Origin of the sequence: Streptomyces sp. NBC_01190, from assembly GCF_045039895.1 — a bacterium.
Classification (GTDB): Bacteria; Actinomycetota; Actinomycetes; order Streptomycetales; family Streptomycetaceae; genus Actinacidiphila.
This window is the reverse complement of record NZ_CP108580.1, coordinates 2,098,424-2,822,500: the sequence shown is the minus strand read 5'-3', so window position 1 is coordinate 2,822,500 and position 724,077 is coordinate 2,098,424. Positions and strand designations below refer to the sequence as shown.

General features: G+C 72.5%; 551 protein-coding genes, 14 tRNA genes, 2 rRNA genes, 1 other RNA gene and 6 pseudogenes (2 of these 574 only partly in view). 317 read left to right on the top strand and 257 right to left on the bottom strand.

All coding sequences use genetic code 11. From position 1 onward, the window contains the following. Together OG519_RS11780 and rrf are read left to right on the top strand one after the other, a co-directional pair. Nucleotides 1-2,153, top strand: a 23S ribosomal RNA gene (locus tag OG519_RS11780) (it extends 976 nt beyond the left edge of the window). Between the two features lie 92 nt (nucleotides 2,154-2,245). After that, nucleotides 2,246-2,362, top strand: a 5S ribosomal RNA gene (gene rrf / locus OG519_RS11775). 124 nt (nucleotides 2,363-2,486) lie between these two features. Here rrf and OG519_RS11770 read toward each other — a convergent pair. Next, nucleotides 2,487-3,413, bottom strand: coding sequence for a hypothetical protein (locus tag OG519_RS11770; RefSeq protein ID WP_405582262.1), 927 nt, complete (start codon nucleotides 3,411-3,413; stop codon nucleotides 2,487-2,489). Nucleotides 3,414-3,859: 446 nt separating this feature from the next. On the opposite strand from OG519_RS11770, the gene mtnA reads away from it, so the two are divergent. The 7 genes from mtnA to OG519_RS11735 all read left to right on the top strand — a co-directional run bounded on the left by mtnA (nucleotide 3,860) and on the right by OG519_RS11735 (nucleotide 12,342). Then, entirely contained in the window at nucleotides 3,860-4,909 is a 1,050-nt protein-coding gene (mtnA, locus tag OG519_RS11765) for an S-methyl-5-thioribose-1-phosphate isomerase (protein WP_405582259.1), read from the top strand. Between the two features lie 181 nt (nucleotides 4,910-5,090). Further along, nucleotides 5,091-5,780, top strand: a complete 690-nt coding sequence (gene mtrA / locus OG519_RS11760; RefSeq protein WP_329140790.1) for an MtrAB system response regulator MtrA — start codon at nucleotides 5,091-5,093, stop codon at nucleotides 5,778-5,780. A 1-nt stretch (nucleotide 5,781) separates the two neighbouring features. Next, nucleotides 5,782-7,782, top strand: coding sequence for an MtrAB system histidine kinase MtrB (gene mtrB / locus OG519_RS11755; protein WP_405582256.1), 2,001 nt, complete (start codon nucleotides 5,782-5,784; stop codon nucleotides 7,780-7,782). Further along, nucleotides 7,782-9,617 carry an LpqB family beta-propeller domain-containing protein gene (locus OG519_RS11750; protein ID WP_405582253.1) on the top strand — a complete coding sequence of 612 codons (1,836 nt, stop codon included), beginning with the start codon at nucleotides 7,782-7,784 and terminating at the stop codon, nucleotides 9,615-9,617. The genes mtrB and OG519_RS11750 overlap by 1 nt, the downstream gene beginning before the upstream one ends. Nucleotides 9,618-9,770: 153 nt before the next feature. Then, nucleotides 9,771-10,517, top strand: a complete 747-nt coding sequence (locus tag OG519_RS11745) for a ComF family protein (RefSeq protein ID WP_405582251.1) — start codon at nucleotides 9,771-9,773, stop codon at nucleotides 10,515-10,517. A gap of 284 nt (nucleotides 10,518-10,801) precedes the next feature. Beyond that, the gene (hpf, locus tag OG519_RS11740) at nucleotides 10,802-11,491 is read left to right on the top strand and encodes a ribosome hibernation-promoting factor, HPF/YfiA family (RefSeq protein WP_405582248.1); all 690 of its coding nucleotides are present in this window, start codon (nucleotides 10,802-10,804) and stop codon (nucleotides 11,489-11,491) included. 110 nt (nucleotides 11,492-11,601) lie between these two features. Then, complete coding sequence (locus OG519_RS11735) at nucleotides 11,602-12,342, top strand: response regulator (RefSeq protein WP_405582245.1); 741 nt, start codon at nucleotides 11,602-11,604, stop codon at nucleotides 12,340-12,342. Nucleotides 12,343-12,409: 67 nt separating this feature from the next. Here the strand turns inward: OG519_RS11735 and OG519_RS11730 are convergent, their stop codons facing one another. Then, nucleotides 12,410-13,606 carry a winged helix-turn-helix domain-containing protein gene (locus OG519_RS11730; RefSeq protein ID WP_405582243.1) on the bottom strand — a complete coding sequence of 399 codons (1,197 nt, stop codon included), beginning with the start codon at nucleotides 13,604-13,606 and terminating at the stop codon, nucleotides 12,410-12,412. Nucleotides 13,607-13,793: 187 nt separating this feature from the next. Beyond that, a complete protein-coding gene (locus tag OG519_RS11725) occupies nucleotides 13,794-14,417 on the bottom strand; it encodes a GNAT family N-acetyltransferase (RefSeq protein ID WP_405582240.1) in 624 nt (207 codons plus the stop codon). 236 nt (nucleotides 14,418-14,653) lie between these two features. Here OG519_RS11725 and secA point away from each other — a divergent pair, with 236 nt between their 5' ends. After that, nucleotides 14,654-17,464: a preprotein translocase subunit SecA gene (gene secA, locus OG519_RS11720; RefSeq protein WP_405582238.1), complete on the top strand. Its 2,811-nt coding sequence runs from the start codon at nucleotides 14,654-14,656 to the stop codon at nucleotides 17,462-17,464. Nucleotides 17,465-17,651: 187 nt separating this feature from the next. Here the strand turns inward: secA and OG519_RS11715 are convergent, their stop codons facing one another. Next, nucleotides 17,652-18,209: an Rv3235 family protein gene (locus tag OG519_RS11715; protein WP_405582235.1), complete on the bottom strand. Its 558-nt coding sequence runs from the start codon at nucleotides 18,207-18,209 to the stop codon at nucleotides 17,652-17,654. A gap of 141 nt (nucleotides 18,210-18,350) precedes the next feature. Between OG519_RS11715 and OG519_RS11710 the strand changes: the two genes are divergently transcribed. The 3 genes from OG519_RS11710 (at nucleotide 18,351) to OG519_RS11700 (ending at nucleotide 24,942) form a co-directional block, all read left to right on the top strand. Beyond that, the gene (locus tag OG519_RS11710; protein ID WP_405582233.1) at nucleotides 18,351-18,857 is read left to right on the top strand and encodes a DUF6912 family protein; all 507 of its coding nucleotides are present in this window, start codon (nucleotides 18,351-18,353) and stop codon (nucleotides 18,855-18,857) included. 194 nt (nucleotides 18,858-19,051) lie between these two features. Beyond that, nucleotides 19,052-19,714 (top strand): HAD family hydrolase, encoded by a 663-nt coding sequence (locus OG519_RS11705; RefSeq protein WP_405582230.1) that lies wholly within the window; start codon nucleotides 19,052-19,054, stop codon nucleotides 19,712-19,714. A gap of 266 nt (nucleotides 19,715-19,980) precedes the next feature. Next, nucleotides 19,981-24,942 (top strand): NAD-glutamate dehydrogenase, encoded by a 4,962-nt coding sequence (locus OG519_RS11700; protein WP_405582227.1) that lies wholly within the window; start codon nucleotides 19,981-19,983, stop codon nucleotides 24,940-24,942. Nucleotides 24,943-25,022: 80 nt separating this feature from the next. Here the strand turns inward: OG519_RS11700 and OG519_RS11695 are convergent, their stop codons facing one another. From OG519_RS11695 to OG519_RS11675, 5 genes are all read right to left on the bottom strand, one after another. Continuing rightward, entirely contained in the window at nucleotides 25,023-27,023 is a 2,001-nt protein-coding gene (locus tag OG519_RS11695; protein WP_405582224.1) for a hypothetical protein, read from the bottom strand. Nucleotides 27,024-27,251: 228 nt separating this feature from the next. Beyond that, nucleotides 27,252-28,238, bottom strand: a complete 987-nt coding sequence (locus OG519_RS11690; protein WP_405582221.1) for a carbohydrate ABC transporter permease — start codon at nucleotides 28,236-28,238, stop codon at nucleotides 27,252-27,254. Continuing rightward, complete coding sequence (locus OG519_RS11685; RefSeq protein ID WP_405582219.1) at nucleotides 28,235-29,635, bottom strand: carbohydrate ABC transporter permease; 1,401 nt, start codon at nucleotides 29,633-29,635, stop codon at nucleotides 28,235-28,237. The genes OG519_RS11690 and OG519_RS11685 overlap by 4 nt, the downstream gene beginning before the upstream one ends. Nucleotides 29,636-29,642: 7 nt before the next feature. Continuing rightward, nucleotides 29,643-31,025: an ABC transporter substrate-binding protein gene (locus OG519_RS11680; RefSeq protein ID WP_405582217.1), complete on the bottom strand. Its 1,383-nt coding sequence runs from the start codon at nucleotides 31,023-31,025 to the stop codon at nucleotides 29,643-29,645. A gap of 204 nt (nucleotides 31,026-31,229) precedes the next feature. Continuing rightward, a complete protein-coding gene (locus tag OG519_RS11675; protein ID WP_405582214.1) occupies nucleotides 31,230-34,883 on the bottom strand; it encodes an FtsK/SpoIIIE domain-containing protein in 3,654 nt (1,217 codons plus the stop codon). Between the two features lie 437 nt (nucleotides 34,884-35,320). Here OG519_RS11675 and OG519_RS11670 point away from each other — a divergent pair, with 437 nt between their 5' ends. The 4 genes and pseudogenes from OG519_RS11670 (at nucleotide 35,321) to OG519_RS11655 (ending at nucleotide 42,487) form a co-directional block, all read left to right on the top strand. Beyond that, entirely contained in the window at nucleotides 35,321-37,165 is a 1,845-nt protein-coding gene (locus OG519_RS11670; RefSeq protein ID WP_405582212.1) for a protein kinase domain-containing protein, read from the top strand. Between the two features lie 342 nt (nucleotides 37,166-37,507). After that, a pseudogene (locus OG519_RS11665) lies at nucleotides 37,508-38,566 on the top strand (serine/threonine-protein kinase); the annotation flags it as partial. 1,605 nt (nucleotides 38,567-40,171) lie between these two features. Then, the gene (gene prfB, locus OG519_RS11660; RefSeq protein WP_405582210.1) at nucleotides 40,172-41,290 is read left to right on the top strand and encodes a peptide chain release factor 2; all 1,119 of its coding nucleotides are present in this window, start codon (nucleotides 40,172-40,174) and stop codon (nucleotides 41,288-41,290) included. 252 nt (nucleotides 41,291-41,542) lie between these two features. Beyond that, nucleotides 41,543-42,487, top strand: a complete 945-nt coding sequence (locus OG519_RS11655; RefSeq protein ID WP_405582208.1) for a hypothetical protein — start codon at nucleotides 41,543-41,545, stop codon at nucleotides 42,485-42,487. Between the two features lie 151 nt (nucleotides 42,488-42,638). On the opposite strand, the gene OG519_RS11650 is transcribed toward OG519_RS11655, so the two are convergent. Next, entirely contained in the window at nucleotides 42,639-42,830 is a 192-nt protein-coding gene (locus OG519_RS11650; protein WP_405582205.1) for a hypothetical protein, read from the bottom strand. A gap of 406 nt (nucleotides 42,831-43,236) precedes the next feature. Between OG519_RS11650 and ftsE the strand changes: the two genes are divergently transcribed. The 4 genes from ftsE (at nucleotide 43,237) to smpB (ending at nucleotide 46,914) form a co-directional block, all read left to right on the top strand. Then, nucleotides 43,237-43,926 carry a cell division ATP-binding protein FtsE gene (ftsE, locus tag OG519_RS11645; protein WP_405582203.1) on the top strand — a complete coding sequence of 230 codons (690 nt, stop codon included), beginning with the start codon at nucleotides 43,237-43,239 and terminating at the stop codon, nucleotides 43,924-43,926. Nucleotides 43,927-43,969: 43 nt separating this feature from the next. Continuing rightward, nucleotides 43,970-44,887 carry a permease-like cell division protein FtsX gene (ftsX, locus tag OG519_RS11640; RefSeq protein ID WP_405582201.1) on the top strand — a complete coding sequence of 306 codons (918 nt, stop codon included), beginning with the start codon at nucleotides 43,970-43,972 and terminating at the stop codon, nucleotides 44,885-44,887. Between the two features lie 194 nt (nucleotides 44,888-45,081). Further along, the gene (locus OG519_RS11635) at nucleotides 45,082-46,416 is read left to right on the top strand and encodes a S41 family peptidase (RefSeq protein ID WP_405582198.1); all 1,335 of its coding nucleotides are present in this window, start codon (nucleotides 45,082-45,084) and stop codon (nucleotides 46,414-46,416) included. Between the two features lie 18 nt (nucleotides 46,417-46,434). Further along, nucleotides 46,435-46,914 (top strand): SsrA-binding protein SmpB, encoded by a 480-nt coding sequence (gene smpB / locus OG519_RS11630; protein ID WP_405582195.1) that lies wholly within the window; start codon nucleotides 46,435-46,437, stop codon nucleotides 46,912-46,914. A 27-nt stretch (nucleotides 46,915-46,941) separates the two neighbouring features. Here smpB and OG519_RS11625 read toward each other — a convergent pair whose 3' ends face one another. Both OG519_RS11625 and OG519_RS11620 read right to left on the bottom strand, forming a co-directional pair. Beyond that, entirely contained in the window at nucleotides 46,942-47,946 is a 1,005-nt protein-coding gene (locus tag OG519_RS11625) for a helix-turn-helix domain-containing protein (RefSeq protein ID WP_405582193.1), read from the bottom strand. 143 nt (nucleotides 47,947-48,089) lie between these two features. After that, on the bottom strand, nucleotides 48,090-52,022 hold the full coding sequence (locus OG519_RS11620; protein ID WP_405582190.1) for a S8 family serine peptidase: 3,933 nt from the start codon (nucleotides 52,020-52,022) through the stop codon (nucleotides 48,090-48,092). Nucleotides 52,023-52,333: 311 nt separating this feature from the next. On the opposite strand from OG519_RS11620, the gene ssrA reads away from it, so the two are divergent. Beyond that, nucleotides 52,334-52,703: a transfer-messenger RNA gene (gene ssrA, locus OG519_RS11615) on the top strand. An 865-nt stretch (nucleotides 52,704-53,568) separates the two neighbouring features. Here the strand turns inward: ssrA and OG519_RS11610 are convergent. From OG519_RS11610 to OG519_RS11595, 4 genes and pseudogenes are all read right to left on the bottom strand, one after another. Beyond that, a pseudogene (locus OG519_RS11610) lies at nucleotides 53,569-54,387 on the bottom strand (recombinase family protein); the annotation flags it as partial. 314 nt (nucleotides 54,388-54,701) lie between these two features. Next, nucleotides 54,702-56,420 (bottom strand): FtsK/SpoIIIE domain-containing protein, encoded by a 1,719-nt coding sequence (locus OG519_RS11605; protein ID WP_405582188.1) that lies wholly within the window; start codon nucleotides 56,418-56,420, stop codon nucleotides 54,702-54,704. A 47-nt stretch (nucleotides 56,421-56,467) separates the two neighbouring features. Continuing rightward, nucleotides 56,468-56,767, bottom strand: coding sequence for a hypothetical protein (locus OG519_RS11600; RefSeq protein WP_405582186.1), 300 nt, complete (start codon nucleotides 56,765-56,767; stop codon nucleotides 56,468-56,470). 115 nt (nucleotides 56,768-56,882) lie between these two features. Further along, nucleotides 56,883-57,077: a DUF2304 domain-containing protein gene (locus tag OG519_RS11595; protein WP_405582183.1), complete on the bottom strand. Its 195-nt coding sequence runs from the start codon at nucleotides 57,075-57,077 to the stop codon at nucleotides 56,883-56,885. A 451-nt stretch (nucleotides 57,078-57,528) separates the two neighbouring features. Between OG519_RS11595 and OG519_RS11590 the strand changes: the two genes are divergently transcribed. The 3 genes from OG519_RS11590 to OG519_RS11580 are packed head-to-tail and all read left to right on the top strand — an operon-like array spanning nucleotide 57,529 to nucleotide 59,208. Further along, nucleotides 57,529-58,266, top strand: a complete 738-nt coding sequence (locus OG519_RS11590; protein WP_405582181.1) for a DUF5919 domain-containing protein — start codon at nucleotides 57,529-57,531, stop codon at nucleotides 58,264-58,266. Nucleotides 58,267-58,274: 8 nt separating this feature from the next. After that, nucleotides 58,275-58,751, top strand: coding sequence for an NUDIX domain-containing protein (locus OG519_RS11585; RefSeq protein WP_405582179.1), 477 nt, complete (start codon nucleotides 58,275-58,277; stop codon nucleotides 58,749-58,751). Beyond that, nucleotides 58,744-59,208 (top strand): hypothetical protein, encoded by a 465-nt coding sequence (locus OG519_RS11580; RefSeq protein ID WP_405582177.1) that lies wholly within the window; start codon nucleotides 58,744-58,746, stop codon nucleotides 59,206-59,208. The genes OG519_RS11585 and OG519_RS11580 overlap by 8 nt, the downstream gene beginning before the upstream one ends. Here the strand turns inward: OG519_RS11580 and OG519_RS11575 are convergent. The 4 genes from OG519_RS11575 to OG519_RS11560 all read right to left on the bottom strand — a co-directional run bounded on the left by OG519_RS11575 (nucleotide 59,201) and on the right by OG519_RS11560 (nucleotide 61,394). Then, nucleotides 59,201-59,746 (bottom strand): HD domain-containing protein, encoded by a 546-nt coding sequence (locus OG519_RS11575; protein ID WP_405582174.1) that lies wholly within the window; start codon nucleotides 59,744-59,746, stop codon nucleotides 59,201-59,203. The genes OG519_RS11580 and OG519_RS11575 overlap by 8 nt on opposite strands. Nucleotides 59,747-59,771: 25 nt before the next feature. Then, the gene (locus OG519_RS11570) at nucleotides 59,772-60,221 is read right to left on the bottom strand and encodes a GntR family transcriptional regulator (protein ID WP_405582171.1); all 450 of its coding nucleotides are present in this window, start codon (nucleotides 60,219-60,221) and stop codon (nucleotides 59,772-59,774) included. Nucleotides 60,222-60,471: 250 nt separating this feature from the next. Further along, nucleotides 60,472-60,945 (bottom strand): DUF6907 domain-containing protein, encoded by a 474-nt coding sequence (locus tag OG519_RS11565; protein ID WP_405592652.1) that lies wholly within the window; start codon nucleotides 60,943-60,945, stop codon nucleotides 60,472-60,474. 5 nt (nucleotides 60,946-60,950) lie between these two features. Next, the gene (locus OG519_RS11560; protein ID WP_405582168.1) at nucleotides 60,951-61,394 is read right to left on the bottom strand and encodes an ATP-binding protein; all 444 of its coding nucleotides are present in this window, start codon (nucleotides 61,392-61,394) and stop codon (nucleotides 60,951-60,953) included. Between the two features lie 221 nt (nucleotides 61,395-61,615). On the opposite strand from OG519_RS11560, the gene OG519_RS11555 reads away from it, so the two are divergent. Then, entirely contained in the window at nucleotides 61,616-62,344 is a 729-nt protein-coding gene (locus OG519_RS11555) for an XRE family transcriptional regulator (RefSeq protein WP_405593201.1), read from the top strand. Between the two features lie 147 nt (nucleotides 62,345-62,491). Here the strand turns inward: OG519_RS11555 and OG519_RS11550 are convergent. After that, nucleotides 62,492-62,689, bottom strand: a pseudogene (locus tag OG519_RS11550) (transposase); the annotation flags it as partial. A gap of 124 nt (nucleotides 62,690-62,813) precedes the next feature. On the opposite strand from OG519_RS11550, the gene OG519_RS11545 reads away from it, so the two are divergent. Continuing rightward, complete coding sequence (locus OG519_RS11545) at nucleotides 62,814-65,090, top strand: restriction endonuclease (RefSeq protein WP_405582165.1); 2,277 nt, start codon at nucleotides 62,814-62,816, stop codon at nucleotides 65,088-65,090. A 607-nt stretch (nucleotides 65,091-65,697) separates the two neighbouring features. Here the strand turns inward: OG519_RS11545 and OG519_RS11540 are convergent. After that, complete coding sequence (locus tag OG519_RS11540) at nucleotides 65,698-66,162, bottom strand: hypothetical protein (protein ID WP_405582162.1); 465 nt, start codon at nucleotides 66,160-66,162, stop codon at nucleotides 65,698-65,700. A 258-nt stretch (nucleotides 66,163-66,420) separates the two neighbouring features. On the opposite strand from OG519_RS11540, the gene OG519_RS11535 reads away from it, so the two are divergent. The 7 genes from OG519_RS11535 to OG519_RS11505 all read left to right on the top strand — a co-directional run bounded on the left by OG519_RS11535 (nucleotide 66,421) and on the right by OG519_RS11505 (nucleotide 75,777). Continuing rightward, nucleotides 66,421-66,828 (top strand): YciI family protein, encoded by a 408-nt coding sequence (locus OG519_RS11535; protein WP_405582160.1) that lies wholly within the window; start codon nucleotides 66,421-66,423, stop codon nucleotides 66,826-66,828. Nucleotides 66,829-66,836: 8 nt separating this feature from the next. Further along, complete coding sequence (locus tag OG519_RS11530) at nucleotides 66,837-67,982, top strand: RNA polymerase sigma factor (protein WP_405582157.1); 1,146 nt, start codon at nucleotides 66,837-66,839, stop codon at nucleotides 67,980-67,982. Between the two features lie 343 nt (nucleotides 67,983-68,325). Then, a complete protein-coding gene (locus tag OG519_RS11525) occupies nucleotides 68,326-69,492 on the top strand; it encodes a uroporphyrinogen-III synthase (RefSeq protein WP_405582154.1) in 1,167 nt (388 codons plus the stop codon). Nucleotides 69,493-70,215: 723 nt separating this feature from the next. Continuing rightward, the gene (locus OG519_RS11520; RefSeq protein ID WP_405592650.1) at nucleotides 70,216-70,794 is read left to right on the top strand and encodes a CGNR zinc finger domain-containing protein; all 579 of its coding nucleotides are present in this window, start codon (nucleotides 70,216-70,218) and stop codon (nucleotides 70,792-70,794) included. A gap of 135 nt (nucleotides 70,795-70,929) precedes the next feature. Continuing rightward, the gene (locus OG519_RS11515; protein WP_405582151.1) at nucleotides 70,930-73,203 is read left to right on the top strand and encodes a HelD family protein; all 2,274 of its coding nucleotides are present in this window, start codon (nucleotides 70,930-70,932) and stop codon (nucleotides 73,201-73,203) included. A gap of 563 nt (nucleotides 73,204-73,766) precedes the next feature. Continuing rightward, the gene (locus tag OG519_RS11510) at nucleotides 73,767-75,236 is read left to right on the top strand and encodes an NAD-dependent malic enzyme (RefSeq protein WP_405582148.1); all 1,470 of its coding nucleotides are present in this window, start codon (nucleotides 73,767-73,769) and stop codon (nucleotides 75,234-75,236) included. A 259-nt stretch (nucleotides 75,237-75,495) separates the two neighbouring features. Beyond that, entirely contained in the window at nucleotides 75,496-75,777 is a 282-nt protein-coding gene (locus OG519_RS11505; protein ID WP_161701580.1) for an HU family DNA-binding protein, read from the top strand. A gap of 132 nt (nucleotides 75,778-75,909) precedes the next feature. Here OG519_RS11505 and murA read toward each other — a convergent pair whose 3' ends face one another. Next, nucleotides 75,910-77,283: a UDP-N-acetylglucosamine 1-carboxyvinyltransferase gene (gene murA, locus OG519_RS11500; RefSeq protein ID WP_405592648.1), complete on the bottom strand. Its 1,374-nt coding sequence runs from the start codon at nucleotides 77,281-77,283 to the stop codon at nucleotides 75,910-75,912. Between the two features lie 195 nt (nucleotides 77,284-77,478). Here murA and OG519_RS11495 point away from each other — a divergent pair, with 195 nt between their 5' ends. The 7 genes from OG519_RS11495 to OG519_RS11465 all read left to right on the top strand — a co-directional run bounded on the left by OG519_RS11495 (nucleotide 77,479) and on the right by OG519_RS11465 (nucleotide 86,662). Then, nucleotides 77,479-78,039, top strand: a complete 561-nt coding sequence (locus OG519_RS11495; RefSeq protein WP_405582145.1) for a YqgE/AlgH family protein — start codon at nucleotides 77,479-77,481, stop codon at nucleotides 78,037-78,039. 11 nt (nucleotides 78,040-78,050) lie between these two features. Then, a complete protein-coding gene (locus OG519_RS11490; protein ID WP_405582143.1) occupies nucleotides 78,051-78,350 on the top strand; it encodes a DUF3039 domain-containing protein in 300 nt (99 codons plus the stop codon). 106 nt (nucleotides 78,351-78,456) lie between these two features. Continuing rightward, a complete protein-coding gene (locus OG519_RS11485; RefSeq protein WP_405582140.1) occupies nucleotides 78,457-79,653 on the top strand; it encodes a hypothetical protein in 1,197 nt (398 codons plus the stop codon). Between the two features lie 171 nt (nucleotides 79,654-79,824). Then, a complete protein-coding gene (locus OG519_RS11480; RefSeq protein ID WP_405582137.1) occupies nucleotides 79,825-81,492 on the top strand; it encodes a beta-N-acetylhexosaminidase in 1,668 nt (555 codons plus the stop codon). 297 nt (nucleotides 81,493-81,789) lie between these two features. Beyond that, complete coding sequence (locus OG519_RS11475; RefSeq protein WP_405582134.1) at nucleotides 81,790-82,662, top strand: FAD binding domain-containing protein; 873 nt, start codon at nucleotides 81,790-81,792, stop codon at nucleotides 82,660-82,662. Next, complete coding sequence (locus tag OG519_RS11470) at nucleotides 82,659-84,320, top strand: (2Fe-2S)-binding protein (protein WP_405582131.1); 1,662 nt, start codon at nucleotides 82,659-82,661, stop codon at nucleotides 84,318-84,320. The genes OG519_RS11475 and OG519_RS11470 overlap by 4 nt, the downstream gene beginning before the upstream one ends. Further along, nucleotides 84,317-86,662 carry a xanthine dehydrogenase family protein molybdopterin-binding subunit gene (locus OG519_RS11465; RefSeq protein WP_405582129.1) on the top strand — a complete coding sequence of 782 codons (2,346 nt, stop codon included), beginning with the start codon at nucleotides 84,317-84,319 and terminating at the stop codon, nucleotides 86,660-86,662. Before OG519_RS11470 ends, OG519_RS11465 begins: the two co-directional genes overlap by 4 nt. Before the next feature lie 73 nt (nucleotides 86,663-86,735). Here the strand turns inward: OG519_RS11465 and OG519_RS11460 are convergent, their stop codons facing one another. The 5 genes from OG519_RS11460 to OG519_RS11440 form a co-directional block, all read right to left on the bottom strand. After that, nucleotides 86,736-87,467: an isocitrate lyase/phosphoenolpyruvate mutase family protein gene (locus OG519_RS11460; protein WP_405582127.1), complete on the bottom strand. Its 732-nt coding sequence runs from the start codon at nucleotides 87,465-87,467 to the stop codon at nucleotides 86,736-86,738. Further along, nucleotides 87,464-87,658, bottom strand: coding sequence for a hypothetical protein (locus tag OG519_RS11455; RefSeq protein WP_405582124.1), 195 nt, complete (start codon nucleotides 87,656-87,658; stop codon nucleotides 87,464-87,466). The genes OG519_RS11460 and OG519_RS11455 overlap by 4 nt, the downstream gene beginning before the upstream one ends. Before the next feature lie 218 nt (nucleotides 87,659-87,876). Further along, nucleotides 87,877-88,416 carry a GNAT family N-acetyltransferase gene (locus OG519_RS11450; RefSeq protein ID WP_405582122.1) on the bottom strand — a complete coding sequence of 180 codons (540 nt, stop codon included), beginning with the start codon at nucleotides 88,414-88,416 and terminating at the stop codon, nucleotides 87,877-87,879. Nucleotides 88,417-88,478: 62 nt separating this feature from the next. Next, nucleotides 88,479-89,030, bottom strand: coding sequence for an AAA family ATPase (locus tag OG519_RS11445; RefSeq protein WP_405582119.1), 552 nt, complete (start codon nucleotides 89,028-89,030; stop codon nucleotides 88,479-88,481). 403 nt (nucleotides 89,031-89,433) lie between these two features. Further along, a tRNA-Cys gene (locus tag OG519_RS11440) sits at nucleotides 89,434-89,508 on the bottom strand. A 355-nt stretch (nucleotides 89,509-89,863) separates the two neighbouring features. Here OG519_RS11440 and OG519_RS11435 point away from each other — a divergent pair. From OG519_RS11435 to OG519_RS11410, 6 genes are all read left to right on the top strand, one after another. Then, nucleotides 89,864-91,390, top strand: coding sequence for an MFS transporter (locus OG519_RS11435; RefSeq protein WP_405592646.1), 1,527 nt, complete (start codon nucleotides 89,864-89,866; stop codon nucleotides 91,388-91,390). Nucleotides 91,391-91,441: 51 nt separating this feature from the next. After that, on the top strand, nucleotides 91,442-91,639 hold the full coding sequence (locus OG519_RS11430; protein WP_405582117.1) for a hypothetical protein: 198 nt from the start codon (nucleotides 91,442-91,444) through the stop codon (nucleotides 91,637-91,639). Continuing rightward, nucleotides 91,636-92,022, top strand: coding sequence for a type II toxin-antitoxin system death-on-curing family toxin (locus OG519_RS11425; protein WP_405582115.1), 387 nt, complete (start codon nucleotides 91,636-91,638; stop codon nucleotides 92,020-92,022). Before OG519_RS11430 ends, OG519_RS11425 begins: the two co-directional genes overlap by 4 nt. A 321-nt stretch (nucleotides 92,023-92,343) precedes the next feature. Further along, the gene (locus OG519_RS11420; protein WP_405582112.1) at nucleotides 92,344-94,134 is read left to right on the top strand and encodes a DEAD/DEAH box helicase; all 1,791 of its coding nucleotides are present in this window, start codon (nucleotides 92,344-92,346) and stop codon (nucleotides 94,132-94,134) included. A gap of 258 nt (nucleotides 94,135-94,392) precedes the next feature. Continuing rightward, nucleotides 94,393-95,184 (top strand): IclR family transcriptional regulator, encoded by a 792-nt coding sequence (locus OG519_RS11415; RefSeq protein WP_405582110.1) that lies wholly within the window; start codon nucleotides 94,393-94,395, stop codon nucleotides 95,182-95,184. A 290-nt stretch (nucleotides 95,185-95,474) separates the two neighbouring features. Continuing rightward, nucleotides 95,475-96,263 carry a S16 family serine protease gene (locus tag OG519_RS11410; RefSeq protein WP_405582107.1) on the top strand — a complete coding sequence of 263 codons (789 nt, stop codon included), beginning with the start codon at nucleotides 95,475-95,477 and terminating at the stop codon, nucleotides 96,261-96,263. A 51-nt stretch (nucleotides 96,264-96,314) separates the two neighbouring features. Here OG519_RS11410 and OG519_RS11405 read toward each other — a convergent pair whose 3' ends face one another. After that, nucleotides 96,315-96,785 carry an Lrp/AsnC family transcriptional regulator gene (locus OG519_RS11405; protein WP_405582105.1) on the bottom strand — a complete coding sequence of 157 codons (471 nt, stop codon included), beginning with the start codon at nucleotides 96,783-96,785 and terminating at the stop codon, nucleotides 96,315-96,317. A 123-nt stretch (nucleotides 96,786-96,908) separates the two neighbouring features. On the opposite strand from OG519_RS11405, the gene hppD reads away from it, so the two are divergent. After that, nucleotides 96,909-98,024, top strand: a complete 1,116-nt coding sequence (hppD, locus tag OG519_RS11400; RefSeq protein ID WP_405582102.1) for a 4-hydroxyphenylpyruvate dioxygenase — start codon at nucleotides 96,909-96,911, stop codon at nucleotides 98,022-98,024. Between the two features lie 78 nt (nucleotides 98,025-98,102). On the opposite strand, the gene OG519_RS11395 is transcribed toward hppD, so the two are convergent. Beyond that, nucleotides 98,103-98,726, bottom strand: coding sequence for an HAD-IA family hydrolase (locus OG519_RS11395; RefSeq protein WP_405582099.1), 624 nt, complete (start codon nucleotides 98,724-98,726; stop codon nucleotides 98,103-98,105). 236 nt (nucleotides 98,727-98,962) lie between these two features. On the opposite strand from OG519_RS11395, the gene OG519_RS11390 reads away from it, so the two are divergent. After that, nucleotides 98,963-100,330: an FAD-binding oxidoreductase gene (locus tag OG519_RS11390; protein WP_405582097.1), complete on the top strand. Its 1,368-nt coding sequence runs from the start codon at nucleotides 98,963-98,965 to the stop codon at nucleotides 100,328-100,330. 107 nt (nucleotides 100,331-100,437) lie between these two features. Here the strand turns inward: OG519_RS11390 and OG519_RS11385 are convergent, their stop codons facing one another. Continuing rightward, nucleotides 100,438-100,920, bottom strand: a complete 483-nt coding sequence (locus OG519_RS11385) for an SsgA family sporulation/cell division regulator (RefSeq protein WP_405582094.1) — start codon at nucleotides 100,918-100,920, stop codon at nucleotides 100,438-100,440. 245 nt (nucleotides 100,921-101,165) lie between these two features. On the opposite strand from OG519_RS11385, the gene OG519_RS11380 reads away from it, so the two are divergent. The 3 genes from OG519_RS11380 (at nucleotide 101,166) to OG519_RS11370 (ending at nucleotide 104,252) form a co-directional block, all read left to right on the top strand. Further along, nucleotides 101,166-102,383 (top strand): RDD family protein, encoded by a 1,218-nt coding sequence (locus OG519_RS11380; RefSeq protein ID WP_405582091.1) that lies wholly within the window; start codon nucleotides 101,166-101,168, stop codon nucleotides 102,381-102,383. A gap of 335 nt (nucleotides 102,384-102,718) precedes the next feature. Beyond that, nucleotides 102,719-103,741, top strand: a complete 1,023-nt coding sequence (locus tag OG519_RS11375) for an RDD family protein (RefSeq protein WP_405582088.1) — start codon at nucleotides 102,719-102,721, stop codon at nucleotides 103,739-103,741. A 43-nt stretch (nucleotides 103,742-103,784) separates the two neighbouring features. Further along, nucleotides 103,785-104,252, top strand: coding sequence for an RDD family protein (locus tag OG519_RS11370; protein WP_405582085.1), 468 nt, complete (start codon nucleotides 103,785-103,787; stop codon nucleotides 104,250-104,252). Between the two features lie 45 nt (nucleotides 104,253-104,297). Here the strand turns inward: OG519_RS11370 and OG519_RS11365 are convergent, their stop codons facing one another. After that, nucleotides 104,298-104,621: a hypothetical protein gene (locus tag OG519_RS11365; protein ID WP_405582082.1), complete on the bottom strand. Its 324-nt coding sequence runs from the start codon at nucleotides 104,619-104,621 to the stop codon at nucleotides 104,298-104,300. A gap of 453 nt (nucleotides 104,622-105,074) precedes the next feature. On the opposite strand from OG519_RS11365, the gene OG519_RS11360 reads away from it, so the two are divergent. Both OG519_RS11360 and OG519_RS11355 read left to right on the top strand, forming a co-directional pair. Then, on the top strand, nucleotides 105,075-107,480 hold the full coding sequence (locus OG519_RS11360; protein WP_405582079.1) for an immune inhibitor A domain-containing protein: 2,406 nt from the start codon (nucleotides 105,075-105,077) through the stop codon (nucleotides 107,478-107,480). Between the two features lie 89 nt (nucleotides 107,481-107,569). Next, entirely contained in the window at nucleotides 107,570-107,890 is a 321-nt protein-coding gene (locus tag OG519_RS11355; protein ID WP_405582076.1) for a hypothetical protein, read from the top strand. Between the two features lie 18 nt (nucleotides 107,891-107,908). On the opposite strand, the gene OG519_RS11350 is transcribed toward OG519_RS11355, so the two are convergent. Both OG519_RS11350 and OG519_RS11345 read right to left on the bottom strand, forming a co-directional pair. Continuing rightward, entirely contained in the window at nucleotides 107,909-108,499 is a 591-nt protein-coding gene (locus OG519_RS11350; RefSeq protein ID WP_405582073.1) for an isochorismatase family protein, read from the bottom strand. 246 nt (nucleotides 108,500-108,745) lie between these two features. Then, nucleotides 108,746-110,074 (bottom strand): nicotinate phosphoribosyltransferase, encoded by a 1,329-nt coding sequence (locus OG519_RS11345; RefSeq protein ID WP_405582070.1) that lies wholly within the window; start codon nucleotides 110,072-110,074, stop codon nucleotides 108,746-108,748. Nucleotides 110,075-110,223: 149 nt separating this feature from the next. On the opposite strand from OG519_RS11345, the gene clpS reads away from it, so the two are divergent. The 10 genes and pseudogenes from clpS (at nucleotide 110,224) to rdgB (ending at nucleotide 117,654) form a co-directional block, all read left to right on the top strand. After that, nucleotides 110,224-110,535 (top strand): ATP-dependent Clp protease adapter ClpS, encoded by a 312-nt coding sequence (gene clpS, locus OG519_RS11340; protein WP_405582067.1) that lies wholly within the window; start codon nucleotides 110,224-110,226, stop codon nucleotides 110,533-110,535. After that, entirely contained in the window at nucleotides 110,535-111,104 is a 570-nt protein-coding gene (locus OG519_RS11335) for a DUF2017 domain-containing protein (protein ID WP_405582064.1), read from the top strand. Before clpS ends, OG519_RS11335 begins: the two co-directional genes overlap by 1 nt. Nucleotides 111,105-111,186: 82 nt before the next feature. Next, on the top strand, nucleotides 111,187-112,767 hold the full coding sequence (locus OG519_RS11330; RefSeq protein ID WP_405582061.1) for an amino acid permease: 1,581 nt from the start codon (nucleotides 111,187-111,189) through the stop codon (nucleotides 112,765-112,767). Between the two features lie 27 nt (nucleotides 112,768-112,794). Continuing rightward, nucleotides 112,795-113,205 (top strand): Mov34/MPN/PAD-1 family protein, encoded by a 411-nt coding sequence (locus tag OG519_RS11325; protein ID WP_405582060.1) that lies wholly within the window; start codon nucleotides 112,795-112,797, stop codon nucleotides 113,203-113,205. Nucleotides 113,206-113,426: 221 nt separating this feature from the next. Then, a complete protein-coding gene (locus OG519_RS11320; RefSeq protein ID WP_405582057.1) occupies nucleotides 113,427-113,723 on the top strand; it encodes a MoaD/ThiS family protein in 297 nt (98 codons plus the stop codon). Next, nucleotides 113,723-114,673, top strand: coding sequence for a PLP-dependent cysteine synthase family protein (locus OG519_RS11315; RefSeq protein WP_405582054.1), 951 nt, complete (start codon nucleotides 113,723-113,725; stop codon nucleotides 114,671-114,673). The genes OG519_RS11320 and OG519_RS11315 overlap by 1 nt, the downstream gene beginning before the upstream one ends. Nucleotides 114,674-114,933: 260 nt before the next feature. Further along, entirely contained in the window at nucleotides 114,934-115,686 is a 753-nt protein-coding gene (locus tag OG519_RS11310) for an MBL fold metallo-hydrolase (RefSeq protein WP_405582052.1), read from the top strand. 159 nt (nucleotides 115,687-115,845) lie between these two features. After that, nucleotides 115,846-116,085: pseudogene (locus OG519_RS11305) on the top strand (glucose PTS transporter subunit EIIB); the annotation flags it as partial. A 129-nt stretch (nucleotides 116,086-116,214) separates the two neighbouring features. After that, complete coding sequence (gene rph, locus OG519_RS11300) at nucleotides 116,215-116,976, top strand: ribonuclease PH (RefSeq protein ID WP_405582049.1); 762 nt, start codon at nucleotides 116,215-116,217, stop codon at nucleotides 116,974-116,976. Between the two features lie 72 nt (nucleotides 116,977-117,048). Further along, nucleotides 117,049-117,654 (top strand): RdgB/HAM1 family non-canonical purine NTP pyrophosphatase, encoded by a 606-nt coding sequence (rdgB, locus tag OG519_RS11295; protein WP_405582046.1) that lies wholly within the window; start codon nucleotides 117,049-117,051, stop codon nucleotides 117,652-117,654. 100 nt (nucleotides 117,655-117,754) lie between these two features. Here rdgB and OG519_RS11290 read toward each other — a convergent pair. Next, nucleotides 117,755-117,838 (bottom strand) — tRNA-Leu (locus OG519_RS11290). A gap of 66 nt (nucleotides 117,839-117,904) precedes the next feature. Further along, complete coding sequence (gene bcp / locus OG519_RS11285; protein WP_405582043.1) at nucleotides 117,905-118,384, bottom strand: thioredoxin-dependent thiol peroxidase; 480 nt, start codon at nucleotides 118,382-118,384, stop codon at nucleotides 117,905-117,907. 96 nt (nucleotides 118,385-118,480) lie between these two features. On the opposite strand from bcp, the gene OG519_RS11280 reads away from it, so the two are divergent. Both OG519_RS11280 and OG519_RS11275 read left to right on the top strand, forming a co-directional pair. Further along, on the top strand, nucleotides 118,481-118,807 hold the full coding sequence (locus OG519_RS11280) for a DUF3618 domain-containing protein (protein WP_405582040.1): 327 nt from the start codon (nucleotides 118,481-118,483) through the stop codon (nucleotides 118,805-118,807). A gap of 49 nt (nucleotides 118,808-118,856) precedes the next feature. Beyond that, complete coding sequence (locus OG519_RS11275) at nucleotides 118,857-119,159, top strand: GroES family chaperonin (RefSeq protein WP_405592644.1); 303 nt, start codon at nucleotides 118,857-118,859, stop codon at nucleotides 119,157-119,159. Between the two features lie 131 nt (nucleotides 119,160-119,290). On the opposite strand, the gene OG519_RS11270 is transcribed toward OG519_RS11275, so the two are convergent. Continuing rightward, nucleotides 119,291-121,630: a transglycosylase domain-containing protein gene (locus OG519_RS11270; RefSeq protein WP_405582037.1), complete on the bottom strand. Its 2,340-nt coding sequence runs from the start codon at nucleotides 121,628-121,630 to the stop codon at nucleotides 119,291-119,293. 330 nt (nucleotides 121,631-121,960) lie between these two features. Here OG519_RS11270 and OG519_RS11265 point away from each other — a divergent pair, with 330 nt between their 5' ends. The 3 genes from OG519_RS11265 to OG519_RS11255 all read left to right on the top strand — a co-directional run bounded on the left by OG519_RS11265 (nucleotide 121,961) and on the right by OG519_RS11255 (nucleotide 124,839). Next, on the top strand, nucleotides 121,961-122,764 hold the full coding sequence (locus tag OG519_RS11265; protein WP_405592642.1) for an ABC transporter permease: 804 nt from the start codon (nucleotides 121,961-121,963) through the stop codon (nucleotides 122,762-122,764). Between the two features lie 190 nt (nucleotides 122,765-122,954). Continuing rightward, nucleotides 122,955-123,719, top strand: coding sequence for an ABC transporter permease (locus OG519_RS11260; RefSeq protein WP_405592640.1), 765 nt, complete (start codon nucleotides 122,955-122,957; stop codon nucleotides 123,717-123,719). 7 nt (nucleotides 123,720-123,726) lie between these two features. After that, entirely contained in the window at nucleotides 123,727-124,839 is a 1,113-nt protein-coding gene (locus OG519_RS11255) for an ATP-binding cassette domain-containing protein (RefSeq protein WP_405582034.1), read from the top strand. Between the two features lie 57 nt (nucleotides 124,840-124,896). Here the strand turns inward: OG519_RS11255 and OG519_RS11250 are convergent, their stop codons facing one another. The 3 genes from OG519_RS11250 to OG519_RS11240 all read right to left on the bottom strand — a co-directional run bounded on the left by OG519_RS11250 (nucleotide 124,897) and on the right by OG519_RS11240 (nucleotide 127,996). Further along, the gene (locus OG519_RS11250; protein WP_405582031.1) at nucleotides 124,897-126,051 is read right to left on the bottom strand and encodes a N(5)-(carboxyethyl)ornithine synthase; all 1,155 of its coding nucleotides are present in this window, start codon (nucleotides 126,049-126,051) and stop codon (nucleotides 124,897-124,899) included. A gap of 13 nt (nucleotides 126,052-126,064) precedes the next feature. After that, complete coding sequence (lepB, locus tag OG519_RS11245; RefSeq protein ID WP_405592638.1) at nucleotides 126,065-126,898, bottom strand: signal peptidase I; 834 nt, start codon at nucleotides 126,896-126,898, stop codon at nucleotides 126,065-126,067. Between the two features lie 246 nt (nucleotides 126,899-127,144). Then, nucleotides 127,145-127,996, bottom strand: coding sequence for a helix-turn-helix transcriptional regulator (locus OG519_RS11240; protein ID WP_405582028.1), 852 nt, complete (start codon nucleotides 127,994-127,996; stop codon nucleotides 127,145-127,147). An 87-nt stretch (nucleotides 127,997-128,083) separates the two neighbouring features. Between OG519_RS11240 and OG519_RS11235 the strand changes: the two genes are divergently transcribed. Both OG519_RS11235 and OG519_RS11230 read left to right on the top strand, forming a co-directional pair. Beyond that, nucleotides 128,084-128,974, top strand: a complete 891-nt coding sequence (locus tag OG519_RS11235) for an SDR family NAD(P)-dependent oxidoreductase (RefSeq protein WP_405582024.1) — start codon at nucleotides 128,084-128,086, stop codon at nucleotides 128,972-128,974. A 454-nt stretch (nucleotides 128,975-129,428) separates the two neighbouring features. Continuing rightward, on the top strand, nucleotides 129,429-129,710 hold the full coding sequence (locus tag OG519_RS11230) for a hypothetical protein (protein WP_405582021.1): 282 nt from the start codon (nucleotides 129,429-129,431) through the stop codon (nucleotides 129,708-129,710). A 76-nt stretch (nucleotides 129,711-129,786) separates the two neighbouring features. Here OG519_RS11230 and OG519_RS11225 read toward each other — a convergent pair whose 3' ends face one another. Further along, nucleotides 129,787-130,503 (bottom strand): SDR family oxidoreductase, encoded by a 717-nt coding sequence (locus OG519_RS11225; RefSeq protein ID WP_405582019.1) that lies wholly within the window; start codon nucleotides 130,501-130,503, stop codon nucleotides 129,787-129,789. 71 nt (nucleotides 130,504-130,574) lie between these two features. Between OG519_RS11225 and OG519_RS11220 the strand changes: the two genes are divergently transcribed. Beyond that, entirely contained in the window at nucleotides 130,575-131,396 is an 822-nt protein-coding gene (locus OG519_RS11220; protein ID WP_405582016.1) for a helix-turn-helix transcriptional regulator, read from the top strand. A 276-nt stretch (nucleotides 131,397-131,672) separates the two neighbouring features. Here OG519_RS11220 and OG519_RS11215 read toward each other — a convergent pair whose 3' ends face one another. Both OG519_RS11215 and OG519_RS11210 read right to left on the bottom strand, forming a co-directional pair. Beyond that, complete coding sequence (locus tag OG519_RS11215; protein ID WP_405582013.1) at nucleotides 131,673-131,936, bottom strand: DUF397 domain-containing protein; 264 nt, start codon at nucleotides 131,934-131,936, stop codon at nucleotides 131,673-131,675. A 12-nt stretch (nucleotides 131,937-131,948) separates the two neighbouring features. After that, nucleotides 131,949-132,809: a helix-turn-helix domain-containing protein gene (locus tag OG519_RS11210; protein ID WP_405582010.1), complete on the bottom strand. Its 861-nt coding sequence runs from the start codon at nucleotides 132,807-132,809 to the stop codon at nucleotides 131,949-131,951. A gap of 327 nt (nucleotides 132,810-133,136) precedes the next feature. Here OG519_RS11210 and OG519_RS11205 point away from each other — a divergent pair, with 327 nt between their 5' ends. Continuing rightward, nucleotides 133,137-133,424, top strand: coding sequence for a hypothetical protein (locus OG519_RS11205; RefSeq protein WP_405582007.1), 288 nt, complete (start codon nucleotides 133,137-133,139; stop codon nucleotides 133,422-133,424). Continuing rightward, on the top strand, nucleotides 133,421-133,951 hold the full coding sequence (locus OG519_RS11200; protein WP_405582004.1) for an ATP-binding protein: 531 nt from the start codon (nucleotides 133,421-133,423) through the stop codon (nucleotides 133,949-133,951). Before OG519_RS11205 ends, OG519_RS11200 begins: the two co-directional genes overlap by 4 nt. 73 nt (nucleotides 133,952-134,024) lie before the next feature. On the opposite strand, the gene OG519_RS11195 is transcribed toward OG519_RS11200, so the two are convergent. Continuing rightward, nucleotides 134,025-135,146 carry an aminotransferase class V-fold PLP-dependent enzyme gene (locus OG519_RS11195; RefSeq protein WP_405582001.1) on the bottom strand — a complete coding sequence of 374 codons (1,122 nt, stop codon included), beginning with the start codon at nucleotides 135,144-135,146 and terminating at the stop codon, nucleotides 134,025-134,027. 105 nt (nucleotides 135,147-135,251) lie between these two features. On the opposite strand from OG519_RS11195, the gene OG519_RS11190 reads away from it, so the two are divergent. Both OG519_RS11190 and OG519_RS11185 read left to right on the top strand, forming a co-directional pair. Next, nucleotides 135,252-136,544: a DUF445 domain-containing protein gene (locus OG519_RS11190; protein WP_405592636.1), complete on the top strand. Its 1,293-nt coding sequence runs from the start codon at nucleotides 135,252-135,254 to the stop codon at nucleotides 136,542-136,544. Nucleotides 136,545-136,758: 214 nt separating this feature from the next. Then, the gene (locus OG519_RS11185) at nucleotides 136,759-137,613 is read left to right on the top strand and encodes a fumarylacetoacetate hydrolase family protein (RefSeq protein ID WP_405581998.1); all 855 of its coding nucleotides are present in this window, start codon (nucleotides 136,759-136,761) and stop codon (nucleotides 137,611-137,613) included. A 138-nt stretch (nucleotides 137,614-137,751) separates the two neighbouring features. On the opposite strand, the gene OG519_RS11180 is transcribed toward OG519_RS11185, so the two are convergent. Together OG519_RS11180 and OG519_RS11175 are read right to left on the bottom strand one after the other, a co-directional pair. Continuing rightward, nucleotides 137,752-138,375, bottom strand: coding sequence for a heme-degrading domain-containing protein (locus OG519_RS11180; protein ID WP_405581996.1), 624 nt, complete (start codon nucleotides 138,373-138,375; stop codon nucleotides 137,752-137,754). Beyond that, the gene (locus tag OG519_RS11175; protein ID WP_405581993.1) at nucleotides 138,372-139,475 is read right to left on the bottom strand and encodes a Gfo/Idh/MocA family oxidoreductase; all 1,104 of its coding nucleotides are present in this window, start codon (nucleotides 139,473-139,475) and stop codon (nucleotides 138,372-138,374) included. Before OG519_RS11175 ends, OG519_RS11180 begins: the two co-directional genes overlap by 4 nt. A gap of 628 nt (nucleotides 139,476-140,103) precedes the next feature. Here OG519_RS11175 and OG519_RS11170 point away from each other — a divergent pair. From OG519_RS11170 to OG519_RS11150, 5 genes are all read left to right on the top strand, one after another. After that, nucleotides 140,104-141,252, top strand: coding sequence for an ROK family protein (locus OG519_RS11170; RefSeq protein ID WP_405581990.1), 1,149 nt, complete (start codon nucleotides 140,104-140,106; stop codon nucleotides 141,250-141,252). Nucleotides 141,253-141,381: 129 nt separating this feature from the next. Next, nucleotides 141,382-142,161: an HAD-IIA family hydrolase gene (locus tag OG519_RS11165; protein ID WP_405581987.1), complete on the top strand. Its 780-nt coding sequence runs from the start codon at nucleotides 141,382-141,384 to the stop codon at nucleotides 142,159-142,161. A 226-nt stretch (nucleotides 142,162-142,387) separates the two neighbouring features. After that, entirely contained in the window at nucleotides 142,388-143,314 is a 927-nt protein-coding gene (locus OG519_RS11160) for a hypothetical protein (protein WP_405581984.1), read from the top strand. 5 nt (nucleotides 143,315-143,319) lie between these two features. Continuing rightward, nucleotides 143,320-143,988, top strand: a complete 669-nt coding sequence (locus OG519_RS11155; protein ID WP_405581981.1) for a class F sortase — start codon at nucleotides 143,320-143,322, stop codon at nucleotides 143,986-143,988. Nucleotides 143,989-144,056: 68 nt separating this feature from the next. Beyond that, complete coding sequence (locus tag OG519_RS11150) at nucleotides 144,057-144,635, top strand: Uma2 family endonuclease (RefSeq protein ID WP_405581978.1); 579 nt, start codon at nucleotides 144,057-144,059, stop codon at nucleotides 144,633-144,635. Between the two features lie 63 nt (nucleotides 144,636-144,698). On the opposite strand, the gene OG519_RS11145 is transcribed toward OG519_RS11150, so the two are convergent. After that, the gene (locus OG519_RS11145) at nucleotides 144,699-145,856 is read right to left on the bottom strand and encodes a PP2C family protein-serine/threonine phosphatase (protein ID WP_405581975.1); all 1,158 of its coding nucleotides are present in this window, start codon (nucleotides 145,854-145,856) and stop codon (nucleotides 144,699-144,701) included. A 200-nt stretch (nucleotides 145,857-146,056) separates the two neighbouring features. Here OG519_RS11145 and OG519_RS11140 point away from each other — a divergent pair, with 200 nt between their 5' ends. Both OG519_RS11140 and OG519_RS11135 read left to right on the top strand, forming a co-directional pair. Beyond that, nucleotides 146,057-146,878: a pentapeptide repeat-containing protein gene (locus tag OG519_RS11140; protein WP_405581973.1), complete on the top strand. Its 822-nt coding sequence runs from the start codon at nucleotides 146,057-146,059 to the stop codon at nucleotides 146,876-146,878. A 58-nt stretch (nucleotides 146,879-146,936) separates the two neighbouring features. Further along, nucleotides 146,937-147,010, top strand: a tRNA-Lys gene (locus tag OG519_RS11135). A gap of 55 nt (nucleotides 147,011-147,065) precedes the next feature. Here the strand turns inward: OG519_RS11135 and OG519_RS11130 are convergent. Continuing rightward, nucleotides 147,066-147,821, bottom strand: coding sequence for an IclR family transcriptional regulator (locus tag OG519_RS11130; RefSeq protein WP_405581970.1), 756 nt, complete (start codon nucleotides 147,819-147,821; stop codon nucleotides 147,066-147,068). 335 nt (nucleotides 147,822-148,156) lie between these two features. On the opposite strand from OG519_RS11130, the gene OG519_RS11125 reads away from it, so the two are divergent. Next, complete coding sequence (locus OG519_RS11125; protein ID WP_405581967.1) at nucleotides 148,157-149,317, top strand: LLM class flavin-dependent oxidoreductase; 1,161 nt, start codon at nucleotides 148,157-148,159, stop codon at nucleotides 149,315-149,317. Nucleotides 149,318-149,615: 298 nt separating this feature from the next. After that, nucleotides 149,616-151,376, top strand: coding sequence for a glycosyl hydrolase family 18 protein (locus tag OG519_RS11120; RefSeq protein ID WP_405581964.1), 1,761 nt, complete (start codon nucleotides 149,616-149,618; stop codon nucleotides 151,374-151,376). Nucleotides 151,377-151,524: 148 nt separating this feature from the next. On the opposite strand, the gene OG519_RS11115 is transcribed toward OG519_RS11120, so the two are convergent. Continuing rightward, entirely contained in the window at nucleotides 151,525-153,165 is a 1,641-nt protein-coding gene (locus OG519_RS11115; protein ID WP_405592634.1) for an EAL domain-containing protein, read from the bottom strand. 784 nt (nucleotides 153,166-153,949) lie between these two features. Between OG519_RS11115 and OG519_RS11110 the strand changes: the two genes are divergently transcribed. Together OG519_RS11110 and OG519_RS11105 are read left to right on the top strand one after the other, a co-directional pair. Next, the gene (locus OG519_RS11110) at nucleotides 153,950-155,245 is read left to right on the top strand and encodes a M6 family metalloprotease domain-containing protein (RefSeq protein ID WP_405581961.1); all 1,296 of its coding nucleotides are present in this window, start codon (nucleotides 153,950-153,952) and stop codon (nucleotides 155,243-155,245) included. A 4-nt stretch (nucleotides 155,246-155,249) separates the two neighbouring features. Beyond that, complete coding sequence (locus tag OG519_RS11105) at nucleotides 155,250-156,494, top strand: M6 family metalloprotease domain-containing protein (protein ID WP_405581958.1); 1,245 nt, start codon at nucleotides 155,250-155,252, stop codon at nucleotides 156,492-156,494. A 49-nt stretch (nucleotides 156,495-156,543) separates the two neighbouring features. Here OG519_RS11105 and OG519_RS11100 read toward each other — a convergent pair whose 3' ends face one another. After that, a complete protein-coding gene (locus OG519_RS11100) occupies nucleotides 156,544-156,972 on the bottom strand; it encodes an OsmC family peroxiredoxin (RefSeq protein ID WP_405581956.1) in 429 nt (142 codons plus the stop codon). 167 nt (nucleotides 156,973-157,139) lie between these two features. Next, complete coding sequence (locus OG519_RS11095) at nucleotides 157,140-157,946, bottom strand: polysaccharide deacetylase family protein (protein WP_405581954.1); 807 nt, start codon at nucleotides 157,944-157,946, stop codon at nucleotides 157,140-157,142. A 209-nt stretch (nucleotides 157,947-158,155) separates the two neighbouring features. Here OG519_RS11095 and OG519_RS11090 point away from each other — a divergent pair, with 209 nt between their 5' ends. Continuing rightward, the gene (locus tag OG519_RS11090; RefSeq protein WP_405581952.1) at nucleotides 158,156-159,634 is read left to right on the top strand and encodes an alpha/beta hydrolase; all 1,479 of its coding nucleotides are present in this window, start codon (nucleotides 158,156-158,158) and stop codon (nucleotides 159,632-159,634) included. A 21-nt stretch (nucleotides 159,635-159,655) separates the two neighbouring features. On the opposite strand, the gene OG519_RS11085 is transcribed toward OG519_RS11090, so the two are convergent. From OG519_RS11085 to OG519_RS11060, 6 genes are all read right to left on the bottom strand, one after another. Next, nucleotides 159,656-161,497 carry a TIGR03767 family metallophosphoesterase gene (locus OG519_RS11085; RefSeq protein WP_405581949.1) on the bottom strand — a complete coding sequence of 614 codons (1,842 nt, stop codon included), beginning with the start codon at nucleotides 161,495-161,497 and terminating at the stop codon, nucleotides 159,656-159,658. A 499-nt stretch (nucleotides 161,498-161,996) separates the two neighbouring features. After that, entirely contained in the window at nucleotides 161,997-164,564 is a 2,568-nt protein-coding gene (locus tag OG519_RS11080; protein ID WP_405581946.1) for a phosphatidylglycerol lysyltransferase domain-containing protein, read from the bottom strand. Nucleotides 164,565-164,621: 57 nt separating this feature from the next. Next, nucleotides 164,622-164,695: transfer RNA gene (locus OG519_RS11075), tRNA-Lys, on the bottom strand. Nucleotides 164,696-164,751: 56 nt separating this feature from the next. After that, nucleotides 164,752-165,354, bottom strand: a complete 603-nt coding sequence (locus tag OG519_RS11070; protein ID WP_405581944.1) for a bifunctional DNA primase/polymerase — start codon at nucleotides 165,352-165,354, stop codon at nucleotides 164,752-164,754. Nucleotides 165,355-165,487: 133 nt separating this feature from the next. Next, a complete protein-coding gene (locus OG519_RS11065; RefSeq protein WP_405581941.1) occupies nucleotides 165,488-165,847 on the bottom strand; it encodes a hypothetical protein in 360 nt (119 codons plus the stop codon). A 289-nt stretch (nucleotides 165,848-166,136) separates the two neighbouring features. Continuing rightward, nucleotides 166,137-166,556 (bottom strand): nitroreductase family deazaflavin-dependent oxidoreductase, encoded by a 420-nt coding sequence (locus OG519_RS11060; RefSeq protein ID WP_405581938.1) that lies wholly within the window; start codon nucleotides 166,554-166,556, stop codon nucleotides 166,137-166,139. Nucleotides 166,557-166,875: 319 nt separating this feature from the next. Between OG519_RS11060 and OG519_RS11055 the strand changes: the two genes are divergently transcribed. Further along, nucleotides 166,876-167,805, top strand: coding sequence for a 2-dehydropantoate 2-reductase (locus tag OG519_RS11055; protein WP_405581935.1), 930 nt, complete (start codon nucleotides 166,876-166,878; stop codon nucleotides 167,803-167,805). 46 nt (nucleotides 167,806-167,851) lie between these two features. Here OG519_RS11055 and OG519_RS11050 read toward each other — a convergent pair whose 3' ends face one another. From OG519_RS11050 to OG519_RS11040, 3 genes are all read right to left on the bottom strand, one after another. Further along, nucleotides 167,852-168,760 carry a Rieske 2Fe-2S domain-containing protein gene (locus OG519_RS11050; RefSeq protein ID WP_405581932.1) on the bottom strand — a complete coding sequence of 303 codons (909 nt, stop codon included), beginning with the start codon at nucleotides 168,758-168,760 and terminating at the stop codon, nucleotides 167,852-167,854. A gap of 200 nt (nucleotides 168,761-168,960) precedes the next feature. Next, nucleotides 168,961-170,232 (bottom strand): ATP-grasp domain-containing protein, encoded by a 1,272-nt coding sequence (locus OG519_RS11045; RefSeq protein ID WP_405581930.1) that lies wholly within the window; start codon nucleotides 170,230-170,232, stop codon nucleotides 168,961-168,963. A 72-nt stretch (nucleotides 170,233-170,304) separates the two neighbouring features. Next, on the bottom strand, nucleotides 170,305-171,255 hold the full coding sequence (locus OG519_RS11040) for an ExsB family transcriptional regulator (protein ID WP_405581928.1): 951 nt from the start codon (nucleotides 171,253-171,255) through the stop codon (nucleotides 170,305-170,307). On the opposite strand from OG519_RS11040, the pseudogene OG519_RS11035 reads away from it, so the two are divergent. Continuing rightward, nucleotides 171,227-171,352, top strand: a pseudogene (locus OG519_RS11035) (hypothetical protein); the annotation flags it as partial. The gene OG519_RS11040 and the pseudogene OG519_RS11035 overlap by 29 nt on opposite strands. A gap of 19 nt (nucleotides 171,353-171,371) precedes the next feature. Here the strand turns inward: OG519_RS11035 and OG519_RS11030 are convergent. Together OG519_RS11030 and OG519_RS11025 are read right to left on the bottom strand one after the other, a co-directional pair. Further along, nucleotides 171,372-172,985, bottom strand: a complete 1,614-nt coding sequence (locus OG519_RS11030; protein WP_405581925.1) for an isochorismate synthase — start codon at nucleotides 172,983-172,985, stop codon at nucleotides 171,372-171,374. Between the two features lie 115 nt (nucleotides 172,986-173,100). Further along, the gene (locus tag OG519_RS11025; protein ID WP_405581922.1) at nucleotides 173,101-174,291 is read right to left on the bottom strand and encodes a phenazine biosynthesis protein; all 1,191 of its coding nucleotides are present in this window, start codon (nucleotides 174,289-174,291) and stop codon (nucleotides 173,101-173,103) included. A 528-nt stretch (nucleotides 174,292-174,819) separates the two neighbouring features. On the opposite strand from OG519_RS11025, the gene OG519_RS11020 reads away from it, so the two are divergent. The 5 genes from OG519_RS11020 (at nucleotide 174,820) to OG519_RS11000 (ending at nucleotide 180,583) form a co-directional block, all read left to right on the top strand. Further along, nucleotides 174,820-175,485, top strand: a complete 666-nt coding sequence (locus OG519_RS11020) for a cyclase family protein (protein WP_405581919.1) — start codon at nucleotides 174,820-174,822, stop codon at nucleotides 175,483-175,485. Between the two features lie 34 nt (nucleotides 175,486-175,519). Then, entirely contained in the window at nucleotides 175,520-176,749 is a 1,230-nt protein-coding gene (locus OG519_RS11015; RefSeq protein WP_405581917.1) for a DUF362 domain-containing protein, read from the top strand. A 1-nt stretch (nucleotide 176,750) separates the two neighbouring features. Then, nucleotides 176,751-178,106 carry an aldehyde dehydrogenase family protein gene (locus OG519_RS11010; protein WP_405581916.1) on the top strand — a complete coding sequence of 452 codons (1,356 nt, stop codon included), beginning with the start codon at nucleotides 176,751-176,753 and terminating at the stop codon, nucleotides 178,104-178,106. A gap of 52 nt (nucleotides 178,107-178,158) precedes the next feature. Beyond that, nucleotides 178,159-179,271: a hypothetical protein gene (locus OG519_RS11005; protein ID WP_405581913.1), complete on the top strand. Its 1,113-nt coding sequence runs from the start codon at nucleotides 178,159-178,161 to the stop codon at nucleotides 179,269-179,271. Between the two features lie 67 nt (nucleotides 179,272-179,338). After that, nucleotides 179,339-180,583, top strand: coding sequence for a multidrug effflux MFS transporter (locus OG519_RS11000; RefSeq protein WP_405581911.1), 1,245 nt, complete (start codon nucleotides 179,339-179,341; stop codon nucleotides 180,581-180,583). A 58-nt stretch (nucleotides 180,584-180,641) separates the two neighbouring features. Here the strand turns inward: OG519_RS11000 and OG519_RS10995 are convergent, their stop codons facing one another. The 4 genes from OG519_RS10995 to OG519_RS10980 form a co-directional block, all read right to left on the bottom strand. Beyond that, nucleotides 180,642-181,988, bottom strand: coding sequence for an AAA family ATPase (locus OG519_RS10995; RefSeq protein ID WP_405592632.1), 1,347 nt, complete (start codon nucleotides 181,986-181,988; stop codon nucleotides 180,642-180,644). Nucleotides 181,989-182,026: 38 nt separating this feature from the next. Continuing rightward, nucleotides 182,027-183,778, bottom strand: a complete 1,752-nt coding sequence (locus tag OG519_RS10990; protein ID WP_405581908.1) for a hypothetical protein — start codon at nucleotides 183,776-183,778, stop codon at nucleotides 182,027-182,029. Nucleotides 183,779-184,241: 463 nt separating this feature from the next. Then, on the bottom strand, nucleotides 184,242-185,366 hold the full coding sequence (locus OG519_RS10985; RefSeq protein ID WP_405592630.1) for a hypothetical protein: 1,125 nt from the start codon (nucleotides 185,364-185,366) through the stop codon (nucleotides 184,242-184,244). A gap of 57 nt (nucleotides 185,367-185,423) precedes the next feature. Further along, nucleotides 185,424-186,587, bottom strand: a complete 1,164-nt coding sequence (locus tag OG519_RS10980) for a phosphatase PAP2 family protein (protein WP_405581905.1) — start codon at nucleotides 186,585-186,587, stop codon at nucleotides 185,424-185,426. Between the two features lie 317 nt (nucleotides 186,588-186,904). Between OG519_RS10980 and OG519_RS10975 the strand changes: the two genes are divergently transcribed. The 4 genes from OG519_RS10975 to OG519_RS10960 all read left to right on the top strand — a co-directional run bounded on the left by OG519_RS10975 (nucleotide 186,905) and on the right by OG519_RS10960 (nucleotide 190,049). Continuing rightward, nucleotides 186,905-187,600, top strand: a complete 696-nt coding sequence (locus OG519_RS10975) for a TetR/AcrR family transcriptional regulator (RefSeq protein WP_405581903.1) — start codon at nucleotides 186,905-186,907, stop codon at nucleotides 187,598-187,600. Between the two features lie 195 nt (nucleotides 187,601-187,795). Continuing rightward, nucleotides 187,796-188,389 (top strand): histidine phosphatase family protein, encoded by a 594-nt coding sequence (locus OG519_RS10970; RefSeq protein WP_405581901.1) that lies wholly within the window; start codon nucleotides 187,796-187,798, stop codon nucleotides 188,387-188,389. A 134-nt stretch (nucleotides 188,390-188,523) separates the two neighbouring features. Further along, on the top strand, nucleotides 188,524-188,961 hold the full coding sequence (locus OG519_RS10965; protein WP_405581899.1) for a hypothetical protein: 438 nt from the start codon (nucleotides 188,524-188,526) through the stop codon (nucleotides 188,959-188,961). Nucleotides 188,962-189,197: 236 nt separating this feature from the next. Next, the gene (locus tag OG519_RS10960) at nucleotides 189,198-190,049 is read left to right on the top strand and encodes a spermidine synthase (RefSeq protein ID WP_405581896.1); all 852 of its coding nucleotides are present in this window, start codon (nucleotides 189,198-189,200) and stop codon (nucleotides 190,047-190,049) included. A 95-nt stretch (nucleotides 190,050-190,144) separates the two neighbouring features. Here the strand turns inward: OG519_RS10960 and OG519_RS10955 are convergent, their stop codons facing one another. Continuing rightward, entirely contained in the window at nucleotides 190,145-190,681 is a 537-nt protein-coding gene (locus OG519_RS10955) for a hypothetical protein (RefSeq protein ID WP_405581894.1), read from the bottom strand. Between the two features lie 155 nt (nucleotides 190,682-190,836). Between OG519_RS10955 and OG519_RS10950 the strand changes: the two genes are divergently transcribed. The 5 genes from OG519_RS10950 to OG519_RS10930 all read left to right on the top strand — a co-directional run bounded on the left by OG519_RS10950 (nucleotide 190,837) and on the right by OG519_RS10930 (nucleotide 197,381). After that, on the top strand, nucleotides 190,837-191,436 hold the full coding sequence (locus tag OG519_RS10950) for a GNAT family N-acetyltransferase (protein ID WP_405581891.1): 600 nt from the start codon (nucleotides 190,837-190,839) through the stop codon (nucleotides 191,434-191,436). 91 nt (nucleotides 191,437-191,527) lie between these two features. Next, nucleotides 191,528-192,217 carry a response regulator transcription factor gene (locus tag OG519_RS10945; protein ID WP_405581888.1) on the top strand — a complete coding sequence of 230 codons (690 nt, stop codon included), beginning with the start codon at nucleotides 191,528-191,530 and terminating at the stop codon, nucleotides 192,215-192,217. Further along, the gene (locus OG519_RS10940; protein ID WP_405581885.1) at nucleotides 192,214-193,578 is read left to right on the top strand and encodes a sensor histidine kinase; all 1,365 of its coding nucleotides are present in this window, start codon (nucleotides 192,214-192,216) and stop codon (nucleotides 193,576-193,578) included. The genes OG519_RS10945 and OG519_RS10940 overlap by 4 nt, the downstream gene beginning before the upstream one ends. Nucleotides 193,579-194,940: 1,362 nt before the next feature. Beyond that, nucleotides 194,941-196,107 (top strand): right-handed parallel beta-helix repeat-containing protein, encoded by a 1,167-nt coding sequence (locus tag OG519_RS10935; RefSeq protein WP_405581883.1) that lies wholly within the window; start codon nucleotides 194,941-194,943, stop codon nucleotides 196,105-196,107. 122 nt (nucleotides 196,108-196,229) lie between these two features. Further along, nucleotides 196,230-197,381 (top strand): methyltransferase, encoded by a 1,152-nt coding sequence (locus OG519_RS10930; protein ID WP_405581881.1) that lies wholly within the window; start codon nucleotides 196,230-196,232, stop codon nucleotides 197,379-197,381. Nucleotides 197,382-197,455: 74 nt separating this feature from the next. Here OG519_RS10930 and OG519_RS10925 read toward each other — a convergent pair whose 3' ends face one another. The 7 genes from OG519_RS10925 to OG519_RS10895 all read right to left on the bottom strand — a co-directional run bounded on the left by OG519_RS10925 (nucleotide 197,456) and on the right by OG519_RS10895 (nucleotide 202,886). Continuing rightward, nucleotides 197,456-197,788 carry a TcmI family type II polyketide cyclase gene (locus tag OG519_RS10925; protein ID WP_405581878.1) on the bottom strand — a complete coding sequence of 111 codons (333 nt, stop codon included), beginning with the start codon at nucleotides 197,786-197,788 and terminating at the stop codon, nucleotides 197,456-197,458. Nucleotides 197,789-197,792: 4 nt separating this feature from the next. After that, entirely contained in the window at nucleotides 197,793-198,263 is a 471-nt protein-coding gene (locus OG519_RS10920; protein ID WP_405581875.1) for an SRPBCC family protein, read from the bottom strand. A 3-nt stretch (nucleotides 198,264-198,266) separates the two neighbouring features. Next, nucleotides 198,267-198,524, bottom strand: a complete 258-nt coding sequence (locus OG519_RS10915) for an acyl carrier protein (RefSeq protein ID WP_405581872.1) — start codon at nucleotides 198,522-198,524, stop codon at nucleotides 198,267-198,269. 203 nt (nucleotides 198,525-198,727) lie between these two features. Next, nucleotides 198,728-199,984, bottom strand: coding sequence for a beta-ketoacyl synthase N-terminal-like domain-containing protein (locus OG519_RS10910; protein ID WP_405581870.1), 1,257 nt, complete (start codon nucleotides 199,982-199,984; stop codon nucleotides 198,728-198,730). Next, nucleotides 199,981-201,243, bottom strand: a complete 1,263-nt coding sequence (locus OG519_RS10905) for a beta-ketoacyl-[acyl-carrier-protein] synthase family protein (protein ID WP_405581868.1) — start codon at nucleotides 201,241-201,243, stop codon at nucleotides 199,981-199,983. Before OG519_RS10905 ends, OG519_RS10910 begins: the two co-directional genes overlap by 4 nt. Further along, nucleotides 201,240-201,680 carry a cupin domain-containing protein gene (locus OG519_RS10900; protein ID WP_405581865.1) on the bottom strand — a complete coding sequence of 147 codons (441 nt, stop codon included), beginning with the start codon at nucleotides 201,678-201,680 and terminating at the stop codon, nucleotides 201,240-201,242. The genes OG519_RS10905 and OG519_RS10900 overlap by 4 nt, the downstream gene beginning before the upstream one ends. Nucleotides 201,681-201,806: 126 nt before the next feature. Further along, nucleotides 201,807-202,886 carry a TcmI family type II polyketide cyclase gene (locus OG519_RS10895; RefSeq protein WP_405581862.1) on the bottom strand — a complete coding sequence of 360 codons (1,080 nt, stop codon included), beginning with the start codon at nucleotides 202,884-202,886 and terminating at the stop codon, nucleotides 201,807-201,809. A 185-nt stretch (nucleotides 202,887-203,071) separates the two neighbouring features. Between OG519_RS10895 and OG519_RS10890 the strand changes: the two genes are divergently transcribed. Next, nucleotides 203,072-204,688: an FAD-dependent oxidoreductase gene (locus tag OG519_RS10890; RefSeq protein ID WP_405581859.1), complete on the top strand. Its 1,617-nt coding sequence runs from the start codon at nucleotides 203,072-203,074 to the stop codon at nucleotides 204,686-204,688. A 123-nt stretch (nucleotides 204,689-204,811) separates the two neighbouring features. Here OG519_RS10890 and OG519_RS10885 read toward each other — a convergent pair whose 3' ends face one another. Next, nucleotides 204,812-205,972: a multicopper oxidase domain-containing protein gene (locus OG519_RS10885; protein WP_405581856.1), complete on the bottom strand. Its 1,161-nt coding sequence runs from the start codon at nucleotides 205,970-205,972 to the stop codon at nucleotides 204,812-204,814. Nucleotides 205,973-206,299: 327 nt separating this feature from the next. Between OG519_RS10885 and OG519_RS10880 the strand changes: the two genes are divergently transcribed. The 3 genes from OG519_RS10880 (at nucleotide 206,300) to OG519_RS10870 (ending at nucleotide 209,449) form a co-directional block, all read left to right on the top strand. Next, nucleotides 206,300-206,830, top strand: a complete 531-nt coding sequence (locus OG519_RS10880) for a hypothetical protein (RefSeq protein WP_405581854.1) — start codon at nucleotides 206,300-206,302, stop codon at nucleotides 206,828-206,830. 208 nt (nucleotides 206,831-207,038) lie between these two features. Next, entirely contained in the window at nucleotides 207,039-207,782 is a 744-nt protein-coding gene (locus tag OG519_RS10875) for a class F sortase (protein ID WP_405581852.1), read from the top strand. Nucleotides 207,783-207,955: 173 nt separating this feature from the next. Continuing rightward, a complete protein-coding gene (locus OG519_RS10870; protein WP_405581850.1) occupies nucleotides 207,956-209,449 on the top strand; it encodes a cellulose binding domain-containing protein in 1,494 nt (497 codons plus the stop codon). Nucleotides 209,450-209,565: 116 nt separating this feature from the next. Here OG519_RS10870 and OG519_RS10865 read toward each other — a convergent pair whose 3' ends face one another. From OG519_RS10865 to OG519_RS10850, 4 genes are all read right to left on the bottom strand, one after another. Beyond that, nucleotides 209,566-211,047, bottom strand: a complete 1,482-nt coding sequence (locus OG519_RS10865; protein WP_405581848.1) for a GH1 family beta-glucosidase — start codon at nucleotides 211,045-211,047, stop codon at nucleotides 209,566-209,568. Between the two features lie 167 nt (nucleotides 211,048-211,214). Continuing rightward, nucleotides 211,215-212,138 carry a carbohydrate ABC transporter permease gene (locus OG519_RS10860; RefSeq protein ID WP_405581845.1) on the bottom strand — a complete coding sequence of 308 codons (924 nt, stop codon included), beginning with the start codon at nucleotides 212,136-212,138 and terminating at the stop codon, nucleotides 211,215-211,217. 3 nt (nucleotides 212,139-212,141) lie between these two features. Continuing rightward, nucleotides 212,142-213,095, bottom strand: a complete 954-nt coding sequence (locus OG519_RS10855) for a carbohydrate ABC transporter permease (RefSeq protein ID WP_405581842.1) — start codon at nucleotides 213,093-213,095, stop codon at nucleotides 212,142-212,144. A 209-nt stretch (nucleotides 213,096-213,304) separates the two neighbouring features. Further along, on the bottom strand, nucleotides 213,305-214,654 hold the full coding sequence (locus OG519_RS10850) for an extracellular solute-binding protein (RefSeq protein WP_405581840.1): 1,350 nt from the start codon (nucleotides 214,652-214,654) through the stop codon (nucleotides 213,305-213,307). Nucleotides 214,655-215,616: 962 nt separating this feature from the next. Between OG519_RS10850 and OG519_RS10845 the strand changes: the two genes are divergently transcribed. After that, complete coding sequence (locus OG519_RS10845; RefSeq protein WP_405592629.1) at nucleotides 215,617-216,639, top strand: LacI family DNA-binding transcriptional regulator; 1,023 nt, start codon at nucleotides 215,617-215,619, stop codon at nucleotides 216,637-216,639. Here OG519_RS10845 and OG519_RS10840 read toward each other — a convergent pair. After that, complete coding sequence (locus tag OG519_RS10840) at nucleotides 216,636-217,370, bottom strand: Lrp/AsnC ligand binding domain-containing protein (protein ID WP_405581837.1); 735 nt, start codon at nucleotides 217,368-217,370, stop codon at nucleotides 216,636-216,638. The genes OG519_RS10845 and OG519_RS10840 overlap by 4 nt on opposite strands. Nucleotides 217,371-217,403: 33 nt before the next feature. Between OG519_RS10840 and OG519_RS10835 the strand changes: the two genes are divergently transcribed. After that, nucleotides 217,404-218,420: an acyltransferase domain-containing protein gene (locus OG519_RS10835; protein ID WP_405581835.1), complete on the top strand. Its 1,017-nt coding sequence runs from the start codon at nucleotides 217,404-217,406 to the stop codon at nucleotides 218,418-218,420. Between the two features lie 248 nt (nucleotides 218,421-218,668). Here the strand turns inward: OG519_RS10835 and OG519_RS10830 are convergent, their stop codons facing one another. The 4 genes from OG519_RS10830 to OG519_RS10815 form a co-directional block, all read right to left on the bottom strand. Next, nucleotides 218,669-220,480: a discoidin domain-containing protein gene (locus tag OG519_RS10830; RefSeq protein WP_405581834.1), complete on the bottom strand. Its 1,812-nt coding sequence runs from the start codon at nucleotides 220,478-220,480 to the stop codon at nucleotides 218,669-218,671. A 646-nt stretch (nucleotides 220,481-221,126) separates the two neighbouring features. Next, a tRNA-His gene (locus OG519_RS10825) sits at nucleotides 221,127-221,199 on the bottom strand. 156 nt (nucleotides 221,200-221,355) lie between these two features. Beyond that, nucleotides 221,356-221,970, bottom strand: a complete 615-nt coding sequence (orn, locus tag OG519_RS10820; RefSeq protein WP_405581832.1) for an oligoribonuclease — start codon at nucleotides 221,968-221,970, stop codon at nucleotides 221,356-221,358. 5 nt (nucleotides 221,971-221,975) lie between these two features. Then, nucleotides 221,976-223,277, bottom strand: coding sequence for a GlxA family transcriptional regulator (locus tag OG519_RS10815; protein WP_405581830.1), 1,302 nt, complete (start codon nucleotides 223,275-223,277; stop codon nucleotides 221,976-221,978). A 721-nt stretch (nucleotides 223,278-223,998) separates the two neighbouring features. Here OG519_RS10815 and OG519_RS10810 point away from each other — a divergent pair. Beyond that, the gene (locus OG519_RS10810; RefSeq protein WP_405581828.1) at nucleotides 223,999-224,523 is read left to right on the top strand and encodes a universal stress protein; all 525 of its coding nucleotides are present in this window, start codon (nucleotides 223,999-224,001) and stop codon (nucleotides 224,521-224,523) included. 101 nt (nucleotides 224,524-224,624) lie between these two features. Here OG519_RS10810 and glmS read toward each other — a convergent pair whose 3' ends face one another. Then, a complete protein-coding gene (gene glmS, locus OG519_RS10805) occupies nucleotides 224,625-226,439 on the bottom strand; it encodes a glutamine--fructose-6-phosphate transaminase (isomerizing) (protein WP_405581825.1) in 1,815 nt (604 codons plus the stop codon). Nucleotides 226,440-226,601: 162 nt separating this feature from the next. Next, nucleotides 226,602-226,877, bottom strand: coding sequence for a hypothetical protein (locus OG519_RS10800; protein WP_405581822.1), 276 nt, complete (start codon nucleotides 226,875-226,877; stop codon nucleotides 226,602-226,604). 235 nt (nucleotides 226,878-227,112) lie between these two features. Here OG519_RS10800 and OG519_RS10795 point away from each other — a divergent pair, with 235 nt between their 5' ends. Continuing rightward, nucleotides 227,113-228,708, top strand: coding sequence for a beta-N-acetylhexosaminidase (locus tag OG519_RS10795; RefSeq protein ID WP_405592627.1), 1,596 nt, complete (start codon nucleotides 227,113-227,115; stop codon nucleotides 228,706-228,708). Between the two features lie 127 nt (nucleotides 228,709-228,835). Here OG519_RS10795 and OG519_RS10790 read toward each other — a convergent pair whose 3' ends face one another. The 4 genes from OG519_RS10790 to OG519_RS10775 all read right to left on the bottom strand — a co-directional run bounded on the left by OG519_RS10790 (nucleotide 228,836) and on the right by OG519_RS10775 (nucleotide 235,009). Then, entirely contained in the window at nucleotides 228,836-230,002 is a 1,167-nt protein-coding gene (locus OG519_RS10790; RefSeq protein ID WP_405581820.1) for an acyl-CoA dehydrogenase family protein, read from the bottom strand. A gap of 2 nt (nucleotides 230,003-230,004) precedes the next feature. Next, nucleotides 230,005-230,958: a hydroxymethylglutaryl-CoA lyase gene (locus OG519_RS10785; protein WP_405592625.1), complete on the bottom strand. Its 954-nt coding sequence runs from the start codon at nucleotides 230,956-230,958 to the stop codon at nucleotides 230,005-230,007. Nucleotides 230,959-231,131: 173 nt separating this feature from the next. Then, nucleotides 231,132-233,165: a biotin carboxylase N-terminal domain-containing protein gene (locus OG519_RS10780; protein WP_405581818.1), complete on the bottom strand. Its 2,034-nt coding sequence runs from the start codon at nucleotides 233,163-233,165 to the stop codon at nucleotides 231,132-231,134. Between the two features lie 215 nt (nucleotides 233,166-233,380). Then, nucleotides 233,381-235,009 (bottom strand): carboxyl transferase domain-containing protein, encoded by a 1,629-nt coding sequence (locus tag OG519_RS10775; RefSeq protein WP_405581815.1) that lies wholly within the window; start codon nucleotides 235,007-235,009, stop codon nucleotides 233,381-233,383. Between the two features lie 86 nt (nucleotides 235,010-235,095). Between OG519_RS10775 and OG519_RS10770 the strand changes: the two genes are divergently transcribed. From OG519_RS10770 to tesB, 3 genes are all read left to right on the top strand, one after another. Beyond that, the gene (locus OG519_RS10770; protein WP_405581812.1) at nucleotides 235,096-235,743 is read left to right on the top strand and encodes a TetR/AcrR family transcriptional regulator; all 648 of its coding nucleotides are present in this window, start codon (nucleotides 235,096-235,098) and stop codon (nucleotides 235,741-235,743) included. A 91-nt stretch (nucleotides 235,744-235,834) separates the two neighbouring features. Further along, nucleotides 235,835-236,992, top strand: coding sequence for an acyl-CoA dehydrogenase family protein (locus OG519_RS10765; RefSeq protein WP_405581809.1), 1,158 nt, complete (start codon nucleotides 235,835-235,837; stop codon nucleotides 236,990-236,992). 2 nt (nucleotides 236,993-236,994) lie between these two features. Next, complete coding sequence (tesB, locus tag OG519_RS10760) at nucleotides 236,995-237,894, top strand: acyl-CoA thioesterase II (protein WP_405592623.1); 900 nt, start codon at nucleotides 236,995-236,997, stop codon at nucleotides 237,892-237,894. A 7-nt stretch (nucleotides 237,895-237,901) separates the two neighbouring features. Here tesB and OG519_RS10755 read toward each other — a convergent pair whose 3' ends face one another. Continuing rightward, nucleotides 237,902-238,711 carry a phosphatase gene (locus OG519_RS10755; protein ID WP_405581807.1) on the bottom strand — a complete coding sequence of 270 codons (810 nt, stop codon included), beginning with the start codon at nucleotides 238,709-238,711 and terminating at the stop codon, nucleotides 237,902-237,904. A gap of 189 nt (nucleotides 238,712-238,900) precedes the next feature. Between OG519_RS10755 and speB the strand changes: the two genes are divergently transcribed. Together speB and OG519_RS10745 are read left to right on the top strand one after the other, a co-directional pair. Then, nucleotides 238,901-239,860: an agmatinase gene (gene speB, locus OG519_RS10750; RefSeq protein ID WP_405581805.1), complete on the top strand. Its 960-nt coding sequence runs from the start codon at nucleotides 238,901-238,903 to the stop codon at nucleotides 239,858-239,860. A 163-nt stretch (nucleotides 239,861-240,023) separates the two neighbouring features. After that, entirely contained in the window at nucleotides 240,024-243,845 is a 3,822-nt protein-coding gene (locus tag OG519_RS10745) for an ABC transporter ATP-binding protein (protein WP_405581803.1), read from the top strand. Nucleotides 243,846-243,917: 72 nt separating this feature from the next. On the opposite strand, the gene OG519_RS10740 is transcribed toward OG519_RS10745, so the two are convergent. The 3 genes from OG519_RS10740 to OG519_RS10730 all read right to left on the bottom strand — a co-directional run bounded on the left by OG519_RS10740 (nucleotide 243,918) and on the right by OG519_RS10730 (nucleotide 246,659). Continuing rightward, nucleotides 243,918-244,397: a hypothetical protein gene (locus OG519_RS10740; RefSeq protein WP_405581801.1), complete on the bottom strand. Its 480-nt coding sequence runs from the start codon at nucleotides 244,395-244,397 to the stop codon at nucleotides 243,918-243,920. Between the two features lie 69 nt (nucleotides 244,398-244,466). Further along, a complete protein-coding gene (locus tag OG519_RS10735; protein WP_405581799.1) occupies nucleotides 244,467-245,264 on the bottom strand; it encodes a sugar phosphate isomerase/epimerase family protein in 798 nt (265 codons plus the stop codon). Between the two features lie 309 nt (nucleotides 245,265-245,573). After that, on the bottom strand, nucleotides 245,574-246,659 hold the full coding sequence (locus OG519_RS10730) for a LacI family DNA-binding transcriptional regulator (RefSeq protein ID WP_405581797.1): 1,086 nt from the start codon (nucleotides 246,657-246,659) through the stop codon (nucleotides 245,574-245,576). Nucleotides 246,660-246,950: 291 nt separating this feature from the next. Here OG519_RS10730 and OG519_RS10725 point away from each other — a divergent pair, with 291 nt between their 5' ends. The 7 genes from OG519_RS10725 to OG519_RS10695 all read left to right on the top strand — a co-directional run bounded on the left by OG519_RS10725 (nucleotide 246,951) and on the right by OG519_RS10695 (nucleotide 256,472). After that, the gene (locus OG519_RS10725; RefSeq protein WP_405581794.1) at nucleotides 246,951-248,102 is read left to right on the top strand and encodes a Gfo/Idh/MocA family protein; all 1,152 of its coding nucleotides are present in this window, start codon (nucleotides 246,951-246,953) and stop codon (nucleotides 248,100-248,102) included. Further along, the gene (locus OG519_RS10720; protein WP_405581792.1) at nucleotides 248,099-249,250 is read left to right on the top strand and encodes a dihydrodipicolinate synthase family protein; all 1,152 of its coding nucleotides are present in this window, start codon (nucleotides 248,099-248,101) and stop codon (nucleotides 249,248-249,250) included. Before OG519_RS10725 ends, OG519_RS10720 begins: the two co-directional genes overlap by 4 nt. A gap of 5 nt (nucleotides 249,251-249,255) precedes the next feature. After that, nucleotides 249,256-250,143: a sugar phosphate isomerase/epimerase family protein gene (locus OG519_RS10715; RefSeq protein WP_405592622.1), complete on the top strand. Its 888-nt coding sequence runs from the start codon at nucleotides 249,256-249,258 to the stop codon at nucleotides 250,141-250,143. A gap of 389 nt (nucleotides 250,144-250,532) precedes the next feature. Then, the gene (locus OG519_RS10710) at nucleotides 250,533-252,755 is read left to right on the top strand and encodes an ATP-dependent RecD-like DNA helicase (RefSeq protein ID WP_405581789.1); all 2,223 of its coding nucleotides are present in this window, start codon (nucleotides 250,533-250,535) and stop codon (nucleotides 252,753-252,755) included. A gap of 124 nt (nucleotides 252,756-252,879) precedes the next feature. Then, nucleotides 252,880-254,169, top strand: a complete 1,290-nt coding sequence (locus tag OG519_RS10705) for a citrate synthase (protein ID WP_405581786.1) — start codon at nucleotides 252,880-252,882, stop codon at nucleotides 254,167-254,169. A gap of 455 nt (nucleotides 254,170-254,624) precedes the next feature. Further along, a complete protein-coding gene (locus OG519_RS10700) occupies nucleotides 254,625-255,374 on the top strand; it encodes an SDR family NAD(P)-dependent oxidoreductase (RefSeq protein ID WP_405581783.1) in 750 nt (249 codons plus the stop codon). Between the two features lie 174 nt (nucleotides 255,375-255,548). After that, nucleotides 255,549-256,472: a DedA family protein gene (locus OG519_RS10695; protein WP_405581780.1), complete on the top strand. Its 924-nt coding sequence runs from the start codon at nucleotides 255,549-255,551 to the stop codon at nucleotides 256,470-256,472. 30 nt (nucleotides 256,473-256,502) lie between these two features. On the opposite strand, the gene OG519_RS10690 is transcribed toward OG519_RS10695, so the two are convergent. Next, entirely contained in the window at nucleotides 256,503-257,138 is a 636-nt protein-coding gene (locus tag OG519_RS10690; RefSeq protein WP_405581778.1) for a TetR/AcrR family transcriptional regulator, read from the bottom strand. A gap of 140 nt (nucleotides 257,139-257,278) precedes the next feature. Here OG519_RS10690 and OG519_RS10685 point away from each other — a divergent pair, with 140 nt between their 5' ends. Then, nucleotides 257,279-259,498 (top strand): MMPL family transporter, encoded by a 2,220-nt coding sequence (locus OG519_RS10685; protein WP_405581775.1) that lies wholly within the window; start codon nucleotides 257,279-257,281, stop codon nucleotides 259,496-259,498. 8 nt (nucleotides 259,499-259,506) lie between these two features. On the opposite strand, the gene OG519_RS10680 is transcribed toward OG519_RS10685, so the two are convergent. Further along, on the bottom strand, nucleotides 259,507-259,710 hold the full coding sequence (locus OG519_RS10680) for a MarR family transcriptional regulator (RefSeq protein WP_405581772.1): 204 nt from the start codon (nucleotides 259,708-259,710) through the stop codon (nucleotides 259,507-259,509). A 265-nt stretch (nucleotides 259,711-259,975) separates the two neighbouring features. Between OG519_RS10680 and OG519_RS10675 the strand changes: the two genes are divergently transcribed. Then, the gene (locus tag OG519_RS10675) at nucleotides 259,976-261,394 is read left to right on the top strand and encodes a cryptochrome/photolyase family protein (protein WP_405581769.1); all 1,419 of its coding nucleotides are present in this window, start codon (nucleotides 259,976-259,978) and stop codon (nucleotides 261,392-261,394) included. On the opposite strand, the gene OG519_RS10670 is transcribed toward OG519_RS10675, so the two are convergent. From OG519_RS10670 to OG519_RS10660, 3 genes are all read right to left on the bottom strand, one after another. Next, nucleotides 261,381-262,217, bottom strand: coding sequence for a ketose-bisphosphate aldolase (locus tag OG519_RS10670; RefSeq protein ID WP_405581766.1), 837 nt, complete (start codon nucleotides 262,215-262,217; stop codon nucleotides 261,381-261,383). The two genes, OG519_RS10675 and OG519_RS10670, sit on opposite strands and share 14 nt — an antisense overlap. A gap of 67 nt (nucleotides 262,218-262,284) precedes the next feature. After that, nucleotides 262,285-263,175, bottom strand: a complete 891-nt coding sequence (locus OG519_RS10665) for an SIS domain-containing protein (protein ID WP_405581763.1) — start codon at nucleotides 263,173-263,175, stop codon at nucleotides 262,285-262,287. A gap of 303 nt (nucleotides 263,176-263,478) precedes the next feature. Then, on the bottom strand, nucleotides 263,479-264,033 hold the full coding sequence (locus OG519_RS10660; protein WP_405581760.1) for a MarR family transcriptional regulator: 555 nt from the start codon (nucleotides 264,031-264,033) through the stop codon (nucleotides 263,479-263,481). Between the two features lie 619 nt (nucleotides 264,034-264,652). Here OG519_RS10660 and OG519_RS10655 point away from each other — a divergent pair. The 5 genes from OG519_RS10655 (at nucleotide 264,653) to OG519_RS10635 (ending at nucleotide 270,928) form a co-directional block, all read left to right on the top strand. Further along, nucleotides 264,653-266,101, top strand: a complete 1,449-nt coding sequence (locus tag OG519_RS10655) for a DUF4331 domain-containing protein (protein ID WP_405581758.1) — start codon at nucleotides 264,653-264,655, stop codon at nucleotides 266,099-266,101. Nucleotides 266,102-266,217: 116 nt separating this feature from the next. Continuing rightward, nucleotides 266,218-267,579, top strand: coding sequence for a tetratricopeptide repeat protein (locus OG519_RS10650; protein WP_405581755.1), 1,362 nt, complete (start codon nucleotides 266,218-266,220; stop codon nucleotides 267,577-267,579). Next, nucleotides 267,576-269,387, top strand: coding sequence for a hypothetical protein (locus OG519_RS10645; RefSeq protein WP_405581752.1), 1,812 nt, complete (start codon nucleotides 267,576-267,578; stop codon nucleotides 269,385-269,387). The genes OG519_RS10650 and OG519_RS10645 overlap by 4 nt, the downstream gene beginning before the upstream one ends. A gap of 68 nt (nucleotides 269,388-269,455) precedes the next feature. Then, nucleotides 269,456-269,773, top strand: a complete 318-nt coding sequence (locus tag OG519_RS10640) for a hypothetical protein (RefSeq protein ID WP_405581749.1) — start codon at nucleotides 269,456-269,458, stop codon at nucleotides 269,771-269,773. A 129-nt stretch (nucleotides 269,774-269,902) separates the two neighbouring features. Then, entirely contained in the window at nucleotides 269,903-270,928 is a 1,026-nt protein-coding gene (locus tag OG519_RS10635; RefSeq protein WP_405581746.1) for a zinc-binding alcohol dehydrogenase family protein, read from the top strand. 69 nt (nucleotides 270,929-270,997) lie between these two features. Here the strand turns inward: OG519_RS10635 and OG519_RS10630 are convergent, their stop codons facing one another. Next, nucleotides 270,998-271,561, bottom strand: a complete 564-nt coding sequence (locus OG519_RS10630) for a carboxymuconolactone decarboxylase family protein (protein WP_405581743.1) — start codon at nucleotides 271,559-271,561, stop codon at nucleotides 270,998-271,000. Between the two features lie 343 nt (nucleotides 271,562-271,904). Here OG519_RS10630 and OG519_RS10625 point away from each other — a divergent pair, with 343 nt between their 5' ends. Next, nucleotides 271,905-272,744 (top strand): alpha/beta fold hydrolase, encoded by an 840-nt coding sequence (locus OG519_RS10625; protein ID WP_405581740.1) that lies wholly within the window; start codon nucleotides 271,905-271,907, stop codon nucleotides 272,742-272,744. A gap of 164 nt (nucleotides 272,745-272,908) precedes the next feature. Here OG519_RS10625 and OG519_RS10620 read toward each other — a convergent pair whose 3' ends face one another. From OG519_RS10620 to OG519_RS10610, 3 genes are all read right to left on the bottom strand, one after another. Beyond that, nucleotides 272,909-275,743, bottom strand: coding sequence for an ATP-binding protein (locus OG519_RS10620; protein WP_405581738.1), 2,835 nt, complete (start codon nucleotides 275,741-275,743; stop codon nucleotides 272,909-272,911). A gap of 200 nt (nucleotides 275,744-275,943) precedes the next feature. Continuing rightward, entirely contained in the window at nucleotides 275,944-278,073 is a 2,130-nt protein-coding gene (locus OG519_RS10615) for a SpoIIE family protein phosphatase (RefSeq protein ID WP_405581735.1), read from the bottom strand. A 226-nt stretch (nucleotides 278,074-278,299) separates the two neighbouring features. Beyond that, nucleotides 278,300-278,542, bottom strand: coding sequence for a hypothetical protein (locus tag OG519_RS10610; protein WP_405581733.1), 243 nt, complete (start codon nucleotides 278,540-278,542; stop codon nucleotides 278,300-278,302). Nucleotides 278,543-278,600: 58 nt separating this feature from the next. Here OG519_RS10610 and abc-f point away from each other — a divergent pair, with 58 nt between their 5' ends. From abc-f to OG519_RS10595, 3 genes are all read left to right on the top strand, one after another. After that, entirely contained in the window at nucleotides 278,601-280,244 is a 1,644-nt protein-coding gene (gene abc-f, locus OG519_RS10605) for a ribosomal protection-like ABC-F family protein (protein WP_405592620.1), read from the top strand. A gap of 225 nt (nucleotides 280,245-280,469) precedes the next feature. Beyond that, complete coding sequence (locus OG519_RS10600; RefSeq protein WP_405581731.1) at nucleotides 280,470-282,221, top strand: SpoIIE family protein phosphatase; 1,752 nt, start codon at nucleotides 280,470-280,472, stop codon at nucleotides 282,219-282,221. Nucleotides 282,222-283,195: 974 nt separating this feature from the next. Further along, complete coding sequence (locus OG519_RS10595; RefSeq protein WP_405581728.1) at nucleotides 283,196-288,553, top strand: GH92 family glycosyl hydrolase; 5,358 nt, start codon at nucleotides 283,196-283,198, stop codon at nucleotides 288,551-288,553. A gap of 197 nt (nucleotides 288,554-288,750) precedes the next feature. Here OG519_RS10595 and OG519_RS10590 read toward each other — a convergent pair whose 3' ends face one another. From OG519_RS10590 to OG519_RS10580, 3 genes are all read right to left on the bottom strand, one after another. After that, nucleotides 288,751-290,247, bottom strand: a complete 1,497-nt coding sequence (locus tag OG519_RS10590; protein ID WP_405581725.1) for an oxygenase MpaB family protein — start codon at nucleotides 290,245-290,247, stop codon at nucleotides 288,751-288,753. Next, complete coding sequence (uppS, locus tag OG519_RS10585) at nucleotides 290,244-291,041, bottom strand: polyprenyl diphosphate synthase (protein ID WP_405581722.1); 798 nt, start codon at nucleotides 291,039-291,041, stop codon at nucleotides 290,244-290,246. The genes OG519_RS10590 and uppS overlap by 4 nt, the downstream gene beginning before the upstream one ends. A gap of 1,103 nt (nucleotides 291,042-292,144) precedes the next feature. Beyond that, the gene (locus tag OG519_RS10580; protein WP_405581720.1) at nucleotides 292,145-292,582 is read right to left on the bottom strand and encodes a hypothetical protein; all 438 of its coding nucleotides are present in this window, start codon (nucleotides 292,580-292,582) and stop codon (nucleotides 292,145-292,147) included. Here OG519_RS10580 and OG519_RS10575 point away from each other — a divergent pair. From OG519_RS10575 to OG519_RS10560, 4 genes are all read left to right on the top strand, one after another. Next, nucleotides 292,559-292,777 (top strand): transposase, encoded by a 219-nt coding sequence (locus tag OG519_RS10575; protein WP_405581718.1) that lies wholly within the window; start codon nucleotides 292,559-292,561, stop codon nucleotides 292,775-292,777. The genes OG519_RS10580 and OG519_RS10575 overlap by 24 nt on opposite strands. Continuing rightward, entirely contained in the window at nucleotides 292,774-293,559 is a 786-nt protein-coding gene (locus tag OG519_RS10570) for an IS3 family transposase (protein ID WP_405581715.1), read from the top strand. The genes OG519_RS10575 and OG519_RS10570 overlap by 4 nt, the downstream gene beginning before the upstream one ends. Nucleotides 293,560-293,648: 89 nt before the next feature. Then, on the top strand, nucleotides 293,649-294,848 hold the full coding sequence (locus tag OG519_RS10565) for an IS30 family transposase (protein WP_405581712.1): 1,200 nt from the start codon (nucleotides 293,649-293,651) through the stop codon (nucleotides 294,846-294,848). 115 nt (nucleotides 294,849-294,963) lie between these two features. Then, a complete protein-coding gene (locus OG519_RS10560; RefSeq protein WP_405592618.1) occupies nucleotides 294,964-295,185 on the top strand; it encodes an IS3 family transposase in 222 nt (73 codons plus the stop codon). Between the two features lie 196 nt (nucleotides 295,186-295,381). On the opposite strand, the gene OG519_RS10555 is transcribed toward OG519_RS10560, so the two are convergent. Beyond that, on the bottom strand, nucleotides 295,382-297,124 hold the full coding sequence (locus OG519_RS10555) for a multicopper oxidase family protein (RefSeq protein ID WP_405581709.1): 1,743 nt from the start codon (nucleotides 297,122-297,124) through the stop codon (nucleotides 295,382-295,384). Nucleotides 297,125-297,443: 319 nt separating this feature from the next. Here OG519_RS10555 and OG519_RS10550 point away from each other — a divergent pair, with 319 nt between their 5' ends. The 4 genes from OG519_RS10550 (at nucleotide 297,444) to OG519_RS10535 (ending at nucleotide 302,616) form a co-directional block, all read left to right on the top strand. Continuing rightward, on the top strand, nucleotides 297,444-298,607 hold the full coding sequence (locus tag OG519_RS10550; protein WP_405581707.1) for a HoxN/HupN/NixA family nickel/cobalt transporter: 1,164 nt from the start codon (nucleotides 297,444-297,446) through the stop codon (nucleotides 298,605-298,607). A 261-nt stretch (nucleotides 298,608-298,868) separates the two neighbouring features. After that, nucleotides 298,869-300,548 (top strand): DUF4331 domain-containing protein, encoded by a 1,680-nt coding sequence (locus OG519_RS10545; RefSeq protein WP_405581705.1) that lies wholly within the window; start codon nucleotides 298,869-298,871, stop codon nucleotides 300,546-300,548. Beyond that, nucleotides 300,545-301,267 carry a class F sortase gene (locus tag OG519_RS10540; protein WP_405581702.1) on the top strand — a complete coding sequence of 241 codons (723 nt, stop codon included), beginning with the start codon at nucleotides 300,545-300,547 and terminating at the stop codon, nucleotides 301,265-301,267. Before OG519_RS10545 ends, OG519_RS10540 begins: the two co-directional genes overlap by 4 nt. A 38-nt stretch (nucleotides 301,268-301,305) precedes the next feature. After that, on the top strand, nucleotides 301,306-302,616 hold the full coding sequence (locus OG519_RS10535) for a tetratricopeptide repeat protein (protein ID WP_405581699.1): 1,311 nt from the start codon (nucleotides 301,306-301,308) through the stop codon (nucleotides 302,614-302,616). A 21-nt stretch (nucleotides 302,617-302,637) separates the two neighbouring features. Here the strand turns inward: OG519_RS10535 and OG519_RS10530 are convergent, their stop codons facing one another. The 6 genes from OG519_RS10530 to OG519_RS10505 all read right to left on the bottom strand — a co-directional run bounded on the left by OG519_RS10530 (nucleotide 302,638) and on the right by OG519_RS10505 (nucleotide 308,622). Beyond that, the gene (locus OG519_RS10530; protein WP_405581696.1) at nucleotides 302,638-303,000 is read right to left on the bottom strand and encodes a hypothetical protein; all 363 of its coding nucleotides are present in this window, start codon (nucleotides 302,998-303,000) and stop codon (nucleotides 302,638-302,640) included. Beyond that, nucleotides 303,001-304,719 (bottom strand): nickel transporter, encoded by a 1,719-nt coding sequence (locus tag OG519_RS10525; RefSeq protein WP_405581693.1) that lies wholly within the window; start codon nucleotides 304,717-304,719, stop codon nucleotides 303,001-303,003. It lies immediately after the preceding gene. Then, entirely contained in the window at nucleotides 304,716-306,038 is a 1,323-nt protein-coding gene (locus tag OG519_RS10520; protein ID WP_405581690.1) for a tetratricopeptide repeat protein, read from the bottom strand. Before OG519_RS10520 ends, OG519_RS10525 begins: the two co-directional genes overlap by 4 nt. A gap of 111 nt (nucleotides 306,039-306,149) precedes the next feature. Beyond that, entirely contained in the window at nucleotides 306,150-307,595 is a 1,446-nt protein-coding gene (locus tag OG519_RS10515) for a DUF4331 domain-containing protein (RefSeq protein WP_405581687.1), read from the bottom strand. A 98-nt stretch (nucleotides 307,596-307,693) separates the two neighbouring features. Beyond that, complete coding sequence (locus OG519_RS10510; RefSeq protein ID WP_405581684.1) at nucleotides 307,694-307,963, bottom strand: chaplin; 270 nt, start codon at nucleotides 307,961-307,963, stop codon at nucleotides 307,694-307,696. Between the two features lie 586 nt (nucleotides 307,964-308,549). Further along, nucleotides 308,550-308,622 (bottom strand) — tRNA-Arg (locus tag OG519_RS10505). A gap of 336 nt (nucleotides 308,623-308,958) precedes the next feature. On the opposite strand from OG519_RS10505, the gene OG519_RS10500 reads away from it, so the two are divergent. The 6 genes from OG519_RS10500 (at nucleotide 308,959) to OG519_RS10475 (ending at nucleotide 316,227) form a co-directional block, all read left to right on the top strand. Beyond that, nucleotides 308,959-310,578, top strand: a complete 1,620-nt coding sequence (locus tag OG519_RS10500) for a dynamin family protein (protein ID WP_405592616.1) — start codon at nucleotides 308,959-308,961, stop codon at nucleotides 310,576-310,578. A gap of 6 nt (nucleotides 310,579-310,584) precedes the next feature. Then, the gene (locus OG519_RS10495; protein WP_405581682.1) at nucleotides 310,585-312,579 is read left to right on the top strand and encodes a GTPase; all 1,995 of its coding nucleotides are present in this window, start codon (nucleotides 310,585-310,587) and stop codon (nucleotides 312,577-312,579) included. A 239-nt stretch (nucleotides 312,580-312,818) separates the two neighbouring features. Then, the gene (locus OG519_RS10490; protein ID WP_405581680.1) at nucleotides 312,819-313,262 is read left to right on the top strand and encodes a single-stranded DNA-binding protein; all 444 of its coding nucleotides are present in this window, start codon (nucleotides 312,819-312,821) and stop codon (nucleotides 313,260-313,262) included. Between the two features lie 105 nt (nucleotides 313,263-313,367). Next, nucleotides 313,368-315,032 carry an energy-dependent translational throttle protein EttA gene (gene ettA, locus OG519_RS10485; RefSeq protein ID WP_405581675.1) on the top strand — a complete coding sequence of 555 codons (1,665 nt, stop codon included), beginning with the start codon at nucleotides 313,368-313,370 and terminating at the stop codon, nucleotides 315,030-315,032. Further along, the gene (locus OG519_RS10480) at nucleotides 315,032-315,454 is read left to right on the top strand and encodes an acyl-CoA thioesterase (protein ID WP_405581672.1); all 423 of its coding nucleotides are present in this window, start codon (nucleotides 315,032-315,034) and stop codon (nucleotides 315,452-315,454) included. Before ettA ends, OG519_RS10480 begins: the two co-directional genes overlap by 1 nt. Further along, nucleotides 315,451-316,227, top strand: coding sequence for a hypothetical protein (locus tag OG519_RS10475; RefSeq protein WP_405581669.1), 777 nt, complete (start codon nucleotides 315,451-315,453; stop codon nucleotides 316,225-316,227). The genes OG519_RS10480 and OG519_RS10475 overlap by 4 nt, the downstream gene beginning before the upstream one ends. A gap of 35 nt (nucleotides 316,228-316,262) precedes the next feature. Here the strand turns inward: OG519_RS10475 and OG519_RS10470 are convergent, their stop codons facing one another. The 4 genes from OG519_RS10470 to OG519_RS10455 form a co-directional block, all read right to left on the bottom strand. Next, nucleotides 316,263-316,967, bottom strand: a complete 705-nt coding sequence (locus tag OG519_RS10470; RefSeq protein ID WP_405581667.1) for a beta-ketoacyl-ACP reductase — start codon at nucleotides 316,965-316,967, stop codon at nucleotides 316,263-316,265. Nucleotides 316,968-317,111: 144 nt separating this feature from the next. Beyond that, nucleotides 317,112-318,311 carry an NAD(P)/FAD-dependent oxidoreductase gene (locus OG519_RS10465; protein WP_405581665.1) on the bottom strand — a complete coding sequence of 400 codons (1,200 nt, stop codon included), beginning with the start codon at nucleotides 318,309-318,311 and terminating at the stop codon, nucleotides 317,112-317,114. Between the two features lie 62 nt (nucleotides 318,312-318,373). Then, complete coding sequence (locus OG519_RS10460; protein WP_405581662.1) at nucleotides 318,374-319,639, bottom strand: cytochrome P450; 1,266 nt, start codon at nucleotides 319,637-319,639, stop codon at nucleotides 318,374-318,376. Continuing rightward, a complete protein-coding gene (locus tag OG519_RS10455; protein ID WP_405581660.1) occupies nucleotides 319,636-319,833 on the bottom strand; it encodes a ferredoxin in 198 nt (65 codons plus the stop codon). Before OG519_RS10455 ends, OG519_RS10460 begins: the two co-directional genes overlap by 4 nt. Nucleotides 319,834-320,394: 561 nt before the next feature. Here OG519_RS10455 and OG519_RS10450 point away from each other — a divergent pair. Next, a complete protein-coding gene (locus OG519_RS10450; RefSeq protein WP_405581657.1) occupies nucleotides 320,395-321,339 on the top strand; it encodes an SDR family NAD(P)-dependent oxidoreductase in 945 nt (314 codons plus the stop codon). A gap of 110 nt (nucleotides 321,340-321,449) precedes the next feature. Here OG519_RS10450 and OG519_RS10445 read toward each other — a convergent pair whose 3' ends face one another. The 19 genes from OG519_RS10445 to OG519_RS10355 all read right to left on the bottom strand — a co-directional run bounded on the left by OG519_RS10445 (nucleotide 321,450) and on the right by OG519_RS10355 (nucleotide 349,576). After that, on the bottom strand, nucleotides 321,450-322,592 hold the full coding sequence (locus OG519_RS10445; protein ID WP_405581654.1) for an ABC transporter ATP-binding protein: 1,143 nt from the start codon (nucleotides 322,590-322,592) through the stop codon (nucleotides 321,450-321,452). Beyond that, the gene (locus OG519_RS10440) at nucleotides 322,589-325,420 is read right to left on the bottom strand and encodes an FtsX-like permease family protein (protein ID WP_405581651.1); all 2,832 of its coding nucleotides are present in this window, start codon (nucleotides 325,418-325,420) and stop codon (nucleotides 322,589-322,591) included. Before OG519_RS10440 ends, OG519_RS10445 begins: the two co-directional genes overlap by 4 nt. A 1-nt stretch (nucleotide 325,421) precedes the next feature. Continuing rightward, nucleotides 325,422-328,919 (bottom strand): FtsX-like permease family protein, encoded by a 3,498-nt coding sequence (locus OG519_RS10435; protein WP_405581649.1) that lies wholly within the window; start codon nucleotides 328,917-328,919, stop codon nucleotides 325,422-325,424. Nucleotides 328,920-329,096: 177 nt separating this feature from the next. After that, a complete protein-coding gene (locus OG519_RS10430) occupies nucleotides 329,097-329,501 on the bottom strand; it encodes a globin (RefSeq protein WP_405581647.1) in 405 nt (134 codons plus the stop codon). An 81-nt stretch (nucleotides 329,502-329,582) separates the two neighbouring features. Then, on the bottom strand, nucleotides 329,583-330,299 hold the full coding sequence (locus OG519_RS10425; RefSeq protein WP_405581645.1) for an MBL fold metallo-hydrolase: 717 nt from the start codon (nucleotides 330,297-330,299) through the stop codon (nucleotides 329,583-329,585). Nucleotides 330,300-330,315: 16 nt separating this feature from the next. Next, the gene (locus OG519_RS10420; RefSeq protein WP_405581643.1) at nucleotides 330,316-331,464 is read right to left on the bottom strand and encodes an FHA domain-containing protein; all 1,149 of its coding nucleotides are present in this window, start codon (nucleotides 331,462-331,464) and stop codon (nucleotides 330,316-330,318) included. An 18-nt stretch (nucleotides 331,465-331,482) separates the two neighbouring features. Then, nucleotides 331,483-332,817, bottom strand: coding sequence for a vWA domain-containing protein (locus tag OG519_RS10415; protein ID WP_405581641.1), 1,335 nt, complete (start codon nucleotides 332,815-332,817; stop codon nucleotides 331,483-331,485). A 128-nt stretch (nucleotides 332,818-332,945) separates the two neighbouring features. Next, nucleotides 332,946-334,226, bottom strand: a complete 1,281-nt coding sequence (locus tag OG519_RS10410; RefSeq protein WP_405581639.1) for a protein phosphatase 2C domain-containing protein — start codon at nucleotides 334,224-334,226, stop codon at nucleotides 332,946-332,948. Between the two features lie 3 nt (nucleotides 334,227-334,229). Continuing rightward, nucleotides 334,230-336,890 (bottom strand): tetratricopeptide repeat protein, encoded by a 2,661-nt coding sequence (locus tag OG519_RS10405; protein WP_405592614.1) that lies wholly within the window; start codon nucleotides 336,888-336,890, stop codon nucleotides 334,230-334,232. A gap of 118 nt (nucleotides 336,891-337,008) precedes the next feature. Then, nucleotides 337,009-338,316: a hypothetical protein gene (locus tag OG519_RS10400; protein WP_405581636.1), complete on the bottom strand. Its 1,308-nt coding sequence runs from the start codon at nucleotides 338,314-338,316 to the stop codon at nucleotides 337,009-337,011. Nucleotides 338,317-338,465: 149 nt separating this feature from the next. Further along, the gene (locus tag OG519_RS10395) at nucleotides 338,466-339,488 is read right to left on the bottom strand and encodes a glutamate ABC transporter substrate-binding protein (protein ID WP_405581633.1); all 1,023 of its coding nucleotides are present in this window, start codon (nucleotides 339,486-339,488) and stop codon (nucleotides 338,466-338,468) included. An 89-nt stretch (nucleotides 339,489-339,577) separates the two neighbouring features. Next, nucleotides 339,578-340,975 carry a hypothetical protein gene (locus tag OG519_RS10390; RefSeq protein WP_405581631.1) on the bottom strand — a complete coding sequence of 466 codons (1,398 nt, stop codon included), beginning with the start codon at nucleotides 340,973-340,975 and terminating at the stop codon, nucleotides 339,578-339,580. Nucleotides 340,976-341,314: 339 nt separating this feature from the next. Continuing rightward, a complete protein-coding gene (locus OG519_RS10385) occupies nucleotides 341,315-342,328 on the bottom strand; it encodes an N-acetylglucosamine kinase (protein ID WP_405581628.1) in 1,014 nt (337 codons plus the stop codon). After that, complete coding sequence (locus tag OG519_RS10380; protein ID WP_405581625.1) at nucleotides 342,319-343,581, bottom strand: 6-phospho-beta-glucosidase; 1,263 nt, start codon at nucleotides 343,579-343,581, stop codon at nucleotides 342,319-342,321. Before OG519_RS10380 ends, OG519_RS10385 begins: the two co-directional genes overlap by 10 nt. Beyond that, nucleotides 343,578-344,480, bottom strand: coding sequence for a carbohydrate ABC transporter permease (locus tag OG519_RS10375; RefSeq protein WP_405581622.1), 903 nt, complete (start codon nucleotides 344,478-344,480; stop codon nucleotides 343,578-343,580). The genes OG519_RS10380 and OG519_RS10375 overlap by 4 nt, the downstream gene beginning before the upstream one ends. Before the next feature lie 94 nt (nucleotides 344,481-344,574). Continuing rightward, complete coding sequence (locus OG519_RS10370; RefSeq protein WP_405581619.1) at nucleotides 344,575-345,528, bottom strand: carbohydrate ABC transporter permease; 954 nt, start codon at nucleotides 345,526-345,528, stop codon at nucleotides 344,575-344,577. Beyond that, entirely contained in the window at nucleotides 345,528-346,859 is a 1,332-nt protein-coding gene (locus OG519_RS10365) for an ABC transporter substrate-binding protein (protein WP_405581617.1), read from the bottom strand. Before OG519_RS10365 ends, OG519_RS10370 begins: the two co-directional genes overlap by 1 nt. Before the next feature lie 142 nt (nucleotides 346,860-347,001). Then, nucleotides 347,002-348,237, bottom strand: coding sequence for an ROK family transcriptional regulator (locus OG519_RS10360; RefSeq protein WP_405581614.1), 1,236 nt, complete (start codon nucleotides 348,235-348,237; stop codon nucleotides 347,002-347,004). A gap of 187 nt (nucleotides 348,238-348,424) precedes the next feature. Then, nucleotides 348,425-349,576: a mechanosensitive ion channel family protein gene (locus OG519_RS10355; protein WP_405592612.1), complete on the bottom strand. Its 1,152-nt coding sequence runs from the start codon at nucleotides 349,574-349,576 to the stop codon at nucleotides 348,425-348,427. A 342-nt stretch (nucleotides 349,577-349,918) separates the two neighbouring features. Between OG519_RS10355 and OG519_RS10350 the strand changes: the two genes are divergently transcribed. The 7 genes from OG519_RS10350 to OG519_RS10320 all read left to right on the top strand — a co-directional run bounded on the left by OG519_RS10350 (nucleotide 349,919) and on the right by OG519_RS10320 (nucleotide 361,137). Beyond that, on the top strand, nucleotides 349,919-350,455 hold the full coding sequence (locus OG519_RS10350; RefSeq protein ID WP_405581611.1) for an HNH endonuclease: 537 nt from the start codon (nucleotides 349,919-349,921) through the stop codon (nucleotides 350,453-350,455). 317 nt (nucleotides 350,456-350,772) lie between these two features. After that, a complete protein-coding gene (pepN, locus tag OG519_RS10345; protein WP_405581608.1) occupies nucleotides 350,773-353,343 on the top strand; it encodes an aminopeptidase N in 2,571 nt (856 codons plus the stop codon). A 295-nt stretch (nucleotides 353,344-353,638) separates the two neighbouring features. Next, complete coding sequence (locus tag OG519_RS10340; protein WP_405581605.1) at nucleotides 353,639-355,432, top strand: hypothetical protein; 1,794 nt, start codon at nucleotides 353,639-353,641, stop codon at nucleotides 355,430-355,432. A 128-nt stretch (nucleotides 355,433-355,560) separates the two neighbouring features. After that, complete coding sequence (locus OG519_RS10335) at nucleotides 355,561-355,998, top strand: hypothetical protein (RefSeq protein WP_405581603.1); 438 nt, start codon at nucleotides 355,561-355,563, stop codon at nucleotides 355,996-355,998. 6 nt (nucleotides 355,999-356,004) lie between these two features. Next, nucleotides 356,005-358,029 carry an Hsp70 family protein gene (locus OG519_RS10330; RefSeq protein WP_405581601.1) on the top strand — a complete coding sequence of 675 codons (2,025 nt, stop codon included), beginning with the start codon at nucleotides 356,005-356,007 and terminating at the stop codon, nucleotides 358,027-358,029. Between the two features lie 263 nt (nucleotides 358,030-358,292). Continuing rightward, a complete protein-coding gene (locus tag OG519_RS10325; protein WP_405581598.1) occupies nucleotides 358,293-359,717 on the top strand; it encodes an alkaline phosphatase family protein in 1,425 nt (474 codons plus the stop codon). 100 nt (nucleotides 359,718-359,817) lie between these two features. Beyond that, nucleotides 359,818-361,137 carry an MFS transporter gene (locus tag OG519_RS10320; protein ID WP_405581595.1) on the top strand — a complete coding sequence of 440 codons (1,320 nt, stop codon included), beginning with the start codon at nucleotides 359,818-359,820 and terminating at the stop codon, nucleotides 361,135-361,137. Nucleotides 361,138-361,182: 45 nt separating this feature from the next. On the opposite strand, the gene OG519_RS10315 is transcribed toward OG519_RS10320, so the two are convergent. The 5 genes from OG519_RS10315 to pepN (OG519_RS10295) all read right to left on the bottom strand — a co-directional run bounded on the left by OG519_RS10315 (nucleotide 361,183) and on the right by pepN (OG519_RS10295) (nucleotide 371,217). After that, nucleotides 361,183-361,362 (bottom strand): hypothetical protein, encoded by a 180-nt coding sequence (locus tag OG519_RS10315; RefSeq protein WP_405592610.1) that lies wholly within the window; start codon nucleotides 361,360-361,362, stop codon nucleotides 361,183-361,185. Between the two features lie 111 nt (nucleotides 361,363-361,473). Further along, the gene (malQ, locus tag OG519_RS10310; RefSeq protein ID WP_405581593.1) at nucleotides 361,474-363,594 is read right to left on the bottom strand and encodes a 4-alpha-glucanotransferase; all 2,121 of its coding nucleotides are present in this window, start codon (nucleotides 363,592-363,594) and stop codon (nucleotides 361,474-361,476) included. Nucleotides 363,595-363,876: 282 nt separating this feature from the next. After that, the gene (locus OG519_RS10305; RefSeq protein WP_405581590.1) at nucleotides 363,877-367,200 is read right to left on the bottom strand and encodes a S8 family serine peptidase; all 3,324 of its coding nucleotides are present in this window, start codon (nucleotides 367,198-367,200) and stop codon (nucleotides 363,877-363,879) included. A gap of 231 nt (nucleotides 367,201-367,431) precedes the next feature. Beyond that, the gene (locus OG519_RS10300; protein WP_405581587.1) at nucleotides 367,432-368,463 is read right to left on the bottom strand and encodes a hypothetical protein; all 1,032 of its coding nucleotides are present in this window, start codon (nucleotides 368,461-368,463) and stop codon (nucleotides 367,432-367,434) included. 159 nt (nucleotides 368,464-368,622) lie between these two features. Further along, nucleotides 368,623-371,217 (bottom strand): aminopeptidase N, encoded by a 2,595-nt coding sequence (pepN, locus tag OG519_RS10295; RefSeq protein WP_405581585.1) that lies wholly within the window; start codon nucleotides 371,215-371,217, stop codon nucleotides 368,623-368,625. 298 nt (nucleotides 371,218-371,515) lie between these two features. On the opposite strand from pepN (OG519_RS10295), the gene OG519_RS10290 reads away from it, so the two are divergent. From OG519_RS10290 to OG519_RS10270, 5 genes are all read left to right on the top strand, one after another. Next, on the top strand, nucleotides 371,516-372,166 hold the full coding sequence (locus OG519_RS10290) for a DsbA family protein (protein ID WP_405581582.1): 651 nt from the start codon (nucleotides 371,516-371,518) through the stop codon (nucleotides 372,164-372,166). A gap of 113 nt (nucleotides 372,167-372,279) precedes the next feature. Continuing rightward, a complete protein-coding gene (locus tag OG519_RS10285) occupies nucleotides 372,280-372,666 on the top strand; it encodes a VOC family protein (protein WP_405581579.1) in 387 nt (128 codons plus the stop codon). A 447-nt stretch (nucleotides 372,667-373,113) separates the two neighbouring features. Then, nucleotides 373,114-373,701, top strand: coding sequence for a biotin transporter BioY (locus tag OG519_RS10280; RefSeq protein ID WP_405581578.1), 588 nt, complete (start codon nucleotides 373,114-373,116; stop codon nucleotides 373,699-373,701). A 248-nt stretch (nucleotides 373,702-373,949) separates the two neighbouring features. After that, the gene (locus OG519_RS10275) at nucleotides 373,950-374,438 is read left to right on the top strand and encodes a ribose-5-phosphate isomerase (protein ID WP_405581576.1); all 489 of its coding nucleotides are present in this window, start codon (nucleotides 373,950-373,952) and stop codon (nucleotides 374,436-374,438) included. An 8-nt stretch (nucleotides 374,439-374,446) separates the two neighbouring features. After that, nucleotides 374,447-375,343 (top strand): Fpg/Nei family DNA glycosylase, encoded by an 897-nt coding sequence (locus tag OG519_RS10270; protein WP_405581573.1) that lies wholly within the window; start codon nucleotides 374,447-374,449, stop codon nucleotides 375,341-375,343. 114 nt (nucleotides 375,344-375,457) lie between these two features. Here the strand turns inward: OG519_RS10270 and OG519_RS10265 are convergent, their stop codons facing one another. Then, the gene (locus OG519_RS10265) at nucleotides 375,458-376,696 is read right to left on the bottom strand and encodes a GNAT family N-acetyltransferase (RefSeq protein WP_405581571.1); all 1,239 of its coding nucleotides are present in this window, start codon (nucleotides 376,694-376,696) and stop codon (nucleotides 375,458-375,460) included. 129 nt (nucleotides 376,697-376,825) lie between these two features. Here OG519_RS10265 and OG519_RS10260 point away from each other — a divergent pair, with 129 nt between their 5' ends. Both OG519_RS10260 and OG519_RS10255 read left to right on the top strand, forming a co-directional pair. Beyond that, nucleotides 376,826-377,968: a PP2C family protein-serine/threonine phosphatase gene (locus tag OG519_RS10260; RefSeq protein ID WP_405581569.1), complete on the top strand. Its 1,143-nt coding sequence runs from the start codon at nucleotides 376,826-376,828 to the stop codon at nucleotides 377,966-377,968. 134 nt (nucleotides 377,969-378,102) lie between these two features. After that, nucleotides 378,103-378,297 (top strand): hypothetical protein, encoded by a 195-nt coding sequence (locus OG519_RS10255; protein WP_405581567.1) that lies wholly within the window; start codon nucleotides 378,103-378,105, stop codon nucleotides 378,295-378,297. On the opposite strand, the gene OG519_RS10250 is transcribed toward OG519_RS10255, so the two are convergent. Beyond that, nucleotides 378,262-379,347 carry an asparaginase gene (locus OG519_RS10250; RefSeq protein ID WP_405581564.1) on the bottom strand — a complete coding sequence of 362 codons (1,086 nt, stop codon included), beginning with the start codon at nucleotides 379,345-379,347 and terminating at the stop codon, nucleotides 378,262-378,264. The two genes, OG519_RS10255 and OG519_RS10250, sit on opposite strands and share 36 nt — an antisense overlap. Before the next feature lie 123 nt (nucleotides 379,348-379,470). On the opposite strand from OG519_RS10250, the gene OG519_RS10245 reads away from it, so the two are divergent. Continuing rightward, nucleotides 379,471-379,923 carry an Lrp/AsnC family transcriptional regulator gene (locus tag OG519_RS10245; RefSeq protein ID WP_405581562.1) on the top strand — a complete coding sequence of 151 codons (453 nt, stop codon included), beginning with the start codon at nucleotides 379,471-379,473 and terminating at the stop codon, nucleotides 379,921-379,923. A gap of 574 nt (nucleotides 379,924-380,497) precedes the next feature. Here OG519_RS10245 and OG519_RS10240 read toward each other — a convergent pair. Continuing rightward, nucleotides 380,498-380,568: transfer RNA gene (locus tag OG519_RS10240), tRNA-Gly, on the bottom strand. A 132-nt stretch (nucleotides 380,569-380,700) separates the two neighbouring features. Here OG519_RS10240 and OG519_RS10235 point away from each other — a divergent pair. From OG519_RS10235 to clpX, 5 genes are all read left to right on the top strand, one after another. Then, nucleotides 380,701-380,777 (top strand) — tRNA-Pro (locus OG519_RS10235). 180 nt (nucleotides 380,778-380,957) lie between these two features. Then, the gene (tig, locus tag OG519_RS10230; RefSeq protein ID WP_405581560.1) at nucleotides 380,958-382,370 is read left to right on the top strand and encodes a trigger factor; all 1,413 of its coding nucleotides are present in this window, start codon (nucleotides 380,958-380,960) and stop codon (nucleotides 382,368-382,370) included. A gap of 482 nt (nucleotides 382,371-382,852) precedes the next feature. Beyond that, complete coding sequence (locus OG519_RS10225) at nucleotides 382,853-383,467, top strand: ATP-dependent Clp protease proteolytic subunit (RefSeq protein ID WP_405592608.1); 615 nt, start codon at nucleotides 382,853-382,855, stop codon at nucleotides 383,465-383,467. Nucleotides 383,468-383,576: 109 nt separating this feature from the next. After that, nucleotides 383,577-384,260, top strand: coding sequence for an ATP-dependent Clp protease proteolytic subunit (locus OG519_RS10220; protein ID WP_405581557.1), 684 nt, complete (start codon nucleotides 383,577-383,579; stop codon nucleotides 384,258-384,260). A gap of 174 nt (nucleotides 384,261-384,434) precedes the next feature. Then, nucleotides 384,435-385,718 carry an ATP-dependent Clp protease ATP-binding subunit ClpX gene (gene clpX, locus OG519_RS10215; RefSeq protein WP_405581556.1) on the top strand — a complete coding sequence of 428 codons (1,284 nt, stop codon included), beginning with the start codon at nucleotides 384,435-384,437 and terminating at the stop codon, nucleotides 385,716-385,718. A gap of 78 nt (nucleotides 385,719-385,796) precedes the next feature. On the opposite strand, the gene OG519_RS10210 is transcribed toward clpX, so the two are convergent. Further along, a complete protein-coding gene (locus OG519_RS10210) occupies nucleotides 385,797-386,702 on the bottom strand; it encodes a hypothetical protein (RefSeq protein WP_405581554.1) in 906 nt (301 codons plus the stop codon). Between the two features lie 115 nt (nucleotides 386,703-386,817). Here OG519_RS10210 and OG519_RS10205 point away from each other — a divergent pair, with 115 nt between their 5' ends. The 11 genes from OG519_RS10205 (at nucleotide 386,818) to OG519_RS10155 (ending at nucleotide 402,957) form a co-directional block, all read left to right on the top strand. Continuing rightward, nucleotides 386,818-389,445: a valine--tRNA ligase gene (locus OG519_RS10205; RefSeq protein ID WP_405581552.1), complete on the top strand. Its 2,628-nt coding sequence runs from the start codon at nucleotides 386,818-386,820 to the stop codon at nucleotides 389,443-389,445. 134 nt (nucleotides 389,446-389,579) lie between these two features. Then, nucleotides 389,580-391,184, top strand: a complete 1,605-nt coding sequence (locus OG519_RS10200) for a bifunctional folylpolyglutamate synthase/dihydrofolate synthase (protein ID WP_405581550.1) — start codon at nucleotides 389,580-389,582, stop codon at nucleotides 391,182-391,184. 13 nt (nucleotides 391,185-391,197) lie between these two features. Beyond that, on the top strand, nucleotides 391,198-391,533 hold the full coding sequence (locus tag OG519_RS10195) for a DUF4233 domain-containing protein (protein ID WP_405581549.1): 336 nt from the start codon (nucleotides 391,198-391,200) through the stop codon (nucleotides 391,531-391,533). A 51-nt stretch (nucleotides 391,534-391,584) separates the two neighbouring features. After that, nucleotides 391,585-391,998, top strand: a complete 414-nt coding sequence (ndk, locus tag OG519_RS10190; RefSeq protein ID WP_405581547.1) for a nucleoside-diphosphate kinase — start codon at nucleotides 391,585-391,587, stop codon at nucleotides 391,996-391,998. A gap of 298 nt (nucleotides 391,999-392,296) precedes the next feature. Further along, nucleotides 392,297-393,322 (top strand): rod shape-determining protein, encoded by a 1,026-nt coding sequence (locus OG519_RS10185; RefSeq protein WP_405592606.1) that lies wholly within the window; start codon nucleotides 392,297-392,299, stop codon nucleotides 393,320-393,322. A 127-nt stretch (nucleotides 393,323-393,449) separates the two neighbouring features. Then, a complete protein-coding gene (gene mreC, locus OG519_RS10180) occupies nucleotides 393,450-394,538 on the top strand; it encodes a rod shape-determining protein MreC (protein WP_405581544.1) in 1,089 nt (362 codons plus the stop codon). Nucleotides 394,539-394,541: 3 nt separating this feature from the next. Next, nucleotides 394,542-395,222, top strand: a complete 681-nt coding sequence (mreD, locus tag OG519_RS10175; RefSeq protein ID WP_405581542.1) for a rod shape-determining protein MreD — start codon at nucleotides 394,542-394,544, stop codon at nucleotides 395,220-395,222. A 2-nt stretch (nucleotides 395,223-395,224) separates the two neighbouring features. Further along, a complete protein-coding gene (gene mrdA / locus OG519_RS10170) occupies nucleotides 395,225-397,456 on the top strand; it encodes a penicillin-binding protein 2 (RefSeq protein ID WP_405581539.1) in 2,232 nt (743 codons plus the stop codon). Continuing rightward, nucleotides 397,453-398,649, top strand: a complete 1,197-nt coding sequence (gene rodA, locus OG519_RS10165) for a rod shape-determining protein RodA (protein ID WP_405581537.1) — start codon at nucleotides 397,453-397,455, stop codon at nucleotides 398,647-398,649. The genes mrdA and rodA overlap by 4 nt, the downstream gene beginning before the upstream one ends. A gap of 701 nt (nucleotides 398,650-399,350) precedes the next feature. Beyond that, nucleotides 399,351-400,874: a CHAD domain-containing protein gene (locus OG519_RS10160; protein ID WP_405581535.1), complete on the top strand. Its 1,524-nt coding sequence runs from the start codon at nucleotides 399,351-399,353 to the stop codon at nucleotides 400,872-400,874. A 154-nt stretch (nucleotides 400,875-401,028) separates the two neighbouring features. Continuing rightward, nucleotides 401,029-402,957 (top strand): TIGR03960 family B12-binding radical SAM protein, encoded by a 1,929-nt coding sequence (locus tag OG519_RS10155; RefSeq protein WP_405581532.1) that lies wholly within the window; start codon nucleotides 401,029-401,031, stop codon nucleotides 402,955-402,957. Here OG519_RS10155 and OG519_RS10150 read toward each other — a convergent pair. The 5 genes from OG519_RS10150 to OG519_RS10130 form a co-directional block, all read right to left on the bottom strand. After that, complete coding sequence (locus tag OG519_RS10150; RefSeq protein WP_405592604.1) at nucleotides 402,947-403,384, bottom strand: GNAT family N-acetyltransferase; 438 nt, start codon at nucleotides 403,382-403,384, stop codon at nucleotides 402,947-402,949. The two genes, OG519_RS10155 and OG519_RS10150, sit on opposite strands and share 11 nt — an antisense overlap. Before the next feature lie 52 nt (nucleotides 403,385-403,436). Continuing rightward, a complete protein-coding gene (locus tag OG519_RS10145; protein ID WP_405581530.1) occupies nucleotides 403,437-403,976 on the bottom strand; it encodes a DinB family protein in 540 nt (179 codons plus the stop codon). Between the two features lie 181 nt (nucleotides 403,977-404,157). Further along, nucleotides 404,158-405,309 (bottom strand): acyl-CoA dehydrogenase family protein, encoded by a 1,152-nt coding sequence (locus OG519_RS10140; RefSeq protein WP_405581527.1) that lies wholly within the window; start codon nucleotides 405,307-405,309, stop codon nucleotides 404,158-404,160. Between the two features lie 584 nt (nucleotides 405,310-405,893). Next, a complete protein-coding gene (locus tag OG519_RS10135) occupies nucleotides 405,894-406,778 on the bottom strand; it encodes an NmrA family NAD(P)-binding protein (RefSeq protein ID WP_405581524.1) in 885 nt (294 codons plus the stop codon). A 327-nt stretch (nucleotides 406,779-407,105) separates the two neighbouring features. Then, on the bottom strand, nucleotides 407,106-408,305 hold the full coding sequence (locus OG519_RS10130; RefSeq protein ID WP_405581521.1) for an ROK family protein: 1,200 nt from the start codon (nucleotides 408,303-408,305) through the stop codon (nucleotides 407,106-407,108). A 152-nt stretch (nucleotides 408,306-408,457) separates the two neighbouring features. On the opposite strand from OG519_RS10130, the gene OG519_RS10125 reads away from it, so the two are divergent. From OG519_RS10125 to obgE, 8 genes are all read left to right on the top strand, one after another. Then, nucleotides 408,458-409,921 (top strand): APC family permease, encoded by a 1,464-nt coding sequence (locus tag OG519_RS10125; protein WP_405581518.1) that lies wholly within the window; start codon nucleotides 408,458-408,460, stop codon nucleotides 409,919-409,921. 99 nt (nucleotides 409,922-410,020) lie between these two features. Continuing rightward, nucleotides 410,021-410,566 carry a GNAT family N-acetyltransferase gene (locus OG519_RS10120; protein WP_405581515.1) on the top strand — a complete coding sequence of 182 codons (546 nt, stop codon included), beginning with the start codon at nucleotides 410,021-410,023 and terminating at the stop codon, nucleotides 410,564-410,566. Nucleotides 410,567-410,945: 379 nt separating this feature from the next. Then, entirely contained in the window at nucleotides 410,946-412,016 is a 1,071-nt protein-coding gene (locus OG519_RS10115; protein WP_405581513.1) for a hypothetical protein, read from the top strand. A gap of 315 nt (nucleotides 412,017-412,331) precedes the next feature. Beyond that, nucleotides 412,332-413,138, top strand: a complete 807-nt coding sequence (locus OG519_RS10110; protein ID WP_405581510.1) for a TIGR03936 family radical SAM-associated protein — start codon at nucleotides 412,332-412,334, stop codon at nucleotides 413,136-413,138. A 214-nt stretch (nucleotides 413,139-413,352) separates the two neighbouring features. Continuing rightward, nucleotides 413,353-418,083: an Rne/Rng family ribonuclease gene (locus tag OG519_RS10105; protein ID WP_405581507.1), complete on the top strand. Its 4,731-nt coding sequence runs from the start codon at nucleotides 413,353-413,355 to the stop codon at nucleotides 418,081-418,083. 459 nt (nucleotides 418,084-418,542) lie between these two features. Beyond that, nucleotides 418,543-418,866 (top strand): 50S ribosomal protein L21, encoded by a 324-nt coding sequence (gene rplU / locus OG519_RS10100; protein ID WP_405581505.1) that lies wholly within the window; start codon nucleotides 418,543-418,545, stop codon nucleotides 418,864-418,866. Between the two features lie 14 nt (nucleotides 418,867-418,880). Then, nucleotides 418,881-419,135, top strand: coding sequence for a 50S ribosomal protein L27 (gene rpmA, locus OG519_RS10095; protein WP_398239318.1), 255 nt, complete (start codon nucleotides 418,881-418,883; stop codon nucleotides 419,133-419,135). A 134-nt stretch (nucleotides 419,136-419,269) separates the two neighbouring features. After that, nucleotides 419,270-420,724 carry a GTPase ObgE gene (obgE, locus tag OG519_RS10090; RefSeq protein WP_405581502.1) on the top strand — a complete coding sequence of 485 codons (1,455 nt, stop codon included), beginning with the start codon at nucleotides 419,270-419,272 and terminating at the stop codon, nucleotides 420,722-420,724. A 120-nt stretch (nucleotides 420,725-420,844) separates the two neighbouring features. Here the strand turns inward: obgE and OG519_RS10085 are convergent, their stop codons facing one another. Next, entirely contained in the window at nucleotides 420,845-421,819 is a 975-nt protein-coding gene (locus tag OG519_RS10085) for a glycosyltransferase family 2 protein (protein ID WP_405581500.1), read from the bottom strand. 234 nt (nucleotides 421,820-422,053) lie between these two features. Here OG519_RS10085 and OG519_RS10080 point away from each other — a divergent pair, with 234 nt between their 5' ends. Continuing rightward, entirely contained in the window at nucleotides 422,054-423,637 is a 1,584-nt protein-coding gene (locus OG519_RS10080; protein ID WP_405581497.1) for a glycosyltransferase, read from the top strand. 332 nt (nucleotides 423,638-423,969) lie between these two features. Next, nucleotides 423,970-425,145, top strand: a complete 1,176-nt coding sequence (locus OG519_RS10075) for an acyltransferase family protein (RefSeq protein ID WP_405581494.1) — start codon at nucleotides 423,970-423,972, stop codon at nucleotides 425,143-425,145. A gap of 104 nt (nucleotides 425,146-425,249) precedes the next feature. On the opposite strand, the gene OG519_RS10070 is transcribed toward OG519_RS10075, so the two are convergent. Then, nucleotides 425,250-426,449, bottom strand: coding sequence for a glycosyltransferase (locus OG519_RS10070; protein ID WP_405581491.1), 1,200 nt, complete (start codon nucleotides 426,447-426,449; stop codon nucleotides 425,250-425,252). Next, the gene (locus OG519_RS10065) at nucleotides 426,446-429,346 is read right to left on the bottom strand and encodes a CDP-glycerol glycerophosphotransferase family protein (RefSeq protein ID WP_405581488.1); all 2,901 of its coding nucleotides are present in this window, start codon (nucleotides 429,344-429,346) and stop codon (nucleotides 426,446-426,448) included. Before OG519_RS10065 ends, OG519_RS10070 begins: the two co-directional genes overlap by 4 nt. 241 nt (nucleotides 429,347-429,587) lie before the next feature. On the opposite strand from OG519_RS10065, the gene galE reads away from it, so the two are divergent. Then, nucleotides 429,588-430,553, top strand: a complete 966-nt coding sequence (gene galE, locus OG519_RS10060) for a UDP-glucose 4-epimerase GalE (RefSeq protein WP_405581485.1) — start codon at nucleotides 429,588-429,590, stop codon at nucleotides 430,551-430,553. Between the two features lie 326 nt (nucleotides 430,554-430,879). Here the strand turns inward: galE and galU are convergent, their stop codons facing one another. Then, nucleotides 430,880-431,788, bottom strand: coding sequence for a UTP--glucose-1-phosphate uridylyltransferase GalU (gene galU / locus OG519_RS10055; RefSeq protein ID WP_405581482.1), 909 nt, complete (start codon nucleotides 431,786-431,788; stop codon nucleotides 430,880-430,882). Nucleotides 431,789-432,089: 301 nt separating this feature from the next. Here galU and proB point away from each other — a divergent pair, with 301 nt between their 5' ends. From proB to OG519_RS10030, 5 genes are all read left to right on the top strand, one after another. Beyond that, nucleotides 432,090-433,190, top strand: coding sequence for a glutamate 5-kinase (gene proB / locus OG519_RS10050; protein WP_405592602.1), 1,101 nt, complete (start codon nucleotides 432,090-432,092; stop codon nucleotides 433,188-433,190). A 174-nt stretch (nucleotides 433,191-433,364) separates the two neighbouring features. Next, complete coding sequence (locus tag OG519_RS10045) at nucleotides 433,365-433,853, top strand: hypothetical protein (RefSeq protein WP_405581479.1); 489 nt, start codon at nucleotides 433,365-433,367, stop codon at nucleotides 433,851-433,853. A 39-nt stretch (nucleotides 433,854-433,892) separates the two neighbouring features. Then, a complete protein-coding gene (locus OG519_RS10040) occupies nucleotides 433,893-435,179 on the top strand; it encodes a glutamate-5-semialdehyde dehydrogenase (protein WP_405581476.1) in 1,287 nt (428 codons plus the stop codon). A gap of 96 nt (nucleotides 435,180-435,275) precedes the next feature. Beyond that, the gene (locus tag OG519_RS10035) at nucleotides 435,276-435,707 is read left to right on the top strand and encodes a hypothetical protein (RefSeq protein WP_405581473.1); all 432 of its coding nucleotides are present in this window, start codon (nucleotides 435,276-435,278) and stop codon (nucleotides 435,705-435,707) included. Between the two features lie 64 nt (nucleotides 435,708-435,771). Next, nucleotides 435,772-436,986 (top strand): hypothetical protein, encoded by a 1,215-nt coding sequence (locus tag OG519_RS10030; RefSeq protein ID WP_405581470.1) that lies wholly within the window; start codon nucleotides 435,772-435,774, stop codon nucleotides 436,984-436,986. On the opposite strand, the gene OG519_RS10025 is transcribed toward OG519_RS10030, so the two are convergent. Further along, nucleotides 436,910-438,082: a M48 family metallopeptidase gene (locus tag OG519_RS10025; RefSeq protein ID WP_405581467.1), complete on the bottom strand. Its 1,173-nt coding sequence runs from the start codon at nucleotides 438,080-438,082 to the stop codon at nucleotides 436,910-436,912. The genes OG519_RS10030 and OG519_RS10025 overlap by 77 nt on opposite strands. A 150-nt stretch (nucleotides 438,083-438,232) precedes the next feature. Between OG519_RS10025 and OG519_RS10020 the strand changes: the two genes are divergently transcribed. The 6 genes from OG519_RS10020 (at nucleotide 438,233) to OG519_RS09995 (ending at nucleotide 442,366) form a co-directional block, all read left to right on the top strand. Then, nucleotides 438,233-438,391 (top strand): hypothetical protein, encoded by a 159-nt coding sequence (locus OG519_RS10020; RefSeq protein ID WP_405581464.1) that lies wholly within the window; start codon nucleotides 438,233-438,235, stop codon nucleotides 438,389-438,391. A gap of 1 nt (nucleotide 438,392) precedes the next feature. Continuing rightward, the gene (nadD, locus tag OG519_RS10015; protein ID WP_405581462.1) at nucleotides 438,393-438,998 is read left to right on the top strand and encodes a nicotinate-nucleotide adenylyltransferase; all 606 of its coding nucleotides are present in this window, start codon (nucleotides 438,393-438,395) and stop codon (nucleotides 438,996-438,998) included. Nucleotides 438,999-439,030: 32 nt separating this feature from the next. Beyond that, complete coding sequence (locus tag OG519_RS10010) at nucleotides 439,031-440,953, top strand: LCP family protein (RefSeq protein ID WP_405581459.1); 1,923 nt, start codon at nucleotides 439,031-439,033, stop codon at nucleotides 440,951-440,953. Between the two features lie 148 nt (nucleotides 440,954-441,101). After that, on the top strand, nucleotides 441,102-441,533 hold the full coding sequence (gene rsfS / locus OG519_RS10005) for a ribosome silencing factor (protein WP_405581456.1): 432 nt from the start codon (nucleotides 441,102-441,104) through the stop codon (nucleotides 441,531-441,533). A 1-nt stretch (nucleotide 441,534) separates the two neighbouring features. Then, a complete protein-coding gene (locus OG519_RS10000) occupies nucleotides 441,535-442,188 on the top strand; it encodes a histidine phosphatase family protein (RefSeq protein WP_405592600.1) in 654 nt (217 codons plus the stop codon). A 105-nt stretch (nucleotides 442,189-442,293) separates the two neighbouring features. Beyond that, a tRNA-Ala gene (locus tag OG519_RS09995) sits at nucleotides 442,294-442,366 on the top strand. A gap of 413 nt (nucleotides 442,367-442,779) precedes the next feature. Here OG519_RS09995 and OG519_RS09990 read toward each other — a convergent pair. The 3 genes from OG519_RS09990 to OG519_RS09980 form a co-directional block, all read right to left on the bottom strand. Continuing rightward, nucleotides 442,780-444,543, bottom strand: a complete 1,764-nt coding sequence (locus OG519_RS09990) for an IPT/TIG domain-containing protein (protein ID WP_405581453.1) — start codon at nucleotides 444,541-444,543, stop codon at nucleotides 442,780-442,782. A gap of 585 nt (nucleotides 444,544-445,128) precedes the next feature. Beyond that, on the bottom strand, nucleotides 445,129-446,448 hold the full coding sequence (locus OG519_RS09985) for an ice-binding family protein (protein ID WP_405581450.1): 1,320 nt from the start codon (nucleotides 446,446-446,448) through the stop codon (nucleotides 445,129-445,131). Between the two features lie 230 nt (nucleotides 446,449-446,678). After that, on the bottom strand, nucleotides 446,679-447,422 hold the full coding sequence (locus tag OG519_RS09980) for an IPT/TIG domain-containing protein (RefSeq protein ID WP_405581447.1): 744 nt from the start codon (nucleotides 447,420-447,422) through the stop codon (nucleotides 446,679-446,681). Nucleotides 447,423-447,816: 394 nt separating this feature from the next. On the opposite strand from OG519_RS09980, the gene OG519_RS09975 reads away from it, so the two are divergent. Together OG519_RS09975 and OG519_RS09970 are read left to right on the top strand one after the other, a co-directional pair. Then, nucleotides 447,817-448,128 (top strand): hypothetical protein, encoded by a 312-nt coding sequence (locus OG519_RS09975; RefSeq protein ID WP_405581445.1) that lies wholly within the window; start codon nucleotides 447,817-447,819, stop codon nucleotides 448,126-448,128. 144 nt (nucleotides 448,129-448,272) lie between these two features. Continuing rightward, complete coding sequence (locus OG519_RS09970) at nucleotides 448,273-449,304, top strand: thaumatin family protein (RefSeq protein ID WP_405581442.1); 1,032 nt, start codon at nucleotides 448,273-448,275, stop codon at nucleotides 449,302-449,304. Between the two features lie 58 nt (nucleotides 449,305-449,362). Here OG519_RS09970 and OG519_RS09965 read toward each other — a convergent pair whose 3' ends face one another. Next, nucleotides 449,363-450,298 carry a helix-turn-helix transcriptional regulator gene (locus OG519_RS09965; RefSeq protein ID WP_405581439.1) on the bottom strand — a complete coding sequence of 312 codons (936 nt, stop codon included), beginning with the start codon at nucleotides 450,296-450,298 and terminating at the stop codon, nucleotides 449,363-449,365. A 102-nt stretch (nucleotides 450,299-450,400) separates the two neighbouring features. Here OG519_RS09965 and OG519_RS09960 point away from each other — a divergent pair, with 102 nt between their 5' ends. After that, on the top strand, nucleotides 450,401-451,909 hold the full coding sequence (locus OG519_RS09960) for an MFS transporter (protein ID WP_405581436.1): 1,509 nt from the start codon (nucleotides 450,401-450,403) through the stop codon (nucleotides 451,907-451,909). Between the two features lie 66 nt (nucleotides 451,910-451,975). Here the strand turns inward: OG519_RS09960 and OG519_RS09955 are convergent, their stop codons facing one another. Next, the gene (locus OG519_RS09955; protein ID WP_405581435.1) at nucleotides 451,976-453,046 is read right to left on the bottom strand and encodes an alkene reductase; all 1,071 of its coding nucleotides are present in this window, start codon (nucleotides 453,044-453,046) and stop codon (nucleotides 451,976-451,978) included. 297 nt (nucleotides 453,047-453,343) lie between these two features. On the opposite strand from OG519_RS09955, the gene OG519_RS09950 reads away from it, so the two are divergent. The 9 genes from OG519_RS09950 (at nucleotide 453,344) to OG519_RS09910 (ending at nucleotide 468,090) form a co-directional block, all read left to right on the top strand. Next, nucleotides 453,344-453,416 (top strand) — tRNA-Ala (locus OG519_RS09950). A 701-nt stretch (nucleotides 453,417-454,117) separates the two neighbouring features. Beyond that, nucleotides 454,118-456,076 (top strand): protease pro-enzyme activation domain-containing protein, encoded by a 1,959-nt coding sequence (locus OG519_RS09945; RefSeq protein ID WP_405581432.1) that lies wholly within the window; start codon nucleotides 454,118-454,120, stop codon nucleotides 456,074-456,076. Nucleotides 456,077-456,423: 347 nt separating this feature from the next. After that, nucleotides 456,424-459,390 carry a leucine--tRNA ligase gene (gene leuS / locus OG519_RS09940; protein WP_405581429.1) on the top strand — a complete coding sequence of 989 codons (2,967 nt, stop codon included), beginning with the start codon at nucleotides 456,424-456,426 and terminating at the stop codon, nucleotides 459,388-459,390. A gap of 209 nt (nucleotides 459,391-459,599) precedes the next feature. Next, on the top strand, nucleotides 459,600-460,340 hold the full coding sequence (locus tag OG519_RS09935; RefSeq protein ID WP_405581426.1) for a hypothetical protein: 741 nt from the start codon (nucleotides 459,600-459,602) through the stop codon (nucleotides 460,338-460,340). 361 nt (nucleotides 460,341-460,701) lie between these two features. Next, entirely contained in the window at nucleotides 460,702-461,547 is an 846-nt protein-coding gene (locus OG519_RS09930; protein WP_405581423.1) for a DegV family protein, read from the top strand. A gap of 99 nt (nucleotides 461,548-461,646) precedes the next feature. Further along, entirely contained in the window at nucleotides 461,647-462,621 is a 975-nt protein-coding gene (locus OG519_RS09925) for a helix-hairpin-helix domain-containing protein (protein WP_405581420.1), read from the top strand. A gap of 491 nt (nucleotides 462,622-463,112) precedes the next feature. Further along, nucleotides 463,113-465,515: a ComEC/Rec2 family competence protein gene (locus tag OG519_RS09920; protein WP_405581417.1), complete on the top strand. Its 2,403-nt coding sequence runs from the start codon at nucleotides 463,113-463,115 to the stop codon at nucleotides 465,513-465,515. 599 nt (nucleotides 465,516-466,114) lie between these two features. Then, a complete protein-coding gene (locus tag OG519_RS09915; RefSeq protein WP_405581414.1) occupies nucleotides 466,115-466,738 on the top strand; it encodes a winged helix-turn-helix domain-containing protein in 624 nt (207 codons plus the stop codon). Continuing rightward, complete coding sequence (locus tag OG519_RS09910) at nucleotides 466,735-468,090, top strand: MFS transporter (RefSeq protein ID WP_405581411.1); 1,356 nt, start codon at nucleotides 466,735-466,737, stop codon at nucleotides 468,088-468,090. The genes OG519_RS09915 and OG519_RS09910 overlap by 4 nt, the downstream gene beginning before the upstream one ends. A 36-nt stretch (nucleotides 468,091-468,126) precedes the next feature. Here OG519_RS09910 and OG519_RS09905 read toward each other — a convergent pair whose 3' ends face one another. Beyond that, nucleotides 468,127-468,369, bottom strand: a complete 243-nt coding sequence (locus OG519_RS09905) for a hypothetical protein (RefSeq protein WP_405581408.1) — start codon at nucleotides 468,367-468,369, stop codon at nucleotides 468,127-468,129. A 155-nt stretch (nucleotides 468,370-468,524) separates the two neighbouring features. Between OG519_RS09905 and holA the strand changes: the two genes are divergently transcribed. Further along, entirely contained in the window at nucleotides 468,525-469,511 is a 987-nt protein-coding gene (gene holA, locus OG519_RS09900) for a DNA polymerase III subunit delta (protein WP_405581406.1), read from the top strand. 117 nt (nucleotides 469,512-469,628) lie between these two features. Here holA and OG519_RS09895 read toward each other — a convergent pair whose 3' ends face one another. Further along, entirely contained in the window at nucleotides 469,629-470,243 is a 615-nt protein-coding gene (locus tag OG519_RS09895) for a hypothetical protein (RefSeq protein WP_405581403.1), read from the bottom strand. A 702-nt stretch (nucleotides 470,244-470,945) separates the two neighbouring features. Next, nucleotides 470,946-471,212, bottom strand: a complete 267-nt coding sequence (rpsT, locus tag OG519_RS09890; RefSeq protein ID WP_405581400.1) for a 30S ribosomal protein S20 — start codon at nucleotides 471,210-471,212, stop codon at nucleotides 470,946-470,948. 248 nt (nucleotides 471,213-471,460) lie between these two features. Here rpsT and lepA point away from each other — a divergent pair, with 248 nt between their 5' ends. From lepA to hemW, 4 genes are all read left to right on the top strand, one after another. Next, the gene (gene lepA / locus OG519_RS09885; RefSeq protein WP_405581397.1) at nucleotides 471,461-473,332 is read left to right on the top strand and encodes a translation elongation factor 4; all 1,872 of its coding nucleotides are present in this window, start codon (nucleotides 471,461-471,463) and stop codon (nucleotides 473,330-473,332) included. A gap of 148 nt (nucleotides 473,333-473,480) precedes the next feature. Further along, nucleotides 473,481-475,364 (top strand): AMP-dependent synthetase/ligase, encoded by a 1,884-nt coding sequence (locus OG519_RS09880; protein WP_405581394.1) that lies wholly within the window; start codon nucleotides 473,481-473,483, stop codon nucleotides 475,362-475,364. 204 nt (nucleotides 475,365-475,568) lie between these two features. Beyond that, entirely contained in the window at nucleotides 475,569-477,311 is a 1,743-nt protein-coding gene (locus OG519_RS09875; RefSeq protein WP_405581392.1) for a SpoIIE family protein phosphatase, read from the top strand. A gap of 126 nt (nucleotides 477,312-477,437) precedes the next feature. Next, entirely contained in the window at nucleotides 477,438-478,670 is a 1,233-nt protein-coding gene (hemW, locus tag OG519_RS09870; protein ID WP_405581389.1) for a radical SAM family heme chaperone HemW, read from the top strand. 66 nt (nucleotides 478,671-478,736) lie between these two features. Here hemW and OG519_RS09865 read toward each other — a convergent pair whose 3' ends face one another. Continuing rightward, a complete protein-coding gene (locus OG519_RS09865) occupies nucleotides 478,737-479,570 on the bottom strand; it encodes a DUF3097 domain-containing protein (RefSeq protein WP_405581387.1) in 834 nt (277 codons plus the stop codon). Between the two features lie 194 nt (nucleotides 479,571-479,764). On the opposite strand from OG519_RS09865, the gene OG519_RS09860 reads away from it, so the two are divergent. Continuing rightward, complete coding sequence (locus OG519_RS09860) at nucleotides 479,765-480,931, top strand: PP2C family protein-serine/threonine phosphatase (RefSeq protein WP_405581384.1); 1,167 nt, start codon at nucleotides 479,765-479,767, stop codon at nucleotides 480,929-480,931. Here the strand turns inward: OG519_RS09860 and OG519_RS09855 are convergent. Beyond that, nucleotides 480,924-481,700 carry an MBL fold metallo-hydrolase gene (locus OG519_RS09855; protein WP_405581382.1) on the bottom strand — a complete coding sequence of 259 codons (777 nt, stop codon included), beginning with the start codon at nucleotides 481,698-481,700 and terminating at the stop codon, nucleotides 480,924-480,926. The two genes, OG519_RS09860 and OG519_RS09855, sit on opposite strands and share 8 nt — an antisense overlap. 337 nt (nucleotides 481,701-482,037) lie before the next feature. On the opposite strand from OG519_RS09855, the gene hrcA reads away from it, so the two are divergent. The 4 genes from hrcA (at nucleotide 482,038) to OG519_RS09835 (ending at nucleotide 486,211) form a co-directional block, all read left to right on the top strand. Further along, nucleotides 482,038-483,054 (top strand): heat-inducible transcriptional repressor HrcA, encoded by a 1,017-nt coding sequence (hrcA, locus tag OG519_RS09850; protein ID WP_405581380.1) that lies wholly within the window; start codon nucleotides 482,038-482,040, stop codon nucleotides 483,052-483,054. Continuing rightward, on the top strand, nucleotides 483,055-484,191 hold the full coding sequence (dnaJ, locus tag OG519_RS09845) for a molecular chaperone DnaJ (protein WP_405581378.1): 1,137 nt from the start codon (nucleotides 483,055-483,057) through the stop codon (nucleotides 484,189-484,191). A 191-nt stretch (nucleotides 484,192-484,382) separates the two neighbouring features. Then, nucleotides 484,383-485,465 carry a nitronate monooxygenase gene (locus OG519_RS09840; RefSeq protein ID WP_405581375.1) on the top strand — a complete coding sequence of 361 codons (1,083 nt, stop codon included), beginning with the start codon at nucleotides 484,383-484,385 and terminating at the stop codon, nucleotides 485,463-485,465. Further along, nucleotides 485,462-486,211: a 16S rRNA (uracil(1498)-N(3))-methyltransferase gene (locus tag OG519_RS09835; RefSeq protein ID WP_405581372.1), complete on the top strand. Its 750-nt coding sequence runs from the start codon at nucleotides 485,462-485,464 to the stop codon at nucleotides 486,209-486,211. Before OG519_RS09840 ends, OG519_RS09835 begins: the two co-directional genes overlap by 4 nt. A gap of 80 nt (nucleotides 486,212-486,291) precedes the next feature. Here OG519_RS09835 and OG519_RS09830 read toward each other — a convergent pair whose 3' ends face one another. From OG519_RS09830 to OG519_RS09815, 4 genes are all read right to left on the bottom strand, one after another. Continuing rightward, nucleotides 486,292-487,023 (bottom strand): anti-sigma factor family protein, encoded by a 732-nt coding sequence (locus OG519_RS09830; protein ID WP_405581369.1) that lies wholly within the window; start codon nucleotides 487,021-487,023, stop codon nucleotides 486,292-486,294. Next, nucleotides 487,020-487,601 (bottom strand): sigma-70 family RNA polymerase sigma factor, encoded by a 582-nt coding sequence (locus tag OG519_RS09825; protein ID WP_405581366.1) that lies wholly within the window; start codon nucleotides 487,599-487,601, stop codon nucleotides 487,020-487,022. The genes OG519_RS09830 and OG519_RS09825 overlap by 4 nt, the downstream gene beginning before the upstream one ends. Before the next feature lie 62 nt (nucleotides 487,602-487,663). Next, nucleotides 487,664-488,671 carry a DUF1996 domain-containing protein gene (locus OG519_RS09820; RefSeq protein WP_405581363.1) on the bottom strand — a complete coding sequence of 336 codons (1,008 nt, stop codon included), beginning with the start codon at nucleotides 488,669-488,671 and terminating at the stop codon, nucleotides 487,664-487,666. A gap of 99 nt (nucleotides 488,672-488,770) precedes the next feature. Next, the gene (locus OG519_RS09815) at nucleotides 488,771-490,213 is read right to left on the bottom strand and encodes a hypothetical protein (RefSeq protein ID WP_405581361.1); all 1,443 of its coding nucleotides are present in this window, start codon (nucleotides 490,211-490,213) and stop codon (nucleotides 488,771-488,773) included. Nucleotides 490,214-490,429: 216 nt separating this feature from the next. On the opposite strand from OG519_RS09815, the gene OG519_RS09810 reads away from it, so the two are divergent. Then, on the top strand, nucleotides 490,430-491,971 hold the full coding sequence (locus OG519_RS09810; RefSeq protein ID WP_405581359.1) for a hypothetical protein: 1,542 nt from the start codon (nucleotides 490,430-490,432) through the stop codon (nucleotides 491,969-491,971). Here the strand turns inward: OG519_RS09810 and OG519_RS09805 are convergent. The 4 genes from OG519_RS09805 to OG519_RS09790 form a co-directional block, all read right to left on the bottom strand. After that, complete coding sequence (locus OG519_RS09805) at nucleotides 491,908-492,363, bottom strand: GtrA family protein (protein WP_405581356.1); 456 nt, start codon at nucleotides 492,361-492,363, stop codon at nucleotides 491,908-491,910. The two genes, OG519_RS09810 and OG519_RS09805, sit on opposite strands and share 64 nt — an antisense overlap. Beyond that, nucleotides 492,363-493,340, bottom strand: a complete 978-nt coding sequence (locus tag OG519_RS09800) for a glycosyltransferase family 2 protein (RefSeq protein WP_405592598.1) — start codon at nucleotides 493,338-493,340, stop codon at nucleotides 492,363-492,365. Before OG519_RS09800 ends, OG519_RS09805 begins: the two co-directional genes overlap by 1 nt. After that, complete coding sequence (locus OG519_RS09795) at nucleotides 493,340-495,919, bottom strand: YfhO family protein (RefSeq protein WP_405581353.1); 2,580 nt, start codon at nucleotides 495,917-495,919, stop codon at nucleotides 493,340-493,342. The genes OG519_RS09800 and OG519_RS09795 overlap by 1 nt, the downstream gene beginning before the upstream one ends. Before the next feature lie 470 nt (nucleotides 495,920-496,389). Further along, the gene (locus OG519_RS09790) at nucleotides 496,390-496,614 is read right to left on the bottom strand and encodes a hypothetical protein (protein WP_405581350.1); all 225 of its coding nucleotides are present in this window, start codon (nucleotides 496,612-496,614) and stop codon (nucleotides 496,390-496,392) included. An 886-nt stretch (nucleotides 496,615-497,500) separates the two neighbouring features. Between OG519_RS09790 and OG519_RS09785 the strand changes: the two genes are divergently transcribed. The 3 genes from OG519_RS09785 (at nucleotide 497,501) to OG519_RS09775 (ending at nucleotide 502,290) form a co-directional block, all read left to right on the top strand. Then, complete coding sequence (locus tag OG519_RS09785) at nucleotides 497,501-500,752, top strand: S41 family peptidase (RefSeq protein WP_405592596.1); 3,252 nt, start codon at nucleotides 497,501-497,503, stop codon at nucleotides 500,750-500,752. 227 nt (nucleotides 500,753-500,979) lie between these two features. Continuing rightward, a complete protein-coding gene (locus OG519_RS09780; RefSeq protein WP_405581348.1) occupies nucleotides 500,980-501,339 on the top strand; it encodes a histidine triad nucleotide-binding protein in 360 nt (119 codons plus the stop codon). 51 nt (nucleotides 501,340-501,390) lie between these two features. Then, nucleotides 501,391-502,290, top strand: coding sequence for a ribonuclease Z (locus OG519_RS09775; protein ID WP_405581346.1), 900 nt, complete (start codon nucleotides 501,391-501,393; stop codon nucleotides 502,288-502,290). Nucleotides 502,291-502,367: 77 nt separating this feature from the next. Here OG519_RS09775 and OG519_RS09770 read toward each other — a convergent pair whose 3' ends face one another. Both OG519_RS09770 and OG519_RS09765 read right to left on the bottom strand, forming a co-directional pair. Beyond that, nucleotides 502,368-503,168 (bottom strand): HAD family acid phosphatase, encoded by an 801-nt coding sequence (locus OG519_RS09770; protein ID WP_405581343.1) that lies wholly within the window; start codon nucleotides 503,166-503,168, stop codon nucleotides 502,368-502,370. A gap of 142 nt (nucleotides 503,169-503,310) precedes the next feature. Next, nucleotides 503,311-504,681 (bottom strand): 6-phospho-beta-glucosidase, encoded by a 1,371-nt coding sequence (locus OG519_RS09765; protein ID WP_405581340.1) that lies wholly within the window; start codon nucleotides 504,679-504,681, stop codon nucleotides 503,311-503,313. 89 nt (nucleotides 504,682-504,770) lie between these two features. On the opposite strand from OG519_RS09765, the gene OG519_RS09760 reads away from it, so the two are divergent. From OG519_RS09760 to era, 6 genes are all read left to right on the top strand, one after another. Beyond that, nucleotides 504,771-505,895 carry a carbohydrate kinase family protein gene (locus tag OG519_RS09760; RefSeq protein ID WP_405581338.1) on the top strand — a complete coding sequence of 375 codons (1,125 nt, stop codon included), beginning with the start codon at nucleotides 504,771-504,773 and terminating at the stop codon, nucleotides 505,893-505,895. A gap of 163 nt (nucleotides 505,896-506,058) precedes the next feature. Next, nucleotides 506,059-507,129 carry a PhoH family protein gene (locus tag OG519_RS09755; RefSeq protein WP_405581336.1) on the top strand — a complete coding sequence of 357 codons (1,071 nt, stop codon included), beginning with the start codon at nucleotides 506,059-506,061 and terminating at the stop codon, nucleotides 507,127-507,129. A gap of 15 nt (nucleotides 507,130-507,144) precedes the next feature. Beyond that, nucleotides 507,145-507,639: an rRNA maturation RNase YbeY gene (gene ybeY, locus OG519_RS09750; protein ID WP_405581335.1), complete on the top strand. Its 495-nt coding sequence runs from the start codon at nucleotides 507,145-507,147 to the stop codon at nucleotides 507,637-507,639. Nucleotides 507,640-507,660: 21 nt separating this feature from the next. Continuing rightward, the gene (locus OG519_RS09745) at nucleotides 507,661-508,971 is read left to right on the top strand and encodes a hemolysin family protein (protein WP_405581332.1); all 1,311 of its coding nucleotides are present in this window, start codon (nucleotides 507,661-507,663) and stop codon (nucleotides 508,969-508,971) included. A 40-nt stretch (nucleotides 508,972-509,011) separates the two neighbouring features. Then, nucleotides 509,012-509,395 carry a cytidine deaminase gene (locus tag OG519_RS09740; protein ID WP_405581330.1) on the top strand — a complete coding sequence of 128 codons (384 nt, stop codon included), beginning with the start codon at nucleotides 509,012-509,014 and terminating at the stop codon, nucleotides 509,393-509,395. 194 nt (nucleotides 509,396-509,589) lie between these two features. Further along, nucleotides 509,590-510,561 carry a GTPase Era gene (gene era, locus OG519_RS09735; protein WP_405581327.1) on the top strand — a complete coding sequence of 324 codons (972 nt, stop codon included), beginning with the start codon at nucleotides 509,590-509,592 and terminating at the stop codon, nucleotides 510,559-510,561. A 25-nt stretch (nucleotides 510,562-510,586) separates the two neighbouring features. Here the strand turns inward: era and OG519_RS09730 are convergent, their stop codons facing one another. Next, entirely contained in the window at nucleotides 510,587-511,678 is a 1,092-nt protein-coding gene (locus OG519_RS09730) for an Lrp/AsnC family transcriptional regulator (protein ID WP_405581324.1), read from the bottom strand. Nucleotides 511,679-511,797: 119 nt separating this feature from the next. Here OG519_RS09730 and OG519_RS09725 point away from each other — a divergent pair, with 119 nt between their 5' ends. Further along, nucleotides 511,798-513,234, top strand: coding sequence for an MFS transporter (locus tag OG519_RS09725; protein WP_405581321.1), 1,437 nt, complete (start codon nucleotides 511,798-511,800; stop codon nucleotides 513,232-513,234). 280 nt (nucleotides 513,235-513,514) lie between these two features. On the opposite strand, the gene OG519_RS09720 is transcribed toward OG519_RS09725, so the two are convergent. Together OG519_RS09720 and OG519_RS09715 are read right to left on the bottom strand one after the other, a co-directional pair. Further along, a complete protein-coding gene (locus OG519_RS09720) occupies nucleotides 513,515-513,808 on the bottom strand; it encodes a protealysin inhibitor emfourin (RefSeq protein ID WP_405581318.1) in 294 nt (97 codons plus the stop codon). Nucleotides 513,809-513,847: 39 nt separating this feature from the next. Next, on the bottom strand, nucleotides 513,848-514,972 hold the full coding sequence (locus tag OG519_RS09715) for a M4 family metallopeptidase (protein WP_405581315.1): 1,125 nt from the start codon (nucleotides 514,970-514,972) through the stop codon (nucleotides 513,848-513,850). Nucleotides 514,973-515,276: 304 nt separating this feature from the next. Here OG519_RS09715 and leuA point away from each other — a divergent pair, with 304 nt between their 5' ends. The 7 genes from leuA (at nucleotide 515,277) to OG519_RS09680 (ending at nucleotide 524,542) form a co-directional block, all read left to right on the top strand. Further along, on the top strand, nucleotides 515,277-517,040 hold the full coding sequence (gene leuA, locus OG519_RS09710; RefSeq protein WP_405581312.1) for a 2-isopropylmalate synthase: 1,764 nt from the start codon (nucleotides 515,277-515,279) through the stop codon (nucleotides 517,038-517,040). Between the two features lie 291 nt (nucleotides 517,041-517,331). After that, the gene (locus OG519_RS09705) at nucleotides 517,332-518,039 is read left to right on the top strand and encodes a TerB family tellurite resistance protein (RefSeq protein WP_405581310.1); all 708 of its coding nucleotides are present in this window, start codon (nucleotides 517,332-517,334) and stop codon (nucleotides 518,037-518,039) included. Nucleotides 518,040-518,227: 188 nt separating this feature from the next. Beyond that, nucleotides 518,228-520,333: an MMPL family transporter gene (locus OG519_RS09700; RefSeq protein ID WP_405581307.1), complete on the top strand. Its 2,106-nt coding sequence runs from the start codon at nucleotides 518,228-518,230 to the stop codon at nucleotides 520,331-520,333. A 54-nt stretch (nucleotides 520,334-520,387) separates the two neighbouring features. Then, on the top strand, nucleotides 520,388-521,947 hold the full coding sequence (locus OG519_RS09695) for a sensor histidine kinase (RefSeq protein WP_405581304.1): 1,560 nt from the start codon (nucleotides 520,388-520,390) through the stop codon (nucleotides 521,945-521,947). Continuing rightward, on the top strand, nucleotides 521,944-522,636 hold the full coding sequence (locus OG519_RS09690; RefSeq protein WP_405581302.1) for a response regulator: 693 nt from the start codon (nucleotides 521,944-521,946) through the stop codon (nucleotides 522,634-522,636). The genes OG519_RS09695 and OG519_RS09690 overlap by 4 nt, the downstream gene beginning before the upstream one ends. 181 nt (nucleotides 522,637-522,817) lie before the next feature. After that, on the top strand, nucleotides 522,818-523,600 hold the full coding sequence (gene recO / locus OG519_RS09685; RefSeq protein ID WP_405581300.1) for a DNA repair protein RecO: 783 nt from the start codon (nucleotides 522,818-522,820) through the stop codon (nucleotides 523,598-523,600). A 120-nt stretch (nucleotides 523,601-523,720) separates the two neighbouring features. Continuing rightward, complete coding sequence (locus tag OG519_RS09680) at nucleotides 523,721-524,542, top strand: isoprenyl transferase (RefSeq protein WP_405581297.1); 822 nt, start codon at nucleotides 523,721-523,723, stop codon at nucleotides 524,540-524,542. Nucleotides 524,543-524,554: 12 nt separating this feature from the next. Here OG519_RS09680 and OG519_RS09675 read toward each other — a convergent pair whose 3' ends face one another. From OG519_RS09675 to OG519_RS09660, 4 genes are all read right to left on the bottom strand, one after another. Then, nucleotides 524,555-525,004, bottom strand: a complete 450-nt coding sequence (locus OG519_RS09675) for a Fur family transcriptional regulator (RefSeq protein ID WP_405581294.1) — start codon at nucleotides 525,002-525,004, stop codon at nucleotides 524,555-524,557. Nucleotides 525,005-525,147: 143 nt separating this feature from the next. Next, nucleotides 525,148-526,092 (bottom strand): metal ABC transporter permease, encoded by a 945-nt coding sequence (locus tag OG519_RS09670; RefSeq protein ID WP_405581291.1) that lies wholly within the window; start codon nucleotides 526,090-526,092, stop codon nucleotides 525,148-525,150. Beyond that, nucleotides 526,092-526,865: a metal ABC transporter ATP-binding protein gene (locus tag OG519_RS09665; protein WP_405581288.1), complete on the bottom strand. Its 774-nt coding sequence runs from the start codon at nucleotides 526,863-526,865 to the stop codon at nucleotides 526,092-526,094. Before OG519_RS09665 ends, OG519_RS09670 begins: the two co-directional genes overlap by 1 nt. Then, on the bottom strand, nucleotides 526,862-527,854 hold the full coding sequence (locus OG519_RS09660; RefSeq protein WP_405581285.1) for a metal ABC transporter substrate-binding protein: 993 nt from the start codon (nucleotides 527,852-527,854) through the stop codon (nucleotides 526,862-526,864). Before OG519_RS09660 ends, OG519_RS09665 begins: the two co-directional genes overlap by 4 nt. A gap of 146 nt (nucleotides 527,855-528,000) precedes the next feature. On the opposite strand from OG519_RS09660, the gene OG519_RS09655 reads away from it, so the two are divergent. Further along, entirely contained in the window at nucleotides 528,001-529,383 is a 1,383-nt protein-coding gene (locus OG519_RS09655) for a glycine--tRNA ligase (RefSeq protein WP_405581282.1), read from the top strand. Here OG519_RS09655 and OG519_RS09650 read toward each other — a convergent pair. Together OG519_RS09650 and OG519_RS09645 are read right to left on the bottom strand one after the other, a co-directional pair. Then, nucleotides 529,353-529,976, bottom strand: a complete 624-nt coding sequence (locus OG519_RS09650) for a hypothetical protein (protein ID WP_405581280.1) — start codon at nucleotides 529,974-529,976, stop codon at nucleotides 529,353-529,355. The genes OG519_RS09655 and OG519_RS09650 overlap by 31 nt on opposite strands. Nucleotides 529,977-530,547: 571 nt before the next feature. Beyond that, nucleotides 530,548-532,080 carry an MFS transporter gene (locus tag OG519_RS09645; protein WP_405592594.1) on the bottom strand — a complete coding sequence of 511 codons (1,533 nt, stop codon included), beginning with the start codon at nucleotides 532,078-532,080 and terminating at the stop codon, nucleotides 530,548-530,550. 155 nt (nucleotides 532,081-532,235) lie between these two features. On the opposite strand from OG519_RS09645, the gene OG519_RS09640 reads away from it, so the two are divergent. Then, nucleotides 532,236-533,201 carry a helix-turn-helix transcriptional regulator gene (locus tag OG519_RS09640; RefSeq protein ID WP_405581277.1) on the top strand — a complete coding sequence of 322 codons (966 nt, stop codon included), beginning with the start codon at nucleotides 532,236-532,238 and terminating at the stop codon, nucleotides 533,199-533,201. A gap of 6 nt (nucleotides 533,202-533,207) precedes the next feature. On the opposite strand, the gene OG519_RS09635 is transcribed toward OG519_RS09640, so the two are convergent. From OG519_RS09635 to OG519_RS09590, 10 genes are all read right to left on the bottom strand, one after another. Next, the gene (locus OG519_RS09635; protein WP_405581274.1) at nucleotides 533,208-533,951 is read right to left on the bottom strand and encodes a 4'-phosphopantetheinyl transferase family protein; all 744 of its coding nucleotides are present in this window, start codon (nucleotides 533,949-533,951) and stop codon (nucleotides 533,208-533,210) included. Then, nucleotides 533,948-537,241: a PDZ domain-containing protein gene (locus OG519_RS09630; RefSeq protein WP_405581271.1), complete on the bottom strand. Its 3,294-nt coding sequence runs from the start codon at nucleotides 537,239-537,241 to the stop codon at nucleotides 533,948-533,950. Before OG519_RS09630 ends, OG519_RS09635 begins: the two co-directional genes overlap by 4 nt. After that, entirely contained in the window at nucleotides 537,238-537,828 is a 591-nt protein-coding gene (locus OG519_RS09625; protein WP_405581268.1) for a GNAT family N-acetyltransferase, read from the bottom strand. Before OG519_RS09625 ends, OG519_RS09630 begins: the two co-directional genes overlap by 4 nt. A 3-nt stretch (nucleotides 537,829-537,831) precedes the next feature. Further along, a complete protein-coding gene (locus OG519_RS09620) occupies nucleotides 537,832-538,269 on the bottom strand; it encodes a hypothetical protein (protein ID WP_405581265.1) in 438 nt (145 codons plus the stop codon). Next, a complete protein-coding gene (locus OG519_RS09615; RefSeq protein WP_405581262.1) occupies nucleotides 538,262-538,789 on the bottom strand; it encodes a GNAT family N-acetyltransferase in 528 nt (175 codons plus the stop codon). Before OG519_RS09615 ends, OG519_RS09620 begins: the two co-directional genes overlap by 8 nt. Then, nucleotides 538,786-539,337, bottom strand: coding sequence for a GNAT family N-acetyltransferase (locus OG519_RS09610; RefSeq protein WP_405581260.1), 552 nt, complete (start codon nucleotides 539,335-539,337; stop codon nucleotides 538,786-538,788). Before OG519_RS09610 ends, OG519_RS09615 begins: the two co-directional genes overlap by 4 nt. Beyond that, nucleotides 539,334-540,470, bottom strand: a complete 1,137-nt coding sequence (locus OG519_RS09605; RefSeq protein ID WP_405581257.1) for an acyl-CoA dehydrogenase family protein — start codon at nucleotides 540,468-540,470, stop codon at nucleotides 539,334-539,336. Before OG519_RS09605 ends, OG519_RS09610 begins: the two co-directional genes overlap by 4 nt. Then, nucleotides 540,467-541,087: an acyl-CoA dehydrogenase family protein gene (locus OG519_RS09600; RefSeq protein WP_405581254.1), complete on the bottom strand. Its 621-nt coding sequence runs from the start codon at nucleotides 541,085-541,087 to the stop codon at nucleotides 540,467-540,469. Before OG519_RS09600 ends, OG519_RS09605 begins: the two co-directional genes overlap by 4 nt. Nucleotides 541,088-541,119: 32 nt before the next feature. Continuing rightward, the gene (locus OG519_RS09595) at nucleotides 541,120-541,386 is read right to left on the bottom strand and encodes an acyl carrier protein (protein ID WP_405581251.1); all 267 of its coding nucleotides are present in this window, start codon (nucleotides 541,384-541,386) and stop codon (nucleotides 541,120-541,122) included. A gap of 172 nt (nucleotides 541,387-541,558) precedes the next feature. Continuing rightward, nucleotides 541,559-541,768 (bottom strand): hypothetical protein, encoded by a 210-nt coding sequence (locus OG519_RS09590; protein WP_405581248.1) that lies wholly within the window; start codon nucleotides 541,766-541,768, stop codon nucleotides 541,559-541,561. Between the two features lie 280 nt (nucleotides 541,769-542,048). On the opposite strand from OG519_RS09590, the gene OG519_RS09585 reads away from it, so the two are divergent. Then, nucleotides 542,049-543,929 carry a condensation domain-containing protein gene (locus tag OG519_RS09585; RefSeq protein ID WP_405581245.1) on the top strand — a complete coding sequence of 627 codons (1,881 nt, stop codon included), beginning with the start codon at nucleotides 542,049-542,051 and terminating at the stop codon, nucleotides 543,927-543,929. A gap of 377 nt (nucleotides 543,930-544,306) precedes the next feature. On the opposite strand, the gene OG519_RS09580 is transcribed toward OG519_RS09585, so the two are convergent. After that, nucleotides 544,307-545,392 carry a hypothetical protein gene (locus OG519_RS09580; protein ID WP_405581242.1) on the bottom strand — a complete coding sequence of 362 codons (1,086 nt, stop codon included), beginning with the start codon at nucleotides 545,390-545,392 and terminating at the stop codon, nucleotides 544,307-544,309. Between the two features lie 379 nt (nucleotides 545,393-545,771). Here OG519_RS09580 and OG519_RS09575 point away from each other — a divergent pair, with 379 nt between their 5' ends. The 7 genes from OG519_RS09575 to OG519_RS09545 all read left to right on the top strand — a co-directional run bounded on the left by OG519_RS09575 (nucleotide 545,772) and on the right by OG519_RS09545 (nucleotide 557,482). Then, on the top strand, nucleotides 545,772-546,050 hold the full coding sequence (locus tag OG519_RS09575; protein WP_188284220.1) for a phosphopantetheine-binding protein: 279 nt from the start codon (nucleotides 545,772-545,774) through the stop codon (nucleotides 546,048-546,050). A 7-nt stretch (nucleotides 546,051-546,057) separates the two neighbouring features. Continuing rightward, the gene (locus OG519_RS09570) at nucleotides 546,058-547,716 is read left to right on the top strand and encodes an acyl-CoA ligase (AMP-forming), exosortase A system-associated (RefSeq protein ID WP_405581239.1); all 1,659 of its coding nucleotides are present in this window, start codon (nucleotides 546,058-546,060) and stop codon (nucleotides 547,714-547,716) included. Then, nucleotides 547,713-549,023, top strand: a complete 1,311-nt coding sequence (locus tag OG519_RS09565; RefSeq protein ID WP_405581237.1) for a pyridoxal-dependent decarboxylase, exosortase A system-associated — start codon at nucleotides 547,713-547,715, stop codon at nucleotides 549,021-549,023. Before OG519_RS09570 ends, OG519_RS09565 begins: the two co-directional genes overlap by 4 nt. Before the next feature lie 60 nt (nucleotides 549,024-549,083). After that, a complete protein-coding gene (locus OG519_RS09560; protein ID WP_405581235.1) occupies nucleotides 549,084-551,789 on the top strand; it encodes a BTAD domain-containing putative transcriptional regulator in 2,706 nt (901 codons plus the stop codon). A gap of 142 nt (nucleotides 551,790-551,931) precedes the next feature. Next, nucleotides 551,932-552,864: an ABC transporter ATP-binding protein gene (locus tag OG519_RS09555; protein ID WP_405581233.1), complete on the top strand. Its 933-nt coding sequence runs from the start codon at nucleotides 551,932-551,934 to the stop codon at nucleotides 552,862-552,864. Continuing rightward, a complete protein-coding gene (locus OG519_RS09550; RefSeq protein ID WP_405581230.1) occupies nucleotides 552,854-553,609 on the top strand; it encodes an ABC transporter permease in 756 nt (251 codons plus the stop codon). Before OG519_RS09555 ends, OG519_RS09550 begins: the two co-directional genes overlap by 11 nt. Before the next feature lie 9 nt (nucleotides 553,610-553,618). After that, on the top strand, nucleotides 553,619-557,482 hold the full coding sequence (locus OG519_RS09545) for an SDR family NAD(P)-dependent oxidoreductase (RefSeq protein WP_405581228.1): 3,864 nt from the start codon (nucleotides 553,619-553,621) through the stop codon (nucleotides 557,480-557,482). 118 nt (nucleotides 557,483-557,600) lie between these two features. Here OG519_RS09545 and OG519_RS09540 read toward each other — a convergent pair whose 3' ends face one another. The 10 genes and pseudogenes from OG519_RS09540 to OG519_RS09495 form a co-directional block, all read right to left on the bottom strand. Next, nucleotides 557,601-559,103, bottom strand: a complete 1,503-nt coding sequence (locus tag OG519_RS09540; RefSeq protein ID WP_405581225.1) for an AMP-binding protein — start codon at nucleotides 559,101-559,103, stop codon at nucleotides 557,601-557,603. A 61-nt stretch (nucleotides 559,104-559,164) separates the two neighbouring features. Then, nucleotides 559,165-560,013, bottom strand: a complete 849-nt coding sequence (locus OG519_RS09535) for a thioesterase II family protein (RefSeq protein WP_405581222.1) — start codon at nucleotides 560,011-560,013, stop codon at nucleotides 559,165-559,167. Continuing rightward, nucleotides 560,010-561,119, bottom strand: coding sequence for an HAD-IIIC family phosphatase (locus OG519_RS09530; RefSeq protein ID WP_405581219.1), 1,110 nt, complete (start codon nucleotides 561,117-561,119; stop codon nucleotides 560,010-560,012). Before OG519_RS09530 ends, OG519_RS09535 begins: the two co-directional genes overlap by 4 nt. Continuing rightward, nucleotides 561,116-562,279: an acyl-CoA dehydrogenase family protein gene (locus OG519_RS09525; protein ID WP_405581217.1), complete on the bottom strand. Its 1,164-nt coding sequence runs from the start codon at nucleotides 562,277-562,279 to the stop codon at nucleotides 561,116-561,118. The genes OG519_RS09530 and OG519_RS09525 overlap by 4 nt, the downstream gene beginning before the upstream one ends. 11 nt (nucleotides 562,280-562,290) lie before the next feature. Then, nucleotides 562,291-562,551, bottom strand: a complete 261-nt coding sequence (locus OG519_RS09520; RefSeq protein WP_405581215.1) for an acyl carrier protein — start codon at nucleotides 562,549-562,551, stop codon at nucleotides 562,291-562,293. A gap of 5 nt (nucleotides 562,552-562,556) precedes the next feature. Then, on the bottom strand, nucleotides 562,557-563,408 hold the full coding sequence (locus tag OG519_RS09515; RefSeq protein ID WP_405581212.1) for a 3-hydroxyacyl-CoA dehydrogenase family protein: 852 nt from the start codon (nucleotides 563,406-563,408) through the stop codon (nucleotides 562,557-562,559). Between the two features lie 107 nt (nucleotides 563,409-563,515). Then, entirely contained in the window at nucleotides 563,516-572,755 is a 9,240-nt protein-coding gene (locus tag OG519_RS09510) for a beta-ketoacyl synthase N-terminal-like domain-containing protein (RefSeq protein ID WP_405581209.1), read from the bottom strand. 12 nt (nucleotides 572,756-572,767) lie between these two features. Beyond that, nucleotides 572,768-577,603: an SDR family NAD(P)-dependent oxidoreductase gene (locus tag OG519_RS09505; protein ID WP_405581207.1), complete on the bottom strand. Its 4,836-nt coding sequence runs from the start codon at nucleotides 577,601-577,603 to the stop codon at nucleotides 572,768-572,770. Nucleotides 577,604-577,686: 83 nt separating this feature from the next. Beyond that, nucleotides 577,687-583,158 (bottom strand): annotated as a pseudogene (locus OG519_RS09500) (SDR family NAD(P)-dependent oxidoreductase); the annotation flags it as partial. 61 nt (nucleotides 583,159-583,219) lie between these two features. Beyond that, complete coding sequence (locus OG519_RS09495) at nucleotides 583,220-592,084, bottom strand: type I polyketide synthase (RefSeq protein ID WP_405581204.1); 8,865 nt, start codon at nucleotides 592,082-592,084, stop codon at nucleotides 583,220-583,222. A gap of 711 nt (nucleotides 592,085-592,795) precedes the next feature. On the opposite strand from OG519_RS09495, the gene OG519_RS09490 reads away from it, so the two are divergent. After that, nucleotides 592,796-594,193 (top strand): condensation domain-containing protein, encoded by a 1,398-nt coding sequence (locus OG519_RS09490; protein WP_405581201.1) that lies wholly within the window; start codon nucleotides 592,796-592,798, stop codon nucleotides 594,191-594,193. Between the two features lies 1 nt (nucleotide 594,194). Here the strand turns inward: OG519_RS09490 and OG519_RS09485 are convergent, their stop codons facing one another. Continuing rightward, the gene (locus tag OG519_RS09485) at nucleotides 594,195-594,527 is read right to left on the bottom strand and encodes a hydroxyisourate hydrolase (RefSeq protein ID WP_405581198.1); all 333 of its coding nucleotides are present in this window, start codon (nucleotides 594,525-594,527) and stop codon (nucleotides 594,195-594,197) included. Between the two features lie 291 nt (nucleotides 594,528-594,818). Between OG519_RS09485 and OG519_RS09480 the strand changes: the two genes are divergently transcribed. Beyond that, complete coding sequence (locus tag OG519_RS09480) at nucleotides 594,819-595,007, top strand: hypothetical protein (RefSeq protein ID WP_405581196.1); 189 nt, start codon at nucleotides 594,819-594,821, stop codon at nucleotides 595,005-595,007. A 511-nt stretch (nucleotides 595,008-595,518) separates the two neighbouring features. Here OG519_RS09480 and OG519_RS09475 read toward each other — a convergent pair. Then, nucleotides 595,519-598,890 carry a BTAD domain-containing putative transcriptional regulator gene (locus OG519_RS09475; protein ID WP_405581193.1) on the bottom strand — a complete coding sequence of 1,124 codons (3,372 nt, stop codon included), beginning with the start codon at nucleotides 598,888-598,890 and terminating at the stop codon, nucleotides 595,519-595,521. Between the two features lie 828 nt (nucleotides 598,891-599,718). Between OG519_RS09475 and OG519_RS09470 the strand changes: the two genes are divergently transcribed. From OG519_RS09470 to ppdK, 4 genes are all read left to right on the top strand, one after another. Continuing rightward, nucleotides 599,719-601,134, top strand: coding sequence for an MFS transporter (locus tag OG519_RS09470; RefSeq protein ID WP_405581190.1), 1,416 nt, complete (start codon nucleotides 599,719-599,721; stop codon nucleotides 601,132-601,134). 16 nt (nucleotides 601,135-601,150) lie between these two features. Continuing rightward, nucleotides 601,151-601,645: a MarR family winged helix-turn-helix transcriptional regulator gene (locus tag OG519_RS09465; RefSeq protein ID WP_405581187.1), complete on the top strand. Its 495-nt coding sequence runs from the start codon at nucleotides 601,151-601,153 to the stop codon at nucleotides 601,643-601,645. Nucleotides 601,646-601,748: 103 nt separating this feature from the next. After that, on the top strand, nucleotides 601,749-602,987 hold the full coding sequence (gene dusB, locus OG519_RS09460; RefSeq protein WP_405581185.1) for a tRNA dihydrouridine synthase DusB: 1,239 nt from the start codon (nucleotides 601,749-601,751) through the stop codon (nucleotides 602,985-602,987). A 385-nt stretch (nucleotides 602,988-603,372) separates the two neighbouring features. Then, the gene (gene ppdK, locus OG519_RS09455; protein ID WP_405581183.1) at nucleotides 603,373-606,189 is read left to right on the top strand and encodes a pyruvate, phosphate dikinase; all 2,817 of its coding nucleotides are present in this window, start codon (nucleotides 603,373-603,375) and stop codon (nucleotides 606,187-606,189) included. A 39-nt stretch (nucleotides 606,190-606,228) separates the two neighbouring features. On the opposite strand, the gene OG519_RS09450 is transcribed toward ppdK, so the two are convergent. Genes OG519_RS09450 through OG519_RS09440 form a run of 3 tightly spaced genes read right to left on the bottom strand, consistent with a single transcriptional unit; the run spans nucleotide 606,229 to nucleotide 608,073 of the window. Next, complete coding sequence (locus OG519_RS09450) at nucleotides 606,229-607,332, bottom strand: Scr1 family TA system antitoxin-like transcriptional regulator (RefSeq protein ID WP_405581181.1); 1,104 nt, start codon at nucleotides 607,330-607,332, stop codon at nucleotides 606,229-606,231. Nucleotides 607,333-607,349: 17 nt separating this feature from the next. Further along, entirely contained in the window at nucleotides 607,350-607,865 is a 516-nt protein-coding gene (locus OG519_RS09445) for a DUF6879 family protein (protein WP_405581178.1), read from the bottom strand. Continuing rightward, nucleotides 607,840-608,073, bottom strand: a complete 234-nt coding sequence (locus OG519_RS09440) for a hypothetical protein (protein WP_405581175.1) — start codon at nucleotides 608,071-608,073, stop codon at nucleotides 607,840-607,842. The genes OG519_RS09445 and OG519_RS09440 overlap by 26 nt, the downstream gene beginning before the upstream one ends. Nucleotides 608,074-608,424: 351 nt before the next feature. Here OG519_RS09440 and OG519_RS09435 point away from each other — a divergent pair, with 351 nt between their 5' ends. Then, on the top strand, nucleotides 608,425-608,874 hold the full coding sequence (locus tag OG519_RS09435; RefSeq protein ID WP_405581173.1) for a lamin tail domain-containing protein: 450 nt from the start codon (nucleotides 608,425-608,427) through the stop codon (nucleotides 608,872-608,874). 143 nt (nucleotides 608,875-609,017) lie between these two features. Here the strand turns inward: OG519_RS09435 and OG519_RS09430 are convergent, their stop codons facing one another. Next, nucleotides 609,018-609,743 (bottom strand): DUF4230 domain-containing protein, encoded by a 726-nt coding sequence (locus OG519_RS09430; protein WP_405581171.1) that lies wholly within the window; start codon nucleotides 609,741-609,743, stop codon nucleotides 609,018-609,020. Between the two features lie 408 nt (nucleotides 609,744-610,151). Between OG519_RS09430 and OG519_RS09425 the strand changes: the two genes are divergently transcribed. The 3 genes from OG519_RS09425 to OG519_RS09415 all read left to right on the top strand — a co-directional run bounded on the left by OG519_RS09425 (nucleotide 610,152) and on the right by OG519_RS09415 (nucleotide 612,859). Further along, nucleotides 610,152-611,213, top strand: a complete 1,062-nt coding sequence (locus tag OG519_RS09425) for a LacI family DNA-binding transcriptional regulator (protein ID WP_405581168.1) — start codon at nucleotides 610,152-610,154, stop codon at nucleotides 611,211-611,213. 69 nt (nucleotides 611,214-611,282) lie between these two features. After that, nucleotides 611,283-611,894 (top strand): isochorismatase family protein, encoded by a 612-nt coding sequence (locus OG519_RS09420; RefSeq protein ID WP_405581165.1) that lies wholly within the window; start codon nucleotides 611,283-611,285, stop codon nucleotides 611,892-611,894. Next, on the top strand, nucleotides 611,891-612,859 hold the full coding sequence (locus tag OG519_RS09415; protein ID WP_405581162.1) for a GlxA family transcriptional regulator: 969 nt from the start codon (nucleotides 611,891-611,893) through the stop codon (nucleotides 612,857-612,859). Before OG519_RS09420 ends, OG519_RS09415 begins: the two co-directional genes overlap by 4 nt. A 6-nt stretch (nucleotides 612,860-612,865) precedes the next feature. On the opposite strand, the gene OG519_RS09410 is transcribed toward OG519_RS09415, so the two are convergent. Continuing rightward, nucleotides 612,866-613,348: an OsmC family protein gene (locus OG519_RS09410; protein ID WP_405581160.1), complete on the bottom strand. Its 483-nt coding sequence runs from the start codon at nucleotides 613,346-613,348 to the stop codon at nucleotides 612,866-612,868. Nucleotides 613,349-613,480: 132 nt separating this feature from the next. After that, nucleotides 613,481-614,203 (bottom strand): vancomycin high temperature exclusion protein, encoded by a 723-nt coding sequence (locus OG519_RS09405; RefSeq protein ID WP_405592592.1) that lies wholly within the window; start codon nucleotides 614,201-614,203, stop codon nucleotides 613,481-613,483. Between the two features lie 263 nt (nucleotides 614,204-614,466). Here OG519_RS09405 and OG519_RS09400 point away from each other — a divergent pair, with 263 nt between their 5' ends. The 3 genes from OG519_RS09400 (at nucleotide 614,467) to OG519_RS09390 (ending at nucleotide 617,802) form a co-directional block, all read left to right on the top strand. Beyond that, nucleotides 614,467-615,810: a deoxyguanosinetriphosphate triphosphohydrolase gene (locus OG519_RS09400; protein WP_405581157.1), complete on the top strand. Its 1,344-nt coding sequence runs from the start codon at nucleotides 614,467-614,469 to the stop codon at nucleotides 615,808-615,810. 258 nt (nucleotides 615,811-616,068) lie between these two features. Next, entirely contained in the window at nucleotides 616,069-617,322 is a 1,254-nt protein-coding gene (locus tag OG519_RS09395; protein WP_405581154.1) for an NAD(P)/FAD-dependent oxidoreductase, read from the top strand. 36 nt (nucleotides 617,323-617,358) lie between these two features. After that, nucleotides 617,359-617,802, top strand: a complete 444-nt coding sequence (locus tag OG519_RS09390; RefSeq protein WP_405581152.1) for a GNAT family N-acetyltransferase — start codon at nucleotides 617,359-617,361, stop codon at nucleotides 617,800-617,802. 16 nt (nucleotides 617,803-617,818) lie between these two features. On the opposite strand, the gene OG519_RS09385 is transcribed toward OG519_RS09390, so the two are convergent. Next, on the bottom strand, nucleotides 617,819-619,837 hold the full coding sequence (locus OG519_RS09385) for a glycoside hydrolase family 9 protein (RefSeq protein WP_405581149.1): 2,019 nt from the start codon (nucleotides 619,835-619,837) through the stop codon (nucleotides 617,819-617,821). A gap of 127 nt (nucleotides 619,838-619,964) precedes the next feature. On the opposite strand from OG519_RS09385, the gene dnaG reads away from it, so the two are divergent. The 3 genes from dnaG to OG519_RS09370 all read left to right on the top strand — a co-directional run bounded on the left by dnaG (nucleotide 619,965) and on the right by OG519_RS09370 (nucleotide 623,850). Then, nucleotides 619,965-621,908 (top strand): DNA primase, encoded by a 1,944-nt coding sequence (dnaG, locus tag OG519_RS09380; RefSeq protein WP_405581146.1) that lies wholly within the window; start codon nucleotides 619,965-619,967, stop codon nucleotides 621,906-621,908. Nucleotides 621,909-622,042: 134 nt separating this feature from the next. Beyond that, a complete protein-coding gene (locus tag OG519_RS09375) occupies nucleotides 622,043-623,407 on the top strand; it encodes an RNA polymerase sigma factor (protein ID WP_405581143.1) in 1,365 nt (454 codons plus the stop codon). A 176-nt stretch (nucleotides 623,408-623,583) separates the two neighbouring features. Further along, nucleotides 623,584-623,850, top strand: a complete 267-nt coding sequence (locus tag OG519_RS09370; RefSeq protein ID WP_405581140.1) for a WXG100 family type VII secretion target — start codon at nucleotides 623,584-623,586, stop codon at nucleotides 623,848-623,850. Between the two features lie 125 nt (nucleotides 623,851-623,975). Here the strand turns inward: OG519_RS09370 and OG519_RS09365 are convergent, their stop codons facing one another. Beyond that, on the bottom strand, nucleotides 623,976-628,442 hold the full coding sequence (locus tag OG519_RS09365; protein ID WP_405581138.1) for an FtsK/SpoIIIE domain-containing protein: 4,467 nt from the start codon (nucleotides 628,440-628,442) through the stop codon (nucleotides 623,976-623,978). Nucleotides 628,443-628,791: 349 nt separating this feature from the next. On the opposite strand from OG519_RS09365, the gene OG519_RS09360 reads away from it, so the two are divergent. From OG519_RS09360 to OG519_RS09350, 3 genes are all read left to right on the top strand, one after another. Next, on the top strand, nucleotides 628,792-630,819 hold the full coding sequence (locus tag OG519_RS09360; protein WP_405581135.1) for a hypothetical protein: 2,028 nt from the start codon (nucleotides 628,792-628,794) through the stop codon (nucleotides 630,817-630,819). Between the two features lie 154 nt (nucleotides 630,820-630,973). Further along, nucleotides 630,974-632,098, top strand: a complete 1,125-nt coding sequence (locus OG519_RS09355) for a hypothetical protein (protein WP_405581132.1) — start codon at nucleotides 630,974-630,976, stop codon at nucleotides 632,096-632,098. Nucleotides 632,099-632,237: 139 nt separating this feature from the next. Then, nucleotides 632,238-632,525, top strand: a complete 288-nt coding sequence (locus tag OG519_RS09350) for a hypothetical protein (protein WP_405581130.1) — start codon at nucleotides 632,238-632,240, stop codon at nucleotides 632,523-632,525. An 8-nt stretch (nucleotides 632,526-632,533) separates the two neighbouring features. Here OG519_RS09350 and OG519_RS09345 read toward each other — a convergent pair whose 3' ends face one another. The 6 genes from OG519_RS09345 to OG519_RS09320 form a co-directional block, all read right to left on the bottom strand. Then, complete coding sequence (locus OG519_RS09345) at nucleotides 632,534-632,974, bottom strand: hypothetical protein (RefSeq protein ID WP_405581127.1); 441 nt, start codon at nucleotides 632,972-632,974, stop codon at nucleotides 632,534-632,536. 52 nt (nucleotides 632,975-633,026) lie between these two features. Continuing rightward, nucleotides 633,027-633,974, bottom strand: coding sequence for a DUF3048 domain-containing protein (locus OG519_RS09340; RefSeq protein WP_405581124.1), 948 nt, complete (start codon nucleotides 633,972-633,974; stop codon nucleotides 633,027-633,029). Between the two features lie 141 nt (nucleotides 633,975-634,115). Next, the gene (locus OG519_RS09335) at nucleotides 634,116-636,032 is read right to left on the bottom strand and encodes an ABC transporter ATP-binding protein (protein WP_405592590.1); all 1,917 of its coding nucleotides are present in this window, start codon (nucleotides 636,030-636,032) and stop codon (nucleotides 634,116-634,118) included. A 44-nt stretch (nucleotides 636,033-636,076) separates the two neighbouring features. Further along, entirely contained in the window at nucleotides 636,077-637,813 is a 1,737-nt protein-coding gene (locus OG519_RS09330) for an ABC transporter ATP-binding protein (protein WP_405581121.1), read from the bottom strand. Between the two features lie 228 nt (nucleotides 637,814-638,041). Beyond that, nucleotides 638,042-639,487: an FGGY family carbohydrate kinase gene (locus OG519_RS09325; protein WP_405581118.1), complete on the bottom strand. Its 1,446-nt coding sequence runs from the start codon at nucleotides 639,485-639,487 to the stop codon at nucleotides 638,042-638,044. 151 nt (nucleotides 639,488-639,638) lie between these two features. Next, on the bottom strand, nucleotides 639,639-639,935 hold the full coding sequence (locus tag OG519_RS09320; RefSeq protein WP_405581116.1) for a YtxH domain-containing protein: 297 nt from the start codon (nucleotides 639,933-639,935) through the stop codon (nucleotides 639,639-639,641). Between the two features lie 221 nt (nucleotides 639,936-640,156). On the opposite strand from OG519_RS09320, the gene OG519_RS09315 reads away from it, so the two are divergent. The 3 genes from OG519_RS09315 to OG519_RS09305 all read left to right on the top strand — a co-directional run bounded on the left by OG519_RS09315 (nucleotide 640,157) and on the right by OG519_RS09305 (nucleotide 640,536). Next, a tRNA-Asn gene (locus OG519_RS09315) sits at nucleotides 640,157-640,229 on the top strand. Between the two features lie 5 nt (nucleotides 640,230-640,234). After that, nucleotides 640,235-640,307, top strand: a tRNA-Asn gene (locus OG519_RS09310). A 155-nt stretch (nucleotides 640,308-640,462) separates the two neighbouring features. Next, nucleotides 640,463-640,536 (top strand) — tRNA-Ile (locus tag OG519_RS09305). 77 nt (nucleotides 640,537-640,613) lie between these two features. Here the strand turns inward: OG519_RS09305 and xerC are convergent. After that, a complete protein-coding gene (gene xerC / locus OG519_RS09300) occupies nucleotides 640,614-641,540 on the bottom strand; it encodes a tyrosine recombinase XerC (protein ID WP_405581113.1) in 927 nt (308 codons plus the stop codon). A 288-nt stretch (nucleotides 641,541-641,828) separates the two neighbouring features. Here xerC and OG519_RS09295 point away from each other — a divergent pair, with 288 nt between their 5' ends. Beyond that, nucleotides 641,829-642,518, top strand: coding sequence for a hypothetical protein (locus OG519_RS09295; RefSeq protein WP_405581110.1), 690 nt, complete (start codon nucleotides 641,829-641,831; stop codon nucleotides 642,516-642,518). Between the two features lie 104 nt (nucleotides 642,519-642,622). Here the strand turns inward: OG519_RS09295 and OG519_RS09290 are convergent, their stop codons facing one another. After that, nucleotides 642,623-642,802: a hypothetical protein gene (locus OG519_RS09290; RefSeq protein ID WP_405581108.1), complete on the bottom strand. Its 180-nt coding sequence runs from the start codon at nucleotides 642,800-642,802 to the stop codon at nucleotides 642,623-642,625. A gap of 107 nt (nucleotides 642,803-642,909) precedes the next feature. Then, a complete protein-coding gene (locus OG519_RS09285; protein ID WP_405581105.1) occupies nucleotides 642,910-643,668 on the bottom strand; it encodes a GntR family transcriptional regulator in 759 nt (252 codons plus the stop codon). Nucleotides 643,669-644,147: 479 nt separating this feature from the next. Between OG519_RS09285 and OG519_RS09280 the strand changes: the two genes are divergently transcribed. From OG519_RS09280 to OG519_RS09270, 3 genes are read left to right on the top strand one after another with little or no spacing between them, the layout of a single operon-like run. Continuing rightward, on the top strand, nucleotides 644,148-645,149 hold the full coding sequence (locus OG519_RS09280) for a hypothetical protein (RefSeq protein WP_405581102.1): 1,002 nt from the start codon (nucleotides 644,148-644,150) through the stop codon (nucleotides 645,147-645,149). Beyond that, the gene (locus OG519_RS09275; RefSeq protein ID WP_405581099.1) at nucleotides 645,092-645,325 is read left to right on the top strand and encodes a type II toxin-antitoxin system VapB family antitoxin; all 234 of its coding nucleotides are present in this window, start codon (nucleotides 645,092-645,094) and stop codon (nucleotides 645,323-645,325) included. The genes OG519_RS09280 and OG519_RS09275 overlap by 58 nt, the downstream gene beginning before the upstream one ends. Continuing rightward, nucleotides 645,322-645,729, top strand: a complete 408-nt coding sequence (locus OG519_RS09270; protein WP_405581096.1) for a PIN domain nuclease — start codon at nucleotides 645,322-645,324, stop codon at nucleotides 645,727-645,729. Before OG519_RS09275 ends, OG519_RS09270 begins: the two co-directional genes overlap by 4 nt. A gap of 24 nt (nucleotides 645,730-645,753) precedes the next feature. On the opposite strand, the gene OG519_RS09265 is transcribed toward OG519_RS09270, so the two are convergent. The 4 genes from OG519_RS09265 to efeU form a co-directional block, all read right to left on the bottom strand. Then, nucleotides 645,754-645,924 (bottom strand): hypothetical protein, encoded by a 171-nt coding sequence (locus tag OG519_RS09265; protein ID WP_405581094.1) that lies wholly within the window; start codon nucleotides 645,922-645,924, stop codon nucleotides 645,754-645,756. A gap of 220 nt (nucleotides 645,925-646,144) precedes the next feature. Then, the gene (gene efeB, locus OG519_RS09260; protein WP_405592588.1) at nucleotides 646,145-647,434 is read right to left on the bottom strand and encodes an iron uptake transporter deferrochelatase/peroxidase subunit; all 1,290 of its coding nucleotides are present in this window, start codon (nucleotides 647,432-647,434) and stop codon (nucleotides 646,145-646,147) included. Between the two features lie 58 nt (nucleotides 647,435-647,492). Then, nucleotides 647,493-648,677, bottom strand: a complete 1,185-nt coding sequence (gene efeO, locus OG519_RS09255; protein WP_405581092.1) for an iron uptake system protein EfeO — start codon at nucleotides 648,675-648,677, stop codon at nucleotides 647,493-647,495. Between the two features lie 222 nt (nucleotides 648,678-648,899). Then, a complete protein-coding gene (gene efeU / locus OG519_RS09250; RefSeq protein ID WP_405581091.1) occupies nucleotides 648,900-649,754 on the bottom strand; it encodes an iron uptake transporter permease EfeU in 855 nt (284 codons plus the stop codon). 265 nt (nucleotides 649,755-650,019) lie between these two features. Between efeU and OG519_RS09245 the strand changes: the two genes are divergently transcribed. Next, on the top strand, nucleotides 650,020-650,715 hold the full coding sequence (locus tag OG519_RS09245) for a hypothetical protein (protein ID WP_405581088.1): 696 nt from the start codon (nucleotides 650,020-650,022) through the stop codon (nucleotides 650,713-650,715). 71 nt (nucleotides 650,716-650,786) lie between these two features. Here the strand turns inward: OG519_RS09245 and OG519_RS09240 are convergent, their stop codons facing one another. Then, the gene (locus OG519_RS09240; RefSeq protein ID WP_405581085.1) at nucleotides 650,787-651,224 is read right to left on the bottom strand and encodes a MarR family winged helix-turn-helix transcriptional regulator; all 438 of its coding nucleotides are present in this window, start codon (nucleotides 651,222-651,224) and stop codon (nucleotides 650,787-650,789) included. 138 nt (nucleotides 651,225-651,362) lie between these two features. Here OG519_RS09240 and OG519_RS09235 point away from each other — a divergent pair, with 138 nt between their 5' ends. Together OG519_RS09235 and OG519_RS09230 are read left to right on the top strand one after the other, a co-directional pair. Then, entirely contained in the window at nucleotides 651,363-652,430 is a 1,068-nt protein-coding gene (locus OG519_RS09235) for an NADP-dependent oxidoreductase (protein WP_405581082.1), read from the top strand. Between the two features lie 90 nt (nucleotides 652,431-652,520). Beyond that, nucleotides 652,521-652,949, top strand: a complete 429-nt coding sequence (locus tag OG519_RS09230) for an organic hydroperoxide resistance protein (RefSeq protein WP_405581081.1) — start codon at nucleotides 652,521-652,523, stop codon at nucleotides 652,947-652,949. 293 nt (nucleotides 652,950-653,242) lie between these two features. On the opposite strand, the gene OG519_RS09225 is transcribed toward OG519_RS09230, so the two are convergent. Next, nucleotides 653,243-653,920 (bottom strand): TetR/AcrR family transcriptional regulator, encoded by a 678-nt coding sequence (locus OG519_RS09225; RefSeq protein WP_405581079.1) that lies wholly within the window; start codon nucleotides 653,918-653,920, stop codon nucleotides 653,243-653,245. A 176-nt stretch (nucleotides 653,921-654,096) separates the two neighbouring features. Between OG519_RS09225 and OG519_RS09220 the strand changes: the two genes are divergently transcribed. Further along, nucleotides 654,097-656,655, top strand: coding sequence for a glycoside hydrolase family 3 protein (locus OG519_RS09220; RefSeq protein WP_405581077.1), 2,559 nt, complete (start codon nucleotides 654,097-654,099; stop codon nucleotides 656,653-656,655). Nucleotides 656,656-656,695: 40 nt separating this feature from the next. Here OG519_RS09220 and OG519_RS09215 read toward each other — a convergent pair whose 3' ends face one another. After that, entirely contained in the window at nucleotides 656,696-657,652 is a 957-nt protein-coding gene (locus tag OG519_RS09215; protein WP_405581074.1) for an SGNH/GDSL hydrolase family protein, read from the bottom strand. A 387-nt stretch (nucleotides 657,653-658,039) separates the two neighbouring features. Between OG519_RS09215 and OG519_RS09210 the strand changes: the two genes are divergently transcribed. Beyond that, nucleotides 658,040-658,534 (top strand): DUF3145 domain-containing protein, encoded by a 495-nt coding sequence (locus OG519_RS09210; RefSeq protein WP_405581071.1) that lies wholly within the window; start codon nucleotides 658,040-658,042, stop codon nucleotides 658,532-658,534. A gap of 125 nt (nucleotides 658,535-658,659) precedes the next feature. Further along, nucleotides 658,660-659,535 (top strand): NAD(P)-dependent oxidoreductase, encoded by an 876-nt coding sequence (locus tag OG519_RS09205; RefSeq protein WP_405581068.1) that lies wholly within the window; start codon nucleotides 658,660-658,662, stop codon nucleotides 659,533-659,535. Between the two features lie 58 nt (nucleotides 659,536-659,593). On the opposite strand, the gene fabF is transcribed toward OG519_RS09205, so the two are convergent. From fabF to OG519_RS09180, 5 genes are all read right to left on the bottom strand, one after another. Continuing rightward, on the bottom strand, nucleotides 659,594-660,862 hold the full coding sequence (gene fabF, locus OG519_RS09200) for a beta-ketoacyl-ACP synthase II (RefSeq protein WP_405581065.1): 1,269 nt from the start codon (nucleotides 660,860-660,862) through the stop codon (nucleotides 659,594-659,596). An 80-nt stretch (nucleotides 660,863-660,942) separates the two neighbouring features. Beyond that, nucleotides 660,943-661,188, bottom strand: a complete 246-nt coding sequence (locus OG519_RS09195) for an acyl carrier protein (RefSeq protein ID WP_405581062.1) — start codon at nucleotides 661,186-661,188, stop codon at nucleotides 660,943-660,945. A gap of 68 nt (nucleotides 661,189-661,256) precedes the next feature. Then, the gene (locus OG519_RS09190; protein ID WP_405581060.1) at nucleotides 661,257-662,291 is read right to left on the bottom strand and encodes a ketoacyl-ACP synthase III; all 1,035 of its coding nucleotides are present in this window, start codon (nucleotides 662,289-662,291) and stop codon (nucleotides 661,257-661,259) included. Nucleotides 662,292-662,303: 12 nt separating this feature from the next. Next, entirely contained in the window at nucleotides 662,304-663,233 is a 930-nt protein-coding gene (locus OG519_RS09185) for an ACP S-malonyltransferase (protein ID WP_405581058.1), read from the bottom strand. 89 nt (nucleotides 663,234-663,322) lie between these two features. Next, nucleotides 663,323-664,528 (bottom strand): PucR family transcriptional regulator, encoded by a 1,206-nt coding sequence (locus tag OG519_RS09180; RefSeq protein ID WP_405581056.1) that lies wholly within the window; start codon nucleotides 664,526-664,528, stop codon nucleotides 663,323-663,325. A gap of 157 nt (nucleotides 664,529-664,685) precedes the next feature. Here OG519_RS09180 and OG519_RS09175 point away from each other — a divergent pair, with 157 nt between their 5' ends. Then, a complete protein-coding gene (locus tag OG519_RS09175; protein WP_405581054.1) occupies nucleotides 664,686-665,432 on the top strand; it encodes a pirin family protein in 747 nt (248 codons plus the stop codon). A gap of 21 nt (nucleotides 665,433-665,453) precedes the next feature. Here OG519_RS09175 and OG519_RS09170 read toward each other — a convergent pair whose 3' ends face one another. Further along, the gene (locus tag OG519_RS09170; RefSeq protein ID WP_405581052.1) at nucleotides 665,454-666,275 is read right to left on the bottom strand and encodes a serine hydrolase domain-containing protein; all 822 of its coding nucleotides are present in this window, start codon (nucleotides 666,273-666,275) and stop codon (nucleotides 665,454-665,456) included. Nucleotides 666,276-666,429: 154 nt separating this feature from the next. Here OG519_RS09170 and OG519_RS09165 point away from each other — a divergent pair, with 154 nt between their 5' ends. Both OG519_RS09165 and OG519_RS09160 read left to right on the top strand, forming a co-directional pair. Beyond that, nucleotides 666,430-666,969, top strand: a complete 540-nt coding sequence (locus tag OG519_RS09165) for a MerR family transcriptional regulator (RefSeq protein ID WP_405581050.1) — start codon at nucleotides 666,430-666,432, stop codon at nucleotides 666,967-666,969. Next, nucleotides 666,969-667,997: an aldo/keto reductase gene (locus OG519_RS09160; RefSeq protein WP_405581048.1), complete on the top strand. Its 1,029-nt coding sequence runs from the start codon at nucleotides 666,969-666,971 to the stop codon at nucleotides 667,995-667,997. Before OG519_RS09165 ends, OG519_RS09160 begins: the two co-directional genes overlap by 1 nt. Nucleotides 667,998-668,089: 92 nt before the next feature. On the opposite strand, the gene OG519_RS09155 is transcribed toward OG519_RS09160, so the two are convergent. The 3 genes from OG519_RS09155 to aceE all read right to left on the bottom strand — a co-directional run bounded on the left by OG519_RS09155 (nucleotide 668,090) and on the right by aceE (nucleotide 673,335). Further along, nucleotides 668,090-668,833 carry a DUF4429 domain-containing protein gene (locus tag OG519_RS09155; RefSeq protein WP_405581045.1) on the bottom strand — a complete coding sequence of 248 codons (744 nt, stop codon included), beginning with the start codon at nucleotides 668,831-668,833 and terminating at the stop codon, nucleotides 668,090-668,092. Between the two features lie 179 nt (nucleotides 668,834-669,012). Beyond that, on the bottom strand, nucleotides 669,013-670,206 hold the full coding sequence (locus tag OG519_RS09150; protein ID WP_405581042.1) for an alpha/beta hydrolase: 1,194 nt from the start codon (nucleotides 670,204-670,206) through the stop codon (nucleotides 669,013-669,015). Nucleotides 670,207-670,587: 381 nt separating this feature from the next. Next, nucleotides 670,588-673,335 carry a pyruvate dehydrogenase (acetyl-transferring), homodimeric type gene (aceE, locus tag OG519_RS09145; RefSeq protein ID WP_405581039.1) on the bottom strand — a complete coding sequence of 916 codons (2,748 nt, stop codon included), beginning with the start codon at nucleotides 673,333-673,335 and terminating at the stop codon, nucleotides 670,588-670,590. A gap of 475 nt (nucleotides 673,336-673,810) precedes the next feature. On the opposite strand from aceE, the gene OG519_RS09140 reads away from it, so the two are divergent. The 6 genes from OG519_RS09140 (at nucleotide 673,811) to OG519_RS09115 (ending at nucleotide 678,357) form a co-directional block, all read left to right on the top strand. Beyond that, the gene (locus OG519_RS09140; protein ID WP_405581037.1) at nucleotides 673,811-674,251 is read left to right on the top strand and encodes a DUF3052 domain-containing protein; all 441 of its coding nucleotides are present in this window, start codon (nucleotides 673,811-673,813) and stop codon (nucleotides 674,249-674,251) included. A 212-nt stretch (nucleotides 674,252-674,463) separates the two neighbouring features. Beyond that, a complete protein-coding gene (locus OG519_RS09135; protein WP_405592586.1) occupies nucleotides 674,464-674,943 on the top strand; it encodes a peroxiredoxin in 480 nt (159 codons plus the stop codon). A gap of 65 nt (nucleotides 674,944-675,008) precedes the next feature. Continuing rightward, entirely contained in the window at nucleotides 675,009-675,584 is a 576-nt protein-coding gene (locus OG519_RS09130) for a TerD family protein (protein WP_405581035.1), read from the top strand. Between the two features lie 37 nt (nucleotides 675,585-675,621). Next, nucleotides 675,622-676,197 carry a TerD family protein gene (locus tag OG519_RS09125; RefSeq protein WP_405581034.1) on the top strand — a complete coding sequence of 192 codons (576 nt, stop codon included), beginning with the start codon at nucleotides 675,622-675,624 and terminating at the stop codon, nucleotides 676,195-676,197. An 80-nt stretch (nucleotides 676,198-676,277) separates the two neighbouring features. Beyond that, on the top strand, nucleotides 676,278-677,498 hold the full coding sequence (locus tag OG519_RS09120; RefSeq protein ID WP_405581032.1) for a DUF475 domain-containing protein: 1,221 nt from the start codon (nucleotides 676,278-676,280) through the stop codon (nucleotides 677,496-677,498). 127 nt (nucleotides 677,499-677,625) lie between these two features. Next, the gene (locus OG519_RS09115) at nucleotides 677,626-678,357 is read left to right on the top strand and encodes a Tellurium resistance (protein WP_405581030.1); all 732 of its coding nucleotides are present in this window, start codon (nucleotides 677,626-677,628) and stop codon (nucleotides 678,355-678,357) included. Nucleotides 678,358-678,440: 83 nt separating this feature from the next. Here the strand turns inward: OG519_RS09115 and OG519_RS09110 are convergent, their stop codons facing one another. Beyond that, a complete protein-coding gene (locus OG519_RS09110; RefSeq protein WP_405581029.1) occupies nucleotides 678,441-679,469 on the bottom strand; it encodes a TerD family protein in 1,029 nt (342 codons plus the stop codon). 261 nt (nucleotides 679,470-679,730) lie between these two features. Here OG519_RS09110 and OG519_RS09105 point away from each other — a divergent pair, with 261 nt between their 5' ends. From OG519_RS09105 to OG519_RS09095, 3 genes are all read left to right on the top strand, one after another. Continuing rightward, complete coding sequence (locus OG519_RS09105) at nucleotides 679,731-680,903, top strand: HpcH/HpaI aldolase/citrate lyase family protein (protein ID WP_405581027.1); 1,173 nt, start codon at nucleotides 679,731-679,733, stop codon at nucleotides 680,901-680,903. Between the two features lie 166 nt (nucleotides 680,904-681,069). Beyond that, nucleotides 681,070-683,592: a phosphoribosyltransferase gene (locus OG519_RS09100; RefSeq protein WP_405581024.1), complete on the top strand. Its 2,523-nt coding sequence runs from the start codon at nucleotides 681,070-681,072 to the stop codon at nucleotides 683,590-683,592. Further along, nucleotides 683,589-684,437, top strand: a complete 849-nt coding sequence (locus OG519_RS09095; protein ID WP_405581021.1) for an HAD family hydrolase — start codon at nucleotides 683,589-683,591, stop codon at nucleotides 684,435-684,437. Before OG519_RS09100 ends, OG519_RS09095 begins: the two co-directional genes overlap by 4 nt. Before the next feature lie 35 nt (nucleotides 684,438-684,472). On the opposite strand, the gene OG519_RS09090 is transcribed toward OG519_RS09095, so the two are convergent. Then, complete coding sequence (locus OG519_RS09090; RefSeq protein WP_405581019.1) at nucleotides 684,473-685,114, bottom strand: nucleoside/nucleotide kinase family protein; 642 nt, start codon at nucleotides 685,112-685,114, stop codon at nucleotides 684,473-684,475. A 46-nt stretch (nucleotides 685,115-685,160) separates the two neighbouring features. Between OG519_RS09090 and OG519_RS09085 the strand changes: the two genes are divergently transcribed. Continuing rightward, the gene (locus OG519_RS09085) at nucleotides 685,161-685,823 is read left to right on the top strand and encodes an O-methyltransferase (protein WP_405581016.1); all 663 of its coding nucleotides are present in this window, start codon (nucleotides 685,161-685,163) and stop codon (nucleotides 685,821-685,823) included. A 52-nt stretch (nucleotides 685,824-685,875) separates the two neighbouring features. Here OG519_RS09085 and OG519_RS09080 read toward each other — a convergent pair whose 3' ends face one another. Further along, on the bottom strand, nucleotides 685,876-686,925 hold the full coding sequence (locus OG519_RS09080; RefSeq protein ID WP_405581013.1) for an aldo/keto reductase: 1,050 nt from the start codon (nucleotides 686,923-686,925) through the stop codon (nucleotides 685,876-685,878). Between the two features lie 120 nt (nucleotides 686,926-687,045). On the opposite strand from OG519_RS09080, the gene OG519_RS09075 reads away from it, so the two are divergent. Both OG519_RS09075 and OG519_RS09070 read left to right on the top strand, forming a co-directional pair. Beyond that, complete coding sequence (locus tag OG519_RS09075; protein ID WP_405581011.1) at nucleotides 687,046-687,597, top strand: TetR/AcrR family transcriptional regulator; 552 nt, start codon at nucleotides 687,046-687,048, stop codon at nucleotides 687,595-687,597. Between the two features lie 74 nt (nucleotides 687,598-687,671). Continuing rightward, the gene (locus OG519_RS09070) at nucleotides 687,672-687,899 is read left to right on the top strand and encodes a zinc ribbon domain-containing protein (protein ID WP_405581008.1); all 228 of its coding nucleotides are present in this window, start codon (nucleotides 687,672-687,674) and stop codon (nucleotides 687,897-687,899) included. A gap of 17 nt (nucleotides 687,900-687,916) precedes the next feature. Here OG519_RS09070 and OG519_RS09065 read toward each other — a convergent pair whose 3' ends face one another. Next, entirely contained in the window at nucleotides 687,917-689,161 is a 1,245-nt protein-coding gene (locus OG519_RS09065) for a hypothetical protein (protein ID WP_405581006.1), read from the bottom strand. Nucleotides 689,162-689,315: 154 nt separating this feature from the next. Between OG519_RS09065 and OG519_RS09060 the strand changes: the two genes are divergently transcribed. From OG519_RS09060 to OG519_RS09050, 3 genes are all read left to right on the top strand, one after another. Next, a tRNA-Val gene (locus tag OG519_RS09060) sits at nucleotides 689,316-689,387 on the top strand. A 1,365-nt stretch (nucleotides 689,388-690,752) separates the two neighbouring features. Continuing rightward, nucleotides 690,753-690,917, top strand: a complete 165-nt coding sequence (locus OG519_RS09055) for a hypothetical protein (protein WP_405581003.1) — start codon at nucleotides 690,753-690,755, stop codon at nucleotides 690,915-690,917. Between the two features lie 21 nt (nucleotides 690,918-690,938). Continuing rightward, nucleotides 690,939-691,697, top strand: a complete 759-nt coding sequence (locus OG519_RS09050; RefSeq protein WP_405581000.1) for a DUF4239 domain-containing protein — start codon at nucleotides 690,939-690,941, stop codon at nucleotides 691,695-691,697. Nucleotides 691,698-691,845: 148 nt separating this feature from the next. Here the strand turns inward: OG519_RS09050 and OG519_RS09045 are convergent, their stop codons facing one another. Beyond that, on the bottom strand, nucleotides 691,846-693,267 hold the full coding sequence (locus OG519_RS09045) for a family 2B encapsulin nanocompartment shell protein (RefSeq protein ID WP_405580997.1): 1,422 nt from the start codon (nucleotides 693,265-693,267) through the stop codon (nucleotides 691,846-691,848). Between the two features lie 282 nt (nucleotides 693,268-693,549). Here OG519_RS09045 and OG519_RS09040 point away from each other — a divergent pair, with 282 nt between their 5' ends. Beyond that, nucleotides 693,550-693,735, top strand: a complete 186-nt coding sequence (locus tag OG519_RS09040; RefSeq protein ID WP_405580994.1) for a hypothetical protein — start codon at nucleotides 693,550-693,552, stop codon at nucleotides 693,733-693,735. Between the two features lie 54 nt (nucleotides 693,736-693,789). Here the strand turns inward: OG519_RS09040 and OG519_RS09035 are convergent, their stop codons facing one another. After that, nucleotides 693,790-694,482: a DedA family protein gene (locus tag OG519_RS09035; protein ID WP_405580992.1), complete on the bottom strand. Its 693-nt coding sequence runs from the start codon at nucleotides 694,480-694,482 to the stop codon at nucleotides 693,790-693,792. 728 nt (nucleotides 694,483-695,210) lie between these two features. Here OG519_RS09035 and OG519_RS09030 point away from each other — a divergent pair. Continuing rightward, on the top strand, nucleotides 695,211-695,795 hold the full coding sequence (locus tag OG519_RS09030; RefSeq protein WP_405580989.1) for a TMEM165/GDT1 family protein: 585 nt from the start codon (nucleotides 695,211-695,213) through the stop codon (nucleotides 695,793-695,795). Between the two features lie 147 nt (nucleotides 695,796-695,942). On the opposite strand, the gene OG519_RS09025 is transcribed toward OG519_RS09030, so the two are convergent. The 3 genes from OG519_RS09025 to OG519_RS09015 all read right to left on the bottom strand — a co-directional run bounded on the left by OG519_RS09025 (nucleotide 695,943) and on the right by OG519_RS09015 (nucleotide 698,838). Next, nucleotides 695,943-696,596, bottom strand: a complete 654-nt coding sequence (locus tag OG519_RS09025; protein WP_405580986.1) for an HAD-IA family hydrolase — start codon at nucleotides 696,594-696,596, stop codon at nucleotides 695,943-695,945. 185 nt (nucleotides 696,597-696,781) lie between these two features. Continuing rightward, nucleotides 696,782-697,357: a hypothetical protein gene (locus OG519_RS09020; protein WP_405580983.1), complete on the bottom strand. Its 576-nt coding sequence runs from the start codon at nucleotides 697,355-697,357 to the stop codon at nucleotides 696,782-696,784. A gap of 149 nt (nucleotides 697,358-697,506) precedes the next feature. Then, nucleotides 697,507-698,838, bottom strand: coding sequence for a peptidoglycan-binding protein (locus OG519_RS09015; protein ID WP_405580980.1), 1,332 nt, complete (start codon nucleotides 698,836-698,838; stop codon nucleotides 697,507-697,509). Nucleotides 698,839-699,034: 196 nt separating this feature from the next. On the opposite strand from OG519_RS09015, the gene OG519_RS09010 reads away from it, so the two are divergent. From OG519_RS09010 to OG519_RS09000, 3 genes are all read left to right on the top strand, one after another. After that, nucleotides 699,035-701,095, top strand: coding sequence for a DHA2 family efflux MFS transporter permease subunit (locus OG519_RS09010; protein ID WP_405580977.1), 2,061 nt, complete (start codon nucleotides 699,035-699,037; stop codon nucleotides 701,093-701,095). 178 nt (nucleotides 701,096-701,273) lie between these two features. Beyond that, nucleotides 701,274-702,125 carry a hypothetical protein gene (locus tag OG519_RS09005; RefSeq protein ID WP_405580974.1) on the top strand — a complete coding sequence of 284 codons (852 nt, stop codon included), beginning with the start codon at nucleotides 701,274-701,276 and terminating at the stop codon, nucleotides 702,123-702,125. 88 nt (nucleotides 702,126-702,213) lie between these two features. Next, nucleotides 702,214-703,215 (top strand): hypothetical protein, encoded by a 1,002-nt coding sequence (locus OG519_RS09000; RefSeq protein ID WP_405580971.1) that lies wholly within the window; start codon nucleotides 702,214-702,216, stop codon nucleotides 703,213-703,215. A gap of 150 nt (nucleotides 703,216-703,365) precedes the next feature. On the opposite strand, the gene OG519_RS08995 is transcribed toward OG519_RS09000, so the two are convergent. Next, nucleotides 703,366-703,554: a DUF397 domain-containing protein gene (locus OG519_RS08995; RefSeq protein WP_405580968.1), complete on the bottom strand. Its 189-nt coding sequence runs from the start codon at nucleotides 703,552-703,554 to the stop codon at nucleotides 703,366-703,368. A gap of 13 nt (nucleotides 703,555-703,567) precedes the next feature. Next, entirely contained in the window at nucleotides 703,568-704,422 is an 855-nt protein-coding gene (locus tag OG519_RS08990; protein WP_405580965.1) for a helix-turn-helix domain-containing protein, read from the bottom strand. A 449-nt stretch (nucleotides 704,423-704,871) separates the two neighbouring features. On the opposite strand from OG519_RS08990, the gene lanKC reads away from it, so the two are divergent. The 4 genes from lanKC to OG519_RS08970 all read left to right on the top strand — a co-directional run bounded on the left by lanKC (nucleotide 704,872) and on the right by OG519_RS08970 (nucleotide 712,620). After that, nucleotides 704,872-707,835 (top strand): class III lanthionine synthetase LanKC, encoded by a 2,964-nt coding sequence (gene lanKC, locus OG519_RS08985; protein ID WP_405580963.1) that lies wholly within the window; start codon nucleotides 704,872-704,874, stop codon nucleotides 707,833-707,835. 106 nt (nucleotides 707,836-707,941) lie between these two features. After that, entirely contained in the window at nucleotides 707,942-708,067 is a 126-nt protein-coding gene (locus OG519_RS08980) for a SapB/AmfS family lanthipeptide (RefSeq protein ID WP_405580960.1), read from the top strand. 874 nt (nucleotides 708,068-708,941) lie between these two features. Next, nucleotides 708,942-710,813, top strand: a complete 1,872-nt coding sequence (locus OG519_RS08975) for an ATP-binding cassette domain-containing protein (protein WP_405580957.1) — start codon at nucleotides 708,942-708,944, stop codon at nucleotides 710,811-710,813. Then, on the top strand, nucleotides 710,806-712,620 hold the full coding sequence (locus tag OG519_RS08970; RefSeq protein ID WP_405580954.1) for an ATP-binding cassette domain-containing protein: 1,815 nt from the start codon (nucleotides 710,806-710,808) through the stop codon (nucleotides 712,618-712,620). Before OG519_RS08975 ends, OG519_RS08970 begins: the two co-directional genes overlap by 8 nt. 37 nt (nucleotides 712,621-712,657) lie before the next feature. Here OG519_RS08970 and OG519_RS08965 read toward each other — a convergent pair whose 3' ends face one another. Beyond that, nucleotides 712,658-713,320 carry a LuxR C-terminal-related transcriptional regulator gene (locus tag OG519_RS08965; RefSeq protein WP_405580951.1) on the bottom strand — a complete coding sequence of 221 codons (663 nt, stop codon included), beginning with the start codon at nucleotides 713,318-713,320 and terminating at the stop codon, nucleotides 712,658-712,660. Nucleotides 713,321-713,555: 235 nt separating this feature from the next. Next, nucleotides 713,556-714,236, bottom strand: a complete 681-nt coding sequence (locus tag OG519_RS08960) for a TetR family transcriptional regulator (RefSeq protein ID WP_405580948.1) — start codon at nucleotides 714,234-714,236, stop codon at nucleotides 713,556-713,558. Between the two features lie 340 nt (nucleotides 714,237-714,576). On the opposite strand from OG519_RS08960, the gene OG519_RS08955 reads away from it, so the two are divergent. From OG519_RS08955 to OG519_RS08945, 3 genes are read left to right on the top strand one after another with little or no spacing between them, the layout of a single operon-like run. Beyond that, the gene (locus tag OG519_RS08955) at nucleotides 714,577-716,100 is read left to right on the top strand and encodes a glycosyltransferase family 4 protein (protein ID WP_405580945.1); all 1,524 of its coding nucleotides are present in this window, start codon (nucleotides 714,577-714,579) and stop codon (nucleotides 716,098-716,100) included. Then, nucleotides 716,100-716,834, top strand: a complete 735-nt coding sequence (locus OG519_RS08950) for a class I SAM-dependent methyltransferase (protein ID WP_405580944.1) — start codon at nucleotides 716,100-716,102, stop codon at nucleotides 716,832-716,834. Before OG519_RS08955 ends, OG519_RS08950 begins: the two co-directional genes overlap by 1 nt. Next, nucleotides 716,831-717,910 carry a prenyltransferase gene (locus OG519_RS08945; protein WP_405580942.1) on the top strand — a complete coding sequence of 360 codons (1,080 nt, stop codon included), beginning with the start codon at nucleotides 716,831-716,833 and terminating at the stop codon, nucleotides 717,908-717,910. The genes OG519_RS08950 and OG519_RS08945 overlap by 4 nt, the downstream gene beginning before the upstream one ends. A gap of 26 nt (nucleotides 717,911-717,936) precedes the next feature. On the opposite strand, the gene OG519_RS08940 is transcribed toward OG519_RS08945, so the two are convergent. The 4 genes from OG519_RS08940 to OG519_RS08925 form a co-directional block, all read right to left on the bottom strand. Continuing rightward, entirely contained in the window at nucleotides 717,937-718,224 is a 288-nt protein-coding gene (locus tag OG519_RS08940) for a hypothetical protein (RefSeq protein ID WP_405580940.1), read from the bottom strand. 144 nt (nucleotides 718,225-718,368) lie between these two features. After that, nucleotides 718,369-719,154 (bottom strand): hypothetical protein, encoded by a 786-nt coding sequence (locus OG519_RS08935; RefSeq protein ID WP_405580938.1) that lies wholly within the window; start codon nucleotides 719,152-719,154, stop codon nucleotides 718,369-718,371. 274 nt (nucleotides 719,155-719,428) lie between these two features. Further along, nucleotides 719,429-720,361, bottom strand: a complete 933-nt coding sequence (locus tag OG519_RS08930; protein WP_405580936.1) for an N-acetylmuramoyl-L-alanine amidase — start codon at nucleotides 720,359-720,361, stop codon at nucleotides 719,429-719,431. Nucleotides 720,362-720,479: 118 nt separating this feature from the next. Beyond that, nucleotides 720,480-721,115, bottom strand: coding sequence for a class I SAM-dependent methyltransferase (locus OG519_RS08925; protein WP_405580934.1), 636 nt, complete (start codon nucleotides 721,113-721,115; stop codon nucleotides 720,480-720,482). Nucleotides 721,116-721,721: 606 nt separating this feature from the next. On the opposite strand from OG519_RS08925, the gene OG519_RS08920 reads away from it, so the two are divergent. Beyond that, entirely contained in the window at nucleotides 721,722-722,360 is a 639-nt protein-coding gene (locus OG519_RS08920; protein ID WP_405580932.1) for a response regulator, read from the top strand. Nucleotides 722,361-722,641: 281 nt separating this feature from the next. Continuing rightward, nucleotides 722,642-724,077, top strand: the 5' portion of a protein-coding gene (locus tag OG519_RS08915; RefSeq protein ID WP_405580930.1) for an AAA family ATPase. The gene runs 895 nt beyond the window's last position; 1,436 of the gene's 2,331 nt are visible here — the first part of the coding sequence; its start codon is at nucleotides 722,642-722,644; its stop codon lies beyond the right edge, outside the window.

The following is a 724,077-nucleotide window of genomic DNA, read 5'->3' as shown; positions in this document are numbered from 1 at the left end:
GGATAGGCGATGGGCCCTACCGGGTTACTGACCTTAGCCAAACTCCGAATGCCGGTAAGTGAGAGCGCGGCAGTGAGACTGTGGGGGATAAGCTCCATGGTCGAGAGGGAAACAGCCCAGAGCATCGACTAAGGCCCCTAAGCGTACGCTAAGTGGGAAAGGATGTGGAGTCGCAGAGACAACCAGGAGGTTGGCTTAGAAGCAGCCACCCTTGAAAGAGTGCGTAATAGCTCACTGGTCAAGTGATTCCGCGCCGACAATGTAGCGGGGCTCAAGCGTACCGCCGAAGTCGTGTCATTCGTATGTTAAGCCCCAACGGGTGTACGGATGGGTAGGGGAGCGTCGTGTGCCGGGTGAAGCCGCCGCGTAAGCGAGTGGTGGACGGTTCACGAGTGAGAATGCAGGCATGAGTAGCGATACAAGAGTGGGAAACTCTTGCGCCGATTGACTAAGGGTTCCTGGGTCAAGCTGATCTGCCCAGGGTAAGTCGGGACCTAAGGCGAGGCCGACAGGCGTAGTCGATGGACAACCGGTTGATATTCCGGTACCCGCTTTGGAACGCCCAGTACTGAATCTTCTGATGCTAAGGCCGTGAAGCCGCCTTTGATCTCTTCGGAGTGATGGGGAGTGGTGGAGCCGCTGACCCGATGGGGTAGTAGGTAAGCGATGGGGTGACGCAGGAAGGTAGTCCAGCCCGGGCGGTGGTTGTCCCGGGGTAAGGGTGTAGGGCGTTGTCCAGGTAAATCCGGATGACATGAAGTCTGAGACCTGATGCCGAGCCGATTGTGGTGAAGTGGATGATCCTATGCTGTCGAGAAAAGCCTCTAGCGAGTTTCATGGCGGCCCGTACCCTAAACCGACTCAGGTGGTCAGGTAGAGAATACCGAGGCGTTCGGGTGAACTATGGTTAAGGAACTCGGCAAAATGCCCCCGTAACTTCGGGAGAAGGGGGGCCACATCCGGTGATCATCTTTACGGTGTGAGCTGGGGGTGGCCGCAGAGACCAGCGAGAAGCGACTGTTTACTAAAAACACAGGTCCGTGCGAAGCCGTAAGGCGATGTATACGGACTGACGCCTGCCCGGTGCTGGAACGTTAAGGGGACCGGTTAGTCACATTTCGGTGTGGCGAGGCTGAGAACTTAAGCGCCAGTAAACGGCGGTGGTAACTATAACCATCCTAAGGTAGCGAAATTCCTTGTCGGGTAAGTTCCGACCTGCACGAATGGCGTAACGACTTCTCGACTGTCTCAACCATAGGCCCGGTGAAATTGCACTACGAGTAAAGATGCTCGTTTCGCGCAGCAGGACGGAAAGACCCCGGGACCTTTACTATAGCTTGATATTGGTGTTCGGTTCGGCTTGTGTAGGATAGGTGGGAGACTGTGAAGTCGCGGCGCCAGCCGTGGTGGAGTCATCGTTGAAATACCACTCTGGTCGTGCTGGATGTCTAACCTCGGTCCGTGATCCGGATCAGGGACAGTGTCTGGTGGGTAGTTTAACTGGGGCGGTTGCCTCCTAAAGGGTAACGGAGGCGCCCAAAGGTTCCCTCAGCCTGGTTGGCAATCAGGTGTTGAGTGTAAGTGCACAAGGGAGCTTGACTGTGAGACTGACGGGTCGAGCAGGTACGAAAGTAGGGACTAGTGATCCGGCGGTGGCTTGTGGAAGCGCCGTCGCTCAACGGATAAAAGGTACCCCGGGGATAACAGGCTGATCTTCCCCAAGAGTCCATATCGACGGGATGGTTTGGCACCTCGATGTCGGCTCGTCGCATCCTGGGGCTGGAGTCGGTCCCAAGGGTTGGGCTGTTCGCCCATTAAAGCGGTACGCGAGCTGGGTTTAGAACGTCGTGAGACAGTTCGGTCCCTATCCGCTGCGCGCGTTGGAGTCTTGAGAAGGGCTGTCCCTAGTACGAGAGGACCGGGACGGACGGACCTCTGGTGTGCCAGTTGTTCTGCCAAGGGCATGGCTGGTTGGCTACGTTCGGGAGGGATAACCGCTGAAAGCATCTAAGCGGGAAGCCTGCTTCGAGATGAGGACTCCCACCCACTTGATGGGGTAAGGCTCCCAGTAGACGACTGGGTTGATAGGCCGGATGTGGAAGCCCAGTAATGGGTGGAGCTGACCGGTACTAATAGGCCGAGGGCTTGTCCATGTTTGCTCGCGTCCACTGTGTGGTTCTGAAACAATCAGCCACCACCCCCCTGTGAGGGATTCTCTCCGGGGTTGGTGTGTGTTTCATGGTGTTTCGGTGGTCATAGCGTTAGGGAAACGCCCGGTTACATTCCGAACCCGGAAGCTAAGCCTTTCAGCGCCGATGGTACTGCAGGGGGGACCCTGTGGGAGAGTAGGACACCGCCGAACAAATATTGATGAGAAAGCCCTTGTCCTTGAGTTTTTACTCAAGGACAAGGGCTTTCTCGCGTTTGCCCGTTGCCCCCTTTCGGGGGCCAGCCCCTCCAGGTGGACTTGTCGGCGATGAGCCCGCTCAGATCTCGCGGTCGGCAGCCGGCTGGTTGGGCACCGCCGCGCGGAGGAGTTCGATGTCGAGGGATTCACGACGAATGCGCTGGTCCATATAGAGCAACCCGGTCACACCGGCGCTGATCGGCAGCGTGAGCGTCGAGGCCACGATCTGGCCGACACCGCTGATGAGGAGATACGTCCAGCCGGGATTGCCGGCTGAACTGAACAGCGAAGCACCACCATCGCTGGACACGGCGGCAGCGATCAGTATGAAGGGCGATTCGATGATCGTGCTCAGCAGGAGCGCGAGGAGCAGCCCCAGGAGCTGCACGCCGAGGACACGCCACCATGTCCCGTCAACGAGCTTGGCGGAACGCTTCAGCGCTGCCACGGCGCCCTGCCGTTCCAGCGTCAGGGCCGGGGCCGCGAGGCTCCACTGGACCCAGAGCCAGAGGGCGACGGCCATTCCACCGAGCATGCCCAGCGACCCCAGTGCCGCGCCACCGTCATCGGCGCCGGCCAGCGCGATGAGGATCCCGGGAAGCACCGACACGGCGAGTACTCCGTAGAGGAGCAGCGCCATAAGGAAGGTCAGACCGAGGAGTTGAGGCACCCGGGGCCGGGCGTCCCGCCAGATCTCCGCCGTCTTCACCGGACGACCGACGACCGAGCGGCTGGTGACCAGCGCGACCAATCCCGTCGCGACGACTGATCCGACGAGCGTGACCAGCGAGGTCAGTCCCAGAGCCGTCGCCGTACCGCTGAAGCTGTGCAGGATGTCGCCCGCGCTCGGATTGGGGTTGTCCCGCAGGTCCTTGAGACGCGTGTCGTCGACGAACAGGCCCTGTATGACGACCGAGAGCCCCACCGTGACCAGCGCGATGGCAAAGGTGGCGCTGATGATGGTCCGCCAGTGGAGCCGCAGCGTGGCGAAGGCGCCGTTCAGCATGTCCGAGAGGTCCAGCGGACGCAGCGGGATGACGCCGGGCTTCGGTGCCGCGGGCCGAGTCCAAGGCCCCGCCTGCCAACCGCCCGAGTTTCCCGGTGGCGGTGGCCCGTGCCAGCCGCCCTGCCACCCCGGACCGCCGGGCCGGGACGGCTGGGGGTGCGGCCCGGGTGGGGGCGCCCAGCGGGCCCAGCCCTCGGCAGCCGGTGGTTGTTGAGCGGACCAACGCGCCGAAGCGGCCGACCGGTCCGGCTGGTCCGGCTGCTCGGGCACAGCGGCGGCGGGGCTTGGGCCGTCGTCCGGCTCGTTGGAGTCGGAGGAGGATCCGGGCGATTCGGAGCCCGGAGTGCTGGTCATCGGTGGCTGCCCCTTCGGATTGTGCTGCGGTACTGGCCGCCCATCGTGTCATGGGCTGCCGTCAATTCGGCTTCGCGGGGCAGACTGAGGAAATGGCTGATCTCTCCACGAGAACCGAGAACGGCACGATTCCCGCGCTGCGTTGGGAGGAGCCGCCGGAGGGTCCGGTACTGGTGCTCCTCGATCAGACTCGGCTTCCCCACGATGAAGTCGAGTTGGTGTGTACAGATGTTCAGGCTCTGGTGGCGGGGATACGCAGCCTCGCCGTACGGGGTGCTCCGCTGCTCGGGTTGGCGGGGGCCTATGGGGTGGCGTTGGCCGCAGCCCGTGGGTATGACGTGGAGGACGCGGCCGAGTTGCTCGCGCATGCGCGTCCGACCGCGGTGAACCTGGGATACGGCGTTCGGCGCGCGATCGACGCGTACCGTCAGGCGGCCCCGGACCAGGCGGCCGCCGCGGCGCTGGCTGCGGCGCGGGGGCTGCACGCGGAGGACGCGGCGGCGAGTGCCGCGATGGCCGAGTACGGCGGTCGACTGCTGGCCGAGCTGATCCCGGGCGGCGGCTACCGCATTCTGACGCACGGCAACACGGGCGCTCTCATCTCGGGCGGTGAGGGAACGGCGCTCGGCGTGGTGCTCGCCGCCCATCGCTCGGGCGAGTTGCGGCGGTTGTGGGTCGACGAGACACGGCCGATGTTGCAGGGCGCGCGGTTGACGTCGTACGAGGCGGCGCGGGCGGGGATGCCGTACACGCTGCTCGTGGACGGCGCGGCGGGGTCGCTGGTCACGGCGGGAGAGGTGGACGCGGTGCTGGTCGGGGCGGATCGGATCGCGGCGGACGGGGCGACGGCGAACAAGGTGGGCAGCTATCCGCTGGCGGTGCTCGCCGCCTATCACCATGTGCCGTTCATCGTGGTGGCGCCGACGACTACGGTTGACCTCGGAACGCCGGACGGGGCGTCGATCGAGGTGGAGCACCGGCCGGGGAGCGAGGTGACCGACCTCGCGCCGTCTCCGCTGGGCACACAGGCGTACAATCCGGCCTTCGACGTCACACCGCCGGAACTGATCACCGCGATCGTGACGGAGAACGGTGTGGTGTCGCCTGTCATGGCCGAAAACCTGGCGGCGGTCTGCGGCTGACGCGGCGGTCGGCGCCGTGTTCGGGCCCGGGGTCCGGACGGGTGCAGTGGCTTCGACAGAATCGCACAAGTTATCCACAGGCCGGTCAAATGGGGGCGGCGCATCTGCGGACAACCAGGGACAATGGTCGCGTAGCGTGACCTCGATCACCATTGGTCACCAGTATCGATATGCAAATGGGATGATGGTCGGTATGAAGGGACGTGTCCTGGTCGTCGACGACGACACTGCGCTGTCAGAGATGCTTGGCATCGTGCTGCGTGGAGAAGGTTTTGAGCCGTCGTTCTGCGCCGACGGTGACAAGGCGCTGGCCGCATTCCGGGAGACCAAGCCCGATCTGGTGCTTCTCGACCTGATGCTGCCCGGGCGGGACGGTATCGACGTGTGCCGTCAGATCCGGGCGGAGTCCGGGGTGCCGATCGTGATGCTCACGGCGAAGAGCGACACGGTGGATGTGGTGGTCGGTCTCGAATCAGGGGCCGACGACTATGTGATCAAGCCGTTCAAGCCGAAGGAGCTGGTGGCCCGGGTCAGGGCGCGGTTGCGGCGGGCCGAGGAGCCGACGCCGGAGCAGTTGGCGATCGGCGATCTGGTGATCGACGTGGCCGGCCATTCGGTCAAGCGCGAGGGGCAGCCGATCGCGCTGACTCCGCTCGAGTTCGATCTGCTGGTGGCCCTGGCGCGCAAGCCGTGGCAGGTGTTCACCCGGGAGGTGCTGCTCGAGCAGGTCTGGGGTTATCGGCACGCCGCCGACACCCGGCTGGTCAATGTGCATGTACAGCGACTGCGGTCGAAGGTGGAGCAGGACCCGGAGCGTCCCGAGATCGTGGTGACGGTCCGCGGTGTCGGATACAAGGCGGGACCGGGCTGAGATGTGCGCGTCGTACGAGCGTGAGCGGTTGGAGAGCCGGCTGGCCGATCCCTTGCGGGGTCTGCTGCCGGTGATCCGCTCGTTCGTGCGCTGGGCGCGGCGTCCGCTTCAGCCGGCGTCCCGGCTGTGGCGGCGGAATCTCCAGCTCCGGGTGGTCGCTTTCACCCTGCTGATGTCGGTCGGCGTGGTGCTGCTGCTCGGCTTCGTGGTGATCGGGCAGGTCAAGAACGGCCTGCTCGACGCCAAGGAGAAGGCCGCGGAGAATCAGGCGACCGGCGGATTCTCGATCGCGCAGGACATGGCCGACAAGGGCGGCCAGACGACGGACGCGTCGGGTGCCGGCACCCCGCACGGCCCCGCGGACTCGGGGACCTGGCTGAACAGCCTGGTCCAGCAGTTCGCCAGTGGTGGCAAGGGCGTCTACTGGATCGTCACGCTGAGCCCCAACGCCGACGACGGTCAGACGTTCGGTGAGGGCACCGCCAATCAGCACACCGTCAACGCACGCGGTCCACGTGGCTCCGGGAGCATCCTGCCGGACGCGAGCATCCCCAAGTCGTTGAGCGACGCCGTCGAGACCCATCAGGGCGCGCTCAAGCAGTACACGCTGGTCAAGACCGACGACGGCAACCCGCCGCGGCCGGCGCTCGCGGTCGGCAAGCGGCTGACGGACATCAACGGCAACCCCTACCAGCTCTACTATCTGTTCCCCTTCGACCAGGAGGAGAAGACGCTCGGCCTGGTGAAGGGAACCCTCGCGACCGCCGGGATCTTCGTGGTGGTGCTGCTCGGGGCCATCGCCTGGCTGGTGACGCGGCAGGTCGTGACCCCGGTGCGGATGGCGGCCGGGATCGCCGAGCGGCTGGCGGCCGGCCGATTGCAGGAGCGGATGCAGGTCACCGGTGAAGACGACATCGCCCGGCTCGGTGAATCCTTCAACAAGATGGCGCAGACCCTCCAGAGCAAGATCCAGCAGTTGGAGGATCTCTCGCGGATGCAGCGCCGTTTCGTCTCCGACGTCTCGCACGAGTTGCGCACTCCGCTGACCACGGTGCGGATGGCCGCTGACGTCATCCATGACGCGCGGACCGACTTCGATCCGGTGACCGCCAGGTCCGCCGAGCTGTTGCAGAACCAGGTCGACCGCTTCGAGTCGCTGCTCTCGGACCTGTTGGAGATCAGCCGCTTCGACGCGGGCGCCGCGGAGCTGTCGGCGGAGCCGATAGACCTGCGCGAGGTGGTGCGCCGGGTGGTGGACGCGGCCGAACCGCTGGCGGAGCGCAAGGGCAGCCGCATGCTGATACGCGGCGACGCGCAGCCGGTGATAGCCGAGGCCGACCCCCGCCGGGTGGAGCGCGTGCTGCGGAACCTGGTGGTCAACGCCATCGAGCACGGCGACGGCCGGGACGTGGTGGTCCGGCTGGCGACGGCCGACGGCGCGGTGGCGGTCGCGGTGCGGGACTACGGCGTCGGGCTGAAGCCGGGCGAGGCGACCCGGGTGTTCAACCGTTTCTGGCGGGCCGATCCGGCGCGGGCACGGACCACCGGGGGCACGGGTCTGGGCCTGTCCATCGCGGTGGAGGACGCCCGGCTGCACGGCGGCTGGTTGCAGGCGTGGGGCGAGCCGGGGGGTGGATCGCAGTTCCGTATGACGCTGCCGCGGACCGCCGGCGACTCGCTGCGGGGTTCGCCGATACCGCTGGAACCGGATGATTCACGGCGCAACCGCGGGCTGCTCTCCTCGGGCTTGCCGGCGAAGGCCGCCGCACCGGACAGCGCGCCAGGGGTTCCGGGGGTTCCCGGGCCCCGGACCGGCGCGGCGAAGGGTGCGCCGGGCGATGGGGCGTGGTCCCGTGAGGCGGGTTCGTCGGCTCAGATGTCCGGCCTGCCGGCGGTACCCGGTGTCCTGCCGAGGCTGCCCGCCGCGGACCCGGCGGCGCTGCCGGGCAGCGGCGCGCGAGTGGTGGAGCGCAGGGAGACGGCTCGGAAGGACGACCTCTGATGCGGACGGTGGGGGGCTGGAGACGGCTGCTGCGCTTCGGCGTGCTGCCGGTGGGCACGGCGCTGCTGGTGGCCGGCTGCGCCTCGATGCCCAGCAGCGGCGAGGTGCGCAAGGTCGGTGAGGGGCAGCGGGCCGACGCCGACTCCCAGGTGCGCGTCTTCGGGGTGCCGCCGAGGGCTGGCGCCGACCCGCGGCAGATCGTCAGCGGATTCCTGGAGGCGACGACCAGTGGCGAGGCGGACTTCACGACCGCCAAGAAGTACCTCTCCACCGCCACGAGGAAGACCTGGCAGCCACTGGCGGGGATAACCGTGTACTCCGGTGGGCTCAAGACCACCGAGGAGCAGGCGGGCGAGGACGGCGAGACGATCGACCGGTCCGGCACCAAGGCGGCCACGGTCGACCTCAAACACGCCTACGAGCCGCAGAGCGGCGAGTTCCAGGCGCCCTTCCACCTCGTCAAAGAGAAGAACGAGTGGCGGATCGACGGACTGGACAACGGCCTGGTGCTCTCCGAGCAGGACTTCGAGCGGCTTTATCAGTCGACGAACATGTACTACTTCGCCAAGCTCGGGTCGGACGCCCCCAGCGACGGGAGCGGCAGGCAGACGCTGGTCGCCGACCCCGTTTTCCTCCGCAACCAGGCCGATCCCCTGGTGTCCACCGTCTCGGCGCTGCTCGGCGGCCCGACGACTTGGCTGGCGCACGTGACGTACAACGCGGTGCCGTCCACGGTGCGTCTGTACGACAAGGCGCCGGACCACGGGGTGACGCTCGACGACTCGCAGCATCTGCGGGTGCGGCTCGACCACGCGGCGGACAAGCTGCCCTACGCCTCCTGCGTCCGGTTGGCGGCTCAGATCTTCGCCACGGTGCAGGCCCAGGCGTCGGCCAAGCTCGCGACGGTGGAGGTGGAGCAGGCGGACGGTTCGGCGTGGTGCAGTCTGCCGCAGCGGATCGAGGAGCAGGACTACGCGTCGGCGGACCTCACCGGCGCGACCTCGCAGCCTTACTACATAGCGGCTGACGGGCATGGGCTGCTGGCGCTCGCGGACACCACGGCGACCGCGAAGCCCGTGCCGGGGCCGTTCGGCGACAGCAAGGCAGATCTGGGCTCGGTGGCGGTGCGCCGGGACGAGCGGGAGGCGGCCGGGGTGCGGACCAATGGGCGTGATCTGGTGGTCGGCTCGCTGGTCGACGACGAGCCGCTCGGCCAGCCGGTGCTGCAGAGCAAGGCCGCGGACCCGAAGAAGGACGGGCTGAGCGCCCCGAGCTGGGACGGCTTCGACGACCTGTGGGTGGCGGACCGGAATCCGACCGATCCTCGGCTGCTGATGCTGCGCGAGGGTCGGGGAAAGCCGTACGAGGTGTCGGTGCCCGGCCTCGACGGGCGGGTGGAGTCGCTGCGGGTCGCCTCGGACGGCGTCCGTATCGCCCTGGTCGTCCGGGTGGGTGCCTTCGTGACGCTCGAGCTCGGCAGGATCGAGCGGGGCACCAAGCAGGACCCCAACGCCTTCACGGTGACCGGACTGAGGGATCTCACCCCGGTCGGTGAGAACGTGACGTCGGTGTCCTGGGCCGGGCCCAGCCGGCTGGTGGTGCTCGACAGCGTGTCCGGGGTGCAGCAGATCCAGTACATGAACACCGACGGGTCCGCGCCCACCGTCCTTCCCGGCATAAACGAGGCCTCGTCCGTGGCGGCCTCGGAGAACCAGAGCAAGCCGCTGCTGGCGTCGTACAACGGCCGGGTCTACCGGGTGCTTCCGGAGGAGCTGCCGGAGGAGAACTGGAAGCAGGTCTCGCCGAAGGGCGGCAGCCCGGTCTATCCCGGCTGACGGTCCGGGCTGATCCGGGCCAACGGTCCGGGCTGACCCCGGCCCACGGTCCGCCGTGTCCCGTTTGGTGGTCCGGCCGACCCGGCCGCCGCGTTGTCCACAGCCCGAAAGAGTGACTGGCGGCGCGACCGCGCCACCCCGCACAGTAGAGGTATGCGGGGCTGGTGGCAGGAGATCACCGGGCTGGTGCTGCCGGTCGACTGCGCGGGGTGCGGGCTGCCGCGGACGGAGTTGTGCGAACGGTGTGCGGGGCTGCTGGGCGGGGCGGCCACCGTACGGCGGGTGCGGCCGTCCCCGGAGCCGCCCGGACTGCCACCGGTCTACGCGACCGGGCGGTACGGCGACGAGGTGCGGGCCGTGATGCTGGCGCACAAGGAGCGGGGTGCGCTGGGTCTGGCCCGGCCGCTTGGGGCGGCACTGGCCGCGGCGGTCCGGCGGGTGGGCGTCGTCGGCCCGCTGCTGCTGGTCCCGGTGCCTTCCGCTCGGCGGGCGGTGGCCCAGCGGGGGCATGACGCCATCGCGCGGATGGCCAGGGCGGCGGCCCGGGAGCTGCGCGGGCAGGGCGGCCAGGTGCGGGCGGTGGCCGTGCTGGGGCAGCGGCGGCCGGTGCTCGACCAGTCCGGGCTGACCGCCGCCGAGCGGCTGGTGAACCTCTCCGGAGCGGTGGCCGCGGGAGGGAGCCGGCTGCCGCTGCTGGGGGTGGCCCCGGTGGTGCTGGTGGACGACCTGATGACCACCGGAGTCTCACTGACGGTGGCGGCCAGAGCCGTGACGGTGGCGGGCGGCCGGGTGGCCGGGGCGGCGGTGGTGGCAGGGCCGAACGAGTGGGAGAACAGCGGCGAGGGGGTCGCACCAGCCGCGGGTGTATCGGCACGGTCAGAACAATCGGAAGAGGTATGACCGCAGGTAGGGAAGGGGGCGATTCATTCGGATGGCGGAATGGGGTGCTACGGGATGCCGACCTCCGCACTTCGGGTCTATGTTCGGGAGAGAAGGGAAAGTAAACATTGGGGGGTGTTGATCTTCCCACTGGGGCAGGAGGAGGTGAAAGCCGCGGCTTCGCCTCCCGGATGCCCCGGGCGACGAGGCAGCAGCCGACGCAGCGCCGGACGGGTGTCGCACCCGTTTCGGCCTCAGGAAAGGGATCGCCCTCGCCTATGGGGTGGTCCGGAACGGAGTTCTGCGTGGACATCGTCGTCAAAGGCCGCAAGACCGAGGTGCCCGAGAGGTTCCGCAAGCATGTGGCCGAGAAACTGGACAGGATCCAGAAGCTCGACGGCAAGGTGATCAGCCTTGACGTCGAGGTGTCCAAAGAGCTCAATCCGCGACAGGCCGATCACGCCGACCGGGTGGAGATCACGCTGAACACTCCCGGCCCGGTGATTCGTGCCGAGGCCGCGGCGGCGGACCCGTACGCCGCGCTCGACGTGGCGGTGGGCAAGTTGGAGGCGCGGCTGCGCAAGGCCGCCAGTAAGCGTCACACCCGGCGGGGCAACGGCCGGACGCCGGCCTCGGGCGTGGGCGCGAGCCTGCCGGACGCCGCCCGGATCAACCCGGACGGGACGCTGGTGGCCGACCAGGTCACGGACGGGGTGCCGACCACGAGGATCGGCTCGTTGGAAGTGCAGGGCGAGGGTCCGCTGGTGGTGCGGGAGAAGACGCACGCGGCGTCGCCCATGGCGCTCGCCCAGGCGCTGTACGAGATGGAGTTGGTGGGCCACGACTTCTATCTCTTCGTCGACAGCGAGACCAAGCAGCCGAGCGTGGTCTACCGCCGGCAGGGCTATGACTACGGCGTCATCCATCTGAACGCGGACCAGGTGGGCGTGCCCGCTCCGGCCGGCGCGGGCGACCTGCTCAACCACGGAGCCTGACCGGCAGACAAGCGGCAGTCGGTGCCCCCGGGGTCGTCCTGGGGGCGCCGGTGTGTGCGGACGTGAAATGCTGGACCAGTGCCCAACTCTGGTCTGAGGGGGAGGATCTGATGCCGGACTTCGACCGCGAGGCTCCCGGCGCGCGCGGCCCGGTCCCCTATGACGCGCCGCCCGCGACCCCGGCCCGTGCGGAACCCATCCGGGTGCTGGTGGTGGACGACCACGCGCTGTTCCGCCGGGGTCTGGAGATCGTCCTCGCGCAGGAGGAGGACATCCAGGTCATCGGTGAGGCCGGCGACGGGGCGGAGGCCGTGGAGAAGGCGGCCGATCTGCTGCCGGATATCGTGCTGATGGATGTGCGGATGCCGCGGCGCGGCGGGATCGAGGCGTGCACCTCGATCAAGGAGGTCGCGCCCAGCGCCAAGATCATCATGCTGACGATAAGCGACGAGGAAGCCGATCTCTACGAGGCGATCAAGGCCGGGGCGACCGGCTATCTGCTCAAGGAGATCTCCACCGACGAGGTGGCGACCGCGATCCGGGCGGTCGCCGACGGGCAGTCGCAGATCAGCCCGTCGATGGCGTCGAAGCTGCTGACCGAGTTCAAGTCGATGATCCAGCGCACCGACGAGCGGCGGCTGCTGCCCGCGCCCAAGCTCACCGACCGGGAGCTGGAGGTGCTCAAGCTGGTGGCCACCGGCCTCAACAACCGGGACATCGCCAAAGAGCTCTTCATCAGCGAGAACACCGTGAAGAACCACGTCCGCAACATCCTGGAGAAGCTCCAGCTCCACTCCAGGATGGAGGCCGTGGTCTACGCGATGCGGGAGAAGATCCTGGAGATCCGCTAGGCCCCATCGTCCGGGCGGATGGGGCCGAGCCGGCGTCAGGCTGTATCCGGGCAGTATTCAGGCAGTGTCAGCCCAGGCCGGTGGGGATGTGGGCGCCGCCGAGTTCGGTGATCAGCGGCTCCCGCAGGGTCTCCGGCAGCACCCTCTCCACCCGGACCTCCACGCAGCCCACCCAGCCCGCGGCCTCCGCGATCGCCTCCGCCGCGGGCCGCACCGCCTTCGGGCCGTCCAGGGACACCTGCCGGGCCACCAGTGTCTGCCCCTCGCGGGCCGGGTCCACCCGGCCGACCAGTTTCCCGCCCGCAAGCAGCGGCATTGCGAAGTAGCCGTGCACCCGCTTGGGCTTGGGGGTGTACGCCTCCAGCCGGTGGGTGAAGCCGAAGATCCGCTCGGTGCGCGGCCGGTCCCAGATCAGCGAGTCGAACGGGGAGAGCAAGGTCGTCCGGTGCCGCCCGCGCGGCTCGGCCGCCAGCGCCGCCGGATCGGCCCAGGCCGGCTTGGCCCAGCCCGCCACCTCCACCGGGACCAGCCCGGTGTCCGCGATCACCTCGGTGACCTGCTCGCCCTTGAGCCGGTGGTAGTCCGCCAGGTCGGCGCGGGTGGCGACGCCGAGCGCGGTGCCCGCCTGGGTGACCAGCCGCCGCACACACTCCGCGTCGTCCAGGTCGTCGTGGAAGAGCGCCTCGGGCACGGCGCGCTCGGCCAGGTCGTAGATCCGCTTCCAGCCGCGCCGCTCGGTGCAGACGACCTCGCCGGTGTCGAGCAGCGACTCCACCGCGATCTTCGACTCCGACCAGTCCCACCACGGTCCGCCCTTCCTCGCGCCGCCGAGTTGGGTGGCGTTCAGCGGGCCCTCGGCCTTGAGCCGGTCGAGGACGGCGGCGTAGGAGCGTTCGGCATCCGCCAGCACGTGCCAGCGGCGGCCGCGGGCGCGCATGACACGCCGGCGGAAGGCGAAATGTGGCCACTCCTCGATGGGGAGGACACAGGCGGCGTGCGACCAGTACTCGAACGCGTGCCGGTCCGTCCAGTAAGCGCGCTCCACCACGTCACGTCCCACCGCGCCGAGCCGGGCGTAAGGAATCAGCTCGTGGGACCTGGCCAGCACCGAGATGGTGTCGAGTTGCACCGCGCCCAGCGATCGCAGCACCCCGCGGGCGCCGGCCCGCCGGTCGGGGGCGCCGAGGAACCCCTGGGCCCGCAGGACGATCTTGCGGGCCTCGTCGGCGGACAAGGTGAGCTGGGGCGGGGGCAGGAGCGTCATGCGCGCAAGACTAGGACCGCCCACCGACAATCGCCCCGACCAGCGGAAACGGCCGGGCCCCGCGCACCCGGGCTTCGCCGGCGCCCCCGCTCGCCGCGCCCGGCCGCTGCCCGCCGCGCCCGGCCCCTGCTCGCCGCGCCGGCTCCCGTTCGCCGCGCCCGCCTCCCGGTCGGCCCGTTCGGCCCGCTCAGCTCCCGTACGGCAGATACGCCGTGCCGGACCCCAGCCCCCAGTCCGACGGCAGCAGCGATCCGCTCCAGGCGTCCCGCCGGGTCCCGCCCTGGACGATCTTGGCGCGGATGGTGCCCTCCATCACGAAGCCGAGCTTCAGCGCCACCCCGCGCGAGCCCTCGTTGCCGGCCTCGGCGTACCACTCGATCCGCTCCACCCCGAGTGAGGAGAAGGCCCAGCCGCACACCGCCCGGCCGGCCTCCGCGGTGTAGCCCTTGCCGCGCTGCTCCCGCACCGTCCAGTAGCCCAGTTCCGCCTGGTGGTCGGGGGTGGCGAGCAGCCCGAGCCGGACCAGACCGATGGAGCCGACGAGCGTCCCGGTGTCCCGGGTGAACGCGCCGAAGTTGTAGAGCGTGCCGTCCCGCCAGCCCTCGACGACGGCCCGGCCGACGAAGTCCGCCGCGTGCTCCCTCGTGTAGGGGGAGGGCACGCTCGTCCAGCGCGGGATCTCCGGGTCCTGGCAGGCCGCGTACACCGCGTCGGCGTCCGCGGGTCCCAGTGGGCGCAGCAGCAGCCGGTCGGTGGTGAGGGTGACCGGTCCCGTACCCGCGGTACCCGCCGTACTCCCTGTGCGCGCCATACTCGCCATAGTGAATCGTGCCTTCCGGAGCCGGGCCGAGGACCTGCGGCTGAGTATCGCCGAGGCCCTGGGGCCGCGGAAAACCGTTTTGCCATCGCCGGGCCTCCCGGCCCGCTGGTCTCCTCGCTTACGATGGCCGTTGCAGCAGGGCTTAGACCGTCCGAGACCGTCGGTGCACCCCCCGCTGTGCCAGCGCGGGAGCCGCGCCAGGCCCGACCGGCAAGGAGCCAGCCTACGTGTCCGTCATCAGCAAGATCATGCGTGCAGGTGAAGGCAAGATCCTGCGCAAGCTGCACCGCATCGCGGACCAGGTCAATTCCATCGAAGAGGACTTCCTCGACCTCTCCGATGCCGAGCTGAGGGCCCTTACCGACGAGTACAAAGAACGCTACGAGGGCGGCGAGTCGCTCGACGACCTGCTCCCCGAGGCCTTCGCCACCGTCCGTGAGGCGGCCAAGCGCGTACTGGGACAGCGCCACTACGACGTGCAGATCATGGGCGGCGCGGCCCTGCACCTCGGCTATGTCGCCGAGATGCGTACCGGCGAGGGCAAGACCCTGGTCGGCACCCTGCCCGCGTATCTCAACGCGATCTCCGGCAAGGGTGTGCACCTGATCACCGTCAACGACTACCTCGCCGAGCGCGACTCGGAGTGGATGGGCCGGGTGCACAAGTTCCTCGGCCTCGAGGTCGGCTGCATTCTCGCCAACATGACGCCCGCCGAGCGGCGTGAGCAGTACGCCCGGGACATCACCTACGGCACGAACAACGAGTTCGGCTTCGACTACCTGCGCGACAACATGGCGTGGTCGAAGGACGAGCTGGTGCAGCGCGGCCACAACTTCGCGATCGTCGACGAGGTCGACTCCATCCTGGTGGACGAGGCCCGCACCCCGCTGATCATCTCCGGCCCGGCCGACCAGGCCACCAAGTGGTACAGCGACTTCGCCCGGCTGGTGAAGCGGCTCAACCGCGGCGAGGCCAGCTCCCTGGGCAAGGAGGAGACCGGCGACTACGACGTGGACGAGAAGAAGCGCACGGTCGCCATCCACGAGTCCGGTGTCAGCAAGGTCGAGGACTGGCTGGGCATCGACAACCTCTACGAGTCGGTGAACACCCCGCTCGTCGGTTATCTGAACAACGCCATCAAGGCCAAGGAGCTCTACAAGAACGACAAGGACTACGTCGTCATGGACGGCGAAGTCATGATCGTCGACGAGCACACCGGCCGTATCCTCGCCGGCCGCCGCTACAACGAGGGCATGCACCAGGCGATCGAGGCGAAGGAAGGGGTGGACATCAAGGACGAGAACCAGACCCTCGCCACGATCACCCTCCAGAACTTCTTCCGCCTCTACGACAAGCTCTGCGGTATGACCGGTACGGCGATGACCGAGGCCGCCGAGTTCCACCAGATCTACAAGCTCGGCGTGGTCCCGATCCCGACCAACCGCCCGATGCAGCGGCTGGACAAGCCCGACCTGATCTACCGCACGGAAGAGGCGAAGTTCGCGGCCGTGGTCGAGGACATCGTGGAGAAGCACGAGAAGGGCCAGCCGGTCCTGGTCGGCACCGTCTCGGTCGAGAAGTCCGAGTACCTGTCGGCGCAGCTCTCCAAGCGCGGTGTCCCGCACGAGGTGCTCAACGCCAAGCAGCACGACCGGGAGGCCTCGATCGTGGCCCAGGCGGGCCGCAAGGGCGCGGTCACCGTCGCCACCAACATGGCCGGCCGCGGTACCGACATCAAGCTCGGCGGCAACCCCGACGACCTCGCCGAGGCGGAGCTGCGCCAGCGCGGCCTCGACCCGACCGAGCACGTCGAGGAGTGGGCCGCGGCGCTCCCTGAGGCGCTGGAGCGCGCCGAGGCGGCGGTGAAGGCCGAGTTCGAGGAGGTCAAGGAGCTGGGCGGCCTCTATGTGCTCGGCACCGAGCGCCACGAGTCCCGCCGGATCGACAACCAGCTCCGCGGTCGTAGCGGCCGGCAGGGCGACCCGGGCGAGTCCCGCTTCTACCTCAGCCTCGGCGACGACCTGATGCGGCTGTTCAAGGCGCAGATGGTCGAGCGCGTGATGTCGATGGCGAACGTGCCGGACGACGTGCCGATCGAGAACAAGATGGTCACCCGCGCCATCGCCTCCGCCCAGTCGCAGGTCGAGCAGCAGAACTTCGAGATCCGTAAGAACGTCCTGAAGTACGACGAGGTGCTCAACCGGCAGCGCGAGGTCATCTACGGTGAGCGCCGCCGCGTCCTGGAGGGCGAGGACCTGCACGAGCAGGTGCAGCACTTCATGGACGACACCATCGACGCGTACATCGACGCCGAGACCCGCGACGGCTTCGCCGAGGACTGGGACCTGGACCGGCTGTGGGGCGCCTTCAAGCAGCTCTACCCGGCCAGCGTCACCGTCGACGAGCTGGAGGAGGCGGCGGGCGACCGGGCCGGTATCACCTCCGAGTTCATCGCCGAGTCGGTCAAGGACGACATCCATGAGCAGTACGCCGAGCGGGAGAAGCAGCTCGGTGAGGAGATCATGCGCGAGCTGGAGCGCCGCGTGGTCCTCTCCGTGCTCGACCGCAAGTGGCGTGAGCACCTCTACGAGATGGACTACCTCCAGGAGGGCATCGGCCTGCGCGCGATGGCGCAGCGTGACCCGCTGGTGGAGTACCAGCGCGAGGGCTTCGACATGTTCACCGCCATGATGGACGGCATCAAGGAGGAGTCCGTCGGCTATCTGTTCAACCTGGAGGTCCAGGTCGAGCAGCAGGTCGAGGAGGTCCCGGTGACGGACGCCGAGGTCGAGGACGCGGCCCCGTCGCTGGTCAAGGAGGTCCGGCCGGAGATCCGCGCCAAGGGCCTCGATGCCCCCAAGCGCGCCGACCGGCTGCACTTCTCGGCTCCCACCGTGGACGGGGAGGGCGGCGTCGTCGAGGGTGACTTCGCGGGCGCCGTGGTGGACGGCGGCGGGTCCGACGCGGACGACGAGCCCGGTTCGACCCGGGCGGAGCGCCGCCGGGCCGCCAAGGGTGGCCGTCGCCGCAAGAAGTAGGAAGCGCGCCGCCCGGCGCGGCATGTCGTACGACCACCGGCTCGGGGCCGGGCCGAACCGGCCCGGCCCCGAGCCGGTGCCGTGCCCGGCCCGGTCAAGCTCCCGTCCGGCCCGGTCGGGCGCCGGGTCCGGTGTCCGGTCGCGCCGGGGGAGCGGCGCCGGGACCCGTGCTCACGGCTCGCGGGAGTCATCGCGCCGCCACTGCTGTGCAGCGCCAGCGGGCCGGCCCGTAACCGGGGCCCGACTCCTCGTCGCCGGGTTCGAGGCGGAAGGCGAGCGCCCGGAAGACGTCCTGGTCGAGCGCAACGACGGCGGCGACCTCCAGGGCCCCGTCAGCGGTACGGAAGGGCCGGCAGCGATACACGTAAGGGGTACGGCCGCGCACGTGGCGCCGCCAGTCGGCGCGGGCCGCGTGCAGCTCCCACAGCCGCTGGTAGGCCTCGTCCCTGACCCGTCCGGCCAGGCAGGTCAGCGGCTGCCGGCCGGTGAGCACGTCGAGCAGCCGGCCGGCGAACCAGACGTGGGGTGGCAGCGGGCGTACGGCGGGGTTTGCGGCGGGCGCCGCGGTGGGCGGGGTGAGCGGGGTGAGCGGCCCGGCGGGCGCTCCGGCGGGGCGTACGGCCCCTCCTGGGCGGCTCGCGGGGCGCCGGGAGTCGCGGCGGCCGGGCGGCGCGGTGCCACTGCCACGGCGGGCGGACGAGGCGGCGGGGGACGGCGCCGACGACGGCGGGGCTGAACTGCGCATGAGACGGACTCCCAAGATCGTTACCGGGTGGTAAGGCCGGTTCTAGGGGGCCGCGGGAGTTCGGGGCAAGCGGCGGAGGAGCCGCCGGGAGGCCGCTCGAGATTCACCTATCAGCGTGACGGCGCACGTATGCTTCACGCCATGCGCGTCTACATTCCCACCACCCTCGCCGGGCTCGCCGAGGCTTACAAGGCGGGCGAACTCGGGCCGGCGCCGCTGGACGCCTTCGCCGTCACACCCAGCCTTCGGGAGTGGTACCTCTCGGACGACATCGAGGAACTCGAGTACGCGGCGTTGACGCGCGCGGCCCAGGCGTCGCTGCGGCTGATCGCGGTCCACCCGGACGCGCCGCGCCGCCGGGTGGTGATCGCGGTGGATGTCACCGACGCCGAGGTCCGCTACGACCCGGACCGGAGCCTGGACCCGGCGGCGCTCGGCGAGGTGCGGCTGGCCCGCGCGGTGTCGATGGGCAAGGCGGCGGCGGTGCACCTGGACGCGGCCGACGCGCAGGACGATGTCAGCGCAGCCGCCGACGCGTTGGGCGCGGCCGACACCGGTGACGACGACGCCCAGTTCACCGTGGACGGCGCGGAGGATCACGAACTTCTCTGGTACGCGACGCAGGAGATCCCCAATCTGATCGGCTGAGGCGGGTCCCGGGGCCGGTCGGGGGCAGGTCCGGGTCGAGTCCAGGGCCGATCAGCGCAGGTCAGGCCAGATCGGCGCAAGTCAGGGCAGATCAGCGCAGGTCAGCGCCTGTCAGGCCCAGCTCCACGGCCGCGTACGGGAGTTGTCCACAGGCTCGAAACGGGCGGCCGGGCCGCGCGGGTACCGTTTTCCCTGTGAACGCGCATCTCGTGTGGGACTGGAACGGCACCCTGTTCCACGACATGGACGCGGTGATCGGGGCCACCAACGCCTCCTTCGCCGAACTCGGCCTGCCACCGATCACCCTCGACCGCTACCGCGAGCTGTACTGCGTGCCGGTGCCCCGCTTCTACGAGCGGCTCCTCGGCCGGCTGCCCAGCGACGTGGAGTGGGAGGTCATGGACGCGACCTTCCACCGGCACTACTGGGCGCTGGCCGAGGCGTGCGGTCTGGCCGAGGGCGCCCTCGAACTGCTCGCCGCCCGGCGGACGGCCGGGCTCACCCAGTCGCTGTGCTCGCTCGCCCCGCACGAGCGACTGCTGCCGATGATCACCTCGCACGGGATCGGCGAGCACTTCGTCCGGGTGGACGGCCGGACCGGACCGTCCACCGCCGGCAAGGCCGAGCAGATGGCCCGCCATCTCGCCGCGCTCGCCACGCTCGACGGGGTCGACACCGGCCGGGTGGTGGTGATCGGTGACGCGCTGGACGACGCCGCGGCCGCGGCTCATGTGGGTGCGTACGCGGTGCTCTACACCGGCGGTTCCGGAAGCCGGCGCACGCTGGAGTCGGCGGGGGTGCCGGTGGTGGACACCCTCGCGCACGCGGTCGAATTGGCGGCAGAGATAGCCAGCTGACCTGGGACGGAACCGGGACTCTGTCCATTCGGGCCAAAGATGTGCGGTGGTTTTTACCACCGGAGACGGATACATGCACCCCGGCCGGAGCGATAGCCTGGCCGACGTGATCACCGTTGATCCACACACCCGGGGCGGATTCGTGCCGACGGGCACGGCGAACCCTATTTCCGGCATAACGTCGTCCCGAAGCGGAAACCCCGCGCCACGGGACGTCGCGCCATCACCCGACGTCACGCAATGGCGCGCGACAGGAGTCAGAGAACATGCAGACCAAGCTGGACGAAGCCAAAGCCGAGGTGCTGGAACGCGCAGCCCGGGTCGGTGAGCACGGCCCGACGGGCGGAGCCTCCGGGCACGGCCTCGAAGCGGCGGCACTGACCGCGTTCCTCCAGCGTTACTTCCTGCACAGCGCCCCCGAGGACCTGGTGGACCGCGATCCGGTCGACGTCTTCGGCTCCGCTGTCTCCCACTACCGGCTCGCGGAGGTACGGCCGCAGGGCACCGCGAACGTCCGGGTGCACACCCCGACGGTGGAAGAGAACGCCTGGCAGTGCGGCCACACCGTGGTCGAGGTCGTCACCGACGACATGCCCTTCCTGGTCGACTCGGTCACCAACGCCCTCAACCTCGCCGACCGTGCCATCCACAGCGTCGTCCATCCGCAGTTCCAGGTCCGCCGGGACGTCACCGGCAAGCTCCTCGAGGTGATCGGCTCCGCCTGCGGCGGCGAGGAGCAACTGCCGCACGACGTGTTCATCGAGTCCTGGATCCACGTCGAGATCGACCGGGAGACCGACCCCGAGGATCTCAAGGAGATCACCGGACATCTGCGCAGGGTGCTCTCCGACGTCCGGGAGTCCGTCGAGGACTGGACGAAGATGCGGCAGGCGGCGCTCTCCATCGCCGACGAGCTGACCGCCACCCCGCCGCCGGTGCCCGAGCGGGAGGCCGGCGAGGCGGTGGAGCTGATGCGCTGGCTCTGCGACGACCACTTCACCTTCCTCGGCTACCGCGAGTACGAACTCGACGCCGAGCCCGGTCCCGACGACGCCGTGGAGGACGTGCTGGTCCCGATGCCGGGTACGGGGCTCGGCATCCTGCGCTCCGACCCGCTGCACCGGCTGGCCGACAGCACCCACCCGGGACACCCGGGCCAGGACACCTCGACATCCTTCAGCCGGCTGTCCCCGGACGCCCGGGCCAAGGCGCGCGAGCACCGGCTGCTGATCTTGACCAAGGCCAACAGCCGCTCCACCGTGCACCGGCTGTCGTACCTGGACTACGTGGGCGTCAAGCGGTTCGACGCGGACGGAAACGTGATCGGCGAGCGGCGCTTCCTCGGCCTGTTCTCCTCGGCCGCCTACACCGAGTCGATCCGGCGGGTCCCGGTGATCCGCCGCAAGGTCGAGGAGGTGCTGGACGGAGCCGGCTTCTCCCGTGACAGCCACGACGGCCGCGACCTGCTCCAGATCCTGGAGACCTACCCGCGCGACGAACTCTTCCAGACCCCCGCCGACGAACTGCGGTCCATCGTCACCAGCGTGCTCTACCTCCAGGAGCGCCGGAAACTGCGGCTGTTCCTGCGGCAGGACGAGTACGGCCGCTACTTCTCCGCGCTGGTGTATCTGCCGCGCGACCGCTACACCACCGAGGTGCGGCTCCGGCTGACCCACATCCTCCAGGAGGAACTGGGCGGTCTCAGCGCCGACTTCACCGCGTGGAACACCGAATCGGTGCTCTCCCGGCTGCACTTCGTGATCAGGGTGGACCCCGGCACCCAGCTGCCCCAGATCAACGACGCCGAGGTGGAGCGGATCGAGAGCCGGCTGTCGGAAGCCACCCGCTCCTGGGCGGACGGCTTCGTCGAGGCGCTCACCAGCGAGTGCGGCGAGGAGCGGGCCGCCGACCTCAACCGCCGGTACGCGCACGCGTTCCCCGACGGCTACCGGGCGGACTTCACCCCGCGCACCGCGGTCGTCGACCTCCAGCACATCGAGAGCCTCGGCGAGGACGACTTCACCCTGAGCCTGTACGAACCGGTCGGCGCCCTTCCGGCCGAGCGGCGCTTCAAGATCTACCGGACGGGCGCCCCGGTCTCCCTGTCCGCGGTGCTCCCGGTGCTCCAGCGGCTCGGCGTCGAGGTGGTGGACGAGCGCCCCTACGAGCTGCGCCGCTCCGACAACTCCCCGGCCTGGGTCTACGACTTCGGCCTGCGCCTCGACCCCGCCCTCGGCGACCTCGGGGACGACGCGCGCAAGCGGTTCCAGGAGGCCTTCGCCGCCACCTGGACCGACCGGGCGGAGAACGACGGCTTCAACTCCCTGGTGCTGCGGGCCGGGCTCGACTGGCGGCAGGCGCTGGTGCTGCGGGCCTACGCGAAGTACCTGCGGCAGGCCGGTTCGACCTTCAGCCAGGACTACATGGAGGACACCCTCCAGAACAACGTCCACACCACCCGGCTGCTGATCAACCTCTTCCAGGCCCGGCTCTCCCCCGACCACCAGCGGGCCGGCAGCGAACTGTCCGACGGCATCCTGGAAGAGCTGGACGGCGCCCTCGACCAAGTGGCCAGCCTGGACGAGGACCGCATCCTGCGGGCCTTCCTCACCCTCATCAAGGCGACGCTGCGCACCAATTTCTTCCAGCGCGACTCCAAGGGCGACCCGCATGCCTATCTGTCGATGAAGTTCGACCCGCAGGCCATCCCCGATCTGCCGGCGCCCCGCCCGGCGTTCGAGATCTGGGTGTACTCGCCGCGGGTCGAAGGCGTGCATCTGCGCTTCGGCAAGGTGGCCCGCGGCGGTCTGCGCTGGTCCGACCGCCGGGAGGACTTCCGCACCGAGGTGCTCGGCCTGGTCAAGGCCCAGATGGTGAAGAACACCGTGATCGTGCCGGTCGGCGCCAAGGGCGGCTTCGTCGGCAAGCGGCTGCCCGACCCGGCCGTCGACCGGGACGCCTGGCTGGCCGAGGGCATCGCCTCGTACAAGACCTTCATCTCCGGCCTGCTCGACATCACCGACAACCTGGTGGCCGGCGAGGTGGTCCCGCCGCAGAACGTGGTGCGGCACGACGAGGACGACACGTATCTGGTGGTGGCCGCGGACAAGGGCACCGCGTCCTTCTCCGACATCGCCAACGAGGTGGCGGTCAGCTACGGCTTCTGGCTCGGCGACGCCTTCGCCTCCGGCGGCTCGGTCGGCTACGACCACAAGAAGATGGCCATCACCTCCAGCGGCGGCTGGGAGTCGGTGAAACGGCACTTCAGGGAGACCGGCCACAACACCCAGGAAGAGGACTTCACCGTCGTCGGCATCGGCGACATGTCGGGTGACGTGTTCGGCAACGGCATGCTGCTGTCGGAACACATCCGGCTGGTCGCCGCCTTCGACCACCGGCACATCTTCCTCGACCCCAAGCCGGACGCCGCCACCTCCTACGCCGAGCGGCGCAGGCTCTTCGAGATGCCGCGCTCCTCCTGGGCCGACTACGACACCTCGCTGATCTCCTCCGGCGGCGGGATCTATCCGCGGTCCGCCAAGGCGATCCCGCTGAGCGCGGCGGTCCGCGCCGCGCTCGGCATGGAGACCTCGGCGGTGAAGACCACCCCCGCCGAGCTGATGAAGGCCATCCTCAAGGCGCCGGTCGACCTGCTGTGGAACGGCGGCATCGGCACCTACGTCAAGGCGTCCACCGAGACCCACACCGACGTCGGCGACAAGGCCAACGACGCCATCCGGATCGACGGCGCGCAGCTCCGGGTCAAGGTGGTCGGCGAGGGCGGCAACCTGGGCTTCACCCAGCTCGGCCGGATCGAGTTCGCCCGCGGCGGCGGCCCCGAGGGCTCCGGCGGCCGGATCAACACCGACGCCATCGACAACAGCGCGGGGGTGGACGCCTCCGACCACGAGGTCAACATCAAGGTGCTGCTCAACAGCGTCGTCGCCGAAGGCGATCTGACGGTCAAGCAGCGCAACAGCCTGCTGGCCGAGATGACCCACGAGGTCGGCGACCTGGTGCTGCGCAACAACTACGCGCAGAACGTCGCGCTGGCCAACAGCATGGCGCAGAGCAGCAGCCTGCTCCCCGCCCACCAGCGGTTCATCCGCCGGCTGGCGCGGGAGGGACATCTGGACCGTGGGCTGGAGTTCCTGCCCACCGACCGGCAGATCCGTGAGCGGCTCGCGGCCGGCCAGGGACTGACACAGCCCGAGATGGCGGTGATCCTCGCCTACTCCAAGATCACCGTCGCCGACGAGCTGATCCACACCGACCTGCCCGACGACCCCTATCTGCGGTCCCTGCTGCACGCCTACTTCCCGCAGCCCCTGCGGGAGCGTTTCGAGCAGCAGATCGAGGGCCACGCCCTGCACCGCGAGATCGTCACCACGGTGCTGGTCAACGACACGGTGAACTCCGGCGGTACCACCTTCCTGCACCGCCTCCGGGAGGAGACCGGCGCGACGACCGAGGAGATCGTGCGGGCGCACACCGCGGCCCGGGCGATCTTCGGACTCGGCCGGATCTGGGACGAGGTGGAGGCGCTCGACAACACGGTGGACGCGGCCGTGCTCACCCGGATCAGGCTGCACTCGCGGCGGCTGGTGGAGCGGGCCACCCGCTGGCTGCTCAACAACCGGATGCAGCCGCTCCAGATCGCCGAGACCATCGACTTCTTCACCGAGGGGGTCCACACGGTCTGGGGACGGCTGCCGAAGCTGATGCGCGGGCCCGACCTGGAGTGGTACGAGTCGCTGCACGACGAGCTGACCGGCGCCGGGGTGCCGGCCGAGCTGGCCGGGCGGGTGGCCGGGTTCTCCTCGGCGTTCCCGATCCTGGACATCGTGGGGGTCGCCGACCGGGGCGGGAAGAAGCCGCTCGACGTCGCCGAGGTCTACTTCGACCTCGCCGACCGGCTGGGCATCACCAAGCTGCTCGACCGGATCATCCTGCTGCCGCGTTCGGACCGCTGGCAGTCCATGGCGCGGGCCGCGATCCGCGAGGACCTGTTCGCGGCGCACGCGGCGCTCACCGCGGATGTGCTGGCGGCGGGCGAGGCGGCGGCCACACCCGAACAGCGGTACAAGGCGTGGGAGGAGCAGAACGCCGGGCTGATCGGCCGGGCCCGCACCACGCTGGAGGAGATCCAGGGGGCGGAGGAGTTCGACCTGGCCAGCCTGTCGGTGGCGATGCGGACCTTCCGCACGCTGCTGCGCGTCCACCGCTGAGCGGGCTCCGCCGACGGTGCGGACGCCGCCGACGCTGACCCGATGAGGCGGCGGGCCAGGAGACCCCTGACCCGCCGCGCTCAGTCGTGGCAGAGGGCGCGTTCGGCGTGGCGGGGGTCGTCCGGGTAGCGGAAGGCGGTGCGGGTCCAGGCGCCCAGCAGGTTGTCGAGGAAGCGGCCCGGGGTGAGGGGGGCGCGGACGGAGGACTGGAGTTCGGCGAGCGGCCCGCAGGTCAGGGCGTGGCGGGCGGCCAGCACCCGGGCGGGGTCGACGCCGCGCGGCACCGGGGTGCCGGGGTCGGTGTAGTCGGCCATGATCCAGGCGGGGTCCAGCGGTTTCTCATGGCCGGAACGGCCCGCCGTACGACGGGCGGCGCGCCCCTGGTGGGCGGCCAGCGGATAGGCGAGCCCGAGCGGGTCCACCGAGGTGTCCCGCAGCGGCATCACGATGCCGTTGTAGCCGAGCAGTTCGTACGAGCCCGCCGTCCGGTGGCCGAAGCGGTGGGCGAGCGGCAGCGACACGATCCGGCGGTCGCCCGAGACGACCAGCAGCAGCGTCGGCCGGCCGGATGCCTCGGATGCCTCGGCCGCCCGTACGGCGGGCAGGAACGGTTTGCGCCGACGGGCGTGGACGGCCTCGCTGATCGGATGCGGGTCGTGGGTGAAGGCCGCGTACCCGCGCTGTTCGTCGAGGATCAGATACGGATTGCCGGTCGACGAGACCGGCCGCCACAGCAGCGCGCAGCACACCGCCCACACCACCAGCGCGCCCGCGACCACACCGACCGGGCGGGACAGCGGCACCGCGCACACCGGCAGCATCAGCAGCAACAGGCCGGGGACCAGCAGCCGGCCGTGCATGAAGTCGCCGCCTACCCGGCACACGTACAGCCAGGACAGCAGTCCGGCGATCGGCGGCGCCAGCAGCTCCGGGCGCATCGCCGGCCGGCACCGCCCGAAGGCGGCAAGGGTGGCCAGCAGGAGCAGCGGGGCCCACAGCCGGTAGGGGTCGGCGAAGTTGCCGAGATACGCCAGGCCGCGCGTCCATACCGCGTCCGACGCCTCCTTGGTGAGGCCCGGAAGGGGGACGAGCACCCCGTAGTACCCGGCGCGGAACACCTCGTACGCCAGCGGCAGCGCGCAAGCGGCCCCCAGCATCCGCAGCGCCCCGAAGGCCCCCGGCCGCAGCATCCATCCCAGCGTCGCCAGGAAGACCAGGGTGACCAGGGCGAGGTCCGGCCGGACGAGCGGTCCGAGCCCGATCACGAAGGCGGCGGCGTGGTCACCGGGGCGGAGGTCGCCCCGGTGACCGGGGGCGGCGGCAGCGACCTGGCGCGTACGGCGGAACCGGCCGCCGCTGGTCGTACGGTCGGACCGGCGGCCCCGGAACGTGCGGTCCGCTCGGGCGCGGTGTCCGCCGCGGTGCCTGCCGCGGGGGCGGTCGTCCCCGGGGCGGCGGGCGCTCACCAGGAGCCACCAGGACCCGGCGATCCAGCCGGTGGTCAGGCCGTTTTCCAGGCCCGAGGTGGTGTAGTCCCAGTCGGCCTTGACGGCGAGGAGGACCAGCATGCCGAGCGGCAGGAGCGGCGCCGCCGACAGCGGCCGTACGGCCTTGCGGGCCGCGGCGACGGCCAGCACGTAGCCCATGCCGGTGAGCAGGAGGCCGAGACCGACGGCGACCACCGAGGGGTCGGCGCCGGAGAGGTAGCCGCCGCCCGCGATCAGCCACTGCCACAGCGTGCCGGTGGACGCCTCGGCGCGTTCGCCGACATTGAAGACGGGGCCGTGCCCGGCGAGGAGCTGGCGGACGGTGCGGGCGTAGATCATGCCGTCGTCGCCGACCCACCGGTGGGTCCAGCCGAGCGCGACCGCGACCAGCGCCGGGCCGCCGAGGACCACCGCCTCGCGCACCCACCGCCGGCCGGCCCGCCGGTGACCCGGACCGGTGCCGTCACCCCGGCCAGCCCGACCGCCCCGGCCGCCCCGCGTTGGCTGCCCGGTTCGGCCGGCCTGCTCGGTCTGCCCGGCCTGCTCGGTGGGTGGGCGAGGCGCCGACGCGGGGATCAGCTCATGCGATGTCATGACAACTCCGGGTTCTGGCGTCCTGGTCGCCGAGCCTGCCAAGGAGTCGTTCGCCGACCGGGCCGCCACGCGGACGAGCCGGGGCCCCTACGGCCGGATGGGGGAACGGGCGGGGCGCCCGCTCGGCGCCCCGCCCGCTCCCCACGCCACACACCGGCACCCCGCCGGCACCAGCGCCGGCACCAGCACCGGCGCCCCGCAGGCCCCCGCGCCGGACACCGTGGCCCGCTACTTCACCGCGCCCGCCATCACGCCGGACACGAACTGCCGCTGGAACGCGAAGAACACGATCAGCGGGATCACCATCGACAGGAACGCGCCCGGCGCCAGGATGTCGATGTTGTTGCCGAACTGCCGTACCTGCTGCTGGAGCGCCACCGTGATCGGCTGGGAGCCGCTGTCGGCGAAGATCAGCGCCACCAGCATGTCGTTCCACACCCACAGGAACTGGAAGATGCCCAGCGAGGCGATGGCCGGGCCGCCCAGCGGCATGACCACCTGGGTGAACAGCCGCAGCTCGCCCGCGCCGTCCAGCCGGGCCGCCTCCAGCAGCTCGCGCGGGATCTCGGCGAAGAAGTTGCGCAGCAGGAAGATGGCGAACGGCAGACCGAAGGCGGTGTGGAAGAGCACCACCCCGATGATGTCGCCGAAGATGCCGATGTCCCCGAAGAGCCGGGCCACCGGCACCAGCGCCACCTGGACCGGCACCACCAGCATCGCCACCACCGCGATGAACCACCAGTCCCGGCCGCGGAAGTCCATCCAGGCGAAGGCGTAACCGGCCAGGGCGCCGATCACCACCACCAGGACGGTCGCCGGCACGGTGATCAGCGCGGTGTTCAGCAACGAGTCGGTGATCGCGTGATTGTCCAGCAGGGTGCGGTAGTTGGTGACGGTGAGCTGGGACGGCGAGGTGAACACCTTCCACCAGCCGCTGGCCGAGATGTCGGTCGGGGTGCGCAGGCTGGAGATCAGCAGCCCGAACGTCGGCAGCAGCCAGAAGAGCGCCACCACCAGCAGGAAGATCCGCAGCACCCCGCCGCTCAACCGGGCCGCCAGCCGGGCGCCGAGACTCGGCCGCGGCCGGCCCGATGCCCTGGCCGGGTCGGCCGACCCGGCCGACCCCGTGGGTCCCCCGGGTCCGCCCGCCGTCGTGGCGGCCGGACCGCCCACCGCCGCGTCCCTCGGCCCCGCCGCGCTCGCGTCCGCGCTCATCGCCGCCCCTCTCTGCGCAGCCGCCGGATGTTGAAGATCATGACGGGCAGCACGAGCAGCAGCAGGATCACACCGATCGCGCTGCCGACGCCCTGGTCGTCACCGCCGCCGAACGACGACAGGTAGAGCTGGAGCGCCAGCACGTTGGCGTCGGACTGGGTGGCGCTGGGCGCGATGATGTACACGAGGTCGAAGACCTTCAGCACGTTGATCATCAGCGTCACCATCACCACGACCAGGACCGGCGCCAGCAGCGGCACCGTGATCCGGCGGAAGACCTGCCATTCGCCGGCGCCGTCCACCCGGGCCTGCTCCAGCAGTTCGCGCGGCACCCCGGCCAAACCGGCCGCGATCAGCACCATCGCGAAGCCCGCCCACATCCAGATGTAGGAGGCGATGATGGACGGGGTGACCAGGCTGGGGCCGAGCCAGTTGATGCCACCGTACTTGCCGGAGAAGTTCGAGGCGGGCAGCCGCAGTCGGGCCCCGGCGGCGTCGGCCGGCAGTGCGTAGGTGCCGTCCTTGCCCGACTTGGCCGAGGCGATCACCTTGCCGCCCTTGACCGCCTCCACCTTCACCCCGGACAGCGCCTTCTCGCCCGGGTCGATCACCCCCGGCTTTCCGGTGCCGCCCGGCCGGAAGTCCAGCCATACGGTGCCGGTCACCGCGTCGGCGCGGTGCGGGGCGGGTTTCGCCTGGCGGGCGCCGGACGGCACCTTGTTCTGCGGGATGCCGACCAGCGGCAGGTCCGCCGACGTGCCGGTGCTCGCCGCCGACTTGGAGGTGAACGAGCCGCCGGCCGTCGGCACCAGATCGCTGTTGGGACGCGGCCGGGCGCCCGGATAGGCCGCGTTGTCGGTGAAGGTGTCGTGCACCGCCACCACCACCGCGTTGGCCACCCCCTGGGACGGGTCCTGTTCGTAGACCAGCCGGAAGATGATGCCGGCGGCCAGCATCGAGATGGCCATCGGCATGAAGACGACCAGCTTGAACGCCGTTCCCCAGCTGACCCGTTCGGTCAGCACCGCGAAGACCAGGCCGAGCGCGGTCGCCACGGTCGGGGCCACCGCGACCCAGATGACGTTGTTGCGGACCGCGGTGAGGATGCCGTGGTCGGTGAAGACGGTGCCGAAGTTCTTCAGCCCGACGAAGCCGCTGCCGTCCGCGTCGAACAGGCTGCGGTAGACGGTGAATCCGATCGGATAGGCCACCAGCGCGCCCAGCAGGATCAGCGCGGGCAGCAGGAAGACGACGGCGATCCATGGGCGGGTGCCGGTGATGCTGCGAAGCCGGGGGCGGCCGGCGCCGGGGCCCTGGAGGGGTCCCGGCGCGGCCGGGGCGACACCGGCGATGCCGGTGATGCCGCCCCCCGCTTCCGGCACGGAAGCGTCAGCCATCCGGCCCTCAGCTCCCGTACGCCTTGGCCGCGTCCGCTTCCAGCTTGGCCTGGGCGCCCGCGACGTCGCCGGGCTTGGTGAGGAAGTCCTGGAGGTCCTTCCACTCGCCCTGGCCCTTGGTGCCGCCGAAGGCGGCCGGCGCCTGGTCCGACATGTCGAACCGGAAGTCGTCGCCCGAGGCGATCAGCGACTTCGCGATGTCGCGCTGTACGTCGTCCGGATAGGCGGACAGATCGAGCGACTTGTTGGCCGAGAGGTAACCGCCGCCCTGCGCCCAGATCTTGGCCGCGTCGGTGGAGGCGATGTAGGTCAGCAGCGCCTGCGCGCCCTTGCTGTCCTTGAGCGCCACGCCCACGTCGCCGCCGCTGACCACCGGCGGCTTGCCGGTGCCGACCGCGGGGAACGGGAACTCCTTGGCGTCGGTGCCGACCTTCGCCTTGGTGTTGGCGCTGATGAAGGCCGAGACGAAGTCGGCCTCGTAGACCATGGCCGCGCCGGGCGGGTTGCCGGTGAAGACCGTGGTGACGGACTTCGGGAAGTCCGCGGCGAGCGCGCCACTGGTGCCGCCGGCGATCAGGTCCTTCTTGCCGAAGAGCTGTCCCAGCGTGGTGAGCGCGGTTTTCACCGTCGGGTCGGTCCATTTGATCTGGTGCGCGGCCAGCTTGTCGTAGTTATCCGGTCCGGCCTGCGAGAGATAGATGTTCTCGAACCAGTCGGTGAGCGTCCAGCCGTCGGCGCCGCCGATCGATACCGGCGGGGTGCCCGACTCGAAGACGGTTTCCGCGGTCTTCAGGAAGTCGGCCCAGGTCTTGGGCACGGTCGCGCCCGCGTTCTGGAAGGCCGCGGCGTTGTACCAGATCATCGACTTGTTGGAGACCTTGGCGTACACGCCGTACTGCTTGCCCTTCCAGGCGCCGAGTTTCTGCCAGCCCGGCGAGAAGTTCTTGCTGAGCTGGGCCTGCGCCTGCGGGCCGAGCGGTTTCAGCCATCCCTTGTCGGCGAATTGGTGCAGGACGCCGTTCTGGGCGAGGAAGGCGACGTCGGGCGGGGCGCCGCCCTCGATCTTCGTGCCCAGGAAGGTGGACTGGCTGTCGCCGGTCGGTACGAAGGTCGACTTGGCGCCGGTCAGCTTGTCGAAGGCGTCGAGCACCTTCTGGAAGTTCTGCTGCTCGGGGCCGGTCCATACGGCGGCCACCTCGATCTTCTGGCCGTGCAGATCGGGGAGCGTCACGCCGGAGCCGGCCGCCGAGGTGGCGGTCGAACTCGCCGGTGGCGAGCCGCTGGAGTCGTCCTTCTTGTCGCCGCCACCGCCGCAGGCGGCCGTGGTCAGGGCGAGCGCCGAGGCGGCCGCGACGGCGAGTGCTATCCGGGTGGTGCGCGCGCGGCTCATTCCGTCGGCAGGGCTGGTGCGTGTGACTTTCCTTAATGACATGGCCATTTGTCATCCCCTCAGTCCCGTTGGCGTCTGTTGATACGCCCGGCGGAACGGGCCCGCAAGAGCGGGTGGGGGAGCGCGCGAGTGATCGTGACCATGCCGTGATCTTGGCGTAAACATGGCGTGTCAGGGTTGCCCTTTTGCCCAGCCGATTACCGCTCAGATGAGAGGAGTTGCCCGGGAATTGGGAGAGCGGGTGCTTTCTTCCGCGGCGTTCCCGGGGTTCCCGGGGTTCCCGGGGTTCCCGGGGGTTCCGGCGTTTCCGGCGTTCGCACGGTTTGCCGGCTCCTCGGTGCTCGCACGGTGTGCCGGGTCCTCGGCGTTCGCGGGACGCGCCGACTCCGCAGCGGAGGCAGCCGATTCGGCCGCGGCCCGCTCCAACGCACTGGCCAGCAGCGCCAGATCGGTCGGCCCGTTGCCCAGTTCCCGCACCTGGCGGCGGGCCGGCGGATCACCCATCCGCTCCCACTCGATCGCCACGACGGTCGGCCGCAGCGTCGCCGTCCGGGGGATCCGGGCGCTGACCCGGGCCGCCTGGAACGCCGTCACCGCGCCGCCGGGGCGCCGCAGATAGCCCCGGCCCGGCACCGTGTCGTCGAGCCCCGCGGGATCCTCCACATGGACCAGCAGCGCGGCCGACTCGGGATCGGCCATCCGCAGCGCGATCCGCAGCCGGGCCCGCTCGTCCGCCTCGGTGCCTGCCGTCCGCTCCGGCCGCCCGGTGGCGAACACCAGGTGCACACCGAGCCGTTCACCGTCACGGGCGACGGCCTCCAGCGCGCGTACGACACTTCCGGCCGCCGGGCGGCCCGGGCTGCCGAGGGCCGGCGCGACCAGGGCGTCGAAATCGTCGACGATGACGACGAGCCGGGGCAGCGCCGGGATCGGCTCGGCCGCGGGCCGGGGCCGGCCGGTTCCGGACTGTGGCGCGGCGCCTTGGTGGGGCGTGTCCGACCGGACGGTCTGGTCCTGAGCCGTGAGGTCGCGCCGGCCGGCGCCTTCCTGGCGGGGGATGTCCGGCCAGCGGGCGGCGTCGGGGGCGGCGGTCTTGCGGTCGTCCTGGGCGGTGGCCGCCCGCTCGTCCGGGGCGCCCCGCGGCGCCGGTTCCGTCAGCGTCCTCGGGGCCCCCGCGATCCCCGGCGCGGCGTGCCGCTCGGCGTGCCAGGCGCCGAACTCCAGCCCGCCCAGCACCTCCGCGCGCCGTTTCAGCTCGGCGGTCAGCGCCTGCGCGAACTCCCGCATACGGACCGGGTCGGAGGCGACGAGATGGGTGGAGACGTGCGGCAGGTCGGCGCAGACCTGGAGGCCCTCGCCGCGCTCCTGCCCGGCGCCGTCCACCAGCACCAGGGCGAGCCGGCCCGGGCGTTCGGCCGCCGCGAGCGCCGCCGCGATCGACCGCAGCAGCTCCGTCTTGCCGGCCCCCGGCGCGCCGCCCACCACGGCGTGCGGCCCCTCCGCCACCAGGTCGACGGTGATCCGGCCGCCGGCGCCCACGCCCAGCACCGCCCCGGCCGAGGCGACCGCCGCCGGTGCCGCGGCCCAGCGCGCCCCGACCTTCGCGGGTGTCGCCAGCGCCAGGTCGAGCTCGTCGAGCAGCCGTACGGTGGTCGGCAGCGCGTGCCGTGACCGGCCGCCGCCCACCTGGGCGTCGGCCTCCCGCAGCGGCGCCAGGGCCCGCGCGAAGTGCTCGGCCCACGCGGCGGACACCGCGTCCACCACGACGCCCTCCGGCGGACTGGAGAGGGCGGCCTGCCCGGCGTGATCGGCCTGCGTACGGCCCGGGAACTGCCCGCCGGGGACGGCCGGATCGGCCACGGTCCGGGCCTGGCCGACGGGAGCGCCGGCCGGCCGCGCGGCGGCCTCGTCAGATCCCGGGAAGCCGGCCGGCCGCCCGCCATGCCCCTCGCCGGGACCGGCCCCGGCGGGACCCACCTCCGTCGTAGCAGCCGTGCCGCCCCGCCCGCCGTCCCCGTGCGCCGTCCCCGTCCGCCCGCCCACGGGCGTGACATGAAGGGTCGTCGCCACGTCCCCGGCCAACTGGGCCACCAACCCGGTCCCGACCACCGGCCGGTCGCCGGTCTCCGTGAGGGCCAGTACGTGTATGCCGGACGCCGACCCCTGGGCGGCGAGGCGGGCCGCGCTCTCCCGGAGCGGTACGGAGCCGGGGTCGCCGTCCACGACCAGCACGGTGTACGGCCCTTCGTACCCGTCCGTCGCCGCCGCGACCGCGTCGGGCGCGGCGGTGGCCCAGCGCGGCCCGAGCGGACCCGACTCCAGCCGGCGGCCCAGCTCGGCGAGGCGGGCCTCGGCCTGGTCACGGTCGAAGGCGAGCAGCAGCCGGCAGTCCTGGCCGTGCGAAGGGCGTAGCTGCGGCAGCCAGTTGAGCCAGGCCCACTCCTCGGCGCGCTGGTCCGCGGCCCGCGCCCGGTCCGCGCTGATCAGCACGATCTCCAGGGCGGCGGGGGAGTGCAGCGCGCACAACTGGGCCAGCACCGCGCGGGCCAGCCCGGCGAGCCGGGGGCGCGGTCCCGCGAGGGTGAGCGCGGTGGAGCCCGGTGCCCGCAGATCCACCGTGAAGGGCACGTCCGGCAGCTTCCGCGCGCCGTCCTGCGAGGGCAGCTCGGTGGTGCCGAGCCGCACCGTCAGCGCGTCGGGGTGGCCCGGCCCCCGCTCCCACAGGCGCCGGCCCGGCCCGAGCGCGGTCAGCAGCACGGCCGCCGGGTCCGGCCAGCGGCCCCGCAGCGACTCGGCCTCGCCGCCGTCGCCGGCCCCCGCTCCGTAACCGGTGTCGCGGCCACCGCCGAGCCGCCGCTTCGCCCAGGCCCCTATGGCCCCGACGACGCGCGGCCGGTCCGCTTCCGGGGCGGCCCCGCGCCCGGGCCTCGACCGCTCTCCGGTGGGGCGCCGCCCCTCGGCATCCCGGGTGTCCGACGCTCCCGGCCGGTCCGGGCTCGGGAGGCCGCGCCCGAAGGTCTCGGCCTCCCGGGAGTTCACGGCCGGGGCCGACGCGTACAGGTCGTCCGCCGCGTACGACTCCGCGTACCGGGCGCCGACCTCCGGTCCGTAGCCGAGTCCGCCGTACTCCGGCGGGGGCCACGGCTCCTCCCGCAGCGCCACCCGCAGATGGCCGTCGGCGTCTGGCACCGAGGGCAGCGGCGGCGGCTCCGGGGTGTGCGCCGCCGCCAGCCGCAGCGTGGACTCGCCGATGCCCAGCAGCGCCCCCGGCGGGAAGGGCACCGGGTGGTCCCCGACCGCCGCGCCGGACAGCGTCGTGCCGTTGGTGGAGCCGAGGTCGGCCACGGTGACCTCGCCGTCCGCGCCGACCGCGACCTCGCAGTGCAGCCGGGAGACATCGGGGTCGTCCAGCGGGACGTCCGCGTCGGCCGAGCGGCCGATCCTGGCCCGGCCGCCGGGCAGCAGATGGACGCCGCCCGCGTCCGGGCCGCCCACCACGTGGAGCCGGGGGAGATCCGCCGGCGGCCTGCCGTACTGCCCGAAGCGTCCGTACTGCCCGTGGTCGGTCTGGCCCGCCGACTCGCCGTACTGCTCGGCGGGGGCGTGCAGGGACAGCAGCGCGCCGTCCACCAGCGGCGGCACCCCGAGGACGGCGGTGGGGGCGAGCCGCTGGGCGCCGGCGAAGAGCACCACGGAGGAACCGCCTGAGCGGCCCCCCGGCTGCCCCGATCCGGCGGCGGAGGCCAGCGCCCCGGCCACCGCGCTCAGCGCGGTGCCCTCGGGCGCGGTGATCAGCATGTCCCAGGCACGCGCGGCCCGGCCGCTGCGCGGCCCGAGGACAGTCAGCCGGATCTGCATCTGGTCCGCGGTCCCTTCTGCCCGGGCCCGGGCACACGTCCGGAGCGGAGGTCCCTCCCCGGTCGCGCACGGGCGCGTCGACGTAATCCCCGGTGTACGGATGCATCCTGCCACCCGGCACCGACAGTCCGTTCCCGCTCCCGTCCCCAGTGATCTTGACCGATCGATGGGTGATCATCCCACGGCGGTTCCGGTACCGGAAACGACCGGCTGCCCGGGGGCAACCAAGCACTCCGCGACCGCGTCCTACCAGGGAATTACGGGCATAAGGAAACCGCGGTGACGCGGCGGCCGGGGCCCGAGGTGGCGAGGTTCGCACGGTGCCACCACGACCGGTAGGCCCCGGACGGCACTACTCTTGCCGGGACCTGCCCGTCAAACGGCGGGTTTTTCACCACGGGGATCACGAGCCCACTGGGAGCTAGGGAGCGCATGACGTGCGGCCGGTAGGCAGCAAATACCTCCTGGAGGAGCCGCTCGGACGCGGCGCCACAGGCACCGTCTGGCGTGGCCGGGTGCGCGCGGAGGACGGCTCCGTCGTCCCCGGCGAGGCCGTCGCGGTCAAGGTGCTCAAGGAAGAGCTGGCCGGCGACCCGGATGTGGTGATGCGCTTCCTGCGCGAGCGCTCCGTGCTGGTCAGGCTGCGCCACCCGCACATCGTGCGGGTCCGCGACCTGGTGGTCGAGGGTGATCTGCTCGCCCTGGTGATGGACCTGATCGACGGCCCCGACCTGCACCGCTATCTGCGGGACAACGGGCCCCTGTCTCCGGTCGGCGCCGCCCTGCTCACCGCCGCCGTCGCCGACGCGCTCGCCGCCAGCCACGCCGACGGGGTCGTCCACCGCGACCTGAAACCCGCCAACGTGCTGCTCGCCACCGTCACCGGCGAGGACGGCGCCGAGCGGATGCACCCGATGCTCACCGACTTCGGCATCGCGCGGCTCGCCGACTCCCCCGGCGTCACCCGCACCCACGAGTTCGTCGGCACCCCGGCCTATGTCGCGCCCGAGTCGGCGCAAGGGCGCCCGCAGACCTCCGCGGTCGACGTCTACGGCGCGGGGATCATGCTGTACGAGCTGGTCACCGGTCGGCCGCCGTTCCGCGGCGACAGCGCGATCGAGGTGCTGCACCACCACCTCAACGACACACCCGAGCGCCCCGGGAACGTCCCCGAGCCGCTGTGGACGGTCATCGAACGCTGCCTGCGCAAGGAGCCCGCCCAGCGGCCCAGCGCGGTGAACCTGGCCCGCGCGCTGCGGGTGGTCGCCGCCGGCGTGGGCGTGCACGCCAGTCCCGCCCAGGTCGAGACGGCCTACGCGGTCGGCGCGCTGCTCGCGCCCGACCCGACGCCGACGCTCGTCCCCGGCACGGCCGACGGACCGGGCGGCGGCGACGCGGAACCCACCCAGGTGCTGCCCTCGGGCTCGGCGGCCGGCGCCTTCGATCCCAACGCGGCCACCCGCGTCATGCCGTCCGACTCCCGCTCCGGCGCCCCGGGCCACGCCCCCGACGGGACCCGGCTGCTGCCGCCGACCCCTGAGGCCGCGCCCCAGCCGCCGCAGGGCCCGCATCCGTGGGAGTCCCAGCTCAGCGCGGCCCGGCAGCGCAACGAGCAGACCGAACTCCAGCAGCAGTTGCCGCCGGACCAGGACCCGCTGCGGCGCCGGCCGCGCCGCCAGCCGGGCCAGCCACCGCAGCAGCCGTACGGGCAGCAGGTGTACGGCGGCCAGCAGCAGTATCCGCAGCAGGGCGGTCAGGGGCGGCAGGGCGGGCCAGGCCAGGGGCAGTACGGACAGCAGGGGCGCCAAGGCCAGCAGGGTCAGCAGGGCCAGCAGGGCCAGCACGGCCAGCAGGGTCACGGCCAGCAGGGCCAGGGCTACGGCTATCCGCAGCAGGGCGGCCAGCAGCAGCGGCGCCCCACCCCGGCCGGCCATCAGCCGCAGCCCCAGCAACGCTACGAGCCGCCACCGCGGCAGCAGCGCTCCCGGCCGCCCGCCGCCGACCCGCGGCCGCCGGCGCCCGAGGCGCCCAGGGGCCGCGAGCCGCGCGGCCGCAGCGCCAACCCGGTGAAGATCCCCGGCCTCGGCTGCCTCAAGGGCTGCCTGGTGGTGATCCTCGTCCTCGTGGTGATCTTTGTGCTGATCTGGTACACGACGCCGCTGCCCGACTGGGTGAACAGCACCCAGAACCTCTGGGACGCGTCCTCGGACTGGGTGAGCACGATCTGGGACAAGCTCTCGGCGATCACCGGTGATTCGGGCGGCGGTTCCGGCCGGAACTGATCGGGGCCCGCCCCGGATCCGACCTGTATCTGACCTGAAGTGATCTGACGTGACCGGAACTGACCTGACCCGGTTCGGGGTTGCCCGCGACCGGCGGGTCTCCGGACCGGCGACCGCCCGGGCGGCGGCGGGCCCCCGACCGGTCACCGGCCGACCGCCGGGCCGCCCCGCGGGGCGGTGAGCAACTGCCCGGCGGACAGCCGAGGTTGGCGATATATCGACTTCCGGAGGGTGATTTCTCCACCGATACGCCTCCCGACCGCCCGCCCGTACCCCGAACACCCGCTGACCCGCGTAGTTTTGTCGCCAACGCGACGGACCTTCGGAGGAGTCGGAGCAGCCTTGGCAAGGAAGATCGGCAGCCGGTACACCGCACACCAGGTGCTCGGGCGGGGGTCCGCCGGCACGGTGTGGCTCGGCGAGGGCCCCGAGGGGCCGGTCGCGATCAAGCTGCTGCGCGAAGACCTGGCCTCCGACCAGGATCTCGTCGGCCGCTTCGTCCAGGAGCGCACCGCGCTGCTCTCCCTCGACGACCCGCACATCGTCGGCATCCGCGACCTCGTCGTGGACGGCACCGACCTGGCGCTCGTGATGGACCTGGTCCGGGGCACCGACCTGCGCTCCCGGCTCGAACGCGAGCGCCGGCTGACTCCCGAGGCGGCGGTCGCGATCGCCGCCGACGTCGCCGACGGGCTCGCCGCCGCGCACGCGGCCGGCGTGGTCCACCGCGACGTCAAGCCGGAGAACGTGCTGCTCGACTCGGCGGCCCCGGCCGGTCCCGGCGGCGCCCCGCCCGCCCTGCTCACCGACTTCGGCATCGCCCGGCTGGTCGACTCCCCGCGCCGCACCCGCGCCACCCGGATCATCGGCACCCCCGACTACCTCGCCCCCGAGATCATCGAGGGCCTGCCGCCCCGCGCGTCGGTCGACATCTACGCCCTCGCCACGGTGCTCTACGAACTCCTGGCCGGCTTCACCCCGTTCGGCGGCGGCCACCCCGGCGCGGTGCTCCGCCGGCACGTGACCGAGACCGTACAGCCGCTGCCGGGACTGGCCGACGAGCTGTGGCAGGTGCTCGCCCAGTGTCTGGCCAAGGCGCCCGCCTCGCGCCTCACCGCCGGCGAGCTGGGGGGCCGGCTGCGCGGGATGCTGCCCTCCCTCGCCGGGGCGCCCGCCCTGGAGGTGGCCGCCCCCGGGGCCGACGGGACCGCCGCCGAGACCCCGTACGGCGATGACGACCTCCTCGAATCGCCCTACGCGCCGGGCCACGGCCCCGGCACCGGCGCGCCGGCCGGCGCCGACCGCAGGCGCGCCGCCGTACCGCTGGTGCGCGGCGCCGCCCCCGACTCCAGCCGTGACACGCACACCAGCATCAAGCTGCCCACCGCAGACGAGCTGGCGGCGGCCGGCCGGGCCTCGGGCAAGGGCGCGGCCAAGGGATCGGGAAACGCCGCGGGCAAGGGCGCCGCGCGGGCCTCCGCGCCCGACCGCCCCGCCAGCCCCCGCCACCGGGCGGTGTCCGACGCGCTGCGTCAGCGCCGGATCAAGGTCGCCGCGGCCGCTGCCGCCGCCCTCGCGGTGGCCGGGATCGGCGGCTGGGGCATCGCGGCCGCGGGCTCCGGCGGCGGCGACTCCGGCACCTCCCGCGACGACACGCCCCCGTCCGCCCCGCCGACCACGACCCCGCCGACCAGCGCGGCCACCATCCTGAACGCCCCCACCGCGGGTGCCCCCTCGCCGCAGGGCCGCACCGGCGAGCCGGTCGCCCTGCCGCAGTGGTCGTCCTTCCACGATGTGCCGGCCCCGGTGGTCCGGCTGACCGGCGGGCCCCGGGCCGTGGTCGTGAACGGAGCCACCTACGTCTTCGCGCGGGGCGCCGACAAGAACGTCTGGTACGTCGTCCGGGGCGGCTCCGGCTACGGTCCGTGGCAGAAGTTGACCGGAATAAGCACCGAGGACGACCCCGCGGTGGCCTCGGCCAAGGCCGGCCGGATCGACCTCTTCGCACTCGGCACCGACGGACTCCTCTACCGCCGCACCCTCGCCGGCGGCTACTGGAACGACTGGTCCCAGGTGGACGAGCGCACCCACTTCGACGCCGCCCCGGCCGCCGCCTCCTCCGCGCCGGGACGGATCGACCTGGTGGGCCGGGCCGGCGGCGACCTCGTCACCGCCTCCCTGGTGGACGGCCGCTGGAACGCCTGGGCGCTCGTGCCCACCGCGGGCCGGATCACCGCCGCCCCCGCGCTGGTCTCGCCCACCGCGGGCACCCTGGACGCCTTTGTCGTGCGCAAGGCCGACGGGGCGGTGCTGTGGCTGCCGTACTCCGGCGGCGCGTGGCGGCCCTCCTCCGTGGTCCAGGGCCTGGACGCGGCAGGACGCCGCCCCGAGGCGCTGGCCGCCGGGGACCGCCTCTACGTCTTCGCCGGGGGCGCCCAGTCCGCGGGCGCCGGACCCGCGACCGCCCTGCCGTCCGGCGGCGGTACGGGACCGGTGGCCGCGGCGGCCACCGATCGCACGCTCCAGCTCTACAGCCGGACCCCGGCGGGCACGCTGGTGCGGGCCACCGCGGCTTCCGCCTGACCGGCGCCCACCGGGGGTGCGGGGAACCGGCCACCGGGCCGGTGGGCCGGATGCGGCAGGAACAGCCCCTTTGGGTCGGTGACGACCTGCGGGTGCGTCGTGGCTGGTCGCGCAGTTCCTCGCGCCCCTTTGGGGCGTGGCGCCTCCCACGGAGGTGAGGGCGGCGCCCATCAGGGGGTGCCCTGGTGCTCGGCGGCAACCATCAGGGGCGCGGGGAACTGCGCGAGCAACCACCCACCGGGCCGGTGGGCCGGATGCGGCAGGAACAGCCCCTTTGGGTCGGTGACGACCCGCGGCAGCGTCGCGGCTGAGCGCGCAGTTCCTCGTGCCCCTTCAGCGGGCCGCACGGCGCGAGGGGCGCCCGCGTGCGGATGGAGTCGCCGGCCGAGCCGGGTTCGCGCGACCAGCCGGTAGGCTGGACGCGTGGCGATCGTCGATGTATCCGAAGAACTGAAGTCCCTGTCCTCGACCATGGGGTCGATCGAGGCCGTCCTCGACCTCGACCGGATGCGGGCCGACATCGCCGCGCTCGAGGAGCAGGCCGCGGTCCCGTCCCTGTGGGACGACCCGGAGAGCGCGCAGAAGATCACCAGCCGCCTCTCCCACCTCCAGGCCGAGCTGCGCAAGGTCGAGGCCCTGCGCGGCCGGATCGACGACCTGTCCGTCCTCTTCGAACTGGCCGAGGCCGAGGACGACGCGGACACCCGCGTCGAGGCCGAGGCCGAGCTGGAGGCCGTGCACAAGGCGCTGGACGAGATGGAGGTCCGCACCCTGCTCTCCGGCGAGTACGACGCCCGGGAGGCCCTGGTCAACATCCGGGCCGAGGCGGGCGGCGTGGACGCGGCCGACTTCGCCGAGCAGCTCCAGCGGATGTACCTGCGCTGGGCCGAGCGGCACGGTTACTCCACCGAGGTCTACGAGACGTCGTACGCGGAGGAGGCGGGCATCAAGTCCACCACCTTCGTGGTCAAGGCGCCCTACGCCTACGGCACCCTCTCCGTCGAGCAGGGCACCCACCGCCTGGTGCGGATCTCGCCCTTCGACAACCAGGGCCGCCGCCAGACCTCCTTCGCCGGCGTCGAGGTGCTGCCGGTGGTGGAGCAGTCCGACCACGTCGAGATCGACGAGTCCGAGCTCCGGGTCGACGTGTACCGCGCGTCCGGCCCCGGCGGCCAGGGCGTCAACACCACCGACTCGGCCGTGCGCATCACCCACCTGCCCACCGGCATCGTCGTCTCCTGTCAGAACGAGCGCTCGCAGATCCAGAACAAGGCGAGCGCGATGAACGTCCTCCAGGCCAAGCTGCTGGAGCGGCGCCGCCAGGAGGAGCAGGCCCTCATGGACTCCCTCGGCAAGAGCGACGGCGGCAACTCCTGGGGCAACCAGATGCGTTCGTACGTCCTGCACCCGTACCAGATGGTCAAGGACCTCCGCACCGACCACGAGGTCGGCAACCCCCAGGGTGTCCTGGACGGCGACATCGACGGCTTCATCGAGGCCGGGATCCGCTGGCGCAAGTCCCGTGAGAAGACTGCCGCGTAGCCTGTTCGTCAGCCCTTGTACATGTCCGATGTCACAGTGATGTAGCGAACACCCGTGCACACAGGGGCAATTCGCGCATAGTTCGCCAATCGAGCTTGACGGGCCCCTGGTAACCCACAAGGGTGTTGCGCGGCATGCGCACTATTGAGGCGTGAGCGCACGGGGGACGAGCGCAAGCGGTCCTCTGACGGCACCGAACTCCTCCCTGGGCCGCGCAGCCGCAAGCAGACATCTACTGGGGGTACTTGACTCATGAGCAAGCGCAACACACGGCTGCGCGTAACCCGTATAGCCGCTGCCGCCCTCGTCGCGACCGGCGTCTCCCTGACGGTCGTGGGCGCGGCTCAGGCAGCCACAACCAGCAATGGCCACGTCCAGATCCAGGCTCTCGACGACACCGAGGGCACGACCACCGGTGTCACCTCGGGGGTCACCACCGGCGGCGACACCACGGGTGGTGACACGACCGGCGGCTCCACGGCCGGGGACACCACGGGTGGCGACACCACGGGTGGCGACACCACCGCCGGCGGAGCCACCGCGGGCGACACGACCGGTGGCGACACGACGGCCGGCGGCACCACCGCGGGTGACACCACGGGTGGTGACACGACCGGCGGCTCCACGGCCGGGGACACGACCGGTGGTGACACGACGAACGGTGGGACCACCGCGGGCGACACGACCGGTGGCGACACCACTGGCGGCTCCACGGCCGGCGACACGACCGGTGGTGACACGACCGGCGGCTCCACTGCCGGCGACACCACGGGTGGCGACACCACCACCGGCGGGACCACCACGACCGGCGGCACCGACACCACGGGTGGCACGACCACCGGCGGCACGACCACCACGGGCGGCTCGGCCACGACCGGCGGGTCCTCGACCACCGGCGGGTCCGCCACCACGGGCGGCTCCAGCACGACCGGCGGTTCGGCCACCACGGGCGGCTCGTCCACCAGTGGTGGGAACGGCAACACCTGCACCCTGACCGGGGACAGCGTCGACTGCGGGAACAACCAGCCGGGCGCGGACAACGTCCAGCAGGTGCCGCAGGGCGCGACCACGAGCCAGCTCGCCGAGACCGGCTCCAGCGGCACCACTTACCTCGTCCTCGGCGCCGCCACCCTGATCGCGGGCGGTGTCGGCTTCCGCCTCTCCCCGCGCCTGGTCGGCCGGAACGACGCCGCCTGAGCCCAACTCCGCGGCTCTACAGCACGCTCAGCAAGCACAGCACCGAGCGGGGCCCGGCCCACCGAAAGGGTGGGCCGGGCCCCGCTCGCGTTGACGATCAGTTGACGGCCACCGGCTTCCGGCGGCCTACGGTTTCCAGCGGCGGGCCGTCTCAGGCCGCGGCGTGCTCCACGACCAGGACCAGCGCGAGCAGCGCGACGAGGAGGGCGATCAGCGCGGCGGGGGAGATGGCGGACCAGGGGTTCTCGCGCTCGAGTCGGGCGCGGCTGGCGCGGCACACGGGGCAGCGGCCCTCGCTCACCGGGCCGGCGCAGTTGGCACACACCAGTCGGTCGCACGTCATGCGATCTCCTCCTCCGATCCGGGTCAACGCCCCCGGCCCGGAATTCGTTCCCGAGGGGTGCGGTGCTGTTCCGCGGGTGCCCTGTGGGGCTACTGCATGTACACGCACCTTCTACTGTGACAGGTTCCGCCGGATTCGGCGCCCCCACCCGGAAAGGGAGGGGCTGGGACCAGCCAGGGCGACGCTCCGGGGGGCCGGCGGGGAGCAGCCACGGGCCGGCCGGGGAACGGCCGGCGAAAGCCCGGAGGGACACTCGGCGGACCGCCAGGAGAGAAGTGAGGGTTTGTCCCTGGATGCCCTGTGGGCAAGGCCACCAACCTCCGACGGCGACTGCGCGCCCCGAGCGCGGTCGCGTAGTGTCGCCCCCACATCCCCTGTCCGCTCATCCCGCAAACCTGGTGCGAACGTGATTCGTTTCGACAGCGTCACCAAGACCTACCCCAAGCAGAATCGTCCTGCCCTGCGGGACGTCTCGCTGGAGATCGAGAAGGGTGAGTTCGTCTTCCTGGTGGGCTCGTCCGGCTCCGGGAAGTCGACCTTCCTGCGGCTGATCCTCCGCGAGGAGCGTACGGACACCGGCATGGTGCACGTCCTCGGCAAGGATCTGAACCGGCTCTCCAACTGGAAGGTGCCGCAGATGCGGCGCCAGCTCGGCACGGTCTTCCAGGACTTCCGGCTGCTGCCCAACAAGACCGTCGGCGAGAACGTGGCGTTCGCCCTCGAAGTGATCGGCAAGCCGCGCGGCACCATCCGCAAGACCGTGCCCGAGGTGCTCGACCTGGTGGGTCTGGCCGGCAAGGAAGAGCGGATGCCCGGCGAGCTGTCCGGCGGTGAGCAGCAGCGCGTGGCCATCGCCCGCGCCTTCGTCAACCGGCCGATGCTGCTCATCGCCGACGAGCCGACCGGAAACCTCGACCCGCAGACCTCGGTCGGCATCATGCGGCTGCTCGACCGGATCAACCGGACCGGCACCACCGTGGTGATGGCCACCCACGACCAGAACATCGTCGACCAGATGCGCAAGCGCGTCATCGAACTCGAGAAGGGGCGACTGGTGCGCGACCAGTCGCGCGGTGTCTACGGCTACCAGCACTGACTGACAGCCGCTGACCACCAGCCCCTGAAAGGAACTCGACACCATGCGCGCCCAGTTCGTCCTGTCGGAGATCGGCGTCGGTCTCCGCCGCAACCTCACGATGACCTTCGCCGTCATCATCTCCGTTGCGCTCTCGCTCGCCCTCGCCGGTGGCGCCCTGCTCGCCAACAAGCAGGTCGACTCGATGAAGGGCTACTGGTACGACAAGATCCAAGTCACCGTCTACATGTGCAACAAGAGTGACGCGGTGACGACGCCGAACTGCGCCAAGGGCGCGGTCACGGACGACCAGAAGGCCAAGATCCTCAGCGACGTGAAGAAGCTGCCGGTCGTGGAGAAGGTCTATTACGAGTCGGCGGAAGAGGCCTACAAGCACTACCAGGAGCAGTTCAAGGGCTCGCCGCTGGTCAACTCGGTGACGCCGGACCAGATGCAGGAGAACTACCGGATCAAGCTCAAGGATCCGACCAAGTTCGCCGTCATCGCCAGCGCGTTCAACCAGGCGCCGGGGGTGCAGTCCGTCGAGGACCAGCGCCAGGTGCTGGAGAGTCTCTTCGGCCTGCTCAACGGTATGACCAGAGTGGCGTACGTCGTTCTCGCCTTCATGCTCACCGTGGCCATGCTGCTGATCGTGAACACCGTCCGCGTCTCGGCGTTCAGCCGCCGCCGTGAGACCGGGATCATGCGGCTGGTCGGCGCGTCCAGCTTCTACATCCAGATGCCGTTCATCATGGAGGCCGCCTTCGCGGGACTCGTGGGCGCGGGGCTGGCCTGCGTCATGCTGCTCACCGGCCGGTACTTCCTGATCGAGGGCGGTCTCAAACTCCAGGACAAGATCCACACGGTGTCCTTCCTGGGCTGGGGACCGGTGCTCGGGGTGCTGCCGCTGGTGCTGCTGATCGGCGTGGTGATGCCGGCGATCGCCGCCTTCGTCGCGCTGCGCAGGTATCTGCGGGTCTGACGGGGGGAGTTGCCCGGAAGCTCGCCGCGGGACTCCACGCCGACCGCACCCGATGCCGCGATGCCGCGATGCCGCGATGCCGCGATGCCGGCGACCCTCCGTAGCGCCCCAACCAGGCCCGGTCGCGTACGGTCACGGTCCTGGCTGTGCACAACTCCCCGTACGCCAGCCGTTTCTGGCCTAGACTTCCGGCCATGTCCGGCCCGTCACTGTTCGGGACGCCCCGCCGCATCCGCCGCGGGGCCACCCTGACTTTGGTCTTCGGCGCCATGCTGGTGACCGGGGCCGCGGCGAGCAGCCTCACCGAGCCGGCCCAGCGCGGCCAGGGCAACCGGATCGCCGCGGGACCGGTCGCGGCCACGGGTCCTGTCGGGCAGCCGTGGGGGCCCGCCGCGGAGGGCGCCGCCGAGGGGTCGGGCCGGGGCGCCGGGGAATTCGGGAACGCCGGGAGAGCCGGGGAATCCGGGCAGGGCGCCGCGCCGGGCCCCGGCGCCACGGACGGCCCGGCCGGGAAGAGCGCCGGGCCGCCGGTCCTGGACACCGGCCGGATCGCCCAGGAGATCCAGGACGGCGGGATCGGTGCCGCGGCCGTCCGCACGCTCGTCAGCCGCAGCGGCGACCGCTGGTCGTCGTTCTACACGGCGCAGGAGTACGCGGGCCTCCAAGAGGCGCTCGACGGCCGTTACGTGGGCACCGGCATCTGGGTGCGGCGGATCGACGGCGGCCGGATCGAGGTGGCCCGGGTGCAGCGGGACAGCCCGGCGGCGCGGGCCGGCATCCGGCTGGGCGACGTGCTCACCGCCATCGGCGGCGCCCCGTGCACCGGGCTCCCCGTCACCGAGGTCGTCGCGGAGCTGCGCGGGCACAACGTCCCGGGCAGCGAGGTCACCCTCGGGGTGCGGCGCGGCGCGGCGAATCTGCGGATCAACCTGCGCCGCGCCACCCTGGACACCGAGGCCGTCACCGTGACCCGCCCGCCGCGGGGGCCGACCGTCATCACCGTGGACGCCTTCTCGGCCGGCGTCGGCGCACAGGTCGAGCAAGCGGCCAAGGCGGCCGAGGCGGCCAAGCGCGGGGTCCTGCTCGACCTGCGGGGCAATTCCGGCGGCCTGGTCACCGAGGCGGTCGCGGTCGCCTCGGTCTTTCTCGACGGCGGCCTCGTCGCCACGTATGACGTGCACGGGCAGCAGCGGGCGCTCTACGCGGCCCAGGGCGGCGACACGGCCGTGCCGCTGGTGGTGCTGGTGGACGGCGGCACGATGAGCGCGGCGGAGATGCTGGCCGGCGCCCTCCAGGACCGCGGCCGGGCGGTCGTGATGGGCTCGCGGACCTTCGGCAAGGGGGCGGTGCAGATGCCGAGCACCCTGCCCGACGGTTCGGTGGCCGAGCTGACCGTGGGCCACTACGACCTGCCGGGCGGGCGGGACGTGGACGGCGAGGGCATCACCCCCGACGTGCGGGTGCCGGACGGACAGGACCCGGTCGCCGACAGCCGCGAGGTATTCGCTGGCCTCGGCGCCCCCTCGTAGTGGGAGAATGGGGTCGCTATGGCAAAAGAGACGGGTCGCAAGATGATCGCGCAGAACAAGAAGGCGCGACACGATTACCTCATCCTCGACACCTTTGAGGCCGGTCTGGTGTTGACCGGTACGGAGGTGAAGTCGCTACGGCTGGGCCGGGCATCGCTGGTCGACGGCTTCGCGCAACTCGACGGCGGCGAGGCGTGGCTGCACAACGTGCACATCCCCGAGTACACCCAGGGCACCTGGACCAACCACACGGCCCGCCGGAAGCGCAAGATGCTGCTGCACCGGGCGGAGATCGAGAAGCTGGTCCACAAGTCCCAGGAGAGCGGCCACACCATCGTGCCGCTCGCGCTGTACTTCAAGGACGGCCGGGCGAAGGTCGAGATCGCGCTGGCCAGGGGCAAGAAGGAGTACGACAAGCGGCAGACGCTGCGGGAGAAGCAGGACCGCCGCGAGTCGGACCGGGCGATCTCCGCCGCCCGCCGCAGGCAGCGGACCTGAGGGCGGCCGGCCAAGGGCACCCGCCGTTCAGAGCCAGCCGCGGCGGGCCGCCTGCCAGCCGAGCTGCGCCCGGGTCGCCGCGCCCGCCAGCTCCATCAGCTCCTGGACGCGGCGCTGCACCGTACGCCGGCTGAGCCCCATCTGCGTGGCGATCGCCTTGTCCGCGACGCCCGCCACCAGCAGGGACAGCAGCCGCCGGTTGGTCGTCGACAGGGGCTCCCCGCTGCCCACCCCGTCGGTGCCGGTGACCACGCCGGTCGCGTCCACATGCAGCGGCACGGCGTCCTCCCAGTACCGCTCGAAGAGGGCGATGAGCGCGTCGAGCAGGCTGCTGTCGCGGACCAGGGCGGTGGTCGGCTCATGGGGGCTGCCGTGGGGGCCGCCGGGGACCAGCGGGAAGATCGCCACCTCGCGGTCGGCCACCGCCATCCGCAGCGGCAGATGCGGGACCGCGCGGGCTATCTCGCCGGACCGTACGCCCTCGGCGACATTCGCCACCGCGCCCTCGTCGTCGAAGAAGTCCCGCTCGTACAGCACCCGGTAGAGCACCCCGCGCTCCAGCGCCTCGTACTCGGCCCGGTTGCTGCCGGACGGCATGGCCACGTACTGCGCCTTGCAGAACCACAGCATCTCGTCGCGGGCGCCCTGCTGGATCTGGCGCAGCCGCTGGCGGAGCGCCTCGGCGCCGGTGATCACCTCGATCAGCAGCCCGGCGTCCTGCCGGCGGGCGGTGCTCCGGTAGGTCTCCAGCAGGTCCGTGATGGCGGAGCGCGCCTGTTCCAGCGCGTCGGCGCGCCGGTTGAGTTGCGGCAGCAGCGCCACATCGGGCGGGTGCGCGCGGTAGCGGAGCGGCTGCCCGTCCGACGGGCTGACCATGGCCTTCGCGACCAGCGCGGCCAGGGCCGAGCGGACGGTCTCCTCGCTCATGCCGGTCAGTCGGCGGATGTCCTCGGCCGGGACGCTCTCGGCCGTCACCAGCACCCGGTAGACGGCTTCCTCGGGGCCGGTCACCCCAGCGGCCTGAAGCGCCACGGCACCCTCCTCGCACGCCACCGGCCCGGCGGGGGGAAACGCTACTACGGGCGGCCCGGCACCGGGAGCCCCGGCGGATGGGCCGCTCCCCTCCACCGAGGGGAGCGACCCATCCGGTCCGGTGGGTGCTGACCAGCCCGCGGTCAGCCGCGCCACACGTAGGCGCGGTCGATGGTCTGCCGGACGCGGTCGCCGGCCGCGTCCCGCGCGGTGACCCGCAACGTCACGTAGGTGTCGCCCCGGGTGTGCGCGGGCCTGCCCACGACGGCCTCGAAGGTGTGGCCGCCGCCGCTCACCTTCGCCTGGCGCCAGTCCTTTCCGTCGTTGAACGATGTCTCGACACTGACCTGCACGCCGTGCGGCACGGCGGCCCCGTCCTGGGCCCGTACCGTCACTCCCACGGTGTGCGAGCGGCCGGCCCGCACCGCGTTGTCGGCGCCGACCGGCACCGCGTAGTCGAGCTGCAACAGGGGCAGCGGGGCGGCGTCGGCGGTGGTGTCGGAGCGGAAGGACCACGACGTGTCGGTGCCGGTGGCGAACCTCCACTCGCCGGAGACCCGTGAAGTGGTCAGGTCCAGGCGGTAGTCGGCCGGTCCTGACGGCACCTCGAAGTCCGCCCAGGCGCTGTCGGCGTCACCCACCTTCACTCCGCCCCGGTAGAGCACCGCCCGGGCCGAGTCGCCCTCGGCCGGGGCCTGCGTGCCACCGGTGTCCGCGGTGGCGGTGTTCCGGAACCCGCCGATACCGCCGCCATCGACGACGGCGCGGGCCCAGTGACCGGCCCCGGAGTCGGTGAACTCCGGTATCCGCAGGTCGAGTACGTCACCGGTGCGTACGCTCGGGCTCCGCGTGCCGCGCGGGATCGACGGCCGGACCACCGCCTGCTGCCAGGCCTCGCCCGGCCGCGGCCCCGGCCGGTACGTGGTCGGGGGCTCGCTCATGCCGGACACCAGCGGTACGTCGATGTCGAACGTGGTCCGCTGGTTGACGATGTGCCGCCAGGTGGTGTCGCCGGAGGTGACGTACTCGGTACGGGTGACGCCGGTCGGCACGTCGCGGGTGTTCTCCCACGCGGTGCCCTGGTAGGGCCGCCAGGCGTAGCGCTGCTCACTGGCCCACGGCGCGCCGCCGTTCTCGGCGTAGGTGCTGCGGATGACCGCGCTGTTCCGGGCCGAGACGGTGTGGACGACGTGCTGCGGGATCTGCTGCGCGGACGTCTGCATCACGTCGTAGAGGTAGGGGCTGACGGCGGTGCCGGTGAAGCGCACGGTGGTGGTGTGCCGGGCGAGCCGGGCCAGCAGCGCGTTGCCTACGGTGTGGCCGATCCGTACGGCGGGCAGGGCGTCGCGGTCGCCGGTGGGAGACCAGCGGGTCCAGGCGACGTCGCCGAAGTGGACCACGATCAGGCCGCGGGCGCCGGCCGCGGCCAGCGTCTTGGCCAGCGCGGACTCGTCGGCGCCGGTCTCGTCGCGGACCACCGCCAGCTTGCCGCGGACCCGGCTGAGGTCGGGGTGTTCGAGACTGCCGGCGTCCACCGCGGTCAGGCTCTCGCCGCGGCTGTCGAACAGCGCCGACCTGGGCAGGTAGTAGGCGTCGAGGTCGAGCCCGGTGCCGGGGGCGTCCGCCACCAGCAGCGGGGCGGTGAGCTGCCAGCGGGAACTGAACTCGAAGGCGCCGTCGGTCACCCGGGTGGTGGGGCTGACGTAGAGCTTGCTGAGCGTGCCGGTGAAGAACTGCTCGCCCTCGGTGATCATCTGGCCGTCGATGTCGCGGTAGGTCTGGTAGTACGGCACCCCGTGCTGCTCGGCCGGCCGCGGGGTCCTGATCTCCACCTGGGTGGTCCTGCGGGCGTCGGCGACGACGGTCGTGTCCTTGCCGACGGTCACCTGCGGCAGGACGACCAGGCGCTCCTCGATTCCGGCCGCGTTCTCCTCCGCGAAGGCGGCGCGGACCTGGTAGGTGCCGTCCTCGACGGTGGCGGTGGCCGTACCGCTGCCGTCATCGGTCAGGTCGGTCGGTCCGTTCGCCCCCCAGACGGTCAGATACGGAGCGGCCGCGACGCCGTGCCGATCGTACGAGACGATCTTCAGAGTGTGGGTCGGGCCGTGGACGACCAGGGCCGTCGTGGTGTGCACCCGCACCGAGCCGTCGGGCGAGGTCGCGGTCAGATAGCCGTAGTACGAGCCGCCGGAGGCCGCCGAGGGATTGACGGTGACCGGCAGGCCGACCGTCTTCCCGGCCGGGACCACCAACGAGCCCCGCGGCAGGCGGACCGCCTTCGCGTCCACCGCCCGGCCGCCCGCGGTCCTCAGCTCGATGCCGGGATCGAGGGTGACCGTCGAGGCCGAAGTGTTGGTGTAGGTCACGGTGACGGTGCTGCTCGGGTCGGTGGTGCGCACATCGCCGAGCAGGACGCTGCCGGTGGCGGTGACCGGGCCGAGGGTCGCCGCGGCGACGTCGATCCGGCCGCCGCCCTGGTCGGTCACCGCCTGGCCGCTGATGGTGTCGGCTGTGCTGATCAGGGCGTCCTTGAGCTGCCGGGCGCTCCAGCCGGGATGCCGCTGGGCCAGCAGGGCCGCGGCGCCGGCCACGTGCGGGGTGGCCATCGAGGTGCCGGACAGGGTGACGTAGTACGGGCCGACCGGGTCGCCCAGCGTGGTGCCGGCCGCGCGGGCCGCCACGATGTCGACGCCGGGCGCGGTGACGTCGGGCTTGACCGCTCCGTCGCCGGCCCGGGGGCCGCGGCTGGAGAAGCCGGCCAGCGCGTCGTGGGAGTCGACGGCTCCCACCGTCAGCGCCTCGTCGGCCACGCCCGGGATGCCCACGGTCTGGGCGCCCGCCTCGCCGTTGTTGCCCGCCGCGACCACGAAGAGGGTGCCGCTGGCCAGGCTGATCCGGTCCAGGGCCTGGCTCATCGGGTCGGTGCCGTCGCTGGCCTCGTCCTCGCCCAGGCTCATGTTGACGACCTTGGCGCCCTGGTCGGCCGCCCACTGCATACCGGCGATGACCTGGGAGTCGTAGCCGTAGCCGTCGTCGCCCAGCACCTTGCCGACCAGCAGGTTCGCCTCCGGCGCCACCCCGGTGTACCGGCCGGCGGAGGCCGCGCCGTCACCGGCCACGATGGAGGCGACGTGCGTACCGTGCCCGAAGAGGTCGGTGGTTCCGGAGGGGCTGGAGGTGAAGTCCTCGGCCGCCGCGACGCGGCCCGTCAGATCCGGGTGGGTCTGGTCGACGCCGGTGTCCAGCACGGCGACCTTGACGTTGGCACCGCGGTAGCCGGACTTCCACACCTCGGGGGCGTTGATCTGGTCCACCCCGGTGTCCGCGGCGGCGGTGACCCGGCCGTCGAGCCAGATTTTGGGGGTGGCGTTGATGGTGGCGGGGGTCGTGTGGGGAGGGGTGGTCGCGGTGCTGGTGCGGGTTCTGCCGGTGCCGGTGTCTGTGCTGGTTCTGGCGGTTGTGCCGGTTCTGGTGGTAGTGGTCCGGTCGGTGTCGCCCGGCTGACCGGCCGGGACCAGTTGCTTCCAGAAGTCGTCCAGGTCGCCGGACGGGACGGTCACCGCCTGGGCGCCGATGCTGGTCAGCTCACGGACGGTGCGGACCGGTCCGGTCGGCGCGGTCAGCCGCCTCACCGTCGCGGCGGCGGCCCCGGCCGGCTTCCCGATGATCAGCGGCAGCGTGGCGCTGTGCGCCTCGTCGTACCGCTCCTTGACCAGCGCCGTCACGTCGAACAGCCGCCGGTCCAGCCGCCCGGACCGTACCAGCGGGTCGGCGTCGGACGGGATGACGGTCACCTCGCCGTTGGCTTCCGAGGTGTGGAAGACGACGCCCTCGCGTCCGGCGCCGGGCCGGATCGACGCGGCCTTCTTGCCGTTTCCGTCACCGGCCGTCGCGGTGATGGTCACCTCGTCGCCGGTGATCAGCCGGACGGTGGACGTAGTCTCCGCCGCGGTCGGCGGTGGCGGCGCCGTGGTCCCGGGATCTCGGCCGTCCGCCCGAGCCACGCTCGGAACCGTGGCGCAGAGGGTCATCATCAGCCCTGCCGACATGACCGCCGCCAGGCGGGTTCGCTTCATCGGTCCAGCCCCTTCCAGTGCGCTCGCACGCGATTGCTGGACAGAATCAGCCGGGGCCGGAGGGCGTGTCATCGCTTTCCTCTGGCGCCGATGCGACTTGTCGCATCGGCGCCAGAGCGCTGCTCGCACCGCTCGTGGGGTGACGTCCGGGTGGATGGGGGGCGGAGCGCGGGGGAATGCGCTCGCCTCACCGGGCGTTCTTCCACTACGATGGGTCGAGCACCACCCAGCAGAGAAGCAGCACCGAAGTAGCACAGCGGCAGTACCGCGGGGCCATGGTGAGTCCGGCGGGCACCTTGAAAAAAACACATGGGGATGATCGGTTTCGACTGGGGATGTCGAAGCAGGGGAAGCGAGCCGAGAAAGCGGCAATGATCTCGTTAACCATATGCCGAAACCAATAATCGCCAACACCAAGCGCGATTCCTTCGCCCTCGCTGCCTAAGTAGCGACTTGCGAAGTGTCAGCCCGGGGCTGTTCCCGACCCGGATCCTGGCATCAGCTAGGGAACTAAACTTCCAGGACCGGTCACGGGTCCCGGAAGGAAATCAAACAGTGGCTGGGCCCGTCGGCAGCTTGTCCGCGTGACTGCCGGGGCCGAGAAAAGCACAGCGGACTGCGCTCGGAGAAGCCCTGATTCCGCACCACAGGACGCGGGTTCGATTCCCGCCATCTCCACCATTCCCGCCTTACTCCAACCCGCGCCGTAGAGCGCGGGGCGGAGAGGGTTCATGTGCGTCACGGCGTCACCCGGCTGGGTGGCGCCGTTGTCGTTTCCGGGCCCGTCAGGGCCGGGATGGCGCGCCAGCTCGACGAGGGGAGCGACTACGGCCGTCGGCTCGTCAGAGGCGACGTAGGGGCCCTCGTCGTCCGCGTCGAGGTAGAGGCGCCGGAAGAACGCCTGGTTCAGCACCTGGCGAGCCCGCTTGCCCGCCTGCCGGTACATCTCCTGGGGGTCCGCGAGCAGTCCCGTCAGGTAGGTGAGGACGTCGCGGCCGGCGTCGGTGTCGAGCCGGTCGGCGTCGTTGAGCTGCCGGGCGATGCGAGCGCGCTCGTCGCGAATGTCGCGCAGCCGCTCGGCGATTTTTGCCTGTGGCCAGTCAGCGTCTCCCACAAGGTCGAGATAGCGGTCTTCCTGGGCGCCGAGCCGCTTCAGCTCGGCGGCGAGCCGCTTGCGCATGTCCGCGTTGACCGTGGCCGCCGAGTCAATGGCTTCGTCCATACGGGCCGCGATACGGGCGCGCAGGTCCGCCGGGAGCGCGATGCGCGCGTAAGCGTCGAGTACGGCCTGCTCCGTGCGGGCGACCGGCAGGTACGGCAGGTCGCACGTGTGTTCCTGGCGCCCCTTGCAGAAGTAGTAGAAGTACAGCTCTCCCGTGTGGCTCTTGCCTCGCATGATCATGAGGCGCTGCTTGGACCGATGGCACCAGACAGCGCCCTTGAGGTAGTGGTTGTGGTTCCGCTCCCGGGTTCCCCCCGCGCGGCGTGCCGTGAGCATGTGCTGCACTTTCTCGAAAAGCTCCGGGGTGACGAGCGGGGTGTGCCGCCCCTCGTACTCTCGGCCGTCGTGGCTCACGTAGCCGAGGTAATAGCGGTTGCGCAGCATGGTGCCGAGCGAGTTGATCGAGATCGGTCGGGCGGCGTATCGACGGGTCGGACGGGTGCGCAGTCCGGCATCGGTCAGTGCCTCGATCAGGGCGTGGAACCTGTAGGCACCGGTCGCGTACAGCTCGAAGGCCATCGTCACCAGTGGGCCGCGCTCAGGATCAACGGCCACGGTTCGGACTTCACGCCCCTCGAACTTCTCGCGCACGTTGACGTATCCGATCGGTGCGACGCCCAACGAGCCGCCACGCGTGACCTTCTGGCCCATCTTGTAGGCGATGTCGGCGCCCGAGGCACGCGATTGGTACTCGTTCACGCCGTCGAGCACGGTCGCCACCAGGTCGCCGATCGCCGAATCCTCGGTGTAATCCATGACGGAGATGAGCACGGCGCCTGCCCCGCGCATCTCGCGTTTGGTGATGGCCGCGTCGATGCTGTTGCGGTGCAGACGGCTGCGCGCGTACACGATGATGTAGTCGATATCGTGCTCGGCCTTGAGCCGGGCCATCATCTCTTGGAACTTCGGCCGTTTGTCGGTCGAGGTCGCCGACCGGCCGGGCTCGACGTATTCGCCGACGATCTCGGCGCCGAGTTCCGCGGCGCGTCGCTGGACGGCCGAGCGCTGGGCCGGAAGCGAAATGCCTTCGGGGTCGTAGTCGGTGTCGACCTGGCCGGCCGATGACACCCGCAGGTAGGTGAGAGCGCGTTTGCGCTGTGCGTGCGTCGGGCGGTCGCGGCGGCGGGTCGTGGACTCGGTCATGGCTTCCTCTCGTCAGGATCGGTTCGGGTGCGGCGGGTGGATGCACGGGAGCGGTTCGGTTGGCGATGTCCTCGGCGATGAGGACGAGCGCCTGGACGAGGAGCTGTTCGTCAGGCTCGATGAGTCGTCGTGTGCGGGCGCGGGGGCGGGTGCCGCTGGGAAGCAGCCGGGGTTCGGCGGTGGTCGTGGGCGCCTCCTCTCGATGAGTCCGAGAGCCGGGTGCGCGTCCGCGCGGTCGTCCGTCCGTTGTCCGTCCGCGCTCCTTGACGCGCAGACGCGCGCGAGGGAGCGGACGTCCGCGCGGACGCGGACGGCTATGCGGACGGCGGGTGGTTGTGTGTGGTGGCTCGCCACCGACCGCGGGCCACCTGACGGGCGCGGTCGGCTTGAGCGTGGGCTTGGAGACGGTCGTAGACCCATGTGCGGCCCATTCCGGTGATGGTCATGAGGTCGGATACGGTCAGGCCCTCGTCGAGGGCGTCGCGCAGGGCGGTCCAGAGGGTGAGTTCGGGGTCGGTGTCGTTGACGAGTTCGGCATCGATGACTTCCGCGGGTTCCGTCTCCTGGGCGTCATCGACGTCGAGTGCGGCGGCCGACAGGTCGTCGAGCGGCGGGCGATGGGGCGCGTGGCGTAGGGCCGTGGCGTGTACGTCGTCGTCGGTGACGAGGTAGGCGCGGGCCCGTCGGGGCTGATCGAGCCCTTCGGCGGAGACGAGGAACTTGCCTGGGGCGTCGAGGGTGTGCGCGAGCCAGCCGGCGGCGAGCGCGCCCTGTCCGAGAATGAGGTCGGTGTCTTTGCGCTCCCGTACGCGCAGGCAGATCCGGATGTCCATCTGTGAGCGCACGGCGCCCTTGCCCATGGCCTGTTGGGTAGGCCGCTGAGTGGCGGCGAGCAAGGTGACGGCGACGGCACGTCCACGCCGGGCCACCGAGTCGGCTGACGCGGCGGCTTCGGGCGCGTTCTCGGCGAGTTCGGCGTACTCGTCGATGACGACCACAAGCGCGGGTGCCTGAGGAGTTGGCTCCCACAGGCGGGCGTTGCTCTCGCTCATCGCGCGAGCACGGGCGTCGACAACGCGCACGGCGTCGTGGAGCAGCGCGGCGGCCTCGGCGGGCGTGGTGGCGAGCCGGTCGAGGCAGGATGCCCACGGGCGCAGCTCCATGCCGCCCTTGAGGTCGACGCCCCACAGCACGACATCAGGGCAGGCGGCGAGGTTGCCGACAATGACGTTGAGCACGCCGCTCTTGCCCGATCCGGCGATACCGCCGACGAGGGCGTGACGCCGCAGGAACGCCACGCGTACCAAGGTGGCGTCCTCGTACACGCCCAAGTCGATCGGAGCGCCGACGGACGGGTTCGACGCTCCGGGCCACGGGATCGCGGACGCGTGCGGGTCCTCGGCGAGCACCCGCATGAGGAAGCGCCCGGCGTGTGCGGGGTCGGGCTCGACGCGTACGGCACCGGGGCGGGTGCCGAGCCCGGATTCGATGGCGGGTACGTGCGCGATGACGTCGGCGACGGTCTGACCCGGGCGGAGGGTCATCCGGGCGCGCCAGCCCCAGAGGTCGACGACGGCGGACAGGACGCGTGATCCGGCGAGCCCCACAGCTTCGGCGATGTTCGGCCACGCCTGGATGGTGCGGTCGACCTGCACCCGTACTCGGCGGCGTCGGTGGGTCCACCACGGGATGCCGCCGGCCACGGTCATCACGATGAGTACGGTCGGTAGCGGCGGATGGGTCGGTCCGACCTGCACCGCGGCGGCGAGCCACGCGCCGGCTCCCGCGGCCATGAGGACGGCGTACAGCCGTTCCTCGGCGCGGTTCAGGCGCTTGAGCACCACCAGGAGCAGGGCCAGGCCCGCCACGGGCGTATACCGCCACCACGTCGGGTGGTCGTCGTGGAACCAGACCCCGGCGACTTCGAGTCCGAGGGCGGTCGACAGGGGCGCGAGTTCCGAGCGGTACCGGAAGGCCAGGCGGGCCAGTCCGGCGAGCGCGTCAATGAGCGGCGACTCGTCGGCGACGATCATCAAGGGCTGCGCTCTCCGGGAGCGGCGTGCCCGGCGGCCGTAAGCCCTCATCGGCCGTCCTCGTCGATGGGGTCGTGGGCGGCGACCTCGTCACGGAGGTACGACATCGGGTCGGGCTCACCGTCGTCGTCGGCGTGGACCGTGGCTCGTGCTGCGGCGAGCAGGTTCGCGAACTCGGCCCGCGCGTTGGTGAGCAGGGACGCCAGTCGCCTGTTGTCGGCGAGCAGGACGGGGATGTCCGTGAGCGCGGTCCACAGTGCGGTGGGCGTACGGCGCCTGGTGGCGGTGGTGAAGTGCTCGGATACGGCCTCCTGATCGAGGGTCGGTCGGGGTGCGTTGCTGGTCATGAGGTGGGTTACGCCTCCTTTCGGTCGGGTTCGGGTGCTGATGCGGCGGCGAGTCGCCGCCGGAGTTCGGTCGCGCGAGGCCCCGCGATACGGAGGTGACGCGCAACGCGTCGCGCTACAGGTGGAGCGTGGAGATCGTTCGAGCCAGCGCCTGTAGCGCGCCGGCGATGTGCGGTCCGGACGACGAGGACGCGAGGTAGAACCCGAACAGGGCGCAGAGGGCCGCGTGCCAGGCGCGGACGTTGGCGTACCTCCACAGGAGCCAGACCAGAGCGCCCAGCAGGACGGCGGCCGATACGGAAACAAGCACGCTCAGTACCTCCGCATCCGCCGTGCGGCGATCCGGCGCTGTGCCTGCTCGTTCCGCTGCCAGCGGGCGCGGGAACGGCACTTGCGGCAGGGCTGCGTCTTTCGCCTGCGGCTGTGTTCCTGCTCGGTGAGCCGGGCTCCGCATATGCATCGCGGTTCCTCGTCGGGGCTCGGGATGACGGTCACGGTGACAACTCCTCTCTTCCGGGGAGTGCACCGCCGTAAATCTGAACATGTTGAACATGTATAGATTTACGATGCCCAGCCAGTGACGACCTGTCAAGGCGGGGATCTTGGGGCGGTGCGACTCGGCCAGTGGTTCTCGGCGCCGGGCCGGCGTCGACATCACCGAGAGTGCGCTCCACGCGCGGTACGTCATCACTACATGACTGGACGTGTGCGAGACGTCCCGCCTATCGTGGTGCCGTCACGTGACGTCTTGGGGTCGATGCATGCAGAATGAGCGCCTTCGTGCCGCGTTGCTGGAACGCGGACTCACCCTTGACGAGTTGGCGAACTCGATCGACGTGGACCCCAAGACCGTCGAACGCTGGGTGACGACCGGACGTACGCCCTACCGGCGCCACCGCTACGCCGTCGCGGCGCAGCTCGGCTTGGACGAGACCTATCTGTGGCCGGACGCGCTGACGCCCGATCAGGTCGCGGGCGCCTCGGAGAGCGAGATCCTCACCGTCTACCCGCACCGCTGGGCGGTCCCGTCCGATCTGTGGCGCCGCATGTTCGAGACGGCGGAACGCGAGATCGGTGTCCTGGTCTACAGCGGTCTGTTCCTGTCGGAGGACGCGGGAACACACCGGGTGTTCCGGGCCAAGGCCGAAGCCGGTGTTCGCGTACGCATCCTGCTCGGCGATCCCGACAGCCCTGCCGTTGCCCAGCGTGGCGTGGACGAGGGCCTCGATGACGCCATGGCGGCCAAGATCCGGAACGCGCTGGTGATGTACAGGCGATTGCGGAACGTCGAGGGGATCGAATTCCGGCTCCACGACACGATCCTCTACAACTCGATCTACTGCGCGGATGATCAGATTCTCGTCAACACCCATATCTACGGATTCGCGGCGGCGCAGGCCCCGGTCATCCATTTGCGCAAGGTCGCCGGGGGCAGCATGGTGACCAACTACCTGGAGAGCTTCGAAAACGTCTGGGGCCGAGCCCGGGAACTGGAGTAACGACGACCATGGCAACGCGCATCGACTACTTCGACGACCCGAGTGCACCGAAGGCCAACAGCATCGTCCCTTCCGCGAACGCCATCGTGACCGACGACGAGGGACGCATCCTCATGATTCGCCGGAGCGACAACGGCAATTGGGCTGTGCCCGGCGGTGCGATGGACATGGGGGAGTCCATCGAACAGACCGCGGTGCGGGAGACTCTCGAAGAGACCGGGATCCACAGCGAGATCACGGGGCTTGTCGGTATTTACACCGATCCGCGCCATGTCATCCACTACACGAGCAATGACGAGGTGCGGCAGGAGTTCTCCATCGTCTTCACCGCACGCTACGTCAGCGGTGACCCGACCCCGAGCGACGAATCCCGCGATGTGGTGTGGGTGCCGCGCGACGAGGTGGGCGAGCTGAAGATGGACCGCTCGATGCGCTACCGCATCGACGCCTACCTCCAGGGCGAGGGACTGCCCCAGCTTGGGTAACGACTGGGTGGGGACGGCCGCCGACGTCTTCTCCTCCATCGGCACGGTCGGCGCTTTCGGCACCGGGTTCGTTCTCCTCCGCCGTGAACACCGCCGCGAGGCTGACCGCGATGAGGAAGCACGCCGTGCTCAAGCGGCACGGGTCAGTGCGTGGGTCGAGCTGTACCGCCGCGACGATGGCACCCGAGAACTCGCCTTTCATGTCCACAACGCCAGCGACATGCCCATATATGAGGTCGAACTCCCCTTACCCGCTCTTCCCGGAGAGGAGTCACACACCGAGTTCATCGGTCTCGTCCCACCGAGCCAGACCATCCGCCGCCCGGCGCCCCACGAATGGCTACGCTCCTATGTCGAGCCGGAACCCGTGGAGATCGAGTTCCTCGACAGTGCCGGCCGCCACTGGAACCGCGACGAGCAGGGAACGCTCATCCGATCGACGCGTTCGGCTACGTGACGAGGAGGGCCCCGATACGGTGCGCGGCGGTCACAATGCGCGGAGCCGCCTCGGTGATGGATTCCGTGACGACGTCCCCGGGGCCGTAGCGCGACAGGATCTCGGACAACCGCTTTTCGACGTCCGCCGGCTCACCGTCCGGCGTCGTCGTCATGTCGCAGTAGATCAGGGCGTCCGCGAGCAGTCCGTCGACCGGATCGAATTCGGCGGTCAATTCGTCATCGAGGCCACGGTTGCGGGCCTCGATCTGGGCGCAGGAGTGGTAGGCGACCAGAGAGCACACACGGGGATCGGCCTGCTCGACATCACGGAGGTGGCGAGCGCCGTCGAGGGAGTGAAGACCTGTCTTGACGAGTGCCGGTGCGTACCCGATGTCGTGCAACCAGGCAGCGCTGATCAGTACCTCGGCATCGGCGCCAACGAGGTGCGCGATCGATTCGGCTTTGCGCCCTACGCCCTGGCTGTGCGCCCAGCGACGCGGAAGCGGCTCGGCGAGCAGTTGCTCGGCGAGCCCTTGCCACCACGGAACAGATGTCACACGTCGAGACTATCCGCGCCGGGCGTCACTTCACGAAACGGCCCTTGCCGTGATATGTCTCGATCAGCCCCGCGCCCTCCAGTTCGATGAGAGCTTGCCGGGCCGTCCAGCGAGAGACCCCGTACCGCTCGGTCAATGCGGCCTCGCTGGGAAGTCCGTCGCCCTGCTGTAGCTCACCCCTCTCGATCGCGGCGCGAAGGTCCACGGAGATCCGCCGGAAGATCGGTCCCGGGGGTGCGGCGTGTTCGGGCGACGAGGTGACGCGTCCGCGGCCGGGCATGGTGATGAGCAAGCCCTCGCCCTCCAGATCCGCGAGAGCGCGCCGCAGCGTATTGCGCGCGACCCCGTACTCCGCTCTGAGGACGGCTTCGCTGGGGAGGGACGCGCCCGGGGGGAACTCACCCTCGGTGATACGACGGCGCAGGGCGTCCGTGATGGCCTTGTACGCTCCCCACGGCGTCGCGTTCGAGCCCACTCGTGTCCTCTCCTGGTCCGACAGCCATGCGCTGTCGTCCGCCCGCATGGTCATCGGCCCGCCGACCGGGACGTGACCGCTGGCCGCGTTCGTACATCGTCGCGTATGACGGCAAGCTTCGGGGTGACGCCCTCGTCCTCCCTCCCGCGGGGCCGGCGCGCCCCGCACCGACCCCGCACGTGAGCAGGGCTGCGCTGGTGCGGGGCGCTTCCATTGCCCTTACCTGGATCGGGCGGCCGTCGGGCTGGATTCAACTCCGCAGATTTCGCGCCGAGACATGTTCTGCCCACGCGGAACGAGCGGCGGACAACTCCGGCGCCACCTTGTTCGTGAGCAGATCAGCGAAGTCGCGGAACCTCTCGGCAGCCTCGACGACCCCGGAAGGGTCCAGATTCGTGATCCAGAAGTCCTCGAAAATTCGGATGTTGACGAGCGGAACCCTTGCTTCGGGATTGTCCTCGACGAACGGACTGCACTGCATGAGCGCGGTGAAGACCGCCGAATCCTCGCCAGGATCTTCCGCCGCCGGGCAGACGCGTATCAACTGACCCCCGAAGGAAGCTTCGTGGGTCATGTCGGACAGTTCGATGGGCAGTCGATCCGGAGCCACGCCCGTCTTGCTCGGGTCCTCTTGCGCCCAGTCGGGCAGGTATCCCGACACGGTGTGTCCGTCGGTTGTGGTGATGGCCCAGGTCTGGCCAGACGGGGCCAATGGGTCAATCATGTGCGTCACTTGGGCACCTCCGTGCTGTCTTCGGTGCAGACCGCCCACACCATTTTTCCGGGACCGTTCCGGTCACTGACTCCCCACTGGCCGCCGGTGAGTGCGTCCACCAGGGCCAATCCACGCCCGGACTCGGCGTCCTCGGGCGCTTCTCGGTGCTCCGGCTTGCTGTCGTTGGCGTCATGGACCTCGATCCGCACACCGGATCCGAGCCGTTCGAAGCGGGTGCCGATCAGGTGCCCGTACGGCGGGCGGCCGTGCCTCACGGCGTTCGTGACCAGCTCGGAGACGATGAGTTGGGCGGCTTCCGTGAGGTGTGGCAGCTCCCATGAGTCGAGGCTCTGGGCGACGAACCGCCGCACCCTGCCCACCGATCGGGGGTTGTGCGGCCACATCTTCATGATGGAAGGACGTTCCTCGGTGACTGCGGTCGGTGCACCTGCGGTCATTGCGGTGCTCCCGTCCGTCCGGGGGTGGGGTGGCAGATGGGATAGATCAAGGTTGGCGCTCCTTCGCAGCACGACCGTGCCCCAGCTCTGTTCTCTTGCGGCCTCGGGGCTCTCCTGCATGAGGGTCGGCTCGACGCAGCGGCGCGGACACCGCGACTTGAGGGACGTCTAGGGATTTCTTGGCTACGCTGAAGCCGTCCACACCCCGAAAGGGGGACAGCGTGAACGACGCGCTCCGCCGTGCCCTCATGTCCGCTGGCCTCGACCACGCCGATGTCGCCGCCCGACTCGGCGTCGACCCCAAGACTGTCGAGCAGTGGTGCGCCGGCCGCGTTCCTTACGCGCGCAATCGCGCCGCGCTCGCCGCCCTCGTCGGCCGCGACGAGCACGTGCTGTGGCCAACCAGCGGACATACACGTCCCCGAGTGCCGCCCGGCGGCGAGATCCTGACGATCTACCCGCACCGTTGGGCCGTGCCGCGCGAGACCTGGCTCCGGCTCTTCTCGCGAGCCGAACGCGGGATCGGCATCCTCGCCTACAGCGCGCTGTTCCTCATCGAGGATCCCGGGATCACCCGCACCCTTGCCGACCGGGCACGTGCGGGCATCCGCGTTCGGCTGCTACTCGGCGACCCGGACAGCCCCGAGGTAGCCGAGCGCGGTAAGGAGGAGGGCATCGGCGACGCCATGTCCGCGCGCGTCCGCAACGCACTTGCCCTGCTCCGCCCCCTCACCGCGCTGCCCGCCGTCGAGATCCGGCTCCACCGGACCGCGCTGTACAACTCCATCTACCGCGCCGATGACGACCTGCTCGTCAACCCCCACGTCTACGGCCAGCCGGCCGCCACCGCCCCCGTCCTCCACACCCGCCAGACACACGACGGCATACTCGCCGCGAACTACCTGGAAAGCTTCGAACGCGTGTGGGGCACCTCCGGCCTCAATGGTTGACCGCGTCGCTGGTGAGGAGCGGGCGAGGCGGTATCCCGGGACCTCTTTACCGGCCCCCGCCGTATGCTGATGCGCGCGAACGATAGTGGAGTCGACCGAGGTGGCCCAGGCGTCCGCCTGGGCCATCAGCGCGGTAAAGACCTGCTCCCAGGGGCCATCCACGACCCACATCCGCAGCCGGTTGTAGACGCCGCGCCAGTTGCCGTATTCCTCCGGCAGGTGTGTCCACTGCGATCCGCTCTGGAACTTAGACTCGATCGCGTCGATCACCTCGCGATGATCCCGCAACCACCCCGTCTGGGCGTCTGGTGCGGCACAACGGCTCGATCTATGCCCACTGCGCATCAGTTAGGGGCACACTCAGACCAACGATCAGGGCATCTCAACGAGACGGCTTCGCGCCGCTATAGTTGTGCGCCTCGCCTCAGCGTGCGGGCTGATGGCCCACTCACTCTGTTGGAGTACAGATTTGGCCGACTACGACTTCCGCACCCTCTCGCCCAACGACTTCGAGATACTGATCCATGATCTTCTCGAAGCCGAGTATCACTGGCGCTTGGAGGCGTTCGGGCGCGGCCGCGACGGAGGCATTGACTTACGGGCGAGCACGGCAGAGGGGAAGGTCGTCGTCCAGTGCAAGCACTACCTCGGTTCGTCGTTCTCAGATCTCCGCTCGTCGGCACGGCGGGAAGTTCCAAAGATGGACAAAGAGAAGCCCGACCGCTATCTCTTCGCCACGTCCCAGAATCTAAGCAAGACCCAGAAGGACACCCTTGCAGGTGATCTCAAGCCGTGGCTCTCTGACAGCGCTGACCTACTGGCCCAAGCTGACATTAACGGCCTGATCGCGCGACATCCGCTAGTGGAGCAACAACACTTCAAGCTTTGGCTCGCCTCGACAACCATTCTTGAACGCATCGTTCAGAGTGGCATTTGGGAGCGCAGCGAGGCGCTGCTTGAGGACATCAGGGATCGAGTCAAGCTATACGTTCCCACTGGCAGCTTCAAAGCAGCATACGAAGTACTCGACGAGAAGCATGTCGTCGTTCTGACGGGTTCGCCCGGAGTCGGCAAGAGCATGCTTGCCGAAATGCTCGCTCTGAGGTACTGGCACGACGGATGGCAGATCGTATCGGTGGGAACCGATGTTGACGACGCGTGGGGTGCATACAAGTCGGGTCGTAAACAGGTATTCCTATATGACGATTTTCTGGGCCAGACGGACCTCAGCGAAAGGCGCGCGAAGGACAGTTGGGTAGTACGCCTAATGGACCGTGTAGCGCGGAACCCCGACAAGCGGCTTGTCATGACAACGAGATCGCAAATCCTTCAACAAACGCGACTAATCAGCGAGCCAATCGCGCATGCCGACTTTCGAGTTGTCGAGTGCGTTGTGAAAATCGCTGATTATGGGGCGATTCAGCGAGCGCGCATGCTATACAACCATCTCTATTTTTCTGCCCTCCCGCGAGAAGCTGTCAAGCGGTACGTAGAAAATTCGTCCTACTGGGCAGTCGTTAACCACAAAAATTTCTCCCCGCGGATCCTCGAATTGGTGATTAAGCGGTCTCACTCGTCGGCAGATCAGCTCGCGCGCGCTCTTAATCACACGCTTGACCATCCGCTGGATCTTTGGAGAATCGTCTTCAATATTGGATTGTCGGATCTTGGTCAACGTCTGACGCTTACGCTTGCCTCCTTCCCTGTATCTGGGACCAACTCTGATGACCTCAAGGCTTTGGTTCAAAAAGAGGCGAAGCCAACGGAGTACACGAGCGCACTTCGAGTGCTGGAAGGCACCTTTATCCGTTTGGAGAAAGGTGCTGGCGGGGTCACTATGATCGCCTATGCGAATCCAAGTGTACGCGACTTTGCTCTCGCTTTCCTTGATGAAGAGCCGGACTACCTGATGGCAATCATCGGAGACGCGATACATCTGGATCAAGTGAGCACCCTCCTGGCGTATGCAGTATCCGAGCTTGACGGAGAGCTGCGATTCCGGCGCTGCGCTGATGCCGTGACTCACCACTCAATCTCCATTGCCAGAAAGATGATGGAGTTGATTGCCAAAGAGGAAGAAGTCAGTAAGTCCGATTCGCATGAACCATCTAGGGTGTATGGGCGAACGATTAAACCCCTCCTCGAATCGCTAGGCCCGGCGCATCGGCTGATGATGGGATCGTTCAATGAGATCCTCGCAGTGGCAACTGAACTCGTTAAGAGCCCCGCCTCTAGGTACATGGATCCCGACGATTGGAAGCCCTTCAATGCGGCATTGATGATGGGTTACGCGGACGATCCGGACCACGTTCGAGGCGATCTGAGATGGGCCTTTGAGAGCTGGGGCGAATTGCTATACACCATGGATGACGTGACCGCATTCGAAGAGTTCTATGAATCATACGGTCCAGTTCTTAGCCAGCACTTCGATCCTAGTGAAATTTTCTACGAGAGCGCCTGCTCTGGGCTAAAGCAGGAACTGGAGAACCTGTCCGACAATAAGCAAGATCGTGATGCCGATCATCAATGGGTCAACGAAGTCGAAGATGCGGCGATCAGGGTCGGTGTCATCGACGACATGAGATCCGACATCGATTCTGCCCGAGAGTCGATTGAACAACATTACGCAGATGACGAGTATCCCCGCGGCGAGTCAACCTATGGGGGCTACGGATTCCCAGGAGCCAACTCTGTATCTGTTTCCGAACGTAATGCGATCGAGGGTATGTTTCGCGAGCTTTCCTAACGCCCAGAGTCTAGCTAACCGTGTCCCCTGGCTGCGCCTAGGAGACGCGGCCCCCGGAGCTTGGATAAGATGACCGCTCGGGCGCTCGCTAGTTGCCCTAGCTCTAGGGCCGACTGGCCCAGTTCTGAAGCGCATTCTGAGGATATTTAACCTGACGGAGACTTCGGCGTAGCTGACACTGTCCGGCTGGCGTGCGTTACATTTCCTCCGACAGTTGACGCGGTCGCTCTTTCACTGCCTTCGCCTTCAAGGGTTCAGTACGGCCAAGGCCGAACTGCTCTGCGCCCTGGGTGATTCGTCCTCGGAGCCCACACTGCGCTTTTGGGTACATTGTCGATGCCAGAAACTCACCGATCCCCAAGCTCGGGCTCGTCCGCTGGCGCGTCCGGGCCCGAGAGGCGGGCCAGTGTCGCGCGCAGGGCCTCGACCTCGGTGGACAGGTTCAAGTAAGAGGACAGCACCTCCACCTGATGAGAGAGCGATACCCGTCCGCGCTTTTTGCGGACGGGTATCGCTCTCTCTTTTTTGCTCGGCTACGCCTCGCCCGGCGGGGGCTGCGCCACCCGCACCCCCGGGCGGGTGGGCCGGAGGTGGCTGCGGAGACGGACTACTTTCTGGCCTCCGGAGCGGAGGCCTTGCGGTAGCGCTTGGCCAGGACGGGGTCGGACTCCCACCACAGACCGACCGAGCCGCCCGTGGCTGCGCCGTCTTCCCTGCTCCCGGGCGCCGGTGCGGAGGCCGGACGGGGGTCGTGGACCCGCAGGCGGAAGACCACTCCAGGGATCAACGCCATGACCACTCCGAGGAGGGGCACAATCGCCGCCGCCGTGCCCAGCCCCGTGCTGCTGTTGACGACCCGGCAGGTCGCACCGTCGTGAACCGCCACGGTCAGCGTGTTCGACCTGCTCCCACCCGAACCGACGCGTACCGTGTGCGATCCCGGCTCGACGCTGAATTGCGCTATCTCTCCTTGTCGGACCTCGCCGACGCGTTGCCCGTCGATGACGACGCCGAGCTTTCCCGCCCTGCGGAGCGGTGGAGCCTCCGCCAACACCGCCACTACTCCAGTCATGATCCCCCTCATCCGCCGCGCCCTTGCGGCCCGTCGGTGCGTGGACAGTACACGCGACGGCCTCCTGGTGCGACGCCCGGCCCGGCCCACCCCGGCCAGGGTCGCGGGGCGGATCAGGGCAGGAAGGTGCGGCTTGATTGGGCTCGGGTGAGGGAGGACAAAAAAGTTCTCGCGGTGATGTCGAGAAGCCGTGGCCGGCTCCGTCCCCGTGGTGAAGGCGGCGACAATGGGTCCCGCCGGCACTGAGGAGAACACACGATGGCCAAGTACCTGCTGCTCAAGCACTACCGTGGCGCTCCGGCCCCGGTCAACGACGTACCCATGGACCAGTGGACGCCCGACGAGATCTCGGCGCACCTGCGGTACATGCAGGACTTCGCGGCCCGGCTGGAGAAGAGCGGGGAGTTCATCGACGGTCAGGCACTCGCCCCGGAGGGGATGTGGGTCCAGTACGACGGCGAGGGCCGCCCGCCGGTCACCGACGGCCCGTTCGCCGAGACCAAGGACCTGATCGCCGGCTGGATGGTGATCGACGTCGACAGCCAGGAGCGCGCCGTCGAGCTGGCCGGGGAACTGTCGGCCGCCCCCGGCGCGGGCGGCCGGCCGATCCACGAGTGGCTCGAGGTGCGCCCGTTCCTGGGCGCGCACACCCCTGTCACGGACTGACCCCATCAATGGAAGAGGCCTCGCTCAGGAGCCTCACGCCGAGCGTGCTCACCGTCCTCGTCCGTCGCGGAGCCGACTTCGCGGCGGCCGAGGACGCCGTGCAGGACGCGCTGGTCGAGGCGGTCCGCGTCTGGCCGGCCGACCCGCCGCGCGACGCCAAGGGCTGGCTGATCACCGTGGCGTGGCGCAAGTTCCTCGACGCGACCCGGGCGGACGCTGCCCGCCGCCGGCGTGAGGAGCGCCTCGACGACGAGCCGGCGCCCGGGCCCGCGCCCGCGGTGGACGACACGCTCCAGCTCTACTTCCTCTGCGCCCACCCGTCGTTGACGGCCTCGTCCGCGGTCGCGCTCACGCTGCGCGCCGTGGGCGGGCTGACCACCCGCCAGATCGCCCAGGCCTACCTGGTGCCCGAGGCGACGATGGCGCAGCGCATCAGCCGGGCCAAGCGCACCGTCTCCGCTGTGCGGTTCGACCAGCCCGGCGATGTCGCCACCGTGCTGCGCGTCCTCTACCTGGTCTTCAACGAGGGCTACTCCGGGGATGTCGACCTCGCCGCCGAGGCCATCCGGCTCACCCGGCGGCTCGCGGCCGCGATCGCCCACCCCGAGGTGGCCGGGCTGCTCGCCCTCATGCTGCTCCACCACGCCCGGCGCGCCGCCAGGACCGCGCCCGACGGCAGCCTGGTGCCGCTCGCCGAGCAGGACCGCGGCCGGTGGGACACCGGGTCGATCGCCGAGGGTGTCGCGATCCTCCAGGCGGCGCTCGCCCGCGACCGGCTGGGGGAGTTCCAGGCCCAGGCCGCCATCGCCGCGCTGCACGCCGACGCGCCGACCGCCGAGGAGACCGACTGGGTGCAGATCGTCGAGTGGTACGACGAGCTCGCGCGGCTGACCGACAGTCCGGTCGTCCGGCTCAACCGCGCGGTGGCCGTCGGGGAGGCGGACGGAGCGCGCGCCGGCTTGGCGGCGCTGGCGGCGCTGGACGACTCGCTGCCCCGCCACACCGCGGTGGCGGCGTACCTCCACGAGCGGGACGGTGATCTGGCGACGGCGGCACGGCTGTACGCGGAGGCGGCCCGGAAGGCCCCCAACCTTGCCGAACGCGACCACCTCACGCGCCAGGCCGCCCGGCTCAACGCCCGTCGGCGTCGCTGACGGGCCGGGCTCGGATGCGCCGGCGGCGCTTGACGCGGCGGCCTGGGCGGGGTGGGCGGGAGTGGCGCCCTCATCGTTCTGGGGTGCCACCGGGGTCTGCCGTCACATGTGGCGTCACGTGAGCCGTATACCGGTTGGCGGCCCGGACGGTACGGGCGGAGGCCGGAGCGGGGCGCCCGCCTCGGCGCCGGTCCGGCAGGCGCGGCGTATGGCCCCGCGGTCCGTAACACCTGGGTAATGCCGCCGAACCGGGCTCGTCACCCTCCATTGCGACGATCCCTTGCGACGACGCGGGTCCCGGTGGCGGACGGGACGGGCGCCTCCGGCGGAGAGGGGCGGAGCCATGGACGCGGAGGAGAGCGGGGCGCCGGAGGGGGTGCCGCCGCTGGCGGGCTTCACCGTCGCGGTGACGGCGGCTCGCCGCGCCGACGAGTTGGCGGCGTTGCTGGTAGAGCGCGGCGCGGTGGTGCTCAAAGCGCCCTCGCTGCGGATCATGCGGCCGGCGGAGGATCCCGAACTGCGGGAGGCCACCCGGAAGTTGCTGGGCGATCCGCCGGACGTGGCGGTCGCCACCACCGCGATCGGCTTCCGCGGCTGGATCGAGGCGGCTGATACCTGGGGGCTTGGCGAGGCGCTGTTGCGCGGCCTCGGCGGGGTGCGGTTGCTGGCCAGGGGGCCGCAGGTCCGGGGGGCGCTGCGGGCGGCCGGTCTCGCCGAGGCGTGGTCCCCTGAGGCGGAATCCCTGGCCGAGGTGCTGGAGCGGTTGCTGGCGGAGGGCGTTGACGGGCGTCGGGTGGCCGTGCAGTGGCACGGTGAGCCGTTGCCCGGGTTCGGCGAGGCGCTGCGGGCGGCGGGCGCGCGGGTGGTCGGGGTGCCGGTCTACCGGTGGATGCCGCCGGAGGATCTGGCGCCGGTGGACCGGCTGCTGGACGCGGTGTGCGCGCGGGGGGTGGACGCGGTGAGTTTCACCAGCGCGCCGGCCGCCGCTTCGCTGCTGCATCGGGCGGAACGGCGCGGCCGGCTGCGGGAGTTGCTGGCGGCGTTCCGGGGCGGTGAGGTGCTGGCGGCGTGCGTGGGGCCGGTGACCGCGTCGCCCTTGCAGGCGCACGATGTGCCGACCCGGCAGCCGGAACGGTCCAGGCTGGGCCCGTTGGCGCAGCTCATCGCCGCTGAACTGCCGGGCAGGGTACGGGCGTTGCCGGTGGCCGGCCACCGGCTGGAGATACGCGGCCAGGCGGCGGTGGTGGACGGCGGCCTGCGCGCGGTGCCGCCGGCGGGCATGGCCCTGCTGCGCACCCTCGCGCGCCGCCCCGGCTGGGTGGTCTCCCGCGGCGACCTGCTCCGGGTCCTCCCCGGCGCCGGCCGCGACGAACACGCCGTCGAAACGGCGATGGCCCGCCTCCGAGCGGCTCTGGGCGCCCCCAAACTGATCCAGACAGTCGTCAAACGCGGCTACCGCCTCGCCCTGGACCCCCCACCCACCACCAAGTACGCGACCCCGGCCAACTGACCCCTTCGCGGCGCCCGCCGCGCGCCCGGGCCGCACCCCCGGCCCGAGGCTTGCCCCGCACCCGGCCCACCCGGGCCACCCGGCCCACCCGGCCCCGCCCGAGGGTGCCGGCTCGGGGGCAGCCGGGCCCGCCACCTCCCCGCCGAGTTCCCCGGCTTGGCGCCCACCCCAGGCTCGGGGATGCGCTGCCGGCGGCGCCGGTTCGCCAGCCGGGACCGGCGAGCGCCTTGGGCCCCCTTCCGCGCGCCACCGCTTTGCCCGGGCCGGGAAGCGCACTTGGGTCGCCGGATCTGGCGAAGGCAATAGCTCGGTGGAGGGTTTGCGGCCACCTCCTGCCGCCCGCACCCCTTCACCGCTTCCTCCGCCCCGGATCCGCCCTCGTGCCAACAGGATCCGCCGAGGTCGCCTGCTTTCGCGCAGCCCCGGCCGCCGCCTCCTCGGCGCCGCATCCCCGAGCCCGGGAAACCCCCCGGCCGGGTGGGCTCGCCGGCGGCGCCTGGCGGCAGGGTCTGCGGGCGCCCCGGCCGCCGCCTCTCCGCCACCGCATCGGCCAGACCGGAACCGCGCTCGGGCCGCTCGGGCCGGGGCTGCCGGCTTCCCGGGGCCGCTCGCGCCGCGCCGGGGCGCGGTCGGATTCGGACAGACCGCCGGAGATAGCCGCTTGGTGGCGGGCTGGGCGGGAAGTCTGGAGGGAGGGTGACGGATGGGGAAGGTGGTGGCGTGATGGGGCCGCTGCGCTTTGACGGTGGGCGGGTCTGTCTGGATCTGGTGGGGACCAGGGCGGGGCGACCGGTGGTGGAAGGGCTCCCGTCGGCCGGGAGGTTACGGGAGTGGGTGTACGGGGCGGGGCTGGTGCCGGACGGCGCACCGGTCGGGGTCACGGAAGGCTGGCTCGCGGCGTTCAAGGAACTGCGGGCGCGGCTCGACCGCATGGTGGGGGTCGAACTGAAAGCCGGGGCACAGGCCCCGGAGGACGTGGCGGCGCTCAACGAGGCGGCCCGGCCCGCGCCGCCCCCGCCCGTCGCGGAGATCTCCCCCGGCGGCGGGCTGCGCAGAGGACTCCACGGCGCGCCGAGTTGCGCCGGACTGCTCGCCGCGGTGGCCAGGGACGCGGTCGACCTGTTCACGGACCCCGCGGCGTGCGCACGGCTGACGCGCTGCGCGGGGGAGAACTGCACACTGGTGTACCTGGACACCTCCCGCGGCAAGCGCCGCCGCTGGTGCAGCAGCGAGGTGTGCGGCAACCGGGAGCGGGTGGCCCGCCACCGCCGCCGCGCCGCGCCCGGTGCCGCCCGGCGCTGACAGCGGTCCACCCGGGCGAATCACGGGGCCCTTCCCGTCGCGGCCGGGTGGGCAGAAGCCCGCAGGTCGCGTACGGTAGCAGGCTGCCCCACGCACGGTCGCGCGAGGGGCACCGCACGAAGAAGGGGGTCCCGCGTGGCCGCGCAGACCGCAGCACCGGGGGTCAGAGACCAGGAGATCGCCGCCGAACAGGCGCACCTGGACCGGGTGTACCGCCGCCTTGAGGAGAAGATCCACGAGGCGGAGTTCCTGATGAGCGACGCCGCCCAGCGCGGTCAGGTCGGCACGCCGGGCGCGCTGGCCGAGCGGGACGCCCAGGTCTACCGGGCCGGGATCCACCTCAACCGGCTCAACAGCGAGTTCGAGGACTTCCTCTTCGGCCGGATCGACCTGCTGCGCGGCAAGGACGGCAAGAAGGGCTCCGACGGCGCCTTCACCTCAGTCGACCCGGCCGACGACGCGATCCGCGCCGACGCCACCGCCGACATCGCCGAGACCCTGCACATCGGCCGGATCGGGGTGCTCGACACCGACTACGCGCCCCTGGTGATCGACTGGCGCGCCCCGGCCGCCGCCCCCTTCTACCGCTCCACACCGGTGGCACCCGGCCGGGTGGTGCGCCGCCGCGTCATCCGTTCCAAGGGCCGCCGGGTGCTGGGCGTCGAGGACGACCTGCTGCGCCCGGAGCTGACCACCGGGCTGCCGGTGATCGGGGACGGCGCGCTGATGGCCGCGCTCGGCCAGGCCCGTACGCACACCATGCGGGACATCGTCTCCAGCATCCAGGCCGAGCAGGACCTGGTGATCCGGGCGCCCGCCGCCTCCGTCACCGAGGTGACCGGCGGCCCCGGCACCGGCAAGACGGCGGTCGCCCTGCACCGGGCGGCGTATCTGCTCTACCAGGACCGGCGCCGTTACGCCGGCGGCATCCTGTGCGTCAGCCCCACCCCGCTGCTGGTCGCCTACACCGAAGGCGTGCTGCCGTCGCTCGGTGAGGAGGGCCAGGTGGCGATCCGCGCGGTCGGCTCACTGGTGGACGGCGTCACCGCCGACCTCTACGACGATCCGGCCGTCGCCCGCGTCAAGGGCTCGCTGCGGATGCTGAAGGTGCTGCGCGGCGCCGCCCGCGGCTGTCTCGACCGGTCCGACCGGCAGACCGCCACGCTGCGGGTGGTCGCCTTCGGCCGCCGGATCGAGCTGGCCGCCCAGGAACTCGACGCGGTGCGCCAGCAGGCCCTCGGCGGCACCGCCCCGGTCAATCTGATGCGCCCGCGCGCCCGCCGGCTGCTGCTCGACGCGCTGTGGCGCAAGTCGGGCCGCGGCCTCGACGACCGGGCCGACCGGGCCGACCGGGAACTCGTCGCGGAGGAGCGGCAGGGGTTCGACGAGGACATCAGCACCGAGCAGGAGTTCATCGACTTCCTCGACGCCTGGTGGCCGGTCCTCGAACCGCGCGGGGTGCTCGCCGCCCTCGCCGACGAGAAGCAGCTCAGCCGCTGGGCCCGCCGGGTGCTGTCGCCGCCGGAGGTCCGCCGGGTGGCCCGCTCGCTGCGCAGGTCCGGCACCTCCGTGCACGATGTGGCGCTGCTGGACGAGCTGGAGACGCTGCTGGGGCTGCCGCCGCGCGAGAAGCGGCGGGAGATCGATCCGATGGACCAGTTGACGGGTCTCGACGAGCTGATGCCGCAGCGCGGCGAGAGCGGCCGGGAGCGGGCTGAGCGGCTGGCCAGGGAGCGCACCGAGTACGCGCACGTCATCGTCGACGAGGCGCAGGACCTCACCCCGATGCAGTGGCGGATGGTCGGCCGCCGGGGCCGTACCGCCACCTGGACGATCGTCGGCGACCCGGCGCAGAGCTCCTGGTCGGACGTGGAGGAGGCGGCCCGCGCCCGCGACGAGGCGCTCGGCAGCAGGCCGCGCCGCCGCTTCACCCTCACCGTCAACTACCGCAACCCCGCCGAGATCGCCGAGGTCGCGAGCACCGTACTGGCGCTCGCGATGCCCGGCGTTCAGTCGCCGCGGGCGGTCCGCTCGACCGGCGTCCGGCCGCGGTACGAGGTGGCGGGCGAGGATCTGGCCGCGGACGTACGGGCCGCGGCGCGGCGGCTGCTGGCCGAGGTGGACGGCACGGTCGGTGTGGTGGTCGCGATGAACCGGCGGGCCCAGGCGCGCGGTTGGCTGGCCGGACTCGGCGACCGGGTGGTGGCGCTCGGCAGTCTGGAGGCGAAGGGCCTGGAGTACGACGCCACGGTCGTCGTCTCGCCCGCCGAGATCGCCGAGGAGTCCCCCGCGGGTCTGCGGGTGCTCTACGTGGCGCTCACCCGCGCCACCCAGCGGCTGACCGTACTGGCCGGCGAGCGGGATCTGCCGAACGAGGACGGCGTGCCCGACCTGCTCAGAACGGACTGAGGGGCGGGGCTGAGGGGCGGGCCCCGCGGAAAGCGGCCCCGGAGCCGCGGGGCCGCCTCAAACCCGCGGGGCGCCCCGGACCCGCGCCCCTGACCCGCGCCCCGGACCTGCGCGATCGCCCCGGACATGCCTCGGGCGCTCCTCCGCTTGCGGAAGAGCGCCCGAGGGACGTTCACGACACCGGCCCGCCATGCTCGCCTCGCGGCAAGTGGGCGCTCGAAGCGCCTAAGGTTGGGCCCGGGGGCTTGGATCGAGCCGGTGCCGTACTCAGGCTAACAAACCCTTCGCGGAACCTCTTCCCACCGGGCGGATTTCTCGCGGATCGTCTTGCGGCCACTCGGCGTTCACCGGCCGTGCCCCCCGCGTCGGCCCGCCGCTCGCCTGCTGTTCCCCCTGCCATTCCCCTGCCATTTCCCCTGCTCCGCGACGGTCGGCGCCGCCTCGCTCCGCAGAGCGGAAGGAGGCTTCCGCCGCCCACCCCGGGTTTCCGCGTACCCGCTGGTAGGTGCGACGATCGAGGCGCATTGCGAACACCACCCCGCAGTAACCGGAAGAAGGTCGTCATGGCAACGGCGCCAAGCGTCTCGTACTCGATCACGGTACGGCTGGAGGTCCCGGCGAGCGGGACCGCGGTCAGCCAGCTCACCACCGCGGTGGAGTCGTCCGGCGGGTCGGTCACCGGCCTCGACGTCACCGCCTCCGGCCACGAGAAGCTGCGGATCGACGTCACCGTGGCGGCCAGCTCCACCGAACACGCGGCCGAGATCGTCGGCAAGCTGCGCGACATCGAGGGCGTCGCCATCGGCAAGGTCTCCGACCGTACGTTCCTGATGCACCTCGGCGGCAAGATCGAGATGCAGTCCAAGCACCCGATCCGCAACCGCGACGACCTGTCGATGATCTACACCCCCGGCGTGGCCCGGGTCTGCATGGCGATCGCGGCCAACCCGGAGGACGCCCGCCGCCTGACCATCAAGCGCAACTCGGTCGCGGTGGTCACCGACGGCTCCGCGGTCCTCGGCCTGGGCAACATCGGCCCCAAGGCCGCGCTGCCGGTGATGGAGGGCAAGGCGGCGCTCTTCAAGCGGTTCGCCGGCATCGACGCCTGGCCGCTGTGCCTGGACACCCAGGACACCGACCAGATCGTGGCGATCGTCAAGGCCATCGCCCCCGGCTTCGCGGGCATCAACCTGGAGGACATCTCCGCGCCGCGCTGCTTCGAGATCGAGGCGCGGCTGCGCGAGGCCCTGGACATCCCGGTCTTCCACGACGACCAGCACGGCACCGCGATCGTGGTGCTGGCCGCGCTCACCAACGCGCTGCGCTGTGTCGGCAAGGAGATCGGCACGCTGCGGGTGGTCATGTCCGGCGCCGGCGCGGCCGGCACCGCCATCTTGAAGCTGCTGATCGCGGCCGGCGTGCGGCACGCGGTGGTGGCGGACATCCACGGCGTGGTGCACGCCAAGCGGCACGACCTGGTGGACGCCGCCCCCGAGTCGCCGCTGCGCTGGATCGCCGACAACACCAACCCGGAGGGCTACACCGGCACCCTCAAGGAGGCGGTGGTCGGCGCCGACGTCTTCATCGGGGTCTCCGCGCCCGACGTGCTGGACGGCTCGGACGTGGCCAGGATGGCCGACCGGGCGATCGTCTTCGCGCTGGCCAACCCGGACCCCGAGGTGGACCCGGGGGTGGCCAGGGAGACCGCGGCCGTGGTCGCCACCGGCCGCAGCGACTTCCCCAACCAGATCAACAACGTGCTGGTCTTCCCCGGGGTCTTCCGCGGCCTGCTGGACGCCCAGTCCCGTACGGTCAACACCGAGATGATGCTGGCCGCGGCGCGGGCGCTGGCGGGCGTCGTCGGGGACGACGAGCTGAACCCGAACTACATCGTGCCCAGCGTCTTCAACGACAAGGTGGCCGGCGCGGTCGCCGACGCGGTCCGGCAGGCGGCCAAGGCGCAGGGCCCGTCGGTCGCCGGCGCCGCCGCCCCGGAGGCGGCCCATACGATCAGCGACACCGCCGTGCTGTGACGCGAGCCGCAATACGAGCGGCGATCGCGACACGACAATGGACCCGCTTAGGCGTCCGGCCGGACTCCGTGTGGTATCCACGCGTCATCCGCGCGGCCTCCGACAGGCCCCCGGCCACCCATTTTCCGCGACTCGCGCGGGAAGGCGATTGGCTTTCCCCCCATATGTGGGGGCAGGATGCACACCTGGGCAGTGAGGCATACAGGCATCAGCTTCGAGCTCGCGCCCCCATGGCTAGAAAGAACACGGGAGTACAGATATGAACCGCAGTGAGCTGGTGGCCGCCCTGGCCGACCGCGCCGAGGTGACCCGCAAGGACGCGGACGCCGTCCTGGCCGCGTTCGCTGAGACCGTCGGTGAAATTGTCGCCAAGGGTGACGAGAAGGTCACTATTCCCGGCTTCCTGACCTTCGAGCGCACCCACCGTGCCGCCCGTACCGCCCGCAACCCGCAGACCGGTGAGCCGATCGACATCCCGGCCGGCTACAGCGTCAAGGTTTCCGCGGGTTCCAAGCTGAAGGAAGCCGCCAAGGGCAAGTAAGCCGCCGAAGGCGTGACACACGAAGGGCGGCCGTCCCCGGTGGGGGACAGCCGCCCTTCGGCGCTCGGTCTCCGGCGGTCGGCGGCTTCGCCGCCCGGTCTCTCCGGCGGGCCGGTCTCCGGCGAGCGTGTCTCAGGCGGGCTCGGAAACCGGCTCACGGGCCGGCTCCCGACCGGGCGCCCGCTCCGGCAGCTCGATATGCGCACCGAGCCCCTGGAGCTTGGCGAGGAAGTTCTCGTAGCCGCGGTTGATCAGGCTGATGCCGTGCACCCGCGAGGTGCCCTGGGCGGCCAGCGCCGCGATCAGGTACGAGAAGCCGCCGCGCAGGTCGGGGATGACCAGATCGGCGCCCTGGAGCTTGGTGGGCCCGGAGACCACCGCCGAGTGGAGGAAGTTGCGCTGGCCGAAGCGGCAGGCGCTGCCGCCCAGGCACTCCCGGTAGAGCTGGATGTGGGCGCCCATCTGGTTGAGCGCGGAGGTGAAGCCGAGCCGGGACTCGTAGACCGTCTCGTGCACGATGGACAGGCCCGACGCCTGGGTGAGCGCCACCACCAGCGGCTGCTGCCAGTCGGTCTGGAAGCCGGGGTGGACGTCGGTCTCCAGCGCGATGGCGTCGAGCGGGCCGCCCGGGTGCCAGAAGCGGATGCCCTCGTCGTCGATCTCGAAGGCCCCGCCGACCCGCCGGTAGGTGTTGAGGAAGGTCATCATGGACCGCTGCTGGGCGCCGTGCACGTAGATGTCGCCCTCGGTGGCCAGCGCCGCGCTCGCCCAGGACGCGGCCTCCAGGCGGTCGGGGATGGCACGGTGGGTGTAGCCGTCCAGCCGGTCGACGCCGGTGATCCGGATGGTGCGGTCGGTGTCCATCGAGATCATCGCGCCCATCTTCTGGAGCACGCAGATCAGGTCCTCGATCTCCGGTTCCACCGCGGCGTTGGAGAGCTCGGTGACGCCCTCGGCGAGCACCGCGGTGAGCAGCACCTGCTCGGTGGAGCCCACCGAGGGGTACGGCAGCTGGATCTTGCAGCCGCGCAGCCGCTGCGGGGCCTCCAGGTACTGGCCGTCGGCGCGCTTGTCGATGGTCGCGCCGAACTTGCGCAGCACGTCGAAGTGGAAGTCGATCGGCCGGCCGCCGATGTCACAGCCGCCCAGACCCGGGATGAAGGCGTGGCCGAGCCGGTGCAGCAGCGGGCCGCAGAAGAGGATCGGGATCCGGGAGGAGCCGGCGTGCGCGTCGATGTCCGCGACGTTGGCGCTCTCCACCCGGGTCGGGTCGAGCACCAGCTCTCCGGGCTCGTCACCGTTCTCCACGGTGACCCCGTGCAGCTGGAGCAGCCCGCGCACCACGCGGACGTCGCGGATCTCGGGGACGTTGCGGAGTCTGCTGGGACCGCTGCCGAGCAGCGCGGCGACCATGGCCTTCGGTACGAGGTTCTTCGCGCCTCTGAGCCGGATCTCGCCTTCAAGGGGGGTTCCGCCATGGACAACAAGTACGTCGGCGTCGGTCATGGATCTCGCGATCGTCGGAACGGTCATGGGGACAGTCGTCGGGCCGGGCTGCAAGAACAGGGAGACCCCACGGGTTCGGCGTCGCCGCGCGGTAACCAGAACGAAATGGTAGTGCGCCCGGCGGGTCCCGCCGCGCCCGACGGCCGCCCGGGGTCGAGCGTACGTGTGCCCCCGCCGTGCGGGATCATGTGGAGCATGACCGAGGCGTCCTCGCTCACCGGGCGACTGCTGGTCGCCAGCCCGAGGCTGGCGGACCCCAATTTCGACCGTGCCGTGGTGCTCCTGCTCGATCACGACGGGCGGGGGTCGCTCGGCGTCGTGCTGAACCGGCCCTCGACCATCGGGGTCGCCGAGGTGCTCGAACCGTGGGCGGAGCTGGCCGGTGCGCCCCGGGTCGTCTTCGAGGGCGGCCCGGTGGAGCTGGACTCCGCGCTCGGGGTGGGCGTGATCCCGGGCGGCCCCGGGCCGCTGGGCTTCCGGCAGGTGCACGGCGCCATCGGCCTGGTCGACCTGGAGGCGCCGCCCGAACTGCTCGCCGCCGAACTGGGCTCGCTGCGGATCTTCGCCGGATACGCCGGCTGGGGCCCGGGCCAGCTGGAGCAGGAGCTGACCCGCGGCACCTGGTACGTCGTGGACTCGGAGCCGGGCGACGTGTCCGCGCCGGACCCGGAGAAGCTGTGGCGCTCGGTGCTGCGCCGGCAGCGCGGCGAACTGGCGATGGTGGCCACGTATCCGGACGATCCGAGTCTCAATTAGTCTTGACGGTTATGAGCACTCTTGAGCCCGAGCGCGGGACGGGCACCGGCACTCTGGTCGAGCCGACTCCGCAGCTCTCCCACGGTGACGGCGACCACGAGCGCTACGCGCACTATGTCCAGAAGGACAAGATCATGGCGAGCGCGCTGGAAGGCACGCCCGTCGTCGCGTTGTGCGGCAAGGTCTGGGTCCCCGGGCGCGACCCGAAGAAGTACCCGGTCTGCCCGATGTGCAAGGAGATCTACGAGGGCATGTCGCTCGGCGGCGGGGACGGCGCCAAGGACAAGTCCGGCAGGGGCAGCAACGGCTGACAGCGGCGCGTTCGGCGCGGCGGATCCGCCCGACGACGAGGACCTGCCCGGCGGCGGGCCGCCGGGCGGCGGCTCGCCCGAGGACGACGCCAGCAGCGGTGAGCGGGTGCACGTCCTCGTCGGCCAGGGCCGATTCGCCGAGGCACACGCCCTGGTCAGCGATGCCTTCGTGGAGCGCAACGGCAGCGCGGGCTATCTGCTGCGCTCCTGGGTGCTGACCCAGGAACGCCGGCCCGCGGCGGCCCGCGAGGCCGTCGACTGGGCGCTCGCCATCGCCGGGCCCGCCGAGGCCGCCGACGTCTTCGTGCTGGCCGGAGTGGTGCTGCTGTCGCTGGACGAGGCGCACGCCGCGCTGACCGTGGCCGTGCGGGCGAGCGGCGCGGATCCCGACGGCTGGGAGCCCTCCGTGCTGCTCTCCGACGTCTACCGGCGCCTGGGCCGGGTGCCGGACGCGATCGCCGCGGCCCGCCGGGCGGTCGCGGTCGCGCCCTATGAGGCCGAGGCCCAGGTGGCGCTGGCCCGCTCGCTCTCCGCCGGCCGCGGCCTGACCGGCCGGCTGCCCCGGCGGCACCGCGCCGAGCACGAATCGGCGGTGGAACGCGCGCTGACCCTGGGCGTCGACCCCGGGCAGCTCACCGCGCCGCGCGGCGGCGCGGTGGTCGGCGGCATCGGTTTCTCGGTCTTCTGCGCGGTGCAGATCTACCGGGCCGAGACCGGGAGCGCCTGGGCGATCGTGGTCGCGGGCGCGGTGTTCGCCTCGCTGGCGCTGCTGATCGCGGTGCTGCTGCGGATCGGCACCCGCCGCTCGGGGGTGAGCGCCAGGCACCGGCTCGGCGGCATCAGGGCCACCACCAGGACCGAGCTGGCCGGCGACGACTGGCTGTGGCGGATCGGCGCGGTCCAGGTCGGCGCGCTGCTGCCGCTGCCGATGCTGCTCTCCACCGGGCTGGTGGCCGACCGCGCCTGGCGCGGCCACGGCTGGCCGCTGTGGGCCGCGATGACGGCGGTGACCGCGGGCTTCTGCGGGGTGCTGCTCACGCTGCTGGGCGCCCGCTGGTGGTACGGCGCGTGGCTGGCCCGGCGGATGGTGCGCTACGGGCGGCTGATCGCCGTGCAGCTCGTGGTGGCGGGCGGGCTGGCCGCCGGCACCCTCGCGCTCACGGCCCATGGCGACGCGCCCCGCTGGGAGTGGGTGGCGCTGGCCGCCGCGCATCTGGCCTGGGCGGTGCTGGGCGCGTCGGTGGCGCTGGTGCTGGTCTGGCGGATCCAGCTCAAGAGGCACCAGGCGCCGCTGTCGGGGTAGGGGGAGCCCCCCGCCCCTGTCGGGGTAGGGGCAGCCCCTTGCCCCCGGCTTTGGGCGGGCCCGCCGAGTCGACGCCGCGCGGGGTCCGACCACCGGCCCGGGGAAGAACCGGCGGGGCCGATCCCTGCATTGGTCTATGCCAATACGAGAATCGGCGGCAGGATTGCCCGCATGGATCTCATTCCCATCCCGAGCCACACGCCCGCCTATTCCGCCGACGGAAGCTTCCCGCTCACCGCCGGAACCGTTGTCGTGGCGGGGCCGGGCACGGAAGGGACGGCCCGCTGGCTGCGGGCCACACTCGGCGCCGCCACCGGGCTGCCGTTCACCCCCGCGGCGCCCGCCGCGTCCGCCGTGGCCGGTCCGACCGGCGAACCGGCCCCCGACGGCGTGGTGCGGCTGGCCATCGACGAGCGGGCCTCCGGCAGCCCCGAGGGCTACCGCCTCACCGTGGATCCGACCTCCGGCGTACGGATCACCGGCGCGGGACCCGCAGGCGTCTTCTGGGGCGTCCAGACCCTGCGGCAGCTCCTCGGCCCCGACGCCTTCCGGCGCGCCCAGGTGGCCGGCCCCGACCGGGTCTGGCGGGTCCCGGCCTGCCACCTCCAGGACGCCCCGCGCTTCGGCTGGCGCGGCTTCATGCTGGACGTGGCCCGGCACTTCCTGCCCAAGGACGGGGTGCTGCGCTACCTCGACCTGATGGCCGCCCACAAGCTCAACGTGCTGCACCTGCACCTCACCGACGACCAGGGCTGGCGGGTGGAGATCCGCAGCTACCCCCGGCTCACCGAGGTCGGTGCCTGGCGCGAGCGCACCAAGGTGGGCCTGCGCGAGTCACCGCTGTGGGAAGAGCGCCCGCACGGCGGCTACTACACCCAGGACGACATCCGCGAGATCGTCGCCTACGCGGCCGAGCGGCATATCACCGTCGTCCCGGAGATCGACATCCCGGGCCACTCGCAGGCGGCCATCGCCGCGTACCCCGAACTCGGCAACGCCGACGTCATCGACACCACCACCCTTCCCGTGCTCACCAGTTGGGGCGTCAATCCCAACGTACTGGCACCCACCGACAACACCCTGCGCTTCTACGAGAACGTCCTCACCGAACTCCTCGACCTCTTCCCCGGCACCTTCGTCCACATCGGCGGCGACGAGTGCCCCAAGGAGCAGTGGCGCGCCTCGGCCACCGCCCAGAACCGGATCAAGGAGCTGGACCTGGCCGACGAGGACGAGTTGCAGAGCTGGTTCATCCGGCACTTCGACGCCTGGCTCGCCGAGCGCGGGCGGCGGCTGATCGGCTGGGACGAGATCCTGGAGGGCGGACTCGCCCCGGGCGCCGCGGTGTCGTCGTGGCGGGGCTACGCGGGCGGTGTCGCCGCCGCCAGGGCCGGGCACGACGTGGTGATGTGCCCGCAGTCCCATGTCTACCTGGACTGGCGGCAGTCGGAGTCCCCGGAGGAGCCGGTGCCGATCGCCCACGCCCGCGGCCTGGAGGACGTCTACCGCTTCGAGCCGGTGCCGCCGGAGTTGACCGAGGACGAGGCCGCCCGGGTCATCGGCACCCAGGCCAACATCTGGACCGAGGTGATGGATTCGCCCCGGGTGCTCGACTACATGGCCTTTCCCCGGCTCGCGGCCTTCGCCGAGGTCGCCTGGTCCGCGCTGCCGGCGCCGGCCGCCCGTGACTGGCCCGACTTCGAACGCCGGATGACCGCGCACTACGCCCGGCTCCAGGCCCTCGGCGTGGAGTACCGGCCGGCCGGCGGACCGCTGCCCTGGCAGCGGCGCCCCGGCGTCGTCGGCCGCCCCAAGGCCGGGCCGCCCCCGATCGTGTGAGCGTGCGGCCGGGTGACGGGGTGGGCCGGGCGGCGGGGCGCGGGGAGTTATCCACAGGCTCCCGGCGGGCCGGGACCGGGAACGCGTACCGTGGCAACTGCCTTGAACGATGGCAATTCCGGCACGGCGACCAATGGCGACGCAGTCGTACGATCAGCCCCGCGGCGGGCGGATCGGTACTTCGCGGACCCTCGCGTCGGCCACCCGGGAACATGTGCCAGAGTTGCCACGTCCGGGCTGTCAGCACGTACGGTACGGCTACCGCGTGACGGAGGTAGGCCGGGAAGGGGCAGCACCGTGAGCACATACGCACAGCAGGCGGCGGAGAATGTCACCCTGCCGTCCTCGCTCGACGAGGCGGTGGAAGCGCTCGCCGCCATGCCCAGCGCCGTGCCCGTCGCCGGCGGCACCGACCTGATGACCTCCGTCAACTCCGGTCTGCTGCGCCCCGCCGCGCTGGTCGGCCTCGGCCGGATCAGCGAGATCCGCGGCTGGCAATACGCCGACGGGGCCGCGCTGCTGGGTGCCGGACTCACCCACGCGCGCATGGGCCGCCCCGACTTCGCCGCCCTGATCCCCGCGCTGGCCGCCGCCGCCCGCTCCGCCGGACCCCCGCAGATCCGCAACGCGGGCACCCTCGGCGGCAACATCGTCTCCGCCGCGCCCACCGGGGACTCGCTGCCGGTGCTGGCCGCGCTGGAGGCGAGCGTGATCCTCGCCGGACCCGAGGGCGACCGCGAACTGCCGGTGAGTCATCTGCTCACCGGGATGGACCCGCTGCGTCCGGGCGAGTTGCTCGCCTTCGTGCGGATCCCGCTGCTGCACGCCCCGCAGACCTTCCTCAAGGCCACCGGGCGCACCGGGCCCGGCCGGGCGGTCGCCTCCGTCGCCCTCGTCGTCGACCCGGCCAGGCGCCAAGTGCGCTGCGCGGTCGGCGCGGTGGCCCCCGTACCGCTGCGCCCGCTGGAGGCCGAGCACTGGGTGGCCGGACTGATCGACTGGGACGGTGAGCGCAGCCTCGCCCCCGAGGCGTGCACCGCCTTCGGGGAGTATGTTGCCGCCGCGTGTATCCCGGACCAGCCGGGAGTCGAACTGCCACCGGCCGCCGTCCAGCTCCGGCGTACCGTGGCCGCACTGTCCCGCCGAGCGCTCGGGAGGGCCCTGGCATGACCGACCAGCCGCACGCGCCGGGCGCGCCCGGCAACTCCGGGGCGTGGCAGCCCGTGCCGGGAGGCGGGGACTACGACCCCGACCAGACCATGCACGTCTCCTTCGCCGCGCAACTGCCGCCGCAGCCGGTGCCCGGGGAGGACCCGCTGGGCGCCCACGGCCCGGCCGGTGACGCCGAGCGGGACCCGGCCACCCAGTGGTCGATCCCGGTCATCCCGGCCACCGGGGAGGACCCGGAGGCCGACTCCGGTGAGTTCTCGGTCGGCGCCTACACCCAGCCGTGGGAGCCCGCGCCGCCCGCCGCCCCGCAGGCCTTCGGCTCCGGGATGCCGCCGGGGATGACCGCCGGGATGTTCGGGCAGGGCGCCGCCGCCGCACAGGCCGCGCAAGCCGAGGCGGCCGCCCAGGCCAGGGCCGCGGTCGAGGCGCGGGCCGGGCACGCCAGGGCCCTTGAGGGACCGCGGGGCGCCTCCGGCGACCACGGAGAGCCGGCCGCCCACGGCGCACCGGGGGGGCACAGTGCACCGGCCGGCCACGGCGCACCGAGCCTCTCGCACGGCGACCACCTCACCGGCCAGTGGGAGATGCCCTTCGGCGGCCCGGACCAGGGGCCCCCGGCGCCCTGGCTGCCCGCGCACCCGCCGGCCGCCGACGCGGCCTGGTCCGCCGTGGTGGACGACCCCGAACGGCTCAACGAACCGGCGTCGTACAGAAGTCCGGGAGCCGCGGCCGACGATTACGCGGCGGACGGAGCCCAGGGCGGCCACCCCGCCGACCGCAGCCAGATCTCGGCCGCCCCGCACGCCGAATCCGCCCCGGACGACGACCAGGGCCGGCTCACACCCGGGAGCGGCCCCGCCGACGGCCTGGACGCGCTGGACCGGCTGGCCGCGCTCGACGGTCTCGACGCGGTGCCAGGACTGGAGTTGCCCGGCCTCGACGCCCTCGCGGCCCTGGAAGGCGCCGCGGCCGAGGACGACCCGCTCGATCCCGACACCGGCTCCTCCGACGCCTCCGACCTCCAGGACCCGTCCGACGCGGGCGAGGGACCGGGCGCCGAAGAAGCCGCCGCCGAGCCGGAGCCGCTGCCGGAGACCCGCAGCGAACACCCCCTCGCCTCGTACCTGCTCCGGGTCAACGGCACCGAGCGCCCCGTCACCGACGCCTGGCTCGGCGAATCACTGCTGTACGTGCTGCGTGAGCGCCTTGGCCTGGCCGGCGCCAAGGACGGCTGCGAGCAGGGCGAGTGCGGGGCCTGCTCGGTGCAGGTGGACGGGCGGCTGGTGGCCTCCTGCCTGGTGCCGGCGGCCACCGCGGCGGGCAGCGAAGTACGGACGGTGGAGGGCCTTTCGGTGGGCGGCCGGCCCTCCGACGTGCAGACCGCGCTCGCCGAATCCGGGGCCGTGCAGTGCGGCTTCTGCATCCCGGGCATGGCGATGACGGTGCACGACCTGCTGGAGGGCAACCACAAGCCCACCGACCTCGACATCCGCCAGGCCCTCAGCGGCAACCTGTGCCGCTGCTCCGGCTATCGCGGGGTGATCGAGGCGGTCCGCGAGGTGGTCACCGCCCGGGACACCGACGACGACCCGGCCTTCTCCGACGAGGCCCGCGTCCCGCACCAGGGCGGCCCGGCGACGCCGGGAGGCACCGTATGAGCATCACCGACGGCACGGTCGGCGCGGGCACGGTCGGCGCGGCGGGCACGGTGGGCGCCGCCCTGCCCGGCACGCTGGCCGACGGACCCGGGCTGCACGGCATCGGGGTCTCCCTGCCGTCCCCCGACGCGCTCGCCAAGACCCAGGGCACCTTCCCGTACGCCGCCGACCTGTGGGCCGAGGGCCTGCTCTGGGCCGCCGTGCTGCGCTCGCCGTACGCACACGCGCGGATCACCCGGATCGACACCACCGAGGCCGTCGCGATGCCCGGGGTGCGGGCCGTGGTGACCCACGAGGACGTCCCCGGGGACGCCATGCACGGCCGCGGCGTCGCCGACCGCCCGGTCTTCGCCCACGAACTGGTGCGCCACCACGGCGAGCCGATCGCCGCGGTGGCCGCCGACCACCCCGACACCGCCCGGCTGGCCGCCGCCGCGATCCTCGTCGAGTACGAGGTGCTGGAGCCGGTCACCGACCCGGAGAAGGCGTTCGCCGCCGAGCCGCTGCACCCCGACGGCAATCTGATCCGGCACATCCCGCTGCGCTTCGGCGACCCCGAGACGGTCGGCGACATCGTGGTGGAGGGCCTCTACCGGGTCGGCCGCCAGGACCCGGCGCCGATCGGCGCCGAGGCGGGGCTGGCGGTACCGCGCCCGGACGGCGGCGTCGAGCTCTACGTGGCCTCCACCGACCCGCACGCCGACCGCGACATCGCCGCCGCCTGCTTCGGCCTGGAGGCCGACCGGGTCAAGGTCGTCGTCACCGGAGTGCCGGGCGCGATGGGCGACCGCGAGGACGCCGGGGTCCAACTGCCGCTCGGGCTGCTGGCGTTGAAGACCGGCTGCCCGGTGAAGTTCGTGGCCACCCGGGAGGAGTCCTTCCTGGGCCACGCCCACCGCCATCCCACCTTGCTGCGCTACCGGCACCACGCCGACGCCGAGGGCCGCCTGGTCAAGGTCGAGGCGCAGATCCTGCTGGACGCGGGGGCCTACGCGGACGCCTCCTCCGACGCCCTCGCCGCCGCGGTCGCCTTCGCGGCCGGCCCCTACGTCGTCCCGCATGTCTTCGTAGAGGGCTGGGCGGTCCGCACCAACAACCCCCCCTCGGGACACGTCCGCGGGGAGGGCGCCCTCCAGGTCTGCGCGGCCTATGAGGGGCAGATGGACAAGCTCGCCGCCAAACTCGGCCTGGAGCCCGCCGAGGTGCGGATGCGCAATGTGCTGGCCACCGGCGATCTGCTGCCCACCGGCCAGACCGTCACCTGCCCCGCCCCGGTCGGCGAGCTGCTCAAGGCGGTCCGCGACGCCGACCTGCCGCCGCTGCCCGACGGCGACGACGAGTCCCAGTGGCTGCTGCCCGGCGGCACCGCGGGCGCTGGCGAACCCGGCGCGGTCCGCCGCGGCGTGGGGTACGCGCTGGGCATGGTCCATGTGCTGGGCGCCGAGGGCACCGACGAGGTGTCCACCGCCACCGTCCGGGTGCACGACGGCCGGGCCACCGTGATCTGCTCGGCCGTCGAGACCGGCCAGGGGTTCATCACCCTCGCCCAGCAGATCGTGCAGGAGGTGCTCGGCGTCGAGGACGTCCGGGTGCTGCCCTCCGACACCGACCAGCCGCCGGCCGGACCATCCGCCCGCGGCCGGCACACCTGGGTCTCCGGCGGGGCGGTGGAGCGGGCCGCGAAGATGGTGCGTACCCAGCTTCTCCAGCCGCTGGCGGCGAAGTTCGGCATGTCGGTGGAGCTGCTCGCCATCGCCGACGGCAAGATCACCTCGTATGACGGGGTGCTGTCCACCACGGTCGCCGAGACGCTCGACGGCAAGGAGCTGTGGGCGACCGCCCAGTGCCGCCCGCACCCCACCGACCGGCTCGACGACAGCGGCCAGGGCGACGCCTTCGTGGGCCTCACCTTCTGCGCGGTACGGGCGGTCGTCGACGTCGACATCGAACTGGGCGCGGTGCGTGTGGTGGAGCTCGCGGTCGCCCAGGACGTGGGCCGGGTGCTCAACCCCCGCCAGCTCGCCGCCCGGATCGAGGCGGGCGTCACCCAGGGCGTCGGCCTCGCCCTGATGGAGGACCTCCGGGCCCCGCGCGGCATCATCAAGCGCCCCAACCTGACCGGTTATCCGCTGCCGACCGCCCTGGACGCCCCCGAGGTGCGGATCGTGAAGCTGATCGAGGAGCGCGATGTGCTGGCGCCCTTCGGGGCGAAGGCGGTCAGCGCGGTCCCGGTGGTCACCTCGCCCGCGGCGGTGGCCGCGGCCGTCCGGGCGGCCACCGGGCGTCCGGTCAACCGCCTGCCCATCCGCCCGCAGGCGGCGATCGTGAAGCCGAGCAGCTAGGGCCGCGGGCGCGGGGCCCGCACGAGCGGGGCCCGCGCGGCGGCGTTGAGGGGGCTGGGCTCGGGGGAGTCGCTCAGGCCTGCAGGCCGCGGGCCAGCTCCTTGACCGCTTCGAGCGCCTGCTGCTGGAGGCCGCCGCCGAAGGTGACCCGGGTGGCGCCCATCACGCCCAGTTCGCGCGGGGAGGGGCCGCCGGCCTTGCAGAAGGCGTTGAGCGGGCGGCCGATCTCTTCGGCGAGCGCGGCGAGTTGGGTGGCGGGGGCCATGATCGGATAGACGCTGTCCACGCCCGCCGCCGCGTAGAGCCGGCCCCGCTCGACGGCCGCCGCGGTCGCCAGATCGCCCCGCAGATACGTGTCGACGCGCGCGTTGATCACCAGCGCGTCGCCCGCCGCCGCCCGCACCTCCGCCAGCCGGTCCGCCTGCCGCCGGGGATCGTCGAGCTTCCCGGTCACCGGGTCGGAGTCCTCCAGATTGCAGCCGACCGCGCCGGTCGCGAGCAGCCGCTCCACCAACTCCTTGGCCGGCAGCCCGTACCCGCCCTCCACGTCGGCGGTCACCGGTACGTCGCCCGCGGCCCGTACGATCCGGCCGATCGCGGCGAACATCTCCGCCGGGGGCGTCCCGTGACCGTCCGGGTAGCCGAGCGACGCCGAGACGCCGGCGCTAGGGATGGCCAGCGCGGCGAACCCCGCGTCCGCGAAGACCTGGGCGCTGGCCGCGTCCCACGGCCCCGGCAGCACCAGCGGATCGTCCGCGGCCCGCCCGTGGTGCAGTGCCCGCAGCACCGCCGCCTTGTCGCTCACATCAGCCCCCCGGGCGCGGTCCTGGAGGTGGCGTCGAAGCGGTTCCGGGCGTTGACGGCCAAGGCCACGATCGCGCCGACCGGCCGGCTCAGCTCGGCCGCCTCGACATGGCGTTCCGGCCGATCCGCTCGGTCCACCCGGTCCAGCCGATCCGCTCGCTCGCTTGCCTCGTTTGTCGTGACGTTCGTCATGGGTTGACGCTACGTCGGGAAGGCCCCCGGTGCAGTGCCAATCCGCTCCGCATGTCGCGGGCCAATTCCCGCTGGCCGACGGGTCCGGCAGGCGACGGGTCCGGAAGTCGGCGGGTTCCGGCGGCCGGCGGGTTCCGGCCGTACCCGGGGCGGCTCGGCGGCCTGCTCGCCCGGGCCCGCTCCACGCGGCCGAGGCCCCGGCGGACCGCCCGCGGCGTTCACCCCGTCCGGGGAGCCCACTCGTCGTGCAGCAGCCCGAAGACCACCTCGTCCAACTCCTCGCCGTACACCCACGCCGCCCGCCGCAGCGTGCCCTCGTGGCGGAAGCCGGCCCGCCGCGCCGCCCCCATCATCGCCTCGTTCCCCGCCAGGGTCTCCACTTGCAGCCGGCGCAGCCCCCGGACCGCGAACCCGTACTCGCACAGCACCCGTACGACATCGACGCCCAGCCCCCGCCCGCGCGAGCCGGGCAGCAGCGAAATCCCCAGGTGGGCGGAGCGGTTGTGCGTGTCGATGCCCCACAGGATCGCCTCGCCGGCCAGTTTCTCGGTGGCCAGCTCCACCACCGAGAAGACCGCCTCCTTCTCCGACGGCTCGGGCACGGCGTGCGGCGAGTGCCCCGCCCCGGCGGAGACCGGCCGCCAGGGGCGCGGATCGGTGCGGCTCTTCAGCGCCACGTCCTCGTACAACTCGGCGTGCAGGACCGCGACATCGCTCTCCTCGCGGGCCCGCAGCCCGACCTTCTCGCCTCGTATCATCCGCCCTTGCTACCCGTCCGATGCGCGCTTCTCAACCGGATTTCGGGCCCTGGCAAGCGGGCCTAGACGGCGACGCGGGCGTCCTTCAGCCCGCCCAGGATGGCGTCCACCGTCTCCTGCGGGGTCTGGGCGGACGAGTCGAGCCACAGGCCCAGGCGCGGGGTCTCGTCGCGCAGCACGTGGTCGAGGCCGCCGACGGTCCACGACGATCCGTAGCCGCTCTTGGCGCGGGCCGCCTCGCGCGCGGCGACGGCCTCGGGGGAGGGGGCGAGGACGACCAGGTAGAGCGGGCGGGAGGTGATCGCGTCCAGATAGGGCTTCAGGTGCTCGCCGAGGACCACGTCCTGGACGACGGCTGTCCAGCCGGCCGCCGCGTAGAGATCCGCGGTGGAGGCGGACATCCGGTAGCGCAGCCTGAGCTGCTCGACGGCCTCCCCGTCGCCGCGCGGTACGAGCTCGCGCCGCCCGGAGACCAGCATCCGGCGGAACACGTCACCGCGGACGTGGACCGCGCGCGGCAGGCGTTCCGCGAGGAGTTGCGCCACCGTCGACTTGCCGGCGGCCATCACCCCGGTGATCACCAGCACGCCGCCGTCGAGCGCGACTCCGCCCATACCTGCGCCCTCCTCCGGTAGGGGCTCGGACCTACCCGAACGGACAGCGAGCATCTCAGGCTCTGGCCATAGCCTCAACCGTTAGCGCTCATTCGGCATATGCCCCTGTCAGCCCCGCCCCCGTTCGGCCGAATCCGGCGGGGCCGACGCCGGGAAGGAGCCGGCCGCGGTCCGCGACGGGTCGCCGCGACCAGCACCTTCACAACCGATCCCGGCGCCGCCGGACCGGCCGCTACCGCCGGTAGGCGTCGCGGGTCCAACTGAGGCTGCGCGGGGCGGCACGGGCGCCCGCGAGGGGGAGTTGGCGGGACGCCGGGGGAGCGGGAGGCCGCGATGCGGGAGCCGTCGCCACGGTGCGGCCCACCGCTCCGCGGTGGACGGTTCCGGCAGCTCGGACTGACGGTGGAGGCCGTGACCGGAATCGAACCGGCGTAACTCGCTTTGCAGGCGAGTCCCTCAACCACTCGGGCACACGGCCGTGTCGTGCGGTGGTGTTACGACCATGGCGGGGGGTCGGGGTGACGGTCAATGGGGCCGGCCGGGGTGCCACGGGACCGCCATGCGGCGTTAACAAACGGGCGGGCCGGGGTGGCGGCGGCGGAGGGGGCGTACGGGCAGGGGCGTTATGCGGGTTTGCCCCTTACGCTGGGCGGGTGAAAGGTGTGCGGGCGCGCGACGGCGAGCGGGATGAGCAGGGGGTTTCCGCGGCGACGGGTGCGGCGGCGGCCGGGGCTCCGGCTGAGGCTGGGGTCGCGGCCGGGACTCCGGCTGGAGCTGGAGTCCCGGGCGAGGTCGGGGCCGGGGTCGTGGGCGGGACTGGAGTGAGGGCCGGAATCGAGGCGGCGGCTGCGGCTCCGGCTGGGGTCGCGGTCGGCGCGGGGGTCGTCGGGGTCGCTGGAGTCGCTGGAGCTGCCGCGGAGGGTACGGACGCCGGCGGGGTGCTGGGGCGGCGGCATCGGGCGCTGACGTTCGGCATCGTCTCGGTCGTGCTGATGATCGCCTTCGAGGCGACCGCCGTCGGCACGGCGATGCCCGTCGCGGCACGGGAGCTGAACGGTCTGGGGCTCTACGCGTTCGCCTTCTCCGGCTACTTCACCACCTCCCTGCTTGCCATGGTGGTCAGCGGCCAGTGGTGCGACCGCAACGGCCCGCTGCCGCCCATCGGCGTCGGCATCGCCTGCTTCGCCGCCGGGCTGGCGATCAGCGGTACCGCCCGGTCGATGGGTCCCTTCGTGCTCGGCCGGGCCGTACAGGGGTTCGGCGGCGGGCTGGTCATCGTCGCGCTCTACGTCGTGGTCGGCCGCGCGTACCCGGAGCGGCTGCGGCCGGCGGTGATGGCGGCCTTCTCGGCCTCGTGGGTGGTGCCGTCGATCGTCGGGCCGCTCGTCTCCGGCACGGTCACCGAACAGCTCGGCTGGCGCTGGGTGTTCCTGGCGATCCCGGCGCTGGTGGTGCTGCCGCTCGCGGTCATGGTGCCGGCGCTGCGGCGGGCGGCGCGGGCCGGGCGCGAGGCGGGCGATGACGCTCGGGAGAAGGGCACCCGGCCCGCCATGGACGCCTCGCGGATCTGGCTCGCCGCGGCCCTGGCGACCGGCGCCGTACTGCTCCAGTACGCGGGCCAGGATCTACGGCCGCTGTCCGTCGTACCGGCCGTGGCGGGCGCCGCCCTGCTCGTCCCCGCGGCGCTGCGGCTGCTGCCGCGCGGCACCTTCCGGGCGGCCCGCGGGATACCCACCGTGGTGCTGATGCGGGGGATCGCCGCGGGTTCGTTCATCGCCGCCGAGAGCTTCATCCCGCTGATGCTGGTCACCCAGCGGGGGTTGTCGCCGACGCTGGCCGGGCTCTCGCTGGCCGGCGCCGGGCTCACCTGGGCGCTCGGTTCCTTCATCCAGTCCCGGCCCCGCTTCGACGGCTCCCGCGAGCGGCTCGTCCAGCTCGGCCTGCTCTGCTCGGCGTCGGCGATCGCCACGGTCCCGCTCACCCTCGACCACGCCGTGCCGCCGTGGATCGTCGCGATCGCGTGGGGTGTCGGCGGGCTCGGCATGGGCCTGTCCGTCACGACGCTGGGCGTGCTGCTGCTCAAGCTCTCGCCGCCGGCCGACGCCGGGGCCAACTCCGCGGCCCTCCAGGTCTCCGACGCGCTCTCGAACGTCCTGATGGTCGCCGCGGCCGGTACCGTCTTCACCGCCCTGGGCGGCGGCTCCACCGCCCCCGCCGCCACGAGCGCCCTCACCGCCGCCCCCTCCCATCCCGCCGCCTTCGCCGCCGTCTTCCTCCCGGCCGCCGCCGTGGCCCTCCTCGGCGCCCTGGTCGCCGCCCGGCTGCGCCCCAAGCGCCGCGTACCTCGCCCGGCGGCCTGACGCCCCGAAAATCCTGTCCGGTGGCTCGGCACCGCCTGCTACCGTCCGGCCATGCCGGGACTGACCGTACGACTGACCGACGAAGAGCTCGCGGCCCTTCGGGAACGGGCCGAGGCGGAGGGGCGCAGCGTGCAGTCCTTCGCGTACGACGCCCTGATGGCGGCGGTCGGCGCCCGCGCACGGCTCTTCGAGGAAGCGGCCGCGCACGTGCTGGAGGCCAGCGCCGAGCTGAACCGCAGGCTGGCATGACGGTGACCGGTGGCGCGGACCACCTCGTGCTCTCCGAACTCCTCGACCTGGCGCGTCGCCTCGGCGAGGAGGAGGTACGCGACCGCGGCTTGCTCGAGTCGGCGCTGGCCCGCCCCCGGGCGAGCGTCTTCGGCGAGGACGCCTACCCGGACCTCTGGCTCAAGGCCGCGGCCCTGATGGAGTCCCTCGCCCGCAACCACGCCCTCGTCGACGGCAACAAACGCATCGCCTGGTACGCGACCTGGGTCTTCCTCCACCTGGGCGGCCACCCCCTCGACCCGCACTTCGACGTGGACGCGGCCGAGAGCTTCGTCCTGTCGGTCTGCCAGGGCCATCTGACCGTCCCCGCCATCGCCCGAATCCTGCCGGCCTTCGCGACCTGACCCCGCCGCCCCGCCGCCCCGCCCGCCTCAGAACGCGTACCGCGCCGCCCCGTGCCGCTCCCGTCCACCCGCTGGGGGCGGCGGGTGTGAGGTGGGTCGCAGACCGGGGGCGGGGACGCGTTGGGCGGGAGGGCGGGGGAGGGGGCCGGTAGGCTGAGGCGGTTTTCGTAGGATCCGGAGGGGAGCCCTCTCGCCGGACCCTCGGCGTACCGCGGACCTTCGACGTACGCGGGTCCGCGCCCCTACCGCCGAAATCGCCGAAATCGACGAAATCGACGACAACGACGACAACGACGACATCGCCGACCCACCACGGAGACCGTGACTACCACCGCTTCGCACGCGCATCACCACCTCTCTCCCGCCTTCCCCGGGCGCGCCCCCTGGGGGACCGCGGGCAAGTTGCGGGCCTGGCAGCAAGGGGCGATCGACACGTATGTGGCCGCCCAGCCGAGGGACTTCCTGGCGGTGGCGACACCCGGGGCCGGGAAGACCACGTTCGCGCTGACGCTGGCGTCGTATCTGCTCCACAACCACCTGGTGCAGCAGATCACCGTGGTCGCGCCCACCGAACACCTCAAGACCCAGTGGGCGGACGCGGCGGCCCGGGTCGGGATCAAGCTCGATCCGGACTACAGCGCCGGGCCGGTGGGGCGGGAGTTCCACGGGGTCGCGGTGACGTACGCGGGGGTCGGGGTGCGGCCGATGCTGCACCGCAACCGCTGCGAGCAGCGCAAGACGCTGGTGATCCTCGACGAGATCCACCACGCGGGCGACAGCAAGTCCTGGGGCGAGGCGTGCCTTGAGGCCTTCGAGCCGGCCACCCGGCGGCTCGCGCTGACCGGCACCCCCTTCCGGTCGGACACCAACCCGATCCCCTTCGTGACGTACGAGGAGGGCAACGACGGTATCCGCCGCAGCTCCGCCGACTACACGTACGGTTACGGCAGCGCGCTCGCCGACGGTGTGGTGCGGCCGGTGATCTTCCTCAGCTACAGCGGCAACATGCGCTGGCGCACCAAGGCCGGCGACGAACTGTCCGCCCGGCTCGGCGAGCCGATGACCAGGGACGCCATCGGCCAGGCCTGGCGGACCGCGCTCGCGCCCACCGGCGACTGGATCCCGAACGTGCTGCGCGCCGCCGACCAGCGGCTGACCGAGGTACGCAAGGGCATCCCGGACGCCGGCGGCCTGGTCATCGCCACCGACCAGGACTCGGCCCGCGCCTACGCCAAGCTGATCAAGGAGCTGACCGGCCACAAGGCGACCGTGGTGCTCTCCGACGACACCGGCGCGTCCAAGCGGATCGAGGAGTTCAGCGCGAGCGAGGACCGCTGGATGGTCGCGGTGCGGATGGTGTCGGAGGGGGTGGACGTACCGCGGCTGGCGGTCGGGGTGTACGCCACCACCATCTCGACGCCGCTGTTCTTCGCGCAGGCGGTGGGCCGTTTCGTACGGTCCAGGCGGCGCGGCGAGACGGCGTCGGTGTTCGTGCCGACCATCCCGATGCTGCTGGACTTCGCCAACGAGATGGAGGTCGAGCGCGACCACGTGCTCGACAAGCCCAAGAAGCAGGGCGAGGAAGATCCTTTCGCCGAGGAGGACAAGCTCCTGGCGGACGCCGAGAAGGCCGAGGACGAGGACACCGAGGAGGACATGCTGCCCTTCGAGGCGCTGGAGTCCGACGCGGTCTTCGACCGGGTGCTGTACGACGGCGCCGAGTTCGGGATGCAGGCGCATCCGGGCAGCGAGGAGGAGCAGGACTACCTCGGCATCCCGGGGCTGCTGGAGCCGGACCAGGTGCAGATACTGCTGCAACGGCGACAAGCCCGGCAGATCGCGCACAGCCGGAAGAAACCGGACGAAGAGGCGGATCTGCTCGAACTGCCCGCCGACCGGCGGCCGGTCGTCAGCCACCGCCAACTCCTCGAATTGCGCAAGCAGTTGAATACGCTGGTGGGTGCGTACAACCACCAAAGCGGCAAACCGCACGGCGTGATCCACACCGAACTGCGCCGGGCCTGCGGCGGTCCGCCCAGTGCGGAGGCGACGGCGGGCCAGCTCACCGAGCGGATCAAGAAGGTCCAGGAGTGGGCCACCCGAATGCGATGATGTCCGCCGAATTGTAAGGGAAAGAGCCCCCGCGGAACCCCAAGGTCGGGTCAAGGCGACGCCCGGATTGTGGACGACCCCTTCCGCTGAGCGGTACCCGCTCGCTACGGTGCCGGTCACGCACGCGCCGTGGCAGTGCAGCCGCGGAGCGCAGCCGGTATGCCGACCAGTCCGGCGGCCACTTCGCGCGCACTGCCGCGGGACCGGCGGTGTGCACCATCCGCGAGACGGCCGCCGATTTCACGAGGAGGGGGCGTCGTGACCGCGGAGACGTCTCAAACGCTCGACCGGGGACTTCGGGTCCTGAAGCTGCTCGCCGACACCGACCATGGGCTGACGGTGACCGAGTTGGCCGCCAAGCTCGGGGTCAACCGCACGGTGGTGTACCGGCTGCTGGCCACGCTGGAGCAGCATTCGCTGGTCCGGCGCGACCTGGGCGGCCGGGCCAGGGTCGGGCTCGGGGTGCTGGGCCTGGCGCACCAGGTGCACCCGCTGCTGCGCGAGGCGGCGCTGCCGGCGCTGCGCTCGCTGGCCGAGGACATCGGGGCGACCGCCCATCTCACCCTGGTCGACGGTACGGAGGCGCTGGCCGTCGCCGTGGTCGAACCGACCTGGACCGATTATCACGTCGCCTATCGCACCGGCTTCCGCCATCCGCTGGACCGCGGCGCGGCCGGCCGGGCGATCCTGGCCGGGCGGGGCTTGCAGCCGGCCGCCGACGGCCGGTCGTGGGAGCTGTGCTCGGACCAGTCCCCGGACCCCGCAGACATCTACGCGGAGGTCGGCCACCACGGCTCGGGCGCCGCGCGGGCGGACGGCGTGGACCGGCCCGACCGGGTCGGTGGGGTTCCGGCGGCGGCCGACCCGGTGCGGTATGTGCTGACGCACGGTGAGCTGGAGGCGGGCGCCAGCGGCGCCGCGGCCCCGCTGCTCGGCGTCCCGGGCATCGAGGGAAGCGTCGGTGTGGTGATGCTGGCGGATTCCGTACCGGAACGGGTGGGGCTGCGCGTCGTGGAGGCCGCTACCGAGGTCGCGGACGCGTTGCGCTAGGCGCGGGCCCGGGCACGGGTGTGGGCCCGTGCCCGGGCCCGGCGGCGGTGGGGCACCGGACCTCCGCTGCCTTGCCCGGCTGCGACGCGCCGTCCCGGCGCCCCGAGCGCCCCGAGCCCTTTGCGCCGGTGACTATCCGACGGCCGTGGGGGGCTGGGCGCGCAGTTCCCCGCGCCCCTTCAGGTGCCGGCCGCCGGAGCCGGGCCCCTTGAGGTGCCGGCCGTCGCGGCCGGGCGGCGCCGGGCTACCGCGTGAGGGGAACGTGGCGCGGGTGAATTAGGGTCGGGCGCATGCCTACGCTTTCCCGTCGGTCGCTGGCCCTTGCCGCTTGTGCGGCGGTTGTCGCCGCGCTGCTCGCGGTGGCCGCTTTCGTGCCGCTGCCGGTGTCGATCGTTCTGCCGGGTCCGACGACGGACGTGCTGGGTACGGACCACGGCGCCCCGGTGATCACCGTCACCGGCACCCCGGTCCGCCGTACCAGCGGACAGTTGCGGCTGGTGACCATCTCGGCGACCGAGCCGAACGCGGCGGTGCACTTCTCCGACGTGGCCAGGGCCTGGTTCAACACCAAGCAGGCCGCGATGCCGCGCGAGGCGGTCTACCCCACCGGCGGCTCGGTCAAGGAGATCCAGCAGGCCAACACCAAGGAGATGGTCCAGTCGCAGGACGCCGCCACCGCCGCCGCCCTCAAGCGGCTCAAGCTCTCCCCGGCCAAGGTGAAGGTGACGCTGCGGCTGGCCGACGTGGGCGGCCCGAGCGCCGGGCTGCTCTTCACCCTCGGCATCATCGACAAGGTGGCGGGCGACGGCCACGGCGGCGATCTGACCGGCGGCCGGGTCATCGCGGGCACCGGCACGATCGACGCGGCCGGCCGGGTCGGCGCGGTCGGCGGGGTACCGCTGAAGGAGCAGTCCGCCCGGCGGGACGGCGCCACGGTCTTCCTCGTCCCGCGCGACGAATGCTCCGACGCCAAGGCCGAGCTGCCGCGCGGCCTCAAACTGATCCCGGTGACGACGCTGGACGGCGCCCTGTCCGCCCTCGCCGCGGTCCGCTCGGGATCGGCCACCCCCTCCTGCTGAACGGGCCGCCCGCCGCACACGCTGCCCCTTGGGAACCCGGTACGGATCCCGCTACGTATCCCGCGCCGCCTGCGCCACCAGCGGAATGATCCGCAGCGGCACCGGATTCTCCATCACGATCGCCGTCGCGGCCCGCACGATCCCCTCGAACCCGAGCACCCGGTCGATGACCCGTTGCAGATCCGCGTTGGAGCGGGCCACCAGCCGGCAGAGCATGTCCCCCTCCCCGGTCGTGGTGTGCAGCTCGAGCACCTCCGGCACGCCCACCAGGTGGGCCCGCACCTCCGCCCCCTGGCCCTGCTTGATCTCCAGGGTGGCGAAGGCGGTCACCGGATAGCCGAGCGCCGCCGGGTCCACCTGCGGCCCGAAGCCCCGGATCACCCCGGTGGCCCGCAGCCGGTCCAGCCGGGCCTGAACGGTCCCGCGGGCCACCCCGAGCCGCCGGGACGCCTCCAGCACACCGATCCTCGGCTCCTCGGCCAGCAGGGTGATCAGCCGGCCGTCCAGCGCGTCGATGCCCATCCCGGGCTCCCCCCGTGGTCATCCTGCACAGATTGACCCGTCGATCCTGGTCTCCACCGCGCAGACTGTCCAGCGAAATCCGGAACCGTTGCGCACTGTGAAAGGTGGCGAGACGCTTCTGTCATGACTGAGACCCGGGATGCCTTCCCCGTAAAGGGCATGGACGCCGTCGTCTTCGCCGTCGGCAACGCGAAGCAGGCGGCGCACTACTACTCGACCGCCTTCGGGATGCGCCTCGTCGCGTACTCCGGTCCGGAGAACGGCAGTCGCGAGACCGCCTCGTACGTACTGGTCTCCGGCGGCGCCCGCTTCGTCTTCACCTCCGTCATCAAGCCCGTCACCGCCTACGGCCGCTTCCTGGCCGCGCATGTCGCCGCGCACGGCGACGGCGTGGCCGACCTCGCCATCGAAGTCCCCGACGCCCGCGCCGCCTACGCCTACGCGACCGGGCACGGCGCCACCGGGATCGAGGAGCCGTACGAACTCAAGGACGACCACGGCACGGTGGTGCTGGCCACCATCGCCACCTACGGCGAGACCCGCCACACGCTGGTCGACCGCACCGGCTATGACGGTCCCTACCTGCCGGGCTACGCCGCCGCCGAGCCGATCGTGGCGCCGGTCGCCAAGCGCTTCTTCCAGGCCGTCGACCACTGCGTCGGCAATGTCGAACTCGGCCGGATGGACGAGTGGGTGGCCTTCTACAACCAGGTCATGGGCTTCACCAACATGAAGGAGTTCGTCGGCGACGACATCGCCACCGAGTACTCCGCCCTCATGTCCAAGGTGGTCGCCGACGGCACCCGCAAGGTCAAGTTCCCGCTCAACGAACCCGCGGCCGGCAAGAAGAAGTCCCAGATCGACGAGTACCTGGAGTTCTACGGCGGCCCCGGCGTCCAGCACATCGCGCTCGCCACCAACGACATCGTCGCCTCGGTGCGGGCCATGCGCGCGGCCGGCGTCGAGTTCCTCGACGCCCCGGACTCGTACTACGACACCCTCGGCGAATGGGTCGGCGACACCCGCGTCCCGGTGGAGACGCTGCGCGAGCTGAAGATCCTCGCCGACCGCGACGAGGACGGCTATCTGCTCCAGATCTTCACCAAGCCGGTCCAGGACCGGCCGACCGTCTTCTTCGAGATGATCGAACGCCATGGCTCGCTCGGCTTCGGCAAGGGCAACTTCAGGGCGCTCTTCGAGGCGATCGAGCGCGAGCAGGAGCGCCGCGGCAACCTGTAGCCGCCGCTGGCCGGCTCCGGCCGCCGCTGGTCGGAGCCGTTCGCCGCGGCGGACCGCGATCGCCGGGGCGGACCGCGATCACGGTGCCGAGCGCATGGCGAGCGCCGTCTCGATCGCGGCGAGTGTGTCCGCCGGGCCTTCGGTGAGGACGCTGGTGATGCCGAGGGCCCGCGCCGGCGGCAGGTTGGCCTCGGTGTCGTCCACGAAGACGCAGGCCTCGGCGGGGAGTTCCATCAGGTCGAGCGTCAACCGGTAGATCTCCGGGTCCGGTTTGCGCAGGCCGTGGTGGCCGGAGATCACCACCGGGTCGTAGTTGGCGGCCAGGTCGTAGCCTGCGTAGATGTCGAAGGGCTCGGTGCCGAGGCTGTTGGACAGCACCCCGACCGTGACGCCGGCCGCGCGGGCGGCCCGGGCGGCGGCGATCACCGACGGCTCCGGGCGGAGGTCCGCCAGCAGCCGGGCCACAAGATCGGTGGAGCCGACACCCAGCAGGGTCGCGGTGCCCTCGCTCCACCGGGTCTGGCTGATCGCGCCGCGCTCGACGTCCTCCCAGAGCGCCTGACCGGCCGGTTCGCCGGTCACCACCGAGAGGAAGGTGCCCTCCGGCAGCCCGGAGCGGCGGTCGAAGCTCCAGGTCGCGGCGGTGAAACTGGTGGTCAGCACCCCGCCGAAGTCCAGGATCAGCCCGGCCCCGCGGTTCATACGGCGGCCCCCGCGGCGGTCGGGAGCGCCGCGGCGGACGGGCGCGGTCCGGCGGCACCGGGGAGCGACGTGTGAGTGACGGAGACGACGGTTCGGTGCGGCACAGGACCGAGCATCGCGGATCCGGCCGCGAACCACCGGGAGGAAACGCGGTGGCGGCCCAAACCGGTCCCCGGCCGGCGCCAGGTGCTGTCCGGACGATTGAGGCGCGCCTCATACGGTGTCAGGCTGGGCGGATGGACGACCTGATCTCGCGGCTCCGCGGCGGCCTCCCGGCGGAGTCCGTGCTGACCGACCCGGACCTCACCGCCTCGTACGCGCACGACATGGCGAGCTTCTCGGCGGCGGGCACCCCCGCCGTGGTGGTACGGCCGCGGACCGTGGAAGAGGTCCGGCATGTGCTGCGGACGGCGACCGACCTGCGGGTGCCGGTGGTGCCGCAGGGCGCGCGGACCGGGCTGTCCGGCGGCGCCAACGCCACCGAGGGATGTGTCGTGCTCTCGCTGGAGAAGATGGACCGGATCCTGGAGATCGATCCGGTGGAGCGCATCGCGGTGGTGGAACCCGGTGTGGTCAACGCGGTGCTGTCCCGGGCCGTCGCCGAGCAGGGGCTGTACTACCCGCCGGACCCGTCGAGTTGGGAGATGTGCACCATCGGCGGGAACATCGGCACCGGCGCCGGCGGGCTGTGCTGCGTTAAATACGGCGTCACGGCGGAGTACGTGCTGGGTCTCGACGTGGTGCTCGCCGACGGGCGGCTCCTGACGACCGGGCGGCGCACCGCCAAGGGCGTCGCGGGCTACGACCTGACCCGGCTCTTCGTCGGCTCGGAGGGAACACTCGGCGTGGTGGTGAAGGCGGTGCTGGCCCTTCGGCCCACCCCGCCCCAGCAGCTCGCGCTGGTCGCGGAGTTCCCGTCCGCGGCGGCGGCCGGCGCGGCGGTCTGCTCGATCATGGCGAGCGGGCACGTACCGTCGCTGCTCGAACTGATGGACGGCACCACGATCCGCGCGGTCAACGCGCTGGCGAAGATGGGCCTGCCGGAGACCACCGAGGCGCTGCTCCTCGCGGCCTTCGACACCCCGGACCCGGCGGCCGACCTGGCCGCGCTCGGGGCGCTGTGCGCCGAGGCCGGCGCCACCGATGTCGTACCGGCGCAGGACGCGGCCGAGTCGGAGCTGCTGCTCCAGGCCCGGCGGCTGTCGCTGACCGCGCTGGAGAAGGTCTCCACCGCCACCATGATCGACGATGTGTGCGTACCGCGGTCGCGGCTCGGCGAGCTGCTCGACGGGGTGGCCGCGGTCGCCAAGAAGTACGACCTGACGATCGGCGTGTGCGCGCACGCCGGCGACGGCAACACCCACCCCGTGGTCTGCTTCGACGCCCGGGACGCCGACGAGTCCCGGCGGGCCCGGGAGTCCTTCGACGAGATCATGGCACTCGGCCTGGCGCTGGGCGGCACCATCACCGGTGAGCACGGGGTGGGGCTGCTGAAGAAGGAGTGGCTGGCGAGGGAACTGGGGCCGACCGGGATCGAGTTGCAGCGGCAGGTGAAGGCGGTGTTCGACCCGCTGGGCCTGCTGAACCCGGGCAAGCTCTTCTGACCCGGCGGGCTCTTCCCACCGGGGGGGCTCTTCGCACCGGTTCGACCGGGCCGACCGGGTTGGCCGGCGGGGGCGTACTCGACCGGTGGCAGGACCGGCGGCAGCCGCTACGCACCCGCGTCCGGGCCGTCGTCCTTCCCCGCGCAGGGATCACGTTGCAGCGTCTTCTCGTCGCCGGGCGCCGGGGCCAGCAGTGCGCCGAGCTCGTCGTCCAGGTCGAGCTGCTCGTGCTCATGGCCGGGGGTGACCAGGCGCAGGGTGCGTTCGAGCCAGGCGGAGACCGGTGAGGAGGGCACTTCGAGCAGCGCCTCGCCGTCCGGGGAGCTGAGCGCGAGGCAGATCACGCTGCGGCCGTCGGTCTTCGTCGGCCAGATCCGCACATCGCCGCTGCCGGTCGGCCGGAAGACCCCCTCGACGATCAGCTCGCGGGCGAAGGTCCAGTTCACGGGGGTGGCCGAGCCCACATGGAAGGTGATGTGCACGGCGTACGGGTCGGCCGGGCGATAGGCCAGCCGGGTCGGTACCGGGATGCTGCGCTCCGGCGACAGCACAAGCTGCATTTCGAGTTCGCGTTCCACCACGGTCAGCATGGTTCGACGTCCTTTCCTCGGCGCGGTGGCCCCGCGGGGTCGTGCTTCGGGGCCTGCACCTGGAGAGAGCGCGTGCCTCCCCCACCATTACGCGGCTTCTCGATATTTGGTTCAAATATCCTCAACGAGTGGCGGCCCGCAGCGCGTAAGGGTAAGGACGCGAAGGAGTGGGCCCGCCGCGTCCGCCCGTCTGGTAGATGTGGACCCACGTCCCCCCGGCCGAGCAGATACGGAACCCGTGAACCATGAGCGCACCCACTTCTGGCTCCTCCGGTTCTTCCGCCAACTCCTCGGGCGCGGCCGGTTCTTCGGGCTCTGCCGAGCCCGCCGGCGCGGCCGCCTCGCCGGTGCCGGGCTACTACCCCGATCCGTCGGTCCCCGACTACATCCGCTACTGGAACGGGTCCTCCTGGGTGCCGGGGACGAGCCGGCCGGCGCCGCCCAGTGGCGCCGGCCCGGCGCAGGATCCCGCGCCCGCTCTTCCCGCCGTGCGCACCCCGTCCGGCCCGCCCGCCGTGCCCGCGCGGCACGCGGGCCCGGCCATCGACGAGTCGGGCCCGATGTTCCTCGACGAGGACCCGCTCGCGCCCCAGTCCGAGACGCCGGGCCCCGCCTGGCCGGTACCGGCCCCGCGGGGCCAGGGCCTGCCGCCCATCTCCTGGGGCGCGCCCGCCACCCCGGCCGTCCGGGAGCCGCGCCGGGAGCCGGGCCACGAAGCGCCGCCCGCACCGGCCCGGTCCCAGCCCGTACCGCCGCCGCCAGCCGCACCCGCGGCGCCCGTCGTATCCGCCGTACCCGTCGCGCCGCGGCCGCTCGCCCCGGAGCCCCAGCCCCAGCAGGCCCCGCCATGGGCCGCGCAGGTGCACGATCTGGCCCGGCAGGGCGGGGCGCCGGTTCCCGGCCGCCCGGCATCCCCCGGCGAGCCCGTCGTACCCTGGCGTCCCGTCGCCGCCGACCCGTTCGCCGGCGCGCTCAGCCAGGGGCGGCCCGGCGGTCTGGTGCGGCGGTTCGCCGCGCGGGTGATCGACACGGTCCTCGGCGGCGCGCTGGTGGGGCTGGCCGCGGTGCCGCTGGGGACGGCGGCGTATCACCACGCCAAGGACAAGGTGGACGCGGCGAAGCTGACCGGCGAGACGGTCAGGGTGTGGCTGATCGACGGCACCACCGGGGTGCAGCTCGGCGCCGTGCTGGTGGTGGCGATCGCGGTCGGCCTGCTCCTGGAGGTGCTGCCCACCGCCAAGTGGGGTCGGACCCTGGGCAAGAAGCTGGTCGGACTGCGGGTGCTGGACATCGAGGCGCAGCAGCCGCCCGGCTTCGGGGCCAGCCTGCGCCGCTGGCTGACGCACGCGGTGCTGGACCTGCTGGTCATCGGTGTCGTCAGCCTGACGTGGTGCCTCTTCGACCGGCCGTGGAAGCAGTGCTGGCACGACAAGGCGGCCCGCACCTTCGTGGCCGCCGACTGAGCGGCCCGGCCAGGCCCTAGGCCGTGTCTGACAAATCCCTCCCCCAGCTACCGCTGGGAGGTGCCCCCAGCCCCGCGGCGTCTGGCACGCACTCCCCCAGCTGCGTTGTCGGGGTCGTCCGAGTAGGCCCACTACGAGGACGACCTCCCCCAGCTACCGCCTGGGGGTGCCCCCACCGCCCTTGCGATCTGGGGGTACCCCCGGACGAAGTCTGGGGGAGCACCAGACGCCGCGGGCCCCGCCCTGCGGGCGGACGACGCTATTTGTCAGACACGGCCTAGCCCGAACGGGTCTGGTGGCGGGCGCCCGGGGGACCTCCGGGGTTGACTCGGTCCATGAGCACCGATCAGCCGGGCCCCGGATCCGAGGACGACCCCTTCGGCAAGCGGCCCCATGACGGTGATGAGGCGTCCGGTGCGTCCGGTGCGTCCGGCGGGGAGCCCGAGGACCGGCCGCCCGACCCGCAGCCGCCGCCCAACAATCCGTACGGCCCGCTGCCGCCCCGCCAGGAGCGGCCGAAGGAGCCCCCGTCCCCGCCGCCCGGCCAGGGCGGGCCCTACGGCCAGGACAGCCCCGGCGGCCCGCCGCCCCCGGGCTCCGGCGGCCCCTTCGGCGAGGACGACCTGGGCGACCGGGGCGGGCCCGGCGGGCCTGGCGACCGGGGCGGCGGTGTCGAGCCCGGCGGCGGGGACGATGAGGGGGACAAGGACCAGGCCGGCACCAGCCGCTGGGGCCCTCGCGGCGGCAGCCCGTACGGACCGGGCGGCCAGGGCGGCGACCCGTACGGGCCCGCCGGCGACCCCTATGGCAAGGGCGGCGACCCCGCCGGGCAGGACCCCTACCGCCGGAGCCGCTACGGCCGCAACCCCTTCGCCCGCGATCCCCGAGGCGTCGGCCCCGACCCGCTGGCGGGCATGCCGCCGCTGGCCGCCGCGGGCAAGCGTGTCCTCGCCCGGATCATCGATGTGATCATCGTGCTGATCCCGGCGTATCTGCTGGAGTGGGCGGCGGAAGGTATGCAGATCCACAACGCGACCGCGGGCCGTTCCGCGGTCGGCGGGGTGTTCGCGGCCGGGTTCGGCTTCCTCTACGAATGGCTGACGACCAGGTCGCGGGGCCAGACCGTCGGCAAGCGGGCGATGCGGATCAGGACCGCGATGCTGGCCGACGGCTCCGTACCCACCTCGACGGCGTCCGCCCTGCGGGCGGCCGTCCTCTGGCTGCCGGTCTTCTGCTGCTACATCATCTGGTTCCTGGCCATCGGTATCACCGTGGCCTTCGACCGGCCGTACAAACAGGGCATTCACGACCGGATCGCCAGGACCGTGGTGGTCGAAGTCTCGGACCGGGGCATCTGACCCCTCTGTACGATCATCCGAATGGCTGATTTACTCAACAGCCATGACTGCTGATCCATCTTCTGGTATGCCCGCGCCGGCCCGGCTCAGCAGCCGTTTTCTGGCCCGGCTGATCGACACGGTGATCCTGATCGCGATCGAGTGGCTGCTGGCCGCCCTCGTCGCCGGCCCGACCTCGCCCGGTGACTTCTCCCACGCCGGCAAGGTGCTGATGAGCGCGCTGGTGTTCATCCTCTACTTCGCCTACGAGGGCGCCATGACGGCCGGCCGCGGCCAGACCCTGGGCAAGATGGCGCTCAGGATACGGGTGGCCCTGATCGAGGACGGCGCGGTGCCCGGCCGGGCCGGCTGGACCCGGGCCGCCGTCTACGCGCTGCCCGGGGTGCTGCTCTCCATCGTGATCGGCCCGATCTTCTGGCTGCTGAACTGTGTGTGGTGCACCTGGGACCGGCCCTTCCGGCAGTGCCTGCACGACAAGGCGGCCAAGACCGTGGTCGTGTCCGCCGTCTGACCCCGGGCGCCCCCCGCCGTCACCCGCACCGGCGGCCGGTGCGCTCTAGCCGATCCGCCGCTGGGATGCCGAGCCCACCCGGGGCCGGGTCCCCGGCTTCGGCGCCTGCGCCGGGGACGGCGCCCCCGGGAGGGGTGAGGCGAGGGCGCCGGACAGGGCGGCCGCGCCGGCCGCGGTCCGCGCGGCCTCGGTCCTGCGGTCGCGGGCCGCCACGGCCGTCGCGACGAGCAGGCCGAGCGCCAGCCCGCCCACCGCGACGCCGAGCACCGCGGCGCTCGACCGCGCGTGGGTCAGCAGCAGCACCGCGAAGGTGAAGAGCACCACGGTCAGCGAACCGTAGGCGACTTGGGCGTTCGTCGGACGTGGCATCGGGGGAATCCGTCCTCGGTACGTCGAGCGGGGACACAGGGTGGGCGCGGGCGGCGCGGGTGCCGACGTGACCCCCGGTGCGGACCGGCCGACGGCGGCCGGTCCGCACCGGGGGTCACCGGCATCACGGAGGGCTGGGCCGTCCTCGGCCGACAGGTGTCTCGCCGGCTTACGGAATGACTCTACGAAGCGGCATGCCCGTCCCCGACCCTGGGTAAGCACCACCTCACCCCCAGTGCGGTGCACGCGGGGCGCACGGAGGGTCGCACGCGTGACCGCCCGAAAGGCGTGCGCCCGCGCGGAGTTGGCCGGGCCGACGAGGCCTGACGGAGTGTCCGCTCAGCGGGGCAGCGGAAACCGGCAAACGTACTGGCGTGCCATGCCCAAGTCAAGATCTGGTTTTTCTCCGGTCACTCCGATGCAATGGCCTTTCCCAAGGGGAGGTCAAGGATCTTGAGAACTCAGCGGAGGATCATCCAACCCGCCGCCCTGGCACTGGCGATAGCCGTGCTCGGCATACCCGCGGCCACCGCCGCTGGGGCCCACGCGGCGACGCCGTCGGCGCAGCCCGCACCGGCCGCGGCCCACGACCCGGCCGACAGCCACGCGCACGATCTGCCGGGCCCGTTCAGCAAGCAGCAGGCGGCCGAGCACAAGGCCGCGCTGCAGCAGGTCGTCTCCGGAGACGCCACCGTCCAGCAGCGCGGCGCCTCCAAGGTCGTCCAACTCGGCGCCGGCAAGGGCAAGAAGAGCAAGTACGTCGAGCTGGAGCGGGAGAAGACCGACAAGATCTTCACCATCCTCGCCGAGTTCGGTGACCAGGTGGACAACACCACCCTTTACGACCCGGACGGCCCGAGCGGCCCGGAGGCCCCCGCGCCCAAGTACGGCGGCACGCCCGGCCCGGCGCACAACACCATCGCCAAGCCGGACCCGAAGACCGACAACAGCACCGCCTGGCAGGCCGATTACAACCAGGCGCACTACCAGGACCTGTACTTCTCGCACGCGGCCGGCAAGGAGTCGCTGGCGAAGTACTACGAGACGCAGTCCTCGGGCCGCTACTCGGTCGACGGCGAGGTCTCCGCCTGGGTCAAGGTGCCCTGGAACGAAGCCCGTTACGGCTCCAACTACTGCGGCGCCAGCACCTGCGCCAGCGCCTGGGACCTGATCCGCGACGCCACCACCGCCTATGTCGCCGACCAGAAGGCGCAGGGCCGTACCGACGCGCAGATCAAGTCCGACCTGTCGGCGTACGACCAGTGGGACCGCTACGACTACGACGGCGACGGCAACTTCAACGAGCCCGACGGTTACATCGACCACTTCCAGATCGTGCACGCCGGTGAGGACGAGTCGGCCGGCGGCGGCGTCCAGGGCGAGGACGCGCTGTGGGCGCACCGCTGGTACGCCTTCGGCACCGACGCGGGCAAGACCGGCCCGGCGGGCGACAAGGCGGGCGGCACCGAGATCGGTGACACCGGCATCTGGATCGGCGACTACACCCTCCAGCCGGAGAACGGCGGCCTCGGTGTCTTCGCCCACGAGTACGGCCACGACCTGGGGCTGCCCGACGAGTACGACACCACCGGGGCCGGCGAGTCCAGCGTCTCCTACTGGTCCCTGATGTCCGACGGCTCCTGGCTCGGCACCGGCAAGAACGAGATCGGTGACCTGCCGGACGACCTGAGCGCCTGGGACAAGCTCCAGCTCGGCTGGCTGAACTACGGCACCGCCAAGGCGGGCAAGCTCGCCACCGCCAAGCTGGGCGTCGCCGAGTACAACACCAGGGACAAGCAGGCGCTGATCGTCCAGCTCCCGGACAAGGAACTCACCACCAGCGTGGTCGCGCCCGCCGAGGGCGCCAAGCAGTGGTGGAGCGGCATGGGCGACAACCTGTCGAACACGCTGACCCGCCCGGTCGACCTCACCGGTGCCGCCGGCGCGTCCCTCAGCCTGAAGGGCTGGTGGGACATCGAGGAGAACTACGACTACCTCTACGCCGAGGTCTCCACCGACGGCGGCGCCAACTGGACCGACCTCGACGGCACCGCGAACGGCGCGGCCATCCCGCGCGACGGCGGCGACAACCCGGCACTGACCGGCACCTCGGGCGCCTACGAGAACCTGGTCTACCCGCTGGACGCTTACGCGGGACAGAAGATCCAGCTCCGCTTCCGCTACCTGACCGACGGCGGGGTGGCCCAGAAGGGCTTCGCGGCCGACGCGATCACCATCACCGCCGACGGGCAGCCGGTGCTCAGCGACGGCGCCGAGACCGACGACAACGGCTGGACCGCCGACGGCTTCTCCCGGATCGGCGCGTCCTTCACCAAGGACTACCCTGAGTACTACATCGCGGAGAACCGGCAGTACGTCTCCTACGACACCGCGCTGAAGACCGGCCCGTACAACTTCGGCTGGGTCTCCACCAAGCCCAAGCAGGTCGAGCACTACTCGTACCAGAACGGTCTGCTGGTCTGGCTGTGGGACACCTCGCAGGCCGACAACAACGTGGGCGTCCACCCCGGGTCCGGTGAGATCCTGCCGGTCGACGCGCACAGCACCCCGGCGAAGTGGGCGGACGGCGCGGTCATCCGCAACCGCATCCAGTCCTACGACTCCACCTTCAGCTGGTATCCGACCCAGGGCTTCACCGTCCACAAGAACGGGGTCGCGGCGAAGGTCGGCGCGAAGCTGGGCACGCCGGTCTTCGACGACCACTACGGGTCCTACTGGAGCAGCGCCAACCCGACCGGCGGCGTGAAGGTGCCGGACACCAACACCAGGATCAGCATCGTGAGCGAGCCGCTCGACGGCAGCACGCTGACGCTCCTGGTCTCGCCGGCCCATCGGTGATTATCCACACATAGGGTCTGACCTGCGCAGATGCTGAGTTCGGCCGTCGCCCTCTGGTGGGCGGCGGCCGAACCACTGATGATGTGAGCATGGCTGTCGGCGGTTTCATCAGGCTCCCGAGCGGCACGGTCGTCGTGGCGCTGGCCCTGCCGCATCCGGGCGCCGCCGACCGCACCGTACGGGTGGTGGTGCACACCCTGAACCGGCAGCGGGCCCTCACCCGCCTCAGCAACCTCGGCTTTCGCGGCGCCCGGCTCAGCGGCAACGCCGAGCCGCCCACCACCGACGAGGCCACCGCGGTGCTGCATCACCCGGACGGGCTGATCTGGCGCGACTACCACGCGCCCGCGGGCGAGCCCTGGCATCCGATCTCGGCGCTGAACCGGGTCCGCGCGCTGCCGTACGGCTGAGGCCGGCGGCGGGAGAGCTCAGCGGGGCACCGCGGGTGTGCCGGTCAGCTCCACACCCGCCGTCCGCAGCTCGGCCACGGCCTGCTCGGTGGAGTCGGCGGCCACCGCGGCCGTCAGATCGAGCAGCACCCGGGTGGTGAAGCCCTCGCGGGCGGCGTCGAGGGCGGTGGCGCGCACGCAGTGGTCGGTGGCGATGCCCACCACGTCCACCTCGGTGACCTGCCGGTCGCGCAGCCAGTCGGCCAGCTTCAGGCCGTTCTCGTCGAACCCCTCGAAGCCGCTGTACGCCGCCGCGTGCGCGCCCTTGTCGAAGACCGCGTCGACGGCGCCCGAGGCGACGGCGGGGGCGAAGTTCGGGTGGAACCCGACGCCCTCGGTGCCCGCGACGCAGTGCGCCGGCCACGACGTCCGGAAGTCGGGGTGGGCCGAGAAGTGGGCGCCCGGGTCGATGTGGAGATCGCGGGTGGCCACCACATGGCGGTACGAGCCCGCCGAGGCGCCGATCAGGTCGGTGATCGACGCGGCCACGTCGGACCCGCCCGTGACCGCGAGGCTGCCGCCCTCGCAGAAGTCGTTCTGCACGTCGACGACGATCAGTGCGCGGTGCATAGTGCCCTTCCGGCGGATGAGATGGGTCGGGTGCTGGGGGGTGTGCTGGGGTACCGAGCGTAGGGAGTCTCCCACGCCCCGGGAAGTGCTTTCACCGCCGCCCGCGCCCGGCCACGCCCGGCCGCCCGGGCCGCCCGCCCAGTCCCGCTCGCCGGGTCGGCGACGGGCTGCGGGGTCCTCGCGAGAGCGACGGCCGGCGGAGGATCGGGTGAGACCGGGGTCCGGGCGGCGGGTTCGGGGGAGGGGTCAGCGTGTTTCTACCGGGAGGACCGGGTCGCCCTGGGAGAGCTGGGTGGCGGAGAGGGGGAGGAGGGCGCGGGATTGGACGTGACGGTCGCGGGCGGCGGCCAAGGGCTCGCGTCCGGTGATCTCGCCCTTGTGGACCAGCGGTACCTGGAGCAGCCGGTCCCGCAGCTCGGGCGGGATCTCACCGGTGCCGATCACCTCCGCCTCGGCCACCCCCTCCTCGTCCAGCCGCCGCGCCGCCCACTTGCGGCCGCCGACGCTGGTCTTGCCGCCCACCGCCTTCTTCGCCACCGGCACCAGGGGCGCGTCCGGCGCGTCGGAGGCGGCCCGGGCCACCAGTTTGTAGACCATCGAGCACGTCGGGTTGCCGCTGCCGGTGACCAGCGCCGTACCGACCCCGTACGCGTCCACCGGCGCCGAGGCGAGCGACGCGATGGCGTACTCGTCGAGGTCGGAGGTGACCACGATCTTGGTCTGCCGGGCGCCGAGGTCGTCGAGCTGCTGGCGGACCCGGTGGGCGAGCAGCAGCAGATCACCGGAGTCGATCCGGACCGAGCCAAGCTCGGGCCCCGCCACCTCCACCGCGGTGCGCACCGCGGTCGCCACGTCGTAGGTGTCCACCAGCAGCGTGGTGCCGCGGCCCAGCGACTCCACCTGGGCGGTGAAGGCGTCCCGCTCGGTGTCGTGCACCAGGGTGAAGGCGTGCGCGCTGGTGCCGATGGTCGGCAGCCCGTAGCGGAAGCCGGCCGCCAGGTTGGAGGAGGAGCGGAAGCCGCCGATGTAGGCGGCCCGGGAGGCGGCCACCGCGGCCAGTTCGTGGGTCCGGCGGGCGCCCATGTCCATCAGCGGCCGGTCGCCCGCGGCGACCGCCATCCGGGAGGCCGCGGCGGCGATCGCCGAGTCGTGGTTGAGGATGGAGAGGATCACCGTCTCCAGCACCACCGCCTCGGCGAAGCTGCCCTCCACCCGCAGCACGGGCGAGCCGGGGAAGTACACCTCGCCTTCCGGGTAGCCCCAGATGTCGCCGGTGAAGCGGTAGCCGGCCAGCCATTCGAGAGTGGGGTCGTCCACCACCGACTCCCGGGCCAGGAAGTCCAGCACCGCTCCGTCGAAGCGGAAGTTCTCGACGGCGTCGAGCACCCGTCCGGTGCCCGCCACCACGCCGTAGCGGCGCCCCTCGGGCAGCCGCCGGGTGAACGTCTCGAAGACCGACCTGCGGTGCGCGGCGCCGCTGCGCAGGGCCGCCTGCAGCATCGTCAGTTCGTACCGGTCGGTGAACAGTGCGGTGGACGGCACGTCCACCGGCAGTCCCAGGTCTGCTGTGCTCATGGCGAGGATGCTACGCCAAATCCCCCTCGTTTTCGTCAGGATGACGAGATTCAGCGGCTGTGGCCGCCGTCACATCCCTGCCGGCATCCCGCCCGCGACCGCGTGCTCCTCGCACGCCCATTTGTGCGACGCCCCCGAAGCGCGGCAGCATGGGACCTGTGAGTGTCGCACCTGTCGAGATCGAACGCCCCGAGTCGCGCGAAGCGCCGTTCCAGGTTCCCGAACCGGACGTTCCGTGGGTGACCCTCGTGCACAACGACCCCGTCAATCTGATGAGCTACGTGACGTACGTCTTCCAGACGTATTTCGGCTACTCCAAGGGCAAGGCCACCAAACTGATGAAGGACGTCCACCACAAGGGACGGGCCGTGGTCTCCAGCGGCAGCCGCGAGGAAATGGAACGGGACGTCCAGGCCATGCACGGCTACGGCCTGTGGGCGACCCTCTCGCAGGACCGGTGATGGCGCGCCGCCGGGCCCGCATCGGCCTCTTCCAGCCGGTCCGCGGCGGGGGTGCGACGATCTCACTCGACGAGGTGGAGATCTCCATCCTGCGCAGCCTGCTGGTCCAACTGGTGGAACTCATCGGCCCGGGACCCGCCGAGGACGAGGACGCCGACCCGCTCGCCTCGCTCTTCGCCGAAGGCCCCAGCAAACCGCCCGAGGACCCCGCGCTGGCCCGGCTCTTCCCCAACGCCTATGAGGAGACCGAGAACTCCGCCGAGTTCCGCCGCTTCACCGAGAACGACCTGCGCTCGCGCAAGCGGGACGACGCCCTCGCGGCGATCCGCGCCCTCGACCTCGGCGGCCCGCTCGTCCAGCTCACCCCCGACCAGGCCAGGCAGTGGCTCGGCGCCCTCAACGACCTGCGGCTGACGCTGGGCGCGCGGCTCGAGGTCACCCAGGAGGCCGAGGACGGCGAAAGCGGGCTGTTCTCGCTGCCGGACGACGACGAGCGCAAGCCGCTGGTGCTGGCCTACCTGTGGCTCGGCGGCCTCCAGGAATCGCTGGTCGAGACGCTGATGAAGTAGCCGGGGCGCGGCCGGCCGGGGTGTCCGCCGCCCGGCCTCGCCCGGCGGGCCGCACCACCGCCCCCGTGGTACGAATCCGGATATGACGGATGTAACGGGAGAGTCCGACCCCCGCGCGCTCGACGGCGACCGCGGAGGTCCGGCCGGCGGCCCGGAGGACGGCTCGGAAGGCGGCCCGGGCCGCGGCTCGGACGAGGGGTACGCCCGGGGGCTCGGCAGCCGGCAGATCCAGATGATCGCCATCGGCGGCGCCATCGGCACCGGTCTCTTCCTCGGCGCCGGCCGCGCCATCCACCAGGCGGGACCCAGCCTGATCCTGATGTACGCCATCGCCGGCGCGGTGATCTTCTGCATCATGCGGGCGCTCGGCGAACTCCTCACCTACCGTCCGGTCTCCGGCTCCTTCGCCGACTACGCCCGGGAGTTCCTCGGCCCGTTCGCCGGTTACGCGACCGGCTGGACGTACTGGCTGATGTGGGTGGTCACCGGGATGGCCGAGGTGACGGCGGCGGCCACGTACATCGCCTACTGGTGGCCCTCGGTCCCGCAGTGGCTGGCCGCGCTCTGCTTCCTGGTCGGGCTGCTCGTCGCCAACCTGATCTCGGTGCGGCTCTTCGGCGAGGTCGAGTTCTGGCTGTCGATGATCAAGGTGACCGCGATCCTGGGCATGATCCTGATCGGCATCGGCGTGCTCACCCTCGGGGTGTCGGCGGCCGGCGACACCGCCTCGGTGACCCATCTGTGGCGTGACGGCGGGGTGTTCCCGAACGGCGTCGGTAAGTCGCTGCTGACTTTGCAGATCGTGATGTTCGCCTACCTGGCGGTGGAGTTGGTCGGCGTCACGGCCGGCGAGGCGGAGAACCCGCGGCAGAGCCTGCCGAAGGCCATCAACACGCTGCCCTGGCGGATCGTGCTCTTCTACGTGGGCGCGCTCACCGTCATCCTCTGCGTCGTCTCGTGGGGCGAGTTCCGGCCAGGCGTCAGCCCGTTCGTGGCCGCCTTCGCCCGGATCGGCATCCCTTTCGGCGCCGGCATCGTCAACTTCGTGGTGCTCTCGGCCGCCCTGTCCTCCTGCAACTCCGGGATGTACTCCACCGGTCGGATGCTGCGCGACCTGGCCGTCAACGGGCAGGGCCCGCGGGTGTTCCGCAGGCTCACCTCACGACGCACCCCGGCGCTCGGCACCATGGTGTCGGTATGCGTGATGAGCGTCGGGGTGTGGCTCAACTACGTGGATCCGGCCGGGGCGTTCACCTACATCACCGCCTTCGCCACCGTGGCCGGGATCTGGACCTGGGGTGTCATCCTGGCCGCGCACATCCGCTACCGGGCCGCCGTACGCGCCGGCCGGGCCGCGCCCGCCTGGTACACCGCGCCGGGCGGATCGATCGCGAGCTGGTGCGCGCTGGGCTTCCTCGGCCTGGTCGTGGTGCTGATCGGCATCGACACCGACGCCCGGGTCTCGCTCTACGGGGCGCCGATCTGGTTCGCGGCGCTCGCGATCGGGTACGCCGTGCTGAAGCGCCGCGATCCGGCCGCCTTCGCCCGGCGCCCGCACCTCGCGCCGGGCGCCGGGGCCGCGTCCGCGACGGCTCCCGAGCCCGCTCTCGGCGCCGGGTCCGAAGCCGGTCCCGATCCCGCCTCCGACGCCGCCTCCCGGTGAGGTACGGGTCCCTGTTACGTTGCCCGCATGCTCACCATCGCCCAGGATCTGTACGACGCGATCGTCGCCCATGCCCGCGCCGACCACCCCGACGAGGCGTGCGGCATCGTGGCGGGACCGGCCGGCAGCGGCCGTCCCGAGCGGTTCATCCCGATGCAGAACGCGGCCCGCTCGCCGACCTTCTACGAGTTCGACTCCACCGATCTGCTCAAGCTCTACCGGGACCTCGACGACCGGGACGAGGAACCGGTGGTCATCTACCACTCGCACACCGCGACCGAGGCGTACCCCTCCAGGACCGACATCTCGTACGCCAATGAGCCGGGCGCGCACTACGTGCTGGTGTCGACCGCCGAGGAGTTCCAGTTCCGCTCGTTCCGCATCCTGGACGGCGCGGTGACCGAGGAACCCGTGACCGTCGTGGCTGCTTCCTCCTGATCATGGAGCGGCCGGCTCGGGCGGTCGGGGGGAATCGATACGATGACCGCATGGTTCTTTTCGACGTGAGCGAGAAAGCGCCGGGCATGCTGCTCGTGGCGCGGCTGCACGTCGACCTGTGCCGCCGCACCGCGGCGGCGAGTACGCGCGTCTGACCGTCCCCGCTCAGCCCCGCAGCAGCACCCGCACCGCTTTCGTACGCACTCAACAGGAGCGCAGCCATGGCCATCGAGGTCCGTATCCCGACCATCCTCCGCACCTACACCGACGGCGAGAAGGCCGTGGCGGGCGCCGGCGGCACGCTCGACGAGCTGCTTGCCGACCTGGACACCCGGCACACCGGGCTGCGCGACCGTGTGGTGGACAAGGGCGAGCTGCGCCGCTTCGTGAACGTGTACCTCAACGACGAGGACGTCCGCTTCCTGGACGGCATCGCCACCAAGGTCAACGACGGCGACAGCGTCACGATCCTGCCCGCGGTGGCCGGCGGGTCCGGGCACCGGACCGGAACGCGCTGATGCGCTACGAGAGCCCGCTGGCCGCCGTCGGCAACACCCCGCTGGTGCGATTGCCCTCCCTCTCGCCCTCGGACGAGGTGAGCCTCTGGGCGAAGCTGGAGGACCGCAACCCGACCGGCTCCATCAAGGACCGGCCGGCCCTGCACATGATCGAGCGGGCCGAGGCGGACGGCGTGCTCACCCCCGGCTGCACCATCCTGGAGCCCACCTCGGGCAACACCGGGATCTCGCTGGCGATGGCCGCGCGGCTCAAGGGCTACCGGATGGTCTGCGTGATGCCGGAGAACACCTCGCAGGAGCGGCGCCAGCTGCTGGCGATGTGGGGCGCCGAGATCATCCCGTCGCCGGCCGCCGGCGGCTCCAACACGGCGGTCCGCGTCGCCAAGGAGCTGGCCGGGCAGCACCCCGACTGGGTGATGCTCTACCAGTACGGCAACGCCGCGAACCCCGGCGCGCACTACGCGGGCACCGGCCCGGAGATCCTGGCCGACCTGCCCACCATCACGCACTTCGTGGCCGGCCTCGGCACCACCGGCACCCTGATGGGTGTCGGCCGCTATCTGCGGGAGAAGGCCCCCGGCGTGGCGATCGTCGCCGCGGAACCGCGCTACGACGATCTGGTCTACGGGCTGCGCAACCTCGACGAGGGGTTCGTGCCCGAGCTGTACGACGCGTCCGTGCTCACCACCCGCTTCTCGGTGGGATCCGCCGACGCGGTCCGCCGCACCCGCGAACTGCTGGCCCGGGAGGGCATCTTCGCCGGTGTGTCCACCGGCGCGGTGCTGCACGCGGCGATCGGCGTGGCGAACAAGGCGGTGGCCGCCGGCGAGCGTGCCGACGTGGTGTTCGTGGTCGCCGACGGCGGCTGGAAGTACCTCTCCACCGGCATCTACACCGCGGAGTCCACCGAGGCCGCGGTGGCGCTGCTGCACGGGCAACTCTGGGCGTGACCGGGCGATTCGGGGCCTGATCGGGCGTGCCCCCGATGCGGCCCCCGCCCCGCCCGGCACCTCCCGACGCTCCGTCACCGGCGCGCCGGTGATGTGTTCCCGCCGCCGCCCGTCCTGGTGATTCCGCCCACAACGGAGCGCCGTGGAGGAGCGGCGGCCGTTGCGTCCGCTTACCCTTCGAAGAAGGGCGGGCCGTCCCGCCACCCCCCACCCGGGCCGGTCTGGGGCGTTGCGGCGTGCCCACGGAGGTGTTTCCCGACATGTTGCTCACCGTCGTCGGCTGCTCGGGCTCGTTCCCATCCGCGGAATCGGCCTGCTCGAGCTATCTCGTCGAGGCCGACGGCTTCCGGCTGCTGATCGACATGGGCAACGGCGCCCTGGGCGAACTCCAGCGCCACGTCGGGCTCTACGACCTGGACGCGGTGCTTCTCAGCCATCTGCACGCCGACCACTGCATCGACATGTGCGGGTATTTCGTCGCCCGCTACTACCGGCACGACGGCGGACCGGCCTCGGCCATCCCCGTCTACGGTCCGGCCGGCACCGAGCGGCGGCTGAGCATCGCGTACGGGGACGTGCCGGACGAGAAGTGCATGAGCGAGGTCTTCGACTTCCGCACCCTGGAACCGGGCTCCTTCCCGCTGGGGCCCTTCACCATCACCACCGACCTGGTCAGGCACCCGGTGGAGGCGTACGGCTTCCGGGTCGAGCACGAGGGCAGCACGCTGGCGTACTCGGGGGACACCGGTCCCTGTGACGCGCTCCAGGGCCTTGCCGCCGGGGCCGACCTCTTCCTCTGCGAGGCGTCCTTCACCCACGGCAAGGAGGACATCCCCGGGCTGCACCTGAACGGGCGGGAGGCGGGGGAGTCCGCGACCGTGGCCGGGGTCGAGCGGCTGGTGCTCACCCATATCCCGCCGTGGACCAATCCGGCCGTCAACCTCCGGGATGCGCAGTCCACGTTCGGGGGAGCGGTCGAGCTGGCGAAGGCGGGCGCGGTCTACGAGATCTGAGGCCGGGGGCGGGCACGCCGGGCAGGCGGTCGAGCGCTCATGACGTCGCGCCAACCGTGCGTTACTGTGTCATAACGGTCATAAGCGGGTAGCCGGCACAGCCGCCGTGGCTGCCACAGCCGCTATGACGGACCCGTCGGCGGGTCAGCGACTCAGGAGACTCGGATGGCCAGCAAGGCTGAGAAGATCGTCGCCGGGCTCGGCGGACTCGACAACATCGACGACGTCGAGGGGTGCGTCACCCGGCTCCGCACCGAGGTCAGGGACCCCGGCCTGGTCGACGAGGCGGCGCTGAAGGCCGCGGGGGCGCACGGCGTGGTCAAGATGGGCAATGCGATCCAGGTGGTCATCGGCACGGACGCGGATCCGATCGCCGCGGACATCGAGGCGATGTTTTGATGTGCCGATGTTTTGATGCGCTGATGTTGCTGATGTGCTGATTCTCGGGGGTGCGGTGGTCGGGGCCGGCGCCCCGAGGCGTGCTCGCCCGGGGAAAGGGCGGTGGGGGCGCCCGGATAGGCTCGGGGTATGTCACGAATCGACGGCCGCAGGCCCGACCAGCTACGACCCGTCACCATCGAGCGGGGCTGGAGCAAGCACGCCGAGGGCTCGGTCCTGGTGTCCTTCGGGGACACCCGGGTGCTGTGCACCGCCAGCGCCACGCAGGGGGTGCCGCGCTGGCGCAAGGGCAGCGGCGAGGGATGGGTCACCGCCGAGTACGCGATGCTGCCCCGCGCCACCAACGACCGCAACGACCGCGAGTCGGTACGCGGCAAGATCGGCGGCCGCACCCACGAGATCTCCCGGCTGATCGGCCGCTCGCTGCGGGCCGTCATCGACTACAAGGCGCTCGGCGAGAACACCGTGGTGCTCGACTGCGACGTCCTCCAGGCCGACGGCGGCACCCGGACCGCCGCGATCACCGGCGCGTATGTCGCCCTGGTCGACGCCGTGACGTACATGCAGGCCAACCACTTCTTCAAGGCCAAGGCCCAGCCGATCACCGGCAGTGTCGCCGCCGTCAGCGTCGGCATCGTGGACGGCGTGCCGCTGCTCGACCTCGCCTACGAGGAAGACGTGAAGGCCGAGACCGACATGAACGTCGTCTGCACCGGCGACGGCCGCTTCGTCGAGGTGCAGGGCACCGCCGAGGGCATCCCCTTCGACCGGGCCGAACTCGACTCGCTGCTCGATCTGGCGGTCGGCGGCTGTACGGAGCTCGCGGCGGCGCAACTGGCCGCGCTCCAGGAGCTGAAGGATCTCTCCGTCATCAAGCACCTCAACCGCTGAACGCCCGCTGACGGGTTCGCCCCCGCCGGACCCGCGGCCTGCCCGGGGCGGCCCGGCGGGGATAATCCAGCCATGACCCGCCGCCTCGTACTCGCCACCCGCAACGCCCACAAGGTCGTCGAACTCCGGGCGATCCTCGCCGCCACCGGACTCGACATCGATCTGGTGGGGGCCGACGCGTATCCCGAGATCCCCGACGTCAAGGAGACCGGCGTCACCTTCGCGGAGAACGCGCTGCTCAAGGCGCGGACGCTGGCCGAGGCCACCGGGCTGCCCGCCGTCGCGGACGACTCGGGGCTCTGCGTCGACGTGCTCGGCGGGGCCCCCGGCATCTTCTCCGCCCGCTGGGCCGGCCGGCACGGCGACGACGCCGCCAATCTGGGGCTGCTCCTCGCCCAGCTCGGCGACATCGACACCCCGCACCGGGCCGCCCACTTCGCCTGCGCCGCCGCGCTCGCGCTGCCGGACGGCACCACCCGCGTCGCGGAGGGCCGGCTGACCGGGACGCTCCGGCACACCCCCGCCGGCACGGGCGGCTTCGGCTACGACCCGATCCTCCAGCCGGACGGCGACACCAGGACCTGCGCCGAGCTCACCCCGGAGCAGAAGAACGCGATCAGCCACCGCGGCAAGGCGTTCCGCGCGCTCGCCGTCGAGGTCCGCGCCCTGCTCGGCTGACCGCGGCCGCCGCTCCACCGCCGTCGCGGCGCCGCCGCGGAACCGGCCCCCCGTATGCCGAAGGCCCGCCCCGATCACATCAGGGCGGGCCCATCACCCGTGCGGCCGGTGGGACTCGAACCCACACGGGGTTTCCCCCACTGGGACCTAAACCCAGCTCGGCTGCCAATTACGACACGGCCGCGTGGCACTCCCCCAATCCTAGCGACCCCGCGATGAGCGGTCAGCCATTACGTCCGGGCGCGGACGCCTACTCCCCGGCGGCGACGCCCAGGTCGCGGATGAGCTTGGCGACGTGTCCCGTGGCCTTGACGTTGTAGAAGGCGTTGGCGATCCGGCCCTCCTCGTCCACGATGAAGGTGGAGCGGATCACGCCCAGCACGGTCTTGCCGTAGTTGGTCTTCTCGCCGTACGCGCCATAGGCGTTGATCGCCGACTTCTCCGGGTCGGCGGCCAGGGTGACCTTCAGCGACTCCTTCTCGCGGAACTGGGCGAGCTTCTCCGGCGTGTCCGGTGAGACGCCGATCACGTCGTACCCGGCGCCGGCCAGCAGATCGAGGTTGTCGGTGAAGTCGCAGGCCTGCGCGGTGCACCCCTTGGTGAGCGCGGCCGGGTAGAAGTAGACGATGACCTTGCGGCCGCGGTGGTCCGCCAGCGAGACCGGCTTGCCGTCGGCGTCGGGCAGGGTGAAGTCGGGGGCGGGGTCACCGGCGGCGAGGCGCTCGGACATGGGATGGCTCCTTGCGGACGGGGTGCCGACGAGGCGGGCGCCTCGCGGTACTGACACACTGTCCGAACGCTACCGAATCGGTGAGGGAGGCTGCGCGTGTCGGAGGTTGCCAGGACGCCCGCTCAGATCGAGGCGGAGATCGCACGCCGCCGGCAGGATCTCGCGGCGACGCTCGATGAACTCGCGGTCCGGGTCCACCCCGTGACGATCGCGCGGGACACCAAGGCCAAGGCCGTCTCCGCCGTCGACCGTACCGTCGGTCAGGCGTATGTCGCGGTCAATCGCGCGCTGGCCCGGGCCAGGTCGGAGTTCGTCACCGAGGAGGGCGCTCCCCGCCCCGAGCGGATCGTGCCGGCCGCCGTGGCCGCGGTGCTGCTCGTCGGTGTGGTGGCCGGTCTCTCGGCGCGGCGGCGGCGCCGGTAACGTCGTTGTCGTGAGTTCCCAGAGTGAGCACGACAAGCTGCCCATCCGTATGCTGCACGACCGGGTTCTGGTGCGGCAGGAGGGCGGCGAGGGCGAGCGCCGCAGCGGCGGCGGCATCCTGATCCCGGCGACCGCCGCCGTGGGCAAGAGGCTGGCCTGGGCGGAGGTCGTCGCGGTCGGCCAGAACGTCCGGGGCGTCGAGGTCGGCGACCGGGTGCTGTACGACCCGGAGGACCGCGCCGAGGTCGAGGTCCGGGGTGTGCCGTACGTGCTGATGCGGGAACGCGATCTGCACGCGGTCGCCGCCGAGCGGCTCCAGGACACCGACGACTCCACCGGGCTCTATCTGTGAGCTGAGCCGGACGCGCCGCTGACCGTCACCGGCGGGCGCGGCCGGCGCACCCGGAAACCCATGCCCCGCGGGGCCGAACCCGGCGGTCCGCTCCGGCGGCGGGGCTCCGAGCCCCGCCTCTCCGAGGCCGCTCAGCCGCCGCCCACACCTCCGCCGCCGCCACCCCCGCCGCCACCGGTGCCTCCCGGTCCCGTCGCGTGGTCAGGACCCGGGTCGCCGGGACCGCCGGTCGACCCGCCCAGGGCCCCGCCGATCGGGTCCAGCGTCTTGGTGTCGGTCGGGGTCGGCTCCGTCGCCGTACCGGTGTCGGTCGGGGTCGGGTCGCCGGTGTGGGTCGGCGGGGCGCTCGGCGGCGCGGTGGTCCCGGTGGCCGGCGGCCTGCTGGTGTGCGGCGGCTCGGTGGTGGTGGGCGGCTCGGTGCTCGGGGTGTCCGGCGGCTCCGTGCTCGGGTCGTCCACCGGCGCCGTGTCGTTCCCCTGGAGGTCGAAGTCGGTCTGCTCGACCCCGTGCAGCGCGTCCGCGGTGTACTGGGCCCAGACATTGCCGGGCGGCCCGCCGCCGTTCATCCGTCCCGCGCCCAGCGCGCCGGTCAGCGGCTCCTGGGCGCCCGTCTTCGGGTCCATGCCGAGCACCGCCACCACCGTGGCGAGCTTCGGCGTGTAGCCGGCGAACCAGGCCGCCTTGTCGTTCTCCGCCGTGCCGGTCTTGGCGGCCGACGGCCAGCCGGAGTTCTGCGCGGCCACCGCGGTCGCGCCGGGGCTGTTCACCACGCTCTCCAGCACCGAGGTGGTGGTGTCGGCGGTGGCCCGGGACACCGCCTGGACCGGCCGGCGGTCCGGCAGCCCCACGCTGTCGCCGTCCTTGGTCACCTTGACGACCAGGGAGTACGGGATCTCCTGGCCGTGGTTGGCCAGCGTCGCGTAGACCTGCGCCATGTCCAGCGGGCTGGCCCCGAAGGCGCCGAGCGCCATCGCCGGGGTCTTCGGCACGTCCACCGAGTCGGGCAGGCCCAGGGCGTGCGCGGTGTCTATGACCTTGGACGTGCCCACGTCCTGGGCCATCTGGGCGTAGACCGCGTTGACCGACTTGTCCATGGCGCGGGTGACGGAGATGTCGCCGTAGGAGGCGCCGTCCTCGTTCTCCGGCTTGTAGCCGACCGGCCCGTCGGGGCCCCGCACGGGCCGCCGGTTGGTGCCGTCGTAGACGGTGTCCGAGGTGATCGGCTCGCCGTCCTGCGTGGTCGATCCGTGCTGGAGCGCCGCGGCGAGGACCACCGGCTTGAAGGTGGAGCCGGGCTGGTAGGTGGAGTTGGTGGCGCTGCTGACGTACTGCTTGGTGTAGTCGACACCGCCGTAGAGGGCGACGACATCACCGGTGGCCGGGTCGATGGAGACACCGCCGGCCCGCACGTACTGGTCGGCCTTGGCGGAGCCGCGCTTGTCGTAGACGTTCTCCCGCGCGGACCGGACGAAGGCGTCCTCCTTCGGCTGCTGGATCGTGGTGACGATCCGGTAGCCGCCGGCGGCCAGCTCGTCGCTGTCGACGATGTGGTTGTCGGTGAGGTAGTGGTTGACGGCCTCGATGATGTAGCCGCGCTGGCCCGCCTTGCTCGCGATCGGCTTGGGCTTGCCGATCACCGGGAAGGCGGTGGAGTTCCGGGTGGCCTGGGTGAGCCAGCCCTCCTTGACCATGCCGTTCAGCACGTAGTTCCAGCGGGCCTTGGCGGCCGGCGCGTTCTCCGGGTGGGCGGCGAGGTCGTACTCGCTCGGCGCGTTGAGCAGCGTGGCCAGATAGGCGCCCTGGGCGGTGCTGAGATCGGCGGCGTCCTTCCCGAAGTACGCCTGGGCCGCCGCCTGGATGCCGTAGGCGTTGCGGCCGTAGTAGCTGGTGTTGAGGTAGCCCTCGAGGATCTGGCTCTTGGACTCGTTGCGATCGAGCTTGATCGCGATGAAGAACTCCTTGACCTTCCGGGACGCGGTCTGGTTCTGGTTGAGGTAGTAGTTCTTCACGTACTGCTGGGTGATGGTCGAGCCGGACTGCCTGCCCTTGCCGGTCGCGGTGTTCCAGGCCGCCCTGACCATGGACTTCGGGCTGACCGCCGACTCGTGGTAGAAGTTGCGGTCCTCGGCCGACAGCACGGCGTACTGGGCGGTCTTGGCGACCTCGCTGAGCGGCACGTTCTGCCGGTTGACGGCGCCGTCCCTGGACAGCTCGGTGTGACCGTCGGCGTAGAGGTAGACGTTGTTCTGGGCGATCGCCGCCGCGTTCGGGTCGGGGATCGACACCAGCGCGTAACCGATGAAGAACGCGCCGACCAGCAGCGCCCCCGTGGTCACCGCCAGGGTGGTGACGGTCTTCCAGGAGGGCAGGACCCGGCGCAGGACGTTCCGCCGGGGGCGGCCCGCGCCGCTCACCGGCGCCGCGAGCGTGCCCCAGTCCTGCCCGGCACGCGTCCTCGGTACATCGCTCATGACTACAGGGACTCCTCCGCCGCCGCCGTGGTTGGTCTGCGGCGGAACATGGTGGACCAATCGTTACGTACGCCGCCGTTTGTTACGTACGCTGCCGTAAACCCAATAAGGTCCCAGTCAACACTCTCGCATCATCTGTTCGGCGCTGAGCATCGCAACACATCCGTGACAGGTCTGTGACAGCTCGTGATGTGCCCTCATCCGGACGGGTGAAAACCAGCGGAAAACCGATGGTGCCGTTCCCTGGGGCCGCACTAGGCTCGGCGGCTTGTGTGCCGGGTGGCCGGGCGGCTGGACGGTCCGGACAGGGAGTGGGGGGTGAGCAGGCGGATGGGCGGTTTCTACGGGGCGGTGGTCGTCCGCGGCTTCCGGCGGTACGCGACCTATCGCACGGCCACCGCGGCCGGTGTCTTCACCAACACCGTCTTCGGGCTGATCGTCTCCTACAGCTACATCGCGCTCTGGGACCAGCGCCCGCACCTCGGCGGCTACAGCGAGGCGCAGGCGCTGACGTACGTCTGGGTCGGGCAGGCGCTGCTGACCACGATGGCGCTGATGGGCGGCGGCTTCGAGGAGGAACTGATCGAGCGGATCAGATCCGGTGACATCGCGGTCGACCTCTACCGGCCGGCCGACCTCCAGACCTGGTGGCTCTCGGCGGACCTCGGCCGGGCCGCCTTCCAACTGCTCGGGCGCGGGGTCGTCCCCATGACGGCCGGCGCGCTCCTCTTCGATCTGGCGCTGCCCGCCGACCCGCTGACCTGGCTGCTCTTCCTGGTGTCGATCGCGCTGGGCGCGCTGGTGAGCTTCGCGGTGCGCTTCGCGGTGGCGCTGAGCGCGTTCTGGCTGCTGGACGGGACGGGGGTGAGCCAGGTGGTGTGGCTGGCCGGGCTCTTCTTCTCCGGCATGCTGCTGCCGCTGAACGTCTTTCCCGGCACCCTCGGCGAGGTGGCGCGGGCGCTGCCGTGGGCGGCGATGCTCCAGACCCCGGCCGATGTGCTGCTCGGCCGGGACACCGGCGGCGGGGCGCTGCTCGCGCTGACGCTCCAGGCGGGGTGGGCGGTGGCGCTGCTGGCCGGCGGCCGGGCCCTCCAGAGCGTCGCGACCCGGCGGGTGGTGGTGCAGGGTGGCTGAGTTCGCGGCCCCGGCCGACTGCTCCGAGGGCGGGCCGCCGCCCGGCGGCGGGCCCCTGCCCGGCGGCGGGCCCCTGCCCGGCGGCGGGCCCCTGCCCGGCCGCGCCGCCCCGCCCGGCTTCGCCGACCGGCCGGACGGCCCGTGGCGGCGTACCACCGAGTCCGTACGCGCCTACCGGCTGATCGTCGCCATGTGGGTGCGGTCCACGATGGCCTACCGGATGTCCTTCTTCCTCACCGCGTTCGGCAACCTCACCGCCACCGCGCTGGACTTCGTCACCATCCTGCTGATGTTCACCCACGTCACCGTGCTCGGCGGCTTCACCCTGCCCGAGGTCGCCTTCCTCTACGGCACCGCGAGCACCTCCTTCGGCGTCGCCGACATGGTGATGGGCTCGATGGAGCGGCTCGGGCGCCGGGTGCGGGACGGCACGCTCGACACCCTGCTGCTGCGGCCGGTGCCGGTGCTCGCCCAGGTCGCCGCCGACCGGTTCGCGCTGCGCCGGCTCGGCCGGATCACCCAGGGACTGATCGTGCTCGGCTGGTCGCTGAGCCGGGTGGACGTGGCGTGGTCGCCGGTGAAGGTGGCGCTGGTGCCGGTGATGGTGGTGTCGGGGGCGGCGCTCTTCAGCGCGATCTTCGTGGCCGCCGCCGCCTTCCAGTTCTGGGCGAGCGACGCCTCCGAGGTGCAGAATTCGGTGACCTACGGCGGCAACACCATGCTTCAGTACCCGCCGGGCATCTTCGCCCGCGAGCTGGTCCGCGGGGTGACTTTCGTGGTGCCGCTCGCCTTCGTGAACTGGCTGCCCGCCCTGCGGGTCCTCGGCGAGCCCGATCCGCTCGGCCTGCCCGGGTGGGTGGACTTCGCCTCTCCGCCGGTCGCGCTCGGCTGCTGCCTGCTGGCGGGGCTGGCCTGGCGGGTCGGCCTCCGTTCGTACCGCAGCACAGGGAGTTGAGGTTCTGATGAGCGCGGCGGAACACGTACCAGGTGGAAATCCAGGGGCCGCGGCCCCGGCCGGGCCCGGAGCGGCGGTCGAGCCGCTCGGCGCGGCGCTGGCCGCCGGATCCGGCGCCGACACCGGGACCGCCACTGGGACCGCCACTGGGGCCGCCACTGGGGCCGACACCGTCATCGAACTCGACGGCGTCTTCAAGGTGTTCGAGGTGCGCCGGAAAGCGGGCACGTTCCGCCGCGAGCGGCACCAGGTGCGGGCGGTGGACGGCATCTCCTTCACCGTGCCGCGCGGCGAGATCCTCGGCTACATCGGGCCCAACGGTGCGGGCAAGTCCACCACCATCAAGATGCTCACCGGCATCCTCAACCCGAGCGGCGGCCGGATCAGCGTCTGCGGCATCGACCCCACCCGCGAACGCGCCCGGCTGGCCCGCCGGATCGGGGTGGTCTTCGGCCAGCGCACCACCTTGTGGTGGGACCTGCCGCTGCGCGACTCGTACGAACTGGTCCGCCGGATGTACCGGATCGAGGACGCCCGCTACACCCGAAACCTCGACGCCTGCGTGGAACTCCTCGACCTCGGACCGCTGTTGGACGTCCCCGTACGGCAGCTCTCGCTCGGCCAGCGGATGCGCGGCGACATCGCGGCGGCGCTGCTGCACGACCCGGAGGTGCTCTACCTCGACGAACCCACCATCGGCCTGGACGTGGTCAGCAAGGCCCGGGTGCGCGACTTCCTGCGGGACTACAACGCCGAGCGGGGCACCACGATCCTGCTCACCACCCACGACCTCACCGACATCGAGACCCTCTGCCGCCGGGTGATGGTCATCGACCACGGCCGGGTGATGTACGACGGCGACCTCGCCGGACTGCACGCGGTCGGCGACAGCGAACGCACCCTCGTCGTGGACTTCGCCCATGAACTGCCGCCGGTCGAGGTGCCGGGCGCCCGCTGCGTCAGGGTCGAGGGCCCCCGCCAGTGGCTGGCCTTCCCGGCCACCGGCAGCGCCGCCCCGCTGGTCGCGGCCGTCGCCGCCGGTCACCCCCTGGTGGACCTGTCGGTCCGGGAGCCCGCGATCGAGGATGTGATCGCCCGGATGTACGGCGAGGGCCGCTGACCCGCGCGTGCGCCGGTGCCTTACCCGTCGGCCGGTGTCCCGCGCGTGCGCGGCGTCCTACACGTGCGCGTGCGGGTACTCCGCCGCCCGGTGCTGGAAGGCCAGCACCTTGGGGTTCTGTACGGTGCCGCCGCGGATCTCGATGGCGCGCCGGATCGTCTCGTCCCCGTCCCAGCCGTCGGGCCCGTCCAGGACGGCCCGCAGATACGGCAGGAGGGCCTCGCTGTTCTCCCAGGTGGCGGAGTCCCAGAGGTAGGACGGGCTGTGGTCCACGCCGTAGTAGTGCACCTGGTCGCCGACGGTGAACATCGGGTCGGCGAAGGTGGTGGGGCGGGCCCAGGCGAACCCCATGCCCTCGTCGCAGGACACGTCGATGACGAGGGTGCCGGGGGCGAGCGTGGCCAGGTCGTCCTCTATCAGGAACATCAGCGGCGCGTCGGTGTCCTGGAGCACGCAGTTGACGATGATGTCGTGCCCGGCGAGGAACTCCGCCAGCGGCAGGGGACCGTCCTCGGTGAGGGCGACACTCCGCCGCGGGTCGAGGGTGTCGTCCGCCTCGTCGTGGTCGAAGTGCACGATCCGGGCGGAGTGGATCGGTGAGCTGACCGCCGTGACCCCGCGGGCGGTGAGCACGTCCACATCGTGCACGCCCAGCGCGCTGAGCGCGGTCACCGCGCCCCGGGCGGTGGCCCCGAAGCCGATCACCACGGCCCGCTGCCGGCGCCCGTAGTCACCGGTCGCCCCGGTGAGCTGCATGGCGTGCAGCACCGACGAGTAGCCGGCCAGCTCGTTGTTCTTGTGGAAGACATGCAGATTGAAGGCGCCCTCGCGGCTCCAGTGGTTCATCGCCTCGAAGGCGATCACCGTCAGCCGCCGGTCGATGGCGCTCTGTGTCACCTTCTCGTCCTGCACGCAGTGCGGCCAGCCCCACAGCACCTGGCCCTCGCGGAGTTCGGCGAGATCCTCGTGGAGCGGCTTGGCCAGGAGGATCACGTCACACTCCGCGATCAGCTCCTCCCGGGATCTGAGCCCGGCGACCAGTGGCGCCAGTTGCCGGTCGGCGACGCCGAAGTGCGCGCCGTAGTCCTTTTCCAGGAAGATCCGCGCGCGCAGATCGGCGTCGATCCGCTCGAAGTGCGCCGGGTGGACGGGCAGGCGGTGCTCGTTTTCCTTGCGGGTGTGCGCCATGATGCCGAGCGTGAGCTGCTGCAAGTTGCCCCTTTGGTTACCGCCTGTTTAGCACACCCCGTCCGCGGGGCAGGGTGTCCCGACGCCGCCGCCCACGGCGCCACAGGACGAGGGGGAGGGCGCCGGCCAGTCCCAGGGCGCCGGGTCCGGCCGCCGCGGCGGCGTGGATGCCGGGCTGGCCGAAGGTGTGCGGAACCGGGAGGGTGGCCCAGCGGCCGACGGGCCAGGCGACGACGAAGGCGCGGCCGACGACGTTGCCGACCGGGACGAAGCCGCGTGTCTCGTCGTTCTGGTGATAGCGGGAGTCGTACGAGTTCTGGCGGTGGTCGCCCATCACCCAGATCTTCCCCTTGGGCACGGTGACGGCGAACCGGCCGCCCTGGTCGTCGGCGCTGCACGGAGTGTTGCCGGCGTAGACGTAGGGCTCGTCGAGCGGCTTGCCGTTGACCTTCACCGGTCCCGTGCCCTGGCACTCCACCCTGTCGCCGGCCACCGCGATGACCCGCTTGATCAGATCCCGCTCGCCGGCGGCCGGCATCAGCCCCACGAAGCCGAGCGCCTTCTGCACGGCGTTGGGGTGCGGGGCCCCTTCGTCGCCGAGCCAGTCGGCCGGGTCGTGGAAGACCACCACCTCGCCGCGGGCCGGCTTCGAGCCGAACCACGGCGTCAGCTTGTCGACCAGCACCCGGTCTCCCGGCTGCAAGGTGTTCTGCATCGACTCCGAGGGGATGGAGAACGCCTGCACCAGGAAGGTCTTGATGATCAGCGCGAGCACCAGGGCGACGACGACCAGGATCGGCAGCTCCTTCCACAGGGAGCGCTGCCGTCCGCCGCCGCGTCCGGGCGGCTCGGGCGCCTCCCCGCCGTCGATCCGGGCGGCCCCGTCCGTCCCCACTGCGTCCACTTTCGCTCCCTTGTACGCGCCGTCGACTGCCGTCGTCTGCCGTCGTCCGCTGCCGGCGCCCCTGCTCCGACTACCCAACGATCGGGGGTTCCCGCCGCTCAGAGGGTAGGGATTGAGTGGGGGACGGGTTTGCGCGGGGGCCGGGGGCGGGGCGCCCTGGGGTGGCGGGGCCCGGGGGGATGGCGGCCGGGGCGGTGGTGGACGGCGGGCGCCTCAGTGGGGGACGTCCATGCGCTGGGTGCCGATGACCGACAGCAGGCGCAGCGCCTCCTCGGCGGGCGAACCGGGGGCGGCGGTGTAGATCACCACCCGCTGGTCCCGGTCGCTGATGTCGAGGACATCGCAGTTGACGGTGATCGGGCCGACCAGCGGGTGCTGGAAGGTCTTTTGCCGGGTGCGGTCGGTGCGCACGTCGTGGGAGGCCCACAGCCGGGTGAACTCCGCGCTGCCGGCCTTGAGCTCGGCCACCAGCTCGGTCAGCTCGGGATCGTCGGGGTAGCGGGCGGCGGTGGCGCGCAGGTCCTGGGCCGCGGTGCGGGCGAAGGCGTCCGCGTCCGACACCCCGAACAGCCGCAGCCCGCCCGGGTCGGGCCCGAGGAGGGCCCGGCGCAGCAGGTTGCGGTCGCGGCGCGGTACGGCGGAGAAGTCCTCCATGAGGGCGGCCGCCAGCTCGTTCCAGGCGATCACCTCGTACATCGCGGAGGTCACGAAGGCGGCCGAGTGCGGCAGCCGGTGCAGCAGGTCCAGGATGCTCTGCGGCACCTCGCGCGAGGGCCCGGGCGGCGGGCCGGGCGGCGCGCCGGCCAGGTGGTGGAGGTGGTCGCGCTCGGCGTCGGAAAGGCGCAGCGCCCGAGCCAGCCCGGCCAGCACCTCGCGGGACGGGCGCGGGCCGCGGGCCTGTTCGAGCCGGGTGTAGTACTCGGTCGAGATGTACGCGAGCTGCGCCGCCTCCTCGCGCCGCAGCCCCGGGGTCCGGCGGCGCGGGCCGGCGGGCAGCCCCACGTCGGCGGGGGTGATCCGCTCGCGCCGGGTGCGCAGGAAGTCGGCCAGTTCTTGTCTGTCCACACGTCGAGTGTGCCCCCGGGGCGCGGGGCCGAGCCAGGTACCGCCGGTGCCTGGATCGGCTTCGCCGCCCGGCGCAGGCTCGCTGTCATGGACGACACAGCGAGCATCAAGAATCCGGCGGCCACGAATCCGGCCGCCGACCATCTGACCGCCGACCATCCGGCCGCCGGCACAGCGACCGGGAACGCACCTGGCGCCGAGGCGTCCGCCCCGGCCGCGCCGGGTCTGCTGGCCGGCAAGGTCGCCTTCATCACCGGCGCGGGCCGGGGGATCGGCGCCGCGGCGGCCCGGCTCTTCGCCCGCGAGGGCGCCCGGGTGCTGCTCGCGGCCCGGACGGAGTCGCAGCTGGCGGCGGTGACCGAGGAGGTCCGCGCGGCGGGCGGCGTGGCGGAGTACGTGGTGTGCGATCTGGCCGACGCGGCGAGTGTGCGCGCGGCGGTGGACCGCGCGGTGGAGGTGTACGGCCGGCTCGACGTCGCCTTCAACAACGGTGCGACGATCACCCCGCCCGGCCCGCTCGACCGGGTGCTGGAGGCGGACTTCGACCACATCTACGCCGTCAACCTCAAGGGCCCGTGGCTGGCCATGGTCGCGGAGGTCGCCGCGATCCGGGCCACCGCGGGGACCGGGGCCATCGTCAACAACTCCAGCGTCGGCAGCCTGCGGGGCAACCCCGAACTGCCCGCGTACGGTGCGATGAAGCGGGCGGTGAACAGCCTCACCGAGTCGGCGGGGATCACCTACGGCCCGGAGGGCATCCGCGTCAACGCGATCGCGCCCGGCAACACGGCGACCGAGATGATCAGCACCTGGGCGGCGGATTCCCCCGGCCTCGCCGACCGACTCCGCGCGGCGACCCCGCTCGGCCGCTCGGCCGCCCCCGAGGAGATCGCCCAGGCCGCGGCGTGGCTCCTCAGCGATCGTGCCTCTTACGTCACCGGCACGGTCCTCCGCGTCGACGGGGGCGCCCGAGCGTGACCCTTGCCGGGTGGCTCGCGGGATAGGGTGCCCTTTTCCCGGGGCGGTGCGGTTGTTCTTCGGCTGCGGGTGGGTGGGGGTTCCTCGCGCAGTTCCCCGCGCCGCTTTGGGGCCCGGTCCGCTGGGGGCGGCGTTGGGTGGGCGCGTTGGTGCTGTGCGGCGCCGGACCAGGGGCGCTGGGGGTCCCCCCCAGGCGAAGCTCTGGGGGAGGAACTGCGCGCTCGGCCACGGCGGGCGGTCAGGTCGCGGGACGGGCCGCAAGGGGCACCGCAGGGCGAAAATGGGTGGAGCCGCAGCGGCGGGGGCGGGTAGCGTGGTGCGGCCCGCAGCTACCCGTGAAGGACGTGCCGTTGTACACCGTGTGAGACCCCCCAAGCGCTGAACCGTCGCGCGTCGCGCAAACGCGCCGCGCTCCTTTTCGCTGCGGTCCTCTCACTGGAAACGGTGTATCTCTGTGCCCAAGAACCGGGTGGCCCTGCCCACCTGCCTGCCGATCGTGCTCCGCCTGTGCGCCGGGCGCGATGACGAGCTGAACCTGCCGCACGGCAACGGCAACGGCAACGACGCACCGCGCCGTCAGGCGCCCGGCTCGGGCCGGCCCGACCGGGCCGCCTGGCAATCCCCGTACGGACCCCCGCCGCACCGCACCCACCGCGGCCGCTGGGCCCCGTGGCCGGGGCTGACCGGGGCCCGGTCCGCCCTGCGGCGCGGATTCCCCTGCGGCCGCTGCGACTGACCGCCGAAGGCGGTCCGCCCTGGTCAGCGCCCGACCCCGGGGGACCGCCACCGTCATCGTCGCCGCCCATGACTGATCACCAGGGCACGGGCGTTCCGTCCCAGGAGAAGAAGCCACCGGTGGGGCCGTCGTCCGGCAGCAGGGCCAGGCGGAGGGCACCCCGCGCGGCCTCGGCCGGGTCGCCGGCGGCAGCGGCGGCCCGGGGGTTGAGATCGGTGGCCCGCAGGCCGGGGGCGAGCGCGTTGACCTTGAAGCCGTCCTCAGCCAGCGTCTGGGCGTAGAGGACGGTGAGGGCGTTGAGAGCGGCCTTGGACGACCGGTAGGCGCCCCCGGCGCCGTTTCCCGGGGTGAACTGGGGGTTGGGGGTGGTGCTCCAGGCCAGCGACGCCGTGCCACTGGAAATGTTGACGATGCGCGGGCGCGGGGACCGGCGCAGGGCGGGCAGGAAGGCATTGGTCACCGCCACTACCCCGAACACATTGGTCTCGTATGTGCGCCGGTACTCCTCGACGCCGGTGTCGGTCGGCGGGGCGAGTGACGGCGAGATGCCGGCGTTGTTGACCAGCACGTCCAAGCGGTCCATCTGAGCCGCGGCCTGTGCGACGCCGTCGGGATCTGTCACGTCGAGGACCAGCAGACGGGCCCCGGCTCCGATCTCCTCGACGGCCCGCTGCCCGCGCCCGGGGTCACGGGAGCCCACGTACACGGTGAGGCCCTCGGCGGCGAGCAGCCGGGCGATATGCTTGCCGATGCCCTTGTTGGCACCGGTAACCAGAGCTGTGCGTTCGTCCATGGCAACCACACTTCCCTGGTTGTGGGTGCCCCGCCAGGGACAGCCTGTACCAGGCAGCGGGAGGAGGCGACATGGCACGGCAGGAGCTGGCCCACTATCTACGGGACCGCCGGGCGGCCCTGCATCCGCACGAGATCGGCCTGGCGGCGACGGGCACCGACCGCCGCACACCGGGTCTGCGCCGCGAAGAGGTGGCGGAGCTCGCCCACATGTCGGTCGACTACTACACGCGGCTGGAGCAGGCCCGGGGGCCGCGGCCATCGGCCCGGATCCTGGACGCGCTGGCCCGCGCGCTGCGGCTCACGCCGGCCGAGCGCAGCCATCTGTTCCGCCTGGCGGGTTCAAGCGCGCCGCCTGGCATCAGCGCCGTGCGGCGGGTGCGCCCGCACGTGGCCCGGATGCTGGAGCGGCTGCCGGAGACCGGTGCCATCGTCACTGACGCGGCGTACGGCGTTGTCGCCTGGAACCCCCTGGCCCGGGCACTGCTCGGCGCCGACCTCGGAGGCGGGACGACGAACCTGGCCCGACGCCGCTTCCTGGGCCAGGGGCGGACGTACGAGAGCTCCAGCGCCGAGGAATCCGGGCACATCGTGGTGGCGCGGCTGCGCCGGGCCGCGGACCGCTACCCGCATGACCCGCAGCTTGCCGCGCTGCTGGCCGAGCTGAACGCCGGCAGCGAGGAGTTCCGGCAGATCTGGCTGGCGCGTCCGGTCCACGCTCCCGGGCATCGCACCAAGACCCTGGACCATCCGGAAGCCGGTGCGCTGCGGTTGAACTGCGACGTCCTGCTCGTGCCCGAGGATGACCAGGAGGTTGTCCTGATGACGGCCGACCCCGGATCGCCTGCCGCGCGGGCCCTGCGCAGGCTGGCCACGCAGGCGAGCCGGAGCTGACGGCGAGTGTGATCGCCTCGTTCTTCTGGCTCTCCATTTCTGTGAGCCGGTGCGGGGTCCGGCCGCCCGGCGGCGAGCAGGAGGGTGCGGCGGGCCTCGGCGTGGGGGATGGGGGGCTCGTCGCGGCCGAGGGCGCGGGCCCGCTCAAGGCGGGCGAGGGCGTCCGCGAGGTCTTCGGGTTCGTTCATGGGGAGGTGCTTTCGCTTGGGTTCCGCGGAGCCCAGTGGCCCGGTTGTCGACCCTTCGGGGTGACAACCGGGCCGTTGGAGTTGGGCGTTACGGCTGGGCGAAGTCGCCGTCGGCGATGCCGCGGATGAAGGCGGTGAACTCGCCGGGGGCGAAGAGGAGCGCCGGGCCGGCGGGGTCTTTGCTGTCCCGGACGGCTATCGCGTCGGGTGACGCCGCGACCTCGACGCACTGGCCGTTGCCGCTGCTGTGGCTACTTTTGCGCCAGGTGGGAGCAACTTCCACGCAGTTGCCGTTGCCGGCGCTGTAGCTGCTTTTGAACCACTTGGGGTTGCTGAGGTCCGCCATCTTCATTGCCGCTCTCCTTCAGTTGATCTCATCTGCCACCTTGGCGATCAGGTGTCTCGAGTCGTCGGGGCTGAGTGCCATGGCGCGTAGATGGTCGAAGCTCTGGTTGTACCGCTGCACGTCCGCCTCCGCTTCGAGGAAGAGGTCTGCGGCCATGCTCTCCATGTAGCTCAGGGTCGGGTCTGCGGGGTCCGGGAAGTCGATCAGAACGAAGCTCCCGAGCATCCCGGGGTGAGGCCCAGCGGTGAATGGGATGACCTGGAGCGTCACATTTGGGAGCTCGGCGACTTCGACCATGCGGTGGAGTTGGTCCACCATCACGTTCGGCTTTCCGATTCCACGTCGCAGCACCGCCTCATCCACGATGGTCCACAGCTCCAGCGGAGCCTCCCTCCGGAGGATCGCCTGCCGGTCCATGCGGGCCTGCACCCGCTGCTCTACCTCTTTGGTGGTGGACGTTGGAAGGACGCCCTTGATCACCGCGCGCGCGTAATCCTCGATCTGGAGGAGGCCGGGAACGAAGAGCGACTCGTAGTTGCGCAGGCTCCTGGCCTCGGTCTCGAAGCTGATGAACGTAGTGTAAGTGTCAGTCAGATCGGCGTGATACGGCCGCAACCAGCTCTGTTCGTCGGCCTGCTTCAAAAGCGCCAAGATCTCCGAGCGCTGCGGGTCCTCCACCCCGTACAGATCGAGCAGCCCCATCACCGTCCGGCGCTGCGGGCGCACCTTCGCGTACTCGATCCGGTACAGCGTCACGTTGTTGATGCCCGTGCGCTCCTCGACCTCTTCCCTGGTCAAGCCGTTGACGTCGCGCAGGCGTCGTAGTTCGCCGGCCATCCGCCGGAGTCGGATCGTCGGCATCTGCCGCTTCGTTGGCACTCGCTCTGCCCTTCGTGTGCACGGCTGACCGGGATGAGTTTGACCGACACTCGCCCCTCGCAGCAGGTCGTATTACGAACGCAACCGTTGCTTCGGATGTGGTTGCGCGGGATGCTCCGCTAGGAGCAAGCTAGTAGCGCGCAGTATGGCACGCTCTGTTTTAGGCCGACTGCTGTGCGCTGGCGAAATCATGCCTTTGGGCGACTTCGCGCGTACTGGGCGCAGCCTGCCTCGAACCTGTGGTGCGGCCGAACGCCAGGGACCGTCCGTGTGGTGCGGGTTGGAGAGAGGGAAGGCCGCGTCGTGAAATCGCCGATGTATGGGTATATGCGGGTCTACGAAGATCAGGCGGATGTCGACGTGCGGGACACCGAGCAGCTCTTACGGGGCTACGCCGAGAAGGAGGGCCAGGTGTTGGCGGGGTTGTTCCAGGAGGAGGACGACGGCCGCGGCGAGTCGCTCACCGCACTGATCGCCGCGCTCAAGCGGACCGGGGCGGGGCTGGTGGTCACACCGTCCTTACGGCATTTCGGAGTTGGGGAGGCGTTACGCGAACAGCGGTTGGCGTGGCTGGAGTCGGAAACCGGTGCGAATGTGGTGGAGGTGGCTCCGTGAGCTGTGGGGGCGTGGTCGAGGACCCGAAGTGTCTGTATGTGGCGTCACTCCGGCTCAGCGCGGTGCTCGCCGCCGTGGGCCGCAGCCGGGGTTTCATCCGGCGCACCCTGTGCGAGTGGGGGCTCCAGGCGCTCCTGGACAGCGTTGAGTTGGTGGTGAGCGAGTTGGTGACCAACGCGGTGAAGACCACGGCCACGATCGCGTGCCCGCCCAGCGTCCACCATGTGATCGGCGTACAGCTCCGGATGGTCGGCGCGAGTCTCTACGTCGAGGTGTGGGATCCGGGCGAGGGCATCCCGGTCATCCGGGAGCAGACCCTGGAGGCCGAGGGCGGGCGCGGGCTCTTCCTGGTGGAGGCGGTGAGCGAGCGGTGGGACATCTGCCGGCCCGCGGTGGGCGGCAAGATCGTATGGGCCGAGTTGTCCGTCCCCGCCATCAAGGGGCAGGTGGTCGAACCGCGCACCGCCGGGTTCGGAGCCGAGTGGGAACGGGTGGAGACGGCGCTCAGACAGCGGGTTCTCGCCTGAACCGCACCGGTGACCCGCCGACCCACCGCCCGTCGGCGCACCGCTCACCGCCGCCCCACCGCTCACCGGCCGCTCACCGCAGGGATTCCAGGGCCGCCCGTACCCGGTCGACGGCGCCCCGGCCGGTGGACGCGTGGGCGGACAGCCGTACCGAAGTGGTGCGGACGGTCGGTGAGACCTCCTGCGCGTGCAGCGCCTTTCCGACCGCCGCGGTGTCCGTGCCGGGCATCCGGAAGGAGACGATGCCGGCTCGTTCGGCGGGCGCGGTGGGCGAGAGGACCTCGCCGCCACCGCTCCGGACGGCGTCGATCAACTCACCCACCCGCTCCGCGATATGCGCCTCGATCGCCCGAACGGTCGTGTCCGCCACGATCCGGAGCGCGGCCGCGAAGGCCGCGGCGGCGACCGGGCTCAGATTGGTGATGCTCCACCGCTGGGCGCCGGTGGCGGGCGGGTGCTCGACGTCGTCGAAGGACGCCACGTCCTCGATACCGGTCCAGCCGGTGAGCGTCGGCTCCAGGCGGTCCAGGGCCAGGTCCGAGAGGGTGGCGAAGCCGGTGCTCCAGCTCGCCCGCAGCCACTTCTGGCCGCCGGCCACCACCACGTCGGCCGCCTGCCAGGGGAGTTCGGCGATCCCGAAGCCCTGGATGGCGTCCACGATCAGCAGCCGGTCGGGCCCGATCGCCTCGCGCAGCGCCGCGAGGTCGGCGCGGTAGCCGGTACGGAAATCGACCGCGCTCACCGCGAGCGCCACCACCTCGTCGGTGAGGGCGGCGCGGACGGTGTCGGCGGTGATCCGGCCGTACGGATCCGGCTCCAGCCAGCGGGGGACGGCGCGGCCGAGGGCTTCGGTGCGGCGCCACGGGTAGTGGTTGGCGGGGAAGTCCGTGCCGGGGACGAGGACCGTGCCGGTGGGGATGCCGAAGGCGGCGTGGAAGAGGCCGGTGGAGGCGTTGGGGAGCAGCACCGTGTTCTCGGCGGCGGCCCCGGCGAGGTGGGCCGCGCTGTCCCGGGCGGCCCGTTCGGCGCGCATCAGGTCGTTGACGGTGGTGTGGTCGGCGTGCGCGGAGCGGGTCAGGGCGGTGGCGGTGGCGGCCAGTACGTCCCGGGAGGGCGGTCCGTAGCGGGCGAAATCCAGGTAGCCCGCGGGCTCCTCGAAGTGCTCGGCGTAACCGGGAAGGCCATCGGTGGACATGGGACGGGTCCCTCCAGGGCGTGAGGTGGACGACACCGGGAGGCGTCGCGGGTCATTCGTACGTTCCAAGACGTACAAGGCGGTGAGAATACGTGGGTGGAGCCAATGGGTGTGGCGAAGGGGCCGGCTGACCGGCCGGGTGAGGGCGCGGACGCGGACGCCGAGCGCTGGCGGGGTGTGCGGCGGATGAAGCTGATCGCGACCGGGTTTCTGCTGGTCGCGACGGTGGTCTACGTCGGGGCGAAGGTGGCCGGCGCGCACGGGGCGGGCGGCTGGGCCGGGTACGTGGCCGCGGCGGCCGAAGCCGGCATGGTGGGCGCGCTGGCCGACTGGTTCGCGGTCACCGCCCTCTTCCGGCACCCGCTGGGGCTGCCGATCCCGCACACCGCGATCATCCCGACGAAGAAGGACGCGCTCGGCGAGAGCCTCGGCGATTTTGTCGGGGAGAATTTCCTGTCCGCCGATGTGGTCCGCACCCGGCTGCGGGCGGTCGGCATCGGCTCGCGCCTGGGCCACTGGCTGGCCGAACCGGTCAACGCGGACAAGGTGACCGAGCAGGCGGCGGCCGCGCTGCGGGGTGTGCTGACCGTGCTGCGGGACTCCGATGTGCAGGCGGTGGTGAGCGAGGCGATCACCCGGCGGGCCGAGGCGCAGGAGATCGGACCCGGGCTCGGCAAGCTGCTGGAGCGCATCGTCGTCGACGGCGGCCACCGGCGGATGGTGGACCTGGTGTGCGTACGGGTCCACGACTGGCTGGTGGAGCACGGCGACTCGGTGATGGGCGCGGTGCAGGACGGGGCGCCCGGCTGGACGCCCCGGTTCGTGGACCGCAAGGTCGGCGAGCGGGTCTACAAGGAGCTGCTGCGGTTCGTCACCGAGATGCGGGACTCGCCCGAGCACCCCGCGCGGGGGGCGGTCGACCGCTTCCTCGGCGACTTCGCCACCGAGCTCCAGTCCGACCCCGACACCCGGCAGCGGGTGGAGCGGCTGAAGAAGGACCTGCTGGCGCGGAGCGAGGTGCAGGATCTGATCGCGTCGGTGTGGGGCGCGGTGCGCGGCATGATGGTGGCCGCCGCCGAGGACGAGACCAGCGAACTGCGGCTGCGCGCCCGGGCCTCGCTGCTGTCACTCGGCACCCGGCTGACCACCGACGAGCGGCTCCAGTCGAAGGTGGACAGTTGGCTGGAGGACGCGGCCACGTATCTCGTCACGACCTACCGGGACGAGATCACCTCGCTGATCAGCGACACGGTGGCCGGCTGGGACGCGGACCAGACCTCGCGCAAGATCGAGGCGCACGTGGGGCGCGACCTCCAGTTCATCCGGATCAACGGCACGGTGGTCGGAGCGCTGGCCGGTCTGGTGATCTACGCGGTCTCGCAGGCGGCCGGCGGCTGAGGTCTTCTGTCGGCCTTATCGGCCTGGTCGGCCCGGACAACGGGCGGCGGCTCGGATCGGATCGGGGGTTGCGCGGGGCGGGGCGGGGATTGGAGGATCGGACAGACATCCGATGACCGTTGGTGCACTGACCGGCCGTCGTACCGGATCGCCCACCTCGAACCACGCTGTTCGCCCACCCCGAACGAAGTCAACCAAGCTACGGAGTACCACTGTGAAGCTGCTGCGAGTCGGACCCGCCGGGGCCGAGCGCCCGGCCCTGCTGGACCACGAGGGCGTGCTGCGGGACCTGAGCGCTCTCGTGCCCGACATCGACGGTTCGCTGCTCGCCGACGCCGCCGCGCTGGAACGCGTCGCCGCCGCCGGGGCGGACGGCTCGCTGCCGGCCCTGGACGCGTCGCTGCGGGTCGGGCCGCCGCTGGCCCGGATCGGCAAGATCGTCTGCATCGGCCTCAACTACCACGACCACGCCGCCGAGATCGGCGCCCAGGCGCCCGACGAGCCGGTCGTCTTCATGAAGGCGCCGGACACCGTGGTCGGGCCCGAGGACACGGTGCTGGTGCCGCGCGGCAGCCGGAAGACCGACTGGGAGGTGGAACTCGCCGTCGTCATCGGGCGCGAGCTGCGGTACGCGGCCTCGCACGAGGAGGCGCTGGCCGCCGTCGCGGGGTACGCCCTCGCGCACGACGTGTCCGAGCGGGAGTACCAGATCGAGCGCGGCGGGCAGTGGGACAAGGGCAAGAACTGCGAGACCTTCAACCCGCTGGGCCCGTGGCTGGTCACCGCCGACGAGATCGCCGACCCGCAGGCGCTGCCGCTGAAGCTGTGGGTCAACGGGGAGTTGAAGCAGGACGGCAACACCGGGGACCAGATCTTCCCGGTGGCCGAAGTGGTGCGGTACCTCAGCCAGTTCATGACGCTCTACCCCGGTGATGTGATCAACACGGGGACCCCGGCGGGGGTCGCGCTGGGGCAGCCGGAGCCGAAGCCGTATCTGAACCCGGGTGATGTGGTGGAGCTGGCGATCGAGGGGCTGGGGCGGCAGCGGCAGGAGCTGAAGTCGGCCTGAGGGTTTGTGGGTTGGCCGAGGGGGCTGACGGGGTTGACCGGGCTGACCTGGCTGAGGGGGTTCAGGGGCGGCGGCTCGGGAGCGGGTGCCGGCCGTCGGGGGTCCGGCGGTCGGCCCGGTCGCCCCCGGCCCGGCCGGTCAGGTGTCCCAGGACGTCCTGAGGTCGTCGAGGAAACGGGTCAGTCCGGCCACCACCAGGGCGTGGTCCTCCCGTTGCGGCAGGCCCGAGACGCCGACCACGCCCACCACGCCGACGCCGGTCACCCGTACGGGGAAGGCGCCGCCGTGGGCGGCGAAGAGGTTCGGGTCGAGGCGGGAGGACTCCTCGAAGGTGGTGCCCCTCGCCCGGAAGCGCTCGCCGACCATCAGCGAGCTGGCGGCGTAGCGCTCGACGACCCGGGCTTTGCGTTCCAGCCAGGCGTCGTTGTCGGCGGTCGTGCCGTCGAGTGCGGCGTGGAAGAGGCGCTGCGGGCCGCGCACGACCGAGATGGTGACGGCGGCGTCGCGCTCCCGGGCGAGCTCCACCAGCAGGCAGCCGAGGCGCCAGGCGTCGTCGGGGGTGAAGCGGGGCAGGACGAGGGTCCGTTCCTGCTCGGCGAGTTCGGTGAGGCCGGCTGGTTCGGCGGGGTCGGCTGGTTCGGCGGGGTCGGCCGCTTCGGTCGGCTGCGGCGCGGCTGACTGGTGCGCCGAGTCTGCCGGGCGGGGCGGGTTTGCGGGGTGCGGCGGGTCGGCCGGCCGGCCGGCGGAGTCGCTCTCGCTCACAGCTCCACCACCCGTCCGGTGCGGGCGGAAAGCCGCGCGGCTTCGATGACCTCAAGGGCGGCCACCGCCTGGAGCGGGCTCACCGGCGCCTCGGTGCCTTCGCGCAGGGCCGTCTCGACGGCGGCGTAGAAGGCGGGGTAGTCACCGGGCAGCGACGGTACGGGCCGGGCGTCCTCGTCGGTGCCGAGGGTGCCCCAGGCGGACTCCGGCACGGCGCCCCAGGCGGTCCCGTCGCCCGGCCGCAGGCCCGCCCGCAGCGCGGGTTCCTGCTGGTCCAGGCCGTGGCTCAGATAGCCGCCGGCGCTGCCCAGCACCCGGAAGCGCGGGCCGAGCCGGGCGGTGGTGGCGCTCATCCACAGGTGCGAGCGGACGCCGCCGGTGTGGGTGATCGCCATGAAGCTGTCGTCGTCGGCGGCGGCGCCCGGCCGCCGCACGTCGGCCTCGGCGTAGACCAGGCGGGCCGGGCCGAAGAGGGTGAGTGCCTGGTCGACGAGGTGGCTGCCCAGGTCGTAGAGGAGGCCGCCGACCTCGGCCGGGTCGCCGGACTCGCGCCAGCCGCCCTTGAGTCGCGGGCGCCAGCGCTCGAAGCGGGACTCGAAGCGGTGGATGTCGCCCAACTCGCCCTTGGCGAGGATTTCGCGCAGGGTGAGGAAGTCGCTGTCCCAGCGGCGGTTCTGGAAGACGGTGAGCAACAGGTCCTTGGCGTAGGCGAGATCGGCCAGTTCCCTGGCCTGGGCGGCGGTGCCGGCGATCGGCTTGTCCACCACGACCGGCAGGCCGGCCTCCAAGGCGGCGGTGGCCAGCGGGACATGGGTGCGGTTGGGGGAGGCCAGCACGACCAGGTCCAGCTCGCGGGCCCGGGCCCACACCTCGTCGGCGCTGCCGGCGAAGCGGACCTCCGGGTGCTCGGCGCGGGCCTGCTGACGTCGCTCCTCGCTGCCGGTGACGATCGTGTCCAGGACGAGGCCCGGGGTACTGGCGATCAGCGGCGCGTGGAAGAACGACCCGGCCGGGCCGTACCCGACGAGGGCGACCCGAAGTGACCCGGTCCGATCCCCGCCGGACCCGGCGCCGGGGCTGGTGCTGCCGGAAGTGCTCATGCGGTCACTTTTGCAACAGTGTTGCCGAAGTGCAAGTGCGGTGCAGAATGCCTCCGTGCCCCCCACCTCCACCCCGCCCGACCCGCCCCCGCGCCCGCGGACCCCACCCGCCCCCGCCTGTCCCGGCGTTGGACCGGTGGCGGCGCCCGGCGCCGGTTCCGGTTCCGGGGGGCTAGTGGCTTCGGCGGCGGCCGTGCCCGGGGAGTCGCCCGCTGGCGCGGCGGGGGGTGGTGGTGTGGGTCCGGGTGGGTTTGCGGCTCCGCCGCCGGTGGGTGGGCCTTCGGTTGTCGCCCCGCCGGGCGTTGGACCGGTGGCGGCGTCCGGTGCCGGCGCCGGTTTCGGGGGGCGCGCGCCTTCGGCGGCGGCCGTGCCTGGAGGGTCGCCCGCTGGCGCGGCGAGGACCAGCGGGGTCGATGCTGCTTCCGGGCGCGAGACCGTTGCGGGTGCCGCCCCGGCCCCCGCCCCGCGGGGCGAACCAGCGGCTGCGCCGTCGGCGGCCGGATCGGCTGGGCGTTCGGGGCTTGCCCCGCCCGGCGTTGGACCGGTGGCGGCGCCCGGCGCCGGCGCCGGTTCCGGGGGGTGGGGTGGGGTGAATTGGGTTGGGGTTGGGAGTCATAACGCGGGGGTGGTGCTGGAGTTGTTGAGGGCGGCGGTGGGGTGGGGGGACGGGGGGCTGAGTCGGCTGGAGTTGGCGGGGTGGAGTGGGCTTACGCCGCAGGCGGTCAGCAAGATCGCCGGGCGGCTGCGGGGGGAGGGGCTGGTCGAGGAGGCGGGGCGACGGGCGTCGACCGGGGGGAAGCCGTCGACCGGGCTGCGGCTCGCGGCGGACGCGTGGCACGCGGTCGGCGTGCACCTCGACGGCGCGACGCTCACCGCGGTCCGTACGGACCTGGCCGGCCGCGTCCTCGCCTCCCGCTCCGCGCCGCTCGACCTCGGCCGCCCCGTCCCCGAGGCGCTCGACGCGATCGTCCGGGAGATCCGCGTCACCCTCGACCTCGCCCCCCGCCCGGTGCTCGGCGTCGGCGTCGGCACGCGCGGCCCCCTCGACCACACCTCGGGCACCCTGCACCGCGTCACCGGCCACCCGCACTGGTCCGGCGTCCGGCTCGCCGACGAACTCACCGCCCGCCTCGGCCTGCCGGTCACCGTGGACAAGGACACCAACACCGCCGCGCTGGCGATCCTCGCGGCCCGCTCGACCTCCTCCATACCGGCAGCACCGGCAGCGCTGACAGCACGGCCAGCACGGCCAGCACGGCCAACACCGGCCATGCCGGCCGCAGGCCCCCGCGCCCCCGCCCCCGGCTCCTTCGGCTATCTGCACCTCGGCGCCGGACTCGGCGCGGCGCTCGTGCTGGACGGAAAGCCGTACCGGGGCGGGCGGACCGGCGCGGGCGAGTTCGGCCACCAGGCCGTGGCGCCGGACGGACCGCTGTGCGCGTGCGGCAACCGGGGCTGCCTCGAAGTCCTGTGCCTGGCCGCGGTGGACCGGGGCGACCTGGCCGGCGCGGCCCGCGTGCTGGGGATAGGCGCCGCCAACCTCGTCGCGCTGCTCGACATCGACCAGGTGATCCTCGGCGGCCGTACCCCCCTCGCCGCCTCCGAGATCTTCCGCCGCGAGGTCGCCGCGGTCCTCGCCGAACGCGGCCGGGCCGTCCCGGTCACCCTGGCCGCCCCCCTCGCCGTACCCGAGGGCGCGGCCCTCCTCGCCCTGACCCCCCTCTTCACCCGCGCCACCCTCCACCGACCCGCGCGGACCCGGCGCCGATCCCGTTGACCGGGTGCTGACCCCGGCGCCACCTGCGGACGGACGGTCGGGGCGGGGTCATCCGGCCCCGACTACCCTGGGCAGAACAGGCGATCAGACCGGCCCTTCCCAGGGGCCGTGGGAACAGGAGTGCGCACCGTGCAGACACGCAAGCCCATCGAGTCGTGGCTCACCGACCTGGACGGAGTGCTGATCCACGAAGGGGTGCCGGTACCGGGCGCAGACGCCTTCCTGAAGGCGCTCAAGGAGTCGGGCAAGCCGTTCCTGGTGCTCACCAACAACTCCATCTACACCCCGCGCGACCTGCGGGCCCGCCTCGCCCGGATGGGCCTCGACGTGCCGGTCGCCAACATCTGGACCTCCGCGCTCGCCACCGCCAAGTTCCTCGACGACCAGCGGCCCGGCGGGACCGCGCACGTCATCGGTGAGGCGGGCCTGACCACCGCGCTGCACGACGTCGGCTACGTGCTCACCGACTCCGAGCCGGACTACGTGGTGCTCGGCGAGACCCGTACCTACAGCTTCGAGGCGCTGACGAAGGCGATCCGGCTGATCAACGACGGGGCGCGTTTCCTGTGCACCAACCCGGACCAGACCGGTCCCTCCCCGCAGGGCGTGCTCCCCGCCGCCGGGTCGGTGGCCGCGCTGATCACCAAGGCGACCGGCAAGGAGCCGTACTTCATCGGCAAGCCGAACCCGCTGATGATGCGGGCCGGGCTCAACGCGATCGGCGCGCACTCCGAGACCAGCGCGATGATCGGCGACCGGATGGACACCGATGTGCTGGCCGGTCTTGAGTCCGGCATGAAGACGTACCTGGTGCTCACCGGGCTGACCACGGTGGCGGACATCGGCCGCTACCCGTTCCGTCCGTCCTACGTGGTCGACTCGATCGCCGATCTCGTCGCCGAGGTCTGAGCCGGCGTCTGAGCCGACCCCGGGCCGACGTCTGAGCTGAGTTCTGACGCGCGGCCGGGCTCTCGTGGGGACCCGCCGGGGGCGGCGGCCGCCGGGTAACCCCTGGTGCACGCTGCGTCACCGAGATGGGCCAGTGAGGCTCCGCCCGGAGTGCGGGCGGTGGCCCGGACCGGAATCTTCGTAAGCACCGGGCGCGGACGCCGCCCCGGGCTGAGCGGAGGTTCCCATGTTTGGTCTGAAAGCCCCTGCCGTCGCCGCTGTCGGCGTCGCGGCCGTGCTCGCCTTCGGCGGGGCGGCGGTGACGGAGCAGGCCGTCGCGGACGAGGGCGGCGGGGGAGCGGGCAGCAGCGCGAGCACCGGGAGCGACGGGCCGGACGGCTGGGCGGCTGACGCCGGCTCCTCCGGGCAGGCCGACCTCTCAGGCGCCGCGGACACCTCAGGCACCTCAGGTACATCCGACGCGCCCGACGCCGCGGATGTGCCCGACGCGTCAGGGGCGTTCGGTGCGTCGGACGCGCCGGACCTTTCAGGCGCGTCAGGCGCGTCAGGGGCGCCCGGCGGGTCGGACGGTCCGGGTGCCGGTTCGGATGCCGGCTCGGGTGCTTCGTACGCGCCGGACTCCTCCGGCTGGTCGGACGCCGCGCGCACGATGGAGGTGTCCCCGCGGACCGTCGCCCCCGGCGGCGAGGTGACCCTCCACCTGGCGGCCTCCTGCGCCGCGGGGAAGAAGGCCAAGGCCAGCGCCCAGGTCTTCGTGGACACCGTGACTCTCGCCCCGGCCGACGACGGCAACGGCCTCCAGGGCAGCGCCTTCATCAAGTCCGACGCGGCCGACGGGTCGTACGCGATCTCCGTCGACTGCGACGGCGCCACCAGTACCGCCTCGGCGTCCATCACGGTCACCGCGGGCGGACTGCCGACCTCGCCCGCCGCCAATCCCATCCCCGGCGTGCCCAACGGACCCAAGGGCCCCGGCGGCCCGCCGAGCCCGGTGCGGCCGGTGCCCGCGGGTGGTGGCGGCACGGCGCAGTTGGCGGCCGGCCCGACCGCCCTGGGCGGCAGCACCGGCCCGCTGCTGGTCACCGGCGGCTGCGCGGTCCTCGGCCTGGCCGGCCTGCTGATCCGCCGGCGCCGCGGCTCCGTCCGCGGCTGAACCGGATGATCGACGCGGCCGACCCGCACCGGTCCGGCTCCGCCGGCCGTCGGTGGGCGGCCATCGCCGCCGCGCTGCTGCTGCCGGCCGCCTGGCTGGTCGGCCACCCCGGATCGGCCGCCACGCCGCGCCCGGCCGCCGCCGCACCCCACCCGGCGCCCGCCGGGGCCGCCGACCACCCGCCGTGGCTCCACCCGGCCCACGCCCCGCTGCCGGGCGCCGTCCCCGAGCGCATCGACATCGGCTCCATCGGCCTGCACGCGGCTCTCGTCCCCCGCGGCCTCACCGACGGCACCGTCGACCCGCCGCCGTACACCACCCCCGAGGTCGCCGGCTGGTACCGCGGCGGCCCCACCCCCGGCGCGGCCGGCGCCGCCCTCGTCGTCGGCCACGTCGACACCGAGACCGGCCCCGCCGTCTTCTACGACCTCGGCGACATCCACCAGGGCGCCCACATCGACATCACCCGCCACGACGGCACCGTCGCCCAGTTCTCCGTCGAGGCCGTCGAGATCGTCCAGAAGTCCCACTTCGACCCCGCCCGCGTCTACGGCTCCACCCCCCGCCCCGACCTCCGCCTCATCACCTGCGGCGGCACCTTCGACCGCACCGCCCGGACCTACTCCGCCAACCTCGTCGTCTACGCCACCCTCACGGGCTCCCACCCGGCGTAGTAGCAGGGCGTAGTAGCGTGCGAAGCGTCGCTTCCGGATCCCCGGAGGCAGCGGATCGGAGGGGCACGGTGACCGCCATCGAGGACCGGCCGCGGATGCTGGCCGAGGAGTTCGAGCACATCGCGGCCGCCGCCGAACGCGAAGCGGTCCGGCTGGAGTTCCTCGGCGGAAAACTGCTGGTCAAGCCGGTTTCGGACGGGGATCAAGGCGAGATCATCCGCTGGGTCACGGAGCAATGCGTACAGCAACGCCCAGATCTCTGGCTCTATCCGGGACGCGGTCTGAAGGTCGAGGCCTATCGCCAGGGCCACGCCAGGCCGGGCGGCACGCTCGCTCCCGACGGGAGCTTCGCGGGCCAGGGGGAATGGGCCGACGCCGGGCAGGTGCTGATGACGGTCGAGGTCACGTCCTACGACAGCGACACCGACAAGCGGGACCGGCAGGACAAGCCGCGCGCCTATGGGGAGACCGGCATTCCGGTGTACCTCCTGATCGACCGCAGCCTCGGCGAGGTCGTGGTGTACAGCGACCCGGAGGACGGCGTCCACAGCCACATCGACCGGCACTACTTCGGCAAGCGTGTCGAGCTGCCACAGCCGGTCGGGGTGACCCTGGAGACCGAGCCGCTCAAGGACTGGACGCGCTGAGCGCCGCTCCCGGCGGAGCCGGTGAGTTCTCGGCGGGCGGGGGGACGGTGCGCGCCGGAGCCGCTACAGTACGTCCTCGCGCGGCCCCGTCGGCTCGGCCGGCAGCGGATACGGGAGCGGCGTGAGCAGCAGCAGCACCACGTCGTCGGAGAGCGAACCCCCGGCGTGCCGCAGCAGGTCCGCGTAGACCTGCTGCACCGCCGCGTCCAGGTCGGTCCCGCACCCCGCGATCAGCGGGCCCACCCGCTCGGTCAGCGGATAGAACGTGTTGTCCCGCGGGCTGCGCGCCTCGATCACCCCGTCCGTGCAGAGCACCAGCACATCGCCCGGCCGCATCGGCACCCGCCAGGGGACGGGTTCGCCCTCGACCATGTCGGCCAGGCCGAGCGGCACCCACGGATCGGCCGGGTTCAGCGTCTCCACCGAGCCGTCCCGCGACACCCGCAGCGGCGCCACATGGCCGTAGTGCAGCAACTGCACGCTGTCCGGCCGGTCGAACTGGGCGAAGAGCGCGGTGATGAACTCCCCGGTGGTGACATTGCGCCGCACGCTCACGTCGACGCGCGCGGCCGCGGTGCCGAGCCCGCCCTCGTCGTAAGCGGCCTCCCGGAAGGAGCCGAGCACCACTGACGCGGCCTGCACCGCCTGGAGCCCTTTGCCGCGGACATCCCCGACCATCGCCCGTACGCCGTACGGGGTGTCGAGCACCGCGTACAGATCGCCGCCGATCTGGGCATCCGTGGCGGCGGACACATAGCGGACCGCGAGCCGCACCCCGCCCACCCGCGCTGGCGGCGGCCGCATCAGGGCGTGCTGGGCGGCCTCCGCGACGGTGGTGATCGCGGTGTACGCCCGCGCCCCGGCCTCCCGCCGCCAGGAGATGTAGACGCTGAAGACGGAGACGGCGGCGTAGGCGAAGACCTGGCCGAAGAGCACGTCATGGCTGGGGATGTCGGTCGCGCCGTCGTAAGGCGCCAGGGCGCCCTGGACGGCCGCGCCCAGCAGGGCGATGAAGAGGGTGCCGCGCCATCGCAGGGTGAGCGAGGCCAGCGCGGGCGCGACCACGATGCCGGGCGTCAGATAGTGGTCCCGGCCGGCCAGCAGATCCGCGGCGACCACCAGCGCGATGGCGATCAGCGGCAGCACGACCCCGACCCGGGAGGGGTAGTCGCTCTCCGCCCGCTCAAGGAGCGTGCTCACCTTCGACCAGGCTTTCTTCACATGAGAACCTATCCGGCTGTCCGACCGCGTCGGCTCAAGCGTTCCGACCTTCCCCCCGGACCGCAACCGCACATGGTGCACCATGGAGCCCGGACGGCACCGACCCGGACAGCCGTCCGGACCACGGAGATCGCCTAGACCACGGGGATCGTCCAGAGCACGGCGATCGGCCGGACCACGGAGACGGAGGCGCGGGAGCGGTGGAGGAAGCGGCACAGGTGACCGCCGGGCGGCTGCGGGCCGACTGCGCGAACTGCTTCGGGCTCTGCTGCGTCGCCCTCGCCTTCACCGTCTCCACCGACTTCGCCGCGGACAAGAAGGCCGGCGACCCCTGCCGCCACCTCGGCGCCGACCACCGCTGCGGCATCCACGCCGAGCTGCGGACCAGCGGCTACCGGGGCTGCACCGTCTACGACTGCTTCGGCGCCGGCCAGCACCTCTCCCAGGTCACCTTCGCCGGCCGGGACTGGCGCGGCGCCCCCGACGGCGGCCGGGCGATGTTCGCCGCGCTGCCCGTGATGCGCCAGCTCCACGAACTCCTCCGCCACCTCACCGAGGCCCGTGACCACCCGGCCGCGTCAGCCGAGCGGGCGGCGATCGGCCGGGCGCTCGACCGGGTCGACGCGCTCACCCGGCTCGACCCGGACGCCCTGCTCGCGGTGGACCCGGCCGCCGAGCGCGCCGAGGTCGGCGAACTGCTCGGCCGGGTGAGCGAGGCGGTACGTGCCCAGGTGCCCGGCCGCCGCAAGGACCGCAGGGGCGCCGACCTGATGGGCGCCCGGCTGCGCGGGGCCGCCCTGCGGGGTGCCGGGCTGCGCGGCGCCCTACTGATCGGCGCCGACCTCCGCGACGCCGATCTGCGCCTCGCCGACCTCCTCGGCGCCGACCTGCGCGACACGGATCTGCGCGGCGCGGATCTCACCGGGGCGCTCTTCCTCACCCAGCCCCAGCTCAACGCGGCCAGGGGCGACACCAGGACCGCGCTGCCGCCCGCGCTCACCCGGCCGTCCCACTGGCGCTGACCGCCGGGCTCGGTTTGGGGACGGCCGCGGCCATCAGGTACGATCTTCTTGTCAGCAGGCGCCGCTAGCTCAGTTGGTTAGAGCAGCTGACTCTTAATCAGCGGGTCCGGGGTTCGAGTCCCTGGCGGCGCACCTGAAGACCGAAGGCCCTCCTGTTCACCCGGGGGGCCTTCGGTGTTTTCGCGGCTCAGATGCTCATGGACAGCAGGGCCGGCGCCGCGCGCTCGTGCAGCGCGTCCACGGCGGGGCGCAGCCGGTGGGCGCGGGTGGCCGGCAAGGAGAGCGCCAGGGCCGCCGCGGCGTTGCCGATGGTGACCGGGATGGCGGCGCAGACGGTGCCGACCGCGTACTCCTGGAGGTCGAGGGTGGGGACGGTGGCGGGCTGCCGCTCCAGCCTGGTGAGCAGCACCCGGTCGTCCACCTCGGTCCTGGAGGTGAGCCGGGCCGGGTGGTGCCGGGAGAAGTGGTCGAGGCGGCCGTTGTGGTCGAGCTGGGCGAGCAGGCACTTGCCCATCGCGCTGGCGTGGCCGGAGGAGCGGAAGTCCACCCACTCGTTGACCGCCGGGGTCTCCGGGCTGTCGGCGTAGTCCACGATCCGGACCTCGCCCTCGTCGTACCGGCCGAAGTAGACCGCGGCGCCGATCTCCTCGCGCAGCTCGACGAGGATCGCCCGGAGCCGTTCCGCCACCGCGGCGTCGCGGTCCGCGGCGCCGAGCAGCAGGGTCGACTCACCGAGCACGTAACGGCAGCCCGGCGCGGGCGCCAGATATCCCTCCCGGCGCAGCATCGACAGCAGCTGGCCCATGTACGTGAGCGGTACACCGGTGTGCTCGGCGAGGTGTTCCGCGGTGACGCCGTGCCGGTGGGCGTCCACCGTCTCCAGCACCCGCAGCGCGTACCGGACCGCGTAGACCGGCCCCGGTTGTCGGTACTGTGTCACCACGGTGGCCCCCTGAAGGTGTGACCCCTGCCTTTTCTCACGATAGCCCTCGAAGGCATTTCGGTTGGGGCTGTTGACGGGTATTTCGAGCTACCGCGCGCGTATATGCAGGAAAGCGCCACACTGGCATATGCCAGCAGCATTACCCTCCAGCAACCCTTTCGGGTGAGCCCGCTCATCCGGCGAGCGGCGGCCCGGGACCCCGGCCGCCGCTCGCTTGTGTGCGGCTTGCGGTCCGCTTGTGGGGCGGTCCATGGCCGGAGAAAGCCCCTGGGGAACATCCGATCGGCGGTTACGGTTGCGGTCAGGGTGGGTTTCCCGCCCGCAGGACGGTCAGCGTGACGATCAAGGAGGCGCCCGCAGTGGGTGAGCTACGGCAGGGCAGCGACGCGAACGGCATCCGGGGCACGATCCGCGGCTCGGCGCCCGTACCGCTGTCCGTACTGGACCTGGTCATCGTCGGCAAGGGTGTCTCCGCCACCGAGGCGCTGGCCACCAACGTGGAGATCGCCAAGACCGCGGAGACCCGCGGCTACCACCGGATGTGGGTGGCCGAGCACCACTCGATGCCGCATGTGGCGAGCACCTCGCCCGCGGTGATCCTCGCGCACCTCATCGCGCACACCAGCACCCTGCGGCTCGGCTCCGGCGGCGTGATGCTGCCGAACCACGCGCCGCTGGTGATCGCCGAGCAGTTCGGCACGCTGGAGGCGCTGGCCCCCGGCCGGATCGACCTCGGCCTCGGCCGGGCGCCCGGCACCGACGGGGCGACCGCGGCGGCGCTGCGCCGGAGCGCGTCGCACGAGGGCGGCGACGAGTTCCCGCGCCAGCTCGCGGAGTTGACGCACTTCCTGGACGACTCCTTCCCCGACGGGCACGCGTACAGCAAGATCCACGCCATCCCCGGCCCGGTGCAGGGCAGTTCGGAGGGCGGCGTGCAGTCGGCGGACCGGCCCAGCATCTGGCTGCTCGGCTCCTCCGGCTTCAGCGCCCAGCTGGCCGGCGCACTGGGCCTGCCCTTCTCCTTCGCCCACCACTTCTCGGCCGCCAACACCGTCCCGGCGCTGGCCCTCTACCGCGATTCCTTCCGGCCGTCCGCGGTGCTCGACCGGCCGTACGCCTCCATCGGGGTGTCCGCGATCGCCACCGAGGACCCGGCCGAGGCCCGGCGCCAGGCGGCCACCGCCGCGCTGAGCATGATGCGGCTGCGGACCGGCCAGTTGGGCCTCGTCCCGACCCCCGACGACGCCGAGTCCTACCCGTACAGCCCGGCGGAGCAGGAGTTCATCGACTCCTGGCTGGCCAATGTGGTCTACGGCGACCCGGAGACGGTCACCTCGGAGCTGAACGAGCTGGTCGAGCGGACCGGCGCCAACGAGCTGGTGCTGACCGCCAACGCGCACACCCCGGCGGTGCGCCTGCGCTCGTACGAACTGATCGCCGACGCCTACGGCCTCCCGAAGGACGTGGCGCTGGAGGCACACCCGCGGCAGGGGTAGCACCCAGGGGACCAACGGGACCAAGGGGCCGCAGGTTACGTACCGATTTCCGGGGCGCGGTGGTCCAATGCCGGACCCGTCGCCCGAGGCCGCCTTAAGCCAGCGTTAAAGCCGCTCGTCATCCTGATGACGAGCGGCTTCTCTCGTGTCGTGAACGATCCACCGCCGGTCGGGCGGGCCCAAATTGGTCTAGTCCAAGTCTGGTTCAGACCATTGACGTGCACTTGACGAGGGGTTATCCATTCAACATCGCAGTTGTGGCCCCCTGTTGTTCCTCCCTCTCCCCCCGGAGGTACTCGTGCAGTCCAGGAAGAGAGCGCTCGTGGCCGCCGCCACCAGCGCAGCCCTCGCCATCGGAGCGCTCACCGCGCTCGTCGGCGGTGTGGGCACCGCCCAGGCCAGCCCCGCGCCGGCGGCAGCCAAGCCCGCGGCGGCCGCCGCGAGCAGCGGCGGCGTGAAGATCGCGTACTACGACCAGTGGAGCGTGTACGGCAACGCCTACTACCCGAAGAATCTCGACACCTCGGGCGTCGCGGGCAAGCTGAACATCCTCAACTACTCGTTCGAGAACATCGATCCGACCAACCTGACCTGTTTCGAGGCCACCAAGGCGTCCGACGCCACCAACGAGAGCGACCCCAACGCCGGTGACGGCGCGGGCGACGCCTTCGCCGACTACCAGAAGTCGTACGCCGCCGCCGACAGCGTGGACGGCGTCGCCGACGTCTGGAACCAGCCGATCGTCGGCAACTTCAACCAGCTCAAGAAGCTCAAGGCGAAGTACCCCAACCTGAAGATCGTCGCGTCGATCGGCGGCTGGACGTACTCCAAGTACTTCTCCGACGCGGCCAAGACCGACGCCAGCCGCAAGAAGCTGGTCAGCTCCTGCATCGACATGTTCATCAAGGGCAACCTGCCCGTGCAGGGCGGCTACGGCGGCACGGGCACCGGGGCCGGCATCTTCGACGGCTTCGACATCGACTGGGAGTACCCCGGCTCGCCCGGCGGCCACACCGGCAACCACTACAGCAGCGCGGACAAGGCCAACTACACCGCGCTGCTCGCCGAGTTCCGCACCGAGCTGGACGCCTACGGGGCGGCCAACGGCGGCAAGCACATGCTGCTCACCGCCGCGCTGCCGGCCGGCCAGGACAAGATCGCGAACATCGAGACCAACAAGATCAGCGCGTCCCTCGACTACGCGAACATCATGACGTACGACATGCACGGCGCCTTCGAGACGACCGGGCCGACCAACTTCCAGGACCCGCTCTACCAGTCGTCGAAGGACCCGTCGGGCGCGGTCCCGCCGGGCACCGAGAAGTACAGCACCGACGCGGCGATCAAGGCGTGGACCACCGGTGACCAGGCCTACGGCATCGCCGGCGGCTTCCCGGCCAACAAGATCACCATGGGCTACCCGCTCTACTACCGCGGCTGGACCGGCGTACCGGCCGGCGCCAACCACGGCCTGTACTCCTCGGCCACCGGACCGGCCGCGGCGCGCGGCCTCAGCCAGACCGCGGGCACGGCGTACTACAAGGAGCTCACCGGCATCGTCGACAACGCGTCGACGACCTTCTACGACGCCGCCTCCCAGTCCAACTGGTTCTACAACGGCACCGAGTTCTGGACCGGCCTCGGCGCCCAGGCGATCCAGGCCAAGGCGGACTACGCGCACTGCCACGGCCTGGCCGGCTCGATGATGTACTCGCTGCTCGACTCGGACCCGTCGGCGACGCTCTTCAACAAGATCGTCACGGCCACCAACGGCTCGGCCTCCGGCTGCGGCAGCCCGACCACGCCGCCGACCACCCCGCCGACGACCCCGCCGACCACGCCCCCGACCACTCCGCCGACGACCCCGCCCACCACGCCTCCGACGACGCCGCCGGCGAGCTGCGGCAGCCTGCCGTCATGGGTGTCGAGCGCGGTCTACGTGGCCGGCAACCAGGTCTCCTGGAAGGGCCACAAGTGGAACGCGAAGTGGTGGACCACCAATGAGGAGCCCGGCACGACCGGGGAGTGGGGCGTCTGGCAGGATCTCGGCGCCTGCTGACCCACCACCGGTCTGCTGACGAAGGCGCCCCGCATCACCTGAATTACGGCGCCTGAACGGGTCCGCGTCCTCACTCCCCCCCGAGGACGCGGGCCCGCTTCGTCCGTCCGCCGGTCGGCCGAGGTCCGTCAGTCGGCCGGTCGGCCGGTCAGCCGAGCAGCCGGGAGATCGCCTCGGGCTCGACCGGCCGCGAGTAGTGCCAGCCCTGCCCGGTGTCACAGCCGATCCGGCGCAGCCGCTCGGCCTGTTCCGCGTTCTCCACGCACTCGGCGGTGACGGTCAGGCCCAGCCGGTGCGCGAGGTCCACCAGCGCCTCGACGATCGTCTCGTCGGCGGGGTTGGGATGCTCGTCGGACCGGAAGCCCTGCACGAAGGAGCCGTCCAGCTTCAGCGCGGAGACCGGCAGCCGGCTCATATAGGCCAGGTTGGAGTAACCGGTGCCGAAGTCGTCGATGGCGATCCGCACCCCCATCTCGTCCAGCGCGTGCAGCGCCTGCAACGGCCGCCCGGCCGAGCCCATCACCGCGGACTCGGTCAGCTCCAGTTGCAGCAGGCTGGCCGGCAGCCCGGTCTCCCGCAGGATCGCGGCCACGTCCGCGACCAGGTCGGAGTCCCACACCTGGCGCACGGCCACATTGACGCTCACCACCAGCGGGGTCGCCGGATGGGCCCGCTGCCAGGCGCGGGCCTGCCGGCAGGCCTCGGCGAGCACCCAGCGGCCCAACTGGACGATGGAGCCGTCCTCTTCGGCCAGCCCGATGAAACGATTGGGTGCCAGCCGCCCGAAGCGCGGGTGCTGCCAGCGCACCAGGGCCTCCACCCCGCGCAGTTCACCGCTGTCGAGCGCCACCAGCGGCTGGTAGTCGAGCACGAACTCACCGCGCTCCACGGCCTGGCGCAGGGTGCTGGACAGCGCCTGACGGGTCATCCGGTGCTCGTTGCGCTCCGGGTCGAAGAGCGTCCAGCGGGCCTTGCCGTCGGCCTTGGCCCAGTACAGCGTGGTGTCGGCGGCCTGCATCAGCCCGGTCGCCGAGGTGCCGGCCGCCTCGCGCTCCACCACGCCGATGCTGGCCGAGACCGCCAGCCGGTGCCCGGCGATGTCGAACGGCCGCTGGAGCGCGGCCAGCACCCGCTCGGCGAGCGCGGTGGCCTGCCCGGTGCCGGTGGAGTCCCGCAGCAGCAGGGCGAATTCATCGCCGCCGAGCCGCGCCACGAGATGGCCGCCGGGCTCGGCGCAGACCAGCAGCCGGCCCGCCACCGCGGCGAGCAGTTCGTCGCCGATCCGGTGGCCGAGGGTGTCGTTGACCGCCTTGAAGCCGTCAAGGTCCAGGTAGCACAGGCCGATCCGGCCGCAGGCGACGGCGGTACGGCCGCCGCGGCCGCCCGGTGCCCGGTCGCACGCGTCGGCCAGGCGCTCGAAGAACAGCGCCCGGTTGGGCAGCAGGGTCACCGGGTCGTGCATCCGCAGATGCCGAACCTGCTCGCGCAGACCGTCGCGTTCGCCGACGTCCTCGACGGTCAGCAGCAGCGGCCTGGCGCCGGTCCGGGCGAGGGTGATCTCGGCGCGGACCGTACTGCCGTCGGGGCGGCCGATCCGGCGGGTGCAGCGCAGGTTCTCCCGGCGGCCGGTGAGCACCTCGTGGAAGGCGGCGCCCGCGTGCGGGTCGCCGGTCAGCCCGAGCAACGCGTCGGCGCCAATCGACGTCATGCTTTCGGGTGAATTCCCCAGCAGACTGCCCAGCGCGGTGTTGGCGGCGAGCACGGAGCCGTCCGGGCCGAGCAGCGCCATCGGGGAGCGGGCGATGGCGAAGGCGGCCCGGTAGTCGCGGAGCTCGGCGTCCCGCAGTCCGATGCCGCGCAGGCCCAGCTCCTGCGGCCCCGTCTCCCGCGGTCCCGCGGGCCGGTGACCGGTGGCCCCGGCCTCGGGCGGCGGCTGGTCGCGGGGCCCGGCGTCGCCCGGCTTCCCGTCCACGACCTCGCCCGAGCCTGGCGCGCGGTCCCGGGAAAGCAGGGGGTCGACATTACTCTGCGTGATGAAATGTGTGGTGCTTTCGGGTTCGACGCCAGGGCCGCCCGAGGGTCCGCCCATGGCCTGCTCCCTGTTCGCGCTCGTCTCGCTCGCGATCATATGGGCTGGCGGAGTTGGTGTTCCAGCGTTGTCGCGGTGATTCTTGGCACGGGTACCGACAGATCGGCTGTTTCCCCACCTTTGGCTCGATCACCTGATCGCACTCCGCACATCATGACGGAGGGTAGTTGAAAGGCGTGGGTGAGTGGTGGGACGCCGGGGCGTTCCCAGCCGCCGTCAGCCGCCGGTAACCGCTGGCAGCCGACGTCAACCGCCGCCCGGCACCGCCGACTCCCGGCCGCGGCGCCACCCACACGGACCAGTCGAATGCCGCAAACCTCCGCAATTGATAGCAATGTGAGGGGGGTGTCCCGCAGGGGCGCACCCACCCACGGAGGTCCAAGTGCGGCGGTCAGGCAGCGCATCAGGCTTCGGGTCCGGCGATCCGGCAGGGAAGCCGTCCGGCCGCCGGTCGGGGAGTCGCCCGGGCCGGCGCGCCGGCCGCATGCCTGGACGCGGGTCGCGGAAGCCGCCCGGCGGCAGGCGCCACGCCGCGGCCGCGGCCGCCGCGCGACAGCGCCGGCTGCTGCGCTCGACCGCCGCCGCGGTGGCCGGCTTCGCCGCCCTGGTCGCCTGGACCCTGATGACCGGCCCCGCCGCCCAGGCCGCACCCGGCGCCGCCTGCCTGCTGCCGCGCACCCCGGTGCACCACTCGGAGGGCCTGGACGGCTGGGAGCGCGGCTACGCCCGGCCCAGCGGCGACGTCAGAGCACTGATGATCTTCCTGTCCTTCCCCGACGCCCGACCGGAACTGACCCCGGCGCAGGTGGTCGCCGACCACTTCCCGGCCACCAGCGACTTCTTCGCCGAGGCCTCGTACGGCAAATTCCGGCTGCACGTCCACCCCGAGACCCGCTGGCTGACGATGCCGCGCCCGTCGACGGACTACCGGATCAGCCGCGACTGGGGCGCCGCCCAGCGCACCGACTACCTGCGGGACGCCCTCGCCACCGCCGACCCGGTGGTGAACTTCCACGGCTACGACGTGGTCTACCTGGTGGCCGACCCGGACGCCCCCGGCGTGGACTCCGACGCCACGAAGGTCGTCAACCTCGCCTCGCCCTACACCGTCGACGGTAATCCGCTGCGCCGGCTCGTCACCGTCTTCGAGCACCACCCGCCCGACCACAACGTGCTGGCCCACGAGACCGGCCATGTCTTCGACCTGCCCGACCTGTACTACCGGCCGCCGGCCGGCAGCAACGCCGACTGGGACACCCATGTCGGCGACTGGGATCTGATGGGAAGCCAGTTCGGCCTGGCGCCCGAGCCGTTCGCCTGGCACAAGTGGAAGCTGGGCTGGCTCGACCGGAACCAGGTCGGCTGTGTGGCGCGGACCGGCATCACGTACTACGACCTCAGTCCCGACGAGGTGGCCGGCGGCACCAAACTGATCGTGGTCAGAACGGGACCGGACACGGTGCTCGCCGTCGAGGCCCGGACCAGGAGCGGCAACGACCGGCACCTGTGCCGGGAGGGGGTGCTGGTCTACCGGGTCCGCTCCGACCGGGAGTCGGGCGACGGCCCCATCGACGTACTCGACGGCCATCCCGGCAGCTCGGCGTGCGCCGCGTCCTCGGTCTACCCGCCGCTGGCCGACGCGCCGCTCGGCGTCGGCGAGTCCTACGCGGTGCCCGACGGCACCACCCAGGTCACCGTCACCGGCCACCCCTCCGACGGGACCTGGACGGTCCGGGTCACCGAGAGCGCCCCGGGCAGCGGCGCCGGCAGCGGGGTGTAGCGCGGTGGCGTGGCACGCCCGCGCCGGGCTGCGGGTCCTGACGCTGAGCGCCGTCGCGCTGCTCGTCGTCGGCTCGACCGCCTCCTCGGGCGAACACGGCCCGGCCCTGCACGCGTCCCCGCCGCCGGCCGGCCGGCCCTGCGCGCTGCGGGCCGTCCCGGGGGTCGCGATGTCCGAGGGCTTCCCCGACCAGGTGGTGCACGGCTCGGGGGCCGAGTTCGCGCCGTCCACCGGCACGGTGCGCGCCCTCACCCTGATGATCGACTTCCCGGACGCCAAGGCCCCGTACAGCGCCAAGGAGCGGTACGGCGAGTTCTTCCCGGCCGTCCGCCAGTGGTACACCCGCGCCTCGTACGGGAAACTCGACTACCGGTCCACGCCGGTGCCGCGCTGGATACGCATGCCGCGGCCGTTCAGCGCGTACGGGATCGGCCGCGGCTACGGCTGGGACGCGCACACCGAGATGATGCGCGATCTGCTCAAGGTGGCCGACCGCGGCATCGACTTCCGCGGCTACGACATCGTCAACATCCTCGTCACGCCCAACGCGGGACCGCCCGCAGACGAGGCGGTGCTCTCGGTGACCTGGACCGGCGCCACCGCGGCCACCACCGACGAGGGCGCGCACCTGGACAAGGTCTCCGTCATCTACGGCCACGACCAGTCGGGCTCCCGCGTGCTGAGCCATGAGAACGGCCACGCCTTCGGGCTGCCCGACCTCTACGCGGCCGACGACTTCGCCCATACCGACGTGCTGGCCGGCCAGTGGGACACCATGTCCCTGGACTGGGGGATGCAAGGGGACCTGTTCGCCTGGCACAAGTGGCGGCTCGGCTGGCTCGCGGACCGCCAGATCGCCTGCGACACCGGCCGCGGGCAGGCGACATATGACCTCACCCCGGTCGAGATGGCCGGCGGGCGCAAGGCGGTGATCCTCCCCTTCGGGCCGACGCGGGCCTATGTGCTGGAGGTCCGCAAGGCGGCGGGCAACGACAAGAACGCCTGCCGGGAGGGGGTGCTCGGCTACTGGATCCGTACCGACGTGGACTCCGGGCAGGGTCCTGTGACGGTGACCGACGCCCATCCGCTCACCTCGGCCTGCGATTTCAGCAGCGGCGCCTTCAACTCGCTGAACGACGCGCCCTTCGGGGTGGGGGAGGGCTGGACGGACAGCGCGACGGGGATGTCCTTCAAGGTGCTCTCGCACGACGCGGCGGGCGCGTGGGAGGTCCACGTCACCCGCCGCTGATGGAGCTGATGGAGCTGATGGAGCTGGCAGAGCCGGTGGAGCGCCCTGGTCAGGCGAGCAGCTCGGCCTCAAGGGTGATCGGGACCGCGGCCAGCGCCTTGCTCACCGGGCAGTTGGCCTTGGCGTCCTGCGCGGCGGCCTCGAACGCCTCGGCGTCGATGCCGGGCACCCGGGCCTTCACCGAAAGGGTGATGCCGGTGATGCCCTCGCCGGGCTGGAAGGTGACGTTGGCCACCGTCTGCACGGTCTCCGGCGGAGTGCCGGCCCCGGCCAGGCCGTGCGAGAGCGCCATCGAGTAACAGGACGAGTGGGCCGCGGCGATCAGCTCCTCGGGGCTGGTCTTCCCGTTGGCGGCCTCGGCGCGGGACGGCCAGTTGACCTCGTAGGTGCCGACGCCGGAGGTGTCCAGCGAGACGGTACCGGCGCCGCCGATGAGTGCGCCCTTCCACTCGGTCGTCGCGGTGCGGGTGGTTGCCATGATGAAGCCTCCAAGAGGTACGTACCGGGCCTTCCTCCGAACGCTACAACGCTGCGGCTCCCGACGCGGCGGCCGGGCGCGTCCTGCCGATCACGCGCGGACCGCCGCCGGGGCGGCCGGTGCGGATCACCGCCGCCGTCACCCGCCCAACCGCAGTGGGCCGGAGGTCACTTGTAGACCTTGCCGGGCTGGGGCGTGCCGGGGGCGAGGAGCTGGGAGACGGTGACGAAGGTGTAACCACGTCCCTGAAGGGTGGAGATGATGCCCGGCACCGCGGCCACGGTGCCGTTGTAGCCGCGGTTGGTGGGGTCCACCAGGTCGTGCAGCAGGATGATGCCGTCACGCTTGGTGTGGGCGAGTATCCGCTTGGTGATCAGCGCGGAGTCGGTGGTCCGGTAGTCCGCGCCGTCCGCGCTCCACACCACCTCGGCCATGCCCAGGTCACGGGCTATCGCGGTCACTTTGGAGCTGGTGCGGCCCTGCGGCGGGCGCAGCAGGGTGGGACGGACGCCGGTCACTTTCTGTACGGCGTCGCGCCCCTCGGTTATCTCCTTGCGGACCTCGTCGTCGCTGATCTTGGTGAGGATCTGGTGCGACCAGGTGAGGGTCTCTATCTCATGGCCCTGGGCGGCCATCTCCTTGACCATCTCCGGGTGGACCATCACATGGTTCTTGCCCAGGGTGAAGAACGTCGCGTGCACGTGGTACTTGGCGAGGATGGCCAGGATCTGCGGGGTGCGGACACTCGGCCCGGCGTCGAAGGTCAGCGCCACGCACTTCACCCGCCGGCAGTCGACCGGCCCGCCCGCGCCCGGCGCGAAAGCTGCCTGTCCGCCTGCCGGGTGGTGCTTCCTCGCGGCGGCCGGAGAGGTCGCGTCGTAACCGTCGCAGCCGGTCAGGCCGATCGCGACGGCGACGGTGGTCAGCAGCGCGGCGAGCACGCGGGTGCGGCGGGCCTTGGTCGTACTCCGCATGCGGGAGGTCCTCTGGGTCTCTGGTCGGCTGGTCTGTGCCCGGGCCGTGGCGTTTCGGCCGCGGGTCGGCCGTGGGTCGGCCGTGGCCGGGCTCGTCGGGTCCGCCGGGGAGCAGGACCGCGAGGGAACTATACACAGCGGGTATACGTGCGGTGCATGCCAGGTGGCCGCGACATGCGGGACCCGGCCGGGCCGCTTACGTTGGTCCCATGGCCGGATGGCGTTGGCTTCGGCGGCCCGCGGCCGCGACGGTGGGCGGACTGGTCGCGATCACCCCGTTCACCGGGGCGGTCGCCCAGGTCCCCGCCACCGGCCTGCGGGAGTTCTACCACCAGCGCGTCCACTGGGGCGCCTGCCTCGACCTGCGGGACGCGGCGGCGCCGGCCCGTACCAGGTGCGGCACGGTCCGGGTGCCGCTCGACTACCGGCACCCCAAGGGCGCCACCCTCGACCTCGCCGTCAGCAAACTGGCCGCCACCGGGCCGGGACCGCGGCTCGGCTCGCTCGCGGTGAACTTCGGCGGCCCGGGGATCTCCGGCGTCACCGAAGTGGGCGCCCGCGCCAAGGACCTGGCGGCCCTCAACCGGCGCTACGACCTGATCGGCTTCGACCCGCGCGGCGTCGCCCGCTCCGCCCCGGTGAACTGCGGTGACCTCAGCGAGGTCACCACCCCCGCCCAACTCGCCAAGGCCTGCGTCCACTTCTCCGGCTGGATGCTGCCCTTCGTCGGCACCCCGGACGTCGCCCGCGACCTGGACGTCATACGGCAGTCGGTGGGCGACGCCCGGCTCTCCTACCTGGGCTTCTCCTACGGCGCCCGGCTCGGCGCGGTCTACGCCCACCAATTCCCCGCGCGCGTCGGCCGGATCGTGCTCGACGGCGTACCCGACCCCACCCTCGACGACGCCGGCACCGCCCTCGCCCAGGCCCGCGGCTTCCAGAAGGCGCTCGGCGACTTCGCCGGAGACTGCGCCGCCCACCACTGCCCCGTCCCCGGGCACAGCGGCGCCGAGGTGATGACCGGTCTCACCAAGACCGCCGACCGGCTCGACGCCACGCCGCTCCTGACCGCAGGCGGCCCGCTGGACAGGCTCGCTTACCTCCAGGGCCTGCGCAACGCCCTGTACTCCAAGGACAACTGGCCCTATCTGCGCCAGGCGCTGGCCGGACTCCACGGCGGCGACGGCCGGCTGATGCTGCGGCTCGCCTACCCGGGGGAGTTCGGCGGCCAGGCGGTCGGACGGGCGCTCACCGACTGGCCGGGGCCGCCCCAGGCCAACACCGAGACGGCCAATCTCGCCGTCGACTGCCGCGACACCTCCGGCCGGCCCACCCCCCGGCAGGTGCACGCCCTCGACGCGCGCTTCGCCGCCGCCTCACCGCTCTTCGGCCCCTCCGTCCAGGCCACCCTGCTCTCCTGCACCGGCTGGCCCCGCGGCACCGACACCGGCCACCGGGTGGCCGCGCCCGACGCCCCCCAGATGCTCACCGTCGCCACCACCGGCGACCCCGCCACCCCGTACCCCGGCGCCCAGCGGATGGCCACCGCCCTCGCCAACGGCAGCCGCGCCCTCACCTACCGCGGCGAGGGCCACGGCGCGTACTTCGCCCACAACGCCTGCGTCCGCGAAGCCGTCGACGCCTACCTGCTGGACGGCGCCCTGCCCCCCGACGGCGCGGTCTGCTAGCTCGGCTCGTGGTGTCAACCGCTATGCCCGGCGGAGGAGGAGTTCGGTGTTGCGGTCGGCTCTGGTGCCGGCGCTGGATTCCAGCACGCCGTCGGTCAACCGGGGTGCCAGGCCCGGGGCGTTGAAGGCCAGCTCGCGGTAGAGGGAGGCGAGGCCGACGGAGGAGAGATCGCCGAAGTCGGTGCGGTAAGGGGCCGAGGACTCGACGAGGGTGGTGAAGAGGGAGACCGTGCCGTCGTGGTTGTCCATCAGCTCGATCAGCCGCGCGTGCTGCGGATAGTCCACGTGGGAGGCGGTGTTGATCTCCCAGAAGGAGCGGCTCGCCGTCCGGTGCGGGTGCGGGGTGATCTTGCTGATGTGGCTGTGGCCGTTGATCCACGCCACCACGTTGGGGAAGCGGCTCAGCAGTTCGATGACGTCGGCGCCGTCGTGCCGCTGCTCCTCGGGGCGGGTGGCGTCGGGGCGGCGCGTCATGCTCGGGCTGTGGTGGTGGCTGAACACCATGATGTGGGCGTCGTCGGCGCCGGTGTTCCGCACCACCCGGCCGTCCGGGTCGTAGTGGAGCGCGCTGTGGGCGGCCAGCGTCCGCTCCAGCCAGTCCAGTTGCTCAGCGCCGACGGAGCCCTGGAAGTGGCCGCTGCGGTAGGTGGTGTCGATGCTGATCCCGAGCACTCCGTCGGCGATCGGGAACGCGTAGTACAACTGGTCGCCGTTGAGGTTGTCCTGGGTGTAGCCGTGGCCGGCCGGTCCGCTGCCCGCGTACGCCGGGTCGAGATGCGCGGTCAGATAGTCGTGCGCCGAGTACAGCCGCCGCCGCGGGTCGGGGGTGACACTGCGGGCGTGGGCCGCGTTCCGCCGCAGGATGTCCTTGAGGACCATGCTCCTGGGGTCGTTGCCGCTCTTGATCACCGCCCGGTAGGCGGCCACGTCGGCGTCGGGGAGTGTGTAGAGCTTGCGGCCGCCGGTGACGACGTCCCGCAACTGCTCGTCCCGCGGCGCCAGGCAGCCGCCGGGCAGGGCGTCGTGGTTGCCGGGCGTCGAGAACCAGGGGATGGCCAGACCGGGGCTGACCAGCGGCCGGATCACCGCCGCCAGGAACCCGTCGAGCCGCGGCAGGCCGCGCTGCTTGTCCAGGTCGCGCAGCGCGCCGCCCGGCTGCCAGAAGAGCGGCAGCCCGGAGTTCTGCACGCCTTCGTAGGAGGTCGGGTCGCCGGTGTTGGGGGTGATCAGTCCGCCGCTCATGGCGGTCAGGTACCACTCCAGCTCGATCGCCGAGTTGTTGTCGACGTTGTCGCCGGTGGACATCGCGAAGGCGGGCCGCAGTCCGGTGTACGGGCCGGCGCCCAGCGCGTTGACCTGCTCGACGAGGGCGACCGCCCCGGCCACCGACAGCGCCTCCTGGGTCCGCCATGAACCGGGCGACCCGGCCCGCAGGAACTCGGTGCGCAGCGGATTCTGCACGTCAGCCATGTGCAGGTCGGTGAGTTGGACGAAGCAGGCCAGCGGGGTCCGCCGGTCGGCCCGGCCGATGGCGCCCGCGGCCAGCTCCGGGCGGACGACCGCCGGCCAGCCGGGGCCGGCGACGATCCGGCGGTAGCCGCCGCCCTGGCCCTGGAGCCGGGCGGCGCTGTCGAGCGTCGTCAGCCCGTAGGGCGCGGCCCGGCGTACGGGCGGTGTGGGCCGCCCGGTGGGCGGTTGGTTCGGCGGCTGGGGCGGCCGCCGTACGGGATCGGGCGCGGGCGAGGCGGCGCTGCTGCGGCCCTGGGCGGCCACCAGCGGCCACGCCGCTCCGGTGCCCGCGGCGGCGGCACCGGACAGGAGAAGGAATCGACGGCGGTTGACGGCGGAACGGGTTCCGGCCATGAAGGTCCTCCGGTGTCGTGGCGCGTCGCTTACGGCGGCGCCGCCCGCACTGGGTCGCGTCTCTCGCGATGCCGCGTGATGGCATGGTCCCGAGATCCCGTGATCCAGAATGTCTCTTTGTCGAGACTCAGCGGTCCCTGTGGCCTCACCGTGAACGAGGCGGGAACACGACCGACTTATCAGCCGTCGGCGCAGGTCCGGCGGGTTCCAGAAGGACTCAGAGTGGCCCGCGGGCGGCCGGCGCGGGGTCGCAAGCTGAAGCCGCGATGTCGGGGCGGGCGTCGCCCGCCGGCGCCAGCGGGTGTGGACGCGGCGCCGGCGCCCGGCGCGGTCGGCGCGGCAGCAGGCGCCTCGGCCAGCGGCCTTCGGCCAGCAGTCCGGCCGCCATCACGCGGGGGATTTCGCCGAGGAGCCGCAGGGGAGCTGAAGTCGGGGTGTCGGCGGGCGTTGGCGGGTGCGGGGCGCGGGTGCGCGGGTACGGGTGGGGCGCGCGGCGAGGTCAGCGCGGCAGTAGGCGTCTCGGTCGGCGGCGCTCGGCGAGGAGTCCGGCTGTCATCACGCGGGGGATTTCGGCGCGGCGTTCGACCAGGAGCTGCCGGGCTTGGCGGCGGGGGGCGTAGGCGGTCAGTGGCCAGCGCAGGAGGTTGAGCGAGACGCGGACGATTCCGGCCAGCGGGGGCGTACCGGCCGCCGCCCGCAGCAGGACCTCCGTCAGCAGCAGATCCACCGGCCCGCGGCCCGACTCCCGGTCCCGCCGTACGAGGTCGAGCGTCAGGCCGTCGGCGCCCCACGGCACGAAGGCGAGCACCGCGCAGGTCCGGCCCCCCGGGTCCCGGCACTCGGCGATCACGCAGGCGCCGTCCGCCCCGTCGCCGATCCGCCCCAGTTCCACCCCGCCCCTGGAGCGCCGCCAGGCCGCCGCCAGCGCGGTCAGCCGCGGCCACTCGCCGGCCGGTACGTCCGCCGCCCGCCGTACCGCCACCTGGTAGCCGGCGCGTTTCATCGCATGCCGGGCGCCGGCCAGGTCGGCGCCCGACCGGTCGGCCCGGTGCGGGGCCGGCCCCAGCCGGGTGGAGCCTTCGGGCCGTTCCCGGTCCTGGCCGGTCCCGCCGCCGGTATCCCCGAGGGCGGCGGCGAAGACCGCCGGGTCCACCACCGCCTCCTCGCCGGCGGAGACCGCGAGCAGACCGGCGGACTCGTACGCGACCGTGCCGGCCGGACCCGCGTGGGCGACCGCGGCGACCCAGGCGTGGCGGCGGGTCAGGGTGAGCCAGTCGGCGATCGCGTCCGGCCAGGCGGTCCGGGGGCCGAGTGGGTCCCCGGTGGCCAGGGCGACCCCGTTGGTGACCCGGTAGGAGACGGCGACCCGGCCGTCGGCCGACCAGCAGACCGCGTGGTCCCGCCGGAGCGCGAAGTAGCCGAGCGAATCCGGGGGATCAACGGGTCCGGCGGGTCCGGCAGGCGCGGCGGGTCCGGCGCGGGCGGCCCGCTCGGCGGCGGCCGGGCCGCCCCCGCCGGCGGCCCGCAGCAGCCCCCGCAACCGCTCCTCGTCGGCGGGCGTGAGGCGGGCCCGGCCGCGCGGGGAGCGGAGGAAGGCCAGGACCACCACGAGCAGCAGCGCCACGCTCAGCAGGTTGATCGTCAGATCGGTCCATCCCGGCACCCGCACCCCGGGCAGGCTGAAGACCCCGGAGACGGTCAGCACCCGCACCGACGCGTACTGCGCGCTCCTGCCCCACTGCGCGGGCGGCACCCGGTCCGTCGCCCGCACGATCAGCGTGCCGACGCCCACCGCCACCACCGCGCCGATCAGCAGACTCAGCAGCCCGAGCGAGGCGTTGCCGCGCTCACCGCGCACATTGAACAGCGGCCGGGACACCAGCAGCGCGCCGAGCAGCAGCACCGTCACCGACCAGAAGACCCAGTTGCCCGGGTGGCCGCGCGCCGCGCTCACGGACACCAGCGAGAGCCCGGTGCCGACCGCGTACACCGCGACCAGCACAACCGTGAGGATCCACGCCGCCCGTTTCCGCCGCCGCAGGCTCACCGACAAGGCGAAGGCCAGCGCCGCGCCGGTGAATCCGGGACCGACCAGGAAGGCGCTGATGTACTGCCCGCCGCCGGCCGCCCGTACCGCGTGCCGGAACGCGGGGACCAGCGCGGTGACGAGGTCGAGCGCGCCGACCACCCGCAGATACCAGACCGCGACCGCCGCCCCCGGTTCCGGCAGCGGCCGCAGCACCCGCGCGAGCAGCAGTTCGAGCCGCGACGGCGGCAGGTCCACGATCGTCGGTCCCGGCGCGGGAGCCACCGCCGGGGCGCTCCTGGGCACGCTCGGCGCGCCGGCCACCGCGTCCATCACCGCCGTCTTCGCCACCGCGACCCGCCGGTGGATCCGGTGCTCACGCCGCTCGGCCCGGGCCATCCGGCGGGGCCTGGCGCCGTACCGCCAGCGCGCCCACGGGCTGCCGGGGCGGGCCAGCCGGAGCGCGCCCACCACCGCGAACACCGGCACCATCACGCCGAGCAGGCCGGTCCACACCTTGCCCTTCATCAGGCACAGCACCACGAAACCGAGCAGCGCCGCGGCCACCAGATAGGACTCGTAGGAGGTGCCGCCCACGTAGCCGCCGAGCGGGACCTGGCCGACCAGCAGCAGGCCGACCACCGCCACCACCAGGATCACCGCGTCGACCGACTGCCGGCCCTCCTCCTTCCAGTAGACGTCCTCCAGGTGCAGCACCAGCGCGAACTCGTCGAGCACCAGACCGCAGCCGATGCCGAACACCACCGCGAGCACGTCGTACGTCGTCCGGCCGCCGTCCCGGACCGCGAACACCCCGACCCCGGCGATCATCAGGAACGCCTGGCCGAACACCACATGGTGGATATGGGTGCCGCCGGGCGAGACGTTCCCCGGCCACCAGGAGACCTGCCGCCGGATCATCCGCACGCTGAACCGGATGAAGAGGAAGGAGCCGAGCAGGCCGAGGAGCAGCAGGAAGAGGGGCTCCCGGCCGTCGTCCACGATCCGATCGCGGTACAGATGCCCCAGCCAGTGCCCCATGGACCAAGGGCACGACGAAAGCCCCCCGCTCGCAAGCGGAGGGCCTTCATCCTCAGGTGCGCCGCCAGGGACTCGAACCCCGGACCCGCTGATTAAGAGTCAGCTGCTCTAACCAACTGAGCTAGCGGCGCCTGCTGACGTCGTAGACATTAGCACCCGGTCCCGGGCGGAGGAAAATCGATAAGCCTCAGACCGTCCCCGGCGGGCTGACCAGTGAGGAAGCCGTCTTTCCCGGGGCCGCGCGGACGGTCCGCACGATGGCCCACAGCAGGTGGTCCGCGCCGGGCAGCCACGGGTCCCGGCAGTCCGGCGCCACCACCCAGCGGGACACCGGGCCGTCCGCGCACGCCCCGGCCGGCGGACCCGGCTCGGGCAACCCGTAGAGCGCCGGTACGGTCACCGCGTCCCCGGCGCCGTGGCAGAGCATCGGCGGGACCGCGGCTCCCCACTCCTCCCAGCGCAGCAGCGCGGGCAGCCGCTGCGCGGTCCCGGGCAGCACCAGCAGCAGCACCCGGCCGCGGTGCACGGCCACCGGGCCGCTGCCGGGTCCCGAGGACCACATCCGCTCGAGCACCCGGCGGCCGAAGAGCGCGGGCAGGTTCACCACGTCGAACGCGGTCCCGCAGGGCAGCACGCTGGGGGCGGTGGGGCGGGCCGACCACAGCGCCTCGACGCTGCGCGGAAAAGCGCTGGCGGAGGCGAGCCAGGCGGCTCCTTCGGTGGTGACGCAGGCGGTGTGCTGCTGCCGTCGGGCTTCGGTGACGATATCCAGGGCATGCCATTCGTCCATGACAACCAGGAGTACTCCGCTGCCAGGTTGCACCTTCCAGAATCACCCAAATCCGGGACGGATAGGCCGGACGTGAGGTATCTTGACGCGCGCGGTAACGGCGCGGGCACGGTGAGCGACCGCCGGTGCCGTCCTACGCCGGGCCGCCGCCCTTGAGCAGGCCCTCGCCGTATTCGGCCATCCGCTTGGCGTAGTCCTCGGTCCACCCCGCCTGCTCGGCGAGCACCGCGTACGTCAGCCGGTCGAAGCGGCGCGGATCGGTGAGCTGGGCGGCGGCGATCGCCTGGAAGTCCGTCGCGCGTTCGGCCGCGGTCCGGAACGCCACCGCCAACTCGGTGGCCCGGGACAGCAGCTCCCGCGGATCCTCCATCGACTCCAGGTCGAAGAACCGGTCACCGCCCTCGTCCAGGGGCGCGCCCGGTTCGAACAGCAACGGAGCAGGCCGCTTGGGCCGCTCCGCGCGCGGCCGCTGAGCCGGCTGCGGCTCGGTCATACGGTTACCTCCCTGATCCGTCCATCCCTTTCCATTGTCCCGCCCCGAGCCAGGGGATTCGCATCCCGGGGGGTCCATGTGCCCGCTACCGCCGCGCGCCTTGGCCCCGCGCCCAACCGGCCCGAGTTCCAGAACACCACCCCGCGCAGACGCCGGATACCTCATTTGGCGTATCTGACGTTACATCACTCATAAGAGAGGCGGTTTGTTCGGGACGACCGGCCGCCGCTGCCGCCGCTGCCGCCGCTGCCGCCTGCCGTGACCGGGACGCGCGGGCGTGGGCCCGGGGTCAGCCGGCGACCCGGGTGAGCAGGAGGACCGGGATGGGCCGGCCGGCCCTGGTCTCGAAATCAGCGAAGTACGGGGTGCGCGGCACCTGCTCGGTCCAGAGCCGCTCCCGCTCCGCGCCCGCCGACACCGTCGCGGTCACCCGGTAGCTCTCGGTGCCGACCTCGACGTGGGCCGACGGGTCGGCCAGCAGGTTGTGGTACCAGCCGGGGCGTTGCTCCCGGCCGCCGTTGGCCGCGAAGACCACCAGGCGCTCGCCGTCCCTGAGATACGTCATCGGTGTGGTGCGCGGCTCCCCGCTGCGGGCACCGATGGTGGTGAGCAGCAGCAGCGGCACCCCGGTGAAATCACCGCCCACCACACCGGCCGCGGACCGGAACTCGTCGATCACCGACCGGTTGCGCTGGATTCGCTCGGACATGGACTCGGCTCCAGGGTCAGCGGGGGGTGGGTGTGGGTACGGGTGTGCGTACGGGTGTGGCTGGGGGTGCGGGCGCGGACAGGACCCGCATCGGATCGCGGACCGCCGGGATCGGCGCCGTCGGGTTCCACACCCTATGACGCCCGAGCGACCCCGTTACCTGGCAGAGCCGGGATCCGCCCGGGACGGCCAGCGTTTGCGGCGCCGGCCGAAGGGGGCCATCGTGGTGAGACGGGCAGGTGGGGGTGTCCCCGCCGAAGGCAAGGGGCGGGCAGGAAGGCCGACCGAAACGGCGGCCGGTTCGCCGGAGGAGGTCCCGATGAGGGTGCTGATCGTGGGTGCCGGTGCCACCGGCGGGTTCTTCGGGCTCAGACTCGCCAGGGCCGGCCGCGACGTCACCTTCCTGGTCCGCCCGGGACGGGCCGCGGCGCTGCGGGAGCGCGGGCTGCGGATCACCGGGGTGGGTGGGGACGACCGGATCGAGCCGCGGCTGGTCACGGCGGCGGAACTCCACAGCTCCTACGACCTGGTCGTGCTGGCGGTGAAGGCGACCGCCCTCGATCAGTCGATGGACGACATCGCCCCCGCGGTCAGCTCGTACACCTCGATCCTGCCGATCCTCAACGGGATGGCCCATATCGACCTGCTCAACGCCCGGTTCGGCAAGGACGCGGTGCTGGGCGGGGTCGCGTATCTGGCCACCTCGGTGGACGACCAGGGGGACATCCACGTGCTCACCCCCGATGAGCGGCTGCTCATCGGGGACCAGGGCGCCGGCGCCAACTTCCGGGCCGAGCGGGCGCTGGAGACCCTGCACGGAGCCGGCTTCGAGGTCGGTGTGGCCGATGACATCCTCGCCGAGATGTGGAGCAAGTGGGTCTTCATCGCGGGCGCTGGGGTGATCAGTTGTCTGATGCGCGGCGCCGTCGGCGACATCGCCGCGGTGCCGGGCGGCGTCGAGCTGGAGCGGGCGGCCGTCGCTGAGGCGGCAGCGGTCGCCGCGGCCGCCGCGTACCCCGTCCCCGAGGAACAGCTCGCCGGCTACACCGCCACCCTCACCAAGCCCGGATCCCCCTACGCGCCCTCCTTCTACCGGGACATGCGGGCCGGCCGCCCGATCGAGGCCGAGCACGTCTTCGGAGATCTCGCCACCCGCGCCGCCGCGCTCGCCGTCGACACCCCGCTGCTGGATCTGGCGCTCATGAACATGCGTGTCTACCAGCACCGATGGGCCAACGCGCGCGGCTGATCCGGCCCACGCCGCCCAGCGCCTCAGCCCAGCCCAGCCCAGCGGCTCAGCCCAGCGCCGGGCCCCGGCCCGAGTCGCGCGCCCTGACCTCGATACGGCCCTCGCGGACCCGCGTCTCGTAGACCGGCTGCGGGGCGGTGGCCGGGCCGCGCACCACATGACCGTCGGTCAGCTCGAAGGTGCTGCCGTGCCAGGGGCAGATCACACAGCCGTCCTCGACCCGGCCGGCGGTCAGCGGACCGCCCATGTGCGAGCAGGTCGCGGAGAGCGCGTGCACCGCCCCCTCATGCCGGTGCAGCAGCACCGCGGTGGCGCCGGCGAGCACCCGGCGCAGCGCGCCCTCCGGGAGTTCGGCCTGGTCCAGGACCGGGGTCCAGTCGAGCGGCCGCTCCTCGAAGGCGTTCTGATTGACGTTGACCGCGTCGGTGAAGGCCAGATGCCCGCCGAGGAACGAGCCGACGAGCAGCGCGCCGTATCCCGCGAAGCCCAGCAGTCTGCCCTGCGCCGGTTTTCCCCGGCGGCGGGCGACGAAGGAGGCGGTGTAGAGGCCGAGGGCGGTGGTGTTGGCCGCCGCGTGCACGACGCCGACCCGCCGGGGAGCGGGCTCGCCCTGGGTGTCCGACCAGTCGTTCAGCCCGGTGGCCGCGGCCGGGAGCGCCGCCGCGATGCCGAGTAGCACGAAGAGCTCGGCGAGCGGCGCGGTGTGGTCCTTCCGCAGCGGGAACATGGAGTTCGCCGCGCCCAGCACGTCCAGGATCGCCGCCGTGGTCCAGGCGCCGATCGGTACGTCGGTGAGCGGCGGGTGGGCCGGGTGCCCCAGGGGGGTGCCGCTGAGCAGGTTGCGGACCCGGCGCGGCCGGGCCGCCCGGTGGACGAGGCCGGCCAGCGGAACCGCCACCGCGTCGAGCAGGCGCGCCCGCTCGACCCCCTTCACGACGGTTTGGACCAAGGTCATGGCTGGCTCTTTTCTGCGGGCTCCTGGCGTGCTCCGGGCTTTCGCTGGGCCCTCGCCGGGGCGCCGAGCGAAGTGGGCATCAGATCCGTACCTCCGCGGGGGCGTCCCGGACCGACCCAATCGGGTGGCATGGCCCGGGATCGGCCGCGGTCGGCCGTGGTCGGCCGCGGTCGGACCCCGCCGGACCCGGTCTGGCGGGGTCAGCTCGGGGCGGCGATGTCGTAGAAGCCGGGGCCGTCCAGGTGGCGCGCGGTCAGGATGTCGTGCATCACCACGCTCTCGGTCTCATGGACCAGATACACCCGCAGGGGGTAACTCCAGTCGTCCACCGAGCGGAGGATGTCATCACCCGGCCGGACCTGGAGCGCGATGTCGTAGCAGCTCTCCAGCGCGTGGAGCTCGTCCATCTTCGGATAGCCGACGAGCTTGCCGGACGTGGGCGAGACCATGTTGACGATGCCGGCGTGGCGGGCCAGTTCGTAGTCGGTCCCGAGGTGGGGGCGGAACCGGTCGGGCTCGGCGTAGGCGTCCACCGTCCAGTCGAGCTGGTTTCTGCCGATCGCGCCCCCGACGGGGATGTGGACGTCGGCGCCGCAGACCCGGGCGGCCGTCTCGACCAGCCGGGGGCCGTGCGGCGTCAGCTTGAGCTCGGTGTGCGCCGGGCCGTGGCGGACCCCCAGCGCGTCGAGCACCCGGAAGGTGTACTCGACCAGGGCCTCCTGCTCGGGCCCGTGCCGGGGCAGCAGTTGGGCGCCGGCCGCCATGCCGCTGACCCCGTTGGCGGTGAGGTGGTGCATCTTCCAGATGTCGGAGACGAGGTGCTCGCCGTCCAGGCTGACGGTGTCCACGATGTATTCGGCGCCGACCAGGTATTCCTGGGCGAGCACCGCGCTGTTCTCGGTGTGCAGCGCGCTGCGGGTGCCGATCAGCGCGTGGAAGCCGCGGCGCACCTGGTCGAGGTCGTCGCAGAAGTGGACGCTGTCGCTTCCCGCGCTCCGCACCGGCTTCAGCACCACCCGGCCCGGGGTCTCCTTGTACCAGTCGAGCAGCGTGTCGAGATCGGTGGCCAGGAGCTGGTCGGTGCCCGGTACCCCGGCCGCCTTCACCGTCTCCATCATCAGGTACTTGTCGCGGCGGGCGCTGCTCAGCGCGGTGCCGTTGGTCCGCAGGCCGAGCCGCTCGCTCAGCACGTCGGCGAGCTCCACCCCGCTCTCGATGCCGGCCAGCACGCACACCGGCGCGTATTCGGCGACGGCCGCGGCGGTCTGCTCGGCGTCGCCGCGGTGCACCACCTGCCCGGTGAAGTCCCGGTGCCGGTAACTGCGTTCGTACGACGCGTTGGCGGTGGGGGCGCTCCGTACGTGGACGCACGCGTACCCCCGCTCCTGGAAGAGCGGCGCCAGGCAGCGGGCGCTGGAGTAGGCGTCGACGACGGCGACGACAGGGGGAACAGCCGAAGGGGTGGTGGTCATGCGTGCCTCACCAGGGGTCGGGACGGATGGATACCGGGTTCTGGGCCCGCGGGCGGGGGCCGCCGGGTCTGGTCATGGGCCGTGGCCCGGTCCGTCGGGAGCCGGAGCGTGGTCGGGGGCTGGGTCGGGGCCGGTGGGGGCGGCGCGATCGGCTCGGCCCGCGGGGCCTTCGGGGTCGGCCGGACCCGCGGGGACCTCGTTGAGCGAGCCGGAGCGGAAGCCGCGGGGGTCGACCTCCACGGCGGGGAAACCGCTCGCCCGCACCGCCGCCAGCGCCTCGGGGCAGGCCAGCACGGCCGGCACCGCCGGCAACGCCACCTGGATCAGCGCGCGGTCGCCGAGGTCCCGCACCCGCAGGTCGGCCGAGTCGATTCCGGCGCGGCGCAGGCTGGCGCGGAGTCCGGCCTCGGCGGCCGCCACCCTCGTCAGCCGGTCCCGGGTGATCGTCAGCCCGTAGGCGATCCGGCTGGACAGACACGGTGACGCGGGCTTCTGCCAGGTCGAAAGGTCCCACCGCCGGCTCGCCGCCCGTACCTGATCCTTCGTCAGGCCGGCGTCGGCCAGCGGGGTGACCGCGCCGAGCGCCGCGGCCGCCCGGATGCCGGGCCGGAAGGGGTCCAGCAGATCGTCCGCGTTGGTACCGACGGCGACATGCGCCAACTCCGCGGTGGTGGCCAGCTCAAGCAGCCGCGCCACCAGCTCGTCCTTGCAGAACCAGCAGCGGGCGCGGGAGTTGTCCCGGTAGCCCGGGGTGTCCAGTTCACGGGTGGTGACGAAGGTGTGCCGCGCGCCCAGTTCACGGGCGATGTCCCGTACGGCGCCGCGCTCGGTGTCCGACAGGCTCGCCGAGTCACCGGTCGCCGCGAGTACCCGGTCGGGGCCGAGGGCGCGGATCGCGGCGGCCAGCAGCAGCGCCGAGTCCGCGCCACCGGAGAAGGCCACCACCACGGAACCCAGACCGGTCAGCCGCCGGTGCAGCGCGTCGAGCCGCGAGGTGAGCGGATCGGACGGCGGCACACTCATCGGGGACGGGGACGGGGACGGGGACGGGGACGGGGACGGGGACGGGGACGGGGACGGGGACGGGGACGGGGACGGGGACGGGGACGGGGACGGGGACGGGGACGGCGGCATGGCGGTCACTCGATCTCCAGCGCGGACAGCATCGGGCGCAACTTCGCGCAGGACTCGGCGTATTCGGCCTGGGGATCGGAGTCGGCCACGATGCCGCACCCCGCGTAGAGCGAGGCGCGCGGGCCGTCGAGCAGCGCCGAGCGGATCGCCACCCCGAACTCCCCCTGACCGGCGGGATCCGTCCAGCCCACCACCCCGGCGTACCAGCTCCGGTCGAGACCCTCGTTGGCGGCGAGCCAGCGCAGCGACTCCTCGCGGGGATGGCCGCCGAGCGCCGGGGTCGGGTGCAGGTGCTCGACGAGGTCCAGGATTCCGGTCCCGTGATCGGCCAGTTCACCGCTGACCTGGGTGGACAGGTGCTGCACATGGGGGAGTTGCGCCACGGAGGGGACCGGGTCCGCCGTCACATGGCGGCAGGAGGCGCGCAGCACCTCGCGGAGCATCCCGACCACCACATCGTGCTCGTGGCGGTTCTTGGCGCTCGCGGCCAGTTCGCGGGCGAGCGCCCGGTCCTGTTCCGGGGTGGACCCGCGCGGGGCGGTGCCGGCCAGGCCCAGTGTGTGCGCCGTACGGCCGGCCACCCGCACCAGGTATTCGGGGGTCGCGCCGAGGAAGGTGTACTCCTCGTGGTCGAGGGCGAAGACGGTGGTGCCGGGACCGGTGTCGCGCAGCCGGCGGACCGTGGCCGGCACATCGAACGGCGAGGACGAGGTGACCGCCAACTCGCGGGCCAGCACCACCTTTTCGAAGCCGCCGTGCTGGATCCGGCCGACCGCGCGGCGGACCAGTTGCTTCCAGTCGTCGGGGCCCGGCCGCGGCACGGCGTCACAGGTGCGGCCGGCCGGGTACGGCCTCGGCTCCTCGCTCTTCCGCTCGTCCGCGAGGCAGCGCTCGGCGAAGTGGATCAGCGCGTCGGCCGTCTGCTCGGGATCGCTGTCGTGCAACAGCACCGCGTTGAGCCGCAGTTCACCGGGTCCCGGCCGATCCGCGGCCTCGCCCGCCGTACCGCGCAGTTGGAGTGCCGGGACCCACATCAGCGTGTCGGGGAGCCGGATGATCTCTTCGGTGGACCCGGGCGCGGTGAGACGGGGCTTGGCGTACCCGGGCGCGGTGCGTGCCGGCTCGGCGTGCTCGGGCCGGATGTGCTCGGGCCGGATGTGCTCGGGCCGGATGTGCTCGGGCCGGAAGGCGAAGCCGCCGACCGCCAGTGGCCCCGCGCCGCCCGACGGGTCCGGCCCGTCCGGGCCGCCGGTGACCAGGTTCGCGATCAGCGCCGCCCAGTGGTCGCGGACCGACCCGATCCGTCCGGCCCCTCTTCCGCGCAGATCCCGCGCCGTGCCCAGCGCGACGATGACGCCGCCGTCCCAGGCCGACTGCCACACCAACGAACGCTGGGTGCTGCGGCGGGACCGGCACCAGGTCGCGACCGGGTCGGCGAGCTCCTCGCTCCTGGCCCAACTCGCCAGCACCGGGCGCTGGGTGCGGCGGGCCCGCGCGACCGCGCGCCGGAGGGTGTCGCGCAGGCTCTCCCGGTCGGCCCGGTCGAGTACGGCGGCGCGGGTCGTGGCGGCGGCGGTGGAGGGTGGGCCGGCGGAGGCAGCGGCGGTGGCAGGACCCACATCCGCGCCCGTATCCGTGCCCGCGCCCGTATCCGCGCCTGAACTCGTATCCGTGCCCGTATCCGGACCGGTGTCCGCATCCCGGTCCGTGCCGGGAACGAGGCCGGGCCGCACCTCAGTACACCCCCTCGACCACGGGTGCGGGAGCGCCGTCGGCCGTGAGCGGGCGGATGTCGGCGAGCCCGTCCTGCGGGTAGGCGGCGGTGGGCGCCACCCGGATCACCGCGTCCCGCTCCAGCGCCCAGGGCAGCAGCATGTCCCGGCTGAGCAGGCTGATCCTGGCCTGACCCCGCTCGCCGTATCCGACCAGCCGCCCGGGCTCCTCGGGATCGACCACCCGCACTCGGCTGAACGGGTGATACGGGATGAAGACGCAGCCTTCGTCCGGCCGGGAGCGATCCCTGGGCCGCTGCGGGGCGATCCCCATCAGCGTGTTGCCGTAGAGGCCGACGACGGCCGCGTCGGGGAAGAGTTCCTCCTCGACCACCCGGAGCGTCTCCGGGCTGATGCTGGTGCCGGCCCAGATGATGCCGCGCAGTTTCCGCCGCGCCAGATCGTAGAGCTGCTCGTCGGCGGCGAGCGCCTCCAGGACCGGCGGGGTGGCGAAGAGCACCGCGACGGGCTGGGTGGACAGCACATCGAGGGCCTGCGCCAGGATGTGCCGCAGATAGCGGCGGGCCTCTTCCGTCCGCCCCTCCCGCAGGCTGGTCTTCACCCAGCGCGGGTCGAAGTCGATGTAGTGGCAGAAGGTGCCGCGCAGGTGGGCCAGGAGTCCGATGGAGCGTCCGACGATGTGCGGCCCGGTGGGTCCGAGGTGCAGCCAGTGGCCGGGGCCGGCGTCGGGGATGCCGTGCTCGGCGAGCACCCCGCTCACCCAGCGGACGCCGGCGAGGCGGGAGCGCGACTCCACGATGCGGGTGGGTCTGCCGGTGGTGCCGCCGCTGTCGAAGACCCGGAAGTCCCAGCCGGCCCGGTCGATTCCGGACGGCACCAGCGCGTCGACCGGCACGTCCCGCCATTCGTCGCTGACGTCCGGGAAACGGTCCAGGTCTTCCCAACTGCGGATGTCGGTCAGCGGATCGAAGTCAAGCTCGGCCGCCCGCTTGATCCAGAACGGGGAGCCGGTGGCCGGCGAGAAGTGCCAGCGCATCGCGGCACGGACGAAGGCTTCCGATGCCTGGGGGCTCTCGGATCTCCCGGGGTTCCCGGAGCCGCCAGGGGTCCAGAAGTCCTCGGGGTGCTCAGGGCTCCCGGGGTTCCCGGACGTCGGGTGGGTGGTGAACGGATCGGCTGTGCGGTCGGGCATGCGCTGTCTCCAGATGACGAAACGCCAAGAACGCCAAGAACGCCAAGAACTCCAAGAACTCCAAGAACTCCAAGAACGCCAAGAACTTCAGGAACGCCAAAGAAGCAAAGAAGCCGAGGGCGCCGGAACGCCGGAGCGACCCCGGATCAGGGGCGGTTGGGCTCGCACGATGTGGCCACCCGGAACCGAGTGGACGCGCGTAGATTTTTGCCGGAAAAACCCGTTCCGGCCCCTCATGAATACCCCGGTATCTGAGGTGGCGGGGTGGCGCTCGGTTGATCAGGTGCTGGTTTTTCCGGTGATGTGTTTATCGAATGATGGCCACGGCATGACCGTCGGCCAGAAATGTGATGATCGGAGCCCCCCGGCTCGGCTTAAGCGAGGATCGCGATGTTGATCGTAGCCTAGTTCACAGGGGATTGCCAGGGTCGCTCTTTCTGTGCTCTGATCTTCATTGCCGCTCTCATCGCGGGACAAGTTGTCCGCTGATCAAAAAATCTGATCACTATAGTGAGGTGCGCTGTGCAGATGATCGACATCAGTCAGGGCTGGTATGAAGGTATGCCCGCCTATGGCGCTTCCTGGTATCCGCAATTCGCCGTGGTCAAGGCGATGACCCCGCGAACCGATCCGGCCGGGGGTGGGCGCACCTTCTCCGACCTGCGATTATTTCCGCACAACGGAACGCATGTGGAATCGGGATATCACTTCTTCGAGGACCGCGAGAAGATCGACGAAGTCCCGCTGGAAACCTTTGTCGGCCGGGTCTGCATCGCCGATCTCTCCGACAAACGCGATCTCGACCCGGTCACCGGTGACGACCTGGAAAAGGCGCTGCGCGATGTGTGGCGGCCCGGTGACCGGCTTCTCATCCGCACCGACCATCCCAACCGGTACCTCGGCCGGCCCGATTACTGGGACACGCCGCCGTACCTGACGATTTCGGCGGCCGACTGGATGGTGGCGAACGAGGCGGTGCTGGTCGGTATGGACTGCATCACCGAGCGCCCCGACGACCGGAGCGGCCAGGTGCACCGGCGGCTGCTGGCGGCCGGAATCCCCATTCTGGAGAATGTGCAGAATCTCGACCGGATCAGCTCCTCCGTCGCCCAGTTGATGGCGCTGCCGGTCAAGATCGCCGGGGTCGAGGCCGCTCCCGCCCGCGCCGTCGTCTTCGACGGCTGGCCGTGGTGAGCCCCGTGGCGGGGCGGTCCTGCCGGGGGGCCGGATGACCGGGAATCCCGTCGCGGTCGCGCTCACCGAGGTCGAGTACCGGACCGCCCCCGCCGTCGACCGGGCGGTGGCGGCCCTGCTCGACCTGCTCGGCGACCCCTTACGGCAGGTGGGCAGGGGCGACCGGGTCGTCATCAAGCCCAATATGTTCCAGCTCAAGCCGGGGTTCAGAACCAGCCCGGAGCTGCTGCTCGCGGTGGCGAAGCGTGCCTCGGAGCGCGGCGCCGAGGTCTTCGTCGCCGAACGCACCCAGGTGATCAAGGACATCCTCAAGGGCAGCCCGCTGCACCGCTACGCACAGGTGGTCAGCTTCGACGACCGGCCGCTGCGGATCGTGCAGGTGCCGGGCGCCACCTCGCTACGGGTCCCGATCGCCGTCCCCGACCTGGTGGTCGAGTGCGATCTCTTCATCGGCGCCCCCCAACTGCGCACCCACTCCAGCGTGGTCTTCACCAACGCCATGAAGAACCTGGTCGGGCTGCTGCCCGGCTTCACCACCCGGATCGTGCACATGGCCGGGGTCGAGGAATCCATCGTCGACCTCAACCTGCTGCGCCCCCAGCACCTCGTGGTCTGCGACGCGCTGACCGTGATCGAGGGCAACTACCCGATGGAGGGCAGCAGTCGGGCGGTCGGACTGCTCGCCGCATCGGAGAACGCCGTCGCGCTCGACGTCACCATGGCCGCCGCGGCCGGCATCGCCTCCTGGGAGCTCGCCTATCTGCGGGACGCGGCCCGGCGGGGGCTCGGACCGATCGACCTCGCCGACATCGAGATCAGGGGCGCCGACCTGGCCGCGGTCGCCTTCGCCATCGAGCGGGCCCCGATCGACCTGACCCCGCCGCGCGAGGGCATCCACGTGCACGCCGACACGGCGTGCGACGACTGCCGCCGATGGGTCGCCGCGGCCCTGCACCTGCTCCGACCGGATCTGCTGCGCTACCCGGGAGAGCTGACGATCGTCTCCGGACCCGTACGGAGGCTGCCCGAACCGCGCGGCGCCGTGGTGCTGGTGGGCAACGCGCTCTACGAGCACCGGGAGGCCGGCGTCTACCTCGAAGGCTGCCCGCCGCGCGCCATCCAGACCGCCGGCCTGCGGTACGCGATGGGGCACGCCGTCACCGAGCAGGAGCGCACCCAGTTCCGGGTGCCGACGCAGGTGCCCTGCCAGTCCACCCGGTCCGCCGCTCGGCAGAACTGGCCGGCCCCCGAGGAGTTGGTCTGAGATGCTGTCCGTTCCCCTGGTCCGAGCGGGCGAGGAGGCCGCCTCCCGGGAGACCCGGGTGCTGCACGGCGTCGACGGCGTCCCCCTCGCCACCGTCCACGAGGCACCCGCCCTCTTGACCCGGCTGACCGTCAAGAAGATGCGCGGGGCGCCGGACCTGTCACCGGCCGAGCGGCTGACCGTACTCGCCGAGGCGGGCCGCCGATTCGCCGGCGCCACCCTCGGCGGCCAGAGTCCGGAGGAGTTCTGCCGGGCCCAGGCCCTCGCCTCCGGCGTGCCGATCGCCGTGACCCGCCGCACGCTCGGCCATCTGGCGGAGCTGTGCGGACGGCTCGGCGACGTGATGGCGCGCCAGCGGCCGATCGGCGCCGGCGGAACCGCCCGCTGGGTGCGGCGCGGCGAGGTCCTCGGCGTGGTGGCGCCCAGCAACCACCCGGCGACCCAAGGCGCTTGGCTCCAGGCCCTCGCCTTCGGCTACCGGGTGGTGGTCCGCCCGGGCGCCCGCGATCCGGTCACCCCGCTGCGGCTGGTGCGGGCCCTGCTCGACGCCGGGCTCGCCCCCGGCATGATCAGCCTGCTGCCCGGTTCGCACAGCTCCGCCGACGCGCTCCGGGACGCCGCCGACCTCGCCCTCGTCTACGGCGGCGAGGACACCGTGGCGCGGCTGCGCGGCCACGACCGGGTCCTGGTCCGCGGCCCGGGCCGCAGCAAGATCCTGTTGGACCGCCCGGCCGACGAGGAGACGCTCGACCACCTCGTCGCCGAGATCGCCGACGACGGCGGGGTGCGCTGCACCAACGCCAGTGTCGTGCTCACCTCGGGCGACCACCGGCGCCTCGCGGCCGACCTGGCGGAACGGCTGGCCGCGCTGCCGGTCCACCCGGTCACCGACGAGCGGGCGGTCCTCCCGGCCCGCCCGCGCAAAGAGGCGGAGGCCCTGCGGGCGGCGCTGGACGCGGCCGCCCGCGGCGCCGTCGAACTGGCGGCGCCGCACTACGCCGACGGCCCGCTGCCGGTCGTCGACGGGGACGCGGCGGCGCTGCGTCCCGCGGTGATCCGCGCGGACCGCGCCGACCACCCCGGGCTGGGCACCGAACTCCCCTTCCCCTGCGTCTGGGTGGCGCCCTGGCAGCCGTCCGAGGGGCTGGCCCCGCTGCGCGACACTCTCGCCCTGACCCTGCTGACCGACAGGATCCCGCTGGTCGCCGCGGCGCTGGCCGCGCCCGGCATCAGGACCGTGCTGCACGGCCGGATCCCCGGCTGGTGGCGCGACCCCTACCTGCCGCACGACGGATACCTCGGGTCCTTCCTCAACGAGGTACGGGGCTTCGCCGCCGTACGCCCGTCCCGACGGTGAAGCCGGCCGCCCCCGTACGCCGCCGGCGTGCCGAAGAACCGAGGTGACTGACATGGCGCGAGCCTGCCCCGCCCTACCGATCGTCGTTCTCCCCGAGGACGGGGTGGTCCGCTGCCGCGCCCGTCTCGCCCCGTCCGTCGAGACCACCCTGCTGGCCGCGGTCGACGCGCTGACGGCCCTGCACGGCGAACTGCTGAGCAGGGAAGGCGCCGCCGGCTCCCGCGAAGCGACCACGGAAACGGCGGTGGCCCGGGTCGACCGGCTCGCCGCCGAGACGACCGCCGACCCGATGGACACCGCCGCGCTGGTGCCCGTCGTCCCCAACCACGACTACTTCGGCGTCCGTACGGCCAAGCTCGACGACGCCCGGCTGGCCGCCGAGACGACCGCCATCGTCGCCCGGGCCCTCACCGATCTCCGGCACGCCCGGCTCGGCGCCAACGACCGGGCCGCCGAGGTCCTCGCGATGGCCGCGCTCCTGCGGCGGCTCGCCCTCGGGCAGGGACTCGCGCCCCGGCAGGGCGCGGCGGCCGAACCGCGCCCCAGGGTGACCGACGCCCGCCCGGCACCGCAGCCCGCGCAGGATGAGTTGACGCGCTGGGTCGTCACCCACCACCTCTACTTCGTCCTCAACCTGGCGGCGGCCGACGCCGTCTCCCGGGCCGTCCCGGCGCTCGCCGCCGGCGAGCGGGACACCGCCTTCGAGGCCGTGCGGGAGGCCGTCGTGCTGGTCCGCGGCTTCACCGCGGCGATGATGCACGCCGGCGACATGTCGGCGCCCTGCTACGACGCGAAGGTCCGCCCGACGATGCACCCGCCGGCCGTACCCGAGGCGCTCACCGGGCGCACCCAGCCGGAACACCGCGCCTTCCGGCGGGCGATGCGGCGGCTGGTCCACGTATCCGCCGTCCCCTTTGCCGAGATGGCCGCGGCCGACCCCGAACTGGCTCTGGCCCGGGACGCGTTGCTCGAAGCGGACCTCCAGGACATCGAGCGGCACATCATCGTGACGGCCGCTCTGGTCGGTGACGACCGTTCGCTGGTCCAGAGCGGGCAGGCGGCCGAGAGCGCGGTCAGGGTGCTGCGCACGATGCGCCACGCCAGGGCCGAGTCCTACCGCGACCTGATGCGGTTCGGCGACCCGGTCCGCCTCGTCGAGGCGTGACACCCGTGGCACCTGTGGCATCTGTGATAGATGGCCGCTGCCCCGACCCCGGCCGGAAGGGAACGACGTGACGCAGGCCACCCCGGTCACCGCCGAGGCCCGCCCGATCCTGCTGGTGGTGATCCTGGCCGGGCTCTCCGCGCTCGGCCCGCTGTCGATCGACCTCTACCTCCCGGCGCTGCCCCGGCTCGGTGACGATCTCGGCGGCAGCGCCTCGCTCAGCCAACTCACCATCACCGGTTGTCTGATCGGGCTCGCCCTCGGCCAGGTGGTGGCCGGACCCACCAGCGACCGGCTGGGGCGGCGCCGGCCGCTGCTCGTCGGGGTGGCCGGCTACGCCGCCGCCTCGCTGCTCTGCCTCGTGGCGCCGACCGTGTGGTTCCTGATCGGGGCCCGGCTGCTGCAAGGCGCCATGGGCGGTACGGCGATCGTGATCGCCCGGGCGGTGGTCCGCGATCTGCACCAAGGGGCCGCGGCGGCGCGCTTCTTCGGCAGCCTGGTCCAGGTCAGCGCGCTGGCGCCGGTCGTGGCGCCGCTCGCGGGCGGGGCGCTGCTCCAGGTCCTGCCCTGGCGAGGGCTGTTCGCCGTGATCGCCGGCCTCGGCGTACTGCTCCTGATCGTCGTCCACCAGGGGCTGCCCGAGTCGCTGCCGCCGCAAGCCCGGCGCGGAGAGGGGCCGTTGGCCCTCGTCGCGGCCTTCGGCAAGCTGGCCGCCGACCGCTCCTTCATCGGCTACGCGCTCACCGGCGGGCTGGCGTTCGCCGCGCTGTTCACCTACATCTCCGGCTCCCCCTTCGTGATCCAGGAGGTCTACGGGCTGCCGCGGTTGGCGTTCGCGGGCCTCTTCGCCGTCAACGGCGCCGGGATCGCGGTCGCGGGCCGGATCGGTTCGCGTCTGGTGGACGAGCACGGCCCGGCCCGCCTCGTCCGGGCCGGCCTCCGCATCGCCGCGTGCGGCGGCCTGGCGGTGGCGGGCTCGCTGTCCCTCGGGCTCTGGACGCTGCTGCCCGGCCTGTTCATGGTGGTCGCGTCCATCGGCCTCATCCTGCCCAACTCGATGGCGCTCGCCCTCTCCCAGCGACCACCCCGGATGGCCGGAACCGCCGCCGCCCTGATGGGCCTGTCCCAATTCCTCCTCGGCGGCCTCGCCGCCCCCCTGGCCGGCCTCGCCGGCTCCCACACCTCCGCCCCGATGTCCCTGATCATCGCCGCCCTGACCCTCTCCGCCCTGACCGCCTTCCGCCTCACCCCCCACCCCCCGCCAACACCCCAACACCCCGAAGAGCCCGCCGTGCCCCTGAGCACCCCCTGACGGCCACCCCTCCGGCGGGGCGGGGTCGCGGAGGGGGCGGCACGGGGTGTGGTGGGGGTCAGGGGTGGAGGGGGATGCGGTGTTCGGCGAGGTGGGCCAGGACCGCGTGGTTCGCTTCCCAGCCGTCGGGGAACTTCACGGTGACGCCGAGGCGGACCGGCTCCGAGGACGGGTGTTCGTCGAGGAGGTCGGCGACGCCCGCGCGGCATACGACGATGCAGGCGTGGCGGTGCCGGGAGGTGAGGACGCAGAGGCGGCCCGTCTCCAGGTGGAAGGCGGTCGCGTCGGGGCGGCCGGAGAGCGGGTGGAGGACCACCGTGACGTCGAACTCCCGGCCCTGGAGCCGGTTGGCGGTGTCCACGGTCACGCCGGCCACGCCGAGTGCCGCCAACGCGCCCCGGACCGCCGCCGCCTGGTCGCGGTGGGCGGTGCCGACGGCGATCCGGTCGGCGGTCAGCGGCGCCGGATCCGGATCGGGGGCGCTGTAGGTGAGGCCGCCGCGGTCCAGCAGCCGCCGGACCACCAGCGCGACGGCCCGGACGGCCTCCGGGTCGGTGCGCGGGGTGTGCCGGGCGGGCAGTTCGAGCAGCCCCCAGCCGGTCGCCGCGGCTTCGTCGAGCACCCGGTCGGGGGCCCCGCCGTCGCCCGGCACGCCGAAGGCCAGCCGCCGGTCGCCCGGTCCGGTGCCGCTGCGGAACGGCGTGTACGGATAGAAGGCCCGTGACACCAGCGGCGCCGCCGAGGCGGGCAGCCGCCAGGAGACGGGCAGGCGGTGCTGCGGCAGGCCCGGGTTGTGGGCCAGCAGCGTCACCACCGCGCTCGCCGACGGGTCGTAGCTCAGCCCCGCCCACTGGTCGGCGGCCACCACGCTGAACGGGTCCAACTGGCCCGGGTCACCGACGAAGAGCGCCCGCTCGAAGAGCCCGGCCACTTGCAGCAGCGCGTCGGAGCGCATCTGATACGCCTCGTCGACGATCGCGTGCCGCCAGGGCTCGGTGTCCTTGACGTACGCCCACTTCGCCGCGGTCGCGATCACCACCGTACGGTCGCGCAGATCGGCCACCGAGGTGGACTTGGCGAGCGCGGGGTGCCGGTCGAGCATCGGGTCGGGCGGGGAGTCGGCGCCGTGCAGCCGCCCCACCGGCAGCTCCGGGTCGGCGGTGGCCAGCCGGTCGGCAAGGTCGTCCACTTGGGCGTTGGTCTGCGCGACGATCATCAACGATTCCCCGGCGGCGGCGAGTTCGCGTGCCGCGCGGACGACCAGGGTGGATTTCCCGGCGCCCGGGGGCGAGTCCACGACGACGCCCCTGGCGGGGGAGTGCAGGGTGCTGTTGAGGATCGCGGCGGTGGCGGCGGCCGCGTCGGCGGCCGGATCCGAGCCGGCGGGCGCGGCCCGGAGCGCGATGGGGCTCGGATCGGCGGCCGGCCCGTCCGTTACGGGGTTCACAGGTAGTCCTCGGCGGTGAGGGGATCGGGCGGGTCGGCGGGGCGGTGGTAAGCGGCGGGGGCGCCCGCCTCAGCGGGCGTGGCGGTCGGGCCGAGCTTGGCGGAGGCGCCGAGCACGGCGGGGGAGCCGGACAGGACGAAGGCGCCGGGCGCGGCGGAAGCGGCGGGCGCCGGCGTCTCCCCGCCACGCTCCCCGGCGGGCCCCGCCGGCTGGACCGGGACCGGCGCCCGCTCCGGCGGGCCGCCGTGCGTCCAGGGCGTGGCCTCGGGGTCGGGCAGGGCCGGACCGCTCCGGGGCTCGTGCTCGAAGAAGGTGAAGCAGACCCGCTCGCCCGGCTCCGGCACCGAACCCTCCTTCGGCGTACGCCCGTTGCCCATCCCCCCGGTCAGCCGGACGGTGACCTGCCACTCCCCGGCGAACTCCTCGGCGGCGACCAGTTCCGCCGGCTGCGCCGACTTCGCTCCCGGCACGGCCCGGTACGCCTTCGCCCCCGGCTCCGCCTGCGGGACGTCGCCCGTGGTCACGGTCACCAGCGGGCGCGGCATCGGCCGCCGCCCCTCGGAGTACGCCATCTCGACCGCCGCCACCTCCCCGGCGAACGCCTCCCCGGCCAGCCGCCTGGCCGCCATCGCCAGCGGATCGTCGAGCGCCTCCTGGGCGAAGAGCCTGGCCTGCGCGGTCTCCCGCCCGGCGAGCTTCTGCGCGGCCGTGATCGCGTCGTCCCGCTTCGGCTGCGGCGGCTCCCCGGCGCGGATACGGTCCCGGTGGCCGGTGAAGGACCACCGGTCGCGCTTCCACCGCTCCTCGACGTGCGCCCCCGCGGGCAGCGCCCGCAGCAGGTCGATGCCCCGCCATACGTCGTCCCAGGTCGGCTTGAGCTGCGAGGCGACCAGCCGGCGCACCTCCGCCTCCGCCTCCGCCGCCGCCAGCCGGGGCTTGGCGCGGCGGGGATCCTGCTCGGCCGCCGCCCGTGCCTCGTCGTAACGGGCCATCGCGGGCGCGAGCACCCGGTTGTCGAAGACCGGGTCGGTCGCCGGGCCGGCCGGCGGGCTGAACAGCAGCCCGTCGGGGCCGCGTCCGGTCTGCGCCCGGGAGGCCGCCGCCGCCCCGTCGAGGCCCGGCGGGGGATCGATCCAGCCGAGCAGCGCGCCGAGGTGCTGGTCCTCCATCGCGCTCTGTCCGGTCGCCCAGTGCCGGGTGAGCAGGTCGGTCATCGCGACCAGCAGCGCGCTGCCGGGGGTGCGGGCCCGCTCGGCGTAGTGGGTGAGCCAGCGGCCGAAGAGCGGCACCGGTACCGGTACGGGGTGCGGTGCTTCCGGATCCTCGACGGTGCGCAGAAACCGGGTGGAGCGGCCGACCAGCCGGACGAACTCCAGCGCGGCGCCGTTGGGCACCACGATCTGCAGCGCGTCGGCGCAGAGTTCGGACTCCTCGCGGTTCCGGGTGGCGGGCTCGACCTCGACCTGTTCGCCGTACGCGTCGAGCAGCGGCAGGAGCACACCGGCCAGACCGGTGAAGAAGCCGAACCGCAACTCCCGGTCGAGCGGCTGCGGTACGACCAGCAGGGTCGGCGCGTCCCGGTCGTCCCCGATCATCGCCCCCAGCGGCGCGCCCGACTCGCCCGCGGTGGTCAGCGGCACGAACACCAGGGGCTTCTCGGCGAGATACCGGTGCCGTACGGTCGCCGCGGCCACCGCCCGCCCCCCGGCGACGGCCTCCGCGCGGGCCAGCGTTCCCATCACCGACATGAGGACCCTCCGGGGGTTTGTGCCGCCGCGTCCCGGCCGTCGCCGACCGGGCCGCCGCGGGAAGCTCGAACCGCGAGCACCGCACCCGCGCCGGCCGTCCGGCCGGCCACCACGACAGCGCCACGTCGCGCCCCCGCACATCCGTCGCATGCGCCGGACCGGGCGGCGGGGCGCCGATGCCCCGGAGCGGGGCTGCGCTCAGTCCCGTGGTGGGCTTCCCGACGCGGCTGCGCGTCGGACCGGGCCGCCAGTTCCACCCGCCGCGGGGGCCATTCGGCGGGGCACGGGTGCCCTGGGGTCGCGGCCGCCGTCCGGCTGGGCGGGGTGGGGCGGTGCCTGCCTCCGTCGGGGGCGTCCCGATGCGGCTCGGTTCCGGACCCGGTCACCGGCTCCTCCCCGCCCGGGGTGGGTTCGGCGGGGTGGCGGCGGGCAAGGGGCGTCGCCGGGGTGGGCTGGGGCGGGCTCATGCGGGGGTCCCCTGCTTCGCCGCTTCGGACAGGGCCTCGGAGCGCAGGGCCGCCGCGCGGCGCAGCGAGGAGACGGCCGGGTCGGCCGGGTCGCCGGTGAGACCGCTCGCGGCGGACAGTACGGCCTCCACGGTGGTGAGCTCGCCGAGGTCGCCGCGCAGGCCGCGGCCGAGCGCGTCCACCCGGCCCTCGGCGCGGGAGCGGTCCCGGCAGTGGAAGGCGAGTTCGCACGTGGACAGGCACTCCGGGGCGTACGCGGCCGGCACCGATTCCACCGCGGCGGAGAGCTCGGCGACCGGCCGGGTCACCGTACGGCCGTCCGGGCTGTACCCCAGGTCGAAGGTGGTGCCCGCGGGGAGCGCCGCGGCGATCTCCTCGATCCGGGTGAGCCGGGCCAACTGCCGCCGGGTGACGGCGAGCTGCTTGCGTACGTCGACCCACTCGGCGGTGGGCAGGTTGGAGAAGTCCTTCGGGCAGACCAGCAGCACGTCGGTCCGGCCGCGGCCCGCCTCGATCGCGTCCAGGGCGAGTACGTACACCGCCGCCTGCCGGGCCGCCGCGCCCACCTTCATCGCGTCGGCGCCGCCGTCCAGGATCGGGAAGGACTTGATCTCGACCACGGTCCAGCGCCCGTCGGGCGCGATCGCCACCGCGTCCGGCTCCAAATACGCGGTGGAGCCCGCCACGTCGAGCGCGAGCAGCGGGTGGTCCAGCAGCGTCCACACCCCGGGCGTCGCCTCGGCCAGCGCCAGCCTCGTCCGGAGCACCCGCCCCTCAGGGCCCGGCGCCCCGAGCTCGGGCACCTCGACGGCGACGTCCCCGGCCGGCTCGCCCTCGACCTCGGTGCCGTCGAGTCCGGGACCCCGCACCCCCAACAGGCGCAGCAACTCCGCGCAGTCGTCCCGTTTGACCCGGGCCTCGAAGGCGTGGCCGCGGGAGAAGGCGAACCGGGACTGGCCGAACCGGGCGGGCGCGCCCAGCGTTTCCGCGACGGCGCCCTTGTCGACCCCGGCCGCGTCCAGCAGCGCGCGGCGCCGGCAGCCGGGGTTGGCGGCGAGCGCGGCCAGCGCCCGCGCGTCCATCGGGCGGGGATCGGTGCCGGGACCGCGCAGCGCGGCCATCCGCTCGCGCAGGGAGTGGTGGTGCGTAGTACTCACCCGCGAAAGTGTGGCACCTGCCTACGACATCCGGCTGCTGACCGAGCGTCCGCCGTCGCCGATCCGGTCGTCGTCCGACCCGTTCTTCCGGTTCGACGGCACGGTGAGGGGTCGCGGTACGGTCGTCCGGGCGCCCGGCACCGCGGCCTCCGAACCGGCGGGTTCGCCCTCGGCGGACGCCCGCACTCTCTCGGGGCCCACCTTTTCCGGTCTCTCGGCGCCGACCTTTTCCGGGCCCACCTTTTCCGGACCCGCTTTCTCCGGGCCCACCGGCTCCGCGCCGGCCGCCGCCTCCGCCGACCCCCGCCCCGCGTCCCGCCCCGACCCCCGCCCCGCGTCCCGCGCCACCTCGGGCGCCACCTCCGCCTCCGACCCGCGCGGGCCGGGAACGACCGCGCCGCGCCCGAAGGTCCGCGCGATCCCGCCCTCCACCCGGTCCAGCAGCCGCAGCAACGGCTTGGCCAGCAGGAAGCCGATCCCCATCGTTGCCACACCGGCCGCCGCGTCCATCAGATAGTGGTTGGCGGTCCCCATCACCACGAGCGCGGTCACCATCGGGTAGAGCAGCCCGAGACAGCGCACCACCCGGTGGCGCCCGTAGCGCCAGAGGATGATCCCGCACCACAGCGACCAGCCCACGTGCAGGCTCGGCATCGCCGCGTACTGGTTGGTGAGGTGACCGAGGCCGCGCGGGGCGCTCGCGTCGGTGCCCCACCAGCCGTACGACCCGTACTGGGCCATGGTGTCGATGAAGCCGTGCCCGCCGGGCAGCAGCCGGGGCGGCGCCGTCGGCACCAGGGTGAAGCCCAGCAGGCCGATCATCGTGGAGACCAGCAGCCAGGTGCGGGCCATCCGGTAGTGGGTGGGCCGCCGCAGCCAGAGCCAGACCAGCACCGACGGCGTGATCACGTAGTGCAGCGAGGCGTAGGCGAAGTCGGCCGGCACCCCGAGGAAGGCGTGATGGGTGAAGAGCCGGTTGAAGAAGTGCTCCGGGTCAAGGTGGGTGAACTGCTCGAAGTGAAGGATGTCCGCGCCGTGTTTGACGGCGTCGTTCACATCACCCCGGACCATCAGCCGAGCCGCGGAGTAGAGGGCGTATATGACGGCGACGAGCGGCAGCTCGGTCCACCAGCGCAGCTTGCCCCGGTACGCGGCAGCCCGCGGCGCGGTGGCGGTGATCGTCATGCGGACGTCTCTCCAGGTTCTGCGGACGAACGCCGCGGGCGGCGGTCAGGGACTTCTGGCGTAAGCTCTACCGTACGACGTACGTTAAACCGTACCGGCACCGGCCCGGAAATTGTCGGAGTATCCGCAATTTGTACGGTGTTCAACCTTCCGTGACCGGGTAGATACGCGGAAGGACGCCCCGGTCGTACGTCCGGGTTGCCTGCCCCGAGTTCGGGGACGCTCAAGAGTTCCACCCGTTCCACTGGTTTGGTGCGTTCCGATGCTCCCTTTGCTCCCTTTGCTTCCTTCGCAGGACGAGAAAACTAGAGAATCCGATGCCCGTCAGTCAGCCGGTCCGTCCAGAGCGGCGCCGCGCACCCCGTAATTCGCTCAACCCGGATCGTATCCTCGACGCCGCCGTCACCCTGCTCGACCGGGACGGCATCGAGTCCTTCACCATGCGCGCGCTCGCCGAGCAGCTCGGGGTCGCCACCATGGCCGTCTACTCGTACTTCAAGGGCAAGGACGAGATCCACGACGCTGTCGCGCTGCGCCTGCTGAACACGATCGAACTGCCGCCGAGCGGTTCCGCGGATCCCGGCTGCGAACTGCGGGACGTCTGCCGAGGCGTCTACCGGCTCTTCACCGAGCACCCCTCCGCGCTGCCGCTGCTGACGCTGCGCCCGGTGCGCGGCGGCGACGCGATCGCCGTGATCGAGCGCATGCTCGCCCTGCTCTGCCGGTCGGGGCTGCGGCCGGACGAGGCGGCCCGGGTCCAAGTCGCCCTGATGCAGTACACCGTCGGCTCCGCGCTGTGGAACATCCGCCGGGCCCGCGCGCTGCGCGACGAGAGCGTACGGGACCGGGTGCGGGCCAAGCTGGACACGCTGCCCGCCGAGCGCTATCCGGCGCTGGTCGCGCTGGCGCCCGAACTGATGTGCGCGAAGGGGGACGGCACCGCGCAGTACGAGCTGGGGCTCGACGCCATGCTGCGGGGGCTGCTGCCGGAGCGGCCGGGCACCACGGCGTAACCCGGGTGACGGGTGGGCGGCCGCGGAGGGTGTACTTGTGGGGGCCGGCCGGGGGTGGTTCATGATGGACCCTCTGGTTCCGACTGTTCCCCGACCGCTCCCCCGCCTGCTCCCTGACTGTTCCCGTCTGTCCCGCCTGTTCCCGTCCGTTCCCGTCTGCACCCCCGCCTCCTCTCGTACGAAGGGCCTCTCGCCATGGCGCCGCGTATCCTCCTCGTCCGGCACGGGCAGACGGAGTGGTCGCTGTCCGGTCGGCACACCGGCCGTACCGACATCCCGCTGACCGAGGAGGGGCGCCGCACCTCCCTGCTGCTCGGCCGGCGGCTCGCGGCCGCCCCCTGGGACGCCCTGCCCGACCTGGAGATCCGCACCAGCCCGCTGCTGCGCGCCACCGAGACCGCCGAGCTGACCGGCTTCGGCGGCCGGGCCGAGAAGTGGGACGCGCTGCTCGAATGGGACTACGGGGAGTACGAGGGCCTCACCCCGGCCCAACTCCAGGGGCTTCACCCCGGCTTCCACATCTGGCGGGACGGCGTCCCCGGCGGTGAGCGGCTCGCCTCGGTGGCCGCCCGCGCCGACGAGGTGATCTCCTGGGCCCGGAGCCGCCGGCAGGACGTGCTGGTCTTCGCGCACGGCCACTTCCTGCGGGTGCTCGGCGCCCGCTGGCTCGGCTTCGCGCCGGACTTCGCCGCCGCGCTCCGGCTGGACCCGGCGTCCCTCTCGATCCTCGGCTGGGCTTACGGTGCGCCGGCGCTCGAGCGGTGGAACGACACGGGGCACTTGGGCTGACCCGCCCCATTCGCCAGCAATCGCCACCCCTTGAGGCATGAAAGCCACGTAGCCGTTGACGCTCGCGGGCGTTGTAGTGGGTGGGCGCCCGGCCACGAGGACGGGCGCCGACGGCGATTGCGAGGAGGTTCGCGGTGGCGGAGACAGAGAAGGTCCCGCACAGTCCGGCGGCGGCGGCCGGGGTTCCGGCGCCCTGCGACCTGGTCCGGGTGCCGTCCCGGCAGGGGCTCGAAGCCGTGGACATCCTCCGCTTCAGCTCCGGCGGGGTGGGGCCGGTCCTGCACGACGACACCGGTGCCAGCCTGGCCTTTCTCGTGCCGCCCGGCACCGCGGACGCCTGGGACGTGCCCGGCAGCTCCTGTTGCTGCCGCACGGAGGAGGGCGAGGCGCCCGGCGTGGGCTGGCTGGTGCCGCCGCACACGGACACCGCCGTGACCGACCCGGCGGTGCTGCGGGCCGCGCTGGGCGAGGCGGCGCGGATGATCCGGCTGGTCGACGGCTACCACCAGCAGGCGGCTCACCAGCAGGCGGCGGAGAACGGGCGGGCGGGGCGGCCGGACCTGACGGGGTGAGGCGCGGGCGGGGGCCGGGCTTGATTTCAAGGTCGGGGCCGGGGCTCGGGCCGAGATCGGGGTCGGAGTTGATTTCAACGTCGGGGCTCGGGCCGAGATCGGGGTGCGGGTCAAGGTCGGCGCCTGGCAGCGGCCGGGGACCGTTCGGAGACCGTTCGGAGACCGGTCGGGTGGCCTCGGAGGTCGATGAGCCGGGCCTGGACGGCGCCGGTATCGGTCGGCCCGATAATCGGAGCATGGCCAGAACGCGACGTGTCCCGGAGAGCCGTACCGCCCCCGTGGGGGGTGGTCTGGCCGAGCTGCGCCGCGACCCGGACCGGCCGGACGCCTGGACGCTGCTGGTCGAAGGCGCCCCGCAGTCGTATGTGGACCTGGCCGATCCGGCCTACCTCAGCTTTTCCTACCAGCGCCGGCTCGGGCACATCGTGGACCTCGTCGCGCCGCCGGGCCGCCCCATTCAGGCCGTGCACCTCGGCGGCGGCGCGCTCACCATGGCCCGCTACACCGCGCACACCCGGCCCCGGTCGACCCAGCAGGTGGTGGAGGTGGACACGGCCCTCACCGAACTGGTCAGGCGGGAGCTGCCGCTCGACCGCGCCTGGCGGATCAGGGTCCGGGCGGGCGACGCGCGGGACGGTCTCGGCAAGCTGCCGGACGCGTCCGCCGACCTGGTCATCGCCGACGCCTTCGTGGGCGCCCGCACCCCCGCCCACCTGACCACCCTGGAGTTCCTGCACGAGGTCCGCCGGGTGCTGCGGCCCGACGGCCACTACGCGGCCAACCTCACCGACGGCGCCCCGCTCGCCTTCACCCGCGGCCAGATCGCCACCGTCCGGGCCGCCTTCCCCGAGGTCGTCCTCGCCGCCGAACCCGCGGTGCTGCGCGGCAAACGCTTCGGCAACCTGATCCTGTGGGCCGCCGCCCACCCGCTGCCGCTGGCCGCGCTCACCCGCCGGCTGGCCACCGACCCCCAGCAGTCCCGTACCGAGAGCGGCTCCGCCCTGGCCGACTTCACCGCGGGCGCCCCCGCCGTCACCGACGCGACGGCCGCCGCCTCGCCGGAACCGCCGAGCCACACCTTCGACTGAAGCCGCGCCTACATCCGCCTACATCCGGCTAGAGTCGGCTAGATCCGACTAGATCCGACTAGATCCGACCAAAGCACTGCCGCCCTTCAGTCCTCTCAGTCCTCGTACGTCTGCACCGACGGCGGATGCCCGTTCCAGGTGCAGAACACCGAGGAGGCCTCATCGCCGTCCGCCGAGGTGAAGGTGACCCGCAGCCACCCCGTCTCGTTCCACACCTGCATCTTCCAGTCGGCGGTGGGGGAGGCGCTGACGAGCGTCGCGCCGCTCGGCGCGAGGTCGAGCACCACCCGGCCGCCCTTCACCGGGTAGCTGTGCACGTTCCCGGTCGACGTGCTGGGGGAGGAGCTGGTCGCCCGCGGGGTGCCCGGCGGCGTCTTCGGCGGTACGGCCGTGGTGGGCGTGGGCGTGGGCTTGGCCGGGGTGGTCGCCGTGCTCGGCGGCGGCGTCGTCGGCCGCGGCCGATGTGTCGACGAGGCGACCGGCGGCGACTGCGCCACGTCGGGATACGAGGTGGCGGACCCCACCGACTCCGCCGTCACCGGAAGCACGGGCGGCAGATCGTAGGCCGTACTCCTGAGCACCGAGTGCACCCCGAACCACGACAGGGTGACCGCCGCCGCGGTCGCCACCATCCACGCTCCGGCATGAAGCAGCCCTCTGTACACCCCGCCCATCCTGCCACCCCGCCCGCGGGCGGACCCGAGCGCCGTCGCCCGACTCCCGTACGGCCCGGCCTTCGTGGCGGGGAGCCGGGCGTGGCGCGCGCCCGGCTCGCCATCATGGACCGATGGACAACGCCATACCTCCCGTCGTACCGCCCGGCCGGATGAGCGGCAGCGGGCAACCGGACCTGCTGCTCGCCGGCGGCGTACGGCTCCGCGCGTGGCGGGAGAGCGACGCGCCGGCGCTCGCCGCCGCCTGCCTGGACCCCGACATCCAGCACTGGAACCGTCCCGGCCTGCTCTCCGAGGCCGAGGCGCGGCTCAGGATCGGCCGGTGGCGGAGCCGCTGGCAGGAAGAGGCGGCCGCGATCTGGGCCGTCGCGCCGGCCGGCGGCGGGGAAGCCGGCGGTGGGAAGGCCGTCGGCCTGATCGGGGTGGCCGATCTCGATCCGCGGGGCGGCAGCGGCGAGATCTTGTACTGGCTGCTGCCGGCCGGCCGGGGCGGTGGAACCATGGCCGCCGCGACCGTGCGGGTCAGCCGGTGGGCTTTCGACGACCTGGGCCTGCACCGGCTGCGGATCACCCACTCCACCGCCAACCCGGCGTCCTGCCGGACCGCCACGAAGGCGGGCTTCCCGCTGGAAGGCACCATGCGGAGCGCCCTGCTGCACGCGGACGGCTGGCACGACGAGCATCTGCCCGCGCGGATTGCCGGCGACGGCTGACCCCCGGCGCTCCGGCGACGCAGCGGGGCCGTGGGGGCTCGGACGGGTGGGCGGGGGCAGCGGCGGACAGGGACACGCTAAGTTGCCGCGCATGGCAAGTGTGCTCGTCGTGGAGGATGACCAGTTCGTGCGGTCGGCGCTGATCCGGCATCTGACGGAGGCGGCGCATACGGTGCGGAGTGTGGGGACGGCGCTGGAGGCGCTGCGGGAAGTCGCGCAGGTGGGCTTCGACGTGGTGATCCTCGATCTCGGGCTGCCCGACCTCGACGGCTCGGAGGCGCTGAAGATGCTGCGCGGGCTGAGCGATGTGCCGGTGATCGTGGCGACCGCGCGGGACGACGAGACCGAGGTGGTCCGGCTGCTCAACGCCGGCGCCGACGACTATCTGGTGAAACCGTTCTCCGTCGAGCATCTGTCGGCCCGGCTGGCCGCCGTACTGCGCCGGGCGCATGGCAGGGGCGGCGCCGCGGCGGTCGAGCCGGTGATCCGGGTGGGCGGCCTGGAGATCGACGTACGGCGGCGGCAGGCGGTGCTCGACGGCGCCGGACTCGACCTCACCCGGCGGGAGTTCGACCTGCTCGCCTTCCTGGCCGCCCGGCCGGGCGAGGTGGTGGCCCGCCGTGAGCTGCTCGCCGAGGTCTGGCAGCAGTCGTACGGCGACGACCAGACCATCGACGTCCATCTCTCCTGGCTGCGGCGCAAGTTGGGGGAGACGGCGGCGCGGCCCCGCTATCTGCACACCTTGCGCGGGGTGGGCGTGAAGCTGGAGCCGCCGGCATGAGGTGGTCGCTGGTACGGGTCTGCCTCGCGGTGACCGCGATGGTGGTGATCGCCTTCGCCGTCCCGCTCGGCCTGGTCGTCAAGGAGCTGTCCCGCGACCGGGCGCTCAGCAACGCCGAACGCCAGGCCGCCGCGATCGCGCCCGCGCTGGCCATCACCAGCGACCGGGTGCCGTTGGAGCGGGCGGTGGCCACTACTCAGGCCGGCGCCGAGAACCGGATCGCGCTGCGGATCCCGGCCACCGCGACGGCCCCCGCGGTGGACATCGGACACCACCGGGTCGGCCTGGCCGCCCTGGAGAGCGCCTCCGCGCACGGCGAGGCGGCGACCGTCAAGGTGCCCGGCGGGCTGGCGCTGCTGCGGCCCACCGCGGTCAGCTCCAACGCGATCGCCGTGGTCGAGGTCTTCGTGCCGGACGGCGATCTCACCCGGGGGGTCGCCACCGCGTGGCTGATGCTGGCCGGGGTCGGCCTCGGTCTGATGATCACCTCGGTGGCCATCGCGGACCGGCTCGGCAGCCGGATGGTCCGGCCCGCCGTACGGCTCGCGGGCGCCGCGCACCGACTCGGCCAGGGCGACCTCGGCGTGCGGGTGCCGGAGGCGGGGCCGGGCGAGCTGCGGGCCGCGGCGGCCGCGTTCAACGCGATGGCCGACCAGGTCGTCCAACTCCTGGAAACCGAGCGGGAGTTGGCCGCTGACCTCAGCCATCGGCTGCGGACCCCGCTGACCGTGCTGCGGCTCAACACGGCGTCCCTCGGGGACGGCCCCGCCGCCGACCAGACCCGCGCCGCCGTCGCCCAGCTCGAAAGAGAGGTCGACCAGATCATCCGCACCGCCCGTGAACACCGCGCCTCGGCGGCGGTGCCGGCCGGCTGCGACGCGGCCGAGGTGATACGGGACCGGATGGCCTTCTGGTCCGCGCTGGCCGAGGACGAGGACCGGGAGGTACGGACGGCGGGCGCGGACAAGCCGGTCCGGGTGCCGGTGGCCCGGGTGGAGCTCGCGGCCGCGCTGGACGCGATGCTCGGCAATGTCTTCCGCCACACCCCGGAGGGGACCGCGTTCGCGGTCGACGTGCACAGTTCGCAGGACGCGGTGATCGTGCTGGTCTCCGACGCCGGTCCCGGCGTCGCCGACCCCGCCGCGGCGGTGCGGCGCGGCCACGGGGACGGCGGCCAGGGGTCGACCGGCCTGGGCCTCGACATCGTGCGGCGCGTCGCCGAGTCCACCGGCGGTGACGTGGCCATCGGCCGCAGTGTCCTCGGCGGCGCCGAGATCCGCGTCTGGCTCGCCCGCGACCCCCGCACTCCTTCTTCCCCCCGCACCTCCACCCACCGCCGCGGCCCTCTCAAGCGCCGCTGAGCGGTTTCTTTTCTCCGGGGCGGCGAGCTATCGCCGCAGGCGCGCGGCCGCGCGGGGGCGCGGGTATATGGGACGGCTGGGCGACGCCCTCCCCAGCGGGTCGCCTCCCGGCGGGGGCGGCGACTGACCGGGGCCCCCGGACGGCCTCGCTGCTGCCGGCGCGGTTGCCTCCGGCGGGGGAGTGGACGGTTGGTCAAGTCTGGGGCCTGCGGGCGGGTGGGTGAAGCGGAGGTGGGGGCTGAGCAGTGGTCCGTCCGGCGGGTTCCCTGCTCTTCGGCGCGGGCCGGGCTGAGGGTTGCCCCCGGGCGGGGGCCGGGCCTGCGGGCGGCCTCGCTGCTGCCGGCGCGGTTGCCTCCGGCGGGGGAGTGGACGGTTGGTCAAGTCTGGGGCCTGCGGGCGGGTGGGGTGGAGGTGGGAGGCCTGAGCAGCGGTCCTTCAAGCGGGGAGTGGACGGCGAGTCAGGTTCAGGGGGCCTGGAGGTGGGCGGGTGAAGCCGAGGTGGGAGGGCTGAGCAGCGGTTCGTCCGGCGGGGAGTGGACGGTTAGTCAGGTCGGGGTCGGGCTGGGCGGATCGTGGTGAACACGGGCGGGCGATCATCTGTGGCGAGGGGTCGTACCCGGTCATAGCTTCGGCTTGGCGGGCCCGTCCGGCACGCCCTGGGACATCTACCTTCTGGGAAAGCGGGATGAGCCGATGACCGTTCGACGTTTGCGCAGGCCGGCCGGGGTGGCGGCGACCCTCGCCGCCACCCTCGGACTACTGGCCGCGCAGCCCGCGCCTGCCGCCGTGGCGACCGACCATGTCGTCAGCCCCGGCCAGTCAGTTCAGCAGGCCGTGGATGCCGCCCACGCGGGCGACACGATCACTCTCCGCCCGGGTACGTACCGGGAGAACATCAATATCAGCACGTCGGATCTGACCCTCCGGGGGACGGACGCGGACCGGGTGATCATCCAGTCCCCCACGGCTGCGGCTGGCGCCGCGGCAACCGGTGAGACGGGGAGCTCCGCTCCGGCGGGTGCGGCTCCCGCCGCGACGACCGGTGCTGCCGCTCCCGCGAGTGCGGCTCCCGGGTCGGCGACCGATGCCGCGGTTCCGGCAGGCGCGGCCTCCGCGGATTCCGCCGCGTCAGCGGGCACCGCCCCTGCGGGTACCGACTCGGCTTCCTCCGCTACCGCGAGTGCGGCTCCCGCGACGTCGGACTCGGTGACCGCCCAGGCCGCGACCCCCGCGCCGGCGAGCGGTGTCGCCGCTCCGGCAAGCGCTGCTGCGTCAGCGGGCACCGCCCCTGCGGGTACGGACTCGGCGGCCGGACAGACCGAGAGTTCCTCTTCCGCGAGTACGGCCCCCGTCTCTGCGGGCATGAACCCGGTGACCGCCGCTCCCGCCAGCGCGGACCTGGTGGCCGACAAGACCACGATTTCCGCTGCCGACTCGGCGACTAGCGCCTCTGCTCCCGCAGGTTCCGCCTCTGCGGGCATGAACTCGATGACCGCCGCGTCCGCCAGTGCGGACCCGGTGGCAGACAAGCCCGCCAGTGCGGCTCCCGCGTCGGCGATGGGCGCCGCTGCTCCGGCAAGCGCCGCTTCCGCGGACGCCGCCGCGTCAACCGGCACCGACCCCGCGGGTACGGACCCCGCGACCGCCGCTCCCGCAGGCGCGGGCTCGGCGACAGCCGAAACCGCTGCCGCCCCCGCGAGCACCGCCCCCGCGGGCACCGCGGGCACCGCCGCCACCCCCGCCGGAGGCGACTGCGCGGGGACCGGGATCTGCGTCGCCGGTACCGCGGGGCATCGGCTGACCGGGGTGCGGATTCAGGATCTGACCGTTACCGGCTTCGCGTCCTACGGGATCGGGGCGACCGAGACCGACGGGCTCACCGTGCGCGGTGTGCGGGCGGATGCCAACGGCCAGTACGGCATCGGGGAGCAGAAATCGGTCCGCGCCCACTTCGTCGGCAACGCCGCCCGGGACAACGGCGAAGCCGGGATCTTCCTCGCCAACACGGTCGGCGAGGAGGGCGGCGCCCTCGACACACGGGGCGCCGTGGTCGCCGGAAACGCGCTGTCCGGCAACAAGACCGGCATCGTGCTGCGTCGGCTCCGCGACCTGACCGTCGCGGGCAACTCGGTCACCGGCAACTGCGCCGGGATGTTCATCGTGGGCGACGAAGGCGTGCCGAAGGCCGGGCACCTGTCCGTCGTCGGCAACAGCGTGACCGACAACATCAAGTACTGCGCCGCCAACACCCGCCTGCCCTACGTGCAAGGCGCCGGCATCGTGCTGACCGGTGTCGAGGACACGCTGGTGGAGCGGAACACGATCACCGGCAACACCGGCGCCTCCGCGATGTCGGGCGGCGTGGTCTTCTTCCACAGCTTCGTGAACGTGCCCAACTCGGACAACACCGTCCAGGACAACGTACTGCTCGACAACGGCCCCGCTGACCTCTCCGGTTGGGACGCCGACACCGGCAACACGGTCACCGGCAACACCTGCCGGATCTCCGCCCCCGCCGGCCGCTGCTGACCCCGGCACCCCGCGAGCGCCGGCCCCGTACCGCCCCCGTAACGCCCCCACCCCCCTCCGTACCGCCCCGTCCCCCAAATAGGCCCTGCCCCCGTCCGAACCTCCAGGAGAAAGGCGGCCCCATGACGACCGCGCCTCCCGCCAAGCGCCGCACCGGCCAAGAGACCGGCACCGGCACCGACCAGCACACCGACCAGCACACCGACCCACGGGCGAAGCCGGCCGCCGGCGGCCCCACCGCCCAAGCACCCTCCACCCAGGCCAACATGCGGCTGCGCGAGATCGTCTTCGGCGCCGCCGCCGCCGGCGCGGTCCGCGCCGCCGCCACCCTCGGCCTGCCCGACGCCCTCGACGACGAAGCCCCGGCCACCCCCGAGGAGCTTGCCGCCAGGCTCGGCGTGCAGGCCCGGCCGCTGCGCCGCCTGCTGCAAGCCCTTGCCAGCCACGGGCTGTTCGCCGAAGCCGGCGACGGCCGCTACGAGCACACCGAGATGTCGCGCCTGCTCCGCGAGGACACCCCCGGCAGCCTGCACCACATCGCCCTGTGGTGCACCGAGCCGTGGACCTGGCAGGTGTGGCCGCGGCTCGACCAGGCGGTCCGCACCGGCGACGCCGTCTTCCCCGACGTGTTCGGCAAGAGCTTCTTCGACTACCTGCACAGCGAAGGGGGCGAGTCCGCCCGGGTGTTCGACCGGGCGATGACCTCCTCCAGCCGGTCCGCCGCCCAGGACCTCGCCGCCTTCGTGGACCTCACCGGCGTCAAGAGCGTCGCCGACATCGGCGGCGGCCAGGGCTTCGTCCTCGCCGGGCTGCTGGAGCGCGACGCCTCGCTGCACGGCACGCTGCTCGATCTGCCGGCGGTCGTCGCCAACGCCGACCCCCGGCTGCGCGACGGCGGTCCGCTCGCCGACCGTGTCCGCCTCGTGCCCGGCGACGTCCGCGACGCGGTCCCGGTCGAAGCGGACCTCTACATCATCAAGAACATCCTGGAGTGGGACGACGCCAGCACCCGCGCGCTGCTGGGCAACGTGGTGAACGCCGCCGCTCCGGGCGCCCGGGTGCTGGTCATCGAGAACCTGGTGGACGACAGCCCCTCGATGCGCTTCACCACCGCCATGGACCTGCTGCTGCTGCTCAACGTGGGCGGCGCCAAGCACTGCAAGGAGAGCATGACCCGGCTGATGACCGAGGCGGGGCTGCGGATCGGCGAGATCCGCCCGGTCAACGGCTATCTGCACGCCTTCGAGGCCACGGTCGCCCCGGCCGCCAAGTAAGGGCCCCGACACAGCAGTCCGCCCGTACTCCCCGCCATGGGGGTACGGGCGGACCGCTGTGTCCGGCCACCGCCTCAGCCGACCGGCGACCGCTCCCAGCGGTAGAACTCGCGGGCCATCGCGTCCTTCGGCTCGCGCCAGGTCGCCGGGTCGTACGCCTCCACGTACGCGGTCAGGGCCTTGCTGATGGTGCGGAACTCCGGGTGGTCCTTCATCCGGGCCACCTCGGAACCCGGTGGCCGTTCCGCCTCGACCAGGTGCATGTAGAGATCGCCGAACTGGAACAGACTGCGTCCGGTCACCCCGATCAGGCCCGGCAGTTCGCCCTGGTCCGAGGCGGCGAAGGTGTCGGCGATGTCCTGCGCGGAGCCGGGCCTCATCCGCGCGACGATGAGCGAGCGGTACACGGGATCACACCTCTCCGGCGCCGACGGTCGCCGCCCGCTGCTCCACCTGCTCGCGGATCCGCTCCATCTGGATCACCGAGTTGCGGTTGATGTGGTCGGTCATGGCGGCGTCGTCCACCGGGGCGGTGGGCTTCATGGAGAAGTCCTGGAGCCAGCGCATCGACGTACCGCCGGGCACCTCCTCGTACTCCCAGCGGATGTTCATGTACGCGAACGGGCCGGTCTCGATCCGGCGCGCCTCGACGGTCCAGGAGTCGCGGTCCATCTCGCGCTCGGAGACCCAGCTCCACACGGTGCCGTTCTCGTCGGGGTGCATGGTGAGCCGGAAGGTCACCGTGTTGCCGTCGCGCTCCAGGATCTCCACCGAGGCGTACTCGCTGAAGAGCTGTGGCCAGTTCTCCAGGTCGTTGGTCAGCTCCCAGGTCAGGTCGCGGGGAGCGGCGATCACGATGCGGTTGTCCGTGCGTCCGGCCATGGTTCAGACCCCCGCGGTGAGCTGGGCGTTGACGTTCTCCAGGAAGGCGCGCGGCGTCTTGCAGGTCTCCGCGTCCTCGCCGATCGGGCGCTCGTAGCGCTTCTCCAGCTCGGCGACGATGCCGAGCAGCCCGAGGGAGTCGAGTTCGAGCTCCTCGAAGGTCGTGTCGGGTCGTTTCGCCATCTCCTGCGGGTCGACGGAGACGCCGGCCCGGCCCTTCATCAGGGCGGCCAGTTCCTCGTACGTGACGGGTGCGTTCATCGGGTGCTGCCTCTCTCTGCGGTGGGGCTTGCGGCGGGGCGGCGCGGGGACTTCATCGGCCCCGCGCCGCGGGACGGGAAGGCTTGAGGGTGGCGGTGTCCGCCGGGGACAGGGCGGGCGCCGCCGTGACGCCGGGTGGGCGCCGGCGGGTCGCGGCGCTCGTCAGCGCCGGTGCGCGCCGGTAGGCGCCGGCTGGCGGCCGGTCAGCGCTCATCGGGATGGCCGCGGCGCAGCACCAGCGCCGCGTTGCCGCCCATCAGCCCGCGGCTGAGGACGAGCGCGGTGCGCAGCTCCACGGCGCGGGCCTCGCCGGTGACGATGTCCAGGTCGTGCCGTACCTCGACGACGTTGGGCGTCGGCGGTACGACGCCGTGTTCGAGCGCGAGTACGGCGGCGGCGGCGTCGAGCGCGCCGGCCCCGCAGTACGCGCGGCCGAAGCCGGTCTTGGGCGCGGTGACCGGGACCGTCGCGGCCCGCGGTCCGAGCGCGTCGGCGATGGCCAGCGCCTCGGCCCGGTCGGCGGCCGGCACCCCGAGCGCGTCGGCGAAGACCACGTCCACCTCCTCGGCGGCGCAGTCCGCCTCCGCCAGCGCGCCCTCGATCGCCCGGGCCAGCCCCTCCCGGGAACGGTCCCAGCCTCCGCTGCCGGTGAAGGTGGCCGTGTGTCCCGCGACCACCGCCCGGGGCCGCGCGCCGCGGCGCCGGGCCGCCTCCGCGTCCTCCACCACGAACATGGCGCCGCCCTCGGCCGGCGAGTAGCCGCAGGCGTCGGCGGTGAACGGCAGATACGCGCGGCGCGGCTGGTCGGCCAGGCTCAGCTCGGGATAGCCGAGCTGGCAGACGACGGAGTACGGGGCGAGCGGCGCCTCGGTGGCGCCGACCACCATCGCGTCGGTGCCGCGCCTGATGCTCCGCCAGGCCTGTGCGAAGGCGTCGAGGCCGCCGGGCTCGTCGTCGGCGAGCACCCCGCAGGGGCCGCGGAAGCCGCCCCGGATGGAGATCTGGCCGGTGCTCGCCGCGTAGAACCAGGCGATCGACTGGTAGGGGCCGACGAAGGACGGCCCCTTGCCCCACAACTGCTGCAACTCGCTCTGCCCGAAGGCGCCGCCGCCGGAACCGGCCGCGGTCACCACGCCCACCGCGTACGGGTTCTCCGGGTCGGCGGCCAGCCGGGCGTCGGCCAGGGCCATCTCGGCGGCGGCCATGGCGAAGTGGGAGAAGCGGTCGGTCTGGATGAGGTAGCGCTCCTCGACCAGGGCCGACGGGTCGAAGCCGGTCACCTCGCCGGCCACCCGGAGCGGCAGGTTCTCGCAGCCCTCGCGGGTGATCCGGCCGAGCACCGGCGTGCCCTGCTGTACCGCCTTCCAGAAGGCGTCGGTGCCGATGCCGTTCGGGGCGATCACCCCGAGCCCGGTCACCACCGCCCGCCGGGAACCCTCCGGTCGTACCGGACCGTTCATGCCGTGCTCCTCTCGGGATGCGCCAGCACCACCGCCGACTGGAAACCGCCGAAGCCGCTGCCGACCGAGAGCACCGACCGCAGCCGGGCCTGCCGCGCGGTGCGCGGCACATAGTCGAGGTCGCACTCCGGGTCCGGGGTCTCGTAGTTGGCGGTGGGCGGGATCACGTCATGGGTCAGCGCCAGCGCGCACGCGGCGAGTTCGATCGCCCCGATGGCGCCGAGCGAGTGCCCGACCATCGACTTGATCGAACTCATCGGCACCGCGCGGGCGTGGGCCCCCAGCGACCGCTTGACGGCGGCGGTCTCGTGCCGGTCGTTCTGCTTGGTCCCGGAGCCGTGCGCGTTGACGTAGTCGATGCCGGTCGGGTCGATCCGGGCGTCGGCGAGCGCGTGGTCGATCGCCCGGGACATCTCCAGGCCCTCGGTGGTCAGCCCGGTCATGTGGTAGGCGTTGCCGAAGGTGGCGAAGCCGCGCAGCTCGCAGTGGATCCGGGCGCCCCGGCGGCGCGCGTGCTCCCACTCCTCGAGCAGCAGCACCGCGCCGCCCTCACCGAGGACGAAGCCGTCGCGTTCGGCGTCGAAGGGGCGGGAGGCGTGCGCCGGGTCGTCGTTGCGGGTCGAGGTGGCCTTGATCGCGTCGAAGCAGGCCACCGTGATCGGGGAGATCGGTGAGTCGGCGGCGCCGGCCACGATCACATCGGCCTTGCCCTCCTGCACCAGGTGGAAGGCGTGGCCGACCGCGTCGAGGCCGGAGGTGCAGCCGGTGGAGACGGTCTGCACCGGCCCCATCGCGCCCAGGTCCTCGGCCACTTCCGAGGCGAGCGCGCTGGGCTGGAAGGCCCGGTGCAGATGCGGTCCCGCCTGCGCCGGGTCGACGTCCCAGCGGCTGCCGCCGCCGCTGACCGCGACGTAGTCGCGCTCCAGACGGGTGGTGCCGCCGACCGCCGAGCCGAGCGAGGTGCCCACCCGCCAGGGGTCGACGGCCGCCAGGTCGAGGCCGCTGTCGGCGACCGCCTCCCTGGCCGCCGCCAGCGCGAACTGGATGTAGCGGTCGGCGAGTTCGGCGCGCTCCGGGCCCAGGCCCGCGGCGTCGAAGTCGCACTCGGCGGCGATCCGCGACCGGAAGCCGGCCGGGTCGAAGAGGGTGATGCCCCGGGTCGCGGTCCGCCCCGCGGTGAGCAGGTCCCAGAAGGCCGGTACGCCAGTGCCGCCGGGGGCGACCACACCCAGACCGGTGACCGCCACCCGCCGGGTCACGCGCGGGCCTTGGCCGGGTCGGGGGGCGCGCTCGTGCCCGCCTCGACGCCTTCGGTGGCCTCGGTGTCGACGTGGCCCAGCTCGGGCCTGGGCGCCAGCGGCCCCAGATGGAAGACCATCCGCGCCTCGGTGTCGCCGACGTTGCGGAACCGGTGGCGTACGTCGATCGGGATCAGCAGGCCCTCGTCCGGCCGCAGCGGATGGCTCACGCCGTCCAGGTCCACTTCGAGTGAGCCGCGGATGACGTAGACGAACTCCTCGGAGTAGGGGTGGTAGTGCTCGCCGATCCGCTCCCCGGGCTGCACGATCGCCAGGCCCATGAACCCGCTGGTGGACCCGACCGTGGCGGGGGTGAGCATGGCCCGCAGGTCACCGCCGCGGCGGCGGTTGGGGCTGGTGTCGTCGAGGTGGACGATACGGGTTTGCCGTTCGGTCATGGCTGCTGCTCCTGGAAGTGCGGCGGCGCGGTCGCGCCGGGTGGGGTGCGCGGGCAAACGGAGGAGGGGACGAACGGAAAAGGGGCCGAGGGGCCGGACGAACGAGGTGCCGGGTGGCCGGCCCGCTCAGACCCGCGGCGAGGTGCGGTCGGTGATCGGCTCCATCGCGCGGCCGCCGAGCGCCACCGCGGCGCGGTCACCGCCGGCCGGCAGGTCGGCCCGTACATCGACCAGCCGCACCAGCACGTCGCCGCGGTGGAAGACGGTGCTGGCCACCAGCGGATGGTCCGGGTCGGCCGCGGCCTCGGCGTCGAGGGCGGCGAGCCGGTCGGCGTCCGCCCGGCCCGCGTCGGGCCGCACGGTGTGCACGAAGGCGTGCCGGGTGATCGCGCCGGCTTCGCCGGCCGTGGCATCCTCACCGGGCGCCGCGACATGCTCGACGGCGGGCAGCGCCGCCCGGGCGAAGAAGGCCCGCGCCGACGAACCGTCCGTCAGGTCCCGCAGCTCCTCAAGGTAGGGGTTGATCGCCTCCTCGACCGCTCTGACCTCGGGCTGGGCGGCCACGTGCCGCAGCGCGTTGCCGAGGTCGCCGGACACCTCGACCGCCCGCACCACCCGGTTGCCGTGCATGAAGAGCGAGGTCCGCAGCAGCCGGGTGCTGTCATCCACCTGGGCCTGCGGCGAGTCGTAGTCGGCGAGGATCTTCGCCACCTCGGGCTCGCTGCCCGGTTTGACGGTGAAGGTGATCGCGTGCCGGACCACGCCGCCACTGCACAGCGGCGGCGCGGGCAGCGGGTCGAGGCCGGTGGCGGGCGCCCGCCGGGCGCCGGCCGGCCGGCCGGCGCGCACGCCGCCCTCCGGCGTCTCGGCGGCGATCACGAACCGCAGCGACGTGGTGTCCCGTACGCAGCCGTGCAGCGGCTCCACCATCTTGCGGTGGGCAGCGCTCTCCACCCACTCCAGGAAGGACTCGCTGTCCTCCCATTCACTGGTGATGAGCCATTGGGAGGAATTGCCGAGCGACTGGCAGAGCTGGTCGCTGATGTGGCCCGGCACGGCCGCGACCTGATGGCGGATCTGCTCGTACGCCTTCAGAAAGGCCTGCTGCCGGCCGTCCAGGACATCGAGCAGCAGTACGACGCGCAGCCGGGTGATGGTGGGAGGCGTAGTGGCCGGCGCGGTGTGCCGGTCGTCCAGAGTCGTCACGGGAAGGTTCCTCTCGCATACGGGGGCAGCCCTCTCCGAGACATGCCGTCGGCGTGGGGGTGACGGCGTGCTCGGCTACCGTAATGCTCACGTAAGGCGACCCATCACGCACTGCGCGTGACGCGGGCGAGTGAAGACCCGGTCATCCGGCTCCCTGGAGCGCCCGCGCAGGGAAGGGAGAGCACATGACCCTCACTACCGACGAGCGTGTGCCCGTCCTGATCGCCGGCGGCTCCCTGGTGGGGCTGTCCGCTTCGCTGTTCCTGGGACGCCTCGGCGTCGAACACCTGCTGGTGGAACGGCACGCGCGGACCTCCCACCACCCCCGCGGGCGAGGCAACAACGTCCGCACGATGGAGCTCTTCCGAACGGCCGGCGTCGAACCGCGGATCCGCGCCGCCGCCGCCGTGCTCGCCGACAACCACGGCATCCTCCAGGCCGACACCCTCACCGGCGCCGACCAGGAGTGGCTCTTCAAGCAGATCGACCCCGGCGGCACCCTGGACCGGATCAGCCCGGCCGGCTGGTGCCTGTGCAGCCAGAACGACCTCGAACCCGTGCTGCTGCGCACCGCCCGCTCGCTCACCGGCGACCTGCGCTTCGGCACCGAGCTGGTCTCCTACGAGCAGGACGCCGACGGGGTGACGGCGGTGATCCGCACCCGGGAGACCGGCGAGGAGCGCACCGTGCGCGCCGACTACCTGATCGCCGCCGACGGTCCGCGCAGCCCGGTCCGCGAACGGCTCGGCATCGCCATGACCGGCCCCGGCGACCTCTTCCACAACGTCAGCATCACCTTCCGGGCCAAAAAGCTGGCCGACGCGGTCGGCGACCGGCGGTTCATCGTTTGCTACCTCACCAACCCGGAGAGCCCCGGCGCCCTGCTGCCGGTCGACAACGCGCAGGACTGGGTCTTCCACGCCCCGTGGCGGCCCGACGACGGCGAGACGCTGGAGGACTTCACCGACGAGCGGTGCGCCGAACTGATCCGTACCGCCACCGGCGTCCCCGGCCTCGACATCGAGATCACCGGAAAAGCGCCCTGGCACGCGGCCGAACGGGTGGCCGAGCGCTACGGCGAGGGACGCGTGCTGCTGGCCGGCGACTCCGCCCACGAGATGTCGCCGACCGGCGCCTTCGGCTCCAACACCGGCATCCAGGACGCCCACAACCTCGCCTGGAAGATCGCCGCGGTGCTGGCCGGCTGGGCCGGTCCCGGGCTGGTGGAGACGTACGACGCCGAACGCCGGCCGGTCGCGCTGGCCACCGCCGCCCGCGCCTCGGCCCGGTCGGCCGAGCACAGCCACCCGGGCTACGACGTCTCGCCGGCCCGCGGCCGGCAGGCCGGCATGATGGCGGTGGTCCTCGGCTACCGCTATCAGTCGGGCGCCGTCGAGGGCGCCGACCCGGCCGCCGACGCCATCCCGCAGGAGTTCAGCCCGATGGCCGTACCCGGCGGCAGGGCCCCTCACCTGTGGGTGCGGCGCGGCGACGAACGGCTGTCGCTGCTCGACCTCTACGAGCGCACGCCGGTCCTGCTCTGCGGCCCGGCGGCCGACCAGTGGCGCGCCGCGGGACGCCGGATCGCCGAACGCACCGGTGTCCCGCTGACGTGCTACGGGATCGGGCAGGACCTGCTGCCCGAGGACCCTGAGGCGTGGGGCCGGCTGCACGCGGTCGGTGACGACGGCGCGGTGCTGGTCCGCCCCGACGGGTTCATCGCCTGGCGCTCCGCGGCCGGCGACCCGGACGCCGAGCGGATGCTGGAGCGGGTGCTCGACCGGGTGCTGCGGCGCGACTGACCCCGCCGGCCCCTGGGATCGTCGGCGGCGCGGCCGTCGTCCAGGCGCCCGCGCCGGACCCGGATCGCCGGGCCGTACGGATCTTCCGTACGGCCCGGCGATCCGCCGGCCGGCCGGTCCCGCCTATCCGGGGACGCGGTAGCGGCCGGCCATGCCCCGCATCATGTGTCCGGGCACATGGCAGTGGTAGATCCAGTCGCCCGGGTTGTCCTCCAGATACTCCACGGTGAGCGTCGTGGCCGGGCCGAGCACCTGCGTGTCCACCCATCCCTCGCTCGACCACCAGCGGTGCCCGTGGATGTGGAAGGTGTGGAACGAGTTGCCCAGCGTGCCCACCCGCCACCGCACCCGCTCGCCGACCTTGGCGGTGAAGGTGGGGGCGTTGTCGACGAACGCGCCCCCGTTGCAGAGGGACACGTCCTGTGCCAAGGGGGGCGCGTCGGCCGCGGACACGTCGTGGAAGAACAGCACGAACTCCCGGTCCACCTCCGGTGTGTCCGCGTCGGTGATGGCCAGCATCCCGAACAGGCCGAGTTCCGCGCCGATTTCCATCACCGGCCCGCCACCGCCCCCGCCACCGTGGCCCATTGACGCCATGCCCGCGGCCGGCGCCGTACCAGTGGCGGCGGCGTGGGCGACGCTCTGCGGCGCCGCGTGGTCGTGGTAGGGCCAACTGCCCACCGAGCCTGGGGTGCACATCCAGGTGTAGGTGTACGTCCCGCCGAACGGCACCGCCGTACCAGGGCGGTCGGGGACGTCGGCCAGCCAGCCGCCGTCGCTGTCCTGGTCGTAGCGCACCCCGTGCGGATGGACGCTGTGCGGCCACTTGTGGGCGGTGTCGTTGTTCTTGAAGTGCACCTTGATCACATCGCCCACCCGCGCGCGCAACACCGGCCCGGGAATACCGGTGTTGGGTCCGATGCCCAGCGGGCCGGTGTCGGCGTCCAGCGGGCGCCCCCAGTCCGCGGTGTAGGCGCGGAAGCCGACCGCCTGGAAGGTGGTCTGGTCGGCGGTGAAGTGGGTGCCCATCATGCCGTCGTAGCCGTTCGGCGCCACGTTGTGGTCGAACGAGTCGGCCTGGAGCCAGAATTCACGCGTCCGCCCGCCGGCCCGGAAGGTGTCCGCGGCGAAGGGGCGGACGTCCGCTTCGCCGGTGCTCGCCGCGGCCCGGGGCGCGGCGCCTGGGAGGGTCAGCGCGGCCAGGGCGCCGCCACCGGTCAGCGCGCGCAGCAGGGTCCGGCGTCCGCTGCCGGCAGGGGTTGGGTCCTCGTGGTCCGAAGCCATCGCGTCCTCTCAGGGGGCGGCGCACTAGTCGTGGGGACCACTGTGGGTCCCATCCACCGGGTCGCGCCGCCCGTCCGGGCCGAGCGGGTGACGCACCGTCCGGTTGACGGGCCGTCAGCCTCACGAGGCGTCGGATGGCGGGTCAAAAAGGACGGAATGTCAGATTTTCGACACCCGCCATCACCCGAAAAGAGTATTTTATCCCCCTTGAGGCGCTCTCAGGTGGCACGCGTGCGAAAAGCGACAGACGGTGAACACGTCGCCACTGCGCTTTCCAGAGCCGGACCCATGCCGGCCGGCGCGAGTCGCGACGGAAGGAACGTCCCCATGCGTACTGCTCGCTCCATCCTGGCCGGTGCCGCCCTCACCGCCTGCCTCGCCATCGCCGCCCCCGCCGCCCACGCCATGGGCGCTGTCAACGCCTACGACCCGAGCGGGTCCTCGACCGCCAGTGCCGCCGAGAGTGGCAACGACTGGCAGAAGGGCTCGGACGCCAGCGGCTCCGACAGCGGTTCGGCCAGCGGTTCCTCGCAGCAGTCCCAGGGCGACCAGGGCAACACGCACAAGGGCAAGGGCGGCGACAGCGGCGAGGCCCAGACCAGCAACGGTGAGGACGCCACGGGCAGCGGCGAAAAGGCGCACGGCGAAGAGGCGCACGGCGAAAAGGCATACGGTGAAGAGGCGCACGGCGAGGGCGACTGGCACAAGCCGCACGGTGGCATGCACACCGGTGGTGGCGGCCTCGCCAACGCCGGCGGCAGCGGCCTGGCGGCCGGCTCGGTGCTCCTGCTCGGTGGCCTCGGCGCCGGCGCGTGGGCGCTGCGTCGCCGCGGTGCGGGCGCGACCACGGCTGTCTGACCGGCTCGGGACCTCCCTCCTGGTGCCCCCGCGGTGACCTGACACACCGCGGGCGCCCCACCGGCGCGTGCTCCCCCCACCCGCCCGTCCGGCGTGGCCACCGCTTCCTCCCGGCGGTGGCCACGCCGCTCGCGTCGGTGCCCGCTGCCCCCCGCAGCGGCTCCCGGCGCCCCGTGCGAATCCCGGCCGGCTCGAAAGGCAACGCCCCATGACCTCGCAGTCCCCGCAGCGCGACACCCCGGTCCGCGACCCACGCTCGCGGGTCATCCGCTGGGCCGTGGCCGGTGTGCTGGTCGGCGGCTTCCTGATGTACAACTCGCTGACCCACGCCGAGGGCCAGGCGCCGGTGACCTCCGGGGTGTACACGGCCCAGCCCGCGCCCGCCGCGGCCGTTCCCGGCAGCGGCCCCGCCGCCGGGCCCCTCCCCGCCGCGCCCTCCACCGCTACCGGCACCGCCGCGGCGGCCCCCTCCGACGCCACCGCGATGACCCGCTCCGAGCCGACCCTGCTGTCGATCCCGGACATCGGCGTACACGCCCCCTTCACCAAGCTGGCGCTCGGCTCCGACGGACGGCTCCAGGCACCGCCGCCGAACAACACCAATCTCGTCGGCTGGTACGGGGCGGGGCCGACGCCGGGCGAAACCGGCGACGCGATCGTGGCCGGGCACGTGGACACCAAGACCGGACCGGCGGTGTTCGTGCTGCTCTCGCTGCTCAAGCCGGGCGAGAAGGTCAGCATCACCCGGGCGGACGCCAGCGTCGCCCATTTCACCATCGACTCGGTGGAGACCTTCGACAAGGACAAGTTCCCCGACCAGCGGGTCTACGGGAACACCCCGGACGCGCAGCTCCGGATCATCACCTGCGGCGGCACCTTCGACCGCAAGAAGCAGGACTACAAGGACAACGTCGTGGTCTTCGCCCACCTCGACAAGGCCGGTAAGCGCTGACCATTAAGCCCTTCCTTCCGCTTCCTTAAGCCGGCCATAAGAACCTGCCGCACCACCCGTCAACCGGCCATTTGTCCGTTGACCTGGGGCTAGCGTGCATGCCGCGGTACCTACCCCCCGGTACGCCCCCGGTACACCCCCGGTACACCCCCCAGTACGAGGCAGGCACACCCATGGCAACCACGCATCGGCGCCGTCCGAGCCGAAAGGCCCAACTCATCGGCGGTGCCGCCGCCACCGCGGCGATAGCCGCCGGCGCCTTCGCGCTCGCCGGAACCGCGAGCGCCGCGACCGTCGGTGCCGCGTACTCCAGGACCAGCGACTGGACCACCGGCTACACCGGGCAGTACGTGATCACCAACTCCAACGGCAGCACGCTGAACGGCTGGACGCTGAAGTTCGACCTGCCGGCCGGCACCAGCGTCAGCTCGCTGTGGAACGGCGCCTACACCGTCGCCGGCCGGACCGTGACCGTCACCCCCGCCTCCTGGAACAGCGCGGTCGCGCCCGGCGGCTCGGTGGACGTCGGCTTCGTCACCAAGGCCACCGCGAACGCGGGCGACCCGGTCAACTGCCTGATCGACAACGTCAAGTGCTCGGTCTCCGACCAGCCGACACCCACCCCCACCGGCCGCCCCACGGCCACCGCGACCCCGACCGTCACCGCGACGGCCCCGACGAAGGCTCCGACGACGGCCCCGACGGCGACCCCGCCGAAGCAGCCCACCGCGCCGCCCACGACCGCCCCCGGCACGGGCGGCGGCAGCACGGCGGCCGACGGCTTCGCGCCCTACGTCGACACCTCGCTCTACCCCGCCTACAACCTCACCGGCGCGATGAGCTCCACCGGGGTCAGGCAGTTCAACCTCGCCTTCGTCATCTCCGGCGGCGGCTGCACCCCCAAATGGGGCGGGGTCAGCGACCTCGGCAGTGACGCGGTGGCCGCCCAGATCGGCGCGGTGCGCGCGGCCGGCGGCGACGTACGGGTCTCCTTCGGCGGCGCCAACGGCAGCGAGCTCGCCTCGGCCTGCTCCTCGTCCGCCGACCTGGCCGCCGCCTACGGCAAGGTCATCGACCAGTACAAGCTGACCAAGGTCGACTTCGACGTGGAGGGCGGCGCGCTGCCGGACACCGCCGCCAACACCCGGCGCGCCCAGGCCATCGCCCAGCTCCAGCGCGGCCACAGCGGACTCCAGGTGTCGTACACCCTGCCCGCGATGCCCACCGGACTCACCCAGGACGGCATCAACCTGCTGTCGAACGCCAAGAGCAACGGCGTGGACGTGCACGCCGTCAACATCATGGCGATGGACTACGGCTCCTCGTTCACCGGTGACATGGGCCAGTACGCGATCGACGGCGCCACGGCCACCCAGGCCCAGGTCAAGAGCGTGCTCGGGCTCTCCGACGCCGCCGCCTGGAGCAAGATCGCGGTCACCCCGATGATCGGCGTCAACGACGTCAGCAGCGAGACCTTCACCGTCGCGGACGCCACCAAACTGGTGAACTTCGCCAGGACCAAGCACCTGGCGTGGCTGTCGATGTGGTCCGCGACCCGCGACAAGCAGTGCGCGGGCGGCGCCCAGAGCTGGGCCGACCCGTCATGCAGCTCCATCACCCAGAGCGCGGGCGCCTTCGCCAAGGCGTTCGCCGCCTACACGGGCTGACCCCCCGGCCCGCCTCGACGGGCCCACCCAGCGCGTTCCTCTCTTACCCCCACGGGAGAGGAGCGGGGAGCGGTACGGCAGCACCCTCGTCTGCCGTACCGCTCCTTTTCGTCCCCTCAGGACTTCCCGTCCTCCGCCGGGAGATCCGGAAGGACGTTGTCGCGCGCCACCGACGCGTACCAGTGGGCGCTGCGCTTCGGGATGCGCCGCTGGGTGGGGAAGTCCACGTAGACGGCGCCGAACCGCTTGCTGTAGCCGTAGCCCCACTCGAAGTTGTCCATCAGCGACCACAGGAAGTAGCCGCGGACGTCGGCGCCCTCGGCCAGCGCCTGGTGCACCGCCGTCAGATGGCCGCGCAGATAGTCGATCCGCTGCGGATCGTTGACCGTGCCCTCCGGCGAGACGTAGTCGTCGTAGGCGGCGCCGTTCTCGGTGACCATCATCGGCAGCTCGGGGTGCTCCCGCTTGATCCGCATCAGCAGGTCGTAGAGCCCGCTGGCGTCCACCGCCCAGCGCATCGCCGTCGTCTCACCGGGCGAGAGGTGGAAGGCGACGTGCTCGGAGCCAGGCCACGGCGAGTGGTCGCTGGCGCCGTGCCCGTCGTTCCTGGTCAGCTCGGCGGCCGGGCCCATGGCCCGGCCGTCGGAGACGACCGTCGGCGTGTAGTAGTTGATGCCCAGCAGATCGATGGGCCGGGAGATCTCGGCGAGGTCGCCGTCCTTGACCAGCGTCTCCCAGTTCACCAGGTGCCCGGTGTCCGCGAGCAGGTCGGCCGGGTACTCGCCGCCGAGGATCGGGCCGAGGAAGACCCGGTTGCCCACCGCGTCGATCCGGCGGGCCGCGTCCAGATCGGCGGGGGCCGCGGAAAGCGGCCTGATCTGGTGCAGGTTGAGGGTGATCGAGGTCTGCGCGGTCGCGGGCAGCGCCGCCCGCAGCGCCCCGATCGCCTTGCCGTGGGCGAGGTTGAGGTGGTGCACGGCCTTCAGCGCCGCCTCCGGGTCGGTGCGTCCCGGCGCGTGCACCCCGGAGCCGTAACCGAGAAACGCCGAGCACCACGGCTCGTTGAGCGTGGTGAAGTACGGCACTCGGTCGCCGATCGCGCCGGCCACGATGGCCGCGTACTCGGCGAACCGCTCGGGGGTGTCCCGGACCGTCCAGCCGCCGATGTCCTCCAAGTCCTGCGGCAGATCCCAGTGGTAGAGGGTGGCGACCGGCGTGATGCCGCGCCCCAGCAACTCGTCGACGAGCTGACGGTAGAAGTCCAGGCCGCGCTGTACGGCCGGACCGCGCCCGGTCGGCTGCACCCGGGACCAGGAGACGGAGAAGCGGTACGCGCCCAGGTGCAGGTCGGACATGAGGGCCACGTCGTCGCGGAAGAGGTGGTAGTGGTCGGCCGCGATGTCGCCGGTGTCACCGTTGAGCACCCGGCCCGGGGTGTGGCTGAAGGTGTCCCAGATCGACGGGGTGCGGCCGTCCTCGGCCGCGGCGCCCTCGATCTGGTAGGCGGCGGTGGCCGCCCCCCAGACGAAGCCGGGGGGAAAGCGGAGCGAGCCCGGGCTCGCGGAGAGCCCGGGGCTCTCGGAACGGACAGCAGTCATGGCGGGGGACTCCAAGGGGAATCAGGGGTCGTCGGGGAGCGGGGGCGGGGCGGCGCCGGGCGGCGGCCGGGGAGCGGGGTGCGGGGTGCGGGGGCGGCTGGGGGAGCGACTGGGGGTGCGGCTGGCGGTGCGGGGCGCGGGCGCCTTCTCGGAGATCTCCGGCGGGCTCAGCTCTTGACCGCACCGGCCGTGATGCCGCCGACGATCTGCTTGCCGAGCACGGCGAAGACCAGCAGCAGCGGCAGCGTCGCCACCAGCGCGCCGGTCACCACCACCGCGTGGTCGATCGTGTGGTCGCCGGAGCCCAGTCCGGCCAAGGCGACCTGCACGGTCGGGTTCTGCTGGTTGAGCGCGATGAACGGCCAGAAGAAGTCGTTCCAGGACTGCACGAAGACCAGCATCCCGAGCACCGCCATCGCCGGCCGGGCGATCGGGAACACCACGTGCCAGATGATCCGCAGCGAATTGGCCCCGTCCACCCGGGCCGCCTCGACCAGCTCCACCGGCAGCGCCTCGGCGAGGAACTGCCGCATGAAGAACACGCCGAACGCCGCCACCAGCGACGGCAGGATCACCGACTGGATGTGTCCGACCCAGCCCACGTTGGTGATGATCTGGTAGAGCGGGATGACGGTGAGCTGCGGCGGGATGGTCATGGTGGCCACCACGATCGTCAGCAGCGCGTTGCGGCCCCTGAACTCCAGCTTGGCGAAGGCGAATCCGGCCAGCGTCGCGAAGAGCACCGTACTGAAGGCCACACAGCCGGCCACGATCGTGGAGTTGATCAGCGCCGTGGTCATGTCGACCTGGCTCCACACGATCTTGAGGTTCTCTATCAGGTGGCTGCCCGGCAGCAGCGGTGTCGGCGGCGTGACGATGTCGGTGTCGGTGTGCGACGCCGCCACCACCGTCCAGTAGAGCGGGAAGAGCGAGAGCAGCGCGGCGACGATCAGGAAGAGATAGGCGACCGGGCCGCCGTCCTGCTGCTTGCCCGCGCCTTTCGCGCGCAGCCGGAAGCGGCGCGGCTTCTCGGCGGTGGCGGCGGACCGGCTCGCACCTGCGGGCCGTACCGGCTGGGTGAGTTGTGCCATCGGTCAGCCTCCCAGCTTCCGGCGGTTGTTGTTCCTCCGCAGCACCAGGAGCTGGACCGCGCCGATGAGCAGCAGGATCAGCAGCATCACCCAGGCCACCGCGGACGCCTGGCCGAGCTCGCCCACCTGCCAGCCCTTGTCGTACATATAGAGGCTCAGCGTCTGGTACTGGTGCGCCGAGCCGCCCGAGCTGCTGTTGCCGCCGTAGATCAGCGGCTCACCGAACAGCTGGGTGGCGCCGATGGTCGAGACGATGATGGTGAAGAAGATGGTCGGCCGGATCGACGGGATCGTCACACTGAGGAACTGCCGCCAGCGCGAGGCCCCGTCGAGCGCCGCCGCCTCGTAGAGATCGGCGGGCACCGCCTGCATGGCGGCGAGGTAGATCAGCGCGTTGTAGCCGGTCCAGCGCCAGGTCACGATCGACGAGATGGCGATCTGCGCGGGCCACTTGGACGACGACCACTGCACCGGGTCCACGCCGAGGTGGCCGAGGAGCTGGTTGATCATCCCGTAGTCGGGGTTGAAGAGCTGGACGAACACCAGCGAGGCGGCGGCGATCGAGGTGGCGTACGGCGCGAGGACCGCCACCCGGAAGAAGCCTCGGGCCTTGAGCCGGTAGTTCAGCAGATGGGCCAGGCCCAGCGCCATCAGGAGCTGCGGCACGGTGGAGATCAGCCCGAGGGTGAAGGTGTTGCGCAGCGCGGTCCAGAAGAACTGGTTGTTCCACAGCTCGGTGTAGTTCTTGAGGCCGACCCAGTGGGCACTGGTGCCGAGCTGTACCCGGTTGAGGGAGAGCCAGCCGGTGTAGATCAGCGGGAAGAGCCCGAAGGCGGCGAAGCAGAGGAAGAAGGGGGCGATGTAGGCGTACGGCGAGGCCTTGGTGTCCAGCCGGTACAGCTTGCTGCGCCAGCCGGAGGGGCGGCCGTCGGACACCGCCCTGACGGAGGTGGCCACGAGGGCGTCCTTCCGGTAAAGGGAGCGGGCGAGGGTGGGATGGGGCGGGTTGACCGGGGGAGCGGGGTGGGACGGGTCGAAGCCGGGGGAGCGGTGGTGAGACCGGGGGAGCGGTGGGAGCGGCGCGAGGCCGCCGGGCTGTTCAGGGGGTGGCGCGGGCCGCCCGGCGCGTGGGAGGAGCACCGCCGGGCGGCCCGGAGCCGGTCTGACTACTCGCCGACCTTGTCCTTGACCTGGGCCTCGACGTTCGACCAGGCCTTGGCCTTCGAGGTACCGCGCTGTTCCATGTCGAGCAGCCCGTTCTGGGTGATGGTGTCCTTCACCAGGCTGTCGTTGGGGCCGATCGGGGCCGGCTTGATGTCATTGGCGGTGGCCGTGAAGATCTTGCCGACCGGGGTGCCGGGGAAGTAGTCGTTGGTGGTGTTGGCCACCGCCGGGTCGCTCAGCGCGGCCTTGTTCGACGGGATGTTGCCGAACTTCTGGAAGACCTTGACCTCCTGCGCGGCGGCGGTCAGCCACTGCGCCAGCGCGGCGGCCTCGGCCACGTGCTTGCCGGACTTCGGCACCGCCAGGAAGGAACCGCCCCAGTTGCCGGCCTGCGGCGGCTGGGCGATGTCCCACTTGCCCTTGTTCGCCGGACCGGAGTTGGCCGAGACCTGGCCGATCATCCAGCTCGGGCAGGCGAGGGTGGCGAACTTGTTGGTCTTGAAAGCCGCGCTCCAGGTGTTGTTCGCGTCGAACTGCTGGAGCTTGGCGGTCAGTCCGTCCTGCACCGCCTGCGCGGAGAGGTCCCAGGCGGTCTTCACACCGGTGCTGGTGTCGTAGATCAGCTTGCCGCTGTCGTCGGTGTACTGCTGGGTCTGGCTGGCCAGCACCGCGTTGAAGAGGCCGCTCGCCGAGTCGGTGAAGGCCACCCCGGCCGGCGCCTTCGCCTTGAACCGCTGCCCGACGGAGACGAACTTGCTCCAGTCGCCCTGCCAGAGCGCGGCGACCGCGTCCCGGTCGGTCGGCAGCCCGGCCTGCTGGAAGAGGTCCTTGCGGTAGCAGATGGCGGTGGGGCCGACGTCGGTGCCGACGCCGATCACCTTGCCGTCGGTGGTGGTGGCTTCCTTCTCCTTGTAGTCCAGCCAGTCACCGGCGTTGAAGCCCTTGACCGTCTTGAAGTCCAGGAACTTCGAGGCGTACTGGGGCTGGGTGGCGTTGGCGACGAAGCCGATCTCGATGGCCTGGATGTCGTCGAGGCCGGAGTTCTGGGTGAGGTGCAGTTTGAGGGAGTTCCAGTACGCCCCGCTGTCGGAGACGTTGTCCTCGACGATGGTGATGTTCGGGTGCAGCGCGTGGTACTCGGAGAAGAGCTTGGCGCCGGTCTTGTCGTCATAGCCGAACGAGCCGAAGTCACCGATGTGCAGCGTGATCTTCTCGTTGGCCGAGGACTTGCCGCCGTCCGCGCCGCCGGAGTCCTTGCTGTCGCTGCTGCAGCCGGTGATCAGGGTCGCGCAGGCTGCGAGACCCGCGACCGCGATGACGGCGGTCCTGCGGGTTCTGCCGGAAGTGCGCATTCCACTCTCCTTGTCAGGGTGGGTCTGGCGTGCGGGTGGTACGGGTCCCCCGAGTGCACCGGGCGAGGGGCGGTGGGAGATCCAGTGTGGGAGCGCTCCCATTAGGCTTTCCGGAACACTCACGCCTGGGAGCCCCCAGTGTCAAGACGTGAAGTCGATTTCGTTGCCGGAACGTGTCCGGGTCGGACGGAACATCACTTCTTGAACGCGGCTCCCATCCCCCTCCCTCGTCCGCCGCGCTGCGCGTCGCTGCGCGTCGCCGCAGCTACCTGGACGGGGTGGCACCGGCTCCGCCGGCGGGCGGTGCGCGGTGCCGCGGCAGCGCCGCCGGGGCGGACGGGTGCGGCAATCGGGCGGGCACGGGGCGGCCGGCCCGGCGGGGTGGCGGGTGGGCGGCGGGCCGCCCGGCACCCCGCCGCGCCCCGGCGCCCGGTCGGCTCGCGGCTGCGCCGCGGCAACAGGGGCAGGACGGCACCGGCTCCGCCGACGAGCGGTGCGGCGGCTACCTGGACGGGGCTGCCCGCAGGGTCTCGCTGGGGGGTTGCCCACTGACTGACCCGGCGGCGCCTACCAGCCGGGAGCGGGTGCACCGTCCGGCGGCGCTGCGTAGTTCGTCCGGCGTTCGCCGGAGGTTGCCGGTTGGCCGCGGGGTCTTGCCGGGCGATGGGGCGAGGCTGATGGCGACCGGTCCGTCCGGGCCGCTGACCCGTCGCGGCCGCACCCCCTGAGGGCGTCTCGGGGCGCTCGGTGTGGTTCGTTGGCTGGGCGGCCGCGGGGGCCGGCTGACCGGGGGTGGCCCGTGGGGGCGGGGGCGCCCCTGGGGGCGCGCCGACGTGGTGGTCGGTAGCCCTAGGCGAGGCCCGCTCCTTGTATCGTGGGAGCGCTCTCATGACCCTGTCGGAGGGGCGCGCCGTGGGCGCTAAGGTGGCGCGACAGGAAGCCAGCAGGAGGCGGAAGTGGCCATGAACGGGCGGCACAGCGGACGGCCCACCCTGGAAGAGGTGGCCGTGCGCGCCGGGGTCGGGCGCGGCACGGTCTCGCGGGTGATCAACGGCTCGCCCCGGGTCAGCGACCGCGCCAAGACGGCGGTCGAGGCGGCCATCGCCGAGCTGGGGTACGTCCCCAACCGGGCCGCCCGCGCCCTGGCCGGCAACCGTACCGACGCGATCGCCCTGGTCATCCCGGAGCCGGAGACCCGGCTCTTCGCCGAACCCTACTTCTCCGACATCATCCGCGGCATCGGCGCCGAGCTGGCCGACACCGACATGCAGCTCCTGCTCACCCTGATCCGTACCCCCAAGGAACGCTCCCGCTTCGCCCAGTACCTCTCCGCCCACCGGGTCGACGGCGTCCTCCTGGTCTCCGTCCACGAGGACGACCCACTGCCCGACCTGCTGGAACAGCTCGACATGCCCGCCGTACTCAACGGCCGCCGCAGCGACCTCGAAGCCGTCTCGTACGTCGACGCCGACAACGTGGGCGGCGCCCGCGCCGCCGTCGCCCACCTCATCGCGCGGGGCCGCAGCCGCGTCGCCACCATCACGGGCCCCCTCGACATGTACGTCGCCCGCTCCCGGCTGGACGGCTACCACCAGGCGGTGGCCGAGGCCGGCCTCGACCCGGACGAATCCCTCGTCCGCGGCGGCGACTTCACCGAGGAGGGGGCCCGGCGCGCCATGCGCGAACTGCTCCTCCGCCGCCCCGACATCGACGGCGTCTTCGCCGCCTCCGACCTGATGGCGGCCGGCGCCCGCGCGGTGCTGCGCGAGACGGGCCGCCGCGTCCCCGACGACGTGGCCCTGGTCGGCTTCGAGGACTCGGCCATCGCCCGCCACATGGACCCCGCGCTGACCTCGGTGCGCCAGCCCACCGAGGAGATGGGCCGGACCATGGCCCGGGTCCTCCTGGAGGAGATCGCCGAACGCGCCTCGGTCCGCCGCCATGTCGTCCTGGCGACCGAACTGGTCCAACGCGACTCGGTCTAGCGGAAGTCGGGCTGGCGGAAGTCGGGCTGGCGGAGTTCGGTCCGGCGGAACACGCCCTGGCCGAACTCCGTCTGGCGGGACCCGGTCTGGCCGGACCCGGCCCGGGAGGGATCGCGTGCGGCGCGGCCGCCGGGGCGTTTGACCGCGTGGGCGACGATCGCCGTGTCGGTGTGGGTGATGCCGAGGCCCGTCAAGTCCTCGGCGAGGAAGGTGTAGAGAGCGGCGAGGTCCCGCACCCAGACGGCCGCGTAGAGATTCGAAGCCCCGGAGGTGGCGAACGCCCGGTGCACAGCGGGGTGTTCGGCGAGCGCCCGGCCTGCCGAGGCGAGGTGGTCGGGCGGCACCCGCAGCATCACGCTCGCGTCGATCGTCAGCCCGAGGCGGCGGGGGTCGATGACGACCTGGGTGCCGAGCTTCCCCGCTTCGGTCAGCGCGGCCAGCCGGCGGCGTACGGTCGACTGCGGACAGCCGGTCCGTACGGCGATGGCGGCGGCCGGCAGCCGGGCGTCGTCGGTGAGCGCGGCCTGACCCCGGCCCCGCCCGCTTGCGACGACGGCCGCTGTGCTTCGCGGACGTGCCGGGACCGGCGGGGTTCCCGGGTGCGGCCGGGCTCGTCGTCGAGGGCCATCCGGGGGCCGGGAAGAGCGGTCGCGGTCCGGGGCCGGTCCGGAGGTCATCACGGTGGCCGGCCGGCTCGCGGCTCCAGGGGTGACGGCAGCGCGCTGATCCACGGCGGAAGGACCCTCCGCCCGTAGGGTGACGATATGGCCGAGACCCGGAAAGTGCTGCTCGCGGACCCCGAACTCGGCCCGTGGGTAAGGGCACTGGAAGACGCTCACGCCCCCGGGGTCGGGGTGGCGGTGCCCGGCGGTGTCGAACTCGCCGATGTGCTGCTCGATCTGGGGGTGGCCCCGGAGGACGTCAACCCGGTGCTCGCCGCGCGGGCCGAACTCGGCGCCGACGACGCGCTGTCGGCCCTGCTGGACCGCTGCGTGGCCCTGGCGGTACGGGACATCGGGCTGCCGCACGGCGGCCCCGGCGGCGGCCCGGCGCTCGGCCCGGACCTGCCCGAGCTGCCCACCGAACTCGGCGCCGCCGCCCGCTGGTTCACCCTCTTCACGCTGATCGGCACCTTGCCGTACACCCGCGCCTACCACCGGGACCACGGCGTGCCGGACGAGACGACCCGCCGCACCCTCGCCGACGTCGGCCGCCATGTCACCCTGCACCGGCGCCAGTTCGGCACCCCGGGCGTCCTCCACCCGCGCTGGCTGCTGCGCGCCTTCCGCGGCACCCTCTACCAGCTCGGCCGCCTCCAGTTCGAACGGGCCAGGCTCGGCGGCACCATGGGCCGTACGCTCGCTTCCGCCGGGCTGCTCCCAGGGCCCGGCGCGGCCGTACTGCTGGTCCACATCCCCGACTTCCGGGGCCCGCTCACCCCGGAGGCCTGCGACGCGTCCCTCGCCGCGGCCCGCGCCTTCTTCCCCCGGCACTTCCCCGCCGAGCGGTACCCGGTGGCGGTCTGCTACTCCTGGCTGCTCGACCCGCAACTCGCCGAGCACCTTCCGGCGACGTCCAACATCGTGCGGTTCCAGCGCCGTTTCCACCCCGGGCAACCGGACCCCACCCCTGACGACCGTACCCCGGTCGGCTTCGTCTTCGGCGACCCGGAGCTGCCGCCGGCCGGCCTCCCGCGCCGTACGACGCTCGAACGGGCCATCGGCGACCATCTGCGGGCCGGCGGCCACTGGCACTCCGCCAGCGGCTGGCTCGCCCTCTGAGCGGTCCCCACAGCCGTCCCCACAACCGTTCCCGTACCTGTTTCCCCAACCGTCGCCGTACGCGTCGCCGTACGCGCCTCCGTATCCGATCCCCGACATGCCGCCGGGGGCGGCACGCGGGCACCTGGTGCGGTGTCCGTGTGCCGCCCCCGGCGGTCTTGTGGGGGGTTGCGGGGCCGTGGGGGGCCCGTGGAGATGAGGGGCGGTGGCACGCGGGGGAGCGGAGCCCCCACGTGCCGGGCCGGCTGCTACCAGCCGACCGCGATCTCCATCCACTGCGGGTTCTGCTGCGAGGCGTACGCGGCCTGGCCGGCCACGTCGTCGTAGGGGAAGCCGTAGGCGAGGTGGTTGATCGCGTGGTCGTGCCAGAACTTGGCGTACCAGTTGGCCGGGTCACCCGAGTAGAACTTGGTCGGGTCCTGCTGCTGGGCCGTCGGGAGGGTGGCGGTGTGCCGGTTGAGCGCCGCGCACATCGACGGGTTGCCGGCGAGCGAGCCGGCGCAGCCGAAGATGTTCGAGGTGGGCTCGTTCACACCGACCGAGTTGGCGTACGCCGTGAAGTAGTTGGCGTTGGCGCCGCCGGTCCGGAAGCTCGGGTCGCTGCCCGGGGCGATGATCCGGTACGGCGCCTGGGTCTGCGCGAGCACCTTGAACTGCTGCGGCACCGCGGCCTGGAACTGCGCGAACGTCGCGTCCCGGCTCTGGTTGAACAGATCCTGGCTGTCACCGAGCTGGATCTCCGAGCCGTCGTGGGCGTGCAGGCGCATCGCCAGCGGCAGACCCCAGGCGTCCACCCGGGTGGTGTTGCCGTTGAAGACGGTCGCGCCGATGGTGAACTCGATGAAGTCGTAGTACTGACTGTTCGGCGAGCCCAGGTAGAAGTACATCCGGCCGGAGGAGTTGGCCGGCATGTCGAAGTACGGCTGGTCCGCGATCGAGTGCACCTGGCCGTTGAAGCTCCAGTACACCTGGCTGTCCGGGTACTGGCCGTTGGTCCGGTTGAGGATCTTGAGTTCCATCACGTTGTGCGCGGCCGGGATGTCGCTCGTGGTGCCCCAGAACGAGTCGTCCGGCGGCGGCGAGGTGGGCGGCGGCGAGGTGACCGTGCCCACGATGCGCACCTGGAACTCCCAGAGGGAGTAGCCGTAGGCGGTGGCGCGCGCGGTCCCGTACACCCGGATGTAGCGGCCGGTGCCGGTGACGTTCAGGTTCTGCACGCCGCCGGTGCCGGTGGTGGTGGAGTAGATGTCGGTCCAGTTGGTGGCGTCGGCCGAGGTCTGGATCTTGAAGCCGGTGGCGTACGCGGCCTCCCAGTTCAGCCCGACCCCGCAGATGGACTGCGAGGAGCCGAGGTCCACCTGGAGCCACTGCGGGTCGCTGAAGGCGCTGGACCAGCGGGTGCCGGTGTTGCCGTCGACCGCGGCGGAGGCGGCCGAGGCGGCGTTCTCGGCCGAGGAGGCGGTGGCGGTACGGTTCAGCGCCGCGTTGGCGGTGCCGCAGCCGGTCGGCGGCGGGGTGGTGGTGGTGCCACCGGCGCCGTAGATCTGGAACTCCCAGAGGGAGTAGCCGTAAGCGGTGGCGCGCGCGGTCCCGTACATCCGGACATAGCGGCCGGTGCCGGTGACGTTCAGGTTCTGCACGCCGCCGGTGCCGGTGGTGGTGGAGTAGATGTCGGTCCAGTTGGTGGCGTCGGCCGAGGTCTGGATCTTGAAGGCCTTGCCGTACGCGGCCTCCCAGTTCAGGGTCACCTGCGAGATGGACTGCGACGAGCCGAGGTCCACCTGGAGCCACTGCGGATCGGCCGCCGCGCTGGACCAGCGGGTGCCGGTGTTGCCGTCCACGGCGGCGGACGCGGGCGTACCCGCGTTCTCGGTGGAGGAGGCGGTCGCGGGCTTGCCCTGTGACAGCAAGGTGCCGGCCGCGCGGGCCGGGGACTGCGAGGTCACGACGAGCGCGATGCCCGCCACGACGGCGATCAGCGTCGCGATGATCAGATACGGCCGGGATCTGTCGTGCCGCCCTGGCCGCCGGCGCACCAGAGAGGCTGTGCTGCCTGACATGTGTTCTCCTCAACCGGGTGGGGGTCCGTGGTGGAGGCCGGAGCGCCATTGAGAGCGCTCTCTAGCGAGGTGATGTTTACAAGCCGCGTACTTCGCCGTCAATAAGTTGTTCAATACTGGCCTGTTGGCGCACCGCCGATTTCGAGTCTCGAACGGACAACTCCCTGTTCAGCGCGTATTGGTGAACTCACAACGGATGAAGCCCCCGCGAAAGCACTGCGTTCGGTATCAAAGGGGCGAACCCGGCGGTGTGGGAGAGCGCTACCGGGCACGGGTCCGGGGGTGAACAGCACTGTCAAATCACCGGGCCGGATCAAGACAATCGCACTCAGGGGCGATGTCACAACCAGTGTTGATTTCAACTACAGCGGAGGCGGTGCCACTCCTACCGGTTTCGCCGTGAACGGCCGTGTATGTGGGGGCGTCCGCCAGCCGTCTCGGGGTTTTGCGGTGTCGCCTTTACGACAGGCCCGGGGGGCGGCGCCGCGCGGCCGGGCGGTGGCTGGTGAGCGGTGGCTGGTGACCGGGTCCGGCGGTGGCTGGTGACCGGCTCCGCCGGTGGCCGGTGGCCGGATGATCTCTGGCCGGAGGGACGCACGAAAAAGCTCCGGCCCGTTTCCACGGGCCGGAGCTTTTCCTTCACCAGGGTGAGTGACGGGACTCGAACCCGCGGCATCCTGGACCACAACCAGGTGCTCTACCAGCTGAGCTACACCCACCATGTGCGGCGCTTTTCCTGGTGGACCGGCGCCGCGTGAAAAAGTGTACAGGGTCGGGCGGGGTGGTCGCGCCAGGGTTTTCCGGTGCGCCGCAGAGGTCCGCCGGCGCCGCAGATGTCCCTTAGAAGACAGCCGGCGCACCGAGGCAAGCCCGCCTCAGTGGGCGGGCTTCTCCGCGGCCACCACGTGCTTCGCCGCGATCGCCCGCGCCGTGTCGGTGTCCGGTCCCGGCGCCGGGACGAAGACCGCCTCGCGGTAGTAGCGCAGCTCGGCGATGGACTCGCGGATGTCGGCGAGCGCCCGGTGGTTCCCGTTCTTGTCCGGGCTGTTGTAGTAGGCCCTGGGGAACCAGCGGCGGGACAGCTCCTTGATCGAGGAGACGTCCACGATCCGGTAGTGCAGGTGCTGTTCCAGCGCGGGCATGTCCCGGGCCAGGAAGCCCCGGTCGGTGGAGACCGAGTTTCCGCACAGCGGCGCCTTCCGGGGCTCCTTGACGTGCTTGCGCACATAGGCGAGGACCAGCTTCTCCGCCTCGTCGAGCGTCACCCCGCCGTCGAGCTCCTTGAGCAGCCCGGAGGCGGTGTGCATCTGCCGGACGATCTCCGGCATCGACTCCAGGGCCTCGGCGGGAGGGCGGATCACGATGTCCACACCCTCCCCGAGCACGTTGAGCTCCGAGTCGGTGACCAGGGCCGCCACCTCGATCAGCGCGTCCTGCGCCAGCGACAGCCCGGTCATCTCACAGTCGATCCACACCATCCGGTCGTTCATACGTCTCACCCTACGGGGCGATCACGAGGTCCCGGCAGTGCGGCGCCGAGCCCGCGTGCGGCCCGCAGCCGGTTGCGCGCCGCGACGCCCGAGGTGTCCGCCACCTCGGAGCGGCCCTGCTGCTCCGAAACCCGCGAGGTGTAGGTCTCCGGGTCGGCCTTGGCGGGCGCGGCCAGGATCTGGGAGACGGGGCCGCGGCGCAGCGCCGGCAGCTCCTGGGCCGGCAGCGGCCGCTCCGGTTCGTCCTGCGGCCTGCGGGCGCGGTAGGCGGTGCGGTACGACGCCGGGGAGGAGCCGAGCTGCCGCCTGAAGTGCCCGCGCAGCGCCACCGGGGAGCGGAAGCCGCAGCGCCCGGCGACCTCGTCGACCGAGTAGTCGGAGGTCTCCAGCAGCCGCTGCGCCTGGAGCACCCGCTGGGTGATCAGCCACTGGAGCGGCGCGCTGCCGGTCAGCGAGCGGAATCGCCGGTCGAAGGTGCGCCGGCTCATGTAGGCGCGCGCGGCCAAGGCCTCCACGTCGAACTGCTCGTGGAGGTGTTCGAGCGCCCAGGCGACGACCTCGGCCAGCGGGTCGGCGCCGATCTCCTCGGGTAAAGACCGGTCGAGGTGGCGCTGCCCGGTCTGCCAGTCGGAGCGCCGGGGCGGTACCACCAGCCGCCGGGCGAGCGCCGCGGCCGCCTCGGCGCCGTGGTCGGTGCGCACCACGTGCAGGCAGAGGTCTATACCGGCGGCGGTGCCCGCGGACGTCAGCACGTCGCCGTCGTCCACGAAGAGCTCGCGCGGGTCCACGTGCACCGACGGATAGCGCTTGGCGAGCGTCGGCGCGTACATCCAGTGCGTGGTGGCCGGCCGGCCGTCGAGCAGCCCGGCCGCGGCCAGCACGAAGGCCCCGGTGCACAGCCCGATGATCCGGGCGCCCTCCTCGTGGGCGCGGCGGATCGCGTCCAGCGCTTCGGGCGGCGGCGCCTGGGATATCGAGCGCCAGGCCGGCACGACCACGGTGCCGGCCCTGGCGAGGGCCTCGAGACCGTAGGGCGCGGTGAGTTCGAGGCCGCCGGTGGTGCGCAGCGGGCCTTCCTCGCCGGCGCAGACCAGCAGCCGGTAGCGGGGCACCCCCGCGTCCTGCCGGTCGATGCCGAACACCGACAGCGGTATGGAGCTTTCGAAGATGGGTCCGCCACTGAAGAGCAGCACCGCGACGACTTCCGGTCGGCGGCGTGCGGAAAGCTTACGGATGGCGCGTGGCGATGCCGATGGTGCTTGCGACGGACTGTCCGTCGCCGTACCGGAACTGGACTCCTGGCTCATGGACCTCAAGCCCCCCTCGAATCGACGCGTCGTCCTCTCGGTCCTGCACGTTCTCCCCCGCTGATCCCCGCGCGGTTACTTCATGATCAAATCTACTGTGTCAGGTGGGGCGGTAGTGACAAGCTCACCCGCTGACGGTAAGTCGACAAGATAACGTGGCGTAAAGCGTTCGATCACGAAGCGTTTCACTCCGAGAGCCCGCTGGGAAGTACGCCTCGCGTCACACGGGCCTCGGAAACCACTTTCCGAGTCATCGCGCATCGTAGAACCGCAGGTGGCAGAGGTGTTAGCCGAGCAAAAGTCCAACGCTCCGGCTACGTCCGGAAGTTGGCCGAAAATCATCGTTCTGCCGCGGGGTGTGCGTAAAAGGCGTCCCGCCGCGTTCCGGCAACCCCCGTGACCCCGCGCTGACCTAGGCAGGACCGGCTGTAACCGGTGCGCCCCCGCGGTGCGCCGTTGCGCCGAACCGTGCTGCCCGTTGGCGGGATGGCGTTGCGCTCACGGCCCCGCTCCGGCATCCTCCTGGAAACCCGGGTACCCGAGACCCTGTGAAGGCGCCGCCAGGTCTGTCCAGGTGGACCTGCCGGCCGTACTCTGGAGGGAGTGGGACGGGAAGTGGCGAACTGCCCCAAACCGGCTGCCGCGGCGGCCTGCCCCACAGGCACCGTCCTGTCCGCTTCTCGGCGCGTCAGCGCCGCCTTCGCCGACGAGAATCCGCATCATGGCCGGTCATGAGTTTCCCGAACCCGCCGACGCAGGCAGGCCGCTCGCCGACGCCGGGGCACTGCCGCGGCCCGCGTCCCTGCCGCGGCCGGCCTGCGATCCGGCCTTCCGGCACGGCGTCGTGGTGGGCTTCGACGGTTCGCTCTCCAGCGAGCGCGCCCTGTCCTACGCGGTCGGTATGGCGCGCAGGACCCGTTCCGCGCTGATCATCGTGCATGTCGCCAACCGGCTGCCGGCCACCGTATGGGCCGGCTGCGAACCCCCGGTCTTCGTCGACGTCCCCGACCACCGCACCGAACTCCTCGGCCTGGAGCTGGCGTGCGCCGACCATCTCGCCGAGATCTCCTGGGTGTTGGTGGAGCGCGGCGGCGACATCTGCCACGAGTTGGAGGAGGTCGGCCGGGAGTACGAGGCCGACGCGATCGTGGTCGGCGGTACGCACGGGCTGGTCGGGCGGATCTTCGGCTCGGTGGCGGGGCGGCTGGCGCGGCGGGCGCAGCGGCCGGTCGTGGTCATCCCGTAGGTCCGTGGGTCCGTAGGTCCGTAAGCCCGCGGGTTCGTACGCCCGTAGTCGGGTGGGCCGGGCGCCCCATGGCGGGGCGCACCGGACGCGCGCCGGGCGGGCTATTCGACGGTGACCGACTTCGCCAGGTTGCGCGGCTTGTCGATGTCGCGGCCGAGGGCCAGCGCCGTGTGGTAGGCGAAGAGCTGGAGCGGGATGCCCATCAGGATCGGGTCCAGCTCGTCCTCGTTCTTCGGTACGACGATCGTGTGATCGGCCTTCGGCTGCTCCTGGTGTGCGACGGCGAGGATCCGGCCGCTGCGTGCCTTGATCTCCTCCATGGCCGCCCGGTTCTTCTCCAGCAGATCGTCGTCCGGCACGATCGCCACCGTCGGCATCCCGGGGTCGATCAGCGCCAGCGGCCCGTGCTTCAGCTCGGAGGCCGGATACGCCTCGGCGTGGATGTAACTGACCTCCTTCAGCTTCAACGACGCCTCGCGCGCCACCGGGTAGCCCCGTACCCGCCCGATGAAGAGCATCGACTTGGCGTCCGCGTAGCTCTGGGCGAGGAGCTGGATCTCCGGCTCCTGCTTGAGGATCTCGTCGATCTGCTCGGGCAGCCGGCGCAGACCCGCGATGATCCGCTTGCCGTCGGCCACCGACAGGTCCCGGATCCGCCCCAGGTGCAGGGCGAGCAGCGCGAAGGCCACCACGGTGTTGGTGAAGCACTTGGTGGACACCACGCACACCTCGGGACCGGCGTGCACATACGTACCGCCGTCCGCCTCACGGGCGATGGCGGAGCCCACCACATTGACGATGCCGAGGACCCGCGCGCCCTTGCGCTTCAACTCCTGTACGGCGGCGAGTACGTCGTATGTCTCACCGGACTGCGACACCGCGACGTACAGCGTGTCGGGGTCCACCACCGGATTGCGGTAGCGGAACTCCGAGGCGGGCTCCGCGTCGGCGGGGATACGGGCCAGCTCCTCGATCAGCCCGGCGCCGATCTGGCCGGCGTGGTAGCTGGTGCCGCAGCCGAGGATCTTGATCCGCCGCACCCGGCGGGCCTCGCCCGGCTCCAGATTCAGGCCACCCAGGTGCACGGTGGAGAAGCGGTCGTCGATCCGCCCGCGCAGCACCCGGTCCACCGCCTCGGCCTGCTCGGCGATCTCCTTGTGCATGTAGGTGTCGTGGCCGCCCATGTCGTACGACTCGGCCTCCCACTCCACGGTGGTGGGGGTGGCGGTCGTCCGCGATCCCTCGGTCGTGTACGTACGGAAGTCGTCCGCCTTGAGGGTGGCCATCTCGCCGTCCCCGAGCGTCACCACCTGGCGGGTGTGGGTGACCAGCGCGGCGACGTCCGAGGCGACGAACATCTCCTTCTCGCCGATGCCCAGCACCACCGGCGAACCGTTGCGGGCCACCACGATCCGGTCCGGGAAGTCCTTGTGCAGCACCGCGATGCCGAAGGTGCCCTCGATCGCCCGCAGGGCCTCGCTGACCTTCTTCTCCAGCGTCTCGGCGGAGGAGCGGGCGATCAGATGGGCCAGCACCTCGGTGTCGGTCTCGGAGGTGAAGACGGTGCCCTCGGCGGTCAGCCGGGCCCGCAGCTCGCCGGCGTTGTCGATGATCCCGTTGTGGACGACCGCGACCTTCTGCTCGGCGTCCAGATGCGGATGCGCGTTCTCGTCGCTCGGGGCGCCGTGGGTGGCCCAGCGGGTGTGGGCGATGCCGGTGGTGCCGGCGAACCGCTTGGGGATCCGGGCCTCCAGGTCGCGGACCCGGCCCTTGGCCTTCACCGTCCGCAGCTCACCGGATTTGCCGGTGATGGCCACACCGGCCGAGTCGTAGCCCCGGTACTCCAGCCGCTGCAGGCCTTCCAGCAGCAGCGGTGCCACGTCACGCCTGCCGATGTAGCCGACGATTCCGCACATGGTCGTCCCTCTCCGTCGTCCTTCGCCTTACGTCGTCCCTGCGGGTCCGGGGTGGCGGCCCCGGCCGGGATGCCCTGGTGGTGGGCGGGGTGGTGCGTCGCGGTTCTTCGACCACGGTTCTTCGATGGGGTGGGTGCTGGTTGGCGGTGCCGGGGTGGCCGGTCAGCCGTAGACGATCCGGCGGAGCTGGCGCTGGGAGAGTCCGGCCGGGGTGACCGCCCGGTGCGGCAGCTCCTCGCCGATCCGTTCGAAGATCTCCGCGTTGACCAGGCCTTTCGCCTGGAGTTCGCGGTGTCTTCTGCGGACGAACTCCTCGGTGGTCTCATCGAAGTACGCCAAAACGTCCAGGACCACCCGGACCGCTTCGCCGCGGTGCAGCGGTGTGGTGCGCACCAGGTGGTCGATCAGGTCTTCATGGGGCGTCCGGCGTTCGAGCACCCGTTGATACTGGGGTGCATCAACGGGCCTTTGCAAGAATCCTGCCCGATTTCGGGCACCCCAGCGCGCTAGGGGCCGCCAAAAGGGTGATGGATGTGGGGCGGGCGGGTAGCAGCTGGCGCTCCCGCGCGGCGGCGACTTGCCCCGGCGCGGTTCGGCGGGTAGGCATCGCAGGGTGAATCGACTCCATGGGCCGGTCTTCCGCGGGCCGCTGCTGCGGGTGCTGTGTGCGGTGATGCTGGCGGGCGGCGTCTCGGCGGCCGGGGCGTGGGCGGCCACGTCCGGGGGCTCCGGCGGGGGGTCCGGCGGGCGGGCCGCCGTCGATCCGGGGGCCGCGGCGGTCACCTCCCGGGTGGTACCCGTCCCGGCCTCGGTGCTGCCGGGCGCGGGGAGCTTCCTGATCGGCGCGGGGACCCGGATCGAGGTGGCCGGCGATGCCGGCGGCGCGGCCCGGGGGGTGGCGGACTACACCGCCCAGCTGCTGCGGCCCGCCACCGGCTATCCGCTGCCGGTCGTCGAGGGCGCGGCGGACGATTCCGCCGGCGTGGTGCTGGCGCTCGGCGACCCCGACGAGAGCCTGGGCACCGAGGGCTACCGGCTGCGGACCTCGTCGGCTTCCGTGCTGATCAGCGCCCGGAGCGCCGCCGGACTCTTCCACGGCGTGCAGACCCTGCGGCAACTGCTGCCCGCGCCGATCGAAAGCCGGTCGGTGGTCCATGGCACCGCCTGGACGGTGCCGAGCACCGAGATCCGTGACGTGCCCCGGTACGCCTACCGGGGGGCCATGCTCGACGTGGCCAGGCACTTCTTCACCGTCGCCCAGGTCGAGCGGTTCATCGACCAACTGGCCCTCTACAAGATCAACGCGCTGCATCTGCATCTCACCGACGACCAGGGCTGGCGGATCGCGGTCGACGCCCGGCCCCGGCTCACCGGCTACGGCGGCAGCACCCAGGTGGGCGGCGGCCCCGGCGGCTTCTACACCAAGGACGACTACCGGCAGATCGTCCGCTACGCGAGCGCCCGCTTCCTCGACGTCGTGCCGGAGATCGACGGCCCCGGGCACACCAACGCGGCCCTCGCCTCCTACCCCGAGCTCACCTGCGACGACACCGCCCCGCCGCTCTACACCGGCACCGGCGTCGGCTTCAGCTCGCTGTGCATGGCCCGGCCCGGCACGTACGCCTTCATGGACCAGGTGATCGGCGAGGTCGCCGCCCTCACCCCCGGGCCCTATCTGCACATCGGCGGCGACGAGGCACAGTCCACCAGCGCGTCGGACTACGTCGCCTACGTCGACCGGGTGCAGCAGCTCGTCGCCGACCACGGCAAGTCGGTGATCGGCTGGCACCAGATCGACGCGGCACACCCGGCGCCGGGCACCATCGCCCAGTACTGGGGCACCGCGGGCGACGAGCAGGAGGTCGCGGCGGCGGCCCAGGCGGGCACCCGGCTGATCATGTCCCCGGCGAACCGGGCCTACCTCGACATGAAGTACACACCGTCCACCACGCTCGGCAAGAGCTGGGCGGGCTATGTGGAGGTGAAGGACTCCTACGACTGGGACCCGGCGACCTTTGTGCAGGGCGTCCCGGCCTCGGCGGTCTACGGGGTGGAGGCCCCGCTGTGGACGGAGACCCTGACCACCTCCGCCGACCTGGACTACATGGCCTTCCCGAGGCTGCCGGGGATCGCCGAACTCGGCTGGTCCCCGGCAGCCACCCACGACTGGGACGCCTACCGGGTGCGGCTGGCCGCCCAGGCCCCGCGCTGGGACACCCTGGGCATCACCTACTACCGGTCGCCCGACGTGAGCTGGCCGGCGAGCTGAGCCGCCCGGCTCTCGTCCCGGCGGCTGGCTCCCGCCCCGGCGCCCGGCCCTGTCCCTGGCAGGCCCTGGCCCGGCCCCCGGACCTGGCTGGCCCTGGTCGCCGGACCCGGCTCCGCGGGCGGTGCCCCTAACCCGCCATCCCCAGCTCACGCGCGATCAGCATCCGCTGGACCTCGCTGGTGCCCTCGCCGATCTCCAGGATCTTGGAGTCCCGCCACATCCGGGCCACCGGATACTCGTTCATGAACCCGTATCCGCCGTGGATCTGGGTGGCCTCCCGGGCATTGGTCACCGCGATCTCCGACGAGTACAGCTTCGCCAGCGCCGCCTCCTTCTTGAACGGCTCCCCGTGCACCAGCCGCGCCGCCGCGTCCCGCCATGCCAACCGCGCGGTGTACGCCCGCATCTCCATGTCGGCGATCTTGAACTGGATCGCCTGGTTGGCCCCGATCGGCCGGCCGAAGGCCTCCCGGGTCCGCGCGTACGCCAGCGACTCGTCCACACATCCCTGCGCGAGGCCGGTGGCCAGCGCGGAGATCGCGATCCGCCCCTCGTCCAGGATGCGCAGGAACTGGGCGTACCCCCGGCCCTCCGCACCCAGCAGATTGGCGGCCGGCACCCGGCAGTCGGCGAAGGACAGCTCCCGGGTGTCCGAGGCGTTCCAGCCGACCTTGCTGTACTTCTTCGACACCGTGAACCCGGGTGTCCCCGACGGCACGATGATCGACGAGATGCGCGGCTTGCCCTCCTCCGTACGGCCTGTCACCGCCGTCACCGTCACCAGCCCGGTGATGTCGGTCCCCGAGTTGGTGATGAAGCACTTGGTGCCGTTGATCACCCATTCGGCGGTGGCCTCGTCCAGCTTCGCGGTGGTCCGGGTGCCGCCCGCGTCCGAACCGCACTCCGGCTCGGTCAGCCCGAACGCGCCGAGCATCTCGCCCGAGCAGAGCTTGGGCAGCCAGGTGCGCTTCTGCTCCTCGGTGCCGAACCGGAACACCGGCATCGCCCCCAACGACACCCCCGCCTCCAGTGTGATCGCCACCGACGAGTCCACCCGGGCCAGCTCCTCGAGCGCCAGCCCGAGCGCGAAGTAGTCCCCGCCCATGCCGCCGTACTCCTCGGGGAACGGCAGCCCGAACAGCCCCATCCGCCCCATCTCCCGGACGATCTCGTAGGGGAACTCCCCCTGCTCGTAGAACTCGCCGATCTTCGGGGCGATCACGTCCCGGGCGAACTCCGCGACCGTTGACCGCAGCTGCTCGTGCTCATCGGACAACCGGTGGTCGATAGACATGGCTACTGCTCCTCATGGGTAAGGGCGCGGACGGTACGGGACGGGCTGGGCCGTCCCAGGTGCTCCGCCATCCAGACGCTTGTGGCGCTGAGGCGGCCGAGGTCGACCCCGGTCCTGATGCCGAGTCCCTGGAGCATCCACACCAGGTCCTCGGTGGCGAGATTGCCGGTGGCGCTCTTGGCGTAGGGACAGCCGCCGAGCCCGCCGGCCGACGCGTCCACCACCGTGACCCCCCGCCGCAGCGCGGCCAGCGTGTTGGACAGCGCCTGGCCGTAGGTGTCGTGGAAGTGCACGGCCAGCCGGGCGACCGGGACGTGGCGGGTCAACTCATCGAGCAGGGCGGTGACATGGCCCGGCGTGGCGACCCCGATGGTGTCGCCGAGGCTCAGCTCGGCGCAGCCCATCTCGTGGAGGTGCCTGGCCACCCCGGCGACCTGGGCGATCGGCACCGGGCCCTCCCAGGGGTCGCCGAAGCACATCGACAGATAGCCGCGGACCTGGACCCCGGCCGCTCTCGCCTTCGCCACCACCGGCTCGAACATGGCCAGCGACTCGTCCACCGTCCGGTTGAGATTGGCCCGGGCGAAGGACTCCGTGGCGCTGCCGAACACCGCGATCTCCCGAACGCCCAGCGCCAGCGCCCGCTCCAGCCCCCGTTCGTTCGGCACCAGCACCGGCAGCCGCAGGTCGGGCTCCCGCCCGGCCAGCTCCGCCAGCAGCGGCATCAAGTCGCCGGCGTCGGCCAGTTGGGGCACCCACCTGGGGTGGACGAAACTGGTCGCCTCGATCGTGCGCAGCCCCGCCGCGGCCAGCCGGTGGATGAACTCGGCCTTCACCTCCGTCGGCACCGTCGACTTCTCGTTCTGCAACCCGTCCCGCGCACCGACCTCATGGATCCGCACCTCCGCCGGCAGCCCCTCCAAAGGCACCGCCATCGGCAATCCGGCGGCCAGCATCCCCGCGGAGCTGCCGGCGGCTCCGCCGGGGCCCGGGGTCTCGTCGCCCGCGGTGCGGGCGGGGCCGGAACCGGTCGGAGCGCTGCCGGCGCCGGTGACGGGAGAGCCGCCGCCCAGAGGGTCGGGGGACACCGCGCCGGGTGACCCGGTCCGGGCGTCCGGGGTGGTCCCGGTCATGACGCCTCCCCGGGGGCGGCCTCGGAAGGCCCGGCCACGTCGCCCGGCTCCACCCGGGCGGTGACGGCCGGGGTCACCACGGCCAGCACCTGGTCCATCGTCACCGCCGTGCCCACGGTGACGTCTATTTCGGAGACGGTCCCGCCGTGCGGGGCGGTGATCACATGCTCCATCTTCATGGCCTCCACCACCAGCAGGCTCTGGCCGGCCGTCACCTCATCGCCCTTGGCCACCTTCACCACCGTCACCGTGCCCGGCATCGGAGCGGTCAGCGCGCCGCCGCCGGCACCGCTCGCGGCGCCCCGCAGGGCGGCGGCCACCGGGTCGTGCGTGCGCACCTGCCAGGCGTCGCCGTCCCGGCCCAGCCACTCGCCGGCGTGGTGGAAGGCGAGCACCGTGCCCTCGCGGTGCAGCAGGGCCCGCTCCCCGTCCACGACGAGCCGCGCCTCCACGGCCGCGCCGTCACCGACCCGCACCAGCCCGTCCCTGACCCGCGCGGTGACCGGATCGCGCCCCGGCACCCGCAGGTGGTGCACGGTCCAGGCCGGCTCACCGCCCAGCCGCCAACCACTGGGCACCGAGAACGGGTCCGTCCAGCCGCCCGCGCCGGGCGCCGGAGCCAGCGCCCGCTGCCGCAGCAGCGCCGCCACTTGGTAGACCTCGTCCGGAACCTCGGCCGGCACCAGCCCCGCCGCGTCCCGGTCGATCAGCCCGGTGTCCAACTCGCCCGCCACCACGGCCGGATGACCGAGCAGCCGCCGCAGGAAGCCGGTGTTGGTGTCCAGCCCGAGCACCACCGTGTCGGCCAGGGCCGCCCGCAGCCTGCGCAGCGCCGTGGGCCGGTCCGGGCCATAGGCGATCACCTTGGCCAGCATCGGGTCATAGGAGGTCCCCACCTCCGTCCCGGCAGCCAGCCCCGAGTCGACCCGTACCCCCGGCCCGCTCGGGTCGACCAGCTTCAGCACGGTCCCGGCCGACGGCAGGAAGTCCACCCGGCCACCGTCCGGCCGTGCCGTCTCCGCGCAGATCCGCGCCTCGATGGCGTGCCCGGTCAACGTGACGTCCGGCTGGCCGAAGTCCAGCCGCTCGCCACTGGCCACCCGAAGCTGCCAGGCGACCAGATCGAGCCCGGTCACCAGCTCGGTCACCGGATGCTCCACCTGGAGCCGGGTGTTCATCTCCATGAAGAAGTAGGCACCCGGGTCATCGCCCGGCACGATGAACTCCACGGTGCCTGCGCCGGTATAGCCGCAGCTCAGCGCGGCCTGCACCGCGGCCTCGCCCATCGCGGCCCTGGTCGCCGGGTCCAGCAGGACCGAGGGCGCCTCCTCGATCACCTTCTGGTGCCGCCGCTGCAAGGAGCACTCGCGCTCCCCGAGGTGCACCACCGAGCCGTGGCCGTCGGCGAGGATCTGGATCTCGATGTGCCGCGGCCGCTCGATCCACCGCTCCACCAGCAGGGTGTCGTCACCGAAGGAGCCGAGCGCCTCGCGCCGGGCCGCCGCGATCTCCTCGGCCAGCGACTCGGCGTCCCGCACCAGCCGCATACCCTTGCCGCCGCCGCCCGCCGACGGCTTGAGCAGCACCGGCATCCCGATCTCCCGCGCCGCCTCAGCCAGTTGGGCATCGGTCAGCCCGCTGCCGTCGCTGCCGGGCACCACCGGTACCCCGGCGGCCCGCACCCGCTGCTTGGCGCGGATCTTGTCGCCCATCAGCTCGATCGCCTCGGCCGGCGGGCCGATGAAGACCAGCCCGGCCGCCGCGCAGGCCCGGGCGAAGCCCGCGTTCTCCGCGAGGAAGCCATAGCCGGGGTGGACCGCCGCGGCGCCCGCCACGGCGGCGGCCCGCACCTGCTCGGCCGCCGAGAGATAACTGCTCACCCGCACCGCCGTGTCCGCCTCCCGGACATGGCGCGCGTCGGCGTCCGCCTCGGTGAAGACGGCCGCCGACCGTACCCCCAGCTCGCGCAGCGTGCGCAGCACCCGGACCGCGATCTCACCGCGGTTGGCGACCAGCACGGTGTCGAACATGGCGGCCCCGGCCCCCAGGCCCGCGCCAGGCGCGGCACCGGCCACCGGGACGGTGCCGCCCGCTCCCGCGGGCGGGGGCGTCGTGGCCGCGCTGGATCCTGTTGCGGGCGTTGCGGGCGCCCCATGTGTGCCGGGCGTCGGCGGGGTTGACGGGGCGGACGGTGTTGACGGCGGCAAGGTGTTCACGGCGGGTGTCCCGGAGTCGGTCATGGCGCTCACATCCGGAAGACGCCGTAGCGCGGCGCGGTCGGATCGGCGGTGGGCAGCGGGGCGTTGGCGCAGGCGGTCAGGGCCAGCCCCAGCACGGTGCGGGTCTCCAGCGGGTCGATCACTCCGTCGTCCCACAACCGGGCGGTGGCGTAGTAGGCGTTGCCCTGGGTCTCGTACTGCTCGCGGATCGGGGCCTTGAACTCCTCCTCGGCCTCCTCGCTCCACTTCTCGCCGGCCGCCGCCAACTGGTCCCGCTTGACCGTGGCCAGCACGGAGGCGGCCTGCTCGCCGCCCATCACCGAGATCTTGGCGTTGGGCCACATCCACAGGAAACGGGGGCTGTAGGCGCGGCCGCACATCGAGTAGTTCCCCGCGCCGTAGGAGCCGCCGATCACCACGGTCAGCTTCGGCACCCGGGCGCAGGCGACCGCGGTGACCATCTTGGCGCCGTGTTTGGCGATGCCCCCGGCCTCGTACTGACGGCCCACCATGAACCCCGAGATGTTCTGGAGGAAGAGCAGCGGGATGCCGCGCTGATCGCACAGCTCGATGAAGTGCGCCCCCTTGAGAGCGGATTCGGCGAAGAGGATGCCGTTGTTGGCGACGATCCCCACCGGGTGCCCCTGCACATGGGCGAACCCGGTGACCAGCGTCGCGCCGTACTCCGCCTTGAACTCGGCGAACCGGCTGCCATCCACCAGCCGGGCGATCACCTCCCGCACGTCGTACGGCGTACGGGAATCCACCGGCACCGCCCCGTACAGCCCCGCTGGATCCACCGCCGGTGGCTCCGCGGGTCGCACGGTCCACGGGGGCATGTCGCGGTCCGGCAGGGTGGCCACGATGTCGCGCACGATGCTCAGCGCGTGCGCGTCGTCCTCCGCCAGATGGTCGGTGACACCCGACACACGCGCGTGCACCTCGCCGCCGCCCAGCTCCTCGGCGGTGACCACCTCGCCGGTGGCGGCCTTCACCAGCGGCGGGCCGCCGAGGAAGATCGTGCCCTGGTTCCGCACGATCACGGCCTCGTCGCTCATCGCGGGCACATAGGCGCCGCCGGCCGTACAGGAGCCCATCACCGCGGCGATCTGCGGGATGCCGCGGGCGGACAGGGTGGCCTGGTTGTAGAAGATCCGGCCGAAGTGGTCGCGGTCGGGGAAGACCTCGTCCTGGCGCGGCAGGAAGGCGCCGCCGGAGTCCACCAGATAGACGCACGGCAGTCTGTTGTCGAGCGCCACTTCCTGGGCCCGCAGATGCTTCTTCACCGTCATCGGGTAGTAGGTGCCGCCCTTGACCGTGGCGTCGTTGGCCACCACGACGACCTCGCGGCCCGAGACCCGGCCGATGCCGGCGATCACTCCGGCGGCCGGTGCCTGGCCGTCGTACATCCCCTCTGCCGCGAGCGGAGCCAGTTCGAGAAAAGGCGAGCCGGGGTCGAGCAGCCCGTCGACCCGGTCACGGGGCAGCAGCTTGCCGCGCGCGGTGTGCCGCGTGCGCGCCTTCTCGCCGCCGCCGAGGCGTGCGGTGGCGAGCTTGTCGCGCAGCGTGGCGCTGAGTGCGGCATGTGCCTCTGTGTTGGCGCGGAACGCCTGCGACGCCGGATCGGCGGCGCTGGACAGGGCGGGTGCTGCCATGGTTCGGCCCCCCGGGGATGTTAGCGAGCGTTAACGTGATGTCTTTACGTTAACGCTCGCTAACAGGATTGTCTAGACTCAATTCCATGAACCCGAGCAAGACCGCAGAGAACCGGCGCGAGCAGATCCTCCGGGAGGCCGCGCGACTGTTCGCCGAGCGCGGTTTCCACGGCGTCGGCGTGGACGAGATAGGCGCCGCTGTGGGCATCAGCGGCCCCGGCCTCTACCGGCACTTCGCGGGCAAGGACGCGATGCTCGCCGAGTTGCTGGTCGGCATCAGCGACCGGCTGCTGGCCGCCGGCCGGATGCGGGTGGCCGAGACCGACGACGCGGAGCAGGCGCTCGACGCGCTGATCCACGGCCATATCGATTTCGCCCTCGACGACCGGCCGCTGATCACCCTGCACGACCGCGAACTGGACCGGCTGCGCGACTCCGACCGCAAGCTGGTCCGTCAGCTCCAGCGGCAGTACGTGGAGGAATGGGTCGCCGTGGTGCGCCGGGTCCATCCGGAGGCCACCGAGTTGGAGGTGCGGGCCGCCGTGCACGCCGTTTTCGGTCTGCTCAACTCCACCCCGCACCTCGGCGGCCAGGCCGGGCTGCCGGATCGTGCCAGCATGGCCGCCCTGCTCCACCGGCTGGCGCTGAGTGCCCTGGAGGCGCTGGACGGCGGGCCCCGTTCCGGCGGCAGGGGCGCTCTGGACAGCGGCGCCGACCGACCGGTAACTTACTGAGCGCTTGCTTATTGTTCTTTCGTGATGATTTGACGAGCGGCCGCCCCCGCATTCTGGCACCGGTCGTCGCCGGCCAAAGGGGAGGCGCGCTGTGCGTCGTACGGTGTTCAACGAGGACCACGAGGCGTTCCGCGAGACGATCCGGGCCTTCATCGAGGGCGAGGTCGTCCCCGTCTACGACGAGTGGCTGGCGGCGGGACAGGCCCCGCGCGAGTTCTACTACAAACTCGGTGAGCTGGGCGTCTTCGGTATCGAGGTGCCCGAGGAGTACGGCGGCGCCGGCGAGCACAGCTTCAAGTTCCAGGCCGTGATCGCCGAGGAATGCGCCCGGGCCGGTGTCAGCTTCGGCGGCAGCAGCGTCCATGTCGGCCTCTGCCTGCCCTATGTGATGGCATACGCCACCGAGGAGCAGAAGAAGCGCTGGCTGCCCGGCTTCACGACCGGCGAGATCATGTTCGCCATCGCCATGACCGAGCCCGGCACCGGCTCCGACCTGGCCGGCATGAAGAGCTCCGCCAAGCTCTCCGCCGACGGCACCCACTACGTGCTCAACGGCGCCAAGACCTTCATCACCGGCGGTGTCCACGCCGACCGTGTCATCGTCTGCGCCCGCACCGCCCCGGCCGACCCCGACGACCGCCGGGCCGGCATCTCGCTCTTCATCGTCGACACCAAGTCCGAGGGCTACGCGGTCGGCCGCAAGCTCGACAAGATCGGCCTGAAGACCTCGGACACCGCGGAACTCTCCTTCTCCGACGTCCGGGTGCCCGTCGAGGACCTGCTCGGCGAGGAAGGCAAGGGCTTCTCCTACCTGGGCCAGAACCTGCCGCAGGAGCGCTTGAGCATCGCGGTCGGCGCCTACGCGCAGGCGGCCGCCGCGATCCGCTTCACCCAGGACTACGTACGGGAGCGGGTGGTCTTCGGCAAGGCCGTCGCCTCCTTCCAGAACACCAAGTTCGAACTGGCCGCCTGCAAGGCCGAGGTGGACGCGGCGCAGGCCGTCGTGGACCGCGCCCTGGAAGCCCACGACCTTCGCGAGCTCTCCGCGGCGGACGCCGCCTCGGCCAAGCTCTTCTGCACCGAGGTCGCCGGCCGCGTCATCGACCGCTGCCTCCAACTGCACGGGGGCTACGGCTATATGAACGAGTACCCGATCGCCCGCCTGTACGCGGACAACCGCGTCAACCGCATCTACGGCGGGACCAGCGAGGTCATGAAGTCGATCATCGCCAAGTCGATGGGCCTGTGAAGCTGCCGGACGAGGCCGCCGCCGAGACTCCGCCAGCACTGGAATCCCTGCTCGATCTGCTGGACCTGGAGCCGATCGACCGGGACATCTTCCGCGGCCTCAGCCGGTCGGCGGTGGTACCGCGGGTCTTCGGCGGCCAGGTCGCCGCCCAGGCCCTGGTCGCCGCCGGCCGCACCGTGCCCGAGGAGCGCGGCGCGCACTCCCTGCACGCCTATTTCCTGCGGCCGGGAGACCCTGGCGCGCCGATCGTCTACCAGGTGGACCGCATCCGTGACGGCCGCTCCTTCACCACCCGGCGGGTCGTGGCCGTCCAGCACGGCCAGGCGATCTTCCACCTCTCCGCCTCCTTCCAGACCCATGAGGCGGGTCTGGAACACCAGGAGCCGATGCCGTACGCCCCCGACCCGGAGACGCTGCCGAGCGCCGAGGAACTACTGCCCGCGCACGCCGCCACGTTCGCCGACCCCACCATCGTGGACCGGCTGATCGAAGCCCGCGCGGCTGTGGATCTCCGCTACGTGGCGGCCCCGCCGTTCCTCACCGCCGGCGTCGTCCGCGAACCGCGCTCCCAGGTGTGGTTCCGCACCCGGGGCAAGCTCGCCGAGGACCCGCTGCTCCATGTCTGCCTGGCCACCTATGTGTCGGACATGACCCTGCTCGACTCCGTGCTGCTCGCCCACGGCCGCGGCGGCTGGGCGGTGGGCGACGTCGTCGGCGCCAGCCTCGACCACGCCATGTGGTTCCACCGGCCCTTCCGCGCCGACGAATGGCTGCTCTACGACCAGGAGAGCCCGTCGGCCTCCGGCGGGCGGGGCCTCGGCACCGCCCGGATCTACACCCGCGACGGACGCCTCGCCGTGTCCGTGATCCAGGAGGGCCTGATCCGCGTGCCGCGCCGCTGAGCCACCCCTACACGCGGGAGCTCGGCGCCAGTCCGGCCGCGTCCAGCAGATACGCGGTCATCGGCGCGTAATAGTGCGGCGCCACATTGTCGTCGAGCGGCACGCTCACCAGGATGCGGCCCTCCGCCTCACCCACGAACAGCGCCGGGTCGTTGCAGTCCGCGAAGCCCACCGTCTCCAGCCCGCGACCGCCCGCGCACCCCGCCCATCCGTGGTCGGCTATCACCAGATCCGGCAGTGGCTCGCCGTCCCGCTCCAGCGCGTCCAGGATCTGCTCCATCGGATCGGGGGAGTGCGTGTGCACCAGGCCGCCGCCCCGGTGGAGCATCGACACGCCGGCCAGTTGACGTATCTCCCCACCGTCGGCGTACAAGTGCTCCGCGGGGGCGAGCACGGCGCACCCCGCGTCCCGCAGCGCGGCGGCCAGCTCGTGGTGCACGGCGAACATGCCCGCCGGGTGCCCGGTGGCCAGCAGCACCCGGGAGCCGTTGCGCACCGCCTTGTGCAGCGCCTCACCCATCCGGTCGAGCGCGTCGATCGTCAGCTCGGCGTCTATGGTGTCCTGCCCGAACCGATGCGCGGGGTCGGCGATCACTCCGCAACGCTCCACCATCAGCTCCAGCACGTCACCCGGGTCGGTCCAGCGGTCGCCGAGATCCAGCCCCAGCCAGAAATAGCGGTTGCCCTCCGCGAGCGCGCGGTAATGGTCGAGGTTGTTCTCACGGCTGGTCGCGACGTCCCCGGCTATCCGGGTCCGGATGAGATGGGCGGCGAGGTCCTGACGGCTGGGGGCGACGGGCGCTGGATCCATGGGCATGCGCTCATTGTCCCGCGCCGCGCGTCGCGGCGGGCGACGGCCTGTGGACAACCGGGTCACGCAACCGCCGCCGGGATCGACACCGCGGCGCAAAGACCGGCCCGAATTGGAGCAAACGTACATTCCGGCGGCCCGGCTTGGCCCGTAGGGTCGCCCGCGAACCCCGCCCCCACCAGGAAGGCAGCCCCCATGAGCAGCGCACAGCCGCGCGGCCCCGTCGACTCCTCGCGGATCCCGCGCTACGCGGGCCCCGCGACCTTCGCCCGGCTCCCGCGCCTGGACGAGGTCGGCGCCGCGGACGTCGCGGTGGTCGGCGTGCCCTTCGACGCCGGCGTCTCCTACCGGCCGGGCGCGCGCTTCGGCGGCAACGCCGTCCGCGAGGCGTCCCGGCTGCTGCGCCCGTACAACCCGGCCCAGGACGCTTCGCCCTTCGCGCTCGCCCAGGTCGCCGACGCCGGTGACATCGCCGCCAACCCCTTCGACATCGACGAGGCGATCGAGACCATCGAGGCCGCCGCCGACGACCTGCTCGCCGCCGGCTCCCGGCTGATGACCCTCGGCGGCGACCACACCATCGCCCTTCCACTGCTGCGCGCGGTGGCCCGCAGACACGGTCCGGTGGCACTGCTGCACTTCGACGCGCACCTGGACACGTGGGACACGTATTTCGGCGCCGCCTACACCCACGGCACGCCCTTCCGCCGGGCCTTCGAGGAGGGCATCCTGGACACCTCCGCCCTCAGCCACGTCGGCACCCGTGGACCGCTCTACGGCCGGAGCGACCTGGACGACGACCAGCGGATGGGATTCGGCATCGTCACCTCGGCCGACGTGATGCGCCGAGGGGTGGACGAGGTCGCGCAGCAGCTCCGCGAGCGGATCGGCGACCGGCCGCTGTACATCTCCGTCGACATCGACGTGCTCGACCCGGCCCACGCCCCCGGCACCGGCACCCCGGAAGCCGGCGGGCTGACCTCCCGTGAACTGCTGGAGATCCTGCGCGGCCTGTCCGGCTGCCGACTCGTCTCGGCGGATGTGGTGGAGGTCGCCCCGGCCTACGACCACGCCGAGATCACCTCCGTCGCCGCCTCCCACACCGCGTACGAGCTGACGACGATCATGGCCCGGCAGATCGCGGCGGCGCGCTGACGGTCGTCCCGGCACCGGACCGGACCACTCGAAAGGATGAGGACGAAAGTCGCACTCTTGTACGACCTTCGTCGTTGGTTTTGTTGCGAGAGGATGAAACGTGCAGCCCGGCGCGTTGCAGCGTCGGGCATGGGACGGGCGGACGGCGAGCAAGCGGTCGGCCGTGGCGTCCGACGAACAGTGGGAGGACCGCGTGACGAGCGCCGAGGACGAACCGGGCCAGGGCTGGCTCCGGCGACTGAGCAGGTACTGCTGGCGGTACAAGAGCGAGGTGCTGCTGGCATTCGGCGCCTCGCTCGGCGGCATGGCGGTCACCGCGCTGGTCCCGCTGGTCCCGAAGCTGATCATCGACGACGTCATCGTCAAGCACGACAAGCCGCTGCTGCCGTGGGCGATCGCCCTGGTGGCCGCCGCCGTCGTGGTGTACGTGCTGACCTATGTACGGCGCTTCTACGGCGGCCGGCTCGCCCTCGATGTGCAGTACGACTTGCGCAACGAGATGTTCCACTCGATCATGCGGCTCGACGGGCGCCGACAGGACGAGCTGAGCACCGGCCAGGTCGTCGGCCGGGCCACCAGCGACCTCCAGCTCATCCAGGGCCTGCTCTTCATGCTGCCGATGGTGATCGGCAATCTGCTGCTCTTCCTGCTCTCGCTCGTGGTGATGCTGACGCTCTCGCCGCTGCTCACCCTGGTCGCGCTGGCGGTGGCCCCGGCCCTGTGGTTCATCGCCTCCAGGTCGCGCAAGCGGCTCTTCCCCGCCACCTGGTACGCCCAGGGGCAGGCCGCCGCGGTGGCGGGCATCGTGGACGGCTCGGTGACCGGCGTCCGCGTGGTCAAGGGCTTCGGCCAGGAGCAGCAGGAGATGGGCAAGCTGGAGCGGGTCAGCCGCCGGCTCTTCGCCGGCCGGCTGCGCACCGTCCGGCTCAACGCGCGCTACACCCCGGCACTTCAGGCCGTGCCCTCCCTCGGCCAGGTCGGCATGCTGGCGCTCGGCGGCTGGATGGCCACCCGCGGCCAGATCACCCTGGGCACCTTCGTCGCCTTCTCCACCTACCTCGCGCAGCTCACCGGTCCGGTCCGGACGCTCACCGTGATCCTCACCGTCGGCCAGCAGGCCCGGGCGGGTGTCGAGCGCGTCTTCGAACTGATCGACACCGAGCCCACCCTCACGGAGGGCACCCGCACGCTGCCCGACGACGTGCCCGCGACCGTCGACTTCGACGGGGTGAGCTTCGGCTACACCGAGGACCGGCCCGTCCTCGACGGCTTCGACCTGCATGTCGCACCGGGGGAGAAGGTCGCCGTGGTCGGCTCCTCCGGCTCCGGCAAGTCCACCGTCTCGCTGCTGCTGCCCAGGTTCTACGACGTCACCGGCGGCGCGGTGCGCGTGGCGGGCACCGATGTCCGGGAGCTCTCCTTCGATTCGCTCCGTTCGGTGATCGGCCTGGTCCCCGAGGACAGCTTCCTGTTCTCCGACACGGTCCGGGCCAACATCGCCTTCGGCCACCCGGACGCCACCGAGGAGCAGATCCTCGCCGCCACCAAGGCCGCCCAGGCCCACACCTTCATCACCGCCCTGCCGGACGGTTACGACACGGTGGTGGGCGAGCAGGGCCTCACCCTCTCCGGCGGTCAGCGGCAGCGGGTCGCCCTCGCCCGCGCCATCCTCACCGACCCGGGGCTACTGCTGCTCGACGACGCCACCTCCGCCGTCGACGCCCGGGTGGAGGCCGAGATCTTCGACGCCCTGCGCGAGGTCATGCGCGGCCGGACGACCATCCTGATCGCCCACCGCCGCTCGACACTCGCGCTCGCCGACCGGATCGCCGTGCTGGACGCGGGCCGGCTCGCCGACATCGGCACCCATGAGGAGCTGCAACTGCGCAGCCCCCTGTACCGCGCCCTGCTCACCGACCCCGACGCCCTCGGCGCCGATGTGGTGGACGTGGACCCGGCCGGCACCGTCGGCGACCTGGACATCGAAGAACCGGTCGTCGCCGGTGTCACCCCCGCGCTGTGGCCGGCCGACCGGCGCACCGCTCCCGACGACGCCGCGGACCGGCGATCGGGTGCCCCGGCGGTGGCGCGGCCGCCCCGCGGCGGACCCGGCGGCCCGGGAGCCATGGCGGGCGCGCTGGCCGGCATGCCCGCCACCCCCGAGCTGCTCGCCAAAGTCGCCGCGCTGCCACCCGCCCTCGACACCCCCGACGTGGACGAGGAACGGGCGAGGGAGGCCGACCACACCTTCGGCCTCGGCAGTCTGCTGCGCGGCTTCCGCGCCCCGCTGCTGGTGAGCCTGCTGCTGGTGGCGGTGGACGCCGTGGCCGGACTGCTTCTGCCGGTGCTGATCCGACACGGCATCGACGCCGGTGTCCGGCAGGCCGCCCTCGGCGCGGTGTGGGTCGCCTCGCTGCTCGGTCTCGGTCTGGTGCTGACCCAGTGGGTGGTGGAGTGGGGTTCGGCGCTGCTCACCGGCCGTACCGGCGAACGGGTCCTGTACTCCCTGCGCGTGAAGATCTTCGCGCAGCTCCACCGCCTCGGACTCGACTACTACGAGCGTGAGCTGGCCGGGCGGATCATGACCCGGATGACAACCGACGTGGACGCGCTGTCCACGTTCCTCCAGACCGGTCTGGTCACCGCGCTGGTCAGCCTGCTCACCTTTGTCGGCATTCTGGTCGCCCTGCTCGTCATCGATGTGCAGCTCGCCCTGATGGTCTTCGCCACCCTGCCGCTGCTGGTGATCGCCACCTGGGTGTTCCGGCGCAGATCCAAGAAGGCGTACGAGCTCGCCCGCGAGCGGGTCGCCGTGGTCAACGCCGACCTCCAGGAACACGTCGCCGGGCTGCGGATCGTCCAGGCCTTTCGCGGTGAGCGGCGCGGCGAGGAGCGCTTCCGGCGGCGCGGCGAGGAGTACCGCACGGCCCGGGTGCGCGGGCAGTTCCTCATCTCCGTCTACTTCCCCTTCGTGCAGCTCCTGTCCAGCGTGGCGGCGGCCCTGATCCTGACCGTCGGCGCGCACCGGATCACCTCAGGGACGCTCACCGTGGGCGCCCTGGTCGCCTATCTCCTCTACATCGATCTGTTCTTCTCCCCTGTGCAGCAGCTCTCCCAGGTCTTCGACGGCTACCAGCAGGCATCCGTCTCGCTCGGCCGGATCCGTGAGCTGCTGCACGAGCCGACGGCCACGCCGGCCGCCGTCAACCCGCGTCCGGTGCCGCGGCTGCGCGGCGAGATCACCTTCCGCGATGTGCACTTCCGTTACGGGGGCGCCGGCGCCGAAGGGGCCGAGGCGCTGGCCGGCGTCACCCTGCGGGTGCCCGCGGGGCAGACCGTCGCCTTCGTCGGCGAGACCGGCGCCGGCAAGTCCACCCTGGTCAAGATGGTCGCGCGGTTCTACGACCCGACCGACGGCGCGGTGCTGGCGGACGGCGTGGACATCCGTGAGCTCGACCTCACCGCATACCGCGGGCAGCTCGGCGTGGTCCCCCAGGAGCCCTACCTCTTCGCCGGGACCGTCCGTGACGCCATCGCCTACGGGCGGATGGACGCCACCGACGCCGAGGTGGAGGCGGCGGCCCGCGCGGTGGGCGCCGACGCGATGATCGCCACCCTGGAGGGCGGCTATCTGCACGAGGTCGCCGAGCGGGGCCGCAATCTCTCCGCCGGTCAGCGGCAGTTGATCGCGCTGGCCCGGGCCGAACTGGTCGATCCGGCCGTCCTGCTGCTGGACGAGGCCACCGCGGCCCTCGACCTGGCGACCGAAGGCTTGGTCAACCAGGCGGCCGACCGGCTCGCCACCCGCCGTACGACGCTGGTCGTCGCCCACCGGCTCAGCACCGCCGCCCGCGCCGACCGGGTGGTGGTCCTCGACCACGGCCAGGTGATCGAGGACGGTACGCATGAGTCGCTGCTGGCCCGTGACGGCCGCTACGCCGAGCTGTGGCGTACCTTCACCGGTGAGCTGAGCACAACCGTGTGACCCTCCGGCCACGCCTCCGCCCACCGGGGGGCCGCGGCGCGCGCCGCCGCGGGCCCCCGACCACCGGAGACGTCAGCCGAACGCGGGGTGCGGCGGCACCTTCTCCTTCGGCACTTCGAAGACCGCCGTCATCCCGAACGCCCGCACGCACTCCTGCGGCGGGTCGGGCTGGACCACCCGCAGCGACAGCCGCGAGCCCGACACCACCAGACTCGCCGAGGTCGCCGCGCTGCATCCGGTCCCCGCCGTCCAGCCGACCAGCGCGCTCCGGGAGAAGTCCGTCGCCTTCCCCGCCGCCACGATCTCCTCGGACGTCCGCGGAGACCGCGCCGCCACCCGCTGGGCGAACCGGCTGAGTTCCCCCTGATCGTGCAGCAGCTCATGTGCCCCGACCGCTGTGGGCGCGGACGACGAGAAGTACACGACCCGACTCGGCGCGGTCCTCGCGGTCGGCGTGTCCGGGGATCCCACCGCAGAAGACCGCCCGCCACAGCCGGCGGCGACCATCGTCAACGAGGCGACCAGCAACGTGGTCTGCCACCCTCCGCGCATCCTCACCGTCACCATGCCGATGGGACGGACGCCGGCCTCTTCCGGTTCCGCCCGGCCGCGGTCGACCGCTCAGGCCGACTCGATCTGGAGCCGCGCCAGGCGCTCCCGGCCCGGTCCCAGCAGCTCCGGCAACTCCGCCGCGTCGGCGTACCACCTCTTCTCGTACTCCCAGCACAGCCAGCCGTCCCACTCCGCCCGGCTGAGCACCTCCACCGTCTCCGCCAGCGGCAGCACCCCCGCCCCCAGCGGCAATGGCGTGGTGTCGGCAGCCGAGGCGATGTCCTTCACCTGGACATATCCCAGATAGGGGGCGAGCGCCGGGTAGGTCGCGTACGGCTGCTCCCCGGCGAGCCAGGTGTGCATCACATCCCAGATGGCGCCCACCGAGTGATGCCCCACCAGGCCGAGCACCCTCGCCACGTCGCCGCCGGAAGGGTGTGAGTCATGTGTCTCCAACAGCACCCGCACTCCGAGGTCGCCGGCGATCGGCGCTGCCGCCGCCAGCCGCCGCGCCGCCACCAGGTCCGCCTCGGCCGGGCGCAGGTCCCCACCGCCGGGGAAGACCCGGACGAACGGGGCGCCCAGGTCGGCGGCGAGGGTCATCGCGTCGCTGATCGCCTCCAGCACCGGTTCGTCGTCCCCGGGCGCGGCCACCTTGGCGTAGGCGGCCACGGCGAGGATCTCCACGCCCGCGTCCGCGAACTGCCCCACCACAGCGGCGCGTTCACCGGCCGAGAGCCCGGTGTGGACCGGACCCTCCTCGCTCGCCCGGAGTTCGACGCCGTTGTAGCCGTGCTCCGACGCGAGCCGGACCAATTGGTCGACGGGCAGTGCTGGGACCCCGAGGGTCGAGAAGGCGAGTCTCATGTGCCGGACACTAGTGCCCTGCCCGGCAATGCGCGGCGCGGCCCTCCCGATCAACCGGTCCGCGCTAGCTATCAGTCTGCCCGGTCAACCCGAGGGTCGGGTTCGCCCGGTCCACCCGGCGTCACCCGTACCCGAACCGGAACCCGCACCACCTGGTCAACCCGTTCGATCCGCCCGCCGGCGTCCGCCGCACGCGCCCGCACGGCCCTCCAGCGGCCGCGGCCCCCGGGTGACGTCCGCCGACAGCACCCACGATATCCGGGTGCGACGACCGGGCGCGCAATCCCCCGGACCGGCCTGTGGACAACCTCAACGACGCGGTGGCGCCGGTGGCGCCGTGGAACCGCGGACGATCAGCTCCGTGCCGACCGTCGTCACGCCACCAGGCGGCGGTTCCTGACGCCCCATCACCAGCCGCCCGGCCAGCATCCCCGCCGCCAGCAGCGGAACCCGCACCGTGGTCAGCGCGGGCGACGCGTCGACGCTGAACGGCAGATCGTCGAAACCCACCACGGACACATCACCCGGAATGTCGAATCCGCCGGCTCGCAGCGCCGCGCACACCCCCAATGCCACGGTGTCGTTCGCGGCGACGATCGCCGTCGTCCCCGGCTCTCTGCGGAGCAGTTCGAGCGCGGCGTCGTAGCCGGAGGCCCGGTCGTAGCGGCCGTGCACCGTCAGCTCCGCCGTGTCCCCGGCCCCGCCGGCCGGACCGAGGCCGTGCGCCGCCAGCGCCTCCCGATGGCCCTCAAGACGGTGCCGGGTGGTGCTGCGTTCGGCCGGCCCGGCGGCGTAACCGATCCGGCGATGCCCGAGCGACAGCAGATGCTCGGTCAGCCGACGGGCCCCGCCGCGGTTGTCGAAGGCGACGGTCAGCACGCCGAGCGGGTCGTCGCCCGCGACCAGCGGAGGCCGGCCGCACAGCACGATCCGGGTGCCCGAGGCGGCCAGCCGGGTCAGCCGGGCGAGCACCGCGGTGGTGTGCGCCTCGTTCTCCACCGCGCTGCCGGTGAGCACCACCCCGGCCGCCCGCTGCCTTTCCAGCAGGGTGAGATACGTCAACTCGGCCTCGGGCGATCCCCCCGTGTTGCAGACCACCGCGAGCTTGCCGCCCGCCCGCCCGGTGCCGCCGGTGCCGATCTCGCTCTGGAGGGCGCTCGCGACAAGGCCGAAGAAGGGGTCGGCGACATCGTTGACCAGCACGCCGACCAGGTCCGAGGTGGCCGCCGCGAGCGCGCGGGCCTGGCCGTTGACGACGTAGTCGAGTTCCTCGACCGCCCGCTGGACGCGTTCCCTGGTACTGCCGGCCACCGGGTAATTGCCGTTGAGGACCCGGGAGACGGTCGCCGACGACACCCCCGCCCGCGCTGCCACATCGGCCAGGGTCACTGCCATCTCGGTCCGGTCCTCCTCAGGGCGTGGCGGCTGCGGTACCGGTGGCCGCCGATTCCCGGAGGAGGCGGCGATCCGGCGCGGCTCATGCTCTCATTCCGCCGCCGCGGCGGGGTCCGCCGGTCGGCGGCGGGAGCCGACCCCGCCGGCGGACGCGTCAGCGTCACGAGACCCCGTTCGCATGGCGGGGGGCCGGTCTTGCCCTGGTCGCCGGGGCCGGATAGCTTGGCGGACAGAAAGCGCTTGCTATTGATCCCTTCCGAAGGATCGCCACCGGCTCCGAGGAGAGCAGCCATGACACGCAGGACGATGCGGATCGCCATGAACGGCGTCACCGGGCGCATGGGGTACCGGCAGCACCTGGTCCGCTCGATCCTGAGCCTGCGGGACCAGGGAGGGCTCGACCTCGGCGACGGCGATGTCCTGATCCCCGAACCCGTGCTCGTCGGCAGGCGTGCGAGCGCCCTCGAAGCGATGGCCGAGCGGCACGGCATCGAACACTGGACGACCGATCTCGACTCGGTGCTCGCCGATCCGTCGGTGGAGATCTACTTCGACGCGCAGGTGACCGCGGCCCGTGAGGCGGCGGTGCGGCAGGCCATCGCGGCCGGCAAGCACATCTACTGCGAGAAGCCCACCGGCACCACCCTGGCGGGGTCACTGGAGCTCGCCAGGCTCGCCGAGGCGGCCGGGATCAAGCACGGGGTGGTGCAGGACAAGCTCTTCCTCCCCGGTCTGCTGAAACTCAGGCGCCTGATCGAGGGCGGTTTCTTCGGCCGGATCCTCTCCGTCCGCGGTGAGTTCGGCTACTGGGTCCACGAGGGGGACTGGCAGAGCGCCCAGCGACCGTCGTGGAACTACCGCGCGGAGGACGGCGGCGGCATCGTCGTCGACATGTTCCCGCACTGGGAGTACGTACTGCACGAGCTCTTCGGCCGGGTGCGCACGGTGCAGGCGCTCACGACCACGCACATCCCCCAGCGCTGGGACGAGCGGGACAAGCCGTACGACGCCACCGCCGACGACGCCGCCTACGGCATCTTCGAACTGGACGGCGGGGCGATCGCCCAGATCAACTCGTCCTGGGCGGTGCGCGTCAACCGCGACGAGCTGGTGGAGTTCCAGGTGGACGGCACCCATGGGTCAGCGGTGGCCGGGCTGCGCAACTGTCGGGCGCAGCACCGCTCCGCCACGCCCAAGCCGGTGTGGAACCCGGATCTGCCCGCCACCGAGTCCTTCCGCGAGCAGTGGCAGGAGGTGCCGGACAACGCCGAGTTCGGCAACGGCTTCAAGGCACAGTGGGAGCTGTTCCTGCGGCATGTGGTGCTCGACGAGCCGTGGCGCTGGGATCTGCTGGCCGGCGCCAGGGGAATGCAGTTGGCGGAGCTCGGCCTCATCTCCTCCGCCGAGGGCCGCCGCGTCGAGGTTCCGGAGCTGTCGCTGTGACCATCCTGCTGCCATCGGAATCCGGCGAACCACGTGCCTATGTGCCCCGCCGGGAAGCGGTCTCCTATGCCGCGAAACTGCCGCTGCGCAGTCGCGTCGTCTATTCCGCCGCACACGTGGTGGCGGACCCGCTGTACGCCTCCACCGACGCCCCCGCGGTGGTCGACTGGGACGCCACCCTCGCCTTCCGCCGCCATCTGTGGGCGCACGGACTCGGCGTGGCCGAGGCGATGGACACCGCGCAGCGGGGCATGGGGCTTGGCTGGGCAGGGGCGGCCGAACTCATCCGCAGGTCGTCGGCCGAGGCCCGGTCGGTCGGCGGACAGATCGTCTGCGGTGTCGGCACCGACCAGCTCACCGGCGCGGCGACGCTCGGTGAGGTGGTCGACGCCTATGAGGAGCAACTGGCGCTGGTCGAGGAGGCCGGAGCCCAGCCGGTCCTGATGGCCTCGCGAGCCCTGGCAGCCGTGGCCAAAGGCCCCGTCGACTACCTGGCGGTGTATGAACGTCTGCTGCGCCAATCAACCGATCGGGTGATTCTGCACTGGCTGGGCCCGATGTTCGATCCCGCCCTCACCGGCTACTGGGGTTCGACCGACCTCGACGCGGCCACCGAGACCTTCCTGGATGTCATCGCCGCCCAGCCGGACAAGGTCGACGGCATCAAGGTCTCGCTGCTGGACGCGGGCCGTGAGATCGCCCTGCGCCGCCGCCTCCCGGAGGGTGTGCGCTGCTACACCGGCGACGACTTCAACTACCCGGAGCTGATCGAGGGCGACGAGCAGGGCTTCAGCCACGCCCTGCTCGGCATCTTCGATCCGGTGGCGCCCTTGGCCGCGTCCGCGGTCAGCTCCCTCGACACAGGGGACACGGCCGGCTTCCGGAGCGTCCTGGACCCCACCGTGGAGCTGTCCCGGCACCTCTTCCAGGCGCCGACCCGCTTCTACAAGACCGGCGTCGTGCTGCTCGCCTGGCTGGCCGGACACCAGTCCCACTTCACCATGGTGGGCGGCCTCCAGTCGGCCCGATCTCTCCCGCACCTGGCGAAGGCGTACGAACTCGCCGACCGGGTGGGCCTGTTCCCCGATCCGGCGCTCGCCGAGGACCGGATGCGCCGGCTTCTCACCCTCCACGGGGTGGACGCGTGAGCGGCATGGGCGGCACGAGCGACGAGGCCGGCGGTCGGGAGAGCCGGGGGGGTTGGGGGAGCGGGGGAGACCTGACCCGGCTGAGCATCAACCAGGAGACCCTCAAGCAGTGGTCGCTGCCCGAGCTCGCGGCGGGCTGCGTCGCACTCGGGGTCGACCAGGTGGGACTGTGGCGGGCCCCGGTACAGGAGTACGGCGTCGAACGCGCCGCCGAACTGATGCGGGACAACGGGCTGACCGTCACATCGCTGTGCCGCGGCGGCTTCTTCACCGCCTCGGACCCCAAGGAGAGAGCGGCGGCGCTGGACGACAACCGGGCGGCGATCGACGAGGCGGCGGCGCTGGGGACCGGCACCCTGGTCCTGGTCTCCGGCGGGCTGCCGGCCGGCGGTCGTGACATCGCCGCCGCCAGGGAGCGGGTCGCCGATGCCATCGCCGTCCTGGCGCCCTACGCGGCGGACCACCGGGTCCGGCTCGCGATCGAACCGCTCCACCCGATGTACGCCTCGGACCGCTGTGTGATCTCCACCCTCGGTCAGGCGCTGGACATCGCCGAGCGCTTCCCGGCGGCTCAGGTCGGTGTCGTCGTGGACACCTACCACCTGTGGTGGGACGACCGGGCGCCCGGGCAGATCGTGCGGGCCGGGGCCGGCGGCCGTATCGCCTGTTTCCAGGTCGCCGACTGGGTGACGCCGCTGCCGGAAGGAGTGCTGCTCGGCCGCGGCCAACTCGGTGACGGCTGCGTCGACCTGCGGGGATTCCGGGAACAGGTCGACGCGGCCGGCTATCGGGGGGCGGTCGAGGTGGAGATCTTCAGCCCGGCGTTGTGGGCGCGGGAGGGCGCCGACGTGGCCGCCGAGATCGCCGATCGGTACCTCCGGCACGTCTGCTGAAAAAATCTTGAGAAATTTGATGCTCGTACTACAACCCTTCCGGGGGGTCGGTGGTCATACATGGCATCACGGCTCCCGGGAGGGGTTTCAGGGAGTCGGACGGTAGTGCGCCCGAGGGGGGCTTCGGGGGTAAGTGGGGGGAACGCGAAAGGGGTCCGGCCTTGTGCCGGGCCCCTTTCGTTTGTGTTCCTCTGTGTTCCTCTGTGTTCTCTGCGCTTTTCTGTGTTTTCGTCGGTGTTTGTCAGTGCTCGTCGTGCTCGTCGGTGTTCGGCAGCGTTCATGCGGACCGGGAGAGTTATCCACAGGTCGCGACGACGAGCTGACGGGCTGTCCGTGCCGGGCGGTACCTTCTGAGCAGATCACCAACGCGTCCGGAAGGGAGACCAGGCATGGTTGAGACGACGCACCTCTCCGTGCTCGAAGGTGTCCTGGAACGGATCACCTACGCCAACGAGGACAACGGCTACACGGTCGCCCGGGTGGACACCGGCCGCGGCTCCGCCGACCTGCTGACGGTGGTGGGCGCGCTGCTCGGCGCGCAGCCCGGTGAATCCCTGCGGATGCACGGTCATTGGGGCTCCCATCCGCAGTACGGCAAACAGTTCACCGTGGAGAACTACACGACGGTGCTGCCGGCCACGATCCAGGGCATCCGCCGCTACCTGGGGTCGGGGCTGATCAAGGGCATCGGTCCGCGGATCGCCGAGCGCATCGTCGATCACTTCGGCACCGACACCCTCGATGTCATCGAGACCGAGCCGAAGCGCCTGGTGGAGGTCCCCGGACTCGGTCCCAAGCGCACCCGGCTGATCGCCGCCGCCTGGGACGAGCAGAAGGCGATCAAGGAGGTGATGGTGTTTCTGCAAGGCGTGGGTGTCTCCACGTCCATCGCCGTGCGGATCTACAAGACCTATGGCGACGCGTCCATCTCCGTGGTGAAGAACCAGCCCTATCGGCTGGCCGCCGATGTCTGGGGCATCGGCTTCCTCACCGCCGACCGGCTGGCCCAGGCGGTAGGGATACCGCACGACAGTCCGGAGCGGGTCAAGGCCGGACTCCAGTACGCCCTCTCGCAGGCCACCGACCAGGGCAACTGCTTCCTGCCCCAGGAGCGGCTGATCGCCGACTCGGTGAAGCTGCTCCAGGTGGACATCGGCCTGGTCATCGACTGCCTCGGTGAACTGGCCGACGAGGAAGGCGTGGTGCGGGAGGAGGTGCCGGCCGCCGACGGTGACCACGAACCGGTGAAAGCCGTCTATCTGGTGCCCTTCCACCGCGCGGAGATATCGCTCGCCGCCCAGTTGCTGCGGCTGCTGCGCGGACCGGAGGATCGGCTGCCCGCGTTCGGGGAGGTGGACTGGGAGAAGGCGCTGGCCTGGCTCACCGCCACGACCGGCACCGACCTGGCGCCCGAGCAGCAGCAGGCGGTCCAACTGGCCCTGACTCAGAAGGTCGCGGTGCTGACCGGCGGTCCCGGCTGCGGCAAGTCCTTCACCGTGCGCTCGGTGGTGGCCCTCGCCCTGGCGAAGAAGGCGAAGGTGGTGCTCGCGGCGCCGACCGGCCGCGCCGCCAAGCGGCTGGCGGAGCTGACCGGTGCCGACGCCTCCACCGTCCACCGGCTGCTGGAGCTCAAGCCGGGCGGTGACGCCGCGTACGACAGGGACCGGCCGCTGGATGCCGATCTGGTGGTGGTCGACGAGGCGTCGATGCTCGATCTGCTGCTGGCCAACAAGCTGGTGAAGGCGGTGCCGCCCGGCGCGCATCTGCTCTTCGTCGGGGATGTGGACCAGTTGCCGAGCGTCGGGGCGGGGGAGGTGCTGCGGGATCTGCTGGCGGCCGGCAGCCCGGTCCCCTCGGTGCGGCTCACCCGGGTCTTCCGCCAGGCCCAGCAGTCCGGAGTGGTGACCAACGCGCACCGGATCAACGCCGGAGAGCAGCCGGTCACTCAGGGCCTGCCGGACTTCTTCCTCTTCCCCGAGGAGGACTCGGAGGAGGCGGGCCGCCTCACCGTGGATGTGGTGGCCCGGCGGATCCCGGCCAGATTCGGCCTCGACCCGAGACGGGATGTGCAGGTGCTCGCCCCGATGCACCGCGGGCCGGCCGGGGCCGGGGCGCTGAACGGACTGCTCCAGCAGGCGGTCACCCCCGCTCGCCCCGATCTGCCCGAGCGCCGGTTCGGCGGCCGGACCTTCCGGGTCGGCGACAAGGTCACCCAGATCAGAAACAACTATGACAAAGGCGCCAACGGTGTCTTCAACGGCACGGTAGGGGTCGTTACCGCACTGGACAGCGTCGAACAGAAGCTGACCGTGCGCACCGACGAGGACGAGGAGATCGACTACGACTTCGACGAGCTCGATGAGCTGTCCCATGCCTACGCGGTGACCATCCATCGCTCACAGGGGAGCGAGTATCCAGCCGTAGTGATTCCCGTCACCACCGGGGCCTGGATGATGCTTCAACGCAACCTGCTCTACACGGCTGTGACCAGGGCGAAGAAGCTGGTTGTCCTGGTGGGCTCGCGGCGCGCCATCGGCCAGGCGGTGCGTACCGTCTCGGCCGGCAGACGCTTCACAGCACTCGACCACCGGCTCTCCCGGGGCGCAGAATAGGCACTCCGTGCCACTTTTGGGCCCGGTGACTGACCCCGAGTGCACACCACAGTGCCAAATGGGGGACAGTGGATGTAGTCAGGGCACCTCGAAGAAGAGGCAACACCGTCGGTGAGGGAATGACGTGAGCGACAACTCTGTAGTACTGCGGTACGGGGACGGCGAATACAGCTACCCGGTCGTGGACAGCACCGTCGGCGACAAGGGATTCGATATCGGCAAGCTGCGTGCCGATACCGGCCTGGTCACCCTGGACAGTGGTTACGGAAACACCGCGGCCTACAAGTCCGCGATCACCTTCCTCGACGGCGAGCAGGGCATCCTGCGCTACCGGGGATACCCGATCGAGCAGATCGCCGAGCGGGGCTCCTTCCTGGAGACCGCGTACCTGCTGATCAACGGTGAGCTTCCGACGGTCGACCAACTGTCCGAGTTCAAGGGTGAGATCACTCAGCACACCCTGCTGCACGAGGACGTCAAACGGTTCTACGACGGCTTCCCGCGTGACGCGCATCCGATGGCGATGCTGTCGTCCGTGGTGAGCGCGCTGTCCACGTTCTACCAGGACAGCCACAACCCGTTCGATCCCAAGCAGCGCCACCTGTCCACGATCCGGCTGCTCGCCAAGCTGCCGACCATCGCGGCGTACGCGTACAAGAAGTCCGTCGGCCAGCCGGTGGTCTACCCGCGCAACGACCTCGGCTACGTCGAGAACTTCCTGCGGATGACCTTCTCGGTGCCGGCCGAGGAGTACCAGCTCGACCCGGTCGTGGTCAGCGCGCTCGACAAGCTGTTCATCCTGCACGCGGACCACGAGCAGAACTGTTCCACCTCGACGGTGCGCCTGGTCGGCTCCTCGCAGGCGAACCAGTTCGCCTCGATCTCGGCGGGCATCAGCGCTCTGTGGGGCCCCCTGCACGGTGGCGCCAACCAGTCGGTGCTGGAGATGCTGGAGCGCATCCAGTCGGACGGCGGCGACGTCGACTCCTTCATCGCCAAGGTGAAGAACAAGCAGGACGGCGTGAAGCTCATGGGCTTCGGGCACCGCGTCTACAAGAACTTCGACCCGCGGGCGAAGATCATCAAGTCCGCGGCGCACGATGTCCTGTCGGCGCTCGGCAAGTCCGACGAGCTGCTCGACATCGCGCTCAAGCTGGAGGAGCACGCGCTCAGCGACGACTACTTCGTGTCGCGCAAGCTCTACCCCAACGTCGACTTCTACACCGGCCTGATCTACCGCGCCATGGGCTTCCCGACCAGCATGTTCACCGTGCTCTTCGCGATCGGCCGGCTGCCCGGGTGGATCGCCCAGTGGCACGAGATGATCAAGGAGCCGGGCTCCCGTATCGGCCGCCCGCGGCAGATCTACACCGGCGTCGTCACCCGTGACTACGTGCCGGTCGAGGGTCGCTGACCCCGGACGGGCAAAGAGCGGCAGCAGCCACGGCGGCAAGCAGGAGCCGTGGAGACAGAGACAAAAGAAGCGCCCCGCGACGGATCCCCCCACGGGTCCGGCACGGGGCGCTCCCGTCTCCCGGTGCGAATCCCCCCACGGGTCCGAACCGGGCGTCTTCGGCGGCTGCGCCGCGGCCGGGACGAAAGGCCCGGGACGGCCGCTCAAGCTTCCCGGGCGTCGCCCCGGCGACGCAACTCGGACCGTCCCCCAAGACAGTCCGTTCCGCATCCCCCACACCGACTCCGCCGGGAGTGCGGTGCTCAAGACATAAGACCCACGAACCACCGTAATGGTTACGCATGACAGCCTGTGATCTACGTCTCTTCCCGGAAAGGGTGCTTTTGTAGGCTACCCCGCTCGCGGCCTGTCGTGGGCAATCCCGTACCGTGCTGTTCTCTCGAGGGGCGGAGCAGATGGCAGAGAACGGGACAGCGGTCCGCAACGTCGTGGTGACCGGCGGAGGTACCGGTATCGGTCTGGCCATCTCCACCCGCTTCGCCGAGGACGGCCACCGGGTCACCATCGTCGGCCGCCGCCGCGAGGTGCTTCTCGCCACCACCGAGGAACTGCGAACCGGCCACGGCCTCGACATCACGCCGGTGGTCTGTGATCTGGCCGATCCCGACGATGTGGAAGCGGTGCTTCCGCAGCTCCCCGATCGGGTGGATGTGCTGATCAACAACGCCGGCAGCCGCGAGCTCGCGGTCGGCGCCGGTCTGCACGGCGTACTGGCGCGCTGGCGGGGCGACTTCGAGCGCAACGTGCTGACCACGGTGCTGATCACCGAGTCGTTGCGGGACCGGTTCGCCACCGACGGCGGCCGGGTGGTCACCGTGACCTCGGTCGCGGCGCTGCGCGGCGGCGGTTCGTACGGCGCCTCCAAGGCGGCCCTGCACGCCTGGAACCACTCGCTCGCCGCCCAGCTCGGACCGCAGGGCGTGACCTGCAACATCGTGGCGCCGGGCACGGTGGCCGGAACCGAGTTCTTCGGTTCACGCCTCAACGACGCGGAGCTGACCCGCCGAGCTGGCCACACTCTGGTCGGGCGGGTGGGACGTCCGGCGGATGTGGCCTCGGCCGTGCTCTTCCTCGCCTCGCCCGAGGCGGGGTTCATCACCGGCGAGATCCTCCAGTGCAACGGCGGCGAACTGCTCGGTCGCTGACCGTATCTGGCCGTATCCGACTGCATCTGGCGGCATCCGGCTGTAACTGACTGTTTTCGACCATTTTTCACCCATTGGTTCCCCTGTTGGACCCCGTCCGACGATCCCGGCGGATGTCCGTATTTCGGTGGCCCGAGCGGGAAGAGGGTCGGTGGTAGGGGCGTTGTAAGGGCTGTGCACGCACTCGACTTCACCTCGGGCCTCGCTGGGTACCTCAAAGGTGGACATGTCCTTCTGGCGTACGCGTTGCTGGCGGCCACCACGGCCCCGCCGCTCGTACCCAACGCGGTGCTGCTCGTGACCGGTGGGGTGCTGGCGGCGGAGGGCCGGCTCAACCTGGTGCTCGTCCTGCTGGTGGTGGCGGGCAGCGCGTTCCTCGGTGACCTGCTGATCCACCGGACGGGCCGGGTGGTGAGCGGCCGGGTGCTGGACCGCATGCGGCGCCGGCCGCGCAGGGCAGCCCTGTTGAACTGGGCCGCCGAGCGCATCCAGCGCCATGGCGTGCCCTTCGTCATAGGTGTCCGGTTCCTGCCGAGCGGCCGGGTGGTCGGCGGCCTGGCGGCGGGTGTCGTACGGTATCCCGCTCGCCGGTACGCGATCGGCGCGGGCGTGGCGGAGGCGGTGTGGGCCGGCTACTCGGTCGGCGCCGGCTACTTCAGCGGCCGCGCGGCGTCGAACAGTTTCTTCGCGCTCACGCTCGGTCTGGGGATATCGATCCTGGTCGCCACCGTCGGCACCGTGGTGCAGTGGATGTCCCGTTCGGCGGACAGGCGCCATCCGCGCGGTCCCGGTGGGGTCGCCCGGCCGTCGACGGTCGTCAGGACGTCCCTCGCCGGAGAAGGGGGCAGGGCCGCCTCGATGCGGGCCACGGCCAAGCCGGCTCCCGGGGAGCGTGTGGTCATGTCGAAGGGCGGTCCGAGGATCGGGCCGCCCTCCGCGTTGGTGCCGCCGTCGCCGCGCTCCTTCGTCCCGCTGGCCAATGAGTACGACGGTGCCGGCGAATACGAAGAGGCCGACGGGGGCGGCGAGGGCGACGCCACCGGCAGCAGCGCCCGCAGCGGCCGTTTTCCGTGCGGGGCGGCCGGCCAGGGGAAGTAGGCCCGGCTGCCGGGAGGAGAGCCGCCCCCGTTACGGCGCCGCTACGGCATCGACTCCGACATAGGGCTCCAGATAGCGGTAGAGCACGCCTTTCAGCTCCCGCGCGTAGGCGTCCCGCCGGTCCTCCCGGTGCTGCATGACCAGGTTGAGGCCTGCCTTGAACATCGCGAACGACATCTCGGCGATGAGTGAGCGCTCGGCCCGGGACAGGGACGGCACCCGCACCGCCAGCAGTTCGGTGACCTGCTCCAGCAGCGAGTCGTGCAGCACATTGTGCTCGTCGGCGACCCTTCCGGGCGTGTCCGGACCCTGGATCAGCGCGAGGAACGCCGGGTTGGCCGCGTTGAACTCGATGAACGGATCGGTGACCTCGTCGATCAGCCGGCCAAGCGGCAGCCGGGCGGTCTCCGCGGTGAAGATCCGGCCGTGGGTCGCCTCCATCTCCTTGATCAACTGGCCGCTCAGCTCGACGGCGATGGCTTCCTTGTTGGGAAAGAACTGGTAGAGCGTGCCCGGCGAGACGCCCGCCTCCCGGGCGATGGCGTTGGTGCTTGAGGCGGTGTAGCCCACCGCGCAGAACACGTTGGCCGCCGCTTGCAGGAGCTGGCTGACCCGCCGCTCGCCGCGCGCCTGCCGGCGGCGCGGTCTTTCGTCCGGCTCGGACACGTTGAACCCCCAGAGAGGATTGACAAACACGAGAGATCGCTCGCATTCTAGAAAACACGAGCGATCGTTCGTGTTTCGAGTCTAAAGCCCCGGTGGGGCTATGTCGTCATGTCGTTCTCCGGGGAAGGGACACCTCTGTCATGTCCGATGACAACCGCGAAGGCACCATCCGCGGCTGGACAAGGGTCGTCACCGCACGGCCGCGGCTGACATTGCTGCTGGCGCTGCTCTTCACCGCCCTCGCGGTGGTCGCCGGGAGCGGGGTGGGCAGCCGCCTGGTCGCCGGCGGCTGGGAGGCACCCGGCTCGCAGTCCTCCTACGCCACGAAGGCGCTGGCCCAGCACTTCCCCGCCTCCCAGCCCAACCTGGTGCTGCTCGTGGACGCCAGGGGAGCCGGGGTGGACAGCCCGGCCGTGGCCGCCCAGGGGCGTGAACTCGCCCGCCGGCTCGCCGCCGATCCCGCGGCGGCCGGGGTGACCTCCTACTGGGACACCCACGCGGCCGCGCTGCGGGCCAAGGACGGCGGGTCCGCGATGATCACCGCCAGGCTCCGCGGGGACGACGACACGGTGGCCTCCGAGGTCAAGGTGATCGCCCCGGCCTACCGCGGCGCGCACGGCCCGGTCACGGTGACGGTGGGCGGATCCGCCGCGGTGGGGGACGAGTTGCAGAGCACCATCCGCGCGGACCTGCTGCGCGCCGAGGTGATCGCCCTGCCGATCACCCTGCTGCTGCTCGTCATGGTCTTCGGCAGCGCGATCGCGGCGCTGTTGCCGCTCGGCGTCGGCATCGTGGCCATCCTCGGCACCAGTGCGGTGCTGCGCGGACTCACCGAGTTCGCCAGCGTCTCGGTCTTCGCCGAGAACCTCACCACCGCGCTCGGCCTGGGACTGGCGGTCGACTACGCGCTGTTCATCGTGCGCCGGTTCCGCGAGGAGCTCTCCACCGGGCAGACCCCGAGGGCCGCTGTGGGCACGACGCTGCGCACGGCCGGCCGCACCGTGCTGTTCTCGGCGCTGACAGTCGCCGCCTCGCTCTCGGCGATGCTGGTCTTCCCGCAGTACTTCCTGCGCTCCTTCGCCTACGCCGGCATCGCCGTGGTGCTGCTGGCCGCGGCGGCCGCACTGGTCCTGCTGCCCGCCGCGCTCGTGCTGCTCGGCGACCGGGTCAACGCCCTGGATCTGCGGAAGGCGCTGCGGCTCAGCACCTCGGCGGAGCCGGGCGCCGGGTACGCCGGGCTGGCGCGGTATGTGATGCGCCGGGCGCCCCTGTTCGCGGCGGGGGCGGTCGCCGCGCTGCTGGTGCTCGGGCTGCCCTTCCTGCGGGTCACGTTCGGTACCGCCGACGATCGGCAACTGCCGGCCACCGCCGAGGCGCATGTGGTGCAGCAGCACATCCGCCAGGAGTTCCCCGGCAGCCCGGACGGGGCGATCACCGTCCTCACCCAGGGGGCGGACGCCACCCAACTGGCCCAGTACGACCGCCGGGTGGCCGCGCTGCCGGGGGTGGTGCGGGTCGACGGCCCCTTCACCGACTCCGGCTCGGGAAGCGCCTATGTGCGGGTGCTGCCCAAGGGTGAGGCGGTGGACACCGCGACGCAGGTTCTGGTGCGGCGGATACGGGCGGTGCCGACCGACTTCCGGGCGTCGGTCGCGGGGCAGGCGGCGGTGCTTGACGACTCCAAGCACGCCATCGGCGAAAAACTGCCCTGGGCGGTCGGCATCATCGTGCTGGTCACCTTGCTGCTGGTCTTCCTGCTCACCGGAAGTGTGATCATCCCGGTGCAGGCGGTGCTGCTCAACGCGCTGAGCCTGACCGCGATGTTCGGCGCGGTGGTGTGGGTCTTCCAGGACGGCCATCTCTCCGGACTGCTGGGGTTCACCTCCAGCGGAAGCATCGAGACGACCCTGCCGGTGCTGATGTTCTGCGTGGCCTTCGGACTCTCCATGGACTACGGCGTGTTCCTGCTGTCCCGGATCAAGGAGGAGTACGACCGGACCGGGGACCATCAGGCGTCCATCGTCTTCGGACTCAGGCGGACCGGCGGGCTGATCACCGCCGCGGCGGTGATCCTCGCGGTGGTGATGGTGGCGATCGGCACCTCACGGGTGACCGACACCAAGATGCTGGGTCTGGGGATCGCCCTGGCGGTGATCATGGACGCGATGGTGGTGCGGACCCTGCTCGTGCCCGCGGTGATGCGGCTGACCGGGCGGTTCAGTTGGTGGGCGCCGCCGGCGCTGCGCAGGTTCCACGACCGGTTCGGCATATCGGAGAGTGGTGGGCACCCGGGCGCCGGTGGCTCCGGGACCCCGCGGGCGGAGCAGTCGCGGGATCCCGAGCCGGCCACCAGAGGCTGAGAGCCCGCTCAGTCCGCGTCCCGGCGGCTGCGGTTTCCCGGCCGCCGGGCGCTCCAGGCCCGGATGGTGTCCGCGTACCAGAACGACTTGCCGCCCTCGACGACGTCCGGTTCGGGCAGATGCCCGTGTTTGCGATATGAGCGCACGGTCTCGACCTGTACGCGGATGTGCGCCGCGATGTCCGCGTACGACCACAGAGTCCGGTCGGTCATGATGCACCTCCATGCGGTGGGGATGTCGATCGGTCCCTTCATCCGGACAACGAGAGGTGGCCCGACCCGCATGGGCTTGTTGATCTTCTGTGACGTGGCACCCGCGTAACGGTGACAAACGTGGCAGGAAGGTGACTCTGTCCGTGATTCGCCGTTCGCTCACTCTTTCGGGTTTTTCGCCGTGTTCTACCCTTTCTGTGAGCCGTGTCTGCGGCAGACTTCGAACACATGACGACCCCAGCAACTCCCTTGACACCCACCGCTCATGACTGAGTCCGTGTCCGTCGCCCTGTTCACGGCGGACCTCCGGCTCCGGGACAACCCCGTGCTGGCCGAAGCCGTCCGTGCCGGCCGGACGGTTCCGCTCTTCGTCGTGGACCCGGCGGTCGCCCGGATCGGGTTCGCCGCGCCGAACAGGGCCGCCTTCCTCGCCGAGTGCCTGGCCGACCTGCACGAGGGACTGCGCTCGCGCGGCGGCCGGCTCGTCGTGCGGCACGGTGAGCCGGCGGCGGAGGTCGGCGCCGTGGTGCGGGAGACCGGCGCCCGTGAGGTGCACATCGCGGGCGGGGTGAGTGGTTACGCGGCCAGGCGTGAGGAGCGGCTCCGCGAGGAGCTGGCCGGGCTCCGCTGCGAGCTGATCGTGCACGACGCGGTGATCACGGCGGTGCCCCCCGGGGTGATCACCCCGGCGGGCCGGGACCACTTCGGGGTGTTCACCCCCTACTGGCGGCGCTGGCAGGCCGAGCCGCTCCGGTCGCCGCGGGCGGCGCCGCGACGGGTGGCGGTGCCCGAGGCGGTGCGGTCCCTGCCGCTGCCGACGGCCGCCGAGCTCACCGGCCGCGGCGGGGGCAGGCCGTCGCCCGCGCTGCCACGGGGCGGTGAGACGACCGGCCGCAAGCTGTGGAGCGGGTGGCGGAGCAGGGACCTGGCCGCGTACGGGGAGCGGCATGACGACCTGGCCGGTGACGTCACCTCGCGTCTGTCGCCGTATCTGCACTTCGGCTGTCTGTCGGTGACCGAACTCGTCCACCAGGCCAGGGAATCGGGTGATCGGGCCGGTGCCGGGGCGGCGGAGGGTACCGGAGCGGGGGACTTCGTGCGGCAGTTGGCCTGGCGGGACTTCCACCATCAGGTGCTCGCCGCTCGCCCGGACGCGGCCTGGCAGGACTACCGGACGAGGAACGACCGCTGGCGCACCGCTCCCGAGGAGGTCGCCGCATGGAAGGAGGGACGGACGGGGTACCCCGTGGTGGACGCCGCGATGCGGCAGTTGCGCGAGGAGGGATGGATGCACAACCGGGGCCGGCTGCTGGTGGCCAGCTTTCTGACCAAGACGCTCTACATCGACTGGCGGATCGGCGCCCGGCACTTTCTGGACCTGCTGGTGGACGGTGATCTGGTGAACAACCAGCTCAACTGGCAGTGGACGGCGGGCACCGGGACCGACACCCGGCCCAATCGGGTGCTCAACCCGGTGCGGCAGGGGCTCCGCTTCGACCCGGCGGGAGCGTATGTGCGCCGGTGGGTGCCGGAACTCGGCGGGCTGGCCGGCAAGGAGGTGCACGAGCCGTGGAAGCTGGGCGAGCGGGACCGGGCGCGCTATGACTATCCGGCGCCCATGGTGCCGCTGGCCGCCGGGCTCCAGCGGTTCGCCGAGGGACGGGCGTCGGTCAGGCCGCGATGACCTTGAGCAGATGCGCCACCGTGCTGGTCATCGCGGCGCGGGCCGGGCGGAAGTAGCGGCGGGGGTCGACCACCGCGGGCTCGGCGACGAGGTGGTCGCGGACGGCGGCGGTGAAGGCGACGTTGAGCGCGGTGCCGATGTTGATCTTCGTCATCCCGGCGGTGACGGCCCGGCGGAGGTCGCCGTCGGGCACGCCGGAGGAGCCGTGCAGGACCAGTGGCACCCCGACGCCGGCCCGGAGCCGGGTGATCAGGTCGAAGTCCAGCTCGGCGGTGCGTTCTGTCATCGCGTGCGAACTGCCCACCGCGACGGCGAGCGCGTCCACCCCGGTCGCCGCGATGAAGGCGGCGGCCTCGCCCGGGTCGGTGCGCACACCGGGGGCGTGGGCGCCGTCCTTGCCGCCGACCTCGCCGAGTTCGGACTCCACCCACACTCCGCGTTCATGGGCCCAGGCGGTGATCCGGGCGGTGACCTCGACGTTCTCCGCATAGGGCAGGGCGCAGGCGTCGAACATCACCGAGGTGACGCCGGCCGCGACGCCCGCGCGCAGCAGGTCCTCGCTGTTGATGTGGTCCAGGTGCACGGCGACGGGGACCTTGGCGCCGCAGGCGATGGCGGTGGTCGCGGCGATGAGCGGTTCTGGCCGGCCGCCGTGGAACTTCACCGCGTTCTCGCTGATCTGGAGGATGACCGGGAGCCCGGTCTGTTCGGCGGCGGAGGCGATCGCCTCCGCGTGCTCCAGCGTGATGACGTTGAAGGCGGCGACGCCGTGGCCCGAGGCCCGGGCGGCGGACACGAGTTCGGCGGTGGGGGCGGCGGGCATGGCGGCGGGTCCTTCGACGTCGTGCGGGTGGCGGTGAGAGAGCCGGCGGCGAGGCGGCCAGGGGCGATCAGCGGAGGATGACGGAACGGGTGAGGTTGCGGGGCTGGTCGGGGTCGAATCCCTTGGCCTCGGCGATGGCCACCGCGAGGCGCTGGGCGCGGATGAGGTCGGCCAGTGGGTCGAAGGACGGGTGCGCTTCGAGGCGGCCGCCGACGGCGGCCACGTTGTCCGCGAGCCCGTCCGGGAGCGGGCCGAAGGACCAGACGGCCCGGGCCGGCCCGGTGATGCTGATCGGACCGTGGCGGTACTCCATCGCCGGGTAGGACTCGGTCCAGGCGCCCGCCGCCTCGCGCATCTTCAGCGCGGCCTCCTGGGCCAGGCCGTAGGTCCAGCCGGTGCCGAGGAAGGTGAACTGCTCGGACTCGGTCAGCCCGGCGGGCAGTTCGTCGTCGATCGCCTTGCGGGCGTCCGCGACGGCCGGGGTCAGGTCGTCGCCGAGGTGGGTGCGGAGCAGCGCCAGCACGGTGGTGGCGAAGCGCGTCTGGACGACCGACCGCTCGTCGGCGAAGTCCAGCACGACGAGGTCGTCGGCGGCCCCCAGCACCGGGGTGTCGGGGTCGGCGGTGACCGCGGTGACCCGCGCCCCGCCGCGCAGCCGTTCGCAGGCCCGCAGCACCTCGGTGGTGGTGCCGGACCGGGTGATGGCCAGCACCCGGTCGTAGGCGCGCCCGAAGGGGAACTCGGAGGCGGCGAAGGCGTCCGTCTCGCCCTGCCCGCCGCCTTCACGCAGCGCGGCGTAGGACTGCGCCATGAACCAGGAGGTGCCGCAGCCGATCACCGCGACGCGCTCGCCGGCCACCGGCAGCTTGCCGGCCTCGGCGGCGGCCAGCTCGGCCGCCCGCTGCCAGCACTCCGGCTGGGTGCTGATCTCGGCGGTGGTCAGGGACGACGCGGGCATAGGTGCTCCTCACCAGTTGGGCCGGCCGGCGTGCGGCCCACCGGGGCACGGGGGTCGCACAGGTGCTTGCCGCGCCAGTGTAGGTGATTGATCCTGCTCGAAACGAGTGGTGAACGAGCAGAAAAGTACAAGCGGTTGCACGCCAGACGGCTCCGACACGATCCGGCGGCGTGCGACGGGCGGTGCGCACCCAAAAAAACCGCGGGCCCCGTGACGGGCCCGCGGCTATGAGTCAGTGGTGGCGCTGAAGTGGAGCGGGGGTGGAACTGGGACAAGCGGGAGAAGCGGGGGGATCAGGGGACGTCAGTTGTCGGCGAGGTCGTCGGTCGCGATGCGGGCCGCCTTCGAGGTGCGCAGCAGGAAGTCGGCGATCATGACCAGTTCGGCGTCCCCGTAGCCGGAACAGACGTCGTCGAGCGCGGTGTTGAACTCCGAGAGGAGGAAGGCGACCTCGGCCTCCTTCTCCTTGATGATCCGGACGAGGATCGCCCGCCGGTCACTGGGGTTCGGGGTGCGGACGACCCAGCCGCCGCGTTCGAGGCGGTCGAGTACGCCGGTGATGGTGGCCGGGTGCAGACCGGCGCGTTTGGCCAGCGCGGTCGGGCCGATGGGCCCGTAACGGCTGATCAGGTCGAGACACTCCAGATCGGCGTCCCGAAGGTCGACATGAGTGCCCACTTGATGGGTGAGCAGGGAGAGTTGGGTGCTGAGATCGCGGACGCCGTCCTTTATCCGGGCGGTCAGCCTTCTGCGCCGCCGCGCGGTGGACGCCGGAGGTGCCGCCGACGACGAGGCCGCGGCCGCCGATGTCGCCGCCGATTTCGAAGCCGGTGCGGCTCCAGGCAGTGTGGAATCCATACGCAACGATCCTCGTATCGCTCGCTCGCCGAGCGTCGCCACGTGAACACCGCGCGGCCCTTGGCGGCGATCACGATACCGACGGCCGGTTCATCCGAATAACCAGCCAACCGGGGGGTGGCTCAGGCGGATACCTTCTCACAGCACTCCTTTCGACTCGAAGACTTCCGGGAAACGTTCCGCCTCCCTCGACCCCCGGGCGGCAGGACGAGAGGGTCCGGCGATCCGGCGGATGAGGGAGTGGTGAACAGAAGGGGGAGTCGGGGGTGTTGGCCAAGGTGTTATAGAGGCCAGTGGGGTTTTGTCGGCCGCGGATTTCTGATCGGGGGCCACGAAAAAGACTGTGCGGTCGGTAATCAACTGTTACCAATTAACCGCCGGTTCCCACCCGTCTTTCCGGCCGGGACACCCCGCCATTCCGGCTGCCGGGTCCCGTTGAGCGGCTGGGCGCGTGAAGCGCCGCGCGGTGGCGGGCCGACGCCCAAGATCCCGGCGGCGGCAGGCTTAGGCCGCTCGGGTGAACCCGGCGGAGTGGGCCAATCCCCGGACATCTCGGGGACGAAGAGCGCTGTGAGGCCGGTCCTCAAGGACAACGGGCCCTTTCACAGGAAGACCATCCATGACGACACGCACCAAGCCACCGGTTCGTCCGGGCCGGTGGAAGTCGGCGGCGCTGCTCTTCGCGCTGAGCACGGCCGTCGCCGCAGCAGCGCTCGCCGGGCCCGGCTCGGGCGTCAGCCAGGCGTCCAGCCACCGGGAAGCGCCCCTGATCGCCGCCGACCCGCAGGTCGACAACACCGACCTCTACGCCTTCAGCAGCCCCGACGCGTCCGACACGGTGACGCTGGTCGCGAACTGGTATCCGTTCCAGGAGCCCAACGGCGGGCCGAACTTCTACCCTTTCGCCACCGACGCGCACTACGACATCAACATCGACAGCCGGGGCACCGGCAAACCCGACCTCACCTACCGGTGGACGTTCCGCAACGAGGACCGGCGCGGTGAGAACACGTTTCTCTACAACAACGGGGTCGTCAACAACCTCACCGACAACACCCTGCTGTTCCGCCAGCACTACACGCTCCAGGAACTCCGCGCCGGCCGGAAGCCGGTCACCCTGGTCAAGGACGCGATCGCCGCGCCCTCGAACGTGGGCAAGGCGTCCATGCCCGACTACGCCAGGCTGCGCGGCCAGGCCACCAGGCCGCTGCCCGGCGGCGGCCGGACGGTCGCGAGCCAGGCGGCCGACCCGTTCTTCCTGGACCTGCGGGTCTTCGACCTGCTCTACGGCGGCAACCTCTCCGAGACCGGGCACAACACCCTGAACGGCTACAACGTCAACACCGTCGCCATCCAGGTGCCGAAGTCCGCCCTGGCCTACAAGGGGAACGCGAAGCGCAACCCGGTGATCGGCGTGTGGAGCTCGACCGAGCGGCGCACCCTGAACCTCACGCCGGGCAAGGCCACCCCGAGGGGGCCGTTCGTCCAGGTCTCCCGGCTCGGCAACCCGCTGGTCAACGAGGCGGTCGTGCCGGCCGGCCTGAAGAACGCGTTCAACGCCCTGCCGCCGTCGCAGGACCACAAGCAGCCCAAGCTGGTGGCGAAGGTCCTCGACCCGGAACTGCCCAAGCTCATCCAGTCGATCTACGGCATCCCGGCCCCCAAGACGCCACGCCTGGACCTCGCGGAGATCTTCCTGACGGGCATCGCCAAGGCGGCCGGCGGCCCGCTCGCGGTCGACCTCAACTCCCAGCTGCTCAACCAGGACATCGACAAGAAGAAGTTCGTACCGGCCGAGGAGCTGCGGCTGAACATGTCCACGCCGGTGACGGCCAAGCCCGACCGTCTCGGGGTGCTGGACGGGGACTTCCAGGGCTTCCCCAACGGGCGCCGGCCGGGTGACGACGTGGTGGACATCGCCATCCAGGCGCTGGAGGGCGCCACCCCCGGCCACCTTGTGACGGCGCTGGCCGCGGGCGATGGTGTCAACGGCCCCGGTGTGCCGTTCGGTACCTCCTTCCCGTACCTCGCCCTGCCGTACACCGGGTCGGTGAACCAGGCCGGCTGACCAGACTCCGGCGCGGGCGGACCTCTGCCGCGTTCGCCCGCGCCGGGCCCCGGATCCCCGGGCCGCCGGACCGCCAGGCCTCGGACCGCCGGATCCCCGGACCGCCGGGTCGCCCGGTGCTGGATCCCACCGCCTCTTCCGACCTGACCAGAGAGACGCCGATGCGCCGCCTCGCCCTGATCGTCACCGCCACCGCGCTCTGCGCCGGGCTGACCGGATTCGCCGCGCTCCGGAGTTCCGGGGACTCCTCGCCGCCGGCCACCGCGTTCCGCGGCCCGCCGGCCGGCGCGACCCGCACACCGCCGGGCATGGACGGCGTGGTCGACAAGCTCCAGCGGAGCCTGCGCGCGCAGCCGTCCGACGCCTCCTCCTGGGCCCAACTCGGCTCCGCCTACGTGGAACAGGCCCGGCTGCACGTCGACCCGACGCTCTACCCGAAGTCCGAGGCCGCCCTGCGGCGTTCCCTGCGGCTCCAGCCGCGGCACAACACCCAGGCACTCATCGGGATGGCCGGACTCGCCAACGCCCGGCACCAGTTCGCCCAGGCCCGCACCTGGGCGAGAACAGCCGTCACCGACGATCCCTACGCCTGGGCCGCCTACGGAGCCCTCAACGACGCGCTGACCCAACTCGGCGACGACCGGGGTGCCCAGGACGCGGTACAGCGGATGCTCGACCTGCACCCCTCCACCGCCTCCTTCACCCGCGCCTCCTACACCCTCGAACTCCACGGCCGCACGACCGAGGCGGCGCAGGCCCTGCGACGGGCCCTGGCGGACGCGTCCAACCCGGCCGACGAGGCGTTCTGCCAGCACTATCTCGGCGAGCTCGCCTTCAACACCGGCGCCACCGCGCAGGCCCTGCGGCACTACCGCGCGGCCCTGGCACTCGACCCGACCTACACCCCCTCCCTCGCCGGCGCCGCCCGCGCCGAAGCCGCGCTCGGCCGGACCGGGCCGGCGATCCGCGACTACCGTACGGCCATCGACCGGGTGCCCCAGCCCCAGTACGTACTGGAATTCGGCGAACTGCTCGACTCCCTCGGCCGGAGCGGTGAGGCACGCGAGCAGTACACGGTGCTCGAAGCGGAACAGCGGCTCTTCGCGGCCAACGGCGTGGTCGACGACCTCAACCTTGGCCAGTACCAGGCCGACCACGGCGATCCGGCCATCGCGGTGACCCTGCTGACCGCCGAGTGGCACCGGCGCCACAGCGTGCTCGTCGCGGACGCGCTCGGCTGGGCGCTGCACCGGGCGGGCCGCGACGCCGAGGCGCTCCCGCCGGCCCGGCAGGCCGGCCGGCTCGGCTGGCGGGACGCCCTGCTCCGCTACCACCGGGGGGTCATCGAGCAGGCGCTCGGCGACCGGCGCGCCGCCCGTACCGACCTCGCCGGGGCGCTGGCCGCCAACCCCGCCTTCTCCCCGCTCCACGCCCCCGACGCGCGCGCCCGGTTGGCCGCACTCCAAGGACAGCAGTGACCACACCCACGGCCACCACCCGCCCCGCTCCGAGGCACCGGCCCGCCCTGGGCCGCCGCGTCCGGCGGGCCCGCCGCGGCGCCTTCGCCGTCCTCGCCGCCCCCCTGCTCCTCTGGCTGGCCGCGCCGGCCGCCGACGCGCACCCGCTCGGGAACTTCACCGTCAACCGTTACGACGGACTGACCGTCCACCGGGACCGGGTCGACGATCTGGCGGTGGTGGACACCGCGGAGATCCCGACCCTCCAGGCCGGGCCCGCCATGGACACCGATCACGACGGCCGGCTGAGCCCGAGTGAGGCCGCCGCCCACGCGCGGACAGCGTGCGCGAGCCTGGCGGACCGCATCGAAGCCACCGCCGGGCCCGACCCGCGCGGGCCGCGAGGGGACCTGCGCTTCCGCCCCGTCACCGCCACCTTTCGGCTGGTACGGGGCCAGGCGGGGCTCGACACCGGGCGCCTGGAATGCCGGCTGACCGCCGCCGCGCGCCTGGGCGCCGGCGGAACGCTGCGGCTGGCCACCGGAGTCGACGCCGGGCACATCGGCTGGCACGAGATCACCGCCCGGGGCGACGGCGTACGGATCGGGTCGGCCGACGTACCGGCCGTCTCGGTCTCCGACGCCCTGCGCGGGTATCCGGCTGATCTGCTCGCCAACCCGCTCGACAGCCGCCGCGCGGAGGTGACACTGGGCGCCGGTCCCGGCGCGGTGGCCGCGACGGCTCCCGGCACCGGATGGCTCGGCAGCTGGTACGCCGCCTTGGACCGGCGCCTCGGCGCGCTCACCGACCGGGACCGGCTCACCCTTCCGGTGGGTTTGCTCGCCGTACTGATGGCCATGGTGCTCGGTGCGGGTCACGCGGCGCTCCCGGGCCACGGCAAGACGGTGATGGCCGCCTATCTGGCCGGCCGCGAGGGAAGGCCGCGGGACGCCGTCACCGTCGCCGGCACGGTCACGCTCACCCACACCGGCTCGGTCCTCGCCCTCGGGGCCGCGCTCAGCGTGTCCTCCGCGCTGGTCGGTGAGGACGTGCTGGCCTGGCTCGGCGCCCTGAGCGGGATCGTCATCGCCGGGGCGGGGCTGTGGCTGCTGCCCGCCGCCCTGCGCAGGCTGCACACCGGGGCTTTCGACCAGCCTGCCGGGCACGGGCACGGGCACGGGCACAGCCACGGGCACGGGCACGGGCACGGGCACGCGGTGGCGGCCGGCGCCGAGGGTCACGACCACGGCCGACACGGTCTCCGTGCCGTCGCGGCCCACGGGCACGCCCATACGGTCCCGTCGGCCCGGACCTCCACCACCCCCGACCGACAGGTGCCCGCGGGCGTCGCCCTCGCCGACCACGCCAGCGATCATGCCCACCAGGGTCAGCAGGCCCATGCCCACGACCAATCCCACGCGCACTCCCACGACCACGCCCATCCGCCCACCCACCACACCCACAGCCATCCCGGCCGGCCCCACCACCACGGCCCCCGGAAGGCCGGCGCACGACGGGGACTGATCGGCATCGGCGTCGCGGGCGGCCTGGTGCCCAGCCCTTCGGCCCTGGTGGTCCTGCTCGGCTCCGTCGCGCTCGGGCGCACCGCGTTCGGTGTCGTGCTCGTCCTCTGCTACGGCCTGGGCATGGCCGCGACACTGGCCGCCGCCGGTCTGTTGCTGCTCACCCTGCGGGACCGGATCCCGGCCCTCGGCGGGGCCCGTCCCGGTGGGCTGATCGCGTGGAGCACCCGGGTCGTCCCGCTGGGGACCGCCCTGCTCATCCTCGCCGTCGGTCTCGGCACCGCGCTGCGGGCCCTGCCCCTGTGAGCGCCCCTGTGAGCACCCCCGTCAACCGTGGACACCGCCAACCAACCTTTCGAAGACGGGACACCACCATGCGCCCAGCCACCCGCACCCGGTGGGCCCTGACGCTCGCCGCCGCCGCTCTCGCGCTGACCGGCTGCGCCGCGTCCGGCCCCCGCACCGGCGCCTTCGACAGCACCACCGACAGCAGGCGGGCGCACTGCCGCGCCCACCAACGGGTGCTGCCGGACGGCGACTACACCGGCGGCGCGGGCGGCAGGACGCTCGCCGTCCTCGGCATGCTGAAGTACTACACGGCGAAGGGCGCCCTCCCCTTCTGCGACGGCAGGCCGGCCACCGCACAGGACACCGCCTGGACCAGGCTCTACGGCCGGCTGACCCATCCCTGACCTGGCATGTCGACCGTCCGGCGGCCGTACGGACCAGCCCCGTACGGCCGCCGGGCCATGCCTGGGCGATGGTGGGGGAAGAAGTACGCGGCGGCACCGAGCCGAGCCAGGGTCCGAAGGAGCACAGGTATGACCACGAGTACGCCGAGCACACCCAGCACGATGCGGGCGATCGCCTCCTACCGGGGGCTGCCGGTCGACGACCCGGACAGCCTGCAGGACATCGAGGTCCCCGTCCCGCAACTCCGGCCCCGGGACGTCCTGGTGCGCGTGCGGGCCGTCTCGGTGAATCCGGTCGACGCCAAGGTGCGGTCCGGCCTCGCACCGACCGACGAGCCACGGATCCTGGGCTTCGACGCGGCCGGTGTGGTGGAGGCGGTCGGTCCTGAGGTGACCACGCTGGCGGCGGGGGACGAGGTCTGGTATGCGGGCGACATCACCCGGCCGGGAACCAACGCCGAGTTCCACGCGGTGGACGAGCGGATCGTGGCCCGCAAGCCCGTCTCCCTGAACTGGGCGGAGGCGGCGGCGATGCCGCTGACCACCATCACGGCCTGGGAGACGCTCTTCGACCGTTTCGCGCTGACCGCCGACTCCACCGGCACCCTGCTGGCCCTCGGCGCGGCCGGCGGGGTCGGCTCGATCCTGATCCAGCTCGCCATGGAGCTGACCGGCGTCCGGGTGCTGGCCTCGGCCGGCCGTCCCGAGTCCCAGGCGTGGGTGCGGCAACTGGGCGCCGACGGGGTGGTCGACCACCACGACCTGGTCGCGTCGGCCGGCGAGGTGGCATCCGACGGTGTCGACTTCCTGTTCAGCCCCCACTCGAAGGGCAATATCGAGGCGTTCGCGCGGATCGTCCGGCCCTTCGGGCACATCACCGCCATCGACGAGCCCGAGGGCCTGGACCTGCTGCCGCTGAAGTCCAAGAGCATCGCCTGGCACTGGGAGCTGATGTTCACCCGCACGACGTATCAGACCGCGGACATGGCCGAGCAGGGGAAGCTGCTGGAGACGGTGGCCGGTCTGGTGGACGACAAGCGGATCCGTACGACGCTCACCAAGACCCTCCCCGACTTCTCCGCGGCCGGCCTGCGGGAGGCCCACCGGCTGGTCGAATCCGGCCGCACCACCGGCAAGGTGGTGGTCACCCGCTGACGCCGGCGACGGCCCGACACGCCGCCGGCGGTGCCACCGACCCCGCGGACGGCGGTGGGTGGACCTCCGTTACCGGTCGCCGGCCGCCGGGCGGCCCGGCAGGACCCGCACCGGCCAGTCGACGTCGATGTCCGACAGGACGTTGAAGTAGTTGGTGAGCACGTTGAGCGCGACGTGCCCCACCACCTCGGCGATCTCCTCGTCGGTGGCGCCGGCCCGGCGGGCGGCGCCGAGCGCCTCGGAGCCGACGGCGCCGCGCTCGCGCACCACGGTCGCGGCCAGCGTCAGCAGGGCGGCGGCGTGCGGGTCCTCGGACGTGGCGTGGCGGGCGTGTTCCAGCTCCACGGCGGGCACCTTCAGCAGGTGCTCGCCGATGTACGTGTGCGCGGAGAGGCAGTACGAGCAGCCGTTGGCCTCGGAGACGGTGAGGGCCAGCCGTTCCCGGACACCGGCGGGGAGGGCGCCACCGGCCAGCGCGCCGTTCAGCGCGAGGTAACCCTTGAGCAGGGCCGGGCTGTTGGCCATGGCCCTGACCATGTTGGGCGTTCCGCCGAGGGCTTTGCCGGCCGCGGCGAGCTGGGCCGCGGCTTCGCCGGTGGCGGTGTCGGGGTTGATGACGGGGAGATTGGACATGGTCTGACTCCGGGTTCGCGATGATCGTGGCGACAACAGGCGACAACAGGCGACCTCCCGGGACCGTTGACGTATCCGCAGGTCACGGTGGGTCGCCAGGCCAGTAGAGCGCCGGGGACGGCCGGGTTCCAGACCGCTTCGCCGATCTCCTGCGTTCACGTGAGAAAGAGGTGCGCCCGCGCCCGCCGTCGCCGGGCCGGCGCCTCACATGTTCGGGTGAACGGCTGATCCGGACCGGGGGCCGTCGGCGGTTTCCTGATGCCTGTCAACGAAGCACCGAACAAGACCCAGGAGCCCGGCGGCAGCCGCGGCCGGCGGGCACGATCAGCACAGGAGATCAGCGATGAAGTCAGCGACGAAGAAGTGGACCCTGTCGGCAGCCGTGGCCGCCGGAGCCGCCGCACTGCTGTCCGGAGCACTGGTGACCACGGCCTCCGCACACGACTCGGCGCCCAAGAGCGCCCCGGCGGCGGCCCGGCACCAGGCCAAGCCCACCGTGGTCCTCGTGCACGGCGCCTTCGAGGACGCCTCCGCCTGGAACGGCGTGACCAGCAGGCTGGAGCGGGCCGGCTACCCGGTGATCGCCCCCGCCGTACCGCTGCGCGGGGTGGCCTCCGACACCGCCTACCTGGAGAAGCTGCTCAAGACCATCCCCGGCCCGGTTGTGCTCGCCGGGCACTCCTACGGCGGCGCGGTCATCGGTGAGCTGGCGGCGGACAACCCCAACGTCAAGGCGCTGGTCTACGCGTCCGCCTTCATCCCGAAGGCCGGCGACACCCTCGGGGCGCTCAACGCCCAGTTCCCCGGCTCCCTCATCGGTCCGGACACGACCTACACCGTGGACAACGGGAACGGCGCCGACCTCTACATCAAGGCGGCGTCCTACCGTGACGTCTTCGCCGCGGACCGTCCCGCCGCCGAGGCGGCCGTGAGCGCGGCCGGCCAGCGTCCGGTCGTCGCCTCCGCCTTCACCGAGACGATCACCGCCGCAGCCCCCGCGGACATCCCCAAGTACGCCATCGTCAGCAGCCAGGACCACGCCATCGCACCCGCCGCCGAGGAGTTCGAGGCCGAGCGGGCCGGCGCGACCATCGTCCACGTCCGCTCCTCGCACGACGTCCCCGTCTCCCACCCCGGCAGCGTCACCTCGGTCATCGAGCGCGCCGCGGCCCAGGTCCGCTGACGGCCGGAGCGGTCAAAAACGGCCAGTACGGCAGCTATGGCCGGACCGCCCGGACCAGCCCGACCGCCCAGACCGTCCACACCGCCCAGACGGGCCCGTACGGCCAGAGTGACCTGACAACCTGACAAGCTGACGAACCGATCCCATCGCAGGCGTCGCGCCCCTCAGCGCGGCGCCCGCGGGTCGTCTCCGGCGTCTCCGGTGCGTCCGGCGTCGTCGGCGCCGTGCCGCAGGACGACCTTCGCCAGTTGCACCCGGGAGTGCACCTCCAGCTTGCTGAAGGCAGCCCGCAGGTGCGTGCTGATCGTGCTGGGCGACAGGACGAGTTCGGCCGCCGCCGAGCGGTTGCTGTGGCCGTCGGCGACGAGCAGGGCCACCCGGCGCTCCATCTCGGTCAGCGCTTCCCAGCCGCCCAGCGGGCGTTCCGGGACCGTCGGCCAGCGGCGCCGCCGGACGCCCGCCGCTTGCAGCACCCGCTGCACCCGGGTCGCGGCGGTCGACGCCCCGGCGCCGGCGAAGAGGTCCCTCGCCTCGTCCAGGGCCGCGACCGCCGTCGCCCGGTCGCCGTCGGCGAGTTCGCCGCGGCCGAACTCCTCCTGCGCGTACGCCAGCAGCAGGATGCGCGGGGTCCCGCGCAGCATCTCCACCGCGGCGGCCGGCGCCGCGGCCTTGCCGCCCCCGGCGATCAGCGCGGCGGCCTGAAGGCTCGTCACGCCAGGCGACGCAGCCGCCAGTTCGGCCAGCCGTCCGGCCGCCGCCCGCTCCACCTCGGCGTCGTCCGCGCGCCGCGCCGAGCAGGCCGCCTGCACCAGGAGCTGGTCCGGCCAGGGCACCCACTCGGTGACCTCCGACGACCCTTCCGCCGCCAGCAGCCGCACCAGCGCGGCCGCCCCCCGGGGCCCGCCCTCGGCCTGGGCGAGCAGCGCCCGCGCGACCGGCAGGGCGCCGCCCCGGCTCTCCACCGCCGCCAGGTGCGTGCGCGCCTGCTCGCGGTCGCCGCGCAACAGCGCGACCTCCGCCAGCACATGGCGCACATGGCGTTCGAAGGCCCGGTCGCCCACGTCGTCCATGAGCTGGAGCGATCGAGTGGCGTGCCCGGCGGCCTCGTCCAGGCGCCCGGCGCCCAGGCAGAGACACGCGCGCACCCAGGCCACCTGGGGCGCCTGCCAGAACTCCGGGAAGCGCGGGTCGCCGGGCGGCGCGTCCGCCAGCTCGGCGAGGACCCCTTCGACGTCGTCGAGCCGGGCGCGGGCGAGCAGCCCGCGCAGTTCGAGCTGCCCGGTGACGGGGGCGCCGACTCCGCCGTCCGCCCCGGCGGCGGCCTCCCGCGCCCGGCCGTAGGCGTGGTCGGCGGTGGCGTACCGCCCGGCGCGTTCGGCCTGGACGGCCACCGCCGCGTGGGCCACCACGGTCGCCGTGACGTCCCCGGCCCGGCGGGCGGCGGCCAGCGCGTCGTCAGCCGCCTCGGCGGACGTCCCGGCGAGGGCCCGGTAGGCGGCGAGCCGGGCGGTCGGCGCGGGCGCGGCCCCGGCGGCGCGTACGTCGGCGGCCCGGTCGGCCAGCTCGCCGAACTCCTCGGCCGCCCAGAGCCTCGGCATCAGGGCGAGCTGTACGGTCGCCACCTGGTCCGGGTCGGTGGCCAGCGGCAGCACCCGGTCGGCGAAGGCCCCGGCCTCGGCGTACTGCCGGGCCGACACCAGCACCTCCACGACTTCGGCGCCGATCTGCGGTCGCCGCGGGTCGTCCTCGGCCGTGAGGTCGAACGCCTGCCGGATGAAGGCCGCGGAGGTGATGGACATGGTCGCGATCACCTCGTGGGCGGCCTCGCGCAGCAGGTCAACGGCGGTGGTGTCGCCGGGCTGCGCGGTCGCCAGTACGTGGGGCGCCGCCGCCGCCGGGCCGCGGCCCGAGGCGAGGAAGTGTTCGGTGATCGCCCGGTGCCAGGCGCGCCGCCCGGACGGCGGGATGTCCTCGTAGACCGCCTCCCGCAGCAGCTCGTGCCGGAAGCGCACCCCGGCGCCGTCGTCGGCGAGCAGCCCGGCCTCGATGCTCTCCGTCAGCGGGTCGGTCAGGCTGCCGGGGCCGCGGCCGAGCAGGTGGGCGATGTCCGGGAGGACGGACAGCGGACCCAGGACCGCGGCGGCCCGCACCAGGTCGCGGCACTCCTTGGAGGTCGCCGTCATCCGGCGGCGCACCCCCTCGACCAGCCCGGTCGGCAGGCTCGGGGCCGCGTGGCCGGCGGCGTCCGGCGCGAAGAGGCCGTCGAGGAGCTGCGCGGCGAGGAACGGGCTGCCGCCGGTCCGGCCGAGCCGTCGCAGCACCTCGGGATCGGGCCGGGGGCCGAGCCGGTCGACCGCCATCGCCAGCACGGCGTCGTCGGTGAGCGCGGCCAGGCCGACCCGGACCACGGGTACGTCCCGCCCGGCGGCTTCGGCGATCTGGTCGGCCGGGCCGCCGGGCACCTCCCGGGTGGCGAGCAGCCACACCACGGGGGAGGCGGCCAGCCGGCCGGGCAGGAGGCGCAGCGCGAAGAAGGTGAGCGGGTCGACCCACTGGGCGTCGTCCACCGTGAACAGCAGCGGCCGTTCCTCGGCCCGCTGCTCGAGCAGCGTCGCCAGCCGCTCCACCAGCCACAGTGGCTGTCCATGGAGTTCGGCGAGTCCCATGAAGTCCGCCGAGCCGATCAGCGGGTCGGCGCCCGACCGCAGTCCTGGCCCGAGCGAGGCCAGCGGGGCCACCCGGTCCGCCGCATAGGCGGTCGACCGCGCGACGGCGAAGCCGCCGCGGTGCGCCTGCTCGGCCACCGCCTGGGTCAGGGCCGTCTTGCCGATACCGGGTTCGCCGCTGACCACGAGGAGCGTCGGCTGTCCCTGCCGGGCCGAGCGCAGCGCTTCGAGGGCGCCGCCGAGTTCGGCGGCCCGCCCGCGCAGCGGTGTCCTGGCGGGGCGGCCGTGCGCCGCGCTCGTCGGCCCGCCGCCCTTCGCCCCCCGGTCGACCATGTGAACCCGCCCTCCAGCAGCCGCCGCCATCGCGGCCCGGCGGCGCGCACGGTCCCCTTCGGACCGGGCCGCCCTCGGCCCCATCGTACGGAGCGGTGTGGCGGGTGCCGGAGCCGGTCGGTGGGGGCGGGCCTCCCGGGGGCGCCGGGTGATCCGGAGCGGACCGGGTGGTCCGGAGCGGCCGGGGTGACGCCGACCGGTCAGGTGACCCGCAGCACGAGCAGGGCGATGTCGTCGCTGTGGCGGCCGGGCGGCCGGACCCGGTCCAGGAGGGCGTCGGCGATCCGTTCCAGCGAGCCTTTCTCGTGGGCCAGGCAGCGGACCAGGTCGGCGATGGACGCGTCGAGGTCGATCCCCGGGGCTTCGACGAGCCCGTCGGTGTAGAGCGCGAGGACCGTACCGGGCCGCAGGTCGATCTCGGCGATGGGATAGGTGACGTTCGGGTTGATGCCGAGCAGCAGGCCGGGCGGCACATGCAGGACATGGGTGCCCAGCTCGGGGTCGCGCAGCAGCGGCGGCGGGTGTCCCGCGTTGACCAGGTACGCCCGGCGGAGGGCGAGGTCGAGGTGGACGTAGAGGCAACTGGTGAACAGCGCCGAGTCGAGATCGCCGAGCAGCCGGTTGGTCCTGGCCAGGACCTGGTGGGGCGGTGTGCCGGCGGTGGCGTACGCGTGGACGGCGGTACGGACCTGGCCCATGAGCGCGGCGGCGTCGGCGTTGTGGCCCTGGACGTCCCCGATCACGGCGGCGCAACTGCTGTCGCCGAGCCGGATGAGGTCGTAGAAGTCGCCGCCGATGTCCATGCCGCGGGTGGAGGGCCGGTAGCGGACGGCCACTTCGAGACCGGGGACGGAGGGCAGGGTGTGCGGGAGCAGCGCCTGCTGGAGGTCCTGGGCGAGCCGGTGCTTGGTGTCGTACAGCCGGGCCCGGTCGAGCGCCTGGGCGACGAGTCCGGCGAGCGAGGCCAGCACCGCCCGCTCCTCGATGGAGAAGCGGTGCGGGTGGGCGTAGGAGAGGACACAGCAGCCGACCGGGCGGCCGGAGACGATCAGCGGCAGGAACGCCCAGGCCTTCTTGCCGGTGACCGGGGCGGGGGAGGCGTATCTGCGGTCCAGCTCCTCCGGGTCCGCGAAGAACAGGGGCGTGCCGGTGGAGAACGTCTCTCCGGTGGGGGTCGACGTCGTGTGCAGGCTCTGGCCGTCGAGGTGCTCGACGACAGCGGCCGGATAGCCGCGGTGTCCCGCGACGCGCAGCTCACCGGCGTCCTCCGCGGTGAACAGCATCAGCCCGTGGGCGCCGAAGGCCGGCATGATCTGGTCGGCGATGAGGTCGACGAGATCCGTCACGCCGACCACCTCGGTGAGGGCTGCCGCCAGATGCATCACCTGGTAGAGCTGGCCCGGCTTCATCGGGGTGGCGGCGCCGGCCGGCCCGGGCGCCGGGGCGGCCGACTCCGGCCTGGGACCCGTGCCGGCCGGGGTGATGCGCACACTGATCCCGCTGTCGTCCGGGTAGAGGCTGAAGTCCAGCCACCGGTCGGGCGGCCGGCAGGCGCTGAAGGAGGCGGGCCGGCGGCTGAAGACCGAGGCGCGGTAGCGGTCCTCGTAGACGGGGTCGTTGAGCCACGGCAGCTCCCGCCAGAGCAGGGTCCCCTGGAGCTGCTCCACGCTGCGGCCGAGCAGGCCGGCCGCGGCGGCGGTGATGAAGGTGACCCGGCCCTCCAGGTCCAGGGCGCAGGAGCCGCCGGGCAGCCGCTCGGCGAAATCGGCCGCGGGGAGGTCTTCCGCCCAGGTCGTACGGGTGGTCTCGGCGGGCAGCACCCGCAGCCGGTCGGGGGGCGTCAGGGGCCGGCCGCCGGTGCGTGAGGCGTCCTCCAGCAGGTCGGCGGCCCGGCGGGAGCAGCCCGCGATCTGTTCCTCGTCCCGCTCGGTCAGCCGGTCGGGATGGTCGGGCGGCCACAGCAGCAGCAGGGCGCCCCAGCGGTGGCGGGTGCTGGTCACCGGGGCCGCGGCCAGCGCGAACTGGTAGGGCACCGCGAGGGCGGTGCGGGGATACATCCGGGCGAGGTCCTCCTGGCCGCTCACCCAGACCAGGCGCTGCTCGTTGACGGCGTCGGCCACCGGGAGCGGGGCGGCCAGCGAGACCCGACGCCAGGGCGTGATGAAATCACCCGGGATCCCGCACATCACCATGACCTCGAGCACGGGCTCGTCCGGGTCGAGGGCGTAGATGCCGGCGGCGTACGCCCCGGTGCGGCGCACCGTCTCGTCCAGCACGTCGTCCAGCAGCCCGTGACCCGCCCCGACCCTGGCCTCGCCGGCCTCTGTCACCGTGCCACCTCCGAGCCGCCGGGTTACGGGGAGCCGGTCCGGCCGCGATCGTCCGTCCGGCCCGCTCGGCCGAAAACGCCCTGTTTGCTTCTTATGCCCTCATTTGTGGGCATGACGCCTGTTCCACCGCTTTTTCGGGCCGGTTACGCGGCCGGTTCCGCGGCTGGTTCGCCGGTCCCGTTCGGGTCCGGATCCGCTGACCGTTCGCGCCGGGCCCGGTGGATCACTATTCTTGACCCGGTTGTGCGGTGAGCCGGGGAGCGATCGACAGCTCGACACCGGGCCGTACGAGGGCCGTACGAAGAGGGACAGGGAGACCAGGCATGGCGGGTGACGACGACATCTCCGGGTGAGACCGGAAGGTGACCGGCCGCGAGCGGGCGCGTGACAGCGCCGCCGTCGTGGTCGATTCGCCGTGTCGTCGTTCGATCAGCCTGATCAGTTCGACCAGCTTGATCAGCTCGATCACCCCCCTGCACCCCGCCGGGCGGCTTCGGCGCGCCCGTATCACCCCCGAGGGCTTCGACATGTCCGACGCGTTCATCGTCCTTTCGCATCTCTCCTTCTCCTGGCCCGACGACACCCCGGTCTTCCACGACCTGTCCTTCACCGTCGGCGGCGGCCGCACCGGCCTCGTCGCACCCAACGGGTCGGGCAAGAGCACCCTGCTCAAACTGATCGCCGGCGAGCTGCGGCCCGCCGCCGGCACCGCCTCCGTCCAGGGGACGGCCGGCTACCTCCCGCAGAGCCTGCCGCTGTCCGGCGACCTGACCGTCGCCGAGGTGCTGGAGATCGCGCCGGTGATCCGGGCGCTCGACGCCATCGAGTCGGGTGACACCGGCGAGGAGCACTTCGCCACCATCGGCGACGACTGGGACATCGAGGAGCGCACCCGGGCCCAGCTCGACCGGCTCGGTCTGGGCGACATCCCGCTCGACCGGCGCCTGCGCACCCTCAGCGGCGGCCAGGCCGTCTCGCTGGGGCTCGCCGCGCAGCTCCTGAAGCGCCCCGACGTCCTGCTGCTCGACGAGCCGACCAACAACCTCGACCTCGACGCGCGCCACCGGCTGTACACCGTGCTCGAGGAGTGGCACGGCTGTCTGCTGCTGGTCAGCCACGACCGGGCGCTGCTGGACCGGATGGACCGGATCACCGAACTCGACCGCGGCGAGGTCCGCTCCTACGGCGGCAACTTCACCGCCTACCAGAACGCGGTGCGCGCCGCGCGGGAGACAGCGGAGAAGAACATCCGCACCGCCGAGCAGGAGGTCAAGCGGGAGAAGCGCGAGATGCGGCAGGCCAGGGAGCGGGCCGCCCGGCGGGCCGGCAACGCCGCCCGGAACCTCAACAGCGCCGGACTGCCGAAGATCTTCGCCGGCACGATGAAACGCAACGCCCAGGAGTCGGCCGGCCGGTCCAACGAGACGCACGCGGCCCGGGTCGGCGAGGCCAAGGCCCGGCTCGACGAGGCGGAGCGGTCGCTGCGCGACGAGCAGCGGATCGTGCTGGAACTGCCCGACACGCAGGTGCCGGCCGGCCGGACCGTCTTCCTCGGCGAGGGGATGCGGGTCGGCTTCGGCGAGCGGGACCTTTTCGCCGGACCGGGCGCCGACCTGGTGGTCCGGGGCCCGGAGCGGATCGCCCTGACCGGGCCCAACGGAGCCGGCAAGTCCAGTCTGCTGCGGGTGATCAGCGGTGAGCTGGAGCCGCGGGCCGGCCAGGTCAAGAGAGCCGCCGGGCGGATCGCCCATCTGTCCCAGCGGCTGGACCTGCTGGACCCCGACCGCGGTGTGGCGGAGAACCTGGCCGCTTTCGCGCCCGCGCTGCCGGAGCCGGAGCGCTTGAACCTGCTCGCCCGGTTCCTCTTCCGGGGCTCCCGCGTCCACCTGCCGGTCGGCGCGCTGTCCGGCGGGGAGCGGCTGCGGGCCACCCTGGCCTGCGTCCTGTGCGCCGAACCGGCACCCCAGCTCCTGCTGCTCGACGAGCCGACCAACAACCTCGACCTGGTCAGCGTCGGACAACTGGAAAGCGCGCTCAACGCCTACCGGGGCGCGTTCGTCGTGGTCAGCCACGACGAACGGTTCCTGGCGGAGATCAAGGTGGAGCGGTGGCTGCGGCTTTCCGACGGGCGGCTGCTGGAGACGGGCGCGCCGACGGCGGAACGGGGCTGAGTCGCGGGCGGCTCGCGCGCACCGCCGGGCGCGTCGGCCGCCGGGGCCGCGCCGGGGGATCAGCGGGGCCGGGCGGATCCGCCTTGCCGGGGGATGAGCGCGGCCGGGCGGGATTCGGGCCGATCCGGCCGGATCCGGGTATCTCTGGCGGCTGGGCGGGGCCGAGCACAGGCGCCGCCCCGGTGCAGCCAGGCGCGCGATGCCGTCCCGACGGACACTGGACCCATGGAGCAGCGAGGCGATGCCTCCCGCGGCGACGGGCGGGAGGGCCCCCGGGCCGCCCCGGGCTGGCCGGGGGCGGAGCCCGGGACGTCCGCCGAGCGCCTGGAGGAGGTCCTCCGGAGCGAGCTCCCCACGTATCTGGTGGAGTACCGGACCGGCGGCTTCGTCTGGGACCTGACGGCGGACGAGGTGTACCTCGACCCCGGCGCGCTGGCGGTCTTCGGTCTGCGCGCGGACGAGTTCGACGGCCGGCCGGACACGCTGCGCGCGCTGATGGTCGTCCACGACTCGCCCAGGCTGGCGCAGGGCGCGGCGACCGGCGCGTCGGAGTACGGCGCCTACTTCCGGATCCGCTCGCCCGAGGGGCCCCTGCGCTGGGCACATGTGCACGCCCGGTACGTCAGGGCCGAGGACGGAACCGCGCTGCGGGCCGTGGGTGTGCTGCGGAACGCCGACGAGGAGCTGCGGCACGCGGCCCAGCAGTCCGCCCTGGGCCGCGAACGGGAGCGCCGGCTGGATGTCACCCGGACGCTCAACGCCGAGCTGTCCCGGGTGATGACCGTCCAGGACCTGCTGGAACTGGCGACCGGCCAGCCGTTTCTCGACCTCGTCGGGGCGTCCGGGGTGGCGCTGAGCGTGCTCGACCGGGACCGGCGCGTGGTGCTGGCCACGACCGGGCTGCCGGCCGCTCTGGTCAGGGACCTCGGGACCGGGCGGCTCGACGGCCCGATGCCCCTCGCCGAGGCGATCCGCAGCGACACGCCCCTCTTCATCACCCGTGAGGACGTACGCGACACGTACCCGCCGCTGTGGCCGCACATCGAACCGACCGACCTGACCGCAGCCGCCGTCATCCCGCTGGCGGCGCAGGGCGCGGCGACCGGCGCGCTGGCGGTGCTCTTCAAGGACCGGCGGGATTTCACCCCCGACGAGCGGAATCTGCTGCTCAGCCTCGGGGCCACCTTCTCCCAGTCGCTCCAGCGGGCCCTGCTCTACGACCGGGAGCACGCGATGTCGGTGGCCCTCCAGCAGTCGATGCTGCCGGGCCACATCCCGGACGTGCCGGGGGCGAGCGTCGCGGTGCGCTACCAGCCGGACCGTACCGGGCACCAGGTGGGCGGCGACTGGTACGACGTGATCGTGCTGCCCGGCGGGAAGGTCATGCTGGTGGTCGGCGACGTGGAGGGCCACGACGTCCAGGCGGCGGCGGTCATGGGGCAGTTGCGGGCCGCCCTGCGCGCCTACTCCACCGAGGGCCATCCGCCGACGACGGTCATGGCCAGAGCGTCGCGCTTCCTCTACGAGCTGGACACCGATCTGATCGCCACCTGCGTCTGCGTCCACCTCGATCCGGCCAACGGCGCGGGCATGCTGGTACGGGCAGGACACCCCTACCCGATCGTGCGGCGCTCGGACGGCCGGAGCTTCACCATCGACGTGCCGGGGGGACTGCCGCTCGGGGTCTCCCCCTACGACGACGAGTCCTACCCCACCCGCTTCGTCCAGCTCGGCCCCGACGTGACGCTCCTGCTGTGCACCGACGGGCTGCTGGAGTCCCACGACTCCGACCTCGACACGGGTGAGCGCCGCGTGCTCGCGGTCCTGACCGAGGGCCCCGACGACCTCGAAGCACTGGCCGACCACATCGTCACCACCGTCGAGGCCCAACAGGGCCAGGAGGACGACGTCGTCCTCCTCCTGGCCCGCCTCACCAACGTCCCCACCCCCACCCGCGACGGCCCCTGGCTCCCGTAGCCCCAGCGGCCCGACGGCTTGGCGCCCCCGGCGGAACCCGCTGCGGGCCAGCGTGGCCCGGCGGTAGCCCTCCCGGGCGTTCACCCGTGGCGCCCCGCGCCCGCGCTCCGGATTGGGTGCGTCATCGGCCGCGGGTGCGTGGCAGCTGGTCGCGCAGTTCCTCGCGGCGCCCCTGGGGGTGGTGGTGGGTTCGGTGGGTGGTTGTGTGCGGGCACGTCGTGGCTGGTCGCGCAGTTCCTCGCGCCCCTTGCGCCGCGGTGGGTTCGGTGGACGGTTGTGTGCGGGTGCGTCGTGGCTTGTCGCGCAGTTCGCCCCCAGAGCTTCGCTTGGGGGTACCCCCAGCGCCTCCTTGGGTTGTGGTCCGCTCGGGGAGTCGGTCTCTGCGGGTACAGCGTGCTCTGCCCTGCCGGCACTCCGGGGCTCCGCACAACCCGAGCCCCGTCAGGGCTACCCGCACCCTGCGTGCTCGGGCCCCGCTAGGGGCGCGAGGAACTGCGCGACCAGCCCCCACCGGGCCGCACCGTGCGTGCAAGGGAGCCGCCCGGTCAGGGGCGCGAGGAACTGCGCGACCAGCCCCCACCGGGCCGCACCGTGCATACAGGGCTCGCGAATTCGGGGAAGTTCCGGCGCGGCCCGGACGCCTCGGCCCGCCCCGTTCGCGCTACGGGGCGCGCGCGGCGCGGACGCGGAAGCCGCCCCGCGGGCGGCCAGGGGCCCCCGCACAACCCGGCGCGGGGGCACCCCGAGGTGAAGGCGCGTCAGGGTCGCCCGCGAAGCGGGCGAAGGACCGGTGCCGCGCAGCCCGCCCCCCCCACTCGAATTCATGGCCATAACTGTTGACAACGTTGTCCAATCGAGCCACGCTACCCCGCGAGCCCACACCGCTCGTGGTGTCAGCCGCGACATCTCCCGCCCCGAAAGGTCCCGTTGTGTCCCATCACCCTCATGCCCGCCTCCTGTCCCTGAGACGGTGGGTGGGCGCGGTCGCGGCGATGCTGCTGCCGGTGCTGGCGCTCACCGCCGCGCCGGCGGCCCACGCCGCGGCGCCGCAAGGCGACTTCAGCTCCTCCTTCGAGTCCGCGGACCCGCAACCGGCCACCAGCACCGTCGAGGTCGACGCCCACGGCGCCCCGGTCCAGCGGAACCTGAGCGGTTCGAGCCCCTCCGGCCTGCCCGGCAGCCTGCTCGGCCAGGTCACCGCGGTGACCGCGAGCGCCGAGAACCCGACGGGCGAAGTCGCCGTGAACCTCAAGGACGGCAACCCGTCCACCAAGTGGCTGGCGTTCAGCCTGACCGGCTGGGTGACCTACCAACTGGCCCAGCCCGCCGCGGTGGTCACCTACTCGCTGACCTCAGCGAACGACTCGCCGACCCGCGACCCCAAGGACTTCGTCCTCCAGGGGTCCGCCGACGGCAGCGGCTGGGTGGACCTGGACAAGCGGACCGGAGTGACCTTCAGCGGCCGCCTCGCCACCAACACGTACAGCTTCACCAACACGACGGCCTACCCGTACTACCGGCTGAACATCACCGCCAACTCCGGTGACTCGATCATCCAGCTCGCCGACTGGGACATCAGCGACGGCTCCACCACCGAGCCCCCGGCCACCCCGATGGTCAGCGCCGTCGGCTCCGGTCCGGTCAGCGGCTACAACATGAAGCCGAGCGCCGGGTTCACCGGTCTCGCCTCGCTGCGGTACTCCGGCGGCGCGGAAGCCGACGGCCGTTCCGCCGAGACCAACCGGCTGTTCGACGTGCACATCCCGGTCGGTCCGAAGACCCGGCTGTCGTACAAGATCTTCCCCGAGTTCACCGGCCAGGACGCCCAGTACCCGTCCACCTACGCCGCCGTGGACCTGCACTTCACCGACGGCAGCTACCTGAGCGGGCTCTCGCCCCTCGACCAGCACGGCTACCCGCTCACGGCGGCCGGCCAGGGCGCGTCCAAGGTGCTCTACGCCGACCAGTGGAACGCGGTGCAGTCCGAGCTCGGCAAGGTCGCCAAGGGCAAGACCATCGACCGGATCCTGCTCTCCTACGACGACCCCCAGGCCAAGGCCGCCACCCGCTTCCAGGGCTGGCTCGACGACATCACGGTGACCTCGACGCCGGCCCCGATCGACAGCTCCAGCCTGACGAACTACGTGGACACCCGCCGCGGCACCAACGCCTCGGGCTCGTTCTCGCGCGGCAACAACCTGCCCATCTCGGCGGTGCCGAACGGGTTCAACTTCTTCACGCCGGTCACCGACGCCTCGTCGAACTCGTGGGAGTACACGTACCAGCAGAACAACAACGCGGCGAACCTCCCCACCCTGCAAGGACTCGCGATCTCGCACGAGCCCAGCCCCTGGATGGGCGACCGTGACCAGATGTCGGTCATGCCCGTACCGGCCGGCGGATCGCTCACCGGATCGCCGGCCAGCCGGGCGCTCCCCTTCAGCCACACCGACGAGATCGCGCGTCCCGACCTCTACCAGGTCACCCTGCAGGACGGCCTGATCGCGCAGATGTCGCCGACCGACCACGGCGGCATCATGCGCTTCACCTTCCCCTCGGGGCAGGACACCGGAAGCCTCGTCTTCTTCAACGGCACCTTCACCATCGCCGCGGACGGCACCTTCACCGGCTGGGTCGACAACGGCAGCGGTCTGTCGGCCGGCCGCAGCAGGATGTTCGTGTCCGGCGCCTTCGACCGCGCGCCCACGGTGTCGTCCGGCACCTCGGCCACCTTCGACCTCTCGTCGGACCGTCAGGTGACGCTGCGCATCGCCACGTCCTTCATCTCCACCGCGCAGGCGCGGCGGAACCTCGACCTCGAGGTCACCGGGCGCAGCTTCGACCAGATCCACGCCGCCGCCACGGCCGCCTGGAACGACCGGCTCGGCCGGGTGTCGGTGGCCGGCGCCAGTGACACGCAGCGGGTGACGCTCTACTCCAACCTCTACCGGCTGAACCTCTACCCGAACTCGCAGTCGGAGAACACCGGCACCGCAGCGCAGCCGCACTGGCAGTACGCCAGCCCGGTGTCCGCGCCGGCCGGCACCGCGACCGACACGACCACCGGGGCCAAGGTCGTCGACGGCCAGATCTACGTCAACAACGGGTTCTGGGACACCTACCGGACCGGGTGGCCCGCGTACTCCCTGCTCTACCCGGACATCGCGGCCAAGATCGCCGACGGTTTCGTCCAGCAGTACCGCGACGGCGGCTGGATCGCCCGCTGGTCCTCGCCGGGCTACGCCGACCTGATGACCGGCACCAGCGCCGACGACGCGCTGTCCGAGGCGTACCTCAACGGCGTCAAGCTGCCCGACCCGCTGGCCGCCTACAACGCCGCGGTCAAGGACGCGACGGTGGCGTCCGGGCGCGGCGAGGTCGGCCGCAAGGGGATCGAGTCCTCGATCTTCCTCGGCTACACCCCCACCACCACCGGGGAATCGGTGTCGTGGGCGCTCGAGGGCTTCATCAGCGACTACGGCATCGGCAACATGGGCGCGGCGCTGGCCAAGGACCCGAAGACGCCGAAGGCCGAGCGCGCCCGGATCAAGGAGGAGTCCGACTACTTCCTGGAGCGGGCCCGCGACTACGTCAACCTCTTCGACCCCAAGACCGACTTCTTCGAGGGACGCGGTGCGAGCGGCGACTTCCTCGCCGGCGACCCGCTGGACTGGGGCGGGGTCTACACCGAGACCGACGGGTGGAACTACGCCTTCACCGCGCAGCAGGACGGCCAGGGCCTGGCCAACCTCTACGGCGGCAAGAAGGGGCTTGAGCAGAAGCTCGACCAGTTCTTCGCCACCCCGGAGAACGCCGACCACCCCGGCGGCTACGGCGGCACCATCCACGAGATGCTCGAAGCCCGCGCGGTGCGGATGGGCCAGCTCGGCATGAGCAACCAGCCCTCGCACCACATCCCCTACATGTACGACTACGCCGGCGCGCCCGCCAAGACCCAGGCGCTCGTCCGGCAGATCATGCAGCGGCTCTACGTCGGCGACGAGATCGGCCAGGGCTACCCCGGTGACGAGGACAACGGCGAGATGTCGTCGTGGTACATCCTCAGCTCGCTCGGCATCTACCCGCTCCAGGCCGGCTCGTCCAACTGGGCCATCGGCTCCCCGCAGTTCACCAAGATGACCGTCCACCGCCCGAACGGCGACCTCGTCGTCAACGCGCCGGACAACAGCACCAAGAACGTCTACGTGCAGGGTGTGACGGTCAACGGCAAGCCCCAGCGGCAGGTGTCGATCGACTCCTCCGTCCTCGCGCACGGCGGGACCATCGACTTCCGGATGGGCCCGAAGCCGTCGTCGTGGGGCACCGGCGGCAACGACGCCCCGCCGTCCCTCACCAAGGGCAGCGCGGCGCCCAAGCCGCTCCAGGACACCACGGGACCCGGCCTCGGCACCGCGACCACCGACGGCGGGCAGGACGCCTCGAAGCTGTTCGACGACACGTCGACCACGCAGGTGACCTTCGCCGACGGCACGCCGCGGGTCACCTGGGCGTACCGCGGCGGCAAGCAGGCGCCGACGTACTACACGCTCACCTCGGGTGCGAGCGCCGGCGATCCGCAGGACTGGAAGCTCCAGGGCTCCAATGACGGGATCACCTGGACCACGGTGGACTCCCGCAGCGGACAGGCGTTCCCGTGGCGGGACCAGACCCGGCCGTTCGCGATCGCCAAACCGGGCCGGTTCGCCCAGTTCCGGCTGGTGGTGACGAAGACCACCGGAGCCGCGCGGACCAACCTCGCCGAGGTCGAGCTGCTGGCCGGCGGCGATGTCCAGCTCGGCGGCAACACGGTCAGCGTGAGCGCGGCACAGAGCACGGTGCACGCGACATCGGGCGTCGCCGCGACGGCGCCGCTGGCGACCGTCACCGGCGGCACGGCGGCCGGGTACCAGGCAACGATCAACTGGGGTGACGGTTCGCCCGCCACCGCGGGCGTCATCACGCCGAGTTCGCGCGGTGTCGACAACGTCGGCGGCTCGCACGTCTACGCCAAGCCCGGCTACTACCAGGCGAGCGTCCAGGCGACCGACGGCAGGAGCCAGAGCTCCACGACGGTCGGCGTCGACGTCTCCTTCGCGGCCGACTCCGGCCTCGTCGCGGCCTTCGACACCGTCTGCGTCGGTGACGAGGGCGTGCTCGCGGCGAACTGCGACTCGGTCGGCTACGGGTACTCCCGTACCGCCCTCGCGGCCGCCGGTGTGACCCCGGGCGAGCAGACCCAAGTGCCGGGCACCTCGCTGCACTTCACCGTTCCGGCCACCGATGCCGGACAGCCGGACGACGCGACCGGCAACGGCCGGACGATCGCGCTCTACCTGCCGGCCGACGCGAAGAGCGTCTCCTTCGTCGGCACCGGCACGGAGGGGAACCAGAACACGACCGGCACCGCGACGTTCGGCGACGGCAGCACCGCTGACATCCCGATCCAGTTCAGCGACTGGACGCTCGGCGGCAACGCCAACGGCACCCCGTCCTTCGGGAACATCGTCGTCGCCAAGTCCGCGTACCGGCTGCAAGGCGCGAGCAAGGACAGCGCGCAGCCGTTCCTGTTCGCCACCACCCCGTACCAGATTCCGGCCGGCAAGACGCTCGTCTCGGTCACCCTGCCGACCCAGACCGGCGACCCCGGCACGGCCGGCCGGATCCATGTGTTCGCCATCGCCGACGACGGCACCCCCGCCGCGGCGCTGACGGCCACCGCCCCCGAGGACCAGACGGCCACCGCGGGGCGCGCCCTGTCGGCGGACCTCGGTTCGGTGAGCGGTGGGGTCACCGACCAGGCCGGTTATCAGGCCCGGGTGCAGTGGGGTGACGGCGCGGTCCCCGCGGACGTCACGGTCGGCCAGGCCGGCGAACTGAGCGGCCAGCACACGTACCAGCAGCCGGGCACGTACACCGTGCACGTCACCGCCTGGGACACGTTGTCGAGCGTCAGCCGGACCTTCACCGTGACCGTGGCGAAGCAGACGGCGCACCCGTCCGTCACGGCCTCGGTGGTCTCCGGGGGCAAGGGCGGCGGTTCGATCACCGTCAGCGGCGCGGGATTCACCGCGGGGGAACGGGTGACCGTCAAGCTCGGCACCAGCCCCCAGGCGTCCGTGACGGTGACGGCGGCGGCGGACGGGACGATCCACACGTCCCTCGATGTGCCCCGCGGCACGCGCGACGGGCGGTACTCCGTCACCGCCACGGGCGCGTCCTCGAAGATCCCGGCGACGGCCACCGTGCGGCTGACCGCGCACCAGCAGCCGCCGTCCCACCACCCGCTGGTGACCCCCTCGGCCACCCCGGGCCCCGGCGGCGCGAGCGCGTGAGGGTGCCGCGCTCGTGGTGAGCGCGGCGAGCGGCATCCGCTGACCGACGGCCGTCGGCGGGCAGGACCCCGGCCGGGGTTCCGCCCGCCGGCGGCCGTCGGCGCGTCGGAGCGGCGCTGGGCCACCGGCGGTACCGGCCCGGGGGGCGGGCGTTGGTCAGCGGACGTCGGTGAGCGGACGTCGGGCGGTTCGGACGCTCACGCCCCGGCGAACAGCGGGTCGTACGCGGTCGACCGGCGGCGTCCCGACATGAAGGAGAGGAATTCCGTCACGAACGCGCCCCGGGAGTACCGGGCGTCAGCGCCGGGCAGGGTCCGTCCGAACGCCCTGCGGAACAGGGCCCGGTACTCGTCCGCGTCGATGAACTCGTCGCCGTCCTTGTCGGTCGCGTCGAAGAGCACCTCGGCCACCCGGATGAGAGCGGGTCCGGCGAGGGAGGGAACGGCGGCGGCGTACTCGTCCTTGCTGACGCGGCCGTCGCCGTCGATGTCGAGCGCCGCCTGGAGTTCCCGCCACCACGCGGCGAAGGCGTCGTAGAGCTTGGTCTCCTCCGGTTCGTCCAGGTCGAGGCGGGAGGACAGTTCCCGTGCCATGGCGGCGAGATCGGGCCAGTCCAGGTAGCCGTCGCCGGTCTGGTCGAGTACCGCGGTGAAGAACTCGTCGGCGCTCCGCTCCGGTGCGCTCGCCCCGGCCGGACCGCGCTGCTCGGGCAAGGAGGTGACCAGCCGGAACAGGGCGCCCGCCTGCTTCATCCGGCCGCGCAGCGCGGTGAGCGCCACCGGTTGGGGATCGCCGAGGTTACCGCGGCCCGAACCGGCGAAGCCGCGGGAGCCGGCGGAGCTGTCGGAGCCGTCGGGGGAGCGGAAGAGCAGTTCGGTGAGGCTGTCGGTCCTGATCCAGTTGTCGGGCAGGAAACGGGCCAGTCCGGTGGCCAGGTAGGCGCCCTGCATCAGCGTCTGCGCGCCGGGGATCTCGGGCAGTCCGGCCCGCCGGCGGAACGGCTCGGGCAGGGACGCCACGGTGATCGTGCCGATGACCGGCCCGGCGAGCGTGCGGCCCGCCGCCCAGATGGTGGGCACGCCGTCCAGCAGCGGCGGCGCCGGCAGGTGGTCGAAGAGCTTGTAGAGGATGATGCGCAGCGCCTCGGTGTTCTCCAGTTCCTCCTCGACCATGTGGTCGTAGTACGACCAGAACTCGATCAACGTCGCCGGCAGTTGACCGCCATCATCGCCCAACACCGCGTGGAAGCCCTTGAATTCGGCGTACAGCCGTTCCATCGTGCTCTGGTCGAGCGGCTGCCCGCTCAGCCGGCACATGGTGACGGAGCTCTCGAAGAGGGTCGCGACGACCCAGCCGCGGACGTGGGGGTCCATCGCGTCGTACGGCCGGTGTCGCGCGTCGCTGCCGTGCAGCCGGGCGTGCAGCCGGTTGAGCCGCGCCGCCTCCCGCTGCCGCGTCTGGTCGTCGTCGCCGAACATGCGCTGCAAACTGATGAGGGTGTTGTGCAGCCGGCGCCACGGGTGGGCCACGAAGGTGGAGTTGTCCATCAGCGCGGCGCCGACCTGCGGGTGGGCGGCTTCCAGCACGGTGGCCCTGACCATGGCCAGGGCCCAGCGCGGATCGTTGAAGAAGCGGTGGAACTGCGAGTCGCGGCCGAACAGCGACTCGGGCCGGTCCTCGGCGGTGTCCGTCACGGGTGGGGTTCTCCGATCGTGTGCGGCGGCACGCCGCCGAAGCGGCGGTCGCGCTGCCGGTAGGTGTGCAGGCATTCCACGAAGTGCGGGGCGCGGAAGTCGGGCCAGAGCACCGGCGGGAACATCCACTCGGCGTAGGCCACCTGCCAGAGCATGAAGTTGGAGATGCGCTGCTCGCCGGAGGTCCGGATGACGAGGTCCACGTCGGGCGTGTCGGGATAGGGCAGGTGGGCGGCGAAACTCTGCTCGTCGACCGCGTCGGCCGGCACTCCGCCGCGGATGAGGGATCGGGCCGCCTCGACGATGTCCCGCCGCCCGCCGTGGTCGAAGGCCACGGTCAGCGTCATGCCCCGGTTCGCCTCGGTGAGCGTCATCAGGTCGGCGAAGTCCCGGGCGAGCGGCGGGGGAATCCGCGGATCCGCCACGCCCAGGAACCGGCAGCGGATGCCGCGCGCGTGCAGCAGCAGCGCGTGTTTGCGTACGGCGTGGCGTACCAGCCGCATGAGGAAGTCCACCTCGTCGCCCGGACGTCGCCAGTTCTCGGTGGAGAACGCGTACAGGCTCAGCCAGCCCACCCCGGCCGTGCGCGCCGCCTCGATGATGTCGATCACCGTGGTCTCCGCCGCCCGGTGCCCCGATGTACGCGGCAGGGAGCGGCGGGCCGCCCACCGGCCGTTGCCGTCCATCACGCACGCGACATGGCGCGGCACCCTGGGCCGGAACTCCCCGTCAGCCGGGGGCGACGGACGCGCGCTGGGCGGCGCCGGAGCGGAAGAGCCGACCGGTTCCACCATCACACACTCCCGCCGCCTGCCGCCGCACCGTCCCTCGCTGCGGCGTTCGCCCGTTCAGCGGCTGGACCGCCGCGCTGGACTCGGCTAGCAGGCTGCCCCTCCCCGGCTCCGGGCACGTCAGGTTCCGCGGCAATTCACCCTTGGAAAATCAGTGCTATTACGGTGCTGCGGCTGGATGGTGCGGATGGGCGCGCCGCTCGCCCGCACGCCCCGCAACGGTTCGGCGCACGGCGGCACCGGCCGCGGGGGTGGTCGCCGGCCGGCGACGAGGCTCAGGACACCGCCGCGGCGGCCGTGCGGGCCGCCTCCGCGAGGTGGTCGGGGCGGCAGGTGAGCGTCGTCCGCTTGGCCAGCGCGCAGTTCTGCGCCGTCTCCCGGTCCCGGCCCCGCCCGCCGTGGTCGCCGTCCGGCCGGACAGCAGGGGTGAGATGACGGACCGTAGGACCTATGTGGGAGGGACAAGGGACGGCCGGTCGTAGCACCCGGGATTCAGCCAGGGGCAGCCGGACATTCCGGTCGCGCCGGGTCCGCCTTCCGTGGGCCGCCGCCGTCGGGGATCCGGCCATGCCAGGGGGCTGACCTGAGCCGACGGCGGAAGGGGACGCGCTGCGTGCGGTGCCCCCGGCAGGACTCGAACCTGCGGCCAAGCGCTTAGAAGGCGCCCGGTGCGTGTCATTCTCCATAGCTCTGACCTGCGCTAATGCACTGCCTTGCGCCAGTCGTGGGCCGCCCATGGGACATATTTGGGACGGCCAGGGCATCCGACCGCCTGAGGCGGGCGACGGGCCGTGAGCACGGGAGGGGCAAGAAGAGAAACGGCTCCGGAACGTGGCCAAAGCTTGCGTTTTCTCTGGTCAGCGCGTTAGCGGTGCTCCTCCGTCACACAGCTACAAGCGGACCTGCTTCGGTTTCTGGCTGATGACGTCATGGCACTCGTCGTCGTACACTGGGCGGCCGGACCGGAGCACTTCAGGTGCGGCGATTCACCATCGCACCGGTTCACCTGGGAGAGATCGGGGTTCGAGCCCCCGGCCGTCCACGCGGGCGTGCTCGTTCAATCGGCAGGACACTCCCTTCCTTCCCATTATCACTAGATCGCCGGGTCAGGCTCGATCCCATCCGCTTGAGGTCGGGCTTGTCAGCCGAGTCACGTTAAGCCCCGTGCGTCTGCCCGCGCGCAGTTCCCCAACGACGGTTTGCTGCCGATCAGCAAGGTGTTCGATGACCCCGAACGCGGTCATCCCGCTCTGTTTTGCCGAGGCCGTAGCCGCGTGCTGATACCAGTTGCCCAGGAACTCCAGCGTCAGGTCGACTAGGGAACGCCCAAAGTGGACGTCCAGCAGATCGGTGCTGGAGTCGAACCATCCGTCGTGCAGGGCGGTGTTGCGTAGCGCGTACAGCCATTCGAGGCACATCTCGAAGCGTCCGGCGGTCTCCTCGATCCACCGAGCAAGCGAGCGGGGGTCAGCGATCAGAGCGCGCACCGGGCGGCCGAGCCGAAGCCGGTGATCCGCCGCATGGCCGAGGATCTCGGTGTCCACCACGAGGCCCTGCGCAACTGGATCCGCCAGGCCGAGGCCGACGCCGGCGAACGGGAGGACGTGCTGACCACTGCCGAGCGCGAGGAGTTGGCCGCCCTGCGCAGGGAGAATGCCCAGCTCAAGCGGGCGAACGAAGTCCTGCGGACAGCCTCGGCTTTTTTCGCGGCCCAGCTCGACCCGACCCGGCCCAGGTGACCGCGCTCCTCGATGAGCACGCGCACCTGGGGGTCGAGCCCGTACTCCGGGAGCTGCACATCCCCTCGTCCACCTACTACCGCTGGCGCCAGGCAGAAAAGGAGCCGTGTGAACGGCGCCGTCAGGACACGGAGCTGACCGGCCGGATCCGGCAGGTCCATGAGGAATCCGGCGGGGTCTACGGCTCGCCCCGTGTCCATGCCGTCTTGAAGCGCGGTGGAGTGCACGTCGGCCGCAAACGGGTCGAGCGCCTCATGCGCGAGGCCGGTCTCGTCGGCATCAGCCCCCGCCGCGGCAAGGGGTTCACCCGCCGCGATCCGGACGCCGATCTCGCCCCTGACCTCGTGCAACGCGACTTCACCGCGCCCGCGCCGAACCGGTTGTGGGTCACCGACCTCACCATGATCTCCACCGAGGAGGGGCCTTTGTGGCTGTCGGCGATCCGCGACGCGTTCTCCCGCCGCGTCGTGGCATGGGAGACCTCCGCCCGCGCGGACGCGGACCTGGTCCTGTCCTCGTTGGAGTATGCCCTGGCCAGCCGTGAGGTCGCCCCGGGCGAACTGGTCCACCATGCCGATCACGGCTGTCAAGGCGGATTCAACTGGTCGTCGCAACACCTTGATCACGGAGGTGTTGGATGGGGCGACCGAGGAAGCCGATGCCGCAGGCGCCGGCCGGGGCGCGACGGCAGTGGGCCGCGGATCGGGCGATGCGGGCGCCGATGCGCTCGCCCGGTCGGCCGGAGCCGTCGCGCGCTGTGCAACGGGAGTTCTGGCGTCTGATCGCGTCCGGGGCCACAACAGTCCAGGCCGCCGACAGTGTCGGCGTGTCGGCACCGGTCGGGATCCGATGGTTTCGACACGCTGGCGGGATGACGCCGCTGAGCCTGGACGAGCCTACTGGCCGATACCTGTCGTTCGCCGAGCGTGAGGAGATCGCGCTGCTCAAGGCCCAGGGCAAGGGCGTGCGCGCGATCGCTCTCACGATCGGCCGTGACCCCGGGACCGTCTCCCGTGAACTGCGCCGAAACGCTGCGACCAGGGGCGGCAAGCCCGTCTACCGCGCCGTGGTGGCGCAATGGAAGGCGCAGCAGGCCGCGAAACGTCCGAAGACAGCGAAGCTGGTGGACAACGAGCAGCTGCGTGAGTACGTGCAGGAGCGGCTCGCCGGCAGCGTCCGTCGCCCCGACGGCGTGATCGTCACCGGGCCTGAGACACCTGGATGGAAAGGACTGAACAAGCCGCACCGGCAGGACAGGCGTTGGGCGACGGCATGGAGCCCGGAGCAGATTTCGCACCGGCTCCGGGTCGACTTCCCCGATGATGAGTCCATGCGCATCAGCCACGAAGCGATCTACCAGGCGCTGTTCATCCAAGGCCGTGGCGCGCTCAAGCGGGAACTGGTCATGTGTCTGCGCACCGGCCGGGCGCTGCGGGTTCCCCGTGCACGGTCGCAGAACAAGCCGCAGGGGCACGTCACCGCGGACGTCATCCTCAGCGAACGCCCGGCCGAAGCTGGGGACCGCGCGGTCCCCGGACACTGGGAAGGCGATTTGATCATCGGGACGGGCCGCTCCGCGATCGGCACGCTCGCCGAACGCAGCAGCCGCTCCACGATCCTGGTGCACCTGCCCCGGCTCGAGGGCTGGGGCGAGAGTCCGCCCGTGAAGAACGGCCCCTCGCTCGGAGGCTATGGCGCGATCGCGATGAACGCGGCGCTTACCACGTCGATGACGCAGCTGCCCGAGCAGCTACGCAAGACCCTGACCTGGGACCGCGGGAAGGAACTCTCCGGTCACGCCCAGTTCGCTCTCGATACCGGGACGAAGGTGTACTTCGCCGATCCGCACTCGCCCTGGCAACGACCGACGAACGAGAATACGAACGGGCTACTGCGTCAGTACTTCCCGAAGGGAACTGATCTCTCCCGTTGGTCGTCCACGGACCTCGAAGCCGTCGCCATGGCGATCAACAACCGGCCACGCAAGGTACTCGGTTGGCGAACGCCGGCCGAGGTATTCGAAGAGCAGCTACGCTCGTTGCAACAACCCGGCGTTGCAACGACCGGTTGAACTCGCCCAATATACGAGTATCAAGCTGACGACGCGGCTGGTCAGAGCGGGTATCCGGGCGTCCATGGGCTCCGTCGGGGACTCCTTCGACAACGCCCTGGCGGAGAACCTGTGGATGATCATCAAGACCGAGTGCATCCGCGGCCGCGTCTTCGCGACCAGGGCCGAAGCCAATCTGGCGCTCTTCGAGTACATCGACGGCTTCTACAACCCCCGACGCATCCAAAAACGCCTCGGCTACCTCAGCCCGATCGAGTTCGAGGAGAAGCGCTACGCCGACCAGGCAGCGGCCGAACCGGTGAACCTGAAACCAAGCCAACCCGCCCTGACCAGCTAGTCAGCCACTCCCGCACAGCGGGGGAACCTCATCCCCCGGGAAGGCGCGGCGGCGACGGGCGCCTGACTGGGCCCGGCCGTCCCTCCGGACGGCCGGGTGCCTCAAGATCAATCGCGTTGCGTCGGCGTGCCCGGCACCGGACCCGGCCTGCCATCGCCCGCCTCACCGGAGCAGCACCTGAGAACCCAGTAGCCGCTTATTTGATGAGGCGGAAGCGGGCCATCATGCAGTCGTCCTCGTGGTCAAGGATGTGGCAGTGCCAGACGTAGCCCCGCAGGGCCTTCCCGTTCTGCGCCGCGAAAGCGGCGTCGGGGTCGAAGCCGAGTTCGGCGGCGGAGGGGAAGCGGACGAGCATGCGGGTGACCATGCCCCAGGGGCAGCGGACGGTGTCCTTCAGCCCGGCCTCCCAGGATTGCGGTGGCTGCGGAGTGCCCAGCAGGAAAGGGTCCGGTTTCGGTGCCCAGAAGATACCGGGCCTGGGGCGGGGGTTGGCGCGCAGGTAGTTCTTCAGGTCGAAGGACTGGCGGTTGACGATGCGTGACTTGACCAGGTGCAGGTGCATCGGGTGGTCCTGGAAGGAGGCGTTGACGATCTCCCACAGCTCGACGGTGCCCTGTTTCGGCATGAGGATCGGGTTGTCGTCGTAGGTGAGGTTGTCGAGCATCATGCTCGGCGGCCGGTTTTTGCCCCGCATCTGGGCGATGGACACCACGCGGTGCCTGGTGGGGGCGGCCCAGGTGGGCAGGCGTGCCGGTTGCCGTTTCCCGCCGCGCAGATGGGTGGGCGGGGCGGTCTTGTGGCCGGTGCCGCCGGTGCCGATGAACCGGATGATGTAGGGCAGGGGCCTGGCGCCGGTCATGGCGCGTACGGAGGGGGCGAGTTCCTGGTCGTTGGTCAGGTCGACGTGAGCGCCGGCCGCCAGTGCGGAGAAGTCGACCACCAGGTCCAGGCGCTCGGCCGGGAGCAGCCGCACCGAGGTGGTCCGCGCCGGGGCGTCGAGCAGGCCGCCGTCGGTGCCGATCACCCAGAACGGCATCTTGTTGGTGAAGTACAGGTGATAGCCGCGCAGGTTGGAGGCGTTCAGGACCCGGAACCGGTAGTACCCCTTCGCCACCCGCAGGTACGGGGAGACCGTGCCGTTGACCGTCATCCGGTCGCCGATCATCCCGCCGTCCCAGTGCCCCTGCGGTACCGAGCGCAGGGTGCGGAAGTTCAGCGAGCCGTCGGTGTGGAACCTGCGGTCGGCGAGGATGAGCGGCACCTCGAACCTGCCGCTCGGCAGCCCCAGCGGGTTGCTCGCGGTGCCCGTGTCGAAAGCGTCGCGCAGCAGATAGGAGCCGGCCAGTCCGGCCACTACGTTGAGCCGGGTGATGCCCATCGCGTGGTCGTGGTACCAGAGGTGGGCGGCCTCCTGCCCGTTCGGATGGCGGTAGGTCATCGCACCGCCCGGGAGGAAGACCTGCTCGGGGTGCCCGTCCATACCCGGCGGGGTGACCGCGCCGTGCAGGTGCACCGACACCCGGGGTCTGCTGCGGTCCTGCTCGGTGGCGCCCTCCAGGGAGGGATCGACGTCGGCGGCGAACAGATGCCGCCCCAGGCGGTTGGTGAAGGCCAGCGCGATGGGCTGGTCGCGGTGCGCCTCGATGGTCGGTCCCCAGTACTGCTGGCCGCCGTAGGACCAGGTCGGCGCGATGCCCAGATCACGGTGGAAGCGGTGCCGCGAGGGGGCCATCGCGAGCGTTCCGCTCCCCCGCAAGGTCGCAAGGACCGGCAACTGGTCCACGTAGGGCGTCAGCTGGGGTGAGGGGAAGGAGAGTTCCGCCGCTTGGTCCGGGCCGGCCAGGTCGGAGCCCTGGGCCAGGGCCGTACCGGTGGCGAGGGTTCCGGATCCCAGGATGGTGGCCGCGAGCAGGGAGCGGCGGGACAGACCGTACGGCATGCGTTCCTCCTGTTGGATGCACTCATCCATCAGCCTGGCCGCCACTTTGCTGTCAGGGCCGGAGACCCACCTTTCTTGTCATACGAACGGATGGCGGCCACCTGCCCGAGTGACTTCTGCTGGCTTCGCCGTCCGCGGAGACCACTGCGTGAGCACGTCACCGGCGCCCCGAGGGGTGTGCCCGAACTGTGCACTGCCTCTGAGCGCCCCCTCGAATGCACTACGTGCACCTGATGTGCAGTCTCAATTGCTCATAGCTTGCAACAAGGGGCCCCGCATGGCGCGGGTGCTCATGCCCCGCAGACGAATGTGAGCACCGATGGCAGCCAGCCCCTCCAGCTCTGCGTCCTCCGCAAGGACACCATCGTTTCTGAGCCGGTTTGCGCGCACACTCACCCGTCCCGAGCGGCGCCGCCTCGCCGGCATGGCGGCGTTCATCGCGGCACTGCACATCGTCGGATGGTTCACCCTGATGGCGGTCGTCGCGCCGGGTCACTACAGCGCCAACGGGCAGTCCTTCGGCCTGGGGATCGGCATCACGGCCTATGCCCTCGGTATGCGCCACGCCTTCGACGCCGACCACATCGCGGCCATCGACAACACCACCCGCAAACTCATGGCCCAGGGTCAGGGTCAGGGCCAGGGCCGGCGTCCGCTGTCGGTCGGGTTCTGGTTCTCCCTGGGTCATTCCAGCGTCGTCTTCGGCCTCACCTTCCTCCTCTCCCTCGGCTTGAAGTCCCTCGCCGGGCCCCTGAAAGACGACAGCTCCCGGCTGCACCGGATGACGAGCCTGATCGGGACAGCGGTCTCCGGGACCTTCCTGTATGCCATCGCGGCGGTCAACCTCGTCGTGCTGGCCGGGATCTGGAGGGTCTGGCGGCAGATGCGCGCCGGGGACCTGGACGAGCACGCTCTGGAGGAGCAGCTCGACAAGCGCGGCCTGATGAACCGCCTGCTGGGGCGGGTGATGACCTCGATCGACAAGCCCTGGCAGATGTATCCCGTCGGCCTGCTCTTCGGTCTCGGTTTCGACACCGCCACCGAGGTCGCCCTGCTCGTCATGGCCGCCTCGGGCGCCGCCACCGGACTGCCCTGGTACGCCGTGCTGTGCCTGCCGGTGCTGTTCGCCGCAGGGATGAGCCTGCTGGACACCATCGACGGTTCGTTCATGAACGTCGCCTACGGCTGGGCCTTCTCTCATCCTGTCCGCAAGATCTATTACAACCTCACCGTCACGGGCCTGTCGGTCGCTGTGGCTCTGATCATCGGCACCGTGGAGCTGCTCGCGCTGCTCGCTGACCAGCTCGCTCTGACCGGTGGGTTCTGGGGGTGGGTCGCCGCGCTGAACCTCAACACTGTCGGCTTCGTCGTTGTGGGGCTGTTCGCGGTGGCCTGGGCCTGCGCCGTGCTGGTGTGGAAGTACGGCCGCATCGAGCAGCGGTGGACCGCCCCGAGTCCGCTGGCCGAAGCGGGGGCCGAATGAGCGGCACCGTCGTGGCGGGCCGCTGAAAGGGGCGGTGCGGCGGCGCGGGACCGCTCGTTCGGCTCTGCAGCGTTGCGGACTGGTGGCGCCCATGGTGACTTATTCATAACTTAAGTCGCATTGCGGACACACATGGCAGTGAGGCCGGCGCCTGTGACGGGCGGGGTCGAGGCGGTCCGTTTGGGGCTTCGAGTGTCCACCGCCGTCAGCCTGCCCTCCCGCCCCCGGAGGGGCGTGGCTCTCACCCGAAACGGATGGCCCATGCTCCGCACCCGCTCGCGCCGGAGATTCCCGGCCCGCCCGGCCGAACGCGCCCTCGCCACCCTCGGCGTCCTGTCCCTGGTGTCCGCTGCCGCCCTGACCGGTCTGGCGCCCGGTGTCAGCTCGGCCTCCAGCCACCGCGAGGCGCCGCTGATCGCGGGCGACCCGAAGGCGGACAACACCGACGTCTACGCCTTCACCAGCCCCGACAAGCCCGACACCGTCACGATGGTGGCGAACTGGATCCCGTTCGAGGAGCCCAACGGCGGCCCGAACTTCTATCCGTTCGCCAACGACGCGCACTACAACATCAAGATCGACAGCAACGGTGACGGCAAGGCCGACACCACCTACACCTGGTCCTTCACCGACCACATCCGCGACGCCGCCCACCAGTTCCTGTACAACACCGGCGTCGTCAACCATCTGGACGACCCGACGCTGAACTTCCGCCAGACGTACGACCTGACGGTCACCGACGCCGGCGGCACCACGACGCTGCTCAAGGACGCCCCCGCGGCCCCCTCCAACGTCGGCAAGGCGTCGATGCCGAACTACGCCTCGCTGCGCAAGCAGGCCACCCTGTCGCTGCCCGGCGGGGGCCAGACCCTGGCCGGGCAGACGTCGGACCCGTTCTTCGCGGACCTGCGGGTCTTCGACCTGCTCTATGGAGGCAACCTCTCCGAGACCGGCAACAACACGCTGGCCGGCTACAACGTCAACACCGTCGTCATCCAGGTGCCCAAGAAGGACCTCGCCCTCAAGGGTGACCCGACCCGCAACCCGGTGATCGGCGTGTGGTCCACCACCGACCGCCAGGGCGCGCAGGTCACCTCCTCGGCGAGCAAGGGGTCCGAGGGCACCGCGTCGTACGGCAACGCCGGCTCGGCGGACAACGGGAAAGCACCCAGCAAGGACGGGTCGGGTGGCGGCGCCGGCTGGCACCAGGTCTCCCGTCTCGGCAACCCGCTGGTCAACGAGGTGGTCGTGCCGCTGCAGTACAAGGACGCCTTCAACACGCTCAGCCCGTTCCAGGACCACACGGTCACGCCGGTGGTGAACGCGGTCAAGGACCCGATCCTGCCCAAGGTCGTCCAGAGCATCTACGGCATCCCGGCCCCGGCGACCCCCCGCAATGACCTGGTGGAGATCTTCCTCACCGGGATCTGCAAGGCGTGCGGCCCGATCAAGGCGGACCTCAACTCGCAGCTGCTGAACGGCGACGTGGACAAGAACGCGTTCACCCCGGGTGAGGAGCTGCGGCTGAACATGTCGGTGGCGCCCACCGCCAGCCCCAACCGCCTCGGCGTACTCGGCGGCGACCTGGGCGGTTTCCCCAACGGCCGCCGGCTGACCGACGACGTCCTCGACATCGAGCTGCAGGCCCTGGAAGGCGCCGCGCAGACCGGCAAGATCGTGCCCGCCCTCGCTGCCGGCGACGGCGTCAACGCCCCCTACCGCGCGCCGAGCGCGACGTTCCCCTACGTGGCACTGCCCAGCAACATGTCAGTCAACCTGGCGTTCTCGGCGCAGCCCGGCGGCGGCGTCGGAGCGGGCTTCGGCGGCACCGCCTTCGGCGGCAGCGTCCCCGTCGTCGCGGTAGCCGCTGTCGGCGGCGGCGTCCTGCTGGCCGGGGCGGGAGTTCTCGCCCTGCGCCGCCGGCGGACCGACCAGGTGTGACCGGCTTCCCCACGGCAGGTCGCCCGCCCTCCGCACCGGAGGGCGGGCGACCGCGCCGCGTCCGCAGGCTCACCGCAGCCGCCGTCGTCGCCGGACTGAGCCTGGCCGCCGCCGGCACCACCGCACTGATCACCGACCACACCCGCCCGGCCGCGCACCTGGACATTGGGGCTCTGCCGGCACCCGCTGCCGGGGGCACCCACCCCGCCGCCGGGACCACCGCCGCGGCCCGCCCGGTGCGGATACGCATACCCGGCATCGGCGTGGACCGCTCTCTGACCGACCTGCACGTCCAGTCCGACGGCCACCTCGCCGCACCCGAGGACCCCGGACAGGTCGGCTGGTGGAGCGACGGCCCGCGCCCCGGCGCCGCGGGCGCCGCGATCGTCGTCGGCCACGTCGACTCGCTCACCGGCCCGGCCGCCTTCTACGGCATATCCGCGCTGCGCCCGGGCGACTCCATAACCGTCGACCGCGCCGACCACACCCACGTCGACTTCACCGTCCAGGCCCTGCGCCAGTACAAGAAGGATGACTTCCCCGACAACGAGGTCTACGCGACCACCGGCCCGCCCACACTGCACCTGATCACCTGCGGCGGACCCTACGACCCAGCAGAGGGCGGCTACCTCGACAACGTCGTCGTCTACGCCACGCCCGCCACCCCCTCGCACTCGTCCCCATCACCCTCACGCACCCCCCACCGGAGCGGGAATTGACCCTGGCCCTCCGCCGGCGCCCATCGCGCCGCCGCATCATGCTCTCCGCCACTGTCGCCGGCGCCCTCGGCGTAGGGCTGTTCCTTGCCGGAGGACTGGGTCTGTCCCCCTGGCCCGCAGCATCCACCGACCCCGGCTCAGGCCCGCCCGCACAGGCGGGCAGCCCGGCCGCCGGAGCCGACCCGCTCGCCGCCGACATCACTCGCCTCCAGACCAAGGCCCAGCAGAACCCCCACGACGAGGTCACCCTGGCCACCCTCGGACTCGACTACGTCCAGCAGGCCAAGACCACCGCCGACCCGTCGTACTACCCCAAGGCCGAAGCCGTCCTCCGGCGCTCCCTGGCCCTGCGGACCACCGACAACTTCACCGCGATGGGCGGCATGGCCGCCCTGGAAGCCGGCCGCCACCAGTTCACCCAGGCACTGGACTGGGCCCGCAGAGCCGTCGCCGTCAACCCGTACAACTCCTCCCTGTACGGAACCCTCGCCGATGCCTACACCCAACTCGGCCGCTACTCCGAGGCGGCCGACGCCGTCCAGCGCATGGTCGACCTCCGCCCCGGATCACCGTCCCTGTCCCGGGCCTCCTACGTCGCCGAGCTCAGCGGCGACATCACCACCGCCCGCACCGACATGCGCCGGGCCCTCAACGACGCCGCCGGACCCGCCGACGCGGCCTTCGCGCATTACTACCTCGGCGAACTCGCCTTCAACAACGGCGACCCAGCCACCGAACTCACACAAGCCGAGGCCGGCCTGCGCACCGCCCCCGGATACACCTCGCTGCTCCAGGCCAAGGCCCACGCCGAAGCCGCCCTCGGGAGCACCACCGCCGCCCTCACCGACCTCAACAAGGCCGTGCAGCGCGTCCCCCAGCCCGAGTACGTCCTCCAACTCGGCGAGCTCTACCAATCCCTCGGCCGCACATCGGAAGCCGATCAGCAGTACCAGGTCTTCCGCGCCGAGCAGCAGCTCTTCACCGCCAACGGCGTCGCCCTCGACGCCGACGCGGCCCTCTTCGAAGCCGACCACGGCAGTCCGGAAAAGGCCCTCACCATCGCCCGGCAGGGCATCAAGACCCGCCCTTTCATGGACACCCACGACGCCCTGGCCTGGGCCCTGCACGCCAACGGCCAGGACCGCGAAGCCCTCACCGAATCCGACCAGGCCCTCGCCCAAGGCACCCGCAACGCCCTGTTCCACTACCACCGCGCCACGATCGAACAAGCCATCGGCTACCTCGACTCAGCACGCAGCGACCTCAAAGAAGCACTCGCCATCAACCCCCACTTCAGCCCCCTCCTCGCCCCCAAAGCGCGCGCGGCCCTCACCGCACTGACCAGCTAAGGCTGACACTGAGGCTCCGGTTCACTCGCGGGTGAGGTCCGTATAGAGCCGGCCCCAGGCGACGTCCTGGGAGGTGGGCGGTTTCCCGTCGCAGAAGGGGAGCGACTTCTGGGCGGTGAAGTAGCGGAGCATGGTGAGGACGGCGAGAGGCTTGCCATCCTTTCCGCCGGTGTAATCGTCGTCGGGCAGGACTTGCTGGTGCACGCGGCAGGTGGGGTGCGGGCTGGGGGCGCCGGTCGCCAGGGCACCCGTGGACGATCCGGAGCCGCCGCAGGCGGTCAGCGCGAGCGCGGCACTCAGGAGGAGGGGAGGGGCGAAGCGGCGTGGGCGGGAGGGCACGGTGTTCTCCTCGGGCATGTCGGGATCGGGATGGAGCGGGTTCATCTACAGGGGCATGGCACGCAGGGCCGTACCCACTCCGACGGCCAGGACCAGGAGCGCTGCGCCCAGAGGAGTGACCCGGGTACCCCATCCGGCGAGTCCACGCCAGCCGGTGGCCCCGAGCGAGGGGATCCGGTCCCGGAGTTTGAGGAGCAGCAGGCCGGCGGCGGCGAGAGTGCCGGCCATGCCGAGGCCGTAACAGATGACTAGCGCCACGCCGAAGGCGGTGCGGCCCAGCGCGATCGATCCCAGGAGCACGACGAGGGCGGAGGGGCTGGGCACGAGGCCGCCGGCGACGCCGATCCCGATCAGTCCGCCTCTTCTGCGGCCGGCGCCATGCTGCTCGTGGTGATGGTGGCCGACCAATCCGTGGCTGTGTGTGTGCTCTGCCCCATGGTGGCCGTGACCATGAGGATCGTCATCTTCGTGATCATGATGGTGAACGGGGGCCGTATCAGCGGCGAGGAGCGTCCCCGACGCCGACGGACCGGAACCGGCAGCGGCCAGCGATGCCTCCGGGGCGAGGGGATGGGGAGGCGCCATATGCACCGGTGCCTCGTTATGGTCGTGGTGGTGCCCGTGCCCGTGATGTCCGTGGTCGTCGTAATGGTGATGCGTGTGTCCGGCCGTCTGCCCGGAGCGGAGGGTGCGGAGCGCTGCGGGGAGCAGCCACAGGCCCGCGGCGGTGATGATGACGCCGCTGATCGTGCCCAGCCAGGCCAGCGCGTCTTCGCCGAGGAGCGCGGAGGAGGCGCTGAGGGCGACGCCGAGGACGAGGACCGAGGCGGTGTGGGTGAGGGTCACGGTCCCGGCGACGGTGACGGCGTCGCGGGGACGGCCCTGCCGGCCCGCCAGGTAGGCGGCCATGATCGTCTTGCCGTGGCCGGGCAGCGCCGCGTGTCCCGCGCCGAGGACAATCGCCATCAGGACGGCGAGGATTCCGACGGGCAGGGTGAGGCGGCGGCTGTCGGTCAGGGCGCTCAGGTGCCGGTCGAGGGCGGCGTACCAGGTGCCGGTCCACCCGGTGCCCGGCGTGGTGGCGGCGACGGCGCCGGGCCCGGCGCCGAGGACGACGCGGGTCCGGCGCTGGTCGAGCGGGTCGGACAACAGGTCGGCCGGGTAGCGGCGCAGCTCGTCCGATACGGAGCGGGCCGGTACGTCGGCGGACCCGATCCGGACCCCGTCCCCGCGGGCGGTGATCTCGTGCCAGCCGATGTGCGTGTTGTCGACACCTGAGGAGAGTTCGACCACGTCGCCCGTGCCCGTATCCGCCGGGGCGGCGAGCTGGCATTCGAGCCGTCCGGTGTCCAGTCCTGCCTGGCCGCGGATCAGCCGGAAGGATGCCCCGGCCACCCGGAAGTGCAGCGTCTCCGGTCGGCGGCTGCTGCCTGGTCCCGGCAAGGTGGTGGCGCGCACTCCGCCGGCCAAGGTGGCGCAGGCGATCCTGGCATGTGCCGCGGCCTCGGCGGCGCTGAGGGTGCCGTCGTGGTCGGTGTCCATCGCGGGCTTGGCCTGGAGGGTGGGGATCTCGGCGGTGTCGACCACGGCCAGGTCGTCGATGCCCCCGGTGCGGAGTGTGAGTCCGTCGTACCGGTTGACGGTGAAGTTGCCCAGCGGGTGCGCGGACACGGCGGGCGCGGCCAACCAGACCAGCGCGGGTGCGGCGACCAGCAGAAGCGCGGCACGACGAGTGCGGGCACGAAGGCGGCTGCTCAGGATCATCGGTGTCCTCGCAGGGCGGCCAGGCGGGTGCGGGCGTCGGTGGCGTAGAGCGGCGAGAAGTGCGGGTCCGCCGTGAGCGCGGCTGCCAGGTCCTTGGCCGATGCCCGGTCGTCGCCGAGGGACTGCTCGATGACGCCGCGGTGGTAGTGCAGCAGGGCGTCCCGCCAGCCGAGCCGGTCTGCCTGGTCGGCCATCGGCAGCGCCTCGCGGTCGCGCCCGGCGCGGTGCAGGGCCCAGCCGAGGGCGTCGGCGACCAGCACGCTGTGGCGCCGGTGCCACTCGGCGGTCAGCAGCTCCACCGCGAGCTTCGGGTCGCCGTGGTCGGCCTGGTACTGGCCGAGGTTGAGGTCGTCGACGACACCGTTGGCGGCGAAGAGCCGCTGCTCGGCTTCGAGTAGGCCGTACTGGGCGCGGGCCTGCTGGGCGCGGCCGAGGGACTGGAGCAGTTCGCCGAACTCCAGCACGTACTGCGGCTGCGGGACCCGGTCGATGGCGGTCCGGTAGTCGGCGACCGCGCGGGAGCTGCTGCCGAGGGCGGCTTCGGCGCGGGCGGATCCGGCCAGCGAGGCGGTGTAGGTCGGATCGAGGCGCAGCGCGGTGCGGTAGTGGTCCAGGGCCTGCTGGGGGTGTCCGGTGTTGAAGGCGAGTTCGCCCAGGTAGTGCTGGCAGAACGCCTGGTCGGCGGGTGTGCTGGCGTCCTCCAGGGCCCGTTGCAGGGCCTGCGAGGCTTCGGCGGTCCGGCCGTGCAGCTCCAGAGTGTAGGAGGCGCGGGTGAAGGACGCGGTGGACGGGTGCAGGTCGAGCATGCGCTGCACGGCGTCCTGGGCGGCCCGGTCGTCGCCGAGCTGGGTCAGGGCGTCGTTGAGCGCTCCGTAGGGGGCCCAGGCGTACGGGTCGTCGGCGATGGCCCGGGCCGCCCACGTGCGCGCGTCGGCGAAGCGGTGGCGGGCGTTGGCCAGGCCGGCCATCCCGGTCAGCGCCGCGGTGTTGTCACGCGGCTGGAGCTTCAGCGAACGCCGCAGTGCCGCCTCGGACTTGGGATACAGCGTCGGATCGACGTTCAGCCGGGCCTGCTCGACGTAGGCAGAGCCGAGCTGCGACCAGGACGAGGCGTCGGACGGCTGCGCGCGCAAGGTCTGCTGCAGTTTGCCGACCACGGCGTCGATGCTCAGCTGCGTTCCGGGGCCCACGGCGTTCGGGGCCGGTACGGGGCTGCCCGCGGGCGGGGGCGAGGAGCCCCCGGAGTGCTCCATGGCGGCGAATCCGGTCAGGCCGGCGCACAGCACGGCGGTGGTAACGATGAGTGCGAGGCGGCGCATGGACGACGGTCTTTCCGTTCGGACGAACAATCGGCTGGCAGGGTTTCCGCCGGAAGCGGCGAGGTGCCCGGTGCGGGCGCGGGCAGGAACGCGCCCGCACCGGGCGGTCGGTCAGCCCGCCTGGTTCACCGAGCCGGTGAAGGGCAGGGCGATGTACGGGAAGCTGCCCGTGTAGGGGCGGCCGGGCCCGTTGACCCCGTCACCGGCGGCGAGCGCCTGGACGAGATGGCCCGGCGTGGCGCCCTCCAGCGCCTGGATGGCGATGTCCACGACGTCGTCACCCATCCGCCGCCCGTTGGGGAAGCCCTGGAAGTCCCCGTTGAGGACACCGAGCCGGTCGGGCTTGGCGGTCACCGGTGTGGACATGTTCAGCCGCAGTTCCTCGGCCGGCACGAACCGCTTCGGATTGATGTCCTTGTTGAGCAGCTGCGAGTTGAGGTCCACCGCCAGCGGGCCGCCGGCCGCCTTCGCGATGCCGGTCAGGAAGATCTCCTGGAGGTCTCTGCGCGGAGTCTTCGGCGCCGGGATGCCGTAGATCGCCTGGATCAGCTTCGGCAGCTCCGGGTCGAGGACCTTGGCGACGACCTTGGGCTGGTTGTGGTCCTGCGACGGTGGCAGCGCGTTGAACGCGTTCTTCAGGCCCGCCGGTACGACCGCCTCGTTGACCAGCGGGTTCCCGAGCCGGGAGACCTGCACGTACGGGCCGGTCGCGGTCTGCTTGCCGGGGCTGAGCCGCATCGTGCGACGCTCGGTGGAACTCCACACGCCGATCACCGGGTTGCGCCGGGCGTTGCCCCGGTAGGCGAGCGCGGACTTCGGCAGCTGGATCGCCAGGGTGTTGACGTTGTAGCCGTTGAGCGTGTTGTGCCCGGTCTCGGACAGGTTCCCGCCGTAGAGCAGGTCGAAGACCCGCAGGTCCAGGAAGAACGGGTCGGCGGCCTGGCTGGCCACCGTCCGGCCGCCGCCGGGCAGTTTCCTGGTGGCCTGGCTGCGCAGCCGGCCGTAGTTCGGCATCGACGCCTTGCCGACGTTGGAGGGGGCGGCGATGCCGTCCTTGACCAGGGTGACCGGCTTCTTCCCCGCCCGGATCTCCTGCAGGCAGTAGTGCTGCCGGAACAGCAGCGTCTTGTCGGTGAGGTTGTTGACGACCCCGTTGTTGTACAGGAACGTCTTGTCGCCGCGGCGGTCCTCGTTGCGGAACGTCCACCGGTAGGTCAGGTCCGGCTTGCCGGTGCCCTGGCTGTCGATGTTGATGTCGTAGTGCGCGTCAGTGGCGAACGGGTAGAAGTTCGGACCGCCGTTCGGCTCCTGGAACGGGTACCAGTTCGCGACCAGCGTCACCGTGTCGGACTTGTCCGGGCTGGCGAACGCGTACAGGTCGGTGTTGTCGACCTGCGGGTCGGAGGCGATCAGCGGCGCCTCGCGGTGGCTGGAAGCCTGGCCGACACCCGAGCCCGGCCCGACCAGCGCGGCGCCCGCGACCATCGTGCCAAGGGCCAGGAGCAGCGCGGTCGACTTCCACCGGCCGACGCCGACCGGTTTTCTGCGTGAACTCATCGAAGGTCTTTCTGTGGGGAGAGGAGACCGGTCTAAGGACAGGTTCCGGGGCACGTTCGTCCCCAACAGGACCTTGAGATGGCTCGACTTGCCCAAGTTCACCCGATCAGCCCAACAACCACCCTGCTGTCGGCGGTGGCGCTGTTGTCATCCGAGGCGCCGTCCCAGGAGCCGACGTTGGCGCAGGTGGCAGTGCCGAGGGCCGGGCTGAGGACGCCGAGCAGATTGAGCGAGTTGCCGCGTGCGTCGACGGGAGGGTCGATCGGGACCTGGAGGGCGTTGCCCGACAAGACTCCCGGCGATCCGATGGCAGTGCCGCTTGCGCCAACGATCGAGGGGTGCGCCCCTCGGGCCGGAGCGCTGGCCATTCCCTACTTAATGCGAACACGCGGGGGACGATCGAGATCGAGCCGCCCCTCGGGTCAGGAGGCTGAACGACCGGCCCGCGATGACACGGCCGACGGGGCTGGGGTGGAGCCACCCCCGGTCCACCGGGCGCCGTACCTTTCCGCGGACTGGTCGGGTTACGTCGGCTCCGATCCGGGCGAGTCACCTGTGCAGTCGCTCGGTATGACCGGTCGGCACCACCTGATGATGATCACCTAATGCTACCAATCGCCAACCCGACCGGCACGAGCGACTTAACCTCGTCTCGCGCAAGCCCCGCGACCTGCAGTTCCAGGTTGAAACGAGCCAGATCGGCTGCGAACAGGTGCCAACAGGGCGCCTGCTCTGTTCTTAGCTGATGATTCGTTAGAAACGCTCTGACCAGATACTTCCCTTCACGGGTACGTCCGTGGACGGGGGAAGGGAGGCTCGGCGCGGGACGCATATGGGATGGAGGCGCAAAAAGTGGGCTCGAAACTGGATCAAAAGGGCTATTTGGGGCGCAAGAAACCCGGCACAAGCGAGGTCGTGATCGGCTAGAAAGGGCCTCTGACCTGCGGAAATGGGTGCCCCCGGCAGGACTCGAACCTGCGGCCAAGCGCTTAGAAGGCGCCTGCTCTATCCACTGAGCTACGGGGGCCGGACAGTGGCCGCGGCTGCTCCGCCCCAGGGTTGTTCCGTGACCTTGTGCCGAGGTCAAGGATAGGGCGCCACACCCTTGCTGCCGGGCGCTTCACCCGCGTGACACGTTGTGGAGGTTCGGTGAAGCGGTCCGATAATCGCAGGCATGTGCAGAACGTGCATCGCTTTTGACGCCTCGAAATCCTGCTGTTGTGCAGTCGTTATGCCGGTGGCTCATTCTGTCCCCTGACCCCCGTTGGCCCCACTGGGACCTCGGATGGATCGAATAGGGCAAATTACCCGGAATACGCTTCAAAAGCATCGCAATATAGGGCATTCTGCCATTGTGGTGATCTTGGACGTACGGCCCGAGCTGCTTGACGCGCTGTCCGCACTGCGTGACCGTGTCGACGCCGCACGCTTCCCCCTCCCCCTGCCCGGAGCCGACCGGGCCCGTCGCACCCGTGAGGAGCTGCTTGCCCAGCTCGACGACTATCTGGTGCCCCGGCTCAAAGACCCGGAGGCCCCGCTGCTCGCGGTGGTCGGCGGTTCGACCGGGGCCGGGAAGTCGACCCTGGTCAATTCGCTGGTCGGGCGCCGGGTCAGCGCCTCAGGGGTGCTGCGGCCGACCACCCGCACCCCGGTGCTCGTCTGCCACCCGGAGGACCGCGCCTGGTTCGCCGACCCCAGAATCCTGCCCCGGCTCGCCCGCTCCTGGGCGGTACGGCAGCGCTCCCGGGCCGACGAGGACGCCGCGGAGCGCGGGGACACCGGGCGGGCCGAACTCCGGCTGGAAACCGACGACTCGCTGCCCCGCGGCCTCGCCCTGCTCGACGCCCCCGACATCGACTCCCTCGTCACCCGCAACCGGGAACTGGCCGCGGAACTCATCTGCGCCGCCGACATCTGGATCCTCGTCACCACCGCCTCCCGCTACGCCGACGCCGTCCCCTGGCACCTGCTGCGCACCGCGAGGGAGTACGAGGTCACCCTCGCCACCGTCCTCGACCGGGTCCCGCACCAGATCGCCGACGACGTCAGCCGCCACTACGCCGCCCTGCTGACCAAGGCGGGCCTCGGCGACGTCCCCCGCTTCACCGTTCCCGAACTGCCCGAGTCCGCCGGCGGCGGCGGACTGCTGCCCCAGACCACGGTGGCCGCGCTGCGCGCCTGGCTGGCCCACTGCGCCGAGGACCCGGCCGCCCGGCAGCACGCCGCCCGCCGCACCGTGGCCGGCACCCTCGACTCGCTGAGCGGCCGGCTGACCGCTCTCGCCGCCGCCTCGGCCGGCCAGCACGCCGCGGTGGTCCGGCTGGCCCGGGTCGCCGAGGAGTCCTACGAACGGGCGTCGACCGCCGTCACCACCGCCATCGCGGCCGGCGCCCCGCTGGCCGGCGAGGCGCTCACCCACTGGCAGGGCTATCCCGCCTGCGGACCGACCACCCTCCAGCGCGCGCTGGCCGAGGAGCTGGCCGTACTGCTGCGGACCGAGACCGACGCGGCCGACGAGCGCATCCGCGAGGCCTGGCGGCGCGACCGGGGCGGCGCGGCGCTGCTCGACGAGCCGGCCGCCCGGCCGGACCGGGACGGTGTCGCCGTCGCCGCCCGCATCGACAAGGGCGTACGCCGCTGGCAGCGCCGCCTCACCGACCTGGCCGAGGTCACCGCGGGCGCGGTCCGGGTCGCGGACCGGCCGGCCGCCGACCCGCACGACGTGGCCGCGCTGCTGGCCACCACGCTGCTCGGCGGGCACGGCGGCGGCCGGATCGCCGGCGAGCGGCTCGCCGAGACACTCGGCGCCAAGGCCGCGCTGCGGCTGCGGGACGTCGCCGCGGCCGACCTCGACGACACGGTGACCGACGTACTGCGGGCCGAACGGGACCGCCGGGTCGCGCCGGTCGACGGCTATGACGTCACCGCGGGCCAGCAGGCCGCGCTGATCGCCGCCCTGTCCGTACTGAAGAAGGAGAGGTGAGCCCCCTTGGCCACCACCACCCACGCGCTCCAGGCCCCGGCCGCCCGCTCCGGGTCGTCGCTGCCGGCCGGCAGCGACGACCCGCTGACCGCGCGGGCCGACGCGCTCGGCGAACTGCTCGGCCTGTCCAGGACCAGGATCAGCCCCGACGCCCTCGCCGGGACCGGTGAACTGCTGGCCCGGCTCGGTGAGCGGCAGCGGATGTCGCTCGACCACACGGTCGTCGCGCTGGCCGGGGCCACCGGGAGCGGCAAGTCCTCGCTCTTCAACGCGCTGGCCGGACGGCAGATCTCCCGCGCCGGGGTCCGCCGGCCGACCACCGCCCGGCCGATCTCCTGCACCTGGCAGCCCACCGGCGCCGCGGGCCTGCTGGACCGGATGGGCATCGCCCCGCAGGACCGGTACACCGGGCGGGGGTATCTGGACGTGGCGGCGCTGGCCGGCGGGCTCGCTCTGCCGCCGCAGGTACGAGAGGACGGCGGGGCGGGTGGCGGCGGTGCGGGGGCCGGAGGCGGCGCCGGGGCTGGGTCCGGGGCCGGGGCGGGGGGCGGCGCGGGCCCGGGTGGCGGGGGAGAGCCCGAGGGCGCGCGGGAGCGGCGGCTGGAGGGGCTGGTGCTGATCGACCTCCCCGACCACGATTCCGCCGCCGCCGGCCACCGCGAGCAGGTGGACGAGCTGCTGCGGCTGGTGGATGTCGTGGTGTGGGTGCTCGACCCGGAGAAGTACGCCGACGCGGCGCTGCACGAGCGCTATCTGCGGCCCCGGGCCGGACACGCCGACATCACCGTGCTGGTGCTCAACCAGGTCGACCGGCTGCCGCAGGAGGCGGCCGAGCTGGTCCTCGACGACCTGCGCCGGCTGCTGGACGAGGACGGTCTGGCGGTCGGCGAATACGGCGAGGCGGGCGCGGTGGTGCTGGCCGTCTCGGCCGTCACCGGCCAGGGCCTGGCCGATCTGCGGGCCGTGCTGGCCCGGATCGTCGGCGAACGCGGCGCGGCCGGGCAGCGGCTGGCCGCCGACATGGACGACATCGCGGACCGGCTCCGGCCGCTCTTCGTCGGCGAGGGCGGTGGCGGGCTCACCGATCTCGCGCGCGAGGAGTTCATCGACCGGCTCGCGGACGCCGTGGGCGCGGCGGCCGCCGGTCAGTCGGCGGAACGGGACTGGACACGTGCCGCCCGGGACGCTTGCGGCACACCGTGGGGACGGCTGCTGGGAGAACGGGCCGGCGGAAGCGGCTGTTCCCGTTTTCGGCGGAAAAGCACCGGATCACCCGTTCGAGGGATGAGGCGGGGGATCGGCGGCGGCCGGGGCCGCGCGTTCGGCGACCGGCGGACCGCGGGGCGCTCGGGGTACGGGCGCGGGGCGCGGGGCGCGGTGGGTCTGGTGCCCGGCCAGGACACCGGGGATCCGGCGGCCGGGTCGGTGCCGGGCGTGTCGGCGTCGCGGCCGGTGATCGACGAGGCGGTGCGCGGACTGGCCGCCGACGCGGCTCACGGGCTGCCCGCGCCCTGGGCCCAGGCGGTGCGGGACGCGGCGCGAAGAGGCGGCCAGGGACTGCCCTCGGCGCTGGACGCGGCGGTGGCGCGGTCCCGGCCGGGGCCGCCGGAGCAGCCGGGCTGGTGGTCGGCGGCCCGGTCCGCGCAGTGGCTGCTGATGGCGCTGGCGCTGGCCGGCGTGGTGTGCGGGTCGGGCATGGTGTCGGGCACCTTGGCGCTGACCTGGTGGCTGCCGCTGGTGGTGACCGCGGTCGGTGTGCTGGGCGGACCGCTGGTCAAAGGGGCCTGCCGGGTCGTCGCGCGCGGGCCGGCGAGGCGTTACGGGCAGGGCGCGGAGCGGCTGCTGCGGGAAGCGGCGGCGGACTGCGGGCGGGCCCGGGTGCTGGAGCCGGTCGCGGCCGAGCTGATGCGGTACCGCGAGGTGCGCGAGCAGTACGCGGTGGTGGCCGGGTCGGTGCCGCGGCTCTCGGTGCCGCGCCCGGCCGATTCCTTCGGCTGCTGAACCCCGCTGCGGCGCCCAGCCGAACCGCCGGGGCCGGGAGAAACCGTTTTGCACCGCTCCGTCACTCACACGGGTGGCCGAGTTATCCACAATTCATCGGTTGTCCACAGATTGCGCCGTACTCCGCTCCGGCTGCCCGATTTCCCGCACGATGTTCTTGTCGCGTTCGGCACGAGAGCGCGAATCGAGAACCGGGAACACCGGAACGCCGGGAACACCGAGAACGGGGAGGACCTCCGATGAACGAGACGCTGGTGACCGTGGTGGGAAATGTGGCCACCGAGCCGGAGACGCATGTAACCGCCACCGGCATTGCGACCATCCGATTCCGGCTGGCCACGACGGCCCGCCGCTGGGACGCCGAGCGGGGCGGCTGGACCGACGGGAGCACGAGCTTCTTCACCGTGCGGGCGTGGCGGACCCTGGCGGGGAACATCAAGGAGTCGATCGGCCTCGGCGAGCCGCTCGTCGTGCAGGGACGGCTCAGGGTCCGCGAGGACGAGAAGGAGGGACGCCGCTATCTTTCGGCGGAGATCGAGGCGGTCGCGGTGGGGCACGACCTGTCCCGGGGCGTGGCCCGATTCACCCGGGTGGCAGGGGCCGCGGGCGCCCCCCGGCCGGCGGCCGGCGAGCGGCCGCAGCGGGCCGCCCCGGCGCCACCGCTCCCCGCACCGGTGCCCTGACGTACTCATTCGCCCGCGAGGGTGGACGGCTGGCAAGATGGGGTGTATCTGCCCTCACGCGGCGGAGCCGCATAGTGGCCCTTCTCGATTGCCGGACGGTTTCTCTTGGCTGAGTACATCTACACCATGCGCAAGACGCGCAAGGCGCACGGCGACAAGGTCATCCTCGATGACGTGACGCTGAGCTTCCTGCCCGGTGCGAAGATCGGTGTGGTCGGCCCCAACGGTGCCGGTAAGTCCACCGTGCTCAAGATCATGGCCGGCCTTGAGCACCCGTCGAACGGCGACGCGTTCCTGTCGCCGGGGTTCAGCGTCGGGATGCTGCTCCAGGAGCCGCCCCTCGACGAGTCCAAGACGGTGCTGGAGAACGTCGAGGACGGCGTGGCGGACACCAAGGCCAAGCTGGACCGGTTCAACGAGATCGCCGAACTCATGGCGACGGACTACTCCGACGCGCTGCTCGACGAGATGGGCAAGCTCCAGGAGCAGCTCGACCACGCCAACGCCTGGGACCTGGACGCCCAGTTGGAGCAGGCGATGGACGCGCTGGGCTGCCCGCCCGGCGACTGGGCGGTCACCAACCTCTCCGGCGGTGAGAAGCGCCGGGTCGCCCTCTGCAAGCTGCTGCTGGAGGCCCCCGACCTGCTGCTCCTCGACGAGCCCACCAACCACCTGGACGCGGAGTCGGTCCAGTGGCTGGAGCAGCACCTGGCCAAGTACGCCGGCACGGTGGTCGCCGTGACCCACGACCGGTACTTCCTGGACAACGTGGCGCAGTGGATCCTGGAGCTCGACCGCGGCCGGGCGATCCCCTACGAGGGCAACTACTCCACCTACCTGGAGAACAAGGCGTCCCGGCTCAAGGTCGAGGGCCAGAAGGACGCCAAGCGGCAAAAGCGCCTGCGCGAGGAGCTGGAGTGGGTCCGCTCCAACGCCAAGGGTCGGCAGGCCAAGTCGAAGGCCCGACTGGCCCGTTACGAGGAGATGGCGGCCGAGGCCGACAAGATGCGGAAGCTGGACTTCGAGGAGATCCAGATCCCGCCGGGCCCGCGTCTCGGCTCGATCGTGGTCGAGGTCGAGCATCTGTCGAAGGCGTTCGGCGACAAGGTGCTGATCGACGACCTGTCCTTCACGCTGCCGCGCAACGGCATCGTGGGCGTCATCGGTCCCAACGGCGCAGGCAAGACCACCCTGTTCAAGATGTTGCAGGGGCTGGAGACGCCCGACTCCGGGTCGATCAAGGTCGGCGAGACGGTGAAGATCTCCTACGTCGACCAGGGCCGGTCCAACATCGACGGGAAGAAGACGCTGTGGCAGGTCGTCTCGGACGGCCTGGACTACATCAACGTCGGCCAGGTGGAGATGCCGTCGCGGGCCTATGTGTCGGCGTTCGGCTTCAAGGGCCCGGACCAGCAGAAGCCGGCCGGGGTGCTCTCCGGCGGTGAGCGCAACCGCCTCAACCTCGCACTCACCCTCAAGCAGGGCGGCAACCTGCTGCTCCTCGACGAGCCGACCAACGACCTCGACGTGGAGACGCTCTCCTCGCTGGAGAACGCGCTGCTGGAGTTCCCCGGGGCGGCCGTGGTCGTCTCCCACGACCGCTGGTTCCTCGACCGGGTGGCCACCCACATCCTCGCCTACGAGGGCGAGGCCAAGTGGTTCTGGTTCGAGGGCAACTACGACTCCTACGAGAAGAACAAGGTCGAGCGGCTCGGTCCGGACGCGGCCCGGCCGCACCGCGCCAGCTACAAGAAGCTGACCCGCGGCTGATGGCCCGCCACATCTACCACTGCCCGCTGCGCTGGGGCGACATGGACGCCTTCGGGCACATCAACAACGTGACCTTCCTGCGGTATCTGGAAGAGGCGCGGATCGACCTGATGTTCCGGCTGGCGCCGGGCGACGGGGAGGAGTCGTTCAGCGGTGGCTCGGTCGTCTCGCGGCATGAGATCGACTATCTGCGACCGCTGGTGCACCGGCATGAGCCGGTCACCATCGAGACCTGGGTGACCGACATCACCGCGGCGTCGATGAAGTTGAAGTACGAGGTCAAGGACCACGACCTGCTGTACGCGCGGGCGGCGACGGTCGTGGTGCCGTACAACCTGGCCAAGCAGCGGCCGCGGCGGCTCACACCGGCGGAGAAGGCGTTCTTCGAGGGGTATCTGGACGACGGAGCCGTCCCCGTATGACGGTACGGCTCGGTTTCGCCGCCCTGACCGACAAGCCTGACCGGCCCGAGCGGCCCGAGGAGCCGCGGCAGAGGCCCGAGACGACGGACGCGCGGCCGGTGGGCGCGGCGGAGGCGGAACTCGCCGCGTTCCTCGGGCGCCTGGTGCGCTGGGACAAGGCAGCCGTGGTGCGGCTGAGGTCCACCGAGGGGGAGGCCGCGCTCGGCGTCTTCGGGTACCCCCCGTTCGGCGGCGTGCTCGCGGTGAAGAGCATGGCGCTGAGCCCCGGCGGGGTCCGGGAGGCGGTCGACGCGACCGTCTCCGCCGGGGAACTGCTCGAAGCGGTGGCCGAGGCCGCGCACGGTGGGGAGTTCGGGGTGCCGCGCTCGGTCACCGGGCCGGCCTGGGCCGGGGTGCTGCCGCCGCGCACCGGCTGGCGGCGCGAGGCCGAGCTGGCGGGCGGCGCGGTGCGGGAGCTGGCGGCGCGGGTGGTCGCCGAATTCCGGGCCAGGACCGAGGCACTGGTACCCGAGCTGCGGACCCGGGCCGAGCTCGACGCGCTGGCCGAGGAGCTGTGGCGCCGGCCGCTGCCGGCGGGGCCGCCGGACTCCGCGGTCACCCTGCGGGTGGTGCACGCCGCGCACGCGCTGGGCTTCCTCCCGGCCCGGGGGCCGGCCGAGGACACGGTGGCGGTGCTGTCGGCCGGTTCGTGGTCGCGGCTGCGTACGGCGTACGGCTCGGTGGCGATCCGCGGGGCGTCGGCCGCGTCCGGGCTGACCGTCTCGCCCGCCTGACCCCGTCTGTCTCCCCCCGCCCGACGGCCGGCGGGTCAGTGGCCCATGCCCACTCCGCCGTCGACGGGGATGACGGCGCCGGTGATGTAGCTCGCGTCGGGGGACGCGACGAAGGCGACGGCGGCCGCGATCTCCTCCGGGCGGGCCAGCCGACCCATCGGTATGTGGACGAGCATGGCGTCGCGCTGCTCGTCGGTCAGGTTCTGGCTCATCGAGGTCTCGGTGAGTCCGGGCGCGACCACGTTGAAGGTGATGTTGCGCGATCCCAGCTCACGGGCCATGGCGCGGGCGAAGCCGACCAGGCCGGCCTTGGAGGCGGCGTAGTTGGCCTGGCCCGCCTGGCCCATCAGACCGACCGCCGAGGAGATCAGCACGACCCGGCCGGAGCGGTTGCGGAGCATCCCGCGGGTGGCGCGCTTGACCACCCGGAAGGCGCCGGTGAGGTTGGTGTCGAGGACGGAGGTGAAGTCCTCCTCGCTCATCCGCAGCAGCAACTGGTCGTTGGTGATGCCGGCATTGGAGATCAGCACCTCGACCGGACCCTGCTCCGTCTCGACCTCCTTGAAGGCCTGGTCGACCTGCGCGGTGTCGGTGATGTCGCAGCGGACGGCGAGGAAACCGGCCGGCGGCTCCCCGGAGCGGTAGGTGACGGCGACCCGGTCGCCGGACTCCCGCAACGTGCGGGCGATGGCGAGACCGATACCGCGGCTGCCGCCGGTCACCAGAACTGAACGCGACATGGGGAACCCTCTCTGGACGTGCGGTGATAGGCCCCCAGTCAATCAGCCGTGCTCGCGCCCCCCGCCACGGGCCATCCCCTGGCAGTCGGCGGCGCGGGTCGTGGACCGGCCGCCACCGCCCGTTTTGTCCCTGGCCGCTTGTCCCTAGCCGCCGCCGGGCACCGGCACCGCGTCGGGCCAGGGGGTGGGCCAGGGGGTGGGCGTCGCCACCAGGGGGCGCAGCGTGCGCAGCGCGCGGGGCATGTCGACGCCGAGCGCGGCGACGACGCGCCCGTCCCGGCCGTACAGGGCGGTGAACTTCCCCTCGTCCGGGCTGCCCTCGACGATCCGCAGCCGGTCGGCGCCGCGGGTGCGGCCGTAGATCTGGAGCTTGAGGTGGTACTGGTCGGTCCAGACGTACGGCACGGTGGTGAAGGCGGCGGCCTCGCCCGGTGCGGCGAGCAGATTGTGGGCGACGGTCAGCCCCTGCTCGGCGGCGTTGGTGCGGTGCTCGATCCGCAGCCGGCCGCCGGCCGCCGGGTCCGGCCAGGAGGCGACGTCACCGGCCGCCCACACCCCGTCCGCCGCGCGCAGCGTCGCGTCGCAGAGCACGCCGTCGCCGACCGGCACCCCGCTGCCGGCCAGCCAGTCGGTGTTCGGCAGTGAACCGATGCCGACCAGCACCGCGTCCGCGGCCACCAGCCGTCCGTCGGCGAGCCGGACGCCGGTGGCCCGGTGGCCGTCGTGGACCACCGCGGCCACCGGCACACCCGCCTCGATCCGTACCCCCCGCTCCTGGTGGAGCCGGGCCAGCAGGCCGCCGATCCGGACGCCGAGCGCGTCGGCCAGCAGGACCGCACGGTTCGTCACCAAGGTCACGTCGCAGTTCAGCTCCCGCGCGACGGCCGCCGCCTCGGCGCCGATGAAGCCGCCGCCGACGACCACGAGTCGCGGCCGTCCGGCGAGTCTTCGACGCAAGGCGAGCGCGTCGTCGAGGGTGCGCAGCCCATGGACGCCGTCGATCCCCTCGCCGCCGGGCAGCGAGCGCGGGCGCACCCCGGTGGCCACCACCAGCGCCCCGTACGGCAGTCGGCTCCCGTCGTCGAGCGCCAGCAGGCGGCGGCCGGTGTCCAGCGACACGGCCCGTACGCCGGTGCGCACTTCGACGCCCAGCCGCTCGTAGGTGTCGGCGGGCCGCAGCGCGGCCCGCTCGGCCGGCCAGTCGCCGCGCAACACGTGCTTCGACAGCGGCGGCCGGTCGTACGGAAGGTGTGCCTCCGCGCCCACCAGTACGATCCCGTCGCCATGGCCGCCGCGCCGCAGCCCCTCGGCCACGGCCAGCGCGGCCGCCCCGGCCCCGATCACCACCACGTTCCCCGGCGGTGCGGGGGCCGGGGCGGACCGCGGTGCCGGCCGGGCGACCGGTGTCACCAACTGATCGGCAGCGCGTGGACGCCGTAGATGGCCATCGTGTCGCGGAACGGGATCTCGTCGAGCGGCTGGTCGAGCCGCAGCCCCGGGAAACGGTTCAGCAGCGCCGGATAGGCGACCTGGAGCTCCACCCGGGCGAGGTTCTGGCCCAGGCACTGGTGGGGACCGGAGCCGAAGGCGAGATGGCGGCGGGCCGCCCGGTCGACCTTGAGGCTGAAGGGGTCCTCGAACACCTCGGGGTCGCGGTTGGCGGTGTCGTTGGCGCAGATCACCGCGTCGCCGGCCCGGATCAGGGTGCCGCCGACCTCGATGTCCTCGATCGCCACCCGCCTCCTGCCGGTGTGGGTGATGGTCAGGTAGCGCAGCAGCTCCTCGACGGCGTTGGCCACCTCCGCCGGGCCGCCGTCGCGTACCGCGGCGAGCTGGTCCGGGTTCTGGAGCAGCGCGCAGGTGCCCAGCGCGATCATGTTGGCGGTGGTCTCGTGCCCGGCCACCAGCAGCAGCCGGGCCTCCTTGGCGCACTCCTCCTTGGTGCTGTTCCCGGTCGCCAACTGCTCGGCCGCCAGCCGGCTGAGCAGATCGTCCCCGGGACGGTCCACCTTGGACTCGACGAGGTCGCCGAGGTAGTCGATCAGCTCCTGTGAGGCGGTGAGCGAGGCTTCCGGCGTGCTGCGGGTGTCGATGATGACGGCGCTGGCCCGCTGGAAGAAGGCGTGGTCGGCGTAGGGGACGCCGAGCAGTTCGCAGATCACCAGCGACGGCAGCGGCAGCGCGAAGGCGGTGACCAGATCGGCGGGCGGACCGGCCTGTTCCATCGCGTCGAGCAGGTCGGTGACGATGCCTTCGATCCGCGGGAGCAGCGCGTGGGACCTGCGCACGGTGAAGTCGGCGGTGAACTTCATCCGGTGCTGGTTGTGTTCCGGCTCGTCCATGGTGATGAACGTGCGGTTGTGCAGCCGGGTGACCTCGCTGGCCGCGCTGACGCTGGGGTAGTGCGGCCGGGTGTTGTTGGCGCTGATCCGGGGATCGCGCAGCAGGGCGACCTGGTCGGCGTGGCGGGTCACCAGCCAGGCGGTGTCGCCGTTCCACAGCGTGACGCGGGTCAGCGGCCGGGCGTCGATCAGTCGCGTCCTGGCGGGCGGTGGGTCGAAGGGGCAGCCCGGGGCGCGCCGGGTGGTCCACAAGGGGGGATCGGGGCGGGTTCCGGCGCCGGTGCCGGCGGCTGTCCCGGTGTCACTCTCGGCGGGGCGCACGGTCGTCACCGCCCTTCCAGGGTGAGCGCCGCGGCCGGGCAGACCTGTACGGCCTCCTCGACCCCGGCGCGGTGCTCCTCGCCGGGCGACGGGTCGAGGATGATCACCACGCCGTCGTCTTCGCGCTGGTCGAAGACCTCCGGAGCGGCCAGGACGCACTGGCCGGCCCCGCAGCACTTCTCGGTGTCCGCGGATATGTTCATGGGCCGCCTTTCTCGTGCGGGTGAACGGTGCGGGTGAACGGTGCGGGACGAGCGGTTCCGGGGTTGCTTAACCAAAGCAACCTCTTGCTTTCGGAGCGTAATAGCGCCGTGGCGGCTGGGGAAGACGAGGTTCGTGTACGGGGCACGTTTCCCGCCATCCGCGCGGTCCCGCCCGGCCGGCCGGTACGCCGCCACCGCCCGCACGCCCCGTCCGCTCGCGCGCCGCATCGTACGAGGCGGGAGCAACCGCCGGCGCGCACCGGACGACCGGGGGGCGGACGACGACGCGAGCGCCGGCCGCCACGCTTCCTGCTCCGGTGCTGCTCCGGTGCTGCTCCGACCTCGCGTCCGCGATGGCCGGTTCCGTGCCGGCGCCGCCGGGCCCGGTCCGGCCGGGGGGTACTGGCGGACCCCGGGCAGCGCCTGACCTCTTCCACCCGTCCGCGCCGCCCCTCCCGGTGATTGCCTGGGAAGTGAGCCCGGGGAACCGCCCAGGCGGGGAGAACACCCGGGAGACCCCGCAGAGCCCGCAGCACCCTCACAGCCAGGGAAGGCCTCGTCATGACCGCGCAGAAGACCCGTTTCACCACCCCGTTCACCGGGACGTCCACCGCCGCCGAGGTGATCGACGGCATCGACCTCGGCGGTCGCCGGGCGATCGTCACCGGCTCCGCCTCCGGGATCGGCGTCGAGACCGCCCGGGCGCTGGCCGGGGCCGGCGCCGAGGTGACCCTCGCGGTGCGCGACACGGCCGCCGGGGAGCGCACCGCCGCGGACATCACCGCGACCATCGGCAACCAGCGGGTACACGTCGGGCGGCTCGACCTGTCCGACCAGGCGTCCGTCGGGGCGTTCGTGGCCGAATGGGGCGAGACCCCGCTGGACATCCTGATCAACAACGCCGGGGTGATGATGACGCCCGAACTGCGCACGGCGGAGGGCTGGGAGCTCCAGTTCGCCACCAACCACCTCGGGCACTTCGCCCTGACCACCGGGCTGCACCACGCGCTGGCGCGGGCCGGGCGGGCCCGGGTGGTCAGCCTCACCTCGGTCGGACACCTGCGCGCGGGCGTGGACTTCGACGACATCCACTTCCGCCGCCGGCCCTACGACCCGTCGGTGGCCTACGGCCAGTCGAAGACGGCGACCTCGCTCTTCGCGGTCGAGGCGCACCGCCGCTGGGCCGGCGAGGGCATCACCGTCAACGCCGTGCACCCGGGGGCGGTGCTGGAGTCCGGTCTCTCCCGGCACCTGAGCAAAGAGGAACTCGACCAGGCGGTGAACCAGGGCGGCTACACCTTCAAGTCGCCGCAACAGGGCGCGGCCACCTCCGTCCTGGCCGCCACCTGGCCCCCGTTGGAGGGGATCGGCGGCCGGTACTTCGAGGACGGCAACCAGGCGCTCCCGTACACCCCCGAGGTACGTGCCGGGGTGGCGGCTCACGCCCTCGACCCGGAGGCGGCGGCGCGGCTGTGGCAGGTCTCCGAGGACACCCTGCGCGGCTGACCCGCCCGGCCGCCGGACCGCCGGGGCGCGCGGCCGGCGCCCACGAGCCGCGGCCCGGCTGCGACCTCCGCCCGGCTGCGACCTCGCGCTCGGCTGCGACCGCCGCCCGGTTACGGCCTCTCGCCCGGCTCCGGCTCCCGGTCCGGCCACACGCCTATGTGGTCGGGCTCCAGCTCCAGCAGCACCCGGGACCGGATCTGCAGCGCCTCCGTGTAGTCGCGGGGAAGCTGGAGCCGTCCGGCCCGGTCCACGGTGGCGTACTCGCGGGCCACCACCGATTCCTGGCCGTGCTCGTCCACCTCGGTGCGGCGGACCACCTCGGAGGAGGTGCGGCCGTCGCGGATGGCGACCGTCCGGCGTACCGCGCCCGCGACCGCGTGGTCATGGGTGACCACGACCACCGTCGTGCCCAGCTCCTCGTTGGCGGTGCGGAAGGCGGCGAAGACCTGCTCACCGGTGGCGGAGTCCAGCTCGCCGGTGGGCTCGTCGGCCAGGATGACCGCCGGGTTGTTGGCCAGCGCCACCGCGATCGCGGCGCGCTGCTGTTCGCCGCCGGACATCTGGCCGGGCCTGCGGTCGTGGCAGTAGCCGACGCCGAGCATGCCGAGCAGCTCGGTGGCGCGGGCCGCCCGCCGCCGCTTGGCACCGCGCCCGCCGCCCCCGCCGCGCCCTTCGTTCCCGCCGTGCCCGCCGCGCCCTTCCAGGCCGGACAACTGCATCGGCAGCACCACGTTCTGCGCCGCGGTCAGATACGGCAGCAGGTTGCGGGCGGTCTGCTGCCAGACGAAGCCGACCACCTCCCGGCGGTAGCGCAGCCGGGAGCCGGCGTCCATGGCCAGCAGGTCGTAGCCGCCGACGGAGGCCGCGCCCGCGGTGGGCACGTCAAGACCGGCCAGGATGTTGAGCAGCGTGGACTTCCCGCTGCCGGACGCGCCGACCAGCGCCATCAGTTCGCCCGGCGCGACCAGCAGGTCCAGGCCCTGCAACGCCTGCACCTCCACGCCGTCGGCGGTGAAGATACGGACCAGGCGGTCGCAACTGATCAGCGCGTCGGTGCCGTAGGCCGCGCCCTGTTCGCGCCGCTCGGCCGCCCGCCGCTCCAGCTCGGCGAGGCTGGTGACGGCCGGCCGCCGCCCGTCGTCGGCGGCGCCACCGGCACCGCCGGTAGTGCCGACAGCCGCCGTGACGCCGTCCCCGGCCGCCCCGCCGGGCGGACCCGCGGCGCCGCCGACGCCGGACTCAGAACCGCTCATACCCGGTCACCCACTCTCAGCTCCGCGCTCTCACGCCGCCGTCCACTCACCCACACCTGCGCGAGCAGCACCGCGCAGGCCAGTATCAGCAGCCCCGCCGACGGCAGGGCCAGGGACCAGGGGTCCGGCCGCAGCCCCAGGCCGAAGTCGACCGCCGCGAAGTCCCGCGGCCCGGTGCCGAGGGTCAGCGCCCGCAGATCCACCCCCGGCCCGAGCAGCGGGATCACCGCGAGCCCCACCAGCACGCCACCGATCGCCGCGAGCATCACCTGCGGCAGCATCTCCAGCAGCACCAGCCGCCGGGCCGCCCGGCGCGTCATGCCCATGGTCCGCAGCCTGGCCAGCGTCGTGGCGCGCTGCGGCGCCGCCTGGAGCAGCGACAGCAGCAGCGCCAGCGCGCTGTAGGCCGCGCCGACCACGATCGCCGCCAGATAGACGGTCCTGGCGCCGTGCTGCAACGGGGAGTCGCGCAGCTCCGCCCGCTGCTGCGACCGCAGCAGCACCGTCACATACGCCGTACCGTGCCGCGCGACGGCGAGCAGTCGCCTGCCGTCGATGGACCGGCCCGGCGCGTTCATCGCCAGCAGCGTGGTGGGGTCGGTGGAGTGGTCGACGCCCGCGGTGTCCGGGTGCTGGGCGTCGAGTTGGGCCGCGGAGACGATGACGAAATCGGCGCCGGGCGTCGCCGGGGTGGTGGCCAGCACAGCGGCCCTGCGGACGTCGGAGATGCCGACGCCGGTGCTGATCCGGTTCGACCGGTCGCCCAGGGCGGCGGCGAGCTTCGGCGACATCACGGCCGGCAGCGGCCCGTGCCCGTCATAACCGGCGAAGGCCGAGACGGGGAAGGCGGGCAGGCCGATCGCCCGGGTGAGCTTCGCGTACGCGGTCGGCTCGACGATCACCAGCGCGTAGGCGCCGCCGAAGACCGTGTCGGGGCTGTTCCGCTCGACCCGCACGGTGACGACCTGGCCGACGCCCGCCACCTTCTTGATCTGATCAGGGAGTCGCGGGTCGAGTTCGAGCCGGGCGTCGACGCGTGCGTCCGCGCCGACCGTGGCAACGGTCGCCCGGTCCCGGCCGTGGTCGATGCCGGCCAGCACCGAACCGCCGAAGGACGCCAGGGTCAGCGACACCAGCAGCGCCAGCAGCGGGAGTTGGCCCGTCGCGGGGGAGCGTCCCGCCCGGGCCAGGGCGAGATGGGCGACCGCACCCCTCAACCGGGCCGCGGGCCGGGCGAGCAGGCGCAGCGGGAGCGGGCTGAACCGCAGCAGCACCAGCGCCGCCGCCATCGCCACCAGGACCGGGGCGGCCGCGGTGAGCAGGTCGGGGCCGGTCGCCGTGCCGCGCTCCCGGAGGGCGACCACCGCGCCCACCATCACCACGGCCAAGGTCAGCTCAGCGACCAGCCGGCGCCGCGACGGCCGGGCGGTGGCGAGATCCGCCCGCTCGGCGGGCCGCCGCCGGCGGACCGTCCACGCGACCCGCAGCGGCAGGGCGAGGAGCGCCACCCCGGTCACCAGCGCGCCGAGCAGCACCGGCAGACCCCACCGTGCGGTCGGCAGCAGGGCGAGGGCCAGCGCCGTACCGATCACCCCGGCCGGCAGGGTCGCCGCGGCGGTCTCCCCGGCCAGGCGCCGGGCGATGCCGGCCAGCGATCCGCCCCGGGCGCGCAGCAGCGCGAACTCGCCGCGCCGCCGCTCGGCGGCGAGAGCGCCGGCCATCAGCAGCACCGTGCAGGCCGTGGTGGCCACGCCCACCCCGGCGATCAGCACCAGCGGTGAGACCGCGTCGCGGTCCTCGACGAAGGTGTCCAGTACCGTGCCGATGCCGCCGGTCGTGGTCACCTGGGTGCCCGTCACCCTTTGGAGGGCGACGGCGTCGGGGCCGTCGCCGAGCCGGGCCAGCTCCGCCCGCAGCGCCGGCACCTCGTGCGCGGTGAGCGCGCCGGGGTCCAGCGGGTGGTGCCAGTACAGCGCCGCGCCGGCGCCGAGTGCCGGGAAGGAGTCGGCGGCCGTACGGTCCACCAGCAGGGTGAAGTGCCAGTACTGGTACCTCCTGAAATCCTCGTTCGGCGGGGTGGGCGGTGTGTGCACCTGGGGGGCCAGCAGGTCGACGTCCTCGTGCCAGTAGAGGGCCGCCGGATCGCGGGGGACGACGATGCCCGAGACCGTGACGGTCATCGGGGTGGTCGCGCCCTTCTTCACCAGGTGGATCGACTGCCCCACCCTCAGGTGCAGCACCTTCGCGCTCTGCTGGGTGACCACGGCTTCGAGCGCCAGCGGCGCTCCCGACACCGGACGCGGCATCCGGCCGCTCACCAGCCGGGTGTGCGCGGCCATCGAGGTCTGCGCGACCAGATCGGCGCCGGGCAGGTGTTCGCTGATCCGGGGTATCCCGGGATCGGTGACGTCGGACTCGGCGCCGGTCCGCACCCCGTAGACGGCGCCCCCCTCGGCCAGCCGGACCGGCGGCCGGACCAGTTGCTGGAACCGCTGTTCCACCAGGTCGACGGCGGCGGGGCTGAGCGGGTCCGTCGCGGCGCCGGGCTGGAAGGAGTCGTAGGTGTCGGTGAGATCCACCCCGCGGTCCTTGGGCGCGGCCTCCGCCACGGCCTGCCGGAGCGCCCGGTCCTCGTAGCGGTCCACCGCGCGGGGCAGCGCGGCGGCGAGGAAGGCGGTGGCCAGGACGAGGGCGAAGAGGGCGAGCGCGGCGCCGGGCGCGGCCCGCAGCCGTACCCGTACCCAGGGCAGGGCGGCCGGGGGCAGGGCGGCCGGGGGCGGGGCCGCCGGTTCGCCGGTGTGTCCTGGTGCGCCGAACGTGTCCGCCATCTCAGTCCTCCCCCTGCCGGCGCAGCGCCGCCGCCGGGTCGCCGCGCCGTACCGCCGTCGCCAGCACCACCAGCAGGGGCGTCACCAGGACCACCGCGAGCAACTCCGCCAGCCGGCCGACCGGCAGTTCCACCAGCAGCTCCGGCATCGGCCGGGTGGCCCGGCCGGTCAGCACGATCAGCGGCGTCACCAACCGGGTCAGCAGGACGCCGAGCACCACCCCGACGACCAGCGAGATCAGCACCAGCAGTCCCTGCTCGGCGGCCATCACCCGGGCCAGCCGGCGCGGCGGCGCGCCCAGCGCGCGCAGCACCGCGAACTCCGCCGCGCGCTCCCTGACGGCGCCGACCGAGGAGACCGCGAAGCCCACCGCGGCCAGCACCGCCGCCGCGATGACCGCGGCGGGCAGCGCCGACTGGGGGCCGGCGCCGAGCGGGTCGGCGCGCAGTTCGGCGGCGATCTCGTCACGTACCAGGAGGGTGTCGACGTCGGTGCGGGCCCGCAGCGCGCTCGCCACCCGCGCGGACGCGCCGGGCGCGGTGGCCAGCCACCACTCGGTAGGTGCCATCGGGCGGGCGTCGTGCGCCGCCAACTGCCGGTTCACCGCGCCCAGATCGAGCAGCAGCGTGCCCGCGTCCCGGTCGCCCCCGTCGGCCTGTCCCGCGGTGCTGTCCGGATCGGCGTCGGCGGTGGTCGCGTCGCCGGTGTCGTCCGCCGCGCCTGCGCTCAGGTCGTCGCCGGTGCCGGGGACGCCGTGCACCGTCGCGGTGATCCGCACCGGCAGGTCGACCCCGCCGAGCCGCACCTTCACCGTGTCGCCGACCTTGGCGTCCAGCGCCCGCAGGCAGGAGTCGGTGGCGATCGCGGTGAGCGGCGGCGGCGCCGGCCGCTTGACGTCGAGCCTGATCGTCGCCCGCGGCACGATCGCGTACGGAAGCGTGCCCTGCCGCAGCGTGCCGGTCGAATACGTGACGTCGAGCAGCGCCGGGCCGCCGGCGTGCGGGGCGGCGATCGAGGGTCGCCGCACATCCGGCGAGTCGGCGAGCGTGGGGTCGTCGATGCCCACGGCGGCGGTCCAGGAGCCTGTGGCGCCCTGGCCCAGCGGCCGGGTGCCGCCGTCGTGGCCCGTCACCAGACCGCCGGCCAGGGTCAGCCGCCACTTCTGGGCGGCCGGGGCCGGCCGCTGGTTCGCGCCGACCAGGGGCAGCGGGTAGTCGGCCTCGAAGCGCACCAGCCGCAGCGGGCCCGCCGGGGCGCCGCCGGCGACGCCGATCTGGCCGGCCAGATCCAGCACCAGTTGGTGCGGGGCGCCGTCCGGCGGCACATCGCCGAGGGCGAAGTCGTACGGCACGCCGTGGGCGTCGAGCACGGTCGCCGTCACCTGGTCCGGCCCCTGACCGGGCGCCGGTCCTGACCGCCCGCCGGCTCCCGCCGCCCGCAGCGTCCCGGTGAAGGTCACCGAGCCGGCGGAACCGGGGAACTCGATACCGGCGCCGTCGGCGGACGGCGCGGCCGCGGAGGCGGCGCCCGCGTCCGGCGCGGGCTCGCCCGCCCGCAGGGGTGCCAGCAGGTCCGCGATGGGGCGCCCGTCGGTCAGATCGGAGCGGAACCGCATCGTCCGGGCCGCCTGGCGGGTGTCGATGGCCAGGGCGGTCGCGTGCCGCTGGTCGGTCAGCAGGAGCTGGTCGCGGGCCGCGGGCGCGGCGGCGGTGATGCCGGGGACGGCGGCGAAGATGCCGGCCTGGCCGAACGGCGGTGTGGTCATACCGGTGACCCGGATGTCCGAGCCCGCCGCGTACTCCGCCTGGTCCCGCTGGGAGCGGTCCCAGCTCGCGCCCTGGCCGATCGCGAAGACGCCCATCGCCACCGCGAGCACCAGCAGCAGCACGGCGCCGGCGCCGCGCCGGGGGCGCCGGGCGAGCTGCCAGCCGGCGAGCGCCAGTGCCAGGCCGCGGCCGCGCGCGGCCCGCCGCTCGCCGAGCCGGGCGGCCAGCGGCAGCAGCCGCAGCACCAGGACCGTACCGGCCAGCAGGCACAGCGCGGGCGCCGCCACCAGGACCGGATCGACGCCGAGGCCACCGCCCGTACCGGCGCTGAGCGCGCCGTCGCCGGAGGCCCGCCGTCGGAGCTGCCAGAAGGCGATCCCGGCGATCAGCAGCAATCCGAGGTCGGCGCCCGCCTGGACCGGGCCCGGCAGCATGCCCTGCCGGGCGCGGGCGGCGCGTGCCGCGGTGTGCGAACCGGTGGCGCGCAGCGCCGGTCCGATCACCGCCAGGGCGCAGGCGAGCGCGGCGATCCCGGCGACCAGCCACGCCGCGCCGGCGTCGCCGCCGCCGAGGCTCACCCCGGTCCTGGCCATCGCGCCGGTGCCGGCCAGCCACCGGGTGGCCGGACCGGCCAGCAGCGGCGCCACGATCGCGGCGGGCACCGCGAGCAGCAGCGCCTCACCGGCGGCGAGCCGCGCCACCGCGGCCCGGGAGCCGCCGCGGGCCCGCAGCAGCGCGGTCTCCCCGGCCCGTTCCTCGGCGAGGAGTTGGGCGACGAGCAGCAGCGCGAACGCCGCCAGGATCACCACTTGCAGCGCGCCGATCAGCAGCGTCGAGCGGGTCACCAGGAGGCTGCGGCGCAGCCCGTCGAGCAGGTCGGGCAGCCCGCTGGACACCTGGGCGGCGGTGGTGGCCTGATCGTTGCCGAGGTCGGCGACGGTCTGCCGGACGCCCTGTTCGACGGCGTCCATCCGGCCGGTGGTGGCGCCGGCGAAGTCCCCGGTCGCCTGCCACGACATGCTCGCCGCCGTCACCCGGCCGGAACCGAAGGTCCCGTCGTCCACCAGCATCGGCCCGTAGGTGGTGAAGGCCACGGTGTGCACGCCGCGTCCGGCCAGGGTGTCCAGATGCCAGTACGGGGAGGTCGCGTCGACCGGCCGGTAGACGCCGGTGACGCGGATCCGCAGCGGGGCCCCGCCCAGCCGGTCGGCCAGGGCGATCACCCTTCCCGGGGCGACCTTGAGGGCGGTCGCGGCGGCCTGGGGCAGCGCGACCTGCACCTCTTTCGCGGTCCGGGCGGCCGGGGCCGGCCAGCCGCCGGCGACCAGGGTCAGCCGGGCGCGGTCGAAGGTGGCCAGCAGCGTCAGATCGGAGTCGGGGCTCTTCGGCGCGCTCGCCGGGCGCAGCGCCAACGGCAGTCCGTAGGGCCCGGAACGGGTGCTGGCGGCAACCCGCGCGGGCAGCCCGCCGAATGAACCGGCCAGTTCGGTCCGTACCGCCCGGTCGAGCGGGCCGCCGCTCCCGTGGTCGGAGCCGTCCACATCGGCCCGCACCTCGACCGTGGAGCGGTCGGCCGCCTGGTGCTGGAGCGTACGGCGCAGCGCCGCGTCGCCGGTCGCGCCGGTGAAAGCGGTGAAGCCGGCCAGTACGCACGTGGTCAGCAGCACCGTCAGCAGCGCGGCGGTCAGCAGCAACCGGTGCGCGCGCACGCGCAACAGGATGAATCCGGCCACCAGCGTCCCCCGTCCTTTACAGGGGGGATGCTCTCAAACGGAAATGATCAGGAAAAGTGGCGGAGAATGTCGCAATGCGATCGTGACCAGCCGGGATGGTGCCCAGGGCGGCCGGAAGGCGGTGCGGAGCGGCCCCGGGAGAGCCGCTCCGGTGCGGGGAAGACTGGCCGGATCCGTTCAGCCGGGAGTGTTCACCATGGACGCCGCAGCGTAGACCAGGTAGTCCCACAACTGCTTCTCGTGCTCGGGCGCCAGCGCCAACTCATCGACCGCGTCCCGCATATGGCGCAGCCAGGCGTCGTGCGCGGCCCGGTCGACGGTGAAGGGAACGTGCCGCATCCGCAGCCGGGGGTGGCCGCGATGGTCGCTGTAGGTGCGGGGGCCGCCCCAGTACTGCATGAGGAAGAGGGTCAGCCGCTCCTCCGCGGGCCCGAGATCCTGCTCCGGGTACATCGCGCGCAGGTCGGGATCGTCCGCGACGCCCTGGTAGAAGCGGTGCACCAGGCGGCGGAACGTCTGCTCGCCGCCGACCTGCTCGTAGAAGGTCGCTTCCGGGGGCGCGCCGTGCGGGATCTCGTTCACCCTTCCATGGTCGCACCGAGCCGCCCGCGCCGGGCCACGAGGTCGGCGGGCGCGGTCGGGCCGGATCAGTCCTCGCGGTTTCTAGCCGCTCGGCGGCTCCCATACGGAGGCGTCGTGGGCGAAGAGCACCCGCCGCGGGTCGAAGGCGAGCAGCCGCTCCGGCCAGGAGTCCGGGGCCGGCAGCGGCGCCGCGGCCCCCTCGGCCACGGCGGTCGCGGCCAGCCGGGACGCGGCGAAGTCGGAGGCCGAGGCGTGGGTCTGGCCGGCCAGGATCACCGTGCCGTCCGGTTCCTCGATCACCAGCGACTGGTGCCCGGCGGTGTGTCCCGGGGTCGGCACGATCCACACACCCGGCCGGATCTCGCTCTCACCGGACAGCTCCTCGTAGCGCGCGCCGGGGAAGCCGACCAGCTCGTCGGGGGTGTGCTCGCCGCCGCGGACCAGCGCCATCTCGGCGGCCTGGGCGAGGATCGGGGTGCCGGGGAAGAGCGGGTTGCCGCCGATGTGGTCGAAGTGCAGGTGGCAGTTGACGACCAGGGAGATGTCGGCCGGTGCCACGCCGGCCGCGGCCAGCGCCGCCCGCAGCGGGCGGCGGTGCGGCCGGTAGTGCGCGTCGGTCTCCGGGTCGGCCGTACCGATGCCGGTGTCGAAGAGCAGCAACTCACCCTGGTGCGCGACGAGATAGGCGAGCGCGGGCTCGACCCGGTGCCGCCCGTCGGCGGTTTCCGAGCCGGGCCGGACGAACCAGCCCAGATCCAGCCTGCGTACCGCGTGCGGCCCGTCGCCGCTGCCGCTCATCGCGGACTCCCGCCGTTCATCGGGCACTTCCGCCGTCGCCGCTCGTCCCGGGCCGCTCCCCGACCCGGGTGAGGGTGATCGTGGTCCACGCCCCCACGTGGACCCGGTCGCCCTCGCCGAGCGGGATCGGGGTGTACGGGCGGATCGGGTCCTCACCGAGGTTGACCGTGGTGCCGTTGGTGGAGTTCTGGTCCACCACCGACCAGGCGCCGTCCGGTTGCCGCACCAGGAGCGCGTGCTTGTGCGAGACCCCGGGGTCCTCCGGCGCCCGCGCCATGTCGATGTCGGGGGCCTCGCCGGTGCTGTGCCGGTGGCGGCCGATGGTGATCTGGTCCCCGGTGAGCGGGAGTTCGACGGCGGGGGAGAAGGAGGGGAAGTACAGGCTCTCCGCCTCGGGGCCGCTGCGGCCCATCATCGCGGTGAAGTAGGCGCGGTCGGCGGTGATCACCGCGACCCAGGCGGTCTTCCGCGCGGCCTCCGGGGGCGTGTTGCGATGCTCGGCGGCGGAATCCCGCTCAGTCACCGGACCCGCCGGACCCGCCGCTTCGGTGGCCGCCGGCTCGGGCGCCGCCACCGGCGTCGACGGCGGGCTGATCAGATAGTCGCCGGACCCGGAGGTGACCGTCACCGACTCCGAGGGCACCGGCTCGGCGGGCCGGTTGATCCGCGACGGGCGTGAGGCCTGCGACTCGTACCGCGGATAGGGCGGGAAGACCGCCGAGGTGGGCGGCACCGGGGTGATCGGCGGCCCCGAAGCGCCGCCCGAAGCGGCCGGGACACCGGAGGTGCCGGAAGAGCCCGACAGGCCGGCGGGGCCCGATGCGCCGACGGGACCCGAAACGACGGGCCCCGCCCGGGTGATGGGCGAACCGGGGGTGATCGTCGGGGCGCTGGTACGGAAGTTCCAGCGGCACTCCTCACAGAAGAGCGCCGCGCCCTCCCGGGGCGTCCCGCACTGCGGGCACAGCTCCGCCGCCCGGGTGGCCGCCGGATCGAAGCCGGGCGGCGAGAGGGAGGCCGGCGGGGTCGAGGCCGGTGAGGACGACGCGCTGGACGACGCCGGGCGGGACCCCTGGGGCGGCGCGGACGGCGGCGCCATCCGCATACCGCAGATCTCGCACCAGTCGTCGGTCGGCGACTGGTGGCCGTTCGGACAAATCGGCATGATGCCGGCTCCCCCCGGTTATTTCTTGACGCGTACGGTCTTCGTGGACCGTGTCTCCAAGGTCATCTCGTCGGCGTCGGCGACCCTCGCCTTCAGCCGCACGGTACCGCTCGCGGCGTCCACCACGTCCACCACCTTCGCCAGCAGCTTGGCGGTGTCCTCGTTGCCCGAGGCGCTCGCCAGCTGCACCGCGCGGCCCAGCTTGGCGGTGGCGCCGTCCATGTCGCCGGACTTGCGGGCCTCCAGGCCCTGCTGGATCACCTGGGCCAGTTCGGCCTGTCCGGTGTAGTGGGCGACCTGCGGATTGATCCGGGTGGAGGCGGCCATGTCGTCGGTCCACACCGCCCGCACCAGGCCCTGGGCGAGCACCCGCGGCGACCCGTCGGGCTGCGGCAGCACCAGCGAGAGCCGCGCCGCCAGCATCTCCTGGCCGACGCCCGCGGCCGGCACCCGGACCGCCACGTGGTAGTCGCGGGACTCGTCGCCCCAGGAACCGGTGGGGTAGTCGCCGGCCCGCGGCCCGGCCTCGCCGCGGCGTCCGGTGAGGTCCGCGACGGTCGGCGCGACCTGCTTGACGAAGGTGATCTCCGAGCCCTGCGGGGTCCACAGCCGCAGCGCCACGTCGGCCACCTCCTTGCCCATCGCCTTCTCCATCATCGCCTGGAAGTCGGCGGCCAGGCCCGCCGGATCGGCCACGATGTCCACCGAGCCGAGCAGCGCCGAGGCGATGCCGGTCAGCTCCTTGACCTCCCAGTCGGTGCCGACGCCCCGGGCGTCACAGGTGAAGGAGCCCGCGCACCGGTCGAGGGCGGCCCGCAGATCCTCGGGCTTCTCGTGCTCGTTGCGCCCGTCGGTGAGCAGGATGCCGTGCCGGATCGAGACCTGGCCGGCGCCCAGCAGCCGGTCGGCGAGCGTCAGCCAGGTGCCGATCGCGGTCCCGCCGCCGGCCGTGAGCTTGCGCAGCGCCTGCTTGGCCTGCGCCCGGGTGGCCGGATCGGCCACCGCCAGGCCGCCGCCCCCGGGATACACCTCACGCGCCTGGTGGGTGCCGGCCACCACCGCGAAGGAGACGCCGTCCCTGAGCGTGTCGATGGCGACCGCGGTGGCGTCCCTGGCGTTGCGCATCTTGGTCGGCGGATACTCCATCGAGCCTGAGCAGTCCACCATGATCACCACGCCCGCGTCGGGCCTGCCGCCAGGACCACCGGCCCCGCGCAGGCCGCCGGTGGTGCCGCCGCCCGTCGAGGTGACCGTGACGATGGCGTTGACGTCACGGCCGCCCTCGTGCAGGTACTCGTTCTGGTACACGTCGACCGAGAACTGCGGCACGTTCGACTTGGAAAGAATGGCCATCGCTACCCCAACACTCCTTTGAGCCCTTGCCCCGCCCGCTCCTACCACCCCAGCCCACCCCGCCCGTCCCGGCAGCCCGGCGACCCGGCAGTCCGGTATCCCGGCGGCCCGGCCTCCCGGACCGCGGGCTAGGCGGGTGGGAATCCTGCCCGTGACACGGTCGCCGGGAACGGCAGCACCGCGACCGTTACGTTGTCGTGGCCGCCGCCGTCCAGCGCCACACCCAGCAGGGTGCGGGCGCTGTGCAGCGGCCGGGTGCGGGCGTCGGCGGGGGTGGCCGCGGCCAGCTCGGCCGCCGACTCCGCGTAGTTCCACAGCCCGTCGGTGCAGACCACGATCACCCCCGGGCCCTGCGGCCGGAAGGCGGCCACATGCGGGTCGACCTCCACCGCGTCGGCGCCGAGCCAGCCGGTGATCGCGTGCGCCCGCTCGTCGGCGTACGCCTCCGCCTCCGTCAGCAGCCCGGCGAGCACCATCCTGGCCGCCCACGAGTCGTCCTCGGTGAGCCGCGACGGCGGCAGGGCGCGGTCGTCGGGGATCCAGTAGGCGCGGCTGTCGCCGATCCAGCCGACGGTGAACACCGCTCCGGTGACCACCGCGCTGACGCAGGTGCAGGCCGGGGCGTTGTGGTGCGGCGGGCCGCCCGGGGCCTCCTCTTCCTCGGCCAGCGCGCTGACCGCGTCGAAGGCGGCCAGCAGCGCGCCGCGCATCGCCTCCTCGGGGCCCGTACCGCGCTCCAGGGCGGCGAGCAGCGACTCACTACCCCGCGTGGCCGCGGCGGCTGAGGCGTCGTCCGGGCGGTACGCGCTGGACACGCCGTCGCAGACCACCGCGGTCACCGCGGGGGTGCCGTCCGGCAGCGAGGCGGTGGCCAGGGCGAAGGCGTCCTCGTTGCGGTGGTGCCGCAGGCCGCGGTCGCTGACGGCCGCCACGCCCTCCAGTTCGAGTTCCTGGTGGTCGCGCCGGCGGGGCTGGGCGTGTCCGCAGTGCTCGCAGTAGCCGTCCCCGTCCACCCCGCCGACCCCGCAGGCGACGCACGTCGCGGCGCCGTCGCCCGCCCCGGCGGCCTCCTGCCGGGGGTCCGCCTGCCCGGCCGCGCCGAGGACCAGGGTGTCGCCTCCGTCGGGGGCGGGCGGCGCGAGCGTGAAGGACCCGGTGGCCACCTCGTCGTCCTGACCCGCGGCGGCCGGCGCCGGTCCGGGCACGGGCACCGGGTCCGGTACGGGTGCCGGTCCGGGCACGGCAAGGTCGACGCCGCACTCCTCGCAGAAGCGGTCGCCCTCCGCCCGCGGCTCGCCGCAGTTGGGGCAGGCGGCCCTGCCCGGGTCGGCCCGTCCGGGGCCACCCTGGCGGGGAACGATCGGCGGAACGGCGGCGGCCGAGGCCGCCGATTCTGGCAGTGGTGGCATCGGCTACACCCACGTCCGGGGGCGGAAGCGGTTGGCGCGCTCCACCAGTTCGATCCTTGCGCTGCCCTGCTGGGCGAGTCTGGCGAGCACCCGGTACGAGCGCTCGAGGCCGAACCGCAGGTCCCGCTCGGTGAGTCGGGCGCCGAGCACCCCGGTGGGCGCTCCCGCGGGCGCCTCGCCGGCGGCCGGCTCCCCGGCCCGGCCGGCCAGCACCCAGTCGAGCGCGCTGCCCAGCACCTCGGTGGCGAGCTGTTCGCGGCGGTCGGAGTCGAGGCCCTGCCGTTGCAGGTCCTCCACCTGGCGGGCGGCGGCGACCAGATCGGGCAGCAGCGGTTCGCTCGGGGAGCGGTCCCGCAGCCGGGCCCTGATCGCCGCCACCCGGGCGGCCGTGTAGTGGATGGACGACTCGGGCACCGACTCCAGCGCGTCCACCGCGCCGGTCCGGTCCCCCGAGCGCAGCAGCACCCGGGCCAGACCGAAGGCGGCGCTCACATAGCTGTGGTCGGTGGTCCACACCAGCCGGTAGTACTCGGCGGCGTTGTCGAGCTGGCCGAGCACCTCGGCGCAGATGCCCAGCGCCAGCTTCGGCGCGGGCTCACCCGGGAAGGCGTCGTAGACCGCGTCGAAGCTGAGCGCGGCCGTCTCGAAGTCGCCGGTGGACAGGGCGGTCAGACCGCGGTGCCACACCACCCGCCAGTCGTCGAGATGGTCGTCGGCGAGCGACTGGAGGACCTGCCGGGCACCTTCGGTGTCGTTCAGCTCCAGCCGGGCCCGCACATCGCGCAGCCGCTTCTCCACCGAGTCCTCCGGCGCCGACCGGAGCGCGGCCACCAGTTCGGCCGGCGCGGCGGCCGAAAGACCGGCGAGGAAGCCGGCGTTGGGGTCGCTCGGGTCCACATGCGGTACGGGCAGGGCGAGTACGGCGGCCGCCTGGTCGAGCCGGGAGACGACGGGCCGGGCCGGGCCCCAGGCACCCGAGGCGGCGGAGTCGCCGTTGGCGCCGGTGCGGGCGGTGATCACCGGCGGCGGCCCGAAAGCCCCCGGGCCGGGGGGAGCCGGCGCGCCCGCCGGGGCGGGCACCGGGGTGCCGGGGGCGGCCGGACCCGCCTTGCCCCGTCCGCGGGCCGCCTTCTCCAGCGCCCGGTCGGCGCCGAGCGCCGACGCGTCACCGGTCACCGGTCGTACCAACTCGGTGTCGACCACCCGCAGTTCCGGCCCGAAGAGGGTGGACAGGGCGGGCCGTGGCCGGCCGGACTCCAGCGCGACGACCTCCCGCAGCACGCCGAGCAACTGGTCGGCCATCTCCTCGGCGGAGCCGAACCGCTTGCCGGGGTCGGGATCGGTGGCCCGGACCAGCAGCCGGTAGAAGGACTCGTAGCGGGAGAACACCTCGATGCCGGCCGGGTCGGGCAGGCTGCTCGAGAAGACGTTGGTGTAGCCCTGGAAGTCGAAGGCCAGCACGGCGAGGGTGCGGGCGACCGTGTAGAGGTCGGAGGCGATCGACGGGCCCACCTCGGCGACTTCGGGCGCCTGGTAGCCGACCGTGCCGTAGATCGCGGACTCGGTGTCGTCCATCCGCCGGACCGCGCCCATGTCGATGAGCTCCAGCCGGTCGCCGGTCTGGATCGCGTTGTCCACCTTGAAGTCGCAGTAGAGCAGGTTGCGGCTGTGCAGATGGCCGAGCGCGTCCAGCGCCTCGATGGCGAAGGCGATGGCCTGCGCGACCGGCAGCGGCTCGCGCCTGCCGTCCGCGCCGCGGCGCTCGTTGGCGATCTCCTTGAGCGATTTGCCGCCGACGTACGCCATCACGATGTAGCCGTCGAGGGTGCCGGTGCGCTGGTCGAGATGCTCGACGAAGTTGTAGATGCGGACGATGTTGGGGTGCTCGATCTCGGCGAGGAAGCGCCGCTCCGACACCGCGGCGGCCAGCGCGTCCTCGTCGCCGGTGTCGAGCAGGCCCTTGAGCACCACCCAGCGGTCGGAGACGGCGCGGTCCACCGCCAGGTAGATCCAGCCCAGGCCGCCGTGCGCCAGGCAGCCCACCACGTCGTACTGGCCGTGCACCACGTCGCCCGGCCGCAGCTTGGGCGTGAAGGAGTACGGGTGGCCGCAGGTGGAGCAGAAGCCCTCGGTACGGCCGGGGCGGTCACCGCGGCTGCGGCCGACGGGCGCCCCGCAGTCGCCCTTGCTGCAGTACCGCTTGCGCTCGGGGACCTCGGGGTTCTCCAGCACCGCGGCGGCCGGGTCGGGCCGCGGCACGGTCGGCACGGACACCAGGCCGGCCCCCAGCTTGCCGCGGGTCGGGCCGCTGCCGGTGCCGCGGCTGCTGCGGACCGACACCGAGCGGCCCGACGCGGCGCCGGTCAGCGACTGCGAGAGCCGCCCGGACACCGAGCGCTTGGACGCCTGCGAGGAGCGGGCGGAACGGGCGGAGTGGGCTGAGGGCGCGGAACGGGCGGAGGGCGCGGACGGCCCGGACCGGGCGGACGGGCCGGACTGGCCGGCGCCCGGGCGCCCGGAGCCGCCGGCCCCGCCCGCGGGCGGCACCGCCTGGCCTGGGGCGCCGGCGACCGCGCCCGCGGCCGGCCGCCCGGACCGTACGCCGGCCGCGGCCGGCACCGGCGCGAGACCGCAGGTGTCGCAGTACACCTCGCCGCCGCCCATGTCTTCCAAGGTCCCGGCGCAGCCGGGCCGTTGGCACTTGCTCACGGTCTCCCCCTCAGCCTTTCCCCGACCCGGTGTGGTGCGTTCCCCCGGTGGCACCGGCCGCCCCCCGGGCCGTTCATCGTGATCCCCCGCCCCGGCCCGGTCCCCACCGGTCGGTCGGGGTGCGCGGGACGCCGATCTCCGCCACCGCCTCCTGGTAGCGCCGCACGGTGCGCTCCGCGGCGGCCAGGTCGCAGGGCGCGCTCCACAGCAGCCGGCGTGCCTGGTCGTACCGCTCGATCAGCAGCGGGTCCTCCGCCATGCCGAGCCGGGCGACCTTCGCCCGGTAGGCGTCGAGCCGCCCGCGCAGCTCGGCGCGGATCGCCAGCGGGGCGGTCACCGCCGTCAACGAGTCGCGGGCGCGCAGCAGTTCCTCGTCCGCGCGCTCCTCCAGGCTGTCCAGCAGCGGCGACAGCCGGTGCCACTGGGTGGTCCTGGCGAACTCCTCGGCGGTGTCGAGCTGTTCGTGCAGCGCCGCGGCCGGACCGCTGACCGCCGGCACATCGGAGGCGAGGATCTTCGACAGCACCTCGACCCGGGCGCCGCGCGCCTCGGTCAGCGTGCGGTCCGCACGGGACAGCACATCGCGCAGCCGTTTCAGCCGGTGCTCGGCGTCGTCCCGTACGTGCAGCACGGCCTCCACCTCGCGGCGGATCTCCTCGAGCCGCCGGCCGGCCTGGTCGTAGCGCGAGGTGTCGGGCCGGCCCGGCGCCGACTCCCCGCGCCAGAAGGCCAGCGGATCGGACACCGTACGGGCCCGCAGCTCGGCCAGCTCCTCGACCAGCGCGTCCAGTTCGTCCCCTGCCGGGTGAGCGCCGGGGCGCACGCCCACCGAGTCGGCCAGCGACCGCACCCGCTGGGTCTCGGCGGCGAGCAGATCTATCCGGGCGGGCAGCGCCGACCACACGGAGTCGGCGGCGGCCACCGTCTCCATCGCCCGGTCGTACCAGCCGTTCATCCGCGCCAGGAGCTGCTCCAGGCTGAACCGCTCGCTGAGCCGGGCCGGGCCGGTGAGCGACCGGGCGTGGTCGGGGACGGCCGCTCCGGTGACGGTGATCCCCTCGCCGTGCAACAGCTCGGTGAGCCGGGCCAGTTCCGTCTGGGTGGGCCAGCGCCGCCGGGCCCGCAGCTCGCGCGCGGTGTTCAGCGCGTCGGTGTACGCCTCGAAGTGCGTCCACAGCGCGGAGACCGCGGCGTCGGTCTCGGCCCAGCGCTCCTTGGTGACGCCGGTGAGTTCGGCGCCTTCGAGCAGCCGGCGCCCCGAGTGGTCCTGGAGGGCCAGCAGCGAGGACTCGATGGCTTCGTGCTCGGCGCCGAGCCGTGCCAGGGCACGGTCGACGTCCTCCCGGCCCATGACCGGACCGGATGCTCCCGCGACCGCCATCACACCCTCTTCCTGTGCTTCCGCCGCCGCGCCCGCCGGCCGCCCGGTACTGGTTGGTCCCCGCCCCGATCCGCCCGTCCCGCCCCGGGCCACCCCGAGCCACTTCGAGCCGTCCCGAGCCGGAGGCCCCTGTTCCCGCCCCCGTCCGGCTACGGCTCCGGCCGGTACACGGGGGCCGGCGGCCCGGTGATGCCCGGCAGGTCCTGGGCGAGCCAGGTGGTGTACGACTTCTGCCAGGCACTGCCGGTACCGCCCGATTCGTACCCGGCCAGTATTCGGTTGACCCTGCGTACCAGATCGGGCGCTCCGAGCTTCATGGCCACACCGTACGGCTCCTGAGTGACCGGTTCACCCACCAGGTGCATCAAAGGATCCTGGGCGGCTTGTCCGGCGGCGAGCGCGTTGTCGGTGAACACCGCGTCGGCCTGGCCGAGTTGGACCCGCACCAGGCAGTCCAACTGGTTGTCGACGATCAGCACCCGGGCGCCGAAACGCCGGGCGTCGGAGGCGCGGGTCCCGTTGCCGGTGTCGGTGAGCTTCGCCAGCCCGGTCGAACCCCGCGCCGCGCAGACCGTCTTGTTCCGGAGGGTGGCGTCGTAACCCTTCACCGGCGAGCCCTCGGGCACGAGGAGCTGCTGTCCGGCGGTGAAGTAGGCGGTTGAGAAGGCGACTTGGGAGAGGCGTTCGCAGGTGACGCTCATGGTGCGCACCACCATGTCGACCTGGTCGTGCTGGATCGCGTAGATGCGCTGGTCGGTGGGGACGGTCAGATACTGCACCTTGGCGTCAGGACCGAGGATGTCCTTGGCGATCGCCTTGACGATGTCGATGTCGAACCCGGCGAGCTGGTGGGTGTTCGGGTCGAGGAAGCCCCACAGATAGCTGTTCTGGTCCACCCCGACCCGCAGCCGGCCGCGCTTGGCGATCGCCCGCACGGCCGCCCCGTCGGTGCTGCCGAGCGCCGGGTCGAGGCTCGCCTCGGGATGCGCGCAGGTCTTCGGCGCGTCGTGGGTGGACGCGTAACGGGCGGGGACCGGGGTGTCCCGCGCCGCCGAGGTCAACCGGCCGCCGAAGCCGCTGTCGTGCAGCGGCGCCACCGCCGAGGTCAGAGCGAGGGCGCAGGCCGCCGCCATCGCCGCCACACCGCCCCAGCCGCGCCAACTGGCCCTCACCGTACGCCCGCCTCCGCCGCCATCGCCGTCGTCGCCGCCATCGCCCCGTCCGCTCCGCCCGCCCTGCCGGCCCGTCCTCATGATGCCGCTCACCGGTACTCCGACAGCCTGCGGGCGATGCCCAGCGCCGCGCCCGCGGCCGCCAGCACCGCGAGCAGCGCCGCGCCGGCCGGCAGCAGCGACAGCGAGCCGCGCCCGTTGTCAGCCGCCTGGCGGAACTCCGTCTGCTCGCGCGCGATCGCCTGCCCGAGGCTCGTGTCCACCTTGTCGAAGCACACTTCGGTGGTGTCGGTGACCACCTGGTGGCTGCTGTTCTCGCCGCCGATCACCTCGGCGACGGCCGTGGTGTAGTCGCCGCCGTTGTCGCTGGCCCGGGCCGCGGTGTGCCGGGCGCGCCAGATCCGCATGCTGTCGATGGCCGCGTTCACCGGCGCGCGTCCTGCCTCGTTGTCGGCGAGCGCCAGTGCCTGGGCCAGCTGGCCGCCCACGCCCTGGGGATCCTGGCCGGCCAGCTTCCGCATCTCGTCCTCGAAGTTCGCCTCGTACTGGCCGCCGGAACCCCGGGCGACCAGCGTCAGGTTCTCGTCGCCGCGCGCCTGGAGGACCCCGATCCGCGCGGTGTTGAGCACCTGCATCGACTTGGCGCCGTGCGTATAGGAGTCGGACAACTGGCCGCGGGCCAGGGTGTGTCCGGCCACCACCCACAGCAGCACCACCGCGCACGCCCCGCTGGCCGCCAGCATGCCCTGGTTGAACACCCGGTGGGTGCGCCGGTAGTGGCGGCGCTGCGCCCACACCAGGGCGACCAGGGCGAGCGCCCCCAGCACCCAGGCCGCCCAGGGCAGCGCCTTGGCGTCGGCGTAGTCCCGGTTCAGCCGCTCGGTCTCGATCAGGTAGAGCCGGTTGGCGGCGGGGAGCATGCCGCTTTGCATCTCGGTGTCGGAGTAGCGCAGATACGCGCCGCCCAGTGGGTAGCCGAGCCGGTTGTCGGCCCGCGCCGTCGCCACCTTGTCGGTGTAGTCGGCCAGTTGGCGGTTGAGCGACGCTATCTGGGCCGCCGCCTCGCCGGATCCCTCGCTGCTCGCCGCGGCCTGGGTGATCAGCCGGGCGGCGGTGGCGATGTCCTGCTGGTAGCGGTCGGTCACGTCCCTCGGCTGCGCCCCGCCGACGAGGAACCCGCCGGTGATGGTCGCGTCCGCGTCGGCCAGCGAGCGGTATATCTCGGCCGCGTCCGCGCTCAACGGGGCGCTGTGGTGCACCACATGGTCGGCGGCGGTGGCCCGGTCGGTGATCTGCCAGGCGGTGACGGCGCCGAAGGCGACGACGAGGACGGAGAGCGCGGCGCCGATCAGCCGCAGCCTGCCCGGTTCCGTGGTCGTGGCGGTCCGGATCCGGTGGGCGTTCTCCGCCCACGCCCGGCGCCGGACCCCGACGGCCCGCGGCCCGGGCGCGCCCGGTCGCGTGCCCTGCGTCGGCGTGTACGTCACATGACCTCCCCCAGCGGACCCGCCTCACGCGGGGTCACCCAGCAGTATGGCGGCCTCGGCCCGCGCGGTTCCAGCGCCTGCGGGGGATCTCCCCGGCCCCCACCAGGTCACACGCGCCCGGCCGGTGGATCGGTTCCCGGCACCGGGCGCCCCGGCCGGCCCGCGGCACCGCGCCCCGCCGCGCCCCGCGCTCCGCCGGGGGGAGGAGGCGTGGCCGGGGGCGCGACGGCCGGGTGCGGTGGTGGCCGCGTGGCGCGGCCGGCCGGCCCCGGTCAGCCGGTCAGCCGGGGCAGGCGGGCATGCAGTCACGTAGGCATGCAGGCATACGGTCTTGCGGCCTCATGCGTAGTGTTCGCGCAGCGTCGCCTGGGCCTCCCGGGGAGCTGAGACATGGTCAAGTCCCAGCAGGGCGGCGCCCAGCACCGGCGGAGCGGTGACCACATGGGCCCGTGCCTTGGGGGCGCGGGCGGCGAGGCGGTCGGTGATGGCGTCCATCAGATACGGATGGCGCGCCGCCATGATGCCGCCGCCGAGGACCACATCGGCCTCCTCGTCCAGCAGGTTGAGCCGGCCGAGCGCCACCGAGGCCAGTGCCACGATCTCCGCGGCCTGCCGGTCCAGCAGCGAGCGGGCCACCGGATCGCCCGCGTCCGAGGTCGCGAAGAGCACCGGCGTCAGCTCGTACCGCCGGGCCGGCTCGATCGTTTCCAGATGCAGCGCCTCGATGAGCGCGTACATCGAGTCCAGGCCGAAGTGCGCGGGCAGCGTGGTGGCGAGCGCGGTGGGTCCGCCCCGGCCGTCCTCGGCGCGGGCGGCGTGGAAGAGGGCCTCCTCCGCCAGGCCGGAGCCACCGCCCCAGTCCCCGGATATCTTGCCGATCGCCGGGAAGCGGGCGGTGCGGCCGTCCGGCAGCATGCCCACGCAGTTGATGCCCGCCCCGCAGACCACCGCGACACCGCGCGGCTCGTCCACACCGGCCCGCAGGATCGCGAAGGTGTCGTTGCGCACCTCGGTGCTGCGCGCCCAGCCCAGGCCGTGCACCGCGGCCGCCAACTGGGCTTCTTCAACCGGCAGATCGGCGTTGGCCAGACAGGCCGAGGTGTGTTCGGCCAGCGGTACGGGCGGCGTCCCTCCGCCCGTCGGAAAACCCGCGTCGGCCGCCGCCCGCTCCACGATGCGGGCGAGGACCGACACGGCGGCCTCGACCCCGACGATCGGCGGCTGGAAGCCACCGCCACGGGCGGCGCCGAGCACCGTGCCGTCGGCGGCGACCAGCGCCACGTCGGTCTTGCTGTTGCCCGCGTCGATGGCGAGGACGCCACCGGGGACGAGCGGCTCCCGGCTCAGGCCCACGCCAAGTGCTCCCGGTTGTGGGCGATCAGACGGTCCGTCAGCGCCTCCGCGTACTCGTACTGGCCGATCAGCGGGTGCGAGAGCAGCGCGGTGAACACCCGGTCCCGTCCGCCGCGCAGCGCCGCCTCCAGCGCCAGGTCCTCGTACGCCGTGACGTTGGCGACCAGGCCCGCGAAGAGCGGCTCCAGCGGTGCGACCGGCAGCGGCCGGGCACCGTCGGCGTCGACCACGGCCGGCACCTCGATCACCGCGTCGTCGGCGAGGAAGGGCAGCGTGCCGTTGTTGTAGGTGTTGACGACCTGTACGTCGCCGGTGCCGCGCAGCAGCGACGAGGCCAGCGCGACCGCCGCCTCCGAGTAGAAGGCGCCGCCCCGCTTGGCGAGTAGCTCCGGCTTCTCGTCGAGCGCGGGATCGCCGTACATCTCCAGCAGCCGCTTCTCCATCGCGGCCACCTGGGAGGCGCGCGACGGAGTGGTCCGCAGCTCGCGCACCACCTCGTCGTGCGCGTAGAAGTACCGCAGGTAGTAGGACGGGACCACACCGAGGCGGTCGAGCACCTCGCGCGGCAGGTGCAGATCCGCGGCGATCTCGTCGGTGTGCTCGGCGAGCAGCTTCGGCAGCACGTTCTCGCCGTCGGGACCGCCGAGCCGCACCCCCCGCTCCCAGGTGAGGTGGTTGAGGCCGACATGGTCCAAGTGGACCTGGCCGGGCGTCACGTCGAGCAGCGCGGCGAACTTCCGCTGGAAGCCGATCGCGACGTTGCACAGCCCGACGGCCTTGTGCCCGGCCTGGAGCAGCGCCCGGGTGACGATGCCGACCGGGTTGGTGAAGTCGATGATCCAGGCGTCTGGGGCGGTCCTGCGTACCCGTTCGGCGATGTCGAGCACCACCGGCACGGTCCGCAGCGCCTTGGCGAGACCGCCGGCCCCGGTGGTCTCCTGGCCGACGCAGCCGCACTCCAGCGGCCATGTCTCGTCCTGGTCGCGGGCCGCCTGGCCGCCGACCCGGAGCTGGAGCAGCACGGCGTCCGCGCCGGCCACTCCCGCCTCCAGGTCGGAGGTGGTGACGATCCTGCCGGGATGCCCCTGCTTGGCGAAGATCCGCCGCGCCAGGCCCCCGACCAGTTCCAGGCGGTCGGCGGCCGGATCGACCAGCACCAGCTCCTCGACCGGCAGGGTGTCGCGCAACCGCGCGAATCCGTCGATGAGTTCAGGTGTGTAGGTGGACCCGCCGCCCACGACTGCCAGTTTCATCCCTTGACTCCAGTCAGGGTCACGCCTTCGATGAAGGCCTTTTGTGCGAAGAAGAAGACCACGATCACCGGGGCCATCACGAGAACGGTGGCCGCCATGGTCAGATTCCAGTTGGTGTGGTGGGCGCCCTTGAAGGACTCCAATCCATAACTGAGGGTCCAGGCCCCGGGGTTGGAGCTGGCGTAGATCTGCGGGCCGAAGTAGTCGTTCCAGCAGTAGAAGAACTGGAAGAGGGCGACAGCGGCGATGGCGGGACGGATCATCGGCACGATGACGGTGAGCAGGGTGCGCAGTTCGCCGCAGCCGTCGACCTTGGCAGCCTCGGTGTACTCCTTGGGGATGGTCAGCAGGAACTGCCGCAGCAGGAAGATGGTGAAGGCGTCGCCGAAGGCCATCGGGATGATCAGCGGCCACAGGCTGCCGTCCATGCCGAGCTGCTTGGTCCAGAACAGGTACATCGGGATGATGACCACCTGGGGCGGCAGCATCATCGTCGAGATCACCAGCACCATGATCAGATTACGGCCGCGGAAGCGGAACTTGGCGAGCGCGTACGCCACCGGCAGCGACGACACGACGGTCAGCACCGTGCCGGCCACCGCGTAGACCAGCGTGTTGCGCCACCAGGTGAGGAAGCCGGGGGTGTCCCAGACGGTGCGGAAGTTGGACCACTCCCAGGTGTGCGGCCACAGGTCGCGGGTGAGCGCCTGGTTGTCGCTCATCACCGCGGTGAGGAAGACGAAGACGAACGGCAGGATGAAGAAGGCCGCGGCCGCGATGCCGAGCGCGTGCACGGCGATCCAGTGCAGGGTCCGCTTGCGCTGGGCGGTCCGCCGGGCGCGGATGTCGAGTCCGGTACGGGATTCGGATACCGGTGTGCTGAGCGTGGCTTGGGTCATTTCGATCAGTCCTCACCTCTCTTGGTCGCCCTTCCTGCTCTCTCCCTTTGCGGACGGCCTCGTGCCTCGGCCGGCCACTTCGGGAGTTCGGGCGTCAGTCCTCGGCCGACAGGAAGCCATTGCGCCGGCGCATCAACAACGCGGTGAACGCCATCGCCAGGACGAACAGCACCAGCGCGATCACACACGCGGAGCCGTAGTCGAAGCGCTGGAAGCCGCGTTCGTAGACGAGCTGGGGCAGGGTCAGGGTCGACTTGTCGGGGTAGCCGGGCTCGAACTGCTGGCCCGAGTTGCCGATGATCCCGGAGGCGACCTTCCCGGCGACCAGCGGCTGTGTGTAGTACTGCATGGTCTGGATGACCCCGGTGACCACCGCGAACATCACGATCGGCGAGATGTTCGGCAGCGTCACGAAGCGGAACCGGTGCCAGGACCCGGCGCCGTCCAGCTCGGCCGCCTCGTACTGCTCCTTGGGCACGTCGAGCAGCGCGGCCATGAAGATCACCATCAGGTCGCCGATGCCCCACACCGCGAGCAGCGTCAGCGCCGGCTTCGACCAGGCGGGGTCGGTGAACCAGCCGGGCGTCGGGATGCCGAGGTTGCCCAGGATGTGGTTCACCGGACCGGTGCCGGGGTTGAGCAGGAAGACGAACGCCATGGTGGCGGCGACCGGCGGTGCCAGGTACGGCAGGTAGAAGGCGGTACGGAACAGGCCGGCGCCGGTCCTGATCTTGGTGATCAGCAGCCCGATACCGAGCCCGAAGATCACCCGCAGCGTCACCATCACGACGACCAGCCACAGCGTGTTGCGCAGCGCCGGCCAGAAGAGCGGGTACTCCGTGAAGACGTACGTCCAGTTCTTCCCGCCGGTCCACGTCGGCGCGTTGATGCCGTCGTAGTGCATGAAGGAGAAGTAGACGGTGGAGAGCAGCGGATAGACGAAGAAGACGCAGAACCCGATGATCCACGGCGACAGGAAGGCCAGGGTGCGGAGCGCCGCCTTGCGGCGCTTCACCTTCAGCAGGGGGTGTACGGCGGCGGCGCTCATCACTTGGCCTGCGCGATGTCCTTGTCGACCTGCTTGTCGACACCCTGGAGACCGGCCTTGAGGTTCTTGGACTTGCCCGACTCGTAGGCGTAGGCGAAGTCCTGGAGCGTGACCTGGTAGGCACCGCCGTTGACGCTCGGCGGGGTGGTGGTGCTGTCCGGGTTCTGCGCGATGTCGATGAAGGTCTTGAAGCCCGGGTCCTGGTCCAGCTTCGGGGACTTCAGCGCGGCCAGCGTGGAGGGCACGTTGTGGATCGCGTTGGCGAAGGAGACCACCGCGTCGGTGTCCGTGGTCATGAACTTGACCAGCTCCCAGGCGGCGTTCTTCTTCGCCGACTGGTTGGAGACGCCGATGATGGTGCCGGACAGATAGCCCTTGCCGTAGGTGCTCGCCTGGTCGTCGGGGACCGGGAACGGCGCCACACCGAGGTCGGTCACCCCGGCGTCCTTGGCCATGCCGAGCCGCCACTCGCCGTCGATGCCCATCGCCACCTGGCCGGTGTGCAGCGGGTTCTTGGCGCCGAACTCGTCACCGAAGGTGTTGCGGTACTTCTCCAGCTTGGCGAAGCCGCCGAGCGACTTCACCATGCCCTGCTGCCAGTCGAACATCGAGGCGAAGCCGGGGTCGGTGGCCACCTGCGACTTGCCGTTGGCGTCGAAGTACTGCACACCCCACTGGGCGGCGAAGTGTCCCGGCGTGCTCTCGTAACCGTGGAAGTCCGGCATGAAGCCGAGCTGGCTGTAGGAGTCGCCCTTGGACTTGGTCAGCTTGAGGGCGTCCGCCTTGAACTCGCTGAGCGTCTTCGGCGGGGCGGAGATCCCGGCCGCCGCGAACTCCTTCTTGTTGTAGTACAGCCCGTACGCGTCGCCGAGCAGCGGCAGCGTGCAGCGCTTCCCCTGGAACTGGGTGTACTCCAGCATCGGCTTGGGGAAGGTGGCCGCCGGGTCGATGCCGTCCTTCTTGAGGAACGGGGTGAGATCGGCCATGGCGCCCGAGGAGCAGAACTGGCCGACGTTGTCGGTGGTGAAGGAGGAGACCACGTCCGGGGCCTTGTCACCGCCGGTGCGCAGCGCCTGGTTGATCTTGTCGTCGGTGATGTTGGCCTGCACCTTGACGTGGATGTTGGGGTAGGCCTTCTCGAACCGGGCGATGTTGTCGTTGATCGCCTTCAACTCGTTGGGCGCGGACCAGCCGTGCCAGAAGTTGATGGTGACGTCCTTGGTCGCGTCGTCGCTCGCGGTGCTCGAACTCTGGCCGGTACACGCGCTCGCGAGCAGGGATATCGCGGCGGTCGCCGCCAGGGCGGCGGCTGCTTTCGTCAGTCGGGACACTGCTCTTTACCTCCGGGAGGGGCCAACGAGGGTGTGCGGTGCCGTCGGAGCGGCGGCGGGACGCCGCTCCGACGGTGAGCGGGGGGCGGGGGGCGGGGGCGGGAAAGCGAAAAGGAAGGGGAAAGGGGCGGGCGGGGGATGTTCAGCGGGAGGTGTCGAACACCTCGTCGCGGGTGGTGGCGAGCGCGCTCTCCAGGGCCCCGCTCAGCACGGGATGGGTCTGTACCGTGCCGAGCACCAACCGGGGCCGTGGTACGGCGAGTTCGGCGAGTTCGGCCTGGATTGACGCGCGTAGGGGTTCCCCGCCGGCGACGGTCACGTCACCGGACAGGACGATCAGTTCGGGGTCGAGCACCGCGACCAGGGAGGCGAGGCCCACCGCGGTGCCGGTGGCGCAGCGGGCCAGCAGCTCGCGCCAGGGGTCGTCGGCGGCGAGTCCGTCCTCGCCGGCCTCCTCGTGGCGGGCGGCCGCGCCGGCGAGCAGCACGGCGGCGGCCTCCGGCTGGGTGCCCGCCGGAAGTTCGAGGCCGAGCTCGCGGGCGGTCCGCAGCACCGCGTTGCAGCCGGCCAGCTCCTGGAAGCCGCCGTTGTTGGCCTTGGTGACGTTGCGGACCAGCGGGGTGCCCGGCACCGGCAGAAAGCCGACCTCGCCCGCACCGCCGGTCCAGCCGCGGTGCAGCCGGCCGCCTATCACGATGGCGGCGCCGATGCCCTCCTCGTTCCAGAGCAGGACGAAGTCGTCGTGGCCGCGCGCGGCGCCGATCCGCTGTTCGGCGACCGCGGCGAGATTGACGTCGTTGTCGTACTCCAGCGGCATCGGCAGCGCGGCGGCCAGCTCGTCCAGCAGCGCGGTGGAGTGCCAGCCGGGCAGATGGCTGGCGTAGCGCAGCCGCCCGGTGCTCGGGTCGAAGGCGCCCGGGGTGCCGATCACCACCCGGTGCAGCGCGGAACGGTCGATCCCGGCGGCCTTGACCGCGCCGTCCAGCGCCCCCACCACCTGCTCGACCGCGCTGCCGCCCCGCCGACGCGGGGTGGGCAGCAGGAAGGTGCCGATGGTACGGCCGGTGATGTCGGCGACCGCGGCCCTGATCTGCTCCGGGTTGACGTCCAGCGCGGCCACGTGGGCGGCGGCCGGATTGACCGAGTAGAGCTGGGCGTTGGGGCCGGGGCGGCCGGCGGTGGTGCCGGTGGCGAGCACGAGTCCGGCCGTCTCCAGCCGGGCCAGCAACTGGGACGCGGTCGGCTTGGACAGGCCGGTGAGTTTGCCGATCCTGGTCCGGGAGAGCGTGCCGTGTTCCAGCAGGAGGTCGAGAGCGGCGCGGTCGTTCATGGCGCGCAGTACGCGTGGTGTTCCCGGGGTGCCGGCCATGCGCGCCATCCTCCCTCACGTTCACTGTTAGGAAAGTTTCCTATTGGCAACGAAAGGTAGGCCCGCCGTCAGCAGGGCGTCAAGGGGGGTTGGCGGGCCGTCGGCCAAGTCGTTACCAAGCGGCCCCCGGCACGCCGTACCAGCGTGACAGGGGCCGCGGCGCCGCGAAAGGCTCAGGGACGGAAAGGGCCGGCGGTCAGCGCTCCCCGGCGGCCGGCGGGGGCACCTGGCGGTGACGCGATCGGGCCGACCGCTGCGCGGCCGGGCGCGCCGGATCCGCCGGGTTCGCCGGGTCCGCCGGGTCCGCCGGGTTCGCAGGGTTCGCCAGTTCCGATGGTTCCGATGGTTCCGCGGCTTTCGGCGCCCCCGCGGCGGCCGGCGGCGCCGAGGCGGGCGTGTCGGAGACCTGGACCGGCTCCCGCTCGGCCGCCGTGGCCCCCGGTTCCTGCGCGGCCGCCGCCGGGGCGCCGCTGGTGATCGCGATGCCGGCGTCGTCGAACGCCTTCTTGATCCGCCAGCGCAGCTCCCGCGCCACCGCCGCCGCCTCGCCCGGCATCGTCTTGGCCTGCGTCTGGATCACCACGGACTCCGCGCCGACCGACTCCAGGCCCAGCACCCGCACCGGCTCCCAGAGCCTCTCGTCCCACGGGTCCTCCTTGCCCAGCTCCTCGGCGGTCGTCACGATCACCGCACGGGCCCGTTCCAGGTCCTCGCCCGCGCCCACCTGGACATCGACCATGGCCGTCGCCCAGCCCTGGCTGAGGTTGCCGATCCGCTGCACCTCGCCGTTGCGCACGTACCAGATCTCGCCGTTGTCGCCGCGCAGCTTCGTCACCCGCAGGCCCACCTCGACCACGGTGCCGGAGGCGACCCCCGCGTCGATCACATCGCCGACGCCGTACTGGTCCTCCAGGATCATGAAGACACCGGACAGGAAGTCCGTCACCAGGTTGCGCGCGCCGAAACCGATCGCCACGCCCGCCACGCCGGCGCTGGCCAGCAGCGGCGCCAGATTGATCTTGAGTACCGAGAGCACCGTCAGCGCGGCCGTGCCCAGGATCACGAACGACGCCATGCTCTTGAGCACCGAGCCGATCGCCGCGCTGCGCTGCCGCCGCCGCTCCGCGTTGACCAGCAGCCCGCCCAGCGTGGTGGCGGCCGCGGCCTCCGCGCCCTGGTTCATCCGCTCGATGAGCTTGGTGATGGTCTTCACCACCAGCCGCCGCAGGACGATCGCGATCACCACGATCAGCACGATCCGCAGACCCGCGGTGAGCCAATCGGCCCAGTTGTCGTCCACCCAGCTCCCCGCCTGATCGGCCGAGTGGGGAAGGGCCAGGTCGGTCATGGCGTGCGGGGGCGCGGCGCCCCAGGTCGTCGCGATGGGCACGTGCGGGAACCTCCGTGGGGGTACGAGGGTTCCAATCTAATGGGCGACCGATGCCGTCTTGTTGCCTTGTCCGAGGGGCGGAAGCCCCGCGGACTGGGGATGTACAGGGCTGTACGGGGATGCGCACGGGATTACGGGAGGGGACAAGGGCGAAAGCCGGGGGAGTCCCGGGGGAGTGTGGTCCAAAACACCTCGGGTCCGTTACCCGGGCATGGTGGCGCACCGCCCCGCCTTCCGGAGAGACTGAAGTCAGATCGTCCCGGCGCGAGCCACGCGCCGCCGGCGTTAAAGGAGGCATCCGTGCCGCATGTGCTGGTCCTGAACGCGTCGTACGAGCCGCTCGGCGTCGTACCGCTCCGCCGCGCGCTCGTCCTCGTGCTGAACAACAAGGCCGTGTGCCTCGAGGAATCCGGCGCCTTTCTGCACAGCGAGACACAGGCGCTGCCGGCGCCCAGTGTCGTCAAACTGACCAAATTCGTCCGGGTGCCTTTCCGGGGCACCGTGCCGCTCACCCGGCGGGCCCTCTTCGCCCGCGACGGGGGCAAGTGCGCGTACTGCGGATCCGCCGCCACCAGCGTCGACCACGTCATTCCGCGCAGCCGCGGCGGGCAGCACGCCTGGGACAACGTGGTGGCGGCGTGCAGACGCTGCAACCATGTGAAGGCCGACCGGCACGTCGCCGAGCTGGGCTGGCGACTGCGCCATCAGCCGGCCCCACCGTCCGGGCTCGCCTGGCGGATCATCGGGACCGGACATCGGGACCCGCGCTGGCTGCCATACCTGCAACCTTTCGGCGCGGACGACGCCCTGGCCCGGATCGACGGCATATCGGCCTGAGATCCGGGCCTTCGTGTGTCGGCTTCCGGCCGGCACCGGGTCCACGGGGCGCGCTCACCTGGGCCGATACGGCCAGGGGCCACCCCGTGATGCCCCGTGCCTCCGCACCGGCTGCCCTTACCTTCGGTAACACTGGCCGCGGTGACCCGGTTCACCCCATCGGCCGAAGTCCGGAGCGTCAAGAGCCGTCGAGAACGTCAAGAGCCGTCATGAACGCGATGAGCACAGCCCGTCGGGTTGTCCACAGGGGTTCCGATCGCGGGTGCGGGCGCCGTGCGAGGATGGCCGTCTCACCTGACGAGAAGGAGTGGGCCGCTGTGCCTGGTACGAACCTCACGCGCGAGGAGGCGCAGGAGCGTGCGCGCCTGCTCGGCGTCAACGCGTACGCGATCGAGCTGGATCTGAGCGGTGCCCAGGAGGGAGGCACCTTCAGGTCGGTGACGACCGTGCGGTTCGACGCGGCCGAGGAGGGCGCGTCGACCTTCATCGACCTGGTGGCCCCCGCCGTCCACGAGGTGGTGCTCAACGGCGACGCTCTGGACCCCGCCAAGGTCTTCGCCGACTCCCGGATCACGCTCCCCGCCCTGAAGGCCGGGGGCAACGAGCTGCGGGTCGTCGCCGAGTGCGCGTACACCAACAGCGGCGAGGGACTGCACCGGTTCGTCGACCCGGTGGACAAGCAGGCGTACCTCTACACGCAGTTCGAGGTGCCGGACGCCCGCCGCGTCTTCGCCAGCTTCGAGCAGCCCGACCTCAAGGCGACCTTCGCCTTCACGGTCAAGGCCCCCGGCGGCTGGACGGTCATCTCCAACTCGCCCACGCCCGAGCCCTCGGCGGACGGCGTGTGGACCTTCGAGCCGACCCCGCGCATCTCCACGTACATCACCGCGCTGATCGCCGGGCCTTACGCCGCCGTGCACAGCTCCTGGGAGGGCGGCGGCCGCAGCGTCCCGCTGGGTGTCTACTGCCGGCCCTCGCTCGCCGAACACCTCGACGCCGAGGCCATCTTCGCCGTCACCCGCCAGGGCTTCGACTGGTTCGAGGAGAAGTTCGACTACGCGTACCCGTTCGCCAAGTACGACCAGCTCTTCGTCCCGGAGTTCAACGCCGGCGCGATGGAGAACGCCGGCGCGGTCACCATCCGCGACCAGTACGTCTTCCGCTCCAAGGTGACCGACGCGGCCTACGAGGTGCGCGCCGAGACCATCCTGCACGAGCTGGCCCACATGTGGTTCGGCGACCTGGTCACCATGGAGTGGTGGAACGACCTGTGGCTGAACGAGTCGTTCGCCACCTACACCTCCATCGCCTGCCAGGCGCACGCCCCCGGCTCCCAGTGGCCGCACGCCTGGACCACCTTCGCCAACTCCATGAAGACCTGGGCCTACCGGCAGGACCAACTGCCCTCCACCCACCCGATCATGGCGGAGATCAACGACCTGGACGACGTGCTGGTCAACTTCGACGGCATCACGTACGCCAAGGGCGCCTCGGTCCTCAAGCAGCTCGTCGCCTATGTCGGGATGGACGAGTTCTTCACCGGTGTGCAGGCCTACTTCAAGCGGCACGCCTGGGGCAACACCCGGCTGTCCGACCTGCTGGGCGCGCTGGAGGAGACCTCCGGGCGCGACCTGAAGACCTGGTCGACGGCGTGGCTGGAGACCGCCGGCATCAATGTGCTGCGGCCCGAGCTGACCGTGGACGAGCAGGGCGTCGTCACCGCCTTCGCGGTGCGCCAGGAGGCCCCCGCGCTGCCGGTCGGCGCCAAGGGCGAGCCGGTGCTCAGGCCGCACCGGATCGCGATCGGCGGCTATGACCTTCGCGACGGCAAGCTGGTCCGGGAGCGGCGGATCGAGCTGGACATCGAGGGTGAACTGACCGAGGTCCCGGAGCTGGTCGGCGCCCGCCGCCCCGACGTCGTGCTGCTCAACGACGACGACCTGTCGTACGCCAAGATCCGGCTCGACCAGCAGTCCCTGGCCACCGTCCGCGACCACCTCGGCGACTTCACCGAGTCGCTGCCGCGCGCCCTCGCCTGGGCGGCGGCCTGGGACATGACCCGGGACGGCGAACTGGCCGCGCGGGACTACCTGGAGCTGGTGCTGCACGGCATCGGCAAGGAGACCGACATCGGTGTGGTGCAGTCGCTGCACCGCCAGGCGAAGCTGGCCCTCGACCTGTACGCCGACCCGGCGTGGCGTGAGACCGGGCTGGCCCGCTGGACCGAGGCCACCCTCCACCACCTGGAGAGCGCCGCCCCCGGCAGTGACCACCAGCTCGCCTGGGCCCGCGCCTTCGCCGTCACCGCCCGCACCCAGGAGGAACTGGAGCTTCTCCAGGGCCTGCTCGACGGTTCGCGGTCGTACGACGGGCTGGCCGTGGACACCGATCTGCGCTGGACGCTGCTGAACCGGCTGGCGGCGACCGGCCGGGCCGGCGCCGAGGCCATCGACGCCGAGCTGGTCCGCGATCCCACCTCGGCCGGCGAGCAGCACGCGGCGGAGGCGAGGGCGGCCCGGCCGAGCGCCGACGTCAAGGCCGAGGTGTGGACGTCCGTGGTCGAGGACGACAAGCTGCCCAACGCGGTCCAGGAAGCGGTCATCGGCGGCTTCGTCCAGACCGACCAGCGAGAACTCCTCGCGCCGTACATTGAGCGGTACTTCGCCGCCGTGAAGGGCGTGTGGGAGACCCGCAGCCACGAGATGGCCCAGCAGATCGTGATCGGCCTCTACCCCGCGCTCCAGGTCTCCCAGGAGACGCTCGACGCGACCGACGCCTGGCTGGCGTCCGCCGGGCCGGCGCCCGCGCTGCGGCGCCTGGTCGTGGAGTCCCGCGCGGGCGTCGAGCGCGCGCTCAGGGCCCGCGCGGTGGACGCGGCGGCCGGCTGACCGATGGCCCCGTCGAACCCCCCGGTGAAATCACCGGGGGGTTCGCCATTCACCGCGACGGCGTCCCCGCTATTCGTGGGGCCGGCGGGAATTGTGCAGCCGGTGGCACCGCCGTGACACGGAAGGGACTCCACGCGCCGGGCGGCCGGCCACGCAATCGGCGGCCGTACCGGAACTCTCGGAATTACCCGCGCGGCGCCCCGGCATCCCCCCTATGCTGAAGGAGAGTTGAGACCCACGTCACATCTGCGCGGTGGGTCGGCTCATATCCAGAGGGGGGACCTTGGATACCAGCGTGGCCGTACAAGCCGATCATCGCGGATTTCTCGACTATCACGCCGGACCGCCGAGCGGGGACGCCACCCGGCATCTTTGCGCCGCCGCTCATCTCGACCGGCGTTTCAGGACCCGGGCCATCGAGGAGCTGATCGAGAACAAGCACCGCGTCCCCGCCGCCACGCCCGGCGTCGACATGGCGCGGGTGCTGGCCGAGTGCCTGCTCGCCCGGCGGGAGGCGGTCGTCGCCGGCACCCTGGTGCTGGTGGTCGCGATCGGCGGCCTGCTCGCCGCGTCGGCCAGTACGGGCGTCGCGATCGCCTTCGTCCTCGTCACCAGGCTGATCGTCTGGGTGGTCAAACTGGTCTTCGCCGCGGGCCGTACCCGGGGCCGCACCGCCGCCACCGGCCGCGGCCGCAACACCCGCAGCCTGGTCGTGATGGCGGTGGCCCTGTTCGCTCTGTGGTTCGTGGGCGGCATCCTGGTCGTGCCGTTCTTCCTGCTGCGCGGACTCGGCGGTTCCTCGGGTGACGGCGGGTTCTTCTCGTCCGGATCCGGGTCCGGCTACGACGGCTCGGCTGTCGGCGGTTCCGGCGGGGGCGGGCCGCACTGGTGGGCCGTCCTGCTGATCATCCTGCTCTGGGTGGCGATCGGCGCCGTCGCCCGGTACCGGCGGCACGGCGATCTCGCCGCGCTCCACACCGGCCGCAGCGCGGAGGGCCACTTCCCGCACTTCAAAACGGTCTTCGACGGACTGCGCAACCGGTGGGCCGAGGCGGAGACGCTCTACAGCGACTTCGAACCGTTCGTCGGCGCGGGCCTCGCCATCGAGGACAAGGCGTGGTCCTTCCCGATCGAGCTCACCCCCGACGCCAAGCACCGCGACGCGGGCGCCGAGCCGCAGCAGCTCTTCCTCCCGGCCGTGCACCGCGCCCTCGGCCAGGGCCTGGCGGAGCTGGCCGGCGGCTCCCTCTACCCCGGCGACCCGCTGCGCCGGCTGATCGTGCGCGACCGGGTCTTCCGCACCGGCACCCGCAAGGAGGACCCCAGCCGGTGGTACGGCGCGCTGAGCGTCCCCACACCCGGCACCGGCGTGATGGCCATCCAGCCGTCCATCGCCGACCTGCTGGACTACGGCTCCCACGAGCGCGTGCGCCACTACCTGGAGGCGCGCGCGGAGCTGTGGGAGGGGCAGATCGTCGCCGCCGTGTTCCTGCGCGCCTACATCCAGGGCGGCCTGTTGCAGGTGGAGGGCGTGCCCTTCCTGCTGCCGCCGATCGCCGAGCGCTACCGGGTGGTGGACGGCGTCCTTCCCCCGGAGCGGGTGCCCGACGGCGCCGCCGCCGTGGGCCGGTCCCTGCGGGCCTTCGCCTTCGACGCCGTCACCTCGGTGATAGAGCCCGCGCTCGCGCTGCGCTCGGTGATCAGGGCCGGTCGGCGCGCCCACTGGTACCAGCGGATGATCGTCGCCGGCCGCCCGGTCGACCACGGACCGCGGCTCAGTCTGCGCGAGCTCGGCTCCGAGCCGGTCTATCAGCAGCTCTTCCAGGAAGTGGATGTGCACCGCTTCTTCGTGAGCGTACGTCAGCGGGCGTCGAGCGCCGTGCTCGGTGAATTGCGGCGGGCCGGATACGCCACCTCCGAATTCGAGCGTATGGCGCAGACGGTGAACTCCCAGGTGAACCTCTTCGGTGCCAACGCCACGGTCGGAATCGGCGGAATCCAGAACGTCGTCGCCGAAGGCGGAGTTCAGCACATGACGGGTCAGCAGTCGACCGGCGCCGACAGCCGGCTCGAACAGTCGGGGCTCTGAAGAGCGAAGCCCGCGGAGTACGCCCCGAACGGCACGCGCCAACGACACGCTGCGAACGGCAAGTCCCGAACAACAGAGCGACCGAAGAGCCGGCCCATCTCCGTATCGAAAAGGGAAGCAGGAACCCCATGTCCGCATCTGACGCCGCGTCGCCGCCGCCCGGCGGGAATTCGGGAATCCAGAACATCGTCCGCGGCGGCAGCCAGCACATCTCCGGCCAGCAGTCGACCGGCGCCGGCAGCCGGCTCACCCAGCACGTCGGCGGTCCGGCGGCGCGGGACGGAAGCACGGTCACCATCGCCGACCTGTCGACCGCGATCGAGGCGCTCCGGGCGGAGTTCGCCGCACTGATCGACCGGGCACCCGAGGCGCTGTCGGCGCCCCAGGCGCTCACCGTGGAGCGGGCGATCACCGAGGCGGCGACGGAGACCGGGAGCGAGGAGCCCAGGAAGGACACCCTGCGGGCGGCCATCGAGCGGGCCGCGGCGATCCTCGGCGGGGTCAGCGGCATGGCCGGCTCGGTGGCCGCCCTGCAAGACGTCTTCCGCAAGCTCTTCGGCGGCTGAGCTCCGATGGCCGACCGTTCCGTCGCGGTGGACGTCAGCGCCGTGCCCGTGGTGGGCGCGGCGGTTGTCGACGGCCTGCTCACCGGGCTCGACCTCGGTGAGGACGCCGGGGCGCCGGCGAGTCGGGGTGCCGCCGCCCCTGACGCGGTGGCCGAACTCGGCCGCGCCGTGCGGGCGGCGGCGGCGCCGCATCGGGGACAGCCGCCGAGCCGGCTGGTGATCGTGCACCCGCCGTGGTGGGGGGAGGAGGCCCGCGCCGCGGTACGGTCCGCCGCCCGGGCCGCCTTCCCCCCGCCCGCGGGGCCGGTGGAGCTGCTGCCCGCTCCGGACGGCGCCGGGCGCTACTTCCGTGACCGGTTCGCGCTGCCCCCGGGCACGGCTGTCGCGGTCTACGGGGTGGCGGCCGACCACGCGCACGTCAGTGTGCTGACCCGGGGCGCGAACGGTCTGGAGCGGTGGGCGCGAGGGGACGGCGGGCCGCTGAGCGACGCCGCGGTGGACGAGGCGGTGGGCCGGGCGCTCGCCGTGCGGATCCGCGCCGCCCTGCCGCCGGGAGCGGCCGAGGTGTCGGAGGCCGGGGCGCCGGGTGAGGTGCGCGGGCTGCGGGAGCGGCTGGCGTCGGTGCCGCGGGTGCCCGTCCCCGGTACGGAGACGAGTACCGAGCTGACCCGCGCGGAGATCGCCGCGCTGCTCGAACCCCGGCTGCGGGCCAGCGTGGCCGCGCTGGCCGGCGCGGTGGCGGCGGCCCGCATCCCCGCCGGGGGACTCGCCGCGGTCTTCCTCTACGGCGGTGCCACCCGGGTGCCGGGACTGGCCGAGGCGCTCCAGGACCAGTTGGGCCTCACCGTGCTCGCCGCCGACCGGGCCGAGGCGGCCGTTCTCGGCGCGTTGTCCGGTGAATCCGACGACGCGGCCGTCCTGCCGCTGGCTCAGCCGGTGCTGCCCCGGGCCACCGGGGGCCCGGCGCTTTCCGTGGTCATGCCCGGCGATTCGCGCCCTTCGACGGTCGTGGCGGACCGGACGCCCTTGGACTGGCCGCTGCCGCCGCCTTGGCCGACGGGGAGCGCTGCCTCGCCGGGAGCCGCGTCGTCCGGACCCGCCGTGTCGTGGACGAAGCCGGCGCCGTCCGCGCCGCCGCCCGTGCCGCCGGTTCCGGCCGGGGAGCCCGGATCAACCGCGCGGCCCGGGTCAACCGCGGTACCCGTACCGCCCGGACAGCGGCTACCGCCCGTACCCTCGCGGCCCGCGCCCGCGGTACCGCTCGCCGAGCCCGTACCGCCGGGACCCCCCGCACCGTCGCGGCCCGCGCCCGCCGTACCGCCCGCCGCGCCGCTGCCGCCGGGCCCGCCCGTGTCCGCCGACTCCACGGTCACCGCGCGGATCGCCCCCGTGCCGGGACCGCCCGAGAGCGAGGGCGGTGGACCGGGCCGGTCGCCGGGCAGGCGCAACCGCCTGCTGCTCGCCGTGGCCGCCGTGCTGCTGGTGGGCGGTGGCACCGCGGTGGCGGTGAACGCCCATCACTCGTCCGGCGACGGGCGGCGCGAGGCGACCGCACCGGCCGGCTCGGCGACCGCCGGCACCCAGGGCACGCCGTCCCCGAGCGGCACACCGCCCACCGACCTCACCTCACCGGCGCCCGAGCCGCCGCCCACCGACCTGCCGACGGACACACCCACCGGCACACCGACTGGCACACCCACCGGCACCCCCATGGACTCGGACACCCTCCCGGCGACCGCCCCGACGGACCCCGCCGAGGTGGCCCTCGCCTACTTCGCCGCGATCAACCGCGAGGACTACCGGTCCGCCTGGGATCTCGGCGGCAAGAACCTCGGCGAGACCTACTCCGCCTTCGCGGCCGGCTTCGAGCACACCGCCAAGGACGAGGCGGACGCCGAGGACACCGGGCCCGACGAGGCCTCGGTGCGGCTGCTCGCCACCCAGGACGACGGCAGCACGCAGCGCTACGAGGGAACGTTCACCGTCGTCGACGGAGTGATCACCGAGGCCCACCTCCAGCCCGTCGACTGACGCACCATTACCACGGCAGACCGCCCCTGACGAGGTGATACGCCGTCCGGCACCCCTTCCGGTCGAGTTTCGGCGTGCCTGCGGTCATGGCCGGGCGAAGCACGGAAAGCTGTGGTCCAACGCTCTCTGCTCGTTGGTCACCTGTTCACCGCCCGCCTCCATCGCCACACGCTCAACTTCCGCAGAGTTTTGAGTGGCCCCGCGGGGGGCCCAGCAACGGCAGCTCCAGGCTTAGCAGGCTCAAAGCTCTAGGAGGAACGTTCATGGCCGAGTTGACACGACGCCGGCTCCTCGGATCGGCGGCGGGGGCCATCGGCGGCGCGGCGGCACTCTCGCTGCTGCCCCCCAGCGTGCAGAAGGCGGTGGCGGCCGGCCCGCCCCGCAACAGCTCCATCACGGACATCAAGCACATCGTCCTGCTGATGCAGGAGAACCGCTCGTTCGACCACTACTTCGGCACCCTCTCCGGGGTCCGCGGTTTCAGCGACCCCAACGCGCTGAAGCTCTCCACCGGGCGTTCGGTCTTCTACCAGCCCGACACGGTGAACCCCGACGGCTATCTGCTGCCGTTCCACCTGGACACCAAGACCACCAGCGCGCAGGCCATCCCGTCCACCAGCCATGCCTGGTCGGTCCAGCACCAGGCGTGGAACAACGGCAAGATGGACAAGTGGCTGCCGGCCCACCGCAGCGCGGACGGCGCCAACGGCCCCTACGTGATGGGCTATTACAACCGCGAGGACATCCCCTTCCAGTTCGCCCTCGCGGAGAACTTCACCATCTGCGACAACTACTTCTCATCGGTGATGGGCCCCACCTGGCCCAACCGCCTCTACTGGATGACCGGCACGATCGACCCGGGCGGCACCAAGGGCGGCCCGGTCATCTCCAACAGCGCGCCCACGCCGTACACCTGGACCACGTACGCCGAGCGCCTCCAGAACGCCGGCGTGAGCTGGCAGGTCTACCAGCAGGACGACGACTACGGCTGCAACATGCTGGAGAACTTCGCCAACTTCAAGAACGCCAAACCCGGTTCCGCGCTCTACGAGAAGGGCGTCCGCCCGGGCGCGGAAGGCACCTTCGAGGACGACGCGCGCAACGACCGGCTGCCGGCCGTCTCGTGGATCATCCCCACCAGCGCCCAGTCCGAGCACCCGGACTATCTGCCCGCGGCCGGCGCGGACTTCGTGGCCCAGAAGATCGAGGCGATCGCGTCCAACCCCGCGGTGTGGGCGAAGACCGCGTTCATCCTCAACTACGACGAGAACGACGGCCTGTTCGACCACGTGGCACCGCCCACCGCACCCGCGGGCACCGCGGCCGAGTTCGTGCAGAACCTGCCGATCGGCGCCGGCTTCCGGGTCCCGGCGATCATCATCTCGCCCTGGACGGTCGGGGGTTACGTGGCCAGCGAGGCTTTCGACCACACCTCGCCGCTGCGGCTGCTGGAGACCGTCACCGGCGTCAAGGAGACCAACATCTCCGCCTGGCGCCGCCGCACCTTCGGCGACCTGACCTCGGTCTTCCGCTTCACCGACGCCCGGCCCACCCCGACGCTCCCCGACGACACGGCGGCGCGGCTCGAACAGGCCGAGCAGGAGGTGGCCACCCTCCCCAAGCCGACGCTCCCGGGCGCCACCCAGTCCCTCCCGCACCAGGAACCGGGCACCCGCCCGCACGTCTGAGCCCCCGGAGCCCCCCGCCCGCGCGCCCACCGAAAACCGGTGGGCGCGCGGGCGTCCGACGACTACAGTCGGCGTCTTTGGCTGTTACGGGAGGCACGACATGGCGGCGGCGGGGCTCGGTCGTGACTTCCGTACGCTGTGGGCGGCGAACTCGGTCTCGACCCTCGGCGACGGCATGGTGGCCGCCGCCTCACCGCTGCTGGTCGCCTCGGTCTCCGACGACCCGGTGCTCATCGGCCTCGCGGTCTTCGTCCAGCAACTGCCCTGGCTGCTCTTCTCCCTGATCAGCGGCGCGCTCATCGACCGGGTCGACAAGCGGAGGCTGATCGTGGCGGTGGACGCGTCCCGCGGCGCGATCACCGCGGTCCTCGCGCTCGGCGTCTGGTGGGGACATGCCTCGATCCCGCTGATCTACGCCGTCGCCTTCCTGCTGGGCACCGGCGAGACGCTGGCCCAGAACGCGGCGTCCACGCTGGTCCCCGCGGTGGTCGCGCCCGAGCTGCTGCCCCGGGCCAACGCGCGGCTGCACGGCGCGTACTTCGTCCTGGACAAGTTCGCCGGGCGTCCGCTCGGCGCGGGTCTGTTCGTGCTGGCGGCGGCGCTGCCGTTCGGCCTGGACGCGGCGTCCTTCCTGGTCTCCGCGCTGCTGATGGTCACGATGCGCGGCCTCGGCGGCGGGGCGGGCGGCCGGGCGGGCGGCGTGGGGGAGCGGCCCGCCATCCCGGCCCCGGGGCGGTCGATCCGGGCCGACATCGGCGACGGAATCCGCTGGCTGTGGGGCGACCCGGTGATCCGGACCCTGTCGGTCGCCCTGTGCCTGATGAACGTCACCCTGACCGCCGGTTTCTCGATCATGGTGCTCTACGCGCGCGACCGGCTCGGCCTCGGCGATGTGGGCTACGGCTTCCTGCTGTCCGCCAGCGCGGTCGGCGGCGTGTTCGGGGCGCTGCTGGCCCCGCGGCTCCAGTCCTGGTTCCGCGTGTCGTCGCTGCTGCGGGCCGGGCTGGTGGTGGAGACACTGACGCACGTCGGCCTGGCCCTGTCGACTGCGGCGTGGGCCGCCTCGTCGGTGCTGGTGGCCTTCGGCACGCACTCGTCGGTCCTGGCCGGGGTGGAGACGACGTTCCGGCAGCGGCGGATCCCGGCGGAGCTGCGAGGCCGGGTGCAGAGCGTCTTCATGACGCTGGCGATCGGCGGCAATGTGGTGGGGGCGCTGATCGGCGGGCCGTTGGTGAGCTGGCGAGGGGTGACCGCGCCGTTCTGGTGCTCGGCGGCGGCGATGACGGTGGTCACCGCGGCGTCCTGGCGGGCCTTCGGCCGCAATCTGCCGACGGCCGCGCCGGACGGGCCGGCCGGCCCGCACCGGCCGCCGGCCGAAGCCGACGGCACCGAGCCCCCGGCGCACCCGCTGGCGGGATGAGGCGGGGCGTGGCGGGGGCAGTCGGCGGGCGGCCGGTGCGTGCGATCAGTCCTGCGGGGTCTTGCGCGGCTTGTCTGTGAGCACGACCGCGCCCGCGATGACGATGAAGAGCAGAAGCGGGATGCCGACGTACAGCCCGAGCGTCTGGAGCACGCTCAGGCCGGAACCCGGGTCGTCGCCGTCGTCACGGGTCAGCGCGAACGCGGGGGACGACAACAGCAGCATCAGCGTCGTACCAGCGGTGACGACCCCGGCGCGCGTGACCTTCTTGGTGAGCTTCTTGTCCACCCGTTCAATGTAGTGACCGCCACCACGCCCCGCGCGCCCGGGGGTCCTTTAAGAGGCGATGTCGACCGTCCCGGGGGGTCGGGAGGCGGCCGCGGGTGGGGGAGTGTCGGTGGCCGGCCGTTCGATGCGGCGGCGTACCTCGTCGGCGAGGGCGTGCAGGCGGGGGGAGGCGGCCAGCTCCTCCAGGGTCATCGGGGTGCCGTCGGGGCCGGCCACCGGAAGCCGCCAGTTGGGGTACTCCGTCCAGGTGCCCGGCAGGTTCTGCGGGCGCCGGTCGCCGACCCCGTCCGGCAGCCAGATGCCGACCATCCGGGCCGGGGTGCTCGCCAGGAAGCGGTGCACCCCCTTCACCACGCCCTCCTCCTGGGCGGTGCCCTCCGGCAGCATCCCGAGCCGTTCCAGCAGCGCGATCCAGTCGGCGACGTCGGCGGAGTCCGCCGCCTCCTCCTCGGCCAGCGGCCGGGTCAGCAGCCCCAGCCGGTGCCGCAGCTCCACATGCTCACCGGTCAGCCGGGCCGCGGTGCTCGGCAGGTCGTGCGTGGTGGCGGTGGCCAGGCTGGACTCCCGCCAGGCCGACGGCGGCAGCGGCAGGCCGTCGCCGGCCTCGCCGTCCGCGTTCTGGTAGTTCCGTTCGAACCAGAGCACCGACGTGCCGAAGAAGCCGCGGTCGGCCAGGTCCTCCCTGACCCCGGGCTCCACCGTGCCCAGGTCCTCGCCGATCACCACCGCGCCGGCCTCGTGGGCCTCCAGGGCGAGCAGCCCCAGCATCGCCTTGGCGTCGTAGCGGACATAGGTGCCCTCCGTCGGCGGGCGGCCCTCCGGCACCCACCACAGCCGGAACAGGCCCATCACATGGTCCATCCGCAGCCCGCCGGCGTGCCGCAGCATCCGCGAGACCAGGTCGCGGTAGGGCGCGTACCCGGTGGCGGCGAGCGCGTCGGGCCGCCAGGGCGGCAGCCCCCAGTCCTGGCCGCGCGAGTTGAAGGCGTCGGGCGGCGCCCCCACCGACATGCCGGCCGCCAGCACATGCTGCATCGACCAGGCGTCCGACCCCGACCGGTGCACACCCACCGCCAGGTCGTGCACGATCCCGATCGCCATCCCCGCGTCCTTGGCGGCCCGCTGCGCGGCGCCGAGCTGACTGTCGGTCAGCCAGCTCAGCCAGCAGTGGAAGTCCACCCGCTCCAGCAGATCGCCGCGCGCCCTGGCCACATGGGTGGAGCGCGGATCGCGCAGACCTGTCGGCCAGGAATGCCAGTCGGAGCCGTGCACCTCGGCCAGCGCGGACCAGGTGGCATGGTCGTCGAGCGCCTGCCCCTGGGCGGCGAGGAAGTCCGCGTACGCGGCCCGGCGCCCCGGGCTGAGCGGCACCCGGCGCACCAGCTCCAGGGCCGCCGACTTCAGCTCCCACACCGCGTCCCGGTCGATCAGCGCGTCCTTCAGCAGCACGCTGTCGCGCAGCGCGGCGGCCCTGGCCAGCAGCCGGCCCGCCTCCTCGCGGTCCTCGGGCGACAGGTACGCGAACTCGGGGACCTCCTCGACCCGCAGATACACCGGGTCGGGGAAGCGGCGGGAGGACGGGCTGTACGGCGAGGGGTCGGTCGGATGGCCGGGGACCGCCGCGTGCAGCGGGTTGATCTGGAGGAACCCGGCGCCCAGCGAACGGCCGGACCAGGCGGCCAGATCGGCGAGGTCGCCGAGGTCGCCCATGCCCCAGGAACGCGAGGACAGGGTGGAGTAGAGCTGCGCCATGAAGCCGAAGGTCCGCTCCCGCGGGCCCGCCAGCCGGCCGGGGGCCACCACCAGGTCGCCGCGCGCGGTCCGTCCGTCCCGGGTCTCGGCCCGCAGGGTGTAGCGGCCGGGCACGGCCGGCGCGCCCGCGCCCAGCGGGGCGCCGTCGGCGGTGAACACGGTCAGCCGGCCCCCGTCCGGCGGCCGCGGGAGCGGTTCCCCGATCCGTATCACCGTGCAGGGCGGGAGCAGCCGCCGCGCCTCCCGCCGCTCGTACGCGTCGAGGGCGTCCTTGACGGCGGCGCCGGTCGTGGCGTCCACGCCGAGGGCCGCGAGCACGGCGACGACCGTCTCCGCCGGCACGGCCACCTCCACCCCCGGAGCCGGCCGATACGCCACATCCACGCCGTACAGTCCGGCCAGCCGAACCCGGTCCATCACGTCTCCGTCCTCCCAGGCATCCCGTTAGCACTACCCCGCGCCTCGATCCCCTACCCCGTGACCGGGCCCGGCGCAAGGGGAACACAACCACGCCACAGGCGCGGCTGGACGGCCGCCAACGGCAAGGCGGGGCGCGCGCCCCCTGAGCGCCCGCCCCGCCTGCTTCCCCCTCACGGGGGATTCGTCACCGACACGGCTCCGTATGGGTCACCGCGCCGACTTCCTGGTCACGTTCCCATCACGTCGCCGATCCCGTTCCGCGGCACGGAAGTGCCCCGGTCAGGAGACCGTCTTGGTGATGATCACGCTGCCCTTGCCCGCCACCGAACCGCGGGCGTCCAGCAGTTGCACCTCGCCGAAGAACCGCCGGCCGGCCGGCGCCGGCGAGTAGACCAGCACGGAGGCCGCGACCTGGGTGCTGGCGCCGTGCGGCAGGTCGACCGTGCCGGAGCCCACCGAGACCTGGCCGAGGCTGTCCGCGAAGTAGACGTCCTCGTAGTCGTACGTGGTCGAGCCGGACGGCACCGAGTAGCCGTCCACCTCGAAGGTGTACGTACCGGCGGCCGGATTCGTCAGGCTGACCGACTCCTCCGCGTCGCCGTCGGCGGACTGGGCGACCAGCGCCCCGTCCAGGTACACGTACAGGTCCAGGTCGGCCGCGGTGTCCGACGGCGAACCGATGGACACGTCCAGCCGCGAGACGCCCGCGCCGATGGTCAGCTCGGTGGTCTGCGCGTCCCCTTCGCCGATGGTCGGCTTGGCGGTGAGCGCCGAGCCGAGCGGGCCGCCCTTCAACGCGCCCTTCAGCGAGGCGAAGTTGTTGGTGACCTGCCAGGTGGCGGGCGTCGGCGTGCCCACCTTGGCCTCGTCGAGGGTCTGTGTCGCCGGGTCGAAGGCGGCGCCGAGCAGCGAGACGGTGAGCTTGTACGGGTTGTCGAGCAGCGGCGAGGTGCGGCGCGCCTCCACCTCGATCTCCCACACGCCCGGCTGCGGGCTCGCGTACGACCGCACGTCGGGACGGCAGGTGTTGGCCGGGTTGTTGTAGTTGGGGTAGCAGTCGGGAGTGGCCGTGGAGTCCATCGGCACGCCGTACGGGTGCATGGTCTCGAACCGGGTCTGGCTGCCCGTCTTCAGACCGTCCATGGCGACCTCGAGCGAGGTGACCCCGGCCGGCACGGTGAAGAAGTACGACGTGGTCTCGTCACGGCCGATGCTGCCGGAGCGGGTCTGCGCGTACGCCGGGCCGGCCAGCGGGCTGGCGACCACGACCGCGGCCGGGATCTGTGTGTCGACGCCGCGGGTCAGCGGGTCGTCGAGGTTCAGCAGCGCGCTGTGCGCGCCGACCGATTTGGGCTTGGCGGTCACCTTCACGGTGACCGGCTTGTTCAGCGGCAGCAGCACCCACGGGGTCGCGACCTTGAACGTGCCGTCGTTGTGCGCCCAGCTCAGCTTGTGCGCCTGGGCGTAGGCCGGACCGCTGGTGCGGGTCACGGTGACGTCGTACGTCCGCTGCCCGCCGGTCTTCAGGCCGCCTTCGCGGTCGTAGACACCGGTGCCGAAGCCGGGGGTCTGGAGGAAGCCGGACAGTACGGTGTTCACCGGCGCCTTGACGGTGTACGTGTCGGCGGAGACACCGCGCTTGAGCAGGTCCCAGGCGGGGCCGACGGCGACGAGGCCGGCGCCCTGCTCGATCGTCTGGGTGCCGTGGATGTCCTTGGCGGTGCTGGTGAGCGCGGTCCTGAGCTGGGCCGGGCTGACCGTGATGTGGTGGGACTTGGCGGCCGACAGCAGCAGCGCCGCGGCGCCGGTGGCCTGCGGGGAGGCCATCGAGGTGCCCTGGAGCATCGCGTAGCCGGGCGGCAGGCTGTAGCCGGCCTCGGTGACCGGGGCGCCCGGCTCCCAGGTCGGGATGGCGTTGATCGAGGCGCCGGGGGCGGTGATCACCGGGGCGAGGCCGCCGTCCTCCCGCGGACCGCGCGAGGAGAAGGGCAGCAGGCCGTACGGCACGTCCATGACCGAGCCGTAGTTGGCCGCCCAGGTCTCCTTGGAGATGGAGGCTGCCACGCTCAGCACGTGGTCGGCCAGGCCCGGGTCGCCGATGGTGTTGACGCCGGGGCCGTCGTTGCCGGCCGAGATGACGAGCTGCACGCCGTAGGTGTCGATCAGCTGCTTGTAGAGCTGGTCGCGGGCGCTGGCGCCGTCGTTGAGGGAGGCGAGCCCGCCGATGGACATGTTGACGATGTCCACGTGCCGGTTGACCACCAGGTCGATCATGCCCTCGGTGAGCGCGATGCTGGTGCAGCCGCCGGTCCAGGTGCAGGCCCGGGAGGAGACGATCTTCGCGCCGGGCGCGGCGCCGTCCATCCGGCCGCCGAACAGCCCGTTGGCGGCGGTGATGCCGGCCACATGGGTGCCGTGCTCGGACTCCACCACACCGATGTTGACGAAGTCCGCGGTCTTGCCGACCCAGGTCCCGCCGTACGGGTCCATCGGCACGTTCTTGCGGATCTCGATGGTGAAGGGCACCGACTCGGAGATCGCGGTCTTCGGGTCGTCCGTCCCGAAGTGGCCGATCTGGAAGCCGTCCTTGTACGGCTTCATCGCCGTGTCGTCGGTGAAGTCACCGTTGTTGTTCAGGTCGACCCGCACCGTGCCGGTCGTCGGGTCGTAGAGGAGCCCCCACACGTCGGTGGTGTCGCCGTCCCGGTTCAGGTCGCCCGCCTCGTCGCCGCCCTTGGTGGCCGCCTCGGCGAAGGTGCTGAAGTAGTACGAGCCGGCCGGCGCGGTCCAGGCGCGCCCGGAGGCGGTGAAGGCCGGACCGGTCACCGCGGTGACCATCGGCCGCCAGGTGGCGTCGCTGTCCTGGATCGGGTCCGTCGAGGTCACCCAGTCGACGATCTTTCGCTCGCCGGTGGTGGTCTTCTGCAGCGCCGGATGGCCGACGTCCACGCCCGCGTCCAGGATGCCGATGGTCACGCCGCGGCCGTCGTCGCTCGGGTGGTCCTTGACGAAGTCGACCGCGCCGGTCTCGAAGGCCGGCTGGTACGGGTTCTTCGCCGGGGTGTTCCGGTCGGGACCTGGGTACGTCTTCGCCGGCTTGCCGTGCCGGGCCGCGGCGGTGGTGGTGTCCGCCGCCGGGGTCGGGTCGTCCAGGGCGATCTCCTGCTTGAGGTCGATCGAGAGCACCTGGGGAAGTCTGGTCGCCGCCGCGATCGCCGAGTCCGCCTTCGCGGTCGGCACGGTGGCGCGTACGTAGCCGATCTTGTCGTACGTCTGGCCGACGCTCGCGCCTTGCGCGTGCAGCTTCGCGGTGACCTGCGCGGTGTCACCGGGGGTGGTGGCGAGCATGAACGTGACGTTCTTGTCGCCGTCCGACTTCGCCTTCGCCAGCAGCGAGGCATCGGCCGAACCGAGCTTGTCGGCCGCGTCCTTGGCGGGGGCGTCCGGCGCCGGGGCGTCACCCGCCGCGGTGGCGGCGGGAGTCGGGGGCGCCGGGTCGGCGACCGCGAGAGCGGGCCCGGCGGCCGACAAAGCGGCGACCAGGCCCGCGGCCAGTGCTATACGGGCCGCGCGTCTCTTCGCGGATATGTGATCGAAAGGCATGGGCATCCCTGTTCGCACAATGGAGGTCTGTTCGGAGTGCGGAGTCCTACGACCGCTCACACTGATGGAATAGGAAGACCTTTGGGGAGAGTTGACCTCTTTATGGTCCTGCCATGACGTAAACCCGCCACCCGCCACCGGGAGTTGATTGCGGACGAGTCGGTGTCAAAGCGGACGAAGAGCGGAAGCGGTGCGGGCCGCGACGAAGGGCACGAACGCGGGGCGGGTCTCTCAGTGCGGGGTGACCACCACATAGGCGGCGGGGCCGCGGTCGGCCGAGTCGATCAGCGCGGTCCTGACCACCGTCGCCTGCCGCTCGATGGCGTCCCGCAGTTCGGCCGGGGTCAGGTGCGCCAAGGTGATGCCCAGCGCGTCGAGCCGCTCGCGGAGCGCGGCCGCCGGGGCCCACAGCGCGTCGTCGTCGGCGGCCCCGGTGCGGTCGTCCACCGCGACGGCCACCGCGTGTTCCGGCCAGTAGGCGTCCACCGTCCCGAGCGGCGGGCCGCCCGGCAGCCGCAGTTCGACGTTCCACACCGGATCGGGCAGCCCGTAGCAGCGCACCATGGTGTAGAGCCGCTGCTCGGCCGCCCGCCGGCCCGCCTCCCGCAGCGCGGGCAGCGCCGCGGTCACCTCCGGCCGATCCGGCAGCCCGGCGGCGGCGAGTTCGCGCAGCAGCGAGGCCGGGTCGCAGTGGCCGCCGAGCACCGCCTCGGTGAGCAGCCGCCGTACGCTCTCCGGCTCCAGCGGCGGCTCCTGCGGCGGACCGGCGAGCGCGTCGGCGACCGCTCGCGGCACCGGCGCGCAGGGCAGCCCGCCGACGTCGAACGGCCGCGGCAGCTCACGGGTCCGGTGGATCCGGACGCCGCCGCTGTCCCGCAGCCGGCGCTGGTACGGCACGAGGATGTCGATGGCCGGCACGTCCGGCAGCGACGGCACCGTGGTGAACCGGTGCAGCGCCAGCGCCGCCCGCCCGGTCACCAGTGCCTCGCGCCCCTGATCGGCCGGCCCGCCCGCCCCGGGCGGCCGCCCGGCGTACAGCAGCGCCGCCCGTACCCGCTCCTCGCCGCTCGGTGCCCCCGGGTGCAGCAGATACACACCGGGCAGCACCCGGCGCCACGGGCCGCCCGGCCGGCACCGCTCGGCGAGCGTCTCGGCCGGCACCCCCAGCGCCTTCAACTCCCGTCCCGTCACCACCGCTCCGGCCGCGGCCTCCAGCCCGTGCGGGCCACCAATGATGTGCGAGGTGTGCTGATCGGCGTCCATGCCCCCGTCGTTCCCGCCCCCGCCCCCCTCGCTAACCGCTGTTACACACTCGTCGACAAAACGGGACAACGCGGGGCTAAAGTCGCGGCACCCGGCTGCCGACGGGCAACTCCCGGGCGGGGACCGCCCCCGAAGGGACGGCGCCCGCCCGGCCGGGGGTCACAAAGCCGCGTCGCAGGCCTGGGCGCGCAGCGATCGGGCCAGGTCGTCGCGGGCTTCGAGGACCAGACGGCGCAGGGCGGGCGCCGCCGCCCCGTGGTCGGCCAGCCACGTGTCGGTGGCCGCCAGGGTGGCCAGCCGGTCCTGGTGGGCCGGGAAGAGGCCGCGGACCACGGACATGGCGATCTCGATGGAGCGGGACGCCCACACCCGTTCGATCGACGCGAAGTAGGGCCCCACGAAGGGAGCCGTCAGCTCCCGCCGGCCCGGCTGCGCGAAGCCGGCGATGGTCGCCTCGACCAGCGCGTTGGACAGGGCGTCCGAATCCACCACCTCCGCCCAGGCGTCGGCCTTCACCGCCGCCGAGGGCCGTGCCGCGAGACATCGCACCTCATGGCGGTGGCCCGAGGCGGTGTCGTCCCTGGCCCGCTCCGCCGCGACGGCGTCCGCGTCGGCGACGCCCTCGGCGGTGAGCGTCTCCAGGAACGTCCAGCGCAGCTCCTGGTCCACATCGAGCCCGGCGATCTCCGCCGAGCCGTCCAGCAGCCCCTGGAGCAGGTTCAGTTCGGACTTCGACTCCGCCACGGTGGCGAAGAACCGCGCCCACGCGAGCTGGTGGCCGCTGCCCGCCTCCGCCAGCCGCAGCTCGCGCAGCGCGCCCTCCGCCAGCGCCCGCCCGGTCTCCGGCCGCGCGTCCGGCGCGACGTAGAACGTCAGCGCGGTGCGGGCCTGCTGGTGCAGACCGTGCAGCACCCCGATGTCGCTCTCCCGCCCGGCGAACCGCAGCACCAGGTCGAGATAGTCGCGGGCCGGCATCAGCCCGTCCCTGGTCAGGTTCCACACCGCCGACCACGCGAGCGCCCGCGCCAGCGGATCCGTCAGCTCGCCCAGCCGCTCCCGCACGGTGTCGAGCGACGCCTGGTCGAAGCGGATCTTGCAGTACGTCAGATCGTCGTCGTTGACCAGCACCAGGTCGGGCGCCGCCTGCCCGGCCAGCTCCGCGACCACGGTCGACGCGCCGGCGACATCCGTCTCGGCCCGCGCGTACCGCTCCAGCGCCCCGTCGGCGCCGCTCCGGTAGAGGCCGACCGCCACCCGGTGCGGGCGCAGCACCGGATACGCCTCGTCCGCGGCCTGCGCCACCGTCAGCTCGGCGATCCGCCCGTTATCGCCGTAAACGACCTCCGGCGTCAGCGAGTTGACGCCCGCCGTCTCCAGCCAGGCGCGCGACCAGCGCGTCATGTCCCGCCCCGAGGTCTCGGCCAGCACCGACAGCAGATCGGCCAGCGTCGTGTTGCCGTAGGCGTGCCGCTTGAAGTAGTGCCTGGCCGCCTCGAGGAACGCCTCCCGCCCCACATAGGCGACCAACTGCTTGAGCACCGCGGCACCCTTGGAGTACGTGATGCCGTCGAAGTTGAGCTTGGCGTCCTCCAGGTCCCGGATGTCCGCCACCACCGGGTGGGTGGACGGCAGTTGGTCGGCCCGGTAGGCCCAGGACTTGCGGCGGTTGGCGAAGGTGATCCACCCCTCGGTGTACCGCGTCGACTCGACCTGGGAGAGCGCCCCCATGAAGTCCGCGAAGGACTCCTTCAGCCACAGGTCGTCCCACCAGCGCATCGTCACCAGGTCGCCGAACCACATGTGCGACATCTCGTGCAGCACCACGTTGGCCCGGTGCTCGTACGACGCCCGGGTCACCTTGCCGCGGAAGACGTACTCCTCCCGGAAGGTGACACATCCCGGGTTCTCCATCGCGCCCAGGTTGTACTCCGGCACGAACGCCTGGTCGTACTTGCCGAACGGATACGGGTAGTCGAAGTGGTCGTGGAAGAAGTCCAGACCCTGCTTCGTCACCGTGAAGATCTCGTCCGCGTCGAAGTGCCGGGCCAGCGAACGGCGGCAGAGCGCGCTCAGCGGGATGTCGAGCACCGCCTTCGCGTCCAGCGCGCGCGAGTAGTGGTCGTGCTCCACGTGGTACGGACCGGCCACCACCGCCGTGATGTACGTGGAGATGGGCCGGGTCGGCAGGAAGCGCGAGGTGACGCCGCCGCCCTCGGCCGGGGACGGCGCGCCGTCCGTGGCGCTGTTGCTGATCACCGTCCAGCCCTCGGGAGCGGTCACCTCGAAGGTGAACGGCGCCTTCAGGTCCGGCTGTTCGAAGTTGGCGAACACCCGGCGGGCGTCGGCCGGCTCGTACTGCGTGTAGAGGTAGATCTCACCGTCCTCGGGGTCCTCGAAGCGGTGCAGCCCCTCACCCGTCCTGCTGTACGCGCAACGCGCGTCGACCACGAGCGTGTTGCGCTCGGCCAGGTCGGCCAGGGCGATCCGGCAGCCGTCGAAGACCACCGCCGGGTCCAGCTCGCGGCCGTTGAGCCGCACCGAGGTGACCGCCGGCGCGATCAGGTCAGCGAAGGAGGCGGCGCCCGGCCGCGAGCAGCGGAAGTCGATCACCGTGGTGGACCGGAAGGTCCGCGGTCCCTCCCCGGTGGCGGGCGCCACCGCCGACCGCAGGTCCAGAGCCACGTCGTACCGCTCGACGGACAGGATCGCGGCCCGCTCGTGGGCCTCCTCACGGCTCAGGTTCTCGCCGGGCACGGGCGGCTCCTTCGTGTCATTCCTGGGAAGGTGGAATTCGTGACTGCGTGTTCGCGTGATCTACTCGACTGATCGACCAAAGCGGCGTATATCGGGTATGCGGACGCGCCGGACGACCCGCATCCTCCCATGGCGGCCGATCGGCGGCACCGGGGAATGCCCGCGGGGCCGTCCAGGTTGCTGATCGCGGAGGTCCGGCGAGGACCGCCGCGGTCCGCGCCGGGCCGTGGGCGAAGCCGCCGCCCCGGGCCCCCGTGGGAACGCCCGTACCCCAGTTCTGTCATCCGAGGAGCAAGCAGTGACCCAAAGCACTCCCGAGACCGCCGCCAAGACACCGGCCGACTTCTGGTTCGACCCGCTGTGTCCCTGGGCGTGGATGACCTCCCGCTGGATGCTGGAGGTCGAGAAGGTGCGACCGGTCGAGGTGCGCTGGCATGTGATGAGTCTTGCCGTTCTCAACGAGCCCAAGCTCGACGAACTCCCGGAGCAGTACGCCACCTTCCTGCGTGACGCCTGGGGCCCGGTCCGGGTGGTGATCGCCGCCCGCGAGCAGCACGGCGAGGAGGTGCTCGGCAAGCTCTACACCGCGCTCGGCACCCGCTACCACAACCAGGGTCTGCCCAAGAGCCGGGAGACCCTGGTCGCCGCGCTCGCCGAGGTCGGACTGCCCGAGGAGCTGGCCGACTACGCCGACTCGGACGCCTATGACACCGAGCTGCGCGCCTCCCACAAGGAGGGCATCGACAAGGTCGGCCAGGACGTCGGCACCCCGGTCATCGCGGTGCCGGGCGCCGACGGCGAGCAGGTCGCCTTCTTCGGCCCCGTCGTCACCCCCACCCCGCGTGGCGAGCAGGCCGCCAGGCTCTGGGACGGCACCCTGCTGGTGGCCTCGGTTCCCGGCTTCTACGAGATCAAGCGGTCCCGTACGGCGGGCCCGAGCTTCGACTGACCGCCCGCCGGCGCGGGCGGCGCCCGCTCCGGCGGACCGCGGCCGGCCCCCGGCCGGGGGCCGGCCGGACCACCCCCGTACGCACGGGGGCAGAAAGCGACGGTGATCACGTCATGCCCCACCTCGGCCTGGTGGCTGTCGTCGTCCGTGACTACGACGAGGCCATCGCCTACTACCGGACGGCGCTCGGGTTCGAGCTGCGCGAGGACACCCCACGCGGGGACGGCACCCGCTGGGTGGTCGTCGCCCCGCCCGGTGCCCGTGAGACGGCGCTGCTGCTGGCCCGCGCCTCGACGCCCGCCCAGGCGGACCGGATCGGCGACCAGACCGGTGGCCGGGTCGGACTCTTCCTCAACACCGACGACTTCGACCGCGACTACAAGCGGATGGTCGCGGCCGGCGTCGTCTTCGACGAGGAGCCGCGCTACGAGCCGTACGGCGCCGTGGTGGTCTTCCGCGACCTGTACGGCAACCGGTGGGATCTGATCGAGCCGGCCTGACCGGGGGTCGTGTCCCCGCCGGACGGCCGGACTCCCCGGCCGGATTTCCCGGTCGGATGGCGTGGCCTGTTTCTTGGTGGAACCCCACAGCATCCGCCGGGCGGCACGGAGGGTGATTCCTTCCTGCCGCCCGGCCGGTCGGCGGACCGGCGAACGTGACGCGACTCACGCGACCTGCCGAAACGCGGCCAACCCCGGCGCCCCGCCGATACCTTGATGGTGCACGGAACTCTCCAAGCGGTGCGGCCGCGCTTTGTGGTGGTCGCACGATGATCGGTCCGGCCCGCTGGGCTAGCGTCACGATGTCGACCACCGACCGGCCGGGCCGGGCTCTGCCGGCCCGGCACCGCCCGGCTCGTCCCGGCTCACTCCGGCTGAGTGGGGCCCGGGCCCGGCCCTCGTCGGCGCCCTCAGCTCCCGTCAGCCCCTCTCACTCGCGGAGTCGCCATGAGTACCGCTGCCCCCGCCGTCACCGCCGCCCCCGGCGCGGTGCTGGCCGATCTGCTCCCCGCCTCCCGGCTCCGCGACGCCACGCTGATCCTGGGCGGCGCCGCCCTCACCGGCCTGGCCGCCCAGCTCTCCCTCCCGGTGCCCGGCTCCCCGGTGCCCGTCACCGGCCAGACCTTCGCCGCCCTGCTCGTCGGCACCGCCCTCGGCGCCCGCCGCGGCTTCGCCTCCCTCGGCCTGTACGCGGCGGCCGGCGCGGCCGGGCTTCCCTGGTTCGCCGGCGGCACCTCCGGCTGGTCGATGCCCACCTTCGGCTACATCCTCGGCATGCTGCTGGCCTCCGCCGTGGTGGGCGCCCTCGCCCGGCGCGGCGCGGACCGCACCATCCTGCGCACCGCCGGCGTCATGGTCCTCGGCTCACTGATCATCTACGTGGTCGGCGTCCCCTATCTGGCGCACGCCGCCCATCTGTCCGCCTCGCAGGCGGTCTCCCTCGGCCTGCGGCCCTATCTGCCCGGCGACGCGCTGAAGGCCGCGCTCGCCATGGCGGCGCTGCCCACCGCGTGGAAGCTGGCCGGCCGGCGCTGAGCCACGGGCCGACTTCGCCCCGGCCCCGGCCAAACGCCCGGCAACATCCGTGACCGCGGCCGGTGAAGACGTCCGGCGGCCGTGAGCAATTTTCGGCCACGCGCGGCGGTCGCAGCCGCACAACAGGCGACCGAGCTGCGGGGATGGCGGCCGCCGATGGCGGAGAACCGGCACCCCGGCCGTGCGGCGCCGCCCGCACGGCGGGGGCCCGGGCGGCGCCACCCGGCCCCACGTGCCAAAATCTAGGTATGCGCGTCTACCTCGGCTCCGACCATGCCGGCTTCGAACTCAAGACCCACCTTGTGGAGTGGCTCACCGCCGCCGGGCACGAGCCCGTGGACTGCGGTCCCTTCGTCTACGACGACGCGGACGACTACCCCCCGTTCTGCCTGCGAGCGGCCACCCGGACCATCGCCGACCCGGGCAGTTTCGGCATCGTCCTCGGCGGTTCGGGCAACGGCGAGCAGATCTCCGCCAACAAGGTCAAGGGCGTCCGCGCGATCCTCGCCTGGAGCGAGCAGACCGCCGTCCTCGGCCGCGAACACAACGACGCCAACGTGCTGAGCATCGGCGCCCGGATGCACAAGCCCGACGAAGCGGAGAAGTTCGTCGAGGCTTTCTTGACCACCCCCTACTCGCACGCGGACCGGCACCAGCGCCGGATCGACATGGTCACCGACTACGAGGCCACCGGTGAGCTGCCGCCGGTGGCGGACCACAACCACCGCGAGCACTGACGCCGAGGATGCCCGAGGGCCACACGATCCACCGGCTGGCGGCCGACTGCCGCGAGCGGTTCGCCGGTCGGGAGGTGCGGGTCAGCAGCCCGCAGGGGAAGTTCACCGACAGCGCGGCGCTGCTCGACCGGACCGTGCTGGAGCGGGTGGACGCGCACGGCAAGCACCTCTTCCTCGGGTTTCCGGGCCTTGGCGGGTCCGGCGCCGCCGGGGAGGTCGAGGGGCTGGGTGACAGCGGCGCTGACGGCGCCGACCCCGCTGACGGCGCCGGCCTCGGCTGGGTGCACATCCACCTCGGGCTGATCGGCAAGGTCACCTTCGACGGGCCGGTCAGCGACACCGTGCGGATGCGCGTCGTCGGCGGCGGGCACCGCGAACACACCATGGACCTGCGGGGACCGGCCGCCTGCGAGCTGGTCACCGAACCCGAGAAGCGAGCCCTGCACGACCGCCTCGGCCCCGACCCGCTGCGCCCGCGGGACGACCCCGAGCGGGTCAGGACCCGGCTGGCCCGCTCCCGGATGCCCATCGCCACCCTGCTGATGGACCAGAAGGTCATCGCGGGAGTCGGCAACGTCTACCGGGCCGAGGTGCTCTTCCGGCACGGCGTCGACCCGCTCCTGCCCGGCCGTGAGCTGCCCCGGGCGGTATGGGAGGCGATGTGGGCCGACTTGGGGATCCTGATGCGCGAGGGCGTGCGCACCAACCGGATCGACACCGTACGGCCCGAGCACACGCCCGAGGCGATGGGCCGCCCGCCCCGCGAGGACGACCACGGCGGCGAGGTGTACGTCTACCGGCGGGCCGGCCTGCCGTGCCTGATCTGCGGCACCGAGGTGCGTACCGTGCCGCTGGCGGCACGCAACCTCTTCTGGTGCCCGACCTGTCAGCCCGCCAGGGACTGACCTGCCGGGTCAGCTCATGGCGCGGCGGCTGACAGCCAAGTCCCCCCATCCCAGTGCCCGAAGCCCGGTAGCCAGCGCCCCGGAGTCCAGCACCCAGAGCCCAGCGCCCCGCGCTCAGAAGCCGTGCGGCAGCCACGGTTCCGGGTCGCCGCGGAACGCGGCCGACGCCTCGGCGAGCGCGCCCGGCCGGGCCTCCCGTACCAGCCCCGCCCCGGCCATCGCCGAGAGGCCGAACCCGCCCAGATAGGCCGCGCCCAACTCCTTGATGGAAAGCTCCAGTTCCGCCGGGTCGACGGTCCGCTCGCACACCGCGCCCTTCGCGTCCCCCGACAGCCGCCAACGCCCGCTGTTCCAGGGGCAGAAGGCGTCCTCGACGTCCAGCACCACATCCACCGGCGCGGTGTACGTACGGGCCGCCAGCGCCGCGCCGATGTCCACCAGCCGTACGTGCAGGCCGTCGCGGTAACCCAGCCGGCAGCGGCGGGGGTCGGAGGCCAGGTGCTGCAACGGGTCGTCGGCCGGGCGGTTGTGGAAGGTGATGCTCGACGTGAGGTCGACCGAGCCGAGGAAGTTCCACAGTGCCGCGTAGGTCACCGGATCGAGTGCTTCGACGTCCTGGAGCCGGATCGTCCCGTCGGCGCCCGCGTTGCTCCACCCGTCGGCGACCGCGTAGCGCGCGTAGCCGCGGGTCTCGCCGTCCACTTCGGCGAGCACACAGTGCAGTGGCCCGGTCTCCTCCCGGCCGGCCGGCGGGTCGAGGACGAACCTGGCCGCCCAGCCGGGGGCCCGCGCCAGCAGTCCGGCCCGGCCGGGCACCAGCCGCGCGTACACCGCCTCGCAGGCGTCGAGGCCGTCGGCGGGGGAGACGAACCGGAACCGTATCCGCTCCGCGCCGGCCGGCCGGGCGAAGGCGACCCGGGTGGTGTCGATCGTGCCGTATAGCTGCTTGGTGGCGATCCCGTAGCCGAACCGGCCGTAGATCGCCGGCTCGGAGGCGGTCAGCACCGCCACCGCCTCGCCGCGCTCGCGGAAGTCGTCGAGCTGCGTGCGCATGAGCCCGGTCAGCACCCCGCGGCGGCGGTGCGTCGGCTGGACGCTCACCATCGTCACCCCGGGCACCGCGAGCGCCGCCCCGCCGGGCACCGTCATCCGGAAGGAGAAGGCGCCCGCGGTGCCGATCAGCTCCGCGCCGTCCCGGACGGCGAGCGTCCGGTCGAACTCGGTGACAGCGCGCCACTGCGCCCGCTCCTCGGGGAGGGCCGGCGGGCCGCCGAAAGCCCGCTCGAGCCGGTCGAAGAAGGTGTCCCATTCCTGGGGGTTCTCGGGCGCCAGTGCCCTTGTGTCGAACGTCATGGCCTCTGCCTACCAGCCCGCGCGTCGGGCGGCGAACGTATTTCCGTACCGATTTCCGCACTTCGCGGCTCATCTCACTGGTCACCCGCCCTGCACGGCGGGCCCCTCGATCGGTAGGGTCGCCGCAGGATGGCAAAGCGTTCGGCAACGGAGGATCTGCGGTTCCGGTGGAGCAGAGGGATGCACCGGGCCCGGCTCGCCGTGCGCAAATCCGCCGTCGACTACTTCCGCGGCGACGCCTCGGACTGGGCCGGCCTGGCTTTTCTCGCCCTCACCATCCCGGTGCTCGCGCTCACCACGGTCTGGACCCCGGAATGGTGCCCGCCGAGCGCGCTGGTGCTGCCGATCCTCACCGGTGGCCTGCTGCTGCGCCCGTCCAGCCTGCTGCTGCTCTACGCCGCCTCCGCGACCGCGCTGGTCGCGGAGTCCGCGGCGCTCGGCCCGTACCGTGAGGGACCGGCCCGGGTCACGCCGGGCACCGTCCTGGTGGTCACCGCGGTGGCGCTGGCCGGGCTGATCATCGCCCAGTTCAGAGCGCGGGTCGGCGTCCCCTGGCGGCGCGGCCACACCATGCTCTTCGACCTCAGGGAACGGATCCGGGTGCAGAGCAGACTGCCCCGGCTGCCCGGGGGTTGGCACGCCGAGATGGCGCTGCGGCCGGCCGGCGGCCAGTCCTTCTCCGGTGACTTCGTGGTGGCCACCAGGACCTCGGGCGGGCGGGTCCTGGAGGCGGTGCTCACCGATGTCTCCGGCAAGGGCATGGACGCCGCCTCCCGATCGCTGCTGCTCTCCGGCGCGTTCGGCGGCCTGCTCGGCTCGCTGCCGCCGCACGCCTTCCTCACCGCGGCCAACGGCTATCTGCTGCGGCAGAACTGGGAGGAGGGCTTCGCCACTTCGGTCCACCTCGTACTGGATCTGGAGAGCGGCGACTACGAGCTGCTGTCCGCCGGCCACCTGCCCGGCGTCCAACTCCACGCCGGCACCGGGCGCTGGGAGGAGAAGGCCGCCGAGGGGCCGCTGCTCGGCGTCTACGCGGGGGCCGAATTCCACGGCGTGAAGGGGACGTTGCGGGCCGGGGATGTTCTTCTGCTGTTCACCGACGGGCTGGTGGAGGCCGCCGACCGGGACATCACCGAGGGCATGGACCGGTTGATCGGCGAGGCCGACCGCTATGTGGCCACCGGATTCCACGGCTCCGCCTGGCGGTTGATCGAGGCGGTCGCCAAAGACGTGAACGACGACCGGGCGTTGCTCGTGGTGTGCCGCGACTAGCCCCAGGGAATGGGACTATGGGCCGGACAGGTCTCTGGTGCGGATCGGTGATGGCACCATGGGAACGGGCGAGCGGGGGCGGCGGCGCGGCTCCCGGGCCGGCAAGGAATTACCGAAAGAGGAAGTGATCCGCTGTGGTTATCTCCCTGTCCGCGGTGCTGCTGTTGGCGATCATTCTGGTTGTGATGGTCAGGAGCAAGTCCATCAAGGTCGGCCCCGCCATCGTGGCCGCGCTCTTCGGCTTCTTCGTCGCCTCGACGAACATGGCGCCCTCCGTCAACCGCTTCCTGACCTCACTTGCCGACACGATCAACCAGATAAAGCTCTGACGCCGGCAGCGCCTGCGGGGCGGTCTCCAGGATGCCCCGCAGGATCGTCGCCGCACGCCCGGCCGCGCCATCAAGGTCGGCGGCGCTGCTGCTGTCGGCGGCGCCGCCGACCGCCGGGTCCGCCGCCGCGAGCAGCGCGGCCAGCACCGCGATCCGGGCCTGTCCGGGCCGCAGGGTGCCGGCCAGCAGTGCGCCCGCGGCCGCCAGGTCCACCGCCCCGCCCCCGGTGTAGATCGGGGCCACCGCGCCCGCCGCGACCCGGGTGCTGACCGCGACCAGCACCCCGTCCCGTACCGCCCGCGCGACCGACGCGGCCACCTGCGGGTTGGCGTTGCCCGCGCCGGTGCCGACCACCACGACGCCGCGCGCCCCGGCCGCCAGCGAGGCGTCGAGCAGCACGGTGTCGCCGTCGCTGTGGTGCATCACGATGTCCACCCGGGGCGCCGGTGTGCCGGGCACGGGCAGCGGCAGCGCCTCGGCCCGCGGCCGGCGCCGGCCCCAGCTCACCCGCCCGAACTCCACCCGGCCGAGCGGCAGCCGGTCCGGGTCGCCGAAGGCGTGCGCGTCCAGGGTGTGCTTCTTCACCGTGCCGCGGGCGGCGAACACCTGGCCCGCGAAGACGATCACCGCGCCGATGTCGCGGCCGGTGGCGGCGGTCAGCAGCGCGTCGTACAGATTGCCCGCCGCGTCGCCGTCCTCGGCGTCCAGCGGCTTCTGGGCACCGGTGAGGACCACCGGGCGCCGGTCGCCGTGGAAGAGGTCGAGGAAGAAGGCGGACTCCTCCAGGGTGTCGGTGCCGTGGGTGACCACCACACCGTCCACCGCCGGGTCGGCGAGCACCTCGTGCACCGCGTGCAGCAGCCTGAGTTGGTGGTCGGTGGTGAGCTGCGAGCTGTTCACGGTGAAGAGGTCGACCACCCGTACGTCCACGCACTCCGGTACGGCGCCGGCCGCCAGCACCTCCTGGCCCGCGGCCTCGGCCGCGTACCCGTCGCCCTGCCAGCGGCTGGCTATGGTGCCTCCGGTGCTGATGACCACGACGTGACGCACGGTGTCTTCGCCTCCAAAGGGAATACGGGCACGGCTCTCCCACACAATGATATGCGCGTAGACCTGCCATATGATTGCTAAGATCAGCTAGGATCTGGTCAGACTGTGCTAGGAAATGCCACCATGGATGCGATCGACAGAAGTATCTTGCGCGAACTCCAGGCGGACGGCCGGCTGAGCAACCAGGAACTGGCCCAGCGGGTCGGCCTCACCCCGTCCCCGTGCCTGCGCCGGGTCCGCCAACTGGAGGACGACGGCGTCATCCAGACCTATCGCGCGGTCGTCAATCCGGCCGCCGTCGCCCGCGGCTTCGAGGTCTTCGCCTCCGTCGAGGTGCGCCGCGACCGCGCCTCCGTCGCCGACTTCGAGGCCCGCCTCCAGACCATCCCCGACGTCGTCGAGGCCTACCGCCTCTACGGCGCCCCCGGCAGCCTCCTGCGCATCGCCGTCGCCGACTCCGACGCGTACGAGCGCTTCTGGACCGAGAAACTGATCGCCCTGCCGGGCGTGACCGACGTCAACTCCCAAATGATCATGAAGCGCATCAAGTCCCCCCAGGGCATCCCCGTCGACTAACCCCCTCGCCGGCACCCTGCTCGGCCCTCCCGGGGGGCGAGCAAAGAGGGCGCGCCTCTCGGGCGTGGCCAGTGGACTCACCCGGCGGTGAGGTGGCCGGCCGGCCCGGCGGGCGTACCCCGCCCAGCCCACGTCCGTGCCCGGGTCTTCGAGTTCCTCCGCGGACGGCGCACCACGAGATCATCGGGAAGTGGTTCGATCGCACCGACCCGTACGGCACCTGGGGCACTCATCCGGCTTGATCGGCTCGAGACTCTCCGGGCCCGGGTCGGGTCTTGGCAGGTTCGCTGCCCCGTCGATGGCCGCCAGCTCGTTGGCGAGCCGATTCCAGCACGCGTCGCACCGCACCACCCCGAGCGGTATCGCCCCCCGCTCGAATGCCGACCGGTTCGGCTCCCCGCCGCATGAGCGGAAGGATCAGGTCGAACGTGTGTGCTGTTTGGGTGCGGGGAGGGGTGCGTGGGGTGGGCCCACAGGCCTGGGGGCGGCACCGGAAAGACCGGAGAAGCGGGGGCCGGGAATGGGAAACGGCCCAGGGGCGGAGGGGTCCGGGGCCTGGGCCGTGGCCGTACAGAGCGGGCGACGGGAATCGAACCCGCGTAGCTAGTTTGGAAGACTAGGGCTCTACCATTGAGCTACGCCCGCAGCGCCAGTGATTGTCGCACATGGGGGCGCCGTCGGTCGAATGCGAAACGGGTCGCGGGGGCCTCGACGTGGCCCGGGGTGAACGTGGCCCGTCCAGGGGTGCGGGGGCATGTACTCTACGTGTCGCACCAGCGGGGTGTGGCGCAGCTTGGTAGCGCGTCCGCTTTGGGAGCGGAAGGCCGTCGGTTCGAATCCGGCCACCCCGACCAGCAGTTCCGCGGCGGGCCGGAGTACGGGGCCGCGGCCCCGGGAGGCTGCGGTACGACCTCCTCCGGGAGGTTTGTGGTACCGGTAGGATGGGCCGTCGGCGACCGGACGCGCGCACCTTTCCGCTTTCCGCGCACAGCGAATCGCCCCCATCAACGTAAAGCCCCCAAGGAGACCCAACCGTGAAGAGCGCCGTCGAGACTCTGAACCCGACCCGGGTTCGACTCACTGTCGAGGTGCCCTTCGAGGAGCTCAAGCCCAGCCTCGACGCGGCGTACAAGAAGATCAACCAGCAGGTCACGGTGCCGGGCTTCCGCAAGGGCAAGATCCCTGCGCGCGTCATCGACCAGCGGTTCGGCCGTGGCGCGGTCCTCGAAGAGGCCATCAACGACGCGCTGCCGAAGTTCTACACGGACGCGGTCAACGAGGGTGAGCTGAACGTCCTCGGCCAGCCCGACGTCGACATCACCGAGTTCAACGACGGTGACGAACTCAAGTTCACCGCTGAGGTGGACATCCGTCCGGCCATCGAGATCCCGGACTACTCCGGCATCGAGGTCGTCGTGGACGCCGTCGAGGTCTCGGAGGAGGACATCGACGCCTCGCTCGAGCAGCTCCGCGACCGCTTCGCCTCCACCACCCCGGTCGAGCGCGCCGCCGCCGACGGCGATGTCGTCGTGGTCGACCTGGAGGCGAGTGTCGACGGCGAGGTGCTGGAGGACGGCGTCGCCACCGGCGTCAGCTACACCATCGGCTCCGGCCAGCTCCTCGAAGGCATCGACGAGGCGGTCATCGGCCTGGAGAAGGGCGGCACCGCCACCTTCACCTCCGAGCTCAAGGGCGGCATCGGCGCCGGCAGCACCGCCTCGGTCAAGGTGGACGTCACCGACGTCCAGGAGCGCGAACTGCCGTCCCTGGACGACGACTTCGCTCAGCTCGCCTCCGAGTTCGACACCCTTGAGGACCTTCGCGCGGACAGCCGCAAGCGGCTGGAGCAGATGAAGTCCTACGACCAGGCCACCCAGGCCCAGGAGAAGGTGCTCGACGCGCTGATCGAGCTCATCGAGGTGCCGGTCCCGGAGAAGCTGCTCAAGGACGAGATCGGCACCCGTACGCACAACCTGGAGCACCACCAGTTCCCGCAGATGGGGCTGACCTGGGAGTCGTACCTGGAGGCCGAGGGCAAGACCCGCGAGGAGTACGACGCGGAGCTCGAAGAGCAGGCGGTCAAGGGCATCAAGACCCAGTTCATCCTGGACGAGCTGGTCAACAAGGAGAAGCTGTCGGTCAACCAGGAGGAGCTCACCGAGCACCTCATGCGTCGGGCCGCCACCTCCGGGATGACCCCGGACCAGTTCGCCCAGGCCGTGGTCGAGGGCGGCCAGGTGCCGATCCTGGTCGGCGAGGTCGCCCGCGGCAAGGCGCTCGCCGTTGTCGTCGAGGCGGCGAAGGTCACCGACACCAACGGGGAGACGGTGGACCTGGAGGACGAGGAGGAGGCCGCCGGCCCGGAAACGGTCGAGGCCCAGTCCGCTGAGGAGCCCGAGGCCGCCGCCCCCGCCGAGGACGCGCCCGAGGCCGACGAGAAGGCGTAGCCCCCGAAGGGGCGCGAGGAACGGCGCGAGCGGCCACGACGCTTCCGCGGGTCGTCACCGGCCCGAAGGGGCTGTTGCTGCCGTCTCCGGACCACCGGCCGTCGGCCGGTTGCTCGCCCAGTTCCTCGCGCCCTTGGTGGTTGCCGTCGAGCACCGGGGCGCCCCTGGTGGATGCCGTCTCCCGCGAGAGCGGCGCTGGTGGGCGCCGCCCGGCGCAGAGGGGGCCCGCGCCCCTTGTGGGTGCCGCTCGGCGCGAGGCTGCCCCCTGGTTACCCGGATAGGCCAGCGCGGCGACCCTGCGCTCACAGCGAACAGTTCCGCGTAGGGGATTGCTGGGCCCCACCTGCGCGTTAGGGTCCGTTAGTAGGAGGGCAGGGGTGCAGCACCGGCGACGCCGGGACAGCGGCCCCCGGCCCTGACGAAGACCCTGTGGCGGCAGCTCAGCCGTCCGACAACGAGCAGGTGGATACGTGACGACTCCGATGCCTTCCGCCGCCGGCGAGCCGACCTTCGGTGGCCTCGGCGACCAGGTCTACAACCGGCTGCTCGGCGAGCGAATCATCTTCCTCGGCCAGGCGGTCGACGACGACATCGCCAACAAGATCACCGCGCAGCTCCTTCTCCTGGCCGCCGAGCCGGACAAGGACATCTACCTCTACATCAACAGCCCGGGCGGCTCCGTGACCGCCGGCATGGCCATCTACGACACGATGCAGTTCATCAAGAACGACGTCGTCACGATCGCCATGGGCATGGCCGCCTCGATGGGCCAGTTCCTGCTCACCGCGGGCACCCCCGGCAAGCGGTTCGCGCTGCCGAACACCCGCATCCTGATGCACCAGCCGTCCGCGGGCCTCGGCGGCTCCGCCACGGACATCAAGATCCAGGCCGAGCAGCTCCTGCACACCAAGCGCCGGATGGCCGAGCTGATCGCCCAGCACTCCGGCCAGACCTTCGAGCAGATCACCAAGGACTCCGACCGCGACCGCTGGTTCTCCGCCGAGGAGGCCCAGGAGTACGGCCTGCTGGACGGCGTGATGCTCTCCGCCGCGCATGTGCCGGGCGGCGGCGGCACCGGCGCCGGCGGCCCGGCCTGAGCCCCGCGCCCCGCACCGGCCCGGCCGGGACCGGCCCCCGGTCCCGGGCCGGCCAAGGCCCGGCAGCCCCGCAGATCCCTCGAAGCTCTTCATCACCAGGACGGTGGACGTGAACCCCTTGAACTTCCCCGGCAGCGGCCTGTACGAGCGCACCGAGGCCGAACGGCCCGGTGTGTTCGGCGCCGAGGCCCGCTATGTCATCCCCCGCTTCGTCGAGCGCACCTCGCAGGGTGTGCGTGAGTACGACCCGTACGCCAAGCTCTTCGAGGAGCGGGTGATCTTCCTCGGCGTGCAGATCGACGACGCCTCCGCCAACGACGTCATGGCGCAGCTCCTGTGCCTGGAGTCGATGGACCCCGACCGGGACATCTCGGTCTACATCAACAGCCCCGGCGGCTCCTTCACCGCGCTGACGGCCATCTACGACACCATGCAGTTCGTGAAGCCCGACATCCAGACGGTCTGCATGGGTCAGGCGGCCTCCGCCGCGGCGGTCCTGCTGGCGGCCGGCAGCCCCGGCAAGCGGATGGCGCTGCCCAATGCGCGGGTACTCATCCACCAGCCGTACAGTGAGACCGGTCGCGGCCAGGTGTCCGACCTGGAGATCGCCGCCAACGAGATCATCCGGATGCGGCAGCAGTTGGAGGAGATGCTCGCCAAGCACTCCACCACGCCGATCGAGCAGATCCGGGACGACATCGAGCGCGACAAGATCCTGACCGCCGAGGAGTCCCTCTCCTACGGTCTGATCGACCAGATCGTCTCCACCCGCAAGACCTCCGTGAGCGTGTGACGGACGGCGACTTACGGCACCGCGGCCCGCCTTCGAGGCCCGGCCCTCCTTGGACTCGGAGAGCGAGTACGTCCAAGGGGGGCCCACTCCGGGGGCGCGGCAAGGTACCGTCGATGAGAGAAGCACCAGGCTCCGTTGAAGGCCGGCGGAACCCAGGCGAAGGGGAAACACCTCGTGGCACGCATCGGTGACGGTGGAGACCTGCTGAAGTGCTCGTTCTGCGGAAAGAGCCAGAAGCAGGTGAAGAAGCTCATCGCAGGCCCGGGTGTGTACATCTGCGACGAGTGCATCGACCTCTGCAACGAGATCATCGAGGAGGAGCTCGCCGAATCCTCCGAGGTGCGGTGGGAGGATCTGCCCAAGCCGCGGGAGATCTACGAGTTCCTGGAGAGCTACGTCGTCGGCCAGGAGCCGGCGAAGAAGGCTCTGTCCGTCGCGGTCTACAACCACTACAAGCGCGTTCAGGCGGGCGAGAGCGGCCGTCCGGGACATGACGACGCCATCGAACTGGCCAAGTCGAACATCCTGCTGCTGGGCCCGACCGGCTCCGGCAAGACGCTGCTCGCCCAGACCCTGGCCCGGATGCTCAACGTGCCGTTCGCCATCGCCGACGCCACCGCGCTCACCGAGGCCGGCTATGTCGGGGAGGACGTCGAGAACATCCTGCTGAAGCTGATCCAGGCGGCGGACTACGACGTCAAGAAGGCCGAGACCGGGATCATCTACATCGACGAGATCGACAAGGTGGCCCGCAAGAGCGAGAACCCGTCGATCACCCGGGATGTCTCCGGCGAGGGTGTGCAGCAGGCACTGCTGAAGATCCTGGAGGGCACCACCGCATCGGTGCCGCCGCAGGGCGGGCGCAAGCACCCGCACCAGGAGTTCATCCAGATCGACACCACCAACGTGCTCTTCATCGTCGGTGGCGCGTTCGCCGGTCTGGAGAAGATCATCGAGGCCCGCGCGGGCGCCAAGGGCATCGGCTTCGGCGCGACCATCCGCTCCAAGCGCGAGCTGAACATGGCCAATCAGTTCTCCGAGATCATGCCGGAGGACCTGGTCAAGTTCGGCATGATCCCCGAGTTCATCGGCCGCCTCCCGGTCATCACCAACGTGCACAACCTGGACCGCGAGGCACTCCTCCAGATCCTGGTCGAGCCGCGCAACGCGCTGGTGAAGCAGTATCAGAAGCTCTTCGAACTCGACGGTGTGGAGCTGGAGTTCGAGCGCGCCGCGCTGGAGGCCATCGCCGACCAGGCGATCCTGCGGCAGACCGGCGCCCGGGGCCTGCGCGCCATCATGGAAGAGGTGCTCCAGTCGGTGATGTACGAGGTGCCGTCCCGCAAGGACGTGGCCCGGGTCGTCATCACCGCGGATGTCGTGCACTCCAACGTCAACCCCACCCTGGTGCCGCGGGAACCGCGGGTCATCGGCAAGGGCGAGCAGAAGAGCGCGTAAGCGGGCAGCCGTACGGAAAAGGGGCGCCCGGTCCACCGCGGACCGGGCGCCCCTTCCCCGTTGTGCCGGGCCGGACGATTACTTGATCTCCACCCGGGTGTCCGTCCGCACCCGCGCGAGCAGGTCCGCGGTGTCCTCCGGGGTGGCGCCGCCGCCGGTCCCCGCGGTGATCGCCGCGATGTCGATCGGCGCGATGGTGCCGATCGTGCTGTGGTCCGCCCACAGGCAGATCGTCACGTTGAACGACTTGGGCGAACCGCTGTCGGTCACCTTCGCGGTCTGGCACTCCACGACCGCGTCCTTCGCGGCGTCCGGGTGCAACGTCTTGGTGCCGCCGACCAGTTCGGTCTTGGAGCCGTCGCCGTCGTCCTTGGCCGCCTGCTTGCGCGCGTCGGCCATCATGCCGTCGGCGAGCTTCCGCGGGTCCTTGATGCTGCCCCACGCCCCGCTGAACGACAGCAGCTTGCCGGTGGTCTCCGAGCCCTGGACGTAGCCGGCCGAGACCGGCTTCGGGTCCGTCATGCCCAGCTTCTTGAGCAGGGCCAGGTCGGTGGAGTCGAAGCCGTCGCCGCTCGCGTCCGGGTCGGTGCTCTTCTTGTAGTCCGTGGCCACCGTCGCCGGCGTGGTGAGCTGGTACTTCTTGCCGTCGTCCGACGACCCGCCGTTCGACTTGTGGACGATCAGCAGCGCGCCCGCGACCACCGCGAGCACCACCACGACGCCGCCCACGATCAGGCCCGTGCGGTTCTTCTTCCCGCCGGCCGGCGCGGCCGGCGGCTGGCCGTAGCCGGGCTGCCCGTACGGCTGCGGCGGCACCTGCCCGTACCCGCCGGGGGCCGGCGCCTGCTGCGGCTGACCCTCGGCGTACCCGCCGGATGCCGGGGGCTGCGGTGGCTGCCCCTGGTCTGCTCCGGCCGGCTGTCCCGCCGGCTGCCCCGTGGGCTGCTGGCCGTACGGGCTCGCCGGTGGCTCGTTGTAACTCATGCGATGGTCCCCTCCGTTTACAGTCGGACCATCCTCCCGGATGGACGGTGTCTTCCTGTCCCCGGAAGGGCAACTGATTCGTAACGACCCGCGGCGCCCCCGTAGAATCGCTGTCGTGACCGACAACACTCAGCGCCCCGGACGCGGGCCGAACAGCACCCCCGACCTCCCGACCCAGTACGCGCCGGCCGAGGTAGAGGGGGCGCTGTACGAGCGCTGGGTGGAGCGGGGGTACTTCGAGGCCGACGCGAAGAGCGAGAAGCCGCCGTACACCATCGTCATCCCGCCGCCCAACGTCACCGGCAGCCTGCACCTCGGGCACGCCTTCCAGCACACCCTCATGGACGCCCTCACCCGCCGCAAGCGGATGCAGGGCTACGAGGCGCTGTGGCTGCCCGGCATGGACCACGCCGGCATCGCCACCCAGAACAAGGTCGAGCAGCAGCTCGGCGACGAGGGCAAGTCCCGGCAGGACATCGGCCGGGAGGCCTTCGTCGAGCGGGTCTGGCAGTGGAAGGAAGAGTACGGCGGCCGGATCCTCGGCCAGATGCGCCGCCTCGGCGACGGCGTCGACTGGTCGCGGGAGCGCTTCACCATGGACGAGGGCCTGTCCCGGGCCGTCACCACCATCTTCAAGAAGCTCTACGACGACGGGCTGATCTACCGCGCCGAGCGGATCATCAACTGGTGTCCGCGCTGTCTGACCGCGATCTCCGACATCGAGGTGGAGTACCAGGACGACGAGGGCGAACTCGTCTCGATCAGGTACGGCGAGGGCGACGAGACGCTGGTGGTCGCCACCACCCGGGTCGAGACGATGCTCGGGGACACCGCGGTCGCCGTCCACCCGGACGACGAGCGGTACGCGCATCTCGTCGGCAAGCGGATCAGGCTGCCGCTCACCGACCGGACCATCCCAGTGGTCGCGGACGCCCACGTCGACCCGGAGTTCGGCACCGGCGCGGTCAAGGTGACCCCGGCGCACGACCCCAACGACTTCGCCATCGGCCAGCGGCACGGCCTGGAGTCGCTGACCATCATGGACGACCGCGCGGTCATCACCGTGCCCGGTCCGTTCCGCGGACTCGACCGGTTCGAGGCGCGCTCTGCGATCGTCGAGGTGCTGCGCGAACAGGGCCGGATCGTCGCCGAGAAGCGGCCTTACGTCCACTCGGTCGGCCACTGCTCGCGCTGCAAGACCACCGTCGAGCCGCGGCTGTCGCTCCAGTGGTGGGTCAAGGTCGAGCCGCTGGCCAAGGCGGCCGGTGACGCGGTCCGCGACGGCCGGGTGCGGATCCACCCGCCGGAGATGGCGAAGCGGTACTTCGACTGGGTCGACAACATGCACGACTGGTGCATCTCACGGCAGTTGTGGTGGGGCCACCGCATCCCGGTCTGGTACGGCCCGGACGGCGAGACCGTCTGCGTCGGCCCGCAGGACCTTGCGCCCGGTGAGGGCTGGACCCAGGACTCCGACGTCCTGGACACCTGGTTCTCCTCGGGCCTGTGGCCCTTCTCCACCCTCGGCTGGCCGGACCGGACCGCCGACCTGGAGAAGTTCTATCCGACCGATGTGCTGCTCACCGGCCACGACATCATCTTCTTCTGGGTGGCCCGGATGATGATGTTCGGCCTCTACGCGATGGACGGCGTCGCGCCCTTCCACACCATCGCGCTCACCGGCCTGGTCCGTGACGAGCACGGCAAGAAGATGTCCAAGTCCAACCCCAACTCGGTCGACCCGCTCGACTGGATGAACGCCTACGGCTCGGACGCGGTGCGCTTCACCCTGGCCCGCGGCGCCAACCCCGGCGCCGACGTGCCGATCGGCGAGGACTGGGTCCAGGCGTCCCGCAACTTCGCCAACAAGATCTGGAACGCCACCCGGTTCGCGCTGATGAACGGCGCCACCGTCGACGGACCGCTGCCCGCGCCGGCGGAGCTGTCCGCCGCCGACCGCTGGATCCTCTCCCGGCTCAACACCGTGGTCGCCGAAGTCGACGCGTACTACGAGGACTTCCAGTTCGCGAAGCTCAGCGACACCCTTTACCACTTCGCCTGGGACGAGGTCTTCGACTGGTACGTCGAGCTGTCCAAGACCACCTTCCTCAAGGGCGGCGCGGCGGCGGCGGTCTCCGGCCGGGTCCTCGGCGAGGTGCTCGACGTGACGCTCCGGCTGCTGCACCCGATCGTGCCCTTCGTCACCGAGACGCTGTGGACCACCCTGACCGGCAAGGAGACGCTGGTCCTCGCCGACTGGCCCCAGGACAGCGGCTTCCGTGACGCGCCCGCCGAGGCGGAGATCGCCGAGGTCCAGCGGGTGGTCACCGAGGTCCGCCGGTTCCGCTCCGACCAGGGCCTCCAGCCCGGCCAGCGGGTCCCGGCGCTGCTGACGCTGGACGGCACCGCGCTCGCGCCGCACGAGGACGCGATCCGGCAGCTGCTGCGGCTCCAGCCTCCCGGCGAGGGCTTCCACGCGACGGCCACCCTGCCGGTGGCCGGAGCGAGCGTCGCCCTCGACCTGTCCGGCGCCATCGACGTGGCCGCCGAGCGCAAGCGGCTCAGCAAGGACCTCGGCCTGGCCGAGAAGGAGAGGGACCAGGCGCGGCGGAAGCTCGGCAACGAGGGGTTCCTGGCCAAGGCGCCGGATCAGGTCGTGGCCGGAATCCGCGGCCGGCTGACGGTGGCGGAGGCGGACATCGCCCGGATCACCGCGCAGCTCGCCGGACTCCCGCAGGCGTAGGACCGGACGGGCGGGCCGCCCGCGGGGACAGCCCGTACGAGCGGGCCGTGCCGCTGAGCGGCGAGCGCCCCGCACGAGCAACCCGGACGGGCCCGGACCAAAAGGACCGGGCCCGTTTCCGTAGACTGGGCGCCGTGAGCGAGAACCCCCCCAGCGACGACCCCTCCGACCCCGCCGACCCCTCGGCCAACGGCTTCCCGGACGACCACGGCGCCGACCCGGAACACGACGGGGACGCCGACAACGACGAGGCCGCCGACGAGGGGGACGCCTCCGATGACACGGACCTGCCGCTGCGCGACGCGGACATGGCCCTCATCGAGGCCGGCAGCCGTACCTTGCGCACCCAGGTCGCCCCGCCCGCGCCCGAGGACGACGTGCCCTCCCGGCCGGCCGACCCGGCGCTCGACCGGGAGCTGCGCGCGGTCGAGGAGGAGCTCCAGGGCCGCTGGGGGGAGACCCGGCTCGAACCCTCACTCGTCAGGATCAAGGCGCTCACCGACCTGCTGGGCGACCCGCAGCGCGCCTATCCCTCGATCCACATCACCGGCACCAACGGCAAGACGTCCACCGCCCGGATGATCGAGCGGCTGCTGCTCGCCTTCGAACTGCGCACCGGCCGCTACACCAGTCCGCACGTGCAGTCCGTCACCGAGCGGATCAGCCTGGACGGCGCCCCGATCGGCCCCGAGCGCTTCATCGAGACCTACCGCGACCTGGCGCCGTACATCGACCTGGTCGACGGCGGCCAGCAGCACCGGCTGTCCTTCTTCGAGGTGATCACCGCGATGGCCTACGCGGCCTTCGCCGACGCCCCCGTGGACGTCGCCGTGGTCGAGGTCGGCATGGGCGGCTCCTGGGACGCCACCAACGTGCTGGACGGCCAGGTCGCCGTGGTCACCCCGATCTCGCTGGACCACACCGACCGGCTCGGCGCCACCACCGGGGAGATCGCCGCCGAGAAGGCCGGGATCATCAAGCCCGGCGCCACCGCGGTCTTCGCCCAGCAGCCCGCGGACGCGGCGAAGGTGCTGATGGCGAAGGCGGCCGAGGCGGACGCCACGGTGGCCCGCGAGGGCCTGGAGTTCGGCGTGCTGCACCGCGAGGTCGCGGTCGGCGGCCAGTTGCTGACCCTGCGCGGCCTCGGCGGCGCTTACGAGCAGATCTTCCTGCCGCTGCACGGCGAGCACCAGGCGCACAACGCGGCCCTCGCGCTCGCCGCGGTGGAGGCCTTCTTCGGCATCGGCAGCCTGCACCAGCGGACCCTGGACCAGGAGACCGTGCGGGCCGCGTTCGCCGCCGTCACCTCGCCCGGCCGGCTCGAAGTGGTCCGCCGCAGCCCCACCGTGGTGCTCGACGCCGCGCACAACCCCGGCGGCGCGCTCGCCACCGCCGCGGCGATCGGCGAGGTCTTCGGCTTCACCCATCTCGTGGGCGTGGTCGCGCCCAGCGGCGACAAGGACGTGCGCGGGCTGCTCGAAGCCTTCGAGCCGGTCTTCGCCGAGGTCGTCGTCACCGGCAACTCCACCCCCCGCTCGATGGACGTGGACGCGCTGGCCGCGCTCGCCGTCGAGGTGTTCGGCGAGGACCGGGTGCAGGTCGAGCCGCGGTTGGACGACGCCCTGGAGGCCGCCATCACCCTCGCCGAGGAAGAGGGCGAGTACGCGGGGGCCGGGGTGCTGGTGACCGGATCGGTCATCACCGTGGGAGAGGCCCGGCTGCTGCTGGGCCGCAAGTGAGAGGGCCCAGGCCATGCGCACGCTGTGTTCCAGCACGCTGATCGGCGAGTTCTTCGTCATCGGCTTCGCCGGGCTGGTCGCCATGAAGCACCCGGACCTGTCGCAGGGCGCGGTGTGGACGGTCTGCGGCATCGCGATGGCCCTGTGCGTGCTGCTGTGCGGCGCGGTCACCCGGCCGGGCGCGCTGGCGGTCGGCTGGGCCCTGCAGATCGGGCTGATCGCCAGTGGCTTCGTGGTCGGTACGATGTTCCTCCTCGGTATCATCTTCGCCGCCCTGTGGTGGGCGTCCATCCACTACGGCCGCAAGATCGACGACATCCGGGCCCGCCCTGCGGCGCCGATTGCCTGACAGCTAGGCTCGCCGTACACCGCACGTGTCTTACGCATCAGGAGCCGCCCCGTGTCCCAGCGCACCCTCGTCCTTCTCAAGCCGGACGCCGTTCGCCGCGGCCTGATCGGCGAGCTGCTCGGCCGGCTGGAGAGCAAGGCGGGCTGGACGATCAGCGCGCTGGAACTGCGCACCCTGGACCGCTCCATCCTGGAACAGCACTACGCCGAGCACGTCGGCCGGCCCTTCTACGAGCCGCTGATGACCTTCATGGCGTCAGGTCCCAGCGTGGCCCTGGTCGTCGAGGGCGAGCGGGTCGTCGAAGGGGTCCGTACGCTGGCCGGTCCGACCGACCCGATCGCCGCGGCGCCCGGCTCCATCCGGGGGGACTTCGGCACCATCGTGCGGGAGAATCTGGTGCACGCCTCGGACTCCGAGGAATCGGCGGAGCGCGAGATCAAACTGTTCTTCCCCGGTCTGGCCTAACCGCCGGTCCGGGCAGGGCATGGGCCCGGGGCCAACGGGAACCAATCATCCCGACACGGCGTCACCATTACCGAGGTCCGCTGTGTGTTCTGATGACAATGGACCCGCAGGATCCCGGACCCGCCCGCAGCATCCTGACGCGCAGCACCCCCCAGAACGTTCAGAACTCCGCGATCCTGATGACGCTTGACCCGGCGGGACCCCGACAGGACCCCGGCAACGCGGCACGTCGGGCGCGACTACGATGGAATCTCCGCTCAAGCTCGGGAAGGCCAGACGTATCCACATGGCGAACAACATGTCGTTCATCGGCCGTGATATGGCTGTCGACCTCGGGACCGCCAACACGCTGGTGTACGTCAGGGGCCGCGGGATCGTCCTGAACGAGCCGTCGGTCGTGGCGGTCAACACCAACACCGGGGGCATCCTCGCGGTCGGCTCCGAGGCGAAGAAGATGATCGGCCGCACGCCGGGCAACATCGTCGCCGTCCGTCCGCTGAAGGACGGTGTGATCGCCGACTTCGAGATCACCGAGCGCATGCTGCGCTACTTCATCCTCAAGATCCACCGCCGCCGCTACATGGTCCGGCCGCGGGTCGTGGTCTGCGTGCCCTCGGGCATCACCGGTGTGGAGCGCCGCGCCGTCATCGAGGCGGCCACCCAGGCCGGCGCCCGCGCGGTGCACATCATCGAGGAGCCGATGGCGGCCGCGATCGGCGCCGGGCTGCCGGTGCACGAGGCCACCGGCAACATGGTGGTGGACATCGGCGGCGGCACCACCGAGGTCGCGGTGATCAGCCTCGGCGGCATCGTCACCGCCCAGTCCATCCGGGTGGCCGGTGACGAGTTGGACAACGCGATCATCCAGCACATCAAGAAGGAGTACAGCCTGCTGCTCGGCGAACGCACCGCCGAGCAGATCAAGCTGACCATCGGCTCCGCCTTCGACTCCAAGCCGGAGCAGGAGGAGCACACCGAGATCCGCGGCCGCGACCTGGTGAGCGGGCTGCCCAAGACCGTGGTCATCTCGGCCGGCGAGGTCCGCAAGGCGATCGAGGAACCCGTCAACGCGATCGTGGACGCGGTCAAGACCACCCTGGACAAGTGCCCGCCGGAGCTCTCCGGCGACATCATGGACCGCGGCATCGTGCTGGCCGGCGGCGGCGCGCTGCTGCGCGGCCTCGACGAGCGGCTGCGCCACGAGACGGGCATGCCGATCCATATCGCGGAGGCACCGCTGGACTGCGTGGCGCTCGGCGCCGGCAAGTGCGTGGAGGAGTTCGAGGCGCTTCAGCAGGTCCTCGACGCCGCGCCGCGCAGGTGAGTGACTGACCAGGCCGGCCCGGCCGCGGCGGGTCGCCCCGCCCACCGGCCGTAACCAGCACACTAGTTCCGACCGGCCGCGGCCTCAGCGGCGGCGGGTCCGATGAGGAAGGCACGGACTGGCGCCCGTGAGGGACACAAAGGAGAGCCGGCTGCTGCTGGTACTGCTGGTGGTGGTGGCGTTCGCGCTGATCACCGTGGACATCCGGGGCGGTGAGAACTCACCGCTCGACCGGCCACGGCAGGCGGCGCAGTCCGCCTTCGGCCCGGTGGAGAACGCGGTGGCCGGGGCGGTCGACCCGGTGGGCAACGCCATAGACGCGGTGCGGGACTCGGGCGGCCGCAGCAGGGCCATCAGCCGTCTGGAGCGGGAGAACGAAGCGCTCAAGACGCAGCTCGGCAGCAAGGACATCACCCGCAACCGGGCCGCCGAACTCGACTCGATGCTCAAGACCGCGGGCGCCGGCCAGTACACCATCAAGGGCGCCCAGATCATCGCGATAGGAGCCGCTCAGGGCTTCTCCTGGACGGTCACCATCGACGCGGGCACCAAGGACGGCATCGCCCGCGACATGACGGTCATCAACGGCGACGGACTGGTCGGCCGGGTCACCACCGTGGGCCCGGCCACCTCCACCGTGCTGCTCGCCAACGATCCGGACTTCACCGTCGGCACCCGGCTGGAGGGCTCCATGGAGCTGGGCTTCGCCACCGGCGAGGGCAACCGGCCGATGCGGGTGCAGCTGCTCAACGGCAAGGCGGACGTGCACAAGGGCGACCGGCTGGTCACCTTCGGCTCGCAGGCGGGCAAGCCCTTCGTGGCGGGCGTGCCGGTCGGCCGGATCGTCAGCATCGACCCGTCCGGCGGCAACCTGACCAAGACCGTGCAGGTCCAGCCGTTCGTCCGGTTCACCTCACTGGACGTGGTCGGCGTGGTCGTGCTCGGCCCGCGCACCGACCCGCGCGACAGTGTGCTGCCGCCCCGGCCCACCCCGCCGGCCAAGCCGAAGCCCACCGCGAAGCGGACGCCGAACGGCAAGCCGAGCGGCACGCCGGGGAGCACCCCGACCGGTGCGCCCGGCGGCACCTCGGGAGTGAACCCGAGCGGCACGCCGAACGGGACGCCCACCACCACCGGTGTCGAGGACTACAACGTCACCATCGGCCGTACCGACTCGGCCACCCGGAACTCCCCGACGACCACCAGCGGGGGCTGAACCATGCACCTCAAACGGATCGCGCTCTCCACCGTGCTGGTGGTCATCGCCATGGTGGCCCAGGTCAGCGTGCTGGCCCGGCTGCATCTGCCGGGCGCCGTGCCCGATCTGCTGCTGCTGACCGTGCTCGGCCTCGCCCTCGCCTACGGCCATGTGGCCGGCTGTCTGATCGGCTTCTTCGCCGGGCTGCTGGCCGACATCGCGCCGCCCGCCGACCACGCCGTGGGCCGCTACGCCCTGGTGCTGTGCGTGATCGGCTACGCGGCCGGGCTCGCCAAGCCCGAAGGCGGCCAACTGCGCTCCGCGGCAGGCCCGATGATGGTGGTGGTCTGTGCCGCCATCGGCACCACCCTGCTCTACGTCGGTGTCGGCAGCCTCGTCGGCGACCAGGCCGGCGCCCATGTCGGCCTGGTCAAGCTGGTGTTCACCGCCGCGCTCTACGACCTGCTGCTCGCCCCCTTCGTGGTGCCGCTGGTGATGGCGCTGGCCCGCCGCTTCGACAACGATCCGCTCGCCGACGACCCGGCCGGCGGGTACGGCGGGATGGGCGGCATCGGCGGCATGGGCGGCGGCCGCCGCCGGACGCGGACCGCCGGCGCCGGACTCGGCCCGCAGCGCGGCATCTTCGGGCGGGCGGGCAGGATGATCAAGATCAACTCGCCGGCCAGGGGAGCGCGTCGCTAGCCATGAGCAACATTCCGGAGACCGGCCGCACCACCCGGGTCACCATCCGCCTGATCATCCTTCAGGTCCTCGCCGTGTCGCTGCTCTTCACCCTGGGCGGCCGGCTGTGGTTCCTCCAGATCCGCAACGGCCAGGAGTACGACCAGAAGGCCGCCAACAACCACATCCAGCAGGTCGTCACCCCCGCCGTGCGCGGCGCCATCCTCGACGACAAGGGCGTACCGCTCGCCGACAACGAGACCCGGCTGGTGGTCTCCGCCAGCCGTACCGACCTGCTCAAGCAGGCCGACGACGGCGCGGCCGTCCTCACCCGGCTGGCCTCGGTGCTCGGCATGCGGCCGCAGGACGTGCTCGACAAGGTGCGGCTCTGCGACGCCAAGACCCCGCAGCCCTGCTGGAACGGCTCGCCCTACCAGCCGATCCCGATCACCGACGAGGCCACCACCCAGCAGGCCCTCCAGATCATGGAGCGGCGCGAGGACTTCCCCGGCATCACCGCGGAGCCCACCGCCGTCCGCCGCTACCCGGCCCCGTACAAGGCCAACACCGCGCAGGTGCTGGGCTATCTCTCGCCGGTCACCGACGCCGAGCTGACCGCCTCGGAGAAGACCGCGACCCCGCTGCTGCGCTCGGACCAGATCGGCCGCTCGGGCCTGGAGAGCACCTACGACTCCGAGCTGCGCGGCAAGGCCGGCGTCACCAGCTACGAGGTGGACAACCTCGGCCGGGTCATCGGCAAGGCCGGTGACACCCCCGCCACGCCCGGTGACAATCTGGTCACCAGCATAGACGCCAAGGTCCAGTCGGTCACCGAGCTCCAGCTCAACGACGCGATGAAGGAAGCCCGGCAGACCTACGACCCCATCACCCACGAGAACTACAAGGCCGACTCGGGCGCGGCCGTGGTGATGGACAACCACACCGGTCAGATCATCGCCATGGCGAGCGCGCCGACGTACGACCCCAACGCCTGGGTCGGCGGCATCTCCGCCAAGGACTACAAGAAGCTGACCGCCATCAAGTCCAACTACCCGCTGCTCAACCGGGCGATCCAGGGCCAGTCGGCGCCCGGCTCCACCTTCAAGGTGGTGTCCACCTCCGCCGCCGTCGACGCCGGCTACCCGATGGACGGCGGCTACCCCTGCACCTCCTCGATGACCATCGGCTCCCAGGTCTTCAAGAACTTCGAGGGCGAGAGCTTCGGCGACATCTCGCTCGGCCGGGCGCTGGAGGTCTCCTGCGACACCGTCTTCTACGGCATCGCGTTCAAGGAGTGGCAGAAGGACGGCGGCACCAAGCCCAAGCACCCGAAGGACTGGTTCTACACCACCGCGCACAAGTTCGGGCTCGGCGCCAAGACCAGTGTCGACCTGCCGGGCGAGGTGACCGGCCGGATCCCGGACCGGCAGTGGAAGCAGGCGTACTACGACGCCAACAAGGACTACTGGTGCAAGGTCAAGAAGACCGCCAAGAAGTCCGACCAGTCGCTGGCCACCAACATCGCCCGGGAGAACTGCACCGACGGCTATGTGCTGCGCGCCGGTGACTCCGTCAACTACGCGATCGGCCAGGGCGACACGCTCGTCACGCCGATCCAGATGGCCCGGATCTACGCGGCGCTCGGCAACGGCGGCACGCTCTACCAGCCGACCATAGGGAAGGCGGTGGTGAGCCCCGACGGCAAGACCGTCACCCCGATCAAGCCCAAGGTCGTCGGCAAGCTGCCCGACACCAAGCAGACGCTGAAGGACATCAACGAGGCCACCGCCGGCGTGGTCACCGGCGGTACCGCCAACTGGAAGTTCCTCAACTGGCCGCAGGACAAGATCCCGCTGCACGCCAAGACCGGTACGGCCGAGGTCACCGGCAAGCAGACCACGTCCTGGCTGACCACGTACACCAAGGACTACACGATCGTGATGACGATCTCGCAGGCCGGTACCGGTTCCGGTGGTTCGGGTACCGCGGTCCGCCGGATCTACGAGGCGATGTACGGCATCCAGAAGGACAGCACGGCGATCGACCCGCGCAAGGGCATCATGCCCAAGCCGGTGACGAGCCTGCCGAAGATCACCTCCGACGGCGCGGTCGTCCGGCAGGCGTCCTACGTCGCCTCCGACACGCTGCTGGCACCGGCCGGACCGCGCGGCGCGGACTACGCCGGCCAGCCGCCCGCCGCCCTCACCCCGACCGACACCAAGCGGCTGCTGTACGGCAGGAAGTCCTGGACATGAGCGCCCCCACCTACGCGGTTCCACGGTTCAGCCCGGAGAAGTCCACCCTGGGCAAGCTCTTCGCCCGGGACTCGGTGGTCCGCCGGATGGACTGGGTCCTGCTGCTCGCCACCCTGCTGCTCTGCGCGATCGGCACGGTGCTGGTCTACTCGGCGACCCGTAACCGGACCAACCTCACCCATGGCGACCAGTACTACTTCCTGATCCGCCATGTGATGAACGCCGGGATCGGCATCGGGCTGGCGATCGGCGCGATGGCCATAGGGCACCACCGCATGCGGACGATCGTGCCGTTCTTCTACGTGCTGGCGATCCTCGGCATCCTCGCGGTGCTCAGCCCGCTGGGCTCCACCGTCAACGGCGCGCACTCGTGGATCGTGATCGGCGGCGGCTTCTCGCTCCAGCCGTCGGAGTTCGTCAAGGTGGCCATCGTCATCGGCATGGCGATGGTGCTGTCCGCGCGGGTCGACGCGGGCGACAAGCTGCATCCCGACCACCGGTCGGTGGCGCAGTCGCTGGCGCTGGCCGCCGTGCCGATAGGGATCATCATGCTGATGCCCGACCTCGGCTCGGTGATGGTGCTCGCCGCCATCGTGCTCGGCGTGCTGCTCGCCTCGGGCGCCTCCGCGCGCTGGGTCTTCGGGCTGATCGGCGCGGGGGTCGTCGGGTCGCTGCTGGTGTGGAAGCTCGGAGTTCTCGACAAGTACCAGATCGACCGGTTCGCGGCGTTCGCCAACCCCGCGCTCGACCCGGCCGGCGTCGGCTACAACACCAGCCAGGCGCGGATCGCCATCGGCTCCGGCGGCCTGCTCGGCAAGGGCCTCTTCCACGGCAGCCAGACCACCGGGCAGTTCGTGCCCGAGCAGCAGACCGACTTCGTCTTCTCGGTGGCCGGCGAGGAGCTCGGCTTCGTGGGCGCGCTGCTGATCGTCGCCCTCATCGGCGTCATCCTCTGGCGCGCCTGCTCCATCGCCCGCAACGCGAGCGACCTCTACGGCACGGTGGTGGCCGCCGGCATCGTCGCCTGGTTCGCCTTCCAGTCCTTCGAGAACATCGGCATGACCCTGGGCATCATGCCGGTGGCGGGCATCCCCCTACCCTTTGTCTCCTACGGCGGATCATCGATGTTCGCCAATTTCATCGCCATAGGAATGCTCCAGTCCGTCAAGATGATGCGCCCCATGTCAGCCTGACGCTGCGCTGGCCAAACCGGCCGACCCCCGCCCCGCCCGACGCCGGGGGTCGCCCCCGGGCCCCCGCCTGCGGCGAGCTCCGCCTGACGGCCCCCGGTCCGCTTGCGGCGTGCCGCGCCTGACGGCGGGCTGCTGAGCTCGCGTCGAGGCCGGGTTGCTCTCGGGTCCGCCCGGCGCGGCCGGTCCGCCTGCGGCATGCTCTGCCTCGCGGCGTGGCGGGGGTTGGCGCCGGGGTCCGCTGGGCGCGGCTGCCGCGTGTAACGCCCGGTTCGGCTTCACGCACCCCTTTCGCCTGCGGTGTGCTGCGCCCGGCGCGGCCTGCCGAGCCTGTGGGTGGGGCGGGGTTGTCTCGGGCCCGCCCGGCGCGGCCGGTCCGCCTTCGGCGTGCTCCGCCTGGCGGCGAGGGATTCCGCCTGTGGCGGTGCGGGGGCTGGCGTCGGGGTCCGCTGGGTGCGGCTGGGCGCGCCGCTTTCGCCTGCGGCGTGCCGCGCCTGCTGGCGGGCTGCTGAGCTTGCGTCGAGGCCGGGTTGCTCTCGGGTCCGCCCGGACGGCCGGTCCGCCTGCGGCGAGCTGCGCCTGGCGGCGGGTCATGCCGATCCGCGGCCAGCTCGCGCTTCGGTTGCAGCAGGGGGTGGTATTTCAGGAGGGCGGCGGGGGGCGGGTGATTGCTGTTGGGGGGTGGGGGGATTACGGTCGAAGGCATGGGTGAACGGGTGGCGGAGGTTGAGCGGAAGTACGAGGGGGGTGCCCCGGAGGTCGGGGTGGAGGGGGTGGCCGGGGTCGCGGAGGTGCGGCGGGTCGAGGCGGATGAGCTTGACGCGACGTACTACGACACCGCCGGGTTCGCGCTCGCCACGCATCGGGTGACGCTGCGCCGGCGTACCGGCGGGCAGGACGCGGGCTGGCACCTCAAGCTCCCGGCCACGCGGGCCGACACCCGGACCGAGGTGCACGCCCCGCTCGGCCGGGGCGACGACACGCCTCCCGAAGAGCTGCGGAGCGAGGTCACCGCGATCCTCCGCGGGCGCCCGCTCGGCCCCGTCGTACGGCTGCGCACCCTTCGCCGGCGGACCCTGCTTCTCGACGACGCCGGGCGGACCCTCGCCGAGATCGCCCACGACGAGGTGCGCACCGAACTGCCCGAGGACGACGCCGCCGCCGAGCCGACGAACCGCTGGACCCCGGGACCCTCCTGGACCGAGACCGAGGTCGAACTCGGCGAGAGCGGCCACCCGGACCTGCTCGACGCCGTCGAAGAGCGCCTGCTCGCCGCCGGAATGCACCGCGCCGCCTCCCCCTCCAAGCTCGCCCACGCCCTCGGCGACCGCCTCACCCCGCCGCCCCGGCCCCCCGCGGAACCGGCCACCACCGGCCTCACCGCCGTCGCGTACCTCCACCAGCAGGTCACCGCGCTGCTCGCCCTCGACCCCGCGGTCCGCCGCGCCGAGGAGGACGCCGTCCACCAGATGCGGGTCGCCACCCGCCGCGCCCGCAGCGCCCTGAAGAGCTTCGGCCGCGCACTCGACCGCGAGGCCACCGACCCGATCGGGCAGGAGCTGAAGTGGCTGGCCGCCGTCCTCGGTCTGGAGCGCGACCGCGAAGTCCTCGCCGAACGCCTCGCCCGGCGCCTCGCCGAACTCGACCCGGAACTCGTCGGCAAGCCGCTGCGCCGCCGGCTGCGCGCCCCCGACACGACCGGCCCCTCCCCGCACACCGCGCTGCTCCACGAACTCGACGGCGCCCGCTACTTCGCCCTCCTCGACGCCCTCGAAGCGCTCGTCGCCGCACCCCCGTACCTGCGGCCCGCCGCCGACGCCCCCGCCGAGGACGGCGCCGCCGCGGCCGTACGCCGAGACCACGCCCGGCTGCGCGCCGCCGTCGAGAACGCCCTCTCCCTCCCCCCGGGCGAGGAGCGCGACATCGCCCTCCACGACGCCCGCAAGGACGCCAAACGCGTCCGCTACTCCAGCGAGGCCGCCACCCCCGTCCTCGGCGACCGCGCGACCGCGCACACCACCCGGATGAAGCGTGTGCAGCAACTCCTCGGCGAGCACCAGGACAGTTGCATCGCCCGCGACGCCCTGATCGCGCTGCGCGCCGCCGCCCTCGCCGCCGGTGAGGACCCGGCTCCCTACGACGCGATGGTCCGGCGCGAACGCGATCTCGCCGCCACCGTCGAATCCGACCTCCCCGCCGCCTGGGAGTCCGCCGACCAGCCCCTCTGACCCCGGCGACGCGTCGAGTGCCGGCCCCTGTGGACGGGCGGGACGGCGGGCGCCGCGGCTCGGGTAGTCTTGAGGGTCATCCTTCCCGGAGCCCGGTCGGAGCCCGGTCGGGGCCCGGTGGATGCTCCCCCGCCCGCTGATGAAAGTCGCCGAGATGCCTGTCGAGTCGGTCTTCCCGCGCCTGGAAGCGCTGCTCCCGCACGTACAGAAGCCGATCCAGTACGTGGGCGGGGAGCTGAACTCCACCGTCAAGGACTGGGACAGCGCGGACGTGCGCTGGGCGCTGATGTACCCGGACGCGTATGAGGTGGGGCTGCCCAACCAGGGCGTCATGATCCTCTACGAGGTGCTCAACGAGCGGGAGGGCGTGCTCGCCGAGCGCACCTACAGCGTCTGGCCCGACCTGGAAGCGCTGATGCGTCAACACGGCGTCCCCCAGTTCACCGTGGACGGGCACCGGCCGGTGCGCTCCTTCGACCTCTTCGGGCTCAGCTTCTCCACCGAGCTCGGCTACACCAACATGCTCGCCGCCCTCGACCTGGCCGGCATCCCGCTCACCGCCGCCGACCGCACCCTGGACGACCCGATCGTGCTGGCCGGCGGCCACGCCGCCTTCAACCCCGAGCCGATCGCCGACTTCATGGACGCGGTCGTGATCGGCGACGGCGAGCAGGCCGTGCTGACCATCACCGAGATCGTCCGCGCCTGGAAGGCGGAAGGCCGCCCCGGCGGCCGGGACGAGGTGCTGCTGCGGCTCGCCAGGACCGGCGGTGTGTACGTGCCGCGCTTCTACGACGTCGAGTACCTCGCCGACGGCCGCATCTCCCGCGTGGTGCCCAACCGCTCCGGCGTCCCGTGGCGCGTCTCCAAGCACACCGTGATGGACCTGGACGAGTGGCCGTACCCCAAGCAGCCGCTGGTCCCGCTCGCCGAGACCGTGCACGAGCGTATGTCGGTGGAGATCTTCCGCGGCTGCACCCGCGGCTGCCGCTTCTGCCAGGCCGGCATGATCACCCGGCCGGTCCGTGAACGCTCCATCACCGGCATCGGCGAGATGGTCGAAGCCGGGCTCAAGGCCACCGGCTTCGAGGAGGTCGGCCTGCTCTCCCTCTCCTCTGCCGACCACAGCGAGATCGCCGACATCGCCAAGGGCCTCGCCGACCGGTACGAGGAGGACAAGATCGGCCTGTCCCTCCCCTCGACCCGGGTCGACGCCTTCAATATCGACCTCGCCGACGAGCTGACGCGCAACGGCCGCCGCTCCGGCCTCACCTTCGCCCCCGAAGGCGGCTCCGAGCGCATCCGCAAGGTCATCAACAAGATGGTCTCGGAGGAGGACCTGATCCGCACCGTCGCCACCGCTTACGGCAACGGCTGGCGCCAGGTCAAGCTCTACTTCATGTGCGGTCTGCCCACCGAGACCGACGAGGACGTGCTCCAGATCGCCGAGATGGCCAAGCGCGTCATCCAGAAGGGCCGCGAGGTCACCGGGCAGAACGACATCCGCTGCACCGTCTCCATCGGCGGCTTCGTCCCCAAGCCGCACACCCCCTTCCAGTGGGCGCCGCAGCTCGGCGTCGAGGAGACCGACGCCCGGCTGGAAAAGCTCCGCGACGCCATCCGCGGCGACCGGAAGTACGCCCGTAACATCGGCTTCCGGTACCACGACGGCAAGCCCGGCATCATCGAGGGCCTGCTGTCCCGCGGCGACCGCCGCGTCGGCGCCGTCATCCGCGCGGTCTACGAGGACGGCGGCCGCTTCGACGGCTGGCGCGAGCACTTCTCCTACGACCGCTGGCTGCGCGCCTGCGCCGCCGCCCTCCCCGCCCATGACCTCGACCTCGCCTGGTACACCACCCGCGAACGCACCGCAGAGGAAGTCCTCCCCTGGGACCACCTCGACTCCGGCCTCGACAAGGACTGGCTCTGGGCGGACTGGCAGGACGCCCTCGACGAAACCGAGGTCGAGGACTGCCGCTGGACCCCCTGCTTCGACTGCGGCGTCTGCCCCCAGCTGGACCTCGACATCCAGGTCGGCCCCACGGGCAAGAAGCTCCTGCCGCTGGCGGTCGTCAACAAGTAGCCGCCGGCACGGGGAGGAACATCATGGGAAGGCGGCGGCCCGGGATCACGCTGGAGGGTGAGGTGCCGACGCGGGTCGCGCCCATGGCGAGGTAGAAGGGCTCGGCGTTCGGGTCCGCGTCGAGGGTGAGGCGGGTGAAGCCGAGGTCGCGGGCCGTGGTCAGGGCGTGCTGGAAGAGGAGGCGGCCGACGCCTCGGCCGATGGCGGCCGGATCCACGAAGAGCATGCCCAACTCGCCGACCGGCGGCTCCCCCTCAAGGGTGACCAAGCCGGCGACCCCGGCTATGGGGCCGTCCAGTTCGGCCACCGCCGTCCGCCGGCGCTCGACATCGGCGCCGCGCAACGTCAACGCCTCCCGGCACCGTTCCAGGAAGTCCTCGTCGTAGCCCCAATGCGCCTTGGAGCGCAGGGCGAGTTGGCTCAGCATCCCGGCTTCCTCGGCGCGCGCGCTTCTGATCCGGGCGGAGATCCCGGCCGGCTTACTCACCGGTGCGGCCGTCCACCGATTCGCGGATGAGGTCGGCGTGGCCGTTGTGCCGCGCGTACTCCTCGACCAGGTGGAGGAGGATCCAGCGGAGACCGGGGGACCGGCCGGCCGCGTCGGTGTGTTTGGCGGGCTGGTCGAGGCCGTCGGCTGCCAGCGCCTCGTCGACCAGCGCGCGGGAGCGGGCCACCGAGTCCTGCCAGAGCGTGCGGAGTTGGTCCGGGGTGTCCTCGGTGGCCGAGTGCCAGTCCCAGTCGGGGTCGGCCGCCCAGTCCACGGTGTCCCACGGCGGCTGCTGGTCCCGGTCGTGGAGCCGGCGGGAGCACCACCAGTCCTCGACGTACGCCAGGTGCTTGAGCATCCCGCCCAGCGTCATCGCCGACGTGCCGACGGCCGCCGCCAGCCCGGCCGCGTCCAGCCCCGCGCACTTCCACTCGAAGGTCGCGCGCTGGAACTCCAGGAAGCCCAGCAGGGTCTCGACCTCCCCGGCCGACTCGGGAGGTTCGGGGCGGCCCTGCTCGTCCAGTTCGGTCATGGGCGGTGAGTCTAGGCACCGCGCCGGAGCGGTGTCATGCGGGTAAGCGCTCGGGTAGGAAGGGCGCCCGGCGCCGAAACGGCACGGCGCGAGCGGCCGTGTGATGCCAGGTGACCGCGGCCCGGCGGGGTTGGGCGGCCGCGGCCACCTGGCGGCTGTCAGCCGCGAGGGCGGAGGACCGTCAGACGATCTGGTCCTTGCCGACCCGCGCGGCCAGTCCGGCGAGCGTCAGCCCGTTGAGGGCGTAGTTGGCACCGCCGGCGAGCACCTGCGCCATGGCGGCCCTGCGGCGGCTGTCCAGGTGGTCCCGGCTGGGCTTCGGCGTCGCCACGAGGTCGGCGGCGCCGCGCAGCCCGCTTTCGAGGTCGAGCACCGCGTTCAGCACCACCGACGTCTCGACCTTGCTGACGGCGCCCAGATCCGCGGGCACCACGCCGGTCTCGACATAGCCCGCGGCCAGGCTCTTGACCAGCGCCGTCACCGAGTGCAGACGGGCCACGACGTGGGCGAACTCCTGCTGCACGGAGGAGTGGCTCAGCAGCGGACCGGTCGGCCGCTCCGCGTTGGCTCGCTCGTAGAGACCGGCCACCGCGCTCCACGCCGCCGCGTTGCTCATCAGCGCGAGGAAGAACCACTCCATGGCCATGGCGCTCTGGAGCTGGAGCGGCGCGTTGGCGACGCCGCCGAGCAGCGAGTCCGCCGGGACCCGCACATCGGTGAACCGGACCGAGCCGGTTCCGAGCAGTTCGAGCCCGTGCCCCATCGACGTGGGGGTCACCTCGATGCCGGGGGTGCTCCGCGGCACCACGAACAGGCCGGTGGTCTGGCGGTCCTCGCTGACGCTCGCGGAGATCACGAAGTAGTCGTTGAGCGAGGAGTTGCTGATGTAGCGCTTGTCGGCGTCGATGACGTATCCGCCGTCGACGGCCCGGGCGGTGGAGGCGAGCCCGGTGAACGCCGAGGCGTTGCCCGTCTCGGTCAGCGCCGCGGAGATGACGGTCTCGCCCCTGGCGAGCCCGGGCAGCAACTCCTGCTGCCGCGGGGTGCCATGGGCGCGGAGCACCGTGGGCAGGATGTCGCTGGCCAGCCACAACGGAAGATCGAGCAACCACAGGCTGCCCATCTCCTCGGCGATCACCAGGGAATGGCGGCGCCATTCGGGGCCGACCGCGTCGGCCGCGGCCAGCAGCCCGAGCGAGGCCGCCTCTTCCCAGATGTGCCTGATCGTGGCCGGCGCCGAGGGCTCGTCGCTGCTGACGGCGATGTCCGAGAACTTCTGCAGCAGGGCTCGAACGTCCTGCCTGGTCGGTATCGTTGTGGCTTCGATGGTCATCGTGCCTCCACCCGCTTTCCTGTTACGACGCGGGCCGGGCGATCGAGGGCGCCGGAAGCGGCGTCAGGGACCACATGCGCCCGCGGGGACAATCCGAATCCAGAGGTAGAACCGATCATTCGCTGTGCGGCCGTCATGGCAGCTCCGTTGTCGGCGATAAAGGTCGTACGCAAACGCGTGGATGCCCGCGATTCCTCACAGTGCCGGGCTGCCGGGAGAAAATGGCCGCCGCCGTCGGCGAACGCGGCCATGCCTTCGGGGGAGCCGACGAGTCAGGAGAATAGGCAGAGTTATCGAGGGTTGTCCAGGGCGGCGAAGTATCCCCTTTGTCCCTGGTGATTTCCTTTCCCGGACCTCCGGCAAATTTGTCCGGTCACCATGTTTGGCACCCGGCGAACCGGGTTTCGATCGTCCGGTGCCGCCGTTTCGCCGGTCCTCCGGGCGCCCTGGGCCCGCTCTTCGCGCGCCGGGCTCGCCCATCGGCCCGCTGTCCAGGCGGTTTTCGGACAACCGGGACATGCGGACGGCCGGGTACGACGTCGTGCGTACGTTTTTTCAGGCGGCCATTTCCGGAAGAGAGCGGCTCAGGCCGACGGGAGAAAGGCCGACCGGTGTTCGCGCAGGTAGGCGCTGAGCGGCCGGGGCGGTGATCCGGAGAGCCGCTCGACGTCGCCGGTCAGCCGCTCGTTCTCACCGGCCTCCATCGCGTGCTCCCGGGCGATGAACACCTCGGCCGCGTCCTGCGGGATGCCCTCCGCCCGCAGGACGGCGCGCAGTTCGTCGTCGTCCGCGGCGTGGAAGTCGACCGGGACGCCGAGTTCCCGGCTGAGCAGCGTGGCGACGTCCGGCCAGCTCAGCAGGGCGGGGCCGGTGAGGTCGTAGGGACGGCCCCGGGCGGCCGGGTCGAGCAGCACGGTCACGGCGGCGGCCGCCACGTCGTCCGGGTCGATCAGCGCGTTGCGCCCGTGGGCCGAGCCGCCGGTCCAGCCCCCGGTGGCCCGGATCTGCGGGGCGAGGGCCAGCACGGCGGTGGCGAAGAGCGCGGGCCGCAGCGAGGTGCACGGGAGGCCGGACAGGGCGACCACGTCGTCGAGCGCCGCGTGGGCCCGCTGGTTGATCCCGAGCGATGCGCGCCCGGTGTTCAGCACCGCCAGCCGGACGAGATGGGGGAGCTTGGCGCGCGCGGCGGCCATGATGACCTGGGCTTGGAGCCGTCCCTGCTCACCGGTGGGTCCCAGGGCGAGGAAGCCGACGTCCGCCGAGGTGAGGGCCTCCTGGAGGCGCATCACATCGTCGAGTTCGCCGGCCACGATCTCCAGGGCGCCCGGCGCGTCCCCCGCCCCGCCGAGCCGGTCGCGCGCCTTCCCCTCGTCCCGCACATAGACCCGGACAGAGGCGCCGCGTTCGCGCAGCGCGCGCACCACCGCCGTCCCCACGGTCCCGGTCGCTCCGATCACGACGACGTCCACAATCGCTCCTCGGTGGGTGCCTGAGGGGTGCCCCCGGCTTTTCCCGCCGGGCGCCGCGTCCGCTGTCAAGGCCGGCGGACTTTGCTTTCCGGCGCCGGTTCGGGAAGAGCCGCCTCTTGACTTTCCGGAAAAACCCGCACCCACCCTCCACCGTATTGCGGTAATCCCGGGACCGCATCCCGGCAAGGACGCCGCCACCATCCTCCGGTGAATGCAATGCTCTTATCGGCACATCCGCATCGATGAACGCGACGGGAACGGCGGGCGGGTCATCGGCGAGGAACGATGCCGGGGCCCGCGACGCCGCGGAGATCCGCACGACAGGCCCTATCCCCGGCGGGCGAAGACGACGTCGCGGGCGGTGGTCAGGGCGGTGGCGACGGCGCCGAGCAGGACCGCGTCCTCGCCCAGGGCGCTGGGGGTGACGCGGGGGCGCAGCGGGGTCAGCCCGCGCAGCGTGTCGGTGACGGTCGACAGCAGCAGGTCGGCGCTGTGGCCGACCCCGCCGCCGAGCACCACCAGGTCGGGGTCGAGGACCGCGGCCACGGCGGCCACGGTGTGGGCGAGGCGTTCGCCCTCCTGGCGGACCGCGGCGACCGCGGCGGGGACGCCGTTCCTGGCCGCCGCGAAGACGGACTTGGCGCTGAGCGGCCCGGTCATGCCCAGCGCCCGGGCGGCCCGGACGACCGCGTCGGCGGAGACGGCGTCCTCCAGGGTGTCCGGCTCGCGCCCCGGCCAGGGCAGGAAGCCGATCTCCCCGGCGGCGCCGCCCGCGCCGGTGAAGGGCCGCCCGTCGGCGACGATGCCCATGCCGAGGCCGGTGCCGATCATGACGTAGACGAAGAGCCGGCTGCCGGCGCCGACGCCGAAGGTGTACTCGCCGAGGGCCGCGAGGTTGGCGTCGTTGTGGACGGCGAGCGGGACGCCCAGCCCCTCGCGCATCCGGTCGAAGAGGCCCGCCCGGCCCCAGCCGGGCAGATGGCGGGCGTAGCGGACCCGGCGGGCGGCCGGATCCCAGACCCCGGGGGTGCCGACGACGGCGTGCGCCACTTTCGCCGCGGCCACTCCGGAGTCGGCGACGACACCCTGGGCGGTGGCCACCACCAGATCGGCCATCGCCGCGGCGGAGCGGGCCCGGTTGCGTACGTCCCCGCGGGCCACGACGACCCCGTCCAGGTCGGCGAGCGCGACCCGGAGCCAGCCGCGGCCGATGTCGATACCGAGGGCGTAACCCGCGGCGGGATCGGGGGAGTAGAGGACGGCGGCCCGGCCGCGCTCCGGGGTGTGGTGGCCGGCTTCGCGGACCAGCCCGGCCGCTTCGAGCGCGGCCAGCGCGCTGGAGACGGTGGGCTTGGACAGGCCGGTCTCGCGGGCGAGCTGGGCGCGGGAGGCGGGCGCGGCCCGCAGCCGTTCGAGCAGCAGCCGCTCGTTGGAGCTGCGCAGCCGCTGCTGGTTCCAGGGCTCCTGGCGGCCTGGCCCGTCGTGCCGGGCCCAGGGCTGCCCCGAACCACCGTCGCTGCTGGTCATAGAGGGCATTCTCACGCATCGCGGCGCCGCGCGGGCCGCCCCCCGTCCGTACCTCTTGACGCTCTTAGTAAGGGAACTTAACTTGAACGCCCCGAGTCCGGGGCAGCCGCCCCGGGCCGGTGACCGGAAATCCCACGCGCCCAGGGAGCCCCATGTCCACCACGTCCGGCAACCCGCCCCCGGCCGGCGGCTTCGTCCGCCGTATCGGCCTGTTCCAGGCCACCGCCATCAACATGAGCCAGATGTGCGGCATCGGACCCTTCGTCACCATCCCGCTGATGGTGGGCGCGTTCGGCGGCCCGCAGGCCGTCATCGGCTTCGTGGCCGGCGCCCTGCTGGCCCTGGCCGACGGCCTGATCTGGGCCGAACTCGGCGCCGCCATGCCCGGCTCCGGCGGCAGCTACGTCTATCTGCGGCAGGCGTTCCAGTACCGCACCGGCAAGCTGATGCCGTTCCTCTTCGTCTGGACGGCGATGCTGTTCATACCGCTGATCATGTCCACCGGCGTGGTCGGCTTCGTGCAGTACCTCGGCTATCTCGCCCCGCACCTGGGGAAGACGACCGGCGATCTGATCGGACTCGCCGTCATCGCGGTGGTGATCGGGCTGCTGTGGCGCGGCATCGAGCACATCGCCAAGATCACCGCGGTGATGTGGGCGGTGATGATCGTCTCGGTGCTGCTGGTGATCATCGCGGCGGCCACCGACTTCTCCGGCCATCTCGCCTTCACCTACCCCGCGCACGCCTTCCAGTTGAGCAGCGGCCACTTCTGGACCGGCTTCGCCGGCGGTCTGACCATCGGGATCTACGACTACCTCGGCTACAACACCACCGCGTACATGGGCGCGGAGATCAAACAGCCGGGACGGGTGCTGCCGCGTTCCATCGTCTACTCGATCCTCGGCATCATGGCGATCTACCTGCTGCTCCAGATCGGCACCCTCGGCGTCATCGACTGGCACCGGATGACCGACCCGCACGACATCGCGGCCACCTCCGTCGCCTCCGCCGTGCTGGAGAAGACCTGGGGCAAGGCCGCCGCGGACACCGTCACCGTCCTCATCCTGATCACCGCGTTCGCCTCCGTCTTCACCGGTCTGCTCGGCGGCTCCCGGGTGCCCTATGACGCGGCCCGCGAACGCGTCTTCTTCCGGCCCTACGGCACGCTGCACGAGCGGCACCGCTTCCCCGTCTGGGGGCTCGCCACCATGGGCGTGATCACCGCGATCGGCTTCCTGATCGGCCGGCACACCGACCTCCAGACGCTGATCCAGCTCCTCACCACCGTGATGGTGATCGTGCAGGCGCTGGCCCAGGTGCTCGCCCTCGGGGTGCTGCGGCGCCGCCAGCCGGGGCTGCGCCGGCCGTACCGGATGTGGCTCTACCCGGTGCCGGCGATCGTCGCGCTCGTCGGATGGCTCGTCATCTACGGCTACGCGGACAAGAACTCGCCCGGACGTCACCCGATCGAGTGGTCGCTGGCCTGGGTCGCGCTGGGGCTCGTCGCGTACGCCCTGTGGTCACGCGCCGAGCGGGTCTGGCCGTTCGGCCCGAAGGAGGTCTCCGAGGAGTACCTCACCGGGCTCGATCCCGACGCGGCGCCGGTCACGGTCTGACCGTCCGGCACCTCACGGGCGGGGCTCGCCGGAGCGCGCGGCGCGCGTACCGCGCGTAATCGGTGGCCCCGCCTGACGGCGGCCCGGCAGACTGAGGCGATGCCGCAGCTCATCGTGCCCGACGTCCGTATCCACCGGTCCTTCCTCGCCGCCATGGCCGAATTCGTCGCCGAGGGCAGGGGAGACGCCGATGACTCCTCGATGGTCGGCCGGGATCTGCGGACCTGGTCCCGGCGGTGGCACGAACCGGCGGACTTCGCGGCGTACGTCGCCGCGCTGCTGGCTGTCGCCGACCCGGACCTGCCGCGCCCGGACGCCCTGGTGCCGTGCACCAACCTGTGGTGGGTCGAGGGCGACGAATACCTCGCGCGGATCGCGGTACGGCACCGCCTCAACCACTTCCTGCGCGAGTACGGGGGTCACATCGGCTACGACGTCCGCCCCTCGGCCCGCCGCCGCGGCCACGCCACGGCGATGCTCCGCGCGGCCCTGCCGGAAGCGGCGGAACTCGGCATCGACCCGGCGCTGATCACGTGTGACACCGGCAATGTGGCGTCCCGCAAGGTGATACAGGCTTGCGGCGGGGTCTTCGAGGATGAGCGCGGCGGGAAGCTGCGGTTCTGGGTGCGGACCGGGAAGGGGTAGGGGCGGCCGCCTTCCGGCTGTGTCCCGGGTGCGGGTCTGGTCGTGGTTGCTCGCGCAGTTCCTCGCGCCCCCTGACGGGGTTCGTGGGAGGCCCTTCCGGCTGTGTCCCGGGTGCGGGCGTGGTTGCTCGCGCAGTTCCTCGCGCCCCTTGCGGGGCTGCTGACGCCGATTCCCGTGCACGCAACCACAGCGGACTCGCACCCGGAATGCGGCTTGAAGGGGCTATGACGAGCCCCGTCAGGAGGCGCTGGGGGTACCCCCAGGCGAAGCTCTGGGGGAGGAACTGCGCGACTAGCCACAGCGCACCCGCACCCGGCATACGAGCCCCCGCCCGCCCGCACGCGCTCATACGCGCTCACACGCGCTAAGTTCTGCGCTCATGACTGACGGGGGGCGGGGCCCGGTGGGTGGAGTGGAAAAGGCGCCGAGGGGGCAGGGCGACGGCTGCCTGGTCGCGATGATCAGAGTGCCGGTACGGGTCGCCGCGCTGCTAATCGTCCTGCCGCTGCGGCTGGCCTGGGATCTGCTGGCCGCGGTGGTCCGCAGGACCGACGGCGCGCTGCGCTGGGTCGGTCGGCGCGTGCTGACTCCCCTGGCCCGCGTGCTGATCGTCATACCGGCGGTCTTCCTGGGGCGGTACGTGCTGCGGCCGGTGCTGCTGGCGGCCGTTGTCGTGATCGCCGCGCTCCTTCGCTACGGGCTGGTTGAGCCGGCGGTGTTCCTGTGGCGCTATGGCTGCGTGCCGGCGGCTCTCGCCCTCGCGTGGCTGGTACGCGTACTGGTGCTGGTCCCGCTGGTCTTCCTGTGGCGGCGGGTGCTGCTGCCCCTCTGGCGGGTCGTGCTGCGCCCGACGCTGACGGGGCTCGGCCGGGCGGCGGCCTTCCTGGTGCGGTACGGGCTCGTCTGGCCGCTGGTCGCCCTGTGGCGCCACCTGCTCACCCCGGCCGGGCGCGGGCTGGTCTGGTTGCTGGTGTCGCTGGGGCGTTACGTGCTCAAGCCGGCCGGGCGCGGCCTGGTGTGGCTGGTGCCCGTGCTGGTGGTGGCCCCGCTGGTCTTCCTGTGGCGGCGGGTCCTGGTCCCGGTCGGCCGGGAGTTCGGCGCGGCGATCGTGGCGGCGTGGCGGGTCGGCGGGCAGGTGTCCCGGGCGATCGGGCGCGGCATCGGCTGGGTGCTGCGGGTGATGGTCGCCGTCCCCGCGGTGTGGCTCTGGCGCCGGGCCGGTCTTCCCGTCGCCGTTTTCCTCGGTGCCGCCTTCCGCGCCGCCGGCACCGCGGGGCGCCGGCTCGGCCGCGCCGTCCTGCGACCGGTCGCCCTCGCGGCGGCCGACGCCCGCCGCGTCGTCCGGGTGGCCCTCTTCGGCGCGGCCCGCACCGCCCGGAACGCGCCGGGGTCCGGCCCCGCGGCCGACCGCGACACCGACCTGACGCCCGCGTCGGAAGGGTCGGGATGAGGGTCCGCCGGGTGACCGGCCCACCAAGCGCCGCTTGACGCACTCGGGACCCTGGCGTCCTCGGCAGCGTCGGCTCCCGCCGCGCCCCGACCCCTTTGTCCACAGGCCCCGAACAAGCGGCGTGGGCGCGCCGCGACGCGGCGTAACCTTGGTGGAGTACGGAACGGACCGACAGCGACGGCTGCCGGACCGTGCGAAGCAACCCTGGTCGACACCCGACCCATCGGCACGCGCCCGCGTGCCGAGGCCAGACATCCGAAGGACTGAACGACACTGGGCAAGCGACAGCCCGAAGGCCCACCGCCGGCACCGACGGTGCAGCGCATCCGCCTCCGCTACACCAAACGCGGCCGCCTCCGGTTCACCAGCCACCGCGACTTCCAGCGCGCTTTCGAGCGGGCCCTGCGCCGCGCCGCGGTACCGATGGCGTACTCGGCCGGTTTCACCCCGCACCCCAAGGTCTCCTACGCCAACGCCGCGCCCACCGGCGTCGGCAGCGAGGCGGAGTATCTGGAGATCGGGCTCGCCCAGACCCGTGACCCGGAGCAGCTCCGGCTGCTGCTCGACGCGTCGCTGCCCGCCGGGCTCGACATCGTCGACGCGGTCGAGGCGCACACCTCGGGCCTGGCCGAGCGGCTGGAGGCGTCCGTCTGGCAGCTCCGGCTCGACGGTGTGACGCCGGACGAAGCCCGGCGGGCTGTCACGGCGTTCCTCGCCGCGGAGACCGTGGAAGTACAGCGCGGCACCAAGAACGGCATCCGCACCTTCGACTGCCGGGCCGCCGTCACACGGCTCGACGTGGTGGACACCACGCCGCCCGACGCGGCGCAGGCCGGCCTGAGCGACGACAATGAGAACGCGAGTCCGGACCCGGAAGCGGGTGCCGGTAGGCCGCATGACGGCGCCTGTGCGATACTGCGGCTGGTTGTGCGGCACTTGACACCTGCCGTGCGGCCCGACGACGTACTGTCCGGCCTCCGAGCGACGGCCGACCTCGCGCCGCCGGTCCCCGTAGCGGTGACCAGGCTGGCGCAGGGGCCGCTCGACGAGGAGTCCGGTACGGTCACCGACCCGCTCGCGCCAGACCGCGACGCCGTGGCGGTACCGGCCGGTTCCGCCTAAGTACGGCGTCACGCGTCGCCGACGCACCAGGGAGCCACCCGGGTCCGGCGCCGCTGACCAAACAGACTTTCGTCGGCCCCCCGAGGGCGGGCCGACGAGCGACACAGCAGCTCCCGTGCGGCGCCCGCGCCCCGGAGGCCGGCCCCGCGATCCAAGCGGCCACCGGCCCCGAACAGGACGCGGCGCCCGGGAGCATGACGGGAGCAATGCCCGAATGCCCGACCAGACCGATCCGACCGACCAGACCACTCAAGGCGACCAGACCGCGCCCGGTGCGAACCCGGACGCCGCCGACGAGAGCGCGGCCCCGCGCCGCCGCCGGCGCGCCGCCTCCCGACCCGCGGGCCCGCCGGTGGGCGAGGACACCGCGACCGCGCCGACCGGCGCGGGCGCCAGCGACGAGGCCGCTCCGGCCGCCCCGCGCCGCCGCGCCACCCGCAAGACCGCGGCTTCCGCCGCCGAGGGCGCGAGCCCGTCCGACGGCGCCGCCGAAGAGGCCGCACCGACCCGGACCCGGCGAACCCGTAAGACCGCCGCTTCCGCCCCGGAGGACGCCGCGGCCGAGAGCGCGCCCGCCGAGACGGGAGCCGACGAAGCCGCCGCGCCCCGCGCCCGGCGCCGCGCCACCCGTAAGGCCACCGCGCCGGCCGGGGCACCCGCCGAGTCCGCCGCGCAGGACGCGACGACCTCGGCGCCCGAGCCGGCCGCCCAGGAGGAGAGCGCCCCGGCCCCCGCCCGGCGCCGCGCGGCCCGCAAGGCCACCGCGCCGGCGGGCGCGCCCGCCGACGCTTCCGCGAGCGCCTCGGACACCGCCGAGGAGCCCCAGGCGCCGGTACGCCGCCGCGCCACCCGTAAGTCGGCCGCCCCGGCCCCGGAAGAGGCCGCCGCCGAGAGCAGCGCCCTCGCCTCAGACGTGGCGGACGCCGTGGTGACCGACCCCGAAGCCGAATCCCCGGCCGACGCGGCCCCGCCGCGCGCTCGTCGTCGTGCCACGCGTAAGGCGACGGCTCCGGCCGGTGCGCCCGCCGCCGCCGAGGCGGCGGAGCAGAGCGCGCCCGAGGTGGTCGCGCCCGTGGCCGAGCAGGCCGCCCCCGAAACCGCTGAGAGCACGGACGCGGCGCCGCCGCGTGGCCGTCGTCGTGCCACGCGTAAGGCGACCGCCCCGGCGGGCGCGCCCGCCGCTGCCGAGGCCGAGGTCCAGGCCGCGCCCTCCTCGGTGGAGGCCGCCGCCGAGCAGGCCGCCCCTGAAACGGCCGAGTCCACGGACGCGGCGCCGCCGCGCGCTCGTCGTCGTGCGACGCGTAAGGCGACGGCTCCGGCCGGTGCACCCGCGGCGGCCGAGGCTGAGGTCCAGGCCGCGCCGTCCCCGGTGGAGCCCGTGGCCGAGCAGGCCGCTCCCGAAACCGCTGAGAGCACGGACGCGGCGCCGCCGCGTGGCCGTCGTCGTGCCACCCGTAAGGCCGCAGCCCCGGCCGGTGCGCCCCCCGCCACCCAGGCCGAGGCCCAGGCCGAAGCCCGTCCGCGGACTCCGGCCCCCGAGGCCGCCCCCGCCGCGGCCCCCCAGAGCCAGGGCCAGGGCCAGAACCAGGGCAACGGCCGCGGTGGCGAGAGCGACGGTGGCGGCAGGTCGCGCCGGCGCGGTCAGCGCGGCAACACCACGGCGACCTTCTCGGCCGGCGAGGGCACCCGCAGGCTGCGTCCCGGGGCGCTCGCCCCGAAGGACAGCCAGGACGCCCAGGGCACCGAGGACGCCGCGGGCGAAGCCGCCGGCGCGGCCCGGACGCCGACCCCCTATGTCGGCCGCGCCTTCCGGGACGGCGACGGATGGGGCGTCGAGGTCGAGGACGCCTACGAGATCCGCGGTTACGGCGACACCGTCGAGGAGGCCACCGCCGAGGCACTCGCCTCCATCGCGGAGGCCTTCGGCGTGGACCCCGGGTCCGTGACGATCGAGGTGCGCGGCCGCGAGGACGCGCAAGCCCCTGAGGAGACCGCCCCCAGGGGCCGTGGCCGCCGGGCCGCGCGCCCCTCGCTCGCGGTCTTCCAGCCGCCGGTGTTCCAGGCGGCCGGTCCCGCGGTCCCCGCGACGCGGGCCCAGGACGCCGAGGCCGAGGAGGCCGCCGAGGAGATCGGTGACGACGAGGCGGCGGCCGAGCACGAGGGCCGTACCCCGCGCCGCCGGCGCCGCCGCCGCGGTGGTGGCGCCCCCGACCAGATCGCCGAGGTGACCGTCGCCGACGAGCCCGAGATCCGCGAGATCCCCGAGATCGACGACGCCGAGGGCGACGCGGACGACAGCGGTGAGGACGAGGCGGGCGCCGACGACGACGAGGAGCGCCCCTCGCGCCGCCGCCGTCGGGGTGGCCGGCGCCGTCGTCGCGGTGACGCGACCGACCAGGAACAGGGCCACGACGAAGGCACCGTGACCGACGGCGACGACGAGGACGAGGCGTCCGACGAGGACGAGGCCGGCGACGAGCAGGCCGACGACGACCACGGGGGTTCCAGCTCCAGCAGCAGGCGCCGTCGCAGGCGTCGCCGCCGCGGTTCCGACGCGAGCACGGACGACGGCGTGGTGTCCGACGACCCGGAGCGCACCGTCGTCAAGGTCCGCGAGCCGCGCCAGCGGTACGAGGGCGGCACCGGCGCCGACGAGGTGCAGTCCATCAAGGGCTCCACCCGCCTGGAGGCCAAGAAGCAGCGCCGCCGCGAAGGCCGCGAGCAGGGCCGCCGCCGGGTGCCGATCATCACCGAGGCCGAGTTCCTCGCCCGCCGCGAGGCCGTCGAGCGCGTCATGGTGGTCCGGCAGAACGGCGAGCGCACCCAGATCGGCGTGCTGGAGGACGACGTCCTCGTCGAGCACTACGTCAACAAAGAGCAGGCGACCTCTTACGTCGGCAACGTCTACCTGGGCAAGGTCCAGAACGTGCTGCCGTCGATGGAGGCCGCGTTCGTCGACATCGGCAAGGGCCGCAACGCGGTGCTCTACGCCGGTGAGGTCAACTTCGAGGCGCTCGGCCACTCCGGCGGCCCGCGCCGGATCGAGTCCGCGCTCAAGTCGGGCCAGTCGGTGCTCGTCCAGGTCACCAAGGACCCGATCGGGCACAAGGGTGCCCGCCTGACCAGCCAGGTCTCGCTGCCGGGACGCTACCTGGTCTACGTGCCCGAGGGCTCGATGACCGGTATCAGCCGCAAGCTGCCCGACACCGAGCGGGCCCGGCTGAAGACGATCCTGAAGAAGATCGTCCCCGAGGACGCCGGCGTGATCGTGCGCACGGCCGCCGAGGGCGCGAGCGAGGACGAGCTGCGCCGCGACGTCGAGCGGCTGCAGGGCCAGTGGGCGGACATCCAGAAGAAGGCCAAGGGCGGCGGCAGCTCCAACGGGCCGACGCTGCTCTACGGCGAGCCGGACATGACCGTCCGGGTGGTCCGGGACATCTTCAACGAGGACTTCACCAAGGTCATCGTCAGCGGTGACGAGGCGTGGGCGACGATCCGCGAGTACGTCGCGCACGTCGCGCCCGACCTGGTGGACCGGCTGTCGCGCTGGACGTCGGAGGTGGACGTCTTCGCGACGTACCGCATCGACGAGCAGCTGCTGAAGGCGCTCGACCGCAAGGTCTGGCTGCCGTCGGGCGGTTCGCTGGTGATCGACAAGACCGAGGCGATGGTCGTGGTCGACGTCAACACCGGGAAGTTCACCGGGCAGGGCGGCAACCTTGAGGAGACCGTCACCCGCAACAACCTGGAGGCGGCCGAGGAGATCGTCCGACAGCTCCGGCTGCGGGACCTCGGCGGCATCGTGGTGGTCGACTTCATCGACATGGTGCTGGAGTCCAACCGCGATCTGGTGATGCGGCGGCTGCTGGAGAGCCTGGGCCGGGACCGGACCAAGCACCAGGTGGCCGAGGTCACCTCGCTCGGCCTGGTGCAGATGACCCGCAAGCGGGTCGGCCAGGGGCTGCTCGAATCGTTCTCCGAGACCTGCGTGCACTGCAACGGGCGCGGTGTCATCGTCCACATGGACCAGGCGACGACCACCGGTGGCGGCGGAAAGCGCAAGCGGCGCGGCCGCGGCAACGGCACCGCGGTCGGCGAGGGCCATGAGCACGAGCATGTGCTCGACACGGACACCGACGACACCGACGAGGCCGAAGAGCCGGACGGCATCGAGGAAATCGAGGGCGTCGAGGGCATCGACGAGATCGAGGCCGACGAGGCGGCCGAGGACGCGCTGCCCGAGCTGGAGCCGCTCGAGGTCGGCGAATCGGATCTGGTGCCCGCGGAAGGCGACCCGGAGGAGGAGTGGTTCGGCAGCGCCGCCGAGGCGGCGGCCGCCGCGGGTCCCCGGGGCCGCAGCCGCCGCCGGGGTTCGCGCAAGGCGACCGCTCCGGCGGGCGCGCCGGCCGTGGCCAGCAGCGAGGCGGAGCCCGCCGTGGTCGTCGTCCCGGTGAGCGAGCCGGACGCCGAGCAGCCCGCGGCGCCGGTGAGCGAGTCCGAGCCGGCTGTCTCCGCGGAGCCGCCGGTCCGTACCCGGCGTCGTGCCACCCGTAAGGCGACCGCCCCGGCGGGCTCGCCGGTGGCGGCGGAGGAAGCGGCCGTCGTGGTGGTGCCCGCCGAGCAGCAGGCGGCGCCGGTGGACGAGTCCGAGCCGGCTGTCTCCGCGGAGCCGCCGGTCCGTACCCGGCGTCGTGCCACCCGAAAGGCGACAGCCCCGACCGGTTCGCCGGCCGCGGCGGAGGACGCCGCCGTGGTGGTCGTGCCCAACCCGGCACCCGTGGCCGACGGTTCGTCCGAGGGCGAGGACGCCGAGCCGAAGAAGCGGGCGCCGCGCAAGGCGGCGGCGAAGAAGACCGCCAAGAAGGCGGCCACCAAGAAGGCCGCAGCCAAGAAGACGACGGCGAAGAAGGCCGCGGCGAAGCGGACGGCTTCGTCGCCCGAGTAACACCGGGCGGTCAGTCGAGCGGGCAATCGGGCGGGCAGGGTCACGGACCCTGCCCGCCCGCGCCGCGCGCTCCCCGGGCCCGCCCGCAGCGAGCGGGCTGCCCCAGCCCCAGCCCCACGGCCCGCACCGGGCCCGTGGGCGGGCCGGCCGCGCCAAGAACCCCCGCACCGGCGCGCGGATGACGCCCGTCGGCTGAGCCGGGGCAGCCAGGGGGCCGGCCAGTCGGGCCAGCCGGGCCCGCCGAGGTGACCGCGCGGGTCGCGGTAGCCGGGCGGCGGGCGGGGTGAATTTGACCCTGCCCAGGCCACTCCGTAGTCTTGACCTTCGGCGTTTCTGCGCTTTCTCCTGAGCACTTTCCTTCCGGTGGCCCTCGTGGCGGCCGGGAGAGGCCCCCCTCGCCTCGCGGTATCGGGACGGCTGGCATCAGGGGTCCGAATCGAGTGAGAGAGTGAGTCCCGCGTGTACGCGATCGTGCGTAGTGGTGGCCGCCAGCACAAGGTGGCCGTCGGCGACATCGTCGAGGTAGACAAGATTTCCGCAGGCAAGGTCGGCGACGCGGTCGAGCTCTCGACGCTGCTGATCGTTGACGGCGAAGCCGTCACCAGCGACCCGTGGGTGCTCGCCGGGATCAAGGTCGAGGCCGAGATCGTGGACCACCACAAGGGCCAGAAGATCGACATCCTGCGCTACAAGAACAAGACCGGTTACCGCCGTCGCCAGGGTCACCGCCAGCAGTACACGGCGCTGAAGATCACCGGCATTCCCGCGGCAGCGACGAAGTAAGGGACTGAGGAGAGATGGCACACAAGAAGGGCGCATCGTCCACTCGGAACGGTCGCGACTCCAATGCCCAGCGGCTCGGCGTGAAGCGCTTCGGCGGTCAGGTCGTCAACGCCGGTGAGATCATCGTCCGCCAGCGCGGTACCCACTTCCACCCGGGCTCCGGCGTCGGCATCGGCAAGGACGACACGCTGTTCGCCCTCGCCGCCGGCGCGGTCGAGTTCGGTACGAAGCGCGGTCGTCGCGTCGTGAACATCGTTCCGGCCGCCTGATCCAGGCGCCGTAGAGCGACAGCACCACTTCCGAGGGCGGACCCCCTTCCCGGCAACGGGAAGCGGGGCCGCCCTCGGCGTGTTATCAGGTGTGTGAACCCACACGCTCCCGTATGTATCTGGAGGAAGCACCCATGACCACCTTCGTGGACCGCGTCGAGCTGCATGTCGCCGCGGGTAACGGGGGCCACGGCTGCGCCTCCGTGCACCGGGAGAAGTTCAAGCCGCTCGGCGGTCCTGACGGCGGCAACGGCGGCCGGGGCGGCGATGTGATCCTGGTGGTGGACCAGGACGTCACCACCCTGCTCGAATACCACCACAGCCCGCACCGCAGGGCCACCAACGGCAAGCCGGGCGAGGGCGGCAACCGCTCGGGCAAGGACGGTACGGACCTGGTGCTGCCGGTGCCCGACGGCACGGTCGTGCTGGACGCCGACGGCCAGGTGCTCGCCGACCTCGTCGGTCAGGGCACGAGCTTCGTCGCCGGGCAGGGCGGCCGCGGCGGCCTCGGCAACGCGGCGCTGGCCTCGGCCCGGCGCAAGGCGCCCGGCTTCGCGCTGCTGGGTGAGCCGGGGAAGGCCCAGGACATCGTCCTGGAGCTGAAGACCGTCGCCGACGTGGCGCTGGTCGGCTACCCGAGCGCCGGCAAGTCCTCGCTGATCTCGGTGCTTTCCGCGGCCAAGCCGAAGATCGCCGATTATCCGTTCACCACACTGGTGCCCAACCTCGGTGTGGTCGCCACCGGTTCGACCGTCTACACCATCGCGGACGTCCCCGGCCTCATCCCGGGCGCCAGCCAGGGGCGTGGCCTCGGCCTGGAGTTCCTGCGGCATGTCGAGCGCTGCGCGGTGCTGGTGCACGTACTGGACACCGCCACGCTGGAGTCCGACCGGGACCCGTTGAGCGACCTCGACGTCATCGAGGCGGAGCTGCGGGCTTACGGCGGCGGGCTCGAGGGCCGGCCGCGGCTCGTGGTGCTCAACAAGATCGATGTCACCGACGGCCGGGAACTCGCCGAGATGATCAAGCCCGAGCTCGAAGCCCGCGGCTACCAGACCTTCGAGGTGTCGGCCGTCTCCCACGAGGGCCTGAAGGAGCTGTCGTTCGCGCTGGCGAAGATCGTCGCCGACACGCGCGCGGCCGAGCCCGCCCAGGAGTCCACCCGGGTCGTCATCCGCCCGAAGGCGGTGGACGACGCGGGCTTCACCGTGACCCCGGAGGAGTCCGCCGAGGGCGACGTCCTCTTCCGGGTCCGTGGCGAGAAGCCCGAACGCTGGGTCCGCCAGACCGACTTCGCCAACGACGAGGCCGTCGGCTATCTCGCCGACCGGCTCAACCGGCTCGGTGTCGAGGATCAACTCGTCAAGGCCGGTGCCCGGGCGGGGGACGGGGTCGCCATCGGCGCGGACGACAACGCGGTCGTCTTCGACTGGGAGCCGTCACTCGCGGCCGGCGCGGAGATGCTCGGCCGCCGCGGTGAGGACCACCGCTTCGACGCCCCTCGGGCCGCCGTCACCCGCCGGCGCGACAAGCAGGCCGAACGGGACGAGGCGGATGAGGAGTTCCGCGACTTCGACCCCTTCGCGTAAGCGGGGGAGCCGAGTCAGGCACCGGTGATGAGCCCGGCCCGCCCACCGCGGCGCCGGGCTCGCCGCCCTGGCCTCCCCGCCCTGACCTCGCCGCCCTGACCTGACCTCCCCGGCCCGGCCTCACCGCGCGTCCACCCGCCCCACAGGGCTCACCTGCCGCGCCGTGAGGATCCGTGACGCGCTGGTCTCCTTGACCAGGAAGTGCGGGCGCCGCTTCGTCTCGTAGTAGATACGGCCGATGTACTCGCCGATCAGCCCGAGCATCAGCATCTGAAGTCCGCCGAGGCCGACGATCGCGACCAGCAGCGTCACATACCCGGGTACGTCCGGCCCCTCGGCCATCGCCAGCACGGTCACGGTCACCGCGTAGAGCCCGGCGACCGCCACCAGCGCCGTACCCAGGTATATGGCCAGCCGCAGCGGCCGGTTGTTGAACGAGATCATGCCGTCCAGGCCGTAGTTGACCAGCGCGCCGAACCGCCACTTGGTCTCCCCGGCGCCGCGGGCCGCGTTGCGGTAGTCGAAGGTGACGGTGTCGAAGCCGATCCAGGAGAAGAGCCCCTTGGAGAAGCGGTTGTACTCCGGCATCGCCAGCAGCGCGTCCACCGCCCGCCGGGACAGCAGCCGGAAGTCGCCCACGCCGTCGGTGAGTTCGACGTCCACCCAGGAGTTGACCAGCCGGTAGTAGAGCCGGCTGACGGCGGTCCGCACCGGCTTGTCGCCCTCTCGGCCGCGCCGGGCGACGACCTGGTCGTGGCCGGCCCGGTAGAGCTCGACCATCCGGCCGATCAGCTCCGGCGGATGCTGGAGGTCGGCGTCCATGATCACCACGGCGTCGCCCGCCGCGTCCTTGAGGCCGGCCAGGATGCCCGCCTCCTTGCCGAAGTTGCGGCTGAAGGAGATGTAGCGGGCGCGGCCCGCGCGGTCCCGGGTGAGGTGCCGCAGCCGCTCCAGGGTGCCGTCGCCGCTGCCGTCGTCGATGTAACAGAGCTCGTAGTCGACGGCGAGGGAGTCCAGTGTCTCCCGGATCCGCCGGTCGAAGAGGTCGATCACGGCCTCTTCGTTGTAGCAGGGGACAACGATCGACAGTCGCATGGGTTCACTTCCGGAGCCGCGCGCGAATACGGAGGGTGCGGCTCCGGTTACCGGCAGCTCGCTCCTCTGTCAGCCTAGGGCGGCCCCGGCGCGATACCGGCCGCTAACCGGTCGATCCCCCAAAGTTCAGCAAACCTCCGCAAGGTACGCCTGGAAGATTCACCCCGGTGTGCACAACCGAAAGCCGCGAATACTACTCTTAGGACTCTGAGAGCCGATCAGAAGCGAGGGTCCTTGAAGGCACGCGTCAGCGTCGTCGTGATCACTTACAACGACGCCGAACATGTCAGCACGGCGGTCGGATCGGCCCTCGCCCAGGGTGACGCGGTCGGCGAGGTGATCGTCGTCGACGACTGCTCGACCGACACCACGGCCGAGGTGCTCGCGGCATTCGAGGACGACCCGCGGGTGCGGGTGCTGCCGCGCACCACCAACAGCGGTGGCTGCGGCACCCCGCGCAACGACGGCATCGGCGCCGCGGCCTTCCCCTATCTGCTCTTCCTCGACAGCGACGACGAGCTGGCGCCCGGCGCCGTCGACGCCCTGCTGCCGCTCGCGCAGGCGCACCACGCGGACGTGACGGCCGGGCAGGTGCTCCGCCGTGAGCTGCCGGACGGCCGGGAGACCCGCTGGGCGCCGAACCTCTACGACACGGCGGCCGGCGCCACCCTGCCGGGACAGGTCCTCCAGGGCATCGCCGACCACCCCGAGCTGCTCTGGGACACCCTCTCGGTCAACAAGCTCTACCGCACCGCCTTCCTCCGCGACCGCCGACTGACCTTCCCCGACGGCGCCTTCCACTACGAGGACTTCGTCTTCACCGCCCGCCTCTACGCGGCCCGGCCGCGGCTGGTCATCACCGATGTACCGGTCTACATCTGGTATGTCCGGCGGCAGGCGGCCAAGCTGTCGATCTCCCTGCGCCGCGCCGACATCGCCAACTGGCGGCACCGCATCGCCGCGCACCGGGGCGTGGTGGACACCTTCCAGGACGCGGGCGCGTACGGTCTGGCCGAGGCGGCGCAGGCGAAGTTCCTCGACTACGACCTGCCGATGTACGTCAGGGAGCTGCCGCAGCGCAACGCGGAGTACGTCGAGGAGTGGTGGCGGATCACCCGTGACTACGTCGGCGGCTTCGACCGGGAGGGCGTCGCGCTGGCCACGGTGCCGGCCCGCTGGACGGTGCGGGCGCTGACCGCGACGCACGCCGAGAAGCCGGAGCCGGGGGCGGCCGGCATCGGCCGGCTGGTGGAGCTGGCCGCCCGCCCGCCGCGGCTGATCCCGCCCTACGGCACGGTGCCGCCGCCCGAGCTCGACGAGCTGGCACCGGCCGCGCTGCCGGTCATGGTGGACGCCCGGGTGCGCACCGGCAGTCACACCCGGCTCTCGCTGCGGGTCTACGAGCTCTACGGACGGCTCGCCGCGCTGCACCCGGTGGCGCTGCGGGTGGAGCTGACCGAGCGGGGCACGGTGAAGCCCGCGATCGACCTGGAGACCCCGCTGGTGCGGGAGGGCGACGGCTGGACGGCGGCGCTGCGGCTGAACACCGCGGATCTCGCCCGTGGCGGCCGGCTCGCGATCTGGCATGTCCGGGCGGAGATTCGCTACGCCGGCACCGACCAGCGCACCCCCGTCGAGGTGCGGGCCGCCGACGGGCAGGAGGCGCGACGCGGGGCAGTGGTGCGCCCCACCGGCCAGGTGCTGCTGGTGCAGACCCACATCACCGCCGGGCGCGCGCTGATCCTGCGGGTCGCCGACGGTATGCAGGGCGCCCGCCGGGTGGCCGGCGGCCGCCTGCGCCGGCTGATGGGCCGCTGACCGCGGACGCGGAGCGTCAACAGCGTCGCCAAGGTCGGCAAGGCCACCAAGGTCGGCAAGGCCACCAAGGTTGGCAAGGCCGCCAAGATCGCCTAAGTCGGCAGAGCCGGCAGAGCTGTAAAAGTCGATCGAGTCGACAAATCGGTGTAGACACAGCTCCCGCACAGGAGGCCGTTCCATCCTGGACAGCGTGGACGCTCTTCACTTAGTGTTCATCGGAAGATCGTATTAGTCTGCATGCTTACGCAGTCTTTCCGCTGAATCTCCGCCGTCTCCCAGAAGTTGATCGCATACCTATGCCAATACGAGGCTTCAGGGCCGGTGCGGCCGCGTTGCCCAAGCGCCTGGATTCCCTGACGAGCCTGCGATTCTTCGCGGCTTTCGCAGTCTTCACGCATCACTTCACCGGTACCGGCGGTGGGTCCGGCTTCGGGCGGTCGCCGCTGATCTTCCCCTACTCGGAGATCGGCGGGCACGGCGTCACCTTCTTCTTCGTGCTCTCCGGCTTCCTGATGATGTGGGTCTTCAAGTCCCACGAGCATCCGGGCGTCTTCTACTGGCGCCGGGTGGGCCGAATATGGCCGGCCCATCTTGTGGCCCTGGTCCTGGGCGTCTACGCCTATTACATCCGCGCCCACCTCACCATCCACTGGCCGAGCCTGATCTCCTCGGTCTTCCTGGTGCAGACCTGGTTCCCGCAGGTCACCCCCACCCTGCCCGGCAACGAAGTGACCTGGACGCTCAGCGTCGAGCTGCTCTTCTACGCCCTCTTCCCGCTGCTGGGCCGCATCGCGGTCCGGCTGCGCACCCGCTTCCTCGCCGTGGCCACCGTGCTCGGCCTGATGGGCATGTGGGCCGTCGACTGGTTCGCCACCGCCCACTACTCCCCGTCGCACGCCGGCTGGGTCATGCGCAACCCGGTCGTCTACCTGCCGGAGTTCGTGCTCGGCATGACGCTCGCGCTGGCCATCAAGCGCGGCTGGCGGCTGCCGCTGCGCCCGGTGGTGCCGGTGGCCCTGCTGATCGCCTACGTCTACGGCTACTACCAGGGCCGGGCCCGGCTGTCGGCCGGCACCGTGGCCCAACTCGACTTCACCGTCCGCCCGATCATCGCGATCCTGGCCGCGCTGATCATCCTGGCGTTCGTCCAGCGCGAGGTGCGCGGTCTGCACGGCATCCTGAACACCAAGCCGCTGGTGATGCTCGGCCTCTGGTCGTACTGCTTCTATCTGATCCACCACTCGATCAGCCGGCTCGCCACCTACACCTGGGGCCGGATGCCCGACAACAACGCGGTGCTCTTCACCCTGCTCGGCATGGGCGTGGTGGTGAACGTACTGGCCTGGGCGCTCTTCACCTTCGTCGAGGAACCGGCCGAGAAGTGGTGGCGCAAGCACACCCCCAAGCGCTGGCTCGACCGCGGTGGCCCCGACGGGCGGACCGCCCAGCTCCCCGGCCCCCGTCCCGAGACCGAGCCGCTCCGCGAGGCCCAGCCGGCCCGCGGCTAGCGGCCCGCCGCCCGGCGGCGTCCGGTGCGACGAAACCGGCGCGTCACCCACCGAGGTGGGGACGCGCCGGTCTGGCGTTTTCAGGGCGAGGGGAGCCGGGCCGCTCAGCGCTCCAGGAACGCGAAGAGCTCTTCCCAGCGCCGGGTGATGGACTCCGGGGTGTAGCGCTGCACATTGCGCCGGGCCAGCTCGCCCATCCGGTCCCGCTCCTCAGCGTCGTTCATCAGCCGGACGAGCTGGCGGGCCAGCTCCGAGGTGTTGCCCGGCCGGGCGAGCAGCCCGTCCACCCCGTCCTCGATGATCTCGTGCACGCCCGGCGCGCAGTCGAAGGCCGCGCACGGCAGCCCGCAGGCCATCGCCTCAAGAAGCGCCAGCGGGAAACCCTCACCGCGCGAGGACTGGACGAACACCGAGGCGCCGCGCAGCGCGCCCGGCACGTCACCGGTCTGCCCCGCCCACTCCACCGAGTCGTCCAGGCCCAGCTCGGTGCACTGGCTCTTCAGCGACGCCTCCAGCTCACCGGCGCCGTAGAGCCGCAGCCGCCAGCCGGGCGCCTTCGGGGCCGCCTCCGCCCAGGCGTCGAGCAGCATGTCGATGCCCTTCTGGTGGCTGAGCCGGCCGACGCTCGCCACCACCTTCTCGGTGCGCGGCGACGGCACCTCGGGCATCATCGGCAGCGGGTTGGGCATGAAGCCGACGTTGTTCAGCCCGCGGCCCGCCCACAGGTCGGCGTCTTCCTGGGTGAGCAGCAGCAGCCGGTCCACGTCCTTGTAGAACTTGGCCACCCGCAGGAAGCGGGACGACTGCCGCGAGTACTCGTACGACTCGTGGCTCATCCCGATCACCGGGTGGCCCGCGGTGTCGGCCAGCTCCACCCACTCCATCGCCCACACCTGGGTGACGATGATCATGGCGCCCGGCCCGGCGGCGCGGAACAGCGCGGAGAGCTTCGCCGCCGCGCGCTCGATGCCCTTGTCCCGGGCCGACTCGGTGCGGCGGGCGGCCAGATTGGCCCGGTCGAGCAGCCCCTTCGGCCGCCACCTGCCGGGCGGCCGGACGTCGTAGAGGGTCACGGTGTCGAACGGCGGGTTGGCGCCCAGGTCCATCGGCACCTCGGCCGGCGCGATGCCGACGATGGTCACCTTGTGGCCGCGCGCGGCGAAGAGCCCGGCCATCTGCGCCTGCCAGCGGGCGACGCCGCCGAGTTCGTCGACCTCGTTGGCGACGAAGAAGATGTCCCGCCGCGCCGGCTGTGCCGTCGCCGGCCGCCCGGTCGTCTCCGGCTGCTCATGCGTCGTGTTCATCGGGTGGTGGTCCCCCCTGCCGGGCCGAAGAAGCGGTCCGCGATCCGGGCCGCCGCGTCGCCGCGGTCGAACTCCCCGTACCTGGCGACGAAGTCACGCACCTGGTCGCCGTACTTGGCCCGTACGGCGTCGAGGTCGGAAAGCGTCGAGAAGAGCTCGTCCTGGGTCCGCGCCACCGGCCCCGGAGCCTCCTCCAGCAGGTTGAAGTACGTACCGCGGATGTCGTGCGCGTACTCCTCCCAGTCGTAGGCGTAGAAGACGATCGGCCGCTCCAGCAGCGCGTAGTCGAACATCACCGAGGAGTAGTCGGTGATCAGCGCGTCGGAGAGCAGCAGCAGCGGGGTGATGTCCGGCACCCCGGTGACATCGATCAGCCGGCCCGCGACCGACGGCGGCAGCGTCACCTTGTTGAGGTAGTGGGAGCGCACCAGCAGGGTGAAGTCGTCCCCGAAGCGGTCGGCGAACGCCTCCACGTCGAAGGGCGCCTCGAACGCCTGCACCTTGCCGTCGGCCGCCGCCCGGAAGGTCGGCGCGTAGAGCACCACCGGCAGTCCTGGCCGCAGCTTGAGCCGCTCCGCCAGTTCTTGTACCTCCGGCGGGCGCTCGGTGGCGCCCCTGCCCTTGACCAGAGCGTCGTTGCGCGGATAGCCCGTCCGCAGCAGCCTCGCCTCCGGCAGCCGGTAGGCACGGGCCAGGGTGCGCACATCGTGCTCGGAGCGCACCACGAAGTGGTCGAAGCGGTTCAGCGCCCGCTGGTACTCCTCCTGGTCGACCTCGGACATGATCCGGTACTTCGGCTCGTCGAAGCCCATCCGCTTGAGCGCCGAGCCGTGCCAGGTCTGGATGTACGTGGTCTCCGGCCGCTTGGCGAGCTTCAGCGGATAGCCCTGGTTGTCGATCCAGAACTCCGCCTGGGCGAGAGCCCGCAGATACTTCCACGACCAGCGCTCCACCAGCTCCACGCCGTCGGGGAAGTCGGTGGTCGGGGTCCGGCCGTCGTACGACCAGACGGCGTGGATCGGGGCGCCGCGGCGGCGCAGCTCCTCATAGATCGCGCGGGGGCTGTCGCTGTACTGCTTGCCGAGGTGGCTCTCGAAGATCACGCTGCCCTTGCGGACCGGCAGCACCTTGAGCATCTGGTGGTAGCCGGCGATCTTGCGCGGGCCCGAGTCCATCCGCCGCCGGGCGTCGCGGGCCGCCCGCAGCACCGTTTTGGCGGCGCGGGCCGGCGGGCCCTGAAGGTTGCGTTCGAGCAGCGCGCGGCCGACCCGGGCGGTCTTGCTGTGCTGGGTGAGCACGAAGGCGAGGTGGCCCTTGGCCGAGATCTCCGGCTTGAGCCGGTCGGCGGTGGCCCGGGTGAGCAGCGGGCGGACCACGATCGTGCCGCCGCTCTCCAGGTCGATGTTGCCCGCGGTGATCTTGCCCGTGGTGGTCTTTCCGTCGGCGGTCAGCCGCAGCCGGATGTCCCACACCTCGTCCAGCACGCCCAGCGGGCGCAGCATCTTGCGCAGCGGCACCTCGGCGTGCCAGGTGATGAAGTCCCCGTCGTGGCGCACGGTGTCCACCGGCACCCGGTAGTTGCGCAGGCTGCGGCGGCGGGCCTTGAACTCCAGCTCGGCCCTGATCTTCGCGGTCGGCGGGATGACGCCGAGCGGATTGACCACCCGGCCGTCGAGCACCGCCCCCGAGGCGTCCTCGTGGTAGCCGGTGAGCTCGTCGCGCAGCGACAGGGCGTTGAGCTGGAGGCCGTGGTAATTGCGGTCGGTGACGTCGAGTATGTCCCGGGCGTGCGGGTCGTCCAGATGGTCGGCGCACCAGTAGACCCGGCCGTCCCGCTCGATCAGCGGCGAGGAGAGCTTGTTGCGGTTGATCAGGGTGTCGATGGCCGGCATCAGATTGCGCCAGTCCTCCTGGAGGAGGAGATAGGCGCAGATCGCGTGGATCGGGTCCAGCGCCTCGAACGCCTCCCGCGGGAAGTCCCTGGTGTAGCCGTTGGCCATCTCGGCGAACCGGTGCCGGTAGCCGTCGTCGAGGAACGGCAGGTCGCGCAGGTAGAGCACCAGGTCGTGCTTGAGGAACTTGGTGTCCTTGTGCAGCTTCAGCTCGGCGAGACCGCGGCGCTCCAGGATCGCGTCCACCCGGCGGTGGACCTCAAGGCGGTCCGCGAAGTTGTTGATCTCGTGGCGCCGGTTGCTGATGGATTTCGCCTCGGTCTTCTCCACCACGTTCCAGTGGTAGACCGTCTGCGGAATCAGCGTGATGCGTTCGGCCGCGAGATACGCCTGCGCGGAGAAAAGGAGGTCCTCGTAATGGATGCCGCGGGGAAAGGTGAGTCCCTTTTCCAGCAGGAATTCCCGGCGGTAGCACTTGTTGGTGGACAGGGTGTCGAAGACCAGCAGATCGGGGAGTTCGGCGATGCTGTCGAGGGTCCGGGTGGTGCGGTAGAGCCACGGATACCAGTCGGCCCGCTTGTTGTTGCGGCTGTCCACGTGCACCCGGACGCACTTGCCGGAGACCAGGTCCGCGCCGGTCCGCTCGGCCGCGTCCAGCATGTTGCGGCAGGCGTGCGGATCGAGGATGTCGTCACTGTCCAGGAACATGACGTAGCGGCCGCGGGCCACCTTGATGCCCTGGTTGCGGGGTTCGCCGCAGCCGCCGCTGTTCTCCGGCAGCCGGATGGCCCGCACCCGGCTCGGGTCGGACGCCTGGAGCCGCTGGGCGACCTGGTAGGAGTCGTCGGTGGAGCAGTCGTCGGCGATGATGACCTCGACGTTGCGCAGCGACTGGTCGAGCACGGACCGCACCGCCGTGGGCAGCCGGGCGGCGTCGTTGTACACGATAACGACAACGCTGATGTCCGGTGTGTTGCCGGCCATCTCCTCAGCCGCGTTGGTCATTCTTGACACAGCCACCTCAGGTCGGAATTACGGTCTTCGCAGCTCCATAGCGTATCCCACACGTGTCACCGGCTGTTCAGAGTCCCGTCACGGATCGTTCAAAGGTCCGGTCCGGTCCCGCGCCGGGGCGGCCGGGCCCGGTCGGCGACGGCGGGCGGTGGCAGCCCGACGGCGGGCGGGGCCGGCGGGTGTCGGTGGGTGTCGGCGGGCGGTGTCGGCGGCCTTGGGTACGATGGCCGCCATGACGTGGTTGATCACCGGCGGTGCGGGATACATCGGCTCACACGTGGCGAAGGAGCTGGTCGACGGCGGCGAGCGGGTCGTCGTCCTCGACGACCTGTCCACCGGCGACCCGGCCCGGCTGCCCGCGGGCGTGCCGCTGGAGCGGGGCACCATCCTCGATCTGCCCTTCGTCGGTGAGGTGTTGCGCCGCCACGAGGTCAGCGGGGTGCTGCACATCGCCGCCAAGAAGCAGGTCGGCGAGTCGGTGCAGCGCCCTCTCTCCTACTACCGGGAAAACGTCGAGGGGCTGCGGACCGTGCTGGAGGCGTCCGCCGCGGCCGGCGTCGAGCGCTTCCTGTTCTCCTCGTCCGCGTCGGTCTACGGCATGCCGGACGTCGACCTGGTCACCGAGCAGACCCCCTGCCTGCCCATGAGCCCTTACGGCGAGACCAAGTTGGCCGGCGAGTGGCTCGTCGCGGCGGCCGGCGCGGCCCACGGCATGGCGACGGCGTCGCTGCGGTACTTCAACGTTGCGGGCGCGGCCACCCCCGAGCTGGGCGACCCCGGTGTCTTCAACCTGATCCCGATGGTCTTCGAGCGGATCGAGGCGGGGGAGTCGCCGCGGATCTTCGGTGACGACTATCCGACGCCGGACGGCACCTGTGTCCGCGACTACATCCACATCTCCGATGTGGCGTCCGCGCACCTGGCCGCCGCCCGCCGGCTGGCCGCCGACCCGTCCGCCCGGCTCGCGCTGAACATCGGCCGCGGCGAGGGCGTCTCGGTCGCCGAGGTGATCGCGATGATCCGCAAGGTCACCGGGCGGGCCGACATCACCCCCGAGGTGGTCGCCCGCCGCCCCGGCGACCCGGCCCGGGTGGTCGCCTCCGCCGAACTGATCGGCCGCGAGCTGGGCTGGACCGCCCGCCACGACCTTGAGGACATGGTCTCCTCCGCCTGGTCAAGCTGGCGCCACCGCCACTAACCGCCCGCCGGCGGCCCTGACCGCGCGGTGCGGGCCGTGGGACCCGATAGGGGCGCGGGGAACCGCGCGACGAGCCGCAACGGACCGCCACCCGGCAAACCACCGCACAAGGCGGGGCCCCACCTCGACCCGGCGGGGGGTGCCGTCGACCAGCGACGGTGCCGCCGATGCCGGCCGGGCGCCGCCCGCCCGGCGAGCCGCCTGCCGCGGGCGAGCCGCCTGCCGCGGGCGATCCGCGGGCCGCGCGCTGACGCGGGTGTGCCGCCGACCGGCCGTCGGCCGTGCCCGCCGCGGGCGGCGGCGTTCGCCGGGCTGGTGCCCGTGGGCTACTCGTGCATCTCCTCGGTGATGTAGGTGCGCAGCCAGGCGCGGAAGTCCGGGCCGAGGTCTTCGCGTTCGCAGGCGAGCCGGACGATCGCGCGCAGGTAGTCGCCCCGGTCGCCGGTGTCGTAGCGCCGCCCGGTGAAGACCACCCCGTGCACCGGACCCCCCTCACCGTCCCGCTCGGCCAGCACCCGCAAAGCGTCCGTCAGCTGGATCTCCCCGCCCCGCCCCGGCGCCGTCTTCCGCAGCACCTCGAACACCCCCGGATCCAGCACATACCGGCCGATCACCGCATACGACGACGGCGCCGCCGACGCCTCCGGCTTCTCCACCAGACCCGTCACCCGCACCACATCCCCCTCCCCCGTCGGCACTATCGCCGCCGACCCGTACAGATGAATCTGCTCCGGATCCACCTCCATCAACGCCACCACACTGCCCCCGTACCGCCCCCGCACCTCGATCATCCGCGCCAGCAGCGGATCCCGCGGATCGATCAGGTCATCACCCAGCAGCACCGCGAACGGCTGATCCCCCACATGCGGCTCCGCACACAGCACCGCGTGCCCCAACCCCTTCGGCGCACCCTGCCGCACATAATGCATCGTCGCCAGATCACTCGACTCCCGCACCCGCGCCAGCCGCGACGCGTCCCCCTTACGCGTCAACGCCTCCTCCAACTCGTAATTCCGGTCGAAGTGATCCTCCAACGGCCGCTTGTTCCGCCCCGTGATCATCAGAACATCCGCCAGACCCGCCGCCACCGCCTCCTCCACCACATACTGAATCGCCGGCTTGTCCACCACCGGCAGCATCTCCTTCGGCGTCGCCTTCGTCGCCGGCAAGAACCGGGTCCCCAGACCCGCCGCAGGAATGACAGCCTTGGTAACCGTGCCGAGCTGTGGCGCCATGGAAGACCTCGTAGGACGTGGGAGCGGTGAGACCGGCGGCGAGCCGGCGGTGCCGGCGCGGCGGGCGCGGCCGGCGGTGCCGGACGTGCCCGGAACCGCTGGTACCGGCGGAAAAGCTGATCGCGCTGGACGCTATCGCGCGCCCGTACGAGCGGGCGAATCGTTCCTCCCGCGGTTCACCCGGCCGGCCGCCCGAGGGGTGGACCGCCGGGCGCCACCCACGCTGCTTCGCGTAGATTGCACCGCGGGTTTCCCCGACGGCTTTGAGGAACGGTCAGTGACAGCGGCGGCGCGGCAGGACGTGGTGGGGGCCCGCAGGGTCGTGGTCAAGGTCGGCTCCTCGTCGCTGACCACGGCGTCGGGCGGGCTGGACGCCGACCGGGTGGACGCCCTGGTCGATGTGCTGGCCACGGCACGCGAGCAGCGGGAGATCGTGCTGGTCTCCTCCGGCGCCATCGCGGCGGGCCTGGCCCCGCTGGGCCTGGCCAAGCGCCCGCGCGACCTGGCCAGGCAGCAGGCCGCGGCCAGTGTCGGCCAGGGCCTGCTGGTCGCCCGCTACACCGCCTCCTTCGCCCGCTACGGCATCCGGGTCGGCCAGGTGCTGCTGACCTCCGACGACGTGGCCCGCCGCGCCCACTACCGCAACGCGTACCGCACCCTTGAGCAGTTGCTCTCGATGGGCGCCCTGCCGGTCGTCAACGAGAACGACACCGTGGCCACGGACGAGATCAGGTTCGGCGACAACGACCGGCTCGCCGCCCTCGTCGCCCATCTCGTCCACGCCGACCTGCTGGTCCTCCTCTCCGACGTGGACGGCCTCTACGACGGCGACCCCCGTACCCCCGGCGCCAGCCGGATCGCCGAGGTGGCCGGGCCCGCCGACCTCAAGGGCGTCTCCATCGGCAGCGCGGGCAAGGCGGGCGTCGGCACCGGCGGCATGGTCACCAAGGTCGAGGCGGCGAGGATCGCCACCGGCGCCGGCATCCCGGTGGTGCTCACCTCCGCCGTGCACGCCGCCGATGCGCTGGCCGGCCGGCCCACCGGCACCCTCTTCCACCGCACCGGCAAGCGCTCCGCCGACCGGCTGCTCTGGCTGGCGCACGCCTCCACCCCGCGCGGCTCGCTGCGGCTCGACGCCGGCGCGGTGAGCGCGGTCACCGAGCGGGGGAGTTCACTGCTGCCGGCCGGACTGATCGCCGTCGAGGGCGAGTTCGCGGCCGGCGACCCGGTCGATCTGCTGGACGAGTACGGCCGCGCCGTCGCCCGCGGCCTGGTCAACTTCGACGCCCGCGAGCTGCCCCGGCTGCTGGGCCGCTCCACCCGGGACCTGGCCAGGGAGCTCGGCCCCGCCTACGAGCGGGAGGTCGTGCACCGCGACGACCTGGTCCTGCTGCGTCCCTGACGCCCCCTGACGGCCCCCTGACGTCCGCTGACCCGCCCCTGACCTGCTTCTTGTGCGAAACGGCCGCGCGCCTCGCCGGAGCCTGCTCAACTTGACGAAGACCCGATGCCCAGGGATCGTCCGCACCGGTAGTCGCGGATGCCCTCGGGAACGTCACCCACAGGGAGGCCGCCGGTGCAACGAGGGCGCCCAGGGCCGCCCGCCAGGGGCAGGGCCGACCGTGCTCTGGTCAGTGTCGACGGTTCCGGCCCCGGATGCGACGCGGCCCCGGCCGCCGAGCCCGGCGACAGCGGTGGCCGGCCCCGGCCGGAGGGACCGCCCAGCACCCGGCTGTGGCACATCACCCTCAACGTCTCCGGGCCCGCGGCCCCGCTCGCCGAGGTCAGACGCGGCCTCGAACAGCTCGCCAACGACCACCCCTTCCTGCTGACCAGCCGGTACGCCACCGACCGCGCGGAGATCCGCTACTGGGAGGAGGCCCGCGACCTGCACGACGCGGCGGCCATCGCGCTGCGGCTGTGGGGCGAGCACCGCGCCACGGCCGGGCTGCCGCCGTGGGAGACGGTCGGTCTCGAGGTCATCGACCGGGCGACCTACCATCAGCGGCTCGCCGAGGGATACGGTCCGCCGCCGGCGGTCCCGATCGGCGTCCACCCGTTCTGAGGGCCCCGCCGGCCGCGGCTCACTCGGTAGGCTGCACCCATGACGCTGCCTTCGCCGCTGCCCAAGTCCCCCGTGATGCTCGCGGCCTACCGGGCCCGCGCCGCCGCCGCGGATCTCGGACCGCTGCCCCGGGCGGCGAAGGACGACGCCCTGCTGGCCATCGCTGACGCCCTGGTGGTCCGCACCCAGGAGATCATCGCGGCCAACGCCAAGGACGTCGAGCGGGCCCGGGCGGCCGGTACCGGTGAGGCGATCATCGACCGCCTCACCCTGACCCGGGAGCGGGTCGCCGCCATCGCCGCCGACGTACGGCATGTGGCGTCGCTGCCCGACCCGGTCGGCGAGGTGCTGCGCGGCTCCACCCTGCCCAACGGGCTCGACCTCCGCCAGGTCCGGGTACCGCTCGGCGTGGTCGGCATCATCTACGAGGCCCGCCCCAACGTGACCGTGGACGCCGCCGCGCTCTGCCTGAAGTCCGGCAACGCGGTGCTGCTGCGCGGCTCCTCCTCCGCCCACGCCTCCAACACCGCCCTGGTCACCGTGGTGCGGGACGCGGTGGGCGGGGCCGGCCTGCCCGCCGACGCGGTCCAGCTCGTGCCGGGCGAGAGCCGTGAGTCGGTCACCGAGCTGATGCGGGCCCGCGGCATGGTCGACGTACTGATCCCGCGCGGCGGCGCCGCCCTGATCCGTACCGTGGTCGAGGGCTCCACCGTGCCGGTGATCGAGACCGGCACCGGCAACTGCCATGTGTACGTGGACGCCGACGCCGACCTCGACATGGCCGTCGACATCCTGGTCAATTCCAAGGCCCAGCGGCCCAGCGTCTGCAACTCCGCCGAGACCCTGCTGGTCCACCGGGCCGTCGCCGACCGCTTCCTGCCCCGCGCGCTGGACGCGCTCGCCGAGGCCGGGGTCACCGTGCACGGCGACCCCCGGGTGCTGGCCGTCGCCGAGGCGTCCGGCAGCAAGGCGGTCGTCGTCCCCGCCACCGCGGAGGACTGGGAGACCGAGTATCTGTCCTACGACATCGCGGCCGGCGTGGTGGAGTCCCTGGAGGCGGCGGTCGAGCACATCAGGCTCTGGTCCTCGGGACACACCGAGGCCATCGTGACCGGGTCGCAGCCGGCCGCCCGCCGCTTCACCCGTTTGGTCGATGCCGCCGCGGTGATGGTGAACGCCTCCACCCGGTTCACCGACGGCGGTCAGTTCGGCTTCGGTGCCGAGATCGGTATTTCCACCCAGAAGCTGCACGCCCGCGGCCCGATGGGGCTGCCCGAGCTGACCTCGACCAAGTACATCGTCACCGGCGACGGTCACATCCGCTGACCCCTGCCCCACCCGTACCCGGACGGCGCAGCACGGCTTGACAGACGGTCCGGATTCCCCTGCCCAAAGGGCCAACTTCCGCATTACTCTGGACGGATGCCGGACGATGACGAGTTCGCCTCCCTAGTCCTCGACGAGAGTTTCGTACGGTCCGCACTGTTCCATGAGCCCACGGCCAGGGAACGGTTGCTTGCCGTCGCCGACGGTCCAGCGCTGCCCCCCAGCAGACCGGGGCGGCGCGCGGCCGGGCCCGCCGCCGTGCCCGAACTGGACGACGCGGCGGTGCCGGGAACCGATGAGCTGTACGCGGCCGGGCACCCGTACCGCGGCAGCAGTACCCGCTGGCACCGGCCGGTCGCCTGGGCGCTCGCGGTGGTGATGGGCATCGGGGTGGTGGCCCTGAGCTTCGCCGCGGTCTACCGGGGCACCGGCAGCGGCCGCCAGCCCACCGCGCCACCCCCCTCCAGCGGTCCGGTCGGCACCCAGCGGGTGCAGCAGCAGCCGGTCGCGACCACCCAGCTACCCTGAGCCGGTGTCAAGTTGACCGGCTCCAGGGCGTTTACTCCGCTGCTCACGGACTTGACCTTCTGATATGAGCGGGTCTGAGTTCCCGCCCGAGGGCCCGCCCGAGGGCGCCCCGGGAGGCGGTGAGGACGAGTACCGGTCCGTCGTCTTCGACGAGTCGTTCGTGCGGGCTGCCCGCATCCAGGAGTTCTCCGCGCGGGAACGACTGGACGGGGCGGCCCGCGCCGTCCGGATCCGCCATGTGCTGCCCAGGGGCCTCGTCCGCCAGGCGGCCGCGCTGATCCTGCTGATCGTGCTCTCCTTCGCCTTCGCCATCTACATGGGCGTCCGCCACCCCTACCGGGCCGCCGCCCCCGGCCCCGGCGAGCGGCCGCGGGTGACCCTGATCCCGCTGATCCCCTCAGGGCCGGTGGCCGCGGTGCAGGCCGCCGCGCCCTTCGCCGGGGTGCCCGCCGCCTCGTACGACCGCGGCATCGCCGGTCTGCGGCTGCCCCGGGCGGTGGACCGGATCGGCGGCTTCGACGAGGGCGAGGTCCGGGAGGCGTACGCCACCGCGCAGGAGTACCTGAGCGACTCCGGGCTCGACGGGCAGACGATCAGCGGCGGCGACATCCGCCGGGTGCGGGACCTGCTCGACCCGGGCCAGCTCGACGCCTTCGACGCCGCTCTCACCAGCCCTTCGGCCGACGGGCTGTACGGCGCCACCGGCTGGATGGTGCGGTTCGACCCGGCCGCGCGGATCACCGTGGGCGGTGACATCCGGGTGCGGGGCACCCTGGCCGCCGTCGAGAGCGGCGACAGCATGCTGGAGGTCAGCGCCGACCACACCTTCGTCTACGCGCTGCGCGGCCCCGGCTCGGTGGCCGGCGCCGTGTCGCTCTTCACCGTCCGCCGGCAGATGACCTTCCGCTTCGACCACCGGGATCTGCGGGACCACCACATCGAACTCGTCGAGGCGAGGGTGGATGCCGGGCCGCTGCCGTGCGCCGCGCCCGTGGACGGCTTCCGCCCGGTGCTGGCCGGCCGGACCGCGCAGGGGCCGGCCGCCGGGGCGGACCCGTACGACCACGCGCGACCGGCCGACGTGCTGTGCGCGCCGCTCATCACCCCGGCGGCGGCGAGCCTGACCCCGGGGAACGGCCCGACACCGGGGTCCGGCCCGACGGTGGGGAACGGCCCCACACCGGGGACCGCCCCGACACCGCTCAGCTCTCCGGCGCCTCTTCCCCGGCCGAAGCTGTTCCTGCCGACGAGCCCGACGCAGGAGCTGCTGCCCCGGTGAACCGGTCGCGCAGCTTGCCGCCCAGGTCGCCGGCCCCGCTCGACAGGTCGCGTATCAGGCCCATCAGCGGGTCCTTGCTCTGCCGCACCGTGTCGGCGTAGTGCTGCGCCGACTCCCGGAAGGCGTCACCGACCGAGGTGTCCTTGTCCTCGGTGCGCCGCGGGTAATGGCCGTCCATCAGCCGCTGGTACTCACGCGAGGCGGACCACTTGCGCAGCTCGGCCGCGCGGATGGTGGTGAAGGGATGGCTGCGCGGCAGCACATTGAGGATCTTCAGCACCGAGTCCCGCAGATCGCCCGCCGCCTCGTACTCGTCGGCCTGCTTCAGGAAGGCGTCCACGTTCATCTCGTGCAGGTGGTTGCCGCCGGCCAGCTTCATCAGGCCGCGCATCGACGCCCGTACGTCCTGGCCGACCAGCAGGCCCGCCCGGTCCGCGGACAGCTCCGACTTGCGGAACCACTCGCGCAGCGCGGTGACCAGCGCCAGCACCGCCACGTTGCCCAGCGGGATCCACGAGACGCGCAGCGCCAGATTGGTGAGGAAGAGCAGGATCGTGCGGTAAACGGAGTGGCCGGACAGCGCGTGACCCACCTCGTGGCCGACGACCGCCCGCATCTCCTCCTCGTCCAGCAGCTCCACCAGACCGGTGGTGAGCACGATGATCGGCTCGTCCATGCCGATGCACATCGCGTTCGGCTGCGGGTTCTGGCTGACGTACAGCAGCGGGACCTTCTCCAGGTCCAGGATGTAACAGGCGTCTCGCAGCATGGCGTTGAGATGGGCGAACTGCTCGTCGCTGACCCGTACCGAGTCCGAGAGGAAGAGCAGCCGCAGGCTTCGCTCCGGCAGCAGTCCGCTCAACGCCTTGAAGACGGTGTCGAAACCGCTGAGCTTGCGGAGCGCGACCAGCGCGGAGCGGTCGGCGGGATGTTCGTAGGCGCGCGAGGAGATGTCGGGGAAGCGGCGGCGCTTGCGTCCCGGCAGCTTCTCGGTGCTCACCCGTTCGCCACGCGGCTCGTTCGGCGCGTTCGGTTCATTCGGTTCATGCGCTTCGTCCGGTCCATGCGGTCCGCTCGTACCATGCGATTCGGACATACTGGCCCAACCCCCTGCTCGCCAACCGGTTCACAGTGCTGGACGCCTGGAGCCTGCGCGAAGTTCCCCCGAGGCCGCCCGTACGATGTGCGCAGAGCCTTCACGTGTCTTCCGCCCCCGTCCCCGAGTACGCAAAGGGTCTCGCTGACCATGTCACCTGTCGCAGCTTCCGCACTGACCGGTTTCGCTGACCTCGCCGAGAACGGCGGCGGTCATCACCACAGCCTGAGCCCCTATCTCACCGGTTTCGGGGCGCTCGGCGTGCTGCTGATCCTGCTGTGGATCGTCACCCGCTTCAACCGCGACTAGCATGTCGGCGGCGACGAAGCAGCGCATCGGGGTGATGGGCGGTACGTTCGATCCCATTCACCACGGGCACCTGGTGGCCGCGAGCGAGGTGGCCAGCCTCTTCCACCTCGACGAGGTGGTCTTCGTGCCGACCGGACAGCCCTGGCAGAAGGAAGACCGCAGGGTCGCCCCGGCCGAGGACCGTTATCTGATGACGGTGATCGCCACCGCGTCCAACCCGCAGTTCTCGGTCAGCCGCAGTGACGTTGACCGTGAGGGCCGGACCTATACCATCGACACCCTGCGGGACCTGCGGGCGGAGCATCCGGCGGCAGACCTGTTCTTCATCACCGGCGCCGACGCCCTGGAGCAGATCTTCTCCTGGCGCGACGCCGCGGATCTCATCTCACTGGCGCACTTCATCGGCGTGACACGTCCGGGGCACACCCTGTCCGACCCGGGCTTTCCCGAGGGTGGTGTGTCGCTGGTGGAAGTGCCGGCGCTGGCGATCTCGTCCACGGACTGCCGTCAGCGGGTGGCCAAGGGGGATCCTGTCTGGTACTTGGTTCCGGACGGTGTGGTGCGCTACATCGACAAACGCGCGCTGTACCACGACGCCACCGGGTAACCCGCGCAACGAACCACACGAAGGGGTTCCTCGTGAACGACGCAAACCCCCGTTGGCAGCAAGCCGAGGGCGGTCCCGACAACGAGAGTGACCCCTACGCGCAGGATCCTTACTACCAGCATCAGTACGGCTACGACGCGTACGGCCGCCCCCTTGAGCCCCAGCAGGCGCCGGCGCCCCAGCAGCAGGGGTACGCGGATCCGTACTACCAGGGCCACGACCCGGCGTACGGCGGCCAGCCCGGCGGGCAGGGGGGCCAGCAGACCGGCGGCCAGCCCCCGGGCTGGATCCCGCAGCAGGCACAGCAGCCCTATTACGAGCAGCCGCAGCAGCAGCCGCAGGGGTACAGCCCGCCGGGGCACTACGGCGGGCCGGGCCCCGCCGCCGACCCCCGGCAGCCCATATACGACACGGGCCGGCAGCCCGTCTACGACACCGGTCAGCAACCCCCCGTCTACGACACGGGCCAGCAGCCGCCCGTTTACGACACCGGCCGGCAGGCCGTTTACGACACGGGCCAGCAGGCCCTTTACGACACCGGCCAGCAGGCCCCCGTTTACGACGCGGGCCGGCCGCCCGGCCAGGGGACCCAGCGGCAGCAGGCCGTGCGCGATCCCGAGGCGCCGCGCGGCCACAAGTCCGATCCCGACGCCGATGGCGCCGGACCCAATTACCACACCGAGCAGTTCGCCTTCCTCGACGAGGACTCCGAGGAGTCGGAAGAGGTCATCGACTGGCTGAAGTTCTCCGAGTCGCGGACCGAGCGGCGTGAGGAGGCCAAGCGGCGCGGCCGCAACCGCAAGGCCGGCCTGGTGGTGCTGGTCGTCCTGGCGCTGCTCGGCGCCGGCGGCTACCTCTGGCACGCGGGCAGGATCCCCGGCCTCGCCAAGGACAAGAACGCCCCGGCCGCCGCGGGCGGTCCGCAGAAGCGCGATGTGATCGTGGTCCATCTGCTCCCGGTGAGCGGCGGCCCCAGCGCCACCGCCCTGCTGGTCGACAACGCGAGCAAGGCCCGCGGCACCACCGTCCTCATCCCCAACACCCTCCAGGTGAGCGCCGACGACGGCACGGCGACCACCCTCGACAAGTCCGTCGCCGACGGCGTCGGCCCCACCAGGGACTCGCTCAACTCGCTGCTCGGCACCGACATCAAGGGCAGTTGGCGGCTCGACTCGCCGTATCTGGAGCTGCTCGTCGACTCCCTCGGCGATGTCTTCGTGGACACCGACACGGCGGTCAAGGGCACCGGGAAGGACAGCGGTGCGACGCTGGTCCATCAGGGCAAGCAGCAGGAGCTGACCGGCCAGGACGCGGTCGCGTACGCCACCTACAAGGCTCCCGGCGAGGCGCAGTCGGCGCAGCTCGCCCGGTTCGGCCAGGTCATGCAGGCGGTGCTGAAGAAGATGCCGAGTGACGCCGCCGACGCGACCAAGACCATCCAGGGGCTCGGCCAGATCCTCGACCCGTCGCTGACGGAGAAGGAGCTGGGCGCCTCGCTGGCCCAGCTCGCGAACCTCGCCAAGACCGGTGCGTACGACACGGTGACGATGCCGGTGCGGCAGGACGGCACCCTCGCCGCCCAGGCCGCCGCCGGGGTGGTCAAGGACGTGCTCGGCGGAAACGTCAGGCAGTCCGGCGGCAGCACCCAGCCGCGGGTCCGGATCGAGGACGCCACCGGGATCCCGAAGGCGGCCTCCATCGCTCAGGCGGCGATCGTCAACGGCGGCACCTACGTCTCGGTGCCGGGCGGCAAGGACTCCACCACCCAGGCGCGGTCGCAGGTGCTCTACACCGATCCGGCCCGGCTCGCCGCGGCCAAGGACGTGGCCGCCACGCTGGGGCTGCCGCCCACCGCGGTGAAGCAGGGCGGCACGGCGGCGACCAACCCGAGCAGCGCCGACATCACCGTGGTGCTCGGCAAGGACTACAAGCTGCCGTCGACGACATCGCCGTAGGTCGTCATAGGGCGTCATAGGTCGCCATAGGTACTGCCCGGGCCGCTCCGGCCGCCCGGGTCACTCCGGTGATCGAAATCCGGTCGGGGGGTGTCGGAGGGTCGTGAGACCCTTGGACAAACGAGCCCCCGACCGGAAAGCCGCTTCTGTGACCGCCACTGACCGCTCCATCGAGCTGACCCGCGCCGCCGCCCAGGCGGCGGCCGACAAGCTCGCGCACGACATCATCGCCTACGACGTCAGCGACGTGCTGTCCATCACCGACGCCTTCCTGGTGGCCTCCGCGCCCAATGACCGGCAGGTCAAGGCCATCGTGGACGGCATCGAGGAGACCCTGCTCAAGGAACTCGACGTCAAGCCGGTGCGCCGCGAGGGCGAGCGCGAGGGCCGCTGGGTGCTGCTGGACTACATTGACATCGTGGTCCACGTGCAGCACTCCGAGGAGCGGGTCTTCTACGCGCTGGAGCGGCTGTGGAAGGACTGCCCGGAGATCGGGCTGCCGGAGGACGCCGTGGCCACCCGCGGCAAGGCATCCGCCCACGCCCGGGCCGCCGCGGCGGCCGAGGACGAAGGAGCCTGAGCTGAACGGTGCCAAGGGCGGCCGAGGCCGCCGGATCGTCCTGTGGCGGCACGGCCAGACCGCCTGGAACCTGGAGCAGCGCTTCCAGGGCGACACCGACATCGAGCTGACCGAGACCGGTCTCGGCCAGGCCCGGCGGGCCGCCCGGCTGCTGGCCGCGATGGAGCCGGACGCGATCATCTCCTCCGACCTCCGGCGGGCCGCCGACACCGCGGCCGAGCTGGCCGCGCTCACCGGCCTCACCGTGACGCACTACGACGGCCTCCGGGAGACGTACGCGGGGGTCTGGCAGGGCCTCACCCACCAGGAGATCCTCGCCCGCCACGGTGAGGAGTACGCGGCCTGGAAGCGCGGCGAGCCGGTCCGGCGCGGCGGCGGCGAACTGGAGACCGAGGTCGCCGACCGGGCCGCACCCGTGGTGCTGGCCGCGGCGGAGAAGCTCGCCGACGGCGGCGTCCTGGTGGTGGTCAGCCACGGCGGCACCATCCGGACCACGATCGGCCGGCTGCTCGGCCTCGACCCGGTGAGCTGGGAGTCGCTCGGCGGCCTCTCCAATTGCTGCTGGTCGGTGCTGGGCGAGGGGGTGCGGGGCTGGCGGCTCAACGAGCACAACGCGGGCACGGTGCCGGAGCCGGTGCTGGGTGACGACACATAGCCCGCGGCCGCGGGCAGGCGGCTGGGCCGGGGTCCCGAAGGATTTCGTTTCCGGTCCGCTCACCGGCTATGCTTCTTCTCGTCGCCGCGACAAGCGGGCGGACGCGGGGCTGTAGCTCAGTTGGTAGAGCGCTTGCATGGCATGCAAGAGGTCCGGGGTTCAATTCCCCGTAGCTCCACGAGATCGAGGGCGGAGTGTGCTCGCGGAATGCGCGAGCCGCTTCGCTCTCGTCGTTTTTGCTCGGCTTCGCCTCGCGTGGCGGGGGCTTCGCCACCCGCACCCCCGTGCGGTCTTCCCGGGGTGGGCGTCGGAGGTGTGCGTGCCGGGGGGCGGGGTTCATGTGGTTGCGGGCGGAGTGTGCTCGCGGAATGCGCGAGCCGCTTCGCTCTCGTCGTTTTTGCTCGGCTTCGCCTCGCGTGGCGGGGGCTTCGCCACCCGCACCCCCGTGTGGTCTTCCCGGGGTGGGCGTCGGAGGTGTGCGTGCCCGGGGGCGGGGCCGTTCCCTGCCCCCGGGCACCGCCACGCGTGGTGCTCGCTCTGCCCATCCGTGCTGGGGAGTGGACGGCATCGCCGGAGCGGGGAGTGAGCGGCTCAGACGTAGGTGTAGACGCCGGTGAGTGTGCTGGTGCCGGAGTCGGTGGTGATGGTGATGGTCGCGGTGCCGGGGGCCGGGTTCGGCGGGACGACGACGGTCACCACGGTGTCGGACTGGACGCTGTACTGGACGAGTGCGCCGTTGAACGTGACCGAGTTGGTGGTCGACAGGTTCAGGCCGTAGAGGTTGATGACGTTTCCGCCCGTGATCGGCCCGGTGCTCGGACTCACGGTGCTGAGGAAGGGCGGATCGATGTACGCGTACGTGATGGTGCCGGGGGTGGTGCCGCCGGCCGTGGTGACCGTGACGGGGACCAGGCCGGGGGCGGCCGCGGGCGGGACGGTGACGGTGATGAGCTGGTCGCTGACCACGGTGGGCACGGCGGGCGTCGGGCCGAACCGTACCTGGGTGGCGGTGGCGAGCCTGTTGCCGTGGATGCTGATGATGTTCCGGCCGGGGGTCCGGCCGGCCCCGGGGGCGAGGCTGTCCAGCGTGCCGCCGGGCGCGTAGACGTACGGTTTGGGGTTGCTGGTGCCTCCCGCGGTGGTGACGGTGATCTGGGCGACACCGACGCCGGGCGGGGCGACCACGAGGATCTGGCTCTGGGTGTTGGCCATGATGGTGCCGGGTACCTGGCCGAATCTCACCGCGGTGGCACCGGTCAGATTCGTGCCGGTGATGGTCACGATGTTGCCGCCGGCCTCAGGTCCCGCCGCCGGGCTGATCATGTTGATGAGCGCGAGGACGGTGACGCTGTTGGCGCCGCTGTTGGACACGTAGGCGGTCAGTCCGCTGGTCGCGACCCCGACCCCGGTCGGCTGATGGCCGACGGCGATGGTGTTGCTCACCGTGTTGGTGATCGTGTCGATGTAGCTGACGGTGTCGGAGCCGTTGTTGGCCACATAGACGTGGCTGTTGTCCGGGGTGACCGTCACACCCCAGGGCGCGACGCCCACCGGGATGGTCGCGACGATCGTCCGGGTGGTGGTGTCGATGACGCTGACGGTGTTCGCCGTGCTGTTGGCCACGTACAGGTACCGGCTGTCGCTGGTGATCGCCGCGCCGTAGGGGGCCGACAGGCCGGTGATGGTCGCCGCCACCGTGTTGGTGACCGTGCTGATCACACTGACGGAGTTGCCGCCCTGGTTGGTCACATAGACCTCCAGGTCGTTGGGGGCGGTCACGACCCAGGTGGGCTTGACCCCGACCGGGACGGTCGCCACGACGGCGCGGGCGACGGTGCTGATCACGCTGACGGTGTTCGAGTCCTGGTTGGCGACGTAGGCGAACAGGCCGTCTGGGCCCACCTGGATGCCGAAGGGGCTCTTTCCCACCCCGATGGTGTTGATCACCGAGAAGAGGTTCCGCTGCACCACGCTGACGCTGTTGCCGCCGCTGTTGGCCACGTACAGGTAGACGTTGTCCGGGGTGAGCGAGACCCCGGCGGGGGCGGTCAGCGGGGCGGCGGGGGTGGAGATGGTGAGGGTGCCGGTGTCGAGGATGCTGACGGTGCCCGAAGTCTGGCTGGCCGCGTAGGCGAGCGGCGGTCCCAGCGGGCTGGTCGCCAGCCCCAGTGGCTTGGTGCCGGCCGGCAGGGTCGCGATCACTTGCGGCGCGGGGGCGATGAGCGTCGCCGCGAGGGCGTGGATGGACGGAGCCGGCGGGGTGGCCGTCTTCGCCCGCGTGACGGCGGCGGGGCGGGCCGGCTCGGCCCCCTTCTTGGCGGTGTCGTCGGCTTTCTGCCGGGGCTTCGTGGGCATGGCTGTCTCCTTTGGCGGGTGCGATGAGGGGAACGACGCGCCGAACGCGGTGGGTCGACGTGGCGGACGGGCTGCCGCCTTGTCGATGCGTCGGTGTCGGTGCGGGGGAGGGCCTTGTCCGGGCCGGGACCGGGGTGTGCGGGGGCCGGTCGGCGCGGTGGGGGACCAAGCGCGGGCGGGCCTGGCGGGGTTGTTCGCCGCTGGGCCGCGTGAACATGACAGCGGGTGGCCGGGAACCCGGCACACGCGGGGCGGGGACCGCCGCTCGCGGGTGCGAAGTCCTCTGGCGGGAGACAGTCCGTCGCGGCGCTGTGAGCGCCGGCGCCCCTGGCCGGACGTCCAGGATGGTGCGTGGGCGAGCCGACCGGTGTTCCCCCGGGGAGATCGGGCGGTTCACCGGATCGGACCTGACTACTAATCCATGGGAGTGAAGGGGCCCGCAACAGCTTTGACGTGGACTCACCCAATTGGTCGAGCGCTTGCGGGAGCGGTTCATGAGGTGGGGCTCGCGCGCCGGGCAGCGCGGCGGAGGCGCCCGGAGCACCGAAGCCGGAGAGCCGCCGCCGTCCGCCGCCGCGCCTCAGCTCACCAGGGGCGGGTGATGGTGTTGGTGTCCAGGGTCACCGAGCCGTCGCGGGCCAGTGTCTGGCCGTTGACGGTCACGCTGGTGGTCACGGTGATCGACGTCGCGGCCAGGATCCGGCCGGTGAAGGCGGTGCCGGTGCCCAGGGTGGCCGAACTCCCGATCTGCCAGATGACGTTACGGGCGGTCGCGCCGTTGACTAGGACCACGCTGCTGGCGGTCGCCGTCGTCAGCGTCGACCCGATCTGGAAGACCCACTTGGCGTTGCGGTCTCCCTGGGCGTCCAGGGTCAGTGTGCCGGTGAGCCCGATGGAGGAGGGCGCCCGGTAGACGCCGGGCGTCAGTGTGAGGCCGCCGAGGTCCCCGGAGATGGCCGCGGTCTGGGGCCGGCCGGCCGCGTCCGCGTACGTCGCGGCGAGATCGGCGTGGGCCGCCGCCGCTGCCGCGTCCGAGACGTGGATGGCCCCGTTCACCACCTGGCCGGGCGGGAATCCGGTGACGGACACTCCAGGGCTCACCCCCAGGTCCCCCGTGATGGTCGACAGGCCGGTGTTGGTGACGGACGCCCCGCCGAGCACCGCGAAGCTCCCCAGGTAGGTGTAGGCGCCCGCTGCGGTGGTGGTGCCGCCGAGGGTGGTGACGGTGACACTGACCGGGCCGAGCGCACCGGCGGGTACCACGGCGTCGATCTCGGTGTCCGAGGCGACCCGGTAGGAGATGACGGGTGTGCCGCCGAAGGAGACAGCGGTGGCGTAGGAGAAGCCGGTCCCCGTGATGACGACGAGATCGCCGCCGCCCACGGGTCCCGAGTCGAGGGTGACGACCGTGATGGCGGGGGCGCCGAGGTAGGTGTAGGTGACCCCGCCGGCGATACCGCCCCTGGTGCGTACGGTCACGGTCACCGGGCCGACCGCGATACCTGCCGGGACGATCACGGTGAGCTGCCCGTCGGAGTCGACGGTGAACGCCGCCAGTTGCGTGCCGAATCGCACCTCGAGCGTGGTGTACAGGCCGAGGCCCGAGAGGATCACGGTGTTGCCGCCCGCGAGGGGGCCCGCGCTGGGGGCAATGATGCGGAATTTGGGCGGCGGCAGGTAGTAGAAGGTGCCGACGACCCCGGTGCCCCCGGGGGTGGTCACCGAGACGGGCACGGCGCCCTGCCCGGAGGGGGTGATGGTGGCGGTGGTGGTGTCGTTGAGGACCGTGAAGCTGGTGGCCTGGCGGGTTCCGTAGCGCACGCCGGTGGTGCCGGTGAAGTGGGTGCCGGTGAGGGTCACCGCGTCTCCACCGCCGGTGGATCCCTGGTTCGGTGAGACGGGCATGGGGGGCTCCTTGAATCCATCGGGCCGACGGATGAGGAGTGTTTCGGCCGGTCCTGTCCCGTCAATCCCGCGAATGTTCGTTATGCGAAGTAGTCCACCTATGACGGCATATGACAAGGGGTGGGGCGGTATCCGCGAGGCCGGTCGAGGCGGCGGAGTCCGCCGGGCAGGGCTGAACCCGCCCAGGCGCGCGGGGACCGCGGGCCTGGGCGGGCGTTCCTCGGGGGTGGTCAGATGCCGGGGCCGGCGAGGTAGGTGAAGGCGCCGGTGCCGGTTGCGGTGCCGCCGCTGGTGGTGACCACGATGTCCTGGGCGCCCGCGGTTCCGGGCGGGGTGGACGCCGTGACGGTGGTGTCGTTGAGGACGCTGAACGGGGCGGGGACGCCGCCGAAGGTGACCGACTGGGTTGTGGTGAGGGCGGTACCCGGGATGGTCACCACTGTTCCGCCGGAGGTCGGTCCTGAGGCGGGGACCGGGGTGCCGATGGTGGGCGCGTCGATGTAGGTGTAGGAGAGGCCGTTGTTGGTGCCGCCGGCGGTGGTGACGCTGACGCCGACCGGGCCGGCGGCTGCGCCGGCCGGGGCGGTCACGGTGAGCTGGGCGTCGCTGACCACGGTGGGGGTCGCGGTGGCCGCGCCGAAGTGCACCGAGGTCGCGGTGGACAGGCCGGTGCCGTTGATGGTGACGGTGTCGCCGCCGGCGGTGACGCCGGAGGTCGGGCTGATGCTGGACTTGAACGGCGCGCCGACGTAGAAGAACGACAGCGGGTTGCTGGTGCCGCCGGGCGTGGTCACCGTCACCGGAACCGTGCCGGCGCCGGAGGGAGAGGTGACCGTGACCGAGGTGGGCGTGTTGGCCGTGATGGTGGCCAGCTTCGTACCGAAGCGCACGGCGCTGGCGCCGCTCAGGTTGGTGCCGGTGATAGTGACGACGGTGCCGCCGCCGGTGGATCCCTGGTTGGGGGAGATAGGCATGGCTGTTTCCTTCGTTTTCCTTCATTTGGAACGCGGGTGTGAGGAGACGCGGGAACCGCGGGCGGACCGGATTCCGCCGGCTGGTGGATCCGCGATCCCATGACGGGGCTCATGCCAGGCGCTGTGACCACACCACATCCGGGTGGGTATCGAGATGGATCAACGCGAAGGCCGAACGCCACTTCCCGGAGAAGATGGGCGGCCCACCGGATCGATGAGACAAGTAAGCCAGCGGAGTGAGGACGCCACAACGGCTCTGACAGCGCACCACCCGAATGGCGCAGCGGCTCGAAGCGGAGGCATTCCAGGGCGCGACAGGCTTGTTGCCGCCGATCCGCGGGGACAGCGCGGCTCCGCCGCCCCGAACCGGGGCCCGTTGAATGGCAGGTGCAAGATGGGCGCAACGCATACGTCGCCGACCGGACTCCCGCAACGGCCGCAGTCCGCCGTCGCGTTGGCGGCTCCGGTGATCGTTCGGGCGGTGTTGACGGTCCCGGTGGGGATCCAGCCGCTGGCCTCGGCGGCGGGTGTCCTTGGGCTCAACGTCTATGTGGCCAGCAGCGGATCCAACACCGTCAGCGTCATCCAGACGCTCAACGCCGTGGCCCCCACCCTGGGACCGCGGTCCGGCGGCACCAAGGTGACCATCACCGTCACCATCGCGGGCGGCACCACCACACTTCCCGGCGCGTACACCTACTCCTGACGCACCTGACGCACCTGATACACCGGACGCACCTCCACCGCGGGGTCGGCGAAAAAGTGTTATCCGGGGCCTGACCGGGGGGTCTCCTGTGCACGGGGTCGAAACGCCGGAGACGGAACCGGAGACAGAGGCGGAAGGCACACGATGAAACGCAGGCGGCATCGGGCGAGGTCGGCGCGGGGATGGCTGGCCGTTTTCGCCGCGGCGGCGGCGACCCTGCTCATCTACTGGGTGGCCACGCCGCCCGGCGAGCACGGCGATCAGGCCGGCCGCGACGCGTCCACCGTCTCGACGAGCCCCGCCCCGGACGGTTCGGTGCCGGCGACGCCCACCAGCGGCCGTCCCAGCCCGTCCGCGACGGTCAGGACGACCCCGCTCGGTTCCGCGGGCCGGGCCGGCCACGGCATCACCAAGCCGAAGGCCTCCAACCAGCCGGGCGAACCCGGCCAGTCGGGTCAGCCCAAGCCCACCGGAGCGCCCGGAGCGCCGCCCGCCAAGGCGCCGACGGGCTCCGACCGTTCGATCACCATCGTCAACACCACCCAGCAGACCATCTGGGCCGTCGTCACCAACTCACCGGCCTATCCGGCGGGTCGCGAACTCCAGCCGGGGCAGAGCACCTCGCTGACGGTCGGCAACTCCTGGGGCGGCCGCATCTGGGGCCGGACCGGCTGTGACACCGACGCCAGCGGCTCCTGCCTGACCGGTGACTGCACCACCCACTGCGGCGGGCCGACCACCCCGACCACGCTCGGCGAGTTCACCTTCAACAGCTTCGACAACCTCGACTTCTACGATGTGAGCATGGTCGACGGGTCCAACCTGCCGATGTACATCAACATCTCGCACTCGGTGACCACCGACCCGATCAGCTCCGCTGGCTGCTACAAGGGCGTCTGCACCTCGCCGGTGAACTGCCCGAGCGCCATGCGGGCCACCAACGGCGGCCAGGTCATCGGCTGCAAGCCGCCCTGCGCCGCCTTCGGTGGCGACACCTACTGCTGCCGTGGCGCCTGGGCCGGCCGGGACAACTGCGTACCGGCCAAGTGGCCCGTCGACTACACCCAGGTCTTCAAGAAGGCCGAACCGTACGCGTACTCCTACGCCTTCGACGACGCGGCGACCATGTCCTGCAAGGGCGGCTGCTACTACCGGATCACCTTCGGCACCACTTAGCACGGACGCCAGGCCCGGCCCGTTCAACCGGTTCTGACGGGCCGCTCGCCACGGCCCCTCAGCCGGGGAGGGGCGCCAGCCGCGCGGTCCGCGCGGATTCCGCTCCGGCGAACAGTTCGGAGAGCGGGCGGCCGTGCAGCGCGCAGCCGACCAGCGGGTCGGGGATCTCCCGCAGCCGCTCGATCTGCCGCGCGTCCTCCACCGTGACGGGAGTGAAGGTCACGATCCGGTGCTCGGCCCGACCGTCGATGCTCAGCGAGATCGACGTCAGGTTGATGAGCCCGATCTCGGCGTGCCGGAAGACCTTCACATGGCTGCCCGGCGCGGCCACGTCGCCGTTGGCCCACAGCCGGGCGAACTCCGCGCTCTCCCCGATCAGCCGGGCGATGAACGACTCCCAGGCCGGCTCGCCGACGTGGCGGCCGTAGTCGCGGCGCAGCTGCGCCACCATCCAGGGCAGTTCCTCCGCGCTGTTGACGAAGGTCGAGCAGCAGCCGGGCACGGTGAACAGCTTGTAGAGCACATTGCGCTGCCGGGGCTCCACCAGCGCGGTCATCGGCCACAGCAGCCGATAGGTGGCGTTCGAGGCGACCACGTCGTAGCGGGCGTTGTAGACGCTGGCCGGCAGCGGATTGAGCGCCTCCAGCACCCCCAGCACCTCAGGCCCGAGCGCGCCCTCCTCCGAGACCGGCTCATGGACGAACGGAATGCCGGCCAGCCGGTAGAGGTGCTCGCGTTCGGTCACGTCGAGCTGGAGGACCCGGGAGACCGCGTCGAGCACCTGCACACTCGCGTTGATCGGGCGGCCCTGCTCAAGCCATGTGTACCAGGTCACACCGACCCCGGCGAGCTGCGCCACCTCCTCGCGCCGCAGCCCCGGCGTACGGCGTCGGAGCCCCGGCGGCATGCCGACGTCCTCGGGCGAGATACGGGCCCTGCGGCTGCGGAGATAGGCGGAGAGCTCGATGCGGCGGGCGGACTGCGACGGGGGCATGCTTCCCATAGTCACCGCAGGCCGCCGCCTGTGCCAGGTAGTGCTGGTACCAGCATCAGCGGGCTCTCGTTACCGGTACCGCGCCGACCGCATGCTGGCATCATGAACGATCACATCAGCGGTCGCGGGTCGTCCGCCACCGCCGCTCTCGAACCCGTCTCTCCCGGGCGGGGCCCGGTCGGCGCCGGGGGCGCGCGTGCGGCGGGGCCGCGGTCCGGGCTGCTGCTCGCCACCATCCTGGTGGGCCAGTTCATGGCCCTCCTGGACGTCTTCATCGTCAACGTCGCCGCGCCCACCATCCGTACCGACCTGCACGCCTCCGGCGCCGGGCTGCAACTGGTGATCGCCGGATACACCATCGCGTACGCGGTACTGCTCATCACCGGCGCCCGGCTCGGCGACCTGCTGGGGCACCGGCGGCTCTTCATGACCGGGCTCGCGGTCTTCACCGTCGCCTCACTGGCCTGCGGGCTCGCCCAGAACACCGGAGAGCTGATCGGCTTCCGGTTCGTCCAGGGCGCCGGCTCGGCCCTGATGATTCCGCAGGTGCTGAGCCTGCTCCAGCTCAACTTCACCGGTGAGGCCCGTACCAAGGCGATGAGCGTCTACTCGGCGGTGGTCGCCTCGGGCGCCGCGCTCGGCCAGTCGCTCGGCGGGGTGCTGGTCAGCGCCGACCTCTTCGGCACCGGCTGGCGGCCGGTGTTCCTGGTCAATGTGCCGATCGGCCTGGCCCTGCTGGTGCTCGCGCCCAAGGTGCTGCCCGCCGACGTGCGCAGCGCGCCCGAGCGGCGGCGCGGCCTGGACCTGCCGGGCTTGATCGTACTGGCCGCCGCGGTCACCCTCTTCACGGTGCCGCTGGTCCTCGGCCAGGAGGAGGGCTGGCCGGTGTGGGGCTGGGTGTGCCTCGGCCTGAGCGCGGCCGCCTTCTGGGTCTTCACCGTCATCGAGGGCCGGCTGGCCCGGCGGGGCGGGGCGCCGCTGGTCTCCCCCCGGGTGCTGCGGGCACCCGGTATGACGGCGTCGGTCGTCGTGATCATGCTGGCGATGGCGATCAACGCGGGCTTCCTCTTCGCGGTGGCGCTGCACCTCCAGACCGGGCTCGGCTTCAGCGCGCTGCACACCGGCCTCACCTTCGTGGCCTGCGCGGTGACCTTCGGCGGGTTCGGGCTGACCTGGCGGCGGCTGCCGGTGGGCTGGCGGCCCTGGCTCGCGCCGGTGGGGCTGCTGATATCCGCCGGGTCGCTGGCCGGTCTCGGGCTGGCGCTGCGCGGTGGCGGCGACGGCGGTATCTGGCTCTACCTGACCTTCCTCACCCTCGGCCTCGGCCTGGGCATGGCCTTCGGTCCGACCTTCACGCTCGCCCTGATGAAGGTCGTCCCGCAGGACGCCGCCGACGCCAGCGGCCTGCTGGCCACGGTCACCCAGATCGGGCAGCTCATCGGGGTGGCGACGCTGGGCACGCTGTTCCTGAACCGGCTCGGCGTACCCGGCCCGCATCCCTCGGCGCACGCCTTCGCGGTGACGACGGTGGCGTTGACGGCGGTCTCGGTGGCCGGTGCGCTGGTGTCCGGGGCGGCGGGTGTGGGGAGCCGGCGGCGGGCGCGGGCCTGAGCCGGCGGGTGCCGGGCTGATCCGGCCGGCGCGCGGGGGCCTGAGCGCCCGCGGCTCTTTCGGCGGTCAGTCCGCCAGGGCCGGGTAGTCGGTGTAGCCGCGCTCGTCGCCGCCGTAGTACGTGGCCCGGTCCGGGACGTTGAACGGGCCGCCCGCGCGGAGCCTGCGGGGGAGGTCGGGGTTGGCGAGGAAGAGGGCGCCGTAGGAGAGGATGTCCGCGGTGCCGTCCTCGATCAGCGCCAGCTCCTGCGGGCCCGAGGGGCGGCCCTCCGTGCGGGCGTTGAGGATCACCACGCCGCTGAACCGTTTGCGCAGTTCGAGCGTCAGCGCCCGGTCGCCGGTCTCCGTGATGTGCAGATACACCGGGCCGATCGGTTCCAGGGCCCGCAGCAGCGCCAGATAGGTCGGCTCCGGGTCGGGCTCGTCGATGTCGCCGAGCGGATTGCCGGGGGAGATCCGCAGCCCCGTCCGGTGGGCGCCGACGGCGTCGGCCACCGCCCGGACCAGCTCCGCGGCGAAGCGGGCGCGGCCCTCCGGACCACCGCCCCAGGCATCGGTGCGGAGGTTGGAGCTGGGGGCGAGGAACTGGTGGGCGAGATAGCCGTTGGCGGCGTGCACCTCGACCCCGTCGAAGCCGGCCTCGATCGCGCGGCGGGCCGCGGCGGCGTGATCGGCGATGGTCCGCCGGATACCGTCCTCGTCCAGTTCGCGCGGGACCACGTAGTCCTGGGCGCCGGCCGCGGTGTAGATCCGGCCGCTGGCCGCGACGGCGGAGGCGCCGACCGGGATTAGCCCCTCCGGGGTCACGGTGGGGTGGCCGATCCGGCCGGTGTGCATGAGCTGGACGAAGATCCGGCCGCCGGCCGCGTGCACCGCGTCGGTGACCTTCCGCCAGGCCGCGACCTGCGCGGCGCTGTGCAGTCCCGGGGTGTCCGGGTAGCCCTGGCCCGCGGCGGAGGGCTGGGTGCCCTCGGTGATGATCAGCCCGGCGGAGGCCCGCTGCGCGTAGTACGCGACGGCGGCGTCCGTCGGGCTCAGCCCCGGCCCGAAGGCGCGGCTGCGGGTCATCGGCGCCATGGCGATCCGGTTGGGCAGCCGCAGCCCACCCAGGTCGACGGGGTCGAACGCGGTGGTCACGGCGGCCTCCCAGCTCGGCGTACGGCCGGCCGGCGTGGCGGTCGGCCGGGCATACCGTAACCCGATGGCGGGCCGCGGAATGTTGAGGCTTCATGAACTCTGCCGCGGCGGGCGAACCCGTGCCGGGCGGACCTCCGGGGGCCTTCGGGGAAGCACCGGGGAGTTCCGTGGGACCTCCAGGGGTGGGCGCGAAGACCGAGGTCGAACGGCCTTACGCGGGCCGGAAACCGATTTGCCGAACCACCCCGCGAGCCGTGTAAAGTACCCCAAGTCGCCGGGCACACCACCCGAAGACGCGGGGCTGTAGCTCAGTTGGTAGAGCGCTTGCATGGCATGCAAGAGGTCCGGGGTTCAATTCCCCGTAGCTCCACTCGGATGAGGGTGAAGTGTGCTCGTGGACAGCGCGAGCCCGGTTCACCCTCGTTGTGTTGTGCTCGGCTTCGCCTCGCGTGGCGGGGGCTTCGCCACCCGCACCCCCTTCTCGGCACTAGGGGGCTGGCGTCCAGGGTCAGGTGGGGCACCCCTCGGGGGCCCGCCGGGGTTGCCGTCAGCGGTTGGTGCGCCGCACCGGCGGTGCCCCGTCAGGGGCGCGGGGAACCGCGCGCTCAGGCATGACGCGTCCCGCGCGTCGCCACCGGCCCGAAGGGGCAGTTGCTGTCGTCGCCGGACCACCGGCCCGCGCTGAGGGCTGGGGGTTTCCCCACTCCGCTCTCGCGACCGCTCAAGCGGCGACGCCTTGCGTCGTACGTTCGACGTATCGCCACATCCCCAACAAACGTGATCTGTTGAGGCGGGCAAGGCGCTGCTAGCGTCGGCCCGGTGAGGTGGAAACGGAGCACGAGAGTCCGCAACGGGCATAAAGGACAGCGGGGTTGACGGTGTGTGTGCGAGCCGCTCCGCCATGCCGCCGCGACGGCGGACCCGACCGTTCCTTGACCTTCTCTTGGGTAAACCATGCCCCTGGCATGAACTGATCAGCGAAAGAGTATCGCTCTGCGGTACCAGCCGTACGCATAGCGGCAATGGCGGCGACACCGCATCATGCTGCAACTCGCTTCGCATGGGGGTTTCATGAGACTTGAGCGCAAGAGAACCCGCGTGGGACTGGTGGCCGCGGCGGCGTTGCCGCTGGTCGCCAGTGCCCTCGTCCTGGGCGCGCAGTCGGCCACGGCCGACACCTCGCAGGGACGTCAACTCCTGAAGGGCACCAAGCCCCAGTGGGCGACCGCCGCCGCGGACCGGGGTGCCACGGCCGACTCCAGCAAGGTGACCGCAAGGGTCTACCTCGCCGGCAAGGACGCCGCAGGGCTCGCCGCGTACGCCAAGGCCGTATCGGACCCGAACTCGGCGAACTACGGGCACTACTTGTCCTCGGCCCAGACCCAGTCGCGCTTCGGCGCCACCGCGTCGCAGATAGCCGAGGTCACCAACTGGCTGCGGTCGGCCGGCCTCAAGGTGACCGGGTCCAACCAGCACTACATCACCGTCACGGGTGATGTGTCGGCCGCCGAGAAGGCGTTCGGCACCCAGCTTCACAATTACACCAAGAGCGGCCACACTTACCGCGCTCCGACGGGTACGGCCTCCGCGCCGGCCTCGCTCCAGGGCGCCGTACTCACCGTCACCGGCCTGGACAACGCGCCGAAGAAGTCCAGCCACGACGACACCCTGCCGCCCCCGGAGGCGGTGTTCCGCAACTCCGGGCCTTTCTCGACGTATTACGGCTCCAAGACCGACAAGAGCCTGCCCAGCGCGTACGGCAGCAAGGCCCCGTACACCATCAAGGGCTACACGGGCGAGCAGCTCCGTGCCGCCTACGGCGCGGGCAAGTACACCGGCAAGGGCGTGACGGTGGCGATCACCGACGCGTACGCCTCGCCGTACATCGCCCAGGACGCGGCGCAGTACGCCAAGGCCAACGGCGACCAGAAGTACAAGAAGGGCCAGCTCTCCCAGGTGCTGCCCACTGATTACAACAGCACCGACGACTGCGGGGCGGCCGGCTGGTACGGCGAGGAGACGCTCGACGTCGAGGCCGTGCACGCGGTCGCGCCCGACGCGGACATCGTCTACGTCGGCGGCGCCTCCTGCTTCGACAACGACCTGCTCGACGCGCTGAGCAAGGTGGTCGACAACCACCTCGCCGACATCGTCTCCAACTCGTGGGGCGACGTCGAGGCCAACGAGACCCCGGACGTGGCCGCGGCCTACGACCAGGTCTTCCAGCAGGGCGCGGTCGAGGGCATCGGCTTCTACTTCTCCTCCGGTGACAACGGCGACAACGTCGCGTCCACCGGTGTGAAGCAGGCCGACACGCCCGGAAACTCCCCGTGGGCCACCTCGGTCGGCGGCACCTCGCTCGCGGTCGGCAAGAACGACAAGTACGAGTGGGAGACCGGCTGGGGCACCGAGAAGTCGGTGCTGTCCGCGGACGGCAAGACCTGGACCGGCTTCCCCGGCCCGTACACCTCCGGCGCGGGCGGCGGCACCAGCCAGCTCTACGCGCAGCCCTTCTACCAGGCGGGCGTCGTGCCCGACGCGCTGTCGCTGGCCAACGGCGGCACCGTCAAGCAGCGGGTCGAGCCCGACATCTCCGCGGTCGCCGACCCCAACACCGGCTTCCTCGTCGGTCAGACCCAGGCCTTCCCCGACGGGTCGCTCCAGTACAGCGAGTACCGGATCGGCGGCACCTCGCTCGCCGCGCCGGTGATCTCGGCCGTGCAGGCGCTCGCCCAGCAGGCGCGGCACGGCATCGCGATCGGCTTCGCCAACCCGCTGATCTACAACCAGTACGGCACGTCCGCCTACCACGACGTCACCGACCACCCGCTGGGTCAGGGTCAGGGCATCGGGGTCGTCCGGGTCGACTACGCCAACTCCTTCGACGCCTCCGACGGTCTCATCACGTCGCTGCGCACCCTGGGTGTGGACGCCTCGCTGCACGCCACGCCGGGCTACGACGACGTGACCGGTGTGGGTACCCCCGCCAAGGGCTACGTCACCTCGTCGCTGCCGAAGAACAACCGCTGAACCCTCGGCTCCACCTCCCGGGCGGTCCGCCGCCCGGGAGAGCCAGAAACGAGTCCGGCCACCGGTCCCCGGCGGCCGGACTCGGCCGTTCCCCGGCCCTCGGGTGCGGCCGGGCCGCGCCCACCGGCGGGGGCCGCTGCCCTGAACCGCCCGGGGATCCTCGGTGCGGCGCCCCGGGGTGCTGCGGTAACCTGAGTGCATGCGAGCTGTGAGCCTTCTGCTGAGCGAGCCGCGCTGACCACGAGCGACGTCAGTGCGGCACCCCTCCTGCGCGGGGGGCTTTTTTGTTTCCGCCGCGGACTCACCGGCGGCGCTGCCGTCACGACATCGATGGAGTACCGAGGACGATGAGCGACACCACCCCGACCCCCGAGACGGCTGCGCCCCACCGCTACACGGCCGCGCTGGCCGCGGAGATCGAGGAGCGCTGGCAGGACTACTGGGACGAGCACGGCTCCTTCGCCGCGCCCAACCCCAGCGGCGAGCTGAACTCGGCGCCCGAGCTGGCCGCCCGGCCCAAGAAATTCATCATGGACATGTTCCCGTACCCCTCGGGTGCGGGCCTGCACGTGGGGCACCCGCTGGGCTACATCGCCACCGATGTCTACGCCCGCCACCAGCGGATGACCGGCCACAACGTGCTGCACACGCTGGGCTTCGACGCCTTCGGGCTGCCCGCCGAGCAGTACGCGGTGCAGACCGGCACTCATCCGCGGGCCTCGACCGAGGCCAACATCGTCAACATGAAGGCGCAGCTCCGCCGGCTGGGCCTGGGCCACGACCGCCGCCGCTCCTTCGCCACCATCGACCCCGACTACTACCGCTGGACGCAGTGGATCTTCCTGCAGATCTACAACTCCTGGTACGACCCCGACGCCGACCGGGCGCGCCCCATCGACGAGCTGGTCCGCCAGTTCGACGAGGGCGTACGGGCGACCCCGGACGGCAGGCCGTGGGCCGCGCTGACCGGGCCCGAGCGGGCCGACGTACTGAGCGACTACCGGCTGGCGTACGTGGCCGAGTCGCCCGTCAACTGGTCGCCGGGCCTGGGCACCGTACTGGCCAACGAGGAGGTCACCGCCGACGGCCGCTCCGAGCGCGGCAACTTCCCGGTCTTCAAGGCCAATCTGCGCCAGTGGAAGATGCGCATCACCGCGTACGCCGACCGGCTGCTGACCGACCTGGACGCGCTGGACTGGCCCGAGGCGATCAAGCTCCAGCAGCGGAACTGGATCGGCCGCAGCGAGGGCGCCCGGGTGGACTTCCCGGTGCGCGGCGCCGACGGCGGGCACGGCGGCGCGGCGCACGGCGGTGCCGGAGTCGGCGGTGCCGGTGCCGGAGTCGGAGTGGGCGGCGGTGTCGGTGCCGGGGAGCACGCGATCACCGTCTTCACCACCCGCCCGGACACCCTGTTCGGCGCCACCTACATGGTGCTGGCGCCCGAGCACGAGCTGGTCGACCCCATCGTCCCGGCCGCCTGGCCCGAGGGCACGCACCAGGTGTGGACCGGCGGCCACGCCACGCCCGCCGAGGCGGTCGCCGCCTACCGCAAGCAGGCCGCCACCAAGTCCGACGTGGAGCGGCAGGCCGAGGCGAAGGAGAAGACCGGCGTCTTCACCGGCGCCTTCGCCGTCAACCCGGTCAGCGCTGAGCCGGTCCCCGTCTTCATCGCCGACTATGTGCTGATGGGCTACGGCACCGGCGCGATCATGGCCGTGCCCGCGCACGACGTCCGCGACTTCGCCTTCGCCCGCGCCTTCGAACTGCCGGTGCGCCCGGTGGTCGAGCCGACCGACGGCCGCGGCACCGACCCGTCGACCTGGGACGACGCCTTCGTGTCCTATGACGCGAAGATCATCAACTCGGCCAACGACGAGCTGAGCCTGAACGGCCTGGGCGTGGTCGACGCCAAGGCCGCCGTCACCGCCTGGCTGACCGAGCGGGGCATCGGCGAGGGCACCGTCAACTACCGCCTGCGCGACTGGCTGTTCAGCCGCCAGCGGTACTGGGGCGAGCCCTTCCCGATCGTCTACGACGAGGAGGGCACCGCCCACGCGCTGCCCGACTCGATGCTGCCCGTCGAACTGCCCGAGGTGGACGACTACCGCCCCCGCACCTTCGACCCGGACGACGCGGACACCTCCCCGGAGACCCCGCTGTCCCGCAACGAGGACTGGGTCACCGTCGAACTGGACCTGGGCGACGGCAACGGTGTGCGCAGCTACCGGCGCGAGACCAACACCATGCCCAACTGGGCGGGTTCCTGCTGGTACGAGCTGCGCTACCTGGACCCGGCCAACAGCGAGCAGGCGGTCTCCCCGGAGGCCGAGACGTACTGGATGGGACCGCGCGAGGGGCAGCCGGCCGGCGGTGTCGACCTGTACGTCGGCGGCGCCGAACACGCCGTACTGCACCTGCTGTACGCGCGCTTCTGGCACAAGGTCCTCTACGACCTGGGCCACATCTCGTCCTTCGAGCCCTTCCACAAGCTCTACAACCAGGGCATGATCCAGGCGTTCGTCTACCGCGACGCGCGCGGGATCGCGGTGCCGGCCACCGAGGTCGAGGAGCGGGACGGCGCCTACTACCACCAGGGTGAGCCGGTTTCCCGGCTGCTCGGCAAGATGGGCAAGTCGCTGAAGAACGCGGTCACGCCCGACGAGATCTGCGCGGAGTACGGCGCCGACACGCTGCGGCTGTACGAGATGGCGATGGGCCCGCTCGACGTGTCCCGGCCGTGGGACACCCGGGCGGTCGTCGGCCAGTACCGGCTGCTGCAACGGCTGTGGCGCAATGTCGTCGACGAGGCGACCGGCGAGGTCACCGTGGTGGAGACCGAGCCCGACGAGGCGACGCTGCGAGCGCTGCACAAGGCGATCGACGGGGTGACCGGCGACCTGGCCGCGCTGCGGTTCAACACCGCGATCGCGAAGATCACCGAACTCAACAACCACCTGACGCGGAGCGCGTCGGGCGGGGTGCCGCGCTCGGTCGTCGAGCCGCTGGTGCTGCTGATCGCGCCGCTGGCCCCGCACATCGCGGAAGAGCTCTGGTCCCGGCTGGGCCACTCCGGGTCGCTGACCCACGAGCCCTTCCCGGTCGCCGACCCGGCGCTGGTGCAGGACGAGACGGTGACGTGCGTGGTCCAGATCAAGGGCAAGGTCAAGGCGCGCCTGGAGGTGGCGCCGACCGTCTCCGACGCCGATCTGGAGGCGGCGGCGCTGGCCGACCCGGCGGTGGTCGCCGCGCTGGGCGGGGCGGAGGTGCGGAAGGTGATCGTGCGGGCGCCGAAGCTGGTGAACATCGTCGTCTGAGGGGTCTGGTCCGGTCCGGCTGAGCGGGCAGGGCTGGGCTGGGCTGGGCTGGTGCGCCGGGGCCGGAGCTGGGGTCGGGCGGTGCCGGCTTCGGGGGCGTTGTCAGGGCAGGCTCGGGGATCGCGGGGATCCCTGGGCTTGCCCCTTGCGGTTACGGTGGAGGGAGGCCGTTCGCGGCCCGCCGCAGTGCCCCGGACTGGAGGTTGCCCATGGAGACCGCAGGCATCATTCTGCTCCTGCTTTTCGTGTTCTTCGCGGTCTTCGTGTCGCTGGCCCTGATGGCGACGGTTCGAACGGTCCGCACGGTCAAACAGCGCTTCCGGAAGGGCACCGCCCAGGCCCGGCGGGTGATGGAGGACGGCAGGCTGCGGGCCCGCCGCTACACCGTCGTCGGCCCGGCGGGAGAACTGGTCCGGCTCCGGCTGGAGCTGCGGAACTCCATCGACAGCACCTTCCAGGCGCTGGAGGCCGACGGCGCCGAGGACGCCTCGCTCGCCGAGGCCGCGGGTCTGCTCCACCGGCTCAGCGACCACGCGTTCGCCCTCGACACCGAGCTGAAGATGCTCGAACAGGAGCCGGACCGGGCCCGGATCGCCAACCGCCTGCCCGATCTCACCGCCCGCGCCCACAGCATCACCCGCTCCGCCGACTCCCTGCGCTGGGCCGCCCAGGACCGGGCCCGCCGCTTCGCCGACGACGAGCTCTCCGCGCTGACCCGCGAGGTCGACCTGGAGGCCGGGGCACTGCGGCACTGGGCGCCGGTGGAGTCGGGAGAGGCAAGGGAGGCAAGAGAGGCGCGAGAGGCAGGGGAAGTGCGGCCGGGGCCCGGACCGGCGCCCGGCTCCGGACTCGGGCGCCGGCTGTTCGGGGCCCGAGGGGGCGACGGGCGCGGCGTCGAGTCGCCCGGCAAGTTGGGCCCGACCGGCAATTTCGGCGGCCCGGGGGATTGAGGGTCGGCGCCCGGCGGTCGACCACGGCGGGCCGGGTGGCCCGTGGTGGGTGTGGGGGTGGCCCGGGCGGGCCGCGGGGGGTGGCCCGGGCGGGCTGAGCCGGAGCGGACCGGGCGGGGCCCGATTCCGGCGGGGGCGCGCGGCCGGGCGAGGTGCGGGGCCGCACCAGGTCCCCGCGGTGACGCCCGGCGGGGGACGCGTCGTGGCTGGCGGAGGATGCGTTACGCCTGGCGGAGGCCCTGCGGCGGGCGATCAAGAGTAGGGCGAACAAGCGACGCCCCACCAGTCGACGCCCGGGTGAGCGCGGCGGTACGCGAGCCCGAACTGTCCCCCCGACCTGCTGCCGGGTAACCTCCCGCTCATGTCCCCGCAAGTCGCCATCGTCACGGATTCCACGGCCTATCTGGCACCGGAGGCGCTGACCCGGCACGACATCTCGGTCGTGCCCCTCACGGTGGTCATCGGGAACGAAGCCCTCGAAGAGGGCACCGAAATCTCCGCCTTCGCCGTCTCCCGCGCCCTGCAACGGCGCCGTCCCGTCACCACCTCCCGCCCGAGCCCCGCCGAATTCGCCGCCGTCTACGCGTCCGTGGCGGCGTCCGGCGCGGAGGCCATCGTCTCCCTTCATCTGTCCGCCGAGTTCTCCGGTACCTACGACGCCGCGCTCGTCGCCGCCAAGGACGCTCCGGTGCCGGTCCGGGTGGTCGACACCGGTGTGGTCGCGATGGCGCTGGGCTTCACCGTGCTGGCGGCCGCCGAGACCGCGGAGAGCGGCGGAACGGCCGACGAGGTGGTGGCGGCGGCGGAGAAGCGGGCGGCCGACACCTCGGCGTACTTCTATGTCGACACTCTCGATTACCTCCGGCGGGGTGGTCGAATCGGCGCGGCCCAGGCGCTCTTCGGCTCGGCGCTCGCGGTGAAGCCGCTGCTGCGGCTGGTGGACGGTCGGATCGAACCGCTGGAGAAGGTCCGTACGGCTTCCAAGGCGATCACCCGGCTGGAGGAGATCGTGGTGGGGGAGGCGGGGACCCGGCGGGTGGATGTGGCGGTGCATCACCTCGGGGCGGCGGAGCGGGCCGCGGTGCTCGCGGACCGGTTGCGGGAGCGGGTGCCGGGGCTGGGCGATCTGGTGGTGGGTGAGGTGGGGGCGGTGATCGGGGCGCATGCCGGGCCCGGGCTGCTCGGCGTGGTGATCTCACCGTACTGATCTTTGGGTGGGTGTGGGCGAGTTATCCACAGGGGAGGGTTTTCCACAGATTTCGGTGCGGCTCGTTTTCAGCCGGTGATCCGGTCCAGCATCGAGTGCATGAACTCATTGAGGCAATTGAACGAATTGAGCGGATCCGCCAGGCTGGACGGGCCGGACAAAGCTGCTGCGCCGGGCGTGCTCAGCGGGCAAGGCGGTCCGAGCGGACCGGGCGGGCCGAACGCGTGGACCGGGCCGGGGCGTGCCGCGGTTCGGGGCGGGGGCAAGTCGGAGGCGGCGGAGCGGCTGCGGGAGCGGGCGGGTGCGCTCTTCGGCGGCGGGGCGGTGGCGCCGGAAGTGGCGGATCCGGTGGTGCCGGAAGTGGCGGATCCGGTGGTGCGGGTGCCCGGGACGCGGGAGTTCTCCGGGGGACGTGTGGGCCGGCTGCGGCAGTGGCTTTTTGTCAGGTGCGGGCTGGAGTTCAGGACGGTCCTGGCGCTGGGGGTGGTCCTCGTCGTCGCCGCCGGGCTCGCCTTCCAGCACTACTGGGTGGGCCGGCCACGAGCCGTCGGGGTGCCACCGCCGGTGGCCGCGGCTCTCGCGGCCCCGACCCCGGCGGCGGGATCCGCCCCGCCCTCCAAGGCGCCCCCGAAGGTCACCGTGGATATCGCGGGCAAGGTCGCGCGGCCCGGCTTGCGCCGCCTTCCCGGGGGATCCCGCGTCGCAGACGCACTGGCCGCGGCCGGCGGCCCCCTGCCCGGCACCGACACCACGGCCCTCAACCTCGCCCGGCAGATCAGCGACGGCGAACAGATTCTCGTCGGCGTCACCCCGCCCGCCGCTCCCGCCCCGGCCGACCCCGCTGACCCCGGCGGCTCCTCCGGCGCCGGGACGGGAACGGGACCCCCGCTGAGCCTCAACTCCGCGACCGCCGCCCAACTCGAATCCCTCCCGGGCGTCGGCCCCGTACTGGCCCAACACATCCTCGACTTCCGCACCCGGCACGGCGGCTTCACCTCCCCGGCCCAGCTCCGCCAGATCCCAGGCATCGGCCCCCGCAAATTCGCCACCCTCCAGCCCCTGGTCCGCCCATGACCGGCCATCGCGGGAGACGGAAGGAAGCCCGCCGAGCCGCGGCGGGCGGGCCAGGCGGGGCAAGTGGCGGTCGAGAGCCGGGCGGGCCCTCGGGCGGCGATGACGACAGGGGCGTTGGACATGATCGCGGTTGGCGGTCCGGCCAAGGCACGGGCGGGGCGGTCGGCCGGGGGGACGGGCAGCGGGGCGGGTCGGACAGGGCCGGGGAGTTGGCCGGGCGGGGTGCCGGGGTGAGGCGTGGCGCGGGGGGCCGGAGGCTGGACGGCACCTCGGGCGGGGCGGTTGCGGGGGTGGACGGGACGGTTCAGGAGTCGGAGGTCCCGTCGGCCGCACCGCCCTCGTCAGCCTCGTCGCTCTCACCGGCCTTCGCGGAACCGGCGGACGCGGCGGCCTTCGCGGAACCGGCGGCCTTGCCGGACGCGGCCTACCCAGCGGGCCCGGCTGGGCCGGAGGCGGGGGGTAGTGGGTGGGGGAACAGGGAGCGCGCGGCGGTGCACGCTGCTGCCGCCTCGCCGCTGGGGGCGTCGAACCCTCGGCAGGAAGGGCCCGTCGACCTGCGGCTGGCGGGGCCGGCGCTGGCCGCGTGGGGGGCGGCGGCGGTGGTCGGGTCCGGTGTGGTGGGGACGCCGGGGTTGCCGCAGGTGTTGGGGGCGTTGGCGGTGGTCGCCGCGGCGGCCGTGGTGGCCGGTCCGTTGCTGTGGCGGCGGCCCGGGGTGTGGCCTGCGGTGGTCGCCGTGGTGCTGTGCGGAGCCGTGGCGGCGGGCGCGGCGGCGCTGTGGCGGGCGGACCTGACCCGGGGCCCGGTGCCGAAGCTGGCCGGGCAGCGGGCGGTCGGCGAGGTGATCGTGCGGGTGGACGGCGACCCGTTCGTGGTGGGGACACCGCGGACCGTGGTGGTGCGGGCGACCGCCGAGCGGGTGGGGGCGACCCGGATGCGAACGCCGGTGGTGCTGCTCGCAGGTGAGTTCGCCCCGGAGTGGCTGCGGTTGGTGCCGTCCACGCGGGTCGCCGTGACCGGGCGGTTCGCGCCGCCAGGACCGCGGGACGACGATGTCGCCGCCGTGCTGCGGGTGCGGGGCCCGCCGAGCGTCACCGCGCCGCCGGACCGGGCCCAGCGGGTCGCCGGCCGCCTTCGCGCCGGCCTGCGGGACGCCGCCGCCCCGCTGCCCGAGGACGCCCGGCAACTGCTGCCGGGACTGGTGGTCGGCGACACCTCCGCACTCGGCCAGGACCTCGCGGCGGCTTTCCGGGCCACCGACCTGGCTCATCTGACCTCCGTTTCGGGGGCGAACCTCACGCTGGTGCTGATCCTCCTGATCGGGCCGCCCGGCCAGGCGATCAGAGCCGAACGGAGAGGCGTGGCCGCCTCCTTGGGGCTGCCGCTGCGGTGGACGGCGTGCGCCGGGGTGGCCCTCACCTTGGGCTTCACCCTGCTGTGCCGCCCCTCGCCGAGCGTGCTGCGGGCCGCCGTGTGCGGTCTGGTCACGCTGCTGGCCATCGGTACCGGCCGGCGCAGATCCCTGCTCCCCGCGCTGGCCGCCGCCGTGCTCCTGCTGGTGCTGTACCAGCCGGCGCTGGCCCGGTCGTACGGCTTCGTGCTCTCCGTGCTGGCGACCGGTTCGCTGCTGACGCTCGCCCCGCGCTGGAGCGCGGCACTGCGGGCGCGCGGGGTGCCGGTGCGGTTGGCGGAGGGGCTCGCGGCTGCGGCGGCGGCGCAGGCGGTGTGCGGACCGGTGATCGTGCTGCTGTCGGCCCGGCTGAGTCTGGTCGGGGTGCCGTGCAACCTGCTGGCCGAGCCCGCGGTGGGGGCGGCCACGGTCCTCGGCTTCGCCGCGCTGCTCGCCGCTCCGGTCGCCCCGGCCGCCGGGCACGCCCTGGCCTGGTGCGCGGGCTGGCCGGCCCAGTGGATCGCGCTGGTGGCCCGGCGGGGTGCCGCGTTGCCGGGCGCGCAGATCGGCTGGCCCGGTGGCGGTACGGGCGCCGCCCTGCTCGCGGTGGTGACGGTCGCCCTGGTGGTGGCCGGCAGGCGGCTGCCGTACCGCCCTTGGCCGGCGGCGGCCTGCGCGCTCCTGCTGCTGCTCGCCCTGCTGCGTCCGCTGCCCATGCCCCGGTGGGTGGCGCGGTGGCCGCCGGCGGGGTGGCGGTTCGCGATGTGCGATGTCGGTCAGGGGGACGCGCTCGCGCTGTCGGCCGGGCCCGGCGCTGCGGTGGTGGTGGACGCGGGGCCCGATCCGGCGAAGGTGGACCACTGCCTGCGGGACCTGCGGGTGCGCACCATCCCGCTGCTCATCTTGACCCACTTCCACGCCGACCATGTGGACGGCCTGCCCGGGGTGCTGCACGGCCGGACGGTGGGCGCGATCGAGACGACGGTCATCGGCGAACCCGTCGGCCAGGCCGCCGAGGTCCGGCGGGAGGCGGCGGCCGCCCGGGTCCCCATGGTGCGGGCCGCCGCGGGCGAGCGGCGGGGCATCGGCCCGCTCCAGTGGCAGGTGCTCTGGCCGCCGGCCGACCCGGACGGGCTGCCGCCCGACGATCCGAACGACGCCAGCGTGGCACTGCTCGTGCACGCCGCCGGATTGACCCTGCTGCTGATGGGCGATCTGGAACCCGACATACAGGACCGGTTGCTGACCGAGAACCCCGGCCTGCCCCGGGTGGACGTCCTCAAAGTCGCCCACCACGGCTCCTCCTACCAGGACCCGGCGCTCTTCGCCCGGGTCCGCCCCAGACTGGCGTTGATCAGCGTCGGCGCCGGCAACCCCTACGGCCACCCCTCGGCCCGCACGGTCATCACCCTCCGCGCCCTGGGCGCGGTCGTGCTGAGAACCGATCGCGACGGCCCGATCGCCATCACCGGCGACACCCCGGCCACCCTCGGCGCCGCCACCTGACGGGGGACCCGCCGGCTCGGCTCGGTCGAAGTCGCCGTCGGAGTGGCGAGCCGGGGGGAGTGCGTGAACTGTTCGCGCCCCATGCGCGCGCCCCGTGCGCCCTGGTGATGCCGCGGGACCCATGGCACGCTCGAAACGCATCACCTCATCGGTGAGCGGGGCCGGGTCGTTTGGGCGATTCGGTGACTGGGGGTCGCGAATCACCCGGTCGACCCGGCTCATGGGAGAAAGAGATGAGGTGATGAAGGTGGACAAGGAGAGTGCTCGCAGTCGAAGGGGCCCGATCCAGGAATTAGCCAAACGGCTGGGCATAGCCCTGGGCGCACGCGCGCTCTGGACCCTTGCCGTAAGGCTGATCGACCACCACTAGGGTCACGGTGCCGACCCGCACCGCTGCCAGGCCCGGCGCTACCCCCAGACGCCGGACAGGCCAGGACCCACCACCAGTGCACCCGTCGACACCACGTCGGCGGGTGCACTGGCGGTTTCCCCCGCAACGCCCCCCGCGGCACGCCACTTCACCTCTCGCCCATCCCACCGCCCTCCGCACCGTCCTGCCCTGTGGGTTGTAAAGGACTGTTTCTAAAGATAGCTTTAGGATGGTGACCGAGAAGAAGAAGGCCAAGGAGTCCGAGGTTCATCTCAGTGATCCACGGGCGTTGCGGGCATACGCGCATCCGACGCGGATGAGTCTGGTGGGGCTGCTGCGGCGGGAAGGGCCGTTTACGGCGACGCGGGCGGCCGAGCTGACCGGGGAGTCGGTCGCCAGTTGCTCGTACCACCTGCGGATGCTGGCCAAGTACGGGCTGGTCGAGGAGGACGACCCGGACGGGCCCGGGCGGGAGAAGCCGTGGCGGGCCACCGCCGAGTCGACCAGTTGGGCCGGCTGGTCCGACGACCCGGCGGAAGCCCAGGCGGCCCAGGCACTGACCCTGGCGGTGGCCGAGAACTACTTCCACCGGCTGACCCGGGCGCTGGAGTCCCGGGCCGCGCTCCCGCGACCATGGCAGGAGGCCGAGCGCTTCACCGACAGGACGCTCTTCCTCACCCCCGCCGAGCTGACCGACCTCGGCGACCGGATCGACGCCCTCATCGCCGAGTACGCCGACCGCGACACCGACCCGTCCCGCCGCCCGGCGGGTGCCCGCCGGGTGCCGTATCTCCAGGTCGCTTACGTCGCGCCCGAAACAGGGCCGGGCGCCGGCACCCGGGAGGGGAGTTGACCGGCGCCACCGTGCTGCGCGCGCTCGCCGACCGGGCCCCGGCGCTGCTCCGCGAGCCACCGTTCCGCCGCTACTGGACCGGCCACACCGTCTCCCTCTTCGGCGACCAGGTGACCTTCCTGGCGATCCCGCTGACCGCCGTGCTGGTGCTGCACGCCGACGCGGCCGAGATGAGCGGGTTGTCGGTGGCGGGACTGCTGCCCGCGCTGCTCTTCTCGCTCGCGGCCGGCGCCCGGGCCGACCGCAGAGGCCGCAGACGCCGCACCATGATCGCCGCCGATCTGGGCCGGGCGGCGCTGATCGCCTCGATACCCGTCGGCTACGCCCTGGGCCACCTCACCCTGATCCAGCTCTACCTGGTGGCCTTCGCGGTCGGCACCCTCTCGGCGGTCTTCGACGTCTGCGACGCCGCGCTGTTCGTCGCGCTGGTCGAGCCCGCGCGGTACGTCGAGGGCAACGCGCTGACCAACGGCAGCCGGGCGTTCTCCTTCGTCGCCGGGCCGAGCGTCGGCGGTCTGCTGGTCCAGGCGCTGGCCGCGCCGGTGGCCCTGCTCACCGACGCGCTGTCGTACCTGGTGTCGGCGCGGCAACTGGGCCGGATCGACCCGGTCGAACCGCCCGCCACACGGGCGGAAAAGGGCCACATCATGGCCGGTCTGCGCTTCATCGGCCGGTCACCCGTGCTGCGCGCCCTGCTGGGCGGCGCGGCCACCGTCAACTTCTTCAACTTCGTCTTCCACACCCTGGTCGTCCTCTACGCGGTCGACCAACTGGGCCTGAACGCGGGCACGCTGGGCGTGGTGATCGGGGCGGGCGCAGTCGGCGGCCTCATCGGGGCGGTGTGCACCGGCCGGATAGCCCGCGCGATAGGCGTCGGACCCACCGCGCTCCTCGGCTACCTCGGCTTTCCCGCGCCGCTGCTCCTGGTGCCGCTGGCCGGCGGACCGCACTGGCTGGTCCTCGGGGCCTTCTTCACCGCCGAGTTCGCCTCCGGCTTCGGGGTGATGCTGCTGGACATCACGGCCGGCTCGGTGAAGGCCGCGCTCGTACCCGACGCACTGCGCTCCCGGGTCAGCGGCGCCATGGGTACGGTCAACTACGGCATGCGGCCGCTCGGCGCTCTGGCCGCCGGGGTGCTCGCCGGCCCCCTCGGGCTGCGCCCCACGCTCTGGGTGGCCACCGTCGGGGGAGTGCTCAGCGTGCTCTGGCTGCTGCCGTCGCCGCTGCCCCGGATGCGGGAGCTCCCGGCGAAGCCGCCGGACCCGGCCGCGTCCCCGCCGCCGAAGGACGCCGCCGCGCACCACGCCGCCGCGCACCACGCGACCGGCGAACCGGGCGCCGACTCCGGATGACCGCCGTGCCCGGTCCGCCGCCCGCCCGGCCGCCGCTCACTCCTCGATCCACCCCTCGTGCGCGGTGGCCACCGCCTCCAGTTCCGCCGGGTCGAGCAGGCCCGCCGGGTCCTCCAGGACCAGCAGCCACTGCGCGTCCTCCGCGTCGTCCTCGCCGGCCAGCGCGTCCCTGACCAGGCGCGGCTCCTCGGGCAGGGCGAAACCGGCGGTCAGCAGCTCGGTGACCTCTTCCGCCGTGTCGCGGTCGGGCAGCACCAGGACATGTCGTACGTCGCTCACCGTCGCATTCTCCCCGACCCGGCGCACCCCGGCGGATCCGGCGGATCCGGCGGATCCGGCGGATCCGGCGGATCCATGCTGACCCGGCGGCCCCCCGGCGCCGACCACCGCCCAGGGCCCGCGCTGTCCTACCCCCGTGCGATGCTGGACACCACATGGCCAGGAAGACCGCTCCAGACGACCTGCTCGCTCCGCTCACCCTCGCGGTGGGCCAGGAGGACCTGCTGCTCGACCGCGCCGTGCGGGAGGTGGTGACGGCGGCCCGCGCCGCCGACGCCGACACCGACGTGCGCGATCTCGCGCCCGAGACGGTGCAGCCCGGCACCCTGGCCGAGTTGACCAGCCCCTCGCTCTTCGCCGAGCGCAAGGTCATCGTGGTGCGCAACGCCCAGGACCTCTCGGCCGACACGGTCAAGGACCTGAAGGCGTATCTGGCGGCGCCCGCCGAGGAGATCATCCTGGTGCTGCTGCACGCCGGGGCCGCCAAGGGCAAGGCGGTGCTCGACGCCGCCCGCAAGGCCGGGGCCCGCGAGGTGGCCTGCCCGAAGATGACCAAGCCGGCCGACCGACTGGCCTTCGTCCGGGCCGAGTTCCGCACCCTCGGCCGGTCCGCGACACCCGAGGCCGGGCAGGCCCTGGTGGACGCCATCGGCAGCGATCTGCGGGAGCTGGCGAGCGCCTGCACCCAGTTGACCGCCGATGTGGACGGCACCATCGACGTCGAGGTCGTCGCCCGGTACTACACCGGTCGCGCCGAGGCCACCGGCTTCGAGGTCGCCGACCTCGCCGTCACCGGACGGACCGCCGACGCGCTGGAACGGCTGCGCTGGGCGCTCTCCGTCGGCCAGCCGCTGCCGGGCATCACCTTCGCGCTGGCCTCCGGGGTGCGCGCCATCGGCAAGCTCGCCTCCGCCCCGCGCGGCGCCAACCCCGGGCAGCTCGCCCGGGACCTCGGCATGCCGCCGTGGAAGATCGACCGGGTGCGGCAGCAGCTCCGGGGCTGGACCGCCGACGGCGTCTCGGTCGCGCTGCGGGCGGTCGCAGAGGCCGACGCGGCCGTCAAGGGCGGCAGCGCGGACCCGGCCTACGCCCTGGAGAAGGCCGTGGTCACCATCGCCCAGGCATCCCGCGCCCGCGCCTGACCTGGGCCCCGCCTGACCTGGGCCCGTGCCTCACCTCGGCCTCGCACCCCGCGCACCCCACCCCCAGCCCCCAGCCCCCACCCTCAGCGCCGCCGCCCCCGCCCCCCGGCGGCCCGCTCAACCCCTGAGCTTCGGCAGCGTCGCCTTCGTCGCCGCCTGCACCCACGCCGTCGCCTGGTCAACCGTCGGCACCGTCGTACCGTTCTGGGTGTCGAGCGAGGACGCGTACTGGCTCCAGTTCATGGAGTACGTCATCCAGCCGTCGCGCACCGCGAGCGTCACATAGCGGTCGCCGCTGCTGGTGGTCACGGTGTCCTGGGTGACCAGGTACGCCTCCTCGCCGTACCCGCTGATCGGCTTGACGTCGTACCGCGAGCCGGCCTGCTGGCTGTAGCCGAGCCAGTCGTCGGTGAACTCGGGTCCCGGGTCGGTCTTCTTGTGCAGCGAGTACTGGACGTAGACATAGGCGTCCGGATAGGAGGAGCTCGCCATCTCCAAGCCCACACTGCACGACATGTCGTCCACGGCCTTGCCCTTGACGGTGCTCCCGGTGGGGGTCGCGTCGTCCTGCGGATAGGTGCTCTTGAACGCCGACACGTCGGTGTTCTTGCAGAGGTTCTCGGTGAGCGTGTAGCCGTTCAGGCCGCCGGCGGACGAGCCGCGCCGCAGGAGCAGCACGCCGCCGCCCCACACGGCCGAGGCCACCGCGGCGCCGACCACCGCCCACAGCACCGCCTTGGCCGCGCCGCCGCCCCGGCGCCCGCCCGGACCGCCCGCGCCGCCGGCGCCTCCCAGAACACCAGCGCCACCCGGGTAGCCGGTTCCCGGCGCTCCCGGATATCCGGTGGGCCCCGGCCCGCCGCCGTAATACGCACCGGCCCCTTGAGTCTGCGGGCCGTACGGGCTCGGCTGCGCGTAAGGATTGTGCTGCGGCGGGACCGGCGCCCCGTACCCGCCGACACCCGGCACCTGACCCGGCTGGCCGCCCGCGGGGGACGCCGAAGACGCCGGGGACGCCGGGAACTGCGGAGGCGGCGGAGGCGGCGCGGACGGCACGGAGGGTATGACGGGCGGGGACGGCGGTGAGGCCGGAGGCGGCGAGGACTGCGGGGCGTACGGAGAAGAGGCGCTCGGCTCTTCCGGCGGCGTCGACATGGACCGAGATTAGTGGGAAAGCGAACCGCCCGCCCGGGAGTTGATCCGGGCGGGCGGTGAGCCGAGCACCGAGCTAGAAGCTCGGCGGAACCTCGGCAGAGCACTGCGTGCTGCTGAAGGCGAGCCGTACAGCCTGTCCGCTGGTCGCGCCGCAGCCACGTGGCGAACGTCCGCGTGCGGCGCGGTCGATCCGGGCGATGCCGGTCCGGGCGGTAGAGGGGCCGCTGAGTCCGGTTTCCGGCGGTGCCGCGGAACGTACCGAGGCGGAGAGGCGGCGGATCAGGCCTGGAGCGTGGTGACCGACTGAGCCAGGGCCGACTTCTTGTTGGCGGCCTGGTTCTTGTGGATGACACCCTTGCTGACGGCCTTGTCGAGCTTCTGGGCGGCCAGGCGGGCGGCGGCGGTGGCCTTCTCGGCGTCACCGGCGGCCACGGCCTCACGGGTGCGACGGATCGCGGTCTTCAGCTCGGACTTGACGGCCTTGTTGCGCTGGCGCGCCTTCTCGTTGGTCTTGTTGCGCTTGATCTGGGACTTGATGTTCGCCACGAAGGAGCCTTCTCAGGTTCGTATCTACAGTGTCTACGGACGGTCTACAAAGACGTGTCTCTAAAAGGGTGTCCCCCGCGAGCTTCCACGGGTTCCAGCCTCGGGTAGAGGGCACGAGGCACAGCGCCCCAGGCTACCAGCAGGCCGCCCGCGCTCCCAAACCGATGGCGGGCCCCGGCCATGGGACTATGGGAGCAACGTACCGCGTCTCATGAAGTCCTCAAGAGTCTCAAGAAACTGGACCCTGCGTGCCCGCGACCCCTTCGAACGTCCCGGAGCCGAGCCGTACCGACCCGGCGCTGCTCCGCAACTTCTGCATCATCGCCCACATCGACCACGGCAAGTCCACCCTGGCCGACCGGATGCTGCAGCTCACCGGCGTCGTCGACGGCCGGCAGATGCGCGCCCAGTACCTGGACCGGATGGACATCGAGCGTGAGCGCGGCATCACGATCAAGTCGCAGGCGGTGCGGCTGCCCTGGGCGCCGCGCACCGGTGAGGACGTGGGCCGCACCCACATCCTGAACATGATCGACACCCCCGGGCACGTCGACTTCACCTACGAGGTCTCCCGCTCGCTGGCCGCCTGCGAGGGCACGATCCTGCTGGTCGACGCGGCCCAGGGGATCGAGGCGCAGACACTGGCCAACCTCTATCTGGCGATGGAGAACGATCTGGCCATCGTCCCGGTGCTCAACAAGATCGATCTGCCGGCCGCCCAGCCGGAGAAGTTCGCCGAAGAACTGGCCAACCTCATCGGCTGCGACCCCTCCGACGTGCTCCGGGTCTCGGCCAAGACCGGCGTGGGCGTGGACGCGCTGCTCGACCGGGTAGTGCGCGAGGTGCCGGCGCCGGTCGGCGTGAAGGACGCGCCCGCCCGCGCGATGATCTTCGACTCGGTCTACGACTCCTACCGGGGCGTGGTCACCTATGTCCGGGTGATCGACGGACAGCTCACCAAGCGCGAGCGGATCCGGATGATGTCCACCGGCGCCACCCATGAGCTGCTGGAGATCGGCACCAACTCGCCCGAGATGCTGCCGGCCGACGGTCTGGGGGTCGGCGAGGTCGGTTATCTGATCACCGGGGTGAAGGACGTCCGGCAGTCCAAGGTCGGTGACACCATCACCACCCTCACCCGGGGTGCGACCGAGGCGCTGGGCGGCTACAAGGACCCCAAGCCGATGGTCTTCTCCGGCCTGTACCCGCTGGACGGCTCGGACTACCCGGAGCTGCGCGAGGCGCTGGACAAGCTCCAGCTCAACGACGCCGCCCTGGTCTACGAGCCGGAGACGTCCGCGGCGCTCGGCTTCGGCTTCCGGGTCGGCTTCCTCGGCCTGCTGCACCTGGACGTGATCCGCGAGCGGCTGGAGCGGGAGTTCGGGCTCGACCTGATCGCGACCGCGCCCAACGTGGTGTACCGGGTGGTCATGGAGGACGGCCGGGAGCATGTCGTCACCAACCCGAGTGAGTTCCCCGAGGGCAAACTGGCCGAGGTCCATGAGCCGGTGGTGCGGGCCACGGTGCTGGCGCCCACCGAGTTCATCGGCGCGATCATGGAGCTCTGCCAGAACCGGCGCGGCTCGCTGCTCGGCATGGACTACCTCTCCGAGGACCGGGTGGAGATCCGCTACACCCTGCCGCTCGCCGAGATCGTCTTCGACTTCTTCGACCAGCTCAAGTCCAAGACCCGGGGCTACGCCTCGCTCGACTACGAGCCCACCGGCGAGCAGAGCGCCGAACTGGTCAAGGTCGACATCCTGCTGCACGGCGACAAGGTGGACGCCTTCTCCGCGATCACCCACAAGGACAAGGCGTACGCGTACGGTGTCCGGCTGGTCGCCAAGCTGCGCGAGCTGATCCCGCGGCAGAACTTCGAGGTGCCCATCCAGGCGGCCATCGGCGCCCGGGTGATCGCCCGCGAGACGGTGCGCGCCATCCGCAAGGACGTCCTCGCCAAGTGCTACGGCGGTGACATCTCCCGCAAGCGCAAGCTGCTGGAGAAGCAGAAGGAGGGCAAGAAGCGGATGAAGATGGTCGGCAACGTCGAGGTGCCGCAGGAGGCCTTCATCGCCGTGCTGTCCACCGACTCCGAGGGCGAGTCGAAGACCCGCAAGTAGCGCGGGCGCCGCGGCGGCGTGTGGCGGGGTCCCGGCTCCCAAACCGCCCGCCGCGCCCTCTTACGCACCGGCCCGTCGGCCCTCTAGGCTGATCCGGCGGATAGTTACTGGTGAGTTAAGAACGCTGAAGGTGTCCCGGAGGTTGCTGATGACCGACACGAAGACGTTGATCGAGAATCGGCCGCCTTCGGTGGCCACGCTCTTTCTTGAGCGCGTCGCCGCGACACCCGACGCCGAGGCGTACCGCTACCCGGTACCGCCCGAGTCCGGCACCGGTCCCGACGCGTGGCAGTCGCTCACCTGGGCCAAGGCCGCGGCCCGGGTGTACGCGATCGCGGCGGGGCTGATGGACCTCGGGGTGCGCCCCGAGGAGCGGGTGGCGCTGGCCGCCAACACCAGCGTCGAATGGATCCTCGCCGACCTCGGCGTGCTCTGCGCGGGCGCCGCCACCACCACCGTCTACCCCAGCACCAACGCCGACGAGACCGCGTTCATCCTCGCCGACTCCGGCAGCCGGGTGCTCTTCGCGGAGGACGCCGCCCAGCTCGCCAAGGCCCGGGAGCGGCGCGCCGAGCTGCCCGACCTGGTCCATGTGGTGGTCTTCGAGGCCGCCGGGGCCACGGACGCCGACGGCGACGGCTGGGTGCTGTCGCTGGCCGAGCTGGAAAAGCGCGGCGTCGCCTATCTGGAGCTGCACCCGGACGCGGTGGTCGACGCGGTGGGCGCGCTCACCAGGGACCAGCTCGCCACCCTCATCTACACCTCGGGCACCACCGGCCGGCCCAAGGGCGTCCGCCTCCCGCACGACGCCTGGTCCTACATGGCCCGGGCCATCGAGGGGGTCGGCCTGCTCGACGAGAACGACGTGCAGTACCTGTGGCTGCCGCTCGCACACGTCTTCGGCAAGGTGCTCACCGCCGGGCACATCACGGTCGGGCACGTCAGCGCGGTCGACGGCCGGGTCGACAAGATCGTGGAGAATCTGCCGGTGGTCCGGCCGACCTACATGGCCGCCGTGCCGCGCATCTTCGAGAAGGTCTACAACGGCATCGCCGCCAAGGCCCGCGAGGGCGGCCCCGCCAAGTACAAGATCTTCCAGTGGGCGGCCGGGGTCGCCCGCGAGTACGCCAGGGTGACCCAGCGCAACATGCGGCTGACCGGCTCGGCCACCGCGCCGCTCGCGCTGCGGAGCAAGCACGCGGTCGCCGACCGCCTCGTCTACGGCAAGCTGCGCGAGGCGTTCGGCGGCCGGCTGCGGGCCTGCGTCTCCGGGTCGGCCGCGCTGTCGCCCGAGATCGGCTACTTCTTCGCCGGCGCCGGCATCCACATCCTGGAGGGCTACGGGCTCACCGAGTCCAGTGCCGCCAGCTTCGTCAACCCCGGCGAGGCGTACCGCACCGGGACGGTCGGCAAGGCGCTGCCAGGACTTGAGGTGCGGATCGCGGAGGACGGCGAGGTGCTGCTGCGCGGCCCCGGCGTCATGCAGGGCTACCACGGGCTGGCGGAGAAGACCGCCGAGGTGCTGGAGCCCGACGGCTGGCTGCACACCGGTGACATCGGCGAGCTGTCGCCCGACGGCTTCCTCACCATCACCGACCGCAAGAAGGACCTGATCAAGACGTCGGTCGGCAAGTACATCTCACCGGTCGAGGTGGAGGGGCGGTTCAAGGCGCTGTGCCCCTACGCCAGCGCCGTGCTGGTCATCGGCGCCGGGCGGAACTTCTGTACGGCGCTGGTGGCGCTCGACGAGCCGGCCATCCTCGGCTGGGCGGCGGAGAACGGCCTGGCCGGTCGTCCTTACGCCGAACTCGTCGCCGCCGCCGAGGTCCGCTCGCTGATGGACGGGTACGTGACCGAGGTCAACGACGGCTTGCAGCGCTGGCAGCAGGTCAAGCAGTTCCGGATCCTGCCGCGTGACCTCGACATCGAACACGGGGATCTCACCCCGAGCCTGAAGCTGAAGCGGCCGGTGGTCGAGCGGCAGTTCGCGCCGCTCATCGAGGAGATGTACGCGGGCAGCCACGAGTCCTGAGCGGCGGCGGCCCGGTTTCCGGGCGGCGGATCGCGGCAGGGTATCGGCTGGGCGCCGCCCGCGCGGGAACTTGACGGAAGAGGGGCCCGCACGGGGGAAGAGGGATGACTTTCCGCACACGGCGGCGGACGGACTGTCACGCTGTGCCGTGTGAGGTTGATCCCGCCCCCGAGCCGGGCCGAGGTAACGGTACGGAACGCCAGCGTGCCAGGTGATGAGTTGGCAGCCGGGGCGGCCCGGCGATTCCTGCGGGCGACCCTCGCCGAGTGGGTGAGTTCCGGCCTGCCGGAAGGGGTCGGCTTCGGCGACCGGGTGGTCGACGACGCCACCTTGCTGATCAGCGAGTTGGTGACCAACGCCGTGGTGCACGCCGGCACCGCCGTGGACATCATGTGCCGCCTGGACGGCGGACCGGCCGCGCCGCCCGGCCTGGTGATCGAGGTCGCCGACCGCCACCCGGGCCGGGTGCTGCGCGGCAGTACCGAGCAGCCCGCCGACAGCCGCGAAGGGGGCCGGGGGCTGCACCTGGTCGCCGCGCTCTCGGACACCTGGGGCGTCACCTATCAGCGGGACCGCAAAGCCGTCTGGTGCCGGCTCGACCTCGGCGCGGAACCCGAGCCGCTCGCGGTGATCCTGGACATCGCCGAGCAGGACCGGTCGCTCCTGGCCCCCATCCCCCCGCCGGAGGTCCCCCGCGACGCCGACGAGGACTGGATCGGGCGCGGCAGCCTCACCTTCCTCGCCGAGGCCTCCGACCTGCTGGCCGGGCAGCTCGACGAGGACCATGTGGCGTCCCTCGCCACCCAGTTGCTCGTGCCGCGGTTCGCCGACTGGTGCGCGGTCTGGCTCTATCCGGCCGGCGCGGCGCCCCGGCTCTCCCGGGTCTGGCACAGCGCCGAGCACCGGATCGACTCGCTGCGCGTCCTGCTGGAACAGCATCCGCCGCCCGGCGCCGCCCACCCCGGCGCCCGGGCGCTGCGCTGGCCCGCGCCGCCCGGGGCCCCCGCGAGCTGCGGCGAAGCGCTCGCGGTGCCGCTGATCGCGGCGGGCCGCTGCCACGGCACCCTGCTGCTCGGCCGTTCCGGCCTGCTCGGACTGCCCGACGAGGCCACCGGACTGATCGAGGACTTCGCCCGCCGGGTCGCGCTGGCGATGGGCACCGCCCGGCAGTACGCCCACCAGGCCATGATCAGTACGGTGCTGCAACGCGGCCTGCTGCCGCCCGCGATCGCCCGGATCCCCGGGGTCGAGCACGCCGTCGTGTACGAGCCGATGGCCGGCGACTGGGTGGGCGGCGACTTCTACGACCTCTTCCCGGCCGGCGACGGCCGCTGGTGCTTCGCCCTCGGCGACGTCTGCGGCAGCGGTCCGGAGGCCGCCTCGCTGACCGGCATCGCCCGCCCGGTGCTGCGGCTGCTGGCCCGCGAGGGATACGGCGTCCCCGACGTGCTCGACCGCCTCAACAAGGCGCTCGCCGACGAGGCCACCACCGCGCTGATCGGCGAGACCGCCGCGTGGGAGGGCGGCCAGGCCCGCTTCCTCTCGCTGCTCTACGGCGAGATCCTGCCCTACCCGGGCGGCCCTGGTGCCCGCTGCACCCTCGCCTCGGCCGGCCACCCGCTGCCGCTCGTCCTCGGCCCGGACGGCGCGGTGCGGTCGGTCGCCACCCCGCAGATGCTGCTCGGCATCTCCGACGACGCCCGCTATGCCGCCGAGTCCTTCGACCTCGCGCCCGGCGACACCCTGCTGTGCGTCACCGACGGGGTGACCGAGCACCGCAGGGGCCACCGGCAGTTCGATGACGACGACGGGCTGGCGGCGGTGCTGCGCGGCTGTACGGGGCTGGACGCGAAGGGGGTCGCGGAAAGGATCCGGCAGGCGGTCTACGACTACGACGAGGCGCCCCCGGCCGACGATCTGGCGCTGCTGGTGCTCCAGGCGCGGTGAGGCCGCGACCGGCTGTCCTGGTCGACCGCCCCGCTGACCGGCCGGCCGACCGCCCTGGCTGACCCGTCGGCCGGGTAGCCAGCCGGTTGGCCGCGGGTGCCGGACGCCGTGCCGGATACTGGGAGGATGCCTTCCGTACTTCCCGACGGTGAACCCGTACCCGCCGACGGCGCGCTGCCCGCGCACGCGCTGGACGGGGCCGCCGGCCGGCCGCTCGGCTTCTACCTCCACGTGCCGTACTGCGCCAGCCGCTGCGGCTACTGCGACTTCAACACCTACACGGCGAGCGAACTGCGCGGCTCCGGCGGGGCACTGGCCTCCCGGGACAACTACGCGGACGTGCTGATCGAGGAGATCCGGCTGGCCCGCAAGGTGCTGGGGGACGACCCGCGGCCGGTCGACACCGTCTTCGTCGGCGGCGGCACGCCCACGTTGCTGCCCGCCGCCGACCTGGTAAGGGCGCTCGCCGCGATCCGCGACGAGTTCGGCCTGGCGCCGGGCGCCGAGGTCACCACGGAGGCGAACCCCGAGTCGGTCGACCCCGGCTATCTGGCCGAGCTGCGGGCCGGCGGCTTCAACCGGATGTCGTTCGGGATGCAGAGCGCGCGTCAGCACGTGCTGCGCGTACTGGACCGTACGCACACCCCGGGCCGCCCCGAGGCCTGCGTCGCGGAGGCGCGCGCGGCCGGCTTCGAGCACGTCAACCTCGACCTGATCTACGGCACCCCCGGCGAGTCCGACGACGACTGGCGCGCCTCACTGGACGCGGCCATCGGCGCCGGTCCTGACCACGTGTCGGCGTACGCGCTGATCGTCGAGGAGGGTACGCAGCTCGCCCGGCGGATCAGACGCGGCGAGGTGCCGATGACCGACGACGACGAACACGCCGACCGCTACCTGATCGCCGACGAGCGGCTCGGCGCGGCGGGCTTCTCCTGGTACGAGGTCTCCAACTGGGCGACCTCCCCGGCCGGCCGGTGCACCCACAACGAGCTGTACTGGACCGGGGCCGACTGGTGGGGCGCCGGGCCCGGCGCCCACAGCCACGTGGGCGGTGTCCGCTGGTGGAACGTCAAGCACCCCGGCGCCTACGCCCAGGCCCTCGGCGAAGGCCGCACGCCGGGAGCGGGCCGCGAGGTCCTCACCGCCGAGGACCGCAGGGTCGAGCGGGTGCTGCTCGAGCTACGGCTGGCGGCCGGCTGCCCGCTGGACCTGCTGGCCCCGGAAGGCACCCGCGCCGCCGCTCGCGCGGTAAGGGACGGCCTCCTGGAAGCCGCCCCTTACGCCGAGGGCCGCGCCGTGCTCACCCTGCGCGGCCGGCTCCTCGCCGACGCCGTGGTGCGCGACCTGGTCGACTAGGACCGCCGACCGCCGACCGCCGACCGCCGCCGACCGCCGACTGAACGACCGCCGACCGCCGACCGTTCACTCGGCGGTCTCCGTCACGAAGTCGATGAGCTGTTCGACCCGGCCGAGCAGCTCCGGCTGGAGGTCCCTGTACGAACCCACCGACGCCAGGATGCGCTGCCAGGCCTCGCCGGTGCTGAGGTCCGCCCAGCCGAGGGCCCGGCAGACGCCGGTCTTCCAGTCCTGGCCGCGGGGGACACGCGGCCAGCCGGCGATACCGACCGAGGAGGGCTTCACCGCCTCCCAGACGTCGATGTAGGGGTGGCCGACGACCAGCACGTCCGGGCCGGTGACCGAGGCGGCGATACGGGACTCCTTGGAGCCGGGGACGAGGTGGTCGACCAGCACCCCCAGCCGTGCGTCCGGGGCCGGGGCGAAGGCCGACACGATGGCGGGCAGGTCGTCCACGCCTTCCAGGTACTCCACCACGACGCCCTCCACCCGGAGGTCGTGCCCCCAGACCTTCTCGACGAGTTCGGCGTCGTGGCGGCCCTCCACGTAGATCCGTCCGGCGCGGGCGACACGGGCCTGGGCGCCGGTGACGGCGATCGATCCGGAGGGGGAGAGCAGGGGGCCGCGGGGGGCGGGCGCGTGCGGCGGCCGGACGAGGGTGACGGGCCTGCCGTCGAGCAGGAAGGCGCCCGGGGCCATCGGGAAGACCCGGTGCCTGCCGAAGCGGTCCTCCAGCGTGACGGTGAGGCCCTCCGCGGTCTTCTCGGTGCGGATCACCGCCCCGCAGAAGCCGGTGCCGGCCTCCTCGACCACGAGGTCCGGCTCGGCGGCCACCTCGGGCGCGGGCGCCGCCTTCTTCCAGGGTGGCGTCAGGTCGCCGTCGTAACTCCTGCTGCGCATGGAGGAGATCGTAGCCAGCGGCGGGTGCGGCGGCGGTCAGGGACGCGTCGGCCGGACGAGGGGTGGCGAGGAGTCTGATTTATCCAGGTTTGGACCGATTGAAACGGGAAGACAACGATTCATCGATGGGTTGTTAAGGCAGGCAACGCGTGAATGGTCAATCCCGCCCGCGACGGAGGAAGGGAGGAACCTGGATGCGCCGCCTCTGGACCCGCATCAAGGAGATGGACGAGTCCGCGGGAGCGGGTGGCCGATGGCTGCTCCCGCTGTCGCTGCTGGTCACCATCGCCGTGCCGGTAGCCGATGCCTTCCTGCCGCCGATGATCCATCTCGCCCATGTGCTGGTCGTGCCGGTCGCGCTGGTGGCCGCTTTCAAGGGGCCGCGCTGGGGGGTGGGGGCTGCCGTGGCCGCGGTGATCTCCATTCTGGTCGCCGCCGGCGAGCGGCACACGCTCACCACCGAGAGCGTGCTGGTGGAGCTTGCCTCCCTGGTGTCGCTCTCGGCGCTCCTCGTTCTCTTCAGCCACCTGCGCGAGCGCCGGCAGCGCGAGCTGGAGCGGCTGCGCCGGGTCTCGGCCGCCGCCCAGGGCGTGGTGCTGCGGCCGCTGCCCCAGCAGGCGGGACCGCTCTCCATCGCCTCGGAGTACCGCGCGGCCGAGGACGGGACCCGGCTCGGCGGCGACCTCTACGCGGTGGCCAGGACCGACGACGCCACCCGGCTGCTGATCGGCGACGTCAGGGGCCGGGGCCTGTCCTCGATCGGGGACACCGAGAGTGTGCTGGGCGCCTTCCGGGCCGCCGCCTACCGCAAGGGACCGCTGCCGGAGCTGGTCGGATCGCTGGAGGAAGGGTTCCGCTGGAGCCTGGCCGAGCTGACGGAACCGGTACCGGGCGCCGACCCGGGCGCCGACTCCGGCGCCGACGCGGCGGAGCGGTTCGTGACGGCGGCGATCGTGGAGATCCCGGACGACGAGCCCTGTGTGCGGGTGATCAGTTGCGGTCACCCGGGCCCGCTGCTCCTGCGGGACGGCGCCGCCACGGTCCTGGAGGTGGCCGAGCCCGCGCCGCCGCTCGGCCTCGGCGGCCTGGGGCAGGGCACCACCTACTTCACCAGCACCTTCGACTTCGGCCCCGGCGACCGGCTGATCCTCTACACCGACGGCGTCAGCGAGGCGCGGAACCGGCACGGCGTCTTCTACCCGCTGGTCGAGCGGGCGGCCCAGTGGGCGGGCGACCACCCGCCGCAGACGCTGCTCAGGGTGATGACCGACGACTTGTTCGCCTATGCGGACGGGGTCTTCGACGACGACATGGCGGTGGTGGCCCTCCAGCGGACGGACTGGGAGGCCGCGATCAGGTAGCCGGCGCCTCCGGTCCGGCGAAGCGCCGCGCGAGCGTCTCCCGCTGGGCCCGCAGAAAGCGGGCGTCCACCACCGCGCCGTGCCCCGGTACGTAGCGGGCGGTCTCGCCGCCGAGGGCGAGCAAGGCGTCCACCGCGGCCGGCCACGCGCCCGGTACCGCGTCCTCGCCGGCCTGCGGCTGGCCCGACTCCTCCACCAGGTCGCCGCAGAACACCACGGTCGGATCGCTCGGGGTCGCGCCGGGCACCACCACCACGAGGTCGTGTCCGGTGTGGCCCGCACCGGGATGCACCAGCCGCACCGGGCGCTCGCCGAGATCGAGGTCGAGCGCGTCGGGCACCGGCCGGTCCAGGCCCGCCAGGGCCCGCGCCGCCCGCTCGGCCTCCAGCGGATCGGTGCCGAGCCCCACCGCGTTCTCCCGCATCGCCTCCCGCCCGCCGCGCAGCACGGCGTCGAGGGAGCTCTGCCCGTACACCTCGGCGGCCGGGAAGGCGGCGGCGCCGAAGACATGGTCGAAGTGTCCATGGGTGAGCACGACGTGCGTCACATCGCGGCCGGTCAGCGCGGCGACCTGGTCCCGCAGCTCAGCGCCCTCGCGCAGCGTGGACCCGGTGTCGATCAGCAGCACCGCGTCCGCCCCGACCACCAGGCCGACCGTCACATCGAGATGGGGCAGCCGCCGACGGGCCACTCCGGGAGCCAGCTGCTCCCACACCGAACTCCCGGCGTCCGGCTCCTCCGCGCTCTCCACAGATTCCACAGATTCCACAGGGGCGACGCTATCGCCGTGACCCTGGGTACGCGCGCCGCGGTACCCACCGGTGCGCGCACCCGCCGATCCGAGCCGCGCGTCCCCCGAGGAGTCCCACGGATGCGCGCGAGCCGGCCCGTGAACCCCCGTCGAGACCCCTGAACGCGCGCCCGGGCCCCCGCATCCGGCCGACATCCGGCCCCACACCGTACGAACTCGGTACCTGGCGAAGCCTTTCCGGAGCCGGTCTTGCCGAGCCCTTGCCGCCTCGCCGTACACTTGCAGCGGGAAAGCTGGCACTCGAAACGGACGAGTGCCAGGCCAGACGGCTCAGGCCACGGCTGGGAGGTGCGCGATGCTGAGTGAACGCCGACTCGAAGTGCTGCGTGCCATCGTTCAGGACTACGTCGGCACCGAGGAGCCGGTCGGTTCCAAGGCGCTGACCGAGCGCCACCAGCTCGGGGTGTCGCCCGCCACCGTGCGCAACGACATGGCCGTGCTGGAGGACGAGGGCTACATCGCCCAGCCGCACACCAGCGCCGGACGGATCCCCACCGACAAGGGCTACCGGCTCTTCGTCGACAAGCTGGCGGGCGTCAAGCCGCTGTCGGGGGCCGAGCGGCGCGCGATCCAGAACTTCCTGGGCGGCGCCGTCGACCTCGACGACGTGGTGGCCCGCACGGTACGGCTGCTGGCCCAGCTCACCCGGCAGGTCGCGGTGGTGCAGTATCCCTCGCTGGTCCGGTCATCGGTCCGGCATGTGGAGCTGCTGTCGCTCGGCCCGACCCGCGTCATGCTGGTGCTGATCACCGACACCGGCCGGGTGGAGCAGCGGCTGATCGACTGCGCCGCCCCGGTCGGCGAGACCCTGCTCGCGGATCTGCGGGCCCGGCTCAACAGCCGGGTGGTCGGCCGCCGCTTCCCCGACGTCCCGCCGCTGGTGCAGGAGCTGCCGGAGAGCTTCGAACCGGACGACCGGCCCACCGTCTCCGGGGTGCTCGCCACCCTCCTCGAAACGCTGGTCGAGGAGAAGGAGGAGCGCATCATGCTCGGCGGCGCGGCGAACCTCACCCGGTTCAACCACGACTTCCCGCTGACGATCCGCCCGGTGCTGGAGGCGCTCGAGGAGCAGATGGTGCTTCTCAAGCTGCTGGGCGAGACCGCCGACGGGGCCATGACGGTCCGTATCGGTCATGAGAACTTTCACGAGGGCCTCAATTCCACGTCCGTGGTGGCGGTCGGCTACGGTTCGGGCGACGAGGCAGTCGCCAAACTCGGCGTGGTCGGACCGACCCGCATGGACTACCCCGGAACGATGGGAGCGGTACGCGCAGTGGCACGTTACGTCGGACAGATCCTGGCGGAGTCGTAAGTGGCCACGGACTACTACGCCGTACTCGGCGTGCGCCGCGACGCCGGACCGGACGAGATCAAGAAGGCATTCCGGCGGCTCGCCCGTGAGCTGCACCCGGATGTCAACCCGGACCCGAAGACACAGGAGCGGTTCAAGGAGATCAACGCCGCTTACGAGGTGCTCTCCGATCCGCAGAAGAAGCAGGTCTACGACCTCGGCGGCGATCCGCTGTCCGCGGCGGGCGGTGGCGGCGGCGCGGCCGGCTTCGGCGCGGGCTTCGGCAACTTCAGCGACATCATGGACGCCTTCTTCGGCCAGTCCCAGCAGCGCGGACCGCGCTCGCGGACCCGCCGCGGCCAGGACGCCATGATCCGGCTGGAGATCGAGCTGGACGAGGCGGCCTTCGGCACCACCAAGGACATCCAGGTCGACACCGCGGTCACCTGCGGCACCTGCAACGGCGAGGGCGCCGCCCCCGGCACCTCCGCGCAGACCTGCGACATGTGCCGCGGCCGGGGCGAGGTCTCCCAGGTCACCCGGTCCTTCCTCGGCCAGGTCATGACGTCGCGGCCGTGCCCGCAGTGCCAGGGCTTCGGCACCGTGGTGCCCACCCCGTGCCCGGAGTGCGCGGGCGACGGCCGGGTCCGCTCCCGCCGCACCCTGACCGTGAAGATCCCCGCGGGCGTCGACAACGGCACCCGGATCCAGCTCGCCGGCGAGGGCGAGGTCGGCCCCGGCGGCGGCCCGGCCGGCGATCTCTACGTGGAGATCCGCGAGATCCCGCACGCGGTCTTCCAGCGCCGAGGCGACGATCTGCACTGCACGGTGACCCTGCCGATGACCGCCGCCGCGCTGGGCACCAAGTGCCCGCTGGAGACGCTGGACGGCATGGAGGAGATCGACATCCGCCCCGGCACCCAGTCCGGCCAGTCGATCCCGCTCCACCAGCGCGGTATCACCCATCTGCGCGGCGGCGGCCGGGGCGACCTCGTGGTGCACGTCGAGGTCATCACGCCCCACAAGCTGGACGCCGACCAGGAGGACCTGATGCGCCGGCTCGCCAAGCTCCGCGGCGAGGAGCGCCCGACCGGCCAGTTCGCGCCGGGCCAGCAGGGTCTCTTCTCCCGCCTGAAGGACGCGTTCAACGGCCGCTGAGCCGGCGGCTGACCCCGCCGATTCGGCCGGTGACCCGCCCCCGTTCACCGGGCCGCCGGTCCGGTGAACGGGGACCCCCTGCCGCGTCGTGGCAGGGGGTCCCCGCGGCGCGTTGTGGCGGGGGTCCCCGCGGCCCCTGACCATGGGCGACCCACCGCGAGCCGGGCGCAAGCGCATGGCACGATGAGGCCATGTCCGCGCCGACCGATCGCTCCACCCACTCCACCCTCTCCTCGTTCTCCGCTCACCCGGTCATCCAGGCCCCGATGGCGGGCGGCGCGTCCAACCCGCAGCTCGCGGCGGCCGTCGGCGCGGCCGGCGGGCTCGGATTCCTCGCGGCCGGATACAAGACGTCCGAGGCGATGTACGAGGAGATCCGCCAGCTCCGCGACCTCAGCTCGCAGCCCTTCGGGGTGAATCTGTTCATGCCGCAGCCCGCCACCGCCGACCGGTCCGCCGTCTCCGTCTACGCCGAGCAGCTGGCCGGCGAGGCCGCCTGGTACGCCACCGCGCTCGGCGACCCCGACCTCGGCGACGACGACGCGTACGAGGCGAAGGTGGCCGTCCTGCTGGAGGACCCGGTCCCGATGGTCAGCTTCACCTTCGGCTGCCCGGAGCGCCCGGTCCTGGACGCCTTCGCCAAGGCCGGTACGTACACGGTGGTCACCGTCACCTCGCCCACCGAGGCGCTCGCCGCCCAGTGGGCCGGCGCGGACGCGGTGTGCGTCCAGGGGGTGGAGGCCGGCGGCCATCAGGGCACCCACCGCGACGATCCGCAGCTCGACCACGGCGGCGTGGGGCTGCTCTCACTGATCCCGCAGGTGCGTGAGACCGTGCAGTTGCCGATCATCGCGGCCGGCGGTCTGATGCGCGGCGGCCAGATCGCCGCCGTGCTGGCCGCGGGCGCGGACGCCGCCGCGCTCGGCACCGCGTTCCTGGTCTGCCCGGAGTCCGGCGCCAACGTGGTGCACAAGCGGGCGGTCACCGACCCGGTCTTCGCCCGCACCGAGGTGACCCGCGCCTTCTCCGGCCGGCCGGCCCGCGGCCTGCTCAACCGCTTCATGCGCGATCACGGCCCCTACGCCCCGCCCGGCTACCCGCAGATCCACCACCTCACCTCGCCGCTGCGCCGGGCCGCCGCCCTGGCCGGCGACGCCCAGGGCATGGCCCTGTGGGCCGGGCAGGGCCACCGGCTCGCCCGTGAGCTGTCGGCCGGCGTCCTCGTCGAGACGCTCGTCGCCGAACTCCACGCCACCCAGGAGGCTCGCTCGTGACCGCCCCGGTCTTCCTCGTGGACCCCGGGCTCCTGGACAGCTCGGGCCCGTCCGGCCGTCTCACCCTGGACGGCCCGGAGGGGCGGCACGCGGTGTCCGTCCGCAGGCTGCGGGAAGGTGAGGAGATCGTGCTCACCGACGGCGCCGGGCGGGGGGCGTACGGGGTGGTGGCCGGTGTGGTCGGCAAGGACGTGCTCAACGTCGAGGTGAGCGCGGTCCGGGACGAGCCGGCACCCGATCCCCGGATCACCGTGGTCCAGGCCCTCCCCAAGGGCGACCGCGGCGAACTCGCCGTCGAGACGATGACGGAGGCGGGCGTCGATGTCATCGTGCCCTGGGCCGCCGCCCGTTGTGTCACCCAGTGGCGCGGCGACCGGGGCGCCAAGTCGCTGGCCAAATGGCGTGCCACGGCCCGCGAGGCGGCCAAGCAGTCCCGTCGGCTGCGCTTTCCCGAGGTGACCGAGCCGGTGACCACCCGTCAGCTCGCCGGGCTGCTGGGCGCGGCCGACTTCGCGGGCGTGCTGCACGAGGAGGGCGCCACCCCGCTGGCGACCGCGCCGCTGCCCGCCGCCGGGTCGCTGGTCCTGGTCGTAGGACCTGAAGGAGGGGTCGCCCCCGAGGAGTTGGCCGCCTTCGCGGAGACCGGGGCGCCCCCCTACCGGCTGGGCCCCACGGTGCTGCGGACCTCCACCGCGGGCGTGGCCGCCGCCGCCCTCCTGCTCACCCGGACGGGCCGCTGGGCGTAAGCCGGGTCCCACGGCCACGGGACCGGGCCGTTACGGGTGTCCCCCGCCCCCGTGGCGGGGGGCACCCGGGTCGTACCGGATCAGACCGGGACGGTGACGAACGTCTTGCCCTGGTCGTTCTGCACCATCACCGACGTCACCTGGTCTGCGCCGACCGCGGCGGAGCCGTCCAGGTCGGCTCCCTTGCCTGCGCCCGTCCCGTCGTCCCCCACCTGCCAGCTGCCGGCGTCCTCGTGCCTCCCGTCGCGGGAGACCACCACCAGGTGGCAGCGTTCACCCGCCGGGATGCCGGTGACGGCCGCGTTGAGCCGGATCCAGCCGGCGGCCGGGGTGAGCCGTACGGTCATCCGGGCCTTGGTGTCCGGATCGGTCGCGGAGGCGACCCGGACACCCGGCACCGGGGTGGCGGTCGAGGTGACGCCGGTCGTGGTGGGGATCACCGGTCCGGCGGCCTGTGTTCCCGAGTCGTCGCCCCCCGCCACGAGGTAGCCGCCGAGGAAGACGAGTGCGGCCGAGGCGGCGACGGCGGCGCCCACCGCCAGCGACCATTTTCGCCGGACATCCGCCCGGTCCTCGCGAGCCCGCCGCAGGGTTCGCTGCAACAGCAGATCGCCGCCTTCCGGCGGTCCGTCCTCGAACACCTCGGGCGGCAGCGCCCCGAGGAGCAGCTCCGTCTCGCGCAGCTCGGTCAGCTCGGCGCGGCACTCGTCGCAGCCGGCCGTGTGCTCGTCGATCTCCCGTGTCTCCTCGGGGTCGAGCACCCCGAGGACGTAGGCCCCCAGCAGTTCCTCATGGCGATGCGACTCACTCACGCGGCCACCTCCTGGAGGCTGACGTTGCTGCCGGGCTTCCGTGCGTAGTGCTCGCGCAGCGACTTCAGCGCGTAGTGGGCCCTGGACTTGACGGTCCCCTCGGCGATGCCCAGCTTGCGGGCCGCCTCGGCGGCAGTGTGCCCCTTGTAATACACCTCCACCAGTACCGCGCGATGCTCGGGGGAGAGCCGGTCGAGCGCCTCCGAGAGCACCATCGAGTCGACCACCGCGTCGGCGTGGTCGCGCTCGACCGATCCGGCCGAGGCCGCCGCCGATTCCGACTCGGCGACTTCGGTGGGCCGGGCCGCCTTCGCGCGGTGCCGGTCGGTGACGATGTTACGGGTCACGGTCAGCAGCCAGCCGCGGACCGATCCCTCGCCGTTCGCCATCACCTCCGGATGGCGCCAGGCCCGGATCAGCGTCTCCTGGACCACGTCCTCGGCGGCCTGACGGTCTCCCGTCAGCCGGGTCGCGTACGCCAGCAGCGCCTTCCCGTGTTCCTCGTAGAGTGCGCGGATCAGCAACTCGTCGCTACTGCTCTGCCGAGTGCGAGATCCGCGGGACCGCAGTATCGCCATCCAATTTGCTCCGTCCTGATGCGACCGCGTCGCCTTGAACACGGATCCCGCGGCGATCGGGTTCACTCCACGCAGCGGCGGCCGGTGTTGAGGCAGTGGACGACCCCGGCCATCTGCCGGTCGGTCAGCACGTCGACGAAGCCGGAGTGGTCGGTCACCGGGCTGTGCTTCTGCTCGGGGAAGGCGTCCACGGCGATCGGTGTGCCGGGCGCCACGTCGTACCCGACGACCACGTGCAGGCGCGGGATCGGGAAGGTGCCCGGCGGGCAGACCCCGTCGGCGGCCGGCAAGAGGACGTGGGTGCGGTGGTTCTCGCTGTCGGTGCCGAGACCGTTCCAGCAGCTCGGGAAGTCGAAGGTGCGGGTGAGCCGGTGGCCGGTCGGGCACCGCGGGTAGAGCATCGTGGCGCGGTCGGGGAAGCCGGCGCAGCCCCAGTCGGCGTGCGCCTGGGCGAGTCCCACCGTCGCGGCCACCGGGTCGCCGGTGATCATCCGCAGAAACCTCGGCATGGCGACGACCGGGGTCGCCGGGTTGCCCTGGAACTGGATCGTCACCGAGGCGGGCGGCAGGATGCGCCCGAGGTTGCCGTCGTGTCCGCCGCCCACCGCGTGCGGATCGGTGCCCGGCAGGTCCTGGCGGCGCAGCACCGGCCAGAAGTACGTGGACCGGTCGCCGTCGGTGCAGGTGGTCGGGGCGGCGGCGAGGCTCGCGTCGGTGGAGAGCGCGGTGGTGGAGAGGTTGCCGACGTAGTCGTGGGTGTGGTGGGCGCCGCCCGCCAGCCCTGGGGAGACCACCAGGTTGTCGGCGTTGCGGTGGTTCTCGGCGTCGACGCCGCACCGCTCGGTGTACGTCCCGGTGGACGCGCCCGGGCCCGGGGCCGGCGCGGGGGAGCGGGGGACATCGCGGATGTCGGTGAAGTCGCCGGGGAACGGGCCGGTCCGCGGTGAGGCGGCGGCCTGTGCGTGCTCATTGCCCGCACCCGTGACGAGCAGCACGGCGAGGGTCAGGGTCGCGACGGCGAACGCCGTCAGCGAGAGGGTCACCGGCCCGATGCCGAATCGATTTTTCACATAGCTGAGGTTTTCATACGCCGATGGTCCACCGGTCCTGAGGGTTCACGCGCCGATGGCCCACCGGGGATCCCGGTGGGCCCTGGGGGCTTATGGCGGTCAGCCGCCGAAGCGGACCGACGCGACCGGCTGGGTGAAGCCGACGGCTGTCAGGTCGTTGACCGAGGCGGTGATCACCTTGGAGGTGCCGGTGCAGTCGGGGCCGGTCCAGATCTTGACCGGGCCGCCGCTGAGCTGGATCGACAGCGCGGCGAACGGCTGGGCGAGGGTCTGGCAGCCGGGGCCGGAGGCGCCCACCGAACCGCTGGGCTCCGTCAGGTTCTTGCCGCTGTCGAGGATGACGCTGCCGTTGCCCAGGGTCACCGAGCCGCCGGTGCTCGCGGTGGGAGCGGCGCTGGTGGCGGGAGCGCCGCCCGGCGCCGTGCCGCCGTCGCCCTGGGCGACCGGGGGAAGCACCTTGCCGCCCTTCGGGGAGACCGCGAACCAGGTGCCGCCGACGCCCTCACCGTTGGTCTGACCGGGCGCGGTGTCCTTGCTGAAGCGGTAGACCGGCCAGCCGCCGATGGTCACCTGCCGGCTGCCGTCGGCGCGCTTGACGATGCCGACCTGCGCGGTCGGCACACCGTTGACGAAGATCCGGGTGCCCTGGTGGACCAGGACCGGCGGCCAGGTTTTCGCGCAGTCACCGTTGCAGTTGGACATCGAGGGGTGCGCCGTGTCCTTGTCGAACCGGTAGAGCGTGAAGCCCGCGCCGTCGTGCACGATCGGGTTGAGGCCGCCCGCCGAACCCGCCGTGAGCTGGACCCACTTCATCGCCGCCGGGTCGGTGCGCGGACCCTTGTAGTTGTCACCGGTGTTCGGCGGCGCGTGGTGCTGAGCGGCCGTTCCGGTGGAGTAGTCGAGCCCGGTCGTGCCGTCCTGGCCCTGCGGGGACTGCCCGGCCTTCGTGCCGTCAGGCGTGACACCGAACCAGGTGCCGCCCACGCCCTGCCCGTTGGTCTGTCCCGGCGCGGTGTCCTTGCTGAACTTGTAGACCGGCCAGCCGCCGATCGTCACCTGGAGGTTGCCGTCGTCCCGCCGGACGACACCGACCCGCGACTTCGCCACGCCGTTGACGAAGATCTTCGCACCGGGCCTGACCACCACCGGCGGCCAGGTCGTGGCGCAGTCACCGTCGCAGTTGGACTTCGACGGGCTCGCGGTGTCCTTGTCGAAGCGGTAGAGGGTGAAACCGGCTCCGTTGACCACCACCGGGTTGAGGTCGCCCGCCGAACCCGCGGTCAGCTCCACCCACCGCATCGCCGCCGGGCTGTCGCTCGGCCCCTGGAAGAAGTCGCCCGTATCGGCCGGGGCGTTGTTCTGCTGGGCCGTCCCGTTGGTGAGGCTGACCGGACCGGCCGGTGCCGCGGCGCTGGTGGCCGGTTGTCCGGCGGTCGTGGCGGGCGCGGAACCACCGTTGTCGCTCGTGGGCCCGCAAGCCGTCAAGGCGATCGACCCCGCGGCGAGAAGGGCGGCAAAGCCGGCCAGACGAGTGCGGATCATGGGTCTTTCCTCCGAAGTACCTGGTGCGGCGGCCGTTGTGTCAGCCGCTCGGACAGGTACACGGCCGCCTCCGCGAACCCGTTCAACGCGATGTGCCGCCGGACATGGTCGTTGCCCGGCCGGGATACGCCGGTGACAGTGTCACGGCCGCGGGTGTCCCGATGGGCGCGCCTTACCGGCGGCCGCCCGTCGGGTGCCTACGGTGTGATCACCGCCATGTCCGAGAAAACAGCGCGCACCTCCGTCGGAGCCCGAGCACCGGTCACGTCAGCCGGGCGGCGGGTGAGTCCGCGTGCCGTGCCCTGGCTGGCCGCGGTCGCGCTGGGCTTCTGCCTCACGCAGGTGGCCGTGGTGGTGCCGGGCAGCGGGCTGGGCTGGGACGAGACCGTCTACACCAGCCAGGTGAGCCGCCGGCTGCCGGCCGCGTTCTTCAGCGCGCCCCGGGCCCGCGGGATCTCCTTCCTGGCCGCGCCGGTCGCCGCCCTGACGACTTCCACCGTCGCGCTGCGGGTGTGGATGGCGCTGCTGTCGGCCGCCGGGCTCTACCTGGCCTTCCGCGTCTGGCGGACGCTGGTGCCGGCGCCGGTGCTCGCGCTCGCCGCCGGCTTCTTCGCCACCTTGTGGATCACGCTGTTCTACGGGCCGCAGGTGATGCCCAACCTGTGGTCGGCGTACGGGGCGTTGGCGGCCGTCGGCTGCTTCCTGCGGGCCGCCCGGGATCCCGCCGACCGGTCCGCGGTGGTCGGACTCGGCCTGGCTGTGGCGCTGACCGGGCTGATGCGGCCGCCGGACGCCGCCTGGCTGGTGCTGTCGCTCGCCGTGCTGGCGCTCTTCCTGCCCGGCGGGCGCCGCCCGCTGCTGTGGGGCGCCCTCGCCGCCGGAGTGGCGCTCGGCTGCGGCGAGTGGCTGATCGAGGCGTACGTCCGGTACGGCGGGCTCGCCGAACGGCTGCACCGGGCCAGTGCCATCGAGGGCGGCACCGGCCGGCACTTCGCGGTCGACGACCAGATCAGGGCGCTGGGCGGCCGCACGCTGTGCCGCCCCTGCGACGTGCCGTGGCGGAACAAGGTCACCTCGGTGTGGTGGTTCGCGCTGCCGCCGCTGGCGGCCGGCGGCGTGCTCGTCTCGGCCCGGGCCCGGCGTGCGGCCACCGCCCTGGCGCCGCTGCTGGCCGCGTCCTTCCTCGCCGTCCCCTACCTCTTCCTGATCGGCTACGCGGCGCCGCGTTTCCTGCTGCCCGCGTACGCGCTGCTGGCGCTGCCCGTCGCCGCCTGCGGCTGGGCGCTGGCCACCGCCCCGGCCGGCCGCCTTCGGCCGCTGCTGCTCGGGGCCGTCGCGGTCGCGGTCTGCGGCCACCTCGCCGTGCAGTTCGCCGTCACCGCCTCCGACGTGCGCGCCAACCGGGCGATGCGCGGCGCGTACGACGCGGTCGCCGCCCGGCTGCACGCCGCCGGGGTGCGGCCGCCGTGCGTGCTGACCGGCGACCACGCCGTGCCCATGGCCTTCTACGCCGGCTGCTCGTCCCGGCAGATCGGGGGCCCGGACGCCAGCATCAGCACGGCGGCACTGGTGGCCGCCGCCCGCACCCGGCCGGTCGCCGTCCTCGTCCCCCGCCACGGCAGGCCGCCCGCCTACGCCCGCTCCTGGACCGCCGTCACCCTGCCGGACTCACGGGCCTTCCCCGGCTACCACGGCTATCTCTCCCCGGCCGCCGGCCGCGCGCCGGCCGGCGTCAGGATCCGCCGGGACAGCAGATAGGTGAAGGGGATGGCGACCAGCGCGGCCAGCAGCGGCGCGAACTTCTTGTCCATCCCGGCCCAGTGCACCAGCGCGAAGAGGCCGGCGCTCTGTACGGCGTAGTTGGTGATGTTGGTGAGCGGGAAGAGCGCGAACTTCCGCCAGGTCGGACGGGTGCGGTAGGTGAAGTAGGTGTTCATGAAGAACGAGCCGACCATGCTCAGCAGGAAGGCGAGCGTGTAGGCCGCGAAGTAGGCCATCAGCGGCAGCAGCAGCCGGTAGCAGCCGTAGAACGTCACGGTGTTGACGCCGCCGACGAGGCCGAACCGGAGGATCTGGCCGAGTTGGCCCCGCGCGGCGCTGCGGCCGGCCGGTGGCACGGCGGCGGCGCGGCGCCTTTCTTCGAGCGGCATCACACCACCTTGCCCTGCGACAGCCGGCGCCGCCTCGGGTCCTCGGGCTTCCCGGCGACGCCGGCGCTCTCCTTGATCAGGAAGTGCGGCCGCCGCTTGGTCTCGTAGTAGATCCGGCCGATGTACTCACCGATCAGCCCCAGCATCACCATCTGCACACCCCCCATGCCGACCACGATGGCGACCAGGGTGACGTAGCCGGGCAGTGTGACACCGTACGACATCGCGGTCACCGTGATCCACACCGCGTAGAGCGCGGCGAGTCCGGCCAGGGCGACACCGAGCCAGATGGCGATCCGCAGGGGGCGGTTGTTGAAGGAGAAGAGGCCGTCGAGGCCGTAGTTGAGCAGGCTGCCGAACCTCCACTTGGTCTCGCCCGCCTCACGGGCCGCGTTGCGGTAGTCGAAGGTGACGGTGTCGAAGCCGATCCAGGAGAAGAGCCCCTTGGAGAAGCGGTTGTACTCCGGCAGCGACAGCAGGGCGTCCACCACCGGCCGCGAGAGCAGCCGGAAGTCACCCACCCCGTCGGCGAGTTCGACGTCCACCCACTTGTTGACGGCCCGGTAGTAGGCGCGGCTGAGCGCCGAGCGCAGCGGTTTGTCGCCCTCCCGGCCGCGCCGGGCGATCACCTGGTCGTGGCCGAGCTGATAGAGGTCGAGCATCCGGGCGATCAGCTCCGGCGGGTGCTGGAGGTCGGCGTCCATGATGATCACGGCGTCACCGGTGGCCTCCCGCAGCCCGGCGAGCATCCCGGCCTCCTTGCCGAAGTTGCGGCTGAAGGAGACATAGCGGGTGCCTCCGGGGTGCCGCTCGGCCAGCAGCCGGAGCCGGGCGAGGGTCCCGTCGGTGCTGCCGTCGTCCACGTAGCAGATCTCGTACTGGATCGGGAGGTCGTCCAGCATGCCCCGGGTCGTGGCGTCGAACCGGTCGATGACCGCTTCCTCGTTGTAGCAGGGCACGACGACGGACAGTTTCATCATGGGTGTTCCCCGGTGCCGATACGTGATGAGCGGGTCCGGACCAGGCCGCCGACAGCGACGGCGAGCAGCAGCACCGCCGCCAGACCGCTCGCCAGCAGCCCGGCCGTCAGACCCGGGGTCGAGAAGGAGCAGGCGAGGCGGGACCCGCCGGCGCCGAGGTTCACGGCCATCAGGCCGCCGAGTGTGCCGGGGGCCTTCGCCGCCCCGCCGTCCACCGAGCACCGCCAGCCGTCGACGGCGGGCACGGCCACCACGGCCGTACCCGTGGCGCGGCGGCCGAAGGAGGCCGCTATCGAGTGGCCGCCGGCGGTGATCCTGGCCGGCCCGCCGGCCTTCAGCGCGCTCACCGCCCGGCTGAGCGCGTGTCGGTTCAGACAGGCGACCGGCGAGCGCGGGATGTCCTGGGCGCCGGCGCCGGCGAACGCCAGCGTCAGCGCGCCGCCGCCCGCGACCTGCCCGACCGGCAGGATCCCGTTGTCAGTGGTGGGAAAGACGCCGCCGCGCCGATATGTCACCCCGTTCGCCCGCAGGGTGCCGGCGAACCAGGGCGCGTACACGAAGGCGGAATCGCCCGGCGCGCAGGTCGCGGTGAAGGTGGTCCCGGCGGTGCCCTCGGCGGCGGGCGGCAGCCGCCAGACGCCGCCGGGTCCGGCGGTGGGCCGGGGCCCCGCCGTGGGTCTGACCGCCGGCACGGTGTAGACCCTGGCGCCCAGCACCCGCTCCTGCCGGGCGAAGACGGAGGTGTCGGCGGCGGCGCCGTCCAGGGCCGCGGCGGGTCTGAGGGTGACCACCGGCGGCGCGGCGATCGCACGCCGCGCGAAACCAGTAGCGGTGTGCGGGGTGGCGACGAGATAGCTGCTCACGCCCATGATCGCCCGGCCGACCGGGTCGTCGAAGCTGACCGTGTGCCGGCCTTCTATGAACCAGCCCGCGCCCAGCCCCCGCAGGGTGACCGCGGTCCGCTCCGGCAGATAGCTGCTGTAGTACGAGCCGCCCTCGCCGCCGATCAGCAGCGGGTCGTTGTCGGCGAAGCTGTGCGGGCCCGGGTCGGTCCGGGTGGCCGGCCAGGTCCCGGCCGCCTCCCGGCCCTTGACCGACGCGTACGCGGCCAGCGACCGGCTGTCGATGGTCTGCTTCGGCTGCCACCAGCGGCTCTGGTCGCGCGCCGCGGTGACGGAGAGCACGTTGAAGGCGGTGGCGAAGAAGACCGAGCAGGTCAGGGCGCCGACGACGGCGACCCGCACCCGCCGGTCGCGCCGCTGCCGGTAGAGCACCAGCAGCCAGAGCACCAGGGCCGAGTCGGCCACCGCCACGATCCAGTCGTCGCCGGACAGATAGTGGCTGGCGCTGGTGACGGCGAAGAGCCCGGCCAGCACCCCGCCGCCGGCCAGCAGTTCGGCCGGCCGCGGCCGGCGGGCCAGGGCCAGCCAGGCGACCGCCACCTCCATGGCGGTCAGCGCGATGGCCGCCCGGTACGGGCTGCCGTTGGGCATGACCAGGCCGTGCCACAGCAGGATCGTCGGCGTCCAGACGTAGGAGAGGGCGACCACCAGCAGCAGCCCGAGCCACAGGGCGCGCTCCTTGCCCGGCACCCGCCGCATGAACGGGAAGGTGAGCACGAGCAGCAGCCCGAGCACACCGACCGAGATCCGGGGGCCGCTGGGGAACGGGCCGCCGGGCAGCAGATGGGCGAGGTAGTCCCGGGGTCCCGGCGGCCCTTGGTAGACGATGTCGGGGGCCGGCTGGGACGCCTTGCTCGCCTTGTAGGTGACGGTCAGCACGGGGGCGGCGAGCAGCACACCGGTCGCCGTCATGGAGACCGCCCGCAGCAGGACGCGCCCCCGTTCCCGTACCGGACGCCCGTCGAGCGTCAGCCGCACCAGCAGGACCAGGCCGATGGCGATGGTGCCCATCGCCGCGGTGTAGAAGTTGCCGGCCCAGGCCACGGCCACCAGCAGCGCGCCGGGCACCCAGTGGCGCCGGCGCAGCGCCCAGTCGGAGACGAGGCCGAGCACCGGGAGGGAAACCAGGCCCCACATCCACATGGGGTCGGAGAAGCCGTCGGAGATCGTCCAGCCGCTGACCCCGTAGCCGACCGCCAGCAGGGCGCGGAGCCAGGGCGAACCGGGATGCAGCAGGCCCAGGAAGACCGTCATCAGGGCGCAGGCGAGGCCGATGCTCAGCAGGGTGACCAGGAACACCGGGAACTGGACGGCGTCCCGGGGGAAGAGGCCGACCAGCCAGGAGAACGGGTTCATCAGATACGTGAAGAAATCGGCCAGGAACGGCACCCCGTAGCCGCTGCTCCAGTTGAAGATCAGATCGCCGTGGGCCTGGCCGTGCGTCAGGTCCCACAGATGCGCGTGCAGGGGGACGAACTGGTTGCCGAGGTCGTTGACGGCCCGCGAGCGCGGCCCGAACGGGTAGGTGCCCCGGACGGCCATCGCCAGACAGTAGGCCCCCATGCCGAGCAGCGACGCGAGCAGCGCGGCCGAGAACTGGGCCTCGGGGCGCCGTCCGGCGACCCGGAAACGCACCCGCGAGGGTGCTACGACGGTTCCGCGGGAGGTCAGCACCGAGTCACCTCGCTCCCTCGTATCGGTCGGTTGACGTGTCCGCCAATCGTGCTACTACGACGTGTAGTAACAAACACGGGGATGAACCCGCCGCCTTCGCCCGCGCCGCTTCCGCGTCGGCCCCGCGGGACGCTCGCCCCGCGGCCGCCGGGAAACGGCTGATGACACCAGCACAAGTCCGCCGTGTACTCGGTGGCAAGCCGGCTTGGACCACCGTGATGACGTGCTCACCCGCCTGTACGAGCGGGGCGGCCGTCATCCCGGGGCCGGCCGGCGGGTTCGCGGCAGCGGTCCGTCACCTCCGAGGAGCCGCGCCCCCGCCCGGCGGACAGAGGACCGGCGCGGTGGTGCGGCTCACCGTGGAAGAGGGGAGGACGGGGGGATCGGTTCCGTCCGCTTCGTGGGGGCGGGATCGCCCGTGCCTCTCCGGGGGTCCGGGGGTCCGGGGGATCCGGGGCCCGGTGGATCCGTCAGATCGGGCGGGCGGCGAAGAGTTCGAGGTGGCCGCAGGCGGGGCAGCGGTAGGCGTCGATCTGCCAGCGCTGCCGGCCCCTGCGTTTGGCTCCGCCGAACGCCCCGAGCTGGAGCGGGCCCGCGATCCAGCGGGAATAGCCGCGACCGCCCTCGCCGGAGTCTTCGACGAAGCCGCGTTCCAGACCGCCGGAGCCGCAGAGCGTGCAGGTGTAGGTGTCCACCGGGGGAGTGTAGGAGGGCTCTGTGGGACGGGGGTGGCGAGGGCGCGGGCGCCAGTTGGTCGGGGCGGGAATCGGGGCAGCCGGCCGCCCGGCCGTGACATCCGTACTCCGGTGAGGAGTTGATCCTGGTTAGGGTGGCGGAGTGACGCACCCGACATCCCACACGCGGCCGGAGCAGCAGCCCACGGAACGGCGACCGACGCGGCAGCGCCGGCAGTCGACCGCGCAGGACGCCCCGCCGCCGACCGACCAGCCGGAGCCCCAGCCTTCGACCCGCCCCGCAGCGAAGCCCGCCGCGGCGGGCCAGCCCGCGAAGAAGGCCGCGGCGAAGCGCACGGCGGCGGGTAAGAAGACGGCGTCGGGGCGGGCGTCCGCCGGGCAGGCGGCTGGTGGTGGGACGGCGGTCGGCAAGAAGGCTGCCGCGAAGAAGGCGGCCCCGGAGAAGTCGGTGGCCGAGCGGGCGTCCGCCGGGCAGCCGGCCGGCCGCGAGGCGGCGGCGGCTAAGAAGGCCGCACCGAAAAAGACGCTGGCCAGGAAGTCTGCGGCGGGGCGGGCGTCCGTCGGGCAGGCGGCCGGGCGGGAGACGGCGGCGGCTAAGAAGGCCGCACCGAAAAAGACGCTGGCCAGGAAGTCTGCGGCGGGGCGGGCGTCCGCCGGGCAGGCGGCCGGGCGGGAGACGGCGGCGGGGAAGAAGGCTGGCGTCAGCAAGGCGCCGCCGGGTAAGACGGCGGCGGGGCCTGCCGCGCCGAAGAAGGCCGCCGGGAAGAAGCGGGTCGGGGCGGGGGCGGCGGACGCCCGGCGCGATCAGGGGGCGGGGAGGGCGCGCCCCGCCGGTGAGCGGCCCGCGCAGCCCGCTTATCTGCGGAACCCGCACCCCTTCGGCGAGGTGATCGCCTTCACCGCCGAGGACGACGTCTGGCTCGCCCCGCTCGACGGCGGTCGCGCCTGGCGGGTGAGCGTGGACAACGTGCAGGTCGGCCGGCCCCGGATCGCACCGGACGGCGAGCTGATCGCCTGGACCTCGACCCGGGACGGCGCACCCGAGGTGCACGTCGCGCCGGTCGAGGGCGGCCCCTCCCGGCGGCTGACGTACTGGGGCAACGGCCGTACCGCGGTCCGGGGTTGGACGCCGGACGGCGAGCTGGTGGTGATCACCGCCGACGGCCAGGCGTCTCTGCGGCGGAGCTGGGCCCGCGCGGTGCCGCTCGACGGCGGGCCGGCCAGGACCCTGCCGTACGGGCCGCTCGGCGACCTGGCCCACGGCCCCGGCGGCGCCGTCCTGCTCCAGTCGGCGACGATGGGTCGGGAGGCCGCGTACTGGAAGGGCTACCGGGGCGGAACCGCCGGCAAGCTGTGGCTGGACCCGGACGGCGGGGGCGAGTTCCACCGGGTGCACGCCGGACTCGACGGCAACATCGAGTGCCCGATGTGGGTCGGCGAGCGGATCGCCTTCCTCAGCGACCACGAGGGCCAGGGCGCCGTCTACTCCAGCCTGCCCGACGGCTCCGACCTGCGCCGGCACAGCCCGCTCGGCGGCTTCTACGCGCGGCAAGCGGCCACCGACGGCAGCCGGATCGCCTATATGTCCGCGGGACGGCTCTTCCTGCTCGACGATCTGGCCGGCGCCGAGCCCCGCGTGCCGCGTATCTCCCTCGGTGGTCAGCGCGCCGACCTCCACCCCCACCCGGTCCGCGCCTCGCACCACTTGGGCGGCGCCCGCCCCGACCACAGCGGCCGCGGCAGCGCCGTCGAGATCCGCGGCACCACCCACTGGATCACCCACCGCGGCGGCCCGGCCCGGGTGCTCGCCGCGGAACCCGGCGTCCGTACCCGGTATCCGCGGGTGTTCTCGCAGGGCGGCGACGGCGACCAGCACGTGGTGTGGGTCACCGACGCCGAGGGGGACGACGCGCTCGAACTCGCCCCGGCCACCGGCCTGCCGGCCGGTACCGCGCCGCGCCGGCTGGCCGCCGGCCGGATCGGCCGGGTGCACGAGATCGAGGTGTCACCCGACGGCCACCGGATCGCCGTCGCCGCCCACGACGGCCGGGTGCTGCTGGTGGAGACCCAGACCGGCGAGGTCAGAGAGGTGACCGCCGGGGACGCCGGAGACGCCTCCGACCTGGCCTTCTCCCCCGACTCCCGCTGGCTCGCCTGGTCGCACCCCGGGCCCGGCTCGCTGCGGCAGATCAAGCTCGCCGCCACCTCGGACCTCACCGTCGTGGACGCCACCCCGCTGCGCTTCAACGACTTCGCGCCCGCCTTCACCCTCGACGGACGGCACTTGGCGTTCCTCTCCGAGCGGGCCTTCGACCCGGTCTACGACGCCCATGTCTTCGATCTGTCCTTCCCGAACGCCTGCCGCCCGTATCTGATGACGCTGGCCGCGACCACACCCTCGCCCTTCGGACCGCAGCGGCACGGCCGGCCGTACGACGACGAGGGCGAGGAGGACCCGGCCAAGGACGGCACGGGCACCGACGACCCCGCGAACAGGGACGGGGAGAACGACGGGGACGGCAAAGGCAAGGGCGACCGCCCCCGTACCCCTGTCACCAAGGTGGACGCGGAGGGCCTGGCCGACCGGATCGTGCCCTTCCCGGTGGAGGCGGGCCGCTACTCCGCGCTGCGCGCGGCCAAGGGCGGGGTGCTGTGGCTGCGGCACCCGCTGGTCGGCGTGCTCGGCTCCGCGCTGGCCGGGCCGGACGCGCATCCGCCGAACACCGTGCTCGAACGCTACGACCTGGCGCAGTTGCGCACCGAGGAGATCGCCGACGACGCCGAGGACTTCGCGGTCACCGGCGACGGCAACCGGGTGCTGGTCACCCACGGCGGCCGGCTGCGGCTGGCGCCCGCCGACAGCAAGGCCGACGACGACTCCGACAGCTCGGTGCGGGTCGACCTCTCCCGGATCCGGGTCACCGTGCGCCCCACCGACGAGTGGCGGCAGATGTACGGCGAGACGCACCGGCTGATGCGGGACAACTTCTGGCGCGCCGACATGAACGGGGTCGACTGGGACGCGGCCGGCGAGCGCTACCGGCCGCTGCTCGACGCCATCGCCACCCACGACGACCTCGTCGACCTGCTCTGGGAGCTGCACGGCGAGCTGCGCACCTCGCACGCGTATGTCATCCCGCCCGGGGGCTACCGCGACCCGCTCCAGCGGCAGGGCCTGCTCGGCGCGGACATCTCCCGCACGGCGGAGGGCCGTTGGCGGATCGACCGGGTGCTGCCCGGTGAGTCCTCCGACCCGCACGCGCGCTCCCCGCTGGCCGCGCCCGGGGTCGCGGTACGCGCCGGGGACACCCTGCTCGCGGTCGACGGACACCCGGTGGATCCGGTGACCGGGCCCGGCCCGCTGCTCGTCGGCACCGCGGGCAAGCCGGTCGAGCTGTCCGTCGCACCGGCGGCGGGCGGGCCGGTACGGCACGTGGTGGCCGTACCGCTCGCCGACGAGGAGGCGCTGCGCTACCACGACTGGGTGGCGGACCGCAGGGCCCATGTGCACCGGGCGTCCGGCGGGCGGCTCGGCTATCTGCACGTGCCGGACATGGTCAGCAGCGGCTGGGCCGAGCTCCACCGTGATCTGCGGGTGGAGTTCGCCCGGGAGGGGCTGGTGGTGGACGTCCGGGAGAACCGCGGCGGCCACACCTCCCAACTGGTGGTGGAGAAGCTGGCCCGCCGGATCGTCGGCTGGGACATCCCGCGCGGCGCGCTGCCGTTCAGCTATCCGCAGGACGCGCCGCGCGGACCGGTGGTGGCGGTCGCCAACGAGTTCTCCGGCTCGGACGGCGACATCGTCAACGCGGCGGTCAAGGCGCTCGGCATCGGCCCGGTCGTCGGCACCCGCACCTGGGGCGGCGTCATCGGCATCGACAGCCGCTACCACCTGGTCGACGGCACGGGGGTCACCCAGCCGAAGTACGCCTTCTGGCTGGAGGGCTACGGCTGGGGTGTGGAGAACCACGGTGTCGACCCGGACATCGAGGTGCCGCACACCCCGCAGGACTGGGCGGCGGACCGCGACCCGCAGTTGGACACGGCGATCGAGCTGGCGCTCGCCGCGCTCGTGGAGCGCCCGGCGAAGACGCCGCCGCCGCTGCCGCCGGTGCCGCCGGCTCCGCCACGGGGCTGACGCTCGGCCGCCGGACCGGGGGAGGTCCGGCGGCCCGGTAGCATGCCAAGGCTTGATCGTCGCGGCGAAGCCGGCCCGGCCGGACCATCCGGCCGGGGCCGGAGGCGTCGGTGATGCCGGTCAGGTCGGCGAAGCCGGCCAAGCCGGTCAGGTCGGCGAAGCTGGTGAAGCAAGCGAACTCGTCGAAGCCAGGGAAGCCAGGGAAGCCAAGGAAGGGAGCCGTCGCCATGGCGGGAGAACCGCAGGCCGACTGCCTGTTCTGCAAGATCGTCGCCGGGGAGATCCCGGCGACCATTGTCCGGGAGACCGACACGACCCTCGCCTTCCGGGACATAAACCCGCAGGCGCCCACCCATGTCCTGGTCATCCCGCGCGTCCACTACCCGGACGCCGCCTCGCTCGCCGCCGGCGACCCGGGCGCGGCGGCCGACGTGCTGCGGGAGGCCGGGAAGGTCGCCTCGCAGGAGCAGGTGAACGAATCCGGTTACCGGATCATCTTCAACTCCGGCCCGGGCGCGGGTCAGACCGTCTTCCACGCGCACGCCCATGTACTCGGCGGCCAGGACCTCCGGCGGCTGGTCGCCTGAGCCGCGCGGCGCGGGCGTAGGACGTCACCGGACACTTCGTGGGAGCGGCTCGTGCGGGAACTGGTCGTCCTCGGTACCGCCAGCCAGGTGCCGACCCGGCAGCGGAACCAGAACGGTTATGTGCTGCGCTGGGACAGCGAGGGCATCCTCTTCGACCCCGGTGAGGGCAGCCAGCGCCAGATGCTGTGTGCCGGGGTGTCCGCGCACGACCTGACCCGGATCTGTGTCACCCATTTCCACGGGGACCACTCGCTGGGGCTGGCCGGGGTGATCCAGCGGATCAACCTCGACCGGGTGCCGCACCCGGTGACCGCCCACTACCCGGCGAGCGGGCAGCACTTCTTCGACCGGCTCCGGCACGCCACCGCCTACCACGAGACGGCGGACCTGCGCGAGGCACCCGTCAGCGGCGACGGACCGCTCGCCGCCACCGCGCACCTCACCCTGTCCGCCGCCCTGCTCTCGCACCCCGTCGAGTCCTACGGCTACCGGCTGGACGAACCCGACGGCCGCCGGCTGCTCCCGGAGCGGCTCGCCGCGCACGGCATCACCGGCCCGGACATCGGCCGCCTCCAGCGCGAAGGGAGCCTGGACGGGGTCGACGTGGCCGAGGTCAGCGAGGCGCGCCCCGGGCAGAGCTTCGCGTTCATCATGGACACCCGGCTCTGCCCGGCCGTCCCCGCCCTGGCCGAAGGGTGCGATCTGCTGGTCATCGAGTCGACCTTCCTGGACGAGGACCTCGCCCTGGCCACCGACTACGGGCATCTGACGGCCGGCCAGGCCGCGACGGTGGCCAGGGACGCGGGCGTGCGCCACCTCGTGCTGACCCACTTCTCCCAGCGCTACACCGACCCCGCCCCCTTCGCCGAGCAGGCCCGCGCGGCCGGCTTCACCGCCGAACTCACCGTCGCCGAGGACCTGATGCGGATCCCGGTCCCCAAACGCCGCTGACGGCCGGCACCTTCGCCGCCGCAACGCGCGAAGGTGCCGCCGTCGAGGCCGCGGGGATCAGGGCGGATCAGGGCAGATCAGGGCAGGTAGTACATCGGGTTCGGCAGCTTGAAGGACTTGTCGGCGTAACCGCCGGACAGGTCGCTGTACTGGTCGCCGAAGTTGCCCACGATGTCGTACCCGAGGGACTCGATGTGCGCCCGGGTCCCCGACTTGTACTCGATGGTGGTGCAGGTGGCGCCGCAGGCCAGGTAGGCGGGCGGCGTGGCGGTGTTCTTCAGGTAGAGGTGGGCGGTGTCCGGAGTTGCCTGGTAGCCGACCGCGCTGAGGTTGCGTACGGTGTCGGCGCGCTGCGACTCGCCGCGGCCGGTGATCCAGAAGACCGTTATGCCGTGCGCCGAGGCCCAGTTGGCGAGGGTGTCCATACCGAAGACCGCCGGCATGTTCTTGGTGTCCAGGTAGGCCTGGTTGCTGGCCGGCGTGTAGTTGAAGCCCACCTCCAGCTCGTAGTTGTACGTGAGCAGACTGGTGTCGTCCACGTCGAGGACGATCGCCGGCTTCTTGCCGTGGCCGCCGCTTCCGGCGTGCCCGTGCACGGTGTGCGCGAGATACGCGGTGGCCTTGGCCTCGATCCCGGCCACCTGCCGGGCGTAGTTGCCGCCGGCCGACGCCTGGTGCTCACCCGAGGCGTCGACCGTGTCGCCGTAGTACGCCTTGATCTCGCTGACGACATTGGTGAGGTTGGGGATCTCCTTGTCGCTGCGCGGGACGGAGTTGTCCGCGCCGGCGGCGCCCACGCCGTAGAAGGTGACGCCGAGGGTGACCGCGGCGGCGGCCAGCGCCAGGGCGCGGCGGGAGGAGAGACGGGCACGGGGCATGGCGGTGCTCCTTGAAGGCTCGTTGGTGCGGCGGAATCTAGACCCCCGCTTCCGAGCAGGTCAAGGATGATCTACGCGCGTGGTCGGCCGGGATGCGGCGACGGGTCATTTCTCTTGTGTTAAGCCCCAGTTCAGCGAGTGTTCACCAACGGGCCGCGGTCAGGATCCGGTCCGCGACGGTCGGCGAGTCGACCAGGGGGTGCAGCGCGAGGGCCCGCAGGGCGGCGCGCCGCGAGCCGGTGGTGGCCGCCTCGATGGTGGCCCGCTCGACCGCCTTGAGGGTCAGCATCAGCCCGGCCTGATGCTCGTCCGGCGGTGCCACCGGCAGCGGCCTGGCCCCGAAGGCGCCCACCTCGCACGGCACTTCGACCACCGCCGCCGGGTCGAGGAGGGAAACCGCCCCGCCGCCCGGCACGTTGAGGATCAGCACCGTCCGCTCGTCCCGGGCCACGGCCCGCATCAGCGCCAGGGCCACCCGGTCGTAGCCGCCGCCGTCCAGATCGCGCTGATCACGCTCCCAGCCGCCGGTGGCCGCCCGGTTCTCCGCCATGTACGTCTCCTCGCGCTCCCGTCTGGTCCCCTCCCACAGCCGGTAGGCGTCGGCGGGCGCCGCCTCGGCCGCCGCGAAGAAGGCGGACTGCTGCCGGTCGAGGAACTCCCCGCGGGTGGCCGGGGCCGAACGGACCGCCGCCAGGGCCTCCCGGCGGAAGTAGTAGTAGTGCAGATACTCGTTGGGCAGCGAGCCGAGGGCCGCCAGCCACTCGGCGCCGAAGAGCCGCCCCTCCTCGAACCCGGCCAGCGCCGCCGGATCGGCGAGCAGGCCCGGCAGCAGGTCCCGGCCGTCGGAGGTGAGCCGCCGCAGCCAGCCGAGGTGGTTGAGCCCCACGTAGTCGTAGCCGAACCCCGGTGCGTCCGGATCGGCGCCGGCCGCCCGCGCCGCCCGCCGGACCAGGCCCACCGGCGAGTCGCAGATCCCGATCACCCGCGGACCGAGCACCCGGGCCATCGCCTCGGTCACCAGGCCCGCCGGGTTGGTGAAGTTGATCACCCAGGCGTCGGGCGCGACCGCGCGGACCCGTTCGGCCACCGCGAGCGCGACCGGCACCGTCCGCAGCCCGTAGAGCACCCCGCCCGCGCCGACGGTCTCCTGGCCCAGCACCCCCTGGGCCAGCGGCGTCCGCTCGTCACCGACCCGGCCGGCCGTGCCGCCGACCCGCATCGCCGAGAAGACGAAGTCGGCGCCGCGCAAGGCGTCGTCCAGATCACCGGTGAGCCGCAGCGCCGGGGCACCCGCCGACGCACCCGCCGGTCCGCCCGCCGATCCGGCGGCCGTCCCCGCTGCCGCTTCCCGCTCCCAGGCCGCCCGCTGCGCGGCCAGCACCGCGCCCACCACCCGCAGCCGCCGCGGGTCCGTGTCGTGCAGCACCAGCTCGGTCACCAGCGGGTCGCCCAGCAGCGCGCGGTGGACCAGCGGCACCCGGAAACCGCCGCCGCCCAGAATCGTCAGCCTCATCGGATGGTCTTCCTCCCTGCGCCCGTCCTGCCCGGCGGCCTCCGCAATGGTCCTACGCGCCCGCCCCGTCTTCGGGCACAGTGTGAATCATGGACGACCACCCCGTTCTCGACCCGCTCGGTGCCCTGCGCGCACCGGGGGACCCGGCGACCGACGTGTATCTGACCGGCACCGTGTTCCTCGACATCATCTTCACCGGCCTGGACAGCGCACCGGTGCGCGGCACCGAGTCATGGGCCCGGGGGATGGGTTCGAGCCCCGGCGGTATCGCGAACATGGCGACCGCGCTGGCCCGGCTCGGGCTGCGCACCACGCTCGCCGCGGCCTTCGGGGACGACATGTACGGCGACTACTGCTGGGACAGCCTGGAGGACGGCGAGGGGATCGACCTGACGCCGTCGCGCCGGATCCCCGGCTGGCACTCGCCGGTCACCGTCTCGATGGCCTACGAGGGCGAGCGCACCATGGTCAGCCACGGCCACCAGGCGCCGCCGCCCGAGGAGGCGGTGCCCGCCTGCCCGCCGCCGGCCCGGGCCGCGGTCGCCTCGCTCGGGCACCGCCTCGACGACCCCGCGGGCCGGCACAGCGCCCCCGAGCTGGACTGGATCGCCGGCGCCGCCGCCTCCGGCACCCAGATCTTCGCCGACGTCGGCTGGGACGAGACGGGCCGCTGGGATCCGGCCGACCTGGACGGGCTGCGGCACTGCGCCGCCTTTCTGCCGAACGCCGAGGAGGCGATGCGCTACACCCGCGCCGCCACCCCCCGCGAGGCCTGCCGGAAGCTGGCCGAACGCGTACCGCTGGCCGTCGTCACCCTCGGCGCGGACGGCGCCTGCGCGGTGGACTCGGCGTCCGGTGAGACCGCCGAAGTGCCGGCGCTGCTGGTGGAGGCGCTCGACCCGACCGGCGCGGGCGATGTCTTCGTGGCCGGCTTCGTCACCGGCACGCTGGCCGGCTGGCCGCTCGCCGACCGGCTCGCCTTCGCCTCGCTGTGCGCGGCCCTGTCGGTGCAGGAGTTCGGCGGTTCGCTCTCCGCGCCCGGCTGGATCGAGATCGCCGGCTGGTGGGAGCAGGTGAAGGCGTTCGCGGGGCAGGCCGTCGGCGACCGCGAGGCGCTCTGCCGCTACGGCTTCCTCGACGCCCTGCTGCCGGCCGGCACCCGCCCCTGGCCGCTGCGGCGGGCGGTGCCCACCATCGGCTTCCGCCCGGCGTGAGGCCTTGCGCGTAACGGCCCGGGCCATGGCTTTCCCGGGCCGTTACGCGCAAGGCCTAATTCCCCTCGGCGGGCGGCGCCCCACGTCGTACCCTTGGAACCCCGGGGGTTTCCGGGCCCATCGATCAGCAGAAAGCGGGATGAGCAGGCCCTAGCGCCGGCCCATGACTCAGACACCGACCAAGCAGCAGCAGCCGCCGCGGCAGGCGCGCGCCCACTTCGTCGTACCGGCCAAGCACCCCATGGTGACCGTCCTTGGCTCGGGTGACGCTCTTCTGCGCGTGATCGAGCGGGCGTTCCCCAGCGTGGACATCCATGTACGCGGCAACGAGATCAGCGCCGTCGGCGAGGCCGAGGACGTGGCCCTCGTCCAGCGGCTCTTCGACGAGATGATGCTGGTCCTGCGCACGGGTCAGCCGATGACCGAGGACGCCGTGGAGCGCTCCATCGCCATGCTGCGGGCAGGCGGCACCGCGGGCGTCGAGGGCGGCGCGGAGACCCCGGCCCAGGTGCTCACCCAGAGCATCGTGTCCAGCCGCGGCCGCACCATCCGGCCCAAGACGCTCAACCAGAAGCGGTACGTCGACGCGATCGACAAGCACACCATCGTCTTCGGTATCGGCCCGGCCGGCACCGGCAAGACCTATCTGGCGATGGCCAAGGCGGTGCAGGCGCTCCAGGCCAAGCAGGTCAACCGGATCATCCTGACCCGCCCCGCGGTCGAGGCGGGCGAGCGGCTCGGCTTCCTGCCCGGCACGCTCTACGAGAAGATCGACCCCTATCTGCGGCCCCTCTACGACGCGCTGCACGACATGCTGGACCCGGACTCGATCCCGCGGCTGATGGCGGCCGGCACCATAGAGGTGGCGCCGCTGGCGTACATGCGCGGCCGTACCCTCAACGACGCCTTCATCATCCTGGACGAGGCGCAGAACACCAGCGCCGAGCAGATGAAGATGTTCCTGACCCGGCTCGGCTTCGAGTCCAAGATCGTCATCACCGGCGACGTCACCCAGGTCGACCTGCCGAACGGCACCAAGAGCGGCCTGCGGCAGGTCCAGGACATCCTGGCCGACGTCGAGGACGTCCACTTCTCCCGGCTCACCAGCACCGACGTGGTGCGGCATAAGCTGGTCGGACGCATCGTGGACGCCTACGAGGCCTACGACACCGCCCAGACCGCGGCGGACGCGGCCGCCGGCGGCGGCAGCGGCTCCAGGCCCAAGAGAAAGTAACCGACGAAAACCATCATGGCGATCGACGTCAACAACGAGTCCGGCTGGGACATCGACGAGCAGGCGGTCCTCGACGCCGCCCGCTACGCCCTCCAGCGCATGCGCATCCACCCGCTCTCCGAACTCTCGGTGATCGTGGTGGACGCCGCGGCGATGGAGCAGCTTCACCTCCAGTGGATGGACCTGCCGGGGCCCACCGACGTCATGTCCTTCCCGATGGACGAACTGCGTCCCGGCAAGGAGGACGAGGAGCCCGCCCAGGGGCTGCTCGGCGACATCGTGCTCTGCCCGGAGGTCGCCAAGAAGCAGGGGGAGGAGGCGCCGACCAAGCACTCCATGGACGAGGAGCTGCACCTGCTCACCGTCCACGGCGTCCTCCACCTGCTCGGTTACGACCACGGGGAGGCGGACGAGAAGGCCGAGATGTTCGGTCTGCAGAAGACGATCCTGGACGACTGGCGGGCCGAGCGCGGCATCGAGGGCGAGTCACCCGCCCCCACCACCCACTGACGGGCGACGGCACCCCAGACCATGATCGTCTCCGCTGTTCTGCTGGTCATCGTCGCCTGGCTGGCCGCCTGCGCCGAGACCGCCCTCGCCCGCGTCTCCCGGTTCCGCGCCGAGGACGCGCTGCGCTCCGGCCGCCGGGGTGCCGCCAAGCTGCTCGCCGTCGCCTCCGACACCACGCGCTACCTCAATGTGGCGCTGCTGGTCAGGGTCGCCGCCGAGACCGCCGCGGCCGTGCTCATCACCGTCGTCAGCGACCGGAACTTCGACGCCACCTGGCAGGTGCTGCTGGTGGCGATCGGCGTGATGGTGCTGGTGTCGTACGTGGCCATCGGCGTCTCGCCGCGCACCATCGGCCGCCAGCACCCGCTCAACACCGCGACGGTCGCCTCCTACGTGCTGCTGCCGCTGGCCCGGGTGATGGGCCCGATCCCCGGGCTGCTGATCCTGCTCGGCAACGCGCTGACCCCCGGAAAGGGCTTCAGACGCGGCCCGTTCGCCAGTGAGGCGGAGCTGCGGGCGATGGTGGACCTCGCCGAGTCGGAGTCGCTGATCGAGGACGACGAGCGCCGTATGGTGCACTCGGTCTTCGAGCTCGGCGACACCATCGTCCGCGAGGTGATGGTGCCGCGCACCGATCTGGTCATGATCGAGCGGTTCAAGACGGTCCGTCAGGCGATGACGCTGGCGCTCAGAAGCGGCTTCTCCCGGATCCCGGTGACCGGCGAGAGCGAGGACGACGTGGTGGGCTTCGTCTACCTCAAGGACCTCGCCCGCCGGGTGCACATCAGCCGCGAGGCCGAGAACGACCCGGTCTCGTCGCTGATCCGGCCCGCCGCCTTCGTACCGGACACCAAGAACGCCGGCGATCTGCTGCGGGAGATGCAGCGGGAACGCAACCATGTCGCGGTCGTGGTCGACGAGTACGGCGGCACCGCCGGGATCGTCACCATCGAGGACATCCTGGAGGAGATCGTCGGCGAGATCACCGACGAGTACGACCGGGAGACCCCGCCGGTCGAGGAGCTGGGCGACGGCCGCTACCGGGTGACCGCCCGGCTCGACATCGGCGACCTCGGCGAGCTGTACGGGGTGCCGCTCGACGACGACGACGTGGAGACGGTCGGCGGACTGCTCGCCAAGGCCCTCGGCCGGGTGCCCATCCCGGGCGCGACGGCGGTGGTGCCGCTGCCAGAGGACGGCTCCGGCGAACGGCACACGGTCGCGCTGCGGCTGACCGCCGAGACGCAGGCGGGGCGGCGGAACCGGATCGGCGCGGTGCTGGTGGAGCCGCTGGCGGCGGACTCCGGGTCGACGATGGCGGCTGACGCGTAAAGCTGCGGGCAGGGCGGGGGCGGGGGTTGGCCCGGCCCTTATGATCACGGCTATGAGCGAACCGCGGCCGCAGGCCGTCAGCCCCCTGGACCCGGAAGACCGCAAGCTGATCACGCTCGCCCGGTCGGCCCGCGCCCGCAACGCCACCCCCGAGGGCGCCGCCGTACGCGACGAGACCGGCCGCACCTATGTGGCCGGGTCCGTGACGCTGGAGTCGCTGAAGCTCACCGCGCTCCAGACCGCCGTCGCCATGGCGGTGGCCAGCGGTGCCGGCTCGCTGGAGGCGGCCGTGGTGGTCACCGCCGCCGAGCGGCCCGCCGGATCCGACCTGGCCGCGGTACGCGACCTCGGCGGCCCGGACACCCCGGTGATCCTGGCCGGGCCGGACGGCGAGGTACGCGCGACGGTCGCCGCCGGGTCCTGAGCAGCCGGGGCCTGAGCCGCTGGGGCAGGAGCCGGGGCCCGATCGTCCGGCGGTATCCCCGTATCCCCGCGGCGTCCCTGGCAGCCCTGGCCGCCGTCGCACCCCTGGAATGCGCTGGTGAGCGTCCCGCTCGTCCGCGGCCGCCGGCCCGGCGTCCGAGGCGGCGTCCGCGGCCGCTCTCCTCATCGGGGAGAATGGGGAGCATGAGCGCTCGTACCCCTTCCGCCGCGACCCCGGACGCCACCGCCAAGGCTCCCCACCGGTCCGGTTTCGCCTGCTTCGTCGGCCGCCCCAACGCCGGCAAGTCCACCCTCACGAACGCTCTCGTCGGCCAGAAGGTGGCGATCACCTCCAACCGGCCGCAGACCACCCGGCACAGCGTGCGCGGCATCGTCCACCGCCCGGACGCGCAGCTCATCCTGGTCGACACCCCCGGCCTGCACAAACCCCGCACCCTGCTCGGCGAGCGGCTCAACGACGTGGTCCGCACCACCTGGGCCGAGGTCGACATCATCGGCTTCTGCCTGCCCGCCGACCAGAAGCTCGGCCCCGGCGACACCTACATCGCGCGCGAGCTGGCCGGCATCAAGAAGACCCCGAAGGTGGCGATCGTCACCAAGACCGACCTGGTCGACTCCAAGCAGCTCGCCGCCCAGCTCATCGCGGTGGACCGGATCGGCCGGGAACTCGGCCTGGAATGGGCCGAGATCGTGCCGGTCTCGGCCGTCGGCGGCGAGCAGGTCACGCTCCTGGCCGATCTGCTGATCCCGCTGCTGCCGGAAGGCCCCCAGCTCTACGCCGAGGGCGACCTCACCGACGAGCCCGAGCAGGTGATGGTGGCCGAGCTGATCCGCGAGGCGGCGCTCGAAGGGGTTCGCGACGAACTCCCGCACTCCATCGCGGTGGTGGTCGAGGAGATGATCCCGCGCGAGGGGCGCCCGGCCGACAAGCCGCTGCTCGACATCCACGCCAACCTCTACATCGAGCGGCCCAGCCAGAAGGGCATCATCATCGGCCCCAAGGGCGCCCGGCTGAAGGAGGTCGGCACCAAGTCCCGCCACCAGATCGAGGCGCTGCTCGGCACGCCGGTCTTCCTCGACCTGCATGTGAAGGTGGCGAAGGACTGGCAGCGCGACCCCAAGCAGTTGCGCAAGCTGGGGTTCTGAGCGGACCGGCGCGGCGCGGGACCGGTCAGCCGCGCGGCGCCGCCGCGGTGCGCCGCACCGGGTCGAGGGAGGGTCCCGGGCCCTTCAGGACCCGGTGGAAGGGGGCGGTCTCGGTCCTGCGGATGCCGGGCAGCGCGGCGACCGGCCCGGTGAGATAGCGGTAGAGCGCGCCCGGGTCGCGGCAGTCGATCACCGCGTAGACGTTGGCCGTACCCGTGGTGGCGCAGGCGAAGGCGACGTTCCGGTGCTCGGCGAGCGCGGCGCCCACCTCGGCGAGCCGGGCCGGCTCCACCTCGAGCCACAGCGCGACCCGCAACTCCCGTGGCCGCGGCCCGGTTTCGTAGTCGAGGTCGAAGTAGAGCGCGCCGGCCGACCGCAGTTCCGACAGCCGGCGCCGCACCCTCGTCTGCGACCAGCCGACGACGGCGGCCAGTTCGGCCGCGGGGGTCCGGCCGTCGGTGGCCAGCGCCGCCAGCAGCTTCTGGTCGTCCGCGCCCAGCGGAAAGGGATCGGCGGCCTCCACGGCCCGGCGCGGCGCGTCCGGCGGGGTCAGCGCGCGGATCTCGGCCGGGTCGAGCGCCCCGAGCCGGCTCACCGGGCTCAGATCCCGCCCGTAGAAGATGTGCAGCATCGCGTGCGCGGTCACCCGGACCACCTGGGGCGTCCGCGGCAGCTTCGCCAGCAGCAGCGCGTCGTCCTGCCCGGGCCCGGCCGCCTGCACCAGGCAGGAGATCTCGGTGCCGCCGGAGATCAGGCCCACCCAGCGGGTGTCGGTCCGCCGGGCCAGCGCCTCACCCACCGAGGCCGCCGCGTCGGGGGTGCAGCGCACCCGGACCAGCCAGGGCGTCAGCCCGATCCGCAGCGGGTCGACCAGTCCCAGCACCCGGAGCGCGCCGGCCGTACGCAGCCGGCCGTACCGCCGGGCCACCGTCTGGTCGGAGACGCCCAGCACCTCGCCGATCCGGCTGAACGGGGCCCGGCCGTCGATCTGGAGCGCCTGCACGATGCGGCGGTCGAGCGGGTCGAGCGGACCGAAAACGCCGAGGCCGCTGAGTCCGCCGGGACCGCCAGTACCGCCGGGTCCGCCGACCAGAGCCGATGAGATGTCGGATTCCATCGCCCCAGGCTAGAAGATGTCGGATTCCGCCGCGCGGGGGCGGGTGGCTGGGGGATCTGCCGGGCGGTGCCGGATGGTGGAACCGCCACACCCATGAACCCCGAAACGGAGTCCACCCCATGCGCAAATGGCTGCCCCTCGTGGCGATATGCCTGGGCGCCTTCATCCTGCTGGTCGACGTCACCATCGTGAACGTCGCGCTGCCACGGATGGCCGACGACCTGCACGCGTCCTTCGCCTCGCTCCAGTGGGTGATCGACATCTACGCACTCGCGCTGGCCGCCCTGTTGATGGTGACCGGTTCGCTCGCCGACCTCTTCGGCCACCGGCGGCTCTACGCGCTCGGCCTCACCGTCTTCGCGCTCGCCTCGCTCGCCTGCGCGCTGGCGCCCAACGCGGCGGTGCTGATCACCGCACGAGCGGTGCAGGGGGTGGGCGGCGCGGCGATGTTCGCCACCTCGGCGGCGCTGGTCTCCGCGACCTACCACGGGCGGGACCGCGGCGTCGCCTTCGGCGTGTGGGGCGCGGTCAACGGCGCCGCCGCCGCGGCCGGGCCGATCGTCGGCGGGCTGCTCACGGAGGGGTTCGGCTGGCAGGCGATCTTCCTGGTGAACCTGCCGATCGCGGTGGTCGCGGTGGCGCTGACCCTGCGGGTGCTGCCCGCGCCCGCCCCCGCCGCCCGGTCCGGGGCCCGGCTCGACCTGCCCGGCGCCGCCGCCTTCACGCTGGCCGCGGCGGCCCTCACCTACGCGCTGATCCGGGGCGGCGAACACGGCTGGGGTGACGCCCTCACCGTCTCCGCCTTCGTGGTCGCCGCACTGGCCGCGGTCGGCTTCGTCGTCGCCGAACACCGCAGCAGCCACCCGATGCTGGAGCTCGCGCTGCTGCGCCGCCCCTCCTTCGCCGGGCTGCTCACCGGCGCGCTCCTCTACCAGCTCGCCGCCTTCAGCGGGCTGGTCTTCGTCTCGCTGTGGCTGCAGAACATCCTCCACCTCAGCCCGGTCCGCGGTGGTCTCGCGCTGATGCCGCTGGCCGGTACGGCCTTCGTCGTCGCGGCGGTGGCCGGCCGCCATATGCACCGCTTCGCCCCCCGGGTGCCGATCGGCGGCGGTCTGCTCTTCATCGCGGTGGGCTCGCTGCTGATCTGGGCCAGCGTGCACGCCGGCTCCGGCCAGTCCGCGCTCTTCGCCGGGCTCGCCATCAGCGGGGTCGGGGTCGGCCTCACCACCCCGGTGCTCGTCTCGGCCGCGATCGAGGCGGTACCGCCGCACCGGGCCGGCATGGCGGGCGGCGCGGTCAACACCTTCCGGCAGCTCGGCATGACCCTGGGCATCGCCCTCTTCGGCGCGGTCTTCACCGCCCGCCTCCGCCATGTCACCTCGACCGGCGGCACCGTCCACGCGGCCTACGCGGCCGGCCTCGACCGCATCTTCCTCCTCGCCGCCATAGCCGGCCTCGTCGGCGCCCTTCTCGTCCTCACCACGGTCCGCCGCCCCACCTCACCCACCCCGGCAGCCCCCACCCCTTCACTGGAAGAGCAGCCCGCCACCAGCTAGGGCGTGTTTTAGAAGTAGCGTCGTCCGCCCGCAGGGCGGGGCTCACGGCGTCTGGTGCGTGCGATCGCAAGGCGGAGGGTCGTCCTCGTAGTGGGCCTACTCGGACGAGCCCGACAACGCAGCGAGCGTGCGTGCCAGGCGCCGTGAGACAGACGGGACTTCTAAAACACGCCCTAGCGCTCGGACCAATTCCGGGGGCCCTGCCCGGGGCCCCGGGCGGATCTCCGAGGAAGCGGGCGGACCCGCCGCCCGGCTCTTCTCGCACACGGCCGGCGGAGCCCTACGCCCCTTCGCCCAGGATCGCTTCGATCAGTTCGCGTTGGGCGTCGGTGAGGTGGGGGTCGGCGCAGTGGGTGGTGCGGGAGCCGGCGGTGATGGTGTAGCTGAAGCCGTCCGGGACGACGCGGGGGTGGATTGTCTGGGTGGCGGCGGGGGTGAGGGACGGGGAAGAGGACGCGAGGACCGCTGTGGCCAGGGCGGCGAGGTGGGGGCCGTCGGGGTGGCCGGCGGTGTCGACGGTGGCGTTGCGGCGGATACCGGCGAAGCCGCCGGTACGGGTGACTTCGATCCGCACGGCGGCTCCTCGGGTTCGGCGGGCGCCCCGCCCGGAAGGTCAGGCCTGCTGGGTCTGGCCGGGCTGCTGGCGGGGGAGGGCGGGCTCGGCGGGATCGGTGGTGCGGCCGGCGGTGGGCGTGACGCCCACCGTGGTCCAGGCGGTGGTGACCGCCTCGACCTCCGTGCCCTCACCGTAACGGGCCGTGGCCGCGGCGGCGGTGGCCCCGGCGAATTCGGCGAACTGCGCGTTGGCCGGCAGGGCGCCGCCGGTGAGGGTGTCGTACCAGATCCGGCCGGCCCGCTCCCAGGCGTTGCCGCCCAGGGCGGCGGCCAGCAGGTAGAAGGCCCGGTTGGGGATGCCGGAGTTGAGGTGCACACCACCCTCGTCCTCGGAGGTCCTGACGTAGCCGTCCATGGAGCCGGGCTGGGGGTCCTTGCCGAGGCGGGGATCGTCGTAGGCGGTGCCCGGCTCCTTCATGGAGCGCAGCGCCTTCCCCGAGACGCCCGGTGCCAGCAGCCCGGCCCCGATCAGCCAGTCGGCCTGCTCGGCGGTCTGCCCGAGGGTGTACTGCTTGATGAGGCTGCCGAAGACGTCGGACACCGACTCGTTGAGCGCGCCGGACTGCCCGTGGTAGTCGAGGTTGGCGGTGTACTGGGTGACGCCGTGCGTCAACTCGTGCCCGATGACGTCCAGCGGGATGGTGAAGTCGAGGAAGATCTCCCCGTCCCCGTCGCCGAACACCATCTGCTCGCCGTTCCAGAAGGCGTTGTTGTAGCCCCGCAGGTAGTGGACGCTGGCGGTCAGCGGCAGCCCCCGGCCGTCGATGGAGTACCGCTGGAAAGCCTTCAGATACGTCTCGAAGGTCGCGCCGAGACCGTCGTACGCCCGATTGACGCCGATGTCCTTCGACGCCTTGGCGCCCTCGGCGCGCACCTTGCGGCCGGGCAGCGCGTCATGGTGCCGCGCGTCGTAAAGGGTGCGCTCGGGTTCCCCGCCGGCCGGCGCGGGCGCCTTCCCCGCGATCTGCTCGGTGGCGCCGAGCGCCGCCGTCAGACGCCGCCTGGTCCGCTCCCGGGCGTCGTGCTCCAGCGTGCGGCGGGCGGCCTCGGAGAGCACCCCCGCCCCGTTTCTGGCGAGGTGGTCGAGCACATGCGGCGGCACAATCGTGCAGAAGACTCCCATACGCGCAATGTGGCATCCCTCACACGCATTGTCACCGTTTTCTCCTTTCATTGACCAAAAGGAGCTAATCAGGACAGGTGCCATGGACAGGCCGCCGCATCTCTCATATTGAGAGGACGCCGCGCCCGGCTGCGCGATCCCGCCCGGCTCGGCTATGGTCTGTCCATCATGCGTTTCGGGCTGCTTCTCCTTAGCCGCCGCGGCGAGGGCCTGTAGTCGTAGGCCGACCCCCTCCCCGCGGAGTTCGGCGTTTCCCCGCCGCCGTCGGCCGCCCCCAGCGGACCCCCGAGGAGCCAGAGCCCCCATGACCAGTCAGCACCGTATCGGCCGTGCCACGCCCATCACGGCCGCGACCGTCACCCAGCGTCCGACCGCCATGCCGGTTCACAAGTACGGCCGGTACGAGCAGGTGGACATTCCCGACCGCACCTGGCCGGATGCCCGTGTCACGAAGGCGCCCCGCTGGCTGTCCACCGACCTGCGCGACGGCAACCAGGCCCTGATCGACCCGATGTCGCCCAGCCGCAAGCGGGAGATGTTCGACCTGCTGGTCCGGATGGGCTACAAGGAGATCGAGGTCGGCTTCCCCTCCTCAGGGCAGACCGACTTCGACTTCGTGCGTTCCGTCATCGAGCAGGACGCCATCCCCGACGATGTGACGATCTCGGTGCTGACGCAGGCCCGTGAGGAGCTGATCGAGCGCACCGTGGAGTCGCTGCGCGGCGCCCGCCGGGCCACCGTGCACCTCTACAACGCGACCGCGCCGGTCTTCCGCCGGGTGGTCTTCCGCGGCACCCGCGACCAGGTCCGGCAGATCGCGGTGGACGGCACCCGGCTGGTGATGGAGTACGCCGACAAGCTGCTGGGCGATGAGACGGTCTTCGGCTACCAGTACAGCCCGGAGATCTTCACCGACACCGAGCTGGACTTCGCGCTGGAGGTCTGCGAGGGCGTGATGGACGTCTGGCAGCCCGAGGAGGGCCGCGAGATCATCCTCAACCTGCCCGCCACCGTGGAGCGCTCCGCCCCCTCCACCCACGCCGACCGCTTCGAGTGGATGTCCCGCAACCTGTCCCGCCGCGCTTTCGTGTGCCTGTCGGTGCACCCGCACAACGACCGCGGTACGGCGGTGGCCGCGGCCGAACTGGCCCTGATGGCCGGCGCGGACCGGATCGAGGGCTGCCTGTTCGGGCAGGGCGAGCGCACCGGCAACGTCGACCTGGTCACCCTGGGGATGAACCTGTTCAGCCAGGGCATCGACCCGCAGATCGACTTCTCGCAGATCGACGAGGTCCGCCGCACCGCCGAGTACTGCAACCAGATGGAGGTCCACCCGCGCCACCCGTACGCCGGCGACCTCGTCTACACCTCCTTCTCCGGCTCCCACCAGGACGCCATCAAGAAGGGCTTCGAGGCGATGGAGGCCGAGGCGGCCTCCAAGGGCACCACGGTGGACGCCATCGAGTGGGCGGTGCCCTACCTGCCCATCGACCCCAAGGACGTCGGCCGCTCCTACGAGGCGGTCATCCGGGTCAACTCGCAGTCCGGCAAGGGCGGTATCGCCTACGTGCTGAAGAACGAGCACAAGCTGGACCTGCCGCGCCGGATGCAGATCGAGTTCTCCCGGATCATCCAGGCCAGGACCGACGTCCAGGGCGGCGAGATCACCCCGGCCGAGATCTGGGCGGTCTTCCAGGACGAGTACCTGCCCACCCCCGCCAACCCCTGGGGCCGGATCACCCTGCGCTCGGCCCAGGCGTCCACATCGAGCGACGGCACCGACGCGCTGACCGTCGAGGCCGTGGTGGACGGGGTCGAGACGGCGCTGAGCGGCACCGGAAACGGCCCCATCTCGGCCTTCTTCGACGCGCTGGGCTCGGCGGGGATCGACGCCCGGCTGCTGGACTACACCGAGCACACGCTCAGCGAGGGCGCCAGCGCGCGGGCCGCCTCGTACATCGAGTGCGCGATCGACGGCCGGGTGCTGTGGGGCATCGGCATCGACCCCAACACCACCCGCGCCTCACTGAAGGCCGTGGTCTCCGCCGTCAATCGCGCGGGCCGCTGACCACACTTCCGAGAGCGACAGGGCCGGCGGCCGGCGCCGATCAGCGCCCCGCCGCCGGCCGTTGTCCCCGCTCCGCCCCGGGTTTCCGCCCGCCCGGGGCGCACGGTCAGCGGGCGCCGGCGCCTCCCGCGCGAAGAGCCCAGGTGAATTGCCCCCGTACGCGGTACTGACTGCACCTCACCACTGTGGCTAACATCACGGTCGTACGGCACCGTTGCCGGAGCGTCATCGTGCGCGTTCGGGCCGGCAGGGTCGCGTACCGGAACGAACACGGCCGGAGGGTGCAGCGTGATGAAGATGGGGCTGTATATCTGGGGTGTGCGCACCGCCTGGCACACCGAGGACGACGGTGAGTTCTTCTGCCCCGACTGTGGCGGGGACCGCGCCTACCACCGCAGAACCGGCACCCGCAGACTGACGGTGCTCAACGTACCGCTGCTCACCCGCGGTCCGGCCGGCACCGTCATCGAGTGCACCGTCTGCCACCGGCGGTTCGACGCCGACGTGCTGCTGACCCCGACCACCACCCGGTTCTCCGCGATGCTGCGGGACGCGGTGCACACCATCGCGCTCGCCGTGCTCACCGCCGGCGGCGCGACCGACCGGGGCGCCCGTGACGCGGCGGTCTGCGCGGTCCGCGCGGCCGGCTTCACCGACTGCACCGAGGAGCAACTGCTCGGCCTGCTCGCCGCGATCGTCGCCGACGAGGGCCGCTTCCGCCGCTCCGAGGAGCTCGGGCCCGACTCCTTCGCCGAGGCCGTCGACGGCTGCGGAAGCTGGCTCTCCATCGAGCTGCACGAGGCGTTGGAGCCGCTCGCCGACCATCTGCACACGTACGGCAGGGAACGCGTACTGCTCGAAGGCGCCCACATCGCGCTCGCCGACGGCCCCTATCTGCCGGCCGAGCGGGAGGTGCTCGAAGCGATCGGGCGCTGTCTGTCGCTGCACACCGACGATATCGACCGGCTGCTGACCGCCGCCGCGGCGACGCCGTCCTGAACAGCGCGCGGACCGGGGACACACGGGCCGGGGACGCGCGGGCCGGGCGTACTCCCCGGGGAGTACCGCGCCGCCCGCTCGGTCCGGCGGAGTAACGCCCCACTCGGCCCTCAGCGCGACGCGGACCACCCCCTTCGGGCGGAACGCTGGTGCATGTGACACCAGCCGCTCCCGGAGGGGAAGCCCCGATGCCTTCCAGCCAGTCCGCCGCCCCCGCGTACCGCCGCGCACTGCCCTGGGCGGTGATCGCCCTGTGGATCGTGATCCTCGCCGTCTCGGGCGGCTTCGCCGGCAAGCTGAGCGGCGTCAAGCACAACGAGACCGTCGACTACCTGCCGGCCAGTGCCCAGTCCACCCAGGTCGCCAGGATCCAGCAGACCCTGCCCGGCGGCGGCGCCACCGACCTGCTGCTGGTCTACGACCGCGGCACCGGCCTGACCGGCGCCGACCGGGCGGCCGTCGCGCGCCAGAGCGCCGCGGTCGACCGGGCGTACGACCTGGTGGGCCCGGCGCCCCGGCCGGTCACCGCCAAGGACGGCCGCACCCTGATGGTGCCGGTCTCCATCGCCGAGCGCGACGGCAAGCCGGAAGTCGTGGTCAAGGACGTCAGGGCGCTGCTCGCCGCCGGCCGGCCCGCCGGGCTCAGCGTCCGGGTCGGCGGCCCCGGGGCCGCACAGGCCGACGCGAAGGAGGTCTTCGCGTCCGTCGACGGGACCCTGCTGCTCTCCACGGCGGCGGTCGTCGCCCTGCTGCTGATCATCACCTACCGCAGCCCGTTCCTGTGGCTGGTGCCGCTCGGTGTCGTCGGCGTCGCGGCCGGCACCGCGATGGCCGTGGTCTACGGACTCGTCGAGGGCTTCGGACTCACCGTCTCCGACATGAGCTCCTCCGTGATGACCGTGCTGATCTTCGGCGCCGGCACCGACTACGCCCTGCTGCTCATCTCCCGCTACCGGGACGAACTCCGCCGCCGCCCCGAGCCCTACGAGGCGATGCGGGCCGCGCTGCGCGGGATCGGCCCCGCGGTGCTCACCTCGGCGGCCACCGTCGTCGCCGGGCTGCTCTGCCTGCTCGCCGCCGACCTCAACAGCAGCCGCGGCCTCGGCCCGGTCGGCGCGGTCGGCGTCGTCTGCGCGCTGGCCGCGATGACCACCCTGCTGCCGGCCGTCCTGGTACTGCTCGGCCGGCGGATCTTCTGGCCGCTGATCCCCGCCCACGGCAGCCCCGCGCGGACCGGCCGCGCCTTCTACCGCCGCGTCGGCGAGCACGTCACCCGCCGACCGGTCGTCACGCTCACCGCCTCCGTACTCGCGGTCGGCGCGCTGGCGCTCGGCATCGGCAATCTGCCGGGCGCGCTGCGGCAGGACGACACCTTCACCGGCAAGCCCGAGTCGGTGGCCGCCGACGAACTGCTCCACCGCGCCTTCCCCGACCGCAGCAGCCAGCCGATCACCGTCGTCGTCCCCACCGCCAAGGCGAGCGCGGAACAGACGGCGCTGCGGTCCACGGCCGGCGTGGCGAGCACCGCGGCGGGCCGCAGCGGCGGCGGCTGGAGCGAGATCTCGGTCTTCCCGACGGCCGCCCCCGACACCCCGGCCGAGCACGCCACCATCACCCGGCTGCGGGCCGTCACCGCCGCGGGCCACGGGCTCGTCGGCGGCGCCAGCGCCCAGCGGATCGACACGGCGGACACCACCGCGCGCGACCGGGGCATCGTCATCCCGCTGGTGCTCGGCGCGGTCTTCCTGCTGCTGGCCGCCCTGCTGCGCAGCCTGATCGCCCCGCTGCTCCTCACCGCCGCGATGGTCGCGGTGTGGGGCGCCGCCCTCGGTATCGGCGGGCTGCTCTTCGGCCCGGTGCTCGGTCTGCACGGCATCGACCCCGGGCTGCCCCTGCTCAGCTTCGTCTTCCTGGTCGCCCTCGGCGTCGACTACGGCATCTTCCTGCTGCACCGGATGCGTGAGGAGGCGGCGCGCGGGGCCGACGCGGGCAGCGCCACCCGTACCGCCCTCGAATCCACCGGCGGCGTCATCGCCTCCGCGGGGGTGGTGCTCGCCGCGACCTTCACCGTCCTGGCCACCCTGCCGCTGGTGATGATGGTCGAACTCGGCCTGGTGGTGGCCCTCGGTGTCCTCCTGGACACCTTCCTCGTCCGCACCTTCCTGATCCCGGCGGCCACCGCGCTGATCGGCCGCCGCCTGTGGTGGCCGGCCCGGCTGCCATCGCTGCGTGGCACCGGCACCGCGGCGCCCGCGCCGGCCAGCGCCGCCGAACCGGCCACCCGAGCGGGCTGAGCGCTCGCGCGCCGTCCCTTGGGGCCCGGAGCGTTCATCACGGAGGATGGCAGCGTGACCCACAGTCTCGTGTTCCCACTCGCTCGGCAGGACCGGGCCGGCCGCAACGCCACCGCGCCGCCGCCGGTCTCGGTCAACGACGTCGGCCTGGCCGCCCTCGTCCTGGTGGCGCAGGCGCTGCTCGCCGTGCTGCTCCCCGAGGGCTTCGCGAGTCATCGGCTCGACGCCCTCGGCTGGGCGATGCTGGTGGCCGGCGCCGCGGTGCTGGTCTGGCGGCGGCGGGCGCCGATGCTGTGCCTGCTCGGGATGGTCGCCGTGGTGGCGCCCTATCACTACCTCCGGTACATCCAGGTGGCTCCCCTGCCGTGCAGCGCGGTCGCCCTGTACGCGCTGGCGGTGGCCGGACCGCGGCCGCGCACCGTCCTGGTGGTGCCGGTCATCGTCTGCACGATGGCGGTGGAGCTCGGCTCGCTCGGCAAGCCGGACGCGGCGATCGCCACGCTGCGCAGCGCGGGCTGGATCGTGGCGTTCGCGGTCATCGGCGAGGTGGTGCGGATGCACCGGATCTACGTCGCGGAGATCACCGACCGTGCCGAGCGGGCCGAACGTACCCGGGAGGAGGAGGCCGCCCGCCGGGTCGCCGAGGAGCGGCTGCGGATCGCCCGCGACCTGCACGACCTGCTCGCGCACAGCATCACCCTGATCGGGGTGCAGACCTCGGTGGCGGCCCACATCCTGGTCGCCGACCCGGAGCGGCTCGACCGGACCGCGGTGGCCGGCGCGCTCGACGCCATCGCGGACACCTGCCGGGAGGCCCGCGCCGAACTCCGCACCACCCTGCGGGTGCTGCGGGCCGACGGCGACGGGCCGCTGCCCGGTCTCGCGGGTCTTCCCTCGCTGGTCAAGGCGGCGGAGGCGGGCGGCGCGCGGGTCGAACTGGAGGTGGCCCCGGGCGCGGCCGAGCAGGTGCCGCCGGCCGTGGGCGCCGCCGCCTACCGGATCGTCCAGGAGTCGCTGACCAACGCGGTTCGGCACGCGGACGCGCCGGGGCCGCGGATCTCGGTCCGGGTGGAGCGGGCGGCGGCGGCCCTGCGGCTGCTGGTCCAGGACGAGGGGCCGGGGGGCGCCGAGCCGGGCGGTCGCACGGCCGGTCGCGAGTCCTCCCGGGACCCTGCTGGCGCGGGCCGGGGTGAGGCCACCGGCTTCGGCATCCTCGGCATGCGCGAGCGGGCCCGCAGCGTCGGCGGCACCCTGACGGCGGGGCCCCGGGCCGGCCGCCCCGGGTTCGCGGTCACCGCGGAGCTGCCGCTCGGTGCGGACGCGGGAGCTGGTGCCGGCCGGGGCCCGGACCGGCCGGCCCAGGCTCCCGCGTCGGCCCAGGCTCCCGCGCCCCGGCCCGGCGCGCTCGCCCCCGCCGTACCGCCGGATGGCGTCCCGGCGGACGTGTCACCGGCTGCCGCCGCTTCCGCCGGGTCCCGGGCCGGGGTTGCCGCCTCCGTCGTACCGCCGGACGCCGTACCGCCGGTACCGCCGGTACCGCCGGACGCCGTACCGACCGCCGTCGCGCCCGCCGGGTCCCCGGCCGGGGCCGCCGCCGAGGGAGGCGCCGGATGACCCCGACACCGCCGATCCGCGTCCTCCTCGCCGACGACCAGCACCTGGTCCGGGCCGCCTTCGCGATGCTCGTCGAGTCCGCCCGGGACATGGAGGTGGTGGGCCAGGCTGGCAACGGGGCCGAGGCGGTCGAGGTGTGCCGCGCCGCGCGGGCCGACGTCGTGGTGATGGACATCCGGATGCCGGAGCTGGACGGCATCGAGGCCACCCGCCGGATCGCCGCCGACCAGGACCTGGCCGGGGTACGGATCCTGGTGCTGACCACCTATGACGACGACGAGCACGTGATGGCGGCGCTGCGGGCCGGCGCGTCCGGCTTCATGGCCAAGGACACCAGGCCCGGCGAGCTGCTCGACGCGATCCGTACCGTCGCGGCCGGCGACGCGCTGCTCTCCCCCGGCCCGACCGCCAAGCTGATCGCCCGCGTGCTGCGGCTGCCGGACCGGCCGCCGGCCGGCACACCGGTCCCCGCCGGTCTCGCCTGCCTGTCCGAACGGGAGCGGGAGGTGCTGACCCTGGTGGCCCGCGGGCTGAACAACGCCGAGGCGGCCGAGGCGCTGGGCCTCAGCCCGCTCACCGCCAAGACCCATGTCAGCCGGATCATGGGCAAGCTGGGCGCCAGGGACCGGGCCCAACTCGTCGTTCTCGCCTATGAGTCAGGACTGGTGGCGCCCGGCACCGACCGCTGAACCCGCCATCGACCGCTGGACCCGGACCCGGACCCGGACCCGGACCCGGACCCGGACCCGGACCCGGACCCGGACCCGGACCCGGACCCGGACCCGGACCCGGACCCGGACCCGGACCCGGACCCGAACCCGGGACCGGGACCGGGCGACCGGTCGTACCGGCGTACGGGACAATGGGGCCATGAGTCTGTTCCGCGACGACGGCATCGTGCTGCGCACCCAGAAGCTGGGTGAGGCGGACCGGATCATCACGCTGCTGACCCGCAGACACGGCCGGGTGCGGGCGGTGGCCCGGGGGGTGCGGCGCACCAAGTCGAAGTTCGGCGCGCGGCTGGAGCCGTTCAGCCATGTCGATGTGCAGTTCTTCGCCCGGGGCGGTGAACTGGTCGGCCGCGGGCTGCCGCTGTGCACCCAGGGCGAGACCATCGCGCCCTACGGCGGCGCCATCGTCACCGACTACGACCGCTACACCTCCGGCACCGCGATGCTGGAGACGGCCGAACGCTTCACCGACCACGAGGGCGAACCGGCCGTCCAGCAGTATCTGCTGCTGGTCGGCGCGCTGCGCACCCTCGCGGCGGGCGACCACGAGCCGCGGCTGGTGCTCGACGCCTTCCTGCTGCGCTCGCTGGCCGTCAACGGATACGCGCCCAGCTTCGACAACTGCGCCAAATGCGGGATGAACGGCCCCAACCGGTTCTTCTCGGTCGGCGCGGGAGGAGTCGTCTGCGGTGACTGCCGGGTGCCGGGAAGCGTCGTACCCTCACGGGAGTCGCTCGAACTGCTCGGGGCGCTGCTGGGCGGCGACTGGGAGACCGCGGACGCCTGCGAACCGCGCCACTGCCGCGAGGGCAGCGGGCTGGTCGCGGCGTATCTCCAGTGGCATCTGGAGCGCGGCCTGCGGTCGCTGCGCTTCGTCGAGCGCCGGCCGGAGGTCGCGGTGGCCGATCGGACCGACCGGTAGCCCGAACCGGACCGACCGGACCGACCGGTAGCCGCGCGCCCCACGGTAGCGTGGACGAACGGCTGACCAGGCCACCAGGCCACCAGGTCCCACCAGGAACACTGTCAGGAGAAGCGCGACATGGCACGTCAGGGGATTCTGGCCCGTAACCGGACCTCCTACCGGACCCCGGATCCGCACCCGTCGGGCGCCCGGGCACCGAAACTTCCCACCGAACTCGTCCCCAAGCACGTCGCCATCGTGATGGACGGCAACGGCCGCTGGGCCAAGGAGCGCGGGCTGCCGCGCACCGAGGGCCACCGGGTCGGCGAGGGCGTGGTGCTCGACGTCCTCAAGGGCTGCCTGGAGATCGGCGTCAAGAACCTGTCGCTGTACGCCTTCTCCACCGAGAACTGGAAGCGGTCGCCGGACGAGGTGCGCTTCCTGATGAACTTCAACCGCGATGTGATCCGCCGCCGCCGTGACGAGATGAACGAGCTGGGGATCCGGATCCGCTGGGTCGGCCGGATGCCGAAGATGTGGAAGTCGGTGGTCCAGGAGCTCCAGATCGCCCAGGAGCAGACGGTCGGCAACGACGCCATGACGCTCTACTTCTGCGTCAACTACGGCGGCCGGGCGGAGATCGCCGACGCCGCGCAGGCCATCGCCCGCGATGTCGCGGCGGGCAGGCTCGACCCGGGCAAGGTCAACGAGAAGACCTTCGCCAAGTACCTCTACTACCCGGACATGCCGGACGTCGATCTCTTCCTGCGGCCGAGCGGTGAGCAGCGCACCTCCAACTACCTGCTCTGGCAGAGCAGTTACGCGGAGATGGTGTTCCAGGACGTGCTCTGGCCGGACTTCGACCGCCGGGACCTGTGGCGGGCCTGCATGGAGTACGCCTCCCGCGACCGCCGCTTCGGCGGGGCCATCCCCAACGAGGAGCAGATCCTCAAGGGCTGACCCCGGCGGCGATCAGCCCGCGGCCGGTGCCGCGGGCTCGGCGGCGCCGCCGGCCGACGCCGAGCACTCCGCGCAGGTACCGAAGATCTCCATCGTGTGCGCGACATCCACGAAGCCGTGCTCAGCGGCGATCGCGTCGGCCCACTTCTCGACCGCGGGCCCCTCGACCTCGACGGCCTTGCCGCAGACCCGGCAGACCAGGTGGTGATGGTGGCCGCCGCCGGAGCAGCGCCGGTAGACCGATTCGCCGTCGCCGGTCCTGAGCACGTCGATCTCACCGGCGTCGGCGAGGGACTGAAGGGTGCGGTAGACGGTGGTCAGGCCGACCGAGTCGCCGCGGTGCTTGAGCAGGTCGTGCAGGTCCTGCGCGCTGCGGAACTCCTCGGCCTCTTCCAGAACCGCCGAAACCGCGGCCCGCTGCCGGGTCGAACGGCCGCGCACGGGATGGTTGGCGGTGGTCACCGGTGTCTCCTTCTCGGTCGTCGTTGCTCGTCGTCGGGCGGCGTTGCCTGTGCTTGCCCGTCGTGGGTGCTCGCCGGCGGCCGCCGGCACCGCCGGAATCGGGCACCTGTCCGGGTGGCCCATTGTGCCAGGCCGAGCGGCGCTCAGGCCCGGATCGGAACCGCCCGGTCCGACTCGGCGGGGTACCGGGCCGGCGGCGCTCCGTCGGCCCCATCAAGGGTGCACCCTTCCGGGCCGATGTCCGGGCCGGTGTCCGGACCGATCGCCGAGCGGCGGCTCCGCCGCGCGGCCAGCGGCGCCGCGACCGCCGTCATCAGCAGGAAGACCGCCATCGAGGCCAGCACGATGCTCGCGCCCGGCGGCACGTCCACGTAGTACGAGAACACCGTCCCGGACAGCGCCACCGTCACCCCGATGACCATCGACACCGCCAGGGTCCAGGCGAAGCCCCTGGTGACCTGCTGGGCGGCGGCCACCGGGATCACCATCAGCGCGCTGACCAGCAGCAGCCCCACGATCCGCATCGCCACCGTCACGGTGACCGCCGCCGTCACCGCGAGCAGCAGGTTCAGCGCCCGCACCGGCAGCCCGCTGACCCGGGCGAACTCCTCGTCCTGGCAGACGGCGAACAACTGCCGCCGCAGCCCCAGGGTGACCAGCAGCACGAAGACCGCGAGCGCGGCCATCGGCGCGAGGTCCTGCGGCGCGACGGTGAGGATCGAGCCGAAGAGATACGTGGTCAGGTTGGCGTTGGAGCCGTTCGGCGCCAGCGAGATGATCAGCACCCCGCCCGACATGCCGCCGTAGAAGAGCATCGCCAGCGCGATGTCGCCGCGCGTCTTGGCGTAGGAGCGAATCAGCTCCATGGCGACCGCGCCGAGCACCGAGACGAGTACCGCCGTCCAGACCGGGCTGACCTGGAGCAGGAAGCCGAGCGCGACGCCGGTCAGGGCCACATGGCCGATGCCGTCGCCCATGATCGCCTGGCGGCGCTGCACCAGGTAGATGCCGACGGCCGGCGCGATCACACCGATCAGCACCGCGGCCAGCAGGGCCCGCTCCATGAAGGGGTAGCCGAGGATCTCCATCAGCCCGCGACCCCGGCCGGCCTGGGCTCGCCCGCGTGCGAGTGCGCGTGCGCGTGATGCGGGCCGGGCGGCGTGTGGTGCCGCACGCCGTGAGGCGGCGGCCCCTCGGACCGCACCCGGCCGTCCGCGAGCACCACCGCGCGGTCGATCAGCGGCTCCAGCGGGCCGAGCTCGTGCAGCACCAGCAGTACGCCGCTGCCCGCCGCGACCTGCTCGCGCAGTGTGTGGGCGAGCACGTCCTGGCCGGGCAGGTCGACGCCCGCCATCGGCTCGTCCATGACCAGCAGTTCGGGTTCGCCGGCCAGCGCGCGGGCGATCAGCACCCGCTGGTGCTGGCCGCCGGAGAGCGCGTCCACCGAGTCCCCGGCCCGCCCGGCCATCCCCACCCGGTCAAGCGCCCGGTCCACCGCCGCCCGGTCGGCCCGGCCGGGCGGCCGCAGCCGGGTACGGGCCAGCCGCCCGGCGGAGACCACCTCCCGTACGGTCGCGGGCACGCCGCCGGCCGCGGTGGTGCGCTGCGGTACGTACCCGATCCGCGCCCACTGCCGGAAGCGGTCCCCCGGGGTGCCGAACAGCTCCCAGGTACCGGCGGCGAGCCCTACCTGGCCGACCACCGCGCGGACCGCCGTCGACTTCCCCGAGCCGTTGGCGCCGAGCAGGGCCACCACCTCGCCGCGGCCGACGGTCAGATCAAGGCCGCGCAGCACCGGGCGGGTACCGAGGGTGACATGGGCGTCGCGCAGCCGCACCACGGTCTCGGGGCCGGTGGTCACGCGGCGCCCAGCGCGCGGCGCAGCGCCCGCAGGTTGGCCCGCTGCACCTGGAAGTAGTCGCGGCCGGCCGACCGGTCGGTGATGCCCTCGATCGGGTCGAGGACGGCGGTGGTGACCCCCAGATCGCCGGCCACGGTGCTGGCGACGCGGTCGCTGACCAGCGGCTCGAAGAAGACCGTGGTGGCGTGGCCGCGCCGGGCGGCGTCCTGGAGCGCCTTCATCCGGGCGCCGCCGGGCTCGCTCTCCGGGTCGACGCCGGCCACGGCCTCCTCCACCAGGCCGTAGCGCTCGGCGAGATAGCCGAAGGCGGCGTGGGTGGTGACGAAGGTGTCGGAGACCCGGCCCCGCAGGCCCGCGCGGAAGGCCGCGTCCAGGGCGGTGAGCTCGCCCACCAGCGCGTCGGTGTTCTTGGCGTACGTGGCCGCGGACGCCGGGTCGGCTCGGGCCAGCGCGGCGCCGATGCCCCGGGCGAGCTGTGCGTAGCGCACCGGGTCCAGCCAGACATGGGGGTCGGCGCCCGGGTCGTCCCGGTGGGCCTCGCTGTCGCCGGTGTCGCCGGTGTCGCCGGGCCGGCCGTCCACCTCGGTGCCGTGGTCCTCCAGCGTGGTCAGCGCGGCGGCGTCCACCGCGCGCCGGACGCCGGACTGCTCGATGGCCGCGTCCACGGCGGGCTGGAGGCCGCGCAGATAGACCGCCAGGTCGCTGTCGCCGAGCCGGCCCACCTGCCGGGGGGAGAGTTCGAGGTCGTGCGGTTCGACGCCGGGCCTGGTGAGATCGGTGACGGTCACCCGGGACCCGCCGATCCGCCGGACCAGGAACTCCAGCGGGTAGAAAGAGGCCGTAACCTTGAGCCTTCCGTCGCGCCCGCCGCCCGCGGTGTCCGCCCGTGCCGCACCGGAGCAGGCGGCCAGCGCCGGAAGAGCGAGTGCGGCGGCGACGGCGAGCGCGGTGGCGGGTATCACCCGGGGACGATCCTTCACGACAGTCATTTTCAACTGAAGTGGAAACGGTTGTCAATTGCCACTGGCCGGGGGGAGCCCCGGTTCTTGCAGGCCGCGGAACGGATTTGATATGCGCCCCGCACCCGCCGGTAATCTGGGACAACTGACCGCTTCGTCGTACTGAAGAGAGCACCGTGGCCGCCGACAAGATCGACACCATCGTCAGCCTGAGCAAGCGCCGTGGCTTCGTATTCCCGAGCAGCGAGATTTACGGCGGTTCCAAGGCCGCCTGGGACTACGGACCGCTGGGCGTCGAGCTCAAGGAGAACATCAAGCGCCAGTGGTGGCGCTCCATGGTGATTTCGCGTGACGACGTGGTGGGCATCGACTCGTCGGTGATCCTCGCCCCCGAGGTGTGGGTCGCCTCCGGGCACGTCGCGACCTTCTCCGACCCGCTGACCGAGTGCACCTCCTGCCACAAGCGCTACCGCGCCGACCACCTGGAGGAGGCGTACGAGGCGAAGCACGGCAAGCTCCCCGCCAATGGTCTGGCCGACATCAACTGCCCGCACTGCGGCACCAAGGGCGCCTTCACCGAGCCCAAGCAGTTCTCCGGCATGCTCCAGACCCACCTCGGCCCCACCCAGGACGCGGGTTCCGTGGCCTACCTGCGGCCCGAGACCGCCCAGGGTATTTTCGTCAGCTTCGCCCAGGTACAGATCACCTCGCGGAAGAAGCCGCCGTTCGGCATCGCCCAGATGGGCAAGTCGTTCCGCAACGAGATCACGCCGGGCAACTTCATCTTCCGGACCCGCGAGTTCGAGCAGATGGAGATGGAGTTCTTCGTCAAGCCGGGCGAGGACGAGAAGTGGCACGAGTACTGGATGCAGGAGCGGTGGAACTGGTACACCGGCCTGGGCCTGCGGGAGGAGAACATCCGCTGGTACGACCACCCGAAGGAGAAGCTCTCCCACTACTCGAAGCGCACCGCGGACATCGAGTACCGCTTCAACTTCGGCGGCCAGGAGTTCAGCGAGCTGGAAGGTGTGGCCAACCGCACCGACTTCGACCTCTCCTCGCACGCCAAGGCGTCCGGCCAGGACCTCTCCTACTTCGACCAGGAGGCGGGCGAGCGCTGGTTCCCGTATGTCATCGAGCCGGCGGCGGGCGTCAACCGGGCCATGCTCGCCTTCATGCTCGACGCCTACAACGAGGACGAGGCGCCCAACGCCAAGGGCGCCATGGAGAAGCGCACGGTGATGCGGCTCGACCCGCGGCTCGCCCCGGTGAAGGTCGCCGTGCTGCCGCTCTCCCGCAACCCCGAGCTCTCCCCGAAGGCGAAGGGCCTGGCCACGGCGCTGCGCAAGAACTGGAACATCGAGTTCGACGACGCGGGCGCGATCGGCCGCCGCTATCGCCGCCAGGACGAGATCGGTACGCCATTCTGTGTCACGGTGGACTTCGACACGCTCGACGACAACGCGGTCACGGTCCGCGAGCGGGACACCATGAAGCAGGAGCGGGTGTCGCTCGACCAGGTGGAGTCCTACCTCGGTGGGCGGCTGCTGGGCTGCTGACCCGCCGCCTCGCACACCGCCCGATCGGTGAGCGCCTCCGGCCGCCGCACCGGCTCGATCCCGAGCCCGGTCCGGCGGCCGGCCGCTTGTCCGGCGGGGCGCGCAGGGTCGATCCGGTCCGTCCGGTCCGTCCGGTCCGTCGGGTGGGCCGGGTTCGACGCCGGGCGGGGGAAGCTGGTGACGGCGAGGACGCCGCATATCGCGGCGAGCGGTATCTCGGCGGCGAAGGCCATCGCCAGGGCGGTGCGGAAGTCCGGGCCCGACGAGGTCATCACGTCGAACCAGGCGTCCACCGCGAGGAGCGTGGCGGTGGCGCCGGCCACCGCCGAACGGACGCGGTGGCGGCGCAGGGTGAGCAGGCCGGTGGCGATGAGGCCGACCGCCTCCATCGTGTCGAGCCCGACCCAAGCGGTGGCCCAGTGCGGCGCGGTGGCGGTCGGCGGCAGGCCGGTGGCGAGCACGACCAGCCAGGGGACGAGGGCGATGCCGCTGGCCACCAGGGCGTAGCCGGGCCAGCGGCGGAGCGGGGCGCTCGGCCGCGCGGGCGGCCCGGTGAATTCCGCGTACGGCGGCGGGCCCTGGCGTACGAGCATCACTGTGGTCTCCCTCCGGTGCGCCCCCGCGTCCTTGGACAACGCCGGGAATGCGGTGAACCCTTCCTGGAGTCTGCCCACGGCGATCTCGGGCAAGGTACGGAATAACGCCACCTACGGTGCCGCGCTCGTGACCCCAGCGCCCCTCGGCCGCCGGGCCTGCGCGGTCCTCGGGTCAACCCCACGGCCCTCGTGACCCTTCTCACGCCCCGCCCGCCCCGACCCGGACGGCCTTCGGGCCCTGAAGGGGGGGCCACCGGCCGGTGGCACGGGGGCGACAGCGGCAGCCCCTTTGGGTCGGTGGCGATCTGCCGGTCGCGCTGTGGCTGGCCGCGCAGTTCCCCGCGCCCCTTGTTGGGTGCCGCCGACCGCGAAGTGGACGCCGTCGGGCCCCGAAGGGGCGCGAGGAACTGCGCGAGCAACCGGCCACCGGCCGGTGGGCCGGATACGGCAGGAACAGCCCCTTTGGGTCGGTGGCGACGTGCGGGTGCGTTGTGGCTGGTCGCGCGGTTCCTCGCGCCCCTTGTTGGGGGCCGTCGACAGCGGAGTGGACGCCGGGGAACCGCTTAGGTCACGTCACCGTGCGGGGGAGCCGGAGGCTCAGGGTGGCCGTGGCGGCGACGGTTAGGAGTTGGCCGAGCAGGGTCCAGAGCAGGGCGTCGCGGATGCCGATCGAGGTGGACAGGGTGAGGAACAGCGTGCCGAGCGTCGCCACGCCCAGCGCGAGGCTGGCCTGCTGGGTGGTGGCCATCGCGCCGCCGCCCACTCCGGCCTGCGCCGGCGGCACCTCGCTGAGCACGATGCGGAAGACCACCGGCAGCACGAACCCCTGCCCGAAGCCGGCCAGCGCCATGCTGGGCGCGAGCGCCCAGATCCCCAGGTCCGGCCAGCCCCACCAGAACGTACCGGCCAGCACCACCAGGCCGACCCCCTGGATCAGCGAACCCCCGGTCACCGTGGCCCGGCCGAAGCGGGCCACCGCCCGCGGCCCGAGCAGCGACGCCGCGAAGAACGCCGCGCACAGCGGCGCCAGCGCCGCGCCCGCCGCCAGCGCCCCGAAGTGCAGCCCGTCCTGCATGGCCACGGCCAGCACGAACATAAAGCCGCCGAAGCCGAGACAGAACGGCAGGATCAGCACCAGCCCGCTGCGGACACTCTGGATACGGACCAGGGACGGCGGCAGCAGCGGGGTCCCGCCGGACCGCTCACCGTGCCGCTCCACCGCCACGAACGCCGCCGCCAGGAACGGCGACAGCGCGAGCAGCACCCACGACCACAGCGGCCAGCCGGTCGCCCGGCCCTCGGTCAGCGGCAGCAGCAGCGCGATCAGCGTCGCCGCCAGCAGCACCGTGCCGGACCGGTCGATCCGGGCCGGCCGCGGCGAACGCGTCTCCGGCACCGAGCGCACCGCCAGCACCAGGGCGACCGCCGCGATCGGCACGTTGACCAGGAAGATCGCGCGCCAGCCGCTGCCCGCGATGTCCGCCGAGACCAGCACGCCGCCGAGCACCTGACCGACGACGCTCGCGATGCCGGCCGTCGCGCCGTAGTAGCTGAGCGCCTTGCCGCGGCTGCTGCCGGACGTGGCGGCCTGAATGGTGGCCAGCGCCTGCGGCAGCAGCAGCGCGGCCGCCGCGCCCTGGGCGACCCGCGCGCCCACCAGCGTCCACGCGTTGGGCGACACACCGCAGGCCAGCGACGTGAGCGCGAAGGCCGCGAGCCCCCACAGGAAGAGGGTCCGGCGGCCGAACATGTCACCCAGCCGGCCACCGAGCACCAGCAGCACGGCGTACGCGACGCCGTACCCCGCGACCACCATCTCCAGCACCGCGGGCCCCGCGTCCAGATCGCGGTCGATCGTGGGCAGCGCCACATTGACGATGAAGAAGTCCACCATCGGCAGGGCCGCGCCGAGCAGCACGGTGAGCAGACCGAGCGTGCTGAGCGCCGGGGACCCGGCCGGGGAGGAAGGAGACGGGGCCGATGACGAAGACGGGGCCGATGAAGGAGAGGGGGCCGGTGCCGTGGAGACCTGTGACGAGGGGGACTGCGAAGAGGTGCGCCGGGCCGCGGCGGTCGGGCCGGGCGCGCCGACCCGGGTCACGGTCGGCAGCACCTGAGCTCGGGAAACCGGGGAGTGTTCGATTCGATCGGTCACTCTGGCCACCCTGCCCTCTTTCCCAGAGGGGTACCAGAGACGGTTTATCCAGGTATCCAGAGAACCTGGCAACCGGCTGCCCGATCAGGCAAGCTGGTGGGATGAGCACAGCCTTCGATGGTGCCCCGTTCGACCGCGCCGACGGGGATCTCGCCGCGGTCGCCGGTCTGGCCGCGACCGCGCTGCCCTACGACGAGAACACCGGCCGCGGTGACGGCGGTGAGAGCCGCCGCCGAGAGCTGGCCTCCTTCCTGCGCAGCCGCCGCGAACGCATCTCGCCCGAGCAGGTCGGGCTGCCGCCGGGCCGCCGGCGGCGCACCCCGGGGCTGCGCCGCGAGGAGGTGGCGCAGCTCGCCGCGGTCGGCGTCACCTGGTACACCTGGCTCGAACAGGCGCGGGAGATCCAGGTCTCCGCCCAGGTCGCCGACGCCATCGCCCGGGCGCTGATGCTCGACCGGGAGGAGCGGCGGCACCTCTTCACCCTGGCCGGCACGCCCGACCCGCGACCGCTCCACGACTGCCCCGGGATGTCGCCGGCGATCCGGCAGATGATCGACCAGTTGGAGCCGCTGCCCGCCGCCGTCTTCAACAGCCGGTACGACATCATCGCGTACAACCGCACCTACGGCCGGATGGTCTGCGACCTCGACGCGATGCCGGTCGAGGAGCACAACATCATGTGGCTGTGCTTCACCGACCCGCGATGGCGGGAGCGGATCCTGGACCGGGAGCTGAACGTCCGGCTGATGGCGGCGAAGTTCCGGGTCGCGCTGGCCCAGCACCTCGGCGAGCCCGCCTGGAAGACGCTCCTCAAGCGCCTTCAGCAGGCGTCGCCGGAGTTCCGCGAGGTCTGGGAGCGGCACGAGGTGCTGCTGCCCGAGGCGCACGTCAAGCGCTTCCTCAACCCCGAGGTCGGCCCGCTGGCCTTCCAGTGCACCCATCTGTGGCTCGGCCCGCAGTCGGGTCCGCGCCTCACCACGTACATCCCGGACGACCAGCCCACCCGCGAGCGTCTCGACCGCCTCTACGCGACGGTGCTGGCCGAACAGGCGCCCATCGCGGTCTGACCGGCCTCACGCCGGAAGGGCCCGGGGGTGGACCCGCGTCACGGGGATCGTGGTGGCCAGGGCGGCGCGGTGGGCGGGCGGCGCGGGCAGGGGAGTGAGGTGGAGCGGGGCCCGCGGCCAGCCCGCGACGGTCGGGGCCGTGGCCAGGCCGGTGCTGACGTCGATCGATGCCGGGGGAGCCGACAGGCCGTGGCCGGTCAGCTTCATCGCCGCCTCCTTGCGGACCCAGGCGTCCAGGAACGCCGCCGGGCGGGCATCCCCGGGCAGCCGGGCGTAGGCGTCGCGCTCGGCGGGGGTCAGGGTGAGGGCGGCCAGGCCGTCCGCGTCGCGGGCCGGGTCCAGATGGTCCAGGTCCGCGCCGACCAGCCCGGCGCCGACGACCGCGAGCAGCAGCCAGTCGCCGGTGTGCGAGACCGAGAAGTCGAAGGCCGCGCCCGGCACCCGGGGGCGGCCGTGCCGGGGAGCGCCGCACAGCGCGCAACCGCGTTCCACGGTCACGTCGGCCGCCGGTACGCCCAGGTAGCGGCCCACGATGAGCCGCTGGGCGGCCCGCGAGGTGAGCAGCGTGTCGGCGGCCGTCCCCGCGCCGAGCGACTGCCAGCGCCGGCGTTCCCCGGCGTCCAGCAGATCGGCCCAGGCCGCCCGCCGCCGTACCGGCACCAGCCACACGTCGCAGGTCCCCGTGACCGGCACCGCCGTCCCCGCTGTCCCCGCGGTCGCCGCCGCCGTCGCCGTCGCCGTGCCGGTCATCCGCCGCTCCCCCCGGTGGCGACCGCCCCGGCGCCGGCCTCAGCGCCGGCCCGTGCCGCGTCGACCCGTGCCGCGTCGGCGTCGGCGGGGCGGTCGGGTGGCCCGAAGTCCGCGGTCGCCGTCGCCGGCAACATCGTGAGCAGCCGGTTCACCGCGGTGGCCAGTTGGGCGTCGAGCCCGGGCCGAGGCCCCGCCGGGACCACGGCGACCGTGATGTCCGGCTCGACCCCGCGGTTCTCCAGCCCCGCCCCGACCCCGCGGAAGTAATAGCAGAACTCGGGCTGGGTGGTGACGGTCCCGTCGACCAGGCCGTGCCGCGGCCAGGTGGCGATGGTGCCGCCCCACGTCCGGGTGCCGACCAGGAGGCCGAGGCCCCGCTCGCGGAACATATGGCCGAAGATCTCGCCGTCGGAGCCGGTCTGCTCGTTGATCAGCGCCGCCATCGGCCCGCGCGGTGACTCCAGCGGATACGGCACCGCGCCGCTCCACCGGCCGTGTTCGGTGCCGGTGCGGCTGCGGGCGAGCCGGTCCAGGAGCAGCGGGGAGACATGGCCGCCGCCGTTGAAGCGCACGTCGACCACCAGGCCCTCCCGGTCCAGGCCGCCGAGGAACTGCCGGACGAAGTCGGCGTATCCGGTCCTGAACATGTCCGGCACGTGCAGATAGGCGAGCCTGCCGTGCGAGACCTCCTCCACGTAGGCGCTGTTGCGGGCGACCCAGTCCAGGTAGCGGGCGCGGGCCTCGCTGCGCGCGGCGTGCACCACCACCCGGCGCGGGAGGGCGCCTTTGCGCAGCACGGTCAGCTCGACCTCGCGGCCGGCGAGTCCGGTGAGCAGTTCCGCCGGGCCGCCGGGGCCGACGGGATGGCCGTCGACCGCGGCGATCTCGTCGCCGGTGCGGATGTCGATGCCCGGCCGGTCGCAGGGCGAGGTGGCGTCGGGGTTCCAGGGGTCGCCGCGCAGCACGTGCGCGATCCGCCAGCGGCCGTCGGCCTCCGCCGCGGTCTCCCAGTCGACGCCGAGGAACCCCTGGGCCTCGCCGGTCGGCGCGCCGTAGTCGCCGCCGCGCTCGTAGGCGTGCGAGGTGGCCAGCTCGCCGTGCAGCTCCCAGACCAGGTCGGACAGTTCCGCGCGGGTGGCCACCCGGTCGAGCAGCGGCAGATAGCAGCGGTGGACGGCGTCCCAGTCGATGCCGGACATCTCGGCGTTCCAGAAGCTCTCGCGCTGGAGCCGCCACGCCTCCCGGAACATCTGCCGCCACTCCGCGGCGGGCACGAAGGGGATCTTGACCCGGTCCAGGTCCACCCAGCCGGTGGGCCGGCCGGGCGGCGCGATCGGTGTGTCGAAGTCCTCGACGGCCTCCTTGGGGGCGCCGGCCGGTACGACGCGCAGCCGGTGGTTGTGGCGGTAGAGCAGTGCCGTGCCGGTCCGGTCGGTGCTGATCTCGTCGACCGGGCCGAGATAGTCGTCGGTGACGTCGCCGGTGGCCAGGTCGACCAGGGTGACGGTGCCCTCCTGCTGCTGCTGCGGGTCGTCGGGTTCCGGCGCGCTGAGCGGTACCGACAGCAGCAGCACGCAGTCGGGCAGGCCGAGTACCGCCGCGTAGCGGCCCTCCGGCACGGGCAGCGGGACCAGCCGCCGCTCGATGCCGGTGAAGTCGATGGCGACCGGGCTGTCGTCGTCTCCCCCGTCGTAGATGTCGCCGAACGGCCCGGCGGCCGACTGCTGCGGCGACCCGAAGGGCGGCTGCCGGTCCGCGGTCAGCGGTACCGCGTAGGGCCGGGCGCCGAAGGGGAAGCCGATCTCGAACTGGACCTGGTCGTGCTCCGGGGTCAGATCGCGCTGACCGACGAAGTACAGATAGCGGCCGGCCGGGTCGAAGGAGGGCAGCGCGTCCCGCAGCACCGGACGGGTGATCCGGGAGGTGCGGCCGGTGTCCACCTCGGCGACCTTGATGGCGGTGCTCCGGGGGCTGTCGGGATAGGTGTACGCGAGCCAGCGTCCGTCGGGGGACCAGGCCAGGTCCTCGATCCGCTCATGGGCGCTGCTGTCGAGCAGCCGCGGCTCCAGCTTCGGCCGGTCGGTGTCGACGCTCCACAGTTCCTGGCGGTTGGTGGCGAAGGCGACCTGCCCGGTGGCGGGCGAGGCGGCCAGCGCGGTGACGTAGCCCAGGTCCGCCAGCGGCACGCCGAGCAGTTCGGCGCCGCCCTCGGCGGGCAGCAGGACCAGCCGCTCGCCCGGGCCCGAGTCGCCGGCCACCGCGACCAGCCGTTCGCCGTCGGCGAGCCAGTTCAGCAGCCGGTAGCGGACCCCGTCCGGGCGGCCGTGCCGCCGTACCGGGCCCGACCAGGGAGCCAGGGTGCAGGCCTTGCCGCGGGCCGTCACCGCGAGGGTGCGGCCGTCGGGGGCGAGCCGGGCGCCGTCGAGGAAACCGGTGGCGGAGACGATGCGCCGCTGGTGCTGGATGCCCGACGGGGCCAGCTCGACCCGGAGCCGGCGGGTGCCGCCGCGGGCCGGGTCCAGCACGTGCAGGAGCGCGCCGCTGTGGTAGACCAGCCGGCGGCCGTCACCGGACAGGCCGCGGGCGTAGTACTCGTCGTGGTCGGTGTGCCGGGTCAGTCCGGTGCCGTCGGGGTGGCAGGAGTAGACGTTGCCGGTGCCCTCGTGGTCGCTGATGAAGTAGATCCGGTTGCCCACCCACACCGGGTCGGCCGGGTTGCCCGCGGGCAGCTCCAGGCGCCGGTAGAGGCCCGATCCGTCGTCGTCCACCCAGAGTTCGCCGGCCGCGCCGCCCCGGTAGCGCTTGCGGCGCGCCGGGTCGGCGATGGACCGGCCGATCACCGAGCCGCCGCCGGGCCCGTAGGACACGGACGCGGCCGGGCCGGCCTCGACCAGCCGGGCCGGGCCGCCGTCCGGGTGGACGGCGAAGAGCCGGAAGCCGAAGCCCTCGGGCTGGCCCGCGGTGCTCGCGTAGAGGATCTCGCCGGTCAGCGGGTGCCAGCCGGTGACCGCGCAGCGGCCGGCCTGGTAGGTCAGCCGGCGGACCGGGCCGCCGGCGACCGAGGTCAGGCTGACCTCGGTGAGGCCGTCGAAGGTGCCGGTGAAGGCGACCTGCCGGCCGTCCGGCGACAGCCGCGGCCCGGCGCAGGCGGAGTTGCCCGCGGTGAGCCTGCGCGCGGTGCCGCCGTCGGCGGGCACCGTCCACAACTCGTCCTCGCACACGAAGACCACGGTGTCGCCCGCGATGGTCGCGTGGTGCAGATAGCCGCCTTCAGCGGCGCGGGCGGTCATGACGGCCGGGGTGACGCGGACGCGGAACGGATACGGTGGGCGATCGCGCGGCGCCGGTCGGCGGCCTGCTCGCGCCAGCGGCGCACGTCCTGCTCGCTCTCGGTCCAGTAGCAGGCGGTGCGCCACTCGCCGACGGTGTACGAGTCGTACGCGCAGCGGACCCGCCGCTGCTCGGTGAGTTCACCGGACGACACCAGCATCGTGTTGTGCTCCAGGACCTGGTTGACGACCACCCGCATGTTCAGCTCGGCGCGGATGTGCGCGTGCGCGGCGGTGACGGCGGCGGCGCCGTACGGGCCGCGGTACTCCGGCAGCACTCCGAAGGACAGCTCGCAGGTCTGGCCGGGCCAGTCGATCGAGGTGATCCAGGCGAAGCCGACGGTGGCGCCGCGGGACTCGCACAGGGTGAACATCCGCTTGACGCGGTGCTGACGGGTGATGGTGCGCTGCTGGTTGGCGGTGAGCGCGTCGTCGTCGCTGACGACCGCGAAGTCGGTGAGATTGGCCTGGAAGCGCGACTCGCGCAACAGGGCGGTCCGCGTGGGGATGTCGTCCTCGGTGAAATGCCGGACGGTCACGAACGGCATGGGTCAGCCCTCCTGGGTGGCGCAGTAGACCAGCACGTCGTGGTAGCTGCCGGAGTGGAAGACATGGCCGGGCAGCCGTCCCGCGCCGGTGAAGCCGCAGGCTTCGAGCGCGGGCACCGCCGGCGCGCCCTCGGGGACCTCGGCGACGTAGGACGTGCACCGGCGGTAGGTGCGCAGGAAGGCGAGGAGCGCGGCCAGCGGTTCCGGGTCCGCGGAGGTGGTGGCGACCCAACCCTGGCGCGGCTGCGCGGAGTTGGGCGCGTATCCGAGCAGTACGTCACCGGCCTGGAGCACCTGCGCCCCGGTACGGGCCAGCTCGCGGGCGAGCAGCGCGCCGTTCTGGGTGACCGGGTCGAGGCCGAGGAAGCCGCGGCCGGCCTTCGGTTCGGCGCTGAGCCGCGCGGCGGCCTCGGCGGTGCCGAGCAGTCTCAGGTCAGCCATGGCGGGTCGCTCCCCAGATCTGTCGGGCCACCGGGCGGCCGTCCAGCCACAGTGCCCTGGGGATGGCGGCTTCCGGGGCCAGGCCCGCGTCGCGCAGCAGGGCGTCGCGCGAGATCCCGTCGGGCAGCGGCACGGCCGGGGTGACCCAGCCGAAGACACGCCGCAGGTTGAGCGCCCGGAAGGCGTGGTCGAGCGCGGCCTTCAGCAGCGGCTCGGCGCCGCCGGCCGCGCCGGACCGCAGGCCGATCTCCAGGCGGGCCCTGCGGTGGACCCAGTCCACGGCGGTCAGCCGGACGAAGCCGGCGCCGGGGACGACACACAGCTCGTCGGCCTCGCTCGTTCCCGCCGTTTCACCCGCCGTCTCCGCACTTTCCGGTGCCGCCGGATCGCGGGGGGCCGGCACCCGGGCCGGTTCGGCCAGCGGGGGTCGGCCGGGCACGGGCAGGCCGAGCAGTTCGCCCGGCAGCCAGTCGCCGCTGAGCAGGGGCAGGTCGGTGTCCCGGTATCCGCGCAGCATCATGAGGTGGGCTCCCAGATCCGGGAGAGGAAGACGGAACCGCGCCGGTGTCCGTCGTGGACGACGTGCTGGGCCAGGACGCCTTCCTCGGTGAAGCCGGCCTGCCGGGCGGCGGTCAGCCCGCGGTCGTCGAACTCGCCGATGACGACTTCCAGTCGGACCACCTCGCGCTGCCAGCGCAGTGCCCTGATCAGTTCGCGGTACGCCGACGCCCAGGCGTCCGGGCGCAGCCGCGCGGTCAGCCGCAGGTGCAGGAGGTAGTGGCAGGCGTGCTCGCCGCCGACGGCCTCCAGGGCGTACAGGCCCACCGGCCGGCCGTCGGCGCTGAGCAGCCGGGTGTCCTCGTCGAGCAGCGAGAGGATCTCCCACTGCGGGCGGGTGTCGGGGCGCTGGGTGCGGAAGTAGAAGTCGGGCTCGGTGAAGAGGTCGAGCACGGCGGCGTGGTCGTCCTCGGTGACCGGGCGGGCGGACCAGGAGAAAGCGGCCGGGGCGGTCGTGGAAAGCGGGACGGGCGCCGTGGCCGGGCGGGCCGTGACGTCGGTGGCAGTCATGTCCGCCCCTTTCGCGAGGCCAGGTCGTGGGTGATGTGCAGCCGCTGGATGTTGCTGGTGCCTTCCATGAACTCGAAGGCGAGCACGTCCCGGCTCCACTTCTCCAGCAGCGGGTGGTCGAGCAGCGCGCCGGGGCCGAGCGCCCGGGCCGCCCAGTGCGTGGTGCGGACCGCCAGATCGGTGGTGTGCAGCTTGGCCATGGAGGGCGGCCGTACCACGTCGGGCTGGAGGTCGACGGCGGCCGCGGACTCGTACAGCAGCGCGGTGGCCGCGTCGAGCCGGGCGGAGACCACCTCGTGGCCCGACCAGCCGGGGCGCTGCTCGGTCACGTAGTCGCGGGTGCCGAGGGCGGTGCCCAGCGCGAGCGCGGCGATCTGGAGCCGCATCGCGTTGAAGGTCCTGCTGATGCCCCACAGGCCGCGCCGGGAGGCGGGCAGATGGGCGCCGAGCAGCATCTCGCGCGGTACCGGCACCGCGTCGAGGTCGAGCTTGCAGATCCGCGCGCCGCGCAAGCCGATCATGTCCAGCGGTTCGCCGTGGAAGCCGGGCGCCGGCTGCCGGATCAGGGCGCCGCGGATGGAGAGCGGGGTACGTCCGGTGCGGGCGAAGACCACGCCGATCGCGCCCCGGGACGCGTTGCCGACATAGCGCTTGGTACCGGAGAGCAGGTATCCGTCAGCGGGGTCGCCCGCCGCGTCGAACCTGCTCTCCATCGCCGTGGCGTCGGTACCGTGCGCCGGTTCTGTCATGCCGAAGAAGGTCCAGGCGCGGCCGTCGGCGATGGTGTCGTAGAAGAGCTCGCGCTGTGCCTCGTTGCCCAGGGTGTCGACGGCGACGCCGGCCAGTGAAGGACCGGTGTTGGCGCTGAGCACCCCCGCGTCGCCCCTGGCCAGTTCGACGCTGGCGACCACTCGGGACAGGCAGGTGTCGGAGTAACCGCCGTCGTTCACGGCGGAGCCGGTGCGGAAGTCCTTGGGTGTGGAGGCGGCTCTGACCAGCGCGAGGACGGGCAGGTCGAGGTGGGCGGTGCCCGCCGGATCGGCGTCGACGGCCAGGGCGTGGGCGCGTAGTTCCCGGCCCGCTTCCCGGCACTGCTCGCGCAGTTCCCGTAGTGGAGTGTCGAGGGGGATCATGGCTGTACGTCCTCCCGGTCGGTCCAGCAGTCCGCCGCGAGCCGGCCGACGTATGCGGCGCGCACCGGTCCGTCGGCGAGGTAACCGGAGGCCCCGAGGAGCTTGGCGGTGTCCCAGTCGAGTGCGGTGATCCGGTCGTGCGCGTCGGCCACGGCCGCGGGGACGCGGTGGGCGACGAGCAGGAGTTGGCGTACGGCGTCGAGTGCGGTGATGACGTCGGCGACGGTGCCGAGCACGAGTTGTTTGCGGATCAGGGGCTCGCCGCCGCCCACCCGTCCCGACAGGTGGGCGACCGCGTCGTCGAGCAGCCTGCGGGACACGCCCACCCGTACCGCGCCGAGCAGCGCGGCGAATACGGTGCGGCGGTCGTCAGGCTTGTCGTACGGGGCCGGTGCGGCGGATTCCGCGGGCGGGTGGGGCCAGGCCACGAAGGCGACGCCCTCCAGCTCCGCGAGGCGGTGCGGTACGACCTCGGTGCCCGCGGGCACCCGGCCGGCCGGGTATGCGGCGACCCGTCCCGGAGGCGCGGTGTCCACCGTGCGCAGCGCCAGCTCCAGGCCGGGCGTGAACCCGCCGTCATGGGCTGCCGCTTCGCACGCCACGAGCGTGTCCCTCATCGAATCCTCCGTTGGGCCGTGCCGTGATCCGGCTATCCGGCGACCCTGAAGAGGTCGATCCGGATCTTGATGTAGTCGGCAAAAGAGCCTGCGGACTGGAATACCTCCGGTTCGAGGGATTCGGGATCGACATCGAGGCCGATGGTGTCCTCAAGGCTCATGAGGAGTTCGACAAAACGCATGGAGTCGATCTCCAGGTCTTCGAGAATCCTGGTATCCGCGCTGAATTCGGGAAGCGGTCGGTCCAGGATCACGGAGAGGGAATGCTGAAGGTGATCAATGATATCGGCGTGTTCCACCGGACTTTCCCTTTCCCTGGCAGGGGTGTCCGAGCGGGCGGCCGCGGGGTCCGTCCCGGTACGGCCCGCCGGCAGGGCGCCGGCCGCCTCGCGGCGGACGCGGCGCCATACCGGCGACGGCCTCAGACGGTCTCAGACGGCCTCAGGCTCGGACGTGGTGCGGGATCCGAGGTCAGGCAGACTTCGCCGCGGCCTTGGAGGCCTCCTTCGCGGCGATCTTGCTGGCGGCCTTGGTGGCGGCCTTGGTGGCCTCCTTCGCGGCGGCCTTGGTGGCGATCTTGCTGGCGGCCTTGGTGGCCTCCTTCGCGGCGATCTTGCTGGCGGCCTTGGTGGCGGACTTGCTGGCTTCCTTCGCAGCTTCCTTCGCGGCGATCTTGGACAAGGGAATCACACCTTCCATGAAAGGAATTCCGGGGCCCGAGCGGGTCCCGGCTGCCGGATCTGGTTTCTCCGACATCACGAGATTCCCGGACGGCGCAACTCCCGTCAAGACGCGCCCGGTTGCGGGCCGCCGATTCCCGATGGCAGCTTTTTGCCGTCAACAAGCGGCCACCGTGAAATGCTGCCGTTTTTCCACGGCGGACCGGATGCTGGGAGATGACTCACGGGCCCGCGCGCATGCGGCCGGGCCGGTCCCACTCACGGTATGGAAGGAGGGCGGGATGCCCGAGATGAGAAACGCGGACCTCTGCTGGGGGCAGCGGTACCACTGGCTGCGATACCAGCAGGTGCCCGCAGGCGCTCGTCACGACGCGCACATCGTCACCAACTACCCGCTGCCTCAGGGGCTTTCGCTGGCCGGCCTGCGCGCCGCGCTGGGATATCTGGTGCGCAGGCACGAGGGGCTCCGCACGGTCTTCGACGCACACGCCCGGCCGGGCCCGAGACAGCGGGTGGAGCCGCCCGGGCCGATGCCGCTGCTGGTGGCCGGCACCGAGCAGGACGGTACGCCCGCGCCGGCGGACGTCATCGCCGAGATGTCCACCACCGAGTTCGACCCGGAACGGGAGTGGCCGATCAGGGCGTGCGTGGTCACCACGGACGGAGCGCCGCGCTCGCTGGCGCTCGCCCTCAACCACACGGCCTTCGACGACTGGAGCATGCAGCTCTTCCAGCAGGAGTTCGAGGCGCTGCTGGAGGCGCTCGCCACCGGCCGCCGGGCGAAGCTGGCGCCGGTCGCGTACCACCCGGCCGATCTCGCGGCCATCGAGGAGCTGCCGACAGCGGAGCGGACCGACGTGCTGCGGTACTGGCGGCAGATGGCGCCCACACTGCCTGCCGACATGTTCGTGCGGCGCCGTGCGCCGGCCGCACCGGCGGGGCCCGCCGCCTTCGGGGCGACCCTCACCTCACCGACCCTGCTCAGCGCGGTCCGTGAGATCGCCGCCCGGCTGAAGGTGTGGCCCTCGGCGGTGCACCTGGCGGCCTACGCGGTGGCCATGGCCGCGTACACCGGGGAGCGGCTGGTCACCCACCGGTGGCTGACCAGCCACCGGCAGGACGGACCCCGGATGTCGGTGCTGACGTGCATGTTCTCATCGACGCTCGTCTCGGTGGACCTCGGCGGCAACCCCGGTTTCGCCGAGGTGACCGGGCGGGTCGCCGCCGCGCTGCGCGCGGCACAGGAGCACGCGTACGCGCCGTACGACGAGATCGTGGAGCTGGTCGCCCGGGACGGGTTCCGGCGCGGCGCGCCGATCAGGACCTCCTCGGAGGTCAACTTCCTCAACCACGGGACGAAGAGCTGCGGAACCCGCAAGGAGCGGTTCCTGCGGATACCTGAGCCGACCGCGTGGGCGCTGTCCGCGACCGACACGTATCTGCGGGTCGGGGAGTGGGACGACGGGGTCACCGTCGGACTCAACGCGAGGGCGGACGTGATGGACGCGAAGGGCGTCGAGGAGTTCCTGCGCGGATACGGGAAGCTGCTGGAAGCGCACCGCGACGCGGCGGTGGATCTGCGGCTCGGTGAGGCCGTCGAGCTGTTCGGCTTCGACGCCCCGGCTCCGCGGCGGCTGGTCCGGCTCGGGCCGGACGCCGTGGACGTCGACGCGACCGAGCGGGTGCTGCTGGCGCATCCGGCGGTGCGGTCGGCCCGGGTGGCCGTGGCCGACGGCCGGCTCGTCGCCGAGGTCGCGGCTGAACACGAGGTGGGGGAGGGGGAGTTGCGGCTGCACTGCCTGGACGCGGGCCCGGCCGTGCCGGGGACGCGGTGCCCGGACGTCTTCCGGGTGACGGCCGAGGGGGCCGGCGGATGGGGCGCCGAGGATTCGGGTCTTTCGGTGGCGGGGCCGGCCGCGGCGGCCCTCGCCGCCGTCGTGGCGGAGGTCAACGAGCTGTCCGAGGTGGACCTCGACGCCTCCTACACCGTGGCCGGCGGCCGGCTGCTGCGGGCGCCGCGCGTGCTGAGTGAGCTGCGCGGCAGGGGGTGGGAGGGGACGGATTTGGGGCAGCTCGGTGGAACCAGGCCGCTGTCGGGCCTGGCCCGCGAGCTGGTCCCGACCCGGGCGCGGCCGGCGACGGCGGGGGCGGTTCCCGGGTAGGTCCGTTTTCGGCCGGCGGTTGTCGAGGGCTGGGCGCGCAGTTCCCCGCGCCCCTATTGGGTGCCGCATGGCGTCTGCGGCGGCCACGGTGGGGGGAGGGGGGGTTCGGGGGGTGCGGGTTCGTTTTCGGGTGGCGGTTGGTGGGGGTTGGGCGCGCAGTTCCTCGCGCCCCTCTGGGTGCCGCGTGGCGCTTGTGGCGGCCACGGTGGGGGGAGCCGGGGTCGAGGGCTGGGCGCGCAGTTCCCCGCGCCCCTTAGGTTGCCGCAGGCGGAGTTGCCCGCGTCCCTTTGGGGTGCCGCACGGCGTAGTCGTGTCGTGAGCCAGCGCGGCGGCCGGCCCGGGGAGGGGCGGCCGCCGTGGTGGGGGTGGGGGCGGGGTCAGGCGGCGGCCTCCTCCTGGGACAGGCGCTGGGCGATCTGGACGCCCGCCTGGAAGCGGCTGACCGAACCCAGGCTGCGCAGCAGGGCCGCGATGTGGCGCCGGCAGGTGCGTACCGACATGTCCAGGCGCCGGGCCACGACCTCGTCGGTGAGGCCCTGGGCCATCAACCGGGCGATGGAGCGCTGGAGGTCGTCGTTGATGTCCTCGGCGTAACCGGCCTCCTCCACCGCGAACGGCGCCGCGCCGTCCCACAGCAGGTCGAACATGTCGACCATGCACCGGATCATCGTCTCGTCGCGGACCTGCCGCGCGACCGGCGGTCCGCCCGCCACGCCCGCGGTGACCACCACGGCCAGCGCGCGGTCGAAGACCACCGCGGTCTGCGGCACGGAGCGGATCGTCCGGATCGCCGCCCCGCGTTCGGTGAGCTTCTTGGCGCGGGCCCGGGACGCGAAGTCGGCGCGGTCGCGGTGCGGCGAGAGCACCCGCACGTCGGTCTCCCGGCCGAGCGCGTCGTAGCAGGCGTCGAAGAGGTCGTCCGGCGCGATCCGCTCGTCGTGTCCCGGCCGCAGCACGATCGCCTCGGTGCGGCAGTCGACGGCCGCCAGCCGCAGCAGACCGCGGATCTCCGCCTCACCCTCGACGGTGTCCATGACACCGAGCGGTCCGTCGGCGCCGCTGGGACCGCCCGCGACGGAGTCGATCCGGGCGCGCAGCCGGTCGGCCAGCTCCCGCTGCTGGAGGATGGCGCGTTCGATCGGCGACGTCAGCAGCGTCGCGGCCGAGTGCGGGTCCACCGGCACCAGGCCGGTGCCGGCGCTCTCGTCGGTCCGCAGCAGGCGCAGTTCGACCAGCCGGGCGGCGGCCGAGAACACCTCCCCGGCGGACAGGCCGAGTTCGAGTGCCACCAGGTCGATCGAGCCGGGAGTGACGGCGCCCCGCCGGGTCGCGTACTGGTACACCGCGACGAGGTCGCCGGCGTCGTGGCCGTCGGCCGCCCGGTGCCGGTCGTGGGCCGCGGGCAGCGGGAGTTCGGGCGGGCGGTCCGGTGTCGGCGCGAGGTCCGATATCCCCGTGAGCATGGAGAGTGCCTCCCCTTCGTGTATCAGCGCGGTGCCGCGGCGGGTCGGGTTCCGGATGTGCTCCGCCCATGGTGCGTCGGACCGCCATCAAGCCACCCTCGTCGCGCCCAGGCCCCCGGATAGCGGCTCCCGGCGCGCTATCGATCGGCTATCGGCCCACCGTCCGCGACCGCCCGCCGGGGGCCGCGCCATCGCTCCGGGATCGCGTGCCACCTCGCCCGAGAGGCCGGGCGAGAGCGCCGCGATGGCGGTTCGAGAGCGGCCGGCGGTCAAGTGACTTCTGTGCGCGGGTGGGTCCCGCGCCCCGGACGAACAACCGGACGAACAACCGGACGCGAACCGGACGCAGATCCGGAAGAAGACAAGGGGACCGATCACCATGGCCGAGACGACGCGGGAGATACCGCGCACCTTTCAGGACGTGCTGCTGCCCCGCCTGCCGTACGCGGAGGGCGACGAGCTGACGGCGGACGCCGATCTGGCCGCTCTGGGGCTGGACTCGATGGGGGTCGTGCAGCTTCTCGCGGACCTGGAGGACCGCTTCGGGGTGGAACTGGACGACGAGCTGCTGACCGAGGAGACCTTCGCCACGGTCGGCTCGCTGTGGGCGACCGTCGCCGACTTCGTCACGCCGGAACTCGCGGCCGGCCATGAATGAGCCGACGGTGCGCGCGTCGGCGGTGAGCGGGCCGGCCACCGGCGGGGCGACGACCCGCGGCACGGCGACAAGCGACCGCGCGACGATCGCCGGCGGGGCGGCCGCGCCGCTGACCCGCCTGGACCGGCTGATCGCGTGCGGCGCGAGCCACCGCCCCGCGCTGACCTTCAAGGACCGCACCGTCTCCTATGGCGAACTCGCCGAGCTGGTCGCCGAAGTGGCGTACGGCCTGTACCGGTTGGGTGTGCGGCGCGGTGACCGTGTCGCGGTCTACGCGGAAAAGCGCGTCGAGACGGTCGTGTCGATGCTGGCGGTCTCGGCGGCCGGCGGCGTCTTCGTCCCGGTCAACCCGCTCTTCAAGGGCCGTCACCTGGCCGCCGTCACCGCCGACTGCGAGGTGACCGCGCTGATCACCACCGCCGAGCGGCTGGAGACGGTCCGCGCGGCGCTGCCGCCCGGCACCTCCGTCCGGCACCTGGTGCTGATCGGCGACACCGGTACCGTGCTGCCCGCCGACGACCGCTGGACGGCGGTGCCGTGGGACCGGCTGCGGCAGGCCGGGCGGCTGCCGGTACCCGGCGCCGACGGCGTCGTCGACTCCGATGTGGCGGCCGTCTTCTACACCTCGGGCAGCACCGGCGGCCCCAAGGGCGTGGTGCTCTCGCACCGCAATCTGCTCGCCGGCGCGGAGAGCGTCGCCTCCTACCTCGGACACACCGAGGACGACGTGGTGCTGGCCGCGCTGCCGTTCAGCTTCGACGCCGGTTTCAGCCAGCTCACCACGACGCTGATCGCCGGCGCCCACCTGGTGCTCACCAACTACCTGCTGCCGCGCGAGGTGGTGCGGCTGTGTGCCCGCCACGGGGTCACCGCGCTCACCTGTGTGCCGCCGCTGTGGATGCAACTGGTCGCCCAGCAGTGGCCGCAGGAGGCCTGCGGGCGGCTGCGGTACTTCGCCAACACCGGTGGCCGGATGCCGCGGGCCACCCTGGCACGGCTGCGCGAGATCTTCCCGCGGGCACGGCCGTTCCTGATGTACGGGCTGACGGAGGCGTTCCGCTCCACCTACCTCGACCCGGACGAGTCCGAGCGCCGCCCCGACTCGATCGGCAAGGCGATCCCCAACGCCGAGATCCTGGTGCTCCGCCCCGACGGCACCCCGTGCGCGTCCGGCGAGCACGGCGAACTGGTGCACCGCGGCGCGCTGGTGGCCCTCGGCTACTGGAACGACCCCGAGCGCACGGCCGAGCGCTTCCGCCCGGTCCCGGGCGCCGTCCCGTACGGCGGCACCGAGCTCGCGGTCTGGTCCGGCGACACCGTCTACCGCGACGAGGCGGGCTTCCTGTACTTCGTCGGCCGCACCGACGACATGATCAAGTCCTCCGGCTACCGGATCAGTCCCACCGAGATCGAGGAGGCCGCGTACGCCAGCGGCCTGGCCACCGAGGCGGTGGCGCTGGGCGTCGGGGACGAACGGCTCGGCCAGCATGTGGTGCTGGTCGTCGCCGGTGTCTGCGACACCGCGCGGCTGCACCAGGCACTCGCCCGCGAGCTGCCGCCGTACATGCTGCCGCGCCGCACGGTCGTACTGGATGAACTGCCCCGTTCGGTGAACGGGAAATTCGACCGGGTCGAGCTGCGCAGGACCGTGGAGGGACACCGATGAGCGGCGAGGGCCCCGGCGCGCACGGCGCCGACAGCACGCCCGGCGCGGACGGCACGCGGCGGGCGGTCGACCCCGAGGCGTTCGGGGGTTTCGGCAGCCATGGGGGATTCACCGTGGTCGACGGCGAGTTGGCGATCGGCGGCGTGCCGGCCGGCCGGCTGGCCGAACGAGTCGGCTCCACCCCCTTCTTCGCCTACGACCGCTCGCTGCTCAGCCGGCGGGCCGCGCAGGTGCGGGCGGCGCTGCCCGACGGCGTGGAGCTCAACTACGCCGTCAAGGCCAATCCGATGCCCGCGCTGCTGCACCACATGAGCGGGCTGGTCGACGGCCTCGACGTGGCGTCGGCCGGTGAGATGCTCACCGCGCTGGACACCACCGTCCCGGCCGAGCGGATCGGCTTCGCCGGGCCGGGCAAGACCTCGATCGAGGTGCGGCAGGCGGTCGCGGCCGGCGTCATCGTGGAGCTGGAGTCGGCCACCGAACTGGCCCGGGTCCGGCTGGCCGGCGAGCAGCTCGGCGTCACCGCCCGGGTCGCGCTGCGCGTCAACCCGCCCTTCGCGGTGCGCGGTTCCGGCATGCGGCTGGGCGGCGGGCCGCAGCAGTTCGGGGTGGACGCCGAGCAGGCGCCCGAACTGCTGGCCGGGATCGGCGCGGCCGGCCTCGACTTCCAGGGCTTCCATGTCTTCGCCGGATCGCAGAATCTCGACGCGGAGAGCATCTGTGCCGCCCAGCGCGGCACCGTGGAGCTGGTCACCGAACTGGCCGACCACGCGCCGGGCCCGGTGCGCTACCTCAACCTCGGCGGCGGCTTCGGCATCCCCTACGCCTCCCGGGACCGGGCCCTGGACCTGGGGCCGATCGGCGAGAACCTCGCCAAACTCCTCGACACCGCGATCCGGCCGGCCTTCCCGCAGGCCAGGACCGTCATCGAACTGGGCCGCTACCTGGTCGGGGAAGCCGGCGTCTACGTGACCCGGGTGGTGGACCGCAAGGTCTCCCGCGGCACCACCTTCCTCGTGGTGGACGGCGGCCTGCACCACCAACTCGCCGCCACCGGCAACCTGGGCCGCGCCATCCGCCGCAACTACCCGATCGCGGTGGTGGGTTCGACCACCGAGCCGGCCACCGAGACGGTGGACCTGGTCGGCTGCCTGTGCACCCCTCTCGACCTGCTCGGCAAGGACGTGGCACTGCCCCACGCGGAGATCGGCGACCTCATCGCGGTGTTCCAGGCGGGCGCCTACGGGCTGACGGCCAGCCCGATCGGTTTCCTCGGCCACCCGGCGCCGCACGAAGTCCTGATCTGAACCGACCCGCCGCGGCGGCACCGGCCCCGCGAGCCCACGTTGCAAGGAAGGCTGACGGACATGGCGATTGCATCACCCCTCCCCGCCAGAAGCACGGCGGATCCGACCGCGGACCAGCCGGCGCCGGCCGGCGCCCCGTCGGGCACCGCGGTCCGGTTCCGGGTGCTCGGCTCCCTGGAGGTGCGCGGCTCAGAGCCGGTGGCGGTCACCGCGCGGCGGCAGCAGGTCGTGCTGGCGCTGCTGCTGCTGGAGACCGGCCGCGGGGTCGGACTGGACACGATGCTGAACGCGGTGTGGGGCAGCGCCCCGCCGGCCACCGCCCGGTCCCAGGTGCAGACCGCGGTGTCGGCGCTGCGCCAGCGGATGGAACGCGCCGGGCTCGGCAAGCGCATCAGCATGCACGGCCTGGGGTACACCCTCGACCTGGCGCCGGGCGAGCTGGACCTGCACGTCTTCGACGAGCTGGCCGCGCGCGGCCGGGCCGCCGCCGCCGACGGGCGGCCCGCCGCGGCCCGCGCCGCCTTCCGTGAGGCACTCGCCCTGTGGCACGGCGACCCGCTGCCCGAGGTGGACAGCCCCGTGGTGCAGACCAAGCTGGTACGGATCTCCGAACGCCGCTTCGAGGCGCTTGAGGAGTGCCTGGACGCCGAGCTGCGGCTGGGCCTGCACCACGAGGTGCTCGGCGAGATCAGCGCGCTGGCCGGCGAGTTCCCGCTGCGCGAGCGCCCGGCCGTGCAGCTCATGACGGCGCTGTACCGCTGTGGGCGGCAGGCCGAGGCACTGGCCGCCTACCACCGGGTGCGGCGCACCTTCATCGAGGAGCTGGGCCTGGAGCCGGGTCCGGCGCTGCTGAAACTGGAGTGGGCCATCCTCAACGGCTCCGGCGACCTCGATCTCCCGGAGGCCACGGCCCCCGCCACCGTGTCCGCGACCGCGCCGCTGCCCCTGCCGCGGATGCTCCCGGCCCGCATCACCGACTTCACCGGCCACGCGGAGGTACTGGCCGAGCTGACCGGCCGGCTGTCCGCCCCTTCGGCGCCGATGGCCCTGATCACCGGCTGCGCGGGCGTCGGCAAGTCCGCGCTCGCCGTCGAGGCCGCGCACAACCTGGCCCCGGCCTTCGCCGACGGCCAGTTGTACGCCCGGCTGCCCGCGGGCGCCGGCCCCCGCGAGGTCTCCGACGTCCTGGAACGCTTCCTGCGGGCCCTCGGCTTCACCGCCGCGGCCGTTCCGGAGAGCCTGGACGGCCGGGCGGCGCTCTACCGCAGCGCGCTCGCCGAGCGGCGGATGCTGGTGGTGGTCGAGGACGCGGCCGACGTGACCCTGCTGCGTCCGCTGGTCCCGGGCACCCCCACCTGCGGACTCCTCGTCACCAGCCGGGCCCGGCTGTCGGCGCCCGCCGACGCGTACACCGTCGAACTGGAGGTGCCGCCCGTCCCCGAGGCCGTGGAGCTGCTCGCGGCGATGACCGGCCGTGAGCGGGTGGCGGCCGAGCCCAGCGAGGCGATCGAGCTGGCCGAGCTGTGCGACGGGCTGCCGCTGGCCCTGCGCGCCGCCGCCGCCCGGCTGTCGGCCCGCCCGCACTGGAGCCTGGCCCAGCTCACCGCGCGGCTGCGCGACGAGCGCCGCCGGCTGGACGAGCTGTTCCACCAGGGCCTCGACGTGCGGGCCGTGTTGCGCGGCAGCTACGAGCAACTGGCCGCGCCCGCCCGGCAGCTCTTCGCCCGGCTGGGCGGCCTGCCGGCGGCGGAGTTCCCCGCGTGGGCGGCGGCGCCGCTGCTGGACACGGCGCCCGCGGTGGCGGTGGACGTCCTGGAGACGCTGGTCGACGCCCGGCTGGTCGACCCGGTCGGCGGCACCGGTGTCACCGCCCGCTACCGGCTGCGCGGCCTGGTCCGGCTCTACGCCGCCGAGTGCCTCGCCGCATCGGCCGCCGAGCAAGCCGACCAGGCAGACCAGCCAGACCAGGCCGACCAGGACGAGCGGGCGGACCAGGACGAGCGGGCGCCGCGGCGGCGGCTGCTCGGCGCGTGGCTGACGCTGGCCGACGAAGCGCTGCTGCGCCAGGGCGGCACACCGGCCGCCGAGCTGCACCACCCCACCCGGTGGCCGATGGAACTGCCCATGCTGCGGGCCGTGTTGAGCGACCCAGGCGAGTGGTACGCCACCGAGCGCGAAACGCTGCTCGCCACCGTGCGGCAGGCGGGTGAGGTGCTGGAGACCGAGGCGTGCTGGCACCTGGCGGTCGCCGTCGGATCGCTGGCCGCGGTCCAGCGGGCCCACGACGACTGGCGGGCCGCGGGCACGGACGCGCTGCGCGCCACCCAGCGGGCCGGGGACTTCCTCGGCGAGGCCGCGATCCTGTACTCGCTCGGCACGCTGGACCTGCGCGAGCGGCGGTACGAGCAGGCCACCGCCCGGCTGCGGGGAGCACTCGGAGCCTTCGAGCGGCTCGGCGCGGACTCCTGGCGGGACGCGGCGCGCAGGGCGCTGGAGCGGTTGGCGCGCGAGACGGGCGACCAGGCCGACGGCCGGACCCCGCGGCCCGGCCGCGGCGGGGCGGGCGGTCCGGCGGCCACGGCCCCCGTCGAGACCTCCGCCTGGGGCGTCCCGGCCAACCAGCACCGCTTCGGCCTCGCGGCCAGCACGGGCAGTGGAGCGGCCCCCGGCGCCCGCGCGGCCGCCGCCCGCTCCGCGACACCCAGGAACCGGCCGGCCACCGCCTTCCCCACCCGCCGGCGTACCGAATCGGTGGAGGAGCAGTGACCCGGGCGCCGCGTCCGGCCGCGCGGGCCGGCCGGCCCGGGCCCGCGGCCCCCGGGCCGTACGGACACCGGCCCGGCCGGGCCGCCGGCCCGGACACCCCGAAGAACCCCTACCGGCAGCACGCCAACCCCCTGGAGGAGCAATGAGTTTGAGGACTCCCTCGCCACCCGCGCAGGGCGAGCCGCCGGCCGGCCCGGACCGGCGGGCGCCCCGCGGCAGGAAGAACAGCGCCCAGGCCATGCTCGAGGTGACCGGGCTGAGCAAACGCTACGGCGACGTCCAGGCGCTGGACGGCTTCGACCTGACCGCCCGGCCGGGCGAGATCGTCGGCCTGGTCGGCCACAACGGCGCCGGCAAGTCCACCTTCGTCGAGATCGTCTCCGGACTCATCCGGGCCGACGCCGGCCAGGTGCTGATCGGCGGTGAGGAGCCCGCCAAGGCCCGCCACCGCATCGGCGTCTCCCCGCAGAACATCGCCCTCTACCCGCCGCTCAGCGTCCGCGAGCACATGAAGCTCTTCGGCGGTCTGTCCGGTCTGCGCCACCGCGCGCTCACCGCCGCGATCGACGAACTGTCCGCCGCGCTGCGGCTGACGGAGTTCCTCGACCGGCCGGCCGGCGTCCTGTCCGGCGGCCAGCAGCGCCGTACCCAGGCCGCGGTCGCGATGATCCACCGGCCCGGCCTGCTGCTGCTCGACGAACCCACCGCGGGCGCGGACCCGGAGACCCGGCAGGCGCTGCTCGACGCCGTCAAGCTGCGCGCCGCCGACGGCGCGGCCGTCGTCTACACCACCCACTATCTGAGCGAACTGACCGAACTGGCGGCGACCATCGCCGTCGCCAAGCGCGGACGCGTGGTGAGCCGCGGCACCAGCGCGCAACTCCTCGAAGGACTGCCCGGCGAGGTGCGCGTGGTGCTGGCCGACGGCCAGGAGCTGCACGAGTCCACCACCGATCCGACCGCGGGCCTGCTGCGCCTGCTCCACGAGGCGCGGCAGCCGGTGGTCTCCGTGGACGTCCGCAAGCCCGATCTCGACGACCTCTACCGATCCCTGGCGGTGCTCGATGGCCACTGACTCCCTGTACCGGACCGGCCTGATGGTGAAGTACAACACCCTGCTGCGGCTGCGCGACCCCGGTCAGCTCATCAGCTACATCGCGATGCCGATGCTGCTGATGCTGGTCTTCAAGCCGCTCTACGTGACGGCGCTGAAGACCGGCACCCTCCAGGCGGTCACCGGGCCGCTGGTGATGTTCTCCGTCTTCGCGCTCTCCATCGTGGGCAACTCGATCATGGTGGAGCGCGAGTGGCGCACCTGGGACCGGCTGCGCGTCACCCGCGCCTCCCGGGCCGAACTGCTGCTCGGCAAGGTGGCGCCGGCCTTCGTCATCCTGCTGCTCCAGCAGTCGGTGCTGCTGGTCTTCGGCTGCCTGGTGATCGGGCTGCCGGTGCCGCCCACCCTGGGCTGGATCATGCTGGCCGTCGCGGTGTGGGGCTTCACCCTGCTCTCGCTCGGCTCGGCGCTGGCCACGATCGTGCGCAGCCGCGGCGACCTCGGCATGGTCTCCGACCTGGGCGCGATGCTGGTCAGCGCGCTGGGCGGCGCCCTGGTGCCGGTGAGCCTGATGCCCGCCTGGGTGCGGCACATCGCCCCGGTCTCGCCCGGCTACTGGGCGATGTCCCTGCTGCACGCGGCCATCGACGGCGACGCGGCGCGGATGCTGCGCCCGACGCTGGTCTGCCTGGCGATCGGCCTGGCCTGCGGCGCGTTCGCCACCTACCGACTGTCCCGCGGCTGGGGCCGCAGCCACCTGCTGTGAGGAGAGACCATGCCCGGCACACCTGACACCTCCGGCACAGCCGATGTCCTGGACGGGGACGGCGACGGCGATCGCGACGACACCTACGACGTGTACGACTCCGCGGTGGCCCTGGTCGGCATGTCCGGCCGCTTCCCCGGCGCCCCCGACGTGGCCACGCTGTGGCGCAACACGCTGGCCGGTGTGAGCGGACTGCGCGAGATCACCGACGAGGAGCTGGCCGCGGCCGGCATCCCGCCGACGGCCGCCGCCGACCCCCACTACGTCCGGGTCGGCGGTCCGGTGGACGGTATCGCCGACTTCGACGCCGCCGCCTTCGGCTTCTCGCCGCGTGAGGCCGAGACGATGAGCCCGCAGCACCGGCTCTTCCTGGAGTGCGCCTGGGAGGCGCTGGAGAACGCCGGCTACCCGCCGGTCGGCCCGCCGGGACAGGTCGGCGTCTTCGGCGGCTCGGCGTTCCCCGACTACCTGCTGGACAACGTCGCGCACGTGGTGGACGAGCCCGGCGGCGGCCTGCTGGTCGCGGTCGGCAACGAACGGGACTCGCTCACCAGCCTGGTGGCGTACAAGCTGGGCCTTCGCGGGCCCAGCCTGAGTGTGCAGACCTTCTGCTCCACCTCGCTGGTCGCGGTGCACCTGGCCTGCCAGAGCCTGCTGACCTTCGAGAGCGACCTGGCGCTGGCCGGCGGGGCCTTCCTGCCGCTGCCGCACCCGGCCGGGTACGTGTACCACCCGGGCGGCATCACCTCGCCCACCGGCAGGGTCCGCAGCTTCGACGCGGCGGCCGACGGAACCGTGATGGGCGCGGCCGTGAGCGTGGTCGCGCTGCGCAGGATGACCGACGCGCTCGCCGACGGCGACGTGATCCACGCGGTCATCCTGGGCTCCGCGGTCAACAACGACGGACAGGAGCGCGTCGGTTACAGCGCGCCGGGCGTCGAAGGACAGGCCGCGGTGATCCGTACCGCGCTGAACGTCGCCGACGTCAAGCCCGAGTCCGTCGGCTATGTGGAGTGCCACGCCACCGGCACCGGACTCGGCGACGGCATCGAACTGACCGCGCTGTCACGGGTGTTCCAGACGCCGCCGCAGACGCCGATCGTGCTGGGCTCGGCCAAGCCGACCGTCGGCCACCTCGACCGGGCCTCCGGCGTCACCGGCCTGATCCGGGCCGCGCTCGGCGTTCGCGACGGCGTGAAGCTGGCCATCCCCGGTTTCGAGACGCCCAACCCGGCGCTGGCCGCCGCCCGCGGCCGCTTCACCGTCCTGCCGCGGAACGAGCCGTGGCCGGCCGGACCCGAGCCGCGCCGGGCCGGCGTCAGCTCCTTCGGCATGGGCGGCACCAACGCGCACGTGGTCATCGAGCAGGCCCCGCCGCGGACCGACCGCGGCCCCGTGCCCGGCCCGCACCTGCTGGCGTTCTCCGCGGGCGACCCGATCGCGCTCGACGAGGTCACCGAGCGGCTGCGCGCCCATCTGGCGGCGCACCCCGAGCTGGAACCGGCCGACGTCGCCTACACCCTTCAGGTCTCCCGCGGTCACTTCGCGCTGCGCCGCTTCGTGGTCTGCGACGACCTCCAGGACGCGGTCGCCGCGCTCGCCGACCCCGGCCGCTGGGTGGACGGCGAGACGACCAGGCACGATCCGGCGGTGCTGCTGGCCGAGGACGCCGAGGACGAGGACGTGTCCGCGCACTGGCGGTCGCAACTGACCGCGGCGGCGGCCTCGTTGCTGCCGGGCGCGGTCGAGGGCGCCGGCCGGGAGGAGCCGGCCGCAGCCCTGGCGCAGGGGCTGCGGGCGATCGGCGTCCGGATCCGGGCCGAGCGGGACACCGGACGCGGCCCGTACGAGACCGTCGCCGTCGCCGCCGACGCGCCCGCCGACTCGGCCGCGCGCTGGCTGGTGGCCACCGTCGGCAGGCTGTGGCTGGCGGGCGCGGCGATCGACTGGGCCGCGCTGCACCGGGGCGGGGGCCGGCGGGTCGAGCTGCCCACCTACCCCTTCCGCCGCAGCCGCCACTGGGTGGCGCCGCGGCCGGGGGCCCGCGGGGTGAAGCCGCCGGTCGAGGGCCGCGTCGACGACCTGGCGCAGTGGACGTACCTTCCCTCGTGGCAGCAGCGCCCGCTGCCCACCGCGGACCTGAACGAGCGGCTGCGCGCGGCCGGCCCCTGGCTGGTGCTGGCCGCCGAGGAACGGGCCGAGGCGCTGGTACGCCGGCTGGCGGTGGCCGGCGCCGAGGTCGTGACGGCCAGGCCCGGCGCGGAGTTCGGCCAGGACGAGGCGGGGGACTTCACCGTACGCGTCGACCGCGCGGAGGATCTGCGCGAGCTGCTGGCCGGGCAGTTCGTCGCGCCCCGCACCCTGGTGCACGGCTTCTCGCTGGCCTCCGCCGAGGGTGACGGCATCGCGCACTTCACCGCCGAGCAGGACCTCGGGACGCACTCCGCGCTCGGCCTGGTCGGCGCGCTCGCGGCCGACCCCGAGCCCGCCGAAGCCGAACTGACCCTGCTGACCAGCGGGGCGACCTCCGTCGCCGGCTCCGATCTGCGGCACCCGGAGCACGCCGCGCTCGCCGCGCTGGCCCCCACCATCGCCCAGGAGAACCCGCATCTGTCGTGCCGGCACATCGACCTGGACCCCGCGGCGGGCGCCGCCACGCCGTCGGCGGTCGACCAGACGCTGGCCGCGATCATCGGCCCGCACCAGGGGCCGTCGGCCGTCCGGTCCGGCGACCTGTGGGCGCGGATCTACCAGCCGTACCCGCTGGCCGAGGCCGACCCCGCCCGCCCGGTGTTCAGGGACGGCGAGACGGTGCTGGTCACCGGCGGTCTCGGCGACATCGGTCTGGCGCTGGCCCGGCACCTGGCGGAGAGCTACGGCTGCCGTCTGGTGCTGACCTCGCGCACTCAACTCCCGCCGCGTGAGCGGTGGTCGGAGCTGTCGTCCGGCGCCGACCGGGTGGCCCGGCACATCAGGAACGTACTCGACCTGGAGGCTCACGGCGCCGAGGTGATCGCGATCGGCGCGGACGTCGGCGACGAGGCGGCGATGCGGGCCGTCGTCCGGGCGGCCGACGAGCGGTTCGGCGGCATCGACGTGGTGGTGCACGCGGCCGGCGCGCGGGACCGGAGCGGGTTCACGCTCGCCCACCTGTCGGACCGGGACTGCCGCGCCACCCATCTGCACCCCAAGGTGGCGGGCTTCCACACCCTCCAGGCGGTGCTCGGCGACCGGGCCAAGGACCGCAGGATCACCCTGTCCTCGCTGTCCACGGTGCTCGGCGGCATCGCGCTCGGCCCCTACGCGGCGGCCAACGCGGCGCTGGACGCGTACGCCCGCGTGGCGCGGCTGCGCGGCGAGGGCGGCTGGGTCACCGTCGACTGGGACACCTGGGCGATCGACCCGGAGCGTCCCGAGACGCACCACAACCCCGCGGTCAAGGCCTATGAGATGGCGCCGCGGGAGGGCCTGGCCGTCCTGGAGCGCGCGCTGGCCGCGGCCGACCGGCTCGCCCAGGTGGTGGTCTCCTCCGGGCCGCTCGCACCGCGGCTCGCCCAGTGGGTCACCGGCGACGGCACGTCGGCCGAGCGGCGGGCCGACGACGACGGGCAGCGCCACCCGCGACCGAGGCTGCGCACCCCGTACGCCGAGCCCGCCGAGGGCGCGGAAGCGGCGCTCGCGGAGATCTGGGGGGCGGTCCTCGGGGTGGCGGAGGTCGGCGCGAACGACGGCTTCCTGGAACTCGGCGGCCACTCACTGCTCGCCGTCCAGCTCGCCGCGCGCATCCGCGCGGCCTTCTCCAACGACCTGGCCGCGACCGACCTGCTGGAGCATTTCACCGTCCGGCGTCTCGCCCGCGTCATCGGGAGCTGAGGCCGCAGGTGAGCGTGGTGAACGAACCGCCAGGGGCGGCCGTCGCGGACTTCCCGCGTCGGCCGCCCGCCGCGTGCCCCCGGCACGCCCGGCTCCGCCGTCCCGCGGCGGCCGGCCGTCACCGGTGGGCCGCCGCGGCCCGTGCGGTGAGGGCCTTGCGGTCCACCTTGCGGTTGGCGTTGAGCGGGAATTCGCCGACCCGTACGAAGCGGCGCGGGATCAGGGCCCGCGGCAGGAACGCCGCCAATTCCTCGGCGACGGCCACGGGCGGCCGCTCCTCGCCGAGCAGGAAGGCCGTCAGCTCGCCGTCCACCGCGACGGCCACCGCCTCCTTGACGCCGTCGACCCTGCGCAGCGCCCATTCGATCTCGGCCAGCTCCACCCGCACCCCGTGGATCTTCACCTGGTGGTCGCGCCGGCCCAGGTAGGCGAGTTCGCCGCCGGGCAGGTAGCGCACCAGGTCGCCGGTGCGGTACCAGCGTTCGCCGCCGCTGTCGAGGAATCTGCCCTCGTCGTCGGCCGGGTCGAGATAGCCGGGGAACATCTGGTCGCCGGTGACGCACAGTTCACCGGTGCCGTCCGGCGACGGCTCGTGCAGCAGGGCGCGCATCCCCGGGTGCAGGGTGCCGATCGACACCACGTCGTTGACGCAAGCCCCCGGCGAGGTCCGCGGGTCCCAGCGGTGCACGCTGCACGAAATGGTCAGCTCGGTCGGGCCGTAGAGATTCTCCACCACCGAACCGGGCGCCGCGCCGCCCCAGTCCTCCGCGTCGTGCGCGAGCAGCGGCTCCCCGCAGAACAGGCTCCAGCGAAGGCCGGGCATGCTGCCCGCGGGCAGTCCCCGCGGTCGCCGGCGCAGCAGCGACACCAGGCTCGGCGCGGAGAACCACACCGTGATGCCCTGCTCGGCGACGAACCGCTCCAGCGAGGCGTACGCGGTCGGCGGCACACTCACCACGGTGCCGCCGCTGCCCCAGCCGGTGAACAGGTCGAACATCGCCAGGTCGAAGGTGAGGTCGAAGGTCTGCGAGAAGACGTCCCCGCGGTGGAAGCCGTACCGGTCGTGCACGAAGCGCAGATAGGCGTCGACATTGCGGTGCAGCACCGGCACGCCCTTGGGGGTGCCGGTCGAGCCCGAGGTGAACAGGATGTACGCGATGTCGTCGGGCGCCGCCGGCAGCGGGTGCGCGAGCGGCGGCCCGGCCGGCCGCTCGACCACCGGGACGCCGTCGAGCGCGCCGGCCAGCTCGGGCAGCACGGCCGCGCCGCGCTCGTCGACGATCAGGGCGTCAAGGCCCGCGGCGGCGATCATGCGGGCGGTGCGGTCGGCGGGGAAGCCGGGGTGCAGCGGCACCACGGCCGCTCCGGCGAACTGGGCGGCCAGCAGCCCGGCGTAGGCGGTCACGGTGCGGGAGGCCAGCAGGCCGACCCGCCGCGGGCGCCCGCCGGGGACCGCCGAGACGACGGTCCCGGCCAGCGCCAGCGCCAGCTCCTCCAGCTCCTGGTAGTCCACGGCGGCCGGGCCGACGCGCAGCGCCTCGGCCCGGGGGTCGAGGGCCAGGCCGCGCCGGAACCAGTCGGTGAGGGTCCGGCCCGCGGTGACCGCGGACTCCGCGGTCACCGCCGGCCGGGTCCCTCCCTCCCTTCGCGGTCGGCCCGGGGGCGCCGGCCGGCGCACGGGGTCAGTGGTGAGCAACTGATGCCTCCCGAACGTGGGTTCCGGGCAGACCCGGGACCCGCGGGCCCCAACTGCCGCGCAGCGCCCGGTCGATGTACCGGTGGGTGACCGCGGCCTGTTCCAGCACCGCGAAGTGCCCGCCGGTCAGGGTGTACGACGCGAAGCGGCCGGTGGTCTGGTCGCGCCACCCCGCCACGTCCGCGGTGCCGGCGCGCGGGTCGTCGGTGGCGGCCAGCGCGGTGATGGGCACCTCCAGCGGGGGCTGCGGCCGGTACACGTAGGAGTCACGGACGGTGAAGTCCGCGCGGAACGGCGGCAGGATCATCCGCAGCACGGTCGGGTCGCCGAGCATCCACTCCGGGGTGCCGCCGATCCGCCGCAGCAGCGCCACGACCTGATCCTGCGTCATCCCCGCCACCGGGGGCTCGCCGTCGTCGGGCGAGCCGGGCGCGGCGCAGCCGGACACGAACAGGTGCACCGGCAGCGGCCCGCCGCGGCGGCGGATCTCCCGCACCAGTTCGAAGCCGACCAGCGCCCCCAGGCTGTGCCCGTAGACCGCGTACGGCCGCGTCTCCCCGGTGGGGGAGGTGTCGGCCAGTACGGCGTCCGCGAGGTCCGGCACCAGCTTGTCCATCCGGTCGTACGGCGTCTCGCGCAGCCGGGTCTCCCGGCCGGGAGGCTGGACCGGGCGCACCGACACCGGGCCCAGCTTCCCGAACCACGAGCGGTACGCCGAGGCCGAACCCCCGGCGTGCGGCAGGCAGTACAGCCGCAGGCCGGCGCAGCCCGGCTGCTCGCCGAAGGGCAGCCAGGAGGCGGCGGGCGCCGCCACCGCTTCCAGCACGGTCGTCACGGCGTCACCTGGACCTCGACGTAGCCGGGCAGCGGCTGGATCTGCTCCAGGTCGGCGCGGAGCACCAGCCGGTCGCCCTCCCTGGCCACCTCGCGGAAGCCGCTGAAGGCGTAGGTGATCTGCATCATCCGGTTGCGGCCGGTCTCCACGAAGTCGGCGCGCAGTCCCGAGCCGGCCGTCCTGGCGCGCTCCATGATGTGGCTGAGCAGCACCGAGCCGACCCCGCGGGACATCACCCGGCACGACATCAGCATCATGTGGAGCTGCCAGTCCGGCTGGCCGGTCTCCACCAGCGCCAGACCGATCTTGCCGTAGGAGCCGAACCGGTCGGTGAGGGTGGCCACCAGCAGCAGGTGGTCGGGCGATTCGCGGAGTTCGTCCAGCTCGTCGTAGGAGTAGGTCCGGCCGGTGGAGTTGAGCTGGTTGGTGCGGATGGTGAGTTCCTCGGCGCGCTGGAGGTCCTCGCGGGCGGCCGGGGCGATGGTGAAGGTCATGCCCAGGCTGGCCAGGAACTCCTCGTTGGTGCCGACGAACTCGCTCTCGATCTCGTCCCGGGCGAGCTGGCTGTGGTACATGTGGCGGCGCTGCGCCGACTCGTCCGAGACGAACCGCGGCCGGAACTCGGTCCTGACCAGCTCGGTGTCGATGTCGGCGGCGTTCACCCGGGTGACCTCGGGGAGCGAGAACTCCATCTCGGCCAGCTCGAAGTCCTGGTCGTCCACGAAGGCGAACGCGTCCAGGCCCAGGTTGAGTTTGGCGGAGATCTCCTTGACCGACTGCGACTTGGGGTTCCAGCCGATCCGCGGGTAGAGGAAGAGGTCCGCCAGGCCCAGTTCGCGCAGTTTCGCGATCGCCGTGTCGTGGTCGTTCTTGCTCGCCACCGAGTGCAGGACGCCCAGGGCGTCCAGCCGGCGGATGTGCGCCACCACACCGGGGCGCACGGTGACCTCGGCGTCCTCCAGCAGCACCCCGTCCCACAGGGTGTTGTCCAGGTCCCAGACCACGCACTTGATCTTGCCCTGCGCGGGCTTGCGGTACGGCCCGTCCGGCGGGGACGCCGGACGGGGGGCCGGCGCGGTGGCCGGCGGTTGCGTCAGCGTGCTCACAGTGCCCACTCCCGGTATGCCTCGTCAGCGATCGTGATCCGCTGGATCTCGTTGCTGCCCTCGATGATTTCCATGACCTTCGCGTCCCGGTACAGCCGTGCGACCGGGAACTCCGCGCTCATGCCGTTGGCGCCGTGGATCTGTACGGCCTCCGTGGAGTGCCGGGCCGCCGCGGTGGACGCGAAGTACTTCGCCACCCAGGTGGCCATGATGGTCGCCGGGTCCCCGGCGTCCTTGAGCACCCCGGCCTGGTGGCACAGCAGTCTGGCCGCCCGGACGTCGGTGACCATGTCCGACAACTTCGCCCGGATGAGCTGGAGTTCGCGCAGCTTGCTGCCACCGACCGTGCGCTGCGCGGTGTAGAACGCCGACGCCTCCAGACAGGCCTGGACGATGCCGACCGAACCCGAGGCCACCGAGAAGCGGCCCAGGTCCAGGGTGCCGCTGAGCACCATGCCGGAGGCGAAGGAGCTGGGCCCCAGCAGCGCGTCGGGGCCGAGTCGTACGTCGTCGAACTCCAGCTCGGCGATCAGCGACGCACGGGTGCCGAGCACGTCCTCCACCGGGATCACCCGCACGCCGGGTGACCGGCGCGGTACGAGCAGGGCGATCACGCTGGACTCGGTGCGGGCGAACACCAGGAACAGGTCCGCCCGCTGGCCGCCGGTGATCCATTTCTTGCGGCCGCTGAGCCGCCAGCCGTCCTGGTGCGCGACGGCGGTGGTACGGATGCCGGCGGTGTCACTGCCGCCGCCGGCCGGCTCCGACAGGCAGAACGCGCCGCGCACCCGGCCGTCGGCGAGCGACGGCGCCCACTGCTCGATCTGGGCGGGGCTGCCCCAGCGGAGCAGCGCCCACGACAGCATGGTGTGCACGGTGAGCAGGGACCGGACCGAGGAACATCCCCGGCCCACCTCCTCGTGCACCTGGCCGAGCGTCACCAGGTCAAGGTCCTGGCCGCCCAGTGCGGCCGGCAGGAAGGGGGCCCACAGGCCCGCCTCGCCGATCCGCTCCTGCAATTCCTCGGGGACAGCTCCCCGCCGGTCGTACGCGTCCGCCACCGGCATGATGTGCGTGTCGACGAACGCGCGTACCGACTCCCGGTCGATCCGGGGCCTTGCCGGCGCCGCTGGACGCGGCGCCGTGGTCAAGCTCGTCATGGTAGGGCTCCTCAGTCGACGGAGACGGGAACGCTCCGGCGGGCGACGAGGTCCGCCATGGCCTCGACGGTGCGGAAGTTGTCGATGCGCAGCTCGTCGTTGGGGATGGCGAGGCCGAAGGTCTTCTCGATGAACATCACCAGCTCCATCGCGAAGAGCGAGTTGATGTAGCCGAGCGAGAAGATGTCCTGGTCGGTGCTGATGCTGGCCTGCGGGAAGCGGGCCTCGATGAAGGAGAGGATGGTGGTCTGGGCGGTGGTGTTCTCGGACATGGTCGTCATCCCTTGTTGTCGTAGGTGTAGAAGCCACGGCCGCTCTTGCGGCCGTGCAGTCCGGCGTCCGTCATCTGCTTGAGCAGCGGGCAGGGCCGGTACTTGCTGTCGGCGTAGTGCTCGTAGAGCACTTCGACGCTGTAGAGGATCGTGTCGACGCCGATCAGGTCGGCGGTCTCCAGCGGACCCATCGGGTGCCCGAAGCACCCGCGGAACACCTCGTCCACCGACTCCGCGGTGGCGACGCCCTCGTGGACGAGGAAGGCGGCTTCGTTGACGGTGAGCATCAGCACCCGGTTGGAGACGAAGCCGGAGGCGTCCTTGACGTCCACCGCCTTCTTGCCCATGCCGCTGAGCAGCTGCCGGGTGACCTCGACCGTCTCCTGGGCGGTGTGGAAGCCGGGGATCAGCTCCACCACCGGCTTGGCGGGGACGGGGTTCATGAAGTGCACCCCGACGACCCGCTCCGGGTGGGTGCCGACCGCGGCGACCCGGGTGATCGGGATGGCGGAGGTGTTGACGATCACCACCGCCTCCGGGCTGAGCACCCGGTCGAGTTCGGCGTGCACCGCCCGCTTGACGTCCCAGTTCTCGGTGACGTTCTCGATCACGAAGTCGGCCTTGGCGAGGGCCTCGACCCCGACCGCGGTGGTGATCCGGCCCAGGATCTCGTCGGGGTCCAGGGCCGGGCCGCCCATCAGCCGGCTCAGCCGGCAGTTGCGGCTGATGGCCGCCTTGGCGTCGGTGAGGATCTGCTCGTCGATGTCGACGAGCACGGTCTCGTAACCGGACTGGGCCAGATTGTGCGCGACTCCGATGCCCATGACCCCGGCACCGACAACTCCTACGACGGTCATGATCTCTCCGATTCCCTGGTGGATGTACGGGTGGCTGTGCTGGTGGCTGTACTGGTGGCGTTGCTGGGGAGCCGCGCCGGCGGGATCGCTCCCGCCGGCGCGGGGGTTCAGCTCCGGCCCCGCCGCCGGGCCGCGGTCTTGAGTCCTGACCGGCGCAGGCGCGCCTGCTCCTGGCCGTCGGGCTCGGGCACGGGCACGGGCGCCGCGTCCGCGGCGGGGGCGTCCACGATCCTGGCGAGGGCCTCGACCGTCGGGGCCTCGTAGAGGATGTGCGGGGGGAGTTCGGCGTCCTGGAAGGTCCGGCGCAGCGCCGCGAGCAGCGCGATGCCGAGCAGCGAGTTGCCGCCGAGTTCGAAGAAGTTGTCGCGGGCGCCGACCCGTTCGAGCTTGAGCATGTCGCCCCACACCTCGGCCAGGCGCTCCTCGGCGGGTCCTGACGGCTCGCGGTAGGGGGTGAGCAGCTCGGGCCGCGGGTGCCGGTCGGCCTGGCCGGAGCCGCCGCCGGCCGGGGCCATCACGGCCTCGACGGTGAAGCCGGTGCTGTAGCTGACCATGGTCGGCAGGTCCTGCGTGGAGACCACGACCCGCGACTCACCGGAGGCCAGGGCCCGCAGCAGCGAGCGCCAGCCCTCCGCGAAGGTGATGCCGAAGGCCTCGCGGTGCGAGCGGAAGAAGGCCTGGAGTCCCTCGTCGTAACCCGACAGGCCCGAGTCCCAGGCGTTCCAGGTCCACTCGCCCCAGTCGACCGACAGGACCCGGCGGCCGGTAGCGGCCTGCTGGGCGGCGTAACCGTCGAGGTAGGCGTTGCCCGCGCAGTAGTCGACCTGGCCCGGGCCGCCGCCGGTGGCCGCGGTGATCGAGGAGAACAGCACCAGGAAGTCCAGTGCCGTCTCATCAGACTGCCCGATCCGGAGCGCCTCGTCCAGTGCCAGCACACCGGCAACTTTGGGCGCGAGGACGAGCTCGGAGTCGTCGGCCTCCTTGAACTGGATCAGCCCTGTTCCGGGCACGCCGGCGGTGTGCAGGACGCCGTGCAGCGCGCCGAAACGCTCCTCGGCCAGGTCGATCGCCCGCCGGACGTCCGGCACGCTCGACACGTCGCCCGTGACGATCTCGACCTCCGCGCCGAGTTCGACCAGGCCGAGCACACGGCTCACCCGGGTCCGCAGGGCCTCGTCGGCCGGTTCCGTGCCGGCGGCGATGGCCGCCCAGCGGTCGCGCGGCGGCAGTCCCCGGCGGCCGAAGAGCACCAGCCGGGCATGGCACTGCCGTGCCAGGTGTTCGGCCATGCCCAGGCCGATACCGCCCAGACCGCCGGTGATCAGATAGACCCCGCGGTCGCGCAGGACCGCCGCGGCCGTCTCGTCGTCGACGACCGGCAGCAGGTCGTAGCCGCACAGCCAGCGCCGGTTGCCGCGCAGGGCGACCGCCGCGTCGGTACGCGGCCGGCGCAGTTCGGCCACGATCGCGGCGGCCGGGGTGTCCGGCTCGACGTCGAGCAGCCGGGTGGTGACGTTCGGGTACTCCAGCGGCACCACGAGCGTCGGGCCGATGAGCATGGCGGCGTCCGGCCGTGCCTCGGAGCCGTCGAGCACCTGGTGGGCGCCCGCGGTGACCATGTCCAACTGCCAGTCCCCGGAGCCCAGTTCGCCGGCCGCGCGGGCCAGCGCCACCAGGGTGTTCAGGCCGAGCGCGATCGCCTCGCCGGTGCCGCCCGGCCGCTGCGACAGTGTCCACAGATGGACCACCCGCTCCAGGCCGAGCCCGCGCTTGCGCAGGTCGCGCAGGACGGCCTGCGCGTCGCCGGCGTTGCCGGGCCGTACGGTGTAGCCGGTCCTGGTGTCCGCGCTCCAGCCATCGCCGGGACGGACCGCGGTGACGGTCGCCCCGTCGGCCGCCGCCGCCTCGACCAGTGCGTCGAGCACCGCTTCGGCGCCGGATCCGTCGGCGTAGACGAGCCAGCTCCCGGGTTGTTGCCCGGCGGTCGCGGGGGCGGCGGTCTGCCGCCACACCGGCTGCCAGACCCATTGCTCCTCGGGCAGTTTGGGCACCCGGTCGATGTCCTCGAAGGTGGCCGGCACGCCGGGCTTGCCCGGCGCGGTGAGGGCCTGCGGCGCGGCCGGCTTGGCGCCGATCAGCGGGGTCTGCTCGATCCAGTAGCGCTGCCGCTGGAAGGGGTAGGTGGGCAGCGGCACCCGGCCGGGCACGGCGGCCCCGTGCTGGGCCGCGGTGTGCGGCGAACGGCCGTTGTAGGCCGCCCAGTCCAGGTCGACGCCGGTCAGCCAGAGCCGCGACACGGCCTCGGTGAGCACCTGGTCGGCCGGGCGCGGGTCGCTCTGCGCCGGCAGCGTGGCGGTGATCATCGGCCAGCGCTGCGGCGGGCAGCCCGCGCCGCGCACCATCGCGCCGAGCGACTGGCCGGGGCCGATCTCCACCATCGCCAGCTCGGCGTCGGCCAGCAGTGTCTCGACGGCCGCCGCGAACCGCACCGGCCGGCACATGTGCTCGGCCCAGTAGGCGGGATCCCGCACCAGCCTGGCGTCGGCGACACCGCCGGTGACGTTGGACAGGTACGGCAGTCGCGGCGGGTTGAGCCGGATGTTCTCCGCCACCCACGAGGTCAGCTCGTCGGCGATCGGGGCGAGCATCCGGGAGTGGAACGCGTGCGTGGTGCGCAGCGCGCGGCTGGGTACGCCGTCGCGCTCCAGGTCGGCGACGAGGCCGGCCAGCGCCTCCGCGGGACCGGCCACCACGACGGTCTGCGGGCCGTTGACGGCGGCGATGTCCAGGCCGCGCGCCTCCAGCTCGTAGCGGTCGCCGAGTTGCGCGGGATCGAGCGGGACCGCGGCCATCGCGCCCGGCTCCATGCCGGAGATCAGCCGGGCCCGGTGGACCACCAGCGCGGTCGCGTCCTCCAGCGAGAGCACCCCGGCCAGGCAGGCCGCGACGTACTCGCCGAGGCTGTAGCCCAGCATCAGCGCGGGCTTCGCGCCCCACGCCATCAGCGTCGAGGCGAGGGCGTGGTCCACCGCGAAGAGCAGCGGCTGGACGATCTCGGTGCGCTCCAGCTCCGCGGCCCGGTCGTCGGAAGCGGTGGCCGCCCGGCCCAGCAGTGCCGCCAGGTCCATGCCGCCGCCCGGGCGGTCCCCGGTCAGCAGCCCCATGAGGTCGACGTCCGGCAGGTGCCGGGCCAACAGGTCGAGGCAGCGGTCGAGTTCGGCGCGGAAGACCGGCTCGTGCCGGTAGAGGTCGCCGACCAGGCCCGGATACTGCTCGCCGACCCCGGCGAAGAGGAAGGCCACCGGGCGGCCCTGCGCGGTCTCCACCCGGGCCGCCACCGGGGTGTCGTCGCGGCCGGTCAGGGCGGCGGCGGCGTGCTCGCCGCCGGAGACGACGGCGGTACGGCGGTGCTCGAAGGTCTTGCGGCCGACCTGGAGGGTGTAGGCGACATCGGCGACGGCGGCACCGGAGGTCGCGGCGAGGTGGTCGCCGAGGTTGCGGACGGCCTCGTCCGCGGCGTCGGAGGTACGGGCCGAGACCGGCAGGAAGTGGTGGCGCCGGCCGCCCTGCGGGGTGTCGGGGCCGCCGCGGCGGGCCGGCGGCTCTTCGACGACGACGTGCACGTTGGTGCCTCCCATGCCGAGCGAGTTGAGACCGGCGATGCGGGGCCTGCCGTCCTGGACCGGCCACTCGGTCAGCCGGGTGTTGACGTAGAAGGGGCTGTCGGCGAAGTCGATCTGCGGGTTGGGGGCGGTGAAGTGGAGGGTGGCCGGGACCATCCGCTCGCGTACGGTCAGCGCCGTCTTGATCAGGCCGGCGGTTCCTGACGCGTGGTTGAGGTGGCCGATGTTGGTCTTCACCGCGCCGATCGGGATGCTGCCGGGGCCGCCCGCGGCGCCGAACGCCCGGCTCAGCGCGGTGACCTCGATCGGGTCGCCGATCGGGGTGGCGGTTCCGTGCGCCTCGACGTAGCCGATGTCCTGCGGGCTCACCCGCGCGTCGGCCATCGCGTCCTGCACCACCCGGGCCTGCCCGGCGACGCTGGGCGCGGTGTAACCGACCTTCAGGGCGCCGTCGTTGTTGATCGCCGAGCCGCGGATGACCGCGTGCACGGTGTCGCCGTCGCGCAGCGCGTCGGAGAGCCGCTTGAGCACGACGACCGTCGCGCCGTCGCCGAACATCGAGCCGCTGGCCTGCGCGTCGAAGGTGCGCACATGGCCGTCGTGCGACTCCATGCCGCCCTGCTGGCGGCGGTGGCCGACCCGGTCGGGGACGCTGATGGACACGCCGCCGGCCAGGGCCATCTCGCACTCGCCGGACCGCAGGCTCTGCACGGCCAGGTGGACGCCGACCAGCGAGGTGGAGCAGAAGGTCTGCACCGCGACACTGGGGCCCCGCAGGTCGAACAGGTAGGAGACGGAGGTGGTCAGCGCGTCCTTGTCGTTGCTCATGATGATCTCGTACGGGCTGATGTCGCCCGCGGCGAGCTGCGCGGTCATGCCGAACAGGTAGGTGCTGAGGTTGGAGCCGCCGAAGACGCCGATCCGGTCCCGGTAGGCCTCGTTGGCGTACCCGGCGTGCTCCAGGCCCTCCCAGCAGACCTCGAGGAAGAGCCGCTGCTGCGGGTCGGTGAGCGCGGCCATCCGCGGGCTCATCCCGAAGAAGCCGGCGTCGAAGCCGCTGATGTCGTCCAGCACGGCGCGGGCGGGCACGTACTCCGGGTCGTCGACCAAATCCGGGTCGACGCCGGCCTCGATCAGCTCCTCCGGGGTGAAGAACCTGATGGACTCCACGCCCTCGCAGAGGTTCCGCCAGAAGCCGGCCACGTCGCCGGCGCCGGGGAAGCGGCCCGCCATACCGACGATGGCGATCCGGCGGTCGAGCTCGGGGCCGGACTCGCCGGTGAGGTCGTGGGCCGGGGCCGCGAGCGGCTGCGGCTCCCCGACGGCGGGTGCGGGTGCCGCCTGGACGGGAGCGGCGGGGGTGGCGCGGATGACGGGGGTGGTGGGGATGGTGCTGACCGCAGGGCGCGGGGCCGGGGCCGGCAGCGGTGCCGGGGTCCGGGTGGCGGCCGGGGCGGCCGCCTGGACGTCCCGAGCCGCGGACCGGTCCGTGGCCCGCGCCGCGGGAGCCCCGGACCGCTGCTGGTCCAGGACGGCGGCCAGCCGGTGCACGGTCGGCGCCTCGAAGAGCGTGACGGTCGGCACCGTCACCCCGAAGCGGGACTTGACGGTGGCCAGCATCTGGAGGGCGAAGAGCGAACTGCCGCCCAGATCGAAGAAGTTGTCGCGGGTGCCGACCGGCTCGACGCCGAGGGTCTCGGTCCACAGCGCGCACAGCTCGCGCTCCGTGGCGGTCAGCGGCGTCATGTACGGCTGCGGCAGGTCGGGCCGGGGGAAGGAGGCCACCGGCGCCGTACCGGCCGGGGCCGCGGCGACCGGCTGGGGACGGCTCGGGAGCCGGCCGGCCAGGCCGCCCGCCACCACGACCACGGCCGGCAGCGGCTGCGTCACGACCCGGTCCAGGGCGGCCAGCGACTGCTCGGCGGTCATCGCGTGCGCGGCCATCGACGCGCCCGTCCTGGCGTCGACCTTGGCCAGGGTCGGCGCCCAGGTGTCCCAGGCGGCCGAGGTCCACCGGGTCGGCCCGCCGTCGGTGCCGGGACCCGCGAGCTCGGCCAGCGCGGCGTTGGCCGCCGCGTAACTGCCGAAGGCCAGTCCGCCCAGGTGCGCGGAGGTGGAGGAGAACAGCAGGCCCCAGCGCGGCGCGCGGTCCGCGGGGAGTGCGGCGACCGCGGCGCGCAGCACCCGCGCGCCCTCGTACTTGGCGTGGAAGTGCCGTGCGACGGTGCCCTCCTGGAGGGCGCCGAGCGGCAGGAAGGTGTCCTCGGCGGTGTCGGCGGCGGCGTGCACCAGGCCGTCGAAGCTCTCGGCGCCGAGCAGTTCGCGCACGGCGGCCGCGTCGGTGATGTCCAGCTTCGGGGCCTGTACGTCAGCGCCGAGCGCCCGCAGCCGGACGACCGCCTGGCGGCGGGGGTCGGCGGGGTCGGCCGGCAGTCCGGTGCGGCCGGCCAGTACCACGCGCCCGGCGCCGCCGCGGATCAGGTGCTCCGCCACCATCAGGCCCACGTCGCCGAGACCTCCGGTGACGAGGTAGCCCGCGCCGGGGCGGACCACCGCCGACCCGTCGGTGTCCGAGGCGGCCGCGCCGTGCGGCGCCGGGGCGTCGACCGGCCGGTAGCGGGGGGTGTGGCGGCGGCCGGCGCGGAGGGCGGTGAGCACCTGGCCGTCGGTGACGGCCAGTTCGGCGGCGAGCCGCTCGGCGGCGCGCGCCGGGTCGTCGGCGGGGTCGAGGTCGATGCCGCGGGCGTCCAGGCCCGGGTACTCCTGGCCGGCCACGATCGGCAGTACGGCGACCGCGGCCTGCGCCGGCCGGGACGGCTCGGCGGCCGTGACGCGCTGGCCGCCGCGGGTGACCACGACGATCCCGCCGGTCCCGGCGTGGTCGCCCCAGACCGCGAGGGTGCGGGAGACCCCGAGGACGGCCGCCGCGGGGTCCGCGTCCGGCCCGTCCGCGTCCAGCGCGGAGAGCACCACCACGGTCAGCGGCCCGTCGCCGGGCACCAGTTCCGGCTCCGCCGCGTCCCGCGCTCCGCTCGGTGCGACGGTGACGGCCTCGGCGCCCGCGCCGCGCAGCTTCTCGGCGAGCGCGTCGGCGGTCCCGGCGGCGTCGGCGTACAGCAGGAAGCGACCGGTGGCCGCGCCCGGGTCCGCGCCGTCGGCGTCGGTCTCCTCCGGGCTCCACACGCGGGTCATCACCCGCACGTGCTCCTCGGAGCCCTCTTCGGCGCCCGGCGCCGCGGCCTCGGTGCCGGCTTCAGTGCCGGCGGCGGCGATGGCGGCCCGCGTCCGGCCGGCGGCCGGGAGTTCGGCCGCGGGGGCGGCGGGCGCGTCGATCCAGTAGCGGGAGCGCTGGAAGGGGTATCCGGGCAGCTTCGTCCGCAGGACGTCGCGGCCGTTCTGGTAGCCGGCCCAGTCCACGTCCACGCCGGTCAGCCAGAGCCGGCCCACCGCCTCGGTGAGCACGGTGCCCGCCTCGCGCGGGTCGTCGCCGCCGGGCAGCGCCGGGACCAACAGGTCCGCCTGCTCGCCGCCGAGGTCCGCGAGGACGCCGAGTCCGCCGTCACCGATCTCCAGCAGGGCGTGGTCGCCGAGCTCCCGCAGCGCGCCGAGCGCGCCGCCGGGGTCGGCGGGCGCGCCGGCCAGCCGCACGGTCCAGTGCGCGGGGTCGGTCGCCTCGGCCGCGGTGAGCCGGCCGCCGGCCGCGGCGGAGAGCAGGGCAGGACCTGGGGCGGCGAAGCCGATCCCGCCGGCGGCCAGGTCGGTCAGCGCCGCTCCTTCGGGCCGCGTGCGCCGGTGCAGCAGCGCGACCGCGTCCTGGAGGGAGAAGACCCCGGCCAGGCAGCCGGCGACGTACTCGCCGACACCGTGCCCGAGCAGGGCGTCCGGCTCGATGCCCCAGGAGCGGAAGAGGGTGGCGAGCGCGTATCCGAAGGCGAAGGCGCGGTGGCCGTCCTGGTCGGGGCGGCCGGCCCGGTCGGGGGTGAGCAGCCCGGCCAGCGGCGCTCCGCCGACGGCCTGGGCGGCGGCGCGGCAGTCGTCGAGCGCGGCGCGGAAGGCCGGCTCGGTCTCGTAGAGTTCGGCCGCGGCGGCGGAATAGGGCGCCCCGGCTCCGGTCAGCAGGAAGACGACGGGCCGGCCGGTGGTGCCGTCGGACCGCCCGAGGGCGGACCCGGCGCGCAGCTCGCGGGCCGCGCCGGTCAGCGAGTCGGCGACCAGGGCGCGCCGGTGGCTGAAGAGCCGGCGGCCGCTTTGCAGGGTGTAGGCGACATCCGAGAGGCCGGCGCCGACCGCGGTGTCCGTGTCGTCCATGGTGTCCAGGTGGGCGGCCAGGTTGACGGTGGCCTCGTCGGCGGCGGCCGCGGTGCGCGCGGACCACACCAGCAGTTCGCCGCGGCGGGCGGAGCCGGCGCTGCGGGCGGCGACCGGCGGGGCCTCCTCCAGGATCACGTGGGCGTTGGTGCCGCCGATGCCGAAGGCGCTGACCCCGGCGCGGCGCGGGCGCTCGCCGCGCGGCCACGGGTGCCGCTCGGTGAGGACCGTCAGCCGCGCGTCGCCGGACTCCAGTTGCGGGTTGGGCGCGGTGTAGTTGCGGGTCGCCGGGATCTCGCCGTGGTGCAGCGACAGGGCGGTCTTGATCAGACCGGTCACGCCGGCCGCGCGGTCGAGGTGGCCGAGGTTGGTCTTGACCGAGCCGATCAGCACCTCCGTGCCGCCGAACACCTGCTGGAGCGCGGCGAGTTCGGCCGCGTCGCCGAGGGCGGTGCCGGTGCCGTGCGCCTCGACGTAGTCGATGTCCTCCGGTTCGAGACCGGTGGCGGCGAGCGCCTCGGCGATGACCTCGGCCTGGCCGCTGACGCCCGGCGCGGTGAAGCCGACCTTGCGGCCCGCGTCGTTGTTGACGGCCCAGCCGCGGATCACCGCGTAGACCTGGTCGCCGTCGGCGAGCGCGTCGACCAGGCGGCGCAGCGCGACCACGCCGACGCCGTTGCCCACCAGGCTGCCCCGGCCGGCGGCGTCGAAGGCCCGGCACTCGCCGTCGGGGGAGCTGATGCCGCCCGGCTGGTAGAGGTAGCCGGTGTCGTCGGGGACCGCGATCGCGGCGCCGCCGGCCAGCGCCAGGTCGCACTCGAAGCTCGCCAGGCTGGTGGCGGCCGCGCAGACCGCGACCAGGGAGGTCGAGCAGTAGCTCTGGATGCCGTAGGCGGGTCCGGACAGACCCAGGGTGTGGGCGACCCGCAGCGTCAGCGAGTCCTTGTCGTTGGCCAGCCCGACGGTCAGTTCGCCGACACTGCGGCCGATCCCGGACGGCGCCACGTTGCGCGTCAGGTAGGTGCTGATCGCGCAGCCGGCGAAGACGCCGATCGAGCCGTCGAAGCTCGCCGGGTCGCAGCCCGCGTCCTCCAGGGCGTGCCAGCTGTGCTCCAGGAAGAGCCGGTGCTGCGGGTCGAGGATCTGCGCCTCCTTCGGGTTGATCCCGAAGAAGTCGGCGTCGAAGCGGTCGATCCCGTCGATCACCGCGGCCGCCTTGACGTAGGCGGGGTCGTCGATCAGCTCGTCGGGCACGCCGGCGGCGCGCAACTGCTCATCGGTGAAGCGGGTGATGCCCGAGCGGCCGTCGCGGAGCGCGGACCACAGCTCCGTCGCGTCGGTGGCGCCGGGGAATCGCCCGGCGAGACCGACGATGGCGATGTCCATCGGTGACACCTCGGTGGGTATGCGCGGCATGGGTCCGTCCTCCTAGTTCCGGGTGGTGGAAGGCTGGGCGCCGCGGGCGCGGCGCCTTCTCTCGCCCCGGGCGAGGCCGGAGTCGCGTGCTGTGGTGGCGGTCCGTTCCGGACCGCCGTCGAGTGCCGCCGCGAAGGCGGCGACGGTGGGGTGTTCGAACAGGACGGCCGGGGCGATCCGGCGGTCGAGCCGCTTCTCGATGTCGGCGACCATCGCCATGCCGACCAGGGAGTTGCCGCCCAGGTCGAAGAACGGGTCGTGCACACCGATGCCGTCGATGCCGAGGTGCCGGCCCCAGCTCTCGGCGATGACCGTCTCCAGTTCGCCGCGCGGGGCCGCGTACTCGGTACGCAGCAGGGGCCGCGGGAAACGGGGCTGCCCGCTGTCGGCGGGGGCGCCCGCCGCGACCAGGGCCTCCAGGTCGGTCAGTTCCGCCCACGCGCGCAGGCCCTCGGCCATCGGCATCCGCACCGCCAGCAGGCTGCCGCGCGCCGCGCCGGCCAGCCTGCCGAGCAGCGCGTTGCCGCCGGCCTCGGTGAAGCCGTATGCGGCGCGGTGCTCGCGGACCCGCTCGGCCAGCGCGCCGCCGGCGGCCTCGGCCTGCCAGTCGTCGTGCTGCCAGGGGCCCCAGGCGACGCTCAGCACCCGGGTGGTGGGCGCGGCGGAGTCGGCCAGAGCCGCGCCGTAGGCGTCCAGCACCGTGTTGGCGGCGCTGTAGTCGCCCTCGCCGAGGCCGCCGAAGACGCTGACCGCGGAGGAGTACAGGACGAGCAGCTCCGGCCGGTCGGCCGCCGGGGTCCGCGGGCCGACGAGTTCGGCGAGCGGGCCCATGGCGAACACCTTGGGGGCGAGCACGCCGCGGGCGGTCCCGGGGGTGATCCGTACCGCCATACCGCCGGCCGGCACGCCGGCCGCGTGCAGGACGCCGGTCAGCGCGCCGAACCGCTCCCGCCCGGCCCGCAGCGCGCGCCGCAGGTCGTCCGGCACTCCGGTGTCGGCGGTCAGCAGCAGCACCTCGGCGCCCGCGGTCTCCAGCGCGGCGATGTCGCGCAGACTTCGCGCGGCCCGCCCCTCGGGGTCGGCCGCCGCCGCGGCGCGCAGGTCGGTCCGGCCGACCAGGGCCAGTTTGCGCGCGCCGGAGCGGACGAGTTCCCTGGCCAGCCCGAGGCCGAGGCCGCGGGTGCCGCCGGTGATCAGATACGCGCCGTCGGGGCGTACCGGGAAGGGGGCGGCGTCGGTGGCCGGCAGCGGCACCAGGCGCCAGTCCTTGAGCAGGCGGCGGCCGCGGCGCCAGGCGATCAGCGCCGGGACGGTGGCCGGGTCGGCGGGCTCCCAGGAGCGGTGGCCGATCTCCTCGGCGAGCTGGGCGGCCGAGTCGCCGGCCGGCGCCGACGGGTCCAGGTCGATCCCGCGCCAGGAGGTGCCGGGCTGCTCGGCGTGGGCGATCCGGGCGAGGCCGTGGGCCAGGGCCCGGTCCGGCGCCGTGCAGTCGCCGCCGTGCACCTGCGCGGCGCCCGCGGTCACGGTCAGCAGCCGCACCCCGCGCTCGGCCGCGGCCGAGGCGAGCGCCTGGAGGGTCAGCAGCAGGCTGTCGAAGCCCAGGCGGACCGCCACGACCAGTTCCGCGTCGTCGGCGAACAGGGGGGTGGCGGCCGGGTCGCGCAGGCTCCACAGGTGGGCGACGCGCAGCGGTCCCGCGCCGGCGGTCAGCGCCTCCGCGACGACCCGGCGGTAGTGCTCGGGGTCGGCCGGGTCGATGACCACCCGCCGTCCCTCGCGCCGCCAGGCGGCGCCGGGGACGACTTCGGTGACCGGGGCGCCGCCGGCCGCGGCCAGATCGGCCAGCCGGCTTCCGACGCCGTCGCCGGGCTCGCCGTCGGTGAACACCAGCAGCGGGGCGGCGGATTCGGATGCGGTCGGCGCGGGCAGGGTGACGTCCTGCTGCCAGGCGGGCGCGTAGCAGAGGTCGGCGGGCTCCAGGGCGCCGGCCGCCGCGGTGGCGCCGTGGGCGCCGGCCGCCGCCTGGCCGGTGCGCGGCCAGTAGCGGGTGCGCTGGAAGGGGTAGGCGGGCAGTTCCGCCAGCCGTCCGGGGCGGCCGCCGCGCAGCGAGGCCCAGTCGAGGTCGACGCCGAGTTCCCAGAGCCGGCCGCAGGTCTCCAGCAGTCGGGTGCGGCCGTCGGTGGGGCCGCCGGCCGCCCACTGCGCGGGGATGGTGCCGAGCACGGTCGGGTTGGCGCCGCTGCGGTCGTTCTGCCGGAGCAGGCCGCCCAGGGTCTGGGCGGGGCCCAGCTCGACGTACCCGTCGACGCCCTGGTCGGCGCAGGCCGCCAGACCGTCGGCGAACCGCACCGGGCTGGTCAGGTGGCCGGCCCAGTAAGCGGGGTCGGTGGCCTGCTCGGCGGTGAGCGGGGCGCCGGTGACGTTGGAGATGACCGGGACGCCCGGGGCGCGCCGGGTCACGGCGGCGACGGCGGCGGCCAGTTCGTCACGGGCCGGGGCGAGCAGCTCCGAGTGGAAGGGGTGGGCGGAGCGCAACTGGCGGGCGGCGAGGCCCTGTTCGGCCAGGTGGCGGGCGGCGGCGCCGACCGCGTCCGGGGCGCCGCTGACCACGGTCATGGCCGGGCCGTTGACGGCGGCGATGTCCACCCGGGCGCCGCAGGCGGCCAGTTCGGCGCGGACCCGGTCGGCGTCTGCGGCCACCGCCAGCATCCGGCCGGCCGGCGCCGCCTCGATCAGCCGGGCCCGCCGGGCCACCAGCCACAGGGCGTCCGGCAGTTCGAAGACGCCGGCCAGCGTCGCGGCGACGTACTCGCCGAGGCTGTAGCCGATCAGCAGGTCCGGCCGGACGCCGTACCGGGCCAGCAGCCCGGCCAGCGCGTACTCGACGGTGAAGAGCGACAGGTGGGCGATCTCGGCGTGGCTGTCCGGGTCGTCCGCCGGGTCGGCTCCGCTGTCCGGCCGGGCCAGGAAGCCCGTTCCCGCGCCGTCCTTGGCCGGCTCGGGCTCGCCGAGCAGCGTCTCGCGCAGATCGACGCCGCAGCGCTCCTCGGCGATGGCCAGGCAGGTGTCGACGGCCTCGGCGAACGCCGGTTCGGTGCGGTACAGGTCGCGGGCCATGCCCCGGTAGTGGTCGCCGGTGCCGGGCAGCAGATAGGCGAGCTTGGGGCGGCCCTTGACGGTACGGACCCCGGGTGCCCGCGCGGCCGCGGCCAGCGCGGCGGCCGCGTCCGCGGCGTCGGCGGCGACCACCGCGCGCCGGAACTCCAGCGCCGCGCGGCCGCTTTGCAGGGTGTGCGCGAGGTCGTCGAGACCGGTGCGCCCGGCGGTGTCGGCCAGCGCGGCCAGCCGCTCGGTGAGCCCGCCGTCGTCGGCGGCGGAGACCGGCAGCAGTTCGGCCGCGACCTCGGCCGCTCGCACGGCTTCTGCGGTCGGCGTGCCCGGCCCGGCCGCCGGGTCCGTCCCGGCCGGCGCGGATTCCGGTGCGGCCAGCACCACGTGGGCGTTGGTGCCGCACCAGCCGAAGGAGCTGACACCGACGAGCTGCGGCAGCGTCTCGTCGGCCGGGAGCGGACGCGCCGCGTCGGCCGGGCGGACCGCGCCCGCGGCGAGGGCGGTCTCGGCGGGGTCGGTCATGTTGAGGTTGCGCGGCACCGTGCGGTGCTTGACCGCGAGCACCGCCTTGATCAGCCCGGCCATCCCCGCCGCGGCCTGGGTGTGCCCGATGTTGGTCTTCACCGCGCCGACGTGCAGCGGCCGTTCCTCACTGCGGCGTCCGAACACGTCGGTGAGCGCGCCCAGTTCGATGGCGTCGCCGAGCTTGGTGCCGGAGCCGTGCGCCTCGACGTAGGCGATGTCGTCGGGGACGGCCCCCGCGGCGGCCACCGCGCGGCGGATGACGTCCGCCTGGGCGCCGCGGCTCGGCGCGGTCAGACCGTTGCTGCGGCCGTCCTGGTTGACTGCGGTGCCGCGGATGACCGCGTGCACCCGGTGGCCGCGGCGGACCGCGTCGGAGAGCCGCTCCAGGATGACCACCCCGGCGCCCTCGCCGAGCACGTAGCCGTCGGCGCGCGCGTCGAAGGTCTTGCACAGCCCGTCGGGGGCCAGCATCGAGGTGGCGCAGGCGTTGACGTACATGTCGGTGTGCAGCAGCAGGAAGGCGCCGCCGGCCACCGCGAGGTCGCACTCGCCGCGGCGCAGCGCGCTGCCGGCGAGGTGGACCGCGACCAGCGAGGAGGAGCAGGCGGTGTCCAGGGTCAGGGCCGGGCCGCGCAGGTCGTAGTGGTAGGCCAGCCGGCCGGCGACGACGCTGGCGGATGCGCCCTGACCCGCGTAGGGGTCGGTGAGCACCTTGTCCCCTTCCCGCTCCTTCTCGATCCGCAGGTACTGGAGGATGTCGGAGAAGCCGATCATCACCCCGGTGCGGCTGCCGGCCAGGCTCGGCGGCGGCGTGCCCGCGTCCTCCAGCGCCTCCCAGGTCAGCTCCATCAGCAGCCGCTGCTGCGGGTCCATCCGCAGCGCCTCCTGCGGCGAGCTGCCGAAGAACCGCGCGTCCCAGCCGGCCACGTCGTCGAGGAAGGCGCCGCGCGTGGTGTAGACGCCGTCCCTCTCGACGTGCGGGGCGAGGTCGAAACGGCCGTCCGGCACCTCGTCGAGGACCGCGGACCTGCCCTGCTCCAGCAGGTCCCAGTAGGCGTCGACCGAGCCGGCGCCGGGGAAGCGGCACGACATGCCGACGACTGCGATCGGCTCGTGCGTCTGTGCCTGGACCTCGGCCAGCTTGCGCCGGGTGTCACCCAGGTCGACCGTGGCCTTCCTCAGATATTCGCGGAGTCTGTCCTCGCCTGCCATCTTCCTGCCCTCTGCCGATTCGTGGGGTGCTGACGGGCTGCCCGGTGCCGGGAGCCGGTGGTGCCGGAGTCGCTGGTGCGCTGTCAGGCCTGCGCGTCGATGAAGGCGAAGATCTCCTCGTCGGAGGCCTCGTCCAGCACCGTGCCGGGGGAGTCCGTCGGGACCCCGAGTCGGGTGAGGGCTTCTTGCAGGGCCACCACCAGGCGGTCCCGCAGCGCGGGTGCGGACGAGCTGAGGTCGCCGGCGAAAGAGCCGGTGATGGCGGCGAGGGCTTCTTCCATGGTGGTCACGTCATCCTTCGGAGCCGGGACCAGCTCGCCGGCGAGGTGCTCGGCCAGGGCGCTGATGGTCGGGTGGTCGAAGACGAGCGTCGGGGCCAGGTCGAGACCGGAGTCCTTCTGGAGCCGATTGCGCAGTTCGACCGCGGTCAGCGAGTCGAAGCCGAGGTCGATGAACGGCAGGTCCGCCTCGAGCGCGTCCGGCGCGCCGTGCGCCAGGACCGCGGCGACGTGGCGGCGGACGGCGGCGATGACCGCCGCCTTCGCGGCCTCGCCGGTGAGGCCGTCGAGCGTCGTGGCCAGCGTGCCCGCGGTCTTGCCGCCGGCCGGCCGGGCGCCGGCGCCGTCCGCGGTCCGCCGCCCCGCGGGGACCAGACCGCGCAGGACCTGCGGGATCCGCTCGCCGCTTTCCTGTGCGGCGCGCAGCCCGCTGAGGCTCCAGCGGGACGCCACGACGGCGGCCTCGGCGCCGGGGTCGGTCAGTACGGTGTCCAGCAGGCGCAGACCCTGCCGCTCGTCGAGCGGCGCGACCCCGATCCTGGCCAGCCGCGCCTCGTCGGCGGCCGTCAGCGCGGAGCCCATGCCCGCTGTCGACCACAGGCCCCAGGCGACCGAGACCGCGGGCAGACCCGCCGCCCGCCGGTGGACGGCCAGCGCGTCCAGGAAGGTGTTGGCGGCGCCGTAGGTGGTCTGCCCGGCATTGCCGAGCACGCCCGCGACGGAGGAGAAGAGGACGAAGGCGGCGAGCGGGCGGTCCGCGGTCAGTTCGTGCAGCAGCCAGGCCGCGTCCGCCTTGGGCCGCAGCACCCGGGCGAGGCGTTCCGGCGTCTGGCCGGCCAGCAGCCCGTCGTCGAGGACCCCGGCCGCGTGCAGCACACCGGTCAGGGGGTGTTCGGCCGGCACCGAGGCCAGCAGCGCGGTCAGCTCGCCGCGGTCGGCGACGTCGCAGGCCTCGATCCGCACGGTGGCGCCCGCGCCGGCCGACTCGGCCAGCTCGTCGGCCAGTTCCCGCGCGCCGGGGGCCGCGAGACCGCGCCGGGAGGTCAGCAGCAGGTGGCGTACGCCGAAGCGTTCGATCAGCCGCCGGGCGACCACCGCGCCCAGTGCGCCGGTGCCGCCGGTGACCAGCACCGTGCCGTCACCGAAGGCCGGTTCGACGGCGGGCTCGGGCACCCGGCGGGCGACCCGGGGCACCAGGGTCCGGCCGCCGTCCAGGAGCACCTGCGGCTCGTCGGCTTCGGCCGCCGCGGCCAGCAGCGCCTCCGCCCGGCCCTGGCCGGCCCCCGCCGCGGCGATGCCGCCGGGCACGACCGCCAGCAGCAGGCGGCCGGGGTGCTCGGCCTGCGCCGCCCGCACCAGGCCGACGACTCCGGAGGTGCGCAGCGAACCGGGTTCGACGGCGAGCACCAGCCGGGAGCCGGCGAAGGCCGGCCCGGCCGTCCACCGCTGGAGCAGACCGAGCACCTGGCCGGTCACCTCCCGTACGGCGTCCGGCAGTTGGGCGGCCTCGGCCGATCCCAGCGCCTCGCAGTCGAGCAGGACGTAGTCGGGCCGGGAGCCGGACTCGGCGAGCGCGTCGGGGTCGGCGTGGTGGGGGAGGCCGGCGACCGGTGCGCCCAGTGCCGCCCAGCTGCCGGGGCTCACCGCGGCCAGCGGGGTCTCGGTCCATTCCAGGCCGTCGTAGCTCTCCGGGGCCGCCGCACTGCCGGCCAGCGCGCGTACGGCGGCCGCCGGGACGGCCCTGACCCGCATGTCGTGGGCGGCAAGGACCAGTCCGCCGCTCTCGTCGGCGGCGGCCAGCGACAACTGGTCGGCGCCCTCGGTGACGATCCGTACCCGCAGCACCGACGCGCCGACCGCGGCCAGCCGCACCCCGCGGAAGACGAACGGCAGCCGCAACTCGTCCCCCTCGCCCTCGGCGGCGTACGGGTGGAACGCGGAGTCGAGCAGGACCGGGTGCAGGCCGAAACCGTCCTGCTCCGCACCGAGCGGGATCTCGACCTCGGCGAACAGCTCGCCCTCGCGGCGCCAGGCGCCGCGCAGCCCGCGGAAGGCCGGGCCGTAGCCGTAACCGCGTTCGGTCAGGCGCTCGTAGACGGCGTCCAGGTCGACCGGCGCGGCGTCCTGCGGCGGCCACACGGCGGCCCAGGCGCAGCTCTCCGGTTCGTCGGAGCCGGCGGCGACGCTGCCCGCGGCGTGCCGGGTCCAGCTCTCCTCGCCGTCGGGCCGGGCGTACACCCCGACCGTGCCGTCACCGCCGACGGCGACCTGGAGGTCCAGGGCCCCGGTGGCCGGCAGCGGCATCGGTGCCTCGAAGGTGAGTTCCGCCACCCGGTCGTAACCGATCCGCGCGGCCGCCTCCACCACCATGTCGAGCAGGGCGGTACCGGGCACGATCGCCGCGCCGCCGACCGCGTGGTCGGCGAGCCAGGGCAGGTCGTCGGCGGTGAGCCGGCCGGTGGCGACGAGTCCGCCGTCGGCGACGGCGACCGCCGCGCACAGCAGCGGGTGGCGCAGCTCGGTGAGGCCGAGTGCGGCCGCGTCGGCGGCCGGCGGGGTCCGCAGCAGCCAGTAGCGGCGGTGGTCGAAGGCGTAGGTGGGCAGTTCGACGGGGCGGCCGCCGGGGGCCGCGGCGCTCCAGTCGGCGGGCGCGCCGGCCGCGTAGGCCTCGGCGAGCGCGGTGAGCAGTCCCTCGGGTTCCGCCAGGGTGCGCCGGGAGACGGCGGTGACGACGGCCTTGGTGTCGGGGAGGCAGGCGCGGACCATGCCGGAGAGCACCGGGCGCGGCCCGATCTCCAGGTAGACGTCGGTGCCGGCGCTGTCGATCCTGGCCGTCATGTCGGCGAAGCCGACTGCCTGGCGGACCTGGTCGGTCCAGTAGCCGGGGTCGGTCCAGCTCTGCTCGGCGCCGAGGTTGACCTCGTGGGCGAGGGTGGGCCGGCGGAAGGTCAGCCGGGCCAGTACGGCGCCGAAGGCGTCGACCATCGGCTCCATCAGCGGCGAGTGGAAGGCGTGGCTGACGGTGAGCCGGCGGGTGCGGCGGCCCTGCTCCGCCCAGTGCGCGGCGATCGCGGCGCAGGTCTGCTCGTCGCCGGAGACCACCACGTCGCCGGGGCTGTTGACGGCCGCGATCTGGGCCAGGTGCTCCTTGCCCGCCAGCGTGGCGGTCACCTCGGCGACGGCCGCGGAGATCGCGAACATCGCCCCGCCGGGAGGGAGTTCCTGCATCAGCCGGGCGCGGGCGGTGATCATCGCGGCCGCGTCCGCCAGATCCCAGACGCCGGCCACATGGGCGGCGGCGATCTCGCCGACGGAGTGGCCCGCCACCCGGTCGGGGACCAGGCCGAGCGAGCCGAGCAGCCGGAAGACGGCCACCTGGTAGGCGAACAGGGCGGGCTGGGTGTAGTAGGTGCGGTCCAGTTCGGCGGCGTCCGGCGTGCCGGGCTCGGCCCACATCACCTCGCGCAGCGGGCGCTCCAGATGCGGGTCGAGCGCGTCGCACACCTCGTCGAAGGAGGCCGCGAAGACGGGGAAGGCGTCGTACAGACCGCGGCCCATGCCGGGCTGCTGGCCGCCCTGCCCGGTGAAGAGGAACACGGTCCTGGCCGTCCCCGACGCCGTGCCGGAGGTCACCGGGGAGCCGTCTCGGCCCTGGGCGAAACCGGCCAGCCGGTCGAGGAGTTCGTCGCGGTCGCGGCCGACGACGACCGCGCGGTGGTCGAAGCGGGCGCGGGTTGCGGCCAGCGAGTACGCCACGTCGACCGGGTGGAGCGCGGGGTCGGCGGCGATCGCGCGGCCGAGCCGGTCGGCCTGGCCGCGCAGCGCGTCGGCGCCGCGGGCGCTGAGCACCCAGGCGAGCGGGGCCGCGGTGGGCGCCGGCGCGGGACCGTCGGTCACCGGCTGCGGCGCCGGCTCTTCGAGGATCACGTGCGCGTTGGTGCCGCTGATGCCGAAGGACGAGACGGCGGCCCGGCGCGGCGCGTCGGCACGGGACGGCCACGGCTCCTCGTCGGTCAACAGCCGTACGGTGCCGGCCGACCAGTCGACGCGCGGGGTCGGGGAGTCGATGTTGAGGGTGCGGGGCAGCTTGCCGTGCCGCATCGCCAGCATCATCTTGATCATTCCGGCGATGCCCGCGGCGGCCTGCGTGTGCCCGATGTTGGACTTGATCGTGCCGAGCAGCAGCGGCCGCTCCGCGGTGTGCTGCGTGCCGTAGGCGGACAGGATCGCGTTGGCCTCGATCGGGTCGCCGAGCGGGGTGGCCGTGCCGTGCGCCTCCACCGCGTCGATGTCACGGGGCGTCAGGCGGGCGTCGGCCAGTGCCTGGGCGATCACCTTCTCCTGGGCGCGGCGGTTGGGCGCGGTCTGGCCGTTGCTGGCGCCGTCCTGGTTGACGGCCGTGCCCCGGATCACGCCGTAGACCGGCCGGCCGTTGCGGCGCGCGTCGGAGAGGCGCTCCAGCAGCAGGACACCGCAGCCCTCGCCCCACACCGTGCCGTCGGCGTCGGCGGAGAACGGCTTGCAGCGGCCGTCGGGCGCCAGACCGCGCTGCCGGGAGAACTCGGCGAACATGTCGGGCTCGGCCATCACGGTCACCCCGCCGGCCACCGCGAGCGCGCACTCGCCGCTGCGCAGGGCCCGTACCGCCTGGTGGACCGCGACCAGGGAGGAGGAGCAGGCGGTGTCGAGGGTGACCGAAGGACCTTCCAGGCCGAAGCTGTAGGACACCCGGCCCGACAGCATGCTCGGGGTGCTCGCCACCAGGAGGGTGCCGTCGACCTCCTCGGGCACGGCGCCGAGGAAGCGCGCCGAGTAGAACTCGTACATCATCCCGGCCCAGACGCCGGTGTCGCTGCCGCGCAGTGTCGCCGGGTCGATGCCGGCCCGCTCGAAGGACTCCCAGGCCGCTTCGAGGAAGAGCCGGTGGTGCGGGTCGGTGCTCAGCGCGTGCCGGGGGCTGATCCGGAAGAAGGGGGCGTCGAAGTCGCCGGCGTCCTGGAGGAAGGCGCCGCGTCGGGTGTAGCTGGTGCCGGGGGTGTCGGGATCCGGGTCGTAGAGCTTCTCCAGATCCCAGCCGCGGTCGGTGGGGAACGGGCTGGTGGCGTCGGTGCCGGAGTCCACCAGCCGCCACAGGTCGTCCGGGGCCTCGACCCCGCCGGGGTACCGGCAGCCGATGCCGACCACGGCGACCGCCTCGTGCGCCCGGTCATCGGCCTCGGTCAGCTTGCGCCGGGTGTCGGCCAGGTCGCCGACAACCTTCTTCAGATATTCGCGAAGCCGCTCTTCGCTCGTCATAGCTGTTCCCTCCAGTACGAGAAGTCCGGGTCGTCGCGAATGGTCAGAGCTGGTTGTCGATGAAGTCGAAGAGGTCCTCGTCGGAGACCGTTTCCAGGCCGCCGTCGGGCAGTGCCGGGCTCAGCGGGCGGCCGGACCCTCCGGTGTCGCCCCGGTCGTCGCCGTCGCCGAGCCGGCTCAGCGCCGCCCGCAGCAGCGCCTCGGTGCGGGCCCGCTCCTCGGGGTCGGCGGGGGAGTCGGCCGGGCCGGCCCCCGTGCCGCCGTCGAGCAGGTCCGACAGCGCGGCGCCGAGGATGGCCCAGAGCCGGTCGCCGGCCGGCGGCGCCGCGGCCGGCGCGAGATCCGCGGCGAGCCGGGCCGCCACGTCGGCGACGGTCGGGTGGTCGAAGGTCAGGGTCGCCGGGAGCGGCGCGCCGGTCAGCCGGCTCAGGCCCTCCTGGAGCTCCACCGCGGCCAGCGAGTCGAACCCCAGCTCGGTGAAGGGCCGGTCGACCTCGATCCGGTCGGCCCGGTCGTGGCCGAGGACGAGGGCGGCGCGCTCCCTGACCAGGTCGAGCAGCACCGCGTGCGCGGCCTCCCGGTCGAGTCCGGCCAGCTTCCCGGCCAGTGCGGCCGGGCCAGCGGCGGGCGCGTGAGCCGTCGGGTCGAGCGCGGCGGCGGGCCGCGGGCCGGCCGCCGCACGGGATGGGCGGGGCGGCGGCACCAAGCCGCGCAGCAGCGGCGGCACCGGGGTGCCGTCGGCCGCTGCGCGCGACCGGAGCCCGGCCAGGTCCCAGCGGGCGGCCACCGTACGGCCGTCCGCGAGATCGGCGGCCAGCGCCGCGTCGAAGAGCGCGAGGCCCTCCTCCTGGCCGAGCGGCAGGGTGCCGATCCTGGCCAGCCGCGCCTGGTCCACCGTGCTCAGCGCCGCGGCCATGCCGGCTTCCGCGGACCACAGGCCCCAGGCCACGGAGGTCGCGGGCAGGCCCGCGGCCCTGCGGTGGGCGGCCAGCGCGTCCAGGAAGCCGTTGGCCGCGGCGTAACCGGCCTGCCCGGCGGTGCCGAGCACACCCGCGACGGAGGAGTAGAGGACGAAGGCGGCGGGCGGGCGGTCCGCGGTCAGTTCGTGCAGCAGCCAGGCCGCGTCCGCCTTGGGCCGCAGCACCTGGGTCAGCTTGCCGCCGTCCAGCTTCGCGACCACCCCGTCGTCGAGCACACCCGCGGTGTGCACCACCGCGCTCAGCGGCTTGTCCTCGGGCACCGAGGCGAGCAGCGCGGTGAGCGCCTCCCGGTCGGCGACGTCACAGGCCTCGATCCGTACGGCCGCCCCGGCGGCCCCCAGCGTCGCGGCCAGCTCGGCGGCTCCTGCCGCGGCCGGCCCGCGCCGTGACACCAGGAGCAGGTCCCGCACGCCGTGCCGCGCCACCAGATGCGCGGCGAGCCGGGCGCCGAGGCCGCCGGTACCGCCGGTGACCAGCACCGTGCCGGTACCGAGGGCGCCGGTGGTGAGGGCGCCGTCCCCTTCTGCCGGGTCTGCCGGGTTTCCCGCCGCCCGCGCCCCGGGGGTGCCGGGTGCGGCATCCGTCGGGCGGACCGCGAGACGGGGGACCAGCAGGGCGCCGGCCCGCACCGCCGTCTGCGGCTCCAGCCGGTCCAACGCGGCTGCCAGCAGCGGCCATTCGGCCGGGTCGGTGCCGGTGGCGTGGGACAGCGCGAAGGCGTCGGGGTGCTCGGTCTGGGCGGACCGGATGAGGCCCCACAGCGGGCCGCCGGTGAGGGTGTCGGGGTCGGCGAGGAAGAGCAGCCGGGTGCCGGCCAGGGCGGGGTCGTTGGCGCGCCGCCGGACCAGGTCGAGGGCGTCCGCCAGGACCTGGCGCACGACGGCCGGGAGGCTGCCGGGCCCGTCCCCGCCGCCGTCGCCGGCCGCGCGGGTCGCGCTCGCCGGGCCGCCGGCCGCGGCCGGGTCCGGCGGGGGCGGTACGACCAGCACCGCCGGTGCCGGTCCGGTGCCGGCCGCGTCGAGGCCGGCCAGGACCGACGCGGTGCGTCCCGAGGACCGCAGCGCCGCCGCGATCGGTTCGGCCGCGTCGGCGGCGCCCAGCACCGCCCAGGGCGCGGCCACGGTGGTGGCCGCCGACAGATCAGCCGGGGACAGGGGCGCCGGCCGCCACACCACGTCGTACAGCCCGGTGTCCGCCGGACCCGCCGCGAGGCCGAAGCCCTCGGGGGCGTCCCGCATGGTCACCGTCACCTCGCCCACCGGCCGCCCGGCGCTGTCGCACAGCGCCATCCGCACGCCGTCGCCCGGGGTGTCGCCCGGGGTCAGCCGCACCCGCAGGGCGTCGGCTCCGGCGGCGGGCACGGTGACGCCGGTGAAGGAGAACGGGACCGGCCGGCCGGCGGTGGGCGCGTCCTGGGCGGTCAGCACCAGGATGTGCAGGGCCGCGTCCAGCAGCGCCGGGTGGAGGGTGAAGTCGCCCGCGGCGGAGCCGGGTCCGGCGGGCAGCCGCACCTCCGCGTAGAGGTCACCACCGGCGCGCCAGGCAGCGGTCAGACCCTGGAAGGCCGGCCCGTAGCCGTAACCGGCGGCGGCGAGCCGCCCGTACACATCGGTCAGGTCGACCGCCTCGGCCTCGGCGGGCGGCCAGAGCACCGCCCAGCTCGCGTCCGGGACCGGGGCCGGCGCGGCCGTCGTGTGGCCGGTCGCGTGCGCCGTCCACGGCGCGTCCGCGTCGTCGGCCGGCCTGGCGTGCAGCGTCAGCGCGCGCCGCCCGTCCGCGTCCTCGCCGCCCACCGCGACCTGGACCTCCACCGCGCCCAGCGGCGGCAGCGCCAGCGGGGTGAGCAGGGTGAGTCCGCCGACCGTCCCGGCGCCGGCGTGTTCGGCCGCCCGCAGGGCGCATTCGACGAACGCCGTGCCGGGCACGACGACGGTCTCGCCGATGGCGTGGTCGCCGAGCCAGGGCATGGAGCGCAGGGACAGCCGGCCGGTGAGCAGATGGCCGCCGTCGGCCGCGACCGCGGTCGCCCGGGGCAGCAGCGAGGCGGTGGTCCCGGCGCTCGTCCCGGTGTCGGTGAGCCAGAAGCGGCGCCGGTCGAAGGCGTAGGTGGGCAGCTCGGTCCGCACCCCGGCCGCGGCGGTCGCCGACCAGTCCACCGGGACCCCGGCGGCGAAGGCCTCGGCCAGGCCCCGCAGGAGCGCGTCCTGCTCGTCCCGGCCGCGCCGGACCAGCGGTACGACGCTGCCGGCCCTGGCCGCCAGGCTCTCGCGGGCCATCGGGGTGAGCACCGCCTGCGGCCCCACCTCGACGTAAACGCCGGTGCCCGCAGCGGCCAACCGGTCCACCACCGGGGCGAAGAGCACGGTGTCACGGATCTGGTCCACCCAGTAGGCGGGATCGGCCCAGGAGCGGTCGGCGCCCAGCGCCGCCTCGTAGGGGAGCCGGGGTTCGGCCGGGACGGTGGCCTCGACCTCCCGGCGGAAGGCGTCGAGCATCGGTTCCATCAGCGGCGAGTGGAAGGCGTGGCTGACGGTGAGCCGCTTGGTGCGCCGGCCGGCGGCGGCCCAGTGCTCGGCGATCACCTCGCAGGCCCACTCCTCGCCGGAGATCACGCAGCTGCGCGGCCCGTTGACGGCGGCCAGGCCCACGGCCCGGGCCGCGTACGCCGGGTCGGCCAGCGTGCCGCGGATCTCCTCCTCACTCGCGGCCACCGCGAACATCGCGCCGCCGGAGGGGAGTTCCTGCATCAGCCGGCCGCGGGCGGCCACCAGCCGCACCGCGTCGGTGAGTTCCCACACCCCGGCGGCGCAGGCCGCCGCGTACTCGCCGACCGAGTGTCCGGCGACGACGTCGGCCTCGACGCCGAGGGAGCGCAGCAGCCGCCAGGCGGCCGTCTCGAAGGCGAAGAGCGCCGGCTGGGTGTAGCGGGTCTCGTCCAGCAGGACCGCGTCGGGTCCTTCGGGGTCGGCCCACAGCACCTCGCGCAGCGGGCGGTCCAGATAGGGGTCGAAGGCGGCGCAGACCTCGTCGTACGCGGCGGCGAAGACCGGGAAGGCGGCGTGCAGTGACTGCCCCATGCCGAGCCGCTGGCCGCCCTGTCCGGTGAAGAGCAGCGCGGTGCGGACGCGGCCCCTGGCCGTGCCGGAGACGGCGCCGGGCGCGGCGGCGCCGTCGGCGAGGGCGCGCAGCCCGGCGATCAGGTCGTCGGCGCCGCCGCCGAGGACGACGGCGCGGTGCTCGAAGACGGCGCGGCCGGCCAGCGTGCGGGCGACGTCAGCGGGACGCCGGCCGGCGGCGGCCGCGGCCAGCCGCCGGGCCTGGTGCCGCAGGGATTCGGCGGTGCGGGCGGTGACGGGCCAGGCCAGCGGACCGGCCGGCGAACCGGGCGCGGCGGTTTCCCGGCCCCCGGCTTCCGGGTCCCCGGCGTGCCGGTCGCCCGCCGTCTGACCGCCCGTCGTACCCGGCTCCGCCGGGAGGTCGGCGGCGGCCGGCTCCTCGACCACCAGGTGGGCGTTGGTGCCGCTGATCCCGAAGGAGGAGACGGCGGCCCGGCGGACCCGCTCCCCGCGCGGCCAGGCCCGCTCCTCGTCCAGCAGCCTGATCCGTCCGGCCGCCCAGTCGGCGCGGGGTGTCGGCCGGTCGGCGTGCAGGGTGCGCGGCAGCGTCTCATGACGCATCGCCTGCACCATCTTGATGACGCCCGCCACACCCGCGGCGGCCTGCGTGTGGCCGATGTTGGACTTGACCGAGCCGAGCCAGACCGGTCGCGCGGCGGCGGCTTCGCCGTCGTCGGGGACGCTGCCGTAGGTGGCGATGAGCGCGTTGGCCTCGACGGGGTCGCCCAGCGAGGTGCCGGTGCCGTGCGCCTCGATCACGTCGACGTCGTCGGCGGTGAGCCGGGCGTCGGCCAGTGCCTGCCGGACGAGCCGGCGCTGGGCCTGCCCGTCCGGTGCGGTGAGGCCGTTGCTGGCACCGTCCTGGTTGACGGCGGTGCCGCGGATGACGGCGAGCACGGGGTGGCCGTTGCGGCGGGCGTCGGAGAGCTTCTCCAGCAGCAGCACCCCGGCCCCCTCGGAGAAGGAGGTGCCGTCGGCGTCGGCGGAGAAGGCCTTGGCCCGGCCGTCGGCGGCGAGCCCGTGCTGCCGGCTGAACTCCACCAGGTTGCCCGGCGTGGACATCACGGTCACCCCGCCGGCCAGCGCCATGGCGCACTCGCCGCCGCGCAGCGACCGTACCGCCAGGTGCACCGCGACCAGGGAGGAGGAGCAGGCGGTGTCGACGGTCAGCGCGGGGCCGCGCAGGCCCAGGGTGTAGGAGACCCGGCCGGAGATGACGCTGAGCGCCGTACCGGTGAGCAGATGGCCGTCACCGCCGCCGTTCGGCCGGTGCAGCGGGGGGCCGTAGTCGGAGGCCATGGAGCCGAAGAAGACGCCGACGGGCTGCCCGGCGAGCGTGCCCGGGTCGATACCCGCCCGCTCGACGGCCTCCCAGGAGGTCTCGAGCAGCACCCGCTGCTGCGGGTCCATCGCGAGTGCCTCGCGGGGGCTGATGCCGAAGAAGGCGGCGTCGAACTCCGGGGCGCCGTGCAGGAACCCGCCGCCGCTGGTGGTGAGGGAGCCGGGCCGGTCCCGGCCCGCGCCCAGCAGCGCGTCCAGGTCCCAGCCGCGGTCGGTGGGCAGGCCGGTGATCGCGTCGGCGCCGCCCGCGATGAGCTGCCACAGCTCCTCGGGCGTGCTGACCCCGCCGGGGTAGCGGCAGCTCATGGCGACGACGGCGATCGGTTCGGGGGTGTCTGTGGCTGCGGAGGTGCCGGCGGAGCTGTCGGCGGTGCCTGTGGTGGCGGTGGCGGTGGTGGTGGCCGCGGGACCTTGCGGCCGTACGGTGACGGCCGGCGACACCGCGGCGGGCGGTGCGGCCGCGTCCGCCATCAGCTCGGCCAGGTGCTCCGCCAGCCGCTTCGGCGTCGGGAACTCGAAGAGCAGCGTGGTCGGCAGCCGCAGACCGGTGGTGTCCTTGAGCCGGTTGCGCAGCTCGACGGTGCCCTGCGAGTCCAGCCCGAGGTCCTTGAAGCTGCGGCGCGGGTCGATCGCGCCGCCGTCGGCGTGGCCGAGGATCGCGGCGGTGCTCGCGCTGACCAGGGTCCGCACCTCCTCGGGGGTACGGAGCACCTCGGGGGCCGGCGCGGTGTCCGGGGTGACGTCCTGGGGCGCGACGGTGCCCGCGGCGACCGCCGTACCGAGGATCGGGCCGCCGCCCACCCAGTGCCGCTCGCGCTGGAAGGCGTACGTGGGCAGGTCGGTCGTCCGGGCGCCCGCCGCCACGGCGACCGGGGTCAAGTCGACGTCGGCGCCGCGCACGTACGCCTCGGCGAGAGCGCGCAGCATCCGCGCCGGACCGCCCTCGCCCCGGCGCAGGGTCGCGACGGCGGCGGCCTCGTGGCCGGCGTCCTCCGCGGTCTCCTCGATCGCGTTGCCGAGCACCGGGTGCGGGGCGCACTCGACGAACAGGCCGCCGCCGTCGCCGAGGGCGGCGCGGGTGGCGTCGGAGAAGCGGACGGCGTGGCGCAGACCGCGGTACCAGAAGTCGGCGTCGAGCCCGGAGGTGTCCTCGATCCGGCCGCCGGTCAGCGAGGAGTAGAAGGGCGTGTCGACCGCCACCGGCCGGATCGGCGCGAGCACGTCGAGCACCTGGTCCCTGACCGCCGCCACGGCGGGGGAGTGCGAGGCGTAGTCGATCTTGAGCACCTTGGTACGGAAGCCCTCGGCGTCGAGGGCCGCGGCCAGCGCGGTGAGCGCGTCGGGGGCACCGGACACGACGGTGGAGGTGGGGCTGTTCAGCACGCTGACGGTGACCTCGGGGTGGTCCGCCAGCTTCGCCCGGAGCAGCTCCGAGGGCGCGGACACCGACAGCATCCGGCCGCCGGTGACCTGCCGAAGCACCTGGCTACGCAGGGCCGCCACCCGGGCCGCGTCGTCCAGGGTGAGCGCGCCGATGACCGTGGCGGCGGCGATCTCGCCCTGCGAGTGGCCGATCACGAAGTCCGGTTCGACCCCGGCGGCGCGCCACACCTCCGCCAGTGAGACCATCACGGCCCACAGCGCCGGCTGCACCACGTCCACCCGGTCGAGGCCGGGGGCGCCCGGCGCGCCGCGCACCACGTCCAGCAGGTCGTAGTCGGTGTACGGGGCGAGCGCCCGGGCGCACTCGGCCATCCGCGCGGCGAACGGCCCCGGCTCGTCGAGCAGTTCGCGTGCCATGCCCGGCCACTGCGAACCCTGGCCGGGGAAGACGAAGCCGCGGCGCCCGGCCGCGGTGTGCCCGGTGACGACCGCCTCGTGCGGTCTGCCCGCGGCCAACTCGGCCAGCCGCGCGTCCAGTTCGGGACGGCCGGCGCCGAGGACGACGGCCCGGTGGGCGAAGGCGGAGCGGGTGCGCAGCAGCGACAGCGCGATGTCCCCGGCCGGTAGGGCGGGGCGGGCGCCGAGGTGGGCGGCGAGCCGTTCGGCCTGGGCGGTCAGCGCGCGGGGGGAGCGGGCCGAGACGAGCCAGCAGGTGTCGTCCGCCGGAGCGCCGGCGGACCCGGCGCGGGCGCGGGTCGCCGGGCGGTCGTCGGCCGTAGGCTCCGCCGCGCCGCCAGGCGCCGCCGTCAGGATCAGATGGCAGTTGGTGCCGCCCATGCCGAAGGCGCTGACGCCCGCGACCGGGCGGTCGTCGGCGGCGCCCGGCCAGGGACGGGCACCGGCGACCACGTCGATACCGGGCTGCCCGGCCGCGATGGCCGGATGCGGTGAGGCGAAGTTCAGGCTCGGCGGGAGCGTCCGGTGGCTGAGGCTGAGGGCCACCTTCAGCAGACCGACCACGCCGGCCGCGCCCTCCAGATGCCCGACGTTGGTCTTGGCCGAGCCGACCAGCAGCGGCGAACCACCCCGCGCGAGCCGGCTGTCGAGCTCCAGCGCGGCGCTCAGGCCGGCCGCCTCGATCGGGTCGCCGACCGCCGTACCGGTGCCGTGCAGCTCCACATAGGCGACCTCGCCGGGCGCCACTCCCGCCTCGCGGCAGGCCAGCCGGACGACTTCGCGCTGGGCCTCGGCGTCGGGGACGGTCAGGTGCTCGCCGGTGCCGCTGTTGATCGCGCCGCCGAGGATGACGCAGTGCACCGGGTCGCCGTCGGCGAGCGCGGCCGACAGTGGCTTGAGCAGCACCAGAGCGCCGCCCTCGCCCCGGACGTATCCGTTGGCGCCGCTGTCGAAGGTGCGGCAGCGACCGTCGGGGGAGAGCGCGCCGAAGCGCTCCAGGGCCTGGTCGCTCTCGGCCAGCAGATTGAGGTTGACGCCGCCGGCCAGCGCCGTGCGCGCGGTGCCCCGGGCCAGCGCCTCGCAGGCCAGCCGGATCGCCACCAGGGCGGAGGACTGGCCGGAGTCGACGGTGAGACCCGGGCCGCGCAGCCCGAGCAGGTGGGAGACCCGGTTGGCGATCATGCTCCGGTGGGTGCCGGTGACGCTGTGCCGGCTCAGCGCCCGCGCCCCGAGTCGGTCGTGGACCAGGGCGTAGTCCCCGTTGATGGCCCCGACGAAGACGCCGGTCGCCGTGTCGCGCAGCGCCGACGGGACGATCCGGGCGTGCTCGATCGCCTCCCACGCCAGCTCCAGCACGAGCCGCTGCTGCGGGTCCATCGCGGCCGCCTCCGCGGGGGAGAGGCCGAAGAACTCCGCGTCGAAACGGTCCACGCCGGTGAGAAATCCGCCGCGCCTGTTCCGGCCCGTCCCGTCGGTCGGACGCCGCTCGGCGGGCGCCTCCGCGACAGCCTCCCGGCCCTCGCTCAGCAACCGCCAGAACTCCTCCGGGCCGCTCGCGCCGGGCAGCCGGCAGGACATGCCGATGACGGCGACCGGCTCCGCGGTCGAGGGCCGTTCAGTCAGTGCGGACATGACCCACCTTTCAGGGATTGGGTATTGACGATCGCGTCGTCCGGTATTGCTCCGTGGTGCTCCCGAATTGCCTTTTTCGGCACGGCGACGACGGGCGGTTTCACTGTGCGGATATGGTGCTCGTGGCGTCGATTTCCGGCTGGGTCAGCGGATGTCGGGGCGGTTCGGTGAAACGCGTCGCGCTGATCGGGACCGGAATTGCGGCCGGCCTGCCGGTGAGGGTTCCCCGGTGGCCCCGGCTGCTGTGGGCATGGCAGAAGCGTGGCCGCAACGGCCGGGCCGGTCAAGGAAGTTCGGCCGGGACACGGTGGCAGGGAATACCGGGAACTTGATGCCAACGCGCGCGTATGGACGAGGAGAGGCGGCCTGGGATGAAGTGTGTGATGCGGCCGAAGCCTTGCCGGGGACACCTCGTTCCGGCGCCGCGGTAAGCCGTCCGGTGTAAGCCGTCCGGCCGACGCCGGGAAATGGTCGGCACCGAAAGGGAGGGAGGTGATGAGAATGCGCGAGGTCGTCTGTACCCGGGTGGTCTGCACGGTGGTTGGCCAGGCGGGCGGCACCGGTCGCCGTTGAGCCGTCGAGCCGTTGAGCCGTCGCATCCGCGCGCCGCGCCTGTCGTCACCGTTCTTCCGCGCGCCGACGGGCGCGGCGCGGGCCGTGCCCGCGCACCGAACCGCCCACCGCAGCCGACCGCCCCGTCAGGGAGGGACCATGTTCGTCGATGCCCCGCTCACCTTTGGCCAGTTGTCGACCTGGCGTTCGATCGAGACCTTCGCCGCCGACCGGCTGATGGAGGTGAACGTCCCCGCGCTGTGGGATGTCGACGGCCTGGACGCCGCCGCGATCGACCGCGCGCTGCGCACACTGGTGCGCCGCCACGAGAGCCTGCGCACCACCTTCCACACCGGCGCCGACGGCCGGCCCTTCCAGCGCGTCCACCCCGACATCCCGGTCCGGGTGGACCGGCTCGACCTTCCCTCGGTGGCCCCCGCGGACGGTGCGCGCGTGCTGCGCGAGCTGTACGCGCGGCCCTTCCCGGTGGTCGGCGACCCGGGCTGGCACGGCACGCTGGTCTGCGCCGCGGGCCGGCCCCGCTATCTGGCCGTCTCGATGTCGCACATGGTGGTGGACGTCTGGGCGATCCGTGCGCTGGAGGAGCAGCTCCGGCAGATCGCGGCCGGCCCGGCGACCGACGGGGCGACAGCCCCCGGCCCGGCGCCGCGTGAGCTGGCCGGGCTCCAGCACGGCGACGCCTGGGCCGCCCACCGCCGCGGCGCGGCGAAGTACTGGCAGAAGATCCTGGCCGGCGGCCCGCTGAGCAATCTGCCGGCGCTCCCGCCCCGTCCGGACGAGCGGCGGATCCAGGCCACCTTGCGCTCCCACCGGCTGGCCGGGCTGGTCGCGCGGGCCGCCGCCGCGCACCGGGTGTCGCCGCAGAGCGTGCTGACCGCGCTGACCGGCGCCGCGCTGTCCGGGGTGCTGTCCCGCGGCCGGATCATGCTGAGCCTGATGTGCGCCAACCGCTTCGACCCGCTGTGGCAGCCCGTCATCAGCACCATGAACCAACTCGTCCCGCTGGTCTGCGCGGTGGATCCGGACACCCCGCTGTCCGCCTTCCTCAAGCGCGCCCACCTGAACTCGCTGCTCGCCTACCGCCACGGCAGCTACGACGTCGACGCCGCCGCACGGCTGGCCACGGACGCTCCCGGACCCGACGGCTCGCTCTTCGTCCACGACTGCTGGTTCAACTACGTGACGGAGCCGGCGAATCCGGCCGCCGTGTTGCCGGAAAGCCCGCTCGGCACGCCGCCCGACGCCTCCCTGACCTGGGTGCCCCCGGCCCGCAACGCCGGCCACCCCTGCTACGTCCGGGTCAACGGCGACGGCGGAACCTGGGTGGAAGTGACGGTACGGACCGATCCGGAACTGCTCGGCGAGGAAGAGGTCGCCAGCATGCTGCGGACCGTCGCCCTCGGCGCGCTGCGCGCCGCCACCGCGCCGGACGCGACAGTCGGCGCGCTGCTGGACGACGCCCTGGCGGACGGCGCACCCGCGAAAGAGCTGGGCGCCGAGCTCTTTCCGCGCCGCCCCGCCCTCGCCCAGCGGTAGTTCAGGCGCCGCGATAGCTCAGGAAGGAGTGTGTGGACACGACGATCGGCAGATGGACGTCGGCGTCGCACTCGGAGACCCGGAACTCGACGATGGCCCGGGGATGCAGGGGTAAGGAGCCGAGGACGGCGTAATAGGCGTCCAGATCGCAGATCACCTGGTAGATCCCGGGATGGATGAGCCGGTCTCCGAGCATCGCCAGCTTGCCGTCCGGACCGGTGCGGCCGCGCACCAGCTCACGCCAGTCGTCCCCGGCGTGCTGGCGCAGCAGAACGTCGACGTCTGCCGCCGGTACGCCGAACGCGCTGTCCACGATGTGCACGCAAAGACTCACGGGTCCCGCCTCGGGGTTCGGGCGCGTCTTTCGCCATGTCGCGCCTGGTGGGCACGACGGTGGGGGATCGTCCTATCGTTCCGCCATCGTCCCCGCGGGCCGGACGATAGCGAACCGAGGGCGGCGCGGGAGGCGGCACTCCCCGCCGCGGCCGCGGGCCGCCGGATGAGAGCGCTGCGATAGCGGACGTGATAGCCGGGCGAGGACGGACCGAAAGCGACGGGCCGAACCATGTAGTCATCGAGCCGCCGGAAAGCAACAGGCGGCCTCCACAGACTTGGAGATGGCATCATGACGGTTTCCGCCTTCCGCCGCAGCATCGCCGCCGCCGCCCTGCTCGTCGCCGTCACCGGCGGTGTCAGCATCGCGGTCGCCTCGTCGGACTCCTCCAGCCACGGCCACTCCGCGGTCGTCCGGGTCGACGGCACCACCCCCACCCCCACCCCCACCGTCTCCACCGACAACACCATCTGGGACTGACGCGCTGCCACGGACCAGCCGCGGCACCACACCAGCACGACCCCCGTACCACCGCGTGACGACCGCCGCTCGGTCAGCCGGATGAGCCCCTTCGCTCGGCGCCCGGCTCGATCCGGCACCTCGTCACCCCGCGAAGCCCGCGCCAACGGCGATCCCGCACCGTCGGACCTCCGGCACCCATGACACCCGCGCATCCGGGTACGTCCGCACCGCCGGACCTCCGGCACCTATGACACCCGCGCGTTCGGGTACGTCCGCACCGCCGGACCTCCGGCACCCATGACGCCGCCGCGCGTCCGGGCCGCCCATGCGACCGGGCATCCTCCGCCCCGTGACACCCGGTGATCCCGGCTGCCTTGTCGCACGCCCGCACCGTCGGGCACTGCCCGCTCCACGCTCCACGACGCCCGGTCAGCGGGCAGATTCGCGCTGACCGGAAACAGCGCCGGTCCCGCGGGTCACCCCTGCCAGGAGCCGGTGTCCGGACCACCCCGCCCCCGAAGGGGCCTGCTCACGCCGGCAGTTCCGCTTCGGCCAGCAGCCGGGGCAGCTCGACGTTCCCGTCGGCCAGCGTGCCCAGCAGCCGGCGCACCTCTTCGAGCAGCGCCACATCGCCCTTGTCCGTCCGCAGCCCGGAGAGCATCCCGGCGGCGGCCTGCCAGTCAGCCCGCGCGCCCTGCGGCCGGCCGGACGCCGCGTGGACCCGGCCGCGCAGCACCATCGCCCGCACCTTGTCGAGAGTGGCGCCGATCGCCTCGAAGCCGGTCAGCGCACGTTCGACGTACTCCGGCGCGGCGTCGAGGTCCGAGGTGAGCAGCACTTCGGCGAGCGTCAGCGCGATCCTTCCCTCCACCATGCGGGCCCCGGCCCGTACCGCGTGTTCCAGGGCCTCGGTGAGCATCGCCCGGGCCGCGCCCGGTTCACCGCGGCGCAGGTCGACCGTCGCCAGCCCGAGCAGGGCGTAGCACTCGCCGACCCGGTCGCCGGTGACCCGCACACCTTCCAGCACGTTGGTATAGGAGACATGTGCCTCGTCCAGCCGCCCCACCCGCAGATGCAGCGCGCCCAGGCGGTTCTGCACCTGCGCGGTGACCCGGCGGTTGCCCACCTCGTTGCAGATCGCCTCGGCGCGCTCCAACAGCCGCAGCGCCGTGGCGGTTTCGCCGCAGTCCACATGCAAAGGGGCCAGGCTCTGCAGGACGTGTGCCTCGGCGATCCGGTCACCGGTGACCTGGAAGACGCCCAGCGCCTCCTCCCACCGCTCCCGCGCCGAGGCGATGTCACCGCCCAACTGGTCGAGATAGGCCATGTTGCGCAGCACGAGGGCCGCACCGTGCTCGTCGCCCAGGTTGTGGTAAAGCGTGTGCGCCCGCTCGAACTGCCGCATCGCCGGACCGGTGCTCTGCTCGAACATGTGCAGCGAGCCCAGCGAGTAGCGCATCGCCGCCTCGCCGTGCTGGTCGCCCGCCCGGCAGGCCGCCTTGAGCGCTATCTCGTGCGTCTCCCGCCAGTTGCCGAAGTACGAGTACGCCTCGAAGAGCGTCACCGAGCTGAGGGCCAGGTCCCAGCAGTGCTCGACCAGGCCGGCCGCCGACGCCTGCCGTACGGCCGCCACGATCGACGTGCGCTCCTGCTCGTACCAGGAGAGCGGGTCGGACAGCAGCCGCTCCACGAGACGGTCGGGCAACCGCCAGCGCGTCGCCGAGCTGCGGCGTTCCAGATAACCACCGGCGTACTCACGGCGGTGCGCCTCACCGGTCAGCGACAGCATCGCGCCGAGCCAGCGCTCCAGCGCGCCGAGGCGCTCCTCCGAACTCTCCTCCGCCAGCCGCTCCTGCGCGAACGGCCGCATGATGTCGTGGAAGCTGTAGCGGACATGGCCGCCGGGGTCCGGGGTGGCGTCGATCAGATACGCCTCGGCCAGGACTTCGAGCGCCTCCTGCGCGCGCAGCACGTCGACCTGGAGCAGAGGGGAGCCCACCCAGGCGGCGAAGTTGGGCACGTCGAGCAGCGCGAGGCGGCGGAAGAGCAGCCGGGCGTCGTCGGGCAGGCTGTCGTACGTCAGCGAGATACTCGCCCTGACCTGCATCTCACCGTGGTTCAGCTCGTCCAGCCGGCGGGACTCGTCCAGCAGCCGGTCGACGAGGTCGGCGACGCTCCAGTGCGGGCGGGCCGCGAGCCGTGCCGCGCAGATCCGTAAGGCCAGCGGCAACCGCCCGCAGAGCTGGGAGAGTTCGGCGACGCTCTCGGCCTCCGCCACCACCCGGTCCTCGCCGACATAGCGGGCGAGCAGCGCGGCGGCCCCGCTCTCGCTGAGCGCGCCGATCTCCACCCGGCCGGCGCTGGACAGGCCGGTGAGCCGCTGCCGGCTGGTGACGATCACCGAGCACTCGGCGGTGCCGGGCAGCAGCCAGGTGACCTGACGCTCCGTCATGGCGTCGTCCAGCACGATCAGCACCCGCTGTCCGCTGACCAGGTCGCGGAAGAGCTCGGCGCGTTCCTCCAGCGTCTTGGGCAGACTCGGGCCGACGACACCGAGGACCCGCAGAAAGCGCTCCAGTATGTCGGACGGGTTCACCGGGCGGTCGCCGACCCGCAGATGCGCGAAGAGCCGGCCGTCGGGGAAGTCCGGGGTGAGCAGGTGTGCCACGTGGACCGCGAGCGTGGTCTTGCCGGCGCCGCCCTGACCGACGATCACACAGACCCGTACCGCCTGGTCGCGAGGGCCGGGTTCGTCGCCGCTGATCTGCCGCACGATGGCGTCGACGGTCTCGCTCCGGCTGGTGAAGTCGGGAATGTCGGCGGGCAGCAGGCTGGGGGCGCGGCGCCGGGGCTCCTCGCTCTGGACGGGGGCGGGGAGGGCCTGCGCATGGTCCTGGGCCGGCCCGGATTCGGCGGACGCGTTCGCGCCGTGCGGGTCGGCGAGGGTGTCGGCCGAGTGGCGCGGGGCGGGGACGAGCGGGGCCGGCTCGGGGCGGGCGGGCAGGCGCGGACCGCCCCGGTCGCCGTCGTCATGGCCCTTCGGATCCGAACCCCCGTCGTTCCACCCCCGGTCGCTTCGGCTTCGGCCGTCATGTGCCGGTCCCGCGGCGGACCCGGCCTGGCCCGCCGACCGGTCCGGGTCCCCGTTCGCGTCCGGGAGGGAGAACGTGCCGGCGAGCATCGCCCGGTGCAGGTCGCGCAGTTCGCTGCCCGGATCGATGCCCAACTCGCCCTGGAGCACCTCGCGCACCTTGCGATAGGCGTCGAGTGCCTCCGCCTGCCGCCCCGCGGTGTAGAGCGCGATCATCAGCAGCGCCCTGAAGTGCTCGTGCAGCGGATACTCGGCCACCAGCGAGGTCAGCTCGCCGATCAGCCGGTGCTGCTCACCCGCCAGCAGGCCGGAGTTCAGGCTCTCGCCGAGGACGGCGAGCCGCCGCTCGTTGAGCCGGCCCACCCCCTGCTGCACCAGAGTGCTCTCCACGTCGGCGAGAGCGGGCCCGCGCCACAGCCTCAGCGCGTCGCGCAGGATGCGCGCGGACTCCGCCGGGTCCCCGGCCGCGAGCGCCGCGTGCCCTTTGGCCACCTCCGCCTCGAACTGGTGCAGGTCCAGCTTTCCGGCCGGCACGCGCACCAGATAGCCGGGTCTGCGGGTCTCGATCAGGTCCTCCCCGCCGGCGGCGAGGACGCGGCGGCGCAGGTTGGAGATGCAGATCTGGATCTGCCCGCGTGAGGTCACCGGCGGGTCGTCGTCCCACACCGCGTCGATGAGCCGCTCCACCGGGATGACGTGCCCGACCTCCAGAAGCAGCATCGCCAGTACGGTCCGCTCCCGCGCACCACCGAGCTGCACCGCGCGCCCGTCAGCGAGGACTTCGAGGTGCCCAAGGATGCAGAACTCCAACGATTTCCCCCCGGCTACGATCGGTAACGGAGCAGACGAGTTCGATGGCGCGACACAGGAGCCCCCGACGTGTGCGGTGGCCAATATTACTCGTCTTCCGCTTACTGAATTAAAGGAGATTGTTATTCATGGGGCAGCACAAATCAAGACTGCCAAAGCCGGTGCGGATGATTCCAGGAGGTACCAATGGGTCGGGTGGGGTTTGTGTGACATGAACACGCCATCGTCAGGCGGCGTCGTGCGGCGCGGTGGTGATCCGTCGCGCCGCGGTCTGCCGCCGCTCGCCTGGGCGCTCCCGGCCCCGGGTGCTCCCGGGGATGATCCCCTTGCCCCGTTTCCTCGTCACGCACGGCGATGCCGTGGTCGCGCGGTCCTGCCGTCCCGCCCGATCCGCCGGCCCCGCGCCACCTCTTCCCCCGGCGGGCCGCACGGTCTCCGCCCGGTCGCGACCGATCCGCTATTGGCTGCCTCCGGATCGATGCCCGCAGGCGGCTGCGGCTGCGGTAATGAATGAAGGCGCCCCTTTATTTGCCGTGAATCCTGAACGAGTTCGTGAAAGAGACCTTTATCCTCGTACGTGGCGGCTGACGGGTGATCGGCTCGGCGAGAACTCCTCAATTCTAGCCGCGGCGGCTCGCTGTCCGGTGCGGGTGACGCGCCTGGGCCGCAGGCCGGACCGCCGGCACCACCTGGGCCCGTACGGCATGCGGCGGCGTCGGCGGGGGCCGCCATCAGTTGTACGGTTAACATAGTTAGGTTCGTACAACCATCGGTCGCCGCCCGAACCCGGTCGCGCAGGCCCCGCCTCCCGGATCAGGAAGACCCCGTATGCCCGAACCGTCCTACCGGCGACGCCTGCTCGTCCTCGGGATCTGCTGTATGAGTCTGCTGATCGTCAGCCTCGACAACACGATCCTGAACGTCGCGCTGCCCTCGATGCAGAAGGACTTCCACGCCTCGGTCTCCGGCCTCCAGTGGACGATCGACGCCTACCTGGTGGTGATCGCCTCCCTGTTGCTGCTCTCCGGGTCGACCGCCGACCGGCTCGGACGGAAGAAGATCTTCCGGATCGGGCTCGTGTTCTTCACGCTCGGCTCGGTGCTGTGCAGCCTGGCGCCCGGCCTCGGCTGGCTGATCGTGTTCCGGATGGTGCAGGCGGTCGGCGGCTCGATGCTCAACCCGGTGGCGATGTCGATCATCACCAACACCTTCTCCGACCCGCGCGAGCGGGCCCGGGCGATCGGCGTATGGGGAGGAGTGGTCGGCATCAGCATGGCGGCCGGACCCATCGTCGGCGGCGCCCTGGTGGAGAGCGTCGGCTGGCGGTCGATCTTCTGGATCAACCTGCCGATCGGCCTGCTCGCCCTGGTCCTCACCGCCCGGTACATCCCGGAGTCCAAGGCGCAGCGGGCGCGCCGCGTCGACCCGGTCGGCCAGGTGCTGGTGATCGCCCTGCTCGGCTCCCTGACCTACGGCATCATCGAGGGCTCGGACGCCGGCTGGACCTCACCGCTGATCATCGGCTGCTTCGCCGTCACGGTGCTCGCGCTGCTCGCCCTCACCCGGTACGAGGGACGGCGCGCCGATCCGCTGATCGACACGCGCTTCTTCCGCAGCGCGCCGTTCAGCGGCGCCACCGTCATCGCGGTGAGCAGCTTCGCCGCGCTCGGCGGCTTCCTCTTCCTCAACACCCTCTACCTGCAGAACGACCGCGGTCTCTCGGCGCTCGACGCGGGGCTCTACATGGTGCCGATGGCGCTGATGTGCCTGGTCTTCGCACCGCTGTCCGGCCGGCTGGTGGGATCGCGCGGCCCGCGGCTCCCGCTGATCATGGCCGGTACGGCGATGACCGCCAGCGGGGTGCTGTTCGCGGGGTTCGACGCGCAGTCCTCCAACGCCCTGCTCTTCACCTCGTACGTCCTGTTCGGAATCGGCTTCGGCCTGGTCAACGCGCCGATCACGAACACCGCGGTGTCGGGCATGCCGCGCGCGCAGGCGGGGGTGGCCGCGGCGGTCGCCTCCACCAGCCGGCAGATCGGGCAGTCGCTGGGGGTGGCGGTGGTGGGCGCGGCCCTGGCCGCGGGGCTGCACGACGCGGCCTGGTGGATCATCACGGGCTGCGGAGTGTCGGTACTGGTCCTCGGTACGCTCACCACGGGCCGCTGGGCCCGCGGCACCGCTGACCGCGCCGCCGCCCTGCTCGTCCCCGTGGAAGAGCCCCTCCGAGTCCCGGTGAGTAGCTGATGACGGTGAGTAGTTGATGACCACGACGAACGCCCCCCGTGACAGCGCGGCCAGCGCGGCCGACGCCGGCGGTGCCGGCGGCGCCGGCGGCGCAACCGCGGCGGACACCGCCGAACGCGTCTGGGACAACCTGCGCTCCCTGGTCCTCGGGCGCAACGAGCGCCGCAAGGAGGCCGCCGAGGCGCTCGGTATGAGCTTCTTCCGGGTCAAGGTGCTGCGCCGGGTCGCCGCCGCGCCGGCCCGGCTGAGCGAACTCGCCGCCGAACTGTCCTCCGACCGTCCGTACACCACGCTGGTCGTGGACGATCTCGCCAAGCGCGGTCTGGTCGAGCGCCGCCCGCACCCCACCGACGGTCGCTGCAAGATCGTGTCGGCCACCGCGGCGGGCCACGCCGCCGCGGACCGCGCCAACGCCATTCTCGGCACCCCGCCCGCCTCGCTGCGCGCCCTGCCCGCCGAAGACCTCGCGGCCCTGGACCGGATCGCGGCGGCCTTGGCGGCGGCGGAGTAGTCCGGAGACTTGCCGAGCGGTCCGGCCGGGGGTGGGCGGGGTTGTCGCCAGGGGTGGGGGCGGGGGCCGCGGGCGGCTCGCCGGATACGGGACAATGGACCCCATGACCGCTGAAGCCACCCTGGCCCCGCCCGCGTCGGGCGCCCTCCGGATCGGCCCGCACACCGTGTGGCCGCCGGTGGTGCTCGCGCCGATGGCCGGTATCACCAACGCGCCGTTCCGCACCCTCTGCCGGGAATTCGCCCAGGGCGTCGGCGGGTTCGGGGACCGCGCGGCGGCCGTCGACGGGTCGGCGCGGACGGCCGCCGCCGGCCGGAGCGTCAAGGGGCTCTTCGTCAGCGAGATGATCACCACCCGCGCGCTGGTCGAACGCAATGAGAAGACCATGCAGCTCATCCACTTCGACGCCGCCGAGACCCCGCGCTCCATCCAGCTCTACGGCGTGGATCCGGAGACCGTCGGCAGGGCGGTCCGGATGATCGTGGCCGAGGACCTGGCGGACCACATCGACCTCAACTTCGGCTGTCCGGTGCCGAAGGTGACCCGCAAGGGCGGCGGCTCCGCGCTGCCCTTCAAGCGGAATCTGCTGCGGTCCATCCTGCGCGAGGCGGTCGGCAACGCCGGGGATCTGCCCGTCACCATCAAGATGCGCAAAGGCATCGACGACGAGCACCTCACCTATCTCGACGCCGGCCGGATCGCCGTCGAGGAGGGCGTCACCGCGGTCGCGCTGCACGGCCGTACCGCCGCCGAGCACTACGGCGGGACCGCCGACTGGTCGGCGATCGCCCGCCTCAAGGAGCACGTCCCGGAGATCCCGGTGCTGGGCAACGGCGACATCTGGTGCGCCGAGGACGCGGCGCGGATGATGCGGGAGACCGGCTGTGACGGTGTGGTGGTCGGCCGCGGCTGCCTGGGCCGGCCCTGGCTCTTCGCCGACCTGGTGGCGGCCTTCGAACCCGGCGGCGACCAGGCGCCGGCGGCGCCGGACTTCGGGCAGGTGGCCGTGGTGATGCGGCGGCACGCCGAGCTGCTCGGGCAGTGGATCGGCGACGAGGCACGCGGGGTGATCGACTTCCGCAAGCACGTCCCCTGGTACACCAAGGGGTTCGCGGTCGGCTCCGACCTGCGCCGCGCCCTGGCCACCGCCTCCTCGCTCGCCGAACTCGACGATCTGCTCGGCAAGCTGGACCACGACCAGCCGTGGCCCGCGCACGCCGACGGCCCGCGCGGCCGTACCGCCGCGGGCAAGCGGGTGGTGCTGCCGGACGGCTGGCTCGACGACCCGTACGCGTGCGCGGCGCTGAGCGAGGACGCGGAGGCGGACAGCTCCGGCGGCTGAGGCAGGGCTGCTCGACCTGCCTGGCCTGCCCGGCGGCACGCGCCCGCCGCGTCATCATCTTGACGCAGCCTCCCTACGCCCATTGACGGAGGCAGGGCGCCGCGCGGCACGTGATTCCTGTCACGCTTGAGGCTTGTGCTGCTCAAATGAGCGCACAGAAGAGCGCCCTACCTCTCGAATGAACGGCACTCAGTGCCATCCCGGTTGTCTCCAAGCACGCTCCCGCCGCCCCCTCGATCGTCACCCAGCGTCAATGTCACTCGCGCGCCGCCTCGCTCTCCGGGGTCGTCCCTTCGACTCGTGAACGAAGCGCCCGGCCGCCGTTCGTCAACCCGCCGCATTCGATCTGTCGGCAGACGGGCGGTCGCACCCGTGTGTCGTAGTGATGGACGCACTGCGGCGCCTGCGAGATGGGTACGCTCCCCGCCGTCAGGGCATCCAGCCGCAATCCGGGCCGCGAGGATCGCGAGGAGTCGAGGACCACGTGTCGGCACCACAGCAGCAAGTGAGCAACAAGAAATACGTCTACGACTTCACTGAGGGCAACAAGGACCTCAAGGATCTGCTCGGCGGGAAGGGTGCGAACCTCGCCGAGATGACCAACCTCGGCCTGCCGGTGCCGCCCGGCTTCACCATCACCACCGAGGCCTGCTGCGTCTACCTGGACTCCGGTGTGGAGCCCACGGCCCTGCGCGACGAGGTGAGTGCGCACCTCGACGCGCTGGAGCGGCGGATGGGGCGCGAACTCGGCCAGCCCGACGATCCGCTGCTGGTGTCGGTCCGCTCCGGCGCCAGGTTCTCCATGCCCGGCATGATGGACACCGTGCTCAACATCGGCCTGTCCGACGCCTCGGTGGCGGGCCTGGCCGCCCAACTCGGCGACGAGCGGTTCGCCTGGGACTCCTACCGCCGGCTGCTCCAGATGTTCGGCAGGACCGTGCTCGGCGTGGACGGCGAACTCTTCGAGGAGGCGCTGGACGAGGCGAAGCGGGCCAAGGGCGCCGACAGCGACCTCGGCCTGGACGCGGCCGATCTGCGCGCCCTGGTGGACCGTTTCAAGGCGATCGTGGCCGAGCGGGCCGGCCGCGAGTTCCCGCAGGACCCACGGGAGCAGATGGACCTGGCGATCCGGGCGGTCTTCGACTCCTGGAACACCGACCGGGCCAAGCTCTACCGCCGCCAGGAACGTATCCCCGGCGACCTCGGCACCGCCGTCACCATCTGCTCGATGGTCTTCGGCAACCTCGGCCCCGACTCCGGCACCGGCGTCGCCTTCACCCGCGACCCGGCCAGCGGCCACCAGGGCGTCTACGGCGACTACCTGCAGAACGCCCAGGGCGAGGACGTGGTGGCCGGCATCCGCAACACGGTGCCGCTCGCCGAGCTCGAACGGCTCGACCAGGCCTCGTACGCCGCGCTGATGAAGATCATGGAGACGCTGGAAACGCACTACAAGGACCTGTGCGACATCGAGTTCACCATCGAGCGCGGGCGGCTGTGGATGCTCCAGACCCGGGTGGGCAAGCGGACCGCGGCCGCCGCCTTCCGGATCGCCACCCAACTCGTCGACCAAGGGCTCATCGACGAGGCCGAGGCCCTTCAGCGGGTCAGCGGCGCGCAGCTCGCCCAGTTGATGTTCCCGCAGTTCGACCTCGCGGTGGCCGACAGCGGCAGCGTCAAGCGGATCGGCTGGGGCATCGCCGCCTCGCCCGGCGCGGCGGTCGGCAAGGCCGTCTTCGACTCGTACACCGCGGTGAAGTGGTCCCGCTCGGGTGAGCGGGTCATCCTCATCCGCCGGGAGACCAACCCCGACGACCTCAACGGGATGATCGCCGCCGAGGGCATCCTCACCTCGCGCGGCGGCAAGACCTCGCACGCCGCCGTGGTCGCCCGCGGCATGGGCAAGACCTGTGTGTGCGGCGCCGAGGAACTGGAGGTCGACACCAAGCGGCGGCGGCTGACCGCCCCCGGCGGCCTGGTGATAGAGGAGGGCGACCTCATCTCGATCGACGGCTCCACCGGCAAGGTGTACGTCGGCGAGGTGCCGGTCGAACCGTCGCCGGTGGTCGAGTACTTCGAGGGCCGGATGCACGCCGGCGCCGAGGAGGCCGGCGAACTCGTCCGCGCGGTGCACCGGATCATGGCGTACGCCGACCGGGTGCGCCGGCTGCGGGTGCGGGCCAACGCCGACAACGCCGAGGACGCCGCGCGGGCCCGCCGGTTCGGCGCGCAGGGCATCGGCCTGTGCCGTACCGAGCACATGTTCCTCGGCGAACGCCGCGAGCTGGTGGAACGCCTCATCCTCGCGGACACCGACGACGAGCGGCACCAGGCGCTCGGCGCCCTGCTGCCGTTGCAGAAGGCCGACTTCATCGAGCTGTTCGAAGCGATGGACGGACTGCCGGTCACCGTCCGGCTGCTCGACCCGCCGCTGCACGAATTCCTGCCGGACATCACCGAGTTGTCGGTACGGGTCGCGCTGGCCGAGGCGCGCGAGGACGCCAACGAGAACGATCTGCGGCTGCTCCAGGCCGTCCACAAGCTCCATGAGTCCAACCCGATGCTGGGGCTGCGCGGGGTGCGCCTCGGGCTGGTCGTGCCGGGTCTCTTCGCCATGCAGGTCCGGGCGATCGCGGAGGCCGCCGCGCACCGCCACTCGCTGAAGGGCGACCCGCGGCCCGAGATCATGATCCCGCTGGTCGGCACGGTCCAGGAGCTGGAGATCGTCCGGGAGGAGGCCGACCAGGTGATCGCCGACGTCGAAGCGGCCACCGGCACGTCGCTGAAGCTCACCATCGGCACCATGATCGAGCTGCCCCGGGCGGCGCTGACGGCCGGGCAGATCGCCGAGTGCGCCGAGTTCTTCTCCTTCGGCACCAACGACCTGACCCAGACGGTGTGGGGCTTCTCCCGCGACGACGTCGAGGCGTCCTTCTTCACCGCCTACCTGGAGAAGGGCATCTTCGGCGTCTCGCCGTTCGAGACCATCGACAAGGACGGGGTGGGCGCGCTGGTCCGCTCCGCGACCGAGGCCGGCCGCGCCACCCGCCCCGGCCTCAAGGTCGGCGTCTGCGGCGAGCACGGCGGCGACCCCGAGTCGGTGCACTTCTTCCACCACGCGGGCCTCGACTACGTCTCCTGCTCGCCGTTCCGTATCCCGGTCGCCCGGCTGGAGGCGGCCCGCGCCGCGGCCGGCCGATGACGCCCCCCTGACCGGACGACCTGCGGCCGTTACGGGGGATCAGCCCGTCGGCACGGCCAGCAGGCGGCTACGGAGCGGCTCGGCGGTGACCTGGTCGGCGAACTGCCACGAGTAGTCCAGGACCTCCTCCGCTTGGAGCGTGGCGACATCGGCGGCCGTGCGGAAGAGGAACCGGAAGTCGAAGTGCCGGTGGTCCGGCTCGTCCTTTGCGGGGTTGGCCGGGATGGGGTGGACGTCGATGTGCAGCGGGATCGGGCTCACGGGGGTCACCAGGCCCGGGTCGATCCCGGTCTCCTCGGCCAGCTCCCGCAGGGCGGCCCTCATGAGCGTCTCGTCGTCCTCCTCCAGGTGCCCGCCGGGGAAGAGCCACTTGCCGAGGGCCTTGTGTTCCACCAGCAGTACGCGGCCGTCGGCACGCAGCAGCAGGGCTCCGGCCGTGACGTGCCCCCGGAACTCCTTGCGCGAGGCGAAGGACTCGACGGGCCATCCGACGCCGCGCGGCAGACCCAGTGGGATGATCCCCAAGCTCACGGACGGCAGCGAGGCAATGGTGATCAGATGGCCCAGTTGTCCGGCCATGGTCTCCGCGTCACCGATGACCGTCCGCAGAACCCATTCCTCGATCACCATGGCGAAGCGGTGGTTGCCCGAGTGGAGAATCCGTTGACGGTCCATCCGCACCGCCACGGCCTCGTCGATGTCGTCCGGAACGTCCCGGAGGGTGCTGACCGTGTTGAGCACCGCACGCGTGTAGGCGTCCGTCTGGAGGAGACCGGGGACCACCCATGACTGATAGGTGCGGAAGCGGCGTGTGCGCTCGAACAGAGGACGCACAGACTCCTGGGCGCGCTTGAGTCCGGTCTGTTCCATACGGCGCCATTCGACGTACTGCCCGTCGATGCCGCGCGCGGTGGCGATGAGGTCCGGCACCTGCTCAGTCGCGTCGCAGAGCCGCGTCCATTCGCGGATGTCCGCATCGGACGGAGGTGTCTTGCCGTGTTCCAGGCGTGAGCATTTCGACTCGTGCCAGCCGGCGCGCTTGGCCAACTCCCTGCCCGTCAGACCCGACTCCTTCCGGATCTCGCGGAGACGCCGGCCGAGCGCGCGTCGGGATTCCTGGACGCTGGAGGAGGGCGACGACACTGTCCCTCTGCCCGCCCTCAGATGACCTTGTACTCAGGGTGGGGAACTGCCCGTGTCCATACGGCGGCGAAAGCATCCGCACACAGCTTCACGGCCGCCGTGTCAGTGCGTACCTCCTCGTCATCGGGGGCCAACTCACCGTCCCCGTCGAAGTGGTGGAAGACGGCAACCGCGTCGTCGAAGAGCCAGAAGTCGTTCCCCGGCAGGGCCAGATCCGATGCCCGTCGCCTGGGCAACCAGCGGATCTCCTCACCTGCGGTGACGTTGGCGCTGCTGAGGTGGTGCTCGAATCTGACGTAGTCGCTGACTGGCTCCGACACGATGCGGGCCCGCCGTACGGCAACCCCTCGCGATGTCGTGTGCGCGAAAACGGACAGCCAGGAGGTGGCCACCGTGAGGCCGGTCCGGACTCCTGCCTGCCAGGCCGCGAAGCGCGGGTCGGAGCGCATGTAGCCGTCCCGCATCTCCAGGTGCACGGCGGTGCGGGAGCAGGATCGGAGGAGATCCTCAAGAGTCGGTGCCGGGTCCGCCACTGCCGTTGACCTCCGGGAAGAACTGCATCATGCGCTTCGGGAACTCGATCACGGTCTCGTGCTCGGGGATGTCCATCTGCCGTAGACGGTCGTCGTCCAGCACCTTCCACCCCTGCAAGAGGTAGTTGTCCGTCTCATCGTCGTAATAGACGGTGGGAGACTCTCCTTCAGGGCTCTCCGGGTCCTTGCCCAGTCTGTGCAGCGTCATGATCCCCTCCGCTGTGGTCTGTGCGCGAACTGTCTCTACGGGCTTGCTCCACCCCACCTATGCGCCACACCGACTTGCACGTACTTGCACAAGGCGCACGCCCGAGGACGGAGACGATCACCGACGCCAGGATTCGTCCCAGCCGTGCCAGGGGTGTCGGCGAGGTTATGGAGAAGGATCGGCAATTCGCCGGGAGGAATGGGGCGAAGGGGCCGGTGAACGGGTCCCACCGGATGTGTCCGGGTTGTGTAACGGGCGGCAGCAAATGGCACCGGGTGGGGGGTTCGTCTCTAATCTGGGCGTCTCGCCGGGACCGCGATGGGGGGTGCCCGGCATGATCAAGGGACGTTCATGATTCGCTCTCGGATAGCCGCCGCGGCTGTCGTCGCCGCGGCCGCGGGCCTCGCGCTGGTGCCGGCGCAGGCCGGCGCCGCCACCGGCTCGGTGCATCTGTACAAGATCTACTACGACAGCCCCGGCGTCGACCGCCGCTCCAACGCGAGCCTCGACGCGGAGTACGTGCAGATCGCCAACACCACCGCGAAGGCGGTGAGCCTCAAGGGCTGGACGCTGACCGACGCCTCCAGCCACACGTACACCTTCGGCACGTACAGCCTGGGCGCGCACAAGACGGTGACCGTGCACACCGGCAAGGGCACCAACACCGCGGCCCACCGCTACCAGGGCCGGGCGGCCTACGTGTGGAACAACGACAAGGACAAGGCGGCGCTGCGCCGGCCCGGCGCCACCGTCGACACCTGTTCGTACAACTCCACCAAGGTCGACTACAAGATGTGCTGATCCCGCCGGACGCCGGCCACAGCCAGAGGGAGGGGCGGTTGCCCGCCCCTCCCTCGTGGTCCCTCGTGGACCCGCGTATCACCGCGTCCTACCTCGTGGTCCTGGCTACTTCCGCGATCGTCGCGGCCCATCGGGGGCCGCCGCTACGACGCCTTGGCCGACGGCGAGGCCGCGTGCGAGGACCCGGAAGGGGTCGGGGTCGCGGTCTGCGGCGGGCCGAAGGTGACGGTGACCTTGGTGTAGCCGAGCGAGGTCAGCATCTGCTGGAGCATGCTCCGGGTGTTGGTCTCGGCCCGGGACCCCAACTCGGTCTGCTTGGCCGCGTCCTGGATCTTCTGCGCGGCCAGCTCGTCGAGCTGCTGCGTGTTGCCGGGGTCGCTGCCGAAGAAGTCACCGACCCGGTCGAAGAAGCCGCGCGACTGCGAGACCACGTAGGAGTGCTTGGTGTCGAGCGACGTCCGCTCCAGGGCCGCGTGCGGCAGCCGTATCGTCGCGGTCTTGCGGTCGTCCGAGACCGTCACCGCGTTGTCGCCTATCGAGCCGAAGTCCACGTACGCGTCCACGCTGCCCGCTCCGACGTAGAGCGTGCGCTTGCCGCGGACGAAGTCCGGCAGGAACTTGGCGTCCTTGTCCAGGTCCACCACCACTTCGAAGTTGCCGCTCGCACCCTCGAAGCGGTTCATGTCCTGAATCGACTTCAGCAGCACCGGTCCGCTGCGGTCCGTGGTCTTCTCCTCGAAAGGATTGGGGATGCCCGGCAGCAAGTCAGCCCGCCCGAGCAGAAAGAAGAGCAGGCCGATGCCCACCACTCCGATGACAATCTTCGCCCACCACGGTGTACGGGTCACCGCGATCTGCTGCGTCTCCATGACACACCTCCTCATCCGCTCAATTACCCCCCAGAGCTGGGGTTATGGCGGTCACTGGCCTCCAGAGGGTACCCGTTGCCCAGTCGTTGGGCGGCCAAGACGCCGGTGTTACACCTGTGACGTCCGCGTAGCCGAACGGCCGCCGGGACGGGCGACGGTTTCGGCAGAAAACAGCCAAGAGCAGCAAGAACGGCCAAGGCCGCGAAGGAGGATGAAGGCCCCGGTCCGCCCCCGGGCGTCGCCATGACCGCCCGGGGAGCCCCTGTCCCACCCCAGGTCGCCTGCCCCGGACCGCCCTCCCCAACCGCCCGGCCGCCCTCGCCAGCCGCCCCGGCCGCCCTCGCCAACCGCCCCGACCGCCCGGTCACCCGCCCCGTCACCCGCCCCGACCCGGCTACGATCGCTGCCATGAGCGCCGCCAGCGTTTCGCAACCCCGTGATGACCAGCCCGGGCCCGCCGCCGACGGCGCCACCACCACGCTCGCCGAGATCGCCAGAGCGGCGGGCGTCTCCGCGCCGACCGTCTCGAAGGTCCTCAACGGCCGGGGCGATGTGTCCCCAGCCACCCGCAGCCGGGTCGAGGAACTCCTGCTCCGGCACGGCTACCAGCGGCGGCGCGGCAGCCTCCAGGCGGCGCCGCTGCTCGACCTGGTCTTCAACGAGCTGGAGAGCTCCTGGGCGATGGAGGTCATCCGCGGGGTGGAGAACGTGGCCAGGCAGGAGGGGCTGAGCGTGGTCCTGTCCGAGTCGGCCGGCCGGCTCGTCCCCGGCCAGACCTGGGTGGACGGGGTGCTCGCCCGCCGCCCCACCGGGGTCATCCTGGTGCTCTCCGGCCTCGCCCCGGCCCAGCGCGCCCAACTCACCAGCAGGGACATCCCGTTCGTGGTCCTCGACCCGGCCGGCGACCCCGGCGACGACGTCCCGGCCATCGGCGCCACCAACTGGCAGGGCGGCCTTGCCGCCACCCGCCACCTGCTGGAACTCGGCCACCGCAGGATCGGGGTGATCGGCGGCCCGGCCGGCGTCATGTGCAGCAGGGCCCGGATCGACGGCTACCGGGCCGCGCTGGAGACCGCGGGCGTGGCCTTCGACCCGGCCCTGGTCAGGACCGGCGACTTCCACCACGAGGCCGGCTACACCGAGGGGCTGGCGCTGCTGCGGATGCCCGACCGCCCCACCGCCGTCTTCACCGGCAACGACCTCCAGGCGCTGGGGCTGTACGAGGCGGCGCGCGAGTCGGGGCTCGGGGTGCCGGGCGATCTCAGCGTGGTGGGCTTCGACGACCTGCCGCTGGCCCGCTGGATCAGTCCGCCGCTGACGACCGTACGGCAGCCGCTCACCGAGATGGCCGAGGCGGCGGCCCGGCTGGTGCTCGATCTCGGCCGGGGCCGGCGGCCGGGCACACTGCGGATGGATCTGTCCACCCGGCTGGTGGAGCGGGCGAGCAGCGCGCCGCCGCGCGGCGCGTGACCGGATCGGTCCGCCCCGGGGCGCGATCATGTCTACCCTGAAAGGTCACACCGCCCGCAGGATCGGACCATGACCGCAAAGGAAACGAAGAAGAACACCGACACCGCGCTTCTCGTCATCGACGTCCAGGAGTCCTTCCGGCAGCGGGAGGGCTGGCAGGCCGTCTCCGACCCCGAGGTGGCGGAAAAGGTCGGCGAACTGGTCGACTTCGCCCGCGGCCGGGGCGACCTGGTGATCTGGGTGCTGCACGCCGAGGCCGGCAGCGACACCGTCTTCGACCCGGCGCTCGGCCATGTCCGGCTGATCGAGGGGCTGTCGGCGCAGGCGGGCGAGCCGGTGCTCACCAAGACCGCGCACAACGCCTTCACCACCACCAACCTCCAGCAGATCCTCACCGAACGCGGCATCCGCGCCCTGATCACCTGCGGCATCCGCACCGAGCAGTGCGTCGAGACCACCACCCGGCTCGCCTCCGACCTCGGCTACGACGTCACCTTCGTCGCGGACGCCACCGCCACCGAGCCGATCCCGGACCCCGGCGCGCCCGCGGGCCGCTCGCTCGCCGAGGTGCTGGCCGATCCGCTGACGCTGCCGCCGGCGCAGATCATCGAGCGGACGCGGTACGCGCTGGCCGGCCGCTTCGCCACCGTGACCACCGTCAAGGAGCTGACCGGATCGTGACCGAGGTCGTCTTCCTGCTGGTGCCGCGGCTGCATCTGCTCGATCTGGCGGGCCCCGCCCAGGTGTTCTCCACCGCGGCGGATCAGGGCCTGGACTATCGGCTGCACTACGTCGCCGAGCGGGAAGACGTCCCCAGCGCACAAGGGCTGGCGCTGCGGGCCGCCACCGATTGGCCCGCGCTGTCGGCCGCCGACCTCCTCGTCGTGCCGGGCTGGCGGTCGCCCACCCTGCACGACACCGGCCCGCTGAGCGCCGGGACGCTGGCGCGGCTGCGCGCCCACCACGCGGCCGGCGGCACCGTCGCCAGCGTCTGCGCGGGCGCCGACGCGCTCGGCCGGGCCGGGCTGCTCGACGGCCGGCGCTGCACCACCCACCACGACGTCCAGGAGGAACTCGCCCGCCGCTACCCGCGCGCCTGCGTGGTGCGGGACGTGCTCTACGTGGTCGACGGCCGGATCATCACCTCGGCCGGTATCGCCAGCGGCATCGACCTGGCCCTGCACCTGCTGGCCGTACGGCACGGGCCGGCCGCCGCGGCGCGGGTCGCCCGGCAGATGGTCGTCTACGCCCGCCGCAACGGCGACGAACAGCAGGCCAGCGCGATGCTGCGGCACCGCGGCCACGTCAGCGACGCCGTGCACCGCGCCCAGGACGTCATCGACGCCCGGTTCACCGACCGCCTCGCCCTCGCCGAGCTGGCCGCCCGCATCGGCCTCAGCGAACGTACCCTGACCCGCCGCTTCGCCGCCTGTACCGGCCTGACCCCACTGCGCTACCAGCAGGAACTCCGCCTGGAGCGCGCCCAGCACCTCGTCTGCCAGGGCGTCACCCTCGAATCGGCCGCCCGCGCCGTCGGCTTCCAGGACGCCCGGATGCTCCGCCGCCTGCGCGCCCGTACCACCGAGCCCCCGCTCGCCCCGGCGGCCGGTCCGCTGCCGTCCGCTTCGCCGGACGGCTCGCGCTGACCGGGCTCAGTCGGTCGCGACCGTCACCGTGGGCAGGTGGCGGACCGGGAAGTTGACGGAGTTGGCGATGAAGCAGAGCCGGTTCGCCTCCCCGTGGAGGGACTGGGCCTTCTCGGCCATCTCGGCGGCGGCCACCGTCACCGCCGGGCGCAGCACGGCCTCGGTGAAGTGGCCGCCGCCGTCGCCGGTCTCCTCCATCGTGCCGCCGGCCCGGTCGGTGTAGGCGGTAACCACGACCCCGTTGACCGCGCAGACGTGCAGATACGACAGCAGGTGGCACTGGGCGAGCGCGGCCAGCAGCAGCTGCTCCGGATTCCAGCGGGCCGCGTCGCCGCGGAAGGTCCGGTCGGCGGAACCGAGGATGGTCGGCACGCCGGGCGCGGACACCTGGTGGTCCCGGCTGTACGAGCGGTAAGTGCTGGTGCCGAGGCCGAGGTTGCCGGTCCAGACGACCTCGGTCTCGTAGGTGTGCTGCCTCGCTGACGGCATCGGCTCAGGTCCTCTTTGTCCGGTCGTTCCGGTCGTTCGGCCGCGGTTCGGTCGTTGGCCGCGGCGCACCCCACGCACGACTCCTACGGAAAGGGTACGAGAGCCGCCCCCCGTAGCGGCGCGCCGCGGCGATCAGGGCGCCGGCGGGGCGGCCAGCGCCCGGGCCACCCCGTTCTCGCGCGGACCGAGGAAGTGCGGGGCCGGCTTCAGCAGCGCGTCCAGCGCCGCCTTGTCCGCCGCCAGCAACTCCCGCGCCCCGCCCGCGTACCAGGTCACATCGTGCGGCTCGGCCACGCCGATCCCGTACGCGTCGATGCCGGCGGCGGCGCACAGCGCCAGCGCCCTGCGGATGTGGAAGTCCTGGCTGACCAGCACCGCGCGGTCCACTCCGAAGATCCGCCTGGCCCGGTCGCAGGAGTCCCAGGTGTCGAAGCCGGCGTAGTCGAGCACCACCTTGTCCCGGGGGACGCCGTGCCCGGCCAGATAGCTCCGCATCGCGCCGGGCTCGTTGTAGGATGTCCTGCTGTTGTCTCCGGTCACCAGCACCACCCGCACCTTCCCCGCCGCGAAGAGGCGGGCGGCCGCGTCCAGCCGGTGGGCGAGATACGGCGACGGGCGGTCGCCCCACAGCCCGGCGCCGAACACCACCGCCACCGGCTCGCTCGGCACGTCCGCCTCCGACCGCACCCGGTCGCCCGCGCCGAGCCGCAGCCAGGTCGCGGGCAGCAGGGCGACGACGCAGACGGCGGCGGCCACCCGGACCAGCCCCCGCCGCCCGCGCCGCGTACCCACCAGCCGGGCCCAGCGTCCGCGCGCTCCCAGCCGGCCCCGGGCCCGTTCCGCCCACCCCCGCATGTCCATCGCCTGTTCCCCTCGTGAACGCCGTCCCCGGATCGCCCTCCTTGATCGACGGGCCGGAACGCGGGCCGGTTCCACTCCGGGCGCCTCGGCCCGGTCCGGGCCCCTCCGCCGGGGCCTCTCCGTCGGGGCCGGCGTCCAGGCGAGTTCGGGCCCGCCAGGACGAGACTCACGCGCCGACCGGGCTGACCGGGCTGCTCGGGCTGATCCGCACCCGTACGCGTCGCTTCCCCGCGCCGGAGCCGGTTACCGTCGTGACCATGCAAGGCAACAACCGGCCGCCCGGCGTGGCCACCGCGCACCCGGGACCGTACGAGCGCCAGGGACCCTACGGCCGGGCCGATCTGGAGCGCTATGTGCCCGAGCCGGACAAGCGGCCCGGGCGGACCGCCTTCCAGCGGGACCGGGCCAGGGTGCTGCACTCGGCGGCGCTGCGCAGGCTGGCCGGCAAGACCCAGGTCGTCGACCCGGGGGTGGGCCCGGCCGCCGCGACGGACACCAGCCCGCGGACCCGGCTCACCCACTCGCTGGAGTGCGCGCAGGTCGGCCGCGAACTGGGCGCCGCGCTCGGCTGCGACCCCGACCTGGTGGAGACCGCGTGCCTCGCCCACGACCTCGGGCATCCGCCGTTCGGCCACAACGGGGAGATGGTGCTGGCCGAGTTCGCCGCCGACTGCGGGGGGTTCGAGGGCAACGCCCAGAGTCTGCGGCTGCTGACCCGGATCGAGCCGAAACGTTTCGTGACCGGACCCGACGGGGAAGCCGGCGACGGCGGCCTGATCAGCGTCGGGCTCAACCTCACCCGGGCCGCCCTGGACGCCGCCACCAAGTACCCCTGGCCGCGCGGCGCCCACCCCACCACGCCCGGCAGCCCCAAGTTCGGTGTGTACGAGGACGATCTGCCGGTCTTCGGGTGGCTGCGCCAGGGGGCCCCCGAGCACACCCGCTGCTTCGAGGCGCAGGTCATGGACTGGGCGGACGACGTGGCCTACTCCGCGCACGACGTCGAGGACGGCCTCCAGGCAGGCCACATCGACCCGCGGGCGCTGCGGTCCGGCCCCGAGCGCGCCGAGGTCTTCGGCTGCGCCGCCGCCCGCTACGCGCCGCCCGGCACCGATCCGGCCGAACTGGCCGCCGCGCTCGACCGGCTGCTCGGCCAGCCCTGGTGGCCGGCGCGCTACGACGGCAGCGCGCTCGACCAGGCGCGGCTGAAGGACGCGGCGTCCCAGCTCATCGGCCGGTTCTGCCTCGCCGCCGAGACCGCCACCCGGGACCGCCACGGCACGGCCCGGCTCACCCGGTACGGCGCCGAACTCGTGGTGCCCCGCGAACAGCGGCTCGAATGCGCGGTGCTGAAGGCGGTCGCCGACCGCTACGTGATGCAGCGTGCCGCCCAGGCGCGGCGGCGCGCCGAGCAGCGGGTGGTCATCGGTGAGCTGGCGCACACCCTGCTCGCCCGGGCGCCGGAGGGGCTCGACCCGCAGTTCAGGGCGGCGTTCGAGGCGGCGGCCGACGACCGCGGGCGGCGCCGCGCGGTGGTGGACCAGATCGCGTCCTTGACGGACGCGGCGGCGACGCTGCTGCACGCCCGGCTGACGTCCTGAGGCCGCTGAGCCTCCCCGGCGGACCGGGTTGTCCACAGGGGCGGCCGTCGGGCCCAGCGGAACCACGGGCACCAGTGCAATGATCAATCCCAGCGGGCCGCCCCGCCGGGACGGGCCCCGCCCCATCGGTCGGTCGGGCGTTCGGCAGATGAACGGCGCAGGAACGGAACGGCGCGGCACTCTTCCCGAGCGCTCCGCCGTACGGGACGCTCGAACGGCACAACACGACTGGCAAACGACTGGTAGGGGAGGCGCACAGTGGTCGACGCACACCAGACCTTCGTGATCGTCGGGGCGGGGCTCGCCGGGGCGAAGGCCGCGGAGACACTACGCTCCGAGGGATTCACCGGCCGGGTGATACTGATCGGCGACGAGCGCGACCACCCCTATGAACGCCCGCCCTTGTCCAAGGGCTATCTGACCGGCGGCGCGGCCCGCGACTCCGTCTTCGTGCAGCAGGCCGGCTGGTACGCGGAACACGACATCGAACTGCACCTCGGCCAGCCGGTGGTCCGGCTCGACCGCGCCGCCCACACCGTCACGCTCGGCGACGGCACCATCCTCCAGTACGACAAGCTGCTGCTCACCACCGGCGCCGAGCCGCGCCGGCTCGACATCCCCGGCACCGACCTGGCCGGCGTGCACCACCTGCGCAGGCTCGCGCACGCCGACCGGCTGAAGCGGGTGCTCAGCGGCCTCGGCCAGGAGAACGGGCATCTGGTGATCGCCGGGGCCGGCTGGATCGGCCTTGAGGTGGCCGCCGCCGCGCGGGGCTACGGCGCCGAGGTGACCGTCGTGGAGCCCGCCCCGACCCCGCTGCACTCCGTGCTCGGCCCCGAACTCGGCTCCGTCTTCACCGATCTGCACACCGAGCACGGCGTCCGCTTCGAGTTCGGCCGCCGGCTCACCGAGATCACCGGGCAGGACGGCATGGTGCTGAGCGCCATCACCGACGACGGCGAGGAGCACCCGGCGCACAACGTGCTGGCCGCGATCGGCGCCGCGCCGCGCGTCGCGCTCGCCGAGTCCGCCGGACTCACCCTGGCCGAGCGGGGCGGCGGCATCGCGGTGGACGCCTCGCTGCGCACCTCGGATCCGGATGTCTTCGCGGCCGGTGACGTGGCCAGTGCCCAGCACCCGCTGCTCGGGGAGAGGCTGCGGGTCGAGCACTGGGCCAACGCGCTGAACGGCGGTCCGGCCGCCGCCCGGGCCATGCTCGGCCACGAGGTGGCCTACGACCGGATCCCGTACTTCTTCTCCGACCAGTACGACCTGGGCCTGGAGTTCTCCGGACACGCCGCCCCCGGCGGATACGACCAGGTGGTGTGCCGCGGCGACGTCGGCAAGCGGGAGTTCATCGCCTTCTGGCTGCGGGAGGGCCGGGTGCTCGCCGGGATGAACGTGAACGTGTGGGATGTCACCGAATCCATCCAGCGGCTGATCCGCTCCGGCCATCGGGTGGACCCGGAGGCGCTCGCCGACCCCGCCGTCCCGCTCGACGGCCTCGGGTAGCCTCTTGCCTGGACTGACCAGGAAGGACACCCGCAGATGCGTACCGCTGTCGTACCCGTCGAGGAGATATTCGCCCTCCGCTGGGCGGTGCTCCGCACCGGATTGCCGCGGGAGACCGCGATCTACCCGGAGGACGCGCCCGCCGACACCTTTCATGTGGCGGTGTACGACGCCGGCGGTGACGTCAAGGGATGCGTGACCTTCTTCCCCGACCCGCTGCCCGGCGAGAGCGCCCCCGCCTACCGCTTCCGCGGCATGGGCAGCGCCCCCGAGGTCCGCGGGCAGGGATACGGCGCGGCGGCCCTCAACGCCGGTCTGCGGGAGGCCGCCGCCCGAGGCGCCGAAGTCGTCTGGTGCAACGGCCGCACCTCGGCGACCGGTTTCTACGAGCACCTGGGATTCACCGCGATCGGCGAGGAGTTCGTCCTCGAACCGAGCGGGCCGCACTACGTCTTCGTCACCAAGGACCTCGACCGATAGGGCGGCCCGCTCCGGGTCAGCGGCTGGCCAGCGAGAACGCCAGCAGTCCGGACGCGTCCATGTCCAGCGCGGGCTCCGAGCTCTGCCAGGACCGCACGTCGTCCACGTAGGTGCTGCCGTGGCCGGTGAAGGCGCTGTACGGGTCGCCGCTGGGCGGGCAGGGGCGCATGCCGTCGAGATAGTCACCGAGGCCGTCCGAGAACTGCTCGGAGCCGTTGGGCCCGTTGACGATCGCGCCGATCTCCAGGGGCCCGGTGCCGTTCAGGCTGCCCGCGAGGTTGCCCAGCTCACCGGCGGTGCACTCGGGGAAGGTCGTGCCCTCGCCGACCATGAAGGACGTGCCCCAGGCGTTGGCGCCGAGCAGCCAGTCCAACTGCTCGGTGGCGAAGGTGTCGTACGAGGAGTCGCCGGTCACCAAGCGGTAGAGCCGGGCGGTGGCCGCCAGACCCATCGTGTGCGAGTCCGCGTCGAAGTCGTCGTAGACCGCGCCCGCGTGGAACGGGTCGGCGGCCGCCCGCCGCTGCCCGGTGGCGAGCTGTCCCCGCACGTACCCGATGAGCTGCCGGTACGACACGGCCAGGCCCTTGGGCTCGCCGGCCGCCTTCAGCGCCCGCGCCAGGTCCAGGTCGGCGAGCGCGCTGGTGTCGTACATGTTCAGCGTGTCCGCGTCCGCCTCGCTCTGGTGGCCCTTGGCCCAGTGGGCGGCCTGCGTCAGCCACGCCGAGGCCCGGGGGTCACCGAGTTTCCTGGCGGCCAGGGCGAGTTCGGCGCCACCGAAGGCGAGGTCGTCCTGCCAGCTCGTCTCCGGGTAGTAGCCGTACGGGACGGTGGTCACCAGCTGACCCGGGCTGGTGTCGGCCAGGCCGTAGATCTGGGCGGCCGTGGCCAGGTAGCCGCGGGCCTTGGCGACGTCGGCGGTCCGGCCGGTGGCGGCGTAGCGCCGGGCGGCGAGCGCGAAGTCGGCGGCGAGCCGGCCGGCCTGGTTGGGGCTGATCAGCGAGCCGGGGGCGGCGGCCCGGAAGACGGGCCGGTTCGCCAGAAACCTCAGCGAGGGGTCGGCGGTGGCGGCGTTGGCAGCCTTGCCGGTGGTGGCAGCGGTGCCAGCCGTGGCGGCCTTGCCGGTGGTGCCGGTGGTGGCCGCCTTGCCGGTGGTGGCGATCGTGTCGTCGGCCTGCGGCAGCCGCCACACATCATGGTCGCCGACGACGCTGCCGCTCTCGGTCCCCGAGCCCAGGCCCACCTGGATGTAGAGCGTCCTGGTCTTCTGGTCCCACATCTTGTCCAGCCAGTCCAGGCCGTGCTGCGCCTCGGCGCCCAGCGCGGAGCCGGGCCCGGCACCGGTCTCCAGGGCGGCGATCTGGAGCGCGGCCACGGCATAGGACGTCGTCTCGGTGAACTTCAGATAATCGCCCGCGTCGAACCAGCCGCCCGCCACATCCACCGGCCCACCGATCTTCTTCGGCGCCGCCACGATGGTGTCGCTGTCCGGGTCGGTGAACTCCGGCCAGGCGTAGGCGTCGGCCGCGGCGTCGTTGAGGTGCGAGGGCTCGCGGCGCAACTGGCCGGGGATGGTGTCGGCGCCGTCCCGCTGTGCCTGGAAGAAGGCGGTGGCGTCGGCGGCCGGCTTGCTGAAGACGGCCGGCGCGTGGCCGATGGTGAAGACCGGCGAGTGACCGGCCGCGGTGCCGGTCACCACCAGGTGGTAGCTGCCGGGGGCCCGCACCGAGCTGAAGTCGATCGGGTAGACCGCCGGATAGGCCGCGTTCCAGCTCCCGACGCTCGCCTTGGTGCGGCCGGCCGCGACCACCCCGCCGCGGCCGTCGAGCAGCCGCCACCGGGCGCCCGCCACCGCCGACCTGGTCAGCACAAAGGCTTCCTTGGCGCCGCTCTCGGCGTATCCGACCTGATTGACCCGGACCAGGGCGGTGGTGTCCGCCGCCGCCGTCTGCGCCCCGTCGGTCAGCGACAGCGCGGACAGCAGCGCGGTGGCGGTCAGCCCGGTGGCGACGGCTTTGGTTCCATGTCGCAGCGGCATACGGGCGCGTCCCCTCGCCTCAATGTTAGGAAGGGTTCCTAACGAATCGCGAAGCTAGCCCCTGTCCGCCGCCGGGTCAATGCTCCGACCGGACCGGCACGTCCGACCTGGGCCGTAGACTTCACGCGTGGCAGGCAGGATCAGGGACGACGACGTGAAGGCGGTGCGTGACGCCGTCCCCATTGATGCCGTCGTCTCCGAATACCTCCAACTCAAACCCGCCGGCGGCGGCAACCTCAAGGGCCTGTGCCCCTTCCACGACGAGAAGTCGCCCTCCTTCCAGGTCAGCCCCACCAAGGGGCTTTACCACTGCTTCGGCTGCGGCGAGGGCGGGGACACCCTCGCCTTCGTGATGAAGCTGGACCATCTGACCTTCACCGAGGCCGTCGAGCGGCTGGCCGGCCGGTCCGGGATCACCCTGCGGTACGAGGAGGGCGGCCACGGCGCCACCCGGCAGCAGCAGGGCGAGCGCATCCGGCTGGTCGAGGCGCACCGGACGGCGGCGCTCTTCTACACCGAGCAACTCGGCTCCGCCGAGGCCGAGATCGGCCGGCGCTTCCTCGCCGAGCGCGGCTTCGAACAGACCGCGGCCGAGCACTTCGGGGTGGGCTACGCACCGGGCGGCTGGGACCACCTGGTGCGCTATCTGCGCGGCAAGGGCTTCTCCGACCGGGAGCTGATCGTCGCCGGGCTGGCCTCGGAGAGCCGCCGCGGCGGCGCGATCGACCGGTTCAGAGGGCGGTTGATCTGGCCGATCCGGGACATCACCGGCGAGGTGATCGGCTTCGGCGCCCGCAAGCTCCGCGAGGACGACCAGGGGCCGAAGTACCTCAACACCTCCGAGACGCCGCTGTACAAGAAGTCCCAGGTGCTCTACGGGATCGACCTGGCCAAGAAGGAGATCGCCAGGACCGGCCGGGCGGTCGTCGTCGAGGGCTACACCGACGTGATGGCCTGCCACCTCGCCGGGGTGACCGCCGCCATCGCCACCTGCGGCACCGCCTTCGGCGGCGAGCACATCAAGATCCTGCGCCGGCTGCTGATGGACAACTCCCGCTCGGAGGTGGTCTTCACCTTCGACGGTGACGAGGCAGGACAGCGGGCGGCGCTGCGCGCCTTCGAGGACGACCAGAAGTTCGCCGCCCGCACCTCGATCGCCATCACCCCCGGCGGTATGGACCCGTGCGAACTCCGGCTGGCCAAAGGCGACTCGGCGGTCGAGCAGGTGGTGGAAGGCCGCACCCCGCTCTTCGAGTTCGCGATCAGGTCGATGGTCGGGCAGTACGACCCGTCGTCGCCCGAGGGCCAGGCCGCGGCCCTGGAGGCGACCGCGCCGATCGTGGCGCGGATCAAGGACCAGGCCATCAGGCATCGTTACGCGGTGCTGCTGTCCGGCCTGCTCGGCTATGTGACCGACACCCAGTTCGTGGTCCAGCGGGTGTCCCGGCTGGCCCGCTGGGAGCACGAGCGCCGGCAGGGCCGCGGCCCGGCCGAGGCCCCCGGCCGGCCGGCCGATCCGCGCGGCCGCCGATCGGAGAACGGCTACGGCGCCGCTCCCTCCGACGACCGGCCGCCCGGACCGCGCGGACCCCGGCTCGACCTGCGCAGTCCCGCCCACCGGGTGGAACGGGAACTGCTGAAGATGGCCCTCCAGTACCCGCGGCTCGTCTCCCCGGCCTTCGACGCGTACGGCGAGGACGAGTTCACCGGCCCGCCCTACGCCGCGGTGCGGCGGACCATCGCCGCGGCGGGCGGCGTCGAGGCGGCCGACGACGAGTATCTGGTGCGGGTCCGCGAGACGGCGCCGGACGACGCGGTACGGATGATGGTCACCGAACTGGCGGTCGAGCCGGTGATGCACAAGGTGCCGGAGATCTACGCCGGCGAGGTGCTGGTCCGGGTCAGGATGCTCGCGGTGGAGCGCCGGATCGGCCAGGTGCACGCCGCCCAGGCCAGGCTCTCCGCGCAGGGCGGCGTCGCCGAGCAGGAAATGGCCGCGGTGCAGGGCGAGTTGTGGGCCCTCCAGCAGTACGGCCAGCGGTTGCGCGAGCAGGGCGCGGCGGCCCTCTGACCCGCACGGTCCTGGCGGGCTCGCCCGCGGCTCCTGCCGGGGACCAGGGCCGGGTCGCCTATGTCACGGGGCGGACCCGGCTGGTGACGTGGCGTGAAATAGCGTACGCACGCCCCTCGTGGCGGAGGTGTGTCGTGGGCCACACTGTTGGACGGCGTCCGGGGGTCTGGCGTTCGGAGCTCCGCGCACCGGCTCGGCCCCAGCCCGTCTCCGAGCCCAACGTCGCGCTCACCGCGGAGGTCGCTTCCGTGCAGACCCGAAGCCAGACCGAGGCCCAGAACCAGGTGCCCGCGTTCCCCGCGGTGGCCGAGCTGCTCGCGGGGGAGCACCGGACACGTCCGGCGGTGCCCGGCGGTGCGACGACGCCCTGGGCGCCCGTGGGCGCGACGGCGCCCCGGGCGCACCGACAGCGCGAGCAGGACGGGGGACCGGGGGTGGCCGACGCTTCGGAGGACGCTGCCCACAGCGGTGCCGGGGAGGGTGGCGAGAGCGGCGCCGAGCGCGGGCCGGAGGACGCGACCGACGACACGGATCCGCCGCCGGCCGACCTGGGGGCGCCGGCCGCGGGCAGCCGCCACGACAGCTCAGGACCCACCGCCGACCTCTTCCGCCAGTACCTCCGCGAGATCGGCCGTATTCCGCTGCTCACCGCCGAGGACGAGGTCGAGCTGGCCCGCAGGGTCGAGGCCGGCCTCTTCGCCGAGGAGAAGCTCGCCGCCTTCCCCGCCCTGGACTCACAGCTCGCCGTCGACCTCGACCGGCTGGTCGTCCTCGGCCGGATGGCCAAGCGCCGGCTGATCGAGGCCAACCTCCGGCTGGTGGTCTCGGTGGCGAAACGCTATGTCGGCCGCGGCCTGACCATGCTCGACCTGGTCCAGGAGGGCAACCTCGGACTGATCCGCGCGGTGGAGAAGTTCGACTACGCCCGCGGCTACAAGTTCTCCACCTACGCCACCTGGTGGATCCGCCAGGCGATGTCCCGCGCGCTCGCCGACCAGGCCCGCACCATCCGGGTGCCGGTGCACGTGGTCGAGCTGATCAACCGGGTGGTCCGGGTCCAGCGCCGCCTGCTCCAGGAGCGGGGCCATGAACCGAGCCACCAGGAGGTCGCCGCCCAGCTCGACCTGACCGGGGAGCGGGTCGGCGAGGTGCTGCGGCTCGCCCAGGAGCCGATGTCGCTGCACGCCCCGGTCGGCGAGGAGGACGACGTGTCGTTCGGCGACCTCATCGAGGACGGCGACGCCGCCTCACCGGTCGAGTCGGCGGCGTTCCTGCTGCTGCGCGAACACCTGGAGGCGGTCCTCTCCACCCTCGGCGAACGCGAGCGCAAAGTCGTGCAGTTGCGGTACGGGCTCGCCGACGGCCGCCCCCGCACGCTGGAGGAGATCGGCCGGATCTTCGGGGTGACCCGGGAGCGTATCCGGCAGATCGAGTCCAAGACGCTGGGCAAGCTCCGCGACCACGCCTTCGCCGATCAGCTCCGCGGCTACCTGGACTGACCTGCCCGGTGCGGGAGTTGGGCCGCCCGTCAGTGCCGAGTCCTGGCTGTGCGACGACTCCGCACGGGGTTCGCGACTCAGTGCTGCAATCGCGCGGCTCTTGCGCTAGCGTCCCTGGCGTGGGCGTGACGCCCCAGGATTTCCGAACGACGCACTGAGCAACGGGGAGGATTCACATGGCGATTCAGGGTGCTGACATCCAGCAACTGCGGGACCTTTCGAACAAGTTCAAGTCGGAAGCCGGCAACTTGAGCACGCTCATAGGCCACTTGCAGAGCGCGACCTCCAGCAGCGACGGCTACTGGAAGGGCCCGGCCGCGGACCGTTTCCGCAGCGAGTGGTCACAGCTCAAGCCGACCTTCGACAAGTTCGTCCAGACGCTGCACGACGCGGAGAAGTCCGCCAGCACCAGCGCGGACAACGTCGAGGCCGCTACTCGCTGAGCCATCCGCCGTAAAATCCGCCGAACCATCGGCTGAACCACCCGCACCGGCGCCGGCCGGTGAGGCCCGGGGGCCGGGTCCCGACAGGTTCGGGGCCCGGCCCCCCGGCGTTCGCCGGGTGACCGTCAGCCCAAGGCCGCCGCCTGGATCTGGAGCACCTCGCCGCCGCGGATCAGCAGGCCCCGGCCGGTCGGCCCGCCGCCCGCGTCCCTGGGCAGCCGGACATTGAACAGATCACCCTCCGAGGCGCCTTGGGGCGACAGCAGCAGACCGTTCCTGGACCGCCTGGCCTCCACCAGGAAACCGCGGTACTGCGACCCCATCTGGTCGGCGGATCCGGCCGCGATCAGCGCGTGCTCCCCGTCGAGACCGCTCTTGACGACCTCCTCGAGCGCGCTGTCCAGCGGTGTGTCGTAGAGGAGTTCGGCGTCGTCGACCACCACCACGTACGGCTGCTCCCCGGCCCGCGAGGTCAGCGCGGTGAGCTCGTCCCGGCCGGCGTCGGCGCCCAGCACCCCCAGCACTCCTGCGGCGCCCGCCAGTTCCCGCAGTGGCGAGCGGCGCGGCGTCACCAGGACGACCGGCACCCCGCCCGCCGTCAGGGTGCGGGTCGCGGCGATCAGTGTGGTGGAGCGCCCGGACTTCGGGGGGCCGGCGATCACGAAACCGGGCCCCGCCTCACGGAGATCGACCCCCATGGGCCGCAACTCGTCGCCGCCCACGCCGATCAGCGTCCACAGCGGCGACGGAGCGGTGAAGTCCGGTTCGAGCGCCATCGCCTCCGCGACCGTGATCCGGGGCGGCAGCGCGTCCACCCGCATCGGCCGCGTCGAGCGGGGCAGCCCCTCGGCGCGGGTGGCCGCCGCCCGCCCGATCCGCTGCAACGCCCCCACCTGGGCCTGACCGGCCGGCTCGGGCGCCAGCAGGGCGATCTGGCTCTCCTGGACGCCCTGCTCCGTCGGCCGCAACGCGCGTCCCGACGGCATGGCGTTCGGTATCTCGCGGGTGGTGAGACCGCCCATCGTGTAGTCGTTCTGATCGGCCATCCGCAGGATCAGCTTGTCCGCGAAGACCGAGGAGATCTGCCCGCCGAAACCCGACCGGTCCGCCGTCATGATCACCTTGAGCCCGGCGGCACCGCCCTCGCGGAACAGCCGGCCCGCCGCGTCCACCAGCGCGCCGTAGTTGTACGTCTCGAAGGTGGAGGTATAGCCCTCCCAGCCGTCGAGCAGCAGCACCATCCACGGCAGCCGCTCCTCGGGCGTGGCGGCCGTCGCCCGCTGCTCCGCCGCGCTCGACGCGCCCCGCATCGCCAGGAGTTGCTGCCGCCTGGCCACCTCGCCGGAGAGCCGGTCGAGCAGCCGGGTCAGCCGCTCGGGCTGATCGCGGGTGACGACGGCGCCGCAGTGCGGCAGCCCGACCAGCGGCAGCAATGCGTTGGCGCCGCAGTCGACGGCGTAGAGGTGGACGTCCCGCGGCGAGGTGTCCCGGGCCAGGGCGCCGGCTATCGTCCGCAGCGCGGTGGAGCGGCCGGAGCGCGGGCCGCCGACGATCAGCACGTGCTCGCCCTGCGCCAGGTCGACGGCGAGCGGCGCGCGGGCCTGCCGCGCCGGGAGGTCGGTGAGCCCGTACGCGATCGGCGGCACCTCACGGGCGGGGTCGCCGCCGGTGGCCGGCAGCGCGTCCACGGTGACCGTGGTGGGCAGCGGGTCGAGCCACGGCTTGCGCGGCGCCGCGAAGCCCATCAGGTTCGCGGCGGCCCCGATCGCGTCGACGAGCACCGCGAGGTCGGTGACCATGGTGGCGTCGCCGTCGCCGTCACCCTCCGGGCCGCGCGGCAGCGGCCGGCCGAGCGCGGACCAGCCCAGCGGCCGCACCCGCGCCCCGGCCCGCCGGCCGCCCGCCGCGGGCCGCCGCCCGCCGATCCGCGCGGACTGCACGCCGACCAGCGGCTGCGCGCCGGACCGTACGTAGGCGCGGCCCGGGGTCGACTCGGCGATGGACCCCGAGTCCCGCGCGTCGATGATGTCCAGGGAGTCGTCGGCGTTGGTGACCCGCAGCGCGATCCGCAGATTGGTGTTGGCGCGGATGTCGGCGCTGACCACACCGGCGGGCCGCTGGGTGGCCAGCACCAGATGCACCCCGAGCGAGCGGCCGCGGCGGGCGATGTCGACCAGGCCCGCGACGAAGTCCGGCAGTTCGCCGACGAGCGAGGCGAACTCGTCGATGATCAGCACCAGCCGGGGCATCGGTTCGAGCCCGGGACGGATCCGGCGGGTGTCGCCGTAGTCCTCGATGTCCTTGGTGCCCGCGGCGAAGAGGGTCCGCTCCCGGTGGTGCAGCTCGGCGGCGAGCGAGGCCAGGGCCCGTTCGGTCAGATGCGGGTCGAGGTCGCTGACCATGCCGACGGTGTGCGGGAGGCGGGCGCAGTCCTGGAAGGCGCTGCCGCCCTTGTAGTCGATGAGCACGAAGTTCAGGGCGTCCGGCCGGTTGGCGACGGCCAGCGAGGTGATCAGGGTCTGGAGCAGCTCCGACTTGCCCGCGCCGGTGGTGCCGGCCACCAGCGCGTGCGGTCCGTCCTTGCGGATGTCGAGCACGAAGGGGCCGTCCGCGCCCACCCCGATCGGCACCGCGGTGGTCGAGCCGCCCCGCTGCCAGACCGCCGCCACGTCCTGTCCCGTCGGGTCGGGCATACCCAGCAGATCGAGCAGCCGCGCCGAGGTGGGCAGCGCGCTGTCCGCGTCGTCCTGGCTGACGTCACGGACCGGCGCCAGCGAACGGGCCACCAACTGGCACCATTCGGCGCTGACCTGGTCGGCGAGGATGTCGCCGAGCCGTTCAAGACCGGCGCCGCGCAGGTGCACCCGGCCGGCGGACCGCGGCGACCAGCAGACGGCGACCCGTACCTCTTCCGGCAGCAGCCGTTCGTCGTCGTCCGTGCAGAGCGCGAAGATGCCGAAGCGCGGCCCCTCCTGGAGGAGCTTGGGGACGCCGGGCGTCCGGCGCAGCAGCCGCGCCCCGTCCAGCACGACCAGGACGTACGGGTCGGGCCGCAGTCGGCCGCCGCCACCTGTCGCCGCCGCGTCCTCCTCGCGGCGGCCGAGCTCCTGGAGGAGTTCGCCGACCCGGTGGTTGGTGGTCTCCTGGTCGGTGCCGATCAGCGCGGCGCACTTCTGCCCCTGCTGCGGAGCGAGGTGCGGCAGCCAGTGCGCCCAGCTCCAGGCGCTGTCGGCGTCGGGCGCTGACGACAGCACCACCATCGACAGGTCGCGCGGGCTGTGCAGCGCGGCGGCCTGGGCGACCAGCCAGCGGGCGGTGGCGAGCGTCCTGGACCGGTCACCGGTGACGCCGACGACGCCCAGCTCGGTGAAAGGCAGCGGCACCGGCACGTCGTGCACCAGCGGCGGTACGGGCGCCGGCGCGTCCTCGGCCACATGCCCCTTCGGCTGCAACTCGATGTCGGCCGGCAGGTCCGCCACCCCGATCCGCAGTCGCAGCGCGTCCGGATCGGTGATCCGCCGCTCCCAGAGCCGGCGGCGCGGTCCGGTGGCGAAGAGCAGGATCTCGCCCGCGTCGGGGAAGGCGGCCCGCCGCTCCCGCTGGTCGGCGAGCCGGGCGGCAGCCAAGTCGTCCTCATAAGCGGCCAGTTCGGCCTTGTACTGCTTCGCGGAGACCCGGGTCTTCTTCTTGCCGGCCCGTGAGTCGCTCACCCACTGGCCGATCAGCATGGCCGGACTCATCAGGCAGAACAGCAGCATGTAGACCTGATGGACCATCAGATACATGCCGAGGCCGAAGGCCAGCGGCACCACGGCCGCCATCATCTGGAACCGGGCGCCCTCGCCCTTCCCCGGCGGCCGCGGCACGTAGAGCCGGGCACGCGGCGGCAGCGACGACAGCCGCGGCGGCCGGTTGTAGGCGAGACCGCCCTCGCCCATCGCCGACAGATGTGCGTCGGGCGCACTCGGCCGGTCCAGTACCAGCACCGAGTCGCCCGCCTTCACCTGGGCACCGAGCGGCCATGGGCGCTCGCCGGCCAGCGGCTCGTTCTCCAGCGTCACCGGGACGCCGGGGTGCGCCGCGACCGTCACCCGTCCGTCGGCCGCGACCGACACCTTCACCGCCGTGGGGGCGAGGGCGTCGTCCGGCAGGGACACCGTGCAGCGCTGGCCGGAGCCGACCGCAGCGGTGCCGAGGTCAAGCCGGGCCACCCGTCCCGCGCCGGGTCCCGCGCACACCCGCAGCTCGTAGCGCCCGGTCGGCTCGCCGGCGCGCATGAACGGGCCGATCGAGTCGTCCACGGTGACGCGCATACCGTCCCGCAGTACGTCCGCGGCGCGGGCCGCCGGATCGCAGCGGACCCCGTCGGCCCACAAGGCGGGCTCGGCGCCGACCGTCCCGGGGACGGCCGGCGGCCCTGGAAACGGCAGCACGACCCTGTTCGCCTTGGGCGGCCCTGCGGCGCCCCCGGTCCCGACCGGCGCGGCCGCAAGCGCCCGCGCCACATCCCCGGCGGTGGTGGTGTCCTCCGCCGATACCAGGACGTCCTGCCCGTCCACGCCTTGCTGTACGACCGTCACGGTGATCCGCATGGGATGGCAACCTCCCCCGTCGGCCAATTCCTGGCCCGCCGCCCATTTTTCCCGTCCATAGGAGTATCAGCTCGGCGCAACTCCCGGACAGTCCCGGGGTGTCGCGGGACCGGGTCCGGGCGGGGGCCGCCGCCCGACCGACCGCCTCCCCAACTCGCCGATACGGGAGCGACTTTGACGCTCGGCGAACCGCCCGCGGGCCGTCCGGCGTCGTTCAGAGCGCGCCACCACCGGTCCGCCCGGTGACCGGACGCCTTTCGGGCCAAGGTGGTTGGGTTCCGGCCTGCGGTGAGCGAGGATGGCGCATGCTCGCGCGCCGATCGGGCGGCGGCTTGACACGGGGGCCGTGATGGGTGATTTCGCAGGAGTTGATCCGCAGCGCGTAAGGCAGTTGGCCGACCGCCTGAAGGATCTCGCCGACGCGCTCGACAAGGAGGGCGCGACGATCCGGCGCCTCTTCGCCGAGTGGAACGGGCAGCTCAACCAGGGCCTGCTCGCCCAGCAGGCCGCCCAGATCCACGACGACGCCAGGACCATGTCCCGCCGCGCCGACGAGGCGTTCACCATGCAGCACCAGCCGCGCTTCGTCGATCCCAACGGCCCGCACCCGGACTGGGTCACCATCCCCTGGGACATCAGCAAGATCAACACGACCGTCGAGGCACAGCAGGAGGCGGCCGAGCTCAAGCAGGCGATGGACAACCCGGACGACCCCCAGTCGCGGGCCACCATCGCCGAGGTCGCCCAGTCGCTCGCCGACCACCAGGACGACCCCGCCTACCTCCAGGCGTTCATGGCGGGCGGCGGCCTCGACCAGGCGGCGCGGGCCGCCCGCATCCTGCACGGCCAGGACGGCACCCACGACGGGGTCGTGCTCAGCAAGGACTCCGAGAAGATCCTCGCCGAGTTCGGCCAGGGCGTGGCGGCGGCCACCACGTTCGCCCAGCAGGGCCGGATCAGCCTGCCGCCCGACTACCTCAAGAAGCTGACCCAGCCGGCCGGCGGGGACATGTGGTCGGTCGGCATGCTCTTCAAGTACGGCCCTTCGGGCGCCGATTGGGACCCGACCGTGCTGTCCTCGGTGGGCGGCGCGATGCTCGACTGGCGCTCGAAGCAGCAGATGCGGCCCGGCTACTCCGCGCCGGATTTCAGCATCGGCAGTCCCGGTGGCTACGTCGAGGACAAGAACGCCTGGTACAAGTCGCTCGGTCTCGGCGTCGACTACCTCACCGTCGGATCCGACGCCGCGGCGGCCAACATCCCCGGCATCGACGCCAACGACCCCTCCCTCGCCCTGATGCGGCGGGTCAGCGAGAACGCGGACGCCTCCCGGCAGCTCCTCACCGGTCCGGACGGTGCCAACCACGCGAAGGAACTGGTCAGTTACACCTGGCAGACCCCCGGTCCGCAAGCCTTCGACGACGCCAAGTGGCCGGCCGCGGTCATCACCGCGGCCACCTTGGACCGCAAGGACCACGGGCAGCAGTCCGCCGAGGCCGCCGCGAACGTCGTCAACGCCGGAGCGGCCGAATACACCCTCGAAGGCAACCGGGACGACTACCAGAAGGAGCAGTACCCTGCCGTCCCCGCCGACCTCACCCACGCGCTGGCCCAGGTCTTCGCCGGGTACGTCCCCGACTTCGCCTACTCGACCGACGGCAAGAACGGCGACGGGGCCTACGCGATCCAGCCGGACGGCGACGGCCCCTTCATGATCCACGCCAGCCGCGACACCATGCGGGACTTCCTCAGCGAGGTGATGCGGAACCACGCCGACGGCGACAACGTGGTGAACGCGGTCAACGCCCAGGTCGCGCTGACCTTCGCCCGGGATTCGGACAGCCAGCAGGCGCAGGCGTATCTGTCCAACCTGGCGGAGCTGCGCGGCGAGGTGTCGGTGGCGGGCACCAAGGTGGACTACGACGCGGCCGCCAGGACCGACGCCGACCATCTCAACGAGATCAAGTGGCTGAACGCGGTGGGCGGTTTCGTGGCCAGCGTGCCCACCAACAACGTGCCCGCCGACTTCGTGAAAGCCGCGATCTGGGGCGGCCTCCCCATCGCCAGTGCCGCCTTCTCGACCGGCAACGCCGCCACCGTGGACACCGACGCGCAGGTCACCGTCTTCGACGACTACGCGCAGATGCGGGTCTCCGTCGTGCAGGGACTGGTGGCCTCCGGCAGGATCCAGCCGCCGCCCAACCACCCCGAGTGGTCCGGCGGCACCATCACCTTCCGGCCCGGCAGCCACGACCAGCAGGACTTCGAGGGCTGGTGGACCGGGATCGCGCAGCGCGACCCAGAGGTGGAGAACATCTACAAGACCACCATGGGCAACGGCTTCGACCTGGGCGCGGGGCGTTTCCGCTCCAGCTAGGGCCGTCGCGGCCGGCCGGGTCCGATCTGTTCGGGCCCCTCTTCCCCTCTTCCCCTCTGCCCCGTCCGATCCGTCCGATCCGTCCGATCCGTCCTCCCTTCCACCCCGTCCGAGCGGCCGCTCCCGCCGCTCCGTATCCGAAAGGCACCTCCGAATGATCCTGCGCAAGTCGCTGGCCGGCCTGGCTGTCGCGCTGCTCGCGGGCGCCGCCGTCGCCTGCGGCGGATCGGGCGGCGGCGGTCACGGCCACGGCGGCCATGGCGGCAAGGGGGACGGCGGTAGCTGGGCGCCCCTCGCCAAGGGCCAGGCCGCCCAGGTGCTGGACTTCTCGGCCGGCGGCCGAGACGCCGGCACCCGGCAGGTGGCGTTCTACGGCTTCAGCGGCAGCCCGGCCGGCCTGACGACCGCCGCCGACGGCAGTGTCTACGGCCTCGGGCAGAAGCTGATCAGGCTGGAGCCGGACCGGAAGGTCGCCGTGGTGACGGCCGCGTCCGACGCCGAGGACCGCGTCTCCGGCGTCGTCGCGCTGCCCGACGGCTCCCTCGTCGTCGGCGTCGGCAGCCAGGTGAAGAAGATCGCCCCGGGCGGCGTGACCACGGTCCTGGCCGGCGCCGCCGGGGCGGCCCGCGCGTCCGGCGCCCCCGTGCCGGCCTCGGCCGCCGCGGCCGGATTCTCCTTCGCCGCCACCCCGAGCCCGGTCGGTGTCGGCCGGGACGGAGCGGTGCTGATCACGGACGAGGACGTCCTGTGGTCGCTCGACAACGGCACCCTGAAGCGGCTGTACCGCATCACCGGCAAGGGCCCGGACGCGCTGCCGCTGCGACTGGGCCCGGAGAGCGCCGTGGACGGGTCGGGCACCGCCTACCTCACCCCGGAGGAGCTGGGGCCGCGCGTTCCCGGGCTGCTCGAAGACGTGCTGGCTGTCAGTCCTGACGGCGTACTGAGCAAGCCGCTGGTCCCGGCGCGGATCGCCGGGCTGCCGGGAGCGGCCGCCAAGCTCAATGTGCGGTGGCTGGCCGGCGACGGCGCGGACGGCGTCTTCGCCCAGGTCTACGACCCGTCGGGCGGCAATGGCGCCGTCGTCCATCTGCACGCGGGCCGGGCCGACCTGGTCGCCCATGAGAACGAGGGCGCCGGCGCCGCGAAGCCCTGCCGGATCCCGAAGCCGGTCGACGCGCTCCACCTGCCCTGCCCGCTTCCCGGCGCCATGGCCTACCGGTCGGGCAGCCTCTTCCTCGGCGGCCTGACGGACTACGTGCTCCAGATCCGCGTCTCCTGACCCGTACCGCCCGACCCGCCCGACCCGCCCGTACCGTCCCGACCTGGCCCGTACCGCCCGAGCACCCCGGCGACGCGACCGGCCGACCCGTACCGCCAGAACCCCGTACCCGCCCGACTCCGGACCCGTAGGGAATCCCGTGCCCGTACCCACAGAAGACCGGCTCGACTACCAGTGCCGTCAGGACATGCGGCAGATCGAGACCTCGGTCGCCACCATCCGCGCCGCGTTGCAGAAGGTCACCGACCTGATGGGCGCCGACACCTGGGTCGGCGACGCCGCCGACCGCTGGGCCACCGACTTCACCGGCCGCAAGAACGCGCTCAGCCGGCTCTTCGACTCCTACCCCGCCGAGGAGCAGCGCCTCATCACCAAGGCGCAGCAGGACCAGGCGAAGCTCAACAACCCCGGCCACACCGGCTCCTGACGGCCCCGCTACCCCTCCGGGACCGGTGGCCGGACCGGCCCGGCGGGCCCGGCCAGCGCCACCCGGTGCGGGTCGTCCGGCCAGTAGCGGACCGGGACCGCCCAGCCCACCTGGGGCAGGGCGGTCAGCGGGAACCTCTCGGTGGTCCACGTCTCGAAGGACGCGCCGCCGTCCGGGGGCGTCACGGTGAGCGTGACCGCCACCTTGACCCGGCCCGCGTCCCTGACCGGGCCGCGCGGGTCGAGCACCGTGATGACGGCCTGGGCGGCGGTCCCGCGCGCCAGCAGCCTCTTGCGGCGGGCGTCGAGGACGAGCACCGTGACGAGGGCGATCAGCAGCCCGGCGGCCAGCAGACCGCCCATGATCCACAGGGCGTGCACCGACTGATCCCGGCACCCGCCGTCCCCCGCGGCGCAGCCACCGTGCGGATCCACGTACGCGATGAGCATCACGGCTTCCCCGTACCCGGGTCCGGGCGGTCCGACGCGCGGGCGGGGGCGGTCACTTGGGCGCGAGGACGATCCAGGTCCGGCCGGGACGCAGCGGCACCGTGCGGCCGTTCAGGGTGTAGGAGGTCCCGGACGTCGCCGCGGGGCGGTCCCACCGCACCGTGTACGAGCGGCCGCCGCGCAGCAGCTCGGCCGTACCGCTGCCGACGGTCTGGGAGAACGGTACGAAGCCGGTACGGCTGTGGAAGCGGGACTCCTTGACGGTGACCCGCTGGATGATCACATTGTCGGCCGTCCACGGCGACTGCGTGCCGTCCATGGCCACCCGGTACCGCGACCCGTTCCAGGTGAAGGTGAAGCGCGCGGCGGGCATCGAGGCCGAGGCGGCGGTGGCCGGCGTGCCGCCCGGGGGCGTCGCCGCGGCGAAGCGCAGCCCGATGCTCTTGGCCACCCCGGCCTGGTCGGCGAGGCCCGCCGGGTGGATGTACTCGTTGTGCGGGGCGGGCCGGTCCGGGTTGCGGAAGAAGTTCTTCGTCCCGGTCTTAGCGACGATGTCGGAACTGTTCTTCAGGACCGGCAGCAGTTCGCTCTGGGCGCCGGAGAAGGCGAGCGCCGGGTGGTTGTACTCGGTGAGGATCTGGAGGTCGGTCTCGCGGGCGCTGCGGACGGGACCGATCACCGGCGGCAGGTGCTTGGTGTCGAAGACCGCCATCAGCCGGGAGAGGCCGCCCTCGACCTCGATGGCGTAGACGAGGTCCGCGCTGTTGAGCCCGGTCTGCGGGCGGGCCGCGGCCACGTTGTCGACCTTCACGGCAAGCACCCTGCCCGCCGCGCCCGGCTCACCGGTGAGCACGGACGCCGTGGGACGGGACGTGGCGGTGGTCGGGGACGGGGTGGGACTCGCGGTGCCGCCGTGGCCGCCGGAGCCGGTGCATCCGGCGGCCATTCCCAGCGCGAGCGCCCCCGCGACGCCTGCTCCTATCGCGTGCCGTCTTCTCATCGCTGCTCCCGCAATCCCGAGCGCGTCAACATGGCGGTCGCCATCACTCCATGGTGAACCCGGTGGGCCGGGTTGTCCTCGGGCGGAGCGCGCACGGGGGAGGGCACACGAACGGCCCATCGCGGGGGTCTCCGTGGCGGATCAGTCGACCTCCACCACCGCCTGCGCGAACTGCGCCGCGTACAGCCGGGCGTACGCCCCTTGCGCCGCGAGCAGTTCCGCGTGCGTGCCCTGCTCCACGATCGCGCCGGACTCCATCACCAGGATGACATCGGCGTCCCGGATGGTGGACAGCCGGTGCGCGATGACGAAACTGGTCCGGCCGTGGCTGAGCTGGGCCATCGCCCGCTGGATCAGTACCTCCGTCCGGGTGTCGACCGAGCTGGTCGCCTCGTCCAGGACCAGGATCACCGGATCGGAGAGGAACGCCCGGGCGATGGTGATGAGCTGCTTCTCGCCCGCGCTCACCCCGGCGCCCTCGTCGTCGATCACCGTGTCGTACCCGTCCGGCAGGGTACGGATGAAACGGTCCGCGTGCGCCGCCCGGGCCGCCGCCTCGATGTCCGCGCGGGTGGCCCCGTCGCTGCCGTAGCCGATGTTCTCCGCGATGGTCCCGCCGAAGAGCCAGGTGTCCTGGAGCACCATCCCTATCGAGGAGCGCAGCTCCTCCCGGGACATCACCGAGATGTCGGTGCCGTCGAGCGTGATCCGCCCGCCGGACACCTCGTAGAACCGCATCAGCAGATTGACCAGGGTGGTCTTGCCGGCCCCGGTCGGGCCGACGATCGCCACCGTGTGGCCGGGCTCCACCGTCAGCGACAGGTTCTCGATGAGCGGCCGCTCCGGTTCGTAGCGGAAGGCCACCTCCTCAAGGGCCACCCGGCCGCGCACCTCGGCCGGCCGGGCCGGTACCGAAGGCTCGTCCGACTGCTCGTTGGCGTCGAGGAGTTCGAAGACCCGCTCGGCCGAGGCGACCCCGGACTGGATCAGGTTCGCCATGCTCGCCACCTGCGTCAACGGCTGGCTGAACTGCCGCGAGTACTGCACGAAGGCCTGCACATCACCGATGGACAGCGCGCCCGACGCCACCCGCAGCCCGCCGATCACCGCGACCAGCACATAGTTGAGGTTGCCGATGAACATCATCATCGGCTGGATGGTGCCGGAGATGAACTGCGCCCGGAAACCGGTCCGGAACAGCGCCTCGTTCTCCCGCTCGAAGATCTCCGCGGACTCCTTGGCCCGGCCGAAGACCTTCACCAGCGCATGCCCGGTGTACATCTCCTCGATGTGCGCGTTGAGCACCCCGGTGGTCTTCCACTGCTGCACGAACTGCGGCTGCGCCCGCTTGCCCACCCGGGTCGCCACCAGCAGCGTGACCGGCACGGTCACCAGCGCGACCAGCGCCAGCAGCCAGGAGATCCAGAACATCATCGCCAGCACGCCGATGATCGTCAGCAGCGAGTTGACGAGCTGGCCCATCGTCTGCTGGAGGCTCTGACCGATGTTGTCTATGTCGTTGGTGGCCCGGCTGAGCACCTCGCCGCGCGGCTGCTGGTCGAAGTACGACAGCGGCAGCCGGGACAGCTTGGCCTCCACGTCGCCCCGCAGCCGGTAGACCGTCCGGTTGATGACCCGGGTGGCGCAGCGCATCTGGAAGACGCTCAGCACCGAGGCCACCAGATACACCCCGAGGGCCAGCATCAGCACGTTCGCGATGGCGTGGAAGTCCATCCCCTGGCCGGGGGTGAAGTCGATGCCGGAGAGCACGTCGGCGATCTTGTCCCGGCCGTGCGCCCGCAGCGAGTCGAGCGCCTCCCGCTTGGAGCCGCCGCTGATCTGCCGGCCGATCACCCCGGCGAAGATCAGGTCGGTGGCGTGGCCCAGGATGCGCGGCCCGGTCACCGCGAGCGACACGCTCACGACGCCGAGCGCCAGCATCAGCCAGAGAAAGAAGCGGTCCGGCCGCATCAGGCCGATCAGCCGCTTCAGCGAGCCGGTGAAGTCCATCGACCGCTCGACCGGGCCGCCGCCCATGAAGCGGGCCGGACCGCCCATCGGACGCGGCGGACGCGGGATCGCCGGCTTCTGAGTGTCGTCGCTCACGCCGCGGCCTCCTGCTCGGTCAACTGGGACAACACGATCTCCCGGTAGGTCTCGTTGTCCCGCATCAGCTCCGCGTGCGTGCCGGTGCCGACCACCCGGCCCTCGTCCAGGACCACGATCCGGTCGGCGTCCCTGATGGTCGACACCCGCTGGGCGACGATCACCACCGTGGCGTCCGAGGTCTCCCGGGCCAGCGCCCGGCGCAGCGCCGCGTCGGTGGCGTAGTCGAGCGCCGAGAAGGAGTCGTCGAAGAGGTAGATCTCCGGCCGTCTGACCAGCACCCGCGCGATGGCCAGCCGCTGCCGCTGGCCGCCCGAGACATTGGTGCCGCCCTGGGCGATCGCCGCGTCGAGGCCGCCTTCGAGGCCGGACACGAACTCCTTGGCCTGCGCCACCTCCAGCGCGTGCCACAGCTCCTCGTCGGTCGCGTCGGGTTTGCCGTAGCGGAGGTTGGTGGCCACCGTGCCGGAGAAGAGGTACGGCTTCTGCGGGACCAGTCCCACCGTCTCGGCGAGCAGCGCCGGCTCTATCTCCGCCACGTCCTCGCCGTCCACCAGCACCTGCCCGCCGGTGGCGTCGTAGAGCCGGGGGATCAGGCCGAGCAGGGTGGACTTGCCGCTGCCGGTCGAGCCGATCACCGCGGTGGTCTCACCGGGCCTGGCCACCAGGCCCACCCCGCGCAGCACCGCCGCCTCCGCGCCCGGATAGGCGAAGTCGACCTCGAACAGCTCCAGTTCACCGTGGCGGGCCAAGGTGGTGACCGGTGCGATCGGCGGTACGACGCTGGACTTCGTGCCCAGCACCTCCTCGATGCGCTCGGCGCACACCTCGGCCCTCGGCACCATCATGAACATGAAGGTGGCCATCATGACCGACATCAGGATCTGCATCAGATAGCTGAGGAACGCGGTCAGTGCGCCAATCTGCATCCCGCCGCTGTCGATGCGGTGCGCGCCGAACCACAGCACCGCCACGCTGGAGAGGTTCACCACCGCCATCACCACCGGGAACATCAGCGCCAGCAGCCGGCCGGTGGCCAGCGACACCGCGGTGAGTTCGTCGTTGGACTCACCGAAGCGGCGCCGCTCGTAGTCGTCCTTGACGAACGCCCTGATCACCCGGATACCGGTGATCTGCTCGCGCAGCACCCGGTTCACCTTGTCCACCCGGGTCTGCATGGTGCGGAAGAGCGGCCGCAGCTTGCGGATGATCAGGCTCACCGAGATGCCCAGCACCGGCACCACCGCGAGCAGCAGCGAGGAGAGCGGTACGTCCTGGCCGAGCGCCAGGACGATGCCGCCGACGCACATGATCGGCGCCGACACCATCAGCGTGAAGGTCATCAGCACCAGCATCTGGACCTGCTGGACGTCGTTGGTGGTGCGGGTGATCAGCGAGGGGGCGCCGAACTGGCCGACCTCGCGGGCGGAGAACGTCTGCACCTGGTTGAAGACGGACGCGCGGATGTCCCGGCCGACCGCCATCGCGGTCCTGGCGCCGTAGAAGACCGCGCCGATGGCGCAGATCACCTGGACCACGGTGACCCCGAGCATGGCGCCGCCCACATGCACGATGTAGCCGGTGTCGCCCTTGACCACCCCGTTGTCGATGATGTCCGCGTTGAGGGTCGGCAGGTACAAGGTGGCCATGGTCTGCACGAGCTGGAGCAGCACCAGGAGGCCGATGGGGCGCTTGTACGCCCCCAGATGGGAGCGCAGGAGTCGGATCAGCACAACTCAATACCTCGGGATACCTCGGTGGCGCACGACGCTTTTGACTGCTTTTGACTGGTTCTCGACGTTTTCGACTGGTTTTTTATTGAGCAGACGTCCGGCGTGCCGTCGGGGTTGACCGGCCGCCGGACCGCGGGCGCGGCGCCGCACGGTCGCGGCGCCGAACTGGGCCGGGTGCCCGGAACCAGCGGGCAACCATATCTTCCGACAGGCCCCCGGCGCAGGTGGTTAAAGCGCGGCAAAAGCTCCCGGGTGGATGTTCTCGCGCACCGCGCTGAACTGCTGGCGCACCGCCGAACCCACCGCCGCGTCGTCACCCGGATCGAGCAGCCGGGTCGCGTTGTGCGACCACTGCGGCGGCTCGGCCTGGGTGTGCGAACCCAGCACCGCGCCCAGCGACCAGGCGGCCTGCCGGGCCGCGCCGATCGCCGCGTACTCGGCCGCCTCCGGCACGATCACCAGCGCGTTGAGCAGGCTGGCGGCGATCGCCTGCACGGCCGGCAGCTCCCCGGCCGCGCCCAGCAGGAACACCCGGTGCACCGGCGCGCCCTTGTCCCGCAGCACGTCGACCGCGTCGGCAAGACCGCAGAGCATGCCCTCGAAGGCGGCCCGCGCCAGATGCTCCGGCTTCATCGAGTCCCGCCGCAGCCCGGCCAGCGTGCCGGCGGTGTGCGGCAGGTCCGGGGTGCGTTCGCCCTCCAGGTACGGCAGCAGCACCAGGCCGTACGCGCCCGGGGTCGACCGCAGTGCCAGCTCGGAGAGCCCGGCCAGATCGGTGCCGAGCAGCTCGGCGGTGGCGCGCAGGGTGCGGACCGCGTTGCGTACGTGGATCAGCGGCAGATGGCGGCCGGTCGCGTCGGCGAACGCGGTCACCGTGCCGGTGGGGTCCCGCAACGCCTCCTGGTGCACCGCGAAGACGGTGCCGCCCGCGCCGAGCGAGACCACCGCGTCGCCGGGGCCGAGCCCGAGCCCGAGCCCGGCGGCCATCGTGTCGCCGGTGCCCGCCGAGATCAGCAGGCCCTCGGGGGTCTGCCCGGCCGGCTCGGCGGGAGCGAGCACGTCGGGCAGCGCCACCGGGTGGCCGAAGGCGCGCTCCACCAGATCGGTGCGGTACTCGCCGGTGGCCGCCGACCAGTAGCCGGTGCCGGAGGCGTCACCGCGGTCGGTGGTCCGGCGGGACGGGCGGCCCAGGAGCTGCCAGACCAGCCAGTCGTGGGGGAGCAGCACTTCGGCGGTCCGCTTGGCCGTGGCCGGCTCGTGCTGGGCCAGCCAGCGCAGCTTCGCCAGCGGATGCGAGGCCTGCGGCACGGCGCCGACCGCCTCCATCCAGGCCGCCGGGCCGCCCAGTTCCTCGGTGAGGTCCGCGGCCTGCGCCTGCGCCCGCTTGTCGCCGCGCAGCAGCGCGGGCCGTACGGTCACGCCGCCGGCGTCCAGCGCGAGCAGGCCGTGCTGCTGGCCGGAGATGCCGATCGCCTGGACGCCCTCCAGCACACCGTTCTTGGCCGCCTCGCCCAGCGAGAGCAGCCAGGCCTGCGGATCGATCTCGGTCGGCTTCTCACCCTCCCCGACCGGATGCGGGGCATGCCCCTGCCGGAGCACCTCCCCGGTGTCGCTGTCGCACACGACGACGGTGGTGCCTGAGGTCGAGCTGTCTATCCCGGCGACTTTGCCCATGGGGCAGATGATGCCGCACCGGGGGCGGTGCGCGCCTCACGGATCGATCTCGTTGACGTCGCCGGGGGTGGGCGGTGCTGGTCGGGCGACGGCTCAGCCGGGTCACACGGGGTCGCGTGGGGTCAGCCGGGTCACACGGGGTCGCGTGGGCTCAGCTGGTGGAGCTGCCGCCCCAGGCGTCATCCGGGGTGTGGCCGTTGCCCATCGCCCGCACCTTGGTGGCCAGCGCGTCCGGCAGCCGGTCGCCGAACTTCGCGGTCACCGAGTCGGCGGCCTTGGAGGCGGCGCTGCGCCCCTGGTGGACGGCGCTCTCCGCGGTGTTGCGCACCGCGGGGTTCTGCGCGACCTGCTGGGCGATCTTGCGGATCTGCTCGTACCGCTCCCGCCCCGCTCGTGCGCCGAGTACGTACCCGACAACAGCTCCTGTGATGAACGTCAGCCGGACCATGGCTCCACCCTTCTTCGTCCCGCGCGGACCTCTTCGGCTGCTTCTTCGGCTGCTTCTGCCACCGGTGCGCGCCTGGTTCGCGCCTACCCTGCGTGCCCGGGTGGCAACCCCGGCACAACCGGTTGGCGGAGCACCCCTCCACTTGCGCTAATGTATGTGTCGCACCGAGCGTGCGCCTTCCGGGAAGACCCGGGCGGGTGCATTCGGTGCACACAGAGCGATCCTCCGTAGCTCAATTGGCAGAGCAGCCGGCTGTTAACCGGCAGGTTACTGGTTCGAGTCCAGTCGGGGGAGCTCGGTCCTCCGTAGCTCAATTGGCAGAGCAGCCGGCTGTTAACCGGCAGGTTACTGGTTCGAGTCCAGTCGGGGGAGCGCAGGATCAGGGCCCCTGTGGGGTCCTTTTTCATGCCCGGCAACCCGTGTTTCCCCTCCCACGTGTCCACCTGATGCCTCGTCTGTGACCCGCGAGGGCGACAGATCGTATGAGCAGCTATGCTGCGGCAGACGGCGCGCACGGCGCGCCGGACGGGGCGGTAGCTCAGCCGGTTAGAGCAGCGGACTCATAATCCGTCGGTCGTGGGTTCGAGTCCCACCCGCCCCACCCTGTGCCGGGTCCGGTGCTAGCGCGAATCACCTGCGAAGCTAGCACTTTCAGGCCGGATAGTGGGGGAGTGGCCGTCACGGCGATTCTGCCCCCTGCGTGAGCGATGCGTGAGCATCCGTCCCGGTGATCTTCACAGCCGCACGCCGGGCGCGGGGGACCAGGGTGGCCGCCTTCTCCGCCAACGCCCGGTCCACGTCCTTGAAGAGGCTCGTGTACGTGTCCGAGGTGAGCTGGATCGTGGCGTGTCGCAGCACCTCCTTCACGCTGTGGATGTCGCCCCCGGACGCGTGGATCAGCAGCGCCGCGCAGTGCCGGGCGTCCCGCAGGTTGATCGGGGGCAGGCCGGCCGCCTCGTAGATCCGGCGGAACTCCTCCGAGACGTGGTCGGGGTGGAGCCACCCGCCCAGCTCGTCCGTGAAGACCTTGCCCGTCTCCGTCCACGCGTCGCCTGCGGCCTCCCGTTCGGCGTCCTGCCGCTGCCGGTGCTCCCGCGGTGCCATGACCGTGACCGAGTCCAAGGCGATCGTCTCCGCCGACTCCTCCGTCTTCGGGTCTTCCTCGATCGCTGTCCATCCGTCCACCACGATCGTCCGCCGCACCGTCAGCTCGTGGGCGTCCAGGTCGGTGTTGACCCTGTCCGTGCCGACGCCCTCACCCCGGCGCAGGCCGCGGAACAGCACCAGGTGGTAGAAGGCGTACAGGCGGTGGTCCACGGCCGCGTCGAGGAACGCGCCGATCTGCTCCGGCGTCCACACCATCACCGCCGACGGCCGCTGCCCGGTCTTCCGCCAGTGCTCCACGTACTGGTCGGTCCACACCTTCGCTCTCGGCCGCTTCCCCGAGACCAACTCCACGTGCTTGGCCGGGTTGAAGTCGTCGATGAGCTGCTGCCGTATCGCGGCCTGGATCGCGGTCCGCAGCGTCGCCCGGATCCGCTGCTTCGTGGCCGGCCCGGTGATGCGCCGGAAGGGCGGCATGGCATCGAGCTTGGCCTTCTCCACCGCCAGGCGCTCCCGCTCGGCGGCCGTGACCGCTTCCCCCAGGTCGCCCGTGCCACCTGTTCCCGGCGGGCCGCGTTCTCCGCGAGGATCACCTCGTTCTGCTCGTCGATCCGGTCGAAGAACTCCTGGAACGGCCGCACGGCCATCCGGTCCAGGCGCAGGTGGCCGACGCCCGGCTTGAGGTGCACGCGGATGTGGGACTTGTAGTTCTTCGTGGTGGTCATCCGGGTCTTCCGCGACTCGGCCCACTCGTCGAGCCAGTCCCCGAGCGTGACGCGGACGACGAGGGTGAAGCGCTTGCGGGTCTGCTCCAGGTCGGGCAGGGGCGCCTTCCCCTACACGGTGCTGCTCGACCCGTCGACTTTCGGCGACGCGGCCTTGCTCGATGTCGGCACCACCTCCGGCATGGTCGCGGCCGGCACCACCCTGGCGTCGGCCAGCGCGCACGCGGACCAGGGCGACGTCAGCACGCTGGCCGCGGCGAAGACGTACACCGACCAGCACAGCGGCGGCGGTGGTGGATCCGGCGGGTTCATCAACGACGACCCGGTGGGCGCGGGGATCGTCGTCCTCACCGCGGCGGCGACGTGGACGGTGCTGCCCGCCGTGTCGAAGGCCATCCCTTGCGCGACCGGCCACCGGGTGCTGTGGGCCCCGTCATTCCTCCGGGGCGGCACCGCGTTCACGCTGGACGCGGCCATCCTCAAGGCTGATGGGTCGGTCTCCCGGTACGTGTCGACTGGAACATCGTCGCCCGGCGCGGAAGGCTACGCGCCCTTCTGCAACAACCCTGCCTACAAGGGCATCGCCGGGCTCAGGATGTTCGTGATCCGGGCGGAAGAGATCGACCCGGACGGCAACGTCACCATCGCCGCGGCGTACATCGCACCGTCGATCGACCCGGGCGACACGTCCAACCATCTGTACCTCGGTGGCGGCTACGACGGGTACTGGCTCATGTGGGATGTCGACGCGTGATGCTCTGACCTGCGGTTGTAATATTTCTCGGCTGATTGCTACACCCGCCCCCGTCTGGACCTCAGGGTCCGGGCGGGGGCTTTCGTGCGTCCGGGCGGGGCGCCTCAGCGGTGGAGGGCACGCACCACCAACCGCGTGACGACCCCGCCGGCGACGATGACCGCGCCCAGCAGCGCCGTGTAGGCCCAGGACTTGCCCGCACCCCAGTGCATGAGCGGTGCCCACGTCACCGCGAGCACGACTGTCAGGATCGCCGTATGTACCGCCAGCCGCCTCGATGTCATACGCGACGTATACCCGGCCCCGCTGTCGGACCCCGGCGGTACGGTGGGAGTTCCAATCCCATGTGGCTGTGCGGTTGGTGGCCCCCGTCAACAGCGCGACGGGCGCCTCAGTCGTCGAGGTCGACGGCGAACTCAACAACGGTGGCGTCGCCGCGGCGAACGATCGGGTGGGCGACCTCGACCACACGGCCGTCGTCCGCCAGGTGCCGGCGGGTGAAGCGGAGCACGGGGATGGCGGCGCCGATCCGCAGTGTGGCCGCTTCCTCCTCGGTGGGCATGCCGGTGGTGAAGCTCTCGGTGATGCGGGTGACGCGGATGCCGATGTGCGCGAGCTGCGCGCGGGTGCCGCCGGGCCAGGGTTCGTTGATCGGGTCGGCGACGGGCGTACCGCCAACGTCCGACCAGCGGACGTAGCTGGTCGACATCTGGGTGGGCCTGTCGTTGTCGTAGAAGACGAAGTGCCGCGCGAGCAGCGGCTCGCCCACCTCGCCCTCGAAGAGCGCCGCCAGCTCGGCATCGGCGCGGACCCTCTCGAACCGCTTGTCGAGGCGGTACTCCGACCACCCGATGCCCTGGTCCACAGTGAACGCGGTGGCCTGCGCCCCGGGCTTGGTGCGGTACCGGTCGGCCGGCATGCGGTGTACGGGCGGGCGGTCGCGGACGGTGCTGCCTGCCCGGGTGCGGGTCTCGATGAGGCCCTCGGACCGGAGCAGCGCGAGGGCGTGACGGATCGTCGTGTCGGACACCGAGTGTGCCTCTGCCAGTTCGGGCATGGTCGGGAGCCGGTCGCCCACTCCGTAGGTGCCGTCGGCGATCTGCGCGCGCAACTCGCGTGCGATGCGCAGGTACTCCGGCTGCTCGGCCATGCGCGCCACCCTCAGGCCACCCGCTCCAAGCACGAAGCCGCCGGGCAGATCACCGGCGAACTGTTCGTCGCGGTCTTAGCCGTCCACCCGTCGAAGATCGAGCTGACCGTCTCCACGGCCGGCGCACGCACGCGGATCACCGCGACCGGCCGCTCCCGCTCCACTCCCTGCACGGCCCCGGCCAGACGATCCTCGGCGGCCTGGCAGCGATATACGGCGCGACCGTGGACGGCTGCGCCGTATGGGCCGAACTCCCCTGGGGCGAGCGGTGACCGCCCAGCAGCCGGCACACCCCGGCCTCGCCGTGCGGATCTACACCGTGGACTCCAGCACCGGGAAGCGCGTCTCAGAGTCCGCGAGGCAGGTCATACCGGCCTCGCCGACGCCCAAGTTCGCCGCGGCGTGGCCGCCGTGCCGGTGCCCGCTCCGCATAGCCACCTGACCCCTGCCCAACCGCCACCACCATGAGAGGGACCACCATGACCACAACCGCTCTCGATGCCCGGGGCTTACTGACCCCGCCGGAGTTCGACGCCGTCGCCCAGACGGTCAGGACCAACAACCTCAGCATGGACATCTTCACCGCCGAACGCATCGTCACCGAAGCCCTCGCGTTCGTCGCCATCGCCGCGGCCAACCCCGCCACCGTCATCGCACCGGCTCGCGTCGTCGAGGAGGGGTGGCACGCCCTCATCCTCCACACCGCGGTGTACGCCCGCCTGTGCGACCGCCTAGGCCGATTCATCCACCACTACCCGGAGCCCCCGGACCTGACCCGCCACGACGACGAGGTCATGGACCGTACCCTCAGCCTCCTCCAGACGGCCGGTCACGACCCGGACATGGACGTGTGGGCCGCGCCGTCCGAGGGGCGGATCGTCGTCGTCGAGGCGGGAGTCCACACGCCGAAGCCGGCCGACTGCTCACCCATCGAGATCATCCGCCCGCCGAAGCCAGAGCCGGCGCCGCTGGAGAAGACCGGCCTGCCTGACGGAACGACAGATGAGCTGGGACCAGACGCCACTGACGATGAGCAGGTAGCAGACGACTCGAAGGGGCCCATCGAACGCCCCCGGGGGGTCGGTCACACGGGTTATCGGTCCGGTCGGGCCGCTCGGCGCCGGGCCGATCCCGATGATCTCGCAGGAGCGGATCGACGCGATGGAGGAAGAGCAGCGGTCTGGCCGCGGTCGGCTGCGACCCGCTGTGTGGCGGACCAGGTGCGTCCGCCGTCCGGTGAGCGTCAGTGCCGTCGAGTCGTAGAGCCGTCGAGCCGGACAACCGCGGTGCGGGTCAGGTCGTCCGTCGTCCACCACACCCCGGTGCCGTCGGCCTTGTGTGGGTCCTGGCGAGTGGGTCGGAGTTCGGGCCCGATGTTGGTGTTGTATGCTGATGGCATACATTGGGATGCTGGAGGTGTCCGATGTCCGTCACACAGATCGATCTCGATGACGAGGCACTTGCCGAGGCCATGCGGCTGATGGGTGTCACGACGAAGAAAGAGACCGTCAACGCGGCGCTGCGGGACTACGTGGCGCGGATCAAGCGGCTCGAAGCCGCCGAGAAGCTGGCCGCGCGGGGGGCGAGCGGCGAATTCGAACAGGCTGCGGCGGCGCATGACGCGGCGAAGCGTGCCCGCCGCGAGGCCTTTGAGTGATCAGCTACCTGCTCGACACCTCCGCCCTCTGGTACCTGTTCCGGGTCCCCGGCGCGTTGGCCCCCTGGGAAGGGCACATCGCCGCCGGGGTGTTCCACCTCTGCGAGCCGACGCGCGCCGAGTTTCTCCACTCGGCGACCGGCCCCTCTCATCGGGACGAGCTCGCGGAGGAGCTGGACGCGCTCTGCCCTCTCTCCTCCGTCCCGAAGGGCGCCTGGCGGTGGGTGGACACCGCTCAGTACAAGCTGACCCAGCGAGGACAGCACCGCGCGGCAGGAGCCATTGACCTGCTGGTGTGCGCGACGGCCGTCCACCACGGCCACACCGTGCTCCACGTCGACAATGACTTCGCCACCGTCGCCGGCGTGCTCAAGGACGTCCGGCAGCGGGACGTGCGGGTCTGATCCCGCCGGGTGTGGTGGCCGGTGTCAGCGGCGGGAGCGGCGGCCGGAGCCGAGGCGGCGGAAGGCCATGAAGAGCACCTCGAGCACGAAGATCACGATGCCGATGATCAGCAGGTAGAAGAGGCCGTGCGCGATGACGCCGATGAGGAACAGCGCGAGCGCCACGATCACCACCAGCAGCAGAAGAAACGCCATGGCGCGGATGCCTCCTCAGGTGGACAACCGGCGGACGGCGAACGCGGCCCGTCTGCGCTCCAGCCTGCCCCTCCCCCGCCACCCCCGCCACTTTTCAGCCTCCCGGCCCATACCGCGGGCCCGCACCGCCCCCGCCCCCCAGCGAGGGAGCGGGGAGCGGACCAGGTCGGGTGGAGCCGGGGTCAGCCGGGGCGGGCGGGGGCAACCGGGGCGGCCGGGGTCAGCCGAAGAGCTGGGTGGACCAGTCCTGGGCGGGGGAGAGGCCGGGCGGGGTCACGAAGACACCGCTGGCGATGTGCTGGATGTACTCGTTGAGGGCGTCGTGCGACCCGAGCACCCTTTGCAGGGTGACGAACTGGTCCGGGCTCTTCATGAACGCGATGAAGAACAGACCGCCCATCAGATCGCCCGTCTCCGGGTTGATGCCGTCGGTGTAGGAGTAGCCGCGGCGCAGGATGCGCAGGCCCTTGTTGTTCTCGTGGGCGGCGAGCCGGATGTGCGAGGTGGCCGGGATGACGTACTGCCCGGCGCTGTCCTTGGCGGCGAAGTCCGGGGTGTCGAACTCCTTCGCCCCCGTCATCGGGGCCCCGCTGGACTTGAGGCGGCCGAAGACGTCCTGCTGGTCGCCGAGCCGGTCGCGGTCCCACTGTTCGAGCCGCATCTGGATCTTCCGGCTGACCAGGTAGGAGCCGCCGCGGGCCCACCGCTGCGGCTCGTCGTCGCCGATCCAGACGTGCTCGCCCATCAGCGAGGCGTCGGTGGCGTCGATGTTCCGGGTGCCGTCCTTGAAGCCCATCAGATTGCGCGGGGTGGCCTGCTGCGGGGAGGTGGAGGAGGTACGGCCGAAGCCCAGCTCCATCCAGCGCGGCACCACCGTGCCGAAGCCGAGCCGGCGCAGGTTCCGTATCGCGTGGAAGGCCACCTGGGGGTCGTCGGCGCACGCCTGGACACACAGGTCGCCGTCGGAGTTGGCCGGGTCCAGATTCTCGCCGGGAAGCTGCGGCAGCCGCTTGAGCAGCGACGGGCGGCGGCCGGCCAGACCGAAACGGTGGTCGAAGAGCGACGGTCCGTATCCGATGGTGATCGTCAGCCGGCCCGGGGTCAGCCCTATCGCCTCACCGGTGTCGTCCGGCGGCGAGTTGAGGTCGCCCGGGTCGCCGGGGACCGGCCGCCCCGCCGCCATGGCCTCGGCCGCCGTCGTCCAGCTCTTCAGCAGCACTTTGAGGTCGGCGGCCGACGCGGTCGACGCCACGTCGAAGGTGGCGAAGCACAGCCGGTCCTGGGACGCGGTGGCGATACCCGCCTGATGCGCGTCGCGGAAGGGCACGGTGGACGCCTCGACGGCCGCCGGGCCGCCGGAGCCGCCCGCACGGTCGTCGTGCCTGCTGGCCAGCGCGGCGCCGCCCGCTCCCAGAGCGGCGCCGGCCACGGCCGCTCCGGCCCCTACCGCACCGAGGAGGCGACGGCGGCTGACCGCCGTCGGCTCGGAACCGCGGGGCTCTGGGGTGATGTCCGGAGTGTCGTTCACAGGGCAGTCAGACAATCTCTCTCGTGAGGCCGAAGGCCGCTCAGGCGATCTTCCCGGCGATCTTGGAGACGGCCTCGGCGTACGCGTTGACGGTCTGTGACAGCGTACGCCGCTGGGCCGCGGTGACCGTGCGGTAGTCCACATAGCCGGTCTGCTCATATCCAGGCTTCGACACGTACTTGGCGAGCGCGTCGGCGGTCTGCTGGTGGCGCTCGGTGAGGGTGGCGACCAGTGCCGGATCCTTGGTCTTCAGCACCGGCAGCAGCGCGTTGACGGCCTCGTCGGCGCCGGCCAGGTTGCCCTCGAAGTCCAGCAGGTCGATGTGCGAGTAGCGCTCCTCCTCGCCGGTGATCTTCGAGGACTGGATCTCGTTGACCAGGTCGGTGGCGCCGTTGGCGATCTCCGCGGGCTGGTACTCGACCGTCCGCACCTTGCTGTAGAGGTCGTGGGTGTCGGCGCTGAGCTGGTCGGCGAGCTTGGCCGTACCGGCCAGCGACTTCGTCTGCCACAGCGCCTGCTCGATGCGGTGGAAGCCGGTGAAGTCGGCCGGGGTGGCGGCGTCGTCGGCGCGGCCGTCGATCCGGCCGTCCAGGTCGCCCCAGATCTCGGCGGTGGGCTCGATGCGCTCGTAGAAGATACGGGCCTTGCCGTAGAGCAGCTTCGCCTCGTCGAGCTTGCCGGCCTTGACCGCGGCGGTGAACGCGTCGGTGGCGGCCACCTCCTGCTTCACCTGGCCGTCGATCCAGGCCGCGTAGCTCTGGGTGGCCGCGACCAGCGCCGGGTCGTCCTTCCAGCTGTGCGCGGCGGCCCCGGTGACCTTGAAGGCGGTCTTGTCGGTGCCGGCGCCCGGGCAGTAGACCTGGTAGGTGCCCGCGGTCAGGGTGAGGGAGAAGTCACCGGACAGGCCGGGGGTCAGGTTCTCCTTCTCACCGAGCATCTTGCCGCCGTCGAGCAGTTCGGCCTCGGTGACCTTGGCCGAGTCCTTGTTGGTGACCTTGAACTTCACCGCGCCGGCCGGGACGGTGGCCGGCGTCGGGGCGCAGTCCTTGTCGGTGATGGTGATGGTGACGTTCGAGGTCTTGGCATCGGCGTTCTTCACGTCGGTGGCCGCCGAGCTTTTGGCGTCGTTCCCCTTGTCGCCGCCGCAGGCGGTCAGCAGCAGGCCCGCGGAGATCACAGTCGCGGCACAGGCCAAGGCCCGGCGGTGGTTGGCGAGGGGGTTCACAGTCAGCTCCTGGGGATGACCCGCGCGGGAGGCGCGGGAAGTGCGGGAAGTGCGGGAAAGTTCGAGAAAGTGCGGGAAAGTTCGGAAAGACAGAAAAAGCGTGACAAAGCGGCGGGACGGTGGACAACAGCGGGCATGAGGGCGCGAGTCGCCGGCGAAGGGAGCGGCCGGAGAAGACCGGCGACGGGGATGAACGGTGCGGGCGCTCGGCAGGTGGTGGACTCAGCTCACGCCGGCGACCTCGGTCCCGGATCGGCTCGGGCTCACCGGCGCCTTGCGCCGCTTGGCCGGCCACAGCACGACGGCCGTCATGGGGATCGCGTAGATCAGCCAGCCGGAGACCATCAGCCAGGTCGGGTACGGCTGGATGCCGAGCACTCCGGTGACCACCGAGGACGTCGGGGTGCCGGGCCGTACCAGCCAGGACAGGTCGAAGGCCTGGGAGCCCTGGTTGAGCCAGCCGCCTTCGACGGCGGTCATCAGGGCGGTGGCCACCAGGCCGGCCGCGACCAGGATCAGCACCAGGCCGGTGGCCCGGAAGAAGCGGGAGAGGTTGATCCGCACCCCGCCGCGGTAGATGCCGTAGCCGATGGCGGCGGCGAGCAGGATGCCGAGCGCGGCGCCGGTGCCGCCGTACGCGGGGTTGTTGCTCTCGTTGAAGGTGGCCAGCAGGAAGACCGAGGTCTCGAAGCCCTCGCGCAGCACCGCGAGGAAGGCCATCATCACCAGCGCCGACGCCGAGCCCTCGCTGAGCGCGCGGCCGGCCGCCCCTTCCAGGTCCTTGCGCAGGTCACGGGAGTGGCGGCGCATCCAGAGCACCATGTAGCTGACCATCACCACGGCGATCACGCCGACCACGGTCTCCAGTTGCTCCTGCTGCCGCTGCGGCAGGTCGCTGGAGTAGACCTGAAGGCCGATGGCGACCGCGACGCAGATCGCCACCGCGAGTCCGACCCCGAGCCACACCTTCTTCAGCGCGTCCCGGCGGCCCTGGTGGGCGAGGAAGGAGGCGATGATGCCCACGATGAGCGCTGCCTCCAGCCCTTCACGGAGTCCGATGACGAACGTGGGAAGCATGAGGGCCCTTCTGAGACCGGATCGCGGACACTGCGGACACTGCGGGACACTGCGGGCACTGCGGACAACTGACTAAGGCTGCCCTTGGTTAGGTCAGCCTTATTAGGATCGCCAAGCCTGGCCGTACGTCAAGCCATCTCGGGTTACAAAACGGACCAAGAGGGCCGGAAAGGAGCAGTATTCCAGCGGATTTTACTATCTCTTTACCTTCGGCGACAGGCGAGGGTATCGCCGCGCCTCAGGCGTCCCATAGGGTCCATCCGCCATGGATTACTGCCACACGTGCCGCCGCCACCTCAACGGCGCCTACTCCTGCCCTGGTTGCGGGACGATAGCGGAGCCGTCGGCGGCCGCGCCGCCGCCCGCGCTCGCCGACACGGCCCAACTGCCCGTCGTCGACGGGGACGTGCCACCGGCCGGCGATGTGCTCGGACCGCGGCAGCCGTACGAACCCGACCCGTACGAGGCCGACCCGTACCGGTCCGAGCCGGGCGGCGGGCGCAAGCGCGGCTCGCGGCGCGGCAGCCGGCAGCGGGCCGCGGTCTACGGCATCGGTACGGTGGCCGTCATCGGCGCCGCGACGATGTTCTCCCTCGCCGCGCTCACCGGCGGCTCCGGCGGTACGGTCCAGCCCCGCTCCGGGGTGAGCGATCTGCCGCCCGCGCCGGGCGCGAGCTCCGGTGCGCCCGCGTCCGACGACGCCGATCTCCTCCCGAGCACGCCGACCGGCTCGGCCGGCCGCTCCGCGTCCGCTTCCCCGTCAGCCTCCGGCGCCCCCTCGCCGTCCGCGACGGCGACCACCGCCACGGCCGCGCCACCACCGCCGCCGAGCCCGTCGTCCGCGCCCCCGAAGACCGTCAATCCCCCGACGACGCCGACGCACACGCCGACCCACCGCCCGACGCACACGCCGTCGCCGACGGCCAAGCCGACGAGCTGTGTGCTGATCTTCTGCTCCTAGGCGTGCTTCTGGGCCTGCTTTCTGGGCGTGCTTCTGGGCCTGGCTCCTTTCGGGCGTTTCTCCCGGGAGCCTCAGTCCGGCAGGCCCTCGGGGCCCAGCATCCGCTGGAGCAGATCCCGCAGCAGTGTGCGCTCCACCACCGTCAGCGAGGCCAGCGGTTCGCGGGCGAAGTCGAGTGAGGAGCGCAGCTCTTCGGCCAATTGCCGCCCCTGCTCGGTGGCCGCCGCGAGTTTGACCCGGCGGTCCGCGGGGTCGGCGCGCCGCTCGGCGAGTGACTGCGCCTCCAGCCGGTCCACGATCCCGGTCACATTCGACGGCTCGCACTTGAGCCGCTGGGCGATCTGCCGCATCGGCATCGGCCCGCGCGACAGCAGCGCCAGCACCCGGGCCTGGGCGCCGGTCAGCCGATGCACGGCGGCGGCCGCGTCGTACTCCTGGTGATAGCGCGCCACCACGGTGCCGATCAGATCGACGACCTCAGTGGTCAACGGGTCCATGGGGCGGTTCATGCGATCCAGGCTACCGCTTTGCTTGACAACATGAAACATCAAGGTTCATCGTTAATTCAGCATCTGAACCTTTTCCAGCCCGTTCCATCGATGTTCCGCCGCACGCAGACCGCCGTCGGTCCGGAAGGAGACACCCGCATGCCGAAGAGCCGTGAGTGGCACCTGGTCGCCCGCCCCCAGGGCTGGCCGGCCCCCGATGACTTCGCCCTGGTCGCTGTGGATGCGCCCGAGCCGGGGCCCGGCCAGCTCCTGGTCCGCAACCTGTATGTGTCGGTCGACCCCTATATGCGCGGCCGGATGAACGACGTGATGTCGTACAGCCCGCCCTTCGGGCTCAACGAGCCGATGCTCGGCGGCGCCATCGGCCGGGTGGTCGCCGTCGGACCCGCCGTTCCCGGTGAGGGGGCCGGTGCGGACGCCGGCGAGGAAGCCGCCGAGGGCTCCGCCAACGGCATAGGCGTCGGGGACCATGTGCTGCACGGCCTCGGCTGGCGGGAGTACGCGGTGCTGGACGCCGCCCGGGGCGTCAAGGTCGACCCGGCCGCGGCCCCGCTCCCGATGTACCTCGGGCCGCTCGGCATGACCGGCCTGACGGCTTACGCGGGCCTGCTGCGGGTGGCCGGCTTCACCGCGGGCGAGACGGTGTTCGTCTCCGGGGCGGCCGGCGCCGTGGGCAGCCAGGTCGGGCAGATAGCCAAGCTGAAGGGCGCCGCCAGGGTGATCGGCAGCGCCGGCTCCGACGAGAAGGTGGCGCTCCTGACCCGGGAGTACGGCTTCGACGTCGCTTTCAACTACAAGAAGGCGCCGGTCGCGGAGCAACTGCGGGCGGCCGCGCCCGACGGTATCGATGTCTACTTCGACAATGTGGGCGGCGAGCACCTGGAAGCCGCGATAGCGTCCATGCGGCCGCACGGGCGGGCCGCGTTGTGCGGGGCGATCGCCGGGTACAACGCGACCGAACCGGACCCCGGGCCGCGCAATCTGGCGCAAATCGTCAGCAAGCGGCTCACCCTGAGCGGGTTCCTGGTCGGCGAGCAGCAGGACCTTCGGCCGGAGTTCGTCCGCGAGGTCACCGGCTGGCTGGGTGAGGGGAGGCTGCGGCACCACGAGACGGTGGTCTCGGGAATCGAGAACACCCTCGACGCGTTCCTCGGAATGCTCCGTGGTGCCAACACCGGGAAGATGCTTGTCGCCCTCCCGGAGTGACGGGGGTCACCGCCCGGCTCCGCCTCACAACGCAACACCCCATGTCGCAGTCGCGACACCAAGGGACATCGCCACATCAGGAGGATCGGTATGACCATCCAGTCCATAGACGTCCTTTACACCGCTGTCGCCACCGCGGAGAACGGCCGGGACGGCCGGGTCGCCAGCGACGACGGCAACCTCGACGTCGTGGTCAACCCGCCCAAGGAGCTGGGCGGAAGCGGTGCGGGCACCAACCCGGAGCAGCTCTTCGCGGCCGGCTACAGCGCCTGCTTCCAAAGCGCCCTCGGCGGCGTCGCCCGGCAGGCCAAGGCCGATGTCTCCGGCTCCCGGGTGACCGCCAAGGTCGGCATCGGCAAGAGCGCGGACGGCGGCTTCGGCCTCACCGTGGAACTCGCCGTCCACATACCCAACGTGGACGAGGCCACCGCGAAGGAACTGGCGGAGAAGGCGCACCAGGTCTGCCCGTACTCCAACGCGACCCGCGGCAACATCGCGGTCGAGCTGTCGGTCATCTGACCCGGGCGCTCTGACCCGAGCGCGGCCGACGAGGCCCCCGGACCGGTCCGGGGGAGCGTCGGCGAAGCCGAACGGGTAAGGGCCGCCCTCTGAGGAGGAGGGACCTTACCTGTGCGGCAGCACCGGCAGGGCAGCACCGGCAGGGCGAAACCGGCAGGTGAAACCGGTCGGCTAACCCGGTGCGGCGACACCCGTACGGCAGACGGCGAGGCCCCGCCCGTCAGGTCCGCGGGCGGCAGGGTCCGCGGGCGGCAGGGTGCGCGGCGGCCCTGAGACCGAACGGGCCGCGCGGGTCAGGCCCGTTGCGGCGGCGACCCGGCCGAGGCGGGCTGTCCGGCCGGACCGCCAGCCGGCGCCTCGACCAGGGCGGCGGGCGAGGTCTCGGCCGGACCGTCCGGCGTCGGCGGCGCCAGCAACGCCAGGAAGTCGCGAAACGCGGCGGGCATGTCCACCGCCGCCGGATCGAGCAGCCACTGCACCTGGAGCCCGTCCATCACCGCGGCCAGCAGTGTCGACGCCCGCTCCGTGGTCAGACCGCCCGGCAGCCGGTCACCGTACTCCGCGCGCAGCGCCTCGGCGCCGCCGTCCCGCACCTGTGCGTACCGCTCGCGGAAGTACTCCTGCGCCGGATGGCCCTCGGTCACACTGTCACCGACCAGGACGGTGAAGGCCTGCACGATGCCGGGCCTGGTGGCGTTGTACTCCACCAGGTTCGCCACCACCTCGAGCGGCCAGGCGTGGCCGTGCAGCGCGGCCGAGGCCACGTCCCACTGGTCCCTGGCCTCCAGGACGGCGATCAGCAGCGCCTCCTTGGTGGGGAAGTGGTGCATCAGCCCCTGCTGGGTCAGTCCCACCCGCTCGGCGACGCCCGCCAACGTCGCGCCGCGGTAGCCGCGTTCGGCGATCACCTCTGTCGCGGCCTGGATGATCCCGGCCCGCCGCTCCCCGCGTTCGCCCCGTGTTCTCGCCATGACCCCGCCCCCTTCCGGATCCAGCGGCCGGGCGTTCAACCGCGGCCTCTGGCCAGAGCCTACAAGATTACGGAATGGCAACTATGCCTACCGACTGCCAAGTTGTCGGTCCCGATGGGCACAGGATGGCCCCTGAAGGGGCCACGCCGGCCGGACACGAGGGGACGGAACGGGACATGACGCCGTATGGACAGGGCCCGGACGCCGAACGGGAGCGGGCGGTGGAAGCCGCGCTCGACACGCTCGATCTCGCCGCCAAGGCCAGGCTGTTGGCAGGCCAGGACATGTGGAGCCTCCCGGCGCTCGGTGAGATCGGGCTCGGTTCGCTGGTGATGTCCGACGGACCGATCGGCGTGCGCGGCAGGCGCTGGACCGCTGACGACCCGTCGGTGGCGCTGCCGAGCCCGACCGCGCTCGCCGCCACCTGGGACCCCGGACTCGCCCGCCGGGCGGGCCGGTTGCTGGCCCAGGAGGCCCACCGCAAGGGCGTGCACGTACTGCTCGCGCCGACCGTCAATCTGCACCGCAGCCCGCTCGGCGGCCGGCACTTCGAGGCCTACAGCGAGGACCCGTATCTCACCGGCGAGATCGGCACCGGGTATGTGCTGGGGGTGCAGGACGGCGGTGTCGGCGTCACCGTCAAGCACTTCGTCGGCAACGACGCGGAGACCGAGCGCTTCACCGTGGACAACCGGATCGGCGCGCGGGCCCTGCGCGAGCTGTATCTGGCTCCCTTCGAGGCGATCGTCGCCCAGGCCCGCCCATGGGGCGTGATGGCCGCCTACAACGCCGTCGACGGTGTCCCGATGACCGAGCACGACGCGTTGGTCAACGGCGTGCTGCGCGGCGAGTGGGGCTTCGACGGGGTGGTCGTCTCCGACTGGCTGGCCGCGCGGTCCACCACCGGGGCGATCCGCGGCGGCCTCGACATCGCCATGCCGGGCCCGCGGACGGTCTACGGCGAGGCGCTCCTCGCCGCGGTACGGGCCGGGGAGGTGCCGGAGCACCTGGTCGACGCGGCCGCCCGCCGGGTGCTGCGGCTCGCCGCCCGGGCCGGCCTGCTCGCCGGCACCCCGGCGGCGGTGAGCGTCGCCGAGCGGCCGCCCGGCATCGACGGCGAGGCGCTGGCCAGGGAGATCGCCGCCCGGGCCTGCGTGCTGGTGCGCAACGACGGGCTACTGCCGCTGGCCGCCGACGCGCTGCCCGGCGGCGTCGCGGTGATCGGCGCCGCCGCGCGCGACGCCCGGATCCTCGGCGGCGGCTCCGCCCAGGTCTTCCCCGACCACGTCGTCTCCCCGCTCGACGGGCTGCGGGCCGCGCTGCCCGCCGGCGTCCCGCTCGGTTACGCGCTCGGCGCCGACCCCGGCACCGAACTCTCCGCCGCCGGGCCCGGGTTCGCGCTGACGGCCGTGGCCCGGGACGCCGAAGGACGGGAACTCGGCGCGGAGCGGATGCCGGATGGGCAGGTGCAATGGCTCGGCGAGCTGCCCGAGGGTGTCGACTACGACCGGCTGCACACCGTGGAGTCGGCCGGCACCTTCACCCCCCGGGTGAGCGGGGCGCACCGCTTCGGCACCCGGGGAACCGGGGGGTTCCGGCTCACGGTGGCCGGCCGGGTGCTCTTCGACGGCCGTCAGCAGGATGAGCACGACGACCCCTTCGAGGCGTTCTTCGGCCGGCCCACCGAGCGCGGCACGGTGGAACTGACGGCGGGCGAGCCGGTCGTGGTGAGCCTGCTGCACACCCCGCCCAAGGCCGTCGAACTGCCCATCCAGGCGGTCGGATTCGCCCTGCTGCACGGCGAACCCGAGCGGGACGAGGAGGAGTTGCTCGACGAGGCGGTGGCCGTCGCGCGGGCCGCGCACACCGCGGTCGTGGTGGTCGCCACCACCGAACGCGTCGAGTCCGAAGGCTTCGACCGGACCGATCTGCGGCTGCCCGGACGGCAGGACGACCTCGTCGCCCGGGTCGCCGCGGTCTGTCCGCGGACCGTCGTCATCGTCAACTCCGGCGCTCCGGTGGAGCTGCCGTGGCGCGAGCAGGTGGCGGCGATCCTCCTCGCCTGGTTCCCCGGCCAGGAGGCGGGCGCCGCCCTCGCCGACGTGCTGCTCGGCGCCGTCGAGCCCGGCGGGCGGCTGCCCACCACCTGGCCGGCCCGGCTGGCCGACGCGCCCGTCACCCGGGTCCGCCCGACCGGCGGCGTACTCCCGTACGACGAGGGGCTGTTCATCGGCTACCGGAGCTGGGACCGGCGGAGCCAGGAGCCGGCTTCCGCACAGCTCGCCCCTCCCGCCCCTCCCGCCTACGCCTTCGGGCACGGCCTCGGCTATACCGAGTGGACCTACGAGGAGCTGTCCGTCGAGCCCGGCGACATGGAGGCGGGCGTACTCGCCACCGTCCGGGTCACCGTGCGCAACTCCGGCGCCCGGGCCGGGCGCGAGGTCGTACAGCTCTATCTGGCGCCCGACGGCGAGGCCCCCGCCGAGGGCCTGGAGCACCCGCACCCGGCGCACCCGGCCGACCCGGAGCGCCCGGTACGCCGGCTGGCCGGCTTCGGCTCGGTCACCGCCCCGCCGGGCGGCCGCGCCGAGGTGCTCGTCCCGATACCCCGCCGGGCGGCGGAAGCCTGGGACGAGGCGGCGGCTGGCTGGCGCCTGCTGCCCGGCACCTACACGGTGACGGCCGCGCACTCACTGGCCGACCCCCGGATCGCCGCTCCGCTCCGGGTCGGCTGAGGGCCGCCCGGCCGCGCGTCCCCAAGGACCGCCCCCGCGATCAACCGCGGCCGCCGAGACCGGCCACCCCGGCGAGGATCCCGGCCAGCTTGGCCTCACCCTTCTCGTTCGGGTGAAACCAGTCCCAGCGGCTCAGCTCTCCCGTACCGAACTGGTAGCCGAAGACCGCCCCACCGTCGTAACGGCACCTGATGTAGCGCGCGCAGGCCTGCCCCATCGCCGTGTTGTACGCGATCACCCGGTCCCGTACGGCGGTGCGCCGCTGCTGGGCGGTGGCGCTGCGCGAGTCGGCGTTGCCCAGCATCGTCGGGCAGAGCCCGAGCCGCCAGATCTGCTTGCCCAGCACATTGGTCCGGCCGACCGACCAGAGCCGCTGGAGGTCCGGGATGCTGGCCACCAGGATCTGGGTGGCGGGCAGCGTCCGATGCAGATAGGCCAGCGCCTGATCGAAGTCGGCCCGGAAGTCCGCGACCGACGTCATGGCGGCGGTCGTCGACGTACAGGCGTCGTTGGCGCCGATCAGCACCGTGACCATGGCCGGCCGGTGTGTCGCCGCGGCCCGCGCCTGGGCGGTCAGATCGGCCACCCGCGCCCCGGACTGGGCCACGTTCCAGCTCCGGGTGCCGGGCGCCGCCGCGGTCAGCCGGCTGCTCAGGCTGTCGACCGCGCTCCGCGAGCCGGTGGCCCAGGACACCTCGGGGCAGTCCGATAGCGGATCGCAGGCGTCGAAGCCGCGGGTGATCGAGTCGCCGAGCGCCGCCACCGACTCCGGGTGGACGTTCCAGGGGCGGGCCGGCTTCGGCGCGGCCTGCCGCTCCGGGCCGCCGCCACCCGGCGCGGTGGAATGCGAGATCTGTGCGGTGGCCGTCCGCGGTGGCCCGGCCGCCCGCCCACCCCCTACGCTGCATCCGACCACTCCGCTCAGGCCGGCCAGCAGGAGAGCCACCACGGCGGGCACCAGGCGTCGGCGGACGGGCGGTCGTTTCGGGTTCGGCATCGGGTGCTCCCCTCGGCTGAGCGGGGACGAGTGGGTGACATCTCGTACCAGCCCGACGGTACGTCACTCCCTCCCAGACGCCGCAGGGTAGCTTTTAGCCTGAGGCCCGAGGGATCCCGGGACCAGCCGGCGACAACGCGGGGGACGGTCCGGGGATAATCAGGGGACACCCGGTCGAACCTGGCAAACCCGGTGAAACCGGTAAACCGAGTAAACCCGGTCAACCTGGCAAAGCTGATGGGAGGTCGGCACCGGCCACGTGTCAGCGGTGAATGTTGTCCTGTTTACGATGAATAGTGCAGAATGTCTCATGTTGCCCCGGGAGCAGCCGGTTCGGGTGTTGAGGCCGCTGGGGAAGGCGAACCTCGTCCCACACTGGAGGTACCGGTGACGACACGTGGTGTTCTGTACGTGCACGCCGCGCCACGCGCGCTCTGCCCGCATGTGGAGTGGGCCGTCGCGGGTGTCCTCGGCGTGCGCGTCTCGCTGGACTGGATCCGCCAGCCCGCCGCGCCCGGCACCTGGCGCGCCGAGTTCTCCTGGCAGGGCGAGCCCGGCACCGCCTCCAAGCTGGCGTCCGCGCTGCGCGGCTGGCACATGCTGCGCTTCGAGGTCACCGCCGAGCCCTGCGCCACCGCGGAGGGCGAGCGGTACAGCGCCACCCCGGAACTGGGCATCTTCCACGCGGTGATCGGTATGCACGGGGACATCCTGATCCCGGAGGACCGGCTGCGCGCCGCCATGCAGCGCTCCCGCAAGGGCGAGGCCGACCTGGAGAGCGAGCTGTCCAAACTGCTGGGCAAGCCGTGGGACGACGAGCTCGAACCGTTCCGCTACGCGGGTGAAGGCGCGCCGGTCCGCTGGTTGCACCAGGTGGTCTGACCGCGGGCGGATAATCTCTCCGCATGCCTTCCGACGCTTCTTCCGCCGCTGACACTCAGGGTTCGTCCGGTACGTCTGATACGTCTGATACGTCCGGTGCGTCTGGTACCCGCGACACGCTGACCGTGGCGGTCCTCGGCATCGGCCTGATGGGATCGGGGATGGCCCGCTGCCTGGCCGCCGCCGGCCACCGGGTCCGCGCCTGGAACCGGACGATCGACCGCGCCCGGCCGCTCGCCGAGTACGGCGTCGAGGTGGTCGCGGACCTCACCGACGCGGTACGGGACGCCGACGCCGTCTTCACCATGCTGATCGACGGTCCCACCGTGCGCGGGGTGATGGAGGCCGCCATCCCCGCGACCAAGAAGGGCGCGGTGTGGGCCCAGACCAGCACGGTGGGACCGGACGCGCAGCGCGAACTGGCGGCACTCGCCGCCGAGCACGGGATCCTCTTCCTCGACTCACCGGTGCTGGGCACCAGGACGGTCGCCGAGGCGGGTCAGCTCTCCGTCACCGCGGCCGGGCCGGCCGCCGCCCGCCCGGTCGCCGACCTGGTCTTCGACGCGATCGCCCGCAAGACGGTCTGGCTGGACGGCGACGCCGCCGACGCTCCGGCCAGCGCGCTCAAACTGGTGCAGAACAACTGGGTCTACGCGCTCACCGTCGCGACCGGGGAGACGCTGGCGCTCGCCCAGGGGCTCGGCGTCGATCCCGAGCGGTTCTTCGAGTCGATCGACGGCGGCGCCATGGATGTCGGCTATCTGCACCAGAAGGCGGCGGCCATCCTCGGTGACGACTTCACGCCCAACTTCACGGTCACCGGGGCGGAGAAGGACATGCGGCTGATCGTGGCGGCTGCGCGGAAGGCGGGCGTACGGCTCGACATGGCCGAGGCCGCCGCCGAACGCTTCCACCGGGCCGCCGAACTCGGCCATGGCCGTCAGGACATGGCAGCGGCCTACTTCGCCAGCTTCCCGGACACCGACAACCCCCACCCCTGACGCCCGATGGACGCCCGGCGGCGAGAAGGCGGCCATAAGGCGGCCGCAACAGGGGCGATCAGCGGCTCACGCTCCGCAGGGCGAGCACCACGTTGTGGCCGCCGAAGCCGAAGGAGTCGTTGAGGGCGGCGATCGTGCCCTCGGGGAGCGGGCGGGGCTTGCCGCTGACGATATCCGCGTCGACCTCGGGGTCCTGGTGGTCCAGGTTGATCGTCGGCGGGGCGATGCGGTGGTAGAGAGCCAGCACGGTGGCGACCGTCTCGATACCGCCGGCGCCACCGAGCAGGTGGCCGGTCATCGACTTGGTGGCGGAGACCGCCATGTGGTCGACGTCGTCGCCGAACACCCGTCGCAGCGCCTTGATCTCGGCCACATCGCCCTGCGGGGTGGACGTGGCGTGCGCGTTGACGTGCACGATCTCGGCCGGCTTGAGGTCGGAGTTGTCCAGCAGGTGCTGGAGCGCGGCGGCGATGCCGCGCCCGGACGGCTCCGGCTGCGTGATGTGGTGCGCGTCGGACGAGATGCCCTGCCCGATCGCCTCGGCGTACACCCGCGCACCGCGCGCGGCCGCGTGCTCCGCGGACTCCAGGATGACCACGCCCGCGCCCTCGCCGAGCACGAAGCCGTCGCGTCCCGCGTCATAGGGACGCGAGGCGGTCTCGGGGGAGTCGTTCTTCTTGGACATCGCCATCATGTTGCCGAACGCGACGATCGGCAGCGGGTGGATGGCCGCCTCCGTACCGCCCGCGACCACCACGTCGGCGCGGCCGGTGCGGATCATCTCGATGCCGTAGCCGATGGCCTCGGCGCCGGACGCGCACGCGCTGACCGGGGTGTGCACCCCGGCCCGCGCGTTCACGTCGATCCCTACGTTCGCGGCCGGGCTGTTGGGCATCAGCATCGGCACGGTGTGCGGGGAGACCTTGCGGACGCCCTGCTTGTTGAGCACGTCGTACTGGTCGAGCAGGGTGGTGACACCGCCGATGCCGGAAGCGACGACCGCGCCCAGCCGGTCCGGGTCGATCGACGGGTCCTCCCCCGCCTTGGCGGTGAAGCCGGCGTCCGCCCACGCCTCACGGGCGGCGATCAGCGCGAACTGGGCACTGCGGTCGAGGCGGCGGGCGAACGGCCGCGGCAGTACCTCACCGGGCTCCACAGCGATCTGTGCGGCGATCCTGACCGGCAGCTCGGCCGCCCAGTCATGATCGATCGTGCGCACACCGGACCGGCCGGCGAGCAGTGCGTTCCAGGTCGACGCGCTGTCGCCACCCAGCGGTGTGGTTGCTCCGATACCGGTGACGACCACGGTGCGATTGGTCGGACTCACAGGAATATCTCTCCACGTCTAGAAGGGCGGGCGACAGGCGCGTCGTCCGGAAGGGGTGGGGCCCCCGGAAGGGGACCGACTCAGCCCTGAGCGTTCAGGATGTAGTCGACAGCGTCGCCGACCGTCTTGAGGTTCTTCACGTCGTCGTCCGGGATCTTGACGCCGAACTGCTCCTCGGCCGCCACGACGACCTCGACCATGGACAGCGAGTCGACGTCCAGGTCGTCGGTGAAGGACTTGTCGAGCTGGACGTCCTCCGTGGGGATACCGGCGATCTCGTTGACGATGTCGGCGAGACCGGCGACGATCTCTTCCTTGGTGGCCATGAAGGCGCTCCTTGTGGTGTAACCGAGTGGTGCGGCGTGCGGGACTGCGGCGCCGCGGAGTGATGTGCCTAAGGGAGAGTAACGACAGCCGCCGCGTAGACCAGACCCGCCCCGAACCCGATGACCAGGGCGGTGTCACCGCTCTTGGCCTCTCCGGTGTCGAGCAGCCGTTCCATGGCCAGGGGAATGGACGCCGCGGAGGTATTACCGGTGGTCTCGACGTCGCGGGCGACCGCGACATGGTCAGGCAGCTTCAGCGCCTTGATCATCGAGTCGATGATGCGCATGTTCGCCTGATGCGGGATGAAGGCGTCGAGCTGGTCGGCGGTGATCCCGGCGGCGTCGAGCGCCTCCTGGGCCACCTTGGCCATCTCGTAGACCGCCCAGCGGAAGACCGCCTGGCCCTCCTGGGTGATCGAGGGGAACCTGACCTCCCCGTCGGCGTCGAGCGGGAGCCGAAGGGTGTCGCCGGACCGGAAACTGTCCCACGCCACGGTCTGGGTGATGGTCCCCGCCTTGTCACCCTCGGAGCCCCACACCGTCGGTCCTATGGCGGGCACCTCGGAGGGGCCGACCACGACCGCCCCGGCGCCGTCGCCGAAGAGGAACGCGGTGGCCCGGTCGGTCTTGTCGGTGAGGTCGCTCAGCCGCTCCACCCCGATCACCAGCACATGGCCCGCGCTGCCGTCGACGACCAGACCCTTGGCGAGGGTCAGTCCATAGGTGAAGCCGGCACAGCCCGCCGAGATGTCGAACGCGGCGGGCTTGCCCGCGCCGATCCGGTGGGCGATGTCGGTGGCGATCGCCGGTGTCTGCTTGAAGTGCGAGACGGTGGCGACCACCACCGCGTCGATGTCGGAAGCGTCGATCCCGGCGGCCGCGATGGCCTTTCCGCCCGCCGCCAGGGACATCTCGGCGACGGTCTCGTCCGGACCCGCCCAGTGCCGGGTGGTGATGCCGGAGCGCGTCCTGATCCACTCATCGCTGGATTCGATGTGTTCCAGGATCACCTCGTTGGGCACCACACGGCTCGGGCGGTAACCGCCCACGCCGAGGATCCGCGCGTACGGCGCACCCTTGGTGGGGCTGATCTTCGCTGTCATCCGACAGGACTCCTATTCGGCTCGGTCTTCGGCTGGTGCGTCCTCTGCGGCGATCAGCGCGCGCGCCGCGTCGAGGTCCTCCGGCGTCTTCAGGGCCAGAGTCCGCACCCCGGGCAACGCCCGCTTGGCCAGACCCACCAGTGTGCCGCCGGGTGACACCTCGATGATCGTGGTGACACCCAGCCGGGTGAACGTCTCCATGCACAGATCCCAGCGCACGGGGTTCGACACCTGGGCGACCAGTCGCCGTACGATCTCGGCGCCGGTGTCGACCACCTGCCCATCGGCGTTGGAAACGTACGGCAGCCGTGGGTCGGTGACATTCAGCGAAGGAGCCAGGGCGTCCAGCGTCGCCACCGCTGGGGCCATATGTGCTGTGTGGAAGGCGCCCGCCACCTTCAGCGGGATCACCCGGGCCTTCTCCGGCTTGTCCGCGGCCAGTGCGGCAAGCTGGTCCACTGTACCGGCCGCGACGATCTGGCCGGCGCCGTTGATATTGGCCGGGGTGAGTCCGAGGCCGGCGAGGTGGGCGAGGACCGCGTCCTGTTCGCCGCCGAGCACGGCGGACATGCCGGTCTCGGTGACGGCGGCCGCGTCGGCCATCGCCCGGCCGCGGGCGGCGACGAAGGTCATCGCCTCCACCGGGTCCAGTACACCGGCCAGAACGGCGGCGGTGATCTCGCCGACGCTGTGACCGGCCACGAGGGAGGGGGAGACGTTCAGTGCGCCGGCCGACAGCAGGCCGGCGGCGACCAGGAGAGGCTGCGCAACCTTGGTGTCACGGATCCCGTCCGCGTCGGCCTTGGTCCCGAAATGGGCAAGGTCGAGTCCGGCCGCGACCGAGAGATCGGCCAAGCGGTCGGCAGCACCAGGGAGTTCGAGCCAGGGTGCGAGGAAGCCGGGCGTCTGTGCGCCCTGGCCGGGAGCGACGAGTACGAGCACTCTCACACTCTCTCGCGCGAGCGGCCCGCCGTGCCGGTGGGGACAGGGACCAAGAAGTGTCAGGTGATTTGTGAGTGTCCCACAAACGCTCAGTGGGCCCGCTCCGCGTCGGACAGTCTGCCGAGGATGAGGGCGATGCGCAGGGTGAACGCCGAACGCACATCCGAGGGTGACCAACCGGTGACATCGGTCACACGTCGTAGCCGGTAGCGAACGGTATTGGGGTGGACGAAGAGCATGCGGGCGGCGCCTTCGAGGGAGGAGGCCTGTTCCAGGTAGACACTCAGCGTCTCCAGCAGCGCGGAGCCCGCCTCTTCGAGCGGCCTGTAGATCTCCTCCACCAACTGCTCGCGCGCCCAGCGGTCCCCGGCCATCGCCCGCTCCGGCAGCAGGTCGTCGGAGAGTACCGGACGGGGCGCGTCCGGCCAGGCCGCACACGCTTTGAGCCCGGCCGCCGCGGCCTGCGCCGAGCGGGTCGCGGACAGCAGATCACCGACCACGGGTCCTGCCACCACCGGTCCGGCCGCGAACGGCCCGATCAGTCCCTTGGCCACCCGGAGCGGGTCGTCGTCACCACCGGCGATCACCACCAGGCGCTCGCCGAGCACGCCGGTCAGCACCTGCAACTTGGCGTGCCGGGCGGCCCGTCGGATGGCCTCGACGGTCAGTTCGCTGTCGCCGTTGGGCGCGGTGCCGAGCACCACCACAATCTTGTCCGGCGAATTCCAGCCAAGTGCGGCGGCCCGGGAGAGCACGCCCTCGTCGGCCTCGCCGGATTGCACCGCGTTGACCACCAGTGACTCAAGGCGTGCGTCCCACGCGCCGCGCGCCTCGGCGGCCTGCGCGTAGACCTGGGCGGTGGCGAAGGCGATCTCGCGGGCGTAGACGAGCAGCGCCTCGCGCAGCACCGACTCGTCGCCGGGCGCCGCGACCTCGTCGATGGCCGACTCCATCACCTCGATCGTGGTGCGGACCATCTCCACGGTCTGCCGCAGCGAGATGGCCCGGGTCAGCTCGCGCGGAGCGGTCCCGAACACATCGGTGCTGATGGCCTGGGGTGCCTCGGGGTGCCGGAACCATTCGGTGAACGCCGCGATACCGGCCTGCGCCACCAGTCCGATCCACGAGCGGTTCTCCGGCGGCATCGCCCGGTACCACGGCAGTTGCTCGTCCATCCGCGCGATGGCGTGGGCGGCCAGCCGGCCGGCGGATTTCTCCAGGCGCCGCAGCGTAGCGGAGTGGCCGCCCCGCGACGGTTCGGCGGGCGCTTGCTGGGCTTGCGAGGCATCGGGCACGGGACAAGCCTGCCTTATCGCCTGGGCCGGCCGGTGCCTGGGGGCGGACGGCCCCTTCGGACCGGGCCGTTTTCGGTGTGCGGCGGGCCTGTTTTCGGCCGGTTTTGCACTGGAGTCGAGCCATGGGGTGGGTATCACGGTGCGTACGGTGGTCGGCATGATCGACGTACGGCGGGCGGCCGACCGCTACCCCGGTGGGGACAAGGGCGCGGGGATCGAGACACGGCACGCCTTCTCCTTCGGCGGCCACTACGATCCCGGCAACGTCCGGTTCGGGCTGCTGCTCGCCTGCAACGAGGAACTGCTCGCCCCCGGCGCCGGCTTCGCCGAGCACCCGCACCGGGACACCGAGATCGTGACCTGGGTGGTGGCGGGCGAACTGGCGCACCGGGACGGCACCGGACGCGTCTCCAGGCTGGGCCCCGGGGGTGTGCAGCGGCTGAGCGCGGGCGCCGGGATCCGGCACGAGGAGCGCAACGCGGGCCCGGTGCCACTGCGCTTCCTCCAGATGTGGCTGCACCCCGACGCGTTCGGCGGCGCCCCCGACCACGCGGCACTGGCCGATCCGGCGCCGCCCGGCCCCGGACTGCGGCTGCTGGCCTCGGGCGTACCCCGGGCCGACGGTTCCGCACAGGAGGCGGCAGAGGCAGGGCCGGTGCTCTCGCTGCGGCAGCGCCAGGCGGCCCTCCACATCGGCCGCCCAACGGCCGCCGACTCCGGCCGGCTGCCCGAAGCGCCCTTTGTGTACGTCCACCTGGTGCGCGGTCAACTGCGGATCGGGGAGCATCTGTTGGAGCCGGGCGACGCGGCCAGGATCACCGGCGGCGGACGGCCGGGGTTCGCCACCCCGGGCCCGGCGGAGTACCTGGTGTGGGAGATGCACGGCGAGCCGGCGTACGGCTGAGCCGGGTCCCCGCCCCGCGGTTCAGCCCCGGTCGCGCAGCTCGTCGAGCACCGCGTCCGTCAGCCGCGGCCACAGCGGCACCGCCCATGGGCCGAAGTCCCGGTCGGTGAGGAGCACACAGGCCGCCGCCGCGGCCGGGTCCACCCACAGGAACGTGCCGGACTGGCCGAAGTGCCCGAAGGTGCCGGGCGAGGAGAGCGACCCGGTCCAGTGCGGGGACTTGCCGTCCCGGATCTCGAACCCGAGGCCCCAGTCGTTGGGATTCTGATGCCCGTAGCCGGGCAGCACGCCCTTGAGGCCGGGGAAGGCCACCGAGGTCGCGGTCGCCACCGTCGAGGGATGCAGCAGCCGGGGCGCCTGGAGCTCGGCCGCGAAGAGCGCCAGGTCGGCCACGGTCGAGGCGGCGCCGGCCGCGGGCGAACCGTCGAGCGAGGTGGCCGCCATGCCCAGCGGTTCGAGCACCGCCTGCCGCAGGTACTCGGCGAACGGTATGCCCGTCGCCTTCGCCACGCTCTCGCCCAGCACCTCGAAGCCGGCGTTGGAGTAGATCCGCCGGGTCCCCGGCTGGGCCACCGCCTTGTGCTCGTCGAAGGCGAGTCCGGAGGTGTGCGCCAGCAGATGCCGGACCGTCGAGCCGGCCGGGCCCGCCGGGTCGTCCAGCTCGAAGACGCCCTCCTCGTAGGCGACCAGTACGGCGTACGCGACCAGCGGCTTCGTCACCGAGGCGAGCCGGAAGCGCTCGTCCACCGGCCCGTACGTCCCGGCCACCGTCCCGTCTCCCCGCACCACGGCGCCCGCCGCCGTCGCCACCGGCCACTGCTCGATGATCCCCAGGCTCTCCATGCCGCCGAGCTTAGGGCGTGCGCAGGCCGCGGCGGCGCGGCCCGGTCGCCCGCCCGGTCGCCCTCGCTGATCCACCGGCCGGTCCACCGCACGGGGCCCGCCCCGCGGTCGGCGCACTTGCCTGGAGTGCACTCCAAGGATCTAGCGTGAGCGTATGACGGTCGTGCACGCGACGAAGAGCGATCCCGGTCGGCCGACCGGCCGGACCACCGGCCGGACGCCTGGCCGGACCCCGGGTCGGCCGGTCGGCCGGCCACCAGGACGTACGGCGAACTGCGGGGACGGGGGAGGACATCTGCGGCCCGACGGTCAGGACGAGTACACGATCAGCGAGGTCGCCGACTTCACCGGGCTGAGCGCGCACACCCTGCGCTGGTACGAGCGGATAGGGCTGATGCCGCACGTCGACCGGTCGCACACCGGGCAGCGGCGGTTCACCAACCGGGATCTGGACTGGCTGGCCTTTGTCGGCAAGCTGCGGCTGACCGGCATGCCGGTCGCGGACATGGTGCGGTACGCGGAGCTGGTCAGGGCCGGCGACGGAACCTTCGCCGACCGCCGGGCGCTGCTGGAGTCGACCCGGCTCGACGTCCTCCAGCGGATCGCCGAACTCACGGACACGCTGACCGTGCTCGACGGCAAGATCGCCTCGTATGGGGGCGCCCCCAGGGCGCAGGAGAGGACAGGTGCGTAATGGCAGTAGCAGGCAGCGAGGCGCGGCTCGACACCGTACGGCTCGGCGGCGACGGTCCGCTGGTCGGGGTGCAGGGCCTCGGCTGCATGGGGATGAGCGACTTCTACGGGCAGACCGACGAGAGCGCCGCCCGCGAGACCCTGGAGACGGCGCTCGACCTGGGTGTGACCCTCTTCGACACCGCCGACGTCTACGGCAACGGCGCCAACGAGGAGTTCGTGGCGCCGTTCGTGCGGGCGCACCGCGACGAGATCACCCTCGCCACCAAGTTCGCCATCGTCCGCAAGCCCGACGACCCCGCCTACCGCGGGGTGAGCAACGACCCGGCGTACATCCGGCAGTCCGTCGACCGGAGCCTGAAGCGGCTCGGCACCGAGGTGATCGACCTCTACTACATGCACCGGCGCGACCCGGCGGTGCCGTACGCCGAGTCGGTCGGCGCGATGGCCGAACTGGTCGAGGCGGGCAAGGTGCGCCACCTCGGACTGTCCGAGGTGACCGGGGCCGAGCTGCGGGAGGCGCACGCGGTGCACCCGATCGCCGCCGTCCAGTCGGAGTGGTCGCTGTTCAGCCGGGACGTCGAGCTGTCGCTGGTCGCCGCGGCGGCCGCGCTCGATGTCGCGGTGGTGCCGTACTCGCCGCTCGGCCGGGGCTTTCTGACCGGGTCGTTCCAGGACGCGCAGAGCGACCTGTCGGCCGATGACTTCCGCCGTGACCAGCCCCGCTTCGTCGGCGAGAACGCCCGGCGCAACGCCGAGCTGCTCGACGTGATCCGCGAGGTCGGGGCGGCGCACGAGGCCACGCCCGGCCAGGTCGCGCTGGCCTGGGTGCACCAGCGGGCCGACGCGCACGGCCTGACCGTGGTACCGATCCCGGGCACCCGCAGGGCCTCCCGGGTCCGGGAGAACACCGCGGCGTCCCGCATCACCCTCAGCCCGGCCGAACTGGATTTGCTCGAGCCGATCGCCGCCCGGGTGGCGGGGCCCCGCTACGCCAACATGTCCAGCACCTCGACGGCCCGCGAGTAGCCGCTCGGCGGTACGGCCGCTGGGCCCGTGGGGGTACGACCGCCGCGGGCCCAGCGGCCTTCGGCCCCGCCGCAGGGCCGCCGTGTCGCCGCTTACGGCTGCTGCCGCGCCCGGGATGTCTGGATCGCCGCCGACACCGCCGCTGCGAACGGCAGCGACTCGTGCACCGGCCCGTACCCGAGGCCGAAGATCACCGCCGCCGGGTCCTGGTCCGCCTCCTGCGGCGGCCCGCCGGCGGCACCGGGCGAGCCGGCGTCCCGGCGCAGCAACCGGAGGTGGCCGTGCAGCCGTTCGGGTGACCGCCACTCGACGCCGGTCAGCTCCTCCACCGCGAAGGACTGGTCGCCGGCCTTCCACTTGGCGGTGGACGCGCCCGTCCAGAACCAGCGGAAGGTGATGGTGCGGCCGTCGAAGAAGGCCTTGGCGTCATACGCCTTGAAGGAGCGGGGCGCGGTGGGCGCCGCCACCAGGAAGCGGCTCGGCGGCTCCCCGGAGGCGAGGCTGTCGATCACCGCGTCCAGCTCGTCCCTGCGCCGCTCGGCCTCCGCCCGGGACTGCTCGGGCAGCACCAGCCGGTACGGATCGGCGGTCTCCCGCAACTGATTACCGGCGACCTCCACCACGGGGTCGGCCCCGGGCCGCGGGACCGCCCGCAGCTCCACGGTGCCGCGCCGGCCCGCCACCACCTCGACGCTCGCCAGGGCGCGGTAGGGGACACGGCGCTCGCCGAGCGCCTGGAGCAGCCGGGATCCGCGCACCGAACGGCTGTACCGGACGACCACCGCGTCGGGTTCGAACTCCCATACGGCATTGTTTCCGGCCAGCACATCACCCATGGACGTCAGCTTATGACGCTTTTTCGCCGCGCCCCCGCCGCCGGCCGCTCGGACCTGAGGTCGAAGGTCCTCGCGCACCCGTTCGTGCGGTGGCATGGCGACGGGAGCGGGGCGGCGGCGGAGCGGGGGGCGACGGGAGCACGGTCAGTGCGGTCAGGCCGGTCAGGGCGGCCGCGGAACTACAGGCCCGCTCTACAGGCGTCTCCGTGGTTGCAGGCGACACCGGCGTATTCGCCGAGGGCGATCTCGGCGAAGTTGGCGAGGCTGGTGGTGTCGGGCGCGAAGTAGTTCGGGTGGCCGCTGGCGCCGGCCGCGCTGATCACCCGGGCGCCGAAGGACTCGGAGACGGGGTCGGCGCCGTGGCCCAGACCGGCGAACTCCATATGGGGGACGTCGCCGATCCAGTCGCCGGAGTCGCGGGCCGCCCAGAGGTTGGCCGTGGTGTGCAGATCCGCGGCGTGCTCGACGCGCATCCCCGGGCTGCCGAAGACGGTGATGTCCGAGACCTGGCCGTGCGTCAGATCGGGTGCGGCCTCGCCGCAGAGCACCGAGCCGTAGGAGTGGCAGAAGAGGGCCACGTCCGAGTGCTGGGGCAGCGCGGAGAGCAGCGCTTCGAGGCGGACGGCGCCGCGCTCGGCGAGCTTGCCGGTGGAGGCGTCGAGGCCGACGCCCGCGGGGGTGGTGTAGTCGGCCCAGGCGATCACCGCGGTGTGCGCGTCGGGCTCGGCGGCGTGCTCGGCCCCGTAGAGCTCATGGGCCATGCCGACCGGCGCCGAGTACGTCTTGTCGTCCCGTTCGAAGCGGAGCATGTCCGTGTCGACGCCGGGGACGATGATGGCGACCCGGGTGGCGGTGGCGAGGTCGCCGAGGACTTCCGCCGCCCGCCCGGTCCCTGACGGATCGAAGGCGAGGATCTGCCGGTGGTCGCTGAGCAGCGAGTCGTAGCGCTCGACGAGTTCCGCGGCGTTCTCCCGGCCGAGCGGGGTGAGCTTGCCGCTGCGGGAGAGGGTGTCCTCGGTGGCCCGGGCCTCGGCGAGTGCCCGGCGGTTGGCGAGGTAACGCAAGGTCGGCGGGGCGCCGTTGAGATTGCCGACGACCAGCGGGTAGCGGTCGGCGAGCAGGGTGCGCTGGGCGCCGGTGAGCGAGGCGAAGAAGCGGGCGATGGCCCGGGGCGCCGCGGTCGGGTCGGGCAGCTTGCGGGCGCCGATCCGGCCGGCCGTCCACGCCGCCAGGGAGGCGGTGCGCGGATCGGAGAGGGGGTTGTGCGGTCGGACCGCGGTCCAACCGGTGGTCGCCAGCATGACGAAGACGACGGAAAGGGCGAGCAGTGCCTTCAGGAAGGCCGGGCTTGTGCGCAGGTAAAGAAGGGTCACTCGCAGATGCCTCGCGAATTCTTCCCGTGGTCAGCGGGCAGGCCAGGGTGAGGAACGGTGCCGCCCGGGGGCGACACGGGATGCCAAGGGGCGCCGAGGGGTTCCAAAGGGTGCCAGGAGGCGCCGGAGAAACGCCGACGAACGTCAGGAGATCGTCAGGAGATAACGCCTCCTGGGTGCAGCGTAGAAGACGTGAAGCGGGGATTGGGGGACGCGTGACGTGTATCACGTTTGACAACGGAATAACGCGGAAAAAAGTTACGCCCCGTCAAACCTCCACCCAGAGCCCCCGAATGGGCTCCTCAATGCGCCCCGGACACGCTGATGCCCCGTCCGGTTGTCGTACCGGACAGGGCATCTGACGCCTGAACACCTCACACCTTACGCGTCGCCACCCGCCGCGCCCGGGTGGGCCGCGGCCACGTCCAGGAGCTGGTAGCGGTCGACCGCCTGCTTGAGCACCGAGCGGTCGATCTTGCCGTCCCTGGCCAGTTCGGTCAGCACCGCGAGCACGATCGACTGGGCGTCGATGTGGAAGAACCGCCTGGCCGCCCCGCGGGTGTCGGCGAAGCCGAAGCCGTCGGCGCCCAGCGAGGTGTAGCGACCCGGGATCCAGCGGGAGATCTGGTCCGGCACCGCGCGCATCCAGTCGGAGACGGCGACGAACGGGCCCTGTACGCCGGAGAGCTTGCGGGTCACGTACGGCACCCGCTGCTCCTCCTCCGGGTGCAGCAGGTTGTGCTCCTCGGCCTGGACGGCGTCCCGGCGCAGCTCGTTCCACGAGGTCGCGGACCAGACGTCGGCCCGCACGTTCCACTCCTCGGCGAGGATGCGCTGGGCCTCGACCGCCCACGGCACCGCGACACCGGACGCCATGATCTGCGCCGGGATCACACCCGCCTGTCCCGGCTTGTAGCGGTGAATGCCCTTGAGGATGCCCTCGACGTCCACGTCGGCCGGTTCCGCCGGGTGCTGGATCGGCTCGTTGTAGACGGTGAGGTAGTAGAAGACGTCCTCACCGGGCTTGCCATCGGCGGTCTCGCCGTACATCCGGCGCAGACCGTCCTGCACGATGTGCGCGATCTCGAAGGAGAACGCGGGGTCGTAGGCGACACAGCCCGGGTTGGTGGAGGCCAGCAGCTGGGAGTGGCCGTCGGCGTGCTGGAGTCCTTCGCCGGTGAGGGTGGTGCGGCCCGCGGTGGCGCCGAGCACGAAGCCGCGCGCGAGCTGGTCGGCCATCTGCCAGAACTGGTCGCCGGTCCGCTGGAAACCGAACATCGAGTAGAACACGTACACCGGGATCAGCGGCTCGCCGTGCGTGGCGTAGGCGGAGCCGGCCGCGATCAGCGACGCGGTGCAGCCGGCCTCCGAGATGCCGTCGTGCAGCATCTGGCCGGTCGGCGACTCCTTGTACGCCAGCAGCAGCTCACGGTCGACCGACTCGTACTGCTGACCCAGCGGGTTGTAGATCTTCGCGCTCGGGAAGAACGCGTCCATGCCGAAGGTGCGGTACTCGTCCGGGGCGATCAGCACGAAGCGCTTGCCGATCTCCTTGTCCCGCATCAGGTCCTTGAGCACCCGGACGAACGCCATCATGGTGGCGATCGACTGCTGTCCCGAGCCCTTCTTGGCGGTCGCGTAGGCCTTCTCGCCGGGCAGTGGCAGCGGCTTGGCACGGACCACCCGGGTGGGTACGTAGCCACCGCACGCCTTGCGGTGGTCGTGCATGTACTGGATCTCCTCGGAGTCCCGGCCCGGGTGGTAATAGGGCGGGTACCCCTCGTCGAGCCGCTGGTCGGTGATCGGCAGGTGCAGCCGGTCCCGGAAGCGCTTGAGGTCGTCGACCGTCAGCTTCTTCATCTGGTGGGTCGCGTTGCGGCCCTCGAAGTTCGGCCCCAGCGTCCAGCCCTTGATGGTCTGGGCGAGGATGACGGTCGGCTGGCCCTGGTGCTGGAGGGCCGCGGTGTACGCCGCGAAGATCTTGCGGTGGTCGTGGCCGCCGCGGCCGAGGTGCAGGATCTGCTCGTCGGACAGGTCCTCGACCATCCGGCGCAGCCGCTGGTCGTCGCCGAAGAAGTGCTGGCGGATGTACGAGCCGGTCTCGGTGGCGTACGTCTGGAACTGACCGTCCGGTGTGATGTTCATCTTGTTGACCAGGAGGCCATCACGGTCCTGGGCGAGCAGCGGGTCCCAGGACCTGTCCCAGACCAGCTTGATGACGTTCCAGCCGGCGCCGCGGAACTGCGATTCCAGCTCCTGGATGATCTTGCCGTTGCCGCGGACCGGACCGTCGAGCCGCTGGAGGTTGCAGTTCACGACGAAGGTCAGGTTGTCCAGGCCCTCACGGGCGGCGATGGAGAGCTGGCCGAGCGACTCCGGCTCGTCCATCTCGCCGTCCCCGAGGAACGCCCAGACATGCGAACGGGAGGTGTCGGCGATGCCGCGCGCCTCCATGTAGCGGTTCATCCGTGCCTGGTAGATCGCCCCCAGCGGGCCGAGGCCCATGGAGACCGTGGGGAACTCCCAGAAGTCGGGCATCAGCCGCGGGTGCGGGTAGCTCGACAGTCCGTCGGGCGCCTTCGACTTCTCCTGGCGGAAGCCGTCGAGCTGGGCCTCGGAGAGCCGGTCGAGCAGGTAGGCACGGGCGTAGATCCCGGGGGAGGCGTGCCCCTGGAAGAAGATCTGGTCGCCGCCGAGGCCGTCGTCCTTGCCGCGGAAGAAGTGGTTGAAGCCCACGTCGTAAAGTGAGGCGGAAGAGGCGAAGGTGGCGATGTGACCGCCGACACCGATTCCGGGGCGCTGTGCACGGGAGACCATCACCGCGGCGTTCCACCGGGTGGCATTGAGGATCTTGCGCTCGATCTCCTCGTTGCCGGGGAAGAACGGCTCATCCTTGGTGGCGATGGTGTTGACGTAGTCACTGCTGCGCATTTCGGGCACCGCGACGCGCTTCTCACGAGCGCGCTCGATGAGGCGGAGCATCAAGTAGCGAGCTCGCTCGCGGCCCCGCTCGTCGATGGCCGCATCGAGCGAGTCGAGCCATTCCGCCGTCTCCTCAGGATCGAAATCCGGGACCTGGCTGGGAAGGCCGCCAATGATGATCGGGTTGCGATCGGATCCGGAAGCCACGCTGTTCCTTCACTGATAGAGGGGCTCTGCTAGTCGGCTGCTAGTCGGCTGCTAGTCGGCTGCTGGCTGTCTGCTGGTTCGCCGCAACCATCGTGTACCGCAGGCGTTCGATACGTCATCTCTACCGGTCGGTAACAGGCGGGCCGCTGAAAACGGCGCGCGGCCAAACCTGCACTCTACGCCCACTCGGACGTACGACCGACGCGCGGCTCCAATCACCCACAACACCGGCAAACCGGCGTGGCGTGCGTCACTATGGGTAGAGAAAACCCAGGTGAGTCGCGGCAACCAAGGGCATCGGCGGCGGGGAACTTGCGGGGAAGACGGTCGAATCATCACCGTTTCGGCGGTCTCGTACGCCGGGTACTTGCGCGATCCGCCGCGCCCGTGTGGACTACCGCCAATAAGCCCGCGTCGCAGCGGGCACATACGGACACCGAGAAAACAATGCAGTCCCCATGACAGGAGGCAAAGCGTGAGCGCGACCGCGGACCACGCGGAGGAGCGGACCAACCCGGCGAGCCGGCTTGGTTTCGAGCCCGGACAGGTGGTCCAGGAGCTCGGGTACGACGACGATTGCGACCAGGAGCTCCGCGAGAGCATCGAGGAGCTCACGGGCGAAGAGCTCGCCGATGAGGATTACGACGACGTGCCCGACGCCGTCCTGCTGTGGTTCCGCGAGGACGACGGCGACCTCACCGACGCACTCGTCGACGCCACATCGACGGTCGACCCCGGTGCGCCGATCTGGCTGATGACCCCGAAGACGGGGCGTGACGGCCATGTCGAGCCCAGCGAGATCGGTGAGGCGGCCCAGACCGCCGGCCTGGCCCAGACCAGCAGCGTCAACGCCGCTCAGGACTGGACCGGCAGCCGTCTGGTGACCCCGAAGGCGGCGAGGGCCGCCCGCCGCTGACCCCGTAGCGCCCTCCGGGCCGCGCGCTCTGTCGCCCGCTGTCGTCCATGGCCGAGCGCGCGGTCTACCCTGCGCCTTTTCTGGTTTCCCTGTTTTCCGGGGTTTCCGGGGTTTCCGGGACCGCGGGGGGACCGCGCGCGCCGGCCCACGGCCTGCCCGCACAGGAACGAGAGATACCGAGAGATACCGTGCCGACCGACGGACGGATCGCTGTGCCGGTGGAACCCGGCACCCCCGCCCCCGACCTGCTGCTCAACGACCAGCACGGGCGTGCCGTGCGGCTGAGCGACCTGCGGGGCCGCAAGAACGTGGTGCTGCTCTTCTTTCCGTTCGCCTTCACCGGGGTATGCACCAACGAGCTGCGTGCGGTGCAGGCCGAGCTGCCCGCGTTCCAGAACGACGACGTGCAGTTGCTCGCCGTCTCCTGCGACTCCATGCACGCCCTGCGCGTCTTCTCCGACCAGGAGGAGCTGGACTTCCCGCTGCTCTCCGACTTCTGGCCGCACGGCACGGCGTCCCGGGCCTACGGCGTCTTCGCCGAGGACAAGGGCTGCGCGCTGCGCGGCACCTTCGTCATCGACCGGCAGGGCATCGTCCGCCGGACCATCGTCAACGGCCTGCCGGACGCCCGCGACCTCCGCGAGTACGCGAAGGCGCTGGAAGGGCTGCGACCGCCGGGAACCGGTCACTAAGCTCGGTTCGTTGATCCGGCAGTCATCACCCGCAGCCTCGCTGCGCCGAACGGACGGGAGGGCTCGTGGGAGTCAGCCTCAGCAAGGGTGGCAACGTCTCGTTGACCAAGGAGGCCCCGAACCTGACGGCGGTCGTCGTCGGTCTGGGCTGGGACGCCCGTACCACCACCGGAACCGACTTCGACCTGGACGCGAGCGCGCTGCTCACCAATGAGCAGGGCAAGGTCCTCTCCGACCAGCACTTCGTCTTCTTCAACAACCTGCGCAGCCCGGACGGCTCGGTCGAGCACACCGGCGACAACCTCACCGGTGAGGGCGAGGGGGACGACGAGGTGATCAACGTCAATCTGGCCGGGGTGCCGGCCGATGTCGCCAAGATCGTCTTCCCGGTCTCCATCTACGACGCGGAGCCCCGGCAGCAGAGTTTCGGCCAGGTTCGCAACGCCTACATACGGGTGGTGAACGCGGCCGACCAGCGGGAGCTGGCCCGCTACGACCTCACCGAGGACGCCTCCACCGAGACCGCGATGGTCTTCGGCGAGCTGTACCGGCACGGCGGGGAGTGGAAGTTCCGCGCGATCGGCCAGGGGTACGCCTCCGGGCTGCGCGGCATCGCCCAGGACTTCGGCGTCAACGTCTGACAGTCGCCCGGAACCAACTGCGGGGAGGAACAACACGATGGGCGTCACGCTCGCCAAGGGAGGCAATGTCTCCCTCTCCAAGGCCGCGCCGAATCTCACCCAGGTGCAGATCGGTCTCGGCTGGAGGGCCCGCTCGACCACCGGAGCCGACTTCGACCTGGACGCCAGCGCGCTGCTCTGCGCCAACGGCAGGGTCATGGGAGATGAATACTTCGTCTTCTACAACAACCTCAAGAGCCCCGATGGCTCCGTGGAGCACACCGGTGACGAACTGGTCGGCGGCTCCGGTGGGGACGACGAGACGATTCTGGTCGACCTGGCCACGGTGCCGGCCGCCATCGACAAGATCGTCTTCCCGGTCTCCATCTATGAGGCCGATGCCCGCGTGCAGACGTTCGGGCAGGTCAGCGACGCGTACATCCGGGTGCTCAACCAGGCGGACGGCGCCGAGCTGGCCCGCTACGACCTGACCGAGGACGCCTCCACCGAAACCGCGATGATCTTCGGCGAGCTCTACCGCCACGGCGGCGAGTGGAAGTTCCGAGCCGTTGGTCAGGGGTATGCCTCCGGGCTGCGAGGCATCGCCCTAGACTTCGGGGTCAACGTTTCGTAAAGCCGCGTACCGCGCGGGGGCTCCCTACGACGTGTAGGGGGGCACATGGGCGGGCTGCACAAGGATTGGGTGGGAAGCACGTGCTCCTCAGAACATTCGGCTGGTCACTGGGCATCACCGCCCTGGGCCTCGCCCTGGCCGGCATCCTCTGGGGAGGAAAAGGACTCGCGATTGTCGCGATCCTGTCCGTCCTTGAGATCTCGCTCTCCTTCGACAACGCCGTCATCAACGCGGGCATCCTGCGCAAGATGAACGCCTTCTGGCAGAAGATGTTCCTGACCGTCGGCGTGCTGATCGCGGTCTTCGGCATGCGGCTGATCTTCCCGATCGTGATCGTCTCGGTGACCGCCAAGCTCAGCCCCTACGAAGCGGTCAAGGTCGCGATCGACGACCACCACCGCTACGAGACCCTGGTCACCAACGCGCATCCGGCGATCGCCGCCTTCGGTGGCATGTTCCTGCTGATGATCTTCCTCGACTTCATCTTCGAGGAGCGGGAGATCACCTGGCTCGGCTGGCTGGAGCGGCCGCTGGGCAAGCTGGGCAAACTCGACATGCTCTCCGTCGTGGTCGCGATGATCGCGCTGGTCATCGCCGCCACCACCGTCGCCACCGGGGTCCCGGTGCACGGCGGTCACGGCACCATCGACAAGGCCGAAACGGTGCTGCTCGCCGGAGTCGGCGGCCTGATCACCTATCTCGTCGTCGGCGGGGTCTCCAGCTTCTTCGAGGACCGCCTCGAAGACGAGGAAGACGAGGAAGACGAGACCGAGGACGCGACCGAGGGCGCGACGGGTGCCACCGGCGGTGACGGCGCCGTGGTCGGCGCGCAGGGCAAGGGCGAGGCCGCCGCGCCGGTGCGGACCGGCTCCACCCGCGCCGGAGCGGTCGGACTGGCCGGCAAGGCCGCGTTCTTCATGTTCCTGTACCTGGAAGTCATCGACGCCTCCTTCTCCTTCGACGGTGTGGTCGGCGCCTTCGCCGTCAGCAACGACATCTTCGAGATCGCCCTCGGTCTGGGCATCGGCGCGCTCTACATCCGGTCGCTCACCGTCTACCTGGTCCGCAAGGGCACGCTCGACGACTACGTCTATCTGGAGCACGGCGCGCACTACGCGATCGGCGCGCTGGCGGTCATCCTGCTGGTGACGATCAAGTACGAGGTGAGCGAGGTGGTCACCGGCCTCGTCGGGGTTGTCCTGATCGGAGCGTCGTACTGGTCCTCGGTGGTTCGCAACCGCCGGGTCGGGAAAGCATCCGAGCAGCCGGCGGAGAAGACCGAGATCAAGTCCGGGGTCTGACCCCGGACGCGCCTCCGCTGCCCCCGCCGGTCGGCGGGGGCAGCGGCATGTCACCGTACGGACAAGGGCAGAGCACGAGATCGGCCGAGCAGCAGAGCGGCGGAGCATCAACAGGAGGGTGGCACCGATGGACTGGCGGCGTGTTCTGGGGCCCAGCGGCGCCCAGCAGTTCGACCTGACGAATGTGCACTCGGTGGAGCTGACCAAACGGCGCCCCGAGATCTCGCTGACCAAGCAGGGCGCGGCGGTCGGCAATATGCGGGTGAACCTCTCCTGGCAGATGCGGACCACGGACAGCGCGAGCTGGACGAAGGAGAAGGGCGGCTTCCTGCGGCGGCAGTTGGAGATCTTCAAGCCGCATGTGGTGCAGGCGGCCGGCCCGGCCATGGTCAATGTGGACCTGGACCTGGCCTGCCTCTACGAACTGGCCGACGGCAGCAAGGGAGTGGTGCAGCCGCTCGGCGACTTCCTCGGCGACCTCGACTCGCCGCCGTACATCCAGATGAGCGGGGACGACCGGTTCGGCGGCAGCTCGGGGGAGACGCTCTACATCAACTTCGACAAGCGCGAGGAGTTCAAGCGGCTGCTGGTCTTCGTCTACATCTACGACGGCACGCCCGCCTTCGACCGCACCCACGCCAAGGTGGAGATCTTCCCCGGCTCGGGCCCGCGGATCGAGATCCCGCTCAGCGAGCGCGAGCCGCAGGCCCGGTCGTGCGCGGTGGTGCTGATCGAGAACCGGAAGGGCGAGCTGGTGGTGCGGCGCGAGGTCCGGTACGTGTACGGCTTCCAGGCGGAGATCGACCGGCTGTACGGCTGGGGACTGCAATGGGGGCGGGGCTACAAGACGAAGGTGTAGCGCGACCCCGCCCGGCGCCGTTGCCGGTCAGTGGTCCGGTCAGTGGCCAGTCAGCGTCCACAGTGCCCGGGTCGGTGCCCGGGTCAGTGCCCAGGCTGGAACTGGGGGCCCTGGGGCGGCAGCGTGAAGCCGTTGTCGACGCTCTCGCCGCCGGGTCCGCGCGGGCCGTTGCCCGCCGGCGCCGCCGCTGACGCGGGGGCCGCCGCGGTGGCCGCGACCGGCTGCGGATAGCCGTACGCCGGATACCCCTGCCGCGGCTGCTGGAGCACCGGCGGCGCCATGGCCGGTGGCGCGGGGGCGGCGGCCGCCGGCTGGGGGTAGCCGTAGGCGGGCTGCGCCGGGACATGGGCGCTCGCGGCCGGGGCCGGCAGCGGATAGCCGTAGGCGCTGGTGGGGGCGGCCGCCGCCGGCAAGGGCGCCGGCGGCGCGGCCGGAGCGGTCGGGTCGGTGGGGGCCGCCGCGGGCTGTCCGGGACCGGTGCGTGGTACGGGATCGGTGCTCGGCGGTGACCCGGCTTCGGTGGCCCGCGGCGACGCGCTCTGCTCCGCCGCCGGCTCCCCGTCGTCCACCGCGATGCCGAACTCGGTCGCCAGGCCGACCAGCCCTGAGGCGTACCCTTGCGCGAGGGCCCGGAACTTCCAGCCGGAGCCCTTGCGATAGGCCTCGCCGCAGATCAGGGCGGTCTCATGGCCGGTGTCCGGCACCACCTCGAAGCTGATCAGCGGCGCGGCGTGCTGCGGTCCCGCGCTGTCGTAGAGCATCAGTGAGAGGTCGCTGACCTGCCGGAACGGGCCGCCGTCGCAGGAGGCGGCGAAGACCACCCGGTCCACGCCGGCGTCGAGCGCCGCGAGATCGACCTCGACGGTGTCGGTGAGGCCCTCCGGGATCCGCTTCTTCGGCAGATGCCGGGCGAGGCCGGAGGGATGCCGGGGCTCGTTGTAGAAGACGAAGTCGGCGTCGGAGCGAACCCGTCCGTCGGGACCGAGCAGCAGCACGGAGGCGTCCACATCCGGGGAGCCGGGCCCGGGTGTCCAGCGCAGCACGGCCCGGACTCCGGAGGCGTCCAGCGGGTTGTTCGAGCCCTTCACCATCACCAGCGTCATACCGGTCATCCTGCCCTTGTTGCGGTCCGCGCCACAACGCCGCGCGGTGGGCGTCGGTGGTTGCGGTGTGCGACGGTGGGAAGCCGTAGGGAACGCGTGAAAACAAGCCCGCGTCGATGGGATGTCCGGACCGGCGGACTGACACGGCGGTCACGCGGTGGACCTGCGCCGGTTACCTGCTTTTCACGCATGAGGGAGCCGTTACGGGCTGCCCGCACGTACGATTATCGGCCAGATGTCTTCCGGCCTGACCACCCTGAAAGGGGGCGTATGCGATACTTCGGACATCTCACTTCTGGCCTCAGAGGTGAACTGTTCCACCGCGAGCCGCAGGAGTTCACCGCCGACTCGCCTGCCCACACGCTCGCTGTCGCCCTGGGGGCCACGCTCTACAGTCCGGCCACCCGGCCCAGGCTCGCCGACGACATCCGCAAGCAGGCCGCCCACGGCGTGGTGTCCATGGTGCTGTGCCTGGAGGACTCCATCGACGACCGGGATGTCGTCGCAGGTGAGGCCAATCTGGTCCGGCAGTTCGCCGACCTCGCCGGCCGGCCGGACGCGGCCGGCGGCATTCCGCTGCTCTTCATCCGGGTCCGCACCCCCGAGCAGATCACGGATCTGGTGGACCGGCTCGGCGCCGGCGCGGCGCTGCTGTCCGGATTCGTACTGCCGAAGTTCACCGAGGAGAGCGGCGTCCCCTTCCTGGAGGCGCTCACCCGCGCCGAGGCCGCCTGCGGCCGCCGGCTCTTCGCCATGCCCGTGCTGGAATCGCCGCAGCTGCTGCACCTGGAGACCCGGGTGGAGACGCTCAGCGGCATCTCCAGGACCGTCGACAAATACCGCGACCGGATCCTGGCGCTCCGGCTCGGCGTCACCGACTTCTGCGCCTCCTACGGGCTGCGCCGCGCGCCCGCCATGACCGCGTACGACGTGCAGATCGTGGCGTCCGTCATCGCCGACGTGGTGAATGTCTTCGGCCGCGCCGACGGCACCGGGTTCACCGTGAGCGGGCCGGTCTGGGAGTACTTCCGCCACCACGAGCGGATGTTCAAGCCGCAACTGCGGCGCAGCCCCTTCACCCCCGAGGCCGAGGACCTGCGCGAGGAGCTGCTGGCCCGCGACATGGACGGGCTGCTGCGCGAGATCGAACTGGACCGGGCCAACGGCCTCCAGGGCAAGACCTGTATCCATCCGACCCATGTGCCGGTGGTGCACGCGCTGAACGTGGTCACGCACGAGGAATTCAGCGACGCGGCCGACATCCTGCACGAGGACCGCAGCGGCGGGGGCGTACTGCGGTCGTCGTACACCAACAAGATGAACGAGGTGAAGCCGCACCGCGCCTGGGCGGAGCGGACGCTGCGGCGGGCCGAGGTCTTCGGTGTCGCCCGCGAGGACATCGGCTTCGTGGAGCTGCTGGCGGCGAGTCTGCCGGCCTCGTGACGACGGCCGCACCGGCCTTCTCCCGCCCGCTCCTCGCCGGTGCGGCTCCCCGACGCCTCGGACGCCCCTATCCCGCCCGGCCCCGCCCCCACGCCTGCCGCTGCCCCTGCCCCCACGTTTGCCCCCGCCCCACCCCACCCGACCCGGAACGAGGACAACCCGCTCTATGGCCTTCACGGCAACCAACGCCCCCTGGCCCGGCCAGTGGGTCGCCGACCGGCTGGGCGTCGCCCTGCACGGCGACGGCCTGCACGACCTGATCGGCCTGGCGCTGCGGCGCAACCCCAAGCGGGCCCACCTGCTCGTCTCGCAGGTGCTCGGCAAGCATGTGCCGCAGCGTCCCGACACCGTCTACGGCCATGCCCACCGGCTCGGTGAGCGGGTCGGGGAGCTGCTCGGACCGGTGGCGGACCGGGCCGTGGTGCTCGGTTACGCCGAGACCGCGACCGGGCTCGGGCACGCCGTCGCCGACGGCATCGGCCGCGTGCCGTACCTCCACTCGACCCGCCGGCCGGTCCCCGGTGTCGCCCCGGCCGGCGGCTTCGAGGAGGAGCACAGCCACGCCACCGGCCATCTCCTCCTCCCCGAGGACCCGGCGCTCCTCGCCGGCGACGGCCCGCTCGTCCTCGTCGACGACGAGTTCTCCACCGGCCGTACCATCCGCAACACCATCCACGACCTCCATGAGCGGCACCCGCGGTCCCACTACGTGATCGTCGCCCTCACCGACATGCGCTCCCCGGCCGACCACGCCGCCCTCGCCGCGTTCGGCGGCGCGCTCGGCGCCCGGATCGATGTCGTGGCACTGGCCAGCGGGACGGTCACGCTTCCGCCCGGCGTGCTGGAGAAGGGCCAGGCACTGGTGGCCGCGCACGCTCCCGGGCCGGCCGCGCCCGCACCGGCGCCGCCCGCCGGGCCCGAGGTGCCCCACCGGAAGGTCGACCTCGGCTGGCCGGCCGGTGTCCCGGACGGGGGCCGGCACGGCTTTCTGCCCGCCCACCGCGAGCGGCTCGAAGCGGCCCTGCCCGCCATGGGCCGGCGCCTCGCCGACGCGCTGCCCCGCGGCAGCCGCCGGACCACCGGCTCCGGCCGTGTCCCGCGCGTCCTCGTGCTGGGCAACGAGGAGCTGATGTACGCGCCCCTGCGCCTCGCCCAGGCCCTCCAGGACACGCTGACCGCCGAGGCGGGGCCGGGGGCGGCCGCCGAGGTGCGGTATTCGACCACGACCCGCTCGCCGGTGCTGGCCGTGGACGATCCCGGGTATGCCATCAGGGACCGGATCGTCTTCCCGGCCCACGACGAGCCCGGCGACGAGGGGCCACCGGAGCGGTACGCGTACAACCTGAGGGGGTTCGACGCGGTGGTGTGTGTGGTGGACTCCGTCGGGGACACCGAAGCGCTGTACCGGACCGACGGCCTGGTGGGCCGGGTGGCCGGGCTCACGGACACGGTGCTGGTCGCCGTCGTGCCGTCCCATCGACCCAACGCCCGACCGAACGCCCGACCGAACGGAAGCACCCGCACGATGAGCCGGACCGTGAACCGCCCGCTGCCGGAGCCCCTGCGGGGGCCCGCCTTCTCCTCGTACGCGCCCGACGAGGTGGGCTGGCTGCTCAAGGACCTCTCCGCGATCGAGCTCGAAGCGCCGACCGAGGAGCGGGAGGAGGCCATCCAGAGCGGTGGCGCCCACTACGCCGAATCGCTGCCGGTGGAATACCAGCCGACCCCGGAGTACCAGCGGCTCTTCCGCGCCGCGCTGGCCGGCTCGGCGGCCCGGATCGCCCGCGCCGTCGGCAGCGTCACCGAACTCGTGCTGGCCGAACGCGGCCCCGGCGCCGTACTGGTCTCGCTGGCCCGGGCCGGCACCCCCGTCGGCGTCCTGATGCGCCGCTGGGCGCTGCACGCGCACGGCCTCGACCTGCCGCACTACGCCGTGTCCATCGTCCGCGGCCGCGGCATCGACGCCAACGCGCTGCGCTGGCTCGCCGCCCACCACAACCCGGCCGACGCGGTGTTCGTCGACGGCTGGACCGGCAAGGGCGCGATCACCAGGGAACTCGCGGACGCCGTGGCGGAGTTCGAGGGCTTCAACCCGGACATCGCGGTGCTCGCCGACCCCGGCGGCTGCGTCTCCACCTACGGCACCCGGGACGACTTCCTGATCCCCTCCGCCTGCCTCAACTCCACCGTCTCCGGGCTGATCTCCCGCACCGTGCTGAACGCGGACCTGATCGGCCCGGACGACTTCCACGGCGCGAAGTTCTACCGCGAACTGCTCGACGCCGATGTCTCCGGGCTCTTCCTCGACACCGTCTCCGCCGAGTTCGGCGCGGTCGCCGACGGTGTCGCCGAGGACGTCAAGTCACTTCGGTCCCAGGACCGTTCACCGACCTGGGCCGGCTGGCGGGCGGTCGAGCGGATCAGCGCGGAGTACGGCATCCACGATGTGAACCTGGTCAAGCCGGGGGTCGGCGAGACCACCCGGGTGCTGCTGCGCCGGGTGCCGTGGAAGATCCTCGCCCAGCGCGGGGCCGGCGCCGACCTGGACCATGTGCGGCTGCTCGCCGCCCAGCGCGGCGTCCCCGTCGAGGAGGCCGACGGCCTGCCGTACTCCTGCGTCGGACTGATCCACCCCCGCTACACCCGTGGCGCGACCGGTACCGACGGCAAGGCGGTAGGCAGCAAGTGACCAAGGCCACCCACCCCACCACGAGCCGCGTCCTGGTCGCCAGCGACCTGGACCGCACCCTGATCTACTCCACCGCGGCCCTCGCCCTCACCATGCCCGACGAGCAGGCGCCACGGCTGCTCTGCGTCGAGGTGCACGAGGCGAAGCCGCTGTCGTTCATGACCGAGGCGGCCGGCCGGCTGCTGACCGAACTCGCCGACACCGCGCGGTTCGTGCCCGCCACCACCCGCACCCGCAAGCAGTACCGCAGGATCAGCTTGCCCGGCCGCCCGCCGCGCTACGCGATCTGCGCCAACGGCGGCCACCTGCTGGTGGACGGCCACACCGACCACGACTGGAACACCGAGATACGCCGCCGGCTCGCCGAGGGCTCCGCGCCACTCGAGGAGATCAGGGCGCATCTCGCCGCCACCGCCGACCCCGCCTGGCTGCGCAAGGAGCGCATCGCCGAGGAACACTTCGCCTACCTGGTGGTGGACCGCGAACGGCTGCCGGCCGGCTGGGTGAAGGAACTCGCCGAGTGGGCGGCCCCGTTGGGCTGGACGGTCTCCCTCCAGGGCCGCAAGATCTACGCCGTGCCGAAGCCGCTCAGCAAGAGCGCGGCCCTCGCCGAGGTGGTGCGCCGCACCGGCGCCCAGGAGGTCCTGGCGGCGGGCGACTCGCTGCTCGACGCCGACCTGCTGACCGCCGCGGACACCGGCTGGACCCCCGGCCACGGCGAACTCGCCGACACCGGCTGGACCGCACCCCACATCACCGCGCTCGACACGGTGGGGGTCGCCGCGGGCGAGGAGATTCTGCGCCGCATGCTGGTCCGCACCGCGGGGGAGGATCTGGCCGCCTGACCCGCCACCCCGGCCGTCCCGGTGCGGCGTTGCCGTCAGGCCGCGTCGTCGGGGCGGCCCGGGGTGATGACACGGGTGCAGTGGGCCCGGGTCGCCTCGACCCGGCGGGCGTTGGGGCGTTCGCTCGCCGTGATGAACGCGCGGGCCTCCTCCTCGGAGCGGCCGCCGCGCAGATGGCGCCGCAGCAGACGCCGCTCCCGCAGCCGGCGGGGCGCGTCCACATACCAGAGTTCGTCCAGCAGGTCGCGGACCTGCTCCCAGCCGGGGCCGTCGTCGGCGAGGTAATTGCCCTCGGTGACGACGAGCGCGGTCCGTGCGGGCACCACGAGCGAGGCGGCGACCGGTTCCTCCAGCCGGCGGTCGAAGTCGGGGGCGTAGACCGGGCGTTCGTGTTCGGCCCGGAGCCGGCGCAGCAGGTGCACATAGCCGTCCACGTCGAAGGTCTCCGGCGCGCCCTTGCGGTCGCGCAGCCCCAGCCGGTCGAGCTGGGCGTTGGAGAGGTGGAAACCGTCCATCGGCACATAGGCGGCGGTTTCGGCGCCCAGGCGTTCGTTCACCCCCGTCACCAGCCGTCTGGCCAGCGTCGACTTGCCCGCGGCCGGCGCACCCACCAGCCCCAGCAGCGCCCTCCTGCCTGGGATGCTGGGGACCAGGGCGACCACGTCATCGACGAGCATTCCGTCAGCGTAGGTCAGGCCTCAGCCATCCACACGGGAGCAGACGGTGCACGAAACGAAGAACCCGCCCCTCACACCCGAGCTGTACACATACGTCCTGGACCACAATCCGCCGCTGGACGCGGTGCAGCGGGAGCTGGTCGAGACCACCCGGCGCGAGCTGCCGGACGCGGCCGGGCTCCAGACCGCCGAGGAGCAGGGTCCGCTGCTGGCCTTCCTGGTCCGGCTGACCGGCGCGCGGCAGATCGTGGAGGTCGGCACGTTCACCGGCTTCTCCACCCTCGCCATGGCGCAGGCGCTGCCCGCCGACGGCCGGCTCATCGCCTGCGACCTCTCCGAGGAGTGGACGGCGGTGGGCCGCCGGGCCTGGGCCAAGGCGGGGGTCGCCGACCGCGTCGACCTGCGGATCGCGCCCGCGCTCGACACGCTGCGGGCGCTGCCGGACGGACCGTGGATCGACCTGGCCTTCCTCGACGCGGACAAGGAGACGTACATCGCCTACTGGGAGGAGCTGGTGCCGAGGCTGCGCCCCGGCGGCCTGCTCGTCGTCGACAACACCCTCTTCCACGGCCGGGTCACCGACCCGGCGGCCGGCGGCGGCGCGGCGGCGATCCGGGCGTTCAACGAGCACGTCCGGGCGGACGAGCGGGTGGACGACGTCCTGCTCACCGTGGCCGACGGCCTGACCCTGGCCCGCCGCCGCGGGTAGCCCGCCCGGCAGCGGTTGAGCGCGCCGAAGCGCCGGCCCGGTGCGGGCGCCGTCAGAGGTTGGCGTAGCCCGGGATGCCGGCCTTGACGCGTTCCAGTTCGCGGGCCTCGGAGATGCCCTGCGGGTCGTACCGAGGGGTGTAAGGGGCTTCGAGGCGGTGGGTCTCGTCGTCGGTGAGGTCGAGATCGAGCGATGCGACGGCCTCGTCGATCTGCTGGATCGTGCGGGCGCCGACGAGCGGGGCGGCGACGACGGGGTTGCGGCGCAGCCAGGCCAGGGCGACCTGGGCGCGGGTGACGCCGCGGGCGTCGGCGATGGCGCCGACCTCGTCGATGATGGCCCGGTCGCCGTCGGCGCCGGCCTGGTACAGGGTGTCGGCGTAGGCGCCGTCGGTGGCGGCGCGCGCGCCCGCGTTCGCCTGCTCGAAGGCGCGGGCGAGGCGGCCGCGGGCCAGCGGGCTCCACACCACGGTGGCGACGCCCTCGTCGGCGCAGAGCGGCAGCATCTCCCGCTCCTCCTCACGGGCGAGGAGGTTGTAATGGTCCTCCATGGTGACGAAGCGGGCCCAGCCGTTGCGCTCCTGGAGGTGGAGGAGCTTGGCGAACTGCCAGGCGTGCATCGAAGACGCGCCCAGATAGCGGGCCTTGCCGGACCTCACCACGTCGTCCAGTGCCTCAAGGGTCTCTTCGAACGGCGTGTCGTTGTCCAGCCGGTGGATCATGTACACATCGACATAGTCGGTGCCCAGGCGGCGCAGGCTGTTGTCGATCTCGGACATGATCGCCTTGCGCGACAGCCCGCCGCCGTTGGGGCTGCCGGGTCGCATCGCGTGGCGGACCTTGGTGGTGACGACGACGTCGTCGCGGCGCGCGAAGTCCTTCAGCGCACGGCCGAGGATCTCCTCGCTGGAACCGTAGGAGTACAGGTTGGCGGTGTCGAAGAAGTTGATGCCCGATTCGAGGGCGTGCTTGATCAGTGGACGGCTGGCCTCCTCGTCGAGCGACCAGACCGGGTGGCCCCGGTCGGGTTCGCCGTACGTCATGGCTCCGATGGCGACGGGGGACACGTCGAGGCCGGTCCGGCCCAGCTTGATGTAGCGCATGGCGGGGCTCCTACAATAGGCGTCGGGAAGAAAACGGAGAAGTCTCCGGCTGGCAGTGAAACGCTAACGGAGAGTTCTCCGTATCGCAAATGCCAGATCACCGCGGACCAGGAGGACGCCATGCCCGACGCAGTGCCGCAGCGCTCTGACGCGCTGAAGAACCGCGCGGTGATCCTTCAGGTCGCCCACGACGCGCTCGCCGAGTCCCCCGACGCCTCACTCAACTCGATCGCCAAGCGCGCGGGCGTCGGCCCGGGCACGCTCTACCGGCACTTCCCGACCCGCGAGGCGTTGATCCTGGAGGTCCACCGCCACGACACGGAGCGCCTCGTCGCCTCGGTACCGGACGTGCTCGCGGCGCATCCCCCCCTGGACGCGCTGCGACGATGGTTCATCACCCTCGCCGGCTATGTGCGGATCAAGCACGGCCTGGGCGAAGCGCTGCACTCCGCAGCCGCGCAAGAGGTCGTCAGCGCCTCCTGGCCCCCGGTGACCGCGGCGGTCAAGCAGCTCCTGGACGCCTGTGAACGCGCCGGCGAAGTGCGCCCCGGCGTCGACCCGGTCGACGTCATCATGCTCATGAGCTGCCTGTGGCGCACCTCCGACACCGCCGCCGGCGCCGCCCAGGCCGACCGTCTCCTTGAGCTGGCGATCGACGGATTCCGCCCGTAGCCCCGGGTGGGCCGGGTGGGGGACGAGGCCGCGGGGGCGCGCGGGGGGCTCGGGGTGGGGGATACGCTGAGGGCATGCCTCGCTATGAGTACCGCTGCAAGTCCTGTGGCGCCACTTTTGAAATGCGCCGCCCGATGGCACAGGCCAACGCGCCCGCGCCCTGCCCGCAGGGGCACGGCGACACGGTCAAGCTGCTCTCGACCGTCTCGGTGGGGTCCTCCGCCGGTTCCGCGTCGGCCCCCGCGCCGGCGGGTGGCGGTGGCGGAGGCGGCGGCTGCTGCGGGGGCGGCTGCTGCGGCTGACGCCGTACGTATCAGGGTCAGCGCCCCGCCGCGCGGTCCTCGCGGATGTTGGTGACCACGCGGTGGGCCGTCTCACGGACCGCCGCCGTCTCGGTGAGGAACGCCCAGTAGTCGGGGTGGCGGCCCTCCAGCGCGGCCACCGCGTGGTCCAGCCGAGCCACCGCCTCGTCCAGCGGGCGGGCGTGGCGCGGCTCCGGCGTGCTGCGCCCCTGCATCGCCAGCCGCTGCGCGTCCCTGATGGCGAACCTGGTCTTCTCCACCTCGGCCTTCGGGTCCTTGCTGACCTCGTTGAGCCGCCGCAGCCGGTCACCGGCCGCGCCCACCGCCCCGTCGACGTCGTCCATCAGCGTCCGTACGGCGGCCAGTTGGGCGCTCGCGTCCGCCCAGCGCTGCTCGGCCCGCGCCCGGCGCGCCTCGGCCAGCGCCTCCTCGGCCTGGCGGACCGCCTGTCCCGCCTGCTCGGGCACATGCTGCAAGTCCTGCCAGCACGCCACCGAGAACCGCCGCCGCAGCTCGCTGAGGACCGGGGTGACCCCCTCCGCCCGGTTCGCCAGCGCCTGCACCCTGGTGCGCAGCGACACCAGCCGCTTGTCCGTCTCGGCGGCCTGATCGGGCAGCCGCTCGGCCGCCGCCCGGACCGCCTCCGCCTCGCGCCGTACGTCGTCGGCGCGCCGTACGGTCTCGGTGACACCGTGCTTGGCCGCGCCCTCGTTGAGCTTGGTCAGCTCCGGGCCGAGCGCGGCGAGCCGCGCCGCCAGGTCGTCCGCCGTCAGCCCGGCCGCCCGTACGGCGTCCAGCGCGCCGGTGGCCGCGACCAATGACTGCTTGGCCGCCTCGCGGGCGGGCGCCAGCCGGGCGAGCTGGTTCTCGGCCTTGCCGAGCAGCGGGGCGAGGCCCGACTCGAAGCGGTCCAGCTCCTGCCTGGCCTTCACCAGCTCGTCCTTGGCCCGGGTCAGCTCGTCGCGGGCCCGGGCCGCAGTGGCGGGGTCCAGCTCCACCCGGTCCAGGTCGTGCGCGTCGACGGCGGCGATGTACACCCCGCTGACCTGGTCGATCCGCTCGCCCAGGGTCCGGAAGCCGGCCAGCGCGCGGCGGGCCTCGGGGGAGTCGTCCACGGCCGAGATGGTCTCTATCGAGATCTCCAGGCCGCGCTGGGCCGTGTCCAGCTCGTAGAAGGCCTGGCCGGCCGCGTCCTTGGCCGCCTGTGCCTCCGCACGCAGGTTGTTGTCGCCGCGCCGCCACCACGAACGTGCCGTCGTCACAGTGACACTCTCTCCCCGCGCTCGGCGTAGACCCCCTGAGGCCCTCGACCGCTCCATCTTCCCACCCGGCCGCACCGAACACATCGCCCGGCCGTTCGAGGGATGGTTGCTGACCAGCCCCCGGAGCAAGGTACCCTGTGACGTCGCAACTCCCGGGCGTGTAGCTCAGCGGTAGAGCGCCGCCCTTACAAGGCGGATGTCGGCGGTTCGAAACCGTCCACGCCCACAGGTTTTTGTCTGTGCCCCCGGAACAACAGCGGCGCTGCGCACTTTTGCGGGCCGGGTGGGCCCCCGCTCGGGGCGGTTCGGTTGGATACGGGGTGCGGGCCGGCTGTGGCTGGTCGCGCAGTTCCTCGCGCCCCTGATGGGGGCGCTCACCCTGAGGCGAAAGCGGAACCGGGACCGGTGGGGTGGTTCGGTTGGGTGCGGGGTGCGGGGCGGCCACCGAAGGGCACCCGGGTCGGGTAAATGGTGACGGGTTTGGTCGTGGATTCACCCAATCAGGGGAATGGCTGGATCGACCCGGGCGGGTTTCGCGGTGGGTGCTGACCATGAACGGATGAGCACTCAGTGGGGTAAGCACACCCGCTTATGGGCGGCACTCGCCGTCACCGTCATGGCGACGGGATCCTGGGGGCTCGGCGCGTCGGCTTCCGCCACGTCCCGGGCCCCCTGTTCGCCGCCGCGGCACACTGTCCGCGTCCTTGGTGTACCCGGCGCACCAGGCGTCCCCGGGCACCAAGGACCCGCCTGCGGGTCGTCCGCCGACCGGCCGCCGCGATCCGGGCCCGGCTCCGGGCCGCGGCCCGCGCCCGGACCGTCGGCACCGGCGGCCGAGCCGTCCCCGGAACCGTCGACCGGACCCGGGCACACCGCCGCCCCGAGCGATCCACCGACCTCGGCGCCAGCCGTCGGGCCGACACAGCCCGCCGGACCCGGCGCCCCCATATCCCCGAGCACCTCCGTATCGGCCAGCCCCGTACCGCCGGAGAACGCGACCCCCTCGGCCGCCCCGGACGATCCCGGCCATGATCACCCCTCGACCGACGAACCCCGCCCGGCCCCGGCCCCGGTAGCGCCCGAGCGGAACCCCGGCGCTCCCGGCCACGGCAGTGGGCATGCACCCGGCTCAGGACATCACCCCCACCCCCCGTGGCCCGGGCGGCCCGGCCACGGCCACTGGCCTGGATTTCCGTGGTCGCACGGCGGCGGTCATCCACCCGGATGGTGCGTGCCCTGCCCATGGGACTGGTCCTGGGGCTGGTCCTCGGGCTGGGAATGGTCGCACCACCACCCACCCGGCTGGTGGCACTGGCATTGCGTAAAGCCGCCCCCACCGCCCCCACCGCCCCCGCCTCCACCCACCACACCCCCGCCGAGCCCCACCCCCACTCCGACGCCCACTCCCACCGTCACCCCGACCCCGACCCCCACCCCGACTGTGACGACGCCCCCACCGCCCCCCACCCCGAAGCCCAAGCCCGCACCCCCGGCGGCAGCCGTACCCCCACCCCCGCCGCCACCACCACCCGCACCACCCCCGCCGCCGGCCCCGACACCCCCACCCGCACCCAGCCTCAGCCCGCCGCCCGTGCCGACGGCCGTGCACTGGCCGGTGCACCGGCCCAAACCGACCACCGCGCCCACCCCGCACCGCCGGGCGCTGACGCTGACGATGCTGCTCACCACCGTGCCCGCGCTGCTGGCCGTGGCGGTGCTGCGACCCGGCTCCAGGACCTACCGCAGAAACAACTAGCCCACAGCAAGGGGGATTTCGATGTCGCAGTGGGTGGCACTGCTCATCGCCATGGCCGCGATCGGCGCCGTGGTGGTCAGCGTGGTCGTACTCAGGCAGCGCAGGATCACCGATGACGACGACCCGTCGGAGACGCCGGACGTCATCGAGTACATGGTGATGATGATCGGCGTGGTCTACGCGATCGTCCTCGGTCTGGCCATCGCCGGTGTCTGGGAGGGCCGTGGCTCGGCGCAGGCCGACGCCCTGGCGGAGGCGCAGGCGCTGCACGAGGTGAAGGCCCGGGTACAGGTGTATCCGCCGGCCGTACGGGACAAGGTCCGCGCGGACGTGGACGCGTACGCTTCCTTCGTCGCGAACCAGGAGTTCTCCTACATGAGGCAGCATTCCGAGCTCTCGCCCCGCGGCACGGTTCTGCTCGACCAGGTGCGGACCGACGTCACGGAGTTCGATCCGAAGAACGATCTGGCCGCGCAGGCGTATCAGCCGGTGGTGGACGAGGTGGCCGCGGTCGACCAGGCCCGGCAGGCCCGCGGGCAGAACGCCGGGGCGACGATGCCCGGCATGGTCTGGTTCGGTCTGATCGCCGGCGCGCTGGTGACGGTCGGCCTCATCTTCACCCTCCAGATCAGACGGTCACCGAGGGAGCTGCTGCTGGCCGGCCTCTTCAGCGCGCTGATCGCCTTCCTGCTCTTCCTGATCTGGGATCTGGACGCGCCCTTCGGAGCCGGCCTCGCCGTCTCGTCGGACGTCTTCCGCCAAGTGGTCCTCGGCACCTGACGAGTGCTCCTGAACAGGGCTCCTGAACAGGGGCCCTGACCGGGGCTCCTGTCAGGGCACCGGCGTCGGGTTCTCGTCGAACAGAGCGGACCGGTGAAGAGCGGTGCCCCTGCCCGATCGGGCAGGGGCACCGCTCTTCATCCTCGGGTCAGTGCCAGTTGGCGACGTTGACGTTCTCCAGGACGCCCAGCGCGTCCGGGACCAGGACCGCCGCCGAGAAGTAGGTGCTCACCAGGTAGCTGATGATCGCCTTCTCGTCAATGCCCATGAACCGGACATTGAGCCCCGGCTCGAACTCGTCGGGCAGACCGGTCTGGTTGAGGCCGATGACGCCCTGGTTGTCCTCGCCGGTACGGATGGCGATGATCGAGCTGGTGCGGGCGGCGCTGATCGGGATCTTGTTGCAGCTCAGCAGCGGGACACCGCGCCAGGCCGGCACGGTGGAGCCGAGCACTTCCACGGGGTCGGGGTAGAGGCCGAGCCGGGTGCACTCGCGGCCGAAGGCGGCGATGGCCCGCGGGTGCGCGAGGAGATAACGGGTGCCGCGGCGGCGGCTGATCAGCTCGTCCAGGTCGTCGGGCAGCGGCGGACCGGCGTGCGGCTGGATCCGCTGGTCGTACTCGGCGTTGCTGAGCAGCCCGAACTCGGCGTTGTTGATCAGCTCGTTCTCCTGACGCTCGCGGAGCGCCTCGACGGTGAGCTTGAGCTGCTGCTCGGTCTGGTTCATCGGTTCGTTGTAGAGGTCGGCGACCCGGCTGTGGATCCGCAGCACGGTCTGCGCGACGCTGAGCTCGTACTCGCGGGGCTTGACCTCGTAGTCGACAAAGGTGCCGGGCAGTTCGGCCTCGCCGTGGTGGCCGGAGGCCAGCTCGATCTCGGCCTCACCGCGCTTGTTGGCGCGCTGCCGGGGGAGCGAGCGATACGCGTCCAGGTGGCCGCGCAGCTCCGCGGACCGCTCCAGCAGCGACTCCACCTCCTCGCGCGGCAGGGCGAGCACGGTGGTGGCGGCGCCGGCCTTGGCGGTGAAATCCCAGGTGCCGTCGCCGCTGAGCAGCGCGCCCTCGCCGAAGTGGTCGCCGTCGGCGAGGACGCCCAGCCGGGTCTGCTCGCCGTACGACCCCTCGCCGAGCTTCTCGACCTTGCCGTGGGCGATGAGGAAGACGGTGTCGGCCGGCTGGCCGGCCTCGGCGAGCACATCCCCCGCCGCGTACTCCCGCTGGACGAAACGATCCGCCAGCGCGGTGAGCGAGGCGTTGTCCTTGAACGACCGCAGAGCCGCGATCTCGCCCAACTCCTGCGGGATGACCCGGACCTCGGACCCGGTCTTCACAAAGGTGACCCGGCCGTCGCCCACCGCGTAACTCAACCGGCGGTTCACCCGGTAGGTACCGGCGTTGACCTGGACCCAGGGCAGCACCCGCAGCAGCCAGCGGGACGAGATGCCCTGCATCTGCGGGGTGGACTTGGTGGTGGTCGCCAGATTGCGAGCGGCGGCCGTGTCCAGGCTCGTACGCGGCTGGCCGCTCTGCGGTGCGCCTTGTGCGGTGTCCTGGCCCGCATCAACCGACATGGGCTGTCCTTCCCGTAAGGAGGTGATTCGGCCCTCATTCTTTCCGTGACGTTGGGTGCTGCCTATTGCCGGAACGAGTGAGATTACTTTCCGAAATACCGGTAAGTGCGGCGATCCAGCCGTGCCGTACAGCGCGCCGGTCACGAAGTGACCTCGACTCGAACCCGTGTGCGTCGAAGGCCGGTTGGTGGGCAACCGATCGTTGACAGGGCGCCGCCGGCGTCCACAGGTCACCGTCGAACCGCCGCCGACCCGCGGCGGCCGTTGTCAGGGAGAGTTCACATGCTGGCTGCCGTGGGCGCCGTCATATTCGCCATCGCGTATCTGCTCAACGTCACCAACACCCACACGGACGCGGCTTTCACGCCGTTCAGCCTGATGGTCGCCGGGCTCTGCTTCGTCGCCCTGCACCTGGCCGGGGTCGGCACCGGGTGGTCCTACGGCAGCAGAACCCGTCGTCGTCGCTGACCGCGGCACCCGTACACGGGGGCCCGGACGGACCCCGGCGGCCCCACAGCGGGGTCAGAGCGCTTCGAGCGCCTCGACGACCGGACCGCGGTCCGCCGGCGCCGCGGGTCCGGGAATCGTCACCGGAACGGTCGGGATCGGGAAGGCGGCCGGCGCCGCCTTCCGCTCCCGCCGGAAGATGTACGCGGCGAAAGCGCCCGCGCCGAGCAGCGCGGCCACCGACATCGCGGTGCCGAGCCAGCTCGCGCCGAGCCACTTGCCGCCGATCCAGCCGAGACCGACGCTGTACGTCGCCCAGCAGACACCGGCCAGCGCCGACCAGGGGAGGAATTCCCCGGGGCGGCGCCGCGCCGCGCCCGCACCCAGGCTGACCAGACTGCGGCCGGCCGGTGCGAAGCGGGCCAGCACCACGAACGCGCCACCGCCACCGACCAGTACCTGGCCGAGGCGTTCGTGCGCGGAGGCGAGCTTGCGGGAGTTGGCCAGCCGGCGGTCGAACCAGTCGCCGCCGCGCCAGGCGAGCCGATAGGCCAGCACGTCACCCAGGCAGGAGGCGGTGGCCGCGCAGCCCAGCAGCGCGAAGACATCGACCAGGCCGTCACCCGCGCCGGAGGACCCGGCGGTGGCGGCGCTGATCACCAACACCCCGCTCGGGAGCACCGGGACGAAGACATCGAGCAGCACGGAGAGGGCGACGACCAGGTAGATCCATGGCCAGTCGAAAAGGGAGCCCATGCCGTGCAGCACCGCGCCTCCTCGTCCTTCGCCCGTTCCCAGCGCGTCAGTTGTGCCTTGTGCCCGACGTGCTCTGAGGTTCTTTGTCGATAGTTCTTTGTCGATTTTTATCGGTGCTCTGCCGTACGCTGTCGCCTCCGCCGCCGAAGCTCCCGGAGCCCGTGGATACCCCGCTGATCTGCGGGTTCGTCCAGGGTGCCGGTGCCGCGCCGACGCCGGCGGATCTTCATCCACCGTCAGCCGTACAGGCTACGCCAGTAGCCGCTTCCGGTTCCGTCGAGGACGCGTGACGTAGGAGACAATCACGGCGTTATTACGACGGGAATACTTTCGTCCGAAGGGTCCCGGGCACGTTTGCGCTGGCCACAGCGGTCGAGCCGGCGCCGCGGGGTGCCGGGCCCTCCGCTCCCCTCGGCCGGGCGGCCGGTTGCGCACAACTGCTTCACACCCGCCCCCGCCCGCCGCTGTCGTCGGACCCCTCCCGTAGACTCTTCGCAGCAGAAGGGGAGTAGCTCTTCGCCGGACCGTCGACATACTGCTCGGGCCGTTCACCCACTCCGCGACCGTGGTCGCGGACGACGGACGGACCGGGCCGGCGCCCGGAGGCGGCAGGAGACCGGAGACGGTCGGCCGCCAGCGAGACCTTCGGCCGCAGTGTTCCGACGCTGCCGTGCCGAAGCGACCCCGCGTTCACCGTGGTTCTCCGGTACGGCTGCCCCGACCGATCGAGGACCTTCCCCGTGTTCAGTCTCTCCGTGCTCGCCGTCGTCTTCGGCGTGATCTTCCTGGCCGAACTCCCCGACAAGACCGCGGTGGCGGGGCTTGTCCTCGGCACCCGCTACCGGGCCTCCTACGTCTTCTGCGGGATGGCCGCCGCCTTCGCCGTCCATGTCGCCCTGGCCATCGCCGCGGGCAGCCTGCTGACCCTGCTGCCGCACCGCGTGGTGCAGGCGGTCGTCGGGGTGCTGTTCCTGGCCGGCGCGGCGATGCTGCTCTTCTCGCACGGCGACGAGGAGGAGGGGAAGCTACGGGCGCCCGCCGACCAGAGCTTCGGGAAGGTCGCGGCGACCGGCTTCACGCTGATCCTGGTCGCGGAGTTCGGCGACCTGACACAGATCCTCACCGCCAATCTGGCCGCCCGCTACGGCGAGCCGGTGCCGGTCGCCATAGGCGCGGTGCTGGCTCTCTGGGCGGTCGGGGCGCTGAGCGTCTTCGGCGGACAGTTCCTGATGAAGCGGGTGCCGCTGGCGCTGATCACCAGGATCGCGGCCGTGGTGATGGTGGTGCTGGCCGGGATCAGCCTCGCCGAGGCGATCGCGGGCTGATCCGCCCGGCGGACGGCCCCGAGGACGGCCCGGCGGGCAGGCTTACGCCCAGGTGGTCCGGCGTACGATCCGGCGGCTGGTCCGGCTGGTCCGGCTGGTCCGGCTGGTCCGGCTGGTCCGGCTGGTCCGGCTGGTCCGGCCGGCCCGTCAGCCCGTCGTGATCAGCAGGCCGCCGCCCGGGGCGGCTTCCACCCGGACCGCTTCGAGAGAGGCGACATGGGCGTCGGGCCGGTGCGCGAGAGCGCGCGGGCCGACGCCCACCACCCGCATCCCGGCGGCTCGGCCGGCCGCGATGCCGACCTCCGCGTCCTCGAAGACCAGGCACTCCTCAGGGGTGAAGCCCAGTTCGGCGGCGCCCTTGAGGAAGCCCTCGGGGTCGGGTTTGCTGGCGCCGACCCGCTCGGCGGTGACCAGCACCGGCGGCAGCGGCAGCCCGGCGGCGCCCATCCGGGTCCTGGCCAGAGCGTCGTTCGCGGACGTGACCAGGGCGTGCGGCAGCCCGGCCAGCGCGGCCAGGAAGGCCGGGGCGCCCGGCACCGGCACGACCCCGTCGACGTCGGCGGTCTCCTCGGCGAGCAGCAGCGCGTTCTCCGCGCGGTTCTCCGCCGCCGGACGGTCCGGGAGCAGCGCGGCCATGGTGGCGTGGCCCTGCCTGCCGTGCACGACCTTCAGTACGGCGGCGGGATCCAGGTCGTGCCGCAGCGCCCAGCGGGTCCAGCAGCGTTCCACCACCGCGTCGGAGTTCACCAGAGTGCCGTCCATGTCGAGCAGCAGAGCGCGGGCGGTGAACACGGACGGCATGGGGCTCCATTCGCAAGGGCCGGCCAAGAAAGATACGCAAGTACGCAGGTACGCAGTGGCCCCGCCAGCCGGTCAGGGGAGGCGGGCGGAGCCACTTTGTTTCTTTACGGTACAAAATCTTTCCGCGTTCCGCCACCCCCCTGGGCGTTCGGGATGGCCGGGACGTGGCTCCACGGCCGGCGGACTCACCCGCCGCGCGGCGGGTCGACGTACTGGAGCAGCCCCCAGGTGAAGTGCGCGATCGTCCGGCCGGGGGCGCGCGGGACGGTCAGCGAGAGCACCGACCGGCTGGGGGCGTCCGGCGGCAGCGGGGCGGCCGGCGGGAAGGCGCGGGCGGCGTCGTCCACCGTGCACGACCACGGCGTCAGGTCGTCGGCGGTCCGCAGCACGGGCGCCGGGGCCCCGGGGGCCCGGACCAGCCACTCGTTCCAGACCGCCGTGCCGCCAGGCGAGCAGAGCACCTCGAAGCGCAGGTCGGGCCAGAGCGGCAGCGGCCACAGCAGCGCCTCGCAGGTCAGGTCGCCGACCTTCTGCTCCCGGACCGACTCCGGCGGCCCGAGCGCCGTACGGTAGCGCCGCGCGCCGCCGGGAAACGTCCGCGAGTGCAGCCGCGCCTGCCAGCGTTTGTGCGCGTCCCGCAGTTCGGCATGGCTCGATCCGAGGTCCCGGAGGGCGTCGTCGACCAGTTCTGGCTGGTGGTCGGCCATCCGCCGCAGCAGCACGAGCTGGAAGTGTTCGAGGCCGAAGCGGTCAGGAGCCATCCGCCGATCGTAGGCCGCCCCGGTCGTCCCGGCCGGCGCGGGCAGCTCCGGGGCGGTCGGCGCCGTGGCCCGCGGATCGGGGCCCTGCGGACCGGGGCCGGGCCGCCGTACGGAGCGGGGCCCGGCCGTACGGATCGGAGCGGCGCGGCTCAGCGGTGGTGGTGCCCGGTGGCCCGGGCCAGGGCGGCGCGGGTGGCCGGTCCGCAGGTGCCCAGCGTGTCGTGGACGTGGTGCCAGAGCTGGAAGGCGGTGACGGCCAACTGGACGTTCCGGTCGAACACGCCGTCCTGGGAGCCCCGGTAGACATGGACCTCGGTGAGGCCGCGCTGGAGGTCGGCGACCGCCGGACCGACGTCGCCGAGCCGCAGTACGGCCTCGTCGGCGGGCGCGATGGGCTGCTTGGGCGGCGTCGAGCTCTGGACGGGTGTCGGGGTGGTGACCGGAGTGCTTCCGGCGGGCCCTGAGGGGTCAGTGGGATCCGAGGGACTGGCGGGGTCGGTCGAGTCCGCGGACGGTGTCGTCGGCGGGGCGGTCACCGAGGCCGAGGGGACGGGTGCGCCGGACAGCAGGGTCGAGGTGACCGTCGGGGTGGCGGCGGGGGCCGGCGAGTCGGTCGGCGTGGGGGAGTTGGCGAGGATGCCGGGCGCCTGCCGGGTGACGGGGGGCGCCACGTGCGCGGTCGCGGGCGAGGAGTCGTGCGGGAGCTTCACATCGGGCATCGACGCGTTCAGGTCGGGCAGCGACTGGTCTCTCGTCGGCTGCTCGTTGCCCATCACCTGCCCGGTCACCGCCACCGCGCCGGCCGCCAGCGCGGACGCGGCCACCGTCACCGCGGCCACCACGACACCGCGTCTGCGCCGCCGGTGCCGGCCCCGGATGACCACCGGCTCCATGGCGGGCGGCTCGTCCGGGGCGTATCCGGCGCCGGAGTACCCGGAGTACCCGGAGTACCCGGAGTACACCGAGGGGAAGAGGCCCAGATCCTGGGTGGTGGGCTCCGGCCCGGCCGCCGTGATCAGGGCCTTCACGGTCGTCTCGCCGGGGTCGCCGCCCGGCTCCGCGACATCGACGTACGGGCGCATCCGCAGTTGGTGGAAGCCCTCGGTCGCGGCGAGGGCGGCGGCCCGTTCCGCCGAGCGCTCGGCGGCGCGTATCTCGACTTCTTCCCCGGCGGCTTCCGGCAGGGCGTCCGCGCCGCCGCCGGAGCCGGCGTCCGCACCGGCCCGGTCCGCGGGGTCGGTGCCGTCCGTACGACCGGGACCGTTCGAACCGGGCACGCCGCTCGTATCGGCGGCCCCGGCCGTATCGTCCGCGCCGCCCGGACCGCCGTCCGGGTCACCGTCCGCCACCGCGGTCTGGCCCGTACCGGCCCCGTCACCTGCCGTGCCGCTGCCCCCGCTGCCCTCGCTGCCCGTTTCCGGGTTCGCCCGCGCTCCGAGCGGCTGCGGCTCGGCCCCTTGCTCCTGCTGCTGCGACGCCATTGGGTCCCCTCCCCGCCGTCGTTGGTGCGCCGGCAAAGGCCCGGCCGACTACTCGCCGATTATGCCGATCCCCCGCGCCCTCGCACACCCGTGCCCCCAGACGGGGGCGCCACTCTGGCCAAGATCACATCCCATAACCGTACAAACAGTGCGAATATGAGGTTCTGGCCGTCGGGGGACGACGGGAGGAGCCTTCATGGCCCAGGGCACCACGGCGACCGCGGGGCCGCCGTCGGCGGAGCCGGGCGGGCGGCAGGACCGGCGGGCGGTGCGGATCGCGGTCGGCGCGCTCGCCCTCGGACTGCTGCTCGCGGCGCTCGACCAGACCATCGTGTCCACCGCGCTGCCCACCATCGTCAGTGAACTCGGCGGCATCAACCACCTCTCCTGGGTGGTCACCGCCTACCTGCTGGCCTCCACCGCCGCGACCCCGCTGTGGGGGAAACTCGGCGACCTGTACGGCAGGAAGCGCCTCTTCCAGACCGTCATCGTGATCTTCCTGATCGGCTCCGCGCTGTGCGGGATCTCGCAGAACCTCAGCGAGTTGATCGCCTTCCGGGCCCTCCAGGGCCTGGGTGGCGGCGGGTTGATCGCGCTGTCCATGGCCATCGTCGGCGACATCGTGCCGCCCCGGGACCGGGGCCGCTACCAGGGCGTTTTCGGGGCGGTGTTCGGCGCGAGCAGTGTGCTCGGGCCGCTGCTGGGCGGGGTGTTCACCGAACAGCTCTCCTGGCGCTGGGTCTTCTACGTCAACCTGCCGATCGGCGTCATCGCGCTCGCCGTGATCGCCGCCGTCCTGCACATCCCGGTCCGCCGCACCGCGCACCGTATCGACTACGCCGGCATGGCGGTGATCGCGGCCGCCGCGACCTGCCTGGTGCTGGTGACCTCGCTCGGCGGCACCACACTGGCCTGGGGCTCGGCCGGCATCATCGGTCTCGCCGCGGCCGGGGTCGCGCTGGTGGCCGCCTTCGTGGTGATCGAGCGCCGCGCGGAGGAACCCGTGCTCGCGCCGCGGCTCTTCCGCAACCGCACCTTCGTGCTCTGCTCGGCGATGTCCTTCATCGTCGGCTTCGCGATGTTCGGCGCGCTGACCTTCCTGCCGACCTTCCTCCAGATCGTGCACGGCTACTCGCCGACGCTCTCCGGCGTCCACATCATCCCCATGGTCGTCGGCCTGCTGATCTCCTCCATCGGCTCCGGGCAGATCGTCAGCCGTACCGGCCACTACAAGGTCTTCCCGGTCGCCGGCACCGCCGTCACCGTGGTCGGGCTGCTCCTGCTGCACCAGCTCGACGAGCACACCTCCACCCTGGTGACGAGCCTGTTCCTGCTGGTGTTCGGGCTGGGCCTCGGGCTGATCATGCAGGTGCTGGTGCTCGCCGTGCAGAACTCGGTCGGCTACCAGGACCTCGGCTCCGCCACCTCGGGCACCACCTTCTTCCGCTCGATCGGGGCGTCCTTCGGGGTGTCCATCTTCGGCACGATCTTCGCCTCCCAGCTCGCCGACAAGCTGCGCACGGCGCTGCGCGGGCTGCCGCTGCCACCGGGCTTCAACCCGTCCCAGCCGCAGGCCAACCCCAACTCCATCGCCCGGCTGCCGCCCGGCATCAAGGTCCCGGTGCTGCACGCCTTCTCCACCTCGATCACCACGGTCTTCCTGTGGGCCTCGCCGGTGGCGTTCGCCGGCTTCGTGCTCTCGCTGTTCCTGAGGGAACAGCCGCTGCGGGGGTCGGTCACGGTGCCCGAGGGCGGGGAGACGGTGGGCGCCAACCCGGTCGAACGCTCCTCCCTCGACGAGATCGCCCGCTGTCTGTCGCTGCTGGGCAGCCGGGAGGCCCGCCGCGACCTCTACACCCGCATCACCCGGATGTCCGGGCTCGACATCCATCCGGCGACCAGTTGGCTGCTGCTGCGGCTGGCCCACGGCAGCGCGGTCGACCCGGCCCGGGCCACCGCCAGGACGAGTGTGTCCGCCGCCGTCATCGAGAAGGCCGAGACGCAAGCCGAGGCACGCGGCTGGGCCGCGCGGGCCGGTGACCACCTCACCCTGACCGTCGCCGGCCGGGCCACGGCCGACCGGCTCACCGAGGCCCGCCGCTCGGTCCTCGCCGAGCTGCTCGGCGACTGGGATCCCGACGGGCACGACGAACTCGCGGCGCTGGTTGTCAAGTTGAGCAAGGAGCTGTGCGGGGGCGATGCGGATCAGCCGGAGGGGCGCGTCCGCCGGGCGGGGGAGAGCGGCGCCTCCTCCTGAGCCGTCCCGTGCCGTTCCGTGCCGTCCTGAGCCGTCCCGGGCCCGTCGGCGCGCGCCCTGGCAGCGGGCGTCCGGTGGCTTCGCCGCATATCGGAAGGCATATCGGAACACGGCGGGTGTTTGGGGTGGCAAGCAGCGGCAAGTCGACTGGCATGAGTGGAGAGACGGGAGGCACGTCATGTCCACAGGAGCGATAATCGCCGTCATCGTGGCGGTAGTTGTGGTGATCGCGATCGTCGCGGCGGTGACGATGATGCGCGGTGGCACCGGAGGCGCCGGACTGAAGCGGCGTTTCGGACCGGAGTACGAGCGGACGCTCGCCCGGCACGACGGGGACGACAAGGCGACGCGCCAGGAGCTGTCCGAGCGCGTCAAGCGGTACGGAGACCTGGCGGCTGAGCCGGCCACCGCTGAGCAGCGGGAGCGGTACGGACAGCGCTGGGCGGAGATCCAGGCGAAGTTCGTGGACGAGCCCGGGCAGGCGCTCGCCGACGCGGACCGGCTGATCGGTGAGGTCGCGGCCGAACGCGGCTTCCCGGCCGCCGACTCGCCTGAGCACTTCGACGCGCTGTCCGTGCACCACCCGCACCAGGTGCAGGGTTACCGCCAGGCCCACGAGCTCGCCGGGCACGCCGCGGCGGGCGGCCGTCGGGCCACCGAGGACATGCGGCAGGCCCTGGTCTCCGCGCGGGCGCTCTTCGACGAGATGCTGCGGGGCACCGGGACGTCGTCCCGCACGGCGGACCGCGACCCGGCCGTCGCCACGACGACGGTCCCGCCGGCACCCGCTCCCGTCGAGGAACCGCCGACCGCCGGTGCTGAACCGGCCACGGCCGAGCGCGTCCCCGACTCCCAGGCAGCGGTCGACACCGCCAAGCGCGACGACGGCGCCGTCCGTACCGATGGCACCGACGGCACCGTTGCCGGCGACGGCACCGACGGTGAGCAGGAACACCACCGTCCGCTGTCCGGCCGCCTCGGCGCTCTGACCGGTTCGCGGCGCGGCCACACCACCGACGACGAGAGCTGATTCCGCACCCCCACGTCCGCCGCGTGCCCCGCGCACGCCAGGACGGCCGCACGCACGTGACGAGCAGGTATTCGAGGAGACGAAGACGATGAACTTCCCCAACCGCACGCGGACAGAAGATCGCGCCGACCCGAGCGCCACGGAGGCGCCGGACGCCAAGAACGGCACGACCGGCGACACGACCGGCGACACGCCGAGGGACAGCGCGACGAGCGACGCCACCACCACCGACGCCACGACGGACGGCATGCCCGAGCGTTCCAACGGGGAGCGAGCGGGCAGCCGGTCGGGCACCTCCGCCGGCACCGACCGCAAGGCCACCGGCCGCACCACCTCGGCGAACACCGCCGACTCGCAGCGGTCGGCCACCACGCCGGGCACCACGTCAGCCACCACGTCCGCCACCCCGGGCACTTCCGGCCGGGACGGCGACCTCGGGACGGACTCGAAGCGGCAGCGTGGGGACTCCGTGGCCCGTACGGACACCGTCGCCTCGCCGGTCGTACCCGCGGCCACCACTGACCGCACGTCGGACACGTCCAGCACGTCCAACACGTCGAGCATCTCCAAGGCCGCGGGTACCACCGACCGCAAGGACACCGCCGACACCACGGGCCGCAAGGACACCGTCGGCTCGCCGGCCAGTGACGGCCACGAGTCGGTGCTGGTGGCGGGCAGCGAGGCCCACGCGGTGGAGAACGGCAACCGCGCCAAGGCGGGAGCCGGCACGGACACGACGGACGCACACGGCGCCAGGGACAGCCGGGACGCCAAGGACGCGAAGGGCGCCACGGACGCGAAGAGCGCCACGGACGTCAAGGGTTCGAGCTCCGAGGACATCGACCAGCTCAACCGCCGGATGGAACGCGCGGTTGGCGGCTTCGTGGACGACCCCCGTCGCGCGGTGCGCGAGGCGGACGACGTACTCGACGAGGCGGTCCGCCGGCTGACCCGGATGGTCGAGGAGCGCCGCGACTCGCTCCGCCAGAGCTGGCACGGCGACAACGGGGACAAGACGGGTACGGAGGAGCTGCGGGTGGCCCTCACCCGCTACCGCGACATGACCCAGGAGCTCCTCAACGTCGGCTGACCGGCAGGCCGGACGAGCCGGCCGCCCGACGGACCGCAGGACCGTCGGACATGACGGGCCGACAGCTCATCGGCGTCCGGTCGATCCTTCCCCACACCCCAGCCCGCAGGCGACCCGCCTGCGGGCTGCCGTGTCTCCCGCGCCGCCCGTTCAGCTCCTCGGGTGGCTGACCTTGAGGCCCTGGATGAAGTGGGCCAGCGCCTTGGGGGTGGTGGTCAGCACCACGGCGGGGTCGTCGCTCTCGCGGAGCAGGACCGCGCCCCGGTAGGCGGCCAGCTCGACGCACTCGCCCTGTTCCTGGGAGTACGTGGACTTCTGCCAAATCAGGGACGCGGTCATGGGAGAAGGCCTTTCAGAGGTCTTGGGAGATGGTGTGGATGAAGTCACGCGACCGCGACCGGTCCAGCGCCACCGCGCCGAGGGTGTCGTAGAGGATGCGGTAGTTGGCGAGGTGGGGCGCCGCGTGCAGGAAGCTGATGCCGTGGGCGGAGTCGATCTGCACCGTGTCGAGCGGCCGCACCGGACCGCTCGCGTAGAGCATCGCGTGTCCGGACCCGATATGCCCGTCCGCCGCGAAGGGGATCACCCGGACGCTTATCTGCGGCAGGTGGCTGAGCTCCTGGATGTGCTCCAACTGGGAACGGGCGACCTTTCCGCCGCCGAACCGCATCCGCAGCGCGGCCTCGTGGACCAGCGCCTCGTAGGGTGGTGCGGCGTCCCGGTAGAGCACGCCCGAGCGTTCGAGCCGGTGCGCCACCCGCGCCTCCAGCTCGTTCTCGGGCAGCGGGGGTATCGCGTAGCCGAAGACCGTACGGGTGTAGTCCTCGGTCTGGAAGACCCCGGGGATGTGGGTGATCTGAATCGTACGCAGATGGGTCGCGTGGTGTTCGAGCTCCGCCACGTCGAGCAGGGACGCGGGTACGACGCCGCGGTACGCCTCCCACCAGCCTTTGCGGCCTTGGCCGTTGGCCATCGCGACGAGTGCGTCGATGAGGGCGGTGTCGCCGCATTCGTAGAAGGCGGCCAGCCGTCTTAACCGCTCCTCGCTGACGCCGAGCCGGCCCGCCTCGATGTGACTCACCTTTGCCGGGTCGGTGCCGAGCAGCCGCGCGGTGTCCCGGGCGGTGGTGCCCGCGGCCTCCCGCATCTTCCGTAGCTCCGCACCGAGGCGCTCCTGACGGGCGGTTGCGGTGCTTCTCAGCGGCATGGTGTCCCTTCTTGATGCTGATTCCGAGTGTGCCGTTCCGCTTGCGCGGGGTCCAGATCGTTTCTGGAAAATTCGGAGACAAGGTTGCAGAGGTGCACTATTGCCCCATAACGCCCTCTGTGCCAATCGTATGTGGACAGTCAACTCCCTTGCTCCGTCAGCCTGTTGGTTGGGTGCACCGCTGAAGTCCGCCGGGTGCGGCCCTGACGGGACCGGCGGAAGGGTGATCGCGGCCGCGTCCCGGCGGCCGGCGGCGGTCCGGAAGCCGCCGTCACCGGTCCCGTGCCCGCGCGGTGTGCCGGTGCGGACCCCGCCCCGTGCGCCGTGCGGACCCCGACCCGGAACCCGGCGCGACCGTGCATTCTGCACGGTCATCAGATGACATCGGTGACTTCTCCGCTTTCCGTGCGATGTGCGAATCTCTCCCCGTCGCCGCTGAAGGGGGATCGATGGACAACCGCTACGAGGTTTTCTGTCTCGCGGACCGCTACTTTTACGAGAGCCTCGACCGTTTGTCCGCCGGCCCGGACTCCCCGGCGGAGACGAGCGGCGTCGCGCTCTTCGACACCGCCCGCCGCGAGCCGCCGCCCGGCTGGCGCACCCTGCGCAACGGGGACTGGCTGCACATCGACCCGCCGGCCGGCGCCACCGCCTATCCCGCCCAGGGCTGGAAAGTGCATGTCTCCGCGGGGCTCGACAACGCGGACAAGGTGGCGGCGAAAGTCTGGGACTACTGCGTTCCGCGGCAGATTCCGTTCAAATTCGTGCCGGGTCCGCAATTGCTGCACCTGCGCAACTCGAAGTACGCCGGGCGGGACACCAGCGGTAAATTCGTCACCATCTACCCGGCCGACGACGTCATGCTGCGGGCGGTCCTCCAGGAGCTCGGCGAACTGCTCGACGGCGAGCCGGGCCCGTACATCCTCACCGACCTGCGCTGGCGCCAGGGACCGCTCTACGTGCGGTACGGGGCCTTCGCCAAGCGCCACTGCGTCGGCGAGCACGGCACCCTCGTGCCCGCCGTCGAGGACGGCGAAGGGCGGCTGGTGCCCGACGACCGGTCACCCGCCTTCCACCTGCCCGGCTGGGTGACCCTGCCGGCCTTCCTCGCCCCGCACCTGGCCGCCCGCAACGCCACCACCGTCGCCGACCTGCCGTACCGCATCGAGCAGGCGCTGCACTTCTCCAACGGCGGCGGTGTCTACACCGGCACCGACACCAGGACCGGCGAGAAGGTCGTACTCAAGGAGGGCCGGCCGCACGCCGGACTCGCCTCCGACGGCGCGGACGCGGTGACCCGGCTGGAGCGCGAACGGGACGCGCTGCGACGGCTGTCGGGGCTCGGCGTCGCCCCCGAGGCACGGGACTGGTTCACCGTCGGCGACCACCGCTTCCTGGTGATCGACTTCGTCGAGGGGAAACCGCTCAACTCCCTCTTCGGGTCGCGCCATCCGCTGCTGACGCCGGCGCCGGACCCGGCGGTGGTCGCCGACTACACCCGCTGGGCGCTGCGCGTGCACGCCGGGGTGGAGGCCGCGGTGGCCGCGGTGCACTCCCGGGGGGTGGTCTTCAACGACCTGCACATGTTCAACATCATGATCGGCCCGGACGGCGAGCGGGTGTCGCTGCTGGACTTCGAAGCCGCGGCGCCCGCCATCGAGCGCGGCCGCCAGTCGGTCGCCCACCCCGGCTTCGTGGCCCCCCGCGACCGTCGCGGCTACGACGTGGACCGCTACGCCCTGGCCTGTCTGCGGCTGGCCCTCTTCCTGCCCGTCACCACCCTCTTCGCCATCGACCGCGCCAAGGCCGCGCACTTCGCCGAGGTGATCGCCGCGGAGTTCCCGGTGCCGCGGTCGTTCCTGGCGGAGGCGGTCGCGGAGATCACCCGCGAGGTGCCGCCGGGCGCGGGGACGCCACCGCGGCCGGTGGAGTTGTTGGTGGGGCCGCTGGCCGAACCGACGGCAGGGCTGTCGGCGGGGCTGTCCGCCGGGCCGTCGGCGGAGCAGGAGAGCGGGCGGCGGCTCGGCGGGGTGTCGGGCGGGATCTCCCCGGCGCTCGCCGGCGCCGACGACGCCCGGCCCGCGGTGAGCGCGGAAGCGATGGTGCCCTCGCCGCGGGCGCCGCTGGTCACCACCGGCCGGGCCGCGGAGCCCGCCGCCCGGCGGAACCGGGCCCAGCACCCCGAACAGCGGCGCCACTCGGGCCACGACCCGCGCGCCGCCCGGCACCCCGACCCGTATCGCCTCGATGGCGCGGCCGACCGTTATCTGCCCGCCCGGCCCGGTGACTGGGCGGCCGCGTCAAAGGCCATGACGGCCGCGATCCTGGCCTCGGCCACCCCCGAGCGGGCGGACCGGCTCTTCCCCGGGGACATCGCCCAGTTCTCGCCCGGCGGCGGCCTCGGGATCGCCCACGGCGCGGCCGGCGTGCTCTGGGCCTTCGCCGGGACCGGGCAGCCCCGGTACGCGGAAGGTGAGCACTGGCTGCTCGAACACACCCGGACGCTGCCCGACGGCATCCCACTCGGCCTCTACGACGGGCTGGCCGGCATCGCCTACGTCCTGGACCTGCTCGGCCACTCCGAGCGCGCGCTGGAGCTGATACGCGTCCTGCTCGCCGAGAAATGGCAGCGGCTGTCCTCCGATCTGAACGGCGGGCTGGCCGGCATCGGCCTGGTCCTGGAGCACCTCGCCCGCACCACCGGCGAAACCGCCCTGCGGGAGCGGGCGTTGGAGGCGGCCGGCATCGTCGCGGGACGGCTCGCCGCCGGGTCGGAGAGCGGGGGCGCCCGCCGCCGCGCGGGGCTGATGCGCGGCTCCACCGGTCCCGCGCTGCTCTTCCTGCGGCTCTACGAACGCACCGGCGCCCCCACCCTGCTCGTCCACGCGGCCCGCGCGCTCCAACTGGACCTCGACTCCTGCGTGAAGAGCCCGGGCGGCTGCCTCGAAGTCGACGAGGGCTGGCGCACCATGCCGTACGTCGGCGACGGCAGCGCGGGCATCGGCCTGGTCCTGGACGACTATGCCGGCCTGGTCAGGGGCGCGGGCGCGGCGCCGGACCCGGCCACCGCGGAGCGCTTCGAGCAGGCCAGACTCGACATCGTGCGGGCGGCCACCCTGCGGCTCTACGCGCAGCCGGGGCTCTTCGCCGGCCGGGCCGGCATGGTCCTGCACCTCGCCAGGACCAGTACGCCCGGCGTGCCCGAGGGTGCGCTGGCCGCGCAGATCGACGCCCTCGGCTGGTACGGGATGCCTTACGGCGGCGGCCTCGCCTTTCCCGGCAACCAGATGATGCGGCTCTCCATGGACCTCGGCACCGGCACCGCCGGCTGCCTGCTCGCGCTGGGCGCCGCGCTGGGGGACACCCCGGCCGGCCTGCCCTTCCTCCCGCCGTCCCCGGTGACGGCCCCATGAACCGGTTCCGGCTGCGACCGGGACCGAGCACCACCAGCTTTTCCACTCGTGCGGTTCTGGCGAGTTCCTGTGCAAGCCCGATGAAATCGATGGAAGGAAACCCACCATGGCGCTTCTCGACCTCCAGAACCTCGAGCCCGTCGAGCACGGCAACGGCGGCGGCGGACAGCCGGCCAGCTCGCTGAGCCTGATCGGCTGCATCAGCTCGGTCAGCTTCCTGATCTGTCTCTGATCCACCCGGCCCGGGGCGGCGGATCACCGGTCCGTCCGCCCCGGGCCACCGGCGCCACCACCCGGTCTTTCCCTGCGGCCGGGCGCCGGGCGCCCCCTGAGCAGCGCTTCCGGCCCCGGCCGTCCACGCCCCGGACGCCGGGGCCGGGGGCGTGCCCGGCGCCCCCACCGCGCCCGTGTGCGAGGAGATGCCGTCCATGCCACCAGATTCCGAGCGCCCGCCATCAGCTGCCAGGGGCGAAGCCCCGGCTGCGCCGCTCGACCGGTCCGCCCCGCCTGGCCCGGCTTCCGCTGCTGGCCCGGCTGCCCCGGTTGACCGGCCTGTCCTGCCTGGTCGGGCTTCCCCGGTTGACCGGGCTGCGCGTCCGCCATCGGCTGACGGGGGCGATGCCGCGGCTTCCCCGGCTGGCCCCGCTGGCCCGGCTGCCTCGCGTGACCGGCCTTCCCCGCCTGGCCGACCTGCCTCCCCTGACCCGGCTGCCCCGCCTGGCAGGGCTGCCCAGGTTGAGCGGGCTGTCCCGTCTAGCCGGGACTCCCTGGCCGACCGGGCTGTCCTGCCTGACCGGCCTGCCTCGCCTGGCCTGGCTTCCCCGCTTGACGCGGCTGCCCTACCTGGCCGACCTGCCCCGGTTGAGCGGGCTGTCGCGTCTGGCCGGTCTGCCCCCGTTGATCGGGCCTCCCCGGCGGACCCGGTTGCCCCGGTTGAGCGGGCTTCCCTGCCTGGCCGGGCTGCCCCGGTTGACCGGGCTTCCCTGCCTGGCAAGACCGCCCCGGTTGACCCGGGTGTGCCGCCTGGCCGGGCTGAGCCGGTAGCCGGCCGTCGTCGGGGTTCCGGGGTGGAGTCGGGTGTCGTCGGGCCGGGCGCGGGTGGCCGGGTGTTGACGGGGGCCGCGCGGACCGGTGCCGGCCGGCTGGGCCTCCTCGCGCTGCTCGGGCTGGCCGGCACCGGCCTCGCGCTGTGGCTGCCCGCCGCCCTCGGACACGCGCTCGACCTGCTGCTCGGCGGCCGCCCGGCGGGCGGCTGGATCACCGTCTGCGCGGCGACCGTCGGCGCCCAAGTGGTGCTCGGCGCGGGGGCCGACATGCTCGGCGCGACCGCGGCGGCGCACCTCACCGCGGGCCTGCGCCGCCGGGCGGTACGCCATGTGCTGGCCGCCGGTCCCGCGGCGGACACCGGCCCCGGCGGCGGCGACCTGGTGACCCGGCTGGTCGGCAACGCCGCCGACGCGGGCAGCGCGCCGGTCGCCGCGGCGGCCCTGCCCGCCGCCCTCATCGGTCCGGTGGGCGGCATCGTCGCCCTCGGCCTCACCGACCCCTGGCTCGCCGCCGCCTTCCTGGTCGGCGCGCCACCGCTCGTCCTCCTCGTCCGGCGCTTCGCCCGCGCCTCCTCGGACTGCGTGACCCGCTACCAGGACGCCCAGGGCCGGATCGCCGCCCGGCTGGTGGAGGCGCTCGGCGGCGCCCGGACGATCGCCGCGGCCGGAACCGAGGAGCGGGAGAACGCCCGCGTGCTGCGTCCGCTGCCCGAACTCTCCGCCCATGGTCACCGCATGTGGCACGTCCAAGGCCGCGCCACCGCCCAGGCCGCGGTCCTCGTCCCCCTCCTCCAGATCATCGTGCTGACCGTCGGCGGCATCCGGCTCGCCCAGGGAGCCCTCTCCGTCGGCGATCTGCTGGCCGCCGCCCGCTACGCCACGCTCGCCACCGGCATCGGCCTGGTCGTCGGACAGTTGGGCGGCCTGGTACGGGGCCGGTCCGCCGCCACCCGGCTCGCCGCGGTCCTGGCCGTCCCGGTCCGTGCCCACGGCGAGGGGCGACTCCCGGCGGGCGTGCCGGACGGCACGGACACGTCCGAGACCGGCGCCCCGTTCGACCGGTCCGCGGGCGAGCGGCGGCGCGAACTCGCCCCGACGCAGGAGACGTTGCCGGTGCGCGGGGTCGTGGGCGCGGGGTCGGCGGCCGGCCGCGCACCGGCTAGGCGGCGAACTCCGGGCGGGCGCCCGCCCGGGACGCTGGAGCTGCGGGGGGTCACCGCCGTGCGAGGGGGTGAGGTGGTGCTCGACCGGCTCGATCTGCTGGTGCCCGGCGGGGCGTGTGTGGCCGTGGTCGGACGGTCGGGGGCCGGGAAGTCGGTGCTGGCGGCGCTGGCCGGGCGGCTGGTCGATCCCGAGGAGGGCACCGTGCTGCTCGACGGGCGGGCGCTGCCCGAGCTGAGCCGGGCCGAACTGCGGGCGGCGGTGGCGTACGCCTTCGAGCGGCCCGTGCTGCTGGGCGGGACGATCGGGGAGGCCATCGCGTTCGGCCCACGGGCCCTGCCGCCGGAGGCCACCGCCGAGGCCGCGCGGGCGGCCGGCGCCGACACCTTCGTCCGGCGGCTGCCGAAGGGGTACGACACGCTGCGGGCCGACGCGCCGATGTCCGGCGGCGAAGTCCAACGTCTCGGCCTGGCAAGGGCGTTCGCGCACGCGGGCCGGCTGCTGATCCTCGACGACGCGACCTCCAGCCTCGACACGGTGACCGAGTTGCGCGTCGCCGCCACCCTCGCCCGCGCCCACGCCGGCCGCACCCGCCTCCTCATCACCCACCGCGCCGCCACCGCCGCCCGTGCGGATCTGGTGGCCTGGCTGGAGGGTGGTCGGCTTCGTTCGGTGGCCCCGCATGGGGAGTTGTGGTCGGACCCGGTGTATCGGGATCTTTTCGCGTCGGGGCCCGCTCCGGTGCCGGCGGAGGTGGGTCGGCGTGGCTGAGATCCGGCCGGGGACGTATCTGCGGGCGCGCCGGGGGGCGTTGGGGGTGCTTGCCGGGTGGTCCGTGCTGGAGGCGGGGCAGACCTTTTTGCTGGGGTACGCGCTCGCGCGGGCGTTGGACGACGGGTTTCTCAAGGGGCGGCCGGGCACCGGCATGGGGTGGCTGGCGCTGGCCGCGGTGTCCGTACCGATGGGTGCCTACGGGACGTCCCGGGTGTTCAGGGCGCTGGCCGCGCTGGTGGAGCCGCTGCGCGATCTGCTGGTGCGCCGGGTGGTCAGGGGCGGGCTGCGGGCCGCCGTGGCCAGGGGGCGGGCCGGCGACTCCTCCGTGGTGTCACGGCTGACGCATCAGGTGGAGATCGCCAGGGACGCCTTCGGCGGCCTGGTCCTGGTACTGCGGTCTTTCGTCTTCACCGCGGCCGGCGCGCTGGCCGGCCTGTGCGCGCTGGCGCCCCTCACCCTGCTGATCGTGGTGCCGCCGCTGGCCGCCGGCATCGCCCTCTTCGCTCTGTCGCTGCGCCCGCTGGCCCGCCGTCAGCACGCCTATCTCGCCGCCGACGAAGCCCTCGCCGAGGAACTCGGGGCCCTCACCGGCGGGTTGCGGGACATCACCGCCTGCGGCGCGGAAGAGCCGATGGCCGCCCGCGCCGACACGCTGATCGACGCCGGCCTGCTGGCCACCCGCTCGCTGGCCCGCTGGGGCGTCGCCCGGGCCGCCGCACTGGCCGTCGGCGGCCAACTCCCTGTCGTGCTGCTGCTGGTGGGCGGCCCGTGGCTGCTCAGCACGCACCGGATCACGCCCGGCGCCCTGCTCGGCGCCCTCAGCTACCTCACCCAGTCCGTACAGCCCGCCCTCCAGAACCTCGTACACACCCTGAGCGCCGCCGGCACCCGCCTCGGCGTCGTCATGACCCGTATCACCGCCACGGACGACACGTCCCCGGAACCGTCCGCAGAACCGGCGCCGGAACCGGCCCCGGCGGAAGCGGAATCCGTCCCGGGCGACCGGCCCGGCCCGCGACCGCGCCCGGCGAGCACCCCGGCGCTCCGGCTGACCGGCCTCACCTTCGCCTACGGCCCCGCCGCGGAACCCGTCCTGCTCGGCCTCGACCTGTCGGTGGCGCCCGGTGACCACCTGGCCGTGGTCGGGCCGAGCGGTATCGGCAAGTCCACCCTGGCGGCGCTCGCCGCCGGACTGCTGCGGCCGGACCGGGGGACCGTGACCACCCCGGCGGGCCCGCCCGCCCTCGTACCGCAGGAGGCCTACGTCTTCCGGGGCACCGTGGCGGAGAACCTGCGCTATCTGTGCGGGCCGGAGCCGTCGGACGACACCGTGCTCGACGCGGTACGGGCGGTCGGCGCCGGCCGGCTCGTCGCGGCGATCGGCGGGTTGACGGCGGAGGTCGAGCCGGGCGCGCTGTCGGCGGGGGAGCGGCAACTGATCGCGCTGGCCCGTACCTACCTCGCCCCCGCCGGGCTGATCCTGCTCGACGAGGCCACCTGCCATCTGGACCCGGCCGCCGAGGCGGTGGCGGAGGCCGCCTTCGCCGCCCGCCCCGGCGGCACCCTGGTGGTGATCGCGCACCGGATCAGCTCGGCCCGCCGGGCCCGCCGGGTGCTGGTGCTCGACGGCACCCGGGCGGTGTACGGGACCCATGACGACCTGCCCGCGCGCTCCCCGCTCTACCGCGACCTGGTGGGCGGCTGGTCGGCGGCCCCGTCCCCGCCCTCGCCCTCGCCGCCGCCTCCGCCCCCGCCCCCGCCAACCCCGCACCGCTCGCCCGCCCTTGAGCGCGACCGCATCTGAGCCGGACCGCGGAGTTCGCGCCGCCCTGGACCCAGCCCTAGACCCAGCCCTCGACCCGGGAGATCCGGATCGCGTCGACCCGGTTGCGGGCACCGGTCTTGCGGGTGATCGCGGCGAGGTAGTTGCGCACCGTGCCGTTGCACAGGTGCAGGCTGCGGGCGATCTCCGTGACGGAGGCGCCCTCGGCACTAAGTGACAGCACGCTCAACTCCCGCCGGGTCAGCGGCATGTCCGCCGCCTGGAGGAACTCCGCCGCCAGCGAGTCATCGACGAACCGTTTCCCCTGGGCCGCCCGGCGGACCGCCGCGGGCAGCCGGTCCGCCGACCGCTCCTTGTTGACGAAACCCAGCGCCCCCGCCTCGTGGGCCCGGTGCAGATCCCCCGGCTTGCCGGGACCGGTCAGCACCACGAGCGACGGCGGCGCGTACCCGCCGCACCCGGCGTCCGTACCGGCCCGGCCGTGCGGCCCGCGGCCGAGCCCGTGCGGCTTGCGGTGCCGGCTGCCGGCCGGCGGGCCGCTCAGCGCGCCGACGTGACTCCGCCAGCCCGGACAGTCCGCGTCGACCACATACACCTGGGGTCTCAGCGCCCGCCCCGATGCGAAGAGGCCGGGCCACTCCGTGTCCGCGACGTCGAAGTCGGGCTCCTTGCCCAGCAGAGCCGCCAGCGCGGAACGCAGCAGGCATGTGTCATGAGCCACCAGAACGCGTATCACTTGGTTCACCTCGTGTCGTCGCCTGATCACGCCGTGCCCGTCGTCCCATGGGTACGACCGCAGGCGGGTCAACGGACCATGCGCCCCCCGTCGCGCCATCCATTCCTACCCGGGCGCTCCGCCCGGTGGGGCACCCTTTCCGCTCAACCGGAGGCAGCCAGGGGGCGTTACGAGGCTTGGGGGGCGGAAACCGGATTGCCGCACGCCGCCCGGACAGGCCTCATGCGCCGGGTACGGCCGGGGCCACCGGGACGCACGGGTCGAGCAGACCGCACACCGTACGGATGTCCGCCGTGACCTGCGCCACCGTGGTCCGCCCCGACAGCCAGCCGACCAGGGCCGCGTGCCAGGTGTACTCGATGACCCGGACCGCCGAGAGCAGCGCGCCGCCGGGTTCCGCGTCCTGGCCCGCCGCGCCCGGGCCGATCGCGTCCACGATGATCGTGCTGGTCAGCCGGGAGACCGTGGCGACCTGCACGCTCACCGACCGGTCGGCGAAGATCAGCGCCCGGACCATGGCGTCGGCCAGCTGCGGTTCGCGCTGGAGCGCGCGAAAGGCACGGAGCAGGGTCTCGGCGGCCCGGTCGGCGGGTGCGGCGGCGGCCGGCGGCCGCGCGCGCAGCGCCCGGCGCAGCAGCCGGAGCTGGTCCTCCATCGTGGCGACCAGCAGATGGACCTTGGAGGGGAAGTAGCGGTAGAGGGTGCCGAGGGCCACCCCCGAGATCTCCGCGACCTCCCGCATCTGCACCGCGTCGAAGCCGCCCCGGCAGGCGAGCCGGGTGCTGGCGTCCAGGATGTGGCGGCGCCGGGCCTCCTGACGCTCTGTCAGCGGGAGCGGCGCCGGCCTGGCGGCGGTGGCGGGGCCGGCGCCGCCGACCGGCTGTGCTGTCCGTGGTGCCATGCGTGCCGCCTCACCGCTGTGCCGCTCGTCCGGGGGTGTGCATGATGGCAGGCGGGGCCGGGGCGGGGCGCGGGTGGCGCCGGGATCGCCTGGGGATCATCTTTCGAGGCCCCGCGGTAACGGTCCTGCTGTAACGGCCCCGCGGCAATCGCCCCGCGGCAACGGGGCCTCGGCGACCGGGCCGTGCTGACCGGCCCGGTCCGAGCCGGACCTGAACCGGCCGGTCCCGGCCGGGCCGTCCGGCGCCCGGTGCGCCTTCTGTACCATCAAGTCTGAAACTTGTTCTAGATTAGCGCGGCCGGTTCCGCTCCGGCCCGAACGCAGCGAGAAGGGGGTCTGTGTGACCTCACCAGGGGCCGCCACGACCTCCGTACCGTCTCCGGGCGCCCCGTTGCGGATAGCCCTGCTCAGCTACAAGGGCAACCCCTTCTGCGGCGGCCAGGGCGTCTACGTACGGCATCTGGCCAGGGAACTGGCCGCGCTCGGCCACCACGTCGAGGTGATCGGCGCCCAGCCCTACCCCGTACTCGACGCGCTGGGCGAGGGCGTGACCCTCACCGAACTGCCCAGCCTCGACCTCTACCGCCAGCCCGACCCGTTCAGGACACCGGGCCGCGGCGAGTACCGGGACTGGATCGACGCGCTGGAGGTCGCCACCATGTGGACCGGCGGCTTTCCGGAGCCGCTCACCTTCAGCCTGCGCGCCCGCCGCCATCTCGCCGCCAGGCGCGCCGACTTCGACGTGGTGCACGACAACCAGACGCTCGGCTACGGCCTGTTGGGCCTCGGCCTGCCACTGGTCACCACCGTCCACCACCCCATCACGGTCGACCGCAGGCTCGAACTGGCCGCCGCCCCTACGTGGAAGCGGCGGCTGTCGGTACGGCGCTGGTACGGCTTCACGCGGATGCAGAAGCGGGTCGCGCGGCGGCTGCCGTCCGTGCTGACCGTCTCCGGCTCCTCCAGGGACGAGATCGCCGAGGACCTCGCGGTGCGGCCCGACCGTATCCACACCGTGCCCATCGGCGCCGACATCCGGCTCTTCTCGCCCGACCCGGCGGTGGCCGAGGTGCCCGGCCGGATCGTCACCACCTCCAGCGCCGATGTCCCCCTCAAGGGCCTGGTCTTCCTCGTCGAGGCGCTGGCGAAGCTGCGCACGGGCCGCCCCGACGCGCACCTGGTGGTCGTCGGCACCCGCCCCGGGAAGGGCCCGGTCGCCGAGGCCGTCGAGCGGTACGGGCTCGGCGGGGCCGTCGAGTTCGTCAAGGGGATCAGCGACGCGGAACTGGTCGACCTGATCCGCAGCGCCCAAGTGGCCTGCGTGCCCTCGCTCTACGAGGGCTTCTCGCTCCCGGCGGCCGAGGCGATGGCCACCGGCACACCGCTGGTCGCCACCACCGGCGGCGCCATTCCCGAGGTCGCGGGGGCCGACGGCGAGACCTGTCTGGCGGTGCCGCCGGGCGACGCCGACGCCCTGGCCGCCGCGCTCGACCGGCTGCTCGGCGACCCGGAGCTGCGCCACCGCCTCGGCACGGCGGGCCGGGCCCGGGTGCTGGCCCGCTTCACCTGGACCCGCGCCGCCCAGTCCACGGCCGAGCTCTACCGGCAGGCGATCGCGGCACAGTCGCGCACTCGGCCGGCGGCGGGCCGTGCCACGGACCGTCTCGCGGCGAAACCCGCTGGGCGGCTCGCGACGGAGGCGGCCGGGCCGAGCGCAGGGCCGGTCGCGGCCGAAGCCGCCGGACCGAGCGCCGGGCCGGTGGCGGGAGTAGCCGGCCCGGTGGCCGGGGCCGCCGCAGTCCAGGGCGCCGCCGGGTTCGCCACCACCGCAGAAACGGGTACCCCCGTGGGGAGCAATCGCTGATGCTGACCGTCGATTTCACCCGCTTCCCGCTCGCCGCCGGCGACCGCGTGCTCGACCTCGGCTGCGGGGCGGGACGGCACGCGTTCGAGTGCTACCGGCGCGGGGCGCGGGTGGTCGCCCTCGACCGCGACGGCGCCGAGATCCGCGAGGTCGCCAAGTGGTTCGCGGCGATGGCCGAGGAGGGCGAGGCGCCGCGGGGGGCCTCGGCGGTGGCGATGGAGGGCGACGCGCTCCGCCTCCCCTTTCCCGACGCCAGTTTCGACGTGGTGATCATCTCCGAGGTGATGGAGCACATACCCGACGACAAGGGCGTGCTCGCCGAGATGGTCCGGGTGCTGCGGCCCGGCGGCCGGATCGCGGTGACCGTGCCGCGCTACGGCCCGGAGAAGGTCTGCTGGGCGCTGTCCGACGCCTATCACGAGGTGGAGGGCGGCCATATCCGCATCTACAAGGCCGATGAACTCCTCGGCAAGATGCGCGAGGCGGGCCTGAAACCCTATGGCACCCACCACGCGCACGGCCTGCACGCGCCCTACTGGTGGCTCAAGTGCGCGCTCGGCGTGGACAACGACCAGGCGCTGCCGGTGAAGCTCTACCACAAGCTGCTGGTCTGGGACATCATGCGGAAACCGCTGGCCACCCGGGTCGCCGAGCAGGCGCTCAACCCGGTGATCGGCAAGAGCTTCGTGGCTTACGCGACCAAGCCGCACCTGCCCGAGAGCGCGGTCAAGTGACCTGGTCGGGTCAGGGGCAGGGCAGCGTCGAACGGCTGGTGCTGCCCGGTGTGCTCAGCGCGGAGCAGGCCGCCGAAACCGTCGCCGCCATCGCGGCCGTTCAGCGCCCGGACGGCGCCATCCCGTGGTTCCCCGGACACCACCTGGACCCGTGGGACCACGTCGAGGCGGCGATGGCCCTGGACGCGGCCGGTGAGCACGAGCGGGCGGAGGCCGCGTACCGCTGGCTGGCCCGGCACCAGAACGGGGACGGCTCCTGGTACGCCGGGTACCAGGACGGTGACCCGGAGCGGCCCGTCGACCGCGGCCGGGAGTCCAACTTCTGCGCCTATCCGGCGGTCGGCGTCTGGCACCACTACCTGGCCACCGGCGATGACGCCTTCCTCGACCGGCTGTGGCCCCATGTCCACGCGGCCGTCGAGTTCGTGCTCGCGCTCCAGCAGCCGGGCGGACAGATCGGCTGGAAGCGGGAGTCCTCCGGGGCGGCCGTCACCGACGCGCTGCTGACCGGGAGTTCATCGGTCCATCACGCGCTGCGCTGCGCGCTGGCCATCGCCGAGCACCGTGAGGAGCCGCAGCCCGACTGGGAGTTGGCCACCGGCGCGCTCGGCCACGCCATCCGCCGGCACCCGGAGCGGTTCCTCGACAAGAGCCGGTATTCGATGGACTGGTACTACCCGGTGCTGTCCGGGGCGCTGCGCGGGCCGCGAGCCGTGGCGCGGATAGCGGAGGGCTGGGCGCGCTTCGTGGTCCCCGGTCACGGGGTGCGCTGTGTGCTGCCCAACGCGTGGGTCACCGGCGGTGAGAGCGCCGAACTCGCGCTCACCCTCTGGGCGGTGGGCGAGTCCGACCGGGCGGTGCGGATACTCGCCGACATCCAGCGGCTACGGGCCGAGGACGGCCTGTACTGGACGGGTTACGAGTTCGAGAACGAAGAGGTGTGGCCGGTCGAGCGCACCACGTGGACGGCCGGGGCCATGTTGTTGGCGATGGCCGCACTCGGGGGGGACGAGGCGACCACCGCCGTATTCGGAGGCGAACGACTGCCGGACGGCCTTGCGCCCGACTGCTGCTGAACCGGCGGGGGCCGGGTACCGGGCCGTCAGGCCCGGTTCACCCGCCCCGCGATGGCGTGTGCGATCAGCAGGTAAACCGCGGCCGGCAGGCCGTAGTTGAGAATCGTGCGCCACTTGAGGTTGTGCACGGTGAACAGGTCCTTCGACCAACCTGCCAGCCAGTTCGCCGAATGGTGAACCCAGTTCACCAAGTCGTTCGCGCGGTTGGCGTCGAAACAGAAGAAGAGGATCCACAGGATCAGGATCAGTGCAGCGATGTCTGCGGCGATGAGAATGATCACCGCGGCGGGGTTGCCGCCATACCGTCTGGCCATGACCACCGCATTGCCCCGTTCGGGTGATTGAAACCCGCGCCGTTCCCGGGAAAAAGCGCTGCCACCGGGAAAGAAAGCGGCCGGCCACCCCAGGAAAGGGGTGACCGGCCGCCGCGCCCCGCACCGGTGGTGCGGGCGTGGCGATCAGCCGCGCTGGATACCGCTGCTGTCCTGGAGCACGCCGCGCCGCCCGTCCTGCGTCTGGGCGATGAGCGAGGGACCGCGCTGGTCCACGGCCAGGTACCAGGTGCCAGGGGTCAGTTCGGCGATCTGGCCGCCCGTACCGTCCTCGGCGTACAGCGGGCGCGGCACCGGCACCGCGAACCAGAAAGCGGTGAAGTCCGCGGCCGGCGCCTGGGGCGCGCCCTGCTGCTGGGTGCCGTAGGGCGCCGCGTGCTGCTGGGCCGCGGCCTGGCCATAGGACGGCTCGGCCGACTGGGCGCCGCCCGGGTAGCCGTAGCCGGTCTGCGGCGCGGCGCCGTACGGCTGCGCGCCGCCCAGCGGGGCGCCGGTGCCGTACGAAGGCGCGGCCGGGCGCGGGGCGTTGAGCAGCGGCGCCTTGAGCGCCGGAAGCTTGTTGGAGAGCGGGGCGGCGACCGCGATGGCCAGCCCGAAGAGCAGCGTCAGCCAGTTGCCCGCACCCTTGTCGAGGATGCCGGAGCTGCGGAACAGCGTCGCCCACAGCGCCGTCCAGCCGGCGAAGAGCGACAGCGCGACGGTCCACTGCTCCAGGTTGAGGCCGAGCAGCAGCCGGCCGTTGAACTGCCCGGACCTGGTCAGCACCACCGCGACGGCCGCCGCGAGCGCGGCCAGCGTGACGGACGGCAGGATCGGGAAGAGCTCCGAGTGCCACGTGTTGATCGAGTCGGAACCGCCGCTGTAGAACGGCAGGAACGAGGCGATCAGCAGCAGCACCGCTGCTCCGATCACCGCGCCATCTCCTCGGGTCAGGGAGCGGATGTTCACGTCAGGTCCTGTTCCTTCGTCGTCAGTTGCGGTCACTTGTCTTCACACGGCTTGCGTGGAGCCGTTTTCGGGCGACCTGAGTTCGATCGGGCGGTGCCCCATCGTACGGCGGTGATCTTGACTCGGGGGATGGGTAGGCCCATTGGTGCACGATCCATACCGGAGCGCCACCGCCTTGTCATTCCCCGTCATCGACTGTCCTCGCCTGTCCTCGCCTGCCATCGACTGTCATCGCCCCTCACCGGCTCGACCCCGTCACGAACGCGGTGAGGCCGTCGGCGATGCCTCTTGCCGCCTTCTGCCGCCAGGCCGGGTCGGTCAGCGCTTTCGCGTCGTGCGCGTTGCGCATGTTCCCGCACTCGATGAACACCTTCGGGACGGTGGACATGTTGAGGCCGCCGAGGTCGTCGCGCACCATCAATCCGGTGCCGCCGCCGAGGTAGTCGGCATACGGCTCCTTCGTCGCCGCGGCGAAGTGCGAACGCAGCGTGGTGGCCAGCCGGTACGAGGGCGCCGCGATCGCCCGGGTGTCCGCGCCGCCCGACCGCATCGACTTCGGCGCGATCACATGGAAGCCGTAGTCCGCGGCGGGGGCGCCGTCGGCGTGGATCGACAGCGCCGCGTCGGCGTGCGCCGTGTTGCCGATCCGGGCCCGCTCGTCCACACACGGTCCCCACGGCCGGTTCCCGTCCTGCGTCAGTACGACCTTCGCGCCGCGCGCTTCGAGCAGCCCCCTGACCCGGTGCGAGACGTCCAGCGTGTACGACGCCTCCGGGTAGCCGGCGTCGGTCTCCGTACCGGTGGTGTCGCACTCCTTGCGGCCGTTGCCGACGTCGACCTCGCGGTTGATCGCCGCGGTGTGCTCGAAGTTGGTCGGGTTGTGCCCGGGGTCGAGCACGATCACCTTTCCGGCGAGCGGCAGGGCTCCGGCGCTCCGCCCGGCCGCGGGGGTGGGGGAGGCCGGTGGGCGCGGCGCCGAGGACGTGGTCTCCCGGGTCGGCGCGAGCGCGACGCTTCCGTCTTGTCCGCCTTGTCCGTTCCGGGCCTGTGCGGCGTGTCCGGACCCGGCCCCGCACCCGGCGAGACACGCCGCGAGGCCCAGCGCACCCACGGCTGCCCCGACACGGGGGACAGCACGACGGCCGCCCCCGCGAGAGTCGTTGCTGAACACGCCAGTGACTCTATCGGCCCGCTCCGCGGCCCCGCACCGACCCCGCACCGGCCCGCCGCGGTCAGGCCCGGGGGCAGCCCCCGCCCACAGCCCCCGGGGGTCCCGACGGCCGCCCCCGTCACGCGGGGAAGTCGCCGGGCTCCCGCCGCAGCACCCGCAGTGAACCCTCCACCGCCACTTCGGTGAACACGCCTGAGCGCAGGGCCCGTTGGTGGACGCGGTACGGGGCCTGACCGCCGTCGGCGGGGTCGGGGAAGACATCGTGGATCACCAGCAGGCCGCCCTCGGCGAGCAGCGGCGCCCAGCCCGCGTAGTCGGCGCTCGCGTGCTCGTCGGTGTGGCCGCCGTCGATGAAGACCAGGCCGAGCGGTTGCCGCCACACCTTCGCCACCAGCGGCGACCGGCCGACGATCGCGATCACCTGGTCCTCCAGACCGGCCGCGTGGAGCGTCCGGCGGAACGTCGGCAGGGTGTCCATCCGCCCGGTCGCCGGGTCGACCAGGGACGGGTCGTGGTACTCCCAGCCGGGCTGCTGCTCCTCGCTGCCCCGGTGGTGGTCCACGGTGACCGCGACGGTGCCGCCGCCCGCCGCGGCTTCGGCCAGCAGGAGGGTGGAGCGTCCGCAGTAGGTACCCACCTCCAGGAGCGGCAGCCCCAGCGAGGCCGCCTCCTTCGCGGCGGCGTGGAGCGCGAGGCCCTCGGCCAGCGGCATGAAACCCTTGGCGGCTTCGAATGCCGCGAGCACATCGGTCATGCGGCTCAGCCTAGTTCGGCGGGTCGCCGGGCCGCCGCGCCGGTGGGCCGCCGGGCGGCGGCGGCCTCCCAGGACCGGCCCTGCCCGCGGGGCGCCGCGTTTGTCTGCGGGTGGTTGCGTGGCTGGGCGCGCAGTTCCCCGCTCCCCTTTGGGTCACAGCGCTGCCCCCTGCGGCGTTGCCTTGCCGTCGCAGGCCCGGCCGTGTCCGCGGGGAGGCGTTGTTGTCTGCGGGTGGGTGTGTGGCGGGGCCCGCAGTTCCCCGCGCCCCTTGGGTTCTGGCGCTCTGCCGCTCGGCGTCGACTTACCCTCGCGGGCCCGGTTCCGCCTGGCGGGCGCCGCGCGCCTAGCCACCGCGGAACCGGCAGGTTCGGTCCCAGGACGGCGAGGCAACGCTGCGGGGTGCAGCGCTGGAACCTCAGGGGCGCGGGGAACTGCGCGCGCAACCACGGCCCCACCCGCAGACAAGCGCGTCGCGCCAGACAGAAAACCGGGCCCGCGAGGGCAACGCTACGTTCAACGTCGCAGCGCCAGTACCCAGAGGGGTCACCCCGACAACCGCGGCGCCCCGCCAGGGAGAACCCCCGGAGGGACTCCTAGGGTTGGGGGATGAGCGGAAGCGTCGAAGGTCCGGGTGGGCGGGGAATCCGCCTACTGCTCGCCGAGGACCAGGGAATGATGCGCGGCGCCCTCGCCCTCCTGCTCGGTCTGGAGGACGACATCCAGGTCGTCGCCCAGGTCGCGGCAGGCGACCGCATCGTGCCGGAAGCCCTCGCCACCCGGCCGGACATCGCGCTGCTCGACATCGAACTGCCCGGCCGCAGCGGCCTGGACGCCGCCGCCGAGCTGCGCGACCTGCTGCCGTCCTGCAAAGTACTGATCCTGACCACCTTCGGCCGGCCCGGCTATCTGCGGCGCGCGATGGAGGCGGGGGCGGCCGGGTTCCTGGTGAAGGACGGACCAGTGGAGGAGCTGGCGGACAGCGTCCGCCGGGTGCTGCGCGGCGAGCGGGTGATCGATCCGGCGCTGGCCGCCGCCGCGCTGAGCGCGGGACCCAATCCGCTGACCCCGAGGGAACGGGACGTGCTCAACGCGGCGGCCGACGGCGCGACCGTCGCCGACATCGCCACCCGGGTGTTCCTGTCGGAGTCGACGGTCCGCAACTACCTCTCCGCGGCGATCGGCAAGACCGGAACCCGCAACCGCATAGAAGCGGTACGCGCGGCCCGGCAAAACGGCTGGCTCTAGCGCCAGAACCCCAGGGGCGCGGGGAACTGCGCGCCCAGCCACACACTCACCCGCAGACAACAACGCCGCCCTGCGGACACGGCCGGGCCCGCGAGGGTAAGTCGATGCCGAGCGGCATAGCACCGGACCTCAAGGGGCGCGGGGAACTGCGCGCTCAGCCACGCATCCACCCGCAGACAACAACGCCGCCCCGCAGACAGGGCCGGCCCCGCCCAGGGGCAAGGCAACGCCGAGGGGCGCAGCGTCGGTGGGCCCGAGCGGCCAGCGGCTACGCTGCGGAAGTGACCCTGATCGGACGCCGTGGCGAGCTCGCCGCGGTCGCGGCGCTCCTGGAGCGGGCGGCAGCCGGGACCGGGGGCCACCTCGTCCTCACCGGCCCACCCGGGGTCGGCAAGACCGCCCTCGTCGAGGCCGCCGCGCGGCTAGCCCGCGAGCGGGGGATGCCCGTCCTCCGCACGACCGGGGCGCGCCTCGCCCCTCCCGACCAGCTCCTGGACACGCTGACGAGCCACCCCGGCCCCCACCTCCTCCTCGCCGACGACATCGACCGGCCCGACCGGCCCGACCGCCCCGACCGGCCCAGCCAGGCCCTTCTCGACCTCCTCGCCCCACTCGCCGCCCACCTCGCCCCCACCGCCACCGCGCTGCTCGCGACCGCCGAGGACCCCGTCGGGCTGACACCGGAGCTGCGGCTGCGCGGGCTGACCGAGCCCGAAATCGCCACCCTCGCCGAGGGGCTGCCCGCCGAGGCCGCGCACGCGATCTGGCTGCTCTCGGCCGGCCTGCCCGGCCCCGCCCTCGGCCTCGTCCGCGAACTGGCCGCACTCGACGCCCCCGCCGACGCCCCCATCGACGCCGTCGTACACCTGGCGCTGACGACGCCGTCCCGCGCCGCATTCCTCGACCTGGACGCCGGCCTGATCCGGCTGCTGGAAGAGGCCGCCCCGCGCTCGCCGGAACCCGCCACCCGCGCCCGCCTGCTGGCCAGGCTCGCCCGCGAACTGCTGGGCGACCCCTCGGCGGGAAGCCGCAGGCGCGAGCTGATCGACGAGGCGCTGTCGCTGGCCCGGACCGCGGGCAGCCCCGGCACGGTCGCCGAGGTCCTCGACTCCCGGCTGCACGCGCTGTGGGACCCGGCCGCCGCGCACGAGCGGCTCGCCACCGCCTCGGAGATCGTGACGCTGGCCCGCCGGGCCGGCGACGCGCCGGCCGAGCGGCGCGGCCTCTTCTGGCGCTTCACCGCCCTCGCCGAGCTGGGCGACCTGGGCGCCGCCGAGGCCGCCCTCACCGCCTACGCCAGGGCCGGCGAACTGGCCGGGGACGCCGAGGCGGCCGTCGTGGTGCTGGCGCGGCAGTCGATGCTCGCCGCCGTCCGCGGCCGGTTCGAACCGGCCGAACAACTGGCGGCCGAGGTGGCCGTACGGGGCCGCCGGGCCGGCCTCGCCGACACCGACCGGCTCGTCGGGACGCTGCGCGGCGGCCGGGCCGCGATCCGGGGCGACTTCGCCGCCCTGGTGGAGCCGTGGCAGGCACTGGCCCGCCGCCTCCCCGGCCACTTCTTCGAGGCGACCGCCGCCCGGATGCTGGTGGAGTGCGGGCGCGACACCGAGGCCGGTCTCGACCTCGAACGCCTGCTGCCCGCCGTCCTCGCCGGATCAGGGCCGCGCTGGCTGGGCGTGCTCGCCGATCTGGCGGTCGTCGCGTCCCGGGTCGGGGA

Excerpts from the sequence above, each read along its gene's own strand:
- OG519_RS11770 (WP_405582262.1), bottom strand. The coding sequence starts at position 3,413 with ATGCTGAACGGCGCCTTCGCCACGCTGCGGCTCCACTGGCGGACCATC.
- mtnA (WP_405582259.1), top strand. The coding sequence starts at position 3,860 with ATGGCTGATCTCTCCACGAGAACCGAGAACGGCACGATTCCCGCGCTG.
- mtrA (WP_329140790.1), top strand. The coding sequence starts at position 5,091 with ATGATGGTCGGTATGAAGGGACGTGTCCTGGTCGTCGACGACGACACT.
- mtrB (WP_405582256.1), top strand. The coding sequence starts at position 5,782 with ATGTGCGCGTCGTACGAGCGTGAGCGGTTGGAGAGCCGGCTGGCCGAT.
- OG519_RS11750 (WP_405582253.1), top strand. The coding sequence starts at position 7,782 with ATGCGGACGGTGGGGGGCTGGAGACGGCTGCTGCGCTTCGGCGTGCTG.
- OG519_RS11745 (WP_405582251.1), top strand. The coding sequence starts at position 9,771 with ATGCGGGGCTGGTGGCAGGAGATCACCGGGCTGGTGCTGCCGGTCGAC.
- OG519_RS11735 (WP_405582245.1), top strand. The coding sequence starts at position 11,602 with ATGCCGGACTTCGACCGCGAGGCTCCCGGCGCGCGCGGCCCGGTCCCC.
- OG519_RS11730 (WP_405582243.1), bottom strand. The coding sequence starts at position 13,606 with ATGACGCTCCTGCCCCCGCCCCAGCTCACCTTGTCCGCCGACGAGGCC.
- OG519_RS11725 (WP_405582240.1), bottom strand. The coding sequence starts at position 14,417 with ATGGCGCGCACAGGGAGTACGGCGGGTACCGCGGGTACGGGACCGGTC.
- OG519_RS11715 (WP_405582235.1), bottom strand. The coding sequence starts at position 18,209 with ATGCGCAGTTCAGCCCCGCCGTCGTCGGCGCCGTCCCCCGCCGCCTCG.
- OG519_RS11710 (WP_405582233.1), top strand. The coding sequence starts at position 18,351 with ATGCGCGTCTACATTCCCACCACCCTCGCCGGGCTCGCCGAGGCTTAC.
- OG519_RS11700 (WP_405582227.1), top strand. The coding sequence starts at position 19,981 with ATGCAGACCAAGCTGGACGAAGCCAAAGCCGAGGTGCTGGAACGCGCA.
- OG519_RS11695 (WP_405582224.1), bottom strand. The coding sequence starts at position 27,023 with ATGACATCGCATGAGCTGATCCCCGCGTCGGCGCCTCGCCCACCCACC.
- OG519_RS11690 (WP_405582221.1), bottom strand. The coding sequence starts at position 28,238 with ATGAGCGCGGACGCGAGCGCGGCGGGGCCGAGGGACGCGGCGGTGGGC.
- OG519_RS11685 (WP_405582219.1), bottom strand. The coding sequence starts at position 29,635 with ATGGCTGACGCTTCCGTGCCGGAAGCGGGGGGCGGCATCACCGGCATC.
- OG519_RS11680 (WP_405582217.1), bottom strand. The coding sequence starts at position 31,025 with ATGAGCCGCGCGCGCACCACCCGGATAGCACTCGCCGTCGCGGCCGCC.
- OG519_RS11675 (WP_405582214.1), bottom strand. The coding sequence starts at position 34,883 with ATGCAGATCCGGCTGACTGTCCTCGGGCCGCGCAGCGGCCGGGCCGCG.
- OG519_RS11655 (WP_405582208.1), top strand. The coding sequence starts at position 41,543 with ATGAGCAAGCGCAACACACGGCTGCGCGTAACCCGTATAGCCGCTGCC.
- OG519_RS11650 (WP_405582205.1), bottom strand. The coding sequence starts at position 42,830 with ATGACGTGCGACCGACTGGTGTGTGCCAACTGCGCCGGCCCGGTGAGC.
- ftsX (WP_405582201.1), top strand. The coding sequence starts at position 43,970 with ATGCGCGCCCAGTTCGTCCTGTCGGAGATCGGCGTCGGTCTCCGCCGC.
- OG519_RS11635 (WP_405582198.1), top strand. The coding sequence starts at position 45,082 with ATGTCCGGCCCGTCACTGTTCGGGACGCCCCGCCGCATCCGCCGCGGG.
- smpB (WP_405582195.1), top strand. The coding sequence starts at position 46,435 with ATGGCAAAAGAGACGGGTCGCAAGATGATCGCGCAGAACAAGAAGGCG.
- OG519_RS11620 (WP_405582190.1), bottom strand. The coding sequence starts at position 52,022 with ATGAAGCGAACCCGCCTGGCGGCGGTCATGTCGGCAGGGCTGATGATG.
- OG519_RS11605 (WP_405582188.1), bottom strand. The coding sequence starts at position 56,420 with ATGATCGTCGCCGACGAGTCGCCGCTCATTGACGCGCTCGCCGGACTG.
- OG519_RS11600 (WP_405582186.1), bottom strand. The coding sequence starts at position 56,767 with ATGACCAGCAACGCACCCCGACCGACCCTCGATCAGGAGGCCGTATCC.
- OG519_RS11590 (WP_405582181.1), top strand. The coding sequence starts at position 57,529 with ATGCAGAATGAGCGCCTTCGTGCCGCGTTGCTGGAACGCGGACTCACC.
- OG519_RS11585 (WP_405582179.1), top strand. The coding sequence starts at position 58,275 with ATGGCAACGCGCATCGACTACTTCGACGACCCGAGTGCACCGAAGGCC.
- OG519_RS11565 (WP_405592652.1), bottom strand. The coding sequence starts at position 60,945 with ATGATTGACCCATTGGCCCCGTCTGGCCAGACCTGGGCCATCACCACA.
- OG519_RS11560 (WP_405582168.1), bottom strand. The coding sequence starts at position 61,394 with ATGACCGCAGGTGCACCGACCGCAGTCACCGAGGAACGTCCTTCCATC.
- OG519_RS11540 (WP_405582162.1), bottom strand. The coding sequence starts at position 66,162 with ATGACTGGAGTAGTGGCGGTGTTGGCGGAGGCTCCACCGCTCCGCAGG.
- OG519_RS11535 (WP_405582160.1), top strand. The coding sequence starts at position 66,421 with ATGGCCAAGTACCTGCTGCTCAAGCACTACCGTGGCGCTCCGGCCCCG.
- OG519_RS11530 (WP_405582157.1), top strand. The coding sequence starts at position 66,837 with ATGGAAGAGGCCTCGCTCAGGAGCCTCACGCCGAGCGTGCTCACCGTC.
- OG519_RS11525 (WP_405582154.1), top strand. The coding sequence starts at position 68,326 with ATGGACGCGGAGGAGAGCGGGGCGCCGGAGGGGGTGCCGCCGCTGGCG.
- OG519_RS11520 (WP_405592650.1), top strand. The coding sequence starts at position 70,216 with ATGGGGCCGCTGCGCTTTGACGGTGGGCGGGTCTGTCTGGATCTGGTG.
- OG519_RS11510 (WP_405582148.1), top strand. The coding sequence starts at position 73,767 with ATGGCAACGGCGCCAAGCGTCTCGTACTCGATCACGGTACGGCTGGAG.
- OG519_RS11505 (WP_161701580.1), top strand. The coding sequence starts at position 75,496 with ATGAACCGCAGTGAGCTGGTGGCCGCCCTGGCCGACCGCGCCGAGGTG.
- murA (WP_405592648.1), bottom strand. The coding sequence starts at position 77,283 with ATGACCGACGCCGACGTACTTGTTGTCCATGGCGGAACCCCCCTTGAA.
- OG519_RS11495 (WP_405582145.1), top strand. The coding sequence starts at position 77,479 with ATGACCGAGGCGTCCTCGCTCACCGGGCGACTGCTGGTCGCCAGCCCG.
- OG519_RS11490 (WP_405582143.1), top strand. The coding sequence starts at position 78,051 with ATGAGCACTCTTGAGCCCGAGCGCGGGACGGGCACCGGCACTCTGGTC.
- OG519_RS11480 (WP_405582137.1), top strand. The coding sequence starts at position 79,825 with ATGGATCTCATTCCCATCCCGAGCCACACGCCCGCCTATTCCGCCGAC.
- OG519_RS11470 (WP_405582131.1), top strand. The coding sequence starts at position 82,659 with ATGACCGACCAGCCGCACGCGCCGGGCGCGCCCGGCAACTCCGGGGCG.
- OG519_RS11465 (WP_405582129.1), top strand. The coding sequence starts at position 84,317 with ATGAGCATCACCGACGGCACGGTCGGCGCGGGCACGGTCGGCGCGGCG.
- OG519_RS11455 (WP_405582124.1), bottom strand. The coding sequence starts at position 87,658 with ATGACGAACGTCACGACAAACGAGGCAAGCGAGCGAGCGGATCGGCTG.
- OG519_RS11450 (WP_405582122.1), bottom strand. The coding sequence starts at position 88,416 with ATGATACGAGGCGAGAAGGTCGGGCTGCGGGCCCGCGAGGAGAGCGAT.
- OG519_RS11445 (WP_405582119.1), bottom strand. The coding sequence starts at position 89,030 with ATGGGCGGAGTCGCGCTCGACGGCGGCGTGCTGGTGATCACCGGGGTG.
- OG519_RS11430 (WP_405582117.1), top strand. The coding sequence starts at position 91,442 with ATGCCGGGACTGACCGTACGACTGACCGACGAAGAGCTCGCGGCCCTT.
- OG519_RS11425 (WP_405582115.1), top strand. The coding sequence starts at position 91,636 with ATGACGGTGACCGGTGGCGCGGACCACCTCGTGCTCTCCGAACTCCTC.
- OG519_RS11410 (WP_405582107.1), top strand. The coding sequence starts at position 95,475 with ATGCCTACGCTTTCCCGTCGGTCGCTGGCCCTTGCCGCTTGTGCGGCG.
- OG519_RS11405 (WP_405582105.1), bottom strand. The coding sequence starts at position 96,785 with ATGGGCATCGACGCGCTGGACGGCCGGCTGATCACCCTGCTGGCCGAG.
- hppD (WP_405582102.1), top strand. The coding sequence starts at position 96,909 with ATGACTGAGACCCGGGATGCCTTCCCCGTAAAGGGCATGGACGCCGTC.
- OG519_RS11395 (WP_405582099.1), bottom strand. The coding sequence starts at position 98,726 with ATGAACCGCGGGGCCGGGCTGATCCTGGACTTCGGCGGGGTGCTGACC.
- OG519_RS11390 (WP_405582097.1), top strand. The coding sequence starts at position 98,963 with ATGGACGACCTGATCTCGCGGCTCCGCGGCGGCCTCCCGGCGGAGTCC.
- OG519_RS11385 (WP_405582094.1), bottom strand. The coding sequence starts at position 100,920 with ATGCTGACCGTGGTGGAACGCGAACTCGAAATGCAGCTTGTGCTGTCG.
- OG519_RS11380 (WP_405582091.1), top strand. The coding sequence starts at position 101,166 with ATGAGCGCACCCACTTCTGGCTCCTCCGGTTCTTCCGCCAACTCCTCG.
- OG519_RS11375 (WP_405582088.1), top strand. The coding sequence starts at position 102,719 with ATGAGCACCGATCAGCCGGGCCCCGGATCCGAGGACGACCCCTTCGGC.
- OG519_RS11370 (WP_405582085.1), top strand. The coding sequence starts at position 103,785 with ATGACTGCTGATCCATCTTCTGGTATGCCCGCGCCGGCCCGGCTCAGC.
- OG519_RS11365 (WP_405582082.1), bottom strand. The coding sequence starts at position 104,621 with ATGCCACGTCCGACGAACGCCCAAGTCGCCTACGGTTCGCTGACCGTG.
- OG519_RS11355 (WP_405582076.1), top strand. The coding sequence starts at position 107,570 with ATGGCTGTCGGCGGTTTCATCAGGCTCCCGAGCGGCACGGTCGTCGTG.
- OG519_RS11350 (WP_405582073.1), bottom strand. The coding sequence starts at position 108,499 with ATGCACCGCGCACTGATCGTCGTCGACGTGCAGAACGACTTCTGCGAG.
- OG519_RS11345 (WP_405582070.1), bottom strand. The coding sequence starts at position 110,074 with ATGAGCACAGCAGACCTGGGACTGCCGGTGGACGTGCCGTCCACCGCA.
- clpS (WP_405582067.1), top strand. The coding sequence starts at position 110,224 with ATGGGACCTGTGAGTGTCGCACCTGTCGAGATCGAACGCCCCGAGTCG.
- OG519_RS11335 (WP_405582064.1), top strand. The coding sequence starts at position 110,535 with ATGGCGCGCCGCCGGGCCCGCATCGGCCTCTTCCAGCCGGTCCGCGGC.
- OG519_RS11330 (WP_405582061.1), top strand. The coding sequence starts at position 111,187 with ATGACGGATGTAACGGGAGAGTCCGACCCCCGCGCGCTCGACGGCGAC.
- OG519_RS11325 (WP_405582060.1), top strand. The coding sequence starts at position 112,795 with ATGCTCACCATCGCCCAGGATCTGTACGACGCGATCGTCGCCCATGCC.
- OG519_RS11320 (WP_405582057.1), top strand. The coding sequence starts at position 113,427 with ATGGCCATCGAGGTCCGTATCCCGACCATCCTCCGCACCTACACCGAC.
- OG519_RS11315 (WP_405582054.1), top strand. The coding sequence starts at position 113,723 with ATGCGCTACGAGAGCCCGCTGGCCGCCGTCGGCAACACCCCGCTGGTG.
- OG519_RS11310 (WP_405582052.1), top strand. The coding sequence starts at position 114,934 with ATGTTGCTCACCGTCGTCGGCTGCTCGGGCTCGTTCCCATCCGCGGAA.
- rph (WP_405582049.1), top strand. The coding sequence starts at position 116,215 with ATGTCACGAATCGACGGCCGCAGGCCCGACCAGCTACGACCCGTCACC.
- rdgB (WP_405582046.1), top strand. The coding sequence starts at position 117,049 with ATGACCCGCCGCCTCGTACTCGCCACCCGCAACGCCCACAAGGTCGTC.
- bcp (WP_405582043.1), bottom strand. The coding sequence starts at position 118,384 with ATGTCCGAGCGCCTCGCCGCCGGTGACCCCGCCCCCGACTTCACCCTG.
- OG519_RS11275 (WP_405592644.1), top strand. The coding sequence starts at position 118,857 with ATGCTGCACGACCGGGTTCTGGTGCGGCAGGAGGGCGGCGAGGGCGAG.
- OG519_RS11270 (WP_405582037.1), bottom strand. The coding sequence starts at position 121,630 with ATGAGCGATGTACCGAGGACGCGTGCCGGGCAGGACTGGGGCACGCTC.
- OG519_RS11265 (WP_405592642.1), top strand. The coding sequence starts at position 121,961 with ATGGGCGGTTTCTACGGGGCGGTGGTCGTCCGCGGCTTCCGGCGGTAC.
- OG519_RS11260 (WP_405592640.1), top strand. The coding sequence starts at position 122,955 with ATGTGGGTGCGGTCCACGATGGCCTACCGGATGTCCTTCTTCCTCACC.
- OG519_RS11255 (WP_405582034.1), top strand. The coding sequence starts at position 123,727 with ATGAGCGCGGCGGAACACGTACCAGGTGGAAATCCAGGGGCCGCGGCC.
- OG519_RS11235 (WP_405582024.1), top strand. The coding sequence starts at position 128,084 with ATGGACGACACAGCGAGCATCAAGAATCCGGCGGCCACGAATCCGGCC.
- OG519_RS11225 (WP_405582019.1), bottom strand. The coding sequence starts at position 130,503 with ATGGACGAACGCACAGCTCTGGTTACCGGTGCCAACAAGGGCATCGGC.
- OG519_RS11220 (WP_405582016.1), top strand. The coding sequence starts at position 130,575 with ATGGCACGGCAGGAGCTGGCCCACTATCTACGGGACCGCCGGGCGGCC.
- OG519_RS11215 (WP_405582013.1), bottom strand. The coding sequence starts at position 131,936 with ATGAAGATGGCGGACCTCAGCAACCCCAAGTGGTTCAAAAGCAGCTAC.
- OG519_RS11205 (WP_405582007.1), top strand. The coding sequence starts at position 133,137 with ATGCGGGTCTACGAAGATCAGGCGGATGTCGACGTGCGGGACACCGAG.
- OG519_RS11195 (WP_405582001.1), bottom strand. The coding sequence starts at position 135,146 with ATGTCCACCGATGGCCTTCCCGGTTACGCCGAGCACTTCGAGGAGCCC.
- OG519_RS11190 (WP_405592636.1), top strand. The coding sequence starts at position 135,252 with ATGGGTGTGGCGAAGGGGCCGGCTGACCGGCCGGGTGAGGGCGCGGAC.
- OG519_RS11175 (WP_405581993.1), bottom strand. The coding sequence starts at position 139,475 with ATGAGCACTTCCGGCAGCACCAGCCCCGGCGCCGGGTCCGGCGGGGAT.
- OG519_RS11160 (WP_405581984.1), top strand. The coding sequence starts at position 142,388 with ATGTTTGGTCTGAAAGCCCCTGCCGTCGCCGCTGTCGGCGTCGCGGCC.
- OG519_RS11155 (WP_405581981.1), top strand. The coding sequence starts at position 143,320 with ATGATCGACGCGGCCGACCCGCACCGGTCCGGCTCCGCCGGCCGTCGG.
- OG519_RS11115 (WP_405592634.1), bottom strand. The coding sequence starts at position 153,165 with ATGGCGCTGCTCGGCCCGGACGGCTCCGTGCTCGCCGCCAACACCGCG.
- OG519_RS11110 (WP_405581961.1), top strand. The coding sequence starts at position 153,950 with ATGCCTGGACGCGGGTCGCGGAAGCCGCCCGGCGGCAGGCGCCACGCC.
- OG519_RS11100 (WP_405581956.1), bottom strand. The coding sequence starts at position 156,972 with ATGGCAACCACCCGCACCGCGACGACCGAGTGGAAGGGCGCACTCATC.
- OG519_RS11095 (WP_405581954.1), bottom strand. The coding sequence starts at position 157,946 with ATGCGGAGTACGACCAAGGCCCGCCGCACCCGCGTGCTCGCCGCGCTG.
- OG519_RS11090 (WP_405581952.1), top strand. The coding sequence starts at position 158,156 with ATGGCCGGATGGCGTTGGCTTCGGCGGCCCGCGGCCGCGACGGTGGGC.
- OG519_RS11085 (WP_405581949.1), bottom strand. The coding sequence starts at position 161,497 with ATGGCCGGAACCCGTTCCGCCGTCAACCGCCGTCGATTCCTTCTCCTG.
- OG519_RS11080 (WP_405581946.1), bottom strand. The coding sequence starts at position 164,564 with ATGGGGCACTGGCTGGGGCATCTGTACCGCGATCGGATCGTGGACGAC.
- OG519_RS11070 (WP_405581944.1), bottom strand. The coding sequence starts at position 165,354 with ATGGACGAATGGCATGCCCTGGATATCGTCACCGAAGCCCGACGGCAG.
- OG519_RS11065 (WP_405581941.1), bottom strand. The coding sequence starts at position 165,847 with ATGACCGAGCCGCAGCCGGCTCAGCGGCCGCGCGCGGAGCGGCCCAAG.
- OG519_RS11060 (WP_405581938.1), bottom strand. The coding sequence starts at position 166,556 with ATGTCCGAGCGAATCCAGCGCAACCGGTCGGTGATCGACGAGTTCCGG.
- OG519_RS11055 (WP_405581935.1), top strand. The coding sequence starts at position 166,876 with ATGAGGGTGCTGATCGTGGGTGCCGGTGCCACCGGCGGGTTCTTCGGG.
- OG519_RS11050 (WP_405581932.1), bottom strand. The coding sequence starts at position 168,760 with ATGACCTTGGTCCAAACCGTCGTGAAGGGGGTCGAGCGGGCGCGCCTG.
- OG519_RS11045 (WP_405581930.1), bottom strand. The coding sequence starts at position 170,232 with ATGACCACCACCCCTTCGGCTGTTCCCCCTGTCGTCGCCGTCGTCGAC.
- OG519_RS11040 (WP_405581928.1), bottom strand. The coding sequence starts at position 171,255 with ATGAGTGTGCCGCCGTCCGATCCGCTCACCTCGCGGCTCGACGCGCTG.
- OG519_RS11025 (WP_405581922.1), bottom strand. The coding sequence starts at position 174,291 with ATGCCCGACCGCACAGCCGATCCGTTCACCACCCACCCGACGTCCGGG.
- OG519_RS11020 (WP_405581919.1), top strand. The coding sequence starts at position 174,820 with ATGATCGACATCAGTCAGGGCTGGTATGAAGGTATGCCCGCCTATGGC.
- OG519_RS11015 (WP_405581917.1), top strand. The coding sequence starts at position 175,520 with ATGACCGGGAATCCCGTCGCGGTCGCGCTCACCGAGGTCGAGTACCGG.
- OG519_RS11010 (WP_405581916.1), top strand. The coding sequence starts at position 176,751 with ATGCTGTCCGTTCCCCTGGTCCGAGCGGGCGAGGAGGCCGCCTCCCGG.
- OG519_RS11005 (WP_405581913.1), top strand. The coding sequence starts at position 178,159 with ATGGCGCGAGCCTGCCCCGCCCTACCGATCGTCGTTCTCCCCGAGGAC.
- OG519_RS10990 (WP_405581908.1), bottom strand. The coding sequence starts at position 183,778 with ATGTCGGTGATGGGAACGCTGGCCCGCGCGGAGGCCGTCGCCGGGGGG.
- OG519_RS10985 (WP_405592630.1), bottom strand. The coding sequence starts at position 185,366 with ATGGCCGCGCTGCGCGGTCCCGGCACCGATCCCCGCCCGATGGACGCG.
- OG519_RS10980 (WP_405581905.1), bottom strand. The coding sequence starts at position 186,587 with ATGACGATCACCGCCACCGCGCCGCGGGCTGCCGCGTACCGGGGCAAG.
- OG519_RS10975 (WP_405581903.1), top strand. The coding sequence starts at position 186,905 with ATGCCCGTCAGTCAGCCGGTCCGTCCAGAGCGGCGCCGCGCACCCCGT.
- OG519_RS10970 (WP_405581901.1), top strand. The coding sequence starts at position 187,796 with ATGGCGCCGCGTATCCTCCTCGTCCGGCACGGGCAGACGGAGTGGTCG.
- OG519_RS10960 (WP_405581896.1), top strand. The coding sequence starts at position 189,198 with ATGGCCAGAACGCGACGTGTCCCGGAGAGCCGTACCGCCCCCGTGGGG.
- OG519_RS10955 (WP_405581894.1), bottom strand. The coding sequence starts at position 190,681 with ATGGTGGCGACCGCGGCGGCGGTCACCCTGTCGTGGTTCGGGGTGCAC.
- OG519_RS10950 (WP_405581891.1), top strand. The coding sequence starts at position 190,837 with ATGGACAACGCCATACCTCCCGTCGTACCGCCCGGCCGGATGAGCGGC.
- OG519_RS10945 (WP_405581888.1), top strand. The coding sequence starts at position 191,528 with ATGGCAAGTGTGCTCGTCGTGGAGGATGACCAGTTCGTGCGGTCGGCG.
- OG519_RS10940 (WP_405581885.1), top strand. The coding sequence starts at position 192,214 with ATGAGGTGGTCGCTGGTACGGGTCTGCCTCGCGGTGACCGCGATGGTG.
- OG519_RS10935 (WP_405581883.1), top strand. The coding sequence starts at position 194,941 with ATGAACCCGGTGACCGCCGCTCCCGCCAGCGCGGACCTGGTGGCCGAC.
- OG519_RS10930 (WP_405581881.1), top strand. The coding sequence starts at position 196,230 with ATGACGACCGCGCCTCCCGCCAAGCGCCGCACCGGCCAAGAGACCGGC.
- OG519_RS10920 (WP_405581875.1), bottom strand. The coding sequence starts at position 198,263 with ATGGCCGGACGCACGGACAACCGCATCGTGATCGCCGCTCCCCGCGAC.
- OG519_RS10915 (WP_405581872.1), bottom strand. The coding sequence starts at position 198,524 with ATGAACGCACCCGTCACGTACGAGGAACTGGCCGCCCTGATGAAGGGC.
- OG519_RS10910 (WP_405581870.1), bottom strand. The coding sequence starts at position 199,984 with ATGAACGGTCCGGTACGACCGGAGGGTTCCCGGCGGGCGGTGGTGACC.
- OG519_RS10900 (WP_405581865.1), bottom strand. The coding sequence starts at position 201,680 with ATGACCGAACGGCAAACCCGTATCGTCCACCTCGACGACACCAGCCCC.
- OG519_RS10890 (WP_405581859.1), top strand. The coding sequence starts at position 203,072 with ATGACCCTCACTACCGACGAGCGTGTGCCCGTCCTGATCGCCGGCGGC.
- OG519_RS10885 (WP_405581856.1), bottom strand. The coding sequence starts at position 205,972 with ATGGCTTCGGACCACGAGGACCCAACCCCTGCCGGCAGCGGACGCCGG.
- OG519_RS10880 (WP_405581854.1), top strand. The coding sequence starts at position 206,300 with ATGCGTACTGCTCGCTCCATCCTGGCCGGTGCCGCCCTCACCGCCTGC.
- OG519_RS10875 (WP_405581852.1), top strand. The coding sequence starts at position 207,039 with ATGACCTCGCAGTCCCCGCAGCGCGACACCCCGGTCCGCGACCCACGC.
- OG519_RS10870 (WP_405581850.1), top strand. The coding sequence starts at position 207,956 with ATGGCAACCACGCATCGGCGCCGTCCGAGCCGAAAGGCCCAACTCATC.
- OG519_RS10865 (WP_405581848.1), bottom strand. The coding sequence starts at position 211,047 with ATGACTGCTGTCCGTTCCGAGAGCCCCGGGCTCTCCGCGAGCCCGGGC.
- OG519_RS10860 (WP_405581845.1), bottom strand. The coding sequence starts at position 212,138 with ATGGCACAACTCACCCAGCCGGTACGGCCCGCAGGTGCGAGCCGGTCC.
- OG519_RS10850 (WP_405581840.1), bottom strand. The coding sequence starts at position 214,654 with ATGCGCACTTCCGGCAGAACCCGCAGGACCGCCGTCATCGCGGTCGCG.
- OG519_RS10845 (WP_405592629.1), top strand. The coding sequence starts at position 215,617 with ATGAACGGGCGGCACAGCGGACGGCCCACCCTGGAAGAGGTGGCCGTG.
- OG519_RS10835 (WP_405581835.1), top strand. The coding sequence starts at position 217,404 with ATGGCCGAGACCCGGAAAGTGCTGCTCGCGGACCCCGAACTCGGCCCG.
- OG519_RS10830 (WP_405581834.1), bottom strand. The coding sequence starts at position 220,480 with ATGTCAGGCAGCACAGCCTCTCTGGTGCGCCGGCGGCCAGGGCGGCAC.
- orn (WP_405581832.1), bottom strand. The coding sequence starts at position 221,970 with ATGAACGACCGGATGGTGTGGATCGACTGTGAGATGACCGGGCTGTCG.
- OG519_RS10815 (WP_405581830.1), bottom strand. The coding sequence starts at position 223,277 with ATGAGCCAGGAGTCCAGTTCCGGTACGGCGACGGACAGTCCGTCGCAA.
- OG519_RS10810 (WP_405581828.1), top strand. The coding sequence starts at position 223,999 with ATGGCCGGTCATGAGTTTCCCGAACCCGCCGACGCAGGCAGGCCGCTC.
- glmS (WP_405581825.1), bottom strand. The coding sequence starts at position 226,439 with ATGTGCGGAATCGTCGGCTACATCGGCAGGCGTGACGTGGCACCGCTG.
- OG519_RS10795 (WP_405592627.1), top strand. The coding sequence starts at position 227,113 with ATGCTGGCGGGCGGCGTCTCGGCGGCCGGGGCGTGGGCGGCCACGTCC.
- OG519_RS10790 (WP_405581820.1), bottom strand. The coding sequence starts at position 230,002 with ATGTCTATCGACCACCGGTTGTCCGATGAGCACGAGCAGCTGCGGTCA.
- OG519_RS10785 (WP_405592625.1), bottom strand. The coding sequence starts at position 230,958 with ATGCTGGCCGCCGGATTGCCGATGGCGGTGCCTTTGGAGGGGCTGCCG.
- OG519_RS10780 (WP_405581818.1), bottom strand. The coding sequence starts at position 233,165 with ATGTTCGACACCGTGCTGGTCGCCAACCGCGGTGAGATCGCGGTCCGG.
- OG519_RS10775 (WP_405581815.1), bottom strand. The coding sequence starts at position 235,009 with ATGGCAGCACCCGCCCTGTCCAGCGCCGCCGATCCGGCGTCGCAGGCG.
- OG519_RS10770 (WP_405581812.1), top strand. The coding sequence starts at position 235,096 with ATGAACCCGAGCAAGACCGCAGAGAACCGGCGCGAGCAGATCCTCCGG.
- OG519_RS10755 (WP_405581807.1), bottom strand. The coding sequence starts at position 238,711 with ATGCCCATGGATCCAGCGCCCGTCGCCCCCAGCCGTCAGGACCTCGCC.
- speB (WP_405581805.1), top strand. The coding sequence starts at position 238,901 with ATGAGCAGCGCACAGCCGCGCGGCCCCGTCGACTCCTCGCGGATCCCG.
- OG519_RS10740 (WP_405581801.1), bottom strand. The coding sequence starts at position 244,397 with ATGCGCGGAGGGTGGCAGACCACGTTGCTGGTCGCCTCGTTGACGATG.
- OG519_RS10735 (WP_405581799.1), bottom strand. The coding sequence starts at position 245,264 with ATGAGACTCGCCTTCTCGACCCTCGGGGTCCCAGCACTGCCCGTCGAC.
- OG519_RS10730 (WP_405581797.1), bottom strand. The coding sequence starts at position 246,659 with ATGGCAGTGACCCTGGCCGATGTGGCAGCGCGGGCGGGGGTGTCGTCG.
- OG519_RS10725 (WP_405581794.1), top strand. The coding sequence starts at position 246,951 with ATGACACGCAGGACGATGCGGATCGCCATGAACGGCGTCACCGGGCGC.
- OG519_RS10715 (WP_405592622.1), top strand. The coding sequence starts at position 249,256 with ATGGGCGGCACGAGCGACGAGGCCGGCGGTCGGGAGAGCCGGGGGGGT.
- OG519_RS10710 (WP_405581789.1), top strand. The coding sequence starts at position 250,533 with ATGGTTGAGACGACGCACCTCTCCGTGCTCGAAGGTGTCCTGGAACGG.
- OG519_RS10700 (WP_405581783.1), top strand. The coding sequence starts at position 254,625 with ATGGCAGAGAACGGGACAGCGGTCCGCAACGTCGTGGTGACCGGCGGA.
- OG519_RS10685 (WP_405581775.1), top strand. The coding sequence starts at position 257,279 with ATGTCCGATGACAACCGCGAAGGCACCATCCGCGGCTGGACAAGGGTC.
- OG519_RS10680 (WP_405581772.1), bottom strand. The coding sequence starts at position 259,710 with ATGACCGACCGGACTCTGTGGTCGTACGCGGACATCGCGGCGCACATC.
- OG519_RS10675 (WP_405581769.1), top strand. The coding sequence starts at position 259,976 with ATGACTGAGTCCGTGTCCGTCGCCCTGTTCACGGCGGACCTCCGGCTC.
- OG519_RS10670 (WP_405581766.1), bottom strand. The coding sequence starts at position 262,217 with ATGCCCGCCGCCCCCACCGCCGAACTCGTGTCCGCCGCCCGGGCCTCG.
- OG519_RS10665 (WP_405581763.1), bottom strand. The coding sequence starts at position 263,175 with ATGCCCGCGTCGTCCCTGACCACCGCCGAGATCAGCACCCAGCCGGAG.
- OG519_RS10660 (WP_405581760.1), bottom strand. The coding sequence starts at position 264,033 with ATGGATTCCACACTGCCTGGAGCCGCACCGGCTTCGAAATCGGCGGCG.
- OG519_RS10655 (WP_405581758.1), top strand. The coding sequence starts at position 264,653 with ATGACGACACGCACCAAGCCACCGGTTCGTCCGGGCCGGTGGAAGTCG.
- OG519_RS10640 (WP_405581749.1), top strand. The coding sequence starts at position 269,456 with ATGCGCCCAGCCACCCGCACCCGGTGGGCCCTGACGCTCGCCGCCGCC.
- OG519_RS10635 (WP_405581746.1), top strand. The coding sequence starts at position 269,903 with ATGACCACGAGTACGCCGAGCACACCCAGCACGATGCGGGCGATCGCC.
- OG519_RS10630 (WP_405581743.1), bottom strand. The coding sequence starts at position 271,561 with ATGTCCAATCTCCCCGTCATCAACCCCGACACCGCCACCGGCGAAGCC.
- OG519_RS10625 (WP_405581740.1), top strand. The coding sequence starts at position 271,905 with ATGAAGTCAGCGACGAAGAAGTGGACCCTGTCGGCAGCCGTGGCCGCC.
- OG519_RS10620 (WP_405581738.1), bottom strand. The coding sequence starts at position 275,743 with ATGGTCGACCGGGGGGCGAAGGGCGGCGGGCCGACGAGCGCGGCGCAC.
- abc-f (WP_405592620.1), top strand. The coding sequence starts at position 278,601 with ATGTCCGACGCGTTCATCGTCCTTTCGCATCTCTCCTTCTCCTGGCCC.
- OG519_RS10600 (WP_405581731.1), top strand. The coding sequence starts at position 280,470 with ATGGAGCAGCGAGGCGATGCCTCCCGCGGCGACGGGCGGGAGGGCCCC.
- uppS (WP_405581722.1), bottom strand. The coding sequence starts at position 291,041 with ATGGTGGAACCGGTCGGCTCTTCCGCTCCGGCGCCGCCCAGCGCGCGT.
- OG519_RS10575 (WP_405581718.1), top strand. The coding sequence starts at position 292,559 with ATGGCCGAGGATCTCGGTGTCCACCACGAGGCCCTGCGCAACTGGATC.
- OG519_RS10565 (WP_405581712.1), top strand. The coding sequence starts at position 293,649 with ATGACGCCGCTGAGCCTGGACGAGCCTACTGGCCGATACCTGTCGTTC.
- OG519_RS10560 (WP_405592618.1), top strand. The coding sequence starts at position 294,964 with ATGATCATCAAGACCGAGTGCATCCGCGGCCGCGTCTTCGCGACCAGG.
- OG519_RS10555 (WP_405581709.1), bottom strand. The coding sequence starts at position 297,124 with ATGCCGTACGGTCTGTCCCGCCGCTCCCTGCTCGCGGCCACCATCCTG.
- OG519_RS10550 (WP_405581707.1), top strand. The coding sequence starts at position 297,444 with ATGGCAGCCAGCCCCTCCAGCTCTGCGTCCTCCGCAAGGACACCATCG.
- OG519_RS10545 (WP_405581705.1), top strand. The coding sequence starts at position 298,869 with ATGCTCCGCACCCGCTCGCGCCGGAGATTCCCGGCCCGCCCGGCCGAA.
- OG519_RS10535 (WP_405581699.1), top strand. The coding sequence starts at position 301,306 with ATGCTCTCCGCCACTGTCGCCGGCGCCCTCGGCGTAGGGCTGTTCCTT.
- OG519_RS10530 (WP_405581696.1), bottom strand. The coding sequence starts at position 303,000 with ATGAACCCGCTCCATCCCGATCCCGACATGCCCGAGGAGAACACCGTG.
- OG519_RS10525 (WP_405581693.1), bottom strand. The coding sequence starts at position 304,719 with ATGATCCTGAGCAGCCGCCTTCGTGCCCGCACTCGTCGTGCCGCGCTT.
- OG519_RS10520 (WP_405581690.1), bottom strand. The coding sequence starts at position 306,038 with ATGCGCCGCCTCGCACTCATCGTTACCACCGCCGTGCTGTGCGCCGGC.
- OG519_RS10515 (WP_405581687.1), bottom strand. The coding sequence starts at position 307,595 with ATGAGTTCACGCAGAAAACCGGTCGGCGTCGGCCGGTGGAAGTCGACC.
- OG519_RS10510 (WP_405581684.1), bottom strand. The coding sequence starts at position 307,963 with ATGGCCAGCGCTCCGGCCCGAGGGGCGCACCCCTCGATCGTTGGCGCA.
- OG519_RS10490 (WP_405581680.1), top strand. The coding sequence starts at position 312,819 with ATGAACGAGACGCTGGTGACCGTGGTGGGAAATGTGGCCACCGAGCCG.
- OG519_RS10480 (WP_405581672.1), top strand. The coding sequence starts at position 315,032 with ATGGCCCGCCACATCTACCACTGCCCGCTGCGCTGGGGCGACATGGAC.
- OG519_RS10475 (WP_405581669.1), top strand. The coding sequence starts at position 315,451 with ATGACGGTACGGCTCGGTTTCGCCGCCCTGACCGACAAGCCTGACCGG.
- OG519_RS10470 (WP_405581667.1), bottom strand. The coding sequence starts at position 316,967 with ATGTCGCGTTCAGTTCTGGTGACCGGCGGCAGCCGCGGTATCGGTCTC.
- OG519_RS10455 (WP_405581660.1), bottom strand. The coding sequence starts at position 319,833 with ATGAACATATCCGCGGACACCGAGAAGTGCTGCGGGGCCGGCCAGTGC.
- OG519_RS10450 (WP_405581657.1), top strand. The coding sequence starts at position 320,395 with ATGACCGCGCAGAAGACCCGTTTCACCACCCCGTTCACCGGGACGTCC.
- OG519_RS10445 (WP_405581654.1), bottom strand. The coding sequence starts at position 322,592 with ATGAGCGGTTCTGAGTCCGGCGTCGGCGGCGCCGCGGGTCCGCCCGGC.
- OG519_RS10440 (WP_405581651.1), bottom strand. The coding sequence starts at position 325,420 with ATGGCGGACACGTTCGGCGCACCAGGACACACCGGCGAACCGGCGGCC.
- OG519_RS10425 (WP_405581645.1), bottom strand. The coding sequence starts at position 330,299 with ATGAGCGGCAGCGGCGACGGGCCGCACGCGGTACGCAGGCTGGATCTG.
- OG519_RS10420 (WP_405581643.1), bottom strand. The coding sequence starts at position 331,464 with ATGCCGATTTGTCCGAACGGCCACCAGTCGCCGACCGACGACTGGTGC.
- OG519_RS10415 (WP_405581641.1), bottom strand. The coding sequence starts at position 332,817 with ATGGCCATTCTTTCCAAGTCGAACGTGCCGCAGTTCTCGGTCGACGTG.
- OG519_RS10410 (WP_405581639.1), bottom strand. The coding sequence starts at position 334,226 with ATGCCACCACTGCCAGAATCGGCGGCCTCGGCCGCCGCCGTTCCGCCG.
- OG519_RS10405 (WP_405592614.1), bottom strand. The coding sequence starts at position 336,890 with ATGGGCGGCGGCGAGGTGTACTGCGACACCTGCGGTCTCGCGCCGGTG.
- OG519_RS10400 (WP_405581636.1), bottom strand. The coding sequence starts at position 338,316 with ATGGCGGTCGCGGGAGCATCCGGTCCGGTCATGGGCCGGGAGGACGTC.
- OG519_RS10380 (WP_405581625.1), bottom strand. The coding sequence starts at position 343,581 with ATGAAACTGGCAGTCGTGGGCGGCGGGTCCACCTACACACCTGAACTC.
- OG519_RS10375 (WP_405581622.1), bottom strand. The coding sequence starts at position 344,480 with ATGACCCAAGCCACGCTCAGCACACCGGTATCCGAATCCCGTACCGGA.
- OG519_RS10370 (WP_405581619.1), bottom strand. The coding sequence starts at position 345,528 with ATGAGCGCCGCCGCCGTACACCCCCTGCTGAAGGTGAAGCGCCGCAAG.
- OG519_RS10360 (WP_405581614.1), bottom strand. The coding sequence starts at position 348,237 with ATGGCGCGCATGGCCGGCACCCCGGGAACACCACGCGTACTGCGCGCC.
- OG519_RS10355 (WP_405592612.1), bottom strand. The coding sequence starts at position 349,576 with ATGACCGACCTGGCCCTTCCCCACTCGGCCGATCAGGCGGGGAGCTGG.
- OG519_RS10335 (WP_405581603.1), top strand. The coding sequence starts at position 355,561 with ATGTCCGCATCTGACGCCGCGTCGCCGCCGCCCGGCGGGAATTCGGGA.
- OG519_RS10330 (WP_405581601.1), top strand. The coding sequence starts at position 356,005 with ATGGCCGACCGTTCCGTCGCGGTGGACGTCAGCGCCGTGCCCGTGGTG.
- OG519_RS10325 (WP_405581598.1), top strand. The coding sequence starts at position 358,293 with ATGGCCGAGTTGACACGACGCCGGCTCCTCGGATCGGCGGCGGGGGCC.
- OG519_RS10320 (WP_405581595.1), top strand. The coding sequence starts at position 359,818 with ATGGCGGCGGCGGGGCTCGGTCGTGACTTCCGTACGCTGTGGGCGGCG.
- OG519_RS10315 (WP_405592610.1), bottom strand. The coding sequence starts at position 361,362 with ATGCTGCTGTTGTCGTCCCCCGCGTTCGCGCTGACCCGTGACGACGGC.
- malQ (WP_405581593.1), bottom strand. The coding sequence starts at position 363,594 with ATGGACCGGGTTCGGCTGGCCGGACTGTACGGCGTGGATGTGGCGTAT.
- OG519_RS10305 (WP_405581590.1), bottom strand. The coding sequence starts at position 367,200 with ATGCCTTTCGATCACATATCCGCGAAGAGACGCGCGGCCCGTATAGCA.
- OG519_RS10300 (WP_405581587.1), bottom strand. The coding sequence starts at position 368,463 with ATGGACGCCGATCAGCACACCTCGCACATCATTGGTGGCCCGCACGGG.
- OG519_RS10285 (WP_405581579.1), top strand. The coding sequence starts at position 372,280 with ATGCCCCACCTCGGCCTGGTGGCTGTCGTCGTCCGTGACTACGACGAG.
- OG519_RS10280 (WP_405581578.1), top strand. The coding sequence starts at position 373,114 with ATGAGTACCGCTGCCCCCGCCGTCACCGCCGCCCCCGGCGCGGTGCTG.
- OG519_RS10275 (WP_405581576.1), top strand. The coding sequence starts at position 373,950 with ATGCGCGTCTACCTCGGCTCCGACCATGCCGGCTTCGAACTCAAGACC.
- OG519_RS10270 (WP_405581573.1), top strand. The coding sequence starts at position 374,447 with ATGCCCGAGGGCCACACGATCCACCGGCTGGCGGCCGACTGCCGCGAG.
- OG519_RS10265 (WP_405581571.1), bottom strand. The coding sequence starts at position 376,696 with ATGACGTTCGACACAAGGGCACTGGCGCCCGAGAACCCCCAGGAATGG.
- OG519_RS10260 (WP_405581569.1), top strand. The coding sequence starts at position 376,826 with ATGGCAAAGCGTTCGGCAACGGAGGATCTGCGGTTCCGGTGGAGCAGA.
- OG519_RS10245 (WP_405581562.1), top strand. The coding sequence starts at position 379,471 with ATGGATGCGATCGACAGAAGTATCTTGCGCGAACTCCAGGCGGACGGC.
- OG519_RS10225 (WP_405592608.1), top strand. The coding sequence starts at position 382,853 with ATGCCTTCCGCCGCCGGCGAGCCGACCTTCGGTGGCCTCGGCGACCAG.
- OG519_RS10210 (WP_405581554.1), bottom strand. The coding sequence starts at position 386,702 with ATGAGTTACAACGAGCCACCGGCGAGCCCGTACGGCCAGCAGCCCACG.
- OG519_RS10195 (WP_405581549.1), top strand. The coding sequence starts at position 391,198 with ATGCGCACGCTGTGTTCCAGCACGCTGATCGGCGAGTTCTTCGTCATC.
- OG519_RS10185 (WP_405592606.1), top strand. The coding sequence starts at position 392,297 with ATGTCGTTCATCGGCCGTGATATGGCTGTCGACCTCGGGACCGCCAAC.
- mreD (WP_405581542.1), top strand. The coding sequence starts at position 394,542 with ATGCACCTCAAACGGATCGCGCTCTCCACCGTGCTGGTGGTCATCGCC.
- mrdA (WP_405581539.1), top strand. The coding sequence starts at position 395,225 with ATGAGCAACATTCCGGAGACCGGCCGCACCACCCGGGTCACCATCCGC.
- rodA (WP_405581537.1), top strand. The coding sequence starts at position 397,453 with ATGAGCGCCCCCACCTACGCGGTTCCACGGTTCAGCCCGGAGAAGTCC.
- OG519_RS10160 (WP_405581535.1), top strand. The coding sequence starts at position 399,351 with ATGGGTGAACGGGTGGCGGAGGTTGAGCGGAAGTACGAGGGGGGTGCC.
- OG519_RS10155 (WP_405581532.1), top strand. The coding sequence starts at position 401,029 with ATGCCTGTCGAGTCGGTCTTCCCGCGCCTGGAAGCGCTGCTCCCGCAC.
- OG519_RS10150 (WP_405592604.1), bottom strand. The coding sequence starts at position 403,384 with ATGCTGAGCCAACTCGCCCTGCGCTCCAAGGCGCATTGGGGCTACGAC.
- OG519_RS10145 (WP_405581530.1), bottom strand. The coding sequence starts at position 403,976 with ATGACCGAACTGGACGAGCAGGGCCGCCCCGAACCTCCCGAGTCGGCC.
- OG519_RS10140 (WP_405581527.1), bottom strand. The coding sequence starts at position 405,309 with ATGACCATCGAAGCCACAACGATACCGACCAGGCAGGACGTTCGAGCC.
- OG519_RS10130 (WP_405581521.1), bottom strand. The coding sequence starts at position 408,305 with ATGACCAGCAGCGACGGTGGTTCGGGGCAGCCCTGGGCCCGGCACGAC.
- OG519_RS10125 (WP_405581518.1), top strand. The coding sequence starts at position 408,458 with ATGTCCACCACGTCCGGCAACCCGCCCCCGGCCGGCGGCTTCGTCCGC.
- OG519_RS10120 (WP_405581515.1), top strand. The coding sequence starts at position 410,021 with ATGCCGCAGCTCATCGTGCCCGACGTCCGTATCCACCGGTCCTTCCTC.
- OG519_RS10115 (WP_405581513.1), top strand. The coding sequence starts at position 410,946 with ATGACTGACGGGGGGCGGGGCCCGGTGGGTGGAGTGGAAAAGGCGCCG.
- OG519_RS10105 (WP_405581507.1), top strand. The coding sequence starts at position 413,353 with ATGCCCGACCAGACCGATCCGACCGACCAGACCACTCAAGGCGACCAG.
- rpmA (WP_398239318.1), top strand. The coding sequence starts at position 418,881 with ATGGCACACAAGAAGGGCGCATCGTCCACTCGGAACGGTCGCGACTCC.
- obgE (WP_405581502.1), top strand. The coding sequence starts at position 419,270 with ATGACCACCTTCGTGGACCGCGTCGAGCTGCATGTCGCCGCGGGTAAC.
- OG519_RS10085 (WP_405581500.1), bottom strand. The coding sequence starts at position 421,819 with ATGCGACTGTCGATCGTTGTCCCCTGCTACAACGAAGAGGCCGTGATC.
- OG519_RS10070 (WP_405581491.1), bottom strand. The coding sequence starts at position 426,449 with ATGAACACGACGCATGAGCAGCCGGAGACGACCGGGCGGCCGGCGACG.
- OG519_RS10065 (WP_405581488.1), bottom strand. The coding sequence starts at position 429,346 with ATGACCAACGCGGCTGAGGAGATGGCCGGCAACACACCGGACATCAGC.
- galE (WP_405581485.1), top strand. The coding sequence starts at position 429,588 with ATGACGTGGTTGATCACCGGCGGTGCGGGATACATCGGCTCACACGTG.
- galU (WP_405581482.1), bottom strand. The coding sequence starts at position 431,788 with ATGGCGCCACAGCTCGGCACGGTTACCAAGGCTGTCATTCCTGCGGCG.
- OG519_RS10040 (WP_405581476.1), top strand. The coding sequence starts at position 433,893 with ATGACGCTGCCTTCGCCGCTGCCCAAGTCCCCCGTGATGCTCGCGGCC.
- OG519_RS10035 (WP_405581473.1), top strand. The coding sequence starts at position 435,276 with ATGCCGGACGATGACGAGTTCGCCTCCCTAGTCCTCGACGAGAGTTTC.
- OG519_RS10030 (WP_405581470.1), top strand. The coding sequence starts at position 435,772 with ATGAGCGGGTCTGAGTTCCCGCCCGAGGGCCCGCCCGAGGGCGCCCCG.
- OG519_RS10025 (WP_405581467.1), bottom strand. The coding sequence starts at position 438,082 with ATGTCCGAATCGCATGGTACGAGCGGACCGCATGGACCGGACGAAGCG.
- OG519_RS10020 (WP_405581464.1), top strand. The coding sequence starts at position 438,233 with ATGTCACCTGTCGCAGCTTCCGCACTGACCGGTTTCGCTGACCTCGCC.
- nadD (WP_405581462.1), top strand. The coding sequence starts at position 438,393 with ATGTCGGCGGCGACGAAGCAGCGCATCGGGGTGATGGGCGGTACGTTC.
- OG519_RS09990 (WP_405581453.1), bottom strand. The coding sequence starts at position 444,543 with ATGCCCACGAAGCCCCGGCAGAAAGCCGACGACACCGCCAAGAAGGGG.
- OG519_RS09985 (WP_405581450.1), bottom strand. The coding sequence starts at position 446,448 with ATGCCCGTCTCACCGAACCAGGGATCCACCGGCGGTGGAGACGCGGTG.
- OG519_RS09980 (WP_405581447.1), bottom strand. The coding sequence starts at position 447,422 with ATGCCTATCTCCCCCAACCAGGGATCCACCGGCGGCGGCACCGTCGTC.
- OG519_RS09975 (WP_405581445.1), top strand. The coding sequence starts at position 447,817 with ATGGGCGCAACGCATACGTCGCCGACCGGACTCCCGCAACGGCCGCAG.
- OG519_RS09970 (WP_405581442.1), top strand. The coding sequence starts at position 448,273 with ATGAAACGCAGGCGGCATCGGGCGAGGTCGGCGCGGGGATGGCTGGCC.
- OG519_RS09965 (WP_405581439.1), bottom strand. The coding sequence starts at position 450,298 with ATGCCCCCGTCGCAGTCCGCCCGCCGCATCGAGCTCTCCGCCTATCTC.
- OG519_RS09960 (WP_405581436.1), top strand. The coding sequence starts at position 450,401 with ATGAACGATCACATCAGCGGTCGCGGGTCGTCCGCCACCGCCGCTCTC.
- OG519_RS09945 (WP_405581432.1), top strand. The coding sequence starts at position 454,118 with ATGAGACTTGAGCGCAAGAGAACCCGCGTGGGACTGGTGGCCGCGGCG.
- leuS (WP_405581429.1), top strand. The coding sequence starts at position 456,424 with ATGAGCGACACCACCCCGACCCCCGAGACGGCTGCGCCCCACCGCTAC.
- OG519_RS09935 (WP_405581426.1), top strand. The coding sequence starts at position 459,600 with ATGGAGACCGCAGGCATCATTCTGCTCCTGCTTTTCGTGTTCTTCGCG.
- OG519_RS09930 (WP_405581423.1), top strand. The coding sequence starts at position 460,702 with ATGTCCCCGCAAGTCGCCATCGTCACGGATTCCACGGCCTATCTGGCA.
- OG519_RS09925 (WP_405581420.1), top strand. The coding sequence starts at position 461,647 with ATGAACTCATTGAGGCAATTGAACGAATTGAGCGGATCCGCCAGGCTG.
- OG519_RS09915 (WP_405581414.1), top strand. The coding sequence starts at position 466,115 with ATGGTGACCGAGAAGAAGAAGGCCAAGGAGTCCGAGGTTCATCTCAGT.
- holA (WP_405581406.1), top strand. The coding sequence starts at position 468,525 with ATGGCCAGGAAGACCGCTCCAGACGACCTGCTCGCTCCGCTCACCCTC.
- OG519_RS09880 (WP_405581394.1), top strand. The coding sequence starts at position 473,481 with ATGACCGACACGAAGACGTTGATCGAGAATCGGCCGCCTTCGGTGGCC.
- hemW (WP_405581389.1), top strand. The coding sequence starts at position 477,438 with ATGCCTTCCGTACTTCCCGACGGTGAACCCGTACCCGCCGACGGCGCG.
- OG519_RS09865 (WP_405581387.1), bottom strand. The coding sequence starts at position 479,570 with ATGCGCAGCAGGAGTTACGACGGCGACCTGACGCCACCCTGGAAGAAG.
- OG519_RS09860 (WP_405581384.1), top strand. The coding sequence starts at position 479,765 with ATGCGCCGCCTCTGGACCCGCATCAAGGAGATGGACGAGTCCGCGGGA.
- hrcA (WP_405581380.1), top strand. The coding sequence starts at position 482,038 with ATGCTGAGTGAACGCCGACTCGAAGTGCTGCGTGCCATCGTTCAGGAC.
- OG519_RS09840 (WP_405581375.1), top strand. The coding sequence starts at position 484,383 with ATGTCCGCGCCGACCGATCGCTCCACCCACTCCACCCTCTCCTCGTTC.
- OG519_RS09825 (WP_405581366.1), bottom strand. The coding sequence starts at position 487,601 with ATGGCGATACTGCGGTCCCGCGGATCTCGCACTCGGCAGAGCAGTAGC.
- OG519_RS09815 (WP_405581361.1), bottom strand. The coding sequence starts at position 490,213 with ATGATCCGCACTCGTCTGGCCGGCTTTGCCGCCCTTCTCGCCGCGGGG.
- OG519_RS09810 (WP_405581359.1), top strand. The coding sequence starts at position 490,430 with ATGTCCGAGAAAACAGCGCGCACCTCCGTCGGAGCCCGAGCACCGGTC.
- OG519_RS09805 (WP_405581356.1), bottom strand. The coding sequence starts at position 492,363 with ATGCCGCTCGAAGAAAGGCGCCGCGCCGCCGCCGTGCCACCGGCCGGC.
- OG519_RS09800 (WP_405592598.1), bottom strand. The coding sequence starts at position 493,340 with ATGAAACTGTCCGTCGTCGTGCCCTGCTACAACGAGGAAGCGGTCATC.
- OG519_RS09780 (WP_405581348.1), top strand. The coding sequence starts at position 500,980 with ATGGCGGGAGAACCGCAGGCCGACTGCCTGTTCTGCAAGATCGTCGCC.
- OG519_RS09770 (WP_405581343.1), bottom strand. The coding sequence starts at position 503,168 with ATGCCCCGTGCCCGTCTCTCCTCCCGCCGCGCCCTGGCGCTGGCCGCC.
- OG519_RS09765 (WP_405581340.1), bottom strand. The coding sequence starts at position 504,681 with ATGAGGCTGACGATTCTGGGCGGCGGCGGTTTCCGGGTGCCGCTGGTC.
- OG519_RS09760 (WP_405581338.1), top strand. The coding sequence starts at position 504,771 with ATGGACGACCACCCCGTTCTCGACCCGCTCGGTGCCCTGCGCGCACCG.
- OG519_RS09755 (WP_405581336.1), top strand. The coding sequence starts at position 506,059 with ATGACTCAGACACCGACCAAGCAGCAGCAGCCGCCGCGGCAGGCGCGC.
- ybeY (WP_405581335.1), top strand. The coding sequence starts at position 507,145 with ATGGCGATCGACGTCAACAACGAGTCCGGCTGGGACATCGACGAGCAG.
- OG519_RS09745 (WP_405581332.1), top strand. The coding sequence starts at position 507,661 with ATGATCGTCTCCGCTGTTCTGCTGGTCATCGTCGCCTGGCTGGCCGCC.
- OG519_RS09740 (WP_405581330.1), top strand. The coding sequence starts at position 509,012 with ATGATCACGGCTATGAGCGAACCGCGGCCGCAGGCCGTCAGCCCCCTG.
- era (WP_405581327.1), top strand. The coding sequence starts at position 509,590 with ATGGGGAGCATGAGCGCTCGTACCCCTTCCGCCGCGACCCCGGACGCC.
- OG519_RS09730 (WP_405581324.1), bottom strand. The coding sequence starts at position 511,678 with ATGGAATCCGACATCTCATCGGCTCTGGTCGGCGGACCCGGCGGTACT.
- OG519_RS09725 (WP_405581321.1), top strand. The coding sequence starts at position 511,798 with ATGCGCAAATGGCTGCCCCTCGTGGCGATATGCCTGGGCGCCTTCATC.
- OG519_RS09715 (WP_405581315.1), bottom strand. The coding sequence starts at position 514,972 with ATGGGAGTCTTCTGCACGATTGTGCCGCCGCATGTGCTCGACCACCTC.
- leuA (WP_405581312.1), top strand. The coding sequence starts at position 515,277 with ATGACCAGTCAGCACCGTATCGGCCGTGCCACGCCCATCACGGCCGCG.
- OG519_RS09705 (WP_405581310.1), top strand. The coding sequence starts at position 517,332 with ATGAAGATGGGGCTGTATATCTGGGGTGTGCGCACCGCCTGGCACACC.
- OG519_RS09700 (WP_405581307.1), top strand. The coding sequence starts at position 518,228 with ATGCCTTCCAGCCAGTCCGCCGCCCCCGCGTACCGCCGCGCACTGCCC.
- OG519_RS09690 (WP_405581302.1), top strand. The coding sequence starts at position 521,944 with ATGACCCCGACACCGCCGATCCGCGTCCTCCTCGCCGACGACCAGCAC.
- recO (WP_405581300.1), top strand. The coding sequence starts at position 522,818 with ATGAGTCTGTTCCGCGACGACGGCATCGTGCTGCGCACCCAGAAGCTG.
- OG519_RS09680 (WP_405581297.1), top strand. The coding sequence starts at position 523,721 with ATGGCACGTCAGGGGATTCTGGCCCGTAACCGGACCTCCTACCGGACC.
- OG519_RS09670 (WP_405581291.1), bottom strand. The coding sequence starts at position 526,092 with ATGGAGATCCTCGGCTACCCCTTCATGGAGCGGGCCCTGCTGGCCGCG.
- OG519_RS09660 (WP_405581285.1), bottom strand. The coding sequence starts at position 527,854 with ATGACTGTCGTGAAGGATCGTCCCCGGGTGATACCCGCCACCGCGCTC.
- OG519_RS09650 (WP_405581280.1), bottom strand. The coding sequence starts at position 529,976 with ATGCTCGTACGCCAGGGCCCGCCGCCGTACGCGGAATTCACCGGGCCG.
- OG519_RS09640 (WP_405581277.1), top strand. The coding sequence starts at position 532,236 with ATGAGCACAGCCTTCGATGGTGCCCCGTTCGACCGCGCCGACGGGGAT.
- OG519_RS09635 (WP_405581274.1), bottom strand. The coding sequence starts at position 533,951 with ATGACCGGCACGGCGACGGCGACGGCGGCGGCGACCGCGGGGACAGCG.
- OG519_RS09630 (WP_405581271.1), bottom strand. The coding sequence starts at position 537,241 with ATGACCGCCCGCGCCGCTGAAGGCGGCTATCTGCACCACGCGACCATC.
- OG519_RS09625 (WP_405581268.1), bottom strand. The coding sequence starts at position 537,828 with ATGCCGTTCGTGACCGTCCGGCATTTCACCGAGGACGACATCCCCACG.
- OG519_RS09620 (WP_405581265.1), bottom strand. The coding sequence starts at position 538,269 with ATGGCTGACCTGAGACTGCTCGGCACCGCCGAGGCCGCCGCGCGGCTC.
- OG519_RS09615 (WP_405581262.1), bottom strand. The coding sequence starts at position 538,789 with ATGATGCTGCGCGGATACCGGGACACCGACCTGCCCCTGCTCAGCGGC.
- OG519_RS09610 (WP_405581260.1), bottom strand. The coding sequence starts at position 539,337 with ATGACTGCCACCGACGTCACGGCCCGCCCGGCCACGGCGCCCGTCCCG.
- OG519_RS09605 (WP_405581257.1), bottom strand. The coding sequence starts at position 540,470 with ATGATCCCCCTCGACACTCCACTACGGGAACTGCGCGAGCAGTGCCGG.
- OG519_RS09600 (WP_405581254.1), bottom strand. The coding sequence starts at position 541,087 with ATGAGGGACACGCTCGTGGCGTGCGAAGCGGCAGCCCATGACGGCGGG.
- OG519_RS09585 (WP_405581245.1), top strand. The coding sequence starts at position 542,049 with ATGCCCGAGATGAGAAACGCGGACCTCTGCTGGGGGCAGCGGTACCAC.
- OG519_RS09580 (WP_405581242.1), bottom strand. The coding sequence starts at position 545,392 with ATGCTCACGGGGATATCGGACCTCGCGCCGACACCGGACCGCCCGCCC.
- OG519_RS09575 (WP_188284220.1), top strand. The coding sequence starts at position 545,772 with ATGGCCGAGACGACGCGGGAGATACCGCGCACCTTTCAGGACGTGCTG.
- OG519_RS09565 (WP_405581237.1), top strand. The coding sequence starts at position 547,713 with ATGAGCGGCGAGGGCCCCGGCGCGCACGGCGCCGACAGCACGCCCGGC.
- OG519_RS09560 (WP_405581235.1), top strand. The coding sequence starts at position 549,084 with ATGGCGATTGCATCACCCCTCCCCGCCAGAAGCACGGCGGATCCGACC.
- OG519_RS09555 (WP_405581233.1), top strand. The coding sequence starts at position 551,932 with ATGAGTTTGAGGACTCCCTCGCCACCCGCGCAGGGCGAGCCGCCGGCC.
- OG519_RS09550 (WP_405581230.1), top strand. The coding sequence starts at position 552,854 with ATGGCCACTGACTCCCTGTACCGGACCGGCCTGATGGTGAAGTACAAC.
- OG519_RS09545 (WP_405581228.1), top strand. The coding sequence starts at position 553,619 with ATGCCCGGCACACCTGACACCTCCGGCACAGCCGATGTCCTGGACGGG.
- OG519_RS09525 (WP_405581217.1), bottom strand. The coding sequence starts at position 562,279 with ATGACGAGCTTGACCACGGCGCCGCGTCCAGCGGCGCCGGCAAGGCCC.
- OG519_RS09520 (WP_405581215.1), bottom strand. The coding sequence starts at position 562,551 with ATGTCCGAGAACACCACCGCCCAGACCACCATCCTCTCCTTCATCGAG.
- OG519_RS09515 (WP_405581212.1), bottom strand. The coding sequence starts at position 563,408 with ATGACCGTCGTAGGAGTTGTCGGTGCCGGGGTCATGGGCATCGGAGTC.
- OG519_RS09510 (WP_405581209.1), bottom strand. The coding sequence starts at position 572,755 with ATGCCGCGCATACCCACCGAGGTGTCACCGATGGACATCGCCATCGTC.
- OG519_RS09505 (WP_405581207.1), bottom strand. The coding sequence starts at position 577,603 with ATGGCAGGCGAGGACAGACTCCGCGAATATCTGAGGAAGGCCACGGTC.
- OG519_RS09495 (WP_405581204.1), bottom strand. The coding sequence starts at position 592,084 with ATGTCCGCACTGACTGAACGGCCCTCGACCGCGGAGCCGGTCGCCGTC.
- OG519_RS09490 (WP_405581201.1), top strand. The coding sequence starts at position 592,796 with ATGTTCGTCGATGCCCCGCTCACCTTTGGCCAGTTGTCGACCTGGCGT.
- OG519_RS09480 (WP_405581196.1), top strand. The coding sequence starts at position 594,819 with ATGACGGTTTCCGCCTTCCGCCGCAGCATCGCCGCCGCCGCCCTGCTC.
- OG519_RS09470 (WP_405581190.1), top strand. The coding sequence starts at position 599,719 with ATGCCCGAACCGTCCTACCGGCGACGCCTGCTCGTCCTCGGGATCTGC.
- OG519_RS09465 (WP_405581187.1), top strand. The coding sequence starts at position 601,151 with ATGACCACGACGAACGCCCCCCGTGACAGCGCGGCCAGCGCGGCCGAC.
- dusB (WP_405581185.1), top strand. The coding sequence starts at position 601,749 with ATGACCGCTGAAGCCACCCTGGCCCCGCCCGCGTCGGGCGCCCTCCGG.
- ppdK (WP_405581183.1), top strand. The coding sequence starts at position 603,373 with ATGGACGCACTGCGGCGCCTGCGAGATGGGTACGCTCCCCGCCGTCAG.
- OG519_RS09440 (WP_405581175.1), bottom strand. The coding sequence starts at position 608,073 with ATGACGCTGCACAGACTGGGCAAGGACCCGGAGAGCCCTGAAGGAGAG.
- OG519_RS09435 (WP_405581173.1), top strand. The coding sequence starts at position 608,425 with ATGATTCGCTCTCGGATAGCCGCCGCGGCTGTCGTCGCCGCGGCCGCG.
- OG519_RS09430 (WP_405581171.1), bottom strand. The coding sequence starts at position 609,743 with ATGGAGACGCAGCAGATCGCGGTGACCCGTACACCGTGGTGGGCGAAG.
- OG519_RS09425 (WP_405581168.1), top strand. The coding sequence starts at position 610,152 with ATGAGCGCCGCCAGCGTTTCGCAACCCCGTGATGACCAGCCCGGGCCC.
- OG519_RS09420 (WP_405581165.1), top strand. The coding sequence starts at position 611,283 with ATGACCGCAAAGGAAACGAAGAAGAACACCGACACCGCGCTTCTCGTC.
- OG519_RS09410 (WP_405581160.1), bottom strand. The coding sequence starts at position 613,348 with ATGCCGTCAGCGAGGCAGCACACCTACGAGACCGAGGTCGTCTGGACC.
- OG519_RS09405 (WP_405592592.1), bottom strand. The coding sequence starts at position 614,203 with ATGCGGGGGTGGGCGGAACGGGCCCGGGGCCGGCTGGGAGCGCGCGGA.
- OG519_RS09400 (WP_405581157.1), top strand. The coding sequence starts at position 614,467 with ATGCAAGGCAACAACCGGCCGCCCGGCGTGGCCACCGCGCACCCGGGA.
- OG519_RS09390 (WP_405581152.1), top strand. The coding sequence starts at position 617,359 with ATGCGTACCGCTGTCGTACCCGTCGAGGAGATATTCGCCCTCCGCTGG.
- OG519_RS09385 (WP_405581149.1), bottom strand. The coding sequence starts at position 619,837 with ATGCCGCTGCGACATGGAACCAAAGCCGTCGCCACCGGGCTGACCGCC.
- OG519_RS09370 (WP_405581140.1), top strand. The coding sequence starts at position 623,584 with ATGGCGATTCAGGGTGCTGACATCCAGCAACTGCGGGACCTTTCGAAC.
- OG519_RS09365 (WP_405581138.1), bottom strand. The coding sequence starts at position 628,442 with ATGCGGATCACCGTGACGGTCGTACAGCAAGGCGTGGACGGGCAGGAC.
- OG519_RS09360 (WP_405581135.1), top strand. The coding sequence starts at position 628,792 with ATGGGTGATTTCGCAGGAGTTGATCCGCAGCGCGTAAGGCAGTTGGCC.
- OG519_RS09355 (WP_405581132.1), top strand. The coding sequence starts at position 630,974 with ATGATCCTGCGCAAGTCGCTGGCCGGCCTGGCTGTCGCGCTGCTCGCG.
- OG519_RS09345 (WP_405581127.1), bottom strand. The coding sequence starts at position 632,974 with ATGCTCATCGCGTACGTGGATCCGCACGGTGGCTGCGCCGCGGGGGAC.
- OG519_RS09340 (WP_405581124.1), bottom strand. The coding sequence starts at position 633,974 with ATGAGAAGACGGCACGCGATAGGAGCAGGCGTCGCGGGGGCGCTCGCG.
- OG519_RS09335 (WP_405592590.1), bottom strand. The coding sequence starts at position 636,032 with ATGGGCGGTCCGGCCCGCTTCATGGGCGGCGGCCCGGTCGAGCGGTCG.
- OG519_RS09325 (WP_405581118.1), bottom strand. The coding sequence starts at position 639,487 with ATGGGCAAAGTCGCCGGGATAGACAGCTCGACCTCAGGCACCACCGTC.
- OG519_RS09320 (WP_405581116.1), bottom strand. The coding sequence starts at position 639,935 with ATGGTCCGGCTGACGTTCATCACAGGAGCTGTTGTCGGGTACGTACTC.
- OG519_RS09290 (WP_405581108.1), bottom strand. The coding sequence starts at position 642,802 with ATGACATCGAGGCGGCTGGCGGTACATACGGCGATCCTGACAGTCGTG.
- OG519_RS09285 (WP_405581105.1), bottom strand. The coding sequence starts at position 643,668 with ATGGCCGAGCAGCCGGAGTACCTGCGCATCGCACGCGAGTTGCGCGCG.
- OG519_RS09280 (WP_405581102.1), top strand. The coding sequence starts at position 644,148 with ATGACCACAACCGCTCTCGATGCCCGGGGCTTACTGACCCCGCCGGAG.
- OG519_RS09275 (WP_405581099.1), top strand. The coding sequence starts at position 645,092 with ATGTCCGTCACACAGATCGATCTCGATGACGAGGCACTTGCCGAGGCC.
- OG519_RS09265 (WP_405581094.1), bottom strand. The coding sequence starts at position 645,924 with ATGGCGTTTCTTCTGCTGCTGGTGGTGATCGTGGCGCTCGCGCTGTTC.
- efeU (WP_405581091.1), bottom strand. The coding sequence starts at position 649,754 with ATGCTTCCCACGTTCGTCATCGGACTCCGTGAAGGGCTGGAGGCAGCG.
- OG519_RS09245 (WP_405581088.1), top strand. The coding sequence starts at position 650,020 with ATGGATTACTGCCACACGTGCCGCCGCCACCTCAACGGCGCCTACTCC.
- OG519_RS09240 (WP_405581085.1), bottom strand. The coding sequence starts at position 651,224 with ATGAACCGCCCCATGGACCCGTTGACCACTGAGGTCGTCGATCTGATC.
- OG519_RS09235 (WP_405581082.1), top strand. The coding sequence starts at position 651,363 with ATGCCGAAGAGCCGTGAGTGGCACCTGGTCGCCCGCCCCCAGGGCTGG.
- OG519_RS09230 (WP_405581081.1), top strand. The coding sequence starts at position 652,521 with ATGACCATCCAGTCCATAGACGTCCTTTACACCGCTGTCGCCACCGCG.
- OG519_RS09225 (WP_405581079.1), bottom strand. The coding sequence starts at position 653,920 with ATGGCGAGAACACGGGGCGAACGCGGGGAGCGGCGGGCCGGGATCATC.
- OG519_RS09220 (WP_405581077.1), top strand. The coding sequence starts at position 654,097 with ATGACGCCGTATGGACAGGGCCCGGACGCCGAACGGGAGCGGGCGGTG.
- OG519_RS09215 (WP_405581074.1), bottom strand. The coding sequence starts at position 657,652 with ATGCCGAACCCGAAACGACCGCCCGTCCGCCGACGCCTGGTGCCCGCC.
- OG519_RS09195 (WP_405581062.1), bottom strand. The coding sequence starts at position 661,188 with ATGGCCACCAAGGAAGAGATCGTCGCCGGTCTCGCCGACATCGTCAAC.
- OG519_RS09190 (WP_405581060.1), bottom strand. The coding sequence starts at position 662,291 with ATGACAGCGAAGATCAGCCCCACCAAGGGTGCGCCGTACGCGCGGATC.
- OG519_RS09175 (WP_405581054.1), top strand. The coding sequence starts at position 664,686 with ATGATCGACGTACGGCGGGCGGCCGACCGCTACCCCGGTGGGGACAAG.
- OG519_RS09170 (WP_405581052.1), bottom strand. The coding sequence starts at position 666,275 with ATGGAGAGCCTGGGGATCATCGAGCAGTGGCCGGTGGCGACGGCGGCG.
- OG519_RS09165 (WP_405581050.1), top strand. The coding sequence starts at position 666,430 with ATGACGGTCGTGCACGCGACGAAGAGCGATCCCGGTCGGCCGACCGGC.
- OG519_RS09160 (WP_405581048.1), top strand. The coding sequence starts at position 666,969 with ATGGCAGTAGCAGGCAGCGAGGCGCGGCTCGACACCGTACGGCTCGGC.
- OG519_RS09155 (WP_405581045.1), bottom strand. The coding sequence starts at position 668,833 with ATGGGTGATGTGCTGGCCGGAAACAATGCCGTATGGGAGTTCGAACCC.
- OG519_RS09125 (WP_405581034.1), top strand. The coding sequence starts at position 675,622 with ATGGGCGTCACGCTCGCCAAGGGAGGCAATGTCTCCCTCTCCAAGGCC.
- OG519_RS09115 (WP_405581030.1), top strand. The coding sequence starts at position 677,626 with ATGGACTGGCGGCGTGTTCTGGGGCCCAGCGGCGCCCAGCAGTTCGAC.
- OG519_RS09110 (WP_405581029.1), bottom strand. The coding sequence starts at position 679,469 with ATGACCGGTATGACGCTGGTGATGGTGAAGGGCTCGAACAACCCGCTG.
- OG519_RS09105 (WP_405581027.1), top strand. The coding sequence starts at position 679,731 with ATGCGATACTTCGGACATCTCACTTCTGGCCTCAGAGGTGAACTGTTC.
- OG519_RS09100 (WP_405581024.1), top strand. The coding sequence starts at position 681,070 with ATGGCCTTCACGGCAACCAACGCCCCCTGGCCCGGCCAGTGGGTCGCC.
- OG519_RS09090 (WP_405581019.1), bottom strand. The coding sequence starts at position 685,114 with ATGCTCGTCGATGACGTGGTCGCCCTGGTCCCCAGCATCCCAGGCAGG.
- OG519_RS09080 (WP_405581013.1), bottom strand. The coding sequence starts at position 686,925 with ATGCGCTACATCAAGCTGGGCCGGACCGGCCTCGACGTGTCCCCCGTC.
- OG519_RS09075 (WP_405581011.1), top strand. The coding sequence starts at position 687,046 with ATGCCCGACGCAGTGCCGCAGCGCTCTGACGCGCTGAAGAACCGCGCG.
- OG519_RS09070 (WP_405581008.1), top strand. The coding sequence starts at position 687,672 with ATGCCTCGCTATGAGTACCGCTGCAAGTCCTGTGGCGCCACTTTTGAA.
- OG519_RS09050 (WP_405581000.1), top strand. The coding sequence starts at position 690,939 with ATGTCGCAGTGGGTGGCACTGCTCATCGCCATGGCCGCGATCGGCGCC.
- OG519_RS09045 (WP_405580997.1), bottom strand. The coding sequence starts at position 693,267 with ATGTCGGTTGATGCGGGCCAGGACACCGCACAAGGCGCACCGCAGAGC.
- OG519_RS09040 (WP_405580994.1), top strand. The coding sequence starts at position 693,550 with ATGCTGGCTGCCGTGGGCGCCGTCATATTCGCCATCGCGTATCTGCTC.
- OG519_RS09025 (WP_405580986.1), bottom strand. The coding sequence starts at position 696,596 with ATGCCGTCCGTGTTCACCGCCCGCGCTCTGCTGCTCGACATGGACGGC.
- OG519_RS09020 (WP_405580983.1), bottom strand. The coding sequence starts at position 697,357 with ATGGCTCCTGACCGCTTCGGCCTCGAACACTTCCAGCTCGTGCTGCTG.
- OG519_RS09015 (WP_405580980.1), bottom strand. The coding sequence starts at position 698,838 with ATGGCGTCGCAGCAGCAGGAGCAAGGGGCCGAGCCGCAGCCGCTCGGA.
- OG519_RS09010 (WP_405580977.1), top strand. The coding sequence starts at position 699,035 with ATGGCCCAGGGCACCACGGCGACCGCGGGGCCGCCGTCGGCGGAGCCG.
- OG519_RS09005 (WP_405580974.1), top strand. The coding sequence starts at position 701,274 with ATGTCCACAGGAGCGATAATCGCCGTCATCGTGGCGGTAGTTGTGGTG.
- OG519_RS09000 (WP_405580971.1), top strand. The coding sequence starts at position 702,214 with ATGAACTTCCCCAACCGCACGCGGACAGAAGATCGCGCCGACCCGAGC.
- OG519_RS08995 (WP_405580968.1), bottom strand. The coding sequence starts at position 703,554 with ATGACCGCGTCCCTGATTTGGCAGAAGTCCACGTACTCCCAGGAACAG.
- OG519_RS08990 (WP_405580965.1), bottom strand. The coding sequence starts at position 704,422 with ATGCCGCTGAGAAGCACCGCAACCGCCCGTCAGGAGCGCCTCGGTGCG.
- lanKC (WP_405580963.1), top strand. The coding sequence starts at position 704,872 with ATGGACAACCGCTACGAGGTTTTCTGTCTCGCGGACCGCTACTTTTAC.
- OG519_RS08980 (WP_405580960.1), top strand. The coding sequence starts at position 707,942 with ATGGCGCTTCTCGACCTCCAGAACCTCGAGCCCGTCGAGCACGGCAAC.
- OG519_RS08960 (WP_405580948.1), bottom strand. The coding sequence starts at position 714,236 with ATGGCACCACGGACAGCACAGCCGGTCGGCGGCGCCGGCCCCGCCACC.
- OG519_RS08950 (WP_405580944.1), top strand. The coding sequence starts at position 716,100 with ATGCTGACCGTCGATTTCACCCGCTTCCCGCTCGCCGCCGGCGACCGC.
- OG519_RS08940 (WP_405580940.1), bottom strand. The coding sequence starts at position 718,224 with ATGGCCAGACGGTATGGCGGCAACCCCGCCGCGGTGATCATTCTCATC.
- OG519_RS08925 (WP_405580934.1), bottom strand. The coding sequence starts at position 721,115 with ATGACCGATGTGCTCGCGGCATTCGAAGCCGCCAAGGGTTTCATGCCG.
- OG519_RS08920 (WP_405580932.1), top strand. The coding sequence starts at position 721,722 with ATGAGCGGAAGCGTCGAAGGTCCGGGTGGGCGGGGAATCCGCCTACTG.